This is a genomic window from Terriglobia bacterium (genome assembly GCA_020072645.1).
GTDB lineage: Bacteria > Acidobacteriota > Terriglobia > Terriglobales > Acidobacteriaceae > Angelobacter.
Genome location: JAIQGK010000003.1, coordinates 115,344 through 796,214, shown reverse-complemented (window position 1 = coordinate 796,214; position 680,871 = coordinate 115,344). Strand labels below are relative to the sequence as shown.

The following is a 680,871-nucleotide window of genomic DNA, read 5'->3' as shown; positions in this document are numbered from 1 at the left end:
ACTCACGGTGACACCGGAAGGAACCCTTATTATTCCGACGGTCGGAGAGATTCGCGTCACTGGCCTGAAATTAGCGAAAGTGAAAGAACGCGTTCTCGAAGAAATTCGGCTCAAATACATGAGGGGTAACCCGTCTGTGACACTGCTCAGCCCTCGAGACCTCGTCGTAACGGTAACGGGTAACGTTCGCTATCCAGGCCGCTACGTCATGAGTGCTGCCCAACGTGTCGACAGATTGTTGCAGGAAGCAAACAAAGCCGTAAAGAAGACGAGCGACAAAACTGCAACGGAGGAACTCCGCATTGAGGAGAACCCCAGCTACCAGCCTGAAAATGCATCCAAAAGAAGTATCGTGGTTCGTCACCGGGATGGTACTTCACAGAGGGTCGATGTTCAGGAGTACTTTGCCTCCCGAAACGAAACGAGGGATCCGTTCTTGCAGGAGGGGGACGAAGTATTTGTCCCGCGATCGGACAACGCGAAAAATCTGTTCGCCGTTTATGGCGCGGTGAATGCCCCTGGGAGGTTCGAGTATATCGACGGTGACAGTGTCCTCCAGGCTCTTGCCTTGGCGTATGGACTTACCAAGCGCGCCAATCTTGACAGCATTGATCTTGTTCGAATGGATCTGCAGACGGGGAGACTCCTGTCGACGATCATTCGCGCGAAGAATCTCTTCCCCGGCTCCCCGGAAAATTTCCCTCTCGAACCTGGAGACAGAATTCTTGCGAGAGAGAAATTTGATTTGAGACAAGATTACCGGGTTTTTGTGGAAGGAGAAGTAAAATTTCCGGGAATCTATCCGATAACAAAAGAAAACACAAGGCTGTCGCAAGTGATTCAACAGGCAGGCGGGTTAACAGGATTTGCATCGCTTCAATCTTCACAATTTCGCTGTCGTCAATGGTAATGGTCTTGGGCACGCCTTCAATCAGGTTGCGCCCCTTGATTTCCATGGTGAGCGGCTTGTCCAGCGGATAGGCCGATCCAATTTCAATCTTGATGGTTTCCGCGGTGCGTTCGCCGATGAGCAAATTGTATTTGCGCTTGAGGTAATTCATGATGGCTTCATCCATCTGATTACCCGCCATACGCACGGAGCGTGAATAAACGATGCCGCTGAGCGAGATCACGGCAATATCCGTGGTGCCGCCGCCGATATCCACCACCATGTTGCCGCTGGGCTCGGTGATGGGCAATCCGGCGCCAATGGCCGCCACCATCGCCTGCTCCACCAGGTGGACCTCACTGGCTTTGGCACGATAAGCGGAATCCATGACGGCGCGCTTTTCCACCTGCGTAATTTCAGAAGGCACGCCGATCACAATCCGCGGATGCACCAGCATCTTGCGGTTATGCGCCTTCTGGATAAAGTAGTTAAGCATTTTTTCCGTGACCTTGAAGTCGGCAATCACGCCGTCTTTCATGGGCTTAATGGCCACGATGTTTCCCGGAGTGCGGCCCAGCATCTCTTTCGCTTCCTTGCCCACGGCCTCTACTTCCCCGGTGTTTTTGTTGATCGCCACAATCGAGGGCTCATTCACCACAATGCCCTTGCCTTTGGCGTAGACCAGCGTGTTGGCGGTCCCCAGATCGATCGCCAGATCGCTGGAAAACATGCTGAAGAGCGAGCGCAAATTATGAATGCGCGAATTCTCTGATTTAAAACCGTTTTTCGACATACCAGATTCTTTCTTCTATTAAATAACTTCGGTCACGGCCGAACAAGCTTTAGACGGCGCACTAATCCCGTCCCAACCTCTTCAGCTTTCCGTGCACAAACTTTTCTGGGGACCTCTTACTGTGATACAGAAACCAAAATCGGGCAATAAGCGATTCTACTGTATAGTGATCGGCCTCGTTACTGTATTCACTCCGCCCTTGGCGTCCTGTGCCGTAATCGTTATCACATTCTCGCCGGTGGGGAGAGGGTTGGTGAAATGGCGGAAAGCGCCATCACTCGCCACCACCGCCTCCTGCCCATTGACCATCACCCGGGCATTGGGCTCGGTGTGTCCCTTCACTTCAATCACATGCCCCATTTGTACAAAATCTCCTACTTCCAGTGCCAGCGATCCCGTACCTTTGGGCACAATGGTGAACCGGTAAATCTCGCTTTCAATCGATTCTTTCCCGTCCTGCCCAATCGACCGCACCTGCCAATAATAAGGAACGCCTTCCTGTAGGTTCGTGACCAGTACCTGCGTTGCCGCCTTTTTGTCGTCCACTCCTGGCCCGGTGAATGACGGGTTGCGGTTGATCTTGATGTGGTATTCCTTCACGGTATCCACAGGAGACCAGGAGAACATTACTCCCTTCGTCGCCTGGTCCAGGAAAACATTCTGTAACGGGGCCGGTGAGATCAAAGTGGGAGGCTGAAGCTCCTTGGATTTGACCAACCCTTTGGAATTGCTGGTGAAAGATGCCTTGGTGTAACTCTCCAGAGGTATGGTCTGCCCGCCACGGGTTACCTCACCCGAACCTTTCTTCACCAGGATCTCGTGCTGGTCAGCGCGGATATCGTTCATCACTTCCGCCGAACTCTCAGATGCGATGGTGGCCGTTGCATCGCCCACAATTACCTGCGACTTTGATCCGCTGGCCAGCGTGGATGTTGCTAGATCGACCTTTCCGGTCGTAACCTGCACCGCCACTTTTGTCTGCTGCGAACCGTTGACGGAGTTTTCCTGAATCGTAATCAGCGACGCCGGCTTCACCGTGTAGTTAGTGCCGTCCGTGAATACCACCTTGGCCATGCCTTCTGGTGACGTCTGGACAACGTCACCGCGCTCCAGCGCCAGCGAATAGTCTGCCACCACCCAGGTATTTGTGCTCGCTTTGCGCACGCGCACATTGCCATCAATGTTGGTGAAATGGGCCTGTTGCGGACCGGGATCGGGAGCCGTGCCGTTCTCGCCCCCGCCGACTCCCATTTTATTCAGGATTTTTCCCAGTCCAATCTGGCCGGAAAGAATCAGTTTATTGGCTGTATCAGGAAACGCAAAATACATCACCACAAACGCAAGCAATACAATGGCAAGCATTCCCATCAGCACGCTGCGATAGGTGATGGTGACGTATGAAATCTGAAATGCGGATTTTCGCTTTTGCGCCACAGACTTTATAAAGTTGGGGAGTTATCGGTGGCTACAGATTAACACAACGCTTGCAGCCGTTAGATGGGCTCCCTTGGCCCCGACTAAGGTGTTCGGTCTATCTCTCAAATCGGCCAGAACACTCCCGTCAAATGTTGTAATTAAAGCAGAAAGCAGAGCAACTGGCAGTAGCCATGTTGATTCTGGCAGTAACGATAGGGTCATGCACCTTGCATTTCCCATCACCCGGTTGCCTAAACGCGTCCGCCTGACGCAAAATTGATCATGCCTTCAACAACCGGATCTCGTTCTCAGGCGCTGGAGTCTTTGCTGGGACGCATTCAAGCGCATACTGCGAAAATAGGAATTATTGGCCTTGGTTATGTCGGACTGCCGCTGGCCCTTCTGTTCAATGAAGCCGGATTCCCCGTCACCGGGTTCGATATTGACGCGGAAAAGGTAAAGGCCCTGAATAATGGCCGCTCCTATATCTATCGCATCCCGAAAACCGAGATTGCCGCCGCTGCCGCAAAGGGCTTTTGGGCCACAGACGAGTATGGCCACGCCAAGGACATGGATGCCCTGATCATCTGTGTTCCCACCCCGCTCAATGAATACCACGAGCCCGACCTGAGCTATATTCGGGAAACTGCCAAAGCCATTGCGCCGCACGTCCATGCAGGCCAGCTGATTGTTCTGGAGAGCACCACCTATCCGGGGACGACGGAGGAAGTGCTTATCCCTGTGCTGGAAGCCGGCAACAAGGCCAAGCTCAAAGCCGCCCGTCCTGAGCAGGACGATCCAAAAACAACCTTTCTGGTGGCGTTTTCTCCTGAACGCGAAGATCCGGGCAATGACACAGTGGCCCGGAAGGACATCCCAAAGGTTATCGGCGGCGTAAACCCGGCGGCTTCAGAGGTTGCTGGCGCGGTTTATAACTCCATCTTTAATCGTGTAGTGCCGGTCTCCAGTCCGGCGGCGGCGGAGATGACCAAGCTACTGGAAAATATCTATCGCTGCGTGAACATTGCGCTGGTCAACGAACTCAAGATGCTCTGCCTGCGCATGAATATCGACATCTGGGAAGTGATCCGCGCCGCATCGACCAAGCCCTTCGGCTTTCAGCCGTTTTATCCCGGCCCGGGATTGGGCGGACACTGCATCCCCGTGGATCCTTTTTACTTGTCATGGAAGGCCAAGGAGTTTGACTTCCATACCCGGTTCATCGAACTGGCGGGCGAGATCAACTCGGCAATGCCCTATAACGTGGTTGACGCCGTCACCGCAGCGCTCAATCGCCATAAAAAATCACTGAACGGATCAAAAGTGTTGGTGCTCGGCGTGGCCTACAAGCGTGACATCGACGACCTGCGTGAATCGCCCGCACTGACGATCATTGAAGAGCTGCAACGCCGCGGCGCCGACGTGGCCTATAACGATCCTTATTTCCCCAAAGTAGGACGCGGACGCAAGTACAACCTGCAAATGACCTGCGCTCCGCTGGAAAAACTGGGCCAATACGATTGCGTCCTCATCGTAACCGACCACAGCGATTACGACTATAAAAAGATCGTTCAGGAAGCGAAGCTGGTGGTGGATTCGCGCAACGCGACAAAGGGGATTGAATCAGAGAAGATAGTGCATTGCTGAAGAGCAGCAATTAGCAACTGGCAATTAGTACTCACCAATTGGCCAAAGAAAGTTAGCCGCGAATTTCGCGAATGCACACGAATCAGAAAAACAATGATTCGCGTATTTCGCGTTGATTCGCGGCCTATTATTTTTTGATCAGCGTTCATCTGCGCAAATCTACGGCGACGAGCCTTTCACTGATTGCTGATGGCTGAGTGCTGAACGCTCAAATCGAACTCATGTTCGACAGGAACTGGCCATTTGAAGGTGTCTTGCCCAGCTTGTCGATTAGCAATTCCATGGCTTCCACTGGTGAGAGCGGGTTCAGCACTTTGCGCAGCACCCAGATTCTCGCCAGGTCTTCCTTGGGAATCAACAGCTCTTCCTTACGCGTTCCGGAGCGCTGAATATCGATTGCCGGAAAGACGCGCTTGTCGACCAGTTTGCGGTCGAGAATGATTTCACAGTTGCCGGTACCCTTGAACTCTTCAAAGATCACGTCGTCCATGCGCGAGCCGGTTTCCACCAGCGCTGTGGCAACGATGGTGAGCGATCCGCCTTCTTCAATATTGCGGGCCGCGCCAAAGAAGCGCTTGGGGCGTTGCAAGGCGTTGGAGTCCACGCCGCCGGAGAGCACTTTGCCCGAAGGCGGAACAATGGTGTTATAAGCGCGCGCCAGGCGTGTGATGGAATCCAGCAGGATCACAACGTCGCGCTTGTGCTCGACCAGGCGCTTGGCTTTTTCAATCACCATTTCCGCGACTTGCACGTGGCGGGCAGCGGGCTCGTCGAAGGTCGAAGAGATAACTTCGCCTTTGACCGAGCGCTGCATGTCGGTAACTTCTTCTGGGCGTTCGTCGATCAGGAGCACGATCAGCACAACTTCCGGATGGTTGGTGGTGATGGAGTTGGCGATGTTCTGCAACAGCATGGTTTTGCCGGTGCGGGGCGGCGCAACGATCAGGCCGCGCTGGCCCTTGCCCAGCGGAGTCAACAGATCCATCACGCGCGCGCTCACATTTTCTTTTACTGTCTCCAGCTTCAGGCGCTCTTGCGGATACAGTGGCGTGAGGTTATCAAACAGGATCTTATTGCGCGCTTCTTCCGGCGATTCAAAGTTGACCGCCTCAATCTTTACCAACGCGAAATATTTTTCGCCTTCATGCGGAGGCCGCACTTGGCCGCTGATGGTGTCGCCGGTCTTTAAATCAAATTTGCGGATCTGCGAGGGCGAGACATAAATGTCGTCCGGTCCGGGAAGGTAGTTGTAATCAGGAGAGCGGAGGAAGCCATAGCCATCAGGCAGGATTTCCAGCACACCTTCAGCAAAGATATGCCCCTCTTTTTCACTCTGGGCCTGCAGGATTTTGAAGATGAGGTCCTGCTTGCGGAGACCGCTGGCGCCAGGGAGGTCAAGGGTGCGCGCGATCTTGGTAAGCTCAGTAATATTTTTTTCTTTGAGTTCTGCGATTGTCATTCGTCACCTACGGGAGTTTTTGTGCTTGATAGGAAGGATTGCTTGAATCAGAGGCGAGACCTACGCCCTCAAGAAACCTGAGGGCCCGCCAGACGGCCTTGACTGGCGGGATTTTTCAGGAAAGTCTATTATGCAGCGCGGCGCTGTTGCTGCGCAACTGGTTCGTGCTTCAGCTCAATCACGGCCTCAGGCTCCGGTGCCTGGCCCACGCGAACAAGGACGTCATTCATCGTCTCTTGCACACGGGTGTTGGGCTTGTGGAACTTCCGCGTTGCCTTGGAAATCAATTGACACAGAAGATAGCGGTTACGCACCGTGTCGAGTGCGTCATAAATCAAGTCAGAGCGCATGACTGTATTTTCTCCTTAAGAATAAGTTCAGTATTAGTGAATTGATTCGTCAGTTACGAAATGAATTCAAATTTTTGGGTCTTGACCGAGCACACAAACTTTTCTGCCTCTTTCAGACCGGCAAAAACATCTGTTGTTATGGGAAATACCAGAGACCCTTGTGCGATTATTAGACGCAAATATGGGTGTCTAAGTTGCTTATTTCTTGACTTTGTTTGAAGTGGCCATTTTCGGAACAAAGCCGACAACGAACCCATTCCGTAAGACGTTCTACGGTAAACGGCCTTGCCCCAAACGTCAAGAGTTTTTTGCGCTGGTGCTCTGGCTCTTAAGTCTTTATCTTCTTATGATTTACTGATATCGCACCATTTTTCCGCAGCTTACCTTGGTAACTTGAGAGGTTCAGTTATGGCCGATGCCCGCTATCCTATCGGACGCTTCACTCCAGACCAAAACCCAACGCCTGAGACTCGCAACCGCCACCTTGAGCAGATTTCCGGCACACCTGCACGTCTACGCCAGGCAGTTGCCGGATTAACAGCAAACCAGCTCCGGACCCCGTATCGGGACGGTGGCTGGACTGTCCAACAGGTCGTCCACCATTTGCCGGATAGCCACCTGAATGCCTATATTCGGTTCAAGTGGGCCCTGACCGAAGACGCACCTACCATCAAGCCCTACCATGAAGCAGCCTGGGCTACGCTCAAAGATTCTGAGTTAACCCCTGTAGATGTATCACTTACGCTGCTCGAATCCCTGCACACACGCTGGACGGTATTGCTGCGGTCGCTCAAGGCCGAAGATTTTCAACGTAAATTCGTCCACCCCGATTCCGGTGCTCACGATCTCGACTGGCTGCTGGGCCTTTATAGCTGGCACGGCAACCACCATGTGGCGCACATTACGGGCCTGAGGGAGAAGATGGGCTGGTAAGGCGAGCTTTTTCTGAAACCCCGAGCCTAGCGAGGGGCCCCTATCACCGCAATGTATGTTAGGGTGCAAAAACTAAAACGCGCCATGTCTGTTAATCAGCACATGATTCAGAGTTAGCGCGTGAGAATTGTTGTTTCACAAGGGGGCCTGGTAACGATAGGGCCCCCTCGCTTCGCTCGAGGTTTCAAAAACAGATTGCTCCTACGGCAGGAACCCCAAGTCCTCCGGCAATGGCCCCGCTATGGGCGTTTCAAACAATGGCGGCACGCTGGGCGGCAGCAGCCCAACGCTGTCCGGATCGATTGTGAGCGCGCCATCGGTGGCAAAAAATACTCCAATCTGGATTTGTGGCTCAATGGCAATCGGCTTTGGCAATGAGGTCAGGAACGTGTGCGGATTATGCAGTCCCAATCCCAACGGGAAAGCGATGTCATTGCGGTAGAAGGTCGCCCGGTCCGTTAAATCTCCGGAACGGATCAATGCAGTTGCTGTCGGGTTCGGCACGGTCATGTCACCGCGTGCAAACTGCACAATCACGGATTTCGCCAGATCGCCCGGCAACGGATTCTTGCGGATGAACGGCGCCCAGGCTACGGGATCGCCAGCCTGACCGAGCCATCTGCTGGTGTCTTCCACGGTTTGAATTGCAACAGCTCCGGGGACATTATTGATTACCGGCGGAAGGTTGCGAAGAGGGCTGTTGTCATTAAAGAAGATCGGCGGGCCGGCATTGAGCAGCGCCGGAACACGCACTGCCAGTGACTGCGTGAGCAAGAGCTGGAATGAAGGGCTTAGGCGAACAATGTCGATGATTGGACCGCCGGGAACATTCGGAACACCAGCTCGGATGTCGGGCTCGATGCCCATGAAAATCGTGCCGTAAATGCCGCCGAATGACTGGCCGGCATAGTAGATGCGGTTAGGATCGAGCGACTGTAGCCCATCGCCGTTCACGTCAACTCCGCCCTGAATGGCGCGAACCAGTTCCATCAGGTTGGCAGCGGTTTGCTGGAGCGCATCGCGCGATCCAATAGTTCCCTGCGCGCTGGCAAAGAATGTGGAAGAACCTTCAGCGCTTGTGATCTGGCCGTTTCCGTCCTGGTCAAACCCGCGGCCGCCTTCAAGAAACGTGGTTGCTGTGGTGCCCTGCTGCACGGTCAGCGTGCTGTTGGGACCAAAGCCATGGCCCACGACGTTAATTGCGATGCTGGCGATACCGTTGTGCGCAAGCACGGACGCAACCGCAAATGGCGCGCCCTGCTTGCTGTCAGTGAATCCGTGGCCAAAGATCGCCACTGGCCAGCCATTGGTGGGGCGTGGCCCTGAAGGAATAAACAGGTTGAAGAAAACATCTTCCGTGCCCTGCGCGGGAACGCTTTGCCGCGTCGGCACCTGCGGGATGAACACGTTGGCGTTCTGCCAGTGCGTTCCACTGAATTTGCCAAAGGCCAAGGTGCCTACCGATCCGGGGAACACCTGCAACGCGGCCAGGTCCGCATTCAGGTTTGTCGGAATCAGCGGGCCAACCGTGAGAGCTTGCACGTTCCATGTGAACCCTGTGACCGTGTTCAAGGGAAATACTGTTTTCTCACCACCGGTTCCCAGGTTGAAATTTACTGCGGGTGAAGCGGCGCTCTTGATCTGCTCGCGGATGCTGCGCAGTGTAGCCGTCGCACTCTCAGTGGTAAACACGCTGGCGGCGGCAATATCTTTCCTGTCCAGGCCGAGCGCCCCAAGCACGTCGCCCGAAAGAGCGCTCTTCAGCGATTGACGATATGCCTTCAACAAGGCGTCTTTGGTTTGGCCGAAGTTCAGGTCGCGACGGAAGTTGGCGAAGTCATCGGAGACGGCAAGCGGGTTTCCTGCGGCATCGTGCACGCCGGTGGTGACTACCAGCACGTAGTTCGAATCTTCGTCCAGATGGTCGTTCGATTCCGCGAACAGCGTCAGGCTGGCAGGGTCCCATACGATCTGGTTGATGCCGATGGCCTGCGGAGTAAAGTGGTCGAACTCCTGGCCCAGCGCATTGCCCGGCAGCTTCACCAGGAATACGGTGCTGCTGTTCACCGTGCTCACGTCAATCGCGCCGTCAAAAGGTATGGAAATGCGCGGCTGAAGATTGAATCCATCCAACTGGTTCACCAGCATTAAGTCCGCGCAGTCAGAAGGATTGGTGGCACAGTTGGGCAGCGGAATATTCACGCGCAAACCCGTAAGCTGCTGTGCATCAAACACCGTAAAGCGGTCACTTGGAAACGGCGACTGCGTGGTCGATTGCAGGTTAAAGAGCGGATGCGTCTCGGCCAGGGCCAGAGCAGGTGTTAGAAGTGCGGTCGCAACCAAGAAAATAATGGCGCGGCGAATGAATGAATATTTTTCATTGAGGGTCGTATGCATGGCGGTGGAATACCTCCAGGGGGAGTTGCAACGGGTGACGAGAACGATAGACCTTCAGGAAAGCCTTGTCAATGGCTGCTAAGACGAGGGTTTGAGAACGCATGGGATGATGAAATCGCCGCAGATTTCCGCAGACGATCGCTGAGCAAAAGAATCAGCCGCGAATCAACGCAAAAGACGCGAATCCAATGTCGATTTCGTGTTCATTCGCGAGCACTCGCGGCTAATTTTATTTCGTTATCCTCAGCCATTAGAAGGCGTTACAGGGCACGCCTCCACCGTCATTATCGCCGTGCTTACGGGCGCAACGAGTTGCGTCAAAGGCATCAAAGGGGCGCAGGAACTGCGCCGGATGGAAGAGGAAGAACGAGGGAGGCGCCACGTTCAGCGGTCCCAGGGTTGCCGCCTCAGCATTCAGCGCGTCCGCGTGAAGGTCGGGCCAATGGCCCGTATCCAGGCGGCTGATCAGGTTTTCCAGAGCCGTAATGGTCTCTGCCGGAGTGAACGTGCAGTGTCCGGCGCGATGCACGAAGATCTGGCGGAGGAGCCGTTCGTTGCCGGCCTCGCGCACCACGTCACGATAAGCGCTTTCATTCTGGTTGGAAACCAGGCCATCACCTTCCGTGTGCATGCTGAGCACGGGGAAATCGATATCTCCGTTGAAGATGATGTTCTGTTCAAGATAGTCCACCGCGTTAGGCTCGGCGGAGATGCGCGCGGCCTTGTTCAGGGTTTCCAGATCGTCTTCCAGGTTGAGCCCCGCCTGTTTATAAAGAGCGCGAACTTCCGCGCCGTTGACGGAATGTTCAAACTGCTCCCTGTAGTTCACACCGGTATTCCATGAAGGATTGCCACCGGCACGAAACTCCAGCTCCGCGCGAAAAGCAAAGATAAACGGGAAGTCAACCTGCTGCGCCCACAAGAACTGGTTGTCGGCCTGGGAAGCAAAATCATTGGCGGCGGGCTCGGGTGAGGCAGGATTAAACCAGCCAGGCAAATCTCCGAAAGAGTTTGCCAGGGCCAGGCGCGCACGGCCCTGCGGGGTTGCATTGGCCGCAGCCAGCAGTTGCTCCGCCAGCAGGAAGTTGGCGGTCGGGTTGGCGATGTTGACAACCTGAAGAGGCCCTCCGGGATTGAAGAAGGTTTTAAAAGCGAAGGCGGAATCCAGCGCCTGGTTCCAGGTGGCAACTCCGCCGGAAAGTACGCCGCACATCGGCAGCGCCGCGTCAAACCGGTTGGGATTTCTCTGGATCAGGCCGGCAGTGATGATGCCGCCCAGGGAATGCCCCCAGGCAATGGTGCGCATGGGCGTGCCAACCTGCGCGTTGAAGAGGTCAAGCACGGCGATCTGGTCCACCAAAGCTTCATGAATCGCCCAACCGGTGGTGGCATAGGATGAACCCGCCAGAGCAAAACCATTCGCCAGGAGGAATGCGCGGGTGCCGGGATCACCCACGTCCTGCGCGGGGTTGGCTGAGCCAGGCGCTACATAGCCGTGGGAGTACAGCAGCAATGTGCCGTTCCATGGCGAGGGCACTTCAATCAGGTATTTGGCTCCATCAGCGAAGGAACCGGCAATCGTTGTGGTTGCGGCCTGGGCCGGAACTGCAGCCAGGCACGCCAGCACCAGCGCAAAAACTAACATCAGGCTAAAGCGTGAGTTCATAAGCTTCATGGGGAAGATCTCCTTCTTGCGGAACTTGGAATCAGCGACTGAAGATAACAGAGGTCGCTTGGAATAATCACAGGTGAGGTTTGATACACAGCCGTCTTAATATTGCGGACGGAACAGCGGGGCTGGCCTAACGGCTGATTCATACATCCGGCTGGAAGCAATACCAGGAACGGTGCGGAATTATCTTAGACGGCTCGCACTTTGTCAAAAGGCATAAGGACTTTCACCACAAGCATTTCAACATGCTGACACCTCACCTGGACGGTCCTGAGCTCTTGTTTTGGGACGCCGATTCGCGGGAATGCTACTTACTTCCGCCTTGGCCGGTGCACCAGTTCGCCGCCACAATTGGGACAGACGCTCTTCATCTCCGCCGCGCATTTCTCGCAAAAAGTGCATTCGTAAGAGCAGATCATCGCCATGCCATTGGCCGGCAATGCTTGGTGGCATTTCTCGCATTCCGGTTTCATCTGTAAAGCCATGGTTTAGTCCTCTATCGAATATGAATGTTCGCCAGATACGGGCTGCTAAATTCCGTCATATCGCCCGCCTTCTTACCCGCAACCGGTAAGAGCCGCGCGGAAAGCGGTTTGTGCCATTTCACAGCGAGGCTGGCCATATCGCCGATGATGCTTTCAAGTTCATGCAACGAAATGTCACCGGGCAGTGGGATAGCGTCGAGCCCGGTGCTGCAGACTGAAGAATAGGACATGAGCGAATCTCGGCTGATCGTGCCTGCTTCCCAGCGTTTCGCCAGAACAGAATCTTCCAGCACCGGAAGCATCAAGCCGCTATAACCGGCTTGCTGAACAGGAACTTTCTTCACCGCTGTGGTGATGGTATAGGCCACGCTCAAGCTTCCCGGTGAGCCAATCTCGCCATGCAGCAATGATTCCATTGCCCCGCCGATAGAGATTTCCTTGAGCGGGACTGGCGTCAGGTCGATGCCTTGATACTTCCAACTAGTGCTGGTCGATACGCGGTGCGCGATTTCTTCCACTTTCTTTGCCTCTGTACCCAGCGCTGCAGTAAGTTGCTCACCTGCTGAACGCAAGTCGCCCTTGGCGTTGGCAAACACCTGCTGCACGATGTTGGCCGACTCCAGGCCAATGGCAAAGCCATGTCCCGCGTCTGAGGTGTACGACACGGGAAAGAATGGCGCGACCTGCGGCGGAAATGCTCCCGCCGCGAAGTGAAAGTTGCCTTCGCTGTGTTCCGTGTGTTCTTCCAGATACTTGATGACTTGTGCCGCGGCGCGCACGCCGTTCCAGTGAATGCCAGCATCGTCTGCCACCTCGACGAAACCGTTGATGTTCTGCGTCTCGGCCAGGATTCGCGCCAGCAACTCGGCTTGCCTAGGATCATCGCTGTCCCTCATCATCGCCGCGCCAATGTCCGGCGTGAATCCTTCCTGCTGCGCCAGCTTGTCATAGGCCTTAAAAAATTCCAGCGCCTGCTCCGGCGTCAATCCTTTTGTGTATTCTGGAAACGGCTGCGTGGTGATGCGCAGGGTCTCAACTTCATAACCCGCTTTGGTGAATGCATCTTTGGCCGCGCGCAACATCTTTAACGCTTCAGCCACTTGCGCTTGATACGTGGCGCGATTCAGCCTGACAAATGCCGTTACTGTGCGGATTTTTGGCCGCGCTGCATTTGTCGAAGGCGATTGCGCAAAGCCGATGGATGAGGCGAGCAGGAAAAGCAGGGTAACCGCAAAGCGCTTGAGCATGCGAAGGGATCTCCACCTCGCATTCTACACAAGCGCTATTGAAGCAGCTCTGTGCCGTTGCAGTTTTTTACGATCATCTCCTGCATGTCGTCGCTGACCCGCGTAAATTCCAGCCCATAACGAAAGCCTTCGCAGGTGCGGATAATCGCATCAAGCTTTGCCTCGGTCGAGGAATAAGGAAACGTCAGCTCCAGCCTCACGGATGTACCGACAGGGATGGAACACGGAATGTAAGCGCCAATGCCTCCGCGGCTGAGACTATTGGCCCGTCCAAACGCGAAATCGTTTTTCCCGGCATTGGGAAAAGAAATTTTCAGACGAACGTCAATCTTATGGCGGGACCAGCGTCTCGCGGCCGGGCCCGGGTCAAGTTGTGACATGGGGAATTCCATTGAGTTATTTCCGTCGTCTGCTTGTCATAGATATTCGGCATTTTGCGCAAAAACTTCAACGGTACTGCCGACATATGTACTTTTGTAGGCAACAAACTGGCCCATTGCGCAACTTTGATTGGCAACCCAGCGCACGCTCAGCGCGAATTTGAATATGATCGCCGCTCCATCTGGTTGATCACGATATTCCACATATCAATATCAAGCTGGAATTGGTGTTTCAGCGGCGACTGTGTGCTGTCTACGAACGCCAGATTGGTTTCCATCTGTCCCACCAGCGCGCGCATTTTCCTGATGTCATCGCGCAACGCCTGAGCGTCATTCCCGCGGTTATTTCCCAGTTGACGAATCTGCGCGCTTTCCGCGGCGCTGGCGGCTGCGGCCTGTGAGCCGGCGGCTTGGGAAGATGAGTTTGGCGTCTGCTGGACCGCGCCCAGAAGCGTAACGGAAAACAAAGTTATGAGAACTGGTTTGAATGACATTGGACCTCCTGAGACAGTACTTAGTATTGGGTATTTAGCCGCAAGCCCGCAACTATCCCGGCGCTGCGGGAATTTCATCGTTCTTTCAAGAACACCCAAGTACCAATTACCAACTATCGTTTTCCCGTGATCTGGTCCTTCACCACGACGCCGCCTTTCATCACAAAGCCGACGTTCTCCAGCGCACGCACATTTTGCAAAGGATCGTCGATTACGGCGATCACGTCGGCGAATTTGCCCGATTCAAGAGTGCCCACGTCCTTGGCGCGCCCGATCAGGTCAGCCGCGCTGCTGGTCGCGGCGCGTATGGCTTGCGCCGGAGTCATCCCGAATTTCACCATATAGAAGAATTGCTTTGCGTTGTCGCCATGCGGATAAACGCCCGCATCTGTACCGAACGCCATCTTCGCGCCGCCCTTTACCGCGCGCTCAAAATTCTCGCGTTGCAGCCGCCCAACCATTTTCTCTTTCTCGACGTTTTCTTTCGGCAGCCCGAACTCAATCGCCTTGCCCAGGATGTAATCGTCGTTGTAAATATCCATTACCAGGTAAACGCCATGCTCCTTGGCCAGGCGAATGCCTTCATCGTCAATCAAGCTTGCATGCTCGATTGAATCAATGCCGGCAAGTATCGCGTTCTTGATTCCCTGCGTGCCGTGCGCATGCGCTGCGATTTTGCGTCCTGCCATGTGCGCTTCATCAGCCGCGGCCTTCAGCTCTTCCGGAGTAAATTGCGGAGCGCCCGGACTGTCTCCCTTGGAAAGCACGCCGCCGGTGGCGAGTATCTTGATCACGTCCACGCCGTATTTCACCTGTGCGCGGACCACGTGGCGGATCTGGTCAACGCCATCGGCAATCTGGAAGTCGCGCTCTTGAGGGAACATGCTGACGCGCGTTTGCGGAGAAAAATTGTTCAGGTCGCCGTGTCCGCCGGTAATCGAAATGCCCGGCCCACTGGCCACGATGCGCGGCCCCGGAATCAACCCTTCATTGATTGAGTTGCGGAGGTCAACGGCCAGAAACGGCAGCGAGCCAACATCCCGAACGCTGGTAAAGCCCGCTTCCAGCGTTTTGCGCGCATTCACTGTGGCGGCAAAGGCGCTTTGGAACGGCGTGTTCTTAAAGTTATAGATTTCATCGTAGCGATCAGCCCGCGCACCAAGGTGCGTGTGGCAATCGATCAATCCGGGAAGCACGGTGGCGTGTGAAAGATCGATCACGGTCACGCCTGCAGGAATTGAAACCTCCGCGGCCGGCGACACTTTTTGAATGCGTTCGCCCACGACCACGATGACCATGTTCTCGCGCGTCTTGTCTCCCGTGCCGTCAAAGAGATGTCCTGCGCGAATGTAAACAGTCTTTGGCGTGGGTGTTGGCGCTGGTGTCTGCGCGAATGCAGGCAGAAATGCGACCGTCACTACAAAGATCACCAACACAAAGAAGAGAGAAAAACGTTTCATCAAAAGCTCCTGGAAAAAGTAACGGAGAGTATATAGGAAGAAGAGTGCCAAACTGCCCGCGTCAAGCGCGAAGCACAGCAACCACGTTCCAGAATCTAAAGCGGTTTGGAGCGTAGCGACAAAAATTGAAGCCACTAGCTTTTGGCAACCAACAGCACTCGAGAAAAATTCAGCCAGATCCGCCAGCGATCATACTCGCGGCTGTGAGACGTCGCCGTAACCACTGCGTCTTCCACACAATTCTTGCTGAAGATCACTTGCAGTTTCGACCCCAGGCCCACCATGGGCCCAATCAGCATTGTGGCATCGCGTTCACCCACAGGAAGAATCAGGTCGCGTTCCTGAAAAGGAAGGCCGTTGCTGGCAAGCCCGCGAAGGATCGCAATCGTCCCGCCTTCAGGGATTTGCAGCGCCTGCGTTTCTTGCGATGTTTCCGTCGCTTCAGGTTGTGCAACTCGCGCATGGTTTGCTCCGCTGATCGTCGCGGGGTTCATCACGGTAACTGCGGGAACGCCTAGCTCCCAGTCTTCCGGAGGAAAATAAATTCCCCAGAAATTTTCCGGGCGATACAGTTCAATCCCGTATTCGCGCTCGCCGGAATCCGCCCATACCACCTGCCCAACGCGCCATTTATAGGGCGCGAGCATGGCCACGCGCACTTCCATCTTGGGTTCCAGCGGGACTGCTGAACGGATTTTGGCGCCGTGCCGGTTCACAAGAATGGTTTCCGCGGCCCCACTTACGTGTGACCCGTCACTCTTCTGGCCGGAGACCGCCAAGGCTAGCGATACAAGAACACGAGAGCTTCTACGCCCCCGTTCTTGTGGAATGAGTTGCGCCATATGTCTCTTAAGACAAAGCTTAGATTTAAGGAAACTATAGAGCCCGCGGCCAGTTGCAGGCTATATTACCGGCATCTCTTACCTGCCGATACCAAAAAGGAACGCCTTATTGTCCCACGGTAATCTCGACTGTCAATACCTAAGGATGTTCAAAATCCCGCTCTCATGCGACATCCCATAGACTGCCAAATGCAGCAACAATCTTAAAAACAAGCACTTAGCGAGCTTTGCTCGATCCTGAAAGAATTTGCCGAGCCCATTGCTGGCTAACCGCTAAAGCACCGGCTCAATACTGCTCACATAAATGGTCTGGGTAGCTTTATCCAGCGCGCCTTTAATTCTCACTTTTTTGGCGGCCAGTTCAGCCGGCCTCTCCTGGTCACTCAGCTTGTAGATTTTCTTGGTCGATGGCACATAAAGCACATAGCCATATCTCCGTGCGCATCCCTTTACGCAGTTGGCTGCGGTATTCACCTTCGCCTTGGCCATTACCTCCTTGTGCGATCCCTTCACCGCGCACTGGCCATCTGTGATCACCCCAACAAATGTCTGGATGGGCTCTTTTGTCTGGGTCTTCTTTGGCTGATCTTGTGTCGAAGATGTGGCCTGAAAAGCACAGCAGCAAACTGATAATGCCATGCAGATAAACAACGCTGAAATTCGCTTCATCTATATCTCCATAAAAAACATCTTTAGAACCTTCTCCGTGCTTCCGTGTCTCAGTGGTAGGTTTGCTTCTCTGATCACGCGCGCTCACGGCGATGCTGGCGTTCGCGGCGATTCTCCCAGGTGCTCACTGAAAAATCGTACCATCTCCACCGTTGACTTAATGCGGTTGGGGACCTTGCGCCAGCCGTGGCCTTCGTCGGGAAACAGGATGTACTCCACCGGCACGCCGCGGGCTTTCAGTGTCTTCACAATCTGTTCCGCTTCAATTACCGGCACGTTGGTGTCATTCGCGCCGTGCTGCACCATTGTCGCAGCCTTGATGCGGTCAAGCTTGTAAATTGGTGACAGCTTGTCCAGCATCTCTTTTTGCGTATCAGGATCTCCATATTCAACCTTGGAAATCGCCGCCATCCATGGCTGCGTGTGCTGGAAAAACGTCATGAAGTTCACGATCCCGAACAGATCTACGCCTGCGGCAAACAGATCAGGGTATTCCGTAAGCCCGGCCATCGTCATGTAACCGCCATAAGAGCCGCCGGTGATACCAATGCGTTTAGCATCGGCCAGATGATTGTTTACCAGGTAATCAACGCAGGCCTTGATGTCTTTCACGCCGTTCACGCGAAGTTCGCCGTTATCCAGGTTCACAAACTTCTTGCCAAAGCCCGCCGATCCCCGCACGTTCGGCGCGAAGACGCCAATACCCTGCGTCAGCAATGCCTGATAGTCGCCACGAAACGGCGCCCGCTCCTGACCTTCCGGTCCGCCATGGAAGCTGATCACGTAGGGTCCGGGCCCATTCTGTTTTGTTGGTTTGTACAGCCACCCGCTCAGCTCCAGCCCATCAAATGACTTGAATGTCATCAGCTCCGGTCTCACCAGCGCTGCCAGGTCAATTCCAGCATGTGGACTGAACGTAAGCTGGCGGAACTGTTGTGTCTTCACATCCATGATCCAAATGTCTGTAGGCTGGGCAGCCCCGCCAATATTCATCGCCAGCTTTGAGCCCTCTTTTGAAAAAGAAAGTCCGCCCACCAACTCTCCGGGCAGTTGCCGCACAGGCGTGTTCTTGTTCTGTGCTATGTCGTAAAGTGAAAGCTCGTTTTTGCCCTTCACATTCCACAACAACGCGGCCATGGTGCCCTGCTCATTCAATCGCATACCGTCAAGTTCACCATCAGGACGCGATGCCAGAATCTCAATATCTCCAGGCGTACCGTCTGCGGCCAGTTTGATTCGCCCAAAGGCCATCAGGTCGCGATCTTTGTTCGTGGCGATGTAAGCCGCGCCGCCGTCCGGAGCTATCTCGCCGGAGAAGAGAGCCACGCCGTCATGTTTGGTAACGAGCGTGTCCTTGCCAGAGGCCAGATCGAGCAGATAAAGATTGTTGTCGCCACGGCTGCGCAGCCGGCTCAGCAGCGCGCGTTTACCGTCGCGTGAGATGCTTGAAATGTCTCCCACTCCCGGATTTTTTGCCACCAGCCTGGCGTTGCCGGTCGCCAGATCGATCATGAAGCTGTCGCGCGATGCGGGATCATCACGGCTGGAATCAATCGCAATCTGCTTGCCGTCTTCCGTCCACGCGTCCAGCGCGTTGTTGTCTTCTCCACCTTTGGTCAGCAGCCTCATGCCGGTTCCGTCCGGCTTGATTACGTGAACCTGGGTGTTCAGGCCGCCACCCGGGGCAATCGCAATGGCGATCCAGTCGCTCGCCGGAGACCACTCGGCTTCCACCACTGGATCATCGCCGCTGATGATCATTCTGGGATATCCGCCCTCCGCTGGCACTACCCACACCTGCGGCGTCCCGCTCATGTTGGAGATGAAGCTCACCCACTTTCCATCGGGTGAAAAGCTCGGCGAATTGGCGCTGCCCACACGCGCCATCCGCGCCACGGACGCGGCGAGGTCTTTTTTCTGATTCGCTTGCTGGTCGGTTTGACCGGCCATCGCCGCTCCAACGCAGCAGAACAGGAAAACAAAAGCTGATGTTCGTTTCAACATAGTTTCCTCGTCTGGCTCCTTTTCCGATCAGTGTTATCTGTGTCGATCAGTGGTGAGTTTTTGTTTCCGATCACCAGATCACCGGATCACGCGATCAGCCGATCTCTCTAGCTTGCTTTCCCTTCCCTGGCTGCGCGTGCCTGCGCCGCGTCATAGCTCTCGCCGTAAATTGACGGAACCTTTCCGCCCATGGGCCTCAGGTAGGTAGAAAGCTGTCCGCGATGGTGGATGGTGTGGTTCTGTGAGAGCTGCAGGAAACTGACCGCCGGCATCTGAAGCATGCCGCGAAAATCAATAGATTTGGCTAATTGCTCCCCGCTCAGGCCTTCAATCTGCTTCAAATTGGCCTTGAATGACTCATCAAACCACGCGGCAATCTTGGCGGAGTTGTTGATGGAATCCGGACGATTGTTAGGCGTGAAATCAAATTTCCCCGTGGATATGCCGCCCAGAAAGCGATGTTCCGCCGCAACAATATGCCATGCCAACTCCAGCGCGCTCTTGGCCACCGGCTCCGGACGATAATCGCCTTTATCTAGCGGTATGGCTTCAATCACCCGCTTGGTGGTTTCGTGTTCTGTCTTGATGAAGGGCAATGTGAGTGCGAGCAAAAATTTGGCTTGATCGGGAGTCATCTGTGCAGACATGGCTGGTAAATTCCTTTCCTTGGGGATGAAGGAACAATTCTATCAGCGGGACGATGTGCGCTTGAGTTCCGCTGCCTTTCGAGAAAAGCCGCGAAGGCGTTGGACACGCCCTGCCCAATCATCCCGACTTCCCCGTTGAAAATGCAATGCACGTTCGCATTCCACGGAGGCTTGGCACGGCAAGCCCTAAAGGTAGTGTCACTAATGGCAGTTCAGAAGGGTCGATCTACTTCCAGATTTTTTTGGGCTTGGAGTATCGGGGTTATAATTCGCCCGACATGCTCAAATCAGTGATCGCTGTACTCATAGGCTTGTGTGTATCTGCTTACAGCCAAGAAGCCAAAAAACAACCAAAGTTCTCTACTACAGAAGAGGTTGACTTGGTCCTATCCCAGTCAGAAAGAGCATTCGAGCAATATGATATGTCCATAAAGCTGGAGGCGGCTTTACCTTCTATGCACGATAGCAGAGGCGTAGAGAAAGACCGTCAAATTGTCGAATTGGGCAACAAGCTAATCAGTGGTCTTAAAAAGAATCCAAACGCCTTTCATGGGCTAGGCGGCTTTTTGCTGTTGGGAGCACTGGATGATGCTTCTCGTAACGCCGCTCTCTGTTCTGCTTCGGCATTCGCGGACATTAGCAGCGCTCTTTTGTCCGAGAAGGGCTTGGACAAGGCAAAGGTATATGAGCTGATGCAGATCGGCCAGTCTTGCCAGGATGTCTCAACGCAGCTTTACACGATCAGTGAAAACCTGCACGCCCTAATGATTCGTGAGCTAGAGGGTCAATCCATCATAAATGAGCAAGCATTGGATGCACTTAACCAATGTACAGCGGTGCTGAAAAAATACAAGCCGCCGAACAGCAAATAGCAATAGGTCGGGTGGCGTGGCCGTCCTTTTCGCTCAATGTTAGCGAAGGAGCTGGGCATTTCTGCGTCCGGCAAGGCATGGGATTACGTTTCTATAAGAAGAAGCCAGCGGCGGAGGCTCGACACATCTCCCAAACGTGTCGCGGATCATGCCAAGCACCGAATTCATCTTCGAAATGCCATTCTGCGGTGGTTCTGTTCCTGCATTGCCGCTCCGCTTACGCTGCGCGCAGGACTTCGGCAGAGAGGATAGATAAGTGCCGCGCCTACGGCGCTCACAATTCCCACATCCAAGCTACCCACGGCGTTGCCGCGGGCTAACCTGCGACGCGCCTACAGCGCTGGGATCGTCTTGGGACCAACTTTTTATTTGAAACCAGCTCTGATTTCTGCTTGAATAACCCGCCTGGGGGGCATCATGAAATCCTACAATCTCATAGGCTACTTGATTATTTTGCTCTACTTGTTGTCCTGTTTTTATTTCGCACCAGCTCATTTAGGCCCCTGGACTGGGGTATTGATCGGCGGAGCTTATTTCATCGTTTGCTGGTTTCTTGGCGGGTTATATCTGGCCGATGTGCTGCACTTAGGCATCGTTCATGGCGCGCTCGACTACAAGGTATGGTTCATCAAAACCGTCACCGTGGTGAACAACGTTTTCGGGCTCTATGTGGATCCCATCGGCTGGGTAAATCGCCATCGCTTGCACCATGAACACGCTGACCATCCCGGAGATCCCAACAAACTCTCAGGCGATGGTTTTTGGCAGACCCTCTACCGCTGCGTAATCCCGTACCCATATCAGAATCTGGCTGCCGACGAGATTTTAAAGTCGCGGACTTTTCGCGTCACTGCAAATCCTGTGTTTGCCCTGCTTGCCCAGGCCTTCAGTATCTTTCTCTTTTGGAAGCTGGTTGGAGACCTGAGGTTTGTGCTGGTGATGTGGGTTGGCATGCGGATTTTTGCGCTGTGGGTAAACATGATCCAGAACTATTGGACCCACACCCGAAGATTTGGCTATCGGCGCTATCACGATGAACAGGACAACGCCATGAACGTTGGCGAGTGGCTGCCGGTAACCGCAACCTTCAGCGCCTGCCTGCAGAACAACCACCACCACTATCCGGGTCTCTTGCGGCTCAGCCACGACAACGCTGAATACGACTTTGGATTTCTCACTGTCAAAGTGATGAAATCCCTTGGCCTGGTGAAGGCAACTAAAACGGGTGAAGAGTTACCCAAGGACGTTCCTCTAGGCGCACTGGATTTTTAGAAGGAAACTGACTCACTACCAATTTTCTAAGACGTCTTTTTTCTCGGGATAAATGGTTCAATCGTTTGCCCAAGAAAACCGGGCGCGATTTCCTCGCCGTCCAGGCCGTACTGCTGCGGCCATTCATCAGGGTAATAGTAAGTTCCAAAAAGCTTATCGATCCACGGAAAATGAATGGCAAAGTTCTTATCAATGCCCTCTTTTTGGGAAGTATGGTGCCAGTGATGATATCTGGGCATAACCAGAAATTTTTCCAGCCATATGGCATTCGGGCCGAAGTTGCAATGGGTCCAGGTAGCGTGCAGGGTGACAAAAATCAGATACGCAAAGATGATCGACTGTGAAAACCCAAGCATCATGGGAATAAGAATAAAGCCGCGTACCAGCGTGTCGTCCACAAAGTGGGAGCGTGAGCCGGCGATCCAATCCAGCGCTTTTGAAGAATGGTGAACGGCATGGAAGCGCCATAGAAAAGGCACCTTGTGCAATGCAAAATGAACACAATATTCCGAAATGTCAGCAACCACAACGGCCAGGAAAAATTGCACCAACCAGGGTACTCCAGCAATTAAGTGTTGAAGCGCGGGAACGCCCAGGTACTTAGTGGCCTGGGTGGCGGGCAACAAGACCAGGAAAGATAAAATTTGCAGCGGCAGATGCGTGGACATGAAATAAACCACGTCCAAAGTCCACTCCTTGCGGAATGTTCCCTGTTTTGGATACTGCGGCCACAGCCTTTCCAGGGGCACGTAGATGATTCCCATCAAAAGCATGTCAAGCAAAAACCAGTCCAGGCCAATTGCGGGCCCATCGTGCAAATTGGGGTTAATCTGTACGCTGGATCCGCCCCAGGCCGTTGCGGCAATGGCCAACAACGTTCCCGTCAATCCCAGAATCTTTTTCCTGCGTTTAATCGACGAAATGATTCCGAATAGAATGGCCGCCACTATCAGGCATTGGATCAGGATGCGCATCGTGTGCATTGGATAGAGTGGGCGCAGTTCCGGAGAGCTTAGTAACTGAGGAAAGTGCAGGCACAAAACTCCTCCGAATGAAAGAGACCCAAAAAACGCCGACAATATCCCGCTCCACCAACCGGTTCCAAAGCCGGTCGATTCGGCATCACCAAAGAATTTATTAATTTTCTGCTCGATCACGATGCCCCATAGTTTACGTTCTTCTCACTTATGCAGGCCAGTAGAAAGAGAAGTGATGCCATTACTGACGTTCAGCGGGCCGGGTGGCCCACGCTTTCACCCGGTGTTGGCAAAGCGTGGCGTGGCCCAAGATTTTGTTTCAGCCACTCCGCTACCTTCCGCAAAAATTCCGTATCAAACGGCGCATCCTGTTTCTTTCCCAGTGACTCGAAAAACGCTTTCTGTGAAGGCCAGAGGTCCAGCCCGTGTCCCATATCTTTGAATTCCTCATACGTCGCCCGATGCGGGTGAAAACTGTTGATCATTTCCGTCAAGTAGCGGCCTTCTTCAGCCGACGTTAATGCGTCCGAGGTTCCCCAGGTTACCAGAACGGGAACATCAACTTTCTTCCACTCCATCGCCAGATCCAGATCGGCAATCTGCTGCAGGTAACTGGCAGAGGCGCCGAAAGTTTGCACTGAGTCCTTGCAGTCCGGATCATTTTTGACCACCTGCTCCGGAGTCTGCTTTTCTATAAAAAAATGATATTGGCAGCGCGCCATTGTGCGGGCAGCTTTTTCCACTGCGTCGTAAGGGCGGCCCAGCAGCAGCAGTTGGCGGCGTGCGTTTTCCAGTTGATATTCGTACCAGCTCTTGCCGATGGTTTCAGAAGCGATAAATGCCCGGACCGGAAACTTTTCCGCCACCAGGACGCCCTCCAGCGGACCGATACTGTGAGCAAAAATGAAGATGTTGTCCCTATCAACAAAATCGTAGGTGGACAGCGCCTTCAATCCGGCAATGGAGCGGCTCGCGGCGAATTGAAGATCGGATTGCGCGCTGTCGCACGCCGGACCTTGACTCGATCCTTCTCCGTTTTTCTCCACCCACATAGTCACAAAGCCGCGCTGTGAGAGTCCGTAGCGGAACCGATTGAACGGCTCGTCGTGGTCCGGACTCGGCAGCGGATAGCATCCGAGGCCGGAGATTACCAGCACGGCCGGATAACGTCCCGGCCCCTTGGGTTTGGTGACACTGGCATGCAGGTTGATGCTGTCAAGCGTGACAGCTCGATCAAGAATTTCAATATCGGAAGGAACTTGAGCAAAAACAAATGTAGAGCAGGAGAGCAGAAGGAATAGCAATCGCCTCATGTATGAAGATTACACCGGATCAGGATTGCTTTCTCTCCGCTTACTCCGTTCCTCTGTGTTTCAAGGTGTTGGTCTTCAATTTTGGCAATTTCGGCGGGTGGCCCACGCTTTCGCCCGGTTTTGGCGAAGCGTAGGCCAAAAAGCCTTCCGTGAAGTCTAGCGGCGAGGCCGACTTGCGTGCCGAGCCGCCTGCATCAGGCGCAGATCACACCGACCACCTTCCAGAGTCTCAAGCGGTTTGGAGCGAAGCGACATTTGCTTTACGCGTGAAGTTTAGCGGCGAGGCCGACCTGCGTGCCGAGCCGCCTGCGTCAGGCGCAGATCACACCGACCACCTTCCAGACTCTCAAGCGGTTTGGAGCGAAGCGACATAAATTAAGCCCAATACGTCCTGTCCAGCGTCCTGTATTGGATTGCCTCAGCGATGTGCTTGCTCTCAATCTGCGGGCTGCCTTCCATATCGGCAATGGTCCGCGCGACCTTCAATATCCGGTCATGCGCCCTGGCGCTGAGCCCCTGCTGCTGCATGGCGCGTTCAAGCATGCGTTCGCTGTCCGTACCCAGATCGCAATAGGCACGGATCTGGCGTGAGGTCATTTGCGCGTTGGAATAATTGCGCTCGCCGGCGGCGGCAAAGCGATTGAGCTGGACCTCACGCGCCCGCACCACGCGCTCGCGAATCTGCGCGGAGCTTTCCGCCTTGTTGTCAGATCCGCGCAGTTCTTTGTAATTTACTGCCGGAACGTCAATGTGAATATCAATGCGGTCCATCAGCGGCCCGGAAATCTTGGAGACGTAACGCTGGATCATCGGCTGCGTACAGGGACAATCTCTCTGTCCCGAGCCATGGTAGCCGCAAGGGCACGGATTCATGGCCGCAGCCAGCATGAATCGCGCCGGAAAAGTCAGTGACATCGAAGCGCGCGCAATCGTCACGTTGCCGTCTTCCAGCGGCTGCCGCATTACTTCCAGCACGTTGCGCGGAAACTCCGGCAGTTCGTCCAGAAAAAGCACGCCATTATGCGAAAGCGAAACTTCGCCAGGACGAGGAATGATTCCGCCGCCGATTAGCCCAGCGTCGGAAATTGTATGGTGAGGCGACCGGAAGGGCCGCACGCTGACCAGCCCTGAAGCGGCATCCAGCACGCCGGCAACGCTGTGGATCTTGGTGGTCTCCAGCGCTTCTTCAAACGTGAGCGGCGGAAGAATGCTGGAGACGCGCTTGGCGAGCATGGTCTTGCCGGAACCCGGAGGCCCGATCATCAAAATGTTGTGCCCGCCGGCGCAGGCGATTTCCAGCGCGCGCTTGGCCGTAAACTGTCCACGTACTTCCTTGAAGTCCGGCGCGCCGAACTGGTCGGCCTCAACCAGCATTTGTGACGTATCTACCTGCAGCGGAGAGATTCCGTTTCCGGTGTTCAGCAGATTCACCACATCGATGAGCGACTTTACCGGATAAACATTCACGCCGCTCACCACCGCCGCTTCACGCGCATTTACTTCCGGCACAATCAGGTTGGCAATCTTCTTGGCGCGGGCGGCAATGGCAATCGGCAAAGCGCCGCGCACGCCGCGAATGCCGCCATCGAGTGATAGTTCGCCCACCATTACGTATTCGGTAAGCTCTTTCTTGATCAGGCCGCCGTACGCGCCCAGGATTCCCATCGCCATTGGCAGGTCAAAGCCTGAGCCTTCTTTCTTGATGTCCGCCGGCGCAAGGTTGATGGTGATCTTGGTGAGCGGCACTTCGTACCCGCAATTTCGTAGCGCGGCGGTGATTCGCTGCCGGCTCTCCTTCACCGCTGTGTCGGGCAGTCCTACGGTCTGGAAATTCTCTTTAGGATCGCGCGACGGGCTGACATCGACTTCAACTTCAATGATATTGGCGTCGATGCCATAAACTGCGGCACTCTGGGTCTTGAAGAGCATGCTTGCGGCTAATCTCCTGGGCTGGCAAAGCATTCTAGCAAGAGCCTGCCGAATTGCAGAATTTTGCAGCCAGAATCACACCAGAAGTACCGTGGGCGCTTGACCTCTGGGGTTACTCAAGTTCATGTTTCCATTGAATTTGACCACTTTTGAAAGTACCATCAAGCCATTCTCACCGGTGTTTTTTATGACGCGGTATCTTGAGCCTCGCGTTGACATCAGCCTCGACGTAAAAGTGTGGGGCATGGACCTCTACGGCAAACCGTTTGTGCAGCATGCTCGCACGGTCAATGCCAGCTCCGTGGGCGCGCGGCTCATCGGGATTGACTGCGTACGCGAAGGCGAAGTCATCTCCCTGCAGCATGAAAACCAAAAAGCGCGTTGCAAAGTAGTCTGGGTTGGACGTGACGCGGCCAAGTCAAGGCAGATCGGTATTCAGGTAGTTGAGCCCGACAAAAAACTCTTTGGAGCAAAACTGAAGTCGCCGGCCATACAGACAACGCAGTCTGCTTCCAGCTTTACTGGGTTTGCCGGCGCGCCCCCAGCACCGCAACAGGCAAGGAGACCTATGCCAGAACCCACAGGAACCAGAAGGGCCCAGCAGCGTTTCCACTGCACCGGCGGCATTGAGATGCGCCGCAATGAAGGTGCGCCTCCGGTCTTCGGCAATTTAAGTGACCTGAGCCTGACCGGCTGCTACGTTGAAACGGTATCAACGCTTCCCGTTGGCAGTGAAATTCTTTTTATGCTGCGCGTCCGTGAGAGCGTTGTGCGAGGCCGTGCCCAGGTCAAAACTTCACACCATGCCGTGGGGCTGGGTCTGGTGTTTACCCAGATCGGCAGAGAAGACCAGGCCAAGCTTGAATATATCTTGAGCGTGCTTTCCGGGTCGCTTGACTTGAGCACGGACGATCCACGAAAGCTCGCGCCTGAAGATCCGCTACCCACTTTTCGGCCCCCTTCCATCAATACTGTTCAACCAACTTCACGTGGAGGTTCCAGCAAAATGTCCAGCCAGATGTCTACTCAAGTTACCCGCACGATTGAAGAACTCAATCATCTGGAACAGGGACTTGTAATTGACAAAGTGGACCCACGCATCATCGCCCAGTTTCACGACGCGGTGGAACATCTCCGGCAGACCGCGTGGTCCGTGGTGCAGTGGGTGGACCTGAACTCCAAAGGCGGCGACCCTTTTGAAGTCCTGCCCCAGCTTGAGGCCGAACGCATGCACATGCTGCGCAAGCTGGCCCACAACGTCACAGCCGATCTGGACTCCGGCAGCGTCACGCGCTTCACAGAAGGCATTTCGAATATTTATGAAGAAGTGCAGGCGCTCTACCGCGGGCTAAGAAAAATTGTGATCGACGGGCCGGAAGACAAGTAAATCATCCCGAGCGTAGCGAGGGATCGCTACCACTACGACATCTCTTTTGAAACAAGGAAGCTGCAAACCAGCGCGTCCGAACCTTATTTCTGATTCGTGTTCCTTCGCGTTAATTCGTGGCCTGATTTTCTGCTTTTAGTATCTCGGCGCTATAGGGCTCCCTCACTGCGTTCGGGATTTCAGAAAGAGTTAAACTCTTTCCACCGCCATCGCCACTGAATTCCCGCCGCCCAGGCATAGCGCCGCGATCCCGCGCTTCCCGTTCCGGCGAATCAACTCATAGATCAGCGTCACCAGCACTCGCGTTCCGCTGGCGCCAATCGGATGTCCCAGCGCCACAGCGCCGCCATTCACGTTGACCCGCGCCGGATCGATACCCAGCTCTTTAATCACAGCCACAGACTGCACCGCGAACGCTTCATTGATCTCGTACAGATCGACGTCTTCAGGCTTCCATCCCGTCTTGGCCCAGATTTTCCGGATGCCATCCACCGGCGCCATCATCACCCATTCGGGAGCTGTGCCGCTCGTCGCTTGCGCCACCACACGAACCATGGGCTGCGCGCCCAGTTGCTTCGCCCGTGAAGCTGACGTCACCACCACACCCGCCGCACCGTCATTCATCGTGGACGCGTTGCCCGCCGTGACCGTGCCATCTTTCTTGAATACAGGCTTCAGGTTGCCCAACGCCGCTGCTGTCGTGTCCTCCCTCGGGCCTTCATCTTTATCAAACAGCACAGGCGCTTCACCTTTCTTCCTTGCCGGCAACTCCACTGGGACGATCTGGCTCTTGAAGCGGCATTCCTTCCAAGCCTGTACTGCCTTCTGGTGCGAACTCACGGCGTATTCGTCCTGCTGTTCGCGCGTGACGCCATATTTCTGCGCCACGTTCTCGCCCGTCATCCCCATGTGGTAGTTGTTGTAAATGTCCCACAGGCCGTCATTGACAACGGAATCGATGATCTGCGAATTTCCCAGCCTATACCCTTTGCGCGCCTGCGGCAGGAGATATGGTGCGTTCGTCATGGATTCCATGCCGCCCGCCACCACGATCTCAGCGTTCCCGGTCTGGATGGCCTGCGTCGCCAGCGCTACGGCTTTTAATCCTGAGCCGCAGACTTTGTTAATGGTCATTGCGCCCACGGTATTGGCCAGTCCGCCGCCTAGCGCCGCCTGCCGCGCGGGATTCTGTCCCAGGCCGGCAGCCACCACCAATCCCATAATGCATTCGTCCACCTGCGGCGGATCGACCTTGGCCCGCTTTACCGCCTCGCGCACAGCGATGGCGCCCAGCTGCGGAGCGGACAGCGGCTCCAGCGATCCTTGAAATTTTCCTATGGGCGTACGCACGCCGCTGATAATGACAACATCTTCCATAAATCTCTCCTTAGGAATCCCGACCCTTCATTATAAGATGAAGCGCAGCGCCCGCGCGCTTCCAAAACTATGACCCAGTTCATTGACCCGCAGCCCACGCAATCCACGACTGAAGCTCCGTCCTCTCTCACTGAACCGCTTGTCGCCCCGGTCGAGCCGCCAAAGCCTGCTCTCATTGCGCCTCTGTGGCATACCATAGTGATCACTGCGTTGATCCTGGGCAACTCATTTCTGGGATCGTCAAAGGTCGGCGCGGTCCACGGTTCGGGCTCGCGAGTTCTGCTTTATGGCGGGACGTTTGTCACGCAACTGATCCTGATCCTCTTCATTTGGTTTGGCATTCGCCTGCGCGGCGTGCGCATGCGTGACCTGATCGGCGGCCGCTGGAAGACCGTGGAAGCATTTTTGCTGGATGTGGCTCTGGCTGTCGGTTTTTGGTTTACGTCCATTCTGCTGCTTTTCGGGATTCGTATCGCTCTCGGTACTATCGATCTCCACAACTTGCAGAAATCGGTCGACGATACCGTACGCATTCTTGGGCCAATGGCTCCCCACACTTATCTTGAAGCAGGACTTTTTGTCGCATTGAGCGTCAGCGCAGGCCTGTTTGAAGAAATCATTTTCCGCGGATATCTGCAGCGGCAATTCGGCGCACTGGGCCGCAATGCGATCATTGGCATCGTGGCTTCGGGAATCCTTTTTGGTCTGGCGCACGGATACCAGGGCACGCGAATGATGATTGTGATCGGCATCTATGGAACTTTCTTCGGCATACTGGCGCATCTGCGGAAGAGCCTGCGTCCCGGAATGATGGCCCATGCCTTTCAGGATTCCATCGCCGGCATTGGTCTTTTCAAACTCGTTACGCGGCATTGATCTTCTTCGCGTGCATCGTTCATCGCCGACAAAACGGCCGCGTGGTCAAAAAAATAATTGGTTACCAAGGTACCCGCGAGACATCGCCCTTGGAGATTTTGTTTTGCCTGCTCTCTTCACCCGGAGAAGAAGATCTTTTTCAAACATGCACGAACCCGCATAGATCGAGGCTTTTTCTCATCACCACCCAAAGTTGTTTTGAAATCATGATCGCGTTGCACCGCCGAAACGAGTTTTCGGCGTTCTTGACCCGGCCGGAAATCAAAGATGACATCAATTTTTTTCTTGACTTCGATTTTCAACCACTCTATACATTCATCAATTGCGGTTTTTTACTTAGGACCGCACATCCATGAAAAATGGAAAGGGAGAATAGAAACATGGCAACCAAGAAAAAGGCAAAAAAGAAGAGCAAAAAGAAATAACAACTCTTCACATCAAACCTAAAGGGGACGCGCAAGCGTCCCCTTAGTTTTTGATTATCGTCCTAAAGCGAAGACAGAAGGGACAATGCGACCGAGGCGAGTCGAAGGATCCCGGTGCATTATCCCGCACCATACCGCTACAGGAATTCTCGCAAGAAAACTGGATCAGACAAACATCCGTTCGGAATGAGGCGTCAAGTCGCCGGCGCGTTCTCAATCCGACGCTTTGCTCGCCGACAATGCTTTGCTCCTTGCTGCCATGCCGTTCGAATTCTCTGGTTCTGTCGTTGCACTGAGTTCTGCTTTTTCAGGATCATCGAAATCCAGCGTCAGGTTTCTGGTCGTGGTCTCGATGGGGCTCAGTTCGGCAATCTCTTCGGTCACAGGCGCGCCCAGCTCGACAAACTTGCGTGCTGAAACCATCACGCGGCTCTCCAGCGACCCCACGGCTTTGTTGTAGGACTCAACGGCGCGATCCAAGCCCTTGCCCACATTGTCAATGTGCGCGCCGAGCATCCGCAGACGGTCATGCAGCTCTTTGCCCAGCGTGCTGATCTCGCGTGCGTTGCGGGCCAGCTTCTCCTGGTTCCAGCCGTAAGCAACCGCCTTGAGCAAAGCGATGAGCGTTGTGGGCGAGGCTGGAATCACTTTTTGTGACACGCCGCGCTCAATCAGCGCGGGGTCTTGTTCCAGCGCCGCGCTAAAAAATGTCTCGCCCGGCAAAAACATCACCACAAACTCCGGCGTGTGCTCAAACTGCTCCTGGTAGAGCTTGGAACTGAGCTGGAGCATATGAGTTCTGACCTGGTTGGCATGATCGGATAGCTTTTGCCGGCGGAAGTCATCGTCCGTCGCTTCCACGGCTTCCAGATACGCCAGCAGCGGCGTCTTGGCGTCCACCACAACGTTCTTTCCTCCGGGCAGCCGAACGACCAGATCGGGACGCAGCCGCCCTGTACTCGTAGTGACCGTTTCCTGCTCTACAAAATCGCAGTAGGGCAGCATGCCGGCAATTTCCACCACGCGTCTGAGCTGAATCTCACCCCAGCGTCCGCGCACCGTGGGACTGCGTAGCGCTTTGACCAGGTTGCCCGTTTCGGTCTGAAGCTTCTCCTGTGTCGAAATCAACGAGCGAACCTGCGTCGTCAGATCGCCGTAGGCCCGATCGCGAACGCTTTCCATCTGGCGGATCTGCTCGTCCACCCTCTTGAGCGATTCCCCAATCGGCGCGACGAGGTTCTCGACCGCCTGCTGCCGCAGCTCCAGGTCGCCCTTGGCTTCGCTCTGAAATTTCTCCAGTGTCGATTGCGCGAGATGAAGAAATGCCTGGTTATTGCTCTTGAGCGCTTCAGCGGAGAGTGCCTGAAAGCTGTCACGCAATTCCTGGGTCATCTGGTTCAGGATGGCCAATTTCTCGTCATTGGCCTTGCGCTCCAGCGCAATCGTGGTTTCCAGCTTTACTTTGGCGGCATTCAACTGCGTATTCAGGTCGGTAAACTTTTGTGCTTCCAAGCGCGTCTTCGCCAGCTCCTGCTGCAAGGCGGACAAACGCGCGTTCAAAACCGCCGCATTTGGACGCACCAGCAGCCACGCAATCGCGAATCCAAAGATGGCTCCCACTGCTATCAGCAGAACATTGGCCAAGCCGATCATGAGCTCACTCCGATGCTCCGAGAATTCCGACAATGCCAAAATCGACAAAAATCATCATTTTGAATTTCCCAATCTTCTCCGCGCCTCCGTGGTGAGGTTTGGCTTTTTGAAATCCCGATCATCCATTCAGTCCAGCCACTTTTTTCTCAGCGTCCACTTCAAGAGGTTTCACCGGCAAAAAGACCCGCTGCTCCGTCGCCGGACACAGATTTTGATAATCACACCAGCGGCAATGCGATCCCGGCTTGGGATCGAACTTGCCCAGCCGGATACCCTCCGCCGCCTCTTCTATCTTGTCGCGCGCCGAATCCAATTGTTTCGTTGTCCGGCTGGAAACCGCCAGACTGTTGTCCTGCACGTTCACCAACACCAGTTCCCGCGGCAACAAATCCATCTGCGCCACCGCCATGGCGTAAATCGATAGCTGCAAGCTCTCATCGGCGAACTTGCGTTCTTTCGGCGCTCCGGTCTTGTAATCGATCACCCGCACTACGCCTTCTTCAAGCAGGTCAATGCGGTCAATGCGTCCCTTGATCTCCCTTTCACCCAGCTTGAAGCTGAACTTGTGCTCCGTGGCAATCACGTTTGCCGATCCTCTGGGACTGGCCAGCAGCAGCGTGCGCAGCTGGTCTATTCCGCGCTCTTCATATATCTTCCGCTGGATCGGATCGTCAATGTAGCCCTTGCCGAATTCAACCTTGAACGCCTTAATCGCGTCTTCAACACTGAGCTCTTTGACGTGCGCCGCTGGATCGTAATAATTCTTCAGCACCGTGTGGATGGCAAAGCCATACTGCATGGCCGCCGCAGCGTCGCCGGGAATTTTCCAGTCGCGCTCCAGCTTGAACTTCATGGGGCAGGTCGCATAGCTCTGCACAGCGTTCGCGCTGAGTGCGATATCCGGCGCGAAAGCCGGCGGCAACAGCATCCAGCGTCCCAGGGGCGAAGGATCCAGCGGCAACGTGGCTGGCATTGCGCCATTGCTAGTGCGCGTGGTCAGCGCGGCAGTCAGCCTCCTGTCGCCTATCAATGGACGCAAAAATCCTGGAGGCGTTGGATCCTTCTTGCCCTTTCCCGGACGCGACCCAATGCTCAGCCGGTCGCGCGCCCGCGTGATGGCAACATAAAAGAGCCTGCGCTCTTCCTGGTCATGCACCAGCTTGCCTTCACCCACGGCAATAGAGCTGCGCAACGCCGGAGGAAACTCAAACAGCCCTTCCTTGAAATATGTAGGGAATGCCCCCGAAGTGACTCGGAGAAGCCAAACATGCGAAAACTCCAGCCCTTTGGCGGCGTGCACGCTCATCAACTGCACCGCGCCAGGATTGCGGCGCTCCAGCTCCGCCATCTGCTCTTCCGTGAACAACGGAATAATTCCCCGGCCCTTCTGGTAGTAATCCAGATATTGCAGGAACTCCGGCAGCGCCGAGTTCTTGACGAACGCCTTTTTCTCCCACGCCGCGGCAAAGCGCAGGATCGCCTGAACGACCGCATCCTGTTCCGGCAATCCAAACTGCCGGACAAGATAGGCCAGCGCGCCCTTCGCGCTTAGCTCCTGCTCTCGGATAAACGCGCGCGCTTCCTTAATCGCCTCCAGCACCGGCGCTGCCGACTCCAGCGTGTGTAGCACCGCTTTAAAACCTTTCTGTCCGGCGACTGCGCTCAGTTTCTTTCGCAACTCATCGGCAGCAACTTTGAACTTTGGCAGTGCGCACACACGGAACAGGCTGTCCGCATCATTGTCATTCCCCACGGCCCCCGCCAGGGCCAGCACGTCACGCGCCATGGCCGTTTCCAGCACGTTGAGACCGATCACGATAAACGGAATATCGCGCGCCGCCAGCTCCGCCATTAAATCTTCCCGCTGCATATGCTGGCGGTACAGCACCGCCATAGAGCAGTCGCCCGGCCTGCGATTCCGTCGCAGTTGCTCAATCTCCTCACCAATGAGCGCGGCCTCGCCCTCATGGCAGTCCGTAAGAACGACCTCAACCGGCTCGTCGAATGCGAACCGGCCTTCCTGCTGGTCACGGCGGTCTCGTCCTGACTCAAGCTGCGCACGCTGAAACTTCACCCGTTCGCCCAGTGATTGCACCGGCGGGTTCTCATTGATGGCAGAAAAAGCCACGCGCAAAATATTTCCGCGCGACCGCTGGTTCTCATCCAGCACTACGCCTTCAGTCAGGGGAAAACGCTTTTGAAATTCTTCAAACGCCGCACTCGAAGCTCCACGGAAGCGATAGATGGCCTGGTCCGGATCGCCTACAGCAAAAATGTTCTGCTCTTCGCCCGCAAGAAGCTGCGCCAGAATGATGTTGCTGGAATTACAGTCCTGAAACTCATCGATCAGAATGAACCGTGCCTTGCGACGTTCGCGCTCCAGCAATGCGGGGTTGGATTCCAACAGCTGCACAGCATTGCGAATCATCATGCCGAACGTGCCTAGATTGTCGCGCTCCAGGAGCCGCATGGAGTTCATATAAACACGCGCAATCTCCTGCCAGCGCTCAACAATTTCCTGCTCACCTACATTTTCCACGTCTTTCGAGCGGCAGTTGCGCGGCAGGTCGCTTCCGGGACGCAAACCATTGACGTATTGCTGGAACTGGTCAGGCCCCACCAACTCTTCATGGCAGCGATCAAAGAAATTTTTCAGGTCTTCAAGAAACTGGCCCAGATCGGCGGGCTTGATGAAACGCTTCAGCCCCAACTGGTCGATGCGCTGCCGCAAGAACACGTAAACGTCTTCAGGCAGCAACAAGTTGAAATCCTTCCCTGCTCGCTTGAGCACGCCAAGACAATAAGCATGGAACGTTCCCGCAAAAATGGATGTCTTGCGGCGCAGCCGCTTTTCCACGCGGGCTTTCAATTCATCGGCAGCATTGTCAGTAAATGTGATGGCCAGAATCTCTTCCGGCTTGGCGTGGCCCTGCTCAATCAGCCAGGCAATGCGCTCCACCAGCACCGTGGTCTTGCCCGTGCCCGCACCAGCGAGCACCAGCATGGGGCCAACAGTATGCTCGATGGCCTGTCTCTGCTTCGAATTAGGAGTAAAAGTCGTCACCGTAAAGCGAGTTGCTTCTATTATGCGAATCCAAGGCGAAGCCAGCAATGGCTAAATTCACTTAGGCTGAGGAAAAGTGGGTTTCTATTATGGATCATTTCTGAAGGCAGGCTCTGGATCGGACCAAAACGAAGTAAAACTAAGCGGGTTCCAGCTCCGCCATCGCTACTGCCACTGCAGCGATTGCGGCGGTCTCCGCGCGCAGGATCGTGTGTCCCAACGATGCAGGCTTCCATCCCGCTGCATTAAAAAGCTCTAACTCCGTCTCCGCCCATCCGCCTTCCGGCCCAAACGCCAAAGCCAACGGAGGCTTGCAACCGGCAAGAACATTTTTGAGTGAAACATGCTCTTCCACTTCTGAAAGCACGATCCGGCTTCCCTGCTCTTGCGCAATCGCTTTCTTCAGCGCCATAGGCTCGGCGATCTCCGGCGGCGCAATCCGTCGCGCCTGCTGTGACGCTTCGCGGGCAATCTTGCGCCAGCGCTCCACGCGCTTGGAGGCCGCTTTGGCCAGATGCTCTTCTGTCCGCTGAGCGACCATAGGAACAACGTGGCTGACGCCCAGCTCAGTCAGTTTTTCCAGCGCCCACTCCATGTGATCGAATTTAAAAATGGAAAGATAGACCGTGACTTGCGGCAACGCGGCGCTTTCAACTTCCGCGCCTAGCTCAAACTCAACTTGGTCGTGCGAAGCAAAGGCCACTTTCGCGGAACGGAGCACGCCATCGGCTGCAACATCGAACTCCTGGCCCACTTTTACGCGGAGAACGCGAAAGAGATGGTTGGCGTTGGGGCCCAGCAGAAAAGCGCGGTCGCCTTCTACTCGGTCGGCAATCCAGCGCCTGCGGGTCATACTTTTTTTAGCATCACGTAAGAGCCCGCAGCCAGCCCCAGATAGAGGATTCCCATCAGGCGGCTCTGGAAGACCAACGCTTCCAGCGTGGGAAACTGCGCCTGGAAATAAGCTTCAGCAGCGCTGAGGATCGAGAACACTGTGCCGATGACAATCCAGCTCTGGTGTCCCCAGGGAAGAAAGTAGATTCCGCCAAAGACCACACCAACGGCCAGAAAGAGTAGGCTGCGCATCTTGGCTTTGGAAATTGCATTTGCGGCCTTGAAGCGTTCCAGTTGCAACTCGGCAAAGCGGCGCGGCAGCAGCAGACGGATCAAGCCGGCTAGGCCTGCCACTACCACCACGAACCAAATGTAGTATTTACCCAAAGATGTCTTTCACCTTTTCAAACAGGCTGCGCGGCTCCGGCTTGTTGTCGATATTGAACGTATCGCCCAGTTCGGCCATCAACTCGCGCTGGCGTTTGGTGAGCTTGCGGGGCGTTTCCACCCGGACTTTAACGTACATGTCACCCTTGCCGGAACTCTGCAGCGCCGGAACACCTTTACCACGAACGCGGAACGTCGTCCCCGATTGCGTTCCTTCCTGGATCTTCAGCTTGTGCTCGCCGCCATCCAGAGTTGGGATGACAATTTCCGCTCCCATGGCCGCCTGGCTGAATGAAATTGGTATGGAACAATGCAAGTCCTTGCCTTCACGCTCAAAGAACGGATGCGGCTTTACCTCAAGCACCACATAGAGATCGCCCGCCGGGCCGCCATTGGGGCCAACATCGCCCTGTTCCTGGTAGCGAATGCGAGTGCCATCTTCCACGCCTGCCGGTACGCTCACGTCGATCGCATGTTCCTTCATCACGCGGCTTTCACCCTTGCACTTGCCGCAGGGATCGGTTATTACGCGCCCGTGTCCATGGCAGGTTGGGCATGGCCGAGCAATGCTGAACATAGCTTGCTGATAGCGCACCTGGCCGCGGCCAGCGCATGTTTGGCAGGTGGTTGGCCCCTTCGATCCTGCTGAGCCGGTGCCTTTGCATTGCTCACAAGCTTCATAGCGGCGAACCTTCGCCTGGGTCTTCTTGCCGAAAGCAGCTTCCTCAAACGTCAGCGTGATATCTGCACGCGCATCGCCGCCGCGCTGCACACGGGTGCGACCGCCGCGGCCGCCGCCCACATTCACGCCAAAGAAATCGCTGAATATGTCGCCGAAAATGTCGCTTACGTCGGCGAAGTTGGAACCGTCAAACCCGCCAAAACCGCCGCCATTCACAGCCGCATGGCCATACTGGTCATAGCGGGCGCGCTTATCCGCATCCATCAGCACGCTGTAGGCTTCAGAGCATTCCTTGAATTTTTCTTCCGCCTCAGCGTTCCCCGGATTGCGGTCCGGATGCCACTGCATGGCCAGCTTGCGGTATGAGCTTTTGATCTCCTGCTCAGTGGCCGTGCGGCTCACGCTCAGTATTTCGTAATAATCGCGTTTTGCTTGCGTCGCCAAAAAATTACCTCAATGTTGATACAGAAAGGGAGTCAAACAGGGACCGAATCCCCGACATAATGATTCAGGAAATTACCACAAAGACTCTTAGTGCTTACCAATCAACGGATCACCCGATCCGCGATCAACCGGTTTTCTTCGCCACCCTTACCATCGCCGGACGCAGCAACCGTCCCTTGATTCGATAGCCCGGCTGCAACTCTTCCAACACATGATGATCTGGCGCGTCATTGGTTTCAACCATCTCAATGGCCTCATGCACCCGAGGATCAAACGGCTCGCCCTGGGCCGGAACGCGCTCGATATTCAATTTTTGCAGCACGTCCTGAAGCTGCTTGAAGATCAACTCCACTCCCTTGCGCAGATCTTCCGGCTTGGCGGCAGCGTTTTTGAGCGCCAGCGTAAAGCTATCGACCACCGGCAGCAGCACGCGGGCAGCATCGGACACAGCGTAATCGCGGTATTCGGCATTTTCTTTTGCCGCACGCTTGCGATAATTATCAAACTCAGCCTGCAATCGCGCCAGCCGTTCAAACAGATCATTGCGCTCCGCGCGCAGCTTCTCCAACTCGCCGCCGGCGGTCGCGACGGAACCCTGAGGATTGCCGCCGGAAATGCCTTTTTCCTCGAACCCGTCCGTAGGCTCAGCCGCAGGAAGTTCTTTTTCCAAAGTCTGATTTTGTTCGTCTTGCAACTGCGTATCTTTCACTTGTTCTTCTTTCAACCGGTCTTCCAGGCTGACATCAGCCTGGCCGTTGCCCTTGCTCATTACTGCACCTGGTCTTTTGATTGGAATTTTCACGTGTTCTCATTCAGCAGCTTGTCAAAAAGCTGAGCGATGTAAGAAACCGCCGTGATGGTATGTTGATAATCCATGCGGGTTGGACCTATGACGGCCAGCGATCCGCGCATCTCTTCGCCTACACGGGCAGGCGCGCCGATCAGAACAAAGTTGCGCATCTCCGGCACCGCTTCTTCCAGGCCGATCACCACGCGCACGGCCTCCTGGCGCGTATCCAGATAGGCGGAAAGCAGATCTGCCACGCGTTCTTTCTCTTCCAGTGTCTTAACCAGATCACGCAGCCGAAGGCGGTCCTGGTCATTACCCACAAGGTTCGCTACACCCTCTACAAAGATGTTCTTGGCCGGCTCTTCGGCTGCCAGCGCTCCGCTTTTATCCAGTTCGTCCAGGCTCTTCATCAGCCGGTCATACTCGGATCGTTCATGGTCAATCCGGCGGCGCAGCTCCGCTTTTACGTTGCTGATGATCCAGCCGCGGAAATTCTCATTGATGTAATTGGCCGCTGTGTTCAGGTCACTCTGGTCCAGATCGCGCTCCAGCCGCATCATGCGGTCATGCACCACGCCTGACTTGGTGACGACGACGGCCAGCACGCGATTGTTGCCCTGACGCGAGAAATAAACATGCTCCAGCGCGTTCTTTGGCCCGGCGTTCCCGATTGCGACTCCAACTCCACTCGACACCAGCGATAAAACGTGCGATGTCCGTTCCAGAAACTCCTGCACGTCCACCGTACCCTGTAACGTGTCTGAAATCAGCGTCTGGTCAGCCGCGGAGATCGTCGCCTTGCCGGAAATCTGGTCCACGTAATACCTGTAAGCCTGCGATGTCGGCACGCGTCCTGCCGAAGTGTGTGGCTGCTCCAGGAATCCGCTGTCAGCCAAGTCTGCCATTACGTTGCGGATCGTCGCGGGACTGAGGCCATCTTTATTGTGGCGTGAAAGCGTGCGCGATCCTACCGGCTCACCCGTGGAGATATACGTCTCCACGATAGCGGTGAGAATTTCCCGCTCACGAGGGCCGATTTGTCCTGGGTTTGGCATACCACTGGCTTGCTAAGGGTTTTATTTACAATAACTTGACAGAAATTTTGTGAACTCCTGCTAGTTAGATTTTAAGGATATTAGTGGACTATTGTCAAGGTAGCAGTTCGACAGGTAGAGTGCTAAGAAGCGGCTCTTGGCCATTGGCTTTTGGCTCTTAGCTTGAACCTTTGCCAGTCAACACTTTGCGCCCGCATCACGAGCAAAGCAAACCCCACAGGTCATCGACCACTTCATGCGGTTTGGAGCGAAGCGACTAAATCAAAGAACTACGAGACAAAGCCAAAGGCCAAGAGCTAACAGCCAAGAGCCAGGCGGCTTCGCCGCCTACTGCACCTGAATCACATCCCCTGGCGCGGCGCTGCTCTTGACCTCAGCCAGGCGCATCAGCACCCGTTTGGCGAAATCGTAGAGAGACTTGGCGTGAGGATCATTCTCCCCTGCCAGTGCCGGAGGCTGGCCCGCGTCGCCGCCTTTGCGGATCTCAGGATCAAGCTCAATCGATCCCAGAAATGGCACGCCGAACTCCTTCGCCGTCCGCTCCACGCCTCCCTTGGAGAAGATATCGATTTCCTGATGGCAATGCGGGCAGAGGAAGTGGCTCATGTTCTCCACCAGCCCGAGTACGTCGACCCGCGCGGTGCGGAACATCTCAATAGCCTTGCGTCCGTCCTGCAGCGACACATCCGACGGCGTCGATACCACCACGGCGCCGCTGAGCGGAACCGTCTGGAACAGCGAGATCACCACGTCGCCGGTGCCAGGAGGCAGGTCCACCACTAGGTAATCCAACTCGCCCCACACCACCTGCTGCAGAAACTGCCTGATGATCTGGTGCAACATGGGGCCGCGCCATACGATTGGCTTGTCGCCGGGATTCAGAAATCCCACGGAGATGATCTTGACCCCATAATTCTGCAGAGGCTCGATCAGGTTCTCATTCAGCACGCGCGGCTGCTGGCTGGTATGCATCATCAGCGGCACGTTGGGACCGTAAACGTCGGCGTCCAGCAAGCCGGTCTTATAGCCCATTTTGGCCAGTGCCACGGCCAGATTTACGGCGATGGTGGTCTTCCCCACGCCGCCCTTGCCTGATCCGACTGCGATGATGTTGCTGACTCCCGGCAGCGGGAATGGTCCCTGCTGCTGGGCTCCGTGCTGATGTCCGTGAGCCATAGGTATCTCTTGATTATACGGGAACGGCGACAGATGAGTTTTATAGGCGCGAATTGCCTAGTTCCAACCTGAACAGCCGCTACAACGAGCAGAAGACCACCATCATCACCACCAATTTTCCTGATGTGCCCTCCACGCGGATGACCAGGGATGACACGGATTACAAATTCAAAATGGTTCTATTGAACTTTTTTGATCCGTGTAAATCAGTGTCATCAGTGTTATCTGTGGTGAGGTTTGGGTTTTTTGTGCAAAGCCAGAACGAATGCCTGTTGCGGACTAGCTCTTCACTGCATTCTTCCGGCCCAGTTCCCATTTCCTTAGCTCTCTACGCCGGCCCGCATCTTCATAGCGTCTTTTTTCTTCGGCCGTTTCCGGCGCTACCTCGGGCACGGATTTGTGTTTGCCGTGTGCATCCACGGCAACGAATGTCAGATACGCTGACGCTACATGCTGCGTGGTCCCGGCAATATAGTTTTCCACCCAGCACTTTACGCCGATCTCCATGGACGTATTGAATGCGCGGTTGACTGAAGATTTCAAAATCAGCAAATCGCCGATGTGCACTGGCCGTCGAAAATCAATGTGGTCTATGGATGCCGTAACCACGTGACTGTGCGAGTGCCTGTGCGCCGCCAGCGCTCCCGCAATGTCAATGAAGTGCATGAGCCTTCCGCCAAGCAGGTTGCCCAGCGGATTGGCGTCGTTCGGCAGAACCACTTCCGCCATCTGAGATTGTGATTCACTTACGGCCCGCGGCGGCACGATATGAATTGGTGTGTCGTGGCCATCATTCGAATGCATATTGCCATTTTCGCATGAAGGCTTTAGCTATCGCGCCATGGCGGAGATTTGTTCTCTGACGAGAGAATAGAAAGCAACCAGCAAGCCATTATCCCTGACGACCGCCGCGCATCAGCTATTGCTTTGACGTCCGTGGCCGCCGCTCCAGATAAACCTCTACAAAGCATTCGGCCTGGCGTTGCAGGCAGGGGTCGCGCATGGGCGCCAGCCAGCGCTGCGACTGGCAATCATATTCAAGCCGCCCATACTCTACCGGCTGGTGAAAGCGCTCGCTTACAAAGTGCAGAATGATCCGCGATTCTTCGTCGCGTGCCACGGCAAACCGGACATTATCGGCACAACGATTGGCGGGCAGGTGAGGACAGCCGCTGGCATAGCCCATGTTGCAGAACTCGCGCAGTTCAACTTTTGAAGGAGTAAATTCCTCAACTCCGGCGCGACAGGTTCCCGCAAATCCAGCGCCTAAGGGCAACCGGGCAGGAAAAGGCCAGCCTATGGATATTCTTTCGGTCGGAAAAAAAAAGGGACAAGCCACAACAGCCCAATCCTAACCGCATACACTCCACGAGTAAAGAAAAACCTGAGCAGTTTCTCTGTGCACAGAGCTCGGTGCAACTGCCTGTTCAACCGTATGATTCATCAGAATATGTTAGATTTCTTCAATGACTGAGCCAAGCCGCCTGCAAATGCTTGCACAATTTCTGGAACAGAATCCCGGCGACGCTTTTGCTCGCTATGGCCTGGCCATGGAATATTCCAAAGCCGGGCAGACGGAACAGGCGCTCGCCGAGTTCACAAAGCTCCTGGAACTCCATCCTGACTATACGAACGGCTATTTCATGGCTGCGCAAGCCCTGGAGCGTAACGGCCGCACCGCTGAAGCTAAGAAAATGCTGGAAAGCGGCGTGGAAGCCGCAAAGCGCACCGGGAACAAACATGCTTTATCAGAGATGGCGGGGATGTTGGAAGAGCTGAATTGATCCTCTGAAATCCCGAGCAGAGTGAGGGATCGCTATCGATGAATATGAGCTTCGTCGCAAGTTGACGCGAATAATTCAGAAGTTTGAAGCCGATTCGTGTTAATTCGCGGCCACAAATTCTTAGCTCAGCGTTGCCCTCGTGACATTCGGGATTCAAGAACTATCGTTCCGACCGCTTCAACCATTCTTGGATTCCTACCCAGGTAAAGACGATCAGATATGGCGCTCCACCATATCAAGCGTGATTGGCAGCCACCACGCTTTGTTCAACCAAGGCAATGGGCTTATCAAACAACCTGCTGCGCCCAGGCATGCACCCACAATAGAGATTGTTGCTGCTGGGTTCTTGCGCCTCATCCACGAGCAAACCGTAATCTTATTGAAGACCATCACGCCCGCTGCCAGGGCAAACAGCAGGCACGCGATCAACCAGCGCAAATGCAATCCCATCTCACACAGAGAACGCGCAAACTCGGATTTCTTGTTCTGTAAATTGGCGAAACGTGACTCGCTCGCCTTTGAGGGATGTTGAAAGAACTGAAAGCTGGCTATTCGCGAATCGATAAGCAGGTTTGGCTAGCTGCTAATTGCCAACTGCTAATTGCTTTTCTTCGCCGCTTCCGCCATTACCTGTGAAGTGGGTTTCAATCTTTTGCGGATCATCCGCTCCACCGCGCCCGGCGACGTTTGATACAGCTTAATGAACCATTTGTAGAACTTCGGCACAATCACTTCTCTCTTGCGCTTGAGCAGGCCCTGCAAGGTGGCCTCCGCTACCACATCGGGCGTAACGGCATATTTCACTGACGATCCCACACGCTCAGAGTGCTTGCCCTTGGTCATGTTCTTTACAAAGTTGGTGGCAATATAGCCTGGGCTAACCGTGAGTACGTTGATGTTGTGCCGCAGCAGTTCCATGCGTCCGGCTTTACCGATGGCGTTCATGGCGTGCTTGGTGGCAGCATAACCGGACATATACGGCGTGGCGATATGACCGGACACCGACGAAATATTCACAATGTCGCCACCGCCCTGCTGCCGCATGAGCGGAATCACGGCCTGCATGCACTCAACCGCGCCAAACAGGTTGGTATCAAACATCCGCCGGAACTCCGCCATGTCCATGTCGGCCACAGCGTCATTCAATCCAAAGCCGGCATTGTTCACAAAAATATCGATGCGCCCGAACTTTGCGACTGCGGCTTTCACCAACGCGTCCACCTGATCGCGCTTGCTCACGTCACACGCGATACTCAGCGTATTCGCGCCGCCAATGCGCTGCTCCGCCGCCTTAGTCCGCGCCAGATCACGCGAACTCAGCACCACCTTGGCGCCCTCCTGCAGGAACAACTTTGCAATCGCCTCACCAATCCCCATGGAAGCGCCAGTGATAACAGCTACTTTGCCTTCAAGTTTCATGCCAGCTTTGTAGTTTGTAAAAAGCTTTAAGTCAAGCGTTCAGCACTCAGCCCCCGAGAGCATAGTAGTCCCAACAGAAACCAAACCTTTGAAACGCAGAGGAACAGAGGAACCGGAGGGCATTAGAACCAAAAGTTTTATTTTCCTTGGTTCCTCCGCTTCCTCCTTTCCTCCGTGTTTCAAGGTTTTCGCGGCGAAGTCGAAAATATTTCAGGGCTGAATGCTGAGTACTGACTGCTGAATGCTGACTTGCCGACTGTGCTATAGAATGAACTTCGTGCCTCTGCTTCCGCTGTTTCCGCTTGAGATCGTTATCTTTCCCGGCGCGCCGCTGCCGCTGCATATCTTTGAGCCTCGCTACAAAGAGATGATCGGCGAATGCCTGTCAGAGAAACGTCCGTTTGGCATGGTGCGGGCGAAGGAAAACGCGCTTTCAGCCATCGGCTGCTCCGCCAGGATTATCAACGTAATCAAGAAATATGAAGACGGCCGCATGGACATCTCCGCTGAAGGCGCACAGCGCTTTGAGATCATCCAAGTAAACCAGGAGCGCACTTTCCTTCAGGCTGAAGTCGCTTTTTTTGACGATGAGCCTTCAATCGTAAGCAAGACCGCCGCGGACACTGTTATCCAGTTGCACGAGCAGCTTTTTGCCGTGATGGGCCAGACAATTGAGGTTGAGCGGGATGCAGCCTATCTCTCTTTCCGTCTGGCGCAGGATTTGCCGGTGGACCTGGACTTTAAGCAGACCCTGCTGGAAATGAAATCCGAATCCGAACGGATAGAGATACTCACGGAGTACTACCAGGCAACAATTCCCAAAATAGAAAACAGCCTGCGCGTGCGCCAGCGGGCCAGCGGCAATGGGCATGTGCATTAGCATTTAACGTTTTCCGCACCGCGGCCACCTTCTGAGCATTGATCTGGAACTCTCAGCGTATAATTATTTCAGAGGCCCTTCATGAATCTTCCCCCTACTCTGGGCGAGCTCAGGAAAAGTTCTTTCTCTGAGCAGCGGTTGCGCACGCGCAAGGTAAAAGATGAACTCCGCGAAAATCTGATTGCACGCCTGCGCAGCGGCGAAACTATTTTTCCCGGCATCATTGGCTATGAAGACACGGTCGTTCCCCAATTGGTGAACGCCGTTCTTTCCCGGCACAACTTTATTCTGCTCGGCCTGCGCGGACAGGCCAAGAGCCGCATCCTGCGCGCTTTGACCACATTGCTTGATCCCCAGCTGCCCTACGTTGCCGGCTGTGAGATCCGCGACAATCCTTACGAACCCATCTGCAAGCGCTGCCGCGAGCTGATTGCCCGCGAAGGCGACAAGACTCCCATCGCGTACCTGACGCCCGATGATCGCTACGTTGAAAAGCTGGCCACGCCGGATGTGACCATCGCTGACCTGATTGGCGATGTTGATCCCATCAAAGCCGCGCGCGGCGGGCACGATCTCTCCAGCGAGATGACCGTGCATTACGGCCTGCTGCCGCGAGCCAATCGCGGACTGTTTGCCATCAATGAACTGCCCGACCTGGCGGGAAAAATTCAGGTCGGCATGTTCAACATCATGCAAGAGGGCGATGTGCAGATTAAAGGCTATCCTTTGCGACTGCCTCTCGACGTGGCGCTGGTCTTCACCGCGAACCCTGAGGACTATACGGCGCGCGGCAAGATCGTTACGCCGCTCAAAGATCGCATCGGCTCGGAGATTCGCACGCATTATCCCGGAACGCTGGAAGAAGGCATCAGCATCACCGAGCAGGAAGCATGGCTGCATCGCGACGGGCTTGAGCTGCACGTGCCAAAGTATGTGCGTGAAGTGGTGGAGCGTGTAGCGTTCCTGGCGCGTGAAGACAAGAAAATCGACAAGCGCTCCGGAGTAAGCCAGCGTTTGCCTATCAGCGTTCTTGAAAACGTAATCTCCAACGCTGAACGGCGCGCCGTGCGCAGCGGGGAAAAGACAATCGTGCCGCGCATTGGCGACGTCTACGCCGCGCTGCCTTCGATTACCGGCAAGCTCGAACTGGAATATGAAGGCGAGATGCGCGGGGCTGACACTGTGGCGCGTGAGCTGATTCGCACCGCTGTCGCCAAGACCTACGACACATATTTCAAAGACTTGAACATGCAGCAGGTGGTGCAGTGGTTTGAGCTCGGCGGCGAGATCAAACTTTCTGACACGGCCAGCGCACATGAAGTTCTGGAAGGCTTGAAGAACATTCAGGGCCTCACGGACAAGCTCGCGCCTGTCGGCATCAAGTCAAAAGACAGGCCTGAGGTACTGGTGTCCGCGGCGGAGTTTGTGCTGGAAGGATTGCACGCGCACCGCAGAATTGGACGATCAGAGGAGCGCGTCTTTGCCGCAGAAAAACAGCCGAAGAGACACGAGCGACCGTTTGAGCGCGGCGATGACGAGCCACCGCCGATGAGGAACAGAAGACCTTATAACTGAATTCGGCAGGTACTTAGTATTTGGTAATTGGTATTTGGTCAGAAAGAACGTGGGACTACTCGTGTTGGCCAATTACTAAATACCAATTACCAAGTACCGCAAAAACGCAAATGAAATACACACGCTACTCCAAATACATTGCCGACCTGGCCGATGAAATGAGCATGGAAGACCTGCTCAGCGCGCTGTCGGATTACATGCTTGAGTCGGGCTTCCAGAGCGATTCCATGTATTTCCAGCAGTTGGATGAGCACTCGCTCGACGCGCTGCGCCAGGCGATCCAGCAGGCGCTGGAGATGGGCGACTTTCTGGACGACGAGATGCGCGAACGCCTGGAACAGATGCAGGCCGACGGCACCATGGATGAACTGATCGAGCGGCTGATCGAGCGCATGCAGCAGGAAGAGCTGATATCGGTAGACCAGCCGCACGATCCCTCGCGCCAATCGACCACGCCGGGGCAGACCGGCGAAGCGCAGACCAATGCGCGTTTTGAGATCACCGACAAGAGCCTCGACTTTCTCGGCTTCAAGACCTTGCGAGATCTGCTCGGTTCGCTTGGTCGCTCCAGCTTCGGCCGGCATGACACGCGCGATCTCGCCACCGGCATCGAATCCAGCGGCGCGTCCAAGCCATATGAGTTCGGCGATACCATGAATCTCGATATCACCGAAACGCTCTCGGCGGCCATCCAGCGTGAAGGACTGCACCTGCCGCTGAACATTGAATACTCTGATCTTCAGGTCCACCAGTGCGAATATCAGTCTTCCTGCGCCACAGTGGTAATGCTCGACTGCTCGCACAGCATGATTCTCTACGGTGAAGACCGCTTCACTCCGGCGAAGAAAGTCGCCATGGCACTGTCACATCTGATCCGCACGCAATATCCGGGCGACTCGCTCTCGCTTGTGCTGTTTCATGACTCGGCGGAAGAAATGCCGATCTCGCAACTTGCTCGCGTAAAAGTTGGCCCGTATTACACCAACACGCGTGAAGGTCTTCGGCTGGCCCAGCGCATCCTGCAACGCCAGCGCAAAGACATGAAGCAGATCGTTATGATTACTGACGGCAAGCCCTCGGCTCTCACGCTGGAAGACGGCAGGATTTACAAAAATGCTTTCGGGCTTGATCCGCTGGTGGTCAGCCAAACGCTGGAAGAAGTTTCACGCTGCAAGCGCTCCGGCATCATGATCAATACGTTTATGCTGGCTTCCGACTACGGCCTGGTCCAGTTCGTGCAGAAAGTCACAGCCATGTGCAAAGGCAAAGCCTACTTCACCACGCCGCAAAATCTGGGGCAGTACCTGCTGATGGATTACATGTCACGGAAGATGAAGACAATCCACTAGGACATTCGGTCAGATCGAAACCAAATCCTCGGGTCATGACTCTTTAGTTGTAGCCGCTTCATGCACCACATCTTTCACGTTCTGGCGGCGGAACTTGTCTGCCTGGCGAGTTGCCAGCACGCGGACGCGACGCGCCGGTAGTGTGACCGGCTCAATCTTCTCAAAGCGGCCGCGTTGAATCTCAACATCAAAGCGGAACCAGTCGCTCTTGTAAAGGCGCCCGGCGGAATAGAAGCTGACGGAAGCCGCAATCGTGCCCTCAAAGTCGTGGCCCGTGATTCCCAGAATACGTTCACCAATGTGCTGCGTCCAGGTATTGCCGCCCACCAGTGGATCGTTGAGGTACTGGCGCTCAAACGGCATGGCATGTGTCATAGTGCGAAGCTGCACAAGCTGGAGCAACACGGCAGCGCGCGCTAGGTTGGTGATCACGATCTTGGCATCGGCAGTGGAAGCTCGTTCCAAGCGGACATGTAGCTCCGGCGCCCATTCGCGTTCAAACTGCTCGCGTGAAAGTTCCAGTCCGCGATCGGCAGCCTTGGCATAGCGCAGCGTGGCCCGCGCCAGCACCACGCTCAGGATAGTGGTAACAATGGTGGCCGCCACGGGAATGTATTCCAGCAATGTGGTGAACGGGACGCGCGCGACCGAAACCATCAGCATGGAGACAAAGCTTAATGGGATTTGCTGGTTTTCCCGAGATGCGGGACGTGTAGGGGCTTTGGTAACGCTAATTTATGCAGCGTGTAAGTGCTTGAAACAACACGGGGAGCCGATTGGCTCCCCTGGCGAGAAACCTCTGCAGAAATGGTGAGTTCTATCCCTCGTTTTTCACTGCGGCTTCAGCAGCCAGGAAGCCGATCTTGGAATGAGTTCCATCACAGAACGGTTTGTTTGTGGATGCGCCACACCGGCACAGCGCGATCGCCTGTTTCCCGCTTATATCTACTTTCTTGCCATCAGCGTCAGCAATTTCCAACTGACTCAGGTCTCCGCTGACCACGTATGGGCCGGTCTTTTTGATCAGGATATTGATTGCCATTCAGTTCCCTCCAAACAATTTCTACGTTGAAACAATCTAAATGGTAACGATGGAGCATGCAAATCCTTCGTGAATCCCTTGGCAAAAAAAATGATTGCCTATAGGGGTTCCCTCGCTCCGCTCGGGATAAAAATCTACCGCTTCTTGAACGCCACGTTCACCAGCAGCTTGTCGCCTTCAATGTCCACGACGTTACAGAAAGTCCGCTCCCCGCGGCGCGTGAAGTCGAGTCCTACGCGGCTGCCACCAACGCGCATATTGCGAATGCTCAAATGCTCCAGAAATTCCGGCAGCGCCGGATTCACAATATTCAACTCTCTTCTTTGGGCGCTGGGACGGATGCCGAGCACCGACATCAGGATAAGAAAAACTGAGCCCGACGCCCACGCCTGCGGCGAACAGGACACGGGATACTGCACGGGTTCGTCATGCTCGCGCCGTTCAATGCCGCAGAAGAGCTCAGGTAGGCGGTAATCGCGGAAATTGAGCGCAGCCTGGTAAAGCGCGGTAAAGAGCTGGTTGGCCGGCTCACGAAATTCATAAAGCGCCATGCCATGGGCGATGAGCGAATTATCATGCGGCCATACTGACCCGCGATGGTAGCTGAGCGGATTAAAAACGCGCTCAGTGCGTGACATGGTGCGCCAGCCCCAGCCGGAAAACATATCATCGCGCATGAAGCGCTGCGTAACTGCCTTCGCGCGGTCCTGCGCCAGCATGCGGGTAAAAAGCAGGTGGCCGGGGTTCGATGAAATAACCTGCGTCTGTCGCTTGTCGCGGTCCAGGGCCATGGCATAAAAACCGAGCTTGGGCATCCAGAAAGCTTTTTCAAACCGCTTGGCCATCTCCGCGGATTCCTTCTTCAACCTGTCCGCGGTCTTGATGTCACCGAAAGAGCGCATGAGCGAGGCCATTCTGTACTTGGCCTCATACACGTAGCCTTGCACTTCACACAACGCAATGGGACTCTTAGCGACCTCGCCATCGTGGTGCATGATGGCGTCCCACGAATCTTTCCAGCCCTGGTTCGCCAGTCCCTTGGACGAGCGACGCTGATATTCGACAAAACCGTCGCCATCGAGATCACCGTAAGAGTCAATCCACTCCAACGCGCGGTACGCATTTGGAAGCAGGTCTTTCACAAGATGCTCGTCGGCAGTCCAATTAAAAGTTTCGCTCAGCAGGATGAGCCACAGCGGCGTTGCGTCCACCGATCCGTAATAGGGGCCAAAGGGCATCTCGCCCGCGCGGGTCATTTCACCTTCACGATATTCGTGCAGAATCTTGCCCGGCTCTTCGTCGCGCCAATCGTTCTTCTCCTTGCCCTGCAATGAAGCGAGAACGCGGAGTGTTTCAGACGCCAACTGCGGGTTCAGCATTAGCGATTGATAAGCCGCGATGATGGAATCGCGGCCAAACATGGTAGCGAACCACGGAATGCCGGCGGCGATTACTCGCTCCTTGGCCTCAGGAATCTGCAACGCATGAAAGTCGGCTTTGCAGGTTTCCACCATCTCACTGAAGATGCTATTGCCGGCGCTGAAGCTCGTGGAATGCGACGCCCACTCCGCAATGGCTTCACGGCGCGAGCGCAACTGCTGCCCAAAATCAGGATGAACCGAGCGAGAGCGCTTGCCTTCCACGTGCGGCACAATGGTGGTTTGCAATTGGAAACGCTTAAAGGGCGGCAGCCGAAGCTTCCAGCGTGCCGTGGTCCCATCCACCACATCCGGCTCAGGTGAAAGATGAATGACGGTTTCGCGGACAACGCCATCCCGGCCGCAATAATGAAACACAATGGAATCGTGCCGCACAATGGGAAGGTAATACTGGCCAAGTTTTTCACGCGCTACGCCGCGGACCTGGAATACGTCCATGAAATCGGCTTCATAAGCCAGTTCAATATTCAGTTCAAGCTCATGGAAGTTGAAATTCTCAAAAGAAAAATTGTCAAACAGCGTTTCAGAGGAAAGCAGCTGCTCGCGGCGGATGTGGACCGTGTTCTCAGGAATTTCATACGTCTCACGCATCGTGCTTTTGCCGGTGGTCAGTTCAATCTGCGAAGCAAAAGTCTGTTCCGTGCTGGAAGAAAGGACCACGGTGCGGTATCCATCGACGCGAAGCTCCAGGCGGCTTAGAAAACGGGTGTCATCATGGAAGAAGCCAACATCCGAAGCGCCCGGAGGCATGATGTCCCCGGCAATAGTCGTGGAGAGAAAAGTCTTGCCATCGATCAGAGTAAGATTGTTGACCTTGCGCGGCTCCGCATTCTGGTACACCAGCCGTGGCTCTGGATAAGGCGGAGATATCTTCACCAGCTCGGCTTGGGGTATCAGGAGTTTTGCGTTCATGCCACGATCTGCTCCGCCTCGGCCACGCCATCACGCAGAATTTCTGCATACAGGTTGATGTAATCCTGGGTCATCCGCTTTACAGAAAAAAATTCTTCCATGTAGCTGCGAACCTTAGTCGCCGGCATGGCCAGATTGCGCGCGCACTCCCCCAACTCATCGGCGGTCTTGCGCACGTTGCCGCTCACACCTTCCTTCACCACTTCTCCAACAGATCCGCCGGGCATGGCCAGAACAGGAGCTCCACAGGCCATGGCTTCAATCATAACAAGACCAAAAGGCTCGTCCCACTGCACGGGAAAAAGCATGGCGCGGGATTTGCCCAGCAGTTCGACCTTCTCTTCCATTCCCACTTCGCCCACATACTCAATGAACTTGCCGTCCACGTGCGGCTTGACCTGGGTTTCCCAATACTGCTTATAAATGGGCTGGATTTCACCGGCGATCTTGAGCGGAATACCCGATTTCTTGGCGATTTCGATTGCCAGATGCGTACCTTTGGGCGGCGCAATTCTGCCTAAAAAACTGAGGTACTCTCTTTTTTCGTCGGGCACGGAATAAAGCGCTGGATCAATTCCGTGGTGAATGGTCCTCATGTCCGGCATGCTGAGCTTTTCCCGCTGAAAGTCACTGATGGTGACGTAAGAAACGTCCGGATACGACTGATAGAACTCCGCCAGCGACTCGTCGAGCGCATGATGCACGGTGTAAACCATGGGAACGTCAGTAAATCGGGAAAAACTCAAGCCAGGAGCACTGTTCACATGGATCAGATCGGCGTGCTCCGTCGCCTCTTGAATGGCCCAGGCAAAATGGTTCAAGCCTTTCAGTGAGGCTTCCACTTCATGCTTCAACGGCCACTCACCTTCAGGATAAAGCCAGCGCATGGGCGCATCGACCGTGGATTCGCCGTTGGTATACACAACCACTTCGACTCCCTGGCGCTGGAGTCCGTGGGCCAATTCCGCAATGAATAACTCCGTACCACCGTATCTTTTCGGAGGCACTGCAATGAACGGTGGTGCAATAAGGGCTACTCTCATAGGGTTTAAATTGAACAATACAAATAAGATGCGGAATCCAACTCTGGTGACACAAGTAAAGAGATGTAGCACGCAACTTTCGTCGCGAACTTCACATTGTGACGTTAAATCGCCGCTCGGGCGGAGATTTGGCTGGAACTTTTTAGTTAATCGCGTTCAAAGGGTCGCGGTGTTTTGCTGAGCTGCTCGCGATTTCCACAGCTTGCTCAAATTCCCGAGCTCGCACATCACTGGTATGGCCGGCAAGGACACGGTTGCGCGCGGCCCGGCCGATGCGTCGAAGTTCGGCGTCATCATAATTCTTTAGGTAGCGAACCATATCATCCGCTCCGGTGGCCAGAAGGATTTCCCGGCCCGGAGTGAAGAAAGTTTCCAGCCCTGGCCAATTGTCAGAAGCAATGGCCGCGCCGCAGGCAGCAGCCTCAAACAATCGCACGGAAGGCGAGTACCCGGCCACCACCATCTCTCGCCGGGTAACATTCAGCGTGATCCGCGACGAGCTGTAAAGCTGCGCGTGATAGCACGGGTTCAAATGCATGGTGCGCTCCACGTTCTCAGGCCAGTCGATATGCGACGGATATTGCGGGCCGGCGACAATAAATTTCTGATCCGGCAATTTCCGGGCGGGAGCGCACAGCAATTCGTCGATCTTTGGCTGGCGGTCTGGCGCATAAGTTCCCATATAGCTCATGTCGCAGGCAAATCTGGGATCTACAGAGAGCGCGCAATGTTTGTCCGGATCGACCGAACAATAGAGCGGCACAGCAAACGGCGATCCTAAGTCTTCCTGAATCAACTGAAGCAGCGGGCCACCGGTAAAGCTGAAATAAATGTCCAATTCAGAAAGATGCGACTTAAGCAGATAGTCAGCGCGGCCATTTTCCCGGAGGCTGCGAACCGTGATTGGCGTATCGATATCATAAAAAGCCTTTATCGGGACATTCGACGCCAGTACCTCTTCCAAGGCGGCAATACCGTCCGGAAAATAAGAGCCGACCATCGCGATGTCGGAATCGCGCAGCTCAGTCCTGACGGACGGAAGAATCTCTTCCCAACTTTCAAAAATCTTTACTTCACAATATGGGGGATTGGGCAGGTCGCGGTTGTTCTGGTACCACTCCACATTGTGCTCAAAAAACACAATGCGGTGCCCGCGACGATGCAACGCCTGGCACAAGGCGCGAAACGTAGTCGCGTGTCCGTTGCCCCAGGACGAAGTGATCGAAAGACCGAAAATAGTGATTTTCATAAATCAGCAATCAGCAGTCAGCAATTAGCTTTATCTCGCTGGTGAAATGCGCCGTTTCCCGACCCGAGCAAGGATAACGTCAACCTGTTACAGGGCCCACTGACACCGGTTCAAGAATGGCATCCACTTCTTTCGCTCGCAATGCATACGTATGGTCGCGCAACGCCCGCGCGTGCATGTTCTGGCCAATCTCTTTTGCTCTGGCTGCGGAGATGTTCCGCAAGCAGGAAACAATTCCTTCCGCGCAGTCCGCTACCAGTATCTCTTTTTCCGGGGCAAAGAACTGGTCGATACCCGCCCAACGGTCTGTAATCAGGCACGCCCCTGCGCCGGCGGCTTCAAAGACGCGCGTGGGCGGAGAAAATCCCACGCCCGCCATGGAGTCGCGGTTGATGTTCAGCACCATGTGCGCGGAACAGTTCACGCGGTTGTGATCGCCCGTACCCACGTGGCCTATCCAGCGGACATTGGCAGGAAGCCGCTTGCCGCCCCATCCTTCCCCGCCCAATGCGAAATGGAACTCTGGAGCAAGCTCGGCTGCGCGGAAGAAAAACTCTTCTACGCGGCGCTCGCGGTCCGGCAAGCGATGGCCTACAAATAACAGATCGCAGGCCAAAGCTGGATCCGGCGGGACAGGATGATGCGTTTCCGGATCTAGTGCGTTGTAAATGGGATGGCAATTGGCCGCGCCCAGACGCCGGTAGTGATCCACAACCGGCGCACCGCCGCCATAAGTAAAAATAAAATCGTATTCGGGAATGAGCGCACGAAATGCGTCAGTAGGATTTGTTTCCACGCGCGACAAAGTCGCGGGAGCATCCACGTCCCAAAACGCGACCCGGGTCTTATCGGACCGGCACTCCAACACTTTTTCTTCCAGCAGTTCGTCGAATACGCCCACCCCGCTGTGCTTGACCACCAGATCGCATTCGGCGGCCTGCTTCAGCAGGGCGGGAATTTCTTCAGCATCTTTGTAAACTATGGTTTCAACGTAGCTGAAATCGCCCGCATCACGGTTTTGCAGGCGGCGATAAGCGTCAGGCTCGGCGAATGTAATCTGATGTCCCAGCACGTGAAGCTGCTTATAAATGCCGCGATAATAAGTCGCCGCGCCGTTCCAGTAAGAAGATGTGATGCTGGAGCCAAAAACGAAAAGTTTCATCGCGAGATCTCCTGGCAGATTTCCATCAGTTGTTGCGCGCGATGAGCGCAGGTATGGCGCTCACGAATGGTCTGCAATCCATTTTCGGCAAGCTGATAACGCGCCTTTCCATCGCGGCGAAGGTGCCGCAGCTGCTCCGTCATCTCAACGCCGTCATTCACTACCAGGTAATCTTCGCCGGGACGAAAGAGATTTTCCTGATCCATCCAGGGCGAACAGACCAGCGGAATACCGCAGGCCAGGGCCTCGAACACGCGAATGGTGGGAATACCGGCCAGGCCATTTGCATACTCACGGCGTGGAATATGCAAGGTGACCACGCTTTCCGCATAAACCTGTGGAGAAAACAAGTTGGGCAAATAGCCGCGATACTCAATGTTGGCCCCGACCAGCTTTTGCAGCGCAAAGTCGGGATAACGGACGCCGTGAGCCACCACGCGCAGTTCCGGCAGGGCCAGCGCCGGCTGGATCAGGAACTCATCCAGTTCGGCGGAACGCTCATCGTCGCCCCAGTTGCCGATCCAGACCACGTCAATCTCTTTGCGGCGCTGGAGCGGATGGAACTGCTCCACGTCAGCGGCTTCATGAAAAGTCCATGCGCGGTTAATGCCGAAGCCATCGACATAAATACGGCGGATGGCTTCGCCAAACGCGAGCACGCCATCCACCAGGTGCAAATGAAACTTTAGAATTTCACCGGCGCTAGTGTGAGCGCGGTGATGGCTGTCATGGAACAGCGCGGTAAAGCCAAGCTTTTTCTTCAACGCGAGCACCTGATTTACCACTCGAGGATCATTCCATTCGTGCAACAAGACGACGTGGGTCTCTTTCAACTCATCTTCCAGAAACCGGGAGAAATCGTCGTCACCGGACTTATAAAAACGGATATCGAGTTCAGGATAAGCGCGGCGGAAAGAATCTATGGCCTCAATAGCGCGCTCGCCCTCCTGCTTCATCAGGTTGGTGAGCGACCAGGAGCTCAACTCTTCATAACAGCGGACAGTGTGGCCCAAGCGCACCAGTTCACGCATCAGTCCGCGCAGAAAGTGAGCGTTGCCATGGTTCCAGTCAGAAACCATGGAGTGGGAAAAGAGAGCGATATTGAGCTTCTGGCTCATGCGCTGAGGGCCTGCGCGGGGGCCAGCTTGTGATAAAGATGCTTGTAGTCCGCGACCATGCGGTCAGCCGTGAAATGCAGCCGCGCGTGGCGCAGCGCCATGTTGCCGTAGCTCAGGCGTAAAACAGGGTCGCGTTGGACACGTTCAAGCGCCTCACTCAAGCTTTCCGGATCATTGTTGCGGAAGAAAATTGCCGCACCTTCCCAGAGTTCGCGGAACGAGGGTATATCGCTGGCAACGATGGCGCAGCGTGAAAGCGCCGCTTCCACCGGAGCCAGGCCGAACGGCTCATATTGCGAAGTTGCGGCATAAATTCCGGCGCGAGCCAGCGTCTGCGTGATCTGCCGCTCATCCTGCTGGGGATCCAGGGAAATGTTGGGTCTGATTGTTTCAGCCACGAAGGAATGATGTTGCAAATCAGGATGGCGGTCACATCCAACGATGCGCACCGATCCGGGCATTTCACGTTTCAGCAGAAGGGATACGTTCTTGCCGGTGTCCCACAAACGTCCCAACGTCACGGTGGTTTCCTGTTTGCCGATGTAGGGATTAAACAAGGCGGGGCTACGGCCATTGTGAATTACGGCGCTGGACCGAAGCTTGCCGTAATAAAGCTCAATTTGTTCCAGAATCCAGCGCGAAGGCGCGACCACAGTTGTGGCTTCATGCAAGCCGCGAGTGACTATCTGGCGATACCAGTGCAGCCATTCAGTTTCCGGCGGCAACTGCCGGTGGACGGACATCCACCAGCTCACAACATCACTGTGAGCAACCACGACGCGCGGAACATCGCACGGCAAAGCTCCGTAATAGAACTGGCTGAAATGGAGAAGATCGGGACGGCTTTCATCGATAGTCGCCAGAAGATATTGGGACGATGCTTCCATGTCGGCTTCAGAATCGAGCATCCATTCCAGCTTGAACGCCGTGGGTCGATAATCAAGATTGGCCAGGCCGTCCATCCAACGCGTTTGCGCGGCGGTAGGAATGTCGCCAAAGCTCACGAGCGTGACCCGATCGCCGCGGCGTACAAGCCCCGTCACCAACTCCCGCGTGTATGTCCAAACACCGCCCAGCGTATCCGCCGTGACTAAGATGTGCATGTTTCCAATTCCTCGATCGCCAGCGGCGTTTGCTCTTGAATGTCGCTATAGCCCTTGTCCGCAAACATCGACGTGTAGTGGCGATGGGCGCGCTCCCAGGCCATGTCGTCCGGCGTGGCGGAAAAAGTCTGGTTATAAAGTGGGCTCCCTGGATATGGGAACATAGGCACCGGCTCGCTCACCCAGACGCCTTTTTGCTTCAATTGTTCCTGCCAGCGGTGAATCTCCGCGCGATCGTCCCGCTCCGTGAGAATCAAATTCGCCTGCACCCACGGAATGCGGCCGCGAGCATAGACCAGCAATTCCGCGATGCGGTCCGTGCCTATGCGGCAATTTTTATTCAGGTCTTCACGGCCTTCAGGCGTGATGGACTCCACTCCGCATTCCATGGAAATGCAATGGGCGCGGCCCAGAAGGTCCAGCGTGTCTTCATTCCAGAGATCAATGCGCGTCTGAAAACCAATCTTCATCGGACGCTCAGCAATGCCTTCCAGCAAACGATTAACATTCTTGCCGACGCCGAAGATTTCATCGATGAAATAAATGTATTGGACGCCGCGCGCGATCAGCGTATCCACTTCCTGGAGAACGGCATCCACGCTGCGCTCGCGGAATTTATTGCGAAAAAGCGTCTTGTTGCAGAAGGTGCATGCCCAGGGACATCCACGGGCAAACTCCAGTTCTGCTCCAAGACCGTGATCATTGGTGAAGACATGGTGACGATGCCAGTGCGCTCCAACGTTGTAATTTTTGAAATCAAGCGGTCCCAAGGTGGCCATATCTGTAACGGCCGAACCAGGGCTGATGTGCAATTGCCCATCTTCTTCTCTGAAGCAGCAGCCGATAATCTCATGCCACGGCTTGCTCGCGAGTTCCGCCAGAATCTGGTCGGGTTCTCCACGTAGCGTCACGTCACAGCCAGTCTTGCGGATAGTCGCTGCGGGCGTCGCCGAAGGATGCGGGCCAATAGCGACTTTGATCGCATTGCTACGCAAGCCGGCAAACCATTCCATAGGCACGCGCAGCTCCGGCGGTGGACAGCGCCAGAAGAGATATGAAGGCGCAGTCGGGATCACTAGAAAGTCGGGCGCGAATGCATCGAGCCGACGACGCGCTTCGTTGATGCTGAGAGTGTCCGTCTGCGCATCGATTACCAGAGATTCATGACCAGCAATACGCAATTGATCGGCGGCAAACAAGAGCTCAAGCGGAGTATGCGCGTCCTGACAGCCGAAATAGGTTGAGCCCTTGAAGTCCCAGTTGGGATTGAGCAGGGCAAACTTCATCCCGCCCTCCCGGAGAGTTCGGTGGCCAGTTCAAAGGACGGCAAGGCTGGTGCGGTGTTACGCCGCCGCTTGGCCAGCACTCCATGGTTCTCTTCCCAGAAGCTTTGCAAAAGCCGCAACGTCTTCTTGAGCCCGATCTCGGGTCTCCAGCCAGTGTCCTGCTGGATCTTGGCGTTATTGGTGATATAGACCAGTTGATCGCCAATGCGGCGCTCGTTCAGCACACATTCCATTGGATGCCCGGTCAACATGGCGATCTCATCCATCAGTTCAAGGAGAGAGATGGAATTCTGCGGGCCGCCGCCCACGTTGTAAACCTCAGTCCTGGTAATTTCAATATTCTGGCGCGCGGCGTCGAAGGCGCGCAGCAGGTCGTCCACGCAAAGCACGTCGCGCACCTGGCGTCCATCGCCATAGATTACGACTGGTTCTTCCTGCAAAGCGGAATAAACAAAGTGGGCCACCCATCCCTGATCTTCCGTGCCAAATTGCCGTGGCCCAGCCACACAGGACATCCTGAAGACAACGGTTGGCATGCCGTAGATTCGGCCAAAATCGCGCACGTACTGATCAGCAGCGCCTTTGGAACATCCATAAGGAGAGTGGAAATCCAGCGGCTGTGATTCTGAAACGCCCTGCTGCATCGGAGTTATATAACGCTTGCCGCTGATGACTGGCGTGCCAAGGCCCAGTTCGCCATAAACTTTATTGGTTGATGTAAACAGAATAAAAGGCCGATTGCCCGACCGACGGGCAGCATCCAGAACATTGAATGTGCCGGCGAGATTCACTTCAAAGTCATGCCGAGGATCGGCAACAGACGTGGTGACTGCGACCTGCGCGGCAAAATGATAAATCTCGTTCGCATGGGCCACGGCTTTCTCAACCTGACGGGCATCGCGGACATCGCCGACCGTCACCTGGAGCCGTCCGGAATTGCCTGCCATTTTTCTCAGCCATTCCACATTGTGGTGCACTCCGGCGCGGGAGAGATTATCAAAAATGTGCACCTTGGCATCGGTGTGGGAGAGCAGAGAGTGGGCCAGGTTCGACCCGATAAAGCCTGCTCCTCCAAAAATCAACACCGCGCGGGTATCCTGCTTGCGCATTGTTCCCCCTTCAAAAAAAATCGTTGTGACTAGGCCGTCAACCCAAATTCGCTGAGTTGGGCCACTGCTTCAGCGGCACGGTCCTGCGGCTGCTGTGAGCACAACCACTCCACCAGGTCTTTCAATCCATCGGTAAAACGTACTTGCGGCGTGTACCCAAGAAATTTGCGTGCGGCAGAGATATCGGCAAAACAATGGCGGACATCGCCGGCGCGGTATTTCTGGGTAAGCTCCGCGGCAATGTCAGAGTCCATAGCGCACGCCAGTTCGGTCGCCACTTCACGAATCGAAATCGGCTCACCCGATCCAATGTTTAGCGCCATGCCGTCTGCTTGCGAAGACTCCATGGCCAGCAGGTTGGCGCGGACAACATCTTCCACGCTGACAAAGTCACGCAGCTGCGCTCCATCTTCAAAAATCAGCGGAGGATTGCCGTTCATCAATCGCGAAGCGAAGATTGCGGCCACGCCCGTATACGGATTGGAAAGCGCTTGCCGCGTCCCGTAGATATTGAAGTAGCGCAATGCCACTACGGGTAGGCTGTACGTCCGGCCAAAGAGCAGCGACATTTCTTCCTGGTCTTTCTTGGAAAGCGCATAAATGGAGCTGCACTGGAGCGGCTTGGATTCATCGGTTGGAATCGGCGTAAGAGCTTCACCACACGTGGGGCAGTTTGGCTCCCACTGTTTGAGCCTGAGCTGGTCGACGGTGCGAAGCTGCGGGGACACGCTGCCGCATTGTGCGCAAAGATATTTTCCTTCGCCGTAGATCGACATGGACGAAGCCAGCACCAGCTTCTCCACCCTGCATCTACGGTCCAGAAGTTGCTGCAGCAGTACTGCTGTGCCCTGCGTGTTGGTACCCATGTAATGCTCAATCTCATACATTGACTGGCCTACACCCACGGCGGCTGCCATGTGAAAGACGATCTCAACGCCCGCTAGCGCGCGCCGCATAGCGGCTGAATCCCGAACATCGCCTTGAATGAACTCAACGCCATCAGCCAGGTATTCAGGAATTCCATCGCGATGGACCTGGCCTGTAAGGTTGTCAAGAATGCGAACGTGGTGGCCAGCGGCCAGCAGAGCGTCAGCAAGGTGCGATCCCACAAACCCTGCGCCGCCAGTGATGAGTATGTTCTTTGCCATTTCTTACCTGGCTCCTATTAAAGCGGGATTATCTTTTCTTGCTGCTACGGCGGCATACTTGCGCACGGCCCAGACTGCAAACTCAGCAAAGTCTTCAGCGCGTTTTGGCGGACTAGTGTAATGGGGAGCGATCCCCATGTGCTCCGGAGTAAAACACAGCGTCAGCGTGGTGTTGAAAGGTTCCAGGGCCTGCATTTGGCGATCGAACCATGCTTCCGCGTTCTCACGGTACCAATCCGCCCAGCTTACGCCAGTGCGCAGATACTTGACGCCCAGGCGCTTCAACCAATCGACGGCGAGGTCGAGACGAGGATCTTCATAATGGAACCACTGGCAGATTCCCATTCCGCTGGGGAATGATTCCGCGGCCAGCTTGGGTGAACCGTCTTCACGCAAGAGTCCCATGTAGTAATGGCGATAATAAGCGCTGCCTTCAGCTTCTTTGTGGCGTGTAGTGGCCGACCACGTTGCCGGCAGGTCAAGCAGGCTATACCAGTGCACGCGGTCCACAATCGGCATCAGCAGCTCAGCCGTGCGCTGGAGGCCAAAGGCCTGCACTTCTTCAGCGCCGAAAGAGGAAACACCAGCTTCAGAAACCCAGACGGGCTTGCTGGTGACGGCGCGAATTTCTTCGATCTTTTTGGGCCAATCCTGAAGTTGCCAGTGGTTCCAATCCAGCGGAAATCCATGGACAGAGACCACATCTACGGCATCCAGCACGCCGTAAGAGCCGAGCAGTTGAATAAAATGAGGGTCTATGGGTGAGATCCCACCGAGCACTATGGGCAGCTCAGGATTCTCACGACGAATGGCCTTGCTGGCGGCAATGACCATGCCGGCAAACATTTTCCAATCGGGATCAAGCTTGAAATCCCAATGCGAGAGATTGTTAGGCTCATTCCACAACATAACTGCTTCAACCATGCATGCACCTTTGCATAGAGCTGGGCCAGGTTACAGAGTGCCCGCTAATTCGTGGTCCAAAAGATATTTACCGTCGTCCTTAGTGACGTGAGAAGGGGCGCAGATCCAGGTTTCCTGTTCAGGATGAGAGGTAATTTCCAGGCCTGAGCTGCGCAGCATTCCTTCCATTGCGCCGTGATTGGGGATCCACCAGTTGGTGGGATCTCCCGCATAATTCTTTTCAATAAAGTACATACAGGGAAAATCAGGGTCCTTGAATATCTCCATGTTCCAGAAATGATAATCCTCCCGCAGCTCAGGACTGGTGAGAGAGCCGCGAATCATGGTCTGGAATATCAGACTTCCTCCGACCTTCTTGACGACCTTGTCGAGCGCGAACAACGGATAGCGCAAATGGTAAAAAACTCCCATAAACAGGACAAAGTCGAATTGCCCAGGGATGGAATCCACGTCATAGACAGAGCATTTGGCAAATTCGATGTCGAGTTCCAGCACCTGAGAGGCAAAGCGCGCCTGCTCCAGGTAACGATCGTCCACATCGACGCCCAAAACGCGTCTGGCGCCTCTCTTTTTGAGCTCAATGGAATGGAACCCGCCATTGCAGCCGATATCAAGCACGCTGGCGCCGGACAGATCCGCGGGCAGCGCAGGGGCAATGTGCTTCCACTTTACATTGGGAAAGTCCCCCAGGAAGTGATTAGGGGCCGTCCAGACCCCATTCAGGTTGATATTGTGAAACCAATCGCCTTTTTCCGCGATACGGCGTGTGAGTTCCTGATTACCGTCCAGCATCGCCGCTGTATCGACTCCAGGCATGTTCGCGCGTGTTGTCACCATCTGTTGACTACCAATTTCCGCTGCCAATGCAGCTTACAAAGGGGATTAGACTCGGTGCGAGGAACTTAGGATGTCCTTTAAATACCAATACATGGCGCAAGAAGCGCCCTCTCTCAACCCGGGCTGAACGGGCAGGAGCTTTCTGGCGTAAAAAGAGGGAGCAGAGCCGCCTATAGTTGCAGCCCACTCCCACTTCGTCAAAACCTTTGCCAATCGCGATTTCGCGGCGGAAATGCTAGACAGTCCTGCGTCCGGTGACCAAGTTGATGACCGCAACAACCAGAGCGATCACGAGCAAAAGATGGATCAGACCGCCCGCAACGTGGAATCCCCAGCCCAGAAGCCAAAGGATAATGAGGATTGCAAAAATCGTCCAAAGCATAGATACCCCTTCAAATTAGGAAAACTCAGTCAGCAACCACCAAAGGTGAGAAGCGGCATCTCTGGGCGGAGTTGTCTCTGGAAAATGTGTTTTCCGGAAAGCAGGGTCAAGACGCCCCCGCCGCAATGCCCATCCTTTTTCATTGGATGCGCATTTCGGCGGAGTGCCTTCTAAAGTTAAGTGAAGATTTTTCGGGCAGGGATGAGCCGATTACCTCATCCCGTTGGGGGTCTGCATTGGTGAAGAAATCCAATGCGCGATTCCATATTCCTTCAGCTTGCGATACAGAGTGGTCTTGCCGATTCCCAGCGCTCGCGCGGTCATCAGTTTATCCCCATTGAGCTGGTGCAATGCATCCAGAATGGCCTGCTTTTCCAGTTCAGCCAAGGGAAGTATCCTGGCTTGCTTTTCCGGACCCACGGTGCGAAGAGAGGCCGACCGTATATGAGGAGGAAAGTCCGCGGTTTGCAACACGGACCCAGGACTCATTGCCACAGCACGTTCCAGACAGTTTTCCAGTTCACGCACGTTGCCCGGCCACTCATAAAACTGGAGCAGCTTTAAGGCATCAGGATTGATGGAATACTGCATGTGCCGGGCCTGACCGACGCGCTCGAGGAAATTTTCCGCCAGCGGACGAATATCTTCTTTGCGATCACGAAGCGGTGGCAGGCGGAGGCCAACCACGTTCAGACGGAAGAAAAGATCGCGGCGGAAAGTTCCCTGCTGGACCGCCGATTCCAGATCACGGCTGGTACCCGCAACAATTCGGACATCGACCGGAATAGCTTTTCCAGTGCCTTGCGCGTGAAATTCTCTTTCCTGCAAGGCACGAACCAGCTTGCCTTGAATGTCCAGAGGCATCTCACCAATTTCATCGAAGAAAACGGTGCCACCACTGGCCAGCGCAAACATACCGTCCCTGGATTTTGCCGAACCGTTGGCCGACTTCAGGGGGCCAAACAGTTCATTTTCTAAAACGCCATTGCCGGTAGCCGCGCAATCCACAAGGAGGAAAGGACGGTCACGGAAAGGCCCATTGGCATGAATGGCGCGCGCAACGGTTTCTTTCCCCGTGCCGCTTTCACCCTGCACCAACACTGGATGCCTGCTGGTGGCAACCTTGGTGACAATGCGATACAGCTTCTGCATTTCCGGGGAGTGGCCGAGCATGCCGTTATAGCCGGGGCTCGCCTGCAAGTGCTCGCGGGAGATTCGATCTTCCAGCGAGTTTCTCAGGCGTCCCGCGGCGCGGGTGAGGAGGGTTTTCAATTCTTCACTCTTGAAGGGTTTACGGATAAAGTCACAGGCGCCACTTTTCATGGCCGTAACCACGGAATCAACTGTGGCTTGCCCGCTGACCATGATGATTTCAGTCTGGGGATGTATTTCCTTGAACTTTGCCAGCAGATCAACTCCCTCCTGGCTTGACTGGCGTACGTCAAGAAGGACCACATCGACAGGCTGAACTTCCATCTGTCGCAATGCCGCGCGAGTGTTGTCGGCGGTGTAGACCTTGAAGCCCATGCTGGCGGCAACGTCCCTGGAAATGTCCCTGGCCCAACGATCTGCATCAACAATCAGGAGAAATAAAGATTCGGCTGGTGAAACTTCTACTCGGGGGATGGCCCGCACTGCAGTCGACATAAATTCCCTTTCCGCTACTCTGGAAGCCATATATTCAATTCCTTTGGCCCGAAGGGTGTGACTTCCCGGATCCGCAGCGACGAAAAATACCCTAGTCGCGCTTGTGCGCGGCAAATCTGCTTTAATTGTCGTGCTCTTAATTAAAGAAGTGCGTGGGTTCCCGCCGCTAACGGTTCCCGCTTTACAAAGTTAACTACCATTCGGAAGGTAAACGACCGCACACTTCTTTTGACGTTTTGAGTTAAAAATTTCCAATTTCAGAACATTGATTACACGAATTACAGTAACGATGGACATAGCCCTCTTGAGTTTTCTCACGCTGTTATCCAAAGAACTACGCTGGCTTGACTTGAGCGGAAGCCACGCGATACCTTCGCGGGAAGCCTTTCCAACCGCAGCAGGGAGACATTAGTGCCTTTTCAACGAATGATCACGCTCACGACCGACTTCGGTTTGACGGAGCATTATGTAGGTGCAATGAAAGGGGTTATTCACAGCATTAATCCAACAGCCCAAGTGGTGGATATCACCAATGCCGTACAGTCCTTTGACGTTCTGGACGGCGCGCTTGCTGTCTCACAGGCGTACCACTATTTCCCCAAGGACACTGTACATGTGGTCGTGGTTGATCCCGGCGTGGGTGGACCACGGAGACCGATCATTGCAACGATAGGCCAATATCTTTTCGTAGCGCCCGATAACGGTGTGCTCTCATTGGTGTATGAGCGCGAGGAGCGCGTAACCGTTCGTCACATCACTTCAGAACATTATTTTCATCATCCCGTAAGCAAGACCTTCCATGGCCGCGATATTTTCGCGCCGGTGGCGGCTTACCTGAGCAAAGGGGTGGATACCGCCAAGTTTGGAGAAGAGATTACCGATTACGTTCGTTTTCTTGCGCCCACGCCAAAAGCAACTTCTGAAAATTCATGGAAAGGCCTGGTGCTGAAAACAGACAAGTTCGGCAACCTGATCACGAATATCTCTCCCAATAATATTCCGCAGATTTTTGATGGTTCGCAAAAGGCCTTCAAGATCACCGTGGGCAAAGCTGAAGTCACCAAGCTTGTTTCCAGCTACGCTGAAGGCGCGCCAGGAGAGTTGTTCGCACTCCTGGGCAGCACCGGCTTTCTGGAAATTTCCGCAAATAAAGCAGCAGCATCACGCGTGGCGATGGCGGACAAAGGGAGTGAGGTGACGGTGACGATTGGGTAGCGGCCTTTCCGGCCAGACATGGCCTTTAAGTCCCACCTTGAAATTGTAGAGGTTTTTGTCGTTTTCTCACCCTTTGTGGCCTACCAATTAAGAGGGGCCGATGCTGAGGCCAGTGCATCCTCAATCGTTTCTGATATCCACGACTCAAGTTCCTATTATTGGGCCAGAAATCGCAAGCACATCAACAGGCATAAGATGAGCAATCCCTGGAATCAAACCATTCATCTGTTGTAGCTAAGGCGCGCTTTTGAGTGCGGTTCCAGGGAAGGTGCAGCCATGAAAAGAGCGATTCACGCAACATTACTTCTGGTATTTTTCTTCTCACTCGCTGGCGGCACAATCCTGCTTCCCTCAGCTTTTTGTCAGGACGTTAATGTCCATATCACTCCGCCGGTTGTACGAGCGGTCACCGGTCCCGCAACGGCTACGGGAGATAACCACTCTAAACCCTTTCGCAAAGATGTTAACCTGATCCTAGTGCCAGCCACGGTGACTGATTCAATGGACCGACTGGTGACGGGCCTCGATAAAGATAATTTCGCAATCTATCAAGGCAAAGAGAAAGAAAGCGTCCAGGCCCTCTGGAGTGAAGACACTCCCGTTTCAGTCGGAATCATTCTTGATATCAGCGGGAGCATGAATGACAAGATATTGAAAGCCCGGCAAGCGGTCACAGAATTCTTGCGAACCGCCAACCCGCGGGACGAATTCTTTTTGATTACATTCTCCGACCGGCCGCAACTCACCACCAGATTCAGCAGAAAGATCGAAAACATCGAGGACAGGCTCATACTTACGCAACCAAAAGGCAGGACAGCTTTACTCGATGCCGTCTATCTTGCCCTTTCGGCAATGAAAGATGCGCGAAATAGCCGCAAGGCACTCCTGATAATTTCTGATGGCGGCGATAATCACAGCCGCTATACGGAGAAAGAAGTAAAGTCACTCGTAGAAGAAGCGGACGTGCAAATCTTCGCCATGGGGTTGTTCGACGCAGTTGCGACTACTCCAGAAGAACGACTCGGGCCCGAGTTGCTATCTGACATCACAGAGATAACCGGCGGACAGAGTTTTACCGTCTCCAATTTGGACGAACTGCCTGATGTGGCAATGAAGATAGGCATTGCCCTCCGCAACGAATATATCATCGCCTACAAGCCAGCAACAAAACCCCACGACGGCAAATGGCACAAGATCAGAGTCAAATTATTGCCACCAAAAGGGCTTCCTCCGTTACACGTGTCTGCCAAGGAAGGGTTTTACGCTCCCTCGGATTAACAAGGACAATTCATAAAAGAGCTTCTCACAACAAAGATTTCGCCTGAGCTCAAACATTCGGACCATGCATCAGCTTTGGTGCAATGAACGTGTCCACGATGTGCGCAAATAATTTTTTAACATCAATTTAATAATGGGTCGCTACGATGCACACGAGCTTTGCATGAAGGCGAGGAGGAAAATCCATGCAGCGAATAATTCTTAGATGCGTTGTTTTAGTTATGCCTATAGTCATGATTGCCGTATCGGGGTGCAGTTCTACCAGTGGTGCTCCAAAGGCGGAGACCATCACAATCACCGGCGCGGGCAGTACGTTCGTGACACCAATTATGTCCAAATGGATTGATGAGTATCATCAGTCCCATCCGAATGTGCAGGTGAATTACCAATCGATTGGGAGTGGCGGCGGCATTAAGCAGCTGCAAAACAATCTGGTGGATTTCGGCGCAAGCGACGCCGCCCTATCCGATGAGCAGCTGAAAAGTATGCCAGCACTGATTCAGATCGCCGAGAGCGCGGGACCAGTCTGTGTTACTTACAATCTTCCCGACCTCAAACAGCCGCTCAAGTTAACGCCGGCGGTCCTGTCCGGCATCTATCTGGGAACCATCAAGAGCTGGCGAGATCCCGCCCTAGTTAAATCGAACCCCGGCGTCAAATTTCCCGATGAACCAATCGTTGTGGTCCACCGTTCCGACGGCAGCGGCACAACCAACATCTTCACTACCTATCTAACCGAGATCAGCCCGGCATGGGCAAAGAAGGCGGGCAAAGGCCTTTCAGTAAACTGGCCCGTGGGGCTTGGCGGCAAGGGCAGTGAGGGCGTTACCGCTATCGTCAAGCAAAGCGAGGGAGGAATTGGCTACGTTGAGCTTAACTATGCCAGCCAAAACCATCTGCCTGTGGCCGATGTCCAGAACAAAGCGGGGGAATGGGTGAGTCCCAGCACAGGCGGAGCAACCGCGGCAATTGACGCTTTTAAAGACAAGCTCGATACCGATCTGAGGTCTTCAATTGTTGAGCCGCCACCGGCAGCCAGAAACGCCTATCCTATAAGCGGCATGACGTACCTTCTCATACCGAAAGACGCAGCAGACCGCAACAAGCGCGAAGCCCTGAAGGATTTCGTCCAATACATCATTACTTCAGGACAGCAGATGTCCACGCAGTTGGAGTATTCCCAAATTCCTCAGTCGCTGGAGCAAGTGGATGAAAAGCGGCTCAGCGAATTGACCACCGGGGGCCAAGCGCTTTAACGGGAACTCAACGGTTGGGGCCGCTTACGTTTCAACCGGAGCCCATGAAAGAAGTGATGTGGCACCCGATTCTGCCAATGGAGTCGGGTGCCATATACTACATGCGTTAACTCGATTTTTTGGGACTAACCCGCTGTTATCGCTTTGCTCTGTTGCGCAGCCCCTATCTGCGCCGGCGAAAGGAAACATATTCCGGCTTGGAGATGGACAAGATCGGGTTTGTGGAGAATAGACGAATAAAGCAGCAGCATCGCGCGTGGCGATGGCGGACAAAGGGAGTGAGGTGACGGTGACGATTGCGTGATAGCGTGCGGTTCCGTTAAGCACACATAATGCGAGCGGAAGCTGTTAGCCGGGAAGGCGCTCTGAGCCTATCCACAGTTGCGCCAGATCTCTAAGGTTACGTTTGTATGTACGTGTTACCAGGTATTCCTGCCCACCTTTTACACGCAGCCTGTACTCGCCCGTCGGTAAAGGTTGGATCTCCTCGACGGCTGAAATATTCACGATGACCGAGCGGTGGATGCGGATAAAACCGTGGGGTCTGAGCTTCTCCGCCATGGAAGAGAGGGACTCGCGCACCAAATAGGGATTCGTTCGGTGTCGCAACGAAACGTAATTGCCTTCGGCTTGCACTGCAAGGATGTCGGCTACATCCAAGAGCAGGATGCTACCCTTTGCCTTGAACGCGATTCGTGGCGCATGGCGTTTCGCTATAACCTCCAACTGCCGCAAGGCCCGCATGAGGTTTGCAGCAGCAACCCGGATTGCCGGAAGCGATGATGTATCTTCGGGCTCGCAAGACCGATTTTCCGCCGTCGATTCAAGGTTGTACTCCCCTGCTTGTTGAACAAACATCTCACCGGCAATGGCCTTCTGATCCTGAATCTCGCGGGCGCTCATGATGGAACCCCTTGCATTACCCTTCTCGTTTTTCGACTTCGTGCTACGGTAAGCCAGACGGACGAGTGCGCTGCTTCTATATGCAATGGTCCTACATAACCGGGGCAGCGGACCCGTCTGACCACCTGCCCACGGAAACCACAAAAACGTCGATTGGTTGAACGCCTTTGAATTGTGGAATCAACATTACCGGCGATTTAGGCATGTCGGCACCCCACGCCTTGCCTTCCAGTGGAGGCGCATAAAACATCAAGTGGGCCAGATTGTGATCACCGCGATCGGTGAGATAAGCTCTCCTCGACATCATGTAACTCATTGCACCTGGTTCGAGCGGCGGTAGCTCACCTTTTTCAAATGCTGCTTTGTTGCCCTCGATGATCTCGGCCTTCGTTCGCCCTGCAACCGCCATCTCTGTTCTCTTATAAGTAGCCGGCAAAATGGACCGGGCGGCCGGCGGATTGAAACAGATTGGGCCTCGAATTTTAGGGTTCCAAAATTCCGGCGCGTCGGAGGGGGACATCCACCCTCGCTCGACAACACATACAAAACCATTCTTGCCTTCGACGGCGGTTTCATAGCCATGACGCCCAAGGACCAGAATCTTTGCATCACCTGATATGGCATCCGGAGCTGCGCTTCGAGCCATGGCGATCTCTGCATTTCGGTCTGCCATGAGGTACTGATCGAGTGGCGCCATGCTCGAATACGATATTTTGGGTGCCTGTCCTTGCGATTTTTTTATTCCAATCGTCCCAAGTGTGACGACGAAAATCAGAGAAGCCATCACTGCCAATCGTGCTCGGTTCATCGGTTCCTCCTGTGCCAGAATCACTGCCCTTGCTTAACAACGCGCCCTTTTGACATCAAACGCCGTCCGCCTCTACGCGATTGACGAGGTGCATGAAGAGACTTCAGCCATCCCACGATATTTCTCATCCCCACATTCCACACCTCCGCATCCTGAGCATTCTTGGCTAACATGACGTAGCCCTCGTACATCGCGATCAGAAAACCGGCAGCCTCTTCTGGAACCAAATCGCGGCGGACCGTTCCTTGAACCTGCCCCCTCCGCAAAGCTGTGGCAATTCCTTCTTGCCAGGCATGGAAGATGGTTTCCAACCGCTTACGGAATTGTTCGTCCAGAGCAGACATCTCCTGCGTTAAATTGACCAGAGGACAACCGCCCTTTATATCTTTTGGGCGCACTGATGTCGCCCGGACAATGCCGATCAATGTATTGATCGGGTCCTTGGCCCGGTGCAGAGGACGCAACCACTTGTCGCGGGTGAATTTTGCGATGATCTCTTCGATGATGGCATGTCCAAGTTCTTCCTTGCTATTGAAATGGTGGTAGAGCGCCCCCTTGGTGACATTGGTGGCAGCCAGAATCGTATCGACGCTGGCGCTCTGGAACCCCGATCTGTAGACCTCGTGAAACCCCGCTTGCAGCAAGCGTTCCCGCGTGCGTTCTGGATCACGCAATCGTCGTTTCTTGTCTCCAACACGTAACATACCAACTAGTATGTATGTTATTCATCTGAAAATCAATCGCAATGAGCTGATTTTTGGTTGCGATGTTCCCGAATTTCGTAACCGCTCGCCAGTGTGTATATGAAAAGTTGCAGAAACAGCCGCTCTAGCCGTTGTGGGATGGTCTCAGGAGGCTGTCAGTCCGTCACTCGTTTTCGAACTCTGAAATGCTGGGCCTGTTGTTTCACGTAGTGGTTGCGGACGTGGAACACCAAATGCTTCTTTAGTTGCCGCTCAGCAGGAATTTGTGAAGTTGTGAGGTAATGCTGCCCTCAATTGCACACTAACTGTCCGAGCACCGAGTGACACTTCACGTCAATAGCGAGTCATCTCGGCAACACAACTTTATCGGAGGAAAAGAGAAGGTATGAGCACTTTTAAACAGTTGCGGAATTTCTGGATGCTGTGGGTTACGACGATGGTTCTAGCTTGCGTCAGCAATGCAGTGGCTCAAGTGAGCTACAAAGTGACCGATCTGGGCACTAACAAAAGCAACGACAACTTTAGCATGGCCATGGGCCTCAATAATCAAGGCTGGACGGAGAACATGGATGGGTTTGTGAACCCTCCCGAGAATAATCTTTTTACGACAGTTGCAAGGGGCCGCGCGGTGATCAACCGCGACGGAGTCAACATCGACCTGGGCACGCTTGGAAAGCCCGACTCCGGCAACAGTTGGATCAACTGGGGTGGGATCAACGACCGCGGGGAGGCCGTCGGTATGTCCGAAACAGCTGTTCCGGATCCGAACGGTGAAGACATTTGCGGCTTCGGCACATTCCTTACGTGCGTTCCGTTTCTGTGGCGGGACGGCCAAATGAGCGCTCTCCCGACAGTGGGCGGCAATAACGGGCAGGCCAGCGCCATCAATAACCGCGGAGAAGTCGTAGGATTTGCGGAAACGGCTAACGCCGATCCCACATGCCCGCCTACGCCTTCGGACTTGCCGGTATTATGGGAAAAAGGCCAAGCCCAGCCTCTTCCTACGATAGGCGCCGATCCCGACGGGGTCGCATTTGGGATTAACGATCTAGGCCAGGCCGTGGGCTACTCAGGAGACTGCTTCGCAGCGAAGCACGCCGTAATGTGGCGAAACGGCACTGCCTTCCCGCTTCAAGACCTGGGAGTTGAGCGTTCCAATTTTGGTTTCGCCATTAACAACCTGGGTCAGAGTGTCGGACAAGTCCGCACCGCTGACGGCTCAACCCGCGTCGCCTCTCTTTGGCAGCCGGACGGTACACTCACAGTCCTGGGCATTCTGCCGGGAGAGAGTGCCTCCAGCGCCACCGGCATCAACAGCAAGGGCCAAGTGGTGGGAAGCACCTTTGACTCGGGCTTCAACTGGTCCGGCGGCTTTATTTGGCAGAACCATGTGCTGACCGACCTGAACACGCTAATTCCCGAAAATTCCGGTCTCCTCATTATCAATGCCAGCAATATCAATGAGCGTGGACAAATCTCGGGTATGGCAACGGTGGTCACCGGACCCCATGCGGGAGACATCCACTCAATTCTCTTAACCCCAGTGGACGCAAGCATAGGCAGGTCGATGGCAGATTTCGCGCGTACACACCCGCATTCCAATCTGTCCGGGAATGCGTGCAACCACTTGCGGAGTTTCGGCCCCGGCCGATTTGAGCGATAAAGGCATTTGTTCCCCCCGAGTATGTGCCTGATCTCTGCTCAGTCTGATTCCCCAGACATGACGGCACACACCCGGTTAGGAACCATGAATCCGTGCGGCGTGATAAACGGCACGCCACACGGGTTCTTTTAGCAACCAAGAATATTTCTGACATGTGAGCTGATTCTGCCCGGAATTGCACATTAATTGTTAGGGAACTGGTTGTCGGCCAACCGGAAACTATCTACAAACGAGTTTCCGGGAAGCGCCAAGGCCCTCCAGTCATGGCATCCGCCACCAGGAAACTGGCCTGTGCCAGCTCTGTTTTGTGACCCGCAAAATGCCCTGTTGTTTATACTCGATACCACATGCGCGAACTTTTACGGTTCTTCTGGAACTCGACCCGTGGACATCGCCTTGCGCCGTGGCGCAGACCCTACCTGCGCTGGCGCATGGAAACGTATTCCGCCTGAAGATGGACAAGATCGGATTGGGGAGATTTCGGCAAATCAAGGAGCGATCCAACGCTCGCGGGCAAAGAGCGTGAAGTCGTACTGACAATCATGGCGTGACACGAAATGCGTTAGTTCCGCACGTCGGTGAATAGGCTGCGCCGCTTGTGATGCAAGATAAATAAAGGAGAATCGAGATGACATTTTCCTCGGATGGCAGGGCATTTCTTAGGCGTGGTGTTCTTGCGGCGGCAGGGCTGGCATTGCTGGCCGTCTCCGCATGCAAGTGCGGCCCGGCAGCCAAGAATACCGACGGGAAGTCTGGCGCGCAGCCAAATTCCACGGCGACGGCGCAGGGCGGCGGGGACGCGGGAATTAATCTGAACTGCGTGATGGACCACATCCAGAATCCGCCAGAGGCCTTCCACTATTCCTACAACAAGGAATCGTCGAACCCTGTGCACGAGGAAGCAGACATCACCCCGCAGACCATCGATGGCAGCTTTAAAAATAACAGCGGGTCTACTTCGATTCATGGCGTGCATTCGGACGCGGCCAGCTGGCAAGGCGCGTGGTCCGGCCTGATGGGGATCTCCGGAATGTCCAGCGCGATCGCGCTTGTCAGGAACAACTCCGCGACTGTGCGCGAAGGCCCGGAAAAAATGAACGGCTATGATGCAATCAAGTATTCCATTGATACCGCGCGGGGCACCGACACGGAAAAGTCGCTCTACCAAAGCGTTCTGGGCACGGGCGGCTTTCAAAAAGGAACAGCATGGGTCACGGCGCAAGGGTGTCCTGTGAAACTCGTTATGGATTCGGAGTTGCACGGTAACGACGGCAGCGTGGAAAAGATCCATTACGAGGTAGCCATGGTCCGGAAATAAACTGAACACCTGCCGCGACCATCAACTCTGAACGCGTATCTTTTGCTGGGTGCGATCTCAGCCATTCCATTCCCGACATTCGAAGTCCCATTCGCGAATCGTGGGCCATCGGCACTGAATTATGGATTAGCGCCGATTAGTGCTGCTATTAGCTGGCGGAATGCGCTGTTGTTTGTACTCAATACCACATGCGCGAACTCTTACGATTTTTCTGGAACTCGACCCCAGGACATCGCTTTGCTCCCTTAATGTTCGAGGCCTCGCGGATGAGAATGTGTCCCCGCAGCGCCTGTATATTTTCTCCACTAGCTCAGTGTTTTCCCTTTCTCTCCAGCTTGACCGTAACATTGGTCACCGCTGATGGATGATCTCGCACGCGCAAATGTAGTATGCATTCTACTCAGGCAACCCGGCAGGCTTTATTCTGAAATGTGACTGAATTGCCAACTACGCAGGTCTTGCCAATCACTCAGGTCAAGCCGCCTCTTCGGACGCGCCGCCTCCGCCCCTTTATTCGATGGTTCGTCATTGGCTTGGGGCTTCTTTGGTCGCTTGCCGCGCTGATCCTTGTGGCAGCCCGATGGATCAATCCGCCCACAACCACGGTGCACATCCAGCGTCGCTTGCAAGCCTGGATTCACCAGAGGCCATATCACGAACGCTACAAATTCGTTCCACTCAGAGAAATCTCGCCCAATCTCCAGCACGCCGTAATCGCCGCAGAGGACGCACACTTTTACCAGCACCATGGATTTGACTGGCATGAGATGCAAATAGCTGCCGAAGGTGATTTGGAAGGCGAACGCACGCGTGGAGCTTCCACCCTCACTCAGCAACTCATTAAAAACTTATTTTTCGGAACAGGCCGCTCTTTCCTCCGAAAGGGCGCAGAAGCCACGCTGGTGCCAGTGGCCGAATTCGTTCTCGGCAAACAACGCATTCTCGAGCTATACCTCAACGAGGTGGAATGGGGTCCTGGCATTTACGGTGCAGATTCGGCGTGTCGTTATTACAACGGAACCGCAGCCCGGAATATAGGCCGGGAAGAGGCAGCACGGCTTGCTGCAATTCTGCCCGCGCCCCTGAAGCGACGCCCCGAGCGCATGAATAAATACAGCACGATCATCCTCGAGCGGATGGACCAAATGGGATGGTAATCGTCGCTGGGGGATTATCAATGCAGCAGCCCCATTCACTCTCGCCTGGTTCTGGTCAACATCGGTAGCAATCCTTCCTCATATCAGCTTGGGGAAGGATTGCCTCGTATGGGAGCAAGCGGCGGCGCATCCGCTGCTGCGCTCCCAGAACAGGACTTCTTGAGAGTTTTGGCTCCTTTTGGCGATAACTCTACACAGGCCGACTTCCCGTTACAAATCCCGGCTCGACAAGTGATTTGGCGATGGTGGGCTCATCGACTTTTTTCCAATTTCGCGGATATCCGTCGCCTATTCAGTTCGCAATGCCTGAATTGGATCGATGCGCGATGCCCTCCACGCCGGGATCAAGCAGGCCAGCACTGCGACAGCCATCAGCATCGCCGCTGCGCCCGCAAACGCCACAGGATCGAGCGGCTGGGTTCCATAGAGCATTGATCGCAGCAGTTGCGTGGCCAGGGCGCTGGCAGCCACGCCAAAAATCAATCCGATAAGCGCAGGGCGCAGCCCTTCGAAAAGAACAAGCCGCAGGAGCTGTGATCGCTGCGCGCCAACCGCAATGCGAAGACCGATATCCGCCGTCCGCTGCGCGGTCAGGTAGGAGAGCACTCCATAGAGGCCGACCGCCGCCAAAAGAAGCGACAGGGCGGCAAAGGCCAACACCAGATTGGCCGCGAAACCCTGGCTGGCAGAGGTCTTGCCGAGAATCTGGTCCATGGTCAGCGCGTTATAGACGGGCAACTCGGGTTCGAGCGCCGAGATTTGTTTTTGGATCGGCATCGACATCGTCAGCGGATCAGCGGAAGTGTACGCAACGATCGTCGCCTCCGAAGTGTAATCGGGAATGCCCGACAAAATAGGGAAGTACATCGTGGGTTGAATCGGCTTGGTAATGTCAGAGACCGTATCTCCAACTTCACCGAGAATCTCGTAAACTTCCCGATCGGTATCCCAGTCCACGCGGACATGCTTGCCGACCGGGTCGTCGCCCGCGAGGTACTGATCGACGAACGTCTTGCTCACAACGACGTAGTGATCGTTAGTGAGTCGCTCGTGTTCTGTGAAGACGCGCCCGCGCAGCAGTGGAATCTGCATCACGCTGAAGTACTGCGGGTCGGCAGTGAAAATGATGGCTTCGTACTGAAGGCTGTAGCTGGGTGCGGGCCGCTCCAGGATGCTGAATACCCGGCCAAATGAGAAGCCCGCCCCCGGTGGAACGGAAACCAATCCCGCGCCGCGCACGCCAGGCAGGCGTCGTAGTCGCTCGAGCAACGCCTCGTGGAAGCGCACGACCTTTTCGCGCGTATCGTACTGGATTTCGGGCAGGCCGAATTTCATGGTGATCACGTGGTCGATGCGGCACCCGAGATCGGTTGTGCGTAGATGCAGGAAGCTCTTGAACAGCAAACTCGCCGAGATCAGCAGGACTACCGTAAGGGCGATTTCCACTGTCAGCATCGTCTTGCGCAGCCGCGCCCGGGAGGCGCTGCTGCCCATCGTTCGCGAGGAATCTCGCAGCCCGGAAAGCAGCCCTCTTCCGGTGGACGAAATTGCGGGCACAAGGCCGGCCAGCAATGCTGCCGCGGCTACCAGGGCCAAGGTAAACGCGAGAACCCACGCATCGACATGCACCGACTCGGCGCGCGGCAGATTGCGCCAATGTGCCGCGAGCCAGTAGGTCGAAGCCAGCGACAGCAGCAGGCCCAGTGCTCCACCGGCCAGACAGATCAGCAAACTCTCCGTCATCTGCTCGCAGATAAGAACAACACGGCTGCCGCCAAGCGCACCGCGGACCGCAACCTCCCTGCGCCGAGTCGCCGACCTCGCCACCAGCAGATTGGTGAGGTTCAGGCAGGCAATCAGGAGCATGCAGCCCACTGCACCCAGCAGTACCAGTAGAGGCGTGCGCACATTCTTCGCAAGATCGTCGATCATCGGCCGGAACCACACGTCTTCGGCTACAGGCTTCGACGCATTGGCAAGGTGGATCTGATACTGCAGCGCACTCACCTCGCTCGTCGCCACCGCTGCGCTCACACCCGGCTTGAGTCGTGCCACCACCATGCTCTGGTGGTCGGCGTGCCCGTAGTCGCCCGGCGAGTACGAGAAGGTCTGCGCATACGGCAGCCAGAATTGAATCTTGGCATCGGGATACGTAAACCAGCTCGGCAGCACGCCAATGACTGTAGTTGGTTTCGTGTCCAGATGAACCTGCTTGCCGATGATCGACGGATCGCCGGCAAAGCGGCGCTGAAAGATGCTCCAGGTCAGCAGCACAACGGGCTGCCCTTCCGGCTGGTCTTCAGCGTCAGTAAAGGTCCGCCCCAAAACCGGCGACACGCCGAGCAGGGGAAAGAGATTGGCCGAACCTGCAGCGCTCTGCACAACTTCAGGTAGCTCACTCTGCACGCCGGAGATGATGCCTCCGTATGCGCGCATGGCGGCCATGTCTTCAAAGCCGTGGCTCTGCGCGCGCCAGTCGCGGTAGTCGCCGGCGGCAACGGTACTAAACCCATCCCCGCGTTCGTCGTGGCGAAAATGATCGTAGAGCATCACCAGCCTGCCGGGATCGCGAAACGGCAGGGGCCGCAGAAGCACAGCACGCACAATGGTGAACAGCGATGTGGTTGCGCCGATACCGAGCGCCATCACGAGCACCGATACGATCGAGAAACTCGGCGAGCGCCACAACGTGCGCACGCCATATTTAAGGTCGCGCAGCAATCGCTCGAGCCAGTTCCAGGTCCACACGGCCCGCGTCTGCTCACGTATCACAGTAGGGTTTCCGAAAGCGCGCACGGCGGCAAAACGGGCCTCTTCCGCGGACAACCCGAACTCCTGTTGTTCCTCTTCTTCCAGTTCAAGGTCAGACTGGAGTTCTCGCGCCAGGTCCTCATCCCGATTCTTCCACGGCCACCATCGCATATCAGCTCTCCTCGGCCGCAGGCCACATCACGCGAGCCACCGCGTCCGCCATCTGCTTCCACTGCGATTCTTCGACCACAAGCTGCTTCTTGCCTTTATCCGTCAACCGGTAGTACTTGAACTCGCGGTTGCGGTCCGGCGCCGTCTCCCACTTGGACACCACCCACCCTCTCTTCTCCAGCCGATGCAAGGCGGGATAAAGAGAACCATGCTGCATCTGCAGAAACTCATTCGTGGCCCTCTGAATATGCTTGCCGATCTGATGTCCGTGCGCCGGCCCATACAGAAGCGTTTTCAGGATCATCATGTCCAGCGTTCCCTGCAGAACGGCACTGCGTTGCTTCGACTCTTTCGGCATGGAAGAGACTCTACCCTCAATAACACCGATGGTAGTTATTCGAATATCAAATCGTCAAGATGCATCGCGAAATGACGAGATCAGGACAACTCACTCATCCGGAGTAGCTTGTGAGCGAATTCACTTATACGTCCTGGTAAACGCGCAAGTGTAGAGAAAACCCAATTAGGGCTGTGGACCCCAAACGCCCGAGAAACGGGCTTCTCGGAAGCGCCATGGCCAGCCGGTTGTTTATACTCGATACCACATGCGCGAACTCTTACGATTCTTCTGGAACTCGACTCGCGGACATCGCCTGGCTCCATGGCGCAGCCCCTATCTGCGCTGGCGCATGGAAACGTATTCCGGCCTGAAGATGGACAAGATCGGCTTTGTGGAGTTCTGGGGATTCATGGTGCGGGAAAGAAAACAGCTTTGCCGTTTTTTGAAGTGGACGGCGGAGATGGATAACTACGCGCGACCGAAGCCGAAGAATCCCTGAGCAATTGGCAACTGGCCAAACTTTTTTACCGCAAAGTTCGCGAAGGACGCAAAGGAAAAAGAGGCACGATTGTCGATAGGCGGCGATAAATCCGATGCCAGTAAACAGCAATGCTAAGGATTCGCCATCAACCAATTCTTCGGAACAAAAGGGTTCCCTCACTCCGTTCGGGACAAGAGCAAAAGCTAGATATCGTACTTCTTCAGCAGATGCCTGAACGATCGATAGGAAACTTTGAGCAGCTCGGCAGCGCGGATCTGAACGCCTCCGGACTGTTGCAGGGCTGATTCAATCAGCGAGCGCTCAACGCCAGCAACGTACTTTTCAAAATCAATTCCATCGCTGGGAACATCCGGGCTGCTGTGGCCGTTGCTGGAAGCGGCTACGGCCCGGGCACGCGGACGGTCAGCCTCAAGATCGACCCGGAGTTCATTGCCGGTTTCCATGGCGACGGCGCGCTCAATGGTGTTTTCCAACTGGCGCACGTTGCCGGGCCATTCAAAGGCTTTGAGCGCATCGAGTGACTCCTGCGAAATCCGCAGGATGCTCTTTTGCGCCGCCGTGGAATATTTCTTAAGAAAATGGTTGGCCAGCAGTTCCACATCGTCACGGCGCTCACGCAGCGCGGGCACCTGGATTGGGATGACGCTCACGCGATAATAAAGGTCTTCACGGAAAGTGGCGTTGGCGATCATCTCCCGCAGGTCACGATTTGTGGCGGCGATCACGCGCACATCGACAGGCGTTTCCTGCGTGCCGCCCACAGGACGGATGGTGCGCTCCTGGAGCACGCGCAGCAGCTTTACCTGCATGGCGAGGCTCATCTCGCCGATTTCATCGAGAAAAATTGTTCCGCCGCTGGCCACTTCAAAAAGGCCGCGCTTGTTCTGGCTGGCTCCGGTGAAAGCGCCTTTTACGTATCCAAAGAGTTCACTTTCGAGAAGCGTTTCCGGAAACGCGCCGCAGTTGATGGAAACGAACGGCTCCGAGGCGCGAGTGGAACACGAATGCACGGCGCGGGCGACGAGTTCTTTGCCGGTGCCGCTCTCACCATAGATCAGCACGGTGCTGGCGGTGGGCGCGACGGTGCGGATGGTGGCTTTTAGTTTTTCAATGACCGGACTGCTGCCAATAAAATTATCGAGTGAGTTGCGGCTGGCGGCATCGCGCTTGAAAGCAAAGTTTTCCCGTTGAAGCACCAGGGTTTCAAGGGCGCGTCCCACGGCGAGCTTTAGTTCTTCCAGCAGGCCGGGGCCTTTATGGATGTAATCAAACGCTCCGCCTTTAACTGCCTGCACAGCGGCTTCATAATCTTCAACGGCGGTGATAAGAATGACGGAGGTTTCCGGCGACGACTGGCGAGCAAAACGCAGCACTTCAATGCCGTCCGTCTGCGGCATCTTGATATCGGTGATCAAAAGCTCATAATTGGCGGAGCTAAGTTTCTTTTTTGCCGCTTCACCGCCGTTCACGGTCTCAACGCGATGGCCGTCTTTGCGCAGCGAAATATCCAGCATTTCGCAAATCGAGCGCTGGTCATCACAGACAAGAATGCTAGCCATGCGAGACCTCCTGGTTCAACGGCATTTCTTCAGGCTCAACCGAGGCGGCCCTGGCGTGAAGGATTTCCAAAATAAACTCCGCTCCGCTGCCCAAAGTTGACTGAGCAAAAATTCTGGCCCCATGGGCCTGCACGATCTGGTAAACGATGGCCAATCCCAGGCCGGTACCGCCTTCAAACTGAGACTGGAATGGCTCAAAGATTTTCTCAGTGAGATTGGGGGCAATGCCCGGGCCAGTGTCACGAATGCCGATGCGCAGAAAATCTCCCGATTCGCGCACAGACACTGTGATGGTCCCTTTGCCCTGCATGGCGCGCACCGCGTTTTCCAGCAGGTTCCACAACACCTGCTTGATCCTGTCAGCATCCACGGCTGCAAACGCGTCAGGCACGGCGTAGTCGCGCACGATAGTAAGATCTTTTGTCTGCGACCGGTTGGCAAGAAGCACCAGCGCATCTTCTATCAAGGGGATCAGATCCATGCGCGAGAACTTGAAACTCTTTTCGCGGGAATAAACCAGGAAATCAGAAATGATGGCATTCAGCCGCGTGGATTCGCGGGTGATGATGTTAACGAGGGTCTTCTGTTCTTCATTGAACGGCGTGACTTCAGCGAGCACGTTGATGGAGCCGGCAATCGAAGCGAGAGGATTACGAATTTCATGAGCTATGCCAGCGGCCAAACGTCCTACGGCGGCAAGCCGATCGCGCCTGCGAACTTCACCTTCGAGCCGACGCAGTTCGGTACGATCCTCAAAGGTATAAACGTAGCCGATGGTTCCCTGCTCCGGCACGATGAGAGCCGTTACGTTTACGTCGAAAGTTTTTTCCAGGCCTGACGGCGTCAGACCGCGGACCTCACTCTGGACGGAAAGCAAATTGATGGTGGGAAGCGGATCAAGAAACAGTTCAGAAATGTGACGTCCGTAAACCGAAGACGCTGTGCGCTCAAGGACTTTTTGTCCGGGAGCGTTCATCAACGTGATGCGCCCTTCAAGATCTGTGGTGATGAGAGCGCTACGAATGGAGTGGATCACGTTTTCATGCAGCGCCTGCAGACTGAGCAGTTCGCCGCTCTTGTCGCGAAGCTCCACGCCCGCCTGTCGTAACTTTGAAGACAATGAACTGGAGAGATGCGCCACCGCCAGATACGCGCAGAAATTGATGATGATAACAACCTGAAGAGACTTGAGATCGCCACGCGCGGAATATTGGAAAGAAGGTATGCGCTCAAAGTAACTCAATTCCAGAAGCGCGCCGAAACAAATAAAAGAAACCGCCGCCGTTACGTAGGCCCAGTAGCGAGGCAGCAGAATGCTGGCAACGATAATGGCGAGAGGATAGAGGAAGTTGAAAAACGTGTCGATGCCGCCGGTGACGTAAACCAGCGCGGTGATGAAAGCGAGATCGGTAAAAATCTGCACGAGGGCCTGGCGCTTGGATTCCTGCCAGAGCGAGGCCAGCAACATGAAGAAGAAAGAAACAATAAACCAGGCGACAATTACAGTTTCAAAAAAGCGGACATTGACGTTGTTGGGCGTCAGCTTGGCAATGAGAAGCTCAACAGCAAGGAGAATCGAGATGACGATGACACGAACTTTCACAAGCCATGCCAGCCACGCCCGCTCGTTAAACCTGATGTCTCCCATTTTCGCCTGTTTCTTGTTGTGTTTCGAGTGAAGACCCGCCTGCAGAACAGGCGGGCCCCGATTGTTGCTTGATTCGCGTTCGGCGAATCGTTAGCCGGAGAGTTTCGCAATCATTGAGAAGAGCGGCATATACAAAGAAATTACAATGCCGCCCACCGCGACGCCGAGGAAGCCAATCATGATCGGCTCCAACAGCGTGAGCATGTCCTTGGTTGCGGAGTCCACTTCATCTTCATAGAAATCTGCGATCTTCTGCAGCATTGCGTCCATGGCGCCGGTGGCTTCACCGACTCCAATCATCTGTGTAACCATGTTGGGGAACACGCCGCTTTCTTTGAGCGGATCAACAATGGTCCGGCCCTCTTCAACGGCTTTCCGAACTTTCATCAATGCATCTTCAAGAACGGCGTTTCCTGACGTTCTTGCGGTAATGGTTAAACCTTCAAGAATGGGAACGCCCGAAGTGATCAGCGTACCCAGGGTACGAGTAAAGCGTGCCACGGCAATCTTGCGCAGCACTGTGCCAAGGACGGGCAGGTTCAACAGCATCTTGTCGAACATATACCGGCCTTTGGGATCTTTGCGGATGTACCTGATTGCCACAAAAATGAGCACCATGCCACCTATCACGAGCCACCAGAAGCGTCCGACAAAATTGCTGAGCCCGATAACGATCTTTGTCGGCAGCGGCAAATCAACGCCCATGCTGACGAACATGTTGGCAAAGATCGGCACCACGAATTTGAGCAGACATCCCACAACCAGCGCGGCAATAGAGATAACGGAAATCGGATAGATCAACGCCGACTTCACCGCGGCTTTCAGCTTCACGGCTTTTTCGACGTAAGTGGCCAGGCGCTGAAGGATGGTATCCAGAATACCGCCGGCTTCACCCGCTTCAATCATGTTGGTGGTGAGATCGTCAAAGATCTTCGGGTACTGCCGCATCGCGTTCGACAGCGTGGAACCGCCTTCAACGCTTTGCCGCACGCCGGTCAGGCACTTCTGGAAGATCTGGTTTTCCTGGTTTGCCGCCAGAATTTCCAGGCACTGCACCAGCGGAAGACCTGCGTCAATCATGACGGAAAACTGCCGGAAGAAAACGGCCGTGTCCTTGACAGGTACTTTGCCGGTGCCCAGTTTCGGAAGGGCGAATTCTTTTCCCTTCTCTTTGATGGCCCCGGGGGTAATGCGTTCGCGGCGCAACTGCATGGTGACCGCGGCCTTGCTGTCAGCTAACCGTTCCCCGGCGACTTTCTTGCCCTGGGGGTCGGTCCCTGTGAATGTAAATACCGGCATACCGTGAACTCCTCTCGTCCTTTTTGCCTACCGACATCACTTGCCAACCCCGGGGGAGGCTGGAAAAACTTTTACCTGCGCTGCGGAGTGGCCGCGGCAACTTTCGGCGCCTGCACTCCGCGATTAATCATGTCCTGCAACTCATCCGGCATGGAAGAACGCGCCAACGCGGTCTCCAGCGTGATGGCTTTCTGGAAATAAAGCGTCGCCAGCGACTGATTAAACGTCTGCATGCCGAACTTATCCTGGCCTGACTGCATCGACGAATAAACCTGGTGGATCTTGTCTTCGCGAATCAGGTTGCGCACCGCTGCGTTGGGAATAAGAATCTCCATGGCCATGGCGCGTCCTTGTCCGCCCACACGCGGCAGCAGCGTTTGGCAAAGAATCCCTTCCAACACCAGGGAAAGCTGTGCGCGAATCTGCGACTGCTGGTGCGACGGAAAAACGTCGATAATACGGTTGATTGTGGAGGCCGCCGAATTCGTGTGCAAGGTGCCAAAAGTCAAGTGGCCGGTTTCCGCAATGCGCAGGGCCGACTCAATCGTCTCCAGGTCGCGCATTTCGCCGATCAGCACCACGTCCGGGTCTTCACGCAGCGCGGCGCGCAGCGCGTTGGAAAACGACTGCGTGTCGGAATGGACTTCGCGTTGGTTCACCAGGCAGCTCTTGTTCTGGTGCACAAATTCAATCGGGTCTTCGATGGTAATAATGTGGTCGTGGCGCTCTGTGTTGATCTTGTCCAACATGGCCGCCAGCGTCGTTGACTTACCGGAGCCCGTGGGACCAGTAACCAGAATCAGGCCGCGAGGCTTATCGCACAACTTGGAAATCACGTTCGGCAGGTTCAACTGCTGGAATGTTTTGATCTCAAAAGGAATTACGCGGTAAACGGCGCCCACGGCGCCACGCTGATTGAAACAGTTACCGCGGAAGCGGGCCAGCCCTTTCAATCCGAACGAGAAATCCAGCTCCAGCGTTTCTTCAAAGCGATGCTTCTGCGCATCGGTGAGCACGCTATAAGAAAGCTGCTTGGTTTCCGACGGCGTCAGCGGCGGCATATCCAGCGGCTGCAAATGCCCGTGAACGCGCACCTGCGGTGGTGAGTTGGTGGTGATGTGGAGGTCACTGCCAGACATGTCCAGCATCTTCTTTAACAGATCGCTTAGTGTCACATTCATGGTGATTCCCTGTTCTTCCTAATGACTCTTGGCTCTCGACTCTTGCTCTTTGCCTTTAGCCCGTCTCGCCTGCATCTGCTTTAGCTGAGCTAATTGCCAATTGCTAGTTGCTAATTGCTGCTTAGTGCAATGTCTCTCTTGCCACTTCTTCCAACGTGGTAACGCCTTCCTTCACTTTCACCAAACCGCTGCGCCGCAGCGTGATCATGCCGCGTTCAATGGCCTTCTTTTTTAGCTCCACGGCGGAAGCGCCAATCAAAATCAATTCGCGGATTTCGTCGTCCACTTCCATCACTTCATACAATCCGGCGCGGCCTTTGTAGCCTGTTCCGTTGCACACAGAGCAGCCTTTGCCCTTGAAAATCTTTACCGTCTTGGCCTCTTCTGGGGTAAATCCGGCGTCCACCTTGGCCTGCGGTGGCATGGGAACTTCTTCACGGCATTCAACACAGATACGCCGGATAAGCCGCTGCGCGCAGATCAAGTGCACGGCTGTCGCCACAAGAAAAGGCTCAATGCCCATGTTCATCAAACGGCTGATGGTTTCCGGCGCGCCGTTGGTGTGCAGTGTGGAAAGCACCAAGTGTCCGGTAAGAGCGGCCTTAATCGCAATTTCAGCGGTTTCAAAGTCGCGGATCTCGCCTACTAGGATCACGTTGGGGTCCTGCCGCAAAAAGGCGCGCAGCGCCGCGGCAAAATTCAGGCCAATGGATTCCTTCATCTGCACCTGATTGACGCCGTGCAACTGGAACTCTACCGGGTCTTCCGCGGTAATAATGTTGGTGTCAGGCTTGTTGAGCAGTGAGACGGAAGAATAAAGAGTGTTGGTTTTGCCTGATCCCGTGGGGCCCGTGACCAGCACCATGCCGTAAGGCTTGAGCACAGCGCGCTGGAATTTTTCCAGCGACTCCGGCTCAAAGCCCAGTTTGGTCATATCCAGCCGCAGGTTTTCTTTATCCAGCAGCCGCATGACAACTTTTTCGCCCCACAGCGTAGGCAGGCAGTTTACGCGAAAATCGAGTTGCTTTTTCTTGCCGCCAATCTGCATCTTCAGCATGATGCGCCCGTCCTGCGGCAGGCGCTTTTCGCTGATGTCCATCTTGGCCATGATCTTGATGCGCGAGGTGATGGCGTCTTTCAATTTCATAGGCGGAGACATAATGTGCTGCAACACGCCGTCAATGCGGAAGCGGACGCGGTATTCTTTTTCGTAAGGCTCAATATGGATGTCGCTGGCGCCGCGCTTCACCGCGTCCGTCATCACAATATTCACCAGCTTTACGATGGGCGCTTCGTCGGCCGATTTTTCCAGTTCGGCCAGGTCCATCTCATCCTGGTCGGCTTGCAGTTCAACGTCAGCCTCGTCACCCATTGCGGCCAGCAGCTCATCCACATTCGATTCCTGCTGCGAACCGCCGTAAGCTTTCTCAATCGCGTCCATGATGGCGGATTCAGACGCCACCACCGGCTCAATGTTGAAGCCGGTCATGAACTTGATATCGTCCATGGCAAACACGTTCGTCGGGTCCACCATGGCAATCGTCAGCGACGCGCCAACGCGGCTGAGCGGAAGAATCTGGTAGCGCTTGGCTGTCTCTTCCGGAATCAGCTTGACTACGGAAGAATCGATTTCAAAATATTGCAGATTAATGGCGGGAACGCCGTACTGCCGCGAGAGAAAATTCGTGACTTCCTCATCGCTTACAAATCCCAGGTGGACCAGCGTGGAACCCAGGCGTGAATTGGGGCCGGACTCACGCTGCGCCTTCAGCGCCTTATCGAGTTGGTCGTGCGTGATGATCTTCTCTTTGACCAGAAGATCGCCTAGCCTTTGCGACATAGTCAGTAGCAGGTCCTGGATGAATTTGTCTCAAGCGCACCATGTCTCAAAGAGGCCGGGGGACAGCCGCTGGCGAGCGGGAAAACTTGAGTAGGGCGATTGTGTGCCGGGTGACAGAAATTGTCAATCAGCCGTTCCCCTCTAAGGTTCATGCACTTACGGGAAGAGTAAACAGGCACGATTGGAGAATTAAGGGAAAGCTCGGATGCCGGGCGCTTTGCCCAATATTCCCAATATTAAGGATGTGACATTTCCCGGGCCGTCCCCTAGCGGGAATTCCTTAAGCGGCCAAGAAAATTGCGGACCGCAGGCCCCGGGTCACCAATCAATTGGCGGCGGCCCTCCGCTCCCAGTCTGGTGCCTTAGTTACCGCCACCCGTTGGATATCCAGCACGCTATTTATTATTGCTCGCAGGCTCGACTTCATTGATGCTACCGTGGATCAGCAAGGGCGGTTCTCGTGGGATATGCCGATGGGTGCATTGGCGCATGTGTCACTGCCGGACCAAATTCCTTTAGCGCACAGGGCACCATCGCGCGCCAGGCGACGGGAAAGGGCTTGTTCGCAGCTTTTGATGGAAGATCTAATCAGGAAACGACCCGCTCAATGAGTAAGAACGCTCTCGCATTCCAAGGACCGCAATGAATTGTAGGAGCGTCCAAACTAAAGCCGGTATCGATCACTCCGCGACAGTAGCATACCGCAGCACGGCAACGGAGGCTTCAGCGCATGCCGTGCAGAATCTCTTATGCCGATGGAAAGCCTCGTCGGCCTCACGGTGAGTGTCGCCCAGGGTTTCTATTTCTTGCATCTCATTGTCGTCTTTTTTAGCGCTGGAAAAAAACTCCAGCAGCCGTGCTTTAAACAACTCATCTGCATGGGACGCCCTGGCAAAGAGCTCCCTCCCCCGTGTGCAAAGTTGTTGGTGCATGGCCGTGATTTTCGCCCGAGTCGGCAATGAAGTCCATAGGCTTTACAGGCTTTTTACATCGAAGATGGACAGAATTTACTTAGAGAGATTTCTTGCGCGAAGCTGCTTTACATAGTGGTCGCTTCAAGATTAGCCGCCGCTCTCACGCAACAAACTTATAGCCCAGACCCGGAACGGTCACGATCATGGCAGGCTGCTTGGGATCTTTTTCCAGCTTCTGCCGCAGACTCCCGACGTGCACATCCACGGTGCGTGTGAAAGTTTCTTCGCTGTAGCCCCAGACTTCTTTCAGTAGCACTTCGCGGGACAATGTGGTTCCCGGATTTTGCGCAAAGTAACGGAGCAAGCGGAATTCCCGCGCGGAAAGCGGCAGCACCTTGCCTTCACGTGAAACAGTTGTGCCTTTCAGGTCGATCCGCACTGGGCCAAACTGTAATACATCCGCTTCCTTTGGATGCACCGCGCCACGCCGGATCTGCGCCTCAATCCGCGCCAGCAGTTCCAGCACTTCAAAAGGCTTGGTTACGTAGTCATCCGCACCGATCTTTAATCCCAGAACTTTATCCACCAGTTGGCCGCGCGCGGTAAGCATGATGATGGGCGTTGCGATCCCGGCTTTGCGAATGTCGCGGCACACGTCATTGCCGTTTTTCTTCGGCAGCATCACATCCAGGATCACCAGGTCATACGCGCCTTCAATGGCTTTGCGCAGACCTTCTTCGCCGTCCGATGCCGTATCCAGCGCGTAGCCTTCCGCCTTGAGACGGTCGGAGAGCGTCATGCGCAGGTCTTCTTCGTCTTCCACCAACAGGATTCGTTCGGTCATCGGGAGAAGCCCGGCTCCGCGCCCGCCGGTTTATCCGTCGCGCCGTGAGTTTCTTCCGCCTTGCGTTCCTGCGCTACCGGAAGATGAATAGTAAAGGCGCTTCCCTTGCCCAGCTCGCTGCTTGCAGTAAGGCGCCCACCCATCGCTTCCACGATTGTCCGCGCCAGCGGCAATCCCAGGCCGGTTCCATGGATTCCGGATTCACTTACCGCGGGGCTGCGGTAAAAAGGCTCAAAGATATGTTTGATCTCGTCTTTGCTAATGCCGATTCCCTTGTCTTCCACGGTCAATTTCACTTCCTCAACGCGGCCAGAGCCTTTCACAGCGACCGCTGAAATCCGCAGCCACCGGTTCTCTCCGCCATATTTCACGGCATTGGTAATCAGGTTCTGCAAGCTGCGCACCAGCGCGGAAAAGTCGGCGTTCACCGCCGGCAATCCGCTCTCAATACGGCGTTCCACGGTGAATCCCGCCGCTGCCACCTCAGAGCTTGTGCCCTCCAGCGCGGCATCAATTACCTCTGAGATACCTACCCGCCCGTATGAAAGATTGCGTTGCGGTTGCTGCGTCGCCGCAAAAAGTAATACCTGCTCTACCAACTGAGTCAACTGCCGGCTCTGCTTTACGATGGTGTTGCCGTAACGGACCAGTTGCTGCTTGTCTTCCACCACGCCATGGGCAATGTTTTCCGCCGCCGACGAAATAACCGCCAGCGGTGTTCGCAACTCGTGTGAAACGCCCGCCACAAAATCCATCTGCAGCCTCGCCAGCCTGCGCGCCCGCTGGCTTGCGACAACGATCAGCCCCATCGTAATAGCCAAAACTCCCAGCACGCCAAAGCTTGCCATCAGGTTGCGCCGCCGCAATGCGCCCACGGCCGCTTCCACCGATCCGCTCTTGTGTGTGGCCGTGACCTGCCACATGCCATGGCTTTCAGCATAATGAAATGGATCAAATCTTGGCAGCCGCTCCAGCGCCGCCATGTGCTGCTCATCGCTTTGCTGCGTGCGATCGGCGCGGGGCCGCGCAGGCCCAAAAAATTCCATGCCCGCTTCCGGCGGTCCCGTATGTCCGAAAGGAGGCCCCACCAGATTTAAAGTTGCGTCCGGTGGCCGGTCCTTCTCTTCGCCCGATCCAGGCCCGGACGAATAAATCACGCGCTCGCCATCATTGCTTACCGCTTTAACCGCAACGTAGTAGTCCATTCCCGATGCGCTGCCAAAAAGCTTTTGCGTCAGCTCAGGAAAAATTTCTTTTTGCAGCACGCTTGGATTTAGCTGGATGACCAGCCACGTAACATCGGCCCTGTTCACAGGTCCGTCTGAAGACGTGTGCCGCCGGATGGGATATGCCACAGCCGGTATCGATTGGTCAATGGCCCAGGGCATCATCATCTCCTGCATGCGCCCACGCATTCCAGTTCCTCTGCGCAAGCCTTGCCGCGGGCGTCCATCAAAGTTTCGTCGCGGCGCAAACTCAGAATGCCGCACGCGCTCATGCGCTTCAGACCCTCCGGCTGGCGGATGATGCGCCGTGGTGATCTCCAACAACCGTTGTTGCATTGGATCAAATTCTGCCGGCCATGCACTCCGTTCAAACTGCCCGCTGGCCGGGTCAAACCGCAACGGCTGCTGGTGCGTGGGATCAGCCCATAGATAGATATGTGAAACCAGGTTTGGATGCGCCGCGGTCTGTTGCAGGCGATGAAATTGGTCGCTCAGCTCTTTGGGATTACTCGCTTCAGAACTGTCCGCGATGGTCCTTATTTCAACTGCAACCGCGCCTAGCTCGTGGTTAAAATCCTGCCGGAAACTCGCTAAAGACGTGTGCAGGTTGGCGAGCATCTGCGACAGTGTGGCATCGCTCACCTGTCCGCTCCACCGATATTGCAGTACGGCCAGGCCTACCAACACCGCCGCCATCGCGGGTATCGCCACCCATCGCAGAAGACGTTCTCTGGCCTGTGCTTTATTCATTCACTTAGACTTGATAGACGGTAGGCAGCGCGCGCCTGATATTCCGTGCCGATTCTCGCCTCATTAGATTATATGTCTGCGTCATTCCGGCTGCGCAATGTCCTCTGCTCGCTGGCCTGGGCGCAGAGGCCGCTCCAGCAATGCGCTGAGTTCCGGCAGGAATCTGGGCTTGTAAATCACCGCCTTCGCTCCGCATCCGGCACAGGCCGCGCGAAATCGCGGGCTCGTGTCCATGGACATCAGGATGACCTCAGTCCCAGGGGCCATCTGGGAGAGCAGCAGCGTCGTTCTTAGCCCACTCATCCCTGGCATGTCCGCGTCCATCACAACCAGCTCCGGTTTGAGTTCAAGCACGGCATCCAATGCCTGTGTACCGCTCTCTGCCCGGCCAGTTACTTCCACCACCTCATGATGTTCCAGGAGCGAGCAAATCGCGTGCAGGATTGTCTCCGAGTCATCCACCACCAGCGTCCTTTTCCTGACCGGCGCCAGCGGAACTGGTTCAACCGTTTGCGTACGGATTGCTAACGATCCCAGAGACATACAACACCTCGTCCGAAAAAATTCCCTAACGTAAAGATTAATCAGACTTTGAGCCTTCCGGAGTAAACAAGCCGACAAGGGTTTGTAAAGTTCTTGTAAAGAACCGTCTTAGGCTGGATTTTAAAGGTGTATCTGCAAATATGTCAGGCAGGTGAAGGACAGGACGCCCGTAAAAAACCAGGAAAAACCTCAGGCGATCCTGTCCTTCGTCGCGGCTGCGCCAACTTAGAAAGAAGCGCCTGGCGGCGGATCACCGGGCCCACCATGCCCACCGTGTCCCCAGCCGTGCCTACGCATCCCCATGCCACGATGGCTTTCAAGATCGTTCATCTTGGCCTGCTGGTCGGGCGTAAGTGTCTGGTAAAACGCAGCTTGCGCCTTGGCATGTGCCGTAATCATCTGCGTGGTAAGGTTGCCGATTGTGTTGGCCGCCTGCTCAATCCCGGCGCTATCGTTCTTCTGGATTGCCGCTTTCAGGCTGTCATGCGCCGACCGCATCTGGTCATGGTTTGCTTTGGCATTGCTCGCTGCGTCGCTGAAAATCGTGTTCGCCTGCTGTTGCTGTTGGGGCGTCAATGACAGCTGCTTGGTCAGGAAGTCAAGATGGCGCTGCGCCATCTTCCCCGGGTCGGGCGGATTACCGTGTTGCGCCATGGCAAAAACGCTCGCCAGGGCCAGGACTGCGGTTGTTACTTTCAAGAGGGTTGTTCTCATTTAAGTGTTCTCCGTGAAAATGCTCTTTGTAAATCTATGAATAAAGCCCTTTTTGCTGCTGAAGAATGCTGCCTATGAATCAGCGCAAAAGCGCTGCATTACCGTACCGAACTCCTGCCGGAAATTCTCTTTGTGGACAAAATCAAATGCGCCCGCCTCTTCGCAAGCTTTCCGCAACTCAGGCGATTCGTCTGTAGACATGAGCACCACCCGCGCTGACGGGAACCGGTGCGCGAAAAACCACGCCAGGGTAAGCCCATCGAGATACGGCATGTTCACGTCCATCAGGACCATGTCCGGTTTTGTTTTCATTACTGTCTCAATGGCTTCGACGCCTTTCCCATCGCGCGCCACCACATCAATTGCGGGATCAAGTTCCAGCAGTTCGCAAGCCACTTGCAGGAACGTTGGTGAATCATCAACCACAACCGCTCGAATACGGCTGGGATCAGGTTTGCACAAGACTTCTTGCGCCAGTTCATTTCTCAACATCACTTGAGCAGGTGCTGCCATCCGTCCTCACCTCGGTAAAACGTCCTGTGTTTATAGGAACACCTTTCCTTGGCATGGTGGGTAAAATGGCGGGCAGCGCGATGTAAAGAGGGTGTAAAGAAGGGCTTTCCATGGCACAGCGGCTGTCTTGAGCGCAAAATTTAGCGAAGTTTTGGCTAGATCGATAGCGCCATTCGCAGAGCACGATCAACGTCTGCAATCTTTGCGGGAGGAAGCTGTGCTACGAAGTGTGAGAGCTCTGTTTTCCGCAGACTGACCAAATTGTCACACATGATCCAGCTTGGATGTTTCAATCCTTCCTCCGGCCCGATGGCTACTTGCGTTGAGAGCGCCTGACCATTGGAGAACACAGGAGCGCAGACTACGGTGGAGAATTTTGAATCGATGAGCACCTGCCGGCTTACTATAACAAATAGACGATGCTGCTTGGCATCGCCGCCAGGCTTGTGCACTCGATAGATTTCACCACGCTTCATCTACCGGGTCACTCGTCGCCGACTTGATAATCCAGGATATCTGCAGCCTCCAGATTGAGGGTGTCTGCCGCATCATTGAGCAATGCCAGGTCGCGAGCCTCGGTGGCCACTCTCTCTCTTTCGCGAAGGTAACGACGCAATACCCGCTCTATTATTGCTGAACGTGAGTGTTTCGTTCCTGCCAGACGGTCGATCCCAGCCAGGACCTCTGGGGAAAGCGTGACCGAGGTCTTTTCTTTCATAGGAGAATTATACTACTTATTATCTTACTCAAGTAGTATTTTTGATGTTCGCGCTTACCACCGCAGCGAACTTTGAGATCACAGGCGTAATGTGTTTTCCTGCCACTGTCCATACCTTGTCACATTTGTCATCCCCATGCCCCGGTGATAACATCGCTAGCTTGTGGAGGTTGTCTGATGTCGGATAGAGATAGCGGTAACAGTCTATTGTGGTTCCTTGCTGGACTCGGTTTTGGCGCGCTGATGGGCGTGCTTTATGCTCCCCGCTCTGGCCGCGAAACTCGCGATGCCCTGAAGAACACCGCGCAGGAAGGCGGAGAATACATAAAGACCCGCGGACGTGAAGCCAAGGAAACCGTGAGCCAGTGGGTCGATCGCGGCAAGGACGTCGTCGGTCAGCAGAAGGAGAAGATCAGCGCCGCCATTGACGCCACTCGTCAGGCGTATCGTGAAGCTTCAGAAGGCAAAAAAGGCTCCTAGAGGCAATCGATACTCAAGTGGATAATCACATCATCACAGCCTTTGTGGTCGTCGCCGCGGTAGCCATTGTGGTGCAAATGGGCGTTCTGCTTGCTCTCTACATGGCGCTGCGGCGGACCTCAGAGCGTATGGAAGGCATTGCCGGACGCCTGGAACAGCAGGCCACTCCGGTACTGGCCACCGCCGCCGCGATTCTTGACGACGCAAAGCCGAAAGTTGCCGAAATTACTACCAATCTGGCCGAGACATCCGCGTCCCTGCGCACTCACGCGGGCCAGATTGGCAACGCCGCCAGTGAAATTGCGGAGCGTGCGCGCATGCAGGCCGCTCGCCTGGACGAGTTCGTCATCAGCGCCGCTCACAAAGTTGAAGCCACCACTGAACTGCTGCAAGACAAAGTCCTCTCGCCCATGCGCCGCGTGCGCTCGATAGTGACGGCTCTCAACGCCGGACTGAGCTTCTTCAAATCGAACCGCCCACGTCACAGAAAAAATTCCGGCGAAGTTGAAGACGAAGAAATGTTTATTTGATTTGCCCTGTCCCGAGCGCAGCGAGGGATCCCTATACCAACTTCAGTCTCGAATTTTGTGGATATGCTATATCCACTACGGCAGGTTTGAGGCTGATGATTCACTCACCCTACGACGCGCCATCCGGTGGCGAGCCACTAGAATTCTAGACATCTTCGATCAGTTGCAGAGATGACTCGACGCGCAAGTCTCGCCGCTTATATGTTTCCGCCTCTATCGCATTTGTTTTTTGATCAGCGCTTATCTGCGAAGATCTGCGGCGAACTACCTGCCGAAATGGACCGATACATGTCCGCCGGGCGGGATTCTCGATCCAGCCGCCGGTGACTGTTCCTGCCCCACTCCGCTGCCATTGACTTCCAATTCCAGTCCCGCCGACTCGGCTTCTTCCAGCGCTGCACGCAATGATTTGCCGTGAAAATCAGGGACCAGCACTCCGCCGGCAACATCAAGCACAACAGTTCCGTGCGGCGGATTGTTCGTCTCAAGAGCGGTGTTCTGTAGCGTCGCTGCGGGTTGGGTAGGACCGATCAATGGAACCGCCGGCTTCACTATCTTGCTTGTCGCCGCAACGGTCCGCACCTTTGGATCCTGCTGCACCGGCGCTTGCTGCGGCGTAGTCTGCCCTTGTGACGAAGTCGGAGCAGCCTGGGTATCTACATTCTCTTGCGCGCTGGCAATGTAATCCGGCGCTCCTTCAGCAATGTCATCTTCTTTAGTGTGCGCTTTCAGCCACATGCGTCTGGGATCCTGCAATTCCACATCGTGCGGCACACTCATATAGGCCAGCACCTGCTGTGCAATGCGAGCAAACACCGGAGCAGCAGCCTCTCCGCCGCCATCTTTGGGATATCCCCCCGCCGGAGAATCCAGCACCACCAGCACCGTAACGGCAGGATTATTGACCGGAGCAAAGCCCGCAAACGACGCGATGTGCTTGCTATGCGAATATCTGCCGCTGGCATCTATCTTTTGCGCTGTGCCGGTCTTGCCCGCGGAACTATAGCCATCGAGAATCGCTTTCTTGCCCGTTCCCCGCAATACCACGCCTTCCATCATGTGCTTCATTTCGGCCGCCGTAAGCGGAGAAATCACGCGCCTGCCCATCGGAGGATGAAACGCGATCAGCTGCGGCGTGCTTCGGGGCGCTGTGGTTCCAGCAACAATCCGCGGAGCCACATACAGCCCATCATTCGCGATCGTTGAAACCATGGACGCCAGCTGCAGCGGCGAAACGCCAATCTCCTGTCCCATGGATATAGCGCCAATGCTCACCTTCGACCAGCGGCTTACCGGCTTGGTCAATCCACGAGTCTCGCCCGGCAATTCAATCCGCGTCTGCGCGCCAAAGCCGAACGCGCGTATGTAGCGGTCAAAGCGGTCCTCACCCAGGCGCAGCGCAATCTTAATTGCTCCTACGTCGCTGGACTTTTCCAGGATTTGTGTCACCGTCAACCCGCCGTACGCCTTGTGATCGTGTATGCGAAGCCCGTTCAGCACGATCGAACCCATCTGGCAATCAACTACCTCGTCCGGGGTCGTGATCTTCTCTTCCAGCGCGGCGGCCAGCGTCACCAGCTTGAATGTCGATCCCGGCTCATAGACATCACTCACCGATCGATTTTTCAGCGCCTGCGGATTTACTTTGTTAAAGACATTCGGATTAAATGTAGGCCAGTTTGCCAGCGCCAGCACTTCGCCGGTATGCGGGTTCTCCACAATCACGGTGCCCGCCTCGGCATGCGTATCGTCGATGGCCCGCGCCAACTCACGCTCCACGATGTACTGAATTTTTTCATCGATGGTGAGCACCACGTTCTCGCCGGGATCGGGTTGCTTTTCCACGCGGCCCAGCCAGCGCCGCTTGTTGTCCATGGTGATCAGCATCTTGCCCGGCTTGCCCGTGAGCTTTGACTGGAACTCGCGCTCCACTCCGCCGAGCCCATCATCGTCCAGTCCCACATAGCCCAGCACCTGGGCGGCAAGTTCACCTTTGGGATAAAAGCGTTTTGCTTCTTTCTGGAAGTAAATGCCCTTCAGGTTCAGTGCTCGGATACGGGCGCTGGTCGGGTTATCAATCTTGCGTGCAATCCAGGCAAATGCATGCGAGGCGCGCATGCGCTCTTCAATCTCACTCGCATCGGCCTTAAGCACACGCGCCAGCACCTGCGCTGTGGAATGAACGTCAGGCACTTCGGAGGGCACTGCAAAAACCGAATCCACATTGACCGTCATCGCCAGCTCATTGCCGCGACGATCATAGATATTGCCGCGCACCGGCGAAACTTCAATGCTGCGCTGCTGCTGCTTGGCCGCGCGCTGCGTGTAGTCGCCGTAATTGATGATCTGCAACCAGACCAGCCGTCCGCAGATAACAAGAAACCAGAATAAAAGGAAGCCGAGAAGAATGTAGAGACGCTTGTTGGCGATTTGATTGGACTGAGCCATTTATTCCCGAAGTGGTCGCCTTGATGTTTGCTGGCGGCTATGAGCTAATTCAAACTTTTTTCAAAACAAATAGAAGTGGACGAGCCCGACTTGCGCGGCAAGATGCTTGCCTCAGGTGCAGAAAAGAATTGCGCTCGGACAGGGATCTCAAGCGGTTTGCAAAAAAACGGCAACCCCGGCTGTTTTTCCGGAGTCGCCATCGAGCACCGGAAACTCCGGAGCAAGGTCCACCACCAAAACTTATGCCGCAGCCAGGTTACTGCGCCGTGATCACAGCCACGGTCGTTGCCTGCGCCATGATGGGAGCGCCCACGTCGTCCGGATTCAGGCGGATCACCTGCCCCGGCTGGGTCGACTCAAGTCCCATCTTGCGTGCCAGCGCATCAATTCTGCCGGGATCGCGCAATGAAGCCGCTTCCAGCGTGAGCGTGCGATTCACCTCGGTCAGGCGATCGCGCTCGGCCTTCTGCGCTTCAATGCGGTAGCCATATTCAATGGAACTGAAGTGCTGCCACGCATAAAACATCATCACCATGAACAGCGCAGCCACAGCGGCTGAAAAGATCCTGATCTCGCGCCGGCGCTGCGGATCTGTCACCTTGACCAGCCGGGAATTGTCGATGGTTTTCTGAAAGTAAAATTCCGGCGTGATCCCGGCCACGCTGCGACGCACCGCTGCGCGCGAATCTACCGGCGTGATCATTCCCGTAATCTGCATTGCCGTCGCGGCCATTTACGCTACCTCAACCATTTCCTGGCGCCATTCAAAGCGGCGCAGTGGATATTGGCGCTCCAGCGCCGAAGCCTGTATCTTTTCCTGTTCGCGGGCGTGATCTTCCGCACGCACCACACTGTTGATCAGCTCTTCAATCGTTGTTCCTTGAAACATCGTTTTGTCCTCAGCTTTTCTCGAGGGATCTTTTATTCCGGGGCGGCGCCGTTAAGAGGAAGTAATTCGCCCAAGTACAAAAAAGGAAGGCAGCGTCTCCCCGGAAACTTTTTGCTTCGCCTGCCTACCACGGCCAGACGAAGCAAAATTCATTTTCTTTCCGCGGCCCGCATCTTTGCGCTGCGCGACCGTGGATTGCGATCGATCTCTTCTTGCGTCGCCGTGAGCGGCTTCTTTGTCAAAACTTCAAAGATGCCGGCCTTGGCTCCGTCCCGCAGCGCGTCTTTCACGATGCGGTCTTCCAGGGAGTGGAAGCTGATCACCACCAGCCTGCCTCCCTTCTTCAGGACATCAGGCGCTGCGTCCATCAACGCCTGCAGGTCCTCTAGTTCGCGGTTTACGAAGATTCGGATTGCCTGGAAAGTTGTGGTCGCTGGATGAATCCTTTGATGAGCCCCGGTATTCATTGACCGGAGCGCAGCCGATATGACTTGTGCCAGATGAGCGGTACTTCTTATCGGCCGCGCCCGGACAATGGCTCTGGCGATTCTCCGCGACCTCCTTTCCTCACCGAATTCGTAAATCACATTTGCGAGGTCTTCTTCGCGCATGCGATTTACCACTTGATCGGCGGTGCGCTCTCCCTGCGGGTCCATTCGCATGTCGAGCGGCCCTTCCGCCTGAAAACTGAATCCGCGCGTCGCGTCGCTGAACTGCAGTGAACTTACGCCCAGATCCGCCAGCAGTCCGTCAGCAGAAGCTAACGGAACATGCTGGGGGAGCTCGGCGTAAGAGCTGTGCAGCAGGGTAATCTTCGGACGGTTATCACCTCCGACCCGAGAAAGCCTCTGCTGCGCCAGTTCGATCGCGTGGGTGTCTTTATCGAAGCCAATCAAATGACCCTGTGGGCCTAGGCGCTTTGCGATTTCTAAACTGTGCCCGCCCAATCCCAGGGTCGCGTCGATATAGGTCCCGCCGCGCCGGATTACTAAAAAGTCGATCGCTTCTTTTAAAAGAACTGATACATGGCCAACTTCCCCACCGCCATGCGCCCCCTTGGGGGCTTCGTCTTGCCCAAACTCGTCCGCCACTAGATGCCCAGTTCGTCGAGAGTTTTCTCATCGTCCTGCGTGAACGGGTTCTCTTCTATGTCCTTCTTGTAAGCCTCGATGCTCTGCACTTCGAGGTACGTCAAATTGCCGACAACGGCCACTTCGCCCTGAATCCTGGCCGTCTCGCGCAGCAAAGCCGGTATCAGCACCCGGCCCTGTCCATCGATTTCCACCAACTGGCCATAATAGTTGGTGCGGTTCAAAAACTTTTTCTTCGTCGGATTGAAATTGGAGAGCTTCGCCAGCTTCTCCTCTATCCGCTGCCACTCCTCGAAGGGATACACTTGAGCAACCTTCCCATCGAGCGATGTGATGTAAAATTGCGTGCCGTACTTCTCGTCGATCAGGCGCTTGAATTCCGCGGGGACCTTTAAACGTCCCTTCTCGTCGACCCGAGTTGGATGGTTGCCGCGAAACATTGTTCTTTCTAGCTGCTAATCCGGTTACAACCGGTAATAAGGAGGCAAAAACGGTAAGTTCTAGCTTTATTTCTGGCTCGGTCACGGTAATTTGGGGATTTTTTAGCTTCATTTTCCCTTTGGCTACTTTTGACCACTTACCCCTTGAACCGATCTAGCTCTTACCACTTTCAACCACTTTAGACCACATTCTAGGCCTAAACAGTTGTCTGTCAAGGACTTTTTTTAGGGTCATGTGTGGAAAACCGCTTTCGATGTTTCCGTGGCCGGGGCTTGTGGATTCAACGCAGAAAAACACTAGCTATAGTGTTTACAAAAAAGGTTCAGCTACTCTGGTCTTCGCCAGAAATCGCCCATCGATGAAAAAAGCTCGCAGCGCAACAAAGATTTCGCACGACGCTCCGTTCTCTTCCGAACAGATTCACGCCTTCCGTTTGCGCCGCCATCATCTCCTCGACAAATCTGCGAAGGACCTTGTCACCATTTGCCGCGACGTCTGCGGTGTTCAGGCGCAGATCATGTCCGCAGCGCAGCTTCAGCTTTGGGCGCGCAATCATGCCATTACGCCGACGATCGTCAATGATGCGCTGTGGAAGAACCGCTCTCTGGTAAAGACCTCATTGATGCGCCAGACGCTCCATCTTGTCCCGGCGGATGAGTTTCCGCTCTATATCGCCGCGCACAAGAACGCGCGCGCAAAAGCCGTGCTCTCAATCATGGCCAGGTGCAAGATCACGCGAGACGAGGCTGATGGGCTGAGCGCCTTGATTCTTGAAGAACTCAAAACAGGTCCCGCGCCGCGCGCCGCCATCACCGCCGCCGTGCGTCCTAAAGTCAGCAAGCGGCTGCGCGTGTGGATGGACAAGGTATGGAGCATTGTGCGGCTGCCCGTGATCGAGGGCCTGGTCTGCTACGGGCCCGGCGAAGGCAACCAGGCAACATTCATCCGCACTGAGCACTGGCTGCCGGCCCAGGCCAAGGTCGATGTAACAAAGCTCGACGAAGTGGAAGCGCAAAAAGAATTGTTCCGCAAATACCTGCGCGCGTATGGCCCGGCGACGCTCAAAGATTTCGCCCACTGGTCCCTCATCTCCATGGCGGAGGTGAAGGCCCTTCGTCCTCTGTTGGATTCAGAGATTGCAGAACACAATGGCCTGCTGCTTTTGCGCGAAGACATGAAAGCGCTGCAGGCCGCTTCCCCCGAAACAGATTCTGTCCACCTGCTTCCTTATTTCGATGTCTACCTGCTGGCCCATCGCTTCAAAGAGCATTTCCTGAAACCGCAGTTCTATAAGCGCGTTTACCGCAATCAAGGCTGGATCTCACCGGTGGTTCTGATCAATGGAGAGATTGCTGGTGTGTGGAGTTATAAGCCGTCCCGCAAAACACTTGAGATCGAAGTTGAACTCTTCACCCGGGTTGGCCCGCGCATGTCCAAGAAGATAAAAGATCGCGCTGCGGAATTAGCGGACCTTTTTCAAAGCCCTCTCGTGTTTTCATTCAAAGACTAGGCGAACTTCAACGGACGTCCCATCTAACCTTTCCATCAATCGTTTGGACAATCGCCATAACCGAAATGCTAGCCGGTCAGCCTCCGCGAGAGCGGTTAATAAAAATGGTATGCTTCAGGCTTTATGAAACGCTGGCGCTGGATTCTCCTGCCGCTCGTCATAGTCCTGGTGGCCGCATGGTTCGCGTTGCCCGGCATCGTGGAGCGCCGATTCAACCGCACCCTGCACCCGCCGCCTTACCAGCCATCCGCAAAGGCTCAGGCTTTGCATCGCGCCCTTACCGTTGCAGATCTTCACGCCGACAGCCTGCTCTGGGGACGCAACCTGCTTCGCCGCAGCAGCAGCGGTCATATAGATCTCCCGCGACTCATCGACGGCAATGTCTCCATCCAGGCGTTTACAGTAGTCACCACCGCGCCGCGCAAACTCAATATCTTCCAGAACTCTGATTCCACTGACCAGGTCCGTAATATCGCCATCTTTGAAGGCTGGCCTCCGCGCACATGGAACAGCCCTAAACAACGCGCGCTCTATCAGGCCGAGCGATTGCAAAAGTTTGCCGATCAATCCAAAGGCGCGCTCGTCATCTTGCGCTCCCGTTCAGACGTACAGAAATTTCTCACCACGCGTGGTTCCACGCACGCTGTTGCAGGATTCCTGGGAGCTGAAGGCGCGCAGCCGATTGAGGGCCGTCTGGAAAATCTCGATGAACTTTACGCTGCGGGCCTCCGCATGATGGCGCCTACGCACTTTACTGACACAGCCATCGCCGGCGCTGCCGCAGGCATGAAAAAAGACGGGCTTACCACTCTTGGCCGCCAGTGGGTCCGGGCCATGGAATCCCATCACATGCTCATCGATCTGGCTCACGCCTCGCCTGCCACCCTGCGCGACGTCACCGCCATGGCAACGCATCCGCTGATCGTCTCTCACACCGGCGTGAAAGGCACCTGCAACAATCCGCGCAATTTGTCAGACGATGAACTTCGCGCCGTGGCTCATACCAACGGCGTTATCGGTATTGGCCTGTGGGATACAGCAACGTGCGGCTCTGACGCGCGCGCCGCTGCCCGCGCCATTCATTACGCGGTAAATATCGTCGGCGCTGACCACGTCGCTCTTGGCTCCGATTTCGACGGCGGCATCACCGCGCCCTTCGACTCCAGTGGCTGGGCGCTGCTCACCGACGCGCTGCTGCAGGAAGGAATTTCCGAACAGGATATTCACAAGATTATGGGAGAAAACGTGGTGAGAGTGCTGCTGGAAGTGTTGCCGTGATTTTTTATCCCGAGCGGAGTGAGGGAACCCTATCACAACAAGAATTTTTGGGATGGTGCAAGATTAACAAGCTTTCAGAGTTCAGAAGATCATAGGGCTCCCTCACCGCAAAATCGGCGGTTCGGGATTTTAGAAAGGCTATTTGCCTTTCCACACCGGTTTCCGCTTCTCCATCCATGCCGCGATTCCTTCTATTACGTCTTCGGTCTGCATCAGCTCTTCCAGATAGATCTTTTCCGCCCGCGCCAGACCTTTGTCCAGATGCATGGAATCCCACGCATAAAATGCTTTCTTGGCCACAGCCAGCGCCGCTGGGCTCAGCTTCAACAAGTGATCGACCGTCGTCTGAATCGCTGCCTGCAATTTGTCTTCAGGATGCGACTCATTCGCCAGCCCCCATTCGGCGGCTTCTTCGCCGCTGAACGTTCGTCCGGTAAAAACCAGATCGGCCGCGCGCTTCTGTCCCACCAGCGATGCTAGCGCCGTACACGCCACCGGCGGATAACATCCCAGCGTAATCTCGGGAAATCCCCATTTGGCATCCGGGGTGGTAAAGCACATGTCGCAGGCCATCGCCAGCTCAGCGCCGCCGCCCAGGCAGGCGCCGTGAATTTCAGCAATCGTGATCTTGGGAAACTTAGTTAACGCAAGAATCACGCTGTGAAATTTCTGCAACATGATCTGGACCAGGTCGGGCGTGTGCACCGCCACGTCGACCCCGGCAGAAAAAGCTCGATTCCCGCCGGTGATGATCGCGACTGATATTTCCCGACGCTGCTCTAGTTGCTGTAAGGCCGCCAGCAGTTCATCCATCATCTGGAAATCGATCACATTCAGCGGCGGATGGCTGAGTGTGATGCGGGCAAGCTGGCCGTGGATTTCAAGAGCGGTGCAAATCATAGCTTCTTTCTGAAATCCCGAACGCGCGGCTTTGCGCGTGAAAGATCCCTATTCCCTTCCAAGATATGAGTGGGCTGAGGTCTCCTCCTGCCCTACCGCACCTCATTTAGAGAGTAGGGCTCCCTCGCTTCGCTCGGGACGAGGAAAAAGCTAGCTCGTCCAGAACCCCTTGGTATCGTACTCCCTTATCGCCTTCAACTCCTCCGCGTTCGGCTCCGGCGTCGGCTTCGCATCGGGAGCGACTTTCAACTTCCATCCGGTATTTGCCAATACATCATCCACGCTCACTCCCGGATGATAGGTTGAGAGAAATGCTTCAGCGTCGTCGCCAAATCGCAGAACACATTTTGTGGTGATCACCGCTGAAGGCCCGCCCCGTAGTAGCCCCACTCGCCTGCGCCAGCCAGTGCCGTCGCCGTTCCCCGGGCTGGTAACGTAGCTCACTTTTTGCGGCAGCCGATGCTTGCCGTGCTCCAGCAATGACACAAAGCGCTGCGCCATCGACGCGATGTCGCAAGCTCCGCCCGACCCCGGCAGCCGCACCATGCCGTTCTTCCCTTGCACCTGTGTTGAATTCAGGTTCCCGAACTTGTCCACCTCAGCCGCGCCAAGAAAACCGAGGCTCACCCTGCCCGATTGCAACAGGCTCATCACCTCGAGCATTCCCAGGCATTGCGTCGCGCCCTTGATGTTTGGAGGATCAGCCATGGTGTAGATCAACTCGGGCGATGGCGTGGAGCGGATCACGCCATTCTCAAACAGTCCGATAGCATTCGGCGCGTGCGTCTTCTTGGCGACAACGAATGCAATCAGCGGCAGCCGCATGCCGACAAAGACGATCTCGCCGTCTTTGATCTCCCGCGCGGCCGCTACGACCATGAGTTCGTTGAGTGTGTATTGCATTTGTTTTTCTTTGTCCCGAGCGAGGCGAGGGAGCCCTATTCCCTTCGATACTCTTCAGGACCAGCAATCATAAATAATGGCGACCAAAATTTGAGGGAACCCTACGCTCTTTAAGCTCATAGGGTTCCCTCACTTCGTTCGGGATAAAAAACTACTGCACCGCGTTCAGCGCGCTCTTTCTTACCTCGCCGATCGTGAGCAGTGGATCTTTTGCGCCCGTCTTGGGCGCAATCCATTTCTTTTCTGACCCGATAATGTCCATCAGCAGCTTTTTGTCCGCCCCCGTGGGCAGCCACGTTTCGAGTTGCTGCTTGTATTCTTTTTCGTCCATGGGCTCGCCGGTCTGCGGATGAAACATCTGGCCCTTCCAGCGGCCAATCATGCGGTTGAACTGTATGTTGGGGCAATACAGCTCGGTGCTGCCCGGGCGCTGCCCAGCGCTGATGCGCTTTACCAGACCCACGCACTCATCGCGATAAAGGTGGCGGTTGTAGTCGTTCAGATTATCGAGATCGGGCGCGGTTTCATTTTTCAATTCGTCATAACGGCCCTTCAGCCCCCATGTATACGCCCAATGCGCGGAAGAAGAATGATCGGTGCCAAACAAATCATATGCGCTGGAAATCCACTTGTTGAGATACTTTTGCATCAGCCAGCCGGGAACTACGCCTGCTTCGGCGATGCGAGCCAGCCCGGTGTTGCCCGTGCCCATGTGGAAGGCTTCTTCGCGCAGCATGTAGCTCATGGAGCGGCCCAGCGGCGCAAAGGCTGAGTACTTCAGCATCTGCAACTGGAACTTGCCGTCACGATCTACAAAGTCAGTGAAGGCAAAAAAGTCCAGCCAGTTATCGCACTCTTCGTTAAACGATCCCAGCAACCGCTTGTTCTCGTACGCTTTGCGCTCCAGCATTTTCTGCGCTTCCACTTTGCCCGTGGTGCCAAAGTGGTCAATCAGCAGCGCACACATCTGCCAGCCGTGGCGCATCTCTTCGATCATCACCCGCGTCAGCGACGAGCGGTCATAGTCGCTGGGCGCGGTCTCAAACAGCCAGCGCTGCTGCTCCACGCTGGCAAATTCCGTGTCGCCCTGGTAAACGATCAGGTTCATCAGTGCGTCGCGCATGTTCTGGGTAGGAATCTGGCGCACGTTCTCCCACTTATTGCGGCCTTTGTAATAGCCAAAAGTAATTTCGTCGGTCTCAATCTCGCCGTACAGCGTATCGAATTTAAAATTGCGAATGTCGTCGTGATTGACGCCGATTTCCTCGCGCCACTCCTTAAACAGCCCTTCCCAATCACTGAACGACCCAATCTTCATTATTTTTCCCGGCATGATTCACTCCTAAAATATCTTTGCAATCTCGTGCGCTCGCCTTAGCGATATCCCATCTCGGGATCGAGCCGCACCTTGCTTCGCACAAACATCCCGCTTCCGCGGGCAATCTCTTCTTCCTGCTCGTTGTACAGCACTGACTCCGCCAGAAACGACGATCCGCCGCCGCTCACCACCTTGCCCACTGAGCGAACCACACCCGCCGCGACGGGCGCCAGCATGTACAAATTAAAGTTGCTGGTAAGAACAAAGCGGTCTTCCACCAGCGAGCTCACGGCAAAAAAAGCAGCGTCATCCAGGCTCTTGAAATAGACGGCTCCGTGAGCTGCTTTGGCAGCGTGGAAAAACCGGCTGTCCACGTGGACTTTGATTTCGGCCATCCCTCGCCCTATCTGGATCGCGGGCTTAAAGAACTCGTTGATTGGAGCGGCCAGATACATGCGCTCCAGCTTGCGGTAATGATCCACATTTTCCACGACCGTCATCTGAGTTGCAGCCACTATAGGTTCATCCACACTGATTTCAGTTCGGTGTAATGTTCAATCGCGTGCATGCCCAGCTCGCGCCCAAAGCCTGACTGTTTATAGCCACCAAATGGCATTGATGCATCCATCACGCCATAGGTGTTAATCCAAACTGTACCGGCCTTTAACCGGCGCGAGAGCTGGTGCGCTTTCTTGATGTCATTCGTCCAGACTGCGGCAGCCAGGCCATAGACATTTTTGTTGGCCAATTCCGCCACCTGCTCAATGTCATCGAACGTGAGCGTAGCCAGCACCGGGCCAAAAATTTCTTCCTGCGCGATCTTCATATCGTTGTTCACTCCACCGAAGATCGTCGGCTCAATGAAGTAGCCGTGATCGCCATTGACCTGCGCGCGCTTGCCTCCGGCCAGGAGCTTTGCGCCTTCATTCTTGCCCGCTTCGATGTAGCCGAGCACAGTCTGCATCTGCTTTTCGCTGACGATGGCGCCCAGTCTTGTCTTAGGATCCAGCGGATCGCCAAGCCTGATCTTCTTTGACGACTCAACGAGCTTAGTCACAAATTCGTCTTCGGCTTTCTTCTCGATGAACAAGCGTGAACCGGCGCAGCATACTTCGCCTTTGCCGTAGAAAATGCCATTCAGCGCGCCTTTCACGGCAGAGTCCATTTGTGAATCGGCAAAAACAATGTTTGGTGACTTGCCGCCCAGCTCCAGCGTCACGCGCTTTAGTGTGTCAGCTGAACTGCGCATGATCTCTTTGCCCACGGACGTCGATCCGGTAAATGCAATCTTGTCCACCCCCGGATGCCTTACCAGCGCAGCGCCAGTCTCCGGTCCGCCGGTAACAATGTTCAGCACGCCGGCAGGCAGTCCGGCTTCCAGCGCGAGTTCGCCGAAGCGTAGGGCTGTGAGCGGCGTTTGCTCCGCAGGTTTCAAAATCACGCAATTGCCGCAGGCCAACGCCGGCCCGAGCTTCCAACTGGCCAGCAGCAGCGGAAAATTCCATGCGACAATCGCACCTACCACACCAACAGGATCGCGCAGCGTGTAAGTGAACGCGTTGCTGAAGGTGTTGACGGTCTCGCCATGAATTTTGGTGGCCCATCCCGCGTAGTAGCGGAAAACGTCAGCCACCATCGGCATGTCCACGTAGCGCGACTCAAAGATCGGCTTGCCGTTGTTCAGCGTCTCCAGTTCGGCCAGCTCTTCAATATTTTTTTCAATCAGGTCGGCGATGCGCCACAGCACCTTGCCGCGCTCGCTGGCAGACATCTTGCGCCACGGGCTGTTCACGTCGTCAAACGCCTTGCGCGCCGCCGCGACGGCCTGGTCAACGCCGCTGGCGCCGCCTTCAGCCACTTGCGTGAGCACCTCGCCTGTTGCGGGGTTGAAGGTGTCAAACGACTTTCCTGAACCGTCCGACCATTTGCCGTCGATAAGCAGCTTGCCGGGAGAAACTTTTGCTTTAGTTGCTGTAATCATGATTTTTCAATCCCGAGCGAAGCGAGGAATCGCTACCCTCGCTTTGCTCTCAAGGTCATTGATTAAGACTCAACAGTTTGGTCGCAATCGAACAGGATTGCTTCCGTCAACCAGCGAGGAATCTCATAGGGACCCCTCGATACGCTCGGGATGTTAGCGAGCCTTAAACGTCGCCGGCCGCTTCTCTACATACGCAGCCAGGCCCTCTTTGGCGTCGTCACTCGCGAACAAGCGCTGTTGCAGCTCGCGCTCAATGGCCAACGCTGACTCCATCGGGACTTCCCAACCACTCTGCACAGAGCGCTTAATATTGCCCACGGCCTTCGCGGCTTTGTTTGGCGGCGTGAACTGGCGCGCGTATTCCATGATGTTTTCCATGAAGCCGTCGCGCTCGTAAATGTCGTTGATGATGCCCATCTCCTTCGCTTCTTCAAAAGTAAAAGTGTTGCCCGTGACCATCAGCTCAATGGCTTTGCTTTTGCCCACGATGCGGCTCAGTCGTTGTGTGCCGCCGGTTCCGGGCAGGACACCGAGATTGATTTCCGGCAAACCGATCTTGCCTGCGTCCTTACGCGCAATGCGGATATCGGCCGCCATGGCAATTTCCAGTCCACCGCCCACGCAGTGGCCGTTGATCGCCGCGATCACCAGCTTGGGCGTGTGCTCCAGACGAAGCAGCATTTCATTGGCATGCAGGCAGAAATAATATTTAAACGTCGGATCGACCGAGGAAAGCATCTTGATATTGGCGCCGGCGGAAAAGAATTTGTCGCCCGCTCCGGTGAGCAGCAGCACATAAACGTCATTGTCCATGCGGGCTTTCAGGATGCATTCATCCAGTTGCCGGTTCATTTCGTAGGTATAAGTATTCGCCGGCGGATCGCAAAGCTCGATCACCGCTATTCCGTCTTCAACGCGATAGTTCACCAGGGTCTTGGTTTCCGTTGCTGTGGTTGTCGCCATGGTTCAAAAGCTCCTTATGAATTTCGAATCTTTGATTTCGTGAGGACGCCGTCAGGCGTTGGTCTTTGCGATTTTGCGTTTGGGTTTGCCGGGGTTGAGCACGCCGCGCAAAAACAGGTTGCTCATTTCCTCGGCCATGGCTCCGGCGTCCAAATCCACGCGCGGGTTATGCCAGGTGTAAATCCAGTTGATCATGCCAAAGAGGCCCAGCACGGCCAGCCGCCCGGAAAATTGTAGTCCTTTTTCCCGCCGCAGATCTTCCAGCAGGTCCAGGCAGATTTTGTAGTATTCGCGCTTGATGGCCCTGATCTCAGCGCCGCGGCCATTCTTGAGCGTTTCATCCTCATGTGTCAGGACTTTCATGGCTTCTTTGTTCGCCAGAAAGTATTCAAGATGATTTTCAATGAAGATGCGAACGCGCTCTTCCGCATCCCTTGATTCCTTTAGCCGTTCCTGCAACCGCTCGATAATCGTGCGGAACGTATGTTTCTGAATCAGGTAAAGCAGGTCTTCTTTGGACTCAAAATAATGATAAAGACCAGCCAGAGACATACCGGCGGCGCGGGAAAGATCACGCATGGACGCGCCCTCATAGCCTTTTTCGCAAAAGATGTGTGCGGCGTGATCCAGCAATTTGGCCAGCCTGCGATCAAAGCGGGAATCCGCTGCCTCTTCACCGCCTGTAAGGACAATTCGTCCCTTGCGGCCCTCTATGGCCTCGCCAGACAAGCGGGTTTCCATGTTTTGCAGTGCCATAGATTCAGGTTACCGAACGTTCGTTCGATTCTTAATTATCGCTTGCAGGTTGCCGCCAGGTCAAATCCAGCACCACTCCACAATCCCCCCTTTGCTGGTTCTCCGTATTGGGCACTTGAATTGCGCATTCCCAGTGCGGTTGGCAAGAGGAAACTATAAGGCCCTGAGGATCCATGTGCTTGCATTTGCAGGCTTTAGCAGTGGCTCCGAGGGGTGAGGTGCCCGAATGAAGAAACTTTGTTTACCACGGAAGATGCAAACAATTGCATACAGCCTTTTGTTTTGCACATTCCTGGCTGGTTGCGGTACCGGTGCGCTCCGGCAGGAATCAACTTCAGTTCCACCTCAAGCTACCCAGAACGCTACCGTGACGCAACTGCGCGTGGGTGATGCGCCGGCAGACCAGGTGTTCTCTTTTGAAGTAACCATCGCCAATCCCATCAGCCTGATTCCAGTGGGCGGCGGCAGCCCTTCCACGATCGCAGTCAACATGAATCGGCTGGAACTGAGCCATACCGCGGGAAAGATGCAGCCTCTGGCCGTAATGCCGTTGAAACCGGGCAGCTATGCCGCCGCGGATATCTCAATCCAGAGCCCTTTGCTCACGTATGCCAAGACTTTGCTCACTCCCGCGCCTGTCACGTTGATTGACCGGGTTAACGGTGCGGACCAAACGGTGCGGATAAACTTTAATCCGCCGCTGGTAGTTGGTAATGATCCCGTTGTGCTCAATCTTGATATAAACCTGGCGGCCGCTCTGGTGACTGATGGCACGGGAAACATAAGCGGCACCAACTTTACTCAATCTTCATTCAACTTCAGCGTGCAGCCCGTCGGAATCCAGGGCCGGCAACAGGATGATGATGGAGAATTTGAAGACGAGACCGGAAAAGTCGTTGAAGTTTCCTCCAGTGGATTTGTATTGCAGACTGGACAAAGCGGCTCGCGTCTGCCATTCACGGTGGATGGCACCACCTCGCTTCCCAATGGACTTCGCCTGGCCGACCTTCAGAACCGGATCGTCCAGATTGACGGCTTCACTCGCTCCGACGGAACGCTCTTCGCGCAGCAGGTTGAAGCGCTCGGAGGACAGAACGCTTCTCAGGTGGAAGGCACCATTACAACGGTCGGCAGCTTCAACATTTCCTCTTTGCTGGAATTTTCCGTGCAAGATGGAACCGGTACCGGCTTCAGCAGCGCCCAGATCGGCCAGGATTTCCTGGTGGACATCTCTTCCCTTCCAGCCGCCGCCTTTGCCACAGATTCTGGCGATTGTGACATGTCAGGGCTTGCCTCGCCCGCCATCAATTTTCCTTTCGATTCAACCCATCTGAAAGCAGGACAGCGGATTGAAATCATTACCGAAAGCGGCGTGAGTACCAGTCAGCCAATCGTCCCGATTCAGGCAAGGCTGCAACAGCAAGCCGTCAGCGGGACCGTATCAAATTTCGTTGCCTTGCCGGGTGGCGCTTCAACTTTTGACCTGCTACTTCCCGCCGATTCCTACGTAACTCTGCTCTCAGGCGAAACGACCGTCCATGTTTTCTCGCAGCCAAAAACTGACAATCGTGCCTCCAATGCAGCTAATGGCAGTGCTATCCGCGTGCGCGGGCCGCTTTTTTGGACGGGAACGCAGTTCAACATGGTGGCGCGCCGGATTACCCAGTAACCCAAAGAGTTAGGCGCGCGGACAGGCTCGATTAGACGGCTTTCCTTCCGCACTCAAAGGCGAGGGTTGGCCTCTTGCTGACCACCCATTTGTAATGGCCATTAGCGCAAACAAAACAATTGCCTATCTTGTTTTAGTCCCCGGTCCCGTTGCTGATTTGTCACGGCTTTGCAATCTTTTGCGCATTCCAAAGCCGTCAAAAAAGTTGTTCCGCGCAGGCAGTGTTGCTTGTCCTATCACCAGACCCGAAAAATTCAAAACTTTCGACGGCGGACTGAGAAACCCGAATCTAGCAGCTTGGTCCCCTCCAGGAGAGATACTAATGAAAACGCAGAATTACAAGAACATACTCAGCCCGGTGGCCAAGTTAACCTCCATCTTTATGTTGGCAATGCTGATCGCTCTGGCCTCAGGCTGCGGCGGAGGCGGATCATCGCTCGCCTCCAACCCCAGTCCCACACCAACCCCCGGCGGCGTAGGGGCCAACTCGGCACAAGTCCGTTTTGGCGATGCGCCTGCCGACAGCGTAATTGCCTTTGAAGTGTCCGTTTCGTCATTGTCGCTCACACCAGCCGGTGGCGGCGCCCCGGTTTCGGTGGCAGTCCCGGCCAGCAACCGGATTGAACTGACGCACGCTTCAGGAAAATTTGAGCCCTTCACGACAGGCAGCTTGCCCCAGGGCACGTTCTCTGCGGCAAACCTCACTTTGGCGAATTCTGAACTCACATTTCTCACCGCCGCAGGCACCGCAGTGCACATCAATGGCCCAGCCAGCGCGTCCATTACCGTTCCGCTGAGCCCGAACCTCGCGATCGGCAGCAGCCCGCTCGTCTTGAATATTGACGTGAACGTGGGCGCCTCGATCACCACAGCCGCCGGCGTAGTGAACGGAATCGCGTTCACCTCGTCCTCATTCAACATCACTGCCAAAGCCCCCGGAGTTGCCGGCAATCAGCAGGATGATGACGGAGAAATTGAAGACGTACAAGGAACAGTGACTGCCGTGAACGGTTCCAGCTTCACTTTCAAGGTCGGGCAGACCGGTTCGTCGATGACTTTCAACACTGACGGCACCACGCAGTTCAAAGATGGCGTCACCAGCGTCGCCAGCTTGCTCAACCAGGTTGTGACCGTGGAAGGCTTCACCCGCGCCGACGGCAGCTTGTTCGCCAAGGAAATTGAAGGACTGGAAAGCAATACCGGAGCAGAAGTTGAAGGCCTGATCACCGCAATCAGCGGCACCACGCTCACCGTGAATGCAAATGACGGCATCGGCAACGGCATGGACGACACCAAGATCGGCGTCGACTTCAGCGTGAACATCGCCGGCCTAAGCGCCAGCAAGTTCCGCGTAAAAGCCGGCAACGGTTTCGGCGGCGGCCTGCCCAGCGCCACCTTCCCCTTTGACGCAACGACCATCCACCAGGGTCAGCGGATTGAAGTTGACACCAACGCGGCTGTGCCACCGGCCAATGGCGCCATCAGCCCGGACAAGATCAACCTGCAGCAGCAGGGAGTCTCCGGAACGGTTGCGAACAAGGCAGCCAGCACCTTTGACATCAACTTGGCAACGGATTCGGCCCTGAGAATCATCTCTGGACAGACCGTAGTCCACGTGACCACGAACGCTTCAACCGACAGCCGCGTCACAGTGGCCAACGGTGGCAGCGTTCAGGTACGCGGTCTGCTCTTCTGGAACGGAACTTCATGGCAGATGATCGCCCGCCGCATCCGCTAAACAACAGCTCAGCACGCTCCTCAACTGGCCGCATCCTTAAAGGGTGCGGCCGCTTTTATTTTGGACAGCAATTGATCGTTGCTATGAGCTGTGTGGGAATGTGCGTGAGATGGGAGTTCGCCAAAACTTGGGCGCACGAGAACGCTCTGATCATGGGCGAGTGTCGCCCCTGATCATGCGTGAAGCAATCATTTTGAGAGTGAAATTGAAATCAGCGCAGCAGACCTTTCCATTCAAGCTTGCTGCGCTCCGGAGTCTTTTACCAGCGAGGTTCGCGGGGCTGGCGCGCATGGCCGGAATAATCGTCCCTGCCGCCTCCGCCGCGACCACCACGATCCACTTTTGGCCGCGCTTCATTCACGGTCAACGCCCGACCGCCGGAATCCTTGCCGTTCAGAGCGGCAATGGCCTTTTCCGCTTCGTCGTTGTTCGGCATTTCCACGAAACCAAAGCCGCGTGATCGTCCAGTGGCACGGTCGGTTACGACCGTCGCACTGTCAACAGCTCCGAACGGCGCAAACAGAGACCGCAGCTCGTCTTCGGAAAGGCTGAAGGAAAAGTTACCTACAAAAATCTTCTTCATGGAAGTCCTTTTTTACTAACGTTCAAGATGGTTCTCAGCAGAAATAGGCAGGCACTAACAGGCGACGTGTCTATCAGAGTCGAGGACGAGGAAATCATAGCAGGTAAACTGGCCGCAACTCCACTGGTACTATGTACAGTCCGATATCAGACATTAGAAAACACAAATCTTTCTAATATCGCGCAATCCAGCTGTTCAGCCTTCCTGACCTGTTACCGGCAAGGCAGGAGACATCCTGAATTGCCTGGCGGCAATCTTATCTCTGTTATTTCCAAATTATCCCGCCCCGACGAGGAAACTTATGCCACATTTTGTTAGAGATATACAGGAGATTCGCCAGCGCGCCATTCACAAGATGGAAGACGGCGCCGTAACCGAAAGCTATAAAGGCGACGTAAACAAAACCATTGAAATCCTGAATGAAGCCCTGGCCACGGAGATTGTCTGCGTGCTGCGCTACATGCACCATTACTTTATGGCCACTGGCGTCCACGCCAAGAGTGTGGCGGATGAATTCAAGGAGCACGCGGATGACGAACGCGAACACGCCGACTCGCTCGCGGAACGTATCCAGCAACTGGGCGGCAAGCCCAATTTCGATCCCAAAGGCCTGCTGGAGCGCTCGGTTTCACAGTATGTTGAAGGTGAGACCCTGGCGGAGATGATTCGTGAAGACCTGATCGCTGAGCGCATGGTGATTGAGGTTTACCAGGAAATGGTCCGCTACTTCGGGACCAATGATCCCACCACTCGCATCCTGGTGGAAGAGCTGCTGCGCAAAGAAGAAGAGCACGCCAGCGATCTTTCCGATCTGCTGTATATTGCCAATCCTGAAACCGGCCAGTCTGAAGGCCAGGATCCCGGCACCGATCCCTTGAAGCGCGAAGAGAGCGGCAAAACGCGCGAACGTACCGATGAAGAATTAAAGAAGGGCCGAAAACCGGCAGCGTAAGACAAAGCAATTAGCACTCGGCAATCAGCCCAAACTCACCGCAAAGGGCGCCAAGGACGCAAAACTAGAAGAAATCTACCAAATCTTCTTTGCGAGCTTTGCGTCCGTTGCGGTGAAATTGTCTGAGCCTTATAGCTGAGCACTGAATGCTGATTACTGAGTGCTAACCCCCAGCTGCGTCAGCATAAACGCATAATCAAACGCAATTTCTTTCAGGTGGTCATACCGTCCGGACGAACCGCCATGTCCGGCGGCCATATTCGTCTTTAGCAGCAGCACATTCTTGTCCGTCTTGAGCGTGCGCAGCTTGGCCACGTATTTTGCCGGCTCCCAGTACATCACCTGGCTATCGTTGAATGACGTCTTCACCAATATGGCGGGATACGCTCCCTTTTTCAGATTGTCATACGGCGAATACTTCACCATGTAATCGTAAGCCGGCTTTTCATTGGGATTGCCCCACTCCTCGTACTCGCCCACGGTGAGCGGCAATGAAGCGTCCAGCATCGTATTCATTACATCGACAAACGGCACATGCGAAACCACGGCCTTGAACAGATCAGGACGCAGGTTCGTGACAGCGCCCATCAACAATCCACCCGCCGATCCGCCTTCGATGGCGATCTTGTCATGCGCGCCATATTTATTTGCCACCAGGTATTCCGTGCAGGCGATGAAGTCAGTGAATGTGTTCATCTTGTTCATCATCCGGCCCGCATCATGCCAGGGCTTGCCCATATCGCCGCCGCCGCGGATATGCGCAAACGCCATCACAACGCCGCGGTCCAGCAGCGAGAGACGGGTCGACCCGAACGCAACGGGAAGAATGATGCCATACGAGCCGTACGCGTAGACATAAAGCGGATTGGAACCGTCAGCCTTCTTGAGGTCCTTGCGATATACAAGCGATATCGGGACTTTAACGCCATCTTTGGCCGTGGCCCATACGCGTTCCGACTGGTATTTCGCCGGATCGTAACCGCCGGGCACTTCAGTCTGCTTCAGCAGCGTGGACGTATGCTTTTCAACGTCGTAATCAAATACTGATGCAGGCGTGACCAATGACTGGTAAGCGTAGCGCAGCTTGTTGGTCTTGTATTCGCGGTTGGTCTGAACAGAAGCCGTGTACACCGGCTCGGGATAAGTGATGCGCTGCTTGCTGGTGTCGGCAAACTTTACAATCGTGAGCTGCGGCAGCCCGTTCTCGCGTTCCACCAGCGTGTAAAAGTCCTCAAAGACTTCAATGTCGTTCAGCATCACATCGGGCCGCGTGGGAACAATTTCTTTCCAGTTCTCTTTTCCCGGAGCGCTCACCGGCGTTGACACCAGCCGGTAAGTCCGGCCTTTGTCATTGACGCGGATCAAAAACTGGTCGGCGTGATGGTCCGGGTAATACTCAACGTCCTGCTGGCGCGGAGCTATCAGCTTCCACTCACCTTTGGGATCTGACGCATCCAGATATCGCGCTTCAGACGTGGTGTGGCTGCCGATCTGTAGGAAAATATATTTGTCGCTGCGTGATTTTCCTGCGTTTACCGTGAACCGCTCGTCTTTTTCTTCATAGACCAGGTCGTCCTTACCTGCTGCGGCCCCAAGCTCATGCCGGTAAAGCTGGTATTGGCGCTTGGTCTTGTCATCTTCCACCGTATAAAAGAGCGTCTTGTTGTCATTGGCCCAGGCCACCGACCCAACTTTGTCGGCAATAACATCAGAATCCTTGCCCGTGCGCAGATCACGGACCCGCAGCTTGTATTGGCGAAAGCCGGTGTTATCCGTTGAGTAAGCCAGAAGATTGCCGTCATCGCTCATTTCATAGGCGCCCAAGGACATGAAAGGCTGCCCTTTGGCCAATTCGTTCTGGTCCAGCGTAATCTCTTCCGCTGCTTCCAGGTTCCCCTTCTTGCGACAATAAATCTGGTACTGCTTCCCTTTTTCCCAGCGCGAATAATAAAAATATCCGCCGTCTTTATATGGCACGTTCACATCAGTCTCTTTGATGTGGCTCACCATCTCGTCATAAAGCTTTTGCTGGAGCGCCGCTGTGGGCTTCATTACGCCTTCTGCGTAAGCGTTCTCCGCGTTCAGATACTGCGCTACCTCTGGGTTCGACTTGTCGCGCAGCCAGCGGTAATCGTCCACCAGCTTGCCGCCGTTGATATCGTTTTCCGTATGGATGGATTTCGCCACGGGAGGCGGAGGAGGCGCCGGCGTATTGGCCGTGCTGGCGGTTTTATCTTCTGCGTTCAGGAATGTACTCATGAGGAAACAAAGGACAACCACTGATTTTTTCATAAATCCGCCTTTTGCGTGAGGAATGCGGGATTGGCGGATTATAGCAACTTTACCTGCCCAGCCGACATGCTTACACCTGGGCGGGGTCATTAGGAATCGCACTGTGCTTGCTATTTGCGATTAGCGCTTCCAACTTTGCCCTCATATCTGGAAGCACTGTTTTTTCTGGTGTTTCTGCTAGCCATAGCGCGGCCAAATCCAACCGCTGGCGATGTGTTGCTTGAAGATGCGCTGCGTAAATAGTCAACATCTCACGCAGTTGTGAAGGGGCATTGCCGGATGCAACCAAGGCAGCCTCGAGCAATTCAGAAGCTTTTGCGCATTCTTTCCCAGCAATTGCAAGATACCCAAGTAAATGAGCCTGAACAGTTTCAACCGAGTTGTCACGAATGGCACATGCACTTTTCAGAGAAGCCGAATCTAACGATTCCATAGCAACCCCATGTTTTATCTGCTCCGCAATGCTAAACAACGCGAAATATCGTGCGCTTCGTTTGGGATTAAACAACAGCATCCACAGCCGTTGACCATCGTTGACATGTCCAGGGACTTGAATCGGAAGGAGATTCCCCAGGCCCATATAAATCGATACCGCGATAAACGAAGCAGAAATGAATGATTGATCTGACCATAATCTAATTACCAGCCACGCCGATAAAAGATTGGCTGACGGTCCGGCAAGAATCATTGCAAATGAGCGTCTGCGAAGGTGCTCCGAACGGATCGGAATCATTTTTGCCCAGCCCAGAGAAGGATCTTCCATGTTGTGGTAGCGCGATACCTTAAATCCCTTGTCGATCTTGAAGCGCCCAAAGCGAAATGACTCACAACGAAAGCCTGCTGCCAACCCTGCCACAAGATGACCGCATTCGTGGATCGCGATAGATAGAGAGCAGGCTAAAGCGATCCCGTACAAGGTCGCGAATAAACGCAGTGTCCCCCACTGGTCTGACATCATCAGCATGAAATTTCCAGCCGCCCATGCCAGAAATTTCTTCATGAAGGGCAGTGGCAAGAAAAATATGATTGGAAGCGTGCAACTAAGAATCAAGCCAATCCACACCTCGACCATACTCATGCCACGTGGACTGGGCATGGGTTTTACCCGATCCAATATTGGAGTCGAGGGTGGATAAGATTGAACCGGAGCTGCACTCACGCGGCGCAGTTTAGCACGAATGGCAGAGGCTATGCAGAGTCGGATAGTCCCGGTAACGCATCCAGCTATCCATCGTCGCCAGCACCTCTCTAAAACTCCAGTACTGGCCTCTTCGCCGCCGTATCAAAGGCCGTCACATGGGGCATGCGATGTTGGAAGAACTGGACGGCTATGGGAGCCGATTGCGTTCCATCTTTGCGGACTACCACCAACTGAGCGTCCTGATCAGAAACTCCAGGATTAGCTCCCAGCGTTGCGAAGATGCTGCTGTCACTCCAATCGCTTACCTGCAATGGCCAGGGGCTGCTTGTATCGTGGTTCAGGATCAGCCTGACTTCGCCCGCCTCCGACCCGAAGCTGCAGCCGTTAATAATGACTGACGCCAGCGGTTCCACCTCAAATTGTCTGCTGACTGACTTTAACTGGAGGTCGTTCGTAAACGCCTGGAATTCAGAAGTGTTCCCCGCGATGAGCGGATGGTCACAAAAAATGAAATTCGTGATGAACTGCTGCGCCTCATTCAGATGCGGCACGTTGGGATTTGCCATCCTCTGCAACTTAAGTTGAGTTGCGAACACACTCTGCCAGCCGCCGGCCTGCTGCAATGCGGCAAAACGCTCTTTGAGTTGCTGATTGTGCTGTTCTATCTCCCCGCGGCGCTGTTCATTCAATTCCTCAGCCATCTTTTTCAAATCAGCCGGAGGCAGCGCGCGATTGGCATTCAGGCTCTCCGGGATCGGCTGCGATACCGGCTTTCCTGATGCCATGGTGGCGGGTTCCCCTGTATTTGCGGATCGAATACAACCGGGGAGGAAAACGATCCGTGAACAGATCTTCCGTAAGCAGATCTTCTATATAAGCAGATCTGTATAAGCAGATCTGTGGGCTCAAGGCAGAATTTATCTGATAGATGGAGTGTTAGAAAGAAGATTTTGGGTGGGAAGAGTATCCGCAGGCCAGCGAAAACCGGCCGAAAGTGCTGAGCGGGGATAGAGCGATTGTAATGTCGCTAATGCGAGACGGCTTTTTGCGCCCATTCAGGCCGCAAAATTTACTTCTTCATTGCAGTCTGTGCGGCGCTCTGCGGTGTAGCCTCAACTGGGCTGGCGGCGTTCTGCAAACGGTTTGTTTCTGTCACGCCTGAAGGGCTCAGGATCACCATCTTGGACCGGCCTTCACGTCCGCCGGGAAGAAAGATCATCTTGTGCGCGGGATCATACGCGATGCTGTAACCCTTCACGTCCGTAGGCAGTTCGTGGTCCACCACATTGCGATTGAGATCGATGGCCAGCACGGAGCCATCGCCAGCCGCGGCATAGAGCAGATTGCCGCCCGGATCGAGTACCAGCGCGTCCGTTCCGCCCGGGGCAGGGATGCGCGCTAGTTCAGCGCCGGTATCGGCGTTGAGAGCAAGAACGGCATAGCGCACGGCAACATAAAGCCGGCGGCGCTGCTCATCGAGCGCCAGTCCCGTGGGTTCTGAAGCGACAACTTTGTAGCGGCCAATAATCTTGTTGCTGTGATCAATGGACGCGATCTGCCCAAGGTCCTGCAAGGTCAGGAGCAAAATCTGGCGAGCACCGTCATACAGCATGTCCTGCGGCAGCGCGTTCAGCTCCAGCACGTGCGTTTCCGCCGAAAGGCGAAGATCGATAATGCTCAGCGTGCGGTCCAGCACACTGGTGGCATAAAGAGTTTTTGTCTGCGGCACCCATAAAAGCTTTTCCGGGCGATGCTGCACCGGTATCACTTTTTCCACGCTCCAGTTGCGCGTGTCCACCACGGCGATGCTGTTGTTGCCGGCCAGCGCCACGTACATGGTGCCGGAATCGTTGTCCACGGTGATTCCGCGCGGATCGCTGATCTGCGAGATACGGGCGACAATGCGGCGCTTTACCGGACTGAAAACTTCAATGGTATTTGTCCCCGGACGGGTAATTACGACCTGGCCATTGGCCATGGTGACCTGGCTAAAGCCCGGGCTTCCCGGCAGATCGATCAGCGCCACCTGGCGCAACTTGGCCGCCAGCCCAAACATGGAGCCGCTTAGCAACGTGACTAAAAGAATAAACTTGATATTCCGCATAGGGGGACAGGGACCTGCCGTAAAGGTGGTTGGATGCAAGTAGCTGGTGTTCTGATGCCCGAAGAGCATTTGGCAATTGGCAGTTAGCAATTGGCCTGATTATCGTCGGGAATCAGGAATTTGCCGCAACGGACGCAAAAGCATTTGGAACGATCTACCTTCGCGTCCTTCGCGCCCTCTGCGGTGAATAGGTTTGACCAATTGCCAGTTGCCAATTGCTATTTGCTGATTTCCCTTGCGCCTGACCTTACGTCATACCCCACTATGCCCTGGAGGGCAGATTGATGTACCGGGTAAGCGATTTTGCCGACAAAGCGGGAGTAACGGTGCGGACATTGCACCATTACGACCGTCTGGGGCTGCTCAAGCCCAGCGGACGCACGGAAGCCGGCTATCGCCTGTATGGCGATGGCGACTTTGCGCGACTGCAGCAGATCGTTACGCTCAAGTTCATCGGCCTGCCGCTCAGGCAAATCAAGGACCTGCTCGATGGGAGCGACCTGGACCTGGCAGCGACTCTCCGGCTGCAACGCCGGCTGCTGCTGGAAAAACGTCTGCAACTGGAGGCCGCCATTCAGGCCATTGAAGAAGCGGAACGTTCGCTTAAGTCCAACCGCGCCCCCGATCTGGCGGCCTTGAAAAAAATCATTGAGGTAATGGAAAGGCAAAACGCCATGGAATGGACAAAAAAATATTACAGCGAAGAAGCGCAGGCAAAAATCGCGGAGCGCGCAAAAACCTTTACTCCGGAAATGCAGGCCAAGGTCGCGCAGGATTGGAATGACCTGATCCGCGACATTGAATCAGCCATCACCAGCCATGAGGATCCGGGCAGCGCCAACGCACGCAAGCTGGCGGAGCGCTGGTCAAGCTTTGCTCGCGGCTTTACCGGCGGCGATCCTGAAGTGCAGAAAGGCCTGAACAAGCTCTACGCTGATCCGGGAGGCTGGCCCGCCAGCTTTAAGAAGCCATGGAGCGACGATGTGGAGGCATTTATCAAGAAGGCCATGGCCGCGCATAAAGTTTCAGGCACGTAAGCGCGGAAGCCGGGGAAATCAGGTCACAAGAGAGTTTCAATTTCTTCACCACTGCAGTAGCGGCGAAGGAGTTCACTGGCGCGATTTATCCAGCGTTCAAGCCCTTCAGGACCTGTAAAGGAAAACACAACCATCAGGACCTTTTGAGTTTGCAGCGTGACCATTGCTCGTTCAGAGTCGCTGGTGGGGCTGCCGAAAGGGCCTGTGGCGTCGGCAAAGACCGGCAAGCTTTCAATGTTGATCAGGCCTTTGCCGATTCCTTTATAGCTTTCACCAGCGATCCCGATGCGGAGTTCGATCGGCGGCGTGATCTTTCCGAGATCGTATGTGCCTGCCGAATTCAGAGATTCCAGCGAAACCAGATTGTCGATGTCCTGTTGATCTGGTACAGCCCTTTGCCGGAAAGCACGCGGCGCAAAAGTGCTTCCGCCGATCCGCGATAACGCGAAGGATCTTTGCCCAGCGCCTTGTACGCACTTCGCATGGCAGCAATCTGTTGGACCGTATTGATCTGTTCAGGTTTGATGGTGGCGACCAGGTGAGCGAGATGCTGGTCGATTTCGTGCCAGAGGGCTTCGTTATGTTTTTCGACAGATACGCGAGCCGAGATGCAGCCCAGCGCAAGATCGGGCGCAAGCACCTTCAGCGCAGGATGGATAGAGATTTCAGGAAGCATTCGCGAATGATCTTACCGCGTCAGATGATCACATGATTGACGAAGTGTCCGTCTCCGAGACAAGGCTAAAAGCTAGCGGCTAAAAGCCAACGGCTGGTTCTCTACGCCAAATTCAACGCCCGCTTAAACGTTCCGCGCTCTTTCTGGATTTTTTCCTGCAGCAGCGTGATGGCATAAATCAACTGCTCAGGCCGCGGCGGGCAGCCGGGCACGTAGATATCGACGGGGATCACCTGATTCACGCCCTGCACCAGCGCGTAATTGTTGAACACGCCGCCTGAAGTGGCGCAAGCACCCATGGAGATCACCCATTTGGGTTCAGGCATCTGTTCCCAGAGCTGGCGGATCACCGGTGCCATCTTTTGCGATACGCGCCCCGCGATAATCATCAGGTCAGACTGGCGGGGCGAGGGGCGAAACACCTCAGCGCCAAAGCGGGCAACGTCGAAACGCGACGCGCCCATGGCCATCATCTCAATGGCGCAGCAGGCCAGGCCAAACGTCATGGGCCAGATGGAGCTTTTCCGCATCCAGTTCACTACGTTATCGAGCGAGGTAAGGATCACGCCCTGCGGCTGCTCATTGCCAAACAGCACATTCTTCAGATGCTGGGCATCGTCAGGGTTGCCTGCGGTGTTCTCAAAGCGTTTGGTAACCAATTCGCGCTCGACTTTTGGATCGACTAGGTGATCGCTCATGACACCTCTATTTTAAATGGATGCGCGGCGGATGGGAAGGATGCTGAAAGCCTGAAAAAAGGCTGCAAAGCTCGAATAAGGAGAGGAATTCACCGCATTGGACGCCGGTTGAGAGACTAAAATGTAAAGAATTCACGGTGAAATGTATCGAATACATGGGCAGGTGGTTTGACTGATGATTTCTCGAGTGCCGCGGCTTTGGCGCTGATCGTGCTTCAAGTATCGACTGAACTCTTTGCCGAAGAAGTTAAGCGTTCGTCACTTTCATAGTTCAACGAAAGGAGATACTGATGACTCATGAAATCGCAGCCGCAAACAAAGAACTTGTCCGCCGGTTCTACAAAGAGGTTTACGGCAACTGGAATATGGCGCTGGCCGATGAGGTTATATCACCACAGTTCACATCCCACGATTGGCCGGAAGGCGGCCCGACCGGTCCCAAGGCGTTCCGTGACTACTATTCTGCCATCCGGTCTGCGTTACCCGACGCCCGATACGAAGTCGATGATCTGATCGCAGAAGGTGACAGGGTTGTGGTCCGGTGGAGACTCCTTGGAACACACAAGGGCGCCTTCCGCGGCATCGCTCCTACCGGGAAGCCGATCACGCTTAAGGGCATCGCCATCTACCGGATGGAGCGCGGCAAGCTGATGGAGCGCTGGGTTGTATCTGACCTGTACGGAGCCCTGGAGGAAAGCGGAGCACTTTCTGCACGCTAACGATCATCAGCCATACCGTTAAAACGGACAGAATCCGGTGAAGCCGCTGGCCTTTGATTTTTACGCGTAAATCGCGCAAGATTTGCAGCCGCAAAACGCATCGGCTGAAGCCGGACTTTATTTGGCCTTTTGGTGGCACGACTCTTTTTCTGGTCACGAACACTCTTCAGGTCCGCACGATTTTCAAATTTCCAATTCGATATTTGAAATCTATAATCCCAGCATGTCCGAGAAAGATGATCTTGGCTGCTCCCGCAGAAGCTTTGTTCAAGGACTTTCAGCCACGGCCGTGACTTTGGCGAGCGGCATAGGGAATGCCGTGCTGGCGAAAGCTCCACCCCAAGTAGAGCTTCCGCAACTGACGCTCGTCGAGGCAGGGCAACAGGTTCGCGCGAAAAAACTTTCTCCTGTCGAACTGACGCAAGCGTGCCTGAACCGCATTGAACGGCTCAATCCAAGCCTGAATGCATTTATCACAGTCACGGCGGAGTCAGCCCTGGCACGGGCGCATGAAGCGGAAACTGAAATCCAGCGCGGCCACTGGCGTGGACCGCTGCACGGCGTTCCCATAGCGCTCAAAGACCTGTTTGATACTGCCGGAGTTCGCACCACAGCAGCCAGCGAACTATTCAAAGACAGAGTTCCCACACAGGATGGCGAAATTGTGCGGCGGCTGAAAGATGCGGGCGCCGTGCTGCTGGGCAAGCTGAACATGCATGAGTTCGCCTATGGCGGCAGCACGGTCATCAGCTATTACGGGCCGGTGCACAATCCCTGGTCGCTCGACCACGAGGCTGGAGGTTCATCTTCAGGCTCAGCCGTGGCAATGGCTGCCGGTCTTTGTTATGGCTCGGTAGGGTCGGATACTGGCGGCTCCATTCGCCAGCCGTCAGCATATTGCGGAACCGTGGGATTGAAACCAACCTATGGACGCGTGAGCACCCGGGGCGTGATTCCTCTCTCCTGGCTTTATGACCACGTTGGTCCCATGACCCGCAGCGTGGTCGATGCGGCAGCTATGCTGCAAGTGCTGGCAGGCTACGATCCTGACGATGCCAACAGCGCAGATCAGCCAGTACATGATTACACCGCGGCACTTACGCAAACCGAACGGCTGCGTGTCGGAGTGCCGCGCGCATATTTTTATGAAGGGCTGCACCCTGAGATTGAGAGCGCCATGAATGCCGCGCTCAAAGTGATCGGCAAACTGGCCGCAAGCTTACGCGATATTGAAATGCCGGCCAGCAATGACACTACGATTCTGCGAGCGGAGGCCTACGCTTATCACGCGGAAAACGTCAAAAAGAATCCGGAACTTTACCAGCCCGAAACGCTGAAGAGAATTCGCGCGGGCGAAGATGTGACCACGGCCGCGTACATTCAGGCCAGACGCCAGGTAGACCAATATCGGCACAACATCCGTAAAGTGTTTGAGACCGTGGATCTTCTGGTCACGCCCACAACTCCAGTGCCTCCATTTACTATTTCCGAACTTCTGGCCGATATGGACAATCTCCGCACAAAGGAGATTCTTACATTGCGCAATACGCGTCCTTTTAACATTCTTGGACTGCCGACGATTTCTGTTCCATGCGGATTCACCAAGTCCGGACTACCAATCGGGATGCAGATCAGCGGAGCGCCGTGGGCCGAAGCAAATGTTCTGAGGCTGGCTCAAGCTTATGAGCAGCAGGCTGACTGGCATAAGAAGCGGCCAAAAATAGACGCATGAAAGCCGTCGATTGCCCCATGACGTGGCACCTGGATTAACATGGAATCCATGGGCTCGCACAATTCCCGCATCCTTGACCAGTTCACGCGCCAGGCTGCGCCGTTTGCCGCCGCTGCGCCCATCCGCAACCAGGAAGTGCTGGATCGCATTGTGCAATGGGCCGGCGCTGGGCCGGATGACACAGTCCTGGACGTGGCTTGCGGCCCGGGCCTGCTGGCCTGCGCTTTTGCCAAAGTGGCAAAGCACGCTACAGGAATCGACATGACGCCGGCGATGCTGGAGCAGGCGCGCAAAACGCAGCAGGAACAAGGTCTCAAGAACGTAAGCTGGCAGCCCGGCGATGTCTATTCCCTTCCCTTTCAACCAGACCAGTTTTCTATCGTCAGTTCGCGTTTCGTCTTCCATCACCTGCAAAATCCGCTGGCGGCACTCAAGGAAATGAAACGAGTATGCAAGGCCGACGGAAAAATCGTGGTGGCGGACATGGCTCCACAACCCGCAAAAGCCGACGCGCTGAATGCCGCTGAGTTGCTGCGCGATCCCTCTCACGTGCGCGCAATGCCTCTAGACGAACTGCGCGGACTATTCCAGCAGGCCGGATTGGAAGGGCCGCAAGTCTTCAGCTATCGCATGGAAGGCGAGTTGGAAGATTTGATGTCCCGCTCTTTTCCCAATGGAGGCGACGCTGATCGCGTGCGCAGGATTTATGCCGAATCGATCTCTGACAACACGCTTGATCTCAACACTCGCCAGGCCGATGGAACAATCTATTACAGCCTGCCGGTAGCGGTGCTGGTCGGATCAAAAGCCTGAGGCATCCTATCGTTTGACATTTTTCAGGATGAACTTAGCGGCGGCCTGGAGAACAACCCGATCGTTGCTCGCAATCTGGGCTCCAGCATTTTTGCTTGATTTGTCCTTTTCCTCAGAATAATAAAACAGCTGGGGGTCCTGCCCTGTCGGTGGCCGGATCGGGTCATGGGCTGCATACACAGCCGCATCAGTCCCTACGACCGTAACTTCGTAATCCACGCGGCTCTTAGGATCACTGACGCTTATTGAGGTGTTGGGACGGTTGTTGTTCGCGGTCCCTGCTCCCCCATTTGCCCGGTAAGTATTTGACCGCTCACATTGGACCGTTTGTCCTTAGCATCCATATGCTCGAAGACCACCCAGCGAAACCGCGAAACCCAATCCGCAGCACAGCCTGGGCATTGAATTTCAATCTTGCCGCTCACTTCTCGTACCTGCGGCAGATAACACACCCCCTGGTCCTTGTAATAGCCCTCGCTCGTCCACCATTCAAATTGTTGTTCGCTTAGGCCATAGTGCGTCGCCTGCTCGCTTTGTCCTGCAGGAACTCCGTCGAGCCACATCACGCCAAAATACGCTCTGCAATTGTGATGACCAGCGATTCCCGGCCGGGATTCTTCCGCAGCCGGTGCTTGTGCCACTAGGGCAACGCTTGACAGCAATAGAACGATCGCAACCAGGACACATTTCATCGCGTTTTTCTGATCCACCATTGAAGTTGATTCGGGAATTCTGCTCCGGCCAACTCGACTTGTCAAAATAAATTCTGCGCGCGATTCTCTGAAACCCGCTGGTGCTCACGGCAATCTGATGAAACATGCATGTCTCTGAAATCTGGCGATATCCGATCAAGAGTCTCAAAGGCGAACGGCTGAACGAAACAGAAATCACCCAGTTTGGAATTCCCGGTGATCGCCAGATCGCGGTGATCCGAACCAACGGAAGATTTCTGACCTCGCGGTCGCGGCCAAAGCTGCTCGGACTACAAGGCTCCATCAACGCGGAGGGCGTACCGACCGTCAACGGCCATCCATGGAACTCATCTCAAGCCCTGGAACTGGTGCTCGAAGCTGCCGGCGAAGCGGTGACACTTAAGCACATCCTGGCGCCTCAGGCCTTTGATGTTCTGCCACTGCTAGTCGCAACCGACGGCGCCGCGCGCTACCTGAACATTGACCATCGCCGCCTGCGCCCCAACATTCTTCTTGCCGACGTCCCTGAACTCGAAGAACGCAACTGGCCGGGACGCGTCATCGCCATTGGCGACGTGCGCATCCATGCGGAAAAACTGCGCGACCGCTGCGTGATGACCACTTTTGATCCCGATACGCAGGCACAAGATCCATCTGTGTTATTACGCATCGTCAGTGAACTCGATGGCAGCACCGCGCTCGATAGCTCCATCATTACTCCGGGCAAAATCCGCGTGGGCGACGCAGCACACATTATCGAGCACGAATGAATCACCGCTAATCAAAGACCTTCAATTTCGGCCACGCATCCCGCAGGTTCGCCTTCAGCCCGCGGCAAAGATAAATGTCAAAGAACTCGTCACGGCGCGCGTACGGATGCTCCACGTGCCCCACGACTTCAACACTCTGAAACAACTTTGGCTCATTCCGTCCGCTGCTGCGCAGAATAATCATGGTGCTGCCGTCATACTTGCCCGGCCCCCAAATCCAGTAACTGTTGTGCTTGCTGATAGCCTGCGGCAGCCCATATCGCGGCCCGTAAAAATCGACCGCGGCCGCCTCACCCCAGCCGTTGGAAAAAATGGCCGTGCGGGCGCGCTCCTCCGGTGGCAGGCCGTTGTAAACTTTCGCGACCTTCTCCACCATCTCCTGCCAGCCAAACTCATCGGCAAACCATTGCGGCAGTGGGCCGTTCTGCTGGTGCTCGATTTCCGGCGGCTTCAGGCCAAGCGAATTTTCATAACGGATAAAGTTCTCCGGCGAGAGCAGCGGCACAGACAACGGCATAAGCAACGCGCCCACAACAATTACCACCGCGACATAAGCGCTCCGCATCCAGGTTCCCATCCGCCGCCCCGCAGCCATGCGCTCCAGTCCAATTGCGCCGGCGGCAAACAAAATCGGATAGATAGGAGCCACGTAATAGTTTTTGGCCTTGAGCGCGATAAACGCCGTGAGTACTACCACGTAAGTCCAGCCAAACAGCCGATAGCGCCCCGCATCACGCGACGACTCGTCGCTGCGCGAATCGGGAGACTGAATATGTTTACCAAAGAACAGCCATGCCAATCCGCCAACCCAAAGAGGGAAAAGAATCGGATTCATGACCATGGCCTGATCAATGATGAATGCCACCGGCCCCCGCACCACGTCGCGCTGGCTCATGCGGATGTTGTGCATCAGTTCCAGGAATGGAAAGTGATTGTGCACCTGCCACAGCAGGTTCGGCAGCGAGATCAGCGCGCAAGCCAGCACCCCGAACCACAGATAACGGCTCTTCAGGAAATGCCGATACGGGGTGAGCACAACACCCACCAGCAACCCAAGCAGCAGGAAGGCGATGGAATATTTATTCTCAAATCCCAGCCCGGCCACCACGCCGAACCAGAGCCAGTAACGCGCGTCGCCCGTGTTAATCGCTCTCAACACCAGCCAGATGCAGGCCATCCATATAAGCTGTTCAAATACGTTGTCAGTAAGCCACGTGTGCGCCACCAGATAAAGAGGAACAACGAAAACAGCCAGCGCCGCCATGCCCTGGGCAAACCGACCGCCGCCCATTTCCCGCGCCAAAGCGCCCGCAAGCCATACTACGGCTGCTCCGGCAAGAATCGGAATCAGGCGCACGCCCAGCGGCGAATCTCCCAGCACCACGCGAGAAAACCACGCAATCCACACAGTGAACGGCGGATGGTCAACGTAACCCCACGCCATGTGCCGCGAGCACGCCAGGTAATACATCTCATCGCGAAAAATGCCGTAACGCGCAACCATTAGCAAATGGAGCAACAGCTTGGCAGCGACGATATAGAGCACAATCGCTGGGCCGGAAGTGAAGCGGCTGTGCGATCCATCGGCGAAGTCTACGCCGCCCATGACAGCATCCGTGCCACTCGCGGTATTCGCGTCTATTCGCGTTAATTCGCGGCTGAATTGGTTTATCTGCCTCAATCTGCGCTCATCTGCGGCCGGTCTTACGGGTTCAATATCACTTTTCCGAACTGCTCGCTCTTTTCCAGTCGCTCGTGCGCCGCCGCGGCTTCGCGCAAAGGAAAGCTCTTGTCTACGACAGGCTTAATCTTGCCGGCGAAAATGTGTTTCATCACCTCATGAAAGTCGCCCATGGTTCCCATGAACGAACCCAGAAACGAAAGCTGGCGGGCAAACAAAAACCTGATATCAAAGCTGGCTTCCGGGCCCGTGGTAGCTCCGCACGTAACCAGCTTGCCGCCGGGCTTGAGTGATTTCATGCTCTCCTGCCACGTGGCTTTGCCAACATGCTCAAATACGATGTCGCACATCTGGCGGTTCGTGATTTTTTTCACTTCATCGCCAATCTTCTGCCTGTAATGGTTGATCACATGGTCGGCGCCCAGGTCTTTGCACTGGTCAAGCTTGTTCTCGTCACCGGCAGTGGCAATGCACGTTGCGCCAAACATCTTGCAGATCTGGATAGCGATCGTGCCGATCCCCGACCCCCCGCCCAGCACCAGCACTGTATCAGCCGGCTTGATGCCGCATCGGCTCACCAGCATGTGCCACGCCGTGAGTGAAACCAGCGGAAGAGAGGCGGCTTCGTCATAAGTCAACTCTTCCGGAATCGGCAGGACGTTTACGCGCGGCACGGCGATGTACTCACAGTTGCCGCCATCATTCAAATAACCCAGCACGCTAAACTGCGGGCAGAAGTTCTGCTCTCCCTCAGTGCATTTGGGGCAGACGCCGCAAAACGTCATCGGAACCAGCAGCACGCGCTGGCCTGCCTTCAGGTCCGTGATGTACTCGCCCACCTCGGCAATGTCCCCGGAAACATCACTGCCATTGATATGCGGCAGCTTCACCCCGGGCAGTCCCTTGCGGATGAAAAGGTCCAGATGGTTCAGCGCGCAGGCCTTCACCCGCACCAATACCTGGTCTTTACGCGGCTTGATGTCCGGCACTTCTTCATACTTCAGGACTTCCGGACCGCCAAATTCATGAAATCGAACAGCTTTCATCAGGGACTCTCCTTGCGCTAGTGAGCAAACAAGCGAGGTTATCAAAAATCCAACACGGAGGCACGGAGACACGGAGGAAATTTGGTAAATGAATAAATCAAGAATTTGGTAATTGATTAATTTGGTAAATGGGTAAATGAAAAACTGCTGCTCCCACAGGCCTCAAAATTACCCAATTACTAAGTTACTCATTTACAAAATCCCTCCGTGCCTCTGTATCTCCGTGGTAGATTTTTTCCCATGATCACCGGTCTCCACGCTATCCTTTACTCTCCAGACGCCGACAATAAAATTTATTGAACTGCTGGCAATGGGCTTGAAGACACCGCTCGGAGAGCTGTTTAAAGATTTATGACCTAAGTTCTTCCGAGGGCTCACCAATTTTCTCCGTGTCTCCGTGCCTCCGTGGTGGATTTTGTGCTATCCGGTAAAATACTCCTGTGGACATCTATGAAGAGATAACCCGGCTGCGGCGGGAAGGCCGTCGCGGAGCGCTGGCGACCATCATTAATGTGCGCGGATCCATTCCCTCGTTTGAGTCGGCCAAGATGCTGGTGCGCGATGATGGCTCCATCGTTGGGACCATTGGCGGCGGCTGCGTGGAAGCCGAAGTATGGGAAGCGGCCCGTGAAGCGATGAAGACCGAGAAGCCGCAGACGCTGCACTTCGACCTGAACAACAATCCCAAATACGACACGGGCCTGGTCTGCGGCGGGACTCTGGAAGTTTTTGTGGAACCTGTTCTGGCTGTCTCGACGCTCTACATTTTCGGCGCAGGACACGTAGCCTGGAGCCTTTATAAAGTCGCGCGCCTCGCCGGCTTTGACGTGGTCGTGACCGACGACCGCGAGAGCTATGCCAACCGCGAGCGCTTCCCTGATGCCCGCGACATATACGCCGATGAATATGAGCGCGTCACGGCGCAACTGGCCCCCAACGATGCTTCTTACATCGTGATCGTGACCCGCGGCCATCGCGACGATATGCGGGTCCTGCGCTGGGCCGCCGAAACACCGGCACGCTATATCGGCATGATTGGCTCGCAGCGCAAGACTATCGCCATCTACAAAGAACTGGAGAAGGAAGGCATCGCCCCAGAAAAGCTCGCGCGCGTCTATGCGCCGGTAGGCATTGATATTGGCGCCGTCACGCCGGAAGAGATTGCCGTGGCGATTGTGGCCGAGCTGATCGCCATCCGCCGCCATTCCGCCACGCCGCTGCCGCACATGAAGAGCGCCAAGGCCGCGGAGATCCTCAAGCAGTTGTAAGCTTAACCGCAACGGACGCAAAGGGATCTCGGTCCAAATCTTCCTTTCACTTGGCGTCCTTCGCGATCTTTGCGGTAAACAATTTCCTCCCAACCAATTAAGATATAGTTTGATCCATGGCCCTTTCACCATCATTTGCGGGCGTCATCCTTGCTGCGGGCGCATCTTCGCGCATGGGCCGCGATAAAGCGCTTTTGCCCTGGCGTGACGGCACATTTCTTTCCGCCGCCATACGCGCACTGCAACCAGCTACGGAGCTGGTAATCGTGGTGGCGGGAGCTAACGCCTCCAGCCTTGAGCCAATTGCCGACTCTCAAGCGGCGTTTCTGACGGTGAATCCCAATCCACAGCAAGGCCAGTTCAGTTCCTTGCTGGTTGGCTTGCAGGATGTTCTCAATCGCGGACGCGACGCCGCGATCGTCACGCTGGTAGATCGCCCGCCGGCGGAAGTGGGAACCATTGAGCAGATCAAGGCGGCATTTCTCTCCAGCGATGATCAAATCTGGGCAGTGGTGCCGGAATACCAGGGCAGACATGGTCATCCCATTGTGATTGGCCGTGAGATGATTGAGGCCTTTCTGCGCGCGCCGGTTCACAGCACCGCTCGCGACGTGGAGCATGCCAACCAGGCGCATATTCTTTACCTTCCCGTAAAAGACCCGCTGGTCGCGGCCAACGTAGACACGCCGGAAGACTTTGAGAAATTGCGCGCAGGTACCGCCATTTGAGGACCGAGACTTCCACCAGCCAGAAATTTGCTGACTCCATCCTGGCCTTGCGCCCCCGCGTTGCCGTATTTGATTGCGACGGTACATTGTGGAGCGGAGACTCCGGCGCAGACTTTTTTTACTGGCAGATTGATCGCGGTATGTTTCCGCATGGCGTGGCGGAGCGCGCGGCCGCCCGCTATGCCGACTATAAGCAGGGCAAGGTGAATGAAACCGAGATGTGCGGTGAAATGGTCACCGTCAATGCCGGCAACTCTGTGCAGATGCTGGAGGAAGCGGCGGAAGAGTTTTTCTCAAGCATCGTGGAAAAGCGTATCTTCCCTGAGATGCTGCGGCTCACGCGCGAACTGGATTCCATCGGGTGCGAGGTCTGGGCCATATCTTCCACCAATGACTGGGTAGTGCGTGAAGGCGTAAAACGCTTTGGCATTCCTCGCAGGCGCGTGCTGGCGGCCAGCGTCCATATTGAAGACGAACAAATTACTGACCGGCTCATCCGCGTGCCCAGCGGTCCTGGGAAAGCCACTGCAATTCATGAAGTCGTGAAGAAGCAGGTGGACGCGTGTTTCGGCAATTCAATCCATGACGCGGCCATGCTGGAGCTTGCGCGGCATCCTTTTGCCGTGAATCCCAATCCTGATCTGGAAGGGATTGCCCGGGAAAAAGGCTGGCAGATTTACTGGCCTTCAGGCACCCGGAATCACTAGATGAGGTAGAAAGTGCCGTTCGCAGAGACCAACAATGCTCGCCTGTTTTACCGGCTGGAAGGCCGTAGAAATCTCCCCGTGCTGGTGCTCTCACATTCACTGGGCTGCGACCACAGCATGTGGGCCCCGCAAATGCCCGATCTGCTCAAGCACTTTCAAGTGCTGCGCTATGACACGCGAGGCCACGGCGCGTCTGGCGTTCCTGCCGGTGATTACACGCTGGACCAGCTAGGGCAGGACGTATTGGCGGTGGCGGACAAGCTCAATCTGGAAAAGTTTGCCTTCTGCGGCATTTCGATGGGTGGCGCTGTGGGCCAGTGGCTGGCGATCAATGCTCCACAACGGCTCAGTGCGCTGGTCTTGGCGAACACATCGTCCAAATTCGGCACGCCGGATCTGTGGGACGCCCGCATCAAAGCGGTGCGCGAAGCCGGCATGCAGTCGATTGTCGACGCCACCATGCAGCGCTTCTTTTCTGCAGACAAACAACACACTACATGGGCGCAGTCCACCCGCGCGGTCGTGCTCGGTACCGATCCCAAGGGCTATGCCGCTTGCTGCGCCGCATTGCGTGAGGCCGACATGCGAGCCTCGCTTAAGAAGATTCCTGTTCCCACGCTGGTGATCGGCGGCGACAAGGATCCATCAACTCCCTGGGAAGGCAACGGCTCAGTGCTGGCCCGCGATATTCCCAACGCAAAAGCATTCCGTTTGCAGACAGCGCATCTTTCCAATCTGGAAGAACCGCAAGCGTTCACCACGGCCGTGCTGGATTTTCTGCTGGCTCCAGGAAACCAAGCGAGATCCGCTTGAAGCCGGCATGAAAATTTGGCCGTAGGTGCCAACAATCCATTGTGACGGCCGTCACACAGAGGTGTGACATTACTCACCGAAAACTTTCTCGGCGTCTGCGATTCTCTCTCCACGGGAAGCAAACTCTCAGGTGACAGAAACACCCCTTCGCGCCGCTTCCCCATCGGGCCGATCCACGGATATCAAGGATTGAACGTTTATCAAGGCTGCAATAGCGGTGCGGCTTCCGGAGGCCTTTGTGCGCATTCTTATCGTTGAAGATGAACCTAAAGTTACAAGAACCCTGGTCAAAGGTCTGGAGGCAGACCACTTCGCCGTTGACGTTGCTGAAAATGGAGAGGACGGACTGCAACTCTCCAGTGAAATCGACTACGACGCCATTATTCTCGACTGGAACCTGCCCAAGCTGGATGGGCTGACTGTGTTGCGAAAATTGCGCAAGTCCGGATCGGCGGCGCGCATCCTCTTCCTGAGCGCGCGCAAGGAAATTTCCGACCGCGTTATGGCCCTTCAGTGTGGCGCCGACGATTTCCTGGTAAAACCATTCTCCTTTGAAGAACTGCGCGCCCGCGTCCACACACTGTTGCGGCGTCCCACGGAACTGCTGGACAGGATCATTGTGGCGGACCTGGAACTGGACCGCATGCGCCACAGCGTCACTCGAGCCGGCAAAAACTTGAGCCTTACTCAGCGCGAATACGCGGTGCTGGAATACCTGATGCGCAACGCGGGCCGCACAGTCACGCGCACCATGGTGGTGGAGCACGTTTGGAACCTGGGTTTTGAAGGGCTTACCAACATCGTGGATGTTTATATCAACTACTTGCGCGCAAAAGTCGACCAGGGATCCAGCAATCCGTTGATTCACACCATACGCGGCGTTGGTTACTCCATCATGGCCACGGAGAGCGGCGAGCCCGCGCATGCCGGACCTGAAATTCGCAGTTTTCAACAGGGCAAAATGGGGTCGGAGGGACAGACTACGCCGTGAAGTGGCAGCGAATCGCGACCGCAGCACAACTACGTCTCTGCCTACTTGCTGACTGCCATCTGCTGCTGGGCCGCCTGGTATTCCTCGTATGTCCCCTTGAAGTTGAGGCGCACAGGAGGCGTGAGCGAAGCGGGAGCCTCCTGCCGAAATCCTGAGCAAACGCAGTGAGTCGAAGGATCTCCAGCTAACTAAACCTGTACGGTCTGGTACTCCGCATACGTCCCCTTGAAGTCTTCGATCTTGTGATCGTCAAAGTGCCAGATGCGCGTGGCAACTTCATCGATGAGATCGTGATCGTGGGTGACAAGAAACACCGTGCCCTGGTAGCGCTGCAGTGCGATGTTGAGCGCGTTGATAGATTCAAGATCAAGGTGGTTGGTGGGTTCATCCAGCACCAGCACGTTGGGCTTTTGCAGCATGAGCTTGCAGAAGAGGATGCGCGCTGCCTCGCCGCCGGAAAGCACGTCAGTCTTTTTGGTGGCCTCGTCGTGGACAAAGAGCATCTGCCCCAGCAGCCCGCGTATCTCTTCATTGGAAACCGAGGGGTCCCACTGGAAAATCCAGTCCAGAATGGTGCTGCCTTTTTCAATCAGGCTGCGATGGTCCTGCGGAAAATAGCCGATGGCGGCTTCGTGTCCCCAGGTGGTCTTGCCGCCGTCAATAAATGGTCCGGCATAGCCTGACGTCTGGCGCAATTCGCTCTCAGGCGTGTTGGGCGAGCTGGCCAGTAGCGCATTGAGCAGCGTTGTCTTGCCTGCGCCGTTGCGCCCCATCAACGCGATTTTTTCTCCGCGCGTCACGCTCGCGGTAAAGTCCTGTATGACGTGGTTATCGCCGTAAGATTTTGTCACGCCCTCAATCTCAAGAATGTGCTTGCCGGAAGGCCGCTTCATTTCAAACTTGATGAACGGGCGGGCAATGTTCGAACGCGCCAGTTCCGTCAACTGCAAACGCTCAACTTCTTTTCTACGCGACTGCACCTGGCTGCTGCGCGTTCCGGCGGCAAAGCGCTGGATAAACTCATTCAACTGCGCGATCTTTTTCTCGCGCTGCGCATTCTGCGCTTCAATCTGCGAGCGCACCTGCGTCTTGGTCATCACCATATCGTCATAGCCGCCGGTATAGGTGATGATGGTTTCATAATCAATATCGGCAATGTGCGTGCAGATGCTGTTCAGAAAATGGCGATCGTGCGAGATGGTGATGAGCACGCCGTCATAGCGATTGAGAAAATCCTGGAGCCAATGGATCGAATCAAGATCAAGGTGGTTCGTGGGCTCGTCCAGCAGAAGCGCCTGCGGATGCCCAAAGAGCGCCTGCGCCAGCAGCACGCGCATTTTTTGTCCGCTGGGAAGCTCGCCCATCTTGCGCTCATGCACGGTGTCCGGAATGTCGAGCCCCTGCAGCAGTATGGCCGCATCACTTTCCGCAGAGTATCCATCTTCCTCGCCGACCACACCTTCAAGCTCACCCAGCCGCATGCCATCCTCATTGGACATCTCAGGCTTTTCGTAGATGTGGTTGCGCTCTTCCATGGCGGCCCACAGGCGCTTGTTGCCCATAATGACGGTGTCAATCACGCGATACTGATCAAACGCGAACTGGTCCTGACTGAGCACGCTGAGTTTTTTGGGGCGGACAACGCTACCCTTCTGCGGCTCAAGCTCGCCGGAAAGCAGGTTCATAAATGTGGTCTTGCCCGCGCCGTTGGGGCCGGTGAGGCCATAGCGCTTCCCCGGCGTAAACGCCGTTGAGACCTCATCAAACAATATTTTTGCGCCGTAGCGCATGGACACGTTACTGACTGAAATCATTAGTTTTATAAGGAACTGCGAAGGGGTTTCCGGCTTACAAGGCGGGACCGCAGCTGCGTCTTTTATTTTAGCATGCTTCGCGTGCTAAACCGCTCTGCAGAATGGCCTAAAGCCATCATCTATCCGCACCTGTTGCAGCGCCGCTCGGCGCGCCAGTCGGGCTTCGCGGCTATGGGCGCGCATGGATAATACTGCTTTTTTTAAACCTGAGGACGCATTGCTGAAGATACGGCCTAAGATCGTGGCGAACCGTTGTCTCATACAAAATATAGACGTTAGCTGTTTACAACAACTGCCCCATCTTCTTTCAAATACGGTAGATATTCGGCGGGGAAATCATTTTTTAGCATTCGTCTTGAAATACACTTTGTAAGCGCAAGCCATTTGTTAACCTGTTGAACATGCAGTAATTCATCAGCACTCATCGTGAGTTCCCCTTTATTTGACAGGAGAGCATGAGCAACATTGTCTCGAAGTGGATCCAAAGTGCTTTCAATCACTGTGGAGACTTGTTGACCACGCACTTCTGGAGGCACTGCAGAATCTAAAGCTAGAGCACTCCATTCGAACCGAATAGGGAAAATAGCATTCAGCCACTTTCGGACATCGTCTGCATTAGTCGGTAAGACTTCGTTAGGTAGCGTTATAGCTGTTCCTGTTTTCTTGGCCTGTCGCTCAAGCCTTTTCCTTCTTGCGCGAAGTCCTTCGATGATTTTAAAAAAACACAAAAATGTGTAGACATTGCTGCTCGAACCCAATGCTTCTCTATAAAGGCCCGCATATCCCCTTAATTCAGCTTTTAATTCAGCAGTAGGCATGATCGCAAATGGCGCTTCCCAAAAAGGATTTGAGTAGCTCATTTGAGAATTCCCTGTCGTAATTTCTAAAGTGTCAACTTGGTAAATCTTGAGTGGTATGTCGAGGTGTGCCGACCAACTGCTTAAACTGGGAGCTAAAGCCCGAAAAGCCTTTTGTTGTGCATCATTGCGGCTAAGTGCCTCGAAAGAATCAGATATCAATTTTCCAAGAAACCCGCGTTTGTTTGGATATCCAGTGAAGACGAATTTGCCATCCTCAGTTTGACCATAAATCTTGATTCGATCTGCCTCTGGGTTGCCCGGCGGTACAAAAGCTGGTTTTGTGACCGCAAGATGTGAATCACCTTCAAGACCGGTTGCGAATGAAAACTGGTTTTCTGCTTGTAAATTGTAGCCAGGCCTATTCAACACAAATGTGACGGTATATTGGCCAGGGCTACCCTGAAGCGGCGCATGATTTCGAGGATCATCCCCTTTGAATTGGTTGATAACGTGCAGATGGCCTGGCTCTCCTGACAAGCCCATAATTGTTCGGTTGTTAGAAGTATTCAGAGATATTGGTGCAGGGGCATCTCGCGTGCTATTCGATGTCTTTGCACCGCAACATTTTTTGAATATCTTGCCGCTTCCACATGGACACTCGCGTGTACGTTCTAATTTGCGTTGTCGACGTCTATCGTGACGAGAACCATTCATCGCGTTTGCTTATAGACTAGCGCGATCGGCAGAGGGTCGTAGATTTTTTTGTTGCAGCACAGAAGAATTGTGCTAACGTGGTTTCGTATTTTATTTGTTAGCCGTTGGAATTACAGCATGGAAGAATGCACCGCACAGGCAAGAGTGCCTGTGCCACAATCGCAGCCGAGGGCGGCTGCGGTCCACGGTTTACGAGTTAATTTTGATTTTTTAAACACCCGGCTTTGACGCCGGGTTTTGACATTTTAGGGTTGTGGCCCTCTGCCGATCCTTGGGTGTATTGGGTGACCTTGGGTGAGATTGGGTGGAAGCCGGGGGGCAGGGGGTGGGGTGGGATTTGCCAGAATTGCCAAAAATCGCCGGAATTGAAAAGCGGAGCTGCCGCAGATTGGCGCTGAAGAACGCAGATCAGGAGCGGCGGAGAGAGGAAAACACAATGAGCGAAAGCGGAATGAACTATGCCGGAATTGGCGTGAATCAAGCAGCAACCGAAGCCGATGAGGCACGGAAGAAGAAATTTCGCCAGGATTGGGAGGAGAGCGGAGGAGGCCAACTTTGTCTTGCCTTCTACGATGCCTTTAAGAAATACAAGTACTACGTGGAGACGCATAGTGGCGAAATGGCGCGACCAAGTGGCCCGATCAACAATAAGTACGATGAGCACACAGTGTTCCAAAAATGCTTATCTACCATGGAGAGCTACAAACGAGAGCGGGAGGAGACACTGCGGAAGAACCTGGAAAAGGCGCAGAGCGCAGCGCGATGCGAGCACGAATTTTTGAATGGCGAACGGTGTCGGGCACCCAGGATGAGAGACAAGAAGCTGTGCCGGATGCACGAGGGCCTGGAAGAAGCAAAAGCGGTGAAGCTGGACCTGGGCCCCATGGAGGACGCCGACAGCATTCAGGTGGGAATCAGGAAATTGCAAGCGGCAATTATCGATGGGAAGCTGGACTCAAAGCAGATTGGGCATCTGGCATACACGATCCAGCTGGCGGCATGGAACGTGACGAGGACGACGACAGCGCAGGCGGAAGCAGACTGAGGGAGTCCCACAAGAAGACCAGTTCGACCAGTTGAAATGTTATATTTTAGGATTACTCATGCGCGAGCGCGGACACTCTTGACGAATCCAATCCAGACCATCAAAAACCTGACCCAATCGGCCCTGGGCGATATCAATGCCGCCGCCACGCTGGCCGATCTGGAGAAGGTCCGCGTCGCCGTGCTAGGGCGCAAAGGCGAGCTCGCCGGAATCAGCAAGACGTTTGGCGCGATGGCGCCCGAAGATCGCGCCAAGGCTGGCCAGCTATTGAATGAAGCCAAGGCCACGCTGGAAAAATCTTTTGAAGATCGCAAAGCGTCGCTTGAAGGATCGGAAGCTGACCAGCGTTTCAAGGCCGAATGGATTGACCTGACAGTTCCGCCGCAGGGCATTGCGCCGGGGCACATTCATCCTGTAACGCAGGTGCAGGACGAGATTGAGCAGCTCTTCACCTCAATGGGATTCCGCGTGCTCGATGGGCCTGAGGTGGAAACCGACTATTACAACTTTGACGCGCTGAATATTCCGGCTGACCATCCGGCGCGCGACATGCAGGACACTTTCTGGATGACCGATGGCCATCTGCTGCGCACCCACACCTCGCCGGTGCAGGTGCGGGCGTTGCAGAAATATGGCGCGCCCATGCGGATGATTGCGCCCGGACGCGTGTTCCGTAATGAAGAAGTGGACGCATCGCACGAGCACACGTTTTACCAGGTTGAGGGCATGATGGTGGACCGCGACGTTTCCGTGAGCCACCTGATTTATTTCATGCAGACGCTGCTTAGCTCGGTCTTTGGCCGCAAAGTAACGGTGCGCCTGCGCCCCGGCTACTTCCCTTTTGTGGAGCCCGGTTTTGAGCTCGATATCCAATGCCTGATCTGCGGCGGCAACGGCTGCGCCGTGTGCAAGCAGAGCGGATGGGTGGAGCTGCTGCCGTGCGGGCTGGTGCATCCCAACGTGATCAGCAATTGCGGGCTCGATCCGCAGGAGTGGAACGGATTTGCGTTTGGCCTGGGCCTGACGCGCCTGGCCATGATGCGCTATGCCATTGACGATATACGCCTGCTGCAAAGCGGCGATCTGCGTTTCCTGAACCAATTTTGAATCTATGAAGTTTTCTTACAATTGGCTTCGCGAGCTTGTCCCCGGCCTGAAAATGGACGTGACCACGCTTGCCCAGCAGATCACCATGAAGACGGCCGAGTGTGAAGGCGTGCACGATCCCGGCGCTTTCGCCGGCGCAAGCGTTGCCGCGGTTGCCAGCGCGGAAAACTCCGAGCCCGATTCCATTATTGAGATTGACAACAAGTCTCTTACAAACCGCCCTGATCTCTGGGGACACTTGGGCATGGCGCGCGAAGTTGCCGCCATCGCCGGCTTGAGCGTTGCCGATCCTGTGGCCGATCTGCCCTCAGCGGCGAGCAAAAGCGATCTCTCCATCACGATTGAAGATGCCAATCTCTGCGCGCGCTTCAGTGGCCAGCGAGTGGAGAACGTAAAAGTCGCGCCTTCGCCGCTGTGGATGCAGTATCGCCTCAACTCGCTAGGCGTGAATCCCATCAACAATCTTGTTGACGTAACGAACTATGTGCTCTGCGAACTGGGCCAGCCCATGCATGCCTACGACGCCGATCTGCTGGGCGATACCATCATTGTCCGCGCCGCGCTTAAAGGTGAGTCGATTCTTGCACTGAATGGCGAAAAGTATTCGCTCAGCCCAGAAGACATCGTCATTGCCGACGCGCAAAAGCCCGTGGGCATTGCCGGAATTATCGGAGGTAATGATACGGCGATTCGCCCGACGACCAAGCGCATCGTGCTTGAGGCAGCGTCATTCCCCGCTTCCAATGTTCGCAAGTCTTCTTCGCGGCTCAAGCTGCGGACAGATGCTTCCATGCGCTTTGAGAAAGGACAGGACCCGGAGAACACTGTTCGCGCTTTAGCACGCGCGGTTGAATTGCTGAAACAGATTTCACCCGGATCGCAGGCCGCGCCGCCTATTGACGTTTACGCGCGTAAATCCACGCCGCCTAAAATCCAGCTCGATATCGATTGGGCCGAGCGGAAGCTTGGCCGCAAGCTATCGACGGAAGAAGTCGTCAATATTTTCAAATCGCTCGTCTTCGGCGTGGACGTGGTCGATCAGCGCAAGCTTCTGCTTACCGTTCCCAGTTGGCGGGCCACGAAAGATATTTCCATTCCTGAAGATCTGGTGGAAGAAATTGGACGCATGGTCGGATACGCTTCCATCGTCCCGCAGGCTCCGGCGGTCCTTGCTGCTCCTACGCCGCGCAATCTCGACCATGAACAGCACCGAGCCATTCGCGCCGCTATGGTTGGGCAGGGATTCACTGAGGTCTCCAACTACTCTTTTATCTCTGAGGTAGATGCGGCTATTTTTCCTTCATGGACTGGCAGGCTGCTTCAAGTCGCAAATCCAATTGTTGCGGAGCAGAAATACATGCGGCCTAGCCTGCTGCACGGAATTCTCCGTAATCTGACCAACAACAGCCGTTTTTTTACTGACTTCCGCCTGTTCGAAATCGGCCGCGTTTATAGCAAGGGCAATGACGGTGCACCGAAAGAACGGACGCATCTAATGGCCGCGATTTATGGCCGCGAAACCAATGGCGCCAACCTGCTGGAAATGAAACGCGTCGTCCAATATGTCGCTACGGGAGCGAGGATCGTGCCAGCAAAGGCGCATGGCAAGATCATGCATCCGGAGCGCGCGGCGCATGTTGAAGTCGGCGGCCAGCGGGTGGGCGATCTCTACGAACTGCATCCCGGACTGCTTGACCGAGGGCGCGCGGCCATTCTCGATCTTGATCTGGACGCGCTACAAGTGCTGCCGTCTCAGCGTGCGCCGTATCGTCCACTGCGCCGCTTCCCCACCAGCAGCTTCGATCTTTCGATTGTGGCGCCAGCGCACACGCTGGTGGCCGATCTGGAAAACAAGCTGCGGCATTTTGCGGGGGAAAGCTTGGTCGCTCTCCAATTCCTGCTGATCTTCCCGCTGCCGCCGGACAAAAAGAGCGTGTCTTTCCGTCTGACCCTCGGGGCGGATGATCGCACGCTGACCGCCGAAGAGGTTACACGTACTCGCGGAGAAGTTGTGGAAGGAATCAAAGCGGCGGGGTATGATTTGCGGGAATAAGCGGGCTACTTAGTGTTTCTATGATCGCGCGGTTGGGCGTCTACCGGTAGCCTTCATTGCAGATTCAAAGATTTTGAAGATGTGCCGTTTACTGCCTGCTAGATCGCCTACGCATAGAGATCCATGGCTTGAATGTTGTAGAATCAGCTCGCGGGGGAATGGAATGCTTGGAGAAACCAAACAGTACATTGTTACTCCTGACATAGAATATGGATCCCTATGGATCTTGCCCGCTTGGCTTCGGATATTCATTTTCTATTCGGCAGTGTACCTGCTGGTGGATTGCCTTTTCTCTTTGGGACGACCTTCCTATAAGGGATTGCTTTGCGCCTGGTTGTTGGGCATGGCTATGGCGCTTATCCTTGGCTTCAAAAAAGATACTCTCATTCTAAGCGATGAGTTCATCGAAGCCACTGACACGTTCAATAGGGTCAAACCTATAAGAATTTACAGGGATAGATTTAGCAAGATCACAGAGTCTTATATAGGCATACCCCCTCTGCGTCGCCGCGGCTTGCTTATAATATCCCAAGGCAAGTTCCGCTCGATGTTCGCGAAACATGTCTTTATTCCATCAGGGCTGCCTGACTACGCCGAAATCAAAGCAAGACTCATGGAATGGGTCCCATTGCCCCGCTAGCCTCCGATCCTTTCAGTCCCAATGTGGTCTCGACAATAGGCTCCATCTGGACCGCAACGCCCCGGCATTTTCAAACAAAACTGTTTTATTCTTCACGCTTCGTCGTGAAGAAAATGGTGAAAGAAAGGCCTTTTCCAGGAGGTGAAAAGCTCTTACGTCATTTCTCGGAATGATCCCGGTTAGGCGCTGTTCTTCGTCCAAGCAAAGTTATCGCACTCTCTTCACAATCGCCCGTGCAAACCTTTCCGCAGCGCCTTCCGCCAGTCCTAAAAACAGCTCTGGCTCTATCAACTCCAACTCCATTAGCACCAGCTTGCTATCGCGGACGATAACGTCGATCCGGCAATATAGCGAATCGCGCACCTGTGGCACGGTTGCAGCGATTTGGTCGGCCTGAGCAAGAAGATTTGAATCAGGATGAAATAACTCCGCGCTGCCGCCATGCTCTTTCTGGACACGAAAATCCCCCGCCGCCGGACGCTTCAACACGGCATGGCTGCACGCGCCATCGATATAGCTGAATGAAATTTCCCCTTGCGTCTCAATCTCGGGAACGAACTGCTGGATAAGGAATGGCTGCGCTTCCATTTTGCTCTTCAATTCATTTTCGGTAGGGACTGCCGCGCTATCAAACAGCCACGTCTTGTATGCCGAGGCCGACACAGCGGGCTTCACCACGGATTTCTTCCAGTTCCTCATCTCCTGCCATACTGATGATGAGATCGGGCCGCTGCCGTTTACGAAGACTGTCGGCGCGATTCGAATCCCCATCGTCGCCAACTCTTCCAGGTAGAACTTATTGCGGTTCCACAAAACTGTCTTCGCATCGTTCAGCACAAGAACGCTGCTTGCCGTACGCCGGAGCCATTTTGTAAATTCGGCGTCGCGCAGGTGGTAATCCCAGCAAGAGCGCAGGACAATCAGATCAAACTTGCTGAAATCACAGGCAGCCGATCTCCAGTCAACAATCTCTGTTTCGACTCCTGCCGCTGCTAAGTATGGCAGCATCAACCGCTCGCTCTCCGCTCCGTGGGGAAGGCCGCTGTATGTAATCAGCGCAAGATGTTTTTTCATGAGCGACGAAGGTCGGCCTTTTTTAAGATCGGCGCACTAATACAAAAGAAGTAACTCCTAAATCCTGTCCCGCAGCAGGCTGATCACATCATCCGCCGTGATGATGCCGGTAAGGCGCTGCTCTTCGTCTACTACGGGCAGCGTGAGCAGGTTGTATTTGTCAAACATTTCCGCCACGTCTTTTTCTGACGCGCTGGCTTCCACATAGATCACATGTTCCGGAGTGAGGGTGCCCAGCCGGGTGCCGCCCGAAGCCAGCACCAGAGAAACCAGAGGCACGGAGCCCACCAGCTTTTCCTGGGAATCAACCAGATAAATGGTGCTCACAGTCTCGACAGGGCCTTCAAAGCTGCGCAGGCGGTCAATGGCGTCACCCACGGTATGCTCGGCTGAAAGAGCGATATAGTCGGTGGTCATGCGGCCGGCGGCGGTGTTTTCATGGAAGGCCAGCAGCTCTGAAACCTCCTGCCGCTCTTCCGGCTCCATCTCTTCCAGAATTTCTTCTGACGTCTCCTGGGGCAGATCGCCCAGCAGGTCGGCGGCGGCATCGGGGTCCATTTCTTCCACAATGTCGGCGGCCTTGTCAGAATCAATAGACCGCATGAGCTCGATCTGCATCTTAGGATCGATCTCTTCCAGCGCTTCAGCGGCCACTTCTTCATTCAACGATTCAAAGACAGATTCACGCTCGGCCGGGGCCAGCTCTTCCAGAATGTCGGCAATGTCCGCCGGATGCAGTTTCGCAAGCCGCTCATAGGCCAGCCGCAGGCGAACGCGGCGCGCGGGATCGGTTTCAATCAGGTCCACGGCTTCCCAGGGGATGGACTTTTCCGGCATGCGCAGGGCCAGCGCTTCAATCGCGCGGCTGGGAGCAAGGCCCTTGAGCAGCCGCCGGATAGCCCCGCGCAAGCCAATATCCACGCGCCCTACCTTGAGCTTGAGCGTGCCATTGACCTGCTCGCGGCGAAGGTCAACGTCATTCACGCGGACAACTTTGCGCCCGGAAACGTCGATAATCTGCTGGTCAAGCAAGTCGCGCTCCAACAGCAGCATGCCTTCAGAGCTGGAAAGCGGCTGCCAATCATGGGCTGAGCCGTTCACCTGGATGGCCGAACCGATCACGGTCTTGACCTGGCGTGAAGGCAGCAGCCGGTCGCCTTCTCGGGTTTTTACGATGAAATCAGAAATGCGGTTGGGATCTTCCTGGGGAAAGATGGCCACTTCACGCACGTGTCCGGCAAACGCGCCGCTGCTGTCATAGACGGACGCGCCCAGAATGCTCGAAAGTGCGATCTCTTCCCGCATATTTTTTCCTAACTTGCAGAATACCCAATGTGGTGGGCCCTGACCAGAGCTAAGCACATTTGCAACAACTATTTTTCAGGACATCATTTTTCAGAGCATATTTTTAGAACAAGAATTTCAGAGCAAGAGCCGGATAGATTTCTCCGTCGGTCGGCCATATGATGCACCCAAGGAAAGAAACGGCTGGCGGTTCAGGCTGAAAAATCTGAATCGCCGCACCGACTAAATGATCTGTTACAGGAAGGAGTTTTTCCCCCATGGCAATCCAGGTTACAGACATGCATATGCTGCGCGACCAGTTGATGGTCCGGCGGCAAAAACTGGAATCCGCAGTGGCCAAAACCCAGACCGCTAACCTTCTGCACCTGCTGGAGCAGGTTGACCATGCGCTGGAACGCGTGGACCACGGCAGTTACGGCGTCTGCGAACATTGCGCCGGGACCGTAGAGCCGGAACGCCTGTTTGCCGATCCTTTGACGCAGCTCTGCCTGGACTGCCTGAATCCCACAGAACAGCGAGCTCTGGAGCAGGACCTGCTACTGGCGGCAAGAATCCAGGCTGGGCTGTTGCCCAAGCGTGACTTCAGCGCTGCCGGATGGAAAGTTGCTTACCACTACGAGCCCGCAGGGCAGGTCAGCGGCGATTATTGTGACCTGGTGCAACACGGCAAAGATCTTTATTTCATGGTAGGCGACGTTTCCGGCAAAGGCGTGGCAGCGGCCATGCTCATGTCAAACTTGCATGCGCTGTTCCGCGTGCTGATTCCCACCGGTCTGCCCTTGGAACAATTGGTCGAACGCGCCAACCGGCTTTTCTGTGAAAGCACTCTGCCCACGCAGTATGCCACTCTGATCGTGGGACGGGCAGATGAGTTTGGCAACGTGGAGATATGCAATGGCGGCCATCCGGCGCCGTTTCATGTGGGCGGGCACGGCGTTGCGTCGATTGAAGCCGCCACAGTCCCGATTGGGCTTTTCTGTGACCAGAAGTTCACAAGCACTACGCTTCGCACTGCTCCGGGCGATAGCCTGGTCATTTATACAGACGGCATTTCAGAGTCTGAAAGCCCTGACGGCGCGGAGTTCGGCAGCGCATCGCTGGCAAAGCTGCTGGGCGCGTGCCATCAAATGCCGTCGCGTGAGCTGGTGGATAAATGCCTGAAAGAGGTTTTGAACTTCCGCTCCGGCTCGCCTCGGTTGGACGATCAGGCGCTGATGGTGCTGCAGTTCGCGCCGACCGCGTAAGCTGCACAAAACGATTAACCGGCAGTCTACTGTTTGACAATCCCCTGCCCGCATAGGCACACTAAGTGCTTCGCCCTATTAGCCGTTCGCTCAGGATCGTCTTTAAAACAACACCTAGTGAATCGTCCCATGACAAACCGGGTCTCATACACGCTTGAGTCAACCTTGGAAAGCGTTAATCAGGTTGAACAAAAAGCTACAGAGGTGGCCGCCGGCGCGGGATTGGGTGAAGACGAGCAATATCAGGTGGCCATGGCCGTGCGAGAAGCGGCAGTAAACGCGGTGCTGCACGGCAATGCTTATGATCCGGGAAAAAGGTTTGTGGTTGCGTATGAAACCACCGGCGATTCGCTGGTGATTACCATTACCGACCAAGGCAAAGGTCTGGACCCGGAATCGCTACCGGACCCACTGGCACCGGAAAACCTGATGAAGGGCTCAGGGCGGGGAATTTTTCTGATTCGCGCATTCATGGATGAGGTAAAGATCCGGAACACGAATCCAGGGACGGAAGTAACACTTATCAAGCATACCGGCCGCAACGCGGCGAATGCCAAGGAGGAGGAAGCACAGTGAGCATGAAAGCAACCAATCGGCAAGTGGACGGCGTCGCAGTCGTGGATATGAGCGGCCGCATCACTTTGGGTGAGGGCAGCGTGGTTTTGCGTGACACCATTCGCGACCTGATCGGCAAAGGCAACAAAAAAATCCTGCTTAACCTGGGCGACGTTACATATATTGACAGCTCCGGCATCGGCGAACTGGTGAGCGCGTTTACCGCTGTGCGCCGTGAAGGCGGCGAACTGAAGCTGCTCAACCTCACTAAGAAAGTCCACGACCTGTTACAAATCACCAAGCTCTATACCGTCTTTGATATCAAAGACGACGAAGCGACAGCAATTAAAGCCTTCGGCAAATAACCTTCCATTTGCGGCAGGCGAGTTCGCGCTCGCCTGCCCAGGGTACCCACATGCCAAGAATCTCACGCATTGATCGCGCAGCAGCTTCGCCTGAGGTCGCTGAGGTTTACGACCACTTCATGAAAGTGCGCGGCAACATTCCCAACATGTTCCGCACCGTGGCGCACCGGCCGGAAATCATGCGGACCATGGTGGCGCACTTCCGGGCCGTGATGGAAACCGGCACCGTTCCCATTAAGCTAAAAGAGCTGGTGATTGTCCGGACGACGCAGATCAATCGTTGTGAGTATTGACTGGCGTCACACACCGTCTTGGCAAGACGGCACGGCTGGACAGACGACCAGATCAACGACCTGGCCAACTTTGAAAAGCGCTCTGATTTCACGGATAAAGAAAAGGCCGCGCTGCGGCTGGCGGAACGCGTGACTCGCGACGCGCACACCGTCGACGATCAGTTCTTCGGCGAACTACGCCGGCACTTTGATGAAGGCGAGATTATCGAGTTGCTGGCCGCGATCGGGCTGTTTAACTATTTCAATCGGTTTAATGATGCGTTGACGATGGAGCCGACGAAATAGGTTTCTTACCCCGAGCGCAGCGAGGGGGTCCTATCAGCAAGAAGGATTCAGAAATCCCCGCAATCAGTCTCTTGCTGCGAACTTAAGTCTGATCAATCAGCTTCCAAGCAATAGCGATCTCTCGCTCCGCTCGAGAGATAATCAATGAACCACAATCTTGTCTTTGATGGCGTTGAACTGCTCGGGTGAGATCACGCCCTTGGTTCCTACTTCGTCTGTGGTGTGATATGGGCGGCCCTTGATAATACGGCCGGCAGTTTCTTCGTCGACGCCGGGAAGAGTTTGCAGCTTGGTCCTGGAGGCGGTGTTTACGTTTACCGGCTTGTCTGGCGTGGCCAGCCCCTGCTTCACGCCTTCTGCGATGGCTTTGCCCTGTACGGCAGCCTGCTTGGCGTCTTTCTTCAACTCAACGGCCGCAACCTTGCTTCCCTCTTTAATTTGCTCTGTCGCTTTAGCGGCTTCCTGCTTGGTTTTCTCCGTGTCCTGGTTGGAACAGGCTGAGATCAGCAGAAGAGAAAGAGTGAGCGCGGCGGCAAGAAGGGTTTTCATAAGTATCCCATCAAGGCAAGGATCAGAACGATGATCAGGATCAATCCCAGTCCGCCGACCGGACGATAGCCCCAGTTGCGGCTGTGCGGCCATGAGGGCAGCGCACCGATCAACATCAACACCAGAATAACGATCAGGATCGTGATCAAAAAGCCCCCTTCCAACGCTACGTTATGTTGGAGTGTGAGAAGCTGGTGGGAGTTGGCTGGGAAGAAGCATTCAGCAATCAGCGCTCAGCATTCAGCCAACAAAAATTTCACCGCAAAGTACGCCAAGTGCGCGAAGGAAAGCAAACGAGTGCATATTATGCAGGTGCATCGGTCAAAAAGTGTGACTCGGTAAAGCGAGATAACAAGAAGCTTTGCGTGCTTTGCGTCCTCTGCGGTAGAAAGTTTGGCTGAGTGCTGATTACTGATCGCTGAGTGCTTATGCATAAAAATCAGCCGGAGAACATGTCCCCGGCTGAGCCTCAGTCATTTTTAGGAGAAAGCGTTTACGACGCGCTGCGGCGTGGACGAATACTCAAGTCGCGCACCTGCGCCAGCAGGCTGGAGCGCTGCATGGAATCCAGCTTGTCCAGGCATTGAATGATTTCGGCAATAAACTCGTCATGCATCAGGTCGGCAATGTCATCTTCCAGCGACCGGCTGGAGCCTTTGAGCAGATCGGCCATGGAAACTTCCAGGGCCGTCGCCAGCCGCTGCAGGGACGACAGCGTGGGCATGGCTTTTTCATTTTCGATCTTTGATACGTATGTGCGCGGCACCGCCATGCGCAAGGCAAGCTGGCGCTGGCTCAATCCGGACTTTTGCCTTAGCATACGGATGGCTGACGCCACTTGAAGATGGGAATGATGTCCGTTTGACGGCGGTTCCACCGGCGCCTGGACCTCAAGGATCGGCTCGGGCTCATCCTCGTCCAGCGAGGTACGGCATTTTCTGCAAAGATTGTTGTTGGTCCTGAATTGGACTAAATGACAATGGTCACAACGTACAACTTCCCGGGAATCGACCGGCGCCAATGCTGTTGCCATGGATGTTTCGGAGTTGCCAGAGCGGGCAGTTTCTCCAAAAAACCTTTACCTCGGGGTTTCCTGTAACTCCCGTAGTCTCAGGCATCAACTCACAATTGTCAATAAGAAATTTAGGTAAAAACCTGAATTAGTGGTAAAAAATTGGTGAATAAATAGAGAAAACAGGTATAAACACAGGATAAAACAATGGATCAAATGGATGGAACCTCTCTGGATCGAAGCCAGGCCTGGAGCCTGCTTTGCGAATACACCCAGTCAGAAAGCCTGCGCAAGCACATGCTGGCCGTGGAAGCATGCATGCGCGCCTATGCCCGCAAATTTGGCGAGGACGAAAATAAATGGGGCATTATCGGCCTGCTGCATGATTTTGATTATGAAAAATATCCCACGCCGGCGGAGCATCCGTTTGTGGGCAGCAAGATTCTGGAAGAGCGCGGCTATCCGGAAGAAGTGCGCCGCGCGATTCTCTCCCATGCCGACTACAGCGGCGTGAAGCGTGAAAGCCGGATGGAGAAAACGCTCTATGCGTGCGATGAAGTCTCCGGCTTCATCACTGCTTCAGCGCTGGTCAAGCCAAACAAGTCGCTCGCCGAAGTCGAGGCCAAGTCCGTCCGCAAGAAGATGAAGGACAAAGCTTTTGCCCGCAGCGTGAATCGCGATGACATTATCAACGGCGCGGCCGATCTGGGCGTCGATCTGGAAGAGCACATCGCGTTCTGCATTGAAGCCATGAAAGGGATTGCCGCGGAGTTGGGGCTGGCGGGGAACGGCTTGAAATCCCGACCCTGAGCGTTCTTTGCGAAGGGGAGCGAACCCTCTAGTGTGGTGTCTCACAAATACCTTCACAAAGAGTTGGCCCGATACTTGCTTGCCCAAAAGATTATTCCGCGCAGCCGAGGGCGGCTGCGGTCCACAATGATTGTTTATTACATGCATTCTCGAGTTATTTCAGAGACACCACTCTAGCTACGTATTCGCCGGAAAACGTATCAAAGCTTTGCTGATTGTTCATAGGTTCTCGTTGCTATAGCGATCTCTCGCTATGCTCGAGATATTACGTCATGCAACGTCAGGCTGAAGTAACTTCATCCGTGCGTTGAAGTGCAATCAACATGCTTTTGGGATCCCTGGGAGCGCGGAAAAAGTATTTTTCCTCTTTCTTGAATGGCAACTTTTGCCAAAGGCTCCGCTCATCCTTGAGGCCTCTGGCCCGCATGTGCGCGACTACATCAAGGTCATGATTGAGGTGCATAGGATGCGACTTTGTAGCTCCGGCCGGCACATCGAAAACCAGCAAGCCACCCGGATTCAGCAGAGAAGCCAGGAAGTTGAGTTCTCCCGGAAGATCAGGTAAATGCTCCAGCACATCGAGAGCGAAGATGGTGTCAAATCCGCGCTTCTCTCCCGCGGCAGCCAGTTCTTCCCTGGTATGAAAAAATTCCATGGCCAGATTGCGTTGCGCGGCCCGCGCTTGGGCAAACCGCATGGTTTCGCCTTCCACGTCGTAATAAACGGCACGATCTGTGCGGGCGACTTCCAGCAAAAGCTCACCGTTGCCGGCCCCGTAATCGAGACACGATCCGCGTGCGCGCCGGAGCATATTCAAGTTCGAGCGGATGCGCTTGTACTCAAGGTTATAGCCGGAGAGCGCGAACAGATATAGCTCAGAGTTTTGCCGGTACCACTCTTTCAGGCGTTCCTGGTCATCGGGAGCAATGGCAGCCTGTTGCCAGTTTTTTGCCAGTTCCTGATTGCTTACGGCCCACAACTGCAGAATGCGTTCTTTAGGATAGCCGGTAAATGCGTTGAGGTCGCGGACGGAAACTTCGATGTTTTCCGCATTGCGCTTTTCCGCGCGATGGACCAGATAAGCTGTCGCTCCAGACGCTACCAGCAGCAGACAGATCAGTGCCGCGGCGAAAGTTGTACCGACATTTTGCCGCCACGCCGCCATGCAAACCAGAAGCAGGCTCACGCCGCTGACCACGACTATCCAGAACGACGCCGGCGTATCCGCTACAACGATGGCGAGGTGCGCGGCTGCCGCGAGCAGCAGAGCAGCGAGCAACAGATCGATATGCACAAAAAAGAGCAAAGCGGCGAACAGCGCAATATCACCCAGCCAAAAATAAAGCGGCACAAAACGCTTGGGCACTCTCCGGCCAAACAGATTGAGAGCCAGGAGCCAGACGATGGCCATCGCCACGCACGCTCTCTCGCGGATATTTGAGGCCAGCAGTCCACCGATGATCAAGGCGGCTGCGATGATTCTCCAGCGAATCTTCACAGCCCAGCGCGATCGTTTCCGGGGATCCACAGTCAAATGCAGATAGTCCGGCGTGTAATAAATAAAGACCGCCAGGGCCCAGGTGAGCGCGGCATAAAGCGCGAGATGCACAAGACCAGAGATTTTCCCGATCAGAACGCACGTTCCCACTGCTACAAACAAGACCAGAATCAGGCCCGCTCCCCAAATGCGGCTGGACGTCAGAAATTTTTGTTGTTCCGTATATTGCATAATTCGAATCGTGTTCTCAAAACATGGGCAGAACAAACGCCGATGAACCGTACAAATATGTGAGGTTATCATGGCGGGGTCCGTGCTTCTGGGCTTGTGATCTGTTCCCTCACTGTGCTTCGCGATTTTAATTTTTGCGACGGACGGATTCGGCCATGCCCCGCGCACAATCCTGGCAGCGGCGTATAGTTACTGTTTCCGACCAAAAAATACGTCAACGCCGCAAGGATGCATGCCATGGGCAATTCACTGAATCTCATTGAAAACATAGTGGTGGTAATGCTGGAAAACCGGTCATTTGACCAGATGCTGGGAACGCTCTATCCCAACAGCTCACAATTTGAAGGATTGAAGCTGGATGGAAGCATGTACAACACCTACAACGGCGTCAAATATCCAGTCACAAACACTTCAAGCGGCGATCCTTTCACCACGCCGACCCCTGATCCCGGCGAATCGTTCGCGGACATGAATCTCCAGATCTTCAACACCACCAATCCCGCGACCGGCGCTACGCCAAACATGGCAGGGTTTGTGAACGATTGGATGGCGACTTCGCAACAATATCCAGGAATACCAACCACCAAGCAATGCCTTGTAGCCCCCTCATGGCCGGCGCTTCCGCGGGCCGGTGCATCTCCGGGGGACATCATGTTTTATTTCAAGCCGTCGCAGCTCCCGGTGACTTCCCTGCTGGCCAAATCGTTTGGCGTGTCCGATGCATGGTTTGGTTCGTGTCCTACTCAGACTTATCCGAACCGCTTCTTCCTGAATTGCGCCACGTCTGGCGGCTACGTGAATGACGTGGATTATCCATGCAACTTTGAACTATGGCCTGATATTCCCAGCATCTTTGAGCTGCTGGATGGAGCCGGAGGCTACAACGCAAGCAACTGGAAGGTTTACTTCCATGACTTTGCCATTGCTACGTTGATCAAATACGTTTTGATGTCCGCCTCTTCATCGCAGCACATGGTCTGCAACTTCGATACCCTCGACTATGGCCAGGATTCAAAACTCCCCACGTTCGCGGACGACGTAGCAAACCAAAAGCTGCCCAAATATTCGTTCATTGAGCCGCGTTACAACGTTGGGGCTGATAATCTGCAGCCCAACGACAACCATCCGCCTTACAACGTGCTGAACGGCGAACTTCTGGTTGCGACCATTTACGGATTGTTGCGCAGCAGCACGTACTATTGGCCTCGAACGCTGTTGATCATTACCTACGACGAGCACGGCGGCTGCTACGATCACGTGATTCCGCCCACTGCCGTGGCGCCCGGTGGAACCGTGCTGCGCAATCCGTCGACGTTTGGTTTTAACCTCTATGGCCCCAGAGTGCCCGCCATCCTGGTCTCGCCTTATATTCCGGCCGGTTCCATTGTGCGTCCTAATGGTTTTTCTTACGTGCCGGGCAACGGCACTTCAACCACAAACGGTGTAACGCCGTTTGACCATACCTCAGTCATCAAAACCATCGTTGAGTGTTTCAATATCTCAAGTGGCGCAGCGAACCTTACCCAGCGCGATGCGAACGCTCCCAGCCTGGCCGACGCGTTGTCCCTTAATGCGACAAACAGGAACGATGGCCCAGGTACGGTAGCATTGCCAAACATAGCGTCCGCCGCTCCTGCGGGAGCGCAGGACTGCCATCTTCTGGAGATTTACAACGCAATGTATACGCGTGCCGCCGCCGTGGGTTCAGGACAGTAAGGCTCTTTGTCGGGATAAGTTGCAGCAGAGCGTGTTTCGCATTGGGTGATAAAGGGGATTGCTGAGGCTGGAAGCTAGTGCGCCGCAGCAGTTGCAACCGGACACGCGTTGAGACGGCTGGGATATGCGGCCAATGTTCTGCTTTTCTGGCCAGGCAAGCGGTCCACTCTGAGCAGCCATTTGCGCTGGTTCCTGGCGCCGGCAGGAACGTTGAAACGCAGCAAGTATCCGGAAAGCACTTCGTTGCTCCAGAAGCGTCGCAATTCCAGCCGCTCCGCTTCCGGCTCTTTGTCGCCACCCCAGGCACTTCCGTCCACGTTGATAACGTGAACGCTACCACCGGTACGCTCAGCAAAATCGAGTATCACCAGCCGTGAACCGTCAATATCAGGCTTGTCGTCCTTTATCAGAATGGTGAAGACGCGAACACCTTTTCTCGCTGCTTCCTCCTGAACTTTTCCCGCTCTGAGACGGCTTTCATTATCCATGCCGTCGGTCACGAGCAGGACTGAATCGCCAGGTTGAGGAGAATCAAACCGCTGCAAGCTTTCACGTAGCGCATCGTAGAGCGCGGTATGCTTCATTTTGCGGCGCTTCATTTGTTCCGTTAAATCGGAGAGACTTTTCCGCAATTCGTCCGGATTTGCGGCAAATGCCAGCCCGAACGCCGCATCATTATTGAATAAGCCATATTCAATTTTGCTACCCTGGGGCAACTCGTCCAGCAATTCGTCCAATGTCCTGTTTACCAGAACCAAAGCTTTATGCTGATGAATGAACAAACTGTCCTTCTGCTCCATGCTGCCGCTGGTATCAAACAAAATCAGCACGCGGAAACCTGGAATACGCTCAACGCTGGTGACCGGAACAACAGCGCTGCCTAGTTGCGCATGTAAACGATCAGCGGTAATCCCAGGCAAGAATGTCCTGGTTGTTTCATCGACCATAATTGCCGGCACGGTCTGCGTGCAGTCCTGCGCAACGGTCAGGCACGGGAACAAAAGCAGCAGAAGTAATGCAGGGCGCATAACAGGGCCACTTTACACCACAATTTTGACCAAACAAAATGTGATTATTCGGCTATTCGTCGGCCAGAGTTACTCATACCTTAACGCCACCATCGGATCAACCTTTGTTGCGGCGCGAGCGGGTACATAACTGGCCGCCAGAGTCACAATCGCCAGGATGGCCGTTACGGCGACAAAGATCGCCGGGTCCCATGAGTGGATACCAAAGAGCATGCTGCGCATGAGATATGAAACGATCATGGCGGCCACGATGCCGGCCACCACGCCCGGAATGATCAAGCGAACGCCTTGCGCCAGGACCATGTTAAGGACGTTTCCGCGTTGCGCGCCCAGGGCCATGCGAATGCCGATTTCCTGCGTGCGCTGGCTCACGGAGTATGCGACCAGCCCGTAAAGACCGATCGTCCCTAGCAGCAACGCAAGGCCCGCAAACATGCCGGCCAGAACCGCCGGATAGCGATGGAGAAATGCGGCAGGCGAGCGCTGGATGCGGTCATCCATGGTCTGGACGCTGAACGTGACCACGTCAGGATCAAACTGGCGGATGGTGTTTTGTATTTCAGCAGACAGCGCATCTGGCTTTTGTTCGGTGCGAACCAGCAGACCGAAGAACAGGCGCGCATTTGCTTCCATGGGCGTATAGATTGCGGGACGTGCCGGGGTATCGAGCGGGCCTTCTTTGACGTCACGCACCACGCCGATGATCTGACGCGGCTTTTCTTTGTCTGAATACGTGAACCATATCTGCTGCTTGAGCGGATCAAGGCCGGGCATGAACTGATCAGCCAGCGTTTTGTTTACGATCACGCGCTGCGGGCCGGTGGCGTTGTCGCCATCAGTAAACCAGCTTCCTTGCACCAGCTCCGCGCCCAGGGTTTGGAAATATGTTCGATTCACCGATCGGCTGTTGGCTTCACGGCCCTGCGGCGTTGCTGAAGGCACACCCACAACGCGAAGGTTGCTGGTGTTGCCGCCGTTCGATACCGGCAGCACGCTGCTGGTACCAACGGACTTTACTCCGGGCAGCGCACGCAGCCGGTCAAGCAAAGTTTGCATGGCCTGCAACTGGTCTTGATCTTTGGGAAAGCGCGATTGCGAAAGTCCAACGCCCATGCCCAGCAGGTTATGTTGATCGAACCCAGGATTGACGTTGAGCAACCGATAGAGACTTTTGACGAGCAGCCCGGAGCCCGCAAGCAGCACCATGGCGAGCGCAACTTCACCCACGACGAGCGCCGAAGCAAAGCGCCGCCATGAACTTGACTGCGAACTCCGCGAGCCGTCTTTTAACGCGGCTTGCACGTCAGGATTGGCTGCCTGTAAGGCCGGCGCCAACGCGAACACAACGCCGGTAATGATGGCCAGCGCAACAGCAAACAGCAGCACGCGCGCGTCAATGCTCATGTGCTTGAGGTAAGGCATGTTGTTCAGCAAGGCAGAAGGGATCATCGCGACAAAGCCTTTGATGGTCCAGTACGCAACGGCCATTCCGGCGATAGCGCCAGTGAATGAGAGGATGAGACCTTCCGTGAGCATCAGGCCGATTAATCTTGCGCGGCTTGCGCCCAGCGCGGTGCGAATGGCCATTTCATTTCGACGAGCCATGGCGCGCGCCAGCAGCAGGTTGGCAACATTGGCGCAGGCAATCAGCAATAAAAGCACCACGGCGCCAAGCAATACCAGCAGGATGGGGCGGACCTGGCCGACAATGACTTCGTTCAGCGGCACAATGGCCGTCCGGAGTTTGTCATTCGATTGCGGATATTGTTTTTCCAGTCCTTCCGCGATCAGGTTCATGGCCGCGGCGGCACTCTCGCGAGAGATCCCCGGTTTCAGACGGCCGACAACGTCAAGCCAGTGCAGGTTTCTACGCTGCAGCAAGGGGCCGCTGGCGTGAAGCGTGAGCCACACATCAGGATCGCCGACAGGAGCAAAATGAAAATCCACCGGCAAGACGCCAATAATGGTTGTAGGCTCATCGTCAATGTTGAGCGCTTGGCCGATGACATCTTTGCCGCCAAAATGCCGCTGCCACCAGCCATAACTGAGTATCGCCAATCGCGGCGCGGAGGCCTGGTCTTCACCGGCGCGGAAGTCGCGCCCAATAATAGGATGCACTCCAATGGTCTGGAAAAAATTGTCCGTCGCCACCGCGGAAGGCAGCAATTCCGGAGCGCCTGCGCCGCGCAGCAAGACCTGGTTTTGTCCGTAGCCCGCGAGGCCGTCAAATACCTTTTGCTGCTCACGCCAGTCAAGATAGTCAGGATAAGAAGCTTCAAACTGCGTGAACACTTCTGCCGTCCGCGTGTCGTAGACCTCCATCAGCCGCGACGCATCACGGTATGGCAGCGGGCGAAGCAATGCCGCATCGACAAAAGTAAAGATTGCTACGTTAGCGGCAATGCCCAGCACCAGAGTGATAAGAGCGATGGAGGTGAATCGCGGCGACTTGAGCAATGCGCGCAATTCGTAACGCAGGTCCTGCAGGATTGTTTCCATCATGGTTCAAGCTCCTGATCCGGAAATGTAGAGACACGGCTTTTGGAGAATACTGGCGATCGTGGAAAAGGTTCCCAGCTTGAAGATTTAGACGCGGGAGCGACGGATACGTTTTGCCGAAGTTGTTGGGATAAAACGCCTGAGGGCCGCGCCAGACTGCATCCTTTTCTCTCTCAGTGAATCCATTGGATAGATCTTTACAGGAGATTACATGCCGCTGGTTCGAATTTCTTTGATTGCGGGCAAGCCTGAGTCGCACAAGCGAAAAGTCTCTGATGCTGTTCATCGCGCGCTGGTTGAGACGATTGCCATCCCCGCGCAGGACCGCTTCCACATCATCACTGAACATAGTCCCGCAGATTTTATTTACGATCCGGAATATCTGAAGATCCATCGCACAGATGACTTGGTCATCATTCAGATCACGCTGAGCGCAGGCCGCACGCTGGAAGTCAGGAAGTCGCTCTATCGGCGGATCGCGGATCTGCTCCATCAGGAAGCAGGCTTGCGCAAAGAAGATGTCTTTATCAATCTGGTAGAAACGGCGAAAGAGAACTGGTCTTTTGGCAACGGCGAAGCGCAGTACGCAACTTGATGGGCATTCTCCGCGGTTTCCTGAGTCCGCGTTCGCGTAAAAAATTATTTTATTAATGCGCCCGCGCGGATCAACTCCGCCAGCTTCGCAAAATCCTCAGCAAACACGCGGTCATGCTCGATCTTTGGGCTCACCTTGCGGATGGCAGCATGCGCTTTTTGCAACGGCTGGCTGCTCTTAAGCGGCGACAGAAAATCCAGCGCCTGCGCCGCCGCGCAAGCTTCAATCGCCAGCACGTTCGTCGTGTTCGCAATCACGCGCTTCAACTTGATCGCCGCCGCCATGCCCATGGAGACGTAATCTTCCTTGTTGCCCGACGTCGTGATCGAATCCACCGAAGCCGGATGCGCCAGCCCTTTATTCTCACTGGCCAGCGCCGCGGCCGTCACCTGCGGCATCATGAAGCCGGAATTGATACCGGCATCGGGCGCCAAAAATGGCGGCAAGCCTTCATTCAATGCAGGATTCACAAGACGCTCAATGCGTCGCTCAGAAATTCCCGCCAGCGCGCTCAGAGCGATTGCCAGATAGTCCAGCGCAAAGGCCAATGGCTGACCGTGAAAATTTCCGCCGGAGATGATGTCGCCTTCGCCGTGGCCTTTCACAAACACCAGCGGGTTATCCACCGCCGAATTCATCTCGATTTCAAACGTCCGCCTGCAGAATGCCAGCGTATCCCGCACCGCGCCGTGAACTTGTGGAATGCAGCGCAATGAATACGCGTCCTGCACTCGTCCGCAGTCTTTGTGCGACTCGCGAATCTCACTTTCTTTGAGTAGTCGCCGTAAATTGGCCGCGACTTGTGTCTGCCCGGAATGCGGACGCGCATCATGGATGCGCGCATCAAACGCGACGTCAGTCCCATGCAATGCATCGAGTGACATTGCACCGAGTACATCGGCGCTTTCGGCAAGCGTCTCAGCCGCAAGTAGTGAGAGCGTCCCCACCGCCAGCATGGCCTGCGTTCCGTTGATGAGAGAGATAGCTTCCTTTGCCTCCGGAACCAACGGCTTGATCGCGGCGCGCTGCAAAGCTCCAGCGCTGCTGGTGCGCGTGTTCTCAGCCCAAACCTGGCCTTCGCCGATCATCGCCAGCGCCAGGTGCGCCAGCGGAGCAAGGTCGCCGCTTGCGCCCACGCTTCCCTGTGACGGTACCACCGGATGCACGCCTTTATTCAGCATGGCGCAGATCAGCTCCATCACTTCCGGACGCACGCCAGAAAATCCTTTGGCCAGCGAGTTGGCGCGCAGCAGCATCATGGCGCGCGTCTCTTCCTGGCTGAGCGGCTCGCCCACGCCCGCTGAGTGCGAGCGTATCAGGTTCACCTGGAGCTGGCGGTTTTGTGCCGGCTCAATGTGCACGTCGCTCAGCTTGCCCACACCTGTGTTGATGGCATAGGCCACGCGGTTTTCTCGCAGCAGTTTCTCCACCACTTCGCGCGCGGCCACAACTTTTGTGCGAGCGCCATCCGCCAGCTCTACCGGACGCTGCTCATAGACCACTTCACGCAGCTCGTCGAGTGAAAGATCGTTTCCGCTAATTTGAAGAGCGCTCATGGATTTTTCCTGGTCCCGTTGAAAGCCTGCATATATTTTTCCGGCAGCGCCGTGCGTTCCAGCTTGTTGTTTACGATAATGTGCATGGTCTCACCCGTAGCCAGCAGCGTGCGGTCGGCCTCGCGAAAGATTTCATAGCTGAAGTGCAGCAGTGACGAACGCACATTCTTAATCTGCGTGCGCACCACGATCTCATCATCATATAAGGCCGGGGCTTTGTAGCGGACGCGCAGATCGACCACCGGAATGTGGCAGTTGTCTTCTGCTTCCATCTCGCTGTATTGAAAACCAAGCTGCCGCAGCAGTTCCACTCGCCCCACCTCAAACCATATGACGAAATTAGAGTGATACACCACGCCCATCTTGTCGGTCTCGGCATAGCGCACGCGCAGCTTGGTCTCGCCGACGATCTCTCGCTTGCCGTCTTCTATTTTCCTGTCCAAGTGGGTTTGCGTTTCTCCAGAAATGCTGTGATGCCTTCTTTAAAGTCGGCGGTCTGCCGTATGCCGGCGTTGCCCTGCACCGCTTGTTTTACCTGACGGTCCAGTTGCTCGCGAGTATAGCTGGAAAGCAGCTTCTTTGTGGCCTGCAATGACGCAGGACTGTTCTCCAGCAATTGCGCGGCCAGCTCCTGCGCGCGCGACATCAACTGTTCAGGCACAACGATTTCATTCACCAGCCCGAGCTTCAGAGCTTCTTCGGCGCCAAAGATGCGGCCTGTAAGCAGCAGATCGCGCGCGCGTTTCTCGCCGATGTTGGCGATAAGAAAGCTTGAAACAATCGCCGGAACAAAACCGATCCGCACTTCCGTGTAACCAAACTTCGCTTCAGGGACAGCCAGCGTGAAATCGCACAGCGTCGCCAAGCCTGTGCCGCCGGCGATGGCAGGCCCGTTCACGGCGGCAATCGTCGGTTTGGGAAAATCATAGAGCGTCCGGAACAGTGACGCCATGGTTTCCGAATCCTGGATGTTCTGCTCGTGCGTGCGTCCGGTGAGCTGCTTAAGATTGTCCAAGTCCATGCCGGAGCAGAATGCTTTGCCCGCGCCGGTGAGGATGACGATCTGCGCCGCCGAGCCCGCAGCCTGCTTCAATGCCGCGATCAGGTCGTCGATCAACTCATAACTAATCGCGTTGCGTTTCTCCGCGCGATTGAGGGTGATGGTTGCGATGCCCGGGGATTCGGTATAAAGCACGGTGTTGTAAGGCACGCTATTGTTTTCCTTTGACATTTTCTGCGCTCGCGATGATGGCATAAAAATCTGGAACCGCCTTCGGTGTCCCGTTGAATCTGACGCCAAGGTCATTGCCAAATGTGCAAGAAATGCTGCCCGCCATAATTTGGGCTGGCGCCGGAGCATCTTCGCCGGTAGTGATCGCAACATAGGTAAAGCAAACGCCTTCACGGTTGGCAAGTCTCAGTCTTGCACCGGCGGATTTTCTGAGGCCGAAGCTCGCAAGGCGTGCTACTCCTTCCGGCGAATCTGGCCCGGCGGGGGCCTGCCGGTGAAAATCGATTGTGACAAAGCCAAATTTGCGTTTGTAAGGCCCGCCCAGCGTACTGATGGAGAGCTCATTCATCCGACCGCTATGGTCTTCCTCATACAAGAGCGGCACTCGGAACCTGAGTCCGTTCATCTCCACGTGATTGCCGTGCCGCGCATGCCATACCAGCGCGGGAATGTATCCCGCAAAGAGGTACATGTCGGCCAGGACAATCGTGCTCGCCAGCGCCACTATCAGAATGGCTCGCTTTGATTTCACATCACCACCGTGTGCTTCTTTTGGCCGGCATCTTCGGCATTGCGCTTGTCTGCACAATTCAGCGTGATGGTGGCGATGCCCTGAGCTTCGCTATATAAGATTGTGTTGTAGCTCACGCTAGCCCGCTCCTTCCGCTTGCGCCCGCACATGAATTTTTATCTGATCGATGGCGTTATAAAGATAACCTCCGGGATTCCACGCTGCTGTTTCAGGCTGACGGTTCCCACGGCTATCTGTGGCTTGCGACATGATGATATGGTCCCCCGGCTCCGCGTCTTTCCAGGTATAACTCCATAATCGCCACGCATAGCGGACAGGATCGCCTTCCAGTTCTGCGGCCTTCCAGGTGACTCCAGCATCGGTTGAAATGTCCACTCTGGTAATTTCTGCAACATCATTCGTCCAGGCGGCGCCGGAAATGCGGAGGGTCCCTGCCTTGACGGTTGTGCCATTGACCGGCGCCACAATGATCGACTTGGTGTTTAGCTTTGTGAGAGCACGGGTATCATCGTGTCTGATCGAAGTCCCTGGCGAAATGGGTTGCCGCGGAACTCGATATGCATTCTTCATAAACTCGCCATCAAATTCCTTATCGATGACTCTGATTTCGGTGAGCCATTTGCACCAGTTCGCGCCAATCCATCCTGGAACGATGGCGCGCGCGGGAGCTCCGTGATGTTTGGTTAATGGCGCATGATTCATCTGAGTCGCCACAAGCGTATCTTCATCGAGCGCTTTTTCAATGGGAATGCTGCGGATAAATGGCGGGGTCTGGGGTGAAGCTTCCTCCAGGCCACGGAACATCACGTGCTTGCCGGTTACTTTCAGGCCGAAGCGCAGCAACAGGTCGCGTAAACGCACGCCGCTGAAATGAGCGTTTCCTGCAGCGCCCCGCTGCCATTGCGTTCCCGGCGTCTCTGGACGGTAAAAGGCCCGCCCATTGCCGGCACATTCCAGTACTGCCGTGATCGAGTGTGGCGCAAAGCCGGTCAAATCAGAAAAACTCAGAGAGCCTGGCTGCTCTACCTCGCCGGTTACCGTCAATCGCCATTCTGCGCCCGGTGAAATTGAGGGTTGGTCCAGATGATTGCGCACAAAAAAATGTGAAATCGGCGTGATTCGCAATTGCAGGAATTCAACAGGCATTTCCAATTCCAGGCTGGAGGAAGAATGATGAATCATCTCTTCTTTGCCGGGAAGGGCTGGTGAAGCTGCTGATGGCTGCGCAGTTTTGTCCTCCTGTGAAAATGATCGTTCCATTCCAGTTCCTTTCATCCAGCTGATAAGGGACTTTGCGCCCCGCGGCCCTTCACATTACCACCGTGTGCTTCTTCGCAATGTCCGCCGACATCTGCGCTACGGAATCAAGCGGCTTTTTGAGCTGCACGTCTGCGCCGCGATCCTTGAGCGCTTCCACTGCAATCTCCGTCGGTATGTTGCCAATCATTTCATCCTGGGCAAACGGGCAGCCACCCAGCCCACCAATTGCGGAATCAAATCGCCTACAGCCCGCTTCATAGGCCGCGATAATTTTGTCCGCCGCGCCTGCTTTCGTACTGTGCAGGTGCGCTCCGATCTCAAGATAGTCATACGCTTTGATCACAGCCGTGATCAGTTCTTTGACCTGAGCCGGTGTTGAGAGCCCAACCGTATCCGCTAGCGAAATCTGTGTGATGTTCATGTCGGCCAGAATGCCCACGGCTTCAATCAATTCTTCGGCGTTCCACAGATCGCCATACGGATTGCCGAACGCCATGGAGATATACGCTACAACGTTCAGACCCGCCGCGTCGGCCTTCAACTTGATCTGTTCCAGTTCATCGGCTGCGGCTTCCAGCGTCTGGTGCTGATTACGTTCCAGGAAAGTTGGCGAGACGGAATACGGAAACCCGAGCGTCTGCACGGCTTCAGTGGCAATCGCGCGATCCGCGCCTTTCTGGTTCACCACAATGCCGATGATCTCCACGTCATCCGGCGGATCAAGTTCTTTCAGGACAGCTTCAGAATCCGCCATCTGCGGAATGGCCTTGGGCGAAACGAACGACACGGCGTCAATGTGCTTGAAGCCGGCGCCAATCAGTGCGCGCAGGTACTGGACTTTGACAGTCGTAGGAACCTGGCCCTTGAGGCCTTGCCAGGCATCGCGAGGACATTCGATGATCTTTATATCGTTAGGCATGATCTTCATGAGCTTGCGCTCTTTTCTGAAATTTCGAGCGAAGCGAGAAACCCCTATTCCCTTTTAAAACGCCGACCCATAATTCCTTGTTGCTATAGGGTTCCCTCACTCCGTTCGGGATTACAGACAAAACCTATGTTTGCAACACCCCAACCTTAAACTCTTTCACCTCTGGATTTAAGCTCGCCGCTTCCAATGCCGTGATCAGCGTCTGGCGTGTCTCCATGGGATCAATAATTTTGTCGATCCACAATCTCGCCGCGCCGTAACGCGGATCGGTCTGGTGGTCGTAGGTCGCTTTCGTCGTGTCGAATAGTTCTTTCCGTTCGGCGTCGCTCAGCTTTTTGCCCCCGCGTTCGAGCTGCTTGATCTTGATTTCCACCAGCGTTCCTGCAGCGGCAGCGCCGCTCATCACGGCGTAACGGGCAGAAGGCCATGCAAAGACAAATCGCGGATCATAGGCTTTGCCGCACATGGCATAGTGCCCAGCGCCAAATGACCCGCCGATGATGACCGCAATTTTCGGCACCACGGAATTGGCCACGGCATTCACCATCTTTGCTCCGGCTTTGATGATGCCGCTCCATTCGGCGTCGCGGCCCACCATGAAACCGTTCACGTCATGCAGAAAAATCAGCGGGACCAAGTTCTGGTTGCAGTCCATGATGAAGCGCGCGGCTTTTTCGGCGCTTTCGGTATAGATCACGCGGCCAAACTCCACGCGCTTTGCGCCCGAACTGGGATCTGTCTGCTGCGCTGGTGACGCCTGGTTGGCCACAATGCCCACGGCAAATCCGCCGATACGTGCCAGCCCGCAAATCACAGTCTTGCCGTACTCGGCTTTGTATTCGTCGAACTTCGCGCCGTCCACAATCCGCGCGATAATTTCTTTCATGTCATACGGGCGCATGCCATCGGCTTCAAAGATGCCGTAGATTTCTTCCGCCGCGTATGCCGCAGGTTCGGCCTTCACGCGGTTGAACGGAGCCCCCGGCTTATGGCCAAGCTTGCTCACAACCGAGCGTATGCGCTCCAGGCAGATATGGTCGTTGGGCTCGCGATAGTCGATGGTGCCCGCGATCTGCGCGTGCATTTCTGCTCCGCCCAGTTCTTCCGCCGAATACTTGGCGCCGATCGCCGCTTGCACCAGCGCCGGCCCGGCCAGAAAGAGCCCGCTGCCTTCAGTCATTAATATGGTGTCGCACATCACAGGCAGGTACGCTCCGCCGGCCACGCACATGCCCATGATCGCCGTAATCTGCGGAATCCCCATGGCGGACATCACCGCGTTGTTGCGGAAGACTCGGCCAAAGTCGTCCGTGTCCGGGAAGACGTCTTCCTGCAGCGGCAAAAACACGCCCGCTGAATCGACCAGATAAATCGTGGGAATATGGTTTTCAATGGCGATGTTCTGCGCCCGGATTACCTTCTTGGCCGTCATGGGGAAGAACGCTCCCGCTTTCACCGTGGCGTCATTCACGATGAGCATGAACAGCCGTCCATGCACGCGTCCCAGACCTGTGACCACGCCGGCTGAAGGCGCGCCGCCCCACTCTTCATACATTTCATAAGCGGCGTAGAGTCCAAGTTCAAAGAACCCGGTGTCGCGATCGATAAGCAAGTTGATGCGCTCACGCGCGGTCAGGCGCTTCTTGCTGTGCTGCGACTCGATGGCCTTTTCGCCGCCGCCGAGGCGGATTTTTTCTTCCTCATTGCGAATAGCGGCCACCAGTTCCGCCATGGCGCGCATGTTCTTCTCAAACCGGGTAGAGGTAGCGTCGATTTTTGTGGGGAGCTTGAGTATCTGATCGGCCATAGAAGTTGGGCAAACTATTTAGATTAAATGAGGGGAGAAAGAGCGCGCAAACCCGTAAGTAAAACCTTACCGCTGATGACACGGATGAAACGGATTTTCACTGATCATAAAAATGGTTTGAGTAAGAACAAACGGAGTATTCAAGGCTTGAGACCTGAAAGCAGGAAGAAAAATCCATGTTTTGAATTGGGCCAAATGGATCAATGACTTCAACGTAGAGACGTAGCATGCTACGTCTCTCATTTACCCGCTTTCTATTGCTTTTTCTTTGGCAATTTTTAGCAGTTCTTTATATTCCGGCGAGAATATTTCCGCCAACGTGCTTTCGATGGCACCCTCTAGGTGCCAAAGAATGATTCGCTCTCCCGCATCGGGCCGGCTCAACACAAATGTATTCTCGTCACGATTTCCAGCTTCACTCCATGCATCATAACTTCTGGCAAGAAATTCAAAAATGACCAACAGCTCACCTTTAGGGAGCTCGATTGATATTTTTTTCTTCAAGATTTCCATTCATTCCATTTCTCCGCTAAGGAGCCCATCTTCCATTGGCTCATTGCTAATCCTATCCACTAATCCAATCCTCAACGCTTCATCCGCCTTCACCATCTCCGCCAGCAGAAACATCTGCATGGCCCGCGATTTGCCAATCAGCCGCGGCAGGCGCTGAGTACCGCCCCAGCCTGTCATCACGCCCAGGCTTGCGCCACGATGTCCAAAAACTGCGTTCGGCGCGGCGATGCGATAGTCGCAGGCCAGCGCCAGATCCATGCCTCCTCCCATGCAGTAGCCGCGAATGGCTGCTATCACAGGAACCGGAAATTCATCGATGGCCTGCATGAGCGCCTGACCCCGGCGCGAGAACTCGAAGGCCTGCGCCGACGTCAGCTGGGAAAGTTCATTTAGGTCAGCCCCGGCGGAAAAGAATTTGTCATTGCCGGTGATGATCAGGCCTTTAATGTGGCTGCTTTCGGCCTCGGTCCTCAACTTTTCGATGGCGCTCTGTAGGGCTCTGATGCGCGCCATCCCCAGCTTGTTCGTGCCATTGGACGAAATAAGTTGCAGAATGACACATTCGCGTTCGCGCCTCAGCAGGAAAAGTTCGTCGCTCATCTGACCGGGAATTTCACCGCGCCTCCGCGAAGGTGTGAGAGAACCCTTGCGAAACAACTCTCGGGGCAAGGACATGAAGTTTGCTGGGACAGTGTTGGAGCTTGGAGGGGAGTGGGTGCTCATTAAGGGTTCCTTGTTTTCATTCATGCTGCTAAATCAACCTTCCTGTCTGTGGCAAAAAGTTTCTCCACTCTTCACACCGTGACCAGGGCTGCAGTCTGTTGAGGACGCAAGTGCATCCGATGCTGCAGATTGTGCGTCAAACAGACCCAGAGCGCTTCACACCGAACTTTCTCCAGTCCTCGCACATGAAACTGTCGTAGTCCCAGCTTGGTCTTGATCCATAAGTTACGGAATTCCGCTATCCTTCCGCGCTTACAGTACTCCGCCTGCGCCGCTTCCGTTTTCATCTTCGCCCGAAAAGCCGTCATGGCTGAGCTCTCCTGGCTCCGCGTCACCGAGCGACCATGCTTTTTATTTTCCGGACAACAATGCGCTCTCAGCGGGCAGCTTTGGCAATCCTGCTTCCTGGCCTTGTATTTGAATTGCTGCATCCCGTCTTTCTTTTGTTTCCCCTCGTAGCTCAGAATTTTCCCCGCAGGACACACATAGCAGTCTTGCTCGGCATCGTACACAAACATACTGTTGGCATAACGCTGCTTCCCCAGGTTGCCCTTCTTGGCCGCATTGTCGGCCAAGCTCCCCAACAGGTCTACCTGGTGTTGCGCCGCTTCCTCCACGTTCTCCCGGCTGATATACCCAGTGTCCACCAGAACCTGACCCGGCGCTTTCCCAAAACGCTCTTCCACCCGCTCCACCGCAGGAATTAATTGCTGAAAGTCGTTGCCCTCCTGCGTGGCCTCCACGTCCACGATCAAACCCTGCACCGTGTCGGTGGTGATCCGGATGCTCCGCATCCACCAGGCGGTCTACTTCCACCGTCCGAAACCACATCTGCTTACGATCAACGTCCTTCACCAACGGCGACGGAGCTGCTTCGCTCTTCTTTTCTTCGCTCATGCGCTCAGACTAATCATTCTCTTCTCGTTGTCAATCACCAATTCAGATCACCCCTGGGTTTTTTCACACCTTCCGCGTCTCCGTGGTGAAGGGTTCTGGGCTTCTCAATAAAAGTCGCTGCAGCTCAAAAAGAAGCCGCAGGTCCTGCATATCATTTTGCAACGTGAGTCGCGCATTTGTGTACCGCAATTGGGGCAATAGCTGGAAAGGTCGGGCTTGGCGGCGGGCTTCGCCTCAACTTGCCCTGGCGACTGAGAGTCTGGTTGCTGTTGCTCGCTCATCATCCCGCAGTGTAAACCCTTTCTGCGGCGGATGCAGCAGTAAGAAGAGCATGGTGTCAAAGCTCGTTAGAAATGTCCCCATCGTTAACTCATTAGAAATGTCCCCTTTGTTGATCTGAACTATGGGATTTCCTTCTGGCCTTCGCATTTGCCACTATCTGGTGCTTTTCGTCAGTCGCAGCCGGCGCCGCCGTCGCTTACCGCAAGGCCATCGACCATCGGCCCATTGCCGGAAAACCCAAATCGCGCTAATCTCCCGCCATGGCCAAGGAATTCATGTGCATGATCTGCGACCAGCCGGAGCGAAGCTGCTCCTGCAACAAGTACTGCGCTCTGTGCCAGAGCCTTTATGAAGTCCGTCTGTGCGAAGACGGCATTTACTACTGCCGTCCCTGCCGCGAAGCTTGTGACCTGCAAGCGCAGGTTGGAGGCAAGAGCACAAGCTGGTAAAGCCCGGCTCGAAAATTTCGCTCATCGTTGTTACCGCGTCATCTCGCTTCCTCGCGATCTCAACGTCCCGACTGCCGGATGTTCTAAGATAACGTCAAGGTGCCAACCGAACTGAGCAGCTCTGAACTCCCGCCCTCGCAAAAAATGCGTCGACCCACCGCTCCGATCACCCGATCACCGGACCACCCGATCACCCGATCTGAAACTCTTAAGTATTACACCACTCTCCTCTCCCGCTACGGCCCGCAGAACTGGTGGCCCGCGCCCTCACGCTTTGAAGTGATCGTCGGAGCTTATCTTACGCAGAACACCAACTGGAGCAATGTTGAAAAAGCCATGCTCAACCTGCGCCGTGCCCGCCGCCTCAGCGTCAGTGCCATGCGCGCTACACCACTCGACGAACTCGAAACATTGGTCCGGCCCTCTGGTTACTTCCGCCAGAAAGCGCGCAATCTCAAGGCCTTTATATTTTTTCTCGATGAGCGATACTCAGGCTCACTCAGCCGCATGTTCGCCGAGCCGACAGCAAAGCTTCGAGCAGAGCTGCTGGAGCTTAATGGTGTGGGGCCAGAAACCGCCGACTCCATCCTGCTCTATGCCGGCAACCATCCTGTCTTCGTCGTGGACGCATATACGCGCCGTGTGCTGCTGCGCCACGGCATCATCAACGAAAAAACCAGCTATGAAGAAATTCGGGCCATGATTGAGCGAGCCATCAGCAGCTCAGAAGCTGAGTCTCTCATCGTAAAAGAACCCGGCTCTGATCCTCGACATCCTGTCTCGCGCATGAGCAGCTCAGTTCGCACCGAGTTGGCCCAGCATTACAACGAGCTACATGCATTAATCGTGAGAGTAGGTAATCATTACTGCCGCGCAAAAGCAATCTGCGAAGGTTGCCCCCTGCAATCCTTTTTAAAAACTCCTACTGGAGCAACGGCCCAAGGTGCACCCGAATCCTACTAGCAGGCAATGAAAACGCCTTAATGAAATTTTCGCCTTGGGGGTATTACATGCTTTTGCTTATCGGTATCGTTCTGTTCGTGCTTTGGATTCTGGGATTCGCAGCTTTCCACGTCGCGGGCGGCCTGATCCATCTTCTTCTGGTCTTTGCCGTGATCTCAATCATCTGGCATCTGGTGGCCGGAAGACGCGCAACGGTTTAACGTCCGCGCAGGGGTGAATTGACTGTCTGGCCCGGAGTGACATTCGGGCCAGTTTGTTTTTTAGGGAACAAGATTTTTGCTGCGTATGTCTGTGTGAACTGCTTTCAATCAGGGCTCTTACGCCGGCCACATCTCCAGCGCCGTCTTGCTCAGAATCTGCTCTTTCACCGCATCCGGCAGCGCCAGCGCCCGGAACTGATCAAGATTCTGTTTGATGTCGGGAATACCCGGACTCGGCCAGTCTGTGCCGAAGAGCGTCTTGTGCGCAATCTCTTCGAGACGTGGGAAATATTTCAGCAAAATCTTCGGGGGAATCCCACTGATATCCAAGTGCACATTCTTGTGTCGACGCAGCAAGAAAAATGCCGTCTGCATCCAGATCGGACGGCCGCCATGCGCCATCAGGATCTTGAGCTTGGGAAAATCGACGGCCACATCATCCAGATAAATTGGGTCACCGAATTTATTCCTCGCCGCGGGAAAAATCGATGTCCCAGTGTGAATCATCACGGGAATGCCGTTCGCTTCCGCTGCGCGGTAAATCGTCTCCAGTTCCTTCACGCCGTTCAGATAGTCATTGGCATAAAGCATCTGGTGCGGCGGGTGGATCTTGATCAGCCGTATTCCCAGGCGAACCAGGTTGTCCATCTCCGCCTGCACGTTGAGCGTGTGCCGCGGATGTACGCTGCCGCATGAAAGCAGCCGCTTCGGGTTCTCCTTGCAGTAGTTCGCGACCCACGGGTTGACCTCATGGGTGAACCCCATCGTCTCCGGTGCAACATAATTAATGAGCACCGCGCGCTCCACGCCAATCGAATCCATATACTTCAGCAGCGCCTTGGGTGATCGGCAATATTCCAGGATGTCCTCATAATGCCCGCGCGCCTTCTTCATTACCTCAAGCGGCCCGGCCTTGAACATCTCAACGGGTTGTATGTGGATGTGGCAGTCAGTGATTTGCATGGAGTGGTATTGAGCGCCTGGTATTGGCAAAGCCGTGGAAAGACGTCAATGCCTTCTCCAGCGTCCGGGCTAAATACTACGTACTGCCTTCATGTGCGGTCAACTCATGAATGATTGCGGCGCAGAGCTGCCCTTCGCTGGCTTGATCAAAACGCGCGAACATGGGCGAGGAGTTCAATTCCAGAAACAGCAATTGCCCTGTATCGGGATCTGTCTTGAGATCGGCCGCGCCAAAGTCCATTCCCAACCGCGCCATGAGTATCCGCAGCATGCCCACTTCCTTCGGAACTTCCGGCAACAGGAAGAGCTCCGCATCCTGGTTCACCCGATAATCCAGTGAGCTACTGCGGACTTCGAAAGCAAAAGCAAATTGGCCAATCACGTAGATGCGTATCTCCGGCGGGACCAGCCGCTTTTGCACAATGGCCGGCGTGGCTGCCAATCCACCGCGAAGCTCCGCTTTGTTCAGGGCGTCGGCAAGAGAATGACAATAGTCGCCGCCCGCGACCGGCTTGGCCACCAGGGAATCCATCTGGCCAGCGCTGAAATTTCCCACTTCATTCGTAACAAGTGTGGCGGGTATGGAAAGCCCCGCCTCGCGGGCGTAAACCAGGCTGGCCGGTTTATTCGCCGCAACCTGGGAAATATCGCGGTTGAAAATGCGGATGCCTGGCTCGGATAAAAGCCAGCCCATGAAGGTCTGGTACCAGGCAAGGGCCCGCGAATTTACCGCGGGCCGTGGATCTTTCATGCCGGCAAACACATCGTAACGGATGAAAGCTGCACTGGGTTTAAGTTCGCGTCCAGAAAGGCGAGGAGCGCCTGCCGCCGGGTTCCAGCCAAATGCGGGACTTTCACCGGAAGGCATCTGCAATTTCAGCAGCTCAACTCCGGCTTTGGCCGCGGCATTTGCCAGGGCGTCAAGGTTTGGATCATCCTCGCCCCCGGCGAGCAAAAGTGCCATGGCTGATCTGGGTCTCGTGAAAGTTAGTAGGCCCCGAACGGTCCGGAAGCGCTCAATTCAACAGAAACGGATGGCGGAGCTTCCGCGCCCATTACCGCCGGCGTGGGATGCTCTTCGAGAAGATTGGTGGTTATGAATCTTGCCTCTTGACGGGCCGCTGAAACGGTCTCCTGTTCCGTGATAGCCAAAGCGTTAAGATTTTTTTCTGTCATGTTTCACCTCAGGATTGTTTGATGCAACAACAGTCTTATGCGGCCAGACGTTCACACAGAGACTGCAGACATGAGGCGTTAGTATAGAACAGTTCAGAAGCGAAAAAGAAATCCGGCAATTCCCGATTTGGCACAACATTAATCCCCAACACTAATCTCAAAAAGCAATACGGCTATCGCGCAGCGAGCACCGCTCTTTTCGCATACACCTTCACAATCTCTCGCCGATATTCCGGGGTAAGCCCTGAAGTCGTCAGCGGCTTGGCCATCTTGGCCGCCAGTTCTCCCACCACCGCCGCAACGTGTTCGTCAATCTGTTTTCCCACCAGCGCGTTCTCCGCGCCTTTCACCAGCAGCGGCGCGGGATTGACGGCCGTAATCGCCACTCTGGCATTCTCCACTGGTCCGCCATTTTTCTTAAGCGCCACCGCCACGCCCGCCAGCGGATAATCGATCGACCCGCGTATGCGCAGCTTCATGTAGCTGCCCTTCCAACCTGCAGAATCTTCCGGCAGAAAGACGCGTGTCAGCATCTCATTGCGTTCCAGCTTCATGCGCGCATCGCCCACATTGGTATAGAAGTCTTTGAGCGCCACGCGCCGCAGGCCAGCCGGCCCTGCAATTTCCACTTCGGCGCCCAGGCACAGCAGCGCCGGAGGCGTATCGCCGGAAAATGCCGCCCAGCAGAACTTGCCGCCCGGCGCTACGTGGCAAAGATCGCCATCTTTCTTAATGCAGAACCCGCATGAGCGCCGCCACTGCAATGACTGGTTGTACCAGACGCAGCGCGTGTCCAGGCAGATGTTGCCGCCCAGCGTTCCCATGTTGCGCAAAATTGGCGACGCTACCGTCATCGCCGCCTCATGCAGCACGCGATAGCTGCGCCGTATGAACTCCGAATCTTCAATTGCTGAAAGCGGCGTGAGCGCACCAATTTCTACGCCTGCTCCCGGACGCACGTGGATTCCCTGGATCTCTTCAATCCCGCGGATGTCCATCACGTATCCTGGCGTGAACAGCTTCTGCTTCATCGACGGCAACAGGTCCGTGCCGCCGGCCAGGATCGCCAACTCATTGCCATGCCGCGCCAGGTAGTCAACCGCCTGCCGCAGCGAACGTGGACGAAGAAATTTGAATGAAGGAAGACTCATTAGTTTTTAAATCCACCACTGAGACACGGAGGCACGAGAAAAACAAGTGAGCTGCGAACTTGCGCTGATGAGCGCATATCGAAAGGAAAAACTTCACTTCCGCAAACCAAACCTTGCGTTCCTATCTGCGTTGATCCGCGTAAATCAGCGGCAAATATTTTTGCCTTTCTCCGTGTCTCTGTGCCTCCGTGGTAGGTGTTGTTCATTGCTCGTGTTGAGAACTCCGTCTCGACGGATCATCCGCATGCCGCTGCGGCCCTTTGCCTTTAAACCACAGCGATCCGCCGTGCTCGCGAAACGTCGTCGGCAGGGATGGATCAGCGCCACGCGTGATTTCCAGAGCTTTCTTTTCGGAATGCTTTGCTTTAATCGCCGCCAGCACACGCTCCGGAGTGAATGGCGCTTCACGCAGCCGGACGCCTACCGCATCATAGATCGCGTTCGCAATCGCCGGGATCGTCGCAGCCAAAGAGCCTTCGCTCGCTTCCTTCGCGCCGAATGGCCCTTCCGGATCGACGGACTCCACAATAATGCATTCCACCTCAGGCGACTCCGTGGCCGAAGGCGACTTGTACTCCAGCATTCCCGGGTTCATCAGCAGCCCGTCTTTCCACACCATTTCTTCCTGCATCGCCTGCCCCAGCCCCATCCATACTGAGCCGATCACCTGGCCTTCTACTGATACTGGATTCAGCGCGCGCCCGCAATCATGCGCAGCCCAGACCTTGTGGACCGTGACTTCGCCCGTCTCTTCATCCACTGTCACTTCCGCTACCTGCGCCGAATACGAATATGCCGGTGACGGTCCCACGCCCGCGCCTTTAAATGCTCCGCCGCGTGCGTCCTTGGGCGGCGCGTATGATCCTGTTCCCGTCAGCGCGCCGGTAAAGTCGATAGCCGAGACCACCGCTTCTTCAAAGCTCATGCTGTCTTTCGGGCCTTCTTCTTTGCGCTTCTGCTGCAATGATCCACGGAGCGTCTGCCCTTCGACTCGGCCGCTGACTTCTTTCACATTGCCGCGTGGCGTATCAACCTTCTCCAGTATTTGCTCCGCGTGTGCGCCGTTAGTTGAAGGCTCCGCGGTTCCGCGTTTCCACACCCGATCGTCGCGCATCATCACGTCTTCCGGCGCGCAGTTCATCTTCACGGCCGCCGCAGCGGCTATCTTCTTTCTCACGTCCTGCGCTGATCGCAGCGACGCATTGCCGTTCATGAACGTCACGCGACTGGAGTACGATCCAATATCGATCGGCGTCAGGTCAGTGTCTGCAGCAATCACGCGAATGCGCCCCAGCCCGATGCCCAGCACCTCAGCCACAATCTGCGCCACCATTGTGTCTGATCCCTGGCCGATGTCTGACGCTCCGGTATACACCACCACGCCACCGTCGCGATCAATTTTGATATTCACCGTGGAATGTGGCATGTCTGAACGGATAATGCTGTTGGCCGCGCCGCTCACATAATGGCTGCACGCCATTCCCATGCCACGCGCCGGCGGAAGCTGGCTGCGGCGCTCATGCCAGCCTGATCGCGTTATCACCTGATCAATGCACTCCGGCAGGCCGTAACTCTGCACCCGCAAGTTATTCACGGTGATGCACGGCGGCTTCAGTAGATTGATGCGCCGGATCTCCGCCGGATCGATATCCAGCTTTGCCGCAATCTCATCCAACTGGCTCTCAAATGCAAACCGCACATTCACCGTGCCATGTCCGCGCATCGCGCCGCAGGCCGGTTTGTTCGTCAGCACGCGATAGCCGTCATAGCGGATATTGGGAATGTCATAGAGCGCGCCCAGCAGAGCGCCGGAGTAAAGGATCGTGACCACGCCATAAGAGCAATACGCGCCGCCATCCTGAATCACCTTGGCCGCGACCGCCGTAATGTGGCCATCTTTCTTCGCGCCGATCTTCATATCAATAATCGTGCGCGGCCTGCCGCGATGAGCCCAGAAAACTTCTTCCCGCGTGTAGGTGATCTTCACCGGCGCTTTGGCCTTGCGCGCCGCCACCGCCGCAATAATTTCCAGCGGAATCACTTCACTCTTGCCGCCAAACCCGCCGCCCACCAGCGGCTTGATCACGCGGATTTGCTGCATCGGCAACTCCAGCACAATGGAGAGCTTGTGCTGCAGGTAGTACGGAACCTGGGTTGACGACCATACCGTGAGCCGCCCCGGCTGCCCCGTCTGCGAATCAATTTCAAACGACGCCAGCGTCGCATGCGGCTCCATCGCCGCGTGCGTCACCTCGCCCGCAATATAGCGATGCTCCATCACCACGTCAGCCTCGGCAAATCCTTTGTCCGGATCGCCAAAAACGTGGTGATAATCTTTCTCAATATTGTTGGGCCGCTGCGGATGGATCCAGTCCTTCTCCGCCTTCATCGAGTCTTCCGGATCAAACCACGCCGGCAGTTGCTCATATTCGACTTCGATCAGCTCCAGCGCGCGCTCAGCAATTTGCTCAGAAGTCGCCACTACGCACGCGACGTTGTCGCCCACATACCGCACTTTTTCCACGGCCAGCGCTGTCTCGTCATGACCGACAGGCAGAATGCCGTATTTGTTCGGCGCGTCCGGCCCGGTAACTACACACACCACGCCGTCTATCGCTTCGGCCTTCGACGTATCGATCTTCTTGATCCGCGCGTGCGGATACGGCGAATGCAGGATCTTGCCCGTCAGCATTCCGGGCACTGACAGGTCGTCCGTGTATTTGCCCTGGCCCGTCGTCTTGCCTGCCGAATCGACGAGAGCAACGCGTTTTCCGATGATGGAGAAATCAGACATAAGCAATAGTAATTAGCAACTGGCAATTAGCAATCAGCCAAATCAAACCCTTTGCGCCCTTCGCGACCTTTGCGGTAAACCGGTTTTCAGATCACCCGATCTTCGTAGCCTTCTGCTCCGCCTGTATCGCCGCCTTGATCGCCTGATACATTTGCGTATATCCGGTGCAGCGGCACAGATTCCCGCTCAGAGCGTGCTTGATCTCTTCTTCGCTCGGCTCCGGATTGCGATCGAGCAGCGCCTTCACCGTGACCATGAATCCCGGCGTGCAAAAGCCACATTGCGCGCCGCCCCAGTCGCCATAAGCTTTCTGGATCGCCGCCAGCGCGCCGTGATCGGCAATGCCTTCCACTGTCGTGATGTCAGGACCATCGTTTTCCTCAGCCGCGCAGCTCATGGCCAGCATGGTGCAACTTAGGGTCGGTACGCCATCCACCAGCACCGTGCACGCCCCGCATGACGAATCGTCACAGCCGCGCTTTGACCCGGTAAAGTCGAGCTCCTGGCGTAAAACGTCCAGCAACAGTTCGCTCGGCTCAATGGCCAGTTCGTGCTTGCGTCCGTTCACGCGAAGTTCAATGAGTTCTTTTTTCATGAATCAGTTCTTTGATTACGGTCCACGGTGCGCTTGTCCAATTTCTATTGTACCGAACGTACGTTCGTTAATGGTGATTAGCTCGTTCGGCGGGGTGATTTGGTGCATCCTTGAGTCGGCTATAATGCTGCGGTTATGCCAGCCGCAAAACCTGCAAAAAAGAAAATATCCGCCGCGCGCGCCAAAGCCGAAAAGCCCGATCTTGCCGAGGTTTTCAGTGCGCTGCGCCAGCTTCTGGAGCGACACCTTGGCTATCTGGCCGTCCAGACCGACAAGCCGGGAAACTACCACCTTGAAGCGCCTTCCATCCTCCATCGCAAAAAGCCTCTTTATTTTGCCGGCGTGCGGACGGGAAAGAATTATGTGAGCTTTCATCTGCTGTATCTCTATTTCAATCCTGCGGCGATCAAAGCCATCCCACCGTTGCTCAAAAAGCGTATGCAGGGCAAGGCCTGCTTCAACTTCACCGCTGTCGATGAAGATTGCTTTGCCGAGCTTGGCCGCCTGATTGCCGATGGACTGAAAATATATAAGAGCGAGAAGTTTCAGCAAGCCATCAAAGACATGCAGTAACACCGCTTTTATGGAACCCACTGCCACCCGCGAATCTACCGCTCTCTGGGACAATGATTACTGGGAAAAAGTCCGGCAGCGCACGCTGAGGGTCATCGTCTGTATTCCTCCGGAAAAGTTTGACTGGCGCTATGCTGAAGGCAAATTCAGCTTTGCCGATATCATCCGCCACCTCGCAACAATTGAACGCTATATGTACTCGGAAAACGTTCAGCTCAAGCCCAGCCGCTATCCCGGCCACGGGTCTGAACTTGCCGACGGCCCGGAAAACGTGATGGCATTTTTCAACCGCATGCATCAGGAGTCGGTGGCCATCTTCAGCCGCCTTTCCACCGATGATCTGCAGAAGAAATGCGTGACTCCCGGCGGAACTCCCATCACGGTATGGAAGTGGTTGCGCGCCATGGTGGAGCATGAAGTCCATCATCGCTCCCAGATCTATACTTACCTGGGTATGCTGGGAATTCCCACGCCTCCTATTTACGGGCTGACTTCAGAAGAAGTGAAGGAAAAAAGCCGGGCGTAATGCGGTACTTGGTAGTTGGTATTTGGCCCAAGACCGGGAGGAATGGATGTGGAGATTGTTTTAATCATTCAGACAAAGCCAAGTACCAAATACTAAATACCGTTTCTCTATGCCAATTGCCTATTTGACGATTGAACTGCGCATTGAAGGCGCACATTCGCTCAAAGATAAGCGACAGGTATTGCGCAGCTTGAAAGACCGCCTGCGTAATTCGTTCAATATCTCCATTGCAGAAATCGATGTTACCGATCTCTGGCAACGAGCCACTCTTGGCGTGGTCAGCATTTCCGCTTCGCGCGACTACCTTGAAGGCCTGATGCGCAACGTGGAACAGGCCGCCACACGGCAGGCCAACAATCTTGGAGCGGAAGTCGTGGACTCATTTATGGACTTTGTGGAAACAGGAGAATCAACCGAGGCCAACGACGCGTGAGTATATGGGCGCAATTCCCTCTGTGTTCCTTCGTGTCTTTTGTGGTTCGAAGTGGTTTCTTGGGTTAGCTGCGGCGCTTCTCAAGTTGATCAACCACGCTATTAAGATTAGGATAGCCGGCGCCAAAGCTTCTGGTGAACCAGTTGCCGCCGCGTTCCACGACCGTCTGACCATCGGCCAGCACTTCAAACTGGCCGGTCTTTCCGGGCGTAACCACGGCATCAATTCCAAGCCGTTTTTTAATCAGCGCCACGAGACTCGCGACCTTGGCTTTGTTGTTTCCTCACGTGGGGCAGGAACGTATCTCAATTTTCATTCTGTCCTCCATGTTGGTTCCGGCGGGTTTTTCTGATCACCGTTATCAGTGTAAATCACTGGTAAGTTTTTCCTGCTTATCCGGTTGGCCGATCCTTCGGAAGCTGCTAAACAAGAACAATCATTGGTCGTAGGTCGTAAAGCGCCGTGCATTTTGATGCCGACAATCAGCTTTCATTACTTCGGTTATCTTCCCGGTAGATGTTGTCCCGTCCAGACTTACCCTGAACCGAGATCAAAGCAACGAAAGATGGTTATGAATATCTGGGCAAATATCACTGGCCCCGGGCGAGCGCAGTTTTCTGCCCTTTCACTCTTCCTCTGCTTTCTTTCTCCTCTGCTATTTGCGCAAGCATCCACCTCTGATATTCAGCACGATGCCGCTGCCGGGAACGCCCAGGCCCAATTCGCCCTTGCGAATGACTATTTTCGGGCACGTTACGTGACACTCAACTACGCAGAGATGCTGACGTGGTATCGGAAATCCGCTGCCCAGGGCTATGCTCCGGCGCAGAATCAGATCGGCAACATGTACGAACATAACATCGGTTTGCCGCAGAATGACAAGCGCGCCGCAACCTACTACCGCCTGGCTGCGAACCAGGGCTTCGCGCCGGCACAGTACAATCTGGCGGCATTGTTCGAGTCTGGCCACGGCATCCATCGTGACTATAAGCAGGCCCTCGTGTGGTACCGCAAAGCCGCCGACCAAAATTTCGCCGCTGCTGAAAAGCAAGTTGGATACTTCTACCAGTCCGGACTTGGAGTCAAGCGTGATTACGCCCAGGCTCTGGCTTGGTATCGCCGCGCTGCCGATCACGGCAACTCCGACGCGGAAAACCAGCTGGGCTACCTGGCCGAGCAAGGATGGGGTGAGCCACAGGACTACACCGAAGCTATTTCCTGGTATTACAAAGCCGCGGAACACGGCAATGCCCAGGCCCAGGAAAACATCGGCTATATCTTTCAGCATGGCACGGGCGTGCAAACCGACTATGCTCAGGCGATGTCTTGGTTCAACAAGGCTGCAGTGCACGGTAACGGCATGGCGGAAAACCAGCTCGGCTGGATGTATCAATTCGGGCAAGGTGTTAAGGCTGACAATGCCATGGCGTTGACCTGGTATGGTTTGGCCGCCGATCTGGGAAACACGAAAGGCCAAAATAATCTCGAAATTCTCACGGACAATCTCCAGGACGACGGCGGAGAGCTGCAAAACGCCACTCGCCCGGTCAGTTATCCCATCATCGCGCAAGCTCAACGCTGGGCGAAAATCCGGGATCTTCACAGTCGCATTGACCATGCCGAAGCCCTTGCCGGGTACCAGGACGATCTCGTCTACCAGCTCACACATACTGGCAAAGGCAAGAGTGACGCCATCACCAAGGTCTTCAACGCGATGGGCAGCGTCGGCGCCACCAAGTACCGTATTGAAGCCGAAAAATATCGCGCTGAAGCTGCGCGCCTGCGTGATGAGTTGGCCCAAACCGAAAGCCAAAACCTATCCAGCCCCGCTGTCTCTGCTCCCTAACGGATTCTCAACTTCGGATGGCGCAACTTGATTTTCGTAATTTCTCGAGACCCGAAGCCAAACGTTTAATGCAATTCGTGCCCCAAGCGATGGGCAATCTGGAAGTTGAGATCGCCGCGCTGTTTTCGTTCAGCATTCCAATCAAGGCCGGCAGTTTCTCCAATCAGTGTTGGTTTGGTTTTCCGATCTCCCGATCACGCGCGATCACCCGATGTCCCGATCTGCCAATTCCCCCTATTCCTTCCGAGCACCATCTCTGGTATTCTCATAAGTTTTTCGCAGGGATGTAAATAACATGCCGGAGCATCGGGGCAGGACGTACCACAGGGCGCGCGTGGGCGAGACGCTGAAGGAAGAGATCGGCGTAATTATTGAAGGCGAGCTGGGCGATCCGCGAATTGCGTTGTGCACCGTAACGGAAATCGCGCTGGCGCCGGACGGGAAGAGCGCGCGGGTTTACATTGAGGTTGCGGGCGACGAGCGTGAGCAGGAGCAGACGGTCAAGGCCATCAACGCGGCCAAGGGCTATATCAAGCGCGAGCTGCTGATACGGCTGGGAGTGCGCCATGTGCCGGAGCTGAATTTCCTGCTGGATAAGTCACAGGAGTACGGATCGAGAATTGACGATCTTTTGGGCCGAATCAATAAACGCAAGAAGAAATAGGGGCCATGGACCAGCTCGCACAGGTCTTACAGGAGATTCAACAGCGCCGGCGCTTTTTGGTTACCTCGCACGCCCGGCCCGATGGTGACGCCATTGGGTCAACGCTTGCGCTGGCCCAGATTCTGCGCAAAATGGGCAAAACTGCCGACGTTGTCCTGGCCGATCCTGTCCCTGTCATCTACCAGCCGCTGCCGCATTCTGAGACCATTCGTCACACTATCAAAGCGAATTGCGATTACGACGCTGCCATTATCCTGGAATGTGACAGCGTGCAGCGCACCCGGCTGCAAGGGCTGGAAAATAAATTTCTAATCAGCATTGACCACCACATCAGCGCCAAGCCATTTGCCGACGTGAATTGGATTGATCCCAGCGCTGTGGCAACGGCGGAGTTGATCTTCCGTCTCGCCCAGGCCGCGCAGGTAAAGCTGACGCCGGACATTGCGACCTGCCTTTACACCGCTGTGCTTACTGACACGGGTTCGTTCTCCTATTCCCCCACGAATGCCTGCACTTTTGAGCTCGCAAAATATCTGGTGGAGCACGGCGCAGATCCCACCACGATTGCGCACAACATCTATTTTTCCGCACCCATGTCCAAGATGTGCCTGCTGGGCGCTGCGCTATCAACGCTGCAGCGCGATGGCGCGGTTACATGGATGTCCATTACGCGGCAGGACATGGAGCGCTTTGGCGCACTCGAGGAAGACTGTGAAGGGCTGGTCAACTATGCGCTGGGCATCGCCGGAGTGGAGGTGGCGATCTTCTTACGCGAGCTGGCCAATGAGCGCATCCGCGTCAGCATCCGCAGCAAGGGCGCGGTGAACGTGGCGGAAATCGCACAGAAGTTTGGCGGTGGTGGCCATGAGTGCGCCGGAGGATTTTCCACAGAAGGCCCCGTAAAGGAGGCGGCCAAGCGCGTCCTGGCGGAGCTGCGGCAGCACCTGTCTGAAAGCGGTACTTAGTTTTCCCGAAGTCCCGAGCGAAGCGAGGGATCACTATTCCCGCGAAACACGCTAAGGTACGCATAGCTTTCAGGTGAATCGGATTGTGAGTAATTCAACAGGTGAACCAGCGTTTTCACAGGAGGTAGGGATCCCTCGCTGCGCTCGGGACTTCAGACAAAGCCAAATACCAAGTACTAATTACTAATGACCGCTATTCGCACCAAATTGCTGGCCACGCAGCTCGCGCTTGTCGCGGGCGTGTGCTACTTCTTTTTCTTTTTTGGACTTGGCGCATTTGGCCTGACCGGCGCGGACGAGCCGCGTTATGCCCAGATTGCCCGCGAGATGCTGGCTCGGCATGATTGGATCGTTCCCACGCTGAACGGCGCGCCCTGGCTGGAAAAACCTGCGCTGCTCTACTGGAAGATGATAAACAGCTACGCCATCTTTGGCGTGAGTGACTGGGCCGCGCGCATTCCGGCGGCCTTCCATGCCACGGCGGTCGTCTTCGGCATATTTTTCTTCATGCGGCGTTTTCGCTTTGCCAGCGAACTGGATGCCGCCATGATTGCCGCATCGTCGGCAGGGATGATCGGCTTTGGGCGCGGTGCTTCGACGGACATGCTGGTTTCCGCACCCTTTGCTCTGGCCATGATGTGCTGGTGGACATGGCATCAGACAAACAAGAAGCTCTGGCTTTTGATCTTCTACGGATTACTGGGTGTAGGTGCTTTGGCCAAAGGTCCAGTGGCTCCGGCGCTGGCTGTGCTGGTGGTGGGCGCGTATGCCGTATTGCGGCGTGACGGCAGAATTTTTCTTCGTAGCCTCTCGCTCATAGGCTTTCTCTTGTTTGCGGCCATCGTGCTGCCCTGGTACCTGGCGGTGCAGCACAAAGTGCCGCAGTTCTTCCGCGTCTTCTTTATTGAGCACAACCTTGAGCGTTTTGGCACCAATCTCTACCAGCATTCACAGCCATTCTGGTATTACATCCCGGTTTTTCTGCTGGCTACAATTCCATGGACCTTATTCGCTGTCCCCGCGCTAATAGATGCGGGAAAAAACGCGTGGAAGAGGTGGCACGCAACCTCGCAGTCCACAAATTCGGAGTCGACAACGATTGAAGCCGACGCCGATGACGGCCTGCCGAGCTTCCTGTTTATCTGGATTGTCGTGCCGATTGTATTTTTCAGTATTTCCCGCGCCAAGCTGCCCGGATACATTCTTCCTTCGATCCCCGCAGCCGCGCTGCTCACTGCCGACTATGTACACCGCCTCAAGGTCGTCCCCAGATTACTGACTTCTTTCCACGCATTGCTTTGCGCGGTCCTGATGGTGGCCGCGCTGATGGCTCCATTCGCCATGATGAAAGTGCAGCCGCCTTCCTATATGGGGATTTTTATGGCGGTCACCGGTGGAGTTATCGCGTTCATGGTCCTGCTGATGGTGCGTCGGGAGGGGATGCGAGTTTTGCATTTTGTGACTCTTGTCCCCACTATCCTTGCTGTAGCTTTTTTGTTGCGGCCTGCGGCTGCAACCATCGATCGCACGCAATCAGCGCGGCCCATCAATCAGCGGCTGGCAGAGCTTGGCGTGGACGCCAATGAGACGGTGGCCAGCTTCAACGTAAAGCGGCAAGTCGCGTACGGGCTGGACTTTTACCGCAACCAGCCGATCAGCCATTACGAGCAGGAAGGCCCGCTTGATCTGCCTTCCGGCATCCCATCGGCCAAGCACGTTGTGGTGGCAAGAGAGGGAAGCCTGGGCGCGGTCCAGGCAGCGGTGGGCAACCGGCAAGTCCTGCCTATCGGCACATTTCCGCCGCAGCATCTTGAGTTTTTTCAGGTAAGTGCGGCAAAGTAAACGCTGGCAAGTGGCGCTGCTGGTTCCTACTGGTTTGGTTCCATTACGGATACAGGCTTTGATAAATTCCCAGACCAAAGCTAGACTCTTAGCTCGCCGCCAAGTACGCTATTTGCAGGCGGTAATGGGAAGTTTTCATGGGCCTTCATACCCCTATCGAGACACACCGGGCACACCCTTTTGGCGTGGAGATTCTGGACCTAAGGCACTTCAGCTCCCACAACCTGCGTCCTTTGCTGGACCGGGAAACCCTGTTGTGGGCGCAGATGATGTCCTGGGACTACCGGCCCTCGGCCGAGATGATTCTGCGCTATATCGATTCCAAAATCCTGCCCGGATACGCCGCCGTGGAAGATGGCCACATTGGCGGCTACGCATTTTTTGTTTATGAAGGCAGCAAGGGCGTAATTGGCGATCTTTACGCCGACGACTCCATCCGCATCCCCGGGGACACCGTAGAAAACCGGCTGGCGGTGCACGTAATCAACACCTTGCAGCAATCGCCCGGCATCCAGCGCATTGAAGCGCAGCTTCTGCCGCATGAATCCGGCGTGCTGAGCGGGCCATTTCTGGCGGAAGGCTTCCGCCAATATCCGCGCTTGTTTATGACGCTGCCGCTCAGGAACAGCGCGCGTCCGGAAATAGCCACTCTGCATGACATCGAGTTTCGCCGCTGGGGAGAGCAGGACTTCCAGCCCGGCGCGGCGGTGATTACCACGGCGTATCGCGGCCACATTGATTCAGAAATCAACGATCAATACCGCAGCCTGAACGGCTCTTTGCGCTTCCTGAACAATATCGTCCGTTTTCCTGGATGCGGCGTGTTTGACGCGCATGCTTCGTTCGTGGCGCTGCACAAACCCACGCGGTCGATTGCCGGCTTGCTGCTTTGTTCGCGCGTCCGCGATGATGTTGGTCATGTAACGCAGGTTTGCGTCTTGCCGGAGCTTCGCGGCCGCAGGATTGGCGAATCGCTTCTGGGACTATGCACGCAGGAACTGCGCAGCCGCAACTTTCTGGGGCTGAGTCTAACCGTGACTGAAGCCAATACCAAGGCTGTGGAACTCTACCGCCGCCTGGGCTTTGAAACCCGCCGCCGCTTTGATGCGTTCGTTTGGGAAGGCTAGAACCTCTGCCGCAGATTTACGCTGATGAGCACTGATCAGAAAGCAGCCGCGAATTTCGCGAATAAACACGAATCGAAGCGGATTAATATTCAGGTGATCGAATAATTCAAAAACAACCGCACATGCATGGCCGATGAGAATCATTTTTTAATATGATTCGCGTGTCTTCGCGTTGATTCGCGGCCCATTTTCCTTACTATGCCGGATCCTCTCGCTCATCTGCGCTCATCTGCGCAATCAGCCGCGAATCCTAGTTCCTGGTAACGGTTCGTGACGCCATGAACGAAGCGCCGGAAGAGTCCCAACCCTTGATGATGATCTGGTGTGTGCCGACCGTAATCGGCAGAGTTGTGTCTGCAGTGGCGGTTGACGATTGGTACTTGAGTACGCCATCCAGATAAACCTGCGTCGCCACCACGGGGTAGGCGGAGGAAGAAGTCCCCGTCGCGCGAACGGAAGTCGAGGTCGTCGAAGTAAACGTGGGACTGATGATCGTGACAAATGGCGGCTTCACTACAAGAGTCGCGATGGTGCTGGACGAAGCGCCCATGTTGTCAGTCACCGTCGCTTTCACCGTGTAAGTCCCGGCGACTTTGTACTGGTGCGATGCGCTGACAGCCGCGACCAACGAACCATCGCCAAAGGAGATGACGGTCGTTGCAATTGTGCCGTCAGGATCAGTCGAGTTGGAAGCCGACGCGATGACTGATCCGCCTACTAGAATCGATCCGGAACTCAAGGTCAGCGCCGCAACGGGCGGCTTATTGACGGTAACAGCAAGCTGCTTATAGAAACTTTTCCCGCTAACGTCCCAGCCTTTTATCGTCAAAGTGTGCGCGCCGCTGGCAACTGAAATCGTGCCATCGAGATTGGCGGAGTTCACGGAATAAACAATCGTTCCATCCAGGTAAATCTGCATGGTCGTGACCGTGTAACCGGAGAATCCGCTGGCAACAACATGGACTTGTGAGTTCAGCAAAGCTCCGGCGGCGGGGCTGGTCACGATTACCTCCGGAGCTTTTACCGTCACGCTGGTGCTGGCGGTAGAAGAAGCGCCCAGATTGTCAGTGACTGTGGCTGTGAGCGTATAAACTCCGGCGGCAGAAAACTTGTGCGACGCGGTAAGGCCGCTGGCCGATGTGCCATCGCCAAAACTGATGACGGAACTGGCGATCGTGCCATCAGGATCAGAAGACCCGGCCGCGCTGACGCTAATCGTCGCCGGAGCATAGGCGGAGTTGGGAGTTGCCGAAATCACCGCGACGGGTGGCTGGTTGGTGCTGCTGGAAACCACAATCGCCGCTGACTTGCTGGCCGTAGCGCCTTGATTGTCTGTAACTGTCCCAGTGATCGTGTACGTACCAGCGGTGCTGTAAGTGTGGGAAGCGCTTGAGCCGCTTACCGGCGCGCTGCCATCACCAAAGTTAATTGTGCTGGAGACGATTGTTCCATCCACATCGGTTGAGCCCGCCGTTGAAGCGGTGATGCTCGCTGGCGCCGCTACTGATCCCGTGACGGAACTCTTCGTCAATGCGTTGGTAATGCTCAGCGCCGCCGTAGGCGGCTGATTCGTTATCGTGACTTGCACGCCCGCGGACATTTTGTTCGTCAATGACGCCTTGCCTACGGCCTTCACAAAGACAATGTAGTTACCGGCGTTCAGCCCAAAGCTGGCCAGATTGAGCGAACTGGTGGTCGTCGGCACGTCAGCCAGCCACATCAGATTTGCGCCGTCCTGCGAGGCAAAGACCGTAAAATGGTCCACGGTATTCATCTGCCCGGTTATGCCCCATGAAGCCACGGTTCCCGCTACCGTGGCTGAGACCGTTACGCAATTGTCGATACCGCTTTCAATCTCCGAGCCTTCTTCATAGTCGTTCCATGTCACCAACTGGATGCCCAGCATCTGTTTCGCAGTCGAATAATATTTTCCCGCGTCGGCAATTGTGGCCAGCCAGGTTTGTCCGCATTGTTGCCCGATGATCCGGTTTGTTCCCCACAGCGCCAGCGTGTCATTGAATCCCTTATAGCCGGAACCGGTGGAATACTCAGTCGGAAATGACAACGCGGTCTTGTAATAGTTATCCAGATAATTTATGGCCATCAGGTTAGTGGAACTTACTGTTGTCGGTTCCACCCAGGAAAAAGCCCCACTGGTTTGGGGCTTGGTGAACCCGCTGCCATTGCGGAAGATGAACATCGGGTTCCCGGCCACTCCAGCGCGGACCCGCGTCCAATCGATGGTGTATGCCTCATGGCCAAAAAAGTAGACCACGGGCCGTCCGCCGCTGTGAAGGTACGCGGCTGAGCCTGAATACGTGATGTTGGCATAGTTCAGGTCGTCGATGAGAGTCTGCGTCACGTCACAGCCAACTGTGGCAGCGCAGGTCTTGAGCGCGCCCGCATCATGCATGATGGCAAAATTAAAACCCGGATGAAGCTCCGCTTCGTGCATGAAGGCCTGTGTCGCCAGATCATAGGAGGCAAAGTGCTTGCTTGACTCGCCGCGCCCGTACCAGTCGATGATGGCCCCATCGATCCCCCGGCTGAGCATGTCATTGACCTGTTTTTGCACCTGCAGGGTGTCACTGGAGACATAACCCACATTCATATGGTCGCCAAAGCCGAACCAGGGAACCAGATGGGCATAAATTTTGGCAGTGGATCCGGGATAGAGCAGGCTGCGGACAGGAGCTTTGCTGATATTCGTTGCGCCAATATTCCCGTTGGTCTGCGTGGCAAAACTATCAGCCGCGCTGGTGTTATTTGAGGTCTCTGCGGCCAGGGTGGTGGTGGCCTTAAACGTGGTTCCGGCCGACGCTATCAGCGACGAAAAGAAGAGCAGAACGGTGACCCATACGGCGTAAATTCGCACAACACACCCCCGGACATGCGTCGCCCCCCGGAAAAAGGACGGAATGAGCCTGCAATCAATTTATTTATTTGGTTCTTCTTGCAGATTTGTGCGGATTTTAGCCGAATTTGCTGTAACCCCCATCCGCGAAAGCGCTAAGCTTTTCACCATGATTTACCCTAGTGAACTACAGAGAACGCCCGAGCAGTGAAGGTTAGGGGACTAGGACACGTCCTGATGGCCAAGGCAAAGGCGGCTTGCCAGAGCAACAGACAGGACGAAATTTGCGTCTAATCAGAGCTGATACGTACCGATGGGATTTGTGTGGAATGCAACCCGATGAGAAAGGGCTTATGAGCGCTCAACCTAAGACCGAGTCTGCGGCCAAAATTCCCGCAGAAATCAATACCAAGTTAAGATCGCTGGCGCACGATCTCAGCAATTCCGTTGAGACCATCATGCAGGCCTCTTATCTGCTGGCCCAGGCCAACCTGGATGATAACGCCAAGAAGTGGGCGGATTTGATAGACAAGGCCAGCAGGGATTGCGCCAAAATCAACCGCGACATCCGCGACATTCTAAAAGCCAGCGCCTAGTTTTCACGGGTCTCCCGCGGGGCGTGGCCCACGGATCAGGCGACTCGCCGCGATGGAGCGTTTGCCCTCAAAAAGTCCTGGGCGTTGCGATAACCTTCCAGCGTTCCCACGTCCATATAACTCTCGCCGGTAAACTTGCCCCGGATCGGATTGCCGGCCGCGATGAAAGCGTTCAGCAGCTCTCCCAGATAGTTGTCCGCTCTGTGCCGTGATTCCCACAATAGTCGCAGGCGGTGGAACGCCTCTCCACGTATGGTCACGGCGCCCCAGATCCAATTTGATCCGGCGTTTGGCTTCTTTACCTGGACTTCCTGGACATAGCCCAGATCGTCACAAATCACAGCGTCAAATACTGTGGGATTGCCAACCGGAAAGAGCACAAGATTGCATTCAGCTCCGCTCGGCGCCAGGGCCGGCGCGTAAGCGTTTTCCGGGAACCAGATCGTGTCCGGCAGGCCGATCAGGACCTGGTCATGTTGGCGGGCAAACGGCTCGGCGCGGAAGAGCGCGTCGCAGAGCCCCAGCGGTTGCTGCTGCACTACATAGAAGATTTCCGCGGCGTAGTCGCGCTCGGCGTAATACTTCACAATGTCAGTCTTTTCCGCCGATATGATCATGCAAATCTGGCTTGCCCCCGCCGCAATCATGCGTTCCACCAGATATTCTGAGACGGCCTTGGGGCGCTCCACGCCCCCGACCATCCGCGAGCCCACCGGTAGCAGTTCTTTGGAGCATCCAAGCGGCTGAATGCGTTCTCCGGCCCCGGCGGCAGGTATGATTCCGATCATTGGGCTACCTCTTTGTTCATGGATGCGTTCGCGCCTGACCGCGCTTCCTCAATGTATTGCAGAAACTGCCGTGCGCGGACGTTCCCTGTATGCTCATCGAGCGTGCGCTGCCTTGCTCGGGCCGCCATCGATTGCAGCTCAGCGTCGGTCGTTTCCAGTGCAGCTTCGACCTCTTCTGCGGTGGCCACCACGCGAAGCTCGCTGTGCAGATCGAAGAATGAATCCAGTCCTTCCCAGGCATCCGTAATCAGCGGCGTGCCGCAGGCGGCGGCTTCAAAGAAACGCCCGGAAGGGCACCAGCCGTTGGCCGCCATTTCACCACGCGTAATGTTCAGCGTCAGCCGTGAGGACGAGTAGAAGCGCGAGTGGTCCGCTGGCGCAACGTGCTCCATGCGGCGCACGTTTTTCGGCCATTCCCAGTTCCAGGGATACAGCGACCCGGCAAGCAGAAACTTTTTCTCAGGATGGCGGCGGGAAGGTTCCAGCAGCAGCGCATCGAGCTTGGCCTGGCGGTCTGCCGAATATGTCCCCATGTAACTCAGGTCGCATTGGAATTTCTCGACCGGCCCGACTCGTTGGTAGTCGTCAGGATCAACGCATCCGTAAAGCGGTCTCGCCATCGGCGCGCGATATTCATCCTCCAGCGCAGCCAGCGCTTTCCCGCCGGTAAAGGAAAGCACCAGATCAAACGCTGGGATCTGCGCCCCGTCCAGATACTCAACCTCGCCGTGGCGCAGGCTATTCAGAGTCACAGGGGTGTCTAGGTCGTAAAAGACGCGCAGAGGGCGGCCCAGATCTAATATTTCGTCGTTAATGCGGCGGCCTTCCGGCAGAAAACTTGCGGTGATCACCACGTCAGAATCTGCGGCGGCTGAGAGCGCCCGGTCGCGCACGGCTGCCCAGTCTGGATACAGAGTTAGCTCACAGTAGTCGCAGGAATCAAAGTCGCGGCGGGATCTGTAGTAGGGAACGTCTTTCTCAAAGAAATGTACTTCGTGCCCCAGCCGATCCAGCGCGCGGATAACGGCGCGATAGGGCGTAGCGTGCCCGTTGCCCCATGAGGAGGAAAGTGTCAGACCAAAAATAGTAATTTTCACTGGGCTTTCACTCGTAAGTGGTGGTCCTTGCGGCCTGGATCAACGGCCCGAGATTGTGAGATGTAATCCTGGCCAGAGCTGTTGCCGGGCTCCTGAAACCCGAAGCGGCAGCGCGGGAACCCTATAGCAGCCATGCTCTTCTTACTGTGTTGAAACTCTTTGATAATGTCCCCTTCCGGACTCATTGGAAATGTCCCCTTAGACTGAGGACTCCAGCCAGGAGGACTCATTGAAAAGGACAGCGATGAGTAGTCGCGAGCTGGAGCGTGTGGAAGTAATGGGACGTGTCGCCAGCGAAGCGTTGAAGCTGGTGCATGCAGCGGAGATGCTGGAACTGAGCTATCGGCAGACAAAAAGGCTGTGGCGCAGGTATCGGAAAAAGGGAGCAGAAGGACTGAAACACGGGCATGCGGGCCGGGGCTCGAATCGAGGCAAGCCGAAGAAACTGCGACGACGAGTGTTGCAGTTGATGCAGAAGAAGTATTCCGGGACACAAGAGACAAGATTCGGGCCGACGCTGGCGGCCGAACATCTGGCCGCCGAACATCTGGCCGAAGAAGACGGGATCGTAGTCGACCACGAAACATTACGACGCTGGATGCTGGCCGAGCCGGCAGCGAAAGAGAAAGAAGCACCACCAGAGGAGAGATCGCAAGGCCCATTTGGGTGAACTGGTGCAGTTGGAAGGCAGCTTTCATGACTTGGCTGGAAGGGCGGGGACCGCGGGGCTGTCTGATGGACATGACGATGCCACGAGCCGAACGGAGGCACGGATGGGAAAAGAAGAGACGATCTGGGCAGCGGTGGGAGTGTTGCGGGGCTGGATCAAACGGTATGGCGTGCCGCAGGCGCTGTATACGGACTGGAAGAACGTGTACAAGCGGAAAGCCACGCCCGCCGAGCAGTTGCGGGGCCAGGTGCCGCTGACGCAGTTCGGGAGGATGTGCCAGAAGCTGGGAATACGGATCATCGCGGCCAGTACACCGCAAGCCAAGGGGCGAGTGGAGCGCGTCCATGGAGTGCACCAGGACCGGCTGATCAAGAAGCTACGGCGGAAAGGGATCGCCAGCTATGAGGCGGCCAACCAGTATCTGCAAGAGGAGTATCTGGCGGAGCACAACCGTCGTTTCGCACGGAAGGCAGCCGAGCCGGAAGATTATCACCGGCGGAAGCCACCGGCATGGGAGTTACGGCAGATCTTCCGGCTGGAAACTGAACGGACAATTGGCAACGACTGGGTGATTCGGCATCATGGCCGTTATCTGCAACTGCAACCAGAGCGGAAGCACCACCGATCAAGTAAAAGTAAAGCTCTGGTGTGCGAATGGGAAGACGGCAGCATGGCGATCTACCATCAAGGCGAGAAGATGACCTTTACCGAGCTATCCGAAGCACCGCCGAAGGCGATCCAGACGCGTCCAGCGGTCGCCCCGGTGAGAGTTAGAAAACCCGCCAAGCAGGACCATCCGTGGCGGCAAAGTTATAAAAGCATGCAGCCAGCAGTTGCGGCAGTGCCACCGTTTAGAATGCGCCCTTACGCTTCGCCCTAACGGGCTCCGCTTCTGGGCGCAGTCCAAACTCACAACAACTTAAAAAAATGAGTTAACGATGGGGACATTTCTAACGAGCTTTGACAACACACTTCGGCTTTATTGACCCTGCAAAACTCGGATGTTAACCTTGGAGGTTCGCCTGTCCTCCCCGGCGGACTCTGTCAGCCTGTAACTAAAAGGTCAGAAAGGGAAAACATTTGTCCTCTACCGCAGAAGGCCAGACGCTCCGGAAAACTGCGCTCAACGCGATGCACCGCAAACTCGGCGCCAAGATGGTGGATTTTGGCGGCTGGGACATGCCCGTCGAGTATCCTGCGAGTGGCGGGCTTGTAAAAGAGCACATGGCGGTACGCACGGGCGTGGGCATGTTTGACGTTTCGCACATGGGAGACATCCTGATCCGCGGGCCGCAGGCGCTGGAGGCCGTGCAGTGGATCAGCATGAATGACGCCTCAAAACTTCAGGAAGGCCAGGCGCACTATTCCGCGTTGCTTTATCCCGAAGGGACGTTCGTGGATGACGTGATCGTCCACAAGATGGGACCGAACGATTATCTGCTGGTGATCAACGCAGGCACGCGCGAGAAAGACCACAGCTGGGTGCGCAAGAACGTGAGCAAGTTCCGCTGCCATGCGGATGATGTGGGCGACTACTACACGCAGATCGCCGTACAAGGCCCCAAGGCGCAAGCCACGCTGCAAAAGCTGACGAATGTTGACCTCTCACAGATCAAGAATTACTGGTTCAAGCACGGAACGGTCTGCAATCTGCCCAACACGCTGATCGCCAGGACAGGTTATACGGCGGAGGACGGATTTGAGATTTACGTTCCGTCCGATGTCCCAACCAGCGAGCGCGTTTGGAACGAAGTGACCGAGGCGGGGAAAGAGTTTGGCATTGTCCCTTGTGGTTTGGGCGCGCGGAACACACTGCGGCTTGAAGGTAAGATGGCGCTTTATGGCCACGAGATTTCAGACACGATTAACGTTTTTGAGGCCGTGCTGGATCGCTATTGCAAGATGGAGAAGCCGGATTTCATTGGCAAGGCGGCGCTGGAAAAAGTGAAAGCTGCTGGAGTAAAGCGCATTCTGGTGGGCTTGGAAGCGGTGGACCGCGGAATCCCGCGCGACGGCTACAAAGTATTTGACGAAGCGGGGAATGAGATCGGCTACGTTACCAGCGGGTCGCCTGCGCCGTTTTTGAAAAAAAACATCGCCCTGGCTTACGTGCCGCCGCAGAATTCAGAAATTGGGCACGAAGTGTTTGTGGAGATCAGGGGCCAGAAGGTCAAGTGCAAGGTTGTGCCCACACCGTTTTACAAGAGACCAAAAAAGTCGTAGCCAAGAAACCATCGCCTTAGAAATCAGTACCCCGAAATCTTAATTGCAGACAGGATGAACCGATGGCATATCCGAAAGATTACAAGTACACGAAAGAGCACGAGTGGATCCAGGTAAAGGGCAACTCCGCCACGGTAGGAATCACCGATCACGCTCAGGAATCGCTGGGCGACATTGTGTTCGTTGAACTGCCCAAGGTGGGCGCTCAGGTGGAAGCAGGCAAAAGCTTTGGCACCGTGGAGTCGGTAAAGGCCGTGTCTGAGCTTTATGCGCCGGCTTCCGGCAAAGTTGTTGCGATCAATGAGAGCCTGAACCAGGGGCCGGAAGCCGTGAACCAGGACGCGCATGCGGCCTGGATGATCAAGCTGGAGCTTTCCAACCCGAGCCAGGCCGATGCGCTGATGTCGGCAGACGATTATGAAAAGTACATCGCGGAAGAGAAGTAGTTTTTGCAATCCCGAGCGGAGCGAGGGAGCCCTATGGCCGCGACGAGCTTTAGGATTGAAATGAGCAGACATTTAGAACGTGTGGCAGCTTGAGAAACGTGCAACTTCCCAACAAAAGGTCCCTCACCCCTACTCTCGCGCTGATGATTGCGCGCGCTCATTTACGGGGTTCGGGATGACGAATGTAAAGTTTTTATAGTTAACCTAAGCTGTACAGAAGATTGTAGGGGTCCCTCACGCGCAAAGAACGCACGTTTGGGATTTCAGAAAAACCCGCAAAGACCGCGGGCTCGGGATTTCAGAAAAAAACATGCGCTACTTACCCAAATCGCCCGCTGATCGTGCGCAAATGATGCGCGAGATCGGATGTAAATCCATTGATGACCTGTTCGCGCCAATTCCAGCTGAATATCGGTTGACCCGCGACCTGAAAGTGCCGCGACAAATGGCGGAATCAGAGATCATTGACTATTTCCATGCTCGAGCCGACCACAACGCCGCCGGGTATGCGCTGTTTCTGGGCGCCGGCGCTTACCATCATTACCGTCCGGTGGTTATTGACGCCATGGTTTCACGCGGCGAGTTCTTAACGTCATATACGCCATACCAGGCGGAGATCGCGCAAGGAACATTGCAAGCGATTTTTGAATTCCAGACCATGATCTGCGAATTGACCGGCATGGAAGTGGCGAACGCCTCTATGTATGACGGTTCTACGGGCGCGGCTGAAGCCATGCTGATGGCAGTGCGCATTACCGGAAGGAAGGCGGCGGTAGTGGCGCGGAGCGTGCATCCCGAATACCGCGAGGTGATGCACACCTACACGCAGCACCAGGGGCTGCCGATTACGGAATGCGACTACCTGGAAAATGGCCGGGTGGACATGGCCGATTTGGAAAAGAAGATTACGTCCGACACGGCGTGCGTGCTGATCCAGTCACCAAATTTCTTTGGCACGATTGAAGACGTGACCGCCGTGGCTGACTTGGTCCACAAAAAGGGCGCGCTGCTGATTGTGTCGATTGCCGAGGCGTTGTCGCTGGGAATCGTAAAGCCGCCGGTGGAGGCTGACATCGTCTCAATGGAGACGCAATCGTTTGGCGTGCCGCTGGGATATGGCGGTCCGTATGCTGGCGTGATGGCGACGAAAGAAAAGTTCGTCCGGCAGATACCGGGCCGGCTGGTGGGCGAGACGAAAGATAAAGACGGCAAACGCGGATTCGTATTGACGCTCTCCACACGCGAGCAGCATATCCGCCGCGAGAAAGCAACGTCGAACATCTGCACCAACCAAGCGTTGATTGCCACCATGGCGACGATCTACCTGACGATCTATGGCCGTGAAGGGCTGAAAGAGCTGGCGGCACAGAACCTGGCTAAAGCCACGCACGCGTCGAAAGAATTTGCGAAAAAGGCAAAGATACTTTTTAACGGCGCGCCGCGCTTCAATGAGTTTGTGGTGCAGACGAAGGATGATCCGCACGCAATCAACAAACGCCTGCTGGAAAAGAAGATGATTGGCGGCTTCCCGCTGAGCTGGCATTATCCGGAGCTGGGCAACGCATCATTATGGTGTTGCACGGAGCTGAACAGCAAAGAACAGATTGACGCGGCAGCGCAGGCGGTGGGCCAATGAGCAATAAAGATATCAAGAAAGCGACACACCACGTTAACCAGAATGAAGGGCTGATCTTTGAGCGCTCGTCACCGGGAAAGAAAGGTTACCGGCTGGCGCCGCTGGATGTGCCCGAAGTCGATTACGCAAAGGCTCTAGGTTCTTCAGCCCGCGCTGACCTAGGCAATATGCCGGAGGTGAGCGAGATGGAGATCATCCGCCACTTTACGCGCCTTTCCACATGGAATTACGCGATCGATCTGGGGATGTATCCGCTGGGCTCCTGCACCATGAAGTACAACGCGCGAGTGAATGAAGTTGTGGCGCGCTTTCCGGGGCTGGCCAATGCGCATCCTTACCAGCCTGCGGAAGTTTCACAGGGTGCAATGCGGGTAATGAAGACGCTTTCCGACTGCCTGCTGGACATTACCGGTATGGACGCGATCACTCTGCAGCCCGCGGCGGGCGCGCACGGCGAGATGACCGGCATTTTGCTCATCCATGCTTATCTGCAGTCGAAAGGTAACCCGCGCAAAAAGATCCTGATACCAGATTCCGCGCATGGCACCAACCCTGCCACGGCGGCGATCTGCGGATACGCCGTGGAAAATTTAAAGTCGAATTCACGCGGCATGGTGGACGTGAGCGCGCTGGCGGCGCAGATGAATGAAGACGTCGCCGGACTGATGCTGACCAATCCCAACACGCTGGGAATTTTTGAGCAGGAAATCCATACGATCGCCGAGATCCTTCACCAGAAGGGCGGTCTTCTATATATGGATGGCGCGAACATGAACGCGCTGGTGGGTAAGACGCGTCCGGGCGACTTTGGCGTGGACGTAATGCACCTGAATCTGCACAAGACTTTTTCCACGCCGCATGGGGGAGGCGGGCCTGGATCGGGTCCCGTGGCGTGCAAGAAAATTCTGGAACCGTTTTTGCCTAAGCCGGTGATTGTGGAGCGGGCCGATGGCACGCTGGCATTCGACTACGACCGGCCGAAATCCGTGGGACGCGTGCGCATGTTTTATGGAAATTTTGGCATGCACGTGCGGGCATTGGCTTACACGCTGGCCAATGGTCCTGACGGCCTACGGCAGACGACAGAAGATGCGGTGCTGAATGCCAACTATATCCGCAAAAAGCTGGAAGGCGATTACCAGCTGCCGTATTCCAGCCCGTCGATGCACGAAGTAGTGTTCAGTGACCACATCCAGGAGCAGAAGGGCGTAAAGACCGGCGACATTGCCAAGCGGCTGATCGATTATGGCTTCCATCCTTATACAGTGTCGTTTCCGCTGGTGGTGCACGGCGCAATCATGATCGAGCCAACGGAAAGCGAGTCGCTGGAAGAACTGGATCTCCTGGTGGACGCGATGAAATCAATTGCGCGCGAAGCGGAGGAAGATCCTGAGTTCGTGAAGAATGCGCCGCATACGACTAGGGTGAAACGGCTGGATGAAACGGCTGCAGCAAGAAAGCCGATATTGAGGTGGAAACCAGCGTCGGCGAAGAGTGCAGGGGAATAAACCCTACTTTTACTGCAAAGGACGCAGAGGGCGCGAAGGAAAATGGATCAGAAGGTTTATTTGTACCCCTGCTTTTTCCTAACGCTTGTCTATCGATGGTCGGCTGGATATTGGCTACAGGCTTGATCTGGTGGTGGAAGATCTAGCGATAGTCGAGATCAAAGCGATTGACAGCTTCGTAGCCATTCACCAGGCGCAGGTTATCTCGTCCCTAAGCTCAGCGGAAAGAAGCTGGGAATCCTGATTAATTTCAATACTCTACACCTTCGTGATGGGATCAGACGCGTTGTTAATGGACTTTGAAATTCCTGGTTTCCTTGGCGTCCTTAGCGTCCTTTGCGGTGAAAAATCAGGTAAACCAACTACAGGTTTGGAGGGAAGTCTAACGTAACATTTCCGGTGTCTAAAGCTTGAGGTACACTTTCTGTTAGCCATGTCATCTCTGAAGTCATTCTTTCTCTGTCTACTACTATTTGTGTCTGCTGTCCCGGCGTTGCTGGGGCAGACGGCCGCGGCCGGCGCCAACGACCCGGTATTGCTGCACACGCTGCAGCAGGAGCTGGATCGCGCGATGAGTTCGCTGAGCAAGGCCGATCCTGCACCGTATTTCATCAGCTATGCCGGGAACGAGGATTTTGGCTCCGTCATTATGGCCAGCAATGGCGCGTTGATGGCCAACATCAAGCGGCACGATCGCACGGTGGATGTTTCTGTCCGCGTGGGCAGCCGCGAGTTGGACAACACGCACGGCGAGAACCGCTTTAACGCGGTCACCACGGCTTCACTGCCGCTGGAAGACAAGCCGGACGCCATTGCGCGCGTGCTGTGGATCAACACCGATCGCATGTACAAGAAAGCCGCACAGGGATTTCTTGAGGTGAAGACCAATACCAAGGTCCGCGCGGACGAAGAGGATTCGTCTCCGGATTTTTCAGCGGAGAAGCCGCAGGTTTATATCGGGAAGGAAATTGTTCCGCCAAAGTTTGACCAGCATGAATGGGAAGAGCGAGTGCGCAGACTTTCCTCGATCTTCAAGAAATATCCAGACATTGAAAGCTCCACGGTAGTGCTGGTGGTGCAGGATACGACGCGCTACTTTGTTTCCAGTGAAGGCTCGCGGCTAGTGGATTCGCGTCCGTTGATCCGGGTGCTGGCGCTGGGAAGCACGCGTTCATCCGACGGGATGGAACTGGCCAGGTCAGAGACGTTTGATGCTTCTACTTTTGACAAGCTCGCGCCAGAGCAGGAGATCGCGGCAAAGATTGACAAGATCGCGCAGGATCTGCAAAAGCTGAAAAAAGCGCCGGTGGTGGAACCCTTCAACGGGCCAGCGCTGCTTTCCGGGCGGGCGGCGGCGGTGTTCTTCCATGAGGTAGTGGGACATCGACTGGAAGGTCAGCGGCAGCGCGGGGAGAATGAAGGCCAGACGTTTACCAAGATGATCGGTCAGCCGGTTTTGCCGAAGTTTTTGAGCGTGGAAGACGATCCGACGCTGGCGAAGCTGGACGGAGTGGAGCTAAGCGGCAATTACAGTTATGACGAAGAAGGCGAGAAGAGCAAAAAGGTAGAACTGATTTCGAACGGCATATTGAAGCAGTTCCTGATGTCGCGGATGCCGGTGAAAGGCTTTCTGCAATCGAACGGGCACGGACGCGGGCAGGCTGGCATGATGCCGGTGGGACGCCAGGGAAATTTGATTGTCCGCTCGAACAAGACTGTGCCGGATTCACAACTGCGGCAGGAACTGATCAACGAAATTCGGAAACAGAAGAAGCCGTTTGGTCTTTATTTTGAAGATATCGCCGGCGGCTTTACGCTCACGATGCGCAACATGCCGCAGGCTTTTCAGGTAATGCCGTTGATGGTGTGGAAAGTTTATCCAGATGGGCGTCCGGACGAACTGGTGCGCGGCGTTGACATTATTGGAACGCCGCTGAACGCGCTGAACCGGATTGTGCTAACGGGGCAGAAGATGGATGTATTTAATGGAGAATGCGGAGCGGAATCGGGTTCGGTGCCTGTAGCCGCAGCCGCTCCGGCAATGTTGTTTTCAGAAATTGAGGTGCAGAAGGTTTCGCAAGGGCATGAGCGACCGCCGCTGCTGCCTCCGCCGGGTGTAGAGAAAGCCGAGGTTGCGAACCAGCAATCCAGCAAGCCGGAGGTGCACTAATGCGCCGGCTTATTCCTACTCTTCTTTTGCTGGTTATCTTGTCAGCGGCTGCCCTGGCCGGTGATAACAATAGCGCGCCTGCGGCGACTTCAGTTTCTTCGAACGATCATGGCGATGCAGTGCTTAAGGCGATGCTGGCGGAGCTGAAGCGCTCGCAGGAAAAGCTGCAGCTTGGGCAGTTGCAACGGCCGTATTACATCGACTACCAGGTAACGGAAATTCAGGACAACATTTCCGATGCGACACTGGGCGCTCTGCGCACAGACCAGGTCAACAGCGGCAGGCTGGTGCGCGTGGTCGTCCGTATTGGCGACTACAAGCAGGACAGCTACTTCGGCGAGGGAATGGGCGCCGTGGAAGTGTTGCCCACCGATAACGACGAACTTGCGCTGCGTCGCCAGCTCTGGCTGGCCACAGACAAGGCGTACAAGTCCGCACTGAGCGGCTTTACGGAAAAGCAGGCAGCGCTCAAGAGCGTGGAAACCGAAAACGACATGGCTGACTTTTCGCAGGAGAAGCCGGCGCAGTCCGTGCGCGATCTGGCGAAGCTGGACGTGGACCTGGACAAATGGAAGCAGGAAGTCCGCGCAACTTCTGATTTATTCCGCAGCGATCCAAGCCTGGAGATGAGCAGCGCGATGCTGAACTTCCGCGTGCTGAACCGTTACTTTGTGAATACTGAAGGCACGGTGGCGCGCAACGGCAAGAGCATTTACACGCTGCTGTTTTCCGCCTCCGATCAGGCTGACGATGGCATGCACTTGGAGCGCAGCCACGGCTGGGTGGTGACCAAAGGCGATGAGCTGCCCAAGAAAGAGGAAGTGGCGCAGGAAGCCAAGAAGCTGATTGGCAGCTTTGCGGCGCTTAAGAAAGCTCCGCTGGTGGAAGACGATTATCGCGGACCGGTACTCTTCTCGGCGGACGCCGCAACGTCAATATTCGAGCGGTTGATTGTTCCCAATATTCTGGGGATCCGTCCTGACCTGGGGAATCCGGCGCGCACGAATGGAGAATTTGCTTCGTATTACAAAGGACGCGTGTTGCCGGAGACGTTCACCGTGGTGGACGATCCGAAGGACAAAGAGTTTGATCACCAGTCGCTTGCAGGATATTACGATGTGGATGACGAAGGCGTGGAAGCGCAAAAGGTCACGGTGATCGAGAAGGGCATGCTGACGAATTACCTACTCGGGCGTGAGCCGATACGCGACTTTCCGCACTCGAACGGCCACGGAAGGACTGCGCTGGCGGGAGCGCCGCGTCCACAGATATCAAACCTGATCTTTAAGGCGGAGCACAGCGTGCCTTTCGACGAGCTGAAGAAAAAACTGATCCAGATGTGCAAAGACCAGGGACGTCCATACGGATATTTTGTGGAAACCACCGGGCCGCAGCTTTCACCGCGTTTGCTGTGGCGAATCTACGTCAACGATGGACACCAGGAGTTGGTGCGCGGCGCGGTCTTTAAGCAACTTGATACACGCGCGCTTCGCAGTGATATCGTCGCGACTGGCACTGACAATTACGTTTACAACCGCGCAGAGCCGCTACCGAGCGCGATTGTAGCGCCGTCAATCCTGTTTGGGGAATTGGATATTCAGCGGGCGAACCGGACGCGGGAGAAGCTGCCGACGTATCCAGCGCCGGCGTTGAGTTCGGCGACAGCTTCCCGATAGGGGCTTAACCACAAAGGACACGAAGCAACACGAAGGTAAAATCAAACCTTTGTGTTCCTTCGTGTCCTTTGTGGTTAAATTGAGTTACCTTAATGGCCCGAATCCACGTACTTTCCGAACATGTTGCCAACAAGATCGCCGCGGGCGAGGTGGTGGAGCGGCCGGCATCGGTGCTGAAGGAGTTGCTGGAGAATGCGCTGGATGCGGGTGCGACGCGTGTTCGCGTGCAGGTGGAAGCGGGCGGCAAGAAGCTGATCCAGGTCACCGATAACGGTTGCGGCATGGTACGCGACGACGCGCTGCTGGCCTTCGAGCGCCACGCGACTTCAAAAATCAAAGACGCTGAAGACTTGTTGAACATACATACGCTGGGCTTCCGCGGCGAGGCACTGCCGTCGATTGCGTCGGTGGCGCGGGTGCTGCTGGAGACGCGGGCGACGGAAGAAGACGGCGGCACGGTGCTGGAGATTGCCGGCGGAAAGATTCTGCGCGTGGAAGAGGCCGGATTGCCGCAGGGTACGTCTCTGGCGGTGCGCGATCTGTTTTTTAATACGCCAGCGCGGAAGAAGTTTCTAAAGGCGGAGTCAACCGAGCTTTCTCATCTTGCGTCACTGGTGACGCACTACGCTCTGGCGCATCCGGACAAACATTTCGAACTCCATTCAGCAACGGAGGCGATGCTGATAGCGGCGCCGGTGCGATCGCACTCTGACCGAATTTATCAGATATTTGGCCGCGAAACGCTGGACCAGCTTGTTCCCCTGGCGGCAGCAATGAAACTGGAGCGCGTGGGCATACCCGAGCCTCCGCCATGGAGGAGAGGCGAAGATTATGAGGCGCCAGTTCCGGGCGACATACGGCTGCACGGATTTATTTCCAAACCGGAGTTGCAGAAACTGAACCGCAACTCGATTTACGTGTTTGTGAATGGGCGGCTGATTCGCGACCGGATGGTGCAGCACGCGATTATTGAGGGCTACCGGAATATTCTGCCGCCAACGGTTTTTCCCGTTGTGCTGCTATTCATTGAGCTGCCGAATGAAGAAGTGGATGCCAACGTGCATCCTTCGAAAACCGAAGTGCGGTTCCGGCAGCAGACGCTGGTCCATGATTTTGTTCGCGAGTCAGTGCGGGCGGCGTTGATGAAAGCGCGTCCGGTACCGGAGTTTACGCGTGAGATTACGGCACAGCCCACGGCCGCACCAGGGCTGAGTCCGGGTGCGCAACAGCATGCCGGCGGTGATTTTACGCTGCACCCGGAGACTTTGCCGCCGGCCAACGAACGCCTGCAATTTGGCGGAGAAGCGATTACGGTGGAAGCGAACATGGCGATCAGCGGTTTTGGGGCGGTCGGCGCTCCCGCAATGTCGCGGAGTGTGAACGGCCATGCCGATACGTGCGGCAATGTACTGGAAGACGAGCCGCAAGCCGTGGTGGATCAACTGGCTTTGGCCAGCCTGAAGCCGGTGGGACAGGTGAGAGATTCATTCATCCTGGCGGTGAATGCAGACGGGCTGTGGATCATTGACCAGCATGTGGCGCATGAGCGCGTGTTGTTTGAAAAGATCCTGCGGGAACGCGGCCAAAACGATGCTGCACAAGATGGCCAGCGGCTGCTCATGCCGCTGCTGGTGGAGCTTACGCCAGGACAGCAGGCGGTGTTTGCCGAGATTTCAGAAGAACTACACCGCAACGGATTTGAAGTTGAGTTGTTTGGCACTCGGACGGTGGCGGTGAAAACAGCTCCCGGAGGCGTGCGACCCGCGGATGTGGAGAAGATGCTTGTCGAGTTGCTGGACCAGTTCCAGCAGGAAGAGCAGGCGCTTAACCTGGACAAAATCCGGGGCAAGATTGCGGCGAGCATAGCATGCCACGCAGCCATCAAAATCAACATGCCGCTGGAGCAGAACAAAATGGAATGGCTGTTGAAGGAGCTGGCGAAGACGGAGTGTCCCATGAGCTGTCCGCACGGAAGGCCGGTGGTGTTGCGGTATTCTGTGAAGGAGATACAGAAGGCGTTCAAGAGGATATAGCGAGCGACCAAACACCAACACCTTTGAAACACAGAGGAACGGAGGGAGCGGAGGATATATCTGTTGAATTGTATGCGAAATTATTGGTTAAGTATGGCATTAACACTTCAACTCGATCCTGAAATAGAGAGGAGACTAGCCGCAGAAGCCCAAGCGCGTGGGGGCTCCACTGCGACGTATATCCAGCGGATTCTCGAGCGGCAGCTCGTTCTTACGACGACCGAGCACAAGCTGAGCGGAGAGGAATTTGAGGCTGCACTCGACGCTATGACTGTCTATTCCGACAAAATTCCAGTGCTTCCTTTGGAGGCATTCAGGCGGGATGAAATCTATCGAGATCACGACTGACAGCAAGGCCAACTCAAGCACGACTCCTCGATAGAGGTACTTAAACTACGATATGGAACTCCACTTTAATCCTCAATTCGAAGCCGAACTTGAACGCACCGCATCGGAGCGTGGTCGAACTGTCGCCCAACTTGTGCAAGAAATGGTGGAAGCCTACCTTAGTCACGACAAATGGTTCAGATCTGAAGTACAGAAGGGGTTGACTCAACTGGACAACGGGGAAAGCCTTAGCCACGATGAGGTGGTTGCACGCATTGAACGGATGGCCCTGCATGTTGCGGTGCAATAGTCCGAGGTCGTGCCATTGATTCAGCTGCTGAGACATCTCGTGAGAACTCCCTGACACGGCATGGTACATTGATATATCTTCGGGATCCTTCGACTACGCGCCATTGAGCGTTGTTGTTACAAGGGCTCGACGCGCTTCGCTCAGGACGACAGATCGTAACTATATCGCCGGACTGGTGAACGTGTTGCAAGGCAGATGAACCAAAACGAACGAGACCAAGGCTTCCATTCCAAACATGACTGAACAAGAACTCGAGCAGCAGAGGGCAGCGAACTGGCGGATTGACGGCAACGCTGTCCATACGGTGGAAGAAGCGCGAAGCTTTGTTGAGGCTGTGGGCTTTTGCCTGATGTATCCGGAGCGGACGCTGCCGCGCGTGGCGAGTTTCATGGGAGCGTATGCCGGATCGGCGGCAGGCTTGCCGCTGGCAAAGAATGCTTATGCCGATCCCAGGGCACAACAAGCAACGGAACTGATGGTGCGTCTGCTGCGTGAACGTTCGGCGTTTGAAATGATCTTGTCCGGCGAAAACACGCTGGTCGTCTCCGCGGCGGCGTTCCCTTTTTTCTATGGGCTGGTGGGCGACCGCACGCCGAAGGCACTGCCGCAGAAGAAAGCGCAGGGAGCGGCTGTGTCTGAGTTATCCGCCAAAGTATTTGAAGCACTACAAAAGCATGGGCCACTCACCAAGACGCAACTGCAGGAGCATGTGGGACGCGAAAGCAGCCAGGCCGCGCTGGACCGCGCGCTGGGCGAGCTATGGTCGATCCTGAAGATCACACGCGTAGATTACAGCGCGGGCGCGGGCGCATCCTGGGACGTGCTATATAGGTGGGCGCCGGAGCCGATAAAAGAAGGCATCAACATTTCCGTGCCGGAAGCGTTGACGGCGCTGGTGAGCAAATATCTTGAGACCGCAGTCGCGCTGGAGCAGGACGACATTGAGCAGTTCTTCTCGCACTTGACTTCGCGATCGAAGGTGCGCGAGGCCGTGGGCGCGTTGTTGCAGGCGCGCGAACTGAGCCTGGTGACAATCGGAACGAAGAGTTTGATACGCCTGGCGCCGCCACCAGATACGCAGCGGAGACGCAACTAATGCGTGATCACGACCTGGCCGGAAAGAAAACTGGCGGCAGAAAACTAGTGATCGCCATTGATGGGCCCGCGGGTTCCGGCAAAAGCACACTGGCCGCGCTGCTGGCACGAAAATACAACTACACCAATATTGAAACCGGCGCCATGTATCGAGCGCTTGCATTTAAGGCAATGCAAAGCGGCGCTTCATTGGATGATGAGAAGACGCTGGCTGCGTTGGCGGACAAGTCACAGATTGAGCTGGTACCGAATCCTGAAGGCAATCGCGTACTGCTTGACAGAGCGGACGTGACGGAGTGCCTGCGCAGCCAGGAAGTGACGGATGCGGCTTCAAAGGTGTCAGTGCATCCGGCAGTGCGGGAGTGGATGGTGGCGGCGCAACGAAAGATGGGCGCGGGCGGCGGCATTGTGATGGAGGGCCGCGATATTGGCACAAAAGTTTTTCCTGACGCTGAAGTAAAGATCTTTCTGGATGCGGCGCCGGAAATACGCGGGACGCGGCGGTTTCAGCAGAGCCCGGCGGCTGCGACGCATGAAGCGTCAGTTGTAGCTGAGTTGCAGGCCAGAGACCATCGCGACCGAACGCGCGCTAACTCACCGCTGGAACCGGCGGCAGATGCTGTACTCATTGATTCAACTTATCTCACGCTGGACCAAGTGCTGGCGCGAGCGGTTGAAGTGATTGAATCCCGGCTTTCCCCGACCCAGCAGAGATCTGAAATGCAGGCATAAAATGTCTGCTCTGCTCCAATCCTTCAGGAATAGAGCAACAAGCTACTGCTTGTGAATCTGAATCGTGCCCCGGTCCGTACGCAGGTGGATGTCTGGGCCGCCTTTGCCAACAGTGGCGCGGGCGGTAGCGTCGCGGCGCTGGTTATCGACGCTGATGTTGAAGTCATTCACGTCAATGGTGCCGTCTTTGCTCTCCGCGTCAAGCCGGAAGCCGGTTTCCTGAGGCAGTTCAAGTTCGATTCCTCCGCGCACATTATTGATGTCGATATTTCCGAGCGGTGTTTTAGGGCGGATTGAAACTATGCCATTGCGGTTTTCCACTTCCACTGGACCACTGACATCTTCAAAATGCACTTCATTGGAGCGAGTGTTGAGTTTAACGGGGCCGGCAAGCGCGGTGGCGCGGATATCGCCATGGCCCATGGACATTTCGCCATCGAGCTTGGTGAGTTGGAGATCGGTGCGAACTGACTTGAAGTGAAGCCGCTGTCCGATGTGGGAAAGCTGCACGTTGCCGTTGTATCCGGCATCGAACTCCAGGGTGCCGGTAACGTCAGAAACGCTTCCGTCTTCGACCTCGCCATCCACCTGAACATTGCCAGTGACGGTCTTTACGTTGACCGAGCCGTGGCGCAAATGCAGTGATGTGGCGCCTTTTACATTTTCAGCACTTAGATTGCCGCGATCAGTGCTCAGGTCCACGTTGCCTTCACGCTGGGAAACGCTGAGGTTGCCGCGCCGCGTAGCCATGGAGAGCGCAAGCTGCCTGGGTAACTGCAAATCAAGATCAAAGCGCGCCTTTTCAAAATCACCGCTGGTAAGATCGAGCAGCCAGACATTGCCTTGCTGGATAAACTTGGGATGAGTCGAGTCATTCAACCGATTCGCATTTTCCTGCGAGTCAGTGCGAACGGACTTACGGACCACGGCGTGAACCTGATTGTCTTCACTGGGCGTAACGCTAATGTCGCCCTGGGCGGAAAGAATTTTTATTTCGGAAGCGCCAGCCAGCGGCTGGGCAAAGTTGTCAGTAAAATCATAGTGCTGGCCGAACCAGTCCCAATCAGGGTCGGCACCCATTTCATCGCCGAGGGCGCGCCAGTTCCAGTCCGCGGTCCGTGTGATCCCAGTACCAAAAAGGATGATGAAGACCAGAAGCACGATGGCGCCTGCTCCCAGACGCGGTGTTGGTTCGCCGTGCTGGCGGGCCCACATGTGTTCGAGGAGCTTGGCGACGCCCCAGACAATGAGCACCACGGGCCAGTAATGAACCATCCAATTGCGAAACGACTGGAAGGAAATGACGCCGGTGGTGCGCAGCAGGAAGAGAACACCAATGGCGATCAGAACCAGCGGGCCAACAATGGAACGCGGACGCGGGCGATAGTAAGGAACTTGTGGCGACGCACTCATGGTTTCACCTGTGAATCATCCTGGCCGGAGGATGGCGGATTCTCCGCACCGGAAGCCCATTGCTGGGATGGCGGAGGCGGAGGAGCAGTGGTGGTTGTTGGCCATGGCTGAGCCGGCGGCGGTGCAACAGGGCCAGCAATCCAGCCGGGCTGGATATGGCCTTCAGTCGAACCGGTACGAGAAATCAGGAGTACGCCACCGATTACCAGAAGCAGCGCGGGCAAGGCCTGGTCAAACTGAATGATGTGGTAACTATCCATCAGGAAGAGCACGCCCAGCGTGATCAGCACCGCGGCGCCCATCAAGCCGTGAGCGCGGCAGCGCGTGCACTGGCAATTTCTGTTTCGGATGTAGGGCGTCATTGCGGGCCTCCGACGGTGGGCTGCATGGTGCGCTTATACGCAAGCCATAACCCTACGCCGATCAGGAACAGCGGCCACAGGTGATGCAGACGAAGTATGCCGAGATTCTGGAGAAGAAACAGCACCCCGAGACCAATCAGGACAATTGCGCCGATGGGAGCCTTGTCCTGTGGCGGCGGAGGCGGTGGTTCAACCTGCAGAGGCGGAGCTACCTGCGGCGATTGCAGCGGCACAGGCGGATACGCGGCGGACGTGTTGACGATGGCCGGAACGCCGGTGGAATGAATTTGGGATTCCTGAATGCCAAACATCTTGTCGAGGCCCAGAGGGTCAGGCGCAGGCAAGCCATGGCGCTTTGCTTCGGCAGTCTTATAGGCTTCAAAGGCCATGTAAAAGATGAAGAAGGCGATCATCCATCCAAACGCCCAGTGGATGTTGTTGGCCGCGATGATCAACATGACAAAAATCACCACGTGAGCAAAAGCCTTTACGAATTGGCCGTTATACATTGCCCCTACGCCGGGGATGAGTCCTAAGAATCCAGCAATCATGGGGTTAGGCGCGCCCGGAACGCCAACTGGTGCCGGTGGCGGCACGGCCCCGGGCACCGTCGTAGCATTTGCTCCCTGCAGTCTTGCGGCAATGCACGGTTCGCAATAGATGGCGCCCATGACGTCGCGTTTGCATTCTTCGCAAAGCGCTTTGCCGCACGTACGGCAGTACGCTACTGCCTGAGTCTGATTGTGTACGGCGCAGTTCATATCCGGGCTCCTTCATGCCAAGTAAAAGTTTGGGCGATCAAGCTTCCATCGCGCTCCATGCTGTAATCTTCGTTCAGTTTCTCGCGTCCATCCGGCGACGACTTCCTGTTCTGTTGCCGATTCTCCCCAGGCCCTTCCGCCGGCGCCGCGCTCTTCTTCAGCTCTCTAACTTTCGCTTGCACCTGGTAGACGAGCCGCAAGTTCTCGTAATAGCTTGTCACCTTGGCTTCGACGTTGGTGTATCCGAGCACCACAGTCTTGCGCATCATGCTCGGGTGCTCGACCATATTTTTCACGTCAGTAATTTTCACTCCAGCCAGCGTAAGCGTGATGCTGAGTGAGAAGAACGCCATCGCAAACGACATGGCAAAGCGTGAGTGCAGCAACCCGCCGACTCCCGGCCTCAAGCTCCGGCGCAGACGATCCATCCAGCCCAGCTTCGCCTCTTCCGCGATCTGCTCTGCTGTAGCTTCTTTCCTGCTCGTTGCCGCCAGAATGTTGTGGACAAGGTTTTTCGGCGGCTCCAGCTCAGCCAGCCCCCGGACCATCAACATGCCTTCCAGCGCCTCAGCCAGCATGGGCCCGCAGACTGCGCAGTTCCGGCCGTGCTCGTCAAAGGCCGTCCGCGCATCGGCGGCTATCTCGTTATCAAGCGCGTCAGCCAGCAGCGCTTCAAACTCGCTGCATGCCATCCCGTTTTTTGCTTCGTTATTCATTGCTTGCCTGCCTTTTATTACGAGAAAGTAATCGCGCTAGTTCCATTCTTCCTCTGTTTATTCGCGACTTCACCGTTCCCTCCGGCACCCGCAAAACCAGGGCAATCTCTTTGTAGTCCATATCCTGTAAGTCCCTTAGAATCACTGCTTCCCGCAGGTCCGGACTGATTCTTGCCAGCGCCATCTGCACCATCCGCTGGGTCTCCTTGCTCGCCAGCCGATCATCCGGCGTCGGTCTCGGGTCCTCCAGCCGGTCGCCCAGAGACAGCGAATCGTCCTCTTCCCGCAGCCCTGCGTCTATCGAATCCGTCACCCGGTCCTGCTTGCTCTTGCGGAAATGGTCCACCAGCAGGTTCCGCGTCAGAGTGGTCAGCCACGTGGTAAACGCCCCTTTTTCAACGTGATAGCTGGCCATTGACTTGTACACCCGGATAAATACCTCCTGCGTCAGGTCCTGGGCGTCGTCCGGGGAGTTCGTGAACCGATAGCACAAGTTATAGATCCGCCTGTTGTACAGGCGCACAATCTCCTCCCATGCCACGGCATCGCCTGCCAGGCATCGGCGAACAAGTGCCCCTGTTTGTTGGTCTTCCAAGCAGTCTCCCCGGAAAAGGATACGTACCAGGCCGTGCTTTGGTTCAAAACTCGGATGGGATGTAAGTGACAAGGTTTACAGGAAAGCGTGAAAGGGTGCAAATGGAGGGATCGCTGCAGTGAGGTGTCTCCATTCGCGATAAGGATTTGGTTCGGGCTGGTTCGGGCTCTTGGCTCTTGGCTTTTAGCTCTTGGCCATTGGTTTTTTGGCTCTAGACTTTTGATCCTTAGCCTCCGCGTCCTCCGTTCCTCCGTGTTTCAAGGTTTTGGTTTTCAATTTTGCGATCTGTCTTGATCCGCGCTCATCTGCGTCGATCTGCGGCAAAAGATTCTTCTTCTCCGCGCCTCCGCGTCTCCGCGGTGTGCTCTTGCTTTTCCGATCAATGTCTTCCCTCTGCGTCCTTTGCGCCCTCTGCGGTGAATGGTGTTGCTTTTGCTGTTCCGATCTCCCGATTACGCGCCATCACTGCGATCCTCACCTGTTCACGTCCATCTGTACCATCACCCAGTAATCCGCTTTGGGCGGGGTAGGAAGGATGGCTTTTTCCAGAAGCGGACGAATGCATGCTGACGGAGCATCCGCGCCGGCAAAGAGCACATCGCGAACGGCGCCCTCTTTTGTTAGTTCCACCAGCAGCCCAATCCATGGTTGCGTGTAACCGGGGCTTGCCTTCACGCAATCAAGGAAAGGCTGGTGATATCTTCTATCCATCTCCGCGCCAAGAGCATAGCTGAAGAGTTGCCCTTCCGGCGTCTTCACGTTTTCCGTTGCTGCCGCCAGTGAGTTTTGGATGTGTGGGATCGCAGCCTGGTATCTGGAGTCATAGAACGAGTCAAGAGTGTGCCAAACGGCTTTGTCCCAGTTGTCGCCAATCTCGTTAAATGCGATCGTGGCATAGTCAAAGTCCGAGGCCCTGAAGGCGATCAGAGCCATCTCGTTGATGTGTGAGATGGATGTGCCGTAGAGTTCCTGCAGCGCCGAATAACCAGCCTTGATCCGCGGCCAGGAGAGCCCTTTAAGCCCCTGCTCGTGTACATTGCCGCAGGCGCAAACCAGCGTGGTGGCGATCTCAAAGTAGATCAGGTCGCCTTTCTTGCCACCTATGCCGTCAGCCACGGCAGCGGCAAAGCGTGCCGCGTCGCCTTCTTCTCCGCCCCACTTGGGCAACAGTGAGTCGGCCAGCATGCGATAGTAGTAATAGTATTCAGGTTCAAATGCGACTGCCTTCCGGAATAATGCCTGCAACTGGTCCTGCTCCCAGTCCTCGCTGCGGGCGATCTCTATCATCGCCGCATACCACTCCGGGCACTTCTCCGGCAGCCCCTCCGCCTCTTCCAGTATTGTCTGTCCCTTGTGCACGCGCTCAGCCAGCAGCTGCCATCCTTCGTCCGTCACCTGGTTCGCGTAGCCGGTCCCACGTGCCTTCCAGCCATAGGAGTTGTACGCTTCGGCCAGGACAATTCGCGCTGTAATTGAATTAGGAAATTGCTCTTTCCATTTTTCCAGGCGGGCAAGATGCTGTGTCCACTCGGCTTCGCCTGCTTTGGTTTTTGTCCCAGGCTCTTCCAGCGCTAGATAGATGGTGTGCACCTTCCAATACCCTCCGGCGAACCGGGCCTTTGTAGTTCTTGCTTCAGATGCAATTCTGTCAATCTCAGCGAACTTCTCTTGCTGGAATAGTTGCCGGATGGCTGCCTCGTACTTCTCAATCCCGTGAATGTCGGTGGCAACGTTTGGATTCAGGTCGGGAACGATCTCTTCAGGACTCGTTGCGGCAGTGGCGGCGGCCGGCGCAGGTTGCGGCGTTGCGGCTCCGGTGTTCGCCGCCGGTGTGGCCGACTTCGAAGATGAAGAACTTCCGTTCGCATTCCTCGCTGCCTGCTTTTGTGCTTTGATGGTTCGGGCGATATCTCCCAGGGACTGGGGTTCCTGAGCGGTCGCTAAAGACGCGGACAAGATCAGGCCAAACAACGCTAGTGAACTCTGTCGGATCATTGCCAAAGCATAGCCAATAACAAAAAGGACACACAGTTACATAGGTTCTATACCTGACAGGAATCCGTTTCCCTCCGCGTCCTCCCTTCCTCCGCGTTTCAAAGGGATTGCTTTTTCAAATTTTGGCAATCCCTTCCCGATCTGCGCCCATCTGCGTAAATCTGCGGCGAAAAGGTTTTTGCTTTGCTTTTTCCGATCACCAGATCACCGGGGTCCCCGGACCGCGCCGCTTTTGCGCGGGCTGGGGTGGGATCACGTGCGATCACCCGATCTTGTTCCTCCTGATCAGTGTCATCCGTGTTAATCAGTGGTAAGTTTTTGCCTTCTCCGAATCCGCGTTCATCCGTGTTGATCCGCGGTAAATTCCGGTTCTTCTCCGCGCCTCGCGTCTCCGCGGTGAGCTTTTGTTTTTCCGATCACCCGATCTTTTGCAACAACTCTCCATTTGTGTTCGCCGGCTTTTCCGGAATCCAGATTGAGAACACCGCGCCCCGCGGATGGTTGTGATTGCGCGCCTGTATCAGGCCATGATGCCGGTCGATGATGTCCTTGGTAAGCCACAGTCCCAGTCCCGTGCCGGTATCTCCCTTGGTCGTGAAAAATGGTTCGAACATCCTGCGCAGTGTGGCTTTGGAGATACCCGTTCCGTGGTCCACCACGGAAATCCGTACTCCGCCGGCTGCGGTTTTAGGATGTGGGGCCTTGACGCCTCGCAAAAACAACTTGCCTCCGGTCGGCATTGCATCCACGGCGTTGGCGATAAGGTTCACTAATACCTGCCGAATTTCTCCCAGGGCGCATACCACTCGCACGTCTTTTTCGCAGACCACATTCGCCTGTATGCTCTGGTTCCGCAGCTTCGCCCGGAACAGCACCGCGGCGGAATCGAGCAATGCACGAACGTCCGCCTGCTCCAGTCCCCGGTTGGAACGATGAAAGCGCAGCGTGTGGTTGGCGATGTCGCTGACGCGGCGCAATTCATCTTCCGCCAGGCCGGCCCAATGCTGTGCCTCTTTCACGTCGGTCGCGCTGCGCACCAGAAAAAGAAGATTGGTAACGGAGGTAAGCGGATTGTTGATCTCATGCGCAAGGCTCGCCGCCAAACGTCCTGCCACCGCGAGCTTTTCTGTTCTGCGCAATGCGTCTTGTGACCTTGCCTGGCTGGTCATGAAGTCGCGCACTTCATATTGCCGCGTGCGCGCCCGCATGGCGGCCTCAACCGCGCTCAACAGGGTTTCAAATCGGATGGGGCGTTCCACCAGCGTCACATTTCCCAGCGCTCGAAGAGCGGCCAACCCGGCTGGCGGCTCCCCCTGTCCCCTGGCCGGGCTTATAAGAATGATCAAGGGAAAATCAGACCAGGTCGGCTGCATTTCCAGCCGCTTGCCCCAGTTTTTTATGGGAAGGGTAAGCGATTCCTCGGTAATAAGCGCCGTGGCTGCGCCGCGATCCAGTTCATTGAAAAATTCGTCTGAGCTGGCTACGATCTGGCTGTTGAAGCCATGCCTTTGCAGAAAAGTCCGCAACAGCTCGCCGTCCCTGCCAAACTGCGCGAGCACCAGCACCCTGAGACTGAGGTCTTCTGCCATTACAATAGCGGCGTCGTGTCGCCGCGGAATTTTGGCACGCCGGTCAACACGCCTTCGAACTCCTCCAGTGGTGCGCCGATCTCAATCCGGTTGGGTGAAAGCCGCAATTCGCGGATACTGCGCTCATGCGGCCCGCTGCGCCGCTTGACCACGGAGATGGCCTGTCTTACCGCGCCCATTGCCTCGAAGTAACGGAACAGCAATACGTTGTCTGCAAGGTAGGAAACGTCCACAGGGGATCCCATCTGCGCTCCCAGGAGTCCAAATTGCGCCATCACCACAAATGTGGTGACCCCCATATGACTGAGATATGAAAATAACTCATGGAGTTGCACCATCATGGCATGTTCCTGCATGGCATTGAGCAGGCCGTTCAAGCTGTCAATAATCACCACGCGGCATTCTTTTTCTTCCACATCTGCGCGGATCCGGGTAATGAACTCGCCCGGCGAGAGTTCTGAAGGGTCAAGCCTCTGCACGTCAATCATTTTGCTCTTCAAGTGCGGTTCCAGCGGGATACCCAGCCCGCGGCAACGGATCATGATAGTTTCAACCGTCTCATCGGTGGTGAACATCAAGCCGCGTTCTCCTCGCTCGGCGGCCGACGTCAGAAATTTCGTCGCCACGGTTGATTTCCCGCTGCCCGCCGGCCCCATGAACAAGGATGTGGACCCTCGTGTAACTCCTCCGCCAAAGAGCTTGTCGAGCTCGCCCAGCCCGCTGGGCAGTGCGCTGCGGTCCATATTGGGCGGCCGATGTTCGGCTGAGATCAGGCGTGGATACACGTGCAACCCGCCCTTCTCGATCTTGTAATCGTGCAGACCTTCACGGAACTGTGATGCCCGGAGTTTCAGGACCTGGACCTGGCGGCGTTGCGGCCCGTACTCCCTTGATAGTGACTCCATCCTGATTGCGCCGTGGCATATGCTTTGCAGTTGCGTGTCCTGTCTGTCGCCGGTGCGATCGTCAAGCAGCAGCACCGTACATTTTCGTCCCATAAAGAACTGCTTGAGCGAAAGAATTTGCCGCCGGTACCGCAGCGGGTCGCGCGCCAACATGCGAATCTCCGACATGGAGTCAAAAACTATCCTTCCCGCCTTGGTCTTCTCCATCTTGGAGAGAATGTTCTGCATCACGTCCACCAGTTCAACCTCTGAGGGATGAAAGACCGTGTATTGATCGGACCCGGTTTGGTCCAGCTCCGGTGGCTTTACTTCAAAGATCTCCACTTTTGCTATGTCAAACCCGTGCGATTCGGCGACGATTTCCAGCTCCTCCCGCGATTCCGCCAGCGTGACGTAAAGCGTGGGCTCTCCATTGGCTACGCCTTGCAGCAGGAATTGCAATCCCATGGTGGTCTTTCCCGACCCGGGATCGCCTTCGATCAGGTACACGTGTCCGGCGGGAAGGCCGCCCTGCAAAATGTCATCCAGGCCGGTGATTCCAGTTGCCAGGCGCAAGCTGTCTTTTTTAGCCATTCAAATAGACCCCGCTGAAACCCAAGATGATACAGCAACTTTCATGCTCATATCTTGGATGCAAGTTTCGCACTGTAATCGTATGGGTAGAACAGGCCTTTCCGGCGTGGCGTTCAGGCGTGCGGTGATGCTATAGAATTGTCCGGCTTTAGCCGCCGAGGTCATTTTGACGAGGTTTCTTATGAACCTGATGCTTGCTTCCGCTTTACTTATCTTTGCTTCCACACTCCCCGCCCAGAACGTCCCGCACGCTACCGGCATCGCCCACACCGAACCGGTTGATCTCGCGTATGAAACTTTTGGCGCAAAGGGAACGGCGCTCCCCATCATCGCCGTCAATGGCGGCCCCGGACTCTCGCACGCCTACATGATGCAGAACGATCTCTGGCAGCGCATCGGCAAGAACCGCTTCGTCGTTCTATACGACCAGCGCGGCACCGGCGGATCCAAGCGCATGCAGGCGGGCATTTCACAGTCGATGGATTCACAAGTCGCCGACCTCGACGCCATTCGACAGTCTCTTGGTCTTGAGAAGTTTGCGCTTCTGGGCGACTCCTACGGCGGACTCGTTGCCATGGCCTATGCCGCCGCGCATCCTGAGCACGTCGCCAAGCTGATACTTTCCGACTCTCCTGGACCTTCATGGCAAAGCATTGTCCACCTGCTGCCTGATGTCTTTCCAGATATCGAGGAAGAAAACAAGCAGGAAGCGCAAAAGCTTGGCCCCGACACTGAAGCCGCCGCCCGCGCCGGCCTGCGCAACCATTTCCGCATGATCTTTTATTCCCCGCAGAAACGCGACGCATACATGAGCCAGATGGGTGATCTCGGATACGAGCCTGCCGTCGCCGAAGCCGTTGGGAAAGCAATTCAAAATCTCGACCTCACGCCCAAGCTTGCCGGCTTCAAGTTTCCCACGCTGGTAATCGACGGACGCTATGACATGAACGTGGCCCCGCTCACGGCATGGCGGCTGGCGCACGCCATCCCCGGCGCAAAGGTCGTCTTCTTTGAGCAAAGCGGCCATCTGCCCGCGTATGAAGAGCCGGAAAAATATATTGAGGTGCTGGAAGCTTTCTTGAACGGCAAATGAGATCTGCTTTTTTTGTTTTGTAGGGGCGGAATGATTTCCAGGTTCGACGGGGTGGAGCAGGCCTTTCAGGCCTGCGGAAAGCTGCTATAGAACCGTCCGGCTTCAACCGCCGAGGTCTGGTTTTTCATTTCTGCAATCCCGCCTTCCTGATCCGCGTCATCCGCGTTGATCCGTGGTAAATTCCTGTTGTTCTCCGCGCGCGTCTCCGTGGTGAAGGTTCTTGTTTTTTCCGGTCAGACTTTACCATCGCAATAACCACACTCAATATCCATAATCCGCCGGCGCGGCATACGCATGCTCCTTCACGCGCAGCTCTGCCACTCTTGCGGCGCCCAGTTGTTTTGCGTACTCGCCACGGTCGGCCACTCCGTTCACCCACTTCCCTGCCCACGCGTTAAAGTCGCCCTGCGTCTTGGTTTCCGCATGATACTGCTGAAAGAAAGCGTCGTCGCGCTTGTTATAGCCCTGTACCGGAGAAGGATGCGCGCCCAGTGGACACTCCACCACCGCCGTCACCAGAAAACCGGGAATCACCGTGCGGTTCGGATCGCTGGCAATCACATCTTCGCCCACAATCTCTTCCGCGCAGACAATCACTTTCTTCGCCGCGCGAACTCCTTCCAGCATCACGCCAAAATTTCCCCAGCAATGCGCGTTGCCATTCTTGTCCGCGCGTTGCAGATGGACAATCGCCACGTCGGGCACCAACGCCCGCACCGCCAGCAAAGTCTCCTTCGGCTCAAACGGAGAAATAATCTGGTAGAAAAAATGATTGCCCTTGGGGACGTCGCTGCCCATGGCGGTCCGCGTCGGCAGAAAGGGCACGCCCATCGCTCCGGCCTGCAGCGCCAGCGCCAGCGTGAAGTTTGTCATGTTAAAGACGCGCAGCTTCTCGCCGGGCTTGCCCGGATTCTCCACCTCTGTGGCATGGCGGAAGTTATACGCCGACCCCATCATCACGTTGCCCACCCACGCCGCTACCACGTCTTCCACGCAGCCCGCGCCAATCATCTGGTCAAACAGAATGTCGGAGATTGGCCCGATCAGCCGCAGCCCGCGTTTCTTCTGTCGCATGATCTCGTGTCCGGCGGCAAACGGGATCATCTGCTCCATCTGGAGCCCCAGAGCCACGCTCGCTCCGTCAGCAACGTGCTCCGCGATGGCCTGCTGCATCGTCATCAATTTCGACATCAATCACTCCTCAACTCCACTGATTCGGGATCCACGACTTCTAAAATACGCCCGTGACAGATGGCCACATCAAGTTATACCGAAATCCCAGCAATGAAAGACTCACAAAAATGTACTACCAGAGGACTAAGATGCCTCTTCAAAAATATTTTTTCTCATCAGCTCACGCCATCCCCTGCCCATTTCAGAGCTTCTACTTAAAGCAAGAGCTGTACTCGCGCCGCTTTGTCGGAACAGTAGTACTCGCCACTTTCGTCGATTTGAATAAAATTCAGGTCCTCGGGAGTCCCGTTTGAAGAAATTCGTTCTGTTGCTGATCGCTATTTTCGTGCCCGCGCTGCTGACCGCGCAAATCCCAAATTCGAACCACGTGGTTGTTGTACTGGAGGAAAACCAGAGTTATCCGGCTGTTATTGGCAGCGCGTCCATGCCATACCTGAACAGCCTGGCGCAACAGAATGCGCTGGCCACGCAGTATTACGCCAACGTGCATCCTTCCATCGGCAATTACTTTATGCTGACGGCGGGACAGCTTGTGACCAGCAATGACTCATTGAATACCACGGTGAACGTGGACAACATTGTGCGCCACTTGCTGACTGCCGGCAGAACATGGAAGAGCTATGCTGAGAGCCTGCCTTCCGTGGGCTACATCGGCGGCGATCAATATCCATACATACGGCACCATAATCCGCTGTCTTACTTCACTGACGTGGCCAACAGCAGCGTGCAGCGCCTGAACCTGGTTCCATTCACGCACTTCGCCACCGATCTCAGCAACAATCAGTTGCCCAATTATTCCTTTGTGGTGCCGAACCAGAACCACAATGCGCATGACTGCCCCACAGCGCCCACCGGCTGCACCAATGACGTAAAGCTGGCAACCGCAGACGCATGGCTCAAAAACAACATCGGGCCTTTGTTCAACAATCCCGGTTTCCAGAAGGACGGCATCCTGATCCTGGTCTTTGACGAAGGCTTTAACACTGACACGGCGCACGGTGGCGGGCATGTAGTCGCTCTTGCCGTGGGACCCGGAGTAAAAAAAGGCTTCAAGTCCACAACTTTCTATCAGCACCAGAATGTGCTGCGCACAACGCTCGATGCGCTGGGCGTACACAGCTATCCCGGCATCGCCGGCAGCTCCGCCGATATGACAGATATGTTCGGCGCCACGTCTGGCGGCTGCACCGCAACCGTGACAGGTGTGACCGTTTGCTCGCCGGCGGCAGGAAGCACGGTGGCTTCTCCCGTTCATTTTGTCGCAGCGGCAAAATCCACGCATCCGATTACCGCAATGCGAATTTATGTCGACAACATTTCCAAATTTACTGTCAACGCGAGTTCATTAAATACATTTGTTGCCCTTGCCACCGGAACGCACTCGGTCGTTGTGCAGGCATGGGATTCCACCGGCGCTGTATTCAAGACTCCGCTGACCATCCACGTGCAGTAGAGTCGCGCATAAAAAAATAACCGATCTCAAACAATCCGCACCATTGAAAAAGCCCCGGACATATTTTCCAGGGCTTTCAACTGAGAGGTAGCTGTCCTTATGCGCGTTTCTTGTCGCGATGGATATCGCGCCGGTCGTGACGGATGTCCTTCTTGTCCTTGCGGGCATCTTTGCGGTCCGCGTGCAAGTCTTTCTTGTCTTTGTGAATGTCGCGATTATCACCCCGCAAATCGCGCCGATCACTTTTCAGGTCGCGCTTATCGTGGTTGATGTCTTTCTGCTCCTTGGACGCATCGGCGGTATCGCCTTTTTTCAGGTCCTGGTTGCGCTCGCGCCGGTCTTTGGCGATGTCTCTCTGGTCCTTGTTGATGTCGCGAGCGTCTTTGTTGCGGTCAACGCGGTCCTTATTCAGGTCGCGCTGGTCAGAGCGGATGTCTTTGCGGTCCTTGTTTAAATCGCGGCGATCGTTCCGCACGTCTTTGCGATCACTCTGTACATCCGTTGTGTTAGTGGCGCTTTGCGCCCACATGCTGGCGGTTAAGCCAAATAAAACCACGGCGAATAGATGCGTTAGATTTCGTCGAATCATGGAACTGCTCCTTTCACACCCTCCAAGGTAAGTTGCTATGCGGGTATGAACACCGGGCGCGGTATTAGTTGCAGTGAGATTTTTTTTAAATCAGGTGTGATATGGCAGCAACTTTCGCGCGGTGGAAGGGTTGGGCCGCCCCCCAGGAAATGACGCGCGAGAATTTAAATGCTCTTTGAGATCGAATATCTTGAAGATCGAATATCTGGAACCTGCCAAGCGGATTACATCAGGAGCAAAAAAGAGTTCATCCAGGATGACCGCACTGTAACGGTCTGTCGCCAACCGAAAGAAAATGAGGGCGAGCCCGACCACGCGGCGAGCCCGCTGCTACAGGAGTCTTCGCGTTTGTCGCTCAGCCGCCTTTTAAGCGGTGTGAGCGTAGCGACATGAAGGAACGTCGCGAAGCCGACTTGCGCGCCGAGCGGCTTGCATCAGGAGCATAAAAGGTTCAAAAATGTGAACGCACTGTAGCGGTGTGGAGCGTAGCGACACAAAAGAAACGTCGCGAGGCCGACTACGCGCCTTGAGCGGCTTGCTCAGGAGCAGAAATTCCGCAAAGGAAGATGAAGAACCTGTGGCGGTGTGGAGCGAAGCGACAAAAAGAACGTCGCGAGGCCGACCACGCGCCTCGAGCGGCTTGCTCAGGAGCAGAAATAATTTTTCGCGCAGCAAGACTCTGTAGCGGTTTGTCGCGAAGCGAGCAAAAGGATGAAAAGGCCGTCCGGCAACAGGACGGCCTTCTCTTTCAAGGGAGAATAGTTCCAACGGAGTTCGAAAAAGACCATCAGAACTTTCTGGCGAAATCTTATTGGCCCGTGAAAGGCAGTGTCAAGGAATTTTTCGAGAATAGATACCTTTGTTTTCAATAACTTAACAATCTTATCAACATCCCTTTTCGAATGACAAAAAATGTCACTCCGGGGCAGTCATCCGCCGTAAGCAGCTCTTTTTAAGCTACTTATCGCCCTGCCTAAGGTCCAAACGGATGATCTCCACCGACTCTGGCCGGCTAAAAAACCGGTTTGGGAACATCTTGTTGGCCAGGATTCTGATCCCGCCAAAAGCGAAGCCAAACACCAGCGCAGCCAGCACCGCAATGACACACAACATCACCAGGGCAAAAACAAAACCGGCGCGGTCTTCAGCAGGCCTAGGCTTCGTGGGCTGCAGCGGCATCACGTCGGCGTCGTAATTCACTGAAGCGAGCAGAGACTGCGCTTCGTCAGCGGGAATGTTGCCATTCACTGCCACAACGTACGGTCCGGTGCGCTTGAAGTAGAACGGCCCGCCTGTGAGCCCAGCGGCTTGCATGGCGTCCATCCGCTCTCTGGCAATTTGCGGCGTGGGATAGCTCACCAGGATCACTGATGCCTGCCCTTGCGAGCTCTGGTATTTGCCCGCGGCCACTTCCGCGCTTTTGCTGAAGTCGATGAGCTGTGCCGGAATGGGAATACCCAGGCGGGCCAGCGCTTCCGGGCCGATGATATAGCGGCTGGTATTGCGCTGGAGAGACTGTGATGGAAGGCTCGCGGGAAGCGTCGGCAGCTTGCCGTTTTCGTTTGTCAGGCGCGGCAGCGCGTCGGCCAGTGTGCGCAGGTCGGCGCCGGACATGGCGCTGAGATGCTCTACCGATACATCCACCAGGATATTGCCTTTGAAGAACAGAATGCGTGTGTTGCTGGAAGCGCCGCGATCACCAATCTTCTCTGGCTGCATCTGCGGCTGCACGTAATAGGTAAAAGCCCCAAAGGCCCCGGTAGCATCCGTGAAGCGGGCGGCTTTGATCTGCATTTTGCGGCCATTGCGGCTGTACGTGGCGCTTTCCAGGTCGGTAAAGCCGTATTCTTTCAGCACAGGAGCGTCGGTTGCATCAGCCGCAGCCGGATCTTTTGAAGCCTTCACGCTCTGGGCATCAATGCGCCAGCCGCTAAAGGTTTGCGGCAGAGGGCCGGCGGGAGCTTTGGACTGAGCAGACGCAACTGTCCCCAGCACAAGAACAACTGAGAGAAAACGCATACACGACGACTTAAAGAAGGCAAAAACCATCACTCTTATTAGACACCATGGGGTCCAGGAGAGATTCTAAACGGTTTGCGGATATGATCTGAAACAATAGCCGGATGGCGAGTCTTTTTACCCACGCATTCGTTGGGACCGCATTAGGCCAGACGGGAACATCTGATTGGCGCAAAGACTGGCGTTTCTGGTGCCTGCTCATTGTTTGCTCGATCCTGCCAGACATCGATTCCATTGGATTTCGTCTGGGGATTCCATATAGCTCTTTTTGCGGACACCGTGGGATTACACACTCGCTCACGTTTGCCATAATCCTTGCAGTTTGTGTGACGGCGGGGTTCAGCAGGACATTTCGCCGCCCATGGATGTTGGCGGTCCTGCTCTTCGCCGTGACAGCCACTCACGGAATCCTTGACGCTATGACCGACGGAGGCCTGGGTATTGCCTTCTTCTCACCATTCGATCTTCAGCGTTATTTTTTGCCCTGGCGGCCGATTCACGTCTCGCCGATAGGGGTCGGCAGGTTTTTCGGCGCGCGCGGTCTGCGTATTCTCTGGAATGAGATTCTTTGGGTCTGGTTGCCTGTCCTCGCCCTCTGGGCTTTGGCAAAAGCGGCACAATTAGTAGTTCGACGAGAACCCGCCCAGTCGCTTTATACTACAAACGAATAACTCAGTTTTCACGCCTGAGGAGAAGGCCTCTGGTAACCCCTTTTGGAGCGAATGACGCGGGAAAATCGGGTAAACTAGAGAGAATGGCAATCATTCAGCGCAGGAAGAGCGTAACAGCAAAAATAGGCAATGTGCGCGTGGGCGGAGATGCGCCCGTAGTCGTGCAGTCAATGACAAACACTGACACGGCGGACGTGCAATCCACCGTGCAGCAGGTAGCACAGCTAGCCCGGGCGGGCTCGGAAATGGTCCGCGTGACGGTGAATAACGATGCCGCGGCTCAGGCTGTCCCAGCCATTTTTGAAGAACTGGCAAAGCAAAACATCCACGTTCCCATCATTGGCGACTTTCACTATAACGGCCATCTTTTGCTGACGAAATACCCTGAATGCGCGCAGGCCCTGGCTAAATACCGCATCAATCCCGGAAACGTAAGCGTGGGCCGCAAGAATGATGACAATTTTCGCGCCATGGTTGAAGTGGCCGTCAAAAATGACAAGCCGGTGCGGATCGGCGTGAACTGGGGTTCGCTGGACCAGCAACTTCTCACTCGCATGATGGACGAGAACTCCCGCAGCGCCAATCCAAAAGACGCGCGCGATGTCACCATGGACGCGATGGTCGAAAGCGCCTTGCGTTCAGCCGAACTGGCGGAAGAGTTTGGCCTGCCGCATAACTACATCATTCTCAGCGCCAAGGTCAGCGGCGTACAGGACCTGATCGACGTTTACCGCATGCTCGCCTCCAAGTGCGATTACCCGCTCCATCTTGGGCTTACCGAAGCCGGTATGGGCGCCAAGGGGATTGTCGGCAGCGCAGCAGGCCTGGCAGTGCTTTTGCAAGAAGGCATTGGAGACACCATTCGCGTATCGCTCACACCCGCCCCCAACGGCAACCGCGCTGAAGAAGTTTTTGTCGGCCAGCAGATTCTGCAATCGCTGGGGATACGCAGCTTCACTCCGCAAGTCACCGCCTGCCCCGGTTGCGGACGTACTACCAGCACTTTCTTCCAGAAAATGGCTGAACAAATTCAAAGCTATCTGCGCACGAGTATGCCAGTCTGGAAAGACAAGTATCCAGGGATCGAAGAGCTAAAAGTTGCTGTGATGGGTTGCGTGGTAAATGGCCCCGGCGAATCCAAACATGCCAACATTGGCATCTCACTGCCAGGAACTTTTGAAGAGCCCAAGGCTCCGGTGTTTGTTGACGGAAGGCTGATGACTACGCTGAAGGGCGACCACATTGTCGCCGAATTCTTTGACATACTGAACGAGTACGTGGAAACACGTTATGGTTCAGTCAAGAATGCGGAAGTAGCCCGAGTCTGAAACCTGCCGCTTCGCCCCGTTCACATGAAGAACAGCTGGGGCGGAGCTGATTAAGCAACTCCGCCTTCAGGCCGCCAGCAAACCGTAGCCGATCGCCAGCCACGCGCCAAAACCAACCACCACCATTGCAATCCTCACCATGGTGTTGTCTACGATATTGTTCCACTTAGCATCCATAACGCCTCCAGGAAAAATCTGTTTGTATTCTCGTGCTGCAACCTTTTTTGACGATGTTTGCAGCTCTTGGTTAGTAATACGTCTTCCCGGAAAATAGGTTCCATCTTGTAAAACTTTTTTTACAACTTTATTTACTCGCTTTTTGGTAACTCTCCAGTGTTTTTGCCGTCATATGAGTATTCATTCTTTTCTCTCTCACCCTGATGGGAGCTGAGCGGAATAAAAGGGCGCGGCGACAATGTGACGAGTTCTCTTGTGCATGACAAGAAAATTTCATCGCAAAGTTACCTGGTTCTTTTATCCGGTCGGCTTCCCCAGGGTGATTAAAAATCGGCGATTAAAAATCCGGCAGCTCTGGCCAGCAGTTTCCCTTCTTCCCCACATCTCATCCAACTCAACAGCAGGTCACTTTTTGGAACGCCAGCTGGGGTACTGCGGATGCGTCTCTACAAATTTGCGGAACAAACGGAATCTCACACGGAAGCGGTGAAAGAACGCACATCGCCCTGGAAGCTCGGCGGCCTCACGCCGCTGCAATTATCCAAGCGCGTCTACCATGAGATTGATGAAGATGAAGTGCTCACCCGCTCGGCTGCGCTGGCTTACTACTTTGTTTCCGCGCTGTTTCCCATGATCTTTTTCCTCATGGCCATGCTGGGACTTTTTGCGCAGAGCCATGACCTGCAATCAAGCCTGCTGAATTACACCGCCAGATTCATGCCGGGTGACGCCTACACATTGATCCAGAAGACGCTGAAAGAAATTGCCAATAATAGTTCCGGACTCAAGCTTGCTTTTGGATTAGCGCTTGCCGTCTGGTCGGGCTCCGGTGGAATCGTTTCAATCATGGACGCACTCAACCGCTGCTACCACGTGAAGGATTCCCGCCCATGGTGGAAACAAAGGTTAATGGCTATCGCTCTGACTGTCGCAATCTCCGCGCTCACAATTGCCGCCCTGGCAATCGTTCTATATGGAGGCGATATCGTTAACTTTGTCGGGTCGCATCTTGGATTGAGCAGCATCTCCATGATCGCCTGGCGTATTGTGCAGTGGCCGATTGCGTTATTTTTTGTAGTCTTCTCTTTCGCGCTTCTGTATTACTGGGGACCGGACACCGAGCAAAAGTGGCAGTGGATCACTCCCGGCTCTGTCATGGGTGTTCTCACCTGGATCGGCGCTTCCCTGCTCTTTCGCGTGTACCTGCACTTCTTCAACAGCTATAGCAAGACGTATGGATCGTTGGGCGCGGTAATTATTTTGCTCCTCTGGCTTTATATCTCCGGTATGGCCATATTGCTGGGTGGCGAGATCAATTCAGAAATTGAAAATGCCGCTGCCAAGCGCGGACATCCTGAAGCCAAAGAGCCGGGAGAAAAAGCTGCCTGAGCGGTGTGCACAAAAAACCAAACCTTACCACGGATACAGCGGATAACACTGATTTACACGGATCAGAAAAGTTCAATTAAGACCATTCTTGAATGAACAAAATCCGTGTTATCCGTGTTCATCTGTGGTGAGATTTGTTTTTTGTGCAAAGCAACCTGAATTAGTCACGGCGTGTTATTGTTTCGCCCTGACTTTCAGGAGGTCACCTATGCTGGCTGGCTGCAAACTCATTGGTTTTGTTCCGACCAAAAACTCCGCGTTATCCCGGGAATTTTACGAAGGCAAACTTGGCTTCAAGTTTGTGAGCGACGATCAATTTGCGCTGGTTATGCAGGCCGGCGAGTCCATGATCCGCATTGTAAAGGGTGCTAAATTCACGCCTGCCCAGTACACCGTGATGGGCTGGGAAGTCACCGACATTGAGGCGACGGTCCAATGGCTAACTGGTCGCGGCGTCACATTCGAGAAGTATCCTTTTGTCGAGGACCAGAAACTTGGCATTTGGACCACGCCAAACGGAGACAAAGTCGCTTGGTTCAAAGATCCCGAGGGCAACGTGCTTTCTCTAAGCCAACATACTTAGGCCACTGGCACTCTCTCGGCGGCAGGTTGCAGAGTGGTCGGCGCAACGGAGAGCGGAATGCCTATCGTGATTAAAAGTCCGCCATTCACGTTTTCAGCGCGTATAGTGCCGCCGTGAAGCTTGATTGTCCGGTCGGCAATGGAAAGCCCCAGGCCCACGCCGCCGCTGGAACGCTCGCGCGCTTCGCCTACCCGATAAAAAGGCTCAAAGATGTGCTGCAACTCGGAATCGGGAACGCCCGGACCGTGATCGCGTACCGTCACAACGGCGTTATCGAGCCGCGTGGTAAGACAAACTTCAACGGCGGTACCTTCAGCCGTGTAACGAATGGCGTTGCGAATCACATTTTCAATTCCGCTGCGCAAAAGCTCTGATGATCCACGTACACGGCACGGCGCAAGCTGCAGCACTCTCACTTCTTTATGCAGCGGCTTGGCTTCATAGTTGGCGTCGTCAATCACTTCTTCCAGCAGCTCTTCTAGCGCAACTGTTTCAGGAGGCACGCTTTCGGCGCCGCTTTCCAGCCGCGTAAGGGCCAGCAACTGTCCTACTAGAGCATTCACCCGCTCGGACTCCATTTCAATCCTGTCCAGCGCGGCCTCACCTTTGGTGGTGGTGTTTTTGCGCGCCAGCGCCAACGCCACGGTCAACCGGGCAAGGGGCGACCGCAGTTCGTGAGAGATATCGGCCAGCAGGCGCTTTTGGGATGAGATAAGCGCTGCAATGCGTTCCGCCATGTGGTCGAACTCACGGCCCAGATCGGCCAGTTCGTCATGCCGACTGCCTAGCTGCGGCGTAACGCGTGCTTCCAGATTTCCTTCAGCAAAAGATTGGACTACGGACTTCAATTTCTTTACCGGCGACGTAAGGTAGAGTGCCAGGAAGTAAGAAATCACTCCGGCCGCCAGAATGCTGAGCGCAATGCCCCAGGAAGGCAGGCCGCGGAAAACGTAAGGCTGGCGCAAACGCGTAACAAAAATAAAGACACGTCCGCTCGGTGCAACTACCGGCCTTCCCCAGGTCATCCTGCCAAGGGAGGTAACGTGCGAAATATGTTGCTGGGTCTGCTTGATCTCGTTGGCTACGCTATACGCTTCGGCCGCCGTGGGCGCGGTGAGTGACTTTCCATCGCCATCGAATAGTTCGATTTCGGTGCCGGCTTCCTTGAGTGAGCGGTTGACAAATTGCTCGAAGGCCTGCGGCCCCTCGCTGTCATAAACCTGCACCGCGGACTCGGCATATAGATTGAGCGCCTCGCCCAGGGCGCCTCGCCTGCGCTCCGGATTGGGATCCTGGTTGAAGGAGAACCAGAGCATGATGTTCAACGTGCTGATCATGGCTGCGGCGGCCAGCCAGAAGCAGAAAAATATTTTCAGGAACAAACTGCGGTATTTCACTGCTGCTCTCCTGGAAGCAGATAGACGTAACCGCTGCCGCGGATCGCCTTAATGCGTTCCTGCTCTCCGTCATAAGGCCCCAGCTTGCGTCTAAGATTGCTCACATGCACGTCAATGCTACGGTCCATGGGAGACATCGGCCTGCCCAGCGCAGCCTGCGTCAGGTCCTCACGGCTGATGATCTTGCCCGGACTGCGCAGGAATGAATACAGAAGGTCGAATTCCGCCCCGGTAAGCGCGACGGGCTTCCCGTTGCAAGTGACGCTGCGCGAATCCGGGTGCAGGTCAACACCCGCCAAATGGACTGGCTGTGAAGCTGAAGGCGTTGCTCCAGTTGCCGAGCGGCGCAGGATCGCGCGCAAGCGGGCAACCAGTTCGCGGGGATTGAAAGGCTTGGGCAGATAGTCGTCCGCTCCAAGTTCCAGGCCCAGAATGCGGTCCAGTTCACTGCCGCGCGCCGTCAACATCAAGACCGGCACCGCGCTCTTTTGCCGAAGCTGCTTGAGCACATCAAGTCCGCTCATGCCCGGAAGCATCACGTCCAGGATCACTGCGGAATAGTTGTTGGCGAGCGCTTTTTCCAGGCCGCTGGGGCCATCATGCGCCGCATGCAAGTCGAATTGTTCGCTTTGGAGATATTCCTCCAGCAGCTTGCTTAACTCTGTGTCATCGTCAATGAGCAGGACTGAGACCATACGTAGTCACCTTAAACCCTGTAGATATCAGGATGGGGTTAAGAATCGTGAAGGAATCATACTACGCGAATTAACAACTCATAACTTTGTTTCCCTTCCCGGCGGGTTAACACTAGTGGTAGCCCATTGCGGGGTTTCCCGGCGCAGTGCCGGGGTGATGTAGCTGCCGCCCAAATTGTAAAAGGAGTTGGTTATGCATAAAAAATCGATCATTCTCGCCGCCATTTTAATGGCCTTGGCAGCAGGCCTGGCGACAACCGCTTTTGCCCAGCATCGCGGCATGGGCTTTGGCCGCAACAATGGTTGGATGCTGAAACATATGACCAGGCAGTTGAACCTGACTGAGGCCCAGCAAACCCAGATCAAGGGCATCATGGCTGACGAAAAGACCAAGATCAAGCCGATGATGCAGCAGCTCCGCCAGAATCAACAGGCGGAAGACGCAAGCATAAACGGAAGTTTTGACGAGAACCAGGCCCGCGCCTTCGCCAACAAACAGGCCCAGCTTATGACTGACCTGATTGTGGAGAAGGAACGCATGCGGTCGCAAGTCTATGCCGTGCTTACTCCAGAGCAACGGCAGAAGGCGCTTCAACTTATGCAGGAACGCCGGCAACATCGGCAGGAACGCATGAGCATGAAGAAACAAGCAGAACAAAAACAGCAATCAAAATAGGATTCTCCTTCTCTCTCCTCCCTCCAGAGGCTGGGCGGCAGCGATGCCGCCCTTTTTTTTGATGGTTTGTTTTCGATCTTCCGATCATTTGGACCTTGTCGCCGGTCCCTCATGGACAGCAGGCTGGGCCCCAATCAAGCCCGGTTTTGGCTTGATTGGGTAGAAAAGCCCTCGCCTGCGATGCCTTTGCCTTTGTGGCACAGGCACTCCTGCCTGTGACCTTTGTCGTATCGGCACCCAAAACAACACCACTAAAAAGAGTCCCTCGCAGTGAGAAAATAATCCGATACCCTGAATGCCCTTCGACTTTGATTCCGAAACACGCCGACGCCTTGGTTACAAACTAATCGACCGCATTGACGAATATTTCTCCGGCCTGGCCCAACGGCCTGTCCAGCTTCCTGAGGAGCTGCGCACGTTTGCCGATCTTGGCGATCCACTGCCGGAACTTGGTGAAGATGCCGTAACGGTCCTGGACCAGCTCTGTTCGGACATGGTGCTTGAGGGCTTTCATGTCCCCAGCGCCAACTATTTTGGCCTGATGAACCCGACGCCCACCTACATGGCGGTGCTGGCGGAAGCGCTGGTGGCGGCGCTGAATCCCCAACTGGCCAGCTTGGCGCGCTCGCAGTTGGCCGCGCGCATTGAGCGCGAAACCGTGCGCTGGATCGGCGAGCGCGTTGGCTGGGACAGGCCTTTCGATGGCACATTCACCAGCGGCGGCAATGAAGCCAACTTCAGCGCAATGGCCATGGCGCTGGCAACCCGCTTCCCGCAGTCGGTGGAAGATGGCCTTGCGTCTTGCGGCGCGAGGCCGGTGCTTTACGCGTCGGCAGAGTCCCACCATTCTCTCGATAAGTCAGCAGGACTGCTTGGTTTGGGCCGAAAGTCGCTGCGCCGCATTCAGGTAAATGCCGCCGCGCAAATGGATCCAGCACAACTGGAAACGCAGATCGCCCAGGACAAATCTGCTGGCTTCACGCCGTTCTGCGTTGTGGCTACCGCCGGCACCACAAATTCAGGCGCAATTGATGACTTGCCCAAGCTGGCGGAGATATCTAAACGACACGACCTATGGATGCACGTTGATGGAGCTTACGGCGCGGCAGCCATCTTTTCTAACCAGCACCGTCAACTGGTGCGCGGGCTGGAACTGGCGGATTCCGTGACCATCGACCCGCACAAATGGCTGGCCATGCCCTTTGCCGCCGGCGTGGTGCTCACGTCGCACCCGGAAATACTGCAACAAGCCTTCGCCACCAGCACACCATACATGCCGAAGAAAACAGGCTCTGCGCCGCTGCTCGATAACTTTCAGGTAAGCACGCAGTGGTCACGCCGGATGAACTCGCTGAAGCTCTGGCTGACCTTGCGAGTGCATGGACGCCAGGCTTATGAAGAATTGATCGACCGTCAACTAAAACTCGCTGCGTTCTTTGCCAACTGGGTGCGCAATTCAGAGCTGTTTGAGCTGGCCGCGCCGCAAGTGCTCCCCATCGTCAATTTCCGAGTTAAGCGCGCTGGAATGACGGAAGAAGAACGCCGCGCCGCCCATGAAGCGATTGTGCATGAGGTCACGCGCGACGGCCGTCGCTGGATCTCAACCACGCTGATTGGCGGCCAGTCCGTAATCCGGATGATGGTGATCAGCTATCTCACTGCGCATCGGCACCTGGAAGACTTAATCATCGCCGTGACTGACGCGGCAAAGAAATATGCAGGCGCAAGCTAGAACGGTTCTAGTGTTGCATAAGCTTTTTATAACTCGTCATCCCGACGGCCGTTAAGCGAGCGCGCGCTTTTTACCAGCGCGCGAGTAGGACGGAGGGACCTTGTGCTTGGTTTTTAAAGTTCACGGCTATCTCTAAAAGCCGCTTTAAATCTACGGCTGCGTCTCTGCCTGTGGTTCCTCCTGCGTGAATAGGCAAATCCCATCCCAACTCTGTGCAGTTGCAGCTGCCAGCTCGACTCCATCTTCATTCTGTGGCGCCATTTCCTCACGCGGCGTCGGACGGCTGCGGTGGTGACCGCCGTAGCTTCCTTCGATAACGTCATTCAGCTTTTTAGGATCGACTTTCACCTGAAGAACGACAGCTTCATTCGATTCCAGACTTACAGCCAGCACCCTCATGTCTTTGCCCAGATCTTGCGCGTAGATATATGTGCGCTCGCCGGTATGGCGGTCCCAGCTCTGCACCAGCGGCTGCCAGCCTGAATCCATGGCGGCGCGGACGACTTCATCAAACCGCGTATCAGAAGCCGCATTCACAAATGGCTGGTTCTCAAATATTGCGCCTTTGAAACTTTTCACGCCCGCAACATGCCAGACCTTTACAGTCAAGCCTGCCAGTCCCATCACCCAGCGGTGCTGGCGATGGACGTGATAGTTCACCTCAATGTGATGGACGATTTTGCCAAAGTCATCGCGCGCAAACGCGTTCTGCGCCGGCGCGACCAACACTGCAATGATAAGGCCATAGGCAAATGACAGGGGCTTATTCCTGATCATGGCCGCTCTCCTTCTTTTGTTTTTGCTTGTCAGAATGTTTTTCTCCCGGAGCAAGGTGCCTCTCCAGCGATGCGACTTTGTCCATGGGCACCTCACCCACCAGGTTTACCACCGTGAGCTCCCTGGCTTCCGCCACCAGAATCACCACGCCGCCAACTTTGTCGCCATTCTTCAATACGTAAATCTCGTCGTATTCGTTGCGGCGCTTTTCCATGCTTTGTACGATTTTGCTCCAGCGCGGCGAACTCAGCTGGGAGCGGATGGCATCAATGTCGGCTTTGCTGTATTGGCTGGCTTCATCGAACTCAAAGCTCTTGATGTAAATGCCCTTGAGATTTTTGATGATCGATTGGAGCTGTTCCACGTCTTTATCGTTGTCATCGGCCTTCTCAATCAGGTTCACGGCAAACTGTAGCAGTGATCCATCCAGCGTCACGTCGGTCACGCGGGCGGCTTTCTCGCTCAGCTTGTCCAGGTTGCCAAGTTGCAGCTTTGCGTCCTGTCCGTATCCGCGCAAGGCGGAAAGGCACAGGACCGCGGCAATAAGAATTCGAGTTAACTTGCGGTTGGCAAGGTTCATAAACGCTCTCTCCTGATCTTGTCGTTAGGTTCTGCCTGCAGCTGAGCGTGCTGCAACACATGGTTCATCTTGGCGCGGGCAATCTCCAGCGCCAGGATTGCCTGGTCGCGGGCGCGCTCCGCTTCCTGCTGGAGCTGCTGCTGTTTGGCGCGGGCAATGCGATTTTCTTCGGCGTGGCGATACTCGGAGTATTGATAGCCGCCGATGCCGCAGGCCAGCAGCAACACCGCCACCACGGCCGCCGCCCACACTGGCCGATGCAGCCACCACGCCAGAAACTTCCCATTATGCTTCTTTATTGCCAGCTGCTTTATATCTTCTGCCTCGGATTGGTTGACCCTGGCCATCACCCTCTGAGTAAAGCCTTCGCCCGGATCTTTGCGCTTGAGGGCTTCACGGAGATCGTCTTCAGAAAAATGCATATCGTACCTCTCGAATCTTGCGCGTCAGGCCCTTGCGCAGGTCAGCCAGTGAACGATGCAGCGTGCTCTTCACGGTGTTCACCGGCATCTCCAGAACTTCCGCGATCTCCGCCGGGCCCAGCCCCTCTTGAAACCTCATAATCACCACCATCCGCTGTTTTTCCGGCAGCGTCGCCAGGCTCTGCTGCAACCGCTCTAGCAGCATGGGATCGGCGGACGGCGAAGTTACCGCCGGTTCCGGAGCTTCTTCCAGCGCCATCTCACGGCGCCGATGCCTTTTACGTCCGTGGTCGATACATCGGTTGGCCGTGACCCGCCGCAACCAGTACGCAAGGTGCGCCGGAGACTGTATGCGATCGATGCTCTGAAACAGCTCCAGAAAAACTTCCTGCGCCAGGTCTTCCGCAAGAGAACGGTCCTGGAGGAAGTGATAGGCAATGCTGAAGACCATGCCCTGGTGCTCGCGCACCAGTTCGGCAAATGCTTGTGCGTCTCCCGTGACTGACCGGGTCAGCGCCAGCTTGAGCCTATCGTCTTCAAAAGCCGCCGTTTGCTCCAAGTGACCTCTCTTGAACAGTTATACGTACCAGAGGCATTTTCGGGTGCAAGTTTCTTGCTAAGCTAGAAAATTCAGGAGGTTAAGCGATGGCCGATGCCCGGTCGTTTGAGACGGATTATCTTGATGAGGTGCGCCGCAGCTTTCGCGGCTACAAACGGCTGGCCGATGGCGGCCTGGCCCAACTGAGCGACCCGGAATTTTTCCAGCTTCCCGACCCCGAGTCCAACTGCGCCGCCCAGCTCGTTAAGCATATGGCCGGCAACCTGCGCTCCCGCTGGCTCGATTTCCTGACCACCGATGGAGAGAAGCCGGACCGCAATCGCGACCAGGAATTTGTTCTGACCGAAGCGGACACGCGCGCGGACCTGATGCTCCGATGGGAAGCAAGCTTCAAAATCGTCTTTGATACCGTCGCATCGCTCAAGAAGGAAGATTTTGCGAAAACCATAACCATTCGCGGCGAGGCACATACGATCCTGCAAGCTACTAATCGCAGCCTGATGCACACGGCGTACCACGTTGGACAAATTCTTTACGTGGGCAAGCACCTGCGCGGTGCGGCGTGGACGGTCTTGAGTATCCCTAAAGGAAAATCAGCAGAGTTCAACGCCATGAAGCCCGAAGACCGCAAAGTGAAGCTGCCGAACAGGCCGTAAGTATGGCTTTGCTAACTTGGAATATCTGGTTTTATTGGTCTTTAAAGCGCTTTCCCTATGCGAACTACGACTACACAACCTCAATTTTCCGCATTCACATATTCACTGTGACTTCTATCACAGCCCTTTCTCTGCCTGGACATTAAGTTAAAGCTTACGAAATTTGGGATTAGAGGGAGAGCAGCATGGTAGTGGCGCGCACAGCTCCAGATATGGGTCGGGTGGCACACGATTTTTCTAAGAATCCAATGCTCGTTTACTGGGAGATGACCCAGGCCTGCGGTCTGGCCTGCAAGCATTGCCGCGCTGAAGCCATGCCGGGTGCGCATCCACTCGAATTGAAAACCGAGGAAAGCAAGTCTTTCATTCGCCAACTGCTCGATTTTGGCGATCCCCTGCCGCACCTGATTCTCACCGGCGGCGATCCTTTGCGGCGCAAGGACATCTATCAACTGATTGATTACGCTCGCGACCTTGGTCTCGGAGTTTCCATCACGCCCAGCGCCACCCCGGAACTGACCAATGAAGCCATTACCAAGCTGAGCCAGCATGGCATTCAGGCCCTGGGCCTGAGCCTTGACGGATCGACCGCCGCTAAACATGACGCGATCCGAAACGTTCCGGGAACATTCGAACGCACTCTGGAAGCCGCGCGCCATGCAGGACGGCTGGGCTTGCCCATCCAGGTAAACACGCTGGTTTCAGAAGAAACCGTCGATGATCTTCCGGCGATTTACGAACTGCTCAGGACGAGCTTCCCCGTCATGCGCTGGAGTTTGTTCTTCCTGATTTCCGTGGGACGCGGCAAGGCCCTGAATCCTGTCTCGCCGGAAGAAGGCGAGCGCATTATGAATTGGGTGCTTGATCTTGTTCCGAGCGCGCCCTTCGCGGTGAAGACCACTGAGGCCCCCTCCTACCGCCGTCTGGCGGTCAACAGAATGCATGCGGCAGGCATGCCCGCAGCCCAAATCAAGAGCAGTTCGGTTTACAGGGGATTTCAGATTCGCGATGGCCACGGTATCGTTTTCGTTTCCCATCTGGGCGATATCTACCCTTCCGGTTTCCTTCCGTTGCGTTGCGGAAGCGTGCGCACCGGATCTCTGGTTGACGTCTATCGCAACTCTGAAATATTTCGTGGGCTCCACACTCCAAACGAGTTTCACGGAAAATGCGGAATCTGCGAATACAGCCACATCTGCGGAGGGTCGCGTGCGCGCGCCTTTGCTTACACAGGCGATGCGCTGGGCTCTGATCCGTTTTGCCCTTACGAACCGGCACGAGCACATAACTAGGCCGCATCCGAAAAGTGGAACGCTCGACGGGCGTTCGTCGGATTTTGGATTTAGTCCTGAGGCATGCGGCTTGGATCCAGCGGCCCGAGTAGATTTTCTGTGATCTTCGAGTCTTCCTTCACAATCTCGATCAGCGGCTTGCGCAGCGGTTCCAGTGTTCCGTCAGCGTAATAGACCGCGCCTCCGCCCGTCGGGAGACCAATCGCCCGCGCGTCAGATGGAGCGAGGTTGACCAGGGCCCGCAGGTCAAACCAGTCATTCTCTTCGTCATGGGCGCCAACATAGAACGGAGCAAAGCGGAACATATCAACTTGTTTTGGCTGGGCTGCATTGCTCAAACATCCCAATCCAAGCTGGATCGCGCCGGCAGAAACGCCCATCAGTACCGCGCCATCAAACCTCTTCCGCGGCAGCAGTTCCTTGAGCCCGTTCTGCTCGAACACTTGCCAGCCCCGCTCCACGTCGCCTCCGGAAAGCAAAATGAGATCCGCGCTCTCAATGAATTCAATGTCTTCTTTTGACGGCTGGGATGGCACAGCACGGCAATCAGAGATTCCCATGTTTTCCATTGCCGCCTGAAACAAGCTGTAGAATTCCGGCTGATCGCCGTTTGATGCTCCAATGTATGCGGCTTTGGGACTGCTTGAATCCAGATCGGCGCGGACCTTTTCAGCCAGCGAATTGCTGTCGCTCTTCCAAAAAAAGAGTTGGCTATCGGCAAGCAGGTAAATTGGCTTGATGACCATGAAGTTCCCCGGGATTCCGTTCCAAGCGGCGGCAAAACTGCCGGCCCTTGACTAGTCCGCCAAAAACGAGATTATATCTAAGCCGCATTTTACGCGCGGACCTCATATTGCCTGGTGACGCTAAACTCGTCCGCGGACTCTCGCTTACCGACTCCATCCTGTTGCTGGCGGGCGGCATCATCGGCTCGGGCATCTTTCTTACCGCCAAAGACGTTGCCATCAACACGCGGCATCCCTGGCTTTTTCTTACCGTTTGGGTGGTAGGCATGGGCATGGCGCTGCTGGCCTGCTTCGCCTTTGCCGAATTAGGAGGCATGTTTCCCCACGCCGGCGGCCAATATGTTTACATGCGCGAGGCCTATGGTGACACCGCAGGCTTTCTCTATGGCTGGATGTACTTCACCGTAAGCGCTACGGGGACGGTGGCGGCGCTGGGCGTCGGATTCGCGACCTACCTGGGCCAAACCTTTCCTACGCTGCATGCGGAGCAGGTCATCCTTCCTCTGCGCTTCGTCGATATAACGCGCGGGCACCTGATCGCGCTGGCGGCCATCGCGCTGCAAACGCTGATCAATATTTTTGGCGTAAAGAAAGGCGCGGTGCTGCAGAACATTGCCACGTGGGCAAAGTTTGGCGCGATCGGCTCCTTTGTGATCGGCGGGATGCTTCTGGGGCGCGGATCATGGGACCATTTTCATCATTCGCTGGTCCCTTCCGGCAATGAGCACGTCTCGATTGTCACCGGTGTGGGCATTGCCCTGATCGCGGTTTTCTGGGCGTACGATGGCTGGGTCTACATCACCTTTGTCGGCGGCGAGGTCAAAGACCCGCAGCGCAACGTGCCGCGCGCGCTGATCTGGGGCCTGCTGCTGGTGGGCGTCGTCTATATTTCCATCAACGCGGTTTACGTTTACGCGCTGCCAATGAATGAGATTGCCGCGCAGGATGCCGTGGCGCAAACAGCGGCGGTATCGATGTTCTCAAGCAGGGTGGCGCCGTGGCTTTCCATGATGGTGGCGCTCTCGTGCTTCGGCGCCATGGCGCCATGCCTGATGAGCGGCGCGCGCGTCTATTACGCCATGGCGGAAGACGGTATTTTCTTTCGCGCTCTGGCTAGGGTGCATCCGCGCTGGCACACGCCCGTAATGAGCCTGGTGCTGCAAGGAATCTGGGCTGGGGTGCTTACGCTCAGCGGCAAGTATGACGAGCTTTTTACCTACGTGATGTTCATGATGGTCTTGAGCTATGTGTTGACTGTCGTAGGGCTGTTTGTGCTTCGACGCAAGAAGCCCGACTTGCCGCGGCCTTACCGCTGCACCGGATATCCGTGGCTGCCGGCAATTTATGTCGTTCTGGGCAGCCTGTGGGCGCTCAATGCGGCGGTAGAAAAAAGAAAAGAGACGCTGGTGGGGACTGCGATCGTGCTGTTGGGAGTACCATTTTATCTTTACTGGAAAAGACGAAGAAACACTGGGCCACGAAACCCTTCGGCATCTTCGACAAACTACGTGTAGAGACGTAGCATGCTACGTCTCTACGTTAAGCGGATGAATGCAGCATGCAGCGTCTCTAGATCGGCAGCAAGGAAAAAGCATGGAATTTCAGAATTTCGATTTGGAATATTTTCAATCGCAATTTGAGCGCTCCGTAGAGATCAACCTGGCGGACAGCTCAGTGAAGTGCGCCAACGCAAGCGATCTGCTCGCCGGTGAAGACCCGCGTCCGCTGCTGGAATTGCCGCTTTACTATCCTGAGGTCAACGGCACCGGTGTGCTGCGTGAGCGCGTTGCGGCGCTGTATCCCAATGCGTCGGCGGCAAACGTGTTGGTAACAGTGGGCGCGGCGCAGGCGAACTGGATGGTATGCAGCACGCTGCTGGAAGCCGGAGATGAAGTCATCGTCGTCTCACCTGGTTACCGTCAAGTGTGGGGACTGGCAAAAAATGCGGGTTGCCGCGTGAAGGAGGCACAGCTTCACCCAGATAACAACTGGCGGCTGGACGTGGATGAACTGGAGTCGCTGGCGGGACCAAAAACCAAACTGATTTCGATCGTAAACCCTAACAATCCGACCGGAAGCATTCTCTCGCAGGAAGAGATGCGGCGGATCGTGAACATCTGCCGGAAGACCGGCGCGTGGCTGCACGCGGATGAGGTCTATGGTGGCACTGAGCTTGCCGCCGGCGAGACACCAAGCTTCTGGGGCATGTATGAACGCGCGATCTGCGTCAACAGCATGTCCAAGGCGTATGGCCTGGCGGGATTGCGGATCGGCTGGGCCGTGGCCGCGCCAGAGATGGTGGAAGAGCTTTGGCGGCGGCACGAATACGCGGTGATTGCCGCTGCGGGCCCGAGCATGAAGCTGGCGGAAATCGCATTACTGCCGGCCAAGCGAAAAATGCTGCTGGATCGACAGAAGAAGCTCTCGCGCGAAGGCCACGCGGTGCTGGAAAGCTGGGTACGCGCACAAGAAGGCCGGTTTAGCGTAAGTAAGGCTGTGGCGACTTCGATTGCATTCGTTGGCTACAACTTTGATATGCCGTCGGCTGAGCTGGTGGACCATATCCGCAGCAAAGCTTCTGTGCTCGTGGCGCCCGGCAGTTATCTGGGAACGGAAAATTATCTTCGAATCACCGTTGGCTACGAACCGGAGAAGGTCAGAACAGCGTTGGAGAGGATCGGCGCAGTCGCGGCGGAGCTGGCGCAAATAGCGCACATTCATAAAAATCTTTTTGAAACACAGAGGAACGGAGGAAGCGGAGGATGGGAAAGGTTTGACTTCATCCATTCTCAATCGCTCCACAAAGATGTCGAACACTGATTCAGTCCTGCTTTCGAGAGACAACAAAGTCCTGATCGTCACCATCAACCGCCCTCATGTGCGCAATGCCGTGGATTCAGCCACGGCGGCTGCGCTAGCTACCGCATTCAAGCAATTTGAAGCCGACGATGCGCTGTGCGCGGCGGTGCTGACCGGCGCGGCGGGAACGTTCTGTGCCGGAGCAGATCTGCGTGAAGTTGTCGATGGCCGCAGAACGGCGATTGAAGAAAACGGCCCAGGACCTATGGGACCAACATGGTTGCAGTTGACCAAGCCGGTCATCGCGGCCGTGGAAGGCCACGCTGTAGCCGGTGGGCTGGAGCTGGCTCTGTGGTGCGATCTCCGCGTTGCCGCGCGAGACGCGGTCTTCGGCGTGTTTAACCGGCGCTTTGGCGTTCCGCTGATCGACCTGGGAACGGTACGCCTGCCACGGATGATTGGCCAGGGCCGCGCGCTTGACCTCATCCTTACCGGGCGCGCCGTCACCGCTGAAGAAGCTTTGCAGATAGGGCTGGTCAATCGTATGGTGGAACCGGGCAACGCCCTGAAGACCGCGGTTGAGCTGACACAAACACTCGCTGGATTTCCGCAACATGGCTTACGGGCAGATCGCATGTCAGTCTATGAGCAGTGGGCTCTCTCCCCCGAAGAGGCACGGCGCAACGAACTGCGGCACGGCTTGCGGGTGCTGGCCTCGGGTGAATCACGCGTCGGGGCGCAGCGGTTCACATCCGGCGAAGGCAAGCACGGCCGCTTCAACGATACGACTGGAGACCGCAAAAGATGAATCCAGAGCCAGCCGGATCCGAGTATGTGCGCGAGATCTTTTATCGCGCGAATTTCATACGCGATCTTGACATTCGGCTGGACAAAGTGTCTGAGGGCGTCTGCGAAACCAGCCTCGTCGTTCAGGAGCGATTGCTGCAGCAGCACGGGTTCATTCACGGTGGTGTGATTGCCACCATGGCCGATCACACGGCCGGCGGCGCAGCACGCTCCGTTTCGGGGGACAAAGACGTTCTGACGGTGGAGTTCAAGATCAACTATCTGCGCCCGGCAATGGGCGACCGTCTGCGCTGCACTGCCACGGTGCTGCGCGCAGGCAAAACGGTGATCGTGGCGGAAGCGCTGGTGTATGCCAGCAACGCCGGAAAAGAAACGCTGGTGGCCAAGCTGATCGAGACGCTTTTTCTGGCCGATGATCCGAAAGCGCGCGCAGGGGCTAGGCTCTTTTGCGTTCTTCGAGTTCTTCAGGTGTACGCGGCCAGTCCTGGTGCAACAGGCGGCTGAGAGAGCGATCGGCCAGCAGCTTTCCGCCGGTCTGGCAGCGTGGGCAATAATCCGTTTCATTTGAAGCATAGCGGATGCGCTGGACCTTCGCGGTGCAGCGGGGACAGGGTTTGCCATAGCGGCCATGCACAGCCATCTCATCGCGAAAGGCTGTGACCTTCTCTGGAAACTTTGTGCCGGACTCTTTTCGCAAATTTTCAGTCCATTGGGTCAACGTTTGTTTTGTGGCCTCATGGAGACGCCCAATCTCTTCAGGCTTCATGCGCTGCGTGAGCAGCACGGGCGAGAGCTGCGCATGGAAAAGAATTTCATCGGAATAAGCGTTACCGATACCACTGAACAAATGCGGATCAGTGAGTGCCCGCTTCAAAGTATGATTTGCTGAAGTCAGCACGGCGCTGAATTGATCGAGCGACGCAGCAAAGACGTCGATCCCGCCAGGATCGAGCGCGGCGAGGCCTTCTTCTCCGCGGACAAGATGCAGCGAAGCGCGCTTGCGCGTGCCGGCTTCAGTAAGGGTGAGCGTGCCATTGTCGAAATCGAAGGCGGCAAGCGTGCGGCGGCCGTCAGCAGTCTTCTTTTTCTGGCTCCAGTGCAGACGGCCGGCGATCATAAGATGGAAGACGAGCCAGAGATCGTTGTCAAAACCAAAGGCAATGCGCTTGCCCACACGTCGCAATGCGGTTACCTTGCGACCTTGAATGGAATAGATAGGCGGATCGGCAGTGCGAAGAAGCGACGGGCCACGGACCTCAAGATTTTCCAGCACGTGCCCCACGACGCGCTGCTCCAGCGCTTCCATGTAAACGACAATGTCTGGAAGTTCGGGCAAGGGAAATGCCTTTCAGCTCCCCACAAGATGCAGGATCACTTAGCTGCTGTTATGACGCTTGGATCCACGTAAATAAAGTGAATTACACCGTAACCATCTGTGAATTCAAGCTCAGCCCTGCCGATATCATCATATTCTGACAATACAACAGGCTTCCCGAGAATTGCAGATATCGCAGCCTGCTCTTCTGTCGGCAGCCCGTCCAGCAGGCCTGCCGGTATCTTTTCCAGCACGACCATTTCACCCGGCCTTGGCTGTTTGCTCTCTTCGTTCATTTTCTTGCGATTTGTTGCCGCCAGTTCGACCGCGCATTACTTTGTGATTTCCAGCTCTATCTTCTTTGCTGCAGGATCAAGCTTGCTGATGCGGAAGCTGCGTATTTGCCCCGCCGAAGACGCGTCAGGTTTTGCTGCTGTGGGCGATGCGCCGCTCTTCCAGCGCGACTGAAGCATCGACGTGAGCGAGGACAGGTCTGCCGGTTTTACCGCGGCTGGCTTCTCTTCCTTTGCCGGAGCATCTTCCACCATGTGGCACGTTGCAAAAACGCCTTCTCCCAACTCAACCCGCGCTACGCCACCGTTAACCTGCTGCACGCGTCCGGTAACCGCGTCACCTTCTTTGTGCTCGGCAATGTATTCATCGAGACTCGAAGGAACCATCTGTTTGATACTGAGACGCACGTTGCGCTTGGCTCCATCTATATCAAGCACCTGGGCTTTCACTGTCTGCCCGACCTTGAGCACGTCCTGCGGGTGATTGATGCGTTTCTCCGCGCTGATTTCGCTCACGTGGATCATTCCTTCCACGCCTTCAGCAATCTGAACGAACGCGCCAAACTTGGTGACGCTCACCACCGGCCCTTCAATCACCGAGCCAATAGTCAGGTTCTTGGCCGCTTCAATCCATGGATCGCCCAGAGCCTGTTTCAATCCCAGCGAGATACGCCGCTCCGGCACATTGACGCCAAGGATCACCGCTTCCACGGTCTCTCCGACTTTCACCGCATCGCTCGGCTTGCGAACTTTTTTTGACCACGACATTTCAGAAACATGAATCAGGCCTTCAACGCCGGGCTCAAGCTCCACAAACGCCCCAAAATCAGCCAGGCGAGAAACTGTGCCGCGCACGCGCTCACCCTGCTTATATTTTTCCGCAGCGGAGTCCCAGGGATGCGGCAAAAGCTGCTTCATGCCAAGAGAAATGCGGCGCTTTTCCGGATCAACCTTGAGCACCCGCGCTTCAATCTCCTGTCCAACAGAAAGAAGGTCAGAAGGCTTGTTCACGCGACTCCAGGAAATTTCCGCCACATGTAGCAGGCCGTCAACGCCGCCAATATCAACGAATGCGCCGTAGTCGGCCAGACTGCGCACCGTTCCGCGAACGGTTTCCCCTTCCTGGATTTCAGAGTAGCGCCGCTCTTTGTTGGCGCGCTCTTCTTCTTCGGCAATCACGCGCCGGTCGACAACTACGTCCTCTTCCGTCACATCGAGCTTGGTGATGCGGCAGCGAATTTCCTGTCCGACCAGCTTTTCCATCTCGGTAGTGTCACGTACTCCACTGCGCGAAGCCGGCATAAAAGCGCGCACGCCCACGTCGACACTCAACCCGCCTTTAATCGCGGCAGTTACGGTGCCGACAATCGTCGCTTTCTCATTGAATGCCTGCTCCAGAGACGGCCAGTCAATGGGGCGAGAGATCTTGCCCAGCGCAACTTCGTAATAGCCTTCCGGATCGCGGCCTTTCACGCTGACCAGCAGCTTGTCGCCGGGCTTCACGGTTTCTCCGGGGCGCAGCGCCGTGAGAGGAAGAATGCCTTCCGTCTTGAAGCCGATATCGAGCAGAATGGAATCAGGCGTGAGCGTCACAACGGTGGCTTCAATCCTGCGGCTGCCTTCTTCTGGCTTGTGAGAATGGCTCTGCTCAAATTGCGAAAGAATGTCCTGAAACGATTCGGTGGAATCGGTGGAGGACGGCTTGTCTGGCTGGATTTCCGGGTCGGTTGGATTGGACATGAAGAATTACAGTCTCTGGTGTAAAAGTGATAGCCGGTGCTCGGCGCGGCGTAAGCCCGTGAAACAAATGGTGAGCGCGGCTGGATTCGAACCAGCGACCCACGCCTTAAAAGGGCGTTGCTCTACCAACTGAGCTACGCGCCCACACTCTTACTAATCTAACACAGGCTCGGTGAAGCTGGCCGCCGGCGGGACACGTCATAAGAGCCACAGGACTGCAGCTTTCTTGGGCGAAAAAGAAAGCAGCCCGGAAAGAGCTGCTTTCTTTTTTTCTGCTGGCAAGAGTCGAATTGTTAGAACCGGATCTGCGGGCCGACAGTGGCACGGAAATTATTGCGCGTACCGGCATTCAGGAACATGATTTCGTCACCGGCTTCCACGCGGAAACCAAACCAGCCAGCATTGAATTCAACGCCGCCGCCGGGATAGAAAACGCCATTCGTGTCGCCGTCAGTAATGTTGTTGATCTGGTTGTTGATCACGCCTGCAGTCACGGGCCCGCCAACGCCAAAATTAACGAAGCCGCCTTTCAGCAATCCGAAGACACGCACTGGACCGGTGCTTTGGATCTTGAGGCCAAAAAGTCCGTGGAGCAGCCGCAGATTGGAGCGGACCGTGCTGGTGACTACGCCGGTTGTGATGGTCTGAGTTTTGTTGCGCTCAAAGTCATAGGCCATCTCACCCTCTAAGACAACGTGCTTTCTCACGTTTACACCAAGCCGCGCGCCCACGCCAAGCAGGTTGAGGTCGGCAGGTTGAAGGCGCGTAAAGTCGGCATACACGCCAAAGTTTCCATGGTTTTTATCGTCACCGCTCTGGGCAGATGCCGCAGGCGCAAGTGAAGCGATACAAAGCGCCAAAGCGCTTAAAATGGCTAAACGTTTCATGTCGTTCCGTCTCCAAATATAAGTTTTGCGAATCTCCAGCCGATGCTCTGAGAAACCATCCATGGGGAACGAAAAGAGCCAGCACGCCGGACTATTTCATACGATGCCCCTCCCCCACAGGAGGTGGGCTGGCCAAAGCAGCTCTTTCCTGGCCCTGAGACAAATTAAATTTTCGCCCCACCGAGTTTACACGGCTGCAATTGCCGCATTAAACTCATGGCGTCCGATATGATATTACCCTGCTAGGCACATTGGAGGAACGCGCATGCCCACCGGCACACTGGATCTCATGAAAATTGACGGCCAACCGGTCAACTATCAGATCATGTTCGAACAAAATGCCGGCGGCACCTTTGTCGCACGCGTTGAGTCCGACGAACTTGTCCCCTTCCTGCATGAAGAAATGCGCGTTGACCTGCCTACTGCCGAATCAGCCGCCCAGCGCCTTAACAAAGAAAACCGTGTCCGCCTGCCGAATATTTTTCTGGAAGAGAATAATCTCCACGCCGTAATGGACTATATGGAAGAAGATATCTAAAAGATCGGGTGATCTGGTGATCGCACGTGATCGGGTGATCGGAGCACCCTTTGTTGATCAGTGTTGTCAGTGCGAATCACTTGTAAGCTGTTGCTTTTTTCTGATCCGCTTATCCACAGTCAGGTTTTGGCTTTCCGATCACCGGATCTCCCGATCGCCAGATCACCCGATCTTGTCCTGGCTTACTTCACCCTGGCCACTTGCAACTTTGTCTTCAGGTCGTCGGCAATCTGCTTGCCGTGAAAGCGTCCGTTCTCAATGAATATCTCACTCGTTTTGGAACCCGACACAACGCATCCCGCAACATAAATTCCCGGCACATTGCTTTCAAATGTCTGCAAGTCGCACACCGGCTTCATCTCCGGGCGTGTCAACTCAATCCCCAGGCTCTCCAGAAATTCGTAATCCGGATGGTAACCCGTCAGCGCAAACACAAAATCGTTTTTCAGCACGCGCTCGCCCTCAGGCGTCTTCAGGCGCACCTCTTCCGGCCTAATCTCCAGCACGCAGCTGTTAAAGTACGCCGCCACCTCGCCGTTCTTGATTCGATTTTCAATGTCTGGCTTGATCCAGTACTTCACGTTGCGATGAATCTCCGGCCCGCGATGCACCATCGTCACGCGCGAGCCGCGCCTCCACAGCTCCAGCGCCGCAATGGACGCGGAATTCTTTGCCCCAATCACGAGAACGTCCATATCAAAATACGGATGCGGATCTTTGTAGTAGTGCATCACCTTGGGCAGGTCCTCGCCGGGAATGCCCATATAGTTCGGACGGTCGTAATATCCCGTGGCCACCACAATTTTGCGCGCCACATATTCGTGATCGTGGCCGTGCAGGTCCTGCGTCACGACTTTGAAAGCACCGTCATAGCCGGTCACACTCGCCACGCGCTGGTATTGCCGAACGTCCAGTCGATAATGCTGCGCCACGTTGCGGTAATACTCCAGCGCCTCGGAGCGGTTGGGCTTCTGGTTGGCTGTGGTAAACGGGATGTCGCCAATCTCCAGCAGCTCCGGCGTGGTAAAGAAAACCATGTTCGCCGGATAGTGAAACAGCGAGTTCACCAGGCAGCCCTTGTCCACCATTACTGAAGTAAAACCGGCGCGCTGCGCCTCAATGGCACACGCCATGCCCGTGGGGCCGGCGCCAATCACCAGCACGTCAAAGTGGTCGCCCTTGTGTTCCATGAGAGTTTTATTTTACAGGGAGAGGGGAGCGCCGGGATCGCCGGAATCGGAAGAACTTGCCGCAGATTTGCACTGATAAGCGCGGATTTGGTTTTATGCGCACTCCGCTGCGCGCTGCGCGCGGGCCTGCGGCGCAAGGACGGATCATCATTAATGCGTCTTTGCGGCACGAGTAAACTCGTTGCGCTGACACTTGTATGGAGGTGGATGCGATATGGCAGTGTGGGCCGGAGTTGGGGAACGCCGGTATTTTCGAGAGCACAGCTGGAAGCGGATGATTGCCGGCGGGTGGTTGTGTTGATCGGAAAATTGGATTTGGGTTGGTTTATTCGCGCTCCGCGTTGCTGCGCGCGAGCCTGCGGCGCATGGGGGCGTCATTTTGCGGCTCTGCGGCACGAGTAAACTCGTGCCCTGACACTTGTATGGCGGGTGGACACAATATTGTTGAGTATGCGGAATAGAGAACAGGTGTCCTGTGGGCCTTGTCATGTCGACTAAATGCTTCTGTCCGGGAACACAAGTGTCAGGGCACGAATTTATTCGTGCCGTAAACGGTCACAAAAGAACGGCCTTTAGGCCCTGTTGGCCTTTTTCTTTTTGCGGAAGTAAGCGGAGCAATTCAAAGAGTCCTGCACGCACTTGGAATCCGTTGTACCTTCTGCGCTCGTCCCGCAAGCGGAACTCGCGCGCCGCACAGCACGACAGGTTAGAAAGAGCTTGGTCACCGAGACACTGCCGGCATAAGGACACGGTCGACGCAAAGGGCAGAAAGGGGGAAATGGCTTCCTATCCACTGTTCCCTCTTGGCCCGTCAAAAAACGAAATAAATACAAAATTTAACTCTTGACTCTTCGTTCCATATTTGCTAAAGTTCATCTAACTTCAGACGGGAGCGGCGCCGGCTGAAGCTCTTTGCCACGCCAACGGCAGAGCGGGAAATCCCAGGCAGGGACGATCCAAAACGGCCTGCAACCTCCTGGTCTTTGGGCGTACCGTATGCGTCCACGGACCTGCCAGAGAAACTAACTCCAAGAAGTGTGGAAATAAGACCGGCTTACGGCCTTTGGTTATTCGCTTTTGGCTGTAGTGTCTCTCGGCTGGCGGCTTTTGCCGATCCGGCCGAGCCTTGCCAATGCGGCCAAGCCCTTAAACTTGCCACGTCTGCCCCACAACTTCTGGAGCATTTTCATTGGAGGATGCAGTGTCCAGAGACGAAATCATCGCCGTGATCCAGAAACACTCCAAGAAACTTGGCCGCACTGTACAGCTCACAGAGCTGGTGAAATCCACGAAGATCAGCCGGCTCGCCATCCGAACCCATTTTGGCAACTATGCCAAAACCCTGCGCGCCTGCGGTCTTGAAGGCCAAGGATATGGCTACAGACTGAGCGTAGAAGACCTGTTCCTGGATTGGGCCAAAGTGGTACGAAAGCTGGGGAAGGTACCGACAGTCGCCGACTTTGAACTGCATGGCAAACACAGCTACCGTCCGTTTGGCCGGGTGTTTGCAGGATGGAAGGACATACCCAGCGGAATGATTGCGTATGCAAACAAAGCGGGCCTGGAAAAGAAATGGAAAGACGTGCTGTATATTGCCGCGAAGCACTTGCAATCCAGACGGCAACGCAGGAATCCCGGCGAACCCAGGCCCCGCACGAAACGGAGATTCCTTCCGAACCGGCCAATCTACGGGCCACCGATAACGTCAGGGCCTCTGACCCATGCCCCCACCAACGAGGCCGGGGTGATCTTTCTGTTTGGCGCCATGTGCCGAAAGCTAGGCTATGCGGTGACCCGTATCCAGTCCGCCTTCCCCGACTGCAATGCTATGAGGGAAGTGGAACCCGGACGCTGGCAGCCGGTACTGGTTGAATACGAATTCGAGAGCAAGAATTTTCTTTTGCACCATCATGCAATTTCAGAATGCGACGTGATTGTCTGCTGGCGGCACAACTGGCCCGGATGTCCGCTGGAAGTGATAGAACTCAGTACCCTAATGAACAATGAAGACAATTCAACAGATGAAGAGGAAGATGAAGACGAAGAGGATTAGCCCGGTACTTCCAAAAAGGCACCGGCCCTTTACGAGGCTTTGTCTCGTCTCGAAATGTTAATCAGTGGTAAGTCTCTCCAGCGCTTGTTCCACGTCAGCGATCAGATCTTCAATCGCCTCCAGCCCCGTATATAGCCGCACCAGGCGGTTTCCGTACGCAGGGCGCTTGGGTGACTGGAGATCGTACGTCATGGCGAGGCTGGTAACGCCACCCCAGCTATAGCCGATCTTGAACAACCGCAGCGCGTCAGTGAACGCCAGCACCTGATCTTTGCTGTATTGCGGTTTGAACACCACGGAAAACAGTCCCGTCGCGCCGGTGAAGTCACGCTTCCAGAGCTCATGTCCGGGACAGGAAGGCAATGCAGGATGCAGGACGGTTTCAACTTCAGGACGTGTGCTCAGCCACTGCGCCAGCCCCAGTGCATTTTGCTCGACGGCCTTCAGCCGCACGGCCATGGTCTTCATGCCGCGCAGCGCCAGGCTGCAATCATCGGGCGAAGCGGCGCAACCGAGTACCTGGTGCGTCTCACCCAGGAGTTCATAAATTTCCCGCGCAGACATCTTCGCATTCCCATTGCGCGAAGCTACTTGCGAATCCATCTGCTCCGGTCGGATCGTGACAGATCCCAGCAACAGATCACTGTGTCCGCCAACATATTTGGTCAGCGCCTGCATGGTCACGTCCATGCCCACTGCAAACGCATCAAGGTAAATGCCCGCGGCCCAGGTGTTATCCAGCACGGCCAGCGCGCCGTGCTCATGCGCGGCCTGCGCTATAGCGGGCAGGTCCTGCACTTCCATGGTGATGGATCCCGGACTCTCACACCATACCAGGCGCGTATTGGGCTTGAACTCCGAGCGGATGCCGGCGCCCGCGCCCGGCGGATAATAACTTACCTCAACACCAAAGCGCCGCAGCACTCCGTTGGAAAACATCCTGTTTGGCCCGTAAATGCTTTCCGGCAGCAGCACATGATCGCCACTCTTCAGCAGCGACAGGTGGATGAGCGAGATGGCCGCCTGTCCACCGGGAGTGATAAACGTGCGAAAACCTTTTTCCAGTTCGCAGATTTTGGCCGCCAGTTCCAGCGTGGTGGGCGTGCCATAAAGTCCATACGTATAGCCGACCTCATGCTGGTTCCAGCGATCGCTGGCCGCTGCCGCCTCATCAAAAAGGACCGTCGATCCGCGATAGACCGGCGTCGCCAGCGCGCGAAAACCCTCAGGCACGGTGGCGTCAGAATGTATGAGTTTGGTCTTCCAGTCTTTGTCCGCCACTTCCCTCTTTGCGTCTTTCTCGTTGTCCATGCTGGAGATTGTAAAGCCAAGAGCTTGGGGCCGACATGCGTGAAAGCCAGTGCGCCCTCGAAAGTTGTGTAGCACAGCCGCCCCGACTGTGATCGGGAAATGAGGAACCAAAGTAGGACGGTTAAATCTAAGCTAAAGATGCTCTGTGACGCCGGGGACCTGCCAGCCGTCGTATTCGCCGTTGAATTCATCGGCAAACAGGTCAAGCTCAGTCTGCAATGCGCTCAGGTTTTCAATTGGGCCCGGTTGCCGCGCTTGTAGCTGAACTTTCTCCACCTCGGCATTCAGGCTGACCGACTCAATCGTCCATTCGCGCTCTTGTAAACGCTGTGCGGCACGGTCGGCATCACCCTGGTCAGCGAAAAAGAAATAATGGTCAAGCTGCGTGGCACTGCTGAGTGCTTCGTCCAGCTTCTCGTCGGCCTGAGAACGCTTGGGGCTTGGAGTGAGAAAAGACAGGATGCCTTCAAACATAATCTTCGTCAATCATACAACGGCAGTTTGCAAGCAACTTGGGCCGGCGCATCTGCAAGATTCGCCGCTGCAAGTTGGTCTTGGCGGATTTTCAGAACGCCAGAGCGCCAAGTTATAATCACTAGTTTTGCGCCGCATCATGGGCGCATACGCATTCCGCACTCATAAAAGAGGGACAGCATGGCCCAGCAATTTCGCCAGGAAAAAGACTCTATCGGCATCAAGGAAATTCCCGCCGACGTTTATTACGGCGTCCAAACCGCGCGCGCCGTGGAAAACTACCCGATCTCCGGCATGCGCGCCAATCCCACATTGATTCGCGCCATTGGGATGGTGAAGTACGCCGCTGCACAGGCCAACAAAGAGCTCAGCCTGGTTGACGACAAACGTGCTGACGCAATCATGCAGGCGGCCAAAGAAGTTATTGACGGCAAGTGGGACGCTTCGTTTGTGGTCGATGTGTTTCAGGCCGGCGCCGGCGTGAGCTTCCATATGAATTCGAACGAAGTCATCGCCAACCGCGCGACGGAGCTCATGGGCGGCAAGCTGGGCGAGTACACCGTCCATCCCAATGACCACGTGAATTACGGCCAGTCCACCAATGACGTTTTCCCTACGTCGATGCGCGTGGCTACTCTGCTGGAATTGGAAAAACTCTATCCCGTTCTCGACGTGCTGGCAGCGGCCTTTGAGGCCAAGGGTAAAGAATTTCACGGGATTATGAAGTCGGGCCGTACGCACATGCAGGATGCTGTTCCGATTCGTCTGGGCCAGGAGTTTGCCGCCTATGGGGTAGCCATGCGCAAAGCCATCGACGATATTCGCCACGCCGGTGATTCGTTGCGTGAGCTGGGGCTCGGCGGCTCCGCCGTTGGCACCGGCATCAACACGCATCCTGACTATCGCGCCAAAGCTGTCGCCAACCTGGCAAAAATCTCCGGCCAAAAACTCACGCCTGCTGCCGACATGCGCTGGGCTATGCAATCCAACGCGTGTATGGCGCAGGTGTCGTCGTCGCTACGCAATCTTGCGCTGGAGGTGATTCGCATCTCGAATGATCTGCGGCTCATCTCTTCGGGGCCAAACACTGGATTTGCTGAGATAAATCTGCCTGGGCTTCAGCCAGGCTCTTCCATCATGCCGGGCAAAATCAATCCGGTAATGCCCGAACTGGCAGCGATGGTTTCGTTCCAGGTAGTCGGCAATGACACGGCTGTTGCCATGGCGGTTCAGGGAGGCCAGCTCGAACTGAACGTAATGATGCCAACCATGGCCTACAACGTCCTGCAGTCCATTTCCATTCTCACCAACATGCTGCGCGTCTTTACCGAAAAATGCGTGAAGGGCCTTACCGCCAATGAAAAGCGCAATGCCTTTTACGCCCAGAGCACCGTCTCGCTGGCGACGGCATTGAACCCCTACATCGGCTATGCCAAGGCGGCAGAAATTGTGAAGGAGTCGGTTGCTACCGGACGCTCAATCATCGACATTGCCCGTGACAAAAAGCTGTTGACGGAAAAAGAGATTGAAGAAATTCTCGATCCCGTGAGCATGACCGAGCCGCAGTATCCAAAAGACGCAGCAAAGAGACGGGACGACATTACGGGGAAGAAATAATTTGGCCGCGAATGAATACGAAAAGCGCGAATTCAATTTGATTCGTGTTCATTCGTAAAATTCGCGGCTGATCTTGTATTGATCTGCGTTTATCCGCGAAAATCTGCGGCGAAAACCTAGCAAGCCCACCGCAACAAAGTCGCACCAACGGTAAATCCTGCGCCCACGGCCGCAATCAGCACCAGGTCGCCTTTCTTCAGCCGTCCTTGCTGGCGAGCGCTTTCCAGTGCCAGCGGAATAGTCCCGGCAGTCGTGTTGCCAAACTCATCAATGTTGATGATGATGCGGTCTTCCTTCAGTCCCAGCCTGTCCGCGGCAGACATAATAATTCTCTTGTTAGCCTGATGCGGCACGAACAGCGCCACGTCGCTGCCTTTGAATCCATTGCGCGAAAGGACGGTCTCAGAGGCTTCCGCCATTTTGCGCACAGCGTATTTGAACACCGCCTGCCCGTCCTGATGGACGTAATGCATCTTTTTATCCACTGTTTCATGGGTGGTGGGATTGCGGCTGCCTCCTCCGGGCATGAACAGTGAACATGCGCCGGAACCATCCACCTCATGAATAAAGTCGATCACATAATTGTCGTCTGTCGCAGGCTCCACCAGGACCGCACCCGCGCCGTCGCCAAAGATGATGCAGGTGGCGCGATCCTGATAATTAATGATCGAGGTCATCACGTCGGCGCCAATTGCCAGCACCCGCTTATGCGCGCTGGACTCCACAAATTTCACCGCCGTCTGCAAGGAGTACACAAAGCCGGAACAGGCCGCTGAGATGTCATAACCCCAGGCGCCCTTCGCGCCAATCTTGTCCTGGACAATGCAAGCTGTTGCCGGGAAAAGCATGTCCGGCGTAACTGTACCCACAAAGATTGCCTCGATCTCGGTGGCGGGAATGCCACGCTCCTTCAGGGCTTTGTTGGCAGCTGCAATCGCCAGGTCGGACGTGGCCACACCTTTATCCACAATGTGCCGTTGCCGGATTCCGGTGCGCTCGACAATCCATTCGTTGGAGGTCTCGACCATTTTTTCCAGGTCGGTATTCGTCAGAAGGCGCGGTGGGACATAAGTTCCGAGGGCTGAGATTTTCGCGCGGACAAGGTTGGCCAAAAAGGTTCTCCGGGTCGGTATGTTGTAAAACCTAATATTGTAAGTGGTTTTAGAAACCAGCGGTAGCGCTCTGGGGACTTGCGGCGCGGAATGCGCGAGCTCAGTCGATGTGAAACCCGGAAACGATCCATTCAGGAAGGAATGTCTTGCATAGAACAACAATCAGAAAGATTGCACTAAGTACCCAAAGAAGCTTTTTCATGGAAAAACTTTTTACCGGGTACCCCGCTGCACACGCACTAGCCCGTTACCGTTGCTTCCTTCCGGACCTGGCGGGATTGGCGGGATTGCGTCGCGCGGGACCCGGCGTTTTCAATTCTAACATCTTTGGTTCCGCTTGAGTTTCTTGAAGCAACTGATGATTCAGGGCGAGGGCCGGCTTGCGTGCCGAGCCACGGAGTTCCCGACATGCGCCGCTTTTGCGCTTGGCGGGGTGGGAGCCCGCCGCATCAGGGCTGACAAATCCCGCCATAAAGAAAATGCATTAGCAGTTTTGGAGCGAAGCGACCGATGATCCAGGGCGAGGCCGGCTTGCGCGCTGAGCCACGGGGTCCCCGACATGCGCCGCTCTTGCGCTTGGCGGGGTGGGAGCCCGCCGCGTCAAGGCTGACAAAATCCCACCACATGCGAGATGCCGAAGCGGTTTGAAGCGAAGCGACAAAATAAAGGGTTACGTTGGGTCATCGGCGCGCGGATTGCGCTTTGCTCCGCCCTGAAATTCGGCGACAATAAAGCAGTGTCCACGCGCAGTCTCAACTTCACAGCAATGAAGGCCGTTCCCGGTTCGGGCAGCGCTGAGCGTTTCTTTCAGTGGTCGCTTTACATCCTTGTAGTCGTCGGCTTCACCGCGCTCATGGGGACCAACAAGCTGGATGCGCCTTCCCTTGCGCTGGTGCTGCCCGCGCTGCTTTTGCGCGGCTATCTCCTCCTGATGCGCAAGACCCTGGTCATCTCTGAGCGCTGGACTACCTTCCTGACCTTGATTTATTTCGCCTTTTACGCGGCGGACTATTTTTATTTTTCAGAAAGCTTTATCAGCGCCACGGTGCACATGGTGCTGTTCAGCATGGTCATCAAGATTTTTTCCGTGCGGCGTGACCGCGATCTTATGTACCTGGCCGTGCTCTCATTCCTTATGTTGCTGGCGGCCGCGGTCCTGACCGTGGATACGCTCTTCCTGCTCACTTTTTCCGTATTTATCCTGGTGGCAATCGCCACTTTTGTCAGCATGGAGATGCGGCGCTCAGAGCAGGAAACGCTGGCTGCCGGCGTTCCGCCCCATCACGATGCAAAGTTTTACGGCTCGCTGGCTGGGATCTCCGGCTTTCTCGGATTACTGACCCTGGCCGGCGCTGCGCTGTTTTTCTTCATCCTGCCGCGCGTAAGTAGCAGCGGATATCTGCGCAATCTTGGCGTACAAAGCTCCCTGGTCGCTGGATTCAGTCCGGAAGTAAATCTTGGTGGTATCGGCCAGATCCAGCAATCCAGCAACGTTGTGATGCATATTGAAGTCCAGTTCGGAAAACTCTCCAGCAACCCGCACTGGCGCGGCATTACCCTGGCAAATTTTGATGGACGGCACTGGTGGAACCCGCTGGAAATTCCAACGCAGCATGGCCTGAACAACACTCCGCTGGACCTCACTCGCATCAGCAATTTTTCTTTTTATTCTGAAAGGCGGCGCTCCGCACCTCATTTACAAACGCTTACCTATCGCGTGGTAATGGAACCGGTGGGCCTGAACCTTTTCTTTCTGGCGCCAGTCCCGCTCAAGATTAATGGCGACTACCGGATTCTGGAGATTAAGTCAGACGGATCCATATTCAATGCTCATGCCGCTGATAACGGCTCCGGGACAGCGGATGAAGGCGGACAGACCGTCGGCATCTACTCCGCGGAAGCCGATACGCGCGACCCTGAGCCTCTCGTTCTTGATTCCAACTCCACGGACTATCCCGCGCACGTGGCGAATCTATATTTACAGGTGCCAAACCTTGATCCGCGTATTGCGAGACTGGCGCGGCAGGTGACTGCCTCCTCGGCTTCGAACTACATGCGCGCCAAGGATATTGAGCGCTACCTGCAAAGCAATTACGGCTACACACTGCAATTGCCGGGATTGCGTGAGCCTGATCCGCTTGCCCGCTTTCTTTTCGAGCGCAAGAAAGGCCACTGTGAATATTTTGCTACCTCCATGGTCATGATGCTGCGCACGCTAGGCATACCAGCCCGCATCGTCAATGGTTTTCGCGGCGGCGAATATAACGACCTCACCAATAGCTACATTGTTCGCGAAAAGGACGCACACTCATGGGTAGAGGTCTATTTCCCGGAGTATGGCTGGGTCTCATTTGATCCCACTCCGGCGGGCAGCGCTGATGAGCCACAAACAGGCTGGTCACGAGTAGGCTTATACCTTGATGCGGCGCGGCAGATATGGCGCGAGTGGATCGTGAACTATGATTTCACTCATCAGATGAAATTGCGCTCAGACCTGAGCACAGCCACAGGCAACGCTCAATCTAGTTTCAGGGCATGGGCTGAACGCCGATATTTCCGTATAGTGGAAGTCATCAGTCGCTGGCAGCGAAAGCTGCAAGATCTTTCGCCCCGGCAGATGGCGCTCTGTTGTGTGCTTCTCGGTTTACTCCTGGCCTTGCCGTTTGCGCCGATGACGTGGCGCACGATCCAGCGCACGCGCGCCCTCAGGCATCCGCAAAAAGCTCCGCGCACCTCCGCCAGCTTCTGGTATCAGCGCATGCTCAAAATGATGGCCCGTCGCGGCGTACGAAAAGAACAATCGCAAACTGCTGAGGAGTTTGCCTCTTCCATTCCCGATCCGCGAATACGCCGCGATGTTGAGCTTTTCACAGAACACTATGAGCGCGCGCGCTTTGACGCATCGGTGGAAGACGCTCAACTGCTTCCCGAACTCTACGAAGAAATCGCCGGAAAGAAATAGTCTCTGCCTGAAACTGTCGATAACCGGTCTTACGGTCGCAGAATGTCATGGATTATATCCACGATCCGCTGCGTGCGACGGTCAAGAATCATAATGTCAACGCCGAGCGTGACCCGGCGATATATGTCCGGCAGCGGCGGCAGGCGCCGTTCCAAGTCCTCTGGAAATGGCTGCACCCTTTTCTGCAGTCCCGGAGGTAACGTGCCATCACGTTCCAGGTGCTTTTGCAATCCCGGAGGAAGGTTTCCATTGCGCTTGGCCAATCCCGGTGGAAGGTTGGAATTTCGATCTTGATAGTAGCTGCGAATCGTGTCTCGGTCCCGCACGCTGAACACAATACGTCCGCCACGATCGCTGTCGCGGTCTCGATCGTCGTCGTTAGACTGCGCCTGTTTATTGTGTCCTTTGCCTTTCCCATTGCCCTGGGCAAAAGCACCTTGTAGCGACACTGTCATCAAGATCAGGCCGCATACCGTCGCTGCCAGAATTCGCTTTAACATGTTCCCCTCCGTGGAATGCAAGTTTTCGTTGGCTTAACGATACTTCAAAATCGCTGGATCGGGTGACACGATAGGGAACGTCCCCTGACGCTGGTCGCATCCCCCGAGTCCATAACGAAGAGCGAACTCCCAACCTCCGCCTGATCGAAGAGCTTGCTCAACCGATGTAGAGAATGCTGCTACCAGGCCTTAAACTGTAGGTGGTATCTACGGGAACGGCTGGGCGTCGAATATCGATTCGGGCTGAATGATAAGGGAGAGGAATCGTGTCATTTTCCAATGTGTATGACGACACCAGGAGAGCGGAAGCGTATGCGAGACTCGAGTTCCCCGGCACCTACTACCTGGCCTACCGCGATTTACCAGCGATCATCGCCGAGCACGTAACCGGACGCAAAGCACTTGATTTCGGCTGCGGCGCCGGACGTTCCACGCGCTTCCTGAAAAACCTCGGTTTTGAAACGGTCGGCCTCGACGTATCGGCCAGCATGATCCATCTAGCTGGAAAAGCCGATCCGGCAGGAAAGTATCTACTGGTCAACGACGGCAACTTCAGCGCACTCGAGCATTGCAGTTTCGATCTGATTCTATCTGCATTCGCTTTTGATAACATCCCGGGTGTGCCCAGGCGGTGTGAATTGCTCCGCGGCCTGCGGCGTCTGCTGAATAATGAAGGACGGATTATCCTGCTCGGCTCCAGACCTGATATCTACAAGCATGAGTGGGCATCGTTCACGACAAAGGATTTTCCCGAGAATCGCCTCGCGCAAGGCGGAGACCCGGTTAGGATCGTGATGAAGGACGTCGAGGACCATCGTCCCGTGGTAGACCTCGCCTGGTTCCATGAAGACTACCTGAAACTCTTTGCTGCATCCGAGCTCGACCTCGTCGCGCACCACGCACCCCTTGGACACAAAAATGAGCCCTGCGAGTGGCTGACTGAGACTTCAATTGCCCCGTGGGTCATCTACGTCTTGAAAAAGAAGAATTAAAGATAAATCTGCTGGAATTGACATGCTCGCTCGTATTCGACTGGCCGAGGAATGGCTGCTGGGGCCGGAAGCCCCGCGTACGCATCTGCTGCCGCGCTGGATATTTCTCCGCTCTCTGGGCGTCATATACTTCTCTGCGTTCTACTCGCTCATATTTCAGATCAAAGGCATGATCGGCCCCAACGGCATCCTGCCTGCCACGGGCTATCTGAGCGACGTGGCAAATTACTATCCAAGTCTGCAACGTTTCTGGTTTGCCCCAACGCTGCTCTGGTTTGGAGCTGGCAATCATGCATTGATGCTGATTACGTGGATCGGCCTGATCGCTTCACTGGCCGTGGTCTTCAACCTCTGGCCTCGCTTGTCCTTGACGGTATGCCTGGTGTGTTTCCTGTCATTCGTTACCGCAGCGCAGGATTTTTCCGGCTTCCAATCGGATGGCATGCTTCTGGAAGCCGGCTTCATCTCTCTATTTTTTGCTCCGCCCGGACTGTGGCCAGGCATCGGCACGACTCACGCTCCTTCGCGCCTCAGCCTGTTTCTCCTTCGCTGGGAGTGGTTCCGCATCTACTTTGAATCTGGCGTCGTCAAGCTCACCAGTGGCGACTATTCCTGGCGTCACTTCACCGCCATGGATGACTACTACCAGAACGGCCCGCTGCCGACCTGGATTGGCTGGTACGTGCAGCAGCTTCCGCATTGGTTCCATGCAGCCACGGCCTTCATGACGCTGGCTGCCGAACTCGGTCTGGTCTGGATGCTCTTCCTTCCTCGCCGCTTCAAGATCATCTGCTTTCTCATTGTCACGCCCTTTCAGATTGGGATTATCTTGACGGCGAATTACACATTCCTGAATTACCTTGTCCTGGTGCTGGGCTTTCTGCTGCTCGACGATGGCTTTGTCCGCTCGCTGCTACCACAACGCTGGAAAAATTGGAGCAGGCAGGTTTCAACGGTGCTATCGGACACAGCCTCGCCATCGCGCTCTGCTGCCTGGCTTCAACCAGTCTGGCGAGGCGTTGCAGCTATCTATCTTGGCTGGATTTTTTACGCGACTACCGCTTTGCTCTTTGCCATGATTCCTTACGCGCCGCCGCTTCCTCTGGACCCTGCACGCGCTCTCGATCCCTTCCGCATCGCCAACCAGTACGGCCTGTTTGCCAACATGACGCATGAGCGTTACGAGATTGAGTTTCAGGGTTCAACCGACGGGCAAAAGTGGATCCCTTATCCTTTCCGCTACAAGCCGCAGGATATCCACAAGGCGCCGGGTATCTACGCTCCTTATCAGCCTCGCTTCGAATGGGACTTGTGGTTTGCCTCGCTCGGCAATTGGCGCAATTATCCCTTGGTGGTGCAGACAGAGGCGCGCTTGTTGAGCAATGAGCCTGATGTCCTTACGCTCTTTGCCGGGAATCCTTTTAGCAGCGCGCCGCCACAAAAGGTGCGCGCCGTGATTTGGCAATACTGGTTCACTGACCGCGCTACCAAACGCAGAGATGAAGCATGGTGGCGACGTGAATTGCTAGGAGTCCATGCGCCCATGGTGGAGCGAACGCCGGAGGGCAAGATTGTGTTGAGCCAGTGATTCTCTCTGAAATCTCGAGCGTAGCGAGAGATCCATTTAGCAATAAGAGCTTTAATGCTCTCATGCCAATACCACGAAGGATACAGATGAACACGGATCAAATAATTCGCGCTTTTTCGCGTGCATTCGCGGCCAAATTTCGCTTCTTTCAATAACACATCTGCGATGTCGGAGCCGCAAAAACACTGGCCCTTGCGATGCTACAATAGAGAGACAGCATGCCAGTAGAAAACCCCACACTAGCGCCTCCGCAGCCGGATTCTGTCTCCCAGCCAAGCCCACTAAAAGTTGGCTTTGTCAGCCTGGGCTGTCCCAAGAACCTCGTGGATAGCGAGGTAATGATGGGCATGTTACAAACCGGCGGAGCGCAGATCACGGCACGCGCGGAAGATGCCGACGTGATCGTGGTAAATACCTGCTCGTTTATTGACTCGGCCAAGCAGGAATCGGTGAACACGATCCTGGAAATGGCGCAGCACAAAGTCACAGGCAAGGCGCAAAAGCTGATTGTGGCAGGCTGCCTGGTGGAACGCTATCGAACGGAAATCCAAAAGAACATTCCTGAAGTTGATGCCGTGGTGGGAACCGGCGAACTGGACGCGATTCTGGCTGCTGCCGGAATCCATGGTGGCACTGCGCCCACAGACGACTCGCCGTTTGTCATCCTGAATCATGGTTCGAACAGCCAGGCATTAAAGTCCGGTATGCCGGCGCGGGCTGAAGGGATGGCGCGTGAGCAGAGGGGGCGCTTCTCCCGCGCGGAATGGGACGGCGCGATCGCCGATCTGCCCAACTATCTTTATGACGAAACCACGCCGCGCGTGCTGGCCACGCCAAAAGCGTCGGCTTATATCAAAATTGCCGAAGGCTGCGACCATCCTTGCGGCTTCTGCATCATCCCGCAGTTGCGCGGGAAGTTTCGTTCCCGGCATTTTGAATCCGTCATAGCTGAGGCCGAGCGGCTCGCGGCCAATGACGTGCGCGAGATCACGCTCATTGGCCAGGACACGACTTGTTACGGCGAAGATCTTGGCCTGAAAGACGGCCTTGCTTTGCTGCTGGAGCGACTGGCCCAGATTGAAGATCTCCGCTGGGTGCGCTTCCTTTATGCCTATCCCAACAAGATCACCGGCAAGCTGCTGGAGACGATTGCGAAGCACGAGAAAATATGCTCCTACATCGATGTGCCGTTGCAGCACGCTTCCGCGTCTGTTCTCAAGCGCATGAAGCGCGGCGCGGGAGCTGAAATATTTTTGAAGTCGATCGAAAAGATGCGCCGCACAATATCCAATCTCACGCTGCGCACATCCTTCATTGTCGGCTTCCCGGGAGAGACAGAATCTGATTTCGCCGAACTGTGCGAATTCGTGAAAGCTGCGGAATTCGACTGGCTGGGAGTCTTCAGCTACTCTGACGAAGACGGAGCGGCCGCTTATCACCTGGGCGACAAAGTTCCGCCGCGCGAGATTGAACGCCGCCGCAAAAAGCTGATGCAGATCCAGCGACAAATCAGCAAAAAGAACAAGCGCAAGCTGATTGGCCGCCAGTATGACGTTCTTGCGCTCGGACCTTCAGAAGAAACCGACCTTCTGTGGGAAGGCCGCACGGAAATGCACGCTCCGGAAATTGACGGTAAATTATTTATCAACGATTTTGGTGACCACGAGGAACTAGTGCCGGGCACTTTCTATCGCTGTGAAATTACTGAAGCCCATGACTATGACCTTGTGGCGCGCATCGTTGGCTAAATCTGCATCATCTAATTTTGTATGCCGAAGAAAAAGCCACTTTCACTTCGCTGTCCTATCTGCCGTACAATCGTGCTGAGGACGCAGGAAGACTTCCCCTTCTGCAGCGACCGCTGCCGCACTATCGATCTGGGCAAATGGGCCAGCGGCGGCTATGTGATTTCCACCAAGATCAATGATCCAGAGTTGCTTGAGGACCTTGCCGAACAGCAATCAAAGCTGAAGCGAGATCCCGACGGCAATTCCTCGGAGCAATAAGCTCGAAATCGAATATTCGGCCTCAACTTCCACGCTGTAGGCACACGATTATCGTGTACACTATTTATGTATGAAAAATATTACATTGAGTGCGGATGAGGATCTTATCGAGCAAGCCCGGCTTGTGGCCCGAGCTCAGCGAAGAACGCTAAATGCGGCGTTCAGGGAATGGCTTGAACAATTCGCCGGAACGTCTCAGGACGCTAAAAAGGTAGAGGCCCTGATGAAGCGGTTACGACACATTAAGTCTCGCGGCCCATATACCCGCGACGAAATGCATGAACGATAAATTTTTTCTGGACACCAATATTTTTGCTTATATGTTCGATGCCCGTGCTGCCCAAAAGGCAGAACAGGCGCGCCGGTTAATCAAACAAGCTGTTTCCACGCGAAAAGGAGTTGTAAGTCAACAGGTAGCTCAGGAATTTTTTAATCTCGCGTTTCGAAAATTTCAACCGGCAATGACATTAGCGGAAGCAGAAGATTATCTATCAACAATGTTCCAGCCCTTGCTGGTTGTGCAATCTATACAAACGTATAAGGAAGCTCTGCAACTTCATTCCCGTTATCGCCTACCTTGGTATGACTCCCTGATTGTGGCAGCAGCACGGGAAAGCGGGTGCAAGATCCTCTATTCAGAAGATTTTCAACACGAACAGCGGTTTGGCGAACTTCGAGTCAAAAACCCTTTTTTGTAACATCTATACAGGTCTGCTTGATCAATAGTTCCTCCCCAACACGTTCCCGCCTTTCCTGGCTGATCGCCACTTTCTTCGGCATCGGGCATCTTCAGCCTGGCTCCGGGACGTGGGCATCTGCGGCAACGCTCGCATTGTGGTGGGCTGCCAGCATGTGGCTGCCGCCCGCATGGCTTGTTCCCGCCGCCATAGCCGTTTCCGTGCTGGTGACGCTGATCGGCATTCCTCCCTCGACGGTTGTAGCACGAGAAAGCGGCATCAAAGACCCCGGATTTGTGGTGATTGATGAGGTTGCCGGTCAGATAATCGCGTTGATTGCCGTCCCGGTGAATTGGAAATACATGCTTGCGGGTTTTATACTCTTTCGTAGCTTTGACATAGTGAAGCCGTTCCCTCTGCGCCGCCTGGAAGCGCTGCCGGGAGGTACCGGAATCATGATGGATGACGTTGGCGCAGGGCTGTACGCGCTTGCCTTGCTTCAGATATGGCTGCATTTTATAGCGCGTTAGGCCGCACCTCCATGGGAATTACCGAAAGTCTGCTGGGCAAGAAGAATGTAGATGGCAACCCCTATATTGAAGCCATCGATCCGCCCGCTTCACTCCCTGGAGGCGAGGTGCGCATTCTGGGACGCGCTCTCAAGCCCCCACAATTGGCGCGGCCGGAAGTCTTGTTCAATGGCATGCGCGGCCCCATTGTGGTGAGCTCAGAAGATTTTGTGATTGCGCGTGTTCCTTTCGGCGCCCAGTCAGGTCTGGTCACAATCCAAAACAATGGATACGTAAGCAACGGTCGCGAACTCAAGATTGCTCAGCCTATCGCGGAGAGTCTGCATCCTGTCGCCAACCCTGCGATTGACCGCGACGGCAATATTTTTGTCACCTATTCCGGCGGCCGCGGCCAGAAAGTTCCTGTCGCGATTTACAAAATCGACCCCGATTACAACGTCAAGCCATTTCTACCTGAGCTGATGAACGCCACAGGGATGGCCTTTGATCCACAGGGACAACTTTATGTTTCCTCGCGCTATGACGGCACTGTGTACCGCGTGGCGCCGAACGGCACGCTCAGCACGTACGCCGAGGGCATGGGTGTCGCCACCGGGATCGCTTTTGATAAGTCCGGCAATCTCTATGTGGGTGATCGTAGCGGGACGATTTGGCGCATTGCGCCGGACCGGCAAATTTTTGTATTTGCGACTTTGGAACCAAGCGTAGCCGCCTATCATCTGGCCTTTGCGCCTGACGGCACGCTGTACGTGACTGGTCCCACCAACTCAAGCTTTGACGCGGTTTATAGCGTCGATCCTCATGGCACAGTCACGGTCTTCTATCGCGGACTCGGGCGGCCCCAGGGTTTGGCTTTCGATACCCAGGGAAATCTCTACGTCGCGGCATCGCTTGGCGGCAAGCGCGGCATTGTAAAAATCACACCAGAAAAACACGCTAGCCTGGCAATTGCCGGAAATGGCCTGGTCGGGCTGGCATTCACGCGGACTGGCGGAGCAGTGCTTGTCACCACCAACGCCGTTTTCCACCTCACCTGGGGCGTGCAGGGCCTTTCTCTCATTTAAACTGCTAACGTGAACGCTGAGATCATTGCCATCGGATCGGAGCTGCTGACTCCCTTCCGCCAGGACACGAACTCGCTCTTCCTCACCGAGCAGTTGAATCGTCTGGGGGTGGAAGTCAGCTTCAAAACCATTGTAGGCGATCGCCGTTCTGATCTGATCAACGTCGCCCGTATTGCGCTCTCACGTGCAGATATCGTCATCTTCATGGGAGGCCTCGGTCCCACTGAAGACGATCTTACCCGTGAGTGCGTGGCAGAAACGCTGGGGCGTCCGCTTAAAAGACACGCGCGCATTGTGGAAGACCTGCGCGCTCGTTTCGCCGCGCGCGGCTGGAAGATGGCGGAGAACAATGAACGCCAGGGTGACGTGATTGACGGCGCTGATGCGCTCGACAATAAACGCGGCTCAGCTCCGGGCCAGTTCCTGCATATTGACGATCAATATGGCCATGCAATCATTGTTCTTTTGCCGGGGCCTCCGCATGAACTCAGAGGAATGTTTGAAGAGCATGTCTTCGAACGCCTGAAGAGGCTTGTTCCGGCGCAACATATCGCGACGCGCGAATTAAAGATCGGCATGATTGGCGAATCAATGGTCGATAAACGCGCCGCGCCCATTTACAAAGCAGCCCAGGGCGTTGAAACCACGATCCTTGCCGGAACCCCTGGAGAAGTGCAACTTCATCTCCGCGCGCAGGCCAGTTCGTTTGAAGAAGCCCAAAAGCGCGTGGATGCGCTCGCTACGCTGCTTGAGGATGAATTTGAAGACGCCATCTTTGCCACCAAAGGTGAGAGCATGGAGCAGATTGTGGGCTATTACCTGGGTATGCGGGAAAAAACTCTGGCCGTAGCTGAGTCTTGCACCGGGGGCATGTTGGCCCAAAGAATAACATCCGTTCCCGGCAGTTCGCGTTATTTCCTGGGTGGCGCTGTCGTCTATGAGAACTCCGTAAAGACTGCTCTGGCGGGAGTTCCGCCTCTACTGATCGCAGAACATGGCGCAGTTAGCAGCCAAGTTGCCGCGGCGCTTGCGGAAGGCATTCGCAATAATTGCAAATCAAGCTTCGGGATTGGCATCACTGGCGTTGCCGGACCGGCAGGCGGATCGGATGAAAAGCCGGTAGGCCTCGTCTTTCATGCATTGGCCGATGGCAGCCATACTGAAGTGATTGAGCGAACGTTTCCCGGCGACCGCGACCGTATACGCCACTGGGCTACACAACAAGCCCTGGACATGGTCCGCCGCAAGCTGATGTAACATGCGCCTCTTTATTGCACTGGATATCCCGGCAGAAATACGCGCGCGCCTTACGGAATACATGGAACGTGCACGTCTGCTGGCGCGTGAAGCTCGCTGGGCCCGCGTGGAAGGCCTGCATGTTACATTGAAATTTATCGGCCACGTAGATGATGCTGCAGTGGGGAAAATAAAAGCCGCTCTGGGGCCGATCAAGACCACCCCCTTTGAAGTGAAGTTTACAGGCGTAGGATTCTTTCCTAATCCAAACGCGGGGCGCGTCTTCTGGGCAGGGGTGGAGGGCGGCGACAGTCTGCCGAGTCTGGCATCAAGCATTGACGCTGCGATGGAAAAGTTGGGCTTTTCGCGCGAAACTAAGCCTTATCATCCGCATCTCACACTGGCGCGGACGAGTTCGCGGCCGCTGCGGGAGTTACGACCGCTACTAGCTGATCCTCCGCCGCAGTTCGGTACAATGACTGCGCGCGAATTCTTCTTGTACCAAAGCCAGCCGCAGAAAGGCGGGTCGAAATACACCAAGCTGGAACGGTTCGCGCTCGAATAGCATTACGCGTTTCATGATCACTCTTTATCTCATCGTCGCGGCTGTCGCTTACCTGCTGGGATCAATTCCCTTCGGGTATCTGCTGGTGCGCATTTTTCGTGGTGAAGACATTCGCCGGACCGGCAGCGGTAACATCGGCGCTACCAATGTCGCGCGCTCTGGCGCGAAAGGACTGGGGATCGCAACGTTGGCGCTGGATGCTTTGAAAGGCGCGACGGCCGTCTGGTTGGCCGTTCTTATTGCTGGGTCAAAATACAATCTCTGCGGCGAAGCCTTTGAACATCCCTGCGCTCCCGTTTTGCGATTAATGTCATTGGCAGCTCTGTTCGCCGTTCTTGGCCATGTCTTTCCCGCCTGGCTGCGTTTTAAAGGCGGCAAAGGTGTTGCCACGGCTCTCGGCGTATTCTGTGTCTTGTTTCCCAAAGCCATTCTGCTGGCCCTGGCGATTTTTATTCTCATTGTTGCAATCACGCGGTACGTGTCTCTCGGCTCAATTCTGGGCGCCATCGCATTCCCCGTAGCTGCCTATTTCATGCAAAACGCTGACTGGCTCTCTTTGCTATTAGCTTCCGGCGTGTCATTGATCATCATTCTCAAGCATCATCAAAATATCAGCCGCTTGCTTACAGGAACTGAGAACAGATTCGGCGGGAGTAAACCTCAAGTCGCGGAGAAACAGCTTTGAGCCGGATAGCCGTGATCGGCGCTGGAGCATGGGGCACGGCCCTGGCCATGGTGACGGGCCGTCGCGGCGACCATGACGTCCGCTTATGGGCGCTTGAAAAAGAAGTCCTGCAAAGCATTGCTCGTTCGCGCACCAACGATCTGTTTCTTCCCGGTTGCTCGCTGCCTCCGTCCATAACGGCGACAAATGATTTCAAGGAAGCGCTCTCCGGCGTGGAAATCATTGTCAGCGTAATGCCTTCACACCATTGCCGCCGTACTTTTGAGCATATGGCGCAGTGGCTTCAGCCACATATGCTTTTTGTGAGCGCCACCAAAGGCATTGAAAATGACACCCTTCTGCGCATGACTCAAGTCATTCATGAAGTGGTGGAGCGGCTCTGTGGCTTTGAGCCAAAGATCGGCGCCATCAGCGGCCCGTCCTTCGCCAAGGAAGTAGCGGAAAAACACCCAACTGCCGTCACCGTCGCCTCCGCGGATAGCGCCCTGGCGGCGCGCGTGCAGAAAGACTTTAGCGATCCTAGCTTCCGCGTTTACATGAATGACGATCTCACCGGCGTTGAATTGGGTGGCGCCCTCAAGAACGTGATTGCCATAGCCGCCGGCGTGTGCAGCGGCCTGGGACTGGGCCACAATTCGGTGGCCGCGTTGATCACCCGAGGACTGGCGGAAATTACCCGGCTGGCTGTGGCATGCGGCGCCAAACCGCAAACCTTATTTGGCCTCTCCGGTATGGGCGACCTGGTGCTCACATGCACTGGAGGTCTCTCACGAAATCGCAGCGTCGGTGAAGCACTGGGCCAGGGACAGCCTTTGCAACAGATTATCGCCGGTATGCACGGTATGGTGGCGGAAGGTGTGCTTACTACGAATGCTGCCCTGGGTCTGGCGAAGAGATTCCAGGTTGAAATGCCAATTACCGAGCAAATGTATGCCATCCTGCATGACGGCAAGTCTCCTCACGATGCCATCCGGGAATTGATGACCCGGCCCGGCAAGGTGGAAGATAAGTTCTGAGGAGTGCGCTCATACAACTCCCACTTATGGCTCTGAAATCGCCTTTTTCTCAGGGAAACTCCCTAATTCATGCATGATGGTATCGCTACCCGCACCAATCTGGAGTACTTCCGTAATCGCGCGAAAGGTCTCTTTTTTGGTTAGATTTAGGGTGATTTCAGCATACAATTTGAGGATTACGTCTCTGGCTTTATGAAACTGCCGTTGCCCGCCCGGATACCGATTCTGTACCTGATTCTCATCGTGTTAATAGCGGTGGGAGTGGTGCCGCTTTATTTCTATGCCACCAAGATGGTGGCGCGAAACCGCGAAACCCTTGGAAGCAATGAAAAGCTGTTGCAGAACAGCGTGACCACCACACTGGCCCAATCCATTGCGCAGCGTGAGAAGGACATCGGCTCCACGCTTTCCAGTCTTGCCTTCTCCATCAAGGTTACAAGCAGCGGCAACCTGAGCGGCAAGAACATTGAAGCGCCGGACGTGAGGGCGCTACTGCAGAATTACATTGAAGACCCAGATTCATTCGCTCCCTACGCCAGGCTGGTAAACACGGAAAACCAACTCACGATGAACGCGGGCATCATCGAGCCCGATACGTTCCTGGAAAGGGAATTGGAACGCGGTCTGGCGGCCGCACATGCCGGACGCGAGTACAACGGCGATCCACTTTCCATCGGTTCCGGAAAACAGGCCCGCACTGTTATGGTTGTCGGCAAGCCAGTTCTCAGTGATAATCACGAATATCTCGGATCGCTGGAACTGGTGATCGACCTGCAATATCTGGTGAAACAACTCCAGCAGGCCAAGAACACGCAAAACCTGGATACGTTCGTTGTCGATCGCTCAGGCCGGGTCGTTGCTTCGCCCAGTCCGCGTTATGCCACCGGCCAGGACATGAACTCCAACGAGTTGGTAAAAAATTTCGTCGATCAGAAGGGCAAAGTGCCTGTCGCCGTCACCATGGACTACTCGGTCCAGGAAGGCAAGAACCGTATTCCGATGCTCGGCACGTATTTCCCTGTGACAGGATTAGGCTGGGCGGTTGTCGCGCAAAAAACACAGGAAGAAGCCTATATCGATATTACTGACATGCGTCGCGAAGCCATACGCGCGGCTTTAATCGCAATTGCGTTCAGCATCTTTGTAGGGATATGGGCCGCGCGGCGTCTCACCACGCCATTGCATGTGCTGACCGAATCCAGCCGCACCATTGCCGGCGGAGATTTCAAGCATCGTGTCCGTCTGAAGAGCCGCACAGAGTTTGGCGAGTTGGCCCAGACCTTCAACACCATGACCGACGATCTGGAACAGTTCGTCGATGATCTTAAGAAGGCCGCGGAAGAAAACCGCACGCTGTTCCTGAGCTCCATCCAGATGCTGGCCGGCGCGGTCGACGAAAAAGATCCATATACTCGCGGCCATTCTGATCGCGTTACACGCTACTCCGTCCTCATTGCCACGGAAATGGGACTGAAAGAGGAAGACATTGAGAAGATTCGTGTCTCCGCGCAGCTGCATGACGTGGGCAAGATTGGCATTGAAGACCGCATCCTGAAGAAGCCAGGCGCGCTCACGCCGGAAGAATTCGAGATCATGAAGACGCATACCACCAAGGGCGCCGCAATTCTGCGTCCGGTGGAAGCCCTGCGGGACATGCTGCCGGGAATCGAACTGCACCACGAATCGCTAGATGGCCGCGGTTATCCTCACGGACTCAAGGGCGACCAGATTCCGCTGATGCCACGCATTATCATGGTCGCGGACACGTTTGACGCCATGACCACCAACCGCCCTTATCAGGCGGCGATGGATCCAGAATATGTGATTCGTATTATCAATTCACTGGCGGCAACCAAGTTTGATCCCACGGTTGTGGCGGCAATGACCAAGGTATTTGAGACGGGTAAGCTGCGCATCCATCGCGCGGCCACCGTAAGCGGCGAGGAAGCCGCGGCTGCCGCTGCGGTCAGCGCGCAGACTCAGGCATAACAGTTATCGCTGATGCGACTGGGACATCTGCGGACCAATCACTTTTTCTTCAGTTTTAGTCCTTCTTCTTTCAGCCTGATGAACCAAAGGTAGATCTCATCCACACGCTGGATGTCTTTTTCCAGCATGGCATGATCTGCATACTTCCGAATAAAATTTTCTTCGTGCCCCCGTTTGAGCACTGAGACAACCTCAAAAAGCTCATGCACCTTCGAATGCATGATCCGCAAATCCGCAACGAGACGAATTTCGTCGATATCAAACGGTAACCCTTTATCTGATTTGGTCATCTCCTGCTCTCCGGAACTCATTATTTTTTAGATGCCTGGCCGCTCGTTCGCGAGTTGCAGAATGGACGAAATAGCCGTCACAATTCAACATATCGCTCACTTTCTTCCAAACTGTAGCTTAAGTTATCGGCTGATGTCTCGTAAATCGTTAAGTGGTAGCTTTGACAGTGAATAGCAGAGACGCATACCGATATAATGAAATGTTCGGCAGGCATTCATACACGCAATGATTCAGACCTTATTCGGAACACCGCAACCGTCGTTTCTCGACAAAATGAAGCAGGCCGTCACGCGCACGCGCGAGAACCTGAGCGAGCGCATTGATGAAGTGATGGCCCTGACCAAGGAGATCGACAGCAGCACGCTGGACGATCTGGAAGGTATCTTGCTAGGCGCTGATCTTGGCATGAAAACCACCCAGGAAATATTGTCGAAGCTCCGCGAAAAAGCCGATCGCAAGCAGATCAAGGACACCGCCGAGCTCAAAAAACTGATCAAGGAGCAGGTGCTTGCCATCCTGAACGCGACGCCAGCGCGAGCCGGCAAACTCGCGAAAGGTGAGCCGGAAATCATCATGGTTGTAGGGGTGAACGGCACGGGAAAAACAACCACTATCGGAAAGCTGGCGCACGCTCTGCGCACTGAACGCAAGACCGTTCTGCTCTGTGCCGCAGATACATTCCGCGCCGCTGCCATTGAACAGCTTGAGGTCTGGGGATCGCGGACGGGAGTTGAAGTGATCAAAACCAAGCCCGGTGGCGATCCTTCAGCCGTGCTTTATGACGCGCTCAACGCGGCCAAAGCCCGCCACACGGACAGCGTGATCATTGATACCGCTGGCCGCCTGCATACCAAAAGCAGCCTCATGGCCGAGTTGGAAAAAATGAAGCGTACCGCGCAGCGTATTATTCCCGGAGCGCCCCATGAAGTTCTGCTCGTGATGGATGCCACTACCGGCCAGAATGGATTGCAGCAGGCGCGTCTGTTCACTGAATCCGCAGGCGTGACGGGGATCGTTCTTACCAAGCTCGACGGCACGGCAAAAGGTGGCGTGGTAGTGGCCATTTCTCGCGAGCTTGGATTGCCGGTGCGCTACGTGGGAGTGGGTGAAAAGGCCGGTGATCTCTTGCCGTTCAATGCTGAGAATTTTGCCGAGTCATTGTTCTCGACAAACTAATTTCGCGATCGGCCACCGTGTAAATCATGGCATTTTCTGCACAAGACGAGCACTTCATGCGCCAGGCGCTGGAACTCGCGCGTCGCGGTACAGCGCTCGTCTCTCCCGGCGCCCGCGTTGGGGCGGTAATTGTGGACAACACTGGGCAGCTTGTTGGCGAAGGCTACTATATCTTCGACGGTCTGAAGCATGCAGAGGTCTTGGCGCTTGAGCAGGCTGGGTCGCGCGCACGCGGAGGAACAATTTATCTCAACCTTGAACCACATTGCCATCACGGTCGCACGCCACCGTGCACTGACGCGCTGATTGCTGCTGGCATCAAGCGTGTGGTGGCGGCCATGCCGGATCCAAATCCCAAAGTCGCGGGGAAAGGGTTTGAACAATTGCGCACTGCCGGAATTCGCGTTGAATCTGGCTTGCTGGAAGCCGAGGCGCGTCGGATCAATGAAGCCTTCGCTCGCCACATCCTGACTGGCCTGCCGCTCGTCACGCTGAAGTCAGGTATGACATTAGACGGCAAGATCGCTCCGCCACCTGGAGACTCCTTCAATCCATCCGCCCTTGGCGCTACCGGCGCCACAGGTGGCTGGATCACCAGCGAGGAAGCTCGCGCACACGTGCAGGAGCTGCGGCATGAATCAGATGCGATCATGGTCGGAGTTGGCACCGTCATTGCGGACGATCCTTTGCTCACTGACCGTACCGGTTTTCCTCGACGGCTACCGCTCCTTCGCGTTGTGCTTGACTCGCGCCTGCGTTGTCCGTTGGAATCCCGCCTGGTCAAGACCGCCAAGGATGACGTGCTGATCTTCTGTTCCTTTGCCGAAGAAAAGAAACGCCGTCTCCTGGAAGAACATGGCATTCGTGTGGAACAGATCCCGCTCGGCTCGAGTGATGGCCGCCCCGACCTCGCCAAAATCGCCGTTCGTCTGGGTGAACTGGGGATCACCAGCCTGCTGATTGAAGGCGGCGCGCTAGTCAACTGGACCGCGCTTGCCACGGGCGTGGTGGACAAGATCTTTCTTTATTACGCCCCTAAGATTCTTGCCGGTGGCGGATCAGTGCCTTTTGCCGGCGGTGAAGGGTTCCGCCGTCTCAGCGAAGCAGCGCAGGTGAAAGACATCGTTCTGCATCGCTTCGGCGAGGATTTCGCGGTCGAAGGATACCTGCGCGATCCTTATCTGGCGCCGGAGGAGCACATCTGATGTTTACCGGACTCATCCAGGAAACCGGCGAAATCGCTTCTACAGAACGCGTGGCTGGCCAGAACCGTGGTTCCGTCACCCGCATCACCATCAAAGCCACGGCCATTCCATCCGAATTAAAAACTGGTGATAGCGTCGCCGTGAGCGGCGTCTGCCTCACCGCGCTTGACATCAGCGAACATCAATTTTCCGCCGACCTTGCAGAAGAGACTTTAAACCGTACATCGCTGCAACGACTGAAAGCCGGGTCAATTGTGAATCTGGAATTACCGGCCAAGGCCCAGGACCGCATGGGCGGCCATGTGGTGCAAGGACACGTGGACGGAGTGGGTTCCATTGTCAGCCTGCAAAAGATCAAGTTTCGCGATGACTGGCGTTTGGTTGTCGAGTTGCCGTCTGAGCTTTCTCGCTATGTGGTCCCTCAAGGTTCAATCACGATTGAAGGCATAAGTCTCACCGTCGCAGGCATTGAAGGAAGTCGAGTGGAAATTGCCATCATCCCGCACACCTGGCAGTCAACCAACCTTCGCGCACTACACGATGGCGATCCTGTCAATATTGAAGTGGATGTTCTGGCAAAATACGCTGAAAAGATGCCCCACGGCAAAGTAAGCGGCAAACTTACAGCAGCGGAACTGATACGACAGGGTTTCTAGCAAAAGCAAAAGATCAGCACGCCAGGTTCGACCGTGCTGATCTTTCGGTAAAGCGCAAGGGAGGGTCGGTGCGCTTTCAAAAATTTGTGTTCAGTTCTTATGCGTTTCCACTGACTGCCAGAACCACATAAACCAGAGCAACTCCCACTGCTGCCCATATCCGGAAGTTTCTAAACTGTTGTGACTCGCTCATCTCGTCTGTCCTTTCCTTGAACTAAGGGGGAGGACCGTTTAACAATTAGGATCATGCGCCCGCACTGTACGTGACAAAATTAAAGCGGTGTTAAATTTCTTAATTCTGTTAGCTCGGTTCCGGCTTCGACGGGTGATCGGGAGATTCCTGCAGCAGGGGTGGGCAATAAGCTATTGAAAACAAAGGGGTAGATTGCGGCAATCATCGCAGAGCGAATGATCAGATCGGCAGAAACATTTACCAAAACAGCTTCATAAATCCGGTCGCCGGCAAGTCGGCGACAACAAACATCTGTTCTTGTCCAACGCTTTTCATCAATGCTTCAGCCGCAAGATATCCGCTACGAACCGCGCCTTCCATGGTTGCAGGCCAGCCAGTCGCCGTCCAATCGCCCGCCAGGAAGACTTGCGGCCATTGTGTTTTTGCCGCCGGACGGAACTTGTCCAGCCCGGGGAGAATTGCATAGGTGGCATAAATTTCTTTGATCACCGTGGATTTCACCAGCTTCGCCTCGCGCACCGCGGGAAAGAACTCAGCCAGCTCGCGCGTTGCCAGTTCGAGGATTTCTTCGCGCGACTTCTGCACCAATGATTTTGACGCGCTTACCACCAACTCGACATAGCTGCCTTGACCAGCGTTTTGCCGGCCTTCATGAAATTTTGACTTATGAAACATCCATTGAATCGTGCGGTCCAGCAGTACCGCATGTGGCAGAGGCGTGATCTCGCGGTCAAACCACAGGTGAATTCCCGTAATCGATGACGGCTCAAACTTCGCCAGTTGCTGCTTGATTGGCTCGGCAGATTCGTCACACGGCAGGAGGCTTGCCACGTTTTGAAAAGGCGCGGCCAAGACAACAAAATCAAACTGCTGCTCGCCCGAACTGGTTAATACTCCCACTCGATCCTCTTTCGGTCCGATTGCAGTCACCGACGACCGCAGCAGAACCTGCCCGTTTCTAGCACGTATATAGTCAATCGCCTTTCCGTACAAATCCGAGAGAGGGATGCTTGGCAGTCCCATCCTGCCGGCCGCGGCAGACTTCATGAATGATTCCCGAAAAACCTGCGTAGCATAGCGCACTGAGATGCGATCAAGATCTTCATTCAGCGCGCTTACCAATACAGTCTTCCAGAACCGCTCAATCGCCTGTTCAGTCTGCTTGTGTCGCTGCAACCATGAAAGAAAGTCTTCCGATGAATCCTCCGGCAGGCCGTGGCTCATCACCGCCATGGCCCGGGAGATCGCAATTTTGTCACTGGCACTCAGCATCTTGGCGCCGAGAAACGTTGGAATGTTGTGCATTGGAGCAGGAAAAAATGACGGCGCCATTCTGCTGGCGCGACCGCCGGGCTCGATGAATGTCAGTTCATCAAACCACCGGATCTTCCCACTCACGCCCAGGCGATCGTAAAAATTAATCAGGTTCGTGCAGCAGCCAAGCAGCACATGCTGGCAGTTATCCACCACCTCGCCCGTTCCCGGGTGCTCGTAAGACGAAGCCCGACCTCCAACGTAGGGCCTGCGCTCAAAAACACTGACGCGTAATCCGGCTTCGGCCAGCGCGCAGGCTGCTGCCAGGCCGGCAAGTCCACCGCCCACGATAGCTACACTATATTGCCGAGTGTCGGACGTCATGCGATGCGGAGTAGAAATCCGCGTGATAATACTTTCAATTTTTCCCAGAGCGTCAGCCTGACGCGCTCTGTAAGCACATCGTAATTGCGATCTGTGATCTTCTGCAGCAGGCGGCTATATATTTCCACCAGGACCCATAAGGCGGCCCGGCTGTCTTCATCAATCAGCTCCATCAGCCACTTTGCCGATTCATAATATTTCCTCGCGCGCTCAGCTTCGTATTCCAGGGCAGGCCGCAGTTGCTGCGCCTGTGCCGGATCCCGCAACACGTTCGAAGAGAAATTTGCGGCCGTAAGATTGCTGCGCACCAGATCTTCCGCAGGAATATAAATGCGACCCATGGATGCGTCTTCTTTTATGTCGCGAATAATATTGGTCAACTGGAATGCCAAGCCGCAGTCTTCCGCCAGAAATTCCGCCTTGGTGTCCTGATAGCCAAAAATACGTATGCATACCAGCCCGACGACAGACGCGACGTAATAGCAATACTGCTTCAGGTCTTCGAACGTTTCGCATAGGATGGCCGGCGATTCTGCTGATGCGGGCGGGATATCCAGATCCAGGCTGGTGCCGTAAACCAACTTTTCAAAAAGCTCCGGCGAAATCTTGAATTTCTTCTGCGCGTCACCCAGCGCCATCAGAACCGGATCATCGGTTGCCTTGCCTGCAAAGACCGCTTTTGCTGCATCCAGCCATTCACTCAACTTCTGGCGCTTTATTTGTGGGTCAACTCCGGGTTCGTCTGAGATATCGTCGGCGTGGCGCATGAATGCGTACACCGCGCTCAGCGCGTTGCGCTTTTCTGATGGCAGCACCATAAAGCCGTAATAGAAATTCTTGGCCGCACGGCGTGAAATGCCGCGGCAGACTGCGTAGGCATGGCTGAGCTGGTCGCTCACAGAAGCTTGCCCATGGCCGCGCGAAACACCAGCATCAGTTTGCGCGTTTTCGAAATCTCCGGACGAGCCCGCAACACGTCAAAGTCCTGGCGCTCTATGGCATTCAGTATCTCTTGGCCGCCCCGGCTGAACAATTCCAGATCGACCGCCAGTTCGCGATTGACCATTTTTACCAGCGGCAGTCCACGAGCAAACCAATCCCGCGCCCGCTCGACTTCAAATTTCATCATGGCCACAAATTGCGGTGTTGCGCGGCGCTGCGCAATGTCCTCACCAGTTACGCCAAAGCGGCGCAGGTCTTCCAGCGGAAGGTAAATGCGGCCTTTGCCATAATCAACAGAAACGTCCTGCCAAAAATTCGCTAATTGCAGCGCGGTGCAGGTGTAGTCGGAAAGTTGCTGCCGTTCGGCGTCACTATAGCCGCAAAGATAAAGGACCAGATGGCCGACCGGATTTGCTGAATAACGGCAGTAAGCAAGAATGTCGTCAAACGTCTCAAAACGTGTGACGGTCTGGTCCTGCCGGAACGCGATCAGCAAATCAGAAAACTCGTGCTGTGGGATGCTGAATTGCTTCACTGTGTCACCCAGCGCAACAAACACGGGATGCTTTGGCGATCCCGCATAGCAGGCATTTAATTCTGCCTCCCACTGGTCCAGCAATTCCAGAGACTGCTGCGGATCACCCACTTCGTCGCCCAGATCGTCAGAGATTCTGCAGTAGGCGTAAACATTGTAAAAATGCTGGCGCAGGCGGCTGGGCAGGAACCACGTGGCAACCGAAAAATTTTCATAATGCGATTTCGCCAGCCGCTCGCAATACGCACGCGCTTCGTCCAGCGAAGGCGCGGTGGCCGGAATGCGATACGATTCCGGCAGCGCATTCCACCCCAGCGGCATGGACGAAGTGCTTGTGCGCGATACTGACATGATCAGTGGCCGGGAATGATGGCCGTTTTAATCTGGCTCCCGCGGTCCAGCATCTGTTGCAGGACTTGCTTCAGTTTGGAGAGAGGCGCCTCGCCAGTAACATAGTCTGTGCTCTTCACGTTCTTTTCCGCAATCAGTGAAAACGCCTTGCGGACTGTTTGCGGGGTGTGGTGGAACGTGGCTTTCAGCGTGATTTCAGAATAGTGCAGCCGGTTTGTATCCAGTTCGACTTTCGTCCCGCTGGCGCATCCGCCAAAGAAATTCACCACGCCGCCGCGACGGACCATTTCCACCGCCCACTGCCACGTTTGCGGCCGGCCCACGGCTTCAATCACAATATCTGATCCACGGCCTTCAGTAACTCCGATCACGCGGTCAATGGGGTCATGATGCTTCCCGATCTGCACCACTTCATCCGCCCCAAATCTTTTTGCAGCCGTCACCTGCTCAGCGCGTTTTACCACGGCGATGACTTTGCATCCCGTCAGTTTGGCCACCTGCACAAGCATCAATCCCAATGGGCCCGCGCCGATCACAGTCACTGTGTCGCCGATGTCCGCTCCAGTTTCCTGCAAGCCGCGCAAGGCGCAGGCCAGCGGCTCAGTCATCGCTGCCGACTCAAAACTCAGGTCATCCGGTAGCGCCAGCATGTTGGTTTCAACAATGCGGCGCGGGATCTTTATGTATTCCGCATATGCGCCGTTGTTGAACAAAAGATCTTCGCAGATGTTCTCCTGATGCTTCAGGCAATAAAAGCACGCGCCGCATGGAGCGGAGTTCAGGGCAACAACTTTCATGCCGCGGCGGAAGTCGCGCACGCCTGGCCCAACTTCTTCAATTACGCCGGAAAGCTCATGGCCAAACAGTGCCGGCGGAACAATCATGCGGGCATGGTAGCCGCGCTGATAAACCTTGAGATCAGTCCCGCAGGTAAGCGCCACATTCACCTTCACCAGCACCTCGCCGGGTTCGAGCGCGGGAATAGGCACTTTTTCAATCTTGATGTCCTCCTTGCCATAGAGGACCGCGGCTGTCATTTGTCCTTTCAAATATGTTTCTCCCATTCCAAACCGGGCTGAATAACGATCTTCATTGATTCCGGCGACGGATGTGAAGCCAACTGGATCGCCTCTACGGATTTATCTAGAGGAAACCGGTGCGAGATCAACCGCTCGAAATCAATTTCTCCGCTGAATACCAGACGCACATTCTCGTCCTGCAAATCGACTGATGCACTATATGAGCCCACCAGCATTTTTTCATCCATGCAAACAGCAGCAGGATCGATTGCGACTTCGCTCCGCTGCGTCTGCGCAAACAGCATGATCCTTCCGCCTGGCCTAGTGGCATCCATGGCGGGCTTTATCAAACTATTTCCCGCCGTCGCCAGGATCACAGCGTCTGCTCCGCGCCCGTCAGTAAGGTCCCTAACCCGTTGCGCCGGATCTTCCGACCCTGCATTCACATTGTGCTTTAACCCGAAGCTTTCACTTATTTTAAGGCGTTGGGGATACAAATCGGAAGTTACTACGGTCGCACCCGTCCGTTTGGCCAATGCCGCCAAAATGATCCCAATGGGCCCCTGGCCGATAACCAACACCGTTTCATCACTTTGCAGCTGTAACAATTCAATTGCTTTCAGGCACGTATTTACTGGTTCGATAAATGAAGCTTGTTCATACGAAACATGGTCGGGGATTTTCACCACGCCCTTGCGTACGATCCAGTCCATCACGCGAATGTATTCGGCAAAACCACCGCCGCTGGGCTCAAATCCAGCGGTCGCGCCGACCTGTTTATAAACAGGACATTGCGCAAAAACTTTTTTCCGGCAGTAATAGCACTCGCCGCAGGGAATGTGATGGAACACCATCACGCGGTCGCCGGGAAAAAAGTTCTTTACGCCTTCAGCGATTGCAACCACCTGCCCGGCCATCTCGTGCCCGAAAATACGAGGAGCGGAATGCGATCCAGTCAGAATTTTTTTTAGATCAGTACCGCAAATGCCGCAGGTGTGTACACGTACCAGCAACTCTCCCTTACCGATTTCCGGTACAGGGACCGTCTCCAACCGGACATCGTTTTTGCCGCGATAGACAGCAGCTCGCATCATTCGTGTGGGAGTGAGTTTTCCTTCCACGGATTCGGATTTGATAGCCGTATGCATGATCTAACGTTTCACTTCCAGGAACTCTACTCTATTCAGTGTAACAACTTCCTTTGGCGGCAATGTGCTCGCGATGTCGTTCCGCAAGCGGTTACAAAGTGCGTCTGTGGCATGCTTGCTGTTTCGCGCCAGAGCCGCAACCCTTGCCCACTGCCATGGCCGCAGAGCAGCCCACAACGCGAACTTGCCGCTCTGAAACTCTCCAGCAGTATTTAGAAATTTTCCCATCGGCGGCATCACAAAATCAGCTTCATCAGAGATGGCTTTCACACAGCGAAACCCGACTTGCTCCTGCTGCGCCACTCGGGCCACGCCGGCAGCTTCCATATCGACGACCAACCCATGAAATCGATTTACCAGTTCTCTCTTGGCTTCAGTTCCTGCAATTCCGGGCGCTGTGGCGAGCACGCCACCGCTCACGTGGTTGGGATCCGCCGCGCATCGATATTCGGCGCCGTCAACCGCATCCACGACCACGCTCGGCGTAAAAACACTCGCGACTTTCAGGCTCCGTATCAGCGCGCCTGCCAGGCCCGCTGAAATCAGGAGCGACGGTTGATATTGCGTCAGTACCGCCCGGGCCGCCACTTCGGCGTTCTTGCAGCCGATTCCGGACACCACCGCGACTACTCCATCGCGTTCAAAGACTACGAACTTTCTTTCGCCGGAAGAGAGCGGTTCGCGCTGCCAGCCGCGCACCAATGGTGCGATTTCCCGTTCCATGGCCGCAATGATTGCGATCTTGCTCATGCGTTCACCGTTGCAACCTGCACGGGAGATTCAACGTATCCGTGCGCCTGGAACCAGTTGATCGCGCGCCGCAGCGCATCTTCGACTGGCAGAATTTTGTAGCCCAACTCAAGCTCAGCCTTTGCCGATGAAGCAAACATTTTCTTGCGGCCCATCTTCACTGCGTCAATAGTGGCGCGAGGCTCTTTGCCCAGGATCGTGCCGGTAAAGAACTGGTCGAAGACGGCAAATCCCATCGCGACAGCATGCGGCACTTTCATCGTCGGGGCAGGCAGACCGGTGAGCAATGCCAGTTTGTCCAGGATGTGCTTTAACGTCAGGTTCTCTCCGCCCAGAATGTAACGCTGTCCTGGCCGCGCTTTTTCCATCGCCAGCAGGTGTCCGCGCGCAACTTCCTTCACGTCTGCCAGATTTAAGCCCGTATCGACATAGGCAGGAAATTTCCGCTTAAGAAAGTCGACCACGATCCTTCCGGTCGGCGTTGGCTTAATGTCGTACTCGCCAATCGGCGTCGTGGGATTCACCACTACGACATTTGCGCCTTTGTTGCCGGCTTCCAGAGCAATCTGCTCTGCCATGAACTTTGACCGCTTGTAATGCCCCACCATATCTTTGATAGAAACCGGCGAGTCTTCTCCTGCAATATGCCCATCGCGGGTAAAACCCATCGTCGCCACAGAACTGGTATAGATCACGCGACGCACGCCGCTTTCTTGCGCAGCCTGAATAATCGTCCGCGTGCCTTCCACATTCGAGAGATACATCTGCTCCGGGTCGCGAACCCACAGCCGGTAATCGGCAGCCACGTGAAACACAAACTCACAGCCGGCCATCGCCTTCTTGAGCGACTCAGGATTGCGAAGGTCGCCCGTAGCGGTTTCTGCCCGCAAATCGGCAATATTATCGAGACGGCTGGTTGGACGAACGAGCAATCGCAGTTCAGCGCCTTGCGCAGCTAAAGCGCGCGCCACGTGGCTGCCGACAAATCCCGTAGCTCCTGTGATGAAGGCCTTCATGTTCTCTCTTTGTCCCGAGCACAGCGAGGGAACCCTACCCCTTTCCAGCCGTTGAATAGCGGCGTATCCACTCAACTAGCTCGTCTTCGGTTAGATCGCCTGACGCCAACGCAAACATGGCATCTATTGCTTCTGCGTCATTTGCATTCAACATATAACCATTTTTAAGGAGAAACAGGCCGATCGTTAGAAACGCAGTTCTCTTATTTCCATCCACAAAGGGATGATTGCGCGCGATTCCAGACCCGTACGCTGCTGCTAAGCGCTCCATCTCTTTTACACCCTCATACACATTACACATACAGATTGCGGGCACGCGCTAGAGCGGATTGCAACAAACCCGCGTCACGTAAGCCTCCTGCGCCTCCGTACCGGGCCAGACTTTCCACATGCAAAAGCATCACTGATAATTCGCTAAGCCACTTCGGCTCGCTCACTTGGCGAGTGCCTTAAAGGTGGCGTCATACTTACGCATAAACTCCCTACCGAGCTTAAGTTCCTCATCCAAGGCAGGATCGTAAGCGGTAAGAAAATACCCATTGGGCGTCTCCACGGCAAGCAGCTGATCGCCTTCCGTTGCTTTCAGGCGCTCCAGCATTTCTTTAGGGATTACAACTCCCATCGAATTGCCCAACGACGTTAGCTTTAAGACTGCCATTTCAGCTCCAAAAAATCTGCCGCAGCATGCTGCAATCACCAAAAACATCCAATTGCGTGCGATAGCCCATTTTTGCTCGTAGTAACAACCACTATCAGTAGGTCTCCCCCGCTCCTCGGGGTTGCAATCTACTCCAGCGCTTCCGCCTGTATCCCTATATTCTTCTCACCGGCAGCTTTCTTTTCCCAGTACTTGCGCACCCAGGCTTCGAAACTTTTTCCCGCGGCGGTATCGCGCCCGCTGAAGGCCAGCGCGGCAATCTCTGAATATGGAATGGATATTTTCTGGTCCGCATCTTTAGGGAACAACCGTACCGCGGAATCGCTCAGCGTTTTACCGGTACGCCGATCAAAAATGTATCCTTCAACCTTGCTGCCGTCTTTGCGCGTGATTGTCACGTCACCGCGGTAATCGAAGGCCTTCTCAAGAGCCTGCCGAACTTCTTCTTCACCGGCCAGCTCCGGCACCCAGCCTTCCAGCTTTTCATGCTTGAACCCCGGTGCGACTTCGAGCGAGTCAGCCGCTTTAACAGCATTGTTCGGAACTGACTCCGTCATGCACTGGTCTCCTCAAGCTGGTTGGACGATTCCTCGATTTGCACCAGGGGGTTGTAACTGTGCACCGGCCGCACATGCTCGCTCAATAGCTTCAATGCGTGTTCATCTTTGTGGCTCGTGAAGAGCGTGGCTTTTGCCGTGGCCAGCAGGCCGCGCAATGAGCTGAACGTTTCATTAACCGCAGAAGCCTCATACCCGCTGTGCACCATGCAATTCGCGCACTTCGGATTTCCTGACTCCGTTCCGTACTCATGCCATGCCGTGCTGTCCATCAATTCCTGGAATGTATCGGCGTAGCCGTCCTGAAGCAGGTAGCACGGCTTCTGCCAGCCAAAGATGTTGTAGGTGGGCATGCCCCAGGGAGTGCACGCATACTGGCGTTCGCCCATCAGGAATTCCAGGAAGAGCGGCGACTGATTGAACTGCCAGCTCTTCTTGCGGTTTGACAGGATGGCGCGAAACAACTTGCGCGTGCGCGCCCGACCCAGAAAGTGCTTCTGGTCCGGCGCTTTGTCGTAAGAATATCCAGGCGAAAGCATCATGCCTTCGACTCCGAGTTCCATCATCTGGTCAAAATGTTCGCGCACACTATTAGGATCCGCGCCGTCGAACAATGTGGTATTCGTCGTCACGCGGAAGCCGCGCCGCAGCGCTTCTTTCATTCCCTCTATGGCCAGGTCGTACCCGCCTTCGCGGCAGACAGAGAAATCGTGGTGCTCGCGTTCGCCATCTACGTGGACAGAAAACGTCAGATACTTACTGGGCTTGAACAGATCAAGCTTTTCCTTGAGCAGCAGCGCATTAGTGCAGAGATAGATATATTTCTGGCGCGCCACTAGCCCTTCAACGATCTGGCCAATCTGCGAGTGCATCAGTGGCTCGCCGCCAGGTATTGAGACCATCGGGGCGCCGCACTCATCCACCGCGCGGAAGCACTGTTCCGGCGTGAGCTCTTTTTTCAGGATGTGCGCGGGATACTGAATTTTGCCGCAGCCCGCGCACGCCAGGTTACAGCGAAAGAGCGGCTCCAGCATCAGCACCAGCGGATAGCGCTTGCGTCTGGCCAGCTTTTGTTTAACAACATAGCTCGCCACTGTCCACATCTGTGAAATTGGTACCGGCAAATCGTTCTCCCCTTAAATCAGCTCTTAGCTATTAGCTATTAGCTCTTGGCTTTTAGCTTTGTGTTGTTGCTCCACCAGTTTCGTTCACCTGCTAAAGTCTTCTGGACCGCAGGCGCCCTCGCCTGCGCTCATTTGCGCGATCTTGTACAAATCCGCGCTAATCCTCGTTCATCCGCAGTTGGTTTTGCTCTTCCGATCACCCGATGTCCCGATCACCGGGTCACCCGATCTTCAGCCTCTCGCGTACCCGACACTTCCCTCTTCATACAACGCTGAGAAATCACGCGCGTACGTTGACAGCGCAATCAGCGGGAAGTAGTCGCGATACAGATGGTAGGCCAGATAAAAAACTCGTGGAAAGCCCGTGCCCGTGTAATGATCTTCGTTCCAGTGTCCATCAGGCCGCTGCGTTTCCAGCAGGTAAAGAATTCCGCGCTGCACGGATTCACTGCGTGTATCACCCGCCGCCAGCAAACCCATAATGGCCCAGGCAGTTTGTGAAGGCGTGCTGGGACCAATGCCGCGCGTGGTGGGATCGTCATACGAGCCACAAGTCTCGCCCCAACCGCCGTCAGAGTTCTGCACCATGCGCAGCCATTCCGCGCCCTGCTGCACGTACGGCTCGTGATGGTCCACACCCATGGCCTGCAAGCCGCGCAGCACCAGCATGGTTCCATAAATGTAGTTCACGCCCCAGCGCCCAAACCACGAGCCATCGGGCTCCTGTTCGCTCAAGATGAACTTGATCGCTTTCTTTACGCGCTTGTCGTCACCTGTTACACCGTACGCCGCCAGCATCTCCAGCACGCGGCCAGTGATGTCCACCGTCGGCGGATCGAGCATGGCGTTGTGGTCGGCAAAAGGAATATTCTGGAACACCATGCGCGTATTGTCTTTGTCGAATGATGCCCAACCGCCACTCTTGCACTGCATGGCAAAAATCCAGTCGATGGCGCGCTGGCTGACTTCATGCTGATAGCGCTCACGCGGATTCTCTACTTTATCCAGCCCTAACAGCACCATGGCTGAATCGTCCACGTCAGGATAAAACTCATTATTGAACTCAAAGTACCAGCCACCTGGATCAACGTTTGGAGCCTTCACGGCCCAATCGCCTTTGGTGCGAACTTCCTTGCTCAGAATCCAGTCAGCCGCTTTCAGCATCCGTGGATCGTTTTTTGAGACGCCGCTTTCTCCCAGCGCGAACATCGCCAGAGCCGTGTCCCACACGGGAGACATGCAGGGCTGCATGCGGAATGTGGGTTCCGAATGATCAGCAATACCGGGTTCATCAATGCCCAGCTTCTCAAACTCGCTCAGTGCTCGGATCACCTGCGGATCATCGGTGGAATAGCCCAGGCAGCGCAGCGCGACAATGGAGTTTAAAATGCCGGGATAGATTGCGCCCAGCCCGTCTGATTTTTCAAAGCGCTCCAGCATCCAGCGTTCGGCTTTCTTCAGCGCCAGATAGCGCAACGGCCGAATGTGGAACCGCTCGCAGAAATGGACGACGCGGTTCAGCACCAGGAAGAAGTTTCTCCAGGAAATCTTCTTGGCGGTCCACTTCAGGTGCAGGTGCTTTCCGTGGCGTCCGCCCACAAACAGCTCGTCGATTCCCATTTCTGCCGGAATCTTCTTCAGCGGCTTCTTGGCATAGGCGATGGATAGCGGCACCAGAATGGCCCGCGACCATGACGAAATCTCATACAGGTTGAACCAGAACCAGTTGGGAAAGAGCACTATTTCCGGTGGAACAGCCGGAACGGCTTCCCAGTCATACTGGCCAAGGAAGCACAGATAAATCTTGGTAAAGGTGTTGCACTCCGTGGCGCCGCCCATTTCCAAAATTCTGGTGCGCGCCCGCTCCAGCACAGGATGGTCAGGCTTGTAGCCCATCAGCTTCAACGCAAAGTAAGCCTTTACTGAGGCACTGATATTCGAAGGCCCGCCCGTGTAAATGGGCCAGCCACCGTCCGCATTCTGGTGGCGGATGATTTCCGGCACTGCGCGTTGCATGCGGCCCGGATTGCCGGTGCCGAGCAAGGTGTGAATGGCAATGTAGTCCGACTCAAGCGTGGTATCGGCTTCCAGTTCACCGCACCAATAGCCATCTTCATGCTGCTGCGCAAAGAGATAGTCGCGCGCCTTCTCAATACCAAAGGACACGCGTTCCAGCATGTCATCGATTTTTCCAAAAAGCATATGCGCTGCTTGCGCGCCAAACTTCTTGCTCATGGATTTACTCCGCGGCAGCGGGGGCTGCAGCAATTGCTTCCACAATCTCAGGCGGCAGGCCAAAGCGGACGTTTTCCGGCATGACCTCCACTTCACGGATTGTGGTGAACCCTTTTTCCTTTAAGAAATCGACCACCTGCTCCACCAGGATCTCCGGCGCGGATGCGCCCGCCGTGAGCGCAACTGTCTTTTTCCCGGTAAGCCAATCGGGCTTTATGTCGCTCGCCTTATCGATCAGGTAAGATGGCGTTCCCAGATTAGTGGAAACCTCCACCAGCCGGTTCGAGTTGGAGCTGTTCTCCGAGCCCACCACCAGCAGCAGATCGGCCTGGTGCGCCACATCTTTTACCGCCGTCTGGCGATTCTGCGTGGCATAACAGATGTCCTGTGCATGCGGCCCTTCAATCAACGGAAACTTCTTCCGCAGCGCTTCAATCACGTCCTTGGTCTCGTCCAGGCTTAGCGTCGTCTGCGTGATGTAGGCGATCCGGGTAGGATCGGGAACCTCAAGGGCATCCACTTCATTGGCGCTGCCCACTACCTGGGTAACTTCAGGCGCCTCACCCAGTGTGCCGATCACCTCATCATGATCGTGATGGCCGATCAGAATGATACTGTAGCCGCCCTTGGCGTACTTTACGGCTTCAACGTGAACCTTGGTTACCAGCGGGCAGGTGGCATCAATCACTCGCAGGTCACGCAGTTTGCTGGCCTCGCGCACGCTGGGTGAAACCCCATGAGCGCTGTAAATAAGGCGCTGGCCGTCTGGGACTTCATAAACTTCATCAACAAAGATCGCGCCCTTGGCTTTCAGTTCTTCCACCACGTAGCGGTTATGGACGATCTCTTTGCGCACATAGATGGGTGGCCCAAAGGCGTCCAGCGCAATGCGGACAATATCAATGGCCCTTACCACTCCGGCGCAAAAACCCCGGGGCTTCAGCAGCAACAAAGTCTTAGTTTCAGGTGTCATTGTGATCTGTTGATTATACCCTTTTGTACACTTTTTCCTGCCTGTATCTTAAAGAATAAAGAGCCCGCCGACTAAGCCAACTCATTGAATTATCGATATTTAGCAGTAATCAGGGAGTATCTGGGGGTGAACGGGGATGGGGCGCAGATGGCCGTCTAGATCCCGACTCTGACCTCACGTTCGATCTGTGCCAGCGACTCGTCTTCGATAGTCTCCAAATCGTAGGCTGTCTGGAGATTGAGCCAGAAACGCGCGGTGGTCTTGAAGTATCGTCCGAGACGAATGGCTGTATCCGCTGTGATTCCTCTGCGCTCGTGGATAATTTCCGCGATCCGGGTAGCAGGAACATGAAGCGCCATAGCCAGGCGGTGCGCTGTGAGCCGGAGAGGCTTCATGAAATCCTCGCGGAGTATCTCGCCAGGATGAATCGGCGGCAGCTTAGAGGCAGTAGTTTTCTTTTTCAATTTTGGCAATCTTGGGATTTTTGGCAATCTATTTCGGCGCCCACTTACTCACCGCCAACGCAATCGGCAGCCCAACCAGCACCGTATGTAGGATGGGCCCGGTAATGATCGACGCGGCATCGGTTCTCGGCGGCCAACGATGTATCGCCGAGAGCGGCACCACCACGCAATTCATCATCACCTAGACAAATTCGCCATATAGCAGTCCTGCGATTACTGGCCTTTCTGTCAGAAATGCAATCTGCCGGCTGGCCACAAAGTAAATCACTGCCCAGATAAACGCGATGAGGAAGTGCAAGAAGAGACCCAGTGCCGCGGTCTTCGCGCCGCCCTGGAACGACTTGGGTCCCAGCAACCCTGAAGCGACCGACTGCAATACCTGGCTGGGGCGGAAATGGAACTGCAGGCCAAACGCAATAAAGGCCTGCGTGATATCAAATACGCCGCAAGCCAGACCGCCCCAAAAGATAGCGAGAAAGGCGCTAGAGGATGTTGAGGTGGATGGCATGCGATTGGCCTCAATTTATTTTTTCTTGGGTGCAAAAACTTATAGACGCGCGAGATGCGAAATGGTCGCGGTCCTGCTCCGGATCATCTGCGCCTATCTGCGAAATCTGCGGCGACTAGCCATTAGCCTTCAGCAACTGCTCCGCGTGTTGGCGCGATGTTTCCGTCAACTTCTCGCCGCTCAACATACGCGCAATCTCTTCTGTCTGTTCAGCTTGGGTAAGCGCCCTGACTAGCGTCTTGGTTCGTCCCGCCGTCTCGCGCTTTTCGATCAAATAATGATGGTCAGCAAAAGACGCGATCTGCGGCAAATGGGTGATGCACAAAACCTGGTTGGCCCGCGCCAGCGACTTCAGCTTCTTGCCTACGGCTTCCGCCGCACGCCCGCCAATGCCGGTATCAATCTCATCAAAAACTAACGTCCGTTGCGTTCCGCCTTTGCTTTTCTTCCCTGCCTCAATGGTGGCCTTGAGCGCCAGCATCACGCGTGAAAGCTCGCCGCCTGAGGCAATCTGTTCTACCGGCTTGAGCGGCTCGCCTGGATTGGGCGAGATCATGTATGTCACGCCATCAAAGCCCGCGGAGGTCCAGTTCGCCGGCTCGTCCGAGCCGGACACTTCAATCCTGAACTGCGCTTTCATCGCCAGTTGATTGATTTCCCCCTCAACCAGCTTCTGCAACTCCCGCGCCGCGCTGTAACGCCGCTTGGACACCGTCTGCGCCACCGCCAGATAAGTTGCCGCCGCTGCCGTAAGCTGTTTCTTCAGGTCGCGCACCAGATCTTCGCGATTTTCCAGCTCATTCAGCTTGCGCGCGACATCCTCGCCATAAGCAATCACTTCATCGACCGTCTTACCATATTTGCGTTTCAGCCGATCCAAGAGCGCAAGCCGGTCTTCCACTTCCGCCAGCCGCTCCGGCGAAGCGTCAATTCCATCGGCATAGTCACGGGCCGTGGCGCTCACATCCTCGATCGCCGCCTTGGCGGACTCCAGCGATGCCAGAGCCTCAAGGAACTTTTCATCAAAACGCGCGAGTTCTTCCAGTTGTTTCCGCGCCGCAGAGATCTGCGTCAGCGCCGAAGCATCATCTTCATACAGGACTTGATAAGCAGCCGTGGCCGCGCCGAAGAGCTTTTCTGAATTGGCCAGGACGCGCTTTTCCGTCTCCAGCTTCTGGTCTTCGCCCGGATGCAACTTCGCCGCCTCAATCTCTTTCTTCTGGAAGCTCCAAAGGTCGGCCATGCGCAGGCGGTCCTGCTCATCGCGATCCAACTGCGCCAGCCGCTCGCGCACTTCTGTCCATGCGGCGTGCTTTTCCGCCAGCTCGCTCAAGTCGTGGCCGGCGTATGTATCCAGCAGCCCCAGACGCGCAGCTTCATCGAAGGCAAGGATTGTTTCATTTTGCGCGTGGATTGACGCCAGCGCCGGCGCCAGCGCCCGCAACAAGGCGACCGTCGCGGGCTGATTGTTGACGAAGACACGTCCCTTGCCTCCCGCCGCAATTTCACGCTTTACGATTACCTGATTCCCTTCCGGCTCAATCCCATTTTCTTCCAGCAGGGGACGGAGCCGCTTTTCATCGGCCTCAAACACGCCGCTCACCAACGCTTTTTCCGCGCCATGGCGAATCATGTCACTAGAAGCTTTGTCGCCTAACAATAAAGACAGTGCATCGATAAGGATCGACTTGCCCGCTCCGGTCTCGCCCGTGAGCAAGTTCAGCCCCGGCGCAAACTCCACCGCCAGGCTATCGATCACGGCATAATTTTCGACGCGCAGTTCCAGAAGCACCGATGGCAACCTCAGAAGGAAATTGAGCGCAGTCTAACACACAGATCACGGGGCCTCGTTCTCTTCTTTTTCGGCAAGCAGTGTCGCTCTGATCTCTGCTTCCCACACAGGATTTCCAATGACGGCAGCGACCCAATCAGAGCATGTCTGCTCGTAATCTGAAGCAGGCCACGCGCAATTGAGGAAAAACCAGACAGCCTCGCTGATCGGATCCTCAGCGTGCCATGTCGTGATGACGATATTGCCATCTGTCCCCTCTGGCTGACGCCGAAATATCGGCCGGTCGATGCTGTCATGGACGCTTTCACAATCCGGCCCCCACACGCATGCGTAAACCATACCTTGATCCAGCAATTTTTCTGAAACCGAGTAAATAGTCTCGGTATCAAACTTGCTGCCATCAATGGCAAGAAACAATACAAAATGAGCATTCGAGGGATGAATTAGGGCTGGCAGCTCCGTAAGGGAATCGGATGCGCAGAGAGAAATTGTTTTGGAAGGAAAATCTTCATCGAGCCGGTATTGAGCGATTCTCTCCACGCGCGGCGGCCTCTTGAAACTTCATTATCCGCGACCTCAGTCGCGATGTAGAAAATAACTTCTTTAGACTGCAATACTGTATAGTATGTCGGTTCTACTGACCCAGCCTTAGAGGATGGTGAGCCGATGGTCCAATTGCTGCTGCTCTGCGTGATGCTGTTCCAAGCCGCTTCTCCAACGGCAGCCAAGCCGGTCATCGACAATGACCGCGTCAGCGTGCTGGACGTCTCAGACTACTCCACATCAGCGCAGCCAAATGACGCTGTTGTTGTTTCTCTCTCTGGCAACGCGGTATATGTGCTGAAAGGAGCTACCTCGAAGATCAGCGGGCGCTTATTTGTGATCGACTTAAAAGATCATCCGGTCCCCCCAATAGAAAACAAGAGTGGTTATCCGGCGGCCTTTCCACGGCCCGGAACTAAGAAGGTATTTGAGAATGATCGCGTGATCGTCTGGGATTCCACATGGACTCCGGGCGTTGCGACGCCAATGCATTTCCACGACAAAGACGTTGTCGTGGTGTTCCTTGAGGACGGCGACCTGAAATCGACGACTCCGGACGGAAAAGAGGTCGTAAACAAGTACACCACCGGCACAGTCAGGTTCAATCAGCGCGATCGCACCCACACGGAAACGCTGATGAACGGAAAACAGCGCGCAATCATTACTGAGTTGAAATAAGCCTACCTGCCTGCATTTTTCGCCGCGCCCAATCATGCGCACTAACCATGATGAGCAAATGCAGGACCATCAGTATCGAAAATAAATCAGCGCCCGTCGCGCATGAAGTCGTGATGCTTGTGAGTTTGGTGACGAGCAGAATGAATTCAGCCTTATGATCCAGAAGCCAGTCCAAATAAAACAGTCCTTGGGTAATCACGTTCTCATTCAACGTTCGTTTGTACTCGATAACGACGGGCGAGCCATTCTCGTCAATTCCCATGGAATCAATTCTGCCGCTATGCGATCAGCCAGTCGTGTATTCCGAGGCGAGAAAACTGATCCCCAGAAATTCTTCCATATGCTGTTCAATCAGAGTCTGAAGGGATTTTTCAATAGTGGCCGATCTCCCTTGCAGCTCGTTAACTTTATGATAGAACCGATCCTGAACAACTTTATGTCACTCATGGTGGGTTTGTATCCTAAAGCTATGCTCTAATTCTACGAAATAGCTTCTCCCGCGGTAAGACAAGCAAAATAGCACAACTGTAAGATTTCCTGGGTAATTGATTTCAAGAAATGGCGGAGAGAGTGGGATTCTCACTAGCGTTTATATAGCTCTTGTCATCAGTGATATCTCAGAAGGCGCCGGTGAGTGAACGTCCTAAAACAGGCTTGGAATTGCCGATTTTCTGAGCTCCACCCGCATTGGGCTTGGCTAAGAAGATTAAATCTCTCTCTGCTTTCCGTTCCGCTAGTCTAAACACTCGGCGCAGCCAGTTTGCAAGAAAGTCTTGGGATTTTTTCCGGGAGGCAGAGTAGATTGTTCCAAAATGAAACAGCCAAATGAAATATGCAGCTCGCACGCTTGATAGGCCGACCATTCTCCGTTTATGTTATATTTATTGACCGAGCTACACACGCAGTTGCACGTTTGATCACAAAAGCCGTGCAATGAGCATCAGCCGGACAGCCGTTAGAAGCACCGTTAAAAGAGGGTGTTCGCTTTGAAACTATTGCTTTTTCACCCGCTTCAGGGTTGCCACGCAGGGTAGGACAAACAAACGTCTGGGACTCGGAATTCCTGCATTGATCCGATGTCCGAAGGCTCCAGTTGGCGGGCGGGTTTGAATGAGAAAACCTATGGCAATTGCTTCGGTTCCTACAGATGGTCCAAAGATATCGGATCCTGCCCAGATTCGAGCTTACCTGTCTCTGATGTTCACGAAAAAAATCTGGATGGAAATGCGCTGTTGTTTATGATTTACCGTTGCAAAAGACCGTCCAAAAGCTTCTCTTTGAAAATGGGGTTCGTCGTTGCCGCTCTTAACCCGCACACGACCTGCCTCAATCCATAGAAGGAATGTGCAATGGAAACCTTAATTCAGGATATTCGTTTTGGACTCAGGCTACTGCGCAAGAATCCGGGGTTTACCGTCGTCGCTGTTTTGACCTTGGCCTTGGGAATTGGCGTCAACACAGTGATTTTCAGCGTCATTAATTCTGTCTTATTACATTCTCTTCCATTTCGTGACCCTGACAGCTTGGTAAAAGTGAGGATAGACGATCCTGGGGTGGGTCTTACGGATATGTTCTGTTCTGTTCCTGAATGGAAAGATCTGCAAACAAGGCCGGGTGTTTTTGAGGACGTGGTTTTAATTGGCGGTGGAAGTGTAAATTTAACCGGCTCCAAGGAGCCGGAGCGTCTGGAATTTGTCAATGTCACGCCAAACTACTTTACGCTGCTGGGAGCCAAGCCCCAGATAGGCCGCCTATTTGGTCCCCAGGATTTCGCTTTAGGATTTGCCGAAGCAGCCGTGATCAGCGACGGCTTATGGCGGCGTGCCTTTGGCAAAGATCCGAACATTCTTGGAAAAAGGGTCCGGCTCGATAACGATCTTTATACAATTGTCGGCGTTCTCCCCCCCGAATTTCGCCATCCGGGCAAAACCATAGCTTCGGAGGTGGAGGTATGGCTCACATCAGGCTTCAGCGCTGATCCAGCCCCCCCGCCGATGCGTACTACAAGGGTGGCGTCGGTGATTGCCCGACTGAAACCCGGAATTTCACTCAAAAGCGCCCAAAACCGGCTGGACATCATGTCGACCGAGATAAGACGGGACTATGCGTCGGATTATCCGCCCAGATCGCAATGGTCAGTTCATATCATTCCACTGCAGGAATCTCTTGTAGGCAAGGTGCGCCCCATCATGGCGGTGCTCATGGGAGCCGTAGTCCTGGTGATCCTCATCGCTTCCGCAAATATTGCCAATCTTCTTCTCGCCCGTGCATCCGGCAGACAGCGAGAGATGTCCATGCGGCTGGCTTTGGGGGCCGGCCGAGTGCGCATAATCCGCCAACTGCTCACCGAATCGATCGTTCTGTCTCTGATTGGCGGAGTCATAGGCATTCTGATGGCGGAAGTGCTCCTGAATTTTGCGATTCGATTTGTTCCGTTCAAGATCCCACGACAAAACGAAATTACTATTGACTGGGTGGTCCTGGGGTTTGCCACCGTGATTTCTTTACTTACAGGTTTAGTATTTGGTCTTGCCCCAGCGCTCCAGTCCACCAAAGCCGATGTGATTGCCTCGCTTCGAGAGGGTGCGCGAGGCTCTGGCTACAGCGTCAAAACCCACCGCTTGCGCGGTTTGCTGATTGTTTCTGAAATGGCCTTGACTGTAATGTTGATGATTGGGGCAGGATTGTTAATGCATACCTTTTGGTGCCTTCTGCAGGAAGATCCCGGCTTCAATCCTGCGAAAGTCGTGGTTTCCAGCATCTGGCTCCCTGTTCCCAATGATCCAAAGCTTGATCCCTACAGAACCATTGGCCAGCAGGCTACCTTTGCCCAAGAATTGTTGCGGCGGACGGGCGCAATTCCCGGCATTGAATTGGCGGGGGTAACCTCTGATTTGCCGGGTGCTCCACCGGAACGCAGCACAGACCTGACGATCGAAGACAGGCCCATTGACTCGACACAAAAACTCTCCGCAGAGTTAGTTCGAGTCAGCCCCGATTATTTCAAGATCATTCAAACGCCTCTCGTGCGCGGACGCTTTTTCACTGAAGGGGACCAGGCAGATAAACTTCCGGTCGTAATCATTGACGAAAGCACGGCGCGGCGGTTCTGGCCGAATAGTGACGCTCTGGGAAAGCGGGTTAAGTGGGGGAGAAATTCTCCTTATGCCTGGTACACGGTCGCGGGCATCATCAAGGACATCAAGCAGGATGGTCTCGACGTAAATGGTGTGCCTCATATTTATACGTCGGTCTACCAGAACCGGGACAGGGCGCTGAATCTTGTGTTGCGCACATCCCTTCCCCCATCCGCTCTGGAAGGGCAGATTCGCAGTGAAATCCAGTCAATCGATCCCGGCCTGCCTGTCTACAATGTTCGTTCTCTGGAAGACGTGATGGCAAGGTCTCTGGCCCAACGCAGATTTTCGGCCGAGTTAGTGGGCGCTTTCGCGGTCATGGCGTTGCTGTTGGCTTGTGTCGGAATTTATGGACTGCTGGCATACTTGGTCGGGCAACGCTCGCAGGAGATCGGCGTGCGCATCGCTCTGGGCGCACAGCAAAGCAATATTCTGAAGTTGGTCCTGGGCCAGGGAGGATTGCTGGCCGGCGTTGGTATCGTTATCGGTCTGGTTATGGCCGCGGTGACGGCGCCGCTGATTTCAAGCCTCATCTATGGCATTCATGTCATAGATCCAATTGTATTTCTTGCGGTTCCTCTGATTTTGCTGCTTGTGTCATTTGCAGCCAGCTATTTTCCTGCACGCCGGGCATCGAAAATAAGCCCAATCGAGGCTTTGCGCGGGGCATGATTCATCACCCCACCAAGGCTTAACGATGGCGGATAACTCAACGGGCCCGGCCGGCCAGCACTCGTGTTCCGCGCTGCTTACGGCGAGCTCTTTGACGGACCCTTGATTTCATAACCCTGCGGGGGTTCAGCGCCCATCAGATAACGTACAAAGTAGTCCCAGCGCCGCCGCATCGGGTATGGGTCCCAAATGTAGAGGTGGTCGCGATTTGGCAACAACAGCAAATCAAAGTCCTTGTTCGCCTTAATCAGCTCATTCACAAGGAGCAGAGTGTTATACGGCGGCACATTGTCATCCATGGTGCCATGTATCAACAGCAGATGCCCTTTCAGATTCTTGGCAAGATCCTGAATGGTCTGATTATCATAGTTGCTCGTACCATCCGGGTTGCTCACCAGCAAGCCCTCGTATCGCTCGCCCCAGTCATCTTCGTATTCGCGATTGTCATAGTTGCCCGATTCCGAAATACCGACCTTGAAGAAGTCGGGATAACGGAACAAGGCGGCGGCGCTGGCAGATCCTCCGCCCGAGTGTCCCCAGATGCCGGCGCGATCAATGTCAATCCACGGAAACCGCTGCGCCAACTGCTTCATGCCCGCAACCTGATCCGGCAGCGTATCGTCGCCCATGTTTCCGTAAGACGTATCACGAAACTTCTTTGACCGTAGCGGAGTTCCCATGCCTTCGATCTTCACTACGATAAAACCCAGCTCGGCCAGGCACTCTGCATCGCCATGCGCCGCAGCAAATCCCCACTTGCCAAAAGCGGTCATGCCGACGCTGCCCCATTGCGGGCCGGGATAAATGTCGTTGATGATGGGATACTTTTTTGCAGGATCGAATTTTTTTGGCTTGAACAGCAGACCATAAACATCTGTGACCCCATCGCGCCCTTTCACCGAGAAAGGGACAGGAGGCAGCCATCCTGCGGCCAGCAACCGCGAAATGTCGGTCTTGGCAATGGTTGCCAGCAGTTTGCCCGACGAGTCGCGCAATACGGTAACCGGCGGACTATCCAGCGTGCCATACGAATCGGTGAAATACTTTCCGGAAGGTGCAAGCGCAATAGTATGGTCGCCATCTTCAGGGGTAAGCAGCTTCAGGTTTTTGCCATCCAGGTCGATACGGTAAAAGTGTCGAAAATAAGGATTCTCGCCAGGCTCTTTTCCCGCCGCCAGAAAATACGCAACTCGCGCCTTCTCATCCACCCACACAAGTTCCGTGACCACCCAATCACCACTTGTAATCTGGTTCTTCAGTTGACCAGTCGCAAAGTTATAGAGATAAAGATGTCCCCAGTTGCTGCGCTCGGAGAACCAGATCACTTCATTGGAACTTGCCAGGTACTGCCAGTTTGGGCGCCGCCAGCCGGACTCATATTGCGTAGCCACTTTCTCTTCCAACACGTCCCGCACCTCACCGGTAAAAGCATTGGCTACTCGCAGCGTGGCCTGCTTATGGTCGCGCGAACTGGAGACAAACACCAGGCTAGATGCGTCCGGGCTCCACTGCACGTCCGTCAAATTCCTGCTGCACCTCACGTCATCACAAAGAGTTGTCCGGTGTTGGTCAGGAGGCATTTTCAGGCGGATGACCTTGTGCGTGTCCAGGTCAATGACCACCCTCTCGATCATGGTCACCACCTTATCGCCGGGCAGAGGATATTTCCACGTTAACAGTTTCGGATGCCCCAGCTTGGTTTCCACCAGATACATGTCGCCCACATTACGCTGGTCCTGCTGAAACGTGGCAATTTTTCTGGAATCAGGCGACCACAAGAGCACAGGACCATCGCCGTGGGTCCAGCCTGCGTTGTTCGTCGCATAGCCGTAATCTTTCACGCCATCGGTCGTAAGCTGAGTCTCCTTGCCCGTGTCTAACTCCCGCACCCATAGGTTATAGTCGCGGATAAAGGCCGCTCGCTTCTTGTCTGGCGATAGCATCGCACCGTGCGGAGTGTCGTCGTGTATCAATTCGCAGGAATCGCCTTTCAAGTCGCACGCCCAGCGCTTGCCTTCAATGCCGAATAAAATTCCTTTTCCATCGGCTGAATATTCAAAGCGGGTAAAAGGTAGATGCCACCTGTCATAGCTCTTGCCCGCAGCCTTCGAAAGAGCCGATGCTACTTTGGCATGATCAAAGGCCGGCTCTCGAGTCTGTTTGATCGGATCGAATACCACGAACTGGTTCCCTTCCGCGGATGAATCGCGGTACCAGAAGCGCCCATCAGCAAACCACGCCGGCTGAATGTTGTGAAAAACCAGCCGATCGGCATTATAGTCCATGAATTTTTCGGCGCGCGCGTAGTCCGCGGCCGTCAGGGCCTTCTGCTGAGCGATGGCAATACTGCAAAACAGAAAGCACGCCACACCGCATACGACTTTCAGTGAATACACCAATGAGGTGGCAGCTGTTTTTAGCGGCATGGTTGCCAAATCCTTATTTTTATCTTTAGTAAAACTTCGAGATGAGATCGGGCTTAAACAGCTCTTCGTCCAAAGGCCCTTGGGACGCAGGCTCCATTTATCGAGAGCTGTTGCGCCGGATGGGCGCACAAGCTAGATTCATTCACCCCAGCTAGCCTAAGGATGGCGATTAATTCGACGATCGCCGGCTGGCTGGTGGCACGATTCCATTCATCCGTAGATACTCAACCATCTGTCCATAATGGTCGAAGGAGTGGCTGACGGCGAATTCGGCCCGGGAGAGGCGAAGCGACTTGCTGTTTCCCAAAGGCTGTAACATGTTCTGGTCCGTCAATGTAGCGGCAGCCTTGCGAGCGAAAGCAAAAGACTCTTTCAGGAACTTGATAATATCGGCTTTGGTCTTCAGGTTGTCCGGACCCTTCCCATCATTGAAAACCTCTGGTGTCTTATCGCCAGTTACTGTTGCCCACAGAAAATAGTTTGAAGCGGCAATATGCTTAACTTGCTGGGCAAATGTACGCACGCCCTTGTATTCACTCCCGGCAATGTTCAAACTTTCAGGAGAGAAGTTAAATTTATCTTCCGGCATTGCTTCGGCAGCGTCCACCACTTCCTTTTCGGTATCGCTGAGCTGGCGTTCCACCATGGAAGCTAAGGTGGGTTGCGCCGATTGCGACTGCGCCGCGGCGCTGCCCTCGATATTGTGCACCAAGCCGGCCAGCGTAAGGATGGCTACAAGCAGGAGGAAGGTCCGTATTCGCTTCATCGGTGACTCTCCTTAATTTTGATTCGTGTTAGCGTATCATGCGACCAGGTTTTCTTTAACCAGGTTTGCATCTCCCGCTCCTGAAGGTCCCAGAAAAACCGAGCTCTGAGGCATTAAACCACGGTGATTCTAGAACTGGTACGCCAACTTAGAATCGAGTTGGGTCTCGCGTTAAATGGCAAATCCCGTCCCTGGTAAAAGTCATAGCTGGCATCCAAGAATGTTCGTCCCATCAATCTTATTCGTTGCGAAGAGCCATGATCGGATCAACGCGAATCGCACGCCGGGCGGGGAGATAACACGCCGCGAACGCGACCAACGTAAGCACGGTCGTAACTCCGATAAATATGACTGGATCGGCAGGCCGCACGCCATAAAGTAGGCCGGCCATCAAGTGCGACACCATCAGCGCAACGACCAGTCCAACAGCAGCACCCACAATCGCCAGGGTCAGTCCCTGACGCAGAACCATCTTCAAGACCTTTCCTTGTTGCGCCCCCAGTGCAAAGTAGATGCCGATCTCGTGTGTACGTTCACTCACGATGTACGAGATCACCCCATAAATACCCAACCCGGCAAGAAGCAGCGCCGTCAAGGCAAATAAGGCAATGATTTCCATCGAGAACCGCCGCACAGCGAGAGAATCGGACACGACTTCATTCAGTGTCTCAGCTGCGTAAATGGGGAGCTCGGGGTTCACCGACTGCACCAGTTGGCGAACTTGCCCAGGAATGGCAGCAGTGTCCAGACGTCCGCGCAAAAATATTGCCAGATGGTGTTCGCCCCGCTGGTACAGAGGGGCATATACTTGTGGAACGTTTGCGCTCTCCACCGATTCTGTCCGCGCATCCGCGACAATGCCGATCACCGTGGTCCAGGGAGACGACGCCCGAGTAAACTTCACTCGTTTTCCTAAAGCATCTTCATTGGGCCAATAAGTCTTGGCCATTGCCTCATTGATCAGGGTCACTGAAGGCGCCGTGTCATAATCCAAGTCAGTGAATAAACGGCCGCGCAGCAGCGTCATACCCATCAGGTGAAAATATTCCGGCGTAACCCTCGCCGCATTGACCAAAGGAGCATCATTATTGGTAGTCTGCGTTCCGCGTCCTTCAAAAATCACACGGAACACACTTAGGTCCCTTTGATCGTGACCCAGGGGAACCGCAGCCTTATTTCCGATGGCCGCTTCTTCGACCCCCGGTAGGGCCCTACTACGACGAAGTATTTCTTGCAAGAACGGCGTCTCCAGCGCAGGAGTTCCGTAGAGGTCGGCCTTGGGGTCATTTGGAGAAGGCAGCCTCATCCGTATCATCATGACGCTCTGGGGATTGAATCCGAGCCGCACATTGAGCAAGTCCCAGAAACTGTGCAGCAGAAGGCTCGCAGCAATCATTAACACCAACGAAAGAGCGAACTCTGATATCACAAGCAGGCGGCGCGTGCGCACCTGTCTGTCGGAACCGCTTGAGCCGCGCCCTTCCTGTTTGAGCACATGAATCAAGCTCAACTTACCGGCATGCAGAGCGGGAGCCAGGCCGAAAAGTACACCCGTAAGAAGAGAGGCGCCGAGGGCAAAAAGCAAAACGCTCCAGCCAATGGATATCTCATTGAGCTGCGGCAGATTGTCGGGGACCAGTCGCAAGAGAAATCTTCTGGCGAAGAAGAGAATTGCTAAACCCGCTGTTCCGCCAAGCAGGGAGAGAACCAAACTTTCCGTCAGTAATTGACGCACCAACTGCCTGCGCGCGGCGCCGAGCGCCTGGCGAATGGCCATTTCTCGTCCTCTCGCGCTGGCCCGCGCCAACAGGAGATTAGCGACGTTCACGCAGCCGATCAGCAGGACCAATCCCACGGCGCCAAATAATAGAAGCACCGGGCGGCGGACATCACCGACCATGACTTCTTTGAGCGGCACCAATCGCACCTTCCATGCAGCTTGCGCCGGATAATCTTTGGGAAATTGTTTCTGCAAGGATGCGACCAGCGCATCTACCCGGCTCTGGGCCTCTGCAACCGTGAGTCCAGGTTTAAGTCGCGCAATAACTCCAGGCCAGTGACTATCTCGCCCCGGAGTACTATTGCTTGGAAGGAATGGTGGACCTGCGAAGCCCCCTGCAAAAAAAAGTTCCGCATTTCTCTCGGCTGGTGTTCCTCCGGGATTGTGAAAACCAGGTGGCATGACGCCAACGATCTGATATGAGTCGTTGTCGGCCCGTATGGTTTTGCCCAGAATATGAGGATCACTCCCAAACGCCCGCTTCCATAATCCGTCACTCATGACAGCTTCGAGATTAAATCCAGGTGTTGGGTCGTTAGGATCGAAGATGCGGCCCAGCTGCGGTTTGACGCCCAGCAGGGTGAAAAAACTCGGCATAACAACGACTGATTTGGCCAACGTAGGCTGATCTGAGCCTGTTAGATTGCATTCATCGAACACATCCGGTGAAATCCATTGAAAAATACCGGAACGCTGAAAATCCCACACCTCCGGGATTGACATCCCGACATCGTGGCTGCCTACACCTGGAAGATCATCCTGGATGCGTACGAGTTGGTCAGGCTGGGGGTACGGCAGTGGATGCAACAGCGTAGCATCCACTATACTAAAAATGGCCGTCGTCGCTGCAATTCCTAGAGCAACCGTCAGCACCGCAATGATAGTAAAACCAGGAGCATTACGCAGCATTCGCAATGCATAGCGAAGGTCCCTTAGGAGATTGTCCCACCAGAGTCCGCCACCGAGGTCGTTCGCCTCATGATTGTCTGGCAACATAAATAAAGCACCTCGCCCAGGATAGTTCAATGTTCTAAATCATTTTGTTCCAGGACACTCACTGTTCGAAATTCATCTTACGCATCAATTGTTTAAAGCGTGGCTCCTGGCGAAGCGGATCCATGACGGGATCGACCTTCAAACGATTTAACCAGCTGCTTCGCTGCCGGTAATCCTTTTCTATCAAGCTTATGGCGCGATCCTTGTCCCCCAAGGCCACATAAACTGCCGCTAAGCGATAGGGAACATGGTCACGGGCGGGATGGTGTTGAAACCGCTCAAGGGTGTCCTTAAGATTTGTCTTATCTCCCGCCATGGCATAGGCATAGGCAAGTCCCGCCAGCGAACCCGCATCGCCTCCCTCAGAGGCCAACTTCAGCTCTTCAATTCCTTTTTCAAATTGGCCTTGATGAATGTACACGAATCCCAGGAAGAAATGGGTGTTTAGTGCTTTGCTTTTGCGCAACGCCTCCAACCCTTCGGCAACCGCTGCGTCGTCCTTGTGCTCCCAATAGAGGACCTGCATCATTGCCCGGTTGGGCGTAGCGTTTTTTTCATCCAGCGTCTGTGCCAATTTAAGCTGTGCCTCGGCTTCCTCAAACCTGCCCATGGTCCCCAAAAACAGCCCATAGTAAACATATCCTACAGCGGCCTTTGGGGTGAGTTCAATCACCCGCTTCATTTCTCTTTCAGCTTTGGGCCAGTCGTACTCATTGTCGTGATAGATTTCGGCAAGGGTTGTATGCGCGCCAGTCAAACTATCATCCAGCGCTATAGCCTTGAGCGCAGCTGCCTCCTGCTCGCGGTACACTTTTCCCGGTTCCAGGCTACCGGGGGCAGAAAAGCTGGCTGCATCCAGCGCATCTGCCTGCCCGAGGTATGCCAAGGCGAGTTGAGGGTCCTTCTTTGCAGCCTGACGGAAGAGTTTCAGTGCCATCTTGGCGTTCTCCACTGATCCGCCGAGCCATGCTTTTCCTTTGCTGAGATAGTCCATCCCCTGGATATAGAGCTCGTTGGCCTCAGGATTTTTTGAATAAACCTTCTGGTCGGCTGCTTTCGCCGGATCGCCTCCATCCTCAGTGAAAAAGTTGGAGAACGCGAAAGCTGAATAAGCCAAACCGAAAACCAGATAAAATAAGAGAAGAGATCGAATTTTCACAAGTTGCCTCCTGATTTTCAGATTGTTTAAACGGTCTGTGCCACATCCGGTACTGCAATGACGCTTCCGCAGTCCAGACGAATGATACGATCCGCGACGTTGTAGTATCTGTCGTCATGACTAATCACCAGAACAGCCTTACCCCTGGCCTTCAATTCCGGCAAAAGATTGTAATAGAAGACTCTCTTGAAGAACGGATCCTGGTCGGCAGCCCACTCGTCAAAAACATAAATTGGACGGTCCTCTATATATGCGGTCAGCAAGGCTAAACGCTTGCGCTGGCCCTGGGAGAGTTTCGTCGTAGATAAGGCACCCTCTTTCACTTCGACTACATGATCCAATTCAAGTTGAGCCAGATAGTTTTTAGCATGCTCGTCCAGTTGGGTGCTTTCCAGGCCCAGGAGACGATCAAAGAGGTGAAAGTCAGCGAATACGGCAGAAAAATGCTGGCGATAGTGTTCCCGGTTTGCATCTGTGATCGTTTCACCGTCCAGACGCACCTTGCCACTCGCCGGAGCATAGAGGCCAACCAGGACTTTGACCAGAGTCGTCTTCCCACTGCCGTTGCCGCCTACAAGGAAGACGATTTCTCCTGGCACGAGGCTTAGATTCACAGGCCCGACAATGAAATCATGAATCTCCCCCGCCCGATGGTAGGCAAAGGTGACGTCGGACAATTCCAGGCGGCTGAACTCATATTTGGTGTCCTCTGGGAGGGCAGAACCCGGTTCGGCATGAAGGGCAGTCAAACTTCGCTCGAAGTCATCAATCTTTTGGAGCGCAATCGCCGCCCGCCTGTAATCACGCATAGCATCTCTGGTGAGGACACCCTGCAAGGTGGCCATCATGAATACAACAACCATGGTGTAGCCAATCCGCTCCTGGGGATTGAGCTTGATCAAAGGTATAGCAAGCAAGAGTGCGCCGAGAAGTACAAAACCCGATGTCTGGGCCCAAGCTGTGGCTGCCGTCGACGCCGTCATGCCTGAGACATTGTGAGCGCGGATCGCAGACGCAGACGGTTGGAGAACCTGGGAAAAAAAAGCTTTCCGGCGCCGCTGATTCAGCTTGAGTTCCTTGGCGCCGCCCAGAAGCGTCCGAAGATGTTGATAGAGACCGTCCGTTGCTTGCCGTGATAATCGCAGAGAGTTTGCCGCCTTAGATGCCGGGAAACGGTAGATTGCCAGGCAGAAAACAATGAATCCAAGCGCAGTTACAAATGCCAGCCGCGAAAGCCAGCCCAGATAAACCAAACCACCGGCGAAAATTACCAGGTTGAGGCAGGCGGTAGGAAGAGTCAACATCGCGTTGCCTAATACCCGGAGGTCTTCAGTCAAAATGACGAACAGCCGGTGCGCCCCCTGGTCTTCCAGAAACCGTAAAGGCGCCCCAGCGATCTTCCGGGGCAAACGCATTTGCAGGTCGAAGACCCCTTTTTGGGCCGCCTGCGAAATCAAAATATCGGCGAAGAATCGGCCTAGTGGCAGCAGTAGGCAAAAGCCAACAAAGCTCCAGATAACAAGTTCTTTGGAAACCGGGCGCCCTTGCAGGACAATACTTACCAGGGCCAGTAGCATGATGCTACTGCATCCGCTCAGAATGGTTAACGCTATGGCGGCCACAAACCGGCCTGGATAATTACGCCAAAGAAATAACATACACTTAATCATGTGTGTACCAGGTATCCTTCCCTAACTAAGCAATGATCTGCAGCAATCCGTTGCACAAAGCTTCTCCCATTGCCAGACTTGCGGCCGTAAATTCAGATTCAAGAGGCAACCGGGAATTCCGGCGCCGGTTGAACAACAGGTTCAGGAGCGGCAGCGGGGGTTAGCAGCGGCCAACCTTTGCGCAAAACGTAATCCAGCCACGCTCCCGCAAATTGAGAAGTCAGAACCGCAGCCAGCACGAGCGCTGTGTAGAACTGCGGACTGATAATCCCAGCATCGAAAGCCACGCTTGCCAAAACAATACCTGGTCCACCACGCGCGTTAGTTGTGATGGCCAGGTTGATCAGATCCATTCCGCGAAAACCTGCCAATCTGCCGGCCAATGCGACAGAAGCAATCTTTACGCAGCAACTTCCAACGAGGAAAGCAATAATCATCCAGAGTGATATGCCCCGGACCAAGTCAAGCTTCAATCCAACAATGGCGAAGTAGACAGGAATAAAGAACGCAAATGAAACTTTCCCTATGGCTTCAATTGCATCTGCAAACAACCTGCTCCTCTCATGCACAACGGCAAACCCGGCTAGAAAAGCTGCAAACACAAGGCTTACTCCAAGCGCGCCAGCCACAACGCAATATCCAAGCAGAAGGGCAAGGGCGTAAGCCACCGGTGACTGCCTGGCAAATACATTAAGTGGTGATGTATTCAGCCGCTTTACTATTCGGGGGACAAGCGTTAACCCGAGCACGAAGAAACCTGAGGTAATGAGCAGATGGGATGAGATCTGCCTTGCATCGAGCGCCCTATTGCTGGCCAAGGCCGTTGCCACTGCGAGGGCCAGCCACAATACCATATCTTCGAACACCGCCACGCCGAGCACGAGCCGGGCAAACCGTGTGTGCAGGATTCTGAGGTCGGCAAAAATCTTCGAAACCACGGGTACTGACGTAACTGCCACAGCCGCCGCAAGAATGATGATGAGGGAGATGCGGTTGCCATTAGGTCCAGCCAAAGCAGGATGAATTAACCATCGGCCAAATATCAGCCCCAGGACAAAGGGCATACCGGTGCCAAAGATCGTCAGCCATCCCACTTGCCGCCTCTCATGGCGATCGAAGAGTTGCTGCGTCTCAGCTCCGGAAAAGAACATCAGTAATAGCAAGCCCAGCCAATAGACGAAGCTCAGAATGCTGGCCTGCTGCTTGACCACGTCTGTGATGACCGATGCAAATGGAAAGCGGCCAATCAGTGCGGGGCCGATTAAAATGCCGGCGAGGATTTCACCTACGACTTTCGGCTGCCTCAGCTTGACGAATAGCCAACCGAGCAATTGCGCCAATGTGACAAGGAGCAAAAGTACCAGGAAAACGGAAGTTAAGTCGGCGTTTGTCATCTGTACTAATTACTTTTTTAAAGTTATTTTTTTAAAGTGCGGACGGGCGGTTTGGTCAGATCCAAATGCGTTCAACCGGCGCGTCTATGTTCGGCTCAGCATGCAGCAGGCACACCATCGTAGATGATCTTTCCACTTTCCAACTTGATCATGCGGTCTGCCACGTCGAAGTAATGGTCATCATGGCAGATGATGAGAACAAGTTTGCCTTGTGCCTTCAGGTCCGGCAAAAGGTCACGATAGAAGAAGTCCTTGAATTCCGGGTCCTGGTCGGCAGCCCACTCATCGAATACATAAATCGGACGGTCTTCCAGGGTTGCAGTGAGCAAGGCTAAGCGTTTCCGCTGTCCTTGTGACAGCTGTGTTGTGGAAAGAGCTCCATTCTCAACAGTAACTACACGGTCCAATTGGAGTCGCTCTAAGCGTTCCCGTGCGTGCTTGTCGAGGTCCGGTTTCTCCAGGCCCAAGAGGCTTTCGAAAAGATAAAAGTCATAAAAGATCGCAGAGAAATGCTGGCGATAGAACTCTCTGTTTTCATCTGTGACGAGCTGGCCATCCAGCAGAAGTTCCCCGGTCTCTGCAGGATAGAGCCCGGTAATGATTTTGGCGAGAGTCGTCTTGCCACTGCCGTTTCCGCCTGCCACCAGAACCAATTCGCCCGATTTCAGATTGATATCTATGGGCCCAAGAGTAAAGGCTTCCTTCGCCTGCTTGCTGTGGTAAGCATGGGTAATCGCCTTCAAAGTTAAGCGCTCGCACCTGGGGCCAGCATCTGTAGCTAAGTCTGGTTGAAGTTCCTGTATCCCGGGGCCCTCAAGCTGCCGGGTCAAACCATCCAGTGTTTGCAAAGCTATGTCGGCTTTCCCGAGAGGCGGTATTACATTCATGACAAACTGCAGCGCGGAGGTGATATAGAGCACAGTAATAATGCTGCCAGCCGGGACTCCAATGCCAGAATGACGCCCGATGGATGAAAAGAGAATCACCCCGATGGCTGCAAAGACCAGCATCTGCCCAAGACTATTGGCCATTCCATGGAAGTTGAAAGCACTGATCAAATATTTGAGCCGTGCTGCCGCCGGGCGGCGCAATACCTGAGAAAGAAAAACATGCCGTCGGCGAGAATGCAGCTTCAGCTCTTTCACGCCTTCAGTCAAATCCTTAAAATAGCCCCACAGGACATTCAACTCATCACGGGCTCCCTCCCATTGTTTCAGGCACAGCCTGATTGGCAGGTGATACACCAACAAACCTAGAGCCAGAAATCCAAGAACCAAAAGCAATACCTGCCATGACAGCCAGCCCAGGTAAATGAGGCCGCTGAGCGCAATCGCCATATTCAGGCACAGCGGTGGTATTAGTTGAAGTGCCTCCACGATTCCGGGGATATCATCCGTAAGAGCAGTCATGAGCGGCTCGGGCCCTAGAATTTCGAGACGACGCAGTGCAGACTGAAGGACCCGGCGACTGAGCCGCATGCGAAGGTCAAACAGCTCTGCCTGGGCCAGACGCAGTAAGATCACCTCGGAAATGAAGCGGGTCAGCGGCAGAAACAAGCAGAGCGCAAGAAGAACACATAGCAAGGTAAAGGTTGAATAGCGGTTGCCTCCCCTCAACACGTTCCCGAAGAGCGCAAGCAGAACCATGCTGCTGAGGCCGCTGATTATGCCGGCGATTACGGCAACGAGCAGTTTAGAGCGTGCGTTACGCGCGAAAAATCGAATTACATTCATAAATTCCTGAGCACATTCCTGCTAGTGCAATGACCGTTTTCATTTATGGAAGAAGATTACGTGGACAAAGTGGGGCTTAGTGGACTGGATGGACGGTGTCATGCGGCTCCAGCGCAGAGACCCCTGACAAGCTGACGTCCTCCGGAGGCCCCTCATCCAGGACAGCAACCCAATTCTCGGCTTCCGCAAGATGAGCAGTCTCAATCCGCTCCACCAGGTCCTCAAGCGTGCCTTGATTCGCACGCCATCTTTCAAGAATGCCGGTGAGTCGATCCGGCATAGTTCGTAATTCGGCAATGAGTGTGGCGTACCGTTCCAACTTGGTACTGGCGCCCAACACAAGGCTGAAGAATGCGACGATGATGACCCATGCGCTGTACCCCTGGTTGTGGGTGAAGGTTAAGACAATCGCAGCTAACGCCGCAATACTGGCCATGACATATTCCATTCTCAGCCACTGGGTTTGCATTTCAGAAAATTCTTTGGCGGCCCTTCGAAACGTACTGACCTTACGCGTGACACGCTCGGCGATATAAGCGTCCACATCGAGCGGCCCAAGTGGAGGCAACGATTTCGGATCTGGCTCCGCGAGGTATTTTTCGATCAATTTCACTTTTTCAAAGATGGCATCCCGGCGCCGCAACAGCGTGGCTTCGGGATTACCTCCAAGATGTCCGGAATAGGGACCAGTCGAAGTCCGGTAACGATACATTTCGCTCATGAGCGATGCCCCAGCCGCTGCGGCGAAGACCCAAGCCTGGGCGCGCTCCCTTTGCAGCCCTTTCGTCCTTATCACCAACACTAGAGCCAGTGCGGCCGCTCCGGCATAGCCAGCTAGTTGCGAAACTGCCGGATGCAAGGTATGCGTCTGCAACGCGACAGCTTCCAGGATTGCGCCGGCAAGAACCAATATGGCCATGAGCCTATAGCGCGCCCAATTACTGTCCTTCACCCTGAAGGCTGTCTCTGACCACCGTCGCTGGTCCAAAGCTACAGTTTCCAATATCGTCATACAATACTCCTTTCCGGTGCGCCTGCTGCAACGCTCTGGGCTTCATCTGGGGCGTCTGGCGCCATTCTGGGTTCAAGCAGGATTTCCTTATCGCCGAACAACCTTTCCGCAACGATTCCCTGTTCGTGACATGCCTTGATGAGCTTGTTTGACTCAACAATGGGACGCGATTGCTCCGTGTATTTGAGACTCATCATGTAGTTAAGCCACGGCTCCTGGCCCATGGCGTATACGTAGACATCGCGGCAGCCGAAGGTGTTCGCAATGTGCATTCCCTGTTCGCAATTCGAACCCGACAAGCGGCGCGACGCATCCATACCGCGGTCTAATTTTTGGGAGAGCAGCGGACCATAGAGCCACGTGAGCGGTGCTCCGTCACACTCCATACCAAGAAACAGGGCATCGATTTCTCCAATCTCCCGGCGCAGGTGCTGATACAACCTTGGTTCAATGGTGCACGAGTCCGCCGCGAACAGCAGTGAATGTGGGCCCATCTTCACCAGCCACGCCAGTTTCGTCTTGATGTTCAAATCGGCATGTTCTCCCATGAAGGGAAGACCGGTGATGCAAACTTTGCCGGCGTGGACTTCTTGCATTTCGTTGATTTCGATTACATTCTTGAATCCACAGTTTTCCAGCAGGAGCTTCAGCGAGGGATCCTGCAGATGGCCATCACCGTTGCGTGGAACAAGGATAGTTCTGATCTTGTGGCGAAGCTGAAGCAGGGTTTCGAAAAGAATGTGGTCCGGATGGCCGTGAGTAATCAGCACGTAATCAATATGATCGGGCAAATCGAGATATGTGAATCGAGAGATACTACTCTCATAGGTATAACTCAGCACCGGATCAAGCAGAATAGACACGCCCTGGGACTCGACAAGAATGCACGCGTGCCCAAAATAACGCCAGCGCACTCCGGGACCCATATAGTTGGGGTAAGCGGGCGGCGCTTGTTCGGTAAAGAAACTACGGACCAGAGCCTCGCTTTCGGGAGGAACTCTTAGCAGTTCCCGAATCTCCTCCCATGCCCGCGGTATTTCTTTCAATCGGAACAGCTCATCCACGACTTCATCCGAGAAACAAACTGGCAGATGGAAGCGATCTTCAGATTCGAACCTCGGCGTGCTCAAAATGAATGGCCGGTCATCGCTGCCGATGGTGGATAACATCAAGCTTTGCTGGGAACGATCATAAAACTCACTGCGATACAGAAGCGACTCAAACAACCGGAAGGAGGGCTGGTTGTTCAGGTCATAGACGAGTTCCACATACCCACGAAGTATGTCCGGCACCTGGGGATAGAGGGGATGCAGGCTGTAGCCTTTGGCGCTTCCCCGAACTAATTCATCTAAGGTCTTTAGCGCCGCAGACAGTTTGATCAGGGACGAACGGTCGCGCTTGATGCGGTCCCTCAGGGCCCGGACTTCCTCAACGTGCTTGCCATCCAGATCTACAAATGGCCCGCCCAGCAATTTGGGATTTTTGGCTGCAGAAGCATGGGCCTGCGGGTTGCTGATATATGAGTCCATAATGGGGATGTGTCTCTCTGTGATATTCCTGGCCGCATTCGCGGGCGGAATGAGCTGCGGCCACGCATACCAACGATCGATTAAAGGCTCGACCTGGATATTCTGACGTAAGTACAACGGCTCGCTATTCAGCATCATCTCTCCTTGTCAATTGGAATTTGCAGTGCTCGCGAATATTTTTATTGAATGTCATCCTTCGCCCACGTTGTCTGCTCTCTGCATGGTCACAACTTCCAGGAGGCAAATTGGTCATAATGACAATCTATCGGCAGTAGTCGCCAATCTCCTTGGAAATCAGCGACGCAAACTTTCGCGACCCTCGAGGCGCAAAATGCACTTCGTCGACAAAATCGCTACCTTCAAAATTCGCGACTCCTGGGTCTATGTACTTTATCCCTATTGAGGCAGCGGCACTCTTCAGGCTTGACTTTAATCCCTCCACCATAGGCACCGCATCTCCTTCTTTCACCAATGGCGAAAAAAGCTCGGGAGGATCGGACCAGCGACTGTTGGCTATCTGCCCTATGACAATCGTCTTTAGGCCCCTTGCTTCATTAATGGCCGCGATAGCTTTCACATGTTCAATAACAATAGCTTCCAGGTGCTCATCTCTACCGGCGACTGGCGGCTTTCCGAGGATGTCCGGCCACCATGGGACAGTGTCAAATCGCCTCTGTGCTATCTGGTTCAATAAAAACCCTAGCGGTGAGTATTGCGCAATGGCAAGATCGGGTTTACGTTGGGCCATAAGAAGAAGGTGATAGTCCGCATATCCGCTATCGAGATTTTCGATATGGGCATTATTAACCACATCATTCCAGCCAACATAATAGATGGCACAGACCGGCTTTTTCTTTAAGGTATCCTGATAAAAGGCAGTCTGTATCAAATTTTCTACTGTGGTATGACCAAGCACACCGAAATTAACAATAGTAAATTTATTGTTAAGGTCAGACTGTAAGTCCTCGGCCCAGGTCTCACCCTGAGTTACGCCCTGGTCATAGGCCGTTGATCCGCCATAAACAAAAATTAAATCCTTAGATAAATCACTCTTTGTTAGGTCCTTTCCTCTTGCCCCCACGGAATTGTGGACAAACGTAAGCTCCTGACCTTGCAGGGACGCCACATCTATTCCTGCGGCCTTAGCGCGAGCGTAAAAACGTCCAAATCGCAAGTGCTGTGTATAGTGCCAGTTCGGCCGTGGAACAAATTGCAGCAATGGATGGTAGATGAATGCGAAGTCTTTGTTCACATTGTCTTGGGTTGTTCTATAGTTTTCTGGAAAGAGAGAAGGGCTGATATTCAGAATGTAGCTTCCGAGCCCCAAGCCCAGCTCAATGGTGCACCAGACGAGAATCGCATAAGACAATTTGCTGATCTTACTGAAGGCAGCAGCAATGACAAGCAGGCAGGCGAGGTACAAAAAGAAGTAAAATCGCGCTGTTCCGATCTTCAGGCCACCACGCCAAAACATGAAGATGCAGGTCACGAATATTATGGCGAGCAAAAATAGATTTAATAAGAACGGAATTGCTATGCGAAAGTTAAACGGATGCCTCAAGCCATAGAATTCCTTGAGTTTTGCCAAGTTCATAAGTGTCTCTTAGTCCTTTTTCCCCGTTTCTTCAGAGACGGGGAATAGTGGCGATTACTTCCGTCCCATATTCGATAGGCGAGAAATAGAATAACGGCAAACAATCTACATTGGATAAAGGCAGAATCCTGACGCGTCGGACGCCCCGCCTCAAGGCCATTGCGCATGCTTCCAGACGTCCACGCATCTGATCGCTCAGGCCTTCTACCTGCAGTTCACTGGTGGGCCCGATCTCAAGCCATCTAAGTATGCCGCCATGTGCGCCGGGCACTCCGTTTTCTTCCGTCATGTAGATGAGTGCATCAGCATTCCAACTGGCAGCGCAAGCTGCGGCCATTTGATCGGGGTCTATCAAATGATCTTCCCCGGCCCAGCAAGAAAAATTCGAGAGGACGGGTATGCCCTTATTGCTGCAAATGATCTCCAGCCAACGAGGATCCATGTGTGCGACCTCCACTCTGAATCCAGTCTTGCCATTGCCAATGTACTGTTTGCGCAACTGGACTAAGCCAGCATCAGTGGCCCGTAACCCGATGCCGGTTACGTTCTGCTGTGACAGCAAGGTGGCGAGTATCCTGTTTTCGCGTTCTACGGCTGCAAACGCTGTGCATTCCGTGACGTGATTTCCGTTGCCATTGCTGCCTTCCCCGGCCACGGCGGCAGGCGGTCCAACCTTGGCACATTGGCCGTGGACCACTACAAGAAAATGGCCGTCGTGCACCAGATCCGCAACTGCACGGGCGAACCGGCGACCATCATCTCGCTGATCAATCGAGATCCCGGCAACTCTAATAACAAGCCTCATTTTGCACTTATGCGAAGTAGTAAGAAGGGCCGCGAAGCCCAATGGGGCCTCTTTTTTTCATCAGCTCAAGCTGCCAATCAAAGACCGGATTATTTTTCAGGACACGCATTGGGCTCTTTAGATCCATAGAACTTTCCTGAATTCAGTCCAGTTCATAGGCGTCTTTGTAGTTATTTCTGGCCAGGGATTTTTGTTGATCTGCTTTTTGCAAAATGGTATTGCCTATCGCCAACACATCCAGCTCTGTACCCATAAAGCAGCGAAAAGCATCTTCGGGGCTGCAGACAATTGGTTCACCCCGCACATTGAATGAGGTGTTGACCAGGACCGGGCAGCCGGTCAACTGCTTGAATTTGGAAATCAAGCGGTAGTATCTTGGATTAGTTTCTTCATGCACGGTTTGAATCCGAGCGGAGTAGTCCAGATGCGTGACCGCGGGAATTTCAGACCGCAGGACATTCAGCTTGTCAATGCCGAAGAGTTTTCTTTGTTCTTCAGACATGGCTAACTGTTTCGCTTGAACTACATTAGCAACCAAAAGCATGTACGGGCTGTCACTATCAAGCTCGAACCAATTGGGTAAGTCCTCCCGGAGTACGCTAGGCGCAAAGGGGCGAAATGACTCTCTGTACTTCACCTTTAGATTAAGCTGCTTTTGCATCGTTGGCGAGCGCGGGTCTGCGATAATGGACCGCCCGCCGAGAGCTCGCGGACCGAACTCCATCCGTCCCTGGTGCCAGCCGACTGCCTTTCCTTCCGCAAGCGCATGGGCAACGGAGCAAATCAGCTCTTCCTCGGATATTGTCCTGAAGACAGCTCCAGCTTTGATCAACCGTTGTTCAATTTCGCATTGACAGAATTCGGGGCCAAGAAATGCTCCCTTCATGCTGTCGCCTGGCTTGATGTCCCTTGGGTGATCGAGCATTAGATGGTAAGCGGCGAGGGCCGCGCCTAGTGCACCACCCGCATCACCCGCAGCAGGTTGAATCCACATGTCATCGAAGATTCCTTCTCGCAAGAGCTTCCCATTAGCAACGCAGTTCAGGGCTACACCACCGGCAAGGCACAAGTTCTTCTGTCGCGTCGTCCGTTGGACATTCTTGGCGAGCTTGATCACAATATCTTCGGTAACGGCCTGAATCGAAGCCGCAAGATCCATCTCGCGCTGCGTAAGTTCGCCCTCTGGATGTCTTGGCGGCCCGCCAAAGAGCGCATTGAATCGGCCGTTTGTCATCGTCAGGCCGGTGCAATATTCAAAATACTTCATGTCCAGATGGAAGGACCCATCTTCTTTAATATCGATGAGGTGGCTTTTGATTAGATCAACATAACGCGGTTCCCCATAAGGGGCCAGGCCCATAACTTTGTACTCGGCCGAGTTGACTTTGAAGCCAGTGTAGTAGGTAAAAGCCGAGTACAGCAGTCCGAGAGAATGAGGGAAGTGAATCTCTTTTTGGATCGACAAGTGATTGCCGCTACCATTAAAGACTGAAGTTGTTGTCCACTCGCCTACCCCGTCCATGGTAAGTATGGCCGCTTCTTCGAAAGGCGATGGAAAAAATGCCGATGCGGCATGGCTAAGATGGTGTTCGGAAAAGCATAAACGTTTCTGCCAGTCTATCTCCTCGCCGAAGCACTTTTTCAGATCGTCAACTATCACAGTTTTCTGGAAGAGTTTGTCTTTCACCCAAACCGGAAATGATGTCGCAAAGCTCCGAAACCCTCTTGGAGAAAACGCCAGATAGGTTTCGAATAGGCGTTCAAATTTAAGGAACGGTTTGTCATAGAAAATGACATAGTCGATATCCCTGGGCTGCAGACCAGATGAGCTTACACAATATTCCGCAGCTTTGGCGGGGAAACCGGGGTCGTGCTTCTTGCGTGTGAACCGTTCCTCCTGGGCAGCAGCGACAATATCGCCATCTGAGACCAGGCAGGCCGCGGAGTCGTGATAAAAAGCTGATAGGCCGAGAATATTCATCGATTAAAAGAGAGAGTAGATAAACGGCGCAACCACGGACGATTCCGCCAGGATTAATAAGGCGACAATTAGAATCATGACACCGACGACTGGAGTGATCCACGTTTTCTTGCGAATCCGCAGGAAGGCCCAGAGTTCTTTAATGAACATGCCCATAATCTTTTTACCTCTGTTGTTTTTTCGTTGAAGACGTTCGATCCAACTTCTGCTCGCCCGTAACACTCAAAACTGATTTTTGAACGACTCTGCTGCTTCAACCGGTGAAGTACGGTCAGTCCAATAGGAATTGGTCGTGCGACGCTTTAATCGAAGTTCATCCCGGCCAAATAGCCGGGTCAAAACGGAAACTGGAGTCACAATGGCAAAAAAAATAATTCCCATCACAATCGGGCTAGTAATCTTCCCGAGCCACTTGCCTAGATAAAACCAAGCCTTGTTGAGGGGCGCAAGAATCCGAGGATTCGTGAGTACGATTAGGCCAAACGCGCTACCCACCAGGAGGCAACCGCCATAGGCAGTCCAGTTCCAGTGTTTAGTGACTCCGCGTATCCCTAGAATGACGAAAGCGGCCGCGAACAGAAGTCCAAAGTTGCGCTCTGACGGAAGTTTTGGCGAAGAAGTTATGCTCATAGTCTGCAAAAAGCCTGGTTACTCATTTAACAGTTTGGGTTAGTTCCCCTAATAAATTCTTGTAGGAGCTCAGGAGGTCCTTAACGAACCCCAGAGAAATCGATTTTGAATTGTATTCCAGCTGAATATATCGTCCGTCAGGACCGGTCGCTGCAGTGCAAGTTAATGCGAACGGATACCGATCGACCACATAAGCACCCACAAAGCGTAATCCGCTTTCCTCCGGAATTTCCTTTGAGTTCCAGAAATTCAAATACCTGAACGCTGAATAAAAAAGCTCTTGTCCGCCATTATCGTTAATGAGTTCTGTAAGTGGATAAGAAGCATACGGCTGAATATCTATCAGATCTTTCTGTACAATCTCCGCTTGCTCCAATAGCGGGAGTTTCTTACGTGAAACGACTGGCGCTACATTCCAGAAGAGCCCGACTGCCGAGAGAGGATCGGCCAGATATTCTGATCTGCCGTTGGAGATCACTCCGGTTGTCACCACTGGACCACCCGACCACTGCCGCAAGAGTTCCAACCACGCGGCGAGCAGCAGCGCCTGCATGGAGACAGCATGCTGCTGCGCAATGCGCTCCAATGCCTGGTTCTGCTCCGGCTCAAGCTTCGATATGACAATTGGATCATTCGTCTCAGCTAAAGCGGGCAAAACAAAATCGGGGAGAGGCGGGAACTGCACGTCCCGTAAATAGGAACGCCAGAATTTTGCAGCCTGTTCCGAATGGGCGACCGCATGTTCAAAGTTAACAAATTCATGATAAGTGCCATCGGGACTTCCGAGATCAGGAGTCCTGCCGGATTTTATGTCTGCATATGCCTGCAGCAGATGGTTGAGAAAGATCTGATGTCCCCAACCATCCATAATGGCATGATGGCAGGAAAACAACACGCTGAATTGGGTGGCTGAGCGGAGAAATACAACGATGCGAAACAGCGGCGCATCCATGTTGGCTGGATCAAAAAGGCTTATCCGATCGGCTTTGACCTGGTCTGCAATGTAAGCATCTTGAGCAGCGCCATCCAAATGAGAAATATCCGTAGTAATTATTTTCCAAGGCAATGCACTCCTCACGCATTGCAACGGCGGAGAGCTTTTGAGGTAAAAAACTGTCCTTAAAATCGGATGACGATTTATGACCGCCTTAAAAGCAGCCTCCAGGAGATCCCTGGAAAAATTCTGATCTTCAAGATGGAAGCATTCCTGGATGTGGTAAATGCCATCTGCGCCCTGATTTTCTGCATACTTCTGCAATACAAAAGTTTGAATTCCAGATATGGGATAAAAATCAATGACGTCAGAAGGCAACAAAGAAATATCCAGTTCCGGCAACAAGGCCTCTGAAACACCATCGGGAAAGAGTTCGTAACGGCGCTCCTGCTGGAGCGCCTTGCGTAAACTACGAATCGTCTGACAGCGCAGGACATCCATAGCACGAATGCTTATCCCATAGCGCCGCGCCTCGTGGACTACCTGTATGACTCGCAGTGAATCGCCCCCCAGTACGAAGTAATTGTCATCCACATTGACGCTTTCCTTTCCAAGCACTTTTCGCCAGACTGCTAAAAGATTTTCTTCAATTTCGTCGACAGGTACGCCAGCGCCGCCGGAAGGTTCTGCGGCGGGAGACAGCCCCCGTCGATCCACCTTGCCATTGGGAGTAAGTTTGAACCGATCCACGCAGGTGAATACATTCGGAACCATGTAACTGGGCAATGAGTCCGAAACAAAGCGCCGCAATTCCTGTGGAAGAACTTTATCCTGACCCACAGCTACCCATGCCGCAAGCAGCTTGCCGCCGTTCTTATCAGGTATAACCATGGCTATGGCGGCTTGCACATGCGGATGACGGCAAAGTACAGCTTCCACCTCGCTCAATTCGATCCGATATCCGCGGACTTTTACCTGACCGTCAGTTCTTCCAAGAAATTCGAGAGCACCATCGCTACGGCGGCGTGCACGGTCGCCCGTCAAGTACATGCGGGCACCAAAAATGGACTGGAACGGATCAGGAAGAAAGCGCTCTGCAGTCAGGTCCGTCGCACCGATGTATCCCCGCCCCACATGATTGCCACCAATATAAAGATCACCTGGAACCCAGGCCGGAACTGCTGTGAGCGATTGATCGAGCACATAAGCCGAGACTCCAGCGCGCGGCCATCCTATGGGGGCTTCTGCGGTATTGAAACATTCCTTCTCCGGTTTCGCAGAGGCGGCGATTACCCCGACTGTTGTTTCGGTCGGGCCGTATTCGTTCACGACCCTGCACCCAGGGGCAATTTTCTGCACCATCTGCGTTAATTCCCATGTAAGCGGCTCGCCACCCACGACGAAAACACGGCAGCTAAATGTCGCTTCCGCCGGAAATGCTTGACACAGCGCTTGCAGATGGGCAGGAACAATCTTGATGCACTCTACGGGCGTTCGCTGGAAGTATTCCGCTAAGGCCGTCATGTCCCTGGAGTTGGTAGATGGAATCACATGAAGACAACCACCGGAAGTCAGGGCCGCAAAGACGGGAGTATGGCCCAGGTCTGCGGCCATGGTTGAAACCAGGGCATAGCTGGCCCCATCGGGCAAATCCAAGTCAGCTCTGAGTGCGCGCACATACGCCATAAGCTGGCGATGTTCGATGGCCACGCCTTTTGGATTACCGGTAGAGCCAGAGGTAAAAATCACATATGCCAACTGTTCGGGAAGGATTTTTATTTCAGATGCCTGAACAGTATTTGTGTCCCCATGAGGTTCATCAATATGAATAATGGGGATGTTAAGCCGCTGCCAGGCAGGATCTGTGCCATTTTCCACCAGTGCAGCAATCGCCGCAGACTGCGCGATCATATATTTGATCCGTTCCGCCGGAGTATCAGGATCAACAGGCAACCACGCAGCACCAGATTTCAGTACCGCAAAGATTGCAACGATGAAATCAAGAGAGCGTTGCGCCACAATGGCAATTACGGTATCTGGCGCAGCGCCTATTTTCCGTAAGCGAGCGGCCAGCAAAGCGGCGCGCCGATTCAGTTCAGCATAGGTAATCTGCTGATCTCCGCAAACCGCGGCCACCCGTTGCGGCACGCGCGCACACTGCTCCTCGATCCACGCATACACGCCGTGAGCAGCACTCTCTTCAACAGATTTTGCAACCAGCAGTGGAGAAACCATCGCAGAGCTCAGGGTGAAATCACGAAGAGAGCGGGCCGGATCAGCCGTAACTTGGCTCAAGAAGTCCGTGTAGTACTCGGCGATGAAAGTTATCTCCTGCTCATCGAAAATAGATTTATTCCAAGCAAATTTGAGGGCCTTTAGATAGCCATTTTCAATATCCACTGTGAGCATGAGTTCAAAAGGTTCCAGGCGCTCTTCCAGTGATGTGATCTCCCAATCTATTGTGCCCACCGGCGGCAATGGAGTGGCCGGGCTCACATTAAAAACCAATGGTAGGCGGCAGCGTTGTGGCGATTCGGCGGAAAGAAATGTTTCTGCATCAAAATACGCCTGCTCATACCTGGCCAATTCCAAAGCTGTACTGACTTTCTGAACGAACTGAACAAAAGTCTGGTCCTGTTCAAGAGTGGCAGCTACGGGCATTGGCTTGGCAAACAAGCCGATAGCGTCCCGCAGCTCGGCAGGCGTGCGTCCATCCACTGTTACACCGATCAAAAACTGTTCCAAGCTGCTTAGGCGGCTAATAAGAAGTTGATATATGGCGAAGAGAACAGCTTCGGTGGGGGCCCCTGCCTGACGAGTTACTGTCGACAAGGAAATTCTGTTGGTGAAGTCACGAACAAGGACTCCGGGAGTGAAGTTTACGGACTCTGAGTTCCTCCGTTCAAATGGCAGATGCGGGAAGCGCAACTCCGAGAAATCTGCCACCTTCCAGTAGCAGTCATGCTTTTTGGCTTCACCTTCAAGGATCTGGTTTTGCCATTCTGAAATGTCCGCATACTGCAGAGTTTCACTACCCTCTAACGGATCGGAGGAGTACGTATTGCGCAGTTGGCGAATCATTGCAACCAGCGCGGTCGCATCAGCACAGAGTCCGGAGGAAGTCACAAGCAGAGAATGTAACTCGTCCGAGACATGCAGGAGAGTAAAGTTCACTCCTGAATCCGCAGCAGTGTATCGCGCCTGATCTCGCAGGACTTCAGCAATCGATTCGACTGCTGATTCAAGTGCCACGGACCGTTGTTCGTTCAATCCTGCGGCAACATCCCCGATCACCTGCACCGGCGCCTTGGTGCCCGGCAGGACCACAAACCGTGTTCGTAATATTTCGTGCATGCTCCGCAGGCTGCGAATAGCTTCATCAAGCCGTTCGGCACTTAACGGCCCAGTGATCCTGACATGACATTGCGCGCAGAATGCAACCTGCGGATTTTGCTGGATAAATCCCCAGAGCCTTCTCTGTTGGGGAGAGACCCGAAACCCTTCAGGAGATTCAACCTGAAGCTGCGCAGTCGAAGTCATAATGAGTTCTCCTGATCGCCTGAATAAGGTTCGGTCATACCGACAATGATCTTGCGCGGGCCTCGGAACGCTGAGCGACCATGGGCCACGAGCATGTTGTCCAGCAGCAGCAGATCATGTTCCTGCCAGGGAAACTTGATGGTTTCCTGTTGATAAATATCGCGGAGAATATCCAGGACGTCAGGCTCGATCCGGCTGCCATCGCCGTAGTAAGTGTTGTAAGGAAGGTCTTCCTCGGCCAGATCGGCCTGAAGCCCGGCACGGATTTCCGGCGCGAGGGTAGAAACATGAAAGAAGGTCGCATGGTTGAACCACACGGTTTCTCCAGTCACGGGATGCCGGCGAATCGCGCAGCGCCGTTGCCGGATGCGCAGGCGGTCTCCGGAAAGCCACTCGGTTTGAATGCCATTCTTAAGGCAGTGCCGGTCAACCTCCTCTTTACTCTCGGTCTGGAATGCCGTCTGCCATGGGAGGCCATATCCGGTGCCGAAGTTCCTGACCAGCATCCAGCCATCGCGAGCGAAGCGCTCACGCACCTTCTCCGGTATACGCGCTAAAACACGGCGCACATCGGCAATCGGCGTCTCCCCATCCTCCTGAGGCGCGGTTACGCAGAAAAACATGATTTTCAGGGGCCATGTAGAAGAATATGAGTTTTCGTTATGCAGAAAAATGATGTGTTCGGGCGGATACTCCGTCGAGGTATAGATGTTCCCTTCCACCCGGCTCCGTGGCGATGTTTGCTCTTTATACGCAAGCGGCTCGCCTGAGACTGCGGTAACGAATTGTTGAAATTCGGGAGCAGAGGAAATCCGGAAATTCCGAAACAGCAACCCGCCATGTCGCAATAATAAAGATTGAATGAATTCACGATGTGTACCGGCCCAGGAGATCAAATCCAGGTCTTCTACAGTGGGCAGCAGGGCCAGAGGAAGGTCTGTTTCAGGAAGTAGTCTCTCGGTCTGCACCAGATCGTCCTGGCTGAGCTTTCTGGCTTTACGCAGCCCTGTGACCTTTGGTAGCAAAGCAGATGCGGTTTTCATGGATTTCACCTCGATTCGTTCAAAGCTGCGCGCCGCCGAACGGTGCGTAATTGTTGTCCCTGTTGCTGGGATTGGCCACGCTTACGCGCGAGTTCGCTTTCCTGCTCAAAGCGCATAGCTTTCTCCAGCAGCTCAGAGATAGTTAATTCAGGGTTTTCGACGATCACGCGGACTAACTCCGCAAAGGTTTCTAACATGCCAGTGATGGTTGATTGCTGGAACAGACCGCCGTTATAGGTCAGTGCCAATTCCAGGCCAGCATCGGTGGGGAAAGCATTCAGGTGAAGATCGAACCTCGCCTGTCCGGCATCTGTTTCTATAGCTTTGCTATTTACCAAGCCGGCAAATTCCAGCTTATCGTTGATTTTAGCCAGCATGTTGAACATGACCTGGAACACCGGATTTTTTCCCGGATCGCGCACGACTTGTAATTCCTCAACCAACTTTTCAAACGGCAGAGCCTGATGGGCATAAGTGGCGACGGCGTTGAGACGGACCTGATCGACGAGCTGCGTGAACCGTAATTGAGCATCAAATCTGGTGCGGAAGACTACGGTGTTCAAGAAGATGCCAATCAATCCTTCCGTCTCAAGCTGGGTGCGGTTTGAAACTGGAGAACCTATCAGGATGTCTGATTGCCCGCTGTAACGGAATAGCCAGACATTCATAAGGGCGAGCAAGGTCATGAATTCTGTGGCGCCGAGCTGCTGGCTGAGTTTCGTCAGTTCCGAGTAGAGTTGAGGAGACAAACATAGCGTGCTCCTGCCGGCATCAAGCGACCGCACGGAAGGGCGTGGGAAGTCGGTTGGCAGCTCGAGAGATTGCGGAGCACCCTCCAGGGTTTGCCGCCAATACTGGACGTGGCGCTCGAGGACCTCGTCGCGGAGCCACGCCCGCTCCCATGCCGCCACATCCGCGTATTGCAGCGGCAATTCCGGCAGAGGAGACGTGCCATGGTCCAGGAATGTGCTGTAGAGGACATTGAGCTCTCTTATAAGGATAGGCACAGACCACGCATCACAGATGATATGGTGCACAGTAAGGCAAAGGACATGCTCCTGCTCTTCCGTCACGTATAGTGCTACGCGGAACATGGGGCCATGGGTCAGATCAAACGGCTTCTGGATGTGCGCATCTGCCAACCTGCGCAGCTTTTCCTCCCGGAACTCTTGCGGCACGTCTCGCAGGTCAACCTTTTCAATGGGCACATGCGCAGGAGGCGAGATCTTCTGATATGGGTAACCGTCAACCGCCGGAAAACTGGTACGAAGAATTTCATGACGCCGAACGATTTCATCCAGAGCAGCGGAAAGGACTTCAATGTTCAAGGATCCTTTCAGGCGCAACAGGGTAGGAATATGGTGTACGCGGCTTCCCGGCTCAATCTGATCCAGGAACCAGAGCCGTTGCTGCGCGAAAGAAAGTGGAAGCGGCTCTTTACGCGAGCTACGCGTTATTCGCGGAGGAGCAAAACCGTCATTTATCCCACCGGCATCCTGAAGTTTCTTTGCCAAAGCTGCTATCGTCGGCTGTTCAAACATGGCTTGGACCGGCAACTCCAGACTCAAAGCTTCACGGATACGCGCGATGACTTGAGTAATACTGAGAGAGTGGCCGCCAAGCCTGAAGAAGTTATCGTGGATTCCAACCCGCTCAACGCGCAATATGTCAGCCCACAGCTCTGCGAGAAATTTTTCCTGTGGTGTCCGCGGCGCTACATAGGCTTCATCGCGCCGCATTGTTTGGGTTGAGATTGCGGTGAGTGCGCGGCGATCAATCTTCCCGTTGAAATCAAGCTCGAACTCATGAAGCTGGACAAATAACGCCGGCACCATATACTCCGGCAATTTTGCCTGCAGATACTCACGTAAGCTATTCATCCACAGCCATTCTGTACTTTGCTGGTCATTGTTGTTATCTACCGCCTCAATTACTACATAAGCCACCAGCCGCTTCTCCCCGGTTGTATCTTCGCGCGCTATTACTACGGCCTGGCGCACGCTGTCATGCTCCTCCAGCGCCGCTTCGATCTCACCAAGTTCAACGCGGAATCCGCGAATCTTGACCTGATGATCCGCACGCCCCAGAAACTCCAGGTTGCCATCTTCCAGCCATCGCGCCAGGTCGCCGGTCCGATAAAGCCGCTCTCCGCTTCTGCCGCTCAACCCGTCTGGAACGAACATCTCTGCCGTCAGATCACCCCGATCCCAATACCCTCTGGCCAGCCCGACTCCTGCGAGACACAGCTCTCCAGGCACTCCCACTGGCACGGCCTCCATCCCCTCATCCACCACATAGACCCGTATGTTCGCAATCGGCTTGCCGATGGGCACGCTGCTGTGGCTATCCTCCGCCATGCACTTCCAGTACGTCACATCGATCGCCGCTTCAGTTGGACCATACAAATTATGAAGCTCTGCCCATGGCATGCCGGCCAGGCACCGGCGCGCGAGCTCAGCCGGTAAGACTTCACCGCTGCACACCACCCGCCGCAGACTTCTGCACTGCTTCAGCCTCTCCTCATCGAGAAACACCGCCAGCATCGAGGGGACAAAGTGCAGCGTCGTGATCTGCTGCTCCTCGATCAGTGCGGCCAGATATCCGGGATCCTGATGTCCGCCTGGCCGGGCCACTACCAACTTCGCCCCTTCCATAAGAGGCCAGAAGAATTCCCACACCGAAACATCGAAGCTGAATGGGGTCTTCTGCAGCACGACATCCTCGGACTTTAATCGGTACTCTTCCTGCATCCACAGCAGCCGGTTCAGCAGCCCACCGTGGGTGTTCATGACTCCTTTAGGCCGGCCGGTGGATCCGGACGTATGAATAATGTAGGCGAGGTTCTCCGGCAGCAAATTCACATCGGGGTTCTCGGTTTTCTGCTCGGTGATCCGCCTCTGCTCTTCCGCTCCATCTAAAACAAGCACCGGGCCGGCAACGTGAGACAGCTGTTGCCGCAGGCGCTGCTGCGTCAACAACACTTTGACCTGCGAACTCTCAAACATGTAGCTCAATCGCTCGGGTGGATAATCCGGATCCAGGGGAACATAGGCGGCTCCGGCCTTTAGCACACCCAGCAGACCGATCACCATCTCCAGGCTCCGTTCCACCATCACACCGACGCGCGTCTCTGGTCCGACACCCAACTCCTTCAACCGCCAAGCCAGTTGGTTAGCGCGAGCATTCAATTCGTGGTAGCGAAGTTGCACTGTTTCATACTCAACCGCCATCGCTTCTGGGGTTCTGGCGGCCTGTTCTTCAATCAGGCCGGGCAAGCACTTTCTTCGCGGAAACTCTACAGTTGTCCGGTTCCATTCCTCGATAACCTGTTTGCGCTCATTGGCAGCCATGAGCGGAAGCACGTCAATAGATTGGGATGGGTTGGTGACGATACTGGTCAGCAATGCCCGATAATGATCGATCATCCGGCCAATGGATGCGGCAGCAAAGAGATCTGTGTTGTATTGCAGCGCAGCGGCCAGTTTTCCGGTTCCATCTTCTCCGAGTTGCAGCAACAGATCGAATTTCGATGTCCCATTATCAAAATTGCTAAAGGGTTGGAGTTCCGCGGCGCCCAGTCGGAGGTCAGACTGCGGCGCATTTTGCAAGCCGATCATCACCTGGAAAAGTGGCGTGCTGCCCAGATTCCGTTCCGGCGATATGACCTCGACCAGCTTCTCAAAGGAAATATCCTGGTGAGCGTAAGCTTCCAGCGTCACTTTCCTTACCCTCTGCAGCAGTTCGATAAAGCTCGGCGTCCCGGAAAGGTCCACTCGGAGCACCAAAGTGTTGACGAAGAAGCCAATCAATCTTTCCGTATCACTGCTGCTCCGCCCCGCGATCGGCGTTCCCACTGCTATATCGTATTGGCATGTGTAACGGCAAAGCAGCGCTTGAAAGGCTGCCAGCAGCACCATAAATAAGGTTGCGCCCTGCTCCTGGGCCAGCTTCTTCAGTTGGCTCGTAACGTTTACCTCTATCACAAACTCGCACACGGTCCCCCTTTGGCTCTGTGAGGTGGGCCGGGGCCGGTCGGTGGCCAACTGCAACATACTGACGCCTGCCAACTGTTGTTTCCAATACGCCAGTTGCCGCTCCAGCATCCCTCCTTCCAGACACTCCCGTTGCCAGACGGTGTAGTCTGCGTATTGAATAGGCAGTTCCGGCAAGGGTGAAGACCGGCCTCCACTAAATACGTCGTAAAGAACCGATACTTCTCCGATCAGTACTCCCATGGACCAGGCATCAGAAATGATGTGGTGCATGGTAAACAGAAGCACATGGTTCAGCCCGCCCAGCCACAACAGCTTTCCCCGCATCAACGGTGCTTGCTGGAGATCAAACGGCTGTTGCGCCTCTTCCCGCGCCAGCCGCATAGCTTCTGCTTCTCGTTCCTCTTCTCCGGCTATACCGGTTAGGTCCAGAATTTGCAGCCGAACATTGACTTGATCCTCAATGACTTGCTGCGGCTCGCCCCGCACCGCCACAAAGCGCGTGCGCAGCGTCTCATGCCGGCGCGCAATTTCTTGCAACGCCTTCTCCAATACGTCCACATCCAGCTTCCCTCGTATCCGTAACGCACCGGGTATGTTGTAGGTCGCTTTCCCAGGGATGAGTTGATCGATAAACCACAATCTTTGCTGGGCAAATGACGCAGGGAAAAAGACCACTTCCTCTGCCGGTGACTGGCGGAGATCAGATAGGGACGATGTCATGGCTGGTTTTGTACCTGAAACTTCTGGCTGTGCTTCCTGAAACCTTAATTTCCGTATTTGTTCAGTTGGCTGCCCGCAACGAAGCAGCCTTGCGCTCTACTCGCTTGATGGCCGGCAGAAGATGCGACGGCGCACCGTTGATTCCAGCTTGCAGCGCTTGATCTATTGCTTCAGCCAACTGGGCGATGGTGGGCGATTCGAATATTCGCTGTAACGGAATATTCAGTTTGAAGCCTTCGCGAATGCGAGTAGCCAACTGCACGGCCATGAGAGAATGCCCACCGATCTTAAAGAAGTTGTCATGAACTCCTACACGTTCCCGGCGCAACACCTCTTGCCACAGGCGGCACAGCGTTTCTTCCGTGGCGTTCCGCGGTCCCACATATTCTTGCTCCGGCGTATCCGTATCCGGTTGCGGCAGGTTATTCCGGTCGATCTTTCCGTTGTGGTTCAACGGGAACTTCTCCAACTGCACATACGCGCTTGGCACCATATACTCCGGCAACTTGCCGAGCAGATGCTCCCGCAACTCGCTGATCCGCAGTTCCACTCTCCTGCTCCCGTTGTCGCTCTTCTCGTCCTGCAGTTCGGACACCACATAAGCCACCAGTCGCTTGTCGCCTGCCTCGTTCTCCCGCGCGATTACTACGGCCTGACGCACGCTGTCATGCTCCTGCAGAGCGGCTTCGATCTCGCCCAGTTCAATGCGGAATCCGCGAATCTTGACCTGATGATCCAGCCGGCCCAGGTACTCCAGGTTCCCCTCCTCTAGCCATCGCACTAGGTCCCCAGTCCGATACAGCCGCTCTCCGCTCTTGCCGCTCAACCCGTCAGGAACGAACTGCTCCGCCGTCAGATCGCCTCGTCCCCAATACCCTCGCGCAAGTCCTACTCCTCCAAGACACAGCTCTCCAGGCACTCCCACTGGTACTGGCTGCATTCCCTTGTCCGCCACATACACGCGCATGTTCGCGATTGCCTTTCCTATCGGTACGCTGGCATGGGTATCGTCCGCCAAGCACTTCCAGTACGTCACATCGATCGCCGCTTCTGTTGGACCATACAAATTATGAAGCTCCACCCATGGCATGCCGGCCAGGCACCGGCGCGCAAGCTCTTGAGGCAATGCCTCTCCACTGCACACCACCCGCCGCAGACTCTTGCACTGCTTCAGCCTCTCCTCATCGAGAAACACCGCCAGCATCGATGGGACAAAGTGCAGCGTCGTGATCTGCTGCTCCTCAATCAGCGCGGCCAGATAGGCGGGATCCTGATGTCCGCCTGGCCGGGCCACCACTAACTTCGCCCCTTCCATAAGAGGCCAGAAGAATTCCCACACCGAAACATCGAAGCTGAATGGAGTCTTTTGCAGCACGACATCCTCGGACTTTAATTGATACTCTTCCTGCATCCACAGCAGCCGGTTCAGCAGCCCGCCATGGGTGTTCATGACCCCTTTGGGCCTACCCGTTGAGCCGGACGTATATATAAGGTAGGCCAGATTCTCCAGTTCAATCGCAACATTCAGGTTGTTCTCTTTTTGTTCAGCCATTCGGGACCGTTCTTCATCCCCATCCAGCTCCAACACCTTGCCATCAAAAAGCGGCAGCTGTTGTCGCAGGCGCTGCTGCGTCAATAACACTTGGATTTGCGAACTCTCAAACATGTAGCTCAATCGCTCGGGTGGATAGTCCGGATCCAGGGGAACATAGGCGGCTCCGGCCTTTAGCACACCCAGCAGACCGATTACCATCTCCAGGCTCCGTTCCACCATCACACCGACGCGCGTCTCTGGTCCGACACCCAACTCCTTCAACCGCCAAGCCAGTTGGTTAGCGCGAGCATTCAATTCGCAGTAGCGAAGTTGCACTCTTTCATACTCAACCGCCATCGCTTCTGGGGTTCTGGCGGCCTGTTCTTCAATCAGGCCGGGCAAGCACTTTCTTCGCGGAAACTCTACCGTCGTCCGGTTCCATGCCTCGATAACCTGCCTGCGTTCATTGGCAGCCAGGAGCGGAAGCACGTCAATGGATTGGGATGGGTTGGTGACGATACCGGTCAGCAACATCCGGAAATGATCTGTCATCCGGCCAATTGTTGCCGCGTCAAAAATGTCCGTGCTGTATTGCAATGAACCCGTCAGTTTCCCGAATCCATCTTCTCCGAGCTGCAACAACAAATCGAATTTCGATGTCCCATTGTCAACAATGTTAAAGGGTTGGAGCGTCGCGGCGCCTAGTCGCAAGTCGGACTGGGGCGCATTTTGCAGAACAATCATGACCTGGAAAAGTGGCGTGCTACCCAGGTTCCGCTCCGGCGATATGACCTCGACCAGCTTCTCAAAAGGAACGTCCTCGTGAGCGTAGGCCTCCAGCGTCACCTCCTTTGTCCTCTCCAGCAGTTCGGTAAAGCTGGGGGTACCGGAAAGGTCCACTCGCAGCACCAAAGTGTTGATGAAAAAGCCAATCAGCTTTTCCGTTTCCCCGCTGCTGCGCCCGGCGGCCGGCGTTCCTACTGCTATGTCGTGTTGTCCGCTATACCGATAGAGCAAAACCTGAAATGCGGCTACCAGAACCATAAATAAGGTAGCGCTTTGCTCTTCCGCCAATTTTTTAAGGTTCTGAGTAACATTTGCACCTATCACAAAGTCGCAGGTTGCTCCATTTTGGCTCTGTGAGGTTGGCCGGGGCCGATCGGTGGGCAACTGCAACATGCTGCTTCCCCCCAGTTGCTTCTTCCAATAGGCTAGTTGCTGCTCCAGCACTCCTCCTTCCAGCCACTCCCGCTGCCACACGGTGTAGTCTGCGTATTGAATAGGCAGTTCCGGCAAGGGTGAAGACCGGCCTCCGCTGAATGCGTCATAAAGGACCGATACTTCTTCGATCAGTACTCCCATGGACCAGGCATCAGAAATGATGTGGTGCATGGTAAACAGAAGCACATGGTTCAGCGCACCAAGCCGCAACAGCTTTCCCCGCATCAACGGTGCTTGTTGGAGATCAAACGGCTGTTGCGCCTCTTCGCGCGCCAGCCGCATAGCTTCTGCTTCTCGTTCCTCTTCTCCGGCTATACCGGTTAAGTCCAGAACGTGCAGTTGAACATTGACTTGATCCTCAATGACTTGCTGGGGCTCGCCCCGCACCGCAACAAAACGCGTGCGCAGCGTTTCATGCCGGCGCGCAATTTCTTGCAACGCCTTCTCCAATACGTTCACATCCAGCTTCCCTCGGACGCGTAACGCACCGGGGAGGTTATAGGTTGCTCTCCCGGGAGTGAGTTGGTCAATAAACCACAATCTTTGCTGGGCAAATGAAGCAGGAAAGCACACCATTTCCTGTGCCTTTAGCTGGCGGAGATCAGATACTGTCAAAGTCATGGCTACCTGGGCGTATTTACGAGAGTTTTGGAAGATCCTGATTTGGGTTTTTTCAATCAATCCACATTTACCACAGCGGCCTTGCGCGCAACCCGTTTGATGGCCGGTCGGCTATATGAGGACGCACCGTTCGCACCGTTTGCGCCGTTCGTTCCGATGGTTTGCTTGATTTGATCAATTACTTCAGCCAACTGGGCGATGGTCGGGGATTCGAACATCCGGCGTAACGGAATGTCAACCTTGAAGGTTTCACGCATCCCGGTAGCCACCCGCGCGGCCAGAAGAGAATGCCCGCCGATCTTAAAAAAGTTGTCGTGAATTCCCACACGTTCGCGTCGCAATACTTCTTGCCACAGCCCGCAAAGAGTTTCTTCTGCGGCATTTCGCGGCCCTACATATTCTTGCTCCGAAATATGCATATCCGGTTGCGGCAGGTTCTTGCGGTCGATTTTCCCATTGTGGTTCAGCGGCAGTCCTTCCAACTGCACGTATGCACTTGGCATCATGTATTCCGGCAATTTACCCAGCAGGTGCTCTCGCAGTTCGCTGATTTGCAGTTCCGCTCTCCTGCTGCCGTTGACGCTCTTCTCGTCCTCCAACTCGGGCACCACATACGCCACCAGCCGCTTATCCCCCGTTTCATCCTCCCGCGCTATTACTACGGCCTGACGCACGCTGCCATGCTCCTGCAGCGCCGCTTCGATCTCGCCCAGTTCAATGCGAAACCCGCGAATCTTAACTTGATGATCCGCACGCCCCAGGAACTCCAGGTTCCCATCCGGCAGCCAGCGCGCCCGATCGCCCGTGCGGTACATGCGCGCACCAGCGCACACGCTGAACGGGTTCGGTACGAACTTCTCCGCCGTCAGATCCGGCCGGTTCAAATAGCCTCGCGCCACTCCTGCGCCAGCTAGATACAGGCCTCCTGGAACTCCGACGGGTAGAGGAGTGTTGTTCTCGTCAAGGACATATACCTGATCATTCGTAATTGGCTTGCCGATGGGCGGCAACAGCGGCCATTCTTTGGGAGCAGACTGCAAGCGGTGCGCAGTCACCACATGACATTCAGTTGGGCCATACTGGTTTTCCAGCATGGCTATGGACAAACGATCGAAGAAGCGTTGCAGGGCAGGGGTAACTTTGAGCTGCTCCCCAGCAGTTATCACTTCACGCAAACTTGCAGATTCCCATTCAGCCACACACGCGGCTTCAGCCAATCCCTGCAAGGCGATAAACGGCAGAAACAACCTTTCGACTTCTTTCTCGCACAGGACTTTCCACAACTCTGAAGGGTCACGACGAGTGTCATTGCCGATCAATACAAGGGCCCCCCCGGAAGACAAGGTCACGAATATTTCCTGAAAGGAAACGTCGAACGTTAACGGAGTAAACTGCAAAGTACGTCGCGGGCCGGGGCTCGACATCAATTGCCAGCCCACCAGATTGCACAGCGGGCCCTGCGTCATCCCTACACCCTTGGGCCTGCCTGTAGAGCCTGAAGTATAGAGAACATACGCCAGGTTCTCCGGATCGACATGCGATCTATCCGCATTAGCATCGTTTTGTTCTTCCAGAACCTTTCCCAGACTGGGCGAATCAATGCATATCACATGACCGTTAAAACTGCCGAAGATATCGCGGAGCCGTTCCTGGATCAGCAGGAAATTGAGTTGAGCATCCTGCAGCATGTAGGCTAGCCGTTCAGCCGGGTACTCTGGATCGAGGGGCATATAGGCTCCACCCGCCTTCAGAATGCCCACAACCCCGACCACCATCTCTATACTCCGCTCCGTGCAGAGGCCGACTACCACATCCGGCCCCACTCCCAACTTCCTCAGATAATGGGCTATTTGATTGGCACGCCGATTCAACTCCTCGTAGTTGAGCTGCCGGTCCTCATCGACCACCGCGATCGCCCGCGGCGTCCTCACAACTTGCTCTTCAAACAGCTCGTGTAAGCACTTGTCCCGCGGATACTGCAGCTCCGTGCGGTTCCAGTCCTCCACCACCTGCTTTCTTTCTTTATCCGTCAACAGGGGCAGCCAGGCAATGGGTTGCTTCGGATTCGCCGCAATACCGCTGAGCAACATCTGGTAATGCTCGATCATCCGGCCAATGGTGGTCGCGTCATACATCTGCGTGAAGTACGTAACGTAACCTTCCATTCCGGCACTGGTCTCTACCAGAATCAGCGAAATCTCGAATTGAGCTGCGCCGTTATCTAGCTCAAGAGGCGTCATCTTCGCCGCCCCCAATTCAAATGCCGTCCAGGGAACATTCTGGAGAACAAACAGCACCTGAAACAGAGGTGATCTGGCTAGGTCCCGCTGCGGCAGCAGCACTTCCACCAGCTTCTCAAAGGGTACGTCCTGATGGGCATATGCCTCCAAGGTGGTTTCCTTGACTTGCCGCAATAATTCCAGCGAATCTGGTTGGCCGGAGAGATCGGCCCGCAATACCAGCGTATTAATAAAGATACCGATTAACCCCTCGGTCTCGGTCCGCATGCGTCCCGCGATGGGTGATCCGACCGCGATGTCAGATTGCCCGCTGTAACGCCCAAGCAGCGACTGAAAAGCCGCCAACAGAATCATATAAAGGGTGGCGCCTTGTTTCCGGCTCAGAGTTCTCAATGATTCCGTGAGTTCCATAGGTACCGCGAAACGACTAATGGCTCCGTCAGGGCGCTGGATACCGGTCCGCGGCCGGTCGGTAGGAAGCATCAGAGGTTCCACCCCGGCAAGTTTTCGCTTCCAATACTCCAATTGTTTTTCCAGCAACGGCCCACTCAACAACTCGCGCTGCCACGCGCTGAAGTCGGCGTATTGAATATCCAGCTCGGGCAGGGGAGAAGGCTGCCCATTGGTATAGCTGCTGTAGATCGCCGCGACCTCCTTCAGCAGCACAACCGTGGACCAGGAATCAGCCACGACATGGTGCATGTTGAAGACCAGCACATGGTCCTGGCTGGCCAGACGCAGCAATTTCATTCGGAACACCGGTCCACGCGCCAGATCAAAGGGCCGTAGCGCGTCCTCTTGTGCCAGTCTTTGCGCTTCCACCACACGCTCTGCTTCCGGAAGATGGCCCAGATCGGTCACTGGCAGTTCCACGGATAGGTTGGAATCAATGATCTGCTGCGGTTCGCTATTCAGGCTTACGAAGCGGGTGCGCAGCGATTCATGCCGGCGCACGATCTCTCGCAGAGTTCTCTCCAACGCCTTCGGTTCCAGAGGACCCTGGATCCTGACTGCCTGCGGCACATTGTAAGCCGTATTTTCCGGCTCAAGCTGGTTGATGAACCACAAACGTTCTTGTGAATGAGACAACGCCAACTTCCCGTTACGATCCACCCGACGAATGGGCGCCTTATGCGCTTCAGACCCGGCCAGAGGCGCGGAGGCAATCTCCGAGCTTGCTGATTCCAATTGCAGTCGAATTGCTTCGCCCAGCTTTTCAATGGTCGGCATCTCAAAGAGAGCACGCAGCGGAAGTGGTATGTGAAATTTCTCTTTTAACCGGGAAACTACCTGGGTAGCCAGGAGTGAATGACCTCCAAGTTCCCAAAAGCTGTCATAAGCGCCAATCTCTTTCAAGCCCAGCACGGACTGCCAAACTTCTGCGATTTGACGTTCGATGTCATCCCTTGGCGCGACAAAAGTACTGGTCACTTCGGGCCTGGAGTACAGCTCCAGCGTCTCCGTTGAAACTGTATCTTCTACCGACACCGTTGAATTCGACCGGCGTGGAGAGATATCCAAATCTACAGTGGAAACCAGGACGTGAGATCTCGGGACATCGAAATCGAGAATGCGGTCGAAGATCTCAACTGCCTCCGCATTGGAAAGAGCTATCGCGAATCTCTGATTGCGCAGATGCTCCAGGTCTGGTGAGAGGACCGCATTCTGGGCCATTCCAGCTTCTTTCCACGTGTCCCATCCTATACACATGGTCCGGGTGGAAGGTTTGAAGCTGTTGTTCAAACAAAAAGCATCAAGAAAAGCGTTTGCCGAGCAATTATCAACCTGCGCAAACTCACCTTGCACAGAGGTAACTCCGGAGCAGGCAATGAAGAAATCAAGATTGAGGTCCTTGAAGATACGCTCAAGAACGCGCGTGCCTCTCACCTTGGGCGCGAGCACAGCATCAATCTCCGCGGGGGTCTTGAACTGCATGATTCCTCCGCCAGGCATTCCAGCAGCGTGAATCACTCCATGGATGGCGCCGAACTTTTGCGTAGCTTCTTCAACAACGTCCTGCATCTGACGTGCGTCGCAAACATCGGCCTGCGCCATGAGAAGAGGTGCATGGAGATCTTCAAGATTACGCAAGGCATCTATTTGAAAGCGCACCGCAGCCGGTGTGGACTTGCTCTCCAGGAGACGGTCCCAATCCTCACGAGAAGGAGCGGTGGCGACATCCACCAAAACTAATTTAGCTTCTGTTTTTCTGGCCAGATGCAACGCCAGCGTCAGACCTATTCCACCCAGACCGCCGACGATGAGGTAGACACCATTGGGTCGCAGGCTCCCACCACTTGAGGGTAAAGGCAGTGGCTCCACGCATTGGCTCCAAATCCGTCCCATGCGATAGGCCACCAATGAGGATTGAGGCTGGCTGGCACAGTATTGAAGCAGCGTAGTTGCGGTCTTTTGCTCGGATGATCCAACGTCAATCAACGCGCAATGCAGATTCGAATATTCGAGCGGTATGGTCCGGCATGGTCCCAGCAGCATTGCTCTATCTGGGCTGGGCAGATCGTCTTGAGATACTTGTGCTACACCATTACTCACAATCCAAATGTTCTTTTGTTCCGCAATATTCACTTCGCCAATGGCTTGGGCCAGGAAAAAGAGACTATAAAAAGTTTCCTGCGGGTCCGAGTCGGGACTCAAACTCCAAAAGTGGACAAAATTGGCGGGGCCAGATCCCGACGAAGCAAACAGGCTGCTATAGTGACCAGCGTTGGCAGGATCTATTCGAAATTCATGAGGATCCATCTGCTCAAAGGCGCTTGCTTTCGCACCTGCCAGTACCACGCTGACTTCATGATTTGCCTTTCTCAACTCTTCCACAAAATCCGATTCCAGATGGCCGCCACCGGAAAATACCAGCCATGTGCTGGACTCCACCTGTCTGGGCTGCCAAGAGAACATTTGCTTCCAGGAAGGCGCATAAAACCAGTTCGTGATGTCAGGCTTTTTTCGATGCGGCGCAGGCTTCGCTTCGCCAGAACGCGCAGGCTCAACAAAATACTTCTGTCTTTCAAAAGGATAAACAGGAAGCGAAATGCGCCGGCATTTTTCACCAGCGTGCAAGGTCTTCCAATCCACATCAGTCCCTGAAAGCCACAGCCGGCCAAGACTCAAATAAAGCACATGCGTCTCCGGAAGAGCTTCGTGGGGATGTTTCATGGACGAGATGACCGGAACAGATTTTTCTCTGGCCTGGACACGGGCCAGAGTACTAAGAATGTGTCCGGGACCCAACTCAACCAAGGCAATTTCCGGCTCCTTCAATAACTCGGCGATTCCATCTGCAAATCTGACTGTATGCCGGAGATGCCGCGCCCAGTAACCTGGATCAACGGCCTGTTCTGGGGTGATCCAGGTGCCAGTGAGGTTTGAGATGAACGGAATCTTCGGAACGCTGAGCTTGAGCCGACCGAGGAAAGAACGCAATTGCTCCACGATAGGATCCACCATGGAACAATGCGAAGCGGTATCTATATGCAATCGGCGGAATTCGATTCCTTTCGATTCGAGAATCGCTGTGGCTTGCTCGATGGCGCCGACTTTGCCGGAGATCACACAATTGTCCGGTCCGTTAATGGCGGCAATGTCCACACCTTGCAAAGAGAGCTTCGCCAAATCGGATTCCCGCATTTGGACACTGAGCATCGCCCCTGCCGGGAGAGTTTCAAACAGTCTTCCGCGCAATGCGACCAGCGCCAGGGCATCCGGCAAGGAAAACACACCGGACACACAGGCTGCGGCGTATTCGCCCAGGCTATGTCCTATCATGCTCTTGGGCTTGATACCCCAGGACATGAATAACTGCGCCATTGCATATTCGATCGTGAAAATGGCGGGCAGGCCCAGGGACGGTTGCGCCAGGGCAACTGCGGCTGCTTCGCTTTCCTTCGCGTCTGGATGAACCAGTGCTCTCAAATCCCGGCCTAGTACCGGCCGGAGCATCTCAGTGCACTTATCAAAGCTCTCGCGGAAGACGCGTTCCTGCTGATAGAGTTCGCGTCCCATCCCCGGATACTGCGCTCCGCCTCCCGGGAACATAAACACTACCGGGCGATTTCGCACGTTAGCCGTTCCAGTAGCGGTTCCGTCGCCATGCGGCTGCCTTAGCCGCCCAATCGCCTCCGCAGCTGTTTCGCACACTACCACGCGGCGACAAGGAAATGCTTTCCTGCCCACCTGAAGGGAATAAGCGACATCCGAAAGCGGAACGTCGGAGTTGGTCTGCAGATGCTCTGCCATTTTGGCAGTCATGGATTCCAACGCCGCCATGCTCTTGGCTGAAAAAACCAGCAAATGCTGCTTGCGATCCAAAACTTGTCTCTCGACTTCAGGCGCCTCTTCTAAAATTACATGAACATTGGTCCCACCGATTCCTAACGAGGTCACGCCGGCGCGCCTGGGGATTCCCGCCGCCGGCCAGTCGCCAAGAGCGGTATTCACATAGAACGGGCTCGCGTCGAAATTAGCTTTAGGGTTGGGGCTTTCGAAATTCAAGCTGGGCACAAGTTTCTTGTGTTCCAGGGCCAGCACTGTCTTAATTACTGCGGCCACTCCGGCGGCAGCATCCAGATGGCCAATATTGCTTTTGAGTGAACCGATAGCGCAGGGGGACTTTCTTCCATTGCCTGACCGATAAGCTTTCGATAAGGCCGTGACTTCAATGGGATCACCCAGCGGAGTTCCCGTGCCATGGGCCTCCACATAAGTAACGGTATCCGAGGGGACGCGGGACATCGCCAGGGCGGCGCGAATTACCTCAGCCTGCGCATCCACACTTGGGGCCGTAAAGCCGATCTTGCTGGAGCCATCATTATTAATCGCTGAGCCGCGAATAATTGCCTGGATGTTATCGCCGTCTTTCATGGCCTCAGAAAGCCGCTTCAGTACGACAATGCCGCATCCGGATCCCAGGATGGTGCCATTCGCCTTAGCGTCAAAGGCCCGGCAGTGCCCGTCCGGCGATGTAATCCCGCCCTCCTCATAGAGATAACCCTGTTTAAGAGGGACTCCAATTGAAACGCCCCCTGCCAGGGCGAGATCGCATTCATAGGTCAACAAGCTGCGACACGCCAGGTGAATAGCGACAAGCGAGCTGGAGCAGGCGCTTTGAACACATACGCTCGGTCCCCTGAGGTTCAATTTGTAGGAGACGCGCGTCGGCACATAGTCCTTGTCATTGCCGGAAACGAGTTGCATGATATCCGACGAGCCGAGAATTTCGGGGTTGGCCAGCAGATTCCTGATATAGGTGCTCATCGTGGAACTGGCGTAGATTGCAACCATTCCGGGATCGTCGGAGGCGTAGCCTGCATCTTCAAGCGCCTCCCACGCACACTCGAGAAACACGCGTTGCTGCGGATCAATCATTTGCGCTTCGCGTGGAGTGTAGCCAAAGAACTGGGGGTCGAAGAACTCGGCGTCTTCCACAATACCGAATGCCTTTACATAGTTGGGCCGGTGCAACATTTCTGCATCAACACCTGCGGATAAAAGTTCTTCGTCCGTGAAGAAAGATATACATTCTCTTCCAGTGCACAGGTTCTCCCAAAACTGGTTCAAATTCCCAGCTTTAGGAAAACGGCCGGACTTGCCGATGACAGCGATACTGGCAGCGTATTCTGGCGGGCTGCTATTGGTCTTCACTGCGACCTCCCCTTACAGCGGCAAAAGCTTGTAGCTGGAGATCGGCCCGCTCTGTTGCCGCCATTTCCAGTGGAGCGTCGTCCTGTGGCTGCTCAAGAAATTTGGCCAGCGTAGCAATGGTCGGGTAAGTAAACAGGTCGATCACCGTTAGTTGATCATTGAAGCGGACAGCGAGCTTTTCCTGAATCGTCACAAGCAGAAGCGAGTGACCGCCCAAATCGAAGAAATTGTCATGAACACCAATGCTGGTGAGCTGCAATTCCTGCTGCCAGATTTCGGCAATATAGCGTTCGATTTCTGTACGGGGCGCCTTATCAGTGTCCGCTCCGCCCATGCTCATGCGTTCAACCTTGGGCAGACGCTTTCGGTCTATCTTTCCACTGGCGGTCAAGGGTAATTCGGCGATTTCAACAATCACACCAGGCACCATGGCTTCCGGCAGTTTCTGCCGGATGTGATTCTTGAGCTCGACAGCATTGACCACCTGTCCCACACGAGGCATCACATAAGTGACAAGCCGCGTAACATCTTTATCATCCTGATCCGTCACCACGACCGCTTGGTGCACACCGGGATAGCTTTGGATGATCTCTTCGATCTCTCCCGGTTCGATTCTGTGACCATTCAATTTGATTTGATTGTCAATTCTTCCCAGGAACTCGATGTTACCGTCCGGCAGGAACCGCGCTAAATCTCCCGTGCGGTACAAGCGCTCTCCCGGTACAGTGCTAAAGGGATTGGGAACAAAACCTTGCGCAGTTAACGCCGCCTGGCCGAGATAACCACGCGATAGCCCAGCACCGCCAATGAAGAGTTCTCCTGTCACTCCCACGGGCACAGGTTCCATAAACTCATCCAGCACATAGATTTGAGTATTGGCAATCGGCTTGCCTATGGGAATGCCTGGCCTGTTATGGCTTCGTTCACAGCTCCAGGAAGTAACGTCAATAGACGCTTCAGTAGGTCCATAAAGATTGTGCAGCTCGCTCTGAAACTGGCCGAAGAATGCAGACTGCAAATCCGCGGTTAAGACTTCTCCACTGCAAATCACGCGTCGCAAGCTTCCACACTTCTCCGCGACTGATGATTCCAGGAACATGCGCAACGCTGAAGGAACAAAATGCAGGGTAGTGATCTGCTTCTCTCTAATCACTTTCGCCACATAATCCGGGTCAAGGTGTCCCCCAGGATTAGCCATAACCAATTCCGCTCCAGTCAACAATGGCCAGAAGAATTCCCACAAAGAGATGTCGAAGCAGATTGGAGTTTTTTGCAGGATATGATCGTCTTCCTTAAGGCTAAATCTGTCTTGCATCCAAAGCAGGCGGTTCAGAATTCCGGCGTGCGTGTTCATGGCTCCTTTCGGGCCGCCGCTGGAACCTGACGCGTAAATTACATAGGCCAGATTGTCTGCACTTAGTTTTATCTCGAGATTTCCTGATTCTTCCTGGCTAATCTGGGGCCAATCAGTACCCACCTTTATTAATTTGCCATTGCCACGGGGAAGCTCTTTGACGAGTTTTTCCTGCACCAGCATCACGCGAGCTTTTGAGTCCGCGGCAATATCCAGCAATCTTTCCAGTGGGTAGGCCGGATCTAAAGGCAGGTAAACTCCACCGGCTTTAAAAATCCCCAATAGTCCTTTCACCATCTCCAGATTGCGTTCCATGCACATGCCAACGGGAACCTCAGGACCTACGCCAAACCGGCGCAGATAACGAGCAATCTGGTTGGCCTGCGCATTCAGCTCAGCATACGTGAGATGGCCTTCTTCGCTACTCACTGCAATTGCGTTGGGCTTACGGTGGGCTTGCTCCTCTATCAGATCCGTCAGAAGTTTTTCATTCGGACGAGCGACTTCTGTCTGGTTCCAGTCTTCCACCAATTGCCGGCGCTCAAAGGACGTAAGCAAGGCTATGGTCGCAATGGACTGTTGAGGATCGGCGGCAATGCCTGCTAGCAAGACCTTGAAATGTTCGATCCAGCGAGAGATGGTGTCCGCTTCGAACAGATCAGCGCTGTACCTGATGTAGCCGCCCATTCCGTCGGCAGTTTCTGCGATATCGAAATTAAGATCACATTCGGCGGAAAGGTTTTCGAGGTCATATCGCTCCAGCTTCGCCTGTCCAAGTTCCAGGGTGGCATAAGGAGCATTCTGAAGACCGAACATCACCTGATACAAGGGAGATCGTCCCAGATCCCGGTCCGGCGAGAGGACCTCTACCAGCTTTTCAAATGGCACATCCTGATGAGCATAGGCTTCGAGCGTGGTTTGCTTGACCTGCTGTAATAGTGCGGCAAAGGCAGGCGCACCGGACAAATCAGTTCTTAGCACAAGAGTGTTGACAAAGAAACCGATCAAGCTTTCGGTCTCGGTACGGCGGCGCCCGGCAATTGCCGTGCCGGTAGTGATGTCATGCTGCCGGCTATAACGTGACATCAACGTTTGAAATGCCGCCAGCAGTGTCATATACAGCGTTGTCCCATGCTGCAGGCATATCTCTTTCAACTTGACTGTCAGCTCAAGCGATACTTTGAAGCGTACAATGCCGCCTCTCTGACTCTGTATCAGGGGCCGGGCAAAGTCGGTAGGCAGATCCAAGACAGGCACACCAGCCAACTGCTGTTTCCAATAATTGAGTTGCTGCTCCAGCACGTCGCCGCTGATCCATTGCCGCTGCCAGGCACTGTAATCTGCATATTGAATGGGCAATTCCGCCAGTGGCGAGGGTTCGCCCGCGCTAAATGCCTTGTAGAGCACAGAAACTTCTCGTACCAGGATGCCTAATGACCAGCCGTCTGAAACAGTATGATGCATGGTCATCACCAGCACATGCTCCTGTTCAGCCAGTCTGAGCAGGCATGTCCTGATAAGCGGTCCACGCTGGAGATCAAACGGTTTTTGTATTTCGTCGCGCGCTACTATTCGAGCGGTTTTTTCCACATCCTCCGTACCGGAACTCAAGTCAATAACAGAAAGAGGTACAGCGATTGTGTCGTCAATGACCTGTCGCGGCCCACTATCCACAATTTCAAATCGAGTACGCAAAGACTCATGGCGCGATATGATTTCGTGCAGTACCCGTTCCAATACGGTCAAATCAAGAAAACCTTTAATACGAACAGCGGCTGGGATGTTATAGGCCGACCCATCTGGAGTCATGCGGTCTATGAACCACACTCTTTGTTGTGTGTATGACAGAGGGATCGTTCCATTGCGAGGAATCCGCACGATGGGGGGAATCTTCTCCGCCAAAGCCACTTGATCAACAGCGGCGGCCAATTCCCGGATCGTGCGATTACGGAACAATTGAGCAACCGCGATCTGTATGCCCAAATCACGAGAGCGCGCTGTCAGCTTTAGGCCGATCAGCGAATCGCCGCCCAATTCAAAGAAGTCATCATTGATGCCTATGGGCGATACTCCGAGCACTTCTGTCCATATCCGGACCAATAAAGTTTCGGTGGTGTTGGTTGGCGGCTCGACGGGGTGATCAAGGTTCGGACGAGCGTAGGCACGCTCTGTTGCCTCCGCTGCTTCTTCCTCCACACTAGTCTTCTTTCGGGCGAGCCATGCCAGATCTCGGGTTGAAATAACGGCCTGCGGACCTGGTTTGGCGCGAAGCAACCGGCGCAGAACCTCAACCGCTTCCTCCTGCCTGATCCCTTCGGAAGCGCCCGTGACAGCGCAGGACCTTGAGTCGTCCGACAATGTCCATGCATCCCAGTTGATTGACAACACGAAGCAGCGATTACGGAAGAAATTCCGTCGCGCGAGGGAATCGAGAAAAGCATTGGCTGCCGCATAGCCCGCATGTTTGGCTTCGCCGATCATTGAGACCAGAGATGAGCAGAAGACCATAAAATCCAGGTCCTGTTCGGCGAATATCCTGTCTAGAACAAGCGCACCGTGCACTTTGGGGGTAAGGAGCGCGGACACATGATCATCCGTCATTGCCGCAATGGGTTCCGCTTCAAAGACGCCTGCAGCATGTATTACTCCATGAATCACTCCCAACTCGGCCCGCACGTGTTTGCAGAGGTCCCGCATCTGGTCTTCGTCCGCAACATCGGCGTTGGAAATAAGAACCCTGGCGCCGTTTTGCTCCCAACTGCGGATTCGATTGATCTGCTTCACCGCAGGGTCACCTGTGTGGGTCTCAGGCCAGACGCTCCAATGCTCTCGTAAGGGGAACGAACGACGATCCACAAGCACAACAGAAGCATGCATTTGAGAAGCAAGCCATTCCGCGAATTGAAAACCTACATCATTTAGCCCGCCCGTGATCAGGTAAACTCCACCCTCACGAACCAAGTCCGGCTCACCTGCTTCGAGAAGGGCCTGATCGAAGGTCTGGATCCAGCGCCGGGCCCCGCGGTAACTCACTATTGGCTGTTGTTCCTCGGATTCGAATTCGCAGATCAGTTGATCGAGTAAGGCGTGCTCCATCCATGAGCCTTCAGATGGCACTTCAATATCCACACTTCTGCATACGAAATCAGGTAGTTCCTGAGAGACCGTCCTGCACAAACCCAGAAGCGTCGCCTTGGCAGGGGATACGTCTTCATTTCCGGTAATCTCATGCAAACCGCTGGAGACCACCATGCACTGAATGCGGCCCACGCCGGGTATTGCCGTAGCTGCCTGCACAACATGCAGCGGACTATATAGAGCACGATCCAGTTCGTATTCCAGTGAGCCTGCAGGGCCGGTATTCCAGAGATGAAGAATCTTCTGCGGAAACTGTCCCTGCTCTTGCAACACGGAAAACAGTGTGTCGTAATCCGCCCGAGCAGCAGGACGAATGGCATAGGCTTCCGGGCCAGTTCTGGCAAATTCCTGTCCTGCGACGACATTTACGATCTCGTACCGTCTTTGCTCAAATTTCTCAACGAGCATCGACGTTATTCTCGAATTGGGGGAGAACACCAACAATCGTGTCTTCTCAGAACCTTCGGCTTTCCTCGCTGGAGCGACTCGTGCTGTTTCCTTCCAACACGGCAGATATAACCAGTCTTTAAGCTGCTTTCGCGAACCCTCTGCATGGGACAGGCGGGAACCCGGCGCGTCAACCCAGAAACGCTGGCGTTCGAACGGGTAGGTGGGCAACGGGATTCTTCTGCGCTTCTCCCCTGACGCAAACTCATTCCAATCAATTCTTGCGCCCTGAAGCCACAGATGGCCCAGCGTCGTAAGCACGTGCTTTACATCTGATTCACCAGTCTGGGACTCCGGCAACGATGTCAGCATCGTCGGCAGATCTGCTTTGGCTATTGTCTGACGCATGGCCGTATGACTGGTATGGCCAGGCCCAACCTCCAGAGTGACCCGCGCGCCAGCACTGCATAGATTTCGAATTCCGTCGGCAAACTGAACGGTGTGACGGAGTTGTTTGCCCCAATAAGCTGGATCCGTAGTCTGCTCCGCGGCTATCCAGTCACCCGTAACATTGGAGAGATAGCGCATCTGCGGCGCATTTAGACGAACTCGTCTCACCTGCTGAACAAACTGATCAACGATCGGTTCCATCATCGCGGAATGGAAAGCGTGAGACGATGCCAGACGCCGATGGACAACTTGCTGCTTTACCAGTTCCTTTTCAGCCAATTCCAAAGATTCGAGTGGCCCCGACAATACACATGAACGCGATCCATTAATCGCGGCCAACTCCAATCCTGCTTTTAAGTAGATTTGGACTTCATTCTCGGAAGCTGCCACAGCCAGCATTCCGCCGCGCTCACAGCTCTGCATCAGGCGGCCACGAACGGCAACCAACTTCAGGGCATCCTCCAGCGAAAACACCCCTGCAAGACATGCGGCCACGTATTCTCCGATGCTGTGCCCCAGCATGCTGTCGGGCATGACGCCCCAGGACATCCACATCCTGGCCAGGGCGTATTCAATGACAAAGATCGTGGGCTGAGTAGTCCGGGTCTCCCGCAACTCGGTCTCAGCCCATTGGGATTCTTGCGGGCTCGGATAGAGCACACTGCGCAAGTCCAATTGCAATTCTGGCCGAAGCAGTTCCGAGCACTGATCTACCACTTCATGGAAAAGCGGCTCATGAGCATAAAGATGCTTACCCATGTTGACATACTGTGTCCCTTGTCCTGGGAACACAAAGACTGGCCGCAAACCCTCATGGGAAACAACTGAGGCCGGCAAGGGTTTTGTGTGCCGGGTCTTAAATCTCTCGGTTGCCTCTGCGGTACTTTCCGCCACTACAAGACAACGATGAGCAAAGGTCGCGCGTCCCACTTGAAGAGTGTGTGCAACATCCGCAAGATGGGCCGATTGATTCTTTCGCAAGTATGCTTCCAGATTTTCGACTGCGGATTCCAGGGCTGTCGCTGTCTTCGCGGATAACAGCACTAGTTGCCAGGGACGGCACGCGGACACAGCATCATCGGTCGGCGCCTCCTCTAGAATGACATGCGCGTTGGTCCCGCCGATCCCAAACGAACTCACCCCTGCCCTGCGTGGCAAACTTTCGGGCTTCCACTCTGCAAGCTTCGTATTCACATAAAACGGGCTATGGTCGAAATCAATTTGAGGATTAGTTCGCTCGCAATGGAGAGTAGGAGGAATCTGTTTATGCTCGAGCGCCAGCACGGTCTTGATCAGTCCTGCAACGCCGGCGGCCGAGTCGGCATGGCCAATATTGGATTTGACTGAACCAATCGCGCAAAACGCATTCTTTTCAGCACCCATCCCGCGATATGCCTGTGTAAGAGCAGAAATCTCGATGGGGTCGCCCAGGGGCGTTGCGGTTCCGTGCGCTTCCAGACATGTGATCGTCTCCGGCTTTACGCCTGATTCCCGCAGTGCCTCTTGAATTACGTTGCATTGGCCGGTAATGCTCGGGGCTGTATAACCTACTTTGTCGCTACCATCATTGTTGATGGCCGAACCTTTAATGACTGCACGGATATGGTCGCGGTCCCGCAGCGCGTCTTCCAATCGCTTGATAACGACTACTCCCGCGCCATTGCCTCTTACTGTGCCCTGGGCTTGCTCATCAAAGGTCCGGCAGTGGCCGTCAGGAGAGACAATACTCCCTTCCTGGAAGATATCGCCGACCTTCTGCGGAGTTCGGATGGTGATTCCCCCGGCCAGAGCCATATCGCATTCATGATTGAACAGGGCCCGGCAGGCCATATGAACGGCTACAAGGGAGGTCGAGCAGGCTGTCTGTATAGTGAGGCTCGGTCCGGTTAAATTCAGCTTGTAGGACACTCGCGTAGCCAGAAAGTCATTGCTATTAGCGAATAAGATGGGAGCGGCATCCTTGGAGTAGAGGAAATTTCCCTCGCCCAATAAATTGAAAACATAAGTGTTAGGTCCGCTTCCCGCATAGAGTCCGATCTTGCCGGGATAATTCCTGGCCGCGTATCCCGCATTCTCCAGTGCTTCCCAGGCGCATTCCAGGAAGATCCGCTGTTGCGGATCAATCATCTCTGCTTCGCGCGCACTGACATCAAAAAACCGGGCATCAAACAGGTCAACGTTGGCCACCACTGGACCGCGCTTGACGAAATTCGGAGAACCCAACAGTTCCTCGCTAATGCCCGCAGCTCGCAATTCTTCATCGGAAAAGTCGGTGATGGATTCAACTCCCGCCTCAAGGTTCTGCCAAAATTCTTCCAGATTGGCCGCTCCCGGAAATCTGCCAACCATTCCAATGATGGCGAACTCTGTTGTGCCAATTCCCGGCTGCCCTGTTTCGACGATCTCACTTCGGCGTCCTGATTCAACCCGAACAATGCTGCGGCCGCCCTCTAAGCGCTCAGCCAGCGAGCGGATGGTCGGATACTGGAAGAAATCAACTATAGGCAAGTTCTTCCCAAAGGCTTTTTGTACCTCTAGACGTAGCTCGGGAATGAGCAGTGAATGTCCGCCGACATCAAAAAACTTGTCCTCTATACCAACTTCATCAATCCTTAGAATCTGTTTCCATATCTGCGCGAGAATGCGCTCCGTTTCTCCCAACGGCAGTTTTGGTCCCGGGGAAGGCTTGGACGCGGACTTGAGTGCAGGCAATGCCTTTTTATCAATTTTGCCGTTGGCTGTAAGGGGCATTGCGGGAAGGAATACCAACGCGTTGGGAACCATATAGCTCGGCAGCTTCGCTGAGAGGTGCGCGCGAAGTGCCGTCTCCAATTGCTTTGAGTTCCAGTACACTCGTTCGACCCTTGACGAAGGAGCGTACGACCCGTTCCCCTGCTTGATTGTCTCCGGCCGCCGGGCGAAGATCGTATAGAGATCGGTGGCCGCCAGTTCGTCATCCTGTTCGACGCTCACCTCGTAGCCGCGCACCTCCAAAAGATGCCGCATTTTCCTTAATCTGCCTTCGATGTCGTGAACCTCGATTACGAGTTGGCGGATTTTGGCCCAGTCTTTATCCTCAATTCCTTCGAAGACCTCCAGTTCGCTTTTCTCCACATCAATCTTCAGAAGGTCAATACGTTCAATGCGTTCCGCCGCGATCACCTCGGATAGTGTCCGCAACGTACAACGAAACTTTTCGTGATCCAGGCGTTGCTCAATCAGCGTCTCAAGAGTCTCTTCGGATAGCTCTGCGCCGTTCTGGTTCTTAAGGAACGTCTTAATGGTGCCTTGCTCTTTCTTTAGATCGGCGTAACGACCTGAAATCACAGAGTTATGTTTGAACCACGTAAAGTCAGCCGTTCCAGACACACTGGAAAGTCCGCAGTTAAACAGATGGATGTCCCCGCCGGCCAGAAGAGAATTGATTCTGAGGTTTTCGAAGACTGGAGGGATCGGCTCAAACGCATAAATCCTGGCTTGGGGGGCCCTTTCCAGTATTGATAGCGTAAATAAGCCAATGTTAGCGCCTACGTCAACAACACAGGCATCGTTTCTTAGAGTGATGCCGTGCTGTAAATAAGTCCGCCGCTCGAAGATTTCCTGATAGACAAAATCTGTTTCGTTCTTGTTCTGGTGACTGATCACCATCCCGTTCGGTAATTCGTAACGTGCTGCTCGCGGGAATTCTCCGCTCTGATCGAACTTTAAGAATTGCGTTACAGGATGAGCGCAATTTCTGTCCGGCACCAGGTACGCAACCAGTCTCTTATCTCCCGGCGTGTCCTCACGCACGGTCACTACTGCTTCGCTGACGGCCTCGTGCTCCAAGAGCCGGGTCTCGATCTCTCCTAACTCAATGCGGAACCCTCGCAGCTTCACCTGATGATCTAACCGGCCAAGATACTCCAGCTCTCCTTTTTTCCGCCATCTCACCGCATCTCCGGTCCGATAAAGCCTTTCGCCTCCGACCAGGCTAAAAGGATGAGGAATGAATTTTTCTGCGGTCATGCCCGGCTGCGCCAGATAGCCACGCGCCAATCCCATGCCGCCCAGGTATAACTCTCCCTTCACTCCCACCGGAACAGGCTGCAATGCATTGTCCAAAACGTAAACCTGAGTATTTGCAATGGGCCTTCCGATAGGTACGAAGAATCTGCTTTCATCGTTCTGGCAATGCCAGAAGGTCACATCAATAGAAGCTTCTGTCGGCCCATACAAGTTATGCAACTCGGCGCCGACTTTCCCTTGGAATCTCTTCTGTAGCTCCAAACCCAGGGCTTCGCCACTGCAGATCACCCGCTTCAAAGAAGTGCAGCTTGCGGCGCCTTCACTCTCCAGCCACACACTTAGCATGGATGGAACAAAATGGATTGTGGTAATACTTGAGCTCTGGATGGTGGTGCTTATATAGTCAGCGTCCTGATGACCACCCGGCCGAGCCATCACAAGCCGCGCACCGGTGATCAGCGGCCAGAAAAATTCCCAGACTGAAACATCGAAGGTGAATGGGGTTTTCTGCAGCACCCGATCGCCAGCGTTGAGTCCATATTGCTGCTGCATCCATTGCAACCGGTTGCACAAGCCGCCGTGGATGTTCATTGCACCTTTGGGCTGCCCTGTCGAACCCGAGGTGTAGATCACATAAACCAGATTCTGCAGGCTCGTAATGTTTTTCGGGTTCGCGGCGCTCTCCGTGGTAATGCCGTCCCACTGCTCATCCAGCGCTACTACTTTTCCGTCGAAGCTCCTGAGCTGCGAGCGGAATCGTTCTTGGGTCAGCAGCACCGGAACTTTTCCATCCTGGAGCATATAGGCTAGCCGTTCCTGCGGATAACCAGGATCCAGTGGCAGATAGGCCCCACCGGCTTTGAGTATGCCAAGTAATCCAACCACCATTTCGAAGCTGCGTTCCAGACAAATTCCTACCCGCGTTTCCGGCCCTACTCCCTGCTTTCTCAAGTAATGCCCCAACTGGTTCGCGCGCCGGTTCAGCTCTGCATAACTCAACTCCTGTTTTTCGTATTCCAACGCAACTGCGTCCGGAGTGCTCCTTGCCTGCTCTTCAAACAATTCATGAATGCAGCGCGAGGCAAAAACTGTCGTCGTCTCATTCCAGTCAAACAATAACTGCCGGTGCTCGGCCTCTGTCAGTAACGGCAAGGTGGAAACGCACTGTTGGAAATCGCGGACCATTTCGCGCAGAATTTGGCTGTAATGCCCCAGCATCTGCCGAATTGTCTTTGGTTCAAACAGATCAGCGCAGTATTCAGCGAATCCATGCAGACCTTGCGGGCCCTCTTCAATGACTAAGGTCAAGTCAAATTTTGCTCCCGTGGCGGCCGGACGAAGCAAAGTCATCTCTAAACCCGGCAACTGCATAGTGCCGGCAGGAGCGTTCTGCAATATCATCGCCACCTGAAATAACGGATTTCGGCTCAGGTCCCGCTGCGGCTCCAACGAGTCCACCAACTTCTCCAAAGGAACGGTCTGGTGTTTATAAGCTGATAAGCACGTTTCGCGGGTTCGATGTAAGACCTCCCGAACCGGCGGATTGCCGCTCAAATCGCCGCGTAATACCAGAGTATTCACAAAGAAGCCAATCAGGCTTTGCAACTGAGCATGAGGTCGATTCGCAACTGGCGAACCCACGGCGATGTCCTCCTGGCCGCTGTAGCGTGCCAGTAGAATCTGCAATCCTGCCAGCAAGGACATGAAGAGGGTCACCCTATGCTCGCGGCCCAGGGCTTTCAACCCCGTGTTCACTTCGGCTGCAAGCACCCATTCCTCATTGGCTCCACGAAAGCTTTGAACCGCAGGCCGGGGATAATCAGAAGGCAGTTCCAACACCGGGAGCGCTTGCAAGTATTTTTTCCAATATCCCAATCCTTCTGCCAGTTTTCCGGTTTCCAGCAACTCCCGCTGCCAACTTGCATAATCCACATATTGAATTTCCAAATCGGGCAGAGGTAACGGGCTTTTCGTGCTATATGTCTCATACAGCGCCCGCAGTTCGTTGACCAGCACACCAACCGACCATCCATCGAAAACGATGTGGTGGACGGTAATGAGCAGTATGTATTCATTCTCCCCGAGTCGCAGTAGCTTCGTCCGGAACAACCGCCCTTCGGCCAATTCAAATGGACGGGCCGCCTCTTCTGTCAGTTCGCGATGTATCCAGTCCTGTGCTGCTATTCCAGCGGTCGAATCTGGAACATCTATTTGCGGCAATTCAACCCTGAACCCTTCGTCTATCTCCAACTGTGGCTTGGCTCCAGTCTGTACGAAACGGGCGCGCAAAATTTCATGGCGCCGCAAAATTTCCTGGAAACTCCACTCGAGCGCTTCCCGATTCAGATTGCCTTTCAGGCGCACTGCTGCCGGCAGGTTATACGCTGCTCCGCTGGAGTTAAAAAGATCAAGGAACCAGAGGCGCTCTTGCTGGGAAGAAAGGGGTAACGGCCCCAATCTTTGGACACGGACAAGGGGCAGGGCTGTATCTGCCTGCCATTCACCGGTCAAACTGTCAACGTGTGTCGCTAAATCCTGAAGAACCGGAAATTCGAAAATTGCCCGCAATTCTATTTCGCGATGAAATGTCTCCCTCACCCGCGCAAGCATCCGCGTTGCCAGCAGAGAGTGCCCACCCAGCACAAAGAAGTTATCGTGCAAACCTACATGCTCAATGCCCAGCAGGTCCTCCCAGATTTGCGCGATCAGCTCTTCTGCGGCAGTGCGTGGTTCAGCATAACTTGAGCCTTCATCTCTTTGTTTCCGGAACGATGGCAACGCGCGACGGTCAATCTTTCCGTTCGGCGTCAGCGGCAATCGATCCAGTAAAACAAAGTCGGACGGTACCATGAACTCCGGCAGCCGTTTTCTGAGTGCTGTTTTCAACTGCGGTGGATTTATTCCTTCTTCAACGGCCGCATAAGCCACCAGCCTCTTCTCCCCAGAATCATCCGCAGCCACAACTACTGCCTGAGTGACACCGACTATCTCTTCGAGCGCGGCTTCAATCTCAGTCAACTCGATCCGATAGCCACGCACCTTGACCTGATGGTCAATGCGTCCCTGATAATCCAAATTCCCGTCCGGGCGATAAGAGGCAAGGTCCCCAGTGCGATACAGGCGCTGGCCAATAATCGTGCTAAAAGGGTTGGGCACAAATTTTTCTGCTGTCAACTCCGGCCGATTTAAGTAGCCTCGCGCCAGTCCTGCTCCGGCCAAATAGAGCTCTCCTACCACACCTACCGGCAGTAGCTCCATGCGCCCGTCCAGCACATAAGCTTGTGTATTGGCGAGTGGCTTTCCTATTGGCACGGCCGGGGCATCTGGAGTTTTCGACAACCATGCATAGGTCGAATATGTGGTGTCTTCTGACGGACCGTACAGATTGCAGACTCGAGCAGCACTTCCAAGTCCATAAACATCCTGTACTAATCCCCAGGTCAATGCCTCTCCAGCTAGATTGACCGTCCGCACCGACTGAGGGACTGCCTTGATCCGCACCAGCTCCCGCATGGCAGACGGCACTGTATTGACCAACTTGATTGCATCAGGTTCCGGCATCTTAGCCAGTTCCAGGACATCCTTGACTACGAACACTGTTCCGCCACAACTGAGCGGCACAAAGATCTCGAAAACAGACAGATCAAAGCAGATTGAAGTTGAAGCCAGCACAGCGCTTAACTCTTCCGCCGAAAATGATTCTCTGGCCCAGTGCAGAAGCACGGTTGCGCTGCGATGTGTGATTGCCACTCCCCTTGGCCTACCCGTTGAGCCCGAGGTGTAGATCACATAGGCAAGATTTTCCGGTGTCGTTGGTGCTTTCAGGGTTTCTCCACTCTCCTGCTCTATCGTTTCCCGGTCCTTTTCTAACAGCACCACACGTCCACCAAACCCATTCAAATCTCCCAAGAGATGGGTTTGCGTCAGTACGACGGCTGCCTCTGCATCCTCCACCATGTATTGCAATCGCTCTTTGGGATAGCTTCCATCCAGAGGTACGTACGCTCCTCCTGCTTTGAGGATCCCCATTAAACCCACTATCAAGTCGCGCCCACGTTCCAGGCAAATTGCCACGCGGACTTCTGGGCCCACTCCCAATTGCCGCAAGTATTGACCCAGTTGATTAGCTTTCCGATTTAGCTCCGCATACGTCAATTGTCCATCGGCACTGACTACAGCTACTGCCTCCGGGGTCCTTCTTGCCTGTTCTTCCAGCAATTCCGGCAGGCATTTCTCTCGCTCATATTCCAGTTCGACGCCCTTCCACTCCACGAGCAGTTGCTTTCTTTCAGCGGCGCTCAGGATGTCGATTTCGCCCGCGCATCTCTCGGGGGAAAGAATCATCCCCTGGAGGAGGTTTTGATAGTGCTGCAGCAGCCGTTTCATGCGCTCGGCGTCAAATGATTCGGTGCTGTACTCCAGAGAGAGCTCTAATTCTTCGTCCCTCTCGCGCGCGGCCAAAGTAATGTCAAACTTCGAGGTGCCGGTCTCCAGCATCCGCGGTGTTGCTTTCAGGCCATTCCACGGCAGGTTGGGCAGCGGCGTGTTCTGCAGCACAAACATGGTTTGAAAAAGAGGTGTGCGGCCGAGATTACGTGCTGGATCCAGGATTTCGACCAACCGCTCGAAGGGAACGTCCTGATGCGCATAAGCTTGCAATGAGACTTCGCGGACCTGTTGCAATAGCTCGGCTACCGAACTATCAGCCGCTGATGCCGAACGCAATACCAAAGTGTTTACAAAGAAACCGATGAGCGGCTCTGTTTCCGGTACAGCGCGGTTGGCAATCGGAGAGCCGACGGCTATATCAGTTTGCCCGCTGTAACGGCGAAGCAAAATTTTAAAAGCAGCCAGCAAAGTCATAAATAGCGTGACAGCTTGCCGGCGGCTGAACGAGCGCACCTCCGCGGTCACTGATTGCGCCAAAATCGCAACCTCTGAGCCTCCAGTAAATACGGGCTTGGCAGGATGTGGACGGTCTGTCGGAAGGTTCAGTGGCTCCACTCCAGCCAACTGAGCCTTCCAGTAGGCCGTTTGTTTTTCCAGCAGTTCGCCTTGCAACCACTCGCGCTGCCACTCCGCGAAGTCAGCATATTGAACCTGCAGTGGCGCCAGAGGAGAGGAGTCGCCGCGGCTGAAGGCATCATAAAGCTCGGTCAACTCTTGCAACATGATTCCCATCGACCAGCCGTCGCACACGATGTGATGGAGCACCACGACGAGAACATGGTCCTGGTTGCTGAGTTGGAGTAAAGAAGCGCGAATGACCGGTCCAGTGGCAAGATTGAATGGAAGCCGTGACTCATGCCGTAAAAATTGAGGCATTTCGGTCTCAAGCATCTCCAGAACAGGCATAGGCAAATCTATTACTGGAGCGATGCTTTGTACGGCTGCACCCTCGTTTTCCGGGAAACTGGTCCGGAGCACTTCATGGCGATCAACGATCTCCTGCAAGGCGGCATGCAGCGCCCGCTTATTCAACGGCCCCTGCAACCTCAAAGCTACCGGCACGTTATACAGACTCGCTTCAGTCTCATAGCGCGAGAGGAACCACAAGCGTTCCTGGGCAAAGGACAGTCGCGCATGTTCTTTCCGCGGAACGGGCCGCAGAGGAGGAGCCGTGATCCGGGTTGCTTTTTCAACCTGGAGCGCCAGCCCGGCGACAGTGGGGTTCTCCAGGAGACAGCGAAGCTGCAAGTCCACACCAAAAACTTGCCGGACGCGAGACATTACTTGCGTTGCCAGCAGTGAGTGCCCACCCAAGTCAAAGAAATTTTCGTCTATGCCGACCTGCTCAAGATGGATCACCTGTGCCCAGATAGCCGCCAGGGTCTCTTCTGTTTCATTCTGCGGCTTTCGTCCCTTTACTATGCTGCGTACCGGGTCGGGCAGCAACTTTCGGTCAACTTTGCCGTTGGGGGTTTTTGGCAGATTCTCCAGTATTACGAATTGAGAAGGAACCATGAAACGCGGTATTCTCTCTTGCAGATACTCGCGCAGCTGTCCCTCGTTGATGTCCATCCCTGGCCGCGGAGCAGCATAGGCCACCACCCATTTCTCAAGGCCGCTTTCCTTAACGACAACCGCGTTCTCACGCACAGCCGAGTGGGAACTCAAAGCAGCTTCAATCTCGCCCAGTTCGATCCGATAGCCACGCAACTTCACTTGCTGATCAGCGCGCCCCAGATATTCCAGTTCACCAGCATTGTTCCATCGCACCAGGTCTCCGGTGCGGTACATACGCTCTCCGGGTATTTTGCTGTTGGGATCAGGCAGGAATCGCTCGGCTGTCAGGCTGGCGCGTTTCCAGTATCCACGCCCTACGCCCGCGCCTGCGATATAAAGCTCGCCAACCACCCCAAACGGCGCTAATTCCAACTCCTGGTCCATCACATAAAGGCGTGTATTGCCTGTACCGCGCCCGATGGTTACTTTCTTTTGTGGTTCTACGGTTGTCCAACTCGAGTAGGTGGTTGTTTCTGTGGGCCCGTACAGATTGTTGACACGTTTGAGATTTCCCGACTGCCACAATTCTGTTACTAATTCGCTCTTTAGCGCTTCGCCCGCCAGATTGATCGTCACCACCTCATTCGGCAACCGTGTTTGCTCGATCAGTTTGGCAATTGCCGAGGGTACGGTATTCACCAAACGCACGCGGTTGGAGATTTTTCCTTCCCTCAGGCTTTCCCACCATCCGAGCACATCGTCGGCCAGCACGACGGTGCCGCCGCAGCCGAGCGTTGCCCACAACTCAAAGATCGAAAGATCAAAACAGACTGATGTCGCCGCCAGTACGCCGCTGAACTCCTCTTGCGTAAAAGTGCGTTGCGCCCACGCCACAAATGCCGTGGCATTTCTGTGAGTGAGCACCACTCCTTTCGGCACTCCGGAAGATCCCGAGGTGTAGATCAGGTAAGCCGGTTGCCGACTGCTGACTGCTTCATTGATTTGTTCCCTGCTCTCGTTTTGTATCAATTCCCTTTCGCGGTCAAAGCACAGAACGGTAGCAGCTCCTCCATAGACCCTCTCGCCCAACACTTCTTCAGTGATCACGACTCTTGCACCTGCATCTTCCAGCATGAAGCGCAATCTTTCCGCAGGGTATTGAGGATCCAGAGGCACATACGCCGCACCGGCCTTCCAAATGGCCAGCATTGCCACCACCATGTCCGGTGAGCGTCGCATGCAAATTCCTACGAGATCTTCTTTTTTCTGTACTCCCATGCGCACAAGGCGCCGCGCCAGCTGGTTCGCCCGGGCATTCAATTCTGCAAAGGTAATTTCCGTTTCGCCCCAGACAATCGCTGTCTCGCCAGGCCTGTTCTTGGCCTGCGCCGCAATCAACTCATGCAGACACTGCTCACGGTCATATTCGAATTCTGTGCAATTAAGCTCCTCAAGCAGCCGGTTGCGTTCGCTTACTGAGACCACCGGTAATTGGCTCACCGGAGTTTCAGGATTCAAGAGGATTCCTTCCAGCAGAATGGAGAAGCTCCCAGCCCAGCGAGCGATCGTGGCTTTCTCGAACAGATCGCTGTTGTACTCCCATTCCCCGATCAGGCCATTTGGACATTCTCCGGCCGTCAGCGTCAGATCAAACTGCGCCGTCTGCTGTTCGACAGTCACAGACTCCAACTGCAAGCCGCCTAAAGCTACGCGCGCCCCCGGCTGCCCCAGTGCAAAACGCACAAAATCGTCTGAATGACTTCCATAAGTCTGCTGAAAGACGAACATGCTTTGATAAACCGGTGACGTGGCTGGATCGCGAGCAATCCCGAGCTGTTCGACCATCAGCGAAAATGGATATTGATCATGCGCAAAGGCATGCAGAACCCGTTGACGAATTTGAGAAAGGAAATCGGTGAATGTCTGGCGCTGCTGGAAATCCGCCCGCAGAGGCACGGCATTGACGAAGTAGCCGACGGTATTCGCAAATTCCGCTCTCGATCTACCGGCTACCGGGCATCCGACAGTAATTTGCTTTTGCGAGGTCAGGCGATACAACAGGATTTGAAAGGCCGCCAGAAGCACCGAAAAGAGCGTTGTCTGGTGCTCAGCCGCAAATAATTTGAGCTTTTCGGTTAACTCGCTTTCGAGAACAAATGGAAAGGAATATCCATGAAATGTCTGGACTGGAGGACGGGCATGATCTGCGGGCAGGCTAAGAGGCGCCAGTTCTCCTGACAGCTCTTCTTTCCAATAGCTCCTGAGCCGTTCTCCCTCAGGACCGGCAAGATTCTCGCGCTGCCATTCCACAAAGTTCGCATAACTGCATTCCAACGGAGGCAGTTGCGGTTCCGCTTTGCTGTGATATGCCTGGTAGAGCTTCCCGACTTCCTCCAGAAGCAGGGTAAGAGACCAGTAATCGGCAATAATGTGATGCACCGCAACGTGCAGCAGGTGATTATTATCCGATCTGCCATAAACAGCGGCTCGAAACAGTGGCCCTTGTGTCAGGGAAAAGGGACGATGGCTCTGCTCGACCAGCCTTTTCCCGAGTTCTGTTTCGCTCCAGGAAGCGGCATCAAAATATTCAAAACAAACCTCAGCTTTATCGGCAACTTGCTGGACCGGTTCGCCCGTGGTGTCCACAAACACCGTGCGCAGGCAGGGATGGCGATCAACAAGCGCCTGTAATGCGCGCCGGAGCGCCTCAATATCCACGCCAGTAGTGATCCTGATGGCGCGCGAAATGTTATAGGCAGCGCTTTCAGGCGCCATCTGATGCAAGACCCACAGCGCTCGTTGACCATGCGAAAGCGGATAAGTGGAGGGCTGTTCCGCATGGCTTTTGGTTAAGAGCGGAGCTACCTTATTTGTCCTCTTCGCGATGTCCGCGATGGTTAACCCATCAAAAACGTCCGCGCTGGCGATCTCAACGCCAAAACGTACCTGAAGATTGTGGCAAAGCTCGACGGCAGTGAGAGAATTCAACCCAAAACCCATGAGCGGCTGACGCACATCAACTTCGGCCGGCTCGATTCCTGTTCGTCTGGCTAATTCCTCAATCACCCATGTCTCTACAGCACTTCTCTTGGCTGGCTCCTGGGATCGTCTTGCCTGAGGAGCTTGTCTCGTCTCTGCTGTATCGCGCCACTCTCTCAAGACTTCAAGTCGCTGATTCAGGAAATCCTTCTTACAGGCGTGCCGTTGCAGCTTGCCACTGGAAGTTTTGGGTAGCGTGCCTGACTGTATGAGGACGATGGAATGGACGCTCAATTCATGGACGTCAGCAATATTCCGGATAATGCTCTGGATGGCTTTGTCCAGTTCGTCATCTGAACGAATGGTCGCCTCTTGCACCAATACCAGTTGCTCTTCTCGGTCCTTCTCGATTGCAAAGGCTGCGCCACATCCGACCCGCAACGCAGGATGGGCCGTTGCCATGGTTTCTTCAATACCCTGCGGATAATAGTTGCGCCCACGGATGATGATGAGATCTTTCAACCGGCCGGTAACAAAGAGCTGTCCATCACGCAGAAAACCAAGGTCCCCCGTTCTCAGGAACGACCCGTCGTCGCTTCCGAGCATTTGAGCCTGGAATGTATGTTTGGTCTCTGCCGGTAGATTCCAATAACCGAGAGCCATACTCGGACCAGAGACCCAAATTTCTCCGATCTGATTGGGCGAACATGGAAGGAGTGTTTCCGGATCAACAATCCTCACGGTACTCCCTCGCGCCGGTTGGCCGCAGCTAACGACCCGCGTAACGCCGCTTTCGTCAGATGGAAAGCGCACCTCATGGCGCCCTAAGGCATCCGTATCGAGCTCCGCGATCAGCGGCTCGTCTTCCGTTGCTTGAGCGGAAACAAGCAAGGTCGCCTCAGCCAGGCCGTAACAAGGAGTAAAGGCTTTTGACTTGAAGCCGACCGGACTGAATCTCTCCGCAAACCTTCTCATTGTCTGGCCGCGTACAGGTTCGGCGCCATTGAAGGCGACTTCCCAGCTACTCAAATCCAGCGTGGACAGATTTTCTTCAGCGATCTTTCGAACGCACAGGTCATAAGCAAAATTGGGACCGCCGCTGGTTGTTGCCCGGTAACGTGTTATCGCGTTTAGCCAGCGGAAGGGACGTTCCAAAAATGCCATGGGCGGCATGAGGATGCAGCGGGCGCCCGCATAGATTGGCTGGAGCATGTTCCCGATGAGCCCCATATCGTGATAAAGCGGAAGCCAACCGACAACCACAGACTTTTCAGTTTGACGAAATGCCTCCTGAATCAGGGCCTCGTTCTCCAAGAGATTGGAGTGACTTACCATGACGCCTTTGGGGGTCGCGGTAGATCCAGAAGTGTATTGCAGGAACGCGATCGAGTCTCCGGTTACGTTTGGTGGTTTCCATTCGCGGACAAGGTCCTGGGCCAAGTCATCGGTTGTCAGGTATCGGAGAGAACCAAGCTGAGGATCAAGGTCCGCGAAAGGAGCGACTTTGGCCCGCGTCTGTCGCGTGGTAAGAACTGTGTGGGCCTGCGAGTCCTGGATTACCGCCTTAAGCCGGAGTAGATTGCGATTCGATCGCGGAGGATAAACCGGTACCGCAATCGCTCCCGCGGCCAGACACCCCCAGAACGCAGCGATGAAATCCGGTCCGGGAGGATACAGCAGCAGTACGGTTTCTCCAGAGGAACCGGATGATTGCAAAAGCGCAGCGATGGACCAGGCACGGCGCGTCAATTCCTCATAGTTCCAGTTAACCTCTTCCTTCTCGCCGTTCTGAAGAAAGGTCAGGACCGGTTGGCCGGAACTGTGCTCCGTCCGCCAGAGAAGCAGTTCATTCAAGTTACTAAAATTATTTGGCATTGTCTTAAGAGCGGATGGTTAAGTTACACGTTCCCCTCAACACGCTTAACAGCGCGCTGATTTCAAAAGCACGTTGAGGCTGTGTTCCGGTTGATGGGAGGCGATATCCCAATCAACCGCAGAGGTGTTCATTTCGTTTCCCGTTGGGTTCGTTATCGCCAAATGATGAGATGAAGGGATAGCCATGGCTATCAATTCAATTTGGAAGCAACGATCTAAATAAAACGTTTGGGCTCACGCATTCTCCGGTGCGGTAATGCGGTGAAGTTCCAACCGGTCGAACACCGAAAGGAGAGTTCGCAATTCCTCTTCGGCTGAAAGCATATGGCGCGTCTGGGACTCGGCAAAGTTGCCGCAAAGCTCAAGCACCTCGGCACACCCGCTAACTAGCAAGTTTTGCCACTTCTGACCGGGACATTTCCACATGAGCGCTGTACGACACGGTGTGCAAAAGTATCTGCACGCGTTCACTTCCCGATAAATCCCGTTCGAATACTCCTACAAAATTACGCAAAAAGCCTGATCTTATGACTACGTGGTCACCCGGACTCAAGGCAGGCGTATTGCGGATGACAAAGCCGTTCTCGTCTATGCGGGTATGAATTTCGGCAATTAATTCATCGCTAATCGCAGACGGAACTCCGCCGAAGCTGACAACATAAGCGACTCCACGGGTAAAGTGGATATTGTGCAGCATCTTGGGGCCTTCAAAGCGCGCGAATATATATCCGGGGAACAAGTGTGAATCGCGACAGGCGCTGGTTTTCTTGATCCGGGGCGCCAGCGTTGTTATTCCCCAGGAGGTCAGATTCTCTACCGCCCGTTCCTCCTGGCGAGGTTTTGTGCGAATTGCATACCACGATAAGCCAAGGTTCATTTTTTACTCACAAACTGAATCTACCGCGCGATTAGCTTTCATTGTTTCGAAGGGCATCCTGAGGAAGGCAGAGCTACCGCACTTGAAGCACTTGCAGTGCACCCTTTTCGCCGTTTTTTAAGTGCAGCTGTCTCATAAAGAAACAGTGCTTCTGTTGTCTTTCTCTGTTGTCTTGCAATCCAGGATCAATTTCCAGCAACAGAACGTCTACGATCCTGCTTGCCTGATCCGAAGGCGGACACGCTATAGCGGTTCTTGGCTTGCAGTAGCTTCTGAATTTTGACTTCATCCAACAAAGTCTGCTTGCCTATCTGCCGCGTCCCTAACATAATCCGCGCAAAATGCTCTACCGCTTCCATCCTGTAATACGCCTCGCACAGGCTCTTGCCATATGCGACCACTCCATGATTTGCCATCAATATTGCATTGTTATATGGGATGTAGGGCAGCAGCGATTCACTCAGTTCAGAGGTGCCGGTGGTGCCATAAGGCGCCAGCGGCACGGCGCCCAGGGTCATGACAAGTTCTGAGCACAAGGGCTCATCCAATGCAATACCCGCACAGGCAAATGCGGTCGCCGTACAAGGATGCGCGTGCACCACGGCTTGAACATCCGGACGTAGTTTGTAAATTGTCAGATGCATCTCAATCTCGCTGGAAACATCCCGACTCCCCTTGAGTTTGACCCCGTCTCCATCCACGATGACCATATCGCCGACGCGCATCATCGCTTTTCCGATCGCGGTTGGCGTGGCGAGAATCCGACGGTCATCAAGACGAAGCGACAAATTACCGTCGGTGGCGGACACAAATGTCTGCTGATGGAGCAGCTTGCCAAAATCGACCAACTGCTCGCAGCTGCGTTTCTCTTTCGATCTCAATCGTTCGCGCAGCCGCTGCCATGAGGCAAAATCCAACCAGTTGTGGCCCAGTCGCTTTGGGAAATGACTTATCGCCTGGCTTATACGTAGCATAACCATCCACATCCTGAAGACTGAACCGGAAAGTCACATTGGATTCAAGTCTGTCTCACAAACCTTTTTTTGACGTCTACTTCGAATCAACGTCGCGTTCTGGAATTCATCCTCGCGGTACGGAGATGATCGCCGAGATACGCTTGCCTCGTGAGGCCATAATCCGTAACCGCCAGAAGTTCCATGGGTTCATCCGTTGCATTCTGGGTCTGATGCATCGACCATCGCGGGACAAACACCGTATCTCCGGGTCCAGCCTCGACGGCGAAATCACCCACCAGCACACGCCCCTTGCTCTTGACGACAGCGAGTAACGATTCATGTATGTGCCGATGATGTTCGGTGTTCGCTGCGAGCAAGGCCATCGTTCTTTCCTTTCTGTATGGACTTACAGATGTCGCTGAAGTTCAATCGACCAACGTGATTCAGCGGGCTTCAGAACGTGTTAACTCGGGTTAATGCTCCAAAACTGCGTCTTCCTGTTGCACTTCTTCTATGCGCTTCAAAAGATCCGTAACTCTGGGGTTGGCAAGGAAGTCAAATATCGACAGATTCACATGAAAGTGATCCGCAATGCAGCCCAGGGTTTCAGTAACCAGATATGAATGTCCGCCCAGGTCGAAGAAGTTATCAATGATTCCGACCCGTTCGAGTTTCAATACTTTGGCGAAAATGGCTGCAAGGTCGTGCTCCGCAGGAGTCTGGGGCTCTTCTGGTCCCGCCTTCGTGCCCATGGCGAGAATATCCATACTCAACAAGACGTTGCGGTCGGTCTTGCCATTGGGGCTTAGCGGCATTTCCTCGAGAATAACTACATCATTTGGCACCATGTACTCAGGCAGCCGTTCCTTCAAGAAAGACCTCAATTGGCTTCCGGTCTGGTCACGCGAGCCGCCGCGATGCCGCGGCACCACGAATGCAACCAAACGTTGGTCCTGCTCGCTGAATGTCTTGCTTAATACCACAGCTTCTTTTACTTCTTTGTGCTGGCGCAGATTGGATTCGATATCGCCCAAGTCGATACGGAATCCCCGCAATTTCACCTGGTGATCAACCCGGCCAATAAATTCCAGGTTCTCATCGGACGAAAACTTTCCGAGGTCTCCGGTGCGGTAAAGTCGGGGGGATGATCCGGTGTTGAAGGGATTGGCGACAAATTTTTGTTCTGTCAACGCGCGATCATTGATGTAGCCGGAGCCAACACCATCGCCGGCAATGCAGATCTCTCCGGCTTGTCCAGAAGGCACAGGATTCAGCGAATCATCCAGCAGGTAGACCTGTGTGTTGAAGATGGGCTTTCCGATAGGAACGGAGCTCTCTACATACTTGTCATAGTTCTTCAACACATAGAAAGTGGAGACATCACTGCACTCCGCGGCGCCATACACGTTGGCTATCTTCGCATTGCACTCGCGAGACTGAGCCCATTCGCGGATCCGCGAGGCGGAAATGGCTTCGCCGCCCAAAAATAATGTCTGCAAGGAACTCAGCTTGGAAAAAGCCTTGCTTGAATTCTCAACCAGGGGATAGAAAGTGCTGGGAGCGCAGTTCATGCGGGTGATGCCTTGCTCCGCTATCGTCTGCAGAATCAATGCAGGATCGTAGTGAGGTGAGGCCAGCAGGTGTAGTTGTGCTCCCGTAATCAGGGGCATAACAATGCTTCTTTGAGTTATGTCAAAGCTGAAAGAGCTGATCACCAGCACCTTGTCGACCGGCGCGATATTAAACTCGGTGACAAACCAGTGCATCAGATTGGTCCAGCCGCCATGGAAGACGGCCGCAGCCTTTGCCTTCCCGGTTGATCCGGAGGTGAAGATGACATAGCACAGATTTCTTACAGATGTCGTCGCTGGCAGATTGTCGCCGCTCTCCCCGGCAATCTGCGGCCACTCACTGTCCAGACATACCTGCTTCAGCTTGGTCTCCGGCAAGACAGCTGCCATATCACGGGTGGTGAGCAACACTCGCAAATCAACGTCTTCCATCATCGATGCCAGACGCTTCTGCGGATAGCCGGGATCAAGGGGAACATAGGCAGCGCCGGCCTTGAGTGTACCCAGAATTCCGACGATCATTTCCAGCGAACGATGCATGCAAATACCCACAAGAACGTCTGGGCCCGCTCCCAGTTTCCGCAAGTAGTTCGCCAACTGATTCGCTTTCTGGTTCAATTCCTGATACGTCAATTGCCGGGACCCGCAAACCACGACGACCGCGCTGGGTGTCTCGGAGACGCGCTGCTCAAACAGCTCGTGCATGCACTTGTCACTGGGATAATCAGCGTGCGTGTTGTTCCATTCCGTCATCATCTGGTGCTGAGAGTCGATGGTCAGCACCTGTAGTTCAGAGCTCGAAGGTTGCATCTGGCATCTCTCCAATCAAGCGCTTCTCAGCTTTCCTGTTGTACGGCAGCGGGAACATCGAGGACCTGATGAGAGGCTGCTGCCGCAGCTTTCCTCTCTGCGAGTGTGTAGTCCCAGGCAAAACTATTGAGCTTAAGGTCCATATTGGTGCTCAGGACCTCCATGGCAGACATAAGGTCTTCGGCGATCTTCTCTACTTGAGCTTGAGAGTAACGGCCCGTCGGGCAGGAAACTTCAAATGACGTACCATCGCTTCCGGTGGTGAGCTTGAGCAGCAGATCTATCTGTTTATTGACTGCTGAATAGTGCTCCAGCCGCCCACTCATAGTGACTTCTGGCGAATCCGACACGACACAGCCCGCGGTAAATGACGGGCATGTGCTTCCGAACTCCTTCAGGCGCAATGGATTCGTCAGAATGAAGAAGGCAAACAGACGATGAATACGCGCCTGCTGCAGCTTTTCACTCGAGGCATGGGCAAATTCAGCGAAGGTTGATTGGTCAGAAGAGTGGAAGAGAACCGGGAACGGCTCTTTGTCATCCAGCGAAGCAACCACCACAGCCTCGTCCTGGCCCAAGGTTCTGGCCAACAAAGCGCCGTAGCAGGCGAAAATCAGTTCCGCAAAATCCACCTTGTACGACGAGCTGAGCTGATTCAGTAATTGCTTGTTCACAAATCGGGCAACTGAAGTGGATGCTCCACTTCCCAATTTAGGGGCCGCTGCGGGCCGGCGTGCCTGCCTGAACTCATCAAGCCAGAACTTTTCGGCAGAAACATACCTTGCTCCGGAATAGGGTTCAAGTACGCTCAGGTCCGGTTTTCCAGGGCGATCAAACTGGGCACTTAATTTAAAGTTTTCCAGCAACGCTGGGGAGATTTGCTTAAGGTTTGGCTTCAGGAGCTTCTCCTTGGCTGCTGCGACAAAGAATTTAATGAAGGTCTTCTGCTGTTCAATGGACATGCCTCGCGTCTCATTGAGGTAAAAAGAAACCCAGTTATATCCGGGATCAGGCACCCAGGAGACATGCTCCAAAGCCATAAACGATCGAACGACCAACTCAACGGCTGTTTCGGCATTCATGGTGTAATGTGACCAGCCATACGCTTTGCCTTTCAGCGCAAATTTGTCTCGCTTGCGCCACACAGGAGTGGTGGCATCACAGAACCAGATCTGGATTCGTGTGTAATCGGGCTTGATTTCCTCAATAAAGTCGAACGATTCCTGCAGGCTCTCATATGTTTCTCCAGGAAAGCCTACTTGCACGGAGATCATCTGGCGCAGCCCATATTTCTTGAACCAGGGCATCGTCCTGCGGAAGTCCGCTTTGTGAGCGGTCTTGTCCATGTTCTTAAGTACCGTCTCATTGGCAGATTCGAGGCCCAGAAAAACTCCCATACAGCCCGCTTCCTTCATTAACTGGATGGTCTCTTCATCCGTCTGGTCGCAGCGGAAGAAGCAGTGCCATGTGAAGCTATAGTTCTTCCTGATCATCATGCGCAGCATGGCCTTGAACTGGTTGGGAGGAACGTTCATGGTGGCATCAATGAAGAAAATATGAGTGATTGTGCCAGCAGCTTTGATGGAATCGAACTCCCGCTCGATACGCTCAAGGTTCATGATTACATAGCGCTCATTGCCATGCTCAGGGAAGGAACAAAAACCACATGCATACGGACAGCCATCAGAAATCCGCACGTTGGCCCAACCGGATTTTGCGAACCCTTCGGCAAACAGCGGATAATCAATCATGTTGTCCGCCAGCGGATTCGTCTCCCGCAGGCGGGGAGTGACAAGATAGTCTTTGCCTTTTTTATAAGCAATATTATGGACAGTGCTCACGTCGATGTTGTTTTTTAGGGCGTCGATCAGTTTGACCAGTGTCTGTTCACCCTCGCGGCTGTAGCAGTAGAAATCAGCATTCAAATAACGGAAAAGAGGCTTGACATATTCTGGCTCCCGTTCTTCGGCTTCTTTTGAGATGTACGGGCCGCCGGCAATGATTTTTGCATCCGGCTTTACTTTACGAATGAAGGTAATAATTTCCCAAATGTTCTGCTCAAAGACGTACATTGTGCCGGTAAGGACAATCAGAGCATAGTTATTAGCCTTCAGCTTTTCCTTGAGCTGCTGTTTTTCCCAATGAAACAAATTGATGTAATCGAATGTGTATCCTCGCTTCGCGAGGTAGCTACCCAGATAGGTAATCCCAGTCCACAGGCAATCGCCGTTGTAAAAATCTTTATGGTCCTTGCGGTCGAGCCCCTCATTATAGAATTCGGTGAGGATGTCCATTGCCTGGTAGGGCTTGCCCTTATAGCGAACGCAATTGAGCTGCATGTCAGTAAAGGCCACATGATCGCGTCCGCCCGAAGAAGCCATGTTTTCAAGAATGTTGAAGTATTGCTGAAACTCCAGCTCGTTGTGTCCAACTAGCAGGCAATCGAAATTCGCCATTGCATCTTCTCCAACGTCGGTGAACATGAGCCCAGGAGATGCGCTCAACCGAATGTTTTGGATGAAACTCCAACCAAGAGGCGGTTGGTAGAAACACTTTTTCTAGTATAGGGACGGATGCGGCATAGTCAATGCAATCACAAAATATTTCTCATTTTCCGTTTCAATATGGAACAGAGTTGCGGATTAGTTGCAGCATAGTATTTACTGGCATGCACTGAGACGCCAGAAATCATTTCTGAAAAAGACAAATAGCTTCCGATCAGCGAAATCAGCGCCCAGCACGATTTAAAGCGGACTTCGTATTGTCTGCACCCTCGATGGTTCAGCTTACCCTAAGTTATAAAATATGTTTATTGATAGATTTGTTCCATTATGGGAATACGCTGCATGACTTTTATGGATATATAGAAAGCATCGGATGGAATTGGTAGGCTCTTAACTAGTTTGCTCTATAGTAATCAGCGCAAAATAATTTCTGATGCTAGTCATCGCATAATAAAACTTTTTACCGAACAAGAATGTTTTGTCGTCACTGACGGTATTTCAGGATTATGATTATGTCCATACAGTGGAGGAAGTATGAGTGAAGTTGACGATCTTGCATCATGCATTGCAATAGAGGACGAAGAAACGCTAAGGTCGCGTTATGCTTCACCTCGCTTTTTGCCTGTTCTAGACCAGCTCGACAGAAGCTGCCGTTTGTTTATTGCACATTCCCCCATCTTGATTATCGGCACCACTCAGCCAGGCAACGGCGTCGACATAAGTCCGAGAGGCGATGCACCGGGATTTGTACGCGTGCTCGATGACCATACACTCGTTATTCCCGACCGCCGCGGTAATAATCGTCTGGACTCGATGACCAATCTGCTGGTCAATAATGAAATCGGACTCTTTTTCATGATTCCAGGAGTGCATGAAACACTCAGAATCAAGGGAACGGCACGCCTGAGCCGCGAGCCTGAATATCTGGCTGCGGCAGAAGCGCAGGGGCAACAACCAAATACCGTAATCGTTGTAACCGTCACCTGGGCCTTTATTCATTGTGGCAAGGCGCTGAACCGCTCGAAGCTGTGGGAAAACGATTATCGTGCCCACCCACGGGCCTGGCTGATCGCTCGAAGCACGCTGGAAAACAGCACAGTAGTCGATGTTGATCTGACGAAGCCGCCCGTGATTCCGGACAAAGAAACTGGATCCGAGGAGAGTTAGTTCAGCTGCGGGGGTCGCGTTTTCGATATGGATTGGTTTTAGCCAGGCCTTTGAGCCTTTCCGTGAGCTTATGCAATTCTGCAGCATCAAACCTGCCTTGTTGAAGTACCTGGTCGGCTATTTGCTGCAAGAACTTAGGAATCGGAAACGGAGTTTCAGCCGGCCGCAGAAAGCGCTTTCGGGTCTCTATCAGAAGAGCCGTTTCGCTCAGCAGTTTCGCGGCCTGAAGATGGTTATAGTCGCAGAGTCTGGCAAAGCCCAGATTCCCGGTAAGATGAGGCCCCAGCAGATAACGGCTCAAATGTTTGTTGAAGAGCTTGCGATATTGCTCTGCTTGTGAGTCATGGCACAAAACCAGGCTGATTTTCTCGCTTTGCTCATGAACTCGAAATATAATTCGCTCGGTCCAATCGTAAAAGATGAGATCGAGCGGGCTCTCAATGCCTTCCGCGGACAAAATTGCGCGATCCGCAGAAGATAAGCTCGAGAAATGTTTTCGCACCACGAAGGTTCCCACGGGAACTAGCGCAGAACGTGCCAAAACTTCAGAGAAGCCTGCAACCACGGCATAGCGCCGGCGAATATCCCAGGACTGAAAAGCACCTGAGCCGTCGAAACACGTTGTAGCATCGAAACCAACAACCGGGTCCGGAAGCGATGAGTTCCAGGCATGATCAAATTCATTCCAATCGTCAGCCTCGGCAATAAAGCCATCAAGGCAACAAATTGCAGATTCTCCCTGGTCGCCGCTCAGGGCAAAGTATCCGTAGAGCACAGCAGTCACCTTGTAGTCGCGATCATTCTGCAGAGCCGATGGACCGATCTGCAAGATTAGGTTAGTGCAAAAACTTTTTTACTTATCTGGATTTAACAATCTTACTAACACTATATCCAATATGACACAAGCACGCATGTTTGCCCGAAAAGGGAAAACAATATTATAGAGTCGATAAAGATTACGGCTTAACCCGAATGATGTGGTGACGAATAAATTAGAGTAGTATCTATCAAAGTTGGTTGACTTCTGATCTTTGGGTGAAACATTCATGAATGGCGCTAATTGTTTTTTGTCTGGTTTGGCCTACAGTGTGGGCAACATCAAGCCTATCGATGAGTTGGCTAGAGCAGAGAATGTAAGTGCTGAGCTGCTAAATACGCTCAAATCACGCGGGCTAAGGAATTTTTGCGAAGACAGCAGGACGATTCCCGAGATGTGTCTGGCCAGTGCACAGCAAACACTCAAGGCGGCAAATCTTACGCCAGCCCATATCCATGCAGTTGTATTCACCAGCTCGAATTCCGATGGCCTGGTTGCAGATGATGATGAGACCGCGCTTTTTGCCGCTCTTCACGCCGCCGGATTTGCGAAGACCCGCATTATCGGTTTGACATTACAGGCCTGCAGTGCCTGTGGCGAAGCGCTTCAAATTGCGTGTGACTTGATCAATGATCCGGCGAAGAAGGCACTGGTAATCATTTTCGGAAAAAAGAAAGCCAATAGGCTTGGGCCTCAGGCCAATACAATCTTCAGTGACGGAGCTGCATCCTGCATTGTTTCCGCGAACGGTGGTGAGTTTGAAATTTGTGCGATTGAGAGCATGATCAATACCTTTTTAGGCAGTATGGGACGCGCCGGCAATATTGCGCAAACTCAGGGCGGCCTTCTTGATCTCAGGGAGCTTAGCCGAAAGGTCTACGCGAAATCAGGAGTGCAAGCCAAAACCATACGTGCATTTTTTGGAACGAATGCCAGCCTGGGGCACCTGAATTTCATGGCACAGGCTGCCGGGATGCCTCTCGACAAAGTTTACGAGGACGACGTAGCCGAATACGGACACTTGCATTCCTGCGATAACTTGATCAGCCTGAAAAATTACTCCACCAAACATCCGTTGGCTCCAAACGATCACGTGATGCTTACTGCGTGGTCGTCGCATGTTGTGAGTGCGGCAGTGTTGCGGTACATCGGATAATCAGGGGATTCTGACAAACTGAATGTAACGTCGTTAAAGCAGAGCAATCATTTTAAGGGTGCTGCATATGCCAGGAGAACTGCCACAATTCTCGGAGATGACGGTCAGTACCGCGGGACGACCTTACCTACTACGTTACTTTGACCGACCGGGCCCGGGGCCAACGATCCTCTATATTCATGGACTAGGCTGCTCAAAGGATGATTTCCTGGAAATGGCTGCCGCTCCGGAGCTTCAGTCGTTTCGCCTGATCTCTGCCGACCACCCCGGCTGTGGTGACTCACCTTATGATCATGACCACCCATTGAATATTGATGGAATTGTGAGTCTCATTGAGAATTTTGTGGACAAGCTGGGGCTGGGTCCGTTTCTGCTTGTGGGCGGCAGCCTTGGCGGGCTGGTGGCACTTCTATACGCGGAACGGAACTCGAACAGAATAACTGGATTTGTAAATGTGGAGGGCAATCTTGCTCCTGAAGACTGCATGTTCAGCCGGAATGTAATCCCTCATCCTTACCAGCATTTCGAAAAAGTAATATTCCCACAAATCAAGAAGGCCGTGTCCGCCAGAAGAGGCCGGGGATTTGAGCAACATTTAAAGGTACTGGCGAAAGCCAACCCGCGCGCCTACTATGATTACGCATTTCAGACCGTGGAATACTCAGATCACGGTAACCTGCTGCAGCGCTTTTTGGGTCTCCCGATTCCAACCTATTTCTTGTACGGTTCAGAGAACCGCCACCTCTCTTACCTGCAGCGACTCCGGGAATCCGACTGCACTGTCATCGAAATACCGAATGCAAACCATTTCTTGTTCTATGATGCTCCGAATCAGTACGCGGCAGCCCTCGCGACCTTTGCTCGCAGATCCTCCTTTGTGGCAGCACCGTGCTCGAATAGCTGAACGGGCAGACCACATCCAGGTTGTCCTGAGATAACGCGGAGGAATCAAAAGGTTTTTCGGATCCTCAAAGCAGTTTCTTCAAGCCCTTCTCAATGACATCCGTATATTCAAATCCAATGATCTTTTGCCGCAGAATGCCTTGCCGATCGTAGAGAAGGGTTGTTGGCAGGCCTTCAATGCCTCCGAATTTATTTTTGATCTCATCGGTTGCGACGGCCAGCGGGTGATGTATGCGATGCGCCGGGCAAAAGCGCGGCTCTTCCGTGTCAGCCATGGTATCCAGCTTGAATCCGGTCACAACAAATCCTCGCGATCCATACCGGTCCGCCAATTTTTCATATCCCGGCATTTCTTTCTTGCAGGGCTGGCACCATGTGGCCCAGAAATCGATCAGCACTACCTTGCCGCAAAGATCGGCGGAAGATATCCTGCGCCCGCGTAAAGCCAAAAGCGTGATTCCAGATCGCTGCTCAGCCTCGTCGCCTGGGTGCCTTTTGACCGAAGCAAAGAATGAAAGTCTTCATCGGCCACCAGTCGCTGAAGGTTGAAGAGTCCCGTGTATATCCAACTGGCGGCCAGAGACAAGTCAGTAGATCCCGACCCGGGCTGTAATCCCGCCGGAAGCAGAAGCCCAGTTCTACCGGTTAGGTTGGTACGGCCAGTGGGAAGTTTAGGGCCCAGCGTCACGGATGCCTGCGTTGTTCCTCGTGGTGAATCGCGCCGATAAAACCTGTACTTTGCCAGGACCATCAGGTCGCCCAACCCTAAATCCTCCTCGGCTCCAAAATGCAAAGAAACAATCCGCCTTTAAAATTTTATTCGCTATTGATTCGCTTCTAAGATTGCGCTACTATATTATTCTGCCCTGAGGGGTGAAAGCTTATAGATCATTGAAAATAAAGCAATCCGCACACAGCACTGCAGCATCCGACCACCTCGAAAGATCAATCCTAACGACGAAATCAATTTTCGATTTATTTTCGGCATTGATTCGGAATGTACTTTTGCCTTTTATTTGCATTTAGATGGCTACGAACTAGAGGCAAGGGGTTGGGCGCTCCAAATAAAGCGCGGAAGAATTTTCAGTCCCGCCCTGGCGGCTCCTTTATTCGGCGCGCTCTGCAGCTGGAACAGCGGGCGCGCCTCCGTGAGCTTTATTTCGCCGGCTCCAGGGCATCTGCTCCAGCGATTCGAGGAAGTCGATAAACTCCCGATTCGAAAGAGAACGGAAGGTCCCCGCGTCATGGGCGCGAATAAAGCTCCCGCCATCCGGAACCAGGCAGTTCATCGCCTCTCGGATACTTGGATGAAGATGTCCGCAGGAATAAACGCCATCGTCCTCGGTAAAACAGGCAACGTAGCTGATTTCTGGTGTATTTGCAGCCATAGCGTTCGCGGCAAATTATACACCTAATCAAGGTGCTATCTAGTCAGGATGTAGATTTGTGCGGCTTGCCGAAAGACTATACGGCGTGCGCAGCGCATTGATTTTGTTAGGCAAACAAGTCCGAAGATTAAGAATTGAACGGCGTCTCTCCCAGGAGAAGCTTGCGGAGATGTGTGACTTTCACCGCAACCAGATAGGAAGAATCGAGCGCGCCGAGCAAACCGTTTCTTTTGATGGCCTTCTCCAGCTTTCCTACGGGCTCGCCGTTCCCCCTTCTGAAATCTTTCGACTAGTACCCACGCAAAAGCGCCTTCCCTCAAAAAAGAAGAAATCGGCGGATCAATAAGCAAGAACCCTGGAATCCGCTTCTTAGATCCGCAAACCTCAGTAACCTGGCCAGTTTGAGTTTCCTTCTGCTTTCGGTCAACAAAGGGGCCATAATAGGGGCTGCCCCCAAGAAAATAACTTCTGGAGTGTTTATGAAACCTTTCTGGCGCGGACTTTGCCTGCCGTTGCTGATGGCCTGCTGTCTTGTATCGATGGCCCAATCCCAGACCCCTGTAGCAGATAGCAAGAAGGTGATGGACGATGCGCGGCATGCATATTACAGCCTGCGCGCGGCGGGATTGGATGAGTTCCGCGCCACCGTGAAGCCGAACTGGGAACTGGTGCTGAAAGACCAGCTCGCGTCCGATCCTGCCAGCGCGCAAGCCGGGCTGAAACTTTTGAACGGAATACACTTTTCCATGCTGCTGGACCACACGGACAAAGTGACGGTGAGCCACCACGCGGACACCGAGCCGGTGAATGAACAGCAGCGCAAGGGCTTTGAAGATATCTATTCTGGCATGGACCAGGCCATCAACGGCTTTTTCACCACATGGTCCTTGTTTATGTTGAACTCTCCGTTCCCCGCGCCTGAAGTCAACTACACGCTGGAAAATCTTGGCACGCAGTACCAGCTTTCGTATAAAGACGGGTCCTCGGACGTCGTCACCATGATGGGAAAAAACCTGATCATCACGGATATCAAGGTAAATTCGGCGGAATTTAGCAGCTCAGTGCGGCCGCAATTTGTGCACACAGCTAAAGGGTTTGTCCTGACCGGATATGACGCGGATTACAAGCCTACTTCAGGATCCGGCGTGGTAAAACTGGCGATCAAGATTGATCACCAGCCTATTAGCGGGCTGCAATTACCAGTCAGCCTGGTACTGGACAGCGTGATGGACGGCGCCCCAACGCACATGGAATTGGCATTCTCTGGGCATGAAGTAAAAAGCCACTGAGCCACAGGCGCTCAGGACGACCCTTGGCCATTCACGGTTTACAGCATGGCGGCCTCGGCAAGCTTGGCCTGGGCTTCCTGGGATCGATTCATACGCGTCAGCAACTCTGCGTGGAACTGTAGGTCGCGTTTGAGCGCACCGAAGAGCTGGCCTTTGCGGCTAATATCCTCTGCGATAGATAGGTCTTTATCAGCGCCTTCCATATCACCAGAAAGAGCCCGGATTTCTCCGCGAATTGAATACGCTGCCTCAACGCCGGCGACGTCTCCGTTTCCGAGCTTCACAACTTCTACAGCCTTGTCCGCGTAATGAAGCGCGGTATTGAGATCACGGAGATTGGCATAAACCGTAGCCGCATAGACATAGGCGCGCCTTCGTTCTGTGAAGCGCCGATCTGGGGGGAACTCGTCCGCAATGGCCGCAGCCTCCTTGCAGGCATTCGCCGTTCCCTCGTCTGTTGCATCCGCGATCACGCCACGTGTGCATGTTTCCCATGGGATATCGAACCGCTTCGCAACTTCTGCATCGGACTCTCCTTGATGATCGTTGGGCGGAAATCTTATAGAGACTGAGTAACTGCCGTTTGCCGAGGACTCGTGCGGAGTGTGTACCTCTGGTTTTTCGCGCAAAGTGAAGCTCACCAGAACATTTCCGATCACTGCAGTAGTTCCTTCGCCGCTGTGAAATGGAGAATATCGCCATTGCTTTAGAGCAGATGCCGCAGCATCCCTCAACATGGTAGGTCCGCTGAGAACCCGTGTCGACCTCACCATACCGTCTGGACTAATCTCAACGTTGATGACAACATCCCCCTGCACTTTAGCCGACTTTGCGGTTGCTGGGTAAATGGGCGGGACATACTTCCTGAGATGACTCGCTAGCTCTTCCTGTGTCAATCTTGGAAGCCGAGGCACTTGAGCATCAAGCAGTCGGATTCCGAAAATGAACCCCAGGGCAACGATGACTACAGCTGATCGCACCATAGGCGTTTCCCTCGAAAGAAATAGAGCAATAAGAATGCATCGTCAGGAATTCGTCGTCAGCGCCGGCGCTGGCTGGAAATCGCCGATCTTCACAATGATCCTTCCCACGCCCATCAGGTATGCGCTCTGGTGCGTACCGCCCCAGGCACCCGCCGGGCCTTGCACGTGGATGAGGCCACCCTTGGGAATGGTTCCCGCAGAATTATTCGCTTTGGGTCCCTGGCCAAATTTGTAGTGCCAGTACGGAGCGTCAACGATAGCCGAGAACGGGACGTAGTAGCCTTCGGGCATTTCTTTTGATCTCCAGCGCGAACCCAGTACTTTTTACCACAAAGGACACGAAGAATCACAAAGGAAAACCGCTGGTACGTTGTCCACAAATGAGATCTACCGCAGGCGAGGGCACCTGCGCTCCATAAAGTTTTTTCGGACAGGAGCGCTTGCTCCACCAATCTTTGGCGGCAAGGGTGCTGGGCGACAAGACATAGAGCTATGCCAGTTCGTCCGGATGAGCTTCAATGTACGCAAGGGCTTTTTCCGCCATCTGGCGTTCGCCACTATAGCTGAGTTTGCCGGGAGCTTCTGAAAGCGGCAGCCAGTAGGCGCGGCGGACTTCATGCCGCATCGCTTCCGTAACGTTATCAATCTGGCCGGACTGATACTTGGTAAGAAAGAAGGATACGATCTTGAACGCCTTTTGATTGCCCTCCCATTTGCGCACATAGACATACTTGATGTCGCCCAGTTTGGCGATGAGCGTGGCCTTGAGGCCGGTTTCTTCATGGACTTCACGCAACGCGGTCTCAGCGGGCTTTTCTCCGGCGTCCACGTTGCCTTTGGGCAGGGCGACAACGTTTTTACGGTCTTCGGGCTCACCTTCGCGGCCGGGCTCAATCACGGCCACCCACCACTGTTTCTGCATGTACCGCAGCACCAGCGCGCCAGAGGAAAATTCGCGCACCATTTTGGTCAAGAAAGTATCTGCTCGAACGTCGAAAATAAGGTTAAACAGGCCATTTTAACGACTTTTCTGGTCCCATTTTGGGCCGCTTTTGAGATTACCAACATCATGCCAAGTTGCCTGCCATTCAGCCAAAAAAGAGTGAAACTAATACTTCACGCTTGCGGTTTAACTTTACTGTACAAACGCTTTCGCTAAACCAGCATCTTACGCTAAAGGTGCAATCTGGTTGCGGCAAGTCCAGGTTAAGGAGCGCCGTTGAAGAATCAGCTGAAAAGAATCGTACGGTCCGTCCGCGCCCTGGGACGAGAACTTGCCCGCCAAACTGTTCCTGCAGTGCCCCCCGTTGAGCCGCCGCGGATTCCCAAAGTCGGCATTGCGCTGGGTGGAGGTTTTGCCCGCGGACTGGCCCATATCGGCATCCTGAAAGTTTTGGAAGAAGAAAATATTCCGGTGGACTTTATCGCCGGCACCAGTGTTGGATCGGTCATTGGCGCGGCTTATGCCAGCGGTATCAGCGCCAAAGAACTGGAAGAAGTAGCGGCGCTGGTCCGATTCAAAGATTTCTCCCGCTGGACCTTCTCCCGCTTTGGACTCTTCAGTAATGACAAGATGTCAATCTTCCTGCGCAAAGTGCTGCGCTGCAAAACTTTTGAAGAGCTTAAGATTCCCATGGCCATTGCCGCCACTGACATCATTACCGGCGATGCCGTGGTCTTTACCAAAGGCGACCTGGTGGACCCTGTGCGCGCCAGTTGCGCTTATCCTGGAATGTTCCAGCCTGTAAGAATCGGCGAACAGTTGCTCGTCGACGGGCTTCTGGCCCACTCGGTCCCGGCCACTCCCCTGCGCGATATGGGCGCAGAGCGTGTAATCTCCGTCCACCTGGCGGCCCATTGGGTCAAGCCTGGCGGTCCGCGCCATGTGTTTGACGTGATTGGGCAATGCTTTTCCATCGCCCAGGAGCGAATGTGCGGACCGTGGAAGGCCGCGTCGGACATTGTGCTTCAGCCGGAGATCGGCGAATTCGCTTATGACGACTTTGTTCGCGCCCCCGATTTGATTCGCTGCGGAGAAGTAGCCGCCCGCGCCGCCATGCCGGAAATCCGCGCATGGATGCCCGCGCCTGTGGTGGCCAGCGCTCCTGCATCAGAGCCCGCGTTGGATCCGGCGATGGTCGCGCAAGCGGACTGGCAGACCGCCACGCAACCCGCTCCTTTAAAGACCTAAACCAAAAAAGCTAAAGCAGACTAAAAGGAAAATGGGTTAGAAGCTCGCCTTGCGGCGAAAGTATTTCAATGATCACGCGGTCGGTGATGGGAAGATTTCCTGTATCGACATTGATGCGATACACGCGCTCGTCATAAGGCACGTCAGCCGGCACGCCAATCATCTCAATGGATTGCGGCTCGATTTCCCGGGATTCCAGGCCGTTATAGGCACGGATACGGAACTTCAGATTAAGCAGCAATTCCTGGGGAGCGCCCGATACATCAACAGACGAGTCTGGTCCTTCAATAAAAATCTTCTTAAGAGATGCGGTAATGCGAAAGCTGAACCGCTGGGGAAATTGCCTGATCGTTGCACCGTCGGCGGAGACAAGCCTTTTGTGTGAGCCTTCCGCCACGTGCTGTGCGCCTTCCAGTTCAGGGCATTCGATCAGGCCCATAAGGGAAAGCGTGGCTTTGGATGGCTTGAGCACCATCACGGCATACCCGGCGGGCATGTTGGAACGCACACCGGACATTGGCTTTGTCGAGTTTCTAGCCGCCGCGACAACGGCCAAACCGGCAATAATCAAGAGAAGGCCACTAAAAGTGATTGCTCGGGGATGCATGGCAGCTCTTTTCCGGCTTCCGGCGTGTGGCATGAAACGGCCGGGCATGATACACAAGAAGCTCACCAGATGAGAGAAGGATAAAGAGAAAAAAGATGCTTCGGCTCCTCTGTTTTACCGCCCATCCTGACGACGAAGCCGGCAGCTTTGGCGGCACTCTTTTGCGCTACGCTGAACGCGGCGTGGAAACCCATGTGATTTGCCTTACCCCCGGCCAGGCAGCCACGCATCGCGGCTCGGCCAAATCAGACGACGAACTTTCCGCCACTCGTCGCTTGGAATTCAATGCTGCCTGCAAGTTGCTGAAAGTAAGCCGCGGAACCGTGCTCGACTATCCCGACGGCAAGCTCGATCGCCAGGATTTTTATGAGGTAGTGGCCAGGCTGACTCGGTTGGTCCGCGAGCTGCGTCCGCAGGTGGTGATCACCATGGGAACAGAAGGCGCCATCACCGCACACCCGGACCACTCCATGATTTCCGTCTTCGCCACCATGGCCTGCCACTGGGCCGGACGCACGAATCGTTTCATCGACCAACTGAAAAATGGACTTGCGCCCCATCGTACGCAGAAGCTCTATTACGCTACCGCTCTCTTCACCATGCCAGACCGTCAGCCGGTCTCGCTGGCGCCCACTACTACCGTTATCGAACTAAAGCAGCATGAGATTGATGCCAAGATAGCAGCTTTCAAACTCCACACATCCCAAGCGCCCCTGTTCGGCTTTTTTGAAGAGACCATCCGCAGGCGCGGCAAGACAGAAGTATTTCATCTGGCCAACAGCGCAAAGCCAAGCAAGATGGCAATGGAAACTGATTTGTTTGCAGGAATCGAAGAATAAAAATCGCGAATTCCTCGGAACACTGTTTTGTTGGGAATTGCCTCAATCGGCCATTCACAATAGTTTCAAGGCGCATTTGCTGAAAAGCCATCTTCGTTAAAACCGCGAGGTAGTACAAAGATGTCACAGAACATGAAAGTGCATCACGACTTTTATCAGCAAAATCAGCTATGCCGCCGCGTTCGTTTGCGGTTCCACGCCCTGATTCTCTTCTGACGCTGATCGTCTCACCAAACTGAGTGTGGCTCCGGCAACGGTCAATCCTACAGCCAAGGCCAGCCACTTGGCATGGCTTTCCAACCACATTTCCATACTGAAGGAGTGTGCGCGCTTGTCAAAAGCTCCGTGGGCCCCGTGATCTCCGGCAACAGGCTCCCAGAGATTATTAGGGCGATTGGGATCTTCCGGGCCATCATGTTGCTGTGAGTCATATCCGGTGCGCGCAAGATAGTCATCACCCAAAGAAGGAACAAGTTTGTTGCCGAAGATTGCCTTCACGGTGGACCACGCCACGTAATACTCGCGGCGGTCAGGATGATGCGCGGCGTAATAAATAGCGCGGGCCGCCACCTCTGGCTGAAAGATCGGCGGCACCGGTTGCGCCTTGCGTGGCAGGCGGCTTTTCACCCAGCCAAATTGCGGAGTATTGAGAGCCGGCATTTGCACCATGGTCGTACGCACTTTGCTGTGATCGTGCTTAAGCTCTGTGCGCAATGAGGCGAAAAAGCCAAGCACTGCGTGCTTGGCGGCACAATAAGCAGCTTGCAACGGTATGCTCCGATAGGCGAGCGCTGAGCCTACATGCACAATCGTGCCGCGATTTCTTGGCAGCATACGCTTGAGAGCTGCCAACGAGCCATATACATATCCAAGGTACGTCACCTCAGTGACTCGCTTAAAGTCCTCTGGGGTCATCTCTTTGATCGGCGAAAAAACCGATGCCATAGCATTGTTTACCCAGATGTCAATGGGCCCCAGGGTTTTCTCCACGTAGTCCGCCGCAGCTTCAACCGCGCCGGCATTGGCGACGTCAACTGGAAGGACCAGCGCTTTACCGCCCGCTGCCTCCACTTCCCGGCGGGCTGCCGTCAATCCGTCTTCTCCCCTGGCAATTAAACCTATCGATGCTCCCCGTCGAGCAAACTCGCGGACGGTGGCCCGTCCCACTCCCGCAGAAGCCCCGGTGATAACAACTACTTCATGCTTCGCCACGTTCCAATACCGTCCTTCCTCAAATTAAAAGTCGTATACCATCTGGGATGCCGCCGCGAAACGTCGCGTTTGCTCACGTATCGTAATACGATATTTGCTTATCTGATTCCGTGGCGGTTGGCTACCCTTGCCACACTGCAGACATCGAATTAGAAGTCGGCTTTTTTCAAATCCACTGCCTGATGTATTGAAACTGCAGCTTAGATTCCACATGCGGCGCATTTCACAGATCGTCCCCGTCGATCGCGTAGAGGTAAAAACTTACACGGTCCCAACCGACTTCCCTGAATCTGACGGTACCTTGGACTGGAACCGTACAACTTTGGTACTGGTCAGCGTTTCGGGCGGCGGCAACCAAGGCATCGGCTACACCTATGCCGACACTGCAACGGCATCTCTGATTCACAACACGCTGATTCCATGTTTGGTGGGGAAGGACGTCATGTCCCCACGGGCGGCTTACATGGCAATGTGGCAAAGGATACGCAATCTCGGTCGCCCTGGCATTTGTTCCATGGCGATCTCAGCCGTGGATTGCGCGCTATGGGACTTGAAAGCCCGCCTGCTGAATCTGCCGTTGGTCACTTTGCTGGGCCAGGTTAGAGATGCTGCGCCGATTTACGGCAGCGGTGGATTCACTTCTTACTCAGACAGGCAACTTACAAACCAACTCTCCGGCTGGGTAAAGCGGGGTATTAAGCGCGTAAAGATAAAAATCGGACGCGATGCCATCCGTGACGTGGAACGCGTCCGTGTCGCACGCAAAGCGATCTCTAGTGAAACCGAGCTCTACGTGGACGCTAACGGGGCTTACAGTCGCAAACAAGCGCTAATGCAGGCAGAGCGGTTTCTTCCCTTCGGCGTAACGTGGTTTGAAGAGCCGGTCTCATCTGACGACCTTGCTGGTCTTCGGCTCGTACGCGACCGGGCGCCGTCAGGCATGGAGATCGCTGCCGGGGAATACGGCTATGACATTTTCTATTTCCGCAACATGCTTGCCTCGGGAGCCGTGGATGTGCAGCAGGCCGACGTCACTCGTTGCGGCGGGATCACTGCATTTTTGCAGGTGGCGGCCCTTTGCCAGGCGCATAACATACCACTTTCAGCTCACACCGCTCCCGCGCTGCATACGCACGTTGCATGTGCAGTACACCCATTCAAGAACCTGGAATATTTCCACGATCATGTGCGCATTGAGGCCATGTTATTTGACGGTCTGCCGCAGCTAGTCCATGGAGAGCTACGCCCTGATTTGTCGCGCCCCGGAAACGGGCTTGAACTCAAGCGTGCTGATGCGGAACGATTCGCCGCATAAGGAGAAATGATGTCTGCCAGCAAGAATCCAATCTTTCCGCTCGACGACCTCAAGAATTCGATTGCCTCGCGCCCCCGCGACTGGCGCTCCGCTTCCGGCGTGGATGTGAAGGGTCTGGAAGCTGAGCTGCGCAGCAACATCGAAGGCGAGGTGCGTTTCGACAGCGGGACGAAAGCCATGTATGCCGTGGACGCTGGAAATTACCGGCAAGTACCGATCGGGGTGGTCATTCCGCGATCAAAGGAGGATGTTGTCCAGGCTGTTAACGCGTGCCATAAATACGGTGCGCCACTGCTCTCGCGGGCAGGCGGTACCAGCATTCCCGGCCAGACTTGCAACACTGCCATTGTGTTGGACTGGTCAAAATACATGCATGGAGTGCAGGAAATAAATATCCGCGAGCGCTGGGCACGCGTGCTGCCGGGAACGGTCTGCGATGAATTACGCAATGAGGCAATGCAGGTAAGCGGCAATCTTCTGGTATGGGGGCCAGATCCCGCCACTCACACACACTGCTGCTTTGGAGGCATGATCGGCAACAACTCGTGCGGCGCGCACGCGCAAATGTCCGGCCGCACGCATGAAAACGTTGACGAACTTGAAATCCTGCTTTACGACGGCACGCGCATGAAAGTGGGCTGGATGGATGATGCTGAGTTGGAGCGCTGCACCGGTCACGGCGGCCGAACGGGAGATATATTTCGCTATCTCAAATCATTGCGTTCGCATTACGCGGAGCTGATCAAGGAAAGATATCCCAAAATTCCGCGCCGGATATCCGGTTATAACCTTGATCAGCTGATACCTGACCGCGATGGCCGCTTCAACATCGCACGCGCCCTGGTCGGGAGCGAAGGCACGCTCGTCACCATCTTGGAAGCCAAAGTGCGATTGATTGATGCCAAAGCAGAGCGTGTGATCCTGATGCTTGGCTATCCAGACGTGTATGAGGCGGCAGACCACGTGTTGGATATCGACCCATTTCAGCCAACCGCGCTCGAAGGCATTGACGAAGATCTGTATCAAAACATAGAGAAAAAAGCAGGGCGGAATTCGCGCTATCTGAAACTACTGCCCGAAGGCAAAGGGTGGCTCATGGCGGAGTTTGGCGCTGAAAAAAAGCAGGACGCAATTGATCTTGCAAAACACGTCATGGAAGTCTTGCGAAAGAAGCCCGGCTCCCCTTCCATGAAACTATTCACCGACAAATCTGAGATGGAACATCTGTGGCAGGTGCGCGAATCGGGTTTGGGAACAACAGCCTTTGTTCCCGGCGAGCCAGATACATGGGAAGGGTGGGAAGATTCCGCCGTTGCGCCCGAAAAGCTAGGCGGATACCTCCGTGACCTGCGCGCCCTCTACAACAAATACGACTATAACTCTGTGCTTTATGGACATTTTGGCCAGGGCTGCGTCCATTGTCGCGTCAGTTTTGACCTGATGAGTGAGCCAGGAATTCGCAAATGGCGTTCCTTCATGGATGAGGCCACGGATTTGTGCGTGAAATATGGCGGTAGTCTCAGCGGAGAGCACGGTGACGGCCAGGCACGCGCTGAATTTCTATACAAAATGTTTGGCGATAAACTCATTGAAGCATTTCGCGAGTTCAAATCCATCTGGGACCCCGATTGGAAAATGAACCCCGGAAAAATCGTTGATCCGTATCGCATCGATGAAAACCTGCGGCTTGGAGCGGACTACCACCCTTGGGAACCGGAAACGCATTTCAAATATCCAGACGACAAAGGCCGCTTCGCGCATGCTGCGTTGCGCTGCGTGGGTGTGGGCAAGTGCCGCCGCAAGGATGCGGCCAATCCAGATGACGACACTATGTGTCCCAGCTTTATGGTCACGCATGAAGAGCGGCATACGACCCGAGGGCGAGCGCATCACTTCTGGGAGATGCTCAATGGCAACGTGATTACCGGCGGCTGGCGTGACGAAAATGTAAAAGAGTCATTGGACCTCTGCCTCTCCTGCAAAGGATGCAAGGGCAATTGTCCGGTGAATGTGGATATTGCCACCTACAAAGCTGAATTCCTTTCACACTACTGGGAAGGCCGCATACGCCCTCGGCATGCTTACGCTTTTGGATGGATCGACCAATGGGCACGTCTGGCGTCGATCTGGCCCGGAGTTGTCAATCTCGTCACCCAGACTCCGGGCCTCAGCCATCTGGCCAAGCTGGCTGCGGGTATGCCGCTGGGCCGTACGATTCCAGAGTTTGCTCCGCAGACATTCCGCAACTGGTTTATGAAACGGAAGTCGGCCGATTCCGCCACGAAGGGCAAAGTCATCCTATGGCCGGACACGTTTAATAACTACTTTTTCCCGGAAACAGCGCAGGCAGCAACGGAAGTGATAGAGCATGCGGGGTTTTCAGTGGAGATACCGCGGACGCATCTCTGCTGTGGCCGTCCTCTTTACGATTACGGCATGTTGGATGCCGCCAAGCTCTACTTGCGCCGAGTGATGAAGGCATTGCGCTCTCCGATTGAATCCGGTTTGCCAATCGTGGTGCTGGAACCAAGCTGCGCTTCAGTGTTCCGTGACGAACTCACAAATCTTTTTCCGGACGACCCACTGGCGCAGAAACTGAAGGCACAAACGCTGCTGTTGAGTGAGTTTCTTGAGACAAAAGCGAAGAATTACCAGCCTCCGCACTTGCAACGTAAGGCGCTTGTGCAGGGCCATTGCCATCACAAGTCAGTGTTGCGATTTGATGCTGAGAACGCCGTTCTAAAGAAACTGGGACTTGAGTCACAGGTTCTCAACTCGGGATGCTGTGGCATGGCTGGTTCCTTCGGTTTCGAGAGCAGTAAGTATGACATTTCGATAGCCATTGGTGAGCGCCGCTTATTGCCGGAAGTGCGAAAAGCAGAGATATCCACAATCATTATCGCGGATGGTTTCAGCTGTCGCGAGCAGATCGCACAGCAGACAGGTCGCCAGGCGCTGCACCTGGCTGAGGTGATTCAGATCGCGCAGACAGATGGCCGCGTTGACGGTATATATCCAGAGGCAGCTTTGGTGAAACGTAGAGAAGCGTCCAGGCGTAACGCTCGATGGCGCGCCTTGGCGGCGCTTAGCGTCACAGCGGTGGGAGGAGTGCTCCTGGCCAAACGCTTAAACAGATCAGACAGATAGTCGAGGAGGAGCTATGAGAAAACCAATTGGAGAGAAAACGTGGGTGATCGCTGAAGGATACATTCCCAAAGAGAGCCACGGGCCTGAGCCGCAGATGACAAGCCACGAAACTGTGTGTCTGCTGAATTGCTCAGATAACGACGCACATGTGGAAATTACCATTTATTACAAGGACCGTGAGCCAGTTGGCCCGTATCGCCTGATCGTATCTGCGCGGCGAACCCGGCATGTGCGATTCAACGATCTTCGCGAGCCAGAGATGATTCCCAGAGACACGGATTATTCGAGCGTCATAGAGTCTGATGTGCCGATCGTGGCGCAGCATACGCGGCTTGATTCTCGCCAGGCCAACAACGGCCTGCTGAGCACCATCGCTTATCCCAGCGCGGCATGAAGCCATTTGAGTGAATCGGTCATCGCGCCAGGTGATAGAACGCGCCCAGAATCATTCCAAAAACCGTGTGCGCAATCATGATCGCCAGTGGGGTTTGCACGCCGTAATGCAAGGCCAGAAATCCTGGGGGCTCGAGCAGATTCTGGGCCGTCGGACCTTGTTGCTCGCTGGCCATGCGTGGATGCAACCCCGGCATGAGTGACATGACGACTACCAGCACGACGATTCCGTGACAAACGCCGATCAGTGCGCCCCGCCACCAACCTCCCACTCCCAGAGCCTGGAAGATGAAGACGTAAATCACGGAAAATACCCATCCCACTGCCAGGTGCACCAGGAAGCCATACAGCTTTGCGCGATCTCGATCAGGGGTGAAGATGGTGCCGAGCATGTAGGGAAAGTTGATGCGAGTGAGTCCCAGTCCCTGGGCTCCCGCACTAATTGTGGTCAGGACAATGGTTGCAAGAAACCCCCATAATAGCCAGCTAGCCCAATTCACTGGATCACCTCGCGGCTGCCTGATTTAACATTTTCGCCGGTCTGTGCGGCAGGATGAGACTCTCCGCGTTCCTTTTCTTCCAGGGTGAGCGCCGCGCTGATCAGCCCGATGTGTGTGAACGCCTGGGGGAAATTCCCAAGGGCATCTCCTGTCCCAGGATCAATCTCCTCAGCAAACAAGCCGAGATCATTTCCATACTTCAAAAGTTGATCAAAGAGAGCATGGGCTTCTTCTAGCGTGCCTCCGCCCAGCGCGAGATACTCCACGGCCCAGAAGCCGCATATACCAAACGCCCCCTCAGGAGGTTGGGACCGATAGCGAAACAGGAGACCATCACCGGCGCTCAGTTCCTGACGGATTCTGCGATACGTGCTCTTCATGCGAAGGGACTGTGCTTCTTCAAAGCCATACCATGGGAGGCGTAGCAGAGTGGCATCTACGCAGTCACCATCAAGGACACTTACATAGCTCTGGAGGCCCTCATTCCATGCTCGGTGTTCTATCTGTTGCCGGATCCGTCCGCGCTCCTGTTCAAATTGCTGGCGTGGCACTCCATCCAGAAAGCCTTTGTCGCTGAGCGCAAGCAGGCGATCGAGAGCCGTCCAGCAGAGCAGTCGCGAATGGGTGTGGTGGGCCCCCCCGGACCTTGGCTCCCATATGCCCTCGTCAGCAAGGTTCCAGTGTTTCGCAACGTACTTTCCAAAGCCGATCAAGACTTTTTGTGTAGTGCGGTCAAAGTGTCCATGCCGCTGTGCATACTGGGCCGCAGCTTCTATCACTTCTCCATAGACATCAAGTTGAAGCTGGTGTCTTGCGCCGTTACCAATTCGCACTGGCCGGGAATCGAAATAGCCCGCAAGGTCCAGTTCTTCTTCGCGACGAGCCATCCCACCGAAAACGTTGTACAGGACACGCAATTGAGGCTGGGTCAGCCGCGTGGCATGCAACATCCAGGTCATGAAGCTTTCTGTTTCTTCGATGTAACCAAGGCCCAAAAGCGCACGCACGGTCAGCGATGCGTCACGCAACCAACAGTAGCGATAGTCCCAGTTGAGGCTGCCTCCAATCCGCTCAGGCAGTGAAGTTGTTACGGCGGCTGTGATCGCTCCCGAAGGCGCATACGCCATGAGTTTGAGCGCCAGAGCGCTACGCACGACTGCGTCACGATACGGTCCCTGGTACTTTGCTCGCGCCGCCCATCCCTGCCACCATTTTACGGAACGCTCGATTGAAGCAGTTGCATTTTCACCCAATGCCGGCAGTATGGCGGGCGACTCTTCCGAATAGCTGAGCGAGAACTGGAGCACATCACCATCTCTCATTGAGATCTCTGCGCGGGCCTCGTTTCCATCGATCTTCAAAGGAATGCTGCTGCGCAAGAAATAGGCTCCCCGCCTGAATTCCAATCGCAAACCATGCGCGCCCAGATTCTGGAGCTTCAGTTCTCTCGCTCCATAATAAGGACGAGGGCAGAATGCTACCTCCAGCTTAATCTCTCCTTCTGTACATACAATTTGCCGCAGAAGTTCGTGATCGGGCAGCATGTGTCGCCGCTTGAACTCTTCTGAAGCCACCGGCATGAGATCAGTGAGAGTTGCGTGCCCGGTTGGGCAGATGAAATGAGTTTCAAGAACATTGGAACCACGAATGTAAGCGCGCTCGAACTGGCTCGGTGCCGCCGGAGATATCGACCAATAGCCGCCTTTCTCCTTGTCGAGAATGGCGGCAAAAATCGACGGACTATCAAATCGCGGCCAGCAAAGCCAGTCTACTGATCCGTATCTTGAAACCAGAGCTGCAGAACGACAATCTCCAACCGCTGCATAATCGCGAATCTCGGCAATTTGTCTGCTCGGCGAAAGCACTATAGATAATAGATTACTTAAGCCTGATCGCCTGATGCCCGCCGACGGTCCTGCAGAGTCGTAATATTTGCATGTCACCAGGCTCCCTAATCGCTCTTCCGGGTGTGCTCTCCAACGGCCAGGTATTCATGGGCCATCCATGCACCGCAGCCTGCCTGGAGACACGAACACTCAATGGCCGGCAATGCCGGCGGCAATCGCAGCTGTGGGAAAATTTGGCGATTAGAATATAAGTCATGCCGGCTGTGCCTCATGTATTAACCATTCTTCGGCGAGTGCCCATTTTTAATGGACTTACTGAAACTGAATTTCAGTTCCTCGCAGAGCGGGCCGTGCCCCGCGACTATCACAAGGGGGAGATTCTTTTTACCGAAGGTGATCCCTGCACCGGCCTGTTTGTTATCGAGACCGGCCATGTACGGATCTTCAAAAGTTCGCCCAATGGCCGCGAACAGATTTTAACGGTTGAAGGCCCTGGGAGTTCGGTCGCAGAACTGCCGCTGTTCGATGGCGGCACTTACCCGGCATCTAGTGCTGCCGTCGGCGATGCCAGAATTTATTTCATCAGCAAACAGGACTTCCATTCCCTGTGCCTCGTGCATCCTCAAGTCCCTCTTAAAGTCCTTAAAGTGGTCGGTGGGCGTCTGCGAAAGCTGGTTGCAATTATTGAAGAGCTCTCTTTCACCACTGTTCGCTCAAGGCTCATTTCGGTGCTGATCCGTCTTGCGAAAACAGGAAAGAAGACCGCGGCAGGAATAGAGGTCCAATTGCCTTCCAGTAATCAGGAATTGGCATCAGAGATTGGCACAGTGCGGGAGCTGGTATCGCGCAACTTGAGCCGTTTGCAGGCTGAGGAACTCATCAGCATGGATGCCAAAACCGTGGTCATTCCCGATCTTCGACGATTGCAGGCCGAACTCGAAACCTCGGAATAATCGGCTTCCCTGTGACAAAAGTCATAGGCTCAATCGACGGGCGCTCCTAGACTCACAGCTGGAGACTTCAATAACCCAGGTCTTTCAAGGAGCTTAAAAGCCATGAATCTAAGTGCCACCAGGACAGTCAGAGAGTTAGCCATAGAAATTCCCAATGCGACCCGGACTTTTGAGAAGCTCGGCATCGACTATTGCTGCGGCGGGGGAAAATCGCTGAGCGATGCCTGCATGCATGCGCATCTTCCCGTTGACGATGTGCTGCGCGCTTTGGAACAAGGCGGCAGCTTTACACCGACGACAGAAGCCAGCCTGCCGGATTTCACGAACGGAGCGCTCGGTAGCCTAGTCGAACATATTGTTACCACTCACCATGTCTATGTGAAACAGGAAATCCCGCGCCTCCAGCAACTTTTGCACAAGGTGGTATCGGTCCATGGAAAGAACCATCCAGAACTGGGCAAGATCCAGCAGACATTCCAGGGAATGGCCGCTGAGCTGACTTCGCACATGATGAAAGAAGAACACATTCTTTTTCCTCACATCGTCGCTTTGGAAAGTGCCGTCAGCACTGGCCGACCGAAACCGATGCCCGTTTTCGGCACTGTGAGCAACCCCGTGCACATGATGCAACTTGAGCATGATTCAGCGGGCGCTGCCCTGAAGTCGATCTCCGAACTGAGTGGGAACTACACGCCCCCTGAGGATGCCTGCTTCAGTTACAAAACGCTGTTCACCGCCTTGAAGGAGTTCGAAAGCGATCTGCATCAGCACGTTCACCTTGAGAACAACATACTCTTTCCGCGCGCAATCGCCATGGAGGGCAAAACGGAGGTTTGTGTCTAACGTAGCGGGCCGTCCCGGGCCAATAAACACATTGTTGAAAACCTTACATAGCCCATGCAAAAGGACTTTTGGAGAGAGGCTTGACGCGTGAAGCCTCAACTTGTCCTCCTTCTCGCGCGCTGGTATTCGATATCGTGATGCCGAGCTGGATTGCGCGTAATTCTATAAGCCCCGGGGGCGGTACGTTCCCCACCTCGCCCGCGGCCCCCGGGCGACCTGTCATTTCTGACAGTTTCGAGCCATGAACTTTGTGCCTACTCTCAAGCTAACGGGTTCCCGTGGAACTTGATGCGGCGGTCCGAAAAGTGCCGGGAGGTAAAAAACCATGTTCATTCCGAAACGAATCCTTTCCGCAATTCTGCCGCTTCTGGTTTTCGGCTGCCTGCTTGCATCCGCGCAGACGGCACGCCCGGGCCAGCGATTCATGCTGCGAGCGTCGGAAAAATCTTCCAAGCCTGATACCAAGGCTGAAGCTAAGCCGAAGCTCGGCGCTGGCGCCGCTGTGATATGGCGCGAGCCCAGTGACATTGCTTCGCGCGATCTTTTTTATGGCCCCGGAAGCAAGGACCGTCTCCCTAAGGGCAAGCTTAAGTTCCTCAAGGAAGATAAGAACGGCGTGAACCCCAAATTTAATGCGGTCGATGAAGACGGAATCAAGTGGGGCGTAAAATTTGGAAACGAGGCCAAGCCTGAAACCGCTGCCACCCGGCTGGTTTGGGCCGTCGGGTACTTTACCAATGAAGATTATTACCTTGCGGACTTGGCGGTGGGCCAGCTGCGGCAGAAAATGACGCGCGGCCAGAACCTCATCGAGGGCGAAAAGCTTGCAGGCGCAAGGTTCAAGCGCCGCGACAAGGGCGAGCAGGAGATCGCGGACTGGTCATGGGACAAAAATCCATTCGTGGGGACCAAAGAACTCGACGGCCTGAAGATCATGATGGAAATCATATGCAACGTCGATCTCAAGGGCTCGAACCAGCACGTCTATTCCACGCCTGAAGGTGAACAGCGCTACATTGCCGCCGACCTGGGATCTAGCTTCGGCAAGGCCGGCAAGACAATGTTTTATACCAAAGGAAAACTCAAGGATTTCCAGTCTCTGCCGCTGATCAAGAATGCCGACCCTGATTACATCGATTTCTGGCGCTTCAAGCACATCCCCCGCGAACATGCCAAGTGGATCGCCGGCTACCTGGCCCAGCTTTCCGATCAGCAGATCAGTGATGCTTTCCGCGCCGCGCAATTTTCGCCCGCGGAGGTGGAAGGATTCACAAAAAAGGTGCGCGAGAAGATCAATGAGTTGCAACAGCTCTAACTGAACGCCGCTGGGCGCCCTTGTACGGGACTTGAATCAGATTGAAAAGCCTGCCTTTCGACGGCAGGCTTTTCATGTTACTGATTACCAATTGCTAAAAATCGTAGTGCAAAGCCAACTCATATGGATGCAGCGGCCCTTCCTCGCTGCATCTTTTCATTGCCAACGCGCGGATTCAGGTGTATCTTGTTGCAAGCTTTTGACCGCGCAGACCGTGTTCTCAAGCACTTGGCTCCTGCGCTTGGCTCCCATGCTGAGCGGTAGATCACACCAAGCCCTGTAAGGGACGGGGCGAAGCCACAACTACTCGCAAGATCTTCCTGAATTGAAACAAGACAAGTCGTTGATTCGTCTCATATTGTTTCTTCAAATGAAAAATTCTCTGCCAGCAATTAGCGGTCTTGGCTGCATGATGCTCCCCGGCTGAAGGGCTTGGCCGTTCCGCGAAGAAATAGCTTCCGCCCCCTAACAAGGTGATTAAGATGCCTCCATTCCATTGGTTCAAGCGTTGGCTTAAGCCGGTCTCTGCCGCATTGATTCTGGCTGGTCTCTACTTTGCGACGCAGTTGCCGCGTATCTCCGCGCGCGAGCGGCTTGCTCTGACCAGCCACTTCCAATTTCAGCGGAGCGCCCTGCCTCAAGTCCCCGGATATCCCGCAAAGACAATTCGCTCTGTCAATCCCCGCCTGGCCGGAATCTCCACCTGGGTCTCTTCCGTTGGCGCTTCCGTTGCATTGAATGACCTTGATGGTGACGGCCTGCCTAACGATCTTTGCTACGTGGACACCCGGACTGATCAGGTGATTGTTGCTCCGGTCCCCGGCACGCCGCAGCGCTACAAACCCTTTGTGCTGGCCCCACGCCCTCTCTCGTATGACTCAAATACCATGGCGCCCATGGGCTGCCTTCCGCTGGATGCGAACGAAGACGGACTCATGGACATTGTGGTCTATTACTGGGGCCGCTCTCCCGTGGTATTCCTGCAGCAGCCACAGGCCGGCAATCTCAGCAGCGCCAGCTTTAAGCCCCAGGAACTTTTGCCGTCCGTTCAAGATTGGTATACCAACGCCGCGCTTGCCACAGACCTTGATGGCGACGGGCACATCGATCTGGTTTTCGGCAACTATTTTGCCGATGGGTCGCGGGTATTAGACGCTCACTCTACGTACCCTGCTGAAATGCAGGATTCCATGTCGCGCGCTTACAACGGCGGCAATAAGCATTTCCTCTTGTGGAAGAGCACCGTCGGCGGCGATGTTCCCGGAGTAGAGTTCGGCGAGCAAACGAACGTGCTGGAAGGTACCGCTCAATCAGGATGGACCCTGGCCCTGGCTGCCTGTGATCTTGATGGTGATCTGCGTCCCGAAATCTACATTGCCAATGACTTTGGCCCGGACGTGCTACTGCGCAATCTTTCCGTGCCCGGACATCTGCACTTTCAGCGCTTGTTCGGCAAGCGCACGCTGATGACCCCCGCTTCCAAAGTTCTTGGCCACGATTCCTTCAAAGGCATGGGAGTGGACTGCGGCGACTTGAACCATGACGGCATCCCTGACCTGGCGGTCAGCGACATCACATCGGAGTTCGCGCTGGAAGAAAGCAATCTGATTTTCCTGAGCACCGGCAATCTCAATCAAATGCGGGCCGGAATCGCGCCTTACCGGGAAGCAAGCGAACCGCTGGGCCTCTCGCGCAACGGCTGGTCCTGGGACATCCGTTTTGGCGACTTCGATAATGAAGGTTCGCTGCAAGTTGTCCAGGCGGCAGGTTTTGTAAAAGGCATTGCTGACCGCTGGCCGGAGCTGCACGAACTGGCCATGGGCAATGATAATCTGCTGCGCCATCCTGCAAGCTGGCCGCACTTTCATCCCGGCGATGACCTGAGCGGCCACGATCATAATCATTTCTTTGTTCCGTCGGCTTCCGGCCGCTATGTTGATCTGTCTCATGATCTGGGACTGGACGATCCCCAGGTGACGCGCGGCATTGCCACCGCGGACGTGGATGGAGACGGGTTGCTGGATTTCGCACTCGCCAACCAATGGGAAGATTCAGTCTTTTACCATAACCAGACGAGTACGCCGAACAGCTTCCTGCAACTCTATCTGCTGCTGCCGGTCAACGGCGAAGCAACGCCCGACACCAGGGATCTGCCTGGGCATCCATCGCGTGACCTTCACGGCCGTTATGCAATCGGCGCAACCGCAACGCTCCACTTGCCGGATGGCCGGCTCATGGCCCAGCAAGTTGACGCCGGCAACGGGCACTCAGGAAAGCGCAGCCCGGAACTGCACTTCGGACTGGGACAGCTACCCGCATCCGCAACGGTTGCGGTGAATCTTTCCTGGCGCGACGTGAACGGCGCGATTCACCGCCAGACCTTACACCTGACTCCGGGCCTGCACACAATCTTGCTGGCTTCGCCGGGAAGGAGGAACTCATGACGATGAAAGTGACTGCGAACCCGACCAATCGCCTGGGAGGATTGCGCCGGTTTGCCATTGCCATCACCGTCTTCAACATTCTCGGCCACACGGTCTTCGGCTTTGAGCAGGCCTGGATCCAGCCTTTTGTGTCCGTCCTCACAGCTTATGCCTGCGAGATATGGTTTGAGCTTGTGGATTGCTATGCCCACAATCGCAAACCGCGGTTCTCAGGCGGCTGGCGAAACATGGTGGACTTTCTCTTGTCGGCGCATATCACCGGCGTTGCCTGCGCCATGCTCCTCTATTCCAATGTGAACCTCTTGCCGATTATGTTTGCCTCTGCGGCGGCCATTTGCTCCAAGGCGCTTGTGCGCATAGCGGTGCAGAATGGACAACGTCACTTCTTGAATCCTTCGAATTTTGGCATCAGTCTCACACTGCTGCTCTTCCCCTGGGTAGGCATTGCTCCGCCGTATCACTTCACTGAAAACATTCACGGATGGGGAAGCTGGATTCTGCCTGCAATCATTGTGGTGAGCGGTAGCTTTCTCAATATCAGGTTCACCAGGCGAATCTGTGTCGCCATCGGATGGGTAGGCGGTTTCTTCCTTCAGGCCTTGGTTCGTAATGTGGCCTTCGGCACTCCCTTGACTGCCGCGCTTCTGCCGATGACGGGAGCGGCTTTTGTCCTGTTCACGTTTTATATGGTCACAGATCCGGCCACGTGTCCTTGCATGCCACGGGGTCAATTGCTCTTTGGCGCTCTCGTCGCCGCAACCTACGGAGTTCTGGTCACCATGCACGTGGTCTTCGGCTTCTTCTTCGCGCTCACTCTGGTATCTCTATCCCGTGGAATCACTCTTTATGCCCAGAACTATTTGAACGCCACATCCAGGCAGGGAGTCGCTGCGCAAGCCGCAACGGTCTTGGCGCGCGAAATGGCGTAGGTTTTGCCTCAACCTGCAAACCAACATTGATCGCTTATCCAGCAAGGGTTTTTTTCAAGGAGATGATATGGCTGCTACAAATTCAACTCTTCAAGAAGTCAATTCGAAAGCGCACTCCGGGGTCAGCATTCACGAGAAGCTGAATGTGCAATGGCATGAGCGCGCCCTGCAATTATTCATGATCGTTGTTCTTGGCCACTGGGCTGAGCATCTCGCCCAGGCAGTGCAGATATGGGTGCTGCATTGGCCTCGGCCCAAAGCGGGAGGGGTACTGGGTCTCTGGTTTCCCTGGCTGGTGACTTCTGAAGTCTTACACTATGGTTACGCGCTGATCATGCTGGTGGGCATCTGGGTGCTTCGCAAGGGCTTTGTCGGCGCCTCGCGTAAATGGTGGACCGTCGCGCTGATCATACAATTCTGGCACCATATCGAACATTTGCTGCTCATTGGACAGGCAACTTTTCATCATAATTTATTTGGCTCGCCTGTTCCGGCCAGTATCCTGCAACAGTTTATTCCGCGGGTTGAGTTGCATCTGTTTTACAACACTGTAGTTTTCATCCCCATGATTATCGGTATGTATTACCACCTGTTTCCTGCAAAGCAGGACGCGGAAAGGGCACTTTGTACATGCGCATGGCAATCACGCCCGGCATACACATCTTGAGCATGAATTCCTGTTTCCTACGGAAGCGGGCTGCGCATCTAGGACAATTTCTTTGTCTTGCATGCTTCTTGCTGTTGTGCAACATGAGTGCTCTGGCCCATGACCATCATGCGCCGCCTGCCCGCATTATTACTGATGAGCAGGTGGGCCCCTGGACGATCTCTGTGTGGGCGCAACAGCACATGGATACCGGAAGATTCTTTGTTAGGGTGCGCCCATCCTCCGGAACAACGGTGCCCACTTTACCGGATGACCTGAAGGTCGAAATCGGCGTTCAGCCTGCAAACCAAAATTCGCCTGAAACTTTTTATGCTGCGGACCGTGAATCTCAGGATGAACAGTACGAGGCTGAAGCGCCATTTGACGGCGAGAAATCATGGCAAATCAGGGTCCGTTTGCAAAGCTCACGCGGTGTCAATGAAACCACAACCTATATAAACGCCTCCCCTCCCCTCTCTGGACAGTGGCAATTCGTGCTTTATTCATTGCCTTTCCTTTCTATGGGAGGGCTCTGGCTCCGAGTTTATCTGCTCCGGCGCGGTCTTAAGCGCAGCTTGGCGTTGAGAAGAGATAACGCTCTAAGCAGTGCGTCGCCATCTGGCAACAGAGCCATATAGCCACACATAGTTTCGAATGGAGACCGGTAGTCTTTAACAGGTGGATTTGGTGTCATCACTCTCACACCGCTGCTCATCGCAAGAGGGAGTGGCCACGCAAGCGACGATGGCTTTGGAACATCAGTCCTACAGGCCGCAGCTCAGGGCGAATTTATACATATGCGCCCGTGCTGCCGAATGCCAAATCTGCGCAACGTGCAAAGCGTTGCACATATTTGGTGGAATATTGCGCACAGAAATTTAAAAACATTTTCTTTTTTTAGCGACCGAGGCCACTACGGTATCATCCAATAGCCGGGACAAAACAATCCCCAAAAACCCTTTCGAGTTGATCGCAGCCACTGTGATATCCCCCATATCAAGGCAGTAGGCAGCTTTTGTGAATCACCACCCATGCGATATGTAAGCAGTATCCAACAAAAAATGAAGGGCGAATAATGTTCAATCAAAATCTGCGCCAGCAAAAAGCGCTTTTTGGCAAGATCAAAAATGCATTTAGAATTTTGGCTTGGGCCACATGCAGCGTAGTACTGCTCGGCTCGGCGGCCCATGCCCAAAGCACCACCGCGACCTCAGCACTTGAAGCCGGATATCGCAGCGTGTACAACCTGCAATTCGATCAGGCCCACCGTGCCTTCACTGAATGGCAGGGCCAGCATCCGGACGATCCGATGGGGCCGGTTTCCGACGCGGCCGTGTACCTATTTTCAGAGTGTGATCGCTTGCACATCCTGGAAGCCCAGTTTATCGCGGACGACAAGAAGACCGATAAATCCACAGCGCTCATGCCTGATCCCGCGGTGAAAACGCAGTTCGAAGCTGCGCTGGAAAAGACCAGGACCTTATCTGAGGCCAGTCTGGCCAAAGATCCCAAGGATGCCACCGCAATTTTCGCGCGCATTCTGATGGATGGCTTGCATGGTGATTACCTCGCTCTGGTTGAGGACAAGGAACGGGACGCGTTGAAATACCTGAAGCAGTCACGCTCTCTTGCTGAAACTTTGATTGCAACGAACCCTGACAATTACGACGCTTATCTTCCCATTGGCGTGGAAAACTATATGACCAGTCTCAAGTCCTCGGCTGTGCGTTGGTTCCTGCGCGCCGGTGGAGCACAGACAGACAAAGCCACAGGCTTGAAAAACCTGAAGATTGTTGCGGAAAAGGGCCACTACCTGGCGCCTTTTGCGCAGGTTTTCCTCGTCATCGCCGCGCTGCATGATCACAACAAGCCCAAGGCGCTTGATTTGATGGAAGCTCTGGCTCAGCAATTCCCTGATAACCATGTTTATAAGCATGAACTGGCGCAGCTTCGACAGGAAACAGGCGTTACTGTAGCAACCGGCGCCTCAGGCACTGCCGTTGCCCAACCCGGCCCGTAATGGCTGGCTCGTAAAACATAAACCTTCTAACACAGCGAAATGATGGACTCGGGCGTTTCCCGGTCACGAGCCGTCATTCTCAACACATAAACTTTCCATCCCCTAGGCAATAAAATGGCCCGCTATTCCCGGCGGGCCATTCTGTTTGTCGGATACGTCAGCAGACCTGCGCGTGTTCGGCGGCAGTGTGAGTTCATTCCGTTCCGCGAATCTTTATCACGAGTTTCCCTCTCACGTGGCCGATTTCGCTTAGCCGATGCGCTTCGGCAATCTGCTCCAGAGCAAATACTTTTTCAACTACCGGACGAATTTTTCCTGCATCAATCAAAGCACTAATCTTCTCAAGTTCACCACCACGAGGCTTCACTCGCGTCATCGACAATCGTTTGCCGCTGAGCAGTCCGCGCGCAACGCCGAACACTATTCCTCGAATCGCCGTTGCAAAAAATCTCACCTTGCCGCTTGACTGCTCTGGAACGGGCGCGGTTAAAGTAACAAGGCGACCGCCTATTTTCAGTGCTCGAAATGACTCTGCCCAGACGCTCCTACCCACGCCATCAAGCACCAGATCAAATTTCGGACGCACCTTACCGATTTTCTCGCGCGTGTAATCAATTGCCAGATCGGCGCCAAGTTCACCCAACAAGTCTTGGTTGCGCGGGCTGGCCGTAGCGGCAACGTAAGCGCCAAAAGCCTTCGCAAGCTGGATTGCCATCACTCCCACGCCGCCTGCGCCGGCATGGATCAGCACTCGCTGCCCCGGTTTGAGCTTTCCCTGCTGGATCATCGCCTGCCATGCGGTCAATGCCGCCAGGGGCACCGCGGCTGCTTCTTCATAGGTCAGGTTTTTTGGTTTTGCCGCGAGTGATTTCTCCGGAACCACCACGTATTGCGCGTACGTTCCTCGATAGGTCTTTGCGACATAGCCATCTTTCATGCCGTAAACTTCGTCGCCGGGCTTAAACAGAGTTACAGACGGTCCAACCTCTTTCACCACGCCGGAAAGATCGCAGCCCCAGATCACGGGAAATACGACCGGCATCACTGCATGCAGCAGTCCCTGCCTCAGCTTCCAATCCACCGGATTCACGCTGGCAGCGCGCACCTCTACTAGCACGCCGTTTGGTCCAACACGCGGCACGGGCAGATCATGGTTAAGTTCCAATACTTCAGAGCCGCCGTATTGTTCGGCAATCACAGCTTTCATGCCAGATAACTGCCCTCCCGCAAGTGCCTGGAAATCTTTGTCTGCTTTTCCACAGCGGATTTCATGTTATACCGTTCTGAGCCACCAATCAGATACCACATGGACTTTGATCAGCTGGAAACGTTCCTGGAAGTCGCGCGCCACACCAGCTTTTCCCGCGCGGCGGAGAAGCGCTTTCGTACGCAGCCGGCGGTCTCGGCGCAAATCCGCGCTCTGGAAGAAGAGATAGGCGCCCGTCTGTTTGACCGCAGTGGCGGCAAGGTGGCGCTTACGGGAGCGGGCAAGGTGTTCCAGCAATATGCGGAGCACACCCTGGACACCCGCAAAACCATGCTTACGACCGTAGCGGAAATGGAGCGCGTCCCTCGGGGAGAAATCGTTGTTGGCGCCAATGAAGGCACCTGCCTCCACATCCTGCCGGAGGTCTTTGCCGAATTCAAAAAGCTTTATCCCAACGTGGGCGTCCAGATCAGCCGGCTGGAGCGGGCTAAAATCCTGGAATCGATCATTGAGAATTCAGTCGACTTCGGCGTTGTTTCCGCGCCAGTGGATGACAAGCGCCTGACGGTGGTGAATATTCATCGCGACGAGCTCGTTATCATTGCGCCACCCGGCCATCCGCTCAGCCGAATGCCGCAGGCCAGCATTGCCGACGTGGTGCCTTTTCCCCTGCTCCTTCCCAAGCTGGGCCGCACGCGTGACTCGATTGAAAATCTATTTGAAGAGCGCCGGCTCAAGCCCAGGATCGCCATGGAACTTGATTCCAGCGAACTGCTCAAGCGCTTTGTGGCCGCCGACGTTGGCGTGGGCTTCATCGCACGCTCCAATGTTATAGAAGACGTAAAAGCAGGTGTTCTGGCGGCAATTCCCATGGGGGACGCCTCTCTCCGCCGCGATTTGGCCCTCGTCTTTCGCAAGGACAAGGCCTTAAGCCGCGCCGCGCTGGCTTTTATGGAAATTGCGGTCAAGATCAAGCACCCTCCTTTGGCCGCAGCTGCGTCGCAACCGGGCGGCTAATCTCGACTTCGGGCCAGTAAGAATTGCCGCTTACACTCCCCGGCCTTCTGCTTCGCACTTGAATCGCACTTGCACCAGATTCGGTGCACATGAGAGAAGCTCAAGCCTTTCCTGCGATCCTGTTTTTTAATGGGCCAAAGTTTTACACAAATTTTCTGCGCTCAACTCTCCACGTGTGTTATTTTTTTTATTCACGAAAAACCAGCTTTTTTGGAGGCAAGCAAATTGGGTTTAAACATGGTGCCGAAGCGCATCTTCCTGACCAACGGAGTGGGCAAGCACAAAGAAAGACTCACATCTTTTGAGTTGGCGCTCAGGGATGCGGGAATCGCGGCGCAGAACCTGGTCCGGGTTTCCTCCATTTTTCCACCTCACTGCAAGCTGATCTCGCGCAAGGAAGGCGTGAAATACCTGCATCCCGGCGAAGTCACCTTTGCCGTGGTTGCGGAAAACTCCACGCGCGAGCCTCATCGCCTCACCGCTGCCAGCATTGGCCTAGCCATGCCCGCGGACCGCAGCACCTACGGCTACCTGAGCGAGCACCATTCCTTTGGCGAGGCGGATGATGTGGCCGGGGAATACGCTGAAGAGCTGGCCGCAGAGATGCTCGCCACCACTCTCAACGTGGATTTTAATCCTGATACTTCCTGGGACGAGAAAAAAGAAATTTACCGGATCTCCAACAAGATCGTCCGCACGACCAACATCACCCAGAGCGGCGTTGGGGACAAACGCGGACTCTGGACCACAGTGATTGCGTCGGCGATTCTGATCTTTGAATAGAAGCGGGATTGCCGCCCAGCTGGAGAATTACTCTTGCTGAGAGCTCGAAACGTAGATCTTTATTTATGGCGCCTTCCGGCTCCAGCGTGGGGAAACAACTCGAACCGATTTGGAACTTGGGCGGATTGACCTTCTGGCAGCTCACCAGAAGGGTGGTTCATGGCATCGACAAAGATGACATCTTCGGACGTGCTTCTGAGCTGGCATACAATTTCCTGCTTGCCCTCTTCCCCCTGTTGCTGTTCATACTCACCCTGTTTGGCTTGTTTGCATCCCGCAGCCACGAGCTACAAAGCAGCCTGCTATCGTACTTCGCGGGTTTTCTTCCGCCGCCGGCGTTCCAGCTACTGAAGGCCATCACACTCGAGATGGCCGCGAACGCCACAAGTGGCAAGCTCACGTTTGGCATCGTCCTTACCCTCTGGTTTGCTTCTGGCGGCATGAGTTCGATGATTTCTACCCTGAACGCGGTCTATCATGTACGCGAATCTCGTAGCTGGTTCAGGGGCCGGGTCATCGCACTCGGACTTACAATCGCAATCTTGACCCTCCTCATAACCTCGCTGGTTATCATGCTTGCAGGCGAGCACTTTAGTGATTGGATCGGCATCAAGCTTCACCTCACGTCCACCGTTGTGATTGTCTGGAAGGGCCTGCAATGGGTAGCCGTCGTGCTTTTCCTGGCTTTGTCGTTCTCTCTGATCTATTACTTTGGACCGAGCCTGGACCAACGTCAGTGGCACTGGATTACGCCCGGCTCACTTTTTGGTGAATTCCTTTGGCTTACTGCTTCGGCGGGGCTTCGTGTCTACCTGCATTTCTTCAACACATACACGGCGACCTATGGATCTCTTGGAGCAATGATGATTCTCCTAGTGTGGCTGTACGTCATCGGCCTGGCATTTCTCATCGGCGGGGAAATCAATGCCCAGATCAAGCGCGCAGCTATGGGCGGTTGAATGGTCTAGTTTGGAAGCTTAGCGAGCAGGCGCGCGCTGGCTTCAGACCAGGATATGGCGACTACCTTATCGGAATCCAGATCAAGGATGCGCCGCCTAATTTCCTGGCGCCAAGCTTCTTCAGCGTCTGCGTCCACTTCCGGATCAAGGCTGTCCCACAAGTAATCTGCCAGAGCAGCCCGGGCTTCAGGTGGAAGCGCCAAAGCTTCTTTAAATATTTCACCTGCATCTCGACTCATAAAGGAATTATAGTGCGACCTTCCTCTGCAACGATGCTTTTTTGTATCCCTTCCCCAGCCTTTCAAACACCGCTGCGCACATGATCGGCAAGCCGACCGTCGCGTCGATAAAGACCTCGCCAAAACGGCCGCCTTCGGCCGGCGGGACGAACTTGCCCCATGAGATTGCTTCTGAATAAGGCGACCCGGAAAGTCCTCCCCAATACACCGGCTCTGGACAGATGCGCACGCCATAGTGATAACGCTTGAGCGGCACATCTTCTCCCGCGCGACGCACCCGCAGTTCACAATAAGGCCCAAACTGCTGTGCCCAGTTTCGTGGCACGCCGCCGCCAATGGTCAGAATACCCAGCTTTTTCTGCTGCAGCAGCGTTTCCGCAAAATAATTAAGGTCAAGGAAAGGATCGTAGCGCAACTGCGGCTTGCCTTCTCTGGCGCGCATGCGATTGTTCAGTGCCACATCCAGCCCCATCTCTGAATCCGTGAACGCCGGAACAAAGACCGGAACATTCTTCTCATACGCCGATTTTAAAATTCCCCGCCCTTTGGCATGGTGCTTCAGGTGGTCGCCTATCGCGCGGTTTAGCTTCCAGGAACACATGATCTGTTGCGGATCCCACTTGCCCAGCACTTCTTCCATCACCAGCTCAACGTGGTCCAGGTTCTGCTCCGGCTCCAGTGTGTCATAAACGCGGTTGTAACCCGCTTCGTACAACTCAACGTCGTTCATTCTGGGGTCATAGCGATAGTGGTTGCAGCCGGTGGCCTCAACCAATCCATGCGCCATGAGCGCGCCGGTGGAGACAATGGCATTTACCAGACCTTTATCGATCAGATCGCAGACAATCAAACCCTGTTTAGCCACCGTCATGGCGCCGGCCAGAGTCATGACGACAAAGCAGTCTTTGTCGCGGGCCATCGCTTCCAGCACATCCACCGCTTCTCCCAGCTGGCGACCGGTGAAGGCAGTGTCCGCCATGCCGCGCATCAGGTCGCTGATGCTCTTGGCTTTGGAAAGATCCAGCGGAAACACCGGAGAAAGCTTGTCCTGCACTGGATCGTGCAGCTTGCGGTCAATGCCTGTGCCTTCCTGCTTCTTGCTCAATGCTTCACCTCTAGGATTCGTTTGGGGCAAACTTTAAAAAGTAAACGCTGCGCGTCTCAGAGTCAAACCACCTTGCGCACCGGCGCGTGAGAAGATAGCATCCGCTCGAGGAGTGAAACATGGAATCCATAGGCGCGCGATTTACGGGCGTTGAGCTTTACTTCAGCGATCTGAAGAAAGCCAGGGCGTTTTATGCCGATACGATGGGCCTCGAAATTTCCGACGAGGATCCACAACGATATGCGAGATTTAACACCGATGCAGGCTTTGTCTGCCTCGAACTCAAAGGCTCTGAATCGTATCCTTCGCTGGACAAGGCAGTTTTATTTTTTGAAGTTTCGGACCTGCAGGCAGCCATAAGCGCCATTGGAGAACACCGTTTTGTTGAGCGCCAGGCAAAATGGGCTGTGCTTCACGACCCGGAAGGCCACAACGTTCTCCTGCTGCAGCGATAGGCATTAATCGTGAAAGTCGTGTCTGCTATTCTTATTCTTTTCAAGAACTGATCACGAGGAAATACTTTGGCTTCTGACATCTTTACCGTGGGGCTGATCCAGATGCACTGCTCTGCCGACCCCGACGACAACGTTCGCCGGGCCGTGGAAAAAGTCCGCTCCGCTGCTAAGCAGGGTGCGCAAATGGTCTGCCTGCCGGAACTTTTCCGCACGCAGTATTTCTGCCAGCGTGAAGATGCCGCGCTCTTCGATTTGGCCGAGACGATCCCTGGCCCGACCACAGAAGCGTTTTCCGCCGTTGCCCGCGAAACCCAAACTACGGTCGTCGTTTCTGTCTTCGAAAAGCGCACCCGCGGCCTTTACCACAACACCGCAGTGATTCTTGATGCCGATGGCAGTACCAAAGGCCTCTATCGCAAGATGCACATCCCGGACGACCCTCTTTATTACGAGAAATTCTATTTCACTCCGGGCGATCTTGGCTTTAAAGCCTTTGACACTGAGTATGGACGCATGGGAGCTCTCGTCTGCTGGGATCAGTGGTATCCAGAAGGCGCGCGCCTGACGGCGTTGCAAGGCGCCAACATTCTTTTTTATCCCACTGCCATAGGCTGGCACCCTGACGAAAAAGCCGAGTTTGGCGTGGCCCAGCATGACGCATGGAGGACGATTCAGCGCGCCCATGCCATCGCCAACGGCGTTTTTGTGGGTGTGGTCAACCGGGTGGGCCACGAGTTTGGCGACATTCGCGGCAATCGCGCTCAGGGCAAAGGCCTGGAATTCTGGGGCGGCTCGTTTCTCTGCGACCCCTTCGGACGGATCATTGTGGAAGCGTCACACGACAAAGAAGAAATCTTGATAGGACAATGCGATCTGAAACATCTTGAAGACGTCCGCCGCAACTGGCCATTCCTACGCGACCGCCGCATTGATAGCTATGGCGGCATAACACACAGGTTCCTGGATTAATGTCTCGCGCGAAAACGCCGTCAGATCCGCAGCCCACGCCCCAATCTCTCGGCTATCGTATGCCCGCCGAATGGGAGCCACACCAGTCCACGTGGTTGGCGTGGCCGCACAACCGCTCAGACTGGCCGGGAAAATTCGACGCCATACCCTGGGTCTTTGCCGATATCATCCGCCATCTGGGCCGCGTGGAAGACGTAAACCTGATCGTTGGCTCCGCGCGAGAGAAACAAACTGCGCGTGAGGTTCTGAAGCGCAGCCATGTCGACACGAAGCGCGTAAAGTTTCACCTCTGGCCCACAAACCGCATCTGGACGCGCGACTCCGGCCCTACCTTTGTCAGAAATCAAGAAGGGATCGCGCTGACTAACTGGCGCTTCAATGCCTGGGCCAAGTATTCCGACTGGAAGCATGACAATCAGCTTCCTGAGCGCATCGGGAAGAAGCTCAAGCTTCGGCAGTTTACGCCTATCCTTGAGCGCAATGGCAAGGCACATCGGGTGGTCCTTGAAGGCGGCAGCATTGATGTGAATGGCCAGGGACTAATGCTGAGCACGGAAGAATGCCTTCTTAGCAAGGTGCAGCAGCGCAACCCGGGACTCTCACAACGCGACCTGGAGCAAGTGTTTGCTGATTATCTTGGAGTCGAAAAAGTAATCTGGCTGGGATGTGGCATCAAGGGCGACGACACGCACGGCCACGTAGATGATATTTCTCGCTTTGTCTCGACCGATACGGTGCTAACAGTGGTCGAGCCAAACAAAACCGATGCCAACTATGAACCGCTGCAAGAAAATTTACGTCGTCTTCGCGCCGCCACTGATCTTCAGGGACGGAAACTCCAGATCGTCGAACTGCCGCTTCCCCGCCCCGTGATCTTTCGCGGACAGCGCCTGCCCGCCAGCTATGCCAATTTTTATATCGCCAATGGACTGGTGCTGGCGCCGACCTTCAACGATCCGCATGATCGTCTTGCGCTGAATATTCTTGCCAGCCTGTTTCCTGATCGCGAAATCGTCGGCATACACTGCGGAGATTTCATCTGGGGCCTGGGCGCCATTCATTGCATGACACAGCAACAACCGGCATAACTACATTACCCAAGAAAAACCGGCAGGAAAATAACGCGGCTGCTTTCGAAAATGGATGTGGACCGCAGGCCTGCCTTCGCCTGTGCAAGGTTGACATATAGAATCACTAAGCAAGAAATGGGAGTTCGCGGGCCTAATCGCCGCTGTCTTTTGCGGCTTCGTGAAACATATTGCTTTCAAATCCCACGGATTTCAGGCACCTTAGCTATTGATAACAAAGTTATGGCGGAGAGAGTGGGAAACCCATCCGGCCTGATTGTTAACCTCCTGCCGAGGCATTCCCTTCACTCCCACTGTCTTAAGAAACCGGTGCAGAGCGCCCAGCCGATTGCAAATCGTGCGGTTCGTCAATCCCCTGCTTCCGAGGTACTTGATAAAGGCCATAACAACCTCGCGGGTCACATCGCTTGGATATGCGACGACGCATACCTTCTGGAACTCATCCAGCGTGAACTTGCGGCTCTGGTACGTTTTCCGTGCGCGGGTCGTGGAAACCTGATCGAGCCACTTTGCCGCAGCCTCAGCGAACGTGAGCTGCCTTCCAGTGGACTTCAGCTCCACCGGCTTTTCTGGGGTGAGTGCAGAAAAGCTCAGTTCCCTGTCTTTATTGATCTTCGCGACAAGAGCCTGATTGGGGTCTGTCCCAATGTGCTCCCATCAACGCTTTCCGTTCAGGCGATACCGCAGATGGAACTGCGCTTCGGGGTGTCCTACTGGTAGCTATGGCCGACCTTTTACAAATGTAGCCTTGACGTATCTGCGCTCGCCGTCGAGCCGCAAGCGCACCATGATTGTGGCGGTTGACATCGTTTTCCTCCGACTCGGCCTAATTTAATACCGAGAAAATGTGGAGGAACCGACGATTTTTCTTGGGGTGGGTAGCCGTGGCGGGTAGCCACGACCGCAATCCTTTGAAACTAAAGGCTGGCGGAGAGAGTGGGATTCTCTGAGCCGCTTTATTGCTGACGCAGTAGGTTCAATGACATGCCAAAAACCGAAGTCCTTACCGGCAGTTACGTTCTATCACATCTGGAACATGAGTCACACAAGAAACGTTGATTAACCGCAATTCGCCCGATTACGGTATGGATGGTATGGATTCCATTCTGTTCAGGTCAGGTGAGAGTTACCGCGCGCCGCGAGGCCTGGCAGTACTTTCGCTGCAATCGAGGCCCCTTTCACGTTGATCGAAGTGTGGGTTGAGAACGAAACGCTGGTCGAGATCTTGCCGCCGGAATACGCGCGCGAATACCTCGCCTTCACGCGCTCCCAAGGCCTTAACCTGGCGAAGACGAAATCTCGGCCAAGTAACTAAGTACTTGATCGTTACGACTGGAGTATCTAACGATGACTTCAATACAGCAGAACGAGAGGCAACACTCGGAATCACCTCATACGACACAGGCTTTCATTATGGGGTTTTGGGGTGTTCGATATCAAGGTCAAAGATGTTGAGCGGGCCTTAACCTTTTATACGCAGACGCTTGGTTTCAATCTGGACATGCAGAACTTGCCCGCTTTCGGCCAGGTTTCAATCAGCGGCCTCAAGTTGATCTTGAGCGGTCCTGGCGCATCTGGGTCCCGACCAATGCCCGATGGCCGTCAACAAGAGCCCGGCGGATGGAACCGCGTGGTCCTGCAAGTGAAAGACCTGCCTGCGCTAATTGCTGATCTCAAGAAAGCCAAGGTACGTTTTCGAAACCAAATGGAAGTCGGTCCTGGTGGCAAACAGGTTCAGGTCGAAGACCCTGATGGGAATCCGATTGAGTTGTTCGAGCCCGGCCGGCACTGAGTAGCAGGTCGCGACGGCTGTTCAGTTTACGTTCCCCATCAAGGTCACTTCTGTTTCTTGAGGCACAGCGCGTCACACTGTAGTACTGGGGTGTCCCTTTAACGGCTGCTCATTTTCTACCGTGGATAAACATCCGCAACCCGATCCAGCAACCGGCTGTTTCCAGGACTGCCAGCAACACGGCACTGACTTGAAATGGCAATCTCAGTTCGCCGGGCGGCATCCGAAACACGTTGTCAGTGCCGGCACTCAAGAAGTGTGTGTAGCTGCCAATGGCTAGTGCCACACCGAAAGGAACGACAATAAGTAACCCGGCCAGCCTGTGATGACCTTTTGCGAATACAACCAGCGCCGCGACAGGGATCAGATTGATCACAACCAGCAGCAGCAGCGCGATCCGAGGCGTGTTGGGTTGAACTTTGACAAGCAAGAGCAAGTGCCAGATGACGACGGCAAACTGTCCGAGCACAACGAACGTGGCAAAAGGTAGCAGCTTCGGGATCAAAATTGGTTTTTTCCTGCTCCATCAGGCCTCTCATCTGAAGACGGTCACCACGCCCGAGAATTTCAAGTCATCGGACCGGGGCCTCGTTGGGTTTGTTCTGTCTCCCTGGGATCAACACGAGCAATGCAATCGTGCCCATGGCGGCAAAGGCTGCGCCATAATAGAACACTGCCGCATGGCCGACGCGGTCCCAAAGCAGGCCAGCAACAATGCTTGCGACCAGCTGCAATAGGCCAACGGTCGTGCTGTACCAGCCAACTCCACTGGCGCGCAGCTGCTCCGGCACGAAATCCGCGGCAAATGCCTTGCCCACGGAGCGGAATATTCCCTGGAATAGCCCATAGAAGACAAACAAGGCCGCGATGAGCACGACGCTTCTCGCGCGCGCAAAACCGAAATAGGCAATGAAGAATATGATGAATGCTAGTAGAAGGACATTTCTTCTGCCCATTGTGTCGGAAAGAGATCCTGCCGGATAGGAAACCAGCGCGGCCACGAGGTTGAAGCCCGCATAAATCGAGATGGTCGCCTCGAAAGAAGCGCCAATATCCTTTGTTTGCAAAATCAGAAAGGAAGTACTCGAATAGCCGACTCCGAACAATGCTGTGATCAGCAGATATCTCCAATAGGGTTTCGGAAAATGCCGCAGACTAACATCGATTTTAGCTTTTGCCGTCACCGGCGCGGGCCGTTCCCGGACGAGCAAGACCATCAGAGAGGCGAGAAGGCCGGGAATGATGGCGAGATAGAAAATCGAGCGGATGCCGACATGGAACGAGATGAAAAGAAGAACGGTCAGCAATGGTCCCAGGAACGCGCCTGAATTATCGCCAATACCTTCAAGGCCAAAAGCCGCCCCTCTGTTTTCCTCAGCCACCGACGATGCGATGAGGGCATCGCGCGGCGCGGAGCGGAATCCGGCGCCAAACCGGTCCAGAAAGCGTGCCCCGAACGCGCCCGGCCATGCCGTCGCAAAGCCAATCAGTGGTTTGGATACTGCCGACAGCAAATAGCCGGCAAGGGCAAGGGATTTTCTCTTTTGCAGCTTGTCCGATAGCCAACCCGAGAAGCCTTGCACAATGTTCTGTGTTGCCTGCGCAATGCCCTCCACCAGGCCGACGATGCTGCCGCTTGCATGCAGCGTTTGCGTGAGAAAGATCGGCAGGATCGGGTAAAGCATCTCCGTCGAGATATCCGCAAACAGGCTGGTGAACGCCAGAAGAACGGTGTTTCTGGAAACTCCAGCGAATGCGCGCCTTCGCATTGGCGATTCATTCATCATTAATAATCACCGCCGGCCGGCGGGCTCTCCGCCGATGATTTTTAGATGTAGTCAAAAAAAGTCATAAAACCAAAATCCATGTGTAATTGCTGGTGGCAGTGAAATAGTGTCAACCCCGGATTGTCAGCAACGAAATCAACGCCAACCTCCTGATAACCACCGAGCATGACCACGTCTTTCAGGATTCCGGCAGTCGGGATTCCGGCCAAACTGGTCAGTTCGAAGCTGTGGCGGTGGAGATGAATCGGGTGGATATCGTCACTGGCATTCCGCATGTGGATTCTGTACCGCTTGCCCTGTTTTAAATGGAACGATGCCGGGGCCATTTCATTTGCCATCGGATAGGCGACTCCATTGATGGTCCAGCGATTGAAGCCCTCTTCAGCGGCATTTTCCTTTTTGAAGATCATCTCGAAGGTCTCGTCTGGCGGAGGCGCACTGGCGTCCGGCTTGGCAAAGCGGGCATAATTCCAGCGGAAACGCGGCGGCGGGACCCACAGTGGTTTGCCTTTTTGTCTCGCATACTCCACCACAATGCCCATGCCATGGCGTCGATCGTCATCGGCAGTGTCCCCCATGATCCAAACTCCCGGGTGGTTCATTTGCACCATGGCAGAAACCCGCTCAGCAGTACCCAGCCAGAGGACCGGAACGTTCATGGGATTCGGCACGGGATTGCCGTCCAATGCAACCACGTGGAAGGAATGTCCTGGCAGTGCAAGACTGCGAATCTCCGTGGCGCTGCCGTTTAGCACATGGAACAGGACTCGTTCGCCTTGCTTCACGCGGATTGGCTCTCCGTGGTGCAGCATCCGTCCATTGATCGTGAAGGAACCGTAGCCCACTTCATATCCATGGGGCAAGCCCTTGGCAAGCGAAGCCTTCATGGCAGATTCACCCTGCTCCTCGAGCGTCTTCACCTTAGTCGCAGGAGAGAGGAAATCCATTGGCATGTCTCCGCCACGACTGAAGGTTGGCTCAAACTCTTTGAGCGTGAGAAAGACTTCGCGATCATAATTGCCAGGCTCATGCTTTGGCTCGATAAACACCGGACCAACCTGGCCACTGTACTGGCCGCCATAAAGGTCTGCTCCGGCTCGAATATGTGTGTGATAGAAACGGAGCCCCGCTGGCTTGGGCGTGAATACAATCCGACGCTTGCCATGTGCGGGGATGAAAGGTGTGCCCTCCTCGCCTGCTCCGTCCACCTCAACCGGTATCATCTGCCCATGCCAATGCAGTTGCTCAGGGACATCGGTTTCGTTATAGACATCCACCGTCACCTCTTGGCCTTCTTTCAGGCGAAGCAACGGTCCAGGAAACTGTCCGTTGTACGTGGTTAACGAAATAATCCGGGTTTTCGCAATCTCCACAGGCGACGTCTTGATTCGCAGTGTGTAATTTGCCGGTTCGGACTCGGCGGCAGCTCCCGAGGATTGGTTTTGCTGCATCGTCGTTCCGCTCCGACCGGAACTGTCTCGGCTGGATAGGAGCATCGCCCCAGCTGTCATACCTGCAGTTTTCAGAAACTGTCGTCTCGACTCCAAAAACTTTTTCATCGGTTCTCCTAATAACTTTCTATCTTCGGGTTTGTCCCTGATGAGTTACCCAAGCCCTCTTCCAGCGAGCAAGCCGACAATGGCTCCAGCCAGAATCAGCCAGGTTGTATTCATTTTGAAGCGAATTAGAGCAATCAAACTCAATAGAGCAAGAGCGGCAGTAGCCACGTCAACGATAGCGGCCCTCCCCCAGGTGCCACGTAACAACAACCATCAGCGCCAAGGCCCCGACATTTACACCGTCAAGGAATGCGCCGAACACTGCCGACTTCCGCAGGCGTGGAACCAGGGGACCGATGACAGCGATGAATAAGAAAGACGGGAGAAAAATGCCGACTGTTGCCACAACCGACCCTGGAACACTGCCGAGCAAGTAGCCAATAAAGGTCGCGGTTGTGAAGACCGGCCCTGGCGTTAGCTGCCCGACAGCAATGGCATCGAGCAATTGCTTGTCTGTGAGCCAGCGGAGCTTGACCACGAGATCGGTGCGGAGAAAAGCCAGAAGAACATAGCCGCTTCCAAAGAGGACCGCGCCGACTTTCAGAAAGAACAAGAATAAGGATAAAAGGCCAAATGGCGCCGCTGCTCCCAAAGTTCCAGTCGAGGCGACCAATGGGGTTTGTGGGATCAGTAGTGCCAAGGCCTTGGACCGCAGGGATTTCAACCCCGCTGTTTTCTTGCCGGCAACTACGATGATTCCCGCCCCGAAAAGAACCAGCAGAACGTTCAGTCCAAACGCATTGGCTAATACCGCGAGAACACCAATCAGGGCCAATAATTTAGTCTTGACGGCCGTTCGAGCCAAATTCCATATCGCTTGCAGCACGACGGCAACCATGACCGCTTTCACGCCGTATAAGACAGCGGCAGCTTGCGGAAGCGTCCCATACTTCACGTAAAGCCAGGCGAGCACCAGGGTCAGGAGCGCCGCTGGGAAAATGAAGCAGAGACCGCCAACCAACAATCCTGGCCATCCCGCCACCCGATACCCAATTTGAATCGCCATTTGAGTCGAGCTTGGGCCCGGGATCAAATTGACAACGCCGAAGAGATCTAAGAATTGCTCATGGGTCAGCCAGCCACGGCGACGGACAACTTCTTCCTCCATCATCGCGATATGTGCTGCTGGCCCTCCGAAAGCCGTGGTTCCGAGACGGACGTACAGGAGCGCCAGCTCACGCAGTAGCCTTGGCCTGGGCACAACTCGTACGTCAGTCACGATTTCTTGGGTGACTGCCATAGCTTCGCATCCAATGACCACGCTCCTGCCCCGACCATAAGGAGGAAAATCAGTCCCAGGACCATCGACAAATCGGTTCGTGCTTCATGGAACATGCTGAGAAATCCATAGTGTTTCAGCTTGGGCAGGCTGAAGCGCCAATATCCATGCCCCAGCCACATTGGAATCTTGGTCGAAATAATCGCCACGCTGATATCGATCAGCAGAGCAACTGCCGCGAAGCGGGTAAAGAGTCCGGCCAGCACCAGAGCGCCGCAAACGATCTCTACGAGGCCCACAAAGGGCGCCATCACCTGCGGAGCAGGTATTCCGATGGATGTGAACCGTCCGACCCCGAGTTCATCGGGCAACATAAATCGGGCAACATAAACTTGAGAATTCCTTCCACAAGAAAAACCCAGCCGACCAGCAAACGTATGATTGCGACTGCTGAACTCACGCGATCCTTCATCTTCCACCCCGTACTGTTGATTGTTTTGTAACCTTTACTTCACGTTGATTGTCCATCAAACAGCTCTCCGAAAAGCTCACGCACTTGATCGCGCGCCCTTTTCAATGCAGCCCTTCCTTTCCTGGTTGCACGATAGAACTTTCGTATCCGACCGCCAGATTGACGCTGAGCAGACTTCAGATAGCCTTCGCGCTCCATGCCGTGCAGCAGAGGATACAGGGTCCCCGGACTAAGGCTGTAGCCGTGACGTCCGAGTTCGCGGATCATCTCCAGGCCAAATACATCTTCCTTGCTGGCATGGTAGAGAACATGCAGCCGAACGAGCCCGAAAAGGATGGACCGATGTTCCATATCGAAAATCGATAACGGTATTTTATATAAGACGAGAGAAAGCCAAAAACCTATTCGGGACGCACTGGCGCAGAGGTTCCGTCTTCGGAGTAGTGCGCTCCCCAGGATGCTGGCCGTGGTGCATGAGTCAACTCGATTTCTGGACCCGTATAAGCGGGCGGGATTGGTGCGCGTTAATGCCCACGTGTGCTGAAAACCGAGGGATGCCGTATAGCCGTGAGATGCACGGAGACACTTTAGTGATCCATGTCGCGAAAATCACCGACGTAGCTACTTTCCTATGGTTCTCTGTGCCAGAAATAAATAAGGAAGGCGAATCGGCGTGCTGGACAAAAAGGTCTCGCTCGTACTAATCAATGTGAGCTTTGTGGATATGGATCTTTTAATTTAGTCAGTGAAGGACTTCGGCTCCTGTGATCCAGATACATTCGCACGTGACGCGGGTCACAGCCAGTGATACAGGCATAGGGATATGCTTGTATCCGAATAAGCGAAAACAGCCAATCACAAAAGGTGAATTGCCGTTGCAGAAGAGCATATCAATGAGGGAACTTGAGAAGATATTTAAAGGGCTGGCGGATTTAACCCGCCTTCGGATACTCAACCTGCTGTTGCATGGCGAGCTCTGTGTGTGCGACGTGCAGTATGTTTTGGGCCTCTTGCAGCCGAACATCTCCCGTCACCTTACATATTTGAAGAACTCAGGCTTGGTGCTCGATCGGCGCGAAGGACCACGCATGTGTTATCGCTTGGCCGATCCCAGTGAGGGCTTAAGTAAGGAGCTATTTGCTTTTCTGCGAACAACGTTCTCTCGAAATGCTGCTTTCGCAGACGATTCTCACAAGCTGAAGAAGGCCATTGAGGACGGAGCATGCAATGCCACTCAATGGCACCCATATTCGGGACTCCCCAGGGATCTGGGCAACACCGAGCGTAGAGGACAATGAGATGCTTAAGGCCGAACCATACCCTGAGACCCACGAATCCATAGAGAAGAAGCCGCGCCCGGAGGCTCACAAAGGATTCCTGTTTCTTGCAGGCATTGGTGCTGCTGCGGCCTGGTACCTTGTTTACCGCCAACTACCGGTACTGGCGGACTGGCTCACTTTTTCAGTCCTTGGACTGAACAAAACAACTCACCTCGGAACGGCGGTTCAGTTCTTTATCTTTGAGACCCCAAAGGTTCTGATGCTGTTGGTGCTGGTCGTCTTTGGTGTCGGCATCATCCGGTCATTTTTCACACCGCAGCACACACGGGCCGTTTTGGCAGGTAAGAGCGAATCCGCCGGGAATCTCTTTGCCGCGCTGCTGGGAGTCGTCACACCGTTCTGCTCCTGCTCCGCAGTCCCGCTCTTCATAGGCTTTGTCACGACTGGCGTACCGCTCGGAGTCACGTTTTCTTTCCTCATTTCCGCTCCCATGGTCAACGAGGTTGCGCTTGTCCTGCTCTTCGGACTCTTCGGCTGGCGTGTGGCTGCGATCTACGCTGGGATGGGCTTGCTGATAGCTGTTGTCGCCGGGTGGGTGATTGGCCGTCTCAAGATGGAGCGGTTCGTGGAGCCGTGGGTTTACGCCACTCATCTCGGCGACAGTGGGGTTGCCGACCAGAAGCTCTCCTGGCCTGAACGTGTCCGGCTGGGAAAAGAAGCCGTGCGAGATATCGTCGGCAAAGTGTGGCCTTACGTGATCGCCGGCATCGCCGTGGGAGCAGGAATCCATGGTTACGTTCCCGAGAACTTCATGGCGTCCATCATGGGCAAAAGCGCATGGTGGTCCGTACCTCTCGCCGTCTTGATCGGCGTGCCAATGTATTCCAATGCCGCAGGCATCATTCCGGTCGTGCAGGCTCTCCTTGGCAAAGGCGCCGCGCTCGGCACCGTGCTGGCATTCATGATGTCGGTGATCGGCCTTTCACTGCCGGAAACCATCATTCTCCGTAAAGTCCTTCGGCTGCCGCTCATCGCCGCATTTGTCGGCGTTGTTGCAGTCGGGATCCTGATTGTCGGTTACGTTTTCAATCTCATCATGTAGTGAGGAGTCATGCTGAATATTACTGTGTACGGTCCTGGTTGTGCTAAGTGCAAAGAAACTGAACGGCGTGTGCGCCGCGTTGTCGAGGCATCCGCCGTGGAGGCCAATATCACCAAAGCGATGGATCCTATTGACATGGCAAGAGCGGGCATACTGGCCACACCTACCATCGCCATCAATGGTGTCATAAAGGTGTCCGGCCGCGTTCCCAATGAGGACGAGATCAAGGTCTGGATTACCGAATGCTTGGTGTCGACCACTGTCGGGAAATAATGCACTGAAAGGAAGCAGTCCGATGGCAACAATTGAAGCACCAATAAAACCGCAGGTAGCTCCAGTCCGGCCTCTACCGCCGGCAAGGTCAAAGCGGCGGCGTCGGCTGTGGATGATCGGCGCTGGCGGGGTTGCCTTGGTTCTCATCATCCTCGCCCTTCTTCCGCCCAAGGTTCCGGTTACGCATCTGTCCCAGATGACGTTGCGCGATGAGGCTGCCGGTACCGGTTTCGTTCACGCCAAAGTCTCAATTGGGGTTGGCGCCAAGATCAACGGCGTTGTGTTGAAGGTCTATGTCGATCAGGGCGATGTGGTGCGGAAAGGCCAGATTCTGGCTAAGCTGCACAACCAGGATTTCCAGAGTCAACTGGGACAGGCTACGAGTTTGGCCCAGGCGCAACAGGCTGCGGTCACCTCTGCGCGAGCGAACCTCTCCGCGAGTGAGGCGCGCCTTCATGCGAGCATCAGCGCGGTCGCCCGGGCACAGGCAGGTCTGCGCCTTGCTGAAATCAACTACAAACGCACTGAGTCACTCCACGAAGGCGGAGTAGTTTCAAAAGAATCGCTCGATACTGCTGAAACGGCCTACACTCAGGCGCAAGAGGACTTGCGGAACTCGCAAGCCATGCAGAATTCGGCCCAGCAGGAAGGGAAAGCGGCCGAGGGTCAGCTTGCGGTCTCCCAAAAGACGATGGCTGGTTCTGAAGCAGACGTGCGGTTCCAGAAAGCCAATCTGCAATACACGATCGTCACCAGTCCGGTTGATGGCTACGTTGTTTCACGCGATCTGGAGGAAGGAGCGACGGTGGTTCCGGGGCTCCCTATCTTCACCATCGCCGAGTCCAGCTTGATCTGGGTGTCGGCCAACATTGATGAACGTGAGATCGAGGGACTCAAGGGCGGCCAGCCGGCAACCATCACTTTGCGGTCCGCGCCCACCCGCAAGATCTCCGGGCACGTTGCACGAATCGCGAAAGAAGCTGACCCGGTTACTGAGGAAGTGGTTGTGGATGCTGCCTTTGCCCAGCGGCCACTGGACATAAAACTGAATGAAACGGCCGAGGTCTATATTCTGAAATCTGAGAAAGCGGGAGCCAAAGCGCTTCCCCGAACCGCGATCGTGTCTGGCCGCGACGGACCGGCGGTTTGGATTGTGACGAACGGCAAACTTCAGTTACGTCCAATAGGGCTCGGCATGACGGACAAACGCGGGCTCGTTGAAGTCCTCAATGGTCTCTCCGATTCCGAACAGGTTCTTGTTCAGCCGAGCGCCGCAGGCATACAGCTCACGTCCGGAAGACGCGTGCGCACCAGCCGGGTAGAAACGGCCACTGCTGGGCGAGGTACCCCATGAATCTTGCGATTCGCGACATTCGCCGCCACATGACGCGCTTTCTGCTTACCTGCGTCGGATTGGGACTGCTCCTTACAGTTGTAATGGCGATGAGCGGAATCTACCGCGGCTTGATCGGCGACGCAACCAAAGTGATTGAGGCGACAACGGCCCAGATATGGGTGGTCCAGAAAGACACGCGTGGCCCGTTCGCGGAAAGCTCGCGCCTGCCGGAAGACCTGGAATATTCGATTGCGGCTGTCGAAGGTGTCCGCCGGGCTTCGCCACTCTCGTTTCAATACGTGCAAATTCCGCGCGGGGGAAAATCGATCCGGCTGTTTCTGATCGGGTACAAGCTGGACAGGATTGGGGGTCCACCTGTGATTGTGGCGGGCCGCACCATCACCAAGAAACACTATGAAATTGTGGCGGATCGCAAATCCGGGTATGCAGTGGGAGATACGATCCATTTGGGACTGGAAGATTACACTGTGGTGGGTCTTACTCAGGGAATGCCGTCGCCCTCGGGAGACCCCGCCGCGTTCGTTTCGTTGGCCGACGCACAGGTCATCCAGTTCCAATTGGATAATGACGCAATACGGAACAATCGCGAGCGCGTGGTCGCGACGTACGCACAACTGGCCAGCATGAGTCCCTTCATGCGCAACAAGGCAACCGAGAAGGCTCTGGCTGCCGCGGAGAACCCGCATTTCGCCAATGCCATCGTAGCCGAGCTCGACGATCCATCCGCGGCCGCCGAGGTTGCGAATTACGTCCGCCGCTGGAACCACTATCAAGTGTTCTCAGCCGACCAGGAACGGGAGCTCCTTCTCAAAGGTTTCATTGAGAAATCCCAAAAGCAGCTCTGGCTGTTCCGAACGATCCTTGTGATCGTCTCCGGCGTGATCATTGCACTTATCATTTACACGCTCACCATGGATAAGCTGCGCGAGATTGCAACCTTGAAGATTATCGGGGCAGCAGATCGAACCATCGTCAACATGATCCTGCAGCAGTCACTCTTGCTGGGAGTGATCGGCTTCGCCGTGGGCTACGCGCTCATCAGCAGGACATACACGCTCTATCCGCGGACCGTGCTCATACAACCGTTCGACATGCTGGCGCTGTTCGCGATTGTGGTACTGATCTGCATATTGGCGAGCATTCTGGGAATATGGCGCGCGCTGAAAGTCGATCCTGGGACAGCGCTGAGTGGGGGATAATCTGTATGGAAGTTGTACGTGTGGAGCACTTGACGAAGATTTACGGCCACGGCGATGCGCAGACCGTGGCTCTCATCGACGCCAATCTCAGTGTGAACAGCGGTGAGCTGGTGGCTCTGCTCGGTCCGAGCGGCTCCGGCAAGACCACCCTGCTGACAGCGATTTGCTGCATCAATGAGCCTACGCATGGCCGCATTGAACTGGATGGCGTGCCAGTTTTCGATGAAGGGTGGATGGGCGTTGATGTTCGGGCCCTGCGACGCCAAAAAATGGGAGTAATTTTCCAGTCGTACAACCTGATTCCCTTCTTGACGGTACTGGAAAATGTGGAACTGATTCTGTCTCTCAACCATATACCGCAGGCAGAAGCGCAGGACCGGGCCATGGAACTGCTTGAATACCTGGAAATCGCACACCGCTGGCATCACTATCCCGGCGAGATCTCGGGCGGTGAACAGCAGCGGGTGGCTATTGCTCGGGCACTTGCCAACCATCCTAAAGTATTGCTCGCCGACGAACCCACGGCCGCTCTGGACACAGAACGAGGCAAAATCGTGATGCGGCTCCTCCGCAAACTCAGCCGCGAGACAGGAGCCGCCGTGATCGTGGTGACGCATGATGATCGAATGGTTGAGGGCTTTGATCAGGTGTATCGAATTGCAGACGGGGTAATTCAATGACGGCAGCCGGCAATATTGCCGTTGGATGGGACAAACGCGCGGTCAGCATAGAGGAATCTTTCCTTTCTCCCATTGGACATCGAAACCAGAAAATGAAAGGTTGAAAATCATGGAACCATTTCCACATCACTATACCGTTACAGCATCTGCCAATGTGGAGGGCGATGTTGTAATTGACGCACAGAGGCTGCCCAGGCTCGTCACTGCCACGCCGACCGAGTTTGGCGGGCCAGGTGATCGGTGGTCTCCGGAAACTCTGCTCGTTGCTGCGGTGGCAGACTGCTTTGTACTGACTTTTCGAGGCATTGCCGCCGTCTCAAAGTTGTCATGGATTTCGCTTGATTGCGAAGTGACAGGCGCCCTGGACAGGGTCGAACATGTGACGCAGTTCACAGGGTTTGTTGTGCGCGCTCGCCTCAAGGTGTCTCCCGAAACTAATAGGGAACAGGCGGTCCGGATGTTGACGAAAGCCGAACAGACATGTCTGGTGACTAACTCGCTCAAGGCTAGGTCCCAGCTTGAGGCTGCAGTTGATGTTGCGATGGCTGCGTAATGATTTTTACAAGTCCAACAAGGCAGTCTGCCGCCTGACGATCAACCTACCCTAAGATAGGAGACTCGAATCGAAAGATGAATTTACTCCGCGATTCTCGCCGTTATCTGTTTTTCACGGGAAAAGGTGGCGTCGGTTCTTTCAACTCCGCCCCGAGTCGAAATAATCTCGATTTTGCCATCAGTTTCCATGATAACTACATGCATATAGATGTAGGGGCCTATGATGCCCATCTGCCCCGCTTTGCGCGTTGTGATCGCAGTCACATTGAATGTTCACCTCGAGTGGAGATGGAAGCGCTGCAAACAGGGCTGCTGCAGTGTGTCCTATCACAGATGTGCGTGAGCGAAGTCACGGGACAGCGACTATGCGGACGTTTCCGGTGTTTTCATTTATAGAATGATTTCGAAAAACTTTCATTCACGGAGAAATACGATGAAGACATCATTAGTGAATAGATTTTACAAAAAGCTTGTGCTGCTTACAGTCGCGCTCAGTTTGCTGCTCACAGCTTCGCACGCAATCGCCCAGATGGGTGGCGGACCTGGTGGAGGCCGAGCCATGCGCGGTCCCCTGTATAACGTCTCGACTGAAACCACGCTGAAGGGCACGGTGGAAGAAGTTCAACAACTCACCGCCCAAACAGCCGGCAGTAATCAGCCGATGTGGGGAAACTGCCCGAGAGGGTGGACGGGCACGCACATTGTTCTGAAGACTGATGAAGGTGCCCTGGCCGTACACGTTGGACCATCGGCTTTCCTTAGTCAGAAGAATTTCACGCTAGCGAAGGGTGACAAAGTTACTATCACTGGCTCAAAACTGCAGTATCAGGGATCGGATTTCTTGATTGCTAAAGAAATCACAAAGGGAGACCAAGTGCTGACACTGCGTGATGCCAACGGATTTCCACTGTGGGCAGGGGCGCGCAGAGCATACCCGATGCCGAACCCTCCGGCAAATTAATGACCTCGGTTCCAGCATCCTGAATATGCCAATACCGACATGTAGATGCGGGCGACAGGGCGATGGAAGCTGTCGCCCTGCTCTTGCGCGTATCGAGTGACAAGCCATGGTAGACGCCGGTTTCTCGCCTTTGCGCGGGCGCCTCCAGACGCAGGACAGCCTGCTCCCCGTACGGATGTGCGTGGGGAGAGTTTCTACTTCATAGGCACGCGGAGAGGGTTGTGCGGTTTCAGGATAGAGTTGAGGCGAGGATCTATGTCATCTCAACCAGGAAATGCGTTCGCGGCAATGGGGCGCGAGGATTTATTGCTCGCACTGGAGATGTTCGCCAAGAACTGGCTCGCCCATGATGGCTGCTGGTTCCTTGCAGCAGAAGAGCGCTTTGACATGGAGACCGCCATCGATCTAGACGCTCGCTCCTGGAAGCGCTTCGCCTCCGCCGAGGCCCGCCGCATCATGACTACTTTTAACATTCCGGCTGGCGGAGGGCTTCATGCCCCTGGAAAGAGCCCTGCGCCTGCGTCTCTACGCGGTCATCAACACTCAACGCACCGAATGGTCGGACGACCGCAAGCATCTGCGCTTCTTCATGGATCTCTGTCGAGTGCAAGGCGCCCGGCGCCGCAAGGGTCTGGCGGATTTGCCTTGCAAAAGTGTGGGTATCATTGAGTTCGAAACGTTTGCTGCGACAATCGATTCACGAATACATACGACCTGCTTGCACTGTCCTCCTGACGCAGCTTCTGGCCAGTATTGTGGGTGGGAGTTCACGATTAACTGATCGGCGTGCCGCTGAAAGGTCAAGATCAGCCAGTTATCTTGATCGCGAGCGTTCGTTGAATAGAGGTTAGATTGATATTGCGAAGTATCGGAACTTACCAAGGCGGGTCTTTGACAGGGCAGCGTTCTAACCAACTGAACTACGTCCCCAGCTTGTTTTCAGCGGGTTAGTGGGAAACCCGCATCTTTACTGTACTTCCCTGCTGTCAACTGTGTCGCCTGTTTCAACCGTTTCCACCCCATATATCAAGAATTCGAGGCGAAACGGACACCATGGACACCACGCGAAAAAGTAACCAGAGCATCTGTCCCTGCTCTGTGAATTAAATTGTAACAGAGGAATCCGAAATTTTGGGCAGCGCCGTGATTCTTGCGGTTGATTATGCGCTGGCAATAGCCCTGAACACAATTCCAAACGTCTCATAGAGGTAGAGTTCTGTGGAGGCCAAGAGCTCTCTTTGGTCATCGGTGAGTTTGCCTTTTGAGAGGCCGGGCTGGACGATGAAGATTCTAAATTCCGGCAACAATGATCGCGATTGGGCCCGAATCTCTTGTAGTTGCTTAAAATCTCCACGCTCAAACCTAGATACCCCGGTCTTCTTCATTCGGTATTTCTCACGATTCATCAAATGGATCAGGAAACGATCCACATTCTCACGCCACTTTCTGCTGCGCTGAGCTTGTCCGCAGACCTCGTAGAGGTCCTTCACCCTCGCACCAGCGATCTGTTTTGTAAATTTGCAGTGAAATAGATCCACAAGTAGAGTGCCACCGGATACTGCAACACCAACAACGTCCGCTGCTTCGCCTGGAGCATCATCGTCGTATACCAGGGCATATTCCCGATCCCAATCCGCCGACGAAACGACCTCGATCGTTCGTCGTTGAATCGTGTCTGTTCGTTTTTGAATCGTCTGAGACTCCTTCGTGAGGTCAACACCTTTCCAGTCCCATGTTTGGATTTTCTCTGAGTTAAAGATGGGAAGCCTTGGCTTTCGCGGCCGGAGCAGTTGATCACCTCGGCTAAAGCAGTCCTTCTCGTATCTAATGATCGGATGTGCGAGTGAGAAGAATTCCGACAGTTTGAAAGATTTCCTACCAACTCTTAACAGAAGGTCCTCGCCATCAGGCCTGTATACGACGTTCTTCTCAAGAAATTTCAGTCGATAAGATGCCGAAAATTCTTCGGTGAACACAGAAAACCTGATTTGCTGCCCAGGCGCCGGATCGATCAGATCGATTCCAACATCGAAAAAGGGCGCCTTCACAGTTCCGTGGTCGATGACAATCGATTCCTCACTGCGCTGATAAAACTCGTCTGGCCACTCAATTGTCAACGGATACAAGTCTGGCGGCTTGACGATATCTTCGGGAACCATTGAATCTTGCAGAAATGAATCGGGTTCGATCAAAGGATCGATCAACTTGGCCCCGACTCCGACACACCATTTCTTCCATTCCAGCAGGTCCTTGGCTTCCTGCCAGGACCAAATTCTGCCCTTCTTGGAAGCGCCAATTGTCACGCGCGATGTCCCGTCAAATCCATCTCCGAAAACGTGAGTCTTCTCCTTACCGTGCAATTGTGAAGCGTCCATAAATGCCTGGATATCGGCGCCTGTGAACATCATGAACCGGACAGATCGCCGTAATCGGTCATTTAGGCCTCCGTTGTGTAGTAACAGTCGCTTGATCCCATGCAAAGCCTTAAAAGGAGTTGAGCCGGCGATTAGCTCCGCGTCCTCGCCCGCCACAATCCTTGCAAGATCTTCGTGGACACTGGAGTTATTAGAACTGTTAATGAAGAGCAATTTCGTCTGCGGGTCCCAAAACAACGCATAGAGATCGAAAGTCTGATTGCTGAAGTCAAAGGTTTCCGCCCACTCGACCGCCTCTGCGATACCCGTAATAAAATAAGCCGTATTTTCCGTCAGGCTGATGCACGCCTCACCCAGAATTCGCGACGCGATAGAGCATTCATTTATCCTCCACGGCTTCCATTTTCCAATGTAGGTCCGATAAACAACCGTGCTCATCTTGGGCGAGACATTTTGAACGGGAACCATTTGGTTGTCAGACGTGAAGCTTTGATAGAACGTTTCCTTGCTGGCCTGGTCCTCGGTCGCTCCCTCCGTCAACTTCGTCAATACCTTGTTCCAATCGGCCCCCTCTCCTTGCGCGTATAACTCGCGGACAGATTCGTCCACTTCCGCAACGGCACGATTTACGATAATGGTCGCGTCACCAACCTTTGGGTTTACCCGGGTAAACCGGCCGGTAAACTGAATCGTCACAGCTAAACTTTGGTGGATATCGTGCAGCGCGGCAATTTTCAGCTCAGGGAAATCGAAACCCTCTCCAAACATCGCGACGCATATCGCGATTCGCGATTTTCGGTCGTAGAGTTGCTGCAATCGGGCTTGTAGCTCCTGCTGCTTCAAATCGCTATGTACCACTACCGGCGTGAACTCTGGCGCAACTCTGTCGTAAATGTCTTTCAGGTACTCTGCTTTCGCGATATTTGCCGCCCTGGCCATCACCAAATGGTCGAAGCCTGAGCCTAAGTCGGTCTTGAGTTGCTCGCTTGCCGCTGTCGCCACCGCCTGATCAGGCTCCACGTAATCCCACAATTCCTTCAGTACAATCTTTTTGAAGTAGCCGTTCTCCTGTGCTTTACGGAGTGGGTAATTGAAAATGACTTGGCCATCCACATGCTGTCCATCGTTCCGGTAAGGCGTTGCCGTAAACTGCAAGACTGGCCTGCCGGCAAACCGTGATCGCATCCTGTTCCACGTCGCGGCCCTTACGTGGTGTGCCTCGTCAATGAAAAGGTGACTACAGCATGAAGCCAGCGTGATTTGGTCGAGGTCGCTGAACGTCCCGAGCAGCGGCATCGTCGTGACGATTACATTGCAAGCGTCGCAAAAGGTCCGAATTTCTGCAGGATTGTCCAAACCAGACTTCAGAGTGCCGACAACGGGGTACCTCACATCGGTCGGAAGAAGCCCTGAATCGATCAACACACCAAATTCCAAAAACTTGTTCGCTAGCTGCGTCCGAAGCGCGTCGGTCGGCACTACTACCAACAGGCAGCTCGGCTGCCTGAGAGCCATCAAAGCCACCATGCTATCGGTCTTGCCTGTGCCGGTGGGCATCACAATAGTGGCGACATCTAAAGACATCTCCCAATGGCCAAGTGCCTTATGAATAGCCCCAATCTGCGGTGAGCGCAGACCCGCCGTCTTGATCGTTAAATCAGGATTTCGCGTTTCTCGAATGAGTTTGAACTTGTCCTCCCAACTCGACACGGCAAAGCGCCGACGATCGATGATTGCCTGCCACTTGGGATCGTCCAATTCGTAACGCTTAGCCCATTGGATTCCACCCTCTGATTCCCACAATGCGTCGTCGACACCATCCGGCAGTGTCGTGCGACGTGTCTTACTAATGAGGATTTTTCTTCCAGAGTGTTCAACTTGGCGGGTGTCTGTTCCGTCGATCTCACCAGCTCCACGACTTATACGGAAGCCAGGGAACTTTAACTGCTGGATTACATTCTTCCCGAGGCGTTTCGAGAAGGCATATCTCCGCGGAATTTCAGACCATTCATCTCTGTTCAAGGCACTACTCTTGCGTTTTTGCATGCCCGATGCTACAGGCAATTTGTTTGGCCCAATTCTCCAACTTCCGTGTCAGGCAGCCTCTCACATATAGAACCGATACGATGGATTTGGGATCTGATTCTCTGGCAACTCCGTCATTAGCATTCCAACCCGCCGCGCGAAAGAAATCGTGATTGGAAAACGCCCAAGACCTTCGCTGGAATTCCAGTTCATCTTCGTGAGCGCGAGAAGCTCTCTTGCTCGTTCCCGAATATCTGTCTTTCCGCACGACCCGATCTCCAGTGGGGCTGGAATATGAGGACCGGGATACTCGTCCCACCACGCAACATATCCGCTGGTGAACAGATATGACTCGTCGCCCACGCTGCACAAGGTTCCGCGCCAGGGCTCTTGCATTCCCTTGCGGATTAGCCGGAACGCCGTACTTCGCATCCACATCAACTCGCATGCCGATACTTTCGATTCTGCGACAGACCGGAACCCCGCTTCTTCTTCCGGCTGATAGATGCTTGTCTTGTGCACCACCACTCGCCCGGGAAGCATTCCGGCGCGATCCTTGTACTTGTCGAGAACGTCCGCCATCAAACTTGCAGATTGAGACTCTGTCAGATACGGCTGACGATCCCTGCGCTGGTTATGCGGAACCAGAGATCCTTTCAGAGCGAACGGCTCCACGTCGTTCGAGAACGCCTGCGCCACGCTCGCGTAAATCACATCACCTTCTCTGCGTTTAAGATGATGAAATGAAATCCCGATAAAACACGTATTGCCAGGCAAATCGCCTGGCCGCCACGGTTCATGTCCAGCTTTGTAAAAAAGAGAAGTCGCTAGATTCCAAGCTCGCGTCGCAAAACTCTGGCCTTCCTCATCGGGCCGAAGGAATGTCTCTGTGCGGATGACCTGTATCGGGACAGGATTCTGATGCGTCATGATGCGCGCTTTTAGCGCTCGATAGAACGTCCGAAACAGCAAATCCTCAGCAGTTGTTCGTAACTCTTCGGCCGCCTTCATTTCCTCCGGTGTAGGCTGGAAGAGAGACATCTGTTCTTGCTCTTCTTCTCGCTGAAGCCGCTCGAGAATCTCGCGTTCCTTTGCAGACAATTTCGGATTGCTGATCCTCAAGTCTGCCAACTCATCAGGTAAACACACGATGATGCAGTCAGGGCGGGTATCGCCAAAAAGACCTTGAATTCTAGAGTCAAACAGATCGAGCAGCTCGTCAAACCGCTCAGAAGGTGCAGCGCGGTGGAGCGCCAGGTTCAAACGATCATCGTCCAGCGGACGAATAAACCGATCATCTGCCACGAAGGTCGCGCCGAAGACCTGCCGCGCACCAGGCCAATCCCGATATCGTTTCGCGCTCTTCTCGCGCGCTATCGCGACCCCGTTCAATCGGGGGAGCCAATTCCGCGCGAATTGAACGTCCGCTGCGGGACCGACGATACCGATGCGAAGCTCGTTCGGTGCAGCCGCTTTGTCCGCTGCGCCGTACTTTGCCATGATGCGACGTGGTTCGACGCCCGTTGCATTGCCTCCGAACAACAGTACAGGTTCAGGCAGACATTCGATTCTTAAGTTCAGGCTCATTGTTGCTCAATCCAATCTCCGGCACTTCTACTGTCAAAAAATTCGTGTCGATGAGCAAATCGTCGACATGCAGGTCGCCAACGTTGATCGTTTCGGCACCACGACCGATAAAATTAGCCCAAAATGCGAGATCCGCCTCCACGTTCTTATTCCGATCAAACTTAATGCGACGTGTCGCCTTGGCAGCGCGCGCAAAAGACGATAGAGGCGTCCTCGCATTCTGGCCCGTAAACATGTAGAAGGGTTTAACGCGAAGACACCACGATCCTCCGAGATCCACAACCTCATAACCAAACCCTTCATTTTCGAACCAAGCTCGTGGCCCGTCCGCGCGCCTCTTGACAACTTCCCGCTTAATCCCACGCCTTTGGGCACTGTTCCACACGACCATTCGCTCGCCCTTCTTCGTGCCCGCGAAATAGGCACGATGCTTCCCGGCGTCCTCAAGAATCAATCCTTGATCTTCGAACCCGAGGAAGTGGTACTCCACGTGGTTTCGTAATAGCCAAGATAGAACGCGCTTTGAATCTGGACATGCCTCGATTTCCCGGCGCAGGAGAGCTATGCTGGACTTCTTATCAATGATAGGGTCGAGCAGCGACAGCAAAATCGGAAACGGCACGAAACTCCATAATTCAAGCCCTCCTGCACGCCGCACGAACGTTCCGCATTCCGATAAATCAACGCTGGACGGGCGCTGATGTAGCGGTACAGTCAATCGAATGATTGAGACCTTTTCGGGTACAGCAGTAAATGGAAGAACATTGAGCACGTACAGTCCTGTCGGAACATCCGACCGCGCCACGCTGCGCGATCCCGCAGACGCTTGGGCTTGTGCCACAACAGCCGTAAATCGTGATTCGACAGGGCTGTGATAAAAGGCTGACGTACCTCCCGAGGTCGCCATTAGCTGGGCAACGTCCATCAAACCCGTCCCAGCTCGTTCCATCGCCTTGAGCCCAAAAAAAATGTCGCACAGAGAAGGATTCCGTTGATCGGTCACACTTTCGGACACTAGGATTCTGCCATCCGATCCGAGTCCCAGCTTTCCAGCCAATTTCGGCGTGAGTCCACCTGGATTGGTGAATGTAATTTCTGCCCCAGGCTGCACCTCAATGCTGGACTTTTCCGGAATCTCATAATCGCGATGCACCAGCATGTTGACCAAGAGTTCGACGAGAACCCGCGGAGGATACGGCACCTCATCGCTATGTACCCGCCGTTTCTTAACTTTTAGTGGCGGGTTAACTTCAGCACTTTCCAGTTTTTCGAGAAGTCGCCGGTGCTGAGTGATTAGGTTGCCGTCGTATATTTCACGTTTCTTACCAGCTTCAGTGAGCGAGACAACGGCGTGTGGGAAGAATTCCTGGGTCCGCCGGCCAAAAAGCAAAAGGGCTCCTGCCGTGACTCTATCGCCGTTCTCATCAGGAACGACGAGGCCTTGCTCACGCATGAGTGGAATCAGTGTCTCTCTCGTCAGTGGAGCCCGCCCCAGCCGGGTGCAGTACTCTCGCAGTACAGAGAGCGTAAGATCTAGATCAACGTCATCGAGTGACGCGCTTTGAATAACGCTTTCATCGAATGCGTGGATGCTTTCTGAAGCCCGGACGGCGTTTTCTGGCACCGCATATCGGTCTTGACCGGCGAGTTCTTTAGACAGCTCACTAAAGAGCTCGTCAAATCCGTCGATCTTGAGGAAGCGGAAATTAGAACCGAGCCGACCCGCCAATCTTTCGACGTTCGGATGTGGAGTTTCGCCACCCCTGATGCACCAATAAATGCCCGCCGGAAAATCAAGTCGGCCGTCATTGGTCTGCCTAAACAGTCCTTCCATGATCGACGATTCCGAACCTCTATAACCAACGACGATTACAGGTGACGCGTCGAGCATGGGCCGAAGTCTGGAAATCAGCGGCTCATCCAACGACCCGGTTTCGCCACTCGCATTCCGATCCGAGTAGTGTTCCGCGCGACCATGCAGCCAAATGATTTGGCACTTGCTATAGATACTGAATTGGTCGTAATCGCCGCTGTAACGATTGACTTCGTCAATTCTGCGGATGTGCGGTTGCCGTTCCCTAAACGCATCTGGGAGGCACGTATCGAAATTCGTCGTCAGAATTGTTCGGACAAGCCCTCGCATTACAAAATCGGCCAGAACCTTGTAACCAGGGCTGATGCCATTCACAGGTCGCATCAGATCAAGAATGATGCGTTTACGGAATTCGGCGGGAACCAGCAGGTGCTCTACGGCGAGAGGAAAATTCTCGGCTAGACGATCAGAACCGGGGATGAACCACGGTAGGCTCTGGAGCCACGACTCCCATTCGGAAGGCTTGACTCGCTCCGGCGGGCGACTATTTCGCAGGACGCTCTCGGAATACGAAATGCGTGCAATCTGCTTAACCGCGGTTGCTGCAGTCGGAACGCCCGACCGGAAAGAGGCTCCGGCGCCAAGCAAGAGAAGAGGCCAGGGGCGGTCTCCCGGCCGCAGAAGTGAGGCAAGCACCGACAGCGCCTCTTTACTACCATTGGTAACTGACATTTCACAACCTCAGAACAAGATTCCCAGGAGTGTGAGGCCCACAGGCAGCTCAATTGCCTATTGCTTCTCTTGATGGCGGGCATTATCAAAAGGAGTACATTAAGAATATACCTCGCTTCATTCGGCGTCAATCGTGCTACACTTTTGGTGCATATGCAGGTCGGCTTTACACCGAGGCAAGTCACCCGTTTAACGGGGGTTCCATACTCAACGTTGAATCTTTGGGCGAAGAAGGGTTTGATCCGGCCAAGTGTTTCCGAGGGCGTGGGTTCAGGAAGCGAGCGCATTTACAGCTTTAGTGACCTAGTCGCCCTAAAAGTAGCGTTTGAGCTGCGAAAGTCAGGCGTCACGACTTCCTCGCTCAAAAAAGTCGTGAAATTTCTGCACGAAGACGAAGAGATCGAAAAGCCGCTTTCAGAAGTCCGACTCGTAGTCACTGGGGGCGATGTGGCTATTGTCCGTGAGGGAGAGCTTATCAGCGTCCTTTCAAGACCTGGTCAAGGCTACCTGAGCTTTGTTGTCGATTTACCGCGGATGCTTGGAGAGCTGGTTAACGTCGCCGATGCGACGAAAGCTTTTGCATACGGAATCGCATCGGTATCTGGCTCAAAAGAAACGGTCAAAAAGCAGCCGAAATCCGCCCACGGCAGCAATCGACCCAAGCGCGCCCGAAGGTAATACTTCAAACAAAGGTAGGCGCCTATTATACGGCCTCTGCGAATACCGTCTTCATCTCGGAGCATAACGATGCCAGCTGCTTTTCAGGCATCCGTGGACTACGCCAGACATGGTCCGAGCGGCGACGATGAGATGATTTAGGAAGACTCAACTTTACCCGATGACGCCGAATTTTGCCTGGTACGCATGGACATAATCGTCGTCTTCACAGATGCATAGCCCAGTGCGCGCCTTCAGTGTCAGCTGCGTCAAGAATTCACCGAGCGGCCTGGTCACATCGATGCGAGTCGTTGTGGTCGTCTCGGCTGTCTTACCAACAGCGCGCTTCGCGAGTGCGCCGGCAAGGAGAATTCCTGCAAGTGCTGATTGGTGGGCAAGTGGTACATGTAGTTCCTGACGTGGTAGACCTACAACGCCAAGCGGAATAAGACCACCGCCACATACGCCCTCCACGTAGAGTTCGCGAATCGGTCTCCCCTCATAACGCAAAACCTCCTCGAGTGGCAGGTGAAGGCTCTGCGCCACAGCCGATAACAGAGATCTATCGACACCAGCCCCGCTGTGCAACAATGTTCGCACGTCTGCCACGAGTTGAGGGATCGCTAGCGCGGCGGCAACGAGTTCATCCTCATTTGGAGCCGTGCCGGTCGGCAGGTATAGACATGCGAGACATGCGCCCGCACCGTCGAAACGACCATGCACGGACACGCCAAGATCACCCGGCTGAGTCCAGGCGTTAGCAATCCATTCGGGCAAGCCAGCTTGCACAGAACGGCGGTCGGCCGCGCTGTCCACTGCAACGAGAACGTGTCGCCAAGCGTATCCACATTCCTGCACGAACTCAGCCCATTTCACTTGATGGCGTATGCACTTGAGCTCACGAAGGTAGTATTCCTGAGCAATTTCCACCTTGGGTCTGGCCTCGTCGGCCTGGTTAGCCAGCACGTAGCGCTGAAGATTGCTGAGTTCCAGGCACTCGTGGTCGACGATGTGAATCGCGCCCCTTACAGGGGAGCGCCCGAGCGCCCACACGGCCCCGTTACCGACTGCGCCCACGCCGACGAGTGCCGCTTCTCCCGTGAGACTCCAATTGTCATTCGGAATATTTGTCGGAGTCTCACTCTGCTCGCACGAAAATGTCGATAGCCGTACGTCAATGTTTGGGAGGCGGTCCGATTTGGGTAACAATAGGTGCGCAAAAATATTGCGCACAGCGAGGCAGGCAGCCGCACCCGCACCAAGCGGATTTGATGAAGATCCTGTTCGAACTGGCTCACTCACGGAAAGCAAAGCATCCCATCCGTGACTGCCGGCAAAGTAAGTGGTTTCGAAACGAGGAGTTCCAGAACCAATTCCGATTCCAACGGAAGCTCCACGCCGAAACTCGATCCGCGGGTTGATCATTCGAGCAACCCTCTCTAGGCGCTCGCCTTCTGATGAAAGCTCAGCCCTCACTTCTAAGCAAGGGTATAATCGCGCGAGCAATCTGATGGAGAGGTCGGCCAGTGCTTTACCCTCGTCGGATATTGCTGCCTCTTTATCAATTGCCAACCCAACATTCGCCTCCTCGAGGCTTCTTCGAAAGAGATCAGGCGCAAATCCGGCGATGACTTGTGAAGCCGCTAGTGCTGCCCGATCGTAATATTCCGCTAGCGCCACTATGTCACCTTCACCAGATCAGCTTTTTGTTTGGTCCAACCGTCTGGCTGGAGGCGGTATATCTCGGTCGAAGACGTGAAGAGACCCGCGCGGCAAAACTCCGCTGCGACGATGGAAAGGCCGCCCAGTGTTGCCACGATTGGATAGGTATCATCCGTTTCGGAATGATACGCCTCGTCTGGGTGGGCATGGACCTGAATGGCCAAGACTTCGCCTGCTTCGTAGAGCCACACGTTGAGGCGGTGAAGCTCGTCGCCTTCGACACGTACGCACAGCCCGCTATGCAGGCGATACGAGTTTTGTTTTGGAACGTGGGCCGTCAGAATGTTGAACAATCGACCCTGCTGCCGACCACTCCAGAGTACAAAAGCTTCGTACCCCTTGGCGCCCGCGCTGCGCAGGATCCCCTCAGTCTCTTTAACAACCTTTGCGGGCACTTGAAACTGCTCCACCTGCGTGAGCGTCACGACGGCACCTCTCGTTGAATAAATCCCGAGATGCGAGGTTGTAGTGATACTTGGTAGTCGGAAATCGGCTGCACTCCATACTTTGCAATGGTCTCCAGCAGTCGGACAAGACGACCTGCACCGGCGCGACGGTGTAGCTCCCAAGCATCGCCAGAATGTCCTGGATGCTCGTGATATTCACGAACACCGGCAATGCACAAAAAAGGTATATCCTCCGGTCCATACCACTGCATCAGCGGCTGCTGGGAGATAAACCGCGCCTGCGCGCCGAGCGGAAGCTGCAGACCCGGAATGGGTGAGCCACCCGTTTCTACAGACCGCTTGAGATGAGTGGGAAGCTCATTCATTTTGTACGGCTCCGAGGTGAAGGGATCAACTAGGCGCACGGAGGGAGGCCGCATATCGTAGTTCGTGTAGTCGAACGCAACGCCGGTAACGATCGCTGGAGGCGTAAGCTGCGGCGTCGCGAGGACGACGAGAACCGATGGAAACTCAGCTTTGACCAGCAGCCAACCGCGCCGACGGTAGTCTGCCTCAAGGTGTCGATATTCGGCGAGCTCACGATCGAACTTCGCGCGTGACACCTGCGGGTCAACAAATTGCTCCGGACTCACTATGCTCCGCCAACTCCTGCCTTGAGATTCAGGAACAACCGTATGTCCGCGGGAAAACCGAAGTCGGCGATCTTCTGGTCCAAAGAAAGTGGAGCGCCGGCAGCGTCCCTCAGTTCCCAGTTGTCTGGCGGTTGTCCTGCATTTCCGGTTTGTTCTAGCGCCCGAGCGATAACGGTTCGCAACGGCGCGTTCTTGTTCGCGCGGACCACCGTCGGCTGGCCATTCACCACGATAGCGAGATCTATCTCGTTGTCAGGCATCCTGCCTCCATTCTTGACAAAGTGTAATACACATAATACACTGTGTCAAGTGTGATGAAAGTCGCCGGTTTGGCGTGCTTCGATACATTATGATGACACCTCATATGAGCGTTCTGGAAAAGCCAATTGCGTATCATCCTTCGCGGCCTCCAACCGCTGTCTACCCCGACCGCCATCAAATAGCGCGGTATCGCGATAAGGAATTTCCACCTACCGCTACAGACTCGGAGCGCGTCTTCTCTATCAATCTAGAGGGTTGCTTGTTTTCCCCTGGTGCGCTCAAAGAAATGATCCTCCCACTCGGTCAGTCCATACGCAGAGGGGTTTACGGTTCAGCTGCGCTCGTCATCGTGACGTCCGACGAGGCGGTCGTAGAGTTTCTGGAGGCTTTGGCTGAGAAACACGAGCTGCCAATTTTTCTTTCCTCAGCTCCCGATGCGCCGCTAAGTCAAGCGCGACCCATTGGGGCTCTCACTACGGTCGAAATGCAAACCTACGGATTGGTTCGAAGCGCTGGCGGCGAAGTGACCAGCTCCCGAGTCGCAGACATCGCAGGCATAGAAGTGAACGCCGCTGTCAATCGCCTGAGCGCTCTCGCAAAGAAAGGATATGTCCAGCGAGTGAGCCGGTCGCGTCGGGAGGGGGACGCGTTCATTGACCTGCTATCTGCAGCGGAGATGAGCGGCGCCGCGACAACCGGCATTAAACAGGTGTTCAGCGGAGGCTCGGAATTTAATATTCCAGAGGAAGTTCGCGCCAGCGTTGAGGGACTAGCCAGGATGCAGGGATCCGATCCGTCCGAAGTCTTACGGCGTGCCTGGTGCGAATTCCTCGACCGGCACCGCGACGTCCTTGACTCGGAGTCACAAGACGTCAGGCGCATGCTTAAAGAAAACGACAGAGAAGGATTAGCCGCGTATGCGAACCGCCATAACCGTGAGCGTGCAAAGCAAGCTGCTGCACGAATTAAGCGGTAGGTCGACCACTGAGATTCAGAGCATTCGCCCCGTGAACGGTCGACAGCCATTTCGATGCCAAGGCGGCTCCTTCATCTGTGAGAGATACGAACTCAGAATCACGCTACGATGCCTCGTTTCCGATCTCGGTTTCGAGTCGAGCACGAGGTTTGCCGAGGCTCGTGCACACCCTATCGTCCATGCGTTCGAAACCCAGCGCGCGACGGAACCAATCGGAACGCGGACGGTCGGGCCCGCAGCCGGCGATTTAACCGTTCATCGCCTTGGGCATGGGCACGATCACCGTGGGGCAACCTGGTACGATCAGGCCGAGCGAGTCGTTTGGTTATGTGCGTATCGGCTGCATCGGTCCGGCGAGGACGATGACGCATTCCCGTACTTTCACGATCTGATCGGCGCAGGCGCCCTAATGCCGACGGAGGATGACTACGCGGCATTGTTTGAGGACCGTGGTCGGCGCTTCGTAGAAACCCTCTACGAGGACGCCCAACAGCTTCTCGACCGCGCTCGCTCAAATGTTGGAGTAGAGCAAGTTGGTATCCTCGGCGGCGAGGAAACAGCTGCCGTATTAGTCGAGGTTGTCGACACATTGCACGACACGTATGTCGCTTTCTCCGTCGCGGGCATGGACACCTCGCGCTTACTCATGATCCTTGGAGCTTTCGATACGGAAGCTGCGTTCAGCGACTGGGAGTTGGTAGAGAAGCTCCCCACGCGAACTCTTCGTGCTCATGATGGCGAGATCTGCTATCGCATCCTCCGTAGCTGAGAGCCATATGCAAACGGAGACTCGGGTGGAATTTTTTTCCTGCCGGGGTGCTTAGCGGAACTGTGCATTTACTAGGGCGCTTTATCTACTGCGATTATCTCTAATCCTTTGTTATAGTTGAAGGCCACCAGCGAATTGCTTCCCCTTGGATCTTTAGGTGCGTGCGAGCCTTCGGCTTGCAGTGTAAGTCTCTGCAGTACTTGAGTTTACGGGAAAATGATTTTGGACCAACTCAAACCGAACGTCATTGTACGGGGATCAATATTCCCGGAACCGGTGCAGATCATTGTTGCCATTCCGATGGGTACCTCGGTAAAGCTGGTCGGCAAGGGTCTAAACAGCAATTTGGTCCACGAGCCAATCCTCAGCCCAGAACAGATTGCCCAATTGGAAGCAACGCCTGAAAGGGAGCCCTTTGACGGTGACCCGAGCCGATTCCGCATCGGCGTCGAGGCGTTTCGCCTAGGGCTGGCATACGAGTACGACCCGTATTTCTCTCTCTCGATTGCGCGGGTTGATCCCCTGCCACATCAACTTGAAGCAGTCTACGACTATTTCCTCACGATGCCGCGCATTCGCTTCCTTCTTGCCGACGACCCAGGTGCAGGCAAGACGATCATGGCCGGCTTGCTGCTCAAGGAGCTGAAAATTCGCGGGCTAGTGAAGCGGACTCTCATCATTACGCCGGCAAGCCTGTCGTTCCAGTGGCAACGTGAGATGAAGGAAAAATTCCGCGAGCAGTTCGAGCTGATCCGCAGCGATGTGCTCCGAGCAAATTACGGGATGAACCCGTGGCAGGAGCGGAATCAGGTCATCACCTCCATTTCGTGGGTCTCCCGAATTGAGGACGCGAAAGACAGTCTGCTCCGCAGCCGTTGGGATTTGATCATCGTTGACGAAGCCCACAAGATGGCAGCGTATAGCGCGGACAAGAAGACCCTGGCATATCGTTTGGGCGAGTCGTTGTCGGGAATGACTGACCATTTCCTGCTGATGACTGCCACGCCTCATAAAGGCGATCCCGAGAATTTCTGCCTGTTTCTCGAACTACTCGACCGGGACGTTTATGGCAATGTAAAAAGCCTCGAAGAAGCCATGCGCCGGAACTACGCTCCGTTCTATCTGCGGAGGACCAAAGAAGCGTTGATCTCGTTCCCAGACCCGGAAACCGGCAATGTTACGAAGCTGTTCACGAATCGAACCGTAAACACCGCATCGTTCGACCTGGACGGCGACGAATATGACTTCTACGATGCTTTGACTCGCTACGTGGAGGACCAGTCCATCAAGGCCGCACAGGAAGATACGCCCCGCAGCCGTGCTCTGACCTTCACAATGGCCATGCTCCAACGACGATTCGCGTCCAGCATTTACGCCGTTCACCGCAGCTTGGAACGCATGCGCGAGAAGCGGAAGAAGATTCTCGAGGATCCACGGGAGTATCTGCGCAAGCAAATGGATATCCCTGAGGACTTGGATGATCTGCCGGAGGAAGAGCGCGAAGAGTATATCGAGGAGATTGAAAACGCAGCAATCAGTTTTGACCCGACTGTGCTGAAAGAAGACATTCAGCAAATCGGCCGGCTGATTGACCAGGCGAGGGTGCTTGAGCATCGCGAGATCGAATCCAAACTGGTGAAGCTCAAGAAGGTTCTGAGCGAGCTTGAAATCTTCTCGAATCCGAAGATAAAGCTCCTAATCTTCACCGAGCACAAAGACACACTTGATTACCTCGCCGGCGACGGCAAAGACGGGCGTCTGCTTGGCAAGCTCCGCGAATGGGGTCTCAAGGTCACCCAGATTCATGGCGGCATGAAGATTGGCGATCGCGACACACCGGGTACGCGTATTTATGCCGAGCGTGATTTCCGCGAGGAAGCCCAGGTTCTCGTAGCTACGGAGGCAGCCGGTGAGGGCATCAACCTGCAATTTTGCTGGTTAATGATTAACTACGATATTCCTTGGAACCCGGTCAGGCTTGAACAGCGAATGGGGCGTATACATCGCTACGGGCAGGAGCACGATTGTCTCATTTCCAACTTCGTGGCCGTGAATACGCGAGAAGGCCGCGTACTCCAAAAGCTGCTAGAACGGTTGAGCGAGATCCGGCGCGAACTCGGCACCGACCATGTTTTTGACGTGATAGGCGAAGTCTTTCCGTCGAACCTCCTTGAAAAGCTATTCCGGGAAATGTACGCCAAGCGTACTGACCTGCCGAATATCGAAGCGCGGATCGTGCGTGAAGTGGATGCGGGTCGCTTCCGCAAAATCACCGATTCGACACTGGAAGGATTGGCGAAGCGCGAATTGAATCTGGCGTCTATTGTCGGCAAATCGGCTGAAGCCCGCGAGCGGCGCCTGATCCCCGAGGTCATTGAGGATTTCTTCACGACGGCAGGCCCAATCGCTGGTGTCAATCCCCGCCCTGTGCAGAAAGACGGGCATGTCTATCGCGTCGGGAAGATTCCTCGCACGCTCGTGCCTATTGGCGAACGGCTGGAAGGCAGGTTCGGCAAACTCGGACGCGAGTACCAGAAAGTAGTTTTCGATAAAGCATTGCTGCCGGCAGACCCAACTTTGGAATGGGTCACTCCCGGCCACCCGCTATTTGAAGCGGTGCGAGACGATGTCACCGCAAGGGTGACTGACGACCTTCGGCGCGGCGCCGTTTTTTACGACTTGCACACAAAGACCCCGTACCGCCTCGATGTTTTTGCCGCGTCCATCAAGGACGGCAGAGCGAACACACTTCATCGCCGACTCTTCATCGTAGAAGCCACTTCAAGCGGTGACCTCGCCATCCGGCAACCAACGCTATTGCTAGACGTTTCACCCGCGCCGAAAGGAACACCGGTTCCCGACGGCAGTCGATTGCCAGATCGCGCAGGAGTTGAACGCGTACTGGTCGATTTAGCATTGAAATCATTCCTGGCGGAAACAGCGGCGCAGCGCGACAAGGAAGTGGACACGATCTCGCGGCACATGGAGATTTCACTTGGCGAACTGATTCACCGCCAGAACTTGCAGTTGGCGGAACTCGTCGGTCGCCAGCAGGCAGGTACGACCATTCCAGGGCTCGATGGAAACATCGCTCTTTCCGAGGCACACCTCGATGAGTTGAACAATCGCCTGGAGAACCGCCGAGCGGAATTGCGGAACGAGAAGCAATGCACCATCGGTGACATCCAGCACCTTGGGCGGGCCTGGGTCTTGCCGCATCCCGAACGAGATGCGCCGGGAATTGCGCCAATGGTTCGGGATGAGGAGATCGAGAGAGTTGCCGTAGAAGAAGTAAAACGGTACGAGATTGCCCGGGGTTGGGTAGTTGAAAGTGTAGAGGCGGAAAATCGTGGTTTTGACTTGATCTCACGGAAGCCGCACCCGCACGACGCGAAGACGTTTACCGATGTTCGGTTTATTGAAGTGAAGGGCCGTGCGGGTGTCGGTGAAGTCGCGCTGACAGCCAATGAATACAAGACTGCCGAGCGCCTGAAGCGGGATTACTGGTTATATGTGGTTTTCAATTGCGGGTCGAAGGCTGAACTTCACATCGTGCAAGAGCCGGCGCGGTTGGGTTGGGAACCCATCGTGCGAGTTGAGCATTACTACGTGGGCGCAAACGAAATCGTTGAGGCTGCTGAATGAGTGACCCGCGGTCTGTGTTGCAGGCAAAATTTGTTGAAACGAATCGCTTTGATAATTTCGGCACGGTGCTGACGCAAATGAGAGTATATGGCTTTCGCTGCCACGCCGATACGACCGTCGAGGTTAAGAGTCCAATCACGGCTTTTTGCGGGATAAACGGTACAGGAAAATCAACCCTCCTTCAGCTTGCAGCTGTCGCGTACAGAAATAACCCGAAATTCGCCCTTTCTTACTACATCAAGGATTTCCTAGTCGTTGGCACATTGGACCCCTCCCCATTCAAGATGGACGCGAGAGTCGAATACAAGTTCTGGCAGAAGGATCACAGCCTGAAACAACTGACTATTTCTCGTAACGCGGCAAAGTCCAACTGGTCTGGATACCGAAGGCGCCTTGAGCGACCTACGCAATTCGCGGGTGTGGGCCTGTACCTTCCGCGAATCGAAATGCGTGATTTTATTGTCCGGTATGCGTCGAAGCTGAAGGTTGACAGTTCCGAAGGCGTTGCTGAACACATCAAGAAGTGGACCTGCAGAATCATGGACCAGTCGTATGACGATATGCAGCGGCATACAGTTTCTTATTCCGACCGGTCAAAAGCCGTCGTTTCGGTAAAGCGCGGGGGCAATATGTATTCAGAAGCGCATATGGGGTGCGGCGAAGGGCGTATTCAATATCTCGTTACCAGCCTCGAAGCATTGCCGCAACAAAGCTGTGTCCTGATTGAGGAGCCAGAAACATCACTGCACCCTCACGCGCAACGCGAGTTTGGTAATTTCTTGGTTGACGTCGCGACTCGCCGCGGTCACCAGATTTTTCTAACAACACACAGCGACCCACTGCTCGCTGCCCTGCCGTCTTTATCGACTGTGTATATCCACAATTCATCGAGCGGTATAAAGGTCGTTTATGGCCTTACTTCAATCGAAGCGAAGAGCCTGATGTCAAAGGGGTACGACAAAGCACTCAATGTGCTAGTCGAAGACGATGTCGCGCGGGCGATCTTGACTGAACTGATACGACGGATAAACCCGACAGCATTATCGACGACCGGAATCTATGCCGCTGAGCGCGGGGCAGAAGACCTGAAAACGACCATTCGGACCGTTGCAGAAGCCGGCTTGCCAGTCGCGGTAGTTTTGGATGGAGACAAACAACCAACGCCGAAGGAAAATATATTCGCTCTTCCCGGAACGCTGCCACCCGAAAAGGAGCTGTTTGCCAGTGCTGCAGTCCGTGCCTTTGTCCAGGTGCAGTACGGGACGGATTTAGGCGATTTTTCTGCTGGTCTACATGGCGTGGACCACCATCAATGGTGCACCAGACTCGCGCACCATCTCGCTGTCGCCGAAGAGGCTTTAGTCTGGGAGTTGGCCCGAGTTTACGCTAAATCAGTACCTGAGACGTTAGCTGCCGCGCTCGTTGGTCAGCTGCAGGAAGCGAGCCGGAAAAAGTGATTGCCCAACCCAAACGACTCATTGAGGTTGACCTCCCGATCAAGCGCATCTCGGAGCACGCTCGGCGCGAGAAGAGCATTCGCCATGGGCATATCTCGACACTGCACATTTGGTGGGCCAGGCGTCCACTCGCTGCTTGTCGTGCTGTCATCTGCGCCTCACTCTGGCCTGATCCGGCAGATCCATTGTGCCCCGAGAGTTTCCGACAGACAGCTCGTCAACTGATGGCCAAATGGGCAAAGAATCACCTCAAACTGCTCACGCACGAGAGCTATGAACGGTTTCTCACTTTTCAAAACGATCCTGGCAAGCTGAACGACAATAGGCAATTGCAAAAGGCACTTTTGGATTTCATCGCCGATTTTTCCAATTGGGACAATTCCGCGGTTCCCGAATATCTCGACACCAGCCGTGCCCTCACCCAGTCTGCGCACGAGGGATTGGGCGGCGCACCTGGCACTCGCCCGCTCCTGGCGGACCCATTTGCCGGCGGCGGATCTATTCCGCTCGAAGCACTGCGCGTGGGGGCAGACGCTTTTGCTAGCGACCTCAACCCTCTCCCAGTTCTGCTCAACAAGGTCGCTCTTGAATATGCTCCTAAGTACGGCCAACGCCTTGTTGACCAGGTGCGAGAATCTGCCGCTACCCTACGAGCAGATTTGGAACGAGTATTGCGCGACAACTACTTCACGGAAGACAGCAGCGAGAACCGACTTGTGTTCTTCTGGGCAAGAACCGTCACATGTGAAGGTCCGGCGTGTGGTTACCGGTTTCCGCTTTTGCGTTCGTTATGGCTTCGCCAAAAAGCGACACGGGGAGTAGCTCTATCCTTTGTGAAGAACCCACAGAAAAAAGAGGTGGATGTCGAAGTCATTTCTCCTACTTCGGCAAATTCTGTCGGTGGCGGGACATCAAAGCAGGGAGCAGCCACCTGCCCTGTTTGCGGTTACACGACGCCCGTCGAGCACATCCGACAGCAGCTTTCCGAGAGGCATGGCGGCGCAGCTGAAGCTAAGCTTCTGGCTGTCGGATTAGCGAAAGCGGGCGAAGTTGGAAAGTATTACCGCCGACCTACCCATGATGAACTTCGGCAGTTTGAAAGTGCGAGAGACCTCTACAACAGGGAAAAAGATCTAACGTTCAACGGCAATTCACTGATCCCAACCGAAGAGCTCAATCACCTCCGAGGTTTCTTCAATGTGGTGCTCTATGGAATGCGTGCGTGGGGAGACCTGTTCAGTCCACGGCAAGCTTTGCTCATGACCACATTGACAAAGCTGATTCGTGAAGCGCACGAAGCACTCAGAAAGACGGACTCAGAATTTGCAGAGGCGGTTGCTACGTGTCTCGCCCTAGTAGTTGGGAAGGTCGCTCAATACAACTCGTCCTGCTGTCGTTGGAAGCCCACGGGCGAAACATTGGTAGACATGTTTGGACGTCAGGCAATCCCTATGGTTTGGGATTTCGCCGAAGCGTATCCATTTGGCCGAAGCACGGGTGACCTCGCTCAGTATGTAGATTCGTTCTGCGTGGTGCTTGAAAATTTGGTGAGCCTTCAAGGGTCATCTGGAACAGTTGAACAATCCTCCGCAACAAAGCATCCGTTGCCGGACGATTCTGTTGATGCTCTCGTAACAGATCCACCCTATTACGATGCGATCCCTTATGCCGACTTATCAGATTATTTCTACGTTTGGTTGCGCCGTATGCTTCTCGAGGTTCACCCACAACTTTTCGGTGAGCCGCTGTCGCCCAAAGCTGACGAGTGCGTGACCCTTGCACACCGGGCCGCAATGTATCGTCACAAGGACCGCAGCTTTTTCGAGCGAATGATGACAGTGGCGATGTCTGAGGGACGTCGCTATACAAAGCCATCCGGCATCGGTGTTGTTGTTTTTGCTAACAAGTCTACGGCCGGTTGGGAGGCGATGCTCGGCGCATTAGTCGAAGCAGGCTGGGTTGTCTCTGCTTCTTGGCCGATTGATACTGAGATGTCGAGTCGGCTGCGCGCTCAAGATTCAGCCGTACTTGCTTCATCCGTCCATCTCGTTTGTCGCCCCCGAGAGAATTACGAGAATACCTCACGAACGGAGAACATTGGGGACTGGCGTGACGTATTGCAGGAGTTGCCTCGACGAATCCACGAATGGATGCCACGACTATCCGAAGAAGGGGTTGTTGGGGCGGACGCGATCTTCGCTTGCCTCGGTCCGGCCCTAGAAATCTTCTCCCGCTACTCGCGTGTGGATAAAGCCAGTGGGGAGACTGTCACGCTTAAGGAATACTTGGAGTATGTCTGGGCCGGCGTTGCCAAGGAAGCTCTCACTGTAGTTTTCAAAGGCGCTGACGCGAGTGGCTTCGAAGAGGATGCGCGGCTAACTGCAATGTGGCTTTGGACACTGTCCGCTGGACAGAATGGCAAGGGGGGCGCTGCTGGGGAGGAAGCACAGGAAGAAGAGGAATCAGAAACGGGTGGCAACATGCCGAAAGGGTACGTGCTGGAATTCGATGCAGCCAGAAAGATCGCCCAAGGGCTCGGTGCGCGCCTCGAATCACTAACGTCTTTGGTGGAAATCAAAGGCGAGACCGCCCGCTTGCTGCCGGTTGCAGAGCGCACGCGAAAACTCTTCGGAAATGAGGAAGGCGACAGCATGGCACCGTCGCGAAAAAAGAAAGCACCTCAAATGCAACTCGGATTCGTAGCGGAGTTGGAGCAAGCAGAAGTGGCTGGCACATGGGGTGCGAAGGGAGCTCCAAGCCTGGGCACGACGGCCTTGGACCGAGTACATCAGTCCATGATTCTGTTCGCTGCAGGTCGCGGTGAAGCATTGCGCCGCTTCCTGGTAGATGAAGGTGTGGGACGTGATGAGCGGTTCTGGCGGCTGGCGCAGGTGCTTTCGTACCTCTATCCGTCGAGCAGTCAAGAAAAGCGGTGGATAGACGGGTTGCTCGCCCGAAAGAAAGGTTTGGGCTTCTAGTGACAGCAGGATTGTCCGCGGAATGGTTTGGCAAGTTCGTTGAGACCGTGCAGATGCACGAATCGTCGGTGCCTCTGCGGGAAGCAGCAATGCGGGGACAGCTGGGACGCTGGACCGAAGCACTTACGTCGGTCGTATGCGCAACATGTGGTGCTCTCGGCTGGGAGGCATCCGCCAAAGGACACATTTCAAAGTTGTTGCCGGTGCCCCGTTCCGAATACCTAGTGCTCGATGTGGTTGCATTCGAAGCTTCTGGCGACCGTCGCTGGCGGTTCCCGGTGGCGGCATTTGAGCTAGAGAATAGCAAGGCTGACGACCGGGTTGCGTATTCACTTTGGAAAGTCTTGTGCATTCGAGCACAATTGAGGGTCGTGTTTTGTTATCGGCGCGACGCAGACGAAGGAAATGCGCTGGTGCGGCACCTGTCAGAGCAGGTTGCGCACGCGATGGAACTACAGGATCGCGCCGCACTTACTGGTGACACATTGCTGGTTGTCGGTTCTCGAAGCGAAGCAGCGACCTTTCCATATGGCTTTTTTAAGAACTGGCTTTTTGACACGAACGTCGGAAAGTTCGCTCGGCTATGACTGGAGCGTAAGCAAATGGCACTTAAACCCTGGTACAAAGTTATAACTCCACGCGAGGACCTGCGAGACAATCGCCCACTCGACGCCTCCGAGTTTGCTGTCCACCTAGACCATGTCCGCGACAATCGTGCTCCAGCCGATTATCAGGAGCCCCAACGATTTTTCGACCGGACTTTCCTGACGAAAAACCTGACTGATTTGGTCGTCGGCGTGGTTCGCCGCCTTTCGGGTGTGAGGGTCGAAACGTCTGCCATTTACAACCTCACCACGCAGTTCGGTGGCGGCAAGACGCACGCATTAACACTTCTTTATCACCTTGCGAGAGGCGGAACAGAGGCGACGAAGTGGAAGGGTGTTCCGTCCATACTTGAAGCCGCAGGTGTAAACGATGTCCCTACCTCGTCAGTCGCTGTCTTCGTGGGAACAGAATTCGATTCGATTACTGGTCGCGGCGGCAATGACGGAACTCCAGTCCGTTACACTCCCTGGGGTGAAATCGCGTTCCAGTTGGGCGGCAAGGAAGCGTTCGCAACAGTGGCGAAGCACGACCAGGAACGCATCGCACCTTCGACTGAAGTGATTCGCAAGTTCTTGCCGAAAGACAAAGCCTCGCTCATTTTGTTGGATGAGCTGTTGAATTACATGGGCCGGAACCGGAAATCTGGCCTGACAAATCAGCTCTATTCATTCGTACAAAACTTATCGGAAGAAGCTCGAGCCCAGGAGAGGTTGGTTCTTGCGGTATCACTCCCGTCGTTGCTGGACGAGATGACTCCAGAGGACGAAGCGGATTTTGACCGCTTCCAGAAGCTGCTCGACCGTCTCGGTAAGGCGATGATTATGTCCGTCGAAACTGAGACTTCGGAGATTATCCGGCGTCGCCTGTTCGAATGGGGTGGTCTCCCGGACGAAGGGAAAAAGACCGCTTCCGAATACGGAGAGTTCATCCTCAACAATCGTACTCAAGTGCCAAACTGGTTCCCGGTTGATTCGGCTCGTGAGGCGTTTGCTGCTAGCTATCCGTTACACCCGACGCTGCTCTCGGTGTTTGAACGAAAGTGGCAGGCGCTTCCGCGCTTCCAGCAGACGCGGGGAATTTTGCGCCTTCTCGCACTTTGGGTCGCCCATGCTTACCAGGCAGGATTCAAGGGGGCACACAAAGATCCGCTGATCGGTATGGGCACAGCGCCTCTCGACGACCCAATCTTCCGCTCAGCCATCTTCGAGCAGCTTGGTGGCGCAAAGCTTGAAGGAGCAGTAACTACGGACATCTGTGGCAAGAAAGATTCGCACACGATTCGATTGGATAAGGAAGCCGTCGAGACGATCAAAAAGGCGCGACTACACCAGAAGGTCGCGACCGCGATCTTCTTCGAGTCAAATGGCGGTCAATCGAAAACGGAAGCCACGCTCCCGGAGATCCGCTTGGCTGTTGCCGAACCCGACATTGACATTGGAAATATCGAAACGGTTGTGGAAACACTTTCGACCACTTGCTACTACCTGTCAGCCGATAAGAACCGTTATCGCTTTAGTCTTACGCCGAATCTCAACAAGATTCTGGCCGATCGTCGTGCAAGCGTTCAGCCCAAGAAAATTGAGGACAGGCTCAGGGCGGAAGTGCAGAAGGTGTTCCAAGCCGGGACAGGTGCGGAGCGTGTTTATTTCCCTGAAAAGAGCGGCCAGATCGCCGACCGCCCTGTCCTTTCGCTAGTCGTCGTGTCGCCAAGCCAGCCAATTACCGAGAAGACAACCAGAGACTTCGTTGAGACTGCCACCATAGAACACGGCAGTTCAGCGCGGACATTCAAGAGCGGCTTGGTTTGGACTGTGCCGGATGCACCCGACACCCTTCGTGACGAGGCTCGGAAAGTTCTAGCGTGGGAGGACATCGATGACGAAAAAGGTGAGCTTCGCTTGGATGACGCGCAGTTGCGGCAGCTTGAGGAGAATGTGAAGAAGGCGCGCCGCGATGTGAAGGAAGCCGTCTGGCGCACGTACAAGAATCTGATGTTGCTCGGGAAAGACAGCAGTTGGAAGACCATCGATCTCGGATTGGTCCATTCGAGCGCAGCTCCCTCATTAACCGACTTGATTGTTGAACGGTTGCGGCAGGAGGGCGACCTCGAAGCCGCGATCAGCCCCAACTTCCTCGTTCGGAATTGGCCTCCTGCATTTAAGGAGTGGAGCACTAAATCGGCTCGTGACGCGTTCTTCGCATCTCCGCAGTTTCCGAGGTTGCTCAACCCGGACAGTCTCAAGGATACGATCGCTCGTGGTATAGAAAACGGAATGCTCGGCTACATCGGCAAGAAGCCGGACGGCAGCTATGCACCATTTCACTGGAAGTCGTCGCTGTCCTTACTTGACATCGAACTTTCTGATGAGGCGTACATTATCCAGAAGGAAACTGCCGAAGCTTATGTCACTGCACGAGCGACGTCGGCGTCAACGCTTCAGCCGCAGTCCCCGATCACTGGCACTCCCGCAGGCTTACCGACTGCATCGTCAACTCCTCCATTCTCTCTCCAACCTCCGGCTGTACCCGCTCCAGCCATCACTGAATTTACACGCGTGACTTGGCAGGGCGATGTGCCACCACAAAAGTGGATGAACTTTTATACGAAGGTGCTGTCGAAGTTTGCTACCCAGGCCGGGCTCAGGATTGGACTTCGCGTGGAAATCGCACCACAGGATGGTGTCTCGAAACAGAAATTGGATGAACTCAAGATAGCGTTGCGCGAATTGGCATTGTCTGATGATATTTCTACAGAGGGCTAAGGAAGATAAATAGGCGTGAAAGCGAGTGCCGCACCGTGAAGATCAGGATGTAGACTGCTGATGTGAGCAAAAAATACCGAGACAAGATGTGCGTTTACTGCGCAGAGGCCCATTCGATCACTGCTGATCACATAATTGCTCGGGAATTTTTCCTTTCAAGTCGCCGCGGCGGCCTCCCAAAGGTTCCCGCTTGTGAGCGATGCAACAGACAAAAGTCTGCACTCGAACATTACCTGACTGCGGTCCTTCCATTTGGGGAAGACACCCTGATGCAACCGCAAATCTTGAAACAATGGTACCAAGACCGCTACTCAAGAATCACAGACTTCACGAGAAGCTAGTTCTTGGATTAAGACAAAGCACAGCAAAACATCCAGATGCGGATTCTCTGGAGCATACTCCACTCGCAATTCCAATCGAAAGCGAGCAGTTGCGCCGGCTCTTCGCTTTTATCACCAAAGGCCGAACGTGGGAAAAAGCTGGTGCAACAAGACGGCAGCCGTGAACCCGAATTTTCAGTTCACAGCCAAGCTCTTTCAGGGATTTACGCACATGCCGCGCGGCGCAAAATCACCTTCACCATTCCAACTCACCGTAAGTCCCAAAGATGAAGGCCTGACCCGCGAAGGACTGGATTCAATTGCCAGTGAAGGACGGCTTGGCGCCGTGCTCGTTCAATTCCCAGTCTCGTTTAAGAATGCTGACGATACTCGCGATTACCTGTTTTCGCTTGTGCGCAAATTTAATCAATATCCCCTCGTCCTGGAGATCCGGCACGAGAGTGGGAATGATCCAGAAATACTAGGCGGGCTTGCCGAAGAAGGAGTGGGCTTCTGCAATATCGACCAACCACGATTGGGAAAATCACTGCGCGGGGCCGCGCACGTGACAGCGCCAGTCGGTTATGTGCGCCTGCATGGACGCAACTACCAAAGAGTGGTTTCAAGCCGACAACCGCAATGACCGTTACAACTATCTGTACAAGCCGAAAGAACTCGAGGGCTGGAAAGAAAGGATCACCCAGATCAGCCAGCAAACCGAGAAAAGTTTCGTTGTCGCGAACAATCACTTCAAAGGCCAAGCGGCCGTAAATGCGCTGGAGTTAAAAAACATGCTTTCAGGTGAAAGAGTGAAAGCGCCCAAGCCACTTGTTGAGCACTACTCTAAGCAACTGATGGACATCGCGGAGCCCGTGTAGGAATGCTTTCCCGAAGATAAACCTCATCATTCCGTTAATCTCCAAAGATCCTATTTCTCACCCGATCTTGGCAGTAAGCGTCTGAACGAAGCATGACGCAACCGTCCGTGCGGAGTGCGCTCGACAAACTCAATTTCTGTCGGCTGCTCTGGTTTGAGCCACACCGCTTGTGCCATGACTTCTTCGGTTACAGCGTGTTGGTGTTGGTTCTTTTTCTCCGGCAGGTTTACAAAGGGGACGCGTTTGGTTTTCAGGTCCTGCACGGCTTTGAATATTTCAGGCCGATTGAACTGGTTGAGACCCGCAATCAGGCGTTTGACGTGATACAGCTTTCCGTCATCGCGGTATTCGCCAATCAGGAGTTCGCCAATTCCCTTACTGCCGGGGATGTACCCGCCTATGAAGAATTTGTCCTCCTGATTGAATCTCTGTTTCAGCCACAGATCTGATTCATCCCCTGGGTAATAGTGACTTCCCAATCGCTTTGCCACAAGCCCTTCAATTTTTGTCTGTTTGACTACGGTGGTCGCGGTCGCCAGGTTCACGTCTGGCCCAAATTCAAAAATCGACTGCATGGGTGTGACGAATTCAGTGGCGATCTCCGCCAAATATTTTTTGCGTTCCTCGATGGGTTTGTCGAGCAGGTCCCGACCTTTGGAGTGCAGGCAATCGAATACAACGTAATAAATAGGCAGTTTTGTGGAACGGCGATTTTGAAGTGCGTTGAAATTGGGTCTGCCCGTCGGCTCAACAGCAACGATCTCACCATCGAGCACCACGTCTTTCAGGAACAGTGCAGCAACAGCATCGTAGATGGCCGGGAACTCTTTGTTGTAAGGCTTGGCATCGATCGAATAAATGTTAGCTCGGCCGGCCGATTTAACTGCCATCACACGATAACCGTCCAGCTTGGGTTCGAGCAGCCATTTTGCTCTGTCATCCGGCAGCTTGGGAACCATCGTCGGCTTCATCGGAGCGATGAAGCGGGCAACGTTCCTAAGCGGCTTTTGGCGAATACCTTTTTGCACTACCCGGCCTTTTTTGGGGGTTGCCCTTTACGAGATTAGGATGGAATTCAGGAATGGTCAGTTGCAAGAGGGCCTTGGATACGGCATTCACGGGTTCTCATTGCTAAAACGACTGCGCCGCTGCCGGTCATCGAGGATTGCCTGCCATCCCTGAAGACGAGTATTATCCTGCCAGCGCTTCCAGAATACTCATGGCAGATCAGAGGTCCTGCACTTCCGAACAACGATCCCTCACCCATTTCTTTTCTTCACGGAGTGTTTCCCTCCAGGATCCAGCCGCCCGCCCACACCACTGCGCCGATCACGATAAATCCCACCGCTAACACTGCACACTCCCGCGCCGCGAGTACAACAAGCTCACCCAGCCGGAGGAACAAGAGCAGTATCAAGACTGCGGGGACGCTCAACCCAATCAAGACGAGCAGTCGTCCGGCAACTTTCATCCGCCGATATACTTCAGGTTTCATTTGTGTCCTTTCAATTCGCGGCGCGCATCACCACCCGAGCACAGATTCAATCTAACGGCGTGCCTCAAACAACTCCGCTAAGTTGAGCCATATAGATAGAGTCCCCGAGCACGACTTTATCTTTGCTCCCCGATGTTTTAGTGCCTGCCGGATTAAGAAAAATCATTTAAAAAACAAAAAGCGCGGCCTCTGGTTGCAAGCCGCGCTTGGCGAGTTTCAGTCTCATTACTTGCTTACAAGAAAAACATCGTATGCAGTCTTGCCCACATCTTCTGGCCCGTGCAGTCCTTGATTTACGCGAGCTCTATAGCGGAACAGGTTGCCGTACTGGTCTTTGCGTTCAGAGAGTTGATAGTCCAGGCTGATCGAATAGATACCCAGCTCAGGCAGCGTATGCAATTCGCCAGGTTGTGAGATGCCATCGTGATTGGCATCGACCCATAAGCGCAACGAGGAAAAGATCTTGTCCCGGACGTCAATCACGCCGTCTCCGTTGCCGCCATTCATCGGATCATCATAGACCGCCAGCGCGGCAAATCCGTTGGGATGGGCCGATACGGGTTGCGATGTGAAATTGCCAAACAACTCGGCGCCGTTTGTGATCGTACTGCTTCCATTGCGATCCAACGCCAAGAAGGCATTGTTCGCGTTCGCTGTCCATGCCATGTGGATGGGGATGCCATCATTGGCAATGTCGAACGTCACACCGTGCTCCACATCGGTAAGAGCAAAACCATCACCTGTCACGTCAATAATAATCGGGCTGCAGTCAGGGGCATTTCCGCCACCCCCACCGCCAGTGGTTCCAAAGTCAGCAGTTGGCCCGCCACTGACAGTAGAACCATTCAGGCAGGGGTCAATAGGCCCACCGCCGGTAGTCGTCGTTGATGTGGTTGATTTGGATGGACAGTTATGTACCGCAGCTTGGCTGTCATTCCAGAGTGAAGCGTTCGCAAAAGATATCACCGCTCCAACGCCGTTCGCGGTTCCATTGATACTCACGGTCACAGTGCAGTTAGAGAAAGTACAATCCATGAAACTGACGGCATTGGTGCCTTGGCATTGCGTTGTGGGCGTATTGCCCTCCTGTCCTGACTTATTTGCGATACCAGGGACATGGGAATGGGGCAATATTCCTGTCAATGTTCCAAACTCCGCCGGGGTTCCATTGGCATTGGCACTGCAAGAGCTATTGCAGGGCCCCGGACCAGTTGAACCGACTGGCGCTGAATACACACAAGTGCCATCCACCGTGGAAGTGAAAGTATGTTGACCACTCGCGTGCTGCGCTATATCGCCATTGCCGTGGTTATAGAACGTTTCAACATTGAAACTGGAGCAGGAAGTCTGGAACATTGCATTGACCGGAGACATCTTGGGATGGAACCCGGCCAACACAAGATAGGGATTCGATGTCTCTCTAAACTCCTGATGCCAGCGCGAGGCCGGCTCAGCACCGATCCCGCATTTTGTTGTTTCCGGATTGCAGCACACATCGCCGTGGCCTTTCGCGTTGCACGCTTGCTGGCGATTGCCATTCAGCCACTTGCGTATGAATGGCACATCCCGCAAATCGGTCTTGCTGAATGGCGCTGTGGACATATCTGTTTTTGCTAGCAGATCAAGCGTCATGTTGCCGCTTATCAGGTCTAGAAAGTGAACATTCTCGCCGTCCGCGTTCTTTCCGAATAGCGCTGCCGTGTTATAGGTGCGGGATTTTCCCTGGAATGTTACCGTGACGGTGTAAGTGGCGTACGTGTCATACGGGCCGTTCATTTCCTTCATCTTGAGAACCGTCGCGATGGGCCAGCCGTCTCCCGGTGCCTGATGGTACGGCTGCTTGTTCCACGAGACATCGGCATACAAGGTCCATTCGGTCCTTCCTTTTCCAATGGCGGAATTGTCCTTGTAGTTAAATGTTCCTGGCACAACCAGAAGCATTCCCGTGTCGCCGTCAGGCGGGAAACCGGATATTTCCGAAAGAATACGTCCCTCGATTTCGCTGACTGGTCCGCTCTTAAAGTCTGACAGTTGAAATTCAAGGCGTGAGCCAAGCGCCTTATCTGCGACGCGTTCATCGGCTTGAAATTTGTCCGGCAAGGCGTTCATCGTTTTCATGACGATTCGCACTTCATCGGCGTAGGAAAGCTTCGCGTAGGTGGTTCGAACTACGGCTTCTTCGTGTGACATCCGCTGCCCCTTGGCAAGTGGTGTCAATAGCAACAAAAGAATCAACTTCAATCGCATAGTAACCTTTCTTTTCTAAGTCGTTTTCCATTGGGCTCCAAGGGGTGTGTGAGTATAGGCTCAATGAGTAATTGATCAGACATATTCGCCGAGCCTTTCTGGTTTATAGAAACCGAGCCGCAAGTCATTCTCCGACTTGTGGCAACTCTGCTCCATGCCTTTTGACGACCATGATTTTGGGCCTGTGGGCCTACCACAAACACACAGCTCTGAGCAACGCTCGACAGGCTAGAGTACCCCTCCTCTAGGTGTCAAGAGTAAAACTAAAAGTGTATGGTTTTCGTAAATTCGAATGACATGGACAGCTCAGGAGAGCCGTTTTCCGTGATGGGGCAGGAACTTGTGATTACTCCGAATCAGCTAAGTATTTAGAACTGAATTTTTTTACTTTCAGAATTTTCATCGAGGCGGCCAAGACCTGACCCGGATCTCCATATTCCGTTTCAGCCAGTTGTTCGATGACCTGAATTGTGCGGGGCGACAGCTTATATGTTCTGCGCTTGATTTGTTCGGGGTCCGGCTGCGGAACCGGAATTGGTTTGGGCAGGCGAACCAGCAGCTCTGAACCTACCTGCACGGCGCGGCCTTGTGATCCGTAGATCGACGCAGCTTTGCGAATTTCAAGGATCACATCGAACGGCAGGTTGTAGGTTTTGGGCTCAGTTGGCTCTGCGTCGCCACGACGCCGCGGCTTGAGCTTAACGGCCCTCTTGTCCTTATCGACGCTTGGTGACATACCAATGATTCTACAGAAGCACGTGCCCCTGCTCTCCGCAGCCGCCGGCCTAGTTACCATCAATTGGCGGGACGGAAGGATGACACCTCAAGGTAGGGAAGTCAATGAGTGAAGAAAACTCGAAGAATTCTCAAAATCCGAATCGACGGAGATTGCGCAAGGACGGGGTGAGATAAGGGACTTATGCTTTTCGAGGAACGCGTTTCAACGTTCGGCACGAGCAGTCGGCTGGTGATTAGCTGGCAAACCTATGAAAACACAATCTGAGGAGGAAATAAAATGAAAAACTTGGCAGTTAGGATAATTGTGTTGTGGTTCTTGGTTGTTGCAGTGTCGGCACCTGTTGTGGCCGACACTTTCCCGGTCCCCCTTTGTTACCCGAGACCTTGCTCGGCAAAGTAAGTTGTCGCGTGTGGGTGGCTGGTTTAAGCTGGCCACTCACATCTCATGGGGAAAAATGACGCTGCATTCGGGCTTGTCGGGCCAATAGTGTCTGTTTGGCTCTTGGCTGTTCTTGTCAGACGGAGACATCACCGTGAGTTTCCGTTCTTCTTCGCCTACATAAGTGCTGTTGTTGTGGTGTCCGGAATCCGCTTGTGGGCAATCCATGATTACTCGATCTATTTCAAGGTGTTTTGGTTCAGCGAAGCGCTCTACGCGGTGATCGCGCTTTTAGCTCTGCATGAGGCATTTCATACCGTATTCAATGAATTTTATGAGATTTGGCCCTGGTTTTGGCTCGTTTTTCCCGCCGCGGTAGGTCTGTTTGCATGGCTGAAAATTAGCGATGGGCTCCACCATACGCCAGCCCAAGTGCCGCCGATCATTGCTCTCGTTCTTTCCGCCGGCTCGACTGTGAATTGGGTACAAATGGCGCTGTTTGCACTCATGTGCGCCCTTGTTTGGCTGGTGGGCGACTGGGAGTATTACCCGGTTGGGATTGTCACTGGTTTCGCGGTCTTGGCATTGGGTTCCTGGGCGGCTTATGCCTCAGTTTCTGGATTCGGAACAAAATTGAATGTCATTGGAAAATACGGCCCACCGCTGGCATATTTCATTGCTGTGCTGGTCTGGCTTAGGACATTCGTTCCGCCGCCCCGGCCGGACAGATGGGAAGCGTGGAGTAAGACCATAACACCTCAACAGATGGCGACCGAAATTAAAGAGTACCTCAGGATATTGAAGGGTAAGAGATCTCAGTAATGTTGCCACATGCCATCATTTACTTGCTATCAGCTGCATTTGCCTTAGTGATCCTAAGACGGTTTATTTATGGATTTTCCGAGCGCACGCTGAGAGATGTTATCGCCTTCACACGCCACTTGGTTTTAGAAGATCTTCAGAACCTGCTGCACCCAGAGGTTGAAGATCATCTCCGCACGACGATTTCACAACGACAATTTAACCGGACCCAATGGAAACGCATTAGACTCACACTGCAATATTTGCGCGACCTAGGGGAAAATGCCGCGGCCTTGTATGCCTGGGGCAAATATGAGCGGAAGCTGAGCCTCCGTTTTCCTGACCCAGAGCGCAAAAGGGCCAGCGTCGACCTGATCACCGCTTCTGTTCAATTGCGATTTTGCGCTTTTCGGATGAGAGTGACACTGCATTGTTGGCTCATAAGGATGGCCTTTCTTCCGTTTCTGGCCCCCCCGAGCTTCAGCAAACTTGAGCGGAATGGCAGTTTTGATGTCTTCCTTTTCTACGACCAAGTCAAAAGGGCGGCTGGTGAGCTCAGTATGGCATATGGCCAACGCTTCTATGATGAACTGCTCCAGCTTCTATGACTGGGTTGCCTAGCGGCGTAAAACTGACGTTCATTGCGCTTTCTCGGCTCAAGTAAAAGCGCCAGGTCGTACCCGCTCACTCGTCCAGCAGTTCCGTCACCTTTGCCTCAAACTGCCTCTCAAGTTCCTCCCACACAGCCCGCCTAATCTCTTGCTTGTCTGGAAGATTATGAAACCCTAAAAACTCTTGCATATCACAATACACAGAGCCCCTTTCGTCCTGGTAGAGCCCTGCTCCGATCTGGTGCAATTCGTCTTTTCTCATTGAACACTGCACTCGCCTTTGCTGGATACAGCATTGTCATTAAACCCCTATTCTTCAGAGCCTCGCCGATTCAAAGAGCGTTACCCAAAACTCCGAACGTGTTCATTCCGATAATTCGAATATGGTCAGTCCGGAGAACATATCCAATATCTCAGCCCACACAACCTCCCTTACTTCCGGCTTGTCTGGTATTCCGTGCTGGACCAGGAACTCCCGCGTGTGGACGTAAATGCGTCCTTCAGTATCAGCGTAAATCCCCGCAATGAGAGATCTGAGCTCCCGCATAGATCAGCCTATTTCCGGCGTGCCCCCTATAGCTTGGTGACAATTGATAGCCCGGCGTTTCACTCCTTGACACCTAGAAGTGGAAATATTATAAGAAGGGCAATCTCGCCACCTAGGGGAGGGGTATTTCTTGTTCAGGTTTTGGAAATATTCAATTCGTCGAAGGCAAGTCGAACCGGATAAACCCGCGATCGCCGAACTGGCCGCGCCTGAGCGCCGGATCCCCTCAATGAAACTGGCTGTATTTCAGGTATGTGAGCCTGGAAAGAGGGCGAACCTTCTCTGCCTGGAAATGCGGAGTTTGCAATCTGCTGCAGAACTTGAGCACTGGCTGCGGATGAACGTGGGCGTCAAGACAGACGTGACACTGCTCGGAAGATTCGATTCTGTGTATTTCAGCACCGACGAATTAGAGATGGAATCACTGGTCCTCGGCGGCATTAAGGGAACGCAGCTGCAGTTCACCACACGGAGTCATTACGCGCTCCATTATGAACGATAGGGAATTTAAATATTGAGACAGGCTGTATGTACACATCGCCTGTTCCAGCAAAGACATTCTGGAACATTTACGGCAGAACTTCCGAACTGCACCCGGGGCATCCGTTGAGAAGCAAGATCTATGAGCTGCGTAAGGAGAGGAAATGGACCCTGAAACATTTATCGGCACTATCGGGAGTTCCTTATAACACCATCTGGCGCATGGAGGGGGGATCCGGAACGGCGCTTACGAATGCTTACAAAGTTGCCTCGGCATTTCAGTTAACGGTTTACGAGTTGTGGCTTATTCCCCCGAGCGGGATTATTCCGGTTCCAAGCGAGGCGGATGTCTCCTCTGTCACTGAGCTTCGCTTAAAACGCGGCTGGCGTTTACGTGATTTGGCGGAGTTGTCGAGAATCCCGACGACCACTCTGTTCGCAATTGAGAAGGGGCAGATACCGAAGCTCGAGAATGCGGTCAAGATCGCTGCGGCGCTGGGCGTCTCGGTCTATCAGATATGGAAGCCTCTGACGTCATGAATACAAAAGGCTCGCCACGGCCCATGGGCGTTAGTGGCGAATCGACAGCGCCCCAATGGTCTGTCCGTCTGATGATTAGCTTGGGCAGCCAAACACCCCAATTTTCGTGGTTACGGGACCCGCTTTCCCTGAATCACGACTCCGAGCAACCTGCCTCGCGCGGTAGGTGCTGGGCCGCCGGCTTTAACACAATGCGAAGAGTGGCCGGCGGCTCTCTCGGAAAAACGACATGGCGCAAGCTGAGGCTAGGAGTGTGGGAATGGAAAAACCGGGGAAACACGCAAAAACTGACTACTATCAGAGTCTTCACGCGCTAAATCTAGCGTTTGATGAAGTTGTGCATCACACTGAGCGACTGCATGATATAGGTCTGTGTAGATCGAAAGCGACCAAGATTTTTCCCAGCCTAATTCGGGAACTCCAGAGTGAAATAAACGCCGAGTTTCTCGGTCCGCTCCACACCGCCGAAATGGCCGATTGGAGTCGGCATGGCAAAGTGCGACAGAGGTGGGAGAAGTATCTGAAAGGTACCGAGCCTCGGCAGAGAAGGAAGCACAAACCGAGGCGCAAAAAGCCGAGCTAACCTCCTTCCCGAGTTAGTGACTTGCGAGATTTCGAGATGGCTTTCAATGGCAAAAAAGAGACATATTTCCGAACAAAGCTGAGTTGAAACAAGCCATGTGGAACCAAGTGGTGCACGATTTCGGTGTAGTCGGCGTCACCCAATTGAAAGACGAATGACATTAGAGTTCGTCCAAGGCTCGCAAATTATAGAATTCTTAGCAATCGAGGGCCGAAGAGCGACTCGAACCTATGTTGAAATAATCGTCAGTCCCGCGTTGGTATTCCGTTTTCAGAATAATAGTGAGACTTATATCCGCCTATGAGAGGTTGTGGGCGACAATTCTGCTGTGCTGCATAGGCAGATAGCCTGCAGTAATCGGCCGGGCTTGACCAGGACGTAGTCCACACAAGAGTCCTGCAAGCATTCCTTCGCACAGCATATTTGCTTTATGGCGTGCTCCGAAACCTTTCTCCCTTGGTGGGACCGCGAAATCGATGAAGACTCAGGTAGACCGTTTCGGGCAGACGTTCGTGAAGCGGCACACCGAGTGTGGAAATTGGTTTGTCTGAGGGCCCAAGAGATATTAGGCGATCCATGTGATGCGGCAGAAGCACTCGAATCCTCAGTCAAGTCCATCTCTCGTTACCTGGACAAAAATAATGTGCCTCTCAACTCCGCCAATCCGGACGGTTTGTTAGCTCTTGCGTGTTATCGGGGTCTGCGCCGCTTGGCGCGACGGCGATCGCGGATCGACCTTGTTGGCGGAAGCAGCGAACTGGCGGACATCCTGCGAGTTCCAGACTGGCGCGATAAGATTGACCGGAGTCTGTTCCTCGAAGAGCTTGCCCGAGAGCTTGACGTTAAGAACCGCGGCATTTTACGCCTGAGGATTGCGGGCTATGATTGGAAGGAGGTCGCCCGAATGCTCGGCATCAGCGCCTCGGCAGCGCGACAGGGCTTTTGGCGGGACGTGCGAAAAGCACATTTACGGTTACTGCGGACCGGTAGTGCGACAACGTCCAATGAATGGTAATGATATGCCACCGTTGAGACAATATCGTGTTGCAGAACAGGAGCTCATGGAAGCCCTGTCATCTCTCACGCGGAAGGACGGGCGAGTCCATAGGCTTGGCGACTGTCCCAATGTGGCCAGCTTGCGTCGGTTTGTGGCGGGAAGGTGTACCCAGGCGCAGCGGGAAGAAGTGTTAGTGCACATAGACTCATGCGATAAGTGCATCACTCTCCTGCGGCAGATGCGGGAGCGAGTCACATTAATAAGGAGAACGTCTCTTGTCCTCGCCATCGCGGCCGTATTGGCCGTCGCGGTCTGGGTGACGCTAGAGCGCTCCTCACCCACCCCAAGCGCCATCGCGACCATCGATTTGCGCCTTGTCTCACCCACACGCGGCATCGACAACACGAATCCAGCGGATGCGGTCGCGGCTCAACATCAGGCGCGGCGGTTACGGATCATCTTGCCCATTGGCAGCGAAGGTAACTACGAGTGTCAGATCCTCCGCGCCCCACAGAGTGCGCCATTGCTGCGTGCCCCGGCAGAGGCGTCTTTGGAGAATCACGACGTGGTTCTCAATCTTTCTGTCGAATTGGGAAAGCTGATGCCTGGGCGCTATTCGCTGGCACTCCGTCGCGAGGGCTCCGAGTGGGTGTACTACCCCTTGATTTTGAGGTGACCAATAAATCGTTTAGCTGCCAAGCTAGTTATCTCCCGAACGAGACCGCTTGAGCGCCTTCCCCGACCAGCACAAAAGGCGCCCAATAGTAAGGAGATGGATCTCCGTAATGCTCCAGCATGTCGCGTTTGGCATGGGCGAGCGCTAATGCCTTATCTTCGTGCTGCGCGAGATATGTGTAAAACGCCTTCATTAGCGCGGTAGTCGAGTTGTCTTCGACATTCCATAAACTCGCCACTACCGCGCGCGCGCCGGCAACCAGGAACGCCTGTTCAAGGTTCACCACCCCGGCTTCTCCCTCTGCTGTACCGACGTTGGTGTCGCAGGCCGATAACGTGACCAGGTCTGCTTTGATCGGCAGATGCATAATCTCGCGCACCTGGAGTAATCCGTCATCAGACGTGTTCGGAGCGATTCCCAAAACAAGAGCGGCTCGATCCGGGTATTGCGGGTCGGCCGCAGCATGGGTGGCAAGATGAATCACGCGATAATCAGCCAACGCCTGGTTCTTGAAGGCGCTCTCCGTGGCCTTTTGTCCAAGTAGTAGCTCGGTATTCGGGCCGGCAATTTGGGCTATCGCCAGCACTTCGTCGCGACTACCGGGCAAGTCCTCTAAGCGCGAACTAGAAAGCTCAGCCAGTCCTCTAACGACTACGGCAGTCAACGAACCTCGCTCAACACTCTTGGGCAGCGCTCGTACCAGCTTGTATTCGACCGCTCCGACAGCGAGCAAGGGGCGGCGGCTCTCTGCAATCTGCGTCGTCCGCAGGCGCCACAGCACGGTCGCTGAAGGCGTGTAGGAGACGACCTTTGAGTCAACGACGAAGCTGTTGCCATGTGACAGCGCCTCGAACGGGAGCAAGTGCAGAATGCCATCAGCCGAGATGATCAGGCGAGACTGTTGAAATGAATTCACGACTGGTTCGACCAGGAGGGAATAGAGCTCGGCGGCGAATGGTTCGCCGGACCTCCTCGATTTCAACTCGGAAAGGTAAGACCCTGTCACGGTCTGGAGTTTGTTGCTGCCGGCTGGCAAGACACGAAGGTCCGCTGATTTCCGCGTGATCACTATGCAAAATGATTTCGGCTCGTCGAGGACATATTCGACCAGAACTTCGTCTTCCCCTAAAACTGTTTGAATGGTTTTCAGAGCCGCGGGTTTCAGGAGCATCTCTTGGCGTTGCAGTCCTGACTCGTTCAACTCGAAAGCAAGATTGCGCTCATCTGCGAGCAACTGCTCCAAAACGGCCGATCTTTCTCTCGCGTCATCGGTTCTCAGCAATGCGAGTTGTGTAGCCGCGATCTTGGCTTCTAGCGAGACAACCTGGGGCGAATTGTTATTGACGTTTTCTCGTGCGTATAGATGACTCGCAACCGTCCGACCCCGAACTCGCTCCAGAACCTGAAATGCCCGCCCGACATCTCCCATCTGGAAGGCCAAGCGGAAATGTTCAAGGTATGTGCTGCTCATTGAGCCTGCACGTGCTGTGCTCTCCTCAAAGCTGTGCTGATTGATCAGAATTCCGTCCAGCACGTCTTCAGCCTGTTCGAATAGCCTGTCCGCCCGTCGCAACTTGTTTTTGGCGACTGCTAGTTCGGCCATCGCCGTAAGGTCGCGGGGCACATAATACCGATCTCCGAGACGACGGCTTGCTTTGAGTCCGGCTGTTAGGGCGTCGCCCGCGTTTTCTATATCACCAAGCTGTCGGTCCAGGTTGGCGAGATCGAACATCGCATAGGACAGTGTGCGATAGAGTCTCATCTCGTCGGCAATGCGTCCGGCCTGGATAAAATGAGATTTCGCGGCATCTAAGTTGTCTTCCGCCAATGCGACTTCGCCCATCTGAACCAATAAGTCGGCCTCATTGACCCGATTCTCTTGTGAGCGAGCTGCGGTTAATGCTCTTTCCAACAACTCCTTGGCTTGTGCGGTCTGATGCAGACCGGTCAGGGCCGCGGCCTCGCCGCCGTAGGCCATGAACGGGAATCCAGCATCCGGAGTGCTTTCCGTCGTGGCAATGGCGCGTTTGAACATCGTGAGCGCTTCTGAGAATCGTCTTTCTTCGTTGAAACCATTTCCGAGCATCGATAGGAGGCGGACTTGCGAAGCGGTATCGCCGGTGCGGTAGGCAGAGAGAATCGCCTTTCCTAGTTGGCTCACCGCCGACGCAGTATTTCCTTCGAGGAAAGCGATAACGCCAAGTTCGCCAGTTGCGCGGGCCGCCCACTGGCTTTCTCCCAAGGTGTTTGCAATTTGCAGAGCTTCGGTCCAATCACGCTTAGTGGAGTTGGAGTCGCTGTTTATCTCTAGATACCCTTTGAGCGCCAGGCACCACAGGCGTGACTTTGGGTTCATTGTCGTCACTTCCAACTCGTTGCTGAACAGTGACAACGTCCGATCGAGCGGGACATTCACCGCTTGCGCCCGTATGCGTCCGATGCGAGCATAGATTTCGTTCTCGGTGTCGCCGCTTGCGTGAAAACGTCCCTCCGCTTGCTGATAGAGAGGTCCCGCCGCATACCAATTCCCCAACCACGACAAACGGTTTGCCTCCGCAAGCAGCGCGATTGGATCACCGTGTCGAATCTCAAGGTGAGCGTTGGTCATCCGAGACTTAACGCTCCAGGACAAAGCTAAAGAGATGACCACTAGAAAAAGAACGGCGAGAGAGCAGATGGAACGTTTCGAAAACGATTTCATGGAACCGACTCATCGCGCATCGCGAACTGGAATTGCATGATTGTTTCTTGGTGACACTTAGTCGACGGCTGGCTCCGACCGCAAGCCGTTGCACGTGATCATGCGGCCATCACAGCCATTTGCCGATTTATATTTTTCTTATTTTGTGTTTTTGGAAAACTACTCCTGGGATTGTCTGTGCTAATTCGACATTAGTGCGCTCTCATGTATTTTCCTGTCTATCAACAAGCGTGATGCCGCGTGGAAGAGTTCTAGAAGCAGAACGGATGAAAATTAGTTGTGCGTCTGAATGACGGATGACAGATGATCTCCAGCGTACGAATTGGCGCTTGTATAGGCCGCAGTATTTCGTATCACACCCCTTACGAAGTATCTCTAGGCTTTCCGCCGATCGTCTCACACACCTAAATCGTTCAGGCCACGCGTGGTTAGTTGTCCCAGATAGCGGCGGTCACTGCTGAGGTGCTATGACGAGTTTGCATTTTGAATTGATCGGCACAATATCAGACTCGGTCAGGACTGTTGAGACCGAAGATGGAGCCGTGCTTCTTGATATCCGGCAACGACTGTGCCTAAGTTTGAACCCTGAGGCTGCGCGGATATGGGACCTTCTGAAGGTCAATTATTCGCTGGAGCAAATCACGGCTTGTCTAACGACTGAACTCAGTTTACCGGTACAGCAGGTGCATGAAGAAATCGTGGAGTTTGTCAACGAGGTCACGAGGTTAGGGCTATTGGACAACGGTGAGCGGGACAGCAGAACGAGCTGTCGCCAATGGATCATCAGATTAATTCATCGCCGTGCTAGAGCGGTAGGGCGCCAGTCTAACAGGCACGGCATTGGGCCGCTGTGGTTGTTTGGCAAGGCAGTCACGATGCTGCAAGTATTTGACCTGCTGCGCCTCCGCAGGAACATTGTGGAACTGTATGAGTTCGTACAGAACTGGCCGGTATCGCATGGGCCTGCGGTTCCCGACGCGATTGATCGCGTGTGCAAGGCCGTCAGTTACGCGTGCGTGTTTTATCCGAAGTGGGTTCGCTGCTTGCAGCGTTCGGCGACTACAACATGCCTTTTGCGAAGCCTGGGCGTGAATGCGGCGATGGTTATTGGTGCGCAGAAAGTGCCGTTCGACCAGCACGCCTGGACTGAAGTGGATGGACGAGTCATTGACGAGCAGGCAGATATTCCGAGCACCTTTCTAGTTCTAGACCGCCTATGAGGAGGGGACCAACGATGAGCGTTCAAGCCGGGGAATGGAATTTTGATGGAGAACCAGTTGGGCGGGAGCGGCTCAGTCGCATCAGTCAGACCATTATGGAGTATGGGCCGGACGGCGAGAGTATGCATGTCCTCGGAAATATGGGAATACTCTATCGAGCGTTCCACACAACGCCACATTCGCGCCTCGAAACACAACCACACGTCTGTGACGATGGAGTCATCATCACCTGGGATGGCCGACTCGACAACCGAGCTGAACTCATTGCACAGCTCCGCGGTTCGGTAGACGCGGACTCGACCGATGTTGCTATCGTGGCAGCAGGGTTTCGCAAAGCCGGGGTACGTTCCTTTTCGCAGCTGATAGGAGATTGGGCGCTCTCAATTTGGAACCCGCGAGAACTGGAATTGATCCTTGCGAGGGATTATATCGGAGTCAGACACCTTTTCTATCACCTAACGCACAAGAGGATTACCTGGTGCAGCCTGATGTCCCCCTTGGTATTGTCTGGAGAGTGCTTCACGCTCTGCAACGAGTACATTGCTGGTTATCTCTCTTTTTACCCTGACGCCGACCTCACGCCGTACAGCGAGATTCGCTCCGTTCCTCCAGGAAAGTTCATCCGCGTTCACGACGGCAACACAACGGTGCGCAATCATTGGAAGTTCAGTCCCGGCCTTAAAACCCGGTGTAAGACAGATGCTGAGTACGAAGAACAGTACCGTTGTCTCTTTGGTCAGGCTGTTCGCCGCCGTCTCTGCTCAGACTCTGTGATTCTTGCCGAGCTGAGCGGAGGCCTCGATTCGTCCGCTATCGTGTGTATGGCCGATGAGCTTTCGAAGCAGCAACCCGTTAATGCGCCTCGCATTGACACCTTTTCTTATTTCGATTGCGATGAGCCATACGAGGACGATCATCGCTATTTCATAAAGGTTGAGGAGCAGCGAGGCCGAGCCGGCCACCATGCCGCCATTCGAGGAACCGGGGACACGTTTCCCATCTCCTGTTCACGCTTTGTGCCCACCCCAGGGTTCGGCGAACGGCTGGAAATACAGTCAGCACGAAAAGACATAATCGATCGGCATAAATACCGCGTCGTCCTTTCAGGACAGGGTGGAGACGAGGTTAACGGGCAAGCTCTCGATGTGAGAGTGCAGATCGCCGATCGTCTTGCGCGGTTGCATTTTTCTGAGGGTGGCTCTCAACTATTGAAATGGTGCTTAGATAGAAGATATCCGCTCATACACCTTTTGGGAGAGAGCCTCAGTCTGTTGCTGCCTCGCCAAATGCGCGTCGGAACGAACGTGGCGGATGTGTGGCCCTGGACCAACCGTGACTTTGCCCGACAATACAGCTTAGCAAGTCGCGCGCTTACGGCTGCCGAGGGAAAATGGTTTTGGACACCAAGCGTCAGAGACGCCTATCAGACAATCATCAATTTTGGGCGCGAGCTAACATTTCATCGGCCAACGGTTCCCGAGAAGCGATATCCATACCTGGACCAGACCCTGGTCGAGTTTCTCCTGTCCATTCCAACGGACCAGGTGCTCCGGCCAGGCAACCGGCGTTCACTCATGCGGCGTGCGCTCTCACACCTTCTGCCCCCGGAAATACTACATCGAAAGTCCAAAGCAGGCACAGGGCGTTGCATTGCGGTTACCGTAGCGAAGCACTGGACCGAAGTTCACAATCTTCTGGTCTCACCAATTTCTTCACGCCTTCACATCATTGATGGAGCAGCCCTTCGCGCGCAGATGGAAAGCATCAAGCACGGTCAACTCCCGAGCCGTGTCGCCGGTCTTCTCAAGGTTCTGTCGCTAGAGGTATGGCTCAGAAACGCAGAGGCGCATGGCGTTCTTTCTCTATCGACTTCCGCTTCAGCACGTGCGGAGCCGTATTTGTCGGAATCCATCGCCAGCTGATCTCGAAAGAATCAGTTGGCGCAAAACAGTTCGATCAATCGAAGAAAGGAGGTAGACAGATGGCAGACCACCAGAAACCAGAGATCAAGGTTCTCGGCGATGCTGGCGAGTTGATTTTAGGCAACAAGCCGCAAGAAGTCATTGAAACCGATATCCAACATCTCCGTGCGAGATCTGACTGAAACAGGAGACTGAACACAAGCTTTACCATCCCTCGGCCACTATTGTGGCCGAGAGATGCCCTCCCCCAGGTGCCAACGTCCGCTTCATCGCCTGGGAATCCTATTTGTCGGAATCTGTTGCCAGCTGATCTGGAAAGAATCGGTTGGCGCAAGCAGTTCGATCAATCAAAGAAAGAGAGGTAGAAAGAGAGCACCAGAACCCGGAAATCAAGGTCCTGGGCGATCCTGGCGAGCTGATTTTGGGCAGCAAGCCGCAGGAAGTCCTCGCTCTCCTATTCTGAAGAACCCTCGCTACCTAGCAAGCGAAAGACATGCCGTGCCGCTCAACCAACCATCTGCGATCCTCACCGATTTCATTGAACAGGCCTGAGATACTTATCGAAAAACACGTTTTCCCGTTCCCAGAAGTCCCTCAGGGCTGGCCCTTCGAAGCCGTGCCCTTGACCTGGGTAACGCAAAAGTGTCACGTCCTTCTGGAGGAACCGCAGGCCGTTGTAGGTCTCGATGCAGCCGAGCAGGAACATCGTGTCAGCATCGCCGTCTGCGAGAAGCATCGGTGTGTTTACTTTGTCGAGGCGGTAGATCGCTGATAGCTTGACGTAAGCCTGAGTGTCTTCCCAGGGTGTGGCGCCCGCGATATCAGGTATGAACTTGGCATTACTCTGAAGAAAGAAAGGCCTTGACCAATCGGACGAGAGTGCTCCCGCGACTGAAACTGCGCATTTAAATCGGTCTGTCATTGTCACCAACTGGTTGACAACAGCGCCTCCGTTGCTGAATCCATACAAGCACATTCGATCCGGATCAACGATGCCCTTGGCAATTAGCTCGTCTACCCCAGACATCGCGTCGTCAAACAGTAACTTTAATCCCTTCACTCCTTTTGCCGCTTCTTGATTTGCCATCGACTCAAAGGGATTTACCCAGTCATGCGGTGCTTCTACGTCGGGCCAAAACACCGCGTACCCTCTTGTGGCCAGGGCAATATTTCCTTCCATTGCCGCCGCTTTAAAGCCGTTTCCTCTTACATAGCCGTCGACAATCAGGGGATATCGTTTTCCTTCCTCGTAGCCGACTGGCTTCAGCAGGATACCCTCCCTTTTCTCACCACGCTGAGTCGTCCAATGAATTGCATCTTGGGTTGGAAGATCCCAGTTCTTGATTTCAGGGTTCAGATCGAGCAGGACGTAAGACGCGTTTTCGTTATATGGCACAACCCTTATAACACCCGGATTTGTTGGGTCACTCTGAGTCCACGCGACCACGCCTGACCGCGATGCAGCGAATGTGAAACTCCTTCCCGCAGCCGTGGAGCCGCTAATGACTGCGTGTTCACCCGACATGACGTCGAGGCGCGCGACCGGCGAGTCGAGCCCATCTGTGTAGTTCACCACCATTGTCTTGCTGTCAGGCAACCAGTGCGCATCAAACACTCTCCGGTCGAGTTTCGAACTCGTGTCAATGGGATTCCCTCCGGCACTAGGTAAGATCAGCAAAGACACCTTGCTCACGTGTTCAGTGTTGGTGCCAAAATAGGCAATCCAGCGACCGTCGGGCGACCAGGCGGGTGTGTGCTTGGACACTTCGTCTGCGGTTAGATTTGTATCTCGACCGTCCGACGCACGGATCAAGTGAATGTTTGTGTGCACCCAATAGGAATCCCAGGAATGACCTTCGTTGGATACACATACGATTTGTTCTCCGCCAGGCGACCAGTCTGGTGAAAAGTATCCCAAATTTCCTTTAGTCAGCTGCACCGTCTGCTTGCTGCGTAAATCAACGACAAAGAGTTGCGTGGTAGTGGCAGCGGCATAAATAGTCGTGGATTCGCGATGCTCCTGCTTTCCGTTGTGCCATTGCCGCTGTCGCGTCACTCCTTGAGCGAACACCCCAGCCAGTGTCCAATCCGTCGGTGTGCCAGGAGTCAAGATAAGAGGTGTGCCAGTGAGATCTGTCGCCGATTTGTGCGCGGTCTTCTTATACCGTGGTGGAGACGAGGGGATCGAAACCTGCGAGCAGAATACGATTTTGGTGCTGTCCGGTGACCATGAATAACGTACCGCCTCAAAAATCGAGTACCCCAACCCTACTGTGCCAATTTCTGGGATAATACCCCCCTTCATATGCGTCAACTGCACGCGTCGATTAGAGGTTAGGTCGAATTCCCAGAGTTGTAGGGTTCCCGAGTCGCGCGAATAGTATGCCAAGCGCCGACCGTCCGGCGCCCACACTGGGAAACGGCCATCAGCTATTTTTCGCGGACGGCTGCCTTGACGCGTATCCATGAGCCAAAGCCCGAGGTTATTGTCCTTCCCGGTGTCCTCGACTGTGTAAGCCAGCTTTCCGCCATCGGGCGAGAGCGCCAAAGACTCTGTGTCGTTGAAGTGGTCCAAGTCCTCAAATGTTACTCGATGTCTTTTTTGGGCCTGGGCTTGCGAACTGATGCCCAACGGGGTCAGAAAGGTAAGGGCGAAAAATACTTTGAATACTTTGCCGGTCATCTCGCTCGGCTCCTATGCTGTTTATTTGTTGCTCGAAGCCGCGCTACGAAGACTGAATCGCAGCCGCCGGCTTGTACGTGACTCCTTCATCCTTGGTACAAGGTCTTCCAGTGCCTTTCTGGCTTGTGGTCAGAGCATGGAGAACCAAGGCATAGAGCGAAAGAAGCGATGGTGGAAATTCTCCGACCCGCCACCTCGTGAAGCAGGTGAAGTGTTCACTTCTCTGCCGAAACGCTCGTCAGTTGAACGCTCAGAACATGAATTTCATTGCGAGCTGGATTGAGCGGGGTCCTCCAAATTGGTACAAAGGACTGAACCCGCCACTCCCTAGATTGGAGCTTCCGCCGGCGCCGTTCAGGTATTGCCCAAGCATTTGGCTTGACACCCCAAATCCGCCAACACCGAATTGTTCACCGGGTTGTCCGAAATTGGGATGGTTGAGTACGTTAAACATCTCTGCTCGGAACTCAAGCTTCAAGGGCTCGTGAAGCCGAAAGTCGCGATGTACGGCAAAATCCCACTGTGTGGCACCGAATCCTCGAAGGAAGTTTCTGGGCACGTTGCCTTGGCGCAGAGCATTGCCAGTATTAGGGTCAACCGGAGGATCCGTGAATGCCTCGGGATTGAAAGCCCTTCCTCCAGGGAACTGCGTTCCGGGCAAATAAAGCGGCTGGCCTGAAACTAGATCTGGCCGAATGGATGCAAATGCACCGTTGTTAAATCCGAAAAGATTGTTCCCATCCTCAACATCCACCGGTGGCGCGGAACGAGCCTGAATGATGTTGTCAATCGACCAATCGCGGAGGATGGCTCTTGCGAAGGCGTTCGCTTGAGAAGCTTGGACGACATAGGTGAGGCCTGCAGAAAATGTGTGCCGAATATCGAAATCCGAAGGCCCGCGACTGAGCTCAACGGCTGATGCGATGGGCCCGTTGGACCCACTATAGACAGAGCCAGCTGAACCGGTATCGATTGAGTGGGACCATGTGTAAGACGCAAGTGCTTGCAACCCGTGGGAAAGTCTCCTTTGCAACTGAACTTGTAGCGCGTCGTACCTAGACCAGCCTAGGTTAGCTACAATTTGCGCCTGAACAAAAGCTGGTCCAGGGTCTCCCTGAACTGTTTGCAGTAAGCGCCTGCCGGAGGCGCCGATATAAGACGCGGATAGGGTTTGCTCCTTGCCAAGCGACTGCTCCAAGGCGACGTTCCATTCAAGCGTATACGGAAGCACCAGATGAGGATCGAAGCCAGCAAGAATTGTCGGGGCATCAGTGCTGGGCGGTGCGATCGGAGCGGGGGTAGCGGCTGCCGGCGTCAGAGGGAAAGTGCCACCGATATTTAGCACGAAGCTCCCGAAAGGATATGTACCTGGACCGATGCTGTTGCCTACCTCCGAACTCGCAAGATCGTAGAAGAGGCCAACTCCACCACGAAGCACCGTTTGCCATGCTTGCTTCTGGGACAGCTGATAAGCGACCCCAAGACGCGGTGCAACATTGCCGTAGGTCGTCCTGTAAGCTGGAGTTCCAAGAGGGGCCACTGCTATGTTAGAAAGACCACTGAGATTGAACCCGGTCACCGCCGGCAATGCAGGCCCATGCAGGGAGCGTGGGGTGAAGTCAACGTCCCATCGTGCCCCATAGGTAACAGTGAGACGAGGAACAATTCTCCAGGTGTCTTGGGCATACATGCCGAGATTCCGGAACAAGAAAGTTGAATCGACATTAGAGTACAGAGCGTTAAGAAGCAGCTGCCCTTGTTCGGCGTCCGGCACAGACAAGAAATAGACAAGCTGCTGATAGGAAAAACGTGCGTCAAGGGGTGAGAGCCGCCGATAGTCGACCCCGAATTTGAAACTGTGCGAGCCTCTTTGCACCGCAAGGCTATTAATGAAGTTGATTTGCTGCTGAACGTTGTGTCCCTGTTGTCCGGCTTCGAGTATGCCGCCCTGCAATGGGAGTATATCCATGAACAGGTGGCCATTCTGAGAGTTGAACGGAGCGGGGAATGGCAGAACTGCCAATGGAGTTGCGCCCCCGAAGCCATCTAGAAGCCTGTTGTTCGCGGCATTTGTTTGGCTGTAGTTAGCGCGGAAATCGTCTACGACCAAGGATGACGGGGTCCAAGTCGTGCCGAGTGTGGCCGTCTGTACCCTGATATTTGTGGGGGAGACAACGCTAAGCGGCGCACCTGCGTCGCCGCGTTGCACGATTTCGGATGGGGAATAGTTGTATCGACCAAATAGCAGAATTTTCTTGTTCAAAGCATGGTCGAGCCGAAGACTATAGGCATCGAGCGACGCAGGGTTGGAATAGCTCGCGTTGAACTGCGCGACACCGGGAATTGGACTGCCCTGCGCATCTACGGCTGGGGGACCGTTGGGGAGGGGGAACGCATTCAAATAGGGCTGGAGAGCCGGCAATGCGTTCTGGCGTGACAAAAGATCGGGGACAGTTGTCAAGGTTGTTTGTGGCAGTTGCAATCGGAGCCCTTCGTACGAGAAGAAGAAGAAGGTGTGATTTTTCCAGATCGGACCGTTAAACGTCCCACCGAAGTCGTTCTGGCGTTCTTTCGCCTTTGGGAGTGGAGGATTGTTCGTGTACCCATTGAACCAGTTGCTGGCATCGAGAGCATCATTTCTCAGGTAGTCAAACACGGTCCCATGAAACTGGTTAGTGCCGCTGCGAGTAACTATCGAGATCTGCGCGCCAGGCACGCGGCCGAATTCCGGCGCATACGTCGACGTCTGGATGCGGAATTCCTGCATCGCATCAACAGAAACTAGGCTGTTAGTGCCACCAAGCGCGCTGAATGATCCAGCGGCCCCCGCCAGACCATTCCCAGCAACGACGTGTGAACTGATGCCGATGCCTATGTTTGCTCCGACACCGTCCAACATCCAATAGTTGGAGGCGGCGCGTTGCCCGTTAACGCTGAATTGGCCTTGATCGCCAGCATTGCTGGCAGTTACAACCACACCGGGAGTCAACTGGATCAGCGTCTGAAAGCTACGACCGTTCATCGGCAGGTTTTCCGCAAAATTGCGGTCCACCACCGTGCTGACCGATGCATCGGTCGTGTTGATCTTTCCGGCTTCCGCGCTCACGGTAATCGATTCGGAGGTTGATCCCACCTGCAAGACAAAATTCCGAATGACATTGTCCTGGACGTTGAGTTCCAACCCGGTCGCTGAAACCGTTCGGAATCCCGGCTTCCTCACGGAGATCACGTACTCGCCCGGATGCAGCGAGGGTACCGAGTACAAACCATCGCTGTTGGTTGTGGCAACGAGTGCCGCATTTGTGCCGACGTTTCTGATTTCGACTTCGACTCCGCTCATTACAGCGCCCGATTGGTCCGTGATACGTCCAAAGACGGTCGCAAGTTCCGTCTGCGCGAAGCCGAGGGGCACTGTTATGGACACCATCGTGAAGGCTGCCAACAGTCCAAATCGAAGTGCTGCACTTCGCACGAAGATGCGTGACAGGGACATGTTGGGTCCCTCCTTTGTTCGAGTGTGCCAAGAAGCTTTCCGAAATGTTTCAGCAGGATGGAAAAAATTGTGGATTTGAATCAGTGCCGACGACACTTATGGATGATTTGCCTGGCCACGCAGGTACGCATACATGAGCTTGTCGCCCTTGGGCTGTGCCAGGTCCCCGTTTGGGGGTTCCAGCGTTACAAAAACTGAGTCGATCTCTTGCAGCACCTTGGGATCGTCATATTGCAGTACCCAGCGTTTCTGAGACTTGTCATCGGAATAGAAAATTCCCAGGCTCTTTGCGTGCTGGCTTGGTCCTTCTCGCTTTCCCCAAACCCGATAGTGATACCCTGCGTTCTGAACGCGGGGGTCGTTGAGGTCATAAGCGTAGAAGATCAGCGACTTGCCCTCAGTAAGGAAGATTCTTCCGAAAGCCGGGCGGGTCTTGCCTTTAGGGTCTGTATCGAACACGTCAACAATATGCAGATTGCGTGAAGCCATCAATTCACGAACGTCTCTGCCGGCGACCAAGAGCTCTTTCTCCCGCTCCAGTGCGCTCGATTTCTCAGCCAACTGTTCCGATAGATCGCGTATGCGAATCTGGGATTCGATCAGAGTAGCCTGGTCCTCAACTCGTCCGCCTTGCGCTCTCTCTAATTCGGCGCGCACGCTAGCCGCTGCCGCCTGACTTTCTTCTACGCGCTTTCGCAGTTTGTCGATCATTTCATCGCGTTCTTTGAGATCGGCCGACAAAGCAAACCGCTGGTTCTCGGTCTCCGCATTATCGTCTTGGAGTCGAGCGAAGGCTGAAGATGCCCGCGCATAAGACGACTTCAATGACTCGAGTTCAGCCGACAGGCTGAGATTTTCAGCTTCTAGACCTGTCAGTCTCAACCGCAGTTGCTGACCGTCAGCGTCTATCTGAGCTGTGCTTCGGCTGTTAGAGGAGTGCTGCGTCAGAGACGCAGTTTGAACGCGGCGGCCGCCAAGATAATATCCAGTCAAGCCGACAGCTCCGACCAAGAACATTGCGGCTGCGGCACGAACCGCCAGTACCGGCCAAGTCTTTGGCGTGAAGAGCCGTATCCGCGGTTCCGGCTGAATTGATCCTGTACCGGCGTGAGTGATAACTATTCCCTGGGATTCCGCTCTCCTGAAAAATCTCTCACGTAGAAGCGCTGAGTCTATGCATGCAGTGGCTTCAGGCGCGCTGAGCTCCGGGTCGCCCGTCGTCACCGCGTAGTGACTCGCCTGGATCTCCATAAAATCCGAATACCGCTGCCGGCACTCTGGGCAGGAGACCATGTGCTGCTGCAATTCCGCCAACTCCGTGCCGGACGCCTGACCGATACTGGCGACTGCGCATATCTCTTGGTAATGCTCATGCTTTAACATGATTCACCTCACCAACAGACGCTGCATTTCTGCGCCGGGTGACCTCAGGCTCTTCGGTGAGGCAACTCCGCAATCGTTCGAGGCCTCGGTAATAATGATTACGGACATTGCTGAGCGATTCCCTCGTTTTCTCCGATACATCTCTCAGCGTCAGCCCCTCGAAAAACACCATCTCGATGGTCCTTTTCTGGGCCTCGTTAAGGGTGCCGAGCGCTTCTTTGACCACTCGTGCGATCTCCTGGCTGAACAGCTGTGGCGGACCCTGCGTGCCTTCCTCCCAATCCAGCACCTCATCAAGTTCGGGCCGGTTATAAAACTGTCGCAGCACGAGGTAGTTTCGCCGGTTCATGCTGCGATGATAGGCATACTGCAAGAGCCACACTTTAAGACTGCCTTTGGCGGAATCGAATTTCTCGGCAATCCGATAAATTTCGAAAAATACATTCTGGGTCACTTCTTCGGCCTCGGACACGTCCCGTACGATCTTGAGGGCAGTAACCAGAACGAGGCGATGAAAGCGATCGAACAGCACGGCAAAGGCGTCCCCATTGCCCTGCTGAACGGCGTGCATGACTTCCTCGTCGCTGAGCTGTTGAAGTTGTGTATCCTTGGACTGCGGGCTGCGCCGCGTTAGAGGGCCTGGGCACATTCTCTGAATGAATCTGCACATGGAATACCACACCCGATTTGGGAATTCCACAAAAGAAGATTATTTCTTTCTCGTGAGACACAGTTAACAGGCCGCGGGCATTCTAGTAAGAATGGTGTGGCCCTCCCCTAAGCGCTCCGCTCGATGGAACTCTCCGCTTCGTCGTCATCTTTTTCAATGTTTGCGACAAGCGTATCCTTGCTTTTTCGCAGCGGCAGTAGATGCGCGTGTTTTGGCGGAAAGACAAAATTCTGCACGAACCAGAGCCCATCTGAATTCAAGCGCCTTCCAACCACGGCCCGGCCGTGCTGTTTTACGAACTCGGAGAAATCGTCAGGATCGATAATTCGTTTTTTAACGCCAGCTGTTTCTACAATGCGGCACTTAAGCCAACCGTGATCGATCCACTTTTGCACCTCATCAACTCGGACGTGCAAAGCCTCCGCGAGGCTGTAGGGTGTAAACCAGTCGCGCCCTCTTTGCGAGCTCTCACCCAGGCGATGCAACATTGACCGAATGGAACGTGACGAGCGTTGCATGATCTTCGCGGCCTCATCCACTGGGCAAGTTTCCATGAGGTCCAGCAAACGTTGTTGCTCCGGCTTCGTCCACGGTCGCCAGGCACGCTTTTCCCTTACGCCGTGCTGGTGTATGAATCGCAGACAGGCGTCGCGTGGATATCCGGTCAATGCGACGAGGCTCGTCGCAAGCCCGGCCACGGCTCTCTTGCGGCCGTAACCCTTGTTTGATTTCAGATAGGATGCAATCAACGCTCTTGCCTCCTCTGGCCAACGAAATATGCGGCGCTTACTGCGAGACCCGGGCTCGTCCATACGAATAGTGGCTGGAGGCGAGATTGTTGTGGCCCAAAATGAATCTTCAACCAGGCTATTGCTTCCAGATTTCCTCCCTATCTATAAATGGCAGGCAAACAGGAATTTGTGACAGTAAATTCTGCTTCTCGATGGAAACAAACGTTTGACAAATTGATTACATCTTTCGCGCAACCAACTTAGAAACAAGACGGTCAAACTCTAATGTAAGCGTAGGCTGCCCTCCCCCGGCGGTCAGCGGTTGGTCACTGGGAGCAATCTGTTTCAGCGCTCAGTCTCCGACCGCTACGTGCTCAAAATAGAAATTTCTTTAACGCTGTGATCGCATTTATTGCGGACACATTGGGGTGTGTCTATGGATGCTTTTTCTGGGAATAACCTACTCTGGTGGGACCGCGAGACGGATAGCTCAGGGAGAGCGATTCGCGAAGATGTCCGCACTGCGGCCCGTCAAGTCTGGGATGACGCCTGCAAGAAAACACGAGCATTGCTTGGCGAGCCCTGCGAAGCCGCGGGCCTGATGGAAAGAACCGTGACGCAGGTTTCACGTTACCTCGACCGCCGCGGAATTCCCATGTTTGCACAAGACACTGGTGGACTGGTCTTGTGCGCTTTCTGTCGGGCGCTGCGGCGGTATGGAGCAAGGCATCAGCGCGTAGAACTGGTCGAAAACGCCGAGGAACTTTCAGCACCGGATGCCGGGAAGCACTGCACGAGTAAAGCAGACTGCGGATTGGATGCGAAGAAGGCCGCCAGCCACCTCAGCCCGCGAGGCCGGAAAATGTACGAAGGGCGGAGGTCCGGCTTCGAATGGAAGGAAATTGCTCAGATGCTCGGCACGACCGCTGGGGCTGCGCGCGCCGAATACTCGCGGGAGTTGAAGCGCGCCCGGCTGAAGCTGCGCAACCAACAGAAGAGCCGCGTCTTGAGAACAGGGCCATGCGATGGGGGAAAAGGTAAAGATGAATAAAGCGGCCTCGGCAATTCATCGCAGGCGGGACCTTATATTAAGGAAAGTGCCGCCGCGATCTTGGTCACTGATGTAAGGAACGAAAGGCGTGTTAATTCTCAGCCCGATCCTCGCTAGAAAATGAATCGATCAACTCGCCCGCCTGATTGGCTGGGGATAATGAAAATATACCGGGCACCTGTGGAGCCTCTCCATCACAGTTAGGACTCGTCGCCGGGGACTCGCAGAAATGAGCAGCCCACATGCGACACAATATGACTCAATCAGCTTGACGCAATACGGGCTGGCCTTCCGAGTTGAGGTTGGATGGCTGGACGGCATCTTTGCCTTCGATTTGTTAGAGGAGAGACTCAGGAATTATACCGTCACTTGTGTAGAGACTTGCATCAAAAAAGTAGGTAAGGAATTTCTTAATGCGGGCCAAGCAGTCTCAGTTGATTCTGGTAAAAACTGCAGCGAGTGGTATGACGAAACAGCCCACCTTCCGAACAGGCGAGCCGATTGCGGAAAGTGGGATTTACCGCGTTATCCATAAGGCCCATCGTCTACCCCATGAAGTTACCCTGCTCAGGGATCAAGTCTTCCCGCGTTGTGCCAAATGTCGAGATGAGGTGAAATTCGAAGTTGTCCGGCCCCTCAGCGAAGGCCTGAATCATCAGGATTTCCGCATTTATCTGTATGAATTGGACGACGAAGGAGCGGCCTCCGTAGCGGTATAGCCGGAGCCCTAAGCCTTCTTCGGTTTGTCCTTGACCGAAGGGGATTCCAAATAGTTGTTCACCGCGGCGTGAGCGTCTTCAAACGTATATTCCTGGCCCCAGTGGATAATGGCGGCAGAACCGAGACGCTGCACGATCCAATGATAGATCGTGCCTTCTGGACGAGCGTCCAGCAGGATGTCTGCGATGTAATCCCCTACAGACAGCCTCGAATTGGGAGGCTCCGGAGCCCGTTTTGTGGCAACCAAAATAAGTATCCTTTTAGCTTGTAACCCGAGTTGGTTCCCAATGGGGGAGGAGAGCTTTCCAGCCATTAAGATACGCTAAGAATCAGATTGGTTGTGGGGAGAGTACCGGAAAAGTAACATGTCCTACGGCCCGGAAGTGATTGTTACTAAAGTCATTGCAATGCGTTCGGTATGCTCATACGCCAAGCGCATCTCAGGCTAAAGTTCCCGTGAATGAGGTAGAACGAGCGCGATGACTAAAATCCCCGAAAACCTGACCCATGAGATCGAGCAACTGACGTCTGAATTAAGGCGCGTGGAGCATCGACTTAAAACAGAAGCCGCGCCCGACACCGTTGCTCTGAACGAGTTCCGTCACGCCGTCGACAACGTGCGCCTGACCGCCTGGAGCGTCAGCGAACTCATTAACGCGGAGCACACGAAGAAAAACCCGGAAACTGTGTTGGCCTTCCTGGCTGCGGAGCGCTTGCGCCGGTTCGATCAGATGGTGCGAAACTTGTGCGGGGATATTGAACGGCGAATAGTCACGTTCCAAACCAATGGTATGCACTCGCTCATTGACTCCGTAAACATGCTTCAGCAACGCTTGACGCAGCGATTCAACGATCGGGAACCACAAAAATACAAGATCAAGGATGCAGCCAGCTGAGACGTTGCGCGGAACCACGCACTGTGGTCACCCTCGGACGCGTAAGCCTTCCGAAAATGGCACCGATGCTCCGCCAATTAAACATGCAGGTCGGCTTGAATCCAGAAACTTCTTGCCCTTAAAACCACAGCCTAGAACGGGCCAATTGACGCGGACAGATCCAAAAAGCTAATTCTCGTAGCGTTATTTGTTTGGGGTTATTTGTGTGTGGCTTCTTCCACATGTCAGCAGCATCATCCTAAACGCAGGAACGCCGAAAAGCCCGGTAACGAATCCGAATTCCGCCGGCCAGCATAAAGCTGCAAGACACCAACCTTATGGCAAAAGAACCGAATTGAAAACGATAGCCATCTAATGGTTAGAGGCACTTTATGAAGCGATTTTCTCTCGTGGCCATCAGCCTGATTCTGGTGGCGGGTTCCGCCTTGGCTGCGCCCAATCCAAGTGCGAAGCTACCAGCGTTTCCGGGCACTCTGGCGAATGCGCGCTACGTCTACGTAGCTTCCTATGACGGAGATCAGTTCAATCCTAACCTACTTCCCGAAGATCGCAACGCAATTGGCGCCGTGCAGGACGCCATTCAGAAGTGGGGCAAACTGACGATCGTGTACCGACCCTCCGAGGCCGACGTCATCATCCTCGTGACCAGCCGGCCTTCCGAAGATCTCATGGCCGTGTACGACGGGCACCAGGAACCGATCGGCAATTTTCTCTGGCGCGTCATGGGACGCGACGGACTTCAGTACGGTGAAACTCCGCTGGTTACCCAATTTGAAAAGGGATTCGAAAGCGTGCAGAAGCACAAGTAGGCCTGCACACGCGCCCTGCGGGAATCCCGCTATGCATGGGCTCCTAACCTGTTACTCGCACCATGTGCCGCTTGTCAAAAACAAGGGGTGGCTATCTAAGCCACCCCTCCTCGCAAACAGAATCCGAACGCTGAGGTCGCATCGTCCGGAGCTTCTTCTTATCTGTCTGCGAAGCGTATTACATTCCCACATGGCTGGCCGAGCCATGGATTAGCCATCTTCATTAAAAACTCGGGCTCAGTCCTGGTCAAATCGCGCCATTGTTGTGAGAATGTCCTCACAATGTTTGTCGATAACTTCGACAGAAATTCCGTCTCGAAATGTACGACCAGCTGCCCTATGTTGCTCTTTTTCTCTTGAGCATGCTTCATCAATCGGAAATGAGACTCCTTATTTTTGCCCTTGCTCGCGAGCCTCAGAGAAAACCAAGCGAAGCGAATTCCTTCCAATTCGGCGACATCCTGCCCGTGCTGAGATTTGAACATGCATCTAACTTCTCTGACTAAAGTTAAAAGTGAGCGCACAGTCTCAAACCGAAGTTCTGTTTGTCGACGACGAGGAAGGCATCCGCGTCACTCTTCCTCTAGTGCTTCGCTCCTTTGGCTTCTCTGTTACCGCTGCGGCAACCGTGCCTGAAGCGCTGAGCCTGATAGCGAACCGAACATTTGACGTTCTGATCGCAGACCTGAATATCGGCCAACCAGGGGATGGCTTTACTGTTGTCAGCGCTATGCGGCGGACACAACCGCACGTCGTCACTTTCATCCTCACCGGTTATCCAGCTTTCGAAACCGCCCTCGAAGCGATTCGGCAGCAAGTCGATGATTATCTGGTCAAACCAACGGAGACCGAAGCTCTGGTCGAAAAGATCAAGTCCAAGCTGGCCACAGGAATTAAGCACTCGGGCCATAACCTCCCAACTAAGCGAGTCTCCGAAATCGTGCTGCAGCACCGAGATTCGATCATCGAGGAATGGCTCCAGGCAGTTAGCAACGACCCTGAGCTCACGGCCATTTCGCTATCACGCAACGATCGGATAAGCCATTTACCCGCACTTCTCGAGAAAGCAGCGCAAAGCCTTCGCACCTCCGACAATTTAGCGGAAGCGAGCCGAGTGGCGGCCACGCACGGAAACCGCGCGTTTTCACCAGGGCTATACGATCCCGATGATGGTTAAAGAAGCGGCCATTCTGCAGGAAATATTAGGAGGATGCGTTCAGAACAATCTTTTGGCGCTTCAGGTCAGCTACCTCGTTCCTGACATGGTGAGATTATCAAAGACGATTATTGACGAACTCAGCGCATCACTTGAATCCTTCCTGTCGGAAGAAAATAAACTGGGTAAACTGCCCAAAGGAAAAAACAAGCAAAAGCGAAATGGCTGAACCCCCACGATACCTCGGGGCTTTGAAGACAGGAAAATCGATGAACTATGGCGCCTAGAGATCGCATTCGCATTTTGTGCATTGCATGTTCCGCAAGCGGTTTGTCCACATTGGAGCGGGCCTTGAAAGGCTCGTACTATTCGGTCTTGACTGCCGCCACGCCAGATCAAGGCGTCGCCATGTGCGTCGCGCAATTCGTCGCAGCAGCCATAGTCGATGCGGAATCCATTCGCGGCAAAGAATGGTCTGTGGTGAAGTCACTTAAATTGGTGCGCCCGTTGTTGCCGATTGTTCTCCTGGATGAACGAAGCGATGGCCGAGATCTGTCCTTGCCCGAGGGAGTGGATCAACTGGTGTCAATCACATCGCTGGAGAAACTTCCTGATGCGATCAATCAACTTGTTCGCGCAAATTGAACAGCTTCCGCGTCCTTGAAGACTGAAACTACCACCTTCTATAAAGAGGTGGGACTTTATCGGAATGGAGTTGGTGAAATAAGTTGTTGAGGCCACGCGGACTCCTCTTTATATAGGAATGGTGGTAGCGCGCTTTCAACTCGCGAATCTGCCTCCAGACGCAACCAAAGGGGAATGAGCCTAGCCGGACCAAGAGAGGATATTAATGAAAACGAAACTGCTACACGATAAAGATGGACTGAAAACATTCGCAATTTGTGTTCGATAAGAATGACGAAGTCATGAAGCAGCTGGTGGAATTCGCCAATAGCAATCGGTTTGCGGACGCTCAACTAACGGCTATTGGCGCCTTCAGTGAACTTAAATTAGGATTCTTCGACCGCCAGCAGAAGGCCTACAAGACGATCCGCGTCAACGAACAGGTTGAGGTGCTTTCGTTCAGCGGCAACATTGTGCAGAAAGATGGTAAGCCAACTTTGCATGCACACGTGGTCGTCGGCAAGTCAGATGGGACCGCACACGGAGGGCATTTCCTTGAAGGCCGAGTCTGGCCGACGCTGGAAATGATTGTGTCCGAAATGCCAGCTCATCTTCGAAGTAGCCACGATGAGGAGAGCGGACTGGCGCTCATTAATCTCGCCGCCTGATCAGGTCGAATAGTATTTTGTTTGGAGCCCGTCAACAGGGAGAGTGACCGTCGCGAAAGCGCTCTGTCTTAGATGGACAAAAGGCGACACCCTGATGGAGCACGAGGAGCACACGCACATGAAGCCAAAGAATACGATTTGCCTCTGGTTCGACAAGGAAGCGCACGAGGCGGCGCGCTTCTACGCTGCCACTTTTCCGGACAGCAAAGTAACCGCTGTTCACGAAGCGCCCGATGACTATCCTGGCGGCAGGAAGGGCGATGTGCTGACGGTGGAGTTCACCGTTCTGGGCATTCCCTGTCTCGGCCTCAACGGTGGCCCGGTGTTCAGGCACACCGAGGCCTTTTCCTTCCAGATCGCAACGGAGAATCAAGAAGAGACGGACCGTTACTGGAACGCGATCGTCGGCAATGGCGGGGCGGAAAGCGAGTGCGGCTGGTGCAAGGATCGCTGGGGCCTCTCCTGGCAGATTACCTCGCGTGCGCTAACCGATGCGCTTGCGGCTGGTGGCGGTGAAGCAAAGCGCGCCTTCGCGGCAATGATGACGATGAAGAAGATCGACATCGCCACCATCGAGGCAGCGCGGCGAGGCTGACGTGAACACGCCGGCACGCGCTTATTCATCCTGGATCACGAGCCATCCAGAAATTAACTCGAATCGCCGACGATCCGATAACCTAAGAGAACCGCGTGTCGGCATAAAACAGCACGGCAATCATGGGATATGCTACGCAAGAATTAGATCGCCGAAGGGGGGATCAATGAAGCGCACGTGGACCATCATAGGGGTAGGCGACGTGCCGCGGAGCTTCAAATGGTATCAGGCGTTGTTCGGTCAGCCGGTTACTCTTCCTGCCCACGATTACTTTGGCCAAATCCTCGATTCAGATGGGACTGTCTTGCTCTGCCTCCACGAGTGGGGCGCGCACGAGCATCCCTCATTGATGAGCCCCGATCACGGTTCAGCCGGCAACGGGCTCCTGTTGTTCTTCCGTGTCGATGATTTCGATGTGGCTCTTCAGAGGGCACGCTCTCTCGTCGCCCGGCTCGAAGAGGAGCCACACGAAAATCCGAACACTCAAACGAAGGAGTTCTCGCTCCGAGATCCGGACGGATATTACCTTACGATCAGTGCGCTCTCTGCGGGCTAACAAGGCGCTGCTGCTGCCGAGCGCTGGCCGGGACTGTAGACGGACGACCTCCACCGATACGTACAGGGACAGAGAAAACTTGTGAGAATCGCGAGCTTCAACATTAACAACATCAACAAGCGGCTTGATAACCTCTTGGCTTGGTTAGCCAAAGCTGAGCCGGACGTGGTCAGTCTCCAAGAGCTCAAGACGGAGCAGGGCGCTTTTCCCGTGAAGGCCCTTCGAACTATCGGGTACGAAGCGGTCTGGCAAGGAGAGCGTTCCTGGAACGGTGTGGCCATTCTCGCGCGAAACCATCTTCCCGTGCTAACCTGCGCAAGCTTGCCGGGAGATCCTGAAGATCACCAAGCCCGCTACATCGAAGCGGCTGTTCAGGGAGTCCTGATCACTTCCATCTACCTCCCCAACGGGAATCCGCAGCCTGGACCGAAATTCAAATACAAGTTGGCCTGGTTTGAGCGCCTCATCGCCCGTGCTGAGGAACTCATTGCGAGCGGCGCTCCCGTGGTGCTGGCCGGTGACTACAACGTCGTGCCGACAGCGCAGGACATCTATCCGACTCGATCGCTGGATAACAACGCGTTGATCCAACCCGAAAGCCGCCAAGCCTTCGCGCGTTTGCTGGCTCAAGGCTGGACGGACGCGATGCGGAGGCTACATCCGGACGGGCCGCTCTGGACTTTCTGGGATTACAAATACGAACGGTGGCTGAAGGACAAAGGCATGCGACTCGATCACTTTCTGCTCTCGCCGAAGTTGTCGGACCGCCTCGCGGACGGTGGTGTAGACCGATGGGCGCGTGGCCAGATAAATGCCAGCGACCATGCGCCAACGTGGATATCGCTCGATCTTTAGACTAGGCGATGCCAGGACACGATTCTCAGGCATCGTTGCAGGATTAGCTGATGAAAAGAGTAGGTAAACAGCTGGGAAGATAGCTTACCTTTCCGGGAAAGAGACAAATTCCCAAGGAGACAATTCCTATGAAACTGACAAGGCTCGGCCATTCCGCATCTCGCATCGAGGCAGGTGCCGCCGAGATTTTGATCGATACGTTTCTGTTCGATCATCCGTCTTGGGACAAAGGGTGGAGCGGCTACCTTGCAGGCAAGAACTCGACACAGGGAGGTGACCGATGAAGGCGGTTGTGGTGACGGATCAGGCTGCGGGAACGGCCGGGGTAAAGCTGGTGGATCGGCCCGAGCCGCAGGCGGCGATAAACGACGTCGTTGTTCAGATTCATGCGTCGGGATTCACCGGGGATGAGCTGACGTGGCCCTCGACCTGGACCGATCGCGTCGGCCGTGACCGGACGCCTTCAATCCCCGGACACGAACTGGCCGGAGTGGTCACCGCTCTCGGCTATGGCACGACGGGGCTGTCGATTGGACAGCGGGTGTTCGGCCTCACGGACTGGTATCGCGACGGCACGCTGGCGGAGTATGTGGCCGTCGAGGCACGCAACCTCTCACCGCTGCCGGGCGACGTTGACTTCTCCGTGGGTGCGGCCCTCGTGATGCCGGGCCTGACCGCGTGGCAGGGGCTGTTCGAGCACGGCCGCCTTCACGCGGGGAAAAGTGTCCTCGTCCACGGTGCGGCCGGCATAGTCGGTTCGATGGCGAGCCAGCTCGCACGTCAGGCTGGCGCGTACGTCATCGGCACCGGGCGCGCTGCCGGCCGTCAGACGGCTCTCGACTTCGGCGCACAGGAGTTCGTCGACCTCGATAACGAAGCCCTGGAAGAAGTCGGCGCAGTCGATCTGGTTTTCGATGTCATCGGCGGCGACATCGGGAAGCGGTCTGCGGGACTGATTCGCGCCGGAGGAACGCTGGTGACCGTCACCGGCCCGACCGAGGCGCGGCCCTCTGGTGGCCTGACTATTGACTTCGTCGTCGTACCCGATCGTGCCCAATTGAGTGAGGTCGTCCAGCGGGTGCGGGATGGTCGACTGCGGACGAACATCGGCAACGTCTCGACTCTCGACGATGCCGTCGCCGCCTTCAACCCGACCGAGCGACGCAAGGGAAAGACGATCATCCGCGTTCATCCGTGAGGATTGCCTAACGCCCACGAAGGTGCAATTGACGCGCCGAAAGGGAGACTTTAGATGTCGAACACGATTACGCCGGCCAGCCCGGGGATCTCGGCGTAATCAAATGTCTGACGAATATCCCGTCCGGCACAGAGCCCATCACGCTGCGCGCTTGAGACCGCGAGGAGACCGAGAGGCTCGTATGGTTAGGGGAGCCATTCTTCCATTCGCAAGACTCACAAATCCGCCGTGATGTGTGAGCTCACCATACCGAAAGAGACGCGCAAGCATCGCCAGAGAGTGGTAGGCGAGGGTTTGATTGATGAAAGGTTCCTGCCGCTCAAGCGCCTCGGCCGCGCTACAGGCGGGCAGCTTGTCTTTTTTGTCGAGCTTGGGATCAATGATTTCGGGAAATAATTCGCCCACAGTGGGCAAGCGCACATCCACCTTCTTGTTTCTTGCGTTCTCCGGTTGCCCGAGAACAAACTGTCCACAATCCGCATTGTTCCCTAAATCAAGCCAATAACAACAATTCCAGTACGCGCTCGTCGACGTAAGGATGCGGCGCGATTTTCGCGAGTCAACACAACCGATCAAGATGTCGGTCTCTTCGCGCCAGCCCTCATCGAGGAATTCCGGGACACCTTTCCATCCCAATCCCCAAAACAAATTGAGCCGCGTCGCCAGCACGGTTGCCTTATGCAGGCCGATCTCGCTTTCGCTGAATGGTTGACGAATACAGTTCGTCCGCGAGATGCGGTCCCCGTCGACGAACGTTACGTCCAGTCCGTATGGGTGGCCCCACGCCAGCATGGCCTGATGCAGGTAAGGCAAGCCGGCGGCGATCGTGCTTCCTGTGCCGCCGCAGCCGACCACAGTCACGCGCACCTTCTTGTCAAGGAGCGCTTCAGGAATGCGGTGCTCAGTCAATGGCGTTTGCGTTTCGGTATCGGTGGTCATGGTGGCTCACGAACTCCGGTAGGGTTTGCTTTGCCTTAACGAGATAGCGGATAGGAAACCGGTCCTTGCCCATGGCGTACTGCCAGAGTCCTAGTAACCCGCCGCGATAGCTGGTGTGCTTCACCGTTCCCGCTGCATGCGTAAACTCGCTTTGAAAGAAGCCGAGTTCCCAGGCATCGATTGCCGCAATCGATTTCTCACGGGGAATTCTCATTGAGCCGGTACAAACAGCACCGTTGTCATAACAGTTCCAGTAGGGAGCGATGTACAGCAGGCTCTCTGCGTTGGGCCGTTCATTCACAGCCAGCGCACGAATCGATAAGTGCGAGCCTGAAGCTTTGAAAAGGAGCGGCGGATGGGGGTACCTTTTACCGTTCAGCTTTTGCAACGTGGCATCGGCGCCGCGGTCGCTGAAGAACATCGTCCGCTGCCGGGATGGAGCCCACCACACGATCGTGTCGGCCGTGCGCACGATCACTCGTTCCGGCAGGATCTCAATGGGTGCCGACCCGCCAAGACCCGTCATCAGGTCAGCCAGCATTTGCGGGGTAACGAGTTGACCTTCTCCCAGAGTCGCTTCCTCGTTCTCGTGAGTGACTTCATGCAACGTGACAAACGGATGTCGATGAGGAAAGCCGTTATAACTACTCGTCCCGTATACCAGCAGGACGCGGCTCAGCCTGAAGTCCTGACTGGAGCCGATGCTGACGGAGGTGTTCATCGTAAAGCTCCCTGGCAATGTCAACAATTTGTGCCGCGGAGGCTAAAGAACGGAGCATAGCGCCCGCATAATCGAAGACTCGTTTGATTTCACCGTCCAGCTCTTGCGCCGGTTGCTCAAGTTGGATCGTCAGCACAATTGGCGGTTCCAGCGGGGCGTCTTGGCCGAGGCCCTGCATTTGTTCCTCGAAACAGGCATTAATTTCGTCGTCCTCGTGCCAGCTGATCAGGCACCCAGGACCGCAGCTATCGGCGTCGTTCAGAAAATCGCCTAGTGCCGGGATTTGCTCTGCGAGTCTGCCCGCCCACGCATGCTCGCGTCCCTGTCCGTGAGTATCCATTTCCAATACATGCCTAACCAGCTGTCGGGTAACCGAGCTTCGCACCGACGGTTCCATTTGCTGTAGAAACTTGCGGGCCTTGCGCTCTCCGATTTTCGAGTATTTCTGCAAGCAGGGCGGAATGTTCTGCTTTACTCTCGGATACACCGACTCCGCTTCACTTTCTTCATCCAGGTCTTCGATCCACATCTCCGCGTGCTCAAGCGCGTCGCTGTAATCGAAGACACGCATCCATTTCCAGAGATTATGGACAAGGATTTTGTAAAAGGCCGCAGGAAGCAATTCATGTTCGGATTCCAAATGAGTAAGAGCTGCGCCGATTGGAATCGAGGCTGCGGCGTCGTACTCGCCAACCAGGTAAAGCATCATCGTGGGACTTTCTATTTCAGATGAATTGCGTTCCTGTTCCGTCATCTCAAAGGGATGATCCATGATGCGGAGAAATCCGCTCCAGACTTTCTTCGCCTCGTCCGCTCCATTGTGTTTGCAGAATCGACGGAAACCGCGCTCCACAAAATCTACGGCGCTGCCCGACCAATCTTCAGTCCGGCATATTCCAAGTCGCAGCAAACTCTTACCCAGATGGGCTGCGGGTTCCTCGTCCCAGCGGGAGCAATAACGCGAACGTAGCCCATTCAGGTGTGGAACGGTTACGGATAGTGGAAGGCCGATTAGACGAGGAGAGGAATGACAGCTCCGGCTGGCGGCAGGCAGCGTTCGTCTCCGGCTTCCTCGCCGCTGTACCTCAGGCTGTCGCAAATCTTTCCGAGCAGTTCGCCGGCCTGGAATGCTTCGGGACATTTTCTTAATTGCTCCTGGATCGGGTTTTCCTGACGCATGGCCCCTTGCGCGACTAGGTCCAACTCACGCATAACCCTTTCGGCCTTGGTCGCTCTGATAAGGCACTCGGCAAATTGTTTGGCCGCAGGGTAAGTCTTGCGTGTCTTCTGCTGGGTCATCCTTTCGCACCTATCGCGCGCACGAATTTGTATTCCATCGCGCCATTGACGGGAGTTGGACCCTCGACGGCGGCTGTCGCCAGCTCGGGATAGGTGTTTACATACATATCGCGCACCTGCTCCACTGTGAAATCTGGATTGGGGTCGGGCAGTTTCACGCCATTAAATACAAACAGGCGTTCAAGTCTTTCAATTATCACGGCCATTGTTCACTCACCTCATAGATTGGACTCAATTGACGAAATTTCTCAGTCTAGCTCTCGCTCTCTGCGGCGATCCCGCCGCTAACACTCTTCATTCGGCGGGGTAGGAAAATAAGGGGATTTACAATGCTCCGGAGAATTACTCCGTTGCGAACAATTTGGGGGTCAAAAACTCACAGATAAGCCTTGAGAGGATTTGATTCAAGGCTTGTGGCATGGCGGAAACCTTCGGGTCCAGCGTCATGCGTTTGCGCCTTTCGCTGAGATCATGCCAGCCGCTTTGCCGGCGATTCTAAACTTCGATCCCGGCTTTGCTACGTGGGTTAACATCGAACTGTATGCTCGTAACCCACCTCAACAACCGCGAACATTTGCTTCTCCATCAAACGGCGATTCCCGCAATCGGGGGCCATTCTCTTCACTTGGGAATACCTCGTGAAGCTTTCGTCAAAGATTTCTTGGAAGATCATTTACCCTCCGATCTCGCGATTGGGTCGGGAGAGATTATCGATCGGAACTCTGTACCTGGAGCGCCGCGCCATCAGCACGACATCATTCTTTACAGGAGAAATTTTCCCCGAGTCTACCTAGGCGGAGGCATCTCTGCATTCTTAAATGAGGCGGTGGTGGCGACCATTGAGGTGAAGTCCACTCTGGATCAGGATGGAATCACCCAAAGCGTCAGCGCAGCGAGGGCTGTGAAGGAGCTGATCCCGTCTCGACAAGGCTTGTTCCGCCCCATCGCCAACTACGTTGTGGCCTATGCCGGGCCGGCCAATATGTCGACGGCCTTCGGTTGGATCCGCAGCGCTTATGCGGCACGGCAGTTGTCAGACCCACAATTCGAGCCGGCGCAAGGGCCGAGAAACATGATCGCAAGCTCCGCGCTGGATGGTGTTTTTATCCTTGGAAAAGGGTCATGCCTTTTCGAAAATAATATTGGTTATCTTCACGACGGAGCTTACTACAACGGTGATCCCAATATGGCTTGGTCTGTATCGAGTTGCCAGGTAGGTAGCCTAGCTTTGTTTTTTGCGGCTTTACTCGGCTTGGTTTCGCGCAACGATCTGATCCCGTGGCCCTATTTCGCTTCGCATCCGTGGCCAAATCCGACATTTGATCGGATAGACACGCCTACTCCACCGCCGTCTACTTCGAGCTAAGGCTCGTATTGCTGCCTCGGTCAATAAACGAAATGTCGGCCAGCGTACCGGATCACATAATCGGATCGGGCAGGAAAATCGGACACTGGCGCGCTTCTCCGTAAATAGCTTTGCCGCCCGGCCCGTTACTCTTCGGGAATAACCCAAGTGCCCGATGCCGAAAGTGGATTTGCCGTCGATCCTGAGAAATCTACAGAAGAAATATCCGCATCGGAGATACAGAACACGCGCGTCATCTTTGCAACCGCTGCTGGACTATCGAGGGCATGCAGCGCAGTGCTCCAGAGCTTATCCAGCAACTGAAATAGTTCTCGCAAAAGACGATCAAAGAGAGCCTTCGTGTCGATCAACTCTTCCTGTCTCAGTTGCTCCGCCTTGCGCCACGACGCCGCAACCCGTTCTAAAGGAGAGATCGGTGGGCGAGGATGCCACTTTGGCAGAAACACTTTCTTGACGTTGACGCCACGGCCTAAGACTGAGTTATGCAGCAACGCATCACGATACGCCTCGATTTCCTCAAAGGGTTTGAATCCCTTCGGAAAGTTCGCGACTTTGGGCTCGAATATCTGTCCGCCCCAGTCTTTTGCAAACTCGTTCAGCGCAAGAGAAAACCTCTTCAAATTGTCCCCTGCGGAATCGAGCAGGAAGAACACGTCTTCCGGATTCTCCATGGCATCCTCGTCGTTCGCGAGCCGTCTCACCGCCCGCCCGACGAAATAGAAGACCGAGTAGTGCGCCATCGCGATTCTTTCACACAGCGGGGATATCTCTTCTCGCAGTCGATTCCGCTCATTGCTTGCGATGGATATGCCCGGATCGACCCGCCGCGTCAGAGGCACGACCAGTCGCTGCCAGAGCTTCTCATATAAGGGAAAATCCTTCGACAAGAGGGGCCAGAGCTCCTTCTCGTGACGGTCGCCGTTTGAGAGCAGAGTGAACTGCGATAGCCGTTCGATTCCCATGCCTCTAGTATAGGTAATAAGAAGTCGGCTTATAGCAAGGTTTCGGGATTGCCTCTAAGTAAAGTGCTACACGGAACCGACACTCGTTCGCTGGGTCTTAGCCTTCGGGCTGTTCAGCATCCGTGCCGGGATGCGCCAATCTGCCATTAGCCAGGCTCGTGTCTGGCGGTTTGCTCGCGGGTGCGCACCAAAGGGGCAGGAGTTCGCCCGATTCTGATTTCTTTTCTTCGGTTTTGTCTGTGGTCGTTCCACCGACGCTTTTCGTCTTGGTCTTAGTCTTATCCCGCTCCTCGGCAGCCCTCACCGCCTCGGCGATTTGCTCTCGGGCCTCGTCAAGCGTGTGCTGCAGTCGCCCGTGAGACTCGACAAACTGGGTTAATGCCTGCGTCAGGCTCTGATCGATTTCCTCCGGTGTGCCAGTGAGCGAAAGCGGAGTTGTCAGGGCATTGATCGCCGACTCCGGCACCTTGGCGATCTTGTCCTTGCTGGAAGATCCGATCTTATCGTTGATTTTGCTGTCTTTCTCCAGCACCTGGGGAACGACGTTTACCCTGATTCGGCGTCCGCTCAGGGCGGCTACGGTGATTGACAGCGGTCGGTGTTCGATTAGTGGCATCAGTTCTCGAAACATAACTCTCCTTATAAATTTCGGAATTTGATTGAGAAGGGCGTCTCAATCATTCTTTAAAGTGTTAGGACCTGAAGATGTGACCCCGATGATTGCGGAGGCCTCAATGATCGGGGCCAGTGAACGTTAGGCCGGCAACTGGTTGAGGAATTCGCCCAGCTTGGCCGTCGCCTTGAATTGTGGGACCGGATCGAGCTTCTTGAAGGCGCTGGTGAACGCGTTGGAGAGACTCCACATCGTACGTGGCGAGAACTCCTCGTACTGCGGCTGGAAATACAGCCGATGGACCTCGGACAGCAGACTCCTTGGCGCGTCCAGCTTGCCGTCAATGAATGCGGCATAGAAGATCAACTTGGCCCGCTCATCGGTGAGCTGTGTTTGCCGCCAGTGTTCGACCTGACGCTGCATGGGTTCGAAGTTCCTCTGAATCCTATCCACGCCCACGGCAAGGGTATCAATCAGATTGAAGCTCTTGCTGTGCTTGGCCAGCACCGGTGTAAAGTCGCCGCTGAACGCCATATTGGAGCAGACGAAAACGCGCAGGCCCGCGGTCAATCCAAGGCGCAATGATTTGTCGTGTGAGTTGCGGATGCCGATTGCGAAACGGCAGCCATCCATTTGGGTCTCAAGATCGAGAACTCCAAACATCTTCATGCCGTCATTAGAAGCGGCATATTCTTCGTTCACCACGGCGATGTGGCGAAAGCTCAAGGTTTCAACCAGCGCCTCAACGATCTCATGATGAGGGACCGGCCTGTGGGTTGCGGTTGCGAGTGGAACTGGGATTTGCGCCAACTCCGTCCGCCCAATTTTGGACAGCGGGCCGGCGACAAGCGTGCCAGTGTTCATAATTTCCTATTTCCTTTCTTTATGTGGGGTGAATTGAACTACAACAGGCGGTGCGCTATCGGGATGCGCATGAACTTGCTAATTCCAGCCAAAGAGCGACGGCTGCTCGGGAAGCTTCTCGTGTGAGCGCCGCCGACTAGACTTCAGCGACTCCGGCCGTTGGCCGAACACGAGAACGGGTTGCATATTGACAGCGGATGCGATGAGACTCTGTGGGCCATCCATTTCGACCGGCAATTGTTCTGCCGCCGCAATCTCGATTGTCTGGATGCCGGCAGCGAACAGTTTTTCGTGCTCTTGATGAAGCGTCTTCCAAATTGCATCCGCTGAGTCGCCAATGCCATTCTTCTCAACCAACTCGCGAGCCATGGCCGCAAGCATGTCGTCATCGTCGTCGATACTCTGCAAGCCTTCTCCGGCAAACTTGCCTTCCATGGTGAGGGCGACCAGCAGTTTCTTGCCCATGAGACGCAGGCACGAGGTTTGCATCGTGCTTTCGTAGCACATGAACTTCACGCGCACGCGCCGCTTTTGCCCAATTCGCCAGGAGCGCCGCGCGGCTTGCCGGAGGGTATGTAATGAGTAACCGGATTCGTAGAAAAGAATGGTAGGAAAGTCGAGCAGGTCCAGGCCGGTTTCGACGAGCTTCGGATGCGCGATCACCACCTGAACGCCTTCTTTTACCTTCTTGGCGTACCAGGCCTCGCGCTTATCGGTGGGCACGTTTCGCCGGAGCACAGCGGTGCGAATGCCTTCCCGCGTAAGAATCTGTTCCAGCCGCGCCGTCACATCCCGTTTTTGGGTGTAGACGGCGTAAACCTGGCAGCGTCTGCCCTCGGCCAGTTCGCTCTTAATCTCCTCCATCAGCCGCCGCTCTTTGGCGTACAGCGTGTCTTGTGGCAAGTCCTGCGTCTCCGCAATGACAAATTTGACCTTGCGCCCAAGCTCAGGATCGAACTCTGTGCCGTAAAGCGTACCGAGGCCATAAGGATGATCGGGATATAGCAACAACGCATTCAGCATGTTGCTGAGAACGGAGCGATTGCCTTTGTGCTCCTTCAGGGCTGCGCGGATATCTTCTTCGAGTGCCTCATAAGCAATGCGCATGCGTTCGTCCATCGGCATGCTGACGAAGGACTCTTCGTATGGAGGCAGCTCGGCCGAAATGTCCTCCAGGAACACGAAGGCGCACAGCTGCATGAGGAACTCGCCAAACAGAAGCGGCGATGCGCCGGGCTTGCGGCGAACAGTGACCGTTGTCTTTGCTTTGGAACAAGCGTTGTCGGCTGGGTCGATGCGCGTGACAGTTTCCAGGACACCGTAGTCCTGAATGAATCCCGTTCGTCCGGTAGATCCCCATTCATATCCGCGCTCCTTCATCTTACAGGCTTCGAGACGGTAGAGCGTGTTGAACAAGTCATCGGCGTAGCCGCCGAGTAGAGTCCCGGTCAGTCCGACAATCTTGTTGGTGCAGGAAGCAAGAGTGCCCAGCGCGTTCCCCTGAGCTGTGTCACCGGCAAGCTGATGGATCTCGTCGCAGATGGCGTAGTCGAACCAGCGCCGCATATGGCGCCCGATGAACTCTACTGGCGCCATGCGGCGGATTTTGTCTTTGTCCGCTTGCCACAATGCGCTGTGAAAAGTACGGCAACCCTTGTCGCCGCGCGTCTCAATTGTTTCCGCAAGCTTGACCTGCTTGAAATCCGCAGAGGTGAGGCGTTGCTCAGCCATGATTACGGGCTTCCCCGTTTCCGGGTTGATGAGACATCCTGCGTTCGGACCAGAACGCGCAAAGACATAGGAGTGCCGCCAGAAGTAGCCGAGCTTGGCCTTCTCGCGACCGACAATAAACAATGCTGGCCGGTCGCACAGCGCAAACCAGCGTTCCCGCGCACTGCGATGCTGCTTCCGTAAGCGCAGATCGCTCAAGGTGGTGCGCAGGCCCTCACGCACAATCTCGCCACGCCTCAGCCGCACTTCATTGACCCCGTGTGGCGCTCTCTCGTCGCCGCCGTTCCGCATGTCGTCAATCAGGAAGACACGGAGTCCAGGGACGGTAAGCAAGGCCTCGCGCGCCCATTTCGCCACCAGATGCGGTGGGACCATGGCCAACGCGGTATACGGCTTCCCCTGGCTGTGCACGTGGATGGCGCTAAGGGATATCAGCGTTTTGCCGGTGCCGCACTCGGCCACGATGAGCGCCGTGCGAAACTGCTCCCATCTTTTGGCCACGGACATGATGGCAATGTTTTGCGCGGGAAACGGCCGTCGCAGAAGTGTGTCGAGTCGTGGTGAAACCGGATCTTCGAAACTCTGGAGCGCGGGAAATTCTTCCAGGATTCGTTCGCCGAGTTGGGTCGAGAACTCCCGCATGTACGAGTAAATGGTTTCCAGTTCGGCCACGAAAGACCTCTCGATTACGGAATTAGTTTGTTTTGGGGGATTGTTTGGCCGTTACTCAAATCGGCTAGAGGCGTGGCCAAACAAGCAGAATGAAAGTTCCAGCAAGGCAACGGGTTTCGATTGCGAGATGCTTTGCATCCAGACCTCGCGTCCGCACACCGGCATCGATAACTACCGGCCGCAGGAGGGAGATAAATCCAGGCACTGGTGAGGCCCAGTCCGAGTTCGGGGAGCCCGCGCGCAGAAACCGGTATTCAATGGGAGGTTCAACGAACTCGTAGCCCTGAATTTCGCCGTCTCGATCAAGGTCAATTGTCGAACCATAGGCACCCTTAAACGTCAGGATCATGGCCGGATCGCTTTTCCGTTGGGACCATAGAAGTCGCGCCCTTTGCGCCAATGCTGGTTCATGGAAACCTCCGTGAGAAGCGATTGCAGAGCAAGCCCGCGCTAGGTGGCAACCTCCTGCCCCTCACCTGTCTGGTAGTTGAAGATTCCCGCAAGACTCACGCGCGGCCACTCAACACGCCCGGCATTCGCAGGAAATGGCAGAATTCCGCGCTGTACTCCGTCGCCGAGCCATTTCAGGAATTGCTTTTTGTCTCCTTTGGCCATCACTGGATCGCAGCCGATCCCGAGCAGCGGGATGATCGCCTTGTGTTTCTCCAGTTGCCGATAGAACCAATCCGCCCACTCCGGCATTCCCGGAAGTCCGTAAATTTGGGCTATGGATGCCCACACAAATTCAGGTCGCGAGTGCGCCAGAATCGTACGGCCCGTGCTGCCAGTGTTGTTTATCAGGTCCTCGGAGATTCCGATTACGTGGCGAAGCGGCTTTTTCCTATCAGAAAGTTGCAGCGAAGCCCGGCTCGTCTGTGCATTGCGACCCAGAGAGACATGGATAGGTTCGAGACCTGGGCCTTCGATCTGGAAGTTCTCATCCATCGAAATGGCGGCATTGACGGCTGCAATCTGAGTATCTCCGCCAATCACGGAAATCAGGTGGGCCTTACCGCGTCGCGGCGCTTCGGGCAAGACCTCGCCGATAAAGCGGTCCAACCTCAATTTAAATGTCGTAGTGGTTTTGTCCGTGCGCTTGTAATAAGTCAGCCAGCCAAAGCGAAGGTGCGCGTTCTTCATGCTTCATGCGCCTTTTCGTGAGTAAGAAATTGTGTCTTTCCATCGGAGAAGATCAGGGTCAGCTCGTGAGAGAAGCGTTCGCGATCGTGGAGGATGGTTGCGTCTCCGTCTTCTTCTTCCCAGTGATCGACAAATTTCACCGAACGCCAGAAGGCAATATGCCGTTGTTCGTCTTCTCCGAATACGCCATTGAGCAAACCAGCGGTGCAAAGCAGTCCGACATGGCCGCCGTGGAGCGGAGTGAGCGGCCTTCCGCGCACATTCGATTGTTCATGAATCAAAACGCGTCTCGCTTGGCGGTACGCCGAAGATCGCAGAAGCAGATCCTCGACTTCATCCAGGGGAAGGCCAGCATTGGAGAAAACTGCCGGGCCGGATTGTGGGACTGGATAACATGTCTCAGGGGTTTCGCGCAATGCCGGGAACTCGTCTTGGACAGCGAGCCCTTCCAGATAGCGCTGCGCTTCGAGCAGGACCGAATCTCGCGGGCGTTCTGTCCGCTTTCGCCGGGCCGCCAGAACCGCGATTTGCTTGAAGCGCATACATTCGGGCGATGCAAGCCGGTAAACGCGTAAGTCTTTGAAGTGATCGGCCAAAAGACGAGCGCAAGGCTTGAGCCTCGCTTGTGGAATAACGAAGACGAGAATGCCGTCCGGTTTGAGCCAGCGATGAGTATGTTCAAGAAAGACGAATTCGAGCCGCTGGTTTCCGCTCTGGCCTGATTCCCAGTCGTAGGGTGGATTCAGATAAAGGAGGGACACCGACTCTACCGGACAGCGCACGTCCATCGTGTTCGCTTGCAGCACGTCTATCCCTAGCGCCCTGGCCTGTTCCGTGCGGTGTGCGTCGATTTCTATGCCGTAGCGCCTTGCCGGCGAACTCTCAAGTAAAGCAGCAAACGCCGCACCATCTCCAACACAGGGATCGAGCGCGGAGCATTCACTTCCGAAGGACAGGTAATTCTTCAGCCGCTTGGCCTCGGGGATAGGAAGGGGGAAGAAGCCTAGTTTGGTCTTTCCGTGAACGTGCATGTCGAATTTCTCCCAAGATGGCGAGGAGCCTGGAGCGGCGACTACTCGTAGATGAGTTCGCCAAACAAGCAGCACTGGAGGAGCACATTGGCGGTAATCGCATCGGTGTCTTCGTTGACCAGGTCTGCGAAGTGTCTCGGATATTTCGTTGCGAGGTCTTCAAGACCTCGTCTGATTGACTTTAGGTCGAGGCGGAATACATCAGAACTGGGCTCGGTGCTCACGATGCCAATTGAACCACCCTCATTCAAAGGGTAATCAACCATGCGGAGAGCCAGGTGCTCAATCGAGCGAAACCTGAGCGTCGGCGGCTCGATAACCTCGACAACTCTGAACCAGGTAATTTGGCTGCCAAAAGCGCGCCACAGCGCTCCGGCAACCTGCCGACGGCTGACTTTGAATGTGGCATTCACGATGAAGTCCATTGAGTCCGGCTCCGCGCCTGATTGGGCGGGAACAGCCTCCTGGAGTTGTGCGATGACCTCGTGCAGCATCGCCGCATGGTCTTCATTGCCATATGTATCGAGCGCAAGAGAAAGTGACTGCAAGATCGTCAGGCAGCGCTGTACGGTTGCAGACAGAGAGGGAGATTCAGCAGATTGCGGTTCGTTGGCCATGGATCGACTCCCGCAGAATGAGGGCATGGGCGCACCAGTCCGAGCGGACTGAAGGGGTCTATAAAGAGCTCGCAGTGAGAGAAATGATCGTCGGCTGCGCGATCAGGGTTCGTTTCCGCCCTGCCCGCCGGAACTCACTCATCACACTTGCGGCAAGACAGGCGCTTGCGAATGAATTAGCTCCGCATTCCAGACATGAGCTGTCGACCGAGTGAATCGGATTTCAACGACGCCAAGCTGCTCGGCGAGACGGTCGGCTTCCCATTCAATCGCTGTGCGCAGAATTGCCATCAGCGTGGCCTTGGGACCGCGAAAATACGCGTTGACCCGGCGTTCTATGTGCTCGTCGTAAGCGTCCTTCTGGGTCTGCCAGCTATCCGACTCACCCCAATCATCGGAAGCACAGAATGCCGCGCACACCAGGAAATCGGTCACGGAGAATGGCCCGGCTAAATCGTCGTTGTCCCATGGGCTCTGTTTCACCGCAACGAAACTGCATCCATCCGACTGATCGACATGAATTAGGGCTGGTAGGCGAAGCTGGCGAGAGGAACTGCCGGCTTCTTCGAGAGTGATCTCTATCTCAATTGCTTGCGGCCGGTTTTCTTCAGGTTTGGTCCATTCTTCATGGGGGATGCCGTCGAGAAAGACAGCGCTATCGACAATTTGGGGCAGGCGGTCGTGCCAGGAATAGCCAATAAACTGTGCTTCCTCTTTATATAGGTTCCCCGCGAGGGACGCTCCGGAATTTAAAGCGCCTTCGATCGTGTGTTCATTGGGCACATTCGCTGTGACGAGAATGACATCATCGCAACTGGCCAAAAGCCGATGTTCCGGATAGCCAAACAATGGTTCGACGCCATCATCCAGCGGCATAGCGTGCCAGGTGTAAAGCAAGCAAGAGGCCTCCGGCAATGAGACCCCAAGTTCTTTCGCCTCTTTCCAATTGCAAAAAGGCAACGCATGCCGCTCCTGCTTTTGAAGGAAACGATAGGCTGCTGCGCGCGCTTTGCTCAAGAATGATGTCAGGAATTCATCTTCAATGATGGCCCGGCGGTCTGGCAGCTGGAGTTTGACCCGGCTTGCCTCCAGTACGGTGAAGCGCATATGGAGTGCAACGGGCGCGATGGTGCCAGGCGGAAGGAACCCCTGGATAGGTGTTACGGGATGATCGATGCGCGCTCCGTAGAAATTCCAGTTCGGATCGCGAAATGTGTTGTACCGGTGTGTAAAGTTGGTCGCAAATCCCACTTCGATGCCGTCGATGGTCTCACGATACAGAGCGCCATCGAGGAAATCGTGCTGCGGCAGCTCTCTATCAGCAATAAAGACAGCGACCGGACAGAATTCTGCGACATTCTCGAGGGCTGTTAGTAATGCGCCCTTCGTCGATTCACGTGTGAACCGAATCCGTGTTCCCTGGACATACTCGGAAGTTTGCTGGACCTGGGCGGCATCCTTTCCGAGAAAAACAGCTGGGGAAATTGTGACCGACTGGGTGCCGCTCTGGACATTAACTTCCGAGCGGCACAACGAGAAGAATCCCATTCCCGCGGGATCTTCTCTTGTTTGAGTCTCCTCGTTCCAGCCCGATCCCCCGAGACTTAGAAGGTTTTGGAAATCGTCGATACCGGTTCCGTTATCCTGGATTGTTACCTTGCAGAACCCAGGTTCGGCTCCGCTTTCCTCGAAAGAAATGTTCACTCTTGTGGCGCTCGCGCGGCGGGCGTTCTGCAGGAGTTCTATCCAGACTCCGGCATCGTCATTCCTGAACAGGCGATCGACCTTTTCGAGAATCCCTTCATGTACTTTGGCAATGATCAATTGGGGGCTTATGCTCACGTGTTTTCCTCCGGGACGGGAATTGTGGGTCTCAGTCGTTCCCAGCGAATGACAAACTTCCGGTGTGGCTGCCCGCCGTCATAAAGTTCGAAGATCAGACCGTCGGAAACATACAGCGCAACCGGCAACGGGATGACCGGAATACTGGAAGGCAGAGGGTCGCTTTGGCGGTTCTGTTCGCGCATAGGGCCTCCGGTTCTTGTCTTCGGAAATTGGAGTGCATTGTCAGCCGGCAGATGCGGCTCTCCACGGCACAATCGTGTAGCCTTCGTGGCGACGACGCTGCTCGCTCCACAAGCCATAAATCTTTCTGCCGTGCTGACAGATGTAGTCTTGTGCAACTCGAATACGATTGCCGTGCAAATACCTGGCAACGTCTTCCGGACTTGCACCCAGCCGGGCAAGGTCACAGGCGACGGTCAAACCAAAGTGGAGGTCGCCAAGTGGAATCAACGGCGTGAGAAGTACATCATTTTCGCCCTGAGTAACTTCGCGAACATTTGCGAGAACAATCCGTTTGAACGGATGGTCGCCGTATGAAGGGTTTGCCCTGATGAAGTCAATGTGGTGACAGTCGGGTTTGGGCGCCTTGGCAAATTTCCATGCGGGGCAGGAACAACCGTACGTCCCATCGTGCTTGAAGCTAACGGTCCAGGTGCCTCCGGCCGAAGCGGGCACACTCCATTTGCGAGTCCAGCCTTTCACGGATCACGCCTCGCTTGTTAATCTCGTCGAGCGGCATTCTGGGGTGGTAGCCGGTCGGTTAGCCTGTAGAGAGGTTTGATTGCGACAAACCCATTCGCTCGAGCTCCTCGTCCGTCACAATTCGTACTGCGGTAAATGAGCAGAACCCATTCATGGGGAATGGCTGCTCATCTTCAATGAGGTACCCGGCCTGCAAATGTTCCTGTTTCCGACGCTCAAATTGATTGGCCCGTGTCGTAATGCGGATTTTCTGGCTCATGGCTTTTTCCTGAAACTTGGGCGGAAGAGACAATTTCATTCCGCAGTGGGTGCAGTGTTGTCGGTTGCTGGCAGGATCAGTACTCGCTCGGGAGAAGAATCACGTTGTCAGTGAAATAGAACTTGATTTCAGCGAGGGGAAAGTCCGTGAACGGGATCGGCTTCGTATAAACGACATTGCCGTTACCATCATCACAAGTTAAAAGCCCTCGGCGATCATTGACAGTCAGCTTCCAAACTTGAAAGGGTTCAGCCTTAACGGCAGCGCTGAATTTTTGCGCTAATGCGATCTCATCCAGCAACCAGTACGCGCCGCCCTGATCGGCAACGTACTTCGCGCCATCCGTATACGTGATTGAACGAACCAGGCTATGCCGGTACCACTGCTCGGAGCCGATGAACTGGCCGAGATCTTCCGCGTTCAGATTGTTGATTGACATACGATGTCCTTGCGAATTCTTGGCAGGAAAGTTGTGAATGGGACCCGGGTGGGGATGTGCGGACCGTCCCGGCGGGCGCTTCGCCGCACATCCCTATTTCCCTTAGGCCAGCTCCTAGGTAAGTGGCCGAAAGGGAGACCGGCAAGAGTGCTACCGTCCACGGTGGGCGCTTCGTGCATCTCCCGGTCATGCGTGTTTGCGGGTTAGTATCTCTGGGTGTCCTCAGACTGTTACGCGGAAGTCCAGTTAGCGAATGGATTGCGACTGGAGTGGCGAAATGCCGTAATCAAGGCGCGAATTGCGGAACGGCGGCTGTAGAGGTCTTCGACCAGGCGGTTGAGGCCAGTGGTGTCGAACTCGTACCACTCTTGCGGAATTTCTGCGGCAATGCGCCAAATCTGATCGATGTTCATTTCTTCAGCGCATGTAAGAGCCGGCTCAAACGCATCCCAGCCTTTCACATGGTTGTAGACACAATTCCTGGCGTAGACACCACGCAGAGGAGAATCAGGAAAATTCCACTCCCCCGCATTGAAGCAATACCCTTGGTCGATGAACGTCGCTTTGTATCTCGCTCCACGTTTCGCCTGGCGGCCGAATACTGCCTGACGCCCATCTGCATTGCACGTCCATTTATCGAGCACGATCACTCGCGCGAAATCTTTGAGATTCGTGACTTGCTGTAACAGGCCCTCAGGCAAGTAGTCGAACAGTTGGCCTTCAATCGGGTCCGCAGCGTATGCGGATCCCAGGTGCAAACCTGCTTTGAACGCAGTTCGTAGGCCTGCTACGTCCATGCGAAGATCGTCCGTATGCTCTATGAGCCAACCGCAAACCTCTATCGATGCGACGCTGGGGACTGGAAGACCAAGAATCGCTCCCAGCCGAGTTGCCAACATTTCATTGGCGAGCACCCGGACATGCTGGGGATTGTTCTGTTATGTTGCGAACTCAGTAATGTGCAGTTGACTCGCCGGGCCCGCGTGAATCCCAGTGTTCAGGATTTCTGACTGCACATTTCTCCATAGCATCAGAGTGGCGCTATTTAGCGCCTAAAGGAGATTCTGATGCTAAAGACGCTCTACCCCGCCTGCTCTCGGCGGTATACGTCATTGACGGTTTTTGGTCCGATTGTCGATGACTTCACCACCTGGCTTCTGCAGCACCACTACACCCATCCCTACATCAGGCAGCGGATTTGGCTGCTGGCTTACATGGACTTAACCCTTGTCCGGCGCGGCATCGACCACCTAAGCAAGGTTGAGCAAGGTGACTGGGTGGCTTGCCGAAAGAGCATACGGCGACAGTTCCCCTATCTTACGGACACCACCGATGCTCTGGAAAAATATCTGCGTTCAACAAACCTCTTGAAACCGGAAACTCGCACGATCAGTACAACAGCAAGATACCTATCTTCGTACGCAGATTATTTGGAGACCGTTCGTGGAGCTGCCGCGTCCACGATCCAGCAGAACTCGTATACGGCATCCGAACTGCTTGCATACCTCAAGATCGAGGGTGACGCTAGGCGGCTCAGGACTCTATCTGCCCATGATCTTGAAGGGTTTGTGAAAGTAATCAGTCATCGGTTTACTCGGGCAAGTTTGCACAGCATCGTGGGCCGGGTCCGCTCTTTCTTGCGGTTTCTGGCAGTGCAAGGCGAAGTACCCCAAGGGCTTGATCGCCAGATTGATACCCCTCGTGTCTACCAGGAAGAGCAGCTCCCGAGGGCCCTGCCTTGGGAGACAGTTCAGGCATTTCTCGACTCCATTGATCGCTCCAGCTCAGTGGGCTTGCGTGACTTTACGATGTTTTTCTTGATGGCGATCTATGGATTGCGCGCCAGTGACGTGACCGCGTTGACGTTGGATAACATTCATTGGCGAGCAGGTAGGATCTCGATTTCTCAGAGAAAGACCGGTACGATTCTGGAACTCCCTCTGACGGACGAAGTGGGAACAGCCCTGCACACATACCTCAAGCGGATGGCGCCGCCACCGCCCTTCCGGCAGCTTTTCCTTCGCCGGAAAGCTCCGCTTGGTCCACTGAAGACCGCTGCTATCTCCACAAGGTTTCGGTTCTGGGCAAGCAGGAGCAAAGTGCAGATTCGTGGGAAGGGAGCGTGTCATCGCATTCGGCACTCCTATGCGGTGCTTTTGCTGCGCAAGGGTACACCAGTAAAAATTATCGGTGACCTGCTCGGGCATCGCACGGTGGAGAGCACTTCAACTTACCTGCGGCTAGCCATCGAGGATTTACGAGATGTTGCTCTCCCTGTGCCAACCCAAGCCAAGAAACAGAAGGCGGTGCGCGCTTGAAACCAACATTCGCCTTCCAGTCGAAGCTAGGCCCAAGCATGACTCGATTTCTCCAACTCCACCTCGCGTTGGGCAAACGATACAAGAATGCAATGACAACAGTGAAGTCTCTGGATCACTTCTTGAGTCAGTTGCCTCGGGCTTCTCAGGAGTTGACTGCCGAAACTTTTAACGCCTGGTGCCGGAGCCAGTCTGAGCTGACATCGCGTGTGCGCCGGAATCGGATGTACGTGATTCGCAAGTTCTGTTGGTATCGGCGTCGCACGGTTCCTGGTTGCTTTGTTCCCGAAGCGATCTTTTTCCCACCGCTCAGCCAAACAGTGATGCCCTATATCTTTTCAGAAGCCGAAGTGGCGCAACTGATGAAGGCCGCATCCGGTCTTCAGCGACGACCGTATTCACCTCTCCGTCCTGAGGTGGTCCGCCTTTCGATCGTGCTGCTCTATACCACGGGTTTGCGGATTGGAGAGTTATTGCGGCTTGTCGTGAGCGATTTCGATGTTCGGGAGGGCACGCTCCTGATACGCGATTCCAAGTTCCACAAGTCACGCATCCTGCCATTGCCGGCAGATGTAATTCGCGAACTGGAGCACTATCTGCGAACCCGGCGCCGACATAACCTTCCTGTTCTTCCTTCCACACCATTCATTGGGCATTGTCGATATCGAGAAAAAGCTTATACAGCATGGGGATTCCAGTGCTGTTTGTGGCCCGTCCTGGACGCCTGCAACATTCGTACTCAGTCAGGCCGCCGACCACGCATTCATGATTTTCGGCACAGCAGCGCGATAAATACGATCATTCGCTGGTATCGCTGTGGGGCGGATGTGTGGGCGAAGTTGCCCTTTTTGTCGGCCTACCTCGGCCATGTCTCGATCAGCTCCACCTATCGTTATCTCCACTTTGTCGAACCGCTCCGGGCTCTCGCAAGTAAGCGCTTCGGTGACTCTTTTGGTGGATTGATCGTTCCGTTAGCCGGAAAGAAAGGGGATAGAGATTGAAACCTGTATCCCCAAACAAACTTGCCTTCCGTCTTCGCGAGTATTTCACAGACCATCTGCCGCGGGTTCGTGGCATGAGTCCTCACACCATCCACAGCTATCGGGACAGCTTAGTGCTTTTCCTGCGCTTTGTGGCCACCCAACAAAAGTGTCGAGTTCACGATTTGGACCTTGAGGACATCGGGCCAGATCATGTGCTCGCTTTCCTTCTGCATTTGGAGCAGGTTCGCAACAATAGTGCGACGACCCGCAATGTCCGCTTGGCTGCTATCCATGCATTTTGCCGCTACGTGGGAACTTATCATCCTGAACAACTGGAACGAATTCAGCGCATTCGTGGCATTCCCTTTAAACGCGCTCGCCAGCGGGTGATCGAATACCTGGAACGGGAAGAAATCGAGGCCGTTCTCGCTCGTATCAGCCGAACCACTCGGGATGATCGCCGCGACTACACCCTGCTGGCAACCATGTTCAACACGGGAGCGCGAGTGCAAGAGATCGTTAATTTGAAGGCTCGTGATCTGCAGTTGATACGACCGTTTCAAATCCGGCTCTTTGGCAAGGGCCGGAAGGAACGTTTCTGTCCCCTGTGGCGACCAACCGCGCAAGTGCTCCGTGATCATTGTGAAGAATATCATCTGGATCTCGGCTCGGATGCTCGGGTCTTTCTCAATCACCGAGGACAGCCGCTCACTCGGTTCGGAGTCAGATACATCCTAACGAAACATTTGAAGCGTGCTCGTAGCCATGTGAGCACCCTTAAACAAAAGCGACTTCATCCGCACAGCATGCGCCACAGTGCAGCCGTTGCACTTCTGCTCTCAGGCGTCGATTTAATTACGATCAGTCAATGGTTGGGACATTCCAGTCCAAACACGACGAATCGTTATGCCACGATCTGTCTGGAACTGAAGCGCCGTGCGATCAGCAAGGTCAAGCCAATCGGTCGCCGTTCCCGCTCTTCCTGGCGTAAAAACCAATCCGTTCTGGAATGGCTTGAGAATCTCTAACCTAACCGGCTCAGTAATGTGAAGTTGAACCGCTGGGAAATCCAATATACATGGGCGTCTCAGAAGGCCAACTGCACATTACTGAGCTCGCCACATAAAAGAACGAATGTGTAGCTGCACATTCGTTCTGGAACTTCGTGACGTAGTACAGACCGTCTGAGGCCCGAAGGAGTTGGGATTGCGATCCGCCACGCAATCGACGTACGTGCTGGATCGCAGAGATGCAGGCATTCACAAGCACCTCCTGAATTGTTGCGAGAAAGAACGGGTGTTGGCGGGCTAGATTGAATTACCAGGAAGAATGAGGATTCGGAATGTCGGTAGGTTCGTAGCTGGGATCAGCTTCGAGGTGGAAGCGCTTCGAGCGCCAGCACAATCTGCTTCAATGTTTCGAGGCTGTCCACTTTTTCGAGAGAAACAACTCGAAGCGAATTGAGAATTCTCGTTAGAGGCTCGGTCCCGACTCTCTCCAAGGCTAATTTCAGGCGCTGCAAGCCGCGTTCGGCCGCCTGCATGTGCTCTAATACCCGCAGTTGGAGAGCCTTATCCTGAATCTGGTTTGGATCCCAGGCTCGCGCCACTGACTTTAGCAAGCCGCGATATAGGGCCTTTCCTAGCGGTTCGGCCAGCGCCTCAATCTGTCGGACCAGGGAGCTTTTAGTCGTGGTTGCTGCTCCGTTCCGACGATTATCCTGGGCAGGAGCGATGCTGGCCTTGTCCTGGTGGTCCGAACTTGGATTCGAATCGTTGTGCGGCCGTAGCCCTTTTCGCCAGCCATCCGGCGTCGCCCACTCCGGCAATGTGGGAATCTTCTTTGGTCGCTTTCGGTCGTCGATATCAACCCAGACGCCAGTGAAGTAATAAAGATAACGTCCTAGTCCGAAGCAGGAACAAGCTCGTTTGAAGGCCTGTGCTTCTGCGCTCGTACCAGCATTGTCATCATCGGCCCACTCCTCGCCTGTCGCCGAGTGTGAACCGAGACCGAGGACCGTTAGCTCGCAGGTGACGAAAATCTTCGCGACTGTCTTCTGGTCTTTGCCGCGTTGGAAATTTGCGCTGGTGTGAACCGCGTATTTCCGCGTCCAGCCGGCTGGAGTCAACAAGGCATTCAGACGGTCGGTGTAGGCTCTTTGATCCGCGTATGGCATCACCTGGCCCCGTCTTTTGTCTTTTGCCGTATTAGTGACGCGCCATTCAATCACGGAAGAATCGAAGGGCACTTCCAGATCGCCAATGATCTGCCTAATGCGATCGTCGCTAAGACGTAAAGCGGAACCCAGGTGCTGGCTGGCGAGCGCATCATTTGCGCTGACGTGCGGTGGAGATGCGCTTCCAGCATGTCCATTCGGAGCAGTCATAGGATTATCCTTTGGGTAGAGATAAATCTGAGGATCGTGCTTAGTAGACGATTTCGACTTTGCCGGAAGGATGCACGAGAAACAGGTTGAAGTCGATCTCGGCTCCGCCACCAGCGCGAAGGCTTTCCTGAAACGCACCATCGTAGGTGGCGTAATAGCGTCTCGTAAGTGAAGAGAAATATGGTTTGGCTTTGTGGTAGGTAAGCTGCGCCATGGCTCGGTCCCCCTTCTGGTGCTTCAAATCGAGTTCAGCGTCCGCTCAGAAAGGAATATCTTCGTCCGTGATCTCGGCCGAACCGGCGTAAGCAGGCTGGCGCTGATCGTCGTTGCGATTGGACCGATGCTCACTATCGCCGCCGTTCTCATGTGATCCGAGCAGAACCAGGTCGCGAGCGACAATTTCGGTCCGGTACTTTTTCGTGCCGCTCTCACGGTCGTCCCAACTCGACGTCTGAAGCTTGCCTTCGATGTAGAGTTTGGCGCCCTTCTTCACATACTCGCCAACGATCTCCGCCAAACGCTGCCAGGCCACAATGTTGTGCCACTCGGTTCGCTCCTGCCATTCGTCGCTCCGATCTTTGTACTTCTCGTTGGTAGCGAGGCTGAATTTGGCAACCGGCGTACCGCTTGGCGTATATTTCACTTCCGGGTCCTTGCCGACATTTCCGACGAGGATAACTTTGTTCACGCTCTTAGGCATGTCACGACTCCAATCATCAAGGATTTGCCCCAAGCCGCGAATGCAGCTGAATGGAAAGTTTCAGAATTGAGCGAGGTTCAGCCGCAATAGATGCGCGGGAATGATTTCAGCAGCTCGATGCATTTACGTAGGCGCCAAGGCCCGATTGCCGGGCTATTGCTTGTATCCGGTGGAGGGCGAAGGAGGGCCGGATCGCGCCTTTAGGTGGCGTATGCCGCTCTGTGATTCCAGTTCCGCTTCAATCCATCCGCGGCTCCTTTGGTCGCCGAAATAGCACAGCCCCACGAGATCCTCGCCGCATTGCGAGACAAGGCGCAGTAGCTGCTGGTTGGTAATCGAGTGAAATGGGTAAGGACGGCCGGCACAGAACTTGAAGCGCGCCGATGAGTCGGTTGGATCCGGCGGGAACTCGATTTCAATGTGTTCCCATCGGCGCCCGAGTTCGAGCAGCAAGCAAGGCATCACAATATTTGAACAGTACGCGATGTCTTCGATACTGACTGCGTGCCGCTCCGCCATGTTGCCCTGAAGTGCTGGCACAATCTCGGACATTAGCCGTGCCCTCGCACGCTCACCCCAGGAATCGGGCTGTGTCGTGAGGCGCAAAATATCTTCACTCAATAAAGCTAGAAATTGAGCAAATCCAACGCGACGCAGGTCTGTAAGCACCTGTTTGGAGTCCGCCAGAAGTTCGTTGCAGTGTTTGAGGATCTCCGCCGCTTTTCTGGCGGATATGCGCGGGATTCGCTGTTTTGCGAGGACGGAAACTTGTTCTTTGCTGCCACGCATTGTGAGCTCCTAATCTTGAACTGAGACTGCCAAAGCGGGCTGATCCGTACGCGGCACATTATAAGCGCACGCTATTCCATTCGCTTGAGTATGCCGCCGAAATGCCCTTTTTCTCTCCGATGGCGGCGCGAATGCCGGTGGGGCATGTTGCCAATGGGGACGTAACAACAGAGTGGGCAATCCTGCTCAGAAAAGAAATCGTCATTCATTTCGGACCTGCATCAACTCTGGAAATTAAGACGAAGATGGTGCGCGGGAGGTTGGACAAATTCAAGAACTGGCGCGCAGTGAGGGCCGGCCAGCGCTTGGCATGCGCCGGCGCGCAAAACCGTGATCCCGATACCAGACCATCTGCATGGTAGACGTGCTTTCCTTTGCCGAAGTACTTGCCAAGGTCAGGGGACCTCCGTTTCGGGCATTCGCACTGCGCAATCTGTCGCGGAGCTACTGCTCAACGCGCAAGTTGTTTTACCGGACACGAGTCTCGAGTCAGGATGTCGCGGCATCGACGTTCCAGCAATTGGGCGAGAATCTCAGCGTCATTTGCGGCATCCACAGGATCGCGAGGCAGAGCGGAACAAAGACAAGCTTTGAGCCAGGAAGAAGCTGCCGGGTCGCCAAGGACGGCAGCGATCTCGGGTAGTTCACCCGAATTCGGAGGCTCGATAGGAAGGCTCACGCTGCGCCATCTCCAGTATTCAAACTAGCCTCAGTTGTTGGCATCGTTTCAAGCTTCATGGTCAGGGCTTGCGGCTGCAGCAAATGACAGTGACGGCAACCTACGCAGCATACGGCGGCCGTGATCAGAGCGACTGCATTCTGGAAGTTCGTAGGCAACGTCGCGATCTCCCCGGCACGGCTATAGAACACCGGCGCTACAGAACCTCCATAACAGGCGTCCTTCCCCCAGAGCTCCATCTCGAGGCCGCCTCGCCTTCCATAAAACAAAACCTCGCTCACTAGTCGCGGCCGGTGACCGTTCCCCTGGCTTGCGAGATTGTGCCTCGTAATGAGCAGGTCATACGTGCGTTGCACCCGCAGCATTTCGATACGCACCAGGACCGGCGCGACCACGACGGCATGCACGCCATTGACGCCGACGCTGTCAACCCGCTGCAGCCAGCCGAGCGCGGTTCCGTACTCATCCACAAAGCTCGAATAAGCTCCGAGATCGGCCACGGCGCCGCCGGATTCGACACCGCGAAGGACGTAGCGCTTTGCCAGGTGCTGGTGCTCAATCGAGATCGAGGGCTGGCAGTAGATTCCCGCCCTTCGCAACTGCTTCAGTGTGAGCGCCGGCAGGCGCAACCCCTGCCTGGCCAGGACCTCTCGTTGGTCGAGGGAGTGTTTTAGATTTGTGGCATGTGCGCTCATATTAGACCGTCCTCTTGATTCGGATGGGCTGTCCCAATGCAGCCCGAATCATTTCTTTAGAACATCCTGCCCAACAGCGATAGAGGCGCGGATCGGATACCGAGATTGCGAGATTGTCGCCGCTCCGATCACGGCCTTGGCCGGCGCACGACGGACACCGCGTCCAATAATTCCCAGAGCGCCTGCGTGCCGGCCGAAGGTAATCGAGAATGCGAAACTCGCGCCGGTTGGGATCGAAGGGAGGCAATTCGACCTTCGGTTTAGGCCGGTACTCCTCAGGCATTTCCATGCCCTGAATAAACCTGCGCATCTCATCCTCGGAGATTTTCTTTAGCCGTTCCAGGTAGCGGAGCTGCGCATCCCCGTCGTAATCAGCGCCGTAAAACCAATACCGTTTCCCCGCGCCGCGATGAATTCCTAGCGGACCACGAATGGCATTCCCGAATTCACCCGGCCCTAACTGGTCCTGGCGTGGAAACACTTCAATCCCCTCGGCAAGACCAGCAGCGCCCTTTAGCGGAACTCGCAGCCGGCGGGCGAGATTATAGATGTAGATCCGGCACTCCTGTGCCAGCAGCGGCTGAGCCATGAAGATCCAAAGATGACCGCCGCGGCGAGACCTTTCGAGGGCCGAGTCAACCTCGTCCTGGCGAAGTTCCCATTGCAGCTTGAGCAGGTCTTCCAGTGCGTTCTCGTAGTCGGCATCAATGGCCACCCACTTGGAGCGCTGTGTCTTTGGGTTCAGAGAATAAAGACCGATTGTCACCCCGCCATTGAGGTGGTCGCGGATGGTTCCGAGGGACAGGCGCCGGTCGCGTTTTGGACGATAGTAATAATGCTTGCCGTTGTCTCCTGGTCTCGTCGACTGCATAGTGTAGGCAAGCCGATTGACAAATAGGGTGTAGTATCGGCGCGCTAATTCGAGAGTAGTGCCAGCGGCCACACTTTTCGGATCCGTTGGTCGAGATGTCATATCTTGAACCCTGAATTCAATCCGATTGCTCGCCGAATCACGCATTTCCAGCCGGATTAATTGCTGTAAGGGTTCGGCGATTCTCCATGTATCCGAGCAGCTCATACTCGGCCACAAGCTGCTCGAATTCACCTGTGGTCAGCGTATCTTCACGGCCTTGCTCGAATACCGCGAGATAGAACTGGTGCCGCTCCCGGTCATACAAATAGATCGCTCCAGATTCCGGAATTCCGGCAACGGTTTGAAGGAGCAATACGCATTTCGGCATCTCGATCCAGCGCGCGGCGACGCCTTCGCCGATTGCCAGAAATACCTTCACTACGTGTGCAATATTGGCGTGCTCGGGCAGGCCAAGTTCTTCGGTTGTGAACAATGGTTCGAAGCGTAAACGTCCTCGGCTGTAATGCATGGGTGTGCTCCTTTTGGATAGAGGGTCTGGTGTCTTCGCGTTCCGTTTTTCTTGTGTGACGGCCAAGCGCGCACGGCAAAAGTCCTCGTAGAATTGCGGGTAGTCCTGGCGTTTGATCACGAACTTGGACCACAGTCGCCGCGCAAGACAGTAAGCTCCACATATTGGGAATCGAAACAACTTGAGCAGCGGACTGTCACAGACAGCTCTTGCGACGCTGACATGAAACCGAACAAAACGTACGCCGAAGAACTGCTTCAGCCAGCCTAAGAACAGCGTGCCAGCATGTGGACCACTCGGTTGCTGATTGCGAACGAGGCTTGGCCCGACAGTGCCGCGGAGTAACACCTGCTCCAGGTTGGAACGAGCATCAATCTTCCGTGAATGAGGACCGGCCGAGTGCTTTGTTGGTTCATACACGTCCAGCATGCGCACACAATACCGATCTTCATCAGCATGCTTTCTGGCGTTCAGCCGTAGCGATCCAAACGACATGAAATATAGGGGGGAGTCAGAATGTAAAAGCCTGAATCGAGACTGGTTGCGAGCGGTCCAAAAAGGCGCTTCCGACTGCGAGAAAAGGCGACCCAGATGGCGAGAAGAGGTCAAAGACAGGTCAAAAAGAAGAGTCGGCGCAAGTGAGCGGTGCCTGTGAGTCATTGCAGTAGCTCCCTGAAAGGCATTCCGGCGAGGTTCCCCGGGGTGAGCACGCGCGTCTCAAGAAGGCTCTGTCCAAACTCCTTCGCGTTTGCAAAGGCGACATTGGTGGCTACGGATTGGAACTCATGCAGGAGGTGAACCAGCACTTCTATACCGGAGCTGAGGTAGAGAATGCACGTAATCTGACGCTCTCGGTCGAGCGCGTCTCGTATGCGTTCGTAGTGTCTGGCGCTCTTCAGAGTTCGTTCATATTCAAGCGCAAATCGTGCAGTGTTGCCGCCGACCCAGACCTCTACGATGGCGTCGTAATCCTTCTGGTAGGGAGCACGGGAAATCGTATTGAATGATTTGGATTGCAGGACGGTCGAAAATTCGCCATGATGTTCGAGCAGGTGGATGCCGTCACGTGTGATCCGATAGACGGCGGAATCAGCGCCAAAGAAGTCTTCGCACACGCCAAGATAGCCGGCCTTAACCAGGCGCCGGAGCCTCCAATTGAAGCTGTCCCGCGAACGTTCCCAGCCGCCAAATCGCATGAGATCAAAGAGCTGATCGTGACTGATAAACTTCGCATTACGGACCTGTCGCAACAGCGGGACATCTCGTCCGACTTGAACTGCCAGGCCATTTTTCGCGTACCGCATAAGAAGGTTCTCAAACTCATTCTTCGAGGAGGCTGAGCGCTGCATCATGCCGCCCATCCGCCACTCTGAGATGCCAAACGCCTAGCGAAGTCCTCACCCAATCGCCGGGTCTCATGAGCAACAGGGCCTCGCCTCTGTCCCGCAACTGGCTTACAGCTATGGGGAACACTGTTTCCGATTTCCAGCCAGGATTTCGACAATCGAATGCGCCACAGCGTTCACAGGACAGGGCGAGCAAGTAGGAATCCGGTCGCGCACCATCCGCAATCTTCCTGACGAACAACAGCCGGTTTCCACCAAACGCAAACGTCACGTCCGCGCATTCGAAAGTCGCCCCGATGGAACGGTTGGGAAACTGGGGGTTGAAATCGCCGACTCCGTTAAAGCGGAGCAAACCAGGCACGATCCAGTAACGACGGACCTTGCTTCCCGAGCGCAGGCCAGTCGAGTTGAAGTAGGCCGCGCGGCGGGTAAATCGGTAACGATCCTGGGGATCGCGACCGAAACGAGCCCACCAGTTACTGCCGAATCCCAGGATCTTGACCAACATTGTCGAGGTACTCCATTAATTTCTTGTTCAGCTTCTTCATCGCTTCTACTCGTTCCGGTATCGCGAGTCTTGATGCCCGGCCAAGTTGATCAATGATCTCTACAGGGACGTCCATCCTTTGGCGTTCGAAGTACTGACAGAGGTCCGCAAAACGCGCGCTCTCCTGCGCCAGTTCCTTCTCGCCGGCCGGCCGCGAATTCAGGCGCTCGTCGTACTGGTTGCGATCTTCGACTGGTCCGAGATCGCCACTAGGTTCAAACCTGTCGAGGGCTCCTTTCACGTTCTTCGATCTTTTGTTGCTTGCCATTTGTCGAGCTCCTTATTTCATGAGCCTCAATCAAGATCATTCGCCTTTCAGGCTGCGGTTCTTTTCTTGTTCCGCGCGTAACTTTCGTTCGCTCTCAGTGAGCTGCCGCCGGAGCAGGTTCATCTGTTCCCGCATGGCGGTTATTTGTTGTTCTTGTGAATTGAGTTTCATAACGAGGTCGCCATCCCCGTTAAAAAGTGCGATCTGCGCACTCGTCACGGTTTTCGAAGGAACACTCGCGGGCTCAGTCGGTGCGACCTTCGTGTTTCCATTTGTTGGCGGCGCTGTGGGTTTTTTCTGCTCAGTCGAGGCGCGAGGGCGCGAGGAGGATGCAACGGAAGCACTGGCCGCCGAGGGGTGCGCATGCAGTGCAGATTCTCTCAAGGCGCACAAGGATTGTATGAACCCTTGATTTCTCTTGTTCGCCTCTTCTACCTGGCCCTTGGCCCGTGCCAGAGCGTGTTCCAATTGGCCCAAGGCGTCTGCTGCCATCCACTCACCGCGCGTGTGTCGCTTCTGCTGATAGACGATGATGATAAAGAGGCAGCCAAGCAGCCCCAGGGAGACCATGTTGGACCAAAAATAGCCATTCTCGATGCTTTCAGTGAGAAGAAGCTTGCGGTTCTCATCAACACATTGGCCGTAGTCCTTGTCTGAGGGATTAATTTTCTTCAGCGTAAAATCCACGAAGCTTTGCCTCGATTTCGAGGGCCCGCCATTGGCTGCGGGATCGTACGTCGACCGGGTGCTTTGAGCCCAACATAACGTTGATAGGCTTGTGGCGAGAAACACGGCCAATACTGCAGAAGTTGTGCCTCTCACATCCATGCAATTCTGCCTGTTCTCATCGAAAGCTTGCCATGCTGTCGAATCAAATTCGTGTCTTTGAAGCGTAAATTGGCGCCTTCAACGTGCGACACGGAATGGAGCCTTGGGTAAATCGTTGGCTCGAATCCCGGAAAGCGGTAGTTGCGAGGAACGCGCACATGCAAGTGCGAGTGCAACGTCCCCTGCCGATTGTCGGTCATTAGGATTTCCATCTGACCTACAGGCAGGTTCTTGATGTGCTCATCCTGTGAACGAGTGTCCTTGATATCGGTCTCGCTTCCGAATCCAATCGGTTGATATTTTTCCTCTAGTAACCCCGTGCGCTGCACCGTTAGCGTCCGTCGTTTCTGCGGGACACGTGCCGACGCTTTGAGGAAATACTGTGCTGTTTCCTCGTCTCGCGTGCGGAGCAACATGGTCGTGTTCGGTGCGGACGAGACGTCGTCGCGGAAGCCGCGGCCGACCATCAGAAGCTGTGGCAGAGATTGCAGCGCGAATAGAAATGCAGTGTTGGTGCCGCGCGCCGTTTGAAGAATCTGCGCAAAATTTGAATACGCAAAAGGCGCAAACTCATCCAGGATGACGCTGACCATCGGCCGGTTCTGGCGGCGGCGTTCCTGCTCGTCTTCATACCGCTTGCCGATGATTAGCTGCATGTTCTGCAGGAGCATCCGGCCGAGAGCCGTTACGGCTTTTGAGTTCTTGTTGGTGTTGAGCGAGACAAACAGGATCAACTCTTTTTCGATCACCTCATCAAGCGACAAAACCTCATCGTAGGCGCCGGTAACGGCCGAAAGATCGTCCTCCAGAAAGGTCATTAGCTCGTTGAGAAGCCCTTGAATTTTTGGCACCCGATCCCGGTCTTCGAAGGACTGCTGCAGGTTCCGAATGGACATCTCAAGATTGAGCTCCCGTTGGTGAGTCACGCCAGTCTGAGTAGAAAACCGGCTGCGGGCAATCGCGATTTGCTCCTTTAGAACTCTCTCGTCCAGCGCAAGTACGAGCACATCATGGATGTTGAAGCGCTTGCCGGTGTGCGCCAGCACTCGCACGAGGTCGCTTAGATAAGTGGCCTGATGCCCGTGAAAGAAGTCTTCCTTGAGATCGAACGACTCAAAGACGAAGTTTGCATGCTCCTGGTAGAGACCGTGCTCGCTGAAGAACGGGTTATACCGAACGGAAATATCTGGCCGGGAGGGGTTGAGGACACGTAGTTGGTGCATGCGGCCCGCAGTTTCAATGGCCGGTAGCAGATCAGAAAGGAACTCCTGGTCGCCCTTGCCATCGAAAATCAGCATCGGGATGCGGTGACGGTCATTCGGCGGACCAACCGTACGAAACAGATCTTGGGTAATGATATTTTTCAGCAGCGTTGTCTTGCCTGAGCCGGTAGCGCCGAACACGACCGATTGCATGACGCGAGTTGCGTCGGGCCAGAGCCACGGCTTTCCGTGCACGTCATAGCCGAGAACGATTGCGTTATGGTCGTAGGCAGACTGGATCGCCTTTCGGTCTTTTTCCGGCGATATATATAAAGGAGGGTGAGGCCAAGCGGTTTCGCGGCGCCGCGGCAGGGTGATTACGTACCAGGCAACCGCGATGCACCCAATTGACGCAAAGAGCAGATAGAGTCCGCCCTCTACCAATTGCGCTGGGCGCAGGTGATAACGCGCGACCAAGATGTAGGAGCCGGCCGCAACCAGAACCAGCGCACCCAGAACTAAGACGAGTCCGAGGCTTTCTTCCTGATCGCGATGATAGGCCCTGCGGCCAAGACGATATTCATTTTCCGGTTTCATGGATGGACAAAGCTGAAGAACAAAAAGCTGCCCGCGCTGAAAGTGATGAGCACAGCCAGCAATAGCAGAACGGGGTTCAAGCGAAACCTGCCATTCTTAGTCCGCGGCCTAAGAGGATTTTCGGTCCAGTGCCGCAATGAGGCGAGAATGGTGTCTTCGCGCTCTTGCGCGAGATAGCACTGGAGCCGCTCGCGCATGGGTTCGATTTGCTGATTCCGTCTCATGGTCACATCACAAAGGTCGCCTTGAGTCCGGACTCAAATACCAGTTGCAGCACCGCCGGCCCCTTCAGATCTTGCCGGATGGCAACAACTCCCTGGGCCGAAGAGCCCGGCTCCAGCTGTTCCGACTCGCTCTCAACATGGCCGACAGCCAGAGGCAATGCTTTCGCTGTGCCCAGCTTCTTCAACCCGCGAGAGTCCAGTTGCGTGTGCGCGATGCTGCCTAATGAAATGGACGAATGCTCCGGCTTCAGTTCAAACACAGCCGGCAGGCCCGCGCGGTAGCTCGCTTCGGTGTCATTTTCGATTGTGTAGTGGACGTAGATCGTGCTCCGCGTCCTGAATACCTGTTCGACACGAATGCTGACCTCATTCGGTCGTGTCCGCACGCTGCTGTGCATCTGGACTGCTCCCAAGAACGCGCGTGTCAACATCATGTCAGCGAGTTCGTCCGCACTGCTGCTTACAACCGGCGGCGCAGCAGGAATGGCCGCATCAATAGCAAAGTTCATGGTCTTTACCTCTTCCGTGGTTTCTAATTCGTAGGCGAAGCGCCTGGATGCGGTCCAAACAAGAAGGTCGGTGGACACTCCGGGCTTCGTTGGCTTGACGAACACTTTGTTGTCCTGGCGCTCGATCTGGAAGTCGGAACTGCCGGCTGCCGCCATCGTGACGGGCTCGTGAAATTCAAGCACTGTCAGATGGTTCAGAGCCGTCGCAATATGGAGCACATTCTGAGCCGGAGCTTGTGGTTGCTGCGCGCCCAGTGCGACGGCAAATAGCCCGAATATAAAGATGGAGAGAATCCCTTTCATATTTTCCTTTTTTGGCCCTGAGCGGAACCCCGCGAGGGATTCCGCCCAGAGTAGTTACGGCCTCACATGATCCAAGGCACATCGTTAACGTCCCCATCTGCCGAGACGCTAGGAAACTCCACGTCTTCATCCACTCCCGCAGCTTGCTCCGCGGTGGTTTCTTCGCCGTGGGATTTGGTCGATGCATCCGTGTGGGTCTGTTCGGGTTTGTCGTCGAGGAGGATGTTCCCGTCTTTCAGCTTGAACAGGAACGTATGTTTCTGTCCTCCGTTAAGGGGATCAACCAGGAAAACCCGCCCGGAGGAATCAGTACGAACGAATCCCTCGTAAAGTTTGGGTACATGTACGCGGACGAACTTGCCTCCGGTGCGCTCGGCCAACTTCACGATCAGTTCCTGCGGAAAGGCGAGAAAGAGAATCGAGCCGCTGGAGCGCTCGCCTCGCGAAACCACACGGTTGAGCGCCTGCAGCCAACCAAACCGGTTCTCCGTCTTGTTCTGCGCCCAGATGCGGACGAAGGCCAGGATGGACTTCATCTCGTATTTGCCGCGCTCCTCATCAAAATGGCAGGCGCCATAAGACTGGTTCATGGCAAATAGCTTCTGTCTCCGCAGCTCCTTGTCGAGACTCTGCCGTACCGCGTCCCACTCGGCTTTGGCTTTTTCCAGTTGTGCTTTGAGGTGTTCACGCCGCGCGGCGATCTTGGCGATCATGGCTGCATAGGCCTGATTGACGAAACGGCATTCCTTCATCATCTCGCGGGTGACCTGTTCACCCACTACTAGTGACTTGAATGCCTCAATCGAAGCTTTGTTGGCCAGGAGGTCTTCGATCTCCTTGCGGACATGGTTGTAGAGTTTCCCGATGCGGTCGGTGCTTTCGACATCGAGATGGAGCGGCAGATCAGAAACCCGGCGCTCGTTTTTGTAACGAAGCCATGGCGCCTGCCGTACCTGCTGGCGTATTTCGGAGACAAGCTTTAGATCCGGCTGGACTTGCCACTTGAGGCTGTCGAGCGCGTTCTGGAGTTCCTTCGCCAATTGCTGGGCAAGCTCTTCTTTGCCCGAAGCACGGCAAGAGGTCATCAAATCGGTGATCGAGCCGATGTGATTTCCCCGGGCCTTCATGGCTACGTGCTCCAGATTGAACCAGGGGTCGCGGGCCTTGTTGGCTTTGTTTTTCCCCTGTTGGGCTCCCAGTCCTCGTGAAAACCGGTCCTTCACAAAGCGCGAAAACCGGTCTTCCTCGACCACGCAGATCCAGTCGAAATCAAAATCGCCGCCGTTCTTTTTTGCTGTTTCGGAATGGAGAACGTAAGCGCCCTCCAACCGCAGTTGCCGCGCCATCAGGTCGCGTCCTTCAGCCTCGGTCAGAACACACCCTTGCGCAGCAAGGTGCTCGCTCAGATGCTTCACGATCAATGGGTCGTGTAAGTTCCTGAAAGGCAGAAGATCGTCAACCATGCGTATCGGGTAACGGACGCAAAGGCCCCACTTCGAGGCCAGTGGAACGATGGCGCTGTGCTCGGGAATCCAGTCGGAGCCCGAAAGCACCTTGCCATCTTTCAAAAAGAGATATCCGTCATCCATCAAGGCAAATGCCGGCAGACGGAAGCCTCCTCCGGTCGTTAGCTTGAACGCCCAGCGGGCAAGAAGTTTATTCAGTTGATTGTTGACGTAAGGATGACGGACGATCTCACCGCTCGCGTCGGCCAAAAGCAGGCCTTCGACGATTCTGAATTCCTCGCTCGTATCCTGATCCGGGTCCGGAAGGTTCTCCGGATGCCGGCCCAGAATCTCAAGAAGTTCTTCATAACGGCCTTCGCTTACCGCTCCACTCAGCTTGCGCACCTGCTCCATTGCCTGTGGTAAAATTTCCAGCTGAATTGAGTCCTCGGGTGCATGTTCTAGCAACGTGTAACTGGACTCAAACTCGAGCTGGCGGGAGAATTCGCGGATACCCGTCACGGTCATCCCGCGAAATCTTCTGCCCGGCCCGAAGATCGAGTACATCACCGCCGGAACCTTCAACCCTGGTTTGACCGCACTCTCCGGCAGAATGAAATCCGCCTCAAGCGCGTCGGCAACATCATCCTCCATGATTTTGAATGAGCCTTTCGCCTGGGTATTGGAAAAGGCCATACGAAACTGGTAGAAGCGGCCGTCCGGAAGGACTTTCCGGCGTACCTCCTGTTTCGCAATCTGGGCCAGTTCTAGTCTTTCCTGCTCGCCCAAAAGTTCCTGGTCGGGAGGCTTGTCATAGCGATCCCGGAGGAGCCGGTCAATTTCCTCCATGATGAGTTGTTGCTCATGACTTTGCTGGAGCTTCAGGAACAATGAACGCCTGATCCATCCCCGGCAGTCGTTCGTCCCGAGCTTGCCATCGGGCACGACAAGCACACGTGCATCGGGTTCCTCCATCATCACTTTGCATGAGGAAACGAGGATCCCGAAATAGACGATTGCCGCCTGGGGCCAATGCTGGAACCGCTCGGCAATCGCACGGCTGTGCTCCTGGCCGACAAAGTAAAATTTGCCCTTCTTTGCCGAACCACTTGCGCCGACTAATTTGTAGTGAATTCCGTTCCAGACAAGTTTTGCCAGCCGGTTTTCGACCTGCGACTCCTCAAAGTCATCAAGGATCTCGGTCGGCACGTTCACGCTGGCGACCTTGATTCCGGGATAGAGCACGCTGAGCAGCGTGTTCTTCAAGGGCTCAAGATCGTGCAGCCGTGGCGCTACTCTGCCATTGCGGTCGATCTCAAGGTTCTGAATCTGGTCAGTCGGGATTCTGTAATTCTTCGTCTTTGTATTCTTCGTCATTGTTATTCTCCTTAACTATTTGTTCCCGCCGGAGACCCGGAGAGAGTTAAGGAGTTTGCGTAACCGCAAGCTCTCTCGTCGTCTCGCCTGGCCGCCGGTTCGGGTTCGCTCGGCCTGGCTCTCGACAGCGAGAAGCCCGGTCAGCACATCTCCCCACATCAAGCCGTGGGGCGCTCAAAGGACCAAATTACTTGCGTTGGTCATCTGAGAAGTCGAGTGCTGTGTTGTTAAAGAGAAATTTAGCTTTTAGACAGCCTGCTTAACGATCACAGGACTGCCACCGCCATTTACCTCCGGAATTGCTTTCCAAGCCGCCAATGTGTAGAACGGCTGGCTATTCTTGAAAGACTGAATCAGGGCCTCACCTTCGCTTGCTACTTCTTGTCCTAGTTCGAGTGAACCGGGCGAGGAGCCGGGCTTTGGCAGGAAGTAGCGCAGAGACACTTCAACTCCGTTACGTCGCTTGCGCCGAGTGCTTCCATCGTTTGCTGTCGGCGGCGCTGATGCGCCTGCCGGTGGTCTGTTGTCCATTGCGATGCTCCTTTATTTCTGTCCAGCAAAATCTGCCTGCTGCAGGACCCAGTCGCGTTTCTCGCCCTCGATCGCCCGCTCCCAGTACTCACCAATGAGCAGGCCGCTCGGGTTCTGCTCCGAACGCTTCTCGACCACCAGGCGCACATGGAATTCACTGACCACCTTGTCCACAGTTTCGTTGTGGTCGTGGAGGCGGTGGACCTCCTTCACTCCAAAGGCGGTGTAGGTCAGCGGATCGTCCTTCCCGGCCTCAAGCGAGCGGAGTTGGAATTCTGAACTGGTCTGATCGTCCTGAATCTTGCCGACCAGGTTCTCTTTCTGCATACCTCCGAACGCCGTGCGGCGAAGGTTCGCGGTCATCATGTTCAAACTGTCGGCCCAGTTGCGGCTTACGTTTGAGGGAGTGAAATCCAGGTAGCGTTCGAGAAACTGGCGGACAAAGGCACGTTTCTCAAACTCGGTCGGCTCAGCGGTTGCTCCCTGAGTGACAGAAAGCGACGGTTTTTGTGCGCCTACAATTCCTGCGTGGCCATTTTCGTCCACGCGGATTACCGTTGGGGGCTGCACGCGCACGTAAACGGCAAAACCAAGCGCCAGCAATGTAGCAGGCACGCACAAAAACGCCAGCAGCATGGCTCGATTGGCGTATGCCCGCAGGGCGCCATCGTGTTCGTAGTACCGGCCGTAGCTGAGTTTTTCCGGATGCTCAGATTCCTGCTCTTTTTTCCTTTTTAACCACATATTCATCGTTTCCTTACTGGCCCTATCTGCGACGTCTGAACAGAAGGCCGAAAAACTTGCCGATATAAAAGAAGATTAGGGTGGTGATGCTGTAGGGTCGGAACTTCGTTCCTTCCGGCTCCCAGATCGGTGGTTGTCTCCACATACAAGCCTCCAAAGCATGTCAGTTGTCCTCCGGTTTTTGCCTTCCTGCTGCGCGTCCCAAGGCCCGCGCAACATTGAAGGTGACCGCCTGAGTCACTGACTTTGGCGAGTAAATGTAGCCCGATCTCGCCTGGCTGGCCGAAGGCGAGCGACTTCCATCCTGATTCCCGGAACTCCCGCTCGTGCCTCCACTTACCACCGGCGTAACCGGGCTACTGTTGCTGTTCATGGCGCTCGACAGCCCCGACTGCAGGAACCCCGCCATTGATGTCGCCGGAGTTGGAGGAGGCATGGATGAACTTATGGCCATGGAGGAAGAGCCGCCGCCCGCGCCTGCTCCCGCCGCGGCGGGAGTTGCGGCTGTGCCGGCACCGGCACCGGCGGCAAATCCACCTACAGCCGCCAATGCCGCACCGGCCGCAGCGGCTGCGGCGCGGACTAAAGCGAATGCCGTCGATCCCACGTCGCCCGAGATGATTCCTTTGGCAATAAATGGGACCATTGCGATGGCAAGGGCGTAGAAGATGCTCACCAGGCCTAACATGGCCGAGTCAGGCACGCCCTGCAGAAAACCAAGAAAACCGTTGCCCAGTACGTTGTTGACCTGATTGAAGTGAATCGCCGTGATCAACGCACCGAAAACGGAATAGAGAATGCCCCAGGCATTCCAGATCATCAGATTGATGGCGTAAGTTCTCCCGAGCTGTCCGATCCCGGAGACAGGAATGAGCGCCATTACCAGCGGTCCGGTGACATACAACACGGTGCCGTAGAGCGTGTAGAAGAAGCAGAAGATGATGATGGCCAGCGCATACAGAATGTAAGCAATCAGCAGCAGCCCGACAGTTATCGTTCCTGAGATATCGCCGGTAATCATGTCCCAGAATGTGAGGTTGGGATTGGTTGTCGCCTGCTGCTGGAGCTGCGTCATCCAATTCATAAACATGTCGCCGGCACCGGAGCTGTTCGACACAAAATCTGCAACTGCGGTGAACGATCCATTTACATCGCGGAACACCGTGGTCCAGTTCGACAGGATCATGGCAACAACGACGTACTTGATTGCCGTTACTGCCAGCGCCTGAAGATCGCCACCACGAAGCGCCGCCTGATACAAGCCGACCAGGAAGCCAATCAGCAGGATCGCGAACGCGATGTTCGTGATAGTCGGGATGACCCGCGTACCATCAATCGCGCCCAGAGCCGTATTCAATAGGTGCTCGAAATAAAACACGATCAGTGCGCCCCCTGCAGCACCTGGCTTCCAGCTGAATGCAAATTCGTGGTATGAGCGGTCGAGAACTTCAATTGCGCACCGTTATTGGCCAGCTCGATTGACCGCACCCGTACCAACTCCGCCATGGCCGACTGTGTGTAGGCATTAGCACGAACCAGCCACGCCGATGCCTGCGCCTCAAGGATGGCTGCACTCCCCGGAGCTGCGGTCTGTAGCTGCTGGTTGATCTGCTCCGCCGCCTGGAGCTCAAGATCGGCCAAGGCATCGATCTCTACGGCTTTTTTCATTGCGGCCTGCGCCTCGGCATCGGTCATATCAACCAGGTCGCGAACTTGTGGTGGCGCGTCCGTTGCGGACATTACCGCGCCATACAGAGCGGCATAGTTGCCAGTAATCTGCGGAACGGAATTCGGATTTCGCGAAAGCAGGTTTTTTTCGAGTTGTTGGGGGGTTGGCAAAGTGGCGCTTGAGACAGATAACTGAAACGTCTGCTTCATCTGCGTAAACTGGCCCTGGAACTGACCGGCCAGCCCGCGCGCCTGATTGAGTGCCGCGATCGGGAATACCACCTGCTGCTCAAAATTGGCCGCTTGCTGCTCAAGCTGCTGAATGGCTCCGAGTGGCTTCGCGACAACACTACTCAGGAGATTTGAAATCGTGGTCAGCCCGACCGAGATGATGGCGCAGCAGGGATCCAGACCCAATTGGCTCCTGGCCTTTGTAGGCAGCATCATCACTACGACGGCAAGTGCCACAGCACAAGCAACGGCGTTTCTTACCCATTTCCACACGCGATTGAATGATGGACGTAACATTTGAGGCTCCTATGGGTGCGTGAGCACCTGCTGAATCTGGTTTTGCAAGGTACGGGTCGCCGCAGCGCTTTGCTTGAGCAGCGTGTTCTGATGCGCTAGTTTTGCTGCTTCCTGACGCAATTCCGCAGCGAGCACCTTAGCGAGGTATGCCTGGCTTTCGAGACTGGCGACTTGAGATTCGGCAGCCAGCATCGGCCCCGAGCCTGGCGCGGCAGTGGCGCTCTGCTGTTCGATGGAATCGGCGAGCTTCAGCATGCCCGCCGTCGTTTGGTCTGCGAGCACCGAAGTCTTGAGCGATCCCATGGCCAGCGCATCATCCATGTCCATCAGGTTCCGTTGGATTGGCTTGGCATCTTTCGCCAGAGGAACGGGCGTGTACAAGTTCGTGTACAACGGTTGAAGTTGGGCGATACTGCCGGCCTGCGCGCTTCGGTATAACGATTCCAACCGCGTGGGGTTAGGGAGGGTTGCGCTATTGTTCTTGATCGCATGGACCTGCGCCATCAAAGTCTGATATTGGGCGCGCGTGGAATTCACAAACGCGCGGGTCTGGTTGAGGGCATTCACGGGCCAGATCACCTGTTGCCGGAAATTGTTGACGGTGGAATTGAGCGTTTGAATTCCCGTAAGTACCCCGCCAATTGCGTTCTGGATGGTGCTCGTGATGGTAGTCAACAGCGTGATGATGTCGGTCAGTCCCGCAGCACGCGCTGTACCCGGCAGCAAAATAAGCGCGATTAGAGAGACAGCAAGCCATTGCTTGCCACGGCCGAGTTTCGTTAGTTGAAAGTACTTCTTCATTTCATAACTCCTCTCGCAACGTTTCCTGAAAACTCCTCCGGCAGCAGTTCGAGATCTGCAAGACCCAGAGGAAATTTCTCAGCCAACTCGGCGTACGCTTCCATCGCCGGTTTGTCTTTGTTCTGCTCCAACCACCAGGACCGATAGAGCCTCTCGCGCGCATAGGTAGTCGAGATCCAGTAATCGACCGGAGTGGGCGACATCCGGATCGTGTGCGTGGTTTCAGCCTTCTCGCCAATCACAATCAACGCATCGGCGCTCTTGCCTTTTATCGGCGCGCTGAAGTGCTTGATCTGATTGAGCGCCGTATCGTTCAAATGCAGGTGCTCACGCAGTGCAGTCATGTCCCCGGGCTGCTGGCCGATGATCTTGGTTGTCGAGTTCTTGACGATTCCGGCGCCGTGTACGCGTGGGTTCGATTCCGTGCCAACAAAATCTTCAGCCGTCTGGCTGATGCCCCAGACACTCGCATTGCGCTTTCTTGCCGTGCGGAACAGTTGAACGACCTCGGGGGCCAGCACCGGCGAATCGAGCAGAAACCAGCATTCGTCGAGCACCGTGATGCTTCGGCGGCCGTCCTTGCCTGATGCCCGCCGCGCTGTGGCATGCGCGATGAGCAGGCTCATCGCGGTTTCGAGCCGCGGGTCGTCACTCAACTGCTCCACGTTAAAAAACAGCCACGGATTGTCGAGCGAGATCGTGGTCGGGCGGTCGAACAGTTTGGCGTACACACCTTTGTCGCCCGTCCAGCTGCGCAGTTTGATAGCGGCGAGGTGCGCCTCGTCCATGACTCGTTCGTTCTTGTCTTCATCGCGCCACTGAGCCAGCTCATCCCGTAGATCGGAAAATGTGGGAATGGGATTGGACGGCCGTATCGCCGCACGCTTGTAAGTCCGGAGGATTGCCTCGGTGATCAGGTTGTCGAGCAGTTCCGTATCCTCGGCCCGGCCCTCGCCCAGCATGTGACGCGTCAGGTTCTTGAGGAACGCAACCTGGTCTTTGCTCGGCTCTCTTTCGCCTTCCGGAAGGTCCCAGGGATTGATTGTTTGATCGGCGTCGAGTGACATGGTGATCATGCGCCCGCCCATCAGATCAACCAGCGGCCGATAGGAATCGCCACGTTCGATAATCGAGATCAGTGGGTTGTCACGTGCCGCCATGAGCAGGAATTGCTGCACCATGAACGTTTTTCCGCCGCCAGACTTGGCCATGACGAGCATGTTGGCGTCGCTCAGGCCGGGATCGAACAATGAGAACGGAATCAGTTGCCGGTAGGGCGTTTCAAACAGGAAAAGCGGTGATCGTGGCGTTCCTCGCCAGGGCATTTCGACCGGCACTAAGTCGGCCGCGTTCGAGGTGAGCAGGTCCTGGTGACGCTTATCGGCCTCGGCCATTCCGGGAAGCGAACAGAAGAACAGACGACGCTTGGCCAGTGTTTCGGCCACTGCTTTGGCCCCGTTCATGCGGGCGATCGCGTAAAGGAGTTGCTGGCGGCGATTGTCGATGGTGCGCTCGGCCTGTTCCAGTTCAGATGTTGTCACCGCACGTTGAGAACTGCGCGTCCCGATGACCAGGCTCAGCTTAGCCGCCTTCACAGAGCTTGAAATAATGTCCTGCTGGACGCGAACGAGTTGTTCCTCGGCAACCCGCGCCTCGACGTTGATACGGAAGCCGCCATTCGCGTCCTTTTGTGCCGCTTGCATCTTGCGCAGCCGGCCCTTGTAGCCCTTGAGCACTTTCGCCTGATCGGGAATCGTGATCTGGGCGTTGACGATGATGGGAAAATCAAGACCAATCAACTCCCGCAATACACCAGGGAAGGTTGCATCCGGCAGTTCCTTCAGGCTGACAAAGGAGTACAAGAGGCCGCTGATATTCAGGTAACTGTCGGTCTCATCGACGATGCTTATGTCGGCAATCTGCTCCCGCGCGCTCGAATATCTGAGTTGCCCCTCCGGTCGGCGATAAGGGCGGCTGTCGGGAGTAAGCGGATTGAGGGCACGCTTGAGTTCGAGGAACAGTTCGTGATCGGAGAGTCGTCGAGCACCCAATTCGGCAGCTTGAAGAGCCGTTTCGACGCCGTGAAGAAGACTCTCAAATTCGGCCAACAGGTCTTGGTGCTCTTGCCGCGAGCGCTCAATGCATTTGCGTGCTGACAGGCTAAATATCTCGCCGTTAGGCTTTAATGGTTTGCCGATAATGCGACGATGCAGGACTGGATCCCAGATGAAATACACATGCTGGATCGACCGTGTGTAGGCGCCCGCCTCTTCCTTGGTCTTCCATCGCTCGACACGCAGGGCGTCGAGTTCAATGACCGCACTGGACTCCGAGCGTTGGCCGCTAACATAGTCCCCAAGGACATGACCCAAGTCTTCGACCACTTCGTACCGGAACTGCACACGCATGCTCTGCTCGGGCAGAGAGCGCAACAAGGCTTCGAGCATCAACTTGCCCCGGTCACGGCCCTCATCACTCGCGAAATAGGTAGTGAGTCCATTGAGTTCGTATCCGGCCACGAAGCTGCCATCGATGCGCACCATGATGTTGTCGAGGTAGTCGCGAACCGGCAGTAGTTCACAAATTGCTGGATCTTGAAGTCGTCTTTCGCGCTGTTCTAGTGTGAGCGGCACTGTTTTACTCCTCCCGCAGATATGCCGACCGAAGGTGGCGGTCTCGGGCCAGAGCGCAATAGACGCGCGGCCTCAAGTACCAGAAAGCGAGATCGCGGACATATCCGCGTGGCTTCCCGTACTTAAATGCCATCAGTACCGGCACCATAAACAGGGGCACACCGTATTGGAGGACCAGGTTCATGGGTATGCCCGCTATCTCTCCGCCAACGAAATGACCAACGACATTCATCACTGCTGCGGCCCCGAGCACCACAAACAGGTCCTCAAATTCCAGGAACATGAAGGTCACTCGCGTTTGCAGATTTCGGTTAACCGGTGTCACGTGTAAAGCCATGGCTCGAACTCCTCGTTAAGGCACCCCCGACGTGCCATGTTGAATCCAGAACTCTCCCAGTCGCAGCAATCCCGATAATCCGAACGAGCACATTGCCGCAATGAGGTTCCGTACCCACGCCTCGCCGATCGTCATCCGTTCAAGCAATCCGGCGTAGTGCACGACTGCCAATACGACCTGAGTGACGCCGTAGAGCGGGAGCAAGACATTCCCGACCCAGTTCACCAGCGTCAGCAGTGCAATCCAGAAGCGGTCAGGATTGTTCCAGGCTGACTGATTGCTGAAGGACTCAAGCACGCGTACCAGGCCTGAGCACATGAGCGATGCCAGCGCCGCATAAGCAAAATTTTGATAGTTTCGGCCCTTGCTGAAGTGGTAGATTGCTGCGGCGGCAAACAGGCCGGCCACGGTCGGCATAATCACATTGCCCACCCAGTTCGTCAGGTTAAGCAGCCCATTTGCGAAATTCACCTTCAGCCACCTTTCCGATCAGCCGACCATGGCCTGAATCAGCTTCCAAATTCCCGAAACACTCAAGAAAGCCAGACCGGACGCAACCAGCGGCATGAATGGCCGGTGGCGCGCGTAATTGAAGATCGCTCCGGCCACTGCCAGCCCGGCAGCTTCCGGCAGAATCGTTCCCGTCAGGAAATTCCATGCCGAAGTAAGCATGTCTGTCGTCGCAAAAGTTGAGCCGCTGTTCCAGCTCTGCATCAACTGCACCGTCCCGGACACCGACAGCAGAAAGATGCCGGCGATGATCGATCCGAGCGGGCTGTGTCCCTCCGCCGCATCAAGCGCCGCCTTTAAAATGCAGAACGCGGCCAGTACCGGCGTGAGCCGTGCGACGACAACGTTCGAAATGAAACCTGTAAAGCTGGTTTCAACGCTATTCACCCAAGGGCTCGAGATGTTCCCGCCCTGGGGCGGCATCGAAATCCCTTGTGCCGCAAACCAGGACAGGAACTGGGGGAGGGTGAGCATGATGACCGACCACAATGCCCAACGCTGAAACCGGCCGCCGGTCTCAAAATTCACTCCGCCTTCTTGCCGCAACGCCATCCCGGCGAGCACCGTCGTGCAAATGGCGACTGGAACTGCCATATCAAACAGCAGCTTCATCAGGTCGACGAGAATTTGTGGCAACGTCATGACTTATTCACTCAATGGAACCGGGTTTGCTACTGCACGCCCGCCGTGCCGTTTTGGATCCAGAATTCGATCAGTCGTGTGAGACCTGAGACCACCAGCAGCCCACCCGCTGTTACTGCCCAGCGCATCGCACCGCGTCCTTGCGAATAGGCCACTACGGCCATGACGACTGCCAACGCTGCGCCGACAGGCGCGATCACATTCCCAACCCAGTTCACCAGGTTTAGGACGGTGCCTTCAGGCTGGGCTGCGGTTTGCCCCTGTACTGCTTGACCCGTTGCCGGCTGTTGCCCAAGGTTCTGGGCGTAGGACGTCAACGGAGAAAGCTGAAGCGAAACGATGACCAGGAGATAAAGAAGAGCGAGTCGACGCCGCGTCGCTCCCCGACTAGAAAGTTTCATGCTCGTCCTCTTCTGCGATCGCGTTGAATCAATTTCCCGCGTCGCAGGCGAGAACATAAGTCGGTTTCAGATTTCGATCAAATGAGGAGCAAGCCAGTCGGTGTGGTTCAAAAGCAGATATGGACCGGGCAATGGATGGCGAGACGATCTGCAGCCCGTCGTGGTGTTATGAATATTCGTGATTTTCAGTGAGACTTATAGAAATGGCGGGTCGGGCGGCTGCTGCTCAAACGAGATATGAGATGAAAATCTGCCGGAATTTGTTCCATCTCATAACCCCGGATGATATGAGATGAAAATCTGCCGAAATTTGTTCCATCTTATAACTACTCGCGATTTAATATCGAAGCCGCGAGTTTCCTGCCTGGCACCCTGGGATATGATTGTTGAGCTGGGCTTTTACCTTCTATCCCCACGCTAAATGGGCCGCGCTTGACGCAAAGGGCGCGGCCCATATTTTTGGTCTGTTGGATGTTACTGATTTTTTGCACCGACCTCGTTCAACTCTTGTTGCAAACGCAAGAGCTGTCGGAGCTGATCCATGCTCTCCGAATTGGCTGCTTGTGGGTCTGAGGTGGAGGCTCTGAAACCCGGAACAGATTTAGACGATTGTTCGAGCACAACGTAGATGGGTGTGCCGGCTGAAACGCTGACAACGATACGGGCTGTTACGGCGAGCCTTGATATTTGCTCATCGGAGGCCTGCCCGATGTTGTTGCTCACCCGCTCTCGAATGAGGTCGGATTCGCTCAATGGTTGGCTTAGGCTGCCACGCCCGACGAGCATGGTGCCGGCCTGGCCTATTCCCGACAACGAACGGACGAGCACGTTCTTTCCGGTATTTTTCCCCTCGACTTTTCCTTTAACCGGACCCATCTGGAGATCGGTTGCGGCAGCCTGGATCGGAATGGTGGCTCCGTCCGGCAGTAACAGAGAGTCGAATTGGATTGTCATGTAGCCGGAACGGTCCGCCTCCTGGATCTGTCCGACGGCTTTAGCTCCCGCGGGAACAATAATCTCGCCATCTCGTTCGTAGTTGTACTCAATGACCGCCATCACGGGCGTGCGCACCGCCGTACTAGCTGACGATTCCAAGCGTGCGCGAAGCCGCGTGCCTGTTGGAAGCCCCAGCCCATATTCAGTTGGAGTAGTCATATCGTCGTGGCGCTGGACGGCAGATTGAGCGCCAGAAACATTTCGGACAAAGATCAGGGATGATTTCTCTAATGCCTCGCGCTCGCTCTTATTTTGTGCGGTCTCGGACGCAACATTCGGTGCCATGCCGGGCTGATAAGGCGGAGCCTGCCAGGGCTGTTCGCTAAACGGTGGAATGGAGCCCAGCGTCCCAGCGGAACTTTCAGACGGCGGGCGGGGCACGGAGGAAGTCGAAGATGTTCTCCTGGTCGCGCTTCGATTGAGATCCTGTTCGTTCAGATATCCATCGTGGCCTTCTTTGGGAACTGGACGTCCTGAATCGGTGATCGGAAGCAGGCTTTTTTCGTCCGGAGATGTCGCCTGAGACTCCGTGTCCCGATTGCCATTCGCAGCATTGCTTGATGCTTTCTGTGCACCTCCACTGCGCGGGCCGGACATGCGCGGAGCGGAGACAACAGCAAAGATGAGTAAGGCAAATACAACCGCACCAGCGGCAACAATCACGAACCGGTTCTGTTGGATCTTTTGTCTGGTACGCAGTTTGGCTCGCGTCGCCAATTCGGCTTTTGCCTCCAGATCCGTCGACACGGTTGGCGCGTTCACCTGGGGTGGAACTTGGTCCTCGATGATGAGGGTCCCATGATTGCTTCCGCTTCCATTGTTCTGCGTCATCTCGCACCTCCGTTGGCAGCCGGGACAAAAGACAGCGCCACGAGCACTGGGCGATCCACCTGTTCGACTTGTGCGACCTGTAGCATTAAACGCTCCGACGAGGCCTTGAATGCGGGTCTCTCGAAAGTGACAAGACCATCCGCCCTCTCGCCCGGCGCCAAGCGGCGTGATGTTAGTCGGTAGCTCTTAATGGCCACCGGCTCTGCCTTAATCGCTTTGTGGTGATGGTCCTTCGTCGTATCCGTGAGCTCTATCTGTGGTGGAAGTAACTCGACTGTCTTCGACGAGGAATTGAGCACCGAGAACGCCACGGCCATGTCATCGCCGCTCCGGCTAGAGCGTCCCACGCTCACACGCAACTGTCGGCCTTCCCAGTGTGGAACAGCGTTTTGCTCGTCCTTAAGTACGTCTTCCTCTGAACCGCCGGCGCTTCGTTGCTGTGCGCCAAGGTTTGGCAACTTCGCTGAATCGAGGCTCTTTGTCTCCTCAATTAAAAAACCAGGATGGCCTGCTTCAACCAAGAAACTACGCGGCGGCTCGTACTTCAGAACGTAATCGACTGGCGCCGACCGTTCCGCAACTCCTCGGCTTATGAGGGCCAAAGAGACTTCACGGCCGGTCCGGGTTGTGATCAACGCATTGGTGCGAGACGCGCCTGAGGTACTTGGTTTGAAGAAAACCAATTGCGGCTCGGCCTCCGAATGTTCAGCTTTGAATGACCCTGGATCACCGAGGACCACGGAACTGACAGCTTCCGGTAGGCGAACTGACGTAACAAATCCGGGTCGCAATTGGAGTGTGGTGACGCTCTGTGGATCCAGATTGAGGTTGAGAATCCTGCCGGGAGCGAGATCGGCTTGTGCAACGGCCACGGCGATGCACGCCAGGGGCGTTATGAGATGAAACAAATTTCGGCAGATTTTCATCGTATATCTCTTTTCTGAGTGGTTTCGAGAATTTCTGTTTTCTCTTGGGCGAAGCGCAGGTAAGTGGCTCGAATTCGAGACACATACGCGACAACATCCGGGTTCCGGTACGCGAGACCGCGCCTGCTCACAATGTCTTCCCCCGCGTAGTAGGCGGCCGATGCCAGGCGCGAGTCGCCGTGAAACTTCCGCATCAGCCACGCCAAATAGCGCACACCGCCCGAGACGTTTTGATCGATACTGCAGCGATCGCGTACACGTAAACGCTGGGCAGTCATTGGCATGAGCTGCATCAGGCCGGCTGCGCCTTTGGGAGAAATGGCGCACGGTCGCCAATTCGATTCACGTTCCACGATGGCGCGTACCAACGGGACGGGCACGCGATAGTGTTCCGCATAGGCGGCGACGTAGTATTCAGACTCGGACCTGCTCGTCGGCCTCGCTGCCTGCGCCGAACAACTCGTGACGGCACAACTGACTAGCAATAAAGCAAAAACTTGCTTCATGATGCACCTCCTCGCAATGCTGCTGCAGTGTATTGCTGTGCGTCATAGATCAGGCTTGCGAATCCGTCGCGCAGAAGCAGTTTTTTTCTATCGGCCTCCGTCTTTGCCAGCAAGGGCAACAAAACGTCGCGTAGTCCGGGAGTAACCTGCTCATGCCCAAGGATCTTGAGTGCATCAGCCAAGTCCAGAATTTCCGACACGGATGGCGGCTTTTCCAGGCTCCAACCCCGCAGGGCTTTCGCGAGTCCCGCCATTCCTGCGTGAAACTCTGGACTCGATTCCGGAGTCCTCAGCGCTACAATTTCCGCCTCGCGTTCCGCCGTCGGATGTTCAACGCGGAGGTAAAAACTACGTCGGCGCAACGGATCGCCAATGCGGCGTTCTTCATTCGAAGTGAGCACAACGAATGGGATACTGCGTGCCTCAACGGTGCCAAGTTTCGGGACACTGAGCCTCCACACGCTCAAAAGTTCTAACAAGATGGCTTCGAAAGCCTGGTCAACCTTATCAAGTTCGTCGATGAGCAAGACACAAGGCGTTTCCGACAGCAGAGCTCGCATAAGCGGGCCCGCGCTGAAGAAATCCTGGCTGTGTAGTTCGGTTCTCAGCGAAGCCCAATCAATATCGCCGGACTTGGCTCTCAACTCGACACAAAGTCTCTGCAGAGGTTCGTCGAACTTACCAATGGCCTTTTCTTCGTTGATTCCCTCGTAGCACTGTAGTCGCTCAACCGTGGTCTGCGCGGCTTCTGCAACTGCATACGCTAGTTGCGTCTTCCCGCTGCCGGCTGGCCCCTCCAAGAGCAGCGGCTTATGGAGTGCCGCTGCTAGGTGAACGGTTGTTGTTGCTATGGGATCCGCGATATACCCGGTGGCCCTCAGCCGTGCATTGACTTCTTCGAGAGATGAAAACACCCGTGGCTCCTGTGCCCGCGGACCCAAGTTTGAGGTCGCGAGCGTCAAGAACGTAACCCCGAATGAAATTTCGGTCAAATTCGAAGGAATTCGGGCTGGTTGACTGAATTATTAAGATCGATTACAACGCCCAATGACGCGGCCAGCATCGGGAGGACTGCGAGGTGGTCCCTTCAATGCCCGGCGGCACTGGGGAATACCATGAATATCGGATCATCCTTGGCGGCAGATCTCGAGAAAATGCCGCGCGCACTGCGAGCGTCGGAGCTCGCAAAAATTCTTTCGACGAGCAAGATGACTATCTATCGCCTTGTGGAACAAGGCGCGATTCCTCACTTCAGAGTTGGTGGGCTCATCCGTTTTGACCCACATGCGATTGCGGATTGGCTTCGGCGGAAGATGCCCTTGAACCAAACAGCTGCCTAAGCGTGCGCATCTTCAGACTCGGATGTGGATCGTGGCAGAGGAAACGTCGCATTGACCTTTTGGAGCGCTTCCTTGTCCCGGGCAGGTTTGAGATAGCGCATCGTCGACTCCAAATCTTTGTGTCCCATCCAGGTTTGAACCGTTGTCAGATCAACTCCGGCGCGTAGGTGCATGGTGGCGAATGTCGCCCGGAACTTATGCAGAAACCAGCTTTGGCAATATGGTCCTTTGGCGCAGTGCCCTTCCCCTGTGTCGCACAGGCCACAATTCAAACCGGCACGCCAGGCGATGCTTTTGCATTGGCGCAGGAAGTTGTGAACAAGCTGGCCGTTGCAGGTCGCGAATACCAGTGAATGATTTGCGGGTGCTGCCGCTTTGTGATGGCGCAGACTGTTCAGGAGGCGGTCAGGAATCGGAACCTCGCGTTCTTCCCAATCCTTCGGAATGAATCCCAGCTTTGGCTTGGCCTTCACCCGAACAACGTGATTGCCGAAGTCAATGTCCGGCCACGTTACATGCATTACCTCGCCTTCGCGAAAACCAGTCATCCAGAAGAATTCAAACAGTACTCGCTTCCAAGAGTTGCACTGCGAAAGAAAAGTCTCGATCTCCTCACTGGTGTAGATCTCGGGTTCCGTTTCCGTGTATCGTGGCCAGTCGCGCTTGCGGATCAATTTAGTAATTCCGTTCGCTTTGAGCATTGAGACGACAACCTGCACCTTGGTCCAGATCGTGCGGCGGGCAAGGCCCTTATCGGACAAAAAACCCATGAAACCCATAACGTCAGCTCGTTCGACATTACAAAGCGGCTTTTCGCAACACGATTGGCGAAAATATTCGAGCGCGGTCTTGTACTGGCTGTAGGTCTTCGGCCTGTGGTGTTGGCGTGTTTCTTCGAGGAACTCGCGGCAGGCCTCTGCCAGAGTTGTTCCGACTCGCTTATGTTCACCGACGATCTCGATTCCGAGCGCCTGATTCCTGAGCATCTGCGCTCGGCGCTCAGCAGCGGCAAATGCTTCGCTTGCATTTTTGCCCACCGATTCTCGATGTCGCTTGCCGTCGATATACCATTCGATGTAGTAGGCGCCTTCTTTGTGGAATTCAGGCTGACCATCGATCAGTACGTAGTTGGGACGAATTCGGCCATTGCCGGTGCGCACGACAGGACAGAATCGCCACGTCTCAGATGCATCGCCGCGCACCTTCACGTACTTCGTGAGATTGACGCGCCCTGCAAGGGGCTTGTTCGTCGGCATCAGAGTCGCTCCGGGCCAGGCTGGAAGAGGCTATGTTCAAACCGGAATTCGGTCAAATTCTTCCGGCTCTGGATCGAGTGTGCAAGGGAAGGAATGCGCCGGGAGAAGACGCGTGCAAGTGGTCCGTCGCTTTGGACACCGGATTGGGCGCCAATTCGGTCGTGAGAGCCGAGCCTGCGCTCAGAACGGGGCGAACTCGCGCCCCAGGTGAAGTAAGGGAGAAATCGCATCACATACCGCTCCTGGAATGGGTTTTACGGTATGGACGACGGTATGGATGGCACTTAACTTATTGAAAGCAAAAAGACTGGCGGAGAGAGTGGGATTCGAACCCACGTTAGAGTTTCCCCTAAACACGCTTTCCAAGCGTGCGCCTTCAGCCACTCGGCCATCTCTCCGGCGCAGGTTGGGACTGGAGCCATTATACAGGCTGATGGAGATGAAGGTGGATGAGGCTCGCTCCGCCAATCGCGGACTGTAGTAATCGCAAGTAGCCACCAGTTTTGTGAAAACACCGGGATGAGTTCGAAGAAATTCGCGTGGATCAGCGTAATTCGCAGCCGAATCTCAAATAAAAAACGGCCATTCCGGCCGTCTCTGTTCCAAAATGAATTTTAATATCGCCTCGCGCGCAAACTTACCCAGGTCTCGCAAGGGCTATGCGTGGCAACAGCGTTTAGCAGCTTGTGGCCATGCTGCCGCAGAGAATGCGCTCAAAGCAATATTCGTCAATCACCGCAGCCACAGCATTCTTGCCTTTTTCGTCCAGTGAGCGCACCACGCGCCCGGTGCAATTTACCTGGACATCAGTATCAGTCCCCAGGACGGAAGCGGGCAGCACAATGCGGAAGCGAATCACCGTGCCCACGCCGAGCAGGCTTTTGGTGTGAAACAGCACGCCGCCGGCTGAAATGTCGGCCGTTTCCGCGAAGTATTCATGGGCGTCCGCAGTTCGTACGGTGATGGGAAGTCTCAGCGGAAAACGCACCGAGCTTCTTGTATCTGCCGGGCCTAAACCAGCAACGGGACCTTTGGATTCGTTCACCCTTGCACCTCAGAACGGAGGTTATACCCGTCATGCGGCCATCCCAAGATTACTTTGGTATTCAGTGCGCACCAAAGGACATACGCCAGAAGAGATGGCCTAAAAACCGCTCAGAATTTGGTCACTTCAGTGAAGTTAAAGCCACGAATTTTCATGCCCGGGACCACCATATCAAAGGCCTCTTCCCCACTGGCACGCACCGGTTTTCCAATGGCTTCAACGCCGTTCAGCATCTCAATCAGGCTCTGGTTAAAGCGGAAATTCAGCAGTCCGTGCTTCACTTTTCCGCCTTCCACCAGGAAGGTACCATCACGCGTCATGCCGGTAAGAATCTTCTCATAAGGATCAACTTCGCGGATATACCACAGCCGGGTAATCAGGATGCCACGCTCCGTCCCTGCAATCATCTGCTCGACCGTCTGCTCGTTCCCGGGTGTGACGAAAACAATGTTGGTCGGCGCTTCACCCATCTCATTTGGCAGCGGGAAGCCGTGGCCCGTGACCTTGATCTCGCCGACTTTGTCTTTATATTCAGACTTGCGCATCTTCGCCGCCGTGCTGCGGGCGTAAACAATGTTGCGGATCACGCCTTTTTCCACCAGGCTCACGCGTTGGCGATGCACGCCTTCGCCATCGAACGGCGCATTGGATTGAAGCGGATGAGCAACGTCATCAACGATGGTAATGTTTTCGCCGAACAGCTTTGTCCCAATGCGGTTATTCAGAAATGACCGCTGGTCCAAGATGGCCTGCCCACCAAAGTCCCAGAACATGAAACCGACCAGATCAAGCACTGCCGCAGGCTCAAGGATCACAGTATATTTCCCCGGCGGCAGTTCCTGCGGGCTGCACGAATCCCGCGCTTTCTGTGCCGCAATTTCCGCCAGTCGCACAGGATCAACATTTCTGACGTCGGGGGAGTTCGCCTTCTGCCATCCTGAAGAGCTGTCAGCCAGCATGGTGATGGAAACTTCCGCCGACGTCTGGCGATGGTACACGCTCAGGCCGTTGGAGTTGATTACAGCTTCAGCGCTTTGCGAACTGGAATAAATGCCCGCGGTCACCAGCTTATTCTTCTTGGCGACTCCCACAATTTTTCCAACGCCGTCAGCCCGGTCACCCGGCGTAATCGCCGCTGTCTGGTTCGACCATCGCGATGGACCTTCCGCGCCTTTGCCCGCGCTGGCTTCGGCCATCGGAAGAAAATCCGGATCAGGCTCCTGAACTTTAGCGATGCTCTCCGCCGACTGCACCGCCCGCTTGAGGCCTTCATCATCAAAGCGGTTCGTGGTGGCGCGGGCAGTTTTGCCATCAAACGCCACACGGATCGACGCCGCTTCATTCACCTCCGCCACATTCTGGTGGATGGTGTTGTTGGCAAATCGGGTAAGCGAGTAGTCGGTTGAAGAGAAAATGACTTCGATCTCTTCAACCGTTGAGAATTTCTTGATCTTCTCGAAAATTTGTTCGGCGTGGGATTGGGTTAGCATTTTGGCCCCAGCAATTGGCAGTTGGCAATTGTGTGAAATCCCGAGCACCAGCGAGGGATCCCTATAGTCTTAAATCTTTGCAAATCTGGCCACATTCTTTCTCTCTCCTCAATCTCTCTGGCTTAATGTAGCGTTAAATGCTCGTGTCACAAAAGGGTTCTCTCGCTTCGCTCGGGATAAAAACAAAACCTAATTCCCCTTGTACGCCGTCCCAATCTTCACATTCCTGAATCGCGCCGGGGACGCGCCATGTCCCGTGCCCATGGTCTGCATCGGTTGGCCTTTGCCGCAGTTCGGAGTGCCCCACAGAGTCCATTGATCGCGCGAGCAGATAGCGTCCATCGAATTCCAGAATTCCGTGGTGATCCCTGAATAGGAGGGATTCTTGAACATGCGCCCCAGCTTGCCGCCTTTGATCTCCCATCCAATCTCGCAGCCAAACTGAAAGTTATAGCGCTTGTCATCAATCGACCACGAGCGATTGGTTTGCATATAGATGCCGTCATCCGTGCCGGCAATGAGCTGGTCAAACGTCAGTGGCTTTTCTCCGGGCAGAATGCTGATGTTGGTCATGCGGACGAGCGGAATCCGGTTCCAGCCTTCAGCGCGCATGGTGCCATTGGAGCGCGTCTCGCCGATGGTGTGCGCCGTCTCGCGCGAAGAGATATATCCGGTGAAAAGGCCCTTGGTGATAATCGGCGTGCACTGCGCCTGGACGCCTTCATCGTCATAGGCAAACGTGCCCAGGCCGGGACCATGTTGCTCCGTGGCATCGGCCACGACGTTCACCAGATCGCTGCCATAGCGCAGTGTACGTAGTTTTTCCAGGGTAAGAAATGACGTTCCGGCAAAATTGGCTTCATAGCCCAACACGCGATCCAGTTCAATGGGATGGCCAATTGACTCGTGGATCTGTAAGCCAAGCTGCGAAGAATCGAGCACCAGATTCATTCGTCCCTCCGGACACCGCTCGGCCTTGTGCAGCGCCACGGCTTCTTCGCCAATGCGGCGCGCATTCTCCAGCAGCTTTAATTCGCCAATCAGCTCATAACCTCTGTTCTGGTGCTGCCCGCCAAAAGAGTTTGGATACGACCGCTTCATGATCTCCGTTCCCTGGAACGCCAGCGCACAGAAGCCTGCGCCGGTGATCACGCGCGTTTGATGAATGTCTGAACCGTCAGTGTTATAGAACCATTGCTCATAGCGGCCAAGTTGCATGCTGCTTTCAGCCAGCGTTACGCCATTCACGGCGAGCAACTCCGCGTCAATGCGCGTGAGTAGATCAAGGTTCTGGTCGAGCGAAGTAGTGAAAGGATCGATCTTGTAAGGGCTCGACCATTCGATCTTAACCGCGGGCTCTGGCGCCAGCCGTACCGGCTCCTCTTTTACTCGACTGGATGCCTTGGCGATCTCGACTGCCTGAGCAGCGGTCTTGTCCACGGCTTCACGGCTTAGATCGTCCGTGGAGGCAAACCCCCACGCATCATTCACCAGCACGCGAATGCCGATTCCCAGGGTTTCCGCGCTGGCGGCATGGCCGACTTTGCCATTCTTGGTGGCCAGCGAGCGCTGGCGATGATCGACAATACGAACGTCGGCGTAACTGCTGCCGCGCTGCGTAACGGTGTCCAAAGCCCAATCAGCAATTTGTTTCATAGTCATACCAATTCTTGATCATAAATGATTTCAGCAGCGCAGGCTTTGGCCTACACTAGCTCCCATGTCGTAAAATCTTCGCCTATCAAGAGCATCGACCTGGAAGACGGAATGCCGAAGGTGGAAGAAGCACGGTTGCGCATGCAGCGCGAACTTCAGATTGCGCAGCAGCAGGGATTATGCGCGGTCAAGCTGATTCACGGGTATGGTCGAGCGGCGTCGGCGGCGCGCTCAGGACAGAGTGAGCATATACGATTGTCCCTGTCAGGAGGGGACTTTCGGACGGGACGGGATGTCGGCAACGGGGGATGGCCTGGGCAAAGAGTCCACTGAACATGCAAAGTCATTGGAACGACTCAAGAAGCTATAAATTATCCCAGTCCTTTGAACAACTCCGCCAACTCAATCCTGAAGCCCTTGGCAAACTTCTGCATGCTGAGAAGCGTCAGGTTGCGCTCTCCGCGCTCTACCTGCCCGATGTACGTCCAATGCAGGCCGCAGTGCTGTTCTGCTTGCTCTTGCGACCAGTCCCGCGCTTCCCTCAATTCGCGGACTCGCTGGCCGAATGCGCGCTTTAAGTCTCTTGCCATGATCACAGAGTTTCATCGGCCAATACTTAAATGACTAGAGACTATAGGTATTATTTTGTTATTATGTTGCGGCATGGAACCTCCGGCAAAAGACGGGGAATTACACGAAACCGAATTACATGAAACCAAGGCTGGGATTTACGAGACGTGGGCGGTTGTCAATCGCGCCTTTGAGCAGATCGTCAACGCACTCGACAAGCTGCAAAAGATTGGCGTCCTCAACGGCGATTACGCGCAGGATCAGGACACGTTCACCAATGACCTGTGGGCCAGAATTAACATTCAGATCATGGCCGGCGTGAGCAGACGCGAAGAAGACGACCGCGCCCATTACGGGAAAATGCGGGCCACGCTGGAAAGACGGATTAGAGGCAGACAATAAAATCACACATCTGCTTTTTGGTTCGCGTACAGCCGCGCAAATCCGCGATAGAGTGGCTTCCCTCTTCGTTTCGTCCTAGACTAAATGCCATGTCGCGAAAGCCCGCGCCCATCAAGATCATCGACTTGGAAGACGGCCTGCCGAAGGTGGAAGAAGCCCGTTTGCGCATGCAGCATGAACTTCAGGTTGCGCGGCAGCAGGGATATGCGGCCGTGAAGTTGATTCATGGCTATGGTTCCAGCGGAGTCGGCGGATCATTGCGAATCGAATTACAGAAGGAATTGCAACGCCTTGCCGGTACGGGCAGTGTGCGGTCATTCGTCGCCGGCGAAAACTGGCGTATTTCCGACGAGAAGACCTGGGAGCTGCTCAAACGCTATCCGGAGTGGAAGCGGGATTCAGACCTGGGCAAGGCGAACAAGGGAATCAGCATCGTACTGCTCTAAACGCGCTCTGTAGCTCGCGCTCAGGATGGCGTATCGCGGGGATGAAATGGATCGCTAACCGCGATGTGTGCAGTGGGATATAGCAACTCAGGAAACGCTCTAAAAGGTCCCAAATTGAACTCTTTTGGATCCGTGTAAATCAGTGTTATCAGCGTCATCTGCGATGAGGTTTTGATTTCCGCAAAAATCCCTCAAAAATCTGTTCCGGCTTCATTGCTAGCGTGTCTTATTCCATAGAAACCAATTCCAGCAAACGGTTCATCCTAGGGGAGCACGGTAACCGCCGGCTCCCCGCTCCTTGTTGCTGCTACGGTTTCTCGACGGCAACTTTCTCCGACGGTAATGTTTGAGAACCGCCAGTGCGAACTGCTGCCTGTGCGGTGGGACGGTAAATGCATGACGGGTCTTCAGTAAACATGTCTCCATGCATGATGTAAGCGCGCGCGCGCGATCCTCCGCAGACGCCCTTAAAGGCACACTCCCCGCATTTTCCGGTAAGGTTGGCCTGGTCCCGAAGCAATGTAAAAACCTGTGAACTGCGGTAAATCTCTGCGAGGTTGCTCACGCGGACGTTTCCCGCTGAGACGTGAAGCCCGGCGCAGGGATAAACTTCGCCGCTGTGCGAGACGAACAGCATCCCACGGTCTTCATTCACGGGCATGATGCCCGGGATTCCATCCTGGAACGGATGCCCGTCCGTTATTGCGTCTGCTCTTTCCCTGACCTGCTGCTGCAAAATGTATCTGCGATAGTGTGGCGCTTCAGACGTTTTGATTTTGAATGGGACCTTTTGTGCCAGCACATATAGCCGGGCGAAAACGCCTTCAAATTGCGCCGCAGACGGCATCTCTTCCAGCTGTTCCGGAGTTGCAGGGACTGGAAATGCAATATTCCATTGCTTGATCCTGAAGGTCTTCAGCAACGCGGCCAGGTTCTCCAGATCATGCAGGTTGCGGTCGCATAAATGAGTGGTGATCTGGTAAGGAAGTTTCCAGTGCTCAGCCCATTGAATGGCTTCCATGGTGCGAGCAAAGGAACCGTGCACGCCGCATACCAGGTCGTGCAACTCTGGAGTCGCCGCATCCACGCTCAGGAGCAAACGCGAAAGGCCGGCATGCTTCAGTTCGGCAATGGCATCAGGAGTTAACAGCGGAGTTGCGGGAAGCGCCAGAAAAGGATGCAACTCTCGGACCGCCGCATGCCGCACCAGCTCATAAATATCTTCACGCTTCAGCGGATCAGCGCCAGTCATTACGAAGATGGGCGGGCAAAGCTCAGCAAATTGATCAATCGCTTGCCGTGCCTCCAGCGTGTTTAATTCCAGTGGATCTGCTTCCGGCTGGACCCAGTCGCCGTAATCCAGGCAGGGCACGTCACAAGCCTGGGTGGTTTCCCAAATTGCGATCACGGGGGTCTTGTTTATATCAAAATTGTTTTTCATGATTATGCCTTTAAACCTTTTGCCTTCTCTTTCCGCCATACTAGGCGGGCGCAGGATTTAGGGAATGTGACGGCCATCACATTCGCCTGTAACCGCGATTTTTCTACCACCATAAAGCCCGGTTTATCAGCTATTTACCGTCATAAGCTCTTTGCGGTCAGAAACTGGTAAATGCCTGGAAGAGCCGCATTGAGATTAGAAAAGCTAATTATTGTGGGCCTATCCCCATACAAAAATGACTCTTTGGGACTAAGGCGCAAACAACCTGCGGAGCTTTATTTGGATCAGAAGAGTAGGCACGATACCAAGGATTTACGGTTCGTGCTGAATCGAAGCCCATGACCGGCAAGGTCTTTCGCGGCCCCATACCAGTAAATTGAGCTGCAAGATTTTTTAAGACTAATCACCCGCTCAGGAGGAGTGTTGTGTTTTGGACAATTTTCACGCTGGCCGTTCTGCTGTGGATGGTCGGACTGGCCGCTAGCTTTGGTCCCGGCGTGATGCCTCTGCTCTTTGTGTTGGGAACAATTTTGGCAGCCATGAACTTAGCGTTCCGGCGCACATCGTCAAATTGACGAATCCATCAGGAAGCCGCCGGGACAGGAATGATCAATCCAAAGCGTAAGCAAGCAGCTTCGCGCCTATCCATCAACAGTTTTTACTTTTTGAAGCAAGCAAGGACCAAGGAGGTCTATGAAGAAGTTTGTAGCGTTTTTATCAGTGGTGAGCCTGGCGACATTTAGCTGGGCCGGAACCGCGAAAGAAGATTCAGCCGAGCGGTTGCAGAAATCGGCAGAAGTTTTAACTCAGATCGCCAATGCTCCGGACAAGGGTATTCCTGAAGAAGTTCTGGGCAAAGCCAAATGCATCGCCATTGTGCCCCACCTCGTCAAGGGCGGATTTGTGTTTGGCGGGAAGCATGGCCGCGGTGTGGCCACGTGCCGCACAGCCGATGGCTGGAGCGCACCTGCGTTCATCTCAGTTGGTGGCGGAAGCTGGGGACTGCAAATTGGCGTTGAAGGCGTTGATTTGATCATGCTGATCATGAATGACAAGGGCATGCAGCAACTGCTTTCCAGCAAGTTCCAGGTGAGCGGTGAAGGATCGGCAGCGGCCGGCCCCGTGGGCCGCCACGCTTCCGCTGGTACCGACTGGAAACTTGATACGCAGATGCTGACCTATTCACGCTCCAAGGGCGCATTTGCGGGCTTAACTCTGGAAGGCGCGGTAATCCAGCAAGACGCGGATTCCACAACCGCTGTCTACGGCAAGGACGTTGCTTTCAAGAATGTGTTATTGGGTAAAGTGCCCACTCCGGAAATGGCAAAGCCTTTTGTACAGTCCGTAGCAAAAGCAGCAAACGTGGCCGTCGCAAAGGAAGCCGCAGACAATGACGCGAAGAAATAGAGTTTCCGAATAGCTGACGGGCAATTAAAGAGAGCGCGCAGCCATCAATGCATGGTTGCGTGCTTTTTTCTGCAAGTTGCCACCTTACAGTTTTTTGTTTCAATTCTTTCGTCCCACGGGAGCAGTTCTGGAATTGCGCAGCCGCATCTAAATTATTGGGCGGCCACTTCGTTCAACAGAATTCAGAAAAGAAGGAACCAATGCTTAGTCCACTGCGGGCAGTGCTCGCGTCATTGCTGGTTGTATTTGGATTCTCCCAGGTATGTAACGGTTATTCCATTCTCACGCATGAAGAGATTGTGGACCTCCTCTGGGCTGACCAGATCAAGCCGCTGCTGATGCAGAAGTATCCCAATGCGACGGAAGAGGATCTCCGCAAAGCCCACGCCTTTGCCTATGGCGGCTGCCTGATTCAGGACATGGGCTATTATCCTTTCGGCAATACACTTTTTAGCGATATGGTCCATTACGTCCGCAGCGGAGACTTTGTGGATGCATTGCTTGCCGAATCCACGGACCTCAACGAATACGCTTTTTCACTAGGAGCATTGACCCATTATGTGGCGGATATCGTTGGTCATCCCGTGGTGAACAGAGCTGTAGCGCGCGAGTTCCCAAAACTCGGCGCCAAGTATGGCCCCATAGTGACCTATGCCCAGGACCACAAGGCCCATATCCGCACTGAATTTGGTTTTGACGTGGTGCAGGTAGCCAAGCAGCGTTACACCTCTGACGCGTATCACGACTTCATTGGCTTTGAAGTCGCCAAGCCAGTGCTGGAACGCGCGTTCCTAAAAACGTACGGCATTGCGCTAAGCGATGTTTTTGCAAATCTCGATCTCTCCATCGGCTCGTTTCGCTGGTCCGTAAGCCGCGCTATCCCGGAGATGACGCGCGTGGCCCTGTTGACCAAGCGAGATGAGCTAGTAAAAGAAAATCCCAGCTTGGCGAAGAAAAAATTCCTCTACAATCTGAAGCGATCAGAGTATGAAAAGGAATTTGGCAAACAATATCAAAAGCCGGGCTTAGGGGCCCGTATTATGGCGGTGATTTTCAAAATCATTCCCAAGTTCGGGCCATTCAAGGCAATCGCGTTCAAGATGCCGAACCCGGACACCGAAACTCTTTACCTTAAAAGCGTGAACACCACGGTGGACCAGTACCGCGCTGAACTGCGTGATCTGAAGGCCGGCAAGCTGCAATTGGCCAACATGGATTTTGATACCGGAAATCCCACCCATTCAGGAGAGTACCGGCTCACGGATGACACCTACGCGAAGCTCCTGGACAAACTAACGAAAGAAAAATTTGGCGGCATGCTGCCGGATTTGCGCGAGAACATACTGGCCTTCTACCAGAATCCTTCAGCGCCCAACTTCACCAAGAAGAAGCGCGAGAAGTGGAACAAAGTGCAAGAGGAGTTGGAAGCGCTAAAAACAGCTCCTGCCGCGCAAACCAGCGTGTCACAACAATCTACAAGGCCCTAGTGGCCGGGGGTTATTGAGGAATAACCGGCGTCACAATGCCGGTGCTCGTATCGCCCAACATGCCCAGCACCTGGACAGCCGGGCCAGACGTAACCGTAACCCTGACTTGGGTTGCACCCGCCGGTGGAGATGGGGGGAACCAGTCCGCTATCACGTCACGCGTGATTTTTTTGCCTGCCGTGCCCGTGCCGAGCCCATGCAGGATGAAAGAAATATTTGCCAAGGAAGCGTTGCTTGCATCCAGCAGCTCGATCTTGATGCCTGAATCCGAAGCATTGGTGTTTTGCAAAGACAGCCCTGTGAATTGCGTTCCACTATTCACTAGCGGAATGGTGGCAGAAAGATACGTCAACCGCGAAAACATGGGGTGCACCAGGTTTACCAGCGCATTGGCGCTGCTGCCGGGTTCATCATCAGCGCGCAAATAGGTGTAATACTCCAGTACAAAATTAGTCCCCGTATCCTTCACGCGGACGCGCTCGCCGTCAAGCTGCATTGTGCCGCCATTGTTCGGGCAAACGGTAGCTGTATCGGCAACGACTCCGTTGCAGATTTTTACATCAATTTCACCAGGGCCAATAAGAGTCTGGTCCGCCGGCACAACTGTGGTGCCTTCAATGGAAACTTTTGTATTGGCATTAAACCCAGCGCCGAAAATCTTGATTAATGTGCGATCTGGCAGCAGCCCGCCTGCGGGCAACACGTCGCTAACGTAAGGACTGCCGACCGGTGCAATCGTGAGCGTTCCGGGAGCAAATTCCAAAGTGGTATAGGCCTTTGTGGAGTCAAACCACGAGGTATTTGCCGTATCGATGCTGATTGGGAATGTCGCGCCGGGCGTAAGACTGCCGCTCAACGGCATCGACATGGTAATCACGGGATAGGTGATATCTGTCCCTAGAAGTGCGTCCGGTGAACTGAGTTGGATCTTGATGTTCGATGGATTGACGGAAGTATCGATCACTGCGATCCCAGCCGCTTTTCCCGATGGATCATTCACCGCTACACCACGCACCGGCCCAGTTGGGACCTGAGGACGGGTGCTTCCATGGCCGATGGGCTTGGGCTCAGTGTTGGAAAGCTGGAACTGAAAGATCCCATCCGGCGGCACGCTTGTGTTCAGGACTGCCATTCCAATTGTCCCGGCTGGCAACGGCGCAGGAGTCGGGGTCGGAGTCGGAACCGGCGTCGGTGTGGGTGTGGGAGTAGGGGTTGGTCCGCCGGCACTTGCGCCGCCACCGCAGCCCCAACAAGCGCCAAGAGTAAGGGCGAGCACAATAACCCAAAGCTTTTCCATCCACACAGACCGTTTCTTTCCTAGCTCAATCATTTACAAACTCCCTGGGGCTCCGGATTGTCTCCGGCGAATAACCTTGTAGCGAGTTTTGACAGCACCGATGTGGAGGACGCCCGCTACCTATTTGTTTCACAATCCTCACGCCGCAACTAAAAAGGTCACCTTAAAGATTGTAAAGGGACAAGTATCCCTTGTGTAATAAGTGCTCGCGATCATTCAAGAAAATTGGCAAAAAACAAGAGAGGCCGCGAGTTTCCGGGGCCCGCGACCCCTCTTTAGCAGTCGACGGATGAGCCTGCTATTGGATAAGACACTCGGAAATCGCTCATGGAACACCAAAAATGCTGGAATCGTGATTTTTTTTAGGATCAGAGGGAGGTCTTAGTGAAACTTGACTCCCCCACCAACGCCTAACCTAATCAACCTAAATAAGTCCTATACTTTATATTTTGGAGGGCCCCGATGAATTTGCGCGCGAAACTCGGACTCTCAGCCTTAACACTATTCTGTGTTCTCGTTCTGCTTGCATTGGCCACCCGAACTCCGGCTGGTCCGGGAAAGCTTGTGCCGACAGGCGATACCTCGACGGCCCGCTTCAGCCATACCGCAACCTTGCTTCTGAATGGCAAAGTTCTGGTTGCGGGCGGCATGGAGCGAAATGGCGTCTGGCTGGACTCCGCGGAACTCTATGATCCGGCGAAAGGGCGTTTCAGCCCGATCGGCAAGATGAGCGCGCGACGCGCCGGCGCCACGGCTACTCTGCTGCCCAACGGCAAAGTGCTGATCGCCGGCGGCACTGACGGTTTCGGCAAAAATCTGGCTTCGGCGGAACTTTACGACCCTGACACCAATACTTTTTCCCCTACCGGAAGCCTGGGCTTCCCGCGCTGCGACGCCACTGCAACTCTTCTGAAAAACGGTAAAGTCCTCATCGCCGGTGGCGATGCGGCCGGCGATGATGACCAACTCGCATCCGCGGAGATTTACGATCCTTTGACCGGCCTCTTCCTGCCCACTGGGAGCATGCACAGTCCGCGCAGTTATTTCACCGCGGTCCGATTGAAAGATGGCAAGGTCCTGGTGGCGGGCGGATTGAGCGGCGGCCAGTTTCCCTTTCACAAAGTGGAAGCGACGGCGGAAGTTTATGACCCGTTGACCGGCCGCTTTACTCTTACTGGCGAGATGAGCGTTCCACGCTATAAACAAGGAGCGGCTCTGCTGTCGGACGGAAAAGTCATGATAGCGGGTGGCTCGAATGAAGATGGCCGGCAAAGCAAGTACTCCAGCACGGAAATCTTCGACCCGCAAATGAATGCGTTCCAGCCGGGACCACGCATGAAATTTCTCCGTTACAAGTTGCTCTCTGGCGTGACTACGCTGAGCGATGGCCGCGTTCTGGTCGCGGGCGGGGCCGAACTGCCGGAAATCTACGATCCAGCTCGCGGTGTTTTTGTTTCGCTGAATGACGAACCTCTGGACGGTTTTCTATTCTCTACCGCCACTCTTCTTTCTGATGGACGAGTCCTTATGGTCGATGGCTACGGGCAGCATCCCACCGATGGCGCCGTAAACCACGCGATGTTGTGGAAGCCCTGAGTCAGCAAGGATTGGTTAAAGGGAATCGCCCGCCAGAAACATCCTGCAAAGTTCATTCAGCATGGCTGGTTCCCTTTCTGGTTTGGCGTCATCCAATCCATTGCCATGAAGAAAACCGATCCCTTCCGACAGCACATCTCCAATTTGCTTACCAAGGCAGAAGCGCATATTGATCTGCGCGAGGCGCTTAAAGACTTTCCCAGTAAGCTGCGCGGCATCAAGCCTGAGGGCGGCCCGCACACGCCGTGGCAATTGCTGGAACACATCCGCATTGCCCAGTGGGACATCCTTGAGTTCAGCCGCTCAGCCAAACATAAATCGCCCAAGTGGCCGGATGAGTATTGGCCCAAAACTGAAGCGCCGCCCAGCGACAAAGCCTGGGACAAAAGCGTGAAGCAAGTCCTGGCTGATCTGGAAGCCATGCACAAACTAATTGCCGATCCCAATCGCGATCTCACCGCCAAGATCCCTCATGGCGATGGCCAAACTTTGCTGCGCGAAGCGCTCCTGGTGGCCGATCACAATGCGTATCATCTCGGACAACTGGTCATGATTCGCCGCATATTAGAACGGAAGTAAAAGATTCTTGCATCCCATGAAATTCAGGCCAAACAAAACGGCGCTCCCCATGGGAGCGCGGTTCGTAGAGATGCACTACCCTTTCTAATCGACTAGGAGACCGCTTTTCGGGCAGCAATCATCATGCCTGCGCCCGCCGCAATCAGGACCGCGCTGATGATGGGCGAGACTTTTTCGTCATGCCTGGTTTCAATGCCAATGGACGCTCCGCCAACTTTCACGCCCGAATGCTCAGTATGCGGAATGGGGACCACCAGTGAAGCAATTCCCAGGACCACGAATACCACCCCGACCCAAAATAAACCTCTCATGGTGCTCTCCTTTTTGCAGATTGAAACGGGCTCCACGCACACTGATAGTATCGCCCAACAATTCTCCAGAATTCCAGCTACTCTGGGTTTAGATGCAGATAAAAACCGGGCGATTAGGCAATGCATTCAGGAAATCCGGAACTGCCGCCGGTGTGCCGGAGCTAAAACCGGCCAGCGTGAAGTTTCCGCGCGCCCCATCCCTCCGTGTTTTTCCGAAAAAGGATGACATTCCTTTTCGGTCGATTCCCGGAAAAGGGTGGAACGCGCGGCCAGACGTACTATTTTGCCTGTGATTGTCTCGTTTGATTCAAGAGATGTGATTGCCGAAGCACAAGCGACCCTTTTTGAATCAGATCTCTTGAGCCATAAGGGTAACGTAGATGTCGTCAAGAGGCTGCGAGCTTGTGTTTCGCAGAATGACGTCAAACAACAGTGGAGCAACCACCGGAACGCTTACAACAAATCCGGTATGCCCGTAATTCAGTGGAGCTGTCCAGATGAACTCTCTCTCTGTCACAGTCTCTTCAAACCAGACCGTGCTGTCGGCAAGGATCGCTCCGCAGTGAAGTCCGCCAGGAAGTGGCGTGCTGAACAGCACCCTGACTGACAGACCATCAACAGCCTTGGCATCGCGGCCGACGTGAATATGCAACCGGTCATAGTTCCTCACATCCAGGTTGGGGAAAAGCCGTTTTTCTCCACCAGCCGGAATCGTAGCATCTGTAAGCAGCACTTTGGTGAGTGTTGGAGTTTCCGCAACGATGGGAATGGGTTTGGGAAGTGATGACATATATTTCCTCCAACGCGGTAAAACCACGTTCAAATCCAGCTTAGAGGTTACTTGCCAATCCCCTCTGTGACCCTGGTCACCGGTTCGCGTGAGCAGAGCCCCGGGTGATCCCGAGGATTCATCTCTTACCATGCCGCCTCAAGGTGTTCTCTTAAATTAAATGCAGCCATACTTGTTCTAACGCCGGCGTGCGAGCGAGGCAAAGCCACTTCGTCGCCAATACATTCGCGTCCAAGCAAAACGGCGACCCCCTCTCGAAGTCGCCGCCATTTGGTTTTGCCAATTGCCAGTTGCTAATTGCTAGCTGCTTATTTCGTCTGCTTCAGCGTTTCCTGGTACCACTCGTCTAGCGCATGTTTCATCTCTTTTAGAGCGGCTGCGTCGTTATAGACCATGTGACCGCCTTTGAAATCGGCAAAGGTCAGGTTCTTGCGATAATCGGCGCTAAGATGCATATGCTGGAAAGTGTAACTGCTGGCATAGAACGGAGTCGCCAGATCGTACATTCCCTCCATCACCAGCACTTTTAGATATTTGTTCTTTGCCATGGCGGACTGCAGATTCGTCGCGGTTTGCGGATAGCCTCCGATTCCCCCGCTAAAGTTCATCGCGGTACCCCAGTCCCATGCGCGATTGATGCCCTCATAATTCCAGATCACGTAAGGCAGCTCTGATTTGTATCCCAACTCGGTTTCCGCGTAATCGTTCATAGCCGCGTTGAATGCCGGGAACATTGCCGCCATGGCGGGATCGAAAAATGGCTCATGGGCGTTGCTCTGCGGCATGGGCGAGGCAAAGCGTCCATCGACACGCCCGACCTCGAGCTTGCGGTCTTTCAGCAGGTTGTGCATGAAGACCTGCGGGTCGATGCGCAGGTCGTATTCTTCAATCAAATCCGGTTTCAGCCCGGTATAAGCGGCAAGCTGGTTGACGATCTGTTTGCGCTTCTCTGGTTCCAGAACATTGCCTTCCGCCAGCGCCTGGGCATAATCCGTGGCGCACCAGTGCTCCACTTTTTTGATTGTCTCGTCCAGGTTGGCGGTAAGCTCCGGCGCCAGCTTTTTGTGATAGGCGGCGATCATGGTATAGCTGGGAACAATCACCTGATATGGCAGGTCGTTCAGATTGCCCGGCAGCAGCGTCTGAAAATCAAGCCCCACTGAAAGCAGCGCGACGCCATTCACGGGAATGTCATTGTCGATCAGATGGTTCGCCAGTGCCGCGGCCCGTGTGGTGCCGTAGCTTTCGCCAAAGAGAAATATCGGCGACCGCCACCGTTGATATCGCGTGAGGTACAACCGTATAAAGCGGTAGAAAGCGTCGGCGTCGCCCGGCACGTTGTAAAACTTCTTGGTCAGGTCAGCGCGCACGCGGCTGTATCCGGTCCCCGGCGCATCGATGAAGACCAGGTCGGTGCGGTCAAGAATCGTCTCTGGATTGTCGATCGTCACGTAGGGCGGCGCAGGCACACCGCCATCTTTTTCCAGCTTGATCTTCTTTGGCCCTAGAGCGCCCATGTGCAGCCATGCCGTCGCTGTACCGGGCCCGCCATTGAAAGCGAAAGTGAGAGGGCGCGTCCTGGCTTCCTCGCCCTCCAGCGTATATGCGGTAAAAAAAATGGCCGCTTCGGCGGGACCATCTTCAGGCCTGAGGACCATCCGTCCTGCGGTGGCGGTGTATTTGAGTGGTTTGCCGTTGACGATGATCTGATGGTGTGTGACCACGGGCAGGGTCTCGGCCACGGTTGCCTCTTCATGCGACCAGACGGTCTGTGGTTGCGAAGCAGGCTGTTGTGCGATCGCAAACCTACCGATGCTGCATACGAACAAGACGAGGGCTATCCGGGTGAACATCAATTGAACCCCTTCGTCGTGCGGGATGGCGGAAACGCAGCATTATAGATGAAAGGCCTTCGTTATCGTTAAAGCTTTCAGAGGCGTTGACCTTTCCCTCCGCGCTTCCGTGCAATTTTCTTTTACGTCGTTTTATTTTCATTGCGAGAATGGATATGATTGCTCCGCCTTGATTGAAGAGACCGCACGCCTCCGCTGGCAATCCATTGCAATTGTCCTGATTGCATCTCTGGCCCTGATCAGTTGGATTGTGCTTCATTCACGGTCGCATTCCCTCAGCGTAAAAGCGTATTTTGATGATGCTCGGGGGCTGCACGCCGGTGCCACTGTGGACATCGCCGGAGTGGCGGTGGGGAACGTCTCAAGTGTTCGCATCCGCCCTGAGCTGCGCGATAATCCAGCTGAAGTTGTTCTGCTGCTGAATACGCCGTATGAACTCAAAATCCCCGAGGATTCCACGGTGTCAGTGGAAAGAGCTGGGATTCTGGGAGATGCAATCGCAGTGATAGACATCAGCCAGGCAAAAGGCCACCCGATTCACAGCGGGGCAACACTCAGGACTGTTCCCTCCCACGAAATTACGTCGCAACAAGCGATCGATTGTCTGAACAAAATCGCCAAGCACCAACCTTGCGGTCTTTTCAATCCTAAGCAGGACACAAGGATTCCATAAACAAAGTGAGCGCATACGCTTACATAAAAAACTAACGGCGACCCTCGCGGGCCGCCGTTTGGCTATTTGCCAATTGCGATTTGCTAATTGCTTTCTTACGTTCCCTCGCTCCAGCTCGCCAGGTACTCTTCCTGCTCCGGCGTGAGCTTGTCGATCTTTACACCCATGGACTCAAGCTTGAGCCGCGCCACTTTCTTGTCCAGATCTTCCGGCACGGGATAAACCTTCTTCTCCAGCGATTTATGGTTCTTTGCCAGATACTCGGCGGCAAGCGCCTGGTTGGCAAAGCTCATATCCATCACTGAAGCGGGATGGCCTTCAGCGGCAGCCAGATTGATCAGGCGGCCTTCGCCCAGCAGATAAATTTTGCGGCCGTCTTTCATGGCGTATTCATCCACAAAGTCGCGCGTCTGGCGCTTGGAAGAAGACATCTTTTCCAGCGCTGGAATGTCAATTTCAACGTTGAAGTGCCCGGAGTTCGCCACCACAGCGCCATTCTTCATCTGATCGAAATGATCGCGACCGATGACGTTTTTGTTGCCGGTAACGGTCACAAAGATATCGCCGATCTTGGCGGCTTCCGCCATCGACATCACGCGGTAGCCATCCATCACGGCTTCAATCGCCTTGGTGGGATCGATTTCCGTAACGATTACGTCAGCGCCCATGCCGCGTGCGCGCGAAGCCAGGCCGCGTCCGCACCAGCCGTAACCGGCGACAACGAACTTGGAGCCGGCAATCAGAGAATTGGTGCAGCGAATCACACCATCCATGGTGGACTGGCCGGTGCCATAGCGATTGTCAAACATGTGCTTGGTCAACGCGTCGTTGACGGCAATGATCGGATACTTCAACTGGCCATCTTTGGCCATGGCGCGCAGGCGAATTACACCTGTTGTGGTTTCTTCCGTCCCGGCGATAATTCCGTCCAGCACGTCTTTGCGCTTGGTAAGAGCAATGGAAACCAGATCAGCGCCGTCGTCCATGGTCATGTGCGGCTTGTGGTCAAGCGCGGAAAGAATGTGCTTGTAATAGGTTTCATTGTCCTCACCCTTGATGGCGTGAACGGAAATACCATAATCGCGGACCAGCGATGCAGCCACGTCATCCTGCGTGGAGAGCGGGTTGGAGGCGCAAAGCACCACATCAGCACCGCCATCGCGCAAGGTAATGGCCAGGTTGGCGGTTTCCGTGGTCACGTGCAGGCACGCGGAAACGCGAATGCCCTTGAGCGGCTGGTTCTTGATGAATTCCTTGCGGATGCTCTGAAGCACCGGCATGGACTGGTTGGCCCACTCAATGCGGCGCTTGCCAAGATCAGCCAGTTCCAGGCTCTTGATATCGTATGTGATTTGGGGAGCAGCGGTTGTTGACATGTTCTCCTGTCGTGAATGCCGTGAAAGGCTGAAATTAGAAAACTGGATGGGGCGGTTTGCCTCATCCAGACGATCAACGTAGAGACGTAGCATGCTACGTCTCTACCTCAGAATTTATCGCGTCGCGCCTACGTTGGCCTTGGACTCAGCCTTGCCCAGCCCCTGCTCGCGCAGAGTGGCAGCTTTGTCCGTGGCTTCCCAGGTGAAATCGGGATCTTTGCGGCCGAAGTGCCCGTAAGCAGCGGTCTTCTTGTAGATCGGACGCCGCAGCTTGAGCGAATCAATGATCCCTTTGGGCGTGAGGTGGAAGTTCTTGCGAACAAGCTCTTCCAATCTCTCTTCACTGAGTTTGCCTGTGCCGAATGTGTCAACCAGCACGCTGACCGGCTCCGCCACGCCAATGGCGTAAGCAAGCTGGACTTCACAACGGTCAGCCAGACCGGCAGCTACAATATTTTTGGCAATGTAACGCGCCATGTAGCAGGCGGAACGGTCCACCTTGGTCGGATCTTTACCGCTGAAAGCGCCGCCGCCATGGCGGCCCATGCCACCGTAGCTATCAACAATGATCTTGCGCCCGGTCAAGCCGGTATCGCCCATGGGACCACCGATGACGAAACGTCCGGTCGGATTGATGTGATATTTCGTGTCCGCATCGAGCAGGTTTGCCGGGACCGCGGCCTGGATCACATGCTTCATGATGTCGGCGCGCAGGGTTTCATTATCGACTGAGTCAGCGTGCTGCGTGGAAATTACCACCGCATCCACGCGACGCGGTTTGTGATCTGTGCCGTATTCAACTGTAACTTGTGATTTGCCATCAGGCCGTAGGTAAGGAAGCGTGCCGTTCTTGCGGACTTCAGTAAGGCGGAGTGTGAGCTTATTTGCCAGATCGATGGCCGTGGGCATGTAATTGTCATTTTCGTTCGTGGCGTAACCGAACATCATGCCCTGATCGCCGGCTCCGCCCGTGTCCACGCCCAAGGCAATATCGCCAGACTGCTTGTTGATGCTGGAAATTACGGCGCATGTGTTGGAATCAAATCCGTAAAGCGCGTTGTCATAACCAATAGACTGCACCACACCACGCACAATTTTCTGGAAATCGACGTAGGTCTTGGTGGTAATTTCGCCGGCAATCACCACCAGGCCGGTGGCGGTCAGCGTCTCGCAGGCGACCCGGCTGTAAGGATCTTCTGCCAGGCACGCATCCAGAATCGCGTCGGAAATCTGGTCTGCAATCTTATCCGGGTGGCCTTCCGTGACCGACTCAGATGTGAACAAAAATTTTTCGCGTGAAGCCAATGACTTACCCTCCCTGAAATTTCTTATGACCTCTCCAGGCCACCCCTAAGGATACGTTTACAAGACTACAGAAAGAATCCAGCCGGGAACAACGCTTTGACGTTACAACCAGTGGAAACGCAGCTGAACGGAGTGTTTTGCACGGTGAAATGGGCCGAAAGCTACGTAATCGATCCTATATCAACGCTCATCCTCTTGGATGATTGAGGGTTTATTGTACAAGGCCGGAGGCGTTAAAGGTGAGGGTACGGGGTTCATTTTCATTTCCCAGAACTCCCAGGGGCCGGCCATTAAAGCTTACTTCAATGCCGCCTGCGTTTCCCGTTCTGAGAACAATAGTTTTGCCCGCTTTGATATTTTTCCGCTTGTCCGCCGTCAAAACGCGTTCCATTACGGACTTCCCATCGGCGACAATTGAAATCCAGGAATCTTCCTTGGCCACAATTTCCACCGAAAACGCATTGACTGGGGCTGGAGCGTCGGCGGATTGAGTCGGGACAGCTTGCCGTCTCGGTTCGATTGGCCGTGCGGCTGCAGCGTCCTTCGCCGGAGCCGACTTTGTTGCTGTGGCAGAGTCATTCGTTGAGTCTGTGGAAGGAGTGGCAGATTGCGGATTTACACCGCTGGTCTGAGGCTCAGGCGCCGCACTGGCAGGCGCTGACTGTTGCGCGGTTTCAACTGGGGCCGGATTATGCGCCTTATATTTGACCCAGAAGCCGTAACCCACCAGAACACCGATCAAAGCCGCGACCGCAAATACCAACGGTAGATTCGAGCTTCGCGAATTTAAGTTGCGTTTTGGGTTTTCGTGTATTTCTAAAGGAAACTTGTTTTCGGGTTCGGGCTGTTCGTTACTGGTGGCTGAATAATCGGCGACAGCCCGGTCTTCGTCGATCCCCAGGAAGCGCGCATAAGCGCGCACAAAGCCTTTATTGAAAACGCCGCCGGGAAGCTGGTCAAAATGCTCTGTTTCCAGCGCTTCCAGATGACGCCGGGAAATCTTTGTCGATTCAGTAATTTCATCCAGGGTGATGCCGCGCATCTCCCTTTCCCGCCGAAGCCGATCACCAAAAGCACCCATGGCACTTCCATTGCCTTTTGCTGGTAAGTCAGTCAGTTGGCCCATATTTTGGAATCCAAAAACTCCCGGTGCTTACCAAAATACCCCCTAACTCTTGATTCGACAACAACTTTCCGGGTACGTAAGGGCTATTACCCAAAGGTTTCAGGTCTATTGTCCGGTTGCCGATTTCCCTAAAGCAAGCGATAATACGCAAAAAGTAAGAGACTTTCTCAGTGGTTTTTGACAGAGGATCAACCCCTTAAATGAACGAGGCAGCAGGATCAGGACCCGAGCGTAAGACCAAGAGGCAGTTGCAGGAAGTCGCCATATTTAACGATGTGGCGAAAGCCCTGACCTCGTCGCTGAATCTCGATTCAATTCTTCAAACCATTATGGACAAGATGGCGGAATTCTTCCGTCCGGACACTTGGTCCCTGCTGATGGTCGATGAACAGAAGGACGAGCTCTATTTCGCCATTGCCGTGGGTGATGCTGCCGAAACGCTCAAGACCGTTCGGCTTAAGGTGGGCGAAGGTATCGCTGGCTGGGTGGCCAGGCACGGTGAGTCCTTAATCGTGCCCGATGTTTATAACGATCCCCGCTTTGCCAAGCGCATTGATGAGATGACGAAGTGGAAGACTCGATCAATCATCTGCGTGCCGCTGCAATCAAAACACCGCGTGCTCGGCGTGATCCAGCTCATTAACTGCGCTATGGAAAGTTTTGGCGAGCAGGAGATGTTCTTCCTGCACGCGCTGTGTGACTATGCCGCCATCGCCATTGATAACGCCCGTGCCGTCGAGAAAATTCAGGAACTCACAATCACTGACGATTGCACCGGTCTCTATAACGCGCGTCATCTTTATAAGACGTTGGAAGCGGAAGTCTACCGCTCCGCTCGATTCGGCTATGAATTCAGCGTGATCTTCCTTGACCTCGACCATTTCAAGAACGTAAATGACACGTATGGGCATCTCGTCGGCAGCAAGCTGTTGCAGGAAATCGGGTTCAAGATCAAATCCCAACTGCGCCTGATTGATTATGCCTTCCGTTACGGCGGCGATGAATTTGTCATTTTGCTTCCGCAGACAGACAAGCACTCCGCGCTGGTGGTCGCCAAACGTATTCAGGAGATGATGCGCAAGACGGTCTTTCTTGCTGAAGATGGATTGAATTTGAATGTCCGTTGCAGCATGGGACTGGCGACGTATCCCGAAGACGCCAAGAGTTCCCACGAAATCATCCGTCAGGCCGATGAAATGATGTATATGGTGAAAAACTCCAGCCGAGACAATATCGCCGTCGCGCAGCAGGGGATGCTGAAGTAGCAAGGAAGCAATCAGCACTCAGCATTCAGAAAAATTCTTTACCGCAACGGACGCGAAGAACGCAAAGTTCTTTTTTATGTTGCTTCCCGATCACATTATTTTCTGAAAAACGCAACCGCATGAATGCGCCCCCATTTGCCTTCCTTCACGCCCTTAGCGCACTTTGCGGTGAGATTTTTGTTTTGGCTAATTGCTAATTGCCAGATGCTAATTGCTTTCTTTCGGCCTCTTCTCCAGCGCCGGCACTTGATCCTTATTACTCTTATCCGGCTGCTTCGGCATCCATGCGCCGGCGTTCTGCGGCGCGGATGGATTCACACCGAAGTCCCAGACAAAAAGATTGATCTGCTTCTTATCGAGCAACTCCACCACGGCATACTCGCCGGGCGGCAGAGGTTGGGAAGGCGTGAGCTTGATCCAGTCGCCCAGCGGAGAAGCGGTAACGGGGATCCAGCTTTCTTTCTGGCTCACCTTGCCATACATGGCCACATTGAGCTTGCCGACAATGCGTGTGTCCTTTTTATTTTCTATTCGCACAATGCCGTAGTGATTGGGCGGAGGCTCTTTGTCGGAGGTCTTCTGTGTGAATACCGGCTGGGAATTGTCGGATGTATCGACATTCAGGTAGATGGCCGGCTGCGCCACATGCGATTGCACCCGCGCGTGCTCCCCTTTGAGTTCGATGGTCTGGGTGGAAGAAAGCGCCAGCGGATTCACGGCCGCGCGCAGAATGTTGCGGCCGGTGTGTTTGTTAAGTTCGCCGCCATTCTGGACCAGTTCCACAAGTTCCGGCTGCTTGTTAAATTCGTCCTGCAGAAAAACGCCGCCGGTGTTCGGCAGACGCAGCCCCGGAACAACGAGCGGCGCTTCGCGCTCATCCGCCTCATCGGCCTTGGCGATCTCTTTGATGGTTTCATCGCGCTGCCCGGCGCGATCATTGTTATATTTGTCGGTAGCCGGCCAATCCACCATCTCGTTCGGGACTTCTTCCCAGCCATAACGCTCGGCGCTGTAATACCGAACACGCTGGCCCACTACTTCCCATTTGGTGGCTGCCTGATAAGAACCGTCTTTCATGATGAGCCGTTTGGGATTCTGCTGTGACCATGCGGGTGTAAAGGCCAGCGCAATCAACATCGCAGCCAAGAGGGAGATGCCTTTGATCCATTGCGCCATAGGAGCCTTGAAATATTTGGATGCAGAGTTCGTCTTTATTTTATAACCCGAAAGCCTGATGGAGTTGCAGACTTGCGCTCTTTCCGAAGTCTCTACTCCCTATATTCCGAGCCCAGCGAGGGAGACGCTATGACGACCTCCCCTCAAGACAGTATTTTTAGCCGCGCGTCCTTCTCGAATCAAAGTAATATCCATGCCCGAATCTCAGTCTATAGCGATAGGGGATTTCGGGTTGCACTTCGGGATTTCTGAAAAATCTGCTATCGTGCTCCGTTCCCCACATTTTGCGGAGGCTTGCCTCATGAAGCTGCTCGGCTCTCTTTGTCTACTTGTATTGTGCGTTGGCATTTCGTCCCCGAAGACAACGGCACAAACTGCCGCGTCTCCTGAGGCGCCCCCTGCTGCTGCACAGGCCAAGCCGGCAACGCAGACCACCCAGTACACGCTGCCTCCTGACAAGCTGGCAAAATCCAAGGCGCTTTATGATCTGCGCGGCAAACTTCGGATCATTGACACCATTTACGGGCTGCTGGTTCTTCTGGGGTTGCTGTATCTCGGCGTAGCAGCCAGATATCGCGATATGGCGGAAGCTTCGGGCAAGAACCGATTTGTGCAGGCATTGATTTTTGTTGCGCTGTTTCTGATTACCACTACGGCACTGCAGCTTCCACTCGACGCTTACCAGCAGAGCATCAGCCTCAAGTACGGCCTCTCTGTTCAGAGTTGGGGATCTTGGCTGGGCGACGTGGGAAAAGGCATGCTGGTAGGGTTTGTCATCTTCAGCTTTCTGGCTTGGCTGATCACGACACTCATTCGTAAGAGCCCTCGACGCTGGTGGTTTTACAGTTGGTTGATCGTAGTCCCTTTTCTGGTTTTTGTTATCGCCCTTTCGCCGATCCTGATTGATCCCCTGTTCAACAAATTCGAGCCGCTCGATAAGACGAACCCGGAGCTTGTAACCGCAATCCAACAGGTCACACGTCGCGGTGGAATCGAGATACCCCGCGATCGCATGTTCCTGATGAAGGCCAGCGAAAAGGTCACAACGTTGAACGCCTACGTCACGGGCTTTGGGCCCTCCAAGCGCGTTGTGGTCTGGGATACAACGATTCAGCATGCCAGCACGCCCGAGACACTCTTCGTCTTTGGCCATGAAATGGGGCATTACGTCCTGAACCACATTGTGATTGGCATTGCTGCCGCGGCTGTAGGCCTGTTCATCGGTTTCTATCTGCTCTACCGCATTGCGAACTGGGCGTTCCCGCGCTTCCAGCAGCGCTGGCGCATGCATGAGCCGTGGGACTGGGCGGCTCTGGTGATGCTGGTTTTGATTTTCTCCATCATGTCAACGCTTTCCTCGCCGATTGGCAACGGCTTCAGCCGCCAGTTGGAGCACAACGCCGATATCTATGGCCTGGAAGTCACGCATGGCATCAATCCCAACCCGCAGGAAGCCGCCGCGCACGCTTTCCAGGTCCTGGGAGAGCTGAGTTTGTCCTACCCTTATCCAAATAAATTTGTAGTGTTCTGGTATGCCGATCACCCTCCGATCAATGAGCGCGTGCCCTTTGCCCACAACTACGATCCGTGGGGCAAGGGCGAGCAGCCGAAGTATGTGAAGTGAGGATGAGACTCGAATTGCAAACATGAAAAGAATCGAGCGCGAATTTGCAGCCTTCGGCGCGTTGACACGGTTTCTAGTGATACAAAAACGAAGACCCCAACGAGCGAGGCTGGTTAGCACCCAGAACTGCGTACGACTGGCAGCTCCAGAACCCGCGATTCTGCGGGCCATCGGTGAAGAATCCATTCAAAAAGCGACCCATACAATCAGTTCGAAACGCATTGATCAAATCATCAAGGCTGCACGCAAAAATAAAACCAGGCGTTGATGATCCCGTTCCGTCTGGGTGATCGATACCAACGTTTCCGCGTTTAATGCACTAAAACTTCTTAATTTTCTGCCGTCCTTTCCACAGCCCACCTCTTGTATAATTGACTGTGCACCCCAATCGGTTCCACGGCCATTGGCATAAGCCATTTTCGAGCCGGGGAGCAGAACCCCCAAAAATCACCTGGACAGCGTTACAAAACCTTAATCAATCCATTCGTGCGAGGAGTTCATGGCAGCGAAATATATTTTCGTGACTGGCGGTGTTGTGTCTTCACTGGGCAAAGGACTGGCAGCGGCTTCCATCGGCTGCCTGCTGGAGAGCCGTGGGCTCAAGGTCAACCTGATGAAGTTTGACCCGTATCTCAATGTCGATCCCGGCACCATGTCTCCGTTCCAGCATGGCGAAGTCTTTGTGACCGATGACGGCGCAGAGACCGACCTGGATCTGGGACACTACGAACGCTTCACCCACGCCAAGCTGCTGCGCGACAATAACTGGACCACTGGCCGCATTTACGAACAGATCATCACCAAGGAGCGTCGCGGTGACTATCTGGGAAAGACCGTGCAGGTGATTCCGCACGTGACCAATGAAATCAAAGCCGCGATGAAGAAGGTAGCGCAGGATGTGGACGTGGCGCTGGTGGAAATCGGTGGCACGGTCGGCGACATTGAATCACTGCCGTTTCTGGAAGCCATTCGCCAGATGCGCCAGGAACTGGGTCGCGACAACACTATCTTCATTCATGTAACGCTGGTGCCGTGGATCGGGGCAGCCGGCGAGCTCAAGACCAAGCCGACGCAACACTCGGTGAAAGAGCTGCTGAGCATTGGAATCCAGCCGGACATCCTGCTCTGCCGCACGGACAGATTTCTTTCCAAGGAACTGAAAGGCAAGATTGCGCTCTTCTGCAACGTGGAAGATGAAGCCGTCATCACGGCGAAAGATGTGGCGTCGATCTACGAAGTGCCCCTGGTGTTTGCGCGTGAAGGCGTGGACACGCTGCTGCTGCGCTACCTGCGCATGGACGCGAAGGAACCCGACCTGACACATTGGGAAGAGCTGATGCACCGCGTTTACAACCCGAAAGACGAAGTCCATATTGGAATTGTGGGCAAGTATGTGGAGTATGAGGATTCTTACAAGTCGCTCAAAGAAGCGTTGGTCCACGGCGCAGTGGCGCACAACCTGAAGTTGAACCTGACGTGGGTTGAAGCCGAGGGGCTGGAAAGCAAAGACGGCAATCGCGATTACGAGACGCAGCTTGAGGGGTTCGACGGGATTTTGGTACCGGGCGGCTTTGGGAAGCGCGGCATTGAGGGGATGCTGAACGGTATCCGTTATGCCCGCGAGAATAAAGTCCCGTATTTCGGTATTTGCCTGGGCATGCAAACTGCGTGCATTGAGTTTGCGCGCAACGTATGCGGGCTGGACGAAGCAAACTCCAGCGAATTCGATCAAGCCACACCCCACCGCATCATTTATAAGCTGCGCGAGTTGACCGGCATCGATGAATTGGGAGGCACCATGCGTCTGGGCGCGTGGACATGCAAACTTGAGCCGAACAGTCAGGCCGCGAAGGCATACGGCACAACGGAAATCAGCGAACGCCATCGCCATCGCTATGAATTCAACCGCGAGTATGAAGCTGTGCTGACCGGTGGCGGCCTGCGCATCACCGGCGCCACCCCGGACGGAACCTACGTGGAGATCGTAGAGATCCCTGACCATCCGTATTTCCTGGGCTGCCAGTTCCATCCGGAATTCAAGTCCAAGCCGCTGGAACCGCATCCGCTGTTCAGCGCGTTTGTAAAAGCCAGCTATGAGAACGGCCAGAAACGCCGCGACGCCAAGAGCACGGAAGATGTGGAGATGTTCTTAAGGCCGGAGAGGATCGTCAGAAGATAGTCATAGAAATGCCGTTGTGAACGGATTTGGTAATTGAGTAATTTGGTAAATTGGTAATCGAAGGGCGAAAGCTTTTCGGGTTTTGCCTTTCAATTACTCATTTACTAAATTACCCAATTATCAAATTTAGTTTGAACCAATGTCTGCCCAAAACCCATTCAATATTGACGGCCTCGATCTCGGCAGCGCCCTCTTCCTCATCGCGGGCCCGTGTGTGATTGAAAGTGAAGCTCACGCCCTGAAGATGGCGCAAGAGATCAGCACCGTGGCGCGCAAGCTGAACATTCCTTACATCTTTAAAGCGTCATATGACAAGGCCAACCGCACGTCACTGCATAGTTTTCGCGGACCGGGGCTGGAAGAAGGCCTGCGCATCCTTCAGAGAATCGGAAAAGAAGCCGGTGTTCCAGTGCTGACAGACGTCCATGAAGCCAAGGACGTGCCCGCCGTGGCGGAAGCGGTAGACGTTGTGCAGATTCCAGCTTTTCTTTGCCGGCAGACCGACATACTGGTGGCCGCAGCCAAATATGCAAAGTCCATCAACATCAAGAAGGGCCAGTTTGTGTCGCCCTGGGACATGCGCCATGCGGTGGAAAAAGTGCGCGCATCCGGCAATGACAATATTGTCCTTACAGAACGCGGCAGTTCATTCGGATATAACAACCTGGTGGTTGACATGCGCTCGCTGGCAATCATGCGCCAGTTTGCGCCTGTGGTGTTTGACGCTACTCATTCGATACAGTTGCCTTCCTCGGGCGTTGGCGGCAAAGCCGTTTCCGGAGGTCAGCCGGAGTACATTCCGCTACTGGCCCGCGCGGCAGTAGCAGCCGGCGTGGACGGCGTGTTCATGGAAGTGCATGACAATCCGGCGGAAGCCAAGTCCGACGGCGCAAACGCGTTGCGTTTGAGCGATCTGGAAGCAGTGTTGAAGGAACTGCTGGCGATCAGGAGTGCGCTCAAAACCTAGTATTTGGTGTTTAGTACTTGGTATTTAGCTTTGCCTGGAAGGCCGACTCATCCTGGGACAACGAAGAGAATAATCTCTTGCGCTAAATACTAAGTACTAAATACCTGCCCTTTGCGGTGAATCTTCCCCCTGGCGCCAGAAAAATTCACACCAGAAAAAAAGCATTGAAGGAATAGGGGTCCCTCACCCGCAACGAACGCGGGTTCGGGATTTCAGTAAAAAAACGAAGTGCAGGCGGCCCCGTAGCCGCCTGCATGTAAACGCCCGACTGGGAGAGGGACTTTTCGCTTAGGAGCGGCCATCTTCCGCAAAAATCGGTCGAGCGCAGCCAACTCAAATTTATGATTCTTCCGTTGAACCTGCTGTACTGCTTAGTGCAGCGGCTGGGCGGAGTCTGTCTTCACGGCCCCGGCTTTTTCCGCGCTGGCTGCTTCTTTGTCATGCTCCGCGCTTTGCTTCGCCAGAAAGTCGAGCAGGTTGTTCAATTCATCGTCTGACAGCCGAAGATTGGGCATATTGATGCCGTTGTATTTCTTATACAGCGCTACGGCAATGGGGTCCTTTGCGGCAATCACCTTTTCCGGCGTCGAGATGAAAGTCTCCAGCCAGCTGCGATCATGCACCGTTGTCACGCCCAGCAAATCCGGGCCAATTTTATCGCCGTGGCCGATGGTGTGGCATGCGGCGCAATGCGTGGCAAAGGTGTAGCGTCCCTGGTCCCTGATGTCGAACGGCAGCCCTTTGTCAGGATTAGCTTTGGCATCCACGGCCTTAGCATGGCCCCAGCTGTCAAGCCAGTTCCCGATCATGTTCGTCAGGATCCGGGCATTATCGGTGGCTGAGTTGCGCATCCACTGGCCACTCGGTTCATTGCCGATGAGCACGCTGGGCGTGTGGCCGTCGCGATCATTCGGATCAGGCTCAGTGTAAAGCCCCAGCTTCTTGCTGATGAGATCGATATCGGCTTGCTTGCCCGTAAGGAATGTCCATCCTGGACCGATGTGGTATTTATCCCGATACTCCTTGAGCACCTTGGGAGTGTCATGCTTGGGATCGATGGTGATGGAGTAAAAGAAAATATCTTTTCCCACACGATCACCCAGCATCTTCTGCACCTGCGCCAGGCGCGCGGTTTCCAGCGGGCATGAATCCACACAGCTGGTATAGATCAAGTCGATGACAACGCTTTTGCCTTTGAGCACGTCGTCATAAAAATGGACTTTGACGCCATCCTGATTGGTGAGGACAACGTTGGGGAAATAGCCGGCTCCATAGCGGGCATTGTCTGCCGCCGCGGGCCTTGGGCCTACTGCTAAATAAAGAATTGCGGTAAGAAAAATGGCGGCAACTGTCGCGAAGCCTGCCTGGCCTGTCCGTCGCATGATGCTGCTCCTTGCCTGTCCCTGGGACTGCTTTTTATCCGGAATTAAATCAGGCTTGGCGGCCCGCAATCTTGCGCTTGCAGGCCGCCAATCTGAAGTTTTGTTACACCCGGCGCGAGTTAGAACGCGGTCGGGGCTATGTCATCAGGAGCGACGAAGTTCACGCCCTGAGGAGTTGGGATCGGTGTCGGAAGCGGCCGTAGGAACGGTGCGCCGCCGTTGTCGATTTCCCAACGTACCAGCATGGCATTGTCCTCGTGCACTGTGTTGTGGCAGTGCTCCATGAACATTCCACCCCAGTCACGGAACTGCAGGGTCAGGGTCACGCTTCCACCCGGACGCAGGCGATACACGTCCTTGCGGCCCTTTTCCCAGGCCGGAACGTTAGATGCGCTACCGTTCCGTGCCAGGATCTGGCCTTCTTCAAAGTGGATGTGGATCGGGTGGTCCCAGCCGCCGCCGCCGTTCTGCAGCGTCCAGACCTCGCGCGTGCCGTAACCCGGCGCCGCAGAGACGCGGCCCCAGCTTGCGTTCAGCATCTTGCCATTGTCGGTCTGCACGCCCCACGGACCAGTCTGCCCGCCCGCGCCGGTGGTGTAAGCCGCAGGATCAGTAGCGGACAGAGGCTGTGAAGCGCCGCTGCCGAAAGTGAAGGTGCGTGTACGTGACACGGGAATGCCGGACAGGTCAGGATTCGGGATCATCACAGCAGGAACCTGGCTCACGTCAGGAGTCGCGGGATCACGCACGATGCGGAATTCCAGGAACTTTCCAACGCAAGGATCAGATGACGTGCCGGAGAGCGCCTGAGCGAGTGACAGGTCGGCAGAAGGCTTTTTGCCGTCCTTATGCTCGCAAACGTTTACCATCCAGACTTTGTCGCCGATGTTGTACCGGGAGAAGTCAATCACCCAGTCATAGCGCTCGGCGATGCCCTGCTCGTCGGAGATCGTTTGCACGACCGGCGAAGGCAGCAGGTTACCGTCATTGGCGATCTGGATCATTGGCGATCCGTCAGACAGACCGTACTTGAAGAAACGGGAAACGCTGGCGTTCAGGATGCGGAAGCGATACTTGCGGCGCTCCACTTCGAAGAACGGTTTGTAGATCAGGTTGACGCACATCAGGTCGCCCAGGAAACCGTCAAAGTCGAAGATATCCATGAAGAGCTGGCCGCTTGCATCAAAGGCCTTCTCGTTCAACATGAGATTGACGTCATAATCCAGGTTGCCCCAGCCCTTGCCGTTGGAGGAACCGCTGGGCAGGCGCAGATTCACGCCGTCATTCACGGTTTCATCGCCACGGTCGAGCGCGCTGTAGATGTTGAACATCGCAGCGTTGCCCTTGTACACGTTCTGTGAAGTGAACGTGAACATGTGATCGTGGAACCAGTGGGTCGACATGGTTTCGCGCCAATCGCCCGGCACCTTGTTGATCCCGCCGTTGTCAGCGGGGCTGCCGGCGCGGGGGTCGGTGGCATCGGTGTTAATGGAACGGAAGCCCGCCAGCACGATCGGCCAGTGATAATCGTAGAACTGGTTGGGGAAGAAGAACGCGCCGGTAAAGCCGTCATTCTCCGCACCGTGGTGGCCGTTGTGCTCGTGCGTGGAGATGGTGTTGCGGCCAAAGCCGTTGTTCTGCGTCACATCGGCGGGCAGCCGGTTGTGATGGCGGAACAGAATCGGCTCGCCGTAACGGGACATCACCAACTTCGGCGGAATGGTTCCGTTGAAGGTCCAGACTGAGTTCGGGGCCTGCGTGGGGAAGCCAGGATGGAACTTCAGAGGAATTGGCGTTGTCGGATCGATGCCGGAGTTCAGGTTCGAAGCCACGGCAGGGTTATAGACCGTATTGGTCTGTGCCTGGGCCTGGGACATCTCAACCGAGATCTGTGGTGCGTGATCAGTGAAACCCTGGTGCGCCCAGATTGGTCCACCCGGACGGCCTTCGATCGGGCCGGTCAGGCCGGTCTGTCCACCGACCAAGGCCGGATCCAGAGGCTGCTGCGTCTGGTTGGCCTGTGCCTGTGGAACAGGAGTCAGATCGCCGCCCAGAGGATTAGTGCCGCGTGCAATTACGTCAAACCGCGGCATCGGTGTGCTGAAAGGCTGCACTCCAAATGTCGGACTCGGCGGTGCACCGGTGGGTATGGTAGATCCGCCGCCGCCACCGCTGGCGTACGCGCTGGAAACGAACGGGTTCAGGCCGTGAATGGGGGCCAGAAGACCACCAGTTGTAATCAGTCCCCACTTCATCAGTTCGCGACGGGAGACTTTGCCCTGCGAATACGCCTTTAATATCTCCGCACGGTTCTTGCGTGCGTTCTCGGCTTCCCGCAGACGTGCCTTTGAGCTTTTTTCTGATAGAAAAAAGCCTTCATCGTTATGACTCATAGCTGCGCTCCTTAAGTTGTTGCAGACTTTCAGTTTCAAGACGTTGAACTACATCTTCGCGGAAGGCACGCTTTGCGAAGGGAAAGCCCGGAAGTTACCGTGGAAAGTGGCCCTGTCGTAGCAGAAGCCTATCAATCACGATATTGGCCTGTCAGAGAGTACCGAATCCTCGGTTAGCAATCCATTAGAAAATCATTAGAATCCTTAATAATTCTCGAATATCATCCTTTGCTTTCAATCACTTGAAAATTTGATATGCAACTTTACTACTCTTAACAATTGGCGGGTTTCGGGAACATTTCTGCAGCGAAGCCTTGCTCTCCGACCGAAACGCTTTTGGAATCCTGCGGTGGTATTTATCATCTACTTAGATATGAACAACTTGAAAACAGTTTTTCTGCTGACGCTGCTTACCCTGCTGGCCATTGGGGTGGGAGATTACTTCGGCGGACAAAACGGGATGGTCCTCGGATTCGCCATTGCCGGGATCACAAATTTTATTTCGTATTTTTTCTCTGACAAGATTGCTCTGGCCATGTACCGGGCGCAACCCGTCAGCCGGGAACAGCTGCCGCGTATCTATGCTGTGGTGGAGCGGCTCACGCAGAAGGCCAGCCTGCCCATGCCCAAGCTTTATGTGATTCCCACGGACTCACCCAACGCCTTTGCCACCGGACGAAACCCGGCGCATGCGTCCGTTGCGGTGACGCAGGGAATTCTTCAGCTTCTGGATGATGACGAACTGGAAGGCGTTCTGGCGCACGAGCTGGGCCATGTGCGCAATCGCGATATTCTCACCAGCTCAATCGCCGCGACTCTGGCCGGGGCCATCACCATGCTGGCCCGTATGGGCTTCTGGTTCGGCCTCGGCGGTGACCGGAACGATCGCGACCGTGGCGGCGGAATTCTTATGCTGCTCCTGGCCCCTGTGGCGGCCATGCTCATTCAATTATGGGTCTCACGCACGCGCGAATATGAAGCTGACGCCACAGGCGCGGGCATCACCCACAATCCTTATGCGCTGGCTCGGGCCCTGCAAAAAATTGATGCGTATGCAAAGAGGGTCCCGCTGATAGCATCGGCTTCCACAGCGCATCTTTTTATTATTCAGCCGCTCACGTCGGCGAGTATCGGCAACCTTTTCTCCACGCATCCTCCGATTGCCAAAAGGATTGAGAGGCTCACGGGACAGCCGGAAGAGTTTCAAAGATAATCGTCTTAAAGATAATCGTCTTAAAGATAACCGTCTTAAAGATAATCGCTGTCGTAGAGACGCCACCTGAAGAGAGGCGGCGTTTTACTTGGCCGCGCTGTAGAACTTCTTTCCCGATGTCTTGATTGATGGCCCCAGAGCCGTTGATGCAAGAAGCAGGTCTGCCGTAACGCTTTGGGGGAAAACACGTCGGGCTGCTTTCACCAGAGCGGTCATCATGTGTTTGATCTGCTTCGCCGATTCCCCTCCTGCGAACTCGACGGCAATCGTCCAGTGCGGTTCTCCATCTGGATAGGTGACCTGGCCGAAATACATGCCCGCAATTTCAGGAAAAGCGCCGGCAGCTTCGCTAATCGCATTAAACATTTCCGGCGTCGGCATCTGACTGGGCATCGTCACCAGCACACTTTGCGATTGCACTCCTTGCTCATTCGAATTTTTTTCCGGAATACGGCTTTCTGCAAGCTCTTCAAATTCCCAGAGCTTTATCCTTCCTCCGGGGCGGATCATCTTTGAGGCAGGATTTTCAGGTTCATAAGGATTGATGACAATCTCCTTCGCCTGTGTGCTTGCCACTGCCTGAAAGAACGCAGTTCCCTGCAGCGCGATCCATGGAATGGTCTTGTTCCAATTGCGGAGCGCTTCTTCATCAGTAAATGCCACGGCAACCAAGAGGCCGGCGGAATCATGCTCCAGTGAGAAAGAGTCAGCCACATTCTCCGGAACGGCGGAGAATCCAGGATTGTCAGGTGGCGCTTCCCTTGTGGGCACCACGAACCAGGTATTCAACATGCTTTGATAAAGCGTCTGGCGGTTTTGCGACGAGTCCTCATGCGCCACGGCCAACATGGCCGCAGGTAATGTACTGTTTGCAAAATCCGGCTGCGCCAAAGCGCCATTGACTGTCTTTTTGGCTTGCGGAGTTTCGGGATCTCCGGGCCCGGGAGCCCGATCATCCTCCCGCCGGACAAAACAAATCGAATCAAGACGCCGAATACTCATGGCCGCGAGGTTACATCAAAAGGCCCAGGAATACGACGGTGAGGACTACCCGATCTGACTTAGCAAGTACAGAGGACGGCGCAAGCGCCGTCCTCTGGTATGCCATCGTTCTATTTTTTGGGGATGTACGGCCGCATCATTTCATTGTCCTCATGATCGAGAATGTGGCAATGCAGCACGTAGCCTGGGCCCGTTGTGGGATCGAAGGAGAAGTAATTCGTACCTGCAACTGTTGTTCCCACGGGATTGGCCTGCGGGGTGAACCGCACCACCACGCGAGTCACTTGTCCGGGGAACATTTTGAAGACATCTTTCCAACCTGCTTCCTCAGGCAGAGGTGGATTGATGCCATTTTGCAAGAAGGGAGTTACGTCTGGATTGCCGCCTACCGCACCTGCGCCGTTCGGAGTGTTATAGGAGTTAGGCGGGCCAAATCCCGGCATGAACAAACCACCCGGGAACAACGAATCATAAGTCTGCCGGTATTGAGTCACATTGAACATCTGCCGGTTGATGAGCTGGAACTGTATCAAGTGGATATGGATCGGGTGCGCGTCCGCGGTTGTGTTAATGATCTCCCACACTTCCGTGGAGCCCACTTGCGGCAGTTCCGTCACGAAATTGCCGTTAACGGGCGCGGCGCCGGGAATCGGAGTAGTCGTTCCTTCCTCCAGGCCGTCCCATTTGCTGTTGTTAACCAGCACTTCCACCGGTCCGCCGCCTCCCTCAACTTCCACCAGAATCAGTTGCCGTTTGACGTTGGGCACTACACCCGCGGCGAGCGTTCCCGCAACGGGATCGGCCAGCCGCACCATGGGAGTACGCAGAGGCGCGCCCGTGGCTGGGTTGTAACTTTTGTCCGTGCCTTGCAGAGGAGAGACGACGCGGAACTGCATCACCTCGCCAAACGTCTGCGGATCGGGCGACGTGCCGTTGGGGAATGGCGCTTTGGCGCTGTTGACCAGCGTGAGCGTCTGTCCCGCGAAGCCGGAGAAGTCGATGATCACGTCATAGCGCTCGGAAGGCGCCATGAGCAACCGTGGCGCGCTGCTGTCTGGAAGGTTCGGGTCGTTCAGCTTGACCGGAACATCAAGCAGTCCGCCATCCGTGCCGATGACAAAGAATGCTGGACCGGCTTTCTTCGTGTCGCGGTTCTGCAACCGCAACTCATAGAAACGCGCGTTGGAGCCATTCAGCAAACGCAAGCGATAGCGGCGCGGCTCAACGTTGAGGAACGGCCACGATTTCCCATTCACAACAACCACATCGCCGAAGAACTCGGGAATCCAGAAGGGATGGATTTCCGGGTTCGGTGGTGTGCCGTTTAGGCCGGTGCCGGAGCCATCCGGGAAGTACAACTGCCCGTTGACGTCGAATTGCCGGTCCTGGATCAGGAGCTCAGTTTCGTACGCGCCGGCCGGCAAGCCGATCGGGTTGTTGGCCAGGCCGGTGTCGCGATCGTCGCGCAGCAGATAAAACGCCGCCAGGCCGCTTAAGACGTTCAAGCGCGTCATGCCAAGGGCATGGTCATGGAACCACAGGGTAGTCGCCTCCTGCTTATTTGGATATTGATAAACAGTTGCGTTACTGGCTGCTTTGCTGAAAGTGCGGTAAGCGCTGCCGTGCAGTCCGGTCGCGGTGAACCATGCTTCAGGATTGCCATCGAATTCTGACGGGACCTCCGCGCCGTGCAGGTGCGTGACCAGCGGAATGGGCCCGGTATAAGGCGGAGGCGGAAAGGGTAGCGTATCCATCTGGTTCAGCGGATCCGCCCAATGCACAGTCTGGTCCACCGTGAGGAATTGCTGCAGGAACGGCGACACCAGGTTATTCACATATGTGATGGTTGTGGGCGTGCCTTTCTTCGCTTCCACCGTGATTCCGGGAAAACTTGGCCCTTTGTTGTTCAGGTTGTAGCCCCAAACCGTGGTCTTGGGGAAGGTTGCCGGCAGGATCTGCTGCTTGAACTCCTGCATTGCGGCGTTGATGCTGGTCGCGGTCACTCGTTTGCCTAGAAATGTCGGTAAGGGATCCACATACCGGGGAACTAGTCCACCCGACAACGGTGTTTGTGGCGTGGTCACGGAAGCTAATGCGGGGAGGCTCCACTTGAATGGCAGAGCAACTCCTGCGCCGGTTATTGCTGCGTACTTTAAAAAATCTCGACGATTTGACATGAGGACGTCTCCTTGCATATTTCCTGGTTTTGTACGATGTGAACCTTGCTACCCTTCCCCAAGAAGTTGATTGGATAGCGTTAGATAAAGTGAAGAATGTGCCCCGGCGGTGGGTCTTCCACGCGGAAGCCGAGGATTGAATGAGACCTAAAGGCCTGCGGGCGTCGGCCTTGGTGAATCTCCCTAACGATCCCTTTCAAGACCGCGGGAAATACATGAAACATTGAACTCCGCAAGCGGGGAGCGATTCTGTGACGGGGGTCACATGCCCGGAAAAGTAATGGAAAATAACAAGATTTGCGCCCGGAGATGCCAGTTCCATTTTGGGAATGATTACCTTCGTACTTCTAACTTCAACAATGTTCTAGATTGTGAGCCGGGAGAGGTTATACATTGTGCCCATGCCGCATAAGTACCTCTTGAAAGAGTTTGAGGAGTTCGCCCGATCGGCGGCCGAGCCTGACGCAATGATGCAGCGGATTTCGCAGCGCGTTCACCTGCATATTCCGCGCTACAATTGGGTCGGGTTCTACCTGATCGACAAGAACGATTCTTCCACACTGGTCCTCGGCCCCCATACGGGCAGCTTTACTCCCAAGGCAAAGATTTCCTGGAATGAAGGTTTATGCGGCGCTGCCGCTGCAACCCGCCGGGTTGTTGTGGCCGATAACGTTGCCGAAGACCCGCGCTATATTCAGGCCTCAGACCTGGTGAAATCGCAGATCTCGGTCCCTATACTGGCCGGCAACAAGATTTTCGCCATCTTTAACGTGGAAAGCTACTTCATGGCCGCCTTCAAAGCCAATCAGGAGCGCGAGTTTCTGGACGCGTGTGCAAAAATCGTGAGCAGATGTTTTGCCCGCACTATGGCTGTTGACATGGTGCACGCCTAGGAAGTCATGTCCCAAAAATTTCCTTCTTGGGTCCCATGCCCTCTGCCATGGTCTGCTTTAGCTCCGTGCTAAATGCTAATCGCCTCAATGCACGGCTATGTATCCGTGCTCGACGCCTGCAGGATCGAAATAGTCGCCGACGATCACTCCCACCGCATTAATGCCGTTGCCATCGGTCGAGGAAGCCCCGGGAAAATCCAGCTGAGAGAAGACGCCGTGCTGATCGAAGAAGCCGTGGCCGTTTCCCGCTGCATCCGTAAAGCTGCCCACAATAAAACCCAGCGCGTTCACGCCGAAGGCTTCTGAACTGGTCGAACCCGGAGGATCAAGCTGCGTGAAGATACCCCGGCGCAACGTGAAGGCATGCGTCACGCCGGCGGCATTGGTAAACAGTCCCACAATCTCATCACGGTTATTGATTGCGACAGGAATGGTGTTGTGCCCGCCGGGGAAATCAAATGTGGTGAAAGTATCGCGGCGTTTCACAAAAGCGTGTACCTGCCCGGCTGCGTCAGTAAATGAACCCACCAGCGTTCCCGGATCGTTGATGCCTTCACCGTTTGTGGACGTGCTGCCGGGGACGTCAAACTGCGTGAGTTCATCAGACCGCCCGACCAGTCCATGCTGCACGCCGGACGCATCGAAGAATGAGCCGGTAATCACGCCGGAGTTGTTGATGTTGACGGTGCGCGTTGCGCTGGCGCCGGGAAAATCAATTTGTGTGAACGAACCGTTCTCAAAGAGCCAGCCGTGCTGCCGGCCAGCCGCGTCAAAAAAGAAGCCAATGATCTGTCCCTGAGAATTGATGTCGTCAGCCTCGGTCGAGATACTTCCCGGAGGATCGAGTTGCGTAAAGGTGAAGGTAGTCTGTGCGATGGCAGAAGTCCCGCTGAGTGTGAGGGCCACAGCAAAAATTGCCGGATAAATTCTGCGTGCTTTCATGGTCTTACTCTCCTTGCAATCGCCAATCGTAGACGCTTGGGAGGGCGGCCAGGGTAAAAGTACTGTAAATAAGAAAAATATAAGTCTCGAAATGGAGCTTCTTTGCCGCGTTTCCCTGAGGAGCAATAGATGCGTTAACGAACCGGTCAAATATTCCGGCGCGTCAGCGAACATGCGATCTCGCCATGTTGCGCGTTCCTCTTGCTCCCTTTACCATTTCGCAGATGAATCGACGCGACTTCCTGGCTACTGTGCCGCTGGCTCTTGCGGCAACCACCCTGCCCACTTCTGAAACGTTTGCCGCGACCGCCACAAAACACGACGCTGCCGCTCAAAACTCTGCGCCATCCGCGCCGCATGAACTCGACTTCGCCACGGCCTTGCAGGCAGCGGAAGCCATTCGCACAAAAAAAGTTTCGTCGGTGGAACTTACCGGGCGCATGTTTGCCCGCATTGATCATTACAATCCGCAGCTGAACGTCTTTGCTTATCAGTTGCGTGAAGACGCGCTGGCGCAGGCGAAAAGGGCTGATGCGGCATTGACGCAAGGCAAGTCACTTGGCGTTTTCCACGGCGTTCCTGTCACGGTGAAGGAAAGTTTTGCCGTTGCGGGACATCCATGCACATGGGGTTTTCCTCCACTGCGTGATTCCAAAGCGCCAAAAAATTCTGACGTGGTGAGCCGTTTATTGGGTGACGCCGGCGCGGTGCTGCTGGGCGCAACCAATGTGCCTGTGGCGCTGGAGGACTGGCAAACTTACAACCCGATTTACGGTCAGACCAACAATCCATGGGACCTGAAGAGAACTCCCGGAGGATCGTCAGGTGGAAGCGCGGCAGGGCTCGCAGCCGGTCTGGGGTATCTGAGCGTGGGCAGCGATATCGGTGGATCCATTCGCATTCCCGCACATTTCTGCGGACTCTTTGCGCATAAGCCGACGCTCGATCTGGTGAGCCTGCAAGGCCACCTTCCCGGCGGCAATCCTGCGCCGCCCGATTTCTCCACGCTTCTGGCGGTGGCCGGACCGCTGGCCCGCAGCGCAGGCGATCTGCTTGACGCGCTTAAAGTTGTTGGCGGGCCCACCGATTGGGACGCCAGAGCATGGAAGTGGCAGATGCCCGAGCCTCGTGCGCGCAGTTTGAAAGATTTCCGCGTAGGTTATGTGATTGACGATCCCATGGCTCCGCCCACTCCGGAAGTAAAAGCTGTGCTGGAAAACGTGATTGATCGGCTTGGCCGCGCCGGGGCCAACTTGAAGCCGGGATGGCCCGAAGGGCTGAAGCCGGCAGAGCTACTGGCCAATTACAGGTTCTTGCTGGAAGCTTTCTTGTATAGCACCGCGCCTCCGGAAGAACAGGAGCGCGAGCGAAAAGCATTTCCGGATACGCTGGCGGCAAAGAACTCAGGCGCGCTCAGCTCATTTGCGGACTGGCAACAGCAAAACTTTCGCCGGCTGGCATACCGCGTGCAGTGGCAGGCATATTTCGATCACATGGATGTCTTTCTCTCACCTGTGGCTTTCACCGCGGCATTCCCGCACGACCACAGCGAACCGCAGGACAAGCGCACCATCGCCACTTCAGCGGGCCCTCGCCACTATACGGATATGCTCAACTGGATTGCTCCGGCAACACTTACCGGCTGTCCCGCGACCGTGGCTCCGGTGGGTCGCACACCGCAGGCACTTCCGGTGGGCATTCAGATTATGGGGCCGTTCTGGGAAGATGCCACTCCGATTACCTTTGCCGATCTGCTGGCGAAGGAAATTGGCGGCTTTGCGCCGCCACCGGGCTATTCAGACGTAAAGTAATCCACCGCTACGGGACTTTCAAACAGCGAGTAATCGCGCGTCACAATCGTGATGCCGGTTTCGGTCACGATGTAGTTCTTTGCGTCCTCTTCAGGATCAAAGCCGATCACCGTACCTTCAGGCAGATGCACGTCGCGGTCAATGATCGCGCGGCGGATCTTGCAGTGCCGCCCAATGTTGACGTGAGAAAAGATGATGCTGGTATCCACTTCAGTGTAAGAGTTCACGCGCACGTCCGGAGAGAGCACGCAATTGCGCACGTAGCCGCCGGAAAGAATGCTGCCGGGGCACACAATGGAATCAATCGCCATGCCGGTGCGTCCGGGCTCGCCAAAGACGAACTTGGCCGGCGGATACTGTCGCTGATGCGTGCGGATGGGCCAGTGCTTGTCATACAAATTGAAGACCGGAGAGACAGAGACCAGGTCCATGTTGGCTTCATAGTAGGCTTCAATGGTGCCCACGTCGCGCCAGTACTGCGCTTCCTTCATGTTCTCGTCAATAAAGTTGAAGGAATAAAGCTTGTACTGCTCAAGGATCTTGGGCAGGATGTCTTTGCCAAAGTCATGCGACGAGTTTGGATCTTCAGCGTCCTTCAGCAGCACGGGCAAAAGCACGTCAGTGTTAAAGATGTAAACGCCCATGGAACCGGAAACCATCTCCGGGTTATAGGGCGAGCGCAGCTTGGTTTCTTTGGGTTTCTCTTCAAAGCCGGTGATGCGTCCCGCGCGGTCAATATCAACAATGCCGAAGTGGCGGCACTCGCTGGGATCGATCAGGATCGTGGCCAAAGTCACGTCCGCGCCGGTGGACTTGTGGTGATCAAGCATCAGCTGATAATTCATTTTGTAAATGTGGTCCCCGGAGAGGATCAGCACATGCTTTGACTGCTCAGAGCCAATGGAATAAATGTTCTGGTAAACGGCGTCGGCGGTGCCCAGGTACCAGCTATCACTCACGCGCTTCATCGGCGGAAGCACTTCAATGAACTCACCCAGCTCGCGCGCCACCACTGAGCCCCAGCCTTCGCGGATATGCCGGTTCAGGCTCAAGGCTTTGTATTGCGTAAGGATATAGACCTTGCGCAGGTCTGAATTGATGCAGTTGGAGAGTGTGATGTCAATAATGCGATAGTTGCCGCCGAAAGTTACTGCCGGCTTGGCGCGGTCGCGCGTAAGTGGATAGAGGCGTTCTCCAGCGCCGCCGGCGAGTAATACTCCAAGTGTATCCTTCATAATTTTTTGCGGACCATTTCTTGCGGGACTGCCGGGGAACTCTGTGACAACTCAATCTTAAGACGCCAAAATTTTATGCTAGCAGAAAAAAGAAAAACCGGCGCAGCAGCCCGCCTGATCGCCGGAACAGATACAGAAATTTTTTTCAGCTAAGCAGCGTCGTCCGTGGAGATGCGCAGAGACTTCAGGAAGCGCACATCGTGGGCATTGATGCTGAACTCAGGTTCAGCGTGCTTTTTGCGCGAGCTCACCAGCTGAGGCGCGGAGGCTTCCTCTTCATGCTTGTTGAAGCCAATAGTGGCTTCAAGTACCAGGAAGACATCAAACCCTTCGTCTTTTATTCTGGCAATCACCTGCGCAATCTGCTCGGATTCAGAAAGAGACACGTTAATGGCCTCTCCCAGCTCTTTCATCAGCTGCTTTAGTCGTGGATTCACGCAAACTCCTTGGGACTGCTTAAATTAGATGCTCGTCGGGTTACCTGCGTTTTATTCTTTCCGCTCGATTGCGGCAATTTTCGCGCTACAATACCCAAAATGGCACAAATTTCCGCGGTAAAAAACGCTTTGCAAACCGTTGTAAAGAAAGACCGCCTGCTCAATGCGGTCTTTGCCGGCGGAAAATCGTTTGTCACGTCCGTAAGCCGGACCTTCTACGCTTTCTGGCTCCAGACCACCGGGCTCATGTTTGTCCTTTTCACCGTACTTGGCGCCTCATCCTTGGTGCGCCAATACCACAAAGACCACTTTGCCGACCACCAGCGCGCCACGATTGAAGCGATATTTACCGTCGTCTGCTTGTACTTTACAGTGCACTCTTTCATCAAGGCCAGCCGCACTCTCAAACGAAAATAGCTTCTGCCGATCTTGAAAGTGTTTAGCTAGATTTCTGTCCAAAACCTGCCGATTCGGGTTTTGCCACTATTCGGCCTCCATTTCCCCACGTTGGCGCAAATCGGCGCACCTTACATTGCGACTCGGGCGCGAAGTAGCAAGTCGCGTTGGGATAAGTTCATCGTTAACCGGTCCAGCGATCGCGGCATTTGTTCTGGCGCTCGTGAATGCCAGAGGCTCTTGCCGCTCGGGTCGGAGTATCATAATCAGCAGATCGCCTGCCCATGCCTCAGGACACCAAACTCGAACGCGATGCCGAGCAGCAGCTCAAAGACATCACGCCCCAGCCTCTTTATACTCCCGCCGATCTTGAAGGCTGGGACTACGACGCTGACGCGGGCTATCCCGGTGAGTTCCCGTTTACGCGCGGCGTGCAGGCCACCATGTATCGCGGCCGCCTCTGGACGATGCGCCAATATGCCGGCATGGGCGACGCCGAAGAATCCAACAAGCGCTACAAATATCTTCTTTCTCACGGGACGACCGGCCTTTCCGTCGCTTTTGACCTGCCGACGCAGATCGGCATGGATTCAGATCACGCCATGGCTGCCGGCGAAGTCGGCAAAGTGGGCGTGGCCATTGATTCCATTGAGGACATGGAGCGCCTCTTCGCGGGCATCAATCTGGAAAAGATTTCAACCTCCATGACCATCAATGCCAGCGCCGCCATTCTGCTGGCGTTATATATCGCCGTGGCGCGGCGCAATGGCTCGGACACGCGCAAGCTCAGCGGCACCGTGCAGAATGACATCCTCAAGGAATACATTGCGCGCGGGACATATATATATCCGCCGCGCCAGGCCCTGCGGATCATCACCGACATGTTTGCTTATGCCAATGAGCACGTGCCGGAGTGGAACCCCATTTCTATTTCCGGCTATCACATGCGTGAAGCGGGCTGCACCGCCGTGCAGGAAGTGGCGTTCACCTTGGCCAACGCCATCGCTTATGTGGATGCGGCGCTGCACGCCGGGCTGGACGTGGACAAGTTCGCGCCGCGCCTTTCGTTCTTCTTTAACGCGCACAATAATTTTCTTGAAGAAGTGGCCAAGTTCCGCGCGGCCCGCCGCATGTGGGCGCGCATCATGAAAGACCGTTTCCAGGCGAGAAATCCCAAGTCGCTGATGCTGCGCTTCCATACCCAGACCGCAGGATCAACGCTCACGGCGCAGCAACCGGAGAACAATATTGTCCGCACCGCTTTGCAGGCGATGGCCGCTGTACTGGGTGGAACGCAGTCACTGCACACCAATGGCTTTGACGAAGCTCTTGGCTTGCCGACGGAAGAAGCTGCGCGCATCGCGTTGCGCACGCAGCAGATTGTGGGGCATGAAACAGGCGTCGCCAACACTATTGATCCTCTGGCCGGGTCTTATTACATCGAATCGCTCACCAGTGAGATTGAGCGCCGCGCCCAGCTCTATATCGACAAGATTGAATCGTTGGGGGGAACGCTGCGATCGATCGAACAGGGATATATCCAGCAGGAAATACAGAACGCCGCATACGATTTCCAGCAGGGCGTTGACCGGCTGGAAAATGTCGTGGTGGGCGTGAACCGTTTTCAGACGGAAGGCGACAAGTCAGTGCCGGTGCTGCGCATTGATGAAGCGCTGGAAGGCCGACAGGTGGAGCGCGTTCGCGCTTTGCGGCAGCGTCGCGACAAGACGAAGTGGGAGTCCGCGCTACGCTCCGTTGAAGAGGCCGCCCGCGGCAATCAAAACCTGATGCCGCACATCATTCATGCCGTTGAAAGTTACTGCACCGTCGGCGAAATCTCTGACACGCTGCGCCGCGTTTTCGGTGAGTATCAGGAAACCGTGGTGGTCTAAGTAAGACGACATCTTACTGCGGATCAACGCGGATGAACGCGGATCAGGAAGATGGCTGTGTCATTGCCATTCAAAAATTCTTCCAGCACCTCAATATATTTGTCGGGCAGACGCCTCTCTGCTCAAGAAAACAACCTGCGCGGGGATGGCGTGCGCCAATAAAAGTGCGCTAATAGGAAAAAAGAGGAGCGGATTTGCTCCGCTCCCCGATTCGAACAATCCCCTAATCTCGATCTCCGTCGTGATCGCGATCAGGCAAGGACTTCAGGTATTCAACAAGATCGCTCTTTTCAGCCACGCTGAGTCCCAGCCCCTTGCAGGAGTCATAGTGGTCCACAACATCCAGCAACGTGGCAAAGCGTCCATCGTGATAGAAGCCGCCTTTGGTATGTGTCCACAGGCCGTTGAGAGGCGTGGTGCGATAGCGGTCGTCAGGCGCACGGCTTGCCTGAAAATCGTCAACGCAGACATCGGAAGCCAGATGCATGTTCCATCCCGGCTCGGTCATCAGCGGCTGGACATGGCAGCTGCTGCACTGCCCTTTGCCGTTGAACACCGCCTTGCCTCGCGCTGCTGCCGCGCGATCGAAACTACCCCTGGGCGCTGCCGGAGCAGGAAGAGAGAGCTGATAAAACTGAAGTGCTGCCAGCTTGGAAGTGATCTGGTCGTCGGCATTGGTTACATGCCCAAAGCCGTTCTTGGCGGCCACTGGAAATTTCGCGGCATCGTCCAGGCGTGGATCATAAAAGTTGCCTTTGCCATGCATCTCAAGATTGGCGACGAACGCATTCCAGTAAGGCACAGAGCCCCATCCGGTATAGGTATGCAGGTTCACGCCGGCAAGTCCGAAGGCCGGAGGAATGAGCGTTGCGGCAGTTTTGCCGTCCGGACGAAACGCTTTTCCGTCCATGAACAGCTCCGCGTCAAATTTGCCTGGACCCCAACTGGCAAGAACGGTCTTGACGGTTGCAACGTCCACGCCTAGCACATCGGCAACCGGCTGGAGATTGGGAGAAAGACCGACAATTGCGCCGACGTTCAAATCGCGGTTGGCCCAGCCATCCAGTCGATGGCCAATGCCGGGTGCAAATGCGTTGTCCACCGTGGAGTGGCAGAGCGCGCACTGTATGCCCATGGATTTCAGCGTGCCGTCAGGATTGAAAAATCCGGTGACGCCCACAACGGCATTCAACTTCAGTAACGCCAGCGTGACTGCTGGATCATTCAGGTCAACCTTTCCCGCTTTTATCTGCTGGACCAACGCGGCGGGAAGTGCGTCCTGATCGACTTTGAGTCCAACGGCCAGCGCTGTTGCCGGAGATACGCCCGGTCCAACGCCGCCGTGCTGCGCGCCTTCAATGGCCGTGTGCAACTGGAGCGTGCCACCCCAGAAGTCCTGGTCACCAAAGGTATCATTGCGGAAAATGTTTTTGCCTTGCTCGGCAAGTGACTGATGCTTTTGTTCAGAGTAAAGAGTAAAAGCGCCAATAAGCGCAACGGCAATCATGAGGGGGAGTCTGATCTTTTTCACGGATTTGGGCCTCAGCTATCGGGGGTTTGAAAGGCTTCCGGAAAAGCTCTTCAGATGGCATTGAGTCGCAAGATGGCATTTGGTGACACAAAAATCGCAAATTGTTTCGTAATGCGATGTAAATCTTTGAAAATATTCGGTCATCGGCTTTCAATCACCGAACAGTAGTAAACTGCTGCGCCGGAGAAGATTATGCCCGCCACAAGGAAACAGCCCGCGACTTCCACCTATGACGTCCACCCCAGCCTGGGCATGTACCAGAGCTCGCTCACGGCCTTGCAGCAGAAAACCGGCCTCACGCTGGAAGAATGGATCAAGCTGGTGCAAAAGAGCGGTCCGGCGACGGAGAAAGAACGTCGCGCATGGCTCAAGGCAGAGCACGGCCTGGGAATGAACTACGCAGGGTGGATCGCTGAACATTCCGTGGGAAAGGGCGACGACGGGAATCCTGAGACTTACCTCAAACAGGCTGAGGAATTTGTAGAGAACATGTATGCGGGCACGAAGGAAGCTCTGCGGCCGGTCTTTAACGAACTTCTAAAGCTGGGACGCAGCCTGGGCAAGGACGTGAAAGTTTGTCCTTGCAAGACAATCGTGCCTCTTTACCGCAATCACGTTTTCGCGCAGATCAAACCCACCACGCGCACGCGCATCGATCTGGGACTGGCGCTCAAGGACACCAAGGTTCCAAAACGGCTGATTGATACCGGAGGGTTCGCGAAAAAGGACCGCATCACGCACCGGATCGAGATCGCGTCAGTGAAAGATATTGATGCCGAAGTGAAAAAGTGGCTCACGACAGCATATGAGATGGACCGCTAGTTTTATCTGTCGCGCCCGGAAATCTTTGCGCCCATCCCTTAGCATGGCCCCAATTCATGGGGATAAAGAACAAACATCGGCGTCGAATGCTTCTGGATTTGGTCACTGATCGTCAAGTCCCAATCCGTGGGCTTGGTGATGACAGGAGGCTCCACCTGCATCCGGTAGTAAGAAGCAATCATGTTTGAAACCGAGCGGGCTTTTTGCCGCACGGACTCGGCCAGGCGAGAGTCGGCCATGCTATAGGTGCGTCGCGGATCGGCGTTCATTACGCTTAACACCAGCCCGCCGCTATTCGTGGTCAAAGGGAAAAAATGTTCATCGCCGGTGTTGTAAAGAACGGTGCCCACCAGCGGCTGGGCCTCGGCCAGTCCCTGCGAAGTGGTTGAGGTTACAAAATGACTGGCAACGCTGTTCTTTGTTTCTACTGGCCCCAAAGCCAAACCAAACATGCGAATGTGATTGTCGTGCAGTGCCTTTGCCACCATTTTTGCATTGGCCTTGCGGTTGCCTTCAAGTTCAGAGGCAATCACAACAATGGCATCGCCTGATTGCGGTGTTCCGAACCATTCAATTCCAGCCATCACGGTATCAAGCACTCCTGGTTCCTTGCCGCGCTTGCCGTCTCCGGGTTGTCCCAATGCCTGGCTGATGGCGGAACGGTCCTCAGTAAACTTAACGTCCTCTCCAGGGCCGCGAGCAGGCATGATGGCGAAGGTGTCATGCGGACCGGCATTTGCAAGCAGCGTCTTGATGATTTCATCTTCGGCTTTGCGCGAATCGGCAGATAGCTTTTTGCTTAGATCTGCCACAATCAATACGCGGCGCGGGCCGTCATCAAAGGCGAGACCTTTTACAGCCACTGGCTTTTTCTGTATCTGCCCAATGAAATCTTCGGCGGCCAGACCACGAAAAACATTGCCGCTTACGCTGATCACTCCAACCGGAACATCGGAAGCTTTGCAGGCGGATTGCTGAGCAACGCCGATATTAGAGAGAAGAAAAGCCGCGCTAAGTGCGCTAAGGATACGAGAAAACATGAATACTCCCAGGAGATTTCGAGGATTAGGTCGCGCTGATTATAACAAGGCATTTCTGCCCGGCCATAAGCATTGTCTTGTAGACAGGTCATAAGGCATTTCGTCACCACTGGATCATTCAGCAGATCTACTGGACATTAGCTTCCGAAAAAGCCGGGGACAGTACCAATTTGGGAAAAACAGTTCCAAAATGGAACTCGCCGACTTCATTCGCGCAATAAAATTCAAAACCTTTTAAAAAGAGAAGGCGAAAGCTTCAAAAACTATCAATGGTGCAAAAAATCGTATATTCTTCGCTTAGGCTCCCAGCCAAGGCCATTGCCCAGAAGGACAATGGCCATTAGGTCGCAGCCCCCATGTGACGTTCGGCCCGTGTCCAAATGCGCAAAATTGAAGCATCTGTCTGGTTCCACCAAAATAAAAATAATTCTTTTATTTTCAGTGCTATACCAGGATTTTTAATAAGCAGTGTTCCTGACTGGGATACTATATTGCGGTACAAAAGTTCACTCACACAAGTCACCTGGCCAGACAGCAATTTTGGGCGCGCCACGCTAAAGTTGCCGAAGTTTCCATGTGTCGAGGGATCCATCAACCATCAACGATGTGAAGTGAAGTTTTTGCGTAACGGCTGCGAAGGGGAAGGTTACGGGATCATGAAGTCGATGGCCAAATCAAGGGGAAGTCTCGCCTTACAGTCGGGCTTCACGCTGACAGAAATGGTTGTTGTGGTCACAATCATTCTGGCCGTTGGCGGCATGTCCATTCCATCCCTCACCCGCGCCATCGATGCTTCCCGAATTAATGGATCGACCCAGGCACTGGCAGCGGCGTACCAGGATGCGCGCATTCGCGCTACCCAGAAAGACACGTTATTTCAGGTGCTCGTATCTCCGCCCGGAATTTCGCCGGCACAGGTCTGCATAGATCTGGATGGAGACGGAAGCTGCGGTGCAGGAGATCCTGTGACGGCATTCCCCGCGCAAGTTCGCGTGAGCAATCTTGGTGTGCCGGTTCCGCTGAGTTCCGTCCAGGTGCATTTTGCCGCCGTTACAACGGAACAGGCGAGCGCTCCGGGCAATTTAACATGGAACGGCGTGGGTTTGCCTTGCCAACGCACTTCGCCTACGTCGCCTTGTACTGCCGTTGGTTGGATACAGCACCTGCAATTTCAGCGCGCCAACGGAGAAGTAATGTATGCCGCCGTCACCGTAAGCCCCACAGGACGGGTCAAGACCTGGACATTTATTCCATCGGGAAACGGAAACGGTAAGTGGCTCTAAGACACTATATGAATGCAGACTGCAAAATTCATGGGGCCAAAGGGGCAAAGATGTCGCGCGGATTCAGCCTTATTGAAGTAATGATCGCCATGGCTGTTCTGGTGGTAGGGCTGTTGGGCGGCATAACTGTAATCGCAGTGGCGACCGCAAATGACGGGCGATCCAAGTTGCATTCCACGGCTATTCTTCTGGCACAAAGCACCATGGAAAAGATTGCGGCCATTCCAGCAGCCGCTGGAAATACTCAAACGTCGCTCACGGACTGCACAGGGACACCTCACACCATTGAGACGGCCGTGCCAGCTCCTGGTGGCAGTCCTGCCATGATTACTAGCGGAGCTTTTTCGGGAACCATCGATTTCTCGCAGCCAACTGTCGCCAATTACTCAATGGTTTATGTCACGTGCTCGAGCGGCGGGAACGTTGGATATGACGTCCGCTGGCGAATTGATCGCGGCCCGACCCCCGCTACGCAATTGGTAACGGTGAGCGCCAAACCGCTCGTCAGAGCCGGAGCAACTCAGTTCATTCTGCCTTATACGCTTCATCAGTTAAGGGGGAACTTCTGATGATATCGCGCTCCCCCCGTTCAATTGTCAGGACTAGCGCGAAAAGCAGCGCAATAGCAGGTTTTTCCCTTATAGAACTGCTGGTCAGCCTGGCGATTCTGATTACAGTCACCGGCGCAGTATTTGAACAGATTAACTCGATGCAGAAAAAATCAGCTTCAGAAACCGTGAATGTGGATTTGACTCAGCAGTCACGGGATTTTGTAAGCCAGACAGTACGCGATTTGCACATGGCAGGATATCCCGGGCCCGGTATGTACTCAAATGCTCTGGCGCATCCTTCACTGGTGGCTTATGGGCTGATACGGGTTTCGCCGACCGAAATTCTGATGGAAGGCGATGTTAACAATGACGGCGCTGTTGAAAGCGTAGATATTACCTATGTGGCAAACGATCCCAGCGATCCCAATTGCCCATGTATCCGCAGAAGCGCGCAGCCAAAAATAGACGCGGACTCATTCAGCCAGCCGACGAATCTTTTCTTTACGGAGACGCAGCAGGTATTTCCTCCTGGTACCGGGGCAGGCCAATCCGGTGAAGACCTGTTTGCGTATTTCGACCAGAACGGAAATCCAGTGGATCTCAGTACCGGTAGTGACAGATCCACGCCCCAGGGCATTGCAAATTTAGCTTCAATCAAAACAATAAAAATCAATCTCAGTCTGCTTACTAATCAGCGCGATCCTGCAACAGGCAATTTTGTGCGCACGTCAATGTCGGCAATCTCGAGGTTGAATTACTAATGGCAAAGATTATGTCCAAATTGACGCAGCGGGACGAACGGGGAATGGCCCTGATGATGGCCTTGTTCGCGCTCTTGCTGCTCTCTGGCATAAGTCTTTGCATGGTCCTGGCTTCCACCACTGAAACACGCATTGACGCCAACTATGGAGGCAGCCTGCGCTCCTATTACGCAGCCCACTCCGGCCTGGAAGAAATGCGGGACAGGATCAGTTATCTTTCCACAACAACATCGAGCGGCCTTGCTGACAAACTTCCCACCGATATTGCCGGTAATGCCAACGGTGTACTGTATGTGCTGAATCCGGATGCCGGCGAGACGGTTGATCCTACTGACCCGGCCAGCCCGTACTTCGACGTCCAACTCTGCCATGACTACAACTCAGGCGTGACCGTTCGCGACTCCAAATGCACGGCAGTTCCCGGTACGCCAAACTGGATGATGGCCTCGCTCTATGCCGCACCCAGCACCGCTCCCGCCGCTGTTTCTTTGGGCTATAAATGGGTGCGCGTGAACATGAAGACGAACCGGATCGCCGCGCCTTATTTTGTCGACCAGCAAGGCGATCCCACAACACTGGATACGCGCGTTTGCTGGGACGGCAAAACCGAACAACTCTCTCCCGGCGGCGCCACACCGGCTTGCGATGCCAATGGAATGCTGCCGGTTTACATGCTTACTTCCCTGGCTACGGCACAAGGCACGCGGAACCTGTTGCGCGCTGAGGTGGTGGGCTCATCGATCCGGCCGCCCGGCGCAATCACTGTTGAAGTTGGCGGTTCCGCCAGCACGACCCCCATTCCCGCGACTTTTAATGTCCCCACCCTTTCTAGCGCGACGGTGTTCCCGTTAACCAGTATCGATGGCCGGGTTCACCACGCCGACGGCTCACTCGCTACCACTCTCTCCTGCTCTAACGTGGCTCCGGTCGCCGCAAACACCCCTCAGGGCACAGCTTCATTGCAAACAGGCTTGAATAGCCTGCGGTCCGCTTTAGTCCAGGCAGCCAATAATCTCTGTAACGCCGATGGCAGCAGCATTTCAGCCAGCAACCCGTGCACGGCGCCTTTGGCCTGGGTACGTGGGACTGGCGCGCTTCCTAGATTCACCACATCCAGCGCTTCACCAACACCAACGCCCACCCCAGCGCCTAGTCCAACTCCTAGCCCAACTCCTGTCACAAGCACCAGCAATAGCGGCAGTGGCAGCAGCGGACACGACGGGCACGACAATCACAACCCGACCCCGACCCCGACTCCTATTCCAACTCCCACACCAACGCCGGTAGCAACAGCCGACTGCAGCACGGCAACTCAGAGTTGCTACACAAACCTTGACCTGTCAGATAACCACCTCTCTCCGTCGCCGCTGTTTGGGGGCAATCCAGGAAATTCAGTCGATCCGGCTGTCTATCAATCTCAAACACCCAATATCGTGGCTGATGAGAACCAGGCGGTCCTTGACTATATCGCCGCCCGTAGGGCGTCTGGCAAAAATTACTTCGAGGTTGCATCAACAAGTCTTGCCGCTACGTATGGCTCATTGACCCAGCCCGCGGTGGTGGTTATCACCGATAGCAGCCTGAAACTGCTCAATACCAGCCTCACTGGCGTCGGTATCCTGCAGGTGCCTAGTGATTTCGAAATACAGAGCTCCAACTTGCAATGGACTGGAATCGTGATGGTACGTTCTTCATCAACATCCCCATCAGGACAGTTCTTCGTCAATACTGGAGCTACAGGGATGATCAATGGAGCGTTGATGCTTCAGGCTGGGGACCAGTTTTTTCTGACCACCAGCAGCAGCGGGGCCGGCAATTTCACAATCTCCTACAGTTGTGAGGCCATTGACGCTGCTATGGGCAATCCGCCTTTAAAGGTGGTTTCGCACACCGAAACATCCTACTAAGTTCCGGGTCGATTCCCCGCTAAGCGCGAACACGTCCTCGCAATACCCTTGCCGGCAGCAAAATAATCGCCTTCACCAGTTCCAGCACTCCGCCCACGGCAATGCCCACAATCCGGAATGGCAGCAGCACCAGCCAAACCAACGGATAAAGCACCAGCGCCAGCAAGGCCAGCGGCCAGCACATTGCCAACAGGATGCACCAAAGCAAAAAGCTGAACATAAGCGCCTCTAACAATTAGTACGAAACTGCTCAGGCGCCCGTTCCACCATTATCGGCTACGTCCAAAACGGCTTGGATCTGACGCGCCTAGACTCCCAGGATCTCGCCCTTCGCGTTCACATCAATGCTTGCGGCGCGCGAGATTTTCGGCAATCCAGGCATCAGCATCATGTTGCCGGCAATCGCCACAACAAAACCCGCCCCAGCGGAAAGCGATGCGTCTGTGATGTTCAGCGTCCATCCTGTGGGCGCGCCCAGTAGCTTGGGATTATCAGAGAACGAATATTGGGTTTTGGCAATGCACACTGGCAGCCCGGCAAATCCCCAGTCGCTGAATTGCTGCAGCTTGGCGCGAGCCTTGTCGCTCAATGCGACTCCTGCCGCGCCGTAAATTTTGGTGGCAACGCTCGCAATCTTGTTTTCCAAAGAATCCTCAAGCGGATAAATTGGCTGCACGTTCGACTTGGGATTTTTCTCAATGGTTTCCACCACTTTTTCCGCCAAGGCGGCAGCGCCGTCGCCGCCTTTGGTAAATGCCTCACTCAAAGCGCTAACCGCACCTTGCTGCGCGCAGTAGGCGGCCAGCCGATTTAGATCAGCTTCGGTATCCGTGGGGAAGCGATTGATGGCTACAACGGTCGGCACGCCAAACTGCTTGAGATTCTGAATGTGGCGGACGAGATTCGGTGCGCCACGATCCAGGTCTCCCTCGCCTTGATTGCGCAAGCTCTGCACGGTCGTGACCAGTACGGCGCAAGCGGGAGCAATCCCCGACGACCGCATCACAATGTCAAAATATTTTTCCGCGCCCAGATCAGCCGCGAAACCCGCTTCATTCACCACGTAGTCGGCCAGGCGAATTCCCATATTGTGCGAGATCACGCTGCTGGTTCCGTGCGCGATATTGCCGAACGGCCCAGTGTGCACCATGGCCGGAGTGCCTTCCGTGGTCTGCACCAGGTTGGGCATGATCGCTTCGCTCAGCAATGCCATCATCGCGCCCGTAGCTCCCAGATCGGCTGCGCGCACCGGCTTGCCGGCCCGTGTTACTCCCACAACAATCGCATCCAGCCGCCGGCGCAAGTCTTCAAAGCCGCTGGCCAGCGCCATGATGGCCATAACCTCTGAAGCAGCGGTGATCACAAAACCACTGTTACGGGTGAGCGCTCCCTTTTTCTCGCCGATATCGATGGTGATGCGGCGCAGAGCGCGATCGTTCATGTCCATGCTGCGTGGCCATGTGATCTGGTTGATATCCAGGTCAAGCGCATTACCGTGGAATACGTGCGCATCGATCAGCGCAGCGAGCAGGTTGTGCGCCGTAGTAATGGCATGGAAGTCGCCGTGAAAATGCAGATTGATTTTCTGGCTGGGCTCAATCTGCGACTTTCCTCCCCCTGCAGCGCCGCCTTTCATACCGAACACTGGCCCTAGCGACGGCTCGCGCGACGTGATGATCGTCCGGCGGCCAATGCGCTCCAGCCCCTGCGTGAGCCCAATGGAGGTCACGGTTTTCCCTTCACCGGAAGCCGTGGGCGTGGTCGCGGTCACCAGGATGAGTTTGCCTCGGCGCGGAAACGCCGGATCAGCAAGGATGTCCAGTTTTAGCTTGGCGCCGTGGCGTCCAATGGGTTCAAAATATTCTTCGGGGAGATTGAGCTTGGCAGCAATGGTTTGAATTGGCAGCATGGTTTGAATGGACAAAGATTGGCTCATTGGCAAACAGGCGAGTCTAGAACTCTGCTGCAAAAGAGGCAAGTGGCAAAAGCAAAAAGCGCGAAATTTAGACGTTGGCTCCGGCGGCGCTGAAAGACGGGGCCGGAGACATCTCGGGCAAACTGAAGCACTCATGGCTGACTGCTTCGCGTTGGCAGACGGAAAGGATACCCTATCTGACTCCCATCACTGTGCGCCCGTAGCTCAGCTGGATAGAGCGGTTGCCTCCGAAGCAACAGGCCGGGAGTTCGAATCTCTCCGGGCGCACCAGAATCCTGAAAATCGATCGGTTACAGGCATTTCCAAATTTCTTCACAAGGAACTTGAGCTTATGCTTCGTACTTTTGAGCAATTTGTAAAAGAGCGTCGGTATATTACGAACGCGCCATCTCAAGCAAGTTGGGAATCATATTCTGCTTTCACAGTTGCCGAGCTGGGAGAGATGTTGTCAGAAGACCGTGATTTGCCATGGCACGGAAATGGTGTTTGGTTCTGGTCGGTGATGTCAGAGGATGGCACAGAGAAGACCGAAGCCGATGCTCGCGCCAAAATGCTTATTTACCTGGTTGAGCATGGGCTTTCCTCCCCAACTGAAAAACAGTCCACAGCCCAATAAGAAATAAGGCAAATATCACTAACCGAGCGAGTACGAGTTCAATTGTCGTGAACCACTCAAAATCCCTTGTAATTGCATTGGCGTCATTCTCAGTTCTCCTCACAGATAAAGAACAGCCAGAAACCCTTTAGAGGATTTATTTCCTAATCACTTATGGCCCAAAAATAGAAAATCGGTCAATGCCGCAAAATAGCGCAGTTCTCATCGCTGAAAACAAAGCACTTATTCGTACTAAGCTCACAATAATTCATCCAGCCCCAGCAAACAGGTCGAAAATAGTCTTCCCTGATTAACCGAATTTATTTGATACATAACGGAGTCTTGACGAGCCTTTCAGAGTTGCCCGACAATCACGGCATGGCAGAATGGGGAAAAACATTAATCGGCTTTATTAGTGGTATTAGCGTCGGTCTTATCGTCGGCGTTATCTCAGAACCACTGAAAAAATGGGCGGGAGCGAAATATATTACATGGCGAGCGGAGAAAGAGATTTATTGGGAACTTTCTGGCATGTACGTCCGGTTTTTTGAAGAACATAAAAAAATTGGTAATACTACATACGTCTATGTCGGTCCTGAATTCACTGCAGAACGATTTGACTATTATTATGCCGAACACAAAGAAGCCTTATTTAGCATTCCAACGTGGGTCGGAATAAAGAAAATTTATGATGTATTCCATTTAACCAAAGAGCAGGTGGACCAACATCAAATTAGTGATGCAGAAGGAGCTGACCGACTAAAGAGAGAATTCCTAATTTGCTTAGACCTGAAACTCCTAGACAAAACTAAATTATTCAAGTAATAATTCCGCTCTGCACTAATGCTTCATAAAGCACTGCCACGGCCTCTATCCGATTCCGAATGTTATACAGATACCTTGCTGACACTCCAAGCCTCGCCTGGGCCTCTGGCGCATTCCTCACGCTGAAAGTACCGCGTTTGTTCGGGCGGATGTAATCCGTGAAAATTATGGACTCGTCCTTGTAATAATCAAGAAGAGGCTGGATCCATGTGTTAAATGTCATTTGATTTCTAAGAATGAGAGAGTACGATTCCTGCAAAGTCAAAGTTACGGGTATAACGAGACCTGACGCACTGGCCAGAAATGAACACCCGGTAGAGCCAGGTCCCCTTCCCAAAAAGAGTGGCAAACCCAAGAGAAGAAACTGGTCCTCGGGACCACAGGTCACCGTGTCCCCTAGGGACAGCCCGGAGCGAAGGCTCTATGCGTAAATTGTTTCAAACAGCAGGCGTTCTGTCTGCTGTTATCTCACTGACAATGTTGTTAATCGTCGAACTGATTCATGCGGTTCGATATATCCAATTTGTGCTCTCTCAGAAATAAGCCTTTTGTGCTGGTCGCTGGTGGTGTTCGGCTGAATACCCAATAAGCCGGGAGCCGATTGGATTACGGCAATGCGCCGCCAGCAACTAGTTCAGAAAATGAATCCAAACATTGAATTACTCATCTATTACTTATCTTTCTTATTAATTTCGTCGCGAATATCCCGGACGCCGATGACAACGATGCGAATGAGTAACAATGAGGCCGAAATTACCAGAATCGCTTTGACCACGATTTCTTCGCAAAGAGTTAGGTCTATCTGCGTCATGATTAGCACCTGTTTATAGGGCACACCTTTCCCTAGGCCAATTCAGGCCTGAATTTACAATGCCGTCCAAATAAATTGTTCGGAACGCTGAATTTCTTCCGCTGCTGTATTGGATGCAGCAGCTACCCTCAATGGTGCAACCATCCACTCGCGCCAGCATTTTCATTGCCATTACAACTGAATAGGAGGGCCAATGGAGAAATATCGGGATGTCCGCAGCATCCAGCTCGGGTCTGTGCTTGCCCAATTGGGCATCGCAGGCTTTAAAAAGCGGCGTGGAAAGAAAGAACACTTCGGGAAATGCCCGTTCCATCAACCCAAGAAAAACAACAACATCCTTTTCCTTCACAGATGAAAAGTTCAACTGCTTATCTTGTGGAGCATGGAAGTGGTGCGACTGACCTAGTAACGAAACTCAAGAAGATTGGCTCTTAGAATGCGGTCAGCCGATTAGGAGCCAAGCAATCACCCTTTCTGGAAGTCGTCTCAAAAGCTACTCCGGCAAGTGAATCAAAAGAAACTTTCGAAAATAAGCCATTCGCTAGAACACATGAAAAGCTTTATGTGAAAAGTGATTGGTTAAAGACGCGCGGCCTAACAGAAAAAACGCTCAAGCTCTTTGGTATCGGGCAGTTTTCAACCCCTCCGGCAAGAGCATTTATACAGCAAGATTCTCTTTCCCATTCGAGGTTTCAAGGACCACAACTCACCCGCTATCCAACGCCTTCAACGCCAATCCCCGGGCGACTGAAGTGAACTCGTTCCCTGCTCGAATGCTCTCTGCGCCAAAACGTGTTTCAAAAATTCTCCTGACGGCCGGAACAAACGACGAGCCTCCCGTAAGAAAAACCATATCTACGTCTTTAGGTTTCACCCCAGACGAATCAAGGAGAGAGTCCACGCAGCCGGCAATCTGCTCAAGCTCTTCAGAAATCCATTTTTCAAACGAAGCACGCTTTACGGTTGCGTCAAGGTCAATGAATCCGTCTGAAAAGCGGAATGTGGACACCTCGTTCGCCGACAAATCAGACTTGGTCTTTTGCACCGACCGATGCAATTGGTATCCAAGGTCTTCCCGTATTAAATGCATCAAGGCGGCGATCTTTTCCGGCTCAAGCGCCTGCGCATGCGTGCTTTTCAGCATGTCCATTACATCCTTGGTTCTTAGTAGAGACAGGTGATGCCAGCGTTCCAGCTTTGCATATACCCAGCCTGGAACAGGCAAAATCTTGTACATGGACCGTATGCTGCTTCCAGCGCCCAGAGCGGGCGAGACCAGATGCTTAATGATCTTTGCGTCAAATGCGTCACCCGCCAACCCCAGGCCTGCATTGCCCAGCAGGTCCGCCGGGCTTCTGCCCTTCTTGCGAATCGAGGGAACAACGCGGACCAGAGAAAAATCGCTGGTGCCGCCTCCGAAGTCGCCAATGAGAATAAGCTCATCGTGGTCAAGCGTGGATTCGTAATAGTGAGCGGCGGCAACAGGCTCCAGTTCAAACTCTACTGATTCATATCCCGCTAGCTGAAACGCCGACTTAAGACGGGCCTCGGCGTAGACGTCATCCGCTTCTTTTTCCGCCCCAACAAAATGTACGGGCCGGCCGACCACGGCGGACCGAATCGTGGTCCCAAACTGGAGTTCAGCTTTTTCGCGGAGATCGCGCAAGATGCGGGCGATAAGATCTTCAAGCGTAACGCGACGCCCAAAGACTTCAGTTCCCTGGAGCGTGCGGCTGCTGAGGAAAGACTTAAGCGACTGAATCAGACGCCCCTTGGTTTCAGCCGCCAGATATCGCTCAATACCTTCAGGCCCGGTCCAGGATTTGGTGACCTTGACTCCCCTATCCCGCTCCTGCTCAAGGTACAGGAGCGAGCGATAGGCATCGGTCAGGCCGCCCATTTGCGGGAAGTGCGCAAGCTCTACTTCGCCTGAACTGAAAGCGTGGGCGATTGAGCTATTGGTAGTCCCAAAATCAATGCCGATTGCGCTTGTGGCCATTCTTATCAGTTTAGTGGAGCTACGCCGTAAAACAGAAAGGCCGCAACACCTACAGCTCTCTTACGCCGTGGCTGCGAACCAGAAAATATGTTGCCACCGCGACCAGTAGGATGCCGTTACACACAAGCACTGCCGGAGCGCTGAACTTGCTGGCGAAATAGCCGCTCACCAGGCTTCCCAGAGGCATGCCGCCCCGGAACGCCACCATATAAATGCTCATCACGCGCCCGCGCAGTTCATTGGGCACAACCAACTGCACCAGCGACGTGACGGTGGCAAAAACGATGATCAGCGCGGCGCCGGTAAAGAAGAGAAGAACATCGCTCAGCCACAAGGCGCGGGAGAGCGCGAACATGGCGATCAACAGACCGCACAGCGCCTGGACAACGAGGGCGGTGCGCCCCATTCGCCTGTAGCTTCCCAGCCAGGCCACAACAATGGCCCCCACGACCGAACCAGAACCTGAGAATGCCATCAGCCGTGTATATTCGCCCACGCCCTGATGAAACACCTGTTTTGCAAAGAGCGGCAGAAAGGTCAGCACGGCGAAGGCAAGAAATGTTGTGGTGAACGCCAGGACAGTAAGTGCCAGCAAGCTGCCCTGGTGCCGGACGTAAGACAGGCCGCCGCGCAACTCTTCGTGAATCCGCCGTGGCGCCGCTGGCGGCGTATGTTTTACGTGCAGCATCATCAATGCCACGATCACAACTACAAACGAGAATCCGTTGAGGGAGAAGCAGGAGGTCATTCCAAACATTGCCAGCGCGCCACCGGCCAGCAGCGGTCCTACAACGCGGGCCAGGTTGAATTGGATCGAGTTGAGCGCAATCGCGTTAGGAAGATCGTTCTTCTCCACCAACGTAGGAACCAGCGCCTGGGACGCAGGTCCGCCAAAGGCCTGGGCCGAGCCGGTAATAAATGACAGCACCATGATCGGCCAGACGTGGCTCAAGCCAAAGAAAACCAGTGTGGCCAGCGTAAAGGCCGTCGTCATTTGAATGTATTGCGATACCAGCAGCGTCTTGCGGCGATCGAACCGGTCCGCCAACACTCCCCCGATGAGAGAAAAGAGCATGATCGGTAACTGCTGCAGAAACGCGTCCAGCCCAAGATAAAACGCTGAACCGCTCAAAGAGAGGACAAGCCAGTTCTCGGCCACGTTCTGCATCCACGTGCCGATGCTGGAGGTACACGATCCGAGCCAGAGAATGCGGAAATCACGGTAATGGAACGCCGCCAGAGTGCGGCGGACGGCGTTTGCACCGGTCGAGGTTGCAGCCGTTGCTACGGAAGCCGGTTTGGTTTGTGCGGGGCTGTCCAAAGGTGTCCTGGTTTTACGCAAGAAATGTTTCGCTCAAAAAATCATGCAGAGTTTGAGCGTACCACACCCTTGAGCTCAATTATTTTTCAATGCGGCTTTTCTGCGATCAGCAACAGCGCTCCAATTTTCTTGAAGTCACGTAATTCTTCGGCATTTTTGAACCACTTGCCGGAATATGTCTCAGGCGTGGGGCTGCGGTCCGGGATGCGCCGGGCTTCAACGTTGGTGAAGCCATGTTTTTCCAGCAGCGTTTTGTATTCCGACTCTGAGAGCGCCTGCACCGGGACTTTCAGCTCTGTAACCCAGCGAAGTGAGTAATGATTGTCCTTATATAGATTAATCAGGATGAACAGCTTTGCTCCGGACGCCATCACACGGCGCAGCTCGTCCAGCGCTTTATCTTGATCGGCATAGTAATAAAAAGATTCCACGGAAAGCACTTTGTTGAAAGTATTGTCGGCCTCAGGAATGTTTTCCGCCGATCCCCAGGCATAGCGGACATTCCTGAATGCGGACGATAACTGCTCAGCGCGTCGCAACATTTCATCCGCCACGTCCAGACCAACAACTTCACCGGTGGTCGCAATGCGGGCCATACGGCGTGAGGCCCATCCCGTGCCGCAGCCCAAATCCAGGATGCGGTCACCGGAATGGATATCCATCAGCGCGAGCGTTTGTTCTGTAATGTCTGAGTGGTGGCTTTCCATTTCATCGCCACGGCCAGCGGCAGCCCACTGGTTAAATTCCTGTTGCAGTTTTTGATCGGCCACGGAGGGGAGATTGTCGACTTTAGAGTCCATGTTGCTATGCTACATTGAAATGTTTCACTCACTCAATTGGACTCGAACTGTCTGACATCGAACCATGGCAGAGCCGCCTGAAAATCACGCAACGCAGTCGCATGACGCGCTTTATTGCCCTAACTGCGCCCGAGAAATTACCGACCCGCTCACCTGTGGCGACTGCTCTGCCGTGATCTGCCGCGTCTGCGGCACGCCTCTGGAATCGTCAGCGGACCTTGGAATGGGATAAGGACACGCATGGCCACAATCATCTTGTTAATTTTCTCCAATATTTTTATGACTTTCGCGTGGTACGGCCATTTGAAATACCAGAACGTGCCGCTGTGGAAGGTCACGCTCATCAGCTGGGGAATCGCTTTCTTTGAATACTGCTTTCAAGTGCCGGCCAACCGTATTGGCAGCCATACCTTCAACGCCGCGCAGCTCAAGACGATCCAGGAAATCATCACTCTTGTGGTGTTTTCAGGATTTTCAATCTGGTATTTGAAGCAGGACATCAAGTGGAACTATGCGGTGGGATTTTTCTTTATCGTGGTGGCGGCATTCTTTATTTTTAAGAAGTGGTAGAAATCGATTTGAATGACATCATTTTTTGACCGGTCGTCGGTTATCTTAGCCAAAGACGTAGCATGCCACGTCTCTATTCGATCGGCGTTTTGGTTTTCCGCTCTGGATTGAAAAACGGCAGCTTCGCCACTTTGGCCGTAACTTTCTGCCGGACCGCTTCAATCGTAATTTCCATTTGCAATTTCGTTCCCGGCTGTGAATGGGCCGTTTCCACACTGCCGAGCGCAATCATTTTTTTGAGCAGGGGCGACCACGTGGTAGAAGTGGCTTTGCCTACCTGCCTGCCGCCCAGATACACCGGCACATGGACGCGGGAAGCCTGCGCTGGAGCCGCGGGGGTAAGTCCAAATTTTTCATAGCGCTCTTCAATCTCCACCCAATCCATTTCCAGCCCGACAAGCTGCCGCGCGACGCCACTTCTGTTTTGTTGGGCTAGCGCGGCTTTGCCTACAAAGTTCTCTTTATCCAGATGGACCATCTTGCCAAAGCCGAGTTCATACGGAGAATACTTCTGCTCCGGTATCAGCGCTTTCTTGCTGCTGATGTAATCCACTTCAATCAGTAACAATCCTGCTTCAACGCGTGCAACATCGAGCGCCAGCATGCCGGCGGGATGAATATCAAAGCGGCGGCCCGCATCCATAAGTGCGTCCCAGACTTTCACGGCATCGCGGCTATCGTTGAGCGGCACCCAAATTTCATAGCCCAGATCGCCCGTGTATCCTGTGCGAGAAATGTCCACCCGCACGCCAGCGATCTTCCCACTGGTCATGCGGAAATATCTAAGGTTCGCGAGATCCGCTTCAGCAACGCTCTTGAGCAGCTTACCTGAGGTCGGACCTTGCAGCGCGAGCGCGGCAACTTTTTCTGAGACGTCCTCAATCTGGACATCCATGTTCAGCCCGTTCTGGCGAAACCAGCGCAGGCTAGGATCTGCGGCCGTCCAGCGATATTTATTTTCCGCCAGCCGCGTAATCGTACCATCGTCAATGACTTTTCCCTGCTCGTCACACCAGCAGCAATAAATCACCTGGCCCGGCTTCACCTTGTTGATGTCGCGCGTGATCACGCGGTTCACCAGTTTGGTTGCGTCACGGCCTTCCACGATGTACTTGTACAGCGGCGTGATATCGATCAGCGCAGCGGCGTTGCGGATGGCGTTGTACTCATGCTCATGGTGCACTTCATAGCTGCTGACCGTGTAAAAGCCTGACCACTCCCGATAATTCAGGCTATGGCACAAGGCAAACGTGCGATCATGAAATGCGGTACCGACGGGCAAAGGAAAAACCTCAGAATTTAAGCTGCGGAACTTTTTGATTATACGAAACCACACCGCGAATGACACAGATAACACCATGTGGGATATCTCAACTATTTGCCGATGCGGGATGTTAAAATCATTTGTCTATATGCGTCGCTTGATCCAATGGAGCGTCCTCTTTAGTGGCCTCTGAGCCACTCGGCGTAGCACGCACACAGCTTTCCCTACGAGTTACACTCTTTTGCGATGAAACTGCTTCTGTTCTGATTGAGCCAGAAGCCAGGAGCTCGAAGCTAGTGGCTTCAAACAAATACGACGTAATCGTGATCGGCGGTGGCCACAACGGCCTTACCAATGCCGCCTACCTTGCTCGCGCCGGAAAGAAAGTGCTGGTGCTGGAGCGCCGCCACGTGCTCGGCGGTGCCGCGGTGACAGAAGAAGTTTTTCCTGGCTTTAAGTTTTCCGTCTGCTCATATGTGGTCTCACTCTTGAGGCCCGAGATCATTCGCGACCTCGATTTGCCGCGCCATGGTCTCGAAATCCTGCCGCTGGATGGCACGTTTACGCCGATGCCCAATGGTGATTACCTGTGGCGCGTGAACGACCACGGTAAGTCGCGCCGTGAGATCGCGCGCCACTCAAAAGTTGATGCCGAAGCTTACGAAGAGTTCGGCAAGGCTATGCAGGCCATGTGCCGCTTTGTTAAGCCGATCCTGAGCATGGTGCCGCCCGATCCTTCGACTCTGAATCCGCGTGAACTCATGAAGATGCTGTTTATCGGGAAGCGCTTTCAGGGCATGAGCAGCGAGGACAAATACAACCAGGTCCAACTGATGACCATGAGCGCCATCGATTTTCTGGACCAGTGGTTTGAAACCGACGTGCTCAAGGCGACAATGTCGGCTTCGGGCATCATCGGAACATTTCTTGGCGTACGCTCGCCCGGGACCGCCTATGTACTGCTGCACCATTACATGGGAGAGATTGACGGCGCTTTCCGCTCCTGGGGATTTTCGCGCGGTGGGACCGGGGCTATCTCCAACGCTATTGCCGACGCTGCGCGTGAACTGGGCGCAGAGATCCGCACAGAAGCGCCGATTGCGAAGATCATCGTAAAGAATAATCGTGCGCAGGGCGTGGTGCTGCAAAATGGTGATGAAATCCACGGCGATGTGATCTCATCCAGCGTTGATCCGCGGCTTACGTTCATCAAGTTCATAGAAGAGAACCAACTGCCGGGAGAATTTCTGGAAGACGTGCGGCGGTATAAATTTCGTGGTTCGTCGGGCAAGGTAAACATCGCGCTGGACGCACTGCCAGACTTTAAATGCCTGCCCGGTTCCGGGGCGCATCTGCGCGGCGCGATTTCCATTTCGCCCAGCGTGGAATACATGGAACGCGCGTATGACGATGCCAAGTACGGCAACTTCTCGCGCAGGCCGTATATCGACATGGTAATTCCATCGCTGACTGATCCTTCTGTAGCTCCACCGGGAAAGCATGTAATGTCGTGCTTTGTGCAGTACGCGCCCTACAAGCTGCGCCCGGGATTGAACTGGGACGACCAGCGCGAAGCATTTGGCAATACGGTGATCGACACCATCTCTGAGTACGCGCCGAATTTGAAGAGCATCATCCTGAACAAGCAGGTGCTGACTCCGCTGGACCTGGAGCGCGACTTCGGATTGAGCGAAGGAAATATCTTTCAGGGCGAGCTTTCGCTGGAACAGCTTTTCTTCCTGCGGCCTGTTCCAGGCTACGCGCAGTTCCGCACGCCCATCAAGAACCTTTACATGTGCGGCTCAGCCACGCATCCCGGCGGCGGCATTATGGGCGCACCCGGACGGCTGGCGGCGCTGGAAATCCTGAAAGACGGAGCCAGCTAGCCAATGGCTGAGACTCGCGACGTAATCATCATCGGCGGCGGCCACAATGGGCTGGTAACTGCCTTCTATCTGGCGAAAGCAGGCTTCAAGCCGCTGATGCTGGAACGCCGTGCGCAAACCGGCGGCGCGGCTATCACTGAAGAATTCTCTCCCGGCTTCCGCTGCGCCACGCTCGCGCACTCTGCCGGCCCATTGCTGCCGGAAATCGTGAGCGACATGCAACTGGCACGGCACGGTTTGAAGCTGATCACTCCGGAAGTGGCAGTCACAGCGCTCACGCCCGATGCCCGCGCCTTGGTTCTCTATAACGATGCCGCGCGAGCGGCACAGGAGATCGCAAAGTTCTCAGCGAAAGACGCAGAACACTATCCAGTGTTTCAGCAGTCGCTGGAAAAGATTGGCCGCGTGATCAGCGACGCACTGAAGCTCGCGCCGCCCAACATTGATGATCCGAGTCGTGGCGATCTCTGGGCCATGCTCCAGACCGGACGCGCTCTGCGCAAGCTGGGCAAGAAAGATATGTACCGGCTGCTGCGCTGGGGACCGATGGCGGTGGCCGATCTCGTGGCTGAATTTTTTGAGACCGAACTTTTGCGCGCCACCATTGCAGCCAGAGGAATCTTTGGAACAGCCATGGGCCCGTGGTCGGCGGGTAGCAGCCTGGTGCTGCTCATTCGCGCCGCGGGTGATTCGCATCCGGCAGGTTCGTCATTCTTTGCGGTCGGCGGTATAGGTGCAATTACACAGGCCATGACGGCGGCGGCCAAGGAAGCAGGCGCGGAGATTCGCACGTCAGCAGAAGTGAAAGAAGTCCGCGTGAAAGATGGCATCGCGACGGGAGTGGTTCTTGCCGCTGGCGAAGAGGTTTCTGCCAAAATTGTCATCTCCAACGCCGATCCTCGTCGCACGATGCTTACTCTGGTCGATCCCACACATCTCACGCCAGATTTCGTGATGAAATTGCAAAACATCCGCATGCCGGGCACGGTGGCGAAAGTAAATCTGGCTTTATCTGCTTTGCCCAGATTCATGGCGCTCGACGGCAATGATGCTTCGCTGCGCGGCCGCATCCACATTGGCTCCGAGATCGATTACCTTGAGCGCGCGTTTGATGAATCAAAATACGGCAACTTCTCACCACATCCGTATCTTGAAGTCACGATTCCTTCACTCACGGATCCGACGCTCGCGCCCAGCGGCAAGCATGTGATGTCCGTTTACATGCAATACGCGCCGTTCAAGCTCAAGACTACCGACTGGGACAGCCAGCGCAGCGCTCTTGGCGAAACCGTTGTAAAGACGCTGGCTGAATACGCGCCGAATTTGCCTTCGCTGGTGGAAGACGGCCAGATCATCACGCCGAAAGACCTGGAAACCACCTATGGCCTGACCGGTGGTCACATCTTCCATGGCGAACTCGCGCTCGACCAGTTTTTCACCATGCGCCCTCTGCTCGACTGGGCGCGCTACAACACGCCGATACGAAACCTTTATTTATGCGGCTCCGGCACACATCCCGGTGCGGGATTAACTGGTGGCTCGGGTGCCAACGCAGCACGGGAAATATTGAAACAGTTGCGTCAATAGAGCTAAGCTGAGCAAAACAGATGTCCACGCCCTATTCAAATACCCGGCCCGCAGTCGCTGTCTCTGAAGCCATGACGCTGCCGCAGAGTTATTACACTGATCCAGCATGGTTCCAGCGCGAGATGGAGGCAATTCATTTTGACATGTGGCTCTGCGCTGGCCGCATCAACCAGATTCCGGCCGCTGGCGATTATTTTCTGCGTCAGTTTGCCAATGCCAGCGTGATCATCGCGCGCGACGAACAGGGCAACATACGCGCGTTCCACAATGTCTGTCGCCATCGCGGCACCATGCTATGCCAGCAGGAAGAAGGCAAATTTGCCGGACGCATTCAATGCCAATATCACGCTTGGACTTACAAACTCGACGGCACGCTGGCGAACGCGCCGCACATGGAAAAAGTGCAGGGCTTCTGCGAAGCCGATTATCCGCTGAACGCCGTCGCAACCGGGGTCTGGGATGGGCATATCTTCATCAATCTTTCAGCGCGGCCCATTCCGTTCGAGCAGCATCTGGCCGGGCTCGACAAAAAGTTCGCGCCGTGGCGCATGGCGGAGCTTCAGATGGTCGAGCGACGCGTCTATCATCTCAAGGCAAACTGGAAACTGATCATCCAGAATTATTCTGAGTGCCTGCACTGTCCTATCGTGCATCCGCTGTTGCAGAAGCAATCGCACTACATGAGCGGCGACAACGAACCACCGCAGCCAACATATTTAGGCGGTCGCATGGACCTGCGTGATGGCGTGCAAACCTTAACTATGGACGGCACAACGAATCGCTGCTCATTGCCCGGCCTGAGCGTCGACGACCAACGCCACGTTTACTATTACTGCCTGCTCCCCAACTTCTTCTTAAATCTGCATCCCGACTACATGCTTACATTCACCATGTGGCCGCGCGCGGCAGACCAGACGGAGGTCATCTGCGAGTGGCACTTTCATCCTGACGAAATCCGCAAATCTGGCTTCAATCCGCAAGATGCAATTGAATTCTGGGACATAACCAACAAACAGGACTGGGCACTCTCTGATCTGGCGCAGCAAGGAATCAGTTCCAAGGGTTATCAACCGGGACCGTATTCCAATCGCGAAGAACTGCTGCTCGCGCTGGACCGATTTGTGCTGGAGCGGGTTGGGAACAAAACTTAACCACAAAGAGCACAAAGGATCACGAAGGCCGTATTTTTCCTATGATCTTCGTGTTCCTTCGTGCCCTTTGTGGTAAAAGCTTTTTTAAAATTTCGCCAGACTCTCCATGGCTCTAAACAAATCCTCTGACTGCGGTAGGATCACGTCTTCCAGAATCGGCTGATACGCGACAAACGTATCAGTCGCGGCCACCCGCCTTACTGGAGCGTCAAGGTCTTCAAAAAGCTCGTCGGCAATGCGTGCTGCAATCTCGGCTCCGTATCCCCAACTGCGCGTGTCTTCATGCACTACCAGAGCGCGGCTGGTCTTGCTGACAGACGTCGCGATCGCTTCCCAGTCATATGGGTTCAGCGTGCGCAAATCGATCAGTTCCACGCTTACGTTCTGCTCGCGTTCAATTTTCTGCGCCGCTTGCAACGCGCGGGGAACAGTTGCACCATACGTAATTACCGTCAGATCGTTGCCTTCTTTCACGATTCTCGCTTTGCCAAACGGAATCATATAATCGGCGCCGGGATATGGTGCGCGGCCAAAAGTTTCACGGTAGAGACGCTTGTGTTCCAGAAAGATGACAGGATCGTCGCAGCGAATCGCAGTTCGCAGCAGCCCGTTCGCGTCAAGCGCATTCGACGGGAAACACACTCGCAGTCCCGGATTGTGCGTGAAGAGGCTTTCTCCGCACTGTGAGTGATACACGGCGCCACCGGTCAGGTAGCCACCAATGGCCACGCGGATCACCGCCGGACAGGAGAAGTTTCCATTCGAGCGCCACCGCATTACAGAGAGTTCATTGCGTATTTGATGATACGCAGGCCAGATGTAATCAAAGAATTGGATTTCCACCACCGGCTTTAAACCGCGCGTGGCCATGCCAATGGCGCGGCCCACAATGTTGGCTTCCGCCAGCGGAGAATTGAACACGCGTTCGCCGCCAAACTCCATCTGCAGGCCGGACGTCAGCTTGAATACGCCTCCCTTGCCCTTGATCTGTTTTTCTTTGAGATATTCTTCGCGGCTGCAGTCTGCGACATCTTCCCCAAATACCACAATGCGATCATCGCGGCGCATCTCGTCTTTCAGGCAGGCATTGATCAGGTCAGCCATGGTCTTGTCGCCGCCTTGTGACTGCGGTTCAGTGGCCATTTTGCGCGGATCTAGGTCATGGGAATATACGTGGTTGTAAATCGAGTCGGTAGTGGGAAACGCGGCCTTCAAAGCCTGGTCAGCCGCGGCTTCCACTTCCTGGTCTACTGATTTCTCCAGTTTGTTTACGCCGGCTTCATCCAGAATGTTTTCGCGAATCAAAAACATTTGCAGCCGCGTCACAGGATCGCGCTTTGCGTCTTTCTCGCGCTCGGTATCAGGACGGTAGAGCCTCTCGTCATCTGAAAGTGAATGCGAATACGGGCGCGTAACATGCCCGTGGACCATTGCCGGCCCCTTGCCGGAGCGAATGTAATCCACCGCGCGTTTGCATGCGGCGTATGAAGCAACTACGTCAGTTCCATCACATTCTTCCAAATGCAGATTCGGAAAATTGCTGACCAGTTTAGAAACGCTTCCGCCCGCCGTTTGCACTTCCACCGGGACTGAGATCGCGTAACCGTTATCTTCAATCAAGAAGAAGACAGGCAGCTTGAGATTGCAGGCTGAGTTCATGGCTTCCCAGAACTCGCCTTCGCTGGTGGTGCCGTCGCCTGCGGAAACGTACACAACTTCGTCGCCCTGGAACGTTACATTCTTGTATTGGCGGTAATCGCCATCATGCTTCTTTGCCGCTTCCGGATGCCGGCCAAAATATCGACCCGCCTCAGCGCAACCCACCGCTTGCAGAAACTGCGTGCCCGTGGGTGAAGACTGCGAAACAATGTTGAGCTTCTTGTGTCCCCAGTGTGAAGGCATCTGCCGGCCGCCAGAGTTCGGGTCATCGGCCGCGCCTACGCCCTCCAGCAGTTGCTCATAAGGCGTCATGCCCAAAGCCAGACAGAGCGTGCGGTCACGATAGTACGGATAAAACCAGTCATAACTCGGTTTAAGATTCAACGCCGCCGCCACGGTCAACGCTTCATGTCCCGCGCCTGAAATCTGAAAGAAAATCTTCTGCTGATTTTTCAGCACCTTCTCCCGGTCGTCAAGCCGGCGGGAAAGGTACATAAGCCGGTAAATCTCCACCAGTTGCTGGCGGCTGAGCCCTTCATAATTCTTGTCGGATTTCGCCGGCATCTCGGCCACTGCAGAAGCATTCTTCTTGGACTCAATCTTGGTTACAGCCATGGCTCTCCTCTAAAAGACTACGGGTGGGGTTTTGGGGCGTACTCAGGAGTACCTTACATTTTAAATCCTAAGGTGTTTACCGGGATATACTGAAAACGGATGATTCGCAAAAATCGCCCCATCCCGGGCCACACCGCCAAACTGCTTATTTTTGACCTCGACGGAACCCTGATCGATTCCCGCGAAGACCTGGCCAACTCCATCAATGCCATGTTGATTCACTTTGGCAAGAAGGAGCTGCCTCATGAAGTCATCGCCAGCTATATTGGCGATGGCGCTCCCATGCTGGTCCGCCGCTCCCTGGGCGATCCTGACGACGAAAGCTTTGTCCAGGACGCCGTGCTTTATTTCATGAGCTGGTATCGTGAGCACAAGCTCGATAACACTTATGTTTATGACGGCGTAAAGGAAGCGCTTGACGCTATCCAGAAAAGCCGTGACGCGAACTCTGCCCAGGGAACGCAGGCCCTGAAGATGGCCGTCCTTAGCAATAAGCCCGTCGGCCCTTCACGCGCGATCGTTGAAGCGCTCGGCCTTGGCCAGTATTTCTTTCAGGTTTACGGCGGTAACAGCTTCCATACCAAAAAGCCCGATCCCACCGGCGTGCTAGCTCTTCTGGAAGAAGCTGGCGCAGCCGTAGAAGAGACAGTGATCATCGGCGACTCAGACATTGATATGCTTACAGCCCGCAACTCTGGGATTTATTCCGTCGGCGTGACTTATGGCCTGGCACCCCATACCCTGCAAGAAGCGCCGCCCGATGTGCTGATCGATCACCCCCGCGAACTAGCTGACGTGCTGGGAAATCGCGAGCAGTGCCGTCTCACCTTTGAGCGCGTCCCAGAGTGAGCTGCCTGGAGGCTTGAATCGTCTCGCTCCCAAAATGGGAACCTCCTTCCCTTGTATAGTGCTCAATAGCGTTGCATTTTCCCGCCGTCACTCGCTAACCTGTTGCCCACTGGCCGAAGGGAAAGGAGTAACACCATGTCAAATCCAAACCAGCAGCCGAGTCAAAGAGTGCTTAGTCGCATTGGCGCTCGCATCCTCACACCTGAAGAGGCCGCACAAGTCAGAGGTTCGCAGAATCAGACCTTCGCCTTCACCCACATCATCAGCCCAGATACAACGCGTGACTAAAAACCAGGTTGGCGGAACAGCTTAACGCGGGTTTCAGGATTTGGGAGTTTTCACCCCATGAAACCCGCCTGAACATCACTGTAACAAGGAAGAAATCGTGAGCCACCCCCGCCTTTGAACTATCAGTGTCATCGGTGTTGATCAGTGGTGAGGTTTTGCGCCTTCCCTCACGAACGTCTCGTTTTCTTCTTCTGTTTGGCCAACTCTTTTCTCCGCTCTTCAGCTTTTATAAACACGTCATCCGGATCGGCTAGTTCCTTTTCCCGCGCCTGGCGGATCTTGCCATAGCGGTTCCAGTCTTCCAGTTCTGTACCGTGCAGAATTTCCAAAAACTCCTGGTTCATTTCCGCCTGCAGCTCCTGCGTAAATCCCTGGAAATTGCGCAGGGATTTGGACGGGAAAAACCTCGTTTCTTCCAGCGTTTGGCAATGCGCCACAATGGCGGCAAACGAGCGGTTCAGCCGGTAGATGGTGTGATAAATCTCAAGTTTTTTGGTAACGTCAAATGTAGCCATGTTGCCTGTTCTCCTATTGGGTAAAGGCGATTTGGTCAGGGCTGCGTTCGGTGTTAACGCACCGGCGCAGCCTGCTTTTTAAGCTTATACGCGCAAATAAGAGGCGAAAGCAATAGCAAAAACGAAAATATTTTCGATAACGCATCGGTGAGTCTTGTATTTCTTTTAATTTTTTAAAGTCATTTACGTGAATTTTGCCAGTCGCGACCGACGGAATATAAAGCGGAAGCTGCCGACAAGATTCCCAGAGCGTCTCGGGACTAATCGCCTCTAATCCGTGCTGATCCGTGTCATCCGTGAAATCAACGGTCAGGTTTTTCAATTTCGGCGCTGTTTGGCAATCCTGTCTGGCAATCGCACTTCCTCTCTGTGGTATGTTCATCCTATCCACGAGCTTTTTTGGGAGCAGCCCTTGGCAACCACCCCGGAACATTTTGACGTCCTGATCGTCGGCGCGGGCCTCTCTGGCATTGATGCGGCTCATCACCTCCAGAAATTCTGCTCCAAAAAGAGCTACGTGATCCTGGAGCAGCGTGAGCGCATTGGCGGCACATGGGACCTGTTCCGCTATCCCGGAATCCGGTCGGACTCTGACATGCTGACCATGGGCTATTCGTTCCGGCCGTGGACGCACCCCAAAGCCATCTCGCCGGGCGCAGACATTCGCGAATACATTACGGCAACGGCCCGCGACGAAGGCATTGACCGCAACATCCGCTTCCGCCACCAGATCAAGCGGGCGTCATGGTCATCGGAAGATGCAAAGTGGACTGTGGAAGCGGTAAAGCAGTCATCGTCCTCGGGTGCAGGCAAGAACATTGCGGGCGCTACAACCTTGGGCGGGGTTGAAATAAAAGAAGAAGCTGTCACCCTCACCTGCAACTTCCTGTTCTGTTGCGCCGGCTACTACCGCTATTCCGCCGGATACCTGCCGGAGTTTCCCAACAGCAGCAGCTTCAAGGGACGCATGTTTCATCCACAAGCCTGGCCTGAAGATCTTGATTACGCCGGAAAACGCGTGGTCATCATCGGTAGTGGCGCAACGGCGGTAACGCTCGTTCCGGCCATGGCCAAGACCGCCGCCCATGTGACGATGCTGCAGCGCTCGCCTACTTACGTGATTTCCGCGCCGGAAAAAGACCGCATCGCCAACTTTTTGCGCCACATCATGCCGGCAATGTGGGCTTACAGGCTCAGCCGATGGAAAAACGTCGGCTTCATGACGTACGTCTATCAGCTCTCGCAGCGCTTTCCCAACTTTGTGAAACGCGGCATCATCAAGAAGGCGAGCAAGCAGCTAGGCACTGGTTTTGACGTGGACACGCATTTCACTCCGCGCTACCGCCCATGGGAACAGCGCATGTGCCTGATTCCTGATGCGGACATGTTTGAAGCCATCAAATCGGGCCGCGCCAGCGTGATCACAGACCAGATTGAGACCTTCACGGAACATGGCATCCGGCTTAAATCGGGCAAAGAGCTTGAGGCCGATATCATCGTTGCCGCCACCGGCCTGGCCATGCAGGCCTTTGGTGGGATGGAGCTCACTGTGGACAAAGAGCGCGTGGACCCGGGCCAGGTTCTGGCGTACAAAGGCGTGATGATGTCCGGCGTGCCGAACTTTGCTTCCGTCTTCGGCTACATTAATGCGTCATGGACTCTTAAGGCTGACCTGATCTGCAACTATGTCTGTCGGCTCTTGAATTTTATGGACAGCAAAGGCGTGCGCCAGGTTACCCCCCGGCCCGTGGACGAAAGCGCTGCTGCGCCTTTTGTTGAGAATTTCAGCTCCGGCTATATTCAGCGCGCGTTGGCCGGTTGGCCCAAGCAGGGACACAAAAAACCGTGGCGCGTCTATCAGAATTATTTCCGCGACAGCATCAGCCTGAAATGGACCCGCGTTGACGATGCAGGATTGGAGTTTTCGAATCCCGTGGGTGCGAAGCAACCAGAACCTCTATCAATAGCTGACAAGAAACAAGTAGCGGTTGGCGATTAGCAAAAGCGGTTTTCGTGAACTGCTCAGTCTCTCTGTTCTGTGCAGCCTATCCCCGTGCAGCTCAGGGCAAATCTGGCGCGTGAACTGAAAGAGTCAGATGCCATCTGCCCGTGATCGCAATTTACTCAGAAATGAAGACCGGCATCTCCGCAAGATTGCGGATCACCTGGTTCCATCCATTCACGGCATTGCGTAACCTCTCGTTGAGGCAATCGCCAGGGCAACGGCCGAGCCAAGATATCGAGTGAGTGGATATGCCGGCTGGAATTTCAGCCGAAACGCTCCTTTATTCGCAGCCAATCCAAGAATGGAATGCCGAGTCAACCCTGCTGCGTTGCTGCGAATCCATACTGACTGAAGTGATGGGAACAGAGGTTGCGATGAGAGTGTTGCTTCATTTCATTCGCCAATTCGCATTCAACGTTGTGGTGATTAGCGCGCTTGCGTGTAGTGTCGCGGCCCAGAAGACCAATGACAAATGCTCCAACGTACCCGACTATCAGAAATTGAAAACCGCATTGACCTCAGTGGTCAAACAGGGCAAGGAATCCAACAGCGGAATGGGAAACCAGGGATGGGCGGCACTGGTAAACCGCGATGGAATTGTGTGTGCAGTGGTGTTTTCCGGACCTGATCGGTCCGCCGAATGGCCGGGAAGCAGGCTGATTGCAGCCGAAAAGGCCAATACCGCAAACGCTCTCAGCGGGCCGAACTTTGCATTCTCAACGGCCAATCTATTCACCCCTTCGCAGCCGGGCCAGAGCCTTTATAGCCTTACAACCAGCGCTTCGGCAAATCAACTCGCGGCATTTGCGGGTCCGCCGGAAGCATTTGGCCAAACAAATGATCCTATGGTCGGCAAGGCGATCGGCGGCATTGTTGTGTTTGGCGGCGGCCTGGCACTGTATGACGCAAAAGGAAAAGTTGTTGGAGGATTAGGAGTAAGCGGTGACACATCCTGCGCTGACCACATTGTGGCGTGGAAAGTCCGCCATGAACTTGGGTTCGATCATGTGCCCTACGGTGTGGCGCCGGGCCAGAATGACAATATGATTCTGGACATACAGAACGGCGCAAGCGCCAGCGGATTTGGACATCCCACTTGCAAGGGCGGCAAGCCACCCGACGATATCATCAAGCAACTGCCTGAGAAATTTAAGACCAGCGGAAAATAACGCCCGATAATCCTGGCTTGCAATATCTAGGCAGCTCTGCTCTCCATCTTGCCCAGGTTGCATAAATTCGCAAGGAAAATTGCCTGTGATTGTTTTACAAGTTGTGATCGGTTTGTTCATCGTCAGCTTGGCGCTGCATGACATGTTTCACACGTTGTTTCATCCTTCCGGTCGTGGGGTGCTTGCCGAATTTATTTCATTCCGAATGTGGCATATATTCCGTCGCCTGTTTCCTGCTAACCATTCGCGGCTGAGCTTGGCTGGCCCTTTAGCATTTGTGGCCACGGTGTTCGTGTGGGGCATATTGATCGTAGGCGGCTTCGGTATTGTTTATCGGCCGTTCCTGCAGCTTGCCTTTGTTATGGCTCCGGGATTGGACATACGCCAACACCAATCGTTTCTTGACGCAGTTAACGTCTCACTGGGATCTCTGATTACCGTGGGCGGCGATTTCAACACAAATTCACGCTGGCTGCGCTTTGCCATGGGAAGCGAGGCAGTGATGGGTTTTATTCTTCTTACCGCGAGTCTGTCATGGGCTTTGTCAATTTACCCCATCCTTGAGTATCGTCGTTCGGCGGCCCATCGCTTGAGCCTGCTTTATCACGCCCATCGCTCGGAACGGATTGGCATCAGCTCAATCCCTGAGCAGGAAACCGAGCAGCTGGTGATTGCGCTGGCCATAGACATCACAAAGATTCGCAATGACCTGGCACAATTTCCCATTACTTATTACTTTCACGAAGATGATCCACAATCCGCATTCGCCGGCGTACTTCCACTTGCTATGGACATAGCGTATCGGGCAAACCGCCAGGAATCCGAAGCACACGTAAGGGTTGCCGGCATTGTGCTGCAAGGGGCCATTCACGACCTGTTGGCGCTTCTTGGCGCATGGTTTCTTAATATGAAAAATGAGCCTGACGATATGAGGCTAATGCATAGATTTGCAGAAGACCACTTCCGCCCTGAACTGCACAGCGCCTGACAACTTGAATAAACCTCAAAGCATCATTGTGAATTAATTGCCCGGTTCTCCGGCCGCATGCCCTCGAATCTGCAGAGCAACATAAATTGGCTGAAAGGTTTTACTCGTTGCCCATGCAAGAGTTGTTTTACAAAGATAGAAAAGCAGGAACATCCGGGACCCCACGTTGCTGGTTAATCGCAGCCACGGCGGTGGTGGCGTGTGTTTTATCCGGATGCGGAAACTCCAAGAGCCGTGCTGCCGGAACGCAACCTCCTGCAACGGAGTCCAGCTACTCGGCCCCGGTGTATGCAGGAAAAATGGAGCCTGATGACGGCCAATGGGTCCGTCCGGCAAAGGACTATGCTTCCACTCGCTATAGTTCGTTGGATCAAATCAATGTCAACAATGCAAAGCAACTAAAAGTAGCCTGGACATTTTCGACCGGTATGGATCGCGGCCATGAAGCAGCGCCGCTCTATGTAAACGGGACGCTCTATATCATCACTCCTTGGCCAAATACTTTATTCGCGCTCGATGCGAAAACCGGCGCTATCAAATGGCAGTACAACCCCGATCCCTCGCCTTCCGCCAAGGGCGTAGCTTGTTGTGATTGGGTCAATCGCGGCGGATCTTACGCATTCGGAAATATCTACTACAACACGCTCGATGGTTTCACCGTTGCCGTGAATGCGACAACCGGCAAGGAAGTTTACAAGACGAAGCTGGGCGACATTACCAAGGGCGAGACCATCACGATGGCTCCGCTCGTGGTGAAAGACAAAGTGCTGGTGGGCAACAGCGGCGGGGAATTCGGAGTTCGAGGCTGGCTCACGGCGGTGGACGCACACAGCGGAAAGATTGCATGGCGCGCTTACAGCACGGGTCCGGACAAAGATGTGCTCATCGGTCCGCGATTTAAACCTTTCTACAGTTCCGATAAAGGACAAGACCTGGGAGTGAAGACCTGGCCGCCAGATGCATGGAAAATCGGCGGTGGCACGGTGTGGGGATGGATCTCCTATGATCCTGAAACGAATTTGGTATTTTACGGCACTGCCAACCCGGGTCCGTGGAATTCCGATGAGCGTCCTGGCGACAACAAATGGACCGCAGGCATTTTTGCACGCGATGCGGATACCGGTGAAGCAATCTGGTATTACCAGTACAGCCGGCACGACCTTTATGACTACGATGGCGTGAATGAAAACCTGCTGCTGGAACTGCCCATCAACGGGCAGCAGCGCAAGGTTATCGTTCACCCGGACCGAAACGGTTATATCTACGTGCTTGACCGTGCTACCGGGCAGCCGCTTTCCGCCAGCCCTTTTGCTTACGTAAACACCAGCAAAGGCGTGGACTTGAAATCCGGGCTGCTGCAATACAACGATGAAAAGAAGCCCCGGTTTGGATCAGTAACGCGTGAAATATGTCCAAGCGCACCCGGCGCCAAGGATTGGCAACCATCCGCATTTTCTCCCAGAACAGGCCTGCTGTACCTGCCGCACAACAATCTCTGTGAGGACGAGGAGGATGTTTCCGTCAGTTACATCGCGGGAACTCCATACGTAGGAGCGAATGTAAAAATGTTTGCCGGGCCGGGAGGACACGGCGGCGAGTTCACGGCATGGGATCCGGTCAATGGCAAAGCGGTTTGGAAAATCAAAGACCGTTTCCCGGTCTGGAGCGGCGCGCTGGCTACAGCTGGCGATGTGGTTTTCTTTGGCACCATGGACGGCTACTTTAAAGCCGTTAATGCCAAGACAGGCGATGAACTCTGGCAATTCAAGACCGGATCGGGAATCATCGGCCAGCCGGTTACGTATAAAGGTCCCGATGGCAAGCAATATGTAGCCGTTCTCTCCGGGGTAGGAGGTTGGGCAGGAGCAATTGTTTCCGGGGGATTGGATGCACGCGATCCTACAGCTGCGCTGGGATTCGTGAGCGCTATGAAAGAGCTTCCTAAATACACCAGCAAAGGAGGCCAGTTGTATGTTTTTGCGCTTCCTTAAATTGTGCTGCGTGATACTTGCAGCTTCATCGCTTGCCGCAGCTTCGCCGGCGCTGAAGGTGTGTGCTGATCCGGACAATTTGCCTTTCTCGAATCGACAGGGGCAAGGGTTTGATAACAGGATCGCTGAATTGCTGGCCCGTGATCTGGGACGCAAGCTTGAATTTGTGTGGCAGCGCGCGGGCCGCGGATTTGTACGGGAAAACCTGAATAAAGGCGTTTGCGACGTGCTGGTAGGTGTGCCGGTACGGTTTCGTCCGGTGCTTACCACAAGCCCTTACTACAGCTCCAGCTACGTTTTTGTCACGCGGAAAGATCGCCATCTCAACCTGAATTCATTCGACGATCCACGCCTGCGCAAAATGAAAATTGGTGTCCAGGTGCTCGAAGATGATTACGCGCCGCCGGCTCGCGCGCTTTCCCGCCGCCAGCTCACGCAGAATATCGTGGGATTCGATGTTGCCGGCGACGAGAGCCAGGAAATTATTCGCGCTGTGGCTCGGGGCAAAATCGACGTCGCTATCGTATGGGGTCCTCTTGCCGGTTACTATGCGGCCCGGCAGCGAGTTGCTCTTGATCTGCGTCCCGTAAACCCTGAACTCGATCCACCAGCGCTTCCATTTCGCTTCGCAATGGCCGTCGCTGTACGCAAGTCAGATCGCGAACTTAAAGACCAATTGGATCGCGCTCTGCTGAAGAAGCATGCACAGATTGAGCGAATTCTTCGCACGTACTCCGTGCCAGAATTTCAGACTGCCACGACGCAGGCGAGGCTGAAATGAACAAGGTGCGGCACATTTTGGCATTAGCCGCGCTGCTGCTGGCCGGATGCGCGCGAGAGCAGCGCAACTTCCGCGAAGCTACACCTTCGAATGAGACAGGCGAAGGCGTGCAGATGAGTGACATTGCTCCGGGACACTCCGCTGATCGCAAGCCTAACGCCAATCCTTATGAAGACAGCGCCTATTCCGTGAGCCAGGGGAAGCAGCTTTATGAGATGTACAACTGCGTTGGTTGCCACGCGCATGGTGGTGGCGGGATAGGACCGCCTTTGCTCGATGCCAAGTGGATCTACGGAAGCGAGCCGCAGAACATCTACGAAACGATTGTGGAAGGACGCCCGAATGGGATGCCGTCTTTCCGCGGCAAGATTCCGGAATCACAAATTTGGGAGATTGTGGCCTACGTGCGAGCCATAAGCGGCCAGTTGCCTAAGGATGTTTCTCCCGGGCGGGAAGATCACATGTACACCAAGCGGCCGGAAGCTTCAACGCCGAAAGAACATCAGCCGCAAACTAACGTGCCACCAGGGCAAAAAGAAAAATGAAGCGCCGATCTTCATTCTGGCTGGTTGCGCTTTGCTGCGGGCTGGCGTGTCTGGTTTCCTGCCACGGAAACCAGAGCGCGCTGGATTCCAAGGGCCTGCAGGCAGCACGCATTGAGCGGCTGTGGTGGCTGATGTTTTCGATCATAGTCGCGGTTTACCTGGTGGTACTGGGGTGGTTTGGCACAGCGGTTCTCCGCTCTCGCACAAAGCAATCCGTGCAGGAAATTCCGCCACAGGTAAATATGGAGGCTGACCGCCGCATGACCGTGGTCGTCGCGTGGGCCATTGGTCTAACCGTTGTGCTGCTGTTTGTAATGCTCACGGCAAGTGTACGCACCGGACACGCCATCGCGAACCTTAGCTCGAAAAATCCGGTCACCATTGACGTTATTGGCCACCAGTGGTGGTGGGAGGTTCGCTATGAAGCAACACAAGCTGACCAAACAGTTGTCACGGCGAATGAGATTCATGTTCCCGTAGGGCAGCCCGTGGTGATCAAGACATCTTCTGTAGACGTGATTCACAGCTTTTGGGCCCCGAATCTTCATGGCAAGCGCGATCTGATTCCTGGATATCAGAATGCGGTGTGGCTCCAGGCCGACCAGCCTGGTACATATCGCGGGCAGTGCGCTGAATTCTGCGGCCACCAGCACGCGCATATGGCTTTCTTTGTAGTCGCAGAACCATTGGAGAAGTTCAACGCGTGGCTGGCACAACAGGTGAGCACCCCAGCATCGCCATCTGACCAGGTCGCCAAACAAGGAGAGCAGGTGTTTCTTACGCACACATGCGTTATGTGTCACACCGTTCGCGGCAACGGATCGGGTGGGAAGCTTGGGCCGGACCTTACCCATATCGCCAGCCGTATGACCATTGCAGCTGGCACTCTGCCGAACAATCGCGGCAATCTTGCCGGATGGATACTGGATTCGCAGTCGATCAAACCGGGCAACAAGATGCCTCCCAATCCACTGAAGCCTGACGACCTGAATGCTCTGCTCGAATATTTGGAGACACTGAAATGAGGAGAACGTAGTGACACCATCAGAGCAATCAGCGGTCGCAAGTGCGCCGGATATGAACCGGCTGGCGAACCTGGAGCGAGTCTGGAAAGATCCTTCAGGCTTTTGGGGTTGGTTCACTCACGTAAACCATCGCTCCATCGGCAAGCGCTACATGGTTACGGCATTTGCCTTTTTTCTTGCGGGCGGTGTGTTGGCCGCGCTGATGCGTATCCAACTGTCGCGACCGGAGAACCATTTCCTGGGGCCGGATCTTTACAACCAGATATTCACCACGCACGGCAGCACCATGATGTTCCTGTTTGCCGTCCCCATGATGTTTGAAGCGCTCTCAGTTTACCTGGTGCCACTCATGGTAGGAAACCGGAACATTTGTTTCCCGCGGCTGAACGCTTATAGCTATTACGTGTATCTTGCGGGCGGCTTACTGCTTTACGCCGGTCTGTTCGTCAATACAGGCCCGGATGCGGGCTGGTTCGCCTACGTTCCACTTTCAGGCCCGGACTTCACTCCGGGAAAACGCTCTGATATCTGGGCGCAGATGATTACGTTTACGGAACTTTCAGCCCTGGCGGTCGCGGTAGAAGTGATCATCACGACTTTCAAATTGCGGGCGCCGGGAATGTCCTTGAACCGGATTCCGCTGTTTGTGTGGGCGCAGGCCATCGTTGCTTTTATGGTGATCTTCGCCATGCCCGCCGTAATGCTCTCCAGCACGATGTTGCTGATGGACCGCACGGTGAACACGCATTTTTTCAATCCCGCGGAAGGTGGCGACGCAATTCTTTACCAGCACCTCTTCTGGTTTTTTGGTCACCCGGAGGTCTACATCATTTTTATTCCCGGGACAGGGATTGTCTCCACCATCATCTCCACGTTTTCTCGGCGACGCATCTTCGGCTATACCGCAATCCTGCTTTCGATGGTCGGCACCGCGTTTGTTGGCTTCGGTCTCTGGGTGCATCATATGTTTGCCACCGGGCTGCCGCAGATGGGGGAAAGCTTCTTCACCGCGGCCAGCCTGATGGTGGTGATCGCCAGCGGGACGCAGGTGTTCTGCTGGCTGGTAACAATGTGGACTGGCAAAGTGGTGTTGAAGACGCCCATGCTGTTTGCGCTGGCATTTTTCTTTGTATTTGTAATGGGCGGGCTTACCGGTGTGCTCATGGCCTCAGTGCCGGTCGATCTGCAGATTCACGACACCTTTTTCATTGTGGCGCATTTTCACTACGTGCTGATCGGTGGCGCGGTGTTTCCGCTGTTTGGCGCGCTCTACTACTGGATGCCGAAGATTACGGGGCGCATGCTTAATGAGGCAGCAGGGAAGTGGCACTTCTGGCTATTCTTTATCGGCTTCAACATGACATTCTTCCCCATGCACATCCTGGGGTTGCGGGGAATGCCACGCCGTGTCTATACGTATTCATCCAGCATGCATTGGGGGAGCCTCAACATGCTGGCAAGCACCGGCGTGGTCTTTATGACGGCTGCCGTTCTGATCTTTATCGCCAACTTTTTCTGGCACCAGAAAAAGGGTGAGCTTGCCGGAAATAATCCATGGGGCGCGGCTACGCTGGAATGGGCCACCAGTTCTCCGCCTCCGGTATATAACTTTGCTGAACTTCCCACCGTCAATGGCCGTGATGCGCTCTGGGACGCGCTGCCCAACCAGCCCATTGTGGAAGGACTGGACGAAGATTGCCGGCAAGTGCTTATGACCAGGGTCATGGATGCTGATCCCGATCACCGGGACGAGTTTCCTGAAGCCACGCCCGTGCCTTTCATTGCCGCCATTGCCACCAGCGGATTTTTTATCAGCACCATTTTCACCGCAAAAGCTTTTTTTCCGACCATTATCGTTGTCGGCATCGTCTTTCTGATTTGGTATTGGCCCAGGCGGCAACCGAGCCTGCGCCGTAGAGAAAGGGAGATATGGGAACACTGAACCAGCCGCGTCCCGTGCTTGACGTCTCCCGCACTCCGACCGTCGTATTCGGTCATCGCTCCATTATCTGGTGGGGACAATCGGGATTAATGGCGATTGAAGGCACCATGTTCGCTATCTTCATCGCCACTTACTTTTTCCTGCGCACCCGCGAAACCGACTGGCCGCCTGGGTTTGATCTCCCTGCGCTGAAGTGGGGAAGCATTAACCTCGCGCTCCTGGTGCTCAGCGCGCTCCCCAACCAGTGGCTGAAGAAAAAATCCGAGCAAGGCGAGCTTAGGGCTGTGCGCATTGGGTTGATAGCCATGTCCCTGATTGGCATTGTGAATTGCGCCATCCGCGCCTTGGAGTTTCCGTCACTCAACTGTGTCTGGGACGGAAACGCCTATGGCTCGGTTACATGGACGCTGCTGGGCTTCCACACGTTTCATCTTGTAACCGATACCTTGGACACGCTGGTATTGACGGTGATCATGTTTTTTACGCCCATTGAGGGGCGCAGATTTGAGGACGTTAGCGTAAATGCGCTGTATTGGTACTTCATCATCATTACTTTTATCGCCACGTATCTGGTGATCTATTGGGCGCCGCGATGGTTATAAAAAAATCAGTGACGGCTGGACCAGCGGAGGAGTTCCGCAGCGGTGCGGGAGCCCTTGCGCTCTGGTGGGGAATTTTTGCCGGGCCAATTGGGTTCGCGCTGGATGAGGTGCTGAGCTATGCCATCGTGCAGCACACCTGTTCCACCGGATACCACTGGCTCCTGCATTTTTATACCGTGCTGGCTATTGTGCTGGCTCTCACCGGGTTTGCGGCGGCGTTCTGGTGTTATCGTCGGCTACCGGAAAATGCCATTATTAGCGGCGTTATGGTGGAATCACGCAGCCGCTTCATGGCCATTTACGGAATGGCGGCCAGCATCGCGTTCACGTTAGTGATCATTGCGCTTTCAATTCCAAAATGGGCCATGAGCCCGTGCGATCAATGAAGCTTCGCTATACATGCCGGCTTGCGACGAGCCTTCTGCTGGTTCCGACGCTGGCTTTTGCTCATGAGAACCAAAGTCCGGTTACTCGCGCTAATTTATGGCGGGCTTGGAGCTGGGAGCCGTGGGTGATCGCCAGCCTGCTGCTCACGTTAACTCTTTATCTAATGGGATTGCGGCGAATTCGAACCAGCGTACCAAAATGGCAGATTACCGGCTTTATCGCTGGAATAGCCGCACTGGCTTTGACGTTGCTTTCACCTCTTCACAGATTGGGATCGGAGTTATTTTCCGCGCATATGACGCAACATGAGCTGCTTATGCTTGTTGCAGCTCCGCTGTTGGTCATGGGACAGCCGGGAACTCCGATGCTGTGGGCCTTTCCCGTTTCGTTCCGCATCAAGCTGGGAAAAGCATTGAAGCAGCCCGTGATTGAGCGAACATGGAAAACTGTTTCCAGCCCGTTCTCTGCATGGATCATTCACGGCATCAGCGTCTGGCTCTGGCACATTCCTTTTCTGTACCAGGCGACTCTTGAGAATGAGCTGGTGCATGCGGCGCAACACATTACTTTTTTGGGAACGGCGCTGTTGTTCTGGTGGACTCTCTTGCATGGCCGTGGCGAGCGGATGACATACGGAGCGGCGGTTGTCTATGTCTTTACTACGGCAGTTCACACCAGCGTGCTGGGTGCGTTGCTCACCTGTACTTCAAAATTGTGGTATCCGGCTTACGTCGGGCACACCGCTGCATGGGGATTGAGTGCGCTGCAGGACCAGCAACTGGGCGGTCTGATTATGTGGGTGCCTGCCGGCGTGGTGTACATCGTAATTGCATTGTGGCTTTTTGCCGGATGGCTGCGGGAATCTGATCAGAGGCTTCTCTACACACGGACCAGCGATCTCCTGAGGGTGCCACTGCGCCAGGGAGGGCCGGATGCATAAGCCCTGGGCAACTTTGTCCCTGATTGTCTTTGTTGTCATTGTGGCTGTTCTGCTGGTTGGATACAGCCGCAATGAAGTCCAGCGAGCCAGCGATATCAAGGCAGCTATACGCGCGACTGGAGGCGATCCTCATCGAGGAAAAGACAAGATCCGGTTTTATGGTTGCACCACCTGCCACACCATCCCCGGTATTGCAGAAGCTAACGGAAAAGTGGGACCGCCGCTGAACGCTTTCGCTCTGCGGGTCTATATCGCCGGGGAGGCACCTAACACGCCGGAAAATCTCCGTCACTGGATCAAGCAACCGCATGAAATTGAGCCGCACACGGCGATGCCGGAAATGGGGGTGACTGATGAAGACAGCAAAGACGTCGCCGCTTATCTTTACACGCTCCATTAAAGTGCTCATCGCATTCTGTTTGTACTGCACTGTCGCCCATGCTGCTGAACTGCGCGGGCGAGTGCTGGATGAATCTGGAGCGGTAATCGCCGGCGCGCAAGTGCAGCTTTTATCGCAAAACCAGAATTACCACACGATGGCTGATAGCGCCGGAAACTTTTTTATTCAGTCGCCCGCTGGTTCGGGAACACTCCGCATTTCAGCGCCTGGGTTCTCGCCTTCTACCGTGGAATGGAGCGACTCAGCTTCACCACTATTGGTTACGCTCAAGCCAGCGCCTGTTGCTGAGCAAATCGTGGTCACGGCTGAGCGCGCTGCCACACGCCTGGACCAAACCGCCGCGAATGTTGCTGTGCTCACATCCGCGGAACTCAATAGTCGCTCGGCTGTAACCCTGGACGATGCATTGCGCCAGGTACCGGGCTTTACACTTTTCCGCCGCAACAACAGCCTCACCGCGAATCCTACGACTCAGGGTGCATCGGCAAGGGGAGTAGGCGGCAGCGGCGCAAGCAGGCTGCTGGTGCTTGAAGATGGGGTTCCGTTGAATGACCCTTTTGGCGGATGGGTGTTCTGGGACCGAGTACCGCGCATCACACTGGATCGCGCGGAGGTGTTACGAGGTGGAGGATCGGCTCTTTTTGGCAGCGATGCCTTCAGCGGTGTAGTAGATCTTGTGACGCGGACTCCCAACAGTCTTGGCAGCTTTGAGTCGGCAGGCGATTCTTTGAATGGGCACGATGTACAAGGACAAATATCACGCCAGTTCACCAAATGGACGATTACCGCCGACGGCGAGAATTTCGGTAATGATGGTGCATTTGTGGTCGCGGCTGAAGACCGCGGAATAATCGATACTCCAGCCACGCTCCAATTCAGTAATGGCCGCGTTCTGGTGCAGCGCAGCCTTGCCGGGGCAGATAATGCATTCATCAGCGGCTCGCTGTTTTCAGAACAGCGCAATAACGGCACCGCACTCCAGATCAACAGTACGCATCTGGGCGAAATCAGTGGAGGGATAGATCGTACGGTCGGCCATAATATATTTTCCGCGCGAATCTATGGTTCAGGAGAACATTATCACCAGAGTTTTTCCGCAATTTCCGCCGACCGAAACAGCGAGGCTTTGACGCGCTGGCAGACCGTTTCGTCAGACCAGATTGGCTTTTCCATGAACTGGAGCAGGCCAATTTCTTCAGCGAATCTCCTGATTGGCGCCGATGGGCGCTTCATTCATGGACAATCCGATGAAACGGTCTTTGTCGCCAACTTACCCACAAGCCTTGTCTCCGCGGGTGGGCGAAGCAATCTTATGGGTGTCTTTGCTCAGGTTTCGCAGACGTTCAAGAAGCGGCTGCGCCTGTCCGCGGGCCTTCGTTTCGACTGGTGGTTGAACACTGATGGATTTAATCGAACTGCCAAAATCTCAGATGTTAGTACAGCACAAACACTGCTGGACCCGCATAACGAAACAGTCTGGAGCCCTCGGCTCGGTGCGATTTATGACCTCGCTCCGCAATGGCAGCTTACTGCGTCGGCGTATGAGAGCTTTCGAGCTCCAATTTTGAATGAGCTGTACCGGAGTTTTAGGCTGGGCAACATTCTTACATTGGCGAATGATCAATTGAGGGCAGAGCACCTTTATGGCGGTGAAACTGGAATTCGATATCTTCACCGGCGGGTCATGGTGAGCGGCTCGTTTTTTCAGCAGAATGTCGAAAATCCCGTTGCAAATATCACGCAAGCAATCACCGCGGCCTTGATAACGCGCCAGCGGGAGAACCTGGGCAGTTTGCGCGCCCGAGGATCGGATTTGGATCTCCTGTTGATTCTTCCTCATATCCAGCTGCGCACAGGCTATGAATATGTTCATTCTGTGGTGAGCAGTTTTAGTGCGAACCCAACGTTGGTTGGCAAAAAAATACCTCAGGTGCCCGGACAGACTGCTACGTTTTCCGGAACGTTCACGGCACGGGCATGGACTTTGGTTGCGTTAGTTCGCACAGCCGGCCGGCAATTCGACGATGACCTAAACCAATTTCCTCTTCAGCCCTATTCCGTGACAGGCGTTTCAATTTCCAAACAGATTGGCAGATGGACTTGGTTTGCGAGCGCAACAAACATCTTCGACACAAAAATCCAGGTGGCAGCAACTCCAGTGCCGAACTACGCTTTGCCTCGGATCATTTCAGGCGGTGTACGATTCGCCAAAAAGCAATAGAACAAGTTTCAGTTGTAGCAATTCGAACATTCTCTCCAGCGGCAAAATTCCCTGCAGGACGACATACTGAAGTGAAGGCGCATTAATGATCATGGAAGGCCAGAGGAATTCTGTCCACGACGACCGCGATCAGTTGGCGAGCGGCCTAGTAAGTGTTAAGAGCTAAGGCGGGTTTCTTGGCAGACAACCTTTGGATACATCGTAATACGAATCTTTGAGGCTCAAGGTCTGATACCAGACTGACAGCGGTTGTCGGTAACGAATATTCTTAATGCAATAGCAGGGTGTGCCACTGATGAACTCTCGATATTTTCAGAACAATATCCATTCTCATTCATTCAATAAATCTTCAAATGCTCTCAGCGTAATTCCGAACGGCGGTGATCACCGCGCGACCTACGACGACAAAAATTCTGCAGAGAATCCCAATGGCATTGTTCGAGCGCCGCAGCTGCTGCGCGCCGTCCCAGTACATTCAGGTGTTCTCAATTCATGGAAAGAGATTGCCACATATTTGGGGCGTGGGGTAAGGACGGTTCAACGGTGGGAAGCGGAATTACAACTACCCGTTCATCGTCCCAGAGGAAAGAACCGCAGCGCCGTGATAGCTTTCCGTGAGGAGCTTGATCAGTGGCTTTCACGTACGCCGCTGGCGTGCGACAACAAGCAGAGGAGCGACGCTCTGCGCGCAATTGCGCACGAAATGCAGGAACTTGCTTTGCAGCTATTTGCAGGAGCAGAATCCCAGATCCGCCCTGAAAGCGGAAAACTGGTGGAGGCCGCACATACAATCTTGTATCGGTTAGATTTGTGGATGAACTGCAATTCAGCGCTAAGTGGTTTTGACAGAAGCTCTCCTGGTCCGAGAACCTAACATAATAAGGCCGATACTCTCCTTGTTTCGACTTCTCAGTGAATAGCTTAATTGCCTGGGGACTGTGATTTCCGTTCTGCTTCCTGGGAGGAGAATGCCTTATTGAAGGCGATCGATTCCAAAGCTCTTGCTGACCAAGCGATGCTCTCTGAGCAAGACGGCGCATGTTGACATTGATACCAGATCGCTGCCAAACGGCATCACAGGCAGAACTATAACCTAAGTGATCGAGCATTGGCGCCCTGCGCTTTCGAGAGCGCATTGCCGGGTCAACATGCAACCGTCAAAAAAAGGGATTAAGCTGCTTTGCGTTCCATTGTGTAGGGCATTCCCTCGTCCCAATCTGTGAAAGCAATCACGGCCACTTCATTTGCGGCCTGTCCGTAGAAGAATGCAGATTCTGGTTCACCGGCAAAGCCATGCAGCACCGGGCCCAGTGCTGCCGCGGTGGCCTGGAGAGCGTCCAGGGTGCCATGTAGTTTGAAACTGATTGGCTTCTCGCCGGTACCCTGATAATCGGTAAATAGAGAGACTCCTGCAACCATGCCGGCATTTATAAACGCTGCGGTAGCGGGTCCGCCCTTGCGGCGGGCAGCAAAAATGGCGCCCAGCGTAAGGAAATATCCCGTGACTGCCACGTCGAGCCATGCATGAACTCTGGGCGAAATCAGCTTGGGAATATTGGCAAAGGTGTCTGGAATAGTAGTTTCATCAATGCCGGAATTCCTGAGGGTTGTTACTCCGTCGTTGATTTTGTCCCTCAGGCTGCTACGATCATTGGACTGGTCGTACAGTCTGGATTCACTGCTCCTGTTGCGTGACACTGCTTCTCTATTACTTATTGTCATTTGAGTTCTCCATGATGAATGTCCTTCTCGTAGTTTGATGTGAACGAGTCGGGGAATGTTTTTTCATCGGAGGCAAACTTTCAAATGACTCGATTTGCGCAGCTGCTCACAGGCGGAACGATCAAGAGCCCATGCTTCCTTCTCTCGTGTTTATTTTCAAATAAATTTCGGGTCACCCCTGGGCAGATTCCAGACCTCTTGCAAGTGGCTGCGTGGATGTTTACACCGGATGAAGCGAAAGCAAGGGAAATTTGAGTTTTTAAGGCCAAGCCAGATGCGATAAGCTACGTACTCACATAAGCTCAAGTTCCTTCGGAGAAATCTGGAAATGTTTGCAAGGGATTGATTTGTAAGACTCTGGTGCGCCCGGAGAGATTCGAACTCCCGGCCTGTTGCTTCGGAGGCAACCGCTCTATCCAGCTGAGCTACGGGCGCACAGTGATGGGACTCAGATAGGGTATCATTTCCGCCTGCCAACGCGAAGCAGTCAGCCATGAGTGCTTCAGTTTGCCCGAGATGTCTCCGGCCCCGTCTTTCAGCGCCGCCGGAGCCAACGTCTAAATTTCGCGCTTTTTGCTTTTGCCACTGTAGTTGCAACGAAAAAATGTGGTATTAACTGCAACGATAAAATGTCACCCCCTGAGAGTTTAAGTGGCGGCGGATAAGGCCGGTCGTCCGCCGAGGTTATAAATGCGGGGCGGTTTGGTTTTGCGTTTCAAGGCCGAAGAAAGAATGGCCGTTGTCGACCAACTTTTGCCGCAAATGAGAGTCATTGAAGCCGGCATACTTGCCCGTAGCTAATTCCAACACGCGCTGACGCAGGGATTGATCCAGGGCCCAGGTCCTGGGTTTACCACGATTGCCATGCCGCACCCAGTCGGCGGAGTCGGGCCGGTAACGGCGCTTGAGGCGCTGCACCTGGCGTTCACTGCGCTGCAGTAGACCGGCGGCTTCGCGTACGCTCAGCCGCCCGTCCACTGCTTTTTCAATCACTCGCATTCTCTGCAACTCCTTCTGGCTCAAGGTCACCATCCTTTAAGGGTGACATTTTTTCGTTGCAGTTAAGGGGTGACATTATTTTGGAGCATCTTCACCCCTGCAATGCTCCTTGCGCCCTTCTGCTCCCTCATGTCACACTAAAGAGATTTCCTCTCATCAAAATTGCAACTAGAGAGGTATCCGGCGCAATTTCTCCGCGATGAGATTGCTTTTAAGGGACTCATGGATTTTCGCTTAGCATCAGACTACAAGCCCAAAGGCGACCAGCCCAACGCCATTGAAGAGCTTACGCGCGGCATTTACGCCGGAGAAAAGCACCAGGTGCTGCTGGGCGTAACCGGCTCGGGCAAGACATACACCATGGCCAAGGTGATTGAGCAGCTCAATCGTCCGGCGCTCGTGCTGGCCCACAACAAAACGCTAGCGGCGCAGCTCTATCATGAGTTCAAGCAATTCTTCCCCTCGAATGCCGTTGAGTATTTCGTCTCCTACTATGACTACTACCAGCCGGAAGCCTACATTCCCGCGGGCGATGTCTATATCGAAAAAGAAGCGACCATCAATGACGAACTGGACAAGCTGCGCCTTTCCGCGACGCGATCTCTCTTTGAACGCCGAGACTGCGTCATCGTAGCGTCTGTGAGTTGCATTTACGGTCTGGGATCGCCGGAAGCGTACTACGGCATGCTGCTCTTTCTGGAAAAAGGCCAGAAGATCAAGCGGCAGGACATTTTCAGCAAGCTGGTGGAAATTCTCTACGAGCGCAATGATGTGGACTTTAAGCGCGGCACGTTCCGCGTGCGCGGCGATGTGATCGAGGTCTTCCCCACTTACGACGACAACGCTTACCGCATCGAGCTCTTTGGCGACGAAGTGGATTCGCTCTCGCAGATTGATCCGCTCTTCGGCACGGTAAAGCAGAAATACACGCGGCTTCCAATTTATCCCAAGAGCCATTACGTGATGTCAAATACCACCAAGAACCAGGCCATCGGCACCATTCTGGAAGAGCTGGCGTGGTGGGAAGATGTGCTGCTGAAAGAAGGCCGTCTGGTGGAGTCGCAGCGCATACACCAGCGCACGCGCTTTGACCTGGAGATGATGAAGTCCGTGGGCTACTGCCACGGCATTGAGAATTATTCTCGCCACTTCAGCGGACGCAAGCCCGGCGAGCCGCCGCCAACGCTGCTCGATTACGTTCCTCGCGATTTCATCATGTTCATCGACGAATCGCACCAGACCGTCCCGCAGCTGCATGGCATGTGGCACGGTGACCGCTCACGTAAAGAAAACCTGGTGCAGTATGGTTTCCGCCTGCCCTCGGCGCTCGATAACCGTCCGCTCAAGTTTGAGGAATTTGAAGAGCGCACCAACCAGATCATCTATGTCTCCGCCACGCCCGGCCCGTATGAGCTGACGAAATCCGCCGGCGTTGTTGTAGAACAAATTATTCGTCCCACCGGCCTCGTGGACCCCCCGGTGGAAATCCGCCCCGTCAAAGGCCAGATTGACGATCTTCTGCATGAAATTCGCGACCGCGTGAGCAAGGGCGAGCGCGTGCTGGTGACCACGCTCACCAAGCGCATGTCTGAAGATCTGGCGGAGTATTACGCCGAGGTTGGCGTGCGCTGCCGCTACATGCACTCTGAAATCGAAACGCTGGAGCGCATCAAGCTGCTGCGCGACCTGCGCAAGGGCGAGTATGACGTGCTGATCGGCATCAACCTCTTGCGCGAAGGCTTGGATCTGCCTGAGGTCTCGCTGGTGGCAATTCTCGACGCCGATAAAGAAGGCTTCCTCCGCTCGTCCGGATCTCTGATTCAGACAATTGGCCGCTGCGCCCGCAACTTGGAAGGCCGCGCCATTCTCTATGCCGACAAGATGACGGACTCCATGAAGCGCGCCATGGATGAAACCGACCGCCGCCGGGCAATTCAGGTGGCCTATAACCAGGAACACGGCATCACGCCGGAGTCGATCATCCGTCCGCTCTCCATGTCGCTGGCCGGAATTGCCGAATCAGATTATGTCGATGTGACGCAAGCCTCCGAAGGGCTGCCGGACTTCAAGTCGCAGGAAGAACTGGACGCCTACATCGCCGGCATGGAAGCCGATATGCGCGAGGCGGCCAAGAAATTTGAGTTTGAAAAAGCCGCCAAGCTGCGGGACACGGTGCGTGATTTGCGCACAAAAGAGTTTCTATTTACTTGAGGCAGCAAGTGCGTCAAGGTTCAGGCCTCGCGCGAGCGGCGCGAATTCTTCGTATGTACGGCATCCGTGCAGGCGAGAAAGGCATGACGTTTCGACGGCTTCCGGCATGCGGTTCCTGAAATCAGATTCATTGTTGAACGCAACCATGATGCTGGCCAAAACTTTTGTTGGCGGTATCATCGGCTTCACGCACGGACTGGAAGCGCACCCAGCCGGCAACGGCATTTTTTGCGAAAAAGAGAGCGGCGGCCGCGTGCCGTTGCTTATGTAAACTGAAACCTCCGTCACCAAGCCGTCACGCACCACGACTCTTGTGCCAAAAAAAACGGGAGGCGCAAGGCCCAGCTTTCTCAGGAAGTGGTTCGCCCTGACAGTGTAATAAAAGCAATAACCCATAGAGCACTGTACGCCCATCTTCTGGAACGGTGCGCGACCAAGCAATTCTCCTTCAGTCGTCTTTCCCACGGTGATTCCATTGATGGCTTCAAGATCGTGTGCCGCGGCGCGGGCGGGCGCGACAATTTGATACCAAATAAAAATTCCGCTTGCGACAAATCCCAACAGAAAGATCGGAATTAAAAATTTCTTCATTCGATTGGAGCGTGCTTCCCGTCACGCCAGTGGTCCGCGTCATCAAATAGAATGGCGATGTCCGCGTTTCTTGCAGGAGCTGAGAAATTTTAAGGCAGCCGCCCTGGAATCTCGATCCCATAGGCACGCTCACTGCCTTCCGCGACACATATGAAAGATAGAATTGTCCCCGGAAACCCGAAAATCGCTGCAACGGTCCGCCAGAAAATACTCTGGTGATTTTGCGCTCGCATGCCGGCAAATGAAATGTTGGCCAGGACCCACAATCCGGACACACCTGTATCTCGAGCGGTATCAATGCTATTGCGATCAACTTGAACAAACGCGGCAAGGAGCAAAACACCAGCGATACAACACAGCAAGAGAACGGTCTTCTTGAACATTACTATTCCTTCCTGCGGGCAGGTATCTATTCCAAAATCTTATTCGCGAATTCCCTGCGTATTTATTTTTTGACAGAACTAACTGGCTTTCTTGCCTTTGGCGTTGGGCCTGATTCTGGCTCCCCAGCCAGCTTCCGCAATCGTTGTTCAAGATCCGGCCGCTTCAGCGCGCCCGTCATCCTGTCAACGATTTTTCCATCGGCATCGATAAGGACCGTCGCCGGCATTCCCTGGTTCACGCCAAAGTCATCCAGGCTGTCGAGCGTTGCGCCCATCATCACGGTCAGCGCTTCGCCCTGGTGCTTCTTGATGAAGGCTTCAATCTGGGGCTTCATGTCTTCATCATCGATTGACGCAGCGATGAACAGGACCTTACCCTGGTATTGCTTCTGCATCTCGCTCAGCAACGGCATTTCAGCGGCGCAAGGTACGCACCATGTGGCCCAGAAGTTCAGCAGCACGGGCTTCCCGCGATAGTCGTCCAATGAGTGCGGCGTGCCTTTCAGGTCATGCAGCTTAAGGCTGGGCGCAGCTTGTTGTGGGTTCGTGGTCTGTTGGGGGCTTGTGGCTTGCTGTGCGCTCATGAGCGCAGCGACGAACAACACAAGCACTATCGCAATGGTCTGGGCCTTCGGCATCACGCCTATATATAACACGGACTGTGCGCCACTCTCTCAGGCATAATTTAGAATCTATCTTTAATAGTTCAAACCGGAAATAGTTCAAACCGGATTCAAACCGGAGGCAGCTTCTCTTTGCAGCATGTTGTCCAATTTTCGCGCGACGAAAGCCGCTCCTGACGATGTTTGCTGCCTGTCTTCTACTTCTCATCGCAATTTTGGGCGGTACGCTGCTCACATTTCTTTTTGACCGCACCGCGCCTCGCGGTGCGCGACTCTGCATGGGCGCATCCATTGGCATGGCGCTCATGGCGACGGTTGGCTTTCTGCTGGCCTTGGTTCTAGGCCTAGGCGTGCCGACGATCATTCTTAGCGCCATCCTGCTCCTTTTGCCACTCTTCTTGCTGCTGAATCGGGAGCGCCGTGCCATCATTTTGAACGCTCTGCGTTCCCCGGCCCCAGCCGCACGGACATCCAGCGTTGCTGGCATTGGCTATCTGGCTTTTTATCTTGCCATCGCCATTTTGCTGGCCATGGTTTTCAACCGAGCGGTTTTTGAGCGCGCTGACGGCATTTATACCGGCGTGATGAACAATCTGGGCGACCTGCCGCTACATCTTCAGGTCATTAACAGCTTCTCCCAAGGCCACAACTTGCCGCCGGAAGACCCCACCTTTGCGGGCGTGCGCTTTGCCTATCCTTTCCTGGTCGATTTTTTTGCCGCCATGCTGGTACGCGCCGGCGCGGGAGTGATCTTTGCCATGTGGCTGCAAAACATGGTCATGGCACTGGCCTTAGTGGGCTTGCTGCATTACTGGACGATCCTACTCACACGCAACAGGCTGGCTGGAGTGATCGCGCCGCTTCTGGTCCTCTTCAGCGGCGGCCTGGGATGGTGGCTGCTCTTCTCTGAAAGCAGCAGCGACGGCTTTTTTGCCCTGCTGGGCAACCTCCAGCACGATTACACCATTGTCCCCAGCAGCATTCTGCGCTGGGGAAACTCCCTGACCACTTTGTTTGTGCCCCAGCGCAGCATTCTCTTTGGCATGCCGCTGGCGATCACTATTTTCTGCCAGTGGTGGCTCGCGATATCGCAGCAGGAAGACGTTCCTCCTTCCAATGAACCGACTGCTACATCGGCGCTTGAACAAAGAAACGCTGTTAGTGCAAAGGTTTCAAAATCCCGAAGCAAACGTTCCCGGAAGGCCTCACCCGCTGTTCTGCTACCTGAGCCGCCCAATTTCTATCTTCGACGCATGCTGGCTGCCGGGCTCTGCGCCGGATTGCTGCCCCTTATCCATGCACACACGTTCCTGACGGTAATGGCAGCGGCAGCTTGTCTGGCTATCATTTTCCGCTCAGCATGGCGAAGCTGGCTTTATTTCTTTGGCGTCGCTCTGATCGTCTGCGCGCCAGAAGTCCTGTGGCTTGCGAACACCGGCGGCGTGAACACCCGCAGTTATCTGGGCTGGCAGCCTGGATGGGACCATGGCACGCATAACGTGATCTGGTTCTGGTTTGTGAACACCGGATTATTCATTCCTCTGCTGGTCATTTCTCTTGCATGGCGACGCGGCACATTCAAGCTGCCGCAACGCGTGGTCAACTTTTATCTTCCATTTATCTTGTGCTTCGCTGTCCTTAACCTGTTTAAAGCGGCGCCGTGGGTATGGGACAATATCAAGATTCTCTTCCTATGGTATGTGGCATCCGCGCCGCTGGTTGCGTGGCTGCTGGCGCGATGGTGGCAGCAAAGATCGTTTATCCGCTGGCTCGCTCCCGCCGTGCTGGCTACTCTGCTTCTGGCCGGCGCTCTGGACGTGTTGCGGGTCGTCTCTGAGGCATCGGAATACCAGGAATTTGACGCCCAGGGGATCAGTATCGCCAGCACAATTTCCGCCCAAACCGCTCCACGCGCACTGGTCCTGCACGCACCAACCTACAATTCTCCGGTATTCTTGACTGGCAGGCGTTCCCTGCTGGGCCACCCGGGTTGGATGTGGTCGCGCGGACTGGATTATTCTGAACGCAGCGCTGATATTGAACGCATCTATCTAGGAGCGCCCGAAACGGAAACGCTGTTGCGCAAGTACAACGTGGATTACGTTCTTATTGGACCCATGGAACTTGCATCGTTCAAGGTAAATGAGCAATTCTGGTCAAAGTACAAAACGCTGGCGCGGGCAGGCGCGTATCGCGTGTATCAAATCAGGGATCAACGTAAGTGAGGTAAAAAATGAAGATTGGCATTCTTACCGGAGGCGGCGATTGTCCGGGGCTGAACGCGGTAATTCGCGCTATTGTTCGCAAGGGCATTTTTCATCATCAGGACCAGTTCGTTGGTTTTATGGAAGGCTGGCGCGGAGTGCTGGAAAATATCACGCGCCCGCTCGACCTGGAAGCGGTAAAAGGGATACTGCCACAGGGCGGCACGATATTGCGCACCTCGCGCACCAATCCATCCAAAAAAGAAAATGGCATGGAGCGCTGCATTGAAAACCTGAGGAAGAATGGAGTTGAAGCGTTGATCGCGCTGGGCGGCGACGACACGCAGTCCGTTTCATTGAAGCTTTTTGATCGCGGCGTGAAAGTGGTGGCCGTCCCCAAGACCATTGACAATGACCTTACCGGCACCGACCTCTGTTTTGGCTTTGACACCGCTGTGAGCATCGCCACGGAGGCCATTGACCGCGTTCACACCACGGCGGAAGCGCACAATCGCGTGATCGTGGTGGAAGTCATGGGGCGCGAAGCCGGCTGGATCGCTCTTTATAGCGGCGTGGCGGGCGGGGCCGATGTAATCCTGATTCCTGAGCAGCCGTTTGACATCCAGGAGATTGCCGACACCATCAAACAGCGCCACGATCGCGGACGCTACTTCAGCATCATTGTGGTGGCGGAAGGCGCGAAGCTTGCCAACCGGATTCCGGAAACTGAGCGCAGAAAGACAGACGAGTTTGGACACGTGCGTCTTGGCGGCATCGGCAATACGCTGGCGGCTGAAATTGAGGCCCGCACCGGCTTTGAGACGCGCGCTGTAGTGCTTGGTCACATCCAGCGTGGCGGTTCGCCCACGGCTTTCGATCGGATGCTGGCCACTCGCTACGGCATTGGCGCCATTGACCTGGTGCATCAAGGCAAGTTCGGCCGCATGGTGGCGCTCAAGGGGAATGACATCAGTTCTGTTCCCATCGCTGACGCCGTGGCCAAGACGCGCTATGTGAGCCAGGAGTTCATTGATATTGCGGAAGGCCTGCGCGAAAAGCATTCTGAAGAGGTTTCCAGTTCCTGAAATCAAGTGATCTTCCTTTAGGGATGGCCGCACGGATGACACAGCTTTCCGCCAAGACCCGCAAACGCAGGTCACGCACGCGATCGAATATTCCGATTGTGTCGCAAGAACTGGCAGGCGAACGTGATGGCTGGTGGTGGGGCAGCATGGTTGTTCTTCTTGCTGCTGCTTTGCTGCGGCTGATTTTTCTCACGCAAAAACCGTTGCATCACGATGAAGGCGTCAACGGGCTGTTTCTGGTCAACCTGTTCCGCACCGGCTATTACCATTACGATCCCAGCAATTATCACGGCCCATCGCTTTATTACCTGGCCGTGATCCCCACGGCCATCAACAATGTATTTCACTGGGGACATGGACTCAGCACAGTTGCCATCCGGCTAGTGACTGCCGTCTTCGGCGTGGGTGTGATATGGCTCATGCTCTGCCTGCGCCGATACCTGGGCTCTGCAGCTGCATTTGCAGCCGCTGCCCTTGCCACCGTTTCACCCGGTTTTGTTTTCTTCTCGCGCTATTTCATCCATGAAATCTTGTTTGTGTTCTTCTCTCTGGGAGTGATCGTGGCGTGGCTCTGGTATCGCGATACAGGCAAACCGCGTTACCTGATGCTGGCTTCCGCTTCCGCCGCGATGCTTTTCGCGACCAAGGAAACCTGGATCATTACTGCCGCGGTCTGGCTCATTGCTATTCCCTGCACGATGATTTTCTTGCGATTGCGGAATCGTGCGGATGTAGTACCACCATTGCTACCGGAGCATGAGTGGGACAGCGATGCCAGCAACACAAAGAAGCTTTATCTGCAAGCCACCACGCTTTTTATCGCCATAGCGGTCCTGCTCTATTCCTCTTTCTTCACCAATCCCAGAGGCATTCTGGATTCGGTGTTGACGTTTACCTACTGGACCAAAACAGGACGAACGGGGATCTACAACCGTGAATGGTCAACATATTTTTCCTGGATGTGGCAGGAAGAAGCGCCGGTCCTGGTGCTGGGATTGATGGGAACCGCTGTTGCCCTGGTCCGCGCGCGCAGCTATCTCACGGTGTTCTGCGCTTTCTGGTCGATAGGAATTTTCACGGCATACTCGCTTGTTCCTTATAAAACTCCATGGCTGGCGCTGAGCATTATTCTGCCGCTCGCTATCATGGCAGGAGACCTGATCGGCCAGGCTTACCAGACGGGAACTCGCGCCTTTACGGCGGTCATTGCCGGGGCGGCAGTTTTGTTTTCTCTCTATCAGGCGATCGACATCAGTTTTGTCAATTACGACAATGACTCTTACGCCTACATTTATGCGCACACAAAACGGGATTTTCTGGGGCTGGTAAATGAAATTGATGCCATTGCGGCCGCAAATCCGGCAAAGAGAGATATTGGGATCACTGTGGTGTCGCCTGAGCATTGGCCGCTGCCGTGGTATCTGCGGGAATACAAAAACGTGGGCTACTGGGGACATATCGTTGATACCCATGAGCCGATTGTGATCGCCTTACAACCGCAAGTTCCTGAAGTGGAGCGGCAACTAGGCAAACAGTACCGCCAGTACAGCACACACGAGCTGCGGCCCGGCAATACTCTCGTGATGTTTGTGCGCAAAGATATCCATCTGTGAACCAAGTGGCCCCAAGCTGACTATGATCGGCGGCCCGAAACAAGCGCTGCTGGTGTTAAGAAGAACAAAGCTTCGGTGATAAGCGATTACTTTTATCGTGACGCGACGTCCTATAATGGAAACCTCTATGCGCTCATTCCTCCAGGATCTACGTTTTGGCGCGCGCATGCTGCGCAAAAATCCGGGCTTTGCCATTGCCGCCATCTGCACGCTGGCGCTTGGTATCGGCGGCAATACGGCCATTTTTACCATTACCAGTTCTGTGTTGCTGAAAGCTCTGCCTTACGACTCACCGCAACAACTGATCTCGATCGACGTCCAAAGTAAGGATGGGCAGTCCCACTGTTGCAGCCTGAACCGCTTTGACAGCGTGCATGACCACAGCCAGTCTTTTTCCGGAGTTGTGGCAGCGACCAATGACAACTTCAATCTCACCGGTCGCGGCGAGCCGCTGCAAGTGCCTTCAGCACGAGTTTCTGCCGATTTCTTTCAGGTGCTGGGAGTCAAGCCGCAACTGGGCCGCTTCTTCCAGCCGGATGAAGGCCAGCCCGCCGGCAAGCCGGTGATCGTGATCAGTGACTCGCTCTGGCATACGCGCTTCGGCGGCGATCCTAACGTAACCAATGAGACGGTGGCGCTGGATGGGAATCCATACAGCATCATTGGGGTGTTGCCCGCGGGAATTCAGTTTCCTTTCCTTGCGCCGGCTGAAATCTGGAGCCCGCGGTATTTTGAGCATTCGCTATTTACGCCGCAACGGCTGCGGCAGGGCGTCGGCTATCTCAGCATCATTGCCCGGCTGCGTCCGGGTGTCTCGCGGGAGCGTGCGGAAGCGGAATTAACTGTTCTGGACCAGCAATTTCAGAAAGATAATCCTGGCGCTCCCGACGCCAAGCCCGGTCTCTCGATGGTCGTCACTGATTTACAGGACTCGGTGGTCGCCAACATTCGGGGAAAGCTCTTGATATTGTCAATCGCGGTGGGCGTGGTGTTGCTGATTGCCTGTGCGAACGTTGCCAGCCTGCTGCTCTCGCGCGCACTCTCGCGGAGAAAAGAAATTGCGGTTCGCGCTGCTCTGGGCGCGCAACGCAGCGTCCTGATCGCTCAACTATTGACGGAAAGTGTGCTGCTCGCTTTTCTGGGCGGATTGCTGGGACTAGGCTTGAGTTGGGCAGCAACGCGATACTTTACGACGTTGGCCGATAATGCCCTGCCGCGCGGAATTCCCATCGGCATGGACGCACGCGTGCTGCTTTTTATGGCCGCGATCTCGGTCCTTACCGGCATTCTCTTCGGCATCTTCCCCGCGCTGCATCTCTCAAAGACAAACGTAAACCAAACGCTGCGCGATGAAGGCCGCGGTTCCACTGGCGGCCATAGCAGCATGCAGCTTCGCAGCCTGCTCGTGGTGGGACAGGTAACGCTCTCGTTGATTCTGATGATTGCGGCTGGCCTGCTGATACGAAGCTTTTCGCGGTTGCTGCATGTCGATCCCGGGTTTGATCCGCAAAATGTTTTGACGATGAACATCTCTCTGCCGACAGTGAAGTATGCCGACGCGCAAAAGCAAGTCGCGTTCTTTGACGACCTGCTGCGCCGCGTCTCTGCGCTGCCGGGAGTACGCTCCACTGCTATTTCGGCCGCGCTTCCATTGGTTCCAAAGCGCATCACGCCGGTTCTGCCGGAAGGCCAGCCCGAAGTCCCCCTGGCCGAGCGTCCTTTCATCATCATTGAGGCAATCAGTCCCGACTGGTTCAAGACCTTGCACGTTCCCCTGCTTGCGGGGAGAGAGTTTACGGATGCAGACAAGGCCGGCTCTCCCAACGTGGTGATTGTGAATCAAGCGCTGGCGCGCCGCTACTGGCCGAACCAGAATCCTGTTGGCAAGCACATCATCATGGGGCGGCAGCCTGCTTCTGAAGTGGTGGGCGTTGCCGCCGATGTGAACAATCGCGGCCTCGCTCTGGATCCCGCGATACAGCTCTATTTTCCGTTCTCGCAACTGCCGTGGGGGAATATGAATCTGCTGGTGCGCACAGCCAGCGAGCCTCATGGCATGGTGTCCGCTGTCCGGGCGCAAGTAGCTGCCATTGATTCTGACCAGCCGGTCACAAATATCCAAACACTGAACGAACTGATGGACAGCTCGCGCGCCGATCCGCGATTGTTCTTATCGTTGCTGGGAGTGCTCTCAGCGATGGCGTTGGTGCTGGCGATCATCGGCATTTACGGTGTACTGGCGTATTCAGTGGCGCAGCGCCGCCAGGAACTGGGAATCCGCCTTGCTCTGGGCGCGGAGAAGGCCGACATTCTGCGCATGGTCGTTGGCTATGGGCTGAAGCTTGCCGTCATCGGAATTGCTATTGGTCTGGTCGTGTCTCTGGCCCTGAGCTGGGTGATGGCCAGCACGCTCGCAGGATTGCTATACAAAATCAGCGCACGCGATTTGACCACGTTTGTGCTGGCTCCGCTGGCGTTCCTGCTGATTTCACTCGTGGCCAGCTATCTGCCCGCACGACGAGCGACGGAAGTGGACCCGAATGAGGCATTGCGGGGAAGTTAGCAAATAGCAATTGGCAATTAGCCTGACTTTTTAAGCTATGAGCTTTTACTAATTGCTAGTTGCCAATTGCTAATTGCTGGCTTTCAAAGTCTGCTTGCGAACTGTCAGGTTCTCAATCAGATCGGTCTTGATCTTGAACCCCCGGCCGGGTGTCTCCGGCACTTTGATGAATCCTTGCGGCGAAACTTCGACCGCCGGTTCGATAATGTCTTCTTTCCAGTAGCGCTTTGAAGCCGAGACGTCGCCGGGCAAGGTGAAGTTTTCGAGCGTGGAGAGCGCAATGTTGTGTGATCGTCCGATGCCGGTTTCCAGCATGCCGCCGCACCACACGGGAATGCCGCCACGATGGGCCACGTTGTGAACGGCGACGGCCTCACTGAATCCGCCGACGCGACCCACTTTAATGTTGATGATCTTGCAGGCGCCCAGCTCCAGCGCGGCTTGCGCGTCGCGCCAGCTGTGGATGGCTTCATCCAGGCAGATGCTGGACTTCAGTTGTTTTTGCAGGCGCGCGTGAAAGTAAAAATCGTCATGCCAGAGCGGTTGCTCGATCATAAGCAGGTTGAAAGCGTCAAACTTTTTCAGGTGCTCGACCTGGTCGAGCGTGTAAGCGGAATTGGCGTCGCAACTGAGCACGATCTGCGGCCAGCGTGCGCGGATTTTCTCGAAGACCTCAACGTCCCAGCCCGGTTTGCACTTGACCTTGATGCGCCGGTAGCCCCCTGCAAGCTCCGTTTCGATTTTCTCCAGCAGTTGCTCGTGCGAATTTTGGATACCTATCGAGACGCCACACGGAATTTCTTTCTGCGTTCCGCCCAGTAACTGCCAAAGCGGAAGATTGCGCGCCTGGGCTTCCGCATCCCAGAGTGCGTTTTCTACCGCGCCCTTGGCCATGCGATGTCCGCGGACTTTGCCGAACAACGCAACGGCCTCGCCGGCACGATCAATCTTTTTGCCCAGCAGCGCCGGGGCAAGATAGCGCTCGGTGACATACCAGGCAGTATCGATAGACTCTTCACTATAAAAAGGATCTTCACCCGCGACGCATTCTCCCCAGCCTTCCGGCCCGTCAGTATGAATGGTCAGCAAGAGGATGCGTCGCTCCGTGGTGCGGCCAAAGCTGGTCTCAAAGAAATGGACCAGCGGCATGTGAATCTCGCGCAAAGTTATGGATTCGACTTTCAACGAGGCTCCCTCCCTTTGAGCAATTAGCAGCTAGCAATTGGCAACTAGCAAAATCTTTTCACCGCAAAGGGCGCGAAGGACGCAAAGAAATAAAGCATGTGAGCGTCAATTCCTTGTGCGATCTTTGCTTCGTTGTGGTTCAGTATTTTGGCTAATTGCTAGCTGCTAATTGCCAATTGCTAATTCCTACTCGTCATCCTTCGTTGCATATGACCAATCTTCATCCCAGCGGCCCAGCAGAAACGCGCCGTTATCCTGTGCGTCACGCTCATAGCCCAACGCAGACAATCCCTGAGAAAACGCGGACAGAAACTGTTCTCGGTTGCGCTTTTGCACGTCGGCTGCTTTGGGCCGATCATCGGGCGAAGCCTTCCACGCATAAATCTGCGCAGGAACCTCTATCTTCTTTTCTACCTTGAATTGCGGCGGCTGCTTTTTGTCCAGAAGATTGACCACGCGTTTCGACTTGAGCCACCACTCCGCTACCAATCGATCGGTGGGCAGCCCACCCTGTAGCGGCGACGAGGAATGGCCGTAATGGTTCACGCTGTAACGCCGCGCGATTGCCCCGAGTCGAGACAGGTTGAGATGCGCGTTCTTGATTTCCAGGGGATCGAAAGTCCACTCCAGCAGTTCAAAGCCTTGCTGAATCGCATCGTCACGCTGCGCCAGTTTTAGTTTGCGGCCCAGGCCGTGGTTACGGAAAGAGTCGCGCACAGCCAGCATGTGCGAATGCAGGTAGGCATGACCGGCCCGGCTGCCCGGAATGGAAAAGGTGAAGCCCACAAGATCATCGCCATGAAAAGCTCCAATGGTCTGCCCACCAATTTTCTGGCTGACTACGAACATGCGCAGCGGTATGAGGTCAAGATCACTGAAATTCCAAACTTCTTTCTGCAACGCGACGCAGGCATTAAGCTCATCTATGCCAACGCATTTACGGATGGTGATCTGCTCGGTCCCATGCTCGGCGACGCTCAAGGCTTTGGTACCTCCAGGGTTTTGGCCTGCTGCCACAGGGCCTCCATTTCTTCCAGACTCGCTTGCTCCAGCGTTCTACCCTGTTGCTGAAGCTGCTCTTCCATCCAGCCAAAGCGGCGGCGGAATTTTCTATTGGTTTTGCGCAGAGCAGATTCAGGATCAACGGAAAGATAGCGGGCAATATTCACAAGCACAAAAAACAGATCGCCGACCTCACCTTCGACATGGTCACGCAGTTCCGCGGGAATTTCTAGCTTCCCAGAACTGGTTGGCAATAAGCCTTGCAGATGTTCCTGTAACTCCCGTGTCTCTTCAGTAAGTTTTTCAAACAGGCCTTGCATCTCTGGCCAATCAAACCCAACATGCGCGGCCTTGGAGCTGATTTTGTGAGCTTCCTGCAGAGCAGGCATCTTGGTAGAAACGCCCTCAAGCAGCAGGGCGGGACCGGACTGCTGGGCTTCACCATTAGTCTGCAAACTTTTGCGCTTTTCTTCAGCCTTGAGCGCTTCCCAATTCTTAAGCACCTGGGCAGAGTCATCTGCTTTTGTGTCACCAAACACATGCGGATGGCGATGAATCAGCTTGTTGCTGAGAGCGTCAAGCACGTCGTCGATTGTAAAAGAGCCCTGTTCCTCTGCCATTTCAGCGTAAAAGAGTACTTGCAACAAGAGGTCGCCGAGTTCACCGGTAAGCTCTTTCCAGTCTCTGTTATCAATGGCTTCCAAAACTTCGTATGTTTCTTCTAGGGTATATCTCTTAATGGTGTCAAAAGTTTGCTCACGGTCCCAGGGGCAGCCGCCGGGGGCCCGTAACCTGGCCATAATCGACTTAGCCCGCTCAAATTTCGCACCCGTTGTCATGAAAGTAATGCTATCATTGCGGCGATTTCCCCAAAAATTCACGTCTTCCGGGGTCAAAAAGCCCGATGCGATATCTATTGAAAAACAGCGGCAAGAGCGTGCTGCAGAGCGCACTAGACGCTCGCAAGCTTCTGCCATTTGCCTTCGTGCTAATCGTCGGCTTTCTGGTGGCAATGGCGTGGGACAGCTTCTCTCGTACGCGCGAGTTGCTAAGCTCGCAGGCGTACGTTGAGCACACGCACCAGGTGCTCTATGAAATGGATGCCATTCAAGACGGATTAGGAGACGCACGCGAAGCATGGCTCCACTACATCCTGACGCCGGAACAACAGGACCTGGATACGTTTGCCGAATCCTCAAAGCAAATATGGAAACGGGTTGCCCGAGTTGAAGATCTTACGCGCGACGATCCCGCGCAACAGGAGCGAGTCAAGCAGCTGCAGGTAATGATCACGGACGAGTTAAAGCAGCTCAGCGACAACCTGCGCACTAATAAAACGCTGCTGATCTATCACAGTCCGGCCACAGATTTTAAGCAGGACCGCGTTCGCAACGCGGTGCAACAATTTAAGGACGAGCAGGAAGTTCTACTGCGCGAGCGCAATCAAGCTGCCCAGGCGCGAGCCCAGGAAGTGGAACGCAGCGTCTCAGTCCGCGTTGGCGTTTTCAGCGCGCTGATGGCGTTTGTGTTCGTGCTGGTCATAAGGGAATCAAAGAAGCTGCGCATTGCGGAGCAGGCTGCGCTGCATTCACAAACCAGATTGGAAGGCTCGCTCCAGCAACTGCAGATTGAAACAGAAAGCGGCAAGATGCTGAATGAATTGCAGGCGAACCTGCAAATCTGCGTGAACGCGCCTGAGGCCTATGAAGTTCTGGGCGGCTACGCGCAGAAATTCATCCCGAACAGTGCGGGCGCGGTGTTTGCCATTGACAGTTCACGCAACCTGATGGGCGTAATGGCGAGCTGGGGCGATTCTCTCAGCCCCACGCAGCACATCCTTTCACCGGAAGATTGTTGCGCGATGCGCGGCGGACGGCTGCACCTTCAAGTGGAAACTTCACGCGGGCTTACTTGCCGCCACTTCAGCGGCAGCATTCCTGAAGCCTATGTCTGCCTGCCTTTGGCCGCGCTGGGTGAAACGCTTGGAATTCTGCACATCAGCACGGAACATTCCGACCAGCTTTCCGCTTCGCGGCTGGCAATGATCCAGCAGGCCGGAGAATACGCGGCACTGCGGCTGGCCAACCTTCGCCTGCGCGAGAAGCTGCATGACCAGTCCATCCGCGATCCGCTCACTGGCCTTTACAACCGGCGTTTTCTGGAAGCGACGTTGGAGCAGGAGCTCCATCGCTCCGGACGCCACCACACCGGCCTTGGCGTAATCATGGCGGACATCGACAAGTTCAAGCTGTTCAACGACAGCTTTGGCCACACGGCGGGTGACATCGTATTGAAAGAAGTAGCCGCCATGTTGCGACGCTCCGTGCGTACGGAAGATATTGTCTGCCGCTACGGCGGAGAAGAATTCCTGGTGGTGCTGCCGGATACGACGCTCGAAAGCGTGACAGAGCGCGCGGAACAAGTGCGCGAGTCCATTGCCAAGCTGGACCTGCAACACGCAGGACACTCCCTGGGAAAAGTGACTGCCTCATTCGGTATTTCTTTCTCGCAGGACGGCGTGCTCACTCCAGAAATTTTGCTGCGTTACGCGGATGAAGCGCTTTATGAATCGAAACGCAGAGGCTGCAATTGCGTGAGCCTGAGCGATTCAGTCACGAACCTATTGGCGGAAAAGCAGGAAAAAGATGCGCCTAATCCGCCGCTCAGTTTCAAGATCGCGCAGCCGTAAGAAACGCCCTGAAAGCCCCTGGAATCAAGGCTTCCCGTCTAGCGTTCGCCCCACGAGCGCTATTCCTGTGCTGCCCAATAACCGCGTGCAGAGCAGCTCACTCGCACTACTTGTAGTAAACTTGAAGTTTACGCTTCTGGTTCTGCATCTGACATAAGAGAGAGGCCTTGCTGTTCCCCCTGACGTGGGCCGCCGATTTCGTTTAAATGACTCCAAAAATCGCCGATAACAAATCGCTGGGTTATGTGACATTCGCTTTGCATTCCCATCTTCCTTATGTAGTCAACCATGGAACGTGGCCGCATGGGATGGAGTGGCTGCATGAAGCGGCTGCGGAGACTTATCTTCCATTGCTCCGCGTCTTTGGCGAATTGGAGCAGCAGGGCCTGGCGCTGCAGGCCAACGTGAATCTCTCTCCCATTCTGCTGGAGCAGCTCTCGCACCCCGAATTCAAGGATGAATTCCCAAAATATCTGCTGCGGAAGATCCAGGCCGCGCACAAAGACGCCGACGATTTTACCGTCCAGAACGACCCGCATATGGTGAAGGTGTCGCGCTTCTGGCTGCATTTTTATGAGCAGGCGTTGCGACAATTTGACCAGCTTGGATCCAACATCATCCGCGGCTTCCAGCATTTTTACGATTCCGGCGCCATTGAAATCATTACCTGCGGCGCCACGCACGGATATTTCCCGCTGCTGGGAACCGATTCTTCCATCCGCGCGCAGGTGAAGACCGGCGTGGAAACACATGAGCGCTTTTTTGGACGCAAGCCGCGCGGCATATGGCTACCGGAATGCGGCTATCGGCCGGCAGGGACGTGGCAGTTCCCTGTTACGCCGGACGGATCTTCGCGTCCGCCCAAGCCATTCTATCGTGAAGGCGTGGAGCAGATTCTGGCGGAACACGGAATCCAGTTCTTTTACGTTGATACGCACCTGGTTGATAGTTCCACGCATTTCACTCCGTATCAACTGCTGGCGGGCGGCGTTCCCATTGCAATGGAAACAGTGGAAGATCCGCCGGCAAAAAATTTCTATCGTCCATATTTTGCCGATGGGCCGGACCGCGATGCGCAGGTTGCGTTTTTCACCCGCGATCCGCGCACCAGCGCGCAGGTCTGGAGCGGTGACCAGGGATATCCCGGCGACGGGAACTATCTGGAGTTCCACAAAAAGCGCTGGCCCGGCGGCAATCGATACTGGCGGATTACCGGCAGAAAAACTGATCTCGGGCTCAAGCAGCCGTATGATCCCGCGGTTGCGCTGGAGCGCACGCGCGAGCACGCAAAACATTTCGTCCGGATCACCCATGAAACGCTCGAACGCTATGGCAACAACGGCGCAGCGGCGTCGATCCTGACCGCGCCGTTTGATGCTGAGCTTTTTGGGCATTGGTGGTTTGAAGGCCCGGAATGGCTGAAGAACGTGGCGCTGGAATTTGCGAAACCGGAATCGCGCGTCAAGCTGATTTCCTGCACTGACTATCTTGACCAGTTTCCTCCCAATGCTTACGTGGCCCTGCCGGAAGGTTCGTGGGGCGCGGAGAGCAATAACAGCGTCTGGCTGAATGAAGATACAGCCTGGACGTGGAAGCATATTTATCCTGCTGAGCTGGCAGTTCAACAGATGGCCAACAGTGATTTGTGGCGCGGCAATGACACGGCCACGCGTCTGGTAAAACAGATTTGCCGTGAACTGCTGCTGCTGGAATCTTCTGACTGGCAATTCTTGATCACCACCAAGGCCGCCCGCGACTACGCGGAGAAGCGCTTCAATACTCATCTGGAACAATTCCGCGCATTGCTGGATACATGGCGTCGCTTTGAATCGACCCACCAGATTTCGCTGCAGAAACTGCAGGAACTGGAAGCTATTGAGCTTCGCGATTCGGTCTTTCCGGAGATCGATCCTGAATTGTGGGGCACCACGCACGGCGTACTTTCGCAGATCCGTCGGTAAGTCCTTTAAACACGTCATTTTCCCGAAACGGTTATATTCCTCTAATATGCGTCCGGAAGTAATGTTGTTCTTTCCTGAAAAAGCATCTAAATAATGATGGACGTGAGTAGCTCGATTCAATCGAAAGACCAGAGCTTTGACGTTCTGGTGATTGGCGGCGGCATCAACGGTGTTGCCATTGCGCGCGAGTGTGCGCAGTGGAGCAAGCGCACGCTGCTGGTCGAGCAAAATGATTTTTCGTCCGGCACTACCAGCCGGTCCACGCGCATCATCCACGGCGGTCTACGCTACCTTGAACATGCTGAGATCGGGCTGGTGCGTGAGTCGTTGCGTGAACGAGAGCGCCTGCTGATGCAGTCGCCGCATCTGGTCCGTCCGCTGCAATTCCTGCTGGCGTTGCCAAAAAAATCTCATTCGCTGCTTCGCAGCTCCCTTTCCATACGGACAGGCTTGTGGCTCTACCATCGCTGGGCAGGCGGCAAGCGCGCATGCTGCAGTGATCTTTCCGCGTTCGAACGCCAGCTCGACAAAGGCAATGGCTGGTCGATCTACTCTTATGAAGACGCGCAGTGCGAATTTCCTGAACGCCTGGTGGCGGAGTGGCTGGCGGAAAGCATGGCCACAGGCGCCGTGGTGTGCAATCACACCAGGCTGCTGGAGATCACTCGCGAAGGCGGCTCGCATAAATCCGGACGCGTCAACGGAGCGCGGCTGCGCGACTTGATTTCCGGGCAGGAATATTTTGTCCACGCCAAAAACGTTGTAAATGCAACCGGCCCGTGGGCTGACGCGGTAATTGGCGCTTCTGGAATTTCCACACCGCGGATGATTGGCGGCGTGCGCGGGTCACATCTGGTGCTGCCCAAATTTGCCGGCGCGCCACAACAGGCCATCTACAGTGAAGCCATTGATGGCCGTCCGATTTTTGTTATCCCATGGAACGCTCAACTCCTTGTCGGCACCAGTGAAGTGGCTGATTCAAGCGTGCCTGATAATCCGCAACCCAGTGCGCAGGAATGCGACTATCTCTTCCAAAGTTTTGTGCGGCTCTTTCCGCACTCCGGCCTCACGCCGGCTGACATACGTTACAGCTTTGCCGGAATACGTCCGCTGCCGTTTGCGCCCGGCAAAGCGTCTTCAGCCATCACGCGCAAGCATCTGCTTCACGATCACTCGGATGACGGCGCCGCAGGCCTGCTCTCCGTGATCGGCGGCAAGTTGACCACGGCAGCCAGCCTTGCGCGTGATGTTGGGCGTAAACTTGGCCTTGATGTGCCAGAGCCGGTCAACGTATTTGCTTCGCCCGCCGGCGAAGAAGATGTTCAATCCACCGTGCGACAATGGGCCCGACTCGTCGCATGCAAAGCCAAAATTCCTGAAGGCTGCGCGCAAGCGATTGCGGAATGGCATGGCCGCCACGCTCTGGCCATCGCCCATGCCGCATCGCTCGACGAGCGCCTGCGTGAACCGCTCTGCCAGCATAGCTGCCACCTCGTCGCGGAAGCCGTGGAGGCAGTGGCGCATGAAGCCGCCGTTACTCTGGGCGATATTCTTCTGCGTCGCGTGCCGGTTGCGCTGGGCGCATGCTGGTCAGAAGAGTGCAGCCGTGAAGCTGCTGCAAAAATCGGCAGCGCGCTGGGCTGGGACAAAACCCGCGTCCACCTTGAACTCCTGCGGCTGGAAGAAGAACGCACAGCATTCCTGCATCCGAGCGCGGGCAGCCCCGCAAATTCCCCACAGAGCTGCGTGGGAAAGCCATTGCCGTTGCATAGCACCACGCAAGATTCGTAAAACGGCCATATATCTAACTGCGTTAATCCCTGCACGTCTTACGATTCGCTTTCCCGCCTTACTTCAATCCTGCGTCTTTGGCGACTTTATTGCCGCGGTGGAGCATCTGCCCGCCGAAAAATATAACTGATGCCGGGCATTTGGCAATCAGGCGGGAGCAATGGCGACCTGCTGATGGGCGCGGCAATCACGCAGCGTCCCGACTTGTTTCGCGCCGTGGTATGCCAGCTTCCGCTGCTCGACATGCTCCGCTACCAGGGTTGCCAGATCGCCAGGTTGTGGATTGCCGAATACAGATCTTCAGACGATCCGGCGCTGCTTGAGTATTTGTTCGCCTGCTCGCCTTTCATCACGTGAAGATACTCGCTATCCGGCGGTTTTACTCATGACGGCGGAGAGCGATACGCGCGTCGATCCTATGCACGCGGTAAGGATGGCGGCGCTGCTTCAGGCTGAAGCTGCGAATGGGTCTTGATCGTCCGATTCTGTTGCGCGTGGACGCCAAAGCAGGACACGGAGTGGACAGGCCATTACAAAACTGGTGGATGATGCCGTGGACGTCTGGAGCTTTTTATTCTGGCAGCTTGGCGTAAAGTTGTAGTCTCATCGTCCGTGGCAATCCTGGCATCTTTTCGATCACAAATAAGAAAGGAGCCGCTCGCGGCTCCTTATCACCTTAACCGATCAGAAAAAATATTTAGCTCGCGTTGAGCGGCTGGGTCAGCCGGAAGCCAAGACGGCGTTCCGCAATAAATCCCACTTCTTTTTTTCCTGTTGCATAAGCAGCCGTTGTGCCTCCGGCCGCGCCCACGGTGGTCCCAATGGCTGCGCCTTTGCCGCCGCCCACCAACGCGCCCAGCAGCGCTCCACCGCCGGCCCCGCCGCCAATAAATGCCAGATTACGTTTCTTGTAACTTCCGCCGCTCACAAACACGCTGTTGGTTTGCAGCGGCACCGTCTTGCCATTCAGCATGATGGAAGAGAGCGTGATCCGCAAATAACCAGCGTTGTGCAGATGCCCGGATTCACGGGCGGCAACCACCTTGCCTGTTACGGGAGCGCCTTTGGGCGCTAGAGTTTGTCCTTCAACCACAAGGGGTTCGTCCAGTTCGGCGGAAAAATTCTGTCCGGACTGCGCTGTCGCGCTGGAAATAGATTGCTGCAGCCGCACATAGATGGCGGTGTTGGCCGGAACCACCAGCGCTTTGCCTTCCACAAAAGGCAACTGCTGCTGCGGCACTGCGGGTGTATCGGTGGCAACAGTAGGAGGTTGCGCGCCGACACCGCAGCCCGCTGCCAGTCCGGCAAGGACCAGCAAAATCAGAAGGAATAGATTTCTCGTCATACGTACCCCAGCAGTGTGGGGGGCACTGCCACCAAGGGTAACTGCACGACGCATGCCAAAATGCGGCTTTATTTTCTTAGGTTTATGGGCTGATTATTTTTAAAACTGTGTACTTTTTACCGCTGGCAGAGTAGCTGTTTCTTGGCCCCATCGATTAACGTGTGCCGCTGCCGGAGACATTTTCTGCCGCTGCGGTAACGTCAGGCTGGACCACAACGCCGTCAAAGGCCGTTGTCCCCAGCAGGCGGCCACGCGCTACGCGCAGATTTCGGATGCGCCATCCCGTGGTAATGGCGTTCCAGTTTCGGCCATTGTCAGCCGATTCGAAGATATTGACGGATAGGCCGCTTGTCACCAGCATGCGATGGTTTTCATTGTCAAAGTGGATCGTCTGAATATCGGCCAGGCGCAGCGACGAAACTTTTTTCCACGAATCACCGGCGTCCGTGCTGCGGAAGAGCCCTGTTCGCGCCGCAAGCCAGACGTCGCCGCTGTTGTCCACGGCGACGGAGTTGATGGAAAAGTCGGCGTCCAGCGTCTTGGTTGGCAGCCAGCTTTCCCCTCCGCTTACAGAGACGGCTACAGTGTTGCGCCCGGCAATTGCCACAACTTTGCCGGCCACGCTGATGCTTACAGGAACGCCAATGCCGGGCAGCGATTCCGCACGCCATGTCGCACCGGAATCCGAACTAACAAAGAGTGCAGTCGATGTTGCGGCAAACCACTTGTCCGCGCCCAGTTCCAAAACCGTGACGCGCGGAGCAAGCTCAGGCGCAACGACGGCGCGTGTTGAAGTCCTTTTCAGCATTGCGGCCTGCGGCTTGCTCAAAGGCAGATCGCGCGGTATCCAGCGAGAGCCATGCGGCGGAAGCGCGAAGATGCCATGATCGGTCCCGGCCACCAGCGTGTTGTCTGCGGCCTGCCGAAGGACAAAAACATCGCGGCCATCCAGACCGTCACTGTTCTGCTTCCATGTTTGTCCAGCGTCGCGGGAAACAAATACTCCACCAAATTCTTTGTCGTTCAGAACTCCGGCATAAAGCACGTTGCTGTTGCCGCGGTCCACCAGCAAAGCCGCCGCCTGCCGATGCGTAAAGCCACGGTTGGAAGCCGTAAAGGTTACGCCGCCATCATCGCTGGCCAGCACGCCGCTGCGATCTGTGGCCAGCAGCACGCGCGAAGGTTGCCGGGGATCGATCAGCACATCATTGATGATGATGTTGGAGCCGGTCATGTGTTTCCAGGTCGCGCCTGCGTCAACGGTCTTCCACAGGCCCTCGGTGGTTCCCGCATACACAATGTTGTGATCAAGGGGGTCCATCCGCAGCATGCGCGTGCGCCGCGCGGAATAAGGAATGCCTTGGATTTTGCGGAAAAGTTCTCCGGCGGAGTCGCTGCGATAAATGCCGGAGCATGCACTGATAAAGATATTTGCGGGCTGCTCGTGATCAATCACAATGGAAAAAACGTCCGAGTCGTCAATCACGCCCTTTTTGATGTTGTGCCAGGTCTTGCCGCCGTCTTCAGTCTTCCATGGCAGATGCCACGTGCCGGCATAAATCACGTCGGGATTTACCGGATCAATGGCGACAGATTCAACATTCTTGATTTCAGCATGATTGGCCGGAGAGATTCTTTCAAAGTCACGGCCGCCGTTGCGGCTGCGGTAGATTCCGTCCAGTGCGCCAACAACAAGAATTTTTGGATCGGAAGCGGCCATGCTCAGCGCGCGCAGCGATTTTCCGTGCAGGTCAGCCACGATTTCCCAGGTCTTTCCCGCGTCATGGCTGCGGTAAAGATCGCCATCGCTATTGGGAAGCTGCGCATTCCATGCAGCGGCAAACATATTCCGGGAGTCAGCGGGATCAATGATGATGTGGTCCAGGACCATCTCCGCTGAATTGCCGGGCCGGGCAAAGCGTGACCATGTTGCGCCCTTGTCCGTTGAGAGATAAAGATTCCCGGCGCTGGTGCCGAGAAAAATGCGGTCAGGATCATTGGGATCGATGGCAAGGCTGCGCACGTTGCCTCCATCCGGGCCAATGGGTTGCCATGGTTGCTCCGCCACAAGGGCGGCAGACATCCAAAGCAGGCTAACCAGAACGGGAATGGCTCGCATAGTGGTACGCATGAGTTGAAACGGTCTTTTCCCTGAAAACTGAATGCAATGAGATTGACATGATGATTTTGCTCCAACAAGTTACCGAAGGGCAATCGATTTAAAAAGTACACGCCTGCGCGAACAATGTGGATGCTGGCCCAAAATAAAACGGCGCGCGATTTGATGACATCAGTCGCGCGCCGATAAATGAAGGCTTATTTCGCGGGTTTCAGGTTTGCCGGTATTTCCACTTTGAGCACTTGCAACAGTATCTGGGTTCCCGAATCGAGCTTTACGTCTTCAGTATTCGATACGATTACCGGACCCGGCGTATCGGCGCTGGGTGTGGTGCTCAGGCTCAGGCCTTTGAATCCGAAGATGCCCTGCGGCATGCCAATGCTCATCGGTTTACCGTTTGAGGCCGTCTCCAGAATCGCGCCGGAGCTGTCTACATGCGTGGAAGGTGACTGTTTTACGGTTATGGGAGTCTGGAATGTCGCAACCGATGCGCCTGCACCGCCACCGCTACCGCCCATCGGGCGATTCGCCGCCGCTGCTGCGCTTGCCCCGCGTCCAGTGGGGGCAACCGATCCATCACGTGATACACCTCCAACCATCGAGGGGGGAAGCATCTGCGAGGGCTCATCGACCCGGGACCTTCTTACCACTGGCTGGGATATGGCCTGAACTACGGCCTCAAAATCAATATCGTGAAAATGTTTCAATAGAATGCGGTCAAAGACGATTCCTAATCGCGATTCAGGATGCTCGCTGTCCCTGGCGCTCACTTCAGTCACATGCCCAACCAGCTTGGTTTCAACCGGAATGATTATCTTGCCATGAGACACAATATCCTGGGAAACTTCCGCTTTCACCTTGTCACCAACCTTGAGTTTCTTGGCTTTGAGTGTTTTGCTTAACTCCACAAGCATGTAAGAGGCTTTGGGCTTCGCGTCTTCCACTTTGGTGGCAGGCGGGGTCACTGTCGCAGTGGCTGCGGCTGCCGCAGCTGGTTTAGCTGTAACTGCGGTTTGAACAGAATTTTTTACATTTGTGGCAGGCGCGGAGGCCTGAGGCTTGCCATCTGCCAGTTGCTGTTGCGCGTTCGTCGCGCGCGCTTTCGAGCAAGGCCATGCGGTCACGATCAAAACCGCAACTGCGATCCAGTAGCTCTTCATGCTGCACCTCGAGGGGGGAACGAAGCACCGAAAGCCTGTTATTCTCGGCCACCATTGTGCAACGAACTTCCTACAATGTCCACCAAGTAAAGAGATGGACGAATGCCGAAGCGGGGTTGTCACTGCCGGGAAACACTGGATTTTTATTGGCTATGCAAAAGAAACAGCGGCCAAGTTTGGAACTTGACCGCTGAAAGAGCGCATAAGTCAGCGTGCCGCAGCAGAACCCGTTACCTGCAAAATCATTTGCGTTCCGGTATCTAACTTCACGTTGCGGCTGGCAGAGCTGATAATTGAGCCCTGGACGCTGCCGGTGGTCGCTGTGTTCAGAGCCACTCCCTGCATTCCTACCACGCCGCGAGTTGCGGAGTTGATGGCGCCATTCGCTGCCACGCCAGTCGCCTGGTTTACCGCTCCGTTTACCGCCCCGTTCGCCGAGTTGGTGACTGATCCCGCAGTGTTGTTCACGGTGTTTGTAGCAGTGCCCAACGTTGAGTTGACTGCGCCACCACCCATGGGAGCCAGGCCGCCTCCGTTTCCGCGACCACCGCCCATGGCAGTACCGCTGCCGCTTCCCATTCCCGATCCCAGGCTTCCACCATCATCTGTGGCGGCAGAAAGCGAACCCTGCACCGGGGCCGCCAAGGCTTGAATGACGCCGGAGAAAGCCATTTCTTCTCCGCCCTTTAACATCGCTTTATCAAAAGCTATGCCCAGCTTGGACTCGCTATTCTCTTTGCTCTTGGCTTGCGCTTCAGTAACGTGACCCACCAGCTTTGAGCCCTTGTGCAGTACTACCTTGCCATCGGATTTTACGTCTTGCGTCAGCTTGGCCGTGACTTCATCACCTGGCTTTGCTTTTTTAGCGTCGATTGACTTTGTCAGTTCAGCTTGCAGAGTCGTCCCACTGCTCAGCGCTGAGGAAGCGCCATTGATGCCGGCCGCGCTGTTGCTGCCGGCAGCGGCAGAAGTTTTATCGTCTTTCTTGTTCTCCTGAGAATGCGATGCCTGAGCGTTTGCTGCGCCATTCACACCGGTTGACGCGGCTGGAGTTTGTACGCTCTGGCTGGCATTGGCTCCGGCGCTAGCCTGACCGGGAGTCACTGAAGCATTGCCGGATGCCGAACCGCCCGCCGAGGTCTGCGCCATGGAGCCAGTCGCGACTAAGCCTGCCACGATAGCGGCTATACAAAATATCCTCATATTCAATCTTTTCCTCTCTAAGGTATTGAAAGTTTGAAAATCCCTGGGGTCAGACAATCTGAATTTGAAACTCGGGCCTGAAAGACTTGCGTTGAGAATCCCGTCGCCAACGAACCGGTTCTCTAATCACCAGTTGAGATGCAAATGGCACAAAAAGCGTCTACTCTGGATTTTAAGTTCAATACAGTCAAAGGGTTAGAGGCCTGATAGACTTTTTTACACGGTTTGTCATCTAAGCCAGAGTACCCGCTCCAAGGAAAACAGGGCCCGATGATAATCTCTACACAAGGGGAAGCGTTTGAGTACACAAGAAAAAGTCCTGATTGTGGAAGACGAAGAAAATGAACGCTCCGGCTTGGCCGAGCTCGTCTCTGCGTGGGGCTACCGAACCGACACAGCCAAAGACGGGTTGGAAGGCCTGGAAAAAGTAGCCACCTGGTCGCCGGGGATCGTGGTCACCGACTTCAAGATGCCGCGCATGGACGGTATGGAGCTTTTGCAGCGGCTTTCTGACCAGCCGCAGCAGATCGCCGTGGTATTGCTGACGGCGCAGGGCAGCATAGATGTCGCCGTGGACGCCATGAAGGCGGGCGCGTATGACTTTATCCAGAAGCCTGTGGACCCGGCGCGGCTCAGGCAGATTCTGCAGAATGCTTCCCGGCAGCGCGGCACGACCGTAGAGCTGGAAGTCACCAAGAAAAAACTGCGCGATACCGGCGTTTTCGGCCAGATGGTTGGATCGTCACGCCCGATGCAGGAGATCTTTCACCTGATTGAGATGGTAGCGCCCAGCACAGCGTCCGTACTGATCACCGGAGAAAGCGGCACGGGCAAAGAGATGGTGGCGCGCACGATTCATGACCTGAGTCCGCGCAAAAGCAAGCCGTTTGTGGCGATCAACTGCTCCGCCATTCCGGAAACGCTGATTGAAAGCGAAATCTTTGGTCATGAAAAAGGCGCGTTCACCGGAGCCATGGAGCGCCGCGCCGGCTGCTTTGAGCTGGCTGAAGAAGGCACGCTGCTGCTGGATGAAATCGGAGAGATGCCTGCCGCAACGCAAGCCAAGCTGCTGCGTGTGCTGGAAGACCGCAAGCTTCGCCGGCTGGGCAGCAAGGTAGAAACACCTGTCGATGTGCGAGTGCTGGCGGCGACGAATAAAGTCCCTGAAGAGGCTGTGGCAAAAGGCGAACTGCGCGGCGATCTTTATTATCGGCTCAACGTTTTCAATATTCACCTGCCGCCGTTGCGCGACCATAAGGAAGACATCCCGCAACTGGTAGACGCATTGCTTGCTGACATGAACGCCAAGCATGGCCGCAAGGTGGCCGGCGTGGCAGACCATGTTTTGCAAATGTTCCATAACCATAACTGGCCGGGCAATGTGCGTGAATTGCGCAACACCATGGAGCGCGGTGTAATCGTTTGTGATGGAACCTTACTGGACCAGCGCCATCTGCCGCCGAATTTTGGCGCCATGGGTGTTCGCGTTCCGTCGAGCGATGGCGAAGGGATCCGGCTGGAAGTGGGAACCACGGTGGGCGAGGCCGAAAAAATGTTGATTCTGAAAACGCTGGCGGCGAACAATAACAATAAAACGCGCGCTGCGGAAGTCCTGGGAATCAGCCTGAAAACGCTGCACAATAAGCTGAAGGAATATGGAAGCGCATCCGCCGTGGCCAGCGAGGGCGCCGGCTAAAAGACCCTTTGCATTTGCCGTGGCGATAGCTGAAGATGGCAAATGCAACATAGCAAGTTGCACGCTAAGAAGTGAATGATGCCTGCCTTGAGCCTGAAAACCAAACTGGTTTTCGCCATCACCGCCATGGTGGTGGCGATTGTGGCCACGCTTTCGACGCTTTACATTTCGGAAGTGGTGCATCAGCGCATCCATGAGGTTTACCAGGTTGCTGATGTGATCAAGCTGCACGTCTTTGCCGTATCGAAACCCGCGATGGGCGTGGACCTGAGCAGTTCCAAAATTGACCTGAACGATCCTAAGCAGGTCGAAGCAGCCGTGCAGGAATTGCTGCAATACGATACCGGCATCACCGCGCTGCTGGAATCGGTGACCGGCGATTCACCCAACATTCTTGATGTGAGCATCGTGGATGCCGATGGGCTGGCGATGCTGCACACCAATCCGGCGCTGCAGGGCACGGTGATTCCCGCACGAGAAGATTTCAAGAACGTCCTGGATAGCGGCCTGCGCCAGCAGTTGAAGCTGATTTACGGTCCGGCGCGCGCCTATGACGTCCGCCTCCCTTTGATCCATACCGCAACGGGCAAGCCGTTTGGTGAAGTGCGCGTTGGCGTTTATACGGCGTTCCTGAAGCAGGACATTCAGCCGCAAATCCGCCGTGCGCTGATTTTTTCCGGCACAGCCATCCTGCTCAGCATGATTCTGGCGGCAGGACTTTCAAACCTTGCGTTGCGACCGCTGGCCGCCATCAGCCGACGGCTGGATTTGATCAGCTCCGGCAAGGCTGATCTGGTAGCGACTCCGCAAAAGCGTTCCGACGAATACGGCACCGTCTCTACCAAAATTGAACGACTGGGCCGGCAGATGCGCGATGTCAAAGAGGTCTTCTCTGCCCTGAAGGAGAATCTGGACCAGATGATGGCCAACCTGCAGGACGGCGTGATGCTTTTTACCAGCGATTCCAATGCGGTGCTGGTAAGCGCTTCTGCAGAGCGATTTATCGGCAAGGCGCGCGGAGAGATGCTGGGACGCCAGCCGGAAGAGATCTTCTCGCGTGAATCCATTCTGGGGCGCAAAATCCTGGACGCGTTTTCATCGCGCGAAGCTGTGGACCTGGAAGAAATTGAGGATGCGCAGGGGCGGCACATCCAGATTTCGCTCGACTTTATTGAGGAGCACGGCGAGCGCATTGGCGCGCTACTCACGTTGCGCGACGCCGAGTCTGTGCATCGCATTGAGGATGAGATCGAGCTTTCGCGGAGGCTTTCCGCCATTGGCAGGCTTACGTCCGGCGTGGCGCATGAAGTAAAGAATCCCATCAACGCCATTGTGGTGCACCTGGAAGTGCTGCGGCAGAAGATGAAGGAAATCGATCCCGATACTCGCCGCCACGTGGACGTAATCAGCAGCGAAATTCAGCGGCTTGATCGCGTTGTGCAAACGCTGGTGGACTTTACTCGTCCCGTGGAGCTGCGCCTGAATGATCTGGACATGCGCAAGCTGGTTGAGGACGTGGTGAACCTTGCGTCTCCGGCGGCGGAGAAGCATCAGGTGCTTATAGAACGCGAGGCCGCGCCGGATGCGCTGCCGGTGCGCATTGACGCCGACCTGGTGAAGCAGGCGCTGCTAAATATCGTTTTGAACGGCGTGCAGGCGATGCCCGATGGAGGCACATTGCGACTGACGGTGAAGCGCGACGGCGACAGCGCGCTGATCAGCGTTCGCGACCAGGGCGCGGGCATTCCGGAGAATATCCGCGACAAGATTTTTAATCTATACTTCACTACAAAGACGGGCGGAAGCGGGATTGGCCTGGCCATGGCCTATCGCGTGGTGCAGTTGCACCATGGATCGGTGGAATTTACTTCGATCATCGATCATGGGACCACGTTTTTCCTGCGCTTCCCGCTGGCAGAGGCCGCTGCCAACGGAGATGTGCCCGCCGTAGCAAAAGAGGATTCAGTCAGCAAGGCATGAAAACACTTCGTCTAAACACAGCAGCCGCCGGCATATTATTGCTCGCATTGATCGTTTCAGGCTGCGAGCATAAGAAGCCGGTATTGGTGATGCCGCAGCAACCGCCTCCAACGGCAACGCCGGAGGCCACGCCCACGCCCGCCGAGACCGAACCGCAACCCGCGCCGCAGCAGCCAGAAGCGCAGCCAACAGCAACACCGGCCGAGCAGCCCCAGACCGGGAAAAAGACAGCGGAAAAGAGCAAGCCCAAACACACGCGCCATGCGGCCACGAAGAAACCGGGCGAGAAATCTGAAGTGGCGCACAACAATCCCAAGAAAATCATTCCAGCGGAGCCCGCGCCTACTCCGGCGCAGACGGGCCAGATTTCCCCGGGTCCGACACCCGCTGACGGGGGAAACAACCAGGCTTCAACGGACCAGCTTCTGCAAGGCGCGGAAGCCAACCTGAACGGGATCACACGCACGCTATCAAAAGATGAAGAGGCGATGCGGGCACAGATCAGGGAATTCATCAAGCAAAGCCGCACCGCCACCACGGAAAACGATCCTGCCCGCGCTCACACGCTGGCGGTGAAGGCGCGCCTGCTGTCAGATGAGCTCGTCAAACAACGGTAGCAGGTTTCCTCTCGCAGCTTCGGGTTGCCAAGGGGATCAGGCTCCCGCCCGCTGCGCCTGTCTTGCCGATCCATACTTCTGCGTGGCGTAGCCGACGATCAAGCCAACCATCGCGCCGGGAAGCATGATCTGGAAGTAGTAGCCATGCTGCATGAAGGCGATGATCCATGCCAGAAATGCGCCGACGGCCAGGCCGAACACGATGCCTAGCGCGAGCGAGTGGACTTTGCGGGCAAAGAAACCAATTAGGACACCCGCGATCAGGCCTTTGATCATCGATCCGAAAACGATCCCGACGATCCCGGCGCGCACCGCCGGAGTGAACCACGCCGTAAGCCCATCCAGAATGCCCAAAACGCCGCCCAGCACCAGACCCAGCACAATCTTGTTGCTCATATTGCTCACTCCCTCTGAGAGATGATGTCTCTACTAGCGTATTACCCGCTTTTGCCGGAACCTTTAAATTATTTTTAAGCTCGGCCAATTAATTTGTGCCGCGAAAATCAGCGCCGAGAGAAAAGAATAAATAACAGGCGCATGAAGAGATATGCCAGGACCAGGACGACGGCCACTCGATTGCGGCCCACCAGGCGCGCGGTGCGCTCGAAAATGTTTTCGCGATAGGCGGTGACCGGCATTCCGTCAAGATATCTGCCCACGTCGGCGGCGAGTTCTTGCACAGACGCATAACGCGCGGAAATTTCAGCGGACATGGCTTTGGCGCAGATCGCCTGCAGCGGACGTGCATATGCTTCATGCTGCCGCGAGCCGGGCGGTTCCTGCAAAAGATATTTGAGGATTGAGCCGAGGGCAAAAACATCTGTGCGCTGGTCGATCACGTTTACATCTCCGCATTCCTGTTCCGGCGCCATGTATCCGGGGGTACCGAGAACGGAACCGTGCGCTGTGGTGGCTAGAGCATTTTCAGGGGCTAAAGCCCCGGATCTTAAGGGGTCCTGGACGGCACGAGTAAACTCGTGCCCTGACACTTGTGTCCCGGTCGAGGATAGTCCGGTTGCATCCGTGACATGCTGTGAGACTTGATCCGCCGCCGATGCGCTGCCCATGATCTTCGCCAGTCCCCAGTCCACGATCAGCACCTCACCAAAAGAACCAACCATGACGTTGGCGGGCTTGAGATCACGATGGATGATGCCGCGGGAATGGGCAAATGCCAGCGGCTCAGCGATGCGCTGGACGAGACGCAGTCTTTCACGCAGGGGCAGTTTGAGCGCGTAACGATCAAGCGTCTGGCCTTCTACGTGTTTCATACAATAAAACGTGCGGCCATCGTGGAGTGTACCGGCGTCATGCACGGGAACAATGCCGGGATGTTCCAGTCGGGCCAGCACCACGGCTTCCTGCATGAGCCGCGCGGCCAGATCAGCCGAGCTGTTTTCCGCCACAAGGACCTTGAGCGCGACGGGTCGCTGCAAAATGGAATCATGCGCCAGCCATACCGTGCCCATGCCGCCATGGCCAAGAAGTTCAAGCGCACGATAGCGTGTGCCGGAAAGATCGGGAGTCTGCATCCCGGCTTGCAGGCGCACGACGACCTGGTCTGGGAGGAACTTCATTTTGGTTCGACTCCAAGCAGCGATCGAGCCTCGCGTTGAAATTCTTCGTCGCTGCCTGTCATGTCACGAAGCTGGGCCAGCACGCAGCGGCGGAATTCTCGTCTGGCAAAAGCGAGATAGTTGGTCACGTCTGTGGCGGCGATGCTGAACTCTTCCGCCAAGGCGACGTAGGAAGGCCGCGTGTCTTCATCGCCGAGGTCGTAGCGTTCGAAGACGGTAAACTGTGTGGTCTTCCCTGCTGACTGGCATTGCATACGCAAACGCTCAACGGCCAGGGCGAACAATGTCCGCACCCATTCTTTTTCAAAATAATCTTCCGCAGAGCCGGTCTGCGTGGATGCGGCAAGCTCATGCTCGGCTTCTTCAAAGTCGAGCGAGATGTGGACGGCGGAGTCGCCGCGCTTCTGGCGGTGCGCATCGCGGAGCTGGTTCATGAAGAAGCGATCAATGCATGTGCGAAGAAATGTGCGCAGCTTGCCTTTTGCGGGATCGTACGAGACAAGAAAGTCTTTCTCCAGCAGGCGGGAGAAAAAGTCCTGGGTGAAATCCTCAGCGTCTTCACGCTCCACGTGCCAGCGCAGGCGCACGTACTTGTAGACAGGACGCCAATATGAGGTGGTGATGGCGTCCATGGCGCGGCTTCGTTCTTCCGGATCGCGGCCTTGCGCGGCCGCCACCACGGAGTGGCGGGTCAGGGGAAATGCGTCGCCTTGTGGGTTGTGCGCCAAAAGGAACTCTTTTTAGAGAAGTGCTGGGGCGAGTTTAGTGGTGAAGAGGGCGTATGACAAGCTGCTTCATAGCAGCCAGCGTGACCGGCGCTTTCGGCTCCTGTTATCCTTCCGCGCATGAGTCTTTCTGTTTGCATCATCACGCTCAACGAAGAAGCGAACATCGGCCGCACGCTGCAGAGCGTGAAAGACATTGCCGACGAGATTGTTCTGGTCGATTCAGGCAGCACGGACGCGACGGTAACCATAGCCCGGTCATTCGGGGCGAAGGTATTTGTGGAGCCATGGAAGGGCTTTGCGCGGCAGAAAAACTCGTCACTGGAGAAAGCGACGTGCGATTGGATTCTCTCGTTGGACGCCGACGAAGAGGCGAGCTCGGAGCTGGCAGCCAGCATCAAGGCGCTGCTCAAATCGGGCACGCCGCAGTTTGCCGGATACACAATGAATCGCCGCAATCTTTATTTCGGCAAATGGATCAAGCGGAGCGGTTATTATCCTGACCCTAAACTGCGGCTGATCCGGCGCGGCGCGGCGACGTTTGAGCTGCGCGACGTGCATGAAGACATGAAAATGGCGGGCGAACTGGGCCACATAAAAGGCGACATGATCCATCACGCCTATCCGACGCTGGAAAGTTTTATCGAGCACGCGAACCGCTATTCATCACTGGGAGCGGACATGGTGGCGCGTGAGCGGAAGGTCGGATTCAGCGTGGTGAATATCGTTCTGCGGCCTCTAGTGAGATTCATCTGGGCATATTTTTTTCGCGGCGGATTCCTGGACGGCCGCGAAGGCCTGCTGGTACTGATGAATCATGCCGCATATGTGAGCTGGAAGTATGCCAAGGCGTGGGAAAAATCCAAAAAATAAAATCTCACCGCGGAGGCGCGGAGAAGAATGGGAGGGTGTGAATGATTGACGAGACGAATCAGAGGCAATTATCTATGCGAAAAGGTCCTGCGTGGTCTGGTTCCAGTTTCAGAACAATGGCTCTTCTCGGCTTGATGCTTCTCGCGGTTACGGTCGGGGGCCTAAGTAGGGCCCAGCAAAATTCAGAAGCAAAGCCCTCACAAATTCAGGAGGCAAAAGCAAAGCCGGGAGCAGCAGAGATGAAGCGCCTTGGCTTCTATGTCGGCAATTGGACTTACACCGAGACGTATCCCAAGTCAGCCATGGCGCCCCAGGGTGCAACTAACACCGGCGTATACTCCAGCAAATTGGGGCCGGGCGGCAACTCTCTGGTCAATACTTTTCATTCGAAAGGACCTGTTGGCGACTTTGAAGGCATGCTCGTGCTTACCTGGGACATGTCGGAAAGCAAGTACAAGGCCTATGTATTTGGCGATTCGTTCCCCGGAGCGATTGTCGAGACCGGCGCGTTCGAAGGAGACAAGCTGGTATTTCGCGGAGAGTTTCCCGGCCAGGCATCTATCAAGCTCCGTAACGCGACATGGCTGGAGTCGCCGAGCAAGCTGATCAGCGAGCAGTATGTAAGCAATAACGGCGGGCCGGAAACATTACTGGTGAAGGTGGAAGCAAAGAAACAGTAGGTACAGACCGGGCCTATCCGGCGTGGCCTTTTCGATCAATGAGTAACGGGGGTCTTCTTAAAGTCAGCGGGCACGGCGAACAAGGCCGGATCCAGCGGATCCTCTGACAATTCCGTCACTGTGTAACCCCATGGAGTCTCTGTCTTCTTGAGCCCCTTTCTGGATGGATATTCCTTGAGCGTAACCTCGCCGCTGGTCTTTTGGGAAACGGCAAGTCCTGAAGGAAGAAAGCCGGTGTAAACCAGATAAGTGCGGACAAAGCTGGTTGAGGACCTTTTTGTGTAATCATCCACCGTGGTCTCACGCACCCCGAGCGGAACACTGGTATCGGCGGGACCTGGCATTGGAGAATACGCCCGGAAGCCCTGCCATGATCGTAGTTCGTCGTTGCTCCATGGAGTCCGAACGTCACCACCAGCCAACGGATCACAAACATACTGACCGTCATTGCCGCAGTCATCCATGAATGTTGCCGGGACAGCCAGACCTTGCCGGAGATATTCCGGAGCGCATCCTGGCTGCGGTAAATCGATGTACCAACCGTCGATGGTCTCCTGGTATTGAATGTCCCGATAGTAGGTAACTTCCGTAGTGACTGTTTTTCCGTGGAGAACCGATGAAGCTATCCGGTTCCCGGCGGTCTTCTGCGTGAGCGTGGTGACTTTGTGGTGAGCTGTATGGCCAAAGAAATCCTTTGATTCTCCTGTATCGAGAGTAGTGGCCGTCATATATTTTTCCGATTGCTTCCGCGCCTTTTCCGCCAGTTTCAGAAAATCTTTTCCAGCCAGGTATTTTGGCGCTTTGAACTCAATGTATGTGTGCGTATCGAGATATAACTCATCCACCAATCCGGTGTCACAATGAGTGATTACCGCTATGTGCGGCCGCCGCTGTGGTACAGCCGAAAAAAATGGAAGGGTGGCCAGCATGTGCGAGCGCTGAATCCAGGGTATGGGCCCCATGAACTCGATGCGTTGCGATGCGCCATGAACGTAGATCGTAACCGAGCCACCATCTGGAGGTAGCGTGGCAGACGAGCCCGCAGGCTGCACCTGATCTGGCGGGGCAGAATCCTTCAGCATGGTGACCTTGAGGTCTGCGCACAAACCAAGGGTTGCGAACGAACAGAGCAAGCCAATGCAAGCGATCCTCTTCATTTCGATTACCCCCTGACAACCCGCCAACAGTTTAGAGAGCAGAGCGCAAAGCTTTTAAGTGAATTTTCATCAAGAACGGATAAGATGTGCGCGGTCCTAGACTGACGAAGATTGGGCAAATTGGATAATTGAGAATCAAAATTTTACCGGGGCGGCGCGGAGGAAAGATTGAAAAGGCAAAACATCTTTCGCCGCAGATTACGCAGATAGACGCAGATCGGGGAAAAACAAAACCCTACCACGGATAAACATGGATGGAACGGATCGAGAATTTGGCCCGGAAAACAAACATCCCACGGAGGCGCGGAGCCGCGAAGGATGGTGATATCGTGCGGCGCGGAGAAGACCGTGCAGCGGACGATTCGGGAGGTGCGCAGGCATTGATCGAAAATGCATCGACGAGGATTATGCCGGGGAGTTGCTGCAAAAGCTGGAGAGCGCCTCGGCTAGGCTACGGCCGGCAGGCGGCGCTGACGATCATTCGACAGTGGCCTTATCGGTCAATGACTTAGCACTCCTGTAACTGTCGGCTGGCGGGCTGGGTGGCCTATGCTTGAGGGCATGCGGCGAAGATTTCTCTATCCAGGCATGTTGTTGGCGATGGTGTTGGCGATGTCCGGCTTGAAGTTGGCAGCCCAGAGTTCATTGGGCGACGTAGCGCGCAGGATCCGCGCGGCCAAGGGCGAAGACTCGCCCTCTACGGCAGAGAAGGCGACGGCTGGGCCACGGACGTTACCGACGACCGACGATTTAAATGCCATCGCCGTGATATTGGCTGAGAAAGATGAGCCGGCATTCGTGACACGCGTAAGAACGCAGATCGAGCAGGAAAACTTCCTGGTCCTGGATAGCGTGGCCGCGGCGGAACGCGCCGGCAGGACGAGGTTTCCCGGCGGCGGCTGGAGGCTTTATGCGTTCTATTCCGCGGTTGAGTCGCCCAACGGGAAGCCACCCCTGACCGAAGCCGAGTGGGCTGACACGCTGGACCGGTTGAAACGCTGGGCGGCACAGCGTCCTGAATCTGCCACGGCGCGGGTGGCGCTGGGTTATGCCTACCTGAATTATGCATGGCAGGCACGCGGCTATGGCGACGCAGCTTCTGTAACGCCGGAAGGCGGCCGGCTGATGCAAGAACGCCTGAAGCTGGCGGAAACGGAGTTGCAGCGGGCCGAAGGGAAATGTCCGGAGTGGTATTACGTGATGTTGCAAATCGGGCGGCTGGACGGCTGGGCAGCCGAAGACCTGACCGCGTTTTTGCAGAGGGCAATCGCGTATGAGCCGGAATTTTATTACAGCTACCAGGAAGTGGCACGCGGACTGATGCCGAAGTGGCGCGGCAAAGAAGGCGACATAGAAAAGTTTATTGAGGAGTCGGCCAATAAGGCCGGAGGCAAAGCGGGCGACATTCTTTACTGGCAGATTACGCAGTCACTGATGAGCGACCGCGATCTGGGAAACATTGTGCAGCATCTTTCATGGTCGCGGGCAATGGTGGGATACCAGGCGCTGGTGGCGCAGTACGGCATGACTCAAGTCGGGCAAAACCAACTGGCGCAGATGGCGGCGCGGTTTGGCGATTACATGGTGACGGACGAAACCATGACGCAGATTGGCGATCACTGGGACCCAGGCACATGGGGGACGAAAGATTATTTTGACAAGGTGAAAACGTGGGCCAGAAGTTCCGCTGTTCCCTTCCGCAAGATCATGGACGCTTATAAAGCGGTGGCAGCCAATGTGGCCACGCTGGAAGGACAGAAATATGACAGCGTGATAGCGCAGGAGTTTTCCAGCCGCTATCTGCGCTCCGTAAAAGATTGCAGTGCAACTGCCAGCGGACCAACGCCGACTCTGCTGATCCTGCAAGTGAGCAAGAGTGGGTCGATACAGCAGATGCTGGTGGTGCCGGAGACTGCAAGCGATGCCTGCCTGCGGCCAAAGCTGGCGAAGGCCACATTTACGCCTCCGCCCAAGCCGGAGTACTGGGTGCGAGTGAGCCTCACATCGAACACCGAACGCGCAGGCAACAAATAGAAACCCGGGACTGGATGGTCCCGGGAAGGGTTTGCTGCGAGTGATGCGGCTGGTTACCAGTAAGTAAGTGAGACTTTGTCCAGCCATGCGGAATAAGCAGTTTGCTTGCTGTCTCCGTCCATCTGGAAAGCGACGTTGATTTCACTCACGTTGTTAGGACGCGCCGGATAGCTGCGATTCACGTAGTGCGTAACGCCGTCATACGTGAACGAAACATAAATCACTTGCGTGTCCGTGCGCTGGAGCTGCCATGTGAGATGGTGCCAGGTATAGGCGGCGGGTGCGGTGCAAGGAATACCGGTGTGAATCCAGTTGCCGGAAGCGTTGCCCCAAACATCCCATTGGGCGCCGTCTTTGATGTTGCATTGCGTGCCAAAAATAAACTTATAGACATTGTTGGACTGGTTAACGTCAAACTCAAGGGCCTGCGGCGCGGTGGAATTGGTGATGTAAAAATTCACGTCGTAGGTGAAATTCTTGATGGCATTGTTGCCGCCAAGCTGTTTCCACCAAAGCGCGTCAGAGTACGGCGTGCTGCCGCTGAGATTAAACTGCGCTGATTTGCCGTCGAGCGCGGGAGAGAGCACGTTTTCCACCATGGAGTAAATGGCCGAAGGACCCGCAGCGCCGGCTCCGGCACAGACGGTGCAGTTTTCCCAGCCGGGCATCTGGTCAATATCACTTTTCACGGTGGCGCCGGAAGGAGCGGGCGTGGGAGAAGTTGACGGAGTTGGCGAAGCGGAAGGCGTGGGAGTCGGCGTGGGTGAAGATGTATTGCCGACCGTTAAGACCATTGTGCTCTTGAAAACTGCACCAGTGGAATCCCAGGCCTGAACCACAGTGCTGTGCTGGCCTGCGGCGATAGCCAGAAAGGTATCAAGGCCAGCGCTGGTGTTATGAAAAACGCTGATTCCGTCCACGTAAATACGCATTGCAGTAATGGGGTGAGTGGAAGTTGCCGTCGCAACAAAATGGACAGGCGAAGTAACGCTGGTGCTTGATGGAGATTGAACGTTAACACCGGCAAACGATGTTCCAACCAGCAGCAGCATGAAAGCACACAGGCACAAGGTCTTTTTTGACAAGTTTGTAATCTCTCTCTGTTGGGGGTAAGCAGCGAAGTTGAGTTTAGAGACGCATCTACTCTGCTTCCACAGAAAAGAGCTTGTAACTCCAATGGGTAGGCGACGAATAGTCCGACTTAATACCAGAGAACCAGTGAGGCCGGTCCGCGCGCCGGACGGCGTGCATAAGGAGCATGCGGATATCCCACGCGAACGGAGATCGAGCAGTGCGGAGAGCAGCGAAAAACAAAAAGACCCGGTAGTGGGGTCGACCGGGTCTTCGAAAGCAGTTCAACAGAGGAACAATCGATCAGGCAGATTGCGTTGTAGCTTGTTTCGTTACGCTCTCTGCTTGAGGGCCTTTCTGTCCCTGAACAATTTCGAATTCAACGTCATCGCCCTCCTGGAGGCTCTTGTATCCCTCCGACTGGATGGCACTGTAGTGGACGAACACATCAGGGCCGTCATCCCGGCCGATAAAGCCGAAGCCCTTTGCGTTATTGAACCATTTCACTTTACCTTTAATTCGAGACACATTCCTTACTCCGGGCTGTCCCTGGGGACACAGTGACCTGTGGTCCCGAGGACCAGTTTCTTCTCTTGGGTTTGCCATTCTTTTTGGGAAGGGACGTAAAACACCGGAGATTAGCCTTCTCCCAGTTCTCCACGTCTTATACCCATAACTTTGGCTTTGGGGTTATTTTGCCCTCATAAAGACGTGATGTCAACTGTCTCTATGTGCTAAAAAAACAATGAGTTAGCCCAAACAAGACATCCTGCACCTGCACCTTAAATGTGTAACTTCTTATAAGGTGAAATGGTAAAAAGAAGCCCGATTATTTAGTTTTTTCTTATTTTTTTTTCGAGCCAAAAAAGCGATGCAATGGTCTTGGCATCAATGATTTTGCCGGAAGTCGCCATCTGAACTGCTTGCTGCAGAGGGAAGAAACGCACCGCTATCCGCTCGTCTTCTTCCGGCTGCGCCACGCCTTTTTTGAGTCCGCTGGCCAAATAAACCGTCATGCTCTCATCCAGAAATCCCGGGCTCACGTAAAAAAAGAGAGCCTTCTGCCAACGTGAAGCCGTGTAACCGGTCTCTTCGATCAGTTCGCGCTTGGCGGCGGCAAGATGGTTTTCGCCCGGATCTACGCGTCCGGCAGGCAGTTCCCACATGCGTCTTCCGGCTGCGTAGCGATATTGGCGCTCCAGCAAGACCAGCGGCGTGCGTCCGGAATCGTCCAGCGGCAGCACGACAATGGAACCCGAATGCCGGATCACGTCACGCCGTGCGCGAACGTTGCCGGGCTCTTCAACTTCGTCGGTCATCACGCTGAAGACCGGTCCACGAAAAGCGGCCGCCGAACCAGCATTGGAAACGAGCGAGCATCTTTCATCGAAAATAGGATTCCTTGTCCGCCGTAGTTGATTCTCGAAGTAGTAGGGTTCCCTCACTCCGTTCGGGACAAGAGGCAGCTTCTGATATTCTCGCGTTGAATGGCAAACAGGCGTTTGGCCAAGGCGACCATTACGTTAATCGGCGCGGGCAATCTGGCCCAGGCGCTGGGCCCTGCGCTGAAAGCGGCGGGATATCAGATTGATTTTGTCGCTGCCCGCGAAACGGCTTCTTCTCGACGGCGCGCTGCAATGCTTGCCCGACTTCTGGAAACACGCACGCAATCCCTGAACGATGCAGGCCCAACCTCAGACATCCTGTGGATTTGCCATACCGATGACGCTCTGGCCGAAACTGCAAAGCTACTCGCACACAAACCCGGATGGTCGGGCAAGATCGTACTTCATTCCAGTGGCGCGCTCAGTAGTGATGTCCTCTCGCCGTTGAAGCGCAAAGGCGCAAGCGCGGCTTCCCTGCATCCCATGATGACGTTTGTTCCCGGCGCGACGCCGCGTATGGAAGAAGTGCCATTTGCCGTGGAGGGCGATACTCGAGCTGTGGCCGTTGCTCGTAGGATTGTTCGGGATCTGGGCGCGGAAAGTTTTGCCATCAAGAAGGCGGCCAAACCGCTCTATCACGCGCTGGGATCGTTTTCTTCACCGCTGATCGTAGCTGCGCTGGTCACGGCTGAACGCGTGGGTCGTGGCGCTGGCCTCACTGCCAGCCAGACCCGCCGTGTCATGTCGCCAATATTGCGCCAGACCATGAAGAACTATGCGGAACGTGGAGCAGCGGCAGCCTTCAGCGGGCCAATCAAGCGTGGCGACCTGAACACTGTGCTTCGCCATTTGAAGGAACTCAAACGAGTGCCGGGAGCGAGCGAAGTTTATCGCGCGCTGGTGAAGTCGGCACTGATGGATTTGCCTTCGGCGAAGAGGAAAGAATTGATGCGGCTTCTCCATTAGCAACGCACACTAAGCCAAAAATTTAACCGCAATGGACGCAAAGATCGCAAAGGATTGACTCAAATCTTTCTTGCTTTGCGTCCTTCGTGCCCTTTGCGGTAGTGGGCGGCTGGGTGCCGAGTGCTGAATGCTATCTTTCCGTAAACAAATGTCCCAGCTTTTCCTTCTTGGTATTCAGGTATCGCTCCGAAGCAGCGTGCGCTTCCACTTCGCACGGCACGCGCTCCACCACTTTGATTCCTGCCGCTTCCAGCGCGGCAACCTTCTGCGGATTGTTGGAAAGCAACCTGACATGGTTCAGTCCAAGCTCTTTCAGCACTTCTGCCGGGAGCTGAAACTCGCGATGATCGGCCTTGAACCCGAGCTCTTCGTTGGCCTGCACGGTGTCCAGGCCCTGGTCCTGCAATTCATAAGCCTGCAGTTTTGCCATGAGCCCAATGCCACGGCCTTCCTGCATTTCATACAGCAACACTCCAGCGCCGGACTGCGCGATCATGGAAAGCGCCATCTCAAGTTGCTGCCGGCAGTCGCAGCGCAGTGAGCCAAACACGTCGCCGGTCAGGCACTGCGAATGGATGCGTACCAGCGGCGGCGCGGCGTGGATATCGCCCAATACCATGGCAACGGCTTCTTCCTTGCGGCGGTCGGCGGCAGAGCCGGGACCGAAATGGCCTTCAAAGCCCATGATGCGGAACTGTCCCCAGCGCGAGGGGAAGTCGGCCTCAGCCATTTTGCGAAGAGTAAAATCAGAGCTCACGCATCTATTATAGAGGCTACGGTGGTTACATCCTGCTTACGGCGTTGAGCGACACATCTCCAGAGATCGAAGCCATGCAGTTTCATGCGCGCATGACCGAGAGTTCAGCGACTAAATGAGAAAGACTATTTATGCGGACTTGAATGCTGCGATCGACGCTCACCGCAACCAGGCAATGTTCAATGTGCTCGATAACCACGCAGACCGCCGCCAATGGATTGACCCGCTAATGACCACACAGAACACAGCGAGAGCCGAGAACAAAGGGCTCCAGCGGGATTCGGTAAAGTGAAGGAATCTGGGCGTTAACCGACCGACAATTGCGAGACCAACACAAATCCCGATGCTGCGATCAAAGCTCCGAACAGTGCTGAGGCCATCCGCTGAAAGCGTCTTCCCAGTTGATTTTCATGAAGTCAGTTAATTCCTCAATAAAACAATTAACAAAAAAATTTAAGTAACAAAAATGGTTAAGTTTTACCTGCGACCACTTGCCATCTACTCTGCTTTTCTTTAGCATCAGTCCTGATAACCGGCCTGCAACGCAGGTGAGAACGGTAACCGTTCATGAACCAACATTCAATGAACAGGGGGCCTGACTCGTATAATAACGGCTCGGTGTGCGAGGTTCCGCCAGTACGGAAATGCCTAAAGAGCCGCGGCGGGTTCCCACCGTCTTAGGACGGGTTCAGAACGGCCCGGTCGCACGGCCAAGTGGGTCGGTTTTCTTCCTTTTTGTCGCTTCGCTCCAAACCGCTATAGATCATCGTCCCCTTTTAAATTCCCTTGCGCCTGTTGCAAGGCGGCTCGACGCGCGAGTCGGCCTCGCCGCAGAATCCACGCATTCGCCGCTGCGCTACAAGAAGCCATCAGCATTCGGCCGTCAGCGTTCAGCCTCAAGATTTCCATCCATAAATGCAAAGTGCGATTTGTGCTCTTGATCAAGGGCTTGGCTGAATGCTGATTGCTGACTGCTGAGTGCTTCCTTACAATCCCTTCAGTGCCCGACTTCGCACCAATCCAAACGCTGGCTGTGCCGCCCGAAGACAAAGGCTCCCGCCTTGACCAATGGCTTGTCTCCCAGCTTCCCGAAGTCAGTCGTGTACGCATTCAGCAGCTCATCGAACAAAACAAAATTCTCATTAACGGAAAGACACCCAAGCCTTCCATGAAGCTGCGCGGCGGAGAAGAAATCGTTATTACTGGCGAAGTCGAGCTGCCGCCGTTGAAGGCATTTGCAGAAGACATTCCGCTCGACGTGATTTACGAAGACGAGAGTATCGCGGTGGTCAACAAGGCGGCGGGCATGAGCGTGCATGCCGGTTCAGGCAAGGGCGAGGCGGGTAATCGCGGCACCATGGTCAACGCGCTGCTTCATCGGTTTAACCAGCTTTCAGAGATCGGCGGCGAGTTACGGCCGGGAATCGTTCATCGGCTGGACAAAGAAACCAGCGGGCTGGTGCTGGTGGCGAAATCTGATCTGGCTCACCGGAAGCTGGCAGACCAATTCACGCATCGCGAGGTCAAGAAAACGTACATCGCCCTGGTGCACGGCTGGCCCAAAATGACAAAAGGGACCATTACCGCCGCCATCAGCCGCGATATGGTTCGTCGCGCGCGCATGACTACCCGCCGCACAAGTGAGAGCAGGCCCGGCCGTGCGGCCGTCACGCACTGGCAGGTAACTCAACAGATTGAAGGCGCTTACGGCAAATTTGCCCTGCTGGAAGTAAAGATCGAAACGGGACGAACGCACCAGATCCGGGTACACCTCTCGTCGATTGGCCACCCTGTTGTGGGTGACACTTTATATGGCGCGCCGGCGCGCGTGACCAGGTCTGTGAGTTACGGAGGTACAGCGCCGGAGGTTGCATCCCTGAAAAGGAACTTTCTGCATGCTTTCGCGATACAATTCCGGCATCCAATAAGTGAGAGGCCGCTTTCGTTCCAGCAGCCGTTACCGGCTGAGCTAAGTGATTTTCTTCGGAGAATCGGGGATTGAGGATTGTTTGTTGAAGACTATAATGTGCGAGAGAAGCCCTGATATGCATCAAAAAAAGACCCTTGCGCTGATGTTCGCGTTCACTTTGGTTTGCTGCTCTGCATTGGCGCAAACTACGCCGCCAGCGGCACAGTCCCCGGCAGCCGGGCAGGCCCCATCGGCCACCGCAAATGCCGTGGCTCCTGGATCGGCGAGTGCAGCCGTGGACGATACGCTGCCAGTGCAGACGTTCCACAGCCGTTCCGACGAAGTGAACGTGATCTTTACGGTCACGGACAAGCACAACAAGTTCATCAAGGACCTGAAAGAAAATCAGTTCAAGATTCTGGATAACAACAAACCGCCCCGGCAGATCACGAACTTTTCTGCCGAGACGGATCTGCCGTTGCGCGTAGGGCTGTTGATCGATGCCAGCAATTCTATTCGCGACCGCTTTCTCTTTGAGCAGGATGCGGCGATTGAGTTTCTGCACCAGATCATTCGTCCCAAGACCGACAAGGCGTTTGTGCTTGCGTTTGACGAAGTCTGGGACCTGACACAGGATTTCACCGGCGATCTGGACAAGTTGACGAAGGGCGTAAAAGTGATCCGTCCGGGCGGTGGCACCGCACTTTGGGACGCCGTTTTTTATGCCTGCCGTGACAAGCTGATGAAGGAAAAAGAAACAGGTCCCGTTCGCCGTGCGATCATTCTTGTTTCAGACGGCGATGACAACCAGAGCCGCGTTCTTAGGCAGGAAGCCATTGAGATGGCGCAGCGCGCGGGCGTGATCGTTTACACCATCAGCACTAACCTGAGCAATAACCCTGATGAAGGCGACCGCAGCCTGAAAATGCTGGCGGAAACCACCGGCGGCCAGGCCTTCTTCCCTTTCAAGCTGCAAGACGTCGCTAACGCGTTCCACGATATTCATGAAGAGCTGCGCAGCCAGTATTCCGTGTTCTATAAGCCTGAAGGATTTGAGGCTAATGGGCAGTTCCGTCCCATACAGATTGCCGCCGAAAACAAGAAATTCAGGGTCCGGGCAAAAAAAGGATATTACGTACCTCGCCAGTAGTCAGGCATTTCATTCACATAAGAAGCCCGGCGCTGACCGGGCTTTTTTATTTGCGCCGGCTTCGCAGGGTTGGGCTCGCAGGAGATGCTTGGCCGATTGTAACTATAATGAGTAAATCAACCGCATTTTTATGACTCTCAAAAAGTATCTGTTTGTTTTCATTGCGATGTGTATTGCCTCTACTTTAGCCATGGCGCAGCAACCGATTCCTGCCCCCACTCCGTCGCCATCGGCTGGCAGCCAGCAGCAGCCGGACGATACAAAAACCGACTCTAAGAATGGGCAAATCCCCACCGTCCGCGTGCGAACCGACGAAGTCAACGTGGTTTTCACAGTCGTGGATAAGGACGGCAAATTCGTGCGCGACCTGAAGCAGAACCAATTCAGGGTCCTGGACAACAAGCTGCCGCCGCGACAGATGATGAACTTTGCCGCGCAAACGGACTTGCCTTTGCACGTGGGCCTGCTGATTGACGCCAGCAACTCGATTCGCGACCGCTTCCAGTTTGAAAAGGACGCCGCCTCGGAATTTCTATACGAAATTGTCCGCCCCAAGGCTGATAAGGCTTTTGTGCTGGCTTTTGATGAAACCTGGGACGTAACGCAGGATTTTACCGGGGACGTTGATAAGCTCCGCACCGGCGTAAAGGTCATCAAGGCTGGCGGTGGAACAGCGATGTGGGACTCAATCTATTTCGCCTGCCGCGACAAGCTCATGAAAGAGCCATCCACTGGAGCGGTGCGCCGGGCCATTATTTTGATCTCAGACGGCGAGGACAACCTGAGCCGCGTGTATCGCGATGAAGCGATTGACATGGCCCAACGCGCGGAAGTTATCGTCTATACGATCAGCACGTCCCTGGTGGAAAGACACACAAAAGGCGATGACGATTTGAGGAAGCTGGCAGATGCCACGGGAGGCCGCGCTTTTTTTCCTGTAAAGCTAGACGATGTGGTTGCAGCTTTTTCTGATATCCAGGAAGAGTTGCGCAGCCAGTACATGATCTCTTATCGCCCAGATCAGTTTGTGGCCAATGGCCAGTTCCGGCCAATCCAGATCATGACGGACAGCAAGAAATATAAAGTTCGGGCGAAAAAAGGATATTACGTCCCTAAGCAATAATTCAGGCGTTTAACCCCTTTATCCGCGAAGATCGCAAAAAATCCGCGGTAGCTTACCGGCTTGCCGCCGCGTCATTCGGTGGATAGTAACCTTTACGCGCCTGGATCTTGTATCCGTCTTTCGATTTGACCTCCAGCCGGCGGAATTTACCGTCATTCACTGGATTCGTGGAACTAAAGCCGAGCAGGTACTGGCTGCGCAGTTCAGCGGCAATTTCTGCAAACGCTTTGTCCAGCTTGTCCGGACGGCTCACCGAGATGAGGCGGCCGCCAGTCTGCTCCGTGAGTTTGCTCATATCGCCGTAATTCGAAGGATACATAGGATCCGTGATCAGCAGCACGTAAGCCACAGTGTCCGCCCTTTGGGCGGCTTCAATTGAATCCTTTAGCCGCAACTTGCTGCCCACGTCGTCGCCATCAGTAAGGATGATCATGGCTTTGCGTCCGACCTGACGGCTCAAGACCTCATCGGCGGCCAAATACACAGCGTCAAACAGCAGTGTGCCTTTATTGCTGCCGCTTGCCGTAGGCACAGGGCCGGGATTTCCCATCGGCGCCATGCCTGCCGTATTGGTATTGATACGTGCCTTATCCAGCCCCCTGCGCAAAGAATGCATGTCGCCGGTAAGGTCCTGGAGCAGGTCCACGGTGATGTCAAAGCTGATCACAAAAGCCAGATCTTTGCTGGTGAGCACTTTTTGCAGAAATCCGGCGGCCACAACCTTTTCCTCCGGCAACGTTCGTTCCATGCTCTTGCTGCTGTCAATCAGCAGCCCCAGCGTGATTGGCAGGTCGCTCTCATTAGAAAAGTATTTGATTGTCTGCGGCTTGCCGTCTTCGAACAGGTCAAAATGGTCCTTGCTGAGGTTAGGGATCAAAGCGCCGTGTTTGTCTTTTACCGTAAACAAAACGTTGACCACGGTCACGTTCTTGCGGAACACCGGAATCTTGCCCTGGTCTTTGTCGGGAACCTGATCCTTATCTTGATTTTGGACCTGGTTCTTACCGGTATTTTGCTGCACGGAAGGGGGAGCAGCTTCCTGCTGAGCAAAAATCGACAGGGGAATAAAAGCGATCGCGAAGACGAGAAATAAAGTCCGCATAAAGGCCTTTGGGCACAGCCTTTCTAATGAAATGTGTTGTGATCTATTGTATTAGATGCAGCCGAGTTGCCTCAGAAAAGCCCCTAAAGCCTTACAATGGGTTTGAGAGACATTCCTGCTGGAAAAGCCGCAACATTCCGGGCCCAAAAACGTTCTAAGTGGTAGGAGGAGCTGATGCTTAGGTTGACCCTTGGGAAGAAAGGGCTGATTTGCGCCCTAGCGGTGGCAACTTTGCCTGTTCTAAGTCAACAGACCCTTCCCGATGGCCCCAAGCCAAAGGAGGCGCAACAGTCTCCTCAGAACGTCCCAGACGCGCCCCAGCCCAAGACCCAGCAATCGGGGCAATTCCCGGAAAATGCCCCTCCGGCGCCGATCAACACGCATCCTCCTGAGCAGCCCGAAGCCGCGCCGACTCCAACGCCAGCTGAGCGTCCCGCGCCGGGCCAGGGTCAATTGGCAAGTGGCCGTGACGACCTGTACAAGATGAGCGTAGCTGTAAACTTTGTGCAGATTCCCGTACGGGTTAAAAACCGTTCCGGCAGCCTGGTCCCAGGGCTTACTTCCAATGACTTCAGGGTTTATGAAGACGGGGTGCTGCAACAGCTTAAGTTTTTTACCGCGGACGCATTCCCGCTTTCAGCGGCCGTAGTTGTGGCCACGGATTTGCCCTCCGTAACCATGAAAAAAGTCAATGAATCGCTGCCGGCGCTTATTGGCGCTTTCAGTGAAGTGGATGAGGTCGCGCTCTATCGCTACGGCCACACCGTGCAACAGGTTTCGGGCTTTTCCGGCGCTTCCAGTGTCTCCACTGCCAGCGTGAATCGCATCAAGCGTCCCGGACGGCAGGGCGGTCCACCCATTACGGGCGGGCCTTTCGGTGGCGGACCGAGCATCAATGGCCATCCGGTGAGCGATCCCAATGCCAACGGCGGCAGGGCGGGCGACGTGCAAACACCACCGCGCGAATTTTATGTGCTGAATGACGCGATTTTAAGAGCGGCCCAGGACCTGAGCAAACGCGATAAGACTCGCCGGCGCATTATCTTTGTCGTTAGCGACGGGCGCGAGCTGGGCAGCACTGCCGGATACGATGAGGTGAGGAGAGTCCTGCTGGCCAATGGCATCAGTGTGTACGGCGTGGGCGTGGATACCGCCGCAATCCCGATTTACGACAAAGCCAACCGCGTACGTATTCCGGGCTTTGGGACCGGAAACATACTACCCCGTTATGCTGCTGATACCGGGGGCGACATGATCGCGGAATTCGACCGCCAGGGCATAGAACAGGCCTATTCCAAAATCGCGGACGCGGCACGCAATCAGTACACGCTGGGATATACGACCCAGGCGACAAAATCGAGCGCTTTCCGCACCATTGACGTCCGCGTGCTGCGCCCGAACCTGAGCGTTTTTGCCAAACAAGGTTATTTCCCGTTGCCACCGCAGGCGCAACAGAGCTCACGGCCATAGGTTACTTTTGGGTATTGCCGCCGGAGTTACAGGATTTGGTACTCCGGCAAAGAGCGTAGAATTAGAAGCGCCCCCTCTGCAAGTCCGTTATGATATAAAAAAGTCTTTCAGCAACATGGCTGTTCGGAACCGCAAGCAGGGAGTTTGCGCCCACCGAGTGCTAGGAGAGTCTTGAGCTTTATTAACTTTGCCGCACGCGAAATTAACTGCAAGATCGTCTATTACGGCGCCGGTCTGGGCGGTAAGACCACGAATCTGCAGCATATTTTCGATAAGACGGTCGATAAACAGAAGAGCAAGATGATCTCCCTGGCCACGGAAACGGACCGGACGCTCTTCTTCGACTTTCTGCCCCTTGACCTGGGGACTGTCCGCGGCTTCCGCACCCGATTCCACCTCTATACCGTTCCCGGCCAGGTTTTTTACGATGCCAGCAGAAAGCTGATCCTGCGCGGCGTAGATGGCGTGGTTTTTGTGGCCGATTCACAGGAAGAGCGCATGGACGCCAACATTGAAGCGCTGGAAAACCTGCAAGAGAACCTGAAAGAGCATGGTTACGACTTCAAGAAGATCCCTTACGTCCTGCAATTCAATAAACGAGACCTGCCCAGCGCCCTGGCTGTGGAAGAACTGAAACGCGAACTGGCCAAGAAAGACGAGCCTACCTTTGAAGCCGTCGCCTTCCAGGGAAAAGGCGTTTTTGAGACTCTCAAGGAAGTCGCCCGATTGGTGTTGATTGAGTTGAAGAAGGGCTGACACCGAGCCCGCGCTCTCAACCACAAGCCCTTCGCCGCAGATTTCCGGAGATACACGCTGATCAAAAGAAGCAGCCGCGAATTTCGCGAATGCACACGAATAAGATTAGAAAGATAGGATTCGCGTTGATTCGCGGCTAGATTTTCTTTCACTCTACGCAGATGAAATCTCGATAAATTTAGGGCTTCTTAACACACCGCAAACTATTTTTCTTCCTCTGCGGTAAGTTCATTTCTTTGTGTCCATTACATCTTGGGCGATGGAAAGGTGTTCCGTTTCGGGACTCACTGCTGAATGCTGACGGCTGAGTGCTAAGTGGCTCGACTGCACAAAAAACCGGCGTTGAACCGCAGCCCATCGTTCGATAGTCTTTTTTAATGTTTTGTTTTCGACAGTAGATTTCCAGTGTGTTTGGAGAAGGAAATCTGAAAACTGGAAAGGAGAAATTTATGTCGAACAACCACGAGAACAGGGTGCTTACCCGCAGAGGCGCCCGTCAACTTACATCCGACGAACTGCAACAGATCACCGCGGCCGGTGGCCCTTTTACCCGCGCAAGCTTGACCGGGACAGGCACGATGCTCAGCACTGATTCAGACATGGACTCATAGCTCCCGCAGCGGACTCCAATGCTTTCGACTAGTTGTGCCTGGCCGGTTTGGAGAAGGCAGTTTACTAGAAAAGGAGAAAGCTCATGTCAAACAACAATAACCGCGTGCTTATCCGCAAGGGGGCACGTCCACTGACCCAGAATGAGATAGACGGGGTAACAGGCGCGGTCCTGCCCTCAGTCCTAAGCGTGCTCCGCACTAACAGTCCCAGCGGCTCGGACTTCACCACCGACGAATAGCGGCTTCGCTGCATCTGGTCCGCTAGGCCCAGAGTATCGGGTGAAAAGATCAGGAACAGAAAGGAGAAATATATGCCGAACCAAGACAACAACCGGGTACTCACCCGCATGGGCGCCCGCAAACTCTCGCAAGAGGAACTGGACGAGATTTCAGGCGGCGTGATTCCAACACGTTTGACCACGCTGGTAACCGGCACGGCCAGCAATCCCGACCACAGCGTTGATACATAGCTTTTGTCACTGTGCGTTTCGACAATTTTATTTTCCCAGCCCGGGAGAAGGCGGAAAGGAGATCACATGCCGAACAATAACAATCGGGTGCTCACTCGAAGGGGCGCTCGCCAACTTTCCCAGGATGAAGTAGAACAGACCATCGGAGCAGGCGCCACGCTCCTCAGCGTTATTGTGACCAACACGAACGGCAATTCAGACCAGAAGCTGGATAGCTAACCGACTGCAACTCATTTTGAAAGGAGAAACCAATGTCGAACGATAATAACCGGGTGCTCACTCGCACGGGAGCCCGGTCACTCACCGAGAAAGAAATGGAAGAGATCACAGCGGCAGCGAACACGCTTGCCAGTTCCCTTGCAACCGGCCCGGTTAGCAATCCAGACGATATCCTGGACCAATAGCTGCAGGCCGTTTTTTAAAGCCGTTTTTTTTGAAACCAAGGAAGTGCAAACTGCGGAAGCGCGGGCCGCAGGCACCGGGGTTCCCAAAGCCACGCCGGTTTTGCGTGGATTGGGGCGGGGACCGGCGCTTCCGTCCTTACGCGGTAGAAAAGGAGAAATTTATGTCGAGCAAAAACAATACTCGGGTGCTCACCCGGAAAGGCGCTCGCCAATTGAACGGGAAGGAGCTTGAAAGGGTCGCGGGCGGCGACCACATCACGCTTCTGAGCGCGATCCTCACCGGTGCGGGCAATGGCCAGGGCCATGACTTGCGCTCGGATACTTAGTCTTCTCCAGGTGATGGAAAAACAACCTGAAAGCGGAAAGGAGAAATTCATGTCGAATGAAAACAATCGAGTGCTCACCCGTCGGGGCGCACGCCGATTGAGTGCGCAAGAAATCGTACAGGTAACAGGAGGAAAGATTACGCCACTCACTCTCATGTTGACCGGCTCCCCCAGCGGTACGGATGAAAGCCCGGACCAATAGAATGCCGCAACCGCTTGTAAAAAGCGAAACACTGCCCTGAAACATAACCAGCGGAGCGCCGGCGGCATGCTGGCGCTCCCAATCTTCTGTCCGGGACAATGCCATGAAAATCATCGTGCTGGCGCACCCGAAAGATGACCATGCGGCCCCTGTTTGCTGGGCCCTGGAACAGGTCGGGTACCAGACTGCATGCTGGAGCGGCGTTTCCCCAGCCGAGCAGGACCAGGCTTCCCTGCTGGTGGACGAACAGCCCTGCATCAGACTGGGAACACATCGGCTGGAACGCGATGATGTTCTCTGGCTTCGCCAGCCGGACCCGCCGACGGCGCAGAATCCTTCGGCATTAAAAGCCGGCGCAGAATCCGCAGCACTATCTTGTTCCGATTTTTTTGAGTCGATCGTTTACCTGCTTGAAACGCTGCCTGTCCGGTGCATCAACCGCTATTCAGCCTCATGCTTGGTGCGGAACAAGGCCGTGCAACTGCAGTTGGCTGGCTCTTCCGGCCTCAGGATTCCGGCAACGCTCATGTCAAATTCGCCTGCAGCCGTGAGAGAGTTTTTTGATCAAAATCCCGACAATGCTATCTGCAAAGCATTTGCTACCCACGTATGGCAGCGGCACGGATCGACCGATGTGACGGTGACAGAAACTTTCTCCCTGAATCGCGCGGACTTGCCCGCAGATGACGAGGTCTTCACGTTTTCTCCCGCCATCTACCAGGAGAAGGTGAAGAAGCAATTCGACGTCCGAGCGGTGCTGATGGGAGAGCGTGTTTATTCGTTCGCTGTGCGCACCCCCGCCAATTCTCTCGACTGGCGCCATGACGCAGCCCTGAGAAACGTTGCCGTGGAGCGCATCGCAACGCCCGCCCCAGTGGAGAGCGGCATACTCAGGTTTGCCGCCGCGGCCGGCGTCTGCACGGGCTCGCTGGACCTTGCCGTGGACCGCAACGGAGAGTGGTGGTTCCTGGAGATCAACGAGCAGGGTCAGTTCCTGTGGCTCGATGACTTTTGCCCGCACGCGCAACTGCTGGAGAAATTTTGCGCATTTCTTACCGCTCCGCAAGGCTCCAAACAGACGCTGGAGGAGCGCCAGGGGCTGTTTCCATCGATCGCGGAATATCAGCGATCCCACCAGCAAGAGAAAGCTTTGAACATCGCCACCGTCTCGGCGGACGCATCGTTCAAGTCTGTGGAGCCGTGATGGAGCGCAGCAGTCAGCCGACAGCATTCAGCCAAAATTTCTTTACCGCAAAGGCCACGAAGGACGCAAAGAAAAAAGGAAATTCATTCTCTGAATTTCCTTTGCGCTCTTTGCGTCCGTTGCGGTACAGCTTTGACTGCTGAGTGCTGACTTGCTACTTGTGGTCCAACAATGGCGCGATCCCGCCAAAGTCTCGCGGAGACTTGCCGCTACCCCGTCCTGCCTTAGCTGCCAATGGCGATCCGGGATTCAGTTCTCCATATTTTTCCAGGAGAACCGGCACCAATGCGCCTTCCGCTTCCTTGGTAAAGGTCATCTGCGTTTCCTTGCGATCAATACGGATGAAGTCGCCCAGTTTGATCTGGCCGGTAGCGACCAGGTTTGCCAGCGGGAAGACCACATTCTTTTCGATCGCTCGCTTCAGGTGCCGCGCGCCATACTTGGGATCGGTTCCTTCCTGTAACAGGAAGCCCTTAACCGGCGCGGTGCAGGAAAACACAAATTGGCTGTTGCCGGTGGCCTGCAGGATGCGCTGTTGCACCATTCCCAGTTCAATTTCCAGGATCTGCTCAAGATGTTCCGGCTTAAGGGTCTTGAACACCACCACTTTGTCTATGCGGTTCATGAACTCCGGCGAGAACTTGCGCCGGGCCGCGTCTTGCGCTGTGCGAGTGATTTTGTCGTCCAGCGCGGCATCCATGTGGTTGGCCCGCTTGGTATTACCAAAGCCAAGGCCACCGGTCATCAATTCGTCCATTTCATGCGCGCCCAGGTTTGAGGTCATCACGATCAGGCACTGGGAAAGATCGACGCGACGATTGTCGCCCAGCGTTAGCGTGGCTTTATCCAGTATGCCGAGCAGGAGCTGCCACAGCGCGTCACTGGCTTTTTCGATTTCATCGAACAGCAGCAGCGTGAGCTTGAGCTTTTCCGTATGCCACTGGTTGAGCGCCTCCTGCGTGAGCAGCGGGTGCGTCTCGCGGTGTCCCAGGTAGCCGGGCGGCGAGCCGATCAGCTTGGCGATTTCATGGCTGTGCTGGAATTCAGCGCAATCAATCTTGATGATTGCCCGGGGATCGCCGAAGAGCGATTCCGCAACGGCTTCCACCACGCGCGTCTTGCCTGAGCCAGTGGGCCCAAGAAAGAGAAGGTTTCCCACGGGACGCCCGGGAGCGTTCAAACCCGCGAGAAACATCTGGTAAATTTCCACCACTTTTTCGACGGCCGGGTCCTGGCCGACGATTTTCCGCCGCAAGGCGGTTTCAAAGTCCTGCGCATCTGAGCTGCGCCGTGTGGGATCAAGTGCAGTATTAAAGCCGGTCCTCATAAATTCCCCGCCTCTTTTGCCGAGGACTCCTCCCAATTTCGGAGGTGTAAATGTGAGATGGAGATGTAAGCTGCAGAGTTGTCATTACTAATCCGTCAACATCCATCTACATGCATCAAACAGTTAGATGCGGAGTGTGTGACAAAAGGCCAGACACTCACGCCATTTTGATCAGAGTACCGGGATGCATGGTAAGATGCCTGCAAGACCCCGGGAAAGAGCCTAAATGTTACCCAAGAAGTTTCGTTTCATCTCCTCTGCGGCCTTAGTTGTGTTAGGGCTGATTGTTGCGGTCGTCGCGTTCTCGCGACACGGCCAGATTCAAGCTTCTGCTGCTGAAAAACCGGCTATCGCCGTGCAGACCCCCGCGCCAGCCGCCGCTGCACAACCACAAGAACTTCCTCCGGGAACCATCTCAGTAACGGCAAAAGCCGTAACCACCGCCCAGTTTCTGGCTCGCGGGCATCTGACAGAATCCTCTTACATGACAGTGGCGGAGTATGTGGACGCTATCGCCAAGGCGAATGGCGGCAAGACCACATTCAAGAAGGGCGACACAATCCTGGTTCCGGGCATTGAGCCGCAACCCATTGTGGAAAAAAGCCGTCCCTTCCCTAAAGAGACTGAGGTCCGCGCCATATATATGACGGGCGGGACCGCGGGCAGCGCCCATGGAATCGAATTGGTCCGCCACTGGAAGCAGGCGGGCGGAAACGCCGTGGTCTTCGATATTAAGGACAGCGACGGCAGCATTAACATCCCTTTTGATCATCCGCTGGCGAAAAAGGTCAAGAACCATCCGATCACCAATTTGCCCAAGTATGTGCGCTTCCTGCATTCGCTGGATATGCATGTGATCGCACGGCAGGCGCTTTTCCGGGATGACAACATCGCCCAGAACCATAGCGCGCTGGCGGTGCAGTCCAGAAGCCTGCACCAGCCGTGGCGGGAAAATGGCAAGCTGGTCTGGTCAGACAGCTCTAATAAGGAAGTTCAGGATTACAACATCGCCCTGGCCAAATATGTGGCCGCGTCCGGCGTGGATGAAATCCAGTTTGACTATGTCCGCTTCCCGGCCGAAGGCAACCAGGCCGACGCGGAGTTTGCCTTCCAGAAAGATCCGAAGCTCCACCGTGATGATGTGATCGCCAATTTCCTTGATCGCGCTTATGCGCAGTTGCACCCCATGGGCGTGCTGGTTTCCCTGGACGTTTTTGGCATCATGGCATGGCAGCGCCAGGTGGACCTGAGCCATACGGGACAGGACATCACGAAAATGGCCAAGCACTGCGACGTGCTTTCACCCATGATCTACCCTTCACACTTCTTTGGCATGGATGGCTACGCGGCCCCGGGCGACGCGCCTGAGCATTTCATCAGCGTTTCCATGGATCGGTTTGAGAAAGTCACGGCCGGCACCGGCGTGGTGTTGCGTCCCTGGCTCCAGGCTTTCCACTGGCGCACCAAGACTTATTCGCCGGAGTACATCCTGAAGCAGGTCAGTACTGCCCACTTGCACCATGGGGATGGATTCCTGTTTTGGAACGCCGCCAATGATTACTCCAAGCCTTTTGCCGCCATGCCCACAATGATGGCAAACCCGCAAACGTATCTCTACACGCCTGCGACGGCGGTGGCGCAGAGCACCCCGAATGCCGCAACCCCGGAAAAAGCGGGACAATCACAGGCTGTAACCGGTTCACGACAGTAGAATCGCTTCCCCGGCAAACATTTGTAATTCATGCGCTCCAGAATTCAGCGTATGTAATGTTAGCCGGGGAAATTTCCATCAGATATAATGTGCTGTTCGCCTGAATTTTCTATCTAATTAGTGGTAGAGTGCGTTTGGGCCGTTCTGAAGCCCGGGACTGAGTCCGAACAGCGTTCAGGCAGCAGCACTCCAATCTGAAGGAGCTCCCTAATGGCGATTCAAGCGACGGAAAAGATCTGGCATAACGGGAAACTGATTCCCTGGAACGACGCCCAGATTCACGTGATGGCCCACGTGGTGAACTACGGTTCCTCCGTTTTTGAAGGCATCCGTTGTTACGCGCCAGCAGGCAAACCGGCCATCTTCCGGCTTCGCGATCACATGCAGAGGCTCATCGATTCGGCCAAGATCTACCGCATCGAGATCGATTACAACCTGGACCAGCTTTGCGCCGCCGCTCTGGAGATTGTCTCCGCCAACGGCGTGTGGCCCTGCTACCTGCGCCCGATCGTGATGCGCGGCTACGGCGAGGCAGGCGTCAACCCGTTCAACTCACCCACTGAGGTCTATATGACTAATTATCCGTGGGGCAAATATCTGGGTCATGGCAACGTGAGCGATGGCGTGGATGCCTGTGTCTCTTCATGGTCGCGAATTGCGCCGAACACCATGCCCGCCATGTCGAAGGCCGGCGCGAATTACATGAATTCACAGCTCATCAAAATGGAAGCCATCGTAAACGGCTACGTGGAAGGCATTGCGCTGGACGTGAATGGATACGTGAGCGAAGCGTCAGGAGCAAACATTTTTATCGTCCGCAAAGGCAAACTGCTGACGCCGCCGCTGGGCAATTCCGTGCTGCCGGGCATTACGCGCGAGAGCATTATTGCCCTGGGCGACGATATTGGCCTGCCCGTGGTTGAGCAAATGATTCCCCGCGAAATGCTGTACCTGGCTGACGAAGTCTTCTTCTGCGGCACCGCTTCAGAAATCACTCCAATTCGTTCCATCGACAAGATCAATGTCAATAATGGCATCACGGGACCGGTGACGCTGGCGCTACAGCGCGAATTTTTTGGCATCGTGAATGGCACGACCCCCGACCGGCACAACTGGTTTACGCCGGTGCCAGTGCGTGACAGATCAAAACAGCCAGTGGGGGTGTAGCTCTTATGTCCCGAGCGGAGCGAGGGAACGCTACATTCATAGATTCTCTAGTACCCGGCAACCTAATACCGGGAAAGATTAAAGGTAGCGATTAATCGCTACCCTTTGAGCCTTGGTGCCCAAGATCAAGATTGTGATCCATCAGTATTTCGTGACGGTAGGGTTCCCTCGCTCTGCTCGGGATTTGGAACTAGGCCGTCTTTGCCACCATTCCCAGTTCGCGCGGTAGCCAGGTATTCAGTCGTTCTTGCAGCTTTTTCATTTCCGGTCCCGCCGACCGATCAAACACAATACCGGCGCGGCCACTAGTGTGTGACCAGACCACGTTGCCGCTGGCATGCAGAGCGGACGAAGATTCAGGCAACATCAGGTTCATGCTGATGGCGGCTCCATGAGGCAGAGGCTCGGAGGCATTCAGGCAGAGGCCGGTTTGGCTTACATTGAGCACACTCACCTGCTGCAGCGTGCGCTGCCAGCCGCGATGCGCCAAAGTTCCCGAAACTAATTTCACAGGCATGGTATGGCGGTAGGCAGCAATTCTGTTTTGCGCCATGTTTGTATAAGACGCTTTGAGGCTTCGAACCAGCATGTCAACGCTTACGGGCTTGGGGATGCGGATCTGGATGCGCTTGTGGCTGGCATGGTCGAGCCGGGCCGTGGGCATCAGGCCGATGGACAGCCCACGCCAGTGCGACGAAGCCTGAAGCAGGCTGAAATCGGCCACGCAAGGCATGTCAAAATCGCAAATGGCAAGATCAAGCCTGGTATGGCGCAGTATCCTTTCCGCTTCAAGAACGCTGGAAGCAGCAAACACACTGATGCCAAAGCTTTCCATCACTCTCCTTGCCATGCTGAGTGTCGGCTCGTCTGAGAGCAACAGCAACGCCGAGAAGACATTCCACGGCGAGAAATGCCGGTTGCGGCTGGAAGAGATTTCACGCGCTAAGTTGCCTGAACTCATCAGAGATCCCGGAGCTTGCACTTCAAAACTTGAGAGGTCAATTATGAAGCAGCGTAGGTTGTGGCGCCGTGAGCGGAATCACATACTCCGCTGAGCCGGTTCCGTTGCGGATAAGAGTCTCACGGAAGCTGTGGCCGATTCCACGGACTTTTCACCTAGGGCTCGCGAAAATTTGCATTAGAAGAGCGCCATCCTGTGACATCGATGCGCGATAACGTGCATCGGCAAATTGTGCAGTCTTTTGCTTACTGAAAAGTGTTGCACGCCGCGATGGTTCCCTGATCCATTCCGCGACTGAACCATTGTGTGCGCTGGGCTGAGCTGCCATGCGTGAAAGACTCCGGGCTCACCCTGCCGGTGGACATCTTTTGCAGACGGTCATCTCCCACGGCAGCAGCGGCGTTCATGGCGCTTTCCACGTCGCCTTTTTCCAGGAGTTTGCGCTGATCCGTGGAGTGCGCCCACACTCCGGCAAGACAGTCCGCCTGCAGCTCCATTTTGACTGATAATGCATTGCGTTCATTGGGTTCGCTGCGCATAAGCGCGCTTACCTTCTGCTCAACGCCAATCAGTTTCTGCACATGATGCCCCAATTCATGTGCAAGCACATAAGCCTGTGCAAAATCTCCCGGCGCGCCAAAGCGACGATTGAGCTCATCATAAAATCCAAGATCGATATAAACCTTTTCATCGGCCGGACAATAGAACGGGCCGGTGGCCGAGCGGGCCGATCCGCAACCTGAAGTTGTCGCATCGCGAAACAGCACCAGCTTGGCGTGGCGATAAGGAATGCCCTGCTGCTGCAGGATTCCGGCCCATGTTTGCTGAGCGTCATCGAGCACAAACGACACAAACTTTACGGTTGGCTCTTCTGCGGCGTCACGGGCGCGATCGGGCTCGTGAATGGCTGAGCTTGCACCACCGCCACCGCTCAGCAGCGTGAAGAAATTTCTTTTGAAGACAAAGCTGAGTATCAGCAGGATGAGCATGCCGCCGATGCCGATATGCATCCCGCCAAAGCCGAAGCCGCCTCCTCCGCCGCCATCGTCCCGGCGATCTTCAATGTCCCCGCTTGTACCGCCTGGCGTCCACCGCATTGGCTGCCCTCCATTTGTGACTTGGATGCAATCTAGAGCATTCAGCACTCAGCAATGAGCATTCAGCCAAACCTTATTACCGCAAAGGTCGCGAAGGACGCAAAGGAAAGGAAAGTCTAATCTTCTGAAGTTTCCTTTGCTCTGTTTTTAGGCTCGTCATTGTGCTTGTGTTTAGAGGAACGCTTTCGCTTTGACCAGGTAGAGCCATATCTCATGAAAGACATTGCACCAAAAATGACAAAGAGTAACGCCAACCCGAACTGCTTGAGAAACTCCACAGCAACGGGATCTGGTTTTAAATGCATATCCTCGTCCAGACGTTCTTTTAATTCAAATATTTCATTGTCATGTTTGGCACGCCTGAATCCATGAGGATGGCCTCTTCTTTGGCCGTCTGAGAAAAAAAGCGAGGGCATGATCGCCCTCGCCGTTTTCTAACTTTCTCGACTTCCTAAAAAGCAAGCCGTAGGCCGAATTGCACCTGGCGTGGAACGTCTGCCTGCGAGAAGAACAATGGATCAGTGAGCTGGCTGGCGCTAGTTGGCTTCAGACCCTTCAGACCAGTGAACGGTCCTGTGATCAGGTTCAAGGGGCCTCTTGCCGTCTGCACGATGCCGTTTGCGGGGATGCCGTTGATATCAAACGCATCATTCACATGGTTGAAATTGATGTGATTCAGGATGTTGACCGCCTGCGCGATCAGATTCAAATGCACGTTGTGCTCACGATTGATATAGATTGCTTTCTGGAAGTTCATGTCCCAGGTGTAAAACGGCGCGCCCCGGTTGTCATCGCGCGAGGACAGGAACGGTATGGCGTAGTTGCTGTCGAGCGTCTGACCGTTGATCTTATTGGTGCTGTTGGGAATGCGGACAGAGAATGGCAATCCACTGCGCAAAGTAATGATGGGCGAGATGGTGATGTCACCCAGGATCGCGGAGAGCGCTCCCTGTCCCGGCTTAAACGGCGTCACGTACACCGCGTTCGCGGTGAAGATGTGGGGAATATCGAAAACCGAGACAGCCCGGAAAGAGGCCAGGTTGTCTGGCCGGAACCAGTTCTGGAAGCTGGCAAAATCAATGGTGTCATCAATCGTTTTGCTCCAGGTGTAATTGGCCTGGAACTGGACGCCATGGGTAAACCGTTTTGTCAGTGAGGCGGTGAGGCCGTGGTAGATCGAGCTGCCGTTCGAGGCATACGTGGTGTGCTGGAACTGGCTGCCCGTTGGCGCATAAAGCGGTCCACCGGTCGCATCAGTACATGTGGGGAAGACGGCCAACACGGCCGCTGGGCATCCGCCTGCCGGAATTCGCTGGTATGCAGTCTCTACCGGCATTTGGAGGTGGACCGCGTGGTACATGTTGTAGCCCAGTTCCAGAGAGTAATCCTTGCCAAGCTGCTGGGCGATGCCCGCGCTGGCCTGGAAGCTATAAGGGTTCTTGTAGTTGGGAGCCACGCTGTATCCGACGGAAGCGCCCGGCGTGTTGGTGGGGATACCTACCGCGGCGAAATCCGCTGGAGAGAGATGACCAAATGGAAGCTTGCCGGTTGCCAGACCCAGTCCCCAGAGTTCGGCGACTCTTGGATCAGTTTGGCTCAGAATTTGCAGGACTTCATTGATGTAACGGCCGCTGCCATCCAGCAATGAACCGTAGGACGGAATCAGCACGTCAACCGGCGCATAATAAATGCCGGCTCCGGCGCGGACGATGGTCTTGTGGCTGCCAAATGGATCCCAGGCGAAGCCCAGCCTGGGCGAGGCGTAGAAGTTGGCGCCCAGAGGCGGTGGTTCACCATCAACATCAAAACGCACACCGGCATTGACCGTCAGCCGCTGCGACATCTTCCAGCTATCCTGAACGTAGCTGCCAAAATAGTGTCCCCAGCCATGCCAGATGGGATTATTGAATCCAGCCACAACGTCCACAGGAAGACCGAAAGCAAAGGACTGCGCAGCGCTCAGGTTGGTGGAAGCGGCACCCAGGCAGAACGGATTCTGCGCGCTCTGGCCGCAGCCCGGCGTACCTAGATGAAAATTATTATTGAAGCCGATCAGATGCGCCTGCACTGCAGCCGGCGCGAGCGCAATCAGCCCGAGAAGCCCATCTTTGAAATCAAATTCGTTGTTGAACCAGAGATTGTCTTGCACTGTGTAATTTGCCGGGCGGTAGGATGCACCAAACTTAAACGTGTGGTTTCCCTTGTTCCAGGTAATATCGTCTTCAAACTGATAGCGCTGCTGGTGCGCTTTGTAGGGGATCAATGAAGGCTCGCCAAAAGTTGAAGTGCCGCCGAGACCGGGCGCTCCAAGATTGCCCAGGCTGAAGTTGATGCCATTGTCGGCGTTTGGTAACGCTTCTGAGCGGTTGCGGGGCACCACCTGGATCAACATCTGATTGAGCAGGTTGGGATTGATCGTCCGTGTCCACGTGCCGAGAATGCTGAAGTCGCGGACGAAAAGACCGCTGCCGTCGGGCGTGGAATTTGTGATGCCGGCGATTGCCGAATGGAAATTGTTATGCACATAACCTGCGCGCAGCGTGAAGGTGTCGCGCTCACTCTTTGTGTAGTCAAAACGCATGATTACATTGTGCAAACGATCTGGGGCGTTGAAAACGCCATTGTCGCGATTGAGGATGGTGTTGAGATTGGGATCGTTCGTTGGCGTGAGCCCGGGAGTGATTCCGTTGGCAAAACCTACCAGAAACGGATCGCCGGAAGCTTTGAGCGCATTGATATAACACAACTGATCAGGCGATAAGGACGCGAACTGCGCGGCGCAGTTCGTTCCCAGCCCCGGAGCGCTGATTCCCTGCGCTTCTGACGAATTGAGAATGCTATTGAAAAACGGCGTATCCAGCCGCTGAAATTCATACGCGGTAAAGAGGAACAACTTATCTTTTACCACCGGGCCGCCCAGCGATCCGCCCATGTAAACATTCTGGCTGAATGCCTTGGGGAAGCCTTCCAATCCGTTGAAGAAATTTGTGGCTTCAGTGTGCTGATCGCGGAAATAGCCGAAAGCGTCACCGTGCCACTTCTGGCCGCCGCTCTTGGTCACAATGTTGATCGCGCTGCCGTCGGTAAAGCCGAACTCGGCGGCGAAGGCATTGCGGTTTACCTGATATTCCTGAATGGCATCCACCGGCAGGTTGGTGACGCGGTACTGGCCCGTTCCATATTCATTTTCGCCGCCATCAATGGTGGAAAGATTGTTACGGCCGTTGCTGCCGCCTATGGAGAAACCCGTCGTCAGGTATCCGGTAAAGCCGGGGTTCTGCGCGCGCGTGGAATCTGAGTTACTCACGCCGGGAAGCGTGTAAACGTCATTGGTAAAATTGCGGTTCAGGTTGGGCAGTTCCTGCACCTGGAGCGAATTGATGGTGTTGGCCTGCTGCGACTGCTCAGTCTGGATCAGCGGGATGTTCTCTCCCGTGACCTCCACCACTTCACTGGCCACGCCGACCTTTAAATGAACGTCATAGGTCGCGCTCTGGCCCACGGTAAGCTCCAGGGCTTTGAAGACTTCCTTGGAAAAGCCCGTAGCGACGGTGGTGACCTGATAATGGCCGGGCTGCAAGGCCGACAAGCGATACATGCCGTCAGACCCGGTCTTGACCACCTTGGAGATGCCGGTGCTTGTATTGGTGGCCGTGATTGTGGCCCCGGCGACCACGGCGCCAGCCTGATCCATCACGGTTCCACGCAAAGTTGCGGTGGAATAATCCACCTGGCAGAAGAGCGTTGGCGTCATTAAAAGAGCAAATACAAGCACGACGAAAATGAAGTTTCTGGACTTCATTGGGGGTCTCCTTGGCGCGAAGTGTTGACATGAACAAAATGAATGGTCAGTCATTCATCGCTGAGAAATAGAGCTAAAATCCTCGCAAGGGAGTGGAACATTATTCTGCACCGGAGTCAAATACTTATTGGGTCAGGGTATTGGACAGGGCAGGATGGGTATGGTCCATCTCAAGATGGTTCTTGGCTTGGCAATGACTTCCGAAGGGGAGTTGCGGACTGAGGTGGCCGAAAATGACGCCCTATAATGACATTTTTTTGCGCTGACTCCATTCTTGGGCCGTGATCTCCCAAATCTCTGAAGGCAAACGGCCGGAGACGTAATCGCGGTCTTCTCTGGCAATCACGCGCATGCCTTGTTTTTCCGATATACGGCGTGATCCGGTATTGGCAATGGCCTTGGGAACGCGCAACACCGGAAATTTGAGCACTTCAAACCAATAATCGGTCACTGCGTCACAGGCCTCGGTCATCAATCCTTGTTTATGCCACGGAAGTGCCAGCCAAAAGCCGCGGTTATCGGTTTCACTCCGGAACAGGCTAATTGCGCCGATCAGTTGGTCAGGAATGGATTTCAGCCGAAGAGTCCAGGCCCATTCGTCGCCCCGCGCGACAGCAGGCAGGACAGCCTCGCGATAATAGGTGTGAGCGCCATCGGGCGGATAAGGCCAAGGCACGATTTTTCTTAGATAGCGAACAATCTCCCAATTTGGGAACAGCACCTGCACCTGCGTGGCGTCAGCCAGTTCCAGCGGACGCAGGATCAGGCGCGGGGTTTGAAGAGTGGGCGTCATGGCGCGGGTAGCGGAAGATGTAACGAAAAGAACCAGCGCGCCAATTCGTCTTCGGCGCTGTCTTTTCAAAATCCCCTTGTGATCACTTTGTTGGTCCTGACGGCGGAATCTGGGGCTTCTCTGATTCCTTCAGTGTGGCAAGCACTTCGTCCTGCAGGCGATGTGACACCTTTTCAACGTGTTTGTTGATGATAGGCATCATGATTTCCATTGAATCTGCCATAAGCCCTGGCATTTCTCGCATCACTTTCTGCCCCGTGGGTGAGGAATAGAAGGCAGTTAAAGCGTCCAAGTCGGCCTTGGTGAAATGCTTCTGATACGCGGGTACCATGGCTTCCAGCATATCGTCCCACGGTATGTCTTTAAGCATGTCTTCCATTTCTTTGCTGCTGCGCGCTTCAAAATCCGCAGGCAATCTATCTTTGTTCTTTTCGTATTGTTCATGCAGCATCTTTTGTATGGGCTTAGACATAGCTACCACCATCTGGTCCATCATCTCGTGCGAATGAACGGCCTCCAGATATCGGTCGACGTCCGCTTTGGTGGCTGGCTGATCGGCAGGATTCTGTGCCAGTCCAGTTGCGCAAAGCGCGAGACATAGAAGCAAGCTAACTAAAAGATTCTTCATGGTTCTTCCTCAAGACCTATTGATATTGGGGGTTGTTGCAGAGTACCCGATTGATCAAGGATAGTCTAGCTTTTCTTCCCATGAAACTCACAGGCGCGCATGGCGGAGACAGAATGGAAGACGCTGTGAGACTTCGGCGCGTCCGAACAATATCTTCCCAGAGTGTTGAGGCTGGGCCAAGGCGCATCCTAACGACCCTCGAGTACCCGAAGCGCTGCACTTTTCCTGGCGGGTATCCTTCGTGCAGCGATGAATCCTCCCATGACGACTACAATCGCCAGGCGTTCAACTTGCTCCGCCAACGATATCCAAAATCGGAGTGGACAAAAAAGACAAGAATCTGGTTCTAAAAAACCAGAGCCCTATTTGATCTGATCCACGACATTGCGCCAGCGACGGTACTGGTCCACCAGTTGCAAGACTCTCTGATGTTGCACATGGCTCTTCACGGTCCCGGTAAGCGTGATGTTCTTGTCGTCGACAGTGGCTTCCACACTGGCGCCGCTGAGCACCGGGTCACTGCTCAACAGATCCCGGATGGAATCGCGAATTCTGCGATTGGCATCAGGGTTTTCCTGCTGCGGGAGCGGGGTCTCCCCTTGGAAGTTGCTGGCATAAGTTGTGAGCGAGCCTGCAGGTTTAAGGTTGAGGTCCTGACTCCGCAACGACGGTGGGACAAAGAGAAGAAAAACAGCGACTAGAAACAACTGTGAGACACGGGGCATAAATGCCTCCTTTTCTCTCTCACATAAGTAGTGTTGCACGGACAGCTACTCAGATTCAATGCCACTGGCCGGAATAGATGACTACCATTTGACAATTTGTAGGCTAGCCGGCCTTCGCTTTCGGTGTTTCCACATGATCCTTTTCAGCCGGATCAGTGATGAGCCTGGCGCTGTGGTTATAGGTGAGATAAGCCCACGCCCACTCGCTAAGCACAAAAAGCCGGTTGCGGAAGCCTATTAGGAACAGCAAGTGGATGAACAGCCATGCCAGCCACGCAAAATAGCCAGAGATATGCAGCTTGCCGAAATCGGCTACAGCGCGTGAACGCCCGATCGTCGCCAGACTGCCTTTATCCAGATATTCAAACTTCTCGCGCGGCTTGCCTTCTACAGATCGTTTGATCTGGCGGGCAGCAAACTTGCCCATCTGGATTGCTGCCGGAGCAACACCCGGAACCGGTTGGCCGTTGTGCCGCGTTGCTGAAGCAAGATCGCCAGCGACAAAAACTTCAGGATGTCCCGGCACCGTGAGATCAGGCTGAACAATCACGCGTCCGGCTTTGTCGACGGGGACGCCCAACATTTTACCCAGCGGCGATGCGGAAACGCCAGCGCCCCAGAGAATGACCGACGCAGGTATCTTTTCTTTGCCCACGGAAACAACACCTTGCTCAATGTTGGTGACCATGGCGTTGGTGCGGACTTCGACGCCCATATCTTTTAGCTGGCGCTCCGCGCTGGCGGAAAGATCTGCTGGATACGTAGGCAAAACGCGCGGTCCGCCTTCCAGCAAAATAATGCGCGACTGGCGCGGATCGATCGAGCGAAATTCTTTTGTCAAATGCCGACCAGCAATGTCAGAGATCGCGCCCGCCAACTCAACGCCTGTGGGTCCTGCACCGACGACCACAAAATTCAGCGGCGGCGGCGTGCGCTTGGCAAACAGTTCGCGCTCAGCGGTCTCAAAGGCCATCAGGATACGGCGGCGGATTTCGGTGGCGTCTTCCAGCGTTTTTAGGCCAGGGGCAAATTCCTCCCATTCCGGATGGCCAAAATAGGCGTGAGTAGCCCCGGCGGCAATGATCAGGTAATCGTAAGGCAGGTTCAGATCGTCCAACAGGACAAGCCGTTTTTGCAGATCAAAGCCTTTTACTTCACCCAGCAAAACCTCAGTATTGGCGGCGTGGCGCAGCACGGTACGCACGGGAGAGGCAATTTCAGCGGGTGAAAGCACTGCCAGCGCCACCTGATAAAGCAGCGGCTGGAAGGTATGGTGGTTCTTGCGGTCCACCACGGTTACGTCCACAGGGGCATTGGCCAGGGCCTTGGCAGCGTTCAGCCCGGCAAAACCCGCCCCAATGACCACCACCCGAGGTCTAGTAACGTGCTGTGTCATCGGTAACATTGTAGCCAGCCATAACCCAACGTACACTGCTGAAGGTAAAAGCTTTATTGGCCCCACGGCCGGAGAGCTGGAAATCAGGGCAGTCAAGAAAGAGCGGTTTTAGCGAGCAAATGTAAGCGCGCTCCCCGATTGCCTTCCCTGCGGCTCCGTGTTACGTTGCAGCCAATTCAGCAGTGCCACTTATATAGATCGTTCTGTTGACGCCCAGGATTTAGAAATATGCACATTGATGATCTGCTTAGAATTGCGATGGAGCGTAAGGCTTCCGACCTTCATCTAAAAGTTGGCAACTATCCGCACGTGCGCGTTGACGGCGAACTTGTGCCGCTTACCGAACAGCCGCGCGTTTCCGCGGAAGACATGTTGAACATGGCTTTCAGCATGATGTCCAACCGGCAAAAACAAAAGTTCAAAGAAGTGGCCGAACTCGATATGGCCTATGGCGTCGCCGGCCTGGGACGTTTCCGTGTAAACGTCTTTCAGCAGCGCGGCAACGTCGGACTGGTACTGCGCGTGATTCCCACCAAGATCCGCGCCCTTGAAGAACTTTATCTCCCTAAAGTAATTGAACACATTTGCGAAGAGGCCCGCGGACTGGTGCTGGTAACCGGCGTGACCGGTTCAGGTAAATCAACCACACTGGCCGCCATGCTGGATCGCATCAATTCCAGCCGCTCTGAGCACATTATTACGATTGAAGACCCTATCGAATTCCTTCATCGTGATAAGAAAGGTTTTGTCAACCAGCGTGAAGTGGAGGTGGACACTCCCTCGTTCGGGTCAGCCTTGCGAGCTAGTTTGCGTCAGGACCCGGACGTGATCCTGGTGGGCGAAATGCGCGATCTGGAGACGATTTCCACCGCGCTGCACGCCGCCGAAACCGGTCACCTAGTTTTCTCAACACTGCATACATTGGATGCAGTTGAAACCATCAACCGTATCATCGCTGTATTTCCTCCACCGGAGCAGAAGCAAGTGCGTATGCAGCTTGGCGCCACATTGCGGGCCGTCGTCAGCCAGAGACTTGTTAAGCGCGCTGACGGTGCAGGCCGCGTCCCAGCCACCGAGGTACTGATCTCTACCGCGTTTGTCCGCGAGTGCATCATGACCCCGGAAAAGACGCGCCTGATACATGAGGCCATTGGCGCCGGCACCTCTCAGTACGGTATGCAGACGTTCGACCAGTCCCTCTACGATTTGTACTCGCAAGGCCTGGTCAGCTATGAAACCGCCCTGGAGAACGCCAGCAATCCGGACGACTTCAAGCTCAAAGTGCAAGGCATCCATTCCACAGCCGATGCCGCACGCGAGCAAATGGAGCAAGCCGGATTTAGCGCCGGAAGAGCGTAGCAAGCTCAACTTGTAAACAACCACCAAACGAAATACCCAGAGGAGACGCGAACGAAGCGTCTCCTTTTATTTTTAGCCTTCGCCTAATTTCACTCGTCGCGTTTGGGTTCGTCCTTATGCTTGGGTTTGGAGGAACGCCTGTTTTTTGAGGAATGCCATGTGTAGCGATATCTCACAAAGGACATTGCACCGAGTATAACGAAGAGAAACGCCAATCCGAACTGTTTGAGGAACTCCACAGCAACGCATATGCCTGCCCAATTTCGTATCTGGTTTAAAATCATCAGGGGGCCTAGAGTCACAAGGGGGATTTGGAGCTATGAGTTCGATGCCAACTGGTATCAGCGGCTTGCCGGGCACTGATATCGAGTCTTTTGCGACAAGCGTACTCTCAAACCTAGTCGCGAACTTGATGAGCGCTGGCCTGCTGCAACTGGGAAAAATCATGGTTAGCGGTCGCACTCGGGGACAAAATGCTGCTTCGACACTTGAAAAGGATTGGGACTTGCGAACCGCCGTTCAAAAATCCTCGGCACAAATGGCGCGTGCACTCCAATCTGCTGATCCCACTGATACTACCAAAATCAAGATTTTTCTAACTACCTCTGAAGTCGAAGTAATTCTTAGACAGGTCTTCGCGTGTCGGTTGCTCGCTCCCGAGGCTTGCCCAGGCGTAGACGAAGTAGGAAAAGTTTTCGCCGCTTCCTTTCATCTTCATACGAGAATAAACAACCCTCAACTGGCAGCTGATATTTGGGCATCGTTATTAAGTGCGGCCGAAACCGCAATTAAGACTGCGGCGGATAAAGGAATACTTGGTGCGCATGAAACCCTCTCCTCCTTACGTCACGAAAAGCTTATATCCTGTGTTTCTGACATACAGGCTAATCTCGATTTACTCACGGGGAAAATTCCACATCTCTCGGCCATTATGGAATTCGAGGAGAAATACCGCGCGCAGGTTGCTGAACGCTTTCATCTCATCAGTCCCCCAAATTTTGAACGCAACAAGCGATTCCCTATAGCTGAATTATATGTCGATCCTACATTCTCCACCGACTATGAGGGTGGCTTTCAGCTTAGTTTAGAGACCGAGGATCTTCTTGATCGAATGCACCGAGCCGTGATCCTTGGCAATCCAGGAGGCGGGAAGACCACTTTTGCAAGTAAACTGGTTTTCGATTTTTCAACCACTTCCAGATTCCAGGGTCGCCAAGTTACGCCCATCGTCGTCGTTCTTCGCGATTTCGGGGTTGACCAACGCGACCGTGGAAGCTCAATCATTCAGTTCATGATTTCCAAATGCAATGCCATATATCAACTCAACCCACCGCCCTTTGCACTCGAATATATGCTAAGGAATGGACGGGCGATGGTGATTTTCGATGGGATTGATGAGCTTCTGGAAACAGCTCAACGTCAAGAGGTTAGAGATGCAGTTGAGGCCTTTTGTAATCTTTATCCATCGGCACCTACCTTGGTGACATCTAGGCAGATTGGATATGAGCAAGCACCGCTTGATCCACAGCGCTTTGATGCGTTTAAACTCAACGAGTTCGGGGACGAGCAGGTTGAAGATTATGTTCAGAAGTGGTTCTTAGTCGATGACAATCTCGATGAGCGAGAAAAGAAGGAACTTGCACTCGCTTTTTTGCAAGAGAGCCAGAGCGTACCGGATCTTCGTTCAAATCCATTGATGTTGGGCCTTATGTGCAGCATCTATCGCGAAGAAAATTTCATACCGGCTAACCGGCCCGAAGTATACAAGAAATGTGCAATGATGCTGTTTGAACGTTGGGATCGCAGCAGGCGCATCAAGACTACCTTCAGCTATGAAGATGATCTTAGTCCCTTGATGGCGTATCTTGCTCATTGGATATATGCGGACAAGAAGCTTCAGGGTGGTGTTACAGGGAATCAACTGGTCGGGAAGGCAGCAGACTATCTCCGCTCGCGCTTCGCCACAAGTGAAAAGGCCCGTGCCACCGCGGAAGAGTTTATTGAGTTTTCGAAGGGCCGAGCCTGGATATTTACGGATACAGGAACCTCAGAGTCGGGCGATAGTCTATATCAGTTCACCCATCGAACTTTTCTTGAATATTTTACGGCCCTATTCCTGTTTAGAACGAATCCTAGGCCAGCTGATCTCCTCGGCGTGCTTTTACCCAAGATCACCAAACGTGAGTGGGACATGGTAGCGCAACTGGCATTTCACATTCAGAGTCGGGAGACCGAGGGCGCTGCTGATGCTCTAATGAAAGCTTTGATAATGTTCGGCGCCGGGCCGAGCCCAGAGCGCGTTAACACGATATCGTTTGCAGCACGATGTCTCGAGTTTATCCGTGTAGCTCCAGACATCGCTCAAGCACTGACCAATGCGGCTTTCGATATCTATTTAGCCGTGCGCTCTCAGTTATTGTCAGCCCCGCCCTTACCTGAGTTGAAGTCTAGTGAAGAGGATCCGCTAGAATTTCTTTTCGGTAACCTCATGCGCGCCCAAATTGCGGCACGCGAGAGCATCGCAGAAGCGCTCTTGAATTTGTTCGTTCAAACAATCAGTGGTCAAAACGAGGTTCAAGCAGCAATAGGATGCGAAGCCCTATTTCGGATTGTGGCTAGCTATCGGCGTGCAACCCTCATTCCCAGGGACCATCGACCACATACAAATGCAGCAAGGGCGGAAGTCGAAGAATACTGGAGAGCATTCCGCCTGAAAGTATTTCGCATCTGCGCGCCCAAAATTCGCGAACTTGCAATGAAGTACGCCTTTATCGCGAGAGCTGCCTACATGATCGGATACATGGACTTGGTATACATGCTAAGGGACCACGGAGTAGGAGCCATTTTCGAGGAACAGCCTTCAAGCTTTCGGCAATGCTATTACACCGCGTTAGGACAGCGAATATTGTTCCATTTTACAGAATATGATCGAGAGCTGTGTCGCAGTTTATTCTCTGATGAGGTCGAAGACCTATCTCAAATTGGAAGCGCTCTCAGCGCCGCGCCGCTGCCTTGGGCCAACTCGGCATCTTATGCCCGCCTAATAAAAAGCTGGGGCCGCGGCACGTACCGCGAACCGGAGGTAAAGGTGGATTTTGTGCCTCTGAATGCAGACGCTCTTTTTGGCTTGTTTGCTTTAGCTGCAGCTGCAGCTGAGACTCTGTGCCAAGTTAGCGGTCAGGAAGTCGCCTTCAATGCATTCAAGCGCCTTAAACTCGAAGAGCGAGCACCCATTATGGAGGTCATCGTGAAATGGTTTTCGCGTGAGCCCACTGATATCGAGAAATTGACCGAGAATTCGAGGCTTAGTGCTCAGCAGATACAGATCATCAGCGATTGGCTGAACCATAAGGTTAAGCTTCTCAGTGGAGAATCGTCACAAAATTCCTCATCCGGGGAACATGGCGAAGAACCTACCGGTGAGAGCCTGGAAGCATAAAATTTGCTCGTCTTGAAAACGATTCTTCCTTACACCACAGGCCGGGGTCCCACAAGACGCGCGGTTTTCGCGTATTGGGTGGAAGCCCGGTTTTTGTTTGCTGGGACGAAAAGCAGCGGAGCGCGCAAAAAAGTTCCTGTGCCGCGCTTGCGCCGCTCAATCCTCTTTCTCACGCTTTTCCGGGGCTGAAGAATCACAGGTGCCTGTGACTGGCATCACTGCGCTCCGGGCCGCTGCTTGCTAACGTTTGGCGTAAGTGGTCCCTCGCGCCGGGCGGGGAAGAAGTGAGATCGATATGTCAAATCACAGTGTGCGCGCTTTCAAGCATGTTTTTGCGGTCCTCCTTTTCATCGTCGTTGTGTCCTCGGCGATTTATCTTTCGGCCCAGGTGTCCGATGTCCAGGTAAATACCGTGGCGTTGAAGCTGTTCCGTCCGCTTCCCTCGGTTATGGATTCGCCTGACAATCCTGTCACCGATGCAAAGGTGAAACTTGGCAGGATGCTGTATTACGAAACGCGCTTGTCAGCAGGGCAGGATATTTCGTGCAATACGTGTCATGCGCTGGATGCGTATGGTGCGGAGCCAGAACCAGTTTCAACCGGCCATAAGGGCCAGAAAGGAAATCGCAACGCTCCCACGGTTTATAACGCTGCAGGGCACTTTGTGCAGTTCTGGGATGGTCGCGCACCCGACGTCGAAGAGCAGGCCAAGGGCCCGGTCTTGAACCCGGCTGAGATGGCAATGCCTTCCGATGCTGCTGCCGTCAGGACGCTGGAATCAATGCCGGAGTATGTGGCGTTGTTCCGGCAAGCGTTTCCGAAGGAGAAGTCTCCCGTCACTTTCAATAACATGGCACTCGCAATTGGCGCATTCGAGCGTGGTCTGGTCACTCCATCACGATGGGACCGCTTTTTGACCGGAGACAATTCTGCTCTTACCAGAGCTGAAAAGAGAGGATTCAACAAGTTCGTGGATGCAGGCTGCCCCTCATGCCACAACGGCGCATACGTTGGCGGTAACAGTTTTCAGAAACTGGGGATTGTTGAACCATGGCCGAATGAGTCTGACCTGGGACGTCACAAGATAACGAAGCAGGATGCCGATAAATTGGTCTTCAAGGTGCCTTCGCTGCGAAACATCACAAAAACTGCACCGTATTTCCATGACGGATCGGTTGCTACGCTTGAGGAGGCAATTCGGCGCATGTCTGTGCACCAGCGCGGAAGCCATCTCTCAGATGCAGAAGTAAAATCAATTGTGACCTGGTTTGGCGCCCTGACTGGCCAAATTCCGTTCGATTACATCAAACAGCCCGCGTTGCCAAAGAGCAGCCCCGGGGCACCGGTACTTCCTAGCGACTAGCTCTTGCCCTGGTCGAGGGCTTGCGAAGTCCGGCTCGTTGTCTTGGCGGATACAAGTAGCTGGTCAGTTTTCCAAACTGATCCGCTATCTTGCTATTGGAGAAGAGTTGATCGCCATTCAGCACACTCCGAACGAATCCATGGCCGCCCTGATCAATGCCATTGACATCAAGCGCAAAATGTTTTTCGAACTGGAAGGCACGCCCTTCCACTGCCTTGACGTTGAGGCGAATACTCCAACCGCCCGTGGCGGCCAGACTCTGGTCGCATCAAGATGCGCAACCCCAAGTCCCGCCAGCGACTCCGGAATCGTTTTCCACTTTATCCGGGGCTCCTGCGGTCGACTAAAAAGGCCCTGACCGGGCCTTTTTGGGTTAGTTGATCTTGGGTGCGGGGACTACTCGCCGAGGCAGGCTGGCGGAACGTCACTGCAGTCTCCACTGATGACTCTGCAGGTTACGGGATCAAAGTTGCAAGGTCCGGTATTGAAGCTGCCAAAGGACCTGCCGATTTTGAATCCGGCGGCGACCTGCTCCATGTCCTCTTCAGTTAGAAGGCGGGCGCCAACCCGGCTTAGTACGCGATTGTTTTCCATGGAATGCTCCTTTCCTTGACTTTCTAGCAGGCGATTATAAGTCGGATGAGGAAGGAAGCAGGGTCTCTGCCGGAAGAAGAATTCGCGCCATGATCCAAAATGGGAAAGCAGCTCAGGGCCAGAAGTCGACCGAAGATTGCCGTCATCGCCGGAATCGCACGTGATCGGAAAAGCAAAACCCTACCGCGGATAGACGCGGATGAACGCGGATCAGAAATCGATGATCGGAAAAGCAAAGACCTTTAACCACAAAGGACACAAAGGACGATGGCATCCGAAGCCGGATAGAGGTCAGTTCCAGCCTGAATACGTCTGATTTACTACGCTGATATGCTAGAAGGTTCGTTGATCGCTATTCACCATCGCCCAAAAGGAACCCATGGCCGCACTGATTGATGCCATTGACATCAAGCGCAAAATGTTTTTTGAACTGGACGGAACGCCCTTCCACTGCCTTGACGTGGAGGTGAACACGCCAACCGCCCGCGGCGGGCAGACGCTTGTCCGCATAAAGATGCGCAACCTGCTGACCCGCGCCGTTTTTGACAAGACCTTCAAAGCCAGTGACAAATTCAAGGAACCCGACCTGGAGATGGTCCCGGCATCTTTATTATATAGCGACGCGGACGGATATTACTTTATGGATCAGGAGAGCTTTGAGACCCTTACGCTGTCACAAGAGATGATTGGCGACGCGCAGGATTTTCTTGGCGAAGGCCTCATTATCCAGGTGCATAAGTTCAACGGCAATCCCATTGGCCTGCAACTGCCTCCGCATGTGGAGTTGACGATTGCCCAGACGGAGCCGGGCGTGCGCGGGGATTCATCCGGCGGCAACGTGACCAAGCCCGCGACGCTGGAAACCGGGCTGGAAATCCGAGTGCCTCTTTTTATTAAAGAGGGTGAGAAGGTAAAGGTGTCCACGGAGACGCGGGAATTTGTGGCCAGGGCGTGAGGATGAGCAATTAGCAATTGGCACCTGGCAATTAGCCAAGGCAAGACCTTTAACTACAAGGACACGAAGCAACACAAAGCCTTCATCCTAGTCCGCGAATTTAAAATTCCCTCAATTCTCCGTGCCTCCGTGCGGGGTCCCCGGCAAGCCCGATTTTGGCTTGTGTTGGGGTGATTGTCTCCGTGGTGAGATTTGTTATTCTTCCCATCGTGCCGTTCAAGCGCCCCAAAGAAATCGTCGACGAAGATGCGCTGTATGACTACGCGATTCGCTCGTTGGGACGACGCATGCGGACCGTCGCCGAGCTGAAGCGGCTGATGCGCCAACGCGTTCCCAAAGATGAGCGCGGCCATCTGCTGGTGGAAATGGTTGTCCTGCGGTTGAAAGAGCAGAAGTACCTGAATGACACGAATTATGCCGCTGCATATTCCAGTTTTCGCCGCGACAATGAGAAATTCGGCAAGCGCCGCGTGATCACAGACCTGAAAGTGAAAGGCGTGCATGCGGACGTAATCGAAAAGGTAGTGGATGAAACGTACGCGGCCGTGAATGAAGAAGAGCTGGCGCGGGCCTATCTGAAGCGCAAACGGTTGAAGAAGCCCGCTAACGAAAAAGACGCGGCAAGAATCTTTCGCGGGCTGATGCGGGCCGGATTTGGCGTGGGAATTGCCGTTAAGGTGCTCAAGAATTGGCACGTCGACGACGAATTGCTGACGGCGCTGCAGGAAGAAGCGGAAGAAACATAGGTTACGATTCGCAGATGCGCTTGCGGGGCGGCAGCGAATTTATTCCGCTTCACCAATGTCGGGCTTGCTGCGCATCGGCGAATTGTCAGCTTACCGCGCGAGCGCTAACGCAAGCTTTGGTTCGGGTGAAAGGCGCTCCACGGTTTCGTCCATGGTTACGTCAAAATCGTGCCCGCATCTGGGGCAGATAATCTGCTGATGGCCCGTTGAAGGGCTGGCCGTCTTGCGTACCGGAAAGGAATCCCCGCGAGGGCACTTCACAAAAGTGATATCTCCGGCCATGTCGAGCTCCTGGTCAGGCAGCGGCGTTACACAGCCAACCTGACTCTGATCAACGATAGAAGGGTGGGAATCGCGCCAACAAGTTACTGAGGTGAAGTTACCGTTACAGCATTGGGACTCCCCGCTGCTCCAGAACGGGGCATAGTTTGGATTAAGCCAGCCTGCGCGTTTGCAAAACTGCCGCGTCCCGTTTCGGGACAAGCTTTATCAAACTTTCACGAAATATCTATATGGTTTGCGCGCACAGCAACTATGATGATGCACCGTAACTAAATGTGACACCGAAACGAACCTGGAGGCTGGATGATGCAACATCTGCGCCGTAGTCGTTTGTTTTTGGCTGTACTTCTGCTGGTTGTTCCAGCGTCTCTTTTCGCCCAATGCGGCGTGGAGCGCTGGTCAGTAAAAACCGGGACTGACGCCGATGTCGGCCTGGTCAACCTGAACTCTTCCACCAATACAACCATCGCAGCGTTGCGCGCGCCGGCCGCGCCGAACCCGATCCCAGCCAATAATCGCGTGTCCCCGTGGGAAACCACGCAGTGGGTACTCAATGCCACGCTCACGGAATATAAATTGGAAAGCGATTCCGACTATCATCTGGTGCTACAAGATGCTGGCGGGCTCACCATGATCGTGGAGATTCCCTCGCCGTCATGTGTTGGCGCGGGCAGCCCATTTTTGCCGGGCATAACCAACGCGCGGAATGAATTCAATGCCAAGTTCACGGCTACCACCAGCTTCCAGACGGCGAACATCCCGGTGAAGGTCACAGGCGTGGGAATGTTTGATTTTCTGCACGGCCAAACCGGCGTTGCTCCCAACGGAATTGAGCTGCATCCGGTGCTGGACATCGTCTTCAATCCCGGCACCCAGACGCCCGATTTTGCTTTGAGCGCTTCGCCCACCACGGTTTCTGTGGCGCAGGGTGGAACCAAAACGACAACTGTTTCCACCACGGTTTCAGGTGGGTTTAATTCCGCCGTATCGCTTTCAGCCATTGGGCTTCCCTCTGGCGTGACCGCAGCTTTCAGTCCGACGTCAATCGCCGCTCCGGGCTCTGGCAGTTCCACGCTGACGTTCACCGCCAGCAGCACGGCCACAACAGGCACATCCACAATCACGATCAACGCCAGCGGCGGCGGAGTTTCGCACAGTACCACCGTTTCGCTGACGGTTGGTTCAGGCGGCACAACCACGCAGATCATCGGAAATCCCGGGTTTGAGAACGGGTCCACAAGCCCCGCTCCCTGGACGGTAACCACAGGCGTGATCAATAACTCCACCAGCGAACCGCCTCACACCGGAAGCTGGGACGCATGGCTGGATGGTTATGGCACCACGCACACAGACACTGCGCTGCAACAGGTGACGATCTCGTCGACCGCCACAGCGGCAACGCTGACTTTCTTCCTGCACATTGACACTGCTGAAACCAGCACCACCACAGCCTTCGATACGTTGACCGTGCAGGTGCGCAATTCTTCCGGCACCGTGCTTTCAACCCTGGGAACGTTCTCCAACCTGAACCACAACACTGGATATGCGCAGAAATCGTTTAACCTGCTCAGCTTCAAAGGACAGACAATCCAGATATTCTTCAAGGGCGTGGAAGACTCCACGCTGCAAACCTCATTCGTCCTGGACGACGTAAACCTGAACGTAACGCAATAAGGAGAGCTTATGAAAAAATTCGCGCTTGGGATTTTATTGCTTTGCGGCACGGTGACCTGCGTCCTGGCCGCGCAACAACAGGCTTCGGTGGACCGCCCGTCGGAGCCCAACTTTGCTTTTGACGACGACGGCGGCAAAGCCCAGATTGTTCCTGTCGACCTTTCCGTGGCCGGACCAAAAACATTCCACGGCGGCCCCGTTCTGGCTTCCACCCAGCAAGTCAGTATCTTTCTGGGCGCGGGTTGGGGCGATGCGCAGGTTCGTGGCCGTGAAGCTTCCCTGCTTGATGTCACGGCATCCGCTGGAAACACACAGGTCGCGGAGTTGAAGCAGCACAGCATCAAAACGCTGCGCGCTGCGCCAAAACTGGAAGACTTCAGCGATCTCAGCCAAAGCAAGGTGAATGACCTCACCATTCAGCAAAAGCTTTCAGACATGCTGAAGAGTAAGGCCATTCCCGCGCCTGCGGCGGGGACTGTCTTTGTGATCTTCCTTGCCCCTGGCATTCAGTCAACCTTGGGTGGACTTCAGGGCGGCGTCGATTACGCGGCATACCACAACTTCGTCAACCTTGAAGCCGGCGAAATTCACTACGTGGTGGTGCCGTTCCATGAAAATGCAGCCACTCACAGCGCGGCGGCAACACGCGCCTTTGCTGAAACCGCTCTGAATCCGAATGGGCAGGGCTGGTTCTGAGCTGACTTGGTGTTGAACGAACGAAGAAGCAGCGCTTAAAGGAGGAGCTTTATCGCTCCTCCTCTTTTTTGCATCTTCTTTACTGCTGTATCCAGCCGCGGCGCGGAGCAGGGCCTTCAGCCTGTGATATAACTTTCGAAAAAATTCGGCTTCAATGCCTCCGGCCAACCGCATTAGCGCTTCTCCTCTTCGTCTTCTTCCTTGTCACTGCCGGGATGTTCTTTGATCCATTTTTCTGCCGCAATCTCAGCATGTTTTTTCCGTGCGGGAGTGAGCTTGTGCTCAAGTCCCTGCGCTTCTGCTTTGCTCTCATCGGACCTGAACCGCGCCCCGATCGTGAACCATGTGAACGCCTTAGCTTTGTCTGGCCCGCATTTACTTAAATAAAGCCGTCCGAGCTCGTACATTGCCCGCGCCTCTCCGTGTCCAGCCGCTTCCTCATACCAATGCACCGCCACGGGACAATTGCCCTGGCCTGCGGACTGTCTCGCCAGCTCCAACTGCGCCGCCGGTTGCTCCTGTCGCGCTGCCTTGCCATACCACTTGCGCGCCTCGTCCGCATCTTTGTTCACGCCTGCGCCGTCATCGAGCGCCTTAGCCAGATGAAGCTGCGCCTCAGCATTTCCCTGCGCTGCGGCCTTCTGGTTCCACTCTGCTGCTTTTACCGGATCGGCTGCCACGCCAAACCCGCGCTCATACATAAACGCCAAGTCACGCTGCGCGCGCGGATCGCCCTTTTCTGCCGCCTTGCTCTCCCAGGCCAGCGCCTGCGCATAGTCAATGTTTATGCCGCGACCATAAAGGTAAATCCTGCCCAGCTCATATTCAGCCGGCGCGTAACCCTGGTTCGCCGCCTTGGTAATCCAGCGGATCGATTCTTTACCATCCGGCTTTACATGCATTCCCAGGTCATAGCAGGAAGCCAATGCCGTTTGCGCCGCGGGATCATTAGCATCGGCGCGCTGCTGAACGGCGATGAAATCTTTGTCCTCGCGCGGGCAAGCATCGGTTCTTTGTGCCTGCGCCAATGCGGATATAGAGAGGGCAATCGCGATTGCGAAGGCCCTGAGCTTATAAGCTGGAATCATGGAATGCTTTTGAACCGAGGTTTGAACCGAAGTAAGTATAGTGCGCTCCGTGCGCCACGGCCCAGCCGGTTTACGAGCTTTACGTATTTTTAACATTCCCGAAAAGAATGCCGTATGCACCTCGAACCAGAGAGTGCAGCCGAAAAACCCAAAGCACTGATCCAATTTACGGTAGTGTCCTCCCTGCGGCCGCGTCCCAAAATGCGCATTTGTGATCAACAGCAAAGTTGAACTCGGTCTCCGGCGTAGGCGGCACAAATGACTGCATGTCCGTCTCCGCCACGCTGAACACCGGCCAGTTCGGCGTGCTTGGCTGATTGGGATTGCCGTTGGCGGCGAATGCTGTCCAGTATTGCACCATATTTCCTGCAAGTTGCCGCTGATCGGCATTGAGGGGCGTCGTTGGAAACGCAGCTCGCAAGTCAAAAAGGTACTGGAGTTCAGATGCATGCGCCGCGCCGTAAGGAAAACCTGCAAAGGGCAGGAAGTCTTCCGGCGCATTCTCGTCATTAAACTCGTAGGCAAAGGTCGGCACAAACTGAGCGGTAAGCGCGCTGGCAAAATGTGCGGGGCATGCAAAAATCGCGTCCGTGCCAACCGCTCCCAGCGCCAGTTCGGTACTCAGCGTCGTAGTCCCTGACGGATACAAAGCGACGATCGGCCCTGTGGCTGCCACTGGAATCCCAAGCGTCGCGGCAATGATCTGCGGATAATTGCCGGGCGTGGGAATGATG

592 protein-coding genes, 4 tRNA genes, 2 other RNA genes and 12 pseudogenes (1 of these 610 cut by a window edge) are annotated in these 680,871 nt (G+C 54.7%); 263 read left to right on the top strand and 347 right to left on the bottom strand.

The window, feature by feature from the left end; all coding sequences use genetic code 11:
* Positions 1-910: SLBB domain-containing protein (locus LAO76_07000; GenBank protein MBZ5490662.1), on the top strand; the 910-nt coding region annotated here is incomplete at its 5' end.
* Here the strand turns inward: LAO76_07000 and LAO76_06995 are convergent.
* Positions 840-1,682, bottom strand: a pseudogene (locus LAO76_06995) (rod shape-determining protein). The gene LAO76_07000 and the pseudogene LAO76_06995 overlap by 71 nt on opposite strands.
* Before the next feature lie 156 nt (positions 1,683-1,838).
* Positions 1,839-3,116 carry a hypothetical protein gene (locus LAO76_06990; protein ID MBZ5490661.1) on the bottom strand — a complete coding sequence of 426 codons (1,278 nt, stop codon included), beginning with the start codon at positions 3,114-3,116 and terminating at the stop codon, positions 1,839-1,841.
* A 264-nt stretch (positions 3,117-3,380) separates the two neighbouring features.
* On the opposite strand from LAO76_06990, the gene LAO76_06985 reads away from it, so the two are divergent.
* Positions 3,381-4,745, top strand: a complete 1,365-nt coding sequence (locus tag LAO76_06985) for a nucleotide sugar dehydrogenase (protein ID MBZ5490660.1) — start codon at positions 3,381-3,383, stop codon at positions 4,743-4,745.
* A 208-nt stretch (positions 4,746-4,953) separates the two neighbouring features.
* Here the strand turns inward: LAO76_06985 and rho are convergent, their stop codons facing one another.
* Both rho and LAO76_06975 read right to left on the bottom strand, forming a co-directional pair.
* Positions 4,954-6,204, bottom strand: a complete 1,251-nt coding sequence (gene rho / locus LAO76_06980) for a transcription termination factor Rho (protein MBZ5490659.1) — start codon at positions 6,202-6,204, stop codon at positions 4,954-4,956.
* Positions 6,205-6,332: 128 nt separating this feature from the next.
* The gene (locus tag LAO76_06975) at positions 6,333-6,554 is read right to left on the bottom strand and encodes a DNA-directed RNA polymerase subunit omega (GenBank protein ID MBZ5490658.1); all 222 of its coding nucleotides are present in this window, start codon (positions 6,552-6,554) and stop codon (positions 6,333-6,335) included.
* Positions 6,555-6,962: 408 nt separating this feature from the next.
* Here LAO76_06975 and bstA point away from each other — a divergent pair, with 408 nt between their 5' ends.
* Positions 6,963-7,487, top strand: coding sequence for a bacillithiol transferase BstA (gene bstA, locus LAO76_06970; GenBank protein ID MBZ5490657.1), 525 nt, complete (start codon positions 6,963-6,965; stop codon positions 7,485-7,487).
* Positions 7,488-7,688: 201 nt separating this feature from the next.
* On the opposite strand, the gene LAO76_06965 is transcribed toward bstA, so the two are convergent.
* The 11 genes from LAO76_06965 to LAO76_06915 all read right to left on the bottom strand — a co-directional run bounded on the left by LAO76_06965 (position 7,689) and on the right by LAO76_06915 (position 19,784).
* On the bottom strand, positions 7,689-9,884 hold the full coding sequence (locus LAO76_06965; GenBank protein ID MBZ5490656.1) for an Ig-like domain-containing protein: 2,196 nt from the start codon (positions 9,882-9,884) through the stop codon (positions 7,689-7,691).
* A gap of 250 nt (positions 9,885-10,134) precedes the next feature.
* The gene (locus LAO76_06960) at positions 10,135-11,559 is read right to left on the bottom strand and encodes a prolyl oligopeptidase family serine peptidase (GenBank protein ID MBZ5490655.1); all 1,425 of its coding nucleotides are present in this window, start codon (positions 11,557-11,559) and stop codon (positions 10,135-10,137) included.
* Between the two features lie 308 nt (positions 11,560-11,867).
* The gene (locus LAO76_06955; protein ID MBZ5490654.1) at positions 11,868-12,041 is read right to left on the bottom strand and encodes a DUF1272 domain-containing protein; all 174 of its coding nucleotides are present in this window, start codon (positions 12,039-12,041) and stop codon (positions 11,868-11,870) included.
* Between the two features lie 11 nt (positions 12,042-12,052).
* Complete coding sequence (locus tag LAO76_06950; GenBank protein MBZ5490653.1) at positions 12,053-13,288, bottom strand: DUF711 family protein; 1,236 nt, start codon at positions 13,286-13,288, stop codon at positions 12,053-12,055.
* Between the two features lie 35 nt (positions 13,289-13,323).
* Entirely contained in the window at positions 13,324-13,668 is a 345-nt protein-coding gene (locus LAO76_06945; GenBank protein MBZ5490652.1) for a PilZ domain-containing protein, read from the bottom strand.
* A 149-nt stretch (positions 13,669-13,817) separates the two neighbouring features.
* Positions 13,818-14,162: a hypothetical protein gene (locus LAO76_06940; GenBank protein MBZ5490651.1), complete on the bottom strand. Its 345-nt coding sequence runs from the start codon at positions 14,160-14,162 to the stop codon at positions 13,818-13,820.
* A gap of 113 nt (positions 14,163-14,275) precedes the next feature.
* Positions 14,276-15,622, bottom strand: a complete 1,347-nt coding sequence (locus LAO76_06935; protein MBZ5490650.1) for an amidohydrolase family protein — start codon at positions 15,620-15,622, stop codon at positions 14,276-14,278.
* A 134-nt stretch (positions 15,623-15,756) separates the two neighbouring features.
* A complete protein-coding gene (locus LAO76_06930) occupies positions 15,757-16,464 on the bottom strand; it encodes a hypothetical protein (protein MBZ5490649.1) in 708 nt (235 codons plus the stop codon).
* A 273-nt stretch (positions 16,465-16,737) separates the two neighbouring features.
* Complete coding sequence (locus tag LAO76_06925) at positions 16,738-17,133, bottom strand: hypothetical protein (protein MBZ5490648.1); 396 nt, start codon at positions 17,131-17,133, stop codon at positions 16,738-16,740.
* A gap of 84 nt (positions 17,134-17,217) precedes the next feature.
* Positions 17,218-19,083: a S9 family peptidase gene (locus LAO76_06920; GenBank protein ID MBZ5490647.1), complete on the bottom strand. Its 1,866-nt coding sequence runs from the start codon at positions 19,081-19,083 to the stop codon at positions 17,218-17,220.
* Positions 19,084-19,244: 161 nt separating this feature from the next.
* Positions 19,245-19,784 carry a DinB family protein gene (locus LAO76_06915; GenBank protein MBZ5490646.1) on the bottom strand — a complete coding sequence of 180 codons (540 nt, stop codon included), beginning with the start codon at positions 19,782-19,784 and terminating at the stop codon, positions 19,245-19,247.
* Positions 19,785-19,930: 146 nt separating this feature from the next.
* Between LAO76_06915 and LAO76_06910 the strand changes: the two genes are divergently transcribed.
* Positions 19,931-20,656: a hypothetical protein gene (locus LAO76_06910; GenBank protein MBZ5490645.1), complete on the top strand. Its 726-nt coding sequence runs from the start codon at positions 19,931-19,933 to the stop codon at positions 20,654-20,656.
* A 417-nt stretch (positions 20,657-21,073) separates the two neighbouring features.
* Positions 21,074-21,928, top strand: a complete 855-nt coding sequence (locus LAO76_06905) for a hypothetical protein (protein ID MBZ5490644.1) — start codon at positions 21,074-21,076, stop codon at positions 21,926-21,928.
* A 26-nt stretch (positions 21,929-21,954) separates the two neighbouring features.
* On the opposite strand, the gene LAO76_06900 is transcribed toward LAO76_06905, so the two are convergent.
* The 3 genes from LAO76_06900 to LAO76_06890 form a co-directional block, all read right to left on the bottom strand.
* Entirely contained in the window at positions 21,955-22,614 is a 660-nt protein-coding gene (locus LAO76_06900) for a sterol desaturase family protein (protein MBZ5490643.1), read from the bottom strand.
* Positions 22,615-23,156: 542 nt separating this feature from the next.
* Entirely contained in the window at positions 23,157-24,218 is a 1,062-nt protein-coding gene (locus LAO76_06895) for an alpha/beta hydrolase (protein ID MBZ5490642.1), read from the bottom strand.
* A 375-nt stretch (positions 24,219-24,593) separates the two neighbouring features.
* The gene (locus LAO76_06890) at positions 24,594-26,147 is read right to left on the bottom strand and encodes a YifB family Mg chelatase-like AAA ATPase (GenBank protein ID MBZ5490641.1); all 1,554 of its coding nucleotides are present in this window, start codon (positions 26,145-26,147) and stop codon (positions 24,594-24,596) included.
* 187 nt (positions 26,148-26,334) lie between these two features.
* On the opposite strand from LAO76_06890, the gene LAO76_06885 reads away from it, so the two are divergent.
* Positions 26,335-27,534, top strand: a complete 1,200-nt coding sequence (locus LAO76_06885; GenBank protein ID MBZ5490640.1) for a PilZ domain-containing protein — start codon at positions 26,335-26,337, stop codon at positions 27,532-27,534.
* A 189-nt stretch (positions 27,535-27,723) separates the two neighbouring features.
* On the opposite strand, the gene LAO76_06880 is transcribed toward LAO76_06885, so the two are convergent.
* The gene (locus tag LAO76_06880; protein MBZ5490639.1) at positions 27,724-28,911 is read right to left on the bottom strand and encodes an acetyl-CoA C-acetyltransferase; all 1,188 of its coding nucleotides are present in this window, start codon (positions 28,909-28,911) and stop codon (positions 27,724-27,726) included.
* Between the two features lie 69 nt (positions 28,912-28,980).
* Here LAO76_06880 and LAO76_06875 point away from each other — a divergent pair, with 69 nt between their 5' ends.
* Positions 28,981-29,787 (top strand): CPBP family intramembrane metalloprotease, encoded by an 807-nt coding sequence (locus tag LAO76_06875; GenBank protein MBZ5490638.1) that lies wholly within the window; start codon positions 28,981-28,983, stop codon positions 29,785-29,787.
* Positions 29,788-29,903: 116 nt separating this feature from the next.
* Here LAO76_06875 and LAO76_06870 read toward each other — a convergent pair whose 3' ends face one another.
* From LAO76_06870 to LAO76_06820, 11 genes are all read right to left on the bottom strand, one after another.
* On the bottom strand, positions 29,904-30,089 hold the full coding sequence (locus tag LAO76_06870; protein ID MBZ5490637.1) for a hypothetical protein: 186 nt from the start codon (positions 30,087-30,089) through the stop codon (positions 29,904-29,906).
* A gap of 336 nt (positions 30,090-30,425) precedes the next feature.
* Entirely contained in the window at positions 30,426-31,865 is a 1,440-nt protein-coding gene (gene rmuC / locus LAO76_06865) for a DNA recombination protein RmuC (GenBank protein MBZ5490636.1), read from the bottom strand.
* Between the two features lie 118 nt (positions 31,866-31,983).
* Positions 31,984-34,929 carry an ATP-dependent helicase gene (locus LAO76_06860; protein ID MBZ5490635.1) on the bottom strand — a complete coding sequence of 982 codons (2,946 nt, stop codon included), beginning with the start codon at positions 34,927-34,929 and terminating at the stop codon, positions 31,984-31,986.
* Between the two features lie 139 nt (positions 34,930-35,068).
* Positions 35,069-35,782: a 16S rRNA (uracil(1498)-N(3))-methyltransferase gene (locus LAO76_06855; protein MBZ5490634.1), complete on the bottom strand. Its 714-nt coding sequence runs from the start codon at positions 35,780-35,782 to the stop codon at positions 35,069-35,071.
* A complete protein-coding gene (locus LAO76_06850; protein MBZ5490633.1) occupies positions 35,779-36,150 on the bottom strand; it encodes a hypothetical protein in 372 nt (123 codons plus the stop codon). Before LAO76_06850 ends, LAO76_06855 begins: the two co-directional genes overlap by 4 nt.
* On the bottom strand, positions 36,143-37,276 hold the full coding sequence (gene dnaJ / locus LAO76_06845; GenBank protein ID MBZ5490632.1) for a molecular chaperone DnaJ: 1,134 nt from the start codon (positions 37,274-37,276) through the stop codon (positions 36,143-36,145). Before dnaJ ends, LAO76_06850 begins: the two co-directional genes overlap by 8 nt.
* A gap of 124 nt (positions 37,277-37,400) precedes the next feature.
* On the bottom strand, positions 37,401-38,045 hold the full coding sequence (grpE, locus tag LAO76_06840) for a nucleotide exchange factor GrpE (GenBank protein MBZ5490631.1): 645 nt from the start codon (positions 38,043-38,045) through the stop codon (positions 37,401-37,403).
* 29 nt (positions 38,046-38,074) lie between these two features.
* Positions 38,075-39,121 carry a heat-inducible transcriptional repressor HrcA gene (hrcA, locus tag LAO76_06835; GenBank protein MBZ5490630.1) on the bottom strand — a complete coding sequence of 349 codons (1,047 nt, stop codon included), beginning with the start codon at positions 39,119-39,121 and terminating at the stop codon, positions 38,075-38,077.
* A gap of 327 nt (positions 39,122-39,448) precedes the next feature.
* Entirely contained in the window at positions 39,449-40,297 is an 849-nt protein-coding gene (locus tag LAO76_06830) for an Mrp/NBP35 family ATP-binding protein (GenBank protein ID MBZ5490629.1), read from the bottom strand.
* A 279-nt stretch (positions 40,298-40,576) separates the two neighbouring features.
* On the bottom strand, positions 40,577-41,101 hold the full coding sequence (locus tag LAO76_06825) for an acyl-CoA thioesterase (protein MBZ5490628.1): 525 nt from the start codon (positions 41,099-41,101) through the stop codon (positions 40,577-40,579).
* Positions 41,102-41,216: 115 nt separating this feature from the next.
* The gene (locus LAO76_06820; GenBank protein MBZ5490627.1) at positions 41,217-41,573 is read right to left on the bottom strand and encodes a hypothetical protein; all 357 of its coding nucleotides are present in this window, start codon (positions 41,571-41,573) and stop codon (positions 41,217-41,219) included.
* Between the two features lie 190 nt (positions 41,574-41,763).
* On the opposite strand from LAO76_06820, the gene LAO76_06815 reads away from it, so the two are divergent.
* Entirely contained in the window at positions 41,764-42,081 is a 318-nt protein-coding gene (locus LAO76_06815; GenBank protein MBZ5490626.1) for a tetratricopeptide repeat protein, read from the top strand.
* A gap of 597 nt (positions 42,082-42,678) precedes the next feature.
* On the opposite strand, the gene LAO76_06810 is transcribed toward LAO76_06815, so the two are convergent.
* Positions 42,679-43,500, bottom strand: a complete 822-nt coding sequence (locus LAO76_06810) for an SDR family NAD(P)-dependent oxidoreductase (GenBank protein ID MBZ5490625.1) — start codon at positions 43,498-43,500, stop codon at positions 42,679-42,681.
* A gap of 268 nt (positions 43,501-43,768) precedes the next feature.
* Here LAO76_06810 and LAO76_06805 point away from each other — a divergent pair, with 268 nt between their 5' ends.
* The 3 genes from LAO76_06805 to LAO76_06795 all read left to right on the top strand — a co-directional run bounded on the left by LAO76_06805 (position 43,769) and on the right by LAO76_06795 (position 47,304).
* The gene (locus tag LAO76_06805; protein MBZ5490624.1) at positions 43,769-44,380 is read left to right on the top strand and encodes an LON peptidase substrate-binding domain-containing protein; all 612 of its coding nucleotides are present in this window, start codon (positions 43,769-43,771) and stop codon (positions 44,378-44,380) included.
* 81 nt (positions 44,381-44,461) lie between these two features.
* Positions 44,462-45,955: a magnesium chelatase gene (locus LAO76_06800; GenBank protein ID MBZ5490623.1), complete on the top strand. Its 1,494-nt coding sequence runs from the start codon at positions 44,462-44,464 to the stop codon at positions 45,953-45,955.
* 110 nt (positions 45,956-46,065) lie between these two features.
* Positions 46,066-47,304 carry a VWA domain-containing protein gene (locus LAO76_06795; GenBank protein MBZ5490622.1) on the top strand — a complete coding sequence of 413 codons (1,239 nt, stop codon included), beginning with the start codon at positions 46,066-46,068 and terminating at the stop codon, positions 47,302-47,304.
* Positions 47,305-47,337: 33 nt separating this feature from the next.
* Here the strand turns inward: LAO76_06795 and LAO76_06790 are convergent, their stop codons facing one another.
* The 15 genes from LAO76_06790 to LAO76_06720 all read right to left on the bottom strand — a co-directional run bounded on the left by LAO76_06790 (position 47,338) and on the right by LAO76_06720 (position 63,705).
* The gene (locus tag LAO76_06790) at positions 47,338-47,967 is read right to left on the bottom strand and encodes a hypothetical protein (GenBank protein MBZ5490621.1); all 630 of its coding nucleotides are present in this window, start codon (positions 47,965-47,967) and stop codon (positions 47,338-47,340) included.
* A 154-nt stretch (positions 47,968-48,121) separates the two neighbouring features.
* A complete protein-coding gene (locus tag LAO76_06785) occupies positions 48,122-48,346 on the bottom strand; it encodes a CDGSH iron-sulfur domain-containing protein (protein ID MBZ5490620.1) in 225 nt (74 codons plus the stop codon).
* Between the two features lie 134 nt (positions 48,347-48,480).
* Entirely contained in the window at positions 48,481-50,697 is a 2,217-nt protein-coding gene (locus LAO76_06780) for a hypothetical protein (GenBank protein ID MBZ5490619.1), read from the bottom strand.
* On the bottom strand, positions 50,694-51,659 hold the full coding sequence (locus tag LAO76_06775) for a glycosyltransferase family 4 protein (protein MBZ5490618.1): 966 nt from the start codon (positions 51,657-51,659) through the stop codon (positions 50,694-50,696). The genes LAO76_06780 and LAO76_06775 overlap by 4 nt, the downstream gene beginning before the upstream one ends.
* A 223-nt stretch (positions 51,660-51,882) precedes the next feature.
* The gene (locus tag LAO76_06770) at positions 51,883-52,989 is read right to left on the bottom strand and encodes a glycosyltransferase (protein ID MBZ5490617.1); all 1,107 of its coding nucleotides are present in this window, start codon (positions 52,987-52,989) and stop codon (positions 51,883-51,885) included.
* A gap of 79 nt (positions 52,990-53,068) precedes the next feature.
* On the bottom strand, positions 53,069-54,151 hold the full coding sequence (locus tag LAO76_06765; protein ID MBZ5490616.1) for a glycosyltransferase: 1,083 nt from the start codon (positions 54,149-54,151) through the stop codon (positions 53,069-53,071).
* Positions 54,148-55,269 (bottom strand): glycosyltransferase, encoded by a 1,122-nt coding sequence (locus tag LAO76_06760; protein MBZ5490615.1) that lies wholly within the window; start codon positions 55,267-55,269, stop codon positions 54,148-54,150. The genes LAO76_06765 and LAO76_06760 overlap by 4 nt, the downstream gene beginning before the upstream one ends.
* Positions 55,266-56,372: a glycosyltransferase family 4 protein gene (locus LAO76_06755; GenBank protein MBZ5490614.1), complete on the bottom strand. Its 1,107-nt coding sequence runs from the start codon at positions 56,370-56,372 to the stop codon at positions 55,266-55,268. Before LAO76_06755 ends, LAO76_06760 begins: the two co-directional genes overlap by 4 nt.
* Positions 56,360-57,658, bottom strand: coding sequence for a TIGR04295 family B12-binding domain-containing radical SAM protein (locus LAO76_06750; protein ID MBZ5490613.1), 1,299 nt, complete (start codon positions 57,656-57,658; stop codon positions 56,360-56,362). Before LAO76_06750 ends, LAO76_06755 begins: the two co-directional genes overlap by 13 nt.
* A complete protein-coding gene (locus tag LAO76_06745) occupies positions 57,655-58,767 on the bottom strand; it encodes a GDP-mannose 4,6-dehydratase (protein MBZ5490612.1) in 1,113 nt (370 codons plus the stop codon). The genes LAO76_06750 and LAO76_06745 overlap by 4 nt, the downstream gene beginning before the upstream one ends.
* A gap of 29 nt (positions 58,768-58,796) precedes the next feature.
* The gene (locus tag LAO76_06740) at positions 58,797-59,915 is read right to left on the bottom strand and encodes an NAD-dependent epimerase/dehydratase family protein (protein MBZ5490611.1); all 1,119 of its coding nucleotides are present in this window, start codon (positions 59,913-59,915) and stop codon (positions 58,797-58,799) included.
* 3 nt (positions 59,916-59,918) lie between these two features.
* Positions 59,919-60,839, bottom strand: coding sequence for a beta-xylosidase (locus LAO76_06735; protein MBZ5490610.1), 921 nt, complete (start codon positions 60,837-60,839; stop codon positions 59,919-59,921).
* A gap of 30 nt (positions 60,840-60,869) precedes the next feature.
* Complete coding sequence (locus LAO76_06730; GenBank protein ID MBZ5490609.1) at positions 60,870-61,631, bottom strand: TIGR04290 family methyltransferase; 762 nt, start codon at positions 61,629-61,631, stop codon at positions 60,870-60,872.
* Positions 61,632-61,911: 280 nt separating this feature from the next.
* Positions 61,912-62,058, bottom strand: coding sequence for a lmo0937 family membrane protein (locus LAO76_06725; GenBank protein ID MBZ5490608.1), 147 nt, complete (start codon positions 62,056-62,058; stop codon positions 61,912-61,914).
* Positions 62,059-62,268: 210 nt separating this feature from the next.
* Positions 62,269-63,705: a sigma-54 dependent transcriptional regulator gene (locus LAO76_06720; protein MBZ5490607.1), complete on the bottom strand. Its 1,437-nt coding sequence runs from the start codon at positions 63,703-63,705 to the stop codon at positions 62,269-62,271.
* Between the two features lie 411 nt (positions 63,706-64,116).
* Between LAO76_06720 and LAO76_06715 the strand changes: the two genes are divergently transcribed.
* From LAO76_06715 to pstS, 3 genes are all read left to right on the top strand, one after another.
* On the top strand, positions 64,117-64,920 hold the full coding sequence (locus LAO76_06715; GenBank protein ID MBZ5490606.1) for an SAM-dependent chlorinase/fluorinase: 804 nt from the start codon (positions 64,117-64,119) through the stop codon (positions 64,918-64,920).
* Positions 64,921-65,196: 276 nt separating this feature from the next.
* Complete coding sequence (locus tag LAO76_06710; protein ID MBZ5490605.1) at positions 65,197-66,198, top strand: VWA domain-containing protein; 1,002 nt, start codon at positions 65,197-65,199, stop codon at positions 66,196-66,198.
* Positions 66,199-66,383: 185 nt separating this feature from the next.
* The gene (gene pstS, locus LAO76_06705; GenBank protein ID MBZ5490604.1) at positions 66,384-67,454 is read left to right on the top strand and encodes a phosphate ABC transporter substrate-binding protein PstS; all 1,071 of its coding nucleotides are present in this window, start codon (positions 66,384-66,386) and stop codon (positions 67,452-67,454) included.
* 348 nt (positions 67,455-67,802) lie between these two features.
* Here pstS and LAO76_06700 read toward each other — a convergent pair whose 3' ends face one another.
* The 3 genes from LAO76_06700 to LAO76_06690 all read right to left on the bottom strand — a co-directional run bounded on the left by LAO76_06700 (position 67,803) and on the right by LAO76_06690 (position 69,869).
* Positions 67,803-68,357 carry a LytTR family transcriptional regulator gene (locus LAO76_06700; GenBank protein ID MBZ5490603.1) on the bottom strand — a complete coding sequence of 185 codons (555 nt, stop codon included), beginning with the start codon at positions 68,355-68,357 and terminating at the stop codon, positions 67,803-67,805.
* Positions 68,358-68,448: 91 nt separating this feature from the next.
* Positions 68,449-69,054, bottom strand: a complete 606-nt coding sequence (locus LAO76_06695; GenBank protein ID MBZ5490602.1) for a hypothetical protein — start codon at positions 69,052-69,054, stop codon at positions 68,449-68,451.
* Between the two features lie 131 nt (positions 69,055-69,185).
* Positions 69,186-69,869 carry a TetR/AcrR family transcriptional regulator gene (locus LAO76_06690; GenBank protein ID MBZ5490601.1) on the bottom strand — a complete coding sequence of 228 codons (684 nt, stop codon included), beginning with the start codon at positions 69,867-69,869 and terminating at the stop codon, positions 69,186-69,188.
* A 385-nt stretch (positions 69,870-70,254) separates the two neighbouring features.
* Here LAO76_06690 and LAO76_06685 point away from each other — a divergent pair, with 385 nt between their 5' ends.
* The 3 genes from LAO76_06685 to mtgA all read left to right on the top strand — a co-directional run bounded on the left by LAO76_06685 (position 70,255) and on the right by mtgA (position 74,007).
* Positions 70,255-71,532 (top strand): hypothetical protein, encoded by a 1,278-nt coding sequence (locus LAO76_06685; GenBank protein MBZ5490600.1) that lies wholly within the window; start codon positions 70,255-70,257, stop codon positions 71,530-71,532.
* 628 nt (positions 71,533-72,160) lie between these two features.
* Complete coding sequence (locus LAO76_06680; GenBank protein ID MBZ5490599.1) at positions 72,161-72,850, top strand: hypothetical protein; 690 nt, start codon at positions 72,161-72,163, stop codon at positions 72,848-72,850.
* A gap of 458 nt (positions 72,851-73,308) precedes the next feature.
* Positions 73,309-74,007 (top strand): monofunctional biosynthetic peptidoglycan transglycosylase, encoded by a 699-nt coding sequence (gene mtgA, locus LAO76_06675; protein MBZ5490598.1) that lies wholly within the window; start codon positions 73,309-73,311, stop codon positions 74,005-74,007.
* A gap of 288 nt (positions 74,008-74,295) precedes the next feature.
* On the opposite strand, the gene LAO76_06670 is transcribed toward mtgA, so the two are convergent.
* The gene (locus tag LAO76_06670; protein MBZ5490597.1) at positions 74,296-76,929 is read right to left on the bottom strand and encodes an ABC transporter permease; all 2,634 of its coding nucleotides are present in this window, start codon (positions 76,927-76,929) and stop codon (positions 74,296-74,298) included.
* 1 nt (position 76,930) lies between these two features.
* Positions 76,931-77,287 carry a PadR family transcriptional regulator gene (locus LAO76_06665; protein ID MBZ5490596.1) on the bottom strand — a complete coding sequence of 119 codons (357 nt, stop codon included), beginning with the start codon at positions 77,285-77,287 and terminating at the stop codon, positions 76,931-76,933.
* Positions 77,288-77,534: 247 nt separating this feature from the next.
* Between LAO76_06665 and LAO76_06660 the strand changes: the two genes are divergently transcribed.
* Positions 77,535-77,768 (top strand): hypothetical protein, encoded by a 234-nt coding sequence (locus LAO76_06660; protein ID MBZ5490595.1) that lies wholly within the window; start codon positions 77,535-77,537, stop codon positions 77,766-77,768.
* Positions 77,769-77,953: 185 nt separating this feature from the next.
* Here LAO76_06660 and LAO76_06655 read toward each other — a convergent pair whose 3' ends face one another.
* The 13 genes from LAO76_06655 to LAO76_06595 form a co-directional block, all read right to left on the bottom strand.
* A complete protein-coding gene (locus LAO76_06655; GenBank protein MBZ5490594.1) occupies positions 77,954-79,330 on the bottom strand; it encodes a sigma-54 dependent transcriptional regulator in 1,377 nt (458 codons plus the stop codon).
* Positions 79,323-80,978, bottom strand: a complete 1,656-nt coding sequence (locus tag LAO76_06650) for a hypothetical protein (protein ID MBZ5490593.1) — start codon at positions 80,976-80,978, stop codon at positions 79,323-79,325. Before LAO76_06650 ends, LAO76_06655 begins: the two co-directional genes overlap by 8 nt.
* A 90-nt stretch (positions 80,979-81,068) precedes the next feature.
* Entirely contained in the window at positions 81,069-82,277 is a 1,209-nt protein-coding gene (locus LAO76_06645) for a type II secretion system F family protein (GenBank protein ID MBZ5490592.1), read from the bottom strand.
* A 71-nt stretch (positions 82,278-82,348) separates the two neighbouring features.
* Positions 82,349-83,458: a type IV pilus twitching motility protein PilT gene (locus tag LAO76_06640; protein MBZ5490591.1), complete on the bottom strand. Its 1,110-nt coding sequence runs from the start codon at positions 83,456-83,458 to the stop codon at positions 82,349-82,351.
* 121 nt (positions 83,459-83,579) lie between these two features.
* Positions 83,580-85,298 (bottom strand): type IV-A pilus assembly ATPase PilB, encoded by a 1,719-nt coding sequence (pilB, locus tag LAO76_06635; GenBank protein ID MBZ5490590.1) that lies wholly within the window; start codon positions 85,296-85,298, stop codon positions 83,580-83,582.
* A gap of 680 nt (positions 85,299-85,978) precedes the next feature.
* Positions 85,979-86,167 (bottom strand): hypothetical protein, encoded by a 189-nt coding sequence (locus LAO76_06630; GenBank protein MBZ5490589.1) that lies wholly within the window; start codon positions 86,165-86,167, stop codon positions 85,979-85,981.
* 205 nt (positions 86,168-86,372) lie between these two features.
* Complete coding sequence (locus LAO76_06625) at positions 86,373-87,056, bottom strand: response regulator transcription factor (GenBank protein MBZ5490588.1); 684 nt, start codon at positions 87,054-87,056, stop codon at positions 86,373-86,375.
* Complete coding sequence (locus tag LAO76_06620; GenBank protein MBZ5490587.1) at positions 87,053-89,032, bottom strand: HAMP domain-containing histidine kinase; 1,980 nt, start codon at positions 89,030-89,032, stop codon at positions 87,053-87,055. Before LAO76_06620 ends, LAO76_06625 begins: the two co-directional genes overlap by 4 nt.
* Before the next feature lie 81 nt (positions 89,033-89,113).
* On the bottom strand, positions 89,114-89,575 hold the full coding sequence (locus tag LAO76_06615; GenBank protein ID MBZ5490586.1) for a response regulator transcription factor: 462 nt from the start codon (positions 89,573-89,575) through the stop codon (positions 89,114-89,116).
* 225 nt (positions 89,576-89,800) lie between these two features.
* A complete protein-coding gene (locus LAO76_06610) occupies positions 89,801-90,289 on the bottom strand; it encodes a Spy/CpxP family protein refolding chaperone (protein MBZ5490585.1) in 489 nt (162 codons plus the stop codon).
* 72 nt (positions 90,290-90,361) lie between these two features.
* Positions 90,362-90,802: a response regulator gene (locus LAO76_06605; GenBank protein ID MBZ5490584.1), complete on the bottom strand. Its 441-nt coding sequence runs from the start codon at positions 90,800-90,802 to the stop codon at positions 90,362-90,364.
* 155 nt (positions 90,803-90,957) lie between these two features.
* A complete protein-coding gene (locus LAO76_06600) occupies positions 90,958-91,278 on the bottom strand; it encodes a type II toxin-antitoxin system PemK/MazF family toxin (GenBank protein MBZ5490583.1) in 321 nt (106 codons plus the stop codon).
* Positions 91,279-91,286: 8 nt separating this feature from the next.
* A complete protein-coding gene (locus tag LAO76_06595; GenBank protein ID MBZ5490582.1) occupies positions 91,287-91,520 on the bottom strand; it encodes a ribbon-helix-helix protein, CopG family in 234 nt (77 codons plus the stop codon).
* Positions 91,521-91,697: 177 nt separating this feature from the next.
* On the opposite strand from LAO76_06595, the gene LAO76_06590 reads away from it, so the two are divergent.
* Together LAO76_06590 and LAO76_06585 are read left to right on the top strand one after the other, a co-directional pair.
* Positions 91,698-92,000, top strand: coding sequence for a YtxH domain-containing protein (locus tag LAO76_06590; GenBank protein MBZ5490581.1), 303 nt, complete (start codon positions 91,698-91,700; stop codon positions 91,998-92,000).
* 17 nt (positions 92,001-92,017) lie between these two features.
* Positions 92,018-92,530, top strand: coding sequence for a hypothetical protein (locus LAO76_06585; GenBank protein ID MBZ5490580.1), 513 nt, complete (start codon positions 92,018-92,020; stop codon positions 92,528-92,530).
* A gap of 264 nt (positions 92,531-92,794) precedes the next feature.
* On the opposite strand, the gene LAO76_06580 is transcribed toward LAO76_06585, so the two are convergent.
* The 5 genes from LAO76_06580 to LAO76_06560 form a co-directional block, all read right to left on the bottom strand.
* Positions 92,795-94,978 (bottom strand): transpeptidase family protein, encoded by a 2,184-nt coding sequence (locus tag LAO76_06580; protein MBZ5490579.1) that lies wholly within the window; start codon positions 94,976-94,978, stop codon positions 92,795-92,797.
* Positions 94,979-95,234: 256 nt separating this feature from the next.
* Positions 95,235-95,711, bottom strand: a complete 477-nt coding sequence (locus LAO76_06575; protein ID MBZ5490578.1) for a cell division protein FtsL — start codon at positions 95,709-95,711, stop codon at positions 95,235-95,237.
* A complete protein-coding gene (locus LAO76_06570; protein MBZ5490577.1) occupies positions 95,712-95,867 on the bottom strand; it encodes a hypothetical protein in 156 nt (51 codons plus the stop codon).
* Positions 95,868-96,016: 149 nt separating this feature from the next.
* Positions 96,017-96,958 (bottom strand): 16S rRNA (cytosine(1402)-N(4))-methyltransferase RsmH, encoded by a 942-nt coding sequence (rsmH, locus tag LAO76_06565; protein MBZ5490576.1) that lies wholly within the window; start codon positions 96,956-96,958, stop codon positions 96,017-96,019.
* Positions 96,958-97,398 carry a division/cell wall cluster transcriptional repressor MraZ gene (locus tag LAO76_06560; protein ID MBZ5490575.1) on the bottom strand — a complete coding sequence of 147 codons (441 nt, stop codon included), beginning with the start codon at positions 97,396-97,398 and terminating at the stop codon, positions 96,958-96,960. Before LAO76_06560 ends, rsmH begins: the two co-directional genes overlap by 1 nt.
* A gap of 359 nt (positions 97,399-97,757) precedes the next feature.
* Here LAO76_06560 and LAO76_06555 point away from each other — a divergent pair, with 359 nt between their 5' ends.
* Entirely contained in the window at positions 97,758-98,909 is a 1,152-nt protein-coding gene (locus tag LAO76_06555) for a winged helix DNA-binding domain-containing protein (GenBank protein MBZ5490574.1), read from the top strand.
* A gap of 123 nt (positions 98,910-99,032) precedes the next feature.
* The gene (locus tag LAO76_06550; protein ID MBZ5490573.1) at positions 99,033-100,187 is read left to right on the top strand and encodes a membrane dipeptidase; all 1,155 of its coding nucleotides are present in this window, start codon (positions 99,033-99,035) and stop codon (positions 100,185-100,187) included.
* Between the two features lie 138 nt (positions 100,188-100,325).
* Here LAO76_06550 and LAO76_06545 read toward each other — a convergent pair whose 3' ends face one another.
* From LAO76_06545 to LAO76_06515, 7 genes are all read right to left on the bottom strand, one after another.
* On the bottom strand, positions 100,326-101,087 hold the full coding sequence (locus LAO76_06545; protein ID MBZ5490572.1) for an enoyl-CoA hydratase/isomerase family protein: 762 nt from the start codon (positions 101,085-101,087) through the stop codon (positions 100,326-100,328).
* A 150-nt stretch (positions 101,088-101,237) separates the two neighbouring features.
* Positions 101,238-101,990: a CoA-transferase gene (locus LAO76_06540; protein ID MBZ5490571.1), complete on the bottom strand. Its 753-nt coding sequence runs from the start codon at positions 101,988-101,990 to the stop codon at positions 101,238-101,240.
* A 151-nt stretch (positions 101,991-102,141) separates the two neighbouring features.
* A complete protein-coding gene (locus tag LAO76_06535; protein ID MBZ5490570.1) occupies positions 102,142-103,323 on the bottom strand; it encodes a phenylacetate-CoA oxygenase subunit PaaI in 1,182 nt (393 codons plus the stop codon).
* 41 nt (positions 103,324-103,364) lie between these two features.
* Complete coding sequence (locus LAO76_06530; protein ID MBZ5490569.1) at positions 103,365-103,808, bottom strand: PaaI family thioesterase; 444 nt, start codon at positions 103,806-103,808, stop codon at positions 103,365-103,367.
* Between the two features lie 14 nt (positions 103,809-103,822).
* Positions 103,823-105,289, bottom strand: a complete 1,467-nt coding sequence (locus LAO76_06525) for an aldehyde dehydrogenase family protein (protein ID MBZ5490568.1) — start codon at positions 105,287-105,289, stop codon at positions 103,823-103,825.
* 153 nt (positions 105,290-105,442) lie between these two features.
* Positions 105,443-106,252 carry an enoyl-CoA hydratase/isomerase family protein gene (locus LAO76_06520; GenBank protein ID MBZ5490567.1) on the bottom strand — a complete coding sequence of 270 codons (810 nt, stop codon included), beginning with the start codon at positions 106,250-106,252 and terminating at the stop codon, positions 105,443-105,445.
* A gap of 51 nt (positions 106,253-106,303) precedes the next feature.
* Positions 106,304-107,008, bottom strand: a complete 705-nt coding sequence (locus LAO76_06515; GenBank protein ID MBZ5490566.1) for a TetR/AcrR family transcriptional regulator — start codon at positions 107,006-107,008, stop codon at positions 106,304-106,306.
* A 226-nt stretch (positions 107,009-107,234) separates the two neighbouring features.
* Here LAO76_06515 and LAO76_06510 point away from each other — a divergent pair, with 226 nt between their 5' ends.
* Entirely contained in the window at positions 107,235-108,677 is a 1,443-nt protein-coding gene (locus LAO76_06510; protein ID MBZ5490565.1) for a DUF5666 domain-containing protein, read from the top strand.
* A 322-nt stretch (positions 108,678-108,999) separates the two neighbouring features.
* Positions 109,000-110,415: a DUF5666 domain-containing protein gene (locus LAO76_06505; GenBank protein ID MBZ5490564.1), complete on the top strand. Its 1,416-nt coding sequence runs from the start codon at positions 109,000-109,002 to the stop codon at positions 110,413-110,415.
* 259 nt (positions 110,416-110,674) lie between these two features.
* Here LAO76_06505 and LAO76_06500 read toward each other — a convergent pair whose 3' ends face one another.
* On the bottom strand, positions 110,675-110,998 hold the full coding sequence (locus LAO76_06500; GenBank protein ID MBZ5490563.1) for an RNA-binding protein: 324 nt from the start codon (positions 110,996-110,998) through the stop codon (positions 110,675-110,677).
* 301 nt (positions 110,999-111,299) lie between these two features.
* On the opposite strand from LAO76_06500, the gene LAO76_06495 reads away from it, so the two are divergent.
* A complete protein-coding gene (locus LAO76_06495; protein ID MBZ5490562.1) occupies positions 111,300-111,950 on the top strand; it encodes a bacterioferritin in 651 nt (216 codons plus the stop codon).
* Positions 111,951-112,103: 153 nt separating this feature from the next.
* On the opposite strand, the gene LAO76_06490 is transcribed toward LAO76_06495, so the two are convergent.
* The 4 genes from LAO76_06490 to LAO76_06475 all read right to left on the bottom strand — a co-directional run bounded on the left by LAO76_06490 (position 112,104) and on the right by LAO76_06475 (position 117,487).
* Entirely contained in the window at positions 112,104-114,242 is a 2,139-nt protein-coding gene (locus LAO76_06490; GenBank protein ID MBZ5490561.1) for a S9 family peptidase, read from the bottom strand.
* A gap of 70 nt (positions 114,243-114,312) precedes the next feature.
* On the bottom strand, positions 114,313-115,338 hold the full coding sequence (locus LAO76_06485; protein MBZ5490560.1) for a hypothetical protein: 1,026 nt from the start codon (positions 115,336-115,338) through the stop codon (positions 114,313-114,315).
* A gap of 152 nt (positions 115,339-115,490) precedes the next feature.
* Positions 115,491-116,168: a hypothetical protein gene (locus LAO76_06480; protein ID MBZ5490559.1), complete on the bottom strand. Its 678-nt coding sequence runs from the start codon at positions 116,166-116,168 to the stop codon at positions 115,491-115,493.
* Positions 116,169-116,452: 284 nt separating this feature from the next.
* Positions 116,453-117,487, bottom strand: a complete 1,035-nt coding sequence (locus tag LAO76_06475) for a YncE family protein (protein MBZ5490558.1) — start codon at positions 117,485-117,487, stop codon at positions 116,453-116,455.
* A 284-nt stretch (positions 117,488-117,771) separates the two neighbouring features.
* Between LAO76_06475 and LAO76_06470 the strand changes: the two genes are divergently transcribed.
* Positions 117,772-118,524: a MerR family transcriptional regulator gene (locus LAO76_06470; protein MBZ5490557.1), complete on the top strand. Its 753-nt coding sequence runs from the start codon at positions 117,772-117,774 to the stop codon at positions 118,522-118,524.
* A gap of 23 nt (positions 118,525-118,547) precedes the next feature.
* On the opposite strand, the pseudogene LAO76_06465 reads toward LAO76_06470, so the two are convergent.
* Positions 118,548-119,200: pseudogene (locus tag LAO76_06465) on the bottom strand (hypothetical protein).
* Between the two features lie 101 nt (positions 119,201-119,301).
* Positions 119,302-119,898, bottom strand: coding sequence for an NADH-quinone oxidoreductase subunit B (locus LAO76_06460; protein ID MBZ5490556.1), 597 nt, complete (start codon positions 119,896-119,898; stop codon positions 119,302-119,304).
* Positions 119,899-120,188: 290 nt separating this feature from the next.
* On the opposite strand from LAO76_06460, the gene LAO76_06455 reads away from it, so the two are divergent.
* From LAO76_06455 to LAO76_06445, 3 genes are all read left to right on the top strand, one after another.
* Positions 120,189-120,617, top strand: a complete 429-nt coding sequence (locus tag LAO76_06455; protein ID MBZ5490555.1) for an ester cyclase — start codon at positions 120,189-120,191, stop codon at positions 120,615-120,617.
* 223 nt (positions 120,618-120,840) lie between these two features.
* Positions 120,841-122,349 (top strand): amidase, encoded by a 1,509-nt coding sequence (locus LAO76_06450; GenBank protein ID MBZ5490554.1) that lies wholly within the window; start codon positions 120,841-120,843, stop codon positions 122,347-122,349.
* Between the two features lie 39 nt (positions 122,350-122,388).
* Positions 122,389-123,162, top strand: a complete 774-nt coding sequence (locus LAO76_06445; GenBank protein ID MBZ5490553.1) for a methyltransferase domain-containing protein — start codon at positions 122,389-122,391, stop codon at positions 123,160-123,162.
* Positions 123,163-123,404: 242 nt separating this feature from the next.
* On the opposite strand, the gene LAO76_06440 is transcribed toward LAO76_06445, so the two are convergent.
* The gene (locus LAO76_06440; protein ID MBZ5490552.1) at positions 123,405-123,875 is read right to left on the bottom strand and encodes a hypothetical protein; all 471 of its coding nucleotides are present in this window, start codon (positions 123,873-123,875) and stop codon (positions 123,405-123,407) included.
* 104 nt (positions 123,876-123,979) lie between these two features.
* On the opposite strand from LAO76_06440, the gene LAO76_06435 reads away from it, so the two are divergent.
* The gene (locus tag LAO76_06435) at positions 123,980-124,624 is read left to right on the top strand and encodes an MOSC N-terminal beta barrel domain-containing protein (GenBank protein MBZ5490551.1); all 645 of its coding nucleotides are present in this window, start codon (positions 123,980-123,982) and stop codon (positions 124,622-124,624) included.
* Between the two features lie 7 nt (positions 124,625-124,631).
* On the opposite strand, the gene LAO76_06430 is transcribed toward LAO76_06435, so the two are convergent.
* Complete coding sequence (locus LAO76_06430) at positions 124,632-126,305, bottom strand: glycosyltransferase family 39 protein (GenBank protein MBZ5490550.1); 1,674 nt, start codon at positions 126,303-126,305, stop codon at positions 124,632-124,634.
* Between the two features lie 23 nt (positions 126,306-126,328).
* Entirely contained in the window at positions 126,329-127,351 is a 1,023-nt protein-coding gene (locus LAO76_06425; GenBank protein ID MBZ5490549.1) for a zinc-binding dehydrogenase, read from the bottom strand.
* A gap of 440 nt (positions 127,352-127,791) precedes the next feature.
* On the opposite strand from LAO76_06425, the gene LAO76_06420 reads away from it, so the two are divergent.
* From LAO76_06420 to LAO76_06400, 5 genes are all read left to right on the top strand, one after another.
* Positions 127,792-128,619 carry an XdhC/CoxI family protein gene (locus tag LAO76_06420; protein MBZ5490548.1) on the top strand — a complete coding sequence of 276 codons (828 nt, stop codon included), beginning with the start codon at positions 127,792-127,794 and terminating at the stop codon, positions 128,617-128,619.
* A gap of 116 nt (positions 128,620-128,735) precedes the next feature.
* The gene (locus LAO76_06415) at positions 128,736-129,347 is read left to right on the top strand and encodes a nucleotidyltransferase family protein (protein MBZ5490547.1); all 612 of its coding nucleotides are present in this window, start codon (positions 128,736-128,738) and stop codon (positions 129,345-129,347) included.
* Entirely contained in the window at positions 129,344-130,054 is a 711-nt protein-coding gene (locus LAO76_06410) for a haloacid dehalogenase-like hydrolase (GenBank protein MBZ5490546.1), read from the top strand. Before LAO76_06415 ends, LAO76_06410 begins: the two co-directional genes overlap by 4 nt.
* A 12-nt stretch (positions 130,055-130,066) precedes the next feature.
* On the top strand, positions 130,067-130,867 hold the full coding sequence (gene pcaD / locus LAO76_06405; protein ID MBZ5490545.1) for a 3-oxoadipate enol-lactonase: 801 nt from the start codon (positions 130,067-130,069) through the stop codon (positions 130,865-130,867).
* Positions 130,868-131,105: 238 nt separating this feature from the next.
* A complete protein-coding gene (locus LAO76_06400) occupies positions 131,106-131,858 on the top strand; it encodes a response regulator transcription factor (protein ID MBZ5490544.1) in 753 nt (250 codons plus the stop codon).
* Positions 131,859-132,046: 188 nt separating this feature from the next.
* On the opposite strand, the gene LAO76_06395 is transcribed toward LAO76_06400, so the two are convergent.
* Both LAO76_06395 and LAO76_06390 read right to left on the bottom strand, forming a co-directional pair.
* On the bottom strand, positions 132,047-133,672 hold the full coding sequence (locus LAO76_06395) for an ATP-binding cassette domain-containing protein (GenBank protein MBZ5490543.1): 1,626 nt from the start codon (positions 133,670-133,672) through the stop codon (positions 132,047-132,049).
* A gap of 275 nt (positions 133,673-133,947) precedes the next feature.
* On the bottom strand, positions 133,948-135,186 hold the full coding sequence (locus LAO76_06390) for an SEC-C domain-containing protein (protein ID MBZ5490542.1): 1,239 nt from the start codon (positions 135,184-135,186) through the stop codon (positions 133,948-133,950).
* 436 nt (positions 135,187-135,622) lie between these two features.
* Between LAO76_06390 and LAO76_06385 the strand changes: the two genes are divergently transcribed.
* From LAO76_06385 to pheT, 3 genes are read left to right on the top strand one after another with little or no spacing between them, the layout of a single operon-like run.
* Positions 135,623-136,231 (top strand): hypothetical protein, encoded by a 609-nt coding sequence (locus LAO76_06385; GenBank protein MBZ5490541.1) that lies wholly within the window; start codon positions 135,623-135,625, stop codon positions 136,229-136,231.
* Positions 136,232-136,267: 36 nt separating this feature from the next.
* A complete protein-coding gene (gene pheS, locus LAO76_06380) occupies positions 136,268-137,338 on the top strand; it encodes a phenylalanine--tRNA ligase subunit alpha (GenBank protein ID MBZ5490540.1) in 1,071 nt (356 codons plus the stop codon).
* 4 nt (positions 137,339-137,342) lie between these two features.
* On the top strand, positions 137,343-139,391 hold the full coding sequence (gene pheT, locus LAO76_06375) for a phenylalanine--tRNA ligase subunit beta (GenBank protein MBZ5490539.1): 2,049 nt from the start codon (positions 137,343-137,345) through the stop codon (positions 139,389-139,391).
* An 847-nt stretch (positions 139,392-140,238) separates the two neighbouring features.
* On the opposite strand, the gene LAO76_06370 is transcribed toward pheT, so the two are convergent.
* Positions 140,239-141,105 (bottom strand): hypothetical protein, encoded by an 867-nt coding sequence (locus tag LAO76_06370; GenBank protein MBZ5490538.1) that lies wholly within the window; start codon positions 141,103-141,105, stop codon positions 140,239-140,241.
* A 57-nt stretch (positions 141,106-141,162) separates the two neighbouring features.
* Complete coding sequence (locus tag LAO76_06365) at positions 141,163-142,410, bottom strand: CBS domain-containing protein (GenBank protein MBZ5490537.1); 1,248 nt, start codon at positions 142,408-142,410, stop codon at positions 141,163-141,165.
* Positions 142,411-142,667: 257 nt separating this feature from the next.
* On the opposite strand from LAO76_06365, the gene LAO76_06360 reads away from it, so the two are divergent.
* The 4 genes from LAO76_06360 (at position 142,668) to LAO76_06345 (ending at position 145,152) form a co-directional block, all read left to right on the top strand.
* Positions 142,668-143,654, top strand: coding sequence for a SpoIIE family protein phosphatase (locus tag LAO76_06360; protein ID MBZ5490536.1), 987 nt, complete (start codon positions 142,668-142,670; stop codon positions 143,652-143,654).
* A 129-nt stretch (positions 143,655-143,783) separates the two neighbouring features.
* Complete coding sequence (locus LAO76_06355; GenBank protein MBZ5490535.1) at positions 143,784-144,230, top strand: ATP-binding protein; 447 nt, start codon at positions 143,784-143,786, stop codon at positions 144,228-144,230.
* On the top strand, positions 144,227-144,574 hold the full coding sequence (locus LAO76_06350) for an STAS domain-containing protein (GenBank protein ID MBZ5490534.1): 348 nt from the start codon (positions 144,227-144,229) through the stop codon (positions 144,572-144,574). The genes LAO76_06355 and LAO76_06350 overlap by 4 nt, the downstream gene beginning before the upstream one ends.
* Positions 144,575-144,624: 50 nt before the next feature.
* Positions 144,625-145,152 carry a carboxymuconolactone decarboxylase family protein gene (locus tag LAO76_06345; protein MBZ5490533.1) on the top strand — a complete coding sequence of 176 codons (528 nt, stop codon included), beginning with the start codon at positions 144,625-144,627 and terminating at the stop codon, positions 145,150-145,152.
* Positions 145,153-145,293: 141 nt separating this feature from the next.
* Here the strand turns inward: LAO76_06345 and LAO76_06340 are convergent, their stop codons facing one another.
* The 3 genes from LAO76_06340 to LAO76_06330 form a co-directional block, all read right to left on the bottom strand.
* The gene (locus tag LAO76_06340; GenBank protein ID MBZ5490532.1) at positions 145,294-145,701 is read right to left on the bottom strand and encodes a helix-hairpin-helix domain-containing protein; all 408 of its coding nucleotides are present in this window, start codon (positions 145,699-145,701) and stop codon (positions 145,294-145,296) included.
* Complete coding sequence (locus LAO76_06335; GenBank protein ID MBZ5490531.1) at positions 145,698-145,817, bottom strand: DUF3309 domain-containing protein; 120 nt, start codon at positions 145,815-145,817, stop codon at positions 145,698-145,700. Before LAO76_06335 ends, LAO76_06340 begins: the two co-directional genes overlap by 4 nt.
* A gap of 377 nt (positions 145,818-146,194) precedes the next feature.
* Positions 146,195-146,734, bottom strand: a complete 540-nt coding sequence (locus tag LAO76_06330; GenBank protein MBZ5490530.1) for a helix-turn-helix domain-containing protein — start codon at positions 146,732-146,734, stop codon at positions 146,195-146,197.
* Positions 146,735-146,929: 195 nt separating this feature from the next.
* On the opposite strand from LAO76_06330, the gene LAO76_06325 reads away from it, so the two are divergent.
* Positions 146,930-147,523, top strand: a complete 594-nt coding sequence (locus LAO76_06325; protein MBZ5490529.1) for an HDIG domain-containing protein — start codon at positions 146,930-146,932, stop codon at positions 147,521-147,523.
* 280 nt (positions 147,524-147,803) lie between these two features.
* Here LAO76_06325 and LAO76_06320 read toward each other — a convergent pair whose 3' ends face one another.
* Complete coding sequence (locus LAO76_06320) at positions 147,804-149,252, bottom strand: class I SAM-dependent methyltransferase (protein ID MBZ5490528.1); 1,449 nt, start codon at positions 149,250-149,252, stop codon at positions 147,804-147,806.
* 237 nt (positions 149,253-149,489) lie between these two features.
* Between LAO76_06320 and LAO76_06315 the strand changes: the two genes are divergently transcribed.
* Positions 149,490-150,968: a phosphoesterase gene (locus LAO76_06315; protein ID MBZ5490527.1), complete on the top strand. Its 1,479-nt coding sequence runs from the start codon at positions 149,490-149,492 to the stop codon at positions 150,966-150,968.
* A 74-nt stretch (positions 150,969-151,042) separates the two neighbouring features.
* Here LAO76_06315 and LAO76_06310 read toward each other — a convergent pair whose 3' ends face one another.
* Positions 151,043-151,996, bottom strand: coding sequence for a VWA domain-containing protein (locus tag LAO76_06310; GenBank protein MBZ5490526.1), 954 nt, complete (start codon positions 151,994-151,996; stop codon positions 151,043-151,045).
* Between the two features lie 69 nt (positions 151,997-152,065).
* Positions 152,066-154,498, bottom strand: a complete 2,433-nt coding sequence (locus LAO76_06305; protein MBZ5490525.1) for an ABC transporter permease — start codon at positions 154,496-154,498, stop codon at positions 152,066-152,068.
* Positions 154,499-154,706: 208 nt separating this feature from the next.
* Here LAO76_06305 and LAO76_06300 point away from each other — a divergent pair, with 208 nt between their 5' ends.
* A complete protein-coding gene (locus tag LAO76_06300; GenBank protein MBZ5490524.1) occupies positions 154,707-155,090 on the top strand; it encodes a tautomerase family protein in 384 nt (127 codons plus the stop codon).
* Positions 155,091-155,134: 44 nt separating this feature from the next.
* Here the strand turns inward: LAO76_06300 and hutH are convergent, their stop codons facing one another.
* The 10 genes from hutH to LAO76_06250 all read right to left on the bottom strand — a co-directional run bounded on the left by hutH (position 155,135) and on the right by LAO76_06250 (position 164,434).
* Positions 155,135-156,646, bottom strand: coding sequence for a histidine ammonia-lyase (gene hutH / locus LAO76_06295; GenBank protein MBZ5490523.1), 1,512 nt, complete (start codon positions 156,644-156,646; stop codon positions 155,135-155,137).
* On the bottom strand, positions 156,643-157,008 hold the full coding sequence (locus tag LAO76_06290; GenBank protein MBZ5490522.1) for an acyl-CoA thioesterase: 366 nt from the start codon (positions 157,006-157,008) through the stop codon (positions 156,643-156,645). The genes hutH and LAO76_06290 overlap by 4 nt, the downstream gene beginning before the upstream one ends.
* A gap of 65 nt (positions 157,009-157,073) precedes the next feature.
* On the bottom strand, positions 157,074-157,877 hold the full coding sequence (locus LAO76_06285; protein MBZ5490521.1) for an enoyl-CoA hydratase/isomerase family protein: 804 nt from the start codon (positions 157,875-157,877) through the stop codon (positions 157,074-157,076).
* On the bottom strand, positions 157,858-158,409 hold the full coding sequence (locus LAO76_06280) for a hypothetical protein (protein ID MBZ5490520.1): 552 nt from the start codon (positions 158,407-158,409) through the stop codon (positions 157,858-157,860). Before LAO76_06280 ends, LAO76_06285 begins: the two co-directional genes overlap by 20 nt.
* Positions 158,410-158,526: 117 nt before the next feature.
* Entirely contained in the window at positions 158,527-159,669 is a 1,143-nt protein-coding gene (locus tag LAO76_06275) for a sulfite oxidase (protein MBZ5490519.1), read from the bottom strand.
* Positions 159,670-159,718: 49 nt separating this feature from the next.
* Entirely contained in the window at positions 159,719-160,588 is an 870-nt protein-coding gene (locus LAO76_06270) for a hydroxymethylglutaryl-CoA lyase (GenBank protein ID MBZ5490518.1), read from the bottom strand.
* A gap of 133 nt (positions 160,589-160,721) precedes the next feature.
* The gene (locus LAO76_06265; GenBank protein MBZ5490517.1) at positions 160,722-162,404 is read right to left on the bottom strand and encodes an acyl-CoA carboxylase subunit beta; all 1,683 of its coding nucleotides are present in this window, start codon (positions 162,402-162,404) and stop codon (positions 160,722-160,724) included.
* Positions 162,405-162,647: 243 nt separating this feature from the next.
* Positions 162,648-162,917 carry a hypothetical protein gene (locus LAO76_06260; GenBank protein ID MBZ5490516.1) on the bottom strand — a complete coding sequence of 90 codons (270 nt, stop codon included), beginning with the start codon at positions 162,915-162,917 and terminating at the stop codon, positions 162,648-162,650.
* Positions 162,918-163,640 carry an enoyl-CoA hydratase/isomerase family protein gene (locus tag LAO76_06255; GenBank protein MBZ5490515.1) on the bottom strand — a complete coding sequence of 241 codons (723 nt, stop codon included), beginning with the start codon at positions 163,638-163,640 and terminating at the stop codon, positions 162,918-162,920.
* Between the two features lie 71 nt (positions 163,641-163,711).
* A complete protein-coding gene (locus tag LAO76_06250) occupies positions 163,712-164,434 on the bottom strand; it encodes a transposase (GenBank protein MBZ5490514.1) in 723 nt (240 codons plus the stop codon).
* 978 nt (positions 164,435-165,412) lie between these two features.
* Between LAO76_06250 and LAO76_06245 the strand changes: the two genes are divergently transcribed.
* Positions 165,413-166,231, top strand: a complete 819-nt coding sequence (locus LAO76_06245; GenBank protein ID MBZ5490513.1) for an endonuclease III domain-containing protein — start codon at positions 165,413-165,415, stop codon at positions 166,229-166,231.
* A 47-nt stretch (positions 166,232-166,278) separates the two neighbouring features.
* The gene (locus tag LAO76_06240) at positions 166,279-166,431 is read left to right on the top strand and encodes a lmo0937 family membrane protein (protein MBZ5490512.1); all 153 of its coding nucleotides are present in this window, start codon (positions 166,279-166,281) and stop codon (positions 166,429-166,431) included.
* A 117-nt stretch (positions 166,432-166,548) separates the two neighbouring features.
* Here LAO76_06240 and LAO76_06235 read toward each other — a convergent pair whose 3' ends face one another.
* The 6 genes from LAO76_06235 to LAO76_06210 all read right to left on the bottom strand — a co-directional run bounded on the left by LAO76_06235 (position 166,549) and on the right by LAO76_06210 (position 173,110).
* A complete protein-coding gene (locus tag LAO76_06235; protein ID MBZ5490511.1) occupies positions 166,549-167,394 on the bottom strand; it encodes an amidohydrolase family protein in 846 nt (281 codons plus the stop codon).
* A 76-nt stretch (positions 167,395-167,470) separates the two neighbouring features.
* Positions 167,471-168,358 (bottom strand): hypothetical protein, encoded by an 888-nt coding sequence (locus tag LAO76_06230; GenBank protein ID MBZ5490510.1) that lies wholly within the window; start codon positions 168,356-168,358, stop codon positions 167,471-167,473.
* Between the two features lie 23 nt (positions 168,359-168,381).
* On the bottom strand, positions 168,382-168,570 hold the full coding sequence (locus tag LAO76_06225; protein ID MBZ5490509.1) for a hypothetical protein: 189 nt from the start codon (positions 168,568-168,570) through the stop codon (positions 168,382-168,384).
* Between the two features lie 173 nt (positions 168,571-168,743).
* On the bottom strand, positions 168,744-169,721 hold the full coding sequence (locus tag LAO76_06220; protein MBZ5490508.1) for an FAD binding domain-containing protein: 978 nt from the start codon (positions 169,719-169,721) through the stop codon (positions 168,744-168,746).
* 202 nt (positions 169,722-169,923) lie between these two features.
* Positions 169,924-172,515 (bottom strand): molybdopterin-dependent oxidoreductase, encoded by a 2,592-nt coding sequence (locus tag LAO76_06215; GenBank protein ID MBZ5490507.1) that lies wholly within the window; start codon positions 172,513-172,515, stop codon positions 169,924-169,926.
* A 91-nt stretch (positions 172,516-172,606) separates the two neighbouring features.
* Complete coding sequence (locus LAO76_06210) at positions 172,607-173,110, bottom strand: (2Fe-2S)-binding protein (GenBank protein ID MBZ5490506.1); 504 nt, start codon at positions 173,108-173,110, stop codon at positions 172,607-172,609.
* A gap of 135 nt (positions 173,111-173,245) precedes the next feature.
* Between LAO76_06210 and LAO76_06205 the strand changes: the two genes are divergently transcribed.
* From LAO76_06205 to LAO76_06195, 3 genes are all read left to right on the top strand, one after another.
* Positions 173,246-173,683: a hypothetical protein gene (locus LAO76_06205; GenBank protein ID MBZ5490505.1), complete on the top strand. Its 438-nt coding sequence runs from the start codon at positions 173,246-173,248 to the stop codon at positions 173,681-173,683.
* Positions 173,684-173,693: 10 nt separating this feature from the next.
* Positions 173,694-174,209, top strand: a complete 516-nt coding sequence (locus LAO76_06200) for a DinB family protein (GenBank protein ID MBZ5490504.1) — start codon at positions 173,694-173,696, stop codon at positions 174,207-174,209.
* A 109-nt stretch (positions 174,210-174,318) separates the two neighbouring features.
* Positions 174,319-174,642 carry a DUF503 domain-containing protein gene (locus tag LAO76_06195; protein MBZ5490503.1) on the top strand — a complete coding sequence of 108 codons (324 nt, stop codon included), beginning with the start codon at positions 174,319-174,321 and terminating at the stop codon, positions 174,640-174,642.
* Between the two features lie 64 nt (positions 174,643-174,706).
* Here the strand turns inward: LAO76_06195 and LAO76_06190 are convergent, their stop codons facing one another.
* Complete coding sequence (locus tag LAO76_06190) at positions 174,707-174,895, bottom strand: hypothetical protein (protein MBZ5490502.1); 189 nt, start codon at positions 174,893-174,895, stop codon at positions 174,707-174,709.
* Between the two features lie 318 nt (positions 174,896-175,213).
* Here LAO76_06190 and LAO76_06185 point away from each other — a divergent pair, with 318 nt between their 5' ends.
* The 6 genes from LAO76_06185 (at position 175,214) to LAO76_06160 (ending at position 181,086) form a co-directional block, all read left to right on the top strand.
* Entirely contained in the window at positions 175,214-176,488 is a 1,275-nt protein-coding gene (locus LAO76_06185) for an SEL1-like repeat protein (GenBank protein MBZ5490501.1), read from the top strand.
* 17 nt (positions 176,489-176,505) lie between these two features.
* Complete coding sequence (locus LAO76_06180) at positions 176,506-176,778, top strand: hypothetical protein (GenBank protein ID MBZ5490500.1); 273 nt, start codon at positions 176,506-176,508, stop codon at positions 176,776-176,778.
* Positions 176,779-176,783: 5 nt separating this feature from the next.
* The gene (gene rbfA, locus LAO76_06175; GenBank protein ID MBZ5490499.1) at positions 176,784-177,152 is read left to right on the top strand and encodes a 30S ribosome-binding factor RbfA; all 369 of its coding nucleotides are present in this window, start codon (positions 176,784-176,786) and stop codon (positions 177,150-177,152) included.
* A gap of 5 nt (positions 177,153-177,157) precedes the next feature.
* On the top strand, positions 177,158-178,117 hold the full coding sequence (locus LAO76_06170) for a bifunctional oligoribonuclease/PAP phosphatase NrnA (protein ID MBZ5490498.1): 960 nt from the start codon (positions 177,158-177,160) through the stop codon (positions 178,115-178,117).
* Between the two features lie 186 nt (positions 178,118-178,303).
* Positions 178,304-179,959 carry a glycosyltransferase family 39 protein gene (locus LAO76_06165; protein MBZ5490497.1) on the top strand — a complete coding sequence of 552 codons (1,656 nt, stop codon included), beginning with the start codon at positions 178,304-178,306 and terminating at the stop codon, positions 179,957-179,959.
* Positions 179,960-180,144: 185 nt separating this feature from the next.
* Positions 180,145-181,086 (top strand): GNAT family N-acetyltransferase, encoded by a 942-nt coding sequence (locus tag LAO76_06160; GenBank protein MBZ5490496.1) that lies wholly within the window; start codon positions 180,145-180,147, stop codon positions 181,084-181,086.
* A 250-nt stretch (positions 181,087-181,336) separates the two neighbouring features.
* Here LAO76_06160 and LAO76_06155 read toward each other — a convergent pair whose 3' ends face one another.
* Positions 181,337-183,961: a PKD domain-containing protein gene (locus tag LAO76_06155; protein MBZ5490495.1), complete on the bottom strand. Its 2,625-nt coding sequence runs from the start codon at positions 183,959-183,961 to the stop codon at positions 181,337-181,339.
* A gap of 332 nt (positions 183,962-184,293) precedes the next feature.
* Here LAO76_06155 and LAO76_06150 point away from each other — a divergent pair, with 332 nt between their 5' ends.
* The gene (locus LAO76_06150; protein MBZ5490494.1) at positions 184,294-184,536 is read left to right on the top strand and encodes a hypothetical protein; all 243 of its coding nucleotides are present in this window, start codon (positions 184,294-184,296) and stop codon (positions 184,534-184,536) included.
* Between the two features lie 35 nt (positions 184,537-184,571).
* Here the strand turns inward: LAO76_06150 and LAO76_06145 are convergent, their stop codons facing one another.
* Together LAO76_06145 and LAO76_06140 are read right to left on the bottom strand one after the other, a co-directional pair.
* The gene (locus LAO76_06145; protein MBZ5490493.1) at positions 184,572-185,324 is read right to left on the bottom strand and encodes a nucleotidyltransferase family protein; all 753 of its coding nucleotides are present in this window, start codon (positions 185,322-185,324) and stop codon (positions 184,572-184,574) included.
* The gene (locus tag LAO76_06140; GenBank protein MBZ5490492.1) at positions 185,321-186,421 is read right to left on the bottom strand and encodes a glycosyltransferase; all 1,101 of its coding nucleotides are present in this window, start codon (positions 186,419-186,421) and stop codon (positions 185,321-185,323) included. Before LAO76_06140 ends, LAO76_06145 begins: the two co-directional genes overlap by 4 nt.
* Before the next feature lie 244 nt (positions 186,422-186,665).
* Between LAO76_06140 and LAO76_06135 the strand changes: the two are divergent.
* The 13 genes and pseudogenes from LAO76_06135 to cmk all read left to right on the top strand — a co-directional run bounded on the left by LAO76_06135 (position 186,666) and on the right by cmk (position 201,247).
* Positions 186,666-187,971, top strand: a pseudogene (locus LAO76_06135) (ISNCY family transposase).
* Positions 187,972-188,171: 200 nt separating this feature from the next.
* Positions 188,172-189,314, top strand: a complete 1,143-nt coding sequence (gcvT, locus tag LAO76_06130; protein MBZ5490491.1) for a glycine cleavage system aminomethyltransferase GcvT — start codon at positions 188,172-188,174, stop codon at positions 189,312-189,314.
* 62 nt (positions 189,315-189,376) lie between these two features.
* Positions 189,377-189,760 carry a glycine cleavage system protein GcvH gene (gene gcvH / locus LAO76_06125; GenBank protein ID MBZ5490490.1) on the top strand — a complete coding sequence of 128 codons (384 nt, stop codon included), beginning with the start codon at positions 189,377-189,379 and terminating at the stop codon, positions 189,758-189,760.
* Between the two features lie 310 nt (positions 189,761-190,070).
* Entirely contained in the window at positions 190,071-191,396 is a 1,326-nt protein-coding gene (gcvPA, locus tag LAO76_06120) for an aminomethyl-transferring glycine dehydrogenase subunit GcvPA (protein MBZ5490489.1), read from the top strand.
* The gene (gcvPB, locus tag LAO76_06115) at positions 191,393-192,904 is read left to right on the top strand and encodes an aminomethyl-transferring glycine dehydrogenase subunit GcvPB (protein MBZ5490488.1); all 1,512 of its coding nucleotides are present in this window, start codon (positions 191,393-191,395) and stop codon (positions 192,902-192,904) included. The genes gcvPA and gcvPB overlap by 4 nt, the downstream gene beginning before the upstream one ends.
* Positions 192,905-192,989: 85 nt before the next feature.
* A complete protein-coding gene (locus LAO76_06110) occupies positions 192,990-193,148 on the top strand; it encodes a GxxExxY protein (GenBank protein MBZ5490487.1) in 159 nt (52 codons plus the stop codon).
* A gap of 189 nt (positions 193,149-193,337) precedes the next feature.
* Positions 193,338-195,074: a peptidase U62 gene (locus LAO76_06105; protein MBZ5490486.1), complete on the top strand. Its 1,737-nt coding sequence runs from the start codon at positions 193,338-193,340 to the stop codon at positions 195,072-195,074.
* A complete protein-coding gene (locus LAO76_06100; GenBank protein MBZ5490485.1) occupies positions 195,074-196,750 on the top strand; it encodes a peptidase U62 in 1,677 nt (558 codons plus the stop codon). The genes LAO76_06105 and LAO76_06100 overlap by 1 nt, the downstream gene beginning before the upstream one ends.
* Positions 196,751-196,842: 92 nt before the next feature.
* Complete coding sequence (mutL, locus tag LAO76_06095) at positions 196,843-198,783, top strand: DNA mismatch repair endonuclease MutL (GenBank protein MBZ5490484.1); 1,941 nt, start codon at positions 196,843-196,845, stop codon at positions 198,781-198,783.
* A 93-nt stretch (positions 198,784-198,876) separates the two neighbouring features.
* Positions 198,877-199,131 (top strand): hypothetical protein, encoded by a 255-nt coding sequence (locus LAO76_06090; GenBank protein ID MBZ5490483.1) that lies wholly within the window; start codon positions 198,877-198,879, stop codon positions 199,129-199,131.
* Positions 199,132-199,183: 52 nt separating this feature from the next.
* A complete protein-coding gene (locus LAO76_06085) occupies positions 199,184-199,420 on the top strand; it encodes a hypothetical protein (protein ID MBZ5490482.1) in 237 nt (78 codons plus the stop codon).
* Between the two features lie 235 nt (positions 199,421-199,655).
* Positions 199,656-200,516, top strand: coding sequence for a winged helix DNA-binding domain-containing protein (locus LAO76_06080; GenBank protein ID MBZ5490481.1), 861 nt, complete (start codon positions 199,656-199,658; stop codon positions 200,514-200,516).
* Positions 200,516-201,247, top strand: coding sequence for a (d)CMP kinase (gene cmk, locus LAO76_06075; protein MBZ5490480.1), 732 nt, complete (start codon positions 200,516-200,518; stop codon positions 201,245-201,247). Before LAO76_06080 ends, cmk begins: the two co-directional genes overlap by 1 nt.
* Positions 201,248-201,289: 42 nt before the next feature.
* On the opposite strand, the gene LAO76_06070 is transcribed toward cmk, so the two are convergent.
* The 8 genes from LAO76_06070 to LAO76_06035 all read right to left on the bottom strand — a co-directional run bounded on the left by LAO76_06070 (position 201,290) and on the right by LAO76_06035 (position 210,156).
* Positions 201,290-202,660, bottom strand: coding sequence for a DUF4097 family beta strand repeat-containing protein (locus tag LAO76_06070; protein MBZ5490479.1), 1,371 nt, complete (start codon positions 202,658-202,660; stop codon positions 201,290-201,292).
* Positions 202,657-203,022: a hypothetical protein gene (locus tag LAO76_06065; protein ID MBZ5490478.1), complete on the bottom strand. Its 366-nt coding sequence runs from the start codon at positions 203,020-203,022 to the stop codon at positions 202,657-202,659. Before LAO76_06065 ends, LAO76_06070 begins: the two co-directional genes overlap by 4 nt.
* Positions 203,019-203,783 (bottom strand): DUF5668 domain-containing protein, encoded by a 765-nt coding sequence (locus LAO76_06060; protein MBZ5490477.1) that lies wholly within the window; start codon positions 203,781-203,783, stop codon positions 203,019-203,021. Before LAO76_06060 ends, LAO76_06065 begins: the two co-directional genes overlap by 4 nt.
* Positions 203,780-204,499, bottom strand: coding sequence for a zf-HC2 domain-containing protein (locus LAO76_06055; GenBank protein ID MBZ5490476.1), 720 nt, complete (start codon positions 204,497-204,499; stop codon positions 203,780-203,782). Before LAO76_06055 ends, LAO76_06060 begins: the two co-directional genes overlap by 4 nt.
* On the bottom strand, positions 204,492-205,094 hold the full coding sequence (locus LAO76_06050) for a sigma-70 family RNA polymerase sigma factor (GenBank protein MBZ5490475.1): 603 nt from the start codon (positions 205,092-205,094) through the stop codon (positions 204,492-204,494). The genes LAO76_06055 and LAO76_06050 overlap by 8 nt, the downstream gene beginning before the upstream one ends.
* Positions 205,095-205,568: 474 nt before the next feature.
* Complete coding sequence (locus LAO76_06045) at positions 205,569-207,089, bottom strand: DUF4034 domain-containing protein (protein MBZ5490474.1); 1,521 nt, start codon at positions 207,087-207,089, stop codon at positions 205,569-205,571.
* Positions 207,090-207,505: 416 nt separating this feature from the next.
* Positions 207,506-208,678, bottom strand: coding sequence for a hybrid sensor histidine kinase/response regulator (locus LAO76_06040; GenBank protein MBZ5490473.1), 1,173 nt, complete (start codon positions 208,676-208,678; stop codon positions 207,506-207,508).
* The gene (locus tag LAO76_06035; GenBank protein MBZ5490472.1) at positions 208,678-210,156 is read right to left on the bottom strand and encodes an AAA family ATPase; all 1,479 of its coding nucleotides are present in this window, start codon (positions 210,154-210,156) and stop codon (positions 208,678-208,680) included. The genes LAO76_06040 and LAO76_06035 overlap by 1 nt, the downstream gene beginning before the upstream one ends.
* 181 nt (positions 210,157-210,337) lie before the next feature.
* Between LAO76_06035 and LAO76_06030 the strand changes: the two genes are divergently transcribed.
* A complete protein-coding gene (locus LAO76_06030; GenBank protein ID MBZ5490471.1) occupies positions 210,338-211,249 on the top strand; it encodes an alpha/beta hydrolase in 912 nt (303 codons plus the stop codon).
* A gap of 261 nt (positions 211,250-211,510) precedes the next feature.
* Here the strand turns inward: LAO76_06030 and LAO76_06025 are convergent, their stop codons facing one another.
* Entirely contained in the window at positions 211,511-212,422 is a 912-nt protein-coding gene (locus tag LAO76_06025) for a CoA transferase subunit A (protein MBZ5490470.1), read from the bottom strand.
* Positions 212,423-212,732: 310 nt separating this feature from the next.
* Between LAO76_06025 and LAO76_06020 the strand changes: the two genes are divergently transcribed.
* Positions 212,733-213,896, top strand: a complete 1,164-nt coding sequence (locus LAO76_06020; protein ID MBZ5490469.1) for an alkaline phosphatase family protein — start codon at positions 212,733-212,735, stop codon at positions 213,894-213,896.
* A gap of 97 nt (positions 213,897-213,993) precedes the next feature.
* Here LAO76_06020 and LAO76_06015 read toward each other — a convergent pair whose 3' ends face one another.
* Positions 213,994-214,485, bottom strand: coding sequence for a hypothetical protein (locus tag LAO76_06015; protein ID MBZ5490468.1), 492 nt, complete (start codon positions 214,483-214,485; stop codon positions 213,994-213,996).
* Positions 214,486-215,442: 957 nt separating this feature from the next.
* A complete protein-coding gene (locus tag LAO76_06010; protein MBZ5490467.1) occupies positions 215,443-216,504 on the bottom strand; it encodes a hypothetical protein in 1,062 nt (353 codons plus the stop codon).
* Between the two features lie 104 nt (positions 216,505-216,608).
* Here LAO76_06010 and LAO76_06005 point away from each other — a divergent pair, with 104 nt between their 5' ends.
* From LAO76_06005 to LAO76_05990, 4 genes are all read left to right on the top strand, one after another.
* Entirely contained in the window at positions 216,609-217,175 is a 567-nt protein-coding gene (locus LAO76_06005; protein MBZ5490466.1) for a metal-dependent hydrolase, read from the top strand.
* Between the two features lie 83 nt (positions 217,176-217,258).
* Positions 217,259-218,503 (top strand): flavodoxin-dependent (E)-4-hydroxy-3-methylbut-2-enyl-diphosphate synthase, encoded by a 1,245-nt coding sequence (ispG, locus tag LAO76_06000; GenBank protein ID MBZ5490465.1) that lies wholly within the window; start codon positions 217,259-217,261, stop codon positions 218,501-218,503.
* 615 nt (positions 218,504-219,118) lie between these two features.
* Positions 219,119-220,069 (top strand): YihY/virulence factor BrkB family protein, encoded by a 951-nt coding sequence (locus LAO76_05995; protein ID MBZ5490464.1) that lies wholly within the window; start codon positions 219,119-219,121, stop codon positions 220,067-220,069.
* Between the two features lie 208 nt (positions 220,070-220,277).
* Entirely contained in the window at positions 220,278-220,652 is a 375-nt protein-coding gene (locus LAO76_05990; protein ID MBZ5490463.1) for a VOC family protein, read from the top strand.
* On the opposite strand, the gene LAO76_05985 is transcribed toward LAO76_05990, so the two are convergent.
* Positions 220,649-222,049: a HAMP domain-containing protein gene (locus tag LAO76_05985; protein MBZ5490462.1), complete on the bottom strand. Its 1,401-nt coding sequence runs from the start codon at positions 222,047-222,049 to the stop codon at positions 220,649-220,651. The two genes, LAO76_05990 and LAO76_05985, sit on opposite strands and share 4 nt — an antisense overlap.
* A complete protein-coding gene (locus LAO76_05980; protein ID MBZ5490461.1) occupies positions 222,046-222,744 on the bottom strand; it encodes a response regulator transcription factor in 699 nt (232 codons plus the stop codon). The genes LAO76_05985 and LAO76_05980 overlap by 4 nt, the downstream gene beginning before the upstream one ends.
* Before the next feature lie 193 nt (positions 222,745-222,937).
* Between LAO76_05980 and LAO76_05975 the strand changes: the two genes are divergently transcribed.
* Both LAO76_05975 and LAO76_05970 read left to right on the top strand, forming a co-directional pair.
* A complete protein-coding gene (locus LAO76_05975; GenBank protein MBZ5490460.1) occupies positions 222,938-223,420 on the top strand; it encodes a Spy/CpxP family protein refolding chaperone in 483 nt (160 codons plus the stop codon).
* A gap of 295 nt (positions 223,421-223,715) precedes the next feature.
* Positions 223,716-225,152, top strand: coding sequence for a hypothetical protein (locus LAO76_05970; GenBank protein MBZ5490459.1), 1,437 nt, complete (start codon positions 223,716-223,718; stop codon positions 225,150-225,152).
* A gap of 150 nt (positions 225,153-225,302) precedes the next feature.
* Here LAO76_05970 and LAO76_05965 read toward each other — a convergent pair whose 3' ends face one another.
* The 4 genes from LAO76_05965 to LAO76_05950 are packed head-to-tail and all read right to left on the bottom strand — an operon-like array spanning position 225,303 to position 227,490.
* Positions 225,303-225,929 carry a hypothetical protein gene (locus LAO76_05965; GenBank protein MBZ5490458.1) on the bottom strand — a complete coding sequence of 209 codons (627 nt, stop codon included), beginning with the start codon at positions 225,927-225,929 and terminating at the stop codon, positions 225,303-225,305.
* Positions 225,916-226,509 carry a DUF4252 domain-containing protein gene (locus LAO76_05960; GenBank protein MBZ5490457.1) on the bottom strand — a complete coding sequence of 198 codons (594 nt, stop codon included), beginning with the start codon at positions 226,507-226,509 and terminating at the stop codon, positions 225,916-225,918. Before LAO76_05960 ends, LAO76_05965 begins: the two co-directional genes overlap by 14 nt.
* Entirely contained in the window at positions 226,506-226,931 is a 426-nt protein-coding gene (locus LAO76_05955; GenBank protein MBZ5490456.1) for a hypothetical protein, read from the bottom strand. Before LAO76_05955 ends, LAO76_05960 begins: the two co-directional genes overlap by 4 nt.
* Positions 226,918-227,490 (bottom strand): RNA polymerase sigma factor, encoded by a 573-nt coding sequence (locus tag LAO76_05950; protein MBZ5490455.1) that lies wholly within the window; start codon positions 227,488-227,490, stop codon positions 226,918-226,920. The genes LAO76_05955 and LAO76_05950 overlap by 14 nt, the downstream gene beginning before the upstream one ends.
* A gap of 86 nt (positions 227,491-227,576) precedes the next feature.
* On the opposite strand from LAO76_05950, the gene LAO76_05945 reads away from it, so the two are divergent.
* Together LAO76_05945 and LAO76_05940 are read left to right on the top strand one after the other, a co-directional pair.
* Positions 227,577-228,146: a DUF1572 domain-containing protein gene (locus LAO76_05945; GenBank protein ID MBZ5490454.1), complete on the top strand. Its 570-nt coding sequence runs from the start codon at positions 227,577-227,579 to the stop codon at positions 228,144-228,146.
* 185 nt (positions 228,147-228,331) lie between these two features.
* Positions 228,332-229,438 (top strand): TIGR04053 family radical SAM/SPASM domain-containing protein, encoded by a 1,107-nt coding sequence (locus tag LAO76_05940; GenBank protein ID MBZ5490453.1) that lies wholly within the window; start codon positions 228,332-228,334, stop codon positions 229,436-229,438.
* A gap of 50 nt (positions 229,439-229,488) precedes the next feature.
* Here LAO76_05940 and LAO76_05935 read toward each other — a convergent pair whose 3' ends face one another.
* Positions 229,489-230,184, bottom strand: a complete 696-nt coding sequence (locus LAO76_05935) for a Type 1 glutamine amidotransferase-like domain-containing protein (GenBank protein MBZ5490452.1) — start codon at positions 230,182-230,184, stop codon at positions 229,489-229,491.
* 107 nt (positions 230,185-230,291) lie between these two features.
* Between LAO76_05935 and LAO76_05930 the strand changes: the two genes are divergently transcribed.
* The 4 genes from LAO76_05930 to LAO76_05915 all read left to right on the top strand — a co-directional run bounded on the left by LAO76_05930 (position 230,292) and on the right by LAO76_05915 (position 234,294).
* Positions 230,292-231,698, top strand: coding sequence for an amino acid permease (locus tag LAO76_05930; GenBank protein MBZ5490451.1), 1,407 nt, complete (start codon positions 230,292-230,294; stop codon positions 231,696-231,698).
* A gap of 79 nt (positions 231,699-231,777) precedes the next feature.
* Positions 231,778-233,004, top strand: a complete 1,227-nt coding sequence (locus LAO76_05925) for an aminotransferase class I/II-fold pyridoxal phosphate-dependent enzyme (GenBank protein ID MBZ5490450.1) — start codon at positions 231,778-231,780, stop codon at positions 233,002-233,004.
* Entirely contained in the window at positions 232,991-233,791 is an 801-nt protein-coding gene (locus LAO76_05920; protein ID MBZ5490449.1) for a crotonase/enoyl-CoA hydratase family protein, read from the top strand. The genes LAO76_05925 and LAO76_05920 overlap by 14 nt, the downstream gene beginning before the upstream one ends.
* Entirely contained in the window at positions 233,788-234,294 is a 507-nt protein-coding gene (locus LAO76_05915) for a PaaI family thioesterase (protein ID MBZ5490448.1), read from the top strand. The genes LAO76_05920 and LAO76_05915 overlap by 4 nt, the downstream gene beginning before the upstream one ends.
* Here LAO76_05915 and LAO76_05910 read toward each other — a convergent pair.
* The 5 genes from LAO76_05910 to LAO76_05890 all read right to left on the bottom strand — a co-directional run bounded on the left by LAO76_05910 (position 234,227) and on the right by LAO76_05890 (position 238,025).
* Positions 234,227-235,126, bottom strand: coding sequence for a formamidopyrimidine-DNA glycosylase (locus tag LAO76_05910; protein ID MBZ5490447.1), 900 nt, complete (start codon positions 235,124-235,126; stop codon positions 234,227-234,229). The two genes, LAO76_05915 and LAO76_05910, sit on opposite strands and share 68 nt — an antisense overlap.
* A gap of 35 nt (positions 235,127-235,161) precedes the next feature.
* Positions 235,162-235,401, bottom strand: coding sequence for a hypothetical protein (locus LAO76_05905; protein ID MBZ5490446.1), 240 nt, complete (start codon positions 235,399-235,401; stop codon positions 235,162-235,164).
* A gap of 36 nt (positions 235,402-235,437) precedes the next feature.
* Positions 235,438-237,138, bottom strand: coding sequence for a 30S ribosomal protein S1 (locus LAO76_05900; GenBank protein ID MBZ5490445.1), 1,701 nt, complete (start codon positions 237,136-237,138; stop codon positions 235,438-235,440).
* 68 nt (positions 237,139-237,206) lie between these two features.
* Positions 237,207-237,282 (bottom strand) — tRNA-Lys (locus tag LAO76_05895).
* 149 nt (positions 237,283-237,431) lie between these two features.
* Positions 237,432-238,025, bottom strand: a complete 594-nt coding sequence (locus LAO76_05890; GenBank protein MBZ5490444.1) for a hypothetical protein — start codon at positions 238,023-238,025, stop codon at positions 237,432-237,434.
* 265 nt (positions 238,026-238,290) lie between these two features.
* Here LAO76_05890 and LAO76_05885 point away from each other — a divergent pair, with 265 nt between their 5' ends.
* Positions 238,291-238,563, top strand: a complete 273-nt coding sequence (locus LAO76_05885; GenBank protein ID MBZ5490443.1) for a hypothetical protein — start codon at positions 238,291-238,293, stop codon at positions 238,561-238,563.
* Between the two features lie 182 nt (positions 238,564-238,745).
* Here the strand turns inward: LAO76_05885 and LAO76_05880 are convergent, their stop codons facing one another.
* Positions 238,746-239,753: a YpdA family putative bacillithiol disulfide reductase gene (locus LAO76_05880; protein MBZ5490442.1), complete on the bottom strand. Its 1,008-nt coding sequence runs from the start codon at positions 239,751-239,753 to the stop codon at positions 238,746-238,748.
* 1,201 nt (positions 239,754-240,954) lie between these two features.
* Here LAO76_05880 and LAO76_05875 point away from each other — a divergent pair.
* Positions 240,955-241,806 carry a hypothetical protein gene (locus LAO76_05875; GenBank protein ID MBZ5490441.1) on the top strand — a complete coding sequence of 284 codons (852 nt, stop codon included), beginning with the start codon at positions 240,955-240,957 and terminating at the stop codon, positions 241,804-241,806.
* Positions 241,807-241,863: 57 nt separating this feature from the next.
* On the opposite strand, the gene LAO76_05870 is transcribed toward LAO76_05875, so the two are convergent.
* Entirely contained in the window at positions 241,864-243,117 is a 1,254-nt protein-coding gene (locus LAO76_05870; GenBank protein MBZ5490440.1) for a cystathionine beta-lyase, read from the bottom strand.
* 132 nt (positions 243,118-243,249) lie between these two features.
* Positions 243,250-243,591 (bottom strand): ribonuclease E inhibitor RraB, encoded by a 342-nt coding sequence (locus tag LAO76_05865; protein MBZ5490439.1) that lies wholly within the window; start codon positions 243,589-243,591, stop codon positions 243,250-243,252.
* 180 nt (positions 243,592-243,771) lie between these two features.
* Between LAO76_05865 and LAO76_05860 the strand changes: the two genes are divergently transcribed.
* Positions 243,772-245,208 carry an aspartate ammonia-lyase gene (locus tag LAO76_05860; protein MBZ5490438.1) on the top strand — a complete coding sequence of 479 codons (1,437 nt, stop codon included), beginning with the start codon at positions 243,772-243,774 and terminating at the stop codon, positions 245,206-245,208.
* A gap of 116 nt (positions 245,209-245,324) precedes the next feature.
* Here the strand turns inward: LAO76_05860 and LAO76_05855 are convergent, their stop codons facing one another.
* On the bottom strand, positions 245,325-246,320 hold the full coding sequence (locus tag LAO76_05855; protein MBZ5490437.1) for a ketoacyl-ACP synthase III: 996 nt from the start codon (positions 246,318-246,320) through the stop codon (positions 245,325-245,327).
* Between the two features lie 211 nt (positions 246,321-246,531).
* Positions 246,532-246,629: signal recognition particle sRNA small type (gene ffs, locus LAO76_05850), an RNA gene on the bottom strand.
* 322 nt (positions 246,630-246,951) lie between these two features.
* Here ffs and LAO76_05845 point away from each other — a divergent pair.
* Complete coding sequence (locus LAO76_05845; GenBank protein MBZ5490436.1) at positions 246,952-249,282, top strand: DUF3488 and transglutaminase-like domain-containing protein; 2,331 nt, start codon at positions 246,952-246,954, stop codon at positions 249,280-249,282.
* Positions 249,283-249,311: 29 nt separating this feature from the next.
* Here the strand turns inward: LAO76_05845 and LAO76_05840 are convergent, their stop codons facing one another.
* Complete coding sequence (locus LAO76_05840) at positions 249,312-249,782, bottom strand: hypothetical protein (protein ID MBZ5490435.1); 471 nt, start codon at positions 249,780-249,782, stop codon at positions 249,312-249,314.
* 266 nt (positions 249,783-250,048) lie between these two features.
* Here LAO76_05840 and LAO76_05835 point away from each other — a divergent pair, with 266 nt between their 5' ends.
* The 12 genes from LAO76_05835 (at position 250,049) to LAO76_05780 (ending at position 262,130) form a co-directional block, all read left to right on the top strand.
* Positions 250,049-250,774, top strand: coding sequence for a class I SAM-dependent methyltransferase (locus LAO76_05835; protein ID MBZ5490434.1), 726 nt, complete (start codon positions 250,049-250,051; stop codon positions 250,772-250,774).
* A gap of 22 nt (positions 250,775-250,796) precedes the next feature.
* A complete protein-coding gene (locus tag LAO76_05830; GenBank protein MBZ5490433.1) occupies positions 250,797-252,362 on the top strand; it encodes a lipase maturation factor family protein in 1,566 nt (521 codons plus the stop codon).
* A 218-nt stretch (positions 252,363-252,580) separates the two neighbouring features.
* A complete protein-coding gene (gene rimO, locus LAO76_05825; GenBank protein ID MBZ5490432.1) occupies positions 252,581-254,110 on the top strand; it encodes a 30S ribosomal protein S12 methylthiotransferase RimO in 1,530 nt (509 codons plus the stop codon).
* A 21-nt stretch (positions 254,111-254,131) separates the two neighbouring features.
* The gene (gene yacG, locus LAO76_05820; protein MBZ5490431.1) at positions 254,132-254,368 is read left to right on the top strand and encodes a DNA gyrase inhibitor YacG; all 237 of its coding nucleotides are present in this window, start codon (positions 254,132-254,134) and stop codon (positions 254,366-254,368) included.
* A gap of 278 nt (positions 254,369-254,646) precedes the next feature.
* Complete coding sequence (locus LAO76_05815) at positions 254,647-255,066, top strand: PIN domain-containing protein (GenBank protein MBZ5490430.1); 420 nt, start codon at positions 254,647-254,649, stop codon at positions 255,064-255,066.
* Between the two features lie 17 nt (positions 255,067-255,083).
* Positions 255,084-255,575 carry a phosphatidylglycerophosphatase A gene (locus tag LAO76_05810; protein ID MBZ5490429.1) on the top strand — a complete coding sequence of 164 codons (492 nt, stop codon included), beginning with the start codon at positions 255,084-255,086 and terminating at the stop codon, positions 255,573-255,575.
* A gap of 11 nt (positions 255,576-255,586) precedes the next feature.
* The gene (locus tag LAO76_05805) at positions 255,587-256,639 is read left to right on the top strand and encodes a gluconolaconase (protein MBZ5490428.1); all 1,053 of its coding nucleotides are present in this window, start codon (positions 255,587-255,589) and stop codon (positions 256,637-256,639) included.
* Positions 256,640-256,648: 9 nt separating this feature from the next.
* Positions 256,649-257,896: a competence/damage-inducible protein A gene (locus LAO76_05800; protein MBZ5490427.1), complete on the top strand. Its 1,248-nt coding sequence runs from the start codon at positions 256,649-256,651 to the stop codon at positions 257,894-257,896.
* Between the two features lies 1 nt (position 257,897).
* Positions 257,898-258,440, top strand: a complete 543-nt coding sequence (thpR, locus tag LAO76_05795) for an RNA 2',3'-cyclic phosphodiesterase (GenBank protein ID MBZ5490426.1) — start codon at positions 257,898-257,900, stop codon at positions 258,438-258,440.
* 16 nt (positions 258,441-258,456) lie between these two features.
* Positions 258,457-259,125, top strand: coding sequence for a glycerol-3-phosphate 1-O-acyltransferase PlsY (plsY, locus tag LAO76_05790; GenBank protein MBZ5490425.1), 669 nt, complete (start codon positions 258,457-258,459; stop codon positions 259,123-259,125).
* Positions 259,122-260,141, top strand: coding sequence for an NAD(P)-dependent glycerol-3-phosphate dehydrogenase (locus LAO76_05785; GenBank protein MBZ5490424.1), 1,020 nt, complete (start codon positions 259,122-259,124; stop codon positions 260,139-260,141). The genes plsY and LAO76_05785 overlap by 4 nt, the downstream gene beginning before the upstream one ends.
* 192 nt (positions 260,142-260,333) lie before the next feature.
* Entirely contained in the window at positions 260,334-262,130 is a 1,797-nt protein-coding gene (locus LAO76_05780) for an HD domain-containing protein (protein ID MBZ5490423.1), read from the top strand.
* 38 nt (positions 262,131-262,168) lie between these two features.
* Here LAO76_05780 and LAO76_05775 read toward each other — a convergent pair whose 3' ends face one another.
* Positions 262,169-262,420 (bottom strand): hypothetical protein, encoded by a 252-nt coding sequence (locus LAO76_05775; GenBank protein ID MBZ5490422.1) that lies wholly within the window; start codon positions 262,418-262,420, stop codon positions 262,169-262,171.
* 226 nt (positions 262,421-262,646) lie between these two features.
* On the opposite strand from LAO76_05775, the gene ftsY reads away from it, so the two are divergent.
* From ftsY to LAO76_05760, 3 genes are read left to right on the top strand one after another with little or no spacing between them, the layout of a single operon-like run.
* Entirely contained in the window at positions 262,647-263,597 is a 951-nt protein-coding gene (gene ftsY, locus LAO76_05770) for a signal recognition particle-docking protein FtsY (protein MBZ5490421.1), read from the top strand.
* A gap of 26 nt (positions 263,598-263,623) precedes the next feature.
* A complete protein-coding gene (gene ribD / locus LAO76_05765; protein ID MBZ5490420.1) occupies positions 263,624-264,802 on the top strand; it encodes a bifunctional diaminohydroxyphosphoribosylaminopyrimidine deaminase/5-amino-6-(5-phosphoribosylamino)uracil reductase RibD in 1,179 nt (392 codons plus the stop codon).
* Positions 264,802-265,458, top strand: coding sequence for a riboflavin synthase (locus LAO76_05760; protein MBZ5490419.1), 657 nt, complete (start codon positions 264,802-264,804; stop codon positions 265,456-265,458). Before ribD ends, LAO76_05760 begins: the two co-directional genes overlap by 1 nt.
* A gap of 430 nt (positions 265,459-265,888) precedes the next feature.
* On the opposite strand, the gene hpnE is transcribed toward LAO76_05760, so the two are convergent.
* The 17 genes and pseudogenes from hpnE to LAO76_05675 all read right to left on the bottom strand — a co-directional run bounded on the left by hpnE (position 265,889) and on the right by LAO76_05675 (position 281,778).
* On the bottom strand, positions 265,889-267,289 hold the full coding sequence (gene hpnE, locus LAO76_05755; GenBank protein ID MBZ5490418.1) for a hydroxysqualene dehydroxylase HpnE: 1,401 nt from the start codon (positions 267,287-267,289) through the stop codon (positions 265,889-265,891).
* Complete coding sequence (locus LAO76_05750; protein ID MBZ5490417.1) at positions 267,286-268,188, bottom strand: squalene/phytoene synthase family protein; 903 nt, start codon at positions 268,186-268,188, stop codon at positions 267,286-267,288. Before LAO76_05750 ends, hpnE begins: the two co-directional genes overlap by 4 nt.
* The gene (hpnC, locus tag LAO76_05745) at positions 268,185-269,087 is read right to left on the bottom strand and encodes a squalene synthase HpnC (GenBank protein MBZ5490416.1); all 903 of its coding nucleotides are present in this window, start codon (positions 269,085-269,087) and stop codon (positions 268,185-268,187) included. The genes LAO76_05750 and hpnC overlap by 4 nt, the downstream gene beginning before the upstream one ends.
* A gap of 32 nt (positions 269,088-269,119) precedes the next feature.
* Positions 269,120-270,154, bottom strand: coding sequence for a zinc-binding dehydrogenase (locus LAO76_05740; protein MBZ5490415.1), 1,035 nt, complete (start codon positions 270,152-270,154; stop codon positions 269,120-269,122).
* A gap of 8 nt (positions 270,155-270,162) precedes the next feature.
* The gene (locus LAO76_05735) at positions 270,163-271,284 is read right to left on the bottom strand and encodes a zinc-dependent dehydrogenase (protein MBZ5490414.1); all 1,122 of its coding nucleotides are present in this window, start codon (positions 271,282-271,284) and stop codon (positions 270,163-270,165) included.
* A gap of 3 nt (positions 271,285-271,287) precedes the next feature.
* Positions 271,288-272,034 carry a hypothetical protein gene (locus tag LAO76_05730; protein MBZ5490413.1) on the bottom strand — a complete coding sequence of 249 codons (747 nt, stop codon included), beginning with the start codon at positions 272,032-272,034 and terminating at the stop codon, positions 271,288-271,290.
* Positions 272,031-273,050: an NAD-dependent epimerase/dehydratase family protein gene (locus tag LAO76_05725; GenBank protein ID MBZ5490412.1), complete on the bottom strand. Its 1,020-nt coding sequence runs from the start codon at positions 273,048-273,050 to the stop codon at positions 272,031-272,033. The genes LAO76_05730 and LAO76_05725 overlap by 4 nt, the downstream gene beginning before the upstream one ends.
* Before the next feature lie 34 nt (positions 273,051-273,084).
* Positions 273,085-273,451: pseudogene (locus tag LAO76_05720) on the bottom strand (type II toxin-antitoxin system death-on-curing family toxin).
* A 32-nt stretch (positions 273,452-273,483) separates the two neighbouring features.
* Positions 273,484-273,708, bottom strand: a complete 225-nt coding sequence (locus tag LAO76_05715) for an AbrB/MazE/SpoVT family DNA-binding domain-containing protein (protein MBZ5490411.1) — start codon at positions 273,706-273,708, stop codon at positions 273,484-273,486.
* A gap of 128 nt (positions 273,709-273,836) precedes the next feature.
* A complete protein-coding gene (locus tag LAO76_05710) occupies positions 273,837-274,265 on the bottom strand; it encodes a hypothetical protein (protein MBZ5490410.1) in 429 nt (142 codons plus the stop codon).
* The gene (gene hpnH / locus LAO76_05705) at positions 274,262-275,389 is read right to left on the bottom strand and encodes an adenosyl-hopene transferase HpnH (GenBank protein MBZ5490409.1); all 1,128 of its coding nucleotides are present in this window, start codon (positions 275,387-275,389) and stop codon (positions 274,262-274,264) included. The genes LAO76_05710 and hpnH overlap by 4 nt, the downstream gene beginning before the upstream one ends.
* A gap of 231 nt (positions 275,390-275,620) precedes the next feature.
* Positions 275,621-277,624, bottom strand: a complete 2,004-nt coding sequence (shc, locus tag LAO76_05700; protein MBZ5490408.1) for a squalene--hopene cyclase — start codon at positions 277,622-277,624, stop codon at positions 275,621-275,623.
* Positions 277,625-277,628: 4 nt separating this feature from the next.
* Positions 277,629-278,597, bottom strand: coding sequence for a 4-hydroxy-3-methylbut-2-enyl diphosphate reductase (locus tag LAO76_05695; GenBank protein MBZ5490407.1), 969 nt, complete (start codon positions 278,595-278,597; stop codon positions 277,629-277,631).
* A 155-nt stretch (positions 278,598-278,752) separates the two neighbouring features.
* Positions 278,753-278,992 (bottom strand): HigA family addiction module antidote protein, encoded by a 240-nt coding sequence (locus LAO76_05690; protein MBZ5490406.1) that lies wholly within the window; start codon positions 278,990-278,992, stop codon positions 278,753-278,755.
* Between the two features lie 250 nt (positions 278,993-279,242).
* A complete protein-coding gene (locus LAO76_05685; GenBank protein ID MBZ5490405.1) occupies positions 279,243-279,569 on the bottom strand; it encodes a hypothetical protein in 327 nt (108 codons plus the stop codon).
* A gap of 115 nt (positions 279,570-279,684) precedes the next feature.
* Complete coding sequence (gene recN / locus LAO76_05680; protein MBZ5490404.1) at positions 279,685-281,361, bottom strand: DNA repair protein RecN; 1,677 nt, start codon at positions 281,359-281,361, stop codon at positions 279,685-279,687.
* Positions 281,362-281,406: 45 nt separating this feature from the next.
* Positions 281,407-281,778: a hypothetical protein gene (locus tag LAO76_05675; GenBank protein ID MBZ5490403.1), complete on the bottom strand. Its 372-nt coding sequence runs from the start codon at positions 281,776-281,778 to the stop codon at positions 281,407-281,409.
* Between the two features lie 249 nt (positions 281,779-282,027).
* On the opposite strand from LAO76_05675, the gene LAO76_05670 reads away from it, so the two are divergent.
* A complete protein-coding gene (locus LAO76_05670; protein MBZ5490402.1) occupies positions 282,028-282,582 on the top strand; it encodes a hypothetical protein in 555 nt (184 codons plus the stop codon).
* 130 nt (positions 282,583-282,712) lie between these two features.
* Here LAO76_05670 and LAO76_05665 read toward each other — a convergent pair.
* Positions 282,713-283,029, bottom strand: a pseudogene (locus tag LAO76_05665) (DUF91 domain-containing protein).
* A 902-nt stretch (positions 283,030-283,931) separates the two neighbouring features.
* Here LAO76_05665 and LAO76_05660 point away from each other — a divergent pair.
* Positions 283,932-286,391, top strand: a complete 2,460-nt coding sequence (locus LAO76_05660; protein MBZ5490401.1) for an ABC transporter permease — start codon at positions 283,932-283,934, stop codon at positions 286,389-286,391.
* Between the two features lie 77 nt (positions 286,392-286,468).
* On the opposite strand, the gene LAO76_05655 is transcribed toward LAO76_05660, so the two are convergent.
* The 25 genes from LAO76_05655 to LAO76_05535 all read right to left on the bottom strand — a co-directional run bounded on the left by LAO76_05655 (position 286,469) and on the right by LAO76_05535 (position 354,179).
* On the bottom strand, positions 286,469-288,817 hold the full coding sequence (locus LAO76_05655) for a S9 family peptidase (GenBank protein ID MBZ5490400.1): 2,349 nt from the start codon (positions 288,815-288,817) through the stop codon (positions 286,469-286,471).
* Between the two features lie 169 nt (positions 288,818-288,986).
* Positions 288,987-289,583 (bottom strand): DinB family protein, encoded by a 597-nt coding sequence (locus LAO76_05650; protein MBZ5490399.1) that lies wholly within the window; start codon positions 289,581-289,583, stop codon positions 288,987-288,989.
* A 238-nt stretch (positions 289,584-289,821) separates the two neighbouring features.
* A complete protein-coding gene (locus tag LAO76_05645) occupies positions 289,822-292,359 on the bottom strand; it encodes an ABC transporter permease (protein ID MBZ5490398.1) in 2,538 nt (845 codons plus the stop codon).
* Between the two features lie 58 nt (positions 292,360-292,417).
* Complete coding sequence (locus LAO76_05640; GenBank protein ID MBZ5490397.1) at positions 292,418-293,518, bottom strand: hypothetical protein; 1,101 nt, start codon at positions 293,516-293,518, stop codon at positions 292,418-292,420.
* Between the two features lie 26 nt (positions 293,519-293,544).
* On the bottom strand, positions 293,545-295,176 hold the full coding sequence (locus LAO76_05635) for a cyclic peptide export ABC transporter (GenBank protein ID MBZ5490396.1): 1,632 nt from the start codon (positions 295,174-295,176) through the stop codon (positions 293,545-293,547).
* A 110-nt stretch (positions 295,177-295,286) separates the two neighbouring features.
* Positions 295,287-296,582 carry a cation:proton antiporter gene (locus tag LAO76_05630; GenBank protein MBZ5490395.1) on the bottom strand — a complete coding sequence of 432 codons (1,296 nt, stop codon included), beginning with the start codon at positions 296,580-296,582 and terminating at the stop codon, positions 295,287-295,289.
* Positions 296,583-296,677: 95 nt separating this feature from the next.
* On the bottom strand, positions 296,678-298,315 hold the full coding sequence (locus tag LAO76_05625; protein ID MBZ5490394.1) for a cyclic peptide export ABC transporter: 1,638 nt from the start codon (positions 298,313-298,315) through the stop codon (positions 296,678-296,680).
* Positions 298,316-298,391: 76 nt separating this feature from the next.
* Positions 298,392-299,327 carry a hypothetical protein gene (locus tag LAO76_05620; protein MBZ5490393.1) on the bottom strand — a complete coding sequence of 312 codons (936 nt, stop codon included), beginning with the start codon at positions 299,325-299,327 and terminating at the stop codon, positions 298,392-298,394.
* Entirely contained in the window at positions 299,324-300,991 is a 1,668-nt protein-coding gene (locus LAO76_05615) for an MBL fold metallo-hydrolase (GenBank protein ID MBZ5490392.1), read from the bottom strand. Before LAO76_05615 ends, LAO76_05620 begins: the two co-directional genes overlap by 4 nt.
* Positions 300,992-301,118: 127 nt before the next feature.
* On the bottom strand, positions 301,119-302,450 hold the full coding sequence (locus LAO76_05610) for a hypothetical protein (GenBank protein MBZ5490391.1): 1,332 nt from the start codon (positions 302,448-302,450) through the stop codon (positions 301,119-301,121).
* Between the two features lie 31 nt (positions 302,451-302,481).
* The gene (locus LAO76_05605; GenBank protein MBZ5490390.1) at positions 302,482-303,255 is read right to left on the bottom strand and encodes a hypothetical protein; all 774 of its coding nucleotides are present in this window, start codon (positions 303,253-303,255) and stop codon (positions 302,482-302,484) included.
* Between the two features lie 142 nt (positions 303,256-303,397).
* Positions 303,398-305,236 (bottom strand): carbamoyltransferase, encoded by a 1,839-nt coding sequence (locus LAO76_05600; protein MBZ5490389.1) that lies wholly within the window; start codon positions 305,234-305,236, stop codon positions 303,398-303,400.
* 3 nt (positions 305,237-305,239) lie between these two features.
* On the bottom strand, positions 305,240-305,392 hold the full coding sequence (locus LAO76_05595) for a DUF5989 family protein (protein ID MBZ5490388.1): 153 nt from the start codon (positions 305,390-305,392) through the stop codon (positions 305,240-305,242).
* A gap of 66 nt (positions 305,393-305,458) precedes the next feature.
* Positions 305,459-305,866 carry a hypothetical protein gene (locus tag LAO76_05590; protein ID MBZ5490387.1) on the bottom strand — a complete coding sequence of 136 codons (408 nt, stop codon included), beginning with the start codon at positions 305,864-305,866 and terminating at the stop codon, positions 305,459-305,461.
* Between the two features lie 22 nt (positions 305,867-305,888).
* Positions 305,889-310,340 carry an amino acid adenylation domain-containing protein gene (locus LAO76_05585; protein ID MBZ5490386.1) on the bottom strand — a complete coding sequence of 1,484 codons (4,452 nt, stop codon included), beginning with the start codon at positions 310,338-310,340 and terminating at the stop codon, positions 305,889-305,891.
* Positions 310,337-311,383 carry a TauD/TfdA family dioxygenase gene (locus tag LAO76_05580; GenBank protein MBZ5490385.1) on the bottom strand — a complete coding sequence of 349 codons (1,047 nt, stop codon included), beginning with the start codon at positions 311,381-311,383 and terminating at the stop codon, positions 310,337-310,339. Before LAO76_05580 ends, LAO76_05585 begins: the two co-directional genes overlap by 4 nt.
* A 5-nt stretch (positions 311,384-311,388) precedes the next feature.
* Positions 311,389-316,098 (bottom strand): amino acid adenylation domain-containing protein, encoded by a 4,710-nt coding sequence (locus tag LAO76_05575; GenBank protein MBZ5490384.1) that lies wholly within the window; start codon positions 316,096-316,098, stop codon positions 311,389-311,391.
* Between the two features lie 61 nt (positions 316,099-316,159).
* Entirely contained in the window at positions 316,160-319,474 is a 3,315-nt protein-coding gene (locus tag LAO76_05570) for an amino acid adenylation domain-containing protein (protein MBZ5490383.1), read from the bottom strand.
* 56 nt (positions 319,475-319,530) lie between these two features.
* Positions 319,531-327,372 (bottom strand): amino acid adenylation domain-containing protein, encoded by a 7,842-nt coding sequence (locus LAO76_05565; GenBank protein MBZ5490382.1) that lies wholly within the window; start codon positions 327,370-327,372, stop codon positions 319,531-319,533.
* Entirely contained in the window at positions 327,359-347,509 is a 20,151-nt protein-coding gene (locus LAO76_05560) for a non-ribosomal peptide synthase/polyketide synthase (GenBank protein MBZ5490381.1), read from the bottom strand. Before LAO76_05560 ends, LAO76_05565 begins: the two co-directional genes overlap by 14 nt.
* A 382-nt stretch (positions 347,510-347,891) precedes the next feature.
* Positions 347,892-348,386: a transcription/translation regulatory transformer protein RfaH gene (locus tag LAO76_05555; GenBank protein ID MBZ5490380.1), complete on the bottom strand. Its 495-nt coding sequence runs from the start codon at positions 348,384-348,386 to the stop codon at positions 347,892-347,894.
* 185 nt (positions 348,387-348,571) lie between these two features.
* Positions 348,572-349,360 (bottom strand): class II aldolase/adducin family protein, encoded by a 789-nt coding sequence (locus LAO76_05550; GenBank protein MBZ5490379.1) that lies wholly within the window; start codon positions 349,358-349,360, stop codon positions 348,572-348,574.
* 86 nt (positions 349,361-349,446) lie between these two features.
* Positions 349,447-349,719: a cupin domain-containing protein gene (locus tag LAO76_05545; protein MBZ5490378.1), complete on the bottom strand. Its 273-nt coding sequence runs from the start codon at positions 349,717-349,719 to the stop codon at positions 349,447-349,449.
* A 96-nt stretch (positions 349,720-349,815) separates the two neighbouring features.
* The gene (locus tag LAO76_05540; GenBank protein ID MBZ5490377.1) at positions 349,816-351,723 is read right to left on the bottom strand and encodes an amino acid adenylation domain-containing protein; all 1,908 of its coding nucleotides are present in this window, start codon (positions 351,721-351,723) and stop codon (positions 349,816-349,818) included.
* 26 nt (positions 351,724-351,749) lie between these two features.
* On the bottom strand, positions 351,750-354,179 hold the full coding sequence (locus tag LAO76_05535; GenBank protein ID MBZ5490376.1) for a radical SAM protein: 2,430 nt from the start codon (positions 354,177-354,179) through the stop codon (positions 351,750-351,752).
* A gap of 582 nt (positions 354,180-354,761) precedes the next feature.
* Here LAO76_05535 and LAO76_05530 point away from each other — a divergent pair.
* On the top strand, positions 354,762-355,394 hold the full coding sequence (locus LAO76_05530) for a pyridoxamine 5'-phosphate oxidase family protein (protein ID MBZ5490375.1): 633 nt from the start codon (positions 354,762-354,764) through the stop codon (positions 355,392-355,394).
* Between the two features lies 1 nt (position 355,395).
* Here LAO76_05530 and LAO76_05525 read toward each other — a convergent pair whose 3' ends face one another.
* On the bottom strand, positions 355,396-356,223 hold the full coding sequence (locus LAO76_05525) for a hypothetical protein (GenBank protein ID MBZ5490374.1): 828 nt from the start codon (positions 356,221-356,223) through the stop codon (positions 355,396-355,398).
* Positions 356,224-356,440: 217 nt separating this feature from the next.
* Here LAO76_05525 and LAO76_05520 point away from each other — a divergent pair, with 217 nt between their 5' ends.
* Entirely contained in the window at positions 356,441-357,367 is a 927-nt protein-coding gene (locus LAO76_05520) for a hypothetical protein (protein ID MBZ5490373.1), read from the top strand.
* A 67-nt stretch (positions 357,368-357,434) separates the two neighbouring features.
* A complete protein-coding gene (locus LAO76_05515) occupies positions 357,435-358,271 on the top strand; it encodes an alpha/beta hydrolase (protein ID MBZ5490372.1) in 837 nt (278 codons plus the stop codon).
* Positions 358,272-358,335: 64 nt separating this feature from the next.
* Here the strand turns inward: LAO76_05515 and LAO76_05510 are convergent, their stop codons facing one another.
* Both LAO76_05510 and LAO76_05505 read right to left on the bottom strand, forming a co-directional pair.
* On the bottom strand, positions 358,336-358,719 hold the full coding sequence (locus tag LAO76_05510; protein MBZ5490371.1) for a TlpA family protein disulfide reductase: 384 nt from the start codon (positions 358,717-358,719) through the stop codon (positions 358,336-358,338).
* Positions 358,720-359,376: 657 nt separating this feature from the next.
* Positions 359,377-359,658: a hypothetical protein gene (locus LAO76_05505; GenBank protein MBZ5490370.1), complete on the bottom strand. Its 282-nt coding sequence runs from the start codon at positions 359,656-359,658 to the stop codon at positions 359,377-359,379.
* 58 nt (positions 359,659-359,716) lie between these two features.
* Between LAO76_05505 and LAO76_05500 the strand changes: the two genes are divergently transcribed.
* Positions 359,717-360,004 carry a helix-turn-helix domain-containing protein gene (locus LAO76_05500; GenBank protein ID MBZ5490369.1) on the top strand — a complete coding sequence of 96 codons (288 nt, stop codon included), beginning with the start codon at positions 359,717-359,719 and terminating at the stop codon, positions 360,002-360,004.
* 133 nt (positions 360,005-360,137) lie between these two features.
* A complete protein-coding gene (locus LAO76_05495; GenBank protein MBZ5490368.1) occupies positions 360,138-360,947 on the top strand; it encodes a hypothetical protein in 810 nt (269 codons plus the stop codon).
* Positions 360,948-360,985: 38 nt separating this feature from the next.
* Here LAO76_05495 and LAO76_05490 read toward each other — a convergent pair whose 3' ends face one another.
* From LAO76_05490 to LAO76_05480, 3 genes are all read right to left on the bottom strand, one after another.
* Positions 360,986-361,930 (bottom strand): energy transducer TonB, encoded by a 945-nt coding sequence (locus LAO76_05490; GenBank protein ID MBZ5490367.1) that lies wholly within the window; start codon positions 361,928-361,930, stop codon positions 360,986-360,988.
* A gap of 42 nt (positions 361,931-361,972) precedes the next feature.
* Positions 361,973-362,221 carry a hypothetical protein gene (locus tag LAO76_05485; GenBank protein MBZ5490366.1) on the bottom strand — a complete coding sequence of 83 codons (249 nt, stop codon included), beginning with the start codon at positions 362,219-362,221 and terminating at the stop codon, positions 361,973-361,975.
* Positions 362,222-362,420: 199 nt separating this feature from the next.
* A complete protein-coding gene (locus LAO76_05480; GenBank protein ID MBZ5490365.1) occupies positions 362,421-362,903 on the bottom strand; it encodes an NUDIX domain-containing protein in 483 nt (160 codons plus the stop codon).
* A 246-nt stretch (positions 362,904-363,149) separates the two neighbouring features.
* Between LAO76_05480 and LAO76_05475 the strand changes: the two genes are divergently transcribed.
* On the top strand, positions 363,150-364,121 hold the full coding sequence (locus LAO76_05475) for a patatin-like phospholipase family protein (protein MBZ5490364.1): 972 nt from the start codon (positions 363,150-363,152) through the stop codon (positions 364,119-364,121).
* A 10-nt stretch (positions 364,122-364,131) separates the two neighbouring features.
* On the opposite strand, the gene LAO76_05470 is transcribed toward LAO76_05475, so the two are convergent.
* A complete protein-coding gene (locus LAO76_05470) occupies positions 364,132-364,728 on the bottom strand; it encodes a hypothetical protein (GenBank protein ID MBZ5490363.1) in 597 nt (198 codons plus the stop codon).
* A gap of 95 nt (positions 364,729-364,823) precedes the next feature.
* On the opposite strand from LAO76_05470, the gene LAO76_05465 reads away from it, so the two are divergent.
* A complete protein-coding gene (locus LAO76_05465; protein ID MBZ5490362.1) occupies positions 364,824-365,567 on the top strand; it encodes a PIG-L family deacetylase in 744 nt (247 codons plus the stop codon).
* A gap of 168 nt (positions 365,568-365,735) precedes the next feature.
* Here LAO76_05465 and LAO76_05460 read toward each other — a convergent pair whose 3' ends face one another.
* Entirely contained in the window at positions 365,736-366,779 is a 1,044-nt protein-coding gene (locus LAO76_05460) for an SDR family oxidoreductase (protein ID MBZ5490361.1), read from the bottom strand.
* 211 nt (positions 366,780-366,990) lie between these two features.
* Here LAO76_05460 and LAO76_05455 point away from each other — a divergent pair, with 211 nt between their 5' ends.
* From LAO76_05455 to LAO76_05445, 3 genes are read left to right on the top strand one after another with little or no spacing between them, the layout of a single operon-like run.
* On the top strand, positions 366,991-368,094 hold the full coding sequence (locus LAO76_05455; GenBank protein MBZ5490360.1) for a mandelate racemase: 1,104 nt from the start codon (positions 366,991-366,993) through the stop codon (positions 368,092-368,094).
* A gap of 9 nt (positions 368,095-368,103) precedes the next feature.
* A complete protein-coding gene (locus LAO76_05450) occupies positions 368,104-371,241 on the top strand; it encodes an FAD-binding protein (GenBank protein ID MBZ5490359.1) in 3,138 nt (1,045 codons plus the stop codon).
* Positions 371,242-371,254: 13 nt separating this feature from the next.
* The gene (locus LAO76_05445) at positions 371,255-371,635 is read left to right on the top strand and encodes a sensory rhodopsin transducer (GenBank protein ID MBZ5490358.1); all 381 of its coding nucleotides are present in this window, start codon (positions 371,255-371,257) and stop codon (positions 371,633-371,635) included.
* A 19-nt stretch (positions 371,636-371,654) separates the two neighbouring features.
* On the opposite strand, the gene LAO76_05440 is transcribed toward LAO76_05445, so the two are convergent.
* Entirely contained in the window at positions 371,655-372,134 is a 480-nt protein-coding gene (locus LAO76_05440; protein MBZ5490357.1) for a hypothetical protein, read from the bottom strand.
* Positions 372,131-373,978, bottom strand: a complete 1,848-nt coding sequence (locus LAO76_05435) for a DUF5911 domain-containing protein (protein ID MBZ5490356.1) — start codon at positions 373,976-373,978, stop codon at positions 372,131-372,133. The genes LAO76_05440 and LAO76_05435 overlap by 4 nt, the downstream gene beginning before the upstream one ends.
* A 257-nt stretch (positions 373,979-374,235) precedes the next feature.
* Here LAO76_05435 and LAO76_05430 point away from each other — a divergent pair, with 257 nt between their 5' ends.
* From LAO76_05430 to LAO76_05395, 8 genes are all read left to right on the top strand, one after another.
* Entirely contained in the window at positions 374,236-374,934 is a 699-nt protein-coding gene (locus LAO76_05430) for a Crp/Fnr family transcriptional regulator (protein MBZ5490355.1), read from the top strand.
* A gap of 102 nt (positions 374,935-375,036) precedes the next feature.
* Positions 375,037-375,777, top strand: a complete 741-nt coding sequence (gene ric / locus LAO76_05425; protein MBZ5490354.1) for an iron-sulfur cluster repair di-iron protein — start codon at positions 375,037-375,039, stop codon at positions 375,775-375,777.
* Positions 375,778-376,102: 325 nt separating this feature from the next.
* Positions 376,103-377,092, top strand: coding sequence for a hypothetical protein (locus LAO76_05420; GenBank protein ID MBZ5490353.1), 990 nt, complete (start codon positions 376,103-376,105; stop codon positions 377,090-377,092).
* A gap of 482 nt (positions 377,093-377,574) precedes the next feature.
* On the top strand, positions 377,575-379,536 hold the full coding sequence (locus tag LAO76_05415; protein MBZ5490352.1) for a CRTAC1 family protein: 1,962 nt from the start codon (positions 377,575-377,577) through the stop codon (positions 379,534-379,536).
* Entirely contained in the window at positions 379,533-380,465 is a 933-nt protein-coding gene (locus LAO76_05410; GenBank protein MBZ5490351.1) for an RnfABCDGE type electron transport complex subunit D, read from the top strand. Before LAO76_05415 ends, LAO76_05410 begins: the two co-directional genes overlap by 4 nt.
* 127 nt (positions 380,466-380,592) lie before the next feature.
* On the top strand, positions 380,593-381,132 hold the full coding sequence (locus tag LAO76_05405) for a hypothetical protein (protein ID MBZ5490350.1): 540 nt from the start codon (positions 380,593-380,595) through the stop codon (positions 381,130-381,132).
* A gap of 83 nt (positions 381,133-381,215) precedes the next feature.
* Positions 381,216-381,749 (top strand): hypothetical protein, encoded by a 534-nt coding sequence (locus tag LAO76_05400; GenBank protein MBZ5490349.1) that lies wholly within the window; start codon positions 381,216-381,218, stop codon positions 381,747-381,749.
* A 437-nt stretch (positions 381,750-382,186) separates the two neighbouring features.
* A complete protein-coding gene (locus LAO76_05395) occupies positions 382,187-383,131 on the top strand; it encodes a hypothetical protein (GenBank protein ID MBZ5490348.1) in 945 nt (314 codons plus the stop codon).
* Positions 383,132-383,324: 193 nt separating this feature from the next.
* Here LAO76_05395 and LAO76_05390 read toward each other — a convergent pair whose 3' ends face one another.
* Positions 383,325-384,338, bottom strand: a complete 1,014-nt coding sequence (locus tag LAO76_05390) for an NADP-dependent oxidoreductase (GenBank protein ID MBZ5490347.1) — start codon at positions 384,336-384,338, stop codon at positions 383,325-383,327.
* Between the two features lie 99 nt (positions 384,339-384,437).
* On the opposite strand from LAO76_05390, the gene LAO76_05385 reads away from it, so the two are divergent.
* From LAO76_05385 to LAO76_05375, 3 genes are all read left to right on the top strand, one after another.
* The gene (locus LAO76_05385; protein ID MBZ5490346.1) at positions 384,438-385,355 is read left to right on the top strand and encodes a LysR family transcriptional regulator; all 918 of its coding nucleotides are present in this window, start codon (positions 384,438-384,440) and stop codon (positions 385,353-385,355) included.
* A gap of 237 nt (positions 385,356-385,592) precedes the next feature.
* Positions 385,593-386,138: an arginine decarboxylase, pyruvoyl-dependent gene (locus LAO76_05380; GenBank protein MBZ5490345.1), complete on the top strand. Its 546-nt coding sequence runs from the start codon at positions 385,593-385,595 to the stop codon at positions 386,136-386,138.
* A 65-nt stretch (positions 386,139-386,203) separates the two neighbouring features.
* The gene (locus LAO76_05375) at positions 386,204-387,097 is read left to right on the top strand and encodes a YihY/virulence factor BrkB family protein (protein MBZ5490344.1); all 894 of its coding nucleotides are present in this window, start codon (positions 386,204-386,206) and stop codon (positions 387,095-387,097) included.
* A 5-nt stretch (positions 387,098-387,102) separates the two neighbouring features.
* On the opposite strand, the gene LAO76_05370 is transcribed toward LAO76_05375, so the two are convergent.
* Together LAO76_05370 and LAO76_05365 are read right to left on the bottom strand one after the other, a co-directional pair.
* Positions 387,103-387,336, bottom strand: a complete 234-nt coding sequence (locus LAO76_05370; GenBank protein MBZ5490343.1) for an addiction module protein — start codon at positions 387,334-387,336, stop codon at positions 387,103-387,105.
* 7 nt (positions 387,337-387,343) lie between these two features.
* Positions 387,344-388,324 (bottom strand): deoxyhypusine synthase family protein, encoded by a 981-nt coding sequence (locus tag LAO76_05365; GenBank protein ID MBZ5490342.1) that lies wholly within the window; start codon positions 388,322-388,324, stop codon positions 387,344-387,346.
* Positions 388,325-388,560: 236 nt separating this feature from the next.
* Here LAO76_05365 and LAO76_05360 point away from each other — a divergent pair, with 236 nt between their 5' ends.
* From LAO76_05360 to LAO76_05350, 3 genes are all read left to right on the top strand, one after another.
* Positions 388,561-388,896, top strand: coding sequence for a hypothetical protein (locus LAO76_05360; protein ID MBZ5490341.1), 336 nt, complete (start codon positions 388,561-388,563; stop codon positions 388,894-388,896).
* A 66-nt stretch (positions 388,897-388,962) separates the two neighbouring features.
* Positions 388,963-389,865: a carbon-nitrogen hydrolase gene (locus LAO76_05355; GenBank protein MBZ5490340.1), complete on the top strand. Its 903-nt coding sequence runs from the start codon at positions 388,963-388,965 to the stop codon at positions 389,863-389,865.
* Entirely contained in the window at positions 389,865-390,953 is a 1,089-nt protein-coding gene (locus LAO76_05350; protein MBZ5490339.1) for an agmatine deiminase family protein, read from the top strand. The genes LAO76_05355 and LAO76_05350 overlap by 1 nt, the downstream gene beginning before the upstream one ends.
* 201 nt (positions 390,954-391,154) lie before the next feature.
* Here the strand turns inward: LAO76_05350 and LAO76_05345 are convergent, their stop codons facing one another.
* On the bottom strand, positions 391,155-391,514 hold the full coding sequence (locus LAO76_05345; protein MBZ5490338.1) for a phage integrase SAM-like domain-containing protein: 360 nt from the start codon (positions 391,512-391,514) through the stop codon (positions 391,155-391,157).
* A 786-nt stretch (positions 391,515-392,300) separates the two neighbouring features.
* Here LAO76_05345 and LAO76_05340 point away from each other — a divergent pair.
* Positions 392,301-392,745, top strand: a pseudogene (locus LAO76_05340) (VOC family protein).
* A 109-nt stretch (positions 392,746-392,854) separates the two neighbouring features.
* On the opposite strand, the gene LAO76_05335 reads toward LAO76_05340, so the two are convergent.
* The 6 genes and pseudogenes from LAO76_05335 to LAO76_05310 all read right to left on the bottom strand — a co-directional run bounded on the left by LAO76_05335 (position 392,855) and on the right by LAO76_05310 (position 398,133).
* Positions 392,855-393,250, bottom strand: a complete 396-nt coding sequence (locus tag LAO76_05335; protein ID MBZ5490337.1) for a hypothetical protein — start codon at positions 393,248-393,250, stop codon at positions 392,855-392,857.
* A 67-nt stretch (positions 393,251-393,317) separates the two neighbouring features.
* Positions 393,318-394,514 carry an MFS transporter gene (locus LAO76_05330; protein MBZ5490336.1) on the bottom strand — a complete coding sequence of 399 codons (1,197 nt, stop codon included), beginning with the start codon at positions 394,512-394,514 and terminating at the stop codon, positions 393,318-393,320.
* A gap of 59 nt (positions 394,515-394,573) precedes the next feature.
* Positions 394,574-396,091, bottom strand: a complete 1,518-nt coding sequence (locus LAO76_05325; protein ID MBZ5490335.1) for a multicopper oxidase domain-containing protein — start codon at positions 396,089-396,091, stop codon at positions 394,574-394,576.
* A 45-nt stretch (positions 396,092-396,136) separates the two neighbouring features.
* A pseudogene (gene chrA / locus LAO76_05320) lies at positions 396,137-397,331 on the bottom strand (chromate efflux transporter).
* Positions 397,307-397,782 (bottom strand): annotated as a pseudogene (locus tag LAO76_05315) (DoxX family protein). The pseudogenes chrA and LAO76_05315 overlap by 25 nt, the downstream one beginning before the upstream one ends.
* Before the next feature lie 39 nt (positions 397,783-397,821).
* A complete protein-coding gene (locus tag LAO76_05310; protein MBZ5490334.1) occupies positions 397,822-398,133 on the bottom strand; it encodes a PadR family transcriptional regulator in 312 nt (103 codons plus the stop codon).
* Between the two features lie 542 nt (positions 398,134-398,675).
* Here LAO76_05310 and LAO76_05305 point away from each other — a divergent pair.
* From LAO76_05305 to LAO76_05265, 9 genes and pseudogenes are all read left to right on the top strand, one after another.
* Positions 398,676-399,080 carry a metalloregulator ArsR/SmtB family transcription factor gene (locus tag LAO76_05305; protein MBZ5490333.1) on the top strand — a complete coding sequence of 135 codons (405 nt, stop codon included), beginning with the start codon at positions 398,676-398,678 and terminating at the stop codon, positions 399,078-399,080.
* Between the two features lies 1 nt (position 399,081).
* Positions 399,082-400,164: a permease gene (locus LAO76_05300; protein ID MBZ5490332.1), complete on the top strand. Its 1,083-nt coding sequence runs from the start codon at positions 399,082-399,084 to the stop codon at positions 400,162-400,164.
* Between the two features lie 9 nt (positions 400,165-400,173).
* On the top strand, positions 400,174-400,437 hold the full coding sequence (locus LAO76_05295; GenBank protein ID MBZ5490331.1) for a thioredoxin family protein: 264 nt from the start codon (positions 400,174-400,176) through the stop codon (positions 400,435-400,437).
* Between the two features lie 22 nt (positions 400,438-400,459).
* Positions 400,460-401,791 carry an efflux RND transporter periplasmic adaptor subunit gene (locus LAO76_05290; GenBank protein ID MBZ5490330.1) on the top strand — a complete coding sequence of 444 codons (1,332 nt, stop codon included), beginning with the start codon at positions 400,460-400,462 and terminating at the stop codon, positions 401,789-401,791.
* Positions 401,788-402,993 carry an FtsX-like permease family protein gene (locus tag LAO76_05285; GenBank protein ID MBZ5490329.1) on the top strand — a complete coding sequence of 402 codons (1,206 nt, stop codon included), beginning with the start codon at positions 401,788-401,790 and terminating at the stop codon, positions 402,991-402,993. The genes LAO76_05290 and LAO76_05285 overlap by 4 nt, the downstream gene beginning before the upstream one ends.
* Before the next feature lie 5 nt (positions 402,994-402,998).
* Positions 402,999-403,673, top strand: coding sequence for an ABC transporter ATP-binding protein (locus LAO76_05280; GenBank protein ID MBZ5490328.1), 675 nt, complete (start codon positions 402,999-403,001; stop codon positions 403,671-403,673).
* 109 nt (positions 403,674-403,782) lie between these two features.
* Positions 403,783-404,226: an OsmC family protein gene (locus LAO76_05275; GenBank protein MBZ5490327.1), complete on the top strand. Its 444-nt coding sequence runs from the start codon at positions 403,783-403,785 to the stop codon at positions 404,224-404,226.
* A 435-nt stretch (positions 404,227-404,661) separates the two neighbouring features.
* Positions 404,662-405,189 (top strand): hypothetical protein, encoded by a 528-nt coding sequence (locus tag LAO76_05270; GenBank protein ID MBZ5490326.1) that lies wholly within the window; start codon positions 404,662-404,664, stop codon positions 405,187-405,189.
* Positions 405,190-405,477: 288 nt separating this feature from the next.
* Positions 405,478-405,970: pseudogene (locus LAO76_05265) on the top strand (DUF6125 family protein).
* A gap of 379 nt (positions 405,971-406,349) precedes the next feature.
* Here the strand turns inward: LAO76_05265 and LAO76_05260 are convergent.
* From LAO76_05260 to LAO76_05250, 3 genes are read right to left on the bottom strand one after another with little or no spacing between them, the layout of a single operon-like run.
* The gene (locus tag LAO76_05260; protein MBZ5490325.1) at positions 406,350-409,610 is read right to left on the bottom strand and encodes a DEAD/DEAH box helicase family protein; all 3,261 of its coding nucleotides are present in this window, start codon (positions 409,608-409,610) and stop codon (positions 406,350-406,352) included.
* Between the two features lie 60 nt (positions 409,611-409,670).
* The gene (locus tag LAO76_05255) at positions 409,671-411,176 is read right to left on the bottom strand and encodes a hypothetical protein (GenBank protein MBZ5490324.1); all 1,506 of its coding nucleotides are present in this window, start codon (positions 411,174-411,176) and stop codon (positions 409,671-409,673) included.
* Positions 411,142-413,721, bottom strand: a complete 2,580-nt coding sequence (locus LAO76_05250; protein MBZ5490323.1) for an SIR2 family protein — start codon at positions 413,719-413,721, stop codon at positions 411,142-411,144. The genes LAO76_05255 and LAO76_05250 overlap by 35 nt, the downstream gene beginning before the upstream one ends.
* Positions 413,722-413,793: 72 nt before the next feature.
* On the opposite strand from LAO76_05250, the gene LAO76_05245 reads away from it, so the two are divergent.
* On the top strand, positions 413,794-414,399 hold the full coding sequence (locus LAO76_05245; protein ID MBZ5490322.1) for a MerR family transcriptional regulator: 606 nt from the start codon (positions 413,794-413,796) through the stop codon (positions 414,397-414,399).
* Positions 414,400-414,552: 153 nt separating this feature from the next.
* Here LAO76_05245 and LAO76_05240 read toward each other — a convergent pair whose 3' ends face one another.
* The 4 genes from LAO76_05240 to LAO76_05225 are packed head-to-tail and all read right to left on the bottom strand — an operon-like array spanning position 414,553 to position 417,399.
* Positions 414,553-416,058 carry an E2 ligase fold family C protein gene (locus LAO76_05240; protein MBZ5490321.1) on the bottom strand — a complete coding sequence of 502 codons (1,506 nt, stop codon included), beginning with the start codon at positions 416,056-416,058 and terminating at the stop codon, positions 414,553-414,555.
* Entirely contained in the window at positions 416,058-416,525 is a 468-nt protein-coding gene (locus tag LAO76_05235; GenBank protein ID MBZ5490320.1) for a hypothetical protein, read from the bottom strand. The genes LAO76_05240 and LAO76_05235 overlap by 1 nt, the downstream gene beginning before the upstream one ends.
* The gene (locus tag LAO76_05230) at positions 416,522-417,139 is read right to left on the bottom strand and encodes a hypothetical protein (protein MBZ5490319.1); all 618 of its coding nucleotides are present in this window, start codon (positions 417,137-417,139) and stop codon (positions 416,522-416,524) included. The genes LAO76_05235 and LAO76_05230 overlap by 4 nt, the downstream gene beginning before the upstream one ends.
* Entirely contained in the window at positions 417,139-417,399 is a 261-nt protein-coding gene (locus LAO76_05225) for a DUF2604 domain-containing protein (protein ID MBZ5490318.1), read from the bottom strand. The genes LAO76_05230 and LAO76_05225 overlap by 1 nt, the downstream gene beginning before the upstream one ends.
* Positions 417,400-417,503: 104 nt before the next feature.
* On the opposite strand from LAO76_05225, the gene LAO76_05220 reads away from it, so the two are divergent.
* From LAO76_05220 to LAO76_05180, 9 genes are all read left to right on the top strand, one after another.
* Complete coding sequence (locus LAO76_05220; GenBank protein ID MBZ5490317.1) at positions 417,504-418,376, top strand: hypothetical protein; 873 nt, start codon at positions 417,504-417,506, stop codon at positions 418,374-418,376.
* Positions 418,377-418,785: 409 nt separating this feature from the next.
* Positions 418,786-419,145: a hypothetical protein gene (locus LAO76_05215; GenBank protein MBZ5490316.1), complete on the top strand. Its 360-nt coding sequence runs from the start codon at positions 418,786-418,788 to the stop codon at positions 419,143-419,145.
* 216 nt (positions 419,146-419,361) lie between these two features.
* Positions 419,362-422,790 carry a DUF3883 domain-containing protein gene (locus tag LAO76_05210; protein MBZ5490315.1) on the top strand — a complete coding sequence of 1,143 codons (3,429 nt, stop codon included), beginning with the start codon at positions 419,362-419,364 and terminating at the stop codon, positions 422,788-422,790.
* Complete coding sequence (locus LAO76_05205) at positions 422,787-424,247, top strand: ATP-binding protein (protein MBZ5490314.1); 1,461 nt, start codon at positions 422,787-422,789, stop codon at positions 424,245-424,247. Before LAO76_05210 ends, LAO76_05205 begins: the two co-directional genes overlap by 4 nt.
* The gene (locus tag LAO76_05200; GenBank protein MBZ5490313.1) at positions 424,244-427,225 is read left to right on the top strand and encodes a DUF1156 domain-containing protein; all 2,982 of its coding nucleotides are present in this window, start codon (positions 424,244-424,246) and stop codon (positions 427,223-427,225) included. The genes LAO76_05205 and LAO76_05200 overlap by 4 nt, the downstream gene beginning before the upstream one ends.
* Positions 427,225-427,812, top strand: coding sequence for a hypothetical protein (locus LAO76_05195; protein MBZ5490312.1), 588 nt, complete (start codon positions 427,225-427,227; stop codon positions 427,810-427,812). Before LAO76_05200 ends, LAO76_05195 begins: the two co-directional genes overlap by 1 nt.
* Before the next feature lie 15 nt (positions 427,813-427,827).
* Positions 427,828-430,593 (top strand): DUF499 domain-containing protein, encoded by a 2,766-nt coding sequence (locus LAO76_05190; protein ID MBZ5490311.1) that lies wholly within the window; start codon positions 427,828-427,830, stop codon positions 430,591-430,593.
* A gap of 468 nt (positions 430,594-431,061) precedes the next feature.
* The gene (locus LAO76_05185; protein ID MBZ5490310.1) at positions 431,062-431,556 is read left to right on the top strand and encodes a DUF72 domain-containing protein; all 495 of its coding nucleotides are present in this window, start codon (positions 431,062-431,064) and stop codon (positions 431,554-431,556) included.
* Entirely contained in the window at positions 431,510-431,791 is a 282-nt protein-coding gene (locus tag LAO76_05180) for a DUF72 domain-containing protein (protein MBZ5490309.1), read from the top strand. Before LAO76_05185 ends, LAO76_05180 begins: the two co-directional genes overlap by 47 nt.
* A gap of 50 nt (positions 431,792-431,841) precedes the next feature.
* On the opposite strand, the gene LAO76_05175 is transcribed toward LAO76_05180, so the two are convergent.
* From LAO76_05175 to LAO76_05160, 4 genes are all read right to left on the bottom strand, one after another.
* On the bottom strand, positions 431,842-432,819 hold the full coding sequence (locus tag LAO76_05175; protein ID MBZ5490308.1) for a hypothetical protein: 978 nt from the start codon (positions 432,817-432,819) through the stop codon (positions 431,842-431,844).
* A 248-nt stretch (positions 432,820-433,067) separates the two neighbouring features.
* On the bottom strand, positions 433,068-433,286 hold the full coding sequence (locus tag LAO76_05170) for a hypothetical protein (GenBank protein ID MBZ5490307.1): 219 nt from the start codon (positions 433,284-433,286) through the stop codon (positions 433,068-433,070).
* 225 nt (positions 433,287-433,511) lie between these two features.
* Positions 433,512-435,476 carry a hypothetical protein gene (locus LAO76_05165; protein ID MBZ5490306.1) on the bottom strand — a complete coding sequence of 655 codons (1,965 nt, stop codon included), beginning with the start codon at positions 435,474-435,476 and terminating at the stop codon, positions 433,512-433,514.
* Between the two features lie 403 nt (positions 435,477-435,879).
* Positions 435,880-436,269 carry a hypothetical protein gene (locus LAO76_05160; protein MBZ5490305.1) on the bottom strand — a complete coding sequence of 130 codons (390 nt, stop codon included), beginning with the start codon at positions 436,267-436,269 and terminating at the stop codon, positions 435,880-435,882.
* Between the two features lie 447 nt (positions 436,270-436,716).
* Between LAO76_05160 and LAO76_05155 the strand changes: the two genes are divergently transcribed.
* Positions 436,717-437,472: a hypothetical protein gene (locus tag LAO76_05155; GenBank protein ID MBZ5490304.1), complete on the top strand. Its 756-nt coding sequence runs from the start codon at positions 436,717-436,719 to the stop codon at positions 437,470-437,472.
* Positions 437,472-438,059 (top strand): hypothetical protein, encoded by a 588-nt coding sequence (locus tag LAO76_05150; GenBank protein ID MBZ5490303.1) that lies wholly within the window; start codon positions 437,472-437,474, stop codon positions 438,057-438,059. Before LAO76_05155 ends, LAO76_05150 begins: the two co-directional genes overlap by 1 nt.
* 76 nt (positions 438,060-438,135) lie before the next feature.
* On the opposite strand, the gene LAO76_05145 is transcribed toward LAO76_05150, so the two are convergent.
* On the bottom strand, positions 438,136-438,324 hold the full coding sequence (locus tag LAO76_05145) for a hypothetical protein (protein MBZ5490302.1): 189 nt from the start codon (positions 438,322-438,324) through the stop codon (positions 438,136-438,138).
* A 102-nt stretch (positions 438,325-438,426) separates the two neighbouring features.
* Complete coding sequence (locus tag LAO76_05140) at positions 438,427-438,609, bottom strand: hypothetical protein (GenBank protein MBZ5490301.1); 183 nt, start codon at positions 438,607-438,609, stop codon at positions 438,427-438,429.
* 301 nt (positions 438,610-438,910) lie between these two features.
* Here LAO76_05140 and LAO76_05135 point away from each other — a divergent pair, with 301 nt between their 5' ends.
* From LAO76_05135 to LAO76_05125, 3 genes are all read left to right on the top strand, one after another.
* A complete protein-coding gene (locus tag LAO76_05135; protein ID MBZ5490300.1) occupies positions 438,911-439,111 on the top strand; it encodes a hypothetical protein in 201 nt (66 codons plus the stop codon).
* A gap of 26 nt (positions 439,112-439,137) precedes the next feature.
* Positions 439,138-439,629, top strand: coding sequence for a helix-turn-helix domain-containing protein (locus tag LAO76_05130; GenBank protein MBZ5490299.1), 492 nt, complete (start codon positions 439,138-439,140; stop codon positions 439,627-439,629).
* A gap of 1,878 nt (positions 439,630-441,507) precedes the next feature.
* Positions 441,508-441,885 carry a hypothetical protein gene (locus LAO76_05125; protein ID MBZ5490298.1) on the top strand — a complete coding sequence of 126 codons (378 nt, stop codon included), beginning with the start codon at positions 441,508-441,510 and terminating at the stop codon, positions 441,883-441,885.
* A 28-nt stretch (positions 441,886-441,913) separates the two neighbouring features.
* On the opposite strand, the gene LAO76_05120 is transcribed toward LAO76_05125, so the two are convergent.
* Positions 441,914-444,493 (bottom strand): CHAT domain-containing protein, encoded by a 2,580-nt coding sequence (locus LAO76_05120; GenBank protein MBZ5490297.1) that lies wholly within the window; start codon positions 444,491-444,493, stop codon positions 441,914-441,916.
* Positions 444,494-445,053: 560 nt separating this feature from the next.
* On the opposite strand from LAO76_05120, the gene LAO76_05115 reads away from it, so the two are divergent.
* The 3 genes from LAO76_05115 (at position 445,054) to LAO76_05105 (ending at position 448,191) form a co-directional block, all read left to right on the top strand.
* The gene (locus LAO76_05115) at positions 445,054-445,806 is read left to right on the top strand and encodes a lasso peptide biosynthesis B2 protein (GenBank protein ID MBZ5490296.1); all 753 of its coding nucleotides are present in this window, start codon (positions 445,054-445,056) and stop codon (positions 445,804-445,806) included.
* 14 nt (positions 445,807-445,820) lie between these two features.
* Positions 445,821-447,728: a hypothetical protein gene (locus LAO76_05110; GenBank protein ID MBZ5490295.1), complete on the top strand. Its 1,908-nt coding sequence runs from the start codon at positions 445,821-445,823 to the stop codon at positions 447,726-447,728.
* A 325-nt stretch (positions 447,729-448,053) separates the two neighbouring features.
* Positions 448,054-448,191: a hypothetical protein gene (locus LAO76_05105; GenBank protein ID MBZ5490294.1), complete on the top strand. Its 138-nt coding sequence runs from the start codon at positions 448,054-448,056 to the stop codon at positions 448,189-448,191.
* 72 nt (positions 448,192-448,263) lie between these two features.
* Here the strand turns inward: LAO76_05105 and LAO76_05100 are convergent, their stop codons facing one another.
* From LAO76_05100 to LAO76_05080, 5 genes are all read right to left on the bottom strand, one after another.
* Entirely contained in the window at positions 448,264-450,411 is a 2,148-nt protein-coding gene (locus LAO76_05100; GenBank protein ID MBZ5490293.1) for a prolyl oligopeptidase family serine peptidase, read from the bottom strand.
* Positions 450,412-450,661: 250 nt separating this feature from the next.
* A complete protein-coding gene (locus LAO76_05095; GenBank protein MBZ5490292.1) occupies positions 450,662-454,000 on the bottom strand; it encodes a TonB-dependent receptor in 3,339 nt (1,112 codons plus the stop codon).
* Positions 454,001-455,287, bottom strand: coding sequence for a hypothetical protein (locus LAO76_05090; GenBank protein ID MBZ5490291.1), 1,287 nt, complete (start codon positions 455,285-455,287; stop codon positions 454,001-454,003).
* Complete coding sequence (locus LAO76_05085; protein MBZ5490290.1) at positions 455,274-455,858, bottom strand: sigma-70 family RNA polymerase sigma factor; 585 nt, start codon at positions 455,856-455,858, stop codon at positions 455,274-455,276. The genes LAO76_05090 and LAO76_05085 overlap by 14 nt, the downstream gene beginning before the upstream one ends.
* Before the next feature lie 206 nt (positions 455,859-456,064).
* The gene (locus LAO76_05080; protein MBZ5490289.1) at positions 456,065-456,706 is read right to left on the bottom strand and encodes a hypothetical protein; all 642 of its coding nucleotides are present in this window, start codon (positions 456,704-456,706) and stop codon (positions 456,065-456,067) included.
* A 418-nt stretch (positions 456,707-457,124) separates the two neighbouring features.
* Here LAO76_05080 and LAO76_05075 point away from each other — a divergent pair, with 418 nt between their 5' ends.
* Positions 457,125-457,739 carry a hypothetical protein gene (locus tag LAO76_05075; GenBank protein MBZ5490288.1) on the top strand — a complete coding sequence of 205 codons (615 nt, stop codon included), beginning with the start codon at positions 457,125-457,127 and terminating at the stop codon, positions 457,737-457,739.
* A gap of 413 nt (positions 457,740-458,152) precedes the next feature.
* Entirely contained in the window at positions 458,153-458,458 is a 306-nt protein-coding gene (locus LAO76_05070; GenBank protein MBZ5490287.1) for a hypothetical protein, read from the top strand.
* 8 nt (positions 458,459-458,466) lie between these two features.
* On the opposite strand, the gene LAO76_05065 is transcribed toward LAO76_05070, so the two are convergent.
* Complete coding sequence (locus LAO76_05065; GenBank protein MBZ5490286.1) at positions 458,467-458,706, bottom strand: hypothetical protein; 240 nt, start codon at positions 458,704-458,706, stop codon at positions 458,467-458,469.
* Positions 458,707-458,938: 232 nt separating this feature from the next.
* Between LAO76_05065 and LAO76_05060 the strand changes: the two genes are divergently transcribed.
* From LAO76_05060 to LAO76_05010, 11 genes and pseudogenes are all read left to right on the top strand, one after another.
* Complete coding sequence (locus LAO76_05060) at positions 458,939-459,355, top strand: hypothetical protein (GenBank protein ID MBZ5490285.1); 417 nt, start codon at positions 458,939-458,941, stop codon at positions 459,353-459,355.
* Between the two features lie 371 nt (positions 459,356-459,726).
* Positions 459,727-460,164 (top strand): hypothetical protein, encoded by a 438-nt coding sequence (locus LAO76_05055; protein MBZ5490284.1) that lies wholly within the window; start codon positions 459,727-459,729, stop codon positions 460,162-460,164.
* 514 nt (positions 460,165-460,678) lie between these two features.
* Entirely contained in the window at positions 460,679-461,341 is a 663-nt protein-coding gene (locus LAO76_05050; protein ID MBZ5490283.1) for a response regulator, read from the top strand.
* On the top strand, positions 461,331-461,549 hold the full coding sequence (locus LAO76_05045; protein MBZ5490282.1) for a hypothetical protein: 219 nt from the start codon (positions 461,331-461,333) through the stop codon (positions 461,547-461,549). The genes LAO76_05050 and LAO76_05045 overlap by 11 nt, the downstream gene beginning before the upstream one ends.
* 122 nt (positions 461,550-461,671) lie before the next feature.
* Positions 461,672-461,965, top strand: coding sequence for a hypothetical protein (locus LAO76_05040; GenBank protein ID MBZ5490281.1), 294 nt, complete (start codon positions 461,672-461,674; stop codon positions 461,963-461,965).
* Between the two features lie 205 nt (positions 461,966-462,170).
* Positions 462,171-462,612, top strand: a pseudogene (locus LAO76_05035) (DNA-binding protein).
* 118 nt (positions 462,613-462,730) lie between these two features.
* Positions 462,731-463,207, top strand: a complete 477-nt coding sequence (locus tag LAO76_05030; GenBank protein ID MBZ5490280.1) for a VOC family protein — start codon at positions 462,731-462,733, stop codon at positions 463,205-463,207.
* Positions 463,208-463,373: 166 nt separating this feature from the next.
* A complete protein-coding gene (locus LAO76_05025; GenBank protein MBZ5490279.1) occupies positions 463,374-463,763 on the top strand; it encodes a VOC family protein in 390 nt (129 codons plus the stop codon).
* A gap of 81 nt (positions 463,764-463,844) precedes the next feature.
* The gene (gene xth, locus LAO76_05020; GenBank protein MBZ5490278.1) at positions 463,845-464,618 is read left to right on the top strand and encodes an exodeoxyribonuclease III; all 774 of its coding nucleotides are present in this window, start codon (positions 463,845-463,847) and stop codon (positions 464,616-464,618) included.
* Positions 464,619-464,746: 128 nt separating this feature from the next.
* A complete protein-coding gene (locus tag LAO76_05015; protein MBZ5490277.1) occupies positions 464,747-464,902 on the top strand; it encodes a hypothetical protein in 156 nt (51 codons plus the stop codon).
* Positions 464,899-465,816, top strand: a complete 918-nt coding sequence (locus tag LAO76_05010) for an NADP-dependent oxidoreductase (GenBank protein MBZ5490276.1) — start codon at positions 464,899-464,901, stop codon at positions 465,814-465,816. Before LAO76_05015 ends, LAO76_05010 begins: the two co-directional genes overlap by 4 nt.
* 138 nt (positions 465,817-465,954) lie before the next feature.
* On the opposite strand, the gene LAO76_05005 is transcribed toward LAO76_05010, so the two are convergent.
* From LAO76_05005 to LAO76_04985, 5 genes are all read right to left on the bottom strand, one after another.
* Positions 465,955-466,755, bottom strand: coding sequence for a PRTRC system ThiF family protein (locus LAO76_05005; protein ID MBZ5490275.1), 801 nt, complete (start codon positions 466,753-466,755; stop codon positions 465,955-465,957).
* The gene (locus LAO76_05000) at positions 466,718-467,476 is read right to left on the bottom strand and encodes a PRTRC system protein B (protein MBZ5490274.1); all 759 of its coding nucleotides are present in this window, start codon (positions 467,474-467,476) and stop codon (positions 466,718-466,720) included. Before LAO76_05000 ends, LAO76_05005 begins: the two co-directional genes overlap by 38 nt.
* Positions 467,400-468,248, bottom strand: coding sequence for a hypothetical protein (locus LAO76_04995; GenBank protein MBZ5490273.1), 849 nt, complete (start codon positions 468,246-468,248; stop codon positions 467,400-467,402). The genes LAO76_05000 and LAO76_04995 overlap by 77 nt, the downstream gene beginning before the upstream one ends.
* 239 nt (positions 468,249-468,487) lie before the next feature.
* Positions 468,488-468,775, bottom strand: coding sequence for a hypothetical protein (locus tag LAO76_04990; GenBank protein MBZ5490272.1), 288 nt, complete (start codon positions 468,773-468,775; stop codon positions 468,488-468,490).
* Positions 468,772-468,981, bottom strand: coding sequence for a PRTRC system protein C (locus tag LAO76_04985; GenBank protein MBZ5490271.1), 210 nt, complete (start codon positions 468,979-468,981; stop codon positions 468,772-468,774). Before LAO76_04985 ends, LAO76_04990 begins: the two co-directional genes overlap by 4 nt.
* 335 nt (positions 468,982-469,316) lie before the next feature.
* Here LAO76_04985 and LAO76_04980 point away from each other — a divergent pair, with 335 nt between their 5' ends.
* On the top strand, positions 469,317-470,141 hold the full coding sequence (locus LAO76_04980) for a hypothetical protein (protein MBZ5490270.1): 825 nt from the start codon (positions 469,317-469,319) through the stop codon (positions 470,139-470,141).
* Between the two features lie 125 nt (positions 470,142-470,266).
* Here the strand turns inward: LAO76_04980 and LAO76_04975 are convergent, their stop codons facing one another.
* From LAO76_04975 to LAO76_04915, 13 genes are all read right to left on the bottom strand, one after another.
* The gene (locus LAO76_04975; protein MBZ5490269.1) at positions 470,267-471,103 is read right to left on the bottom strand and encodes a hypothetical protein; all 837 of its coding nucleotides are present in this window, start codon (positions 471,101-471,103) and stop codon (positions 470,267-470,269) included.
* A gap of 97 nt (positions 471,104-471,200) precedes the next feature.
* Positions 471,201-471,734 (bottom strand): PRTRC system protein E, encoded by a 534-nt coding sequence (locus LAO76_04970; protein MBZ5490268.1) that lies wholly within the window; start codon positions 471,732-471,734, stop codon positions 471,201-471,203.
* Between the two features lie 123 nt (positions 471,735-471,857).
* Positions 471,858-472,580 (bottom strand): DUF945 domain-containing protein, encoded by a 723-nt coding sequence (locus tag LAO76_04965; GenBank protein MBZ5490267.1) that lies wholly within the window; start codon positions 472,578-472,580, stop codon positions 471,858-471,860.
* A 78-nt stretch (positions 472,581-472,658) separates the two neighbouring features.
* The gene (locus LAO76_04960) at positions 472,659-474,983 is read right to left on the bottom strand and encodes a hypothetical protein (GenBank protein ID MBZ5490266.1); all 2,325 of its coding nucleotides are present in this window, start codon (positions 474,981-474,983) and stop codon (positions 472,659-472,661) included.
* A gap of 450 nt (positions 474,984-475,433) precedes the next feature.
* Positions 475,434-476,123 carry a hypothetical protein gene (locus LAO76_04955; GenBank protein ID MBZ5490265.1) on the bottom strand — a complete coding sequence of 230 codons (690 nt, stop codon included), beginning with the start codon at positions 476,121-476,123 and terminating at the stop codon, positions 475,434-475,436.
* Positions 476,120-477,154 carry a class I SAM-dependent methyltransferase gene (locus LAO76_04950; protein ID MBZ5490264.1) on the bottom strand — a complete coding sequence of 345 codons (1,035 nt, stop codon included), beginning with the start codon at positions 477,152-477,154 and terminating at the stop codon, positions 476,120-476,122. The genes LAO76_04955 and LAO76_04950 overlap by 4 nt, the downstream gene beginning before the upstream one ends.
* Positions 477,155-477,195: 41 nt before the next feature.
* Entirely contained in the window at positions 477,196-477,771 is a 576-nt protein-coding gene (locus LAO76_04945) for a hypothetical protein (GenBank protein ID MBZ5490263.1), read from the bottom strand.
* A 141-nt stretch (positions 477,772-477,912) separates the two neighbouring features.
* On the bottom strand, positions 477,913-479,613 hold the full coding sequence (locus LAO76_04940; GenBank protein MBZ5490262.1) for an ATP-binding protein: 1,701 nt from the start codon (positions 479,611-479,613) through the stop codon (positions 477,913-477,915).
* Positions 479,610-479,798, bottom strand: coding sequence for a hypothetical protein (locus tag LAO76_04935; protein MBZ5490261.1), 189 nt, complete (start codon positions 479,796-479,798; stop codon positions 479,610-479,612). Before LAO76_04935 ends, LAO76_04940 begins: the two co-directional genes overlap by 4 nt.
* A 40-nt stretch (positions 479,799-479,838) precedes the next feature.
* Entirely contained in the window at positions 479,839-480,318 is a 480-nt protein-coding gene (locus tag LAO76_04930; GenBank protein MBZ5490260.1) for a hypothetical protein, read from the bottom strand.
* A 58-nt stretch (positions 480,319-480,376) separates the two neighbouring features.
* Complete coding sequence (locus LAO76_04925) at positions 480,377-480,577, bottom strand: hypothetical protein (protein MBZ5490259.1); 201 nt, start codon at positions 480,575-480,577, stop codon at positions 480,377-480,379.
* A 76-nt stretch (positions 480,578-480,653) separates the two neighbouring features.
* Entirely contained in the window at positions 480,654-481,016 is a 363-nt protein-coding gene (locus LAO76_04920) for a hypothetical protein (protein MBZ5490258.1), read from the bottom strand.
* Positions 481,017-481,246: 230 nt separating this feature from the next.
* Entirely contained in the window at positions 481,247-481,915 is a 669-nt protein-coding gene (locus LAO76_04915; protein MBZ5490257.1) for a phosphatidylinositol kinase, read from the bottom strand.
* A gap of 168 nt (positions 481,916-482,083) precedes the next feature.
* Between LAO76_04915 and LAO76_04910 the strand changes: the two genes are divergently transcribed.
* The 3 genes from LAO76_04910 (at position 482,084) to LAO76_04900 (ending at position 485,345) form a co-directional block, all read left to right on the top strand.
* Entirely contained in the window at positions 482,084-483,334 is a 1,251-nt protein-coding gene (locus LAO76_04910) for a tyrosine-type recombinase/integrase (protein ID MBZ5490256.1), read from the top strand.
* Positions 483,335-483,426: 92 nt separating this feature from the next.
* Positions 483,427-484,335, top strand: coding sequence for a tyrosine-type recombinase/integrase (locus tag LAO76_04905; protein MBZ5490255.1), 909 nt, complete (start codon positions 483,427-483,429; stop codon positions 484,333-484,335).
* 74 nt (positions 484,336-484,409) lie between these two features.
* The gene (locus LAO76_04900; GenBank protein ID MBZ5490254.1) at positions 484,410-485,345 is read left to right on the top strand and encodes a site-specific integrase; all 936 of its coding nucleotides are present in this window, start codon (positions 484,410-484,412) and stop codon (positions 485,343-485,345) included.
* Positions 485,346-485,683: 338 nt separating this feature from the next.
* Here the strand turns inward: LAO76_04900 and LAO76_04895 are convergent, their stop codons facing one another.
* The 4 genes from LAO76_04895 to LAO76_04880 form a co-directional block, all read right to left on the bottom strand.
* Entirely contained in the window at positions 485,684-486,703 is a 1,020-nt protein-coding gene (locus tag LAO76_04895) for a hypothetical protein (protein ID MBZ5490253.1), read from the bottom strand.
* Between the two features lie 40 nt (positions 486,704-486,743).
* On the bottom strand, positions 486,744-486,917 hold the full coding sequence (locus LAO76_04890) for a hypothetical protein (GenBank protein MBZ5490252.1): 174 nt from the start codon (positions 486,915-486,917) through the stop codon (positions 486,744-486,746).
* Positions 486,918-486,962: 45 nt separating this feature from the next.
* Positions 486,963-487,403 (bottom strand): single-stranded DNA-binding protein, encoded by a 441-nt coding sequence (locus tag LAO76_04885; protein ID MBZ5490251.1) that lies wholly within the window; start codon positions 487,401-487,403, stop codon positions 486,963-486,965.
* A gap of 153 nt (positions 487,404-487,556) precedes the next feature.
* A complete protein-coding gene (locus tag LAO76_04880; GenBank protein MBZ5490250.1) occupies positions 487,557-488,192 on the bottom strand; it encodes a hypothetical protein in 636 nt (211 codons plus the stop codon).
* Positions 488,193-488,293: 101 nt separating this feature from the next.
* Here LAO76_04880 and LAO76_04875 point away from each other — a divergent pair, with 101 nt between their 5' ends.
* Positions 488,294-488,554: a hypothetical protein gene (locus LAO76_04875; GenBank protein MBZ5490249.1), complete on the top strand. Its 261-nt coding sequence runs from the start codon at positions 488,294-488,296 to the stop codon at positions 488,552-488,554.
* A gap of 89 nt (positions 488,555-488,643) precedes the next feature.
* Here the strand turns inward: LAO76_04875 and LAO76_04870 are convergent, their stop codons facing one another.
* The 26 genes from LAO76_04870 to LAO76_04745 form a co-directional block, all read right to left on the bottom strand.
* Positions 488,644-488,859, bottom strand: coding sequence for a hypothetical protein (locus LAO76_04870; protein MBZ5490248.1), 216 nt, complete (start codon positions 488,857-488,859; stop codon positions 488,644-488,646).
* An 8-nt stretch (positions 488,860-488,867) separates the two neighbouring features.
* Entirely contained in the window at positions 488,868-489,566 is a 699-nt protein-coding gene (locus tag LAO76_04865; protein MBZ5490247.1) for a hypothetical protein, read from the bottom strand.
* A 1-nt stretch (position 489,567) separates the two neighbouring features.
* Entirely contained in the window at positions 489,568-490,437 is an 870-nt protein-coding gene (locus LAO76_04860; protein ID MBZ5490246.1) for a hypothetical protein, read from the bottom strand.
* 139 nt (positions 490,438-490,576) lie between these two features.
* Positions 490,577-491,608, bottom strand: coding sequence for a hypothetical protein (locus LAO76_04855; protein ID MBZ5490245.1), 1,032 nt, complete (start codon positions 491,606-491,608; stop codon positions 490,577-490,579).
* Positions 491,605-492,252, bottom strand: coding sequence for a hypothetical protein (locus tag LAO76_04850; GenBank protein MBZ5490244.1), 648 nt, complete (start codon positions 492,250-492,252; stop codon positions 491,605-491,607). The genes LAO76_04855 and LAO76_04850 overlap by 4 nt, the downstream gene beginning before the upstream one ends.
* 16 nt (positions 492,253-492,268) lie before the next feature.
* Positions 492,269-492,802, bottom strand: coding sequence for a hypothetical protein (locus LAO76_04845; GenBank protein MBZ5490243.1), 534 nt, complete (start codon positions 492,800-492,802; stop codon positions 492,269-492,271).
* Complete coding sequence (locus LAO76_04840) at positions 492,771-493,109, bottom strand: hypothetical protein (protein ID MBZ5490242.1); 339 nt, start codon at positions 493,107-493,109, stop codon at positions 492,771-492,773. Before LAO76_04840 ends, LAO76_04845 begins: the two co-directional genes overlap by 32 nt.
* 36 nt (positions 493,110-493,145) lie before the next feature.
* Positions 493,146-493,796 (bottom strand): hypothetical protein, encoded by a 651-nt coding sequence (locus LAO76_04835; GenBank protein ID MBZ5490241.1) that lies wholly within the window; start codon positions 493,794-493,796, stop codon positions 493,146-493,148.
* A gap of 131 nt (positions 493,797-493,927) precedes the next feature.
* Positions 493,928-495,736 carry a type IV secretory system conjugative DNA transfer family protein gene (locus LAO76_04830; GenBank protein ID MBZ5490240.1) on the bottom strand — a complete coding sequence of 603 codons (1,809 nt, stop codon included), beginning with the start codon at positions 495,734-495,736 and terminating at the stop codon, positions 493,928-493,930.
* Positions 495,733-495,960: a hypothetical protein gene (locus tag LAO76_04825; protein ID MBZ5490239.1), complete on the bottom strand. Its 228-nt coding sequence runs from the start codon at positions 495,958-495,960 to the stop codon at positions 495,733-495,735. The genes LAO76_04830 and LAO76_04825 overlap by 4 nt, the downstream gene beginning before the upstream one ends.
* A gap of 2 nt (positions 495,961-495,962) precedes the next feature.
* Positions 495,963-496,772 (bottom strand): TrbG/VirB9 family P-type conjugative transfer protein, encoded by an 810-nt coding sequence (locus LAO76_04820; protein MBZ5490238.1) that lies wholly within the window; start codon positions 496,770-496,772, stop codon positions 495,963-495,965.
* Between the two features lie 62 nt (positions 496,773-496,834).
* On the bottom strand, positions 496,835-499,483 hold the full coding sequence (locus LAO76_04815) for a hypothetical protein (GenBank protein MBZ5490237.1): 2,649 nt from the start codon (positions 499,481-499,483) through the stop codon (positions 496,835-496,837).
* Positions 499,484-499,840: 357 nt separating this feature from the next.
* Positions 499,841-500,125, bottom strand: a complete 285-nt coding sequence (locus LAO76_04810; GenBank protein MBZ5490236.1) for a hypothetical protein — start codon at positions 500,123-500,125, stop codon at positions 499,841-499,843.
* Between the two features lie 12 nt (positions 500,126-500,137).
* Positions 500,138-500,869, bottom strand: a complete 732-nt coding sequence (locus LAO76_04805; protein MBZ5490235.1) for a hypothetical protein — start codon at positions 500,867-500,869, stop codon at positions 500,138-500,140.
* Positions 500,870-501,032: 163 nt separating this feature from the next.
* Positions 501,033-502,226: a hypothetical protein gene (locus LAO76_04800; protein MBZ5490234.1), complete on the bottom strand. Its 1,194-nt coding sequence runs from the start codon at positions 502,224-502,226 to the stop codon at positions 501,033-501,035.
* Between the two features lie 23 nt (positions 502,227-502,249).
* Positions 502,250-503,065 (bottom strand): hypothetical protein, encoded by an 816-nt coding sequence (locus LAO76_04795; protein ID MBZ5490233.1) that lies wholly within the window; start codon positions 503,063-503,065, stop codon positions 502,250-502,252.
* A 9-nt stretch (positions 503,066-503,074) separates the two neighbouring features.
* Complete coding sequence (locus LAO76_04790) at positions 503,075-503,866, bottom strand: hypothetical protein (GenBank protein ID MBZ5490232.1); 792 nt, start codon at positions 503,864-503,866, stop codon at positions 503,075-503,077.
* Positions 503,863-506,499, bottom strand: a complete 2,637-nt coding sequence (locus LAO76_04785) for a hypothetical protein (GenBank protein MBZ5490231.1) — start codon at positions 506,497-506,499, stop codon at positions 503,863-503,865. The genes LAO76_04790 and LAO76_04785 overlap by 4 nt, the downstream gene beginning before the upstream one ends.
* Before the next feature lie 4 nt (positions 506,500-506,503).
* Entirely contained in the window at positions 506,504-506,836 is a 333-nt protein-coding gene (locus tag LAO76_04780; GenBank protein ID MBZ5490230.1) for a hypothetical protein, read from the bottom strand.
* A 15-nt stretch (positions 506,837-506,851) separates the two neighbouring features.
* Positions 506,852-507,307: a hypothetical protein gene (locus tag LAO76_04775; protein MBZ5490229.1), complete on the bottom strand. Its 456-nt coding sequence runs from the start codon at positions 507,305-507,307 to the stop codon at positions 506,852-506,854.
* A gap of 18 nt (positions 507,308-507,325) precedes the next feature.
* The gene (locus LAO76_04770) at positions 507,326-507,988 is read right to left on the bottom strand and encodes a hypothetical protein (GenBank protein MBZ5490228.1); all 663 of its coding nucleotides are present in this window, start codon (positions 507,986-507,988) and stop codon (positions 507,326-507,328) included.
* 29 nt (positions 507,989-508,017) lie between these two features.
* The gene (locus LAO76_04765) at positions 508,018-508,389 is read right to left on the bottom strand and encodes a hypothetical protein (protein MBZ5490227.1); all 372 of its coding nucleotides are present in this window, start codon (positions 508,387-508,389) and stop codon (positions 508,018-508,020) included.
* A 474-nt stretch (positions 508,390-508,863) separates the two neighbouring features.
* Complete coding sequence (locus tag LAO76_04760; protein MBZ5490226.1) at positions 508,864-510,216, bottom strand: hypothetical protein; 1,353 nt, start codon at positions 510,214-510,216, stop codon at positions 508,864-508,866.
* Positions 510,213-511,142, bottom strand: coding sequence for a hypothetical protein (locus tag LAO76_04755; GenBank protein MBZ5490225.1), 930 nt, complete (start codon positions 511,140-511,142; stop codon positions 510,213-510,215). Before LAO76_04755 ends, LAO76_04760 begins: the two co-directional genes overlap by 4 nt.
* Positions 511,139-511,648, bottom strand: a complete 510-nt coding sequence (locus tag LAO76_04750) for a lytic transglycosylase domain-containing protein (protein ID MBZ5490224.1) — start codon at positions 511,646-511,648, stop codon at positions 511,139-511,141. Before LAO76_04750 ends, LAO76_04755 begins: the two co-directional genes overlap by 4 nt.
* Positions 511,645-512,562, bottom strand: coding sequence for a MoxR family ATPase (locus LAO76_04745; GenBank protein ID MBZ5490223.1), 918 nt, complete (start codon positions 512,560-512,562; stop codon positions 511,645-511,647). The genes LAO76_04750 and LAO76_04745 overlap by 4 nt, the downstream gene beginning before the upstream one ends.
* Before the next feature lie 240 nt (positions 512,563-512,802).
* Here LAO76_04745 and LAO76_04740 point away from each other — a divergent pair, with 240 nt between their 5' ends.
* A complete protein-coding gene (locus LAO76_04740; GenBank protein ID MBZ5490222.1) occupies positions 512,803-512,988 on the top strand; it encodes a helix-turn-helix domain-containing protein in 186 nt (61 codons plus the stop codon).
* Here LAO76_04740 and LAO76_04735 read toward each other — a convergent pair.
* The 6 genes from LAO76_04735 to LAO76_04710 all read right to left on the bottom strand — a co-directional run bounded on the left by LAO76_04735 (position 512,985) and on the right by LAO76_04710 (position 519,025).
* The gene (locus LAO76_04735) at positions 512,985-514,196 is read right to left on the bottom strand and encodes a site-specific integrase (protein ID MBZ5490221.1); all 1,212 of its coding nucleotides are present in this window, start codon (positions 514,194-514,196) and stop codon (positions 512,985-512,987) included. The two genes, LAO76_04740 and LAO76_04735, sit on opposite strands and share 4 nt — an antisense overlap.
* 356 nt (positions 514,197-514,552) lie before the next feature.
* A tRNA-Ser gene (locus LAO76_04730) sits at positions 514,553-514,642 on the bottom strand.
* Positions 514,643-514,920: 278 nt separating this feature from the next.
* Positions 514,921-515,289, bottom strand: a complete 369-nt coding sequence (locus tag LAO76_04725) for a PilZ domain-containing protein (GenBank protein MBZ5490220.1) — start codon at positions 515,287-515,289, stop codon at positions 514,921-514,923.
* Between the two features lie 110 nt (positions 515,290-515,399).
* Positions 515,400-516,779: a TldD/PmbA family protein gene (locus LAO76_04720; protein MBZ5490219.1), complete on the bottom strand. Its 1,380-nt coding sequence runs from the start codon at positions 516,777-516,779 to the stop codon at positions 515,400-515,402.
* Positions 516,780-516,968: 189 nt separating this feature from the next.
* Positions 516,969-518,435, bottom strand: coding sequence for a TldD/PmbA family protein (locus tag LAO76_04715; protein ID MBZ5490218.1), 1,467 nt, complete (start codon positions 518,433-518,435; stop codon positions 516,969-516,971).
* A 371-nt stretch (positions 518,436-518,806) separates the two neighbouring features.
* The gene (locus LAO76_04710) at positions 518,807-519,025 is read right to left on the bottom strand and encodes a helix-turn-helix domain-containing protein (GenBank protein MBZ5490217.1); all 219 of its coding nucleotides are present in this window, start codon (positions 519,023-519,025) and stop codon (positions 518,807-518,809) included.
* Between the two features lie 73 nt (positions 519,026-519,098).
* On the opposite strand from LAO76_04710, the gene LAO76_04705 reads away from it, so the two are divergent.
* Both LAO76_04705 and LAO76_04700 read left to right on the top strand, forming a co-directional pair.
* Positions 519,099-519,407: a hypothetical protein gene (locus LAO76_04705; GenBank protein ID MBZ5490216.1), complete on the top strand. Its 309-nt coding sequence runs from the start codon at positions 519,099-519,101 to the stop codon at positions 519,405-519,407.
* A gap of 89 nt (positions 519,408-519,496) precedes the next feature.
* Entirely contained in the window at positions 519,497-519,853 is a 357-nt protein-coding gene (locus LAO76_04700; protein ID MBZ5490215.1) for a hypothetical protein, read from the top strand.
* A 307-nt stretch (positions 519,854-520,160) separates the two neighbouring features.
* On the opposite strand, the gene LAO76_04695 is transcribed toward LAO76_04700, so the two are convergent.
* A complete protein-coding gene (locus tag LAO76_04695; GenBank protein MBZ5490214.1) occupies positions 520,161-521,294 on the bottom strand; it encodes a radical SAM protein in 1,134 nt (377 codons plus the stop codon).
* 425 nt (positions 521,295-521,719) lie between these two features.
* On the opposite strand from LAO76_04695, the gene LAO76_04690 reads away from it, so the two are divergent.
* The 3 genes from LAO76_04690 to LAO76_04680 all read left to right on the top strand — a co-directional run bounded on the left by LAO76_04690 (position 521,720) and on the right by LAO76_04680 (position 524,188).
* A complete protein-coding gene (locus LAO76_04690) occupies positions 521,720-521,869 on the top strand; it encodes a hypothetical protein (protein MBZ5490213.1) in 150 nt (49 codons plus the stop codon).
* A 118-nt stretch (positions 521,870-521,987) separates the two neighbouring features.
* Complete coding sequence (locus LAO76_04685) at positions 521,988-522,701, top strand: lipid-binding SYLF domain-containing protein (protein MBZ5490212.1); 714 nt, start codon at positions 521,988-521,990, stop codon at positions 522,699-522,701.
* Between the two features lie 200 nt (positions 522,702-522,901).
* A complete protein-coding gene (locus tag LAO76_04680) occupies positions 522,902-524,188 on the top strand; it encodes a zinc dependent phospholipase C family protein (GenBank protein ID MBZ5490211.1) in 1,287 nt (428 codons plus the stop codon).
* A gap of 10 nt (positions 524,189-524,198) precedes the next feature.
* On the opposite strand, the gene LAO76_04675 is transcribed toward LAO76_04680, so the two are convergent.
* Entirely contained in the window at positions 524,199-525,518 is a 1,320-nt protein-coding gene (locus LAO76_04675) for a hypothetical protein (protein ID MBZ5490210.1), read from the bottom strand.
* Between the two features lie 429 nt (positions 525,519-525,947).
* Here LAO76_04675 and LAO76_04670 point away from each other — a divergent pair, with 429 nt between their 5' ends.
* Positions 525,948-527,081: a hypothetical protein gene (locus LAO76_04670; protein MBZ5490209.1), complete on the top strand. Its 1,134-nt coding sequence runs from the start codon at positions 525,948-525,950 to the stop codon at positions 527,079-527,081.
* Positions 527,082-527,186: 105 nt separating this feature from the next.
* Positions 527,187-527,660: a DinB family protein gene (locus tag LAO76_04665; protein MBZ5490208.1), complete on the top strand. Its 474-nt coding sequence runs from the start codon at positions 527,187-527,189 to the stop codon at positions 527,658-527,660.
* A 92-nt stretch (positions 527,661-527,752) separates the two neighbouring features.
* On the opposite strand, the gene LAO76_04660 is transcribed toward LAO76_04665, so the two are convergent.
* The 3 genes from LAO76_04660 to LAO76_04650 form a co-directional block, all read right to left on the bottom strand.
* Entirely contained in the window at positions 527,753-527,971 is a 219-nt protein-coding gene (locus tag LAO76_04660) for a hypothetical protein (GenBank protein ID MBZ5490207.1), read from the bottom strand.
* Between the two features lie 349 nt (positions 527,972-528,320).
* A complete protein-coding gene (locus tag LAO76_04655) occupies positions 528,321-528,761 on the bottom strand; it encodes a hypothetical protein (GenBank protein MBZ5490206.1) in 441 nt (146 codons plus the stop codon).
* Between the two features lie 308 nt (positions 528,762-529,069).
* Positions 529,070-530,614, bottom strand: coding sequence for a peptidase S10 (locus tag LAO76_04650; GenBank protein ID MBZ5490205.1), 1,545 nt, complete (start codon positions 530,612-530,614; stop codon positions 529,070-529,072).
* Between the two features lie 169 nt (positions 530,615-530,783).
* Between LAO76_04650 and LAO76_04645 the strand changes: the two genes are divergently transcribed.
* A complete protein-coding gene (locus tag LAO76_04645; GenBank protein MBZ5490204.1) occupies positions 530,784-531,287 on the top strand; it encodes an MCE family protein in 504 nt (167 codons plus the stop codon).
* 95 nt (positions 531,288-531,382) lie between these two features.
* Here the strand turns inward: LAO76_04645 and ahcY are convergent, their stop codons facing one another.
* The 3 genes from ahcY to LAO76_04630 all read right to left on the bottom strand — a co-directional run bounded on the left by ahcY (position 531,383) and on the right by LAO76_04630 (position 535,010).
* On the bottom strand, positions 531,383-532,663 hold the full coding sequence (ahcY, locus tag LAO76_04640; protein MBZ5490203.1) for an adenosylhomocysteinase: 1,281 nt from the start codon (positions 532,661-532,663) through the stop codon (positions 531,383-531,385).
* 114 nt (positions 532,664-532,777) lie between these two features.
* Positions 532,778-533,968: a methionine adenosyltransferase gene (gene metK, locus LAO76_04635; protein ID MBZ5490202.1), complete on the bottom strand. Its 1,191-nt coding sequence runs from the start codon at positions 533,966-533,968 to the stop codon at positions 532,778-532,780.
* Between the two features lie 211 nt (positions 533,969-534,179).
* Complete coding sequence (locus tag LAO76_04630) at positions 534,180-535,010, bottom strand: DUF4115 domain-containing protein (protein ID MBZ5490201.1); 831 nt, start codon at positions 535,008-535,010, stop codon at positions 534,180-534,182.
* Between the two features lie 284 nt (positions 535,011-535,294).
* Between LAO76_04630 and LAO76_04625 the strand changes: the two genes are divergently transcribed.
* On the top strand, positions 535,295-536,359 hold the full coding sequence (locus LAO76_04625) for a sensor domain-containing diguanylate cyclase (protein MBZ5490200.1): 1,065 nt from the start codon (positions 535,295-535,297) through the stop codon (positions 536,357-536,359).
* 207 nt (positions 536,360-536,566) lie between these two features.
* Here LAO76_04625 and LAO76_04620 read toward each other — a convergent pair whose 3' ends face one another.
* Positions 536,567-537,535: a hypothetical protein gene (locus tag LAO76_04620; protein ID MBZ5490199.1), complete on the bottom strand. Its 969-nt coding sequence runs from the start codon at positions 537,533-537,535 to the stop codon at positions 536,567-536,569.
* 301 nt (positions 537,536-537,836) lie between these two features.
* Here LAO76_04620 and LAO76_04615 point away from each other — a divergent pair, with 301 nt between their 5' ends.
* The 3 genes from LAO76_04615 (at position 537,837) to kdsA (ending at position 542,305) form a co-directional block, all read left to right on the top strand.
* The gene (locus LAO76_04615; GenBank protein ID MBZ5490198.1) at positions 537,837-539,159 is read left to right on the top strand and encodes a M48 family metallopeptidase; all 1,323 of its coding nucleotides are present in this window, start codon (positions 537,837-537,839) and stop codon (positions 539,157-539,159) included.
* Between the two features lie 499 nt (positions 539,160-539,658).
* Positions 539,659-541,338: a CTP synthase gene (locus tag LAO76_04610; protein MBZ5490197.1), complete on the top strand. Its 1,680-nt coding sequence runs from the start codon at positions 539,659-539,661 to the stop codon at positions 541,336-541,338.
* Between the two features lie 139 nt (positions 541,339-541,477).
* The gene (gene kdsA / locus LAO76_04605) at positions 541,478-542,305 is read left to right on the top strand and encodes a 3-deoxy-8-phosphooctulonate synthase (GenBank protein ID MBZ5490196.1); all 828 of its coding nucleotides are present in this window, start codon (positions 541,478-541,480) and stop codon (positions 542,303-542,305) included.
* A gap of 371 nt (positions 542,306-542,676) precedes the next feature.
* Here the strand turns inward: kdsA and LAO76_04600 are convergent, their stop codons facing one another.
* Both LAO76_04600 and LAO76_04595 read right to left on the bottom strand, forming a co-directional pair.
* On the bottom strand, positions 542,677-543,687 hold the full coding sequence (locus tag LAO76_04600) for an SCO family protein (protein ID MBZ5490195.1): 1,011 nt from the start codon (positions 543,685-543,687) through the stop codon (positions 542,677-542,679).
* 119 nt (positions 543,688-543,806) lie between these two features.
* The gene (locus LAO76_04595) at positions 543,807-546,080 is read right to left on the bottom strand and encodes a multicopper oxidase domain-containing protein (protein MBZ5490194.1); all 2,274 of its coding nucleotides are present in this window, start codon (positions 546,078-546,080) and stop codon (positions 543,807-543,809) included.
* A 373-nt stretch (positions 546,081-546,453) separates the two neighbouring features.
* On the opposite strand from LAO76_04595, the gene LAO76_04590 reads away from it, so the two are divergent.
* Entirely contained in the window at positions 546,454-547,293 is an 840-nt protein-coding gene (locus LAO76_04590; GenBank protein ID MBZ5490193.1) for a zinc metalloprotease HtpX, read from the top strand.
* A gap of 84 nt (positions 547,294-547,377) precedes the next feature.
* Here the strand turns inward: LAO76_04590 and LAO76_04585 are convergent, their stop codons facing one another.
* Together LAO76_04585 and LAO76_04580 are read right to left on the bottom strand one after the other, a co-directional pair.
* Entirely contained in the window at positions 547,378-548,295 is a 918-nt protein-coding gene (locus LAO76_04585) for an enhanced serine sensitivity protein SseB (GenBank protein MBZ5490192.1), read from the bottom strand.
* 110 nt (positions 548,296-548,405) lie between these two features.
* Positions 548,406-550,472 carry a multicopper oxidase domain-containing protein gene (locus tag LAO76_04580; GenBank protein MBZ5490191.1) on the bottom strand — a complete coding sequence of 689 codons (2,067 nt, stop codon included), beginning with the start codon at positions 550,470-550,472 and terminating at the stop codon, positions 548,406-548,408.
* A 401-nt stretch (positions 550,473-550,873) separates the two neighbouring features.
* On the opposite strand from LAO76_04580, the gene LAO76_04575 reads away from it, so the two are divergent.
* Positions 550,874-551,365, top strand: coding sequence for a GAF domain-containing protein (locus LAO76_04575; protein ID MBZ5490190.1), 492 nt, complete (start codon positions 550,874-550,876; stop codon positions 551,363-551,365).
* Positions 551,366-551,449: 84 nt separating this feature from the next.
* Here LAO76_04575 and LAO76_04570 read toward each other — a convergent pair whose 3' ends face one another.
* Positions 551,450-552,307, bottom strand: a complete 858-nt coding sequence (locus LAO76_04570) for a hypothetical protein (protein MBZ5490189.1) — start codon at positions 552,305-552,307, stop codon at positions 551,450-551,452.
* 185 nt (positions 552,308-552,492) lie between these two features.
* On the opposite strand from LAO76_04570, the gene LAO76_04565 reads away from it, so the two are divergent.
* Complete coding sequence (locus LAO76_04565; protein MBZ5490188.1) at positions 552,493-554,118, top strand: amidase; 1,626 nt, start codon at positions 552,493-552,495, stop codon at positions 554,116-554,118.
* Here the strand turns inward: LAO76_04565 and glgC are convergent.
* On the bottom strand, positions 554,100-555,353 hold the full coding sequence (glgC, locus tag LAO76_04560) for a glucose-1-phosphate adenylyltransferase (GenBank protein ID MBZ5490187.1): 1,254 nt from the start codon (positions 555,351-555,353) through the stop codon (positions 554,100-554,102). The genes LAO76_04565 and glgC overlap by 19 nt on opposite strands.
* A 149-nt stretch (positions 555,354-555,502) precedes the next feature.
* On the bottom strand, positions 555,503-555,766 hold the full coding sequence (locus LAO76_04555; protein ID MBZ5490186.1) for a hypothetical protein: 264 nt from the start codon (positions 555,764-555,766) through the stop codon (positions 555,503-555,505).
* A 123-nt stretch (positions 555,767-555,889) separates the two neighbouring features.
* On the opposite strand from LAO76_04555, the gene LAO76_04550 reads away from it, so the two are divergent.
* Positions 555,890-556,207: a hypothetical protein gene (locus LAO76_04550; GenBank protein ID MBZ5490185.1), complete on the top strand. Its 318-nt coding sequence runs from the start codon at positions 555,890-555,892 to the stop codon at positions 556,205-556,207.
* A 263-nt stretch (positions 556,208-556,470) separates the two neighbouring features.
* The gene (locus LAO76_04545; protein ID MBZ5490184.1) at positions 556,471-558,078 is read left to right on the top strand and encodes a methylmalonyl-CoA mutase family protein; all 1,608 of its coding nucleotides are present in this window, start codon (positions 556,471-556,473) and stop codon (positions 558,076-558,078) included.
* 223 nt (positions 558,079-558,301) lie between these two features.
* Here the strand turns inward: LAO76_04545 and LAO76_04540 are convergent, their stop codons facing one another.
* Positions 558,302-559,585, bottom strand: coding sequence for a hypothetical protein (locus LAO76_04540; GenBank protein MBZ5490183.1), 1,284 nt, complete (start codon positions 559,583-559,585; stop codon positions 558,302-558,304).
* Between the two features lie 216 nt (positions 559,586-559,801).
* On the opposite strand from LAO76_04540, the gene LAO76_04535 reads away from it, so the two are divergent.
* On the top strand, positions 559,802-560,431 hold the full coding sequence (locus tag LAO76_04535) for a DUF4287 domain-containing protein (protein ID MBZ5490182.1): 630 nt from the start codon (positions 559,802-559,804) through the stop codon (positions 560,429-560,431).
* 38 nt (positions 560,432-560,469) lie between these two features.
* Here LAO76_04535 and LAO76_04530 read toward each other — a convergent pair whose 3' ends face one another.
* Entirely contained in the window at positions 560,470-561,471 is a 1,002-nt protein-coding gene (locus tag LAO76_04530) for a hypothetical protein (protein ID MBZ5490181.1), read from the bottom strand.
* A 340-nt stretch (positions 561,472-561,811) separates the two neighbouring features.
* On the bottom strand, positions 561,812-561,985 hold the full coding sequence (locus LAO76_04525; GenBank protein MBZ5490180.1) for a hypothetical protein: 174 nt from the start codon (positions 561,983-561,985) through the stop codon (positions 561,812-561,814).
* 151 nt (positions 561,986-562,136) lie between these two features.
* Here LAO76_04525 and LAO76_04520 point away from each other — a divergent pair, with 151 nt between their 5' ends.
* The 4 genes from LAO76_04520 to LAO76_04505 are packed head-to-tail and all read left to right on the top strand — an operon-like array spanning position 562,137 to position 565,973.
* Positions 562,137-562,754 carry a prepilin-type N-terminal cleavage/methylation domain-containing protein gene (locus LAO76_04520; GenBank protein ID MBZ5490179.1) on the top strand — a complete coding sequence of 206 codons (618 nt, stop codon included), beginning with the start codon at positions 562,137-562,139 and terminating at the stop codon, positions 562,752-562,754.
* An 8-nt stretch (positions 562,755-562,762) separates the two neighbouring features.
* Entirely contained in the window at positions 562,763-563,323 is a 561-nt protein-coding gene (locus tag LAO76_04515; GenBank protein MBZ5490178.1) for a prepilin-type N-terminal cleavage/methylation domain-containing protein, read from the top strand.
* A complete protein-coding gene (locus tag LAO76_04510; protein ID MBZ5490177.1) occupies positions 563,323-564,066 on the top strand; it encodes a type II secretion system GspH family protein in 744 nt (247 codons plus the stop codon). The genes LAO76_04515 and LAO76_04510 overlap by 1 nt, the downstream gene beginning before the upstream one ends.
* A complete protein-coding gene (locus LAO76_04505) occupies positions 564,066-565,973 on the top strand; it encodes a hypothetical protein (protein ID MBZ5490176.1) in 1,908 nt (635 codons plus the stop codon). Before LAO76_04510 ends, LAO76_04505 begins: the two co-directional genes overlap by 1 nt.
* A gap of 19 nt (positions 565,974-565,992) precedes the next feature.
* On the opposite strand, the gene LAO76_04500 is transcribed toward LAO76_04505, so the two are convergent.
* On the bottom strand, positions 565,993-566,193 hold the full coding sequence (locus LAO76_04500; GenBank protein MBZ5490175.1) for a hypothetical protein: 201 nt from the start codon (positions 566,191-566,193) through the stop codon (positions 565,993-565,995).
* An 87-nt stretch (positions 566,194-566,280) separates the two neighbouring features.
* Positions 566,281-567,909: a formate--tetrahydrofolate ligase gene (locus LAO76_04495; GenBank protein ID MBZ5490174.1), complete on the bottom strand. Its 1,629-nt coding sequence runs from the start codon at positions 567,907-567,909 to the stop codon at positions 566,281-566,283.
* A 193-nt stretch (positions 567,910-568,102) separates the two neighbouring features.
* Here LAO76_04495 and LAO76_04490 point away from each other — a divergent pair.
* The 3 genes from LAO76_04490 to LAO76_04480 all read left to right on the top strand — a co-directional run bounded on the left by LAO76_04490 (position 568,103) and on the right by LAO76_04480 (position 569,329).
* Positions 568,103-568,179, top strand: a tRNA-Arg gene (locus tag LAO76_04490).
* A 61-nt stretch (positions 568,180-568,240) separates the two neighbouring features.
* Positions 568,241-568,525 (top strand): hypothetical protein, encoded by a 285-nt coding sequence (locus tag LAO76_04485; protein ID MBZ5490173.1) that lies wholly within the window; start codon positions 568,241-568,243, stop codon positions 568,523-568,525.
* Between the two features lie 339 nt (positions 568,526-568,864).
* Positions 568,865-569,329, top strand: coding sequence for a hypothetical protein (locus LAO76_04480; protein ID MBZ5490172.1), 465 nt, complete (start codon positions 568,865-568,867; stop codon positions 569,327-569,329).
* 670 nt (positions 569,330-569,999) lie between these two features.
* On the opposite strand, the gene LAO76_04475 is transcribed toward LAO76_04480, so the two are convergent.
* The 5 genes from LAO76_04475 to LAO76_04455 form a co-directional block, all read right to left on the bottom strand.
* Positions 570,000-570,140, bottom strand: coding sequence for a hypothetical protein (locus LAO76_04475; protein ID MBZ5490171.1), 141 nt, complete (start codon positions 570,138-570,140; stop codon positions 570,000-570,002).
* Between the two features lie 13 nt (positions 570,141-570,153).
* On the bottom strand, positions 570,154-570,504 hold the full coding sequence (locus tag LAO76_04470) for a hypothetical protein (protein ID MBZ5490170.1): 351 nt from the start codon (positions 570,502-570,504) through the stop codon (positions 570,154-570,156).
* A gap of 342 nt (positions 570,505-570,846) precedes the next feature.
* The gene (locus tag LAO76_04465; protein ID MBZ5490169.1) at positions 570,847-572,139 is read right to left on the bottom strand and encodes an Hsp70 family protein; all 1,293 of its coding nucleotides are present in this window, start codon (positions 572,137-572,139) and stop codon (positions 570,847-570,849) included.
* Positions 572,140-572,188: 49 nt separating this feature from the next.
* The gene (locus LAO76_04460; protein ID MBZ5490168.1) at positions 572,189-573,379 is read right to left on the bottom strand and encodes an MFS transporter; all 1,191 of its coding nucleotides are present in this window, start codon (positions 573,377-573,379) and stop codon (positions 572,189-572,191) included.
* 167 nt (positions 573,380-573,546) lie between these two features.
* The gene (locus tag LAO76_04455) at positions 573,547-574,260 is read right to left on the bottom strand and encodes a methyltransferase domain-containing protein (GenBank protein ID MBZ5490167.1); all 714 of its coding nucleotides are present in this window, start codon (positions 574,258-574,260) and stop codon (positions 573,547-573,549) included.
* Positions 574,261-574,324: 64 nt separating this feature from the next.
* Between LAO76_04455 and LAO76_04450 the strand changes: the two genes are divergently transcribed.
* Both LAO76_04450 and LAO76_04445 read left to right on the top strand, forming a co-directional pair.
* Positions 574,325-574,492, top strand: coding sequence for a hypothetical protein (locus LAO76_04450; protein ID MBZ5490166.1), 168 nt, complete (start codon positions 574,325-574,327; stop codon positions 574,490-574,492).
* 8 nt (positions 574,493-574,500) lie between these two features.
* Positions 574,501-574,830 (top strand): DMT family protein, encoded by a 330-nt coding sequence (locus LAO76_04445; GenBank protein ID MBZ5490165.1) that lies wholly within the window; start codon positions 574,501-574,503, stop codon positions 574,828-574,830.
* A gap of 73 nt (positions 574,831-574,903) precedes the next feature.
* On the opposite strand, the gene LAO76_04440 is transcribed toward LAO76_04445, so the two are convergent.
* Positions 574,904-576,190: an aminomethyltransferase family protein gene (locus tag LAO76_04440; GenBank protein ID MBZ5490164.1), complete on the bottom strand. Its 1,287-nt coding sequence runs from the start codon at positions 576,188-576,190 to the stop codon at positions 574,904-574,906.
* Between the two features lie 200 nt (positions 576,191-576,390).
* Between LAO76_04440 and LAO76_04435 the strand changes: the two genes are divergently transcribed.
* From LAO76_04435 to LAO76_04425, 3 genes are read left to right on the top strand one after another with little or no spacing between them, the layout of a single operon-like run.
* Positions 576,391-577,980 carry an NAD(P)/FAD-dependent oxidoreductase gene (locus tag LAO76_04435; protein ID MBZ5490163.1) on the top strand — a complete coding sequence of 530 codons (1,590 nt, stop codon included), beginning with the start codon at positions 576,391-576,393 and terminating at the stop codon, positions 577,978-577,980.
* 3 nt (positions 577,981-577,983) lie between these two features.
* A complete protein-coding gene (locus LAO76_04430) occupies positions 577,984-579,567 on the top strand; it encodes an NAD(P)/FAD-dependent oxidoreductase (GenBank protein ID MBZ5490162.1) in 1,584 nt (527 codons plus the stop codon).
* 20 nt (positions 579,568-579,587) lie between these two features.
* On the top strand, positions 579,588-580,718 hold the full coding sequence (locus LAO76_04425; protein MBZ5490161.1) for an aromatic ring-hydroxylating dioxygenase subunit alpha: 1,131 nt from the start codon (positions 579,588-579,590) through the stop codon (positions 580,716-580,718).
* An 84-nt stretch (positions 580,719-580,802) separates the two neighbouring features.
* On the opposite strand, the gene LAO76_04420 is transcribed toward LAO76_04425, so the two are convergent.
* Positions 580,803-582,992, bottom strand: coding sequence for a dehydrogenase E1 component subunit alpha/beta (locus LAO76_04420; protein ID MBZ5490160.1), 2,190 nt, complete (start codon positions 582,990-582,992; stop codon positions 580,803-580,805).
* A gap of 99 nt (positions 582,993-583,091) precedes the next feature.
* On the opposite strand from LAO76_04420, the gene LAO76_04415 reads away from it, so the two are divergent.
* Together LAO76_04415 and LAO76_04410 are read left to right on the top strand one after the other, a co-directional pair.
* A complete protein-coding gene (locus LAO76_04415) occupies positions 583,092-583,841 on the top strand; it encodes an HAD-IA family hydrolase (GenBank protein ID MBZ5490159.1) in 750 nt (249 codons plus the stop codon).
* A 135-nt stretch (positions 583,842-583,976) separates the two neighbouring features.
* Positions 583,977-584,129 carry a hypothetical protein gene (locus LAO76_04410; GenBank protein ID MBZ5490158.1) on the top strand — a complete coding sequence of 51 codons (153 nt, stop codon included), beginning with the start codon at positions 583,977-583,979 and terminating at the stop codon, positions 584,127-584,129.
* Positions 584,130-584,296: 167 nt separating this feature from the next.
* Here the strand turns inward: LAO76_04410 and LAO76_04405 are convergent, their stop codons facing one another.
* Positions 584,297-584,644, bottom strand: a complete 348-nt coding sequence (locus LAO76_04405; GenBank protein ID MBZ5490157.1) for a hypothetical protein — start codon at positions 584,642-584,644, stop codon at positions 584,297-584,299.
* A gap of 412 nt (positions 584,645-585,056) precedes the next feature.
* Here LAO76_04405 and LAO76_04400 point away from each other — a divergent pair, with 412 nt between their 5' ends.
* The 14 genes from LAO76_04400 to LAO76_04335 all read left to right on the top strand — a co-directional run bounded on the left by LAO76_04400 (position 585,057) and on the right by LAO76_04335 (position 600,514).
* Positions 585,057-586,643 (top strand): NAD(P)/FAD-dependent oxidoreductase, encoded by a 1,587-nt coding sequence (locus LAO76_04400; protein MBZ5490156.1) that lies wholly within the window; start codon positions 585,057-585,059, stop codon positions 586,641-586,643.
* 380 nt (positions 586,644-587,023) lie between these two features.
* On the top strand, positions 587,024-587,818 hold the full coding sequence (locus LAO76_04395; protein MBZ5490155.1) for a heme-binding protein: 795 nt from the start codon (positions 587,024-587,026) through the stop codon (positions 587,816-587,818).
* An 85-nt stretch (positions 587,819-587,903) separates the two neighbouring features.
* Entirely contained in the window at positions 587,904-588,806 is a 903-nt protein-coding gene (locus LAO76_04390) for a hypothetical protein (GenBank protein MBZ5490154.1), read from the top strand.
* Positions 588,807-589,105: 299 nt separating this feature from the next.
* Positions 589,106-590,797, top strand: a complete 1,692-nt coding sequence (locus LAO76_04385) for a methanol/ethanol family PQQ-dependent dehydrogenase (protein MBZ5490153.1) — start codon at positions 589,106-589,108, stop codon at positions 590,795-590,797.
* Positions 590,778-591,578 (top strand): quinoprotein dehydrogenase-associated putative ABC transporter substrate-binding protein, encoded by an 801-nt coding sequence (locus LAO76_04380; GenBank protein MBZ5490152.1) that lies wholly within the window; start codon positions 590,778-590,780, stop codon positions 591,576-591,578. Before LAO76_04385 ends, LAO76_04380 begins: the two co-directional genes overlap by 20 nt.
* Positions 591,575-592,123 (top strand): cytochrome c, encoded by a 549-nt coding sequence (locus LAO76_04375; GenBank protein ID MBZ5490151.1) that lies wholly within the window; start codon positions 591,575-591,577, stop codon positions 592,121-592,123. The genes LAO76_04380 and LAO76_04375 overlap by 4 nt, the downstream gene beginning before the upstream one ends.
* On the top strand, positions 592,120-593,148 hold the full coding sequence (gene coxB, locus LAO76_04370; protein MBZ5490150.1) for a cytochrome c oxidase subunit II: 1,029 nt from the start codon (positions 592,120-592,122) through the stop codon (positions 593,146-593,148). The genes LAO76_04375 and coxB overlap by 4 nt, the downstream gene beginning before the upstream one ends.
* Before the next feature lie 52 nt (positions 593,149-593,200).
* Positions 593,201-595,090 carry a cytochrome c oxidase subunit I gene (ctaD, locus tag LAO76_04365; protein ID MBZ5490149.1) on the top strand — a complete coding sequence of 630 codons (1,890 nt, stop codon included), beginning with the start codon at positions 593,201-593,203 and terminating at the stop codon, positions 595,088-595,090.
* Positions 595,087-595,692 (top strand): cytochrome c oxidase subunit 3, encoded by a 606-nt coding sequence (locus LAO76_04360; GenBank protein MBZ5490148.1) that lies wholly within the window; start codon positions 595,087-595,089, stop codon positions 595,690-595,692. The genes ctaD and LAO76_04360 overlap by 4 nt, the downstream gene beginning before the upstream one ends.
* A complete protein-coding gene (locus tag LAO76_04355) occupies positions 595,683-596,078 on the top strand; it encodes a hypothetical protein (GenBank protein ID MBZ5490147.1) in 396 nt (131 codons plus the stop codon). Before LAO76_04360 ends, LAO76_04355 begins: the two co-directional genes overlap by 10 nt.
* Positions 596,075-597,019 carry a cytochrome c oxidase assembly protein gene (locus tag LAO76_04350; GenBank protein ID MBZ5490146.1) on the top strand — a complete coding sequence of 315 codons (945 nt, stop codon included), beginning with the start codon at positions 596,075-596,077 and terminating at the stop codon, positions 597,017-597,019. The genes LAO76_04355 and LAO76_04350 overlap by 4 nt, the downstream gene beginning before the upstream one ends.
* Positions 597,012-597,419, top strand: a complete 408-nt coding sequence (locus LAO76_04345) for a c-type cytochrome (GenBank protein MBZ5490145.1) — start codon at positions 597,012-597,014, stop codon at positions 597,417-597,419. The genes LAO76_04350 and LAO76_04345 overlap by 8 nt, the downstream gene beginning before the upstream one ends.
* The gene (locus LAO76_04340) at positions 597,373-599,640 is read left to right on the top strand and encodes a TonB-dependent receptor (protein ID MBZ5490144.1); all 2,268 of its coding nucleotides are present in this window, start codon (positions 597,373-597,375) and stop codon (positions 599,638-599,640) included. The genes LAO76_04345 and LAO76_04340 overlap by 47 nt, the downstream gene beginning before the upstream one ends.
* Before the next feature lie 295 nt (positions 599,641-599,935).
* Positions 599,936-600,514: a hypothetical protein gene (locus LAO76_04335; protein ID MBZ5490143.1), complete on the top strand. Its 579-nt coding sequence runs from the start codon at positions 599,936-599,938 to the stop codon at positions 600,512-600,514.
* A gap of 296 nt (positions 600,515-600,810) precedes the next feature.
* On the opposite strand, the gene LAO76_04330 is transcribed toward LAO76_04335, so the two are convergent.
* From LAO76_04330 to LAO76_04320, 3 genes are all read right to left on the bottom strand, one after another.
* Complete coding sequence (locus tag LAO76_04330) at positions 600,811-601,362, bottom strand: hypothetical protein (protein MBZ5490142.1); 552 nt, start codon at positions 601,360-601,362, stop codon at positions 600,811-600,813.
* A gap of 358 nt (positions 601,363-601,720) precedes the next feature.
* A tRNA-Arg gene (locus LAO76_04325) sits at positions 601,721-601,797 on the bottom strand.
* 249 nt (positions 601,798-602,046) lie between these two features.
* On the bottom strand, positions 602,047-602,361 hold the full coding sequence (locus LAO76_04320) for a helix-turn-helix domain-containing protein (GenBank protein MBZ5490141.1): 315 nt from the start codon (positions 602,359-602,361) through the stop codon (positions 602,047-602,049).
* 222 nt (positions 602,362-602,583) lie between these two features.
* Between LAO76_04320 and uvrB the strand changes: the two genes are divergently transcribed.
* On the top strand, positions 602,584-604,572 hold the full coding sequence (gene uvrB / locus LAO76_04315) for an excinuclease ABC subunit UvrB (protein MBZ5490140.1): 1,989 nt from the start codon (positions 602,584-602,586) through the stop codon (positions 604,570-604,572).
* On the opposite strand, the gene LAO76_04310 is transcribed toward uvrB, so the two are convergent.
* The 3 genes from LAO76_04310 to LAO76_04300 all read right to left on the bottom strand — a co-directional run bounded on the left by LAO76_04310 (position 604,561) and on the right by LAO76_04300 (position 606,202).
* Positions 604,561-605,163 carry a hypothetical protein gene (locus LAO76_04310; protein ID MBZ5490139.1) on the bottom strand — a complete coding sequence of 201 codons (603 nt, stop codon included), beginning with the start codon at positions 605,161-605,163 and terminating at the stop codon, positions 604,561-604,563. The genes uvrB and LAO76_04310 overlap by 12 nt on opposite strands.
* 89 nt (positions 605,164-605,252) lie before the next feature.
* A complete protein-coding gene (locus LAO76_04305; GenBank protein MBZ5490138.1) occupies positions 605,253-605,546 on the bottom strand; it encodes a hypothetical protein in 294 nt (97 codons plus the stop codon).
* Positions 605,547-605,608: 62 nt separating this feature from the next.
* Entirely contained in the window at positions 605,609-606,202 is a 594-nt protein-coding gene (locus LAO76_04300) for a TlpA family protein disulfide reductase (protein MBZ5490137.1), read from the bottom strand.
* A gap of 146 nt (positions 606,203-606,348) precedes the next feature.
* Between LAO76_04300 and LAO76_04295 the strand changes: the two genes are divergently transcribed.
* From LAO76_04295 to LAO76_04280, 4 genes are all read left to right on the top strand, one after another.
* Positions 606,349-608,394, top strand: a complete 2,046-nt coding sequence (locus LAO76_04295; GenBank protein MBZ5490136.1) for a hypothetical protein — start codon at positions 606,349-606,351, stop codon at positions 608,392-608,394.
* Between the two features lie 8 nt (positions 608,395-608,402).
* Complete coding sequence (locus tag LAO76_04290) at positions 608,403-609,458, top strand: 6-phosphofructokinase (protein ID MBZ5490135.1); 1,056 nt, start codon at positions 608,403-608,405, stop codon at positions 609,456-609,458.
* Positions 609,459-609,493: 35 nt separating this feature from the next.
* Positions 609,494-611,071: a TIGR03663 family protein gene (locus LAO76_04285; GenBank protein MBZ5490134.1), complete on the top strand. Its 1,578-nt coding sequence runs from the start codon at positions 609,494-609,496 to the stop codon at positions 611,069-611,071.
* A gap of 127 nt (positions 611,072-611,198) precedes the next feature.
* On the top strand, positions 611,199-613,634 hold the full coding sequence (locus LAO76_04280; GenBank protein ID MBZ5490133.1) for an ABC transporter permease: 2,436 nt from the start codon (positions 611,199-611,201) through the stop codon (positions 613,632-613,634).
* Between the two features lie 69 nt (positions 613,635-613,703).
* Here the strand turns inward: LAO76_04280 and menC are convergent, their stop codons facing one another.
* The 3 genes from menC to mazG all read right to left on the bottom strand — a co-directional run bounded on the left by menC (position 613,704) and on the right by mazG (position 616,660).
* Positions 613,704-614,819, bottom strand: coding sequence for an o-succinylbenzoate synthase (menC, locus tag LAO76_04275; GenBank protein ID MBZ5490132.1), 1,116 nt, complete (start codon positions 614,817-614,819; stop codon positions 613,704-613,706).
* A gap of 186 nt (positions 614,820-615,005) precedes the next feature.
* Positions 615,006-615,770 (bottom strand): GNAT family N-acetyltransferase, encoded by a 765-nt coding sequence (locus tag LAO76_04270; GenBank protein MBZ5490131.1) that lies wholly within the window; start codon positions 615,768-615,770, stop codon positions 615,006-615,008.
* 26 nt (positions 615,771-615,796) lie between these two features.
* The gene (gene mazG, locus LAO76_04265) at positions 615,797-616,660 is read right to left on the bottom strand and encodes a nucleoside triphosphate pyrophosphohydrolase (GenBank protein ID MBZ5490130.1); all 864 of its coding nucleotides are present in this window, start codon (positions 616,658-616,660) and stop codon (positions 615,797-615,799) included.
* A 65-nt stretch (positions 616,661-616,725) separates the two neighbouring features.
* On the opposite strand from mazG, the gene LAO76_04260 reads away from it, so the two are divergent.
* From LAO76_04260 to LAO76_04245, 4 genes and pseudogenes are all read left to right on the top strand, one after another.
* Positions 616,726-618,510 carry a diguanylate cyclase gene (locus LAO76_04260; GenBank protein MBZ5490129.1) on the top strand — a complete coding sequence of 595 codons (1,785 nt, stop codon included), beginning with the start codon at positions 616,726-616,728 and terminating at the stop codon, positions 618,508-618,510.
* Between the two features lie 206 nt (positions 618,511-618,716).
* The gene (locus LAO76_04255) at positions 618,717-620,471 is read left to right on the top strand and encodes a DUF1957 domain-containing protein (GenBank protein ID MBZ5490128.1); all 1,755 of its coding nucleotides are present in this window, start codon (positions 618,717-618,719) and stop codon (positions 620,469-620,471) included.
* Between the two features lie 93 nt (positions 620,472-620,564).
* Positions 620,565-622,262, top strand: coding sequence for a glycerol-3-phosphate dehydrogenase/oxidase (locus tag LAO76_04250; GenBank protein ID MBZ5490127.1), 1,698 nt, complete (start codon positions 620,565-620,567; stop codon positions 622,260-622,262).
* A gap of 129 nt (positions 622,263-622,391) precedes the next feature.
* Positions 622,392-622,737, top strand: a pseudogene (locus LAO76_04245) (prolyl oligopeptidase family serine peptidase).
* A 222-nt stretch (positions 622,738-622,959) separates the two neighbouring features.
* Here the strand turns inward: LAO76_04245 and LAO76_04240 are convergent.
* The 4 genes from LAO76_04240 to LAO76_04225 all read right to left on the bottom strand — a co-directional run bounded on the left by LAO76_04240 (position 622,960) and on the right by LAO76_04225 (position 628,089).
* The gene (locus tag LAO76_04240; GenBank protein ID MBZ5490126.1) at positions 622,960-623,607 is read right to left on the bottom strand and encodes a hypothetical protein; all 648 of its coding nucleotides are present in this window, start codon (positions 623,605-623,607) and stop codon (positions 622,960-622,962) included.
* Between the two features lie 154 nt (positions 623,608-623,761).
* The gene (locus LAO76_04235) at positions 623,762-625,738 is read right to left on the bottom strand and encodes a transcriptional regulator (GenBank protein MBZ5490125.1); all 1,977 of its coding nucleotides are present in this window, start codon (positions 625,736-625,738) and stop codon (positions 623,762-623,764) included.
* A 185-nt stretch (positions 625,739-625,923) separates the two neighbouring features.
* Positions 625,924-626,886, bottom strand: a complete 963-nt coding sequence (locus tag LAO76_04230) for a hypothetical protein (GenBank protein ID MBZ5490124.1) — start codon at positions 626,884-626,886, stop codon at positions 625,924-625,926.
* Between the two features lie 207 nt (positions 626,887-627,093).
* Positions 627,094-628,089 (bottom strand): hypothetical protein, encoded by a 996-nt coding sequence (locus tag LAO76_04225; protein ID MBZ5490123.1) that lies wholly within the window; start codon positions 628,087-628,089, stop codon positions 627,094-627,096.
* 298 nt (positions 628,090-628,387) lie between these two features.
* On the opposite strand from LAO76_04225, the gene LAO76_04220 reads away from it, so the two are divergent.
* From LAO76_04220 to LAO76_04210, 3 genes are all read left to right on the top strand, one after another.
* Complete coding sequence (locus tag LAO76_04220; protein ID MBZ5490122.1) at positions 628,388-629,785, top strand: sigma-54 dependent transcriptional regulator; 1,398 nt, start codon at positions 628,388-628,390, stop codon at positions 629,783-629,785.
* Between the two features lie 75 nt (positions 629,786-629,860).
* The gene (locus LAO76_04215) at positions 629,861-631,765 is read left to right on the top strand and encodes a PAS domain-containing protein (GenBank protein ID MBZ5490121.1); all 1,905 of its coding nucleotides are present in this window, start codon (positions 629,861-629,863) and stop codon (positions 631,763-631,765) included.
* Complete coding sequence (locus tag LAO76_04210; GenBank protein MBZ5490120.1) at positions 631,762-632,382, top strand: hypothetical protein; 621 nt, start codon at positions 631,762-631,764, stop codon at positions 632,380-632,382. The genes LAO76_04215 and LAO76_04210 overlap by 4 nt, the downstream gene beginning before the upstream one ends.
* A gap of 36 nt (positions 632,383-632,418) precedes the next feature.
* On the opposite strand, the gene LAO76_04205 is transcribed toward LAO76_04210, so the two are convergent.
* The 3 genes from LAO76_04205 to LAO76_04195 all read right to left on the bottom strand — a co-directional run bounded on the left by LAO76_04205 (position 632,419) and on the right by LAO76_04195 (position 634,687).
* Entirely contained in the window at positions 632,419-632,778 is a 360-nt protein-coding gene (locus LAO76_04205; protein ID MBZ5490119.1) for a hypothetical protein, read from the bottom strand.
* A 107-nt stretch (positions 632,779-632,885) separates the two neighbouring features.
* Positions 632,886-633,959 carry a serine/threonine protein kinase gene (locus tag LAO76_04200; GenBank protein MBZ5490118.1) on the bottom strand — a complete coding sequence of 358 codons (1,074 nt, stop codon included), beginning with the start codon at positions 633,957-633,959 and terminating at the stop codon, positions 632,886-632,888.
* The gene (locus tag LAO76_04195) at positions 633,956-634,687 is read right to left on the bottom strand and encodes a sigma-70 family RNA polymerase sigma factor (protein ID MBZ5490117.1); all 732 of its coding nucleotides are present in this window, start codon (positions 634,685-634,687) and stop codon (positions 633,956-633,958) included. Before LAO76_04195 ends, LAO76_04200 begins: the two co-directional genes overlap by 4 nt.
* Before the next feature lie 117 nt (positions 634,688-634,804).
* Between LAO76_04195 and LAO76_04190 the strand changes: the two genes are divergently transcribed.
* Positions 634,805-635,557 (top strand): glycosyltransferase family 2 protein, encoded by a 753-nt coding sequence (locus LAO76_04190; protein ID MBZ5490116.1) that lies wholly within the window; start codon positions 634,805-634,807, stop codon positions 635,555-635,557.
* Positions 635,558-635,796: 239 nt separating this feature from the next.
* The gene (locus LAO76_04185) at positions 635,797-636,237 is read left to right on the top strand and encodes a hypothetical protein (protein MBZ5490115.1); all 441 of its coding nucleotides are present in this window, start codon (positions 635,797-635,799) and stop codon (positions 636,235-636,237) included.
* Positions 636,238-636,272: 35 nt separating this feature from the next.
* On the opposite strand, the gene LAO76_04180 is transcribed toward LAO76_04185, so the two are convergent.
* Complete coding sequence (locus tag LAO76_04180) at positions 636,273-637,394, bottom strand: hypothetical protein (protein MBZ5490114.1); 1,122 nt, start codon at positions 637,392-637,394, stop codon at positions 636,273-636,275.
* A gap of 561 nt (positions 637,395-637,955) precedes the next feature.
* Between LAO76_04180 and LAO76_04175 the strand changes: the two genes are divergently transcribed.
* The gene (locus LAO76_04175; GenBank protein MBZ5490113.1) at positions 637,956-639,428 is read left to right on the top strand and encodes a DUF4034 domain-containing protein; all 1,473 of its coding nucleotides are present in this window, start codon (positions 637,956-637,958) and stop codon (positions 639,426-639,428) included.
* Positions 639,429-639,481: 53 nt separating this feature from the next.
* Here the strand turns inward: LAO76_04175 and LAO76_04170 are convergent, their stop codons facing one another.
* From LAO76_04170 to LAO76_04160, 3 genes are all read right to left on the bottom strand, one after another.
* Positions 639,482-640,513 carry a hypothetical protein gene (locus tag LAO76_04170; GenBank protein ID MBZ5490112.1) on the bottom strand — a complete coding sequence of 344 codons (1,032 nt, stop codon included), beginning with the start codon at positions 640,511-640,513 and terminating at the stop codon, positions 639,482-639,484.
* A 289-nt stretch (positions 640,514-640,802) separates the two neighbouring features.
* On the bottom strand, positions 640,803-641,105 hold the full coding sequence (locus tag LAO76_04165) for a cold shock domain-containing protein (protein MBZ5490111.1): 303 nt from the start codon (positions 641,103-641,105) through the stop codon (positions 640,803-640,805).
* 227 nt (positions 641,106-641,332) lie between these two features.
* Positions 641,333-641,818, bottom strand: a complete 486-nt coding sequence (locus LAO76_04160; GenBank protein MBZ5490110.1) for an NUDIX hydrolase — start codon at positions 641,816-641,818, stop codon at positions 641,333-641,335.
* A 168-nt stretch (positions 641,819-641,986) separates the two neighbouring features.
* On the opposite strand from LAO76_04160, the gene LAO76_04155 reads away from it, so the two are divergent.
* Complete coding sequence (locus LAO76_04155) at positions 641,987-642,850, top strand: DUF2520 domain-containing protein (GenBank protein MBZ5490109.1); 864 nt, start codon at positions 641,987-641,989, stop codon at positions 642,848-642,850.
* A 130-nt stretch (positions 642,851-642,980) separates the two neighbouring features.
* Here LAO76_04155 and ribA read toward each other — a convergent pair whose 3' ends face one another.
* Entirely contained in the window at positions 642,981-643,580 is a 600-nt protein-coding gene (gene ribA, locus LAO76_04150; GenBank protein MBZ5490108.1) for a GTP cyclohydrolase II, read from the bottom strand.
* Positions 643,581-643,722: 142 nt separating this feature from the next.
* Between ribA and LAO76_04145 the strand changes: the two genes are divergently transcribed.
* From LAO76_04145 to LAO76_04125, 5 genes are all read left to right on the top strand, one after another.
* On the top strand, positions 643,723-643,899 hold the full coding sequence (locus LAO76_04145) for a hypothetical protein (GenBank protein ID MBZ5490107.1): 177 nt from the start codon (positions 643,723-643,725) through the stop codon (positions 643,897-643,899).
* Positions 643,900-644,138: 239 nt separating this feature from the next.
* Positions 644,139-644,332, top strand: a non-coding RNA gene (ssrS, locus tag LAO76_04140) — 6S RNA.
* Positions 644,333-644,625: 293 nt separating this feature from the next.
* Complete coding sequence (locus LAO76_04135; protein ID MBZ5490106.1) at positions 644,626-645,609, top strand: RluA family pseudouridine synthase; 984 nt, start codon at positions 644,626-644,628, stop codon at positions 645,607-645,609.
* Positions 645,610-645,652: 43 nt separating this feature from the next.
* The gene (locus LAO76_04130) at positions 645,653-646,666 is read left to right on the top strand and encodes a VWA domain-containing protein (GenBank protein MBZ5490105.1); all 1,014 of its coding nucleotides are present in this window, start codon (positions 645,653-645,655) and stop codon (positions 646,664-646,666) included.
* 130 nt (positions 646,667-646,796) lie between these two features.
* On the top strand, positions 646,797-647,789 hold the full coding sequence (locus LAO76_04125) for a VWA domain-containing protein (GenBank protein MBZ5490104.1): 993 nt from the start codon (positions 646,797-646,799) through the stop codon (positions 647,787-647,789).
* A 52-nt stretch (positions 647,790-647,841) separates the two neighbouring features.
* Here the strand turns inward: LAO76_04125 and LAO76_04120 are convergent, their stop codons facing one another.
* Complete coding sequence (locus tag LAO76_04120; protein ID MBZ5490103.1) at positions 647,842-648,891, bottom strand: VWA domain-containing protein; 1,050 nt, start codon at positions 648,889-648,891, stop codon at positions 647,842-647,844.
* 174 nt (positions 648,892-649,065) lie between these two features.
* Between LAO76_04120 and LAO76_04115 the strand changes: the two genes are divergently transcribed.
* From LAO76_04115 to LAO76_04070, 10 genes are all read left to right on the top strand, one after another.
* Positions 649,066-650,361 (top strand): VWA domain-containing protein, encoded by a 1,296-nt coding sequence (locus LAO76_04115; protein ID MBZ5490102.1) that lies wholly within the window; start codon positions 649,066-649,068, stop codon positions 650,359-650,361.
* Between the two features lie 171 nt (positions 650,362-650,532).
* Positions 650,533-651,117 carry a GTPase domain-containing protein gene (locus tag LAO76_04110; protein ID MBZ5490101.1) on the top strand — a complete coding sequence of 195 codons (585 nt, stop codon included), beginning with the start codon at positions 650,533-650,535 and terminating at the stop codon, positions 651,115-651,117.
* Between the two features lie 449 nt (positions 651,118-651,566).
* Positions 651,567-651,728, top strand: a complete 162-nt coding sequence (locus tag LAO76_04105; protein MBZ5490100.1) for a hypothetical protein — start codon at positions 651,567-651,569, stop codon at positions 651,726-651,728.
* 83 nt (positions 651,729-651,811) lie between these two features.
* Positions 651,812-651,967, top strand: a complete 156-nt coding sequence (locus tag LAO76_04100) for a hypothetical protein (GenBank protein ID MBZ5490099.1) — start codon at positions 651,812-651,814, stop codon at positions 651,965-651,967.
* Between the two features lie 72 nt (positions 651,968-652,039).
* Positions 652,040-652,198, top strand: a complete 159-nt coding sequence (locus LAO76_04095) for a hypothetical protein (GenBank protein ID MBZ5490098.1) — start codon at positions 652,040-652,042, stop codon at positions 652,196-652,198.
* A 66-nt stretch (positions 652,199-652,264) separates the two neighbouring features.
* Positions 652,265-652,417 carry a hypothetical protein gene (locus tag LAO76_04090; protein ID MBZ5490097.1) on the top strand — a complete coding sequence of 51 codons (153 nt, stop codon included), beginning with the start codon at positions 652,265-652,267 and terminating at the stop codon, positions 652,415-652,417.
* Between the two features lie 32 nt (positions 652,418-652,449).
* Positions 652,450-652,602 (top strand): hypothetical protein, encoded by a 153-nt coding sequence (locus LAO76_04085; GenBank protein MBZ5490096.1) that lies wholly within the window; start codon positions 652,450-652,452, stop codon positions 652,600-652,602.
* Positions 652,603-652,763: 161 nt separating this feature from the next.
* On the top strand, positions 652,764-652,928 hold the full coding sequence (locus LAO76_04080) for a hypothetical protein (protein ID MBZ5490095.1): 165 nt from the start codon (positions 652,764-652,766) through the stop codon (positions 652,926-652,928).
* A 49-nt stretch (positions 652,929-652,977) separates the two neighbouring features.
* Positions 652,978-653,130 carry a hypothetical protein gene (locus LAO76_04075; protein MBZ5490094.1) on the top strand — a complete coding sequence of 51 codons (153 nt, stop codon included), beginning with the start codon at positions 652,978-652,980 and terminating at the stop codon, positions 653,128-653,130.
* 103 nt (positions 653,131-653,233) lie between these two features.
* Positions 653,234-654,334: a YheC/YheD family protein gene (locus tag LAO76_04070; GenBank protein MBZ5490093.1), complete on the top strand. Its 1,101-nt coding sequence runs from the start codon at positions 653,234-653,236 to the stop codon at positions 654,332-654,334.
* A 154-nt stretch (positions 654,335-654,488) separates the two neighbouring features.
* Here the strand turns inward: LAO76_04070 and LAO76_04065 are convergent, their stop codons facing one another.
* A complete protein-coding gene (locus LAO76_04065; GenBank protein ID MBZ5490092.1) occupies positions 654,489-655,661 on the bottom strand; it encodes an AAA family ATPase in 1,173 nt (390 codons plus the stop codon).
* A 226-nt stretch (positions 655,662-655,887) separates the two neighbouring features.
* Here LAO76_04065 and LAO76_04060 point away from each other — a divergent pair, with 226 nt between their 5' ends.
* Both LAO76_04060 and LAO76_04055 read left to right on the top strand, forming a co-directional pair.
* A complete protein-coding gene (locus LAO76_04060; protein ID MBZ5490091.1) occupies positions 655,888-657,372 on the top strand; it encodes a putative glycoside hydrolase in 1,485 nt (494 codons plus the stop codon).
* A gap of 210 nt (positions 657,373-657,582) precedes the next feature.
* The gene (locus tag LAO76_04055; protein MBZ5490090.1) at positions 657,583-658,539 is read left to right on the top strand and encodes a branched-chain amino acid transaminase; all 957 of its coding nucleotides are present in this window, start codon (positions 657,583-657,585) and stop codon (positions 658,537-658,539) included.
* Positions 658,540-658,729: 190 nt separating this feature from the next.
* Here the strand turns inward: LAO76_04055 and LAO76_04050 are convergent, their stop codons facing one another.
* From LAO76_04050 to LAO76_04015, 8 genes are all read right to left on the bottom strand, one after another.
* A complete protein-coding gene (locus tag LAO76_04050; protein MBZ5490089.1) occupies positions 658,730-659,500 on the bottom strand; it encodes a PilZ domain-containing protein in 771 nt (256 codons plus the stop codon).
* A gap of 245 nt (positions 659,501-659,745) precedes the next feature.
* Complete coding sequence (locus tag LAO76_04045) at positions 659,746-660,597, bottom strand: zinc metallopeptidase (GenBank protein ID MBZ5490088.1); 852 nt, start codon at positions 660,595-660,597, stop codon at positions 659,746-659,748.
* A 116-nt stretch (positions 660,598-660,713) separates the two neighbouring features.
* The gene (locus LAO76_04040) at positions 660,714-661,013 is read right to left on the bottom strand and encodes a hypothetical protein (protein ID MBZ5490087.1); all 300 of its coding nucleotides are present in this window, start codon (positions 661,011-661,013) and stop codon (positions 660,714-660,716) included.
* A gap of 35 nt (positions 661,014-661,048) precedes the next feature.
* On the bottom strand, positions 661,049-664,399 hold the full coding sequence (locus tag LAO76_04035) for a carboxypeptidase regulatory-like domain-containing protein (GenBank protein ID MBZ5490086.1): 3,351 nt from the start codon (positions 664,397-664,399) through the stop codon (positions 661,049-661,051).
* Positions 664,400-664,640: 241 nt separating this feature from the next.
* Complete coding sequence (locus tag LAO76_04030; GenBank protein ID MBZ5490085.1) at positions 664,641-665,192, bottom strand: GNAT family N-acetyltransferase; 552 nt, start codon at positions 665,190-665,192, stop codon at positions 664,641-664,643.
* Positions 665,193-665,274: 82 nt separating this feature from the next.
* On the bottom strand, positions 665,275-665,820 hold the full coding sequence (locus LAO76_04025) for a DUF2059 domain-containing protein (protein MBZ5490084.1): 546 nt from the start codon (positions 665,818-665,820) through the stop codon (positions 665,275-665,277).
* Positions 665,821-666,182: 362 nt separating this feature from the next.
* Complete coding sequence (locus LAO76_04020; GenBank protein MBZ5490083.1) at positions 666,183-666,545, bottom strand: BON domain-containing protein; 363 nt, start codon at positions 666,543-666,545, stop codon at positions 666,183-666,185.
* Positions 666,546-666,648: 103 nt separating this feature from the next.
* Positions 666,649-667,941: an NAD(P)/FAD-dependent oxidoreductase gene (locus LAO76_04015; GenBank protein MBZ5490082.1), complete on the bottom strand. Its 1,293-nt coding sequence runs from the start codon at positions 667,939-667,941 to the stop codon at positions 666,649-666,651.
* A 228-nt stretch (positions 667,942-668,169) separates the two neighbouring features.
* Here LAO76_04015 and LAO76_04010 point away from each other — a divergent pair, with 228 nt between their 5' ends.
* From LAO76_04010 to LAO76_03995, 4 genes and pseudogenes are all read left to right on the top strand, one after another.
* Positions 668,170-669,300, top strand: coding sequence for a type IV pilus twitching motility protein PilT (locus LAO76_04010; GenBank protein MBZ5490081.1), 1,131 nt, complete (start codon positions 668,170-668,172; stop codon positions 669,298-669,300).
* A 328-nt stretch (positions 669,301-669,628) separates the two neighbouring features.
* On the top strand, positions 669,629-672,739 hold the full coding sequence (locus LAO76_04005) for an NACHT domain-containing protein (GenBank protein ID MBZ5490080.1): 3,111 nt from the start codon (positions 669,629-669,631) through the stop codon (positions 672,737-672,739).
* A 295-nt stretch (positions 672,740-673,034) separates the two neighbouring features.
* A complete protein-coding gene (locus tag LAO76_04000) occupies positions 673,035-674,102 on the top strand; it encodes a cytochrome-c peroxidase (protein MBZ5490079.1) in 1,068 nt (355 codons plus the stop codon).
* Positions 674,103-674,241: 139 nt separating this feature from the next.
* A pseudogene (locus LAO76_03995) lies at positions 674,242-674,367 on the top strand (elongation factor P).
* Between the two features lie 131 nt (positions 674,368-674,498).
* Here LAO76_03995 and LAO76_03990 read toward each other — a convergent pair.
* A complete protein-coding gene (locus LAO76_03990) occupies positions 674,499-674,696 on the bottom strand; it encodes a hypothetical protein (GenBank protein ID MBZ5490078.1) in 198 nt (65 codons plus the stop codon).
* Positions 674,697-675,075: 379 nt separating this feature from the next.
* Here LAO76_03990 and efp point away from each other — a divergent pair, with 379 nt between their 5' ends.
* Both efp and LAO76_03980 read left to right on the top strand, forming a co-directional pair.
* Positions 675,076-675,651 (top strand): elongation factor P, encoded by a 576-nt coding sequence (gene efp, locus LAO76_03985; GenBank protein ID MBZ5490077.1) that lies wholly within the window; start codon positions 675,076-675,078, stop codon positions 675,649-675,651.
* A 287-nt stretch (positions 675,652-675,938) separates the two neighbouring features.
* Positions 675,939-676,397 (top strand): RecX family transcriptional regulator, encoded by a 459-nt coding sequence (locus LAO76_03980; protein MBZ5490076.1) that lies wholly within the window; start codon positions 675,939-675,941, stop codon positions 676,395-676,397.
* Positions 676,398-676,487: 90 nt separating this feature from the next.
* Here the strand turns inward: LAO76_03980 and LAO76_03975 are convergent, their stop codons facing one another.
* Positions 676,488-676,679, bottom strand: a complete 192-nt coding sequence (locus LAO76_03975) for a hypothetical protein (protein MBZ5490075.1) — start codon at positions 676,677-676,679, stop codon at positions 676,488-676,490.
* Between the two features lie 303 nt (positions 676,680-676,982).
* Between LAO76_03975 and LAO76_03970 the strand changes: the two genes are divergently transcribed.
* Positions 676,983-678,353: a hypothetical protein gene (locus tag LAO76_03970; protein MBZ5490074.1), complete on the top strand. Its 1,371-nt coding sequence runs from the start codon at positions 676,983-676,985 to the stop codon at positions 678,351-678,353.
* A gap of 9 nt (positions 678,354-678,362) precedes the next feature.
* Complete coding sequence (locus LAO76_03965; protein MBZ5490073.1) at positions 678,363-679,049, top strand: hypothetical protein; 687 nt, start codon at positions 678,363-678,365, stop codon at positions 679,047-679,049.
* Positions 679,050-679,222: 173 nt separating this feature from the next.
* On the opposite strand, the gene LAO76_03960 is transcribed toward LAO76_03965, so the two are convergent.
* Positions 679,223-680,137 carry a sel1 repeat family protein gene (locus LAO76_03960; GenBank protein ID MBZ5490072.1) on the bottom strand — a complete coding sequence of 305 codons (915 nt, stop codon included), beginning with the start codon at positions 680,135-680,137 and terminating at the stop codon, positions 679,223-679,225.
* A 166-nt stretch (positions 680,138-680,303) separates the two neighbouring features.
* On the bottom strand, positions 680,304-680,871 hold the final stretch of the coding sequence (locus LAO76_03955) for a carboxylesterase family protein (protein ID MBZ5490071.1). Its footprint extends 989 nt past the window's final position; only the last 568 of its 1,557 coding nucleotides appear in the window; its start codon lies beyond the right edge, outside the window; it ends in the stop codon at positions 680,304-680,306.

What these genes read in the sequence shown, in the direction of transcription:
- LAO76_06985 (MBZ5490660.1), top strand. Translation starts at nt 3,381, where the DNA reads ATGCCTTCAACAACCGGATCTCGTTCTCAGGCGCTGGAGTCTTTGCTG.
- rho (MBZ5490659.1), bottom strand. Translation starts at nt 6,204, where the DNA reads ATGACAATCGCAGAACTCAAAGAAAAAAATATTACTGAGCTTACCAAG.
- LAO76_06975 (MBZ5490658.1), bottom strand. Translation starts at nt 6,554, where the DNA reads ATGCGCTCTGACTTGATTTATGACGCACTCGACACGGTGCGTAACCGC.
- bstA (MBZ5490657.1), top strand. Translation starts at nt 6,963, where the DNA reads ATGGCCGATGCCCGCTATCCTATCGGACGCTTCACTCCAGACCAAAAC.
- LAO76_06965 (MBZ5490656.1), bottom strand. Translation starts at nt 9,884, where the DNA reads ATGCATACGACCCTCAATGAAAAATATTCATTCATTCGCCGCGCCATT.
- LAO76_06960 (MBZ5490655.1), bottom strand. Translation starts at nt 11,559, where the DNA reads ATGAAGCTTATGAACTCACGCTTTAGCCTGATGTTAGTTTTTGCGCTG.
- LAO76_06955 (MBZ5490654.1), bottom strand. Translation starts at nt 12,041, where the DNA reads ATGGCTTTACAGATGAAACCGGAATGCGAGAAATGCCACCAAGCATTG.
- LAO76_06950 (MBZ5490653.1), bottom strand. Translation starts at nt 13,288, where the DNA reads ATGCTCAAGCGCTTTGCGGTTACCCTGCTTTTCCTGCTCGCCTCATCC.
- LAO76_06945 (MBZ5490652.1), bottom strand. Translation starts at nt 13,668, where the DNA reads ATGTCACAACTTGACCCGGGCCCGGCCGCGAGACGCTGGTCCCGCCAT.
- LAO76_06940 (MBZ5490651.1), bottom strand. Translation starts at nt 14,162, where the DNA reads ATGTCATTCAAACCAGTTCTCATAACTTTGTTTTCCGTTACGCTTCTG.
- LAO76_06935 (MBZ5490650.1), bottom strand. Translation starts at nt 15,622, where the DNA reads ATGAAACGTTTTTCTCTCTTCTTTGTGTTGGTGATCTTTGTAGTGACG.
- LAO76_06930 (MBZ5490649.1), bottom strand. Translation starts at nt 16,464, where the DNA reads ATGGCGCAACTCATTCCACAAGAACGGGGGCGTAGAAGCTCTCGTGTT.
- LAO76_06925 (MBZ5490648.1), bottom strand. Translation starts at nt 17,133, where the DNA reads ATGAAGCGAATTTCAGCGTTGTTTATCTGCATGGCATTATCAGTTTGC.
- LAO76_06920 (MBZ5490647.1), bottom strand. Translation starts at nt 19,083, where the DNA reads ATGGCCGGTCAAACCGACCAGCAAGCGAATCAGAAAAAAGACCTCGCC.
- LAO76_06915 (MBZ5490646.1), bottom strand. Translation starts at nt 19,784, where the DNA reads ATGTCTGCACAGATGACTCCCGATCAAGCCAAATTTTTGCTCGCACTC.
- LAO76_06910 (MBZ5490645.1), top strand. Translation starts at nt 19,931, where the DNA reads ATGCACGTTCGCATTCCACGGAGGCTTGGCACGGCAAGCCCTAAAGGT.
- LAO76_06905 (MBZ5490644.1), top strand. Translation starts at nt 21,074, where the DNA reads ATGAAATCCTACAATCTCATAGGCTACTTGATTATTTTGCTCTACTTG.
- LAO76_06895 (MBZ5490642.1), bottom strand. Translation starts at nt 24,218, where the DNA reads ATGAGGCGATTGCTATTCCTTCTGCTCTCCTGCTCTACATTTGTTTTT.
- LAO76_06890 (MBZ5490641.1), bottom strand. Translation starts at nt 26,147, where the DNA reads ATGCTCTTCAAGACCCAGAGTGCCGCAGTTTATGGCATCGACGCCAAT.
- LAO76_06885 (MBZ5490640.1), top strand. Translation starts at nt 26,335, where the DNA reads ATGACGCGGTATCTTGAGCCTCGCGTTGACATCAGCCTCGACGTAAAA.
- LAO76_06880 (MBZ5490639.1), bottom strand. Translation starts at nt 28,911, where the DNA reads ATGGAAGATGTTGTCATTATCAGCGGCGTGCGTACGCCCATAGGAAAA.
- LAO76_06875 (MBZ5490638.1), top strand. Translation starts at nt 28,981, where the DNA reads ATGACCCAGTTCATTGACCCGCAGCCCACGCAATCCACGACTGAAGCT.
- rmuC (MBZ5490636.1), bottom strand. Translation starts at nt 31,865, where the DNA reads ATGATCGGCTTGGCCAATGTTCTGCTGATAGCAGTGGGAGCCATCTTT.
- LAO76_06855 (MBZ5490634.1), bottom strand. Translation starts at nt 35,782, where the DNA reads ATGACCCGCAGGCGCTGGATTGCCGACCGAGTAGAAGGCGACCGCGCT.
- grpE (MBZ5490631.1), bottom strand. Translation starts at nt 38,045, where the DNA reads ATGAGCAAGGGCAACGGCCAGGCTGATGTCAGCCTGGAAGACCGGTTG.
- hrcA (MBZ5490630.1), bottom strand. Translation starts at nt 39,121, where the DNA reads ATGCCAAACCCAGGACAAATCGGCCCTCGTGAGCGGGAAATTCTCACC.
- LAO76_06830 (MBZ5490629.1), bottom strand. Translation starts at nt 40,297, where the DNA reads ATGGCTCACGGACATCAGCACGGAGCCCAGCAGCAGGGACCATTCCCG.
- LAO76_06825 (MBZ5490628.1), bottom strand. Translation starts at nt 41,101, where the DNA reads ATGCATTCGAATGATGGCCACGACACACCAATTCATATCGTGCCGCCG.
- LAO76_06815 (MBZ5490626.1), top strand. Translation starts at nt 41,764, where the DNA reads ATGACTGAGCCAAGCCGCCTGCAAATGCTTGCACAATTTCTGGAACAG.
- LAO76_06810 (MBZ5490625.1), bottom strand. Translation starts at nt 43,500, where the DNA reads ATGAAACTTGAAGGCAAAGTAGCTGTTATCACTGGCGCTTCCATGGGG.
- LAO76_06805 (MBZ5490624.1), top strand. Translation starts at nt 43,769, where the DNA reads ATGAACTTCGTGCCTCTGCTTCCGCTGTTTCCGCTTGAGATCGTTATC.
- LAO76_06800 (MBZ5490623.1), top strand. Translation starts at nt 44,462, where the DNA reads ATGAATCTTCCCCCTACTCTGGGCGAGCTCAGGAAAAGTTCTTTCTCT.
- LAO76_06795 (MBZ5490622.1), top strand. Translation starts at nt 46,066, where the DNA reads ATGAAATACACACGCTACTCCAAATACATTGCCGACCTGGCCGATGAA.
- LAO76_06790 (MBZ5490621.1), bottom strand. Translation starts at nt 47,967, where the DNA reads ATGCTGATGGTTTCGGTCGCGCGCGTCCCGTTCACCACATTGCTGGAA.
- LAO76_06785 (MBZ5490620.1), bottom strand. Translation starts at nt 48,346, where the DNA reads ATGGCAATCAATATCCTGATCAAAAAGACCGGCCCATACGTGGTCAGC.
- LAO76_06780 (MBZ5490619.1), bottom strand. Translation starts at nt 50,697, where the DNA reads ATGAACGCAAAACTCCTGATACCCCAAGCCGAGCTGGTGAAGATATCT.
- LAO76_06770 (MBZ5490617.1), bottom strand. Translation starts at nt 52,989, where the DNA reads ATGAAAATCACTATTTTCGGTCTTTCGATCACTTCGTCCTGGGGCAAC.
- LAO76_06765 (MBZ5490616.1), bottom strand. Translation starts at nt 54,151, where the DNA reads ATGAAACTTTTCGTTTTTGGCTCCAGCATCACATCTTCTTACTGGAAC.
- LAO76_06760 (MBZ5490615.1), bottom strand. Translation starts at nt 55,269, where the DNA reads ATGAGCCAGAAGCTCAATATCGCTCTCTTTTCCCACTCCATGGTTTCT.
- LAO76_06755 (MBZ5490614.1), bottom strand. Translation starts at nt 56,372, where the DNA reads ATGCACATCTTAGTCACGGCGGATACGCTGGGCGGTGTTTGGACATAC.
- LAO76_06750 (MBZ5490613.1), bottom strand. Translation starts at nt 57,658, where the DNA reads ATGAAGTTTGCCCTGCTCAATCCCAACTGGGACTTCAAGGGCTCAACC.
- LAO76_06745 (MBZ5490612.1), bottom strand. Translation starts at nt 58,767, where the DNA reads ATGCGCAAGCAGGATACCCGCGCGGTGTTGATTTTTGGAGGAGCAGGC.
- LAO76_06740 (MBZ5490611.1), bottom strand. Translation starts at nt 59,915, where the DNA reads ATGGCAAAGAACATACTCATCACTGGCGGCGCAGGGTTTGTGGGATCG.
- LAO76_06735 (MBZ5490610.1), bottom strand. Translation starts at nt 60,839, where the DNA reads ATGGTTGAAGCAGTTATGTTGTGGAATGAGCCTAACAATCTCTCGCAT.
- LAO76_06730 (MBZ5490609.1), bottom strand. Translation starts at nt 61,631, where the DNA reads ATGCTGGACGGTAATCAGGAACTCACACGCCGTATCGCGGAAAAAGGC.
- LAO76_06725 (MBZ5490608.1), bottom strand. Translation starts at nt 62,058, where the DNA reads ATGCTTTGGACGATTTTTGCAATCCTCATTATCCTTTGGCTTCTGGGC.
- LAO76_06720 (MBZ5490607.1), bottom strand. Translation starts at nt 63,705, where the DNA reads ATGTCGACTGCAGTGCGGGCCATCCCCCGAGTAGAAGTTTCACCAGCC.
- LAO76_06710 (MBZ5490605.1), top strand. Translation starts at nt 65,197, where the DNA reads ATGAAAAGAGCGATTCACGCAACATTACTTCTGGTATTTTTCTTCTCA.
- pstS (MBZ5490604.1), top strand. Translation starts at nt 66,384, where the DNA reads ATGCAGCGAATAATTCTTAGATGCGTTGTTTTAGTTATGCCTATAGTC.
- LAO76_06700 (MBZ5490603.1), bottom strand. Translation starts at nt 68,357, where the DNA reads ATGAGCGCCCGCGAGATTCAGGATCAGAAGGCCATTGCCGGTGAGATG.
- LAO76_06695 (MBZ5490602.1), bottom strand. Translation starts at nt 69,054, where the DNA reads ATGGCGCCACTCGATCAGTACCTCATGGCAGACCGAAATGCAGAGATC.
- LAO76_06690 (MBZ5490601.1), bottom strand. Translation starts at nt 69,869, where the DNA reads ATGTTACGTGTTGGAGACAAGAAACGACGATTGCGTGATCCAGAACGC.
- LAO76_06685 (MBZ5490600.1), top strand. Translation starts at nt 70,255, where the DNA reads ATGAGCACTTTTAAACAGTTGCGGAATTTCTGGATGCTGTGGGTTACG.
- LAO76_06680 (MBZ5490599.1), top strand. Translation starts at nt 72,161, where the DNA reads ATGACATTTTCCTCGGATGGCAGGGCATTTCTTAGGCGTGGTGTTCTT.
- LAO76_06670 (MBZ5490597.1), bottom strand. Translation starts at nt 76,929, where the DNA reads ATGCGATGGTGGCCGTGGAAGAATCGGGATGAGGACCTGGCGCGAGAA.
- LAO76_06665 (MBZ5490596.1), bottom strand. Translation starts at nt 77,287, where the DNA reads ATGCCGAAAGAGTCGAAGCAACGCAGTGCCGTTCTGCAGGGAACGCTG.
- LAO76_06660 (MBZ5490595.1), top strand. Translation starts at nt 77,535, where the DNA reads ATGCGCGAACTCTTACGATTCTTCTGGAACTCGACTCGCGGACATCGC.
- LAO76_06655 (MBZ5490594.1), bottom strand. Translation starts at nt 79,330, where the DNA reads ATGGCTAGCATTCTTGTCTGTGATGACCAGCGCTCGATTTGCGAAATG.
- LAO76_06650 (MBZ5490593.1), bottom strand. Translation starts at nt 80,978, where the DNA reads ATGGGAGACATCAGGTTTAACGAGCGGGCGTGGCTGGCATGGCTTGTG.
- LAO76_06645 (MBZ5490592.1), bottom strand. Translation starts at nt 82,277, where the DNA reads ATGCCGGTATTTACATTCACAGGGACCGACCCCCAGGGCAAGAAAGTC.
- LAO76_06640 (MBZ5490591.1), bottom strand. Translation starts at nt 83,458, where the DNA reads ATGAATGTGACACTAAGCGATCTGTTAAAGAAGATGCTGGACATGTCT.
- pilB (MBZ5490590.1), bottom strand. Translation starts at nt 85,298, where the DNA reads ATGTCGCAAAGGCTAGGCGATCTTCTGGTCAAAGAGAAGATCATCACG.
- LAO76_06625 (MBZ5490588.1), bottom strand. Translation starts at nt 87,056, where the DNA reads ATGACCGAACGAATCCTGTTGGTGGAAGACGAAGAAGACCTGCGCATG.
- LAO76_06620 (MBZ5490587.1), bottom strand. Translation starts at nt 89,032, where the DNA reads ATGAATAAAGCACAGGCCAGAGAACGTCTTCTGCGATGGGTGGCGATA.
- LAO76_06615 (MBZ5490586.1), bottom strand. Translation starts at nt 89,575, where the DNA reads ATGTCTCTGGGATCGTTAGCAATCCGTACGCAAACGGTTGAACCAGTT.
- LAO76_06610 (MBZ5490585.1), bottom strand. Translation starts at nt 90,289, where the DNA reads ATGAGAACAACCCTCTTGAAAGTAACAACCGCAGTCCTGGCCCTGGCG.
- LAO76_06605 (MBZ5490584.1), bottom strand. Translation starts at nt 90,802, where the DNA reads ATGGCAGCACCTGCTCAAGTGATGTTGAGAAATGAACTGGCGCAAGAA.
- LAO76_06600 (MBZ5490583.1), bottom strand. Translation starts at nt 91,278, where the DNA reads ATGAAGCGTGGTGAAATCTATCGAGTGCACAAGCCTGGCGGCGATGCC.
- LAO76_06595 (MBZ5490582.1), bottom strand. Translation starts at nt 91,520, where the DNA reads ATGAAAGAAAAGACCTCGGTCACGCTTTCCCCAGAGGTCCTGGCTGGG.
- LAO76_06590 (MBZ5490581.1), top strand. Translation starts at nt 91,698, where the DNA reads ATGTCGGATAGAGATAGCGGTAACAGTCTATTGTGGTTCCTTGCTGGA.
- LAO76_06580 (MBZ5490579.1), bottom strand. Translation starts at nt 94,978, where the DNA reads ATGGCTCAGTCCAATCAAATCGCCAACAAGCGTCTCTACATTCTTCTC.
- LAO76_06575 (MBZ5490578.1), bottom strand. Translation starts at nt 95,711, where the DNA reads ATGGCCGCGACGGCAATGCAGATTACGGGAATGATCACGCCGGTAGAT.
- LAO76_06570 (MBZ5490577.1), bottom strand. Translation starts at nt 95,867, where the DNA reads ATGTTTCAAGGAACAACGATTGAAGAGCTGATCAACAGTGTGGTGCGT.
- LAO76_06560 (MBZ5490575.1), bottom strand. Translation starts at nt 97,398, where the DNA reads ATGTTTCGCGGCAACCATCCAACTCGGGTCGACGAGAAGGGACGTTTA.
- LAO76_06555 (MBZ5490574.1), top strand. Translation starts at nt 97,758, where the DNA reads ATGAAAAAAGCTCGCAGCGCAACAAAGATTTCGCACGACGCTCCGTTC.
- LAO76_06550 (MBZ5490573.1), top strand. Translation starts at nt 99,033, where the DNA reads ATGAAACGCTGGCGCTGGATTCTCCTGCCGCTCGTCATAGTCCTGGTG.
- LAO76_06545 (MBZ5490572.1), bottom strand. Translation starts at nt 101,087, where the DNA reads ATGATTTGCACCGCTCTTGAAATCCACGGCCAGCTTGCCCGCATCACA.
- LAO76_06540 (MBZ5490571.1), bottom strand. Translation starts at nt 101,990, where the DNA reads ATGCAATACACACTCAACGAACTCATGGTCGTAGCGGCCGCGCGGGAG.
- LAO76_06535 (MBZ5490570.1), bottom strand. Translation starts at nt 103,323, where the DNA reads ATGCCGGGAAAAATAATGAAGATTGGGTCGTTCAGTGATTGGGAAGGG.
- LAO76_06530 (MBZ5490569.1), bottom strand. Translation starts at nt 103,808, where the DNA reads ATGACGGTCGTGGAAAATGTGGATCATTACCGCAAGCTGGAGCGCATG.
- LAO76_06525 (MBZ5490568.1), bottom strand. Translation starts at nt 105,289, where the DNA reads ATGATTACAGCAACTAAAGCAAAAGTTTCTCCCGGCAAGCTGCTTATC.
- LAO76_06520 (MBZ5490567.1), bottom strand. Translation starts at nt 106,252, where the DNA reads ATGGCGACAACCACAGCAACGGAAACCAAGACCCTGGTGAACTATCGC.
- LAO76_06515 (MBZ5490566.1), bottom strand. Translation starts at nt 107,008, where the DNA reads ATGGCACTGCAAAACATGGAAACCCGCTTGTCTGGCGAGGCCATAGAG.
- LAO76_06510 (MBZ5490565.1), top strand. Translation starts at nt 107,235, where the DNA reads ATGAAGAAACTTTGTTTACCACGGAAGATGCAAACAATTGCATACAGC.
- LAO76_06505 (MBZ5490564.1), top strand. Translation starts at nt 109,000, where the DNA reads ATGAAAACGCAGAATTACAAGAACATACTCAGCCCGGTGGCCAAGTTA.
- LAO76_06500 (MBZ5490563.1), bottom strand. Translation starts at nt 110,998, where the DNA reads ATGAAGAAGATTTTTGTAGGTAACTTTTCCTTCAGCCTTTCCGAAGAC.
- LAO76_06495 (MBZ5490562.1), top strand. Translation starts at nt 111,300, where the DNA reads ATGCCACATTTTGTTAGAGATATACAGGAGATTCGCCAGCGCGCCATT.
- LAO76_06490 (MBZ5490561.1), bottom strand. Translation starts at nt 114,242, where the DNA reads ATGAAAAAATCAGTGGTTGTCCTTTGTTTCCTCATGAGTACATTCCTG.
- LAO76_06485 (MBZ5490560.1), bottom strand. Translation starts at nt 115,338, where the DNA reads ATGCCCAGTCCACGTGGCATGAGTATGGTCGAGGTGTGGATTGGCTTG.
- LAO76_06480 (MBZ5490559.1), bottom strand. Translation starts at nt 116,168, where the DNA reads ATGGCATCAGGAAAGCCGGTATCGCAGCCGATCCCGGAGAGCCTGAAT.
- LAO76_06475 (MBZ5490558.1), bottom strand. Translation starts at nt 117,487, where the DNA reads ATGCGGAATATCAAGTTTATTCTTTTAGTCACGTTGCTAAGCGGCTCC.
- LAO76_06470 (MBZ5490557.1), top strand. Translation starts at nt 117,772, where the DNA reads ATGTACCGGGTAAGCGATTTTGCCGACAAAGCGGGAGTAACGGTGCGG.
- LAO76_06460 (MBZ5490556.1), bottom strand. Translation starts at nt 119,898, where the DNA reads ATGAGCGATCACCTAGTCGATCCAAAAGTCGAGCGCGAATTGGTTACC.
- LAO76_06455 (MBZ5490555.1), top strand. Translation starts at nt 120,189, where the DNA reads ATGACTCATGAAATCGCAGCCGCAAACAAAGAACTTGTCCGCCGGTTC.
- LAO76_06450 (MBZ5490554.1), top strand. Translation starts at nt 120,841, where the DNA reads ATGTCCGAGAAAGATGATCTTGGCTGCTCCCGCAGAAGCTTTGTTCAA.
- LAO76_06445 (MBZ5490553.1), top strand. Translation starts at nt 122,389, where the DNA reads ATGGAATCCATGGGCTCGCACAATTCCCGCATCCTTGACCAGTTCACG.
- LAO76_06440 (MBZ5490552.1), bottom strand. Translation starts at nt 123,875, where the DNA reads ATGGTGGATCAGAAAAACGCGATGAAATGTGTCCTGGTTGCGATCGTT.
- LAO76_06435 (MBZ5490551.1), top strand. Translation starts at nt 123,980, where the DNA reads ATGCATGTCTCTGAAATCTGGCGATATCCGATCAAGAGTCTCAAAGGC.
- LAO76_06425 (MBZ5490549.1), bottom strand. Translation starts at nt 127,351, where the DNA reads ATGAAAGCTGTTCGATTTCATGAATTTGGCGGTCCGGAAGTCCTGAAG.
- LAO76_06415 (MBZ5490547.1), top strand. Translation starts at nt 128,736, where the DNA reads ATGGCCCTTTCACCATCATTTGCGGGCGTCATCCTTGCTGCGGGCGCA.
- LAO76_06395 (MBZ5490543.1), bottom strand. Translation starts at nt 133,672, where the DNA reads ATGATTTCAGTCAGTAACGTGTCCATGCGCTACGGCGCAAAAATATTG.
- LAO76_06390 (MBZ5490542.1), bottom strand. Translation starts at nt 135,186, where the DNA reads ATGAATGGTTCTCGTCACGATAGACGTCGACAACGCAAATTAGAACGT.
- LAO76_06385 (MBZ5490541.1), top strand. Translation starts at nt 135,623, where the DNA reads ATGAGCGAAAGCGGAATGAACTATGCCGGAATTGGCGTGAATCAAGCA.
- pheS (MBZ5490540.1), top strand. Translation starts at nt 136,268, where the DNA reads ATGTTATATTTTAGGATTACTCATGCGCGAGCGCGGACACTCTTGACG.
- pheT (MBZ5490539.1), top strand. Translation starts at nt 137,343, where the DNA reads ATGAAGTTTTCTTACAATTGGCTTCGCGAGCTTGTCCCCGGCCTGAAA.
- LAO76_06370 (MBZ5490538.1), bottom strand. Translation starts at nt 141,105, where the DNA reads ATGAAAAAACATCTTGCGCTGATTACATACAGCGGCCTTCCCCACGGA.
- LAO76_06365 (MBZ5490537.1), bottom strand. Translation starts at nt 142,410, where the DNA reads ATGCGGGAAGAGATCGCACTTTCGAGCATTCTGGGCGCGTCCGTCTAT.
- LAO76_06360 (MBZ5490536.1), top strand. Translation starts at nt 142,668, where the DNA reads ATGGCAATCCAGGTTACAGACATGCATATGCTGCGCGACCAGTTGATG.
- LAO76_06355 (MBZ5490535.1), top strand. Translation starts at nt 143,784, where the DNA reads ATGACAAACCGGGTCTCATACACGCTTGAGTCAACCTTGGAAAGCGTT.
- LAO76_06340 (MBZ5490532.1), bottom strand. Translation starts at nt 145,701, where the DNA reads ATGAAAACCCTTCTTGCCGCCGCGCTCACTCTTTCTCTTCTGCTGATC.
- LAO76_06335 (MBZ5490531.1), bottom strand. Translation starts at nt 145,817, where the DNA reads ATGTTGATCGGTGCGCTGCCCTCATGGCCGCACAGCCGCAACTGGGGC.
- LAO76_06330 (MBZ5490530.1), bottom strand. Translation starts at nt 146,734, where the DNA reads ATGGCAACAGCATTGGCGCCGGTCGATTCCCGGGAAGTTGTACGTTGT.
- LAO76_06325 (MBZ5490529.1), top strand. Translation starts at nt 146,930, where the DNA reads ATGGATGGAACCTCTCTGGATCGAAGCCAGGCCTGGAGCCTGCTTTGC.
- LAO76_06320 (MBZ5490528.1), bottom strand. Translation starts at nt 149,252, where the DNA reads ATGCAATATACGGAACAACAAAAATTTCTGACGTCCAGCCGCATTTGG.
- LAO76_06315 (MBZ5490527.1), top strand. Translation starts at nt 149,490, where the DNA reads ATGGGCAATTCACTGAATCTCATTGAAAACATAGTGGTGGTAATGCTG.
- LAO76_06310 (MBZ5490526.1), bottom strand. Translation starts at nt 151,996, where the DNA reads ATGCGCCCTGCATTACTTCTGCTGCTTTTGTTCCCGTGCCTGACCGTT.
- LAO76_06305 (MBZ5490525.1), bottom strand. Translation starts at nt 154,498, where the DNA reads ATGATGGAAACAATCCTGCAGGACCTGCGTTACGAATTGCGCGCATTG.
- LAO76_06300 (MBZ5490524.1), top strand. Translation starts at nt 154,707, where the DNA reads ATGCCGCTGGTTCGAATTTCTTTGATTGCGGGCAAGCCTGAGTCGCAC.
- hutH (MBZ5490523.1), bottom strand. Translation starts at nt 156,646, where the DNA reads ATGAGCGCTCTTCAAATTAGCGGAAACGATCTTTCACTCGACGAGCTG.
- LAO76_06290 (MBZ5490522.1), bottom strand. Translation starts at nt 157,008, where the DNA reads ATGGGCGTGGTGTATCACTCTAATTTCGTCATATGGTTTGAGGTGGGG.
- LAO76_06285 (MBZ5490521.1), bottom strand. Translation starts at nt 157,877, where the DNA reads ATGTCAAAGGAAAACAATAGCGTGCCTTACAACACCGTGCTTTATACC.
- LAO76_06275 (MBZ5490519.1), bottom strand. Translation starts at nt 159,669, where the DNA reads ATGGAACGATCATTTTCACAGGAGGACAAAACTGCGCAGCCATCAGCA.
- LAO76_06270 (MBZ5490518.1), bottom strand. Translation starts at nt 160,588, where the DNA reads ATGCCTAACGATATAAAGATCATCGAATGTCCTCGCGATGCCTGGCAA.
- LAO76_06265 (MBZ5490517.1), bottom strand. Translation starts at nt 162,404, where the DNA reads ATGGCCGATCAGATACTCAAGCTCCCCACAAAAATCGACGCTACCTCT.
- LAO76_06260 (MBZ5490516.1), bottom strand. Translation starts at nt 162,917, where the DNA reads ATGGAAATCTTGAAGAAAAAAATATCAATCGAGCTCCCTAAAGGTGAG.
- LAO76_06255 (MBZ5490515.1), bottom strand. Translation starts at nt 163,640, where the DNA reads ATGAGCACCCACTCCCCTCCAAGCTCCAACACTGTCCCAGCAAACTTC.
- LAO76_06250 (MBZ5490514.1), bottom strand. Translation starts at nt 164,434, where the DNA reads ATGCGGAGCATCCGGATCACCACCGACACGGTGCAGGGTTTGATCGTG.
- LAO76_06245 (MBZ5490513.1), top strand. Translation starts at nt 165,413, where the DNA reads ATGCGTCGACCCACCGCTCCGATCACCCGATCACCGGACCACCCGATC.
- LAO76_06240 (MBZ5490512.1), top strand. Translation starts at nt 166,279, where the DNA reads ATGCTTTTGCTTATCGGTATCGTTCTGTTCGTGCTTTGGATTCTGGGA.
- LAO76_06235 (MBZ5490511.1), bottom strand. Translation starts at nt 167,394, where the DNA reads ATGCAAATCACTGACTGCCACATCCACATACAACCCGTTGAGATGTTC.
- LAO76_06230 (MBZ5490510.1), bottom strand. Translation starts at nt 168,358, where the DNA reads ATGGCACTTTTGCTCGCCGGGGGCGAGGATGATCCAAACCTTGACGCC.
- LAO76_06225 (MBZ5490509.1), bottom strand. Translation starts at nt 168,570, where the DNA reads ATGACAGAAAAAAATCTTAACGCTTTGGCTATCACGGAACAGGAGACC.
- LAO76_06220 (MBZ5490508.1), bottom strand. Translation starts at nt 169,721, where the DNA reads ATGAGTCTTCCTTCATTCAAATTTCTTCGTCCACGTTCGCTGCGGCAG.
- LAO76_06215 (MBZ5490507.1), bottom strand. Translation starts at nt 172,515, where the DNA reads ATGTCTGATTTCTCCATCATCGGAAAACGCGTTGCTCTCGTCGATTCG.
- LAO76_06210 (MBZ5490506.1), bottom strand. Translation starts at nt 173,110, where the DNA reads ATGAAAAAAGAACTCATTGAACTTCGCGTGAACGGACGCAAGCACGAA.
- LAO76_06205 (MBZ5490505.1), top strand. Translation starts at nt 173,246, where the DNA reads ATGCCAGCCGCAAAACCTGCAAAAAAGAAAATATCCGCCGCGCGCGCC.
- LAO76_06200 (MBZ5490504.1), top strand. Translation starts at nt 173,694, where the DNA reads ATGGAACCCACTGCCACCCGCGAATCTACCGCTCTCTGGGACAATGAT.
- LAO76_06195 (MBZ5490503.1), top strand. Translation starts at nt 174,319, where the DNA reads ATGCCAATTGCCTATTTGACGATTGAACTGCGCATTGAAGGCGCACAT.
- LAO76_06185 (MBZ5490501.1), top strand. Translation starts at nt 175,214, where the DNA reads ATGAATATCTGGGCAAATATCACTGGCCCCGGGCGAGCGCAGTTTTCT.
- LAO76_06180 (MBZ5490500.1), top strand. Translation starts at nt 176,506, where the DNA reads ATGGCGCAACTTGATTTTCGTAATTTCTCGAGACCCGAAGCCAAACGT.
- rbfA (MBZ5490499.1), top strand. Translation starts at nt 176,784, where the DNA reads ATGCCGGAGCATCGGGGCAGGACGTACCACAGGGCGCGCGTGGGCGAG.
- LAO76_06170 (MBZ5490498.1), top strand. Translation starts at nt 177,158, where the DNA reads ATGGACCAGCTCGCACAGGTCTTACAGGAGATTCAACAGCGCCGGCGC.
- LAO76_06165 (MBZ5490497.1), top strand. Translation starts at nt 178,304, where the DNA reads ATGACCGCTATTCGCACCAAATTGCTGGCCACGCAGCTCGCGCTTGTC.
- LAO76_06150 (MBZ5490494.1), top strand. Translation starts at nt 184,294, where the DNA reads ATGAGCGCTCAACCTAAGACCGAGTCTGCGGCCAAAATTCCCGCAGAA.
- LAO76_06145 (MBZ5490493.1), bottom strand. Translation starts at nt 185,324, where the DNA reads ATGATCGGAATCATACCTGCCGCCGGGGCCGGAGAACGCATTCAGCCG.
- gcvH (MBZ5490490.1), top strand. Translation starts at nt 189,377, where the DNA reads ATGGCATATCCGAAAGATTACAAGTACACGAAAGAGCACGAGTGGATC.
- gcvPA (MBZ5490489.1), top strand. Translation starts at nt 190,071, where the DNA reads ATGCGCTACTTACCCAAATCGCCCGCTGATCGTGCGCAAATGATGCGC.
- gcvPB (MBZ5490488.1), top strand. Translation starts at nt 191,393, where the DNA reads ATGAGCAATAAAGATATCAAGAAAGCGACACACCACGTTAACCAGAAT.
- LAO76_06105 (MBZ5490486.1), top strand. Translation starts at nt 193,338, where the DNA reads ATGTCATCTCTGAAGTCATTCTTTCTCTGTCTACTACTATTTGTGTCT.
- LAO76_06100 (MBZ5490485.1), top strand. Translation starts at nt 195,074, where the DNA reads ATGCGCCGGCTTATTCCTACTCTTCTTTTGCTGGTTATCTTGTCAGCG.
- mutL (MBZ5490484.1), top strand. Translation starts at nt 196,843, where the DNA reads ATGGCCCGAATCCACGTACTTTCCGAACATGTTGCCAACAAGATCGCC.
- LAO76_06090 (MBZ5490483.1), top strand. Translation starts at nt 198,877, where the DNA reads ATGGCATTAACACTTCAACTCGATCCTGAAATAGAGAGGAGACTAGCC.
- LAO76_06085 (MBZ5490482.1), top strand. Translation starts at nt 199,184, where the DNA reads ATGGAACTCCACTTTAATCCTCAATTCGAAGCCGAACTTGAACGCACC.
- LAO76_06080 (MBZ5490481.1), top strand. Translation starts at nt 199,656, where the DNA reads ATGACTGAACAAGAACTCGAGCAGCAGAGGGCAGCGAACTGGCGGATT.
- cmk (MBZ5490480.1), top strand. Translation starts at nt 200,516, where the DNA reads ATGCGTGATCACGACCTGGCCGGAAAGAAAACTGGCGGCAGAAAACTA.
- LAO76_06070 (MBZ5490479.1), bottom strand. Translation starts at nt 202,660, where the DNA reads ATGAGTGCGTCGCCACAAGTTCCTTACTATCGCCCGCGTCCGCGTTCC.
- LAO76_06065 (MBZ5490478.1), bottom strand. Translation starts at nt 203,022, where the DNA reads ATGACGCCCTACATCCGAAACAGAAATTGCCAGTGCACGCGCTGCCGC.
- LAO76_06060 (MBZ5490477.1), bottom strand. Translation starts at nt 203,783, where the DNA reads ATGAACTGCGCCGTACACAATCAGACTCAGGCAGTAGCGTACTGCCGT.
- LAO76_06055 (MBZ5490476.1), bottom strand. Translation starts at nt 204,499, where the DNA reads ATGAATAACGAAGCAAAAAACGGGATGGCATGCAGCGAGTTTGAAGCG.
- LAO76_06045 (MBZ5490474.1), bottom strand. Translation starts at nt 207,089, where the DNA reads ATGATCCGACAGAGTTCACTAGCGTTGTTTGGCCTGATCTTGTCCGCG.
- LAO76_06040 (MBZ5490473.1), bottom strand. Translation starts at nt 208,678, where the DNA reads ATGGCAGAAGACCTCAGTCTCAGGGTGCTGGTGCTCGCGCAGTTTGGC.
- LAO76_06035 (MBZ5490472.1), bottom strand. Translation starts at nt 210,156, where the DNA reads ATGGCTAAAAAAGACAGCTTGCGCCTGGCAACTGGAATCACCGGCCTG.
- LAO76_06030 (MBZ5490471.1), top strand. Translation starts at nt 210,338, where the DNA reads ATGAACCTGATGCTTGCTTCCGCTTTACTTATCTTTGCTTCCACACTC.
- LAO76_06025 (MBZ5490470.1), bottom strand. Translation starts at nt 212,422, where the DNA reads ATGCAGCAGGCCATCGCGGAGCACGTTGCTGACGGAGCGAGCGTGGCT.
- LAO76_06015 (MBZ5490468.1), bottom strand. Translation starts at nt 214,485, where the DNA reads ATGATTCGACGAAATCTAACGCATCTATTCGCCGTGGTTTTATTTGGC.
- LAO76_06010 (MBZ5490467.1), bottom strand. Translation starts at nt 216,504, where the DNA reads ATGCGTTTTCTCTCAGTTGTTCTTGTGCTGGGGACAGTTGCGTCTGCT.
- LAO76_06005 (MBZ5490466.1), top strand. Translation starts at nt 216,609, where the DNA reads ATGGCGAGTCTTTTTACCCACGCATTCGTTGGGACCGCATTAGGCCAG.
- ispG (MBZ5490465.1), top strand. Translation starts at nt 217,259, where the DNA reads ATGGCAATCATTCAGCGCAGGAAGAGCGTAACAGCAAAAATAGGCAAT.
- LAO76_05995 (MBZ5490464.1), top strand. Translation starts at nt 219,119, where the DNA reads ATGCGTCTCTACAAATTTGCGGAACAAACGGAATCTCACACGGAAGCG.
- LAO76_05990 (MBZ5490463.1), top strand. Translation starts at nt 220,278, where the DNA reads ATGCTGGCTGGCTGCAAACTCATTGGTTTTGTTCCGACCAAAAACTCC.
- LAO76_05980 (MBZ5490461.1), bottom strand. Translation starts at nt 222,744, where the DNA reads ATGGTCTCAGTCCTGCTCATTGACGATGACACAGAGTTAAGCAAGCTG.
- LAO76_05975 (MBZ5490460.1), top strand. Translation starts at nt 222,938, where the DNA reads ATGCATAAAAAATCGATCATTCTCGCCGCCATTTTAATGGCCTTGGCA.
- LAO76_05970 (MBZ5490459.1), top strand. Translation starts at nt 223,716, where the DNA reads ATGCCCTTCGACTTTGATTCCGAAACACGCCGACGCCTTGGTTACAAA.
- LAO76_05965 (MBZ5490458.1), bottom strand. Translation starts at nt 225,929, where the DNA reads ATGATCAGGAATAAGCCCCTGTCATTTGCCTATGGCCTTATCATTGCA.
- LAO76_05960 (MBZ5490457.1), bottom strand. Translation starts at nt 226,509, where the DNA reads ATGAACCTTGCCAACCGCAAGTTAACTCGAATTCTTATTGCCGCGGTC.
- LAO76_05955 (MBZ5490456.1), bottom strand. Translation starts at nt 226,931, where the DNA reads ATGCATTTTTCTGAAGACGATCTCCGTGAAGCCCTCAAGCGCAAAGAT.
- LAO76_05945 (MBZ5490454.1), top strand. Translation starts at nt 227,577, where the DNA reads ATGGCCGATGCCCGGTCGTTTGAGACGGATTATCTTGATGAGGTGCGC.
- LAO76_05940 (MBZ5490453.1), top strand. Translation starts at nt 228,332, where the DNA reads ATGGTAGTGGCGCGCACAGCTCCAGATATGGGTCGGGTGGCACACGAT.
- LAO76_05935 (MBZ5490452.1), bottom strand. Translation starts at nt 230,184, where the DNA reads ATGGTCATCAAGCCAATTTACCTGCTTGCCGATAGCCAACTCTTTTTT.
- LAO76_05925 (MBZ5490450.1), top strand. Translation starts at nt 231,778, where the DNA reads ATGGAATTTCAGAATTTCGATTTGGAATATTTTCAATCGCAATTTGAG.
- LAO76_05920 (MBZ5490449.1), top strand. Translation starts at nt 232,991, where the DNA reads ATGTCGAACACTGATTCAGTCCTGCTTTCGAGAGACAACAAAGTCCTG.
- LAO76_05915 (MBZ5490448.1), top strand. Translation starts at nt 233,788, where the DNA reads ATGAATCCAGAGCCAGCCGGATCCGAGTATGTGCGCGAGATCTTTTAT.
- LAO76_05905 (MBZ5490446.1), bottom strand. Translation starts at nt 235,401, where the DNA reads ATGAACGAAGAGAGCAAACAGCCAAGGCCGGGTGAAATGGTCGTGCTG.
- LAO76_05900 (MBZ5490445.1), bottom strand. Translation starts at nt 237,138, where the DNA reads ATGTCCAATCCAACCGACCCGGAAATCCAGCCAGACAAGCCGTCCTCC.
- LAO76_05890 (MBZ5490444.1), bottom strand. Translation starts at nt 238,025, where the DNA reads ATGAAACGTTTAGCCATTTTAAGCGCTTTGGCGCTTTGTATCGCTTCA.
- LAO76_05885 (MBZ5490443.1), top strand. Translation starts at nt 238,291, where the DNA reads ATGCCCACCGGCACACTGGATCTCATGAAAATTGACGGCCAACCGGTC.
- LAO76_05880 (MBZ5490442.1), bottom strand. Translation starts at nt 239,753, where the DNA reads ATGGAACACAAGGGCGACCACTTTGACGTGCTGGTGATTGGCGCCGGC.
- LAO76_05870 (MBZ5490440.1), bottom strand. Translation starts at nt 243,117, where the DNA reads ATGGACAACGAGAAAGACGCAAAGAGGGAAGTGGCGGACAAAGACTGG.
- LAO76_05865 (MBZ5490439.1), bottom strand. Translation starts at nt 243,591, where the DNA reads ATGTTTGAAGGCATCCTGTCTTTTCTCACTCCAAGCCCCAAGCGTTCT.
- LAO76_05860 (MBZ5490438.1), top strand. Translation starts at nt 243,772, where the DNA reads ATGGCCCAGCAATTTCGCCAGGAAAAAGACTCTATCGGCATCAAGGAA.
- LAO76_05845 (MBZ5490436.1), top strand. Translation starts at nt 246,952, where the DNA reads ATGCCGAAGCGGTTTGAAGCGAAGCGACAAAATAAAGGGTTACGTTGG.
- LAO76_05840 (MBZ5490435.1), bottom strand. Translation starts at nt 249,782, where the DNA reads ATGTTAAAGCGAATTCTGGCAGCGACGGTATGCGGCCTGATCTTGATG.
- LAO76_05830 (MBZ5490433.1), top strand. Translation starts at nt 250,797, where the DNA reads ATGCTCGCTCGTATTCGACTGGCCGAGGAATGGCTGCTGGGGCCGGAA.
- rimO (MBZ5490432.1), top strand. Translation starts at nt 252,581, where the DNA reads ATGCCAGTAGAAAACCCCACACTAGCGCCTCCGCAGCCGGATTCTGTC.
- yacG (MBZ5490431.1), top strand. Translation starts at nt 254,132, where the DNA reads ATGCCGAAGAAAAAGCCACTTTCACTTCGCTGTCCTATCTGCCGTACA.
- LAO76_05815 (MBZ5490430.1), top strand. Translation starts at nt 254,647, where the DNA reads ATGAACGATAAATTTTTTCTGGACACCAATATTTTTGCTTATATGTTC.
- LAO76_05805 (MBZ5490428.1), top strand. Translation starts at nt 255,587, where the DNA reads ATGGGAATTACCGAAAGTCTGCTGGGCAAGAAGAATGTAGATGGCAAC.
- thpR (MBZ5490426.1), top strand. Translation starts at nt 257,898, where the DNA reads ATGCGCCTCTTTATTGCACTGGATATCCCGGCAGAAATACGCGCGCGC.
- LAO76_05780 (MBZ5490423.1), top strand. Translation starts at nt 260,334, where the DNA reads ATGAAACTGCCGTTGCCCGCCCGGATACCGATTCTGTACCTGATTCTC.
- LAO76_05775 (MBZ5490422.1), bottom strand. Translation starts at nt 262,420, where the DNA reads ATGACCAAATCAGATAAAGGGTTACCGTTTGATATCGACGAAATTCGT.
- ftsY (MBZ5490421.1), top strand. Translation starts at nt 262,647, where the DNA reads ATGATTCAGACCTTATTCGGAACACCGCAACCGTCGTTTCTCGACAAA.
- ribD (MBZ5490420.1), top strand. Translation starts at nt 263,624, where the DNA reads ATGGCATTTTCTGCACAAGACGAGCACTTCATGCGCCAGGCGCTGGAA.
- LAO76_05760 (MBZ5490419.1), top strand. Translation starts at nt 264,802, where the DNA reads ATGTTTACCGGACTCATCCAGGAAACCGGCGAAATCGCTTCTACAGAA.
- hpnE (MBZ5490418.1), bottom strand. Translation starts at nt 267,289, where the DNA reads ATGACGTCCGACACTCGGCAATATAGTGTAGCTATCGTGGGCGGTGGA.
- hpnC (MBZ5490416.1), bottom strand. Translation starts at nt 269,087, where the DNA reads ATGCCGCTGGGGTGGAATGCGCTGCCGGAATCGTATCGCATTCCGGCC.
- LAO76_05740 (MBZ5490415.1), bottom strand. Translation starts at nt 270,154, where the DNA reads ATGACAGCCGCGGTCCTCTATGGCAAGGAGGACATCAAGATTGAAAAA.
- LAO76_05735 (MBZ5490414.1), bottom strand. Translation starts at nt 271,284, where the DNA reads ATGCATACGGCTATCAAATCCGAATCCGTGGAAGGAAAACTCACTCCC.
- LAO76_05730 (MBZ5490413.1), bottom strand. Translation starts at nt 272,034, where the DNA reads ATGAGCAAGATCGCAATCATTGCGGCCATGGAACGGGAAATCGCACCA.
- LAO76_05725 (MBZ5490412.1), bottom strand. Translation starts at nt 273,050, where the DNA reads ATGAAGGCCTTCATCACAGGAGCTACGGGATTTGTCGGCAGCCACGTG.
- LAO76_05715 (MBZ5490411.1), bottom strand. Translation starts at nt 273,708, where the DNA reads ATGGCAGTCTTAAAGCTAACGTCGTTGGGCAATTCGATGGGAGTTGTA.
- LAO76_05710 (MBZ5490410.1), bottom strand. Translation starts at nt 274,265, where the DNA reads ATGACGGAGTCAGTTCCGAACAATGCTGTTAAAGCGGCTGACTCGCTC.
- shc (MBZ5490408.1), bottom strand. Translation starts at nt 277,624, where the DNA reads ATGAGCAAGAAGTTTGGCGCGCAAGCAGCGCATATGCTTTTTGGAAAA.
- LAO76_05695 (MBZ5490407.1), bottom strand. Translation starts at nt 278,597, where the DNA reads ATGACACCTGAAACTAAGACTTTGTTGCTGCTGAAGCCCCGGGGTTTT.
- LAO76_05690 (MBZ5490406.1), bottom strand. Translation starts at nt 278,992, where the DNA reads ATGAAGCCTCTCCGGCTCACAGCGCACCGCCTGGCTATGGCGCTTCAT.
- LAO76_05685 (MBZ5490405.1), bottom strand. Translation starts at nt 279,569, where the DNA reads ATGCCATCCACCTCAACATCCTCTAGCGCCTTTCTCGCTATCTTTTGG.
- LAO76_05670 (MBZ5490402.1), top strand. Translation starts at nt 282,028, where the DNA reads ATGGTCCAATTGCTGCTGCTCTGCGTGATGCTGTTCCAAGCCGCTTCT.
- LAO76_05660 (MBZ5490401.1), top strand. Translation starts at nt 283,932, where the DNA reads ATGGAAACCTTAATTCAGGATATTCGTTTTGGACTCAGGCTACTGCGC.
- LAO76_05655 (MBZ5490400.1), bottom strand. Translation starts at nt 288,817, where the DNA reads ATGCCGCTAAAAACAGCTGCCACCTCATTGGTGTATTCACTGAAAGTC.
- LAO76_05650 (MBZ5490399.1), bottom strand. Translation starts at nt 289,583, where the DNA reads ATGAAGCGAATACGGACCTTCCTCCTGCTTGTAGCCATCCTTACGCTG.
- LAO76_05645 (MBZ5490398.1), bottom strand. Translation starts at nt 292,359, where the DNA reads ATGTTGCCAGACAATCATGAGGCGAACGACCTCGGTGGCGGACTCTGG.
- LAO76_05635 (MBZ5490396.1), bottom strand. Translation starts at nt 295,176, where the DNA reads ATGTTATTTCTTTGGCGTAATTATCCAGGCCGGTTTGTGGCCGCCATA.
- LAO76_05630 (MBZ5490395.1), bottom strand. Translation starts at nt 296,582, where the DNA reads ATGACAAACGCCGACTTAACTTCCGTTTTCCTGGTACTTTTGCTCCTT.
- LAO76_05625 (MBZ5490394.1), bottom strand. Translation starts at nt 298,315, where the DNA reads ATGAATGTAATTCGATTTTTCGCGCGTAACGCACGCTCTAAACTGCTC.
- LAO76_05620 (MBZ5490393.1), bottom strand. Translation starts at nt 299,327, where the DNA reads ATGACGATATTGGAAACTGTAGCTTTGGACCAGCGACGGTGGTCAGAG.
- LAO76_05615 (MBZ5490392.1), bottom strand. Translation starts at nt 300,991, where the DNA reads ATGCTGAATAGCGAGCCGTTGTACTTACGTCAGAATATCCAGGTCGAG.
- LAO76_05610 (MBZ5490391.1), bottom strand. Translation starts at nt 302,450, where the DNA reads ATGAACTTGGCAAAACTCAAGGAATTCTATGGCTTGAGGCATCCGTTT.
- LAO76_05605 (MBZ5490390.1), bottom strand. Translation starts at nt 303,255, where the DNA reads ATGAGGCTTGTTATTAGAGTTGCCGGGATCTCGATTGATCAGCGAGAT.
- LAO76_05600 (MBZ5490389.1), bottom strand. Translation starts at nt 305,236, where the DNA reads ATGAATATTCTCGGCCTATCAGCTTTTTATCACGACTCCGCGGCCTGC.
- LAO76_05595 (MBZ5490388.1), bottom strand. Translation starts at nt 305,392, where the DNA reads ATGGGCATGTTCATTAAAGAACTCTGGGCCTTCCTGCGGATTCGCAAG.
- LAO76_05590 (MBZ5490387.1), bottom strand. Translation starts at nt 305,866, where the DNA reads ATGAGCATAACTTCTTCGCCAAAACTTCCGTCAGAGCGCAACTTTGGA.
- LAO76_05585 (MBZ5490386.1), bottom strand. Translation starts at nt 310,340, where the DNA reads ATGACTTCGACTGCGCAGCTTCAGGTTGAATCTCCTGAAGGGTTTCGG.
- LAO76_05580 (MBZ5490385.1), bottom strand. Translation starts at nt 311,383, where the DNA reads ATGAAAACCGCATCTGCTTTGCTACCAAAGGTCACAGGGCTGCGTAAA.
- LAO76_05575 (MBZ5490384.1), bottom strand. Translation starts at nt 316,098, where the DNA reads ATGACATCGTCCCTATCTGATCTCCGCCAGTCACCGGCAGAGGAAGTG.
- LAO76_05570 (MBZ5490383.1), bottom strand. Translation starts at nt 319,474, where the DNA reads ATGACTTTGACAGTATCTGATCTCCGCCAGCTAAAGGCACAGGAAATG.
- LAO76_05560 (MBZ5490381.1), bottom strand. Translation starts at nt 347,509, where the DNA reads ATGCCAAATAATTTTAGTAACTTGAATGAACTGCTTCTCTGGCGGACG.
- LAO76_05555 (MBZ5490380.1), bottom strand. Translation starts at nt 348,386, where the DNA reads ATGAACCTTGGCTTATCGTGGTATGCAATTCGCACAAAACCTCGCCAG.
- LAO76_05550 (MBZ5490379.1), bottom strand. Translation starts at nt 349,360, where the DNA reads ATGCTACGTATAAGCCAGGCGATAAGTCATTTCCCAAAGCGACTGGGC.
- LAO76_05540 (MBZ5490377.1), bottom strand. Translation starts at nt 351,723, where the DNA reads ATGCAACCTTCGAGCTCTGAACTACAGGTGCTGACCATCGACTCTCAG.
- LAO76_05535 (MBZ5490376.1), bottom strand. Translation starts at nt 354,179, where the DNA reads ATGGCGAATTTCGATTGCCTGCTAGTTGGACACAACGAGCTGGAGTTT.
- LAO76_05530 (MBZ5490375.1), top strand. Translation starts at nt 354,762, where the DNA reads ATGAGTGAAGTTGACGATCTTGCATCATGCATTGCAATAGAGGACGAA.
- LAO76_05520 (MBZ5490373.1), top strand. Translation starts at nt 356,441, where the DNA reads ATGAATGGCGCTAATTGTTTTTTGTCTGGTTTGGCCTACAGTGTGGGC.
- LAO76_05515 (MBZ5490372.1), top strand. Translation starts at nt 357,435, where the DNA reads ATGCCAGGAGAACTGCCACAATTCTCGGAGATGACGGTCAGTACCGCG.
- LAO76_05505 (MBZ5490370.1), bottom strand. Translation starts at nt 359,658, where the DNA reads ATGGCTGCAAATACACCAGAAATCAGCTACGTTGCCTGTTTTACCGAG.
- LAO76_05495 (MBZ5490368.1), top strand. Translation starts at nt 360,138, where the DNA reads ATGAAACCTTTCTGGCGCGGACTTTGCCTGCCGTTGCTGATGGCCTGC.
- LAO76_05490 (MBZ5490367.1), bottom strand. Translation starts at nt 361,930, where the DNA reads ATGGTGCGATCAGCTGTAGTCATCGTTGCCCTGGGGTTCATTTTCGGA.
- LAO76_05485 (MBZ5490366.1), bottom strand. Translation starts at nt 362,221, where the DNA reads ATGCCCGAAGGCTACTACGTCCCGTTCTCGGCTATCGTTGACGCTCCG.
- LAO76_05470 (MBZ5490363.1), bottom strand. Translation starts at nt 364,728, where the DNA reads ATGCATCCCCGAGCAATCACTTTTAGTGGCCTTCTCTTGATTATTGCC.
- LAO76_05465 (MBZ5490362.1), top strand. Translation starts at nt 364,824, where the DNA reads ATGCTTCGGCTCCTCTGTTTTACCGCCCATCCTGACGACGAAGCCGGC.
- LAO76_05455 (MBZ5490360.1), top strand. Translation starts at nt 366,991, where the DNA reads ATGCGGCGCATTTCACAGATCGTCCCCGTCGATCGCGTAGAGGTAAAA.
- LAO76_05450 (MBZ5490359.1), top strand. Translation starts at nt 368,104, where the DNA reads ATGTCTGCCAGCAAGAATCCAATCTTTCCGCTCGACGACCTCAAGAAT.
- LAO76_05445 (MBZ5490358.1), top strand. Translation starts at nt 371,255, where the DNA reads ATGAGAAAACCAATTGGAGAGAAAACGTGGGTGATCGCTGAAGGATAC.
- LAO76_05430 (MBZ5490355.1), top strand. Translation starts at nt 374,236, where the DNA reads ATGCCGGCTGTGCCTCATGTATTAACCATTCTTCGGCGAGTGCCCATT.
- ric (MBZ5490354.1), top strand. Translation starts at nt 375,037, where the DNA reads ATGAATCTAAGTGCCACCAGGACAGTCAGAGAGTTAGCCATAGAAATT.
- LAO76_05420 (MBZ5490353.1), top strand. Translation starts at nt 376,103, where the DNA reads ATGTTCATTCCGAAACGAATCCTTTCCGCAATTCTGCCGCTTCTGGTT.
- LAO76_05415 (MBZ5490352.1), top strand. Translation starts at nt 377,575, where the DNA reads ATGCCTCCATTCCATTGGTTCAAGCGTTGGCTTAAGCCGGTCTCTGCC.
- LAO76_05410 (MBZ5490351.1), top strand. Translation starts at nt 379,533, where the DNA reads ATGACGATGAAAGTGACTGCGAACCCGACCAATCGCCTGGGAGGATTG.
- LAO76_05400 (MBZ5490349.1), top strand. Translation starts at nt 381,216, where the DNA reads ATGAGTGCTCTGGCCCATGACCATCATGCGCCGCCTGCCCGCATTATT.
- LAO76_05395 (MBZ5490348.1), top strand. Translation starts at nt 382,187, where the DNA reads ATGTTCAATCAAAATCTGCGCCAGCAAAAAGCGCTTTTTGGCAAGATC.
- LAO76_05390 (MBZ5490347.1), bottom strand. Translation starts at nt 384,338, where the DNA reads ATGAAAGCTGTGATTGCCGAACAATACGGCGGCTCTGAAGTATTGGAA.
- LAO76_05385 (MBZ5490346.1), top strand. Translation starts at nt 384,438, where the DNA reads ATGGACTTTGATCAGCTGGAAACGTTCCTGGAAGTCGCGCGCCACACC.
- LAO76_05380 (MBZ5490345.1), top strand. Translation starts at nt 385,593, where the DNA reads ATGGTGCCGAAGCGCATCTTCCTGACCAACGGAGTGGGCAAGCACAAA.
- LAO76_05375 (MBZ5490344.1), top strand. Translation starts at nt 386,204, where the DNA reads ATGGCGCCTTCCGGCTCCAGCGTGGGGAAACAACTCGAACCGATTTGG.
- LAO76_05370 (MBZ5490343.1), bottom strand. Translation starts at nt 387,336, where the DNA reads ATGAGTCGAGATGCAGGTGAAATATTTAAAGAAGCTTTGGCGCTTCCA.
- LAO76_05365 (MBZ5490342.1), bottom strand. Translation starts at nt 388,324, where the DNA reads ATGCGCGGCATGGCGGACACTGCCTTCACCGGTCGCCAGCTGGGAGAA.
- LAO76_05360 (MBZ5490341.1), top strand. Translation starts at nt 388,561, where the DNA reads ATGGAATCCATAGGCGCGCGATTTACGGGCGTTGAGCTTTACTTCAGC.
- LAO76_05350 (MBZ5490339.1), top strand. Translation starts at nt 389,865, where the DNA reads ATGTCTCGCGCGAAAACGCCGTCAGATCCGCAGCCCACGCCCCAATCT.
- LAO76_05330 (MBZ5490336.1), bottom strand. Translation starts at nt 394,514, where the DNA reads ATGCGAAGGCGCGCATTCGCTGGAGTTTCCAGAAACACCGTTCTTCTG.
- LAO76_05325 (MBZ5490335.1), bottom strand. Translation starts at nt 396,091, where the DNA reads ATGAAAAAGTTTTTGGAGTCGAGACGACAGTTTCTGAAAACTGCAGGT.
- LAO76_05310 (MBZ5490334.1), bottom strand. Translation starts at nt 398,133, where the DNA reads ATGGAACATCGGTCCATCCTTTTCGGGCTCGTTCGGCTGCATGTTCTC.
- LAO76_05305 (MBZ5490333.1), top strand. Translation starts at nt 398,676, where the DNA reads ATGAGGGAACTTGAGAAGATATTTAAAGGGCTGGCGGATTTAACCCGC.
- LAO76_05300 (MBZ5490332.1), top strand. Translation starts at nt 399,082, where the DNA reads ATGCTTAAGGCCGAACCATACCCTGAGACCCACGAATCCATAGAGAAG.
- LAO76_05295 (MBZ5490331.1), top strand. Translation starts at nt 400,174, where the DNA reads ATGCTGAATATTACTGTGTACGGTCCTGGTTGTGCTAAGTGCAAAGAA.
- LAO76_05290 (MBZ5490330.1), top strand. Translation starts at nt 400,460, where the DNA reads ATGGCAACAATTGAAGCACCAATAAAACCGCAGGTAGCTCCAGTCCGG.
- LAO76_05285 (MBZ5490329.1), top strand. Translation starts at nt 401,788, where the DNA reads ATGAATCTTGCGATTCGCGACATTCGCCGCCACATGACGCGCTTTCTG.
- LAO76_05280 (MBZ5490328.1), top strand. Translation starts at nt 402,999, where the DNA reads ATGGAAGTTGTACGTGTGGAGCACTTGACGAAGATTTACGGCCACGGC.
- LAO76_05275 (MBZ5490327.1), top strand. Translation starts at nt 403,783, where the DNA reads ATGGAACCATTTCCACATCACTATACCGTTACAGCATCTGCCAATGTG.
- LAO76_05270 (MBZ5490326.1), top strand. Translation starts at nt 404,662, where the DNA reads ATGAAGACATCATTAGTGAATAGATTTTACAAAAAGCTTGTGCTGCTT.
- LAO76_05260 (MBZ5490325.1), bottom strand. Translation starts at nt 409,610, where the DNA reads ATGCAAAAACGCAAGAGTAGTGCCTTGAACAGAGATGAATGGTCTGAA.
- LAO76_05255 (MBZ5490324.1), bottom strand. Translation starts at nt 411,176, where the DNA reads ATGAGCCTGAACTTAAGAATCGAATGTCTGCCTGAACCTGTACTGTTG.
- LAO76_05250 (MBZ5490323.1), bottom strand. Translation starts at nt 413,721, where the DNA reads ATGTCAGTTACCAATGGTAGTAAAGAGGCGCTGTCGGTGCTTGCCTCA.
- LAO76_05245 (MBZ5490322.1), top strand. Translation starts at nt 413,794, where the DNA reads ATGGCGGGCATTATCAAAAGGAGTACATTAAGAATATACCTCGCTTCA.
- LAO76_05225 (MBZ5490318.1), bottom strand. Translation starts at nt 417,399, where the DNA reads ATGCCTGACAACGAGATAGATCTCGCTATCGTGGTGAATGGCCAGCCG.
- LAO76_05220 (MBZ5490317.1), top strand. Translation starts at nt 417,504, where the DNA reads ATGAGCGTTCTGGAAAAGCCAATTGCGTATCATCCTTCGCGGCCTCCA.
- LAO76_05215 (MBZ5490316.1), top strand. Translation starts at nt 418,786, where the DNA reads ATGCCGACGGAGGATGACTACGCGGCATTGTTTGAGGACCGTGGTCGG.
- LAO76_05210 (MBZ5490315.1), top strand. Translation starts at nt 419,362, where the DNA reads ATGATTTTGGACCAACTCAAACCGAACGTCATTGTACGGGGATCAATA.
- LAO76_05205 (MBZ5490314.1), top strand. Translation starts at nt 422,787, where the DNA reads ATGAGTGACCCGCGGTCTGTGTTGCAGGCAAAATTTGTTGAAACGAAT.
- LAO76_05190 (MBZ5490311.1), top strand. Translation starts at nt 427,828, where the DNA reads ATGGCACTTAAACCCTGGTACAAAGTTATAACTCCACGCGAGGACCTG.
- LAO76_05180 (MBZ5490309.1), top strand. Translation starts at nt 431,510, where the DNA reads ATGGACGCAACTACCAAAGAGTGGTTTCAAGCCGACAACCGCAATGAC.
- LAO76_05170 (MBZ5490307.1), bottom strand. Translation starts at nt 433,286, where the DNA reads ATGAAACCTGAAGTATATCGGCGGATGAAAGTTGCCGGACGACTGCTC.
- LAO76_05165 (MBZ5490306.1), bottom strand. Translation starts at nt 435,476, where the DNA reads ATGTCACACGAAGAAGCCGTAGTTCGAACCACCTACGCGAAGCTTTCC.
- LAO76_05160 (MBZ5490305.1), bottom strand. Translation starts at nt 436,269, where the DNA reads ATGTCACCAAGCGTCGATAAGGACAAGAGGGCCGTTAAGCTCAAGCCG.
- LAO76_05155 (MBZ5490304.1), top strand. Translation starts at nt 436,717, where the DNA reads ATGGGGAAAAATGACGCTGCATTCGGGCTTGTCGGGCCAATAGTGTCT.
- LAO76_05150 (MBZ5490303.1), top strand. Translation starts at nt 437,472, where the DNA reads ATGTTGCCACATGCCATCATTTACTTGCTATCAGCTGCATTTGCCTTA.
- LAO76_05145 (MBZ5490302.1), bottom strand. Translation starts at nt 438,324, where the DNA reads ATGAGAAAAGACGAATTGCACCAGATCGGAGCAGGGCTCTACCAGGAC.
- LAO76_05140 (MBZ5490301.1), bottom strand. Translation starts at nt 438,609, where the DNA reads ATGCGGGAGCTCAGATCTCTCATTGCGGGGATTTACGCTGATACTGAA.
- LAO76_05130 (MBZ5490299.1), top strand. Translation starts at nt 439,138, where the DNA reads ATGTACACATCGCCTGTTCCAGCAAAGACATTCTGGAACATTTACGGC.
- LAO76_05120 (MBZ5490297.1), bottom strand. Translation starts at nt 444,493, where the DNA reads ATGACCAACGCTCACCTTGAGATTCGACACGGTGATCCAATCGCGCTG.
- LAO76_05115 (MBZ5490296.1), top strand. Translation starts at nt 445,054, where the DNA reads ATGACGAGTTTGCATTTTGAATTGATCGGCACAATATCAGACTCGGTC.
- LAO76_05110 (MBZ5490295.1), top strand. Translation starts at nt 445,821, where the DNA reads ATGAGCGTTCAAGCCGGGGAATGGAATTTTGATGGAGAACCAGTTGGG.
- LAO76_05100 (MBZ5490293.1), bottom strand. Translation starts at nt 450,411, where the DNA reads ATGACCGGCAAAGTATTCAAAGTATTTTTCGCCCTTACCTTTCTGACC.
- LAO76_05090 (MBZ5490291.1), bottom strand. Translation starts at nt 455,287, where the DNA reads ATGTTAAAGCATGAGCATTACCAAGAGATATGCGCAGTCGCCAGTATC.
- LAO76_05085 (MBZ5490290.1), bottom strand. Translation starts at nt 455,858, where the DNA reads ATGCACGCCGTTCAGCAGGGCAATGGGGACGCCTTTGCCGTGCTGTTC.
- LAO76_05075 (MBZ5490288.1), top strand. Translation starts at nt 457,125, where the DNA reads ATGGATGCTTTTTCTGGGAATAACCTACTCTGGTGGGACCGCGAGACG.
- LAO76_05070 (MBZ5490287.1), top strand. Translation starts at nt 458,153, where the DNA reads ATGCGGGCCAAGCAGTCTCAGTTGATTCTGGTAAAAACTGCAGCGAGT.
- LAO76_05060 (MBZ5490285.1), top strand. Translation starts at nt 458,939, where the DNA reads ATGACTAAAATCCCCGAAAACCTGACCCATGAGATCGAGCAACTGACG.
- LAO76_05055 (MBZ5490284.1), top strand. Translation starts at nt 459,727, where the DNA reads ATGAAGCGATTTTCTCTCGTGGCCATCAGCCTGATTCTGGTGGCGGGT.
- LAO76_05045 (MBZ5490282.1), top strand. Translation starts at nt 461,331, where the DNA reads ATGATGGTTAAAGAAGCGGCCATTCTGCAGGAAATATTAGGAGGATGC.
- LAO76_05030 (MBZ5490280.1), top strand. Translation starts at nt 462,731, where the DNA reads ATGAAGCCAAAGAATACGATTTGCCTCTGGTTCGACAAGGAAGCGCAC.
- LAO76_05025 (MBZ5490279.1), top strand. Translation starts at nt 463,374, where the DNA reads ATGAAGCGCACGTGGACCATCATAGGGGTAGGCGACGTGCCGCGGAGC.
- LAO76_05015 (MBZ5490277.1), top strand. Translation starts at nt 464,747, where the DNA reads ATGAAACTGACAAGGCTCGGCCATTCCGCATCTCGCATCGAGGCAGGT.
- LAO76_05010 (MBZ5490276.1), top strand. Translation starts at nt 464,899, where the DNA reads ATGAAGGCGGTTGTGGTGACGGATCAGGCTGCGGGAACGGCCGGGGTA.
- LAO76_05005 (MBZ5490275.1), bottom strand. Translation starts at nt 466,755, where the DNA reads ATGACCACCGATACCGAAACGCAAACGCCATTGACTGAGCACCGCATT.
- LAO76_05000 (MBZ5490274.1), bottom strand. Translation starts at nt 467,476, where the DNA reads ATGAACACCTCCGTCAGCATCGGCTCCAGTCAGGACTTCAGGCTGAGC.
- LAO76_04995 (MBZ5490273.1), bottom strand. Translation starts at nt 468,248, where the DNA reads ATGGATCATCCCTTTGAGATGACGGAACAGGAACGCAATTCATCTGAA.
- LAO76_04990 (MBZ5490272.1), bottom strand. Translation starts at nt 468,775, where the DNA reads ATGACCCAGCAGAAGACACGCAAGACTTACCCTGCGGCCAAACAATTT.
- LAO76_04985 (MBZ5490271.1), bottom strand. Translation starts at nt 468,981, where the DNA reads ATGGCCGTGATAATTGAAAGACTTGAACGCCTGTTTGTATTTAATGGC.
- LAO76_04980 (MBZ5490270.1), top strand. Translation starts at nt 469,317, where the DNA reads ATGCTCGTAACCCACCTCAACAACCGCGAACATTTGCTTCTCCATCAA.
- LAO76_04975 (MBZ5490269.1), bottom strand. Translation starts at nt 471,103, where the DNA reads ATGGGAATCGAACGGCTATCGCAGTTCACTCTGCTCTCAAACGGCGAC.
- LAO76_04970 (MBZ5490268.1), bottom strand. Translation starts at nt 471,734, where the DNA reads ATGTTTCGAGAACTGATGCCACTAATCGAACACCGACCGCTGTCAATC.
- LAO76_04965 (MBZ5490267.1), bottom strand. Translation starts at nt 472,580, where the DNA reads ATGAACACTGGCACGCTTGTCGCCGGCCCGCTGTCCAAAATTGGGCGG.
- LAO76_04955 (MBZ5490265.1), bottom strand. Translation starts at nt 476,123, where the DNA reads ATGAAGAACGCGCACCTTCGCTTTGGCTGGCTGACTTATTACAAGCGC.
- LAO76_04950 (MBZ5490264.1), bottom strand. Translation starts at nt 477,154, where the DNA reads ATGCACGTTCACGGAAAGACCAAACTAGGCTTCTTCCCCCTTCCTATC.
- LAO76_04945 (MBZ5490263.1), bottom strand. Translation starts at nt 477,771, where the DNA reads ATGGCCAACGAACCGCAATCTGCTGAATCTCCCTCTCTGTCTGCAACC.
- LAO76_04935 (MBZ5490261.1), bottom strand. Translation starts at nt 479,798, where the DNA reads ATGCGCGAACAGAACCGCCAAAGCGACCCTCTGCCTTCCAGTATTCCG.
- LAO76_04925 (MBZ5490259.1), bottom strand. Translation starts at nt 480,577, where the DNA reads ATGAGCCAGAAAATCCGCATTACGACACGGGCCAATCAATTTGAGCGT.
- LAO76_04920 (MBZ5490258.1), bottom strand. Translation starts at nt 481,016, where the DNA reads ATGTCAATCAACAATCTGAACGCGGAAGATCTCGGCCAGTTCATCGGC.
- LAO76_04915 (MBZ5490257.1), bottom strand. Translation starts at nt 481,915, where the DNA reads ATGTTGGCAACTCGGCTGGGAGCGATTCTTGGTCTTCCAGTCCCCAGC.
- LAO76_04910 (MBZ5490256.1), top strand. Translation starts at nt 482,084, where the DNA reads ATGCTAAAGACGCTCTACCCCGCCTGCTCTCGGCGGTATACGTCATTG.
- LAO76_04905 (MBZ5490255.1), top strand. Translation starts at nt 483,427, where the DNA reads ATGACAACAGTGAAGTCTCTGGATCACTTCTTGAGTCAGTTGCCTCGG.
- LAO76_04900 (MBZ5490254.1), top strand. Translation starts at nt 484,410, where the DNA reads ATGAGTCCTCACACCATCCACAGCTATCGGGACAGCTTAGTGCTTTTC.
- LAO76_04895 (MBZ5490253.1), bottom strand. Translation starts at nt 486,703, where the DNA reads ATGACTGCTCCGAATGGACATGCTGGAAGCGCATCTCCACCGCACGTC.
- LAO76_04890 (MBZ5490252.1), bottom strand. Translation starts at nt 486,917, where the DNA reads ATGGCGCAGCTTACCTACCACAAAGCCAAACCATATTTCTCTTCACTT.
- LAO76_04885 (MBZ5490251.1), bottom strand. Translation starts at nt 487,403, where the DNA reads ATGCCTAAGAGCGTGAACAAAGTTATCCTCGTCGGAAATGTCGGCAAG.
- LAO76_04880 (MBZ5490250.1), bottom strand. Translation starts at nt 488,192, where the DNA reads ATGCGTGGCAGCAAAGAACAAGTTTCCGTCCTCGCAAAACAGCGAATC.
- LAO76_04875 (MBZ5490249.1), top strand. Translation starts at nt 488,294, where the DNA reads ATGCCCTTTTTCTCTCCGATGGCGGCGCGAATGCCGGTGGGGCATGTT.
- LAO76_04865 (MBZ5490247.1), bottom strand. Translation starts at nt 489,566, where the DNA reads ATGAGCGCACATGCCACAAATCTAAAACACTCCCTCGACCAACGAGAG.
- LAO76_04860 (MBZ5490246.1), bottom strand. Translation starts at nt 490,437, where the DNA reads ATGCAGTCGACGAGACCAGGAGACAACGGCAAGCATTATTACTATCGT.
- LAO76_04855 (MBZ5490245.1), bottom strand. Translation starts at nt 491,608, where the DNA reads ATGACTCACAGGCACCGCTCACTTGCGCCGACTCTTCTTTTTGACCTG.
- LAO76_04850 (MBZ5490244.1), bottom strand. Translation starts at nt 492,252, where the DNA reads ATGCGGTACGCGAAAAATGGCCTGGCAGTTCAAGTCGGACGAGATGTC.
- LAO76_04845 (MBZ5490243.1), bottom strand. Translation starts at nt 492,802, where the DNA reads ATGTTGGTCAAGATCCTGGGATTCGGCAGTAACTGGTGGGCTCGTTTC.
- LAO76_04840 (MBZ5490242.1), bottom strand. Translation starts at nt 493,109, where the DNA reads ATGGCAAGCAACAAAAGATCGAAGAACGTGAAAGGAGCCCTCGACAGG.
- LAO76_04830 (MBZ5490240.1), bottom strand. Translation starts at nt 495,736, where the DNA reads ATGAAACCGGAAAATGAATATCGTCTTGGCCGCAGGGCCTATCATCGC.
- LAO76_04825 (MBZ5490239.1), bottom strand. Translation starts at nt 495,960, where the DNA reads ATGAGACGGAATCAGCAAATCGAACCCATGCGCGAGCGGCTCCAGTGC.
- LAO76_04820 (MBZ5490238.1), bottom strand. Translation starts at nt 496,772, where the DNA reads ATGAAAGGGATTCTCTCCATCTTTATATTCGGGCTATTTGCCGTCGCA.
- LAO76_04810 (MBZ5490236.1), bottom strand. Translation starts at nt 500,125, where the DNA reads ATGGACAACAGACCACCGGCAGGCGCATCAGCGCCGCCGACAGCAAAC.
- LAO76_04805 (MBZ5490235.1), bottom strand. Translation starts at nt 500,869, where the DNA reads ATGTGGTTAAAAAGGAAAAAAGAGCAGGAATCTGAGCATCCGGAAAAA.
- LAO76_04795 (MBZ5490233.1), bottom strand. Translation starts at nt 503,065, where the DNA reads ATGTTACGTCCATCATTCAATCGCGTGTGGAAATGGGTAAGAAACGCC.
- LAO76_04790 (MBZ5490232.1), bottom strand. Translation starts at nt 503,866, where the DNA reads ATGAAGAAGTACTTTCAACTAACGAAACTCGGCCGTGGCAAGCAATGG.
- LAO76_04780 (MBZ5490230.1), bottom strand. Translation starts at nt 506,836, where the DNA reads ATGGCTTTACACGTGACACCGGTTAACCGAAATCTGCAAACGCGAGTG.
- LAO76_04770 (MBZ5490228.1), bottom strand. Translation starts at nt 507,988, where the DNA reads ATGACGTTGCCACAAATTCTCGTCGACCTGATGAAGCTGCTGTTTGAT.
- LAO76_04765 (MBZ5490227.1), bottom strand. Translation starts at nt 508,389, where the DNA reads ATGAAACTTTCTAGTCGGGGAGCGACGCGGCGTCGACTCGCTCTTCTT.
- LAO76_04760 (MBZ5490226.1), bottom strand. Translation starts at nt 510,216, where the DNA reads ATGACGCAGAACAATGGAAGCGGAAGCAATCATGGGACCCTCATCATC.
- LAO76_04755 (MBZ5490225.1), bottom strand. Translation starts at nt 511,142, where the DNA reads ATGAAAATCTGCCGAAATTTGTTTCATCTCATAACGCCCCTGGCGTGC.
- LAO76_04750 (MBZ5490224.1), bottom strand. Translation starts at nt 511,648, where the DNA reads ATGAAGCAAGTTTTTGCTTTATTGCTAGTCAGTTGTGCCGTCACGAGT.
- LAO76_04740 (MBZ5490222.1), top strand. Translation starts at nt 512,803, where the DNA reads ATGCCGCGCGCACTGCGAGCGTCGGAGCTCGCAAAAATTCTTTCGACG.
- LAO76_04720 (MBZ5490219.1), bottom strand. Translation starts at nt 516,779, where the DNA reads ATGCTAACCCAATCCCACGCCGAACAAATTTTCGAGAAGATCAAGAAA.
- LAO76_04715 (MBZ5490218.1), bottom strand. Translation starts at nt 518,435, where the DNA reads ATGAAACAAATTGCTGATTGGGCTTTGGACACCGTTACGCAGCGCGGC.
- LAO76_04710 (MBZ5490217.1), bottom strand. Translation starts at nt 519,025, where the DNA reads ATGGCAAGAGACTTAAAGCGCGCATTCGGCCAGCGAGTCCGCGAATTG.
- LAO76_04705 (MBZ5490216.1), top strand. Translation starts at nt 519,099, where the DNA reads ATGGAACCTCCGGCAAAAGACGGGGAATTACACGAAACCGAATTACAT.
- LAO76_04700 (MBZ5490215.1), top strand. Translation starts at nt 519,497, where the DNA reads ATGTCGCGAAAGCCCGCGCCCATCAAGATCATCGACTTGGAAGACGGC.
- LAO76_04695 (MBZ5490214.1), bottom strand. Translation starts at nt 521,294, where the DNA reads ATGAAAAACAATTTTGATATAAACAAGACCCCCGTGATCGCAATTTGG.
- LAO76_04685 (MBZ5490212.1), top strand. Translation starts at nt 521,988, where the DNA reads ATGAAGAAGTTTGTAGCGTTTTTATCAGTGGTGAGCCTGGCGACATTT.
- LAO76_04680 (MBZ5490211.1), top strand. Translation starts at nt 522,902, where the DNA reads ATGCTTAGTCCACTGCGGGCAGTGCTCGCGTCATTGCTGGTTGTATTT.
- LAO76_04675 (MBZ5490210.1), bottom strand. Translation starts at nt 525,518, where the DNA reads ATGATTGAGCTAGGAAAGAAACGGTCTGTGTGGATGGAAAAGCTTTGG.
- LAO76_04670 (MBZ5490209.1), top strand. Translation starts at nt 525,948, where the DNA reads ATGAATTTGCGCGCGAAACTCGGACTCTCAGCCTTAACACTATTCTGT.
- LAO76_04665 (MBZ5490208.1), top strand. Translation starts at nt 527,187, where the DNA reads ATGAAGAAAACCGATCCCTTCCGACAGCACATCTCCAATTTGCTTACC.
- LAO76_04660 (MBZ5490207.1), bottom strand. Translation starts at nt 527,971, where the DNA reads ATGAGAGGTTTATTTTGGGTCGGGGTGGTATTCGTGGTCCTGGGAATT.
- LAO76_04655 (MBZ5490206.1), bottom strand. Translation starts at nt 528,761, where the DNA reads ATGTCATCACTTCCCAAACCCATTCCCATCGTTGCGGAAACTCCAACA.
- LAO76_04650 (MBZ5490205.1), bottom strand. Translation starts at nt 530,614, where the DNA reads ATGTTCACCCGGATAGCCCTCGTCTTGTTCGTATGCAGCATCGGTAGG.
- ahcY (MBZ5490203.1), bottom strand. Translation starts at nt 532,663, where the DNA reads ATGTCAACAACCGCTGCTCCCCAAATCACATACGATATCAAGAGCCTG.
- LAO76_04630 (MBZ5490201.1), bottom strand. Translation starts at nt 535,010, where the DNA reads ATGCGCGGCATCACCCTGGATGAAATTACTGAATCGACAAAGATTTCC.
- LAO76_04625 (MBZ5490200.1), top strand. Translation starts at nt 535,295, where the DNA reads ATGAACGAGGCAGCAGGATCAGGACCCGAGCGTAAGACCAAGAGGCAG.
- LAO76_04620 (MBZ5490199.1), bottom strand. Translation starts at nt 537,535, where the DNA reads ATGGCGCAATGGATCAAAGGCATCTCCCTCTTGGCTGCGATGTTGATT.
- LAO76_04615 (MBZ5490198.1), top strand. Translation starts at nt 537,837, where the DNA reads ATGAAGCTGCTCGGCTCTCTTTGTCTACTTGTATTGTGCGTTGGCATT.
- LAO76_04610 (MBZ5490197.1), top strand. Translation starts at nt 539,659, where the DNA reads ATGGCAGCGAAATATATTTTCGTGACTGGCGGTGTTGTGTCTTCACTG.
- kdsA (MBZ5490196.1), top strand. Translation starts at nt 541,478, where the DNA reads ATGTCTGCCCAAAACCCATTCAATATTGACGGCCTCGATCTCGGCAGC.
- LAO76_04600 (MBZ5490195.1), bottom strand. Translation starts at nt 543,687, where the DNA reads ATGCGACGGACAGGCCAGGCAGGCTTCGCGACAGTTGCCGCCATTTTT.
- LAO76_04595 (MBZ5490194.1), bottom strand. Translation starts at nt 546,080, where the DNA reads ATGAGTCATAACGATGAAGGCTTTTTTCTATCAGAAAAAAGCTCAAAG.
- LAO76_04590 (MBZ5490193.1), top strand. Translation starts at nt 546,454, where the DNA reads ATGAACAACTTGAAAACAGTTTTTCTGCTGACGCTGCTTACCCTGCTG.
- LAO76_04585 (MBZ5490192.1), bottom strand. Translation starts at nt 548,295, where the DNA reads ATGAGTATTCGGCGTCTTGATTCGATTTGTTTTGTCCGGCGGGAGGAT.
- LAO76_04580 (MBZ5490191.1), bottom strand. Translation starts at nt 550,472, where the DNA reads ATGTCAAATCGTCGAGATTTTTTAAAGTACGCAGCAATAACCGGCGCA.
- LAO76_04575 (MBZ5490190.1), top strand. Translation starts at nt 550,874, where the DNA reads ATGCCGCATAAGTACCTCTTGAAAGAGTTTGAGGAGTTCGCCCGATCG.
- LAO76_04570 (MBZ5490189.1), bottom strand. Translation starts at nt 552,307, where the DNA reads ATGAAAGCACGCAGAATTTATCCGGCAATTTTTGCTGTGGCCCTCACA.
- LAO76_04565 (MBZ5490188.1), top strand. Translation starts at nt 552,493, where the DNA reads ATGTTGCGCGTTCCTCTTGCTCCCTTTACCATTTCGCAGATGAATCGA.
- glgC (MBZ5490187.1), bottom strand. Translation starts at nt 555,353, where the DNA reads ATGAAGGATACACTTGGAGTATTACTCGCCGGCGGCGCTGGAGAACGC.
- LAO76_04555 (MBZ5490186.1), bottom strand. Translation starts at nt 555,766, where the DNA reads ATGAAAGAGCTGGGAGAGGCCATTAACGTGTCTCTTTCTGAATCCGAG.
- LAO76_04550 (MBZ5490185.1), top strand. Translation starts at nt 555,890, where the DNA reads ATGGCACAAATTTCCGCGGTAAAAAACGCTTTGCAAACCGTTGTAAAG.
- LAO76_04545 (MBZ5490184.1), top strand. Translation starts at nt 556,471, where the DNA reads ATGCCTCAGGACACCAAACTCGAACGCGATGCCGAGCAGCAGCTCAAA.
- LAO76_04540 (MBZ5490183.1), bottom strand. Translation starts at nt 559,585, where the DNA reads ATGATTGCCGTTGCGCTTATTGGCGCTTTTACTCTTTACTCTGAACAA.
- LAO76_04535 (MBZ5490182.1), top strand. Translation starts at nt 559,802, where the DNA reads ATGCCCGCCACAAGGAAACAGCCCGCGACTTCCACCTATGACGTCCAC.
- LAO76_04530 (MBZ5490181.1), bottom strand. Translation starts at nt 561,471, where the DNA reads ATGTTTTCTCGTATCCTTAGCGCACTTAGCGCGGCTTTTCTTCTCTCT.
- LAO76_04520 (MBZ5490179.1), top strand. Translation starts at nt 562,137, where the DNA reads ATGGCCAAATCAAGGGGAAGTCTCGCCTTACAGTCGGGCTTCACGCTG.
- LAO76_04515 (MBZ5490178.1), top strand. Translation starts at nt 562,763, where the DNA reads ATGAATGCAGACTGCAAAATTCATGGGGCCAAAGGGGCAAAGATGTCG.
- LAO76_04510 (MBZ5490177.1), top strand. Translation starts at nt 563,323, where the DNA reads ATGATATCGCGCTCCCCCCGTTCAATTGTCAGGACTAGCGCGAAAAGC.
- LAO76_04505 (MBZ5490176.1), top strand. Translation starts at nt 564,066, where the DNA reads ATGGCAAAGATTATGTCCAAATTGACGCAGCGGGACGAACGGGGAATG.
- LAO76_04500 (MBZ5490175.1), bottom strand. Translation starts at nt 566,193, where the DNA reads ATGTTCAGCTTTTTGCTTTGGTGCATCCTGTTGGCAATGTGCTGGCCG.
- LAO76_04495 (MBZ5490174.1), bottom strand. Translation starts at nt 567,909, where the DNA reads ATGAGCCAATCTTTGTCCATTCAAACCATGCTGCCAATTCAAACCATT.
- LAO76_04485 (MBZ5490173.1), top strand. Translation starts at nt 568,241, where the DNA reads ATGCTTCGTACTTTTGAGCAATTTGTAAAAGAGCGTCGGTATATTACG.
- LAO76_04475 (MBZ5490171.1), bottom strand. Translation starts at nt 570,140, where the DNA reads ATGACGCAGATAGACCTAACTCTTTGCGAAGAAATCGTGGTCAAAGCG.
- LAO76_04465 (MBZ5490169.1), bottom strand. Translation starts at nt 572,139, where the DNA reads ATGGCCACAAGCGCAATCGGCATTGATTTTGGGACTACCAATAGCTCA.
- LAO76_04455 (MBZ5490167.1), bottom strand. Translation starts at nt 574,260, where the DNA reads ATGGACTCTAAAGTCGACAATCTCCCCTCCGTGGCCGATCAAAAACTG.
- LAO76_04450 (MBZ5490166.1), top strand. Translation starts at nt 574,325, where the DNA reads ATGGCAGAGCCGCCTGAAAATCACGCAACGCAGTCGCATGACGCGCTT.
- LAO76_04445 (MBZ5490165.1), top strand. Translation starts at nt 574,501, where the DNA reads ATGGCCACAATCATCTTGTTAATTTTCTCCAATATTTTTATGACTTTC.
- LAO76_04440 (MBZ5490164.1), bottom strand. Translation starts at nt 576,190, where the DNA reads ATGGTGTTATCTGTGTCATTCGCGGTGTGGTTTCGTATAATCAAAAAG.
- LAO76_04430 (MBZ5490162.1), top strand. Translation starts at nt 577,984, where the DNA reads ATGGCTGAGACTCGCGACGTAATCATCATCGGCGGCGGCCACAATGGG.
- LAO76_04425 (MBZ5490161.1), top strand. Translation starts at nt 579,588, where the DNA reads ATGTCCACGCCCTATTCAAATACCCGGCCCGCAGTCGCTGTCTCTGAA.
- LAO76_04420 (MBZ5490160.1), bottom strand. Translation starts at nt 582,992, where the DNA reads ATGGCTGTAACCAAGATTGAGTCCAAGAAGAATGCTTCTGCAGTGGCC.
- LAO76_04415 (MBZ5490159.1), top strand. Translation starts at nt 583,092, where the DNA reads ATGATTCGCAAAAATCGCCCCATCCCGGGCCACACCGCCAAACTGCTT.
- LAO76_04410 (MBZ5490158.1), top strand. Translation starts at nt 583,977, where the DNA reads ATGTCAAATCCAAACCAGCAGCCGAGTCAAAGAGTGCTTAGTCGCATT.
- LAO76_04405 (MBZ5490157.1), bottom strand. Translation starts at nt 584,644, where the DNA reads ATGGCTACATTTGACGTTACCAAAAAACTTGAGATTTATCACACCATC.
- LAO76_04395 (MBZ5490155.1), top strand. Translation starts at nt 587,024, where the DNA reads ATGAGAGTGTTGCTTCATTTCATTCGCCAATTCGCATTCAACGTTGTG.
- LAO76_04385 (MBZ5490153.1), top strand. Translation starts at nt 589,106, where the DNA reads ATGGAGCCTGATGACGGCCAATGGGTCCGTCCGGCAAAGGACTATGCT.
- LAO76_04380 (MBZ5490152.1), top strand. Translation starts at nt 590,778, where the DNA reads ATGTTTTTGCGCTTCCTTAAATTGTGCTGCGTGATACTTGCAGCTTCA.
- LAO76_04375 (MBZ5490151.1), top strand. Translation starts at nt 591,575, where the DNA reads ATGAACAAGGTGCGGCACATTTTGGCATTAGCCGCGCTGCTGCTGGCC.
- coxB (MBZ5490150.1), top strand. Translation starts at nt 592,120, where the DNA reads ATGAAGCGCCGATCTTCATTCTGGCTGGTTGCGCTTTGCTGCGGGCTG.
- ctaD (MBZ5490149.1), top strand. Translation starts at nt 593,201, where the DNA reads ATGAACCGGCTGGCGAACCTGGAGCGAGTCTGGAAAGATCCTTCAGGC.
- LAO76_04355 (MBZ5490147.1), top strand. Translation starts at nt 595,683, where the DNA reads ATGGTTATAAAAAAATCAGTGACGGCTGGACCAGCGGAGGAGTTCCGC.
- LAO76_04350 (MBZ5490146.1), top strand. Translation starts at nt 596,075, where the DNA reads ATGAAGCTTCGCTATACATGCCGGCTTGCGACGAGCCTTCTGCTGGTT.
- LAO76_04345 (MBZ5490145.1), top strand. Translation starts at nt 597,012, where the DNA reads ATGCATAAGCCCTGGGCAACTTTGTCCCTGATTGTCTTTGTTGTCATT.
- LAO76_04340 (MBZ5490144.1), top strand. Translation starts at nt 597,373, where the DNA reads ATGAAGACAGCAAAGACGTCGCCGCTTATCTTTACACGCTCCATTAAA.
- LAO76_04335 (MBZ5490143.1), top strand. Translation starts at nt 599,936, where the DNA reads ATGAACTCTCGATATTTTCAGAACAATATCCATTCTCATTCATTCAAT.
- LAO76_04330 (MBZ5490142.1), bottom strand. Translation starts at nt 601,362, where the DNA reads ATGACAATAAGTAATAGAGAAGCAGTGTCACGCAACAGGAGCAGTGAA.
- LAO76_04320 (MBZ5490141.1), bottom strand. Translation starts at nt 602,361, where the DNA reads ATGCGAGTGATTGAAAAAGCAGTGGACGGGCGGCTGAGCGTACGCGAA.
- uvrB (MBZ5490140.1), top strand. Translation starts at nt 602,584, where the DNA reads ATGGATTTTCGCTTAGCATCAGACTACAAGCCCAAAGGCGACCAGCCC.
- LAO76_04310 (MBZ5490139.1), bottom strand. Translation starts at nt 605,163, where the DNA reads ATGAAGAAATTTTTAATTCCGATCTTTCTGTTGGGATTTGTCGCAAGC.
- LAO76_04305 (MBZ5490138.1), bottom strand. Translation starts at nt 605,546, where the DNA reads ATGTTCAAGAAGACCGTTCTCTTGCTGTGTTGTATCGCTGGTGTTTTG.
- LAO76_04295 (MBZ5490136.1), top strand. Translation starts at nt 606,349, where the DNA reads ATGTTTGCTGCCTGTCTTCTACTTCTCATCGCAATTTTGGGCGGTACG.
- LAO76_04290 (MBZ5490135.1), top strand. Translation starts at nt 608,403, where the DNA reads ATGAAGATTGGCATTCTTACCGGAGGCGGCGATTGTCCGGGGCTGAAC.
- LAO76_04285 (MBZ5490134.1), top strand. Translation starts at nt 609,494, where the DNA reads ATGACACAGCTTTCCGCCAAGACCCGCAAACGCAGGTCACGCACGCGA.
- LAO76_04280 (MBZ5490133.1), top strand. Translation starts at nt 611,199, where the DNA reads ATGCGCTCATTCCTCCAGGATCTACGTTTTGGCGCGCGCATGCTGCGC.
- mazG (MBZ5490130.1), bottom strand. Translation starts at nt 616,660, where the DNA reads ATGACAACGGGTGCGAAATTTGAGCGGGCTAAGTCGATTATGGCCAGG.
- LAO76_04260 (MBZ5490129.1), top strand. Translation starts at nt 616,726, where the DNA reads ATGCGATATCTATTGAAAAACAGCGGCAAGAGCGTGCTGCAGAGCGCA.
- LAO76_04255 (MBZ5490128.1), top strand. Translation starts at nt 618,717, where the DNA reads ATGACTCCAAAAATCGCCGATAACAAATCGCTGGGTTATGTGACATTC.
- LAO76_04250 (MBZ5490127.1), top strand. Translation starts at nt 620,565, where the DNA reads ATGATGGACGTGAGTAGCTCGATTCAATCGAAAGACCAGAGCTTTGAC.
- LAO76_04240 (MBZ5490126.1), bottom strand. Translation starts at nt 623,607, where the DNA reads ATGACGAGAAATCTATTCCTTCTGATTTTGCTGGTCCTTGCCGGACTG.
- LAO76_04235 (MBZ5490125.1), bottom strand. Translation starts at nt 625,738, where the DNA reads ATGCGTACCACTATGCGAGCCATTCCCGTTCTGGTTAGCCTGCTTTGG.
- LAO76_04230 (MBZ5490124.1), bottom strand. Translation starts at nt 626,886, where the DNA reads ATGAAGAGCTACTGGATCGCAGTTGCGGTTTTGATCGTGACCGCATGG.
- LAO76_04225 (MBZ5490123.1), bottom strand. Translation starts at nt 628,089, where the DNA reads ATGAGGATATTTTGTATAGCCGCTATCGTGGCAGGCTTAGTCGCGACT.
- LAO76_04215 (MBZ5490121.1), top strand. Translation starts at nt 629,861, where the DNA reads ATGATGCCTGCCTTGAGCCTGAAAACCAAACTGGTTTTCGCCATCACC.
- LAO76_04210 (MBZ5490120.1), top strand. Translation starts at nt 631,762, where the DNA reads ATGAAAACACTTCGTCTAAACACAGCAGCCGCCGGCATATTATTGCTC.
- LAO76_04205 (MBZ5490119.1), bottom strand. Translation starts at nt 632,778, where the DNA reads ATGAGCAACAAGATTGTGCTGGGTCTGGTGCTGGGCGGCGTTTTGGGC.
- LAO76_04200 (MBZ5490118.1), bottom strand. Translation starts at nt 633,959, where the DNA reads ATGAAGTTCCTCCCAGACCAGGTCGTCGTGCGCCTGCAAGCCGGGATG.
- LAO76_04190 (MBZ5490116.1), top strand. Translation starts at nt 634,805, where the DNA reads ATGAGTCTTTCTGTTTGCATCATCACGCTCAACGAAGAAGCGAACATC.
- LAO76_04185 (MBZ5490115.1), top strand. Translation starts at nt 635,797, where the DNA reads ATGAAGCGCCTTGGCTTCTATGTCGGCAATTGGACTTACACCGAGACG.
- LAO76_04180 (MBZ5490114.1), bottom strand. Translation starts at nt 637,394, where the DNA reads ATGAAGAGGATCGCTTGCATTGGCTTGCTCTGTTCGTTCGCAACCCTT.
- LAO76_04175 (MBZ5490113.1), top strand. Translation starts at nt 637,956, where the DNA reads ATGCGGCGAAGATTTCTCTATCCAGGCATGTTGTTGGCGATGGTGTTG.
- LAO76_04165 (MBZ5490111.1), bottom strand. Translation starts at nt 641,105, where the DNA reads ATGGCAAACCCAAGAGAAGAAACTGGTCCTCGGGACCACAGGTCACTG.
- LAO76_04160 (MBZ5490110.1), bottom strand. Translation starts at nt 641,818, where the DNA reads ATGACCGACGAAGTTGAAGAGCCCGGCAACGTTCGCGCACGGCGTGAC.
- LAO76_04155 (MBZ5490109.1), top strand. Translation starts at nt 641,987, where the DNA reads ATGGCAAACAGGCGTTTGGCCAAGGCGACCATTACGTTAATCGGCGCG.
- ribA (MBZ5490108.1), bottom strand. Translation starts at nt 643,580, where the DNA reads ATGGCTGAGGCCGACTTCCCCTCGCGCTGGGGACAGTTCCGCATCATG.
- LAO76_04145 (MBZ5490107.1), top strand. Translation starts at nt 643,723, where the DNA reads ATGAGAAAGACTATTTATGCGGACTTGAATGCTGCGATCGACGCTCAC.
- LAO76_04130 (MBZ5490105.1), top strand. Translation starts at nt 645,653, where the DNA reads ATGCATCAAAAAAAGACCCTTGCGCTGATGTTCGCGTTCACTTTGGTT.
- LAO76_04125 (MBZ5490104.1), top strand. Translation starts at nt 646,797, where the DNA reads ATGACTCTCAAAAAGTATCTGTTTGTTTTCATTGCGATGTGTATTGCC.
- LAO76_04120 (MBZ5490103.1), bottom strand. Translation starts at nt 648,891, where the DNA reads ATGCGGACTTTATTTCTCGTCTTCGCGATCGCTTTTATTCCCCTGTCG.
- LAO76_04115 (MBZ5490102.1), top strand. Translation starts at nt 649,066, where the DNA reads ATGCTTAGGTTGACCCTTGGGAAGAAAGGGCTGATTTGCGCCCTAGCG.
- LAO76_04105 (MBZ5490100.1), top strand. Translation starts at nt 651,567, where the DNA reads ATGTCGAACAACCACGAGAACAGGGTGCTTACCCGCAGAGGCGCCCGT.
- LAO76_04100 (MBZ5490099.1), top strand. Translation starts at nt 651,812, where the DNA reads ATGTCAAACAACAATAACCGCGTGCTTATCCGCAAGGGGGCACGTCCA.
- LAO76_04095 (MBZ5490098.1), top strand. Translation starts at nt 652,040, where the DNA reads ATGCCGAACCAAGACAACAACCGGGTACTCACCCGCATGGGCGCCCGC.
- LAO76_04090 (MBZ5490097.1), top strand. Translation starts at nt 652,265, where the DNA reads ATGCCGAACAATAACAATCGGGTGCTCACTCGAAGGGGCGCTCGCCAA.
- LAO76_04085 (MBZ5490096.1), top strand. Translation starts at nt 652,450, where the DNA reads ATGTCGAACGATAATAACCGGGTGCTCACTCGCACGGGAGCCCGGTCA.
- LAO76_04080 (MBZ5490095.1), top strand. Translation starts at nt 652,764, where the DNA reads ATGTCGAGCAAAAACAATACTCGGGTGCTCACCCGGAAAGGCGCTCGC.
- LAO76_04075 (MBZ5490094.1), top strand. Translation starts at nt 652,978, where the DNA reads ATGTCGAATGAAAACAATCGAGTGCTCACCCGTCGGGGCGCACGCCGA.
- LAO76_04070 (MBZ5490093.1), top strand. Translation starts at nt 653,234, where the DNA reads ATGAAAATCATCGTGCTGGCGCACCCGAAAGATGACCATGCGGCCCCT.
- LAO76_04065 (MBZ5490092.1), bottom strand. Translation starts at nt 655,661, where the DNA reads ATGAGGACCGGCTTTAATACTGCACTTGATCCCACACGGCGCAGCTCA.
- LAO76_04060 (MBZ5490091.1), top strand. Translation starts at nt 655,888, where the DNA reads ATGTTACCCAAGAAGTTTCGTTTCATCTCCTCTGCGGCCTTAGTTGTG.
- LAO76_04055 (MBZ5490090.1), top strand. Translation starts at nt 657,583, where the DNA reads ATGGCGATTCAAGCGACGGAAAAGATCTGGCATAACGGGAAACTGATT.
- LAO76_04050 (MBZ5490089.1), bottom strand. Translation starts at nt 659,500, where the DNA reads ATGAGTTCAGGCAACTTAGCGCGTGAAATCTCTTCCAGCCGCAACCGG.
- LAO76_04045 (MBZ5490088.1), bottom strand. Translation starts at nt 660,597, where the DNA reads ATGCGGTGGACGCCAGGCGGTACAAGCGGGGACATTGAAGATCGCCGG.
- LAO76_04040 (MBZ5490087.1), bottom strand. Translation starts at nt 661,013, where the DNA reads ATGCCCTCGCTTTTTTTCTCAGACGGCCAAAGAAGAGGCCATCCTCAT.
- LAO76_04035 (MBZ5490086.1), bottom strand. Translation starts at nt 664,399, where the DNA reads ATGAAGTCCAGAAACTTCATTTTCGTCGTGCTTGTATTTGCTCTTTTA.
- LAO76_04030 (MBZ5490085.1), bottom strand. Translation starts at nt 665,192, where the DNA reads ATGACGCCCACTCTTCAAACCCCGCGCCTGATCCTGCGTCCGCTGGAA.
- LAO76_04025 (MBZ5490084.1), bottom strand. Translation starts at nt 665,820, where the DNA reads ATGAAGAATCTTTTAGTTAGCTTGCTTCTATGTCTCGCGCTTTGCGCA.
- LAO76_04020 (MBZ5490083.1), bottom strand. Translation starts at nt 666,545, where the DNA reads ATGCCCCGTGTCTCACAGTTGTTTCTAGTCGCTGTTTTTCTTCTCTTT.
- LAO76_04015 (MBZ5490082.1), bottom strand. Translation starts at nt 667,941, where the DNA reads ATGACACAGCACGTTACTAGACCTCGGGTGGTGGTCATTGGGGCGGGT.
- LAO76_04010 (MBZ5490081.1), top strand. Translation starts at nt 668,170, where the DNA reads ATGCACATTGATGATCTGCTTAGAATTGCGATGGAGCGTAAGGCTTCC.
- LAO76_04005 (MBZ5490080.1), top strand. Translation starts at nt 669,629, where the DNA reads ATGCCAACTGGTATCAGCGGCTTGCCGGGCACTGATATCGAGTCTTTT.
- LAO76_04000 (MBZ5490079.1), top strand. Translation starts at nt 673,035, where the DNA reads ATGTCAAATCACAGTGTGCGCGCTTTCAAGCATGTTTTTGCGGTCCTC.
- LAO76_03990 (MBZ5490078.1), bottom strand. Translation starts at nt 674,696, where the DNA reads ATGGAAAACAATCGCGTACTAAGCCGGGTTGGCGCCCGCCTTCTAACT.
- efp (MBZ5490077.1), top strand. Translation starts at nt 675,076, where the DNA reads ATGGCCGCACTGATTGATGCCATTGACATCAAGCGCAAAATGTTTTTT.
- LAO76_03980 (MBZ5490076.1), top strand. Translation starts at nt 675,939, where the DNA reads ATGCGGACCGTCGCCGAGCTGAAGCGGCTGATGCGCCAACGCGTTCCC.
- LAO76_03975 (MBZ5490075.1), bottom strand. Translation starts at nt 676,679, where the DNA reads ATGGCCGGAGATATCACTTTTGTGAAGTGCCCTCGCGGGGATTCCTTT.
- LAO76_03970 (MBZ5490074.1), top strand. Translation starts at nt 676,983, where the DNA reads ATGATGCAACATCTGCGCCGTAGTCGTTTGTTTTTGGCTGTACTTCTG.
- LAO76_03965 (MBZ5490073.1), top strand. Translation starts at nt 678,363, where the DNA reads ATGAAAAAATTCGCGCTTGGGATTTTATTGCTTTGCGGCACGGTGACC.
- LAO76_03960 (MBZ5490072.1), bottom strand. Translation starts at nt 680,137, where the DNA reads ATGATTCCAGCTTATAAGCTCAGGGCCTTCGCAATCGCGATTGCCCTC.